This window comes from Vulcanisaeta moutnovskia 768-28 (genome assembly GCF_000190315.1).
In the GTDB taxonomy this organism is placed as follows: domain Archaea; phylum Thermoproteota; class Thermoprotei; order Thermoproteales; family Thermocladiaceae; genus Vulcanisaeta; species Vulcanisaeta moutnovskia.
The window spans coordinates 1,035,775-1,958,520 of sequence record NC_015151.1 but is presented as its reverse complement, the minus strand read 5'-3'; the positions used below and the strand labels follow the sequence as shown (position 1 = coordinate 1,958,520).

Below are 922,746 nucleotides of genomic sequence, written 5' to 3'. Positions count from 1 at the left end.
AATTCAATTGCCCAATCACTAAGCGGTGCGGTTGCCGAATTATTATCCAGCGGTCATTAAAGGTGAATAAATATCTTAAGGTTTCACCCAAGACTGCGTACTAATCCATAGTTCTACGTGCATAGGGACTTTGGAACAAAGTAATTATTGTCTGCCTCATCATTTATTGTTGTTGGTGGTCCGTGTCCGGGGTAAACAATGTAATTACCTGGTAACTCCCTGTATAATCTGCATATTGACCTTATGAGTAGTTCTATATCTCCTCCCGGCAGGTCTGTCCTACCGACACTACCTGCGAATAGCGTGTCCCCAGTGAGTACGAAGCCATCGCCAACTATCGATATCGAACCCGGCGTATGTCCCGGCGTATGCATCACCTTAAGATTAAACGGCAATCCTGAACCCTCATCAATGAATATTGGTTGTGGTAGGTTTGGTGGTTCAAAGCCCCATGACCTGGCTAATTGCGTATATTTATCCCTCATTTCCCAATCAAGCCTATGTACCATGAATGGTGCACCTGTGCTACTCACTATTCCCTCTACGGCACCGATATGGTCGAAGTGCAAATGCGTAGCTACTACGGCTAAGACTCTTCTATTGCCTAATATTGTTAATATAGTCTCAGCCTCATCCCCAGGATCCACGACCAGGCAATCCTTACCCTCGCACACCAGGTAACAGTTTGTCTCTAGGGGACCCACTGTTATTATCTCTACACTCACCATAATAATCACCATTAACCTATACCCTAAACCGCATCTTCGATGTGCTCACTAATATCGCCAGAGGCTGAGCTACCGACACCATGTACTGCAGGTAGCTATGTGTTATCATGGGTATTAGGATGGTCACGGATGTTGACGGTGATAGAGTTAACCATATACTCATCGTAATCTTAATAATAATCATACTCATGGGAATTCCGTACGCATTCATCATCATTGTTACCGTAACTATAAATATTGATGTTAGTGCATATGGCGTTAATACATTGTTTAGGAATAACCGGAATAATGCTACGAAGTTTGTAAACACACAACTGGCACAAAATTGAGGTATATTACGAACCATTAATACGTTTTCGCATACTCCTTTATTTAAGCTTGTTCTTAGAGCAATCACTTACTTTGTTGTATTGCAAGTCCGTACTTAAGAGCCCTCCTATTTATCCATACGGCAAGCATGGTCATCGGTACTAGGCTTAGCTTAACCGCCAATTGTGAAGCCATCAATAGCCATATGTTTGGGACGACACCGTAGAATGCCACCGGTATGAAGACAAGCGTATCTATCGTCATAGCCACCGGGTCTGAATAACCAACCCTCCTTAAAACACCTCCACTAAGCCTACTCACCAGGAACACGTCGTATGTCTCGGATATGAGGAACGCCGTGATTGAGGCAATGGCTACCCTGGCCGAGACACCCATGATGCTGGCGAATGATCCCTGCAGCGATGCCCAAAAGGTCGCCGGTGGGTAGCCAATCACGAACCAGTTTATTATGAATATCAACACCTGTAGATAGGCGGCTATCCTAACGACCCAATAACCAACCCTACGCCCATACTTAAGGGTTAGGAAATCCAGCATGGCCACGCTGGCGCTGTAGGTGAATACGCCCATTGGTATTACCAATGGCCCCACAAAGGCGCCTATCTTACTCGCCATGTACTGGCTCACGGTGAGCAGCAGCATGTAATTCATGGCGCCCACCGGCAATAATAGATCATCCCTATTAAGGCGGTGTAGAGCCCATAATATGCCGGCCACGGCTATGTACGTAGCTAGAGCCGCGCCGTATAGGTACGGTATTGTATACCAGGTCATACAGGCAGGCATTAAAATACCTGATTTATAAGATTACCTGCTGTATAATTTAATAATATACGTGTATTACAATTCAAAATCAATAGCTTGCATTAGGTTAGGTAGATACAGCCACAACCGCTGCATGTATTTAAGGACCTTTAGGTGCAGGGCAATGTAATGAAACCGTCTCGATTTAATAACCTAAGTTAAGTAATAATAATACGGTGATTTACCATTTATCTAGATTCGAGTAAATACCGAAACTTCAGGTTGCGTAATCCCAAACATTAGTGAGACTTTATATTCCTGGGTATTAGCATTGATAGTGGGAGAATGAGCAATGTAGTTCGGGATTTCGCCAGAGGTGACTGGCTAATCAATAGTGATGTAGACCTAATAGCCGTGCCTCTAAGTCTCAGGGATATTCCGTGGCACGAGAGATACCTAGTACTGAGGAGGTTGCTCCCGCCAAGCATATCCGTAGAAATCCTAGCCTATACTCCAGGGGAATTTGAGGTCATTAAAAGAAGGAGCGTGGTGTTAAAGGATGCCGAGAAATACTGGGTCGAATTGACACTCGAGAAGTTAGAATGCTAACACTTTCAGCCCTGCTCAACTCACTTTTAAGAATACCCGAAGTAAAAAGTCTGGCATAGGGTGGAACAATGAGTATGAAGCTGGCAATGCATAAGCGCGTGGTTTGGATTACCGTTACTGCCATAATTATTACCGTTATATTCATTGTGAAGGTTTTTCAGTTCCAAATATACACGTGGCTAGGGATCCCAATTACAGGGCCGGGCTTAAGAGGCTTCGTTAATTTTCCGCTTCAATGGCTTTCAACCCCAACATTCATAATTAATAACACGGTGGTGAAGCCAGAGACTCAGTACCCACTTTACATGTTTGATTACCACACGAACTTCATGCCATCAATCATTAAATTCACCAAATCCGTTAAGTTTAACGGACGCGCGTATGCCGTTGACGTCGCATTTACCGAAACCCCTATTATGATAGTTGGCTATAATACGGTCAAGAACTACTACCAAACTCCCCCAGGTCATGGCTTCTGCATGTTCATGGTGATAGTTACGAACGTCACGATAATCAACATAAACGCCACCAACAACCTTGTGCTAAACAACATAATTATGTCGGTGATGAATGATGTAACCAGTAAGGCATTAAGCTCAAAACCGTTTTCCAAAATGACAGTGATGCAATGCATAGATAAGATGCTGAGTTACTACTTCACCGTGCTACCACCCGTCAAGGACTACATTGGTAATAACACGATTAAGTTGGCATCATACGGGCTTTATTGGTCGGGTAAATTTGTTGGTAATGATTACATAGCCACCACCGGTTACGTCTTCGTATATAACGTGATTTCACTAAATGGCACCAGGGTCGGTGTGATAGCGACATACATTTATTACAGGAATGGTACTGCCATTATCAATATAGAGTTACTACCTAGGAGTGAGGTTGCTAAGATTAATGAGGTCAGGTATACCGTGGAGTCCTCATCAAAGAGTAATTGGGCTGGCTACTCAATAAGTACAAGTAGTGGTGACGACTTAACCGCAGCCATGGCGGGCTTCACGGTGGTCAATGCCGAAATTAATGACTCATATGACATAGCCTACTGGGTTGGGCTGGACCCGCCGAGTAGTTTGTTCTCACCTTGGGGACCAACGGGCGTGTACTTTCAGGCCGGATTCGACGAGGACACACAATCACTTTTCTGGGCGGCGTACCCAACCTACCAAGGAGAGCCTATTCCTTCGCAGTACGTGCCGACGCCATACTCGTTATTGTACATTATGGTTTCCTACGAGGGTTTAACGTCAAGTGGTGAGCAGGATTGGTTCGTGGACTTCATAATTGATTACCCAAACGGTACAACCACAGGCAAATCAATAAACGCGTACGTTAATAATTACGCGAGTTACTTTGTATGGGCTCAATATATTAATGAAAGACCAGTATATAGTGGGCAGATGGCTAATTTACCGTACATAAGCCCAGGCTCGATCCTGATATACGACGTTGTGTTTTACGATAACAATCTAGGCCAATGGATATTACCAACGGATTTAACATCACCTAGCTATACGGCGTATGCCATAATAATGAATTCGTGCCCTGGAATGGTACCGAGCAGTTACGGCCAGTACGTAATACCCAGCGGCTTTCCAAACGCTGGTACGGAGGCAACTGGGTTTGAGAACCAATACACCACGCAATTCTGTAGTTAATGCATTGACTAAGGTTAACCCAGCAATAATATAGTTTACTCATCCACTAGCACTGGTCTTAGTGCTAATGAAAATAGTGACGCCGTTATTGGCCGACTTACCTTCTCTCACGTTGATGCTGTTAGGCTACGTTCCATAAGCTTCGCCATAACCTTCGACGTCAACTCGTACGTGGCAGCTATGTTCGAGTTCAAGACCCTCAACTGGTTACTTATTAGGTCAAGCCTATCAACCACCTCCTTACGCATATCATCGATTTTTTTGCCCAACTCGTCAAATCTCGCATCAATCCTCTTGCCTAACTCATCTATCTTATCGCTTAATATGTCAATCTTACTACCTAACCCATCTATTTTCTTGCTTAACTCATCAATTCTATTGATCATCGCGTACATCAGTAGTAACTCGGCATCCTCCCTGGAAACCTCCCTCCTACTTATCCAATTGGGTAGTTGGGCCAACACATAATCAACGCCCTTACTCAGCAATATACTAATTAACTCTCCAATATCCATATGCCTGTGATTAACAGAACGTCATTAATAAAGCTTTTGCTGAGTCTCATTCATCCACGCGTAAATGAATTAAAACTTACCATGATGAACAATTACCGTGAGTAAGGTAGCCCTAATAACAGGCGCATCATCTGGCATAGGTAGGGAGCTAGCCAAAGAGCTAGCCATTAGGCATTACAACCTAATACTCGTCAGTAGGAGGAGGAATGTCCTGGAAGGTTTAGCTGAGGAGCTTAGGGATAAGTATGGCGTCAATGCGTGGCCCATCGATCATGACCTCTCGGATTTGAGTAGAATTAATGAACTTGTTGACAGGGTCAGAGGTCTCGGCATTGAGGTCAGCGTTTTAGTGAACAATGCCGGCACGGGACTTTGGGGAGGTTCCTCTCGTCTTTCCTGGCAATAATGCGCCACGTATGATGACGGGATTAACAATGAAGGACCTGGCTCGGCCACCCCGGCGTTTTGTTTGTCGTGTTTTATTTAAAAGTCTTTTCTTGTAAGTATGGGTGGTGCTGTGGTGTTTGTCTTTAATAATTTATTATGGGGTGATTGGGTAAATACCTAACCATGCATATATGGGTTGGGCGGTGTTTTGCTTGTGGTGCGTGGGTTATGTCTCTACCCTAAAATTTTGTTCGCGCAGTCTCTATAGGCGCTTGCCGGAAGAAATCCAATGCAATGCGTGGGTTAATTGGATGGTGGGTGTGGGTTTGGGGTGTTGGGGCAATTTATGATGGCCTAATTCGCGGGGTTGTCTCGGACTGCGTTCGTAGCATTGGCTTTGCCGTAAAGGCCTGGGTATTACTCGGCCGCAATGGGTTACGGTAGAAACAACACAGTACCAGCGGCATCAAAACAATTATTTTTACTTATCGACCCTAGGCAAGCGGCAATGCACCCTGCCGCGTTTTTAAGCCCTGCTGGGATTACTAATTGGTGAGCGGAGTGGTAAGCGAGGTCAAAACTGTGGAGATCGAAACACAACCCGTGGGTTTGGGTAGGATTTGTTGGGGTGTTAAACGCGGTAGGAGGCTCGTTTGCAAGGAGCTGGTGACGGATGAGGAAGTCATAAAGGAGGTCGAGGGGTTAATTAATGAGTTGAGGAGGAGGTTTGAGAGGCATAAGGATAAGCTTGAGTCTGCGGCATTCATTGACGGGCTTATTGGCTTACTCGAGCAATGGCTCGGGGAGCACGAGAATGATAGAGGTAGGAAAGTCAAGGAGGCTAAGAGAATCGCGAAGAAGATGATTAAGCTCCTCAAGAAGCTGAGGAGGAAATGGATCGAGACATACTGGAGACAGTTGCTGGAACTCATGGACTTGCTCGAGAGGAACGCAATAGACGTAATAGTGACTGGCGAGAATAACGGCGAGAAATCGCTGATGGTGCACCTATACAACAAGGACGTAACTGTTGATGTTGCCAAGGTTGCGAAGAGTGGAAACATCACAATAAACCTAACGCTGTCTGAGCTCGAGGGAGACGACGTCAAGGTAGACAACACCTTCATCGATGGGGAGTTACTAAGGGCTATCCAATACGGCTGGGAGATTACAGATGGAAGTATTAAACGTAAGCGTCCAGCAATGGGTACGAGCCAGCCGTGGCAAGTGGTTTTGTGGTCGCTGTGCTATCCTGGAGAGGTTCGCATGTACATACACGGCATAGGCTTAAATGAGGATGGCGTATCAATTAGGTGGGTTTTAACTGCCAAGGATCACAGGGCGAAGTCTAAGGAGGATGTCGCTGAGGGGGTCAAAAAACTAAGCACCGAGAGACTCAGGGCATTCATGGCACCGGCGATTTGGGCGACGGCTATGTCAACGTTAACAGGAAGTCCATGAGACTCACAATGGGTTTGACTAAGTACGACCTGTGGCTCGGCATTATCGAGAGGTTGATAAATGAGCTTGGCTTCACGATGCAACCAGGGAAGTACAGTGTCGAGGTTGTACTCAAGTCAAGCAAGGCTGTCAAGCTGGCTAGGGATTGGTTGGCGATGCCCGACCTCAAGGAGCTGATTGAGCTTGGTGCGAGTCTCGGCAGTGGTAAGCTTAGGAGGATAATCGAGCTTGCGTCAAAGGATGCTAAAGAAAAAGGCAGCTCATCAATCATAATTCCTGGAACGAACATAAGCATGAGCATCCACATAGACAGTAATTACTATGTCGAGCTTAGGGCGTGTAGAAAGGATAAGAGTGAGGCTTTGAGGTTGGTTGAGGAGCTCAGGAGAGCAGGCTACAACCCAACAATATACGTCGAGAAGGGGAGCCACGTAATCTCAATAACACACGCCAACATTCGTGAAAGTCCACTCAAGCCAATAATCCGCAAGAAGCTGAGCGAGTGGCTTGAGGGCGAAAAGAACGAGAGGAGGAGGGAGAGGATAGCCAAGGCAATGCGGAACCTAAAGTGCTTTGATAACGCCTAGCCCCGCCCAAACCCACGGGCCGGTCAAAAACTAATTTTTTCCTTTCAACATAGTCAGTAACGAGAGTTTTATGGCCCATTAGGCGAACTTAACGATGACGACATAGTCAGGATAGTGAGTCTTAACTATTTAACGCCAATACTACTCACCAAGAAGTTCCTCCCGGATCTTGCCAAGAATAAGGGTTGTGTCGTCAATGTAATAAGCCTGGCTGCCTACATACCCATACCCTGGTTCGGCATATATACATCGTCCAAGGCAGCCCTAGCTAATATTACTGATGCCTTAAGGATAGAGCTTAGGCCTCTGGGAATTAGGGTCATTGGTGTATACCCAGGCTATGTTAGGACTGACTTCCACAGCAATACCATAGTAACACCGACCGCGTCCAGGGCTAGGGACAGCCCTAAAGGGCCTGTCCTTGATCCTGGTTATGTGGCTAATAAAATTGCCGAGAAAATCGACGATCCTAGATTTAATGGCGATATAGTGCCCAGCATCACGTACAGAGTGGCCGGCGTGTTCCTGAGGATCCTCTATCCCTTGGTAAGGTACTACGTCAATAGTTGGTTCAATAAAAGCATTGGCAGGTTAACCTAATGGTATGTCTTAAGTCATCTCGCTATGAAGGTGCATCCTGTAATGTTTATTAAATCACTAATTCCCCATGCATACCGTGATTAAATTACGTGGTTACTTAGCAATGCTTGGCGTTAACAATAAGCCCTGAGCTCCGCTATAACACTGATTGGCGTATTACTCTCGCAGGTTGGTGCTCGTTAAGTCGTCATAGGAATATCGTTGGATCCTTCCTAAGTGATGCCTCCCAAAACATTATTTCGAAATTCACACTATCCCTAAAGGCCCTCTCTATCTCGGGCGTTACCTCGTACTTATCCAGCGTTCTTAAAATCGCCTCAACCCTAGACCAGTAATCACCTGAGGCGTAGAACTCGGCCCATGCATTAAATAGTGCGTTTTTGGTTCCTACCACGTACTTACCAATCTCGTTATAACCCCACATGCATGGTGCCCAGGCTGCGAGGAACTGCGGCCAACCTAGTGATGCATAGTAATGCAAGTGCCTTGTGTATGCATAATTAACCAGGTTAAACCCAGTATTGTTAACCTCCTCCTCAGTTATTGATAAGTCGCGGAATAACCTCTCATGAACCTCCGCGCCCCTCTCCACATTGCTAAACATAGCCGTTAATACGTCAATAGCCTCATTAAGCGGAGCCTTACTGGCAGCCTCAATCACGGCCTTTTGCATCTCCCTCACGTACTTTGTGTCTTGGATTAAGTAGTAACGAAATACATCCATGGGCAATGAACCATCCTTAAGTCTCTCCACGAACTCGTGATGAACATAATTATTCCATAAATCACCTACCAACTCCCTGAGTCTCTCGTGGGTATTAACCATACATTATAGTCATAATTACCTAGTTATTAAATATTATTAACTGATTTATTGAGAATTAAAACCACACGTGCTGAGTTCATTGATTACTTCTATCGGGTTCTTCTCAATGATCCTCTTCCTAACGTACTTAACCCTCTCACCGCTCCTCCTATCTACACCCTCAAGTTCAACCCTAGATCTAACAAGGCATGTGCCAAGGGATTCCCAGGTAAGCCTTGGACCACCCAACGCCCTGATAACCTCGTTTATATGTGGGGTACTTTTCGGCGGAATAACTCCATTTCTCTGGGCTATCTCCACGTGGTAATTATTGAAGCCAACCCTGACCCGATAGAGCATATATCTCATAACATCAAGACAGGAATCATTGAGTTGAATCACCCTGGCATCGAAATAAAGAACCCTACTAAGGGCATTACTAACCACAGCAGAAGCGAGACCAGCCATTGAGCTTATTAGCTTATATTCACGGCCACTAAACGGTACATAGTTAAGGAGAAAGACGTTAATTTCATCGCTAATTACAAGGGCGTACTCGCCTGAAAATGTCCTCATTAGTTCCACGGCAGCCTTTACCAACGCCCTATGAACCCTCTCATCCCGGGGCCAGGTAAAGTCTTTAAGGGCCTTACCGAAGCCTGTCCCGTCGAGTCTGACGACTATTGGCGGTTTAATGATTCTTGTGACTACCCTGGAGTCGAAATCCCTCTCTAACTCAACCGGGTTTACGCCAATCAGCAGGTTAACCACGTCAATATTACTCATGGCATTCACGGCTTAGTTTTAAGAGCCAATATAAAATTAAGTCCCATGGATTACCATAGTGGGCAATAGATAGGTACGATTAATGACGAGACCCCAGATACGTAGTATGAATGGAAAGGCAGTGTCGCCGGTGTTAGGAGACTAACGTTACCATAGACATTGACAAGTTCGCTTGACCTGGGTATTATGTAGACCTCCCAGGTAATCCTAGCCCAGACTGTCTGTGTTACGGCATATAGGCATGGTAAGTCTTTGGTGACGGCGTTGTTCTCAAAATCAACCATGAATTCGGCTAAGTACTGTTGTGATTCGTTAAAACCTGGTAAATATACGGCTGCCGATTCATCCGCAAAGGAGTTTGGAAATGCTATGTTATCGCCGGCCTTATCTACATGGAATAACCACGTAATATTGCTAATGGTCATAGCAAGCTGAGGCATTATACTCACTGATGGACTCCATGATACATGCACACTAGTTGCGCTTGTGCTCAGGGTTGATGGTGCAATACTGCCCATGTCGCCTATCAATGCATTGGTGATATTCCTCATGTACATTTCATAGCCATAATAGTAATCAATTACACCGATTTGATAACCATCAAAACCACCATTGTTATACATGGTTGATAATTCAAAGTAACCCTCATAATTAAAGACGTTGACGGTTAAGTACCAAGGACCTACCGGTGATGCCTTAAGGATCCTGTTACTAACCGTTAAGCATGAGTCCCAGAAGAACGTCCCATTACCATCATTATAAGCCTGCACACCCAAACTTGATACACCCACGAACATGGGCGCTGCCCATATGAACACGGCATTATTGCTAGCCATCGCAAAGCATGGATCTACAGGATCCGTCGAATCATTTATCACCATGTTGTCTACGATATTCTTAATAAAAGTCATGAACTGTGATGGGTACAGTGGACCCATTATTAATTTCTTCGGACTAACCCAGTACATTGCAATTAGAATAGGTTCATGAGTATTTACAGGAATTACTGGGTAAGCCACCAGGTAATCCTGCACGGATGAGCCTCCGCCTAGATTTAGCGATAACGTATTATTAATAGCCCTGGCCCATGAGTATGCTAGTACGTACTCAACGGTATCCTCATCCGTGGCATTTGCGTAAACAGCGATGATGTCGCTATCACTATTCCTGATAAGGTTAACTAAGTCATTAATAATAGGACTCGTTAGGTTCAACTCCACGTAACTACCCGGATCACCAGCAACCACGCTATTCCTTATCACAGACCAATCAATAACCACGACACTATTATCCGGCAATTCAGATAGCTGATTAAGACTTACAGGTTTAATTAATGAGGAATTCAAACCCACGTTAATCAGGTCCTGAAACAAGGCCTTACCTCCAATAACATAGACTGTAACATTAAGGGAGCCTCAGACCTATATGTATGAAGTACATCATTACCTATGTTTATTTCACCAGGAGCCGCGCCCACGGCATTATTAATGCCTAATTGAGCGCGAATGAGCATGTATGAGTTAATAATTATCGATAATATAGCGATTATGATTAATGATTTTACGTGTATCCTTCCATAAGGCATTAAATTCACCATTATGAAATCTCTATTAAACCTTAACTTCATGATATTAAGCATTAAGGGTTATTAATGGGTTATTAGTTCATTTAATTGGTGATGTAAAGCGGGGACGGATCTGATGGATGAGGACCCAAGACCTGCGCGCTGACATGCCTTCATTAAGCCCCTGCAATTAGTATGTGCAAGGCTTTTAGCTTAAGTAAGGAGTGCATAATTTGGTATGGTAACGTGATAATTAATGATAAATTGGCGATGGATAGGAGTTATGTAAATATTCTAAGGTCGATTAGGGATAGAGCGAGGACTGTCGATGATTTGGATAGGGATTTGGCGCTTAGGGGTACCGTTGAATCCCTCATTAATGTCAGTATGAGGTTGTGTTCAATTATTAATCTTAATAAACCTGAGAGGTATAGGGATGTTGCGAGAATATTGGCGAACGCCAACGTCCTTAGTAATGAACTAGTAGATTGTTCGAGTTGTGGATTAGCCTTAGGAATGTGCTTGACCACGGCTATGCCGTGATAGATCCCCGAGAGATTACTTGAGGCTTTAAGTGAGATTGACGAGTTAGATAGGGTAATTAATGAGATTAGTAGTTTCATTAGGGATAGGTTAATAGATCCCTTGGATAATCAGCTCGCCATCAGTAATGAGGAATTGACAGATTTAATCAATAAGGCGAGGCAGGTATTAGAGGGGTTTGACTTTGTGCTGTTCGCGTATGTATTTGGATCGAGGGCGATTGGTAGGGCACGTCCAGGGAGTGACCTTGACATTGTCGTATTCACGGGCAGGGAACTAGACTGGAAGAAGCTCATGAGCATTATGATTACTTTAGAGGACGCACTTGGGCTTAAGGTCGACCTTATTCACCTTAATAAGGCATCACTGTCGCTTGCGTATGAGGTCGTGAGCAGGGGTGTCCTGATCCTAGATAGGGATCCTGATAGGAGGATTGATTTTGAGACTAGGATTATTAAGGAGTTCCTGAACTTCAAGCCGAGACTCGCTCAGTACTACAATGCAGTGCTTAATCCTTGACCATAATTAACGCGTTTAGCACAGCCCTCCCAACCCTGAGCACTACATCCCTCAACTCACTCGCCGTTAGGAACCTGCTCGCCTTATCCTCAGTCAGGTTATTACTCACTATGAGCACTGCCGCTGCCTTGAAATTCCTTACAAGGCCCAGTAGGAATAGTATTGCGGTCTCCATTTCAACGCCCAGGAAGCCCCTCGAACCAAGTACGTTGACCAGGTCCTCCTCCGCATAGAACGCATCGCTACTATATACCGGACCAACCCAGGGCTTCATATTCATCGACTCAAGACTCCTCACTAGCTCACTCATTAGGTGGTAATTGGGTATTGCTGGGTAGGCTATGAAACTGCCCAGGTATTGCGTGTATATTCCTCCGTAGTTGTATGCCGAGCCTGTGGGCACGATAACATCGCCAATGCCTATCTCCCTCCTAAGCGCCCCTGTGGTTCCAAGGCGAACAATGAACCTGGCGCCCATGCTTATTAATTCCTCAATAACGATGGCAGCGGATGGAGCTCCAATTCCGTGGGTTGCCACGGTGATGTCAGTATCATTGTACTTGCCTGTGTATGTTATTAATCCCCTATTCTCATTAACGAGCTTCGCACCGACGAGCAACTCGCTTAATTGCCTCGCCCTCTCTGGGTCACCGACTATTACCACCCTCTTAGCAATATCCCCGGGATTAACCCTTAGGTGTATTGGCATGAGAGTCATCTCATCATATCGAGTACTGGCGCCTTACCGAAGTCACCAAGGTCAACCTCAGCCTCATTGCCTGGGTATGGTATTAACCTAAGCCCAATCGACCTACGCTTAATACTGACTATCGCATGTAAATCATTGATTAACCCCTTAATGAGAGGTAACTGATTACTCGGTATTGGTACCATGTCAACACCCGCGACACAGGTCATTGTATACTTGACAAGCTTGGAAAATGTGATTAGTCCCTCCCTAGCCCTAGCCTTAAGCCGCTCATCCTCAGCAAGCGGTAGCATTACCTCGTTAAACCCCGTAACCCTGAATCGACCGGATACCTCCCAGATGGCCTTGTTCAATTTATAAATGGCGCTCAGCGTGCCTGGCCCACCGAATTTAATTCCGTAAATCCTCTCAACTGCATCAATAACTGACTCCTCACCCCAGGGTGATAATGAAGCATCAATGCCCAGGTAATCAACACCTAATTCACCTGCAATTTCCCTACCAATGTCCTCAGCAGTCTTAAATACCCCGGTAAGGTCATTATGTAGATTACGCTCATCACTTAACTCGCTTGGGTAAAGTATTGATAGAGCTATGCCGTGGCTATTGTTGAGGTTTATCGAGTCTGGGTAGTATGGCGTGAGTATTACGTCACCAATTAGTGCCGCAATTCTCCTGGATAAGGCCCATTGATTAAGCTCCACGAGTCTCCTAAGCACGTTAGTGAAAAGTTCTGTGTTGTAATCATTAAGCTCCTTAAAATCACCAACCCAAATACTCAAGTAACTCCCTGACTTAATGAATGCATTAACCACCCTCTCTAACTCGAATTTTGTATTCATCGCTATATTGAGCGATGCATGGATATAACCAAGGTCGGCACTTGCCTTATTTATCGTTGTTGATAATTCCTCAAAGTTCCAAAGCGGCTCTATAAAGGGTAGTGTAACTCTCCAGGTCCTTATTTCAGTTCTTCTCCTTCTACTAATATCGCTTATTACGTTACGTAGCTTAACCAATTCCTGCCTAAACTCATCAGTATTAATCCTACTACCCTCTACGGGATAAAACAATGTAACTGCGCGGATAATCATTACCTAGCAGTAGTTTATGCTTCATTTAAGCATTGTCATCAATAGTAATACGTTAGGTAATGATTATGCTCATTAATGAATGAACCCCTAGCATAGGCACTGCATAAACCTCTCAACGGACACTTATCACACTGTGGCTTATCCCTTATGCATATTGTTCTGCCAAGTCTCCATAAAAAGTCATCAATTGCTATTGGATCTAACTTACTGACTCTAATCACAGCATCCCAAGCATCACGGACGGCCAGCCTAAGCTCAATATCAAGCTCCCTACTGAGGTGCATGTCACGTCTCATTAACTCGAGCACCCAATCCTCAAGCCTAACTATACCCAGCCTATAGGCGATCCTCGTAAGATGATTATCAATCGGCAACTTCATCTCCTGCGGCTTAATCTTAAGTAGGCCACGTAGTACCAGGAACTTTATTAATAAGTACGCCTTCTTCCTGACCGGATCCTCATATCCAGCCATCATTGATAACCTATCAATCAACTCCTCAATACTTGAAACATGGAACAACCTAATGGTTGTGCCGTAGTTCCTAAATACGTGAGAACCAACATCCCTGAGCAGATAAGCCCTAACCCCATAATCCCAAACAGGCCCATAATCACCAACGAGCCAATCCCTAACAACGGTAGGATCAAGCCTCCTCAGGTTGGCAGGGCTGAAGAAGGAACTATCTCTATTGAACATCTCCATACCCAATCTCCAAAGTAGGTCAGAGCCTGTGAAGATCTCATCACCAATTCGCCTAGTGAATTGCCTATCCCCAATGTTTGTCCTGTGATCTATAGCCACCATGGCAATGAAGTAATTATACGTGGCCTCAACATCCGCATCCCTCGGCGGGTAAAATCTTAGGTCAAAGGCATCAGACCTATGTAGATCTAGAGATGTTAAGGCCCTGGCTACCTCAATAATCCTGTCCAGGTTTAGTGTTGCTGGTATCCTAGCCATAATTAACTGATACACTAGGTGCTTATAATCCCTACGTAATTAATGAGAAGAGTAAAACTAGTAATACTTCCTAAATCCCAACTGTGGCGCGACCTCCCTGAAGCACCTCCTACATAGGTAAAGCCCATATTTCCTAATGACTGCCTCATGAGTACCACACCTTTGGCACATAATCACTGCCCTCCCATACTTACGCTCCTTCGGTGGCTTTATCTTTGCCATTCACGTAGACGAGAAAAGCCCAGTTAAAAAGTATTTTGCTCCTAAAAACATTAAATAATCAGGTAAGTACTGCCTCACTAGGATGACAACAACCATAGTTAGTACAGTAGAATTACCCGATAAAGCTAGGGAACTATTACGTAATTATGATATAGACCTCTATGAGTTACCGAGACTGAGTAAGGATGAATGGACAGATGTGCTGTCCAGGACTGAAGTACTAATGTGCTGGTGCGGTAGGGAATTCAACCTGGCCGATAACATTAATTCCATGAAAAGACTAAAGGTTATACAGACATACTCTGCAGGTGTTGATCACTTACCATTTTCTGTAATACCAAGTAATATTGAGGTATATAGTAATGCAGGTGCATATTCAGTGCCTGTTGCTGAGCATGCGTGGGCAATGATACTAACGCTGGCTAAGGGATTACATAAACCCGTACTTAACGCAAAGGATTACTTGGGCAATGAAATAACAAGCCCACGCAAGATTATTGAATCGATATTACTCGTCCTCGGTACCGGTGGTATCGGTAAAGAGATCGCAAGAATTGGAAAGGAGGGATTTAGAACCCATAACATTGGTATTAATAGAAGCGGTAAGTCCGCTGAGTACTTCGATGAGGTCTACCCAACGAGTAAATTACTTGATGCATTACCAAGGGCTGATATAGTAGCCATAACATTACCACTGAATAAGCATACCAGAGGTCTAATCGGTAAGGAGGAACTTAGGGCATTAAAGCGCGGCGCAATAGTGGTGAATGTTGGTCGTGGTGATGTGGTTAAGGAGGAAGATCTATACGAGGTTCTTAAGGAGAGGCAGGACATTAGATTCGGCACAGACGTCTGGTGGGTACACAATGACCATGAGGAAATACCACCAAGAACACCACTAATCACATTACCTAATTTCCTAGGAACACCACACATAGCAGGTGGGGCACAGATGGAGATAGCCGAGTATGCGATGATTAGGGCTGTGGAGAATGTCATTAGGTACATCAAGGGAGAGATACCTATGAATAGGGTTAATAGGGATGATTATGTTTAGGACATGCTCATGAATCAATGGGTTATTCAATTTCCATTTAGAGATTTCTAATCATATGAGTAAAATCAACATAACTCACCGTAGTACCTACTCCTCCCAATATTCACCACCATAACCAATAACGACACCCAAGTAATCATAGATCAAGCCCCTCTTGACAGCCTCCTCGTAAATCCTCCAAATGCGCTTAGTACTGACTAACCCTACGTAAAACCCCTCCTTCTTGAGCTCAGCCTTAACCTTGTCAGGGAAGTCGATGGGTCTTATGAAGGGTTCCTTAGAGAATAACTTAAGCATGGCATTAAGTATATCGCTGTTATGCGGATATGGCTTCTTCCTAACCATCGTACCTCAACTAAATGCTGTAGCTCTATCTTTCTTTATATTGCTTAGCTATCACGGAATTACTTATTTCACTTCATTAAATTGTACGATTACTAATTCTATCTGCTAAATGTCTCAGTAAATCCCCATAGAACCTACGGTCGTAAATTACGTAGCATATAAATACAGGTAAATAAATCGTTAACAGTAAATTTACGTAATTAATAGTGGATTTTGTGAATGATCCATTAACATTATTGACTAGGATTATTGCTGTACTATTTATCATAAACCTCAACTTGGTATAATTCATGGTATAGGTCTCTAGGAAGTACGTCTTGTGTATTTTCGATATTGCCATTATTGTTATGTTTGCTGGTAATACATAATTTGCTCCATTTACTAAGCAAGTAAGTAAGAACCCGTTTAACACTTGATAATTACTACTGTGAGACATTGCTGGTGTATAAATCCACGATACCTCATCACCCTTCATCGACATCATAACCGAAGACCCTTGAAACGCGGCCTCCTGCTGCTGAGCAAATGGGTTTAATTGATAATACATGGGAAGACCAGGTATTGTGTACATTATTTTTCTTGTACTTCCTGGCTCTACTGCCAATATTTCCAAGCAATTCCCCATGTTGATACTAACCTTAATGTAGTATGGCTTAGGTACCGCCATTATATAACCAAGTATTGTAATCGTATTGCTTGAGTTAATCAGTCCAATCGATATCATGGTATACCTTGGATTCATCAAAGACGTTGTAAAAAACACGGGGTGCTTACTGGCGAATAGCGTGAGCATTGCAATGTTTAAGCCATAGTACTGAGGGTTAACGTTAAGGATTGATGATAACGTAACTAATGTTAATAGTGATATCATTAATGACCAAGCAATTAAACGTAATATGCGTGTCACATGAAGCTTGGCATGAACGTGATCCTTAACCTCTCCCCTAAGTGTTAACCAACCTATGAGCATTAATACGTAGGATAATATCATGAATATGGCCCCAACCAGAACTACGTACAGCACAGCGCCTATCAGCATTAATAAACCGGCATATCTAAGTACTTTATTACCCAGGTTTGAGAACGAACGGTATATGTAATAAGCGATGAGTATTTCGAACGGCCACGTTGCGACTAATACGGCGTATGTGAAAGCTATTTGGTTTGATGGATACCTAAGCCAGATAGGCATTGAAGGCGTTACGTACATAGTAACCACACCTAGTGAATTTATTGTTACCTTCAATGGTCCATATAGTGCGTAGATTATCCCCGCGACTACGTAGTTAAATACTAATATGCCGATCATTAATGATAATGCGGTCTTTATGTCTTGGTAATGACCATTAAGGTTCAGCTCCTTATAAGCAATCATCAATAGTAGTAACGCAATTACCTGTAACACTCCATGCCCTGGAAAATCAATTACACCTATGATGAAAATAAGGGCTGACAGCACACCCATAGTCTTGAGCCTAGCGATACTCACAGTAGAATCATTGCCCATAGTGACGCATCTAACGCGTATTCTAAAATCTGGCTCTTTTATTTTTCTTAAATTAATGAATGCTCATAATTTATCTTGCTCGTAATCCCTAAGTAGGAATGCCCTCGCTAATTCCTTACCAAGGTACATGGCATGTGCGTAGTTTGTAAAGTGGTTACTATTCTTTAGTGCATTGTATGCCTCCTCAAGGGAGCGAAATGAAAATCTCCTATGCAGGGCATTTGTGATAGGTAACCTATGCTCAACAACCACGGAATCACCCTCCCTCATCACTAGGAAATTGCCCCTCGGATCCTCCACGAACTCACTAAAGACGCTTGAGTTCCTCCTCACGAACTCCTCAGCCCTGTCAAGATCCTTGGCGTATATCCTGGCTGAGAATGGCACTAACGCCATAGAACCCACGCTGTACCATGCATTGAACTCCCTATTTATGGTTTCAACAACCCTCTTCGCCAGCGACCACCATCTATACAACTGCCTACACCAATCATTAAATACATCGACACTTTTTATATAGACTAGTTGATTATAGTAATCACTACTTATGACTCCCTGAACCAAGTAATCACCGCCGTAATAAACAGCGCCCATTGAGTATGGGTTAACCCTCAACTCGTTAATCAATGTATTAACCAACTCAGCAGGTGGTTCAAAGTCCCTAAGCCCAACCTCACTAAGCCTTCTAAATGGGTGTGGCTTACCCATTGAGTCTATGACCACTAATGGCGTTATTAACTCCCTATAATCACCCTTATCAAAACCGTAATTAAGCACTAAGTCGACAAGCTTAACCCAGGACCTATAGGTATCCCTCTCATATACGAATCCACCGACTAATGGTAATGCCCAACCACTACCATACTCTTGCTCATTGATATCTGTGTTTATTAATGACCTAACGGGTTTACGCCCAGGCCTATAATTCTCGTGAATGACCCTTATTAACGCATCCGTATTACGTGCCTTAAATGCCTCCCTAAGGTCTATCACTTTTATTGTAGACCTAACACTATCTGCAATGTCTTTACCTACAAGTAATACGTCCAATGCGCCATCCCTGAAAAAACGAATTAATAAGTCGCCAACACCATTATAGTCAAGACCAAACATTATCAATGTATCAATCCAGTTAATCCTAGCCAAGGTAGTTATCATGTAGTTAATACCGACCGGCGTATATAAATTGCCAATAATACTAACGAACCTTATTGAATCCCTTAGTAATTCCTTAACCTGGTTAATACTGCTCCATAGTGTTACAATGGCTATGTTGGAATCCTCATTAATCACCTCGTAATTAAATTTCACGGCAGTACTAAATGCGTAACTAAGTTATAATTCTTAACCGCATTGATTAAATGAAGCTTAGTATGTATGGCACTATCAATGCGATCGATATAACGAATGCAAGGGCCCATATCCTAATGTCCCTCCTGAATACCCTAAAGCCATCAAGCATCATACCAGGTAAGGCAAGTGGTATTAAGTTAAAGAAACCAAGCCACGCATTGGTGGCATAAATTAGGTATGCATAGGCGGATAATGAACTCGGCAGCACCAACCAAAGAGCCAGGAACACCACGGCAAACACCATATTAGTTGCTGGACCAGCAAGGGCTATCTTCAACTCATCCCTTCGTGATGGATAACCCCACACTTTGGGTCCAATTACCGTAGCCCCAGGCAGGGCTATAATGAAGTGAAAGAAGGAGGTCGCTAATGCAAGTAGAAGCCCAATCCACCAAGCCCTGAAATAGGCTATGTAACCCAACCTCCTGGCCTCCTCCCTATGCATTAATTCATGACCAAGGAAACCAGTTAGCACTGCAATGAATGTTGCTATTAAACCGCCCAGGCTTAATAGTGTATTAAAGAGTAGAGCGAAGGCTATGGTCATAGCAATGAGGGAAATCACAATATCCCTAATTTCATGCCTATAGGGCCTAAACGGTACTCCATAACCACCACTACCCCAATAATTAAGATTCATCGACACGTGTTGACTAAATAATTATTTAAAGCCTTTTCACTCAGTTTCATCAATATCTCTTTAAACAACCTATTAAATGCGAAGGGACCCTCATAGGCGAATGCCGTAACTACACCAACCAAATTCGCACCACTCCTTATTAAATCAATTACCTGCCAACCATAGAGGACACCACCAAGCCCAATAATTAGGTTTCTAAAACCCCACTTTCTGACCTTACTAACTAATGACCTAATGATCGGGTATATTGGGTATCCACTTAACCCACCATAACCAACAGATATCCTGGATTCCTTGACTGGTAGGGTATTCGCTATTGTTAGTCCAAATCCACGCTTATTGACAGTGTTTGTTATCCACCTATAGAAATCAATATCAACACCAAGAGGTAACTTAACGAATAATGTCCCTGAAAAGGACTCAGCATACCTAAGTAGTTCACCTAAGTAATCTCTATCTGATACCCATGAACCACGATATGTGGGACTACTTATATTCAACTCCACGGCATCCACACCATAACCCCTCAATCTATTAAGCATATAAATGAACTCGCTAATTGAGAAGCCCGCTAAGCTAATGATAACGTAAGTATTGAAATCACGCACCTCACGAAGTATGCTAGGTAACCTGCCCAGGAAATCCGCGAAACCTCTTGATGATAAACCCATGGCATTAACCATGGCCCTCAAACTAGGATACTTAACAATGCGAGGCTTGGGATTACCAGGACGTGGTTTAAGCGTTACTGAACCGATAGTTATGAACCCAATGCCTGTCCGTACAATTCGCGGTGTTAGGAACCCATCCTTATCAATACCTGCACCAAGCCCTATTGGATTCTTGACTAATTTATCACTAATTTCAACGGGCATTTCAATGCCGTAACCACGGTAATTAATAATACCACTTCTAATAAGTACATGAGATGACTCATAGGTAAACTCAGGAGGTAAGTAATTAAGTAATTTAAGCACCTGTGCTAACACGATTCTTCACCAAGTACTCAATCACTGAGTTACGTAATTCATTGCTTACTAATCCATTATTAACGAGTACATCAATCATATCAATAACACTAAATAATGCAAACGCATTAATGCCCTCCCTCCTTATAGCATTAAGTCCACCTTGTTCCCTATCAATGAATACCGCGGCCACAACAACATCACCACCATGATCCCTAACAATCCTAATGGCCCTTATTATTGAGTTACCCGTGGTTATTACATCATCGATTACCGCAACCCTCATACCTGTTTTTAAATCGCCCTCAATCAGTTTAGCTGTACCGTGTTCCTTGACTTCCTTCCTAACGTATACTATGCCCTTATTTAGTTCGTATGCTATCATTGATGCCCACGGAATACTGGCTGTCTCTATGCCCGTTACAACATCGATGTTAAACGCAGATAATGATTCAGCCATTAACTTAACTAATCGCTTATAAATACCTGGGTACGTTATTGCTAGTCTCAGGTCAATATAGAATGGGCTCTCAATACCGCTCGTTAATTTAAACCTCCCGAATTTTATTGCCCCAACCCTATATAAGTCAATTATTAATTCCTCATTAAGCATGGTATCACGCAAGTCCAAAGTACTTCTCAATATCGCTGAGTTCATGTATTGTCCCGCAGTACTCACATACTAACTTGAGTGGTTCCCTGGATATCACACGGAATCTATTCCTCACGGGCTCCCTCTGCTGATTAGTAATACACCTCGGGTTCTTGCATTTCAATAATCCCTCTATCACGTCTGGTATTGATACCTTGAACTTACTAATAACCTCGTAATCCCTGATTATGTTCACCGTAGCCGTAGGCGCAACAAGAGCCACTAGATTAAGTTCATCCTTGGTCAATTCCTTATCCTCTATCTTAACAATATCCTTAGTACCTAACTTCCTACTCTCCACATTCATAACAAGAGCCACCCTAAATCCTTCACGACCACTTATACCCAATAACCTAAGCACGAGCAATGCCCTACCCGCTGGTATATGATCAATCACAACACCATTCCTTATCTTACTAATTATTAACTCGCTCTTACTACTCATGACTTATCACCAGCAAGGACTAACTTAAGCAAGGCCATGCGTAATGGCACACCTAAACCAGCCTGCTTAAAGTACTTGGCTTGTGGCATGCTATCCACAGTGAAGTCGACCTCATCAACTCTTGGAAGTGGATGAAGTATTATTAGGCTTGGCTTACTCCTCTCAATCAACTTAGGCATGACCTTATACGTGCCCTTAACCCTCTCATACTCCATTGGATCAGGAAACCTCTCCCTCTGAATCCTAACGATATAAAGCACGTCCAAGTCATTAATCACGTTGTATGGATCATCAGTCCAATCATACTTCATATCCCTTGATTTCATGAATTCAATGAGTTCCTGCCTAGGCTTGAGTAGCTCTGGCGATATTAAGTGAAGCTTAATCCTGTAGTAGGACAGGGCTTGGATTAATGAATTAACTACCCTGGCATACCTAAGGTCACCAAGTATGCCGATCGATAGGCCATCAATAACCTTAAACTCCCGCCAAATCGTGTACAGATCAAGCATTGCTTGTGTCGGGTGATTCTGCGAGCCATCACCTGCATTAATCACCGGTGACCCAGCAATCTCAGCTGCGAATTTAGCGGTTCCCTCAAGGCTATGCCTAATAACTATGGCGTTGGCATACGCGTCAAGCATCCTAATGGTATCAGCTAAGTTCTCGCCCTTAACCATTGATGTAGCCTCAGTACCACTGAAACCAATCACCTTACCACCAAGCCTGAGCATGGCAGTCTCAAAGCTAAGCCTAGTCCTAGTGCTGGGCTCAAAGAATGCCAGGGCAAGGACCTTATCACCAAGAATATCAAGTTTTGACTTAGCATACTTCTCCATGTTCAAAGTCTCGGAAAGCAAGACCTCAAAATCCTCCCTACCGAAATCCAGCACGCTTATGACATCCCGATTAAACCAGGACAAGAGACCCACCAAAACGTCAATTATTAAATTAATAAAGGTTTCTTCGAATTTTAGGGATATTTATGGGCTTAGTATTCTGGCGTTGAATTTACCGCTATGTATGACCCTAATAATATTACTTGATACCACCTCATACTTACAGCCATCGCAATAAACCTCCTTGGGAATAATTGGTGAATCGATTAATAATTCGTACTGCCCATCAGTAATGGGTTTACCTGGACCATAATAATTAATCACCACTTCCTTACCCTTCATTGAAGCATTTACGCCCTTTACTAAGCCGTATATCGTCAATATATTACTTGCCGTAATACCCCGCCTTAATAGTTCAATGGGCATTCCCCTAAGAAGTATTGGTGTTTCGAACTCGTCATTTATTACTAGGTCCCTAATGAGCATTATGAAGTCCGCGGCGGCCCAACCATGTGGTGCATCACCCTGCCCACCCCTCTCAGTGATTATTGATATTCCCTCAGCCCAGCCGTAGGTTGGTGATACATGGTTAATAATCCACGTTAAGTACCTACTAACTCGGTCCCTATCGCCGAGTATTGCCCAGGAATGTGCTAGGTTCATTGTCAAGTAACTACCATAGGTACCCCATTGATGAGTATTAACGATACCGCCATTAATGCCATAAAGCTCCTCAGTCATCTCAAGCGTTCTCCTAATCAGTGGATTATCTAGTGGTAATGCCATTGTTGGCCATACAACTGCAATGACCCTAGTCATTGCAGAATCAGCTACCCTTTCTGGAGCTGGTACCATGTAATCAATACCAAGCCTTGACCTAACAACGTTTATGGAGTTTATTAAAGCATCTGTGAATTCCCTACGTAATCTTTCAATCCAATCATAATCCTCATGACTAATTCCCCTAATAACTCTACCCAACTCCCTTAAACCAGCAATGGCCCACATGTCATCCCAATAATGGTGATCCATGGGCCCCGTATCCTCCGCAGACCAGGATGGAGGTAACAATCCCCTTATTGACTCATCACCAGTTAATTCCCTATTTGCCTCCAACCACTCAATCCCACGCCTGATGATTGGATACCATCTCTTTAATGATTCGTAATCCCCTGCAAGTTGGACATACTTACTCACGGCCCACAGGACTTGCCCATTTGCATCATACTCCCTCAATTCAAAATCAACCGCCTTAAAATAACCACTGGGATCGATCCTCCTCAGTAATTCCTCAACAACCGCCTTACCCATATCGATTAGATTGGACTTCGTAAGCGCAGTAGCCATGTAGGAACCATCCCTAACCCAAAAGATGTGATATATTAATGGACCAGGTGTTATCCTGCCACCATCCCAAAGCATCACCAGGTTTGCTATTGATTGACGAGTAACATCACCAATAATACTATCACCCACGGATATTGAGAAAACTCTTTCATTTATGGAATCCCAGTTATGTAATTCCGCTTTTACGTCACTATCATCAACAGCCTTAATCAAGGCCCTATTATGTGGAGTATTCCTGAGAGAATCTATTGGCGCCTTAACCCTCAACTTCCACTCACCATAAGTATTAATTACGGCATTAAAACCAAGTGCAGCATGTGCCCATCCCAGTTCATCATTAACATAAAGTTCACTGTTAAGCCTACCGAGGACCGCATCCTCGCTGGCATCCTTATTCACATTATAGGAACCAAATTGCGCTGGTTCTTGGTCAGTGGTTAATACGAGCTCTCCATCTATCGTTATGAACCATCCATCACCCTCAACACCAGCACTTTTCACCTCAACAATATGATCAACGTTGTAGGGTCTCGTCACTAGATAAATAACGTAATTACCAGGTAGGCCAATTAACCTAACATCAGTGATTAATACATCAATCCCAGACCTATTGGCAACGGTCGACCTAGCAATAACCCTCAGGGCACCTAAATCCCATTCATTAATTATTACAGGGTAACCAGGCCTCTCTAGGTATTGCTTAAATGAACCATGTAAGCCCGGCATGTATAACCTTGAACCATCATAAACCCATACCTCAAATGCAACGTTTTTCCTGGTTACGAAAAGCATTGTTGGGTCTATCATGGCCTCATTAGTGCCTTGTACCGTACCAACCATACCCCAATCCTTAAAGTGAACGTTCCTAAAAGGCATTAATTGAGCTGGTTCAAAACCCCTACTGCCAGGCTCTAATTGTGACCGTAACCACCTCGGCCACGCCCAATTAGGTCTTTTATAGTAAAGACCCATTATAAACATTGAACTGCCAAAACTATTAATGGCGGATTCAATGAACTTATCAATCTCTCTACCCCATATTTTAGCCGCATACTCGAACCTTTTACTAATACGATACATATTTATTGATTAACGTATTAATTAAGGCGTTTTTAATAGATTCCCCCCAAATACCCTTTCCTAAGGTTAAGGTAGGTATAATCATTACTATAGGTATATTAGTTAAACCCAACCTTATTGGAAAAATTTATTTTCATTTAAATTAATCAGTAAGTTGTAGGACCATGGTGAGGGTTTATCTTCATGAAGTTACGAAGATATTTGGAAAAAGCGTAGTAGCACTTGACAAGGTAGAACTTGAGGTTAAGTCTGGCGAGTTCATGGTCGTCATGGGGCCATCAGGTCACGGAAAAACAACACTACTCAGGATCGTTGCTGGCCTTGAGGAACCCACTGATGGTGAGATTTGGATTGGTGATATTCTCGTAGCATCACCTGGGAAGGGGATCTTCATACCACCAAAGGACAGGAATGTGGGCATGGTATTCCAGAACTGGGCCCTTTATCCGCACATGAAGGTCTTCGATAATATAGCATTCCCACTTAGGCTAAAGAGATTGCCTAGGAATGAGATTGAGAAGAAGGTTAGGGAGATTGCCGAGATCCTCGGTATAGCCGAAACCCTCGATAGGTATCCAAGGCAGTTATCGGGTGGCCAACAACAGAGAGTTGCGATCGCGAGAGCCTTGGTTAAGGAACCCCAGGTACTCCTCATGGATGAACCATTCAGCAACCTCGACGCTAGGATTAGAGTTACAGCTAGGGCATTTGTGAAGGACATTCAGAGGAAGCTCGGCATAACCACGATACTCGTGACCCATGACCCAGCCGACGCATTAACATTGGCCGATAGGATTGCGGTGCTTAGGAGAGGCGTTGTTCAACAGATAGGTCTTCCTAGTGAGGTTTATGATAAGCCAGCCAACATATTCGTTGCAAGCTTCATAGGGGACATAAATCTGTTTGAGGGTTCAATAATTGGTAAGGGTAATGAGACATACTTTGATGGCGGTGATGTAAAAATGCAATTACCACCAAACATAGGCATACCAAGTAATGAGAGTGCTATTCTTGGGATAAGGCCTGAGGATATTGTTTTATCAAAGGAGATAATTAGCAATAATGACCTAATATATGTCGGTAAGGGTATTGTGGAGATCTCCGAATTCGCAGGTGGTAAGTTTAATGTAATGGTTAAACTACAAAGTACTGAGATAAGGGTTGTTTCATCAACTAGTTTTAGGCTTGGTGAAATGGTCCATGTTTACTTTAATGCACAGAGGATAAAGGTATTTGATAAACAGACCGAGAAGTTAATATATGGATAGTAAAAATTGTTAAAGTTTTAATACCTAGGGTTAAATCATCGTATTGACCTAAATGTCATATAAGGTAAAGGACATATCACTTGCCGAGAAGGGACGCCTACTCATTGAGTGGGCTGAGAGACATATGCCAGTTCTGATGAAAATTAGGGAGAGATTCACTAAGGAGAGACCTCTTGAGGGTATTAAAATATCGGCTAGTCTCCACGTTACTAAGGAGACAGCAGTCCTCGTTAGGACCCTAATTGCTGGTGGTGCCACGGTTACACTAGTACCATCAAACCCTCTCTCCACGCAGGACGAAGTTGCCGCTGCATTGGCCGAGGAGGGTGTGCATGTGTATGCATGGAAGGGCATGAATGAGAAGGAGTATTATAATGCAATTGGTTTTGCGGTTTCGCAGGAACCCATGGTTACCATGGATGATGGCGCCGACTTAACGGTAACACTACATAAACTGGCACTTGGCGTTAAAAGTAATGAAACTAACTATGCAGTGGAGACCGCTGGGAATAAGGACTTTGGTAAGTTAATAAATAATATTTATGGTGGTACTGAGGAGACGACTACTGGCGTCATTAGGTTGAGGGCAATGGCCAAGGAGGGCACACTTAAGTACCCAATAATTGCCGTTAACGACTCATACACCAAGTACCTATTTGATAATAGGTATGGGACCGGTCAATCAACATGGGATGGGATACTGAGGGCTACGAACATACTAGTCGCGGGCAAGGTAGTCGTTGTTGCAGGCTATGGTTGGGTCGGTCGTGGAATAGCCATGAGGGCTAAGGGACTCGGTGCGCGTAGAGTAATAGTTGTTGAAGTAAATCCAGTGAGAGCCCTTGAGGCTGTCTTTGATGGCTTCGAGACCATGCCTATGAGTGAAGCTGCTGAGATTGGTGATATATTCATAACGGCCACTGGCGATATAAATGCAATAAACCTGAATCACATACTCAAGATGAAGGATGGGGCGGTACTGGCTAATGCAGGTCATTTTAATGTGGAGATTGATGTAACCGGTCTAGAAAGAGTGGCTGCTGAGAAGAGGAAGATTAGGGATTATGTTGTTGAGTATCAACTACCCAATGGCAAGCATATCTACCTACTTGCTGAGGGTAGGCTCGTTAACTTGGTAGCCGCTGAGGGCCATCCAAGCGAGGTAATGGACATGTCCTTCAGCAATCAGGCACTTGCTGTTGAGTACATAGTTAAGAATATAGGTAAGCTACAACTCGGTGTTCATAAGCTACCCGACGAGCTTGATATGGAGGTTGCTAGACTCAAGCTTGAGACCATGGGCATAAGGATTGACCAATTAACAGAGGAACAAAGGCGCTACATAAGCAGTTGGGGGCTTGGCACGTGAACATGGGCATTAAGGGAAACTTTTATAGCTTATGATAATTATTAAAACCTGTTAATTAACAATGGTGATTATACCATTACTACTAACTTGGATAATAACACTATATAGTAATGGTACATCAACGGTGAATCTCAACACCACATTAACGGGGGAATTCATAACGCTTCAACTTCCTGTTCAACCACAATCATACATGATGGTTCTAGTTAATGGGTCTGTAACCGCGTACATGATTAATGGAACATCAATAGTAATACCCGTTTTAGGCACGGCAAATGTGACCATAACATACGTACCCAAGATATTTGTAGAGAATAACTTCATTGGAATGGATGTGGGCAACACCACCGTGGAAATAATCATACCAAATAATATACTTATAGCAAACATAACGCTATCATTGATGGGCATGAAGATGATAAATAATGAATTAGTAATAATGGCTAAGGGACCAGGTGAGTTCCTATACACGGTAATGCCGATATCAACGACTCAAAGCTCTACGTCAAGAGCATCAGCGCATATGCATTATTATGAATTCCTTACAATAATCATGATTATAGCGATAATCGTAATAGTTGCGCCTATATCGTATGCATTAATAATGAGACGTGGAAGAAGAACTGAGGAGACATCTACTTCTATAACCGCATTAAATCTTAGTGATTATGAAATGTCAATATTAAAGTACCTAGGGTCCAAGGGAGGCTCTGCATTTGAGATTGACATTTCAAGGGACCTGGGCATACCGAGGACAACCGTATGGAGGAGCGTCAGGAGGCTTGAGAATCTCGGCCTTGTTAGGATTACTAAGGTTGAGGGTAAGAATATGGTTACATTAGTTAGGAATAAGTGATGTTAATTGACCTTATTATCCCAAGGAATGAATAAATAATACTCTTAATTAATTCATTACTTACCCCCTGTGCTAATTCATTGAATTTCTCAATCCATGAATTATCACCCCTTATGAATAGGGCTGATGCCATAATCAGTGACTGGGTAAGGCTTGATAGGTCTTCATTATTAATCGCATTTCTTAATAACTCAATATGATCCGTTGTTAATGATTCATTATTAACAATCCTAAGCAAACCAAGGCCTAGGCAATAGAGGGCGTAAAGAGTAGACGCCCTTTTTAGAGCCTCTCCCGTTAGTTCCATCGTTTCGATCTCAGAGACCGTATACATGAACTCCTCATGCAGCAATTCCACAGTTGATGATATGTAGTCCCTATTACCTGTCCTAAATGCCGTGATCAAGGCATTAACTATTTCATTAACTCTCAACTCCTTAATTAAATCATTCATTGAACTCATTAAGCACACCTTACTACGGAGATAAATTAAAATTAAGTGGTTCCCTGATACATTGCTTAATTATGGATAAACTTGAGAGCAGAATTAGGATGTACATTACTAGGTATATGAACTCCGATAAGTTTGGTGGTAAGGTATTCGTTATTCACGGGAATGATACTAGAGAGTTTATGGACCTAAGTGAGGCGAGGAATGCCGCACTTTCACTACCAGGCGTTTCAATAATAATTGCCGTACCAAAGAAGGATGAGGCCGATGAGACATTCATTAGGTTTGTGAGACTACTTAGGGAATCTTAATTGCGTCTATAAATAATGTAAATGCTTAAATTAAGGCTAATTTGCGCAGTTTAACGTGAGACTCCTCGAGTATAAGGGTAAGGAATTACTGAATAAGTATGGCGTTAAGATACCCAGGGGCGCCATAGTCAAGAGCCTTGATGACGTACAGGTACTAAAGGCATTGAAATTCCCATTATTCGCAAAGTCTCAAGTACCCTTCGCTGGTAGAGCTAAGATGGGTCTAGTAAGGAGGGTCGATACGATTAAGGACGCAGAGAACGCAGCCAGGGATTACCTGGGCAAGGTAATCCAGGACTACCCAATTAGGAAGGTTTTGTTTGAGGAGGGTGTTAATGTAGCCAAGGAGCTCTACGTATCGATAACACTGGATAGGGAGAACAGGGGTTACCTAATGCTGGCCTCCACTGAAGGTGGTATTGATATCGAGGAGGTTGCCAGGAGAAGCCCTGAGAAGATAATTAGGCTCTACATAGATGATTATGAGGGACTTAGGGACTACATGATCAGGGGTGTGGCACAGAAGCTTGGTTTAGAGGGATCCGCGGCTCAGGACTTTGCAACTGTGGCTAAGGCAATGTATAGAGTATTCACGGAATATGATGCAGAGCTTGTGGAGATAAACCCACTGGCATTAACAACTGATGGTCAATTAGTAGCCCTCGATGTTAAGGTCATGATTGACGACAACTCATTGTTTAGGCACCCAGACATTAGTGTTGAGGATAGTGACTACACAATGGAAGAGCTTGAGGCTAGGAGGTACGGGCTTCACTACGTGGAGTTGACGGGTTACGTGGGAATCATGGCCAACGGCGCCGGTCTAACAATGGCAACAATGGACCTAGTTAAGGAGTTTGGCCATGAACCGGCTGATTTCTTAGATGTTGGTGGTGGAGCCAGTAAGGACTCCGTTAGGGAGGGGTTAAAGATGCTTTTAATGGATGATAGGATAAAGGCAGTCCTAGTGAACATATTTGGGGGAATAACGAGGTGTGATGAGGTGGCGAGGGGTGTGGTTGAGGCTTTGAATGAGGTTAAGACCAATAAACCAATATTCATTAGGCTGAAGGGCACTAATGAGGAGGAGGGTAGGAGAATACTGACTGAGGTAGGGCTTAAAACCTATGAAACGGCTGAGGAGGCAATGGAAGCACTATCAAGGGCAATTGTGAGGTGATGGGGCATGGCAATACTCGTAAATGAGAACACCAAAGTCCTGGTCCAGGGAATAACGGGTAATGAAGGCTCAAGGCACGCGCAATACATGCTTCAATACGGCACAAAGGTAGTGGCTGGAGTAACACCAGGAAAGGGCGGACAGACAGTACAGGGAATACCCGTATTCGACACCGTGGAGGACGCACTGAGGAAGTTCCCAGACATAAACACGTCGATAATCTTCGTACCAGCCCGATTTGCCTCTGACTCAGTCTATGAGGCAATAGATGCCGGCATCAAGCTAGTCGTGATAATCACGGAACACATACCAATACACGACGCATTAAGATTCGTCAACTACTCAAAGAGGAAGGGAACCACTATAATAGGTCCGAATTGCCCAGGAGTCGTGAGCCCACTAAAGTCCAAGGTCGGCATACTGCCAAACCACATATACACGAAGTCGGGGCCGGTCGGTATCGTATCAAGGAGTGGAACACTAACCTACGAAATATCCTACCACCTAACCCAAGCGGGTATTGGTCAATCTACTGTCGTCGGCATTGGTGGAGACCCAATAATTGGTACTGACATGCTCGAGATTGTTAAGATGTTTGAGGAGGATCCGGAGACAAAGTACATAGTTGTTATTGGGGAGATTGGCGGAACAATGGAGGAAAGGCTTGCTCAATACATAGGGTCTGGGAAGGTTACGAAGCCCGTGGTAGCCTACATATCTGGTAGAACAGCACCACCAGGCAAGAGGATGGGTCATGCAGGAGCCATCGTCAGTATGGGTATGGGATCCTATGAAAGCAAGGTAAAGGCTTTTCAGGAGGTTAACGTACCTGTGGCAAGAACACCAACAGAAGTAGTTAAGTTGATAAAGCAATACGCACATTAAAACCAATCCACCAATCTAGTTAAAACATAAATCATAAACCATTATTAACATGCAGATCAATATAGTCATTAAGTAGTATCTTGACCAAGCCTTCATTAATTATCGTACTAATTAACTCCAGATAGGCGTCGGCAGGTGTTATGGACGTGATCGTAATACCAAGAGACTTACTAATACTCCTAATGTTATTAGTACACTCCTGAAGTAATGGGCACCTAGGGCAAGCCTTAGGTGACTCCTTACCATTAATAATCACAAGACCAGCCTTCTGATCAACAATCGCACCCTTATCATTAAGAACCTCAAGAACAGCATAGTCACCAAACTCCCTAACCCTATAAACAAGGAATATCGTGGCTGCTAGGTAATAACCACCATCCTTCCTAACCAACCAACCACGCTTAATAAGGGCGTTTAAGTACCTAAAGACCTTGGCCCTGGGCATGTTCAACCTCCTAACAAGCTCCGTGGGACTAGCCACACCAAAGGCAATGAGCTTAAGGAGCTTAGCCCTATCAAGCTGAACACCAAAGTCAAAATTATACTCACTAAGTATACGAATACCACCACTAATTACGCTCGGGAACTTAGGAACCCTAATACCAACTCTAACTTTAATACTCATCAACAAGAAAACAAAAACTAAGTATTAACCAATTACTCCCAAAACCACAGAATCATGCCGATGAAGACTCAGCCGCAGCGGTAGCACCACCAGACTGCTCAATAACCTTATCAAGCTCCTCAAGTCTCCTCTTAATCTCGTCCTTAGGTAAGGCGATCTTCAATAACCTGCCATTCTTAATCTCATACTTAATAACCCTCTCAGACTCGTCATAAATATACTCAGGAGACCTAGACATATCCTCAGGCTTAAACTTAACCTCGTCAAAATCAACATAGGCAATATCGTGAATAGGCGTTGGTATTAAGGCACCCACTGGGCAAGCATCAACACAGAAGTGGCACAATATGCACTCAGTATACCTAATACCAGGGTAGAACTTCCCATTAGGAGCCCTGTACATTTGAATTGCGTTCACTGGACAAGCCCACGCACACTGGAAACAGCTTATGCACTTCTTAATATCAAGCATTATCCATCCTCTGAATCTTTCAGGTACCCACCTTACTTCTCGTGGGTATTGTATCGTTAGCCTGTTGGGTTCTATGGCTTCCTTGAATCCCGTGATTAACGCCTTAGCGTGGTAAACGATATCCTCAGCAAGCGTACCCCTAGGCTCCTTAATCTTAATAACCACATGACCAAAAATAACCTGAGCATTTTAAGCTTTGTCTCAGGATAAACCTTCTTGAGCATTTCGAGTATTCTATTATGTTCCTTAATAATTCATTTAAATATACTGTAATGATTTAGCTGTGGCTATGTATGTGTTGTTGTGTTTGTTTATTGTTATTGTGTAGAGTTTTGAGTATGCTGTGTTTATTAGTCCGTGTATGTAGCCTTCTGTGAAGGTCGTGCTTAGTTCTTCGTCGAATGGATTTGTGAATTCTATTTTTATTTCGTTTCTCGTTGCTTCTAGGTTTTTGAATATTAATCTGTTGTATGCTGTGGCTGTGTATAGATAGGTCTTTATTGTCGTTATTGGATCTCCTATGGGTATTTCTGTGACTACGGATTTTGCATATTCATAGCCGAGCCTGTAGAGTATTCTTTCTACTTCTTTAGCTCCTATCTGCTGTAGTACTGCCTTGAATGCCGTGAGGAGTTGTCTTTGGGAGAGAGCGAGCGGCGGTGCTGATGTGTTTATGATCCCTAATGCTTCGATGTCTATAATGGTGCTTAGATCATGGGTTATTTCATTTATATTATCTTCTATGTTAAGCATTAATGCGTATGAGTTTCCGATTATGTTTCTTATGTTGATGCCTTGCTTAAGTAATGATGCTGTTATTTCGTTTAGTATTCCTGGTCTATCCCTGACCACCTTTATTAGTAGCCAGTGCATTATTTCTATTTGTTATTCTTCCAGATTTAAATCTTAGCATGATATTATTAAAAACACATACATGAATCTATTTTTAATATCAAATTATTGATTATACACGGGCTAGAAGTTATTAAAAGTAGAAAAGAAAGCTCACATTAACGACCTTATTAATTACCGATGCATATGTAGTCCCAGTAAGCTACGCCTTGAAACTTATAGTAGCCTTGATATGGATTTGGTAGGTAGATACCGATGCCTACGTATTGATACGTTGGATTGCCCTGTATGTAATTGCTTACGGTTAGTATGTAGTTTATCCATGTATTTGCAAGTATTGTGCCTCCCTTAATATTAATTACGTTATTTCTATTTACATTAAATAAATTCTGTATTGCAACATCTAAATTGTTCATGACCCCACTTCCTGATGGGCTGGGGGTTGCTGTGTTTGATGACCAATAGATGATTATTGCTTTGCCACTGTTCGTTATAACGAAGAAGAAAAACACTGTGCCATTAACGTTAAATTGCGTTGGGTATAAGTAAGCGGATACGTATGGGTAATTACTAACTTTTATTTTTAAGGAGGAGACATCATAGTAGTATGTAACTACGTAGTAGCTTTGTGAACCGAATTCCTCAATGGCGTATGTATATATTGGGTTGGAGGCGCCTGCAATGTCTCCTTGAACCGCCGTAACGCCCCAATATGGGTTTGAACTACCTGAAGGATAAGTAGTGACCTGAAGGTTATTTAGTGTTGCGTTTCCTACATATCCGAATGCCATGTTTTGGCTTTGGCATGGTGTTGGGAGAGATACTGAGGCGCTTGGTGGTTGTTGCACGCTTATTTGTACAGGGAATATTACCTCTGTGTAATTATTCACAAGTACTGTTACTGATATTGTCATTGCTCCGGTACTCGTTATGCTGATCGGTATTGTTACTGTCGTTGATCCTCTTGGCGGTATTATTGTGCTGTTTTTTATGGTGTTTCCATTTATATTAGTTATTACTGTGGCATTAACCCAACCAGTGGAGTTGTTTGTGAGTAATATGGCTGCTTGCACCGTACTTACTGAGCCTAGGTAGACTACTGATGGTGTAATTACGCTTGCTTCTATTGGTCCTCTGTAAAGGTTTATGTTTAGTGTTAAGCCGTTACTTGTTGGTATTGATATTATCAGGTTTCCTGTTCCTTCATTAATTAATGCATTTGGTACCGTTACGTATATTGCGCCATTATTAATTACATAACTGCAATATTGCATGTACTGCGTATTTCCTGTATCGTACTTACACACAGCCATGGCATTACTAAGTGGCGTGACACCGCTTATCTTTATGGCAATTACATAGTTGTTACCCACAGTGTTAAAGTTGCTAAGTGATGCACTTGCTTCAGTACTCATAAGGGATTCTAATGATTGTTGTTTTTCCATTACGTACTTACTAAAGCCATTAAGCACTGAGTAAATTATGGCGAGAGCCGTTATGACTATTATGATTATTATCACCATTACGTACAGCTCCCCCGAACCCCTACTGCCCAAGCTCACCCTCGGCTGTGAATCCATCACAGGAGACCACCTTTACTTCGTAGTTTGTCTCGTACAGTATGTTTAGGTTTGTGTAATTTAGTATTGCCACTTGTTCTGGATTCAGCCTAATTATTGGGTTTGTTATACAGTTACTTGTTGTGGTTATTTGGTATATAGTGGATTCATTGAGTATGTATATGCTTGATATCTCGCATGGCGTATTGCCATAATTATAAATGGCTATGCTTATGGAGCCTATAGACGAAACTGAGGCATTAAAGGCTATGCTCATTATTGTGAATTCACAGGAGTGGGTAAGGGCATTTGCCAGCGAGTACCCGAGTGATTCTATGTATCCGTAGAAGTAGCCAAAGATTAGGAGACTTAGGGCTACAGCTATGACTAGCAGTATTGTTGCACCTACAACCTCACTAATACCGGAGGAAACCATAAGAAATCACTTATGATGCGATTTTGACTTAAAATGCTCAACGTTTTCACCTGACTACGATGATGCCACCACGGATGTAGTGTATTTAGTACCGCTTGATGTGACGAATAATAAATCGTAAGCTGTCCCCTGACTTATACTGCATGTTGATGGCAATCTTGCTGTAATCTCTACTGTTGACCCAGGATTTATTGTGGTTTCAGGAATTGTTATATTACACAGCAGGTTGCCATTTGGTGAACTTAATATGTAGATGTCTGCTATTGTTACTGGTACTGTGCCGGTGTTCTGTACGTAAGCCGTTAATCCATTACTAGCCGATAGACTTGCCGCGGTTACCTGAAATTGCTCTGGTGTTGCCATTGAGCTTACCTTGGTTGTTGTCGCTGTTAAGTATCCACTGAACCACATGTAGAGTAGTACTGCGGCTACCACTGTTATGACTATTAGTAGTATAGCCGCCACTATCGGTTCTATACCCAGGCTTTTTCTGTTATTTCTATTCTGCATCATCAATTCCTAATTCACGTACATCTTTATAAATCTATCTTTCAATTTATCGAATCTTTTTTCACACGGTGTGTAGGTATATCATTACGTACATTACGTAATTTACTAAGGTTATGGTAATTATTAAAATTGATGCGTGTAATAAGCCCACTATTGGTCTTCCATAAACTATTCTCCCAATTATCAAGCCAGCAATTATTGATTGCACCACGCCACTTATTACTATGATTGATGAGAATAATTGTACATTAATCATGGAGATTGTTGGTGTTGCGATGCCACCAGCCGATACACTAACCGTTATCTTACTTATGCTTGGTACCATTAGGTAAATTACTATACCCGCGAGTACTATGTATATTGCCATTACCACGTATATCAAGGCTAGGTACGGCTTAACCTGGCTAGCCTTATCTAGGTAATAACTTACTGTGTCCTCAAAGGACTTGTAAGCCATGTCTAGGGTTTCCTGGAGTCTAGCCCCTGACTTTATTGCCGTATCAAGCATTACTGCGAGTATTGCTAAGTAATTATTGCCAAGCTCCCTAGATATCCTGGTCAGGTCCTCCTTAATTGTTATTATGCCCATGCTTTCCTTCATAATTGACTCAGCAAGTATCCCGCTTAATCTGCCTCTGCCAACCTTAGTGAGCATTTCTGCAATGTTACTTAAGGACTGACCTGAACCTAAGCCATCTCTGAGTATCCTGATCACTGTGGGTATCTCCATGAGTATTTCATTATTCTCTCTCCACAGTCTATATTCGGTGATAGATAGTGGTAGTAGTTCGATGGCTATGGCTATAGCAGTCAATGTAGATCCCAATATACTGTAGGGTATTGGTACGTCCAGTACTAATCTATCAATACTTACTTGAACAAAACCTCTTGGCAATAGTACATATGGTACTATAATTGTAATTACTACAGCTATCATCGTCATTAGATAGAGAGTTGTTCCTCTTTGCATGTTAACGCCTCAAGTTAATAAGTTCAGTTTCAAAATTATAAGTCTAAATTTTAAAATTAAAGATTTATAACCCAGAATTGAAATTATTCCCGTGACCGAGAAAGACATTGAGTTAATTGATGAGTATGAGATTATTAAGGGATTGGTTAATGTAGTTATCGTTAGAGATAGAACCACTGGGCTTTATTTGTATAACGTGATTGAACCAACACTTAGTGATAATGCAAGTAAAGTACTTATGAAATCCAGGGAATTACTCAGAATGAGCGATAAATTGCCGGAGGGTAATAACGTCGAGGTCTACTTAAGGGCATTGATTAATGAGACAATGAGTAAGTTGAGGATTAAGTTAGGTGATGATGAAATAAGAAACGTTATGTATTACTTGGTGCGGGATACCGCAGGTTATGGTAAAATTGACCCATTAATTAGGGATGATTATACTGAGGACGTTAATATTAATGGACCCAATAAGCCCGTTTATGTATGGCATAGTAGATATGAGCACTTAAGGACTAATATTACCCTAAGTAACGATGAGTTAAACAGCCTTGTCGTGAAGATTAGCCAGAGGGTTGGTAAGAACGTTAGTTCGGCATACCCAATACTGGAGGGGTTATTGCCAGAGGGACTCAGGGTTGAACTTGGGCTTAAGGATATCTCGCCTTATGGTTCCATAATCACCATTAGGAAGTTCAGGGCTAATCCCATAACTGTTATTGACTTAATAATTGATGGCGTCATTAAGGCTGATGCGGCAGCAACTCTATGGTTTATGCTTGAGAATGGTATAAACATGGTCATCATCGGCCCGACTGGTGCAGGTAAAACGACACTACTTAATGCATTGCTATTCCTTATAAGGCCCGAGGCTAGGATTGTGACTATTGAGGATACTAGGGAGATAAATATACCCCATGAGCAGTGGGTTCCATTAGTAATTAGGGAATCCGAAACGCCTGGCGTTCGAAATGTGACAGCGTACGAACTCGTCAAAGTCTCAATGAGAATAAGACCTGATTATTTAGTCGTTGGCGAATTAAGAGGTGAAGAGGCCTATGTCTTCTTCCAGGGATTAGCCAGCGGCCATACTGGCTTAACCACAATACATGCTAGTTCCCTGAACGCTGCCGTGAGGAGACTGTTGTCTAGGCCAATGAACGTTCCGCCAGCCTTAATACCACTGGCCAATGTGTTCATATTAATTAATAGGGTAAAGGTGAGCGGCAGAATCGCTAGGCGTGTGATCGATATTAGTGAGTTACTTGATGTATCGAGAGACGGTTTAAGGGTTAATACGTTGTTTAGGTGGAGTAAGGATAAAGATGATATCATTAAATTGAGTGATAGTGCCTTAATAGCCGATTTAATTAGGATGGGTAAGGTATTGCAAGAGGAAGTGGATGGAGAACTTAAGAGAAGAACTGAGGTAATGGTAGCTATGGCGAAGTATGGGTTTAGATCACCGGAGGCTGTTTTTAGGGTTACTAGGAATTATTATGTTGATCCAGAGAGAACGCATAAGACCGTGATTAGTGGTGAACTACCTTGATTAACCCAATAAGGGCTTATAGGCATTGGGTTGGTGGTTACGTTAATAGGCTTCATATGCTTAGTGGTTATGATTTCAATAGGGATTTCGTAATCGTAATAACCACGTACACTCCATTCATCATCATTGCATTAATAATGGCTTATGTACTAATACCAATAATTACATTAAGGGATATTCTGCTCATTGTAACAACTGTATTACTCATTGATTACCTATCCGTGCTTGTGTATATGAATGCCAAGGTTTACGTGAGGACAAGTCACTTTGAGAGGTACCTAGCTAATACGCTGATGATCATGACACCTCTAGTAGCCAGTGGTGTGACACTTGAGGAGTTAATTGACACCTTAGCCATAATTGAAAGAGACCCATACATAGCCAGGGAATTTAAAATAATACTTAAGGATGCTAGGGAGGGGGGTATGGATATACTTACGGCACTAAGAGCAAGCCTTAATCGTGTCCCATCAAGAACCTACAACGAAGTCTTCAGTCTCATTACTGAGACCTATCTAATCAGTGCTAACCTAGCCGACATACTAATGCTTAAGCTCGAGTATTTAGTTAGAAATAAGTATAATAAATTAAGAAGTGCTACCCAGGTACTTAGTTTATTTATGGAGGTATATTTAGTCACAGCATTACTCTTACCGATATTACTCGTGCTTATTATAGTTACAATATCGCCATTAGGACCTATATACCTAGGATCTATTACTTTAAGTCCAACACTTGTTCTCTTAATAACTACATTAATATACTCACCAGTGATGGGTTATGTGATGTACCTACTAATTGATTCTACAATATCCTCAATAGAATAACCGAATTTAATAAAGCCAACCCAAGAATGTTGGACTGTCTACTGATCGATTTTAAATCAAGGCTATTGCATGTTATCAACAATCATCCAATGGGATTAGTCTTAGCTTCAATCTCGGTCTTTGTTTCCTTCGCCTGTTTTGGTTTTATTGCCAGTATTTCTATTTCATCTAGTGGCTTTATTCCGTACTTCTCCCTTATTTCCCTTGGTATTGTGAATTGCCTACTGGCGGTGTGCCTAGTCCTTAGGAGTTTAGTGTTGTTTATGACTATGGTATCATCACCATGCCTAATCGTTACGTCAGCATACCTAACCCACTCAAAACCAAGAGCCCTAACCAAACTAACCGGCAAAAGGACTTGACTATTAACGTAGATCTTAGTCCTATAGGGAAGTTCATCAACTGGCTTCGCCCTCATAATGTACCTATACATTCAATCCCTAATATAAAAACTCTAAGCATGAAAATAACAAAGAATTGACGGCAATATGGTTAATAATACTGCTAAGTCCTCATACCTCTGTTAAATGTGACAAAGAGATTTCATCCCAATTTGTTGGTATCGTAATTAATCGTTACCCATATTCCTATGCCAATTATGAAATGACCAATCTTTATTTGGTTGAGTCTTAACCTATTTTAGAAAGAGTTTATTGGTTTTTAAACTCAATCAACTTCTAATTAATGATGGGCGGGCAGTCTAGCGCAATCGAGTTGGTATTAATACTATCTGTGATACTGGCCAGCATAGTAATATTCCTACTGCTAATACCCAATTACTCCTATTCGGCTGGTTCTGAGGTTAATATGTTCCAGCTCAATGCAATGGCTCAATCACTGCTTCAGTACATTGTTACGAGCCCTGGGAACCCAATTTATTGGGGGCTGAATGCAAGTCAAATAACGTCCTTTGGATTAGCCGAACCAAATCAACCATACCACCTAGACCCATTCAAGGTAATGGCTTTGGTCTATTGGGACTATGTTAATGGTCTTGTGCCAAGCCCAGTACTCGCCAATAACTCCTGCCTACTGAGCCAGATTAGTGGTGTTGGTTTTAGGAAGTACCTGAGCCAGTACGGCATTGGCGCCATATCCATAAGCAATTCCTGGCTCTTCATACCATCAACTCCCACGGGCTGGCTAATAAATTATGACGAGGTTAAGGAGTTGCTGGGTCTCGGTGGGGATTACGACTTCATGCTAGTGATAACTCCGGTCCTAAACATAACAGTCACTGGATTTCCACCAAGTGGCCCAGGGGGATTCAACCTATACATTAGGGTTTTGGGTTACGGCAGTGATTCGCCGGTTAGTGGTGCAAGCGTTAGTATTCAGTACTTCATAACTGACCAGGCTGGTAATGACTTGGCATGTCAATACGGCATATTGACACCATGTACACCAGCACCAAGCACAGTGTCATTACCGAATTCATCAACCTTCACAATAATAATAAGTAATCCACTCGTTATTGAGGGTTCTGAAACATCAATGACAAATGCGAGTGGCGTTGCGGCATTCACACTGCCAATGGCTTATGATGGGGATAACACGTACTTCCTCATAATAACGGCGTCAATAGGTGGGCTCTCTGACTACACGTACTACCAATACCCAGCCCAATCGGTGCCACTACTCACTGTGGGTATCCTACCAAGCGGTAGCAATTATAACTCGGTGATCTTCGTAGACCCACACATACTCAGGAACTGCCTTAGCAACATTGGTGTCCTCCAGAACCCGGGCTCCTCAGCCCTCGGCCTTAGGATAATAGCTGTCTACAGGAGCTTGTACGGGTACTCATTCGAGAGCCTAAACTTCACGTTGAATCCCGGTGGTGGTTCTCACTCATACCCAATACCATGCAGTGTGTTGGCCCTATCCAACGCCAATGACTACTCAACCTGCTACTGGAACCTACCCAACACTCCAATGATACTCATAGCCAATGTTGTTAGGAATTCACAGGGTCAATCACCGGGAGTCCCAATAACCCAGACAGTGATCATACCCTACGGATCATGGCCAAACTATCTAATGGATAATGGACCAATAGTCTTCGGTAAATCCATAAAATACGCACCGGTGAGCACAGCGAGGGCCCTAGTCTACATTGGTGATTCCGCGTATTACATAACACTCTACCTATACTATAAGGGCGATGTTTATGGCCCTATGAATCAGCAATAATCGTCATCGTAACATCTTAGGCTCGACACTGTACAATATGAATTGATGCATTCGCGGTTTTTATGGAGATCTCAGACTAGGATTGCGAGGAGTGTGATTATTGGAATTAGCATTTAGGGCTATTATACCCCACCACTAAGGTACCCGCTTGGGTACCTAAATAACAATCAACTCTTTCTAAAATAAATCCATGGCAGTATGAGAAATATGTGTCATACGTAATTAAGTGTTACTCACCGTACGCACTCTTTTGTTATTGAGTCAATCCTCTCATTTCATTCTTTTCAATTTAACTAAATAACACGCACACTCTTTGCCAAGGCCATAGGAAAAATTTTTATTGGCAATTGAATTCTAGAAAGATAATGAACGGGCCTAAGCCCATAAATGGGCTCCCCTATAGAATAAGGGTCTATATCAATGGCCAGGTATTGATACCGGCCAGTGTTGTTAGGCTATTAGGTATTGAGTGGGCTAGGTATGCTAGGGTTATTATTAGGCATAGTGGCAGGGTTATTGAGTTGAGGAGGGTCCTACTGCTCAAGACTAGGAATACCGCCAGCCGCCAGTTCACAATACCGAGGAGCGTTAGGCTCTTATTCAACATTAGGCCTCTCGATGAGGTTGAGGTTTTGTCAATAAGCCCGTTGAGCAGTGATGAGTTTGAGGAGGAGTTTAGGGTGGTTAATCATGGTTAGGGTATTAATCAATGGCCTAAACACGGCGTGCTCTGGCCCTGACAATGCTGACTTCATTAATTACTGGTGCACGGTACTAAGCGGCTTTAGGGGGTTCGACCTAGTCTTTGAGGATCCAATAACCGACATTGCCTGGATAGTGCTGAGGCCAAGCCTTGGTATTGATGTCATCACCTGGATAATAGAGGATTCGGGGCTTGAGGAGTACTTCGACACCACAATAATAACGCCAGGGTGCAACACCCAGGGCGCAGTTATTTTAGTGCCTAGGGAGCCACTGAGGCTAATGGAGTTCTATAGGCAGGAGGTGGTGGGCCTAGGCTCCATAAGGTGTGCAGCGCCGAGTAAGGAGTCGTTTAATGCTTGGCTTAGGATTGTTGATGGATTGGTGAGGAGTGTGGGCATTGAGAAATTAACTAAGTACGCAATAGATGCCTTAAGCCGTGGCAGTAAAGACGTGAGCAATCAAAGTCGGCTCAGGAATCTAGGCGTTAATAGGCGTCGTGGTAGGGCGCTGGCACGCACGTAACACAGCAATCTACCCAGCACAACCTGGTGGATTAATACCTATGGCTTAATGGGTTGATACCTATCAAGCACTCTGTATATCCTTACCCATGTGTATATTGATTCCGCACCGGCCACGTAGTGACCCCTAATGAGTCTGTATGGGCTTGCATAACCAATGTGCACGAGGTATGCGTAGTAACTGTTTAACTTAGCCCAAACAGCATTAGATTTCTTCGAATCCGTCACAAGTATGTTAATGGCGAGGGCAAACCCCCATTCCTTGAGTCGCTGAGCCGCCAATTCATAATAATCCTCGTTATGAACTCCGCATAGTCATTGATTAGAGATTTATCGTTGTATGGTGGCAGTGCCATAGCCCTAGCCACAGGTAGGATGAACTCGCGGATAAAACCATCGACAACAAATTTAACCCCCACATAAATAGAAACTACAGTGAGCACTTATAACAAGTACTTATTATAAAGAGTGCAGACGTAGTAATTGTTAAGCAGTGACAATGCATGCAGTGGGGTTATCACTAAGAACATAATTATGAGCAGTTTACTAAGAGTATTAATGCGGATATAACAATCTTAATGAATAGTGCGTATAGCCCTGCGTAAAACCTAGCCCTAAACAAAACTCCTCTCTTTATAAGCCAAAAGTATTCCTCCCTTATTTGGTAGTAATAAATCAAATAGGCCTGTACCTAAGAAAATAAAATTCACGGGCTTTGTATTTCCCTGCAGAAAATGAAAAAGCATGCGGAATACCATGAAACTGTGCCTAGTCATTTATAGGTTAAGCAGGGATCGTGAGTATTACTTAAACACGATGATTTAAGCCGAGGATTATTGAAGAGGACCTTTGGGGCATTGTTATGCTAATTATTACCATAATCCTTAATACTTATTATTGTAATTGCTAGATTGTACGACCTACTTACCGCATTACTGCTCTCAATGTAGCCTTGGATTCGAATTAATACTAGTACCTAGTCTATTTATCGATACTATTACCTCTTAATTTTTCTGAATTTTAAGTAAGATTGTTCATTATATTTAAAATTAAATAAAAACCATAATAATTGCAAAAAACTTTTTCACTTCCTTATTTTTCTTCTTATGTAAATTAATAGCCATGAGATAATTAGTATGATTATTAGAATGATTATGATTAATAATGTTGGTGTGAAACTCAATACCTGTGGAGTGTTAGTACTAGGGTTTTTCGAGAATGTTAATTCTACGGTTGTATTACCCGTTATGTTTATTTTTCCTGAGGATGGTGTTGCTATGTAGTTATTTGACGTGATCGTGTATGTGTACATACCAGGTTTTGTTATGAATGCTATCTCATTTGTCGTTGATGACTTTATTACCGAATTCATAGTGACTGACCACTTCGTCCCCGCTGGAAGCCCCGTCTCTATAAACGTAACCGTATAGCTCAAAGGTAATGTTATTCCTGGGGATAATACAGTTATTATGCCAATCCTTGGATTTGTAACATATACATAGTCATTGTATGGATTATACAAGGCGCTATTTGGCATACCGCCAGTGACTATTGTATTGACTATGGTCGTTCCATTCATTATTGTTATGGACCCCGACAGGTAATTAATCACGTACACAAAGCCGTTAGTCTGATCATAAACATCGGGTACTGGGAAGGTTCCAGTAGTTATATTGGCAATAATCCTAGTACTGTTTATTACTGTCACAGAGCCATTCTCATACGGTGGAGAGAAGGAAATAACATTACCCACATAAACATAGCCATTTGATGGGTCATAAAGCATTATGTCTGGGTTATGGCCTGTAATTACATTAGTAACTAGGTAAGTGCCGTTTATTACTGATACGTAGTTTGAATATAAATTACTAACGTAAACATAACCATCCTCTTGATCATAAACCATATAGCTTGGGTATAAACCAACGGTTATGTTTGCGATTACCCTGGTATCGTTTATCACGGATATAGTGCCAGGTAGCATGCGCCCTTCCTGGGAGTAGGGATCCGAATTGCTAACATAGACATAATCATTCTTGTAATCAAGGACCATGTACGTTGGGTAAATACCTGTCGTCAAATTTGCCACAACCTTAGTACCATTGAGCACTAGGACTGTGTTAGAGCCGGCATCGGCAATGTAAATATAATTGTTCAAGTCATTAAGTAGTATATAACCAATCCTCGGGGCTGCAGTTATATTGGCAATAATCACCGTTCCATTAATCACGGTTACATAACCAACCACCGGTATCTGTGATGGCGACCTATAACCATTAGGCATACTTACATACCCATACTTATTGCTGGTCACGTATATAAGCCCATTAGCCGGGTCATAAAGTAATGCACCACTTGCCGTGCCAGGCAGGGAGATACTGGCAATTACCTTAGTACCATTTATCACGGATATACTCGTATTATTCGCAGTAATTGAATATGGGATCACGTATATATACCCATTTTTCGGATCAAAGATTGCGTTGCTTCCAAAGCCCTCAGGACTACCTCGCCCAATGGTTATGTTAATAATTAGCCTTATACCATTGATCACATTTACAGTTCCAAGTTCAGGGTTAATGGCATATACATAATTATTTAATGGATTATAAATCATGTACATGGGGTCGCCACCCGTGGTTATATTAGCCATAATAATGACACCACCAAAAACCTGTTGTGGCACCAATAGCAAGGAAATACCCACTAACATAAAAACGGAAAGAGAAAGACCAATTATATGCTCCATCTAAATCACCAGCAACATGTAATAAATATACTAATAAACCTTTTTACTATCAATAAAAATAATTATTGCAATAAATAAAATTATCATTTAAAGAAAATAAAAATAATGATTCAATGCAGTACCCAGTAAATAACGCCTCATGTGATATCCAACTCCCCTACGCCATCATCATAATACTCGCCAGAAGAGACCAATAGATCTCTTCTCAGTAAGAACACATTACAAACCATCCTAAGAGATCCATATGCCTGACGCGCCTAATTGAATGCGCTCCATGTTAATGTGTCACAATAATATTGTTCTCTTACCACTAACATGAATGCGCTACCACCCATGAAACAACTACTACCTATCACTCAATGAATATAGGTAACTCACCTATATATTGAAACTCATGTTCGTCGATCCACGGTCCCTCGACCCATATAACCGCCTTACAGATAATATTGGCATTGACGATCTTAATAAGTCTTTCCAAAGTCCTCATGGTACTTCCTGTTGAAATAACGTCATCAAGAAGGCAAACCCTACGTCCCCTTAAACGCATTGTTGATACGGAATCAAGTACTAATCGTTGAGGCTTTCTTGTCGTTATTGAACTTACATCAACGCTTATATAATCACTCATGTAGGTCTTAGTGTCCTTACGTACGATTATGAAGTGATTAATCCCTAGTTTCTTTGAGACTCCATATGCTAAGGCCACGGACTTTGCCTCGGGCGCAACAATAACATCTGGGTTAAATGGCCCTATAAGTCTTGCCAATTCCTCTGAAATAACACCAATAAACTCGGTGTCACCAAGTACTAAGTCTGCGTCTGAGGCTATGTATGCCCCAAACCTCTCATTATTAATTGTAACATACCCGATATAGACCACAGGCAATTCCCTTTTGAGGCCCATAATCTCTATGGGATGGACCATCCTACCATCATACTTAATAACTCGTTTATACGTCGCTAACATTAGGTTGGTTATTTCAAGAATTATTTAAATATTTTTCTTATCTCTCGGTATGTAATATCGTTATTGTTTAATCATTTTATTAAATAATTTATTTAATGATTTATTTAAATAAATAACGATATTACTCCGTGTGTATTGGTGAATAATATTTATAAGAATTTTTATAACAATAAAGACAATGCAGGGTTACTCCATAGCCGTACTGGCTAGCCATTCGGCCCTTGACGTGCTTGATGGTGCTAGGGATGAGGGTTTTAGGACAATAGCCGTTGCCAAGAGAGGTAGGGAGTTACCTTACCGCGAGTTTTCCATTATTGATAGACTCATCGTCCTTAATGATTTTGTGGAGATTATAAATAGTGATGTTATTGCATTACTTAGGCAGGAGAACGTGATCTTCGTGCCTAATAGATCATTCGCGGTCTACGTGGGTTATGATAACATTGAGGGTAGATTCCCAATACCAATATTCGGCAATAGGTACCTACTGCGTTGGGAGGAGAGAGTTGGTCCACACAATTACTATAGGTTATTGGATGAAGCTGGCATTAGGAGACCGAGGACCTTTAATAGCGTTGATGATGTGGATAGGCCTGTCATGGTTAAGCTACCTGAGTCTGTTAGGAGAGTTGAGAGGGGCTTCTTTATTGCCAGGGATAGAGATGATTTGTTAAGGAAGGCTAGGCGATTGTCCGAGAGGGGTTTAATCAGGCTTGAGGACCTTAGTAACGCATCAATAGAGGAGTTAGTGCTTGGTGCTCATTTTAACGCCAATTACTTCTACTCAAGGGTTAGGGGTAGGCTTGAGTTGCACAGCTTCGACAGAAGGATTCAGAGCAACCTTGATGGTGTATTTAGACTTCCTGCAAGGGATCAATTGGACATCGATGCCGATGTTAGGTATATAGAGGTTGGGCATGAAATGGCTACGATAAGGGAAAGCCTACTGGAAAGAACCTTTGAAATTGGACATAGATTTGCCGAAACAACCCAAAGATTGGTTCCACCTGGTGTAATAGGTCCCTTCACACTACAGTTCATGGTAACCCCTGAACTGGACCTGGTGGTTTATGATGTGGCGCCCAGGATTGGCGGCGGCACGAATATATACATGGGGATTGGCTCACAGTATAGTAAGTTATACTTTGGTAAGCCTATGTCAATTGGTAGGAGGATTGCCATTGAGATTAAAGAGGCTACCGAACAGGGTAAGCTTGAGGAGGTGATTACATGAGTGTGAACATTGAGTCAATAATAAAGGATTACGACTTAGATAGGGTCAGCATAGCCACAGTGGCCAGTCATACGGCACTGCAGATACTTAGGGGCGCCAATAAGCTTGGTTTTTACACGATAACCGTGGCCAAACCATCAACGGCCTGGTTCTACAGGCATTTCGGTTTTATTAATGAGGTTATTGAGGTTGATTTCAGTGATTTTGAGTCAGTAATTGATCACTTAATTGAGAGAAATACCGTGTTTATTCCACACGGTAGTTACGTGGAGTATATCGGTTGGAGGAGAGCAATTAGCATGCCAATACCGACCTTTGGAAATAGATACTTGATTAAGTGGGAGTCTGACCAGAAATTGAAGATGAAACTCCTAGAGCGTGCAGGGATACCAATACCCAAGTCATTTGATGACCCAAGCATCGTGAATAAACCAGTCATTGTTAAACTCTATGGGGCAAAGGGTGGCAGGGGCTACTTCATTGCCAGGGATAGGAACGAACTCATCAGAAGGTTGAGTAGTGTTAAGGAGGACTTCATAATGCAGGAATACGTTATTGGAGTACCTGCCTATTATCACTATTTCACATCAAGAATGCATGATAGGGTTGAGATCATGGGTATGGACATTAGGTATGAGAGCAATGCTGATGGTAGAGTCTTTGGACTTGAAGAGCCCACGTTTGTGGTCGTTGGGAACTTACCAATGGTCCTCAGGGAGTCATTATTGCCCACTGTACAGAGGTATGGAGAAGACTTCGTTAAGGCAGTGTCTGAATTGGTTCCGCCAGGCATGATTGGTCCCTTCAGTCTCGAATCAATTATTAAGGATGACATGAGCATAGTGGTTTTCGAGTTCTCTGGTAGGATTGTAGCCGGGACAAATGTATACATGGGCATTGGAAGTCCATACTCAATTCTTTACTTTGATAAGCCTATTGATATGGGTGAGAGGATTGCCATTGAGATTAGAGAGGCCGTGAACAGGGATAAGTTAATCGATGTCTTGACTTAGGTATTGTTTAATTATTTTATTAAATAATAAACGAGAATTATTAAGGAAAACCTTTAAATAATATTTAATTATTTGTTTAATTAATGAGCAATGCAACAAGCAGGTATTTGGTACACGTAGCGATAGTCCTTAAAGGTTCACGTGATCCCGAGGGTGAAACCATACATAGGAGCCTCGTTATCACTAACGGGTATAACAGTGTTAATAGGGTGATTAGTGGTAAGTACCTGGGCTTTCTTGTCGAGTCTAGAAGCGAGATGGAGGCCATTAAGTATATCGAGGAACTTTGCATGAAAGCACGTATTTACAATCCAACAGTCCATAAACTACTGGTGCTAGGTGTTGAGGGTGCCTAGGATTGCTGTGATTAGGTTTCCAGGCACTAATGGTGATCTCGACGTAGTTCACGTACTTAGGAACGTTGTTAAGGTTGATACGGAGCTTATTTGGTACGATGACTATAAGCATGGTATTTATGACGCGGTAGTTATTCCTGGGGGTTTTAGTTATGGAGATTGGTTGAGGGCCGGAGCGATAGCGGCCAGGTCCCGGGCAATGGGGGAGGTCGTTATGGATGCTGAGGATGGCGTGCCTGTACTTGGTATTTGCAATGGTTTCCAAATACTGGTTGAGACTGGTTTATTACCTGGGGCATTACTGCCCAATGATCCGCCCAGGTTCATAGCTAGGTGGATTTGGGTTAGGATTAATGATGTTAAAACGCCCTTTACAAAGCTATATGAACCAGGCGAGGTAATATCGATGCCGATTGCCCACGGTGAGGGCAGGTACTTCATAGACAGTATTGATGAGACTAGGGCCGTATTCACATACTTCGGGGAGAATCCCAATGGTTCGGTTGCCTCGATAGCGGGCATAGCGAATTATGATGGTAACGTCCTTGGCCTAATGCCTCATCCAGAGAGATCTGCAGAGTCCGTATTAGTACCAAGGAGATTCATAGCAGGTGGCCTTAAACTCTGGCTTAGTCTCAAGGAGAGCCTTAGGGGTGGTTGGTGATGAGTTTCGGTCCACCATTACTTGAGGACTCTAGGAAGATAATGCTGTTGGGTAGCGGTGAGCTGGGTAAGGAGATGGCCATTGAGGCTCAGCGCATGGGTGTTGAGGTCATAGCAGTGGATAGGTACGACATGGCTCCAGCAATACACGTTGCCCATAGGAGGTACGTGGTGAATATGATGGATGGTAACGCCATCAAGGCGCTAGTACGTAGGGAGAGCCCCGACGCGATAATCGCCGAGATAGAGGCGATAAACACCGATGCGCTCCTCGATCTTGAGGAGGAGGGTTTCAGGGTCATGCCTAACGCTAGGGCGGTTAAGGTGTGCATGAATAGGGTCGAATTGAGGAGGTTGGCTGCGGAGGAGCTTCAATTACCAACAGCCAGGTACTTCTTTGCCGAGGATTTCGAGGACGTGAAGAAGGCGTGCATGGACCTGGGCTTCCCCTGTCTATTGAAGCCAGAAATGAGCTCCAGCGGCCACGGCCACGTGCTCATTAGTAAGTACGAAGATGTTGAGCGAGGATTCAAGGACGCATTGACCCACGCGAGGGGTGGTGGTAGGAAGGTTGTGGTTGAGGAATACGTGAGAATTGATAGGGAGTTAACGGTGTTGACGTACAGGTACCCTCAGGGTAATAATGCGGTTACCGCCACGATACCGCCAATAGAGCACCAGAGACCTGAGGGTATCTATCACTATGTCGAGTCCTGGCACCCATCCACGGTGAGTAATGACATTATTGAGAGAGCCAGGGAATACGCCATTAAACTGGTAAATAAATTAGGAGGGCTTGGGATATATGGTGTCGAGATACTTATCACTAGGGATGGCAGGGTACTGTTCAGCGAAGCATCGCCGAGACCCCATGATACCGGTCTAGTTACGTTAGTTAGCACCGACATAAATGAGTTTCAAATACACGTGAGGAGCGCCTTGGGACTACCAACACCCGAGGTCAAGCTGGTAACACCTGCGGCCGCCCACGTAATCCTCGCAGAAACCGAGGCTTGGGCACCAAGGATCACTGGGCTTGAGGAAACGCTAAGAATACCCGGTGTCCAGGTTAGGTTGTTTGGGAAACCCTTCGCCTATAGACATAGGAGGATGGGCATCGTCCTGGCCACGGGAAACACTGTAGAGGAGGCTAGGGAAAAGGCTAGATTAGCAGTATCACTAATTAAAGTGAGGTAACAAAGTTAAGATTCAGGTTAATTTTAAAGTAAAAATTATGTAGATAAGGAAAAAGAGAAATTCGGCTGTATTTGTACTTCTGGAGTATGAATGGACTAAGTATATGAATAGGAATGTTAAACCCGTGAGAAGGAAAGCCATATCTCTGGATGTTACGCTCTCCACCTCTCGAGTAGTAATCATGCAAGCGCTATGCTGGGTATGGTAAAGGCTATATCAAATTAGACCGGTGTTATCTGAATGCTTTGACTATGCATCCAGGACTTTATAAGAAGCAACAGTATTGATCATGCCATTATGTGTAATCATAAACGGTGATTTCACCGCCGGGCACCCAATCAATTCTTATCTTGCCCAGTCCATGGTCTCTCCTCCACTTATAGACAGTTCTGATACGCTCAGCATCCTTGATCCTCCTCTCAATCAGTTCCTCGCTACCAATATCACGCCTATGCATTAATTGCCAATCAAGTGACTTAATATGGGATATACAATTCTCAATCTTTTCATAGGTCTCTCCATACGTGTTACCCATGGCAAGAACCTCCACCGCTCTCGAGCTCAGGGTCTTGTAAAGTCCACCTTCCTCAATAACCGACCCAAAATAAACCTCGCAGCCCATTCCTCTTATTCCATCCATGTCAATGATCATTGATTTACCACGGGCTAACCCCCTATTGTGGGGATAACCCATTGGTGCCACAGCCTTTGAAATAGTGACAATCCCCTCCTTAAATGAGTACTTAACACTTGATAACCTACCCTCAATGGCGGCCTCTATTATTTCCAGTAAATCACCATTGAGCATTGCCAATGCGTTTAGTGCCTCAGGATCGCCGAACCTACTGTAGTACTCAATGAGCGTAGGTCCATATATTGTGAGCATGAACTGTCCACTCAATACACCAACATACCTAGGCCCAATCTCACGTTGTAATGCATTAAGCGTTCTCCTCACTATTTCAATGCTTTCCTCATATTCCTCCTGGGTTAGGAAGGGTAATGATGGACCTGGACCCGCTATGGCGCCCATTCCGCCGCACTCAGGGCCTATATCGTGATCGAATACATGTGGGTGGTCCTGAATTGGCGGTAGCGCGATAATAGATTTACCATCACTTATTACCTGTACTGTGTACTCAACACCTGTTACGGCTTCCTCAACGACAATAAGTTCATCAATATCGCCATAGGCAGCCATATCCCTGGACACCGTGAGTATCTGGGATACCTTAGCCTCATTGATGCCATCCCTAAGATAGGCCAGTCTATCCCAAAATACCCTAACGCCCTTACCACCGCTCTGCCTGGCTGGCTTTATCGCAACAGAACCTGCGTTGGATATATACTGAAGCGCCTCATTGATGTTCCTAAATGCCCTAAAGGCGATCCTACCTGGTATTCTGTACTTCCACATTAAGGCCCTTGCAAAGGCCTTGCTTTGTTCTATCATGGCTAAAGACCTTGGAACCCCAAAGGTTGGTATACCAAGTTCGACGGCCTTATCAGCAACGCCCGCGAACTGAGGTTCCTCGGGCCCAATAACCACTAGGTCCGGGTTAACCCTATTAACGGCATTAACCAAGCCCTTCTGGTCCAGTTCAGACTTCACTAACTCGCCGCCACTACTCTCGACAATCCTCCTAATCCCTGGATTTTCATGTGTAACCAATGCACTGATCCTGGGTTCATGAACGCTTAAACTAAGTTTAGCGGCCAGGGCGTGCTCCCTGGCTCCATCACCCACAATTAGTACCTTGCTCCTTATCATAATTGATTAAATAATCGCGTTACAGCCTTAATAATTGTTTCCCTTAAATTATTCAATTAAATTATTAAACATATTATTTAAATAATTATTTAAATAATACAGGAAGAAATTACCAATATAATTCAGGGTATTTATTTAATTAATTAAGTAAACCTTAAATAAACAAGAAAAAAGTCATTACTAAGTATGTCCCGTAACTGGACTGGGGAGTTAATTTACGAGGGTAAGGCTAAGAGGGTCTACAGGGTTAATGATGAGTTCCTCGTTATGGAATTCAAGGACGAGGTCACGGCATTTGACGGCGCCAGGAAGGAACACGCACCTAGTAAGGGTAAATTAGCCGCAGCTCAGACGGTATTCCTAATGGGATTACTGGGTAAGTACGGCATTAGGAATCACTTGGTTGATTGGGATGGCGATAGGAAAATACTGGTGAGGAGTCTCAGGATGATACCCATAGAAGTCATTGTTAGGAATTATGCCTATGGATCATTCCTAAAAAGAATGCCCCTAGTGAAGTCAATGACGAAGTTCAGCAAACCGCTCATTGAGTTTCACCTAAAGAGTGATGAGCTCCACGACCCACTAATAACCACGGATGACATAATAGAGGCTGGCTTAGCAAGCCAGGAGCAGTTAAATGAAATAATGGGCATTGCATTAAGGATTAACGAAATTTTGAACAATTACATGGCAAGTAAAGGACTGACACTTGTGGACTTTAAACTGGAGTTTGGTTTTGATAAGTCAAATAACCTGGTTCTTGCCGATGAATTAAGTGGTGACACTATAAGGGTTCTAATCAATGGCAGGCACTTGGATAAGGAATTATTTAGGAGGGGTAGTTCATCAGCAGACTTGGTTAAGGCCTATGAGGAAATGAATAAAATACTCGGTATATCCTAAATGCGTAACTTAACACCATCATTCATTGAAATATTAATCCCAGCGCGATCAACCACCTTACCGAGAATCCAATACCTAAGCCCCAAGTCCTCAATTACCCTGGTAACATCGCTTATGCGTTCCTCTTCGGTTATCACCATAAGCCCAACACCCATATTAAACACCCTATACATCTCACTCCATTCGATATTACCTGTCTCCTTAATGGTTTCGAATATGCACGGTGGTTCAGGGACCTCGAGATCAACACCTAAACCACCAATTACCCGTCTTATTTTAGTGAAGCTCCCGCCAGTTACATGAACAGCCGATTTAATTAAGCCATCTCCATAAAGCTTAGTCAATAAATCCCCATAGTAAGTGGTGGGTTTTAGAAGCCAATTAGCCAATTTATCACTGCAGACTTCGTCATCAAGACCATACCTACTCAGTAAAACCTTACGGGCTAGTGTATATCCATTCATGTGCAATCCACTGGATTCAATTCCAATAACCGTATCACCGACCCTTACTTTCTCGACATTCCTAATGCCCTTAATACCAAGTACTGTGCATGAGACATCAATACCGTTGACTAGGTCAGGCATTATGGCCGTCTCGCCGCCCAGGAGGGCAGCCTTAACCATGAGAATGGCATTCCTAATGCCAATAAGGACTCTGTGTACGGCCTCAGTATCATTGTTGGATATGGCTATGTAATCCGTAAATGCAATGGGTATGAAACCGTCACAGGCTATGTCATTAACATTGCCGATAACGCAGTCCCAACCAAGCACCTCAAGCCTACCTGTGGTCCACGCAATCATGGACTTCGTACCAACACCATCAGTATGCAGTGTTATTTCATGGTTGCCAAGCTGTATTGACCTTGTGAAACCACCCTCCATCAATGCAACACCTAATCTACTCGCTATATCGCGTATAATCTCATAGGCAGTCACATGCATTTCCTCGTGCTTACCTAGGTTAATTCCCGCCCTCTCATAGGTCCAGTTCACGTTTATCACCCACAAGACAGTAGGTGCATAGGCTATCTCTGCCTATACCTGATTCATCAGCTGCAGCATACAGGTCATTAAGGTCTGACCACGTTAGTGAGTCAACCTCGAGAACCCTCTGGGCATCGGCATAATTACTGAAGGCATTGGCAAGCAATTGGTTGTCTGGAGGCATATCAATACCATAGGGGCAGCTCCTAACTATCCTTGGGCTGGCTATGGCAACATGGACTTCCCTAGCTCCTGCCCTATGCCTAAGTACTTGCGATGCCTCCTTAATGGATATTCCCGTAAGTAACGAATCATCAACAAGCAAGACTCTCTTACCCTTAATCACATTAATGACTGGGCTAAGCTTTAGATGTACGGAGGATATCTTATCCAATATATCCTCCCTTAGCGCCGATCTATGTCTTTCTATATTAAGAAGTGCATATTCAAAGGTTTTTCCCATGATCTCAGCAACCTTAATTCCGTAAATGATGCCAGTCTCGGGCATCCCAATGACAACATCTGCATCAATCTTATTCGCCAACCTAAGGGCTAGTCTCCTAGCCAATGCCCTCCTAAATTCATAAACTGAATACCCATCAATTTCAGAATCAAGTCTTGATAGATATATGAACTCCATGATGCACCGTTTACCACGGAAATTACCTGCAACTCTGCTTACTGACAAATTTAGCCTACTGGCCCTGACTATGGTTCCAAGACTAACAAAAAGTCTCACCTCACCGCCCAGTGCATTTATAGTGGAGCTCTCGTTAGATATGATGGCTAGGTCGAAGCCGTAGGCACCAAGGACTAAATTCCTCAGTCCAGTAATGGGTCTATAGGCGATCAATTCACCGTCACTGGTTAAGGCAATTAGAGATGTGTAGGCAAGGGTCTTACTATCGCCAGTAACTAGTCTACATACTTCCGTGGGATCCACAACAATACCCTCAATGCAGTAGGCAATATCGGTATTACCGCACTTAATAAAGCCTCTTGATGCCTCGTTAGTGTATAGACATAGAAGCCCAGCCCAGCCGCTTGGGATATTGCCGTCCTCCCTAACCTCCCGTATAATGAACTTATTATCATTACTTAGTAAGGCGACCCAGGCAGTATCATTACCCCTATGCCTAAGCGCCGGTAGTGCGTATCTAAGTATCTTACTCACGTCCCACCCCTCATGAAAGGAAATCACACCTACAAAGCCTGAGACTCCCATACCCTATCCCCAGAAAATGCCTTCTCGCTTTCATCAATGTTGATAGTGAATGGATAATTACCTGTGAAGCATGCTGTACAAAGTTCGGTGGTTCCTATGGAATCCATAAGCTCATCAACTGTTAGGTAAACCAAGGAATCGGCGCCGAGATACCCCCTAACCTCATCTATTGACCTGCCGTGGGCTACTAATTCACGTCTAGTTGGGAAGTCCATGCCCATGAAGCATGGGTATCTAATTGGTGGCGAGGAGACCCTAACATGTATAGCCCTGGTTCCCGACCTCCTGAACCTAGGCAGAACCTTCCTAAATGTGTCGCCCCTTATGATCGAGTCATCCACAAGGGATATAGACCTACCCTTAACAATATCCCTAATCACATTGTACATATTTACAGACCTTTCTCTAGGAGGTTTGATAAAACTACGGCCGACATATCTATTCTTAATTATTAATTCATGTATTGGCTTACCAATACCCTCTGCATAGGCCTCTGCCGCGATCCTAGCGGTCTCCGGCACAGGCGTCACAATGTCAATATCATGATTTCCCTCCTTATGAGCGAGCACCATGCCAAGCTTACGCCTGGCATCATAAACACTAATACCATTGAAATGCGAGTCAGGCCTGAGAAAATATATGTACTCAAGCGCACAATAGGCTCTCCTCACCCTGGGACCTTCAACCCAATGCTCTCTGCCTGACCCATGTAGCGCCAGGGCCTTACCAGGCTCGACTTCACGCCAAGTCATGCCCAGTGCCTCAAGCGCTGCCGATTCCGAGGCTATGGCTATGCCATTACCATCACTACCAATGACGAGAGGCCTAATGCCCCAGGGATCCCTAATGACTATTAATGAATCTCTCCAAATGGCTATTATGGAATAACCACCACGGAGTGTGTGGAAGAGCTCACTAATGCCATCATCAATACCTCGCCTACTCAGTAACTCCCTCATATAGTGAGCTAAAACTAAAGCGTCATAATTCGTCCTGATGCCAATACCAAAATCTCTCAACTTACTAATTAACTCAACGTAATTACTTATTGTACCATTAAATACCAGGGCGAAGTCATTACCAAGCACAATAGGTTGGAGCTCCACACCGTAGGGGCCACTCGTGCTATACCTGGCATGCCCAAGACATAGTGTTGAACTAATTGTCGAAACATCACTTAACCTGACAAGTGACCCATCCACGTGGCACACAAATGACACTCCCTCCTGACCCCTATGAATGAGCCATGGAGCTAACTTAACCACATAATTACCCGCATTAAGGCCCAGGAATGCCCATATACCACACATCACAGGGCACCCCATAATGAGTCATACGCCATCTCTAGCTCGTTTAGCCTCAGGGCCATTAATTCATGGTGGTCCCAGTGGACTATGGCATCATCACCGCCTGAACCGCCGATCACTGAGAATGGTATGCCTAGGTTGGCGAGCGTGCTTATTACTTTATTAAAATGCTCATTCTTAACCTCTATGATGTATCTGGCGTTGGTCTCGGAGAACGCTATTGCGTCTGGGCCAATACCATAATCATCAACTGGTGCTTTAGATAAATCAATATTAAAGCCAACTCCATTAATCAAAGCCATCTTACTCAGAGTCGTTAATAATCCACCAACGCCAATATCCATTGAGGCGCTCACTAAGCCATCCTGAATCAATTTAAGAACAGCCCTGGAATTCCTAGCCTCATCCTTAGGCCTTGGTCTCGGCGGTATGCCCCTAACAAAACCGTGGACTGCATATAGGTACTCAGACCCACCGAGCTCAGTTAATGTATTACCAATGATTATTATTGACCCATCACCAGTGAGTCCACCATCAACGACCTTACTAACATCACTTACCTGGCCTAACGCGACGACAGTAATCACGGGCTTAATTACATTACCGTTAGGGCTCTCATTGTAGAAACTAACCTTACCGCCAACTATTGGTATACCAAGTTCATGGGCAATCCAGGCAAGCCCCAGCACTGAATTCACGAAGTACCAGTACCTGTCAGGCTTCTCGGGATTACCCACGTTTATCGAGTCAACGGCAGCCAGAGGCTCTGCACCGACGGCAACCACATTCCTATAGGCCTTGGCTAGGGAATTGGCGGCTCCAATGAATGGATCAAGAAACGAGTATCTTGGATTTGCATCTGACTTCACGGCAATCCCTAACCTACTATCACCTCCATCAGCATCAAGGAGTCTTAACACTGCTGCGCCGGCCCTACCTGGTTTAATCACTGTCCTAACACCCACCTCATAATCATACAAACTGAATATTGGTTCCTTAGACGCAACATTTAGGCTACTTAATACCTTAATTAACGCCTCACCAAGTTGTACCTTGGGCAATTCCGGAATTATCCTAAACCTGCTTAGGTACTGTGGTTCCTTGATGCCGTAATTAGTCTCTGGTGCATGTGTTACGAACTTTACAGGCAAATTAACGATTACGTTATTTTTGTGATAGGCTATGAACCTACCATTGTCAGTTAGGACACCAATTATGTCATAGCCGACACCATATCTCCTCAACACCTCCTCAACCTCACTAAGCCTATCCCTACTTATCACAATTACCATCCTTTCCTGGGACTCTGAGACTAGGATCTCCTCAGATGCCATGTGCTCCCTAGTCCTAATCTTGTCCAGGTAAATCTCAATGCCAAGATCGAATTGGTCGGCGAGCTCGCTCAATGCCGTGGCTAAACCTCCACCGCCCACGTCCTTAATAGCCTTGATTAACTTTCTACTTCTTAATTCAATCACCACATCAATTAGTAACTTCTCAAGTAATGGATTGCCAACCTGTACAGCACCTATATCACTCTCATCTTTATCCAGGACCTTAGATGCAAAGGAGCTACCAAGCATTCCATCCCTACCAACATCATTACCAATAATTAGAACTAAATCACCGGGGCTTGCTTCGCCCATTGCGACATCCTCCAGTTTACCGACACCTATGCAGGTAACTAGAACTATTGGGTTTATGGCGAACGACTCATCAAACCATACCTCACCAGCAACCACGGGTACACCGATCCTATTCCCATAATCCGAGATCCCTCTTATGACGTTTCTCGCTATCCATCGGGAGTGAGGATCATTGGGTAAACCAAAGTGTAGGTTATCCATTAATGCAATGGGCCTCAAACCCACGGTCAATATGTCCCTCACAATGCCGCCAACGCCCGTCGCGGCGCCATCGTAAGGATCCACCGCAGATGGGTGATTATGGCTCTCTATCTTGAAACTGACCATTAAATTACCTAAACGAATCAGTGGAGCATCAAGCCCAGGTCCTCTGAGTACGTGTGGCGCCTCACTGGGCAATAGCTTAAGGAACCTCCTGCTACTCTTATATGAGCAGTGCTCACTCCACTCAGCCTCAAATACTAACCACTCAGCCCGCGTTGGTTCCCTGCCTAGGGACCTCCTAATAATCGCCTTCTCATAATCGCTGAGGGGCATGGTCCCGACCTTTGTTTAATCTTTTATTTAAACAGTACACGGGCATACTACAGTTAGTTATGAAAAAATACTTTTAAAAGTTTTCTTTAAACAATAACTCCAATGAGCACGAAACCACTGGTCGGCGTGATAATGGGCAGTAAAAATGATTGGGATACCATGAGGGAGGCCGTAGAGTTACTCAACCAGTTAGGTATACCCAATGAGACTAAGGTTGTCTCGGCCCACAGGACGCCAGAGCTAATGTTTGAGTACGCAAAGACAGCCGTTGATAGAGGCTTAGAAGTAATAATAGCCGGTGCTGGAGGTGCTGCTCACCTTCCCGGAATGATAGCATCACTAACACCACTGCCAGTCATTGGGGTCCCAATACCGAGCAAGCACCTTAACGGTCTCGACTCACTACTATCAATAGTACAGATGCCCTACGGAACTCCAGTGGCCACGGTGGCAATAGGTAACGCGAAGAACGCAGCGTTACTCGCGGCTAGGATACTCGGCATTAAATACCCGAGCATCAGGGCTAAGGTTATCGAGTTAATGGAGTCGATGAAGAAGGAGGTCCTAAGCACGGTGCTCGGCTTATGAATAAGGTACTGGGTATCCTAGGTGGTGGGCAGTTAGGTCTCATGATGATAATGGAGAGTAAGAAGCTAGGCGTTAAGTTCCTGGTGCATGATGAGGATCCCGAAGCACCTGCGTTGGGCGTGGCAGATGGAAAATTCGTGGGGGATTCATGGAGAGCGTTAATAAATAAGTCCGACGTAGTTACTTTCGAGTTTGAGCACGTGAATCCTAACGCTGTAAGTATGGCTGAGTCGCTCGATAGGTTGAGGCCTGGCTCATTAACGATATGGCTAAAGCAGGATAAGATACGTGAGAAGGCGTTCCTTAAGGATCACGGGTTTCTGGTGCCCAGGTTCGTGATCGTCAACGGCTTAGAGGAGATGAACAAGGCAGTTAATCAACTTGGCAGGGTTGTTTTTAAGGAGTATCAGGGTGCATATGACGGTAAGGGTCAGTACTACGTTATGAGTAGGAATGACCTCGGTAAAGTACCGAGGAGGTTCCCATTATTGGCTGAGGAGTTTGTGGACATTCATAAGGAGGTTTCGGTGGTACTCGTGAGATCCAGCAATGGCGATGTACTAACGTATTCAGTAACCGAGAACTACCACTATAATGGGGTCCTCCTTTACAGCATAGCCCCTGCGGAGATTGATGAGGAGATTGCTAGCAGGGCTAAAGAGATAGCCGTAAGACTTACGGAGGTACTTAACCACGTTGGTGTCTTAACCGTGGAGTTCTTCATAACAAAGAGCGGAGAAGTGCTTATTAACGAGTTTGCGCCCCGCGTCCATAACTCGGGGCACTGGACATTGATGGGTGCTGCGGTGAGTCAGTTCGAAAATCACGTGAGGGCAGTCCTAGACCTGCCGCTGGGCTCCGTCGAGTTACAGAGACCGTCAGGTATAGTGAATATGTTGGGCGTTCCATACAATGAGGAGGTGATTAGAAGGGTGCTGGCAGTGCCAGGAACTAGCGTTTGGTGGTATGGCAAGGCGAGGGTTAAGCCCAGGCGTAAAATGGGCCATGTTAACATAGTGGCTAATAATGTGGGCGAGTTAAGGAAGAGGATTAACGAAGTATTGAGTATTGTGTATGGTAACGACATAGGTAGGTACGTACCTCCCTGGAACCTTACGTGAGGTAAACAAAATAACGCCCAGGTAATTCAAATTAATTAAGTATTATTAACAAGGTTCTCTGACTTCAACGGTCTTTCATCGAAGATCTGCCCTCACCGAACCTCCGAAGACCTTAACTTACCTGGCGGGTCGCTCCTGAACCTCCATAGCCCCTTACCGAAGGATTCAACGGCTATCTCCAACTCATCAGCCAGTAGGTCGCTTATCAATGGCTCATCAGCTAACGGTGAGACCAATACGTCAACTAGAAACTCCCTAGACTCCGCATCGCCCGCCACAACCTTAACCATGGCAACCCTTGGGGTAAAACCACACGTTTAATGGGCCGCCAGCCGTATCAACCCTAACCTCCCTAGCGCCCTCGGTCAGTGGCCATAGCTCAAAGCTCTAGCCATGTTCACGGGAATGAGCAGTTGAGGTGTTGGTGCCTCAAACCCGCTATTGAGTAGTGACACCTCCTCCACTGCCCTGTTCTCCACTCTTATCCTTAACCTCAGCCTCACTGCCGTTGAGCACCACCCTTATCCTACCAATATAAGCGAAGCTCCTGTATTTAATCTTACCAACCTTAGTACCTATCGATTTTAAGTCTCTCACAACTAGTTTAAAACCAAACGCAACGCATCATTGACCTGGCCTTTTTGGAACTTCGTAAGGCCTTGCGCCCATCCAGAATTCCTCCTCGATCTCCTTAGGTAACTCGTACTCCACTGGATCTTTGACCCCATTGATTTTGAAGGCTAATCTACGCATATAGCACGGCCCACATCGACCGCAGTGTTTCTCGCCATTGTCATAGCAACTCCAGGTTAGGTGTAGTGGGGCGTCAACCTCTAGGCCTAGCCTCACGATCTCATGCTTGACTAAGTGGCCTACGGGCATTATTAATTCCACGTGCTTATTAGGCCCGACTGCATATGGCATGACCCTATTCAACAGCCTTATGAACTCCATCTCATTGTCGGGATAAGCACCACTCTCCTCCAGGTTAATCCCAGTGGCTATGTAATCATATCCATAGGCCTCAGCAATTGCCGTAGCCAGGGCTATGAAGACGAAATTCCTGGCTGGAACCCACTCATGGGCGAACTCAGCCCCTTCACGGCCCTCATCAACCCTATTAATTTCGCCATCACCGAGAAGTGGCGAGTGCCTAACTATCTTGAAGAAGTCCATGTTGACTTCAAACAATGGGACATTGTGGAATTCGGCAATCCTTTTTATTGCCCTATCCTCCTGGGTCTCAGCTCTATGCCCATAATTAAAATGCAACAATGCAACATCATACCCCTGCTTAAGCAGATACGTAGCTGCCGTGGTTGAGTCGAGACCACCACTAGCTATTACCAAGACCCTCCTCTTGACCTGCCCTTCCTTCCTTAATGACACCGTGGACCAAGTCCCATCAATCCCGATTTCCATGGCCGTGTAAGGCTCGACACGCCTAATCACGGGCATGCCCCATATGGGCTTATTCCAATCATCGATTAAGTAGTCATCGAGACTAGCGAAGAATAGGGTTTTCAAATCGCCGTACCACGCCATATACAAAGGCTTGAAGTTTGTGGCTAGCCAAACCCTGCCGGGTCTACGAGTATCCATTATGGCTAATGCGTAACTGCCAACGACGTAATTAACCAGTACATCCCTAAACCCATTTAATGATCCGTCCCAGAACTTCTCGAGGAGTGGTGGTAGTATTGCCGTGTCGATCTTCGACCTACGGATAAGGCCAAACTTACTCTCAAGGTCCTTATCATTGGCTATCGTCCCATTGTGAGCAACGACTATGCGCTCGCCAATCATCGGCTGAATATCATCTTCGTTTTTCACCTTGACATACTCCGTAGTAGGCTCAGCCCTATTGTTGAATATCGCAGCCACAGTGTCCTCAGTTATCATCCTGGGCATTTTGCTTACAGCAACGCTTGGTCTCTCCTTACTCTTAAACACATTCAACTCACCATCCCTACTCAGGGAAACAATGCCAAAGCTGTCACGACCCCTCTCCTCGCCCTTGATAATTACCATCCTCAAAACCTCCTCAATCCTCTTAGCCCTATCTTCATCTAGCCTATCGCCGAAGATAAGCACGCCACCTATTGTGCACATCCTGTCCTGGATGAAGCACGTGTATTTAAACCTTTACCTAAACCCCATCAATATGTGGAGTCTCGGCGTAAAATTAACGCCTAACTTCATGGCCATGGGTTTAGTAATCTCCTCATCCTTAGCGATGCACTCCTCACGGGTAATGCATTGGCTCATTAGGTAAATCCTGTCACGTGGCATCCTAAACCTCTCAATGAACCAGAGAACTTCATTGACATCCTCGGGCTTATCAACAACGAACTTAAAGACCGCCTTGCCACTGCTAACGAAGTCCCTTAACGCAGACTCATTAACCCTATGCCTAAGGAGTATTCCAGAATTCGACAGTTTAGACGACACATTGAATTCATCAACGTAATCCAGCAACTCGCCGGGCCTTAATGTACCGTTAGTCTCAACTTCGACAAACCAACCCCTCCCCTTAACAATAATTAGTAACTGCCTCAACTCACGCCACCAAAGCAGGGGTTCACCACCCGTAATGACCAGGTGCTTAATCTCATCACCACCAACCTCAATCAACCTCCTAAATACAGCATCAATCCCCATGCTAACACCCCCTAACCATGAATACTTAGTATCACACCAAACACAGCGCAGGTTACAACGTGCCAACCTAAGAAACACCGCCTCCTCACCTGCATGGGGACCCTCACCCTGCCAAGACCTAAAGACTTCGACAACCTCCACTGAAATCCCGTTATCGGGTCAGGTTATTAGTTTTTACCGATCATTATAGAGAATCACTTCAACACCTACGTTAGAGAGTTGGAAAACCCTGCCTCTCAGTCCGAGCTTGCTTAGGCATTCGAGGAGTTGTTCAGTCTCATCATTGCGTGTCAAAAACACGAGGACTCCCTTCTTCACATAGTATGAATCGGCATAGCGTGCACAAGCCCTTATTCTGCTTTCTAATTCATTAGTCAGGAAGCCGATGTCTCTGGAGAAGCCCGTGCTTAATTCGAGGAATTTCTCGTACGTCGGCTCCTTTATTAATGCGTCAATGTACCTAGGGCCAACCTCATTAAGCCTATCGGCTAAGTCCCTAAGCATTGCCGGCGTTGAGCCTCTGGCCATGTCTACGGTTACGATCTTAACATCGTGGGAATAGGGGATCCTATCGATTATACCTATCCCTGGTGGACCTGGCCTAAGCCTTAGTTCAATACCACCACCGAAGTACTCGGCAATCACGTCGCCTAACCCTGTCCTAAACTCAACCTCAATCACATGCGCCAGCTTGGCGGCCTCAAGCATTGACTTACCAAGCAATGCCGCGGCACCGAGGGCCGTACCTAACGTTAGAGCCGCGCTCATTCCGTAACCAACGCCTAGGCTTACCGGCGATTCATAAGTGACAGAGAAGCCAACCCCGAACCTCCCCAGCACGGCATTTACGTGCTCCACATCAGGCCTAGACCCACTGTTAGGCGTAACCCTTAACCTAACGCCCGGCCTAATCACAACGCCAGCGCCCATGGAGCCAGTCGTCAACGCATCATCCGTATACCTCGGAAGCCAAATACTAGTGATGTGAAGTGGGACCTCAACAATGACACAGTTTCGCATTTTCATAGCACCCAATGCAATGGGTCCTTATGAATTAAAGTTTTAAGGATACTAATTGCGTTGGCTATGAATGGTTAAGGAACATAACGAGTCCTGGATACCATTTAATCATCCAAGAAGGGAGTCATTGATTATCAGAGAAATGCTGGTAGATGGGTTTAAAGCTGGTTATGTGGCTACCCAGGGGTTAATCGCCCACGGGCGTGGTGAGTGCTTTGATTACCTCATTGGTGAGGTCTCAATACCGCCAGCATTGACTGCCGAGAGAATTGCTGTCGCTGTGTTATTGACTGCTAAGCACCCTGTGATTTCGGTCAACGGCAATACTGCGGCTCTTGTACCCAGGCAAATCGTTAAGTTGGCTGGACTCGTGAATGCGAGGATTGAGGTTAACCTATTCTATAGGACTAGGGAGAGGGAGGAGTTGATTGCCAAGGTCCTTAGGGATAATGGGGCTGAGGAGGTCCTTGGCGTTGGTGATGACGCTTCCTGCGTGATACCAGAATTGTTTAGCGAGAGGAGGAGGGCTTCCTGTAGGGGTATTTACGTGGCCGACGTGGTGCTCGTTCCTCTTGAGGATGGTGACAGGACCGAGGCACTGAGGAGGATGGGTAAGACCGTAATCGCCATAGACCTAAATCCTCTCTCAAGGACCTCAAGGGCCGCGAGCATAACGATTGTCGATAACGTGGTTAGGGCAATCCCAAACATGATTAAATTCGCCGAGGAGTTAAGGAATTGGTCCAGGGATGAGTTGGTTAATATGGTTAGGGGCTTCAACAATGATGAGAACCTGAGGAGCGTACTAAGGTACATCGTGGATAGGCTCAATAAACTCGCCAACGAGGACTTCCTCATCGAGTTTCCTAAGCAGCAATAATGCTTGACATCATTGTTTCTCCTGTCCCTTTTTACTACTATAAAGTTTGTAAGCATGAAGCATCCAAACATAGATGAATAGTTTATACGCTACCTCGGACCCGTCCTCATACCACCAGCGCTTGGCTATTTCGGCAACCCTCTCGAGCTCCTCAACGCTGATCTTATCAATATCGCCTTTGGCAAAGACAGATCTAATGAACTCAACCTCCTCCTTACTAATCGGGTTAGTCCTAATGGACTGAGACATTCTAATAATCTCATCAATGAGGAAGAAAACCTCGCCGGGACTTATCAACCCCTTAATCCCCAGGAACTCTATGATTGCGGAATTCATGACAATCACAGCCGACCTCACGGAATCAGCAAAAACAGTGAACCTCCTCTCCATCTCCTCGAATCATTTATTAATCTCCTCAAACCCTCTATCTATTTCATCAAACCTCTTATCAATCTCCCCAAACTTCTTACCGAGCCAATACAAGGCACCGCCCAACATGCCCACTACCGTTATCGCTAATCCAATTATAGATAGTACTACCTCATCAATCATAATGTCGCGCTTAACTGATTTTTTATCTCCATCAATGGTACTTATATACCTTACTAATCCCACTGCTGAGATAGGTTTTGAAAAAGGAGTTAGAAATGCTTAGCTCAGTGATGAGTGGTTGCTTTGATTTTATTGTATTAATTTGGCATTGTTTTTGTTTCTGTTTCATATTCTAGATTTGTTAGTACTTCCCACAGCCCATTGATTGCGTCATCAATGCTTATCCTACCACGCCTGGCATCCTCAATAAGCCTCAAACCCAACTTAACCAACTCGTAAGGGTTGCAGAGCGTGTGCCTTTCTATCGTATTGGGGAGTTGAAACTTTAGGAATATAACCCTTACTCACCATAATCCCTAGCCAAGGCACTTACAGAGGGTTTAATCTCGACAACCTCAACCTCGTCTAGTGGCTTTATCCCGTACTTCTCCCTTACTTCCCTCGGTATTGCGAATTGCCTACCTGCCGTGTGCCTAGTCCTTAGTAGTAAAACACCCTCAACACAATGATCTTGTCATTATGCTTAATAACTATGTCCGCAAACCTAGCCCACTCAATACCGAGAGCCCTAACCAAACTAACCGGCAAAAGGACTTGACTATTAATGTAAATCCTAGTCCTATAAGGGAATCCGTTAACGGGCTTTGAGCTAGGCATTGATATTACTAAATTCAATCCCTAAATAAAAGGCTTTCGATAAAGACAACAAAGAGAAATTGATTATGAATTACAAAATGAATATAAACAATCCATTTAATAACGTTGAAATAGTTGGTATTGGTCGTTATAGAGGTGGTGTAAGTCTCAACTATAAGGTCTCGCAATGCTAATGTACGTATTACCCACCCTACTGGTCCTAATAACGTGGAGTTTTGATAACGCAGTATTTATTAAACCATGCACATAGCCCTCTGTGAATGCGCTATCAAGCTCCTCATCAAATGGTGTCTCAAACTCCACCTTAACCTCATCACCCACAACCTCGAAACTCCTAAACGCAAGCCTATTATAGGCCGTTGCTGTGTATAGGAGCGTCCTCACCGTGGTTATTGGGTTTCCGAGGGATATCTCCGTGACAGATGCCCTTGCATATTCATAACCAAGCCTATACAGTGTCCTCCCTAACTCCTGAACACCCACTTGTTGTAGAACATTTTTGAGGGCGTTTATGAATTGTCTCCTTGAGAAGGCTATAGGAATTACTGACTCATTGATTACGTTAATGAGCTCAACGCCCTCTGTGGTTAACCCTTTAATAAATGGTATTGGATCTCTATTAACACCTTGCATTATTGCTCTAGTATTACCAATACCACTGGTTGTATCTAAGCCAAGGTTATTAACCACTGAAGTGAGGTCATGAAGAAGACCAGGTCTATCCCTAACAACCCTATATAATAGCCAGGGCATTAGAGTATAGTTCAATAAAGAAACCATTTAAGCCTTATAAACAAATATAGGGCAAAGCCCTAATTCACTAATGTCTCGGTCATTACTTGCTTGCCGCTCTTTATCTCATAGTCAATATTTATGAGTAACTCCCACAATTCATCCAGTGCCTCATCCTTACTCATTAATCCCCTCTTCCCATGTTCAATAACCCTAAAGGCCTCATTAATAAAGCCATTAATTGTGTATCTAACCAACTGCCTATTGTTTTGGTGCTGGATCACCTCATTCCTTATTTCAACTTAATTTATAAGTCTTTCTATTCCAAGCAGCAATCGAACATCCAACGTATTTAACACCAACCAACTCAATTATACTCAAAGGTTCAATACCAAACTCTTCCCTAATTTCCCTAGGAATCGTGAATTGCCTACTTGAGCCCCTACTACGGGCTGGCTTGAGAAGTCTCACATTGTTTATCCTAACCAACCTACTGCCAAACCTAATCATAACATCAATAAAGTCAACACTCTCAACACCAAGACACCTAACAACATTGGCAGGAATAAGCACTTGATTATTAATATACACCTTAACAGTAATCGGTAAACAATCACCCATCTTAATAAACAAATCTTATCAATATTTAAAATTATAACTGTACACATAGTCAAAGACAACAATATCTAAAGGTATGTCTATACCCACCCTACGGTATTAATGATTTGATTAACTAGCTGTTGATCATAATATGCTTATATATTAAATGACTAATTAACCCTTGATTGACTCAATTAGTTAGCAGACTAAATAGCTAATCACCAAGTGATAGACCTAGGCCCTTTGAGTTCTTGCTAAGTACATCGATATAAGTTATTAAGATAAGTAATTGGGTCTTTTTCACATTAATTACTAGGAATAATTTAGTTCTAAAATATTAACGTTCGAGAGCTTCCCCGGACTATTACCTTTGTCAATTTTATCTGTCATACCTTTACATAACTTGAGTTCCTACTGCTTATGAATAGTATTATGAGAATGACCTTATCCGTAGCCTTATTAACGATCTTGAAGCGAACTTAGCATTATGTTGTTTCTCCTTAATTATTACCCTAAGGTATTTATTACTGGATTATAATTAGTCATTAAAATGGGGACCAGGTTATTAATATCCAGTATCTCTGAGAAATTGAACGATCTAGATAGGTTAGCTGAAATTAATGATGCGTTTCAGGAGTATGCCACTAGGTGGTTGCTCACGTCACACAACAAGACGTACTTGAAGCGCATGCCATGATCGTGACTGAGCTTAGTCTGAGGAAGCCCCTAGCTATGCTGACTTGGCTGATGTTCTTTATAAACATGGGTTAATAAATAATGAGGCCAGGGAGCTGATTAGGAGTATTGCTATCAATAGGAACATGCTTGCCCATGCGTATAGATCCTTCAGTAGGGATGAGTTGCTGAGTTTGAGGGCTTGGGTTCTTAGAAATATACCCACCTTGATTAATCAATTAATGACCTTAATTGATTAAAGTGGTATTGACCCAGCAACTCCTAATGAGTCACTTAGTAGAGTTTTCACTAAACATAACGTCTCGCGAAGAACCCGCTTAATTATGAGGAGATTGTTGGCTTGATTAAGGATTTAGCTGACGTACTTGGTGTACCCGTGGATAAGGTAGACCTCGTTGATCTAGGCAGGACGCCTAATGAGTTAGTGTATGTGGTTTTGAGGGATGGTATACTCATTTACGTAGTTGATTGGGACCTCGCGCGCAAGTTAATTGCTCATATGTACGTGAGGGTACTTGGTGAGACTGATTTGGATTATGTGTATTACAGAATGTTTAGGTATAGAATTTCTAAAAAACATTATTAAGTGATTTGTTGTACTTTTGATGTGGAGGTTGGGTACCTGGATTATAGAAAGGATCCCAGGACGTATGTCTATGCAAAGGTACTTGATGGCCTTGTTGAGGCTAAGTTGGCACTGGAGATGCTTATTAGGGGCTTGATTCAAAATGCCTCGGCTAAGGCATTCATGAGTGTTAAGTCAATAGTCAGCGCCTTAATCGTTAAGAACCTTGGTAAGATAATTGAGGGTTTAGATGAGAGGAGGAGGGCTTGGTATGAAGATGTAGGTTATTCAGCACCAACCACAGGCTTAATAGGTATTTCAAAGGATCTAAAAAGGGTTGGCATTGATGTTGAAGCTGTTGTTAGGGCGGCATTATCCCTACATAGATTCTCCTACAACGGCTTTGACCCAAACCTAGTCGATTATATGGATGTGAATGAAGTTAAGGATGATGTTATTGAGATCGTTAATTGGGTCTTAACGATTAAGGAGTTCTTCAAGGAGGATTGGAATGATAGGTTAGAGAGGGAATTAAGTGAGTTGATGAACATACTTTCTAAGTTTAAGGCTCAATGAGACCTCTTTCGTGCCTAAATAATATTTATATAGTATGGCTATTTAACGATATTAGACATTCAGACATAAAGAATTAAACAATCAGTAGCCTACTGCTTTACGTCGATGCTGACTATCAAAGCCCTGAAGTAACTATGGAAGTAAGCATTTTCATCTTAACCTCATAGAAGTACCTCCCAAACAATGGTGAGCTTGGGTCCTCAATACCAATGAAGTCGTAAAGCAAGTCGACCTCGGAATCCATGAATATGAATGTTATATTTCCATTAAAATCATAGGCATGGGCTAGGGCATTAAGTACCTCACTCGATAACGGATCCCTCAACCTCTGTGCCTCATCAAACGCCACCACAACCCTCATCTCATTAAGCCTACCAAATAACTCAGCCAGACTAACCGGCTCCCTACCCCTCCACCTTATTTCAATGGTATTGCCTATGAACGAGATGTCTTGATCCTCCTCAAAATATCGACTAACTTATCAAGGCTTGATGATAAGGCATTAGATATTAATCGATAAAGGTCAGGCCTACTGTAATTATCCCTTAGCGACCTACAATCAATACACAGGTATTCCAGCCTCATTTAGCGCCACGTTGATTACCGATGTTTTACAATCCCCCTAATACCAGTCACTACAATCATAGACTTATCAATATTATTCAGCATATCATTCAGTTCTCTAACCCTATCACAAAATCCTCCCTCCTTGACTTCGGTCTCTCGTCAAATAACATGACTACAACCCCTCAGTCCTAAGACCTATCTCATTAATCACTAAAGTATCCATAATTACTTCAATAATGATAAATTAGATATACCACCTACCCTACCCAAGTAACTATATCCATTTAAACTTATGGTATAGTTCTAGTAATTCATTATCAAATGTAACTAGTGGTAAGCCTAATCTCCGTGCCGTACTAAGTATTATTAAGTCGTTAAAGTCGTCATAATGCCTAATATAGTCTTTATGATCAATGGCAAAATAAATGTCCTGAATATTATTTTCAATAACCTTAATTTTAGGGTCTTGTAAAATCTCATTTATGATTCTTAAGTCAAAATTCCAAATGTTCACCGCCTTATCATGATTTACGTCATCCTCTGAGATTACGGCTATAATAGCATTTGTATCAATTACGAAGCTCATATTACTCCTTACCAATCTCCTCCCTTATGGTCTCCTCAACATACCTCCAATCTATTGGTCTTCCTAACCTGATCCTTATCTCCGTAATGCTCCGCTTCTTTGGTTCAAGAATGATCATATCACCCTCGAGCCTAACTATAAGCGTGTCCCCAACTTTTAAACCAAGCCTCTTCCTAATAAGTGCCGGTATTGTTATCTTGGTAATTCCTCGTAATTTTTGTTTCCTCAATCATAGTAGATCTAGTAAACTATATTTACTAGAAAATGTATTTCAATCTTACCGCATAAAGCCCATTATCCATTGATAGAGAGCGACCTTGAGTATTTATGCCTAATTCATCAATATGGGATTGAAAAATAATTAGCCATACCGATAATCATATTTTGTAAAAACCGTAATGGGTGCTAATGGCTTGTGTAAGTATGGCAGCTCATCCTTGGTTAAGTACCTCACTGACTATCCTCTCTATTGACCTAATCAACCTCTTGTCTGCACCACCACTGCCTAGGGAGTTTATGAAGGAGTTTAGGACCTCTAGGTCCACGCCGTACCTACCGTAGTAACTTGGCAAGTAATGAAGCACCACGTTCTCATCATACCTAAGCACCTGCAGAACCTTCATTAGCTTAAGGAAATCAATTGAACCATCAAATATGGGCAGACCAAAGGAACCACTCTTTTTATTGCTAAAGTAAATCGCCTTAACATAGCCACTCAACTCAACGAATCTCCTGGTGAAATCCCTCAAACCCCTCTCCCTGGCAACATGAAGTGCGAGACTAAGCCTATGCGGAGAAACCTTATTGGCAAACTCAGTAACCTCACCTGGGCTCCTCAGGAAGTCCCCAACACCAAATTCCCAAACGATATTAACGCCATACATGGATGCCTCATCAAGTAACTCGGCTAAGGTATTAACGTCATTAATACCAGGTCTAGCCACCATGGAGTTCACATTTAAGTAATCAAGAAGCGCAACAAGCCTCTCTGCATCACCTCTTCTTCTCAGGTAACCAACCTTAACTTGACCAATCCTAAGTCCAAGGTCCTCAAGCTCCACGGCCAGGGTCGGCAGGAACTTATTAACGCTTGGGAAACCCCTAATGTCGAGTTCAGCTTGGACATTCAGCTTGGGTAAGTCCTTAATCGGCTTAACGCTAATTAATAATTCCACAATAGGCGATAGTTTAGAATAAGTTAAAAAACTATCGATGGTGAGCAAGAGACCAAGCTTTTTAAGCTGGTAAGTAATTATTGATCTACAATGAGCATTGACGATACTGAGAGAAGGAGGATAATGATGAAGATAATGATGGAGATTATGAGCAAAGCCCAGCAAAGCGCAAGCGCCAAGCGTGAGCTTACTAATGAGGAGGTCATTCAATTAATTAGACAAATCACCAAGGGCGAGAGGGCTGGAGAGATAATAGATAATGCATTACAGCTCTATGGAGATACTGCCGTCCAGGTATTCAGACAATTAGTGGAGCTGTATCTAAGCGGTAGGTTAGGTGAGCTCCAGGATTCCGAACTTTACCAAATACTCGAGAGGGTTGGACTTCATGTGCCATTAAGGACAAGGATAAGGATTGTGAGGCATGGTAGGGAGGAAAACATCGGAGCTTCAGACAAATGATGAACATTAATACCTAATCGCACAACTTAATGGAATCGTCGCACCTTGGTTTTACATAAAGTCTCAATACTATGTATACCAATATTATGACCACAGCTATACCCGTGATAACGTACAAATACCTATCGATCAAACCTATGATTAGCGACCATTCAGCTGCGAATGAGAAACCAATATATGCAAGAATTGAATCCCAAACTAAATGCCCCAAGAACGTAACGACAATAAAACTCACAATCCTCATACCAGCAAGGCCCGCAGGAAATGATATAAGTGCCCTAAAACCAGGTAAAAACCTAAAGCCAAATACGGCAAAGACACCATACCTACTGAACCACCTATTGAGGGCGTTAAGCCTATTTTGGTCAATACCGAATAACCTACCATATTTAATTAGGAATGGTAAACCAAGGTAATAGGCCATGTAGTAATCAATCAAAGAACCAACAAGGCTACCCAAGGTGCCAGCCAAAACACCGAGGACAGGGTCAATAAGGCCTAGGGATGCGTAATAACCCACGAGAGGCATGACAACCTCACTGGGTATAGGCAAGGACATACCCTCAAGAACCATAAGGATGAATATGAGGACGTATCCATGCAGACCCGTAAATACGTAACTCAACATACGTAATCGAGAAACACAGCACCTAATAAGGGTTTTGCGGAACACAGAATCTGCTATACAGACGTACAAAGTTTCACGGAGATATACTGTGATTCTTCACGGAGAAACGCTATTTGTGACAAGGTAGCCCATACCCGTGATCAATATGAGCCTAGTAAAGTACGCCTTAGTAATAGCGACGATGGTAGTGGCTATATCAGTACTCATAGCCCTGGCACAGCAGGTAAATCAAAGTAGTAATACCCAGGTAAATACAATACATAGTACGAATATAAATGCAACAAACACAACTAGCACTCAATTAGTAAGTAACTGTACGCAGTATGGCGAATTCCAGGGAGAATTCCAATGCGGACCTCAGGAGAACATAACTAAATACAACACCACAAACGTTATTCCCTATCAGTACGAGGATGAGGTTGAGTACGAACCATCAATAGAAGACTAATGATAATTCAATTATAAACTCTTAAAAATATCTCTTTCCTTCTTTCCTTGTAAAGTTTTATGGGTAAGACTTACGTAGTTGGTAGAGGGATTTGCCCCAAATGTGGTGTAGAAGGAACAGTAGTAATTAGGAGCAGTGGCTCAGGGCTTTACGTCTATATTAGGCATGGTAGGGTATGGCACTACGTAGGACCAATGCATAGGATAAATATTGAAAGGCTGATGATAAAGAAGGAGCAAGGAACGTCACTGAGCAGTAGGAGGGATACGCATTATTACGTAGTAGGCAAAAAACTCGTGGTAATACTCACGGCATTAATATTACTAACAATTATAAACATAACAATACATTGGATACTAATAGGCAACAACCTGAACAATAACGTTAATGATGAACCAATAAGCCAACACCCCAACCACTACGTAGCGACTATGGACATAATCAATACGGACATACTGCGTGAATTAATGAGCAACGATAGCTATAAAATCAATATGTGTCCACTGAACACGCTTGATTAAGGCAATGAGGGTTGGAGCAGTAATATTAGCCGCTGGGGAGGGCAGGAGGTTCGGTGGGAATAAACTACTGGTGAGTATTAATGGTGAACCAGCAATAACGAGGGTCCTCAGGGCTGTGGAGGGTCTGGATAGGGTTGTGATTGTTGGCGCCTATGTCAATGACCTATTGCCATACCTACGCAATGAGGTTGTTATTTATAATCTGTGGTACAAGGATGGTATGAGCACGTCAATAAAGCTGGGCATAAGGTTCTTCCAGGACTATGATGCGGTTTTCATAGTACTCGCGGACATGCCGCTGATAACTAGGGAAACCATAAACAAAATACTCAATGCATACCATGAGGGGTGCACGGCAGTGATACCCACGCATAACGGTGTTAGAGGAAACCCAGTATTGATACATAAATCCCTATTTCCAGACTTAATGAGACTAAGCGGTGACGTGGGTGCACGAGAAATACTGAGACATAGGGCTGATGCTTGTACCGTAGAGTGTGGTCCCGAGGTCCTGGTCGACATAGACACAGTCAATGACCTAACTAAGGTCCTTAACACTATCAACACCAATCGCCAGCAATAAACTCCCGATAAAGGTAACCACAGGAACCACGTTAAGTACAGCACCAACCTTAATGAAAATATCCCCCTGGGAAGCTCGCCAGAAAAATAGGGATATTGAGACATCACCAAGGAAGGCAATACCCATACCGATCATTGCGACCACGTAAGATGTTGACGTAAGGTGCATTATTAGTAATAGTGATGAACCGAACATTAATAAAACCGCACCAATAGAACCAATACTCAGCGAATAACCAGGTCCATTAAAGCCCAGGTACATCATCATAGACGATACGACATATACCGACGTAATTAGCAAAATAAGGATGAAGCCAAAGTACCTTGGATATACAATGGCAATGAAGTACAGAAGCTCAGCTAGGAATTCCAGGATAAGCCCCACCTTGATGAGTACCCTATTACGCATAATAATGATTAAAGGAACTGGCTTAAAAAGCATAGGAGATTGAAAAAGCCAAAGAAAGCCAATGCGCTAAAAATAATTTATATTTTAAGGCCTATAACTAAATTATGTGGGACACGTATACGCCGACGTAGTGATAAAGGGGAGTAAAGGTTCAAAGCAGATCAAAATGCTTGTCGACACAGGCTCAACATACATAGTCCTAGACCCAGACACAATAAGGGAACTAGGCCTTATCGAGACACCATACACCGTGGAATTAGTAATGACCAACGGATCGAAAAGATAAAGCCAAGGTATACATCGGGGAAGCCGAGGTTAAAGGCAGGAAAGGCCCCGTAATGATCGCCGCCTTGAAAACTCCAATATCACTTCTCGGCGTGTATGCCCTTGAATCGCTTGGATTTAAGGTCAATCCAAGGACGGGCGAGCTCGAGGAAGTAGGTCCAGAGGGTGGCTATTTGCTTTAATCTAAGCATCCCATTACTTATCCATCCTAAATAAATCATAATCAAAACACACAATCACAACCTCGCTCCTCAATAGGCGTGTCAATACTATCGTGAGCCTAATACACCCATTAAGTAATGTTCCATCTAAGGACGATAAATCCCCTAGGGTGCTACGTAAAGGACTTGGCAAGAGGGGTTGAATCTCTCATTAACAATACGTGATTATTTTAAAAATTAACACCTTAAATAATTCTGGGTAAGGCTGACTTAGCATGGGTCCTGCCATGGTAGTGAGATTGGCAGGTATTACGGCGTCTATAATCCTTACGGAGATCATTATATGGAGTGGAACATCTTGTTTACCGCACAACGGCAAGCCTGGGATTATGGAAGTTCGCATAGACTTTCCTGAAATTATAGGAATGGTAATTGGCATAAGCCTTCTAATCAACTATACCGCACCACTTATTCTAGCCCTAATCCATCAACAATTCTTGACGTGGCCTTCAATAATCATAAACCAACACGCATGGACGCCAAAACCAACCACAGTACTCATAAACACACTAATCAACATAGCCATATCCATAGCCTACGCATTGATACGTACAATAGCCATACACCCATCATTATGTGAAGACGAAATTGAAGTTACTGCAATATAAAATACCGCATTTAGTTAGCACATACGTAGGCCTAGAGACAATTTGCCCATTAACTCACCTAAACACGCCCCTAAACTCAACCTCAACACCCCTCCCCTCTCTAACAGCTCTATCATAAATCAACTTAGCGAGAACAAGGTCCTCCACGGCAATGCCCAGGGACTTAAACACCGTTATAGAACCATCACTGGACCTACCCCTAACCCTACCAACCACAACGTCAGCCAGCGGAGCCACCCTAGACCAAACAACATCACCAGCCATTATCAAGTCACCAGCCTCCTCCCTAGCCTGAACCACATCATCAACCGCAATCACGTCAGCCATCAACACGGCATCAGGCGCCAACTCAGCCCTATTAGCCCAATTACTACCAATGGCATTAATGTGCATTCCAGGCGCTATGTATGAACTACGTATGAAAGGGTCCTTCGAATTAGTCGCAGTGACCAAAACATCGACGCCCCTGCAAACCTCCTCGTAATCACTAGCAACAACAGTATCAAAACCCCTAGATCCAATGTACCTGGCAAACCTCTCAGCATGCTCACGAGACCTACTGAAGACCTTAACCAACTTAAGGTTCAAGACCCTACTCAACGCCTCAAACTGAGCCCTCGCCTGGACCCCAGAACCCACAATACCAAGCACGGACGAATCCCTCCTAGCCATGTACTTCGTAGCCACGGCCGAAGCAGCCCCAGTCCTCAACTGACCAAGCCTATCAGCCTCAACAACAGCCAACAACTCACCACTATCGAGACTGAACAAAACAACCACGAACCTAGTACCATGCCTAGTGCTTAGGTACGTCTTAAGCCCGGCAACCCTGTAATCACCAAGCACCATGCCCTGAAGCACGTGAAGCACGGCACCGCTCACAATAGCCCTACGCCTCGGTAAATTAACGGCATTACCACTACCCAGCAACTTAAAGCCATCCTCCACAGCCCTAATCACATCATCAAACGAAACCAACTCATCAACCTCAAACTCCCTAACCAACAACACAAGAGGCATTAGCAAAACCCCTTTAAAGAAGTGACCCAGTGGCAAAAACAGTGAAGAGGTCAGAGTTAGCTGAAAAGTGATGACCCATTCATGAACAGATGAGCCTAGGAGACACCGGATTTAACCTAATGCCCCTTCAGACCTACTTCCTACTTACGCTCTTTATGTCCGTGTTCATGGCCCTGTAGAACTCCTCATAAATAAGCCTACCCACGTCACAGTTCATAAACTCACCACGCTTAACAATGACCTCATTGGCAACCGCATTAACCATGGTGACCTCCTCACCCTCAACATGCCCAACATCGCAATTAACAACCCTGACATATCTACCAATCACCCTCTTCACATCCACATTTATTAACGTCACATCCTCGCCCTCAACTGCTTCAAGAATTGCATCCTGGACCTTAACGCGCTTACCCTTAATCACCCTAACCCCCTCAGGCGGACTCACCAGGTCTATTTGATCACCCTCAACTACATTACTCTCAATCACGACTTGCCTTGTCTTCACCCTTCCTGGGATGAACCTTAATTCCGTGACCCTCCTATCCAGGTCTATCGATATTAAACCAAGCCTTATCCTCCTCGGTTTAAGGCCTGCCCTAGTCCTATTAACGAAGTACTCGTAGTACCTATCGAACTTCTCAGCCATCACTCCACCCTCAGCATGTCCCTAATCTCACTAAGTAACTGCTTCATCTCCCTAATCCTCTCCATAATCATCCTCATGACCTCCTCATCACTAACATCGGCATACTTTAACTCGCTCATGCCTCACCACCAACCCTCCTCAACTCATCCCTAATATCCCTAAGCACCGTATTAACCTCATCAAGCTCCTCCAACAAACTCCTTATGAATGCCCTATAGACATTCAGTTGATTATTCATGACCCTCAACTGTTCATCGACGTTATCGAGTATGGGCACGAAGGAGAGTATGGCCAACACGGTGCCCCAGAATATGGCGAAGACGCTGATTATCGTGGCGGCTACGAGGAATGGCCACGTACCCACCTTAAATGCCATGTAGAACACTGCTATTGGGACGCCGGCGCCAATTATAAGGCCCGCCAGGAGCGTCACGGATATTGATACGTACGGCATCCTCAGCCCAGGGACTCCGCCAACCGCTCCAGCAACTGCCTGTCTATGACTAGCCTGAAGTCCCTCACCCTGTAAACCTTCCTCAAATGGGGCCTTGGTCTCTCCTCCACCACGTAAACCCCCTCTATCAAACCAGCCTCCTCTAAAACCTTCAGATGCAGGTGGGCTAGGGCATATGGTATGCTGAGCTTGTGGGCCACGTCTTGAATAAACGTTGGATTCTTCACCAGCATTAGGAGTATCCTCACCCTCAATGGGTTTGACAATGCTCTTCCAATCCTCACCAAATCCTCCGGCGACTCCACTTTTAAAATCAGCCATTCACCTCACCCCTAACTATAGCATACCTAGCTATTAAAATTGACGCTAAGGAATAAACAAACATACCTGCCAAACCTCTGGACAAATCACCTAGGTTCAGACCCAGCGAACCATTAATGGCAAGCGCCATGTACGTGGTTGGTAAAGCCAAACTAACATACCTCAGTACCGGAGGCAATATCGTGATTGGGTAGTAAACAGGGGCCAGGAGCAGGAGCGGCCAGGGGATTATTTGGGCTATTTGATTGATAACCCTGTAATTCTTAACGCTTATGCCAAGGGCGTAACCCAGCAAAGCCGATGATAATGATATCAAGACTGCCGTGACTATTGTAACCACAATCTGCACTATGCCATAGGATAAACCCATTATTAATACCGATAGAAATAACAGGGCAACTATTGATGGCGTATTAAGCACTATTAATTGAAGGATGTAGCCAAGGGCTATCTCCCAATGATCAGCCCCATTGGAATAAAGGAGCGTGTATATCGATGATTCCCTTTTGAAGTAAGCCATATCCTGGGACGTGCCTAGGAATGGTATTAGGAAGCTCGTATTAACCACAGTACCCACTACGAAATAATCCATGTACCGCGGATTACCAACAGCCCTAAGCAGTATGAGCCATAGAATGGGAAACATCAATGTAAAGCCCAGCGACACGTAAACCCAATGCCTACTACTAAGCAGTACGTACCTGGTTATGGTAACAACATTACTCAGCCTCATGCCCATCACCAAACACCTCAATGAAAACATCCTCAAGGGAAGGCTCCCTAACCTCAAACCTAACCCTCCTCCTAACCAGGTCATTAATCACGTTAACAGCCTCATCCCAGGAAACCCTAATTGACCCAGCGCCATCATCACTCCTAATCTCAACCCACGGCAGTCTCCTCCTTAACTCACCCGGTGGACCATCCATGAGGATCCTTCTATTCATCAGGTAAACCCTATCACTAAGTTCCTCAGCCTCATGAAGATAATGCGTAGTCAGTATAACCGCCGAACCACCATCCCTGGCACCCCTTATTGCCTCCCAAATCCTCCTCCTATTCTGGGCATCAATGCCGACGGTGGGCTCATCAAGGATTATCAACCTAGGCCTACAGGCAATCGCCGAAGCAACAAGGACAAGCCTCTTCATACCTCCTGATAAGTCATAGATAAGGCTATTCCTGTAATCCCCAAGCCCAACTATATCAATAGCCTCATCAACACACTGCCTAATCATGCCCTTAGACATACCCCTAAGCCTAACAAGCATCTCGATATGCTCCGCAACCCTAAGTAAATGAAACGGCATAGCCTCCTGAGGAACAACACTCATTACACCGCTGCCCCTAGCCTTCCCGGGACTCATACCCATGATAAAAATCTCACCCTTATCCGACCTTAACTCACCATAGACCTGCCTAAGCAATGTGGTCTTACCAGCACCGTTAGGGCCAAGTACCGAAACAACCTCACCATAATTAATATAGATATTAATATCCTCATTAACAACTAAAGAACCAAAGGACTTCCACAAACCCTCAATCCAGACTATGGTATCTCTCGATTTCATTATCAAATAAAATTTATACTGAATAATTTTTAAATTTTACTTAAACACGAAACACCAAAATACGGAACTTAAATACACCCACACTACGGCGAGTAAAACACCATAAACCAACACATGAGCATTAAGCATGAGCACAACTAAGGCTACAACCTTAATTTACCAAGCTCACACCCTAAACAATATGATCATCGACGTAAAATACCTGAGAGAAAACGTAGTAATCACGCTAAATCAAGAGACAATGGCATTGGCCAGTACCGTGGATGGAGGACTTAGGAATGGTATTAAATACGTAATACACCACCAGGTCCCTAAGGACTTCAATAACGACCCAATTAGGGAAGTAATGAGGACGCACAGGAAATTAACGATAAATAGTAACGAGGCAATAACCTTCCTAACAGCCACGGAAATACCGAGAAATCACGTAATAAATGAGGAGATAATCAACGGTGTGGAGACTGAGGTATCAATAACCATGGGACTAACGAACCCTTACAGGATAAATAAGGGCGGTATAGAGACTCGGGGCTTTGGCGAATCAACAATAAACATGGCAATAATCATAGACAGGCCATTAACTATACAAGCAATGATAGATGTAACAATGCTAGCTGCCCAGATAAAGGCACTAACACTCGCTGAGTTAACTGGTAATAGGATGCACGGAACAACCTCCGATGCAATAGCAATACTAACACCAATAAATGGTAACAGGGAACCCTACGCAGGGCCAGCAACAGCGATAGGCAGAGCCGTAGTTTACGCAATACGTGGTACATTAATTAAGGCATATGAAATTTACAGAGCCAGCCCTGAGCCTTCGGGTGACCCCTAGTATACCCTCTCTAACGCATTTCATTAGTATTAAAAATCCTCGTAGCGCCACATTTATAGCACCAATAACATCCCTATCACCCTCAAAGCCACAGTAATTACACACCACCTTATCCCTAACCCTACCTAAGTAAGTACCACATCTCGGGCATATACTACTCGTATACTCAGGCTCAACAAGCACTATGGGTATTGAATCCCTAGTAGGCATGATTACCTCGCCCCTATAACTCATCCAGAACCAAGAAACCTTAACAGCAGGGCATTTACTAACACTCTCACTAAACCTGCTTGTAATTAGATCCCAAATAGCCTTCGCCCTGACTAAGTCATGCTTATATCCACTGAACTGCCTGAGATCCTCAAGAACTAGACCGATTAACGTGTTATGAACCCTCTGTACACTATGCATAGCCCTTACTATGGCACCTAGTGTTTTACTGATGATGTTACTCGTTAACTCGACACCACGGTATTTATCTGTACCTGGATAATTAATACTAACTACATAGGCCCTAGTCATAGCATCATATATACCTAACGGCACTAACGAAACGCCATTCTGCCTAGCATATACAACCGCTAGATCATTAAGCAACCTAGCCCTACTACCAACAAAGGCAACAACAAAACGCCTTACACCAACATCAATGCCCATTGCCGTTACATCCACGGCAGGTACATACCCGTCCTTCCCTTTCCTATCCCTATCCATATCCGTCACCTGGATACCACGGGGCAGGACTACGGACTACTCCGCAGTCACCGCCCCTTATCACTAGCATAGTGGTGGGGCGGGTCCCACCCCATGAATATCCAGGTGACGGATGTCAGCCTTTCTTTTAAATCATTAATCATTTTCCAGGGATTCATCATACTATACAGCTCAGGATATCCGAGAACTAAGCCATCGGCTCAGTCCCTCGGTATCCATCATCCTCTCCTTCCTCCTCCCCCTGAGCGGGGGGATTGAAAAGAGGAAGGGGATTTTTAACGGGTTTGCCTGCCGTGGATGTAATAATGATGGACTATTGCGTTATTTCGTTTAGCAGTTTGTTGCGTAGTTCCTTTATTTCGTGTATTTTTATTTTCAGTTGCTCATTAATACCCATGTAGAGCGCTTCCCCTGGCTTTATCTGGCTTAGTATTTCTTTAAATCTTGATAGTGACTTGGCTGGTCCACTATGGCTTGTTATTATTGTCGGCGTATTTAGGTCTTCAATGTTTAATTTACCAATACTGTGTAACACCATCCATACGTTTGTGAGTCCTCTCGTCATCCTAATTATCCTTAGTAGTGCATCGTCTCTTATGGGCAGTATTGTTACGTCATCTAATATTAGCACGTTATTATTGCCTTGGTGACACATGCTGTTGAGTATTAGGGCTGTTGCTAAGTATACTCCCCTAATGTCTCTGCTCTGGATTATTGTGGTTATTCCCTTGTTTTCATTATTATTGCTTGGTTCAATTATTATATTACGTAGTAGCATTATTCGTTCCAAAAGCCATGCTGCATGTGTATTACGTGGATTCTTAGCCAGGTACCCCAAGTATTTTATATAGCTATTATAGGTTTTATATCTATATGCCGTGGAAGTTAGTATTGTTATTCCAGGTCTCGTACTTAATTCCTCATAGGAATCGAGTATTAAGAATAGATTATCACGTATGCATGCCCAAGGTATTGATGGTTTTATTATAATCCCTACTGCATCACTTGACTTTTGTGTCACATAAGATACGGCCGAACCCACTAACTTATGCCTCATCAGTCCTAATGCAGTTATCATTGTGGTTTTACCAGAACCTGGCGGTCCTATCACTGTTAATGGCCTGTCGCCTAGGTCAAGTAGTATCCTCATTATTTTTCCTTCCACCTTCATTTCCCGAGCCCAGGGCTGGCCTAAATCGCCTACGAGGATTCTCCAGGGCTAAACCCTGAAGATTTTCCTCGCGGTTCATGCGTTGGCATTAATTACTATCAAGCCTACATGCCTAGTCACCATGGTTATTAAACCCCTGGTTCCTTTAAGTAATGATTATCATTGCTTCCTCGATGCACCATATCCAGTGTATCTATTGACAAAAACTTGTAAGCATCATAATTGCACCTTTTTCAGTGCATGCCCTGCACACGGTATTTTTACGTACATGTGCATGATTCAATAAACTTAAAATGCGCTTATTGTGTAATTATATTATGGAGTTAGGGCTCGTTGGATCAGGGGGTAGTCAGTATGTGGAATTCATAATGCCGTACTTAACCGGGTATAAGCCGTTTATTGCGGTTTATGATGCTATGGGTATTAGGGTTGTTGATGGTAGTAATGTTGTTAGGACTCAAGTGATGGGTAGTGATTATGCTATTGTTAAGGGTTATTTCGTTAATTCCAGGCCCTATATAGTGGACATTAGTGTTGGTGGTGACGGAACCAGGTTTCTACCGGCATTATTTAATCAATTAATTAGTAAGGTATCTCCAGGTGGTGGAGGCGGTGATGCCATATTATACATTTTGGAGTTTAAGGTTCCTAATGATGTAGGCATATCAGTAAGGTTTCATAAGGAGATTAGGAAGTGCTTCCTTAAATATGGACATATATGGATTGGCCGTGAGGTCTGCTTTAATGTGAATAGGTGGAAGGAAATCTTTTCTAGGTATAGGGGTGCCTTTATTCGTGTTTATTCGATTCACGTGAGCGTCAATGATGCTCTGCACATCGTCGATGCCATAATTAATTCGATTAAGGGAAGGATTAGTTACCTTAATGAGGATTTGAAGTATGAGTTGAGGGCTTATCGTAGGGCTAGGTTGAGGAATTTGATTGCCGAGTTTAATGAATTATTGAAGAATTGGGAGTCATTTAGAGCTTCATTAGTGAGTGGTAATGCAAGTCGTTAGGGATATTAATAGTTGCGGCTTAGTAATTAGGGAGTACCGCGTTGATAATAAGCAGGGTAGTATTAGTTCCCTATTTGTTGATTTGACTATGGCTGATTATGTTGAGCTTATTATTAGGGATAAATGGAACGATGGCCTCATTCATTATCCTTACAGAGTTATTTACACTCGTGATGGTGACCTAATACTCGTTAGGACCGAGAGCTACAGCGATAACAAATTAAGGAAACATAGGGCAAGTGCTTGTCCATTCAAAAAATGCCGTTACTTGCTTGGTCCGTTATCAAACACTCGATTTGTAATTAGGTTAATTGGTTTCCATAATGCCGACCCCGTGATTAGGATCCCGTAATATCAATTTAAAATTAGCATTGCAGTTTATGCCTTGATATTTCCCTGTAGTTGTTTCCCCTGGCTAGTATTAGGGATACGTTTTCAATTAGTAGTGATTTGTTCAGGAGTTCCTTCTCGATTCCCATTTCGCGGGTTGTCTCAAGTATATTCTGCGGATTTACCTTCTTTGATTTTATGTATGCAATCGTTATGTGTGGCTTGAATTCACCGGAGTACTTATCATTCATTGAAATGCCTGAGTCTCTTAATATACTCACTATGATTGACCTCAACTTACTCAATTGCTTATTATTAATGATCTCCACGGCAAGTACCTTGGGCCTTAGGACACTTGGCAATAATATTAATTGCCCTAGCTTAGCCCTGAAGCACGGCATTGAGCCTATGCTTACCCCGACCCTATCGTCAACCCCCTGACTTGGTCTATCATCACCAATGTATGTAATGGTTATGTGCATGTTCTCCCTCTCCACAGGCATCACGGGTAATGCCCTAATTAGTGACGTTACGTCTAAATCCCTAATGAATACTCCGTAGAAATAGCCCACAAGTTAACCCTCTGGGTATTAATCTAATGTTTTTCGTAGCGTTACTGTTCAGGCATTAATATACGTAAGGGTGATGACCGTATTCAGTCGTCCTTAATTAACGGGGAATTAAAGGAAAATGAGGACTTGGGGTATGAGGGTTGCAATGCGTTTAAAGGGATGCACCAATAGGCGGTGGGTATAGGTAATTGGTAGAGGGCTTGGGTTATTGTAATGATAAAGGAAGATGCGATGTCAAGACTAGGACCAATTAACCTAGATCTTACGCACCTCACAAAAGCTTTATAAGCTGGTTCATTTGACATTTGTACCGTGTCAAATACCGTAAAGATCACGGTCAAGAGGACGCCGATGGACTATGTTGAGAAAAGGAGGAGACCTGATTGGTGTCCTGGCTGTGGTGACTATGGAATACTCCAGGCCCTCTATCAGGCTTTAGCTGATTTGAACCTTGATCCGCATAACGTGTTCCTAGTTTCCGGTATTGGTTGTTCTGCCAAGACTATTCACTATGTTAATGCTAATGGTGCTCATACACTCCATGGTAGGCCTATACCATATGCAACTGGTGTTAAGTTGGCTAATCCAAACCTTGAGGTCATAGTGATTGGTGGTGATGGTGACTTGATGGGTATTGGCGCTGAGCACCTTGTTCATGCTGGTAGGCGTAATGTGGACTTCACGGTTCTTATGTTTGATAATGGTGTCTACGGCCTAACTAAGGGTCAGGCAAGCCCAACGCTTAAGAGAGGCACCAAGACCAAGGCCTTGGCTAGGCCGAATATTTACGATGCTATTAACCCAGTGGTTTTAGCGCTATCAGTTGGCTTCACCTTTGTCGCGAGAGGTTACGCCTACGATGTTAAGCACTTAGCTTTACTGATAAAGGAAGCAATTAGGCATAAGGGTTCGGCATTCATTGATATACTGCAACCATGCCCAACATATAATGACATCAATACCAAGGAGTGGTATGAGGCTAGGATCTATAAGCTTGAGAGTGAGCCTGGTTGGGACCCTGTGGTTAGGAACCCAAGTGAGGAGGAGGTTACGAAGAAGCTCACACAAGCATTCCTAAGAGGCATGGAGTGGGGTGACAGAATACCAATAGGCATCTTCTATCAGAATGAGTATGTGCCGACCTATGAGGAGAGGATCCTGGAGCAAATGCCAAATTACCTAAAGGCGCCACCAGCCCTAAGCCCACTCTACGGTCCAGACAACTCAACAATAGTTAATGTGGAGGAAATTCTCAAGGAAAAGGAGGTTTGGTGACTCAGTACTTCCTCATTAAATCACCTATTAATTTAAACACGGAATCAACATTACCATTGCCTCTCACATTCGTTAGGGCCGTCATTAAAATAACGAGCCTAACCAAGTGCTTTAAATCCTTAATACCACCCCTATAAACCACCTTAACGCCCTCCATCCCCAACTCACTTGTAAGCCAAACCTCTAGGTTAATGCTGTACTTCCTACCAACATCCTTAACAACCCTGTATATGGCGTCCTGGCACTTGGTCACGTTAATGGCCACCAATGTACTTGGCGGTTTATATAGGTCGTTCGTAACCTCAACCCTCTCGCCCACGCAATCCCTAAGGGCCTCCACACTTATTGGTAGGTCAGTCAATGCGAGAACCGAACCATTGCCTAGTAGGTACATTGATATTGACCTGGGAGCCTTGGCGAGAAGCATTGGTGAGTTTGGGGATATTATTACCGTACCCACCGCCTTAATAACCCTGCCCAGGGCGCTATAGGCATAGACATCGTTAATACCCAGTGCATTGCCATACTTATTGTGTAGGTCCAGCATGAGTTCTACGAACTTTGAGGAATCCATGAATAAGATAATGAAACCTAGGTTCTTATTTAGTATTGCGGTTTGGTCTTACGGCCCAGTGATGATTATTAGCCATAAATTACTTATCCTGGGCAAGGCTTTGCCTCAAAGGCATATGCTGGTCCCTGACCACCTGCCCTTGATATTACGTATACGTAACCAGGTAATAACGTATAGTTAAGTACGATCTTCGTATAGCTCGTCCATATCATAACGAGACCATTACTTACGTACCCGTTTATTGATATGGTGATGTTCGTAATTAATAATATTGGTGACTTAATGTAGTAATTTACCGTATAGTGACTAATTTGTGATGGGGCATCGCACATGTACCTTATGTCAATTATGCTGCTATTGCTGAAGCCATTGTTGAGGATTACGGAGTAATAACCAGTTTTATTCATGATTGTTGCGAATATTTGTTGCGACTCATTCTCGTCCGAGATCGTGCCTGGTGGTAATATTGTTATTACTTTAAAGTACGGCGCATTCTCTACCAGGACCGGGCCTAGGTCCTGGGCGACGTATGGTTGAGTGCATGGTTCGTACCAACCACCAATGACTGGGACCATCTTCGTACTGTAGATGGCCCACTTATCCAGCCTGAAGAGACCAACTGCTGAACCATTACTTGCATAGATAGTCATAAACGATGGAGACGAGACTTGGCTTATTAGGATTAGGGAGCCGGAGCTGAATACGTAGGTGGCCGTGTAGGCACCCTGTGCACTTGCATATCCATTGTATGGGGAGTTCAGCAATGCAATCGGCGTCCAAAGTATGCCCTCAGTAACCATGGTTCCTTTCCTACATACATAACCGACGTCGGCAAATACGTAGTTTGCGCCTATGAGCATTGTTACAATAATAATTATTAGGGTTGCCATAATTAATGGCCTATAAATCCGCAATGTTGTACTTACTAATTGCTTTAGCATTTATAATTTTTACATATTTAGTTGTCCTTATAAATATTTTAATCCCAGAGTGAGTTTTATATTTTGTTTTGAAATCTCCTAGCCTGTGGAGGATTCGATTGAGGAATTGTTAATCGGTGTTGAGGATGGTGATGTGGAGTATTTCATGAAGTTAATTATGTTTGTTGAGGATAATTATAGGAAGGTCCTCTACACAATGGGCTATGTCGAGCTTGGTGATTACATCCTCATCAAATCCTGCACATACATACTACTGAGCAATGACGGCATGGCCTACGCACTGCTTGGTGGCGATAAGCCTGAGATCGTTGACTTTGAGACTAATGGTAACATTAATGAGGTGGTTGATGAGGTTTGCAGTTCAGAGGAGGAGTAATTCGGCTAGTACTCGTATTACGAATTTTAATGTTACGAAAGATTTGTATTACGGTATTAAGTATTACGTATGTGGGCTCCACAGTGGTTCTTACCGTTAGGGTTAGAAGGGAATTGAAGGAGAGAGCCAAGCAACTTGGCATAAACATTAGGGAAGTCGTCAAGAGGGCGCTTGAGGAGGCAATCGAGGAAAAGGAGATGGAGATGCTAAAGAAGATGGCTGGCGAACTTAAGGAATTGCTTAGTGGCGTCAGTGCGGAGGAGGTTGTTAGGTTGATAAGGGAGGATAGGGATGCAAGCTGACCTCCTCCCCGCCCTAAAGGGTGAGGGTTCTTGGTGTTGCAAAGGCGAGGAGGTTTGGGGCTACATTCCCCGCCTTTGCGGGGTTCAGCCCCACGCCCGGTCTCGGGCGTGTTGCCCCTATCCCATCTCGGGGACTTGGGGTTATGGTGTCTCCCTTGACCAGAATGTTGTACGCACCAACAACATCAGCATTGAATACTCTGTTTAGAGATGTACATTTGAACAATCCTCTAGCTATTCTCTTTCCGCATTTATTGCCATGAAATGGGCAATATGATGATGTATATGCTTCATTCACAAAAACGACATTAACGCCATATTCCTCTAAAACTTCGGAAACCCTTTTTAACAGATACCCATAACTCCATGTTTGTACAGTATTGAAGTTGCCGTTATTCTGAGAAATCATCTTCGGGTATCCAATATATACGGTAGATACGCCAGCATTGTATAACTCTTCAGCAAGTCTCCTAACAGCAGTATTTATATAATGTTTCACCTGCCTCCTCCACTTCTTGTACATAATTCTAAGTCTACGTGAAGTCCTCAATCCATACCTATTAAGCGTACTCTGATAATTCGCTATCCTAGCTTTCCAGTAATAAGAAATGGCTTTAAGCGGCCTGCCATTAACTAAAAACGCTCTACCATCCCCTATATATACGGCAAATAAATTATTAATACCAATATCTATACCCGCCCTCAAGCTTGCTTTAGGAGCTTCCGGTATCTTCCTCCATACACCTCTAACGGCTTTCTCAGAAATTTCAAATGTTATATGGGCGTACCAAGTCCTGGAGTCTGGATCGTAACGTATCTCCATTCTGCCTTGCTTACCTTTAATGTGAATGAGCCCTTTGTATTGTACTTCAATTCTACCTATAGCTCCCAATCCTTTTAAGATTATTTTGCTTCTCTCTACTTTATACTGGTCATTTCTAAGCACAACCCACAATATCCTAGAGCCATACCTCTTCCTGTAGCCTGGCGGGCTTACACTCCTCATGAACGGCGGTAACCTGCCCTCCTTCCTAGCCTTTAGTAGGTTGAAGAAGGATTTCCAGGCCTCATTGTTCTTATTGAGTATTTGCTGTGCCGTGACTGAACCTATCAGCGCCTTATACTTCCCATAGAACTCCCTGTATGTGTTCTTTAAGTCCACCCTCTTATTCTCAAAGAACTGCCTCCTCCTAGCATAGTTAACCTCATTCCAAAGCCTGGAGGATATGCTACATAGTAGCTTGAGCTTATTCTCCGCCTCCCTATCTGGCTCTAGCTTAACCACGCTACACCTTTTCATCCTTAGACCACTGCTCCTCAACATACCTCTCCACAATATCAGCCGTCACATTGCCCACAGTGGCGACAAAGTAGCTCCTAGACCACAGCCTTCCAACTCTAGCCCTCAACTGCGGAAACCTCTGCAATATTCTTCTGGCACTCTTACCCTTGAGATAATTCGCTATGTATGAGGGGGCTAGGCGTGGCGGGCATAGAAGGAGGACGTGAACATGATCAGGCATGACCTCCAACGCCAACACCTCACACCCAATACCCTCAGCAACCTCCCTCAAAACCCCTCTAGCGTATTCAGCAACATCACCCACAAGAACACCCCTCCTACACTTAGGAACCCACACAAAATGATAAGCACACCAATACTTCACATACCTAGTACTCCTAAGCCCCATCCACGTCTGAGAATCACCCACTACACCCAGCCCCAGAACACTCTAAAGAGTACAGATTTTAAAAACTATCCCCCGCCCCTAGAAGGGGCGAGGCTTTCGGTTGTAAGTACTTATTCGATGCATCAGCCCTGTTTTTACTAATTCAACAAGGCGATGTTATTATTGAGAGGACGGTAATCAGGAACATCCATATCCTGCATTTAACAATATACGAAGTGGGCAATGTACTATGGAAGGAGGCATACATATTCAAGCGTGTTAAGGATCCCCATAGAATCGCTGAACTAGTTCAGGAAATGATTAAGCGTATTAACATACTCGCCGATCCACCACTCGTCGAGGTATTAAGACTATCCCTGAGTAGGGGGTTGACGATTTACGATGCAAGCTACGTATATGCCGCAGAGAGCATGGGAATGACTCTAGTGACTGAGGATAAGCAAATACTAAGCTCAACGAGGAAAGCCATTAACTTTAAGGGATTTATCGATGCCATAACACGCAATGATACGTAACCTTAGCTAGAAATGGATATAAATGCGGTCGTGATGTTTACACTGTGTGAAGATGACCGCCATGACTGAGCAAAATGATGAGGAACTTGGGTTCTGGATCTACTTTACTGCTATTGGTTCCGTAAATTCCGCATATAGTTTTTCCAAGGTCTTTATAACGTCGCTATTTAGGTAATTGCCGTCGGCCGCGTTAACGTACTTCACTAACTCGTCAATGCTCGTTGCCGTCACCATTACTGTGCTTATTGGGTAGGTAAGCACGTACTTAATGGCTAGGGTCTCCAGGTCCATACCCAGGGACTTGGCTATGGGCCTTATCCTCGTGTTCGTGAATCCCACAGCCCTGGCAAGCCAATCCCTATCCCTAAGGCTCCTATGGTCTCTCGATCCAAAGTTCACCTCCTGCCTATCCGTTAGCACATTTGATGCGTGTGGAACCCTCGTTATTAATCCTACGGCATTCTCCATGCCACGCCTTATTAGTGTCCTACCGGGTTCCTGCTCGAGGATGTTGAACACAAACATTATCGCCTCATAACCCTCATCGATCGCCGCCAATCCCTCGCTAAGCACGTTGGTCTCAGGGCCGAGTGCCACGCCCAAGTGCTCGATATATCCCTCATCCACCAATTTAAGTAATGCCCTGTGTAACTCCCTATCTCTGATCACGCTGATTGGCGGGTTATGAAGCTGAAGTAGTGTTATCCTCCTGCCCAACCTCCTGAATGACTCCCTAACCGCATTGACTATGTAGTTAACGCTGAAGTTTTGAACATGCCTACCATTGACCAATTTACCCACCTCATAACCGACCTTCGTGAACACATTCACATCATAACCAAGTAGCTCGCTGAGTACTCTGGCGACCTCATTAAGTATATCCAGTGAATACTTGGCCACGTCCTCAGGGCTCACGGGGACATTATATAAATCACCAAGGCCTGTATTAACACCGTAGATCTTAACACCACTATGTATTATTTCCTCTAGCGACCGCCGTGACCGTGACACGGCATCTAAAGCCTCCCTTACTTATAACCATTAATCAAAGCACAAAACAGGAATAAACAAGCGTGAGTAGGAGCGTTAATGCTTCCTGGAGGTGATTATGCATCCTTGCATGTGTGGGTTAGGCGGTGCTTTGCTCGTGGTGTGTGGGTTGTGTGGTAATGCTTTTAAGGTTGGTTTGTTGGTTTGGTTTTATGCCTGGTAGGGCCTTAATTGCTGGCATTATTGTTGCTGTGGTTGCTGTAGCCTTAATCGCCATGTTTATCATTCCCCACTACGCAGGGCCACCCATACGTTACTTAACCATTAACGCGCCTTACGTGTTTATGAAACCTATAGGTAATGGACAATATGATGTTGGGTATTATAATTCTCAAGGACAATGGGTTGATTTAGGAATATATAATGTAAGTAGTAATGCATTGCAGAATGCTGTTAATGTAATTAATTCATTTAATCAACAAAATATGGGAACAACACTGCCTCAACCTTATGGAACACAATTCCAACCACTAGATTATGTAGTAGTTGTTGGTAATTCAACAGGAATAGTACAAATACCTGTACAGGGAAACACAATACTGTTGAACAAGGTGAATCCGGGAGACTGGACAGTACTAGTTACTGATCCAAACGATGTAAACAAACTAATGTACGCACTAGACACTGGATACAAAGAAGCTGCAGGAGTAATGTCATTATCACAAGTATATACAAGTAAATATCCAGGATCGATTATATACGAAACAGGAATGCTATATCATTACAATAATGAATTTGCAGGAGGAGTAGTAATAGTAATGAATAATAATACACTAATACCTTGGGGATATATGTGGCATATTTCTAGTCAAGGTTTCGGAGGATTCTTGCCATTTGTAATCCAAGCATCGGCAAATAGATATAGCTAACTTTATTTATTATTTTTTATGGAATAGTTATTTCATAAGGTACTCCGAATGTTCCTATAACCCAGTCTAAATACATATATCCAGGTGATCCACCAGATCCCGCAGAAATAAATACATAGGGCTGTCCTTGATAGTAAGTTACATTTTCTATTAATGGATTACCTATTGAATATTGGTTCTCATATTGCTCGGCATATCCCAAAGTTCCATTTATGAATAAAGAATATGGAAAATTGCTACTTGGATAAGTTATTGGGCTTTTTGAAAATTCATTTAATGCTGTTCTTAGTTCTGCTGCAAATGCTGTTTTGTATGCATTTTGGTAGCTTTGTGCGATGTATGTATAGGGTGATTCTGGTAGTATTGCGTATGCTTTGTATTTTGAATCATATTGCTCTGGTAATTGATTATTGTAAATGTTTCCATTCACTAAGAAGTATACATCTAAATTATTTGAATTATCTAAAGAAAACCACCAATATGTATAAAATATACCATAATATGAATATTGTTTATTCTTCTGTTGATCTACAGGTGCAAATGGTATATAATTTGTATTTTTTGCATAATTAGTGTCTTCTCCAAAGAAATAATATAATGTACTTCCAGACCATCCAGAGCCTGCATAGTGGTATTGCGAGGAATGCTGAATAGAGGCGCATTGGGGGTGGTTAGGGCTATGATTAACCCATAGACCCAACATCACACCCCATGCCTTAACCAAAGCCGGTGGGTGAGCCAAAACTTTCACTGAACTCTATTTAATTCTTTCTAATAAAATGGGAAGATTTTTAAAGAATCCATGCGTTTGTTCGCCTAATGTCCTTTGCTCAGGTTAATGCCGAGAAGCTAAGGATTTGCTGGGGTATTAAACGCGGCAGGAGGCTCGTGTGCGGTGAGCCAGTGGCTGATGGAGCCATAATTGAGGAGGTCAAGAGGCTAATCGAGGAGTTGAGGAGGAGAGTTGAGAAGCACAAGGATAGGCTCGAGTCTGCCGCATTCATAGATGAGCTAATCAACTTGTTGGAGAGGTGGCTCGAGGAGCACGAGAATGATAGAGGTAGGAAGATCAAGGAAGCCAAGAGGATCGCTAGGAAGATGGTTAAGCTCCTCAAGAAGTTGAGGAGGAGGTGGGTCGAAACTTATTGGAGACAGCTCCTCGAGCTAATGGAGATGCTCGAGAGGAACGCCATAGACATAATAGTGACCGGCAGTAACAACGGCGAAAAATCGCTGATGGTGCACCTATACAACAAGGACGTGACCATTGAGGTGAACAAGGTTGCAAAGAGTGAGAGCGTCACAATACGCCTAACGCTGAAGGGGCTTGGGGGAGACAACGTCAAGGTAGCCAACACCTTCAGCGATGAGAAGTTACTAAAGGCCGTCCAATACGGCTGGGAGATGACTGACGGAACAATTAAAGATAATCACCCAACAATGGGCACAACACAGCCTTGGCAAGCTATTTTATGGACACTCTGTTACCCTAATAAGATCCACATATATATAAGCGGTATAAACATGGATGAAGATGGCGCCTCAATCATGTGGGATTTAACTGCCAAGGATCATAGGGCGAGGTCGAAGAAGGAGGTTGCGAAGGAGGTCGAGAGACTCGGTACCGAGAGACTTAAGGCATTCATGGCTCCGGCTGTTTGGGGTGATGGCGATGTCGACGTCAAGAAGTCCATTAGGCTTATAATGGGCCTGGCCAAGTACGATTTGTGGCTTGGAATTATCGAGAGACTGGTTAATGAGCTTGGCTTCACGATGTACCCAGTGGAGTACAGGGTCGAGGTTGCGGTTTGGACTAACAGGGCTGTTAGGTTGGCTAGGGATTGGTTAGCGATACCAGACCTCAAGGAGTTGATTGAGTTGGGTGCGAGCCTGCCGGGCGGCGAGAAGTTTAAACGAATAATTGAGCTGGCGTCAAAGGATATTAAGGAGAGAGGCAAGAACTCTTCGATCAACATCCCCGGAACGGATATAAGCATGAGCATTCACATAGACAGCCATTATAAGGTCGAACTTAGGGCTTGGAGGAGGTATGAAAACGAGACTTTGAGTTTAGTCGAGGAACTCGAGAAAGCCGGCTACGAACCATCAATATATGCCGATAGGGGAGGTCATGTGGTCTCGATAATGCACGCGAAGATAAGAGATAGCCCACTTAAGCCAATAGTCTGCAAGAAGCTGAGCGATTTACTAAACAAGGCGAGGAATGAGAAGAGGAGGAAGAAGATATCCAAGGCAATGCGGAACCTAAAGTGCTTTGATAACGCCTAGCCCCACCCAAACCCACGGGCCAACAAAACCCTCCTTTTTCCTTTTCTTCATTAAATATCTCGATTAAGTTGTCCCACAACTCAAGCTTTAAATAACCCATGATGAGCCTAATCCTCTTCTCCTTAATATTCACGTCGCCATCGCCAAGTATTACATACAGCGAAAACAGTGGAAACTCCTCATCACTGAGCTTGCCGGCTTTCTCGGCGACTTCGGCCTTACCCTCGAATACGCCCTTGTGATCAATAGTCCTTAATTGCCAAGTAACGCCCACATTACCATTATTGAGACTCAAGCCATGTATGTACATGTGGTTCTTCCCATGCCAAGCCAGTGACCAGGCAAAGACCAGCCAAGCCCACTAGGCCGTCAAGCATCTTCTCACTAAGGCCGTCACCGTACATGTCGGCTGTATCAAAGACGTTTACGCCCAGGTCAAGGGCAGTCTTAATGAGCCTTACTGAGTATTCGCGGTCAAGATCTCCATACATGGACGTACCAATGACCCAAGCACCAAAGCCGATCTCCGAAACCTTGACGCCAGTCTTACCCAAGACCCTATAATGCATCAATAAGAACCTTTGAAGTACCTGGTTATAAGTGCGGAGCTTAATAATCAGACACTTTAACTAGTGGCTGCCGATTTATCAATGATTATGTTAAGGTTTATTTAGCACATATACGGGGTTTAAATCAATGCCCAATACTATGGAGTTACCAAAGCCATGGTTCGACCTAAACGGCTATAGGAAGACAAGACTGCTCGAGGCGAAGTACGAGGCTGAAATAGCAATCAACATGCTTAGGGAAGGCCTTTATAGAAATGCGGCCGGTAAGACCTTTCAAGCATGGAAGTCCTTCCTTGCGGCCGTGTCTATTGACGCGATTAATGAGTTAAGTAAGGTGTATAGGCGTAAGGTTAAGATTAGGGGATTGAGGGAGAGAATTGATGAGGCCTTATACGTGATTGCCTTCATGCCTACCACGAGGATGTTCGAGGTCTCAAAGGTACTTAGTGCATTAAGTCCCATGATGCCATACCTAACCTTAGCGTCTCTCGAGCTACATAGGTATCAATATAATGGACCAGATAAGGAGGGAGCGTTCAGCGTATTTAGAAGTGATGAGGACGCCAAGGAATTCATTTGCAGATTTCTAAGTGATATGGCAGTCGTGTACCGAGAGTTAGCCAAGGAGGAATTTATAGACTTAACATATTGTAAGGAAGCTAAGGGCACTTAAATCACTACTACTGAGTACGGCCTATATATCCCGTGGAAATCACGGTTCAGGCTCTCGATTAGTTAATCAATAAATAAATTATTTACTTATCCATGCAGTTATACATATAGTATTTACATCGAAAGCTAGTGCGCGCGCTGGTGCCCACTCACCCAGGGCGCTATTTCAATTACACATAGATAGAACTGCGCGCAATCTTAATTGAACCTGTTATTTTGGTATTTTAATGTATTTCTAGTATTCTACGACATAATTGCAGTGCTTAAATAATGGATTGTTATATTACCGTTTAATATGGACTTAAATAGTGCCAGAATTACGGCTGGGGTTGGTGCAATACTTGCGGGTGTTGGTCTCCTTGGCTATGGCGTATTGGGTGTCGTTGGTATGGTCATATTCTTGGTAGGGATTGTTGAGGTTGCGAATAATCTTCGTGATAATGTGTTGAGGAATTATGTGATTACCTGGTTCGTACTAGCCATTACAGCGTTCGTAGTGTTTATCGTTGGCATTTTCCTGCTCTTCTTTATTCATAACCCCGCCTTTTCTATGCTTGTTATGATTATAGTCCATGCCATTGGTATGCCTGGCGTTTATTATGGGCATAATGGAGTATATGGATTTGTGTATACTCCATTTACGGAGCTTCTACAGTTCATGGAGCTCATCATGGTCGTGGGCATCTTTGCGTCTATACCGTTAATAATTTCGTCAATATTCATGTACCGCATTACCAAGAGAACCTATGTATATACGGGCAGTAATTACGTTAGAATTGGTGGTTTACTCTACGTAATAGGTGCCATACTAGCCCCAATAATCGTTGGGCTAGTGCTACTACTCATTGCCTGGGTAATGATTGGCACTGCATTATTAACCACCGAACTTAAGCACTTATGATTATTGCCCTTGTCCTGTCATGCCCTCTGGCGTTATTATCTTTATACCCATCCTCTCGGCCATTACCTTGACGTAGTCCGGGTTCTTATCGCTTATGAATGGTGTTATCGCCAGTACCTTATCGATGGGTCTTCCCGTGACCTTGGTGTAGAGTTCGGCTTTGCAGTGTATGGCGATTATGTCAGTCCTCCTTATTGTCGATGTGATCTTCACGATCATGGTAATGCCGTCCTTAACAACTATGTCCAGCTCAATCTCGCTTGGGTATCCATAGACGTAGCCATAAGCATCATAGTACAACCACCTCTCCATCGTGTAGCCCGTATCCCTGAGGATCTCCCTAACACCATCCCTAAAGGCATCCTCGGTGACCACGCTCCAACGAGCGCCCAATGCGTCTAACTTGATTGATAGGAGCTTGATCTCTCTATCGACATATTTCCTTAATTCCTCAACATCCCTCCTCAGGTCTTCGACGTCCCTGCCAACTATATATTCAGCACCACTTAATTTAAATATGGCTTAACCCAAACCGCAGATTGAGCAACTGCGCTGATGCTTTACCAACGCATGAAGTCAGTCACATCAGCATCAATAACAGCTGGAGGACTATCAATAGGGATAGGTGCACTACTCGGAGTATCAACCCTAGTAGCATTCGGCATAATCCTAATAGCCCTAGCCGCAGGCTGCAGATACATAAAAGGTGCATGATTTTGCTAAATTCTCTATTAGGCGTTTTGTTGACGGTAAGCCTATAGGTTTGCTAAAATGAGTGCCCATTTTATTGGTATTTCGTCTCTGTTGGCTTTGAGTCCGCATTTTGGGCATTGCATCAGCCTATTTGGCAGTTGCACCAATTCGTTACCGCAGACTGGGCATATTGTGCTTGGTAGTCTCTTGAACTCGTAGGGAATACCGTACCACTCTAGTTGATTTGTTAAAAGCTTCACGAAACGTCTCAAATACAGCATGTAGACCTTAGCCAACCCATTGGGCAACCCCTCCTCCATTAATCCACGCCTGGACTCCTCAAGAACATCATCAATAATAACCCCAGCCCTGTACTTCAAAGCCTTCTGAGCCAGTTTATGGGCCAGCTTTTGAGCATAATCCTTTAGATAGGCGTATAGCCTACGCCTAGTGGCCTTGATTTCGCGCCAAAGCCTCCTGCCATACTGCGATTTATGAAGACCAAGCCTCTTCAAGGCCCCATACTTTTGCCCAAGCTTAGTAACATGTTTATAGAGCATCTCAATGCAACCTAGGTTCGGCCTCTCCCTACCCATTGAGCCTACTTTGCCATTAACCAACGCCCAAACTATACCATTCCTCCAGGAATTCACATCAATAACCAATCTACGGTCACTTAGTTGGATTGATTCAACATCACGCTCGAAAGTTATGGCTATGTACAGATTCTCGCCATCGACCCAGGCCCTGGCTAGTTTAGGCTTGCCACCCTCGCTAAGTCTATCACGAATATACTTAGCTTCACTTTCCGTGAGGCTGATGGTGATGGCCCTACCCTTAATAACCCACCTGAGCCTCACTATGTTCATAGTTAAATCAATGAAGACGCCTTGACCCATATCACGCTCGTTAGCGAGCCTCACGCCGACATTAAATATTGCGTGAATTCTAACCAACCACCTCTTTGCATTTTGAGCCCTTAACTCATTCTTAAAGTAGTTGAATTTGTCAACAAACCTTGAGTCTAAATCCACGGGATAGACCTCAAACCCCCTAGCCCACAAATTACCTAAAGCATCAACACGGTTAAGCACCTTAACTAAGGCATCCTGCTCCTCGGCGCTGAAGAGTCTCAGTGGTCTCTTAATCAAAAGGGTTCTATGAACTAACCTCCTCATCTGGAACCACCACGATCACAATGACCCTCTTCCCAACCAGCTCCTTCAACACTGGCTTATTCCCAATCCATATCTTCAAGTACTCGTAGCCGTGCTTCCTCTGGTCAACCATCACAGTACCAAAGACCGTATACACCCTCGCCATTAGGAGGGTTTAGCCAAACTATTATTTAAACCTTTTGCTAACAAAAAGCTTATAAATTAGCAAAAAACACCCCTGATAAGCCGGCGGTGGGAGCGAAAGGCAATGAACCCACCGGCCCCAGCCCCGTGGGCACGTGATAAGATGACACCCCGAGGATGGGGCAAAGCCCGACGAAGGCAGAAGGGTGAAGAGAATCAGTGGGATGCGGGGAACGGGGCACTATCTATCCAGGAACCAGTATTGACAATGCGTAACCCCCTATTTACACCAGGTACGTGTGTATGCCCAATCACGATCCAGTCAGTGGCCTTTGCGCCGGTCTTTGCATTAATTGTAAACCTAACTAGCCTATCGTATGCTCCGTTAAGTAGTTTATTCATTAACGATGCAATTAATCCATTCTTAACTATGTAATCACCGTGTAAAAACCAGTAAGTGTTATTACCCATGACTACCCTCAATACTCCATGAATCGCCTTGATACTCACGCCGTTAATTTCATAATGAACCTCACCATAATTAACCCTTGGGTCGTGATCGTACATTGCCATTACATAAATCACCTTCCTCAAACTACCTATACTAGTTAGGTTCAGGCGATGTATTAATTCATGTATATGTGATTGACTTAGTGACTGCCCATGTGCTCTGTCGAATAGGTCTCCGTTAATTATTAGGTAAATATTATTATCTTGATTAATGCTCCTTATATAATTACCGATACAGTTGAGGTCTCTTGTATTAGATTCTAAATGTAGATCTGAGACGGCTATTATTGACGAGTCTTCGTTCAACTCTACCGTCTTTACGTACGCGTTATCGTATATGAACGGCATTTCGTAAATTGTAAGTATAATGATCAATCCTAGTATTAATGGCACTGCGATTATTGCTTGATTCATGATACGTCGCCTTAGCGTGTATTGTTAAAGTATTTAAATAGTTCAGTACTCCGCCGTTTGCCGTCATCGTTCATAGCTCTTGAACCTCATCACTATTAATTGTTTAAAGGAGCCCTGGTTTTAAAGTTTTAGTGATGAGATCCTAGCCGTCGGATTTGATGATGTGGATCACTTGGCTGACATATCCATATTATCTATAGCCAACGCAATGCTTATAAATAGGTGTTGTGGCTTGGCTTATTGGGTGGTTTTATTGCCAGGTATGCAATAATAGGGCTTGGTAAAATAGGGACCGCCATAGCTAAGTCCCTGATAAAGTCTGGTGTTGATCCTTCAAGCATAAGTGGTAGTGTTAGAAGGGTTGAGAGTGTTAATAGGGTTAGGCGTGAATTGCCCGGCGTCTTTGTCTCCACGAATAATGCGGAGGTTGTTAAGGATGCTGATGTCGTGATACTTGCCGTTAAGCCTTACCAGGTTCTCGATGCGTTGATACCGATACGTAATATCCTCGGTAATGAGCAGCTTCTCATTTCGGTTGTGGCTGGTGTGACTACGGGGATTATTGAGGAGCTTGTGCCGTCAAAGGTCATTAGGGCTATGCCCAATATTGGCATTGTGATAGAGAGGGGTGTGACGGCAATAGCGCCTGGCTCTAGGGTTTCTGAGGATGATGTTAGGAGGGCTTGCAATATATTTGGTTCAATGGGTAGGTGCGTCGTTGTTAATGAGCGCTATATGGATGCCATAACAGCCATCAGTGGCTCTGGCCCTGCCTTTATGGCTTTGATATTTGAGGCTATTTGGGAGGCTGGGTTGTTGCTTGGTATACCGACCGATATTTCCTGGGAGTTGGCTGTAGGAACTCTGGAGACTAGTGCTGAGTTGCTTAGGTTTAAGAGGCCGTGGGAGGTTGTTGAGGAGGTTACGACGCCTGGGGGTGTCACGATTAGAGGTATTAAGGTTGCTGAGGAGGGTAGTTTGAGGGGTTTGATAATGAGGATGATTGAGGAGACGGCCAGGAGGGGTCGCGAGATTAGTCAGGAGATTGAGGCTAGCATTAGGTCAAAAGTCAGTGGTTAGGGACGCAATACTTAACTACTAGCCTTAAAACCATGGGTTTCGTGGGTAAGGGCACGAAGAGCGTGCGTGGTGGTGTTAGGCATACTAGTGATGATATTGGTTCTGTGATTGAGCCCATATACCAAACGGCATTATTTGATTTTAGGGAGCCCGAGAGGAAGCCGTCATTGCACGGTGTCGTTCCGCTTAAGTACTCTAGGGAGGATAATCCGACGGTTCATTCCGTGGAGAGTAAGATGGCTGAGCTCGAGCATGGTGCTGATGCCGTGGGTACCTCAAGTGGTATGGCCGCCATAACGACGTTACTAATGGCGTTGCTTAAACCCGGCATGCAGATCTTGATACCACTGGATGTCTACGGCTCCACACTGGTGCTGCTTGAGAGGTTGAGTAAGTTTGGGGTTAGGGTCGTAATTACGGATCCAGGTAATGATAGTGTGATTAAATCGCTCGTTAAGGGTATTGACCTGGTATTCATAGAGTCAGTGTCAAACCCACTGCTTCGGGTTTACAACATACCCGAGATCGTGAAGCTTGCCCGCGATGTTGGTGCTAAGGTCATTGTTGATAATACGTTGGCTACACCCATTGGTATCACGCCAATTGAGTATGGGGCCGACTTCGTAATTCACAGCGCCACTAAGTACCTAAGTGGCCATAATGATGTCGTTGCTGGCTTCGTGATTGGCAGTGACGCTGAGGCTATGAAGAGTGTTTGGGAGTGGAGGAGGTTCATTGGCACTGTGATGGAGCCATTCACGGCATTCCTGGTGGATAGGGGATTGAAAACCCTCCACATCAGGATGAGAAAACACGAGGAGAATGCAAGGGCTGCTGCTGAGTTCTTGATGGAGCATCCGAAGGTTGAAAGGGTTTATTATCCGTGCCTAAATGGCCATGAGTCGTACGAGCTGGCTAAGAAGCTCCTTAATAACTGTGGTGGGATTGTGAGCTTCGAGGTTAAGGGTGGTTTAAGGGAGGCCTTGGCTGTTTATAAGCATGTGAAGATGATAATCCCGAGCGTGAGCTTTGGTGGTACCGAGAGCATAATAACCCATCCGGCCAGTACGACGCACGTTCATTGGAGCCCTGAGGATAGGGCTAGGGCTGGCATTAGGGATAACCTACTTAGGCTTAGTGTTGGTCTTGAGGATGTCGAGGACATAATCAGCGACCTTGACCAAGCACTTAACCATGCCTAGGCCTGTTGAATTGCTTAAAAATAATGTTAATGCATTATCATCAATGCAATCACAAAAACTGCAGAAGCTCTCGAATAACGTGTATGTGGTACCTGGCAGGACAAATGCCGGTGTTCTCATTGTTGATGATAATGAATGCGTGGTGATTGATACCGGGATTGATGAGGATTCAGGCCGAAGAATCTTTAATGCCGTTAAATCCCTGAACCTTAAAATTAGGGCCATTGTTAATACGCATCATCACGCAGACCACATTGGTGGTAATGCATTAATTGTTAAGAGGAGCGGCGCCACAGTCTACGCAACACCTGAGGACAAACCCTTCATAGAGAGGCCAGTGCTTGAGCCACTTTACCTCTTCGGCTCATTTCCGCCCAAGCTGCTCCGGACCAAGCTTCTTGAGGCAGAGGGCGTGCCTGTTAGGGATTTGGATGACCTACGTAGGGAGGTGGGATTTGAGGCGATGCCATTACCAGGGCATACGATGGGTATGGTTGGGATATCCTACGGTAATGTATTGTTCACAGCCGATGCGTTCTTCCCAGTAGACATTATACAGAAGTATGGTGCACCGTACCACCTCAACGTTAAGTCGGCACTCGAAAGCCTTAGGAAGTTGCTTGAGGTGGTGGGTAAATTTGAGTACGTGGTTCCTGCCCACGGCAATGTACTGAGACCTCCTGAGGCTATTAGCGTTATTAATGAGAATTTAAATGCAATAAATAGGTTGAGGGATTTTGTGCTTAATAACATTAGTGATTCCGTGATGCTTGAGGAGTTGATCATGAAAATCTTCTCATCACTTGGCATAAGCATTGATTCACCGCATAATTACCTATTGAATCGCTCGGCCCTTCTATCATACATTGCCTGGCTCTCCGATGATGGTCTATTAACAATTAATGCCGTGGGCAATAAATTGCTTGTCTCTAGATTAAAGGCGTGAATAAATTGAACGAAACAGCATTAGCCTCCCAATATCATTAATGATCTTAAGACCTCTACCAAGCCTCTTACTTTTAGTATTATTCCTTCACCCTCCTTTCTTAACGTTAATCCCCTTAATCCTTAAGACTTACTTTCCCATAGACAGCATTTAGAGCTAAAAATACTATTACGCCCATTACCATCGCTAGTAATAGAGCCTCAGGCGCGCCTATGGCAGTGCCTATGAAGGCCCAGATAACAGCACTTAAAACCTGCGCCACCGTGAACATGGCCCATGCCGATGAATAGACAATGCCGAACTCACTACGTGGAGTCACGTAAATGAGAGCACTCCCAATCGCTGTGAAGAATGCATTAATGAATATGTTATACACCAGGTTTGTTATGAATAGTAGTGGTACAGCAATTATTAAGCTCCTGATCGTTATGGGTATTACGCCAAATCCTGTTCTAATGATCAGCGCCGTTACTGCGAGAACATAAATAACATTTAACCTATCAACCCTAAACCTAGGCGTAAGCATAGACCCAAGCACCGCACCTATTAGGCCGAACACATTGTCAATACTTGCAAGCAAGGCCACGTTGTAATAGAGGGATAATACGCTGTAGCTCAGGATATCGATTGATATTATTAATAGAAAGATTATTATTGCCGTTGTTTTTAAGTCATTATTTATGATTCTCCTAGCCCACCATAGTAGTTTATCCTCATCAATGGTCAGCGTACCATCGTTATTCAATTCACCGACCCCATTAACATCGTCATAGAGCCTAACCATACACTTACTCAATGTTCCATCGGGCATTACCACGAATGAGTTAAGCCACGATACATAGCATATGTAAGGTGATGGTAATTCAAAGAGCTTCAACCCAAGCGATCTCGCGTACTCCATAATCTCCTCAACAACATTATTATTGACTGGATAAACCCTATCATCATTCGAACCACCTAGTCTCGATATTGACCTTATATGGAAGGAGAACCTACCATCACCCCCTCAAAATCTCGGCAAACCTCCTCGGTAATGACTCAACACTCTCTATGTTATCCCTGTGTAGGTGAACCCTAATGACCATTCTAAAGCCCAGGTTTGAGTTATGGGCATTAACCATATTATTCCATATTACGTCAAAGGTCGGTAATCCCCTTATTTTAACCCGCTCTTTTCATCTCCATACCAAGAATTATTGCTACATTTAAAATACTTAAACAATGTTGTATATTATTAAGTAAATATAATGATAAAAATCCTAAATATTGCCATCTCGATAAAAATATTACCACCAATATTTTTATATCGAATATTGACATTGAGGCGTTTTGCATCGTTATTTTAACCCTAATCAGGTTCATTAAACCCATGATTTTAGGTACAGCCTTTTGTAATTTAAATGAACTGGGCATTACCTTCTAAATGCCATTGACTTAGAGTTTTGTTTTATATTCACGTGGCTTAGCCATGCCTTGATGGGTATGACCCGTAAAAAGGTGGTTATAATTGGTGGTGGGATTGCTGGGTTGACGGTAGCTAATACACTGATTGAGGGGGCTAAGGACTTGGTAGAGGTTACGGTTATAACGAGGGATAGGCATTATGTTGGTGGTCCTACGAGACCGTTGTTATTAACTAATGAGGAGGAGTATGGCAGGATCATTAGGGGTTATGAGGAGGTTGGTTTGAAGGGCGTTAATGTGGTTACTGGCGACGTGGTCAGTATAGACCCAGGTAATAGAGTTGTTAATTACACCGAGACCTTGCTCGGGAATAACGTGAAGAGCCTAGACTATGACTACCTAGTACTGGCACCCGGCGTGGTCTTTGATGGGTCGTCAATAAACGGCTACGATAAGTATTGGTACATGAACACTAATGTTTATGACCCAGGTAGGATCCACGTGCTCAAGAATAGGGTGTGGAGCATGAACGAGGGCACAGTAATAGTGTACGCACCAAAGGCTCCCTATCGCTGCGCCCCTGCACCGACTGAGACTGCGTTGCTTATTCACACGATACTTAAGTACAGGGGTGTTAGGGATAAGGTTAGGATAATACACATCGATGCCAATGATAAGACACAACCACCAGTTATTGCTGATGTTGTTAAGGCGATTTATGATAAGGCAGGTATTGAGCTAGTCACGAACCAAGAAATCGTTGAGATGAATGATAAGGAAGTAATAACGAGAAGCGGTGAGAGGTATAGGTACGACCTACTGGCAATGCTTGAACCTAACAGGGTTCCATCATTCATTAGGGATGCTGGCCTAGGCACTGATTGGGTTGAGATTAGGTCACCAACAGACCTGAGAAGTCCTAAGTTTGATGATGTACTTGCCGCCGGCGATACGGCGAAACTGCCATATCCAAAGAACCAGGAGATCGCCCTAGAGAGCGCATTATTCGCCACCAATAAGATCCTGGAGGACCTCGGCAGCAATGAGAGGGTGTCTGTGCAGTATGCATTCGTTGGTTGGGCTTATGTCGGTAATATTGAAGGTAAGTTGGAGACCATAAGTGTTCAATTCGGCTTTGACTACACGCAACAGCCACCAAAACCGAGTAAGGACCCTGAGCCGAAGAGGGATTACACGGTGCAGAAGGATCGTTGGATGCAGACGTACTTAAGAAGATTGTTTGGCTACTGAGCAGCATTTACTTATTAATGCCTTAAATTTATCATTCTCGAGTATCATCAAGTAAGCATCCTCACCGTCATTGTAATAGCTCCTTAATACGTCGCGCACGTCGAAGCCAAGCTTCCTGTAAAGGGTTATGGCCGGTGTGTTTGATACCCTAACCTCGAGTATCACGTGATCAATGCCCCTCTCAGCCATTGAGCATATTGACTGGCACATTAATGTGTTACCGATGCCCATCCTCCTATAGTTCCTGAGGACTCCAACGGATATCACGTGACCCCTACCAAGGCCCTCTATGCATGATATTATGTAGCCCACGGGCTTACCATCCATGAATGCTATGTAGGAGTAATTTGTGCAGTTTCTGCACAACCAATTAATGAAACCTAGGGTATACTGCTCACTTGGCTTGAATATCTCTATCTCAAGACTTACTATTATGTCCATGTCATCGTCTGGATCACACCTCCGTAGTTCAAAGCCACCTTTCATTTAATCATAAACCTGGAAAAGTAATTTAATAATATGCTTTACCACCTATTAAATGGTCGCTAGGATACTCGCCACAGCAGACATTCACTCGCCAAAGTACTTCCCAAGGTTTAGGGAGTCTATTAAGGATATTGGCAGGTTCGATGCCGTGCTCATAGCAGGTGACCTAATGGAGGAGGGGAAGATTGAGGGATTGAAAATATTAATCAACGAACTAAAGAAACTAAGTGACACAATAATTGCTGTACCAGGCAATGAGGAATACGATGAGGTCATGCCGAAGGCCAGAGAACTCGGTGTCATTAAGTGGCTTGATGATGACGTGATTAAATTAACGATAAATGACGTGGCACTCAGGATAATCGGTTCAAAGGGATCCCTGGAGAGACCAACAACGTGGCAATTAAAGCACATACCTCACATAGCGGATACGTATAGGCGCAGGGTTGAGTGGCTTAAGAAAACCATTAACTCATCGAGGGAATTAACAATCCTACTAATACACTATGCACCAACGTTTAAGACCCTCCAGGGTGAGGACCCAAGGATTTGGCCGAGTCTTGGGGTTAGGGATTTAGAGAATGCAATCTTTAGTAATAATGTTATTGCAATACATGGTCATGCCCACAATTCCGTGACTAGGTGCGTTAAGTCCGGTAATTCCTATATAATTAATGCCGCGTTCACAAACATTTGGAAGCCAATAATACTCGAGGTTAGTAATGAGGGGTTAAGTTCGATAAGCATTAATTGCCAGGAGATTAAGCATGAGAGGAGCGGTGGACCATCAATACTTGATTTCATGAAGTAATTACTTAATAATTCCTTAACCATGACCTCAGTAAATGCGGAGACCAGTCAGTGCTAGTGGCCTGGTGGTTTACCTCGGTATAGCGGTATACATCGTGCTGATGTCATACTATACATTATTGAAATACCTAACCTTCCATACCCATGCCGCAGACCTTGGCGTCTTCGCCCAGGCATTGGCGTCAACGTTGTACTACCATAGGCTGCTTTATGAGAGCGTTGATGTGGCGATAATACCGAGGCCAGGGCCAATAGGCTATAGCTTCCTGGACGTCCACTTCTCACCAACGCTATTCCTATTCCTGCCCATATACGCGGTATACCCAAGCCCAGCCACGTTACTTGTGGCTCAAACAATACTCATAGCCCTCGGCGCACTGCCGATTTACTGGTTAGGTAAATACTTGGGTAGGGATTGGTTAGGCGCCTTCTTTGCAATCATCTACCTAGTGAACCCATTGGTCCAGGGTGTAAACTCCTTCGATTTCCACATGGAGGCCATATTCATGCCCCTGGCCCTATACTCAACGTACTTCCTAATAACGAGGAGGTGGAGAATTTACTACCCAATGTTACTACTTACGCTTGGTACCATCGAGTTTGCACCAATACCCATGACACTGCTTGGCCTGTATTACGTAATTATTAATGCCAGGAGAAGGCGTGAATTAATTCATGGTGTATTAACAATCGCGATATCAATGGTCGTCCTCCTAATCGCCCTATGGATGAAGACTGTTCTCAATCCACTCGGGCCAACAACGGCATCCCCACTCTCGGGCCTACCTGAGCAATACGCCTCATCATTTAGCTTCGGCATCCTTATTTCAGTCATTAAGGACCCATTATTGATACCGAGACTATACTCAATGCATGGCACTGAGAAGTTCCTATACTTCCTAGAGCTCTACGCACCAACGGCATTCACATCCTTCCTAGACCCGCTGGTCCTCCCATCGCTTACGTGGCCACTGGCATCCTTCTTAACGAACGATGTCATTTACTACAGCCCATTCTTCCAGTATAGTTCATTCTCAATACCGTTCATAATATTGTCGTCACTAATTGCCGTGTCGAAAACACACACCGAGCAGCAGAGGAGGTTAATGGCGTTAATACTGATCTCAACGTTAATAGTGCTCCTCGGCGTTAGCCCACTAATTCACTTTCAATATCAATTGACTAGGGTTGATTACGAAATTTGGAATGCATTGAGATTAATACCGAGTAACGCCACAGTGCTTGTCCAGAATAATTTATACCCACCATTCTCAAACAACATAAACGCCTACACACAGTGGTACCCATGGTTAAGGCCCGAGTACATAGTGGCTCAGCCGAACAGCCCCTGGTTCACTTGGTGGGGCACGCCGTATAATGAGTATGTGAATGCGGCATTAATGGAGGGCTATGGAGTATACATGGTGCTTGGAAACTCATTATTGGTCCTAAGGGCGAATTACACAGGCAAACCAGTAATATGCGAACCAGTCGCCCTAAACATAACGCCAAGTACAGTCTCATTAATCAATGGGCAGGCAATTAATGGCAAGATAGCCCACACATCCAATGAGCCGCCTGGGACTTGGTTCATGGTAAATGTGACATTACCACCAGGTCAGTACGACATAGTAATACAGTACTCATGGGTGGGTCCCGAATACTTAAGGCTGTTAAACATAACATTAGCATACATAAAAGTTAATGGGTATACAATAGACCTAACGATAGATAATAACGAATCATTAATCACAATATACAATAAGTATTACGGGAGTATTGCGATAACTGTGTATGCCAATTACGTGGTTAACACGACCATATACATAGAGAGGTTTATAATTAATGGGCCAGTTTGCAATTAGGAGAGTCTGAAGGGCTTTATGTCTATTATCTCGATTTCATCGCCAGGTCTAATCCCGTAGGCCTCCCTAACCTCCCTAGGAATAGTAAACTGCCTAGAGTCCGTGTGCCTAGTCCTCAGTAACTTAACGCCCTTAACAGTAATTAGGATCCCATTGTATGAGACAGTAATGACCGCATACTTAAGCCCAGAAATACCTAAAACCCTAACTAAATTCGCTGGTATCAAGACCTGGTTATTCAGGTAAACCCTAACCCTATATGGTAACTTAGTAACCCTATAACCTGGCGCACCACGCCTCTGCCTCAATTCTTGACCATCCATTACAAAACCAAACCCCAGGGAAGTATAAAAAATTAATGTTTAATAGAAAGAGAAAACCAGCCGAGAAGCAGTCATGACTTGCAACTCAATGCATGATCGTAATAACCCGATACATTAACCACGAAGCCAAAGGTTGGGATATTGAAAATCCCAGACACACTAACCAGGGTTACAAACCAAGTAACCCTTGGTATTATTTATGGGAACTGTAATTGCCAACCCAATGAGCGTCCATAGAAATGGGCCCACCACAATGCTGGAGTTTAACCCATTAACTAAGCTAAATTCATTAACACCTATTGAAGCTAAGTCATAACTAAGTTGAGTTGGGTTAACACCATATCAATTAAAAAGTTAATTTAGTGATAATACATGTTACTGTAATTGATAACTAATGATAACTAATTAAACAGTCAGTAACTCCACCCAGGCCACAAAATCAAATGAAGAACAAATGCCTTAAATGGAGCCCCGGCCGGGATTCGAACCCGGGACCTCTCGCTATTTGGGTTAACATACCAAGCGAGCGCTCTACCAGGCTGAGCTACCGGGGCGAGTTTGTGTTTTTATTGGGGATTTAAGTTTTTTCGGTTGTTAGGGTTTAGATCTTTGTGATGGGTAGTTCATTAGTTCTGCCGCGAATGCTAAGGCCCAGATTAGGTTTGGGTATACTATCATTCTTTCCATCCCACCGGGACCTAGGCCCAGGTACATATTCAGTATGTATAGTATTAGGGCGATTAGGCCCACGGTACCCAGTATTGGCCATAGTACCCTGCCTGGACTTCTCGATATCCTTATTGTTGGGTATGACGATATTGATGCGAATAGGAAGGCTATTAATGCGAAGATTAGGTGGAATGGATGTATGGTCTCTGGGAATATGCCAACGCCCATTGCACCAATGCCCGTTAGGGCTATTGTTATTGCGAAGATCCTGCTGAGTCCCCATGCGAGGACTGCAGCAATTATTAGTAGGAGGCCCATGATTATTATTGAGGAGTTGAATATAACTGCCGTCGACCCAACACCCAAGTCGCTAATGTAATTCCGGGAGACGGAGTATCCTGGGTAAAGCGCCTCTGCAATGAGCATTAGTAGTAGGAATTCAGCCACGCCAATGAATATTAGGAGCCCTGCAACGCTCAATTTGCTAATGCTCATCTCATTAACTAATTATTATCGCCTATTAATTACTGTGGCTATTTAGGTTATGTATATTATTTGGTTAAACGTTTATTAAGGGGACCTTGGTAATGATGCTGGTCATTAACGTGATTAAGGTACCTCATGTACCGACCAGTGAGGAGTTGTGGAATGCCGTGATTGGTGTTTACTTTAGCCTTCAGACTAGGAATCCGAGTGTTGAACCTGGCATTGATAGGTTGAGGAGGCTTGAGTTGAGGAGGGTTAGGGAAGTTAGGAGGTACTTAAGCGATGCCTTTCGTGATGTGGCCCTTGGAATGCCCTTCCTAGACTCCCTGCATCCATTCTATAGGGAGTTGATTGAGTTAATGATTGATAGGACCATGTATAAGCACTCCCTGGCAAAGGTTGGTCATGCCACGAAAGCCCTCTCATCAATTTATAAGGATACTGTCTTATCCATTAAATCAGCAACGACGAGTAATGACATAACCAGGGCGAGGAGGAACTTCTTAGCCAGGATAAGGAACCTACTCATGGATTTGAAGCCGGAACTTGATTTCCTAAAGAACACAGCAACAAAACTCGATAAACTACCAAACATAGACCCAAATCTATTCACAATAGTTGTGTCTGGCATGCCTAATGTTGGGAAGAGTAGCTTCGTTAGGTGTGTGAGTAGTGGTAAGCCTAAGGTTGCTGAGTATCCATTCACTACTAAGGAGTTACATGTTGGTCACTTCACGGTACTCAACGATGTGAAGGTTCAGGTAATAGATACACCCGGACTCCTTGATAGGTCGTTAAGTGAACGTAATAGGATCGAACTTCAGGCAATACTGGCACTTAAGTACTTGGCAAGAGTCATAGTCTTCATAGTAGACCCAACAAATCATAGTGGCTATTCACTAATAGAGCAAGTAAACCTGTTGAGAGAGATTAAAGACAATTTCAATGCGCCAACGCTTGTACTTATAAATAAGATTGATATAGCAATGGAAAGCGAGGTAGGCACGGCATTGAGTAATGTAGCCCTTATTGATAATTCAATACCCGTATTTAGAGTATCAACTATTAACTGTAATGGTTGTAGGGATGTTATTAATTACATAATTGATAATTACATAATACCGATGCTCAAGGAAGTACTAAGTAGCCGATGAGGGATTAAATATTATAAGTACTAGTCCAACGTAGTCATAATGCAGATAGCCATAGCAGCTCATTCTAGCCCTGTGGATCCGAAAAATGAAGCCATGGCTAGGGAATTCCTCAAGGAACTCCATTCCCAATGCCCATCAATCACATTATTACTTGGTGGCTATTGGGGATTCATGAAGTCCATAGTCGATGAAGCATTGAAGTTGAGCTTCAAAGTCGTTGTTATACTTCCCCTGGAGAGACATGATGTTGAGTTACCAAGTGATGCCATTAGGATTGACAGTGGGTGCGAGTTTAGGTGTAGGTCTGTCATAATGGTTAGGTCCAGCGATGCTCTTGTGGCGTTGGGTGGAGGCGCTGGCACAATTATTGAGGTATTACTTGCCTATGCAATGGGTAAGCCTGCATATGTTTTAACGGGAACAAACTTAAGCAGTGATAACCTGCCTAAGGCATTTCCTGAGTATATCGATGAGAGGAAAGTTATTAGGATTAGGTACTTTGACGACCCAGTCAAGCTCGCCAGGGAGATTTGCCGTGAGAGGATTACGCCTGTGAAGGCGGCGTTTGGTTAGCCACAAGTAAGGATTTAAAAACCCATTAATTAATCATGATACGATGTCATCATTACTAGATAAGATTAAGCCCATGAGTATTGGGCAAGAGAGGTTCCTGAACGCACTCAAGGACTCGAGGAACGAGATAGTGGGTGTTTTTGGACCAACAGGTACTGGCAAGAGCCTAATATCATGTGTGTATGGCATATCCTCAGTACTTGCAGGGACCTATAAGCGATTTATAATTGCTAGGCCCGTGGTTGATGTGAGTACGGGCAGGTCATTAACGCCTGAGGAACTCGGTGATCTATACTACAGAATTGCCTCGACTTATCTTGAGGACATTCTCGAGGGTTTAATGGATAGGGAGGAGATAACAAAGCTTCTCCAGGATGGTAGGGTTATGGTCACTGATGTATCCTACCTAAGGGGTAGGACTTTTGATGATTCATTAATATTCCTAGATGATGCCCAAAGCACCCAGCCTGAGAACGCGGCTGAGATTCTCATGAGGATTGGTAGGAATTCACGATTGATAATTGCGGGTGACCCAGTACTTCAGAGACCACTTGGTGTTGATAAGGACGGCGCGACATTACTTAGGGAGGTACTTCTTAATGAAGAAAATGCCGTTGTCATCGACCTTGGACTCAAGGACATAGTTAGACCAGGCGCGAAGAGGGGTGTTAAGGTGTCCTTTGAGTTAAGGATGAGAAGGAGGGAGTTAAGCAATGTGGAGAGACAAATACTTGACTTAATAAGAGTTCATGCACCTGATGCTGATGTGGTTACTGTTATCGAGTTCAAGCAGGATAAGGAAAATCTCGGCATTAAGAGTGAGAACGTACCTGACGCATTAATAATAGCTAAGGAGGGTCACCTTGGTAGGGTGGTTGGTAAGGGTGGTGAGAGGATTAAGGCGATTGAGGGTGAGAGCAACCTGAGGGTTAGGACCGTGGAGATGAACCTTAACTTCAGGGAGTGGATTAGGGCATTGCACCCGGTTGGCTGGATTGGTAAGCACATTGTCGATGTTGATTTTGCAGGTCCTGAACTCATGATTATTGTTAGGAGAAATGCCTTCGGAGCCTTCGTTGGCCAGAAGGGAGTTTATGTTAGACTGATTGATAGAGTATTTAAGCGCTTGGTAAATGTTGGTATTAGGGCTATGGAAAGCGAGGAGGAGTCAAGATAATAAAGAAGAATATAATAATTAATAATTTTAGGGTACCTCAATATTTGCATGTCTCATCCTTATCTCATCCTCCGTCTTTTTAAGCCTATACATTAACTCTGCGATTACTGCATCTAAGAGAACCATGGTTGTGTCCTCAAATAACGTTCCCAAGGGCGCCAGTGGTTCATGAAGACCAAGTATTTGCCTAGCGAAGTAATCATCCATCTTGGCTACCTTCGTCCTACCGGGCACCTGAACAACTAAATCTGCATAACTAGCCAGTGGTGAGTCTCTATAACTCGTTATTGCAATAATCATGGCCTTCATTCTCTTAGCTGCTTCAGCTGCGGCTACAACCATCGTCGTCGTACCACTACCTGAAATAGCAACCACGAGATCACCCTCGCCAACACTGGGTGTTATGGTCTCACCAAGTACGTAGGACCTAAAACCCAGGTGCATGAGCCTCATTGCGAATGCCCTACCCACAAGACCTGATCTACCAGCGCCGACGACGAGCACCTTCCTATCATTCTTATAAACATTTATTAGGGCGTTTATGAAGGACTCGACATCCTTAATATTAATGGCATTAAGGGCATTCAGAATAAAATTTCCAATTTCTACATACGCATTCTTAAAATAATTAAGCTCTTCCATTCAGCAAATAAATTACACTTGAAGTATTTAACACTTATCCCCAATAGAGTAGGCCGTGAGAACATAATGTATCACGAATTTCACTGATAATACCATTGACTTTTAGGGGGATATGTTTATATAGGGGTTGGGTACGCTTTATTCAAAAAACGTTCAATATAGGGGGAGATGACAGCCCAAACCTTAATAGAGTTGGGGGGTAGGGAAAGGAATGCATTGGTGTATGGAGTACACGTATATGGAAATCTATATGGCTGCAATAGAGAATTACTTAAGGATGAGATGTATTTACTAAAAATCGTTAGAGAGGCTGCAGATATTGCAGGTGCATTAGTAGTATCAACATTTTATTATAAATTTGGGGTTAATGGTGGAATTTCCGTAGTCGCCATTGTTGCCGAGAGCCATATATCAATCCATACCTGGCCTGAGCATGCCTATGCAACGGTTGACGTATACACCTGTGGTAATCATACAAATCCAATGGCCGCCTTTGAACATATAGCCAAGAACTTAAATGCTAAAAAGGTTGAGGTTTTTGTATCTGATCGGTCATATTACTTAAACAATAATGACAATAATGAACTTAATGGTGATGAAATGAGTTGAATATTACCCACTACGTACTCCCCCTCAAAATTACTCATTAGTTTTCTTCATTATTAATTCCCTAGGAACATAAAGCTGAGACACCCTAATAGACCTAGGCTCACCCTGGTGCAAAACTAAAGCCCTATATTGCCCACTCAATAACCATAGTGTGTCATCATTGTCCATGCCATTAATACTTGACGCTACATGAGAAACGTATTGCGAGTTCCCTGATAGAATAACTGTAGTACCTACATTCCCTAAAATACCCTCATTAAGGACATTGAGTGGCGGCTGCATCAATGCGAATAACGCTACACCGAATTTCCTCAACTCCCTAAACATCCTCTCCACAGGATCATCAACACCAAGCACCCTATATTCACTCGGTAACTTAAGCACATTATGAGCCTCATCAATAATTACTAAGTATTTCAATGGGCATGGTGGATTACGGCATTCAGAAACCGCTCTTCTAGTAACTGAAAGTAGTATGAGCATTGTTAAATACCTCAATAATTCATCGCTCAATATTGATTTCATTATGAAAATAATGTCATCATTAAGCAGATCATGTATATTAAGTAACATATTTCTACCAAAGTCATTGTAATAATTGATAATGGGCGCCAACGCATTATACAGGTTATAATATGCCTCCTTCAATATTATATTATTTGACAATTCCTCAAGCCGTTTCAGCAATTCATTAATGCTCGAAATTCCATCACCACCAATACCTGCCATACGTAATAATGCACCTTCGGTGCCTATTGAAAGCAGTGGATTTGACATTCGTATTGATTCAATTAATGCAGATAATTCATTTGTCACAACCCTGCTCTTACCTAAATCGATAATCCTTATACTAATCAACCTATTAAGGATGTTAGCATGCCCATGAGGGTCAATTATTATTAATCTAACATTACTCCCCAACCTCCGCTTGACCTGATAGGCAATACTCATGGCCAATGTGGTCTTTCCCGCGCCAGTCGGTCCTATTATCAAGGTGTGAGGACTCAACCCACTGAATGACCAATAAATATCTCTACCGTTAACGTCCTTACCAATTATGGCTAAACCGCGTTTCTCATTAATTAATTGAAGTGAGAATGGTGTGAGTGTTGCTAGGTTCAATTCCATGGACCATGCACGGCTATAATTAGCATTAAGAACCTTTGATATCGGCAATGATGGCACCCACCTCCACTTAAATGAGGAGTCAAACCTAGCGGTGCTAGCTAGATAGAGCGAGTATACATCCTCACCCTGCTGAATCCTTCTCAATGTAACCTCAAAATCCTTATAACTAAGGAAGTACCTAACGTGCCTAAGCATTAAGAATTTACTGTACACCCTACTAGCGGTGCTCTTAACCCAGTCCCTTAACTCATCATTACTCGATATCACTAGTAAAATACTTGCATGAGCATGGAAAATCCTGCTCCTAAAGCTTAATGCCTCAGCCTTGATCATCGTACTATCCATGACCATCGTAGCCCTTAGATCACGAACAACCTCATTGTTAAATTCTGCATTAATTACAAATTTCCTCCTCGATAAATCACCAATGGAGTAAATAGTATACAATATGGGAAATATAAGAAATACATAAGCCGAAACTGTAATTAGGAGCGGAATGAATAGGAGGAGGAGCGGAAGCCTAACTAATGACCTGCGCCTAACACGCAGCCTCAAAGCATTAGCCAACTCAAAACCATTAATTCTAACAACCTTAATATTTAATCGTTCAAGCTCAGTAAATAATTCCTGATAAGTATCCTTATCAATACCAATAATGTAATCACCACTCGACGACACTAGAATGATAATCCTATACTTTGAAAATAAGCGAATCAATGCACGAGCCCTAGCCAGTGCCTCCTCGAACGCAGAATCAAAGGTATAGGTCACACCCAATACCCTAAGACCCACCAACTCCCTGCCATTCACCATAATACCCGCCAGACTAATTCTCACAGATTCGATGGGATCACCATCATTAATAAACAACCTAACCTGCTCCCTAAATCCAACTAAGTCCTTAATCAAGATGAGGGGTATTAACGTGTTAATAATAATCAGGTAAACCCTATGGTCAATAAGGTAAGTAGTAACAGCGGCAATAATGACGATTATTAATTTACTCCTCACCAGTAATCACCCTAGAAAGCAGCCTGAAGTACTCGGGGTCCTTCTTAGCCGCCAATTGAATAATGGATTTGACATCATAACCCAACCTCCTGCCCAGCTCAATGACTTGGGGAATCAATACAGGACTTAGTGAACGCCCAAATTTCTTAATCATGGAATTAACATAATCCTGGTCATTAACGTTCTCAAGCAACCTCCTATAAATAATGCCTGAAGCAACTAAGTAGTTAATCCCTGGATTACCCATTATATATGCCTTAACGGTAATGTCATTACTATGGTAATAAAACTCGAGAGACTTCAATTTAATAACAATGTCCTTATCAATACCCAGCAAATCCGCAGCCTCAACTGCAGACTTACCATTCAATTTAAAGACCACGTAATGGCCGACAATGTCAAGCACATTCCTCTTAATATCAAGTGGATTCTGAGTCACGAGAACGAGCGTAGTGCTATCATGTCTACCCTCCCTAATCAACCTCTCAATAATCGACTCACCAACCACATACCTATTGAGAATTCTATGAGCTTCATCAATAACAATGAGGGAATTATTGAGCATACCACTGAGCACCTCGAGGAATGTTAGTGTAAATATTATCGCGGTAATCTGAGATACGAAGTAAAGTGGCGCCATGTTTATGACTAATAACCTGGACTGAATAGCACTCGTGCTTAGCACATTCCTCATGAGCGCAGTTATCATCACCTTCCTCAACCTACGCCTCACTGCAGAGATCGCGTTCAAATAATCATTCCTCCTCAACTCTTGCTCAAGATCATTCAACGCAATGTATAGATCCCTCAGGGTATTTCTATCGCCAAGTCTCTCAAAGGCCTTTTCAAGAACCTCTAACTGAATGAATGAGAATCCGCCATTATCGTTCTCGCCATACAGGAACGCAGCCGCTTGAATGGCCATTGCAAGTAGTTCACTAGCTCTATGCCGTGGTAGCGTCAGTGGATTAACCGCTATGTCTATGCCGGGTATGGCCACGTAACCGCGACCCATTAAGTATAGCGAGTATTCACCTGTTGGATCGAAGATTACGATCTTATTAAACATGCCTTTTTGGAGGGCATTGTTTATTAGTAATTTCACGAGCGTGGTTTTTCCCGAGCCTGTGGCGCCAAGCACTATCAAGTGTCTCGTGAGGTCTATATCTATTGGATAGTGTTTTGTCATGAACATATGCCCTGGCTTTGGTGACGGTTTGAGGGCTAGGTCTATGTTATCCCTGAGCTGCGGTAGAAATGCCTTATTATTGCATGAGAGTATGTCAGTTTTTCCATGGGTACTTCCTCTTAGGAATAATGAGTACCTCACTTGGTTATCGCCTAGCTTGCACATTGTTATTATAGTGGGTGTGGATACCTGAACCTCTGGTATTGCCTTGACCTTAACCTCCGAGAAACTCATCGATACATTGTCGATTACGCTAAGTGTTATTCCTGATGGTAGTGGTTCCACGTAATCAACCCACTTATTAAGCAAATGCCCTATCCTATCTCTATGTATACCAGTGAACAATGGGATGTGGGTTGGCGTATGTAGTATTATGGAGCTCACCTCATCCTTTATTACGGTAATCCTCAAACCATTGAGCACTTGCACTAGGTCCCAAGCATCAAGTTCCTTCTTGATGCGTAGACCGATGATTAACTTATTGCTTACCTTCAGTAGGTTCAAGCTCGAGCTCGACATCAATCGTCACCTCTTCCATATTTTGTTTCAATGATTTTACACTGGTAGTTACCGTGTTACTTTTTTCATTCCTACTAATACTTAATAGTAGTAACCAACTTAGGACCTTAATACCCATAGGATTTTGTATCTTCACAATTATTTTTGTTAAACTGCCCGTGTAATGATGATGCGCCTAATTTAGTGTTTAATGAGGAATATTAACCCTGAATATGAGGAAATGTGGTTAAATAATTGAGAGAAAAATACGTATTTCTCAACGGAAACTATAAAATCCAGGGATTTAAAATTAATAAAGTTATAAGGTGAGGAATCTAATGTATTTAATTGATGAGCAGTATGAGATTCAGAGGAGTGTAGATAGGAAGAGTACTTCGTCATATTATACAAGCCGTGATGGCTTAGCCGTAATTAGGAATTTTCTTAAGGAATTAAGTGAAGATTACAGAAAAAATATAATTGTTATGGATCCGTTCGCAGGCTCTGGCGCCACTCTCTCAGCTATTAATGACCTTATTAAGCCTAAGAAGGTAATAGCAATAGAGATCAACAAAGGACCTTGTGAGTTAACTCGTAAAATTTTATCCTCACTATATGATAATGTCGAAGTAGTATGTGGCGATACCTTTAAGATTGCATGGAGTTATAGGGCTGACCTCATTATTACGAACCCGCCCTTCGTTAGGTGGCACTTAGTTCGTAATAGAGATGAATTAATAAGGTTGATGGACTCAATGGGTTATGGTAAGCTTATTGTGAGAAGGGACCCTGGCCTTCACGTCCTTTCCTTCTTCTTGATAGACTACATACTTAAGGATGGTGGTTATGTAATCCTCGTGATACCTGCATCCACGTTCTATACAGAGCAGGGTAAAGGTGCTAAGAAATTACTAAAGTCGAGGTATGACGTGATTGGACTTGTGGAGAATAGGATTACCCCGTCATTTAGTGATGGTAGTGGCTTTAAGGAATTGATAATATTTGCCAGGAAGAAAAGCGGATTAATAGGCTTTATTGATGGCTCAAACGTAGAGACGGAGATTTACTATTATGAAGGAAAGTTAAGGAAAACTGGTACAATAAATCTGCAAAAGCTGCCTGCTTTTGCAGATAGGAATTGGCTCAGCCTATTTAATTATGAAAGAGCGAGCATGCTTATCTCAATTATAGAGAGAGCATTGGATAATGGCTTATTACGTTATTTAAATAAACATGAAATTGCCAGAGGCGTTGAGATGTATGGCCCGGACTTCTTCTTCATTCCTAATGCCCACTGGGCTATTGTGAGAGAGGATGAGTCATCAATTATTATAAGCAATAGGAGTAATGGTACAAAACTTGTAATACCCAGGAAATACTTGGTTAAGTGCTTAAGGAAGCCTGAGTATTACAATGATAATATTTATATAAGTGACCCTGAATATTACGTCTTAGCAATAACCGAGGAACCCAAGGGTGACTTAGGGAAATACGTAGAATGGGGCGAGGGCTTAAACATACCGGCTTTGAAGTTTGGGAGTAGGTGGTATCAGCATGTTTGGAGACAACTTCAGGTTAAGAAACCCCATGGATATATATTTATTCACGATAAGATAGATCTAGAGAGAAATAAGGTCATTGCCAATTATTCAGAAAGACCTTTATGTGCATCAAAGAACTTCTACGTAATAAAGACTAATAATCCATTAATTGCTGCTTGGTATAACTCATCAATATTTAAAGAAACAATAAAAGTATTTGGTAGGAGAATCTCAGAGACTTGGACAAGGCTGTTAGAAGATGACTACTTAGCTATTCCAGTGCCATCAAAGATTATGAATATAGATTTACGAAATGTAAACAATATTGATGAAGTAATAAATAAGTACTTAGGATTATAGAATTTAAACGATCTCAATCTTAAAGCAAACCTCCTTTTCTCTGAATACTCATGAAACTACCTATCTTAATAATTCCCTCATTAGAGAACTTTATTTCTTGGTTACTTAAAATCGTATTACTTCATCTATATTGAATAGGCAAGCGTTATTTTCCTTTCTATCCCATATTGCTAGAATCCTTAAGTCGTTTTCATCGTTAATGAATACCTATTTTATAATAGTATATAAATTAGACTTAAAATATTCCGAAATAATCTGTTGATCTTTAGGTAAAATAAATTGAGCATGAGGATTCTGTGCCTTTCGTAATATTGCATTCCGAAGAATGTTATAGATTTCATTAGACATATGCGATATCCTTTTACCCTAGGTATAACCTGTCTAATATAAGCAATCCTTTCGTACAATCATCACCGGAAGATATGTCGCCATAATTAACGAAGGTCTAATGAACCAAACTTTAATCTAAAATATTAAATTAATAAAGTATATAAAATAAATTAATAAATTAATGTAGAATACAAAATAATATAAAATAATAAGGTATATTTTTATATTATGCGGTCAGCGTAGTATTAATTGTAGTTTTGCCATGCATCTTTGGCAGAATCCTGGGCCTTTCCTATCTGTGTCTTCTATTGTGTTGCTGAAGTACATGACGCACCTTGGGTCTGTGCAGTGGTCTAGTCCGAAGGAGTGACCTAGTTCGTGGAGTACTTCCTTAAGTATTCTCAGTTGATAAAGTGATTGTTCTCCACGTAATCTCTTCGTGAATATCAGGGCCAGTGCTCCGCCTATCTTTGCGACCCCAAATACGAAGTTTAGTCCCTCCACATAACCATTGTCGTTGATCACAAGTACTATCTTGTCGAATCCCTCGTAATTCTTGACCCTGGGCTCCAAGTAATCAAGGAGCGCGTCGGCCCTTATTTGGCCCCTTCTGACGTCTCTGAACTGTGACTTCAATCCCTCAAAGTCCGTCCTCCTCATCTCAACCCGGACTAGGTCACTGAGATAATGCTCAACTTGCCTTGGGAAGTCACTTGGGAGTTCAACCTCCGTTAATACTAGTATCCTCTTCATAATTGAATTACCACTTTGTACCAATACTTTAATACATAACCTTAATGATTTAAGTCAGTATGGGCGCAAGTTCGTCATATCATTATCCGCCACGCTCGTGCTTCATCACTAGTAATTAGTCCATGGTGTCTCCTATTAAACGTTTAGCTCAAAGTTTGTTCCTACTGCCTTCATTGCTTTCAATCCTTCACGTACAACATCCCCAATTACTATTACTGAGGGGTTCTCAGCATTGACTTGTCCCGTGGCTAATTTAGTCACTGTCGTTATTATGATCTTGCTATTCTTCATGAAGGCTCTCGTTATTATTGCCACGTATGTATTAGGATTAATACCACCCTCGATCAACTCCCTGGCTATTTCATTAATTCTTGATGCACCCATTAAAACTACAATGGTATTCACAGCCTTGGCTAATTCCCTGAAGTTCACGAATGACCTGCCCTTTCTGGGATCCTCCACACCCGTCACTATGGCTACGGAGCTTGAGACACCACGTAATACGGGTGGTATTAAGTACGCCTCTGGCACTGCTATTGCTGATGTCACACCAGGAATGACCTCGCAGGGTATACCTTCATTTAATACGGCAGTACATTCTTCAAATCCTCGACCAAATAGGAATGCATCACCACCGTGAAGCCTAAGCACGATCTTACCATTACTTCCTTCATTTATCATAATCCTTATTATCTCGTCCTCCTCCATAACATGTCTTCCTGGCTCCTTACCTGCATAAATGAGCCTAGCATCTGAACGTGCATACCTCAGTGCAGACTTAGGTATTAACCTATCATATATAATAACATCTGCCATCTTTAATGCCTCAATGCACCTTAACGTGAGTAAACCCTCATCACCAGGTCCACCTCCGGCAATTATGACCTTACCAACCATCTTAGGTTAATTTATGGGGAAATGCATTTTTATGTGTATTATTGCTAGTACTGTGGTTGAGACTACCTGCCTATCCATGAGGTTCATGTTCTCTGGAGCTCATAGGGTTAGGTTTAGTGGTGTTTATGGAAACATCCATGGGCATAACTATGACATAACCATAAGACTATGTGTGAACGGTAGAAGAACACTGATTATGGATATTGATAAGGTTAGGCATGAGATTCAGGGCATAATTAGCGCCTTTGACGGTAAATACATTAAGTCAATGAATGAGGAGACTCGGGAATTAACACCCAACGAGTATGTCGAAATTCCCTGCATACCTGAGGGAGCTACTGGTGAATGCCTTGCTTGGTATCTAATGGATAAAGTCTTGGACGTGTTAAGAAATATGGGCATTAGTGAAATTACTGAGACTCAAGTTGTCGTATGCGATTCACCTATTAATTGTTTCGAGAGTTCGAGTCTACTTAGTACTTAATTACCAGTAATTATTAATAATTCCCACAAAGCACCAGTAAAAGGGACTAAATCTTCTTAATTGTATGGGATAGGCTTTCGCTCGTTAATTCCTGGATCTTTATTGTGTCTACATTCTCTTCAATAATACTATTTTCACCGCCAATTAATAATGCCTTAACTGACTTAAATACTGATTTAGCCCTGTTAAATACTGTTGGGTCGACATTATCGTCCTCACCATCAGTTATCACAACAAGTTTATATTCTCTCAATGATGACTTATCCAATGCATCCTGAACGGATACCCTCACGGCATTCGATATGTCAGTACCACCTAGTGGTATTAATGACAGCAGCATCCTTATGACATCCTTCTTATTAGTCAATATTGGGTATGCCTGCTGATCAAAGAACCTAACTGCTAGGCTTCCACCCTTCATTGCCAGTATTACGGCTAGGGCTGTTGCCCATGTTATTTTACTAATGGCACCAACCTCGAATATATTCACGTTAACTGTATAGAACATTGAACCACTCTTATCAATAAGCATATATATCTTGGGCTTCTTGATGGCTCTTCTTTCCCTGACTAGTACGTTGCCCATGGCTAGTCTATATGCAAAGACTGGTTTGGCGAATTTCATAAGCATTCTCTCGCTTGGTATCATGTCCTTAAGTTCCGAGGCCTTCGTCATCCGCTTAACACCGCCAATGGTACCAACACGCTCAGCATCAGTATCATCAACAGTATCCACAGTATATTTTGTATCCACGATTAACTTAATTAATGAGTTTAGCATTGAGATTAGCCTAAGCCTGTATGGGTCGATGTCTGTGCTTAATAATATGTCCGCTATTTCATGGCCTACGGAATCCCCAAAGAGCATCTTAACCTTATTAACGGTCTCACTAACCTTCTTCATACTACCGACGTAGAAGTTTATTAATGATCGAACCTCCCGCTCTAGGTTCATCCTACTCTCCCTGGAGGATGAATTCCTCCGATCCATTGCGGACTCGACCATTTGCCTAAAGGCCTCATTTCTATCCATCTTACTTAGTATGCTATTATACACCTTGAGTAGCTTTATTGCCATAACCCTGGATAACCTACCATTTAGCCTAGTTATTCTGGATACGTCATTATAAGTCTCACTCCTTATGTACGTGGAGACCACGAACCTCCATAGCGATGCCTCCATATCCTCATTCTCAACAGGCATTCTCATTATTGGCTGTCTATAGTGCACGTAGAATGAATCAGCAAGCACCTCCTGCTTCATCTTATCTATGTAACTTATTGACCGTTTACGGGCCTCAATAAGCACCTCCCTTATCCTATACCTAGTTAGTGGTTCCTCATAATCAACGTTAGCCAGTATGCCGGGCACTGATTAATGTATCGTTAGGTTATTAATAAAACTTATTTGTCAACTTACTAATAATGATTACCTATATATTATATAAATTCAGCATCAATTGCTCAAGTAATCCTCGTAATGTGTTGAAAGTTCTTTCATAACCCATATCAAGTACTAGGTAAGCAACTTTGTTAAGCATAACCATGGAGTAAATAGAGAAAAACCAATTTAGGAGCCTAACTCCTCTCGTCAGCACTTGAATACTTAGTAACTTATTACCCCTATGAATAACCTTAGCGATAATGTCACTATCCGATGAGTGATACGCAATCCTGGATGATGATAAATCCCTAAAGATAGGGATTAACTCATTCCTTGTTAAACCTATGGACAGAAAGGACCAATCCCTAGAGAAACCAAGTTCCAGGCGAGGCATTAGAGGCAATGAATCTATGATATCCAGGTCCTTCAATGCTAATAACTTGCCCATAATGATTAATTGATAATCCCTGTTAACGACATAGTCAGCACCACTTAAGGAATCTCTCATGGTGAATCCTTTACCGATGAATCGATTGTCCTCATTAATGGTATCTATTACGGGCTTAACAACCTCATAATTGGTAGTTAAACATACCTTGGTCTCACCAGCCCTATTAATTGGTATGGATTTGATGAGGTCATCATCCATTGCCAATGGTGAATTCGTAACTGCATACCCACCTAAATCAGCCATGAATAATAATATCTCAGTGTTTTTGCCAATGTCATTACCATTAACTAAGTAATAACCCTGTGAAAGAACGGTTCTATAAATACTTACACAATTACCTGGCTCCTTTATTGATAACTCAGAACCTATCACTACTCTATCATACCTATCCTTATGGTATTGTCCATCTAATGAACTTGCTAGTAATACATTGTTTCCCTTAATCATTACTGACTGAAGTCGTGTATTCACAACACTTATTCCAAGTAAATCCTCGAGATACTTCCTAGTGAATAACTTAATGGACTCCTTATTAACTATATCCAATAGCGCATGCGGTAGTAGGTCCATCACCTCAACATCACCCCTATTCTCAGTAAATACTGTTATCTCATGACCATTCTTGGCAAGGTACTGCGCATAAATGGCGGTTCCCGTATTTAAACCCACAATTGCTATTCTCATTAATTAAAGCATTAATTTTAATTTACTTAAACTGTACTTTCCTAAATGCGTAGACTAAGCATTAAGTCCTTAATAGCATTAGTGGATCAGGAATTAATTCCAATTAAGGATGCTGTTATCGATATATCTGATGATGAGGTGATTGGTATTGGGAAAATACCAGGTAGTAACAACGTTGTTGATTTGGGCAACGTAATACTAATGCCCCAATTAACCAATGCTCATATTCACGTACTTGATTACTTCTTAATGGACTTATTCAATAAGTATTATATTGATGATGTGGTGGGCGCACCATATGGCTTAAAGTATTATTATTTACGTAAGGCCAAGCCTGAGTCGTTAAGAAATGGTTTAGCTATGGTCTTTCGTAGAATTAGGAGTTACGGTATTGGATGTCTATTGTCAATTATTGAATACGGTAAGTCATTTACTGATATCGTTATTGAAGAGGCAAGGAGGGCGGGGTTATGTATCGTGCCCTTAGCCGAGCCCAGTGTATTTAGGACTTATGTTAGACCTAATGAGGAGGAGGATGTTAATGAGGAGTTTGAGGATGAAATAAAGTACTTTGTTGATAGAGGGTTTGGTATATCATTAATATCACCACTTAATTATACGATGGCTGAATTGAAAATAGCCTCAAAATTAGGTGGCTCACGCGGATTGCCCATAAGTACGCATGTATCTGAGACTGAGGATACATATTCTGATGGTGATTTAGATAGGGCATTATCCACATTAATGATTGGTAATACTGTATTTGTTCATTTAACGCAGTTGAATGATGGAGACATAATGAGGTTGCCCATGTTACCCGTGGTTACATGCCCAAGATCAAACATGGAGTTCACGGGAAAAATACCAAAAATAAGTACCATGATAAGGAGGGGCTTAAGACCACTGATTGGCACTGATAATGTAGCCTTGGTAGAGCCTGATCCTTGGGAAGAAATTAAATTAGTACGATTGCTAATGAGGGGTGAGGAATTACACTCTATAAATATTCTCAAGATGCTTACTTCATGGGCTTGGTCATGGGGCTTTGGCTATATTATGAGGGAGGGGGAATTAATGCGGGGCTTGGCTCTTCAAGTTGGTTATGAGGGTGTGGATATTAATTACGTGCATGATTATGTGATCACCAGGATTTCTAGCATGGATGTAGCATACATAATTAATGGATCTGAGATTCTTAAAGTTACAACTTAAAGCCTCGCCCTTTAGGGTGGGGAGGAGGTCATATAGCCTTACGTGTTATCTTAATTACCTTCATTATTGGTGTTCTTGTTTTTGGTGTTAATAATGATAGGTTTATGTTATTAAAACCATTAATCCTTATTGATTCTGAGAAGCCGGCCTTGACCTTAATATTATGTTCCATATACGTTTCCGGTAATTCAATACCCACTATTAAATTCGCATCCTTAATCCACCTGTTGTTAATTATAATCTCTATTTGATTGTTTCCTTGGCTAAACCTTATTACTAAGGCGTTGAGCGCGTTCTCGACTCTGCTTATTACGGAATAAGCCCACTCGCCAATATGGTTGATATTTATGAACTCAGCCCAATAATAATCACTATCTAATGTCATTGCAAGGGACATTCTTAATTCCTCATCATCACCAAAAACCTCCTCATATACTTTCCATTTATCAATTGCGACTTGAGCCATGGACCAAAGCCTTGACTGCATATCTGCCCTCTCACTAATCCACTTAGTCGGTGAGCCTAACCATGACGTTGTTGGTATCTCCTTAATCTCGTCATGGAATTCCTTAATAATTGACGGTCTAACGGGCATTATATAACCATCTAGCTTAGACTGTGATAGGTACATCATTATTCTTTCAAGAAGTAGTGCTGCATATGGATTTGGTGTTGGCAGTATCATCCAGTTCTCTCCATCTAATGCCATTGTTAGTACTCCATCCTTTACATAGTTAATCCTCATCATTAATTCCATGATTAATCTTCTTGCATTGACATCAGCCTCTTGAGCATTACTAGCCTTATTCAATTGAAAACTCAATAAGTCACTTAGTGCGGTATCCCTAAATAGTACTGTTAGACAATCATGCCTATAAATCCTATATAATGAGCTCTTATCCCTAATGGACTCGCCTAGATGATAAACACCATCAAGCACCGTATACTCAATACCCTCCTCGCACAATATGTTTTTCAACTTCTCAGAGAAATACAGCTCAGGCAGCCACATACCAACTGCCTTCACACCCAATACCTTCTCAGTAACCTCCTTACCTCTCCTCAATTCCCATCGTAATAAATCATCAATATCAAACCTCTCAATTAAGTAACCAGCTATTGGATGCGCAAGGAAGCTTGTTAAGATCTCTATAACACCATCATTAGCCAACTTAGAATATGTATTAATGGCCTCCTTAATTAGTGCTATTCTCGAGTCCCAGGTACCAATATACTCAATGAAATCCTTATTCTCAATGAAAGTACCATTACTTAATAAGTCATCCCACTGCCATAGTAGGCTTGGGCTTAGGTTATACGTTATGGATACCCTATACTTACTCGCAAACCTTGCATGTACTAGGTAGGGCCCCACGTTATACATTGGGTAGAACTCCGGCGCCCAAGTGTGTTGGAATGCCCAGGGACCGTGGTAAATACCGTTTGGGTATTTATGAATTGGTTGATGATTATGAAACACCAAGACGAACCTAATGGGTGTTTCTGGCTTCTCCATCACCATTATTGGAACCTTGCTTTCGGAACCACAACATTTAACGCCTATTTCATAAGTACCCTCAACACTTATCTTTATGTGATCCATAATTTCCGACTCAGGTGGTATTGCCTGCAATATGCGCTTAATTACTTCCTGCGAGTCCTTAATTACAGTTAATTCTACATCCTCCTTACTAGTTAATCCCCTTACTATTATATTAATGATTATATCCTCGTCAGGTTCGTAAAGCACCTTATTCGTTGTTAGCTCTATAGACACCGTTTTCACTGCGAGCTAATAATTATATAAGTACTTTTATATTTTCAATCCTTAATTCACGGACTAAGGATAGAGAAATTTATTAATAAGGAAATTGATCAATAACACTTTGTGGAAGCTAGCTATGAATCAAAGATAAGGAATATAATGCAGGTCCTTCATTCCCTAGCTGCCATTGATAAGGAAAGAGCTGTTAAACTCGAGGATTTAGCGAGAATAGTTGGTTTGAGAATTGATGAGGTTCGGAGTATTGTTGATAAACTTAAGGTGCTTGGTTACGTAAATACAATTAACGACTCGGTCCATCTAACATCAACTGCAATAATTAAATTAAGTAGTATTTACTGCTGAATAATGTGGTTAAGGTACTGCATATAAGTACAGAATACCCACCGTATAGGGTCATTGGAACATTAGCCTTCCAAATAAGAGATTTAGTCACTCAATTGTCTAATAAGTACGAAATATACCTAGTACACCCGGCTAATTTTGATGGTAGTTATATGGATGGTAATGTACATATATATACAGTGAGTGATAGTTGGTTTAGTGATGTCATTGCATACATGCACTTCCTACTCGTTGAAATACTATCCAGGATACCCTATGTAATACCCAGGGACCTAGATCTCGTACATGCGCATGAATGGATCGCGTCAGTAATAGCTAAGATCATTTCTCAAAGGCTTAGGGTACCCTACATAGTTAGTGCGTATTCTACAGAACCAATTAGGTCAGGTGGCGCCATGAGCCTACTAAGCCTAACGATAAGGGACTGGGAGAAATACGCCTTTTCATCGGCTAATTACGTAATTGCCCATAATAAGCCAACATTTGAATCCCTAAGGGATCATTACGGAATAAATGCCATAGAGATCAGGAACGTAAAGGATCTTGATAAAATCTATGATGAGTTAGGTCATGCAAAAACAAAACCTAAATAAGTCTAGGTTTATTTATACAATGATTAATTGACATTTAGTTAAACCGAACAACTAAAGAACAAAGGTAAATTATATGCCTTCATTAAATACTCAGAACCAACGCGTTCATCAATTATGTCAGGCCGTCGTCAGATCATCACACTAAAACACCTACTTTTATCCAATATAAAAGTACTCTCTTGACCTGGTGTTTATTGAGATTAATACTTATAATTGAGTAAGGTTATGTACTAAATAGTGATTGATAATGAGTGAGCATCAATGCAATACTGAGGATATTAAAAAGGCCGCTGACATATTAATTAATGCAAGGCATGCAATAGTCTTCACAGGCGCTGGTATATCCACCGAGTCAGGAATACCTGATTTTAGGGGCCCTCAGGGATTATGGAAACAATATAATCCTGAGATCGCATCAATTGATTATTTCCTGCAGAATCCAAAGGACTTTTGGTTGTTTTACAGGATGAGGATGAGTACGTTATTTGTGGCAAAACCAAACACTGCGCATTACGCGGTGGCTGAGCTTGAGAGGATGGGGATTATAAAGGCTATTATTACGCAAAATGTTGATGGACTTCATCAGGTGGCTGGTTCTAGGAATGTGATAGAGCTTCACGGCACCATGAAGAGGGCCGTATGCATTGCGTGTGGCCGCACCTATCCAATGGAGGTTGCTATTAGGAAGATAGATAGTGGGCAAATACCACCGCTTTGCGATGAGTGCGGTGGTATTCTTAAGCCTGACACCGTATTATTTGGAGAGCCTGTTAAGGATTTTGATAAGGCTAGGGAGTTAGCCCTAATGAGCGATGCCGTTTTGGTAGTTGGTTCTTCATTATCTGTTTATCCGGCCGCCTATATACCAATATTCGTTAAGGAGATGGGTGGTAAGGTGATAATTATAAATATGGAATCCACGGATCTTGATTATATTGCTGACGTAATTATACGGTGCAAGGCAGGAGATGCCATGGCACTATTACTTAAGGAGATTAAGGAAAAATCGGGAATACAATAATAATACTCTAATAATATTAATTAGCGCATTAATATGTGTACGTAAAGTTTACGTATACTGTAATACACTAATATTATAAAGGTATTATTGCAGACCATACACCATTAGTCATTAAGTTGCTCAATGAATCCCTGAAATAATTCTCAAGCCCCTTATTGAATCCCTCAATGTCATGATTCCCCAGCTTTAATTCCATATAACTCATGGACTCCGCCATTTGGGTTGGCCTACGTAAGTAATCACTTATTAGGTATTTAAGGTAGTTCATACGCTTATTTAAGTAGTGTTCATCCCTGAAGACATCATTAATATTTAATAAGGCATTGGTTAATTCCTCTTTCACAATGTCAATACTTCCCTCATTAACTGCCGATATTACTAATTGATAATAATACGTACCTGGTAAGTAATCCCTATCCATATCAATTGTGTATGTTAAGCCCTTATTCCTGAACCTAGACATTAAGTATGAGCTGAGTCCATTTACTAAATGAAATTCCAGTAATGATGATTTAATTGAGAGTAGGGACGGGTCCTCATTAACTACATTATATTGCCAGGAGTATGATAAGTAAGCCGATTCGATGGGCTTCCTAATAGTTATGGGTCCTCCCTTACCCATTGTTGGGACTTTCTTACGGCTTGATTTACCATCCCACTTATTGAATAGTTCCATTATTTCATTGGTTGGCATGTTTATGGAGCCAACAATGCTTATTACCATATTATCCGGTGTATAGTATGATTCCAGGAAATCCTCAAGGTCCTTAGTTGTCATTGATGAAATACTCTCCTCAGAACCAATGATGGGATACCCATAATCACTATCTCCAAACAATGCCCTGGGTCCTAGATCGTATATTAATGTACCTGGGTCATCATTCCTCATTTTTATCTCCGAGAGTATGACTTGTCTTTCCCTCTCGAAGTCCTCACTATTTACCTTCCTATTACTAAACATTTTATAAATAAGCCTTAGTAAATTCCTTAACTCACTTGGTATTACCTCGAATAGGTATATTGTGAGTGTTCGTTCAGTATATGCATCTGAAACGCCGCCTAACCCCTCTATCTCCAGGTCAATGTTTGGGTACGCCCTGTAAATAATGTGTTCAGCAAAGTGGCTTATGCCACGTAAATGTTCATTTTCGTAAATCGAACCTATGCCAACACCAACAGCTATGCCTATTGTTGGTAATTCAATCCTATTTATCAATAGCCTAAGTCCATTATCTAGCATGTAATACTCTATATTCACCGTTATCGATTTTAGCCTAGGAATTTTAAACAATACACCTCTAGCAAACTCTCTTGCCTATTTGTTCATCCTGTGGCTTATCGATTGTTATTATTGTTGGATTCTTCTCATCACATGATGCTAGTATCATTCCCTGACTCTCATAACCAAAGATCTTCCTACTCTCTAAATTCGTTATTACTACGACGTACTTATTAATTAAATCCTCGGGTTTATAGAACTCAGCAAGGCCCGTAATTATTTGTCTCCTTTCATCGCCAACATCCACAATAAGTCTCAATAACTTCCTTGAACCCTGAACCTTCTCTGCATGTATGACCTTACCAACCTTAAGCACGATCCTTTCGAACTCAGCCCTTGTTATTATTTCTGAAGACACATTACTTATGTTAAATACTTGCTATTAAATATTGAGTTACGTACTAAATACTTATTAATGAGCCTTGCAAATAATTACTGTGGTTAAGAGGTACTTTCTTAGTAATAAGGATATTAAGGAATTGAGCAATGCAGTTGGCGAGTTGGGGCCAATTTTCAGAAATGCTAAGAAGGTCGAGGTTTACGAATTAAATGAAACAACCACAGTATATTTAATAGATGATAAACCCCTAGTGGCAAAGTTAACAGTGAAAATAGACTCAGGCCAGAGGGAGTACGTAATCCCATTATTAACATACTTCTACCTTAATCCAACGTATATACCTAGTTATCCAACAATAACCGTTGATGATGGCGCAGTACCACACATAGTTAATGGAGCTGATGTAATGAGACCAGGAATAAAGGATATAAGTGGTGAGTTCGGCATTGGTGATTTACTAATGATTAAGGATCTCAAGGGCAGATATGTAGGCATTGGAATATCACTAATGACCTCGGATGAAATGAAGAGTACTACGAAGGGTAAGGTCATTAAAGTAATACATCATCTTGGCGACAAGCTATGGAATTTATCCCAAGAGTTACTTAAGGCTAAGTAACCTGAGTAATTGAATGAAGTCAGCATCACTTCTCGTGGATTTATACCTCCTAATTGTTTCACGTAATTCATAGAAATTAATGCTTATGCCCGTAACTGACCGTATACGATCCTGAACAAAGCCCCTACCCATTATTAATGCATTTAGTAATTGAGCAACATTACTAACCCTACTATTCAGACTGGCACTTTCGAAGTCAATTATGAAGGCCTTACCGCCACTAATGACTATGTGGTCCTGGGGCCTACTTAGCTCATTATGCGCTAGTCCTATGGAGTCTAGCCTACGGCATTGCCAAAGAAGATCCTTAAGAACTTCCTTCAACTCCATTGGATCTGCTATAATTACGTACTTCTGTATTGGTGCACCATTTATCAATTCCATGATTAATACATTACTTGCATACCCAATTAACCTTGGTCCAACACCTATGGAATTAGCAAGTCTTAGGTAATTACCCTCATTCAGTAGATTTGGCCTTGATGAATCAAAACGCCTAATCTTACAGGCGTAGTAATCATTACCAACACGGCACTTAAACACAAGGCTATTCTGGCCCTTACCCAATAGTCTAAAGCCCATGAACTCAACAGTACCATCACTAAGGATCTCCGTCACACCTAGTCTCGATAATTCACTTAGTACTGAACCTACGTAACTCCTTGGGCAATTAATGCGTTCGCATATCTTGATAAAGGTCTCGTAATTGCTCATCAAAAATAACTTAATTAATGCATTAATATAAACAAACCTGGTTGATGAAGAAACAGGCCTCTGAGGTAGTAATGATGAGGAACTCGGGTATTCCTGAATGATAACTCCTTATATAGCAATGAGTGTTAATAGTATTAATAATGGGTTTGATGATCTTTGCCCCCAATATTGAGGCATCAATCCCCATGCTTAAAAGCATACTTCCAATAGTTATTAAACGCTTTAGACGCTTATCATTACCACTACCCCAGGAATATTGTAGATTAGCTATAATGAACCCTAACGATGCAGTTAGACTTCTTATGGAGTTCGGTGATTCATTTGTTAGACTTTGGGGTTGGGTATCTGACTTCCTAAGGGTAATAATGGTCTTTGAACCATCAGCAGTAATTTATTGCTATGAAAATATCGACAGACTTAAAAGAACTATGAATATCAGTATTGATATTGCTAGATTAATAATTAAGTATAGGCTTAGTGATAAAATTAACTATGATGAATGGCTAAGATTATCTAGAAATTTAGTTAGGGTTGGTTCCTCGGTTCTTCACCAACAGTCCGTTATCGTGTTTGACAATTATGTTCAATTTATAGAGAACTTACCTAACTCAACTGACATAATATTACTGGGCCCCTTAATACCAACACCCATTGACCTACTGGCTCTCATATCAAGCAGAAAACTGGGTAATGATTACCTACCTAGAACCGTGGATTACATCATTAAGTATATTGGAGATTACATCGTCACGAGTAGGGATTTAACAGAGGCGTTCTTACGTCTTATTAATGATAACGAGTATATAAATTTCGTAAAATCAACAGGTCTACCTATGATATTGAGTTAGGATTGGATTGGTATTACCTTAATTGATGAGTATGGGCAATTATTTTGGCAGGAAAAGCATCCTGAGCATAATGACTCATTTAGTACAGAGGCCCTTTCTCTTAACTTACCGGTCAAAACGCCCTTGGGGCATATGGTCCAGCATATTCCACAGCCAATGCAATTACTTAGTACCTCAATCTTTAATCTAAATGTCATTAGGGCTTTATCACGTATTAGTTTAAATAGTTAAATATTATGCAGCATTCTCAGGAACACAATGTTTTTAAGACCTTTCTTAAACAGCAACGGGGGATCTTTATTGCCAAGCTACAACTCATCAAGCCTGGAGAGAAGAGACCTAGAGAGAAGTGGAAGGACTTTACTGACTGGTTTAACTGGGTCATAATGGAGACGGAACTTTATGATTATAGATACCCAGTAAAGGGTGCGTATGTTTGGAGACCATATGGCATGAAGATCAGGAGATTAGTAGAGACTTACGTCAGATTCCTACACGATGAGACAGGGCATCAGGAGGTATTATTCCCTGTATTCATACCTTATGAATTTCTCGCAAAGGAAAGCGAACACATTAGGGGCTTTGAAAGCGAGGTCTTCTGGGTTAGTAAGGGTGGTGCTAATGAGGAGAGACTCGTGTTAAGACCGACAAGTGAGACGGCAATGATGCCCATGTTTAAGCTATGGATTAAGGACCACACAGACCTGCCCTTCAGGGTTTACCAAATAGTAAGTGTGTTCAGGGCTGAGACGAAGGCCACTAGACCCATGATTAGGCTTAGGGAGATATCGATGTTTAAGGAGGCTCACACAGCACATGCAGACAGGGAGGATGCAGAAAGACAGGTTAGGGAAGCTGTGGAGATCTATAAGAAGATATTTGATTACCTCGGTATACCATACCTAATTAATCAAAGGCCTGAGTGGGATAAATTCGCGGGTGCTGTTTATACCATGGCATTTGATACCGTGATGCCTGATGGAAAGACAATGCAAATAGGCACTGTTCATTATTTGGGCACGAACTTCTCTAAGGTTTTTGATGTTAAATATCTAACGCCAAATGGTGATTGGGACTATGTCCACACCACGAGTTATGGGATTTCCGAGAGAGTTATTGCAGCTATGATTGCTATGCACGGTGATGATAAGGGTCTTGTACTACCGCCAAACGTAGCGCCTATACAGGTTATTATAATTCCCATAATGTACAAGGGAACAGAGGAAATAATCCTAAGGGAGACCAGGTCCATACAGGAGGAACTCAGTAATGTGGGCATTAGGGTTAAGATAGATGATAGGACTGATAGAACGCCGGGTTGGAAGTACAATTATTGGGAGATGTTGGGTGTACCGCTCAGGATAGAGATTGGGCCTAAGGATATCGAGAATAGGCAAGTGGTACTGGCTAGGAGGGATACACTGGAGAAGTACGTTGCTCCACGTGATGGCATCGTTGACACGGTAAGGGAATTATTGAACACAATAAATGATAATCTGAGGAACACGGCATGGGAGTTCCTTAGGTCCATGACTACCAAGGTTACTACAGTGGATGAGGCTAGGAAGTGGCTTGATAGGGGTGGTGTTGTTGAGGTTCCCTGGAGTGGTGATAATGATTGCGGAATGAAGATTCAGCAATTACTTGATGCTGATGCATTGGGTGTGCCTTTAGATAAGGATGCGAGTAGGGATATTAATGGCTTAAGGGATTTAGCATGTAATGATAAGCAGGCGAACTACTGGTTGAGAATCGCAAGGAGATATTAAATCAAAACCTTTAATAAATTAAGCAACATTAATGATATGATGAAAACCACGTTATTAATTGCAGTTATGATTGCGGCGGTAGTAATCATAGGCGCAACTACGTATCTTGCGTTATCAATGAGAAGTAGTCCTGAATCAGCCATTTTAAGTACTAGGGAGTTATTATCGAGAAATGTATCGTTAACCTACAATATAGTAGTAAGTCCCGCATTTATTATAAATAATGAGTTACCAGGTATTTCGGGTATTCCATTTCAGTCAGGGCAATTAATGGGTGTCATTACGATATCCAGAACGCCAATAAATGATGCAACCGTAATAAATGGCACATTATCATTTGGACACCTTGTAAAGACGGGCAATAATTTCGACCTTGCTTTCTGGAGGTATGATGATGAGCTTTGCTACGCCATGGAGCTCAATTTCCTAGGTCAGCAAACAATAACTCATTGCGCTCCTTACATGAACGTAACCAGGTATGTAACAACAGTGCTTAACGAAAGTAAGTACATAGGTACTGGTATGTGGAATAGTAAAACCACTTATTGTTTTACGGCCACAATCACAATAACACCAACTCAGGGTGGAGTACAGGAATTACCATTAATAATTAATGTGACAGAACTATGTATTTTAAGTAATGGTATTCCGACTAACATATCAATATATGTATATCCTGAACATCAGATAGGATTTAGTAATATGTTCATGAACATAAATATGACCCTCCTGAGTTATTCATTTACGTTTAATCAATACGAATTCGCGCAAGTAACGAGAGGGCTCATACCATAGTTACTTAAATTGGTATACTTAACGATAGGATCCTAAATAGAATTATGCCTATCTGGGAATTCATTGAATCGTGTAAATATGCCTCTTAACTTAACCTTGATTGAATCTATTACTTATAGCCTTAAGTATCCTTGTAGTGCTACATAGTGGGCAATCAACATAGTCATTAAATCTAACGACCTCGATATTGCCCAATTCCCTCTTCCTCAATTCCTCTCTTAACGAATTCTCATTAAATGGTTGATTAGGACCAAGTAATATTATGTTTGGTCTTTCCTCCTCAACTACCCTGAACATGTCATCCTCATAGCCAAGTCTAGCCTTATGAACATAAACAATATTACTAACAACCTCCAGTCTCTGTCTCTCGGGTATGATAACGTCCCTATTCTTAATTCTTCTAACCGTTGAGTCACGGGCAATCACTGCAACGACTCGGCCAAGAGTCCAAGCATGCCTTAGGTAGGCTATGTGCCCTGGATGAATTATTTCAAATGTACCAGCAACAAACACCTTATTCTGAGCCCTCCTGATTAAGTCATCCGTCTTACTCCAGTTAAATTGGGCAATTCCAAGTAGCCTTAATGCGTCGAGTAGGCCCTCGGCATATGCAATCGTTGCTAATGCATTGAATTGATCACCCCTTGACAAGTAATATATCGAATCCTTTAGATATGCCCTTGCTATCTCAACTACATCATTCTTAACACCCTCCCTCTCTATTTGAACAAGTGCATTAGCCACATTCCTTATGTACGCGTCTATCCTAGTTTCAGGATTTGCCGCCTCCATGGCTCTTACGTGAATGCATAATCCCTATATAGTTAATAAACCTTCCAGCGTGGTAATAGTAAAATTATATCGTAGTATTTTGATTAAAGGATTAATTGAAGGTGGCACTCACTCCCTAAGTGTCTCTAGGGATATGAAGGTCTTTGTATCCTCAATACCCTCCATCATGCTTAATACACGCAATATATCATTTACATTAACCTCCCTCGTTATTAGTATTACATCATAATCACCAGACACCCTATAGGCCTTCTCAATGGGTAGCTCTTTAATCTTCTCGTAAATTATCGTTCTATACCTAGGCTGCACCTTAACGAGTATTATCGCTTCATTAGAACTCATTCTTAATACCTTAAGCGCCTTATCCGTTACATCAACGAATTCACGGCCGGTCCTTATTAACCCAAAGTCCTTAAGCTTCTTAAGGTGAACACTAAGTGCCTGCCTAGTCATCCCCAGTTCCCTGGCCAGCTCATCCTGATCCGCATATACCGTGTACACCTTAAGCGGGACAGCCTTTTTAAGTAGGTATTGAAGAACCTGGAGTTGTCTTTCGGTTAGTTGCCTCTCGATTTCAGCCGGTGTCGCCTCTCCACTTGATGTGGTTATGGAAGCCATAGTAATCTACCAAAATATGCATCTTAGTCTAGTATAAAAAGGTTATTCCTAAATATTATATATGAACCATTAGATAATCTACCGTAAAAAATAAAGATCATTAATTACATACAGGTAATAAACAAATTATTCACTTAGTATAAGGTATAAAATCGATAATTAGTGTGGATTTTCCTCATTAAATAAATAATGATACAAGGAGCGCTCTAACAATCAAGAATATTAAGATAATTACTAGTACTATAATAACCGAGACATCAAATAACCTAAGAGCTGATTTCAACTTAATTATATCAGGACCAGGCATATTACTATTAATCCTATATGCACCGACCTTCTCAAGCATAGTTCCCAATGCCCCAGCGAAGGATGCCATAGGCCAACCAGAATTAATACTTCTTACATTATCATGTTCACGAACTGCAATCCTAATGCTATTCCTCCAGTCCAACCCTATCAATGCAGATGCTACTAATATTACTATAGATGATAGTCTTGCGGGTATGTAATTCAATATTGTGTCAATCTTGGCGGAAAACCAACCAACATCCTCGTAGGGCCACCCTCTATAACCGACCATGGAATCCATGGTATTGGATAATCTTTGGAGTAAGGCTCCTGGCAATCCAAACAATGCGAAGTAAAATAAGGGCGAAAGAAGACCATCAACAAGGGATTCAGCTAAACTTTCAATCACAGCCGACATTAAATGGGCAGCATCTAGCTCCCAAACATTCCTTCTAACGATTTCTTGTGTGAAAGTACGTGCATTATTTAAATCCCCCGACTCAATACTCCTCATTATTTTCTTAGCGTAGTCTCTCATTAGCTTTATAGAAAATGTTAACTTCAAAAAATATGCATAAACGATAATGCCTATCACGATATTAATTACGATTAGAACACGTGGTATTAAGTAATAAATAATTGCTATTGGAACTACGGAAGCGAACCACAGGAATACACCGTAATGTTTACCACCTGATTTAAATAATTTATATGCTATCTTCCCACAAAGAACAACAGGATGAATGTTTATGAAAATACCCTTAGGTTCACCAAGTATCAAATCTAATATTACTGATGCTATTAGAATAGTCACGTAATATAGTATTAATAGTTCAATTATCATAATTACCCTATAGGCCTTGTATTCTTTATCAACCAAGGCAATACATCCTTGAAGTAATTTATGAATGAGTCGAGCTCAAACAATGGATTTAGCACCTCTGTTTTTGAGCATGACGAGTTCACAGTATTTACTATCTCTTTGTAAATTACGCCACGAGTTAAAACCACAGGTATTACCCTATCTGGGCAATGATTACTTACGTACTCCTCTAATGTTTGTTTAATCTTAAGAAACGCAACGTCATGCAGGCCTAATTTACCAACGTCATTTATAAACCTAGGATTTGTATCCCCATGAAATACGTATAAGCCAGGCCCCATACTTAGTAAAAATTCCTTAATTCTTGGCCATCTCAGTAGTGGTGGTGTCCTAAAACCCGTCATAAGCACAGCCTTTTCATAATCCTTACCGTATCCAACAAATAACGGCATATATAAATCACCAATAGTATCACTTACTAGTGGTTTGGTGTATGAAATAAATGCGTAATTAACACCAACCCTACTCGCAAAGTACCTTACACTACTTACGTAATCGCTATCCTGTGATCCATGAAGCACGATTATTATTTTCACATTGATGCCAAGTGTCACGTTAATGTAATACATATTAAAGCTTAATATTTTCATGAAATTAGGAAGATTTATGAGAGTTAGGGCATCGGCATTAGTGCTTTATTACCCTACCGTGCTCATCATAGTGGCAATAAGTACGGTAATAGCCCTATTAACGCCTAGCTATTACGCCTTAATCCCTGAATTCATATTATCCCTGGTATTTATCTATGTGCTTGCCAAGTTGCATAGGGGATTAGGTATTGGTTACTCCTACGTATTCGTAATAACATTAATAGTGTTAATTAGTTATGCCTCTGTATTTTTAATAAGACCCGAATTAATCTTAAATAAGGCACTTATCGAAATGAAGCAAAACATAGCTAGGGGATTTCTTTACATTATTATTTACTTATTTGTTTCATTATTACCCGATAGCGCCACGGATTTAGTTGGTACATTACCCACATTCATTCTTGCAACGGCAGTCGCAGTACTGGAGATTAGACTTAGGTATTACTTACTAGCGGGTATTTTAACTGGCATAGTTGGTATTGGGGTATCTACTGTATTTCTATCCCTAATGTATAACAGGATTATAGTAACGTATGGATTATCCGCAATGACCATGGGATTATTAGGAGTTGTCTTAATGGCTTCATTAATAAATGTAGTAAAGAAGCCCGGTAAACCAGTACACGTGTTTAACTTCTTAATAATACTATATACGATTTATGAATCAATATGGTTATTGATACCACTACCACCTGTGCTTGTGATAGATGGTTTTGGGATTAATAGGTTAGGTCACTTCATAAGTATGCTTGCTGGGATTATTATTGCAATATTTATAACCTAAAGTTAGTGATTGTTCATTAATGAGTAAGGCACAGGGAGTTAGGGCTTGGCATGTACTCCTTAGCATAAGCCTGTTGCTATACTTAGCTAATGCCAGTATACTTATTTATTTTCAATTTGAGTATTATGAGAACACCAGCTTCATAGAGTCAATAATGTCCTCGTTACCCTCAATCTACATATCAGCGCAAATCAATGAGATCCTTCAGCAGGGTTTTATTGGGTTATTGGGTACGATATCAATAATCCTAGTATTAATAATGATGTACTTAATAACCAGCACGTTTCAGGGTAAGTCTCATGAAATAGGTAGATCAATGAGAGTTGTGCTACTTATCCTACTCCTGATTCAAATATTTCTAGGTAATACGGGGCTTCTACTCGGTTTAATAATTGGCTTAGTTGGTTTAGCATTAATGAGGTGATTAGTAATGAGGGTTTTAATAACTGGTGGTGCTGGTTTTATTGGTTCATTCCTAACGGAAAAACTTGTAGAGTCTGGGTTTGATGTGATTGTGATTGACAATCTAAGCTCTGGAGACCTAGGAAGGCTTAGTGATGTAATAGACAGGATAAGATTTGTTAAGGATGACCTAAAGAACCCTAGTGATCCCGAGGCTTTCCAAAACGTTGATACTGTATTTCACCTTGCTGCGAACCCCGAGGTTAGGATATCGGTAACTGAACCAAGGACGCACTTTGATGAGAACATATTGGTTACATTTAACGTACTTGAACTTTCCCGTAAATATGGCATTAAGAATATTGTCTATGCATCATCTAGTACAGTGTATGGTGACGCTAGGGTCATACCAACACCTGAGGATCACCCAATACAACCCATTAGTATCTACGGAGCTGCTAAGGCAGCTGGTGAGGTAATGTGCGGAACCTACGCTAGGCTTTATGGAATGAACTGCGTGGCTCTTAGGTATGCGAATATTGTTGGTCCTAGGCTTAGGCATGGCGTGATTTATGACTTACTAATGAAGCTGAGGAAGAACCCAGAGGAACTTGAGGTTCTTGGTGATGGAACTCAGGAGAAGTCATACCTATACATAACTGATACGATAAACGCCACATTAATGGCTTGGGAATATGCGGTGAAGAATAGCGGTGTTTATGTGTATAATGTGGGTAATTGGGATTTAATAAACGTTAGGGAGATAGTCAATATTATTGTTAAAGTATCAGGTTTTAATCCGAGGATTACGTACAGACCAGCGACACCAGATGGCAGAGGATGGCCGGGAGATGTTAAACGAATGTTATTATCCATAGATAAGATAGTGAGGGAAGTTGGTTGGAAACCAAATATGAGCAGTAAGGATGCTATTGAGACAACGGCTAAGGCTTTATCGCAGGAACTTGGTGTTGGCGAATGGTTAAAGTCCTGATTCTTAGGGCGTCAGGAAAGATAAGGCCAATTTCGATAAATGGCGTTGATATTATACAAATACCTGTCATTAAAATCACGCCTAATGAGGATGTGATTAATAAGATATCCCTTGAGGATGCTAATTATATAATCGTAATGAGCACGACAGTGGTAAAGTACCTAGGGAACGCCTTAGGGAAGTTGGGTGGTAGCGTAAGGGTCATTGGCGTGGGGCCACAAACATGCAATGAGGTGGAGAAGTTGGGTGTCAAGTGCGAGATGCCCAGTGAATTCTCAAGCTATGGCATTATTGAAATAATGAAGAAATTACCACGAGGAAAGGTGGTGATACTGAGGTCATTAAGGGGCAATGACTATGTGAAAAATGAGCTTCAGCGAATTGGTTATGACGCAGTTGAATATGGTATTTATGACTTAACACCCGATCCAATCAGTGTTGATATTGCATGTAGGCTTATTAATTACGTCGACTACGTGGTTTTCATGAGCTCCATGACTTATGAAGCAATGAAGGATTGCACTAAGAACGTGCTTAAGGGCAAGACTGCAGTAGCCATTGGCAGGGTTACGGCAAATCGAATGAAGAGCGATGGCATAAATGCATTAATACCAAGTGAATACACGCTTAACGGTATTTTGAGGGTGCTAATTAATCACTTAATGATTAGTAGTGAATCGCTTGATTGAATTACGAAATCATTACTTGGATTAAGAATAACCTCATTACCCCTAACTACACCAATGACTAAATAATTTAGCTTCGACTTAATCATTTGCATGACATCTATGAAGCGTGATCCAACATACTCATCGGCCTTAATTAGGCCCAGGTTACCCTTATTAATTATGTTCATTAGTACTGATGATAAACCACGATCAAAGACTTCATTAGCTATCATAATGGTCGTGAAGGAGCCCAGGGAAATCACAGAATTAGCACCGGCCCTTAATGCATAATCCCTATTAACTTCATTAAGAACCTCAGCAATCACATAAGCGTCAGTATTCAACTTCCTAACACTCATGATTAATAATATAACCTTCGCATCGGCTGTCTTAGTATCAGGATCATTAAATGGAAGTATCACTACCGTAGAGGCCTTATCAACACCAGCCCTTAACAAGTCATTAGTATTGAATGGATCCCCGTGAATGAACTCAACATCGGCAGGTAATGACGACGGCTTATCACCATTATTCAGATAAAGAATATCAACGACCTCACCCTTTCTATTCATTAAGTCGATAATGACATTAATAACCCTTAAGGCTCTATCAACATCACCAATCACAATAATATGCTTACCCTTTGAGGTTGTGTGTTGGCCCATGCTCCTCATTATCGCAACATTAGTTAATTCAGTGGCTATTGAGGCTGTCAGTAGGCTTATTACGGCAATACCCACGGGCATAATAACCATGTCAACCACCTTACCAAGGAATGTGTTAGGTACAATGTCGCCATAACCAACGGTTGTTATAGTCTCCATCACGAACCAAACAGCATTAAAATAATTGTTAAATCCAGGGTTCTTACCATACTCAATCAAATACATAATAAGGGCGCCAATGAATAAAATAGCCAAGAACAAAATTAATGAGTAAAATATAACGCTTCGGGCAATCCTACGAAGCCTTTTCAAAATCCTCAAAGCAGTAATAGGTATGACCATAAACAATTACCATGAGTTAACGACCTATTAAAAGATTACTTGATTCCTAGTATGTCATTATTTGTTATTCGCGATTTGCAATGAATATATATAGTCACTATATTAAAATCACTATATCTCACTATTCTTTTCCTTACCAAAGTAATCTTTATATTGTTCTCTAAGCACTTTCTTATCGAATTTTCCGGTACTCGTCTTTGGTATTGACTCAACAAATAATATCTCTGGCAGCTGCCATTTTACAAACCTACTTGATAAGTGATCTAGTAACTCCTTCCTTAAGGCATCCTTATTCTTATCCTTATACTCAGGTTTTAAGACCACGAAAGCCAATGGTCTCTCGCCCCACCTTGGATTCGGTACTCCAATTACTGTAGCCTCATAAACTACTGGGTGCGCCATTAGGTAATTCTCCATATCAACACTTGATACCCATTCACCACCGCTTTTTATTAAATCCTTGAGCCTATCCACAATCTTCATATACCCATCCTCATCAATAACAACTGCATTACCACTTTTCCACCAAATATCGAAGCCCTCTCCATAGAATGAATCAAACGTCCTCTTATCGTTAAAGTATTCTCTAATGGCCCAGGGGCCTCTCTCAAGTAATTCACCAGGAGTCTTCCCATCCCAGGGGACATCACGGCCATATTCATCGACGACTTTACGCTCCATGGGAAACACAGGTAAGCCCTGCTTAGCCCTATGTGACCAATACTCATCATCACTCCTTAATTTATTAAGTACTTCAGGTTTAATTACGTACACATGTGTGAGTGGGGAGGTCTCTGTGGAACCGTAGGCATGTATTACCTCGATACCAAATTCACTTAAGCCGCGCATCATAGCCACCGGTGGCTCTGAGCCGCCGCTCACGACCTTCATGTTGAAGCGTGGTTTAGGATTCATTGACCTCAAGTAGTTAAGTATTGATATCCAAACACTGGGTACCCCGTTTGATCGCGTAACTCCTTCATTTATCATTAAGTCAATTATGGGCTTAAGATCGTTAATACTCCACATACCTGGAAATACTAACTTTGAGCCAACTATCGTGGCCGCGAAGGGCATGCCCCATCCATTAACGTGATATAGTGGAACAAGTTGGAGTAGCGAATCGCTTGGGTTCATGGGAAATACCTGGTGAATAGCCATTGCGTGAAGTACGAAAGATCTATGTGAATAATAAACACCCTTCGGCATACCCGTTGTACCTGATGTATAACATGCACAACAGGCCGATTTTTCATCAATAAGAGGAAAGTCATACTTACTGCCGCTCTTTATTAAGTCCTCGTAATGATAAACCTTCAATCCACTTAATTCAATAGTCTCGTTCACTTTACCCATCACTATGACTTTCTCAACATGCTTAAACTGCGGAATTATACTCTTAAATTGAGGTAAGAGCGGCGCATCTATGAATAATACCTTAACCTTTGAGTGGTTAGCCACATGGGTTATCTCAATGGGTGAGAGCCTGAAGTTCATCTCAACAAAGACGGCGCCAATTCCTGACACGGCATAGTATAGCTCGTAATATCTATGGGTATTAACACCCAATGCACCAACCCTATCACCAGGTCTCACGCCTAACTCACCCTCAAGCATTGAAGCCATTCTCTGGACCCTATCATAGGTATCACGATACGTTAACCTAATGATATTACCATCAACGTCCCTAGACACAACCTCATTCTCACCAAAGTATAAAGCAGCATGCCTTATTATTGCATGAACATTTAATGGATAATCATCCATCATGGTCGACGGAAAACCCCTAATAAAACGCATAGTTATTATTTATTTAATTATTTATAAATTTTATCTTATAGATCTGAATTTAGAGCATTACACATGTAAAAGATAAATAAAATTAAAATCTAAGTAAAAACAGCTTATTTTAAATAATTCACAATAATATTATGAATAATGATAGAATTGGTGGGCCCGCCGGGACTTGAACCCGGGATCTCCCGCGTTCTTAGATATGGTCCTCGTCAGGCTTAGGCGGGGCTTCATGCCCCTGGGCATCCTACCAGGCTAGACTACGGGCCCTCGATCCTTTCCTAACTGTGTTGTTTTTAAGGTTTTAGTTTCATTTAATATGTTAGAGTAATTCCTTAATAATGCATGGTTGTTGCAGTTTTAATGCCTGAGGTTGTGGCTTTAGGTGAGCCTCTGGTTCAGTTTAATGCCGTGACCGATGGACCGCTTAGGCACGTTACCTACTTTGAGAAGCATGCAACTGGTACCGAGGCTAACGTCTGTGTTGCCCTGGTCAGACTTGATGTTAGTTGCGGGTTAATAACGAGGCTTGGTGCTGATGAGTTTGGCTTGTTCATTTATAATTGGCTTAGGGGTGAGAGCGTCGATGTTAGTCACGTTAAGTTTGATCCCGAGAGGCCCACGGGTATTTACTTCGTTCAGAGAAATTACCCAATACCAGGTGTTAGTGATGTGCTCTATTACAGAAGGGGTTCTGCGGCCTCTGCTCTAGGCCCTGATGATGTGGATCCAGACTACGTTAGTGGCGCTAGGGTTTTTCACACTACGGGTATAACCATGGCCATTAGCGATACTGCCAGGTCAGCTGCGTTTAAGTATTTAGAGGTTGCTCGTAGTAAGGGCGTCACTACGTCGTTTGATGTTAATTATAGGAGGAAGCTGTGGGCTAACGTTGATGATGCAATTAATGTATTGTCTAAGGCCCTTAATTTTGCAGATATTGTGTTTCTCGATGAGGACGAGGCTAATCTATTGCTCGGTATATCCGCCATTGATGATGTGCTTAGGGAATTACGCTCAAAGTTTGGTATTAATAGAGCCGTGCTTAAGCTTGGCCTTAAGGGCTCAGTGGCATATTGGGAGGGTAGGATTGTTAAGGTTGATGCCTTTAGGGTTCCTGTTAAGGATCCGATTGGCGCTGGTGATGCCTATGCAGGTGTTTTCCTTGCATCAATACTTAGGGGTCATGATGTGGAGAAAGCAATGAGAAGAGCTTCAGCTGCGGCTGCCATGGTCGTGATGGTTAGGGGCGATGAGGAGAACTTGCCTAGGGAGGATGACCTGAGGAGGTTTCTCGAGGGTTATGGTAGGCAAGTGGACCTTAGGTAAATCGGTTTTTAAATACTGAACTGCCTAATGCGTGTGCGTAAGGCATTGGTGATTGGGATAAATGACATTAGCATTGTAGTTGCTAGGCTATTGGTTAGTAATGGTTATGATGTAAGTATGATTGCAAGTAATGAGAATGAGGCAAAACTGGGTAGGGGTGTCCCTGCCTATGTCTATATTGGCAATTCAAGGAATGAATCCATTCTTAGGAATGCTGGGATCGATGAAAGCGAGGTTGTGGTTCTATCCATGGACGATGAATCCAACCTGGAGGTTGCCAGGATTGCTAAGTCGAGGGGTGTGCCGACAATAATAGCATTGGTTGGTAATAAGGAAAAGTACCTCGATGCGTTTATTGAGTTAGGTGTCTATGCAATACCTATTGTTGATGCTGTACTGTCGAAGATTGCTCATTACTTAAAGTTACCGTTTAAACAATTGCTCTATTCAGATGATAAGGTGCAGGCATATTACGTCGTGATTAGTTCGGAGTCGCCATACATAAATCAGGAGGTGAGGGATGTGGCAAGGAGGTGCGGTGTTGCAATACCACTGATTATAAGGGGTGAGGATGTGATAATTAGTGATGAGGAGCTTAGGATTGAGTCTGGCGATAAATTATTTATTGTTGGTGCCTCGGACTTCGTGGTTAAGTGCGTCGAGAAGATCTATTAAGTAGGTACAGTAATATGCCTATGGATAACCATGACAGCACCACTAACACATACATCGACTTAATTAGGATTATGAGAGCAATTGAGAATGTGTATATGGCGATACCAATAATCGACACAATAGGTATTTCTATCCGTCTTATGACTATGCCAGGCATCCTGAGGTAACGCACTAGGTTAGACTCCTTATTTCTGAATATTATTAGTGCGATCATGGTCATTAAATACACTATAGTCGAAGCTATTGCGTAGGAGTCCGCGATAAGCTCAACACTGCCTGGTATCACGAATAGCATTGCTATTAATGATGAAATTATTATTGCTAAATGGGGCGTTCTATACCTACCATGGACACTACTTAACCTGCCTGGCAATAAGCCATCTTCGCTCATTACGTAGATGCTCCTTGAGAAGTCCACAATACCAGCATTTACAGATATTAGAAGCACTATTGCTATTGATATTGAGATATAGGTAGACAAATACGTATTATGGAGCAAGTACCTTGCCAGGGCACCTATGGGATCACCAACATTGCTGGAAACTGTCGTTAACGCGCCCGATAATATTGTCAATAATGATATTAGCAATGCCACAGTTGTTGATAATACGGAGACGCCAATTATCGCCCTTGGTACCGATATGTAGGGAGTCATGGCCTCCCCCGTTGATTGCGCAATAACATCAATACCCGTGTAACCCCTAAATGAGTATGTTAATCCATGAATTAAATAATCATAATTGAATGATAACCTGGGTATAACAATCCCGTGACTAATTACCAGGTAGTAACCGAATACCAATAATGTCATTATTCCAAGTAAATCAATTGTCAGTAGGGTTAGGTTAAAACGTGCGGAGGTCTTTATCCCAAGTATATTTATCACCATTATCATTATTATGACTAGGATTGACAATACAGAGTCCATAGGCCATCGCGAGACAGAGGGAATTATTACGCTGAGGTAATTAATCGTGCCCAGGGCGCCATATGCAATCATTAGTATTTGGTCAAAGCTCAATAACCAACCTGCAATGAAGCCCCAGGTACTACCCAGTTCGCGGTGGATGTAATAATAGGCGCCGCCGGTCCTTGGTATTGAACTTCCAAATTCCGCGTATGCCAGTCCAACGAGCCATAGGGATAGGGATCCTAGGAGCATCGTTATTGGTAGTAAGGGTCCTGAATTAAGTGCGACTATGCCTAGCGTGAAGTAGTAGGTTGATGATACGTCCGAGTACCCAAGAGCCAGTAACTCTAGCGTGCTTAAGTCCCTCTTTAACCATGTAATTCTTTCAGTCATTAGGGTTAAAGCTCACCTGGTTTCAATGGTTTAAAAATAATGAGTGGGGCTTTTTCATGGAAATTTCACGGTGGTTTCTTCAACATACTTTTTAAGTAATATTGCCATGATGCAGTTGGGTGGTTCAAGTGAAGGGTTGGGTTATAGGTGCTATAGTGGTTGTAATAGTAATAATAGGAGTGGTTGCCTATCTAATGCTTGGTGGGCATGGCATAGGCATAATACTTAGCGGAACTACTAACCCAATAAGCCAGGTATACGTCTATTTATCTGATAAACCCGTTAAGGTTGATCACCTATATGTAACAATAAATGAAATTGCCTTTCATAAGGAGGGTGGTGGCAACGATACTTGGGTAACCTGTAGCCTAACGCAAACAACCTTTGATCTGGTGCAGCTAGTTAATACTAGTCAACTCGTTGTTCAGTGTTCGTTGACTAATGGTACGTACAACATAATACGATTATACGTTACTAGCGTCCAAGCATATGTTAACGGGCAGGTCTATAACTGCACGTTACCGAGTGGTAAGTTCGAAATACCCCTTGAACCAAGTCCTATAGTCGTTAATGGTACTAACTATGATGTTAGTATCGATTTTGGCGCGGTGAATAATGTTGCCATCACTGGTAATGGTAAGTGTGTAGTAATACCGGTAATTCACGCATCAACTGAGAAGCATTCGTAAAATCTCTCCACAACCATCAAAATCATTCAAAATCATTATCGCATTTTACTAAAGGTTGCAATAAGGTTGCCGTTTAGTTGCCTGTGCGCCTTTACGATATGGTTAAAGACTGTTGCAGAGCAAACTCTCTTGATGTATAGGAAGAGACCAAGGACTAGGGTTGAGATATACTCGGATATAATACTGTCCCTCGATAAGATGGGTAATTGCGATAGGTTAAGTAGGCTTGCCTTGATGGTTGGTGTGCCCTACGATAGGTTAATACGTTACTTAAATGAACTGAAGAACCTAGGTCTGATTAGGTGGGAGCCATACTCAGGGGTTTACCTTACTAAGAAGGGTTTGGAGGCACTAATCAATGCCCAAGGTAATAGGGATAACTTAGTCCTTATTCTTACTGAGCTTGTCCAGGGTGTTAAGACCACTATGTAAAATCAAAACATTAGTAACACCAGCCCTCCTTCTTTCAATAATTCCCTTAGCCTCAAGTCTCTTCACAAGTCTTGACACTTGATACTTACTTAGCCCTAACTCACGCCCTAATTCCGCCTGGGTCATCATACCACCCCTCTTACGTATTTGATTGCAAGGCCTTTCTTTCTAAACTTGATAGTGCAATACTGCTTATGGCATCGATACTATTGTCGTGGTTATCAATATTCACCATTAAATTACCTTGATACCTCACATTATCCCTATATTTACTGTTTAATACTAGTGAGGAGTAAATAAGTATTGAGGCTATGGATGATAATATAGCCGTTAATATAATGCTCATTATTATATCATACGCCAATACAGGGCTTGTGAATGGTTGTATCGACCCGATTACCTTTAATGCACCATCAGGGCCAACAGCCACTATAGGTACTTTAAGGCTTAGGAACAAGCTATCGTATAACTTAATTATTAGATATATTGATAATCCCATAAGCGCCATACCAATCCACAGTTTATAATTCCTCATGGTTGTCCACTCAGTCATATCAATATCACTATTAATAATTTCATGAAGGTACTTAAATTTTCTCCTCTTAATAGATAACCTCCTCCCCGCCCTTTAAGAGATGGAGTTTCTACCTTGGGGTCTTGGGTGTTAGTCCCTGATGGGGCTTAATGGTTTCACACCGTTAATCGTTACATGATGACCCAATATTCTACGCCTTAGTCTCACTTCGACGTACTTAAAGCCTCACCTTTTAGGGTTGGGGTGAATCGTCTTTAAATATTATCATGCATATCTTTCTTTTTCTCTTAATTCCTTTGGTTTTTCGTTATTTCCCACGTATATTGCAGTGCTGGCACTAGCTTTGATGAAAACCTTAATGGGTTTAATTAGAATTGCACCAATGAGCATTGCAAGGAAGATCGATTAGATGGTAAGGATTATTTTACCCTACATTATTAGTCTCTCAGTGAATGTATTCATAGTATCCACAATGAGTGATTCAGGAAAGACAGTGATAGTTAGTGCATTATTAAGGATTCTCAGCACCAGGGGTTTTCACGTATCACCATTTAAAGCCCAGAACATGTCGCTCAATAGCTACCCATCTATTGAAGGCGGTGAAATAGCGCTGGCTCAGGCCATGCAGGCCTATGTAGCTGGTGTAAAACCCAGTATTTACCATAACCCAGTCCTAATAAAACCCATGTCGAGTACCAAGGCAGAGTATATAATACTTGGTAAATCAAGGGCTCAATTGCTCTTTAATGAGTACCTCAATAATGGTGCGATTCGACGTCTCGCAATTAACGCTGTTAAGGCGAGTATACGTAAGTTGACCGAGGATTTTGACTTAGTGATTGGTGAGGGTGCTGGATCAGCCTATGAACCTAACCTGGTTAGTAGGGATATAGCCAATTTCAGACCTGCCGAGTGGCTTAGGGCCAACGTATTTGTTGTCCTAGACATTGATAGGGGTGGTTCATTCATTCAAGGCCTTGGCTTAATGAGTTCATTACCACCAAGGTGGAGGAAACTGGTTAAGGGCTTTATCATTAATAAGTTCAGGGGGGATGAGAAATTACTGGGTACAGCTATAAAGTGGCTTGAGAAGAAGACGGGTAAGCCTGTCCTTGGGGTTTTGCCTTATGTTGATGATTTATGGTTATGGCCTGAGGACTCCATGGATCTAAGACCGATTGGTAACGGGCCACTGGATATTGCGTTGATTGCCTATCCATACGTTTCAAATTTCAATGATATTTACTCATTAATTCTTGAGGATGACGTCACTGTCAGGATTGTTAGAAGCCCTAGGGAATTAGGTGAGCCTCACCTCATTATATTACCTGGCTCTAAGAATGTGGTTGCGAGCCTTGAGTGGATGAGGAGGGTTGGCTTGGATAAGGCATTAATGAAGTTCAAGGGTTCAGCCGTTATTTTAGGTATATGTGGTGGTTTTCAGGCCATGGGCAAGGTACTGAGTGATCCATATGGGCTTGAGGCTGGTATTCCTGGTAATTATGATGGGCTTGGTCTCATTAATGTTAATACAATCTATGGCGCTGATAAGATAGTATCATTGTCAAGAGCAGTTGGTTTGAGGGGTGAGATAGAGGGTGTCGAGATCAGTGGTTATGAAATACATAGAGGTGTTCCTCAATATGTAGGTGATGATCCATTAATAGTAATAAGGGAGAGGAACGGGAGAGATGTAGAGCAAAAAGATGGGGTATTTAGGGAGGAGGATTTAATGATTGGAATAACGCTGCATGATTCGTTAGGTGATCCGATCTTTAGGAACTTTGTGCTTAATATGGCCAGGGAGGTTGCTGGATTACCTAAACGTAATTCACTTGAATTATCGAGTATTGAATTATTGTTGAGACAAATTGACAAATTTTCCTCGATAATTAAGAATACATTAGATATAGATTCTATGATTAATGATGGGTAATACGTTGATATTTATGCGGTAATTATTGTTATTTTTTAGGGCATGTTTAAAAGCGATTTAGTTCTGGGGATTGCTATATGGAGAAGTGGCCTGAAAGGAAGGAGCCTTACTTCCACCCTGCCGTTCTGGAATTTGAGAAGTTTGTTAATGATCAGGGAAAGTACTTGGAATTCCTTAGGGAGTGGCTCGTGCACTCATGGAGGTGGGCTAGAGAGGATAAGTATAAACTCGTCTTCAAGGTTCAGGCCGAAATAATTGATGCCCTAAGGGACTTCCTCAATTCGAGAGGTTTTACTGAGGTCCTGGCACCAATAATTGGCCCAGTAACTGACCCAGGGATTAGAGGCGCTAAGCAGGCCACCGTGGACTTCTACGGCATGGAGTACAAGGTAATGTCGAGCGCCATACTCTATAAGCAATACATGGCTGCTTCGCTCGGTAAAATCTACTTCCTAAGCCCAAACATTAGGTTTGAACCCAATGACAGTGTATTCACCGGTAGGCACCTAGTCGAGTTTTACCAATTGGACCTCGAGGTTTATGGCGCCACTTACGACCAAGTGATTGACCTTGCCGAGGACATGATAATATACGTTATTAAGAGAGTTAAGGATAACTACGGTAAAGAACTCGAGATAAGACTCAATAGGCAACTTCCAGACTTCAAAAAGCCATTTAAGAGGTATACGCATAAGGAGGCTGTGGAACTTGTTAATGAGCTGGGCTGTAAGAACCCACCAAATACTGAGATAAGGTGGGAATGCGAGAAATTCCTTTCGGCTTATCATGAAAATCCGCTCTTTATTATTGACTATCCAAAGGGAGCTAGGGGTTTTTATGACAGAGAAGATCCACAGAGACCCGGCATACTCAGGGACTTCGACATGCTTTATCCAGAGGGCTTCGGCGAGGCAATTAGTGGTGCTGAGCGTGAATATGAACCCATAAAGGTCATTGCCAGGATGAGGGAGGGTGGCGAGGACCCAAATAAATATAGGTGGTATCTAGAAATGCTTAGGGAGTCATACCCATTAAAGACCGCTGGATTTGGTATAGGCATAGAGAGACTTACTAGGTACGTGTGTGGCTTGAGAGCTGTTTGGGAAGCTAGGCCGTATCCTAAGGTTGCTGCAATTGGCCCAGCACCATAATTGCCGAGTTAATCTCACTATTCTAAATATACACAATGTTCTCGCATGAATGAGGCGGCGTAATGCTTTATAAACTAAGTAATTCCTGTGGATTAATGCAGGAACTAACCTTCACAACATCTGTGGTTGGTAGCTTCCCAAGGCCTAGGTGGCTAATCGAGGCCTTTGATAGGTATAATAAAGGTGAAGTCAGTAAGGAGGAACTTGATGAATACTTGGATGATGCTGTTAAGTTGACCGTTAAGGAGGAGGAGTTGGCAGGACTCGATGTATTAACCGATGGAGAGCAGAGAAGGACTAGCTTCGTGGCGTTTGTTGGTCAGAAAATACCTGGATTTAGGTTGATTTACGTGACTGATATTAATCCAAGGGCAATAGAAATAATGAAGCAATACAAGGCACAACTAACCTACTGGAGGGCAGTTGCTGTTGAACAAATAAGGGATTCAGTAATAGCTCTTGACGAATTCAAATTCACTAGGTCCGTCACTGATAGGAGAATCAAGATCACATTACCAAGTCCATACCTAATCATGTGGGAGACCTGGGATGCCAAATACTCAAGGCAGGTATACCCACAACCTGAGGATTTAGCCCAGGACTACATTAAGGTGCTTAGGCAAGAGATCATTAGGCTTAGGGATGCTGGTGTGGACTTCATACAACTTGATGAACCAATGCTTGGCGACTTAACGGAAGCAAAGGAGAATGAACCTGATAGGTATAGGAAAGTTATTGAGGCAATACATGGGCAGAAGTACAGGGGTTTCAAGAACGAGCTTTACCTAGCCAGGGACTTAGTGAATGAGACTGTCAAGGGAATTGATGGCGTAAGGATTGGGATGCATATGGATAGGTGGCCAAACCCGGACTCGCCATTCTATGGTATAGGCTTTGAGAGATTAGCACCCGAGGTTTATGATATAAAGGTTAGGCAGTACGTGCTTGAGTATGCAAGTCCAGGTAGTGGTGACCCAGCAGTATTTGCTAAGGATTTACCCAGTGATAAGGAGCTTGGGCTTGGCGTTATTGATGTTAGGAATCCACAGGTTGAGGATCCACAAATCGTCGTTCAAAGGGCTGAGAGGGTTGTGAAAGTTCTTGACCCAAGGAGGATATGGCTGAACCCTGACTGTGGGTTTGCGCCTGGTATGTATAGGAAGTTTGAGAGGAGGATAGCCTTCTCCAAGATACGCTCAATGACCGAGGCAGCAAGAATATTAAGGAAGAAATATGGCGAGAAGTAAGGATCACTTCTATGAATGATGAGTACGGACCGGCTCGATAAAAATGAAGAGTGCTATCCTTGCTGATCAAAACAAACCCTAGGCATGAGTCAGTTAGGATACCCATCGTCACTAATCAGTTCCCAATTCATCATCATTCCGCCCTAATACCACAAGGTCTCTAAGTGGTTTTTACGCTTTAATGCCATTATTGATTAGATGATTATCTCATCTCACTGAGTTTAATGGTGACGTATTCCTTAGAAATATATTAGTGAAAGGTTATTATAGTTATTAGGCGTTGATTCACTGTGACTGGAGCCTTAATAGATATTTTAAACATGACTGGCCAGTTAATAGCAATACTTAACCCAATAGGCGCCATACCAACATTATCCATATACATAATAAACATGGAACAAGAGCAATTAAGGAGGGTTTACCAACTAGTTGGTATCAGCGTACCTTTACTAATGGTGATATTCGCAGTCGGCGGCAGGTACATACTACAGGCCTTCGGCGTTAACCTGGACGCCTTCAGGATTGCCGGCGGCGTATTGCTCATGGGCATTGCCATGGAAACCCTAATGGCCGGCGGTCCCAGAGCTGTTGGTGCCGTTAAGGAGCCCGAGGAATTCGTGCTAGTGCCAATAGTGACACCACTACTCGTTGGTCCAGGTACAATAACCGAGTTAATACTATTCTCGGCACTATACCCAATATACGAGGTCATAATAGCTGCATTAATAAGCTCAGTAGTCACATATGCAGTAATTAGGTTCTCACAACCACTACTCAAGAGACTGGGCAGCAATACGCTTAAGGTACTTGGCAGGTTCATGAGCCTGATAATCGCCGCGCTTGCCATAGGAATGATACTGACCGGTATTACAAATTACATAGAATCATTGCATATTAGTTAAGTTAAGTAATGAAATAAATAAAAACTTCCTGCCTAGCCAATACGTGAATACGACCAGATACCGTCCTCTTATAAATGCTTTTGAACCTAAATGCATTTTTATCCTTAATGAGTGAGCCCGTGCCGATACATGCTGAGGGTATATTCACAATGGGGATCGACGGCGGCGTATGGGAGAACCTCATTTTTGAGTACTTGGATGAGAATCATTACTACAGGGGCTTACTGAGGAATAGGGAGGGATTACTTAATGAGTTGAGGACTGTCATGAGGAATATGCAGGGCTTCCTGGATGAGGAGACTATTAAGATTAATGGTGAGGCTGTTAGGGCTAGGGTTATTGATGTTAGTCTCGGCTTTAGGGGCTCCTTCGATAGGCCCTACCTAGAGTTTTACATATACTTCAAGGGTAATCTGAGGCGTGGCGTTAATAGGTATGAGAATTATTATGAGGAGGAGGTTGCCGAGTATGATTATGAGATTGTCTGGCTCTTCCCGCCGGGTTTTAGGATTATTGAGTATGAATTTGCCGGGGAAGGCTCGGTAATGGGTGGTGGAAACATCCTGAGATTAATCGTGAGAAAAGGCCTTAAAGTTGGTAATTATGAAAGTATTATATTTGAGGTACCTTAAAATTTATAATAAACACTTTCAGGGTTGCTATTGAATGCGTTCCTTATAATTTCCGGTATCATTGTTTGGTTGATACCTACGTCGCTGAATTTCGTAAATCATCGGCACAATGATCACTATTAGGGATAAACACCGCTATCATGATTACACCCTCCTAAAGTTCGATAAGCCCATACCCATTACTTATCCCGGATTTTCAAAGCCTTTTCTGCAAAAAAGCCTAGTGTGAGTGAAATGCTGCATAATTAAGGTAACCTATTTCAAGAAGGTGCCGTGCTAATTCAAGCTCCTTAACTGCCTCTTCACGCATTTCCTTTAACCCTTAACTCTAGAGTAGTTTATATCCTTAAAACGATTTATATCATCATAATCGTGCAATTTTTCATAACGTTAAGTACTTACTCAATTCATCATTGTTTATTATACTTCTTAGTTGTTCGCGATCCTTTATTGGCCTTGCCGCAATTATTTTGTTCAGTATTTCCCTGCTCATGTGAGGGATATACTTAAGGAGTCTCTTTGGCGCCTCATTAACGTTAACTGGGTATGGCACGCCAATCACAGATCTAAAGCCGTGCTCAGACACGACAATGTCAATCCACCTCCCAAGCTCTATCTTGGTGGGTATGTAAATTAGCAGTGGGTATGAACCTACCTGCCTTGCGTACGTCCCATCCCCATAGTGAGTCTCTGTGAATACTCTCCTTAGTATTGTGCCCTTTGGCACAATCCTCCTGAGCATCTCATGGTCGAAGTTCCTCCTAACCCAGTACTTGAAGGCTAGGAAGTACTTCCTGTGAACCCTCAGTAATTGCCTAATCTCATCGGCTTGATTCCACAGCGGTGTCGGTGGTAGCACAAGGACCTGCCTAATGTTAACTCTCCTAACCCAAACATCATCATTAAGCAATCTCCTTAAGAATTCAATGTTTAACCTAAAGGTCTCCTTAGTCTCGCCGGGCAAACCAATGACAAAGTTAATGCCAGGCAGTAGCTCAGGCATTCCATTCCACCCCCTAACCCTACCCAACTCACTAATCGTCCTAACTGCGAAGTAGGCTTCGTCAGGCATCACCTTTAGGTTGTTCAATTTGACAACCCTTGGATCAGCGGTCTCGATACCCATCGCAGCCACGTCACCGGGCGTGTGGTACTTCATCAATACCTTCGTAACTTCAATACTCTCCCTGGGCCAGTGATAAACGGTGCCTGGATTAACATTGTCAATGTGTAGAGTCTCCAATTCGGGCGCCACGTTCCTAATACCAACGAGTAACTCCTCAATAGCCCCTGGGTTAGGCCTTGGGAATTCCAGCTTACCTGTGTCGTGGGCCATGTAAGTGTAGAAGTCGGCCTGCCTACCAAGTCTGAAGTGCCTAACCCCAAGACCATACAATGCCTCAACCTCTGCAATAATGGCCTTCACCTCCCTATACCTAACCGGGCCATACCTAACCGTGGCGCAGAAGGAACAACCACCTGAGATGTACCTTGGGCAGGACTTGTAGGTTTCAAGCTCAATGATTAAGTTCTTACCGTAATTGGGATGCTGTGTAATTATACGTGAGCCCAACACTGCAAATTGGTTGATTAATTCATAATCAATGTGCATTAGGGCTGGCGAGACCTTCGATAATTGGTAATTATTTCTTAGTAATTCATAGATTACTAAGTCTACGTCACCCGTAACCACCAAGTCATAATACCCCTGGAACTTACTCCTTGGAATTGCTATTGTACCACCTGCCGAACCATAACCAAACCTAGCCACAGGGCCGCCGAGAATCCTTATGGGTCTGGTAATTACACCTGTGATCTTCTCAATTTCCTCAAGCCTTATTGGTTCACCACCAAGATACTTACCTGGCGTTACGATGCCCGCTATGACAATGAGTACATGGGCTTCATTGGCAATCTTAACGAAATTAACCCAATCATTTCTAACCTGGTCAATAGTGAAGTACTTAACATCAATAGACTTATCAACACTCCACACAGCACCAGCAATATAACGTGGATAAACATCTAGGTATGGTGGTACACCAAGTCCAGCTGGTTCATCAGTATACCCATCGAGTATTACCACTCGGTCCATGTCCCTATTGATTTTAATTTAAGGAACCTTTATATTTTTCATTGTATTATCAATAACTTCAACATACTCCAGGTCATTAAATATACCTGCCTGTTCATCAATGACCTGCCTCATGTACTCATCAAATGCTTGGCTCATGTAATTATAAACCTTCTCAACTTTTTCCTTAAATTTCTCATTACTAATTGGGTACACCCTAAGGCCAACCCTACCAAGGGCACTACGTACAATCATCCAGTGAGCAATAACCTCTTTATTATATAACTTAGAGATATCATTCCAACTAAGAAACCTATTATATAGCCAGTAAATCTCTCTCGTGAAATTCTTGGTGATTACGGCAAAGAACCTCTCCTCTCTACTCCTTATGGCTTCCCTACATGTATTAACGTCACTTAAGTACCTACGTAATTCATCATACAACTCCTCGCGGTTACTGTATATGGATATGTTGGTTATCGCCATTGTGAATTCCCTATCTTTAAGGAGGGCATTACAATCCTCATTAACATAAAGCCAAAGTGCTGTAGCCACGCTATCGAGAACACCCCTGAAAAATCTCTCCTCAAGTTCCCTTAAGTCACCCTCGAACACACTGCTTGAGTACTCGCCATCGAGCATTGCCTTAAGTCTCTTGAAGTCGACTATCCCTGCAAATACTAACTCGCCATTAATGAAAATACTCGGTACCGATCTAACTCCTCTCTCCATTGCAGTGTACGGATCCCTAGAGGTATCTATTATCTTAACAATATCTAGGTAATTCCACTGCTTCAGTAATCTAATTAATGTATGGCATGTTGAGCAGGTTGGGTGTATGAAGATCTCTATGTTTGTTTTGTTCACGGCATCGCGGTTAATAGCAACTTATTTTTAAGGGAATCGCGATTGCCATTAAATCCTTCACCCTGTGGCATTAATACCCAGTGAGTTGAGTAGTGTTGTTGCATTATTACTTAGGTAAACCCCATCCTGAATACTAGTCACCTGTAATGTTTGCGTAAGGTTTAATGGTGCTGAATAACCACTAACACTTAGTGTTGTGAATACACTCAGCTTTATTAGAAGTGGTACTCCATCCTGCGTCATGCATATCTCACTTGTAACATTTACAGGGACTGAACCAAGTCCCGCCTGGACGGCACTGGGCATTACACTTCCCAGTGTTGTGACATTCCTTGAAGCATAACAATATGCACTATACCCAAGTATTTTCTGGGTACCAATTAATGTGAATGATGATGAATTAACTATGGGGAGTGCTAGGTATACTAAATTGAATGTCTGATTTGCAGGAAAACAACCAGCGTACATGGGTTCGGCTACACACTGCACCATCGTTCCATTACTTAATTGCGTAGTTACTATGTAAAGGCTCATTTGAGGAGAGCTCGTGGTCGTAACAACTATGTACCTATCCATAGGTCCTCTCTGGCTATATAAGAAGAGGTATTCTTCAGTACTTACCTGCCCAGCTATATTTGAATAAACATAATAATTATAATTAGCTGTGTATGTATTATTATTGGTATAAGCAAATAATTCGTTAAAGCTAGGACCTGTTGGTTTATAAATTATATGCGGGACAAAGACTAAAATCAGGACTACTATTACCACTACCACTATCGCTGTTATTAATACGTACCTTAAATTCATAATACATTACCGAGGATTTCACGCCAACCTATTAATAAATGTTTACCTACACGGCATTAAAACTTACACTGTACCCAGTAGTATGTACATAAGCAAAAACTATTATAACGTTAAACCATTAATGATTTAGTGGCCGACATATTTTATGACATTTATTATAAACGATTAATGGAATTGAATGAGAACCACAGTCTAAGAAGAATTAATACAATGCATGGTGTATTAAGTAAAATTATTGATGCCAGCGATATTAGGGATTTATGGAAATCACTCCCCACCTTCTCTAGGCATGATAATAATAAGGCAGTGGCTATTGATGGAGGCGTTAGGGAACTTGAACTTAGGGATGGAAGTGCCATAATAATCGCTAGGGCTATTGCAGTTAATAATATTGGTGAGCAACCAATTAAGGATGTGATTGTTGATTGGATACCCGTATTTACACCCGTTATTAAGTGGGTATTATTGTCGTATATAGAGAGCGAGGTTGCACTGAGGACCATTGAGAGAGGTAAATATGACTTCCTGCTGTTAGATGGTAGTTTATATGCTAAGATTACAGCGTTAATCCACGAGTTAATATTAACGAAGGGTTTCTTAGATCTTTATTACATTCCTGAGGTTATAAGGGCATTGGAAAGCCTATATAATGTTCTTGAGAGAGCTAGGGAGTTAGGAGTTAATGTAATCTTTGTGGCTAAGGATTCTAAGTTAAAGATATTTAAGGACTACATACTATTTAAGGCACTTAAGGAGTTAATACTCAGTGACGTGCCCTTTGTTAATGTCAGTAAGGAACTCCTTGATATACTCAATAGGGGTATTGATTGGTATAGTATTGTTTGGATCAGGAATTATAGAAATAAGCTAATCTCATTGGCAAAGAATTACAATGGAACACACAGAGACTTAATTAGAATTGGCATTAGAATGGCACTGAGTCAATCAATATCTGATATTATGCTTCTAGAGGAGTTAGTTAGAATGCGGGGCATTAGGGCAGGTATGACCAGGAAACTACTAATAGGCGCAATGGACGCGTATCTAAACCATAAATCATTAACACAAATAGATAACCTATTAAAATTCATTAAGGATAGAATTGAAGACAGTGCTGGATTAAGAACCGTTGATGACTATGATAATCTAAATATTGATGAAGAACTAAATAAAGTTAGGAAGGTATTAATTAATTTTCCAAGAATAATCATGCTATACATAAAATTTAATGAAAGTGATACTCCAATATCAGTGGAAATACCTTACTATGACTGGCCAATGTTTAATCAAGGAGTTCCCTGGAAACTATTCTATGATAAAATTGATATTAGTAATCACCTAGGACTACTTATGAGCATGTACAAGGACCCCATTCATTATAATAAATTACTCTGGCTTGCCCATGAATATGCCAATTTTGGTGAGGATCAATTTCTCGAGTATGCAATGACTGCGGTGAGTAAGTTAAGAATACAGACCAAGAGAAGATTCGGTATGGCCTTCAACATCAACCTAAATCCCCAACCTGAGGATTTCCAAGAATGACCCAGTTAGAAGTGCACTATATACCTGACTATTCCCCGATAACCAGCAAGTCTCACAATGTCTACTTCTACGTAACTTACATACTTAAAGGCGATTATTTTTAGGAAATTCTTAATACCATTAACATGAATGTATGCCGAGAATATAACGTTACCCTTACTCTCCATTGAGGTACCATCAACCTCATTATTAAGTAAGTCGGGTAGTTCAAGTTCGTTGTATTGCCATGGCTCTGAATCAAGCCTTATGGCGTATAATTTTTCAATTGTTTTTCTTCCAAGCTTTAATTCATTTATTTTATTTATGATAACCTTTTCCTCAACATTAAGGGGTAAGGATAAGTATGTTAATTCTTCATTAACAAAGAATTTATGTGGAGGCACTTTAAACGAATTAATCTCTATGTCATCAATAATCTCCTTAACTTTCACAGACTGTCTTAAGTATTCAGGAATTGAAGATGACATTACCCTCAAAATGATGGCTAAATAAGCAAGTTAAAAAAGCTATCTTATTACGATCCCTCTACAAACAATGGTCTAATTAATGTAACCTCCACCTCATCACCCTCATCAAACCCCTCCCTATTCTCAGGAACAATGAGAATACCATTACCCCTGACCAACGTACTCAGTACCCCACTACCTGTTAATGCAAGTGGATCCACATACACCTTACCATCTCTTCCCAAGTAAACCCTAACCCTCACAAATGACCTAGTATTAACTGGCGTTGATACCCTCCTGGTTAGAATGCCCCTGACAATGGGCCTTGGATCATCAGTAGCCCCCATCATATGAAGTAGTATAGGCCTTACAAGCACATCAAAACCTGTTGCGGCTGCAACAGGAAAACCACTAAGCATAAAGATAGGTTTTCCATTAACCACTGCTATGCTGTTTGGCTTTCCAGGCCTAATTGAAAGCCCGTGATTAATATACTCAGGTTTTAGTCTCATTACGGCTTTTATTGTATAATCAACCTTACCCACCGAAACACCGCCCGTTGTAATTACTGCATCATAATCCCTGAGAGCATTATCTATGGTTTCGGCTATCCTCTCCTCATAATCACCAACAATGCCTAGGTAAACTGGTTCGCAACCAAGAGACTTGAGCAAACCCTCAATTACAAACCTTGAACTATTAACTACCCGGCCAGGTGGCGGTCCCTTACTTAACACATCAGTTACTTCCACAAGCTCATTACCCGTACTTATTATTGCAACTCTTGGTGAGAATACCTTAACCCTATAAATACCCATTGACGCTAATACACCTAAATCCCAAGGCAATATTTTCATGCCTTTCCTATACATTACCTCATTGGCCTTAACGTCCTCACCCCTCCTTGATACATTACCCATGGGTGGTACAGGTCTTAAAACCTCAACATAATCCCCTGCCCTGCGTGTATCTTCATACATAACCACTGCATCAGCATTAATAGGTAATGGAGCGCCAGTGCTTATTTCCACGGCCTCACCTGGATTTAATGAGTATTTGCTTGGATCATCACCAACCGACATAAACCCTATCACCCTCAGCGTTATTGGATTTGTTGATGATGCCCCAAAGGTATCTACGCTCCTTACTGCATAACCATCAACTGCCGACCTATTGAATCCAGGTACATCAAATTTAGCCACTGCATCCTCAGCCAAGTACTTATTAAGTGCTTCAGTTATTGTAGAATCAACGACTCTAGGCACGTGCTTAATATATTTAATAGCCTCATTGAGTACTTGATCCACGATCTTTGTCTCCTTAAAGCCCATGCTAATTAAACCCAATGCATAGGCGCCATTTAACTTTAATCAGACTATTAAAATGACTTAAAAATAAGGTAATTACAATAAGTACGTGAGCTCTAACTACCTAAAAACACCACCTAGGATTAAGGTTCTTGAGGCCCTTGGAGCCCTTGCTGATGGTAGGGTTGAGGAAGTTAATGAGAAGGAGGCATTGGTTAGGTCGTCAGATGGTACGAGAACATATAAGGTCTATGTGGATATTTCTAGGAGGGAGGTCGACAGTACGGACAATGGTACTATATATAGGGGTTATGTTGGTTATCCAATAATATCATTTTTAATGACTAAGAGGTTACTACCGATTAATGAGAAATTGATGCAGTCCCTAAGGGGCATTCCCTGGAAAAAACTGAATGAGGAATATAAGAACTATGCAAAGGTTATGGAGGTAATAATTAAGGATAGAGAATTGAATGAAACCGAGGTAAATAAATACATTGATCAAGTACTATCGGTATTAAGGCGTATGAACCTAAAACGAGTACAGAAGTATCATGAAGTTGCTGAAGAGTAATTTTTAGAACCAAAACTTGCATTAAGTAATTCATGATTTATCCTAATTAATTAGAGAATTACGGCCTAAGCATCACTCCTGTACGAATGACTTAAATGGGCATTTATTATTAAATTCACATACGGCGCATTTACCAAGTGATGGTGAGGCCTTGGGTTCTCTACGCATCAGCCAATAATCCAATGCCCATTTAAGGTGAACCTCTATTGATCTATCAAACTCATTAATGTAGACTATGAAATCCCTAAACCTAACCTTAGCAGGAAATTCCACAGAATTCATTAAATACTTAACTGCCATAGAGAGAATATTCCTACGTAACTTCTCGGTGATGTTAATATCACGCTTAGTCTTTATCACAATAACCAATGGATCCTTACCTAATCCCATTTTATTTATTAGATATGCATATAATTGTGCCTGTACATACTCGTTATCGAATAATCTATCCAACCACTTATTACTTGTCTTTAATTCAATAACAGCCTTGGCTATTCCACCCATAAATACCACAGCGTCGGGTATACCCAATACAGTAATACCACTTATATTTGCTATTAACGGTAATGTGGCTATTACAATCTCACTGCTCTTAACAACATTGAGAAACTCCTCTGTACTCACTCTCCTTCCCTTAAATACCTCATCGTGGATTATTATTCCCATTTCCATGGATGGTGTTTGCACCCTACCTTCAACGACTGATAAATGCAATTTGTATTCACAATATAGCTGTTGGGCTATTTCAGAAACAGTTACGTAATCCCTACTGAATCTAATCATTGAATTACCTACCAAGACAATGTTTGATTAATACCTAGTCATTAATAAGGATAATGAATTAATTTTAATTTCATTAATCCTTAACGGCTATAGCAGATATCTCTATCAAGGCGCCACCAGGTAAGTTACTCACCTCAACAGTAATGCGCGCAGGTGGATTCTCCTTAAAGTACCTTGAATAAACCTCATTAAATTCCGAGAACCTGCTCAGATCCTTAAGTGCCACGAATACCCAAGCCACGTCAACCAAGGAATAACCTGCAGCCTCAAGGATAGCCTTAATATTCTCGAGAACCCTCTCAGTCTGTTCCTTAACGCTACCCTTAACCAACTGCCCAGTTGATGGGTCAATGGGTATCTGCCCACTAATGAATAGAGTATTACCAACACGCACAGCCTGTGAATATGGGCCTATTGGTTTAGGTGCCTTATCGGTAAATATTGTTGTTCTTGGCATGGCAATTCACAATAATTCACTTTTCTTTAAAGCATTATGGTTTCTCAACCCTAAAGCTAAATCCAAGTTCCTTAAGTTTATTCATAACCTTATCAAGGGCATTCTCCTCGGGCGGTAATTCCACTATAAACGACACCATGGCATAGCCCGGCGTTATTGTTGGGTCATACCTCTCATGAAATATATCGAGAATATTAACGCCTAAATCACCTAACACAGATGTTACCTTACCAAGCATGCCAGGTCTATCTGGTAATAAGCCGCTTATCTTCACAATCCTTCCCTCTAGGGCCAGGGCCTTACTTATTACTCTAAATAACATATTCATATCTATATTACCACCACTAACCACAGCTACCACATTACCACTAACCTTAACCTTACCGCTCATCAACGCAGCAACGGCAACCGCACCTGCACCTTCAGCAATTACCTTAACGCTCTCCGCTATTGTTAATATGGCCTTGGCAATTTCAAGATCGTTAACCAACACTATATCATCAAGCAACTCACTCATTAGTTTAAACGTTAAATCACCAATCTTCTTAACGGCTATACCATCCGCTATCGTGTCTACCCTCTCTATCGTAATTATCCTACCACTCTTTAAGCTTAAATATGCTCCTGGAGCGCCATCTGATTGAACACCAATAACCTTAGTTCTGGGGCTTACTGTCTTTATTACAGAGGCTATCCCTGATATTAGCCCACCACCACCGACGGGTACTATTACATAATCGACATCCTTAAGATCCTCGAGTATCTCAAAGCCTATTGTGCCTTGCCCAGCTATCACGTCAGGATCGTTGTATGCATGGACGTAATACGCACCCAAATCCCTAGCCAATTTAGTTGCGTATTCCTCAGCCTCGCTGTAGGATTCACCGTGAAGGACAACGTCGGCTCCGTACCTCTTCGCCCTTGATATCTTTATCCATGGCGTGTACTGGGGCATTACCACCGTGGCCTTTATACCCATTAGGCTTGCTGAGTAGGCTACGCCCTGCGCGTGATTACCTGCTGAGGCTGTAACGACGTGGTTTATACTCATTCTCTTGACCGCATTACTAATCGCAAAGTAAGCACCCCTAACCTTGAATGAGCCAGTTTTTTGGAGAGACTCGAGCTTCAACCATACATTGGTACCAGCAATATTACTGATAGTCTCGGACCTTATTAAGGGTGTCCTATGTATTAAACCCCTTGATTGAGCATCCTTAATCAGCTTTAGTGCATCTAATGATCGTTCATAGATCTCGCGTGGTGTAGTCATAACATGTTGATACGTATTGCATAGTATTAAGTCTTACTCAGGAACCATCCTAACCTAATAATTTAAAATATGCGATATGCCAGAGTTGGCGTCATGGTTAAGATAAGTAATGAAGTACTAAGGAGAATTGTATTTACGAATTTAGGCGTTAAGGATGACGATGTAATCGTCGGCCCTAAGGTAGGTGAGGATGCCGCAATTATCAGGATTAGCGACAAATACTTGGCAATGCATACGGACCCAATAACCGGCGCTATTGAGAGGATTGGTTGGTTTGCAATAAATATAGTAGCTAATGATATAGCCGTTAGAGGTATTAGGCCGAGGTGGTTTTTATTAACATTGCTATTGCCCACAGACACTAATGAGGATGGTATTAGGAAGATAATGACGGACGTAAATACCGCACTCATGGAATTAGGAGGTTCGCTTGTTGGTGGTCATACAGAGTATGCTCCAGGTCTTGATAGAGTTATTGCATCAACCACAGCCATTGGCGTTGGGGATCGCTACATAACCACGTCTGACGCCCAGGTAGGTGATTTAATCCTTGTAACGAAGTACGTAGCTATGGAAGGCACGGCAATACTGGCTAGCGACTTTACTAATGAGCTAATTAGGAGGGGTGTACCTAAGGATGTTCTTGATAGGGCCAAGGACCTTATTTGGAATCTTAGTGTTGTTAAGGAAGCACTCGAGCTAGCCGATGTTGCTAATGCAATGCACGATCCAACCGAGGGTGGGTTATTACAGGGTCTTCTTGAGATTGCCGAGGCTAGTGGTGTTAGGTTAAGGATAAATGTTGATGGGATACCCATACTTCCAGAAACGCGGTATTTATTTAATACGTTGGGTCTCGACCCACTTAAGTCACTAAGTTCAGGCATGCTAGTGGCTACAATACCCAGGAGTGTGGTTAATGCCGTGGACTATAAGTTACGGAGACTTGGTATTAATTACTCAATCATTGGTGAGGTTGTTAAGGGCGAGCCAGGTGTTGATTTGGTTAAGGATGGTGAAGTACTTGGTAATGTTAGCGGCTTTATTGAGGATGAGGTTATGAAGCTCTGGCACGAGAAGTACTAGCGTACATGTTAGGTTTTGTATTTAAATGGGATGAATTAATTGGGATGTGATGGAGGTAGTGGCACCACCGAATTGGGATGTTGCTATAACTAGGGCTAAGTCTTCGAATATACCTGCCGTTTTTGAAATACTTAAGAGACATCCGTATCTTCTTGATTTAGCTAAGGAATTGAGAAAGGCTAGGGAGGAGGTCATTAAAAACCTTGATTACTACATAGACCTCACTAAGAAGTCCGTAGAACGAATAGGAGGTAGGTTCTATCTTGCTGAGACTGCTAATGAAGCTAAGGATATTGTCGGCAAGATTGTCGGCAATGGCAAAGTCATAGTCATGAGTAAGAACAATGTAGCCTCGGAGACCGGATTAAGACCGTACCTCGAAAATCTAGGTAACGAGGTCTGGGAGACGGATCTTGGCGAATTCTTGATACAAATTGCTAATGAGGAACCGAGTCACATACTAGCACCTGCGCTTCACATGACCAAGGAGAGGATAGCCCAGGTGATGAAGGAAAAGCTCGGTATTGATGTACCGCCAGACCCAGTGGCTATTGCGCAGCGAGCCAGGGAATTCCTAAGGGATAAATTCCTTAAGGCCAATGTGGGAATTACGGGCGCCAATGCCATAGCTGCCGATACAGGTGCGGTGTTATTGGTTGAGAATGAGGGAAACATTAGGATGACCAGTGTGGTACCCACCGTACATATTGTTTACGATGGTGTTGAAAAGATAGTACCAACATTATACCACGCTATGATTGAAACACTAATACAGGCGGCCTACGCTGGGCTTTACCCACCTACGTACGTCAACTTAACGGCTGGACCAAGTAGTACAGCTGACGTTGAGATGTATAGGGTATCACCAGCCCAAGGCCCTAAGGAGTTCCACATGGTGCTTATTGATAATGGTAGAAGAAAAGCCGCCAAGGATCCCATTCTATGGGAAATATTACTATGTATCAGGTGTGGTAGGTGCAGTATGCATTGCCCAACATATTGGGCTGTTGGTCCAAGGTTTGGTAAACCACCATATACAGGTCCTATGGGTATACCATGGACGGCCGTAACCAGAGGAATAATGGAGGCAGGGCCGGCCGCCATGTTATGTACACACTCTGGAAATTGTAAGGAGGTCTGCCCTATGGGTATTGATTTACCTAAGTTAATACTCCATGTTAAGGAGGAGTATCTAAAGCAATTGAAAATTAAGTAAGTAAAACGAAAAAGCGCTGTTGAAGGTTAAATCTACATCAATAATGCTATTATTATTAGGATCACCAATATTGCGATTGCCAACGTAACGAGCAGCATCTCTAAATACGTTCTTAAATAACCCCTTTGTATTGACCTAATATACCTAGACAACGCATTAAATGCGTCTGGTATCAGGAAGTTGAATAATATATCGAAACCCTTATAGATGTAAAACGCGGCCAATGTCAAAGCGAGCCCAAAACCTGCCAAAACGACGTCCATGAAGGTCTGTATGTAATACCTCCTTTCGAATATCCTAGTTATTAATCCCAAATTACCAACCCTAGGCTTTATTAGGGCTATTATGAAGATTATCCATAACACAATACCCACAGCGATGACTATAGGATCAACACCTGCACTTATGAATATAGCTGGCTGTAACACGAAGGGTATCGCTAATGAGGCGAGCGCTGCCGTTCCTGTAATTATGTAGGCCGCAACCATAAGTGGGTACTTGCCATGCTCCTCATGTGTGTGCGGTCTCTCACCTTTTATGAAATTAAGTGAAACAAATCTTGATAAGAACGCCACATAGGCTAGGCTAGCCAACAACATGAGAATGTACGCGCCATAACCGACAACAGAAACGGTTTCTGTGGCGACCTCGTCCATCGCGGCATGAATCCAATAGCCAGCTAATGGAGGTACACCACCGAGGGATATGGCTGCGGCCAATGCTGCGTAGAATGCAGCCTTCATTCTCTTACCGAACTCCCAATCACCCATGTTAAACCTGGTGTGGGTTACATGTATTAAGTGACCACTGACTAGGAATAATGTGGCTTTAGCAAGTGCGTGAATTATTAAGTATGAGAATGCCACAAGCACGGCCAGCGGTACTACGTACATACCCACCGTGAGCGTCTGGGGTATAAATGGCGTTAACGCTGTTACACCCATCATAAAACCTAGGGAGGACATAGTCGATCCTGCCAAGATAACCTTCCTCTCATCAATCATCGTGGCAAACAACGCCCCCAACAATGCCGTTAATAGCCCTATATACACGGTTGTTAAATAAACAATCTCAACACCTGCACTCGTTAATGCGCCAGCCATGTACAACGACTCCGTCAGCCTCATGAATATGTAGACACCGGCCGCAACCATAGTCGCTGAGTGTAGTAATGCTGAGACCGAGGTAGGGCCCGTCATTGCCGTGAGTAACCAATCATTAAACGGAACCTGGGCACTCTTTGTGTATGGACCAAGCATGAATGCCAGTAATAAGGCAACGGTACCACCAACACCAAGTACTGAAATCACATGAGGCCAGTTTATGGCTGAAACACCATTTACAGGGGTCAATATTAGGGAACCACCTAATATGCCTATTGCGGCTATTGCACCTAACATTGGCATATCACCAAACCTTATCGTGGCTATAGCCCTATACGCTGCATAGGATGGCGTGGTCCAGGCCGGTTTATTCAAAATTAGTCTCTCACCAAACCTCCCTACGTATGATAATTCATCATCATCCTTATACCAATGCCCTATGAGAGCCCAGGAACTAAAGCCAAGACCCTCCCATCCAATGAACATGAACAATAAGTCATTAGCATATACCATGAGTAACATGGACGCTGCAAAGAGGTTATAGAAGAACCAGAACCAACCAAGTCTGTAATCATCGGCTAAATAATCAAGGCTATATACTCCTATTATGAAGGCCAACCAAGCAGTTAATAATCCCATGTTCCTGCTGAGAAAGTTAACAATAAACGATACATATATAGTGAAACTACCACTGGGAGTGGGTATGATCATCCAAGGCATGTTATAGGCTATGTTCATCCATGGAAATGCAATTTCTATGTAAGTGGCTATGATTGCGGACACTCCGAGACCAATAACCGCTAGATAAGCTAATGGCTTAGCTTTCCTCGGATCTTGGTTAAATAGCCAATAAATAGTTATGGGTGCAGCAAGTACTATAGGTGATAACAACATTAATCCCATTAATTCACCAAGTAAGGTTTCGAACATGCTCATCACCTCATTATCATACTAATACTCATTAGTACTGAATGCACGAGGTATGTGGATGCTGGTGGGAATAAAAGTATTATCGCGGCTAGACCAAGTACGTATAATGGTATTACGAGTTTAGGATCAACGCTTACCTTATGGTAATTACCCCTAGATTGCCCATAAAACACCTGCTTAAGAGCCCAGAAGCCGTAGTACCCCGTTAACACAAATATGATAGCTAATCCACTGGCTAAACCTATGAATACCCATAATGGATATGAAGGCAGTATAACATTTATTAATCCAAGAAATAGGTAAAACTCGGCAAGCATTGATAATGTTAGTATTCCTGAAAGCGCCATCCAACCGAGTACAGCAGCTGCACCAACCGATGGCATATACGTCTGAAGACCACCCATTTTTTTCATGTCAAATTCCTCATAGTAAACAATTATTGATGCAGCGGTCATGAAGAGTATTGTTTTGCCGAATAAGTGTGATATATAATGCATTGTTAGTCCAAGTATTCCATAAGGACCTAGTGCAAGTCCTATTAATAAGTACGTGGAGTTAGCCGCTGTTGAATATGCAAGCAACCACTTATAGTGGTAACTATGCCTAATCACACCAAGACTTATTATGATCCCACCAACTATTGCATAAACGAGTATTGGTAATCTAAACATGTTTATGAAATATGGAGAGACTAGGTATATCCTAGCTAGTACATAAGCCATTAATCCAACAAGCCCTGATATTAACGCCGCTACTGGAGTTGGATGAGATCCATGAACCCAAGGTATCCATACATGTGGACCAAAGCTTGGTAATTTTATTAATAATCCTATGAACATTAATGCCCACGCTATAACTGATATGCTCTTTATTGTATAGAGATCCATTGTCCCATTCTCTAGACCAACCATAACGGCGCCTATTAGGAATAATGTACTTGCTAACATTCCATATACGAAATAAAGAAGTGCAATCCAGCGTCTTGTCATACCCTGCGTATCATAACCATAGTAATAAATTAGTATGACAGGTGTTATTAATGAAACCTCTAGGGCTATATACATTAACAATAAGTTATATGAATATATCATTAATTCCATACTTGCCGCGCATAAGGTAAAGAGTAGGTAATATACATCGAATTGCTCAGTTAGTTCTAATACATGGAATCTATGCTTCATGTATGGATAAGAAGCTATTTCCAGCGCTATTCCAACAAGCGCTATTGCCAAACCAAATGCATTACTTAAGCCATCACTTATCAAATAGACCATACCTATTGGTCTTGGCAGGGCGCCAAGTGGAATTAAGTAAGCCTTACCAAGTACTAGTAAGTATGATGAGTATATAAATAATGGTATAAAGGATATAGAGGTTATAATCATTGCAACCCTACTGAACCTCTTACCTATTATTCCAGCTATTACTGAAGCCACGAAAGGTAAGGCTAAAGATGCTAATAGTACTGGATCACTTTGCATGAGCATTACTCATCACCTGTCATTGCCTTCTTGATTAATGATACATTTCTGCATTGATACGTCATTAAGTAATACCTTTGCAATTCGGTACTATTCATTAGCATACGTGCCTTAAGGAAAGACCGTATTTTTAAGTACTACCTCTATCATTAATAATCATGGAAAATGAAATAAAACAAAGTAATACGTACATAGCCAATGCAGGTGTTTAGACCATACATTGAGTATAGAAAATCGGCGCAATTCCTGGATAATCTACGGCTTGGTAAACAACGAGTTGAAACCAAGCAGGTCTTGTTGGCAATACTTAGGAGGATGGGCATTATTAATGATGGCAAGCGTGGGTGGGTTAATCATCCCATTGTACTTATGTATTACAATAATGGAAATCCCTATATCGATGACTTAATTAATTATTTCTATGCACTAGTTGATGAGTGGGAGAGTAGAGGATTTAGAAACAGTATTTCCCTGAATGACGTTGAGGTGTATCTTAAGTATGTAAACGGTATCCCTGGCACGCCCATCACGCCTATAATTGCTAGGGAATATCGAAGAGTCTTATTGCTTAAGGATCCATGTTACTACATTGGTAAGTTAAGTAATGATGAGATCCTTGAGCTTGTTTCGACGAGCCCCGTGTATTTTAAGGGCATTAATGAGTGGATTAGGGATGTTTACAATGATTACCTTAAATTTGTTGATGCGCTTAAAAAAGGCATTATAACCTGTAGCTCTATTTTTCCTAAGCGTGATTAATCATCCTTCTCGCCCGTCTCTCATCATAACCCTCAGAACCAACGCGCCCAATCACTAATTACTACCATTTGCATATGCTTATAAGCCCTAACTCAATTTGATTTACTTGCTCAGAGGTTATGGGCTGGATTGAGCTGTTGCAGGGATTGGTTAGGGAGGGATTATCATCAAATCACAGAAGACTTATTGTGCTTGTGGGTACTAATGAGGAAAAAATTGCTAAGTATGCGGCAGAGTCCCTTAGGGTATTCTCATCGCTTGTTAAGGATCCACATGGACTATACATGTACCAACCGGAGTACTCCGATGCCCAGAGAAGGATGGGTAAACTTAAGGACCTTATTGAGGGAATTCCCATAAATATTGATTATAGACCATATAAAGATACTGATAAGCTCCTTGGTATCACTGTCGATTTTGCTGTTCTCGATCTAATGAACGATTTGAAGCCAAATGATGTGGGTAGATTAGGAGGCATCGTTAGGGGTGGCGGTATTTACGTATTCATGGTGCCACCATTGAATGATTGGATAAAGCAATTAACGAAGTTCCAACAAAGCCTTTTGGTTCCTCAATATGGACCTGAACATGTTAGGCACTTCCTAAAGGTAAGGTTCTGGAATAAGCTAATGAGCATGGATAAGGCATTGATAATTGATACCGATAATAATAAGTTAATTAAGGAGCCAGTCCTTGGTGATTCACAGCCCTGGAGGCCAAGGGAGATAGTAATGCCTGAGAGGATGAAGTTTACAAGGACTATATATGAGCTCGCTAAGACCCAAGACCAGGTTGAGACGCTTAGAGCGATGGAGGTACTAATGGAGAGACCTCCAAGGGGTAAGAAGGTCAATGTAGTATTGATTGCTGATAGAGGCAGAGGTAAGTCAGCAGTTATTGGTCTTGCGTTGGCTGCCTTAGCACATAGGCTTAGGAAGATTAAGGGTAGGGTAAGGTTCGCGGTTACGGCAATGAATCCCAGTAATGTCTCTACATTAATGGAGTTCGTAATAAAGGGACTTAAGGCACTAAACTATGATGTGAGCACAAGCTATTGGGGTAATGATGTGGTTTCGGTGAAGGTTGGCATTTCAGTCTTCATAGATTACATAAGGCCTTATGACATGCTTAGTGAGGATGATAGGGATATTGTTGTGGTTGATGAGGCGGCAATGATACCATTACCCGTGCTTTACGGAATACACGAGAGGTTTAGCAGGGTTATATATGCATCGACAATACATGGTTATGAGGGCGCTGGCAGAGGCTTTAGCCTTAGGTTCCTTAAGTATCTACGTGAGGATAAGAATACGAGGATTATTGAGTATGAGCTTAAGGAACCAATTAGGTATGCACCCAATGACCCAGTGGAACAGTGGTTATTTGATACATTGTTACTTGATGCCGAGCCCGCCAGGATAACTGATGAGGATCAAGAATTGATAAATAGGCATGAATTCAATTACTTAATTCCCGATCTTAAGGAATTCTTCTTATTGAACGAGGAACAACTAAGGCAGTTCTTCGGAATATACGTTCAAGCACATTATAGGAATGAACCGGATGACTTAGGCATGATGATGGATGCGCCTCACCACTTCATAAGAGCGTTATCATTAAGTAATGGCAAGATTGTGGTGTCCGTTGAATTGGCTGAGGAGGGTGGTATAGGTGATGATATGATTGATATGGTTGTGAGAGGATTGAAACTACCTGGAAACATAATACCTGATAGGCTAATCAAGTATTGGGGACTTACGGATTTTGCTAAATTGAAGGGCTGGAGGATAATAAGGATTGCCACGCATCCCGAACTTCAGGATAAGGGTCTAGGCACTGAGATGCTTAAGAGAATTGAGGAAGAGGCTAGGGAGAGAGGTATTGATTGGGTTGGTGTGGGCTTTGGAGTTAACGCCAAATTACTGAATTTCTGGATTAAGAATGGCTACATGCCCGTACACATAAGCCCCGAGAGGAATCCAATAAGTGGTGAGTATAGTGTATTGCTTGTTAAGCCAATAAATGAGAAGACAAGAGACATTATTATCTATGCAAATAAGGAGTTTAGATTAAGACTGCTTAATTCATTGCAGGGTCCATTCCATGATATGGAACCTGACGTAGTCAGGATGCTACTAACTGACTGGGGTCAGGCATTAGATCCTGGTTATACTCCAAGGCTTACTGAGGCTCAGACTAGGCGTTTAGTTGCTTATTCATGGGGTCCAATGACCTACGAGAACACTGCTGATGCAATAACAGAGTTGGTAAAAACGTATTATTTAAGGAGGGGTGTTGATAGTATTAATCTTCCTCAGTTCTATGAGGAGGCGCTAATTTGTAAGGTGTTGCAGGCAAGGCCTTGGAGGGAGTCTGCTAAGGTTCTTAGTATTAGGAAGTCGACATTAATGCTTATGCTTAGGGAGGTAATTAAATTGCTCATTCAATACTATGTAAAGTATGTCGAAATACCAGAGTTTATGATTAGTGTCACTAAGTTACAAAAGAGGAGTAAATAGTCTGGGGGGTTAATTTTAAATTAGGTTAATGTTTATTCAGTGGCATGGCTAAAAATGGCAAGAGAAGAATTGTAATTGAGGTTGATGATAGGCAATATGAAGAGTTAAAGAAACTTAAGCAGTTGTATCATTCAAGGAGTTGGGCCGACCTACTTCTAAGGTGCCTTGATAATTCATTACTCATAGCAGAGATAATAGAGATTCATGATGACGTTAAGGACATAAGTAAGGCCATTAGTGAGATCTCCAGGTTGATTAGGGAAGAGACGTAGTGTTTAACTGTCGTACGAGACTCACCATTAACTCTCACAAGTAAAGAATAAATATAGCCTAATTAATGAGAATCTGAATGTTAGTACTTCTGTTTAACACAATTGAGGACGCAATAAGTAAATTGAATATAATTAAAGAACAATTATTAAACCTAAGGGAACGCTATGGGGCAATTAAGGAGAAGCTGAAAATAAACGCAGAGATTGAGGATAAACTTACAAAACTTGGTTTTCAACCGTCTCACCAAGTAATAACAGTACATGCTATACCTCACACGATGAACATACATATCGCACCACACTCAACATGGTTACTAAGTAAGTTGAATGTAATAGATGATAATATTAACTATGTAGTAAACGAAATTGAAAAGATAAATAAATACTTAAATGGCATTAAGGGTAGGGATGCCTCAGTAATGGTGCTTATTGACTATGCAAATAAAAAGACAAGACTGGTGATAATGCCATGAGCACGAATATAGATATTAATATTAATGTCGATGAGCTGCACAGGAGGATATTAGAAAATAAGAGGAAGGTTACTGATTATGTTAAGAGACTATCCGATATATACGATAAGATAAATAATGAGACTGATCTACCTGATAGGAGCGAAAAGGTAATTATTGATATACCCAACTCTATTCCAATAATAATATATAAGGAACCATCAAAGGAGGCTTATAGGGAACTATTTTCAAAGGCACTTCAATTTCTTAAGTTAGAATACGCTATTTATGAGACCCTTGAAGGTAGGTTAGGTAAGCTTAAGGGGCATGAATTTAAGGCAATAGTTAGATACTTTGGAGACGTACCATCCTTAGTGGTGATCGAACTTGATAGTACTAAGAAGTGATAGGTTGAAAGATATAGTTTTAAGTCTTGGTAATAGACTTAATGAGATACTCCAGGTTATTAGTGAGATTTATGCGTATAGTCCTGATAATGAAACCATGAATAAAATGATTAGGGAATTGAGGAGTAAATCACCAGCCACATTAGTTAAGGGCAATACCAACGTAACGACCAAGATTGATGATATTGAGGTGATTTACACATTAACAGCTAATGGCTATAAGGATGCAATAAGAGATGCAATTAATTATTATACGAATGTATTAATGTCTATTAAACAGGCCATGGAATTTACTGAAAAACTTGGCGTGAATGATGATTATGTGATTATAATAGATGATGCATCAATAGATGTGGTAATAGGTTACTCATTGCCCGACATGTCGGAGACATCACTGTTATACTTACCTAACATCAGGGAAACCACTGAAATACCCAGCATTTTAAGTAGTATTGTTGGCTTAACCGCTGATGAGGTTGCTAGGCTCATGAAGATGATTGATGAAATAATTTCATCGATTAGTAATAATTCAAGGAATGTCGAAACTATCGTGAAATTAGATAATATAAACTATCCAGAGCCATTTAGGAAGATTGAAGAAGAGGTGGGTGGATTATCATGATTGTCGAAATTAAGAGATTTGAATCACTAAATGAACTAATTCAAACACTAAAGGGTGAATTGAGTAACTCATATAGATTTATGTATATGCTCAAGCAGAATTGGAATGAAATTTTAGGTGCAGAAAATAATATTGCATTGGCCAGTGAAATTTCTGAAAATATTAAGTTTGTTGACGGTTCCTCAGAAGTATTCTCCTTAAGAATCGTTTATAAGCCAGGTTCTAGTACAAGAAGTAATGTAATAAATGATGTCGCTGGCTATATACAAAGAAGATCTGCAATTATAAAGTCAATTATTGACAGATTAGAGACCCTCAATATTGATAGGAATCGCCCAATAATCACTTTACTTATTGATTCAATACCAATAATGATAATAATACAAAAAGAGAATACTTAGCTCTCCTTATGAAGAGTTACGAACTTTCTAGGTATTCCATCTATATAGAGAACTAGTATCTGCGAATTAATCATATATTGAGAAATCTCTTTATCACGTATTAACTTCTCGACTATATTGTTGAACTCCTCAACATAACCACTCATTAATTGCGCAGTAGTCATTAAATCGGTAGTCACATCCTCAGGCTTCACATATACTATTAATTTATCCTCATTACTCTTAGACCTTGATCTTCTCTGCCTTTGCTTCTTAAATGCAGATTCCTCCTTTAAGGTAAGACCCAGCGATAGGGCTTTATTCTCATACTGCCTAATCCTCGATAGAAATAAGGCCTCCTTACTAATAATCTCTGTACTATCCTTGATGTCTATGAACCTTCTTGATACGCTTATTATGGTGTCGGTCCATCCATCGTAATACTCAATCCAACTACCCAATGCTTCATTAGTTGTTATTCCAAGTCTTAAGTCGTCAATGGATTTAGGAATTATCTTATCTAAGTCCTCGGGCTTAATCCCTGGTTTCTTCTCGCTTTTTTGCTTATTCGTGATCTTTCTAGGCCTCTTAGAGACCGTCTTTTGACCCTGGTTTAGTTTAAATAGTGACCGTACATCAATACTCATATACTTATTTATCAAAATGGACATCCCATAACCTATAACTAAGCCTATTATCGGGATTACTATATATTTGATACTAAGATACTGATTAATTGTTAGGTTTGGTATTATGTACGGTATTAACATTAGTATTATGTAGATACCTAGGAGCGGTATTATGACTGTTAATGGTGGTCTGAGCAGACCTAGGATTAGCATTCCAATCATTATTGCAATGATCAATACAGGTATTAGCATTATCATGGTACCTCACTCAAGGTTAAGGGCTGTGATAGTAATACTCTCTTGGACCTGCATAATTACTATCATTAAACTCATCCCTTATTTCCTCAAGTAGTGAATTAATTGCATTAATCCTATTATCAAGTTCATCTAATATTCCCTTTATCTCTGTTATTCTTTCTCTCTGTATAATAACGTTATTGTTCCTTATTTCGATGATATCTACGAGCGACTCCTTATTCACTTCCTCCTCTAATATTTTCTTGGCTACTAATAATTTATTCAAGTCTTCATTTAAATATTTAACAAGAGAATTAAGATCTTTAAACCTAAGTAATACTTTCAACCTTGATCACCTTTACCAAGAACTTGATTAAGTATTTTGTCTGGGTTTGTATAATATGTCTGTACGTATGTAGATACGTCCTCAAAGTTCAGTATTTCATTCTCAACCATCCAATTAACAATACTAGCCCTAGTGTCTATTTCCTTGAGAATTTCATAAACATCCTTACCTGTCATATCACTTATCTGCTTAATTAGGACGCTCTTTTCTACATATGAATCGTGAGAGTCAGTTTTTGGATTCCACTTAAATACTGTATTAAATCTTATTTTATCACCATCTATATAAACCTCACCAACCTCAGTGACTCTCCTCGTTAATCTACCATTAATCTTAACCCTCTTAATCATAACAAAGATGTTCATGGCAGGTATATAAGCCGGTGGTATGTTCATTGGCGGGCTCATGAGCCTATTAACAGCCGCCTCAAAGGACTCCGCGTGCATAGTGGATATGCCGCTATGTCCTGTGTTTACCGCTTGAAATAGAACATAAGCCTCCTCACCCCTTATCTCACCAACTATTAAGTAATCAGGTCTCATCCTAAGCGTTGCCTTAACTAAGTCAAATAATGTAATCTCATTTATCTTCTCAGAACCATAGCTTTGCCTTGTAACGAGCCTAATCCAATTCTTATGTGGTAAGTTTATTTCAGGGACTTCCTCAACGGTTATTATCTTCATGTGAGGCCTAATGAATGTGGCCATTGCATTGAGGAAACTCGTTTTACCTGCACCGGTAACACCAAGCACTAGGAATGACCTGCCATTATCCAGCATGACCCAGAAGTAACTCGCAATCTCCGCACTGATGTTACCGAACTTAACGAGTTCCGTGAATGTTAATGGGTTCTTCCTAAACTTCCTTATTGTGAATGTGGAGCCACCAGGCGAGACCTCTTTCCTATATGTCACGGCTATCCTAGAACCATCAGGTAATTGCGCATCAACTATTGGCGTTGCAACTGAGACATGCCTACCTGATAGGTGTATTAGCTTCACAACCAGGTCATCAAGGGCTTGGTCTGTCACTGGCACTATGTTTGTTGGTATTGATTCATACTTCCTATGAAACACATAAACAGGTCTACCTACGCCATCGCACGATATATCCTCAATATTCTCATCCTTCATTAAGGCATCTATGGGGCCGTAACCAAGTAAATCTCTCTCCATGTAGTATAGGAATTTAGCGAAGGATGATGTGGAAACATTTCTGAACAGCCTTCTGTATCGCCCAACGATCTTCTTTAATTCATTAAGCAGGTAATTCTTGACATCACCTATCTTTGTTAATTCCTCAGGTGGTGGTAGCTCAAGCATAACTATCCTTACCAACTCCTTATATACCTGCTGTTCGGTAGGGTCAAGTGTTATCTCCTCAAGGTAATACATTATATCTCCCGTCTTCTCATCCTGGACTATTGTGGCATATGCAAATGGTTCATATAATGGGTACCTCTCCAACTCCTTGAGTTGACCTACCAGTTTTATTAACTGAAAGTCTAAGCTCATTCAATTTACTAAAGAACAAGCCCCCTAAAATACTTTCTGTTTCATAATTTCAGTAACTCTTAATGATCAGAAACTTATATAATTGCTGGCGCCATATTAAATGGTAATGATTAACAACAAATGGATAATATTTGCAGTATTTCCAGCAATTATCTTCACATTAGTCTCATTTATCACATATGCAAATACTACCTATGGTCCAGCACCTACGCCCGTAGTTTACAGGACATACGTAATAACAATGAACCTGACAGACTCAAGACCAACAGCACAGTTCCTAAATAGCATAGTTAATGAGTACCCATTAACATACCGTGAAGATTCACTAATCACCAATACAACGCCTGTCTGGGTCACCACAGCCAATAGGGAATTCACACTATACATAGTCAATGCATCAGAAACCACTATACAGCAGGAAGTAATGCTCAACTCAACAGCGCTGACCAACGATACTGGCGGTATCACGTGGACCTTAGAAGTCCCGCTATACCTAATATATCCGCAGCCCGTATACGCCAATTGGTACGTGATAATAACTGAGGACAAAAATGGCGCTGAATACGTGGTCTTCGCCTTCGAAACAGGTAATGAAAGCCTTACGCAAATACTAAGTGAACTGAGTACGGTAGGCGGTTACCTAATCGCCCTTAATGGTGAGTCGTATCACCTATGGAATTATTACTATGGTTATAATCCAGTCACTGGAGGTATTAGTGAGCACTACGAGGTTGGTTTGCCCGGTCTGAGCCTGTTCACCATGTGGGTTGGTCAGGGCATTAATGCAAGTTCATGGCCTAGCTCGGGCTTTCAGGAGGCGCTTCAGGTCCTTAGCTACTCATTCAATGAGTACGTTAATTCATCATCAATCACTCACCTAACCCTTAGTCCTAATGTGACTATTAGTGAAATTACGAATTACGGCTATACGGTATACCAAAGACCGAGGCTTGTGCCCTTTGGGCCCGTGATATACATATCGCCAATACTCCTGCTTCCAAATGGCACGATAATAAACCCAACCTGTTTGTCAGGTACTTATTACCTGCTCCAGGTTAATTACGTGACGCAGAGCGGTTATTCGATACCAGTTTATGAAACCAAGAACTACCCAATGGGACTATACCTACTCAATGGCTCATTATTATTTGGAGGTTATTTACAGGCGTATGATCTCTTCAATGAATCCATCATACCAATAACTCCTGAACAATACTTATCACCGATTTATCAATCACAGGTAAGTGAGGTTTCATGGTGTGCATTACGAGTGATTAATAATGAAATAATTACGCAGATGAACAGTATAATGAGCGATATAAATGTTAGTGCAATAAGCGTTAATAGTGTAATTACGGATGCAAATTCGCAATATGAAATTCATCAATATAGTAAGTCATCATATATCATTAATAGGATCAACATGGAATTAAGGTTGAGAACCTAGTAAAATCCCCACTATAAATGAAAACTTACCTATGTTAAAATTATTCACTTATCCTTGAGGACTTAATACCGAACTTCTGCTCAATATTACTTAGGGCCTTTATTAATAATGTGGCTGTGTCAACTCTAGCCCTGGTACTTAGGGCAGCCGCTAATACATGACCACCCCCCTCACCATTGAAGTATCGCGCTAAATCACTAAATACCTCGGCAAGTGATATCTTCTCGGCAATTCTCTTACTACCTCTACCGAATAATCTAATCTCTTCGTCATGTTCTGAGGCCACCAATGCTATGTCACAACCTGCCCTAATCATGGTATCAGCGAGCGATGATTCATACGCGTTCACATTACTTAAGCAAACGATGTAATCATTAATCCTATACACCCTCATCCTTAGTAATCCCTTAACTATAGCCATCCTCTCTGGAAAGGTCATTTCCTCAGACATGGCATTGATTATATCTCGATAATTCCTACCCGATAGTCTAAGTAACCATGCCATAACCTCAAAGGTTTCAGGTCTAGCTCTGCTTAACCTACCACTATCACTTAGGATTCCACCAATGAGCAAGGTGGCAACCTCATTGCTTGGCTCAATATCTAACTCCTTAAGTACTTGTGCAACTATCTCAGAGCAACTCGTAGCGCTTGAATTAATTATCGCTAATGTGGGTGTAATGTTATGTACCTCATGGTGATCAATCACGACTATTGGTTTATTGCCTATGATATCCCTAAACTCATTTAATTGGGCGTATGTACTAACATCAACCAAGATCACCATATCTGATCCATCACTGCAATTGCTTAGGCCTTGATAACTAATGCTAAGTTTACTAATGAATGATTTGACATCATGGGACAAACCCTCAGGAATCACTATATATGCATCACGGCCTAATTTAGTAATTAATTCCTTAACAGCCACTCCACATGCATATGCATCTAGGTCTGCATGCCTATGTGTTACTATACAGATTTTTTGCGTATTCCTCAGCAATTCTCTCAATTTCTCCAGTTGATAAACCAATCAATTCACCCCCCTTGAACTTATCCATTAGGTAATCAGCTATTTTAAATCCAAACTCAACAGCATCATTTATTATACTATCAAGACCCTTTAATAATGGGTTCGTCATTGCTTCAATACTTATTTCAAGGTTGTAATTCGCGAGGTTTGTAAATCCCACGTTAATAACGAAATCCTCAAGCAATTTTTCAGGAAGCCTATGCATTAAATACCTATATATCTCCTCCGCAATCACATTAGCTATGTCATTAAGTATCTCGTAATTACTCATTACCTTTAACCACCACCCTTCGCAACTTCACCAGCCCCACCCTGTAACTTTGCCAAGGCTTCATTTATCTGGGTTCTTAGGTCCTCAATTTGCTTCATTAACATGCTCTCCTGCCTTGACAGCGTCTTTATATGAAGCTCAAGCAATTCCTTCCTATCCTTAAGTTCCTGAAGTGCCTGATCCTTAGTAACCAAAACCAGGAAGGAACCAACGATCTTATACACCTTACTCTCGGTGGATATCTTTTCAATTTCCGAAATAGCCTTCTCAACCTCCTTTAACTCACTCTCAAACTGTTGCTTCCTAACCCTAACACTATTTAATTGGTCCTGTAACGCCTGTAATTTCTCCAGGTCTGATTGTAATGACGGCGGTAATGAACTCATTAAATTGCCATTGAACTAAGCCTTAATAAGTATTAATCCGCATGTGAATCATGAATAAGCCTATGATTAAGAAATACAAAGCCATGACCTAGTCAAGTTCCTCAGCCTTTAATATTAAGTATAGTGATTTCATGACCCCACTGACTAAACTCCTTAAACTTGATAAATCCCTGGCGCAAATAACAATAATCACATTATTATCATTAACATCAACACTTACAAAACCCCTGCTAAACCTCATTTCTTTTTCAAGCGTCTTAAATGAATTAACTATTAATTCTTTGTCAACATTTTCTAATGAAAAAACAGTCTTAAACGTACATTCATTCAAACTTAATCACCCTAGGCCTTACATAAGTCACGTCGCTAACCTTCATGAAAGGACCATAAGGACCCAGGTCCATACCATTTAATATCTGAATCTCGTACTCATTATTAGCCCTATGAATTAGGAAGATCACATCATACATGCCCCTAATACTCTCAAAATCGTAAATTCTCACGCTAGGTAATTCAAGTTGCTCACTAAGTACATCCATTATCTCAGTATACTCCCTTAGGGCCACGATAATTCCACTCCGTACCCTTCGTCTATGCGTAATACTAACCTGCATATCAGTGAGGAGTTTAACCCCAAGTATTTTTATGAAGTACGGCATTACCTCAATCAATCCTTCCTTAATTCTTAAAAAACGCATGAAACCAGGATTACCACCCCTCGAACCAATATATAGTATTTTCATGGCCCCTAAACTCAATGCCTTACCTGCAACCTCAACTATTGATAACTTACCCCTATTCACCTTAATGACGCTGGGAATAACCACCTCTAACTCATTAAGAAATTGTCTCATTCGAGTACTGGGATTTCGTGATGATGTTAATACTATTAAACTCATTACGACAATGCCTTCATCTAGTGCTTTGTTTAGCCGCTGCTTCGGTGGCCAGGGTTTTACCCATTATTGTCTGCGGAATCCAGGCGCCACCTGCGAAGGTATAACCACACTTAGGGCATCTCCAAATGCCGAAGGCTATCCTCTCCATTTTAACCAGGGACTTACATCTTGGGCATCTATGCCTACCCCTCTGCTTAACCTCTATCTGTAGAACCTTCCTTCTAACGCCCATTCCATACCTAGCACCATACCTTCCAGTTGGCCCTACAATCTTTGTATGGCTAAACGGCATCAAGGACCTAGCATTTAACTAAATAAAAGCATTTCTATTGATGTTTACTTGGGCAATTTAAATAATGGCGCCACCTTGCCCCTGAGGCATGCTAGGTAGTGGTTGTAACTCCACATCAGAATTCATAAATACTCTAAAAATAAGGAGTATTTTCTCCCTATCCTTACCCATCTCATCCTTGCCCCTGTACATCCTCAAAATAGTACCCCCTGAATCTAAGACAACGCCAATGAAACTAATGCCACTTACCTTATTTATTAAATCCTTAGACGTCCTTATTCGGATTAACGGCATTAATGGTGAGTAGTGTATTGATAACTCGGCCTCATTGCCAACAGATTTTATGAATATTGGTATCTCAGGCTTAACGCTCTGAGCTAGGGCGGGTGGTATTGAAGCCATTAATCCAATTAAATTATTCAGCATGAGCCTTAAATAATCAAGTGCATCATCAGCACTCGGTATTGAAAGCTTAATCTCCGAAACCAAGCCCACTCTGACTATTTCTGAGATCATCTTGACAATATTGTTACAGGATTTTTTAGTATTTCCATCTACTTGGGCTTAAGGAACGAGACCAAAAATTTAATAAGGTTATTGCCTTATAAACCAGAGTTCGTCTATGCATAGACTTAACGTAACTATAGAGTTCAAGAATGGTAACGAGAGAGATATTGAAATCGCTGTTAGTGATCTAGTGATCTTTGTCTGGTCTGGGAGGACTACGGACATTATTAAAAAGGAGGTTGAAGAGTTAAGTAGGATAGGCATTAGTGGGCCTAAGAACATACCTGAAATATACATATTACAGCCATACCTGGTAACCACGAGCAACTACATCAGGAAGGTTAGTGATTTACATAGTGGTGAGGTTGAGTATGTATTGTTGATTAAGAATGAGGATGAGATATATGTGTCTGTGGGAAGCGATCACACGGATAGGGAAGCAGAGAGGTGTAGCATACTTGCTGGTAAGCATATGTATCCAAAGATTGTCGCGAGGAGGGCTTGGCCGCTTAAGGAGGTTGAGGACCATTGGGATGACTTAATACTAAGGAGTTGGATACTTGAGGATGATAAGAAGACGCTTTATCAGGAGGGCACCATGAAGTTCCTACTAACACCAGAAAAACTGGTTGATTTGATACGTGAGGTTGTACCAGACCTAAAGAATGTCGTTGTTTTCTCGGGTACAATACCCCTAATAAAAGGCCAAATAAAGCCTAGTGGGTATTTCGAAATTGAGCTTCATGACCCAGTACTTAATAGGTCAATTGACCATTATTACTGGATTGAGTAAAATCCCTTAAGTGATGATGCTTGCAAGGTCTGAAGAGATGATGTACTGGGCTAAGCTGATTACTTTAATTTTTCATAGTTAATACTTGCTGGTAAATCAATTGTTGACAGTACTCCATAATTATCGCACCCACTGAATATGTTCTTATTGAGTTCATTAATTAATGAGTTTAAATCTTCGAATTCATATACAAACAGAGTCACTGAAAAATTATTGGCAACTATCGAATTCAATTCCCTAATATACTTATTAAAATCAAGGTCCTTACACTTATAAACAAGAACCCTCAGGGCGCCGCCAAATCCCGCCCTTCTAAGTACCGTATTCATAGCACCTTTAAACTTATCTAATGTATCATTGCAAACATCCACAATCAACGTCAAGCAATTTTTCTGTACTCTCTTCACGGTGGTTACAGGGAGACATCAGATATTAATAAATATAATCCTCTAGTACGCTCTTTCAAGAGCTTCCTTGGAAAACATGCTCACTAACTCATCATATATAGCCCTAAACACGCCAGAATTTGGTTCCTCAAAGCTATTGAGCACGACCCAGGCATTAATTAAGGCCCTATATTCAAAACTTAATTTAATATCATTAAACCTATCAATTATTGGAAAGCCAGTATCTCTAAGGAACTTATGTAATCTCATTAAATCATCGGGGGTAATCTTCTTACCGCCAAAGTTTATGGATCGACCGCTCACGTGCCTCTCACCACCGCCAGGCATTATCACCTTACCATAGGCCGCCTTAACCCTCCAGGTACTCGTATCTGTACTATCAACACCTATCAACTTTAGTATTGGATTTATTATCGGTGATCCAAGGCCAAGTACATGAATGCACGTATCTGTTTCCTGTTTGATCCTTAGTAGAAACCTTAATGCCGATCTCCGCGAATCCTTAGGAACACCCCTACTGATCAATACATAAGGTACTAAACCTCCTATTGCAATACACTTAGGATTAAAGTCTAGATACTTAACTAGATACTCCATGATTATATCGGTCCTCCAGTGATAATGGAGCACTGGTAATACGTTATCAAATCTCTTAGTCAAATACTCATAATTAACCATTGACATCCTTAATTTCGCCTCCAACTCATGATCACTATCAGTAGGGCTTGGAGGATAATCAAGATTTAGAAAGTACCTAATATCCCAGAATTGGTCATAAACCTTAGCTAAGTCCTCTATTTCTGGTACTTTACCATGCCTAAGAAATTGAAATCCACCACTATCCATCCAAACCTCACCGTCGTATTGCAGTACATTCTTTATGACACGTTCCTTTTTGCTAATCCTATTTCTTATAACATCAAAGGCATTCACCATAATAGTCGGTACATGGAAATAAAGCCAGGGTTTAGGTCTCGAATTAATTGGCGTGCCTAAGATTATTCGCACGTTATACGTCAATGGGACATAATAAAAAGTTTTACCTAACTCTATTATACTTAAATTATACTTAAGTTACACACTTATGATATTATTTCCTGGGAATAAGCGTTGGTGTCACACCACCATGCTCAGTTAACCTATCCCTAACCTTAACAGGCAATGGCATTGGAACAGCCAATCCCGTTACCAAGGCATCATCCTCATTAAGAACCCTTACCTCCCATAGGTCCTCATCAGAGATAAACTCCACAACATTTCTAACGTACTTAAGATCAATGGGATTAATAATCCTCTTAAAAACCTGTGTTAGACACTGACTTAGTACATCAGGGTGAACCTTAGAAGGCCTTTGACTAATTATGCAGAGCCCAACACCGAATTTTCGACCTTCTCTGGCGATCTTTATTAGCGTCGATGTACTAAGTGATGAGCTAACTGATGGAGCATAATTATGCGCTTCCTCAACGACGATAAGTATAGGCTTGTCCCTCCTCACTGTGGATGCCCTAAATATATCACTTAGTATTAAGGCCACAAGAGCCTGCTGATCCACTAGGTCTAAACCACTTAAGTCAAGTACGTGGATACCATACTCCATGAGATCCTTAATATCCAACAACCTTATTGGTTCATTTCCATAAAATTCGCCAGGTCTCGTTATAAAGAATGGCCTATTCTCCACTAGCATCCTGACCTTGGTTAGTAATGTGGATAATGCTAATTCATTACCATAACCCCTAACGACCTTACCACCGCTCTTCTCTAAGTCATTTATGAATTCCTCTATGCTCGTTAATTCATTATTCATACCCATGTACTGCCAAGCCTCCTCAAGAATCCTCCTTTGGGCATCCGTAAGTCCATAGTAATGATTTAGTAATCCTTCCATAAGCCTTAACGATAATGCCCTAGGATTAATACCAAACCTGGTATATCTCCTCTCAACACCAAACCTACTCCTGAAGTATTCATCAAGGCTTGCGGTATCAACCTTACCTGGCACATAAACCCGTACTAAACCTGATACGTACTTGGCGTCATCAGTGGTAAACTTAGGGACCTGCATTGCTGAGTATTCGCCATGTGGATCAATGATTATTATCGGTATTTCGGCCCTCAATGCTAATTCCTCAACTATAACACCCGCCAACCAAGACTTACCACCACCAGTGGCAGCAAGTATTGCGCAGTGATGAGAAACCAGCTTATTGGCATCTAGCTCTGCAGGTATTGATAGTGATCTAATATTACCGATCACCAACATAACACCATTATTATCAAGCCTCAGTAACCTACTTAATTCACCCTCAGCTGGTAAATGCACAAAATCCATAGGCTTAGGGGGCTTGAGCGGTTTAGAAAATCGTGCACCAACCCTATAACCAATAATTGATGCTCTGGCTAGTGTTGACTGCGCAATATACTGTATATCTACTCCATAATCCCTAAAGGTATTTATCACATCCTCACTACCCAGCTGGGCAATGACTCTATCATCCACCAGGTAATTATGCCTAATAACCCTTGTTACCCTGGCGAGTATTGGGCCATTAGTCCTATTTTCATAATTATCGAGGGTTACGAATGTGCCAACGTTTATTCGATCCTCCACATTATCAAATACCCTAAACCAAAATGATCTAGGGCTTTGCGCCTTAATTATAACACCAACCCTCACATCATTAATCGGGAATTACCTAGTTTTATTATTATTAAATAAAATAAGGAGTCGTGCATTGGTGTTAAATTAATTAAACAGAATCTCACCAATTACTTTAACATGGATTATGAAATAAAGTTTTTAACGCAACAGTTAATAATTACTAAACGTGACAATTAAGGATTATATAGTACTAATGAAGCCAAGAGTTATTTGGCTACTTATTCTCGCCGCTATAGCTGGGTACATATTCGCCGCGGCACCCAGTATTAATGCAATTTATGTAATAGAACTGGCGCTCATAGGGCTTCTGAGTACTGGTGGTTCTGCAGTATTTAACATGTATTATGAGAGAAATATTGATGCTGAGATGACCAGGACTAGGACTAGGCCAATACCTGCAGGCCGTGTGAGTCCAGGTAATGCATTAATCGAGTCATTGATCTTGTCTATTATTGGATTCATATTATCATATTTATGGCTTGGCTTGTTACCGACGATATTTGTGGTGCTTGGTTGGTTCTTCTATGCAGTAATCTATACAATACTCCTGAAATGCAGGAGTTGGAGTAATATCCTAATTGGTGGTGTGGCTGGTAATGCGGCATTACTGGCTGGGTGGACTGTGGCAAGGCCTTTGGACCTCGAGGCTATCCTATTATCCATGGCCATATACCTATGGATACCCGCACACATATGGAGCCTCGTGATTAGGGCTAAGGATGATTACTCAAGGACTTGCATCAAGATGCTGCCTCTTGAGATGAGTGAGGATAAGGCCATGATAATGGTGGCACTACTAAATGTACTCTCAAACATATACATGCTATTCCTCTACATACTCATACTCAAGAACTTCATTGGATTAGTGATACTAATCATTACAGCAGCCTGGAGCAGTTATTACAGTATTAAGGCCATAATTAAGCCCAGTAGGGAGGTATTCTGGCAAATGTTCAAGGCAAGCTCACCTGTACTAACGGTCTTCCTAATAATCGGCATGGCATTATCATTCATTAAATGAAGAACCTAGCCAAATCATTCCTAAACTCCCTAATGAGGCGACTATGATTAAGCCATACACTTCCCGCCAATAATGAAGCATTCACGTAATTAATTGCCTCATTAACGTCCGAAAACCCCCTTATATTAACCCCCATGCCATTCCTAACAGCCTCCCTTGCCTGCCAGATGCCCACAGGAACCTTATATTCTGGTGTTACCTCCCTAATTGCTATCACAGATGCTTGCCTACCAACCTTATTGAGATACTCAAGGACACCAAGCCTAATTGCGTAAAACGCACCACCCGTGTTTTCCGCATACCCCTTCATGCCCCTTGTCCTCTCGTAATCTGCGAATACCCTGGGCGAGTTACCGTCTCTATTCCATATCGAGCCGGGCATTTTCAATTCAATAAGTTCATACCTCCAGGGACCTGGTATGAGTATTACAAAATACCTATTTCCCATGTACTCCATTTTGTGAACCTCTACCTGCCCAACCTCATCATACTCAATAATCCTGTTCCTAAGGTAATCACCAATTATTGAATCAACAGCCGTTATAGACCACCTTGTCGGTACTAACCTCCTAAATCTCCTACTGCCTAACAATCCAATCGTAAACATGCGCTGTATACGGGATACAGGTATTGAGCCACGGTAAAGCTCAATAACGGCCGTCTCGGCATCCACATCATAGTCATTGATTAACCGCTCAACCACATTCTCGGCACTGACATTAGACGTTATCCTCAAATCCCTTAACTCACCAATATTACCAAGCGGTGCGTGATAATCATCAGCCAACGCCCTAAGCACCAATTTCCTCAACCTAACCTCAACATCAACTGAATTACGCCCAATACTTAATTCCTGAATCCTACTAATTATGGGATTATTAAGTGAATTAACTGAAGCCCTCGTCCTACTGAGTATTATCCTAGACCTTAACCGGACAATATCCCATTGGGTAAAGCCACGTTTAAACCACTCCTCTGGGTTATCAAGTATTGATGCGTCACTGCTACCGTCATTAACTAATGCACCAACATTAATGTATGGGTAATTCATAGAACCAATGAAATTTCCAGGTGGTGATAAACCACTGATTTCATTGCCCACACTACGCCAAAGCCTAAATTCTCTCCAGAATTCAGGCGATAATTCGCTAAATCTAACCATTGCCTATATTTAATAATCCTGGAAAATTAAATAGATTTGCTGTTAAATAAGGAATGCTGGGTGAAGAATTCATTTGAATACTTTTATAATCATTAACATTTATTTACATGCTAATTAATGCAATAATAAATAATGAATTTTTAAGTGTAAAAATAAGTGCATCAAATGCATCCATATGCTGATTTATATATTGTAATCAAGTGAATGAGAATGGTGATTGAGAATGGCAGGTCTCTTTACGGACCCACTGGACATCTGGCTAATGATACTTGGAATAACACTAATAACCGCAGCGTATGGCGTCTTCATGAACTTCATTAGGAGACCTAGAATAGCCGCTGATGGGTCTAGGGCAGAGACTGTGGAAAGAATTCAGGGAGTTACTGCCTGCATTAATATAAATAAGTGCCTAAGCATCTTTTTCATAAGTGTTGGGATCTACGCACTAATCACTGGTCTTTGGGCTTCAATGACTTGGCCGCTTCCAAGTTCGTACAACCTGGTCTTTTCCGACGCTTGGCCAATCTTTGGCTTAGTAACATTAATGCTTGGCTTAGCAATGTACATAGGTGCTGACTTAAGGTACCTAGCGCTACCCATAGCGTTATTTAGCATACCAGTTATTGTTTATGGTGTTGATATACTAGTACATGGGTTGACTACAGAGCCTTTATTTGCGAGTGCTATGTACCTGTTCCTGGGGATAGCGATGCTAATTAGCCCAGGCGCCATGTTGCCTAGGAATAATGCAGGTAGGTACGTTGGTGTCCTTGTCATGGTCTTACTAATCCTATCCGGTATCCTAGCATTCTTCATAGGTATAAGTGCCACATTTGAACACACATTGATCTGGGCTAAGTGGGCTCCTTGGTATGGCGTGTCAGGCTGATAATTAAATTCAATTCTGTTTCAAAATTAAAGTTTATTTTCCTTCCTTTTCTTAAAAACCTGGTGAAGATAAGGGCTGCTGCCTGATGAGTGATGATTGGGAAGAGCACTGAGTATTAGGTTATTACGCTTGCAGGTCTCATGCTTAAGTACTTAGGCATCGTAAGTGGTCTTCTCGGGTAACCCTTAATCTCCTCCTCAATCTTGCTGGTAAACTCGTCAATGCCCATCTCAATGGGCTTTTGCACACCCCTAACCCTAACGCTTAATTTACCAGTCTTAACTTCCCTATCGCCAATGACTACGATATAGGGCACCCAGAAGGTTTCCGCGTCCCTAACCCTCTTGGCTAGTGTCTCATCAAACCTGTCATCAATATCAACCCTGATCATCCTATCCTCAAGTCTTGAGACAATTTCGTTTGCAAAGGTCAAGTGCTCCTTGCTAATCGGTATTACTCTAACCTGTATTGGTGAAACCCACGTTGGTAATCTTGGGATCTCACCCTTAGACTCGGTTATTGCCGCCGTGTCAAGGAGCGCGTATATGTATCTCTCAACACTACCTATTATCGCCGTATGTATAATCACCGGGTACCTAATCTCCCCATTCTCATCCCTATACTTAATACCAAACCTCTGAGCGTTACCAACATCGAACTGGAACGTGGCTATCTCCCTAGGCCTCCTCAATTCATCAACTATGTGAAACTCAACATTGAGGACCCAGTAGTACTTCTGCTCTGGCATTATCCTGATGAGCATCGGCTTGCCCTCACGCTTAGCCAACTCGATTAGGTAATCCCTATGTTCATCGTAGAATTGCTTAGTGACGTTGTATAGGCTCACGTAGTCCCTACCCAACTTCCTAACCTCCCTAAATATTATCTCATGAAGCTTCAGGGCAACATCCATTGCGTTCTTTAGATCCTTCGTAAAAATGTGCAGGTCAGGCATGTAAAACCTCCTGAGCCTAAAGCATAGCACGGTCTCGCCAGGTTGCTCATACCTATAGCTATCAGCAACCTCAAGCATACCAATGGGAATATCCCTATAACTCAACACCCAGTCCTTAATCATTGCAAATTGCTGGAAGCAGGCGGCATACCTCATTATCAACTCGTCCTTATCGCCCTCAATCGTATACATCCTCTCATTGAACAACCTGGCATGCTCATCAATAGCTCTCTCACCACGCCTAAACATGTTAGTACCCCTGATCTTAAACACGGGTATGCCAAGTTCATTCGCTAATTTCCATGCATAGTCCTCAACGAGCTCCATCATTAATGTTGCTGCTGGTCCATACCTCATGTGACCCACATCACTCATGGATTCCCATTCAAAGCCGAATTTACGGCAGTAATCGATATACCTAGGTTCCTTACCACCCTCAAGCTCCATCTTCAGCACCTCCTTCTCAACCAAAGCCTTCAAGTCATCCTCACTAGGCTTGAATTGATATTTCATAGCGTCGTATTCCTCACCATTAGGAGTCAATATAACGTAGTAATCCTTACCCACAGCCTGTTGCTGAACTGTCTGTGCACTAATCATGCTAGGACTAAGCGACTTACTGAGCTCTGAGAGTGGATGCCCATAGCATTTAATGTCAAATGCCTTATAGTATCCAAATGGTGCTCTCATTACAGGAACTGGTGATCTCTCTCTCAATTTATTATAAACAGCCGATAAAACGCTTAATGCTTTACTTGGCCTTGCAAGGTTAGGGCTTAAGTGCGCGTACGGATATAGGACTAATTGTGACGCCTTAACCTCATTTAATACACTTAATATTTCATCAACGACGTAATTTATATAGCTGGGTTCCTCATTATCGTTATCCTCAACGCTCACAAAAACCACAAGCGCGTTCTTTGCGGCGCCCTTCTCAAGTTCTGGTGTTAATGGTTCAGGGTTTTCAACAGCCTTATCCCTAACCTGGTATGAAAAATCCTCTGCATGTATGAATAATAACCTCATTAATTACGACAGAAACAAACTAGTATTAATTTATTAATCTGACCTCCTCCCCGCCCTGAAGGGGACGAGGCTTGTCGTTCTTTTTGTCAGGGTTATTCCACTAATCTCTCCATTTAATCCTCGGCTTAAACAATGCCTCAATCCTCTTAATCCTATCAGTGTATGGCTTAAGGTCCTTAAGCATTGTAACAACTTCATCCTCCATTACCCTAGTAAGCCTATAAATACCGAGTTTGGGCAACACCCTTTTCTCTGGCTCGTAGAGCAAGTCCTCCTCAGGCTCAACCCTTGGATTAGGTAGATGCGTTATCTCCGGTTCATAACCAAGCACTTGCTTAGCGGCTCTCCTAACTAATTCGGCCATTTCATTCAGCGTCTTTATCTCCCTATAATGATGCACAGTCCTAAACTCACCAAGCTCCGGCGGATTCTCTATTAATGCCGCCAGCGCCGTTATTGTATCCTCAAGAGACGTGAAACCCTTCTTCTGTAAACCACTACCGTATATAGTCAATGGATGATTAACAACAGCCTCAGCACAGAACCTATTTATTACCGTACCCCACACATCATCAACATCAAACCTAGTGAATAACTCCTCCGAAATAATGTCAGTAGTCCTAGTCCCGTACACAGGACCCTGATGAAAATCAGTTATTGTTAAGCCCCACAATTTATTCGCGTATAGAAGCATGTATGAATCAAACACCTTACTCCAGTGGTACCAAGAGCCGGCCCACCTGGGCACGGTAATCCTATCCCTAACCCCCTGAATAATGGCATCAATAAAGGCATCCTCCGGTATCCTAAATGCTGGGTAGCCATACTCACCCAGGGTACCCATCTTCAATATGTGGATATCCCTCCTAACCTCCTTGACGGCGTATATCACATTTAGCGTTGACGTTAGGTTATTAATGATTGTGTACTTGGCATGATTAACATCAATCATTGAGTATGGCGCTGACCTCTGCTCAGCAAAGTGAACAATGGTGTCGGGTCTATACCTCTCAACGACCTTCCTTACCAAGTCATAATTAGCGACATCACCCTCAATAAACTCTAACCTGGCGCCAAAGATCTCCTCAATAGCCCTAATCCTATCCTGCATTGAGAGTATGGGTAATGCCGAGTCAGAGCCAACCTCATTCACGGCCCTTCTTGTATAGAAATTATCAACGCCAACAATCTCGTGTCCTTTCCTAATTAGCCTTAATGTCAATGCCCAGCCCAAATACCCATCAATACCAAGTATTAATACTCTCATTGTATTTCCTAAAGCATCGAAATTATGCAAAAATAAATTTATTACCCAAGCGATTAAGGAACCATAAATTAGGTGGCATAACTTTAAAAGGGGCAGACAATCTTCAAGAATCCAAATAGAATGCCAGGTGCAGTACCAGTACATGTTGGTGTTATACCAGATGGGAATAGGAGGTGGGCTAGGAAGGTTGGATTACCAATAACAGAGGCCTATAGAATTGGCTCAGATAAGGTTGAGGAGTTTCTAGATTGGTCTTTGGATTTTGGTATAAAGGTTGTTACAGTGTACGTATTATCCACCGAAAACTTCCTTAGAAGATCCAAGCTGGAACTTGATCTACTGTATAGTTTGTTAAAGGAGAAACTGATCAAGATTAGAAGAGATGTGAGGATTCATAGGAATAGGGTTAGGGTTAGGGTCATTGGTAGGACTTGGCTCTTACCTGAGGATGTACGTAGAGAAATAGAACTTACTGAGGAGACTACGGCAGATTACTCAGATCATTATTTAAACCTGGCGGTGGTTTATGGTGGTAGGCAGGAAATAATTGATGCAATGAAGAAATTGCTTATTGATTATAATAGTGGTAAAGTAAACATTAGTGACCTTGATGAAAATGCGTTATTTAAGTACCTATACGTGAATGATGAGCCCTACCCTGAACCAGACCTAGTAATTAGGACTGGAGGAGAACATAGGATAAGTAATTTCCTGCTATATGAAACTGCATACTCCGAACTCTACATCCTGAATAAATATTGGCCAGAAATAACCAGAGAGGATCTTAAGCAAGCAATTGACGAGTATGAAAGGAGAGAAAGGAGGTTTGGCAGGTAATTCTTACTTTAGTAATGATAGCACATTAACTACTGGTATCGCACCATCCCTGGTTATCATAAATGTATCCTCAACTTGAGCCACTAAGCCTTTACCATGCTCTATCAACACGGGGTAACCATAAATATGACCCTTTACGTATAACTCGTTTATTAAATCACCAACTTTATCGCCAAACCTAGGAACAAGCCACCTTGGGGTGAATGGCAACGGTCCAATCTCACTACTTATGTATGAGAGCACGTCATAGTGAGGATCTGTAGGGCTTGGGTTCTTAAGTAGGTGGTAAATCGTGACTTGCGGCCCATCATCTACATAACCAGCTCCATTCGTTGAGAAAGGCTCGACAGCATACACCTCACCCTCAACTATCTTCTGCTTATCACCATTATCATAATTGGGAATTGACTTACCAGCGTGAAGTACATATTTTCTTATTAAATGCCCACTTAGGTTCTTAATGGGCTTAAACCCGAAGGACCTTATAGCCCTCTCTATTTGCGCACCCACTGACGTTAATGTAACGCCAGGTTTCATGATTAATTGAGCAGCCTCTAGTGCTTTCATAGAGGACTTAACTAATTGATTATACATTGGATTAAATGTAACCGTAACCGCTGTGTCCACTATGTAGCCGTCGATATGCGCACCAAGGTCTATCTTAACAATGGCGCCCTTAGGTATTACTGATTTATCGCCTATAGTCGCTGTGTAGTGGGCAGCAACTTCATTAACACTTACATTAACAGGGAATGCTGGCTTTGCACCACTTTGCCTAATCCTATTCTCAACCCTCTCACATAGCTCAAGTATCGGCATTCCAGGTTCCACCATTGACATCGCATAATTAAGCGCATCCCTTGCAATAACACCAAGTCTCTCATAAATCCTCACTAGGTCCGAAGGCACGTAAGCTGATCACATAGACTCCTTTAAATAGCCTTGTCCTATTAGTAATTGTATTGAGTAGGATTAGTAATGTGTGAGATAGTGAGAGAAAATAATGATACTCAATCAAGGTAGTCTAACTATCCACAAAGGGAATCAGGTGAGAAGAGGAGTAAGGCCTGTACTTTGCTAGGAATAACCATAGGCGAAATCATTTTAACCTAGTTTAGTCATGAAGTACTTGGTGTCGTAATGGGAGCCTTAACAATTGTGGCTAAGTACCTAGTAGTCGCTAATGTGGAGGTTCAGGGAACTGTGGAGAAGTACGACATAATAGGCGCATTATTCAGCCAAACAGAGGGACTTTTAGGCAATGAACTTGATTTGAGGGAACTTCAAATGAATGGCAGGATTGGCAGGATAGAGGTTGAGACCGAGTATAAGGGTGATAAGACCATTGGTAAGGTCTACATACCATCGAACCTGGATAGGTATGAAACTGCCCTTGTGGCTGCAATGATAGAGACTGTGGATAAGGTAGGGCCTTACAACGCTAAGGTTCAGGTGGTTGAGATTAAGGATCTCAGGGAGGAGAAGAGGAAGAGGATCTTTGATAGGGCTAGGGAGTTGCTTAAGCTTGTTGAGCATGAGGCATTACCCGATACTAAGGAGTTGATTACGAAGTTTATGGAGAACATTAGGGAAACCGAGGTTATTGAGTATGGACCAGAAAAATTACCTGCAGGGTCTGAAGTGGATAAGGCTGATACAGTAATAATTGTTGAAGGTAGAGCAGACGTACTTAATCTAGTTAAGCATGGGTTTAAGAACGTAATAGGCCTTGGAGGATCAAGCGGTGGTGTTCCGAAAACCGTGATTGAATTAAGTAAGAAAAAGACCACAATCGCCTTTGTTGATGGAGATAGAGGTGGTGAAATGCTACTTAAGGAGTTGCTTAAGTATGCTGATATTGATTACATAGCTAAGGCGCCGCCTGGTAAGGAAGTTGAACAATTAACGGCTAAGGAAATAACAAAGGCACTTAGAAATAAGGTACCTGCTGAGGAGTACCTAGCGAGCCTTGAGAAGAAAGAAAGGAAGATGATTGAGGAAGCAAGACAAGCACAGACACAGCAGGAAATACCACAGGCACAGGCAATAGAAGTTCCAATTCAGGAACAACCGCAACAAACCGAGAAAGTTCAAGTAACACCACAGCCACAGCAGGTGCAAGCAGTAACTCCGGTACAAGCTACCACTCCACAACCAGCACCTCAGCCTCAGCAGGCAAGCCTTGAATTACCTCAATTGCCTCAGAATATTATTGATGAGATGAAGAAATTGAGCGGAACCCTAGAGGCAGTAATATATGATGACCACTGGACTGAGGTAAAGAGGATACCCGTGAGAGACCTTGTTGATACACTGCAGCAATTACCCAATGCATATGCCGTTGTGTTTGATGGCGTCTGCACACAACGCCTAGTGGATGTTGCATCAAGCAAAGGCGTCAAGTTACTAATTATGTCGAGAGTGGGCAACATAACGAAGGTACCCACTGACATGCTAATACTAACCATAGATGAGTACCTAAGTAAGGTAAATACTGAAACCAAGCAATGAGAACCTTAAGTAAAATAATCCTAGTTAAATATTTTCATAAGTTATGAGAAGTAGTCAAGTATTGATTTACCTGCCTTACCCTCCATAAGCTGTGACTCCTTAATCCCCAAAACCTCGAGTATCCTCATAGCGGCAGGAACTATCTGCTTCTCAACATAGTAATCAACATCAATCTCCCTAATATCCTTAACAAGTATGTATGGCTTAACCTTATAAGCCAACTTGGCGCCTCCACCCTTAACAACTACGTAACCAATCATGTCACCCTTACCAACCTTATAACCAGCCTCCACCAACTGCTTAGCCGCAGCAACATGCGGCGTCAAAACCTTATACTCATTCAACGACTTATCAAGTGTCTTCCAAATGATTACATCATCAATATCGAATTGATACGCCTTAACCTTATCAATTATGGACTTAACATAAGAAACCGCCTTACTAACATCACCCGTTGTTAGCACTATCTCGGCGACGCTTTCCTGAACATCCTTAGCAATCTCAGCCCAGTCGCCTCTAGCGGCCTCAAAACCAACAATGTCTATCTCACCATCGATTGTTAAACCAACATACCTCTTCTTAGCCTCCGTGAACAAAACCCTCCTATACACCTTATCAACCTTTACATCAAATCCAAGCTCATTATTTATGTAGTTAATTAATGCATCAACCTTATCACTGATATTCCTAACAAATAGGCTGTCAGTATCACCATAAATAATTGGAAGGCTCAGGGATTTAGCCTTCTCAATAACAGTCTTGAGCAAGTTTCTGCCCCATGCCGTGACAGCCTCGGCGACCTCACGCCTATACCACCTAGCCCCCAACCAACCACAGTATCCGTACATGGCATTAGCCATAACCTTAAGCGCCCTCTGTCTCTCGTTCAAAAGGGTCCACTCAGGACTATTCTCTGGATATTTCTTCATTAACTCCCTTACTTTACGTCTACTTTCAACTAACATCCTAAGTAAACCTGGATATAATCCCTCGGGTGACTTTCTAAACTTGTAATTAACCTCAGGCGCTACGTGGCAATCATCACAATCCCCAAGTACTAGCGTATCTGGTGAAACATTATACTTCATCATGATGCTCGGGTACATGCTTGAGAAGTCTATCACGGCAATGTCCTCATGAAGACCAGGCCTTGGCTCAAGCACGACAGCGCCCTTATAGGTCTCGTAGGGTCTCTCCTCACGATTAGGCGCTAACTCGCCTCTCTTAACAGCCTCATAAAATATCATCCACTCAACCCTAGCACCCACACTAGCCGCACCTACTTGATCCAGTGGAAGCCCTGATATTGAGGATAATTGAATAGCAAATGGAAGAAGTTTCTCAGCTAAGCCGTAAGTACTGACCACATCATCCCTGGCATACTTAAGTAGTTGATCACGCTTAGACTTATCATCCCAGTACTCATGTATTCTGTGGCCAGGTATTAAAACACGTTCATCCCTCTTCATTATTCCAAAAAACTCCGCAGCTCTATCAAGACTTTTCACCTTTATCTCACCAACCTCCTCAATGAAGTTATATAGGTCGACATTTGCTCTGCCAATTATTGACCAGTGGCCATAAACGCTGGGTTCAGGTGGATTACTCATCCTGGATAGGGCCAGCCTAACGCCGATTCTCGAGGATCTATTAACTAGGTAAGGCCAATCAAAACCATTATTATTATAACCAACCACAACATCAGGGTCGTACCTCTTAAAGTAATCTAGGAATTCCCTAATTATTTTAGCATCGTTCTTATCATCATTCACCACAAACATTTTAACACCATCCTCTTTGGTCATCGTTGATATTATTATCACGGGGTCCCTGTCAGGATTTGGCATACCCCTTGGGTTGTAAACCTCAATATCAAATGCAAGGATCTTGAAACTAGGTAATTTATGTTCTTCAATCATCCTAGGCCTTGTTTTAGCAAGACAAACCAGGTCAACCTGGTAATTACCCTTAGTTTCCTCACACTGATCAACAACAACCCAATTGCTCGGCTTAATACCCATATCCAGTAAGTACCTCTGTGAGAACCTAATGTCGGCCTCAAGTACATCCTCGACACCTGGAACCTCAGCAGCGAGTTCCCTAAGTTCCCTAACCTTCTCAGGAATTGTCGCAATTACCTTAATAGCATCAACCTCATTACTAAATAACCTACGCTTAACAATCTCCACATTCAATACCTTACCCTCCAACTTACGCTTAACGTTAGTGAATACATTATTGACATCGCCTGACGGTAATACATAGAAGTAAGGTCGAAAGGATCTATCAAGAACAAGAACCCTTTTATCATCGTTAGTAATACCAAATAATCTAAGCTCTGGTGCGTTACCGACAACACCATATGTTACGTCCAATAACCAGAATGTTAATTCCATTATTAAGTTAGTAAAGAACAAATATCTTAAACTTACTCTTCATGAATTAATTTAAAGCAACTACGTAGTTAATCCTTTCCTTTTAGATGGGTAATCTTGGATCCCCCTTAATGACCTTAGCCACTATCAATGTTGATGTTCTCTCAACCTCCTCCATATTCATTATCTGCTCAAGTATCCTAAGAATCTCATCCTTACCACTAGCCCTAACCTGCAATACAAAGTCCCACTCACCAAATATGTAATAAACAATAGTCACGCCACCAATACTCGCCAACTTTTGGCCAACCTTCTCGTGGTAACCAGGACCGTACCTAGCCTTAACTAATACCACAGCCACATAATCCTTACCCATTTTCTCAGGGCTTAACTTGGCGTGACAGCCAAGTATTATGCCAAGTCTCTCAAGCTTCTTAATCCTATAGTAAACCGTTGATTTTGAAATCTTCAGCTTATTAGCCATTTCATCGAGGGTTATCCTGCAATCATCCTGCAACATCTTTAAAATTTCAATATCGGTCTGGTCTATCTCCTCGGTTATTGACATCAATGAAGTATCCAGTGAACTCATTTAAAAAACATTCGCTTGTTATAAAAATATTCATAACGCACATAACCACTTTACATAATTATCTTTTCCACATACCTATTTAGAGATCAATTAACCATGATGATGATCATAAAAGCGTAAATAATTCATGCATACTTAAACCCTGAAAAAACATGAATGCTATAGAGTAATTAATGAATTAATCAAAGAAAATGTTTTTATATTAGTTATCAACGATTGTTCAGCACAAAAGACCTTCTTTGGTGATGACCATGTCAAGTAGACAAACACCTGGATTGAGTAAGGATGAAACGGACGAGAGAATAAAGCAGGCCCTATATTACCTAACGAGGGTTGTTCAGGACATGGGTATACCTAGAAATATTAGAAGGGCCGCCAGTGAGGCTGTTAGGATATTAATGGACCCAAACATGAGCCCAGGCCTAAAGGCTTCAACGGTTATTAGTATACTCGATGATGCATTGGCGGACCCAAACATGCCACTTTTTAGTAGGGTTATTTTCTGGCAGGTAATTTCATTACTTGAACAGATTAAGGACTCAGTATAATTTAAGTCATGTCACTCAGTAAGTCCTTTATTAATCCCTTACCAAATAAGGTCTCAATCATTAACCTAGCACTAGCAATAACTTCCTTAGCTCTCTCATACTCCTCCTTCCAGGTTAAGGACCTCCTAGCAACACCCAGTTCAGCAGCCTTAACAGCAACAGCAGCAGCAACTCTTGGGTAGAAGTCCCACTCCTCCATCGTCGGTAGTATCTTGTCCTCACTCAATTTATCACCAACGAAATTCGCTATTTCCTGAGCAGCGGCTATTATCAATTCATCAGTTATCGTCCTAACCCTAGCATCCAGCGAACCTCTGAAAACGCCTGGAAACACCAGGGAATTATTCACTTGATTAGGGAAGTCGCTCCTACCTGTAGCCACAACCTTAGCACCAGCCTCCTTAGCCTCCCAAGGCCAGATCTCCGGTATTGGGTTTGCTAGGGCAAAGACTATTGGGTCCTTATTCATTGACCTAACCCACTCCTTCTTAATCACGCCGGGTCCCTGAACAGATGCTGCAACCACGGCATCTATCCCTACAAGAGCCTCCTTAATACCGCCCTTCCTCCTCTCAGCATTAGTCTTTATTGCTAAGTCATACTTCCAGGGATTAGTAAGCATTAGTTTATCCATGTCCTCTCTCTCAGGGTGTAGTATTCCCTTACTATCAACGAGTATTATATTACCTGGCTTAACACCGTACTTAATCAATACCCTGGCAGCGGCTATGTTCGATGCACCAGCGCCTATGAATGCTATTGTTGAATCCTCGATCTTCTTACCAACGACCTTAAAGGCATTTATTAGACCGGCCAATATTGCACCGGCTGTTCCCTGTTGATCATCATGCCAAACAGCAATCTTCAGCTCCTCCCTTAATTTCTCGAGTATGTGGAAACACTTTGGTGACTCAATATCCTCTAGGTTAATACCACCGAAGGCAGGTTCTATTGTCTTACCAATATTAACAATATCGTCCTGCGTCTTAACCCTTACAGGTAATGGTACTGCATCAACACCGCCAAGGTACTTAAAGAGGAGCGATTTGCCCTCCATGACTGGCATCGCCGCCTCTGGACCAACATTGCCAAGCCCAAGTACCCTACTACCATCAGTTAAAATCGCAATTGCGTTCCACCTCCATGTGTACTCAAAGGATTTATCAACATCCGCATTTATCTCCTTTGAAACCGCAGCGACACCCGGCGTGTACCATATTGAGAAATCCTGTAAACTCCTAACGGGTACCTTCGGTAATATCATTATCTTCCCCCCATACCTTCTTGATGCTTCAATGGCTATCTTAAACCATTTACTTGACTCCTCGCTCATCGCGAAATGCACAACTTAAGGATTTATATTGATTTCTGAATATGAATTCGGCAATTGATCAATATAGAAATTATATGAAAAATATTCAACTGAATACAGATTCATTAATTCAATCCTTAATTACATGAACACTTTCCCTAGGTATTAAAAGTAAAACCTTATCGCCAGGCTTGAAGACACTACTCGATATTGCCGTTAAAGACAGGTTATTACCTATCGAAACCAATAATTGATACCCAAATCTACTCCTAATTACCTCATTAACAACACCCCTAAGCACATTATGACCATCAATATTAACACCTTCATCCCTAGCGACCCTAATCCATTCCGGCCGTACACAAACATAAACCTCACCATCAACGTACTCATCAATACGTAACTCAATCTCATTACTAAGCCTAACGATACTGCCCTCCGCAATACCTCTGATTATGTTTTGAAAACCGAGGAATTTAGCTGTGAAAACCCTGCTTGGTTTATTAAATACCTGCTCAGGATTTCCCTCCTCTATTATCCTGCCCTCCCTCATAATAAATACCTTATCAGCCAGTGAGTATGCCTCATCCCAATCATGAGTCACGTGAATTACCGTAATACCATACCTCCCAGGCAATTCCCTCAGCATAATCATTATCCTATCCCTAGTCTCTCTATCAAGCATTGAGAGAGGCTCATCCAGTAGTAGGACTTTAGGTCTAATAACGAGCGCCCTAGCCAACGCAACCCTCTGCTGCTCACCACCACTTAAATTAACTGCCCTCCTATTGAGCAAATAATCAATACCTAAGTCCTTAGCAATCTCCTGAATAAGCCTACGCCTATCCTGCCTTGGCACACCTCTAAATCTAAGCCCATACTCAATATTCTCATAAACAGTCATATGGTCAAAGACCGCGTATCCCTGTGGCACATACGACACATTACGGGACTCTGGCGGCTCCCTAGTCACATCAACACTATCAATCAATATATTACCCATACTAGCCCTATAAATACCTGCAATTACCTTAAGCAATGTGCTCTTACCTGATCCTGTTGGCCCAAGAACCACATTATACGTCTCACGCCCAAATACAGTACTTATGGGGCCTAGGGTAAAGTATCTAAGCCTTGTGACAACCCCTCTCAACTCAACCATGTTAGGCATGACCACCACCTATACTAATTAAGACCCTGTAGATTACGAAAATTACGAGAATAACCGCGACAAGAGCCGCTGAAAACTCCACGGCATTTACTAAACCAATACCTACGTAACTCTCATAGATATAGACAGAGGCTGGGTAAACAAGATTCTTACCAAATAGTACATAGTATGCAACAATAAACAGGGCACCAGCCTCAGAGACCGATCTTGCCCATGACAAAATGGCGCCGGTCGCCATCGACCTCCAGATTCTCGGGAGTATTACTGAAGTGAAGACTCTTAGTGGACTTGCACCCAGTGTTCTTGCGACAGCCTCCATCTCAGGATTTATCATTACAATTGATGACTCAACAACTCTTATGTAGTATGTCGATGAGAGGAAAGCCACGGCAGTTGTGGCCCCCCAAAGCGTATTTATGAAGTTAATACCGTGCGCCTTCAGGATAGAGCCAAGTCCGTAGTATGATGCGAAGGCCAATACAACCATTATTCCAACTATTATATGCGGTATCATTATTGGTATGTCAATCACAGCATCAACAATACTCTTTAGGTGGAAGTTGTATCGAGCCATTACGTAGGCTATTGGTGTCCCCATGATTATGGCTATTAAGGCTGATAGTGTTGACATGGTCACAGTAACCTCAATGGCCTGTATGAAACTCATTACGGATAAAGCCTTAGGTATCAATGGGAAACCAAGCACTATAAGTAGGGCTAGTGGGTATATTATGAGAATTGAGAAAATAAATACGGAGATTAGTAGGATTAGGATTATGGGTATGTTTGATTTTAATGAATGCATACCTTTAATTCCCTTAGCCTTGGCTTGGGAATATGGATGCATACTGTGGGTACTGGCTTAGGGGCGCAACAAAGGGTTTAATTGCATTAGGCACAGCGCTGTAATTACCATATACAATACCGGGTATTATGGGTACAATACCATTCTCCTCAAGTATCTTCTGACCAATTGGACTATAGAGCAGTAATAGGAAGTATTCAGCAGCCTGCTTATTTGGTGCCTGGAATGGTATTGTTATTGTGTAAACCACTGGATTGCATGCAAAGGTCTTTGTGACGCCATTCTCGGTCCAGGTAACACTAACCTGGTGGTAATAATTGACGTAACTTAGATTACCGAGGTTTACGAAAGGCGGTAATGTTATGAATACGGTATTGTGATAAGTCTGCGTTTGTGGTATTGCATTGCTCTCGTAGGCTGATAATATGAAGTCCACCTGCCCAGAGGTCATTAGTGTTAGTAGGTCTATCTCTGTATTCCTCATCATGTACTTACTTGGGTTTCCATAAATGGCGTTGTAGAGGTACGATGCATTATTAAAGAAAGCAAGTCCTGCGAGCTTAACGACACACTGTGCTTGGTAACCAGATGGATCCGTGAATGGGTTTGAAACACCAACTACAGTGCTTGAGTTAAGGGCTATTATCTGCCATATTTTCTGCCAGGTCTCGTTATACTGTGCAGATAATGGTGGATACGACTGAGCCTGTTGCCATAGTTGATAAACCTCCTGACCAGCAGTGGTGTTTAGGTCAACTATTATGACCATTTGTGTTATTCCAAAGGCTATCTCATAATTAGTGTAGTTGGGGAATAGTACAGAAGGTATTGTCGTAGTATCCGCAGAAGCCACAACACTGAATTGCTGAGTAGTTGCCTCAGTATGTGCAACCTCACCACTGCCCTTAAACATGGCAGGGGCTATCGTTATGCTTGGATACATGCTCTGCATAACATTAAGTATATCACCAAAGGCAAACTTTAGTGTACCAGCAGCACCAACTGCAAAGGGTGCCGTTGATACCGTAGTCGTAGTAGTGACGGGGGTAGTTACATTAGTTGTGGTGGTTACATTAACGTATTTAGTAACAGTAACTGTCTTAGGCGGCATTACTGCATAACCAATCGCTATACCAACCACAAGACCCACTATTAATCCAACGACTAACCAAACGGTTGTGCTCGCCATACACCTGAATCGATTTTTGCCTGTATTAAAGTTTTATTTTTTATCTGATAATTGATAATAACTTTCATTTTTAAATAAACTATAATCACTCTGGCGGTATCTCAGTATATGCCACAGATATGTCAATGCCGTATTTCCTAAGATTAACATGACGTGATACTAAATACACGATTATTCCTAGTATTACTGCGCCGAGTTCTACTCCGTAGGCCAGCCAATTACCACCCCAAATCTGTGGATAGGCTAGGAATTCATATGTTATGTATGCCATTACGCCCACCATCAATACACCAAATACTGTTAAGATTGCCCTGGACCTACTACCCATATTGAATGATGAGTATCTAAGTGTTGCTATTATGATAGCGGCGATGCCAACGACCATATAGTATATTATTGCCTCAACAACAGCACCGTACAATGCTGTAAATGTATTATAGATAAAACCAGCTGCGGCTATTAACGCTGCCGTTATTACCAAGTCAAATGTATGCGCGTATATTGGTGTTCCGAATCTTGGGCTTATGTAGGCGAAGAGGCTTGGCCAAACCCTATCAAAGGCAAGGGCAAACCAATACCTAACAACAACAATAGCACCATAAGCTAAAACCGCCAAGTACCAAACAACAGATGCGATGCCTATGAACCAACTTAATGCCACATTGTGTGAGGCAACCATTGCCACGGTCCAGAAATTAATAATACCGTTGAGGTTTGGATTTGATAATGCGGCTGTCACGAAATTAAAGCCCAGTGAATAATACATTGCCTCAAAACCGAGGGTCAGGAATACTAATGAGAATAGGAATGCCATAGGCACGTTCCAGTGAAGTGCGTTCTTACCCTTTATTTCCGTTGCTATTGCAGGCCCAGCATTTAACCATGGGTAGACGTATATTGCGAAGAAAGGTAGTAACATTAGTATTGTATTCATGGAGAAGAAAGGACCAGAATAACCATGAGCCACGCTCAGGTATGTATAACCGGGTGGTAGTAATGAGGATACTGCATTAATAACTTGGGCCTTGGGCATAATGAAGAGTATCGCCATGGCGATTAGCAATCCGAGCAATGATACTGAGGTTAATATAGTCATTAACTTAATACCATACTTAGTCCCTAGGATGTTTGTAAGCACAATTACCGCAAAGAAGACTATGCCTATGCCGACCTCTTGAATTGGTGTTAATGATACATTAATACCAAGTATTGGTAATACCGATTCTATTTGGAAAACCGCTGCAAATGCTATTAGTGCATAATACGTTAGGCTCTCTATTATAAAACCAAAAATAAGACCGTTTGTTAGCCATGCTAATTTTGACCCTAGAGCTCTGCCTAGCCATACGTAGTCCCCGCCAACCCTTGGTATGTGCCTAATTAGTGTTGAGTATACGATGACTTGGGGTATTGCGAATAATGCGGCTATTAATGAGGCATAAACAAGGTTCGCACCCGCCACAGTTGGTAGGGCAGCCAAAGTAAAACCAACAGTAGCCAAGGCAGCACCAATTGACATGTTGGCAATATTTATTGAAACGGCATCCCAAAAACCAGCCGACTTAACTAAACCCGTGGATTCCCTAACAAAGACTTGGTATTCCTTATCCATCATTATAATAGTTATTTTAAATAATTTATAAATTCTCTGTTCATTATTATCGTTTATTGTTTAATCAAATTATTAAACAATAGATTTAACGCATACTTTAAAAATAGTATGTATTATAAACATGCCGTGTTTGAAGTCGAGGTCAAGTATAGGGTTCCGGGTCACGATGTGATTAAGGAGAAATTGAAGGCATTAAACGCTAAATTTCTCGAACATACTGAGGAAACTGATATCTATTTCAATAGTCCAATAAGGGATTTTGCGAAGACCGATGAGGCGCTCAGGGTTAGGATTTATGGTGATGGTACTGTAGTACTAACGTATAAAGGGCCTCGTATTGGTGGTATTGGGAAGACACGTGAGGAGCTGAGCGTAACCGTTAATGACCTCGAAAGCCTTCTAGAAATCCTTAGGAGACTTGATTTTAAGGAGGTTGCTAGGGTTATTAAGAGGAGGGATATTTATAATTATGAGAATTTTACGATATACATAGACATTGTTGAGGGCTTGGGGAATTTCGTTGAGGTTGAGACTATGGTAAATGATAGGGAATTAATAAATAAGGCTACGGAGGAAGTTCTTCAGCTTGGTGATAAGCTAGGACTTAGGAGGGATTGGATTGAGAGAAAGACGTACCTTGAATTAGTACTTGAGAAGAATAGTATGAATAAACCTTAATAATCATGGCTATAGCATTAATTGTGCAATTTGATAATGTCATAATCATTGAGGACAGGTACAGGAATTATTATCCCATATCAATTAGTACACCGCTTAGTGACATAGTAATAGGTGGTCTTCGTTACTATGAACATATAGTACTGTGGCTCATGAGTCTAGGGTATGATGCTAATATCTACGTAATAACCCGCAATTACTTAGCAAAGTATTGGCGAGGAATTGCCGAGTCACTACTGACAAGGCTCAACATGAAGTACTCAATAAGGTACTTAGATAGTATTGAGGATATTAATGGCCCATCCCTCATAATTCACACATCATTAGTTCCACAAATAGACACATTAAATAAAATATTAAGAAATGTTAGTGCAGGGACTGAGGTTAGGTGTGACGATAGGGTATTAATTAATGTCGTGAATGATAGAGGTAATGAGACGAATAGGGACGTAATTAATAATTGTGATTTGCTAATGAATAATGGTATTTGGTCAGTAATTAAGTGGAACACGGAGTTACTCCGCAGTAATTCCAAGTATTTAATAAAGTTGCTTGGTAGTAAGAACCTGGATTCCGATATTTCAAGTAATGCAATTATTGATGAAAGGGCTGGTGATGTAATAACAATAAACTCCACAGTAGAACCCCTGTCCTATGTTAAGGGTCCTTCATTACTAGGACCTGGTTCTAGGGTATTGCCCCATGCATACATTAGGGAAGGCACTGTTCTATACATGAATAATGCCGTTGGTGGTGAGATTAAGAATTCAATAATGGACGTGAACAGCCTTAAGGAACACTTTAGTTACTTAGGTGATTCTTACGTGAGTAGGTGGGTGAATATCGGAGCTGGTTCTGTAACGTCTAATTTGAAAAACACTATTGGTGATATTAGGTATATGGGTATTGATACGGGCATGATTAAGCTTGGCTCAATAATTGGTGATTGGGTTAAGGTTGGGATTAATACATCAATAATGAGCGGCAAGTACATTGGGCAGGGAAGTAGTGTTGTTGGTTTTGTCCGGAATAATATACCACCATTTAATATGTGCATAAATAATGACTGTGAGAGGTTTAGGATTGATAAGGTTATTGAGGTTTACAGAAGATTTGTGGAATTAAGGAGGTCTAGCATTAATGAAATGGAGATTTCATTGATTAAGGCTGTTTATGACGCATCACTCCATGAACCTCCTCCTTAACTCTCTCTTTTCCAACTCATGAATTACGAGCACCAACTTATCAACGTCATTTATCTTTGGCAGGAACTCCTCAATATCATCAATCCTAACCCTACTTGACAATGCCAATACTGCTAATTTACCATGCTTACTAACTAGCTCTGCCGTCTTACCTATGTACTGAATTAACTCATTGTCATCAGACTTAGCCCTACCTTCTCTCCACCTCTCCACAATCTGCCTAATCTTCTCTTCATCAATCTTTAACGCGCCAAGTCTTTCCGAACCACACCTGGGGCACTTGGGTTTTTCTGGCAGGTCTTTGTTCCTAGCTGAACCAACCCAACCACAGTTAAGGCATACTAAGGTCATTGATTCATTTAGTAGCCTAGCCTTAACACTCTCCCTAACCAACTTGTCAAGTCTTTCCGGCGCCATTACCTCTAGTCTATGGCTTATCTTATCCACGATCTCCCTACTCATTGGGCTAAACTCACTCCTTTCCATCGTTATTAACTTCCTCTCACCATTAGCTAATGACTTTAGGAATAAGTACGTATTATCCAGGTCGAAGTCCCTCGTTAATACCTCCTTAAGGGTTTCCGTAAATACCGGCGACCCTCTATAAAGCTCTACAAGGTTCGTTATCGCTAAGTCACTTAATTCCCTGTCTTTCCTAATAACATTGAATCTCCGGGCAACATGAACAAACTTTCTCTTGAAAATACCAGTCCTTGTTATCGCCCTCATTGCATAGTCAATGAAAACCTTATCATCCATGTTAGCTATATCCATTATTGTGTGTACAATTAGTGTTGTGTCAATACCAGGCCTTGGCAATTGTAGGATAACGGCATAGGCATCCTGCTGAACACCAACTGGATAACCAAGTCTCTCAGTAAGTACCTCACCAAGTATTCTGGCTATTGTCCTGTTAACTAACGTACCACCATGCGTATACAATATTATTAAATCACCAACACGCTCAAGAAGAATGAGCCTATGCGATGGCATTGGAACACCACTTTCAAGATGCTCCATGACCCTATCAATAACATACTTAATAGTATCCCTAGAAATGCCTAGCTTCGTTGCGAAGACCTCACTGGTCGCTTCAGGACCAACCTTAGTAATGTAATTACTTATCTCCTCCTTAATACTACCAACATCCTGCGCGACCTCAAAGGGTACTGGAATCTCCTCACCAACCCACGATGGTATCGCACCAACAGTATCCTTAGCAGGGGCTACATAGATAGTTTCACCAACAATTTTCTGCAAAACCCAAACACCACCTCTAAACACGAATTTTACGCCGGGCTCCCCATACTCAGCCACAAAAGCCTCATCAAGTACTCCAATGGGTTCCTCATTGGCTTGGTTAATCACCAGGTAATGCTTCTCGTCAGGTATCATGGACATTTGGCTAAAGAAATATCTATACATTTCCCTCCTAGCCCTGAAACCACTTGGCTTAAGTACGACTCCCTCATCCTCAATGAAGTATGCAAGCCTTGGGTTGAGGACCTCACTCATGAACCTCAATACACCCTTAAGCTCCTCAACTGATAACTTCCTGTATGGGTAAGCCCTACTTATTAAATCATAGAGTTCATCAATGGGCCACCTATTCTTAATCATTAATAGGCTAACTATTTGATGAACAAGCACGTCATAGGGCTTATCAGGTATTTGCGTAGCCTCAAGAAGCCCAGACTTAGCCCTATTAATTATTGCCACAGCCTCAAGCGTATCATTTAGATCCTCAGTTATTACAACACCCCTTGGTACCTTATCAAGCCTATGACCGCTCCTACCAATCCTCTGAACAAGCCTAACCACTTGGTGAGGCGATAAGTATTGGATTACGAAATCCACACGACCAATATCAATACCAAGCTCAAGACTCGACGTGGCTATTACGGCCTTCAACTTACCGTCCTTAAAGGCCCTCTCCGTGGTTATTCTCGAAACCTTAGACAAGGAACTATGGTGTATACCTACGGAATCATAACCAAGCATGGCAAATCTATACATTAATAGCTCGGCCATTGATCGTGTATTCACAAAAACTATTGTAGCGCCATTCTTACTCACTAAGTCCCTAATGAGCCTAAGTCTTGCGATTGCATCTGGGTATAAATAAACGTTCTTAGCTACCTCCTCATCCTCACTCGTAGTTTCTGGACGAACCACATCCAGCTGCATCTCCCTAACAATACTTGACTGTACTATGTCACACTCATCGTCATTACCGACGAGGAATTTTGCAACCTCCTCAGGACTGCCAACTGTTGCTGACAAACCAATTATCTGAGGCTTCCTACCAATCAACCACTTAATCCTCTCAAGGGTTAAGGCCAGTTGTGTGCCTCTCTTATCCTCGGCAAACTCATGAATTTCATCCACTATTATCCACTTAAGCTTTGTTAAATGCTCCCTCAACCTCTTACCAGCTAGAATTGCTTGGAGTGTTTCGGGAGTTGTTATGAGCATCTGCGGCGGATCCCTACTTTGCTTAACCCTATCACTCTGATCAGTATCCCCATGCCTAACACCAACCTTAACACCGATTTTCTCACCCCACCAAACAAGCCTATCAAGCAGGTCCCTATTTAACGCCCTAAGTGGCGTAACGTAGAGTATGTATATACCCTTATCAATAAATTCGCCCTTATCCATACCCCACCTAAACATTGAGAGTACGGGCAGTACCGCGGCCTCCGTCTTACCACTACCTGTTGGTGCTATTATTAGTACATTACGACCATTAAGTATCCTTGGAATAGCCGATTTCTGGGGCTCCGTAGCCCTTAGGAAACCCCTCTCAACAAGTGCCGATTGAATTATAGGATGAAGTAACTTATAAACATCATCTAACTCCTTGACAGATACAGAAACTTCAGCACTATGGCTATTCATTGTACCAACACTATACAATTAACACCATGGGCCCTACCCATTTTAAACCATTTGCTTCAGTTAAAGTGAAAGTCAAAACCACGAAACTTATAAATAAAGGGTACATAGTATTTCATAAATATTATTTTTTGCGGTGGCGTAAACCTAATATTGATTGGTTATCAATCAATAACAATGCTTAAGTGCAGTGCATGTGGTTCGGTTAAGGTAACTGTTTTGATCAATGGAAAGCCGTATTGCACGTATTGTGGAGCAAAGATACTTAGGACGCACCTAGTAAGGACATTACTAAATATGAAGAAGGAGGGACTAATTACATCAATAATAGACGTGGAAAGTTACGAAGACCCCTAAAGGAAAACTAAAATAAAACCCAACATCTATTTCCTCAAGTGATGAATAAGCATAGTCTATCGCCCATGGTATTACTGCTCGGAGTGACCCTAGTTCTTTTGATGAACATAACAATAACCCATGCAGAAGCCGGCGTGGTCACAAGCCAAATAAATAATGGTATTAGAGAAGCCCTGGAAAAATGCAAGGTGAACCCATATACCGTGTCTATCACGTCAATCACACCAACAATACAAAATAACACAGTGATCATAGATGCCACACTTAGTAATAATTATAACCTTGAAATAACAATGAACTTAACGAATAAGTTAATACCAATTAATGACATAAACGTAGTTGTAATGAACCGTAATTCAATAATTTGTGGTTCATCAAATATCACAATAAGTAATCCATCAACTAATTATAGCAATACTATTGTAAAGGCAAATCATTTTATTGAGATAATATCATACACAGGGTCTTCGCCAATGACAACCAGTAGCACAAATACAGTGGTAGTGTACGGCACAAGCATAAGCTCTGTAATAGTCATATTAAATATGACAGCTTACACAGGTAATATAGTGTGTAGCACGGGATCCCCATTAACACCGATTTACATTGTTGCGCCCAGTAGATCAATACCACTTATGTACATAATACAACCATCAAGACCCATCACATCACTACTATGCAGATATAGTCAAACATTAGGTAGTAGCTACTTATTAATGGCTATCCTTATAGGAATAGCGGCCGCATTACTTTACGAAGCAGTATTAATAATAGTGATGAACCACCTAAAAAATACTTAATAGCCAATCACCTAAGGCCCTAAATGCCTTGGCTCTATGGGATAACCTATTCTTAATGTCAATACCTAACTCAGCGAAGGTTTTGTCATAATCACTCGGTATGAATATTGGGTCAAAGCCAAAGCCCTCAGAGCCCCTGGGCTCCATAGCTATATTTCCATACACAACACCAGTAAATAGCTTAATAATTGCCTTAGGGCCGCATAGACCAACCACGGATTTGAAGTATGCCGTCCTATCATCAACACCACTCATTAGTTTTAAGATCCCCGTAAGCCCTATCGTCTTGTAGACATAGGATGAGTACGGTCCTGGGAAACCATTCAGTTTATTTATGAAAAGGCCGTCATCCTCAACTACGAAATAGTCACCAGTATTGCCATTGCATATTTCCTTTAGGGCATTGCTAACGATATCTTCAAGATTATCACTTTGAATTTCAACCTTCCTATGATTGGTATCAATTAGGAGATCTATGCCGAATTCCTTAAGTACCAGGGATGCCTCACGAAACTTAGCCTTATTACTTGTAACGAAGAATACCCTCATAGTCTCATTTTACGTTGAAATGAAAAATTTATATTTTTAAGGTATTTTTAACTCACTGTAGATTAACGCCACTATAATCAAGTACCTTCTTTAATAAGTCGCTCTCTGGAGGAACTCCTATAAACTCAACATTACCAACGTCCTGATCCTCCCTCTTAAGGACCACAGTCGGTACGGCAGTCACCTGATACATATCTGCAATATCACCCTCTTCATAGGCTTCAATAGTTACTGATATGACCTTACCCTTACTGTCATAAGCAAACATGTTAGCCATTAAGACGGCGTATGGGCAGTATGGGCATGATGGCGTAACCACTGTCATGACCTCAACCTTCTTACTATTGCTTGAATTTAGTAGAGCTTCGAGCCCCTTCTTAGTCCTTGGCCTTAACTTGGTTTCACCGACGGATATCCTTACTATGGTCTCTATGAATGCTCGAACTTCCTCACCGAGCGGCGCGCCTAAGTACTTAATTGCACCATCCAGTAGGTATATGACGGGAACTCTTTGTGGTTCAACATTATACTTTGTGAATGTCTCATTGTTTTCCTCGTATTTTACCTTCCTCAGTATTAACTTACCAGGGGGTGCTAATTCAGCGAGTAAGTCCAGTAGTTCCTCTGTTGGTACACACCAATTAGTGTCCCTGTTACCACAAGTATTGCTTGTGAAGAATAAGACCTCAACCGGATTCTTCATCTGTGACAGTATCTCCTTTATTATTTCCTTAGTCTCTTCATCAACCTCTATGTGCGGTACCTCTACTGCGCCTTGTGATTTTTCGAAGGGTGTTGCGGACATTCTATCTTCGTAGGAAGTAACCCCTATAAAAAGTCTTTTTTCCACTTATTTTCAATAACAAAGGTTTCATGCCCTCCTTGACCTCTTCTTCCTAGACCTTCTCCTTTTACCCTTATTACCCTTAGAAGATTTACTTCTCTTCCTCCTGCTTCTCTTTCTCCTTGACTTTCTGATTTTCTTAGTCTCCTCCACCTCACTCGATACCTTATCAACTAATTCCTTAATTACGCCATTAGAGACCCACATACTTATCTTGCTTGCCTCATTATCTATTAAATCGTTGATTAAGGACTGACCAACCTGATCTCCACCCACTAGTAATACCTTAGTTAACGCCTTGCCCGTATTAAGAGTAATAATTCCAGAAAACTCCTCATTAAGCTTCTCCTTGATATACTTCCTCAATTTCCTATACTTCTCCTCACTAAAGCCCTTAACGTATAGAGCCTCTAATATGAAAGTAGGTTCATCCCTAATAAAGATGAACTTCAAATCATCACCTCCAATCTCCTTAATTACGTCCACATCATCGGCAATCAATAAGAACTAATAAATCTTATCTAATGACATTAAAAATTAACCAGGTCAGTACTTAAAGGATTCCTCATTAGTCAGGGAGGTGAAGCATCATCACACGGGAGTATAAGACAACCCTGCTTATAAATGCTTTTATATAAATTAGTTAAGGGCTAATAATGATGAAGAGGGACTTAAGTGCTGATTGGATGAAGATGAATCCACGAACTGATAAAATTAAACTTACACGAGCCCCAGATGACTGAGTAAGTCGTATGCGTTGTACTCAGGGGCTAGCTTAACATAGGCCTTCTTCTCACCAGTCATTGTTATTAATGTATTCACACTCTCCACCTTAACATTATACGTCTTCTCCACATAATCCCTAATCTCCTTCTTAGTAGTGTTCCTAGGAACAACAATCGTTATCTTATTCTCCCTCTCAGCAAGCCTAAGGCTCTTCTCTGTTAGTACGAACCTCACGATCATGCCACCTCACCCCATAAATAGACCCTTACGTAACTCCTCAATAGCACTCGAGGTCCATAGTGTTAACCTACCAGGGACACCACCAGGCGCTAGATACAGCACGCCTAAGTTTCTCACAGGAACAACATCAACGCCAGGTAGGTTCCTTGCCACCTTAATAATCGATGCATCAGTGGATGAAACAACAATTAACAAACTCTTCCCCTCCTTATACCTCCTACCCCTCATCTTACCCTTACCAGACCTAATCCTAATCCTCTCAGCAACCCTCTCAATATCATCCCAAAGACCCAATGATTCAAGCGACTTCTTCAAATCAGCCATAACACTAATTCTCTCAAAATCATCATTGACAATAAGTGGTATCTGCGGAACCTTATCAACAGTATGACCCCTAGCAATTACTAGGTCCTTTATTGCCGTAGCGGCTATGGCGGACCTAATGGCCTTCCTACGCTCCCTCTTATTAATCCTCTCATGAAGAACCTTCTCAACCTTAGGTGGATGTGCCCTCCTACCCTTAACAACGTTTGGCGCTAACCTAGCGGTTGGCCATAGGCTACCCTTAACCCTAGGAACCCTGGCAATACCAAGCCCTATACCAAAACTCACTGCCGTGGTCCTCTTACCAGCCATTGGATCTGTTCCCTTGGGCTGAAGCCTAGCCGTCAATGCACTTATGTAGGCCCTGAGTATTAAGTCAGGTCTTATGGGTTCGAAGAATTGGGAAGGCAATTCTATTTCATTAATAGCATTACCATTTATATCGAATACCTTCACAACACTTGGTACATTATACAAAGGCCTTATTAATGGTGACATGTCTAGGGATACCATGCTCATGCACCCTGCAGTGGCTGTGTTGATAACCAGACTATTTGAACCTTACCAGTTGGGTATGTTGGCGGTCTAGGTCTTACTGGGAACCTAAGTGTCACAAGTCTCTTAACAATACCAGGTACTGAACCTTCAAGGGCCATGTAAGGTCCCTTAACTATACCATAATGCGGAAAGCCGGAGCTTGGGGTTACCTCAGCACCATTAAGACCTATCTTGAGTATCCTCTTGTTATACTCCGTCCTCTTATGCAGACCCATTTGACCAGGTCTTGGCGTTGTGAAGGCCAGAGCTGGGTTTTGCGGACCAATGGCTCCAATCCTCCTATAACCCTTCCTATGCTTGTGCCATTTTGGTAATATCTTAACGTTGAACCTCTTAACCACACCCTGTAATCCCTTACCCTTCGTTATTGCGGCGACATCAACATATTGACCCTCATTAAACACGTCGGTTACATTAATGTCCTTACCCAATATTGAATCAGCATACTTAATTAATTGATTAATATCATCAACACCACCAATGGGTATCTCCAGAAGCTCTGGGGTTTTCTTGCCAATGCCACTAAGTCTTGGTTGTGTTGCTACGAGGGCTCTAATCTCCGTAATTACATCCACATTATCAAGTATCTTCTTCATCATCTCCTCCTTGTTAAACTTCTCTGGAAGTGTTGGTATTTTCCTAGCAATGTCCTTAGGCACATCAGGCATCCAAACCTCGCCAAGGCTCAACTTTAGGTTTTTCCAGGGATCGTACGTGTAGGCCTTAAAGGCTATTACCTTAATTGGTGGTGAGTCCAATATTGTGACTGGCTTAATAACTTCCTTACTGTAGAAGGGACTCGTTGGCCTATCATCTATGAACACGGCATGCGCCATACCTGCTTTATACGCCACGAAACCAAGCAACATGGGCTTACCAGGCCGTGGATCTGGCCATACCCTGAACTTAGCCACTAGGGACTCGGCTCGCTTCCTTGGGTAGTAAGCCATGGATCCGCGCTTAGGCCTATGAATCTTTAAACCCATAGTTCAGCCCTACGTAGTCACAACCCTATTTAAAAATTATTAGTTCCCTGGACTAGGGCAACGAACCATGCAGGTGCCTAATCAGGTTTAGTATTGATAATACGGCTATCACGGCCTCCTCGGTCCTCACGGTTTCAACGCCCTGACCAGGTATGAAATTAATAAATGGATATTTCTTCAATGTATTCTCCATGCCCTCAGCCCTAAGTATCTCGTCAACTCCATGATAAGGTGATCCAAAGACCACGAGAAATCTATCCCCACTTAAAAAGTCATTAATTTGTTCTATGGCATTCTTAATGCTAATTCCCTCCTTACCCGTTAAAACCACATAACTATATTCATCAAACAATTTACTTACATCCATGACCTCTGATTCAAATCCCCAATAAATACTTAGACGGTCTCTTGGAACAACATGTGCCCTATACGTGTCATCCCTTGTTGTCGGCGCATCAATCTGAACAACGACCCTAGTACCCAGTGGCATTGGCCTTGGTACCTTAGCGTAAATGCCATCACCAATCTTGGCAATTGAGTAGTAACCATCCCACTTAATGACAATACCCTCCCTATACTCACCCCTTTCTGGCTTACCCTCAGGTGCATGATTAGGTGTCTTTAACGGTGGCAATAAGCCTACATACTTAAGATCCCTATCGAGTTTAAACAAGTCCTTTCTTAAGTATGGTGGCGTTGATAGATACCTCAGGTTCTTAACAATGAACTCAGCCTTATCCCTATCGCCAGCCAGCCTATGCCTATAAACAATAATCCTACTTACCTGGAATATCGCGGCACCCCTACCAATATAACCAATCTTTCTAATTGCCTCCCTATTGTCAGGAGACTCCGCAAGAAAGTCACTGGGTATTGCAATATCAATAATTGGTTTTAACCTTAATACCCTCATTTTAACATCACTAATCACTTATGGTTTATACCTCACTTCTTACCTCCCTTAGCCTGCTTACCCTGTTGCTGCTGCGATGAACCCGTCGCCTCAGTTAATGCCCTACCTAGTCTCCTCTCCTCTTCCTCACTCGTCATGAATAGACTTGTCCTTTGTCTACCTCCCACGAAATCTACAAGTATGGCCTTAATTTATAAGCTTTTTCACGTTTAGGATTTACCTTTAACTAAAAGTCTCGTCTTTTAGAGCGGGAATGAGGTCATTCCTTACCAAGGAGCCTCTTAAGGCCTGGGTAAATCTCGAATAACTGCTCCTGCAATGCCAATGAGTAGTACTGTATCACTATCTCCACAACCAGTATTAAGCCAATACCACCACCAAAGACACCGGCAATGTCGCCAAGGGCTGCAATTACGCCAACTATTAAGCCACTGATTATTGTTAACATCCTAATGTACCTATCGAGAAACCTAGCGATAACCTTAGTGCTCGGTCTAAAGCCTGGTATGTGCATACCACCCTGCACTATGTACTTTGCCTGATCCTCAGCGCTTAGACCCGCCAGGTTAACCCAAACAATTGCGAATACAACTGATAGTACGGCGTACATAATTATGTGAACAGCTATATACGTGGCATCTATGTTTCTAGGAACAACCGTGAAGTAATAGAGCAGTGAGTTGGGGCATGGTATTAGGCCTAGAGATGTCGAGTGCGCACAAGCCAGCCAGTTAAGGAATGGGTTAGTATTCGCCTTGTTATACGCGCTCCAGAGAAGTGTTAAGCCCTCACCTACTAAGTAAACAGTGTATGCGGTGAATATTATGGGTAGTACTGATACGTACATTAGCTTCAACGGCACTGAGTATCTATACCCCCTATACTGCACGAGTGCTACTGGTATTGAAACCTCCATTAACTCTAGGTACAATACAATTAATGCAAGGGCTATTGTCGCTATTAAGCCAGTTAGACTTGGGAAATTGACTTGATAAAGTATACTCATTAAGTAACTTAATTTGCCACCTATTGCGTAGTAAATGGCCGCTGCGAGGGCGGGTATGGCGCCATAGGGTATTACTGAGCCTGGTAAGATGAATGGTGAGAAGGCCATTGCGAACATTTGCTTAACTATGGTTACGAGGATGAATAGCGATATACCACTACCTAATCCCCAGCCCTTTGATATCATGTCATCCATTAAGATTATTATTACCGTGGCCACTAACAACTGAATAACTATTAGGGTTCCACCAAGGGCATTAACGGGGATTAACTGGCCACTGGTTACTAGGGCTATGGCTTCGAGAAGCCCAAAGACTATAGCAAGGAGCTTAAGTAACGCATTAAACTTGGCCTGATCTTCTGGATCCTCAAGATCTACATTGATCATATCCGAGAAAACGAGTATCTCAAGTATTATACCGGCGACGACTATTGGGGTTATACCCAACTGAGCCAGCGTTCCGAAGGTTATGCCTAGTATGGATGCTATGGCAGGTGATAGAAAGAATGATGGTGTCACTGGGCTTAACCCATAAAGTGGTGTTATCGACATTAGCAGGTAAACAGTTACCGCTAGAAACGTCCAGAATAGCCTTGAACCCATGCTCAGGGCTTCCCTGGGTTTGGGTACAGTCGGTATGAAACGCAGTATCGGCTCCACAGCATCAATGAACCTACGCTCACTATTAGCCATGCACTACCCCCCGTATTAATTCCACGGAACCTCCAGCAGCCCTGATCTTCTCCTCAGCCTTCCTCGAAACCCAAACAGCCCTAACAATCATGGGCCTACTGACTTTACCCCTACCCAGCAATTTATTAAAACCAATCTTTAATAAATCAACTACATACTTACCATCAACTACCTGCACCAAGCCCTTGTTAACCAATTCATCAAGCATTGAGTCAAGCTCACCAACATTAATACCAACCCTAGCCGCGACTATAGCCTCGGGCTGCTTAAACCCATGCTTACCAAAGAATGGATAACCACTCGAATCCTCGGCATACTTCATAACGAGCGACCACTTATGTTTATGGAGACCAGACTTACCCCTACCACCACTTGAACCACTCTTCCTATGCTGACCAACCCTACCCCAACCATGGGTTCTCGAACCCCTATACTTCCTAGACTTTCTCTCAAATCGCCTAACCATGACTACGATTGACTATTGAAACCCTTAATAAATTTTATGACCTTACCTGCACTATACGTAATAAATTATTAAGGTCCTACACAATAATTATTAATAACGCGGGTTATTAATTTATGGTTAAAATTAATGATTAAATTATAGCATCCTAAGTATCAACTCATTAATTGCAATGCCCCTATAACCCAGATCCCCACCTTCATTAAAGCCCTTCTTAATGCTCCTAAGGCCTCCTGATGGTGGATGAAGCCTAAAGACCGGTTTTAACTTAGGTATGCATAGCACCTTATTACCTGATTTAGGCCATGGCTTGTTCTCAGGGCATGCGAGTTGATTAACTTCACCCATTATGTACGCCAGCGCAAACTCATCAATACTTGACCAACCATACTTCCTAACCCAATCATCAGTTAGAGGCTTATTGCCAATTAACCTACCCCTCCTTCTTAGTAACTCAGTCAATGTATCGGCGTCTATCTCACCCCAGGTGACCCAGTCCTTAACAACATTAAGCATTCCCACGTATGATGGTCTCTCATCAATCACTGCGCATGTATACCTCCTCCTTAATCTAAGTAGATCAAGTGCTCTTTCAACATCTGGCGGTGTATCGGCTAATCCCTTAAGCCTTATCACTGCTATGCGTGTGTAAGGCGCCTCCTTACTATACCGGGCACTTTCCTGAACCTGCATAAACAACGCCCAGTAAACCTATAATTATTAAACTTTAGCCCTCCTGCGATTAGATGGAGAATGCATAGGTCTTCTTCAGGGCATCGTATGTAGCCTTGACCAGGTTGTGCGTTGTCCTCGTCTCGCCCCAGGTATATGACCAGATATCCTTAATGCCAGCTAGTCTAAGTACAACCTTAGCGGAATCAGCAGCGACGAGACCAACACCCTTAGGTGCTGGTATTAATACGATTTCCACACTACCGCTCTTACCAATAACCTTAAATGGAATGCTATGGGGTTCATCACATGAGCAGTGCCATGAGCCGCAGCCTCTCCTTACAGGGACTATGTTTAGCTTAGCCTCCCTAGTTGCCTTCTCAATGGCCTGGTTAACCTGCTTACCCTTACCCATGCCGACGCCCACATAACCATCCTCATTACCAATAACCACAGCCACCTGGAACTGACTAACCTCACCAGCGTCAGTCTGTCTCTGCACAATGTTTATACCAACAACTTCATGTTTAAGGTTTGGCAGAAAGAAGTCGATGATCTCAGGCTCCTTAATGGGCAGGTTAAGTCTGAATAGGTCATCAATGGACTTCACCTTACCCTCCTTAACTAACCTACCAATCCATGTCCTAGGCTGCCAAGCCTCAACAGCAGACTCGGCACTCATTGACCAAAGCGTAACTAAACCATTTAAAAATATTTACACCATAAATTAACAACGTAGCTCCTTATTAATCAGAGTGAGATTAGTACTTAAGATGGCGCTGGATAGGCTTATTGCCGAGGTAATGCTGTTAGTAGGATCAATATACCTAGGCTACACCCTATTCATAGTGTTAAGTCATATGGGAACAGCAATATCGTTGGTTAATTCCATGGATCAAATGGCTAGTGCGAGTATTTACGTGCCCGACGCAGTAATAATAACCAATGGTACAGGTAATCAATTATACTTGGTAATTTATAATAACGGTCACATAGCAATAAACTTAAGGGAAGTATACATGAACTGTCAGGGTAGTACAATGAAAATAGACCTGAATAATACATACCTAGTCCCAGGTAATTACTTAATTATTCATGAGCAAATACCTTACCAACAATGCAGTGTCAGCAATATCTTTTGTATTGCCAACACCACAATATGCATGGCCTACGAAACAAACACCACACGGTACGTTATTTCGCAGCCTTAATTAACCATTAGTGACTTAAATATTAACTTGAGATTAACCTACTGATGTATTACAGGAATAATACAAGAAGAATAAACAGACAAAAAAGAGGAGACCTAAGTGGGCCGATATACACAATACTAATGATAGTCTTCGTAATAGTAGCCGCAATAATGCTATACAATTACTTCCAATCAAGAACCTCAGTACTAACCACACAGGCACAGATAAGCATTGTTAATCCGCAATTAGCTGGAAACGTTTACTCAATAACCGTAGAAAACATAGGAACAACACCAGTAACAATAACCTCAATATCAATATACTCACAGAACTCACAAACACCCGTAATAACGCAGACAATAGACACTGAATTAAATCCGGGGCAATCAACGAGTATTGTTGGTACATCATCAACACAATTCATAACTGGTAATAAGTACATAGTCGTTATTGAGGGACACACCGATGGTGGGCAGGAGGTTGCTGCAGAGAGTATAGCCATATCGCAATAAGTTAGTCAAAATAACTATAATAATCCTTGGTTAAAACCACGTTAGTGGCTTATATCTTTAATTGAGAGGTTCTAATTGATGGATAATTACGTAGTTCCAGTCAGCATAGAGGGGTTTACGTTTAAGGTACCTGTTTCCATAACCACTAAGGAAAATACGTACTATTATATAGTGAAGGAGCCGAAGTGCGATACCCAATGCCTAGACCTAAAGAGTAGGGTTATTGAAATCATGAGGCAACGAAACACCACAATACTTGATGCCGTAAATAATGCAATAAGGAACACAAGCAGTAAGCAATTAGTGGAGTCAGTGGTTTATTACTTATTGAGGGATTTAAAGGGGTATGGCCCAATAACGGTACCACTCTCAGACATGAATATTGAGGAAGTTGAGCTCAATAATTGGTTACACCCAATAACCGTTGTACACAGGGATCTTCCAGGGATTAGGTTGGTGACGAATATCAGGTTTAATTCAGAGATTGAGGCTAAGGACTTTATAATGAGTATTAGTAAGAGGGGCTTGCCGAGATCAATCTCATTATTAAAGCCGTACTTGGAGACAATACTTCCTGAAGGGCATAGGTTCACGGGTACTATTGGTGAAATAACCATAGGACCAACATTTAGCATAAGGAAGTTCCCACCACAACCCCTAACCCTTGAAGAACTAATGCTGAAGGAAACCCTCAAGCCCAGTGCGGCTGCCTACCTATGGTTAATTGCCGAGCTTAAGGGCTTCATAATGATTACTGGCCCAATGAGCAGTGGAAAAACAACGCTATTAAGTGCGATAGCCAGCAAGTTACCCACGTACTCAAAGATTGTGACGATAGAGGACACGCCAGAGATACGCTTACCACATCCGCACTGGATTAGGATGTTCACTAGGGAGAGCGATGATGAGAAGTCTAGAATAGAAATGTTTGACTTAGTTAAACTAGCCGTGAGGTATAGGCCTGATTACATAATTGTTGGTGAGGTCAGGGGTGAGGAGGTTCATGCATTATTCCAAGCCTCAGCACTTGGACATGGCATGTTAACAACATTCCACGCATCATCACCTGAGGAATTACTGATAAGATTAACAAATCCACCGCTGAATGTCAATCCAGGTAATCTACAGTTATTGACTACGGTTGTATTTACAGCCATAAGGAACGGTAAGAGAATAATCACCAACATAGCCGAACCAGAAATAAATAATGGGGAAATAGAGTTTAAGAATGTATTAACAGGCACAGGTGATATAGATATTGAGAGAAGCATGAAATTAAAGATATTAAGCAAGGCCTATGGAATAGACGTGAAGGAGGAACTAATTAGAAGAGAGAGAATGCTGAGGAGCAATAAGGTTACTGATTACGAGATCGAGGAGGTGATTCAATGGTAATTAGTTTTGATACCCAACAGCATCCGTAATTTCCTAGGAAATTAACCCATATTTTTCATCATTTAGCTTAGATCCAGAACTCATCTTATTATTCTTCCTATTGTTATTATTGCAGTGATTTTATTTCGCATAATATGTATTACGCATTCAATCTATAAGCATCATAACTAATTAATCAAAGCACCCCTTACTAGACAACTGAGTTGGCTAAGAATGAGACCCAACCCCGTGCTCTGTGTTGTATGGTAAACCAGGGATTTCACCGGCCCATTCTCCAACCGGCAACCCCCTGAACGCGCCCACCCCGACTTAGGGCCGCTCCCTCCCGGGCCTAACCCGGTTCGTCGGGTTCCGTAGCCGATCAACCCTACGGTTGACCGACTACGGCGTGGACGCCCCAGGGGACCGGCTATCATTGAGGTACCGGTGGTCCTTGGCTTACCATACAACACAGAGCACGGGTTTCGGCCTCCGAACCCATCGGCCTGGGTTTTGCCCAGGGGAGGACTGGGTAGGTCCTCCAGGCCTGGTCCCTGTCTTGTTTTTCTTAATGGGGAAATAAATTTTTTCATTGAATATGGGCGGTAGGTTTATTTTGCTGTTTTCGATAATTATTTTGATGAGTAGTTCTGTTGTTGATGAGTTTGTTAGGTCGTTAATTGGTGATGTTAGCGATAGTGCTGTTAAGGAGGTTATTAGGATTAGTTATGCCGTTGCTTCTTTTGTTATTTATGGTATGGCGTCATTAATAAGGGATGGAAAGGGATCTAGGTTTTCTCTTGTTGTTTCGTTATCGAAGATATTTAACGCGAGTTTTATGAAGGATGTTTTTGAGGTTCTTTTTGCCTCTCAGGGTGATGGTGATGATGTTATTGATGCTGCAGGTATCGTTTCTGAGACATATATGGTTAAGTTTATTTATGGTAATGAGAAAGACCAGGCGAGACCCAGTTTTCTGAAACCCGTTAAGGTTGATCATAGTGTTTATGCAGTTGTTTATAATGATGTTAGGGATTATATTGATGATTTTGAAGGTAAGAATAACGTGGCCTTTGGACTTATTGGTAATGTGATGTCCGTATTACTAACCACAGTAATCATAATGCTGATAATAGGGATGTGCCAGGGCATAAGGAGTGAGGGTTATCCTGACGGTATTAGGGACTTCCTAAATTACGCATTGACGCAGGGCACTCACATGGCTCTTTCTGAATTACTTAGTCATGGATAAGAATTTAACTGAGTATTAATCATGGTATTGCGTGGTTGATGAAGTTATTGAGGCTAGGGATTACGTAACTCAATTAATCAATAAGGGTTGGTTTAAGCATGCCGTTGGTGAACGTGGCGTTAAGCACATAATTACGCTACTAAGATTCGTTGATCTTAATTATAAAGGATGCTCTGTGAATCTTGACTTGGACTTCCTGGTTAATCTACTTGATGATTACTACAATACAGAGGGTAGGATTAGGTATTTCATTAGGGAGTTGATGAGGATTCGGGACTACGATGATGTAGCAAGGCAATTAATAAATGCCTACCCAGTACTACCGCCTGACCTTAGGGAGTTCCTTGATAAGGTGGCGAAATCACTACCCTCGGATGCTGCTCCAGGGACTTTAGTTGAGGAGGCAATAAATGAACTAATGAAGGAGTTAGAGAGTTTTAGGGAGAGATTGATTTCTATTATTAATGTTGCCAAGTCTCAATGCCCTAAAGCTTATAACCAAACCTCCTAATTAATTCTCTACGCTCCTTAATATCGGAATCACCCTCAACACCAAGTGGTGAGTGACCATCAACAACACCAACCACACCCCTCCTTTCAGGAGCTATCTCGGCAACAATAATAGAGAGAGGGTTTGCAGTGGCTGCGTATATATTCACGACCTCTACCACATGTTTCAATGCATTTAATACGTTTATTGGCCATGCATTTCTTAGGTAGATCACGAACGTGTGACCAGCGGCAATCCTACCACATAAATCTATTGCTAACTTCCTTAATTCATCATCAGTACCTTCATGCCTAATTAACCTCTTACCAGAGGCTTCACAAAAGGCCAATCCAAACTTTATATTAGGTACCGAATTTACCAGGGCTTCATATACATCTTCAAGAGTCTTTATGAAGTGACTATGGCCAACAATTACATTTGTACCCTCCGGAATTGGTACGTCTATTACCTCAAACTTTATACCCTGAGACATTATGATTATTCAAGAGGATACGCTTTAAGCATTACCACTGTGTAGTTTCTCAATGATATAACCTAGCGTATCAAGCATTTCCCTAGGTGTGTAGCCCTTCTTAGTTCTTTTTAGATTTACCTTATTTTCGCCATATATTATCCTCACACTCCTCTTCGTAATGCTTATTGTTATGGTCTTCATTATATCTACATACGGCTCATAGGTAAACCTTTCACCAGAATATACATACCTGCCTAGGAACGTGTAATAATTGGTATCGGTCATCTTAATAACCTTACTAATAATGGGTGAGAAAGCAAATAGTAGTTTCCCGAATCTTTCGTCATCAAGTCTCACGTAATCATGCTCATTAATCACTGCAGTTAACATTACACCATTTATTACCTGAGATACAAATAATCCCTTAGGACCTGTAATACTCAGTGCTCTAATACCATGCCCTTTGGTGAAGGACATTAAGCCCGTTAGAATTGCCATCGTCACTTAGCCTCTAGTGGTGTTCCATCCGCTGGACACTTATAGAACACCTTCTTGGCGCATGTTGGGCAGTATATTGCATGGCATTTGGGACATACGTAATAATCATCATACTTAAATATCTTCCTACCACACCTCCAGCACCTACCAATCACTAGGGTCTTAGATACGTACACAACTACGTTTGATCCTTAGTGCTTTTAAAGTCTTACGCCAATACGGGTATTTCCATGGCCATGAACATGAAAATTAGCGTTATTGGTATTGGTATTGTTAATTTTATTGTTGGACTTAGGGTTAAATTGCTCAATAGTGAGGTTAACAGTGCTATGGATAGGCTTATTATGTATGCCGTAAGTAATAAAGGCATTAGTATGGTGTTTACACTGGGTATTGATAGGCCAATTAATGTATAGGGGGCATTTCTTATGATGGAGCTTATGGTTAAAACCACAAACCTGCTTATATACGTAACTCCACCGAATATGAAAGGTAATGAAAAATTAAGTAACTGCAATGGCTTTGCGTTGTAATTAATGTTCGTGATTATGGTTTTTAAATCCAAAAACACCTCAACAAGCCTATCAAGGGCTCTTGATGGAGAACCAAGGTTAGCCACTTCCCTTAAGGCGCTAATTGCGAATTTTATGATCCATGGCTCATGAACATCAACATTATCATTCAATTGATTAATCCTTTGTAAATATGTAGTTAATGACCGTGGGTATGGATTATCTACCACCCTCTCAAACGCAGCGCCTATACTAACTCCTGCCTTAACTATTTCCGATATATCACGCGTTAAGTCGGGTAATGCCATTATTGAGCTCTTAATGTCATTGATCCTACGCGTCACTAATATGGAAAAGAAAAGTGGCGGTATTACCAGAGACACTGCACCCCTAATTCCAAAATAAATAATGAACGGAACGGTAATAATTACCGATATACCTAGAACAATGTATGTACTTTTATCATGATTGAGATCCATACGTATTATGTATGGTATTGATTGATGAACTCTCACTATAAGGGCAGGTAGTAATAATGCCATGGCCGGCATTATGTATAGTATTGCGTAGTTCATACCGAGTATTGTCGCAATAATTACGAAGAGTATTAATACGATTAATGATGATACTATTGCTATTACAACATCGATTATTTGCTTTGATAATGCTGACAATTTATTACTCAGTATTGATAAGTACGTGTTTTCAACACTCCTAACGTAAGTGTTTACATCACCACTATAACCCCACACAGATACATAACCGTTTATGAACCTCTGGAACTCAATACTCGGATGAAACCTAGCCCTTAATTGCATGGCGTTTGTTACTGAATTTGTAGTTAATGAGAAAACCTTAATTAATGACCACTCCCTGCCAATCCACTTAAGTCCAACCTTGTTGCTTATTTCAAAGGCATGCGTTATATTACCACCAATATCGTGTATTATATCTAGCAGGACCACAAAGAATGGTAATTCCCACTCAACACCATCCTTAACAGCATCCACAGAGTAAGTGGCCCAAATAAGCATGAGTACTATGGGTAATGCCGGTATTGGTATTAAAATTAGTGATAGAAATAATGACTTAGTGACCATATAAATAATGAATGGAGTCGGTATTAGTAAGTACGTAGTCTTTTCCGCAATTGACGACAATTCATTGGTATTCCATGAATATCCACCAACAAGAGCCATCCTATCCAGGTAATTCTTAATCACCTGTCTCAGTGTCCTCACATTATTAAAATCCTCAATACGTCTTATAAGGCACTATTTAATTAACTCTCGAATTACGTTAATAATTAACTGATTTACATTAACCTCGGTATACCTTGTTGGTATTGTGTTGGAGCACGTTATTGACGATACACCAGCCTCAAACATCCTTGAATCGGCCATGTTCAGTAATAGACAGTGCGTTGCGATTGCATGAACCCTAGTCACACCTAGAGACTTTAATATTTTTGTGGCCTCTATTATTGTGCCGCCAGTCGCTATTATATCATCTATTATAAAGACCTCCTTACCAGCAACATCGAGTTCCTTAGGCTTCATTGTGACCTCGCCTGTAACCCTATCACGGAACTTCTCAAGGTAACTAAATGGCGCCCCTAAATACTCACTAACCTTCCCAACTCTCCATAGGGAACCAATGTCAGGGCTTAGCAATACGGCATTGCTAATTCCCCTAAGTCTATCTGCATATAGTTTAAAGGGCTCGATATTAATGCATTGTGCATTATTAATCCTAAAGGCTTCGGGTTTATGAATATCCACGGTAATTATTGTTGAGGCGCCAAGTGATGATAACAATGAGAGAATGGTTTGTAGACTCACAGGTTCACCATCCCTAAATCTCCTATCTTGCCGTGAATATGGTAAGTAAGGTAGAACAACATGAATGCTCTTAATGCCCAAATCATGCGCTGCATGCATTGCGAGCATTACCTGGATTAACCTATTATTTTGCTCAGGATAAGCTCTCTGAATGAGTATTAAGCCGTCATATGTCGTAATATCAATGGGGTATCTAATGTATGATTCACCATCTGGGAATTGCTTTGTCTCAAGGGTCACGTGGATTAGCCCTAGGGCATTTGCTACATCATTACCCACGTCTGAGGACCACGGAAACGATGCAATTAGGTACTTCGCCACGGTTAATTAATTATTTACCTTCTTTTAAGAAATTTATCCTTATGGATCCTCAGGGGGCTGCACCTCATAAAGTCTCCTACCTCTCGATGTTTTCGGCGCTAACCAGTCAATGAGTCTCTTGGGATCGTTCGTTTCAACGATAAAGGTTATGGGCCCCAGTGGACTTTCGTTCTCCTCGGTAACGAAGGTGAGCATACCAGCGTATGCAGCCTGCTTATGTAAATGAAATATTACTCTATTGCCGTCAATTCCCTTCATTAGGACTGACCTAGCGCTGTCCTCAATACCCTGCTCCTTAATTAAATTATGCACCCTAACTAATGACTTAAAACCAATGCCTAAGGCAACGATGTACTTCTTTCCTTCACTTTCCTCAACCCTCAACTCATCATAAATAAACACATTACTCAATGCCCTCTTAACCTTATCCTCATCCTCCGTGGGCCTAACCTCAACCCAAACCTCGGTTCTCACGTTATGACTCAGTACTGAGGTATTTTAAGGATTAGGTTTCATGCACATTAATCTTTAAATATTCAGTTAGAGTTTGGGTTGCGTATGAAGACGCTGTTTTTTGAGGTACTTAATACATTGGTTAGGCTGACCCATTTTGAAACTGAAAGCGCCAGGCTAATTAGGGATGAATTAAACATAAGGATATCACTTGATGAATTAGCAAGTCAATTCAGGAAGGAGTGGGAGGACAGGTATAATATGTTGATAAGTAAGGGTGTTTACAGGTCATTGAGACAATTAGCTAGGGAAACAATGATATCACTGCTAAGGAAATACTCGCTAAGCCTAAGTCCGGCTGAACTTGATTACTTTGGTAATGCAATATCATCGCTCATAGTTGAAACATCAGAGCTTTATCCTGATGTTATTGAGGCTATAAACGCGTTATCCCAGATGAGCATTTCAATGTATATACTCACGAACCTAGATAACGACGTAGCAAAGAAAATACTCCTTAGGAATAATTTGTTAAGGCATTTTAAGGGAGTTGTTAGTTCAGACTTAACAAAGGTTGGTAAACCTGCGATTAAGATATTCCAAGCAGCACTAAATAGGGCTGGTGTCCCGCCGAGTGATGCACTAATTGTGAGTGGCTTGGTTGAGGATGTTATTGGTGCTAAATTCCTTGACTTGAAGGTAGTGTTTGTGAGGAGAGTTGATGTGCAATTACCCGTTAAGCCATTTTATGAAATAAATACACTAACGCAATTACCAGAAATAATAAGTAAGCTTACCTAAATTAATGACCGCCCTTGGTCCTAACTACCTCATGCCTCCTCTTCTCAATCCTTTCCCTAGCCTTCTTCCTCCACTTATGTACATGAGTCTCCCTTAACCCAACACTCATTAAGCCCCTCATCTTACGACCCGCAGGTGTCAATGCCCTAAATACCCTGCCCTTCTTACGCTTTATCTTAATAGTCTTATGTAATGCAGGTTCTGGTGGTAATACCTCACCTCTAATGACCTTACTCAACCACTCCCTAAGTCTCTGAACATTAATATCCCAAATGGTATCCCTATTAGGATCAACCCTAATGCCTAGTAATCTAGCCTCACTTACCGTTAAACCAACAGCCCTAACCTCACCAATTGAGTAACCCCTACCAACCCTCCACTCACTACCTAAAACACTACCACCACTACTAATTAACCTGGGCTTCTTAACGAGTGGATCCGGCGGTGGTGATATGGACGGTTGCGTTGTTTGCGACATCTCGTACGCGTAACCAACACCCCCCTTTATAAGTATTAATGCCCTTCATGACATTACCTGAGAGAATACTTAATTAACACAGTAGCTCTAGATCTAGGTTGATGTATAGGTTGTTTACGTACATGGCCTTAATACGGTATGTGGAATTCATGCTTATAGTACTTGACCTTGCCTATTTAGGTATACTCAATCCACTGAATAAGTTCCTGATAGCAATACTGATGACCGCAATAGTGTATTCATTACTTGCCGTGTCGAGTTACTCCTTCGTAATAAATATGTGGATAGTATTACTATTAGTATTGGCGATGACCGGCGCGGATGCAACATTGCTTGTTTTAGCTGTGGCAACACCCCCAGTATCAGCCATTGGACTATACACGACTTGCTTCATAAACATTATACTTGATATATTAATAATTGTTATAGTTTTTGAATTAATAAGGAGATAATACAATGAGTTGAATAGGGATTACATAGAGCGTAAGGCGGGGAAGGCCGTGGAATTCCCGAGGAAGGTATTCAGTGAGTATAGGAAGCCTGTCGGGAAGGCAATTAAGGAGTTTGGACCACCAGCCAGAGACCACCGCTGGTGCTGGGCGATGGTGATGTGGATATTGAGGAGAGGATGGTTAGGCTCATCATGGGTAAGTCGAAGCTTGAGTTGTGAGGCGGCATAATCGAGAGATTGGAGGGCCTTGGGTTTAGGAGGGTTGATGGAGGGTATGCAATTAGGTACGTGGTTAGGCCCTCTAAGGCCGTTGAGTTGGCTAAGAGAATGCTTGGCGACCTAGTGATTAAGGCGTTGATTGAGGACTTGGCTCAATTACCAGATGCAGAGAAGTTAAGGCGATTGAACGAACTAATGAATATGAGGGTTAAACCGAGGGATGGTTCAATGGTTGAGGTTGCAGGGGTAAGGATGAATGTTCACGTGAATAACAACGGCACGGTTGAGCTTAGGGCTTGGCTTAGGGACTATGGGGATGCCGTGAGGATTTTAGAGTTGTTAAGGAAGGCAGGCTACGATGCTGGGCTGAGGCCTGATGGTGGCGATTTCGAAATCTATGTGGGCATGTACGAAATCGAGAAGGATAAAGAACTCACCGCCAAAGTCTGCGAAGTCCTGAAGAGAATGCACGAAGAGACAGTCAGCAAGGGTAAGGAAAAGAGGGCAAGGGCGATAATAAGGGCAATGGCGAGACTAAACTGCCAAGACCCTCGCCCAGGGCCCGCTGGGCCCAAATAAAATCCTAAAAATTAAGGAAATAAAATAATTTTTATGATGCCTTTAACGGGATAATCCCCCAATCGACCAACTACAACGGCCTCCACAAGAATTTTTACTTCAGAATTATTAATAATGCCCTCCTTATTAATAATCCTAATCATGTTACCATGAACCTCAACATCGATGTTATCCGTTAATGGCTTAACATCAATTATCCTAATGTGAACCAATGATGGGTATATTGGTAGCATTAATTCACGAAATGCGGAAACCTTTATCTCTTTCCGAAGTATTCTTGAGATTGTGGCAATAATCCTATAATCATTAACTAACGCCGTAAATATGGAGAATCCGATAATCAATATTATTATTGATATTATTAAGTCAACAATCTCAAAGGCCATACTCCCTCACCGCATTCCTTATTTTACTCACGGACTCCCTAACGGTTTCTGGAACAACCTTAACATTGAAGAATAATGTCATGAAACTCACATCACCATTCCACCGAGGAACCACCTGAACATGTACATGCGGCGTTAACGATATCCCCACATTAAAGCCATGTGGATTATAAACCCTCCCTAGAATATTAATGAATCTCTTTGTTATCTCCATAAGCTCAATAAGTAGTGACTCACTAATTTCATTAATTGATTGATGCCTAATGGGTGCAATTATTAAATGGCCGTTATTAAATGGATGTGGGTTATGAAGAACTATTATTCTTTCATTTTTCATTATTATCAATTCCTCATTACCCATTAAATCACATATTTCGCAATTCACTAAAATCCCAGGAGGAATAGGAGGATTAATAATTTTTAAGGCTTTTAGCCTTACTTTATTGGTATTTTGATATTCAATTCCCTTGCCAACTCCTTATACCTATTCCTAACCGTAACCTCCGTGACCTGGGCGGCCATGGCGACCTCCTTCTGTGTCCTGACCTCACCCCTTAGCAAGGATGCTATGTAGACCGCAGCGGCAGCGAGCCCAGCTGGGTCCTTACCTGCCGTTAAGCCCTTCCTCTTAGCCTGCTCGAGAATATTAAGCGCCTCCTTAAGTATCTCGCCACTAAGTTTCAACTGCTCGACAATCCTAGGCACATAGAGCTTGGGGTCACTAAGTGGCAACCTAACACCCAACTCCCTAGCAATAAGCCTAAAGCATCTAGCAACCTCCTTCCTACTCGCCCTAGTGTATTGACTAATCTCATCAAGACTCCTGGGCATTCCAATCTTCCTACAGGCCATGTGCAGGCATGCAGCGACAATAGCCTCAACGCTCCTACCCCTGACCAAGCCCTTCGTTAATACTTGTTCATAGACACCCATAGCCTCATCAACGCATGCCTTAGGAATACCTAGCTGAGAGGATATCCTGCTCAACTCATTCATTGCCTGTATTATGTTACGCTCATAGCTCGTCTGAACCCTAACCCTCTGCTGCCACTTCCTATACTTCAAAATCTCAAGCTTCCTCTTAATATCAAGCTCCTTACCACTTGCATCCTTGGTTGCCCAATCAATCGTCGTAGTTAAAGCCTCGCTGGTTAATCTATTAAGTGGACCACCAGCCCTTGCCCTTGTTTCCTTCTCCTCAGCCGTGAATGCCCTCCACTCAGGCCTTAGGTCAATAACGTGTTCAAGAACCACTGAACCACATTTAGCACAAATTACTTGACCATTTTCGTAATCGAAGATGAACGTTGTTGATCCACAGTATGGACACACAAGCTTTTCCTCACCCTCGGATTTGAATTCTATAATTTTACCTGATACTTTCAACTTACTTAATAAATTAGATCCACCCTGCTGATCCTTCCTTTCCTGTTCGGGGTTAGACATAAATATCCCCTATTAAAGCTTTTCGCGTATTGTTTAATTATTTATAAACCTTTCTCTCCATAAAAAGTTATTTATAGCCTTCACGAAGTAACCTCCTAATTCTGGCTAACAAACCATATACCTGCAACTCACCGCTGGACCCCCTAAGTAACCTATAATGATGCTCACCAACTATGTAGATAGCCTTGGGCTTTAGTTCCTCAGGAACCTTTAACTGCGAGGTCGCAGAGGCAACTTCCCTATGGGCTATCTTAATTATATCAAGCGGGTCGGCACCCTCATCCCTTATCAACGACATCGCTTCCTTAACGGCTTTACTGAAATCACCGATAACAGCCTCCGTTATTATTGCCCTAACCCTTGTTGGACTGACCTTACCCAACGCCTTATAAACCGCTTCCTCATCAACTACGCCACCTAACGAAGCCGCTGCCTGTAGTGTGTTTATTGCTTTTCTCATGTCTCCCTGGCTTATGTCCCAGATGGCCTCGAGGGCCTCATCAGTAACCTTAACACCCTCCCTCGAAGCAATATCCCTAAGCCTACCAAGAACAGCATCCTTAGGCAAAGGAGAAAACCTGAATAAGGAGCACCTTGATTGAATTGGTTCAATAATTCCAGATGAATAATTTGCCAATAAAATGAACCTAACAGATGATGTATACATCTCCATTATCCTCCTAAGGGCTTGCTGAGCGTCTGGCGTCATGTTATCAGCCTCATCAAGTATTATCAACCTAAAGGGAGCTTTCACAGTAGGTATTGTTTTTGCGAATTCCTTAACCTTCTCCCTAATCATTGCAATACCCCTCTCGTCGCTTGCGTTTAGTTCAAGGACATTCTCACGCCAAGCATCACCATACAGCTCACGGGCTATGGCAAGAGCCATCGTAGTCTTACCAGTACCAGGAGGACCAAAGAACAGCAGGTGAGGTATATTACCATTGGCAAGCATCTCCTTTACTCTAGCTTTAACGTGGTCCTGGTCAATAATGTCATCAATCCTCGAAGGACGATACTTCTCAACCCATAGAGTCTCTTCAGAGGACATTATATTGATCCTTATTTCTTTCCTTAAATAAATTCCTTTGCAGCGTCTGAGACAACGTATTTATTATCCTTAAGTAAGACATATCCCAACCTATTTAGTATTGTTAGTAATTCATATTCCCTATCACTGAGTTTATCAATTTCATTAATCGATATTGGTAATTTACTTAGTAATCTTCTAATGATCTCCTTTGTCGTGACTATCTCCCTATTGGCTGTCTCATCCCTAAGCAGGATGACCCTTCCATTATCTATCAACCTCTTAAGAAGTCTCTTGGATATCACGTCCCTAGTCTCAAGGAATAAATTATCATCTATTGCCCTAAGTAAACCTCCACCTACCTGCTTTGTTTCCGATGATGACCGAGACTCCCTAACCCCCTGACCACGCAACTCCCTTATCTCCTCCCTAATTAGGTCTAGTTCTCCCTCAATCGATGCAAGACGCTCAAGAACCTCCTTAAGCAGTTTAACACATTCATTACATGATGAACTCATTACTATAACCACCTAGGTCCAATTAATAAGGGCTTTATTTTATTTTATAGGTTCTATGAGGCTAAGGAGAGGTTCCTAAAGGGCTTGAGCGGGAGGTACCCTAAAGAGAAGAGACCTGGCAGGTACTACTCACTGGCGTATCCACAGGGTGGTTGGAAAGTGCTTGCCACTAGGTCGATTAGGCATGGGAGGAAGGGGCTAATGCTGTTGAGGTTAAGTAACCTAGGGATATTCAAGGTTATTGTCCATAGGGACTTCCCACTGAATAAGGTGGCTAGGGTAACAATAAAGCTTTACAGGGGTGGTATGCTCTACGTAATATTCACGGTTGAGGATTATGAGTATCCAAAAATGCCGAGGACTGGTAGGGTTGTTGGGCTTGATGTTGGTGTTGAGAGGCTTATCACAGCCAGTGATGGCTGGTTCATACCCAACCCAAGGCCATTGGAGGGGGTGCTTTATAGGATTAGGAGGTTGCACAGGGCATTAAGCCGTAAGGTCAAGGGCTCTAGGAATGGGAGGAGACTAGGGTTAGGTTGGCTAGGGCTTATGAACGCCTCGCCAACTTCAGGAGGGACTTGTACTTTAAGGTTAGTAAGTACTTGGCGTTGAATTACGACATGGTAGTCATGGAAGATATTAAGGCCAGGCAATTGATTGGTAAGTCGAATAGGGTGTTGAGGAGGAGACTTCATGATGTTGGCTTTCACGAGCTTAGGAGTATCATCCAATGGCAAGTGGTTAAGTACGGTAAGGAGTTTAGGCTTGTAGATCCAAGGGACACCTCAAGGACATGCTCGAGATGAGGCTATGTGGTTAAGGAATTCAAACTCAGTGATAGGGTGTTCAAGTGCCCAAGATGTGGGTTAATTATGGATAGGGACTTGAATGCTAGTCTAAACATACTCAAGCATGGAGGGCTGGGAGCCAGCCCGACAGCCTGCGGAGTCCCACCCAATACCCCTGGAGTATATCCAGGGGCAAGGCGGGGCAATGAAGCAGGAAGCCTCACCCTTCAGGGCGGGGTAGCTCACAATGATGAGTGTATCTCCACAATATCACCATCAGTAAGAACATAATTAATACCAACTCTCTTAACACCTAGTGGGAACCTATCAATTCTCCAAACCCTGGCATACCTAAACCCCTCATAAAACCTGCTATGAATCCTCCTGGCCAAATCACCAACAGTAGAACCCCTCTTAAGAACAAAGGGTTTTGGTGAGTATGTATCTGCATCAGGTTCCTTCGTATAAATCCTTATTAAGTCCATGATCTTCAATAACGACTCACCAAGAGCCCTAGAATCAATGGCACAATTCTTAAGTGACGCCGTTAGTACCGTCACCTCACCACTTAACTTCGCGGTAATGCTCTTTACATAATCATTATCTGCCAGGTCTATCTTATTTATCAATACGAGCGAGGGCTTATACACTATTTCCTTAAATATTGATTCCTCAACATCATCTAGCGTGGCCTCACCATTTATTGTAACCAACGCATTATTTATGCCATAATTAACCAGTAACTTCTTAACGTCCTCTGCAGTACCATTAATCAACCTACCAATAACCTGAACACCGCCTGTTGGCTTTCTCTCTATTGTAACAAATCCCCTGGGCCTAATTATGTATATGCCGTTCTCCCTTAGGATGCTCTTCAAGGCATTGTACTGAACCTCAACATCGCCACTTGCGTCAAGAACCACTATTGCACTATCCGCATTCCTAATCATTGACAGCGCCATGGAATTCACATCAGAATCTACATCCTCAATATTCATTGATGGTAACTTCACCAATTGGAAGTATACATTGTCATGAATAAACATGCCAGGTATTGGCTCAAGGGATGAGAATGGTATATCATCGGGTTCAACCTTAACGTTCGTTAAACATCTCAATAGGCTTGACTTGCCTGATGATGGTGGACCAACAATCACAACCTGGGCATCACCCTCCTTCTCAACATAGATATTAACCCCACTACCTGATCTCAATGATCTCTCCTTGACCTTCCTCTCCTCTATCTCCCTTCTTAACTGAGCCATCCTCCTCCTGGCCCAGTGGATCAGGTTCTCCGTACCCTTATGTTTAGGCACAGCGCTAAGGAAATCCTCAAGTGCCTTCAGCTTCTCCTCAGGTGTCTTGGCCTCCATGACCTTCTCCCACTTCTTCCCAGCCTCAGGTGGTAAGTTAGCAGGCATTACTAGTAATTACCTAGGAAACTATGAGTTAAATAAATTATTTAAACGTCACTAAACATCCTCAATGCCCTTATCCGTGATCCTAAACATGGCGCTGGCCTTGAAGGGTAGTCTCGGTGAGTCCAGGACCTCCATCACCTTGACATCCTCCTTTGACTTCCTAAGAAAAAGCCTATGAGTAACAGCGTGGGCAAGCACATTACCGCCAGCCGGTCTCTTAATCTCTATGTAGCCCATGGGTACGTCGAGTACTTGATTCGTGAGAACAACGTAAACATTATACAACTTAGCAATCCTCATCAGCCAATCAAGGATGTAATTAAGCCTCTGCTGCCTCTCGGCAAGTCTCTCCCTACCCTTAAACTCAGCCCTGTAAAGGGCTATTATTGAATCAACAACTATAAGCCTAGCATTAGCCTGTTCCACGAGCTTAACAACATCGAACTTAATCCTATCCTCCAGATCCGCGGCATTAATAACCTTGATAACGTATATGTTATCTAAGGTCTCATTGGGGTCCAGGTCAAACCTCTGGGCAATATTAATAATCCTACCTGGTGAGAATGCCTCCTCAGTATCTAAATAAACGGCCGCACCACCAACACCACCCTTATCCTGACTTAGCTGAACAGTCACTGATAATTGATGACAAAGCTGAGTCTTACCTGTGCCGAACTCACCAGCGAACTCATAGATAGCCTTAGGCTCTAAACCACCCTGCAGTAATTCGTCAATGGCCCTAACATTAGTTCTCAACCTGGTAATACCCTCAAAGCTCTTGGCAATATCAGTAGCCCTTGAAACCCTATTACTACCGAAGACAATATCCCTCGCAGACCTCAGTATTTTCTCAACCCTATCAGGGGTCATGTCTGTCAATTCAATTAGCTCCTCAGGGTTAAAGAGAGCCAGATGCCTCACACTAAGTATTCCCTTGGACTTCAGCAATTGCGCTGTCTTGGGTCCAATACCCTCCAAATCCTCTAAATCCACGTTATCCTGAACCATGCCTCCTCAATAACATAATTCATTGCCAATAATAAATAGGTATTTGTTAAGAATTAAAAATCAAGGTATTTTAACTGAGATTTGTGACAAGCATCGTTAGTCTAATTGGTGATTTATTCCTGGTGGTATTTCCAATAACCATGTTTATTGGTTATATCCTTAGGAATAGAATAAAGAATCTCCGAATTAGTAATTACCTGCAGTATGTTGTTATGGCCTTAATATTCACCATGGCCTTTTGGGCGGGCAACATCGTAGCCAGTAACTACGTTTTTTACATAATAATTTACTCAATAATTTATGCATTATTCTCCATAGTAACAAGCCTGGTCTTTACCATACCTATTGGTCTTATTTTCAATTCAAGGCATGCCCTAGAAATACGTGTGAATAACGATGGCAAAACAGGTATGAGGTTACCATTAATATTATTAACAATTCTAATCATTGGATGGTTACTTGGTTATTACGTGAGGTATAAATCAATTAATTACTATATTAATTACTTAATTACACTTGAGCTACTTATATTGATCCTGGTAATAGGCCTTGACATTGGTTCCTCAATAAACACATCACTCCTTATGCAGGGTTACCTAGGCATAATAATTGCCATAACATCATTACTGGGAAGCTCCATAAGTGGCTTAATACTGCATTATTTAATTAAAATACCGTTAACGGCGTCCCTGGGGATATCGATGGGTATGGGCTGGTACTCATTGGTTGGACCACTCCTTAGCGTTAGGTTTGGGCCAGCAATTGGCACACTGGCATTCCTAACCAACTTCCTCAGGGAGCAACTAACATACCTACTGGTGCCTTCAATAGTTGTTGCTGGTTTTAGGAATGTAACCCTTGTATCGATTGGCGGCGCTACGTCAATGGACGACACATTACCAATTTATAGGCTTTACATGGGTGAGACGGGCGGTTTTATAGCGTTTGTGAGCGGTTTCGTAATAACAATGATACTCCCGGAATTACTGCCGTACGTTATCACACTTTAGGGATTACCTACCCTCATCAATATTTATTATGTCCTTAATCATACTAACCTCCTCCTCCGTAGCTCCAAGTCTCCCCATACCCATATCAACAAGTAGTCTCGCTAATATTATTGCCGTATCTCTAATTGATATTATGCCAACTATCTTTCCATCTTCATCGACTATTGGCAAATGCCTAATACCATGTTTAGCCATTATATGCACGGCCTTTATTAGACTGGCATCCTGCTCAATAACTATTACATCCTTAGTCATAACATCACCAACAGTCAACGTACTAATATCAATATTACTTGCAACAAGCCTTAATAGGTCCCTCTCGGTAAATACCCCAATGACCCTGCCCTCCTCATCAGTTATTATTATTGAACCAATATTCCTCTCATTCATTATCCTAATTACACTAATTAATGGCTCGTCATCCCTCACGGTTACGGGAACCTCCTTCATCACGTCCCTAACACGCGGTATTGCCATGCATAAGTAAGTGCCTTAGGACCTATATATACTTTTTAGACTATGAAGAGCTTAACCCACCTTAACCCAAGCATGAATGGTGTGAATAACACACCAGCGCCACTGAAGAATTTCGTATACATCTCATAGAAGTGAAGCCTCAGGCTTTGTACGAAGGCTACGAACCCCTCACCAAGTATTATTATCAAGTTGAATATTATCAGCACGGCTAAGCCAGCCGGCGTGAACAAACCCAGCGATACAGCCCAGGCATAGGTCATTGCCGTAAATACCGCATGCATAATCGCCACTATGCTCAATCTCATAAAGGATATCGTATTGGTTAAACTTGGTATTGCTGCCTCGGCGCTAACCTCAACGGCTAACTGGGCGGCACTAAACCCTGGAACACCCCTGTACTTAGCCCTGAAGTAAAATAGCGAGAACATTAGTATTGCAAGCACGGCAAATGCGGCATACGCCCAATACCACATTAAACCCTCTATTGCATTAAACAATGGATACAGGGGCTTTAATAATGGTGTCTTCTCACCAATCCTTATGACAGGTACGAATCCAGGACCCATTAAGGCGAGCACTAGGAATGTGAAGAAGAAGAATAATGGTACATAAAAGCCTATGGCTAGATCTCTCTCACCACCCCTATGTGCATTAATGGCCTTAAGAATGAAGGCTAGTAATAATGATACTATACCAACCATTATCGATACAGCCAGCATTGCATATATTGAGTTGGAAAGTACCTCCAGCGCTGTGCCACTAACGTGAACTAGCCTGAAGAGTGCCGGTAATACCTCTATACCAAATATTGTGCCACTCTCCACAAACGTGAATATTATGGACCATATACCAGCCATCAAGAACACCAAGCCCCACATTGAGTACTTACCGCCAAATATCGACCGTAGAAAGGCATTGGATCCCTTATAACGAGACCTATACAGGGAATAACCGAATAGGGATAGTACTATGCCGTGACCCAGGTCTGGGTACATCCAGCCGTAGAATGCTGGAAATAGTATGAATGTAAGTATTATTGGGCTTATCTCGATGTACTTCGGTACACCGTACATATACGTTATTTTCTTAAACGCATCAACGGGTTTTGGATACTCCTCGAGCGTCGGAGCCTTCTCTGGTTCTATTTCCTTAACATAGGCAACCTTGCTTTCCTTCCTAACCTTAGCATCAATGGCTAATTTACTTAATAGTGATGTTAGCAAGATATCAAACTTACTTGAGAGGCTTTCCTTAACGTAGCCAGCTATCGTTATGACATCACCACTGACCTTATTAATACCCTCAACACCGTATGTGGAGACCTCATTAAACTCCTTCACGAACTCCTCATACTCCTTCTCTAGGTCCTTAAGCCTAGACCTTAGGTCTGTTAATTCCCTACCTGTTAATTCATACGCCGACTTAATATTGGTTAAGTAATCCCTACTTATTTCATAAACCTCCTTTCCAAGTGACCTTACGTCTAAACCCTCAGGAGACTCTACTAATGTGAGTATTGATAGGTCTGTACCCTCAACATCACGCTTAATGTACATTAATCCCTTAATAGCATCCTTATTTACACCACCTCTAATCACGAATACCCTAATCCTTAACCTACTAAGGCCTTCAAAGGAAATACCTGTCTTCTTCATATAACCTAAGGCTTCATGAACAACCTCCAACTCCCTAATCCTATTCCTGGTATCGTTTACAGAATTCATAATTTGTAACAATCTATCACCGATATCCTTACCCTCAGGAATTGCCGAGTCCATGTATTGCCTAACTATGTTCGTTATTGTGTCTGAAAGATCAATAATTGCATAGGCCCTATCACTAACCTTGGTCAGGAAGTCCCGAAATTCCTGCTCAAGCTTTCCCAACCTACCCTCTAACTCCGCCAACTTACTCTTCATGGAATTCAAATCAATGGTACTGGGTACCTCAAGTGGAGTTGCATTGAATAGTTTATACGTGTTTAATAAGCCCTGCCTAGCCCACTCTGGGTATATCACCAATGCGTAAAACCTTTCTTGAACCTTTATTGGCAACGTCTCTGCGCCGTGGTTAATGACCGCGTTCCTGAATTCATTGAAATCCTCCTCACTTATTGGCACAATATCGACCGAGAAATGCCTTAATTTCTCAATGACGATATCACCAACTAATGATAAAACATCTACAATGCCCCTCAATCTCATGTACTCATTTCTAATGCCCTCAATAGAATCTAGGTACTGCCTTACCCTGGTGAGTAGGTCCTCACCATCCTCAATTATGTACTCAAGAAGTTCATTAAATAGACCGATCTTCACTTCGTGAGGGGTTACAGGCGGTGGTATTGAGTACTGACTTAATATCCTGTTTAACTCCCTGGAAATATCCTCAACCCTCCTAATTCTCTCTGAGTATTTACCTGGTACCTTAGGCGCTGGTATTACCCCGGGCCTAGTTATTGGCATGAAGTAACCAGCATCACCAATATTCATCAGTAGATCGAAGGCGTACTCTGATGGTAATGCAATCTTATACTCAATAAGTCTCGCTATTGGCATTCGAAAGACAAAGGTTAATTGTAGAATTTAAGCATTATTCCTCCAGAGACCTGGTGACGATTACCCACGAAAGTAGCATTTAAAAATTCTGAGTTGTGGTATCTAACGTGTCGACGCAGATAAGGACCATTAAGGCCAGGATATACTCAATAAGGAGGGGTTCCATTGGCTACTCAAGGGATGCAATAATCATAGTACCTGGCATCGAGACCGCGATAGATGCGGCCAAGTTCATAAATGCTAAGGTTATTTGGAAATCAAGGACGGGTATTGAGGCAATAGGCAATGTGCTTAGGGTGTGGGGTAAGCACGGTCAATTACTTGTTAGGTTTAGGCAAGGATTGCCTGGACAAGCCCTAGGTGATACTGTGGATTTGATACTTAATAGGTAATGGTAATAAATCACGCTGACTTGCAGGGCGGCTTCGTCGGATCAACTATCCTATATCCAAATAACAGGCACACGCCAGTATTCGCTCCATAGTAAACGCATTCCCTGCAATCGTTAGGCCTACCCACAACTATCTTAACACCACTTGGTAATGGAGTTTGGGGCGTGGGTAATGATGGTAATTGAGGCCTCTCGCTAACTGTTGTCTCCACCTGCCTTAATGGCTGTACTTCTATCGCCTCCGTTGTCTGTGGCTTAGTCTCTACCTGTGGAGGCGGAGGCGGTGGCGGTGGAAGCTGAATTGGGGGTGGAGGTGGTGTGCTTGGTGGTTGTGGCGGGGGTGGAGGCGCCACCTGTGCTGGTTGTGGCGGTGCCTGTGGTGGTGATAGGGCGGTCATTACCTCATCCATCACTGTCTGCTTAACGGTATCTGGTGGTGGTAGTTGGCCTTCGTATATCTTCTTACCATTGATTATTAATGCGGGTAGTGATGCCACGCCATCCTGCTTCATTGACTTGACTAGGTATATTAGGTTCTGCGGTACCTGGCTTTCGGGCATACTTAATGCATTGAGGGCTGCATCGACAGCCTCAGGCTTTATCCTAATGAATGTGGCATTAACATTTCTCTCACTCCCCTTAAACTTCTCCCTAATCTCCGAAACAACGTTTCTAATAACGTTTTCGTAGTTCTCATCCCTACCGACAACCATATAAAACTTAATCATGACCGGCATATACCTCAATTCTTGATATAAGCCGATATTAATAAATCTTTAGTGTCTAAAATAACATTAATCAGGTTAACCACTCGTTACTACTGATATTTTTACACTATTCTTTAATAACCTATTAAGGTAAAGCTTACGCTCGATTGCATTACCATCAGGACGCAATTCATATATTATTTGAGTCTCAAATGCCTTAATACTCATGGGATTGCATATCTTTAGGGATTCGCAAAGCTCCTTAATGAAGCCCTCATTATCAAGTGGCTTACTCACCCTTTGATAATAATTCTCCGCCATCTCCACAACCTTCTGTGGAAGTAGTATTGATGCTTTCCCTGATTCAACGATGTACAACCCATGATAACCAAGCACCATATCCCTCCTAACCCAATCAATACTGACATCCGTTAGGGGAGATACGATTGTGATCTCGAGCACGCAATTCTTAAATTCAGCAATGGATATTGGTGAGAATCTCGGGTCATAAAATGCAGCGTGCGTTGCAGCTGTCATGGAATCCTCGAGAAGATTCTTTATAGGCCTTATTGTTCCCATGCTCCCCCTGAGAACCCTCTTGATCATGCCATCTGAGTACATAAGTTTCTCTATTGATACGAAGACCCCGAACTTAAGCTCCGCAATCTTAACCAGGTGCGTTGGATCAATATCATACTCAGCCTTAACACCGAGTCTCTCAAGAATCCTAGACCTCAGGTACTTAATGAGGCTTGTGTACTCCTGCTCATTAAGTGGCCTGAATAATTGCATGCATATAACGCTATAAGTAATGATTTATATGCAGTGCCCTCCCTGATTATTCACGAATTATTAGTAAATTATTGCCAACACAGGAGGTACTGAGTGTACCTAAGACGCCACGTGCAACCTCTAATTCCTTATTTATACGTGCATGGTGACTACCGACCCAATAAACCTTACCGCAACCAGTACAAAGCCAGAATTCATTATTCCTAAGTAATACGCTACTTGGTACCTTACCAATAACCGAATCCCTACTGACCCTAACAAGCCTTGAACCACAGATGGGGCATAGGCTTTTCTCCATGTTTAGCATTAATGGAAAACCAAGAACCAATGATAAGACGGACAACCACTCAACATGCCTAGGCGTACTCAGTAGAAGGCTTAATCGTGACCTCTTCCTAAATAATTCCCTATCCTTAGTAACTAATAAATGATTTACATTAAGTAACTCATTATCACTAAAGTTCGGACTATAGATCACCCTAACACCCAACATCCTCAACCACCTAACAAGCCAACCAAGCATTGAATCGACAAAAACCTCATCATCACTTATGGGCAGGGAAACACAGGTATTAACTCGGGCAATCTCCAAGGCAGATCACTTCACCAAACTCTCTAATTTGTCCCACGGCATTGGACTGCCCTCGTAAAAACCCTCAATAATCGATGGACCCGGCACCACATCCACAACATTACTCAAGTTAATTACCTTGGTAAATCCAGGCACCTTACTCTTAAACCAATTATAAATCTCCTTACTAATATTGACCTTATCCCTCGACCCAGGCCTTAATACGGCATAGTAATTAGTCAGAGAACTAACCATGCTTAATGGTGCCGTGATCAACCTAATCAGGGAAGCATCACTAAGGTTATCTATCCTTAAGCCAATCCCAAGCCTAAGTTCAACATTTCTAATCCAACCCCGTGTCCCATAGATCATGAAACTACCCTTACCAAGGTATTCACCAGACGGGGCCTTCTTGGTCACCTGCTCACCCCTAACATAGAATACATCGAGTACTGACAAACCCATGACCCAAGCCCTTGAATAGGCTGCAGCGTACTGCGCCGCCTCGTAAATATCACTATTACTGGCATTATCACTAGGGTTCGAGAGTCGAATAACCACAACCGCAGCACCTGGTATGTCGGCGTGTACGAATATGTCCCAAGGCCTTAAATAATGCCTCACGATTACCTCATTCTGCGCAGCATCCCTACCTGCTATCACCAGCTTACCGCCACTGGTTATGAACCACCTAAACCTTTCAAACCACTCCCTAGCACCATAAATCACATGAATAGACCCCTCCCTAATACTCTCAATTACCTTCTCTCCCTCAGCCCTAAGTTCCTCAATACGCGCCCTAAGTTGGCTCATCACCTCCTCTGCGCTTTTGGCCTTGCGCTCAAGCTCCTTAGCCCTATTGAAGAGATTATTAATTACATCACCAACATCGGTATTCAATGGTATTGACACCGTAATACCATTAATATCAAGAAGCACTACCTTACTTCTCGGATCAAAGCCCTTAACCCTAATTCCCTGGTATTCCATACCCTTGATCAACTCCTGGAACTCATCCTTATACGATGACCAATAATTCCTAAGCACATTAAGTAACTCCTCAATTACGTACTTCCAATTAAGTACCGTCTCCGCCTTAATCCTCAACTCCTCAGAACCCTTCCTAAAACCCTCAATACTCATCATTAATTCATCAACACTCTTCTCAAGTCTCATAATCTCACCAGTAATACTGGCAAGTTTTTTCTCAGACTCCTCCCTAACCTCAATCTCATGGAAATACTCATCAACAGCCTCATTAAATCTCCTAAACTGCTTAATGTTATCGTACTTAATTGATAGGTACTTAATTGGAGTTACTGTTATTGGTGCACCATTACTATAATAAATGGTGGGCTCCAATTCCCCTCTGCCTACGGTATTTACCATGGACCTAATTACTGAGATAACACTATCTAAATTAATGGAATTAACGGGTAATGCACAATCAATCAATGCCCTAGTGCATACCTCATTGGCGATTTCACCACCTAAACCTAAGCCTCTGGCAATTGCCTTACCTATAGTATCATAGCCCTGTAAGGCCTTAACCACACTTTCACGATCATCAGTGGGCTTGACAAAGCTTTGGGGCGGTGGCTTATACTCAAGGCCAATATTTATCACTCTATCCCTACTTCTATATGCCCTTAAGACCCATCTAATTACGTTATCATTACTCATGTAAATGGCATTCCAGGGCTCCAGTAATTCAATTACCAGATAACCGTCACTAAACACTAACTTAACAATCCTATCAAAATTCAATAACTCAATGCTCCTTAGCCTCATTCCCTCAATCAACCTCCTAAGCGGTGTTACTCCCTCGGCTCCATGCTCAAGGACGTAACTCGTCAATCCAAACCTATGGGAGTTGGCTATTACGAAGTACTTCTCAGACTCCTTCCTAAACCTAAGTAGTAATGAATTGCTCATGGTATAGACCTTATCAATTATTGAATCCCTTAACTCAGTAAGTTCAATTGAGATTGCTAATAGGTCCAGGACATTTAATGACCTCTTTTGATTAGGCATTTACCTTAAGTTTTAAGGAGGGTAGGTATTTAAAAACGATTTACTTCTTCGTAGTGGTCGGCTCTCCCTGTTCCCTTAGTAGTGTGGTTAATTCATTAATTGATTCCTTCAGGGACCTTATCTCCCTTATTAACTCATCAACACCCTCAAACTCAACCTTAAACCTAATACCTCCTGATTGCTCGTAATCCTCATTACTCTCACTAACGCGTTTCCTAACCCTACTTCTTCCATCACCATCCTCATCGCCAGTCAACTCCTGAAGAAGCTCCTCAAGATCCACCTTCCTTTTCCTGCCAAACATATCAATTAGGAAATCTCAAGTAGATTAATAAGGCACTATGATAATTCGGTAATTATGATTGGTATAATCTATGACAATGCATACCTGGAACATAAGCCCCCAAGAAGCCACATTGAGAACCCAAGTAGGATTATGACAATCATTAAATCAATAAGCGGTACTGTAACTATGGAGAAGCCTATTAATGATGTTAATGAGTGGTTACTTAAGGTTCATGATGAGGATTACGTGAGGCGAATTGATGAGGCTTGTGATATGGGTTACGTATTCATAGATGCGGATACATACGTTAGCCCAGGTACCTGCAAGGCTGCGAGACTTGCTGTAGGCGCTGTCTTAAAGGGGGTTGATAAGGTGCTAAGTGGTGAGTGGGGTACTGCTTATGCGGTTGTTAGGCCGCCTGGCCATCATGTCGGTCGTAGTGGTAGGGCATTAATGGCACCAACCCAGGGCTTCTGCATATTCAATAATGTAGTCGTCGGTGCCGTTTATGCCTTGGAGCACGGTTTTAATAAGGTGGTTATACTTGATGTTGATGTTCATCATGGAAATGGCACGCAGGAAATATTCTATGAGGATCCAAGGGTTTTGTACGTAAGTCTTCATCAGGACCCATTAACTATTTATCCAGGTACTGGATTCATTGATGATGTTGGTGAGGGGGAGGGCGAGGGTTTTAACGTTAATGTTCCATTACCGCCATTTACGGCGGATGATGCCTACATGAATGCCCTAGATAGGGTTGTATGGCCGATAATCGAGGAGTTCAGGCCGCAATTGATCCTGGTTTCCCTGGGCTTTGATGCGCACATGCTTGATAGTATAGCTAACCTGAGACTGTCCCTTAATACGTATGCCTATGTATTTAGGAGATTGAGGAATATGATTGGTAAAGTTAGGGGTGTTGTCTTCGTGCTTGAAGGTGGTTATAATAGTGATACCCTAAGCAGGGGTTCAAGGCTTTTAATTGATATCATGAGTAATAGGGACGTGGAGATTGATGAGGGGGTGACACAGACTGAGCCAAGGATTATGGCCCGTGTGAACTCCGTTATTAAGGATGTGATCAATACCCAGAGAAATTACTGGCACCTGGCTTAAATAACCTAAATACTTATAATTTACCATAGTTAATGCGTACCTGCGTGATGATGCTGGGCTTGATGATCAGTGATTTAGGTTAATAGCGCTGATCCTAAATCTTTGGCTAATTATTGTGAGTTAGTGATTTATTTCCCCGCACAATGTAAATAACGTGGTGAGGTCTCAATACCTATTAATGATTATGGCGCTTGCCATACTTATGGGTATTGCCTCGGTTTTGTATGCTCAGCAAGTTCAATTACCCATATACATACCTGCCGTCAACGTAAGCATAACCGCATTATCAGCAAACGGCATGCCACTAACGAAGTATGCTACCGTCGGCTTATCATGCGCAGGGTACAATGTAAGTAATATAGGCCTTATGAGCACTGTGATACCAATACCGAGTACAGGCTCAATAACCTGCAGAGCCTATGCCTACTCCTTTGGTGTTTATTCAAGCAAGACCGTGATTCTCACCGCAAACGAGAGTGGGGAGGCAATATCAGTGACCTTGGTAGTACCGGTCAGTGGTTATTACGTACCAGGCATAGGCTTCATACCAATAGGCACTTTGATAGCAATTGCCGTGGTAATCATAATAGTCATAATACTAATAGTCATTGGTTTAATTGAATATGCTAGGTGGAGGAGGGAGAGACTGGCGAGACTTATAAGGCCACCTGAGTAGGGTTAAGTGACTACCTAGGATGATCTGCGGCATTATATTGAGTGGTGGTTTATCGCGGAGATTTCAGGTACGTGGTGAACCATGGATTGATAAGGCCCTGTATATGGTGGGTAATGAACCAATGATAAGACTCATTTATAACGCCTTGTCGCAAATAACCAGTAAAGTTATCATAGCAGTGAATGAAGTTGATAAAGCCTTGAAATATAGATCGATAATACCAAGCGCCGACTATGTCATTGATGATGAGAAATTCAAGGGACCACTCGCGGGTATTTACTCAGCACTTAATAAGTGTGGTGAGGAGTACGCCGTGGTGGTTCCCAACGACATGCCTTACATAACGCCAAAAGCCCTCGAACCATTAATAAGCGAACTAGGAAATTTTGATGCTACTACCTATGTATACCCAAACGGGCATTTAGAGAATGCATTAATGGCGGTCAGGAGGACTGTAACTCTCCAATACATGGACTTACTTGTTAATTACGGTAGATCGAAGATCTTCGACCTAATTAGGGGATTACCAAAGGTACTATTCCTAGATCCATTGATGCATGGAATTGAGTTGAAGAGTCTCGTAAACGTGAATACACGTAGTGACTTAACGGGCACTTCCATGAGAATTAACGGGCAGGTAATTAAGAGCGATATTTCAATAATTAGGGAGTACGTAATTAATGACGTAGTGGGTAAAGACCTTAATAAGATAGTAGGCTCGCTCTGGTATACATTAATTACAAGTGATCCCTGGCCCGAGTTCAGGCTATATGCTGAGGCAGGTCTTCACTTCCTGGCTGCTCATGTACTGCTTGACTCAGTTAATGAGAATGTTAAGCAGCTCGGTAGGCGCATATTGACCTCATTCGGTGTTGATAAGGCATGAATGTAATAATCATGGCCGGCGGCGCAGGAACTAGGCTCTCTAACCCCAATAAACCGTTGATTGAGGTATGCGGTAAGCCAATGATAATGCGCGTCATCGAGGCTGTTGAGGACTTAGGCGCTGTATACATTGCAACCACAATTAGGCACTCATCCATTATAGAATTTGCGAGAAACCATGGCTATAAAGCCCTAATAACAGGCGGTAAGGGTTACCCTGAGGACTTCCTGGAGGCCATAAATAGGGTAGGTATACCTGCCCTCATAGTTCCTGCTGACATGCCATTCTTAAACAAGCAGTTAGTTAGGAAGTTCTTGATTATGGCTGCGTATGTCATGGCACCAATGATAACACTCATGTATAGGAGGGATGAAATCCTAGGATTTACGGGAATAAGCCTTGTAAGGAGAATAAAGCTAGACCAAGGCATTATCCCGTGGGTATCACTAGTAGTTCCATGGAGCAAGGAATTACTCAATATAAATACTCCAAGCGACATTAACACAGCTCAGGAAGTATGCGAGAATATGTCGCAAAAAGTATTTTAATATGAGCATAACATTAACTCACGGGTCATGTCTCTTAGGGATGAGTTTTTGCGTTTGTTGAGGGAGGATGAGGTTTTTAGGCTTGCTGTTATTGGGCTTTTGGGTATTTCTGATGTTCAGTCTTCCCTTAGGCGGTTGGTTGATGTTGTTGGGAGGCTTGTTGATGGTCAGGAGGCTTTGGCTAGGAATCAGTCAGTGATGATGGAGGTTTTGAACAAGGTTCTCGAGGCAGTCCAGAGGCTTACCGAGAACGAGGAAAAACTTTGGGAAAACCAGAACAAGCTATGGGAGGAGAATAACAAGATTTGGCAGGAAATAAGGGCTCTACGTGAGGGCCAGTATGCGATGAGGGAGGACATAAGGAGACTATGGGAGGAAAACAACAAGATATGGAAAGAGTTAAGGGGTCTTAGGCGTGAGGTTTCTGGCGTTTCTAATACTGTGGGTGTGTTAGTTGAGCGTGATGCCAGGCATTACTTACCTGCCTGGGTTAGGGCTAAGGTTGGAGTTAACGTTGATAGGCTTAGGAGGGCTAGGGTTGAGGATATTGGTGAGTTTGATGGCTATGCTGAGGCTGATAATAGGGTGATTGCTGTCGAGGTTAAGGCAACGCTTAGGGTTAGGGACGTTAAGGACTTCGTGGATAAGGTGGGCAAATTAAGGAGTGCCAAGGCTGGTAAAGAGGTCATAGCCATCATCGCCTACGTAAATGAGTCAAGGGATACCGGTAAAGCCATTGAGCTGGCTAGGCTCAATGGCATTAAGGTGGTTAAGCATCATGGTGAGGATGACTTCGAGGAACTCACCTAGCCACTAACTGCCTCGTATAATTCACCAACCACTCAATGAGTGGTAGGTCAACCCTCACATAATCAATTCCGTACTTACCCTCATGAAAACCCCACACATGTAGATCATAGGCCCTGGACCAGGCATCGGCAATCCTCGGCTCATTAAGCCTAGCACTCAACGACCTAGCGGCCCTACCGAGCAGGTACGCGAACCACCTACCCTCCCTAACTGCCTCCTGGTACTCAGGTGTGTTGTACTTCTCTGCCAAGGCCTTGACGCACTCCTCAGCGACCCTATACAACTTCTCGCTAGCTTGGACGGCATCGCCTTTGTCGATGTATTCCCTGGCCTCACCTAAGTACTTATCCGCGAGTTCAAGCCTCGCCTTAGCCAGCTCGCCGGGATCTAACTGCATGACATTCATCAGCGTATATATCACAAGGTCCTCAATGTCCAGGCCCTTTTCCCTAACCTTCTCATAAATAACCCTCGGCAACTCTAATGAAACAACCATTAGTGATAAACCATTAGTGATAGTACCGGAAATAGCTTTAAAAGCCTATGACCCCTTTACAGCATTTTCTTCACGAGCTCCGCCAACCTCTCAACGAACCTATCAAAGGTTATGTCCCTAACCCTCTCCAGGCTCCTCCTCGAGTAATCACCCCACGCCCTCCCATCCGTTAGAAGCTTAGCTATCGCATTCACAGCCTCGTCAGCATTTTCATAACCAAGCCCAACCTCACCACTCATCGCCAGGTCACTCCAGGCGCCACCGCTCCTATGCACGACAACGGGCAAGCCCCTTGCCATGGCCTCTGCCACTGCAACGCCCCAGTGCTCGTTGATTGTTGCATGCAGGAAGACCTTCGCGCTGTCCAACGCGTTCAGCTTTGCATCGCCGGGCGCATTCTTCATAAGTACAACGTTATTAAACACACCGCTCTTCCTTGCCAACTCGATTGTTTTTTCGAAGTAGTTCTCGGAGGGTACGGTACCTGTTCCACCAATAATGACTAGCCTAACGTCTGGGACCTCCTTGACTAGCCTTGGCATCACCTCACTCACAACCCAGTGATAACGCTTCTCATTACTAAACCTGCCGACCATGACCACTATGTCCTGTCTCTCCTCGAAGGGCTTCGGCTCCATGGCAACATTGACGTTTGGTGGCAGTGGTGGGTTAACCACCAATGGGTACTCGCCGTGTATTTGCTTGACCAGGTCAGCGGTCCACCTCGAATTCGCCATAACGAGCTCATGAACCTTGAAGGGATTACCCCTGTTAAACCTCTCGCTGAGCCACAGACTACCCATTAGGTATATGTCCCACGGGAACTTGCCGTACCTCTCGGCTAAGTACGGGTCGTCCCTCCATGACCTTATCTTTCGTGGTCCATACACTGTTTCGAATGGGAAGTGTATGTACTCGATTGTTTTGAAGCCGTACCTACGCTTCAATCGTACGATGGGCTTTGTCTGGTAAAAATCGATGAATACCAGGTCCGGTTTCATCCTTGGTATGACGGCGACGGCAGGCACCCACGAAAGAGCCCTTAAGTATATCCCAAAGGCACGTAGCTTGAACGGCAGTGAGTGTACCTTGAATTTCGTTAGGTCCATTCCGAACCACTCCTTATAACACGATACGCAGAACCTAGTAGTCGCAGTCAACTCCACATGATGCCCCATGGTGCTGAATGCCAGGGCGAACGCCCCAGCCACCAATTCACCGCCGCCCGGCCTGTCCCAGTAGTGGTGCGTGACTAAAACCTTCATTAATCAAGCAAAGCTTACTTCTCATTTTAAAGCTATCCCATGCCTACACATAATAATACCCACATTCGCGTCGCCACTCACGGCGCTGCATTTAAAGCCCTCATTGTTGAACCTAGTTAATAATTCCATAAGTATGTCATTGCTATGGTACTCAATGACGTACTCCGGGATTTTACCAATGCACGGATCCTTGGCAAGCCCCAACTCACAGCCCTCGCAATCGAATTTAGCCACGTCAATACCACCGAATGCGTTCAGGAAGTCACAAATACTCAATTTCCCGTAGTGCGCCCCAACGATGGTGAACTTCCTACTGTCTATTCTATTCAGCATTGCATTCCTCGCCAACTCACTCACGTACTTGCCAACGGGCTCCACGGCAATGACGTACCTAGCCCCATTATGCAGGAAGTACAGCAGGGTATCGCCAACGTAGGCGCCCACATCAAGCACCACCTTTCCTTTGTAATCGGCCATGCCGTACTGATTATCAATGAATGTCTCGTGCAGTATCATCCTGTACCTCACAAAGCACGGGATATCCACCTTAGCGTGTCTCCAGCACTTCCTTTCCCTGTCATAATACCACCCGTGCTCAATGCCGTGCTTGATGCTTATAGGGTCGCTAAACCACTCATTGAGTGGTACCTCGCCGCGGATAACCATTGGGAATAACCAAATCATTGACCTAAACCTCCACGCCAACCTCTTGATTATGTACGCCAATATGCGCATCACAAGTGAAGCGCTGCTGACAGCCAATACCTAGCAATATTCTTTGTTATATTTAACTCACTAATGTGTATATTGTGCCTCGCCATGGATTTAAAAATAGGTAATATGCATAGGCCCTAACATGCCTACCGCATGTGTCGCCACCACGCCCAGCATTCACAGCTGCCGGGAACCAGGGCGTCAGCCTTTGCCCAACCAACAACGCATAGAAACCCAGCACGGTCTCATCCGCAATGCAGTTCCTCAATTGCTTAGGCACTGCACGCACCACATCCATCAACAACTCAATAATGTCCTCATCAGGCCTGTGGTTGATTATCACGGCCTGCTTAGGCCCGAAAACACGGGGCTGTGCCCACGCTTATTGTATAGCACCCTCGTGTGCGGTATATTATCAATAACCACGTCCCTAACGCCCAGCTTGCCGTTTATGTCGGCCACACCAACAAGCTTTGTGGACAAACCACGTGCCTTCCTGTACACGTCAATAAACGACGGCACCAACTCAACATCACTATCCACAACCACATCGCCTGGTTCCGCAATACTCAAAATAGAAAGAATCGTTTCAGACCTATTGCCGTAATCCACGTACTTATACACCACACAATCACTGAGCCCCAAGGCATTGCGATCGATATCGATGCAGCACGCGGGTGCGTTGTCAAGGTAAACCACAGCATCCGCGCCGCCCAACCTACTCCTTATGAGGTTGATATTATAGGCAAAGAATTCCTTGATTTCCGCAATACGCGAGATCGGCAGGTACGTGAATAGCCTCATTCATGAATAAAAAATAAAAGTAATTTTTAAGGATATTTATCATAGTTATTATAGTGGTGGTTCGAGTAGCTTTATCTTCATGCCCACAAGCTCGGGCATGACCCTATGCTCAACAACCTCGGTAACCCTCTCGATACCTACCACATTGCCCTCCTCGTCATAGCTCTCCCTAATGTACATGTGAATTATTGATGTGGCGTCGTGAGATGCGTGCAATGTGGTCGTGGGCATCGCATCCCTGCCATGCTACATCCTGCCTATTGCCCTGGACATGTGCGTTATTGCGAAGACGATTGACTTGTTGTGCATTGCATACAGGGCAAGAGCATGCAGTATCCTCGTGACCAACTGGTTCACCTGTGCCACGTCAGCCAGCCTGCCGGTCCCGAACATCGCCCTGTAGTTCTCCCTAATACCACCAACACTGTCAAGCACAATGAAGTCATACCTAACCCTAGACCTGTTCCTGTACAGGTTCTTCACGGAATCGAAAACGTTATATGGATTCTCCTCATAAGCCACATCAGCACCACCGAGCAGTTTCCTGATCCTATCCATGAGCGGTATCAAATTCACCTCAGACGCTATGTACAAAACCCTCTTATCGCTACCCAAAAACCTTTTAGCCAGAGTAAGCGCCTGGCGTGTCTTCCTCACCATCGCCTCGGCCACAGCCACGCCTCAGTGCTCATTGACTGTGGCGTGAAGGAAAACTCGTGATTTATCCATTAACTCGATTTTTAATTTGCCAGGCACGTTCTTATGAAGCTCTGCCTTGATGCCGTGCTTCTTAATCAACTTTAAGATTTGCTAGTAATATGACTCACTAGGTATTGTGCCCGTGCCACCAATAATGTCCAGCTTCACATCAGGCACCTCTTTAATGAGCCTCGGCATTAACTCGGTCACAACCCAGTGATTACGCTTCTCGAATGAGAACCTGCCAATCATTATCACCGCATTGTCTCTTTCCTCAAAGGGTCTCGGTTTCTCAACTATTCTTACGTTTAGTGGAATAGGCGGGTTTAAAATACGAGGGCGTTCTCCATATTTGTTTAGCAATTTCTGCCGTCCACCTCGAATTTGTCCATACTATGTCATTAACTTCAAAGGGATCGTCACGATTGAACTTTCTTTCTAACCATAATGAACCTTTAAAACATAAATTCCACGGAAATTTATTGTATTTCTCAATGAAATAAGGATTATCACTCCAGTTTCTACCATAAATAGCCTCACATAGATAATGTATATATTCACCACTTTTAAATTTATAATATTTTTCAGAATAATGATCGGTTTAGATTGGCAAAAATCCATAAATACAAAACCAGGCTTTAAATTAAGTATTGTTAATACTGCAGGAATCTAAGACATAGTCCTAATTAAGGTAAAAATTAGATACTTAATTTCTGATTTCTATAAGTGATAACCTTAAATCTTCAATCTTGATTTTATTTTTCTTAATGCTCTGAAATAATTTATAATAAGCATAAGCCTTAAGATGCTTATTACATTCATCCAGTCTAATTCTTTCTTCATTAATTACTCCATTAAACCATGGTGTCAATCTTTGACCAGTCAATAATGCATAAAGGCCAAGTATTACCTCATCTGCTATACAGTTTCTAATAATAGGAACATTATAGAGAGTTTCTCTAATACTAATATTGTTAATGCTTCAATATCAATTATATCAATTTTATGATTAATAATAACTGCTCGTTTCGGTTCGAAGAAAATAGGTAGATGCCCATACTTATAATATATTATATTTTCGTATACGGTATACCATCAATGATAATGTCCCTTGTCTTAAGTCCTACTTTTACGTCTTCTACACCTATCATCCTACCCAGGGGAGCATTTTCTTTAAACCTTCAATAAAGGATGACGCTAAAATAATATCGCTATCAACGACCATTGCTATGTCATTAATATTAAGGAGATCCTTCAACATGGCTAATCAAGTATTATTTCTATTGCGCCAATTACCTACCCTAATCTCAATCCCACTAGTTACAATTTTACTTTTACTAATTATTTCTTTTTGTTTGTCATGTGATACGTTATCTACGTATACGATTGCATTCTTTGGTCTTACGATTTCGATATTCCTTACGAAGTACTCATTTATTTCGTAAATCCTATAAAAGGGCAGATACGTTATTAATGTAACCATTCAAAAATCTTTTAAAGAAAGGGTCATTTAAGTTAATTCGTGAAGGCGCTGGTTTATTGAGCTTTGAGCGGTATCGGCAGTATCCAGAGATTTGATGCATTATTAACAGGGGCATTATTAGACCTGGGCTTGAGACACATGCATTAATACCTTCCTCAGTAAGTATCAAAGACGTTGAATTGTATCACGGAGTAGCATTAAGTGATGCACGTATTATTAATTATGGAGTTATAAGATGCGGGCCTTATTGCGATCTTATCAATAACGTGGAGGGTAATATTGTTTTATCGAATATCGTGGATAATTACGATATAATCTTCATAGATGCATTATCAATCGCACCAGCGGGTAAACGATTATTAAGAGAAAGAATTACGTATGTTATGTATATGGGCCAATTACGATAAAAAGCCAAGACCATTATTGACATATAAACTTAATAGATTAATCCTTCATGCATTGCTAAATCTGCTTTCAGATTATAGAATAATATTACCTAATCCTGATAGAGTATTTACTAACAGTTTGTACTCAGCAATGCTATCAAGAAGTGCACTAGGTTATATGCCAAAGATTCTTCACTCACCTATTGATGTTAATAGAGTAATGAAGTACTCAAGTAATAAAGACTTAATTGCAAGCATATTAGCAAGGTTTGAATATGCAAAGGACTGGGATTTCATCCTTATCGTATTTAAAGATTTAATTAATAAATGCGGCATTAATAATATAAAGTTATATTTAATAGGATCTATTAATAATAATACGGATATTAGACATGTAAAATATTTACTTAATTTAGCGGAAAAACTAGGTATTAAAGAGAAAATTAGAATTTTTATAAATTTAAGTATTGATGATATTTATAAGATACTTAATAAATCCATGGCGTTTATCCATGTAAAGCCTCATGAACATCTTGGCATGGTAGTTATCAAGGCCATGGCAGCCGGTGCTGTACCGATTGTTCATAGGTCTGGGGGTCCCTGGTTTGACATAGTGGACATGGGTAGGTATGGCTATGGATACTCAAGCAGGGAGGAGGCTGTGGAGGCGTTGTGCAGGGTATTAACGAGCGATAGGGAATTCGCTAGGATGAGTAGGTTGGTGGTAAAGAGGGCTAGGGAATTCTCCTTTGAGAAATTTAGGGATAGGGTTAAGGACATCATAAGCGGCGCATTATGACCTAGAATAAATGGCGCCTCGGTTAAGCTAAGTTCACAACTAACTCATCCTATTCATTAAATACTAAACGAGGTATAGAATCCCCCCGTCTCCGAAATACTTAACGCAACGTATCCCTGAATACCAGCCAACGTAACGCGACATTTATTTATCTCATTAAATAACTCGGCTATCCCAACCTAACTCTATAGGACCCATTATCCATGGTCTAACATTACTCCGCCCGGTTTCCAACCATTTAGGTAATGTGGGGGTTAAACCGTGAGGATGTTAAGATTAATTATTGGTTTTTGTTGTGTTTGGAAATTTCTAAACGTGGCTTAGACAAATAAATTAATCGTGGCTTTCCGCGTTTGAGGTGTTGGTTGTGTTTGTGTTGGTTTTGTTGGGTGTGGTTGTTGCTATCGTTGTTATGGTCGGCGTGGGGTGTGTTAGGTGATGGGCATGAGTGCTGAGGCCCTTGAGAGGCCTTTGCCTAGGCTGACCATGGAGGATTATGTCAGTGCTAGGTTGTTGGAGGCTTTAGTTGAGGCTGGGTTGGCCCTTAAGTTCCTGGGTAGGGGCTTGGTTAGGGATTCTGCTGGTAAGGCCTTCCGGGTGTGGAGGGCATTGTTGGCTGCCTTGCTCAGGCTTGAGTTGGGTAAATTGATGCAGGTAACTAGGTCTGATGAGGAGAGGGGGTGGCTTATGGATAGGGCTGTGCCTAGGGTACCGACGGGTAGGATGAAGGCATTGTCCCAATTGCTCGAGGATGTTGGTTATGGCGGGTTATCAGCATGGACGGACAAGGCATTAGACCTACATGACTATCAGTACAATGGTCCGGATCCAGGCATGGCGTTATCGAAGTACAGAAGTAGGGAGGAGGCTGTAGTGGGCGTAAAACTCGTTATAAACGAATTAATGGGGGAATAGAGAAATTGAAACTAAGGGTGAAATGGGTGATGAATTAGAAAACGCATTCAAGGCACTTAAGGAGGAGGTAAATAAAGTGGGTAAATCGTACTAATGCTCAACTCCTGATAATGGCCCCCATTCCATACCCCTAACCCTTTAGGAGTCACCTGTTTAAGGTATTCGTTGTGGTGGGGCAGGTTTATAAGGTGGGCTCAATTATTATTAGTGCGTGGAGGGGTTGATTAGGAGGTTAATGGAACTGGGTATTGATGTTAATGAATTACTACTTGATGCACTGGGTGCTAAGGATCCTGAGGAGAGTTCTAGGGAGAGGATTAGTATTGCTGAAAAGTACATGAGGGAGTGTGAGGAGTACGTGAATAAGGGCGATGCTGCACAGGCAAGCGAGAAGGCCTACAAGGCTGCGGAGGAGGTCATTAAGGCCCTGGCGGAGAAGTTCAGGACACCTGAGTATGATAGGTTCCTGAGGGAGGGCCGATGGTACACGTATCTACTAAGTATGGCTAGTAAGACCCTAGCTAAGAGTCTGGGTGACTGGGTTATTGATGGTTGGAACGCTGCATATGACCTACACGTATGGGGATTCCACGAGGGGAAGCTAACAATAGACTATGTAAAGGTTGGCGTAAATAAGGTTAGGAAAATGCTAGATGAGGCTAAGGAAATCCTCCTTCAACAAGGCTCAGTGTGAATACTCTAACCTTTTTGGAGTATGGTTTTACTGTTTTAATGATTCGCCTTACTCTTGGCCTAGGCACTCTAATTCCCAACCTTAAAGGTCAATGCTCTTATTGAGGAATCCAATACCTTCAAGTTTAGCATGCAGCTATAGGGTCAAGTAACTAATAGTCAATAACTATTAGCCACAATGAATCTAAAACCTATGAATCCGCGTGCTAGTTACGGTGTGGCGCATTGATGGAGATTTCTCAGCAACCACTAGCAGCGTTTAGGCATTTATAGGAGCACCAGTAGTATAGGTCCGTGGGTGTTGAGATTATTGAGAAACCATGGCTTAAGCCTACTACTGAGGACTATGTTAATGCTAGGCTACCGGAGACTTTGGTTGAGACTGGTTTAGCCCTTAGACTCCTTAAAGATTACCTTATTAGGGATGCCTCTAGCAAAGGACCGATTCAGATAGCCAAAGGCATGAGGAAGTGACTTATGAAGAAGGTAGTGCCTAGGATTCTAACAAGTAGAGTAAAGGCATTAACACAAACGCTTAAAGAGGTTAGACACAGTGAATTATCAACATGGTTGAGCACAGCCCTAGAACTCCACGATTATCAATGTAATTGGCCAGACCCAGATATGGTACTATCAAACTATAGAAACGAAGAAGAGACAGCTAAGGATATTGTTTTGCTCATTGGTGAGTTGGTTAGGCATGTTGAGAAGTTGAAGGCTAGGGTTAGGTGGGGTAGCAATGCCCTTAAGGGGCTGAGGAACTTAGGTAAGTGACAAGGGTTAGTTCTACCAGTAGGTGAATGTGGTGAGGAGGATTAGGCTGAACTTGGCTTCGAACCTGCAGGTCAAATTTGCAGATAGGGAACAAGCCCTTGGGAGGGTTGAGTATTGGGCTGGGCGCGGTATGTCTGTGGTTCAGGTTGTTTATGGTCCTGAGGGCTGCGGTAAGACTGCGTGGCTCCTGCAGCCCGTGGAGCTCCTTAGGGATTTGGGTTTTGAGGTTATCTATGTGAACCCGATCAACAGGCTTGCCATTGCGGAGATTAGCGTGGCTGGTCTCAGGGATGAGTTCATGAAACTCATTGAGGAGGCAATTAATCAGAATGCCCTTACTAGGATTGCGTGGATAGCCTACAACATTGCCTACGACTTGATTAAGGCGACCAGGGGTAAGGTGGCGATTATTGTTAATGATGCATTTCAAGTGATCGGCGTTAGGGAGTCAACACTATACGTGAAGGCCTTATTGAACCTAATTGAGTACCCGCCTGAGATGTACGAGAGGATAGTGGCAATAGCAGCCACGAGTGAGGGTGTTTCGAGACGCGAAATTGGGCGTCATAGGTGGGCTGATTTATTGGCGATGTGGAACATGAGTAGGGAGGGGTTTAGGCAATTATACGAGCAGATACCGGGTAATAAACCCCCGACTTCAATGAGGTTTGGAGAATAACCGGAGGAAACCCAAAACTACTGGGTAGGCTCTACGAGGTTAATTGGGACGTGGGTAGATTAATCACGGGCTTAATTGAGGAGAGGGGTGTTGATGCATTCATAGCTTCGCTGAGCAGCGAGAAGAGGCATTTATTGGCGGAGGCCATTGATGATCCAGACGCATTATTCACCAAGGAGGGGATACCACTAATGAACAAACTAATTAGGTTAAACTTAGCCATTAAAATACCACAATGGAGGGACGAGCCCCTATGGATAGACCAACCACCGCCCGAGAGGGACCCTGAGCTCGGGATTGGGAAGTACGTCGCATGGCAAACACCACTACACAGAGAAGCCATCAAAAAAGCACTACAGGAAACAACACAGTGAAAACCAAAACCAAGGACCCACCCAACAAAGCCACGCCCCAATCATGAGCGATCAACGCGCTGCCCGCCACGTTTAGAAATTTCTAAACATAACCAGAGAAGAAAAACCAACCTAACCCAGCCAGGGCAGCCTAGCCGTTCCTCTGTGGCGGCGTCTATCGACCAGGTGGTTAGGTCCCCATTAGTTAGGTGCCCATCACCTTTCTAGGTGGTTTACGTACTCATTTATGTCGAGGAGTTCCAGGTACCTCCTCCATAGGTAGTTCACGGCTTCATCCTCATTGCCGTAGATCACCACGCCATCACTAATCACTGAGTAGAGGATTGATGCGTCCGCGCTCTCTATGTGGACCACGTCGACTAAGTCCTCACTTACGCCCAGGGCCTCGGCTATATCCACTATTAACCCGCCAATCTCCAGGGCGCTCCTGAGGTTTGCTGAAATAGCGATGTCGTAGTCCTTACCAACCTCCTTCCTGGCCCTTGAGCCGAATAGGAACGCGAACTTGACGCCATGCCTCTCAAACACTGGCCTTAGCCTAACCCTCAACTCCTCAATGCCTATCTGCCCCGGGTCACCGATGCTCATTATGAGGCTGCTTATTTTCTCGAGAATGGTTGGCAACCTCTCCTCCATCTCCCTGAAGGCCTCCTCCTCAAGGCCCCTATCAATCTCCGCATACCCGTGAACCAACACGTTCCTAAAGCCGGCGAGGCTCCTCAGGAATCTCCTCAAGTCCTCACTAAGGCCTAGTTTATTGGATAGGTAATCAGCAATGCCCCTATATGTCTCGGGCTTCTCATCCCTCAGCTCCACCGCGAGCATCGCGCCCATGTTCAGCAATGCCTGTATCGTTAATTGCGCAAGCCTCTCGATTGCGTAGATACTCCCACCACTCCGCCGTATTGCCTGGAATTCTCCGAAGTACTTCGTTAGTAATTCGAGGATTCCCTTGAGTCTCATGGAAATCACGCTCATTGCCTCGTTAATTCCTCGGGCTCTACGATCTTTATGTCCAGGGAGTTGGCCAGGTCAATCACGGACTTCTCATCCCTCTCGCCAATGAAGTAGGTCACCAGGTACTTGGCATCGAGTCTCCTACCCGTGACCCTCTCGTAAAGCTCCGCAATGCGTTTAAATACCACTAGGTCGCTTCTACTTACTGAGGATTTTATCTCCACGGCAAAGGCCTTGTCATCCATAATCACTATGTCCAGGTCAACAACGCTTGGATATCCGAACACGTAGCCCTCCGCGTCATTATAACTCCACTTCTCAACCTTGTAACCAACTCCACTGAGTAATTCCTCGATTGTTCTCCTAAACGCCTCCTCACTGAACACGCCCCACCTGGCGCCGAGCGCCGATAACTTCCTATCAAGCCTATCATACCTCTCCCAAAGCCTTTCCTGACCCTCACGCAACCTAGTCTCCTCCTCCCTCATGGCCTTAACCTCCTGCCACAACCTCTCGATATTCTCACCTAACCTCTTTACCTCAACCAATAGGTTGTTCTGGCCCTCCTGAAGGACCCTAACCTCCTGCCAAAGCCTACCCTGCGAGTCAAGGGACTGCCTTAGTAAGTCGAGTATTTTGCCCTCACCATCAATTAACTGCTTAACGGCCTCCCAGGTAACCCTTTGGACCTCGGTGAGTTGCTTAATGGCGCTGCCCAGCTCCTCCTGCCCCTTGGCGAGCCTCTCGACCATGTCGATGGTCCTGCTCAGGGTCTCCGCGAGGTCCATAATCATCTCATTGATCTTCGCCAGCATGTCAGTCACCTTACCGAGCATTTCGGTAATCCTCGTCTCACCCTCGGCAATGCCCTGCATCGCATTGACAGACCTGGTCTGGGCCTCGGCAAGTTTGTTAATGGCATTGATTAATTGCCTTAGTGATGATTGAACATCAACAATGCCAAGCAAACCCATTACGGCTAGCCTAAGCTCCTCATCCTCCCTAAGAAGCCTGAGCAACTCATCCCTATTAATCTTATTGGCTTGCCCACCCACTGATTGTTAATCCCTGGAGCTAAATATAAGGTTGTTGGTCCTTGAGGAGGGATTGGAGGAAAAATAAAATGAAGGAAGGAAAATTTGAGGGGAAGGTGATTTTGAGGCGATTTATGTATTTAAGGCCCTCACTTCGGCGGGCCCAGCAAGCCAGCTAGTCTCCTCCTCCTCCAGTTGCTGTACTCAATTAGCAGTATCACTATTAGTATTATTATGATTATTATCACAACAGCCAGCAGTATGAATGTGCTCACAGGCACGAAGCCCACACCAGGTATGTAGTAGCCGCTCACTGGTATTGTTAGTGTCTTAGTTATTGTCTGCCCAGCCTGGCTACTCGTCAGCGTCACCGTGGTGCTCGCGCTCTTTCCATAGCTGTAACCAGCCACTGTACATGTTATTGAACCACTGCTTGGTATTGGAACAACAACGGTCTGTGAACCAACACCACTGGCCACTGGCACAGTACCGCTTGGGGTCTGGCATGTAACATTCACAGTAGCCTCACTCATCAATGGAGCACCACTGGCACTCACTGGAGTCACCGTTAACTCAACAGCCGGTACTGACACCTGTATTGGCGATGATGCATTGCTACTCGTTACGTAGTAGGTGTAGGTATAGCCCAGTGGTATTCCCTTCCATGACTGCACTGACACAGTTACTTGGGCTGCAAACGGCGATATTGGTGTCACGAAGGTTGCCGTTGTTAACTGTCCCTGAGCATTGGTCGTTCCAGTACCACTCACTGCTGTGGTTGTTGTGCATGTACTTGGTGATGGCACCAGTGGCGATACTGTGTATGTATAGCCAACAATTGTTGATGCTGGTGACACTGCTGTTATTGTCACTGGGCACTCTGGTTCAGATACGCTGTAGCTTAGGGTCACGCCTGGTGCTGGGCCGAAGCTTGATAGCACAACCACTATATTTGCTGTTGTTAGTATGTTACTTAGTGTGAAGGACTCGATTGCCTCGGTGGCCGTGACAGTCCTCTGTATGCTGAAGGTGTTCTCAAATACAGGCACTAGTTCAAGCGGTGTTCCACTACTTATTGCCTGGTGTATTTGCTGCCATGTTAATGGTGTGCCGTTAGCTGCATAGTAAACAACAACGTAGTAATTGGTTGGTGGTAGTTGGCTTGTGGCTGGTGGGTATATCCTATAGTCAACTGGTGTTATTGAACCGTCAGTACCAGTTACGTTGAAGCCTAGGAATTCATTACCCATTGTTGGCTGATCAAACACAACAACCAGTGCGCCGGGTATTCCAGTGCCTGTGGCGCTCTTTAGGTACACGGTGGCGGGTACGACGTGGGTCTCAACAGTTGCCGTTGTGGCTGCATTGCCCAGTGTGCTTACGTCAGTGCTTATGCTTGTGTCATAGATGTTGATGTATGGGTAGGCACCACTGGTTATTGTATAGAGCAAGCAGCTGTCATACCAATACACAACAGTCCTACTGCCCACTGGCATTGGCTGTAGTAATTGGCCATTAACGCCACTGAAGTCAATGGCTATTGGTGCAGTGCCTGCGCAGAGTACTGGTGATGTGCCTGTACCGTACTCAACAATCATCTGGTTAGGTAGTGGTCTACCGTCCCAATCCTCAATTGACATTAGCGGTATTGTTGGGTATGTGAAGACTAACTTAGCCTCAGTATCACTGCTGGCGCTGGGCAATAGGTTAAGCAATGATGGAGGAACACCAACATAACCAGCTATATCCCACTTACCATTGACTGGGTATGGCATGTCGTCATACACATACGATTGAGCACCAACGATCGAACTGCTGTAGTTATAGTAGGACTCATAGTATACACTTGATCTGGCACTCTCTCCGTACTGCGGTATTGCAACCGTGGTGTTGCTGTTGTCTAACTCACTGCCTGCGTAGAGTGTCGTGAAGTTAATGCTCGGTGACTGCAATGGAGCCTCTAGCTGGCTTATGCTGTAGGTCACACCATTAATTGCTACTGTGCCATTTGGATATACTGTGAATGGTAATGCCGTTCCATTGGCTAGGTAGAATGTGGCGTTGGGTGGTGTGTAGTAGAAGGTCGCCGATAGGTCTGGTATGTATGGTGTGTAGTTACCTAAGTCGCACCATGTTGATGTGAACTCATAGCTGCTGCCGTAGATGTACTGCGCGGGTACATCGACGATGGCTCCTGGACCTACCTCAGTTGTTGGTGCACTTAGTGAGTATGTCTTGGTTGGTGTTGAGAACATGAAGCCTGTAACGAATATTGGGAATGTGGCATTGTTGTAGATCTCAACGCTCTCTAGAGCTGTTGTCCTTAGGTTATAGACACCACTGACAGCCTGTATTGCGCTCATCGTTACGTTCCACAGGTCCTCTGGGAACAGTGTGTCAAACATTAGCATTGGCGTTGATGTGCCACCTGTGCCTGCGCCAATGGCTGTCATGTATAGTGACCCGCTGCTCGTTACTGTGCCTGGCGGTATCTCGCCGGTGTAGACTGTCGTTGCTCCACCGCTTGGCGTTATGTAGTTCAGTAGTACATAGCTGCTGACTGCATACTCAGGCAGTGGTGATACTGTACCAGCTACGTACTGGCTTGGTGTTATTACCGGTGTTATGCTGCCGTAACCAACATTGGTCGTGCTTGTTGTGCCCATTATCCAGAACCTCGCAATCCTTGTACCATAGGCTCCAGTTGTTGGTGCCCACCATGGCACGTCAAACACAGCCTCGCCATTAGAGCCAACGGGTATTACCACGGTTAATGGGCTTCCGAAGTATGGATACCACGTGGAGTTCACTGTTGGGTATGTGAATGTTATTGTCTGCGTTGTTCCTGCCATTGAACCCGTCGCAACAGTGTACAAATTCTCCGTGTAGTAATGCACCACACCACCGAAACCGCTGCTTATTACTGGATACTCAACCTGCGTGTGGTCGCCATAGTAGGCTGGTGGTAGTAAGTAGTATGTACCGCTGCCACTCACGTACAGTATTACCGCCACTTCAGTTGGTGACTGGACTACACTGGTTATCTTGCTGTAGCTCAGGTAGATGTATAGTGGTACTGTCCTAACCATTGCCTGCTGGAATGTTGATGTTACATTAACACTGTATACGTAGTACCAACCAGTTGCATTAGCTGCGTAAATGCCAACTGTGGCATTGGTGACTGAGCTCATTCCAGTGGCATTAACATAAGCCTCCCACAACCTATAGCTCGCTAGGTTAGGCACTGTGTAGTATGTGAAGTTAACCTGGCTGCTCGCCGTCTGTGAAACCTCAACTGCATATGTCATTGGGTATAAGCCAGTTAGTGGACTAGCTGATAATGTGGTTGATGAGCCGTCAATGACTGCCGGCAATGGCGTTACTGGCTCCATCAGCGACTCATTGACCAATAGTCTATACTCGCTGTAGGCCGCGCTTGGTGCGTATAGGAACGTATCATTGGGCGTTGCTGTGGCTGTTATTGATGTACCAACATGTGCATATATTGGTATGCCCATGGTTAGGTTAAAGGCCACCGCACTCGGCGTCGTTGTGCTGAATACGTTCGGGTATATACTCGTCATGTATAGTGGTGTTAGGCCTGTTGTTGGGCTGCTGGCATTAACGAAGAAGCCCATTAGGTTAGGCAGTACATAACCAGCCATTGAGTAGGCATTATCAATCAGCTCCTCGCTGGCCACAGCGCTTGGGTTGTAATTAACTGTTGATGTCTGGTATGACTCGATTATTGAGTATGTACCCATTGTCAGTAGCTCAAGCTGGCTTGGTGTTAGTATTCCAAAGCTTGTTACATTGAATGGATAGGCCGTGTTATTTATGTAGTTCTGGGCTATGTTAGTGCTTAGGGCTGAGTATGGTGGCATCACGTACTCCCTGTATAGGACGTCTGTGAATGTTAGTCCTAGGTAGGTGTTGCCCACTGGGTATATGCCGCTCTTACTCGTTATGTTGAAGGTGACTGGGTAAACACTGCTCTCGATTATTATTGTGCCATTTGGTGGTACTGTCACTGCCTGCCCAGCTATGTAGACAGTTACATTGCTTGTGGTGTACTCAACCTGTCCTGTTGGTGTTATTATCACGTCCTCATTAGGTGAAGGCACCGGCACTATCTGGTTGAATACCTCCTGGCCTAGGTAGTAGACCTTCATCTGGAATGCCTGGCCTGGCATGAATAGTCTCATGAATATTGTGCCCTCGTGAGGTACTATTGATGGGAATGTGAATATTGCGAATGGTGATGGTGTACTGTAGTTAGCCAGTAATGCGGCTAGTGTGTAGTAGCTGTAGTTGCCCACGTACCACTCGGCAAACTGCTGTAAACCAATTGTGCCGCTCTGGTAGGCTGCCTGATCAGCGGCTAGTAATGACTGGAATGTACTCTCCAGAGCCTCGTATTGAGGCTGCATCCAGGTCTGTCCAACAACCCTGAAGTCGGTTAGGTTCAGCCAGTACGTTGGGAATACTAACCACTGGCTGGCTAGGTAGTATGGACTGTACTGGTCATCAAGTACTAGGGTCACGTTGTAGTAGAAGCTTGGGCAGTAGCTTGGCGTTGCGCATGGGTAGACTGGCTGGCTGCTCAGCACATTGCCCTGCAGATCAGTTACTATTATGTGTAGGTTCTCAACCGGTACGGTTATTGGGAATACTTGACCGCATACGGTTGTTACTGGCACTGAGAACTGCTCGTAGTAAATCGTTAAGTTCTCATCGAATGGACCCCTAGTACCAAGCGTGTAGGCGTAGTAGCCACTCGGTATTCCTAAAGCGCTTGCGTATGCCTGGTACGTCTGTCCATACTGCTGTGACACAGAGGCGTATGGGTAGACACTGTCTGTGGCTGGGCTTATTGTCCTGACCTTAAGCATTACGTATGAGACTGGCGTTATGTAACTGGCGTTGATTGGTACATTCATTATGTATACATAGCCACTCGAGTTGGTTATTGCTTCCCACATTTTCTGCCCAGTCACTGCGCTGTATAGATTTACAACGAAGCCCTGTAGTGGATACTGCGGCGTTGTCTCACTGAGTACTTGAATATTAATGTCAATGAGTGGGAAGTAAACAACATTGACAATGCCAGGAGTTAGCATGTAGTTGTACTCGGGCTGTCTACTGGTGTAGTTAACGCTTGGCATTACGTAGCCGTAGTAGTTCAATGTGAAGTTGAATACTGGTGACATGGCCTCTATGTACGGCGCGCCGGACACTGATGATATCTCTAGGGCCATTGGTGCTGTTATCTTCATTATATAAGCCGAGGAACTCAACTGTACTGGCGGTAATGTAACGGACATACCACTCGGTGTTAGCTCACTTATGTAGACTGTGCCCGAAGTTATTGTCTCATTGCATAGGTTGAGGAACTGCACGTTATAGACTGTGTATGTCGCGGCTATGAATGCCCTCTCAACGGTTACATTGGCAAACTGTATTGTACCACTTGGTAAAACACCCGTTGGTGTCATTACAGCCAGTTCAGTGGCATTGTCGTAGAATGATAATAATGTTGTATTACTCTCGCTAAGTGGATACACATCAAATACTGGCATTTCTGGTGTACTGACCATGTATTGCTCATTGTAGATAGTACCTGGTTCATAACCAAGCGCATAAGTTCCAAAGCCCACGGTCATGCCATTGTACTGCAGCCAGAAGGTGTAGTAGTATACCTGCTGCGATGTTGGCGGTGTTATTGTGACTGACGTTGGACCATTTGCTGTGGCAGATACCGTACCGCTGAGCGGTGGTGCTGGGAACCAATTAACCTCAGGTGTAACTAGCACACCGGATACTGAGGATTGCTCAAATGGTGGGAATTGGGCTATTGTTGCTGGGTAGTACGTGCCGTAGGTTGTCTCGTTAGTCCATACTTGCTCCTCATAATATAGCATGCCCTGTACTGCGCTGGTTGGTGGTGTCTGGCTTATGGTTGGTGTTGTTGAGTATAAGTAGTACACAGTTAGGTATGGTACTATGTTGGGGCTGAGTGGTAACTGGCTTGATGCTGGAACTCCTGGCTGGTACTGGGTTATGTTTATGAATACTGGCATTAGAGACACGAATACATTGGTTATATTGACCATGGACACTCCTGAGCTAACCGACGATATTGCTGCCGTGAATACTGGCAGATTCTCATAGAATATGTAGAGCTGCGGCGTTGGGAATCCGGTGGATGCAAATGATGGCGCGCCTGGTCCAGTACCGCTGAAGTAGCCGACGGGTACCAGGGCTGGTGTTGATTCGTAGTAGCGTAGGTAGTTCTCACTGACTACGGTGGCTGTTGGTGTTGTTGATAGTAACCACTTTACGTATAGTTTCTCCGCAAGTATTGGGTTGGGTATGTTTTTGGCACTTCCAATTATTAGGTTGCCCTTTAGGTCATAGACACTGCCTATGTAGAATGAAACCACCGGTATACCAACCAGCAATGCTGGGTCAACACCAGTGGCGTTGCATAGTGCCGTTAAGCTTACCATACCTGATGCGCCAGTATGGGTATAATTCCACGTATATGCCACAGCCGCATTAAATGACTCCGGTGTAGTTGCATTATTTTCTGTTGCAGTTGTATAGTTGAATAGTGTTACTGCCTGGCCGCTTGGGTATACGTAATTAACTGTTATTGTTATTGGTTGGGCAGTGACGCTTGGGTAGTTGTGGTCTGCGGAGTTCAGGCCGCTGAACTCGTTGGTTACGTAGTAGATTGGGCCGAAGCCCGTGTATGAATAGCCATAGATGTTAGTTGAGGCACCTGACACTGTGCTGTTGTAGGTGGTTGGTCCGAAGACTGTTACGCCGGTGCCCAGCGTTACTGAGGCCTCCAGTTGTGATGTTGATGGTAACGGTGATATTGATGTTGTGCTTGTTGCCGTGCCAACATATAGGAAGAAGAAGTATAGGTCTGGTAGTACCACGTATAGGCTGCTATTTGTGGTCTCAGCGCCATATACTGGTCTGAATAAGTAGTAGGGGCCTGTTGGTGTTGATAAGTATGTCGATGGACTTACGCTGGTTAGGTTAGTCATTAGGCTGTTTAACGATGCATTTACGGTTGTTACATTAAATACCATCCAGTTCGCTCCTCCGTAATTATTTAGGACCACCACTACTGTCCAGTTTGCGTAGACCTGGCTTGGTGTTACTCCGCCGGTTAGTGTTGTGCTTACTGTCCAGGTTACGCCTCCTGTTGAGTTTGCCGTGGCTGTAGCGGTCATTTCAATAGGTGAATACAATACAAAGCTCTGGCTCTGGCTGTTCCAGTAGTAGACGTCGCTTGCGTTGGCTATGTATATGGTGAAGGATTTACCGGCTGTGAAGTACCAAGGCACTGTGCGATTTATTAGGGTATAACAGCTTTGGCAGTAAGAGGTACTGAGTGGGTACGTCATTGTTAGTCTTGCGTCTGTTAGGTTCCAGTACATTGTATAGGTGTAGGTTACTGGTGGTATTGGCACTGATGTTGGTCCGTACTGCTGTGCTAAGGCTGGGTGTCCCAGCCCGGCAACTATTCCTATTATTACTAGTAGAGTTACTACTGGTATTATTAGTTTAGGTAGTTCCCAATTGGTTTTGGGTTTTGACATCGGGCTTCAATGTACGATTGGGTTTATAAGGGACTCGCTTGGAAAGATCGTTGAGTAATCCCGTGGAACTGCACATATCGTGGAACAAATAAATATAATATTTATAATTCCATCATTAATATATATTTAGCTTCCGTAAACTCCTCTGTGCGTTTTATTAGGAATTGATTGATGATGGACTAACCCGGCATCTCAACCATTGCCGGTTGACCAGTCGCATCCAACCAAACTGGGTAGCCCTGCCCTGTGCTCGTTACGTTCCACACGAACCATTGGCTTGGGTATCCCTGCGGGTATGTAATTACCATCACTAGGTAGTACTTACTCGGTACTTGTTGATTCATATTCATCGTTATATTGTACGTCACTATCTGCGATAATGTGCACCAAACCCAGCCGTGGCTATAACACGTAATGCCTCTTTGATTTGGGAATTGTATCCAGGTCATGTCGAATGTGCAATTATTCGGTGCAGGTAATGGGTTGTAGGGTGGGTTTGGGTTGGGTATCTGTGTTATTGAGTGTGTTCCCTGGCATGCTGAATTAAGCCAAGCCTCATTACCTTGGCTCAGTACGTAGAGTGTGAAGTATTGGGGCTGTCTAATGAAGCTCGTGTCGTTGGGGATTATCAGGCTTATACCTATTGCAGTGTTATTAATGGGATTAATGATTATCTGCGGCCAGTACCCACTATAAACGGCCGTGCCTATTGGCCCAGGTGGCGGTACTGGGCATGTGGACCATGAACCGCCAACACCGATACCACCATATAATGCCTCGCAACCCCACTGCCCAATACCATAATCCTTGGTTATGTACGTGTTTAGGCTATTTAAAGGACCAATCACGTAATTAGGGTCTATGTGCAGTAAGTAGTAATTATTGCCCAGTGTTATTATGACCCCTGAGTACTGGCTTTGTTGGTTCTGCCTCGTGGTTATCACCGCGGAGACCCAGTGGTATAGGTAGTAGCTAATTGGGTTAGCATCTAGGGCTGGGTTATTTGTAACTGGTTGCGTTGGGTCAAGCATCACAGGCCCAACATTAGTCAGCAGTAACTCGGGTTCTGTGCCGTTATTTACATACTCATAAGTCGTTAGGTTAATTGCCTCAAAGCCACTTGGCGTCACGGCACCAATCACCGTCACCGGACCCTTGGTGCTTATTAATGTATCTCCCTGCGTTATTAGACCGCTGTACGTGGCTGCTACCCTGCCCACCGTATTCACGTGGTTAGCGGCTATGCCTTCCAGGGTTATTACCGTGGACATAACCTCAACGGCAATGCCAATACCCATGAGTAGGGCAATTAGTACTAGTACTCCGGCGAGTATTGTCGATAGTGAACCACTGCTCCTCATCGATAGAGTACTACCAACTTAATTAATAAGGCACTACAACGACTGGCATTGGTCTTTGATGGGAATGATTTTTAAGAGGAATTAGGCTAAATTTAGTGTGGAAGCGTCGGTTATATTGCAGCAGTACTTGATTCCGAGGCCTGTGGGACTTGGTGGGGCTGCGGCATTGGTTGTTGAGAAATCCATTGATTACGTGACTGCCCTGGGCATACCAAGGGATTTAATGGATAGCGCCTTGAGCGCCTTTAGGGATGTGTTAGATAATGAGGTTCGTACTGTCCTGAGTGCCGATAACCTCAGCAATGCATTTCTAACTAATTTATCGACATTCACGGTTAAGATCATAAACCCCATAATCAGGCTAACCCAGTATGTGTCCAGCAACATTGGTTTGGGGAGAATTAGCATTAATGATTTTAGCAGGGCCGAGTTGGGGCTTGGTAGGGAATTGACTAGGTTGATTAGGTCGACCAATTACCCACGTGCCGAGGACCTCATTTACGCATTATCCATACTCATTGAACATGACCAGTGGGTCATAGATAACATGGTTAGGTATGGGTTTTTGATGGACTCATGAGCAGGATTAACGAACGAGCACTTAATGAGGTTGGTGAAACGTCGGCCTACCTAATGGCTACAATGTTCGCGTGGTACTCAGCAACAACCGCAGTGCTGGGCATTGTTAAGGAATTCAGGAGGGAGAACCTCGACGCACTTGCCCAGTGGTCCAGGGCATACGCGGAGGAGCTTGATGCATACATAGACACGCTAGACCTACTAATCAGTGACGAGAGCTACAAGGCGTTGAGGGAGGAGGGCGTGATTAAACAATGAATAGTTACAGGGTGGAGTTTTCGCGAGAAGCAGAGAGGTCATTGAGGGATCTCCCTAATGATGCGTGTGATAGGATCCTAGAGAGGATTAATGAGCTAGCCAGCAACCCAATTTGCGAGTAAGGAGCTTAAGGGAAGGCTCAGGGGATTATGCCAAGCTAGGGTGGGTGATTACAGGATAATCTACCAAAATAAACCATACGCAACGCGCCATAAGGGTAATCACCATAGGCAAGCGGGAGAATATTTATGAAAAACTGTAGATGCCGTAATTAACTACCTCATCTTAAGCACGGCATACCTAATTATTGGGTCCGGAATGCCGTAAAACTCACCGTCCTTGGTCAGGAAACTCATCTTAACTAGGTTATTTAAGTCCCTAGACAGTGTGACATTCGTCGGTCTCACACCGAGTCTAGCCATTACGTACCTCATGACCCCTTCCTCGCCCTGGAGGGCGTGGGTTTCCTGGGGTCTTGGGGGTTACACCCCTTTTGTGGGTGCTACTCTGTTATGAAGGACAAGGAAAGATAGTGGTTTTTTAATTGCTGGGACCACTGGGTTTGTGGCTTTCTTCATTATGTTCAGTGCGCCGTTTAGGTCAGCATGCAATTTATGACCCATTGGGCAGTTAACAACACCCCTCGGTTGTCTATTAACCTCAACACCATGGTAAGCACAGTATTTAGACGTGTTGTATTCAAGGACCTCATACACCTTAATGCCGTACTCCTGTGCCTTTAGTTCAATGACCTCCATTAACTTGCGGTATGACCACATGTTCACCGTGAACTTGTTACCATTCTCCTGGGCAATGTTGAATGGGTAGCCAAGGTAGATGGTTGAGACGCCTAGTTCATGGAGCTTTTTAATGAGGTGGGATGCCAGGTTTCTGTAGAGGTGGAGCAACCTCCTCCTTAGCTTGCCATGAAGTCTCCCTACCTCCCTCCTTACCTCCTCAATTGCGTCATCAAGGAGCCTGTCCTTATTCTTATCCAGCCAGGATTGAATTTCAGAAATCCTCCTCTGGAAGTAGAAGTAGTCCTCCTTAGCCCTAACACCCCTGTACAGCAACCACGTCCCATCACTAACCACCACACTCGCCAAAACGTTAACACCCAAGTCAATTGAAGCAACCTTACTCCCTTTAGGAGTAGCGATTTGTATACTCCTCCTTTCTCCCCTCACGATGTACTTACTCCTCTTACCAGTCCTTGTTTCCTCAACACCAACCTCGACAGGTATTGAGGCGTACCAAGCATTCCTGGTTTCGTCATAGTGTATCTCGAGCCTACCCTGCTTACCAAACCACCTCAACCTACCAGCGAATTCAATCTCCATTTTAAAATCCTTGAGGATGATTACATGCCTCTGCTCATCAACCTCATACCTATCTTGTCTAATAACTAGTATTAGTTTCCTCCTTCTAGTCTCCATATCCTTCCAGTAGCCAGGTGGGTTTGGCTTTAGGAAACGTGGTAATTTCCTCTCCTTCTTAAGCTTCAATAGGGAGAAGAATGAGGACCAAGCCTCATTATTCTTCTGAAGCACCGCCTGGGCATTAACACCTAGTATTCCCTTATACTTCTCATAATACTTTTTCCACGTCCCCTTAAAATCCACTTGTTCCCCACGGAAGAACTGTTGCCTCCTTTCATAATTAACCTCGTTAAATAACTTAGCCGAGATGTTAGCAAGTCTCCTCAACTTCCTATCCTGAAAACCGTTGGGTAATAGACGAACAACGTTTGTCCTAACATTCGAGAATTCCACCTCACGGACGCCCTCCCCCGGTATTGCGGGAGTAGTCGGCCCCCACTCCCCATTTTCCAAGAGTTCACCGGGGAAGGATGCCATTGAAAAAGAGCACAAACCTTCAACCTAAAAACCCTACCCCACCCCAGAAGGAGCAAGGCCTGCCACCACCACTATCAACCTCATTAACGATATCCTTAACTCTCTCCCAAAGGCTGAGCCTATGTAATGATGATTTCAATTCATCGTATATCCTCTCCGCTGGTACCTTCCTCGAGACATTGTCATAGAGTTTCCTCACATCGATAAATACGTAGTCAATCCCTAAGGAATTAAGCACCGAGAGTACGAGACTTGATTTACCAACTCTCCTAACACCAAGCACCAGAATCAATCTCTCATTAAGACCCCTCCTAAACCTCTCAACCTCAACTTCCCTGTCAAAAAGCTCCTCTAACGATGTCTTAGGTTCCGTGCTGAAGAGCAAGTATCACCCCCACTACTTAAGCCTTAGCCTGATGCAGGTTATTTAAATATCAAAAACCAATGTCTAATTGTGGGTCATGTGTATGTTGATATTGAGTTAATTGGCGGTAAGGGTGTTGGTAGGTTCAGGGCGCTTGTGGATACTGGAGCCACGTATACCGTGGTTCCGAGAAGGGTCGCTGAGGAGTTGGGCATAACCAGCACCGGTAAGCGCGTCAAAGTGGTGACCGCCAGGGGCGAGGTCGTGCTTGAGGAGGGCATTGCCGTTATTAGGCTTATGGGTGAGGAGAGGACTAACGTAGTTCTGATCGGCGATGAGATCGAGCAGTTACTGATTGGGGTGACCACGCTGGAGTCCTTCGGCCTTAGGGTGGACCTAACCACTGGTAGGCTGGAGAGGATTGGCGTGTTGCTCCTAACCCTATATCAATAGGTTTATTACCCTGCATGGTTAGGCATTACTTGCCTTTCTATGAGTTTGGATACCGCGGAGGATTTCATGAGTAGGGCTGAGGAGTACTTAATTGTTGCCAGGGTATCGTTTGAGAGAGGTTTTTACAATGCCGCGGCTGTTAACGCGGGGGATCGCGGCTCAATTAGCCGTTAAGGCGCTACTCATTAAGCTGGGCATTGAACCTCCAAGGACGCATAATATTAGGTCTTTACTGAGTTTGGTGGTTAATCGGTTAGGAGGTAATGTGGGTGAGGATGTTAGGGATTTCGTGAGTAGCAATCGTAGGGAGTTGATAATACTTGAGGATTCGAGGAGCCTTGGGCAGTATGGGATACCCAGTATTGATAGGGATAGGGCTGAGATTGCTGTTAAAACCACGGAGGCCGTGGTTGATCTAGTGAGGAGGTTATGGAGCCTATAAGGAGGATTGAACTACTTAGGGATTGGAGGTCGTTGATTAATATGGTTCTACCGATACTTAGGAAGTACGGTATTGAGTGTTACGTCTTTGGTTCCGTGGTCACGGGCAGGATCACAGGATCAAGTGACATAGATATTCTTTTAGTGATTGAAAGTGAGGACCCATTGGATATTAAGGTCAGGATAATCGAGGAGATTGAGGACAGGTTTGGCGAATTGGCTTACTTATTCGATATCAAGGTCGTTAATGCGAGGGATAGGGATAAGCCACCATACACCTGGTTCTTGAGGGGTGCTGTCAGGATCTTTTGAAGGGTTACAAAGGCTTATTAGTTTCATCTATGATATTGAGGTTGTCATGGGCGAGGTCTGGGTCAGGATTAGGATTGGCTCGTTGGATGGTTCTATCGTTAAGGATGTGGATGCCTTGGTCGATACTGGGGCCACGGACACGGCGGTGCCCAGGGACTTGGCTGAGGAGTTGAGGTTACCCATGTTTTATAGGGACGTTGCCGAGACGGCGAAGGGTGAGGTCGAGTATGTGGCTAGCTCGGCGTTGGTTGAGGTTGAGGGTCGTAGGAAGATTGTGCCTGTGATGGTGATTGGCAGTTTAGATAAGGTCCTCATTGGACAGACAACCTTGGAGACTCTAAACTTAATGGTCGATCCGAGCACGGGTAGGCTAGTCAGGAAGAGAAAGGGAGCCCTGCTCTATTAGCACTAGAATCAGTGCTCAACACTGCTTCTGCTGGCCCTGCTCCCTCTGCCCCTGCTGTTGTTGCTGCGACTGCCTCCTAATTGCCTCGCCAACCATTATGCTCGCATATATGTGCAGTTTCCAGGCCTCCGGGTACTCACCGTACTCCTTAACCACCTTCCTAGCCAATTCCCTAAGCTCCAGGGCCTCCTCAAGCGTAAGCACGTCCTTATCAAGAAGCTCCTTAATCCTATCCCACTCCTCCTTACTAAGTGGGTTACCCGAGGCGGCAAGTCTCATGACCCTCCTCGCCTCATTACGAAGCATTGAAGCCTTCTCAGCCTTCAACAAGCCCTCCGCCGTCAAGTACTCAACGAAGAACTCCTGGTAATCGCTATAGGCCTCAGCCAACCTACTAATCCTAGCATTAAGTATGTCGAACTTCTCATCAACATAACTCTTTAAATTCTTCTCAAGCCTATCAAAACGCTCATCAACCCTTTCAAACCTTTTATTCATCTCCTCAAACCTTTTATCAACCTCTTCAAACCTTCTATCTATTTCCTCGAATTTCTCATTGATTTGCCCAAACCTCATATCTATTTCTCTGAACCTCATGTCTATTTCCTTGAACTTACCACCGAGCCAGTAAAGCGTTGTGCCCAGTATCGTGACTATAGTCACTATAGGCCCAATAATGCTAGCGATAAGCGTTGCATCCATGGCATATTGAATGCACTTAGCGTTAATAAATTCTTTTTGCCTTTATATCGACTATGATTATGCGGGCTGCGTCGTAGTGCCTTGTTGCTGTGTTAATAGTCTCTTCAGTATCGGGCTTGTTATTGCATAGATCACCTTATCCTCAAGGCCCCTTGGCACCAGGTAACCTGGTGATTTGACTACCCTGCCATCAACGGCAATATGCCCATGAGTTACCAACTGCCTTGCCTCATAAATCGTCTTGGCCAAACCCCTCCTATAAACAATGGATTGCAACCTCCTATCCAGTATTGCCCTTACGTCAAGTGATAACACGGCATCAAGCGGTATTTCCTGTTCGGGAATAAAACCAGCCCTAAACAGCCTAGCCTTGAACTCAGTCTCAAGCCTAGCTCTCTGCTCAGCGGGCATTGAGAGCAGTGACCTGGCCCTGTGCTTTATTTCCCTGAGCAGTGTCCTCGCGAGCCAAAGCTCCCTCTTATTCCTAAGGCCGTACTCACCAATCAACCTAAGCTCCTCCTCAAGCAACTGCCTATTCCAAAGCCTCCTCGGCTTACCACCAAGGTACTTCTTCCTTGATCTCTTTGGATCGCCCATTCAACGACATAGGCATAGAACCCTTTTTAAATTTGAGGTTCCTCAGCAGATCATGTAATGCAGGCAATAATGACAAGAAAATTGAGGAGGAGTTTCGGCAGCAAGGAGGTTTTGAGGGGTATAGATCTTGATGTTGATTATGGCGTGATAGCCGCATTACTCGGCCCAAATGGGGCAGGTAAGACGACGTTGATCAGGATATTAACGACAGAGTTGATGCCACATGGTGGTGAGGCCTATGTTGCTGGTTTCGATGTTGTTAGGCAAGTCTCTGAGGTTAGGCGTAGAATTGCCGTAATACCCCAGGACGCTAGGCCCATATCCTACATGACTCCCTACGAATTCGTTTACTCATACTTACTACTCCGCGGCCTATCAAGGAGTGATGCTAGAGAAGCGACCCGGAATTCACTTGATGAACTTGGTCTTTGGGAACTTAGGAATACCCCTGTTTATCAATTGTCGGGCGGCATGATGAGGAGGGTTCTCGTAGCTGCAGTGCTTGCCTCAAACGCTGAGGTAGTATTTCTCGATGAACCAACAGTCGGTCTTGACGCAGCGTCTAGGCGCATTGTTTGGAATTCCCTGAGGCGATATAGTAATGGTGGCGCTTCGATATTCCTAACGACTCATTACATCGAGGAGGCTGAGCAGATATCGGATATTGTCCTCCTAATAGATAATGGTCTAGTAATAACGCGGGGACGGCCTAGTGAACTCATTGAGAAATTGCCTGGTAAGTACGTTGTTGAGTACCCAGCATCAATGAGTAATGGCTCATGCATTAGGGTTGGCTCTTCATGTTTCTCCTTCGTGAACTCCCTCGATGAGGTCGGCAATGGTGCTCTTAGAGTTTCGCCAAAGTCCCTTGAGCACTATGTCCTAGTTACTATTAAGTCCTGGGGTGAGGAGAGTGAGGAGGGCTAGGGGTGGTTTAAGGCATCAGTTAAGGGCTGTTTTGGTGCTCGCCTGGCTTAATGGGTTGTTGCCGATACTTAGGTCGCCACTGTGGACAATATCGACCCTAGCAACACCAATCTCATTACTCATATTACTCACAGTGCTTTATCGTGGAATTGGTATGATGATGGGCATTGTCGGTGGACTTGTTTGGACAATGCTCTCGAGTGGCACAGCCCTTATCGCTGATTCTGCTTACTATAGACTTGAGCTTAAGTTTCAGCAAATGATTGTGGCAACACCAACAAGTCCACTGGCATATACCATTGGTCTGGCGCTTAGTGAGGCTGTCTTTACATTACCTGGTATTGTATTATTCGCAGTGCTATTGGCGCTTAGGGTAGTTATTGATTTATGGGGTGCCCTGGAGATTACCGCATCATTAATACTCCTTTGGTACGCCATTTCCTCCATAGCCTTCTACTCATCAACCCTATTCACATACATTAGGTATATCTGGGCTGTCGTTAGCCTACTGACGCTGGCGCTTGGGGTATTGCCCCCAGTTTACTACCCAGCCACGTACCTAGGCAGTGCCTGGTGGATTGCCTACCTAGTGCCGACATCAACAAGCGCCATGATAATTCAAAACGCAATTGGGATAACCCATTACTCTCTACTACAGGTGGGTGGTGCGTATCTCTCTAGTATTATTTGGTGTGTGATGGGTACCATCCTAACATTGAGGATTGCCAGGTGGAGAACTCCATAGGTTATGTGTGGAAGAATTAAAAATTCCCCTGCATAGAACTAAATGATATGAGTAAGAGGAATTACGTGATTGCTAGGTATGAGAAGGATGGTTATGTTTTCGAAATACTTGTCGACCCTGACGCAGCCCTGGACATGAGACTTGGCAAGTCTATAGGTATTGATAAGGTGTTGATTACAGACACAATATACAAGGACGCGAGGAAGGGCCTTAGGGCGAGCGAGGAGTCGTTAATGAGGGTTTTCAAGACCACAGACCCCAGGAAGGTTGCCGAGTTCATTGTTAAGAACGGCGAGTTACCGCTCACTGCCGACCAGAGGAAGAGACTCATTGAGCAGAAGAGGAAGCAGATCATTGATTGGATCAGTAGGAACTGCATAGACACTAGGACTAGGACTCCAGTACCTCCACAGAGGGTTGAGACCGCAATGCAGCAGGTGGATGTTGCCATAGACCCATTCAAACCCATTGAGGAGCAGGTAAACGCCATAATAAAGGCTCTGCAAAAGATCCTACCTCTCAAGGTAGCAGTTAGTGTGCTTGAGGTGAGAGCTCCAGCCGAGTATGCGCATAAGGTTAGGGGTACATTATCGAGGATGGGTAGGGTTGTTAAGGAGAGGTTTGAGGGTGATGGATCACTAGTGATGCAACTCGAGATCCCCGCTGGACTTCAGGACACTATTATTGCTAAGGTTAATGAGTTGACTCATGGTTCAGGGGATGTTAAGTTAATGTCAACATCATAGTAATTGAACTAGGATTAAAAATAAAATAGGGTGCCACAGGGTATTTTGATTATGCCTCTCTACGTTAGTGATAGGCAGATAGTGTTGCCGGGGGATGCCATAGCCACTAGGGACTATAATGTTGGTGGTAGTGTTTATTGGGATGGTGATGTAGCTTACTCCGCGGTTGTTGGTCTCATAAACATTAGGAGCGAGAGGGATGTGGAGGTAATACCACTCAGCGGTATTTATAAGCCTAGGGTTGGCGATGTAGTAATTGGTTACGTAGTTGATATAGGGCTCACTGGTTGGGTCATTGATATTAAGTCCCCATACTCAGCATACCTACCTGTCCAGGAAGCTACCCTAAAGCCCATTGACCTAACAACCATTGATTTAAAGAGCCTGCTGGGCATTGGCGATATAGTGCTCGCCAGAATAATAGACTACAACCTAACTAAGGACAACCCAGTAACGTTAACGCTTAAGGAGGCTAGACTTGGTAGGATTGAGAATGGCACACTGGTTGAGATTGACGCTAGTAAGGTGGCCAGGGTAATCGGTAGGAGGGGTTCAATGGTTAGTATATTTAGTGAGGAGCTTAATTGTGACGTCACCGTCGGCCAGAACGGTAGAGTTTGGATTAGGTGTAAAGACCCGGGGGATGAGGCATTTATTGCCAGGATCATAAAGTTCATAGAGAGCGAGAGCCACACGAGTGGGTTAACGGATAGAGTCAGGTTAATAGTGACTCAGTATAAGGAGAAGAAGGCGGGCGCTAAGACTCAGGGCTCATCCACATCCTCTTAATCCTCGTCAACTCCTCATCCCTAACCTGCCTCCTCCTCTCACCCTCAGTGAATAAACTCTTCTCATAGTCATTAACAGGCACGTACTCAGGCACTGGGGCTGGTCTCCCATTACTATCGACGTGAACATATGTATAGTATGCCGTGCATACATGCCTTGCATGTCCATACGCACCCTCAGCAATTACATCAAGCATTATCTCCATTGACGCCTTACCAACGTAGGTAATTCCAGCTCTAATTGTGACTATGTCACCAACCCTAATTGGTGCGTAAAACGCTGTTTCATCCACGGAACCCGTCACGGCAGCACCACCTGAATACCTAGCCGCGAGTAGTCCCGCTATCTCATCAAGCCACGCCAATAATCTACCACCAGACACTAGGTTACCAACGAAGGCATCCGATGGCGTTGCCCAACGACTAGAATCAACGCGCCACCTAAGTCCCCTAGTTGGATCCGTTATGTCGAATCTCTTGAACTTCCTGTCCCCGATTTTCTTCCTTCTCTCCTCATACCTCTTCTTAGCCTCCTCATAGAGCTGCCTCTCATTATCTGCCGGCTCTAGCACATTATTTATTGGCCTTGGAACTCCATACTCATCAATAGCCACGTAGGAGGCAGTTGTCATAGTAACTAATTCCTGTTTACCACCTAGGCTCTCCTTCCATGCCTCTATCCTTACCTCCATGGAAGACGTACCCACGTACTCAACCCTTGCCTTGAGTATTACGAATTCTCCAAGCCTGACAGGCCTTATGAAGAAGTGCCTATCTAGGTATGCAAGGACTGCTGGGCCTCTTGAGAATCGCGTAGCGGCTACCGTGCCTATGTTGGCCATCCACTCGAGCATTCGACCGCCGAATAAATTACCCAGGGAATTAATGTCGAAAGGTTGTACTGCCTCGACAAGTACTACCTCCGTCTCCTTAATACTAACCATATTAGTATACTCCTTGATACTCATTAATTTAAGCATAATCATTTAGGAAATAGATAAAATAACCCCTCATTAACTGGCGCTGTATGGTAAGGGCATTGTTTGTTGGGAGGTTTCAACCATTGCATAGGGGGCATGAGGAAGTAATTAAGTGGATATTAAGTAGGCATGACGAGTTAGTTATTGCAATTGGGTCCGCTAATGAGTCGTTTACGCTTAGGAACCCATTCACTGTTGGTGAGAGGATTGAAATGCTCCACTCAATGCTTAAGGAGTTAAACCTAGTCAATAGGGCCCTCTATTGCGCCGTACCCGATACGAAGGGCGATTCAGCCCTATGGTATGCCTATGTCCGTGAGCAATGCCCATCATTCGACATAGCCTACACTAATGATGAATTCACGAAGTTATGCCTTGAATACGGCGGCATTAAAGTCCTTAATACACCGTTCTTCAATAAGGAGGTTTATAGTGGTACGAGGATTAGGGAGTTGATGGCTGCTGGTGATAGGTCATGGCAGGGTTTCGTGGCCACGGGGGTATTGCCAATCCTGAGCAGGATTAATGCCGAGGATAGGGTTCGGAGAATAGTACAAAAATAAATTTAAGGGGTCTGCTTCATCAATACGGCGTGAGTGAGGAATTCTTTGAGGAGGGTGGTGAGAGGGAACCAGCTAGTACATTGAGTGGGGAAGGCGGTGAGGAGACCACTGGTGAGGTTGCTGGTCGAAAGATGTACATGTGCCTCAGATGCGGTAGGGTGTTTTCACTCGAGGACATGATAACACCTGGTGTCCACTGCCCATACTGTGGATATAGAATTATTATTAAAATAAGGTCCTTCCAGACAAAGAGGGTATCGCATATTGAGTAGGTTTAGATTCCGAATCTTTGTTTCACAGCGTCTATCACGTATAATGCCTCCTCGTAATAACGCCCAGGGGTTCTCGTAGGCTCCGGATCGAGGTAGTTCGAGTACTGACTAAGCTTACCTGGGTCTGTGAGTAACACGGTGGCGAGGAACCAGGTCTTAACGGTATTCCAAACATCATAACCTCCACCACCAGTCATGACCAACCTACCACCAGCATACTTATGCGCCATCTCATGAATAATACTGAGCACCTTGAGATATGATGCCGTGGTTAGATCAAGTATCCCCAATTCATCACCAGTGTGTGCATCAGCACCAAACTGAAGAACCAGGAACTCAGGTGAGTACCTGTCAAGTATTGGCTTTATTACCTCATCAATTACTATTGAGTATAAATCATCACCTGTATGAGGCGGTAATGGTATGTTTACCTTAAGTCCCTTACCAGGGCCTACACCATCCTCATCAATCCAGCCAGTACCTGGGTAGAAGCGGCCGTCATAACCGTGAGTCGATATTAACAAGACATCCTCGTTGTTAAATACCTCCTGCGTGCCATCTGCATGGTGAACATCAACATCAACCACAGCCACACGCCTTACACCATGGTTCCTAAGCCACTTAATGGCTATGGCTATGTCATTATAGACACAGAAACCCGCAGCCTCACCTGGCTTGGCATGGTGGAAACCACCACCTGGGTTGAAACCATGTACATACTTATTGGCGTTAACGAGCTTTGTAACAAGTAATGTACCGCCAACCCTGATGGCCGCTGCCTCATGAACACCCCTAAAGGCTGGCGTATCTCCGTAATCCAAGTAACCCACACCATTAGCACTAGCCTTCTTAACATACTCTATGTAATCCTTAGTATGAACTAGCATTAACTCATCATCAGAGGCAAGCTCAGGCTCCACTAAGTCAACGTAAGTCCCCAATAGGTCGTGCTCCCTGAGCAATTCTATCAATTTCTGCTCCCTATACGGCTTAAAGGGGTGCCATGGCCCAAAATCATAGTTCAAGTACTTATCCGAGTACGAGAGTACAAGTTTCTCCATAATCTAATTATATAGGAATAAAGAATAATTAAGTTTTCTGAATACTTACCCATGGTATTTAATACTTAGGTAAAATCACTGAAGGTGAATCTCAGAAATCTCCACGTCGAAGTAATGCTCAATTAAATTATTATCTATTAAAGCATTCAATAATGCTTGTGATTTATCACTGGCTCTAATGATTAATTTATTTCCATCAACACCTATTAGGAAGCCATGAACCCTAAGTACATTAGATATATTATCAATATCGCCATTAACCTTAACCACAACCTCCAGTGGCTTAGTCTCCTGCCTCTTAATGCTGTGCTCCTTAATTAACTGAATAATTTCACTGGCAATCTCGCGTATTTCTGCATCCCTAGGTATTGAGAGGATTATTGTGGGGTAACTCTCATATGAGAAGTGATTAACGAAATCAGCTGGGTCTGAATCAATGGACCCATAATCATTAACCCTTATTGGCTCTGGGGTACTTATTGACCATTTATCAGAACTTACAAGCATTACTATGAGTTCGGGATTTATTTCATGGATTAAATTATGGAGTTTAATTGAGTACTTGCTCTTGAGGGTTAATGCATCATACCTTACGGGAATTCCCTCATCATCAATTGAGTAGAATGGGTCTTTTCCGCGGATGATGTCCCATGAATTGAAGGGCCATGGATTCACCATAGGTACTATCCTTATTGACCACCTGGAGAGTTGTGAGGCGCTAAATGTTGGTATTGAGTATACGTGGTTTACGCACTTATTAAGCAACATATAGATTAATGCATTGCCTATTCTGTAGTCATTTATTGAGAAGCCCGTCACCAAGAGAACCCGCTTAACCCCACCACCAATTGTTAATACTAGGAAGTCCTTATCTGTTGATGACCCGCATTTAAGCGAATTCATTAGTGAATATACGTACTTAGGCGTAACCACATCCGTAAGTAATGCCTTCAAAGGCTCACCTGTAAATGGCACTTAACTCCGTTAATTCAAGCATTTATAAAAAGTACATCCTTAGAGAACTAATCACTATATTATATGAATTATGCAATTTATGAAGGAATGACTATGCAGAACCGCTCATAAGTTGTGAAATAACCTCCCTAAGTTTACCCGCTATCTCCTTTGTTTGGTTCATGACTGCCTCAGGGCTTGTTGAGTTAAATGATATTACTGAGGGCTTTGGAACAACGTGAATATGCATGTGCTCCTCAATGCCTGCGCCGGCAACCCTACCAATGTTAATACCCACATCAAAATCCCCATAGTTAATTCCCAGGACCTTTACCAACGCCTTAATAATCACTATTAATAGTGCCGCGCATTCGCTTAGTTCATTCTCGCTTAGGTCAGTAATTGATGAGACATGCCTATTGGGTACTATCATAACATGACCAACATTGTATGGGTACTTATTCATAACAATGAAGCAGTACTTACCCCTGTAAACGACCAATCCGTCATCATTACCATGTAGGTAAGCACACAATACGCACTCCTCACCCTTATTGTTCGTAGACCTTATGTAGGTCCAACGCCACGGTGTAAAGACAACCTCCATCCAATGCATTCATACCCTGAGACTAAATAAATGCTTACCCTGTGGAAAAGGTATTTTACGCCTTAAACGAAGTGTTATGTAATGACTAGGATAATCCATGTTAGGAAATTCATACCACTTAATGTGAACGTTGGTCAGTTAGTTAGGAGTGTGGAGTTTGATGTTGCATTGAATAGGCTTGATGATTCATTAAATAAGGCATTGAGTGAGTTAAGTAGTATTGTTGGATCGCGCAATATTAGGCAGGTTGGCATTAATGTTAGTAATGTGAATCTCGGTAATATAAGCGGAATACTAATAATAGCCTATGCATTGGTTGATGAGGATGACGAGACTCGTGAAGGCAATCATTAAGGGCTTTAAGGGATTGAGTGAGGAATTAACAATTAACTTTAGTGGTAATACCATAATTGTTGGGCGTAGTGGGTCAGGTAAGACGAGCCTAATGGAGGCCCTGGCACTCCTAATGCAGAGTAGGGGTGAGGAGTGGCTTGTCCTAGAGGGTAATTACATAATTATACATGAACCGGAGGATTTGGTCTATGGCCTAGATCTAAACGAGGAGGTGAGGGTTGGTGCTTATTATGAGGTTGATGAGGATGGTGAGAAACTTGGCCGTAGTATCGGCCTTGAATTAAATAGGGGCTCTATAATAGGTTATCATTATAGCTTTAGACTCAGTGATTACTGGGTTCGCCAGGAAATATACCTAGGTAATGATCTCGTGGCTACCATTGAGAAGGTTGGTAATGAAGGATTAATGAAGTACCCAGTAAATGCTAGGCTTTGCATTACGCCAACCCATGTTATTCATGAGGATGCGTTTATGGTATGTGATGGTGACGTATCGAGAAAGGCATACTCACTGGCATTCATCCTTAGGAACATGCTCAAGAATAAGTTTTACTACCTTGGTGAGGGTAGGGTCTGTTGGTGGAAGAGGGATTATGAAACCACGGTTGATCTACCGAGTAATTCCGTGGGTTCTGACGGTCAATATACCGTGCATCAACTCTCAGTGATAGAGACAAGGCCTGAGTATGAGGGTGTGTATAATGAATTAATGGAGTTGGTAAGTGAGCTTGGTATAGAGGGCATTAAGGCTGGTTTTACGGCTCCAAAGAGGATTTCCGGGTATGTTAAGGTGAGAGGTAAGTGGGTCCCCATGTACCATGCCGGTCTTAAGGTGAAGGCATTATTACCAGTAATAGTTCAATTAGCGCTTACACCACCGGGTTCAGTGCTGCTTATTGATAGTATTGACCTAGGGCTTACACCTGATGAATTAAATGTTGTGGTTGATATTGTGAATAGGATTGCCAGTAGGGTTGGTTATCAAGTAATAATGAGTAGTAAGACCGCTCCTACTGTTAATGTAAAGGTTGTGAATATTAGCGAGTAGTCTTTAACCAATTATTGATTGGTACTAGTGGTGATGTTATTGTCACAGTGCCCAATAATAACCAATAAATGGGTAATAATACGACGGCTTTTCCCATGTTCATGCTTTCATTTATAAAATCACGCATTAGGTACAGAACCACAATCTCTGATATTACCATTGCGAGAACTAATTGATAGAGGGAAGCCAGTGCGTATACCTTGGTTATCACCACCATGTAGGTAACAGCGATAAAACCCACTGCGGAAATAAATAGTAATGCCGGTGGTAATGCTATCAATATGTACAGTATTAATACCCTCAATGCATAGTTTAATTGAACGCCTTGTTTAAATATTAGGACGAGGTTTTGGGCATAACCCTTATTCCACCTAATCCTCTGTCTTATGAAGCTAATAATATTCACAGGCGCTAATTCATAAACGTAAGAATCAAGGAGACCCACTGAGTATCCACGACTAGTTAACCTTAACGATAGTAATGCATCCTCAGCCATGCTCTGCGGTATTGAGTCAACAATGTCCCTCCTTATGAAGAGACCCTCCCCGGATAATGGCGTTATCCTCACGGTAGACCTTAGGAATGGTATTATCGCATTATACCAAACTATTGATTCTAGGTACATTAAACCACCAAGCACACTACTCCTGAACCTATACACCCTGGTGCCCACGGCTGCGTAATTCCTCTCAATCATTAGGAGAATGGCATTAAGGACCTGGTCGTTTGGGAATACGTCATCCGCATCGTAAAAGCCAATAATTAAGCCTCCTGCGTATTTCATGGCGGTGTTCATGGCCACGGCCTTAAGCCTACGTCCCGAGTTCTCATTAATTACCATCTTAACATCCAGTGAACTTAGGAACTTCCCCACAGCCTTTAATGCCTCGTTAAGTGTATGGGTATCGTCCCTATCAACAACTATCAAAACCTCAAGAAGGTTTTTAGGGTAGTTCTGTGATGATATACTGTCGAGCGTCTTCTCAATACTTTGCCTTCTCTCCTTATAAACAGGTAATACTATTGAGACCTTTGGTAAACTCTCTACCTGGGTGTTTGTTAATGTTGGTCTCTCGTATGTGTGGATCCTCCTTGAAACGAGGTATTGTATTGCCCATAATGATGTACCAATTATTATTAATATCTCTAGTATTTCAACCGTATCAACCATCATATTATGGGTATCTATATTTAGGTCATTTAAAGCATTTTTACTCACATAATTTTATCACTACAGTGAGGCAATGCAGTATTTAACGAGGTATTACTTACTATGGTTAAAATGAGCATTTTAAATATTCGCAGGATAATAGGCAATTGTGGACCTGAGCATTAGGATTATTCAGGAAAGTGATGAGTATCAGGTAATTATTGAGGGTGATGGAGTAACGAGGATCCTAAAGGCCAGGTCAATTAATGAATTAATGAGCTCATTAAATAATGAGATTAGGGATTTATTAACGACTAGGGAAAGTTCCGATACCCTGAGATCAAGCACATGCACCCTAAGAGGCTGGTATATTAGGCTACCTGTCGCTAAGCTCCTTGAAATAGTCACATTCCTGGTAAGGAATAGGCAGGGTGATGATACGGAGAACCTAATGAAGTACCTGGATTCCCATGGACTTAGTAGATCGAACTATAGAGTAATTATACCAACCCTGTCAGCACTGGGTCTTTGGAAGCAGGGTAGAATAACGAGGGAGGCTGAGGAATTGGGGAAGGCCGTGATTGATGGGGCCCAGGAATTACCAAACATACTATATAGGATAGCCACTAGGAATTGTGCGTTGAAGGAGGTTATTGATAGGCTGGCTGAGGGCCTTTCAATTAATGATGCAATAAAGCTCCTAGGCCTTACAAGGAGAGATGAGATTAATTACACGAGTAATTTGTTGGAGATAATAATGAGTAGTGATGAGTTTAAGTGCCTACAGTATTCCAAGACCCTAGAGAATTACTTAAAGAGCGGGGGTTGCTTTATAGCATTAGAACCGCCGAGAAATTGCGTATTGAATCAAGTGATTACGGTATTTAATTACCTAATGAATAGTAAGGGCTTTTATATGATGAGTATTTTGAGTGATGTTGATGTCACAATAAACCTAAACCTAGTTAGTACTCAATTAAGTGATGAGCATGCATTAATCATACAGGGTGGTAAACCCGTTGGTGCCTTAATTGGTGATGTCATAACCACTAATAATAACTATGCACCTAGGGCTAGGGAAGCCGTGGATAGGCTTGAACCAATAGCGACAAGGATAATTAAGGCTAATAACCTTTTATTCAGCATGATAGTGGTGCCCATAGTCATAGGGGATGAGTGCCCTAAGGTAAAGGCCTACGTTATGGTTGGTAATAAAATGGGTGACTGGATCGCGAGAGTTTTTGACCTTCCCTAACCTAGGTCTCCCTAGCATACACACTAACGAGTGATCTAAATCCCATCTTATTATAGAAGTTTATGGCTATTTGATTCTGTGTTGGGAACTCCGCAGTTATTAACTGGGCACCCCTCTCACGGAGCATTGCTATGGCCTTCTCAAGCATCATCCTACCCAACCCCTTACGCCTGTACTCAGGCATTACGTAGAAGTCCACAATGGCGCCCTCAATACTTGGTGAGTAGAATAATCGCTCCCTAATGTCCGCCTTCAGCACACCAACTATCTTCCCCATATCCTCAGCAACAAGTATCAGGTGACCTTTACTATCATGTATTGCGTTTAATAGGTATTCCCTGGCGCGTTCCGCGCAGTCATTCCTCGCGCTAAATAGGGGGTCGAATTCACTATTGAGCCGTTTTAACCTGACCACAAGGTCAATTAAGGTTTCCACGTCACTTTCCCGAGCTTCCCTAAGTGTAACCATACTGGTAACTGAAGAAATTTTACCCCTAAAAATACTTTTATATCAAAAATAAAGATGGGGATTAATGGGTAAGCAACCACCAGTACCATTGATAGTTAATGATAGGAGGAGCGATGGGAGATTACCCAATGAGCATAGACCAGTTAGGATGGAGGTTGGCGTAATAAGTAATGCCGAGGGTAGCGCATTAGTTGCCTATGGAAATACCGTAATCCTCGCTGCAGTTTATGGGCCGAGGGAAGTACCGCAAAAGCACCTTGAATTACCAGACAAGGCCATACTGAGGGTTAGGTACCACATGATCCCATTCAGCACCTCTGAGGGTAGGAAGAGCCCAACGCCATCTAGGAGAGAGATTGAGATTTCCAAGGTCATTAGGACCGCGCTCGAACCCGTCGTTATCCTCGAGAGATTCCCAAGAACCACAATAGATGTGTATATCGAGGTACTCCAGGCCGATGGTAGTACTAGGGTTACTGGAATAACTGCGGCTTCACTGGCGTTGGCAGATGCTGGTATACCCATGAGGGATTTATTGGTTGGTGTATCGGTGGGTAAGGTATCTGGGACAATAATTGTTGATTTGAACCAGCTTGAGGATCAGTATGGTGAGGGTGACATGCCCCTTGCCATAATGTATGGTCGCGGATTAATAACCCTTATGCAGGCAGATGGTGAGTGGACACCCACTGAGGTTAATCAAGCAGTTGAGCTAGCCTTCAAGGCTGCTGAGCAGATATATAGGTTGCAGAAGGACGTACTTAAGAATAAGTATGTCGAACCATCAATGACACTAACCATTTAGTATTAAAAGCCCTTAAGACGAATAAAATTAAAAGGGCTTAAGTAATAGTCCCCTAAATGCTGAGCGTAACTCAGGAGAAAGGTGTTATTCCGAAGCTTAAGCAAGACGTTATGAGGAAAATGATTGAGCAGGGTGTTAGGATTGATAATAGGGGATTGAATGATTATAGAGAATTAAGTATTAGGGTTGGTGTTGTGAGGACCGCCGATGGAAGCTCCCTAGTATCCCTCGGTAATACTAAGGTGATGGCTGGGGTAAAGGTTGAGGTTGGAAAACCCTTCGAAGATACTCCAGATGAGGGCGCATTAATAGTAAACCTGGAAATTGCACCAGCTGCATCCCCAGACATAGAGCCTGGACCACCTGATGAGAATGCCATTGAGATTGCCAGGGTAGTAGATAGGGCAATAAGACATAGTGGTTTTCTGAATTTTAAGTCATTATCAATAGTAACGGGTAGGCACGCATGGTTCCTTTGGGTTGACATATACGTACTTAACCATGATGGCAACCTAGTGGATGCATCCACAATAGCCGCCATAACCGCATTAATGAATACTGCATTACCTAAGGTAGAGCTTGACCCAGCAGGTAATATATTGAGGATAGACAGGAGCAATAAATCGCCTTTGGCACTTAATGTCGATAAATTACCATTAACAATAACCCACGCCAAGCTAGGGAACTTCCTACTGGTAGACCCAACGCGGGAGGAGGAGGATCTATCCGACGGAATTTACATAACTGGCATAGCTGGGGGTAATGTCGTGGCTATACAAAAGGTTACTGGTGCTTTCACTAAGGATGAGGTAAATTACATGATTAGTAATTCTGTTAATCAATACGTAAAGCTCAAGAACGTGGTAACGAGTATTATGGCGAACCCGCAAACGGACCTTAAATTGTGAAGTCAGTCCTCAGCGATTTCGTCATTATTCAGGGCTGCAAACCATCATCACTCAAATAAAAGTATCAAAATTAATTAAAGGGTTTGCGCATTATTAATTGCAGTGGCTAATTCGGGCATTAAGTTTGAGGATTATGTGGCTGAGTTATTGAGTAGACTTGGGTTTAAGGTCATTGGCCGAAGAATAAAGATCACTGTTAATGGTGTGGAGGTTGGGGAGGTAGATATCGTGGCCGAGGATAACTCAGGCAATAAGTATGCTATTGAGGTTAAGTCTGGCAAGGTTGATGTGAGCGCCATTAGGCAGGCATATGTCAATGCCAAGGTATTAAACGCGAAGCCCCTAATTGTGGCTAGGGGCTTTAGTAATGACTCGAGTAAGGCATTGGCCGATGAGTTGGGTGTTTCTGTTATAAATCTTGAGGAGGCCGTTGTACTAACCATTGATGAGTTGAGAACTGTAATTGAAAACGTGATTTATGAAGCCATTGGTGATCTAGTGAATACCGTATTTACACTGGCAGTGAAATCATGTGATGGTAAGACCAGGGACGTAATTAACGCAGTTATTAATTGCAATGATTGGAACTGCGTATGTGATAAATTGGGGGTTAATCCTGATAATTGTGGTTCTCTGATAAGCGATGTAAGGAGAGAGCTGGGGCTTGGCAATTTATCACTGAGTAAGTTGAAAACCGCGATTCGACTATATAACCTGGTATCCCTGTTAGTAAATTCATGCAATAGAGGAAATACTTAAGTAAGACGCTACGAGCCACCGATTAATGAAGATCGACGACCTACTAAAGGAGTATAGGTCGGTGTGGGCTATTGATCACGCAAGGTCATTACTTGAGTGGGACTTGGAGGTCAATATGCCTGTTGAGGGTGCTTCGCCACGTGGTGAAGCACTGGCGCAATTAACCTTGGTCCGCAGGGAGCATTTGCTTAGACTTAGGGACCTTGTTAGTAAGTATGAGGATGCTAAGGACTTGACAGAATTTGAGAGGGGGGTTATCAGGGTTTTGAAGAGAGAGATGAAATACTACACATCAATACCTCCAGAAATCCTTGAGGAGCTTGATAGGACTACTACGAAGGCTGCTGTTGTCTGGAGAGAGGCAAAGAAGGAGGCGAACTTCGAGAAGTTTAAACCATACCTATCAAAGATTGTGGAGTTGGAGAGGGTTATTGCCGACAAACTTGGTTATGAGGGCCACCCATACAATGCGTTATTAGATTTGTATGAGGAGGGATTTACCGTTAATGATGCGGATAATGTATTCAACACATTACTCCCCAACCTAAAGTCAATACTTGAGAAGGTGCTGAGCGAGGGTAGGTACCCAAGTAAGCACCCGCTTGAGGATACGCCTTATGATGTTAATGTCATGAAATCAATTAATGAGGAGCTACTTAAGATACTTGAGATGCCCGTGGGTAGTAGGTTCAGGATGGATGTGTCTGCGCACCCATTCACGATAAGCATGGCAATCAATGATGTGAGGATAACCACTAGGTATGAGGGTAAGGACTTTAGGTCAACCATGTTCTCCGTTATTCATGAGAGTGGTCATGCAATGTATGAGTTAATGATTGATCCATCCCTTGAAATGACACCCGTTGGGCGTGGAGTCTCCATGGGCGTTCATGAGAGCCAGTCGAGATTTTGGGAGAATATTATTGGTAGGAGTAGGGAGTTCGTGCATTTAATATACCCGTTACTTAAGGAGAGGTTACCATTTCTCAGGGATTACGGTGAGGAGGACATTTACAGGTACTTCAATATTGTTAGACCGAGTCTTATTAGGGTTGATGCTGATGAGGTCACTTATAACTTCCACATAGCTCTCCGTTATGAGATTGAGAAGGGTGTGATAGCTGGTAAGCTTGATGTGTCTGACTTACCATCACTATGGAATGACTTCATGGATAAGTACTTAGGGGTTAGGCCGAGGAATGATGCTGAGGGTGTTCTCCAGGATATTCATTGGTCTCAGGGGTCCTTCGGTTACTTCCCAACGTATACATTGGGCAACGTTATTGCTGGTATGATATATGCCAAATTACCTGGGCTTAGGGATAAGGTTGCAAACAGGATGTTCAATGAGATTAAGGAGTTCCTTAGGGATAGGATTTGTAAGTATGGTGCCATATACCCACCTAAGGAGTTGCTCATGAGGTCCTTCAATGATACGTATAACCCAACACATCTACTAAATTACTTACGTGAGAAATACTTGGGTTAGGAACCCGCTAAAAAGACTGACTTAACTTGGCAAAAAGGTGGATGGGAGGGTAGTGGTGTTTCCCTCGACTAGCCCCAATGACCTAAGGGTGACTGTGTATGATCCCTTAAGAGAGGTGCCCGTGGCAGAATTAGAAGCAATTAAAAGCAAGGAAAAGATACACCACGGGTAAACACTTAAAAGTTATTGATTATTATCAATTGAGTATGAGGATTGATCTTGAGGAATTGAAAAGTAAAATAAAGCCTAAGTTAAGGCCAATAATCTGGCGTGACGAAGACAATACACTCCTATTACTAGACCAAAGGAAGTTACCCTTTGAGGAGGTTTACGTGGAGTTGAGGGACCCAGTATCAACGGCTGACGCCATTAAGCAAATGATAATTCGCGGAGCACCAGCGATAGGGATAACCGCAGCCTACGGGATGGTACTGGCCATAGCCCATGGTAATATACCAACACTTGATGAAGCCCTCAATGAATTAGTGAAGGCTAGGGATGTTTTGAATACGGCGAGACCAACAGCCCATAACTTATTCTGGGCCACGGAAAGAATGCTTAATGTAGCTAGAAATGCCGTGCATAACGGTAGTGCTAAGAACGTGAAGGAATTACTTAATATTATGAAGATGGAGGCTAAGGCTATATTTGATGAGGAATTCGATGCTGAATTGATGATGGGAATTTACGGACTTGAAAAGATAAATGATGGAGACACCGTATTAACTCAATGCAATGCCGGTGGATTAGCAACTGGTACTGGAATTGGCACAGCTACGGCACCAGTGAGGGTAGCTCATGCATTAGGCATTAAGGTTTCCGTGATAGCACCTGAGACCAGGCCTTGGCTTCAGGGCGCTAGGTTAACTGTTTATGAGTTGATGGTTGATGGAATACCAGTCACGTTGATAACGGATACAGCAGTTGGTTACGTAATGTATAGGGGCATGGTTAATAGTGTGATGGTTGGCGCAGACAGGATACTAAGGTATGGACATGTTTATAATAAGATTGGAACGTTTAAGGAGGCGGTTATTGCACATGAATTGGGCATACCCTTTTACGCAATAGCACCATCATCGACATTCGACCTTAAGAGTAGGGTTGAGGATGTGAAGATTGAGGAGAGGGATCCCGATGAGGTTAGGAAGATTAGAGGTGTGCTAATAGCCCCCGAGAATGTTCCTGTGTTTAACCCAGTATTTGATGTTACGCCTCCTAAGTACGTGACCGCATTAATAACTGAGAAGGGGATTATTTACCCACCCTTCGATAAGAACATACCTAAAGTATTAAGTGTTACTTAACCATTTCAAAGTTATGCCAAGCCTACCTGTGTATTCACGATAAATACTCGCTAATTTACCATACCAACTCGATAAAACACTGGGACTCTCTGGGTAGGCCTCGTATAAGCTCTTAACCTCATTCATATACCTCAACGCAAGCCTTAACTTGGATGCAACGTCAGGTACTCTCATTAAGCGCAGGCCGATCTTCAACTTATCAATAAATGATAACTCCAGTGATCCTCGTTCCGATATTTCCAGAACCTCATCCTCAGTAAGAAGTCTAGCCCTTAAGCCCTTGTTTAATTGATCATCAGTAAGCGTTTGAAGCATTAACCTAAATACATCAAGCATTGCCTGCTTTATGCCGTAAGCCCTTAAATACTCAATATTATACCTCCATAATCCCCTTTCTGTGAAGTCACCCTTTTCAAATGCATCTATCACGGTCTTCGAAGCCAACTCCGCCGAGAGGAGGGCAGGCCCTATACCACCGCCGTGCACTGGGTTTACCGTAACTGCGGCATCGCCAGCAGCCAGGAAGCCGTTGGCCACGAGTGATGGTAATGGCCTACGTGTTGGTACAATACCGCCGCCCATGTGTATTACCTTTCTACCTCTCGTATATTGGCTATTGGCTAAGTACTTATCATAATTATGCCTAGGGTTTAATCCATTCTCCTCACTTAACTTACCCCATAGACCAAGCCCAATATTCATTGTGTTCGAACTCTTTGGGAATAACCACCAGTAACCGCCAGGTGCTATGTTAGTATCTAGGTATATCTTTATGTACTCAGGCTTCTCAATCTCATAATCAACCTGGATAATCTCCCTATAGGCGTTTGAGACGTCCTCAGGTAGTAATGGCTCGGAAACCCACCATTCACGGGGAAGCCTACTCCTAACAACGGCACCAACGCCACTGGCATCAATGACAACCTTAGCCCTAAAATCCTCAGCAGAACCATCAGGCTTCAACACCCTGACTCCAGAAACTGCTCCATTCTCTATTATTGGCCCCTGAACCTTATGATCATCAAAAATATGAACACCGGCCTTCTCAGCCTCACTGATTAGCCATTGAGCCCACTTCGCCATATCTAACCCAAAGCCCTTACCGAGCACTACGTACTTAATCGATAGATCGGGGCTATATAACTCCGCGCCTTCGTACTTTATCGCATATACATCACTTGGTGGTTTAATGCTCATTCGCTCAATGTGGTGAATACCAATGGCATCACCAGTCGTCTTAAAGACCTTATCCCTCCTCTTCATTTCTATTAGGGCTACATTAAGTCCTGCCTTAGCAAGTAAGTATGATGCATAGGAACCCGCTGTACCTGCGCCAACCACAATAACATCGAAATTACCCATACCAGCAACGATGTGCTGGGTAGATTTTAAATATTAAGGGCTTAATAATGATTAATTACTTGATCGGTAATTGTAAAGCCTCACCAGGCTTTAATATAAACACCTTAATGTCAGGAAGCATGGACTCCGCAAGCTCCTTAAACTGCTGTGGATCCTGCTTAATGTCAGGGAATGTATTATAATGTATAGGTATCGCTGCTCTAGGCCTCAGCATTGTTAATGCATAGGCAGCTTGCCTCGGATCCATCGTGAACAAACTACCTATTGGTAGTATGGCAACATCAATCTTAAACAACCTGCCCAGTAAATCCATCTCGCTAAAGAGCCCAGTATCCCCTGCATGGTATATAGTTGCCTCGGGAGCCCTTATTATGAATCCCACGGGCACACCCCTACTTGAGCTATGCAGTGCTGGGGTTACGTAAACCTCAATCTCACTCGTTAACTTTACGGAACCACCAACATTCATGCCTATGGTGTTCTTAACACCCTGCTCGCTGAGATAATTAACGAGTTCGAAAACACCGACTACGGTTGCATTGGTCTTTTTAGCGATATCAATGGTTTCACCTAGGTGATCAAAATGATCATGTGTCACAAGTATATAATCAACGTTTGTTATTTCACTAAGTGTTATGGGTGATAGTGGGTTCGATATCCAGGGATCAATTAGTATTTTCTTACCGCTTAGCATTATTTCGAAGGCCGCATGACCAAGCCATTTAATGTATGATTGCGCACTCATTAATCCTAATTAATCCATTAATTAAATAAGCTTTACCACAAAAATTACTTCCTTTTAATTGTGAAGGATATCCTAATTGCCCTTGAGTGGGGTGCGTATATCATCACGTCATCGATCGTAATCCCGTACTTACTGGTTACTGTCCTTGTTAATTCATAAATGCTCCTAAAGTGCATTGGGTGTTCTAGGTATACCTTGATACTTATCTCAAATCCTTGGTTTGAATCCTTAACACTGACTCGTGTGTATTTTAATGACTTAGTCTCCAGGTTTTTGAGTGTTTGGTCTACTAATGTCTTTAATTCACGTTGCATTGATGATGACATTAATGATTAATCAATTGGGCATTATTAAAGATTAATCGCTTGAGGTAGTTATTTCAAGTACTCGGTCAATGATCTACTCATGTACTTATTAACCAACTGCTCAAGCGTATAGGCATTACCTAAATCATCAGGTCTTATGGTAACACCTCCCCTATCACTTATGGGTAGTATGCGCCAATCATCACCCCTAAACTTCACAGCAATGTAGGCATCGCCCTTAGCCCTGCGCGCAAACTCCAGCAATTTCTCCACCTTCTCCTCCTCAATCCTTACGGGCCCTCTCTCAGACCTATACTTAACCTCAAGTACTAATACGAATCCAGGGCCCATAGCAACAATGTCCGGAACAAACCTCTTCCTAACACCACCACCTGATGAACACCCCCTCAGAACCGCGAGACCCATATCCCATAGCTTATTTGCCAAAGCCCTTTCATGCGCAGAACCCTTCCTTTTTGATAAGCTCATACTACTCAACCCTAACCTCCCTGGTTAAATCTATGTTGGGGCATAATAATATGCATATTGGGCTTGGAGGATCACCACAGAAGTCGCATTCAGCCTTTGTGGTTATTCTAACATTACTCGTGGAATTACTCTTAATAATATTATTGTATAATTCAGCTAGCCTAATATCGTAAGTAAAGACAAGCCGCGAATGAATAAGTAGGTCAGTGCTATTTATTGAATCACCACGCACTAATACGTATAGGTCTCCCCCCGAGTCTATGTAATCCATTAACCAGCCAATAACAGCCTTTGGTAAGACCTTGGGTAATACCGCAACCTTATCATTGATTAACGGGTCAATGAATAATTCACTAGGTATATTAAGGAGGTGTGGCCTTAACCCTATGAATTTCATTAGTGAATCGAGGGTGAAACCAACCACCGTATTTGTGAGACCAACCACGTACCTAAGCCAGGACTCACCAACTCCAGGTCCAAAAATTATGATTGCTTTATCAAACTTACTTAATGAACTTGGAAGCTTGACATTAAGGTTATCATTAATCCTGACAATACCAATGACCTCCTTACCCAACGACTCTAACCTCTTTATAGTGCCAGAGCTCACTTCACCCTTTAATTCAACCGCTAACTTATTGGTAAATACTAAATTAGGTATTCGCTTAATGCCCTGGTCAATTATTGGTACTGCCTCTGGGAACATAATTATCAAAGCTCCTCTTCTTCCTTACCACCCTCCTCCTCATACAAAGCCCCTATATCCCTAAGAACGTCATGAATCTTAAAGACAGCATCCCTAACCTGCTGTTCCTTCTTGGCCCCCGTACACACTATCTTACCTGAGCTAAATATTAGTAGCACAACCTTCGGATCATCCATCCTATAAATGAGGCCGGGGAATTGCTCAGGTTCGTACATTGAATTCTCAAGCATTAGGGCTGATTTCTCAATATCAACCTCGGCATGCAGGTTACCGGAAGCCACAATGTTCTGTACCTGAATCTCCGGAGTGAGTGGTACGTCGGCGCCATGCTCATTAAGCAACCTCACTAATTCCTTAACAGCCCTCTTAAGCTCATTCTCGCTCTTAGCACCCGTACACACCATCTTACCCGTCCTAAAGATTAATGCCGATATCTTCGGTCTCTGTAACCTTAGTATCAAGCCGGGGAATTGCTCAGGATTGTACTCAGCTGCGGGAAGCCTTTCTGCGAGTTTATCTAGGTCCAGGTCAATGCCGAGGTTTACCGTGGCGACAATATTCTCAATACGATAAGTGGGATTTGCCATTATTCATGATTTAAAAAAGCACTTAAAAAATCTTTCCGATACAACCATAGGCATAATACCTAAACTCCATGCTTATGGCGAAGAATAGTTTATAAAGGGTGGTTAGGGAGGCATTTTGACCTGTATGGGTGGAAAGAAAAAACCAACATTATCACAATTAGCAAAGAGACAGGAAAAGCAAGCCCCAGCAAAACCAACTGCGAAGGGTAAGAAAGCCGCTGAGGAGAGGCCAACAGTTAGGGCTTCACTTGTTGATCCTAAACTACTTAATGATGTTGAGAAGGAGGTCGTGAAGTGGGAGTACGTTACGCCGTACTTGGTAGCGACTAGGTTTAATACAAAAATAAGCGTTGCCTATCAAATACTGAGGACTCTGGCAAATAAGGGAGCTTTGGTACTTGTTTCTAAGGGTCATAGAACCGAGGTTTACACAACACCTGACAGACTTAAGCAAATAGCTGCGTAGTTAGGTAAATAACGAATCAAGTCTAACCTTAGCAAAATCCTTGGGTAATTCCCTCATTCTATTGATAACACCAGGCTCTACAACCTCTATAATACCCAGCTTCCTAAGTGCCCTTAAAACCCCATCCTCAATCCTCATTATATTCTCATTAACACCGCCAAACTGCTTAGCAATGTCAAGCTTTAGTCTTAACTCACCAACGCTCCAGTATTTTGATAAGTACGTCAAAATCGCCATGGCTATTTTATAACCCTCCTCTCTATTCTGGGGTAACTCCTCGTCAATAATCCTCCTAAGCATTGTCATAAAATCCTCCATTGAAATTGTTGAATAATCAGTTGGAATTCTCGTCTCCTCGATACTCACCACGGTATTATCTACCTCCTTAACCTTAGTCTCCATTGTCTCATTCTCAGTATTGCCCTGAACCTCCTTCTGCTCTCTAGCCTCACTTAATCCAGTTTTTTGTGGTGTTTCCTCTCGTTCAACCTCCTTAGAAGATCTTCCTACAACTCCTTTTTCCTCACCACCCTCCGTTGTAACCTGCTTTTCCTCCGGAGCCTTTTCCTTACTAAACGCCTCTAGGATGCTTGAACTCCTGGCATGTCTTTGCCTTGTTTGGCGTTTAGTGGATGTTGTTGGCTTAACGGTCTCACCAGGTACCTCTATGTACATTGGTATTGATAACTTAACATCATTATTGCCGATTCTTATTGTTCCAATTACGTACTCCCCGGATACCTTGAACTTCCTCTCACGAACTAACTCTCTAATGACTAGGTATAGTAGGGCGTTACCGACCTTATTGCTCGATGACCACCTCAATAGATCCTGATAAGTAACTCTCTTGTTCCTCATTATGTACGTACTTAATGACACCTTTAAATCATCAAAGCTAACCACAGAAATCTCTCCGAAAAGAACTCTTTTATACTTACTCTATAAGTATTGCTGTAATGAGTAGGGATATTGATGATATTGACAACATTGTACTTAAGCCAAGGAGAATACAAATACTGAAATTATTGATTGGTCAGGGTACTATGAGGATATCAGACCTAAGAAAAGTACTAAATGCACCCACATCATCCATTTACTACGATATTGAGATACTAAGGGCTAATGGCTTTGTTATAAGGGATGGACCCTACGTAAAGATAACGAGTAAGGGAAGAACACTCATTGAGAGGATTGATGAATTATTAAGCCCCAACTCTGATATTAAGAACCCAAGTGCAAAAACCGAGGAGTTAACTGACATATTATTGATGAGACCATTAACAATAAACATGTATAGGCTCGGCCCGAATGCATTATTCATATACTCAATGGTAATTATAGTGCTTGGTTTAGTTACGGCATTCACACAGAATTATGAATTATTACTCCTGGTTTTTGTGGAGAGTATGTACTCTATGCCGATAGATGTGACAATAATTTCAATACTCGCATACCTAGGTATTTCATTATTTATTTATAGGTACTTACTCGGCGGTGAGATTGTGGATCTTAAGTTATTAAGTGGTGTTTTAACATCATTGATACCGATATCGCTATACCCAACTATAATGGCGTTAATAACACCGTGGGTACCACCCTACCCACTCTCAATAATTGACGCATTGCTTAAGGCATTATTACCACTCATTAGCCTAATAATGCTAGCCACGGTACTATCAATGATTTCAGGAAAACCCATGGAATACTCACTACTCTTCGAAACATTATTCCTATTAATACCCTCAGTATTAATATACATAGTATTGTTCAAGTGATCATGAAAATCATAGTATTAAGTAATGTCTATCCCCCTGCCGAGGATTCGTGGCAAACTGCTGAGCTACTCCGTTGGGTTATGAGCAATCACGCCAATGATGGGTACTTACGCATAATCGATGTAGGATCTGGGACGGGTATATTAGCATTAACGGCGTTGAATGAAATAGTTAGTAAGGGAGGCACTGCATGGGTTTTGGCTGCGGATCATGATTACAATGCATCAATGAACACCAGAATAAACCTAGTTAATAATGGTCTTTATCACTACGCTGATGTGATAACGATGAATTTACTAGATGCAATAAGGACACGATTTTGCCTCGACATAGTTGTTAGTAATCCTCCCTACTTACCAGGTAATTGGAATGAGGATTGGAGGATCTTCGGTGGATCTCACGGTAATGATGTGATTAAGCAATTAATACAGCAAATATGTCAGTATAAAGCCTCCATGTTCATACTAACGCAATCCTCACTGTCCAATTGGGAGGAATCAATTGATTACTTAGGAAGATGTGGCTATAAACTGGTAATGATCAAGGCAACTCATTACTTTTTTGAGGACATAATAACAATGGTTTTTAATAAGGTCTAATTTTAATCAAGGTATTATCCAAATTGCTCAATTGCGAGGTTAAGTAATGCCTCCCCAACGTCTGATGCGTATTCAGCTATCCTATAGATACTATCCAGTATTAACCTAGCCGACGCGGCCGCCTGTGTGGTTAGGCTATAATTCGATAGCGAGGAATCCAGTGAATCTACTGTCGTCCGTATTTCATACTTAACAATATCAATTATGTAATTAACCTCCCTTGCATCTATTTTCTCCGTCATTGCCTTACCAACATTACTCATTATCATGGAGTCCTTACTAAGGAGCTCACTGAATCTTTGCCTAAGCTCCTGCGGCATTATAAGTACGTATTTATCGCCTAGATTTACGACCTCCCGCGCGATCTTAACGGCATGATCAGCAGCCCTCTCGAGCGACTTATTAATTATTGCATACTCAATGATACTCCTTGGGTCCTGAATACCAGATAGGCTTAGGGCATGCTTACTCACCAAGACCCTCTTCAACTGCCTATTTAGGAGCCAGTAGAACTTATCGACCTCATTATCCCTCTCAATAATGTCCATGGCTATTGACTTATCACCGTTCTCCATTGGCGTTCTTAAGTCATCTATCATGCCGACAACCGTCTTACCAAGCTTCACTAATATGTCCCTAATGTTTATATCAGGTACATTAACGAGGTTTTGAATAACTAACGTATTCCTACCCTCCTCAATAATCTCAACTCCGGTTAGCTTCCTCCGGACAATGTCCTTAACCTGCTTCTTCAGGTTTAATGTCGCTATGTCAAAATTAAGCCTAAATATGTCATAACCAGATAGGTAATGAGCAAGTAATATCCTCTCGAGATGATCTATGTTTGATAGGTCCTGGGTCACGTTTATTGATGATTCGAGTAATGGCGCCTTAACCATCTTCTTGGGCACAACAAGCAATGAGAGGTCTGGCTGCGGTATTACCAGAACCTCATCACCAGGTTTAAGATCAACTTGCCTAGTCCACTCCTTCGGTAGTGAAACTATTAAGGTTGCGCCACCAGTTAGTTGAACCCTCCTGGTTTCTGGCTCAAATTTCACTATAGACATCACGACCTAATAATTAGACCCCTATAAATACCTTATCCTAATAAATCAATAATTATTAGTATCATGATTTTTAGAGGTGAAATATTTATTTATTATTCATAACTATTCTATTGAAACCTCCGTCTCAGCTATACTACCTAATTTAGGTATAATTATCTGTAACACGCCGTCCTTATACGCTGCCTTAGCACCATCAACCTTAAACCTCACACCAAGCTCAACCCTCCTATAAATCCTAAAATTACTCAGTCTCTCTACCCTAGCGACTTTACCGATGGTTGGCAACGACTGTGGCTCAGCCATGATCTCCACGTAGTTATTACCCACCCTAACCTTAATACTCTCCTTCTTAACGCCAGGTAGGTCGGCAAGTATTATTATTGAATCACCATTGTCAAAAACATCCACAGGAGGTTCCCTAGTCACTAGCCTTGGGTCAACAACAGTGGCCAACTTACTAATTAGCTCATTTACTCCAGCCTCCACCTTGTTTATACCCACCGCGATGTCTGTGGTATTCTGCTCCATCGTCATAAGAAAACACTAATTACGATTAATAATTACCCAAACACATTAATTAAATGGTACTCCATAAATTACACATGAATAATACGAAGATTCACGTATGCAAACCCGTACTAAGCACTTAAGGAAATTAAGGAAAATTAAATAACCAATAACTCCTTGATTAAGTTCCCTGTAGCGAACCTATCAGGTAAGAATGGCTTCATAATCGGATCAATTACACCATTAACTATGTAATTAGCCAACAACTCAGCTGCGTATGGACCAAGCATGAATCCATGACCTGAGAAACCAGACAATACATAGACACCCTCAGGCCATGTACTTGACCTACCCATCACGTGGCTATGATCAGGCGTCATTTCATAGTAACCAGACCATATCCTCATGATCCTTATCCTACCGAGACTCGGTATTAACTTCACAGTTTCCCTAGCCCAGGCGGTTAACCAAGTGAATGTGTTTCCGTAAGGTAGGAAGCCCTCACCAACATCAAGCTCTATACTACCCAGTATCTCACCCCTCATTGTTTGACCGAGATATAGGTTTGTCTCAGCATCTATTATGTAGGTATTAATTATAGGCTTCACAGATTCCGTAATCCCTATCTCCCTCCTAACGGGCTTTATTGGAATATCAATATTGAGTGTCTTCTTCATGATCTCGCCAGTCCACGCCCCCGCAGTAAATACTACGTTTTTTGTCTTAACGAAAACGTCATTACTTGAGACACTAACTACCTTACTATTCTCTACACCAACACTCTTAACCTCTGAGTACTCAAAAACCTTAACTCCAAGGTCGAGTGCCCTCTCATAATAACCCATCACTAGATAGTCATGGTGAAAGGCACCGTCCTGAGGACCAAAGACAGCGCCTACCATGCCCTGCGTGTTTATGTATGGGAACCTATCCCTTAATTCCTCAACCGTGAGTATTTGAACAGGTATGCCTAGGGGTTTCCATAACTGTTCATTGAGTTTTTCGTAATTATTAATAACCTCCCTACGTCTAGTAAGCCATAGATAACCTGCTCTTTCAAAAACACCATTCCAACCAAGCTCACCACTGAGGGACTCCAACTTCCTAATTGCCCTTATTGCGAACTCAGTATTCTCCCTATTCCCAAAGTGAACCCTGTACCTGCCGGCATTCCTTGTGGAGCTTCCTGAACCAACATAACTTTTCTCAAGAACGACAACAGAGAATCCTCTACGTGCTAAGTAATAGGCAACTGCTAAACCAACAATGCCTGCGCCAATTACCACGGCATCCGCGGTTAATGATATTAAACCACGACCCTCACTCATCACTCACCACCCGCAAGGGTAGCCATTGGTATTGACGCCTCGGGAAACCTAATCCTTGGTAAACCAAATTCGCTGGGTTTCTTTTGGTAAATGAAGCTGAGTATTAAGTTCGTATTAATTAGGCAGAGCTTACCCTGGCAGGGACCAGTGCCTAGACCAACAACCCTCTTTATTCTCTCCATACCTGGCAATCTTAATGACTTATACTCCTCCTCTTCACCATGCAGTACCCTAACCTTAATCTCCTTACCATGCATTAGCACATTGATAGACCTCAACACGTCATTTAATGTAACATCCTCACAGAAACATAGGTACTGCCTATTAGCGCTTTTCAGGGCATTTTCAACATCCTCAATTGACCCAGCGGTAGCCCACATGGGCGCGTGGACAACGTTAGGCTCAGCATAATAGCCACTACCCTGAAGCCCCTGCTCAAACCTAAGGATTACGTTATAATACGAGGAATTAGTGGTGACTAAATCCCTCTTAAAATCCACTAGCTCCTTATCAAAGGCATCCTTAGTCACTAGGTCCTCCATGGCACCAATGCTTAGTGCAGTCACCCTAGCCTGCCTAACAATTAAGTGCTCTGGCAGTAAACCTCCAGCATCGCCAATCACATAGGCATTACCCAGTCCAAGATCCCCCGTAAAGCCCCTCCTAGGTACAAGACCACCAATTTCAGGTGCATAAACAATAGGTGCGTTTAATTGCGCTGGTAAGTCAATGACAGGCACTCTAACGGCACTTACTAGGACATCAACCACGACCTCCTCTCTCCTCTGCCTCTTAGCCTTCTTACCCCTTATATTCTCAAGGACGAGTCTCAATCCCTCACTTGAATCCTTAGCATCAACTATATTCATGCCAATGAAGGTCTTAATACCAAGCGCATCAACCCTATCCCTATATAAGTCGCTCCTTATGGTGACCGAATTATCACCAAGATATACCTCAATACCTGTTTGAATAAGGTTCATGGCAACCCTGACCGCCCAATCATCACTGCCCCAAACCAAAACCCTCCTCGGCTTAAATCCCCACCACTTAGTAAGCTTAAGCATTGTTAATCCAGTAATCATGCGTGGCGTGTTATTGCCAGGGAAAATCAGCGGAACCTCCCTAAAGCCCTGCGCTAGTATTAGGTACTTGTAATTGAAAGTATATAACCTGGAGAAGTCCCTGGAATGTCCAATCACGGCATCTTCAAGAAAACCATCAAAGATCACACCAGTAAGTACAGTAACTGAATCACTTATCTCCTTACTTAATTTACCAATGAATTCACTACCACACCCTAAGTCCTTAATCTCAGTATCATCAATTATTAAGTGCCCACCTAGGTAATGCTCACCCTCAACAATTACAACCTTTAGACCAAGTTTATTCAATTCCTCAGCCACTGAGAGACCAGCCAATCCACCACCAATAATTAAAATGTCAGTATTAATATTGACCCTAGACGCCCCTTCAGGAACACTAGGTAATTCATTAATTGAGGACCTATTTAAGGAGTTTCGTACGGTGTTACGGATCAACGACCATAATGATATTAATAACCTATTCCTGGGGAATGATGATGGGCTTGCAAGACCTCTAAATATCGAGGGAACACTGCTAGGCCTGCTCGGCATTACCGGCTTATCATTACATAGGTTGTAATAACCAGATGAGGCCCAATAACCCTCACACCACCACTCACAGCACATGAAACCCCTAGTCTCACCATACCTTGAACTACGCATTACGCCGTAGTTACCATGATTAAGTTCCTCAACAATCCATGGCCGTTTATTCACAGGCCATATAGGCATGAAATAATTATAAGTTTTATCTATTGCGATGAATTACTACCCTTTAATGATGACTTAATGTACTCATCGCACTTACTACGATATAGGCAGTAATTGCATGATTGTGGTAGCTCACCAGCCAATCTCCGCCTAACTAATGGGCAGTGCTTTACGTAATAGTCAGGGTAGCACCTCTTACATATTATTAGGGAATTCCCTATATAGGCTACTTCCCAAAACGTTACGTGCCTTCCACATATACTACATGTGAAACTCACTTTCGCCCACCTCTACTGAACCATTGTCGGCTATTAAGTTATTAAATTAAGTACTACCTATATTAATTTCCCCAATGATGAATTACATGTTTTGTTATGACTAATGTATTTGTTGATTGCCTGAGGATTGATGGGTCAATACGGTGCCCAGGCGATGGAGGATTTAGCGAGGTCATCGTATTTGGCAAGCATGTTAAGCTTAGGAAGGACCACCCAGCCATTGAACTCATGGGTAGGCTTGATGAACTCGAGGCATTGGCCGAGTGGGGTCTTCAGGAAATTGGCAATGATGAGTTTAGGGTTATCGCTGCAATGACAGCTGCATTAAATACGTACCTAGCCACTGGAAATGATGAGTGGCTTAAACCAGTTAGGGAGATAATTAATAAGGCCTGTGAGTTGGACAGTAGGGAGTTGGGTTGGTTCATACCTAGCGACAAAACAGCGGCGTTACTGAATCTCCTTAGGGTTAAGGCTAGGGAGGCAGAGAGGACCGCCGTTAAGCTTCTCGATGATGATTACCTACCTGATAATAAGGTTAGTGAACTCATTGGTATGCTTAATCAATTAAATAAGTATATAGCGCATTTAATATTCTTAAGTAATGTCCATGTATTTAGGAATGTGAATGATAAGATAAGGACGTTATTAAATACGTAATTTCCCTAGGTAGTAACCTTTATATTAATTATCTTAAATTGGAGAGTTAATGAGGTATACCGTCATACTTGCAACAATGCTATTCATAGTAACCATTGCAATATTAATTTACTATGCGGTCTTCATGGATAAGGGCCAATTCCTAATTGGCAATACAAATAAGGCCTTGGACGTCCTAATGCTCTCTCTCGTTGTTATTTCAGGAATTATCACGGGCATAGTGTATTTATTTAACTCTAGAGTAGAGAAGAGTGGTGACAATGTTCAAACCCTACAGTATTGAGGAGGGGAAGTTCCTGGTCAAGCTGGCTCGGATGGCCGTTGAGGAATACCTACGTAGTGGTAAGGTTATCCAGGCACCATCAGATACGCCATCAAGACTATTTAAGGATAAGTATGGGGTTTTCACAACAATAGAGATATTCATGGGTAGGGATAGGAGGGGTGAACTTAGGGGTTGTATTGGCTTTCCACAGGCTGTTTATAATACTGTTAATGGGGTAATTAGGAGCGCCATAGCCGCTGCCGTCGAGGATCCAAGGTTTGAACCCATGAGGATTGAGGAGTTGAGTAGAGTAACTTTCGAAGTCTCCATATTAAGTCCACTTGAGTTACTTGAACCTGGTAATCCGAGGAATTACCCTGAGAAGATCATAGTTGGTAGGCATGGTATTGTTATTCAGAAAGGCTACTACTCAGGATTGCTTCTTCCTCAGGTACCTGTTGAGTATTGCTGGGATTCATTAACATTCCTAAATGAGGGCTGTACGAAGGCATTCCTACCCCCTGATTGTTGGTTGGATGAGGATACGTCAGTGCTAATCTACGAGGCTCAAATATTTAAGGAAGTTGAACCTAATGGTGAAGTTGCCGAGAGGGACTTAATGGAGGAGTTGAAAGTATGCAAAAATACTAATCATTAATAAATAATGAAAGAGACATGGAATTAGGCCTTCATGGCTAGGTATTTATTAGTATCCCAGCTAAGCAATACCCAATTATTTATATTAAATTTATTATGCATTACCTACGTGGTTCTAAGGGTAAGGGCTGACTTACACACGCACAGTATATATAGTGATGGTAGGGGGGATCCAAGGGACGTAATAAAAAGTGCTTTAGATAGGGGTATAGGCTTATTGTCAATAACGGATCACGACACATTCAAAGGCTCGCTTAAGGCGTTGGAGTTCATAAGGAGTAATGGATTACTTCATAGGAATGATTTCGTCTTTATAGTGGGTAATGAGGTTAGGACTGTTGATGGCGACATACTAGTACTGTGTAGGGAGTATCCTGGCACTGATGATACACCGAAATTAATACCTGAACTACTTGATTGGGTTTCTGAGAATAATTGCGTAGCAATACCTGCGCATCCTTACGATATACTGAGGCATGGCATTGGGAATAAAGTGCGTATGTTTAAATGGCATGCAATAGAGGTGTTTAATGCTGGTGCATTACCAATATTTAACTGGAGAGCTGCTAAGGCCGCACATGATTTGGGATTACCAGGTCTTGCTAATAGTGATGCTCATGTGCCTGAACTCGTTGGTGTTACGTATACCGTATTTGAACTCGATGATCTAACCGTGGAATCCGCATTTAAGGCATTAGTAAATAACCGTGTTAAACCTATCACGCATTATCCAGGTCCTGAATTAATCCTTAGGAGACTTTCCTGGTCAATTAAGCGTAGATTATGAAACTAACCCTGCGGTTTAAGTGTTTCGTCAATGAACCTCCTAAATAATAACCTGACCAAGCCACTACTAACGGGATCCAGGTATTCATCTGTTGTTAGGACCAGGGAATAATCATTATGCTTGACTAAGTATACGTACTTATTATTACTATAGATGGCTATAAAATCCGTGTTATAATTAATGATTGATTTTATTAACTCCTCATCATCCATACTTAACTCACCCGTATACTCAAGCATATCATTGCCCTTCATAAGGCCTGCGAAGGATGCCTTAAACAATTCCTTAAATTCTGACAGGCTTGATGGGACATAACCCATCTGAACAAAGGGTGGGCTTTGCATTATGCATTGTCTCTCTAATTGATTAATATAATCCCTGAGTTCATTAATCCTCGATATTATTAAATCAGCAGTATCAGCGGAGGTTTGTTTAAGTACCTGGATCAGCTCATTCTCGATACCCCTAATGAGCCTCTCTATCCTCTCCGTATCAGGGGGCCTCTCTGGACTCTGCAGTGGCTTAACCTCAACGGGCCTACTCTCAACGAGTAATGCCCTGGTGCCCTGCCCAGCAGGTACTTCCTGAGGAGACGGTGGGTATTGGGAACTAGGCCTTAAACGCGGTGGGGTTCTTTGCTCCGGCTTGGGTTGTGGAATTACTTGCTCAGGGATTTCGCCCTGACCCTTCTCCCTACGCTTACCTCCAAAATACCCCAGTCTATATAGCACAGCTAGAACTATTGCTATTGCGACTATTATTATTACCACATACATCGCAACTCCTAACTGCAGAACCAACATTGCAGGTAGAGACTAAGGAAAAATTAATAAAATTAATGCCTAATTAGAAATTGACCAAGATCGAGATACCTAGTAATATCTAATAAGTTCCCGATACTTATTACCCGAGGATCCTCATGAGAACCTAGGAAAAATATAACCCTAACACCCGCGTTTAACGCCATCTCAGCATCATACTTAGAATCACCAACCACGGCAACCTCACTCACCTTAAGCCCTAGGAAACGAAGTATCTTCATTAATGGCTCAGGGTCTGGCTTACCCTTATTAACGTCGTCCCCAGCCACAATACCATCAATGTAATTATAAAGGCCTGTTACCTCGAGCGCCTTAATAGCGACTCTCCTGGAACTTGAGGTAACAATACCAATGGTGAAACCCCTCTCCTTAAGCATTTTTAGTAATTCGGGCGCGCCATTAATGGCCTTGGCGTCCCCTAACAATGATAGGTATATCTCATTCTTAATTTGAAGGGCCTTCTCGGCGTTCTCATCGCCACATAACTTCCTTGCTATGTCTAGAGCTCTTAATCCTATTAATGTATTTACATGATCCATGGTTGGAATAGAAAGTCCAAGGTGCTTACATGTTTCTATCCAAGACAACACATGCAGTGGTATAGTATCTACAAGGGTACCGTCTAGGTCAAATATCACGGCCCTTATTCCCTTAACATCAGTCAGCAAGGTATCGTCATTATTATCCGTAGACCTGTAATTCATCACAAATAACCAATAATACTAAGAATTAAAAGCTTGTCTCACGATTAAAGTATGAGTACCTTATACAATGACGCTAGTATCAGTGACATAAGGCCTGTTATGTAAATTCCATCAAAAACCCCTGCTCCTCCAATCGATACGTAACCCCTCATAGTCCTTATAACCTTCTTAATATTCAGTAAATCGGCGCCGATTAACGTTGATAATGAACCCAAACTATATGAGAAGGCTAGAGGATTTGCATGGAACAGTACTGTGGATATTAGGGTAAGTATTAATGTTAAGAGGACAGGTAATGCCGTGGGTAGTGCAATTCCAATGCCAGGAATCAACCTGGCGCTCTGCCATATTACTATTGATGATATGACCAATGATATTATAAAGGCCATTAAGATTGCCATATTACCAACCAGGTATGTGCTTATCAAGTATATTGATGTCACTACTGGTATTATTGCACCACCAATATTTACCTCGAGGAATAACTTATCAATCCTCTGTATAACTAGTGGCATTGGGAATATTTTCATGAGGTCTATGAATGGGTTAAATGGGACGTAGTAAGTGATTTCAGCAATCACTACGTTTATGTAACTCGTTAATAATGAACCCAACGTTAATGTTAACGCCAATAATGGCTGTATGCCTATACTAACCAGGACTAGGAATAGGAACAGTAACAGGGGTGATATTACCAGGAAACCTATGAATATAAATATACTCACAGGTAATGAAAACCTAATACCAAGCCTTGGTTTTACATCGTATTTAGACGCCATTACCCAATGATGAACATAACTAAAGCTTAATAAACGTAACTAACCCACAGGCTTCACAAGCAGTGTGTCACCATCAATACCAACAATAATAACCCTCGACCCCCTCCTAACACTCTCAAGTGCCTTAGCCCTCCAATACTCACCCCTAACCTTCACATAACCGATCTCATCCTTATTAATATCATCAACTGCAACCCCAACATCATTTACAGGCAAGTAAAGCCTCTCCGAAAGCGGTCTAGTCCTTATTATGCCTATTACCTTAGCGGCTATGAAACCGCCAAAACCACCCACAAAGGCCACTAATGAGTATAGGACTATCCTCGCCTCAACTTGATTTGTGGCTATTAACCATGATTGAGGCGTGTATGTTGGTTGAAGAAGTACAATGCCTAATACGGTAAGTACTATACCCGTTATGAATAACGCTGCATGTGTTGTGAAGCCTGCATGTACGTCTATGGCTATTGCGGCTAAGCCAATGATTAATAACGCTAAACCAAGCCAATTAATGGATAAGCCCGTGAGTAGGGGTATCAGCATTAAAAGAATACCAACACCAGCCAGGTAATAATGCCTTATGGCAAACCCAACGATTGCGAGAAGCAGACCTAACCCGCTCAGTAGGTCCTGTATTGTGGAATTGATAAGCACCTCATAAACCTGGTAACCAATGCCAGGTTGGTAATATGTAATGGTGGGATTAATCACGTAGTACGTGACCCCATTTATCGTGCTACCATTTATCTCATTAAGTAGTGAGTCTACGTCTGTGGCTATGAAGTTTATGACCTTGTACTTAAGTGCATCTTCAGGCCCAAGGTTTGTGTTGTAGAATACGCAATCATGAGCAAAGGTCGCGTTCCTACCCCTAAACTCAGCAACTTCCACGAAGTACTGACTAATTGCATTGAGTATCTTACTCTCGTTTATGAACTCCTCCTGCCCAGTTATTGGGTTTATCTCAACGGGTTGGCAGGAACCAATTACCGTGCTGGGCGCCATGGCGGCTATCGTGGTTGAAAGCAGGACTAATGTACCTGCTGACCATGAATATGACCCAGTGGGATACACGAAGCCTATCACGGGAATACTAGCACTCTCAATACTTGATACAATATTTAGTGCAGCATCTAATTCGCCACCGGGCGTTTCGAGAATTATCAATAATGCTGAGTTCGGCGTTGATTCTGCAAGTTGCATTGCATTTTGTAATTCATCATACGTTACATCCGTAATTTCACCATTCAGATTAAATACATAGACCTCATGAATTACGTACGTGTTGGAACTGGCAATCAATGTATGCATTAATACTAGTAATAAGGTGGTAATGATTATCAAAGAAATAGATAACTTACGCTTTAACTGCATAATCACCCCTGCTGCGTAACGCCTGAGCCCTCCTGCTTCTTTAGTGTTGCGGCGGCAAGCGCCGATAGTGCGGTGACCTCTAACGAACTTGGCACCACTAGGATCAGGTTATGCTCCTTAGCAACCTCTAGCAATGTGTCAAGCTGTCTAAGGGAAAGTGATATTGCGTTCTTAGCATAGGTATCTGCAGCCTTTAGGTACATTTGTGATGCTTCATAATCTGCCTGGGCAAGAATAACCTTAGCCCTCCTCATTCTCTCAGCCTCCGCCTGAGCGGCCATAGCCCTGATCAGCGTGTCGGGTAGCTTTATGTCCTTAATAGCGACTGCCGTGACCTTAACACCCCAGGGACTCACATGCTCATCGATTATCGAAGCTATCCTCTTGGCAACCTCCTCCCTCTGTGTAAGTAGTGTGTCAAGATCCACCATACCAATGACATCCCTCAAAACAGCAGCTCCTAAAGTAACCGTGGCGCTCCTATAATCAGTTACTGATAGAACAGCCTTAGACGCGTCAATAACCCTCATATAGACTGCGGCATCTATCGTAACCTCAACATTATCCTTAGTTAAAGCCCTCTGGCTTGATAAATCAATTGAGATTACCCTGAGATCCATCGTTATTGGTCTGTCGATTACGGGTATTATGAACACAATTCCAGGTCCATAAATACCCTTGAACTTACCAAGCCTAAGCTTAACAATCCTCTGGTACTCAGGGACTATCCTAATTGAGTACGCGAGTATTGCTATAATTATTATGAGCAGTATTATTGCCAGAACCGCGACCGCTATTAGCGTACCTACCTGAAGTAATAAATGCATGTACATTAAGTAACATTACAAATGAGGTTATTAATAAACCTATTTATTGACCCCAAAAAACAGCAATTCCTCTTAAGATATTAATTTATTAATCTTAAGATAAAGCATTTCGCATATACTTATCCCTCAAGTAATCACCTAGTGCAATAAGTATGAAACCCATAATGATAAGCATCACTCCAAGGCCAAATAGGTAAAGGGGGGTTACGTATTGCCCTATGAATACATTAACTACGTAATTATTACCCACGTAGGCGCAGTGGGATCTACCGAAGATCTCAATATTACCGGAGACCATGGGCGTTATAGCTACACCACCCTCGCCAATCGGTATATAATAACCATAGGTTATACTTGATCCATTTGCATAATTTACGTTAATCTCAATTGAAATCAAAAATGACCGTTCCATTGACCTCATCACCTCCTCTATTCTATCACTAACCAATGACCCATTAATGATACCACTTAGAACCCTTATGCATGTTGATGCATTAACGTGATTGTACGAGATTATTGATTCCTGATGAGAATAATAGATTGGTATTGATGATAGTAATATCAATACAACTCCTAGAAGCATCATTGCTTGGTATCTATTAATCATTTGAAACTCATCAATTCTTAAGCAAATGACACATAAATCCCTTATCCTAATTAGATTCGTACCGCAGTATCTATTTAAATACGTAAAACGATTGGTTTATAAATACATCCTCACCACAAGTCATAATGGCGGATTACCACCGGTATAAGTGGGAAGATATCGAAAGAGGCGTCTTGAAATTGGTCCAGGATATCCTTAAAAGTGATTTCCAACCTGATGCAATAATAGGAATATCTAAGGGCGGTGTTATAATTGCTTCGTTAATATCAGACATGCTTGGAATACCCACTGATTTAATGCAACTATCTCATTGGAACTTTAGTAGGGTTAAGAATAATGTTATTATTAAGTATAGACCAAGTATTGATGTGAGAAATCTCAGGGTATTGTTAATTGATGATGTTAGTGATACAGGTCTAACACTTAATGAGGCTAGGGAGGAGTTGATGAAAGTTGGTGCGAGGGAAGTTAAGACCGCCGTTCTTGATTATAAGGTACTATCGAGTAAGTACGTGCCAGATTACTACGCCTATAAATGGATAACGTGGGTCTACATTATATACCCATGGGAAAACTTCGAGACATTTAAGAGCATTGGTATTAACGAAGCCAAGATAGTGTTTGCTGATTATGAATTAGTGAAAATGCAGGAATTAATGAGAACCTAACCCCTATTCATCCTCAGTATTAATGGATGATGAGTATAATTCCATAAGCTTAGGAGCCTCCACCTTCGACACGAGCTTCCTATTCTTAATCTCAGCGGCTATTTGGTCAAGCCTATCATAGAGCGCCCTAACCCTCCTCTCCACGTAATTCATGAAGTAATTAACAGCAACCCTAACAGGCCAGTACTGCGGACCCCTCAGGTAGAAGTGGTTCACAATGTCCTTAGCCCAATAAATACTATGTTCAAACATCTTCTTCATCAACTCAATGTGTTCAGGCATTAGGTTGTACTTGATTATCCAGCCGTCCTTCTCAGCCCTAATGTGATTCATGGGTACATAGAACATGGGCACAACTAAGCTCCTATAGGGCCTTATTCTATCAAGTAGTTCTATCGTCTCCATAACATCGTCCTCAGTCTCACCAGGTAATCCCACAATCACTGTTAGGGCAGGTATGAGCTTAATATCATGCATAACGCCCAGGGCCTCCTCAACCACGTCCCACCAATCCTCAATCTTAAACGGCGCAGCCTTGCCAGGCATTATTGCCTTGGCCAACCTCCTTGAACCCGTCTCAAGACCTACCTGGGCGCCCCACCAGTCCTGGTGCTCGTCCTCTATTATCTCTGCGATCTTCGTGGCTAGCCTATTGTATTTCTTTTCTGCCGTTAGCACTGATGCCAGTGTCGTGTGGCTCCAGGCTATTGTTAGGTAATATCTCTTTACTAATTGATGTAACTTAATTAATTTATCAGGATTAAGGTCAACACCTGTTGAGCCATAAAGTGGTACGTCATCGGAATGTATGAGTCCGTGTACTATACCGTACTTCACATGTAATTTCAATTCCTCCTCAATCTTCTCAAGGGGGTACCACCTAAGTGGCCTTATTGTGACTGGACAGAAAGCGCAGCCCCTTGGACACCCCCTACCTATCTCGACAAACCCATTAACAGCTGGGTACTTTATTATTGGTATTTCATTAATACTTGGCACGTCATTCACGCCAACGTATACGTAACGAGGCACAGGCTCATTATTTAGAACCCTCTTAACAAAGTCAACAACTAATTTTTCACCCTCGCCATCAAATATAGTGTCAATTCCATAAAAATCCATGAGCTCTGGTAGATATAACCACTGCCATGCAGATGGGCCGCCAACAACAACCTTAAGACCATTCCTGCTCTTGGCATCCATTATGTATGGCCTTATCCTCGCCATAAATCTCCTAAATGAATATGCATTAAGCGATTCTTTACCAACAATGGCTGACCAGGTCGATGATGGTGGATTAAGCCCGAAATAATCATGATGACTAAGCATGAGCATTTTAGTATTTAGTATGTATTTATGTACGTGGTCTGGATCTATTATCGCTGCGTTAATGCCAGAATCAAGTAATGCGGCCTCTATCTTCCTCATGCCGTAGGGTGCTTGATATGGCCTACCGTACTTATCAACCTTCATCTTAGGCATTGCAATGTACTCATGAATCCACTCACCAAGTTTTCTAAAGGGTCCTACGGTTATGAAAAGCGGTCCTGTTGTTACAAATCCCAAGAACTCCTTACCATGATAATTACTCATCATTGAGCGATCTGTGGTCAAGATAACATCGTACTTTGGTAATACCATTAGTGATAGCAGGGAAATACTTCCTTTAAAAACTTTTACCACTGTTTAAGATTCTCACTTGTATTTCTGCCCTGCTAATTAAGGAATATTAACCTCAACAAAAACATACATAGAGTGGAAATAATACAGTTAATAGAAGTTACGACCAATGAATTAAATAAAGTCAAAGAACTCGTTGAATGGGCATTTAAGGAACTTGAGATTCCAAGTAATGATGCCATTGTTTACATAACGGACAACCATAATAGGATAAGGGAGGCTCTTGGACTTGAAAGTGCTACTCATGAAGAGTGGCCCGTAAAGTATATGAACACTGATGAACTAACCATAATATCCATAATACCGGGTAAATTACTTCAATTAAAGGATTATGAGGCAAGGATTATGGTGTTACGTGAAGTAGCCCTTGTAAAGATCATGAGAGATCCAACGCTAATTAGCCTGTGGAGTATACCACAGAGTATGAAAGATGATGTGGTGTATAGGATCTCTTTGGCAATGCTTAGGAGAACAGTTGACGTAGTAATAGCTAAATATGAAACACTGATTCAATACTTAATTAATACATTTAATATGAACGACCTAAGGAACGCATTAATAACGTGCAAACCAACAATTGATTGCGCAATAACTGCATTGGCCCTCGACATACCACTTAGTATCGAGCTAGCGGGAAACATGAGCTTGGGAAGATCTCTATGGAATGATGCTATAAAGGGTATAGATAATGACTTTATTAGGAAGTATGATGACTTTAGAGATTTCGTTAGGAATAACTTCAACATCGAGAGTGCGTATAACTACCTATTAATGATGTTTAGGAAATCATAGCTTAGGTAAGTAATTCTTTAGAAAGTCGACAACACCCTTACCACTTGGCTTCTCAAGAATTATCTTAGCCCTCCTCTTAAGTCCGTCAGTAGCGTTAGACACTGCAACTCCATAACCAACTACATTCATCGCATCAATGTCCGTATCGCTATCACCAACGTAAACAACCTCATTACAGGATACACCAATTACACCACATAGGTACTTAATAGCTGTAGCCTTACTTGAATTAATAGGCTGCAGATGCAGTGCATAACCACTATGGGAAACCCTCACCTTACCATCTAAGTTCATTTTCCTCAATTCAGCCTTAACAACCTCCACTAACTCATTAGGATCCCTAGGCGCCCATAGTGTTATGTCGAACTTCCTATAATTAAATTGATATGTAGGTCTCAAGCCTGGTATTACCTTCATAAGCCTTAACGCAATGTCCCTTAAATTTAGGTCTTCACATAGTTCATGAACTTCACCTCTATAATCCACTAAGCACCCATTCTCCGCAATAAGTGGTGATCCTCTAGGCAATCCTATGTAGCGTGATAGTGCTTGCGTCACTATTAAGGCGTTACCAGTCACGAGACCAACGACATACTTGTTCACAACATCCTGCACTGCTGCAATGGCATCTGGATCAAAAGCCTCCGTATTCCTATCCTTCGTTAAGGTGCCATCAATATCGAGTAACACAAGCCTAATCATCAAGCCTCCTAATTACCAACCCTTAATTTACCTTTGCATAACAATAACCTCCCTAGGCCTAACGGCTTCATCCCACCTGAGGTTCATTAATGCGTTTTCATCATGGTAATAAGTCCAGTTCTTAACCCATTCACCAGTCACTAGGTAAACCACGAATGTTGTAGCCATTAATTCATGCTCATTTAAGGCCCTTATCAGGATTGCCGTTAATAATGTCATGGTTATAGATGATGAAGCAACAATATAAGATAAGAAGTTATACAGTGTAGAGTAAAGAGGTATTGCTAAAATTGCGAGGATTATAAATGGTAAGATTATTAGAATAATTGGTTCGAATCTCTTCGGCGCCAATTTAAATAGCAATGATGGAGGCCTTTGATAAAGTATGTGGTGAAATATCTCATGCACTAAAACCCTACCAAGTAGGGGCCTTGGCTTTTTCATAAGTTCTGTGGAAACATACACTATGGATACTGGCTTACGAGGTACGTATACGGCGTATGCCCCGAAGAATTCCGTCATAATATCAGATACCATAACCTTTATTGGATCATATCCACAATTAGTTAATGATTTATTTATTTCATTAACAAATAATTGAAAATTAAGATCCCCATTTTCAAATTCGTAGAGAATAAACCTCAATTTATTAATGATATCCTTATATCGAATGATCCAATCGGGCCTTCCCTTCATTATTTCACCATATTTTAACTATAGATACCTATATTTAAACCATAGTAAAATATATCCAACCTGCACCCTACCTTACCTTTTTAAAGACGAGCATATAATGATAAGGAGAAACCTCGGCATAACCCTCCCTAACAAAGCCCTCCCTACTGAAGTACTGCTCAACCTCATCAGGACTTAACTTAAATGGTGGCCCAAAAACCACGTCCTTCTTAAACTCAATAATTAATAACCTACCGCCAGGCTTCAAGATCCTACTCACTTCCCTAACGGCTGCCTCCTTATCCTCAATGTCATGAAACACATTGGACATAAATGCTAAATCAATACTATTGCTTGGTATTGACGCCCTTGTAATGTCCTCATTAAGTATGACCACATTTCCATAGTTACTAAAGTTCCTACGAACCTCATTAATAGCCGCTTCATCAACATCAACACAGTAAAGCCTTGATGCATAGTCCTTAAAGAAGTTACAGTAATAACCACTCCCGCAACCTAGGTCGGCAATCGCCATACCATTACTTACATAGGGCTTTAGGAAGTCGTATGTTTCAAAACCCTCTATATGTCTATGATGGCCGTGATGCCCGTAATGACCATGATGCTCACCATGCGTTGGCCCCTGCGCCTCAGTTAGTTTACCCTCAATAAAGGCCTTGATTGCATCCTCGACACGTCCCTCAAATATATATATCCTAATGCCCTTCTCAGCAGCCCACCTATAGCCTGGAGGTCCTATTTCGGAGAGTATTACCGTGTTAATTCCACGATCAAGCAAACTCCTCAACATGAACACACCCCTTATCTGCTGTGCATACCTTGCTGGGTTCTCATATCGCTCAATTAATTTGTAGTTGCCATGATCCTCAACCTCAACTATCCAAACTTCATCGCCTTCACCAGGTCCAGATACGAAACCATTACTCACGGATATTGCTATTTTCATAACCGATATCGAACTCGATTACTAATTTAAAAAGGTTACGCGCAATGCCACGAAATAGGTAACAAGTAGGTTTGATTTAAAAACCCCTTGACAATACATTATCGAGAAGTATGTTCTCTCCACAGGTATATGGATATGATAGGGCCATAACAATATTTAGTCCAGAGGGTGAGTTATACCAAGTTAGGTATGCTGGTGAGGCTGTTAAGAGGGGTTGGGCTACCATTGGTATTAAGTGCGTTGATGGTGTTGTGCTTGCTGCAGAGAAGAGAAAGGTAAGTTCCCTAATCGACCTGGGTAGTATTGAGAAGGTTTATATGGTTGATGATCACGTGGGCATAGCAGCATCGGGCTTATTGTCGGACGCCAGGGTACTTATTGAGTATGCTAGGCAGGAGGCCCAGACACATAGGTTGCTCTATGATGAGCCCATAGATGTTGAGTTATTGACCAAGAGGATTAGTGATCTTAAGCAGATGCATACGCAATACGGTGGTGTAAGGCCCTTTGGTGCTGCATTGATTGTTGGTGGTGTTGATAAGCATGGACCAAGGCTATTCCAGACAGACCCAGGCGGTATATACTTCGGCTTCTACGCGGTTGCCATGGGCGCCGAATCATCGAGAATAACGGAATTCCTCGAGAAGGAGTATAAGTATGACATGGGTGTTAATGATTGTGTAAAACTCGCAATCAGGGCATTAAGCCTAGTCCTTGAGGCACCCGAGCCTGATAGGCTAGAGATAGGAGTTATCGATGTTAAGACCAAGTTATTTAGGAAGTTAACAATAGATGAAGTAAGTAAGTATCTACAGGAGATTAAGGGATCTTCTCAGTCACAATCCTCATAACAAGCCCTTACAATGCAAGTACCATTAAATTAACCATGAGAATTATGGTGAATGCGGAATTCCCAAGGGTTAGATTCAATTGCATAATGTGTGGTGAGTGCTGTAGGCGTTATTGGATACCTGTGACGCATAGGGATGCGGCTAGGATTACGAAGTATGTAGGCATGAGACCTAGGGATTTCCTGGCATTATTTCCTAAGGACATGGCTGCTGATTGGGATGAACCAGTAATAAGGCTTAGGGATGGTGAGTACTACCTCGTGCTTAAGAAGAGGCTTGATGGCACGTGCATATTCAATAAGTGGATCGATGATAAACTAATTTGCTCAATACACCCCGTTAAGCCTAACGTGTGTAGGTACTACCCATTCATCTATTGGCTTGATGGTAATATTGTAAAGTTCGAGGTTTACGATAAAGCACTTGGGTATTGCCCTGGCATTGGTAAGGGAGGCTATGCTAATTTCAGGGTTGAAATATCATCAATAGACGATGCAGTAAAGGCTAAGAAAGAGTTCAAGGAGGTTATTAATAAGTGGAATGAAATGGTTAGTAAGGGCTTGGTTAGTGGCACCCTCGAGGAATTTATGAATTATATAGAGCAGGTCGTTGATGAGCATTCCCGTAAAAATTCATAAATATTCCCTTCATTAATTAGCACTCGAAGGTAATATGCCAATTAAGGAGGGGGATTACGTATTAATCGTTGGTGATAGTGTTAGATCAGTGGTTAGGATTGTTAAGGGTTCTAGGATCAGTACGATAAGGGGTATCATAAATACTGATGATGTGATAGGCCGTGAATATGGTACAGTGATAAAGACAAACCTGGGTTATAACATGGCCTTATTAAGGCCGTTGATCACGGATATCCTCCTAGAAAAGGCCAATAGGATCACTCAAGTAATATACCCCAAGGATGCTGCTCAAATAATAATTAATACCGGCATAGGCCCTGGCAGCAGGGTTGCAGAGGCAGGTGTTGGTAGTGGATTCATGACCGCAATGCTTGCCTATTATGTGAAACCTAACGGTAAGATTTACGGATATGACAAGAGGGAAGATTCAATAAGTGTTGCGAGGAAGAACCTTGAAATGCTTGGCCTTATTGACTGGGTTGAGTTACGCTTAAGGGATGTAACTAATGATGGATTCCTCGAGAGGGATTTAGATGCCGTGGTTCTAGACATGGGTGATCCGTGGAATGCAATACCCAAGGCAACAGAGGCCCTAAGATCAGATGGAGTTCTAGTCGTGTACGTACCCACAGTGAATCAAGTGCTTAAGGTTCTCAATGCAATGAACAAAATTAACTATGTCGATATTAGAATGTTTGATGTCATGGTTAGGGAATGGAAGACCGAACCCACTGAGGTTAGGCCACAGACGTGGATAAACGCCCACACCGGTTACTTAATAATTGGTAGAAGGACAATCATGCCGGTAACTCAACCGGCCAAGTAATTTCTTCATTATTATGTAAACAATTTCGTAGTACCAAGGTAGCGCAAGTACAAGCTCAACATTGGCAATCCCCAATAACCAACCTGCAATCACGTCCAACGGCCAGTGAACACCGACGTAAATCCTACCATAGGAGACAAGCAGTGCCTCCGCGGTTAGGGGTAACGATATGTACCAAGGCAATGTCATTATCGCCGAGTACGCCCCAGTGCTAACGATCAATGCGTGGCCTGATGGGTATGAGGAGTCTGGCTGCTCATGAATCAATGGCACTATATGCAGTACTAGAAATGGCCTTGGCTCGTATAGTACGTGCTTCATTAATTCACCGAGTATTAGGCTTATCACGAAGGCCGAAACCATGAGAACACTGACCCTCCTGTACCTACCGCCGGAGTACCAGAGTATCAGGGCCACAGGTATCCAGAAGAACGCCCTACCATAATCATCAATGCTAATCACCGTTAGTAACGGCGTTAATTGAGGTAACTTATTATTAAAAATTGCGAAGAATAAGTAGGTATTTAGTGAGGTGCCCTCTCCACTTGTAACTACATAGATCGTTAATAGGATATAGAGCAGGTATAGCGTTAGTGCGATGTAGAGGTGTTTACGCTCAACCCTAAAATTCATTAAACACGCCGTAAACGCCAAATCTTATTAGTATTACTCTCAGCATAATTACCCAGGGCATAAGGTTTAATTTCACTTAATCCTCCATAAACCGTCGATAATGCCCGTCAGGATAGCTGTTGTTGATAAGGACCTATGCCAACCAAGGAAGTGCAGCCAAGAGTGCATTAGGTTCTGCCCAATAGTTAGGGGTGGTAAGAGGGCAATATACATGGATGAGCAGTTGGGTCATCCTGTCATAACAGACCTATGTACAGCCTGCGGTATATGCATTAGGAAATGCCCCTTTGAGGCAATAACCATTGTTAACCTACCAAGTGAATTAGGCGAGGACTGCGTTCATCAGTATGGCCCCAGTGGCTTCAAGCTCTTTAGACTACCCATGCCCAAGTTGGGGAGGGTGCTTGGAATAATTGGCCAGAATGCCATGGGTAAGACAACAATAGCCAAGATACTTGCTGGCGAATTAATGCCGAATCTATGCACTAATGCGCAGACTTCCGTGGATGATGTCATAAGGTTTTTCAGGGGCACGGAGTTACAACCCTACTTATCAAAGCTCTATAAGGGTGAGATTAAGGTTGTTCATAAGCCTCAATATATCGAGTTAATACCCATGTATGTTAAAGGTACGGTTAAGGACGTGTTAATGAAGATAAGCAGTGATGAGGGTAATGTCATGAAGATTGCAGAAAAACTAAATCTGATGTACCTGCTTGATAGAGATGTTAGTAAGTTAAGTGGTGGTGAACTTCAGAGACTCGCTATTGCTGCGGCATTACTTAGGAATTCGGATACGTACATATTCGATGAACCAACAACGCACCTAGACATTGTTGAAAGACTAAGAGTTGCTGAGGCAATTAAGGACACTGCTAGTGGTAATAAGTACGTGATCGTTATAGACCACGATTTAGCCGTGCTTGATTACCTAGCCGATCAAGTTGTTATTCTTTACGGTAAGCCTGGCGCATATGGCGTAGTGTCCCACATGAGGGGCGCCAGGGAGGGTATTAACGAATACCTTAATGGTTACTTAACAAGTGAGAATATGCTAATTAGGAGAGAACCCATTAAGTTTAGGGTTAAACCAGCACCAAGGCCTATTCAAAGAGAGCACATATTACTTGAGTGGACTGACTTAACGAAGAAGCTTAGTGATTTTGAGCTTGAGGTTAAGGCTGGAGTCATACATAGGGGTGAGGTCATTGGCGTGCTAGGTCCCAACGGGATTGGCAAGACCACATTTGCTAGACTCCTTGTTAATGAGATAGAGCCTGATTCCGGCGTTGTAATTCCTCATGGTGAGGTCAGGATTAGTTATAAGCCTCAGTACGTTAGGGATTTAGCCGTTAAGTATGGTGATAAGACAGTTAGGGAGTACTTAGCCATGATAGCAGGTAATGACTTTAACTCAAGGATTATCTGGCCTGACCTGGCTAATGGATTATCATTAACTCCATTAATGGATAGGGAGTTATCAAGCCTAAGTGGTGGTGAGCTTCAAAGAGTCGTTGTAGCCGGGTCATTACTTAAGGATGCGGAGGTTTACCTGCTTGATGAGCCAATGGCTTACCTGGATATTGAGCAAAGAGTTAGGGTTGCGTCAGTAATTAGGAGGATAATTGAGGAGAGAGATGTGGTTGCTCTGGTGATTGAGCATGACATAACAATGATTGATTATTTAAGTACCTCGGTCATGATATTCCTCGGAGAACCAGGTAAGCATGGTATTGCAGAACCACCAACAGACCTAAGAACTGGTATGAATGAGTTTCTGAGGAGTCAGGATGTGACGTTTAGGAGAGAACCACAGGTAGGTAGGCCGAGAATAAACAAGAGGTACTCATACCTAGACCGCCTACAGAGGGAACTCGATGAGTATTATTACTATATGAGCACTGAGGAAAGTGAAGAGACAGGTAATCAATGACCTAGTTAGAGCTTAATAATAAGGATGTATAGTGACTTTGCTGTGGTTTCTATTGGTGTTGTTGGTTTGGGTCCTATGGGTCGTGCAATTGCCTACTACTTAGTTAGGCATACGGGTCATGTTGTTAATGGTTATGATGCAAGTGATGATGCAATCAATGAAGCTAGGAGGATTGGACTTAATAATGCTGTTAAGGCTGATGTTAGGGGCGATGAAACCCTTAAACGTATTGCCAGTGAGAATGACGTAATTATTAGTGCAGTCCCACAATCAATCGCTGATCAAGTAGTCCTTAGGATCCATGAGTTAGGTAAACCAGTGATTGACCTAATATTCATGTGGAAGTACGATGAGGAAATAGCTCGTAGGTTAAGCAATGGATCGATCATCATACCGGCCATGGGCTGGGCACCTGGGCTAACGAACCTACTGGCTATGGCTGCGGCTAATGAACTTGAGGTTATTGAGGAAGTCGGCATACATGTTGGTGGTAACCCAGTCAGTCCAAAACCACCGCTTTACTACGAATTACTCTTCTCACTTGAGAGTACTATTGATGAGTATGTTAGGCCCGCAACAATTATTAGGGATGGTAAGGTGGTTAATGTCGAACCCCTTACCGAAATATTCCCATTCCAGACATGGCTCGTTAACGGTGATTTTGCCGAGTTCTATACTGATGGTCTAAGCACGTTATTAGTCACATTACCTAGGCACTTCAGGACTTTGAAAAACGCTTATGAGAGAACTATTAGGTGGAGGAGGCATTTGGAGGTTATGAGCGTTCTTAAGGATCTTGGACTTTTGAATGATATTGAGACTGCTAAGTACGTACTCTCCAAGTCATTGAAGACTGGCACTAATGACTTCTCAATAACGGTTGTTGAGGCTAGGGGTAAGATTAGTGGTGAAACTGCAATTGTTAGGTTCGAGGGTGTTGATTATGCCCAGGGTGACTTCACATCAATGGCTAGGCTAACTGGCTTCACAGCAGCCATCGTGGCAGATTTAGCAGCTAGGGACGAAATAAAGGGTGAGGGACTAACACCGATCGAGGAGACATACATGAGGAATAAGGCCATACTAAACCAGGTAATAAATGAGCTTAAGAAGGAAGGAATAAAAATATACAAAACAAAGACAATAATAGGATAGCAAGGTTAATAAGGGCTGCTATTTTCCCTTAATTGAAAATGGTTAATTGGGCTAAATTAACGATACCACCATTAATGACAGGCATAGGCTATGCAATGATTGAGACAATGATACTACCAGAGCTCGTATACGCATTTCACCACGACCCATCAAACTCCTGGTACCTAGCCCTTGTTCATTACCACCCATGGTTGGGCATGTGGCTTTATAGGATTGGTGTGGCCATTGTACTTGCAATACCCTGGATAGCCTTTGGTGATTTCTGGCAGTGGTTATTCGCTGCGGATGTGGCTGTGTGGAGCGAGGATGCGATGTTCTGGCTCTTTAGTGGTCATATACCGCATTCATGGGGCTATATTAAGAACCTGCACATCTTTACGTATCCAACAATACCAATACATGGTGGATTACCACTTTATTACATACCAGCTGCAATAGTACTGTACATAAGTATAGTAAAGATAATGGAGGCAGAGAGGTTACGGAAAACCTAACCTAATGTCGTAATAATTCATCTCTCCTATTATTAATGGTCTCGGCAGGTTCAATATTCACTATCTCAATCTCATCAAGAGGCTTAACGCCGTAGGCCTCCCTAACCTCCCTAGGAATAGTAAACTGCCTAGAAGTGGCACGCCTATTCCTCAACAACTTAACTCTACTAATATTGATAATCCTACCCTCATGCCTAATAACCACATTAGCAAATAGGCTTTTCTCAATACCAAGGAGTTTCACGAGATTTGATGGTATCAGGACTTGGTTATTTATATAAACACGGGTCCTGTAGGGAAGCCCATTAACCTTTATCCCCCTATTCATGTCAAAAAATTGCCTTAACAAATCTAGATATAAAACATTCTATCTAGTTAACATAGTTCAAAAACGAAACAAGATCAAAAGAACAATAAAGATCAAGATAAATAATAGTGACAAGACAAAAATGCACAAAAGAAACAAAACAACCAAAGAACAAGGAAATTTAACATTAAACCAACTAAAACCAAGGATCCTAAACAAAGCTTAATCTAAAATAACCATAAATTAAATGCCCTATCCTTATTGGGACTAAGTCCTTGACTGGTCAAACAAATACTAAGGGTCCCAAAAACTTAAAATTCCTATAAATCTACTCTCCGTCGGGCCCGTAGTCTAGCGGTTAGGATGCCCGCCTCACGAGGAAATCCCTGAGAACGCGGGAGATCCCGGGTTCAAATCCCGGCGGGCCCACCAATTACGTTCTTCCCTTTTCATGCACTTGAGAATTTAATATTCTACGTCTCTAACCTCTTGTATGAGTTCTATCCTGTCGTATAACGTTAATGACCCTTAGCCATTAAAAGTGTTATCTTTATTTACTTTAGTTCGTTTATTTAATTGATGACGAATATATACATGGGTCATAACAGTTGTTATGCTATTAATGAGGGTATGTACGTTGCGTCAGGGCCTATGGACTTAGGCAGGATTGCTGCGCATCTACTTCTTCATTTGAGAGACCTCAGGAGGGGGTGGACTTATGACCATGACTGCAATAGGATCACTATGGATAGGGATTTATTTGAGGCTAGGAGTAGGTATTTAGTGAAGATCTGTAGGGATCAAGGTTTAGATGATTGTGATGATGCTGAGATCTTGATTAATGAGGTTATCAGCACATTAAGATTACCCAAGTGGACTGAGGACCTGGCTAGTAAGTACATTGTTAGGGTTAGGTCAATTATTGATTATTCACATTAGTAATTCATCCAGGTCTATAATGGACTTATTCATTAATATACCATCAATTATAGCTAATGCCCTAATGCCATCAGTAATGTCTATGATTGGCCTCTCAATACCCCTTAAAACATTTATTACATGCATTAATTCCTGCCTTAATTGATCAGTACTCTCTATCATGTGCTTTGTTCCATTACGAATAAGTACCTTATTTAATAAGTCAGCCTCATAATACCTATTCCTTAATGTTACATGCATTTTCCTTATCCTAAATTCGTAATCCCAGGATACATGAAGGACATGTATAGAACCACCGATGCTAAGCATGAGCCATGCCGTACTAATGGGATCACCCCTAAGTACATTACCCAGGACCTTAACCTTATCCTCATTGACCATATTAAGCGCAAGATCTATATCGTGAATTCCAAGGTCAAGAAGCACATTGCCATATGATTGGGGATTACCTCTTAACTTACCAATCCTTATGGTCTCTACGTACATTGGCTTCTCATTACCAATATCATTAATTAAGGCCTTATATACGGGGTTAAACCTCTCAATATAACCCACAAAAACCCTTCTTCCGAGAGTCTTCGACTTACGGTATAAGTCCAATGCCTCACCTAGTTTCTCGGTGATTGGCTTCTCTACCAATAGGTCCATGTGATCCATGAGTTCGTTAGTAACTGTGTAATGAAGCCTTGTTGGTAATGCGATTATACCCAGGTCCGGCTTGCGTGGTATGGCTTCATGAAAATCGGTGAATACTAGATCGGCACCTTGATTCTTGGCAATGTCCAGCCTTTGCTTATCAATGTCTACGGCGTATATCTCCGTCACTAGATTCTCCTTCTTCAATTGCGTAAGCACCTTAATGTGGTTCAAGCCCATTGAACCAATACCAACAACAAGAACCTTCACATGATTTTAACTAGGTGCGCCCTAATTAAAATTAATCATCATCTAGGTACTATTTTCTTAACGAACTCGCTCTTCGAAGCTATTAGCAGTGTTGATACTGACTTAGGTACATAAACCGTATTAACATTAACTATCCTGGCAACCTTATTCTTAATGAGGTCATTATTAACATCATCAGCAAAGGCAAGCTCATCCATGTCTCTAAAAACCACGGGCTTATCTAATGACTCGAGATCAGCCCTCGTCACTGTTAATGACGAGACACCACTTATCATAACTACATCCCCAGCCCTAATCATGTTGTCAATGGCCTTAGATATGTTCTCTAGAGTCGCTATATACCTCCTGAGTGCCTCATTCACTATTTCACCCACTGTCGTACCTGTCTCCTTGGCTAACCTGCTTACCCTGCCATAAATGTCAGTACTTAATCCCCTAATAGTCACAGTCTTCCTCTCACTACTCTCCTCACTATTGCTAGAACTGCTAGACATGTTAATCAAGTATTTCAAATATTACTTAGTATTTAAATCTTTCTTTGAGTTAAAGTAATAAATTGAGAGTTGGTGGTATTGCCGAACAATGCAGTGCAGTGACATTGATATAATTGATAGGGGTGAGATTAAGGAGTACACGTGTGGAAATACTTCATTGGCAAGGCTACTAAGTCTTGGCAATGAGGAGAAGGTACTTAGTATAGACATGATTGCTCCATGGAGTTTACCAATCGATCAATCAATTAAGGTTGGTGATGTGCGGTTGATTTATCGAAAGGAGATCATTAATGGTCTTGAGTGGGAATTCGTAGGCTATGATGATGGATCACGCAGGGAATTAATATCTGTAAGAATATTATTAAGGGGGAACATTGAGGATTCAGTTATTAAAGAATTAATAATTAATGCCTTGAATATTTACATGAGGGAATCATGAGGCGATTCATATTAATACTAACGTATGTAAGCAATGATGAGGTTCAGGGATTAGTAAATAGGCATTTAACCGGTTTAGGACTTTCGGTACTACCCAACGTAGTTATTTCCTGGCTGCCTAAACAGGAGGTGGAGAGGAAGTTGTTGAGTGTTAAGGAGAAATTGATCGACATAATAGAGAGAGGCTTTGAGGGTGAATTCGCATATGCAATAATTGAGCTTACTGATGAACAATTTAAGGTGATTAGACCGTTAATAGTGAGGAAACTGGAGAACGATAGCCAAAGACTAATTTCATGGGGTGAAGCCCTACTTAGGAGAATTAGGTCACAAAGAGGCGAGAAGATTAGGAGGGAATTCTCAAGATTTGATAGGGAGTATAGGCAATTGGTTTCGATACATGAGGTCTTTGATGTTAGTAATGAATTACTAAATAAGGTGATGGAACTAGCTAGGGAATTGAGAATTGAGTATGATAGGAGGAATAAATGATTGATTTAAAGAAATTAATTTTGATTTTTAATTGATTTTAACGAAAGAACTCACATGGTCACAACTTCATAATCCTTACCGCTCTTCCTATTAGCGAAGGCAAAGGCTATAGCTGCAGCACCACCTAATCCCAGCGTGCCTATTAAGGCCTCTATGGTGGTTATTGGGAACCCATCAATTATGGCTAATATATCCGACTTTATTGTTATTACGTCATTTCCATTTATCGTCACCAACTCACTGTATTTCAGATTACCATACTGGGCAGTCACTAGGTATGTTCCACCTAAGATGTTTGCAAATCCAGTCGTTCCTGTACTACCCGTTGTACCATTGTAGATCGGGCCAGTACCAACTCTATATAGTGATATCTTTGCATGGGATATCGCCTGGTTCCTCGCACCAACAAATAGCACCGTCACGTTATACAGACCTATTGTTATACCAATTGGTTGATTAATTAATGAATTCACATTAACGTAGTAAATGGGCACATTATCATAATACACAACTGCCGTGAATGGAGAAGGCTCCTTAATGTTTATGTACGCATTACCACTTGCATCACTAACACTACTTGCTATGAGTGAACCATTCACACTAGCCTCAACCTTAACATTGCTTATTGGGGCATTTAGCGTGTTTGTGAAGTGCATTGTTATTGGTGTCCAATTAACATAGACTGTGTATGTACCAGTCTCACTAACACCAAGAGTTGAAATGGCTATGTATGCCTGGGAACCATCAGGGCTTATTGAGACCAGTCTCTCCGCAGAGCCCCATGGTATTTCTGAATCCACTAAACCAGTATACACAGTACCGCTTGGTGTGACTATCTTGTACACATGCGCTATTTCGGGTAACTGAACAACAAGTGCTGTCCATAAACCACTGGACACATCGGCATCCGTGACAGTGGCTTCTAAATTACCATTAACCCATTGTCCAACTGGCTTGTATATTATTGGCATGAAAGTCACGACGAGCGGCACATTCAGGTTATCAACGATCTCGAAGTACCTATCATAAACTATGTAAATCCCTATCATTGGCGCAAACCTTATGAACGGCGGCAGTAGGTAGCTAATACCACTGACTTGTATTAAGTCACTGTATAGGTAGGCTGGGGAAACCATGTTAGCGACCATCTCGAAGTGACCAGGCTGCTCACCAACAACCAATGGCTGAACAGTGTAAACAGCAACTATGTAACCCAGTAGGTTCCAACCAGGCGGAACACCAAACTCTGAACCAGTTATTTCCAGTGTCTGGCCTGGATTAACAGTGTAGTTTAGGAACTCCGTACCCTTAATTAGCATTGCACTCGGCATTACGTACTCGCTACCATAATTAATCGTTATCTGGTACTGACCAGGTGGTAGCTCATTTGCCGTTAGCTCCACGTACTTCGGCTCAACCTTTATATAATTAGCCAGTGGGCTCCAGGCAGAGACTAGTTGTGATAGTGTTGTTCCATTGGGTAACGCCACACCCGCTATTTCGAAGGGCATGTAATTCGGTATTGACAACTCAACCACCTGCTGTGTCACATACTGTATTGTGTTATCAGGAATTGATATATCTAACGTAAATGATGAAGCAGAGGTATTCAGTGCAAGGTATTTCTCATTCACGAATACGTACGTCACCGATACCGTCTCATTCAACGGTTGATTACCGGAGTTGGCTATTGATAGTGTGTTACTCGTTGTATAGGCGCTGATTATCGCACCGACTTCATTCTTACCATACATAACATTGTTACCGCTGATTAGTATGGCTGGCGATGGTGGATTAACATTAACCTTAACATAACTTAATACATAACCTGGGCCAGGAGGTAATGGCGCCTGTATCGTCATTGACTGGCCAGGCGCGAGGGTCACAGTTCTCGTTGTGTTTATGTAGTCTATGTACTCGAGTATTGCGTAGTATGGCTGGTTTATTGTTGACGGAGAGTTGGCATTTGGCGCAACCTGATACTGACTAGCTAGGGCTATTACCGAGATTGTTACTGCCATTACTACCAGGAGTATTGCCAAGTTCCTCCTCATACTGTTCACGAGATCGATTATGAACCAGGTAATATTAAATAAGCAATTAAAATAACTAGTGTAATACCTAGAAACGCGCGATTTTTGCTTGTATGCCTTAAATATATAAACTAGTATTACTAGTAAAGCACTTGTGATGAGCCCTAGACATGCGGATGCGTGACGATATCATTCTATGCTGAGTATATATACTATATACTCATACCCAATCAATATATCACTAACTAATTTATCAAGTTCTAGGAGAAAGGCTTTAAATTAAATATACCTATTCACGATTGATGAGTAACTGCACGACTAGGTTAATACTTGGTAATCATGCGATTGCCCATGGAGCATTGGAGGCTGGGGTAGCGGTTGCTGCTGGCTATCCAGGTACACCATCAAGTGAAATAATTGAGTACCTAATTGATTATGGTAAGGAGTTCGGAATCTACGCTGAGTGGAGTAGTAATGAGAAGGTTGCCTTTGAGGTGGCCTATGGCGCAGCTCTCTCTGGCGCTAGGTCAATGACAACAATGAAGCACGTGGGACTTAACGTAGCCATGGACCCACTAATGTCAAGTGCCTATACAGGCGTTAAGGGCGGATTTGTTATAGTCACGGCTGACGATCCAAACATGTGGAGTAGTCAGAACGAACAAGACAATAGGTGGGTTGGTCTCCATGCCTATATCCCTGTCTTTGAGCCTTATGATCCGCAGAGCGCCAAGGACTTCATAAGGCTTGCCATTGAATTTAGTGAGAAGTATGGTCATCCAGTAATGATGAGGACAGTCACCAGGGTATCCCATGTAAGGGGCCCAGTAACAATATGTACACCAGAGGTTCCTAAATACGCAAGGGAGTACGTTAAGGATCCAAGAAGACACGCACTAATACCTGCGCATGCCCGTTCACTTAAGGAGGATCTACTAAGGAGGTGGAGTAATATTGAGAGAGGTGTTAATGAATTGCCACATACCTACATTAATGATGGTAAAACCCTCATAATAACCAGTGGTGTAGCCTTTACATACGCATTAGAGACCGTTAAGAATTACGGCATAAGAGCAAGCATATTAAATGTGGCGACTCCTGTCCCATTACCCAGAAAGGTCATTACTGATGCTGTTACTAGGACTGATAAGGTTATTGTTATTGAGGAGGGAGATCCAGTAATTGAGTATCAATTAAAGGCCCTACTTTATGATGAGGGCATTAGGGTGCCAATACTTGGTAAGGCTGAGAACATCTTTAACAGGGTTGGTGAATTAACAATTAATTCCGTAATGAGTGGATTATCAAAGGTCCTCGATATTGAAAACCCACTTACATCAATAAAGACTGTTAAGGTTGATTACACACCACCGTCAAGACCACCAGTCTTCTGCCCAGGATGCCCGCACGCAGCATCATTCTATGAATTAAAGGTTGCCACGGCAAAGTCAGGCGTTAAACCCGTATTTAGTGGTGATATTGGTTGCTATAGCCTAGGTATTAATAACCCATTCAATGAACAGGATTTACTAACGAACATGGGTAGTTCCCTAGGTCTAGGCATGGGTCTCTATCACGGTACTAATGGTAGGACCATGGTAATATCAATAATTGGAGACTCAACATTCTTCCACGCAGGCCTACCCGCCCTAGTTAACGCGGTCTATAACAAGACACCAATGCTGATACTGATCCTCGATAATAGGGTTACAGCAATGACGGGTGGTCAACCAAATCCCACAAGTGCAATTAACATTGAGGACGTTGCCAAGGCAGTAGGTGTGGATTATGCGAGGACCATAGATCCATTTGATAGTAAGAGGGCTCAGGAAGTTCTGATGGAGGCCATGAATATTGTTAAGAAGGGTGGTGTTGCAGTCGTGGTAATGAAGAGAGGCTGTGCGCTAGAGGCCGCCAGGTTATTTAGAAATTACGTGACGCGTTACTACGTGAACCCAGACGCCTGTAAGGCCTGTGGAATATGCTATAACCTAATTGCATGCCCAGCAATTGTGCCCCTTGAAAATAGGAAGGCTTGGATTGACCCCAACATGTGCGTTGGATGCTCGGTATGCGCCCAGGTTTGTCCATACGATGCTATTAAGCCGGAGGGCAATGTTAAGGATTGGCTAAGGAAGTGGGCTGAAATGTGAGGTGGTGATTATGAGACTTAACATATACCTAGCTGGGGTCGGAGGTCAGGGATTAGTGACCTTCGCGACAATACTTGGCGATGCAGCAATAAGGGCTGGTTACAAGGCATTGGTTGCAGAAACTCACGGCCTCAGTCAAAGGGGTGGTTCCATAGATGTTCATGTTAGGATAGGGGACGTGGATGCGCCACTAATACCTAAGGGAGGCGCTGATATTATTGTCGCGTTCGAAATACTCGAAGCATTCAGAGCCCTTGACTATGCTAATGAAAATACAATATTTATAGTAAATAGGAGGTTAATAAGGCCAACAGCAACGAAACAGAAAATACCAAGTATAGAGGATCTAGAGAGCATGTTGAAAGGGAGCATTAAGAATATTTACATTGTGAATGCCTACAACGATGCCATTAGACTGGGTAATGTAATCTACGAAAACACGGTAATACTGGGCGCCCTATACTCAATAATGAAACTAAGCAATTACATACCACAAAACATAATTGAGGAATCAATTAGAACAAACATTAGGAGAGACACCGATAAAAACCTGAAGGCCTTCGCACAGGGCCTAAAATACGGCAGCAATAACAATAATAAGCAATGATTCTAGAATGCTATAGGAAGTGCAGGAAGTACGAAAAGCGCTAGGAGGAATACACAGAGTGCGTAAATAGATGCATAAGGGAATCTGAAAATAAGAAGAAAAGAGGCAAAAATAAAGGAATTCATAAACGCCTGGCTAAATGCAAAGTATAGGAGGAGGTGAAGATTGTGATTATTAATGGAGAAAATAGAGAAAATTTTTACATTTTTATTTGTAACATTAAAAACGCCAAAATTACTTCTCCCTAACTATCCTTAAATCAACACCTATTGTCTCAGGACCTATGGCCACCGCAGCGCCATAAATAATACCTGCCAAAATAAGCCAGAAGGCAGCCACAAACCAAATATTTGTACCCTCAATGGCGTGGAAAACGCCATACAGTGGCATCGAGTAGAGGGGCATCCAAGCACTAATGAATATGCCGGAGCTATAACCAAAACCAACACCAGAACCGCTCTGTCGAGGGCGGTTGTTGTTGGTTGTTTCCGCCCTGGCTTCATTGCGGCGACTCCCTGGCCCCTCACCGCGGTTCGCCCACGAGTCTCGGGAACCAAGGACCACCAAGACATATTCTAAAGGGAAGGGTTTAAAAACCTTCTGGGGTATATATCCCTAAATGAAAGATACGGGCTTGCCAGATTACATTGCTATAAACATTCCCTTCACGGTCAATGGGGAAGAGGCCAAGCTGGTTTGGTATACTGCTTGGTTTTCCAAGTTGTGTGCCCATAGGCTATTAAACGATGTAAAGGGTAATGATGCCCTACTTGGCTTTTCGCAGGCAAGCTTCCTTAAGTATGCCCGTGAGAGGTGCTATGAGCTTTTACCAAACAGGAGGTACATAGATGGTGTGGCAACCCTAGTGCACTCAACACTTAGGAGTGCTAGGAAGCTAGGGGTGAACATAAGGGACATAGAGCTAGGGCAGTGGTTGTTATTCCAGAGCGAGGCGGAGAGCGAGAAGAGGGGAAACTTGAACATAAGGCTGTTATCAGTAAATAAGGCTGAAGTGCTAGTGCTGAATTATGATGGAGCTTCAAAAAGGATAGACATAGGGCTGAAGACGCCTAAGGGCTATGTGGAACTGTTGAAGGTGCTCATAGAAAGGGCAGGCAAGTATGAAGTGGGCTACCCAGCTAGGGTAATGGTTAGGGGATACAACTTCCGCCCCGGCAACATGCACCTGTACTGTGGTCTGCAGGTCATGGTGCCGTACAGCCTATATCTCGATGTTATGAGGAGGTATAGTGAGCCTAGGGGGAATCTGATTGGTGGTGTTGATGTGAATGTTAATAGGTTAAACTTAGCCATAGTTGATAGGTATGGTAGGTTGAGGGATGTGAAGACGTTTTGGTTCAGGGAGGTAACGGCTAGGGGGTTTAAAGGAGTGGTTGCATGGACGAAAATACACCAGGCAATACATGAGCTGTTAAACTATGCCTATCACCATGGTGTTTCAGCAATATCCTTAGAGAATCCCAGGACCATTGGTTATCTTAGATATTACTGGGTGAGGAATGGTGATAGAGGCTCGAGAAACTACAACTATAGGGTAAGCATTTTCAGGAGCAGGACAATAGAGGTGATATCCTACAAGGCACCACTTTATGCCATGAGAACCATCTATGTAAACCCCAAAGGAACAACAAACTCGCAACAACATGATGAGGTAATGAGGAAATACGGGCTAGATAGGCACACAGCCTCAGCATACCTAATAGCACTAAGGGGGATAAACAAACAAAGAAAATAAACACAAATAAAAACAAAAAGACACTTGTTAACACAAAAAGGAAACAGCTCTCCACCTGGGCGCTGAGTACTCCATGGCGAATGGATGACCGGCCGCGTACTCACCACCAACAAACACACCAAGTATGAACCTAATCAAGGCATAGACCCAAAAAGCAACCCAACCAACCTGGGCGTATGTGGGTATTGCGGCCGTTAAAGCACTCATTATCATCAACGTATCCCTTCTACCAATCCTATCAGCAAAATTACCAAACAAGGCATTACCCACAGGCCTCGCAATCATCGTAAAGGCATAACCAAGCAAAGTCAGGAAATAACCAACCACGGACTTAGAGAGTCGGGGGGTAAAAGCACGGCGGCCAATATCGGCGTCATCGCAGTAACAAAAGTCAGATCATACGCATCAAGCATAAAACCAATGAACTAAGAGGCAACAGCACTACCCGCCCTAGGAGGCCATTTATAATGCTCCGGAGCCCACTGAACCTTAACCATACAAAAACACTACAAAGGAATTATTAAAGAATTACTCTATGAATAAATAATAAAAACAAAGCAATTAAATACAAAAGACTATAACAGAACGCTAAAAAGTACTAAAACATTTCCTAGCAAAATTAAAACAACAATGGGTGGTAGCCGGGCCCGGATTCGAACCGGGGTCAACGGGTCCAGAGCCCGCCATCCTTGGCCTCTAGACGACCCGGCTAGTAATGATAATAAAGGGCCCAGTTTAAAAGCGCTACGCATCGCAACACCAATAAGGCCTTGAGTAATGCCTAAGGAAAGTAGGGAAAGCATAAGTCCATTAATAAAACAATCACTTAAAATAACCAATTACCATATTAAACCACGCGACCACGAAAACAATGACCAATATGGTCACGTTAGAAGACCTAGCAAGGAAGGAATACGAAGTAGAGGGCAGGAAACTAAAACCAACAAAGGTTTGGAAGGTGCAGCCTAAGGGTAGGAAGGGCTTCGTAATGGCACTGTTCAAGACGCCCGATGGCAAGACAGTAAGAAAAGTCATAGCCAAGGTAGACGAACAAGGAAACATAATAACCTAAGGCTAAAACAAAACAAAACCTCAAAATCAAAAACAACCAATTTCTCCCCTTTCTCTTCCCCTCCTCCACACAAACAAAACTTTCACAAAACACCACTGAACAGGAATAACCACGAAAAATAATAAACACAACACCCAGAAAAACACCATGCAAAGCAAAGACACAAACCAGCCACTACCCACAAACATAAACGCAACCTGAGCAAAATGCAGAAAAAGGCGTGGCTGTATCGCGATAAGCGATATAATGGATTATGAGATTAAGAAGCTCATAAACGACGCATTAACTGAGGCTTATATACGCATTAATAACCATGACATTAATAAAACAATAGAGGGATTGATAAAACAACTCAGGGAACTCATAAACAACACGAACTTCAATGATAACAATACTAATTTACAGAACATAATTACGACCAATATCGAGGAATTAATAAGCATGATCAAGGATGTCGAGAATAAATGGAACCACGCCTATAAGAATGATGTCAACAGCACCCTCAAAGAATCACTCGCCGGTAAAAACAGGGTGTTCGTGGTTAAGGGCAGGTACGGTAGTCTATTCCTTAAAATACGTGGTAAATTAACATCAATAGAAATTGAAATAAAAAGAAACAAAAGCCATTCAGTGGTTACCCAGATATACCTCAGAGGCTTAAGCACAAGAACACTAATAATACCTAACATGCTCAATCTAAGCGATAATGAATTCTACGATTTAAGACTCGGCTTTAGAGCCGGCGACGGCATCATATACGAGGGAAGACCAGCAATGAAGACAAGACAACTATGGCAATTAATACTCTGGTCATTACTGTACCCTGGCGAAGTTGAAGTCTCAATAAAAAGCCTTGGATTCACAAAAAAGAGCGTTAACATAACGTGGTTCATATACTCCAAAACTCACAAAGAAACAATCAAAAACAAGGATATAGCATTCCAAGAACTAGAGAAGAGGATATCATCACGGAATATGCTCACACTCATATTGAGTGACGGCAGTATTGACTTAAAGAAAAAGAACATAAAGATGAGCGCCGGATTAAGTAACTATGAAAAATTAAGCAAAGCTCTAACACCACTATCAAACGAATTGAAAATTAAATATCAAATATCGGTAAAGGACACGGGAGCTGGAATAATATTTTGGAACAGCAACGCGGTAATCCTAGCCAGGCACATAGTTAACAATCTCCCAAATAAACTGAAGAAGATCCTCAACATACTCGAGGAGAAACTTAACCTTGATAAATGGCGTAAATTAAAGGCACTGGCGAACGTAAGCATTGGGCGTATGCATGGATCGTCCCAAGTAGAAATTTATGGAATTAAATTCAACGTATTATTAACCGAAAAGACAATACAACTAAGGACATGTTGCGGAAAAAATGTAACATCAACGAGATAATAGCGATACTAAATAAACACAATATAAACTATAAACTGAGGGACACTGAAAAATTACCAGAAATATACATACCCTGGAGCGAAATTAAAGAGCACGATGATCTACTTAATGAAGTAATAATAATGGCTAAAACAAACAGTAAATAATAATGAAAAGAGCCATAGAATAAGAGAGCTAGCGAATAAATGGCTTAATAAAATAGGAATTGAATAGGCATGAGGAATTGAATTTTTTGGTCCCCCGGCCGGGACCTTCGCCGTGGCTCTCCACCACGGCTTCGAACCCGGGGCCTGCCGGTTTCTATCTTTTCCACGGGCTTTTTGGTTTGTTGCCCGTGGGGCTGGCTACAGCCGGCCGCTCTAACCGCTGAGCTACCGGGGGCGCGTTGGTTTTATCTTGTTTGTTTTTTAAGTCTTTGCCCTGGGTTGGGTTTGTGGTTGTGTGTTGGTGTTTTGGTGGTGTGTTTGGTTTTTGCTCACTGCTTATCTTGATAGTGTGGGTGTTTAAGGCTGTGATGAGAGAAGGCGGCAAGGGAGGACCAAGGCGGATTCAACTCTGCTCGACCCACTTTTTATGAATAGGCGGAGTAAAGAAAAGTCCTGTGAATTAATGATTTTTGATGGGTGTGAGAATCACCTCACGCGGGTGGTTGTTTGTGATTGTGCTCGTCCTCGCCCTGGTTGATGTGTTTCTCATTACTGCGTTGTTCAAGCCCTCTGTGGCCTCGATCATTATTAATGCTGTTAGCAATGCCGTGAGGTTTGTATCAAGCATTACCCATAGGCCCGGTGCTGCGTATGGGTCGCTGGGGCGTGGTGGCTTCATGGTTGTTCCCGCCAAGCCTCAGCCGCTTGTCCTCCCCGTCACTGCCTATGTGGTTGGTTCGGGCCGGTTCATTAGTGGGTTGGTGGGTCTTGGTCAATTATCATCATTGCCCAATGACTCCATCGTTATCATTGACTGGGATTTCGTGAATGAGACAATGCACACCTCACTAAACCAACTGGCCGAGCAACTCGAGGGTGTGGTAGGAAGGGGTGACTTGGTAATACTCTACACGGAAAACCCAGGGCAAGTACCAATGCTCGAGGAGGCAATAGCAGTGGCATGGGGAAACCACTACAAAAGCAAAGTAATCGGGTATCCGGTCATGCATGTTAATGGTTCGGCGTATGTGGTTGGCTTTGGCGGCAGGAATTACCTAGTAATAAGTCCGGTACAGGTGAGTGGTGAGTATACGGTTACGTTGAATGGATTGATTTCGTATTGGGTACAGATCAATAAAGTAACTACAGATCAATTGCCGCTAAGAAACATGGACTCAACATATTATGATGTAGACCTCTGTAGGCAAACATTAGAGGCAATACAAAGTAATAATCTTAATCAATGGTTCTTCGGTACTGGGGTGAATACGATCATGGATACTAATACTGGTAATGAGTACGTTTATGATTATTGCATAACCGGTGTTTACGAACCATCTGGTTCCCCTGCTGATATTCCTGTTGAATACCTTGGTTTCAACAATATTGTGGTCGGCAGTAATGGTGGCGGTGGTGATTGGGGCTACTATAATGTTGGTATTAATATGACTGCTGGATACTACATAGATCAGGAAAATGGCTACAACTCATACATGTCGTGGACTGGTACCCCGGATGCGGCACAGCCGGGTAGTACGAGTTGTAGTTCGTTCAGTTCACCATCCACACTGGAGGTGGTTGAGCAGATCGCTTTGGAGGTCCTAGAATTCATTTATGACGCCGCATTGGAATCTGACCCATCAAGCCCTGTTTACTCGCTGACGGCGTCGCTGTCCATAGTCAATGGTCCGTATGTATCATCGGGTATCCTAAGTAGCCTTACTTGGTCCATAGGTGTTGAGAATCAGAATTGGTTCTGCGCACCAGTACAGACACAGATAGGTTATGAGTACCCGGTAGGTTTCGGGGTGCTTGATGGTCAAGGTCTTTGGGTCGTGAACCCAGGCACTATAAATACTGCAGCATCACCGGTATACTCTGGCAATGTGGCGATATGTTATCCATTGTCCTCAGGTTACCTGGTTGAGCAATTCTTCAGCCAGGGATACTTCGTACTTCAATATAACCCAAGCGCAACCTACACAGTAAGTCTCCTAAGTAGTTATTACGGTCCATCATCTGGTTCAGGCTCGTATGAATTACCATCATCCACATGCCCATGAGAAATTAACGCAATCATTATTCCTTTAAAATCCTTGGACAATATTTTCTTTGTATCTCAATACCTCATTCTAAGTCATGTAGGTTTGGCTATGAGCTTATGGTATACTGCTCGTGACTATAGCTTCACATATTTATTGAGAAATTGCTGATGTAGGTAGCTGTAGCTATAGTATTAATAATCATAATACTATGATTAAGGATTAGGTTATTTCTATGGATAGGATTTAAAAGAGCTTACGTTTTTAATTCCCGAGGGTCATGTTTTTCAGATTCCGCAAGCGCTTATTAGTAACTATGTCAATGATTATTATGGTTATCCTGGGCCTCATCTTGGTTCTTCACGTTGTTCATAGGCCGTTGGTGGGGGTTGTCAGTACTAACGGTGGGGAGGGCTTGGCTGTGACCAATGCGCCAGGATTGTTAGGGCTATTGAGACTATGCCTAGGGCGAGTATGGTGATCGCCATTAGGCGCCTTATATTGGTGGGTTTCACAGTACTCATTGTTGTTTAGTCTTGTTGGTGGTATTTTTTACCTCGGGTGTTCAGTTAGGGTGGTTCCTGCCTTGTTATTATGTATTTTGCGTTTCCTTCTCTTTCTATTTTTAGTTTTAATTCCTGGGCTATTGCCGGTAGGTAGAGTACCAGGGTTCTTATGCATTGCTGTGATGCCCTTATTCCATACCTTGTTTGGTGCCATGCGTGGAAACACGCCATTGTTATCTTGTATTCATCATCCCTCGTTATGTTCCTCCTGCAGTTCTTAATTACGTAGTTCACTATGAATTCCCTAATATCGCTTATCCCACATCTGTGTTTCTGTTCCTGTCTTTGCAGTAGTTTTTGCTTCACATAATTATTTTATCCACTTGATTTATAAATTACTTTCAGTGTTTGGGTTGAAATATTTTGTAAAATTGAAATCACTCGCGAGGCGGCTCTCTCAGGAGCAGCACCTCAACGTAATCGCCCTCCCTAATTATTTGCCCCCTTCTCGTGAACACTAGCCCATTTATCATTAGAAGCGTGTGCGTCAGTGAACTACCTTGTCTCGGTATGTTCCCAATAAGGTACTCATTACCAACCCTCCTAACCCTAACCCTGTACTGCCTTGCAATCTCCTCATCACCTAGCGAGCCCTTAGCCAGTTTAGCGGTAACCCTGGGTTCCGGCATACCTATCTTGACGCCAGCCATTCGCTTAATAACATCATTAACAACTACCGTGAGTGCATTTAACGTTGATATTGGGTGGCCGGAGAGGTTTATGATGACCTTATTATTACTCAGTACGGCTAGGCCTGTGGGTTTACCTGGCCTCATTCTTAGGCCCCTAATGTATGCCCTGGGCTTTAGGGATTGTGTGACCTCGTACACGTAATCTATACCACTCGGCCCCGTACCCCCCGTGGTTATTACTATATCTGCCTGGTCGAGACCGTGAAGTATGGCACTTCGTATTGCGTCTGGATTGTCGGGTACTATTGTTTTGCCGATAACCTCGGCGTAGGGAACGTACATGTTGACATAATCTTTGATCATTGATGCCGTGCTTTCTATAACCTTTCCATTGACTATTGCATTAATAACATCGCCTGGTTCCCTTGCCTCTACGAGTTCGGAACCTGTGGCGATCACGTAAATCCTAACCTTCCTCCTAACCCAAACCTCGCCGATGCCAAGTTCCAGCAGTGCTGGTATGTCCCAGGGCATTATAACCGTGCCTTCCCTGAGTGCCACCTCGCCTTTCCTGGCGAAACTACCTGCTGGGTCTACGTTTTCCCAGGGCTTAACCGCCTTATTAATAATGACCTCATTATTGCCAACAACATCAACAAACTCCTCAGGGACAACAGCGTCGGTGCCATCTGGTAAGTAGGCGCCGGTGGTTACGTAGGTCGTCTCCATGGGGCCTACCTTAATACTTGGGACCTCACCAATACTTACTGAACCAACAAACCTTAACTTAGTGGGTACCTTGGTAATGTCTTGACTTCTAACGGCGTAGCCGTCATAAGCCACCTTAGGGCGTGGTGGTATGTCTATGGGTACAATTATGTCCCTCGAAAGTACTCTACCCATTGAGTCCCACACGGGTACTGGCTCCTCATTAACAGTACTTAATGTATTTACTGCATTGGTTAATTCCTCAAGTTCATGTGGTATCACGAACTTATATTCATGAGGCTTCACGTGGCTTAAAGGGCAATGCGCTATTTAAAACTCTAGCAGCATTAATAATTGGTGTGGGTGAACAATTAAATACTGAGGTACTGGAGGGTGTGTATCAACTGATTAATTATGATGATGAGAGAGAGGAGACCTTGATTCAGGACTTTAGTTTGAGGTATGGCGATAGGTATATGGATGTGCTTAATAGAGTTAGAGAGTTCATATCATCAATTGGGGAGGATGTGGGTAATAGGATTAAGAGATTTTATGAGACATTGGCCGACCACTCAATGAGCAAGGTTAGGGGTTTCGGTAATGCGGCTTACGCTTTGGTTAAGTACATGGGGCTTGGTGGTGATGAGAACGTTCTTAAGGTTCAATTCACCCTCATGGGTTTTAACGAGGATATTATTACTGAGCTAATAAGGGCTGGGGTTTTAATGCATAGGAGGAGGGGTGTATTGTTCGTACCTGAATACCTAATACCCAGACTCCTTGAGATGAGTGGGGATATTCCAATACCCAACATTAGGGAATCACTGGGTGACTTAGATGCCCTTGAGCTGGTTGCCGTGGAATCCGCGGCCTTTGGCTCAAAACCCATTAGTTGGTTGTTTAGGGCTATTTATGGAATTGATTTTAAGGAGTTTGTACTTAAAACGAGAATTGGCAATATACTTGATGGCTCCATTGGTGAACCCATACTTAACCCAGTCATTGATTTGAGGGAACTTAGGACCGTGATTCATGAAATGAAGGACTCCAGCGCTAGGTCTATGAGGAGGATCATCAGCCCTCATGGTCAGTACACCTATAGCAGGATTGCAAGGTGCGGCATTGTATATACAGTGTTTGGTGAGGGCGGTAGGGAATTGATAATGCTTTATCCATGGATTTTACCAAGTAGGAGGATTCTGGATTACCACTCACGGGAGGATAGGGTCATCATAATAATGCATAGGCCTGGTGAGGAGTTTACGGATATAATGAACAAGCATGTTAGTGATTTACCACCTCACACAGGATTTGTATTCATAAGCGGTAATGAGACAATGGTCTATAAACCTCAATCCCTGGATAGGGCCTTTGACTCATTCCTCGATTTCCTATATAGGTCGAACCTAAGAGTTATTTATCTTAACTAACCTTTTATGAGACCAATAACGAGACCTATTATGAAAGCCAGTGATGAGTATGGGATGGCCCCTACGAACTGCTGTGTCTTTGCGTAGGCAGCACTCATTGCGTAGCCTGCATAGTGAAGTATTGAGACTAGGGTTGATGGGCTTAGGTAGCCTAGGGCTATTGCGAGTATTACTATGGCCAGTAGTACTAGGGCAACACCGACTAACTTCCTTATTAATATACCCACTAATAGGCCTAGTACGAAGAGCCCTATTATACTAACAATCTGTGTTAGTGTTAAGCCAAATACTTCCATAGTGAGAATTTATTAGCGAAAATGGTATAAAAAAGTTAACTCTTATTGCTAAGTATTTCCTTAATGGCGCCGGACAATAATTCAGATACTTCACGACCCTCCTCCTCAGTTAGGTAGTGCCTACCAACGATGTGACCAGTCATTGGTATTACATGGAAGTGCATGTGGAAGACAACCTGACCAGCTTCAGCACCATTGTTCTGAATAATCCTCACGCCAGGTACATTCAAAGCCTTGATTACTGCCATGGCCACTGTCTTCGTAACCGTGATTACACGGCACAATTCATCACTCGGTATCTCCGTTATATCCCTATAATGCCTCTTTGGCATGACGAGTGTGTGACCCCTACTTATTGGGTACTTATCGAGTATTGCGATTACATGGTCATCTTCATAAACCACATAGGCAGGTTCCTCACTCCTAACTATCCTACAGAACACGCAATCCATATGATAAATGCCCATAATAATCATCACTTTTAAGACTTAACATATGGCGCCATACGACGAAACTGACAGCAAGTAGAAACTCACTGCAAATATTGCAAGCACCACTACAAAGACTATCAGTAATAAGTCACTGACACTACCCCTACTCAGGTAACTCATTAATAAGTACACTCCAGAAATTGATAATATTAGGGCTAGGATCTCCATTAATGTGAAGGGGCCTGAACATGTCGAGAGAACACCAGGTGTATAGACTGCATACCAAAAACCCATTATGAATAATACAAGTATTAATGCTGCTATTATACCAAGGATCGTAAGCCACTTACTTGGTGTTACTGAGCTCATCAAGGTACGTACCTGGAACAACCCCCTTTTAAAGATTATACACTAACGTAAGTAATATGCTTTAAATACTTGGATTATCATCAAAGCCTAATGAATGATAATGATGTGAGCATTCATGGTAAGGTGCTATACTCTGGGATTGAGAAATGCCCTGTGTGCGGTAGGGATGCGCTCCACGTAATTGAGATACTATATAGTGACCCAGCCTTTGGTGATTTAATACTGTATAGTAATCAATGCGATTACTGTGGCTATAGGAGAGTTGATATTCAGTACCTTAATTCAAAGGGCCCTTCGAGGATTACCTACGATGTTAAAGACGATGTTGATGTGTATAAGACCTACATATTTAGGTCAAGGAGTGCGAGGATAAGTAGCCCCGAACTTGGTTTTGACATTGATCCAGGGCCTGATGCGGAGGCCATGATAACGACTGTAGAAGGCCTATTGTTGAGGATGATCGATGTTGCTGAGAGGATGGAGGTTCTGAATGAGGGTGATGAGGAGAGTATACGCAGGCTGAGGGAGTTCAAGGATAAGGTGCAGAGAGCCCTCCAGGGTGGTTTTAGGTTTAGGATAATTATTGAGGACCCAAACGGTAATTCAATGATTAAACCACCACCAGGTCGTGACTCGAGTGTTCGCATTGAACCGCTTAACCCAATGACGTGATAACCCTTTGAGTTAAGTTTTTAATTTCCTAGCTATGCCAATAGTTGATGCCTAGGCGTAGACGTACATCGGGGATGTCACCATTCATTGCCGCTGGATTAGTCAAGTTTAATGAGGCTAAGGAAATCGAGAAAATTAAAATAAGCCCGCAGGCCGTGGTATTCCTTGGTATTGCAATTTCATTGCTAGTAATAATATTGAAGTTCCTAGTTCCTCTTTGAGTTCCTCCTTCTCGTAATTCCTCCTTCATGCACCGCTCTTATTATATCCTTAATTAACTCAGGCTTTTCCTCAATTATAGTCCCCGTAACCACCGCATCAGCACCCGCCAAAGCCAACTCACCGGCCTTCTCAGGATCCCTAATACCACCACCAACTATCAATGGCTTACTAACCAACTGCTTCACCCTGGAAACCATCCTTGGCCTCACGGGCTCACGGGCACCACTACCAGCCTCGAGGTATATCATGTCAAACCCCATTAACTGTGCAGTATATGCGTAGGCCAGCGCAATGTCATCCCTGTCATAGGGTATTGGCCTGGCGTGACTCACATAACCAACTGCGCCACCATCACCGATAATGATGTAAGCCAGTGATATTGGTTCCAGGTTCCTGAACCTCTTCACAAGCAGTACCGAGGCTTGTATTTGGGCACCGACTATGAAGTATGGATCGGCGCTATTGAGTACGCTGAGGAAGAATACGGCATCGGCGTGCCTACTCAGGTTTGCCACGCTACCTGGGAATAGGATAACGGGTATCTTCAACGAATCCTTAACAGCCCCTAGATACTCATCTAACTGGCCCTCGGATATCCCCAGGGAACCACCAACCATTAATGCATCACTACCGTATTCCTGAACCATTAACGCCAATTCCCTAAACTCCCTAGCACTCACCTTGTCTGGGTCAAGTAATGTCATGTGTATTGTACCAAGCTCAGTAATACGACCTAATAGGTAATCCTTAATACCCATTAATAATGAGAAACCCTATTGAATTTTAAATATCACTCCTCGGTATATTCAGTACCCTCTGAATACTCGCCTTCTCCCTCTCCATAAACCTCCTCAGAACCAATCCCCCCACTGAGCTCCTCACTACTTTCATTAAATGACTCACTTGATTCCTGATCCTCATTAAGTAGTGGATTCGTCTTAGGCGCTAATTGTGATAATGATACCGTAACCTCCTTCTTAGGCTTTATCTGTCCCTGGTAATAAAGGTCAACGAATTTATTGAAGTAATCCACGGGAAGTAAGCCAGGTATGTAATTGAACTCGGCCTCAAGACCGCAATTACCACAGTTAACCAATACCTTCCCTTCCTTCTTATCGAGCTTTACATTAACCAATGGCGCACCACAATGTGGGCATGTGAATATCTTGGGCAGGGTCTTCTTAGGCCTAAGTAGTAATTTCTTACGACTTTTCCTTCTACGACCCATCGAAGCCACAACTAAGTCTTAATATAAATACCTTTTTCTTAATACTAATGAATTTCTAGTCAATGAATTCCTGCCACGAACAATCAGGGATTAAGTATATACCTAGGTTTAATCAGTCGGGTAAGTTATCGTCATCGATCTGCGTAACTCTGTATCATCACATGACCAGACCGTGTAACGCCCTATCTCCTCATAAAATATCGAAATAATACTTAAAAAACCTTATCGAGCAATTAATTGATGCATGGAATAATCATGAGTATTAATGATACAGTAATTGCTTATTCATTAATTGCAATTGCGGCGCTGATAATCTCATTAATATTGGCCTATGCTGCATTGAGGATTAGGGTTATAACAAGGGATGCGATCATACCGTCAATACTCGTAGGTTCAATGATACTCCTCGGTGGGCCATCCTCAATACTACCATTCATAGTGTTTCTAGGTAGCTCGAGCGTCCTTACTAAGGTTGGTGTTGAGAGGAAGGAGGAACTCGGTACTGCGGAGGATGTTAAGGGAAGGAATTGGAAGCAGGTATTGGCTGTGGGTTTAGTACCCAGTACCCTGGCATTATTGGCGGGTATAGCCTATTTTAATCATAGTATGGTGATGTACCAATTACTCTCCACAGCCGCTATTACGAGCATTGCCTACTCAAACGCAGATACATGGGCCTCAGAGTTGGGTGTTCTCAGTAATTCAAGGCCGAGGTTAATAATAAGGCCTTGGACCGTAGTCGATCCAGGCGTGTCTGGTGGTGTTACGTTATTGGGTGAGGCGAGTTCGCTCCTCGGTTCATCCACAATAGCGCTGACGTACCTCGGCATTCAGTACCTACTCAAGTTCCTGGGCTATATTGATTCCGTAAACATTTGGTTTGTAATTATTGTTTTAATTCTTGGTTATTTGGGTGAGGTTCTTGACAGTATTTTTGGGGCTTTGTTTCAACCTAAGTATAAATGCCCAAGGTGTGGTATAATGACTGATAGGGAGGTTCATGTATGCGGTGAGAGGACTATAAGGGTAATGGGCAGTTATGACCTTGAGAATGAGGATGTAAACCTACTCGTATCAGCGATAATAGCTGCGGCATCCATAGTAGTACTGCTGTTATTGTTTGGTCCTCACGTTGTCATTACTGATTTATAAAGCAAGTAGGTAAGTAATAGGTCTTACGAGCAAACATAAGTACAGGCATATTTATTGCATATTTATGCCTGGATATACAGGGCTATTACGTATACGTAATTAACCATGAACCCTTTAAATCCAGCTGTCTACGTCTACTTAATGACCCAAATAACAAATATTTACGCGGACTTTAGGAAGATTGAGGAGCTGGTTGCGAGGGGTTTGTGGGTGGCCGTTAAGTACGCAAGGGGTACCTGCGTGAGCTTTACACCGAAGAAGATCCTTGAGTATGCGGAGTTTAATGACGCAATACCCGTGGTACTCACGCTGGTTAAGCATGTTCTTAAGCAACTTAGCGATGAGGGTTATTTACAGGTTGATAGTAGTAGGAGTGTTGTTAGGTACAAACTATGCAAGGATTCAAAGCTTTGGGGCCTAATTAAGCAGAGTAGTGGTCCTGAGGATATCTTAAAATTCCTTGAGGAGGTTACTCAATAATTCAATTCCTCACTGAAATACACACTTATAATACCTTTGAATTACATAATTATCTCAATGTCAAGAGAGGATAATGACCAGGTAAGGAGAGAATTAAGGGGATTTGGAGAAACGAACTTGATAGGTATCATTAGGGGTATTATTAATTCCACTGAGGATAATGACTTGGAGTACCTAGAGATCGATGGAAGCACTTTAGCGATTAAGATTGATGGCTTATCACTATCAACATCTAGAATGCCCTTCATGACCTACTTCGATATGGGTTGGAAGGTTATGGCATCCGTAGCCAGCGACTTTCTCGTAAAACTTAGTAAACCACTTTACGCAGTAGTCTCCATAACAATGAGGAATAACTCAACAATTGATGAGTTTAGGGAAATAGTGAAGGGCTTGGGTGATGGAGCTAATTACTTCGGTATGAAATACCTAGGTGGTGACCTAAATGAGGGATTAGATGATGTCATTGATGTTGCAGCCGTGGGCAAGCCATTGGTGGGTATTATAGGTAGAAATCCCAGGGTCGGCGATACATTAGTCACTAAGCCCCTCTTTGGTTATACGGGCCTAGTCTTCAAACTATATTATAACAACGAGTTAAATAGGTGGATTGACGCAAGGGCTGTTAAGGAGGGCATTGAAATACTAAGAAGACCTAAACCAGAGATGAGCATGCTAGATTATCTCAAGCAGTACAGGGACTGTATTTCAGCGAGTATGGACTCAAGTGATGGGCTTGGCAAGGTCCTATGGACAATGTCAATTGACGGTAAGGTAAGAATAAGCATTAATGAATTACCAATTAGTGAGGATTTCCTCGATTCATTAAGTGGTATTCCAGGTGTTAATATTGAGGAGGTAGTGTTTAATGGGGGTGAGGAGTTCCTACCAATCTTCTCAATAAGGAGAGAATGCGTACCTGAGTTTGAAAGGCTTGGTTTTAAGTCATTCGCAACGGTCGAGGAAGGTAGTGGCGTATATTTTAAGGATTCGATACTTAGGTACAGAGGTTGGGATTACTTCATTGGTTGGGCAAGTACCTAGGCCTCTAAAGCCCTTATTTCACCCTTCACGAATATCTCACGTGTTAGTGAGACTATAACTATTATCGCCATTACATAGAGGGCTGTGGTTATGATGAACATTAATTGATACGAGAACTTAGCGGGTAGTGTTATCCATAGTAATGGCTTTAATGAAACGAGTACTGATGCTTGGTACATACTCATTAATGAACCAGCAACGGCAGGTCCCCAAGCACCACCTATGTTCCTAAAGACTGAGTTCAAGCCCGTGGCTAGGCCCATATTCCTCCTACCCACTGAGAACACGAGTATGTTTATCACGGCTACATTAACCATACTAATGCCAGCAGATAGTACTGACATTGATCCTATCACGTATGATAAGCCGTAGAACGAGGTATAAGTCAGCATTAAAAGGCCTATTATTGCTATTGAGGAACCAATGATGGCTAGTTTCTTGGCGCCAATGTTTGTAATGATCCTACCAGCTATTGGCGCAATAATCATTTGAACCACAGCCATTGGTATCATCATAATACCCGCATCCAGTATTGACAGGCCATAACCAAGTGGCTCAGGTGACTCAAGTAGGTAGGTTAGGGCTTGAGCCATTAGGAATAGGGCAAATCCTGCCAGGGCAACACCAATGTTAGCCGCCATGACATTCCTATTACCCAGTAGGTTTATTGGTACGAGTGGGTGATTAACAGTTGTTTCGTATAGTATGAATACCCCAAAGCCAAGCACGAAGAGCATTAGGAGGGACATAATTGTGGGGTCTGTCCAACCGTAAGTGGGTGCGTCAGTGACGGCTATCAAGCCACTGGCTAGGGATGTAGATAGTAGGAACAGACCAACCCAGTCAATTGGTTGTGGATTCCTTACCCTACTCTCCCTAATGTATAGGTATACCATTAGGTCCTCTATGATTATGAATGGATAGACTGTGTGATAGGTGGCTTGCCAACCAAGGGTTTGGGATACATAAGCACCAAGTGGTAGTGATACCGCCATACCGACACCGAACATGGCACTTATCAATCCCTGGACCTGCGGTATCATGCGCGGCGGGAACTCCTCCCTAACTAGGGCGAAGGCTAGTGGCATCATGGCCATGCCAACACCCTGCAATGCCCTACCTACAAGGAGCATTCCGTAACTTGTCGAGAAACCCGTGATGAGGGCGCCAATTGTGTATGTTATCATTGTTATTATGAGCATCCTCTTCTTACCATACATATCACCCAGCTTACCCATTATTGCCGAGGATAGAGTACCCATCAGTATGTATATTGATAGTATCCAGGAGGCGTCAGCAGTGGATATGTTCATATCCCTTTGAATTGTTGGTAATGACGGTACAAGCATCCCCTCTGTATACATAACAACGAGCGCCAGTGTGACCAGTATCGCGGTTGCACGCCACGCATAGGCAACGTCATACTCACCCTCTAAACTAACTCCACCTCCACGCACCTATCATCACCGCCACAAAGCACCTCATAATACACGAGCCTACCCTGGTAATTACCTGATCCCTGATTAGTATTATTTACTTGAAATCCACGGTTATTATTACCTAATCTACGCCTTCTTATGGCTGCAATTATGCCTATTATGACAACGATTATTATTAGTATGAGCACTACCCAGAGCAGCACATTTGGTGCTGGCTTCACAGTTACGTAGGTCGTCACGGACTCAGACAATGGGTATAAAGAACCCGTCTGATTCCATACAAATGTCAACACTAATGGATAATTACCTGGCCTAGCGTTTGAATCAACATCAACTAGGAATGTCACGTTTATTTCCTGACCAGGCTTTAAATCGCCAATGAATGCTTGCGACGCTGTTAATGCCGAGAGTGGGTTACTCGAGGATACGTGTGGCTGTATTACCTGGCCTGTGGATATTGCCACCATTATGTTCTTAGCCTCAACAGGTCCTTCATTCATTATTGTTATTGTTATGGGGACCTTAGATGCGCCTGGTGATAGTGTTGGTGATGTTATTGTACTGAGCATCGCACCCAGGTTTGATAGACTTGGGTTTGGTGGTTGTGGATAACTAATACTTACTATGGCTAGGTTTGCCTTAGGCCTTACATTAAGTTGGTAGTACCTGGTTATTGATCCGCCATCGTAGGTTACCGTTATACTCATTGTGTAATTACCGGAGTTGCTCGGTAGGCTTATGGGTACCGTTAACTGGATTGGTTGACCAGGCGGTATAGCACCAAGTATTAATGGCATGCTTATTAATGGTGAGGCCCCCGTACCGTTGATGAATAACTCGGCGTCATAGGCCATCCCAGACCCTATATTGACAATGCTTAGTATTAACTGAGCCATTGGGTAACCCTGAAACACCTCAGGCGGGTTCGTAGCCACTGACTGAACATAAACAATGGGTTCCTGGGGCACTATCAATGTTGCATTGATTACGTCATCAACACCCGTGAAGTAATCAACCCTGAGCTCCAGCGTGTAATTACCCTGGGAGATGTAGCTGGGAACATATGCATAAAATGTTAATGGCACTGGTTGACCAGGTGGTAGGGCAGGTAGGTGCTGTGTAGTGTTTATTATGTTGATTTGTGGTGGTGTTGAGAGCAACGTAACCGTAACATTGTAAACTGGCGTGTTTCCGTAATTAGTGAGGTATATTGTTAATGGCACGTATGAATTCGGTAATGCCTGGACCACATTATCTGGCGTGCCTATCATTGCAGTAGCCTCAAAACCAGTATAACCAAGTATGGGTACTGAGACGTTTGTATTAACGCTCTCCGAGGTTTGGGAAGTTGATATTGAGGGTATTGAACCCATCACAGTGGGTATTTGTATAGTGACTGGCACCGTCTTAACACCCGTTATTATGGGCTCACCATTATAAAGTGTTGTCGTCACTAGGGTGGTCACGGGTATTGAGATTGTTTGGTAGGTAATTAACGGTTTGATACTTGTTGTTATATTAACCTCGGTGTAATTAACAGTAATGGGGACTTGGTAAATACCCATGGGCGTATTAGGATCAACCTGAACATAGACAATGCATGAACTATTACCCTCAGGCGGTACAACAGGTATTTGGCAGTAATTCGATGATGAATTGACGTAGTATATGGGTTTTATTAACGAGGAATTGATCGTTATGGTCATATTAAATAAGTACGCCTGCGTTGGATTAAACACAGTAAATACTAAGTATGAATCCTCACCAGGTGCCACGGGTTGATTCAACAACCAATGCGCCAGTATTATTATAGATAGTGATATCGGGTCCATCGAAACACACCAAACAAACAACCCCTTTAAAAAACATTCTCAGTTATCGAATAGATATCGATGAAAAAGCACGCACAAAAAATTAAAAAAGACCATGAAATTAAATTAAACCTGCGGGGGTGCCCGAGCCAGGTCAAAGGGGACGGGTTTAGGTCCCGTTGGCGAAGGCCTGCGTGGGTTCAAATCCCACCCCCCGCACCAAAGATTAAACATTATGTGATTTGTCGTACATAATAGGCTTCAACTTATCGTGCATATAAGTATGGGATAAGATTATTGTATGAACCTATTAAATAGGCTTGCCTTTTCCTCTTAGGATACGTCACCTTAAGGCAGGGCTTAAGTGCTTAAGGTTCGATGCCGTAAAAATACTTAAAATTTAGTTTAATTATAAGGTAATAAACAGAAAAATTTAAGTTTGTTTTAAGTTTTTAATTATTAACTCCAAGGGATCTCTGGACATGCTGTCCCATACTTAATGATGTATCTTATTCCCATTATTCCCCCGACAGCCATTAAAGCCAACCCAAAACCAGCAAGAATAAGAAGAGATTGAGAGATAAAGACCATTGAATAAAGTTCTCCGGCGATGAAGGATATTATTTCTCCAGTGGTAAAGAGATAACCTATAAGCACTCTATCTCTTCCACTTATTCTAAATACTTCAAAGGTTACTATTGCGGTTATAAGTGCAGGTAGTAGGAAGAACCCAAAGTCTTGGTGAAACCTTGTATACGCAGCATCAAAGGCAGCCCCTGGAGCACTTGGTAAGGCCCCTGCAGCTCCGTAGAATGTTTCATGAAACTCTATCCAATAACCTGTAACAGGTATAGTAAGGTATATCAAAATGGCTGCAGTTATCAGACTTATAATAAATGGATCATTCAGCCTACGATTTGCTTTTGCGTACCCGATAAATGCTACCAGAATTAGAAGAGCGCCCCACCCGATAGTCCCTGTTATCACGTCATCCATCGCCAGTCCATTTATGTCGTTAGGACCTGATGAGAAGAGCGTGGGTATCGAGTAGTTCCCGACTCCGGAAATAATGTAGATCACGGTGGCTGCAAGCATGGCTCCAGCCATGATCGCAATACCGGCATATGTCAAGTACTTCACACGTCTGGAGATAGAGGTGCCTAGGAGACCGTATACATAGGCAACGAGGACTACTATGCCCGCCATTATTACGGGAAGCATTAAGTGCGAATGGGAGGATGTTACGTTCTCTGTCCACGTTATAACAGTTGTTACGTTGTAGAAACCTAAAACAGGGTACATGGTCTGATTTATATAACTGGCTACGAATGAAGGCCATGGCCCAAACCATGTGATCCATCCTGCTATGTGCCCCAGAATAGCTGATATCAGAGTAAGGAAGACTGCATATGCCATGAATAAATATATTATCTTTAAAGAGCTTAATCTTGCCTTAAATGCCTTTGCTATGAACGCCACTATAAGAGCTATAGCTATTTCATCCCCTATTAAGAAAGCCGTTATTTGTGTCCAAAGGGGAATCCCGAAAATGAATCTGTCATAGATATCAAATAACCCTCCTATACCGGCCAGAACTATTGCTATAGGCCCACCTATAAGAATGGATTCCTTTATAAGACGACCTGGAAAACCCATTTCTTCTTTATACAGACCAAAGATAGAACACCCCAGAGCAGAAAGAGAAATTATAAGAGGCATAAATATCATACCGTGCCAGTAAAGAACTAGGCGCCAATATACATCAGGTGTATAGGCATTATTATAGGCAGGGTTAAGAAGTGGAGTCAAATAGTTCACTATAGGAACTAGTGCTGTTAGACCCAACGCCCAACTAAATGCCCATACCAAAACAAATTTGCATGTTGGAATTTTCATACCACTTCTCACTTTGCATTAAAGTAATAAAGTAATTAATTTATTCTTTTAACCTTGGAGAATAAAATTTATAATATTTACTTAAAAATTAGCAAATATATATATATAAAAAAATCCTTTCTCTATAGTTTAGAATTAGTTCATAATGTCCTGAGACTCTGATACTATTCCGCCTTGCTGAGGGTCTTCATGCAAATCTTCACCATAACTTCATGCCAAGAGAGGAGATCTTGTTACATAGGGAAATAGTGATTGAAATAGTGAGGAGATTAAGGAATATGTTAGAAGTTCGGATCTAATTAGGTGGTTTATGTATTGTTTCCTATCTCTTCTGTCTATATGTAATCATTGTAATGACTATAATGATGGCGATAATGATCCACAGTGTAATCACTGTATATATGTTATCAAAGAATATGTAGTACCAGGAGTCATTAATTAATTGTGATTCACTGACTATAAATAGTGAATCATCAAAGAAGTAAAGGAAGTATTTATCATTGACTAGGAATACTGGTGTTATATATGGTAGTATAGAGTCTGGACTTGGTGAGTTTATTATGGGCAGCTTCAGTGGTTTTATGAATTCACGAATCACGGAACCGCTTGTTACGTTTACGATCGCTACTAACTCCTTATACCCATAAACACCATAAGATACACTGCATGGATACACCACGAGTACGGCTATGCCTTTATCCATAGGACTAAGGCTCGAGCAGTGCCCGCCCAATTCGACGTATAGGTCTATTGGTATCACTATTCTTCTGATAATCATGCCGTTATTATCTATCACCGTTAAATTAACGCCATGATTACCTTGGCTAAGTACCACGCCATAATCATTCACATTATACACAACACCACCTAAGTTGTTAATTGGAAAACCAGTCCTCGGCTTACCACTCATTAAATCAATACCGCATAGGGATGAGCCACTGCAGGGGTACACGAGTACGTTATTCACGACCGCGGAGTAGTAAATATAATCACTTACAATGTCTGTTATGTTTTCACGGTATATCACCGAACCATCCGAATCATTAATAAGTAATAGTGCATTATACGACCCATTATTACCATACCCACTGTAAAGCAGGGAAACGTGATTATCAACCACACTCAGCATAGGTGAGGTTCTTCCAAATGCTCCTGAAATATATATACCTCCTAACCCAAGCGCTACCGGTGTCTCCCAACTAAGTCTAAGTGATCCATTTTCACTAATGATTAACTTCACTAAGTACCAGGTTAAGGTTACATTATTAGTGCTGCTAGAATTAAAGACTGACCCCATTGATATTGCATATATACTATTATTATTTATGAAGATTAAACTGGAGGCGCCAATTAAAAGTCCATGTATGATACCTTTATAGCTATAGATCGGGCTAAAGAAGTAGTAACTCATTATTCTTCCATTACTCTCATTAATTCTAAGTAGGCATATTCCAGGGACATAATTATTAACAATGCCGCTCTTATTTACGCACGTATATATTATGTTCAATGCCTCATTTGCACAACTAACGCCTATTTGAGGTAAGGCTATACCCTCGGTATTCATTGTTGCATTCGTTGCTACCGGCGGATATATCCTCATTACATGCCCATTACTCAAATCAACGATTATGAACCTCCAAAATTGCATATTACTAATGTTTATGTAACTCAGCACTGCATAATTGCCACAAGTCGCGATTCCATATAGGTCATTTATATTGCTCGTAGACCAGGTATACGGTAATGGACTTAGGTAAAGATACGCGTACGTCATGAATACGGCCAGGGTGAATGGAATTAATGCAATGATGAGGAACTTTGACCTGGCCATTCAGGGGTTAATACGGTGATGAGAGGATATAAGTGTTGCGTTACGTACCTGAAAATTAAGTTCTACTTATATCTCTCATGATCGTTAGGTACTTGCGCTATTAATCCAATAATTACCATAATCATAAACTCAGCGACATTAATAACGTCTTCTTCATCAATTTAACGTATTTAACATAGTCAGTAAGGCAGGTGTAGAGGTTAGGGTTAATTAATCATGACAGTTTTATTGTCATTAAATCGCTGTATATTGGGCCCTTTGGCGTTAATATACTTCTCTTGAGCTTTATTGAATCAACTAATTGAGTCCCGAAGTCCATGTTCTCGTATTTCCTAATCACCTCCATGTACCTATCCCTATTCCTCACGTATTTAACCCTTGCAATGGTTAGGTGCGGTACGAAACCTCTCTCATCCCTCTCACCGATGTCTCCCGTGAACTTCATTAATAATTCATGAAGGTTCATCAAGTCCCTGGCGCCTTCCTCAATACCCACCCAGATAACCCTTGGTCTCTCTATGTTTGGAAATGCGCCAACTCCCCTAACGTGCATTGTGAATTGATTATACTTAATGCTGCTTAGTCTCTTCTTGACCTCCTCAACGAGATCCCTACCTATCTCACCAATGAATCTAAGGGTTATGTGCATGTTTTCTGGTTCCACGGGCTTCATATCTACACCAGTGCTCATTAGTTCCTTCTGCATTCTTATTATTGGTTCCTTTAATTGGTCCGTTAAATCCACGGCAATGAATACCCTATATATTTCCTTGGACATTTATTACCCTTATTGATTAAGTGATAATTTAATTTTACTGCTCACTACGTTCTTTAATCATTTCATATATCCACTTGTTAAGGTACTCGCACTTCTCTGGTGTTATTTCATCGGTAGTTCCGCAAACATCAATGTATGGACAGTAGAAACAGGGAATCTTCGTTAGTAGGTCATAGGTTAACACCTTCATTAGAGACCCAGTCTCTACGAGCTCCTTAGCCACTGCTAAGCCGAGCTCCGTTAACTTGACCTTATACATGACCCTCTTACCACTGCCTATATTTTCCTTAGTAAGTAGACCCCTCTTCTCCAGTTTGTTTATGAATGGCATTCCAGCCTTGCTCTTTATGCCCATAACCCTCCAAATATCCCTAAGCATTATCTCTCCACCTGCCTTGTATATTTCCTCAAGAATCCTTGTTTCTTTCTCATTCAGCTCCTTAATTAATGAAGATACGTCGCTATCCACGAACAAAACAATAAAACTACCCTTTAAAAACTTATGACCTCACACCAGTTCTTGAAAAATCTAGGGAAAAATATGAAATTTTAATCGTTATAATGAAGTAATACTAGCGAACTAAACCTCAATTATAATGTCGATTTTAGATATGACCTCCTTATAGCGATTCCTAATGGTCACATCAGTAACACCAGAGGCCTCAGCAACATCACGCTGTCTCTTCCTAATACCCATTAGGGTTACGGCTATGTAAACAGCCGAAGCAACGAGCGCATAGAACGTCCTACCATTAGTTAGGCGCTTACGCTGACCCTCATTAATTATCTCCATAGCTAACTTAGTCACGTGGTACCTAACATCCTCATTAAGCTTAAGCGTATTAATTACCCTTTGGAGAAACCTACCAAGCTCCTCCTGGCTTTTCATGATAACGTCATTATTACCAACCACTTGCCTAACAAGGCCAAGGAGCCTACTAATCCTCTTACTCCTCTCGATGTTTAGGGTACTTCTTAATTCACGAAGTGGACAAACAATCCTAGACCTCTTACATGCGACGTAAAGTAGTACAAGGGCCAGGTCCTTTGTCCTGACACCCCTAAGATCATACCTACTCGCTAACTGCCTAAAGAGGACTAGGGCCTCCTCAATAGCACTGTCGGGTAGGTTTAATTCGTACTTAACGGGCTTAATAACATCAAGGAGTTCAGCAATCCTCCTCTCTGTGTATTGATACTGATTAAACCTGTTAAGCCTAATTAGAGCCCTTAACTTATTATGAAGTAGGATATTATGCTTTATACTAATGACTGAGTTACCGAGTCCCTGTCCAGGTAGGGCAGGGCTTATTGGCTTAGCCCTTTCATGAACAAGGGTCTCCTCACCATTGAATGCCCTCCATTCAGGTCCTAAATCCATAACATGCTCCTCAAGAACCAAACCACAATGCCTACACACTAATTCAGCCCTCTCTGGGTCAAAGACTATATCTGTGGATCCACAATTAGGGCATACCAGCTTCTCAGTCTTAATGAGCTTATTTGCTGTGACCATGACCACCACCCCTCCTCCTTCTTAAATCAACATCCCTAACGTATGCGGACTTACCTACGAAATTCTCAGGTCTTGATAATTGCGGATCCGGCTTAACGAGACCGTACGGTGAATTTACGGGACCAATAATGTCGTAGAGAGTTCCCAGTCTCTTCATTGCATAGTCATAAACCGTGATATTAATTGGAGGCGTAAATGATAACTTAATTACGAGTCTCCTATCGTGAGATACATGCATGATATCGCCCACCTTCTTGAGCATCTAACGTATACGTCGTATACAATATTTAAAAGTAATACTTTTCGTCATGGAGAATACGGTTGTATTACAACAATATCAGGTGAGGAATAGTAAGTTATGTATATACTTAAGTTTAAAGATAATGTGTAGTACGTATGATAATACGAAATAAATATAAATACGTGCAATGACTTTGATGCGTGCTCGCCGTAATAGCACTGGGTGGAAATGCCTTTACTAGGGAGGGTGCTAGGGTTGGCTCACCCGAGGAGCAGTGGGAAAGAGTTAGGTTGGCGGCGGGTGACGTGGCTGACATGATTGAGGAGGGATTCGACGTAGTTGTTACCCATGGCAACGGGCCACAGGCAGGCCTGCTTGCTGAGAGGGTTGGTGATTACCTGAGCCTTGATATGATCGATGCTGCCACTGAGGGTTGGATGGGTTACTTAATAGTCAATGCCCTAACTAATGAGTTCCTGCGGCGGGGTATCCGGCGGAACCCCGTCATTGTTATTTCACGGTCAATAGTTAATAAAAACGACCCAGCCTTTCAAAACCCCACGAAGTACATAGGACCAATATATGATAAGGAGACCGCGGATAAAATATCGAGGGAGAGGGGTTGGGTTTTCAGGTGGGATGCGCGTGGTGGTTATAGAAGAGTCGTGCCATCACCAGAACCAATGGGTGTTATGGAACTTGACTTAATAAGGTTATTGATAAGGGAGGGTTATGTACCAATAGCTGTGGGTGGTGGTGGAATACCCATTATTAGCAATGGTGAGATTCAAGGTATTGATGCGGTCATTGATAAGGACCTGGCCAGCCAGGTATTGGCTAATGCCATTAATGCCGATTACCTACTAATACTAACTGATGTGGATTACGTATACATTAATTACAAGAAGCCCAATCAGTCTAGGTTAGTGGAGGTCGCTGTCAATGAGCTTGAGAGGCACTATAATGAGGGACAATTTCCACTAGGTAGTATGGGGCCTAAGGTCCTGGCTGCCATCAGGTTCATAAAAAATGGCGGAAGGGCGGCATACGTAGGGCCGTTGGGTAGGGCCAAGGATATTATTAGGGGTAGGATAGGGACAAAGGTAATACCTAGAGATTGATTTTGAGGAATTTTTGAGAATAACCTAAGCTCGCTTCACCTTTTCACGTTCTCCTCATTATTAAATACCATCGATACCTCCCTACTTGCATACCCTTCCCTGAATATTGAACCTTTTAATTCAGGTTGGTACCTGGGTATTATCCACTGAGTCATTAATGGTACATATATCAAGCCCGAGAGTAGGAAGGATATTAACCATGAGTTACTAAATATTATGCTGTGGTATGGTATGAAGGGTGCGTAGATTATGAAATCCACAATGGCGAAGGTTATAAAGGCGGCTGGGTTAATACCTCTCCAATACCTAAACCTACCCCTACTCCAAAATACGTCCGTTAATTCAAACTTAAACCTCCTAATCAATGCGTAATCAAAGATTATTACGCCCTCAACGGAACCCAGTAATCCGCCATACGTCAATAGCCAGTTATATAGGTAGCCATAGGCTGAGCTGTAGAACGTCCATGCACCAAGAATAATTGAGATAGCTATAACCAATAACGCTCCCCTAAACCAAGTGAATTTCCTTGGGAATGTATTTGCGAAGTCATATGCCGGACCAACAGTATTTGCGAATACATTCACAGAGAATGTCGCTAATAGGAATAATGCATTCAGTAGTACTGCAAGCGTTGGCTGTAGGTATAGTGTTGATGCAAGTATTGGGTCCCAAATGGCCACGTGGTATACCTGCTCTATGGCTCCCGTAGTCATGACACCAAGCAATGCAATCACAAGCATCATGAATGGCATGGGTATTTGACCAATTGTTTGCGCAAATTGACTTTTAGCGAACCTGGTGTAGTCGGGCATTGACAATGCCATTGTTGCCCAATAGGCTATGTTAGCATTGAGGAAGGCGAACCACATGATCCAGTAGTTAATGCCAGTAACAGCAGGCCTTATGGAGAACACACCACCGAAGTTCCAGTGAGAGATTCCCATGAAGTTATACCACAGTATTACAAAGCCAAGTAGGACTAAGGGCGCTGCTAATCTTGCAAACCACTTAAGGGCTGGCTGTGCCTCGGGTACTGGCGAGAAGTAGAGAAGTAGTATTTGTAGCATTATTATTAATGTGAAGGTTATCCAAAAGACTTGAGGAAATGCTAGGCTTAATGTGTATGGGCTTGCCACGCCCTTGGCCACATAGCTTCCTATTACGCTTAATTTATGGGTCAGTATTGCGTATATCCCCACAGCAGCCTCAGTCATTATGTAAGTCTCTATTCCCCACCAACCAGCCCCAATGATAGCCCTAATCCAGCTTGGGAAGATTGCGCCATAAACACCCCACCTAGTCCTGGTTAGGACGGGCTCTGGCACTCCATACCTGGCGCCACCGTGGCTCTGAATTATCATTGGTATTAGGACTATGACGTTGCCCAGGAATACGAGTAATATTGAGTCAAGAGTTCCTAAGCCAAAGGACAAACCAACACTTGCTAGTGACCAGCTGGGTACTATGAACGCCATACTAAACCAAATGGCTGCGTATGTGTACCAATCCCAATTCCTCTTCCTTATTGGTGTTGGGTGGAAATCAACATTCCACAGAAACTTTTCCTCTGGGTATCCCTTGGTCAGTTCAACCTGGCCTCTTTTTGAGTTGTAATTCACGGCCTCGACCCTATCCGTTGGGTATACCAAGATGCCCTCACAACGTCTTAAAGTACTCTTATAAGGGTTACTTGTAATTTAAGAACAGGATAAGTTAAATTATATTAAGCCTATATGCAATGAGAGATTATGAACATTGTAATTACCGCACCCATGGAAGATGCATTAATCGTAAAGTTAAACAGACCCGAAAAGAGGAACGCGTTTAGTCTCGAGTTGACTTTGAGGGCTAAGGATGCCGTGGCCCTGGGCTGTAGGGATTATAGGGGTGTCATAATAACTGGCGAGGGCAGAAACTTCTCCGCGGGTCTTGACCTTGCTGAGATTTACGGCTTCAAAACAATTGATGAATCAAGGAGGTACTTCTCAGCCATTAGGGATTTAGTCATTACTATTGCAAAATGCGAGAGGCCAGTGATAGCCCTGGTCAATGGTTCAGCGTATGGCTTCGCAACGGAGCTTTTATACTTCGTTGATCAGGTAGTCGCTGTTAGGGGCTCGGAATTCTCATTACCAGGTATTAGGTATGGTCTCGTGCCTGTCACACCAGCCTTTGCGCCATACCTCTTCGGCATTCTGAGGTCTAGGTTCTTTCTGGATAGGGACTTTAGGTTGAGCACTGATGATGCTGTTGCGTGGGGTCTTGTCCATAGGGTTGTTGGTGATGTTAATGATGGCTTAAAGACGTCCCTGGAATTAATCAATAAGATAGGTTCCGTGCCTCACGGTGTTTACTCAATCATTAAGAAACTAATGATATCCTCAATGATTAATGAGGTTAGTGATAGGTGGGATGAATTACTAAATACTCTAGCCGAGGAATCGCTGAAGCCTGAGGTCAAGGCGAGGCTCGAGGAATTCCTCAAAAAGTAATACTATTAAGCATTTCTTCATGCGCTTCACTAATGCTTAGGATATTTGATGGTGATGACTATCACGTACGCATTAATTACGAAATAATGACACTAACACCCAGCAATACCAATGCGCGGGTACTTATGTTAACACCACCAGGTGTTAAGCCTCAGTTCTATTCAATATTGGCAGTATTACTCGCTAAATCGGGAATTGAGGTTATAATGCCTAGGTTACCATTACCATGTAATCGAACAAGACTTGAGGAAGTCATTAATGGCTTTTCTAAGAAATATGAACATGACTTAGCCCTAATGCTTGGCTTTGATGTGGGTAATGTTAATAGGCCCAGGTTAGTTGTTGAATTTAGTGATGATTATATAATTAGGCAATTAACTAGGTCTGATGTACCTGGGTCCGTCCATAGCCTCCTAATCAATGAATGCACGTGGATTAAGAATAGTATTAAGGATTCTGATTTGAGGGTTAATGAGGAAGTGCCGTCGCTTAATACCATCATTAATATTAGGGATCTCACTATAAAAAGAATCTTGCATTTAAAAGGTGCAAGTAAAAATAAATGACCCCCTAAGAGATTAAGTATGTGAGGATACCACTCTTCATTGAGTTTAACGGCAGGAATGTACTAGTGATCGGGGGTGGTGGTGTTGGTACGAGGAGGGCCATTAAATTCCTCCTGGCAGGTGCCAATGTTAGGGTCTTAAGCCTTGAATTTAGTAATGAGCTAATGCACTATGCAGAGCAGGGAAAAATAGAGCTAATGAGGGGTGATGTAAATAACGAGGAATTACTCAGAAAAAGCATTGAGTGGGCCGACCTAGTGGTTATTGCTACTAATGACCCAGCAATTAATGAAAGAGTTAGGGAGGTTGCTAGGGATTTACGGAAGTTCTTTAATGATGCTACTAATGCTGAGGAAACTGAGGTCGTTGTTCCCTTCGAGAGTGAGATTAATGGTATAAGGATTGCCGTAACCACCGAGGGACTAAGTGGTATTGTGGCAAGGAGGGCCCTGGATAAGATAATGAATTTCCTCAGGGAGGATGAGGAATTAATGAATATGGCGAGGGTTTGGTACGCAGTTAAGAGTAGACTTAAGGAGGTGGTTAGTGATGTGAGGACCAGGTTGAGCCTATACATGGAGTTGGATAACGATGAGAAGTTTAATGAGTTGGCTAGGAAGGGCTTGGTTGATGAGGCTTTGAATTATGTAATGAGAAGGATTTCATCTCGTAATTAGGAGATTTAATTTAAGGACCACCAAACGCCCTATCCCCAGCATCGCCTAGCCCAGGTACTATATAGCCCTTCTCGTTTATTTCAGGGTCTATGGCTACTGTGTATATCTCGGCAAATGAGTATTCCCTAAGCACTCTGTCTATGCCGTACTTAGTGGCTATGACGCTGGCTATAATCGTTCTCTTGGGAGCCCCATATTTAAGGACTTGCCTTAATACGGAGATTATTGTAGACCCGGTCGCTAGCATTGGATCGGCAATTATTAATATATCGTCGTCGAATATCCTCGGCACCTTAACATACGTAATCTCGATATCAAAATCCAGCGAACCAGGTACATGTGATTCCTCAACTCTCCTGGCACTGACAACACCCATCCTGGCATTTGCAAAGATCTTAACGAGACCCTCAACAAGGGGCATGGCTGCCCTAAGCACTTGAATAATGACTATATGATCAAGGTCCCTAATCCTAACTCCCTTGGCTTTAACACCAAGTGGTGTTTCTACTTCTACTGTTTCTATATCCATTGACTTCACTATTTCATAACCCATTAACCTGCCAAGCCTAACGAGGCCCTTCCTAAACTCAATCTGTTTCGTATTCCTATCCCTAAGTGTCGTTAAGATGGCTTGAGCCAATGGGTGATCAATAACGACAACTTTACCCAAGAAGACCCGCCAATATCGTGAAAACTCACATTTAAAGGGCTTTCTCTAGTAAGCCTTAGTACTACCTGTGATGAGAATGGTAGCCACTGAATAGTGACGAAGGTCCAAAGCGCTGATGAGAATTAGTACGTTATAACCCTTATGGAATTCCTCGATAGCTCAAGTACCTCAAGTCTATCAATATTTAAGTAGGCCTTTAACACGTTTATGAAAGCTTCAACACCCCACCCTGGATTGAGGAGCGGCGACTTATATTGCGCGCCCGAGGCGTATTTATGACCACCACCGCCAAGCTTAGTGGCGACTTGTGTACAGTCATAGGGACTATTCTTATCAGCACCGCAGTAGTACCTGAAGGTCCTCCTACTCAGTCTCAGTAGTACATTTACCATTTTGGCACCCCTGTGCTGAAGCTCAATGGTTAATTGCCTATAGGATATACCGAGGTCTATTGGACTATAAATATTAATTATCTCCTTAATAGGTATTTTATCCGCAATCTCAAGCATGAGCTTCTTAGCCCTATAACCCCTCTCCACTAGGTTGCGTATCTTAGCATTGCTTAATGCTTGAAGACCATTAATTGCCAGGTTCCTTACTATGTATATTTTCTCAGGGTATGAGGCGAACCTAACCGCTAAGTCAAGATTCTCGGCCTCCTTACTCGTTATGTTCGCGGTATCCGTCTCTATTGCGACTTTGACCAAGCCATTTGCTACGGTATCATTCTCGAGGCCAAGGGCCTTCATGGCCATTAATGCCGAACATGGTGCCTCAGGGTCATAAAACTCAACCTTTGCACAGGGCTTATTTGTTCTATGGTGATCAGCCCTAATCAATACTTTACCTGGGCATGGAAGGTCGGCCACGAAGGTCCAGGAAAGGCGTTTAATCCACCAAGACCTATTAACCTCACTGGGTGCTGCAAGGACAACAATACCATTTGAGTACTTCCTTAGGAATAGGGCGGCGCTTGTTATACCATCAACATCACCACTATCACAAAGCGCCAATGGCCTATTACTCAGTTTAGCCCATAATGCTGATAAAAACCTCCTCATGAGCAGAAAACCGCTAATTAATTCCTTAAAATTATTTTTCTTTAAGGTATCTTGAGCAGACAGGGCAATTTTCAACTCTACTAAGCTTTATCTCATCAATGACCCAATTCTTACCATCAATAATTAATAATTTACTGGTGAGGAGCTCACCAATGCCCGTTATCAATTTAACGACTTCGGTTGCCTCTATTGATGCTACGACACCAACCACTGGACCAACAACAGGACAATAGCCCACGCACTGGGGTAATGACCTAACCTGAACCAATTCGTAGAGGCAGGGCGTCTTGCCTGGTATTATTGTTGATACTTGTCCGTACCAACCATTTACTGCGCCATGGACTAGGGGCTTCCTCAACTTAACAATTGCCTCATTAAGTACTTGCCTACCTATCCAATTATCGAGGGCGTCAACTACAACATCTACATTCTTAACGATTAGTTCTGAATTCTCGTCGGTTAACGCCTCATTAATTGGTTTTATCTTTACGGTTGAGTTTAGATCACGAAGTCTCCTGACAGCAACCTCAACCTTAGGCTTACCCACGTCCTCCTCCCTATAGAGTAGTTGCCTATGAAGATCCGTTAGGCTAACCGTATCGTAATCAACTATTGTTAATTCACCAATACCAGCACCAACTAGGTACATGGACACAAGAGTCCCGAGACCACCAAGGCCAATAACCGCCACATGAGCCCTCGATAACTTTTCCTGACCCTCCTTACCAATGACAGCAACCTGTCTTGAGTACCTATCGATTAATTGTATGGTACTCATACCGAGAACTACTACTTAATAAATTAATAAGGATTAAGTACCTCGTTGATTCTAATGAGGAATACAAGGGCGTTACTGCCGTACCTACCAATACTAATGATCAGGGTTGGATCAGGAGCCAATACATTCCTAATATCCTACCTATCACCAGGTAATAACATAATGATCGGCTTGATACTGGCCTCATACCCATTTGTCGAAGCCTTAAGCTCCTTCATAGCAGGGTACATGGCTGATAGGCTAGGCAGGAAATTAACACTGATACTTGGGTACACTTGGATCTTAATATTCATGGCATTAATATACCTAGCAATAGCCCTGCTGAGAAATCCAATGGCCACTGCTGCATTTAATGGCGCAATGGGCTTCGGTGCAGCCTTGGTCCTCGTATCCACGCTTGCAATGATAACGGATCTAACAGAGAAGGGATATAGGGGATTGGGCATGGGTGTCTTTGACTTCATGAACATATTTGGCTACGCACTTGGCTACATGATTGGCTCAATACTTTACCAGGTGGTTAGGGGGCCGATAGCATTCATAATACTACTAATACTACTGGTCATACTCTACGCAATAGTCCTTAATTACATAATCGAGACCAAGCCAACCATAGGCGCTGTATACCTAAACCCGTTAAGGGGTGTTTCAAGGAAGGCCATACCGACACTACCCATTTGGTTCTCAATAACAATGATACTCGGCGCCGCAATATACTCAGGCAGGGCCATAGGAAGTATTAAGGGTGTTATGCCGATACATGTTGGTGCCCTATTCCTAGGCGCAACACTCGTGGTTGGCCTAGGCTCTGTATTCTTTGGTTACGTATCGGACAGGCTTGGTAGGTTAAAAACAATGAGTATTGGAGTTATAGGTGTAAGTATCGGTCTCATAATACTAACAGTACTGCTCCTATTGGGTGTTAACCCGATAATCGCCGTCGCCGCCTCAGCCCCCTTCATATTCATGGCATCCGCCGTGGTACCATCAATACTCGCATTAACGGGTGATGAGGCATTAATAAGCATGAGGGGCTCGGCAATGGGCCTATACAGCCTAGTACTTGGATTCGGCATGGGCTTAGGCAGTATCCTGGGTAGTTACTCATACGTGAAGTTGGGGCTCGGTGGAATAGCGCTTCTGGCCTTAATAATATTCATAGCCGCATTCATACTATACGCGGTACTCAGGGCAATCCTCTTTAGGAGATAAGTTGGTAACGAATTATTAACTGGGCACTACCATTCTTACCCCTAAACTCAATAATCGAAGCATTAACCTCCTCACGCAGCGTAATCACCAATGGGAAACCGAGAACCTTAAGCCTAGCCTTCACTGAACCAAGGACTGACCTGGGAAGCTTAAGCTCATCACCAAGCCTCTTAACAACATCCTCAACAACACAATCAGTATAGTCCTCACCACAACCCTCAAGCTCAGCCTCAATAACATCACCACCTATATACTCAACATACCTAACAGTACCACCATCCAAAGCCCACTCACCGTGATAATCGCCAAGCCTGGCATTGACGATCGAGGTCACGACATAATTAAAATATTGCCAATTAAAAAACTAAGGCGACATAAAACCTTAAAAGGCACAGGCATTAGCAAATAAATCGGGCCCGTAGCTCAGCCAGGTAGAGCGGCGGGCTTTTAACCCGTAGGTCGTGGGTTCGAATCCCACCGGGCCCGCTAATTTCGTATTTTATTCTTCCTCATTATGCCATGACTCTTTTCAGGAATAAGGCCGTAAAACAATTATTGCAAATTAACATTGGACTAAATGTAATTATGATTAATCATGAGGTTCATGTCGCAAAACTTTAATTTATTGCTCAATTTGTGCTCTTAATTTAGCGTATTGATTTATGCTTGTTCGTGAGGGGAGACGTGGTGGTACTCGTGGTTCTTGGTACGCCTATGTCCTTATCGGTAATGAGCTTGTCCACGTCTCTGAGGTTAGTAAATTGATTAAGCATGAGGATGATGAATACATCTACGAGTTACCAAGCAATGTATCTCCCTGGATATACATATTCAGTTTTAGTAGAAGTGGCTACGGCTTTGTCACTAAGGCATATCCCAAAGAAACGAATAAAAACATTTCCACAAACACGAAAAAGGATTCAGCCCTTGAAATACGTACCCAACTTAATTCTTAATGCCTTACCTTGTCCTTATCCATCCATCTTTTGTTTTTAGGAAACCTCTTGTGATGCTAAGTACTAGGTCTTTTAGTCTGTTGAATGTCACTGAGTCACCGCACAGTAATTTACCCTCGTAGAATGCGTCGAGGAATAATGTGTTGAAGTTCCTGATTTCCTCCTCGGCAGTTAATTCATCGGCATAATGTACCTGGGCTAGGTCATTCGGCGGTTCAGTTGGTGGCTTGTCACCAATGATCAATAAATCCCAGTCACTATCTATCCTGGCTTCACCGCGAGCTCTCGAGCCGAATAATACGACTATGTAACCCTTACCGCATAACTCCCTTATCCACTCCTCAATCTCACGGTGCATCTTAAGGAGTATCTCCCTAGACGTAGATCATCACCATTTCCATACATCTAAGACAATCCTCGGCATCATCCTTATCATAATCAAGCATTCGAACATCTGGGTACCTGAATCCTATATATTGTTTTCTGACCTCCTCCTTTTTTTTGGGGGGTGGTTCCTGCCCTTGCTCGTGGTTTCATTGGTCATTGACCCCATTTTTGATAGGTTAATCACGGTGATTACGTCTCTATCCTCTTCGAATCTGCATCTTGGGCATTTGAGCCTCCTATAGCCAACTTTAATCATTTTAACTCCGCACATTGGGCATTTGGTTGAGGTACCCCTTGGATTAACCACCTTAATGGGTATGCCGTGTTTTTCAGCCTCCCAGTCAATCCAGTAGGCCAACCTCCCATAGCCAAGCATGATTAGTTTTACCCTATGGTTCTTGGGTAGTCTCCTCAATGCCTTGATTAATCCATTCAAATCCTCCCTAACGATTAACGCCTGGTTCTCCCTGGCGTACTTAACAATCTACACTGCAGTCCTCCTGGCCCTTGAGTGGAAACACCCAACCCTACTCAAAATGCGCCTATCCCTAAGCCACTGCATGTAGTTTGGCTTGGAGTATCTCTTCATTAAAGCCTAGCTTCATGGTTGCCTTAAGCCTTATGTTAATGTAGGAGTGCCCATTTTATTGGTATTTCATCTCTGTTTGCTTTGAATCCGCATTTTGGGCATTGCATTACCCTATTGGGTAATTGTGTCAGTTCATTACCACAAACTGGGCATATTGTGCTTGGTAGGCGTTTGAACTCGTAGGGAATACCGTACCAGGCTAATTGATTCGTTAGAAGCTTCACGAAACGCCTCAGGTAGAGCACATAGGCCTTGGCCAACCCATTGGGTAGCTTCTCCTCCATTAACTCCCTTCTGGACTCCTCAATCACGTCATCAATAACCACCATAGCCCTGTACTTCAAAGCCTTCATAACCAACTTGTGGGCCGCCTTCTGCGCGAAGTCCCTAATATAGGCGTATAGCCTACGCCTAGTGGCCTTAATCTCCCTCCACAATCTCTTCCCATAGAGGGACTTATGCATGCCAAGTCTCCTTAAAGTGCCGTATTTATGCTCAAGCATAGTCACATGGTTGTAAAGCATTTCAATGTAACCTAGGTCTGGTCTCTCCCTACCCATTGAGCCCACTCCACCATTGATTAATGCCCAAACAATGCCATTCTTCCACGAGTTCACATCAATAACTAGCCTATAGTTGCTCGGCTTAATCGGCTCAACTTCACGTTCGAAAGTTATGGCTATGTACAGATTCTCGCCATCGACCCAGGCCCTGGCTAGTTTAGGCTTGCCACCCTCGCTAAGTCTCTCCTTAATGTACTTCACCTCGCTGGGGGTTAGTTGAATAACAATGGCCCTCCCCTTGATAACCCACCTAAGCCTTAGGGCATTCCTGGTCAAGTCAATGAAGACGCCTTGACCCATATCACGCTCGTTAGTGAACCTCACACTGACATTAAATATTGCGTGAACCCTAGCCAACCACCTCTTTGCGTTAACGAGCTTTAACTCATTCTTAAAGTAGTTGAATTTGTCAACAAACCTTGAGTCTAAATCCACGGGATAGACCTCAAACCCCCTAGCCCACAAATTACCTAAAGCATCAACACGGTTAAGCACCTTAACTAAGGCATCCTGCTCCTCGGCGCTGAAGAGTCTCAGTGGTCTCTTAATCAAAAGGGTTCTATGAACTAACCTCCTCATCTGGAACCACCACGATCACAATGACCCTCTTCCCAACCAGCTCCTTCAACACTGGCTTATTCCCAATCCATATCTTCAAGTACTCGTAGCCGTGCTTCCTCTGGTCAACCATCACAGTACCAAAGACCGTATACACCCTCGCCATTAGGAGGGTTTAGCCAAACTATTATTTAAACCTTTTGCTAACAAAAAGCTTATAAATTAGCAAAAAACACCCCTGATAAGCCGGCGGTGGGAGCGAAAGGCAATGAACCCACCGGCCCCAGCCCCGTGGGCACGTGATAAGATGACACCCCGAGGATGGGGCAAAGACCCGACGAAGGATGAACAATGATTTGAATCGCAGGGATGCGGGAAAACGGGGCACTCTGGATAAAAGCCCCTACTGAGCATGTCCTGACTTAATGCCCTATATCGCTCAGCCCTGGCGTACCATCGTGATGCCATTTACGCCAGTATTAATTCACACCCGGATATTTATATTTACGCCGTAATTATGCATTACTCCAGGATACGTGGATTCTTCTATGCTCCGTTTTATTAATACCCAGTTTATCGGTGCTGAATGAGTGGGGTATTTAACGAACTGAGGGAAGAGCTTAGAAGGGCCCTTTTTGATTTTGGATTTGAGAGACCTACAGAGATTCAGTGTTTGGTTATTCCCAGGGCTTTGAAAGGTGTTAATATTGCTATGCAGGCTCGAACAGGTAGTGGTAAGACTGCAGCCTACCTACTGCCTATCATGAATTCCATGGTTGGTAAGGTGACGGAATCTCTAGTTATCGTGCCAACCCGCGAATTGGCACTGCAGGTTGCTTCACAATTTACCTACTTCAATAAGTACCTTGGGTTTAGGCATGCTGTTGTTTATGGTGGTGTGCCTTATGATGAGCAAATAAGCTCTGTAAGGGATGCATCTCTTGTTGTGGCGACGCCTGGTCGATTACTAGATTTGGTGAGGAAGTCTTACATTGATTTAGGTCGTGTTAATTACTTCGTTATTGATGAGGTGGATAGGATGCTGGATATGGGTTTTATAGATGATGTTCGTGTAATATCGAGCCTAGCTCACAATAGGAAACAAGCCTATGCTGCCACTGCGACACTGCCCAGGGAGGTGTATGAGTTATTGCGTAGTATTATGAGAAATCCCGTCTTCTTAAGGACGGGTAGTCACGAGTATGAATTACCACATGTGGAGCAGATTGTGTACTTAATTAATGGATTTTGGAGTGAGAAATATAGCGTTATGACGAAGGAGTTAGCGGGTAAGTCCATAGTCTTTACAAACACTAGGGAGAGGGCGTATAAACTTCATAGACAGTTGTCCCGGGAGTACTATGCGTTGTTACTTCATGGCGGCATGAAACAGTACATGAGGGAGAGAGTATTAAGAAGGTTTAGGGATGAGGATGGAAATATCGTATTAGTAACTACGGATTTAGCCTCTAGGGGTTTAGACATAATTGATGTGGAGTTAATAATTAATTTCGATGTACCGAACAACCCAGAAACTTACATTCACAGGATAGGTAGGACCGCAAGGCTTGATAGAAGAGGGCGTGCAGTAACACTGGCCACAAAGAATGAGTTGCAGGTAATAAATGCTGCGGCTAATCTTAGTGGTTCTCGATATAAATTAATGGTTTTGAATGAATGAATTAATGTCCTATAATCACTCAAACTTTTGTGGTGGTATTACATCACCATACTTACTCCTGGCGTCCAGCAATCTTTGTTTCTGTTCCTCAAGCACATCAAAGAACCTCTTCGGTATTGTTGGTATTTCCGAGTATATCTTCCAAATCCTATCTATCTTCTCAAGGAGCTTAGTGGTCCTTATTGCAAATTGCTTTGTATAGTCCTCAAGCCCATAATCCCTATTGAGTACCTCCCTGAACAATATCCTTAAGTCCTCATACCTCGGTATATAGCCTATGGGTGTCGTTATGGCATTAAGCTCATTATGGATCCTCCTCTCCATCCACTGAAGCCAGACCCTCTTATCCTCCTTACTATTTAGGAATCTTCCTTGTTCATCCCTAAGGAAGTAATTAACGCCGAATATCTTCGGAGGCCTTGTAAGCACCTCACCAAACTTTAGGTAATTCGATATGTAAACACCAAGATCCACAGACAGAAAGTCCAGGTTAGCCATTGGGTTAAACTCTCTCTCGCCGGGTTTGCCTATCACTGCGGCAGTCCTCTCCGACTCAAGTGATGCGGCTATCGTTACTACACCATGCTCCCAATTAAAGGATTCAAAGACAGGCACCAGTGTGTCGGGGTCTCTGCCACCGAAGATTATTCCACCAACGACAACACCATTAGGATCATCATAGGCTGGATCCAGGTTCTTAAATGCCTTTAATGATACCGTGAACCTGGCATTCGGATGTGATGGTGGTACTGGATTACCCTTCTCATCCGTCTTACCCTTCCACCACTTACCCGTGTAATTAATACCCCTCTCAGGCTCTGGTTTGCCCATTCCATTCCAGTAAACCTCACCATTCTCTGTAATCAATATATTGGAGAATATTATCTCATTAGGCCTGGTTAGTACCTCGTATATTAATGGATCATCAATGGGGTTTATACCCTCAATAATTCCAAAAACACCCACTTCAGGATTGACTGCCTTGACCTCACCATTGACATTCCTTAGGAATGCTAGGTCATCCCCAAGTAACCTACCAATCATTGCAGTTGATGTCTTGCCTGAGTACGAGGGAAACGCCCCAGTGAAGTATGTGACCCTACCCCTCGGCCCCTCAACACCGATTAGGAACATGTGCTCACTGAGCCAGCCCTCTTCCATTGCCCTCTTTATCGTGAGCCTAAGGGCTAGTTTCTTGAGACCAATGCTGTTACCGCCGTATTGCGTATTTACTGAGTATACGGTCTCGCCAGGGAGATCTATGTAAATCCTCCTTTGCTTAATGTTCTTGCTTTGTTTCATTTCATTCAATTCTCCCTGAGAATGAAGAAACCTAAGGAACCTGGCCCTCTCGCCCTGCTTGACAAATTCATCGTAGGCAGCCCTATAGAGTATGTTCTCGTTATGCATTACGTAGTAGGAATCCGTTATTTGAACAGCCAATATACTGAATGGGGAACCCTTAGGTCCAAGTGAGTAAAAGCCTACCAGCATCTCCCTACCCTTCATTACTCCGTCAAGCAGTGAGTACATTTCCTTCAATCCCTCATCACGATCCTTCGTCCTTATAAACGGTAGCTTCTGACCACCAGGCAGTAATATAGCCGTGTCCTCACGGGCTCTAGCCTGGTCGTAGGGACTATCGAAATGCACAGTATGCCCAGGAATCTTCAGTGGCATTTCCTCACCAATTTCTATGGCCTTCTTCCTAATGTAGTCGAAATCCTCGGAACTACCCGTGTTTATAAACACGGAGTCGGGTTTACAGAGGTCTATTGCCCAGGCTATAAACTTGTGGAGTTCGGGATTCTTTATGTTCATTAATCTTCGATACATTTCATCACTCATTTTACTTCGGAGGATTTGATCAACCTCATCTAATGCGCTCGGTCCCATTAGACCTATTACTACTCATGTCCTTATAACTATTTCTCTATAAGTCACAATACCATAACAATTGGGTAAACCCATTTAACCCTCAGCAACTCATATAAATTCGAGGTATTAATTATCTAATGTATGGCATGGGACACCAGGTATACCCTGGTGTTGCTAGCGATAGTAATTGTGTTGTTAGCAATATCAATAATTATTTATCTTAATCCCATAATGACGAATACAGGCAACATACTGACTCAGGAAAACACAATGCAACAACAGTACCTTGTACCGATTAACCTAACAATAGGATCGGTATTAAATTACACAAGGAGCATATATGACCACTTAGGTTTGGTAATCATGAATCTAGAGAATATTTATTATTATCAACGTGTTAATACGACAAATATAATAAATGCGGTAAACCGTAGTAATACTAAGGTAATTAACGCATTATCTAGGGTAAACTCAACAATCATTAACTCGATTAAAACGACCCAAAGTAATATTGAAGTAAACGTTACATCAACAATAAATAATGTGGGGAATTCGATATATAATGCTATAACTAATGTTAGTAATTATGTGGCCAGTAATAATACTAAGATCATTAATTTACTTAATGAAATAACAGGTAGGACGGTTATGTATTATCAACTGTATGGCGCGCCTTACATGGTAATACAACAGACCTACACATTATTTATGTTCAGTAATTTAACGCTTGTGGAGACCCTGCTTATAAACCTAAGTATTCCAGCCGGCGGTAATGTAACTATTTACTGCTACACAGTACCCGGTACACAAATAAGTACTCCAGTATACTCAGCAATATCAACAACCTCAGAGACAATAACTGCAAGTATTAGTAATTACCCATGTTGGAAATTAGTAATTCAGGCACCAGGCTCAACCCTTAATTGGTACTCCGGCGTGATTCTCTATCAGGGATGATCATGGTAATCCATAGACAAGGACCAGTATTAAACCAGCTAAGACCAGTGATTCAATTAATAAACAAATACCAATCCTCCTAATACTACGCCTCAAATCATTCATCGGTAATTTACCTTCCCTAACGGCAATAAACGCCCTAATCGTCGGCTCAATAAGCACAATTAAAGACAATAATCCATCAGCGGTGTAAAGTCCGTAGGCCAGGGCTGGCAGGCTTATGAACCAAAGAAGTGATGAGTGGTATGGCTTAACACCCTGCCTAAACGGTAACTTACCCTCCACGTACAGCGCAGAGAACGCGTGGTAAATAATCCATGCTAACGACGCCACTATTACCTTAGCCACCAAATCACCGCCCATGAGGATGTACCACGCCAAGTATGTCGATGCTATTAGCGCAGTTCCAGAAACATTGGTTACCACAGACCTACCCTTCCTACGCACTACCTCAGTCATGAATAATGCAAGTGGTGTTAGGGGTATCAATAACCAAATTCCCAGGTACGGAATAAGCACTAGGTATGGGGCTGTGTTTATTAGGAATAGTAAGTAATCACGTAAACCTCTCCTGGAAGCCAAGCCTAGATGAGCTCTCACGAGGCTCATGATATTCAATAAGGCAAGGCCTGCCGTTAGAGTTAACCTAGTGATGTTAACTTGGTATTTCTCGATAATTAATAGGGTTATTAAGGAAAATAGGTAATTAGTTATTAATAGCGATAATGCGCCAGTGTCTGTATGGATCCTCCTACCAATCAATTTACTATTCATTGAACATAAATCTAGTTACCTTAGGAATAAACATTTCACTCATTACAGGTCTCGTAGGATTAATCGCAATCTGCATCAAGAACAAAATTAATCTTTACTTAGTATGTTTTTGAAGAATTGAGGGGAAACTTTTATTTATCTGGAGTTGAATTATTGAAATAGAATGATAAGGGAAACAATAGTGATAAGAAAAACGCTGTGGTTAGCCCTAAGGAAGCAATTAACTGGTGATTATGGAAACCTAGACTTTGACTGTGAAGTGCTACTAATTAATGATCCAAAGATACACATTGTCGCTTGCACCGATGGTGATGCTGTAAACGTAACAATAACCTACAACCCATTGGACATTGCCCTGGACATTAAGAAAACCCGTGAGAGAGGTAAGCGTGAACATTCACCACGGAGTAAAAGGGTAGTAAATGCACCATTAGCGTAAGTTTAATAATTTAACGATTATAGTATAAATCCAAGTGATGATCATGGTGGACCCTGATCAGTAATTGATGAGCTTCCAGGCTTCTGATAAGTAATGCCTAACCAATCAGTCTTAGGGCTTGTGGATGAATTGATGAGTTAACGATCTCATCAACACTCACTAACCTCCTAAATACCTTGGGTATGTTCTCTATAACATCAGTGGGTGTTATGTGATAACCAAGGTCCTTAGCCGCCAAGTCACCTGCAAGTCCCGTTATGAAGGCGCCAATTGCAGCTGCCTCAAGTGAATCCTGAACCTTAACCATTAATGCCGAAACAACACCAGTGAGTACATCCCCAGTACCTCCAACGGTCATCCCAGGATTACCAGTGAAATTAACCTTATACCTCTGCCCATCAGTTATTACATCAACATTACCCTTAAGCAGGACGATGCCACCCCTCAATGAAGACTTAACCACATCACGCACCATCAAAGCCCTCGACCATGTATTCCCCTCCTTAGTCACGTCTATTCCAGTCAACCACTTAAACTCACCAGCGTGTGGAGTTACAATAACATTTTTTGTGATTAAGTCCTGCCTCTTCAACTCACCAATCGCCTTAATGGCATCAGCATCAATTACTACCTTCTTACCAACATCAACAGCCCTAGAAACCAACTCAACAACAGCCTTCATAGTCTCCTCCCTAAGCCCAAGCCCAGGGCCGATGGCTATCACATGGGACTTACCGACCTGCTCCATTATTTGATCCACATGATTAAGCATTAGGTAGTCACCATCAAGGGGTATCGCTATTATGCTTGGATCATGAGCCCTGATATCCCTAGCCACATCCCTTGGGGCCATGACTATCGACAAGTCAACACCAGTCCTAAGCGACGCCTTAGCCGCTAGGTAAATGGCGCCGGTGAACTCCCTGGAACCGCCAATGAATAGTACACGGCCATTATCACCCTTCTTAGAATCAGGTTTTCTGGCATAACCCAGGTAGTATAAGTCTCCAGGGCCAATTATATGCTCTATCTCCTCGGGAATACCTATATCAGCAATCACTAAATCGCCAACATACTGGGAAACGCCCTCCTTAATCAGGCCAACCTTCGGTCTGTGCATTGTTACGGTGACGTGCGCCTTAACCGCAATATCCCTAACCTCACCAGTGTCAGGGTCCAACCCACTGGGTATGTCAACAGCCACCTTATACGCCGATGACTTATTAATTAACTCAATAGCCGTGGCCTGCGGCTCCCTAAGAACACCCTTTATCCCAGTCCCTATTATTGCGTCGATTATTACCTCAGCCCATGGATGAAAAATGTCTTGGTAGGCAAGTAAGTCATAGGGCGTTGGGGCCTCCATTATCTCTATGTTTAGTCCCCTAAGAATTCCTAAATTATCCACAACAAGCTCCTCCCTAGCATCACTAATGCGGCCCAGGAGAACCACCTTAACTTCCCTGCCCCATGAATGCAGGTACTTGGCAGCCACAATACCATCACCACCATTATCACCCAATCCAGCAACAACAAGTATCCTCCGGACCTTCGGGTACCTCTCAATAACCGTAGTGGCCACAGACCTGCCCGCATTTTCCATGAGTATGTGCCTATCAACACCCATGTAGGCAGCATTCCTATCTATAACACGCATCTCAAGTGTCGTTATCGCACCTGAGGACCAATCCCTGAAGTCAATGGGCATACTCGAGAATGACGTATTATGCCTTTAAAAACGCTTTTATGCAAGACTTAATGAAGAAACATGAATATAGCAATTAGGATTGACTTGGGTAATTGGGAAATACCTGAACATGGTGAATATAGGGAGCCTAAGCACGTGATTAGGATTGAGGGTGATCACGTAATTGCTGAGGTGGAAGTTCCAGGCGTTAGTAAGGAGAGTATAATCGTAAAACTTCTCGATGATGATAAACTCTTCATTAAGGCTGAGGGTAACAATAGGAAGTACCTACTCATTAGGGAGTTGCCTGTGTCAGTCACCGTGGAAGGCTCCCACGCGGAGTATAGGAATGGACTTCTCATAATTAAATTACTAATTAAGGGCGTGAGTATTGGTGTTGAGTGATGATTAGGGCTGCGATACTTGATGTTGATGGAGTTCTAACGTACTTCAGGTCAGCATGGCAGCACCTACATAGGGTACTCGGCACCGAGGAATGGGCTTCATTGAATAGGGAGGCCTATGCATCAGGGCTTATTAATTATAGGGATTGGGCACTTGTCGATGCGCTTCTCTGGATGGGTGTACCGAGGAGCTGGGTTGAGGTCCCTGTAACCCTAAGGAGAGGTACACTGGAATTACTAAAATTCCTTAGGGATAATGACGTATTGGTAATAGCCGTAAGCGGTGGCTTGAATTACACGGGAATCCCCATTAGGGAGTATATTAATTACTTCATTAGTAATGAGTTAGTGCTTGATAATGATGACTCATTAATATCTGTTAAGGTTAATGTAGAGAATAAGAACATAGTTAATGATCTAATTAATAGGCTGGGACTTGATTGGGATTATGTGATGGCCGTTGGTGATAGTGATATGGACTTACCAATGCTCAGGAGGGCTAGGTATTCCATAGCCTATAATCCTGTTAATGAGGAGGTTGCCAATGCGGCGAGGATCGTAATTAATTCCGATACGTTATATCCACTTATTGATCTTGTTAAGGCTATTCTTAAGTAAATGAGATGTATACGTAAAGTAAACGTATACTTGCATACAATAATGCATTAATACTGGATCGCATTAATTACTTGAGATTTATGCCGGACACTACAATGGAGGACTTGGGCATCAGGAAAATTTTTAATTCAAGGGGTGAGGAGACTGTTGAGGTTGAGGTTTACTTAACGGATGGTTATGGTAGAGCAGCAGCACCTGCCGGTGCCTCAAGGGGTTCTCATGAAGTTGTTTACTTCCCCAATGACAATGTTGATCTTGCAATAAGTACGTTTGAGAAAAACGTTGCGCCTGACCTAATGGGTCTGGACGCGTCAATACAGGGTGAGGTAGATGCTAGGCTTGAGGAAATTGATGGTACAGAGAACTTCTCTAGAATTGGTGGTGCGGTGGCCATAGCCACTTCAATGGCCGTGGCAAGGGCGGCTGCTAACGCGTTGGAAATACCGCTTTATCAACACCTCGGCGGCGCTAATGCGAGGGATTTACCATACCCACTGGGTAATGTTATTGGTGGTGGTAAGCATAGCCGTGGCCTTGGCCCTGATATTCAGGAATTCCTCGTATTATCATACGGAGCTCCAGACATTTACATGGCACTTAAGGCAAACATTGAGGTCCATAGGACTGTCTTTAAGGAGTTGGTTAAGGCTGATCCAACGTTCACGGGCGGTCGTAATGACGAAGGAGCCTGGTCAGCAAGGATTTCAACGAATACCGCATTGGATATCCTGAGTAGGGCCGTTAAGGAGGTCAGTAGTAGGGTGGGTTTTGAAATAGGTATTGGCGTTGATATGGCCGCATCGACACTCTGGAATGGTGAGAAGTACGTATATACAAATGAGGGAGTCTCGAGAACACCTAAGGAACAGCTTGAGTTTGTTAAGGGATTGATTGATAAGTACGGACTTATTTATGTTGAGGATCCATTCCATGAGGAGGACTTCCAATCCTTCGCTGAATTAACGGACTCCGTTAACGACAAGTGCCTAATCGTTGGTGATGACTTATTCACAACTAATCCATCCAGGTTATCGAGGGGTATTAAGGAGGGTGCTGCAAATGCCATAATAATAAAGCCCGACCAAATAGGGACATTATCGAGGGCTTGGGAAGCCGTTAGGTTAGCCGTATCCAACGGCTACGTACCAGTGGTATCCCATAGGTCTGGGGACACTGAGTATGAGACGCTGGCTCACATAGCCGTTGGGTTTGGAGCACCAATAATTAAGAGCGGAGTACTTGGTGGTGAGAGGATTACTAAGCTCAATGAGTTAATTAGAATTCAGGATTACATGGGTAAGGCTGCCAGGATGAATCAAACACTGACCCAGAGACTTAGGCATTAGTTCTCTATGATATACCGTGAGTGCTCAGTGGTGAAATACTTATTAATCAGATTCTTCACCGTAGTTCTCAATGGGTGAGGAACGTAAGGAGACACGTGAGGAGGGATTAGCTCCGGTTCCACCACAGGAGGAATTATTGATTGCCATTGAGCGTTACCTAGCGGCTGGTGTTAGGCTTGGTACTAGGGTGTCAAATGCATATCTGCAGAGGAGAGGTTTTGTATTCTCAGTAAGACCTGATGGGCTTAGGATACTTAACCTGAGGAAGATTGATGAGAGAATTAGGATTGCAGCTAAGATGATCGCCATGTATGACCCCGAGAAGGTAGTTGCATACTCGGCTAAGCCATACGGCTTCAAGCCTGTGGAGATGTTCTGCAAGTTCGTTAACTGCAAGGCAATAACGGGTAGGTTCATACCAGGAACATTCACAAACCCAAACCTTAACCACTACATAGAGGCTGACTTACTCATATCCACAGACCCGAAGGCAGATGCGCAGGCAATTGAAGAAGCAGCCACAATGGGTATACCAGTCATTGCTCTTGTGGATACTGACACGCCAATATCCTATGTAGACCTAATAATACCATGCAATAACAAGGGAAGAAGAAGTCTAGCCCTAGTTTACTGGTTACTGGCTAGGCAGGTACTTAGGATTAGAGGCGAGCTGAAGGAGAATGAGGACCTGCCCGTATCACCTGAAGAATTCGAGGTCAAGGTATCGCTTGAGGGAATTACCCAATAAAACACTGATTATTTGCCTAATCATTATAAAGTAAAGCGTTTATTTTCCGGTCTAGTCTAAATCACTGTATGGTTCGGGTGCGTAAACCAGCGGTTGCAGGTGCATTCTATGAGGCTGATAAGGATAAATTAATTAAGCAGATTGAGTGGTCGATAAGTCACTCATTAGGGCCAGGTCAACTGATTAGGCAGCCCCGTGAGGGGTATAAGGCCGTACCAATTGTAATAGTTCCACATGCTGGTTATATATACTCAGGCCCTGTAGCCGCCATGTCCTTCGTCGAGATCTATAGGTTTCACAAACCAAAGACCTTCATATTAATTGGACCTAATCACTATGGCGTTGGTGCGCCAGTGGCTATATATCCAGAAGGTACTTGGGAGACGCCACTTGGAGTGGTTGAGGTTGATTCGGATGTGACTAAGGAATTAATGAGCAGGGTTAAGTACCTGGAACCTGACGTGTACGCCTTCACTCAGGAGCATTCTATTGAGGTTCAATTACCCTTTATTCAATATATATTCGGTAATGACGTGAAGATCGTGCCAATAATCATTTGGAGACAGACGAAGGAGGTTGCTAGGGATCTTGGTAATGCAATAGCTGATGTAATCTCGGGTCATGAACTTGGCTCCATAGTTTATGTAGCCTCAAGTGATTGGAATCACTATGAACCTCATGAAATAACAACGGAAAAGGACATGAGGGCTATCGACCCAGTCCTTAGGCTTGATGAGGATTCGTTCTTCGATGCTATTGAGCGTTATGACGTATCAGCCTGCGGTTATGGCGCCATCGCAACGGCAATAATTGCAGCTAAGAAACTTGGTGTTAGGAACGTTATCCTCCTCAGGCACGCTACGTCTGGTGATACTAGTGGATATACGTTAGAAACCGTGGGCTATGCATCAATAGCATTCTACCTATGATGCGACATCCTATATTCAATCAAAATATTTAATTAATTTATTTTAAGAATAAACATGGAGTAATTAATATGAGTGCGGTTAGGATATTCTTCGAGATATTACTGATAATAGTCGCCCTAGCCCTAATATACTCAATAGTCGCGCCCTTTAAGACTGAGTTAAAGGCGTATATACTCAGTATTGGTAATAAGCAAGTAAGCGAGTTACTGTATGTAGGGGGCTACGTTGTTTATAAATTAGGTTACTTATCATATACATTACTAAAAATTATAGCTAAGTACTCATACCAAGCAGTACAATATTTATTAAGCAATTCAGGGGTTAAAACAAGTCTATTATTAAGTAATTGAGAGTGCCGCAATCATTTTCTCTTTGTATGAAAAAGAGAAAGATTTAAATAGAAAGAAAAACAATTAATTACTTTGATGAGCGTTATACAACCTAAGGAGGTTAGGACATGGAAGGATGAGTTGAAGGACGTGCTGACGAAGTATGTGAGGGATCCATTCAAGGACAAGATTGATGAGTACCTGGGCTTTCTCGACACATTGTATGATAAGTGGTGGAATGGTGATGTAAAGACCAGGGAATACTACGCGTATCACATGGCGCTCCTAATGGCTAAGTCAGATAAACCAAACGTAATTAAGGCAAAACTCAACAGTTACTATGCATATCTTGTCTATAAGGGCTACGTATCTGCCTATAGGCTCATGAAGGACAAGTACGTGGCTGGCGGTGAGTCAATTTATACATGGCTAAGGGCGTATCGAAAAATACTAGGTTAAGCAGGTGTGGTTGGAGGGTCACAGTCTAAAATTTACCCTTGTTACGTAATACATTATATACGTATTCGTAGATAATATCGACAACCTTCTTGGCATCTATGTACGTAGTATCAATGATTAAGTCGAAGATAGAGATATCATTGATATCAATCCCATAAATAGCCAGGTACCTCCTCCTATTGGACTCCTCACGGGTCTTAATCTCATTCAGTGCCTCCTCAATTGATTTACCATCCCTAATTAACAGTCTCTGTGACCTAGCCCTAATGTCGGCCTTCAGGTAAATACGTACATCAGCCACATCCTTAAGCATCCAAGCAACTAAGTGACCCTCAATAACTACATTATCCTTCTTAGCCTCCCTAATGGTTTCCTCATCAACAACCCTATCAATACTAAAATCAGTCTCAGCAATCCTATGAAGCTCAAGCAATGAAACACCCCTTTGAATAGCGATTTTCCTAAATAACTCACCAATGGACACAAACCTATAATTCAGTCTATTAGCTAATTCCCTAGCCACTGTGGTCTTCCCACTAGCTGCTTGTCCACTAATGGCTATAACGCCCATCTTAATCACGTCGCTGATAATCGTACAGCCGTCCTAAGAGCCAACGCCAAACACCTATGGCAAATGTAACCACCGTATGGCCTTGACACTGTTAAACCAGCAACGCGTCTCGCCTTAACCCTGGTCTCATCAACGCCCTGCAGTGGCCTACCACAGATAGCACACCTAGGCTTAGATGCAAATCTCTTTTTATAATGAACCACGTGTCTACCGCCTGGCGTCCTGGTTTGCGTCCTCCTTAATTTCCTTGACCTTAATGCTGGTCTTGGCATAATTGATCGTCAAACACCTAGTTAGTTTTTATGCTTTACTTACGTACTTATACGTTAGAGGGCCAGGCCTAGCCATACCAAGTAATAAGTACTTACTTAATTCCTCATCATCAATCACGTAAATATGGGATTTCCTCAACACAAGTTCCACCTCCTTATCGGAAGCATTGACCCAATTAATCCTATTAATCAAGGACCTTGGTATCACGAACACGGTGCTACCCTCCCCACGTAATCTATAGGCCGCCCTCTGTAATTCATAGAACAGCCTATTCACCCTATCTCTTTTTGACATCATCCTAATTATTGCCTCCTCAATACTGCCCGTCTCAAGGAGTGCTATTAATATTATCTCAATTATCTTATTTATCCTATCAGGAACACCAATCACCGAGCCCCTAAGCTCAATCCTACACCTAGGTACATTTAATCCCAACAATCCATACAACCTACCTGTCCCATCCTTAATCCTTCTTTCCTTATCCACAATACCGCCTATCACGAAGGTGGAGATCCTAGTAATTAATTGCTCACTAAGTACGCAATCACCCTCCGGGTCAAGCATTACGGCGTTATCATGAATAATCGGTTTATCCCGTCTAATAACTACACCGTGCCTAAATCCCCTAGCAAATTTGCCGATTCTCTCGAGAAACTCACTAGGTGTACTCGTTAATTCCAGGTTAGAGTCCCAGAGATATCTCCTTATTGTATTTATTGAGGTTAATACCTGCTCTATGAGTTCATTCTTCTCAGAATCCGTATGCTCATTCCAAAGGGATAGATCAACTATGAAGCGAGGCTTCTGGGGAATATCCATGAGTAGGTCCAGTGATGCCGTACAATCACTTGGCTTGGCTAGGTAGGCATCACATGGTAATGCCCCCATTGATAATAACGATAGTATCTCTAGGTCATTAATTCTCGAAATAACATTACCACCAAAACCACCTAGGCAAAGTACGTACTTACCTAGCAATAAATTCACGGCAATGCACTGCGGTAAGTAATAATTGCATTTGAGTTTACGGGGTATGCACAGTCTGTGAATGCCGAGGTCCCTTAGGGCATTCAATAATTGATTACCGAGTAACACTACGGAAGGATTATTAATTTAGGCTAATAAAAACATGAACTCATAATGACTATGCGGAATAAGGACTTACCACTCTGCGATAACCATGCACATACAAACCCAGTAATCGGTATGGGCCCTAGGGAGTTGGCCAGGAGGTTTAGGAGGGAGGGTGGTAAGTTCATCGTAATAGTAGCCCTATTAACCTGGAGCCTGGGGTTAACACCTGGGGATCTTGATAGTGTTAGGAGGATGTACGATATAACCGTGGAATCCACCAGGATAATTAATGAGGAGGGTGTTAAGTCCGTAGCCATTGTCGGCTTACACCCAGCTGAGGGTTATGAATTACTTAGGAGGGGTTGGTCCAGGGAGGATGTACGTAAATTCATGGAGAAGGGCATCGACTTGGCAGCTGAGTATGTTAGGGAGGGTAAGGCCGTGGGGATTGGTGAGATTGGTAGACCTCATTGGGAGGCGCCTAATGACGTTGTTAATTTCTTCAACGAGCTAATAGAATATGCGTTTAGGGTTGCTAAGGACGTTAACGCAGTTTTGCACCTACACCTGGAGAGGAATGGTGTTAGGACAGCGTTGTCAATCACGGATATGATGAGGAGGGTGGGTAATAGGCCCTATAGCGTTGTTATGCATCATGCAGAGCCCGTAACCATTGACACAGCATATAATAGTAACGTAATGCCATCAATACCCATGGGTAGGAGAGGGGAGTTTGAGGATGCCGTTAAGCATGGGCCGAGTTTTGTTGTGGAGAGTGACTTCATTGATGATCCAAAGAGGCCAGGCGCCGTGATACCGCCGTGGACCTTGGTTAAGAAGTTGAGGGGTTACGTGGTTAATGGTATTATTAATGATGATTTCCTATATAGGATTTGTGTAGATAATATTGGTAGGGTGTATGGCATTACGTATTCATAGCCATAGTCAGTAATTAATGAATAGGCGCTAGTGGTTTTTAAAGGCATAATATTCTATTGATTGAATGAGTGACGAGGAGCGGGAATTAATTGAACGTATGTATAGGAGGATGTTAATGAGTACCAAGGAGCAGTCAATAGGCGCTAAGTCAGTAATGTGTCCTACCGGCATCATATCTCTTGATAATAATAATCTAAACTCAATGATTAAGAAATGCCTTGTGTCCGTGATTGATTTCTACGCTGATTGGTGCGTACCATGCCGAATAATGGAGCCCATACTTAATAAGTTGGCCCAGGTATTTGCTGGTAAGGTATTCTTTGGTAGAGTTGATGTTGATGAGTACCCAGAGGTGGCTGCTGGGTATGGTGTCATGTCCATACCAACCACGATATTGCTTAGGAATGATGAGGAGGTTTATAGGGTAATTGGTGCCGTTGATTATAACACAATGAGGAGGTATATTGAGATTTACCTCGGTGTTAAACCCTAGGTATTTACCTCACTAATTATTAATCGCCTGCCATCCTGCGCCGGTAATATGAATGTCAACTTATAACTATCGCCAAAGAATATTACACTGACATCATTACCAAGGTGAAGCTCCCCATCAATACCGGCCAGGATACAGTTCTCGCAGTTCCTGGCATCATCAATTATATTCCTAAATATGCTAATGGCATCCTTACCATTAATCATTATTGAAGCCACAACACCCGCATGATCACCATGTACATGATGGTCCATCTTCGCATTATACTTAGTCCTTAATGTGTCCATGAAATAACCAAGCTCCTCAATAACTTCCTTAGGTAATTCCGTTATGTGATGGTGATGATGCTCATGCCCCTCCTCAACTCCCTCTTCCTCCTCGTTCTCCCCCTCATTGCCTTCAACACCACTAAAACCAAAGGTCATACTAATTATCAACTCAAGCTCCTCATTCTGAGCAATCCTCTCAATCTCCTTACCCAATTTACGCCACTCCTCAAATCCAAGTTTTATCTGCATCATATCAACGCCAACTAAGGAAACCCATTAATAAAACCTTTTGCTTTCCTTTAAATGGGTCATGGTTTCAAGACCGAAATAATTACCGCATTGTTCAGTGGCTTAGGGTTATTTAATATACCTATTAATGCCCTTATTCTATATATAATCATGGTAAGACTAAGTATAATAAGAATAAAGCTTAAAAAACTCCTTTTGTACATTATTCGTGCCCACTAATAACCTAGAAATCGAACCAAGCGATTTATGGAGAATCCTAAAGGCCTCGGGCATAAAGTATGTCAAGTTCATAGTTATTGACATCAATGGTGCACCAAGATCAGAAATAGTCCCAATAGACATGGCCAAGGACCTATTCATCGATGGAATGCCCTTTGACGCTTCATCAATACCATCATACTCAACAGTGAATAAAAGCGACTTCATTGCATATGTGGATCCAAGGGCTGTGTACGTGGAGTATTGGCAGGATGGTAAGGTGGCTGACGTATTCACAATGGTTTCCGACATAGCCAATAAACCATCACTACTTGACCCAAGGAGGATTCTTAACGACACGCTTGAACAAGCCAAGTCTAAGGGTTATAATTTCCTAATGGGTGTTGAGGTTGAGTTCTTCGTGGTTAAGGAAGATGGTGGTAAACCAGTCTTTGCAGATTCTGGTATTTACTTTGATGGTTGGAATACTACGGCGCAATCTCAATTCATGAAGGAACTAATAACGGCAATAGCTAAGGCAGGAATTAACTACACCAAGATTCACCATGAAGTCGCCCCAAGCCAGTATGAAGTAAACATAGGTGCTATTGATCCATTAAGACTTGCAGATCAAATGATATACTTTAAGATTATGGCTAAGGACATGGCGAAGAAATACGGCTTAATAGCCACATTCATGCCAAAGCCCTTCTGGGGTGTTAACGGTAGTGGTGCCCACACGCACATTAGTGTTTGGAGGAATGGCGAGAACCTATTCCTAAGTAATACGGGGAAGATAACTGAGGAGTGCGGCTACGCAATAAGTTCAATACTGGGCAATGCAAGGGCATTAAGCAGTTTTGTTGCCCCACTCGTTAATTCATACAAGAGGTTAGTGCCTCATTATGAGGCACCGACTAGGATTGTTTGGGGTTATGCAAATAGGAGTGCCATGGTTAGGATACCGCAGTATAAAATGAGGATAAACAGGATTGAGTATAGGCACCCGGACCCAAGCATGAACCCATACCTAGCCTTCGCAGCTATGATAAAGACGATACTGAGGGGTTTTGAGGAGAGGAGGGAGCCACCATCACCGACAGAGGATGTGGCGTATGAATTAGTCAATACCTTGGAAACACCGACTACATTGGAGGATGCGCTTAAGGAGCTTTCTAAAAGCTTCCTATTTAGTGAGTTTCCAAGTGATTTGATGAATGCGTACCTGAGGGCTAAACAGAATGAGTGGGAGGATTACCTAACTAGGGTTGGTCCCTGGGAAAGGACTTGGAATGTAATAACTGATTGGGAGTACAGCAAATACCTAGTTACGGCATAATCACCTTACTCAAAATCAGCCTCTAATCTACCTGAACTCGCCCTTAAATAAATCGTTCTAACACCCGCATTTCTCAGCCTCCTTAGTAACTTCATGTCGCATGTCACGGCAACACAACCATACGCCCTAGACACCTCGATTACAGAATCATCTGGTGAGCCATAAGCCTTAGCAATTGAGAAGTTATTAATAACGTAATTAAGGGCGTTACTTGACGCCCTAGCTGTCCTAGGCCTACCCCTACTCAACTTTACCAACTCATTAAATACTGGGTATGGTATTACCGGTATTACTAGTGTATTGATAATTTTAAGGACCTGGTCAATTGCTCGCACACCCTCAGTAAACATAAGTAATAACGCACTGGTGTCAAAGACTGCACACTCTATTTTAAAATCCATTAAAACTCACTCAAGGACCGTATTACCATCCTTAAGTATTCCATAACCAACAATCCTCCATCTATTATTAACCTGCTTAGTAATGACCACCTTGGAATTCTGCTCTGTAGAGACCGCCTTCCTCAACGTTATATCGAGCTTACCACCATGGAATCCCTTCACAATACCCATCACTGCTGCTGAACCCACATGCACCATTACAATATCCCTGGGCTTAAACGTCACATCCCTTAACGCTTGATCACCAGGTTTCTCAATCCTATGAAACTCAAGGGTTAACTCACTCCATACAGGTGGTAATGTGCCAGGCTTACCAACAACACTACCAACGAGAGAGTCAGCCTTCGTTAACGCCGGATCAAGCTCTGTACCAATACCCACTAAGCCACCTGGTCTAGCCTCCTCAATACGTTCATTACCGATTGCTATGCTAACGATCCTTGTGATTATCGGTTCATACTTATTACCCAATTTAAGGCCTGGTCTTATCTCGATTTCATCATTTACCTTTGCTGAGCCCTTAATAACCGTACCACCAAGCACACCACCAACCAACTTATCTGGTGAAGTGCCTGGCTTATTAACGTTGAAGCTCCTAAGGACAAACATCCTGAAATCACCACCAGAGGCCTCCCTAGGTGGTACTAGCTTATCGATTAATGTGGATATGACCTCTATATTGACCTTATGTAGTGAGGATATGGGTATTACCGGCGAGTTCTTGGCCCACGTATTACCAAGAAACTGCTTAATTTGCTTATAATTCTCAAGCGCCTGCTCTTTGTTCACTAGGTCGAGCTTGTTCTGAACGACAATTAATTTGTTAAGGCCCATTATCGTCAATGCCGTGAAGTGCTCCTCAGTCTGTGGCTGAGGTACTGGCATTGATGCGTCAATCACTAGGAGAGCGGCATCGATGTAGGAAATACCGGATATCATGGTGCTTATTAGGACTTCGTGGCCAGGCACATCAAGTATTGACACCTTCCTCTTAAGTGCAGGTTCATCACCATTAGGGCACTTACCATCCTTAAGCAAACCATCACTAATTATCCTAAACTCACTATCCATTGATGGGCACTCATAAAGGCCAATTGTTATGTAGCCAAGCTTAACAGTCATGGCCCTCTTAATCTCCTCACTATACCTAGCAACCCAAACGCCACTAAGCGCATGTACCAGTGTTGTCTTACCGTGATCCACATGACCAGCAGTCGCAATAATGGCATCCGGGTAGATGTATTTACTCATTCAAATCGAACTGGCATTAAGGGTTTAATAAGATTTCAGCATATGAAAGGTACAAAACCATTATCGAATGGAATAAGTTTTATATCGGGCAAGGCAATAATTAGTCTGCGGCCATACACCCAGCCACGGCCAATAACCGGGCGAGCCCGGCAACGGCTCGCCTGAGGAAACTTCCCCACAATACCGTGGATCCCCGCGGGGCAACCCGCCGACCGAGAGGTCGTCAGGGGATAATGGCCCAAATAGGGACCTGTGATCTCCACGGGTGAGGTCCGGGTAGGGCCTTAGACGAATGGTACAGAAGGGGAGTTATGCCGTGGCTGGGTGTATGGCTGGCCAAGGCAATTATTTTAGGTATTATTTTTATTTATTCATAGTGACTTAGGAAATTATTGAAGATTAAAGGGAAGAAAATATAGATTTATTTTTAATGAGTATCGCTTTCGTAACTAACGTATCGGCTTATTTCTTCTTTTCCTTCTTCTCTTCCTTCTTTCCCTCTTCCTTCTTCTCCTTCTTGGACATACTGTTCTTGATTTATATTGCGGTTTCTTATAAAGGTTGTAATTTTAATTTATAGTGTAAAAGTTGGATTGTGGCAGGTGTTTAGCTACGTTGATTCAATACATGCCTAATAAAGCATTTATCTGCTTGCTTCGTCATGCCTCACGTGGATTTGTATGAGTTTAGAGTCATTAACTCGCGTCTAATGATGTTTTTCTCCCAATGTTTCTCTCTCTTTTTATCCAATTAATTAATTAGATTCTTCGACCGCTAATTTCTGAAGGCAATAATGTTTAGTGATTTTTTAAGGAAAAATTGGTATTGGATCCTAGGTGCTTTAGCGTCTTTCCTGCTATTCATAATAAGTCCCGTACTATTTATTATCGTGTTTGCCGTTATTTTAGCAATTTACTTCCTTGTTATTAGGCGTAGGAGGGGTGGTGTGAATGCGGAGGGGGTTGTCACGACTAGGGTTAGGGTATTAAGGAGTGTGTCCTCTCAGGGAGTTAATGATTTAAGGTTGAGCAGGGTCTGTCTCAGTGTTGGTGTTGGCGAAGGGGTAGTACGCATTGGTGATAGGTGGATCTCGGCATTATTAATTAGTACCTTGGACTACTCATTGCTTCGTGATATTATTGGTCTCGGAGCCGTAATTAGTGATAATAATAATCATTACCTGGTAATTTACGGTGAAAGCGTTGATGATGTTTCCGTTAAACTCAATACGGCAATTGAGCTACTTAAATCCCGTAATGTCCTATTTAGGCAGCTATCATCATCTGATATAATTAATGAGGTGATACTGAGATGGATGAATTAAGTGAGAAGGGTAAGGAGTTGCTTAGGAAGGTTTTGAGTAGGGGTAGGATTGCCTACGATTCATTGAACGAGGATGAGAGAAGGGTCGTTGATGAATTAGTAAGGCTTGGTTATGTTAAGCTTTACCTTGAGCCAAATGGTAAGAGGATCGGCGATGCATTGAGGATAACCGGCTTAACAAGTACTTCCCATGGCAAGCCCAATTACATGAATTACCTATGCCTAGTACTGGCATCGCTAATACCATTATTGTTCCTATACCTATCAATAAGGTCATTAATCATGGGTTACGCATTAATCGGTGTATTCTTCCTAGCCATTAGCGCGGGTCTCGCCTATGTCATTTACTTAATCACGCGTAGAAGGCATTGCCTAGATCAAGTTTAGACTCTGAGTATCCTTATACTATAGTCATTGTATGTGTCTATAACCCCATGTGTCAGAAGGACAAGGTCACCCTTAGCAATCAAGCCACCCCTTATTAACTGATTCAGTGTCTCCCTCTCGCCCTCATCGTATTCCCTAATATTCCCAATTAGTATAGGCTCCACACCCCAATAAAGCCTTAACCTCCTCATTATTCTCTCATCACTGACACCAACGTAGGTAGGCACCCTAGGCCTATACCTAGAAATGGCCTCGACGAATCTACCACCCCTCGAGTAAATGACTATCTTTGCACCAATATCCTCAGCCAACTGAACGATGCCCAGGGCGAGCCTATCGGTTATATTCGCCATCACATCCCTCTCGACATGGACCTCATCCTCATACTCACTGGCAACCCTCCTCAACCATTGCACAGCCTCAACAGGGTATTTACCAACGGCGGTCTCGCCAGTTAATAATAATGAATCAACGCCCTCCGTGACCGCATTCGTTATATCCACAACCTCAGCCCTAGTCGGCACTGGTTGCTCAATCATTGACTCCAATAACTGTGTTGCTACCATCACAGGTCTACCGCATTTTTGGGCCTCCTTAATTATTGCCGTCTGTATCCTGGGTATTTCCTCAAGGTCAAAGTGCATACCTAGGTCACCCCTGGCCACCATCACATAATCACTCGAGCAAACAACATCCTTCATGTTCCTAACAGCGTCGGGACCCTCAATCTTAGCCACAAGCTTTATCCAATCACCACCAAGCCTCCTCAACTCGGTCCTAACTTCCTCAATATCGTCAGAACTCCTAACGTGGCTCACACCCACGTAGTCCATCCCAACCTCCACAGCGAACTTAAGGACCTCTCTATCATAATCATCAAGTATTGGTAATGGGTAATCCTTACCCTTAATAACCACGGCCTTCTCCTGGGCAATAATCCCAGCAGTTAATGCCGTGAGAACCGCATTATTTCCCGAAACCCTATCAACACGCAGTCTTAATCTGCCGTCATTCATCACGATAATATCATCAATCGTTATAACCCTAAAGAATGATGGATTAGGTATTGGCACGAAATTCCCAACTGCCTCCTCAGCGAGTCTGAATTCCACAGAGTCGCCAGTATTGAGTGTTAGGGGTTTCATGCTTCCTGTTCTAACTCCAGGGCCTCTTAAATCACCAAGTACGGCGATATCACTCCTAAGTTCCCTGGCGTTTAATATCCTGGACTTCCACTCCTCGGTATTACCGTGGGAGAAGTTTATCCTTATTCCATCAACATACTTAATGAGCTCCTTTAACACCTCTGTTTTTTCCGAGGTCGGTCCTATGGTCGCCACAATCTTTACTTTACCCACAACCACGCCATATTACTGGGATTATAAACCTTAGAGAACGCGGGTCTACTGATTCATTCTTCATAATTGCATTGCCAGGGTAATACTTTATAGTTAGCGCTATGTGTATTTCATAGTATAAGTTACTTAGGTGATTCATTTGCCCAGGCTCGACACTGTGCCATGCATGGAATTAGTTGGTAAATATGCCGTGCTTCATTGGGGTAATGAGGAATTTACCATACCCAGGCTTAAGCATGGAGTGCTCTTTTTAATGTCAGGTTACGTTGGTTCACAAATACATGGTTGTGAATACAGGATACACCTAGACTACTTGAGGGGTAGGATTGTTAATGAAGGCGTAATTAATGGGCTCCAGGAACATTCAAGGCAGCTTGGTGTTAATGAGGATGGGCTTGGGCTTGAGCTTGGTTGGAACCCCATCATAGTTAATCGCGGTGAGGAGGGCGTCTACTTCTTCAATTCTAAAATGAAGAACTGGATTGGCTATGCAGACTTTAGTAAGCCTTTTATTCAGGAGGCTTCGCTTGTAATGATTAGAAGAAACGTACCAATCCTCGGTCTTCCCGACTTAATAATAAACCTGGATAATAAGCCCACGTACATATTAGAGTTAAAGACCACTAATAATTCGACAAATCTGAAATTCATGAGGGGTAGGGAGGCGCTACAGGCAGAGTCGTACTTCCATATGATGAATTACCTGGGGCTTAACCCACGGGGTGCAGCCATCATAAAGATTGTTAGGGGATCAGAATTTCGAATAATTGATAATATAGACCTAATCATTAGATCCTTGGATGGTGGTGAGGATTTTGTGAGATTGACGAAGTACGTTGTTATCCATAGGATCAACGTTAGAGACTTCAATGATTTCCTTAAGGATGTGGATTATTCCCTCGATTATTGGCTTGGGCTTAGAAATCCAAGGCCATCACCCAGTAGGGGATTATGCTCAGGCTGTGAGCATAGGAGGTATTGCCCATACAGTGTTGTTAGGTAATTCTTGGTAATGATAGCAGTAATATCACTAACACGTATATTATTGGTGCACCTATCAATAATACAAATAGGGAGGGAATGAATGCATAGGCAAGACCGAGGATTGCCTCAATGATCGTTAACCAAACCCACGTAGTCCTAAACGCCTTACCTAGGCACGCCACATGACTAAAGAGATATGGACAATTAATTACTTTTCTCAGGTTCGTATCCACAGAACCCTCAATGACCCTAACCTCACCATCAACCTGAATGCCGGCATTAGCCAGAAGCCTTAGTAATGACGTGGAGTATTTCGTGAGATTAACACCGTTATAAAATGATATGTCTAACTTAATCCTCCTAACAATCTCAGCGAGGCTCATTGACTGAACAAGCTTTTCACCAAGTTCTGATGACAAAGCCCTCCTAATGCTGAGGAAATTAACCACACCCGTCGGCTCCCCAGTCCTTATGTCAAATGGTGATATTAAACTGCCAGGTAATTCTAGGGATGATGGATATGGTATCAATATATCGGTAATGCCTATTCCATCACTGCTCACGGCAAGGTTAAACAGCCTAATGCTTGGTGAGAAATCCATTATTCTCCAAGTATTGCTCAATGAGGGTATGTAACCCCTAAAGAATTGTATTACGGAACCATCATCCCTAATGAAGTACATGGTAATGTATGCATAAAAACCCCTTAGTACAATTGTTGCCCGTCTCAGGGTATTCACTATGATTAAATCCATAGAGAGTGGGCAGGTATCGCCAGTGCGGGAATGCCTTGTTAGTTCATGAATAATCACGGTCTTAATTCTCAATCCTATTATTGACATAATGAGCAATATTACGAAGATCATGATTCCAATTATGAACTGGTTTATTAAATATGCCATTACTTAATAATGATCGCATTCTCTTTTTAAATTATTTTATCATTTTCCTTCAGCTCTTATTTATAATGGTTTATCATTTTAAATAACGCATAAAGTTTATAAATGATTATATGCGACATTTGTCGATGAGCTTTACCGTTGACAAAGTAATAAAAAGGGAACCGCTCGTAATAAGTGAGAATGCCAGGGTTAAGGATGCAGTTAACATAATGAGTAGGGAGAATGTGGGTATATTAGTAATTGTTAATAATGCAGGTAAGCCAATTGGTGTTATTTCTGAGAGAGACGTAATAAAGGCGTTGGCCCGTGGCAAGGACCTTAATGCTAAGGTAACCGAGGTTGGTACTGTAGGGAATTTAATAACAGTGGGTCCCAAGGACAGCATTTATAGGGCTGCCCTGCTAATGAATGACCATAAGATAAGGCATCTAGTGGTTATGGATGGTGATAAATTACGCGGTGTCATCTCCATTAGGGACATAATTAGTGAGGAGAGGGTTATTTCGAGACTAGCCGAACTCGCCGAAGCCAGGTCCTCTGAAGCCGAAGTTAGCGGTGCTGATTAAAAAGCTTAAATATGGGTAGTAATTATTAAAAACGATGGATTTTCTCAGGAAGTGAAATGGAATCGTTTAAATCAAAGGTTGAAGAGCTGTATAGCGATTTTTTGAGGGAGATTAGGGAAATTGAGCGAAAATGGCAGAGGGAGTGGTATGATAAAGGAATGTTCAATGCTGATCCAAAGCCAGGTAAACCCAAGTACTTCATAACGGTGCCATACCCATACGTATCAGGTTCACCGCACATTGGTCACAGTAGAACATACACGATAGGCGACATAATAGCCAGGTATAAGAGAGCCAGGGGCTTCAATGTATTATTCCCAATTGCATGGCACATAACCGGGACACCAATACAGTCAGTGGCTGACAGAATAATGAAGGGTGACCCGGATGATATAAGGCTGTATTCCTGGTACGTGAGTTTATACATTGATGACCCAAGTAAGGTTAAGGAAGTACTAGGCACATTCACTAATCCCTGGAACATAGCCCAATTCTTCGCCTCAGTCTACATTAGGGACTTCATGTCCATGGGATACTCAATGGACTTCAGGAGGCAATTCACGACTGGTGATCCAGACTATAACGCATTCATTATTTGGCAGTACTACAGGTTAAGGGAGACTGGTTACATAACACAGGGAAGCCACGTAGTGCTCTACTCACCTGACGAGAACCAGGCGGTGGGTGAGCATGACATTAAGGGCGGTGACGAAATGACCATAGACATACTCGAGTTCAACCTCGTGAAGTTTAGACTGGAGAATTCCAATGAGTACCTAGTCGCGGCTACGCTAAGGCCCGAAACAATTTATGGGATCACAAACGTGTGGATTCATCCAAGTGTTGGGTATGTGATTGCTGAGGTTAATGGTGAGAGGTGGATAATTTCAAAGCCAGCGGCATGGAAATTAAGTTATCAGGGTTATGATGTTAAGTTGGTCGGTTCAATACGTGGTGAGGAGTTGATAGGTAAATACGTAATTACGCCGCTCATTAATAGAAAGGTTCCAGTATTACCTGCAAACTTTGTTGATGAGAACACAGGCACGGGGGTTGTCTATAGTGTACCCGCCCACGCGCCCTACGACTATGTAGCCCTAATGGACCTTAAGAAGGATGAGAAGACATTGAGTGAGTACGGCATTAAGGAAATCGTAGAGTCAATAGAGCCCATAAGCATCATTAAACTGCCCAATTATGGTAAGTACCCCGCCAAGGACGTGGTTGAGAAGCTCGGTGTTAAGGGTCAGAGCGATAGGGAGAGACTTGATGAGGCAACGAGGATTGTGTATAGGGAGGAGTTTTACAATGGTGTTATGAAGGAGAACACATTATTCCCTGGGCTTAGTGTTAATGAGGCTAGGGAGAGGACGATAAAGGCACTGAGCGAGCAGGGGGCGTGGGGTAGGATGTATGAGTTAGAGCCTAGGAATGTATATACGAGGAGTGGTAACCCAGTCATTGCGGCCGTGATTAAGGATCAGTGGTTCCTTAATTATGGAAACCCAGAGTGGAAGGCGAAAGCGTTTAAGTGCCTTAACTCCATGAGGATAATACCCGAGAAGTACAGGAAGAACTTTGAGGACGTATTTAATTGGTTATCCATGAGACCGTGCGCGAGGAAGAGGGGGCTCGGTACGAGACTGCCCTGGGATCCCGACTGGATAATAGAGTCCCTAAGTGACTCAACAATATACATGGCTTACTACACAATTGCCCATAAAATAAGGTCAAGTGGTCTTGACAAAAAGCTTGGGGAATTTGCTAAAAGGGTCATAAGCAGTAAGGGTAATGATAAGGAGGCCCTAAACGCAATAATGACCTTCTTTAATTACATATTCCTAGGTGAGGGCGATCCAGGTCGTGTTGCAGAGGTGTTTGATGTTAGTAAGGAGTTAATTGAGGACATGAGAAATGAGTTTGATTACTGGTACCCAGTGGATGAGAGACATAGTGGTCCTGATTTAATAAGTAGTCACCTGAGCTTCTTCGTGTTTCATCATGTTGCCATATTCCCAGAGAAGTATTGGCCAAGGTCAATAACCTTTAATGAGTACGTGATTAGGGAAGGCATGAAGATGAGTAGGTCATTAGGTAACGTACTTCCGTTACCCTATATACCAAGGAAGTACAGCAGTGACCTTGCGAGGCTTTACCTAGCCTCAGCCACAGACCTTGATTCAACACTTGATTGGAGGGAGGATGACGTGACCAGCGTCGCGAGTAGGTTCTCTAGGTTCTGGGATCTCACGAATGATATTATTAAGGAGGGAAGATCGTTAAGTAATGTCAATGTTAAGAATTCATCATTGATCACGCAGTGGCTAATTTCTAAGGTGAATAAGGCGATTCGTGACTCAACGATTGACATGGATAATGAGAACATTAGGGGTTACACTCTTAAGGCATTCTTTGACCTACTCTCGTCCGTTGAGAAGTACCTGGAAATTACGGGCGTTATTAATGTCAGTAAGGACGAGGTTAGATGGGCCTTGTGGTACGTCCTTGAGCGCTGGGTTAAGTTGTTACAGCCAGTGATGCCTCATATTGCTGAGGAGCTTTGGCATAGAATGGGTAATGAAACATTCGTATCCCTGGAACCCTGGCCTGAGTATAATGAGGAATTGATAAATGATGAACTGGACATAGCCTTAGACCTGGTTGAGAGGACTATAGAGGATATCCAGGAGATACTCAGGGTTACTAAAATAACGCCTAAAGCCGTGCATCTTTACGTAGGGCCATCAAGTGAGTATTACAAAATTGTTGATGAGGCTATTAAGCTCATTAATGAGGGTAAGACGATGGGCGAGACGATAAGGGCAATCGTCAATAAGCCTGAGTATAGACGTATGGCTGATAGGGTAGCTAACCTTGTTTCTAAGGTCGTTGATGGAACAATACCTAGGAAAATAGTTAGTAGAGAAATGGAACTAAGGGTCTTTAAGGAATTGAGCAACTACATTAAGTCCAGGATTGGCGCTGAGGTCATTATGCAAGACGCCATAAGCCCAACCTACGACCCTGGCAATAGGGCTAGAAATTCATTGCCAGGTAGGCCCGCCATTTATGTGGAGACTGCAGAAGAAGGTCGATAAAATAGAACCAGGGGGTGTCAGGCGAGTAGCCGCCTTGGTGGCTCGCCATCATCCGCCCCCTGAATTAAATACATTGTTAACTACTTAAAAACTAGACTGTGGATTACTTAATCAATAATGATGGATCAATGGGTATTTTCGTGATTCTCCTGCCCACGGCATTCTCCACAGCCCTCGTTAATGCTGGTAATACTCCGATTAACGGTCCCTCAGCAATGCCCTTAGTGGGTAATGGTGCATTGGATTTTCCCTCCTCAAGGTAATGCCACTTGGCATTGAAGGACTCCATTATGCTTGGTATCCAGTACTCACTAAAGGTTTGCGTTAGTGGGTTACCATCATTATCATACTTAACCTCCTCGAGAGCGACCTCACCAAAGCCCTGAACAACCCCACCAATTACCTGACCCTCGGCAAGCATTGGATTAATCACAAAACCAATATCATCAATAGCCACATAATCAAGAACCTTAACCAAACCTTCCTCAGTAACTTCAACAAGGGCTATGTGCGAGCCGTATGGATACGTATAATTACTTAAACCGAAGTATGCCGAGTCCTCTAACGATGGTTCAACTCCGTAAGACCACGTACCACCAACACTCGCCGTCAACGCATTAGCTATATCTCTAATGCTAAGGGATTTCCCAGTCTTGGTATCCTTGACATAGCCGCTTTCGTAGATTACATCCTCATAATTAATGCCCATCAATGCTGCACCAACCCTCCTTAACCTATCCTTAAGCTTCCTCACGGCAAGCAACGCGGCATTACCAGCCAAAGTAAGCGTCCTACTACCAAACGTGCCAAAGCCCTCGCCAATCAACTCAGTGTCACCCCACGAAACCTCCACCTGGTTCATGTCAATGCCGAGTTCATCAGCGACTATCTGAGCTATTGCTGTTGCATCGCCCTGTCCATGAGGTGCCGCGCCTATTATAACGAGGATCTTGCCATCAGACTTAACTCTAATGGAGGCCGATTCCCACGGCCCAAAGTTGTTCTGTTCTATGTAAAATGATAAGCCAACACCAACTCTCCTACCTTGTTTCCTCAACTCCTCAACCCTCCTCTCAAAATCCCTGTAATAACCCTCAGCAATACTAAGTAGATGTAGGTAATTACCACTATCATACTTATGACCGAAGGGATTTGTGTACGGTAACTCCGTCACTAAATTCCTCCTCCTAATCTCTATTGGGTCCATTTTAAGTTCATCAGCTGCCATATCCATTATCCGCTCATACACAAAGGCAGCCTCAGGCCTACCTGCACCCCTATACTGATCGAGTGGGGTCTTATTCGTCCTAACGCCATAAACCTCAACCAGGATATCCCTAACCTTGTAAGGCCCACTTATTAACGTGGATGTTATATCAGCTAAGTAATAACCATGAGTCGCAGCGCCCAGGTCTATTATTAATTCATCAATTAATGCCCTCCACTCACCTCTCCTTGTGAACCCAGCCTTAATCCTATGTATCTGGGCCCTGCTATGGTACGTGCTTAGTAAGTCCTCACGCCTAGTGGCGACCCACTTAACGGGCCTTCTATAAATAATGCTTGCATAGGCAACTATGTAGTCCTCAGGGTATGGGAACATCTTTGAGCCAAAGGCACCACCTGTGTCTGCCTGTATAACCCTTATATCGCTAACATGATCCCTGAACGCATTAAGGAGGAACTTACGCATATAATGCGGCGCCTGTGTTGATGCATAAACTGTTAACCTACCCTCCTGATACACAGCCAATAATCCCCTGGGCTCCATCGCCGCTGGGTAAACCCTGCCAATTTCAAGCTTGGTCTCTATCACCACATCGCTCCTTGAAAACTCAACCTCGGGATTACCGGCTCTGTAGGTCTTCCTATAACCGAGATTGTTTTCTCCCTCGACAGCCTTAACATCATCGGTTAGTGCCTTCTCAGGATCAATAACGGTGGGTAATGGCTCATAATCAACCTGGATGTAATCGAGGGCATCATAGGCCTTATACCTATCCTCAGCAATCACCGCAGCTATTGGTTGACCAACATATAGGATCTCATCCTTAGCCATCGGGAAGTTCCTCGGCCTATTCTCAACCTTAATATTCAACCCCGTTATAACACCAACAACGCCCGGAATTCTTGATGCATCTTCATAATCAATCCTCAACAGCCTTGCATGGGGGACGGTGCTCCTCAATATCGCCATGTAGAGTGTCCCTGGAACCACCATATCATCAACATACCTAGCGCTACCCGTGATGAACTTAGGATCCTCAATCCTCTTAATACGTGCACCGACGTATGGCATTAATGCAGCTTAATAATCATTGCTTTAAGCAATATCCTCCTTGTACTTTAACTGAATGCCAAAGTAATGCTTAATTAGTATTGCCGTAATCACGCTCTCGTGTATCCTCCAAAATTCGGTTATATAAGGGTCGCATCATTGGATGAGGCCGTAAAGGTCCTTGAGACTGACGAAAATGCGAAAATACTTGCTGGAGGGCAGAGTCTCATGCCCATGCTCAAGTTCAGGTTAATTAGACCTTCGTATTTAGTGGATATTAACAGGGTATCTAACCTATCGTATATAAGCATTGAGAGCGATAAAATACGGATTGGCGCATTGGCTAGGCATCACCAAGTAGAGGTTAATAGGGATCTTTGGAAGATATACCCAGCACTGCTTGAAACGGCGGTGCAGATTGGCGACCCACAGATCAGGAATCTCGGCACAATGGCTGGTTCCTTAGCCCACGCAGACCCAGCGGCTGATTGGCCGGCAACTTTAATTGCGCTTAGGGCATCCGTAAAGATACTCGGCTCATCAGGGACTAGGGAGGTTCCTGTTGAGGACTTCATAACAGGTCCATTCACCACCGCATTGGGTAAAGGCGAGGTGATTAGTGAAATAGTGATACCGAGGCTTAGTGGTAATATTAAGTCGTCGTACGTGAAGCTTGAGCGTAAGGCAGGTGATTTCGCAGTGGTAGGCGTCGCAGTAACGCTTAGACTTAGTTCTGAGGGTTACGTAGAGGACGCAAGCATTGGCATTACGGCTGCAGGCCCTAGGCCGTTTAGGGCTCGTGAGACTGAGAAGGCCTTGATTGGGCGTAAATTAACGGATGATGTTATTGAAGAAGCTGCTGAGAGGGCTATGAAGGAGTCGAGTCCAATAAGTGACATTAGGGGTTCAGCCGAGTATAAGAGGGCGATGGTTAAGGTAATTACTAGGAGGGCGATTAAGAATGCCCTGTCGAGGTGATGGGCATGGCAACAACACTTAAGGTTGGACCTGAGGAGAGGGTTAGGATTAGGGTTAAGGTTAATGGTGTTTGGTATGAGAGGGATGTAGAGCCTAGAAAATTGCTTGTCCACTTCCTGAGGGAGGACCTTGGGCTTACGAGCGTGCATGTTGGTTGCGATACTGGGCATTGTGGTGCATGCACGGTTATAATGAATGGCATTAGTGTTAAGTCCTGCCAAGTACTTGCCGTTCAGGCTGATGGTGCTGAAATACTGACGCTTGAGGGCCTGACTAAGGATGGTAAGTTACACCCAATACAGGAGGCTTTTTGGGAGAAGCATGCACTACAGTGTGGTTATTGTACACCGGGCTTCGTAATGGAGACCTATTGGTTATTAAGCGAGAATCCAAATCCAACGGAGGAGGATATTAGGAGGGGTCTGTCAGGGAATTTGTGCAGGTGCACTGGCTACCAGAATATTATTGAGGCCGTTAAATTAGCTATTCAGAAACTGAAGGAATTGAAGGCTGTGTAATGGATTTTTCATATCTTAAATTCAGTAGGTCTCCAGGAACACGATTGTTCCTGCAATCTACCTTCTAGGGCATCCTTAATGAACTTCCTCGGATCCTTAATTTCATGCATTGGTTTACCGCTTGCGCTTCTCATGAACATCATTACCTCAGCGAGTATACTAAGGGCTATCTCACCAGCAGTCTTAGCACCAATGTCAAGCCCAACAGGTGAATGAAGCTTCTCCAACACATAATCGAGGTTCAACCCCCTCCTAACCATGTCGGCAATAATCACCGCAGCCCTCCTCTGACTCGCGAGCACACCAACAAACTTGGCATTATGCTTAAGGGCTATGTAAAGTGCCTCTGAGTCATAGGGCTTACCACCTTCATTCGCAATTATTACTATGGAATCCTCGTCAATGAGCTTCTCGAGGTCCCTAAGGTCATTACTCACGAAATAAGCATTACTAAATAGGTCCTTATTCACGTCATTATTACCTACCACAGCCACGTAGTAACCGATGGAATTACTGACATCAACCAAGGCCTTGGCTATTAGTCCTGAACCCACGACAATGATGGTTGGTCTTGGTTCTATAGGCTCTAGAACAATCCTGGCATTACCTATTGTTGTCTCAATCACCCTATCCTCAGTTAATGCCCTATTAGCTAACTCCAAAACTTCCCCACTAGTTGCAATACCGAGTAGGGGCTTTCCATTAACGATTATATCAGATAGTACATTATCATTAACAATAATTTTAACAGTGACGATCTTACCACCCTCTGAACTAATCCTAGTTAAAGCCCTAAAGAATTCACATGAAGACATTGGGCCTATCAACTAACCAGGTTAAATAAGTGTTTTTACACGGTTAATGAATAATTATACGTAAACTAAATGAAGTCCTTAAATATCAATACAAAAATACTCTTCTTAATGAGTGTGCCAAGGACAATGCATAGGGAGGCTGGTCCTAAGACGGCTAATTTCTTCGTGATAACTGTGTCTACGTCACGATACAACGCTAAGGTGAGTGGTCAGCCATACACGGATGAGTCAGGGGACCTCGCCGAGTCCATGCTTAGGCAGGCTGGGCATAGGGTTGTTGGTAGTGAGTTGATTAAGGATGACCTTGTCATGATACGTTCACTCGTTGACTCCCTCCTCCTTCGTGATGATGTTGACGTGATAGTGCTTACCGGTGGTACTGGTCTCGCCAGGAGTGACGTTACAATAGAGGCCGTTAGGCCACTCTTTGAGAAGGAGCTTGAGGGATTCGGTGAGTTATTTAGGCAGGTCAGTTATCAGAAGATTGGTACCGGGGTCATAATGACGAGGGCTACGGCTGGGGTCACCAGGGGCAAGTTAATAGTGGCACTACCCGGCTCACCAGACGGCGTTAGGACTGGACTTGAAATAATACTTCAGGAACTACCCCACATACTTTACATAATTCGGTCATGATTAGAGCATTCACTATATTATAACTAAATTAAAATGCATATTTTGCACCAATTCTCATTAATTTTAACGCCTTAATGCATTAGCTCATTAATGGCACCGTTACTAGCCATAGTGCCACTGGCGGGTTCAGGATTGATGATATATTATACGTATGAGAATGTCAAATACGTGAATGCGTGCTTACCTGGCATATTTCATTGCGATAGGTTTAATTTCATAGTGCCGAGGAGGACTAGGTTATTGCTATCCGTCGGGGCCGTCATCGCCCTATTCCTAACAGGACTCTTAATAATAATGAACGCATTAATGATTGCACTGGCCCTATCAATCATTGGGCTAATAATTGGCGTTTACGGCATATACCTACAGGTAAGCCACAATGCCTATTGCATGTATTGCCTAACCACAGACGTTATTTTATTATTGACCGCCCTATTATTAATAATAAATCCGTGATTGCTTAACCATAAATATTCAAGAATCCAAATGCATAGATGGAATTAGACGCATGAGAAATCTAGTGGTGGCGTTGTTTAGTGCGGTGGGTACGGTATCAACTTGGTTCAACTTCCTAGCCCATAATGTTATTGCATCAATATTCGTGGCATTCATTGCAAGACCCATCGGAGCCTACGTCTTTGGCTTAATCGGTGATAAGTACTCAAGCAAGTCATCACTGGCGCTAACCCTAATCATCATGGGCATCTCAACAATGTTAATATCGACGATCGAGAAGACGTGGTATGCAACGTATGAATTATTAATGCTCAGGATAGCTCAGGGATTAGCTCTTGGCGGTGAGTGGGCCTTATGGTTATTCAATGGCGATTGGCATTATTGACGGGGTCGTTATTAAGTCTTTTATCGGCGATCGTAATCTTAACGCTTGCTCAGGGTGCCAGGCCCATTAATTGGAGGTTCGCTTTCCGTATTGAGGATGTTAAGAAGGTCATTAGGGCCATTGGGGTTAAGTTCGGTGAGAGTTCAAGCTTCTATGCATACACCTCCGTAATTCTCATATACTTCAATGCGCATGAGGTTCCCGACCTAATAATTACGTCCACGATATCCCTACTAATCCTCACATTAATAATGTCAGCCGTCATGACCAGGGTGAAGCCTACCAAGGTGTTGATGCTTAGTTATGTGATTTTCTCGCTAATAAATGCGTTCATGTTCAGGATAAACCCATTACTACTCTTCGCACTCTTCGGTATGGCCGACGCAATAGCATACACACCGCAATCACTATACCTAGTATCACTATTTAGAGGCGATATTAAGCATGTTGGTGCTGGTGTCTCGTACCACGTGGCCAGTTCATTGGGTGGTTTAATGACTTACTTAATATCAATATTAATATCAATGTATGGCCTTAAAGCAGGGCTTATAGCAACACCGACCCTACTCCTCATGTCCTGCATAGCCTCGATGATGGCCTTGTTGATATAGAATCATTGGAATTACTTATAAATGGGCCTGCACTGAATAATTCGTATGGCGAGGGTTCACTATGATGGTTCCTTCGAGGTTGATAAGCCTAGGGATGTGGTCTATAACTTTCTCATTGACCCGAGGAACATAGCCTCGATAATACCTGGTGTCGAGTCCGTTGACGTTATTGACCCGGACAATTTCAAGGTTAAGGCTAGCATGGGTGTTGGGGCCATTAAGGGCACGATAAATATAACCGCCAAATTCGCCGAGAAGAGGCCGCCGGAGAGCGCCAAAGTCATTGGTAGGGGAACTGGCATGCAGAGTACTATGGACTTCGAGATCGGCTTTAGGCTTGAGGAGCCAAGTCCAGGTAAGACAAAGGTTAATTGGTACTTCGACGGGAGCATAGGCGGTTTAATAGGGTCAATGGGGGCCAGGGTATTAGACCCAGTGGCCCAGAGGATAGTCCAAGACAGTGTGGAAAAACTAAGGCAGAGACTCTCGTGATGACCTTGTCCATGTCGGTGATCGAAACCCAAAAACTTATTAATTTTTATTTCACAGCTCCGTCTTGATAGGTATGAGCCTAATACTGAAGCCTAAGGAGTCGGCTTTACAGAAGCCACACCTTAACCTAGCGGTTATAGGGCATGTGGACCACGGCAAATCAACACTGGTAGGCCACCTGCTGGTAGCCACTGGCTATGTTGATGAGAAGGGATTCAAGGAGCTTGAGGAGCAAGCCAAGAAGATGGGTAAGGAGGACTTCGTCTATGCCTGGGTAACCGATAGACTTAGGGAGGAGAGGGAGAGGGGTGTCACGATTGAGGCGATGCACGTAGGTTTCGAGACGCCCAAGTACTTCATAACAATCATAGACCTGCCAGGCCACAGGGACTTCGTCAAGAACATGATAGTTGGTGCAAGCCAGGCGGATGCTGCCATGCTCGTTGTATCAGCAAGACCTGGTGAGTTCGAGACAGGTATTGGCCCACAGGGCCAGACCAGGGAGCACCTATTCCTAGCCGCTACGTTGGGTATTAGGCAGGTAATTGTGGCTGTTAACAAGATGGATGTTGTTAATTATGACCAGAAGAGGTATGAGCAGATCAAGGCCGAGATTGGTAAGTTCATGAAGTTGCTAGGCTACGATCCCTCAAAGGTTCCCTTCATACCAGTCAGTGCATTGAGGGGTGATAATATAAAGGAGAAGAGTAGTAACATGCCTTGGTACAACGGACCAACCCTAATAGAGGCACTGGATGCGTTACAACCGCCACCAAGGCCTACTGATAAGCCATTCAGGTTACCAATACAGGACGTATACACAATAACTGGAGCTGGTACGGTAGTTGTTGGTAGGATTGAGACTGGCGTGCTGAAGGTTGGCGATAGGATTGTTGTAATGCCACCTGCCAAGGTTGGCGATGTTAGGAGTATTGAGACTCACCACATGAAGCTTGAGCAAGCTCAGCCGGGAGACAACGTTGGTATTAACGTTAGGGGCATTGAGAAGGATGATGTGAAGAGGGGCGACGTAATGGGTCACCTAGCTAACCCACCAACGGTTGCTGAGGAGATTGTGGCGAGACTAGCTGTTCTATGGCACCCAACGGCAATAGGCCCTGGCTACACACCGGTACTTCACGTACACACAGCAACAGTGCCGACACAAATAATTGAGTTAATTGCTAAGTTAGATCCAAGGACTGGTCAGACCGTGGAGCAGAAGCCGCAGTTCATTAAGCAGGGTGATGTTGCTATCGTTAGGCTAAAACCACTTAAGGATGTGGTTGTTGAGAAGTTCAGCGACTTCCCAGGGCTTGGTAGGTTCGCCCTAAGGGATATGGGTAGGACAATAGCCGCTGGGCAGATAATCGAGATTAAGCCTAAGAAGATTGAAATTAAGGTGTGATGATTAATGCCGAGAAAGGCGCGAATACGCATATGGGGAACAGACAGTAAGCAGGTTGATGACCTAGCCAGTGAAATAGTCGGCATAGCCAAGAAGCTCGGTGTTAAGGTTTCAGGACCAATACCACTACCCAGGAAGAGACTCCTGGTAACTGTGAGAAGAGCACCGAGTGGTCAGGGATACCACACGTTTGATCATTGGGAAATGAGGATTTACAAGCGATTAATAGATATGGATGCTGACGAGAGGGCCATTAGGCAATTAATGAGGATGAGGGTCCCCGAAAACATAAAAATAGAGATAGAACTAGTTGATTAGCATTTCCTCCTCAGGAACACCTAACTTCTCCAAATTCAAACCCGACCAAACCGTATTCATTCAATTATTGCAAGACCATTCATAACTCAGCTCTCAGCCTCTCATCATTTAACGCAGGGAAACATATTCAGTGGGCTCTAAACTCGTCACTAACTCATCCATTTATTATATGGTAAAAAGCCTTTCCCTGGTTCATAAAGAATCAAGGGTGAATAAGTAAACCTATTAACGCTTCATTGTTTTGTTGGCTCGATATTCATTACTCGCAACACTTTTATTGATACTTACCTTATTGCCCTTTGATGGTGAGTCTATCAAGGCTGAGTAATGGATTAACAGTAATTGTACACCACATGCCTATTGACGTTGCCGCGATCTATGTCTTCTACAACGTAGGCGCCAAGAACGAGTACCCCGGCATATTCGGAGGCTCACACCTAGTGGAGCACATGCTCTTCAGGAAGATCGAAGGGTTAAGGGGTAGCGTGGACGAACTCGTTGAGGGGGTTGGCGGCTACTTTAATGGATTTACGAACTACGACTATACGGTCTACGTCGAAGTACTACCCGCGGAATATGCCGAGTTGGGCTTTGAGATCGAGAGTAAGAGGATGACCAATGCGGTGTTTGACCCAAGCGAATTCGAGTTGGAGAGGAAGATTGTACTCAGTGAATTTGACATGAATGAGAACGACCCAGACTTTAGGCTTGTGTATAGGGCATCGATGATTGCCTGGGACGTACACCCATATAGGTACGCAGTCGCTGGATTGAGAAGTGACCTAAACAGGGTGTCTAGGGATGAGTTGTTTAGGTATTATAGGCGTTATTACAACCCTGGTAATGCCGTGCTGGTCGTGGTTGGTGGATTAGGTGAGGATAAGGCCGTTGAGTTAGCCAATAAGTACTTCGGCAGTATAGAACCTGGTGGTGAATCGGGAGTTATTAAGCCCTGGGATGATGGATTACAGGGTAGGGTTAGGGTTGAGTTAAAGGCATTGAGTGGCGAGACGCCCAGGTTATTAATCGCGTTTAAAGTCCCTGGAGCGCACGACATTGATGGCTTAAGGAAGACAATTTTAGCGGACTTCATAATTTCCGGCGATAGGGCATTCACCTATGGCTTAACGAGTAGGGAACCCATGGTGGTTCCGAGATCCTCAAGGCTTTATAGGCTTGTTGAGGAGGGCCTTGGCGATGCAGTCTATAGCTATTACGAGGTTACTTACATGAACAACCTATACTCAATAATAATATATAACGTCAAGGATCCGGATAGGGCAATTATGAGGGTTGAGGAGTTAATAGCGGAGAGACCTAGTGAGGATGAGCTGGGCTTTGCCAGGGAGAGGATAATGGCTAGGCTTGTCTTCTCCACGGACTCACCAAGTAAGTTAGCCCAGATTTACGGCTTATCACAATTATTCATGGGTGATCCAGGTAGGTTAATATCCGTGATTGAGGACGCGACGAAATCGGACACCAGCGAGTATATAGATTTCGTGAATAATTTATTAAATAGATCGATTTCAATCCTTTACAGGTGATGTCTATGGTGGCTAATAAATTATTCATTAGATCGCCTGTAAAGGACGTGGCCGTACTTGACATTAAGTTGAACCTAGGCTCACTGCAGGAGGCTTATCCTGGCATTGCGAATGTTTTAATACCACTATGGAGAATGAGTAATTATGCCAGGGAGTTGGAGAGAATTGGTGTTTCATTCTCCTTCGAGAAGGGGTTTGACGCGCTCACGCTTAGGGTTAAGGCTAGGTTCTCCGTCGTTAATAAGGCGGTGAAGCTGATAGAGGACATGTTCCTAAACCCGGTCATTGATAGGTTAAGTGATGCCATTAGGGAGGCGAGGACAAGTATAAGCATTAATAGGGAGGACACCTCGGTCAGGTCAGTGGCCGAGGCTCTGAAGGTGCTATTTAATGACCACCCATACTCTAGGCATCCCATTGCCTATGATTATAGCTTTGATGGTATAACAAAGGATGATATTAAGAGGGCTGTTGACGCTTTGAAGGTCTTGTCATTGACTGTTGTTGCCCCTGAGGATATGGTAGATATTAACCTGCCATATGCAGGCTATGCCAAGGTGCCCATAAGTAGGTTTGGAAGTGGTAATGTCGATGTAAGGCTTGAGGGTAAGGTTCAGGCGTCAATAACCATTGCCTACCCAAGCTACGGCATTTCGAATCTAGAGGGCTCCTTTAGGGTTACAGTGATGAATACCATACTCGGAGGTATGGGCTTAATATCGAGACTTTACAGGGAAGTTAGGGTGAAGAGGGGCCTTGCTTACTACGCGTACTCCATGTATTGGCCATTGGGTAGTTCGGGCGTACTTATTGCAATGGCTGGTGTGCGTAGGGAGGTCATTAAGGAGACTATCGATGTTATGCTTGGCACAATAGGTAATCAAGTGATTTCTGAGGAGGAATTGAATATGGCCATTAAGAATAGGATTGGTAGAATTAAGGTCACTGCCGAGTCACCAGAGGGTGTGGCAATGCTTTATTCGGTAATACCAACCTATGGCTTACCAGCTGATTACTATGAGAAGTTCATTAGCTACATAAGTGGGTTAAGGCCTGAGGATGTGTCAAGGGAGTTAAGGAATCTCTCGAAACCCGCCATCGCGGTGGTTGGTTAATTATATAATTATATAGGTTATTGAGGGTAAGGCTTATTAATACATAGGGTTTAGAGTGGTCGTGAATTCCCTAAACCGGTACTTAGGAAACCCAGTAAAATCGCACTCGCCTACTCAGGAGGTCTCGACACAACAGTAGCAATTCACTGGCTTAAGGAGAGGTTTGATGCAGAGATTATAACAGTCACGGTGGATGTTGGGCAGGATGATGATCTCAGGGACATTGAGGAGAGAGCATATAAGGCAGGTGCCCTTAAGCATTACACCATTGATGCTAAGAGGGAATTTGCCGAGGGTCCTGTGGCAATGGCGATAATGACTAATGCTCTCTATGAGGATAAGTACCCATTGGGTACGGCATTGGCTAGGCCATTAATTGCTGAGAAGGTCGTTGAGGTGGCCAGGAAGGAGGGCTGTGATGCCATTGCGCATGGATCCACGTCTAAAGGCAATGACCAGGTCAGGTTTAACGAGGCATTAATGGCCTTAGCGCCCGATCTCATGATTATTGAGCCAGCGAAGATTTGGAGTATGAATAGGGCCGAGGAGATTGAGTATGCAAGGAGGCATGGTATCCCAATACCAAACATACATAGTAGGTTTAGTATTGATGATAATCTGTGGTCAAGGAGTATAGAGGGTCATGAAATAGATGATCCTAACATCGAAGTTCCTGAAGATGCCTTTAAATGGACAGTACCATCTGAGAAGGTCAATGGTTCTCTCATACTTGAGATTGAGTTTAGAGAGGGATTGCCCGTGGCGGTTAATGGCGAGAAAATTGACCTGGTAAGCTTAATATCGCTGCTTAATAAGGTGGTTGGCGCACATGGTTTTGGCAGAATTGACCATATTGAGAATAGAGTTGTTGGTTTTAAGTCTAGGGAGGTCTATGAGGCTCCGGCTGCATTAACACTTATTGAGGCTCATAGGGACTTGGAGAAACTTGTCTATACACCACTTGAGTATAGGTTTAAGAAGATGATTGATCAGACCTGGACTGACCTGGTCTATAGCGGCTTATGGCATGAACCACTGCGTGAGGAGCTTGATGGTCTTATTAGGACCATGAACAGGTGGGTTAGTGGTATAGTTAAGGTTAAGATTTTCGGTGGCTTAACAATACTCGGTAGGGAGAGTCCATACGCTAGTTATAGTGAAGATCTTGTGGATTACGTGGGTGGTTGGTACCCAAGCGAGGAGGAGGCGAGGGGCTTCATAAGAATGCACACACTACATTCATTAACTGCATATAGGGTAAGACGCAGGTAATAAGTCAATTAATATTATGATATGCTTAAATAATAAATAAATCAATATTTATATTTTTATTTTCAAGCTTTCACTTAATTATTTATAACATTAATTAATCGATATTTCTCATAAACCGATGAGTGCTGCTCATTAGACTGAGGAGTATTCTAAAGGCTAAGGAAGGTCGATTAATCTGGGCATAATAAAGATAAACCTTGGTGGCGGTTCATCCATAGAATTGAGTATTAGAGGTAAGGGCAGGGCATCGCTGACTTCGGGGATTATGGAGGGTGAGAATATAAGTGCTGAGGGCTTGCCCGGCGGTGTTAGGGTTGTTAAGGATAAGCGCGTCAGTATTAGGAACTTAAGGTTACGGTGACGAGGGGCGAATTCGTAAGCTCCAACATAGATACCCTGGAATATAGGGAATCGTATAGAATTGTTAACACCGTGGTGAATAACCTAAGGAAGATAGAGTGAAACCTGAATAATATTTGCTTAAAAGCAGGTTTCTTCCGAAGATGGCAATTAAGGCTTAGGTCATTATAGGGAAAGGAAGTTTCTCACTAAGGATTTAATTTCAGTACCGCTTTTAACCTAGGACTATGCAGTTACCGAAGCCTTGGTATGATCTTAAGGAATACAGGAGAATACGTATTGAAGAAGCGAGGAATGAGCTAGATATAGCCAAGAAGTTCCTTAAGGAAGGTTTGACTAGGAATGCGGCTGGTAAGGTATTTCAGGCCTGGAAAGCCCTGGTTGCTGCCTTAGCTACTGACAAAAGGGATGAGTTGAGCAAGGTGTTTAGTGGGAAGCTGGCGGTTCCCCGCCCTGAATGGCGAGGGTTCTGCGTCCACTGGGGCTTTTCGACACTTCTCTGGAGCTCCTCACGGGCGTGGCATCACTTGTTCAGTCCCTGCCGTCAGCTTCGGGGAGGTTGGGGCTCATGGCCTGCTAGGCTCGCCCCAACCCAACTCCAAAACCTAGAAAAGCAAAAAACATGTAAGTCCTTTGCTCCATGTTTTCATGATGGGTGCCCTTGTATTGAGCATTGAAAGAGTACCTCCCCGCCTTAAAAGGCGAGACTTCCCACTTCCTAGCTGATGCGGTGAGGATTAGGGGTATGAAGGAGCGTGTTGATAGGGTTGATTGGGTAATAGTCGTGATGCCGACGAGCTATTTGAAGGATGTGGCGATGGTAATTGGTGGTAAGGTTGATCTACTTACCGATAAGGCCTTATGGGTTCACCAATACCAGTATAATGGGCCTGATCCCGAGAGGGTACTTAGTCCCTACAAAGATGATGGGTCTGCGAGGAGGGATATAGAGACGTTGATTAGAGAAATGGAGGAGATGCTAAGGAGTATAAATCCTTAAATTAATATCTTAATGCATTATTGCTTCTGTGTATCGTAGGGAGTTATTGGGACCTGGAAGTGTTGATAAGATAAGTTATACATCATCGGTTATGGATGATGCGGAGATCTTTAGGTACGTAATAATAACGCTAATGGTCCACGTAAACGAACTTGAGAGGGTTGGCGTATTAAGGAGCGATGAGGCCGGCAGGATTAGGAATGCCCTTAGGGATATTTGGCGTGGTGGTTATGAACCGACCAGGCTAACCAGCTATGAGGATGTTCATGAGTATGTCGAGGCAGAGCTCATTAGGAGGTTAGGTAGCATTGGTGGTTGGGTTGGGCTTGGCAGGTCTAGGAATGACCATGTAGCTACGGCAATTAGGCTTAGGTTAAGAGATTACTTACTTGACCTAGTCAAGACTTTGATCGAGCTTAGGAGGACATTACTTAATAAGGCTATTGAAACCGCTGATCAATTAATAATAGGCTCAACGCATAAACAACCGGCTCAGGTCACAACGTTGGGCCACTACTTACTTGCACTAGATGAGTTGACGGCCGATTTCCTAAGCACGTTGATACACGCATACGAGGTGGTTGATAAATCGCCACTAGGCACAGGCCCATTAGCGGGCGTTATAACGCCCATCGATAGGGTCAGAGAGACCGGAGAGTTGGGTTTTAACGGTGTTGTCAATAATAGCATATATGCCACCGGGTCCAGGTACTTCGCGCTGCAGACTATGTCCTTAGTCGTGTCCTACCTGGTGGAGGTTGGTAGGTTCATCAATAACCTTGAGGCGTGGTTAATGCCTCAACTCAACTACGTAATGGCTGATCCATCGCACCTAGCCACAAGCAGTATTATGCCGCACAAGCACAACCCAGCAACTCTGGAGGTTTTTAGGGCTAGGATTGGTGAGGCCGTGGGGCATCTAGTGGCTTTTTACTCAATAGAGAGGCCTGTCGAGGTTGGTTACCAATTGGATCTCCAGGAGAGTACTAGGCATGTTTGGGCTATCATGAGGATAGCCATTGAGGGTTTGTCAATACTTAGGGATTTCATTGAAGGCATACGTGTCAATAACGATAGGGTCAATGAGGATATCTCTAAATACCCAATAACCACCGCTGAGTATGCCGAGAAAGTATCAATAAGTAGTCACAAACCATTTAGGGATGTCTATAATGAGGTTGCGAGATCAATAAGGAGCGGCGATATAAGGAGCATAATGCTCAGTCCTCTGGATGTGCTTAGCGGTAAGGGTAACATTGGGTCTCCAAACCCGGCCCAGGTTAGGAACGAGGCAATGAGAAGGTTATCTGATGTGGAGACTATAAGCAATTGGTTACTTAATAATGAATTAAAGGTTAAGAATGTGCTAAGGGTTCTCGAGGATTAAACTTCCTCGGAAAGATAACTGACAGAAAGTACGTATTTATTAAAATAAGGAATTAATGTAAGTCTCCCATAATTCTTCAACCGTGGTGTCATTACCCGACCATAACCACTTAAACGACCTGGCTAATTCAAGTCCTAAGCTCGGGTGTAGGATTATTGGTGTGGCCGTATCCGCTGCCAACCTACGTACAGCATAGTCATACTCCCTAGTGTCACCACCGGTGATAACTATGTCCATACGGCCACTCTTTAAGTCATTAAGCACATTTTCACTTGGTTCACCTATGACCTTTAACCAGCCATTAAGCTCACGCTTAACGTCATCAATTAAGTTCTCCAGGTATTTATCGTATGTGTATATCAGGGCGTTACTGCGTGGCACCTTGGACGGTATTGTTGATAACCAAGCCTTTAGTAATGCCTCCTCAAACACGCGACCGCTTGAGGCAACCTCACCCGTACTATACATAACAGGGCCGAGTCTTGGGTATGCACCTCTAACCCTGCTCCATGAGAATTGGCTTGTCTTAACCCACCAACGCTTCGGCCTAAGTACTAGGTATTCCCTATCCATCCCTAAGCCATTTAATGCTGCCTTAACCGATAGATCCATTAAATTAATTCCAACAGCCTTACTTGTGAAGGGCATGGACCTACTAGCCCTAACGTTAGCCTCAATTACGTATAGCTTATCACTAACAATAAATTGAATGTTGAATGGACCCTTAACTCCCACCGCTTTAGCTATCCTGAAGGACGCCTCGGCCATACCTCTTCTCCAATAATCACTGAGCCTATAATCAAAACCCCTCGGTGGTATTACCATGGTGCTATCTCCAGAATGAACTCCTGGTGGTTCTATATGCTCCACAGGCACCACAATTACTGAGGAACTATCACTAACCCCATCAACCTCCACCTCAACGCCGTTATTAATATACTTAGAAACCACGACAGGGTGCTCAGGGCTTATCCTAGTCGCCTTACTGATGTACCTTATTAATTCTTGCCTATCCCTGGCAAGTCCCATGTATGCGCCGCCAAGCACGTAGCTGGGCCTCACAATGACTGGGTAGTCAAGCCACCTCTCGACAAGGCTAATCAACTCCTCAAGACTGCTGGCGAAGGTCCATGGTGGTTGATCAAGACCTAACTCATCAAGTAATTTCGAGAACTTGACCCTATCCTCAGCGAGATCCACACCGCTAGGTGATGTGCCGAGTAGTTTAACCTCGTCATTGATCCAGAGCCTAGACTTGCCATAAAGTCTCTGTCCTATTTGTCCACCAGCCCATAGAACCACTAGCTTAGGCTTCTCCTTAATCAACATGTTCCTCAGGGTCTCTGGTGTTAATTCATCAAAGAATAATTTATTAGCGAAGTCCCAATCAGTGCTTACAGTCTCTGGGTTATAATTAATAATGCCAACCCTAAGCCCCAACCTCCTCAACGCAAGCACTGTGTTAACAACTGCCCAATCAAACTCAACACTAACACCAATCCTAAACACGCCAGCTCCCACGACCAATGCATCAACACTAGGCCCAGTATTATCATCATACTCACCACCATGTGTTAAATACAGGTAATTAGTACTGGCAGGCCACTCACCGGCCAGCGTATCTATCTGCTTAACGACAGGCAGCTTGGCCTGCACATCCTTGCCTAAGGCATTACGAAGTTGCTCCTCACTAAAGCCGAGTACGTAAGCCTCCTCAAGGACATCCTCACTTAATTGTATCGTGCCTCTTTTAGCACCCTCGTAAAAGTCAACAATCCTCTTTATGGCATTTAGGAAGAACTTATCTACGCCTGTCCACTTACTAATCTCATCGACAGTAACCTCCTCCCTGAGCAGTACAGCCGCGTACAGGAACCAGTAGGGCTTCCTCTTCATGACATTCTCCCTGGCCTCCTCGACACTAGCCTCATTGTATATACGACCACCAACCAGGCCCGGCTCGCCGATATCCAGCATTCTCACGGCCTTCTGCCACGCCTCCTCAAGCGTCCTACCAATCCCCATTACCTCGCCAATACTCATCATCTCGGGGCCTAGGGACTCATCAACCTCAAACCTGTCGCTCTCCCACCTAGGTATCTTAACCACTATATAGTCTAGGCTCGGTTCGAAGGCAGCCACGGTCCTATTGGTGACCTTATTAATTAACTCGTCAAGTCTATAACCAAGCGTTAACTTGGCTGCTATGTACGCCAATGGGTAACCAGAAGCCTTACTGGCCAGGGCGCTTGACCTACTCATCCTCGGGTTAGTCTCTATAACGTACATTTCGGGTCCTGCTGGGTTAATTGCAACCTGCACATTGCACTCACCAATGAGGTTTATGGCGTTAGCGACGCCTATTGATAATAACCTAGCCCTTTGGTACTCATCATTCGTTAGCGTTAGGCAGGGAGCAACAACCGCGGAATCCCCAGTATGTATGCCCATTGGATCTATGTTCTCCATGCAAACTACGGCCACGGAATTACCATGGCTATCCCTCATGACCTCAAACTCGATCTCCTTCCAACCACCTATGTATTTCTCAATAAGCACCTCCTTTATCTCACTCTGGGCCAGGGCCTTGTGGTACTTACTGGCCAATTCATTGCTGTTGTATGCAACGAAGGCGCCCGCACCACCTAGGTTAAAGGAGACCCTAGCCAATACTGGGTAGCCCAACTTATTGGCTGCATCTAAGGCCTCATTAGGTGAGTACGTGGTTATTGATGGTAGTACAGATATTCCGTGTCTACTCATCAACTCCTTAAACAGCTCCCTACTTAGGGCTGACCTAATGCCCTCAATCGGTGTACCCAGTACCTTAACGCCGTACTTCTTAAAGACGCCTATCTCATTTAGATTAACGCATGCAGATAGTGCTGTTTGTCCACCGAAACCGCAGGCAATGCCATCAGGTCTCTCCCTCTCTATAATCTTAACCAGGAACTCAGGTCTTATTGGTGCCAGGTAAACCCTATCCGCGAAAATCCTAGTTGTTTGTACAGTGGCTATGTTGGGATTAACAAGGACTGTCGTAAGTCCCTCCTCCCTATAGGCCTTAAGGGCCTGTATACCTGAATAGTCGAACTCAGCAGCCTCAGCAACCTTAATGGGACCACTGCCAATGACTAAGACCTTCCTAATGTCCATGACCCATCACCATTTTAGCGAACTCATCAAAGACCCAGGTAGTATCATGAGGCCCAGGCTTAGCCTCCGGGTGGAATTGCGTTGTTAGTATTGGTAACCTCTCGTGAATTAGCCCTTCCACGGTATTATCATCAGGTTGCACAGCCCATACCCTAAATCCTGTATTCCTTATTGATTGTGGATCCACGGCATAGCCATGATTATGGGTTGTTACATAGACCCTATTCCTAGCTAAATCGAGGATTGGCTTGTTTATGGCCCTATGCCCATACTTCATCTTATACAACTTAGCACCTGCACCTAGCGCAATTATTTGATGCCCTAGGCATATGCCCAGTGTTGGTTTTCTATCCCTAATAATATCAACAACGACGTCGCTTAGATAAGTCAATAGGTTCGGGTTACCTGGCCCATTACTCAGTAGTACACCATCGCAATCACTCAGGGCCTTACTCCACATGTGGCATGGATACCTAACAACCCTGAACCCTCTAATTAGGAGATTTCTGACAATACTCATCTTAACCCCACAATCCACAATCCCAATACATGGCCTATCATCATTACCATAACTAATGATATTTTTTGGCGAGACCAACCTTGTGAAATCTACCTCATCATAACGGGGAGCATTAGCCAATAATCTAAATGCCTCATTGACACTATTAGCGATTGCACCCATCATAACACCAACCTCCCTCAACTTCACGGTTAACGCCCTAGTATCAACCCTAAAGATGCCAGGTACGCCCTCCCTTCTCAACCACTCGTCTAAGCTCATTACTGATGTGTAGTGGCTTGGTGACGTAGCATCAAAAACCACAACCCCACTAACCTGGACTGAATCACTCTCCCACTGATCGGGTGATACTCCGTAATTGCCGATTAGTGGACTTGTGAAGACAAGGATTTGGCCTTTATATGATGGGTCTGTGAGTGATTCGGGATAGCCAACATTGGCTGTTGTGAATACTACCTCGCCAACGGCATTAGCGTCAACACCAAAGGCGTAACCACGATACACACTTCCATCCTGAAGCACTAAGTAGCGCTTCCTTAGACCGAATCATCCATGCAGGGTTATTATAAATATTTTATAAGCTTTGCCCTTAAGACCTTTATATCACGGCAATGAATACATAATGTATATATATTTGTTCAAAATAAGAGTAAAGATGCGCGGCTTTTCACAGGCAATATCGTTCCTTAGGGAGTCACCTACTAGGAAGATTGACGCTATTAGGGAGAGGTTGAAGCGTGAGAATAGGGATATTATCAACCTATCGGCCGGTCAACCTGGAATACCGCCGCCCATTGAGATTAGGTCGTTACTGGCAAAGCAACTCCTTGAGGAAAGGGGTATGGATTTGTATGGGTATACTCCGAGCCAGGGCATTATAGAGCTTAGGGAGGCCGTGGCCGAGGACTTAAAGAGACTTGGTGGTATTGACGTTGATCCAGGCAATATAGTGATCATCACCGGTGGTCAAGAGGGCATGTTCGCAACCTTCATGACAATACTCAACCCTGGGGACGAGGTTATCCTCTTGGATCCTACATACTTCGGTTACAAACCAATAATTGAGTACTTCAGTGGCAGAATTAAGAGGCTCGCCCTAAGTATGGATGAGGGTTTTAAAATCGACGTTGAAAGGTTAAAGGAATTGATAACAAGTAGGACCAAGGCCTTGGTCCTTGTCTCGCCAGATAACCCGACAGGTAATATAGTGGATAGGGACACCGCCAAGGCAATAGCCGACCTGGCTAGGGATAAGGACTTCTGGATAGTGTCTGATGAGGCATATAGGACCTTGATCTATGAGGGTGAGCACACGTATATCTATAGGTATGCGCCCGATCACGTGATTTCAATAAACACATTCTCTAAAGACCCTGGAATCCCAGGTTGGAGGTTGGGCTTTGTGTATGGACCAAGCGATGCCGTACCTAAGCTTAAATTGGCTGCTGAGGAAATGACATACTGCCCACCGGTGGTGGCTCAGAGGTTTGTGGCTGCTTACCTCAGGTCTGAGGTCAGGATGAAGCATCTAAGGTACATTATTGAGGAGTATAGGTCGAGGAGGGATGCTGCTATTGAGGCGTTGAGGAATTATTTGCCAGAGGCGCGCTTTATTATTCCTAGAGGCTCCATGTTCGTGTTTGTTGACATGTCTAGGTACATTAGGGATTCCGAGAGGTTTGCCGAGATCCTTCTTGAGAAGTTTGGCGTTACTGTTATTCCAGGTACGTACTTCAGTGATATATACAGGGCAGCGATTAGGGTATCCTTCGTCGTTGAGAGTATTGATAGGATTAGGGAGGGTATTAGGAAGATTGGTGAGGCCGTTAGTGAGTATGGGGAGTCCCTATGACCGTGTACGTCGTGTAGTGTAATATTTATAATATTTATTTGTCCTCATTTTCTCCGTATGCTCATTATAGTTAAGGTGGGAGGTTCAGTCATTAGGAAAGGCGTGGATAACCTCATTAAGGAAGTCCCCAACCTAATCCAGTCTGGTCATAAGGTTGTGCTTGTTCATGGTGGTGGTTACTTCATAAGTGAGCTAATGGAGAAGATGGGCTTAAAGCCTAGGTTCGTAACAAGCCCGAGTGGTGTGACCAGCAGGTATACTGATCTTGAGACGCTTAGGGTCTACGTGATGGGCATGATGTTCCTAAACAAGGAGCTGGTGAGTAGGTTGCAGGGTGTTGGTGTTAACGCTGTTGGTCTATCAGGCGTGGATGGTGGCTTACTTAGGGCTAGGAGGAGGGAGTCGATGATAATAATCGATGAGAGGGGTAGGGAGAGGGTTATTGATGGTGGATATACTGGTAAGATAGAGAGTGCAAATGCCGAGTTTCTCCTTAGGTTCCTCAATGAGGGTCTTGTACCAGTGATAGCTCCAATAGCTATGGACAATAAGACAGGTGGGCCCCTAAATGTGGATGGAGATCAGGCACTTGAGGTCTTGTCCTATTCGTTAAATCCAGGTTTTGCTGTAATACTTACTGACGTTGATGGCGTCATAGTGGGTGGAAAGGTAGTTAGTAAGGTCTCGGTAAGCGAGGCTCTCGAGCTTTTCAAGAACCCTGAGGTCAAGGGTGGTATGAAGAGGAAGGTGTATACAGCCGCTCAACTGGCGAGTAAGGGTATCCATGCAGTGATTTCAAATGGCACTATTGAGAACCCTATAACGTCGGCCATCAATGGTCTCGGCACCCATGTTACGCCGAGCTGATTTTCAATTCAGTATATTTATTTTATAATATTATTTATAGATTTAATTGTTGCTGACCGCAATGCTTAAATAGGCTATATTCACGTAATCCTTGATGCCCACAAAGATTGCCTGTCAGGTATGTGGCGCAGACATAAATGTTCCAGATGATGTCCTGGATGGCGAGTTGGTTAGTTGCCCGAGTTGTGGACAGAAGTACCAGGTGGTTATTCAGAATGGCTTAATACAGTTGAAGCTCATTAAGGTTGAGGAGGAGGATTGGGGAGAATAACTGCTGAGAGGTGGTTCTCATTGAAGTCGTTCACTTTCTCTACGATGTCATAAGGCTCGACGAGAAACTCCTAATTAGGGAGTTCGATAATTTAAGGATGAATTATAGGCTTATTAATGCTGAGAAACTAACGTTTGAGTTCCCCAATAGTAATGATATGGGTATTGCCTTCATAAGGACTGTTAGTCAGCATAGGACCCAAATGCTTTCACAGCTTTATGAGGCGATTGGCGGTAAGTCGATTAACCCGGCTATGTCAATATTGATAGGTAATAATAAGGCGGTGACCCTAGCCATACTAAGCAGGCTTGGCGTGCCAATACCCAATAGCGTTGTTGCCTTATCAAGTAAGGTCGTGATAAGGTCGTTGGATAGGGTTGGTGTACCTGCCATTGTTAAGCCTGTGCATGGTTCGTGGGGTAGACTCGTAAGCCTAGTCGGTAGTTCAGATGATATGGATCTCCTCATTAGGCATAGAGATTCCATGGAGAATCCTCAATACGGCACCTACCTACTTCAGGAATTCGTTAAGAAGCCCGGTAGGGACATTAGGGTTACCGTTGTTGGTGATAGGGCCGTGGCAGCCATATATAGGTACGCGGTCGGTGATGATTGGAGGACTAATACTGCCAGGGGTGGTAAGGCTGAGGCTGTTAGAATAGACCCGGAGCTCGAGGACATCAGTGTCAGGGCTACTAAGGCTATAGGTGCCTACTATGCGGGCGTTGATGTTGTCGAGTCTGACGGAGGTTATAAGGTCCTTGAGGTGAATACAGTGCCTGAATTCAAGAATGTCCAGAGGGTCACCGGTGTTAATGTGGCTAGGCACATAGCAGAGCTGGTGCTTGATATGGCCAGGAGGGGTTAACCATGGCATTTAGCGATGAGGCGATGTTAAAATTACTCATGGAGTCGTTAAGCATATACTCACCAACAGGTGAGGAGCATGAACTCGCGGAGTTCCTTAGGGATCTACTAATAATGAATGGTTTCAATGCTGCAATTGATGATGTCGGTAACGTAATCGCAATTAAGGGCGAGGGTAAACCCGTACTTTGGCTTCATGCCCATATGGACACAGTGCCCGGCTTCATAGAGGTTAGGCGCGAGGGCGACAAGATAATTGGTAGGGGTGCGAGTGATGATAAGGGTCCATTGATGGCAATGACCATGGCATTCATGGAGGCCGACTTACCCAAAGGCACATTAGTGCTTACGGCTGTTGTTCACGAGGAAGGCGATAGCCTAGGCACGGCTAACCTGATCAGGAGTAATCACGTCCCTAGACCTGACGGTATAGTTGTTGGGGAACCCACCGGCGTCAATAAGGTGGTGACTAAGTATAGGGGTGGATCAAAGGTGGATGTTTCAATAAGCACCAGGGGTGGTCATGCATCGAATCCGGACCTCGAATCGAACTCCATATTAATCGCAATGAGGGTCTATGATAGGTTACGTGAGTATTTAAAGGCTGGCACGAATTATGAGGATTTCCTCGTAACACCAACAATTATGAACTGCGGTGAGGCAGATAACATGATACCAAGTAATTGCAGGCTTGTGCTAGATATTAGGATACCGCCAGGCAAATCCTGCGATGAGGTGAGGAATGCAGTTAGTAAATTAAGCGCTGAGTTTGGTAGCAATGTTGTAATTAACGTGAGGTGGTGCACCGAGCCCGTGGAAGTTCCCATAGATAATCCAACTGCAAGGGCTATTTCAAGAGCCATAATTAAGGTGTTAAATGAGAAACCCATGCTTGCCAGGAAGTGGGGTACCAGTGATATGAATGATCTTGTGCAACTAACGAGGAATCTAGTGGCATATGGACCTGGTGATGGCTTAATGTCCCACTCAATGGAGGAATACATACTTATTAGTGACTACTTGAATGCCGTAAAGATATATAAACAAGCGATTATCGAATTTATGAATATGTATAGATAAGTGCAATATAGATAATTATTTATTGATGAGGGTAAAATTTATAAATTATTTATTTTCCCTGAAATAGGGATCTCTATTGAAGTTGGTACTAATGTCAGGGGCTCGGGCCAATTAATTAAAATGCTTAGGGATGAGGGTATCGATTATGTAGATGGTGAGGATGTTTTAAAGGAGGTTGTGAGTCAATGGCCGTTACCTCCAGTTTTGTCCTTTGATGGTTTATACGTAGAGCCTGAGGTACCTAACAACTTGTTCATAACTGACACTACCTTTAGGGATGGTCAGCAGGCCTTCTATGTTTATTACTCGATAGATGATGCCATTAAGCTGTTTAGGTTGCTTGCGGATCTTGATAATGGGAGTGGTAGGATTATTAGGAGTGAGTTCTTCCTATATACCGAGAGGGATAGGAGGCTTGTTAAGGCTGTTAGGGAATTGGGCCTGGAATGGCCTAGGGTTATTGGTTGGGGTAGGGCTAGGGTTGAGGATGTGAGGCTTGTTAAGGAGGCTGGCCTTGATGAGATGGTGATGCTTATGTCAATCTCGGATATACATATTAGGTATAAGTTTAATTCCACGAGGGATTGGGTGATCGGTAAGTACCTGGAGGTTGCCGAATATGCGCTTAGGAATGGTATTAGGCTTAGGTGCTCTCTTGAGGATGTGACTAGGTCAGACGTTGTAGGTTTCGTAGTACCCTTCGTGCGTAGGCTACTAAAGTTGGGTGAGAAGTATGGCGTTGACATAGTCATTAAATTACCCGACACCACGGGCGTGGGTGTTCCCTACCCATTTGTCTCGCTGCCATACAGCATACCGAAGTTAGTGTGGGTGTTTAGGAAGGTGCTGGGTTTACCGAGTGATAGGCTTGAGTTTCATGGACATGGTGATTACCACATGGCTGTTGCGAATGCGGTTGCCGTTTGGTTATACGGTGCCGCGATAAATAATGGTACATTGCTCGGTATTGGTGAGAGGGCGGGTAATGTACCAATAGAGGCGCTGGTGCTTTGGTATGCAAGGATTAAGGGTTCCTTTGATGGTATGAATCCAGGTGCCATTAAGGACATTATAGAGACGTTTAGTTCCATGGGTTATAGGGTGCCCATGTACCAACCAATAGTTGGTGAGAACGCATTCACCACAGCGGCCGGAATACACATAGATGCACAGTTGAAGAATTCCATAACCTACCTATCGATGGATCCCAGGATAATCGGCCGTGATGCGAGGATAGTCATAGGGCCATATTCAGGGAAGTCCTCGATAAGGCACTGGCTTAGGCTGCATGGTATTGATGTCAATGATTTAATAGTGGATACGGTCTTTGAGAGGGTTAGGTCACTCTATGATAATGGGTTTAAGAGGGAGCCTTTAGGTGATGATGAACTTATGGAGATAGTAAATGATGTAATGAAATCACTCGGCCAAGGCCTTGCTTAATGCACTTATCGCCATATTTAAATCATCATCAGTGATACAGTATGGTGGCAATAACCTGACGGTTGTGCCGCCAGCAACGCTCGTCAGCAGTCCCAGGCTGATCAACTCATCAACGTAAGCATCAGCCCTCTTCCTCAATTCAACACCGAGCATCAAACCCAAACCCTTAACCCTAAGTACTGGCTTTAACCTGCCAACCTCATCCTCAAGAATTCTCATAAACCTCTCACCCATTAGCCTGGCTTTACCCGGTACATCCTCGCTAACCAAGACCTCAACACCGGCCTTAGCCGCCGCCATGGTTATTGGATTACCTGCGAAGGTACTACCGTGCTCCCCAGGCTCAAATACATCGCCAAACTCCCTCCTAACAACCGCCACGCCTATTGGTAACCCACCCGCTATTGATTTCCCGACCGTGAATATGTCCGGCTCGACACCATAATTCTCAAAGGCCCAGACCCTACCAGTCCTGCCAAAACCAGTCTGAACCTCATCAAATATTAACAATACATTCCTCTCCCTGGTGACCTGCCTAAGGGCCTTTAGGAACTCAGGCCTTGCTGGGTTAACACCTCCCTCGCCCTGCACTGGCTCGACAATGACCGCCGCTAAGTCCTCAGTGACTAATTTATCGACCTGGTCAACGGCGTTAAACGGGGCAAACCTAACCCTGTAGGGCAATGGTTCAAAGGCCTTCCTATACTTCTCATTGCCTGTCACTGAGAGTGAGCCCAGGGTCCTGCCATGGAATGAGTTTAGGAAGGCCAGGAACTCAGACCTCTTACTTATCTTCCTAGCTATCTTCAACGCCACCTCAACAGCCTCAGTACCGCTGTTCTGTAGGAAGACCTTACCGAAGCTGTTCGGCACAATCTTCATGAACTCCCTAACGAACTCAGCCCTGGCCTCGCTATAGAAGGTCAGTGGTACAGTGAGTATCTTATCCAACTGCTCCCTTATTGCATTCACGACCTTAGGGTTCCTATGCCCTAGGAAGGCCACGCCAAATCCCGTGTGCATATCCAGGTACTTGTTATCCTTTGAGTCCCACACGTATTGCATGTAGCCCCTGACTATATTCAGCGGCTTCTTACTGTAGTACCTCGCCAGGTACTCATCCTCAAACCTAAGCACGTCATCGCTCATTGCCTAATCACCTCCTAACCAAATTTAATACATACTCAGCTATTTTACGCGCAATATTAACACCGGAAACACTCATTAAGCCCTTAAACTCGGGTATCGCATTAACCTCGTTAACTACATAACCATACTCACGACTATAGAGCACATCAACACCGGCATAGTCAAGACCTAAAGCATAGACAGCCTTTATAGCCATCTCATAAACCTCATCGCCAAGCCTAACAGCCTCGGCCTTACCACCCCTAGCCACATTACTCCTCCACTCACCCTCAACAGGTCTCCTAACCATTGAAGCAACAGTCTCATTACCAACAACGAAGACCCTATAGTCAGTACCATCACCAATGAATGGCTGGATCACCGACACCTTTAGGTAAGTGTCGCTAAAGGCCTTATGCCTAAGTATCAGTTTTAGCTCATCCACATCACTGACTAGGCTTACGAGCCTACCCCATGAGCCATGGAGCGGTTTAATAATGGCGGGATAATCAACACCATCCTCTTGGGGCACCTCTGAGAACATGAGCTTCGTCGGCACCACCGGTATGCCTGACCTGACCAGTATTGATATGGCAATGGCCTTATTCCAGGAGTTCTCTATGGCCATACCACTATTTATTGTCTTGACGCCATGCGTATTCAATATACGGGCTATTAAACTAGCCTTAAAATGGCTTAAGGGCCTTACCAATACTATGCCAGTTTCATTCCAACCCTCGTTAAGGTCTAATGAAATGTTATCAATATTTATTAATTCGACATCGACACCAAACCTCCTAAATTCGCTCATGAGTAGTTTCTCCTCAGTCCTTAGGACATCATACAGTATGGAAACCGTTCCATCACTGCCACAGGTTTACGTATAAATATGCTATATAAATATTTCCTCAATCAACATAATATGCCTAGTAATCCCTGGATAAATAAAGAAAATATTTAATAACCCACAAATCAGTTAATCGATCAGGTGGTTATCATTGAAGCGGGATCCACAATCAATAAAGACCTATTCCTCGTGGTTAGTAAGTACGGACCACTAGAACAACAGCTGCATAACAAACTACTCAATACTGGACTCAAGGTCTCTGTGGTAAATACCAGGGATGAGGAGGTCAAACCTCAACCGGGAAAGGCCGTGCTTCTGCTCGACGACGTCTTTGAATCACTCATAATGGCGAGTTTATTTAACGAAACGTTAAATCCGAGGTTGATATACGAGATGGCGATTGATAGGGCATTACTATTTAAGGAGTTGAATAAGCTTGGTTACTCAACACCGAACTTCAGCGTGGCGCTTAATCCCAATGTCGTTGCTAAGGTGGTTAGGGGTATTGGTAGGACGTACATGGCAACACCAACACCTGCTCTCGGCCTTGATGGTGCGGTCACTACGTGGGAGGGTGGTAAGTCCGTGGCCGAGCATAGGATGTACATGGAGAACCCATTGGCTAGGATAAGCATATTGATGAAAGCCCCTGACAAGGTGCTGAATACGCAGGTAATTGGCAATCACTGCATTAACTGCAATAACCTTGGCGACATGTTACTAAGGCTCACGAGGAGTCTGAACTGCATTATCTGTACCTACATAGTGGGTATCTATGGTAATGAGCCCCAAATCCTCGGTATAGACCCTAGAATTGAACTTACAATAGAGAATCTGGATTACGTAGTAAGTGCCATTATGGGGTGGTACAATGGCGAGTGGTAGGTATAGGGTCTGTGTGGTTGGAGCCAGTGGTGTGACCGGTGGCGAATTACTCAGGCTGTTGATTAATCATCCAGGTGTTGAGCTTGTTTGTGCAACCTCCAGGGAGTTTAGGGGTGAGTACGTATTTAGGGTGCACCCAAACCTGAGGGGTAGGACCGAGTTAACATTCAGTGACTCCACAATAGACTCGGTGCTTAAGAAGGATATCGATGTGGTATTCCTGGCGCTACCCCACGGGCAAAGTATTGAGTGGGTTCCTAAGCTGTATGAGGCTGGGTTAACGATTGTTGACCTATCGGCTGACTTTAGGCTTAAGGATCCAAAGGCGTATGTGGAGTGGTATGGTTGGGAAAAGCCACACCCATACCCAGACCTGCTCAGTAAGGCTGTGTATGGTATGCCGGAGCTTCACAGGGAGGAATTGAAGGGTGCCAAGTTAATAGCCGTACCTGGGTGCATGGCAACTGCCGCAATAATATCACTGGCACCAGTGGTTAAGGCGGGCCTTGTCGATACTGATAGGATAGTTGTTGACGCAAAAATATCGAGCTCGGGCGCTGGGGCCCACGCACCAAGGCTAGACCTACATCCCTTTAGGACATACGTGATTAGGCCCTACGAGGTTGTTCACCATAGGCACACGGCCGAGATAGAGCAGGAACTAGGCCTACTAATTAATAGGCAGGTGCGTGTAGCCTTCACACCACATGCCGTAGACCTGGTTAGGGGTATACTGACAACGTCGCATGCATGGCTAACAAAGCCAGTACAGGAGCCGGAGGTTTGGAGAGCGTACAGGACAATGTACGGTAATGAACCCTTCATCAGACTCGTTAAGGATAGAGCCGGCTTCCAGAGGTACCCAGACGTTAAGTACGTAATAGGGTCGAACCTCGTTGACATAGGCTTTGAGATAGACACTAGGCTGAATAGGCTTGTGGTGTTGGCTGCAATAGACAATCTAATGAAGGGAGCGTCAGGGCAGGCAGTACAGGCAATGAACGTCGCACTGGGCTTTCCAGAAACAACAGCATTAGATCAAGTTCCATTATATCCTGTTTAACGCAATCATACCCGAAAATCTAATTGACGCTGTATCCCACATTCAGTTCCTCATAAAAATTAAGGGACAGCGCATTTCTCCACCATCGTCTATGACCCAAATTAATAGTTTATAAATATTACAACACAGTACTATATAATTAATTCTCAATATTTAATTTTTACTTTATCCATCTATATTCTTCACTTAAGTCTTCATCTTCCTAATAATGGTTATGGCTGCCATAGAGCTTATCACCATTAATACGCTGCTCCATATTGTGTTTATGACTATTGCTGATAGCCATGGGCCTGGCTTTGTGGATGCTCCCGCCATCAATGTTGTTACTATGGCGGCCCAGGCCGCCAGCCAGGTACCGCCGTTATAGCTTAAACCAGCGCCTGTGGCCCTCACACTTGGCGGTAGCAAGTCCCTAATGTAAACTTGCATAACCCCAACAGGTAGTACTGCTATGAAGTCCCAAAGTAGCACTAACCAGCCATTACCAAGCATGAGTATTGCATACATCGTTGGGTATATGAGGGCTATTATTATTAACGCCGTGGTCAATAAGGCCCTTGCCGAGCTTCTTAACCAATCAACGAGGACGCCACCAAAGATGCTGCCAATAGCGTCGCTTGCCGATAATACCGTGAGTATTAGACCGGCTAGGGCTGGTGTGTAGTTGAGTACGCTTTGTAGTACAAACGGTGAGAGCTCGAGCATTACGTAGTACTCATAGAGGAAGCCCATGGTGGCCAGTAGAATCACTATTACGGGTAGCCAATACTTCGTGAATAAAACCCTGTAGGGAGTACTGACCTTCTCCGCCCTCTCCCACTCAAAGGATTCTGTTAGGAACTTCCTCCTAAATAGCCAACCAATTATTGTAGTGACAATACCGCTCCAAAACACGATCCTCCAACCAATAGTACTCAAGGCGCTCTGCGGCAGGTAAGTGGCGACTAAGGTGTAGGTGAAGGTGACGCCGAATATACCGAGGTCAAAGCCTGCCTGCATAATACCACTGGCCAACCCTCTCCTCTTAGCAACGCTTTCAACAGCCATAATACCGCTCGATGAGTACTCACCACCAAGGAAGAAACCAACAACAAACCTTAGAATCACTAGTAGTATTATCGCTAATATACCGGCCTGAGCATAGGTCGGTAGGAAGCCCATTAGGAAACTTGAAAGGCCTGCGCCAAGCATCGTTATATAAAGAACGCCACGTCTACCCAACTTATCAGCCAGGTTACCAAAGAAGACACCACCGAGGGGCCTAACAGCCAGTGATACGCTGAAGGTGGCCAACGTAGCCAGTATTGAGCCTAAATGACCTAGTTGACCGAAGAATAGAGGAGCTATTATTGGTGCAACGAAGGCATAGGCAACAAAGTCATAGGCATCCATTCCCCAACCTAGCATTGAACCAACGACATTGCGCCAGTTGTTCCTTACCTGTGTTCCAGGGACATAATCGCCGAAATTACGTACTTTATAGGTTATTTAAATTTTACCTAATTATTATTGATAATAAATAGACACCACTAAACATCAATGATTGATCTACCCATGATTAGTGCTTTGAGCTCGTCAATTGATGATATACTGACCGTGTGAACACTATCCCTCAATAACGCATCTGGATCCTTAAGTGCATGTCCTGTGGCTATTAAAACAACATTATCACTAGGATCGATCACACCCTCCCTTAAAGCCTTCATATAACCAGCCAACGATGCCGCACTAGCCGGTTCAACACCAACTCCCTCCCTACCAAGCACTCTCTGTGTCATTAATATCTCATCGTCGGAAGCATCGATAAAGAAGCCATTACTGTACTTAACAGCCCTATAGGCCCTATACCAATTAATTGGCTTACCAATCCTTATGGCGGACGCCACAGTACTTGGCTTATCAACTCTAGCCTCACCTAAGCCTCTCCAATACTTGACCAATGGTGCGGCTCCTGAGGCTTGTACACCAATCATTTTTGGCATTTTGTCTATTATATTGAGCTCCATCAATTCCCCAAACCCCTTCCAAATAGCATAAATATTCCCGCCATTACCCACAGGGACAAACACGTAGTCAGGCACACCGACCTCCTCAACAATTTCATAAGCAATCGTCTTCTGGCCCTCCAACCTCCACTGATTTATAGAATTAAGCGGATAATAACTGGCATTACCTGCACTACCACTTTCCAGAACAGTGCTTAGGACATACTCTAACGCATTATCAAATGTTCCAGGCACCTCCACAATCCTTGCGCCATGTAGTAATGCTTGGCCGAGTTTGCCCTTAGCAACACCACCCTTTGGCAGGACAACCATGCACTCAATACCGGCCCTTGCAGAGTAGGCTGCGGCTGAGGCCGCGGTATTGCCAGTGGACGCAACTATAATACCCCTAACACCCAATGATGAGGCTAATGAAACACCGACAGTCATACCCCTATCCTTAAAGGACCCAGTTGGGTTGGCGCCCTCAAACTTAACATAGGCATTGGGATAAGCCCTAAGCCTAATTAGTGGCGTTGACCCCTCACTCATGGTGATTACATTTTTGAGCTCAGGGAGTAAATCCCTATACCTCCAAACACCCCTACCACGTAACTCACCCCACTTAATCCTAATTTTCTCAGTAATAATCGATGCATCAAGTAATTCACCACACCGTGGGCACCTCATTATGTATGGGCTAGGCTCAACCTCATAACCACATCTTGGGCATTTAAGGACGTATTTACCCAACGGCTTTAATTGCATGTCTGGGTTTCCATTTCTATCCCCAGTCTTTCTACAATTTAGGTTATTTAAGCATTATCATTAAATTAATAGGGTATTGAGTACCGTAGTAATACTTTAAATATAATCAATAAATCTAGCGCAAAAATGAGAGGCGTTAGGATCTTAATCATTGGTTTTGGAAATGTTGGACAGGCATTCTATGAACTTCTCAATACTAAGAGGGATTTACTCAGTTTCGATATTACCATCGGTGAGATAATCGATAGGAGTCGCGGCTACATAATTAACCCAGGCCCTGACATCCTCAAGGATGTCGCTAAGGGTAGATTAATAGGGCGTAAGGTGGATATTGACGAGATACCTAGGCTGATAACGGAAAGTAATGCAGATATAGTGTGTGAGTTTACAGATCTGAATGTTAAATCTAGGGGTGAGCCAGCCTTTACATACTTGTCAACGGCTATTAGGAGTGGTAAGCATGTGATCACGACCAATAAGGGGCCAATAGCCTTTCACTACGATGAGTTAATGGAATTAAGTAGAAAGTATAATAGGTTGGTTAGGTTTAAGGGCACTGTCATGGCTGGAACACCATCCTTCAACATACTTAAACTGCTACCTGGTGCTCACGTTGAGTACTTCATGGGTATCCTGAATGGAACCACGAACTTCATACTAAGTAGGATGTATGAGGAGGGCTTATCATTCAACGAAGCCCTCAAGCTCGCCCAGCAGCTGGGTTATGCCGAGGCTGACCCATCTCTGGACATTGATAGTATTGATGCCGCGCTTAAGGTTGTCATTCTCTCTAGGGTTATTGGTTGGGGACATAGGTTTGAGAATGTGGAGGTTGAGGGTATTAGGGACATTGACATTAGGAGGTATGGTGATAAGGTGATTAAGTTGGTAGCCTATGCAGACAAGGGTAAAGCCTACGTAAAGCCCACACCACTTGACAAGAATGATGTCCTTGCCCATGTATCACGTAATCTTAACGCGTTGAGGTTTAAGCTAGACACGTTAAGTGAATTGCTCATTATTGGGCCTGGGGCTGGTAAGTTCGAGACAGCACAGGCGGTACTTACGGACCTAGTAGACATAGTTAATTCCATAAGGCTTAGTTAAGTTCTAATAATTCCTTGAGAATAGTTATTATAATATTTTTAGCGCCTTCATCGTTTCAAGGGTAAGTATTGTAATGCCTGCAGCACCGCGGACCAGATTATCCCCTAAGACAACCATTCTAAGTATATTGTTTCTAACGAGAACCCTACCAACACTAACAGCCATAGGGTCTAAATCCCTCATTGGCTGTGGTGCATCCACCCTATCGAGAACCTTTATGGGTTCCCGAGGCGCCGTCGGTAACTCCTGCTCCTGCGGGAATGACCTAAAGCCCCTCAGTCTCTCGATTATTTGTTTCTGATCAATACTATCATTAAGTACTGCGTGTATTACTGCCATGTGGCCGTACTTAACGGGAACTCTCGTTGTCGTCACATACACGTTTTTGCCCCAGGGCACGTAGTGATCCACGTATTGGTTCCCAAGCATCTTATTAATCTCGGCATCTATCTTCTCCTCCTCACCTTTTATGAACGGTATTACATTACCATCAATGGCGAGGTACGAGATGCCAAGGTAACCTGCACCAGAGACTGACTGAAGAGTGACTATATGGAGCTCCCTAATCAATTCATTAATGGGCTTTAGTGGCATTGATATTATGGCCGCCGTACAATTAGGATTCTTCACAAGCCAATTACCCTTAACCTCCCTAAGCACCGTTAGGTGGTTCCAATTAACCTCAGGGTTTATCAAAGGCACCCTAGGATTCATCCTCTCCGGCGATGCGTTGGAGATCACGTTAAGGCCAGAGGCAAGTAATTTACTCTCAACAGCATTGGCAACATCGTTGGGTAGCGCCGACAGGACAACATCCACGTCCTTATGGTCCGACGGATCCGTAGACACCAGCACCAGGTCTCTGGCGTATTCAGGGACATCGCCCGGCAGGAACCAATGAACAACCTCCCCATATTTTCGACCAACCTTACCTGGGGATGCCGATAGCTTGATAACTTCTATGAATGAGTGATTAGCCAATAACTTAACCATCCATTGCCCAACAAGGCCCGTAGAACCGAGTATGGAAACCTTCACCCTATCCATTTTCTCACCCACCTATGCACATCCCTGGTGAGATCTATTGCGTTGTCCCCATCATTTACAAGCATAGATATTACATGTACGTCATCGTTAACGACACCATTTATACCATGTGAAGATATAATCTCACTTAAATCCTTTATAACCTCATTATTCAGCGATATGCCACAACCAACAATAGAAACCCTATACAAGCCTTGGTTAATTCTACCAACGCTCACGACCTTAGGTACCCTAATACAGTTGTTCGTGATGTACGTGCCAGAGTCGAGTTGGGGGCTTGTTATTAACGTGAGGACCCTACTCTTCATAAGTGGTTCGAAGGTCTTTGGATGGAACTTCTTTGCACCAACCCTGGACGCCGCATGAGCCTCCTCATAACTAATCTCCTTAATGAGTATTGGATCCTCAACTATCTTAGGATCACCACTCAGCACACCACCACTGTCCGTATAAAACGTTAGTCTCGAGGCATTTAGGTAACTGGCGATTAATGAGGCCGTATAGTCACTACCACCCCTACCCAGTGATGTATATCTACCATCCATGGATATACCGAGGAAACCAGGGGTAACTATAATGTCGTACTTACTTAAAAGTCTCACGTACCTTTCACGAACATTTTTAAGGCTTAATTCATCAATTACCGAGGCATTACCCCACTCCTGATTTGTCACTATGCCGGGTTCGTAGATGGCCTTGGCATTAACACCAATTACCTCACTTAATACTTCGCTAACTAACAATGTTGATAGTAATTCACCATGGATGATCACGTGATCCTTAACCCACGGTTCACCCACACTAACGAACCTACGTAAATCCTCACCAACGAGTTCCAGGAACCTAGCGAGCCTATCAAGCCCTAGGTCAATAGCCTCATCTATATACATTTGGACTGCCTCATCTATTAACCGTGGATCGTGCTCATCAAGCGCCTTAATTAGCAGGTCCGTAATGCCCTTCATTGCGGAAACCACAAGAATAAGCTTATTACCGTGAAAATCCCTCTCAACAACCCTACTTATTGTGTTAAGGACAGATTTTCTAGTCAGTAATGAACCACCCACCTTAGAGACAGGGGCATCCCGTTCTAGTACTTGGTTTCCATTTCCATCTCACCACCTATATAGGCACGTACATAACACCTATTTAAAATTTACCTCAATCAAATGGATATATATTTACGTTCATGTTATAAATAACAATAATAATATATTAAATCCATACATCCCTAATTTAACTATTTATTATTAATGCTCTTACCAATTTCATTATTATTAATAATGAGGATATAATTAAGGCCATCCAACAAGGCCTTTACACTTGCGGCAATTATGCTTGTGGAGACACCCATTGTTTTCCACACCCTCCTCCCATCAGTGAACTCCATTAGAACACGAACAACACTCTCCGTACTCTTAACCTCACCCGGAAGTACGACGCGGTAATCAGTCAACCTAACACTATTCAGTTCTGGGTATATCCTCGAGGCAACATTCCTTATGGCCAGGTCAACCGCATGGACAGGACCAACGCCTTCAGCCACACTGAGTTCACCATTAACCTTAACCACAGCAACATTAAGATTGTGCTCGCCAAAGACCTTCCAATAATCAACGCTCAGGAAGTCCTTAGCAAGACCTAGTTCTCTTAGTACTACGAGTATGGCAGATGCTGGTGCGAGGTCGAAGCTATAACCCTCATTCTCCATAGCCTTTATTCTCTCCAGGGCCCTCCTAAGCCTTGGGTCGTCCTTACCGACACTAATTCCCAAATCCTTAAGGTAAATAAGGAGGTTTGACGTACCTGCCAGCTCTGAAACTACGAACCTCCTGGCATTACCCACGAGCTCTGGGTCTATGTGTTCGTAGGCCTTGGTTATTTTTGAAACCCCATCAACATGAAGCCCAGCCTTATGGGAAAATGCATAGTCACCGACATAGGGCTGATACGGATTTGGTTGAAGACCTGCCGCCTCATAGACAAAGTGCGATACCTCCCTCATCCTCCTAAGACTCTCCACACCCTTTAAGGCCTTGAACCCCATCTTAAGCACTAGGTTAGGAAGTACCTGAATTAGGTCGGCATTTCCCGTCCTCTCCCCAATACCATTTATAGTACCCTGCACATGCCTAGCCCCTGCCAAGACACCCATTAACGTATTAGCCACAGCACAACCCGAATCATTATGCATATGAACCCCAACCCTCACCCTAACCCTCTCGACCACCTTAGACGTTATTTCATAAACATCCATGGGAAGCATAGCCCCGTTAGTATCCGCAAGAACAATAACATCAGCACCTGCCTCCTCAGCCGTCTTAACAACCCTAAGCGCATAGTCAGGGTCCTCCCTAAATCCCTGATAAAAGTGCTCCGCATCGAATATAACCCCTAGCCCGTGATCCTTGAGGTATTCAACGTTATCATAAACCATGTCCAGGTTATCCTCAGGGCTAACCCTAAGGACCTCCCTAACGTGAAGTATCCAGGACTTACCGACAACAACCGCAACACCAACATCGGCATTTAGTATGGCTAGTAAGTTAGTATCATCCTTGGCACTGACCCCCTTCCTCTTAGTCATCCCAAAGGCAGCAATCTTGGCATGATTTAGGGAGTAATTTTTAATGGCTTTGAAGAACTCGGCATCCTTAGGGTTACTACCAGGCCAACCACCCTCTATGTAATCCACACCTAACTCATCAAGAAGCATCGCGATTCTGACCTTGTCATTTAGCGTGAAGGATATTCCGGTTCCTTGACTTCCATCACGGAGTGTTGTATCGAGAACCTCTATTGATTTCTAGACCACCCATACCATTATGGCATAATTATATTGCTTATTTAAGTATTACCCAGCTATATTTATCATAAATATATTGACCTGGGAACAATCATAGTCACTATATGAATTGAATAACCAGTAAATAGGGTAATAATTATAAATTTATGGAGGTTCTAAAACTCAGCATGTCCTCATTAGTCATAGAGGGTCCAGTGATTAAGGTTGGTGATAATATAGACACTGACGTAATAATACCAGCCAGGTACTTGGTATATACGGATCCAGCCATATTGGCTAAGCACGCTATGGAGCCTCTTGACCCCCACTTCTACGAGAATGCCAGTAGGGGTGTGGTTTTAGTGGCTGGGAGGGCCTTTGGTATGGGTTCAAGCCGTGAGCAGGCGGCAATCGCGTTAAAGGCGGCTGGCGTTAGGGCTGTGCTTGCAGAGTCCTTTGCCAGGATATTCTATAGGAATGCCATAAACAATGGATTACCGGTCCTAGTGGTTCCTAATGTGAGTAGGGAGGTTAACGAGGGCGATTTCGTGAAGGTGAATGTTAGTACTGGTGAGGTCATTGTAAATAACGGTCAAAAGGTTCTGAGAGCCAAGCCAATAACTGGAATGGCGCTTGAAATACTAATCAGCGGTGGTTTACTTGAATACGTTAAGTCACGCTTCAACTTATAGGTAAAACTTTCAATGAGGTCTCTACAGAAACTGGAGTACTAAAATCCTTTTTAAGTAAATAAGCAAGCATTTAACCATGAGTGTGAATAGTATCATTTGCGCTAGGGACTTATGGCATAAATTACTGGCATGGATAAGCGAGAGGCGCATCAGTACCATCAATATTGACCTTGAAGAGAAGGGTGATGCCTTGGAGTACAATGCCAGAACTTATGAGAGTCGCGAATTAACATATAATGGTAAGGATATTTTGAAGGCGGATGGTGAGGCACGCATAGATATACACGCCCCAATTAATTGCCTAGAAGAACTGAGTCATTACATCATAGACTTCATACGCAATAATGGCCATAAGTACAAGTTAATCAGATTCTCAGCACCGCAAAGCATAATTGAGAAGTATGTACCACCTCCAAATGCATGTAAGTGCTCGCTTAAGGATGCGTTGAAATACGTTAAGGACGTAATTAATCAATCCGAGGCTGATGTAGTTAATCTTTACCTAAGTACGGCTGTGCTGGAAAGCGGTGGATTTGGTGATAATGAGACCTTGCTAACCAACGATGATATTGAGGTGGAAAGCATAACGCTCCTAGATGGTACTGAGTCCTTTAATAAGGCTAATTATGTAATGAACTTAAGCAATGCAAAATGGGCAATACATATTGAAGGTGAATTAGAGGTTGATTATGGTAATGAGCAGGTAATTGAACTAAATATACGTGTTAATGCACCTAGGTCCCTATGGAAGCTCATAATTAATAATGTCAAGAGGTCATTAGATGGTAGGAAGTTACATGTTGTTAATGAGGATAAGGAGTTGGAGGAGTCTATTGAGTATAAGGGCGAGGAGGATTATGAAGCAGATGGGGTTAGGTTCGTAATAGGTCCTAATTAAGTCCTTCTCACGTTATGAAGGATATTTCCTTGGATCAGCGAGTTTACCTTCAAGTGCTGTCGCTGCAGCCACGGCGGCATTCGCCAGGTAAACCTTACCCTCCTTTGAACCCATCCTACCAATAAAATTCCTATTGCTTGTTGAGACTGCCACTTCGCCTGGACCAACAAGCCCAAAGTGCCCGCCAATGCATGGTCCGCAGGTTCCGTAGGTAACAACACAGCCGGCCTTCACGAGTATATCTATGTAACCAAGTTCAAGAGCCCTCTCAAACACGTCCCTGGAGGCTGGTATGGCTATGCACCTAGCCTTAGCCTTACCTCTCTTTAATATCTTTGCCGCGGCTTCAATATCGCTTAGCCTGCCGTTGGTGCATGAGCCTATGAACACGTAATCAACATCTAAGCCCTCAACCTCGCTTATCGACTTAACATTATCAACACTGTGGGGTGCAGCCACAAGGGGTTCAAGCCTACTTAATTCTATATCGTACTCATCCATGTACTTGGCCCCTAGGTCAGGCGTTACTGGCTTTACATCGAGATTCCTAGTATTACGTATGTAATTTATGGTTTCCTGATCAGGAATAAACATAGCTGCATCGGCGCCCATTTCCGTCCCCATGTTTGATACTGTGGCCCTATAATCCATTGGGAATGCGCTCGGGTCATCAACGTAGAACTCAACGGACTTGCCACTAAGGCCCTCTGCCTTAAACTCACGGAGTATGTGTAGTGCCACATCCTTTCCATAAACTCCAGGGTTTAGCCTACCCATTAGCCTTATCTTGAAGGGCTCAGGAATCATGAGCCAAGTCTTTCCAGTGATTACTATAGCGGCTATATCGCTTGCGCCAAGACCCTGCGCGAAAGCGCCCACGGCACCGGCGGTCGTTGTGTGGCTATCTGCGGCCATCACAACCTGCCCAGGCAATGCGTACTTCTCAAGGAGTAGTTGGTGTAGTATTCCATCACCAACATCATGGAAGTACTTAACATTTAACGATTTAGCAAGCTTCCTAAGCCCAACCTGAATCTCGGCAGCCCTCTCCGTCGGTGGTGGTGCTAAATGGTCGAAGGCCAAGACGAATTTGTCAAGGTCCCAGATCCTGACCTTACCCATCTTCTCCATAACCTCAATCACGTGGTAACCCGTCAAATCATGAAATGCCGCTAGGTCAACATTGACCTCAACAATATCGCCAGGGCTTATTGGCCTGCCCGAAGCCCTAGTTAGTATTTTCTCAGTGAGTGTTTGGGGCATTGTGTTAAGTTAAATATAGTATTTATATTAATTACCCACTAGGTAATTAATCTATAAAGTTACCCTAACACCCCTGGAACCTACTCATAAGTTAAAGACTGAATTAGAAATAATTTAATTGATTTTAAATTGGCACGGAATTGACGGATTTAACCGCTACGCATCATCATCCTCAACTCCTCACCAATCCTCTCCACCTGACTATTCTGCACCTGCTTAAGGAGTTCTCTCAATTTAAGCGCACCCCTCTGGTTCTCATTAACCCACTCCCTTGCAAACTCTCCATTCCTAACCCTCTCGGCAGCCTCCCTCATCCTCCTCTTAACATCCTCATTAATCACGAAGGGACCAACTGTTAATCCACCATACCTAGCCGTCTCACTAACACCAAGCAGCATGCCGGTCAGTCCGCGTTCCCATATTAAGTCCATTATTAACTTAGCCTCGTTTATTGCCTCGAAGTAGGCAACCTCAGGTTGGTAACCAAGTTCCACCATAACCTCAAAACCGTATTTAAGCAATTGCAGTAATCCGCCAACCAACACATTCTGCTCGCCAATCAGGTCAGTCTCCGTCTCCTCTGCGAAGGTAGTCTCAATAACACCAACCCTCGTGAACCCATTAGCCTTAGCCACAGCAAGGGCTGTCTTAAGCGCATTGCCAGTAAAGTCTTGGTGAACAGCCACCAGGGCAGGGACACCCCAACCTCTAACGAATTCATCTCTAACGGCCTTACCAGGAGCCTTAGGTGCTATTAGAACTACGTCGACATCGTTAGGTGGTTTTATTAGTCCGAACCTTATGTTGAAACCGTGGGCGAAGATCACATTCATGTCTCTCCTAAGGTTCGGTGCTATTTCAGCAGACCAAACACTTGGTTGCGTCATGTCTGGAAGCAGTACGGCGATTATATCGGCCCTCTTCACGGCCTCACTCACGGAATATACCTCGAAACCCTCCTGCCTGGCCAAATCAAAGCTCTTACCAGGTCTGACGCCAATAATAATCTTAACACCGCTATCTCTCATATTTAGCGCCCAGGCTCTGCCCTGAATGCCGTAACCTAGCACAGCAACGACCTTTTTACTTAATATCGATAGATCCACATCCTTATCTTTGTATATTTTAGCCATTTCTTATTACCACCTTATTCGGCTGTACTTCTTCGGGCATATATTTAACATTTACTATATCGTAAAGTTTATCAAGCTTATTACAAATCCACCTAACTTCGTCCTCCTCACCGGACGCCTTTACCGAAACCCTTATCGCCGAATCGCTCATATCCACGGTTATGTGCCTAATAGTGACCTTACCTCTCCTGAGTACGTTCATGGCTCTAACCACAGCATCCAATGGGTTAACATCATTAATTATCGTGAATTCTATTGAGAAGTTGCTATAACTCATACTAATCACCTCTGTACCTAAGGTCCACATGGAATCCCTCGGGCATTATGACCTCCTCAAGCCACTTGCCAGACGGCACGAACGGTAGCACGAAATCTCTCTCCCTATCTATCGTAACATCCACTATCAAGGGCTCATTATTCCTAACGGCCCTTGAGACCGACATCCTCAACTCATCGTAATTACTGGGTCTCACGCCATCAATACCGTATGCCTCAGCGATTTTCATGAAGTCCGGGTTCACGTTGAAGTCCACGGCAATTATCCTCTTACTGTACAGCATGGCTTGCCAATGCCTAACGAGCATCAGTGTTGAGTTGTCGAATATCGTGATTATTATTGGTAGGTTGTATTCACGGATAAGGGCCAGGTTCTGCATCGTCATTTGGAAGGAGCCATCACCATCAATATCAAGCACAGGAACATCTGGCTTAGCTATCTTCGCGCCAAGTGCCGCCGGTATTCCGAAGCCCATAGTACCAAGGCCGGCGCTGGTTATGAATGTGCCTGGTACATAAACGTCCCAATGAAGCTCACACCACATCTGGTGGCTACCAACACCAGTAGTGGTTATGGCATGCGGTGGCATGACCTCCCTAAGTACCTTTAGGACTCTCCAAGGCGCGAATCCGCTGAATGGTACCTTATTCCTATACTCCTCATAGCTCTCCTTAATACTCCTTAGCCACCTTATGAATGCCTCATGACTCTGCTCTAGGGCCTTTGGTACTAGGTTTATCATCGCTGAGAGCACAGTCTTAGCATCCCCAACAATACCCACCTCAGGCTTCACGTTCTTACCAATCTCGCTTGGATCAATGTCTATGTGTATGATCCTCCTACCCCTCCTAAACTCATTAAAGTTTCCCACAGTCCTATCACTGAACCTAGTGCCCACAGCCAGTACTACATCGGCGTTGATTAAGGCCGCATCAGCCTCAAGCCTACCATGCATTCCAGGTGTCCCCATAACCAATGGGTGATTACTTGGTACGCAGTTTTTACCAAGCAGTGTCGTCACTATGGGCATACCCAACAACTCGGCGAGGATTAGTACCTCATTAGTCGCACCACTCCAACACACACCACCGCCAACAAGCATTACAGGCCTTTCAGCATTTAGGAGTAGTTTAATGGCGTAGGAAATAAGTGATGGGTCTGGTTCAGGCAGTATCTTCTTGGCAATATGAATATCCCTAGTGATTTCACTCTTAGTCTCGGATAATTGGACGTCCCTAGGCGCATCTATTAGCACAGGGCCTGGTCTTCTATCGATAGCAATTTCATACGCGGCCCTGTAGGCTGGGACTAAGTCCTCGGGTCTCTTAATCATGAATGTGTGCTTCGTTATGGGCATTGTAGCACCAACTATGTCCGTTTCCTGAAAGGCATCCCTACCAAAGAATATCGTGGGTACCTGACCAGTTATGGCTATTAATGGCGATGAGTCCATCATGGCATTAGCAAGCCCCGTGACCAAATTCGTGGCGCCAGGCCCAGAGGTCACGACAACGATCATGGGCTTCCTAGTCACCCTACCATAGGCATCAGCGGCGTGTATAGCACCCTGCTCATGCCTAAACATGTAAACCTTAATCCCCGAGTTATAAAGGGCGTCGAAGAATGGCATTATTTGGCCACCAATTATTCCGAAGATCTCATTAACGCCCATACTCTTCATCTCCATAACAAGTAAATCAATAGCTCTAGGCATAATCACCACCTAGTACCCTGTTACTATCGTTGGGGTACGTATTGGTTCTTCGCCGATCTTGGTCCTCATTTTTATCCTTACTGTACGTAAAGAATAAAGTACCTCATTGGACATAAGTTAATTTATAAAATATTTAAGCTTTTCCACCGCGTAATTAGTATAATGTGGATCAACCAAGCAATATGGCTAGTCTATATCTTAAGGAAATACTTAAATAGAGTATTTTTATTTAAGTAATTGGTGGGTTAGATTGCTCAGGAGGACGTAGCCAGGGGTTGGGCATCAAATAGGTATGCCAGGTTCCTAGACACCACACTGAGAGATGGTGAGCAAACACCCGGCGTTGCCCTCAAACCCGAGGATAAGTTGGCGATTGCTCTGAGGCTTGAGGAGTTAGGCGTTGACTCTATAGAGGCTGGGTTCCCAATAGTTAGTGATGGTGAATTCAGGGCTGTTAGGGACATAGCCAGGGAGGTAAGGAATTCAGAGGTTATTGTGCTGGCTAGGACTAGGAAGGAGGATATCAATAAGGCTTTAGATGCTGATGTACCGGCGATTCACATCTTCATAGCCACATCAGACATACACATGAAGTATAAATTAAGGATGAGTAGGGAGGAGGTTATTAAGGCGGCGGTGGAGGCTGTGAGTTATGCAAAGTCCCATGGATTAACCGTGGAATTCAGCGCAGAGGATGCCACTAGGAGTGACCCATACTTCCTAGTTAGGGTTTTTCAGGAGGTTGTTAATGCAGGTGCTGATAGGCTCGATATTGCTGACACCGTAGGCGTCATGTGGCCAAACAGGATGGCTACTTTAGTTAGATTCGTTAGACAAAACGTTAGGGGTAATTACTTATTGAGTGTTCATTGTCATGACGACTTCGGGATGGCTGTTGCAAACAGCGTAGCCGCGATAGAGGCTGGTGCTGATCAGGCCCATGGTACGATCAATGGCGTTGGCGAGAGGGCAGGTAATGCGGCTCTTGAGGAGATAGCATCCGCCGTTAAGTTCCTACTTGGTTATGAAACAAGGATTAGGTTTGAGAGGATTAAGGAGGTTTCGGACCTCGTATCAAGACTCTTCAGGATACCAGTACCACCAAACAAGGCCATTGTTGGCACAAACGCCTTCTCTCATGAATCGGGAATCCACGTTCATGGAGTACTAACTAATCCGCTGACTTATGAGCCGATTAACCCGGAGAGTGTTGGTATGAGTAGGAGAGTTGTGGTTGGTAAGCACAGTGGTAGGCACTCCATAGAGTATATACTGAAGTCCATGGGCATTGAACCGAACAATGACATAATCAATAAGGTGCTAAGGAGGATTAAGGAATTGGGCGACATGGGTCTGAGGGTGTCTGATGAGGACATTAGGCACATAATTAGCGAGATAGTGAATCAATGAGATTAATTTAATTTAAATAACGGGTTAAAATCAAGACCTTAAGTACTTATCATCACCCCTAATCCAATCATCCCTAACCGGCGAGTATACATCAACTATTAACGAATCCTCGATGGCCTCAACACCATGCATTACATTGGGCGGTATATGCACTACGTCACCTGGGTTCACTATATACGTCTCATCACCAACAACGAACTTAGCACGCCCATTAACGACTATTGAAACCTGCTCGTGAGGATGAGAGTGAGGCTTTACCACGGAGCCCTTTAATAGTTTAAATTGGGCTATCGTAACTCTTGAACCATGGACGTGACGCCTAAATATTAGGTCGCTTAGTTTTTCCCAGCCTGACTCTTCATATCTTAGTATGGTCATTTTAAATCATTAATTAGTAGTTATTTACCTTATTAAGTATTTATTCGTGGCTTAATTATTATATTTATACTATGGTTAATAAATAAAAATGGGCTATGTATTCATTGTCTAATGAAGGTTGTCGTAATAGAGGGTGATGGTGTTGGTCCTGAGATCACGGGGTCCGCGGTAAGGGTTCTAAAGGCTGCTGCGGTAAAATATGGATTAACGATAGATCTTCAGTATGTGGATGCTGGCGATAACGCCCTTAGGAAGTATGGTGAGGCTGTGCCAAGCAGGTATTGGCCTATTATTGGGTCCTCAGACGCCATATTGAAGGGTCCTGTTGGTGAGAGCGCAGGTGAGGTTGTCGTTAAGTTGAGAAGGGGGTTCGACCTGTATGCCAATATTAGGCCTGCGAGGAATTACCCCGGGGTTAGGGCTGTTAGGGATGGTGTTGATTTAATCATTGTGCGTGAGAATACTGAGGATGTGTATGTAAGGGCCGAGTACATGCTTGGTAATGATATTGCCATAGCCCTTAGGTTAATAACGAGGAGGGCCAGCGAGAGGATAACTAGGGTCGCCTTTAACCTAGCCATAGGTAGGCGCAGGAGGGTTACCATTGTTCATAAGGCTAACGTATTGACGGTATCCGACGGCCTATTCAGGGATACGGTTAAGGAGGTTGCCAAGAATTACCCAGGTATTGCGGTTAATGAGATGTACATAGATGCGGCGGTTATGGACATGGTTAGGAGGCCCCAGGACTTCGACGTGATAGTTACCACGAACCTCTATGGAGACATACTTAGTGACATAGCGGCCTATGTGACGGGTAGTATAGGGCTTGCGCCGTCGGCTAATGTAGGCGATAGTAAGGCCATGTTCGAGCCAGTCCATGGGGCAGCCTTCGATATCGCGGGTAAGGGCATTGCAAACCCAACGGCGATGATACTTAGTGTCGCCTGGATGCTTAGGTGGTGGGGTGAGAGGGTTGGTGATGATAAGTATGTAAGTGCTGGGTCGGCAGTGGAGAATGCAGTAATTAAGGCACTTGGTGAGGGGGTCAAGTTAACGCCTGACCTTGGTGGTAATGCAAGGACCGAGGAGTTCACTGAGGAAGTAATTAGAAAACTGGGCTAGGTAATGCTTATAAATAACCTATATACTCATTAGCTGTGAACAACTCGGAATTCGGGAGGAGGAACTAACGGAGATCCTAAAAAGCCTCGAGACAAGCATCTCAAGGCTTAAGGCAATAATGATGTCGAAGGCTATTGATGATAATGTGCTCAGTAATGCTATTATGGGCATTAATGAGCCATTGCTGTTGAGGATTATTAATGAGTACGTTAGTAATGGTTCAATAGCATTCCTTGGACCCAGCGGTAGTTATTCCCACGAGGTTGCCATAAGGCTCTTCGGTACAAATAAGCCGTTTAGACCTATGAGGAGCGTTGGTGATGTTGTTAAGTGCGTATTCAATAGTGATTGTGGGCTTGGGATCGTGCCCATAGAGAATAACCTGGCTGGTGTTGTTGGTGATTCGATGGATGCCCTCATTAGGTGGGACGTAGGCATTAAGTACTCCGTGGAGTATAGAGTCTCTCTATGTCTCGTTGTTAATGAGGAGGTTAATGACCTCAGTGAAATTACGGAGCTGTACTCACATCCGCATGCAATAATGGAGGCCATGGACTTCATAACAAGACTAAACGCCTCAATAAACTACACGCAATCAACATCAGAGGCCCTTGAGAAGATAAAGGGGCATAGGAATAGGGCTGCCGTGGCGTCGAAGTTCGGCGCAAGGCTTCGCGGTTTAAAGGCCTTAATGTGCGGTATTGAGGATAGGCCAAACTACACGAGATTCCTCATAATAACGAGGAATAAATCAACCATTGGCGACAGGACACTGTTAATATTCTCAGTATCCAATAGACCCGGCTCACTGTACAACGCCCTAAAGCCATTTGCGGAGAAGGAAATAAACCTGTCAATGATATACTCAAAACCCAATAGGCAGAGTCCATGGGGCTACGACTTCCTACTCGAGATGGAATGCCAACTGGAGGATGAGGATTGTAATAATGCCTTAAGGCAGTTGGGGGGCGTAACAACGTATTTAAAGGTGCTCGGTAGCTATAGACATTTAAGAACTGAATGATTAAAGTACCACCATCCTCAAAACATTAATACTAGAACCATCACCCTATTTAAGTGCGTAGTCATTGTTATACACTGCTGATTAGGTTAGGATTGATCAAGCATTTCGCGCTAGATCTTAGTATTACTAAGTAGTACTATAGTGGGTGGTGAGGTGTTTCTGTCCCATTAGCTTTATTTTAGATAGTTAGGATTTTAGGTTTGATGAGTATTACGAAATGACTTATTGCTGTGGTAATAATGGTATTATTACATTACCTATGTTGGTCTCTAGAACAACATAGCCATACGGTAATTGAATGATTATACTTAGTCTGAAGCGCTATCAACTTAGAATTAATGATTAACTAATTTCATACCTAAGTACGCACTAATAGCAATCAAAGCAACCATAATCATCACAACGACATACAAATAAGAACTAGGCATTATAGAATAAACCAACAAAGTATTATTAAAGATTTAATCCTTAATTGAACCACGAAAACAAAAACCTTAAAACCATAGTAGGAACTTACAACGAGGGGCCGTAGTCTAGCCTGGCTAGGATACGTGGGTTCAACCACGCCTCAGGCTCGGCTCGGGATCCAGAAAAATGAACAAGAGCCCGAGTGATCCCGGGTTCAAATCCCGGCGGCCCCACCAACTGTTATGCTTTGTATTTCCTTAATTTGATTCTGATTAGGGATGGGAGAAACGTTTGCCTGCCCGTGGGTTATGTTGTTTAGGTATTCAAGTTTTGCATTGCCCTGGTTCACGCATTTTCATTAAATCACTCCCACGTACTTTCCAGTACAATTAATACTTTTATTTCCTGCATGTAGGGAATTAAGGTTAAAATATTCGCAGCGAGGATGTAGTGGTGATGTGATGGTTATTCCTGACCTGTATAAGTGGCATGTGACGTTAAGGAATGAGGAGAGGAATGAGAGGGAGGCATTTTATGTCCATTCGTTGGTTGATTTTTATGGTAGGAAATTAAATGAAAAATACAGGACAATCCTAGACATTCCCTGCGGGCATGGCAGACTTCATAAGTATCTTAGGGGTTACGGTTATGAGGTATACGGCGTAGACATCTCAACGGAATTAATCGAAATCGTAAGGAGTAATCACAAAGACTTTGAGGATCACTACTTCATCGGCAATATGAGGAACTTTAGACTGGGAAGGGAAGTTGATGTCGTTTTAAATTGGTTCACATCCTTTTGGCTACTTCGATGATGAGGGTAACATGGAGGTGCTGAAGAACTTCCGCGAGAATCTGAGGGATGGTGGGTTATTAATAATTGATTTCCCAAACTTCCACCTGCACTCCATTGATAATAGGGCTATTGTTTATGAATATGGGGTTATAATCGGCATAGTGAAGGAGTACCTGGATGATAATTCGAGGTATAGCGTTTTACATGAGAGGTTTTATAGGAAGGATGGGGATAACCTCATATTCATTGGTGAGTCTCGGACGAGGGTTAGGAGGTACTTCATCGAGGATTTCATGGATATGTTACCCAAGGTTGGGTTTACAATACTTAGGATCTACAGTACACTATCGTTTAGCGACTTCGATAAGTTCAGGGATTCGCGATTCGTAATTATAGCCATTAAGAGGTGATTTTGGAATACAATGGCATCAGTAAGGCGATACCCTTTGTGACTTGTGCGGTGATTATTATCGCCGTGAGTTAATATTTATCAAATGCACAGTATTACATCCTCCCGTTAAATCCATACTGCGCAGTTTACTCTAGCTGTTAGGTAAACCTCCATGAGTGAGAGGGTCATTGTTAGGGTTAGGTTAATCCATGTGATTAAGTTATAGGGTGCTGCCAGACTTAACGATTTAATCAACAAGTATATCATTAAGGATAATGACGTAATAGCCATTACGAGTAGGGCAGTGACGTAAAGTCTAGCCCTAATCCACAACTCCTCACTCTCCCTGTTCACATCAAGCATCGCCCTCTGGCTCCATACGGCGTCTCTAATCCTCGTGAGATAAAGCTCCTTAGCCCTGCCCAGGGCTTTATGCAACTTCGTAAGTGCTGCCGTGAGTAGTACTATTGATAATACCAATGATGCGTAGGTTATTTGATAACGAATTATTGCGGTGGTAATAACCGTAATTACTACAGTAATTATGGAGGAAACATGCATAATTAGCGCCAACCTTATCGGCTCAACTACCTCACTGAGTTGATCCATGAATTTGGTGGCACCCATATCTAATCATCCCATTTAGCAGGCCAAATATTTGGTGGTTATTTCACGACCAAGATGAAGCTGAATGACCACGTTAATAGTGCCTAATCGTCAAGGCGAAAGGTATTTTTGCCCGGTACCGGGATGAAATTCATATTCGGTAGGAAGATTACGGACCCATATGATTAATATTAATATTTGACTTACAGTAAAAGCCATTAATGAGCAACACTAACATGCATTGGGTCTTTACCACTAATCCACAAAACCTTGTTATTTGCTTAAAGTATTGTGCGTTTGGCGTTGATAATGAGAAGTACGGAATTACAGCGAGGGAGCTTGTGAAACCTGGCGATTTCATAATATTCTACGTTAGATCATTGAGGACGAGTATAGTCAATGCACCCAGTAAGTGCCAGAGGGTGTTCTTAGGGCCCTATAGAGTTAGGAGTAGTGGTTTATTGAATCCCAATCACCCAGCGTTAATGAGTTGGAATCCGAAGAATAAATTTAATGTAATAATAGAGATTGAGAAGCTCAACGACTTTCACATAGGCGCTGTGGATATCAATCTCGTATTGAATAATCTATACTTCATCACGAATAAGGCAAGGAGTGGTCGTGGTGGTTGGCAGGACCACATGCAATTCTCAATAATATCAATTAGGGAGGAGGATTACGTTACCATAATTAATCACTTAAACCCGGGACACCCCTGTATAAAGCAGTTAAGGGAGTTTATGGGAAACATAACACCATGCCTGTGACCTCCCTAAGTAATCAATAGTTATGGCTACCCCACTGATTACAGGCCAGCCTTCTCAACGCACTACCATCTCTTCTGCGAATACCAACCAATCTACAGTCAGTGATTGGTAGTACCAAGGCCAGCGGCAGTAACCTATATGGTATCTTCCACCTGACATAGTCATCCCTATAACGCTCGTCACCAAGCCTCATAAGTTCATCACGGGCAAGCTCCCCAGCCCTGCTTGGGCATTCCCGCGACGCCTCCCTAACCATAGCCTCATAAATCTTAACACCACTATCCAACTCCTCAACACTTACACGGCCAGTCCTCAGCAGGTTGATGAATGTCCTAACCCAACATAGCGGGTGTCCTGCAACAACGGTTAAGCCAGGCCCCCTAATTAACCGCCTAGCCAATTCCTTAACCTCTAGGTTCAATTCCTCAGCAACAGCATCAACAACGCAGTTCTCCGGCGAGTCTCTACAATCACGGAATCCCCTGTTGATGGCCTCGGCAACGGCTACAGCGCACCGCTTAGGGTTAAACGTGGTAAGGCACTCCTCATTAACACCCAGGATATCTAGTAATGCCCTGTTCACCTCGTTCACAAACCCAGCGGCGCTGCGCTTCGTGCTCCTAACCTCAACCTCCTCAGCATCCTCCACGTAATCCTCAGTAAGCGGCTTAGCATTAAGCCACAATTCCTCAAAATACCTCATTAATTGACTATAAAGTCCTCCATCTCTTATTAAAATATTCAATTCAACATTACCATAAAGACCACCAACCGTTAAATTGGCGCTACCGACAATGGCAACACCACTACCAAGTAGGTAAAGTTTAGTGTGCAGGTTTGGATATACCCTAATCACGTCACGCCACCTCTCATAGATAGTCCTCGGTATCGGACCCAAGTTACCGACTACAACCCTAACATCGTTAATATCCCCCAGGTAATTAAGTACGTACGATAACCCATCATAATCAATAAACCCAGTCGCTGCATTAAACAATGTTAAATCACTGAGGCCCCTAGCCCTATCTAAGCACTCATCGAGCCTGTGACAAATATGAATGAGTACGCCCTTCATTAATTGTAATTATAGGTTACCCTACTTAAGTATGACGAGAAATCTCCAAGGTGGTTAGGCCGTGTGATGGTCAATTAGGGTTCTTGGCCTAGAGAAATTGAAATCACCATTAGTTAATTATTACTAAAATGGGCACGAGACCTCGATGACTTTAAGACAACCCTCATGCCTGGTTTACGAGACTTCATCGAGCTTCCTTAACTCAATGCCCGTGTTATCGCGGGTTATTACGGTGCCTATTATCGCTATTACAAACCCAACAATGAGCATTACCGAGTAGCCAACCACGAGGCCTAGCCTAAGCCAGAATGGGGCTGTGAGTAGGGCTGCCGTTGCGCCTATGGAGGCCATATTCCATAGGAAGCCTATTGCCGAGCCCCTAAATCGTGTCGGGAATAGCTCGGCTAGGTAAGCAAGCATGACACCGCCAGTGCCAATGACGCTGGTTAGGATACCCGCCGAAACCACGAGGGTTAGGAAGGAACTCCTCAAAATCGCCGTTAGTGGGTAGGCGAGTATAATACCTATTAATGAGTAGTATAGGAATGCGTACTTCCTCTTCGTGACATTACTCAATACTCCACCAATTATCGTTATCACACCACCAATGAGCGATGCGTAGGTCAGTCCCCAGAACACCGTGGATAGGGGAATCCTTAGGAAGGTTCCTAGGTAGGTTGGTAGAAAGCCGAGAGTTGCGTAGGCAACCCAGAAGATTCCGGCGAGTAGAAGTAGGGCTATCAAAGCATCGCGGTAGCCCCTACTGAAGAACTCAATAACGGGTGCCTTGGACACCTTGCCCGCCCTTTTCAGTTCCCTGTATATGCTCGGTTCATCAACTGTTAGCCTCAGTAGGACGCCTATTACGGCGACCGCGAAGCCGACGAGGAAGGCATACCTCCAGCCATAGGCCACGAAGGCCTTGGTCCCAAAGTAATCCCTTAGCGAGGCGAAGGTGAATGCTGCAAGTGCGTAGCCCCAGTAATAACCACTTTCAATCACGCCGCTGACCAAGCCCCTATACCTGGGTGACGAACTCTCAATAGCCACCAGGTGTGAGCCGCTCACCTCACCACCGACGAACACGCCAACCAAGAGCCTAAGCAACACGAAGAGTGCGGTGGCCATTAACCCAATTTGTTGGTAGGTCGGTAATGCACCGGTTAGGGCTGAGGATATGCCTAAGCCTATCAACGTGACCATCATCGTTAGCCTCCTACCAATTCTGTCGGCTATGTGGCCAAATATTATACCGCCCAGGGGCCTGGCGAGCAGGGTCAGTGAGTAGGAGGCGAATACGAAGAGGAGCCTGGCGACTAGGCTTGTTGGTGGGAAGAAGTACATGCCCAGTACCGAGGCTATGAATAGGACCAGGGTTAGGTCAAAGACATCAACCATCCAACCAAGCATACCACCAACCATGGCCCTAACATTAACCCCCTCAGCAACTGCCTGCCCAGCCACGTTATTAATCGATTAGGGCGATATATAAGTATTACCGCACCCGCAATAGGTTATTTAGACCAGGTAACAACGCGGCTTAATCCTTATCTAGCATCACGAATTCCCTAACCAACTCACCATGCCTCCTGAGGTCCTTGACGAAATCCCTCAACCCACCCAGTGATAATACCTTAACCCTCCTCCTAAGCTCATGGAATGAGCCCCTCAAGGTCCTCTCAAGCTCCTTCCCGGCATTCTCATCCCTAACCACGGCATACAACTTAACGCCTCTCCACCTATCCCTCGCGTGCTTAAGCCTAGCCAATGCCTGCTCAGGATTATCAACAACCTCAAAGACGGCTAATGGCGCCAATCCATCCCTATACTCATCCTCATTACCCCACCAGGCAAGGTCAAGCCTATACTCACCCGCATCCACATTACTTACTGGGTAATAACCAAACAATTGGGCTACCTCCATCAACAACGCCACCGCCTCATTAATGCCCTGAGTCGCTAATCTAACCTCAGCACCTGCCCCACCAACCACCCTCTCAGCGCCGCCCTTCGGGGTTCCCCAAATCTCAATCACGGGCTTAGGCACCGCCTGTCTCCTCAATTCATTAATTATCAACTCCGCATCCTCAACGGGCATGGGCATAGCCCTGGGGTTGGATGGATCCACGGAGTGTAGGGCCTCGGTAATGCTCCTCCTACCCCTAATGAACGATAGTTTGCCGGCTATGCTGCCGAGCTCAACCCTACCCAGGGCTATCGGCTTGACCTCAACCATGTGGGACCAATCATTCAACTTCTTACTAGCCTTAACCCAATCATTAACAGCTTCGAAAATCCCTACGAAGGACTTACAGTAGGACTTACAGTCGAAGCCACTTACGAAGAGCACTAGGCGGGTGCCGGGCTTGACCCTAGTCATTAGCAGGCCGCACTCCGGATCACGGCAACCAAATAGGCCCGTCTCGACAATGCCCATGAAGACCCTCTCCCTCACAATGACAAGCCAGTAATTCACGGGTAATACATAGCCTAGGTAGAGAAAAACTTTTGCTGGGGTCACGCCATGTCATAATTCAACTGAATGCAATTGAATAATAAATAAACCCATGCCTCAACGCCAGTGAATTTAACTGGAAATCACAAACCACAATGAACAACCGATACTTAAGCATTTTTAATTAGGGGCTTGGGTAATACCATGACCTAAATGACTAACTCAGCACTGGGAGTACTCAATGAGATTTACGTACATAGCGCCAACGTTAATAACGCAATGGTCATGACCATAATCGGCATTTACCTACACGCAGTCTTCGTATCATTCACACTGGGCTTCCCACTGGCCATACTTGCCTGGCTCATCACTTGGTACAGGACCGGAGACGCATTATTCATCAACTACTCCAAGACCCTGACCATGGTTTGGGCCGTGAACTTCGCCCTCGGCGCCGTCACAGGCACCATAGTGGAGTTCGGCCTACTGGATATCTGGCCAACTAGCATACTACTCTTCTCCTCCTCAGCCTTCATCCCACTCCTCTACGAAGCCACCATAGCCTTCATAGGCGAGGCAGTCCTCGTGGTCCTCTTCATGGTGGCCATCGGCAGATGGAGAGCCAGGTACACACTCAGCGTATTAATTACTGCGTGGTTCCTAGGTTCGTTATCAGGTTATTTCATAATCACGGCAAATGCATGGATGAACGTGCCCTGGGGAATGGGTGAAATACCACACTCACTATACCCATTCTTGCCAACCTACGGTCCAGACGCCGCAAACCTAACCGCAACATTAAACCTAGCTGCACTACTTCTACACTACACAGTTGATGGTGCTGGTTCACTGGCGCTAACGAGTGTGAACTTCACGTCATTGGTGGGTACGTACTTCAACAACCCATGGCTACCAATGATAAACCCAGACGCCATAGTGACCACACTACACACATTACTCGCGGCCTACGCAATCGGCGTTGGCGCAGTGGCCCTGGCCATATCAATAAGGTACTTCAGGACCCACGACGATAAGTACATAAAGCTACTGAAGCCACTCCTCTGGATACTCACCATAGTACTCCTGGTGGAGCCCATAGTGCTTGGGCACTTCATGGGTGATGACGTTGTTACCTACCAACCACTCAAGTTCACAGCATTCACCGCATTAACCGGTGGGTCGGGCATCTATGGTTATGAGTACTACGATCCACTGGAGGCGCTGTTTGCCTATGGCAACCCATATCACCCACTCTATGGTTTTCAGTACTACATGAGTCAGTGCAGGTCATTGGGCAACTTAACCTTCGGCGAGCTCTACAGCAAGCTTGATCCAGGTATGCTTGGTTACCTCGGTCCCCTGATTAACGTGATGCTGAGCCAAAACTGTGAAGCTGCCGTCCTCTCCATGGAACCACTGGCACCATTGGTGAGTGCGTTTTACTACACAATGATTGGAGCCGGCATACTACTCGCAATAGCCTCAGTACTTGTCCTATTCACATACCTCGTCAGGGTACCCGTACTATCCACAATAACAGACTTCATAAACAATGAAATACTCAGTGTATTAATAGGTGCCGACAACGTAATGCCATTCCTAGCCTCGGTAATGGCCGTACTATCGGCGATAGCAGCCACTGCCGGCTGGGCCGCTAGGGAGATAGGTCGACAACCGTGGACTGTGTATGGATTAATAACGACTAACGAGGTGATCACCGGTGATGCCATAACGCCGGGTTTCGTGGCCTTCGTGGTTGCCATACTACTCGCTATAGCGATTGTGGGGGTCCTGGCCATGTACTACGTGGCCACAAGGCCAAGTCTACTGGATAGGATTAGGGGGTTGGTTGAGGTGGGTGGACATGAGTAATTACCTAGCCTTACTATCATTCGCCGTGTTAGGCTTCGCCCTAGAGATGCACTTAGTCTTCGTTAACGTGATTATTGGGGCTACAGTACTCACGGTAATAACCAGGTACCTGGCCTACCTGCGTCAGGACCCGAGCCTTGAGTCCGTGGCCAAAAGCATGTTCAGACTAATGGTTGTTACGGAGCTATTTGGCGGTGTCTGGGGTACTATTCTCACGGTTTTCATGGCCGGCCTATTCCCATCAATGACCGCGATATTCACTAGGGTCTACTTCTACCCAGTGGCCATTGCCTTGGTGGGGATACTCGTGAGTATACCGTTCATAGCCATTTACTGGCACCTCTGGGGTAGGGTCAGTCCAAGGACTCACAGCCTAATTGGCTTACCGCTGGCTATATCCGTACTACTCGTACCCATAGGCTTCAGGTACCTATTCGCAGGTCTTGACTACCCGCAGTACGTTACGACGAACTTCAACCCACTGACCGTATTCTCAAACCCAGTATACCCACCGCTTATTGTGCATACGCTCATTGGGGCTATGGACATTGGTGCCTTCGTAATAGCCTCAGTACTGACCACGAGGAGGAACCTAAGCATTAAGGGCATAAGTATTGCCCTCGGCACGGGCTTAATCCTACTCGTACCACAGGCAATTGCCGGGGCCTACTACTTCACAGTCCTTGGGAGGTACGACCCATACATAGCCAGTAACATTGCGGGGCCATTACTTGGTTATGACCCTAGCTCGGTCATGTTCTACCCAGCCTTTTACGCCGCGGTAGCCCTAACCATAGCCCTGGGTATTACTGCCCTATACGCCTTCTACGCAGTCATGCAGGGAAGAGTTGTTAGGCCGGTAGTAATTAGCACAGGTTTCCTCGCCGAGGCAATACTCATACTCATGGAGTACGTGAATGATGGCTCCAGGTACCCATACCTATTCATAAGCGGTGGTTCAGGCATACCAATAACCCAACTACTAAATACATTAATACCGCTGCCCCTAATTGCCATGTACACAATGCTCCTATCAACACTGGCATTCACGGCAATATTCACAATAACCCTGTACTACGCCGTGGTAAGGAGGTTCCTACCCGAGGAGTAATAAGCTAAGACAATTCAAAAACTAGGTCTCGTCCTCTCCCTCATACTCTCAATAAGCCAAATACCCCTCCTCTCAGCCTCCTCAATGGCACCTGGCATGGCCCTTAGGCAGTAGATGACCTTAATGACCTTTCCAGGGAACTTACTAGGGAATAAAGCCACAGCTCTATTAACCTTCTCATCAAACCTGGCAATGAGCCTAGGGCCAACCCTACTCTTCGCTTCACCAATAATTGTCAACTGACCATTGGTACCGTAAACATCAAACTCAAACCTTAAGTTGAGGGTAACTCTATCAGTCCTCAGGTTAACACCTCTATCCCTAAGTAGGTGCGTAACAACGTCATTGGCTTCCTCATCAATGGATGCCGTTATATTATCCAGGGTCTTCCTAATGACATTAACATCCCTCCTAAGTCCCCTAATTTCCTGCCACATTTTCTCTTGGTTCTCGATGAGTTTCTTGATTTCCTGCCAGATCTTGTTGTTTTCCTCGAGTATCTTGCTTTGCACCTCCCTCAGTGCATTGACCTCCCTCCAAATCCTATTATCCTCCTCCCAAAGTTTTTCCTGGTTTTCCGTGAGTCTTTGTATTGTCTCAAGGACCTTGTTCAGGGTTTCCATCATCACTGACTGATTCCTAGCCAAACCACCCACAGCATCAACCAACTGCCTAAGGGTAGATTGAATATCCGAGATACCCAAAAGCCCAATAACAGCAAGCCTAAAAACCTCATCCTCCCTCAACAAACGCAAAAACTCATCCCTAAGAGACATTCACTAATAATTTCCTCAACTAAAAATAAAAACCCACCGCCATAAGGCGAATACACGCATACCCAGCAAGCCCATGACCACCTCAAGCAGGCTCATGAGGCGCGGGACTAGGCATTACCACAACACGTGAATAAAGACCCAATACTTAATAAGTAATACACACCAAAGCCATATGCCGCTCACCAGGGAGGAGGTCATTAAGTCCCTACCACAGGGCTGGAGACTGGAGGGTAACTACATAGTCAGGGAGTTGGAGTTCAAGGAATTCATGGACTGCATAAACTTCATAAACGAATTAGCCCAAATAGCCGAGGCGGAGGAACACCACCCGGACATGATCATAACCTGGAAACACCTAACACTGAGGCTCACCACGCATGATGAAGGCGGAATAACGCAACTCGACATTGAAATGGCCAGAAAAATAAACGAACTAATAAGTAGGTGGCAGGGCAAAATACAGAGCCAAAAATAGGAAACACTAGCAGGCCCAGTGTATTCACAGACCTAGCCATAGAAATTAATAACCCTAAACCACCTAAACATGGTTATATAATCAATAAATCTATTATTTCATCTAGGTTAAGATACAAATTACTATTTACTATAGTGAATATGCCAGGTTGTTTACAATGACGCACCCCATGCGTGGTTACCGGATGGAGTGCCATACTTCCTAGTACAGCCATACGTAAAGGGCATAGTAATCACATGGTGGGGTTACTACAATACCATGTATTACCAACCAATCACACTATACGTAATAACCTACAGCAACGGAACTAAGGTTATTGAGTACAGCAACGAAACAACAATCAACACATAATAAAAGGAAAGTTCACCTCAAAATTAAAATCATAATCCACTAATCAGTATTTATTAGGATGCCGTAACCGTGAGTGACTCGGCAACAGAACCACTCGTGGAGTTGAGCATAATAACTATGGTGTATGTGGAGCCAGGACTAACACCACTGCATTGACCCACAATTCCATAACTACCGCCAGCAACCACCGTAGTCCCAACGCCATTCCAGGAACAACTGAGCACCGAACCACCGGGTCCATAAACCTTAACCCCACCAATGGTTAACTGGGTCGTACCAGCATTATAAACATTAATAGTTGTAATACCCGTAGACCCACTAATACTGGCTGAGGCCTCGACCTGCGGCGCCTCGAGAGCATGTTGACCCATGGCCTTAGCACTGTGATAGAACATCATTATTAGCGTCACACTAATGACTATGAGTACTGCCGCGATTATTACAGAGACCAATGGAGACAATTCACCCCTACTACCCATAAATTAATTATGAAAGATATAACTTTTAAGCATTGCCTATACGTAGACTTATGAGTCTACGCTTCACTAGGCCCTGGTTTAGGGCTAGGCTAGAGGAGACCTTGTTAATAGCCCTCGCAACCCCATTATTCCTGGCACAACCGGTGAGTAGGGTTATAGATGCATTAATTAATGAGGCCCAAAGGCTTAACTTCGGTTACTCACTAATTAGGCGATTATTAATCGCTAGAGCAGCACTATCTATGAATGAACCCATCACAAGGTACGTGGGTGGGTTCGGCAATATACTCGAGGTCATGACCAATGCCGAGAGGTTAGGTATTGAACCAAGCATGGCAGTGCTTTATATCCTTAGGGAACTCGATGATGCATTGAGAAGGCTAGGTAATGATTATAGAGACCTGGTAATACTCCTAGACACACTCACAATAATTACGCTGGCCATAATGCCCATGACAATAACCCTAATAAGCAAGGCCCTAAGCATTGACCCAACGACATACCTAGTAATAACCTACGCCTCAGCATCCCCAATAACAGCACTACTAAGCTGGAGCCTAGACCCGGGGCTAATAGCCATCGATAATAAATTAATGAAGTACCTGGGACTTGCCATAGTGCCAGCAATACCTATATACATAGTGATTAGGTCTATTGCATTAACATGGCTTGTCTTCTCCATAGCCTTCCTAGGCCTAAGTCTGGGTTGGTACATTGGGAAGGTTAGATCGATAATTGAAATAAGGCACACGGCAATTAATAGGGTAATGAGGGCGGTGGTTACGCCAAGACTTGAGCAGGCACAGTCAGGAAATTGGCTTGATAACTTCATTAATGAGTATGCCGGGGCAATACTCATTACAGGAATGGGAAGACCTGATGTGCTTAACATAGCCGTTACATCGTTAACCCACGTAATGAACACAATAATGGATTCCAGGAGGGTTGGGTACATATCGCTGGCCATATCGGTATCATTCATGGACGCCATACTCATCATAACGAGACTAATAGCAACCCAGGTAATTGGGGGTATGGCCCTGGTGCAATTAATGCTTCCAACGGTCATACTTGGAGGTCTCATGTGTGGTTACTTACTCGATTCCCTAATTACGGGTATATACGCCACGGTGCCCCTAGTAATCACGTACATAATCCTAACAATGGTCTAATTGGGTAAAGCCTTAATAATGCCATTTAGAATTATAAACCATGTTAACAGTATTGTTCCTAAGCCAGAAGGGTGGTGTTGGCAAGACATTAATAATCACGAGCCTAGCCACCGCACTGGCAATGAGGGGCTACAGGACCTGGCTCATCGACCTAGACCCAAACGCAACAGCATCCAAGGTCCTTGGTGCGAATAATCCAAGTAATGTTAATGGTTCATTAACGTACTTAATGGGGGTCGCAAGAACGGTTAAGGTATCAACAGCGTTTATTGAGGATGGAAACATCAGTAGCATAAGAATTATACCACCAGGCACCTCACCGGTTGCAAATCCATATGGCGCGCTGCCAAGCGCTTCAGTGCTGAGCTCGAGGTTATCATCATTAATTAGGGGAATAGGTAGTTACAGGGCTAGGCCGAACTTCATACTTATAGATACGCCAGCCCTATCACCGGCCCTAAGCCCAGGGCTAACAACAGCATTAATAAGTAATACTGAGGTAATAACCCTAGTGGCCACTGACGAGCCGGGAGGCATGGGATGGCTCGGAAACATGCTGGAGTACGCCTCGGCAATAGGTCCAGGGAGGGAGAGCATCATTATCCTGAACAGGCTATCAAGCATAAAGGGAGGTCTGGACATTGGCGTTAAGAACGTGATTAAGATACTGAGGAACTCAGCAATTGAGGCGGCCTGGCGCCTGGGTTCAATACCATATTTAATCAAGGATCCAGGGCTAAGTCAATTCAGGAGGGCCATTGATGAATTAACTGCATTACTAGAGAGATTGAATGCGGAGAGAGTTTGGGCGAGACCATGAGATCCCGACACAGGAGAGGTTCCAATGAGGATGAAGATAAGGAGATTATTAAGCTCATAAAGAGGATTAGTAATAAGCCAAGGTTCAGGGTTGAGGGTGAAGTTAAGCCCAGTAGGGATGCTGTGAAGGTCTATGTAAGTAATGGACTGAAACTTCTGGAGCAGGCATTAAGGGAATTAGGTGCAAGTGAGGGTGAGACTAGGAGGACCCTAAGCATCGGTAAGAAGACATTAATTAATAATTACCCAACCCCAATCGACATAAACGAATTGGCGAGACAATTACTCACCAGCGTCAGGACTCATCAAAAACAACATCGCTCTTAACTTCCCTGGGCATCACCAAGTCCCTAGCCCTGTGGAAGAGGGCGACCAACCTAACCCACTCAGCCTCATCAATGTCAAAGCCCGAGTAATGCCTAAGGAATGACTCCCTATCACCAATCTCCCTAACCACGAAGTCCTCACCAAAACGCCCACCCAGGAACCTGATAAAAACGTCCTCATGCAAAGCCCCATCCCAAGCAATGACGGGCTTACCACCATCAACAACCCACGCATTCACAACCCTCCTAACAACCCCACCACCCACCTCAAACCTACCCATGAGAATCACAACCAACTTAATGGATTCAATAGGTGCACCATAGCTCCTAAGCCTCACAAGAGCTTCATTAATGCCCTCTGCATGCATTGTAGTTGCGCCACCAACCTGCCCACTCATGATCGCATGAAGCCAGGCCACAGTATCCTCAGCACTCCTAACTTCATTAACAAAGATATAATCAGCACCAACCCTAAGCGCATGAACAAGCCTCTGGAAAAGCGGTATAGACCTGACGCCGGCCCCATGGCCCTCACGACTAAGCAACGGAATAACACCACCCGCATAATCACCAACCAACTCCTGAGGCAGTAAAACCTCGTCAATATCCTCAACCTTGGCAATCACCGTGCTCGGGGACAACGCCGACATCAAGGCCGCGGACATACTCGTCTTACCGGAGCCTGCAGGCCCAATAACGAGTACCGGAACACCAACCTCAAGTGCCAGCCAAAGATAGGCCGCGAGCCTCGCATCGATCGAGCCAAGCCTAACCATGTCAATCAACTTCCAAGCCCTCGTGGGGAAAACCCTAATACTAACCCTGGTCCTATCCGTAACATCGAAGGAGTCAATACTTATCCTAAGCATCGGCCTATGAACCCTATCATAGGTCTCAATCGACGGATTATAATAAGTTGGGTAAACCCCAACCCTATCGCCAATAATACTAATCAACAGCTCGATCTCGCGGTTACTCGGCACAATATTCGACTGACAATCACCAAGACTACTCAACTTAAAATGAACCCTAGCCCCTGGCGTCATGTAAATATCCGTAAGACCAACCTCATCACCAATAAGCATCACGGGCTCCAGAACACCATAGTTATAGAGACCCCTAAACAGGAGTGAGGCCCACCTATTGGTATCATCGCTTGATGCATCAACACCAATACTCCTCAGGTAAGCATTAACCTCAATCCTCAGGGCGTTGATCACGGCATCATCAAATCCCAAACCCCTCGAAACACTCCTAACCACGGCATCCCTAACCCTAGGCATATACCTCGTTATGAACGCCTCAAGGTCAAAATCATCAATACCAGGAAGCACTGAATCACCAACATCAATAAAACAACCACTACCCCAAACAGTGCTGTAGATAGTCACTGCGCTGGGAAAACCACGGAACGAAACCCTACGGCTAAAGACAACCTCACCATCAACAACACCCACAGAACGACTATAGAACAAGCCCATATAAAACCATAAACAAACCCCTTAATAAGTTATGAGGGGTAAAACTAATTAATGAGGTCTCAATTAAATAATCATGTTCAGACTAGGTAATAGGAAGAAGAAATTAGCAGGTAATGAGGAGATCGAGGAGGAACTTGTAATAGATAACGAGGATAAGGATGAATTCGGACTAACAGCACCCTCAACTCAAATAACAAATCCTCAATCATCAACGCACCAGCAAGACATAACGGACATAAGGGGCTACATAGATGAGTTGAGTAGGAGGATTGAGGAGGTAATGAGTATTAAGAACGACTTGGACAGGCTAACACAAATGAAACCCACAATAGAGAACTACATAAGTACATTGAACGAGATAGTAAAAACACTGGGCGAGATCGAAAACCTACTAAACAAGCTCGAGGAGCTCAGGAAGAGGCTATGACAATAATAACAGTAACAAGTGGCAACGTAGGCGGTGTAGGGAAGACAACAATAACCCTAGCCCTACTAATGAATACGAAGAACATGGCCTACATAGACCTAAGCCCAGACAACCGCTCCCTATCCCTACTCCTCGGCCTAAACCCAAGGACGGACATAATAGACAGTGTACGTGGCGGTAAGTACATGATGTATGTGAGGGATGGGAACGCAATCATACCAATAAGACATAGGGAATACCTAGAGTTAAGGCAGATTAGTGAAATAGCGCCAAAAGAGGTGCAAAGAATGCTGAAGGCTCTAGAGAAAACACTAATCAGTAATTATGGGGTTGAGAACCTCATAATAGATACAATGAGCACGATAAACCTAGGATTAACAAGAGGCACCATAGAAACCGCAGACAAACTATTAATACCATTAATTAAAGAAAGAGCCGAATTAATAAGGAGATCCATACCTAGTGTAAGCGTTAAGTATGTTATCTACGCAATGAACATGGTTAGGGAAAGCATAAAGTCAAGCGATACAGCCGCAGTAATACCATACATAGAAGGAGCAAACAACCAACTCGAGGTTGCTGATAGAATTAGAAACTATGTAAAGAATTTAATAAAGGCTATTCTTGAATAGCCTTGGGTTAAATCAATGATGATAGGTGATTCATCACCATCGACATAAAACCATTAAGCGCAGTGGCTATTGCAGTCAAACCAACCGAATTAAGCACAGCAGGTAATATACCCATTAACAGGACGAGAACCACACCCATTGCCGCCAGGGCACCGATAATACGCCTAATACTAGACCACTCAATGAGTGAGTAACCAATCAGTGACTGAACAAGAGCAAGAAAACCAAGAAGACCTAAACCAGCTATGGTCATTAGTATGAGCACAGCAGCCACAAAAGCCATAAAATCAACAGTATTACTTACAATGCCCTGAATCGCAGATTCAGCAGCAGCGTAGGGATCCATTAAACCTAGGCTGAGCAATATTGCCATAATACCAATGAAGGATAAACCCCTAATTAAGGTTAAGTAACATAAAATCACACTACACCAAAAATAATGCTACTCAATGCCTAATAGCCCTAAACAGTCTGGTTAGGGCATTATTAGCGAGACCAAGTCTATATAGGTATGATGGCCCAACCAGTTCGTAAGCCATACTCACCAATTCCTCAATGGGCTTCGTATAAGGCATTAAGGCGTAGTACCACTTCTGCGAAACCTCAACACCAATTATGGCGTACGGGTCCCAACGAGCAACTAGCTTAGCCCTAACACCATTAACCACGAACTGCCTACCAACCCTCTCATACCTATTCTCACCCACGAAGCCAAGTTCATTAATCAACTCATTAAATGTCCTAAAATTCGTGGGTTCACCAATCACGAAGAACGGAGACTCAGGAGTAACCTTAAGGTAATGCCTACAACCCTCCATGGAAGCCCTATTACAAACCTTAACAATTCTACCGCCTGGGTAAGCCTCAAGAACCCTCTCCACAGAAACCACGGAGTCAGGCTCATAGGAACTAACAACAACAAGAGCATCAGCCCTACCAAGCAAATCAGTAAACTCGGGTTGGGCGAGACTCATGGGAGGCAAATCAACAATGGCAAGGCCCTCAAAATCCTGTGGAGGCAACCCCTGCCTAATCCCAACAAGTCTCGATAACCTATTAACACCATCAACAAAATCACTAAGGTAGTAATAAACCCCCGTGCAAACACCAAGGCCACAGGAGTAATCAAACAACTCATGCCTAAAACCCCTAAGTGATAGTATGGCTGACAAACCAAGCGCCACAGTGCTCTTCCCAGTGCCTCCCTTAATTCCGCTGGTTACTACGATTAGCATCCAATTATGACCATCTCAGGGCAATATTTATATTACTTTTGCCCAACTCAATCACTTAAATACCCAGAGCAACGTAGTTTACCAGCCGCATTGATTTACTCAGCAATGCTTCATTTGTAAAACGAAATAGACAGACTCATAAAGCCCCCGGAAAGCTCTAGTTCCCTTGTCAGGGCAGATTAATGAGCAACTTCTGGCTCAGGTACCTACACCCAAGGCTTGCGGATGTGATTGAGGAGTTTGGTTACCTAGAGCCAACGCCGGTTCAGGAGAGGGCGATACCCAGGGTGCTCAGCGGTGTCAATGTCCTAATCACAGCGCCCACGGGCAGCGGCAAGACCGAGGCCGCCATGTTCCCAATAATGAGCAAGATACTGAGTGAGGGCTTAGCGGGTGGTGTTGCGGCGATTTATATAACGCCGGCAAGGGCGCTCAATAGGGACGTGAACGTTAGGCTAAGGGAGATAGCCAATAGGCTGGGCATAACCACAGCCGTTAGGCACGGTGATACACCGGAGAGTGAGCGTAGGAGGCAGGTTAGGGAGCCCCCCACGATACTCATAACCACACCCGAGACACTGCAGGTAATCCTAGTAATGAGGAGCATGAGGAGAGCCCTAAGGAATGTGAAGTGGATAATCATTGACGAACTACACGAATTAATGAACGATGAGAGGGGTGCCCAGCTATCCATAGCCCTGGAGAGACTCGTGAACATAGCCGGTGAGTACCAGAGGATTGGGCTCTCCGCAACCATTGGAAACACCGAACTAGCCAGTCAATTCCTAGCCGGCATAGGTAGGCAAGTGGAGGTGGTGAGTGTGGACGTGAGTAGGGAGATGGAGATAAGCGTGGAGTACCCCGAGGCATCCGAGGAGGATATGGGCTTAGCTGAGGAGTTAAATACCATACCCGAAACCGCCGCGAGACTCAGGAGAATCGCTGAAATAGTAAGCGGGCATAGGGCAACCCTGATATTCACGAACACGAGGGACGAGGCAGAACTACTGGGGCATAGACTCAGTAGAGTGATTGGTGATGACGCGGTCGGTGTCTACCACGGATCACTGGACAGGGAGGAGAGGGAGGGTCTCGAGGAGGGCCTGAGGAATGGTAGGGTCAGGGCGGTGGTCACCACGTCAAGCCTTGAGCTGGGCATCGATATTGGGCACGTAGATGCCGTAATACAGTACTCAAGCCCGAGGCAAGTCACAAAGCTAATCCAGAGGGTCGGCAGGAGCGGGCATAGACTTGGCAGGAGAGCCATTGGTTACGTAATTGCGAGGGACACCGACGATTACCTTGAATCCCTCGTAATCGCCAGGAAAGCCCTAAACAACGAGTTAGAGAGGGAGGTTGAATACCACGAGAAAGCTCTCGACGTGCTCCACCACCAGATCGCGGGCATGGTGATTGAAGCTAGGATCGAGGGCAGGACATTAACGATTAATGGCGTCCTAAACACAGTGAGGAGGGCACACCCATACAGGGAGTTAACGCCTGAGGAGCTCATGGATGTCTTGAGGTTCATGGAGGGTAGCAGGCTCGTCAGGGCTAATGAGGACGGAACAATAACACCGAGGAGGGGGCTCCACAGGTACTACTTCGAGAACATATCCATGATACCAGACCAAAAACACTACAGGGCCAGAGACATGATCACAAACAGGGCAATTGGGGAGTTGGATGAGGAGTTCGTGGAGACCACAGAGCCAGAGACACAGATAATACTTGCGGGCAGGCCCTGGAGAATAGTCAGTATAGACCACGAAAAGAGGGAGGTAGTCCTAGAACCACTGAATCAAATCCTAAACGCAGTACCCACCTGGATCGGCGAGGAAATACCAGTACCAACCGAGGTAGCCCAGGAAGTATGCAGACTAAGGGATGAGTTAATAAGTACCATGACAAACGGTGCAGACCCAACCACGGTACTGAGAAACTACCCAACAGACGAAACCCCCAACCCACTCATCGAGGAGTCAAGACAGCAGGCAGGTACCGAGATCACGGAGTTCACCAACACCATAAACATTGAGTGGAGGGGTAGGGATTCCGTGATCCACGCATGCCTAGGCACCAAGGGAAACCAGGCACTAGCCCTATACCTGGCCAAGTACATTGGGCAGAGGTATAGGGTTGCCGTGACCTACGTGACCGACCCATACAGGGTACTCATAACAACACCAATAGGCATACCGCCCCAGGCAATCACCGAGGCCCTAAACCAAAGCCCGGACTACGTTGATGGGGAATTGAGAGATGCCATAAGAAGCACGAGACTGTATAAGTACAGGTTCATACACGTGGCGAGGAGATTTGGGGTGCTGCCGAGAGAATCCGTGGACGTGAACATCGAGAGACTAACCACGGCTCTTAGGGACACGGTTGTAGACAGGGAGGTCATCAGGGAAATACTAACCGAAAAAATAAACCCAACACCACTCAAGCAATTGATAAGCAAAATCAGGGAGGGGAGGATGAACATAAAGATCACTAAAGTCGAACAATACACACCAACAGCCCAACACATAATAAACCAAGCAAGCAAATACGACACCGCAATCCAGGGAATACCAACAACCACAATCCTACAACTACTAAAGAAGAGAATCGAGGAAAGAGAAGTAACACTACTATGCCTAAACTGCGGGTGGCACACCACAACCAAGGTCAAGTACATACCAGAACAAGTCAAATGCCCAAGGTGCGGCATGAGACAAATAGCCGTGCTAAAGCACGGAGAAGACCCAACAAGAGCATACGAAATAACCAAGAAAGCCAGGAGAAACCAAAGACTAACAAAGGAGGAACAGGAAAAATGGCAAGAACTAACACAAACAGCTCTAGCAGTCCTACAATACGGCAAAAAAGCCATAATAGCCCTAGCAGCACACGGAGTAGGACCAACAACAGCAATACGAAAGGTCCTACCAAAAGCAAAGACAGAACAGGAACTCTACCAACAAATACTAGAGGCAGAACGACAATACCAAAAAACAAAACCCTTCTGGAACGAATAACAACACCAAAAACTACGAAGAAAAAACTTATAAAACACAAAAACAAGGAAACCAACCGCACAATGAGTCCCCAACCAAACCACCCGGGAACAGCCCGGGCGGAAGGTTGGGGATGATCCAACCCCAACCATACCCAACCCCAACTCCCGAACAAACCCCATCCCCAAGAAACCGGTTGATCCTGCCGGACCCGACCGCTATCGGGGTGGGGCTAAGCCATGCGAGTCGTACGCCCGGGGTCCGCCGGGCGTGGCGCACGGCTCAGTAACACGTGCCTAACCTACCCTCGGGAGGGGGACAACCCCGGGAAACTGGGGCTAATCCCCCATAGGGGAAGGGTGCTGGAAGGCCCCTTCCCCGAAAAGGACTGCGGTTGATCTACCGCAATCCGCCCGAGGATGGGGGCACGGCCCATCATGGTAGTTGGCGGGGTAACGGCCCGCCAAGCCGAAGACGGGTGGGGGCCGTGAGAGCGGGAGCCCCGAGATGGGCACTGAGACAAGGGCCCAGGCCCTACGGGGTGCAGCAGGCGCGAAAACTCCGCAATGCGGGAAACCGTGACGGGGCCACCCCGAGTGTCGCCCGAAGAGGGCGACTTTTGCCCGGTGCAAAAAGCCGGGCGAATAAGCGGGGGGCAAGTCTGGTGTCAGCCGCCGCGGTAATACCAGCCCCGCGAGTGGTCGGGGTGCTTACTGGGCCTAAAGCGCCCGTAGCCGGCCCGGTAAGTCGCCCCTGAAATCCACGGGCTCAACCCGTGGGCCGGGGGCGAAACTGCCGGGCTTGGGGGCGGGAGAGGCCGAGGGTACTCCCGGGGTAGGGGCGAAATCCGATAATCCCGGGAGGACCACCAGTGGCGAAGGCGCTCGGCTGGAACGCGCCCGACGGTGAGGGGCGAAAGCTGGGGGAGCAAAGGGGATTAGATACCCCTGTAGTCCCAGCTGTAAACTATGCGGGCTAGCTGTTGGGCGGGCTTAGGGCCCGCCCAGTGGCGGAGGGAAGCCGTTAAGCCCGCCGCCTGGGGAGTACGGCCGCAAGGCTGAAACTTAAAGGAATTGGCGGGGGGGCACCACAAGGGGTGAAGCTTGCGGCTTAATTGGAGTCAACGCCGGAAACCTTACCCGGGGCGACAGCAGGATGATGGCCAGGCTAACGACCTTGCCGGACGAGCTGAGAGGAGGTGCATGGCCGTCGTCAGCTCGTGCCGTGAGGTGTCCGGTTAAGTCCGGCAACGAGCGAGACCCCCACCCCTAGTTGCTACTCGGTCCTTCGGGACCGGGGGCACACTAGGGGGACTGCCGGCGTAAGCCGGAGGAAGGAGGGGGCCACGGCAGGTCAGTATGCCCCGAAACCCCGGGGCTGCACGCGAGCTGCAATGGCGGGGACAGCGGGATCCGACCCCGAAAGGGGGAGGCAATCCCGTAAACCCCGCCCCAGTAGGAATCGAGGGCTGCAACTCGCCCTCGTGAACGTGGAATCCCTAGTAACCGCGTGTCACCAACGCGCGGTGAATACGTCCCTGCCCCTTGCACACACCGCCCGTCGCGCCACCCGAGGGAGCCCCCAACGAGGCCTCTTTTCTCCAGGGTAATCCCTGGGGAGGGGAGGACGAGTTGGGGGCTCCCGAGGGGGGCGAAGTCGTAACAAGGTGGCCGTAGGGGAACCTGCGGCCGGATCACCTCCTCTGGGGATGGGGTGTTCAAAGGGAGTTGGGTTGGCACCTACTCTGACTAAACCACCATCCGCACCAGCAAGCCGCTCGGTGGATGGCTCGGCTCAGGCGCCGAGGAAGGGCGTGGCAAGCTGCGATAAGCCCGGGGTAGGCGCAGGCAGCCCTTGAACCCGGGATCCCTGAATGGGGCTTCCTACCTGGGCCGAATAGGCCTAGGTGCTCCGGGGTTTTCTCGGAGCGGGAACCCCCCGAACGGAAACATCTTAGTAGGGGGAGGAAGGGAAACCAACAGGGACCCCCTGAGTAGGGGCGACCGAAAGGGGGTTAGCCCAAACCAAATCCCTGCGGGATAACCGTGGGGAGATGTGGGGTTGAGGGCCCGGGTATCGCCGGGGCGACCTAGCCGAAGTGGGCTGGAAAGCCCCGCCGTAGAGGGTGATAGCCCCGTAGGCTAAAGGCCGCCTGGCGGAGTCCCGGTGTCCCAGAGTACCACGCCTTGGTTTTGGCGTGGGAAGCCGGGGGCCACTGGTCTCTAAGGCTAAGTACGTCCTGAGACCGATAGTGCACTAGTACCGTGAGGGAACGCTGAAAAGAACCCCGAAAGGGGAGTGAAAAGAGCCTGAAACCGGGCGGCTAAAGGAGGGGCGGCCTGAAAGGATGCCTTCCTCCGAAGGAAACCGGGGTGAACCCGGGAGTACGAGGAGGAAGGTCCAAGGTCGCCCCTTCCGTCTAGAAACACGGGCCGGGGAGTTCCCGCCCGTGGCGAGCTTAAGGGGTTAAACCCCGAAGGCTTAGGGAAACCGAAAAGCCCGTAGCGGGGGTGACCCCGTGAGGGGCTGGGTCTTAATGGGCCCGTAGTCACGGGCGGGAGACCCGAAACCGGGCGATCTAGCCCTGGGCAGGGTGAAGCGGGGCGAAAGCCCCGTGGAGGCCCGAAAGGGTTCTGATGTGCAATTCGTTCCCATGACCTGGGGCTAGGGGCAAAAGACCAATCAAGCCCGGTGATAGCTGGTTCCCCCCGAAGCGGGTCCCAGCCCGGCCTCCCTGGAGGAGGCCCACGGGGTAGAGTACTGATCGGGGATGCAGGGGCCGAAAGGCCCCGGTCCCCGGTCAAACTCCGAACCTGTGGGCTCCGAAGAAGGGGAGAGGCGGGTTCCTCGGGGTAAGCCTGAGGGCCGAGAGGGAAACAACCCAGACCGAGGTTAAGGCCCCTAAGTGCGGGCTAAGTGTCAACCTAGAAGGGTGTCCCCCGCCCAAGACAGCGGGGCCGTGGGCCTAGAAGCAGCCATCGGCTAAGAAGTGGGTAACACCTTACCCGCTGAGGCGGGGGGCCCCGAAGATGTCTAGGGACTCAAGCCCGCCGCCGAGACCTCGGCCCGCGGATCGTTGATCCGCGTGGGATAGGGGGGCGCGGCCATGGGGCAGAAGCCGGGCCGTAAGGTCCGGTGGACCCGTGACCGATGCAGATCCCGGTGGTAGTAGCAGCGAAGAGGGGTGGGAACCCCCTCCGCCGGAAAGGACAAGGATTCCATGGCAACGATAATCAGCCATGGGTTAGCCGGTCCTAAGGTGGGGCCTAATTGGTACCTGCCGAAAGGGAAACGGGTTAATATTCCCGTGCCGTGGGGGTAGGTTTCGCGGTAACGCAAGCCCCATCTCCGACGCCTCGGGATAGGGTGGGCGGGGGAATACCCCGCTTAACCGCTGAAGGCCGGGGAGTGCCGTAATGGCGAGAACCGGCTGAAGGCGGGAATAGCCGGGCCTTGAGCCTGGTCCACTCGACTCCTGGGGCCCATGAAAAGGAGATGGGGAACGAGCCTCCACGACCGTACCGAGAACCGACACAGGTGTTCCTGGGTGAGAAGCCCAAGGCGGCTCGGGTGACCCCGGGCCAGGGAACTCGGCAAATTAGCCCTGTAACTTCGGGAGAAGGGGTGCCCGCGGCTCTGGTGTTTTCCCACTGGAACCGCGGGTCGCAGTGACAAGGGGGACCTGACTGTTTAACAAAAACATAGGTCCCCGCTAGCCCGTAAGGGTGTGTACGGGGGCTGAATCCTGGCCACTGGCGGTACGTGAAACCTGGGTACAACCGGGCGAAGCGCCGCTGAAGGCCGGGGGTAACTCTGACCCTCTTAAGGTAGCCAAATGCCTTGCCGGGTAAGTTCCGGCGTGCATGAATGGATCAACGAGGTCCCCACTGTCCCGGCCCGGGGCCCGGCGAACCCACCTCCGGGTGCAGAGTCCTGGGACCCCCGACGGGGCGAGAAGACCCTGTGGAGCTTTACTGCAGCCCGTCGTTGGGGTGCGGGAGGGGGTGCATAGTGTAGGTGGGAGCAATGAAGCGCGGTCTCCGGGCCGCGCGGATGCGCCAATGAAACACCACCCACTCTCTCCCGCACCCCTAACCTCGGGTAGCACTCGGGGGACAGCGGCGGGTGGGCAGTTCGGCTGGGGCGGCACACCCCTGAAAGGATATCAGGGGTGCCCAAAGCTCGGCTCAGGCGGGTCAGAACTCCGCCGTAGAGGGTAAGGCCAAATGCCGGGCTGACTGCGCCCTTGAACGCAAGGGGCGCAGGGGGGAAACCCGGGCCTAACGAACGCTCGTGCCCCCACCAGTGGGGGCCGGGCATGACAGAAAAGTTACCCCAGGAGTAACCGGCTCGTCGCGGGTGAGAGTTCCCATCGACCCCGCGGTTTGGTACCCAGACGTCGTCTCTTCCCATCCTGGGGGTGCAGCAGCCCCCAAGGGTGGGGCTGCCCGCCCATTAAAGGGGAACGTGAGATGGGTTCAGACCGTCGTGAGACAGGTCGGACTCTACCTGTCGGGGGTGCTGGCCGCCTGAGGGGAAGGTGCCCTCAGTACGAGAGGAACGGGGCGCCGCGGCCTCTAGTCTACCGGTTGCCCTACAGGGCAGAGCCGGGCAGCCACGCCGTAGGGGATAACCGCTGAAGGCATCTAAGCGGGAAGCCCTCCCCGAAAAGAGGCGGCCGCTCGGTGCCCGGTGGGGAAACCCGCCGGGTGCCGGGTGAGGGTCCCCGTAGAAGACGGGGTTGATGGGGTGGGGGTGTAACCCCCGAGGGTTTTCCCGAGGGGGGAGCCCGCCACTCCCAATGGCCCCAGGTGCGGGTGGTGGGGTCTAATGGGTGGGTGTCTGGGTGTGGTTGGGGTTGGTTTTATTTTTCTGTTTATGTTGTGTTGAGTGTTGGTGTTAGTGGTTTTGGGTCGTTGATTGTGTTGGGGAGTTGAGGGTGGGGTAGTGGTGTTGCTATGTGGTTGGGTCTGGGTTTTGTGTTGTTCCTGTTATTGGGTTGCTATTGTTGCTGGTGTTCGGTGGTTTGATGGTGGTTATTGGGTTGTAGGGGCCTAGGTACGGTTTGGTGTGTTTTTTAGTGTGGATGTGGGTGGTTGGGGTCTTGAGGGGGTTGGTTGATTTGTTCGTTAGGATCAGGGGCTGTAGTTGGTCTGGGGGCTTGTGCGGTCATGTCATGGGCTGGGTACGGAATGTCTTAGCCTGGTGGGGTCGATGATGTGGTGGGATTGGCAGCATGCATTGTTCGTGTTGGGTATGAAACCTACCTTAACTCGAATTATGGCGTTAAGGTGTTGATGTGCGGCGTTACTAATCATACGCATTGGGATGGGGTACCTAGCGATCTCCTTAATTGGCCTATGCATGGGTGGTTTGGGTTTAGTTTGTTGATTATTGTGTTATAATCCTCACCTCTAATTGATATTATTGAGAACTGCATGTGGTCTTGCCAACCACCACGACCGCTCCTCGCCTTATTCGTGATGAAGTAGAGGGCATTCAATAATGCATTTACATCAACTGCGCCTATTTTGTCTGTTAGTTTCTCGATCTCTATCAAGACCTGGTACTGCCCTGGGGGTGACCATTGATTAACCGCTGGATGATTGGGATTCAAAGCGCCACTATTCTTAACCCTATATGGCCCTAGGAACACCCTCTGACACTTACTGGGTGCGTTAGACGTACCTCCCCTCCTCAGTGACCTCACGTAAAACAACGCCAGGTCGCCAGGCCCCACAAGTCTTGTTGCTGTGATCCCATACTTCGCATTATCAACCCCGAACACGCAATACTTGAGGCAGGTAATGAGGTTTTGAGGTGAAGTCGCGAATACCCAATGACTAACTTCGCTGTGCTGTGGTGATTGGGCCATGTGTTAAGTACTTTATTAACGCAGTATTTACGTATTTCCTTGATTGGTTTGTTATCTCTATAAGTCTGTGGTTTCGTTACTCCCTGCTATGGCTGGGTGTGGAGTTGTGGTTTAGGGTTTACCCTGCATCGCCCTCCCACGTGTCTTGACCTTGATTGTTCACTGTCTCTTCATATTCTTGATATGTATTAATGACCTGGTGGTTGAGCCATTATTGTAAATGCTCCTAGCCCTTATTGCGGCATTTTGGCTGTTAGGGCTTGGGGCTTTAGGTTACGGCTTGAGTGCGCATTTCGTGCACTCCTTTCGTTTTGCAAATTATAAATCACCGTTGGAACACCTTCGTTTATTTGGAGTAGAAATTCCGTGGGGACAAGGATTCAATTCCTAATGGAGATCGTGGGAACAGGCACGTGTCGATGTGATTAGGGGTAGAAAGATGTCCCAACGAAACCCAAAACCACGAAGAGGAAAAACTTATAAAGGGGCAAATAAGGCAACGAAACGGTTGATTTCAAAAGAATATTGAAAGACAACCTCAAGGACTTGGGGCGGTGGTACATCAACATATTGTTGATTTCAAAAGAATATTGAAAGATGCACAACCGCGTTAATGGATTCCTTAATTACTGCCAGGTTGATTTCAAAAGAATATTGAAACCTTGAATTCGTCTGCGGTCATGAATAGCGCCTTACCCATTTTCGTTGATTTCAAAAGAATGTTGAAACGTATCATGTTTCAGGAGAATTTCGATGTGTGACGTGTCTATACGTTGATTTTTAAAAAGAATGTTGAAAGTCATAAACCATTGCTGACCTAGTGCGTTGCTTATCATTATTGCCCGTTAATTTTGATGGGATCATTGATGAATTATGCTCAAAATTTGCCTGCCTTGCGCCTTAATGATCGTGCTTGTTTGAAATGTGTGGTGTTTTACGATGGTTTGTGGTTTATGCTCCTATAGACTATGTCTGTTAGTTCTTTATGTATGGCTATTTTGGCGTTATGTGGGTCTGGGTTATCCCTGTCTATCTGCAGTGCCGTGTTTTCTTTATCAAGGCCTGCGTGGGCTATTACGTTCCTATAATCGGAGCCTTGCATCACATCCCATTGCTCCTCAAGTGGAGGCTTGATCGTCATGTTTCCCTGTATGAAATCCTTTAACTTTGAGTATTTGATCCACTTATTCGTGAGTTGTTTCGCGTAGCCTTTGTCCAGCACCTCCCTGACTGTGCCTATTGCGTTGTTAATCTCCGTATTCACCAACTCCCGGATTCCGCTTATGTACGTGTACTTATTCGTAACCTCCCTAAGCCTTCTAAGGCTTGTGATGACCACGTATTTATCACTGGGCGGTTTTGCCTCTACATCGCTGGTTAATTCATTGCGTATGTGCGCCGCTATCGTGAGTAGTGAGTGCATTGATACCACGGTCTCCAGCCAAGCCTCTCTACCAATGCCGCGCGCCTCGGCGTGGCTTATCATGACCGTGCGCCTAGCCTCATTGCCATCTATGACCACCCTGAGAGCCCTGTTGAGGTCCAGGGCCTTATCAAGCCAGTCCAGTGCCTCGTTTATGGGCAGTAGTGGTAGTAGTGTGTATGTACCGTTGTGGAGTGCGTCCAAGGCCACTAGGCTGCTCTTCCTGACAGTCTTGTTGAGCGTGCCCACCGTATTTATGCTCGGCATTGAGAGGGTCTTGTATAGTGAGTATGCCTTGCCCAGGTTCTCCGCGGACACGTCGCGTATGCCTAGCGTGATGTCGTAATCCCTTAACTGCGGTGTGTATGGTTCTGAGTCTACGACCTTCACCGTCAGCTTCTCCGTACTGCTTGTTGTGACGTATGTATATACGGCGAGGCTTGCGTACCTAAGCATCATGGTTGGCATGTAATTAAGGCCGTGCGTTATGTCCATGATAACCTCACTGACGTTGCCTAACTCCCTCAATTTCCTGAGCACGGTCATATACGTAAAGCCCCGTAAAGGTTTATCGGGGCTTGCATATCCACGTAAACATTGCCGAAACCCCTATACTTCATTGTTGCTGGTGCAACTACAAATGTGGCATCATCTTTGTTTAGCCATTTACTGTCGAACTCCGTATCGGCCCAAGCATTACGTAAGTAGTTCAGGACCCTCTCCCTAATTTTATTAGCGAACTCAGCGTAACTAAGCTCGCCGTGTGCAAACTCCTCGCCGCCGTATATCGATGGGTGTAGGTATAGGGTTGATGGTATTAGGACCAGGACCTTAACGTCGCCGTTGGTCGCCCGGCTCTGCGCCACTGCGAATATGGGTGTGTGACCTAATTACGCGGCCGCCGTACTCGTACTTGGCGGCATCGTAACGCGGGTCGCCCCAGCAGCCTATGATGAGTGTGGAGCCCACGGGTTTAATATACGCCATATATAGGTAAGGCTTAACTAATGGCTTACCATCTAGGTGCTGCATCGGTGCTTTATTAATGACGGTGTGGAGCCCACTGTGGGTCGTACCGAGCAAGTGCGTTGGGGAGTTCACGGTAGGACCGTTCACATTCATAACCATCAATGCCGAGGACTTCGCGGCAGACCTCCTAGGGCTGTTTAGTAGGTGTGGAGTCCTGCCGATGATTCATGTACCAGGCATAGCCAGGTTTGTAATCGATAGAAACCTCAACGCTAGGTTGATCGCAAGGCTTGATAATGTCAACGAGGCCGTGGTGAAGGTAGGTAGCCTAGGCCTGGTACGTTATGTGTTTCATCTAGCCTCAAGGCTTAACTGCAAGGGCGGTGAGTGCATCTTTAGGGGCGACGTCTCTATGCTCGACATAGAGAGGTTCAGGCTTAGGTTGCCAATAGTAATTAAGGTCAGGTTAAATGGGAAAAACCTGGTGCTGTGAAATTACCGCTATGTGCATAGGACCCAGCACCTAGTACTCTCGATATCTTTACAATTAAATATACCGTTTGCGATGCACTCATTTTTAATGCCCTCCCTGAATTTATCGCAGCCGCACTTAACGGTTAAAACAGCATCAACGCCTTTACCTAGGCAACATACCACGTAGTGGGATTCATGCTTTTCGACGCTGATGCAGTTCGTGCATCTGTCATCCTTCATGAAGGATTCGTAATTACAATTACAGGGGCTCAATTCAATTTCTGGGCTGAAAAGATCTTGTATTGCCTTCATATACTTCTTCTTCTTAATGTCCTTCTCATCCGCTATACATATTTTGTCCCGAGGGAAGTTATCATAAATAAACTTTATAATTTCCGCCAACTCTATAATTTTCGCCTTATCATAATCATCTTCACGCGAGTAATAAAGATCGACTATATTTATGGCGACTGTCTGCGGCATGGCTTAACCCCCTGACGCTTGTCCTGCCCTGACCTTCGCTAGATATGAAAAGAGACCCGGCTCGGTGAAGCCTGGGATTATCGAGGCAGGCTCCCACTTCCCCGCTGTGATTTCGTTATTGATTCTATCGAATACGTATGCACCAATTATATTCTCATTAGTAAGCTCATTAACAAGCAGTGCGCCACGTAAGAACTCCATACTGTGTGTTGACGCCACAACGTAGAGCTTACCGCCTGACCTCCTCACTAGTTGAGCTAGGAGGTACCCTAGGAATAACGCCATGCTTGGGTGTGCATGTACCTCCGGCTCCTCAATAGCTAAGATCTTAATGCCCGGCATCGCGTATGTCAGCAACGCGTATAGAACCACGAGGGATGGTGCATAAACACTAGAGAGCTGCTCAATATTTTCACCATAAACATTCAGTTCTAAGTCAGACCACAGCCACCCCTCCGCAGTCCTATCTATGAATAGCGGCATGAAGCGGCTCAACCGCTTTCTATACTCCTCAGAGGTCTTCTCAAGCTCCTTGGCAGTCTCTTCGATAAGTTTACTGAATTCATCTCTAACTTCATCAAATGTCCTGTATGCATCAGCTAAACTCTTAATACTTGCAACGTGTTTTAAATCATCGATTACACGATCCTCGTATAGCATATTTTCGATATCCTTCACATTATTTTCTATTGCAATTAAGCCTCGCGGTACCTCCTCCTCCCTTGGCGGTTTAAGGCTCTCCACCGCAGTCTTTATGTTGCTAAGCTTCTCACGGATACCCTCAAGCGGTTGAATAGACACCCTGTACGAATCAACAAAGACGCCATAGTCGAATTGAAGGCTTGTCTCGCATCTTAGGTTACCTAGCATCTTCTCAATTCTATCTAATGTGTACCTCCTCATAAAGGGCTTACGTTTAGTGGTGCGCATTGCTAGGCATATGAGGGTTAGGGATTTGCCGGTTAGGTTTGGTCCTATGAGTATGGTCAATGGCTTTATCTCGTCTATGTTAATGTTAATGCTTACTTCTTTATTTCCGTAGCTTAATTTGCCCGTTATGCTTAGTTGGTGATTTGCCATACTTACTCACTAATCATGTATAGTTAGGGCGTAATATTTTAAAGTTTATGACTTATATAAAAGGTATGCCGTACCTCCCGAAGTTTTACTCCATGGTGTTCCGCAACTTCTACGAGGGTAGGTACGATGATGGCTTTAATAACGTGATGAAATACAGCGTTTATAGGACGACGCCGTCGGCGTTTAGGAAGATATACAACTTGATAATCCCTGTTCTGGATAAGGTAATGACGGTACAGCCCCAGGTTAATCCAGACCTTGTTAGGTTGCTTGTTAGGTTGAACATAGTCCTTGAGTATCAGAAGAGGAGGGGTATGATTGATGATGACTTGGCTGATGGTATTAAGACCGCGATTGATGAAATCAGAAGAAGCTTGGGTAATCCTAAGGGGGTTGATCAGGCCAGGGAGTTGGCTAGGGCGCTTAGGGATTCGCTCGATGCCTTCCTCGCATACGTGATCTACGCCAAGAGGGGTGAGGAGGAGCTATGAGCCAGTACCTGTCGCCTAAGATTAGGCTTGTTGGTGCCTTTGAGTTGGGCTTTAAGCTCGTGGCCAGGAGTGGTTTGTTGATTAGGAGTGGTAGGGCTAAGGAGATCATGGGCGCGGCAGACATAGAGCCCCTATCGATAACTAGGGCTTATGCCGTAGGCAAGAACACGTACTTACTCAAGGTGCCTTACATACCTGGTAGTTCCCTGAAGGGTAAGGCTAGGTCGCTCCTGGAGCTCGCCCTCGGTCTGGACCTTCACACGACTGACGGCAAGATCTACTACCACTCCAGGGTCATTAGTAATAACATAGTTCATGACGACCCATACTGCCCGGTGGATAATGTGTTTGGGTCTATGTCTATGCAGCCGCTTTACTTCCAACCTAGTGAGGAGGGTAGTAGCCCATACTCCTGGTTCTTCGAGAGGTGCTGGGCGCCGAGTAGGGCAATCTTTAGGGACATGTACCCATCGCAGGGCTATATCGAGAGACTGTGCCAGCTAAAGGGTGGCTGTGACAACGTCTACTTCGAGGACTTTCTGGAGGAGAAGGGTGAGAATAGGATTGATAGGGTGACAAGCGCTGCGGATCCAAGGACCGTGCTTAGGGTTAGGGCTGACGTGGAGTTCGAGGGCTCGATAACCCTCCTGGTCTACGACGTGGACATATGCAGGAGGAGGGAGTGTGATGAGCATAGCAGGTTTAAGGAGTTCATAAAGGATTACCCGGCCCGTTACTACCTGTCGAGTCTCATTGATTCCTTAATCCTCGTTGAGGAGACGTACATCGGCGGCTCGGGGACTAGGGGCTACGGTAATGTGGAGTTTAGGGACTTGGTCCTCAAGTTCCAGAACCTGGTTAAGGGTGATGTCGGGTTTAGGGAGATCCACAAAGCCGATGGGCTCCTTGATGTTAGGGACTTCGTGGATAAGACGGATGTCTTCAATGAGTTACGTGATCTCTTATGCAAATAGGCTTTGTTGTCATTAGGTTTGATGGGCCCTTCAGGGTGGGATTCTCTGGGTTATTTGACTCCCTCAACTACGTGCCCTCCGACACGATATACTCAGCCCTGGATAACCTGAGGTTTATGGGTATTGAGCATGGGGTAGCCCAAGTATCCTCAGCGTACCCAATGATCTTTGGCGAAGCCAAGGTATTCCCAATACCCATGGACCTCAAGCTCAAGCTGCTGGAGGGGTCTGAGGATCCGAGGTGGTCGAGGACCATCAAGAGGATGCAGTACGTGCCTTTTGACTGTGTTTACTCGGGCATTGACGGGCTTGAGCTCGACGGTGATACCGTGGCAATTAGGTGCGGTGGCAGAAGGTGGGTGCCCAGGGCTGGCTTTGGTCATTATGTGAGTATACAGAGGAACGTGGTTAGTAGGGCATTGGGTAATGCGGATACGTACAGGGTGGTCGCCTTCTCACCAACCGTGGACTACATAATATACTTCAGGCAAGGCGATGCGGTGGACATTAATGACGCCAAGAGGGCGTTCTCAATCATCGGCGAGCTTGGCATTGGTGGCGAGAGGAGTGTTGGGCTTGGGCACTTCAGGGTTGTTGATGTAGGGATCATAAACTACGGCGTTGAGTCTGGAAAGCACATGCTACTCCTGGGTACCGCATTGCCGAGGCGTGATGACCTGAGCGGCTGCCTAAATACTATGGTTAGGGGTTGGGTGTGTAGTCCATTCCACGTGGTTGGGCCCATGAGCGTGCTCATGGACGGCTCCGTAATACCCAGCGGCGTTGAGTTTGAGGATTTGAAAACAAGCACCTGTATAAAGAGGTTTAGCCCGCTGTGGGTGCCCTATGAGGCTCACCATACTTGTTAAGTCGCCAACCTTCGTACTGAGCGGAAACAAGCTAGTGCTTGGTGTTGATGCGGTGGTTTCGGGGGGCGCACTGTACGTTATAGACCTGGGGAGGGTCAATGCTGGTGTTCTCGGCGGTGCCCATGTCGATTACGACTATGTAATGAAGAATCTAGTGATGAGGAATCCAGGGGCTTACTCAAGCCGTAGCTACTCAATTGAGGAGGGGTGTGGTACGGGCGAGGTCCTTGATCACAACCCTGAGGGTATTCCTGCGAGTGAGGTTAAGGGCATGCTGAGGACGGCGTACCTATACTGGCTGCTTAAGGGTGATGCCGAGAGGCGGAGGCTGTTCTTTGAAGAGGTTAGGGAGGCGGTTGGTGGGGCTAGTCCACGTAGGTTAAATAGGCTCTCGGTAAATGCCGAGGCTGGGGTAATGAGGGAGAGGGTTGTTAGGACCTTCGAGGAGGAGGAGAGGGTGTTTGAGAGGGATGTGTTCAATAAGGTCCTCGTTAGGCAACTCACTAAGCCGAGCACCAGTGATTATGGGGTGTATTGCATCAGGGATTTGGAGGGTAGGTACCAGGTAATGGCGATAGGGCTTAGGCCCGGTGTAGAGGTTAGTTACGAGATCAAGGTCGGGATCGTGAGGAAGGATGAGGCCCTTGAGAATGCCCTGGTCAAGGCCCTTAGTGAGTTTAGTAGCGATATCTCGGCCTTTGAGATCGGTAGGAATGTCAAGCTCCCTAGCTGTGACAACGGCTTCGTGGTTAGGATAGGCTATGGCGCCGGCAGGAGGTGGAAGACCGTGATAACCCTGCTGGAGAGGTTCGATAGGGGACTGTACGAGGAGGTCACGAGACTTATGAGCAGTTACCTCGGTAAGCCCTGGGGAGACTCAACGATAAGGCTTGCGAAGGGGCAGGTCGTTGGTGTGGCATGTATTAGGGTGGTACCATGAGCGCGTGGCCCAGCGTGTTGTCCGTGATGCTCCTAGTGATGGGTAGGGTCAGGTCGAGGGCACTCGGCGGCGAGCCCAGGGACCACGCCAACAAATACCTCGAGCAGTTAAGTAATGTATTCACATCGGCCGGGGTCAATGTGGGTGATGTTCGTAAGGCCCTGGCCAATGGAGCCGCAGGGCTTAGGAGTTATATAGAGGCTGCGATACAGGGTCCGGAGCCCAGCGATGGGTGTGGTGATGGTCAATTAATCATAGACCTCTTCGGTAAGGAGGTTAGGGTCGGCCCAGCCCTAATGCGTAGTGTTGTTGAGGGTGGCGTAAGTGCGAGGGATGGTTACAAAACCATCGTCAGCGCCTTGGATGATTATGTGGCTAGGTTAGGGGCGTTGTCTATGGATAAGGAGCAGTTAATGACGACCCTACTGACCATAGGTAGGTTGGTCCTTTCCTATGTGCCTTACTCGACCTGTGGCGTTGGTAGTGGGATCTCGGCGTATGCCGTGATGCACACGGCGGCGGCTTACGCGTCGACCGAGCCCTACGGCCGTTTTAGGCTTCTCGGGGTGGATATCCTGGGAATTCAGGAGGTCATAGGTAGGATACAGAGGACTGGGCAGGCGATGAGGCAGTTGAGGGGTAGGTCCGTCCTCGTGAACCTCTTTCAGAATGCGGTGGCTGTTAGGATAATTAGGGATGTGAATAGGAGGGTGGGGAGTGACGTCCTTAGCCCGATTAATGTGCTCGTGAACACGGGCGGCGAGGTGGTAATGCTAATACCCGGTCTGGACAGCAATGTCCTGGATTACGTGATAAATGACATTGAGTCCAAAGTAAATGAGGAGTTCGAGGGTAGGGTTAGGGTGGTTGTCGCGTACACGGGGATCCACGACATCGGTAACAGGTTCGGTGATGTGTTGAGGGAGCTTGTGGCAGCCCTGGGAAGGAGGAGGTACGGTATCTGGAGGAGGTTCTCCGTCGGTGGTAAGCACCTGTGCAGTATGTGTGGTATGCCCACTGGTAAATTGAGTGTAGAGACCATTGGCGGTGAGGAACTTAGGCTATGCCCATTTTGTCATTACTCGCACAGGGTTGGTACAGCGAGTAGGAGACTCGGCTTCATGGCGGAGCTTAGGGACTCTGGCGGGTATGGGGGTTGCGAAGTTATTGAACTCCTTGGCATAAGGTACGCAGTGTGCCCCGATAACGCCCGTGCGGATTTGGGGAGGGAGTACATTCATTACGGCATTAACGAGTTTCAAAACCCAATACTCAGGGCAAGCAACGTGGGTTACTCAGTACTATTCCTAAACACTAGGATGCCCATCAGCCAGGACACCGGCGACCTACTCACGCTGGAGGACATCGGTAACTACGCCATATCGGTGAAGGCCGACGCAAACAAGATGGGCATCTTCAAGAAGGGGGCTGCCGAGCGCGGCGCGGCGGCGTACCTATTCTTCAGTACGTTATTGACCACCGTATTCGACGCCTACGGCCCCTGGCTCTTTACGCAAAACCTGGGTAGGTACGGGAACAACGTTTTCATAATCTACAGCGGCGGCGATGACATATTCATAGCGGGTGACCACAGAGCCTTGGACTACATCGCGAGGGTCATGAGGAGGGCTTTGGACTTCGGGATAAGCGTTGCCGCAGGTGCGTTGATTCACGAGCCACAGATGCCAATGTACCTAGTGTGGGATGAGACCGATGAGAGGCTTGAGGCTGTGAAGGACGTAAGTAGGGATGAGCCACTGATATACCTGGCACACACGGGTAGTGCGCCGATAATACTGACACCAAGCGATGTGCTAGAGGTCGTAGACTACGTAAATGCGAATACCGCGGCACCACCCGGCGAGTACGAAGGTGACGTGATTGGTAAGTCGTTGATGTTTAAGGTGGGTGAGGAACTAACCAACATCTATAACATGCTGTACGCATTGTACGCATTAGCTAGGCAGGGTCGGTGCGGATCAAGGAATGAGCTGGTCAGGGAGCTGGTTAGGGGCGTGGTCAACTACACATACCTGGTCAATAGGAATAGGGATAGGGCTTATGCGGTAATAAACGAAATCTCAAGTAATGTAGAGCCAGGGAGACTAACGAATGCGCTAATGCCAATACTGAGGATCAGGGACTGCAGTGAGTATGTAAGGTCGAGGGAATTAACGGAGTTGATGAAATCGCTGGCGAAGGCAATAATGAAGATAGACCTATACCGCAAAATAAGCAGGCAAACTTAGGTATTAAATTCCTAAACACTTTAACTCTTCTTCATCTATATCGATGCAATATTCATTAGATTGATCACCAATGCACCTCACTATCTTAGTACAATTCTTTAATAACCCTGCGTGCGCAATGAAATTCCTCTTATCATTTTCCCCCTTACATATACATTGGCCTGGGAAGTCCTCGTGATGTATAATGGCTTTAATATCCGAGTAGTAATTGCCATCAACTCTCAAGCCCAGCCTCGCGGCTTTATCGATTACATTACGCATATCATTTAATTCATCCTGAATTATGACCTTCACCATATCACCAAGTTTATTAATTAACCTATGCCTCATTAAATCGTCAAGTTTCACCACACCCCCTCTACTTACCGCCTCACTAAACACCTTATCCCCACATAGCAACTCCTCAATAAGTTCAGAATATACGTCACTCGGCTTAATGCCGCCTTCGAACTCATACTCAACCTTCTTCGCTGCATGATCTACCCTGGCCTTAACATCTAAATGAGCGTTCTTACCGCATGCGTTCTCTTTACTCAGGATCTTTGGTATTACTGCCAATGCCCCATACGCCAGCGCCTTAACAGCCTTGCTGCGGGTGTCTTGAGGTAATATTAATTGCCTAACGTTGTCATAAATCAACTTTACAATCTCATAACTACCTGGTAATGCGTTATAAACTAACACCTTTTACTAAGGCCAATGTGGCTACGTACTTCACGACCTGATACGTGAGCGTCGGCATGAAGTTAATACCATGCGTGACATCAAGAAATACGTGTAGGTCCGACCCCTCATTAACAACATCCTCGATTTTATTCCATATACTAATCACTAATTAAATCATTAATTCTACTAATTTCCTGAACCGCTCTCTCACGATTACTTCACCATCCCCAATGTCTATCGCGACGTTGATCTTAGTTCCTCCGTATCCGATGTTGGTTGTGGCTGGTTTCGATAAGAGGGTGTAAAATGCATGTGTTTATTGCCTTGGTGCTTGTTTTGTCTTTGTGCTTGTTATTTTTATGTGTCCGAAGCCTATCGACCTCGTGGTCCCCGTGTTCATCAACTCGGCGAGCCTCATCAATGCCCAGAACTGCCTTATCCTGCCCTCCCTCTTGCTCCTTATCTCGTACTCGGCCCTACCGATGAAGCCCAGCTGCGGTTGGTCGCTGTTTGGTAGTTTCGTGGACACCACCCTGCCGTATATATCCCTCGTGTAGACGTAGTTATAGACCCACCTCAGGAGCCTGGGCCAGTCCCTGAACTCTCCATCGCCGATGGTCCTAAGCCAGTAGTTCAGTGTTGACTTGATTATGTTCTCAATGTTTGGGCAGAACTCATACTTAACCCTCCTACGCCTCATGGTCCTCCTCCTAGCAAACCTAATCGGCGATAGGAACTCAACACCGAAGGAGCTGGGCCCAGGGCTGAACAACTCACCCAGCCTAACCACCTCCGCACCCAACACCTCGACCCTTGCATTGACGCCGAAGAGCCTCGCCTCATTGGTCCTATCCAGTGCGTCCAGGAGCTTAACGCCCACATCACCTAGCGCCGATACCCTGAATTGAACCGCCTCGCCAGGAGCGATGATGTGCCTACCTCTCCACAGTACCTTGCCCCTAAGCGTGAGTGGTGTGACGCTCATGGGCTTTGGACCCCTCGAGTCGTGAATACGCCTAGCCAGCTCGGCATCCACCGTGCCCAGTATGTTCAGGGTCACGGACATGGCTATGGAGCCTGTGAAGTTGGTTAAAACGAGAGCTGACGAGGGCCTAAGGGCAATGCGGAAAACAAAAACAACACCCACAAAGCCAAGGCGCACTAAGGATTTAAAAGCTAAGTGAGAACAACCTTAAATAAGGCTCGTTGGAACACCCACATTATTGCAAAATTGAATGTTAACGTGGGAATACCAATCAATTCCTAATAAACACCGTTGGAACAAGCCCACACCGTGAATGATCGTGGGAATACCCGCTCTGATGAATACCAAGCCGAGGGTATGGGTAATGCTTATAAATGGGCTAATAAAGTGGCGAATCGGTTGATTTCAATAGAATATTGAAAGTCTATAATCTGCACACTTGCAATGTAATGTGGATTCCCAGGAGTTGATTTCAATAGAATATTGAAAGTGGGTTTCCCCAAGGTTTTCGGTTTGGGTTGTGGTCATGTGTTTTCAGTTGATTTCAATAGAATATTGAAAGCATACATTGTGGCTCCACCACCTAGGTCGGTACCCATATTGTCCTCGGGTTGATTTCAATAGAATATTGAAAGCGCCAATAGGTACACAGCCTGCGGCGGTTAATGAGCAGTACGGTTGATTTCAATAGAATATTGAAAGCAGTTACACACACATGATTCATTTTGGTATATTTCAATTATCACGTTTCGTTGATTTCAATAGAATATTGAAAGTAAGCAAGAAGTCCAGGTACTGCTCTGACATCACTATTATGTACCTTGTTGATTTCAATAGAATATTGAAAGGTACTGTATTAAGTCGTCAACGGATATTGGAAAACCGTGGTTCTTCGTGTTGATTTCAATAGAATATTGAAAGATTAAGGACTCTCCCATCAGGCAGCGCTGCTTTTGAATAAGTCTTAAGTTGATTTCAATAGAATATTGAAAGCATTCCTTCACGCTTGCCTTTCCCTCTGACATAACTATCACGGTTGATTTCAATAGAATGTTGAAAGCTACACTCACAATCACAGTATTCCTCAATGCTTTCCTCTGGGTGTTGATTTCAATAGAATATTGAAAGTTGCAATGTCGCGCATATTTGCTACAATATCGTTCAATTCGTGTTGATTTCAATAGAATATTGAAAGTCCAATTGTTTTGTGCCACGCACCATCACCTCACGCAATTCTTCGTTGATTTCAATAGAATATTGAAAGTTCTCGCAGTCCTTGACGCTCGTCGGGTCGAGAGTGTACGCCGTGTAGAGTTGATTTCAATAGAATATTGAAAGCCTTATGTATGTCTCGCGCCAAAATAGCAGGCACAAGCTCAAACAGGTTGATTTCAATAAAATATTGAAAGTCATTAGTATGAACAAGTAGTGAACCATCGGGCTTGATTATTATCAAGTTGATTTCAATAGAATGTTGAAGGATTGATTGCTTAGTTAGGTATTTCTCTGCGATTGCTTAGGGTATGTTGATTTCCGAGGAATTTTGATGTGGTATTGTCTTTGCCTGTAGTAAGTTCGGGGGTTCTGTTGATTTAGGGTTATGAAAAAAGCTGGGCTAGCTTGGTTCTTGGGAGAGTGAGTGTGGGGGTTAGTAATGAGGCTGATTTTCCTAAGAGGTGCCTTGCGGTTACTTGTTTGTGAGTATTTCGAGTAGTTTCTTTACCCATTCCTTAACGTGTACCTCGCTGTCGGTTATGCCTACTAACTCCTTATCCGCGAGGTCTTCAACGTCAATACCCAATTGCTGGAGTATGCCCTTGCTTGTTCCCTTGCCCTTCATTATCTGCGTGAGTGCGTCTACGTACCTGGGGTCTATGGTTATTGGAAGCATTGGCAACTCGACTATTTCCCTGAACGTCTCGTGTATGTATATCACCCTCCACGCCCCTGCCAGCATCGCCATGAGGGTTAGGTACGCGGACTCAGGCTTGAAGCCCCCTGTCGGGTTTACAACGACCCTGTAACCACCCCTCCTAAGCTCAATCACCCTACCCACGAATTTGTCCATTAGGTCGACCAAGCCCTCCCTAAACCAATCAACATCCCTACCAAAGCCCTTGAGCGTCACGGAATCATCAACCACCAACGCCGCGCTCGTCGGTATCCCGGTCAACCCCCTGAACTCATTCCCATATCTCCTCAGGTACTCCGTGATCGCCCTCGCGCAGAACCTGGACGTGCCTGTGTCTGTTGGGTAGAATTGAAGCCTTAATTCATTGATAACGTGCCTAGCCGGTAGGGACCTTAGGAACGCAATTATTGAGTTGAGCTCCGCACTGAAGCCAGCCGGGTCGGTGCTTAATGCCTTAACCGCATCCTCAAGGACATCACCACCCTCCTCAGCCCACCTTTCGAACTGCCCCTGCAACTCGTCATTGATGGACAACCTACTAGGCTGCCTACCAAACACCTCCCTCGACACTTGACTCAGGCCTAGCCTGTTGATATTCCTCTCAATGTTGCCGAGTAGGCTAGTGCCCACCGTTGATAGGATCGCAATCCTAAGCACAGTGAAGAAAAGACAACAATCATTTAAGCATTACGTGCACATTCATCATTACCTCTGGGGACCGCGGATAATCGCAAATTCACCCCTCACCTCGACTCTGCATCTATTACTTAGTTTTTCCAGCAATTCCTTAGGAGTTTTTAGGTACTCCGTACCCCCCAATACGCTGATGTCCCCCACTATAAATGGCAGTGGATTCTCAAGTAATTTGATGATCATTGTCGATATTATAGAAGGTTCATTCGTTATGTACATAATGGCAATGCTTCCGCACACATCCTCCCTAACCTTTTGCAACAATGTATTATCAACATCGCTCTCAGGCAATGTCTCAGTTAATGGCCAATCATATGGCGTAACAATGCCTATTATTGGGTGTAATGCATTAATCCAATCCCTGAATATTGTAATTGCATTATCTAAATTATCACGTATATACTCCGTCACAGCCTTAACATCGTAGAGGAAACCATCCTCTATGAATTTATGTAAGAACACGTGCACTATTACGTTATCTGCATAATTAAAGGCATGTACATGGTATTCATCATTACCAAAATACGTGAGGTTGGGCCTAATTCTCGCAATATTACCTTCAAGTCTCTCGGGTCCATATTTAACCTCCATAACCTTTCCTACCATATTAATCACATCATCAATGTTAACATTATGTAATTCGAAAAGCATCATACATGACACCTCATTATTTGCGATGCATACTTAGAAGTGAAGCTCTTAAACGTCCTTAAAAATCCCGCAGGTACTAGTAATATCGAATTTCTATTTTTTATGTATTCATTAATTAATTCGTGTATTTTTGTTTTATACCCCTTATACTTTCAAGACCACATTTACATTCAATCATTATAGGCAATACAGGATTTCCGTTTCTAATTAGGCATAAGCATATGTCTGGACCTCCACTACTCGCGTTATGCGGGGGCTTGCACCGTTTGGCTTGGTTCTGTGGATTATAAATCCTCCCACTTAATTCGGTATATCTGCAAAATGCAAAGGTTATATCACGAAGCGTCTGCCCGAGGTGTTCTACAAAATATTTCTTAAAATCCTCATCTTGTATTAAACTATTCGAGCTCCCGCAAAGCCTACCACATTCCGCATCATCAACTATATCAACTATTTTGTGTGATGTGATGTTCGTATTATTACAACATGATGTGGCGAAACCGCAATCCATAAAGATCACATGCTATATACGATTACTTCCCTCTTGAATAATGAGCTTGATTTTATGTCCGTGAAGGCCTTGCCACCCTCCACCACGTAGAATCTAAGTTTATTGTCATATACGTACCTCAACGCTAAGCTGTTGTGGGTCTCTAGGATCACTGGGTACTGTCTCTTGGCGAGGTATTGAAGCAGCGATATTAAGTAGTCGTAGTGTAGTGCGGTCTCTACATCATCAATGAGTAGTATTGGTGCTGAACCATACCTGCGAAGTAATTCTGCAAACTCGGCGGCCGTAATTATTGTGAGGGCTTGTTTAACGCCGTCGGCAACATACTCATATTTAATGTAGTGGGTTAAATTACGGCTTAGATCTACGAAGTAAGGCACGTCACCGACTAATTTTAGGTCATAATTAACCACGTAATTGAGTGCAGTATTAACTGCGTCAAGGTACTCACTATACACCTTAGCTATCTCACTACTACTGATGATGAGTCGCGAAGACAGCACCTTCTCCACCGTACCTGGCAGGAGTAAGTCTCTGAAGGACTCGATTTGAGAGCGTATCTCATCAGTAAGCCCTAATACTTTTATTACACCCATCGGTTTAACCTGCAGTATTGGGTATATTCTTTGTAAGCTTGGTATTGATACGATGCCTACAGACGTCGTTATCTTGATCCTCGTTAACTCCTCATCGCCTCTTTTCACTATTATTTCCTTATTACTAGCGTCAATACTTATTGAGTACCGCGAACCGTCAATCTTGATCCTTATCTCACCTACTCTCCTCTCCTTATTCACCATTTCCATTAACTCCCCTACTTGCACCTCATAACCCATCAACGCACTTAACGCATACGCCAGCGCCCTCATTATCGTTGACTTGCCGGCGCCATTAGGGCCGTAGAGCAGTACGATCCCATCTGTAATACTTATTGTCGCCTCTTCCGCTATGGGGCCTATGCCTATAAGCGTTAATTCGATAGAAACCATAGGACGTTTATTTTAATTTTCATTATATAATTAAAAATTTTATTATTTTATTCATTGCACCTTGAACACTCCGTAGCCCAAGGCCGTCTTCGCGCCTATGCCGCCTTGGAGGGCCTTATTGATTAGCCACTCCAACTCCTTCACTGTACATGCCTTATTACACTTGGCGTCTGCGTATACGTAGTCCTCCGCAACCGCGCCACCGCATTTCTCCCTGAGCCTATTCCTGGCTGTGAGTATGACTACCCTGAATCCCACGCCCCTTGATACCGTTAGGAAAACCAGCGGTGTTGGGTTTGACTCGGCCTCGCTTATTTCACCACTTACCTCCTTGTAGTGTGGATTTATTATGTCGAGCGTGAGTAGGCCCCTACCCGGTGGGCAGTACGTTGGGTATGAGTCTAGGACCACCACGGTAGACGCCTCATTTCGCTCGCCGAGCGCCTTTGCGCACGGGTGGTTGTTCGTCTCCGCTATAGACCTCATGGCGCCCTTAAGCGATGAGGCCGGTATGTAGGGTAGGTTCCAGTACGGGTCCCAGGCTATTGCTGGCTCAAGGGGCTCCGTGTAAGGGTGCCTCAACCCAATGGCCAACCTGGTCATTAGCGGTATCACGGCGTTAAACACGACCCCATACCCCAAGTCCTCCAGCGCCTCGACCTCCTCCTTAACCCAATCATCAACCCTCCTGAGCAGTTCACCAACATTGTCGCACCTGTAGACCTCAGTTATGAGCCTCATTGCGTCCCTATTATACTCATTAAGTGCGTCCTTAAGGTTCTCACCGCTGCGTCCCTTACCCACCCTTTGCCCCTGGCGTCTACTCATGACTAGGTTTATGAGCCCAAGCCTTAGGTAACTCGATACGTTAACGGTCGGTGAAGGTGATAGGCCCCTCAGTAAATCTACGGCCATACCCTCACCACCTGAAGCCCGCTCTTACTTGAATAGTCGATCAGCTCCTTAAGTGCTATGGCTATGGCATTTATGACCCTACCCTGGTTTACACTTATACTTTGCGAACCAGCGCCACGCCACTCAAGCTGCGTGGGCCAGTCGGCAGACGTGAATACGCTCACGTAGGCCCTATCGCCGTGGACCGAGACAATGAACGGCGACGCCCTCCTGCTCACATCGCTGGACTTAATCATGTAGCCAGTATTTTTCTGCTCCCTAGGTAGGCCCAGCACCCAAGCGTTGTACGTGGCCCTTAGATCATCATTCCGGTGATGACTGCCGAGGAGCGCAATAGTCCTGCGGGGTCTCAGGAAGAAGTTATGTAGCGTGTCCAACACGTTGGGCCCAGTCACCTTAATAAGCATGTATGGGTGTAGAGCGTTGTTTAGGGCCTTGCTTATTGAGTTCCTTACCTCACTATTTTCGACGCAGTCTATGTAATTAATGCCCTTACTAATGACGGGCATTGGTGGCAACTCGCACTTATCCAACTTACTCTCCTTCAACCTGCAGTCCTTGATCGCGGAATCCACGACTTTACTCACTCTCTCAACTGCGTAGTTTATTAATTCCTTAGCATCCATCATGAATAATTTTGAATAAGGACCAGAAGCATTGATGCTAAAGCATCCAAGGCCTCTTCTACCACCCTTACCAAAGCATGAATACTTTAGGGCGAGGGCCAGGGCGCTCAGTGATGCCTCTACAGCCGCTCCATTAAGTTTACAGAATGGGTTCTTATCAATTATGAGCTTTATTGTCCTATTAACGGCAATATATTCAAGCGATATCGGTGCTCTAATAATGACAGTATTATTGTTAATGCCTAATTTTTTCGCATCGTTTTCATTGCACCAAATTTCACCCTTAGGAACATCATCACTAGGTATTGCAATGAATATGTTTTTCCTTGATTTTCTTTTGAACTTACTTTTTATGATAATCTCAATCTTATCCTCAATATCAAGCTCTTTCATAACCTCAGGGTTCACTTTAACTTTACCCCTATCGATATCGCTTCTATACTTGACCTTTACCTTTTTGCTCTTTCTCAAAGTTAATAGCTTAATTCTTTGAAATATATTAATTAATTCATCAGTAATTAATTGAGAGGGTAAGAGTTGTTGATCATCAGGGTTAATTATGATTCTAATGCATGAAGCCCTCGAGTCACGCTTACCGGCATAGCCGAGTTCTAGATTTAAGCCAACAATTCTCGAGATGCACGATGCTTCCTCACTAGTGGGGACCTTAACTATGCTTGACGTTGGCTCGCCGTGCAGTAGTCCCCTCTCGAAGAGTGCGCCGGCCACCAATGCCCTAGCCCACCAGCGCCAAATCCCCTTAACCTCACTGGGCCTCAATGGCCAGTCCGGGTCAACCCTGTTTGGGTCCGCTGAGCCTGGCAGGAATGGGGTGTCCAGGGTTAGGCTTAGTTCCACATAGGCCAAGGCCAATCACCCCTTCTGCACCACGGCTTCCGCCAACCTCTTAAGCCACTCGGCGAACTCTAGGAGCCTCCTCTCGGCGATTATGCCCATCCCCGGCTCGTTCAGCATCCTCAAGATGTCCGTCAGGGAGTTTGCCTTACCAATCCCCACCAACTCCCTGATCGCCCTCATTAGGCAGGCACCGTACAGTTCATACGCCTCATCCTCGACAAGTTTTTTCTCAAACCACTCCTTAAAGAGGGTCACCATGTCATCACGTTGGAAGGCTTGCATGAGCAGGTCGTCGCCGGAGGCCTTGTCCTTGCTTGCCTTTGAGGCTACGTAGGCTAACGTATAGAGCACACCGCCGTAATAGAGGCTTGATGGGATGTCCCTGGCCCTTGACCTAAAGCCCTCCGGTATGTCGCCCTTATTGCCGAAGACTTGCTTAACCGTGTCCATGCACCTGATTGCTAAGTCAAGGGCGTTGTTTTGGGCCTGCATAGGCTTCACCTAAACCCACATGAGCCTCGCCAATCCCTTACCCACGGTCTCCTTACCTCCAAACGCCATGGATCTCAGGGACTTAACATCGCTGCATACGCTGTTTGCATCTACTAATTTATTGTGAATTAAGTCGTCGTATGCCTTAATCAATTCATCTTTGCTAACATTACCATATTTCTTATTCTTAGAGTCATTATCAGCTAATTGATTTAGCCTCTCTTTCAACTCGTTGTCGGGCAATCCTGCAAGTCTAATCCTTCTACATATGATTACGGATGCTAGCACGGTAAATTGTGGTAGGTACTCCTCCTCCCACAATCCACCGCTTACCACGGTCTTGCTCGCGTAGTCTAGCCTTATCCTGGGCTGAATCACGAGGCTCCTCCTAACTATATTGTTCACAAGCTCATCGCTAATCACTGTGACTCCTCTCTCCTTAACGAGATCAGATACCTCACGTGGAAGTAATTCACCTAGCTTAGTAAGCGCATCCGAATGCTCCGCGGCTAACTCCTGCTCGTTAAGTACCACGTAGCTCTGCCCACCAGAACCCACCAAAACCTCCTTCCTGCTGGTCACCGCATTCCTACCCCTAACGAGGTTAAGCACTTCCCTTAGGGCACTAAGCCTTTCTTTATCACCGACAATCTCAAGATACGTCGCTAGGTAATTGAGGAGGTGTGGCGACGTTACGTAGGTCCACACACCCCTCAGCGACCTGGCCGGTACCAGCACTAGCCTGGCATCGAGTATCGAGATTGATGATACGTATTCAGAGGCCTCCTCAGTCTCGGGCCCGAAGGCTAGCAGCACCCTCCTCCTACACACAGCCCTCTCAACATTATCAGCCTCGTTATTGCAGGATAGGAGTAGTGAGGACTTAATGGCACCCTTAAGGCTGCTCGCCCATATCGTTGGGAATCCGAACTCATCCCTCTGTATCGGCAGGTCTACGAAGCCCTCACCACCCCTACCAAGGCCCGGGTGCATTGGTGTCAAGGCCTCAATGAATAATAAGGACCTAGCCTCTTGTACCCCCTGTCTCTGCGCTTGCTGACTCATTGCATAGATACCCAACGTAAATTTTAAAGCTTTACGTAGTACGCAACCATGCTTAATGCTTAAAAGCGTAAGGAAGTCCCAAGTATAATGAGTAGTGGCTTTGATTGGCTTAAGTACTTCAAGGCGAAGGCCTGGGCGCTGCTCCACGATCCATCCAACAAGATGTGGGTCATTATGGGTAAGGGTAGGTGCCTTCATGAGCAATACCTAAGAACGGGGGCCCATGAGGATGAGGCGGCGGCCATTTGGTATAAGCTAGGCTTAACAGACCCCCTCGGAGACATGCATGACGTTAACGACCCAGCCTATAGGCTTGTTAAACACGCCGACGCTGTCGCATCGTCAATGGATAGGTGGCTACTTGGCGAAGCGGTGAGCCAGGGGGGTGTCTTCAGGTATAGTAAGTTGCATAACATCTTCAACCCAAGCTATTCAATAGAGCTCCCCAATAACGTGGACTGCGGGGCGGTTTCACGCCACGTCGAGACTTTACGTAGCGTAATGAACAGCCTCTCCAACTTCAATGATAATGTTGAAAAAGCTAGGGTGAAGTACCATGCGCTTTACGCGCTTTACGAGTTAACGTGGATTAATGAGGGGTTGCCGCCAAGTTTAGCGGACACTAGAATGCCTACGCATACTGTGTTTGACCACAGCTACGCCACCGCCTTAACCATCAACATGCTGTGGTCCGATGGTGAGGTTAATGGCTATCTGGTGGAGGTTGACATACCGGGCATACAGAGGATAGTTAATTCAGCCAGGAAGGCCGGCGACTTCTGGGTTGGTAGTTGGCTCGTATCCATGCTCGCCTGGCTCACCGTGTGGCCACTGGTGTGGGAGTACGGACCTGACCTAGTCATAAGGCCCACACTTAGGCTTAACCCAATATACCACGCAACCCTAATCGGGGCATTATCAAGAACATTACCAAGAACGTTAGAAAGGGATAACATTATTGATACCATTAAGAACATCACATCTAGGTTTTACCTTAAAACAATGATTAATATAGATGTTAAGGAAACGGATATTACCCAACAATTCATTAGGGAACCCATCATACCTGGAACAATGACGCTTATAATGCCGAGCATTGCCGCATCGGATGAAGGCAAGGTGGTGGAGATCCTTAGTGGGAACTTTGAAAGAGCATATAATTGCTTATTAAACTTAGCATTTAATGGTGAGGTTAATGACAAATACTGCACAGATGTGCTGCCCCGGAAAATAGACGATGGAGGCGATACGTTACTTAAAATCTCAAGAAAACTATATAGCATGCTTAATAAAAGTGGCGTTTTCAAAGATTTAATAAGCGTAAGGATCAATGCGGTAAACCTCCATGACGTGTATGAATGCTTACTAAGCCACATAAGGGGTGCCTCCGACAAATGCCTAATAGGCGGAGTTGAGTTAACGGGGGATGACTTAAAGATGTTTAGCGAAGACAGGTCCAGTAAGTTAAGATTACCGCGTGAACTCAGGGAAACGCTTAGGGAGAAGGGTGTGGAGGTGAGTGATGAGGAGTTGGCAAAGTTCTTAATAATGCATATGGGTCTACGAATCCTAAACAAGGTGGCCCAGGTAAGGGCTAGGAAGAGGCTCACGGTGGGTAAGGCATGGTTCCACTACAACGACTCCACTATTAAGAAACCTATTACTGCAGATAATGTGGATGCGTATAGTGAGTATGTGTTTAAGAAGGCTAATAGGGAGGATGTGGGGTTCATATACTGTTCCATATGCGGTGAGGAGCCTGCAATAGTGCATTTAAGGAAAGCGCCAGGGGGCCTTAATTACGCAGACGACACCATTGATATGCTTAAAAAATCACTAGAACTTACAACAGATGATGAAATTGGTAACCTTAGATTCAGGGTGAAGCCCGGCGAGGCCCTGGGGCCACTTTGCCTGCTTAAGAGGACACTATACTATAGGCTTAAGAGAGGTAGATATACGTCATTTGATAGCACGGAGGACGTGGCCTTCGCATGGTACGATATGAGAATAAGCGGCTATGTCGTTAGTAAATTACCTAATTCTGATGAGCACAGGGAGTGCAGGAATGTTAAGGATTATATTGTCGGTGAGCCGCCTAAGGACATTACGAAGATATGCGGCTTAGAATGCACCCTAGAGGTGGCGCGCAGGTTATTTAATAGTTGCATCGATAAAGCATCCATAAGCCATGATGATAAGGTTAAACTCATTAATGAGCTTAGCCGTGATCTAGACATTGACGATTCTCTAAGGGCATTAATTAAGGGAGTTGACGATTCGTTACTCAAATTTAGATCCTATTACGCAATAATTAAGGGTGATGCGGATAATATCGGTGAATTAAGTAAGGGTGATATACCACTAGATGGCTACTATAAGCTACTCACAGAGTTATCTAAGGTGGCTGAGAATGCTGGCGCACGTGAGTTAAGCGATGCTTATGCTAAGTTAAGTTCTGTCATGCATGGGTTAGGCGGGTTAATAGTGAGCCCAACTTACCTAGCTACCCTATCAATGGCCCTAATGATTACGGCCCTCAGGGACATATACATAACAGAGTATAAATACGCGGTTAAAGGCCTAATATTCAGCGGTGGTGATGATGTATTAGCCTTAACCCCCGTGGAGACCTCCCTCACCACTGTTAGGGATATGCGTAGGAATTATTGGGGTGATGGCGGATTCCATAGAATCGGTGATGGCTACCACATAGCGGCCCCCGTAATTGGGGGTTTTGGTAGAAGTTTTTCCGTTAGGTTCGTAAACATTATGGATAACATGAATGAGGAGGTGAAGGAGACCATTGAATTGCTTGAGGGCATTAGTAAAAAGGCCGAGTGGTCACTTAACCAAGTGCGTCTTAAGAAAGATACCTTAACGATAAGCGAATCCAGAACAGGCATGAGGGCGGTCATACCGCTTAGTGATGGTAAACAGGGAAGCGTCGCCAATATGATTGACGCCCTGAATCAGTTATTCATAGCTAGGTTAGGTAAGGTACTTAGCGGTAACCTACCTGAGGACTTTGATGAATACCTGCAGTTAATAAACCAATTAGTAGTAAGTAATAGAGGTGATGTGCTTAACGATGTATGGGGCCTCATAATTAGGAGGAACGCTGAATCTCGTGAGTATGAATCTAAGGTTGCTGAACTATTCTCACTAAGCAATCTCGCCAACATTACCGGCATTGATGCGGCAGCTAGATTAGAGATTAAGGCCTCCCCCAGCGGCAGCTACCTGATTAATGAATTAGTAAAGGCTTACAGGGTGTTGAGGGGGTACCCATGAGCGCATATAGGGTGGTTCAGGTAAGGCCCCTGGAGCCACTACACCTCGGTGTTAGGAATCTAGGAACCGCTGAGGAATTCTTCACAGACGAATCAACCGCAGTACCGCCACCGAGCACCATACTAGGTGCCCTAGGTAATGCCATGGATATATCGCTTAGCATTGATTGCGGTAAGGTTAAAGGCGGCGTGTACGATTTTGATGACCTAAAGCAACTGGCTCATAAGCTCCTCAACTGTAGCCCCAACCTAGGTGATTTACTAAGCCAGGAGCCGTGCCTATGGGGACCTCTACTGCTCATTGACGGCAAGTATTACGCGCCTATGGGTATAAGGGCCATAGGGGTCGATGGGCTTAAAGCATACGTAAACGCCTCCATGAGGGGTCAGGATGAGGCGAAGAAACTAATTGATGAGCTTAATAAAATGTTTATCCAATACGCTAGTATAAATACTAGGGTTGGGGTAGACATAGGCGATGCCCATGTTACTGAAGCCATGTTTAAGTCATCGTACGTAAACTATAGGGACCACGATGTTAAGTTCATATACCTATTAAAGAACCTTAACCTAACCTCAGATATAGTAATTAGACTTGGGGGTGAGGGTAGGTTTGCATTAATTGAAGGTGGTAATAACGTTGAACCACCCAGGGCTGGCAAATACGCAGTGGCCCTGCAGCCTATTCTCTTCAGTAGCGAAGACCCCACGGCTGATGTGGGTAATGTAAGGGGCTTGAAGTGTGTTGAGGAGGTTTATGGGGTTTTTGATGGGGAGAAGTTTAAGGTTAGGGTGATTAACATTGGGCTTGGGTTTAGCGAGGTCTGCAGGTTTAGGAGGCCCATACTTCAGGCATTGCCTCAGGGGACTGTGGTGAGGCTTAAGGATGAGTGCAGGGATGCGTTGGCGATAGGGCTGCTTTCGGAGCTTGGCTATGGATCCATATATAGGGTGTCGCTATGACCAGTACAAAGACTATATACATAGCGACCTGGGGAAACCCACTAAGTTGGGACAATGTTGAGTACGCCTGCGACGGTGAGGATGATGCTGTGAGAAGCGGTAGGGCGCGTGGGTACTCGTCAATGGTGTGTATTAATAGGGATAAGGTCGATAGGTACGTAATATACGTGGTTGACAGCGTCATAACCGTTAGTACGCAGCCAAAGAATAATGATGCTTATGAAGTGCTCAAGAGCCTGAAACAAGACGGAAAGGTGCAGTTAAGGGAGGAGGGAGGTGGGGAGGGTAAATTGACGGTTATGGTTGAGCCAACCAGCGGTAATTATGATAAAGTGTGGAGATCGATTGTTGAGGAATACGTAAGAAGGCTAGCCAATAGGTGGGGTATTAATGATGATAAGCTTAGGGTTGTTATAACGTCAACCATGGGCAAGTACTACGGGATAAATACGTGGATTTACAACAGTTACCCTGACCTAATGATGATGGAGCTCATACACGAGCTGTGGAGCGCCATTAATGACGTCGTCAATGAAGACGAACACGTGAAAGTAATACTCGACGTGACGCATGGAATAAACTTCATGCCAACACTGACGTTGTTCGCCACCAGACTCGCCGCATCGCTGGCACTGCTCAAGGGCGTCGATGAAGTCATCATAAAGGTGTTTAACGCGATGCCGCAGACATGGAATTACATAAAGGTATTTAGTGAGCGGGTGAGGACCATAGTATTGCCTGAAGGGCCCTCATCGCCCGTAGTCAAGGCCTTCAGTATGGGTCTGCCGATAATTGTGCATAAACTGTGTGGTCAAAGATCGAAGGGTAAGGGGCATTTACAAGGGGTTAATGTAAGAATTGAGGTAAGAAGGGACGATGAGGGCGGTAAGGAGGTGATGAGGGTTGACTACAGCGGCGTGCGTGGTAAGTACATGGATTATTACGAGGAAGCCCTTGAGGACTTAATATGTGGTAAATCGAGGAATAAGCTGTACGCGTTGATGAGTGATGCGTCTAAACTGTACAGTAAGGTGAATGAAGTAGTTGGCAAGTTGGTAATAAACGAGCTGAATAACCTGGGCAATGCTATCCAGAGGAGTGGTAAATTGGTAAAGGATAAGGTGCTCTACGCGGAATTGTTGGGGGAGGAGTTTATCAAGTGTGGTTCGGGGGAGAGGGATGAGGTTTTCGAGAGGAATGCCATTGCTCATGCGGGGCTGCTTAAGGATTGCACGTATGTAGAGAAATGCGACGATGATTACTGCTTGGATGTTGATGATGTCGTGCTTAATAAGCTGGGCTTGAGGTATAAGCAGGCTTGAGGTGGTTGTGTTTTGTTGGCGTGCTTTATTTATTAATGAGTTCCTGTTTCTAACTCTGTGGGTGCTTACGTTGCTGTGATTGTTGGTGTTTCACTGCTTAGGAATGCCCTTGATAGGGGCGCCATTAAGTCTCACGTGGACGTAGTAAGCAAGGCCCTGCTCGGCGACTCCAGGGCTGATGTCGCGCTTGGCATGCTCGGGCTTGGCAGTGGTCTGTTCAGGGAGTTGGTGGATTACGCCTGTGGTGACTTGGCTAGTTGTTGTGCGGAGCTCGGTAGCCTGGTTCGGCTTAGGGAATTGGTTGGTGGGTTTGACGTTGAGTTCTTCTACACGGATACTAAGACCAGTTGGTTTTGTGCCATGGTGATTGCTAACTGTGTGAGCAAAGGCGTATTGAGCGGCGTTAGGGTTCTGGGCGCGACGCAGGTCTCCCTCTTTGGTGGTGATCTCGAGGGTGGTTTGTCGTCCTTCGTCGACGTAATGGGTAGGAGACTCCTGAACTACTCCTCGAGGGGTTTCGAGACCTACGTGGTTATAACCGGCGGTACTAAGCTCGAGGCTGTGCTCGCCTCCATGGTTGCGTGGTTGACGGATGCGAGGCCCGTATACCTAGTGGAGGGTGGCCCATTGATTGTCCTGCCGAGGCTCCCCATAACCCTAAGGCCTGAGGTTGCTAGGGCGTTGTGTAGTATTGACGTGGGCATCATGCCCAGTGCCGAAATGCTCAGTGAGTTGCTTAGGCTTGGGTTTGTGGTTAGGGATGGCGGTGGTTATAGGGTTCCCAGGTGGCTCAGGGAGTTACTTGGTGCTAGGGGTTTGTGCTAACCCACGTGGTACGCCCTTGGGGTTATCCTCACGTACACCGGGTACCTATAGGCGAAGGTGGTTACGTAGGCGAGCCCGGCGGTTGCGGTGGTTAGGAACCTCCTCTCACTGCTGGGTATTCCCAACCTCTCCAGGACCTTCTCGTCGCTCCTGAGCACAATCTTTGTGTTCGTGAGCTGTATCACCGCGTCGTTTAGGTCTGTGGGCATGTGGGTCGCGAAGACAACGGCTATACCCCTACCCCTACCGAGCCTTGTGAGCCTCGTGAGGTGCCTCTCGAGCATCGCCTTCTCATCCTCACTCCTGGTCTGTGGGAAGAATAGGTGTGCCTCATCGACGAGTACCGCACTCATCCTCTCCCTATCCCTCAGGTGTTCGAGCCCCATGAACCTATAGACCACGTCCAACACCCTGTAAACCATGACCCTCTGGGCCATGGGCAACACATTGGCTAAGTGAAGCACGACGTAGCCCGGCCTCAGGGCCTCCCTGTAGTCAGGCTCTGGGACGACCACGTTTCCGCGCTTAACGTCGACTACCCCCGTCTCAATAATCGCCAGTATAGTCCTAATTATGTTCTGGAGGGTGCTCTCGTGAATCCCGAGGTCTCTGGCAATGACCTCGTAATTAAGCAGCCTCCTACCGCGCTCCTGAACCTCGCTGGGGCTTATCAAGTGATTGTATATTTTCCTAAACGTTAATTCGCCAGGCACCTTATCCCTCACCGCCTTGATCACCCTCCCGTAGAACATCCTGGCCTGCTCCGTGAGCATCCCAGTCACGTCATTAACCCTATACAGTATAGCCCTGGTCCTCAGAGCCCAGGGTATGATGGTTACGCCGGCCCTCAAATTACCCGGCATTACCCTGACCTCCCTAACCACGCTTACACCGCCCTTGCGCCTCCTCGCGAACCTAGCCCTAACCCTGGCCCTACCAAGCCTTATGCCGAAGGACTTGAAGGCGCTGTTTACGTAGTCCCTAACCAGGGCGTGGGCCAGGTCCTTAACATCACCGCCACTGCCCAGGTACCTCCTGAGCATACCCCTGGTCACCGGCATTAGGACCCTAACATCGACATTGTTGAGCAGTAGGTGGTGGTAGTGCCCAACCGCGTCCAGGGACACCACGGTAACCTTACCGTAGTTACCAACCAACTCCAGCGCCAGGTTCTTGAGGAGCGTTGTTTTGCCGCTGCCCGTAGTCCCAACAACGAGGACGTGGTGCCTAAGGGCATCCAGGGGCAGCAGGACTTGGTTGTCGGGTAGGGAGGAGCCGTTGGGTAGCGCGAGGGCGCCAATGACGACCCCGGCACTGGGTAGGGAGAGCATCCTAGAGACCTCGCCTGGGCCTGGGACCCTAACCCTGGAGTGTATTTCGGGTGGCTTCGTGGGCGGTCCACAATCGCTATTCCTACACTCTGAGATTAACTCGAGCTTTATTAGCCTCGGCACGTACTTCACGTCCATGGCCAACTCCTGGTCTAGGGATAGTACCGGGGTCTTGGCTATTGAGTATATGTCCTCGACCCTGGACTCCGCAATCCTAGCCAGGTAATTGGAGCCCCTGGACTCAACAACGAGGTACTCACCGACGTGGAACTCCCTATCGCACTCAGTCACCATGTGTACCTCTGCGGACTCGAGAGAGACGGAGCTGGGCATCAACCTCGTTATCAAGCCCACATAACTAACGCAGTCAACTCCCCCAAGACCCACCTCAACCACCCAACTCCCTCAATGCCTTATTGAGTTCTTCGAGGCCCTCGTATGTAAGCCTAAGCGGCGCCAGTGATGCGAGTAGGTTCGTAATACCCGCGTTCAACCTCCTCGCCAACCTGTCGGCCAGCCTTATCGGTATTGGGACCCCATCGAGTCCCATTGTCCTCGCCACATACACGGCGCCGAGCATTGCCAAATCCCTGTCAAGGGCCTCAACCCTAACGACGCTCATCGAGTTTCCGAGCCTCGACGCAACGTACCAGCAATACTTCGTGTAGTCACCCACCCTAATCGTGATTGGCCCCACAACGGCCGTGTAGACGCCACCACCCAAAGACCTAGTGACCTGGTTCTTCACCAGTGTGTCATCATCAACGCCAAACCCAAGGCACTTGGCTAGGTACGTTGACTGGCCAAGCCTCTTAACAACACCCACAGCCCTCACCCCGCGTAGGGCCTCCACCCTACGTTGGATGAAGCTCATGTAGAGCTCCGCGTATGGGTTATCACTCATTGTTAGGACCCTCGGCGTTGGGAATATCGGGCCATCAACCATGAGGAGGGCATCACCAAGCCCCAAGCCCCTGAACTCCTCCACAAGCCTAGTCTCAACCTCAGTCCTAACCTCATCCCTAACCGCCTCCTCATTATACGCACCATCAAACACCCGACCAAGAACCCTGGACCTAACCAGGGCGAAGCCCCCAATCTCCCCCTCAAGACCCTTCAACGCCTCTTCATTAGCCCTAAATCGAAACCTAAGACCAAGCCAATGCGCATTGGGCAAGCCGGGAACCAGGGCGTTCCTGGGCCCCACCAACGCGCCGGTGACTACGTAAACATCGACACCCTCAAACCTAAGCCTTGAGGATTGGGAGTCTAGGCCGAGAACCACACCCACACTGCCAACCTGGCCCAGGGCCTCAACCCTCCCTGTCGTGAGCTCGCCCTTGCATGAAACCTCGAATTGATCGCCCTCGGACAAGTCGATGGAATCCTCAGGTATGAACTCACCAACGAAATCCCTCAATCGCTCTAAAGCCCTAACAAAGCCGAATAACTCCCTCACACAGAATTGCAATAGAAAACCAGGGAAATAAACCTAACTAAGCAAGGCTCGTTGGAACATCTACGTTCATGCAAAATTGAACGTCATCACCAGAACAAAAAATAACACCCAATAAATACCGTCAGAACAAATCCGCATCATAGATGTCCATGTGGATTTATGTTCTTATTAATGCCAAGCCGAGGGTATGGGTAATGCTTATAAATGGGCTAATAAAGTGGCGAATCAGTTGATTTCAATAGAATATTGAAAGATCTTTGTACGGTGATTCCCACGTACAACGAGGCTGAAAACATTGTTGATTTCAATAGAATATTGAAAGATATGATCCAGGATTTATGACTCCCGTGTAAGGAGATTGTTGAGGTTGATTTCAATAGAATATTGAAAGGCGTGAATTCCACCACTTCAACGCCTTATCAAACAGCTCTCCATGTTGATTTCAATAGAATATTGAAAGTATCATGAAGAGCTCGCCCCTTGGGTCGTCACCGTGCTCCTCCTTGTTGATTTCAATAGAATATTGAAAGCGTGAACCTGCTTGTGTTGTGGCTGGTGATGCTACTTACCCAGTTGATTTCAATAGAATATTGAAAGGGATTATTTTTACACAGTTCCCAAAATTCGTTGACTTCGTTTTTGTAGTTGATTTCAATAGAATATTGAAAGAACGCAATCATTATCCACGGCTACAACAACGCTGACGGTTCAATAGTTGATTTCAATAGAATATTGAAAGCTACGGAAATAAACTAGCAATCTGAAAAATAATCTCGTGGTTAGTTGATTTCAATAGAATATTGAAAGATGTCTATGTAACCGTCACTTACAGGGTCTTTATCAAAATAATGGTTGATTTCAATAGAATATTGAAAGTGAACGCTGACGGTCTTGAAAGTGGCGATGCCATTGCCACTTGTTGATTTCAATAGAATATTGAAAGGGTCTACACACTTTAGTTTCATTCACCATCACCATAATCGCATCCCAATTTGTTGATTTCAATAGAATATTGAAAGTCCTCACTACTTCCTCTACCCTCATTTGCTCCGCCTGGTAGGGCTTGTTGATTTCAATAGAATGTTGAAAGAAGTGCGATGAGTGTTTTAGGAAGTTGGTTTCACAATAGTTAGATAGCTGGTGGGCTAGTTGTGTGGTGGTTCCGTGATTTAATCCATGATCGAGTTCAATAGGGGTCATTATTGAGGTAATGCGCCAATGTGTGGATTACTAATCATGCCGCGGACATTCTCAATGATTGTCGGTTTCGGGGCTTGTTGAGACGATGACTAATAGGATCATTAAGCTTGGTTGGGTTGGGAGGGTTGGCGTTGTCTTCGCAACACATGCCAAGTGACTTGAATGGCCCTGGTTTTTGAGTTGTAAATCACTGGGTCTATTGGGCTGAGCTTGGCTATCAGCGTCATGATAAGCTCATTACCGTTCAACGCCAGTAGTGTAGCGGTGCTCTTTGCAACCTCGCACGTATATAACCAACCTACCGCTAGCCACGCCCTGAGGGTACCTGACCATTAGGTACGTCTCATCACCACCAATAGGGTTAGAATAACCATTAAATCGCCTTGACTGCCCGATTTCTCAAGCACGGTGTATAAGGCATTAATTACCCCATCATCGATGAAACGAGGCGACATCAATATTGGGATTACAGGCGCCTTGATTAAGCCCTCGAAATCGCTGATTAGCTTAACAGCTTCATTAACAAAACCCTAAAGGCATATGGAACAACCTCACTGGAGGCATCAACAAGTACAAGGATAAAAGGAAGCAGGGAGGAATAAAAACGTATCTTAATCATGATATTAAAAATGTTAATGATTCGATATGCAACGTACATTATTAATAACAGGCTTATGTCTAATAGCTTAAATTAGGTTGTTACGACCTTTGTTATGTGTGGTGGGTTGTCCACATCGATCCCCTTGGCGACGCCCAATTCATAAGCTAGCAGTTGAATTATTGGTGCGTATATTATCGGCATTATTAACTCATCGAAATCCCCATTAAGCGATATCATGAAATCCCCAATCTTATGCCTATATTTGCTCGATATGATTATTGTCGTTGCACCCCTATGCCAAGACTCAACAATGACGGGCTCCATATCATTGTTCATCTCCCCACAGGGCATTATTGCTATTACGGGGAATTTACTCGTGATTAGCGTCATTGGTCCATGCTTAAACTCCCTGAAGTTATACGCCTCGGCATGCATGTGAGCTGCCTCCTTAAGCTTTAATGCTGTCTCGAGAGCTAGTGGGTACCCTAACGGACCTCCGGAAATCACGTAGGCATTGCCAGAGTCCTTAATTTCCTCAGCGATATTCTTAACGTTATCCCTAATACTGTCGACTCTACTTGTTAGTAATTTTGAGACTTCAAGAATCTTAGCTTGAAACTCACTGAGCCTATTGGGTATTACCGCTGATAACTGTAGAAGCACTGATAGTGTCGCTGTGAAGGTTTTCGTTGCTGGTACTGCCATCTCCGGACCAGTACTGACGGGTAAGTACACATTTGACTCCCTCATCAATGTTGAACCAAGCCTATTAATTATACCAAGTATTGCGGCCCCCCTCCTCTTAGCCATCCTAACCGCCCTAATAATATCAGCGGACTCCCCGGACTGGCTAATAGCTATTATTAATGTACCTGGCTCAACCATGTCGAGCCCCTCATATAGGAATTCCCCGGCCGGTATTACATCAGCCTTAGCATCGGCAAGAGCCCTTAAGTAATGCCTACCAATTAATGCCGCGTGATACGATGTCCCAGACCCGGTGATTATAATGTTCCTCGCCTTACTAATCATCAATGCCGCATCCTTAAGGTACTCAAGCTGAAGTGCATTAACAGACCTACCTATTAACACAAAAAGGAATACGGCCATCCACGGCATTTACAAAAATACTCGCCACATTAGGCATTCACGCATTTCTAGGGGTCCATGCATGCGGTTTCGGTCAGTTCCTTAATTCCCGGGGTGCCGTGCCTCTTCATGGATTGGGTAGGTAACGCTTTTATAGTTTCTCTTCCCGGCTTTACCGTGGTTGAGGTTAGGAAGTTGACGGTTACTAGGGCGCCCGTTGACCCGCGTGAGTTGGGCCTTGACGCCCTGCCCTACGTTGGTGTTATTGGTGGTAGTGGGCTTTATGAGGCTGGTTTCTTTAGTGAGTATTTTGAGGTTCAGCTTCATACGCCGTATGGCTTGCCCAGTGATAATGTTGTGATTGGTAGGGTTGGTAATGAGTGGGTTGCGTTTTTGCCTAGGCATGGTCGTGGGCATAGGTACCCGCCGCACAGGATTCCGTATAGGGCTAATGTCTGGGCTTTGTGGGCCCTTGGTGTTAAGGTCGTGATTAGTGTTAGTGCCGTGGGTAGTCTTAGGCAGGACTTCGCGCCTGGGGATTTCGTGATTCCTGATCAGTTTTTCGATGCGACGAAGGGTAGGGAGTACACGTTCTTTGATGGGCCGAGGACCTGCCATATACAGATTGGTCTTGAGCCGTTTAACCCGGTCATTAATCAACTGCTCTTTGAGGAGGCTAGCAGGGTGAATAGGACGCACCTCGGTGGTTGTTATGTGTGTATTGAGGGCCCGAGGTTTAGTACCAAGGCTGAGTCTAGGGTTTGGAGGGATGTATATGGCTGTGACATAATTGGTATGACATTGGTCCCGGAGATAAACCTTGTGCGTGAGTTGGGTATGTGTTACTCACTGCTTGCCCTGGTTACTGACTACGACGTATGGGTTCCGCATCAGCCGGTGACTGCGGAGCTCGTGGAGAGGGTGATGAATGAGAAGCTTGAGCTTGCTCGTAGGGTCCTTCTTAATGTGGTGCCCAGGATGCCCAGGGACGTGCATGTTAAGTGTGAGGAGGTTTTGAAGAATGCCTGTGTTTGATGGCCATGGTTGTTAGGCAGTTTGGTGGTAGGTTTCCCGTTATTTCCCTGGATGAGTTGGAGGCCTTGTTTAGGGCTTCGAGTGTTGAGTTGGGTAGGAGGTTTGGGGCTAGGAGGGTTGGTGATAAGTACCTACTGCCCATTCAGGCTGTTCCGTGGTTCACCCTGGTTGACCTAGGCCATGAGTACCCAGTAAACGGACTGGTTGTTAGGGGTGTGATGATCGAGGGGCCTGTTGATAAGCCCTGGTTTGACCTGGTCCTCGGTTTTCTCGTTGGTGATTACGTGGTTGGGGTCTCGGTGGTCGGCCGTAGAGCCGTGGGTTGTAGGTCACGCCCGCTTAATCCGCCGCTTGATCTTTGGGACTTGCCCAGGGGTCTTGAGTTTCCGAGGCTTGTTGCAGTCACGAGGGAGGTCACCGGCGGTGTTGTTGATGTTTCGGTTCCGATGGATTGCCTGGTGAGGCTTGGGCTTAGTCCTGGTCAGTCGACTCGTTTCCTCCTTGTTTATACGGGGCTTGTTAGTGTTGGTGGTAGGTTGTTTATTGACCTCAGTGGTTCCTCCTTGCTTGTTTCGTGATGTCCTTATTCGCGTCTTTCCTGGACGCAAAAGATATAAATACATGCCTGGGTTAGTTCTTTGGTCCATGAGTGGGGAGGATCAGGGAGATATAGTTGATGAGTTGCTTTCGTCGGTGCTTGGTGGTGAGAGTGGTAATGAGGCGGAGATTGCGAAGGAGCAGGCGTTGGTTAGGGTTAGGGTTGAGAGGAGGAAGAGGCATTTGGTTACTGTTATTGAGTTTGATAGCTCTGACGTTAAGAGCCTGGATATAAATGGTATTGCCAAGGAGCTTAAGCGTAGGCTTGCGGCTGGCGGTACTGTTAGGGAGAACTCGATTGAGGTTCAGGGTGACCAGAGGCAGAGGGTTAAGAAGTTGCTTGTGGAGATGGGGTTTAGGGAGGAGAATATACTAATTGATGAGACTATTGTGGAGACCTAGGGATGATTAGGAGGGATGAGGCGTTAATTAAGTACCTAAGGGATGAGTTGCCCAGTAGGGTTAGTGATGTGCTTAGTGGTGATTGTTCATCAGTAATTAACGGACTGGCCAAACTATGCATTGAGACCCTTAATAAGTCCTGTAATGCCCTTGGGATTGAGTGCGTTGGTGATGAGGTTAGTAATGCCTGGAGGGTTCTTGAGGGGATTATTGGTTTGAGTAATGAGTTTGTCCTGGCGAGGTACATGGCCATTGTCGTTAGTTCCGAGTTCATAGCATCCAGGGCAAGCCCAGTAATTATTGACATGCTCAGTAGGGACTTGCTTACGTGTATTGAGAAGATCAGGGTCTTGGTCCTTAAAATGGTTGAGGTTGGTAAGCCGTGGAGGGAGACCTATGGATTAAGTGATTAGTTTTTTAAAGGTCTTCTTAAAACCGAACCCTGCATGTTCAGGGTTTTAACCCTTGAGGACCACATTAGGATTCCACCTAGTAGGTTTGGGGAGCCTCTGGAGAGGGTTGCCTTCGAGGTCCTGTGGGGTGAGTACGTGGGTAGGGTTGAGAGGGATGTGGGTGTTTACGTGGCCATATTCGACGTTGAGGTCAGTAGGAGGGGTGTGGTTATCTTTGGTGATGGTGCCACGTATAACAGGGTTCGTTTTAAGGCCTTGGTCTATACACCGCTTGTTAATGAGGTTGTTGAGGGTGAGGTGGTTAGGACTGAGGACTTCGGGGCCTTCGTGAGGGTTGGGCCTATTGATGCTCTCATACATAGGACTCAGATGATGGAGGATAACGTGGTTCTTTATGACAAGCAGAGTGGTGCCTTCGTTGGTGAGCGTAGTAGGCGTAGGCTTGGTAGGGGTGATGTGGTTAGGGCTAGGGTGGTGGGGGTGAGCTACGTGACGGCGGGTAACAGGGACGTGGTTAGGGTTAGCCTAACCCTTAGGCAGCCAATGCTTGGTAAGCTTGAGTGGATTGAGGAGGAGCTCAGTGGTGGTAAGAAGACTGCGCAGGCTAAGGCTCAGCAGAAGCAGTAGGTTTGTCTCTAAATATTACTGGCACTATACCTTGAGTATTATTACCGTTTTACCAGACCAATTAGTAGCAGGGTTAGTGCTGCTGTTTCTGCCGTGCCTGTTATTACTAGGGTTGTTGTTGAGTAGGTTATGTTCATTGTAATTACCTGGACCACTATGAAGGTCATCATCGGTACCGCCGTTGTTATTACTATCAGTATTGTATTAACTAGGTTTAGTATTGCCAGGGCTTGGGAGCCGTTTAGGTAGTCCCTGACCTCCAGTTGGAATATTACGGCGGACATCACGGTGGAGGCGAGGGGGGATACGGCTAGGGCCAGGACTGGTGGTATGGTCATTACGTGGCCTAGGGCTGTGAGTATTACGATTATTGGTGCAGTAAGTATGTAGTAGGTCATTAGTGCCATGGGTATTTTAGCCAGCATCCTCCTGATCGGTGTTATGGGTATTGTGAGTATTATGGGTAGTGCTGAGTATTCTGCGTTGTACATCATGACTGGTAGGAAGGACGTTATGAAGGCGAGTGGTGCGGCGTAAGCCATGATCCCAATCATGAGCTCAAACTGCGTTAGTTCATTCATTGAGGTGGCTAGGGATGTGTATAGGAACACGGCCATTAGTAACCCGCCAATGAACATGCCCAGGGAGCCCCTGGCACTGAGTACCTGCCTCATGTAGTACCTGACCAAGCCCGTGAATACACCCCTAAACCTGAACCCCCTGAATGGCTTGTTAATGGTGATTAGGGACTCGGGGCCGCCTGGTATCCTTGGTCTTAATAGCCTGGGCCCAGCGTTAATCAGTAGGTATGTGTCTATTGCGAGGAGCATTATTGTGGTTATTACAGAATTCATTAATGCTGTTTGGTGGTTAGTGATAAATGGATCGCTGATCAACGGTACGTACTGAGCAATACCTGGGCTAATTATTGCAGAGTCCTCACTGAGCATTAGGAGCGTCAGTGCTATTACCCAGGGTATTGAGTTTGTGGTGACGATCAAGGACCTGGTCAGGAACGCGCTCGCTGAACCCCTTCTCCTAACCACGGTGTCCAGGGCCACTATACCCATTAATGGACCCACCAGGCCCAGGAGTAATGCCTGTGCTGTGATTAATACCGGCGATGGCGTGTGTATTATTACCGATACAATGATGGCTGTGATTATTGAGGATGCTAATGGCGCATCCACGGCCCTTACAATGGCTATTATTGAGATAAGCCTTATGAAGTCCTCATTAAGGCTCAGGGTCCTGAGCAGGTCGCCTATTGTTGGGTAGCCCATTACTGAGGTTACTATTGGTGATAGTAACATGTAGATTAGTAGTATCATGAAGTACATGGTTAAGTACTCATAGGGTGGGGATTGGTACATATTCACCAGTGTTCTCCAGTGCGTGATTAGGCCAATAATAAGTGGTGCGGCTAGGTAGGAGATAATCATCAACGAGGCCACTGCCTTAATAATCCCATACCCACTAATAATCCTCTCAATCCTGACGGGCCTAGCCCCGGTCCTCCTGACCTGGGTTATTGCCTGAACAATCAACTCCCTATAAACCAAGCCACTAAGTTCCCAAGCACTCATGGTCACAAACCCTCGAGCAAGCCCCTAATCTCATCCTCAGCCCTAATGGCCCTCAGGAAGGCATCCTCAAGACTACCCGCATTAACCGCGCTCATTATTTCCATGGGCGTCCCCTCCATCACCAATCGGCCTGTATTAATTATGCCAATCCTCGAACAAACCCTCTCCGCAACCTCCATTATGTGTGTCGTGAAGAGTATTGAGCCTCCAGACTCAAGGTGCCTCTGCATCAACTCCTTAACAACCCTAACCGACTTAGCATCCAAGTAGTTGAAGGGCTCATCCATGAGCAGAAGCCTCGGCCTATGCATTAGCGCCGCGATAATAGCCACCTTCTGCCTATTGCCGGCGGACAGGGACATTATCGGCCTATCAATAAACTCCTCAAGACCCAGGGCCCTTACCAAGGCCTCCACATACCTCGAGTCCCTAACGCCCCTCACAGAACCCACGAACTCAAGGAAGTCCCTCGGGCTTAGGGTCTCAAGAACTAGTGGTGTCTCTAGGACTGCGCCGACCTTGTTCATGACCTCGGGTCTAGGAGGCCCCATGCCCAGTATGTCTATGTGTCCCTCATACCTCACGAGGCCGAGCACCGCCTTAATCGTCGATGTCTTACCCGCCCCATTGGGCCCGAGGAGGCAGTAGGTCTCTCCAGGTCTTACGCAGGTGCTTAGGCCGTCAACAGCGACCTTGCTTCCGTACTTGATTGTTAGTTTTTCAATTCTCAATGCACACCCCATTCAATCAAACACTAACACACCCACTTTTATTACTTTACTTGGGCTATTACCTTTACTTACTTCAAGTGTGTTTGACGTCACGAAGCACGACAAAACACATCGAGCTAATAAGTCTCTCTGACAAAACTTTGGATAGTAATGAAATATAGTTGTAATAATTAGATTATCAAAGTAGGGATGGCGGCAAAAATTGCCACTAAATAATTTGGCTATGCATATGCAATCCTTAATACTTTCTTAAAATGAATTCCATGGATAATCATTGACCATATTGTGAGACATGCGTAAAAACTCATTATGCAGAGACCTTCGAATAAGCAATGATTTTTCGATGTTCGCCGTAACCGTTTACTTCACCTTATCAATCACAACATCAAGCTCCGTGTTATATATCTTAAACTTAGTGAGATTATTCAATATGAGCCTCCTAATATTATCCAAATCCCTACCCACTATAACAGCTGCAATACACTTATCACCATTAATTATGAATAATTCCTTGACCATTTCCTGAGACCTCATGAAGTCCAAGCCTCCTCCACGTTCTCGGAGGTACATTAAAGAACAGGATAACCTCACTGTAACTCAGCGCCTTATAATCAACCACAGCCCTGCACCCCTTAATAATACCCATACGCCTGAGTCTCTCAATTCTATGCCTAACGGTCCACGGGCTCCTACCAACCCTCTTCGCAATCTCATGATAAGTAAGTGTACAATCCTCCTCAAGGATCCTCAGTATTTCGTGATCTAAATCATCAAGCAGTAGGGAGTCATTCCCATGCCCACGTCTCATAAATTCGACCATAAAAATCAACAGGAAATATAAGTCTTTTTATGCGGGTCTATGACTTCATACTTAAACTGTTGTATTAATACCCTTGATACTAAGGCATTTCTAAGCTGAGGATACGCATAACCCAGCATTACATCGAAATAATGACGAGAAGGTCAGGCGCACATCGAGATGACTAAGCCTAGTCGTTGTATCCTAATCCATCGGCTCAAGAACCAATGGTTTTACTTAAAATACTTGCTCCACGCGCATCGGAAAAGCAGGCAAATGCCTTGGTTCAGTACGGCATCATTAAACGCGATAGTGACGATGCCTTGCATTAAAGAATTAAAGGAAGTTCTGCATCAATTATATTTATCATGCTAAGTTACAAGCTTTATGTACGTGATTACTACGAGGCCTTGGGCATTAGGTACCTGGAGCTTTACCTTAGGGATAGCGTGCTTGGCTACCTAGGCGCCGCGGAGGCGCTGGGGGTTAGGGGTGCGAGGGTGTTGGATGTTGGTTGTGGGGTTGGCATTGGGGCCGGCCTTCTGTCTGGCTCGGCTGGGCAGTACGTGTGCCTGGACATTGCCTGCGGTGTGCTTAGGTACGCTAATCACCTGCCAAACGTTGACGTGGTATGCGCAGACGCGGCCTTACTACCCATTAGGCCTGGTTCCATAGACTACGCTCTGCTGATTAACGTCGTTAATGTGGAGGCCGATGGTGAGCAGGTGCTTAGAGAGACCCTGAGCCTCGGTGCCCACGTCTATGCGGTGTCGCCTAGGGCTGTGGATAATGAGTTGATTAGGCGCTTGATTTTTCATAGTTTTTAATGCAGTGCCAGTTGGTGGTTTAGTAATAGGTTCTGAGGAGGTGATTAGGGTGTTGAGGGATGGAGGGGCCAGGGGATTGGGAGGGCTTAGGCTGAAAGTATTTAAGCAAGTCAAACAAAACAACATTGAATGAGCGCAGAAACCCTAGAGAAGCCACTGCCTAAACCAACCATCGAGGACTACGTAAGTGCGAGGCTACTTGAGGCGTTAATAGAGGCTAGGCTAGCCCTTGACTTCCTAAGTAGAGGCTTGGTCAGAAACGCGGCCGGCAAGGCCTTTCAAGCATGGAGGGCCTTTCTAGCGGCATTACTTAGGCTTGAACTTGATAAGCTAATGCAGGTGGTAAAAACCGACGAGGAACGCAGGTGGCTCATGGAGAGGGCGGTGCCTCGGGTTCCAACAAGTAGGATGATGGGTTTGTCCAAGATGCTCAGTGACGTTGGGTACGCCGGCTTATTACCCGACACGGCACTGGCCCTGAGCCTGCATGACTACCAGTACAATGGTCCAGACCCAGACATGGCATTGAGTAAGTTTAGAGATAGGGAGGAGGCGTCTATTGCCGTGATTGAATTGGTTAATGAGTTGGTGAGGAGGGTGGAGGAGCTAAAGCCAAGGGTAAAGTGGAGCGATGAGCTGGAGAAGGCGCTTAGGGAGCTCAAGGATAGGCTTAGTGCGGGTTAAGGTGGCTATGTCCATGGTTAGTTAAGCGCCTAGGTTTAATTCCCTTGCCCCGTGTACGCCTTATTCATGGCCTCCATTGTTGATAGGCCTAAGAACCTGTCAACCTACCACAACCGGCCCACCATGTAATTCCCGGTTGAGCGCCAGCTCCTTAGATTTCCTCAATCTTTCTGAATAAGTCTTAAATGCATTCTATAAAAGGACCCCGGCGGTTATCATTACCAAAGGGTTACTCGCTCACCTGCCGTAATTATTATGTAATAGTTATGTCCAGTGCTCACTCGTGCCTAGCATGTCTTTTATTGATTCTCTGGGCCTTAAATACCGTGAACCTCCAGGTCGTCATTAGGTAGGCTATTGCTGATGCAATGACTGCCTCGGGAAGTATTTGGTAGTTGCTGGTCATTTCGAGGAGCATCACCATGACAGCTAATGGCGCATTTGAGGCTGCGCCGAACATCGCCAGGGAGCTCACTACGACGAATGGGGCAACGCTAGGCGTGAGCGCGGGGTATAGGCTGTGGAAGAGTAGGCCCATGTCCAGCCCCGTGAAGGTCCCGATTACGAGGCCTGGCGCGAAGACGCCGCCAACCTCCCCCGAGCCCAGGGTTATTGATGTGGAGATTATTTTAATGAGTGGGAGCAGGGCTAGGAGTATTATAAGCGGTATTACCTGTGAGGAGAAGGCGCTTAGTCTTGCGTAAATCGCCAAGTCCATCCAACCCTCACTGGCACCAAGTACCTGGGGTGTTGCGAGGCCGATCAAGCCAATTATTAAGCCGCCAATGGCGGTCCTGACCACGTCATTAACCCCCAACCCACTGAATAGCCTGCGGACGCCATCTAACGACTCAATGTATATTATGGCTACGGCGCCATCAACAAACCCCAAAACAACGTAAAGTGGAATTGATGCTGTGGGTGTGCTCATCATTACCCGGCCCAGGTAAGGCTTGAAACCAGTTACTAGGCAGAAGATTGCGTAGGCCACCAGCGAGGCCACGAGGGCTGGGTATAGGGCCCTAACCTCCAGGTCCCTCCTATAGGGTAGTTCAGCCGCGAGTAATGCACCGCCTATTGGCGCCTTGAATATTGCGCCTAGGGCCGCGCCCATACCAACAATCATCGCCAGGGCCTTATCCTCCTCATCGAGCCCAAGCCTCTTGGCAATGAAGTGCGATAAGCTACCTCCGAAGTTCCCGGTGGGTGCCTCGGGCCCCGCGGAGCCTCCTGAGCCTATTGTTATTGTCGAGAGCACCACATTAATAAAGCCGTGAAGAACAGGGTTACTGAAGGGCCTCCTTCTACCGTGGTACGCCTCAATGATTGCGTCGAGGCCGGCCCTGGACTCGCGGAATTCCCTGGCGAGGTAGGCAACGATCACTGCGCCAATCACCGTGGACACGGGTATTAACCAAGGTCTCTCAATGCGTGGTGCGTACATTAGTGAGCCGCCAAGCCCAATGGGCTCAGGCTGCTCATAACCAACCAGTAGGTTTAGGAATATGTATGTGGTTAACCTAAGCATTAGGTAGAACGTTAGTGCTGAGGCGCCTGCGGCCGACCCAATCAGTATGCCGAGTATGAGCCACTTAACGGTGTAGGGTTGCCTGGCTACGTCCATAACGCTCATGAAGATTACGAAAACCTTAAAAGCATTACTCACGTAGGATGAACTGCATCAAGTGAACCTAATGGCGCAGTTAATGACTGCGTTGTTGACGATCGCCTACCTAATCGCATCCTCTGTTATCGCTTACGTAATGCTTAACCGATTTACATGGTGTGGTAGGGCTTCATGGGTCTTAATGGGTATTGGTTTCATGGTCCTCGCCCTAACACTGCAGGTGATTGCTCAGGAGGTACCAATACTCATTGTTGTCTTAATCCACATTAAGGAGGTTCTGATTGGAAGTGCATCATCAATCATAGACTTAGTCCTGGACTTTGTTAAATCGAATATTTACCTAGTGGCCATTTACATGGGGTTAATGGCTGGGGTCTTTCAAGAGGTTTTCAAGTACCTGGCTGTTAGGGATCGTGAACTCAAGCCAGCCCTGTACATTGGTTACGGCTTCGCCCTTGTGGATATTGCATTTGCTATTGCGAGTGTGGTTATGTCATTGCTGATACCTGTGTCGGTAAATCTCGATATTCAATACCAGTACATTGCCGTGGCGCCCATCATAAGCCTAGTCGGCCTTGCCATTCAGCCCGTTGTCTCCTTCCTATTCCATCCAGGTTCATCAATGCTGCTCAGGGCTTATCAATTCATGAATAAGGGCCTTAGGGGTTTAATTCTCATGATTCTTGCTCACGCCTACATGGACTCATTCGTTGAATACCTAGACAGTGCTATTGTCCTTGGCCTAATTAACTCCTCACTGGTTATATTCATATCTACTATTTACTTCATTACCGTAATTATAATAGCCATCCTAATCTTCATTGGTGGGTTTAGGGCGCTATCTATACTTATGGGACCTAAACCTCATAATTAATCTAATTTGCTTGGTTGTAATGTCATCACCATCAGGATAAATTATGACTGTATATACGGGTGAAGTAATACTTGGTAGTGTCATGCAGCACTGCATGTCTAAATCCCCAATATAGGTATTGCTAAAGATTAACTCATGTTAAGGTTTGCCTCGAGTTATTCTTTTAAGGAGGTTGCCTACGCAAAGCTCTATGCCTGCCGAGGAGGTTATTTTCCTCACGCTTCTTGAGGTTAGTATACTGGTATTACTGGCTGACTTAGCAGGTAGTGTTCTCGCTAGGTATGGCTTTCCAAGGGTCGTGGCTGAGCTCCTTATAGGGCTTACCCTAAGCCCATACGCTCTGGGCTCCTTATTGAACGCGATACTCCACATGGAGTTATTCACTATTAATGACTACCTATTATTCCTGACGAACCTCTCGGTGATACTACTATTATTTGCCTCGGGCCTTGAGCATGGCCTATCCACGCTTAGGGAGGGTGGTATCTATGGCATATTAGCCGCAGTATTCGGCGCCATAGTCCCTTATACCCTGGTATACTGGGCCTTAGTGAGTATGGGTTTGCCGTTTGCGGAATCAACAATCATTGCCCTATCAACGGCGCCCACAAGCCTGGCGGTCGTTGCTGGGATCATAGAGCGCGAGGGCTTGACTGGGCTACCCAGCACTAAGGTTTTGATTACGGCTGCCTCCATTGATGATGTCGTTGCCCTAATACTCCTGTCCATGGCTACTGCGGTGATAGTCGCCGGTGTTTTTACATACGGCACCCTAATCACGGCAGTAAAGATCGTCATTCTCTGGGTACTGATATTCCTTCTTTCCGTTTTATTCATACCAAGGATCCTAAACAGGGTTGGTGAGGAGACCATTGTGTATGCATCCCTGGTTGTCCTCTTCGGCGTCGTCCTCATAATGACAACGCTGGGCTTCTCTGATGTCATTGCTGCGTTCATAGCCGGCGTTGCTGTTGCCGAGAGCAGGTTCTCGCAGAGGGTTAGGGAGACCGTGAACGTGCTACTCGCCATATTCGGCTCCATCTTCTTCATAGTCATGGGCCTCCAACTAAACTTCAAGTATATACTTAACATTGAGGTCTTGGTAATGGCTATCGTGGTCTCCCTCGCGGCAATCATTGGTAAGGTTATTGGTATATACCCATTCGCCTACCTAAGGCTTCGTGATAGCCGTGACTCAATAATCGTTAGTTACGGCATGATACCCAGGGGTGAGATGGGGCTTGTGGTGGCATCCATTGGCCTGAGTAGTGGGTTGATTACCATGGGTGATTTCGGAGTTATAATACTCATGGTGTTGATAACCACGATAATAGGCGCCGTAGTCTATAGGCGGGAGGCCTGTAGATTCAGGTCAGTGAGGACGCGCTAAACCCCTAATCACCGCATATTCATATAAAGCCCTCAATGCATTAGCCGCGGTCTCCAACCTATCATAAGTGGGCACGCCACCCTCCTCAAGCCTAGCCTTGAAGGTCCTAGCTTCCTCATTGGCGCTAATGCCATAAACAACTATTGGCTTGCCAAACCTCCTGACCTCAATTATGTAATCCGCGAGTTTAGGTGTCATGCCAGGCAACTGCATTTGGGCTAGGATGAGCACCATGTCTATGTGATCCGTTGGTAGTACTGTATCTAGCACGAACTTATACATGGCGTCAGTGGCGCTACCCGTCAGATCAATAGGGTTTGCAGTGCTTGCGAATGGCGGTAATGACTTAGCCAGCGTGTTCCGTAGGTCTTGTGGTAGTTCAGGGACTACCAAGCCGACTGTCTCTACATTATCAACAGCCTGAACACCGGCCCCGCCACTATCTGTGATTACCAACACCCTGTTGCCCCTGGGCAGCGGCTGTGTTGCCAGGGCCTTGGCCACCTCGAGGGCATCCATTAGATTATTAACCTCTATTGCACCGGCTTGCCTAAGCATTGCCCTATAAATCTCGTAATTACCCGCAAGGGCGGCGGTGTGGGACTTAACGGCTCTACTCGAGGATTTCGACCTACCTGCCTTATAAACGACTATTGGCTTAATTCTGGTAACCTGCCTCATTACTTCGAGTAATTTCCTGCCTTCATCTGCATATTTCAAACCCTCAATATATATCACGATGACTCTCACATTCTCATTACTTGCCAACGCCCCGAGCAACTCAACCTCACTAATGTCCAGTTTGTTTCCATAGTTCACGGCTAATCCAACGCCGATGCTCCTCCTTGCAGCCCAATCAAGGATCGCAGCCGCAACAGCACCACTCTGACTTATGAGGGCTATTGGTCCCGGCCTAGGTCTCTCCATCCTGACCTGTGGTATAAAGAATGTATCCAAGCCATTAAACGCATTATAGATACCAATGCAGTTAGGGCCTAATATCCTAACCCTTCCCTGCGCCACCTCCTTAACCTCCCTCTCAAGCCTCGTGCCGTCCTCACCAACCTCACTAAAACCACCACTAATTATTACAGCAACCCTAACACCCTTAGCAACGCACTCACTCATTACCTTCGGTACTGTGGGTGCTGGCGTAACTATCACGGCCAAATCAACCTCATCAGGAATCTCAAGCACTGACCTGTAAACCCTATGGCCAAGCAACTCATTATAACTTGGGTTGACCAGGTAGATCCTACCCCTGAACTTCGTAAGTAGGTTCCTGGTTATTACACCGCCTACACTTCCCTCCCTGGCCGTGGCGCCTATTATGGCTACTGACCTGGGATTAAGTAAGTAGTCGAGGCCTACACTCACGGATTGGTAATGACACTGGGCTTATTACGTATTACTCATTTGCATGGGTACTATATATACTGAAAACCAATCCTCCCTATTAATCACTATGCTATTATATGTATAGACATACTTAAGGGCTAGGTTTAGGTAGAGTAGTGATGGTAGTGATGAGGTCGGTGTTGCATTGCAGGTGTACCAAATGCCCAGTGGTGTCAATGTGCCGTTTATTGAGGATATGTTTATTGCGAAGTACGTAAGTCCACTCGGCAGTACTGGTATTGGTTCGCTGACGTTGCACTTAACCTCACCAATTACCTGCTGCCCCAGGGATATTAGGTTAAAGCCCATAACCTCGGCACTACCCATTGGGGCCATTTGAAACACGTAGATCCCCAGTATCGGTTTTGATAGGTTTGTTATCACAGGCACTGCGTATATAATGCCTGAGTCCTGAGTTGTTAATTGGAATACACTGTTCTTTACTACGTCATACACCATCGCAGTGGTATTGAGGCTGTAGGCAACCCCAGACTTCATTAGGTTGGCTAGGTTCCCTGGACTCCCAGTAATGCTTAGTCCTGGGGCTATGATGACTGTGTTATTCGGTTCCTGGTAAATCATTACCAGGAAGTATGAGCCACTGGGTATACTACTGCCTATGGTTATGTTTGTCCCAGTCCTTGGTATGTAAATGTTTAGTTCTTTTATTGGGAAGTTGAAGTTATTAGTACCAATAATAACAAGCAGGTTATTTCCAAAGCCCAGGTATGCATTTGCGGTTAGGTTTAGGTAGCCTGTCACTGTTGTTAGTGGTGATGGTATTGAGAGTATGAGGGTTAGGGATACAATGAATCCCACGAGTATTATCAAACCACCAAGCATGTAGGCAGGTATTCCCCTCCTCATAACCAGTAATTACTATGGATTAGCCATAATATATAATTGCTTCGCATCATGAATTTGCGAACATTGACTCGCCTCTATCATTCACGAAACCTATCCTAATAACGTTATCAGCAATAGTCTCCAGGGCATCCACGTGTGATGTTATTATCACAGTCCTAACGCCATTACTCAGGCTCCTTATCCAGTCACCAACCCTACGCCTATGCTCCTCGTCCAGGTGCTCCGTGGGTTCATCAAGTATTAGTATTGGTATTAGGCCCATGACGACCCTGGCAATCGCATACCTAAGCATTAGGGAGACTAGGTTCCTCTCACCAATTGACAGTGCATCAATAGGTAGTACTACTCCATCATTCCTCTTCACTATTACGTCATAGTCCTCATTAATCTCCATGAATGCGTATGAGGCCTTATGCATTAGTTCTTTCAACATTACATTCAACTCCTCATTAACCGAATCCAAGAACAATTTCCTAACCGTGGGCTTAACATCATCAAGGACCTGTTGAAGCCTACTGAGTGTGTCCATGGCGCCCACGTACTTACTCAACCCAGCCCTAACACTACCTATCTCCGAATCCCTACTCATCAATTCAGTCCTTAGCCTCTCAATCCTATCCCTAAGGGTATTAACCTTACCCCTTAACTCACCAACCTCCCTCATCAATGAATCCCTCCTTGAACTTAGTTCCCTAATTCTCGCCCTAACATCCCCAAGCTCCTTAACTTTATCCTCCAGCTCCTTAATCCTCACCTCAACATTAGTCCTCTCTCCACGCACGCTCAACAATCTAGCCTCACCATCCCTAATCCTCCTCTCCAATTCCTCAATACTCGACAACCTACCCCTTAACTCAGCAAGCTCCACCTTAGCCCTACCCAGCCCATCGAGCTCCCTATTCAACTTGTTCAACTCATCCTCAATGGACCTCAACTCACTCCTTAAGGATTCCTCATTATAATTACTGATTTTCGCCAATTCCTCGAGAAGTGAATTCCTCCTCCTACGTAGATCCTCAAGGGAAGCCTTAATGACTCTCTCCTTACTAACCTCACCCTCAATACCCCTCAACTCAGTCTCCAACCTACTTAACTCCTCATACTCATTACTTAACCTGCCCAACCTCATCATTAACTCCTCCCTCCTCCTACCCAACTCCCTCAACCTAGCCTCCCTACTTGCAACTAGTTCCTGTGCCGAATCCCTACTCAATGGCCTACCACATAGTGGGCATTTCTCGACTTGACCACCCCTGAGCAGGTTTAGTTCTAGTTCAATGTGTTCAATCTCAGCATTAACCCTAGCCAACTCCTCCCTTACATTATTAATCTCGACATCTATCGATGACCTCCTCATCAATTTCCTCCTTAACTCCTCGGCTTTGGTCTTAAGCTCGTTAATTCTATCCAACTCATTATTCAACTCCTTAACACTGGCATCAATACTACTCAACTCCCTATTAACTTCCTCAATTCTCTGCCTATAGCCCTGGGCAAGCGTTAATCTTGCCTTAACATCATCACGCCTCCTCCTCAATTCCTCAAGCTTTTTTCTTAACTCATCCTCCTTTGATACTACGGACTCTAACTCAGAGGCTCGTGCCCTCAACTTACCTAATTGATCAAGGTTCTTCCTTAATTCATTTAATTCGTTGGTTATTTTCAATTCTTCCTCACTAAGCATGGATAGCCTCTGCCTTAATTCCGAGTACTCATTCTCCAGCCTCTCTAGCTCCTGCTCCCTAGCGGTTAATTTATTCAATTCATCCTCAATAACCTTAAGCTCAGCCTCCCTATTACTAAGGACGCCTGCGGAATCCGAAACCTCCCTCTCGAGTCTCATTAACTCCTCCCTCCTACTATTTAATTCACGCTCGAGTACCTCAAGCCTACCTCTCAATCCCTCCACAATACTCGTCACCGCCTTAAAACCCTCCCTAACCACGTCCTGCCTAGCCCTCTCAATGGCATCAAGCCTGAGCAGGGTATCAAGCTTAAACTCACCCCTTCTACCGCTCCTAAGTATCTCCCTAATCTCCCCCTGTCTGACGTAGAGGAGTTCCGAGAATGTCTCCATGTCTATACCCACGGTCTTAACCACAAACTGCGTGGCCTCCCTATCCCTAGCCGCAACTCTCCTGCCACCCTCATCGAGTATGTAGGTCTGGGACTCAATGGTCTTCTCGGTACTGAAGGCCCTCTGGATCAGGTACTTATGCCCATCGATACCCAGGTACTCAACGCGAATAATCGCACTGGATGCACCGCGCCTGACTAGGTCACCCAGCCTGTACTTACCCCTGACCCATTCTGAGCCGTATAGGGCTATGGCTATTGCCTCCAGTATGCTCGTCTTACCTGACCCATTCGGTCCATGTATGAAGTTAATACCCTCAGTAATGACTGCCTTACCCCTAATTATCGACCTAAAGTTTTCAATTTCTACCCTGGTAATCACTTCGAAGCACCCAGCCAGTCAGTTATTGACTTACCGCCCCTAAGCGGTACGCCGACCACGCCCTCAAGCGTTTTAAGAGCGCCATCCTCATCATCCACCCTAACTCTCTCAATAATGTCCATTAATGTATTCACCAACTCCTCATTACCCAACCTTGACCTTAGGGCTTGCCTAATGATTTCGTTAATACCACCAAATACCTTAACGGGTCTCTCACTGACCTGCCTCTCTAGACTTAGCCTAATGTCGACCCAAGCCTTCGTGAAGAGTTTCCTAAGTTCAATAGCATTGAAATCCCTCGTGGAGTACCCACTGGCTACTTTACCCTCAATCTCCAGGATCACCAAAGAACCCCTCTGATCTATGTTACTGGCTATGTAGGATACATCACCCCTAACGACACTGGGCTTGGCCTCATCATACCTAAGCCTAACCCTCACGAGCCTCCTTGATACACCTAACCTAACGCTACTGACCTTCACACCATTACCACCAACATCAAGCAATAGGAAGCCCTTTGGATCTATGTCCTTGGCCTTCCTAAGCCTGCCATCAGCGTACTCATAAACCTCGAACTCCCTGGCATCCCAAACCTCCAACGAGCCTGGGTAAACAGCGTTAATCCTCGGATGCCTAAGTCCATGCTCATGTATATGCCCCACAGCGAAGTAGTCAATGCCCAACTGAGCCAGTGGCTTTTCATTAATCATGAATACATCGACATTGGGCATTGGGTATATGTACGGTGCACCCTCGATGTATTGGTGAATAACGGCTATGTTAATGCCATTACTCCTCAGGGCATTTAGTGAGTTAACTAACTTACTCTGCATGTCAGTGTATACCGTGCCGACACCAATCACCCTAACACCGCCAAGATCTACGTAGTCATTGTCCAGGTATTGGATTAGACCCATCTGGTGAAGCACGGCAAGTGGGTTCTCAATGGAGTTTATGACTGATGAGTCATGATTGCCCCTAATGGCTATGACCTTAATACCCACCTCCCTAAGCCTTGTTAATCCCCTAATCGCCGTTATGTAAATACTTGGTGATGGTCTCTGCGTATCGAAGAAGTCACCACTAATAATCACGGTATCCAACCCCCTCTCCTCCCTAAGCTGGGTGAGCCTATCAACTGCGTTCAGGAATGCCCTGTTATAATCCTCGAGTCTCTCCTCTAGCCCGTACTGACGATGACCGAGGTGTATATCGGCTAATTGCGCAATTAGCATTCTAATCAACCCTCAGCAATCCATCCTTAATTGCTTTTGCTGTTAGTGCTATTACGTGTGGACATGGTTCGTATGATGCACCGCATACCTCACAACTCCAGGAGTTTTCGTTAAGCCTAACCTCAACATGGGCATCACTGACTCTACCGCTGAGGACGCCAGTATCCATGTCTACGTCACTAACCTCATTAATTAATGGAACAGCCTCAAGCACGTTCCTTGCACTGACCTTGGTGCTTAGGGCCTTCTCGACCTCTCTCCTCAATTCCTCAATGTTTAAATCACTTTGAATGGTCCACGCCTCGCTTAGGTCTATGTCCGAGCCTCCATAATCAAGTATCCTATCCCTAAGCCTAATCACGAGTGGTAGTGGTGTTACTGGGCCAACAACGATACCCTCACCAACATCAAGCATTGGTATTAAACGCCCAAGCTCCTCGTTAAGAACCTCACTGGCGCTGAGCACCGCCATTATGTCCCTCTGATTAACAAGCCTTAGTATTATTTGACTATTGCATTGACTGAGTACGTCCGGATCAACCTTCGATGGCCTCTGGGTTATGACGACCAGGTAGACACCGAACTTACGCCCTTCACCAGCAATCCTGGAAATAATGCCCAAACTAAGCGTTGACCCAATGGACCTGGGCTGGGCAAACCTATGTGCCTCCTCAAGAATAATCACCAAGGGAAATGGATACTTAGGTCCAGGTAGGTTTCTTACTTGGTTTACCCTAGCCCTAAACACCCTACTCAGTATGTGGTAGACCACGTGGTCCTGAACCTCATCACTCAAGCCAGCTAGGTTCATTATGGTTACTGACCCAGGCCTAAGGACTTCACCCAATGGTAATGACCAATGGGTGTATAGGCCAATCCTCCTCAGCCTCCTTAGATAGACTCTCGCGCTTACCAGGAGTGACTTCTTGGTCTTACTATCTATTAAGTCCTTTAGTTCATTCAATATCTTCTCAGCCTTTCTCCTACCCTCATCATTAAGTGATACGTTCAAATGCCTTATTACTCGTTCAATGTTTACGTTGGTTCCATGATCAAGCACATCATTGATAATCTTAATCATAGTATCAAGAGTACCCAAACGCTTAATACCACTGTACTTAACAATAATCCTTGTTAATGAGTGAACTAAGTAGATTACGTACCTAATCTTCGATGCGCCTCTCGGTACACCAGCCACGTCAGCCAGTACGTCAGGCCGCACCCTCATTGCATTTATCTTATATCTCAAGTCGCCTATGTTGCCCTCGGATGCCGTGATTATTACTACCTTATCAAGGAATTGGGGACCTAGTTTCGATATGCTATTCTTTATGTGTACGTACTCACCGTGTGGGTCAATAACGAGTATTGTCGCACCCTTCCTAAGCAATTCCTCAATTAGTATTACTGAGGACCATGTCTTTCCAGAGCCTGTGGACGCTATTATGGCTAGGTGTCTCCTAAGGCCGTTCATGTCTATGCAGTAGGGTACGTCGGACCTGAGGGATAGCCTACCAATGCATAGGGCTCTTTTTGGGTCAACCTTCACGAATTCACTAACCATGCTTGTGTCGGCTAGGTACACGGGTGTACCCACGGCTGGGGTTGTCCTGGGCATGTATATCTTGTCTCCATACTTATAGCCGAGCACCATAACCCTGGCTTGAACGACCTCAACAATGCTGTCCCTGGGCATGTCCTCAAGGACGTCGGCAACATAACCATCAACACCAATCCTATAGGGTTCGCGCCTTATCCATAGTATTTGCCCAAGTACGTTAACGCTAACTTCCTTATCATTGACGTAATCCCTCATGGGTATGTATACATAGTCATAACGATTAACACCACTATTCCTCTTTATGGACACTATATACACCAATGGGCTTTCCACATTCACAATGAAGCCAACCTCATTAGCCATGACTAAGCACCACCTCTTCGATTTAGAGGGTATTTAATATGATGCTGACAGGACTTGAGCAGACCAGGGCAAAACTTTCGGTTTAATGATGAAATTAAACCCATTACCTCAATGAGATGACCCCTCCCTCGCTCTTAAAGGGATGGAATTCTTACCCTGGAGGTCTGGTGTGTTGGTCCTCTGGTGAGGTTTAGTGGTTTAACACCGTTGGTTGTTACGTGGTGGCTCATTATCCTAGGCCTTAGCATAGTATTAAGCCTAACCATCCTAACGGACTGAACATCCCAGTGGGTATTGCGGTGGTATGTCGAGCTATCAGCCCATTTTAGGCATTAATCCGCCCAAACCCGCTTAGTGCGGGTTGATGGGGTAATTAACGCTTTGATTAAAACCATTAAGCAAGTTCACCAAACTAATCCCAACACTACACTGCATTATGAGTACAATGTGAATATGAAGAAACTAGAGAGAAGAGTGTATGCATGATAGTCTTTGAAGACTACGCATAGCCCTAAAGGGCGAGGCTTTCGGTTGTAATACCATATAAAGGCCGGGTATTTACCTTAATATGAATGTTGAGTGGTGCGAGGTTTCGATGCCTTAGGTGTGGTTACATAGGACCTAGCAACAATCCACTTTGTCCCAGGTGTGGTTTTCCATTGGTGATGGAGCCGAGGAGTTTCCTTAAGATTGATAGGGGAAAGCCGAGTATCCTTAGGTATGCGTCGGCGTTGAATTATGGCAGTAGGGTTGTTACGCTTGGTGAGGGTTTTACGAGGATTAGGAGGATTAATGGTGTGTTGATTAAGGATGAGTCAAGGAACCCAACAGGTTCATTCATGGATAGGGGCTCATCAGTATTCATTAGTAATGTAACAAGTGATGAGGTTAGGGTTTCCTTTGAGGAGGATTTCACGCTATCGCTTGCCACCTATGCGAATACCGCGGGAATTAGGACTAGGGTCTACGTAAATCCCAATGTACCTGGCGCCTACCCAGAGTTACTCAGATTGTCAACAATGAGGAGTGTAATCATTGAGTTTAGGGAGGGTGGTCAGGACCTAGATGTGCATTACGGTGAGCCCTTGTTCCTTGAGGGTATTAAGACAATTGCCTATGAGTTGTATGAGCAGGTTGGTGAGGTTGGGGGTGTCGTCTTACCCATGGAGAGGGGTTACCTGGCTCTTGCGGTTTATGAGGGTTTTAGGGAATTACTTGAGTGGGGTTTCATTGGTGATTTACCAAGTTTCATACTCGTTAAGCATAGGTTTGGTCAGGTCACTGATATTGGTTATTGGCTAGTTAGGAATGCAGGGGCTAAGTTAGTTGATGTTGGTGATGAGGAGACTATAAGGTCTATGGTTGAGTTGGCGAGGAGTGGTCTGTATGTTAAGCCTGTGTCGGCTATGGCGTATGTGGCCGCCGCCTCCCTGGGCAGGGACTATGTTGTCGTTATTACGGGTACTGGATTGAAGGAATATAGGGTTAGTAGGGAGTTGGGTAGTTTAACTAGGCTTCAGGAGGCCGTATTGAGGGTTTTGGAGGGTTCTGGGCCATTAACGGCTTACCAGGTCTGGGAGAGGTTGAGAGATGTGGCCACAGTTCAGGGGGTTTATAAGGCGCTGAACTCACTTGTTAAAAGGGGTTTGGTTTCCTTTGATTATGAGATTTACGGTAGTAGGAAGGTTAGGGTTTTTCGTGCATTATCGAATTATAGATAATTAAGGATAATTATTAATAATGGATGAGTTGGTCTGTGAATTTTACGGTGAATAAGAATTATAAATATTAAATAATTATGGAATAATGTAGGTAATGCATATGATGATTGAGAAGTTACCATCAACCTACGCATCAATACTTAATGCGCTTGTTGAGCTCTACATGATGTCTAAGAGACCCGTTAAGTCTAGGGACATTGCCGAGAAGCTCAGTATTAATGAGGGGACTGTCAGGAACTCGATGGTTGCACTGAGAGCCATGGGCTACATAGAGTCTAAGACTGGGCCCTACGGTGGTTATGTACCAACTCAAAAGGCCCTTGAGTATGTTAAGATGCCCACCAACACGGTCTTTGCCCTGGACATAGCCCCAATAACAATTAATAAGTTGTCCACCAACCTCTATGTGACTGGTATCGAGCTTCTTGACGTCATCAACCCATTCAGTAATAGGGCGCTTGTGAGGGTTATTGGGGATATGAAGAATATTAGGATTGGTGATAATGTTAGGATTGGGCCTACGGCGAATAGTAGGGTCATAATTGAGGGCGTGATTACGGAGAAGAATGAGGGATTGAGGGAATTGGTGGTGGCCATTAACAAGTTGATAGCGATACCCAAGGTTAAGGTTGATGCATTGATGAGTAAGAACGTGATAACCATAAAACATGACTCACTACTTAAGGATGCAGCCAAGGTCTTTGCTGAGAAGAAGATTAGGGCTTTGCCCATTATTGATGATGAGGGTAGGATAGTTGGTTTAATAACCACGAGCGAAATAGCCAGGGCTTACTATGAGGGTAACCTAAACGCTAAGGTTGGGGATTACGCGAGGAGGGATGTACCCACCATTGATAAGGAGGCTGATTTATATGATGCGATGAGACTCATGACCGTTAACAAGATTGGTAGGTTAATAGTGGTTAGTGGCGGTAAGCCCGTTGGAATAATAACTAGGACCGACATCCTACAGTACCTGGCGTCGCTTGATTAATATATTTAAACATGGTAAAAGCCAACCCATGTATTAAGTTGATTAGACTTTGCGATATTTGCGAGGAGAAGCCTGCAGTGACTAGGTGCCGTATTTGCGGTAGGTATGTGTGTAGTGACGACTTTGATCACTCAATTAACGCATGTAAGGCCTGCTCAGCAACCCTGTGCCAGGTATGCCGTGAGAGGCTCGCCGTTGGGCATTGCGCCAGGTGCGGTAGGTTGGTTTGTAGGAGGGATAGTGTTAGGGTTGGCCTTAGTAGGTATTGTATTGATTGTGCCAGGGAGTTGGGTATAATTAATGAAGTTAAACATAAATAAAGGTGCCCAGTCATGGTTAATTAATGAGCGAGAGCAAGCCAAGCGAGGGTAAACCAGCGCGGAAGTTGTTAATACCAGGTTTCCTAACGCCAAGTGGCATTAAGCCTGAGGAGAAGAGGGAGAGGCGTGAGAGGAGGTTGAGGATTAGGCGTAGGAATGATGTGGATGAGGGTAAGGCTAAGATGAACCCTGATGTGATGAGGGAACTCGAGATAACGGATAGAGTGGAGGTGGTGCTTGTTGGTGGTGGCTCTAGGGAGAGGAAGTACGTGTTCGCGGTAGTACCCAGTGAGGATGTGCCGAGGAATGAGGTTTGGTGCAATGAGGAGGAGATGAGGAGGTTGGGCGTTGCTGATATGAGCATAGCCACAGTTAGGGCTCCAAGGGAATGAGTAATTAATGGATTACTTATGGATAGATGGGGTTTGGTTTTTAATAGTCCCCTATATAGTCATGATGTGTTCAAGGGTTATTTAATAGGTAGTGCTGTGGTTGTTACGGACATTAATGATGCTAGGAAGCTTTACTCAATGGGTTTTTATGGGAAGTTCGTTAATGAGGATAAGGTTAAGCTCAGTGAGGTTAATAACGTTAATTCACCACTGCAACTATCAATTATTGAGGCCCTGTATCTAGTGGATAAGGGATTCCTGGAGGTTTTTGATTGTAATGGTAATAAACTCACGAGGGATGACTTGGTTAAGGTTGGTCATAATACCGTGACTAACTTCGACCAGGTATACACTATTTATAGAGAGTTAAGGGATGGGGGCTTCGTCGTAAAGAGCGGGCTTAAGTTTGGTTCATTATTCGCTGTTTACGAAAGAGGACCAGGGATTGACCACGCGCCAGTCCTGTTGCACTTCATTGAGCCGAGGAGGGCTGTCAGTGCCCTCGATATAACGAGAGCCGCAAGGCTTAGTCACAGTGTTAATAAGAGGTTTGTCCTGGCAACGCAGAGCGAGGTTGATGGTAAGATGCACTACGTGGCCTTCGAATGGTGGAGGGCTTGATTAATTCCATTAATGCACTGGCATTTATTGGTTATTTTGTATATTTAATGAAACATTTATTAAATATAATACTAAATAACATAATGTATGGGTACCCAGGAGGATATTAAATCCGCAGGTACCTTGGGATTTGTTGGTTCAATACTCATGTTCATACCCTACGTGAGCATAATTGGCGATATACTGGTACTCATAGCACTTAATAAGTTATCTAAGGCCTATGGGAATAATGCTATTTGGAGCAATGCCCTTTATGCATTGGTAACGGCCATCATTGGTGGTATAATCCTAGCATTCGCATTTGCCGGTACGGCATACCTATCATTAATTTACCTAGGTCCAAGTGCATTGAGCAGGCTTGGCATGTTTATTGTGGTTTTTGTGGTTTTCTACATAATTATATTAATAAGTGGTTTATTCATGAGGAATGCATATAATGAGTTGAGTAGGTCCAGTGGTGTTGGGGACTTTGGTAGTGCAGCTAGGTGGTATTGGCTTGGTGCAATATTAACAATAATAATTGTCGGCTTCATACTATACATAGTGGCCGACATATATGCACTACTTGGTTATAGTAAGTTAAGGGGTTAATGGTGTCTCATTAATCGCACAGCAGTTAATACCATGGTGAGTATTACGGCGAGTATTAATGCAATACTGTAATACCCAATTTGCGGCGCCTCGGCAATACACATAACACTAATTGGTATGAGTAATTCCTGGGTTACTCCATAGGAATTTGTTACGCTTCTTAATTCCTGATCACCGCACTTAATAATGACTTGAGTAAAGGGTTCGGGTAAGCCTAGGGAATCCCTAATGCTTAATTCCATGTACTCGGCATTAAGTACTGCAGTGTTGTTTGCGCCACTTATCACGAGTGGTGATCTTAACCCGTAAATAAAGCCGTTAATACTCACGTTAGTTATTTCCTCACCATACTTAATCCATCCAAGGTTCTTTGTCCCAATATAGGATCCATTGGCCGTGTATAGGATCAATGATGCATTGTACTCCCTGGTCCAATTAATGATTGCCATAACAGGCCTATCCATGAGTAGGATTAATGTGTTATTCGTGATTACGTAGTGAGTGGCATTTGTGGTGAATCCAGTGAATATGAGTCTCGTATTATTACTGAAGTAAATGATTGTATAGGGCACGGTAATATTCACTATGCTATCCTCATTATACCAACCACTCAAGTTAGTGAGTATGTTTGCCTCATCAATGATGTCAAGCCTATAGTACTTGACCCATAGGTAATTGACTACGTATGATTGGTTCATAATCAGTGAGAATTCCGTGGAATTAACATACTCGTCATTAATGAGTAGACCTGCGAGGCTAAGTAACGTATTATTTCCTAGGTAGATATTCCGTGGTGTGGTTATAATTACCCTGGAGTCTATGGGTAATGGTAATACTGTGGATACAATACTTTGATTATTAACTAGGTAATTACTGAGGATGAGAAACGCCAGGTAATCAGCATTGTTTAATGGACCGAGGTACTCATCACCGGTGGTTATGCCCACGGTACCAGGGGCAATGGCGTAAGCCCTGGCATTGATTATGGTCTCGCCAGTATCACTACCGAAGCTCCAAGCGCTTGGTACAGGCAGTAAATCGCCATTAAGTCCCTGGTAATAAAGGGAGAGGGTTGCGTTCAATTCATTGGTTAAGACCATCGCGCCGCATCCGGGGCCACTAATGACGAATTCAGTATCAATTAGGTAACCAAGTGGTGAGTATTCGGACCCATTAACGACGAGGTATGGACCCCATGAAGGGGTAATTAGGAAGGTCACGTTGTCAACAAGCGTATTAACGCCATTCATTGAGTAACCAAGGAGTACCTCGGGAAAGCCATCAATGGTCTTATTACTAGTTATCGTTAGATTCACGGTAAGTGGCGCCTCATACTGAACCCAATTACCCATGTACGCATAGACCTCATTATTCATTACAGAGCCACGTCCAACAATGAATAACGGGTTCATAACTAACTCGGTACTGCTCATGTTCCATACATTAACAAGTGGAGCCATTAAGTCATTCATGGGGTCTATTATTAGGACGTCTTGAACCCAGTAATACTGTGTTTGATTATTAATCATCATTTCAAGCACAGCATTTAACTGCAGAGAGAATGAGTTAGGTGGTAGTGAGGAGCAATTAGTTAGTGATTGAACGCTCGCGCTCATTATCTTGGCCTCACCAATGAACTCACCGGTTGTGTATGAGTACGGTATATAACCAAGTTGTGAGGGTGCTAATCCATAATCAACAATACCAATTGGCGCGTTAATGAATGGTGTTGAGTAGTGGCGCGTTATGGCGAGTATCGCCTGGGCAGTTAATGAACCATTATTAATAACAACAATGTAATACTCACCACTGGGTAGCTCAATAGTTATGTTGAGTACTTGCCCGTAATATGCAAATAACGGCTTAGCCGTGGTGCCCACCCTCAACTCCTCATAGCCCTGACTACTAAGTACTAGTAGTAATACGTTATTATTCGACCTTAGGTAAATCCCCATTGGTCCAGGTCCATAGGCGTTCACTGAGTAATACGTGCCTGGTGCAATAATTAGTATGTACGTACCTGACCCAATCAAGTGATTATAAATAACCGCGTAATTAATGGGGTATGTGTAAATTCCATAATTGTTAGTTAATGGGTTGACCTGGTGATAGGTTGTGCCATTAAGCATCGCCACGAGTATTGTCAGGAGTACTGGCAATAGGCTAGGCACGGTGTGTTAATTACTGTGCGGACTTAAAAAGTGAGCGGTTACGTAATAATTTAATAAGGGAATGCTCATAGGCGGTAATTAAATGGAACTTAGCAATAAATTGGCACTAATAGGTGCAGTTAGGTCTCTGGGTGGTTCCCTGCTCTGGTCCTTCACGGGATTCGCCCTATTCCAATACTACAGGCTACCTCTTACCCTGACATCAATCTTCTATGTAGCCCAGGCTGTGGTTAGTTCAATAGCCTTCGTGATTGGTGGTTACTTGGCGGACTTCCTAGGTAGGGTAAGGACAATGATTATTTCGGCTGTGGTATCATCAATAGTACTGATCATTGCCTATTTAATAAATAGGCCTCTTGTTGTGGTTATCATGGTTCTCATTCAATCATTCTTTAATAATGTGTATGGTGTCGCCAATACATCAATTGTTGGGGACTACGCAAGGAGCTTCTCATCACTAGTTAGGTACTTCAGTAGGCTTAGGGTTGGTATTAATGCCGGTTGGGCCATTGGACCTGCCATTGGTGGCCTACTATATGAGGTTTATGGTTTTAGGGTATTGATGCTCCTAGGCTCAATAATACCACTAGCCGCACTACCACTGTTGGTGTCATTAAACGAGCCTAATTACATGGTTGAGACAGGTCTAACATTCCATGTTAATAAATCATTCGCGTTGTTCCTAATACCAACATTCCTAACATTCCTCGTAATGGGGCAACTGGGCTTTCCATTACTCACGTATTATAATGCACACGATGGCTTAACCACATTCCAAGTCGGCCTGCTATACATGGAGAACGGCTTACTTGTTGTTTTTCTCCAGGACCTTATTGGCAGGTACTTAAAGAAACCAAGTCTTATATCACTTGGTATGGTTATTTACGGCGTAAGCTACTTAACGGTGGCCTTTATACCGAACTTTGCCTGGGCTATTGCTGACATGTTCTTCATAACGTTCGCTGAAATGATAGTATCACCACTATCACAGAGCATTGCTAATACACTCGCCGACCCAAGGACAAGGGGTAGGTACATGGGACTTTACTCACTGGTTACTGGTTTAGGAAGAACCACTGCATCATCAATATCAAGCCTACTATTACCCTACGCCCTCAGGCAACCCCTGGCAATGTGGGGTTTTGTCTTTGCCGTGTCATTATCATCAACAGGATTATACGCAATTCTCGTTAAGGACATTGCCGTGGTTTCCCGAAGAGCATAATACTCATTAATCACTATGTAAGCACCACTACCGTGAATAATAGAAGTAAATTATGGCCCGGTTTCTACATAATGATGGCCGCAGCGCTCTGGTCAACAATAGGTGTTGTGAGTATGTATAGTGCAAATCCAATAATGCTTGGTCTCTTCAGGTCATTGTTTGCCTCGCTGGTATCCCTATTCATACGTAGATCACTCAATAAGGCATCGGTAATAACGGGCATAGCTCTCGGTGTATTGTTCGCAGCATACCCAATCGCAGCCGTAATGGCTGGTGTCGGCTTGGCAGCCTTCCTACTATATACTGCGCCACTATGGGCAACACTAGTGGCGCTTGTAATGGGTGAGAAACCTGGCAGACGAGGCGTTATTGGCGTTTCCCTGGTGATAATCGCCATAGTATTGATTGGCGCCCAAACAATCAAGGGCTCAATAAACATGGTAGGCGTATTCATGGGTCTCCTATCTGGTATCTCCTACGGTTCATACATAGCCCTGGCAAGGAGGTTCGCTAAGATGGGTAATGAGGTTGATGTTTCCTGGGGTGCAATACCATATACACTAGTAGTCACGGCATTAACGGCCATCGCCTACTCAATTATTATGAACTCCTGGAGACCAATAGTTAGACCGGCCCTATGGGGTATTTACCTCGGCATAGTGACTACCGTGATTCCATATAGGCTCTTTGCGATGGGTGTGTCGAGGGTGAGGGCCTCTACGGCCTCCGTGATAGCCACCGTGGAGCCAGTCCTAGCGGCTCTTTGGGGCTTTCTATTCTTTAGGCAAATACCCACGGCACTAACGCTAATAGCCTATGCCCTGATAATGATGGCGTCAATAATAGTGTCATTTGAGGAGACTCAGTGATTTTTTATGAGGATGGACAGAGCAGTTTGAGTAATTGTGCATTCGCATGTAGGTGCATTATTGATGGTAGTACGAATATTGCGAGCATGAGGTTTATGAAAACCACCACGGTTATAAATACATAGAGCCAATCCCTCTCCATGGCGAATGATGCAATACCAAGGGCAACCCTGAGTACTGGGGTCACTATGAGGACCATGAGCCCAAGTATAATAAATGAGAGTGCGTCCAGGTTGGGTAACCTGGATAGTGCGTACATTGGTGGTATTACGGTTGTGTTTATTGGGGATCTCGAGTTCATGATAAGCTGTTCATTACATCCAAGGGCTTCGCCCTTGACTTGGAACAGGGCAATACCAATTAGTATTAGGGCTATGCTGATGATCACGCCGTACCTAAGGGTTAGCCCAATAATGTAATCCATATCCCACCTAGGCATTCCCACCACCTCTAACTGTAGTTCTGCTTTCTCTTCTTGCTGCTGATATGCCGTAGCGGTAATAAAGTATGGTCATGACTATTGCCGTGAAGACTACGCTCAACAGGTACTGGGTTGCCACGGCTATCGTTATTATGTGATCCATGTAGAGACCCTTCAGCAGCATCTCCATGCCCAGGAAAGCCAGTATTGCTAGGAAGACCCACCTAACCTGCTTATTCGTGATTCTCACAAGTATCCTCGTACCGCTCATAGCCCCTATCAGGACGCCTATAGCCGTTACAGCAGCCATCATCGGTTGTATATAGCCGAAGTACCAATAGAGGGCGCTGCCCGTAGCCGCCGTTACTCCTATCATGAAGTTGCTCGTTGTTGTACTCACCTTCATGGGCAGGTTCATGGCCCAGTCCATCCCGAGGACTTTAAGCGCGCCACTACCAATACCCAACAAACCACTAATAAAACCAGCAAAGAACATTATCAATTCGCCGAGCCACCAACGAACACCCCAATACTTAACCTCCCTCTTTAGGGCATCGTCGTAGTAACTACCGTATAGTTTAAATATCCTCGTGGTTCGATCAGGTTTCCTAGGATCAGGTATTTCATACTTACCTCTCTGGGCTGTCGGTATTATTGACGTTAGAATTACTATGCCGAAGACCACGTAGACAATCCACGCAAGGCTGTGGCTGTATATGTAGGCTGCCGTTAATGAACCAACTATTGACCCAGTCGTAGTGGCTATCTCGAGGCCCATGCCAATCCTGACATTAGTTATCTTATCCCTAATGTACGCACTGGCTGCGCCACTTGATGTCGCTATTGTGGATATTAGCGATGCACCAGCGGCGTAGGCGATTGGTATGCCCAAGAACAATGTAAGTAAGGGCACTAATACCGTACCACCCCCCAAGCCTGTTAGCGATCCAAGTAATCCAGCTATAATACTGAATATAAGTAACTCTATGCAGCATAATATTGTTTTAAACAATACCATACTTATGCCAGTGATTAGAATGACCTTAAAAAACTAACTTACTACGAGGGACATGTTATGTATTTCACGTCGATTGTTAATGCAAACCTAAATTGCATGCATATATTAATTTCATTGATTTTGAATGCTCATCATACTTTACATTTTGTATATGTAAAATGAAGATTAAAAAGCCCCATACTTAATATTATTCAATTTCTCATTAACAATAGGCATCACTGCATACAACTTCTCAATAATATCATCCTCACTAACACTGAATAATTTACCATCCCTAACAATAAACCTACCACCCACCAATACGTCATTAACATCATGGCCATCCAAAAACGATACCACGGACTCCACGGGATCATACGCAGGTAATGCCCTAGCATCATTAAGCCTAAGCGTTATTAAATCAGCCTTAAACCCCTCCTTAATCGCCCCAACATTATCCCCAATCAATAGGCCACCCCAGCCCGTGAGTGCCCTAAGCATTGTAATGGAGTTGAAGGAGGACTTATCATAGGTAATTCCCACAGTTAATGCCTTGCCCACGGCTCTAGCGATCTTAGTCTCATGCAGCAGATCAAGACTTGTGAATGCACCACCATCACTTCCAAAGCCAAACAACGCATCATTAAACATGGGTAGCCAATGCAGTCCCATGGCTATTGAGTCAACCATTGGACACCAGGCAATGCCTAACCCCCTATCTCTAACAATGGCTCTTTCTCTACTGGATAGGTAAACGGCGTGGGCTATCACCGTAGGCCTTACTAGCGTTAAGCCAAGCTTATCGAAGACCTCGAGAGGCCTAATACCGTACTTAGTAAGTGCATAATCAACCTCACCCTGATACTCACCCAAATGATAGGTTATGCCCAACCCTTTATTTAGGCAATAATCCTTTACCTTGAGGAGCAGGTCTTCAGTAGCCATCATTACCTGCCTGATTGAACACCAAACCCTAACCCTATCATTAACCTCCGGCAGCAACTCCTCAATTCCACGTATGGCATCATCAGCATCAGTGATTTTATCCCCACGTACATTAAAGGTCGACCGCGTAACCACACCCCTAATACCAACCTCATTAATTGCCTTAATTAACTCCCTAGGCCTCGGTGCGCCAGCCTCAATGAAGTATGTGATGCCATTCTTAGCCATGGCAATAACACTCACCAGTGAGGATAGGTATGCCAACTCATCATTGAGTAATTCCTCGAAGGGTATTAGGAGCTTTGTCCATAACGGCGGTAACGCAAGTCTCTCATCATTAATGAAAGACCTGAGCAGTACTTGTTGTGTATGCGTGTGGGTGTCAATGAGACCTGGCATTAGTATGTGCCTATCCCTATTAATGACCTCCTCACCCCTATACTGGCTGAGTACGTCGCTTGCCCTACCCACCGCCTTAATTAGGCCATTATCTATGGCCACGGCTCCATCCTCTATAATTAATGGATTTGTCATCGTTATTACGTACTTAGCTCTCACAATTAGGTCGGTCTTATCCATCACTAATCACTCTGGTGGTATTTCTACGTAGGCTACCGATATGTCAATGCCAAACCTCTTTAGGTAGATTGATCTTGCGATTACGTAGGCCGCAATACCGAGTATTACTGCGCCGAGTTCTACGCCGTAAGCCAACCAATTACCACCCCAAATCTGTGGATAGGCTAGGAATTCATAGTCGAGGAATACGAATACGAGGAATTGAAGAATACCAGAAACAACGAGAGCGGTCCTAACCTCACCACTCAATTCATTGTTTTTCCTTAGGGCTATCAACACGGCAGCAACACCAACCAATGCCAAGTATGTCAGTGGGCCAACCTCAGTTCCATATAGTGCTGTGAATGTTCCGTAGAATATGCCCGTTAATGCAATGAGCATTGCTGTTATTGCCAGGTCTGTTACATGTGCGTATATTGGTGTTCCAAACCTAGGGCTTACGTAGGCAAAGAAGCTAGGCCAAACCCTATCAAAGGCAAGGGCAAACCAATACCTAACAATCACAATGGCGCCGTAGGCCAGTATTGCCAGGTACCAGGTAACTGATGATATACCAATAATCCAACTGAGCACGTTATTGTTTGACACGACCATGGCGATGGTCCAGTAATTCAGGATACTATTAATGTTAGGATTGGACAATGCAGCAGTCACGAAGTTAAAACCCAGTGAGTAGTAAAGGGCTTCAAAGCCTATTGTTGCCATTACCATCGTTATTAAGGCCGCCACCGGCACGTTATACTTAATGGCACCCCTACCCTTTATTTCGGAGGCTATTGCTGGTCCAGCCATTAACCATGGGTAGACATAGAGTGCGAAGAATGGTATTACCATGAATGCGCCGCTTAACGTGAACTCAGGGCCCTTATAACTACTGGCGAGTGATGAGTATGTGTAGCCACTGGGTAGTAACTTATTAATTGCTGCAATGGCCATGGACTTAGGCGTTGTAAATAATATTATTACTGTTATTATCAACCCAAGTAGTGATACTGTGGTTAGTGCGGTCATTAACCTAATACCATACCTAGTACCTAGTATGTTTGCTATGACTATTATGGCGAAGAAGGCGATGGCTATGGAGATCATGGACCAAGTATTGAAAGAGGCATTTATACCCAGTATCGGTAGTACCGACTCAAGCTGAAAAACGCCAGCTGTTGCAACAAGTGCGTAGTAGGCTAAGGCCTGTATTACGAATGCCATGACCAAGCCATTAATAAGCCAGGCAGCCCTTGGGCCGAATGCCCTAGTCAGCCAGACGTAGTCACCACCTGTGCGTGGTATTAACGTGGTTAGTAGTGTGTAGACTATTATTTGAGGTACTGAAAGTAAAAACGCAATTAATGATGCATATACCAGGTTCACACCGGTAACACTGGGTAGTGCCGCCAGTGTGAACCCTGCAGTACCTAACGCGGCTCCTATGGACATGTTGGCAATATTTATTGAAACAGCATCCCAAAAACCAGCCTCTTTGACTAAACCCGTGGATTCCCTAAGGAATACGCCCTGTTTAGCCCCCATTGTTTCATCAAGAATTGGAATATTTAAAAATCTTTCGCGCAACTATTATCGAATCTTTATTTAATGAATTTATTAAATAATTTAAATAATTAATTAAATAATAAAACGATAAGGAGACTTAAAAACAAACAAAGCATTTGGTTTATTGTTAATGAAAAGTATTTAAACAGTACCGAAAAACTTAATTCGTGGTTGTTGGGATCCTTGACTTCAGAGGTCAATATAACCACTTAATACTTAGGCGTGTAATTGAACTGGGGTTTCAAGGTAGTTTTCTAGGTCCCATTGAGCCCATTAGCAGGGTTAAGCAGTCATTTGATTGCTTGATCATTAGTGGTGGTCCGTGGAATATACCCGAGGACCTACCCAAGACAGGTAACGCCATTGATTACATCCTTGAATTCCCCGGTCCTGTATTGGGTATTTGCCTTGGTCATCAATTAATGGCCCATGCATATGGTGGCGAATTAGGTAGGGGTAACCCTGAGTTTGGTGGTGTTAGGATCTACGTTGATAGGGAGGATACCATTCTCAGGGGAGTATCTAGGGAATTCACTGCATGGGAGAGTCATAATATAAGTGTTGTTAAGCAGCCGAGGGGCTTCGATGTAGTTGCCCATAGTGATAATGTGCCTGTTGAGGCAATGGTTAATGAGGGAATTAGTAGGTTTGGTGTGCAGTTTCACCCTGAAGTGAAGCACACGGAGTATGGCATAGTAATAATGAGGAACTTCCTGAATTTGTGTCATTAGTAATACTTGCCCTTATCATTTATAGTTTTAATTAAATAATTCACTGAATATTATGGGCCAGTTTTAAGCTAAAGTATTTAAACGGTTCATTGAATTATCCATTAATGATAAGCATAAGCGCTATTGATAAGGTCATTGAAAACATGAGGTCACTACACATAAACTGTGCACTTGCGGCTATCTCTGGGGGTGTTGATAGTACCACGGCAGCCATCCTCACCAGGAGGATAATTGGTGATAGATTAAGGGCTGTTTTCATTGATACTGGTTTCATGAGACTTAACGAGCCTGAGCACATTAAGGAGATACTTAGAGCTGTTCTTCCCCTTGAGATAATTAACGCCAGTGATAGGTTTTACCGTGAAATGCTTGGACTCAGTGATGCCGAGGAGAAGAGGACTAGGTTTAGGGAGGTGTTTTACACGGTTCTCTCGGAAATAGCCAAGGAGTATGACTGCGACTGGTTAGTACAGGGTACAATAGCCCCTGATTGGATTGAGACGAGGGGAGGCATTAAAACACAGCACAATGTACTTGAGCAGGTGGGTATAGACACGGCCTCGAAATACGGTTTCAAACTCATTGAACCATTAAAGGACCTATATAAAGACCAGGTCAGGGAGTTGGCTAAGTCACTTGGTGTACCAAGTGAAATAGTTAATAGGCAGCCATTTCCAGGACCTGGGCTCAGTATTAGGGCTGTGGGTGAGTTAACGCTTGAGAAGCTTGACGTGGCTAGGAGGGCTACGGACATAGTTGAGAGAAGGCTAGGTAACATGGGTCTTAGTCAATGGTTTGCCGCCACATGGGAGTATGATACAGTACCCAGCAGTGAATTATCAAGGGTTGTTAATGGCCTCGGTGATTTACACGTGGAATTATTCAGTATTAGGGCGACAGGTGTCAAGGGTGACGCGAGGTCCTATGGTCACGTGGCGCTCGTCAGGGGATACCCAGTTAATTGGGACGTAATTTATGAGTTACATAAGTACTTAGCCACCACCAGTGATGTCACTCACGTGATTTATGAATTAATGGGTAGGGGTGTAGGTAAGTATTTCGTGTCGATAAGGGCAATCGTTACTGATGATTTCATGACAGCCGACGTACCGAGACTCAGCCGTGAGATTCTCATGGACGTAGCTGAGGAAATACTGAGTAATGATAATAGGATTTCGTCCGTGGGCTTTGATGTAACGCCAAAGCCACCAGCGACAATTGAGTATGAGTAATCAGTGGAGTAACTTTATGAGCTTATTTACGAAGTCCTCACCGAAATAATGAACCAAGTCTAGTTCATTAACAATGTGGTCCAGGTCTAGATCACGAAGCCTATTCCTAACGACTTCACCAACCTCCCATGGAAACACTATCCACCTATCCGTAGTATCCACATAATAATTAGGCTTGACTCTTGACCACGGCTTCACATAGAGGGTCGCAGTCCTCACCTCCCCAGCACCATAGAACCTAAGCAAATCCTTAGCAGCTGCTAAGGTTTTACCTGTATCAGCAACATCATCAACAATCAACGCACTCCTACCCCTTAGGTCATGTATTATTGGGTAAGTAATAATGGGTTCCTCACCCTGACCAACCCTAGTCCCATAACTCGTTAAGCCAAGGACCACCAAATCCTCAACACCCAAGAAATCAGAGACAAGCTTACCCACCATGTAACCACCCCTAAGGATTGCAACCACTGAGTCAGGCCTATAGCCAGAGTCCCTAATCATTAATGACAAGTCAAGCGCCAAATCCGTAAGTCTCTGCCAATTAAGGACCAGGAACTCCATTAATCAAATTATTGAAATAATAATGTTAAAAGGCTTTCCTCACCACAGGAAACAATTTATTAAAATTAATTAAACAATACAAACCCAACAACCTCAAGAAACGACAAAGGCAAGCGTAAAAATATACGGTGATAACAATGCATAGTAATTAAGGATTTGCCCCCTGCATGCATCCACACCATTAGTACGGGGCTCAGCGGCCCGGTTTTGGCCGGGTCGTTGGGCCTCGTACTAATGACGTGAATGCAAGGCAGGTATAGGCCTAATAATGTGTTCTCTATTATATTTATATTAATTACCCTAATTGATATTGTTTATATTATTTATGAATTCTTTATGAAATACAAGTGTGGTGTGTATTATATGGGGTATTTTCTATTTTTTTATTTTATTTGAAATAGAAAACAATTTAAACAAAACTGAATATAAAAAGTACGTGAAAAAAGTCCTTAAGTGCCCGGGTATATGCCTTGATAAGTTCCTTGACTGCGCATTTAGGGCTATTATTGAGGCTAAGCTGGATCTCGTGGATAAGGACGAGGCACTCGACGCACTTTGGGAATACCTCGTGAATATTGATTATGAAGTTAAGTTACTCGAGAAAAGGATAAACACGAGTAAGACCACCGAGGAAGGAACAACCTAGATATTGCCTTAGGATATGCAGGACTTTTTGTAAGGTTCATGAGAAAGGAGGCTGCTATTATACCTGTTTCGGCTTCTTTTTACTTTGATTTCGTCCCTGGACTAGGCCCAGGTAAGCATATTCTGGTTTTGTTCCTGTATGCATGCACTGAGTGAGGTTGCCAACCAAATCAGTACTGGCACTTAATTGAAGATCACGGATACAGCATACACGGTGCATATTTCAAATAACATTGACGTAATTCCTCATGCCTCAAGCTCCAGTAGTGCTCGATCAACACCCTGTGCTCTGAAGGAGGAACCCTTTATAAAATGCCGAATATCCCTAATTTCTAGCTAGATAAGTATTAGTAGGTGTTGCTCGTTATTAATATCCTCGATTGCGATGAACCGGCAATTAATCATGCCGCAATCAATTAGCGGCTATTGAGCACGTATTTAGGTTTTCCCGAATAGCAATCATAAGTATCAAGAACGGTGATGGTAATGATAAGCAAGGGATTGATTGTAATTTGGTGCGGCCGCCGGGATTTGAACTTACCCCACGGTTAACCCGCGACCGGGTTCTGCGGCTCGGGGGGCCGCCATCCTAGACCAGTCTAGACCACGGCCGCTGTTATGGATAGGGTTAAGGAGGAATTTAAGTTTTTGTTTGTTGTTTTTCATGTTTTGTGATGTTTTGAATGTTTATATAGGTTAAATAGTGTGTTGTTTTGATGGGCAGTGTCTTTGGGCGTGTGTTTAGGGTTGTGACTTTTGGGGAGTCTCATGGCCCTGCCATCGGCGTGGTGATTGATGGTGTTCCAGCCGGCGTGGCTATTGACGAGTCCTTTATTGGGAGGGAGCTGGGGAGGAGGCGTTTTTGTCAATTGCCGATTCTTAATCCTAGGTGTGAGGATGAGGAGTTTCAGATACTGTCTGGTGTTAAGGATGGGTTTACTGAGGGTACGCCAATAGCGGTTATTGTTTGGAACAGGAGGGCTATCTCTGATTACTATAATGAGCTTTGGATGAAGCCTAGGCCAGGTCATGCAGACCTCGCCTATTATCTGAAGTTTGGTAGGTTTTATGATCACAGGGGTGGTGGTAGGGCTAGCGGTAGGGAGACCGTGGCTAGGATAGTGGCTGGGGCCATTGCGAAGGCCGTGCTTAAGCAAGCAATAAATGTTGAAGTCGCAAGCCACCTTATTGAGCTTGGTGGTGTGGCTATTTCCAGGGAGGATTACACCTTTGAGGATGTGGTTAGGTCTTGGGAGAAGCCACTTCCCATGGTTGATGATGAGGCTGTGAGGAGGGCAGTGGATGTGTTGGTAAATACGGTTAAGGAGGGCGATAGTGTTGGTGGTATTGGGGAGGTGCTTACCACGGAGGTTCCGCCAGGGCTTGGTGAGCCGGTCTTCGATAAGTTGAGGGCTGATTTAGCGAAGGCTGTTATGTCAATAGGCAGTGCCGTCGGTATTGAGTTTGGGCTTGGGTTTAGGCTGGCTAGGATGAGGGGTAGTGAGGCCAATGACCAGATTGTGCTCAGGAATGGTAGGCCGAGACTTGAGACCAATAGGATCGGGGGGACTCTCGGGGGCATGAGCATTGGTGAGCCTATTAGGTTTAGGGTTGCCTTTAAGCCAACACCGAGTATTAGAAAGCCCCAGAGAACTGTGGATTTGGAAAAAATGATGGAAACGACAATAACCTTCAGGGGCCGCTATGACGTGTCCACCGCGCCAAAGGCCATACTCGCGGCTGAGGCCATGACGGCGATAGTCCTCGTGGACCATGCAATGAGGGCCGGCCTAATACCGAGGGTCATCAAGAGGTAGCTTAAAAGGTTGGGAGGGGGTAACCTAGTTTGGTGGGGGTAATTGCTCTTCGACATTAGAGTTAATGAGGGTCTTAGGGATTTATTCGATAGAGAGGAGGTTGAGGATACTCGAGGTTTGTGTTGATGGTTGTCACTGGTCAATTATTAAAAAGGACCTTGAGGCCATGGAGGGTAGAGAGTTTAATAATTCCACCGTTGATTCACTCATTAAGGCATTGATTGATTGCTCATTAAGAAGGGTGGTACCTACGTATTACTTAATAAGTTGATGTGGATGCCGTGGTGGGCCTTAGGTGTTTTGTTAATGCGGTAAATAGTGATAATGTTTAAAAATATAGTTTCTTAATAGCTCTGGGACCTCTATGGAATATCTAGATTCGTAAGGTTCAGGGTTAAACCCTGTTATTGTCCTAGCCTAGTCGTGAGTGATCATTGCCCATTCGGTGATTATTATGCTCTCTGAGTTGAGGCGTAGTATTGATGCTATTGATGAGGAGTTGATTAGGTTAATTGGGGAGAGGGTTAGACTTGCGGCTGAGGTTGGTAGGGTCAAGAGGGGTCTCGGCTTGCCGATTGTTGATGATAATCGTGAGAGGGAAGTTATTGCCAAGTGGATTGAGGGTTTGGGTAAGTTCGGTGTTGACCTTGAGTCCGCAATTGGGATTGCGCAGTCCATAATTGGAGCATCGACGAAAGTTCAATTAACGAATAAGCTGGATATCAGGGTAGCTATAGTCGGTAGTGGTAGGGTTGGTAGGACAATGGCCAAGGCACTTGGTAGGGTCACCAACGTTATTCTACAGGGACATTCCGAGGAGTTAGTGCCTGGCGACGTCATTATGCTGGCCACAAGGCCGACCTCCGACTCCCTGGGCATAATTACTAAGTACTCAAGTAGGTTCAGGGGTTCCGTGGTCATGGACCTATTCTCCGTTAAGACACCTATTTTTAGGCTTATTGAGAATGAATCGTTAAGGAGTGGGTTCCACTACATAAGTGCGCACCCGCTCTTTGGTGAGTTAGGTAATCCAATTGGTGAGACTGTGGTCTTAATACCATCAAGGACTAGTGGTGATAGGTTGGACATGGTCAGGGAGCTCTTCACGAGCGCTGGCTTTAATGTAGTGGTTTTAGGTAGTCCTGAGGAGCATGATAGGTTGATGGCTTACATCCAGGTTGCACACCATGTATTGTTACTAACGCTTTATAGAGCCATGAGAAGGGCTGGCATTGACCTGAATACGCCACTAGCCACCCATAGCCTTAGGTACACGCTTAAGGCCCTGGAGAGGGTTTTGGAACAACCTGAGGTTAGTAATGAGTTGTTTAGGTTGAATCCATACTCGAAGAGTGTGGCTGGGGAACTAGGTGATTTATTAAAGGAGGTTGTTAGGGAACTTGATGGAGAAAATGCCATAGGGGGTGTTGGGCCATGATAATTAGGGCATCAAACAATAGGGTGAATGATGTAGCAAGCCTACTGGATAGGGCTGGGATTAAACTAAACATTGTTAGGATATATGGGGAGGAGTTAATAGTTACTTGGCCCGACTCAAGGGTTGATGTTAATTCCGTGAAGTCAGTGGACCCGAATGCCGTGATTATTGAGGTTAAGACCAAGTATCAATTGGCGAGTAATACCTGGAGGGATAGGACCGTAGTCGATGTTAATGGTGTTAGGATCGGTGGTAATGACGTAATAGTTGCCGCTGGTCCATGTGCCGTGGAGAGTTATGAGCAGGTTAGGGATACGGCTGTCGCCGTTAAAGAGGCTGGTGCTAGGTTGCTTAGGGGTGGTGCGTTTAAGCCTAGGACAAATCCATATAGCTTCCAGGGACTTGGTATTGAGGGTCTTAGGATACTTAGGAGGGTTGGTGATGAGGTCGGTATCCCAGTGGTTTCTGAGGTAATGGATACCAGGATGGTCAAGACTGCGGCTGAGTACGTGGATATACTACAGATAGGCGCGAGGAATGCCCAGAACTTTGACCTGCTCAGGGAGGTTGGTAGGTTGGGTAAGCCTGTGCTCCTTAAGCGTGGCCTTGGGAATACCGTTGATGAGTGGTTACAGGCAGCTGAGTACGTGCTTCTTGAGGGTGATGGAAACGTGGTGCTTTGCGAGAGGGGTATAAGGACGTTCGAACATGCTACCAGGTTTACCCTAGACCTAGGCGCCGTTGTTGCTGTTAAGAAACTAACGCACTTACCCATCTGTGTTGATCCATCGCATCCAGCGGGTAGGAGGGACCTGGTAATACCGCTTGCCCTGGCCGCCATAGCCGCGGGTGCAGACATGCTCCTCGTGGAGGTTCACCCAAGGCCTTGGGAGGCTCTCTCCGATGCTGAGCAACAATTAACCTTCGATATGTTTAGGGAATTAATGGTTAAGGGTAGGGAGGTGGCGAGGGCTATTGGTAGGTCATTATGAGGGAATTCGCCTATAAATCACGTGATGGTGATGTCTATGTTCTAATCAATGTTAATTATGGTGATGCCCTGGAAAAAATCACGGAGAATTACACTGGATGCGCTGTGTTTGTCTCAAGGAGTATTGTTGATAGGGTTCATACGAAGTGCCCATTAATCCCAGTAATTGATGGTGAGGAGGGTAAAAGCATTGAGGCGGTGCTAAGTATCGTGAGGAGTGCCCATGAGCTTAGTATAGATAGGGACGGCCTATTCATTGGTGTTGGTGGCGGTAGTGTCCTTGATGTGGTGGGTTTCTCAGCATCAATATACCTGAGGGGTGTTGATTATGTTAATGTCCCAACAACCATGCTATCCATGGTCGACGCATCCCTAGGCGGTAAGACGGGGGTTAATGCCCTGGGGCTCAAGAACGTGATTGGGGTCATTAGGCAGCCGAGGTACGTAATCATTGACCTAACCTTCCTAGAATCACTACCAATGCCTAACTACATTGATGGCTTTGCTGAGGTCATTAAGTACGGCATAACCATGGATAGGGAGTTACTGGGTCAGGTAATGAGTAATACGGATAAATTACTGGGTAGGGATTATGGGGTCCTTGAGGAGGTTATTTATAGGTCCCTAAGGGATAAGGCCAGTATTGTTGAGGTTGATGAGTTGGACAGGGGTAATGCAAGGGCTGTGCTTAATTATGGGCATACGGTGGGTCACGCCATAGAATCAGTATCCAATTTCTCAATTAGTCATGGCAGGGCGGTAGCGCTAGGCATGATTTGTGAAGCACGTATTGGTGTTAAACTGGGTTATACGCCGAGGTATGTACCTGACCTATTAATGGACGTATTATCACGGTTTAACCTAGACAATAGGGTTGCTATTGATGTGAATGGGCTGGTTAATGCCATGGTGAGGGATAAGAAGAGGAGTGGTGAATTCATTAAATTGCCTGTGGTGATTGACGTGGGTATGTGGGACATGGTTAAGGTGAGGATTAGGGATTTAATGAACCTGGTGATTGGGGAATGCGGGTCTATGCCGTAATAGGTTACCCACTTAATTACACGCTATCGCCCAATATTCATAATTACGTATTTAGCGCACTGGGGCTTGATGCTGTTTACGTGCCTCTCAAGGTATCACCGAGTAGGTTGAGGCACTTCGTGGAGTTTGCCAGGGATTCCCTAAGTGGCTTCAATGTGACTATACCGCATAAGGTGTCTATTGTACAGTTGATAGATGGTACTACGGGGCCTGCCAAGGAACTCGGTAGTGTTAATACCGTGGTTAATAGAGATGGCGAATTACTGGGCTACAACACTGATTACCTAGCCATTAGGCAAGCATTGAGTGAGAGGGGTTATTCGGGTGGTGATGCGTTGATTATTGGTGCTGGTGGTGTTGCCAGGGCAACTGCACTAGCCCTTAGGGATTTAGGCTGTACCAGGGTTTATGTAATGAATAGGACTGTGGAAAGAGGCCGTGAGTTATGCTCACTAATTAATTCATGGGGTATTGATTGTAAGGTTCTTAGCCTACAACGAGATTTTGGTGCTAAGGTTCAATTAATAATAAACGCCACCCCACTGGGGATCGAGGAAGGCTTTCCAATAGATCCAAGGAACGCCGGTGCGGAATTAGTCCTTGATTTAGCGTATAGACTAAGTGGTGATACAAGCCTTGTGGAGCTGGCTAGGAGTGAGTCAATACGGTATATAGATGGACTCGAGATATTGATTAGGCAGGCAATCGAGGCTGATAAGGCTTGGTTAGGTTCATTTGAAAGGCCTGATTGGCGTGAGGTTCTTACGGTATTACGTGGAAGATAATTATCATTCATTCCCTATTGAACATTGATAAGGAGTTCCTCATCATCTTAACCTTATTACAAAGACCAATACTCAATTGCCCAGGTCCTGTCCTCCCACGTGTGGAGCAGTACATAAGTGCTGATCCCATCATTATTGAAATAGCCCTATACGTGGGATTCCTCGGAATCACGGCTACGTGAATACCACCAACATCAAGTAGCCTAAGTAGGTCTAGGAATTCACTGTCATTTATTGAGAATATCTTATACACCAATGCCTTGAGTCTCTTGGCCACCTCAATATCCTTAAGCGCAGACTCATATGAATTAGCGCCTCTGTTAAAGACGTGCCTGGATAGGATTGATCCCTCGGCTAGGTCACCATACACGTCAGGGTACTTGGACAATAGGTTTATCTCTATGTCAGTTAATGCACCGATGTCTTTGCTGAACTCAAGCACCTTATACTTAATTTCGGGTTCAATACTATGGCTACCGCCCTCATCACGTTCCCTTACCGTGACTATGGTTGGGTAATGCGATACGTAATTCTCTATAGTGCTCCTAAGTTCTTGGTTTAGGTTTAAATCCTCTAGGTAGTCAAGTCTCAACTCAACGGTCTCGCAAGATGTTGGTAAGTAATAGAAGGAGGGTTTCCTCAATGGTACGGCACAGACCAGCACTGGCTTTCTCGTCAGTAGTTTGTCCCATGTAGACATTACTAAGTACTAATACCTAGAAGTTTAAAAATGTTGGTATTACATATCAATACTAAATAGATCATGGGTTCGAGAGACGAGGAATACATAACCTATGGAGGAATATCAATAATAAATGCAGTACCTGCATGGTTAGGCGGTTCCTTAGCCATAGACCTTAAGGTGAAGACCAGGATCAGTGAGGGTTCTTGCGAAATGAATGACTTCATAAATTTCATACTTAATTACCTAGGGAGTAGGCTCGGATTTATACATGGTGTATGCGTTGAGGTTAATAGTGAGGTTCCACCAGGCAGTGGTTTGAAAAGTAATAGTGCCGTTGCCGTGGGCGTCGTATATAGCTTACTAAGGTTCTTGGGTAAGGATGTTAATCCCGTGGATGCTGCTAAATTAGCGGCTGAGGTAACGAGAGCCCATGGTTCATCAATAACAGGTGCATTTGACGATGCGTCAGCCGCAATCCTTGGAGGCGCTGTACTCACTGATAATAAGTCATTGAGGATAATCAAGCAGTTAAACCCTGATTCACTCACTGTAGTTATTACTGGTTATATGGAGAGGAAGAGATTGCAAGCCATTGATAGGTTAAGGGCATTATCGGGGATTTACCAAGCACTATTCAATATGGCATTAAGTGGTGATTTATGGAGGGCAGCGACTATAAACGGGATGCTGATTGCGGAGTCACTGGAGTACCATAATGCCCTGAAGGCCATAGGCGTAGCGCTAAGGCTTGGTGCTGTTGCATCTGGTGTGAGTGGTAATGGTCCATCGATATACGCCATATTTAAAGCAGGTGAGGAGGGCCCATTTATAGATTATATAAGGAGTACCTGGGGCTACCACCTAATCACTAGTTTAGTTGGTATTCGGTACTTAGTATTGTGAATTTCTATGGTTTTTATCGGGAATATAGAGAATATAGGTTAGGATAATCCTTAAATATTTGCTGAATGCCTGTGGTTCGTATGGAATATCAAGAATTCCAATGGTAATTAATGGATCAAAGGTATCGATCGACCTAAACAGACTTATGGAGGTTAGGGATAGCGCGAGGGACCTGTTGACTAGGTTGGATAGGGAGTTTCCATACATTCACCTTGGCTCCTCACTGGCTGCATTGGACATCATTAACGTCCTCATTAGGATAATGAGGAGGAATAATGATGATTGTAGGGATTGGTTCATACTCAGTATTGGTCATGTTGCGCCGGCCCTATACGCCATATTGGCCGTTGAGGGTTTAATTCCCGAGGAGAGACTCATGGAGGTTAATCAATTGTCCTCAAGCATATCAACGCACGCAGATAACATGGACCTGCCATACATAGACGCCACAACCGGTTCACTGGGTCAGGGACTTAGTATGGGCGTTGGATTGGCCTTAGCAGGTAGGGTTAGGGATTGTAATGATGGTTTTGTATATGTTTTGATGGGTGATGGTGAATTAAATGAGGGCCAGACCTGGGAGGCAGCCACAACAGCGGTGAAATACGGTCTTGACAACCTTAAGGTCATAGTAAGCCTAAATGGCTATCAACTTGATGGGGCAACAAGTACAATAAAGCCCATTAGTTATGCCAGGGTTTTTGAGGCCATTGGATGGAATGTCCTCTTTGGTAATGGTCATGATTATGAGGAAATCATTAGGCTAATTAACAAGGCGCATGAGTTTAAGGGGAAACCAACGGTAATATTCCTAAGCACCATTAGGGGCAAGGGAATTAGGAACCTTGAGAATACCAGTAAGCAGACGCTTAATCCACCACCAAGGCCGCAGTTCTCAATGAGGGAGGCCCTTGGGACCACCCTGGCCAGGCTCGGTGAAGATAATGATAGGTTAGTGGTTGTCACAACAGACGTGGGTGAATCAACAAGGGCCAGGTACTTCGGCGAGAGATTCCCCAATAGGTACTTCAACATTGGTATATCAGAACAGGACCTAGTTGGTGTATCCGTTGGATTGGCATTGGGGGGCTACGTACCGGTGGCCATGGCCTATTCCATGTTCATGATGAGGGGTTGGGAACAGATTAGAAATTCCCTGGGTAGGATGAACCTTAATGTTAAATTAATAGCAACGCATGCAGGCCTTAGTGACTTCGCTGATGGACCGAGTCACCAAGCACTTGAGGATGTGGCGCTAATGAGGACATTAAACAATATGGTCATTGTGGCGCCAGCGGATGCCTGGGATGTGGAGAGAATAATACCTAGGATCATTGAGTATAAGGGCCCCGTATACGCTAGGATTGGTCGTGATTACTCACCACCAATAACCATGGACATGGATTACGAATTCAAGATTGGCGAGGTCTATGAGTTGATTGATGGTGATGATGTCATCGTAATGGGTTATGGACCACCACTCTATAATGCCGTGAGGGCGGCCACGGAATTAAGGAGGATAGGCATTAGGATGGGTGTGTATAACGTACCAACAATTAAACCGCTTAATAATGATGCAGTTAGTAGGATTGCCCGTAGAGTCGGTAATGTAATTGTTGTTGAGGAGCACTCACCAAGGGGTGGCCTTGGTTCGGCAATTGCTGAGTTGGTGAGTGGTTTTGCTAGGGTTAAGGTGCTTGGTGTTGATGGTTATGGACATTGGGGCAGATCTGAGGAGGAGTTGCTAAGATTTTTTGGCCTTGATGAGGAGTCAATAATGGATGTTGCATTAAAGCTTGTTAATTCATAGAATCATTAACATGGGTCTTCAATGGGTCCACAAAACTTTTTACCTTAGGGTAATAGTGATAGTGAATGAGTAAATTAATTATTAATGGCTTTAGGGCTCGGGAGGGGGTCGTCGAGGCCCCACCGTCTAAGGCATTAACCCTTAGGTATATCCTCGCCTCAGCTCTCTCGAGGACTTGGGTCTTACTTAGGAAATTGAATTGGGGTGATGATACGTGGTCAATGATTAGGGGTATTAAGCCAATTTCAGAGGTCGAGGTTAAGAATGACTCCGTCAGAATTAGGCGTGAAGTGACTTTAGAGAGATTTAGGGTTATTGATACCGGCGAGAGTGGGTTTACCCTTAGGACATTAACTGGGGTTTACTCGGGTATCGATGGAACAACACTATTAGTACCGAGGGGTTCACTTATTGGTAGGCCAATGGATGAGTTGTTGAATGCACTCAAGAACCTAAATGCCAAAGTCGACAGATTAGGCAGTGTGATTAGGGTTATTGGTAGTAAGTTAGTTGGTGGTTATGTAACGATAAGTGGGTCAATAAGCTCACAATACGTATCAGCGCTCCTATACCTTGCACCACTCACTGAGGGTGGTATTGAAATAAGCATTAAACCGCCTGTGAAGTCACGCCCGTACATAGACGCCACAATTAACGTACTCAAGGACTTCAATATAAACGTAGAGGGGAATAATGACATGATCTACGTAAGTGGATCCCAGGAGTTTAAGGCTGTTAATGAGGAGTTCGTAATACCTGGTGACTACTCATTGGCTGCGTACTACACAACTCTCTCTGTACTGACTGGTGTGGATATACGGATAACAAATCTACATAGGGATAGGGCAATCGAGAGTGAGTACGCATTCATTAGGTATGCTAGGGAGGTTGGTGTGGAGATTGAGGAGAAGGAAGGCTCGGTAATTGTCAAGGGTTCATCAGTCGGGGACCTAAAACCGTTAAACATAGACCTAAGTGATTCACCGGATATCGTAATGCCACTAGCCCTATTGCTTGCGAGGGCTCATGGAAAGTCAAGGATAGTGGGCATTAACCACCTGGTTTATAAGGAGAGTAATAGGCTTAGGGGCGTAGCCAGTGTCCTTAAGTGCCTTGGTGCTGGTGTGAACATTGATGAGGTTAATGGGATCATCGAGATAGAGGGCGTGCATGAAATGAGAGGTGGTTGTGAAATTGATGCCGTAAATGATCATAGGATTGTGATGATGAGCGTAATCGGCGCCTTATCAGCCAAGGAGCCAATAACAATAATTAATTGGGAGGGTATTAGTAAGTCCTGGCCAGCCTTCATTTGGGACCTAGAGAAATTAGGCGCTGAAATGAGGATAATTAATGCCTCCCCTTAACGTCCAGGCTTATTTTCTGTATTATTGGTGTTTCTACTGTTGACGAAATTCCTAATTATAATTCCTTAAGAATTCATACAAATCTTTTTATTAAAAGCTAAACATTGAAGGGTCATATGCCTGAAATACATGAAATAATATTTTACGGAAGGAGTGGGGATGGGATACATGCAATAGTTGATAAGCTTGCCCAAACACTAATTAAGCAGGGATTCTACGTAATCTCCTACCCAGAGTATGACCCGGAGCGTAGGGAGACCCTGGCCAAGGTACATGTAAGGATTTCTAAGGAACCAGTTTACGTTAGGGGACCTGTAATAAACCCTGAAATTGCAGTACTATTTGACGCTAGGTTACTTCAGAATAACCAGGAGGTACTTAATGCCAAGAAACTCATTATTAATGCGCCGAGCAGGGAACTCGTAATGAAATACACAGGTAACATTAATGGTGACGTAATGAACATTGACATTAATGGGCTAAGGAGGGCTGGTGTTGATTATTCATCCCACATGATTAATTTAATACTCAACGCACTACTTAATGAATGGTAATGCCTGAGAACTCCTTCGCTAACTCCACATTCCTCATTAAAGCAGTACCCACAAGTATGGCATTGGCGCCCTCTCTAGCCAATCTCACTGCATCATTAACACCCCTAACACCACTCTCAGCAATTATAACATTGGCCTTACTCCTAACGGCTCTAATTATTGAAATAGCCCTATCCAGGGATACTGATAAATCACCTAAATCCCTGGAGTTAATGCCAAGCATTACGTTTGGGTTGCTGTTAACGATCTCTAGGGCATCATCCTCATCATCAACCTCAATAAGGGGTTCTAAGCCCAGGTCCATGGCATAGTCCACCAAGTCCCACAGCGCATTACCACCAAGTCTCTTAATGAGTAATACTGAACTTGCACCTAGTTCCCCAGCCTCCCTGATCTGCTCCCTGCTAATTACGAAGTCCTTATACAGCACTGGCTTACCGTAATTAAGGGCTATCTTCACGAAGATAGGTGAACCGAGAAAGTATATTGGTTCAACTAATACGCTGAATCCAGTGGCGTATTGACCGACCGCGTTGAAGTAGGTCCAGGGGTCAAGGTCAAGCCTAATAACGCCGCTGGGGCTCGCCCTCTTGTACTCAGCTATCAGGGCTAGGTAACCCTCGGAATTGCGTCTTTCAATTGCCCTAAGCATACCCGGAGCCCTCGCATTAACCTTAATAGCCTCAACACGCTTTTTTGTTAATTCATTAATTATGCCTAGGAAATCCACGGGTTGTGAAATAATATTATTATAAAAAGTGTTTCCTATTTATATTCCCTATATATTAATAAATATTTACCGAACGAGAATAAGTACTAACGAACAATATATACATAAAGCTTTTAAATCCTATCAAACAATCCCTATTGGTGGATTCCATGCCCCAATGGACATAAGGAAACCGGGCCTGGGCGCATACATAACTGCTACGTACCCAAATAAAGAAACGTTCCTAAATGCTGTAAAATGCCTATCAGGGGTTTCAGACTTCCTCGAAATAGGAATACCAACACAAAATCCTAAGTACGATGGTCCAGTGATCAGAAAGACGCACTTCGGCTCTGAGCTTAAGGGCCTAGATGCCATTAGGGTGACTAAGTATGGTGATGTACCAACAATACTCATGGGTTATATTGATGATTACGTGAACAATCTAGGACTTGTTACTGAAACAGCCAGTGAAGTTGGAGCATCCTCAGTATTATTCCCAGACCTATTATTTGAGCACCTGGATATGCTTGAGAATTACATAAATGCCATGAGGGAATACTCACTAAGACCTACCTTCTTCATATCGAGTAATACACCATACACGTTAGTGGGTACTCTTATTAAGTACGAGCCACTATTCATATACCTAGGTCTCTACGCAGCTACGGGCATAAAACTACCACTTTATATTGAGAGGAATGTTAGGGAGGTCAGGAAGCTTGTTGACAATATCACGTTAATCGCCGGTTTCGCCATAAATACCCCAGAAATGGTTAAGCTGGTAATCAGCGCTGGCGCTGATGCCGTGGTTGTCGGTACGGCACTTGTGGATAAACTAAACGATCAAAGGGCATGTGTAGAATTCATGACAAGACTCAGGGGTGGTTTGCCATGATGATCCCCCATTACTGGTATAATATAAATGTGGATCTGCCAAAGCCATTACCACCACCCATTGATCCCTACGAAGTTGACTCCAGAATCGCATTGCTCATGAGGATACTACCCAGTGAGTTGATTGATCAGGAATTCACGCCACTTAGGTATGTGCCAATACCCGATGAGGTTAGGGAGCTCTACGAAAGGATGGGTAGACCAACACCGTTCAGGAGGGCCTATGGGCTAGAGAGGGCCTTGGGTAATGGTGTTAAGATTTACTATAAGTTTGAGGGTGCATTGCCAGCGGGCTCTCATAAGTTAAATACGGCAATACCCCAGGTTTATTATGCGATAAAGGATGGTGCTAAGGAGGTTGTTACAGAGACTGGCGCTGGTCAGTGGGGTCTCGCAGTGTCATTGGCAGCGGCATTACTAAGTGTTAAGGCTACCGTGTTCATGACGAAGAATTCATACCTCAACAAGGCACAGAGGGTTCTTTTCATGAGGACTTACGGTGCCGATGTTTATCCAAGCCCAAGCGAATTAACGAGTTTTGGTAGGGAGGCACTTAAGACCAAGCCTGATCACCCTGGTAGCCTAGGACTTGCGATTACCGAGGCCATTGAGTTCACACTAATGGGTGAGGGTAGGAAGTACATACCAGGCAGTGTATTGGGCTTCGTAGTCCTTCACCAAACAGTCATCGGGCAGGAGGTGCTACAGCAAATGCCCGAGGAGCCGAACCTAGTGATTGGTTGTGTTGGAGGTGGTAGTAACTTCAGTGGTTTCTCATTCCCAATGATAGGCGCTAAGTTGAGAAATGAGGGTTTTGAGAAGACGAGGTTCCTCGCCGTTGAATCCAGGGTAGCACCAAAGTTAACCAGCGGTAGGTACATGTATGATTTCCCAGATACTGGGGGTTTATTACCGATGGTTAAGATGCTCACCTTGGGTCATGACTACGTACCACCACCAACCCATGCAGCTGGGCTTAGGTACCATGGTGCTGCACCAAGTCTCTCAATGCTTGTTAAGGAGGGCGTTGTGGAGGCCAGGGCTTATGGTCAGGAGGAGGTTATGGAGGCGGCCAGGATATTCGCGAGGACCGAGGGTATAATACCTGCCCCAGAGTCTGCGCATGCGATAAAGGCTGCGATTGACGAGGCGAAGAGAATGCCAAAGGGATCCGTCATATTCTTCAATTTATCGGGTCATGGTCTACTGGACGTTGATGCCTACAGCAATACTAGGTGAGGTGTCATGAGGGACATACTTGAGAAGATAGCGAGGGGGTTTGCATTGAGTGTTGATGAGGCTTATGACACCGCCAGGGGCATGTTGACGAACATTGACGAGGCGCTATCCGCGGCAGTGCTCATGGGACTTAGAGTGAGGGGTGAAGCATCAAGTGAAATCGCAGGTTTTGCGAGAGCACTGAGGGATTACTGCATGAAAATACCAGTGAGTGAAAGGGGTAAGTACGTGGATACTGCTGGTACTGGTGGTGATGGCTTCGGCACACTCAATGCATCAACGGCAGCAGCATTAATTGCGGCTTACCTGGGCGCCCACGTGATTAAGCATGGTAATAGGAGTGTATCCTCAACATCAGGCAGCGCCGATTTTCTAGAGGCCTTGGGCTTCAATATAAACCTGCCACCTAATAAGGCGGCCGAGATGGCCACTAGGTATCGCTTCACCTTTGCCTTCGCACCTGCCTATCACCCAGCCATGAAGAATGTAATGCCGGTTAGGAAGAAGTTGGGTATAAGGACAATATTTAACTTGGTCGGTCCATTGGCAAACCCCGCATTACTAACTAGGCAATTAATTGGTGTGGCTGAGGCCGCGCTCATGGATAGGATGGCCGAGGCAGCATTAATGCTTGGTTATGAGCATGCCGTGCTAATACATGGAGAACCCGGTATTGATGAGGTCTCGGTTTTCGGAAGAACAGAAGTGGCGGAGGTCAGGGGAGGGAGGATTGATAAGTACTTCATTGAGCCCAGGGACCTAGGGTTAAGAACTCATGATATAAGGGATGTCAGGGTTTCAAGCCCATTGGAGAGCGTTGAGAAGACGAGACGCGCAGTTTCAAGTGGGGATAGGGCGGCCAGGGACTTCATAATCGCAAACACCGCATTCACACTTTACATTGCAGGCGTTGTTAAGGATATTAGGGATGGTGTTGAGTACGTAGAGACCAACCTAAATGATGGGTTCTGGGACTATGTTAATGAGTTAGCTAGGGTGAGCAAATCATGACACTACTAAAGATTTGCGGAGTTACAAGTCAGAGGGACGCTGTGATGGCTAGTAAGTATGCTGATTATGTTGGTGTGATCGTACATTCAAGCGTGCCAACACATAGGCTGGTTGATCGCGGTAGGGCTAGGGAAATAATTAATGCAGTTAGGGGTGTTAGGACAGTGGGTGTTGTTGAGGGATTAGACGTGGCTAGTGCGATTAAGTTGGTTGGTGAACTTGGTTTTGATGTTGTTCAATATCATGGAGATACAACCGTAATAGACGAAGCCATTGACCTACTTAATCAACATGGTATTAGGTTAGCCCTGGCAATGGCATATGCAGGTGATGATTTTATCATTGAGAAAGCCCTCGATATAGCCCCCAGGAATTATATTGAGTATGTGCTCATAGATGCGCCTAAGGTTGGGTTTAGGACATATGAGCATGGGCTTAAGATACCACTTAATGTGATTAAGAGGGTTGGTGGTATACCCAAGGTTGGCGTTGCCGGTGGTATAAACCCAAGTAATGCACCCATTGTGGTTAGTTACAAGCCCTATCTGGTGGATGTGAGTTCTGGTGTTGAGAAAAGCCCTGGAGTTAAGGATAAGGTGCTGGTGAGGAGGATTGCGGAGGTGATTAAGGGTGTCAAGTATTAGGAAGGTACCAATTCAATACCTGCCAAGGCCTAGGGAGTTAATCAATCAATTACTTAAATCTGGTGAGGATTTCGCAATACTCCTTGAGAGTGGGCCAGGCTTTCCCGAGAGGTCTAGGTATACGATAGTTGCCTGGGGTGTATCGAGGCATTTAGTGGTTGATTGGGATGGTGATCTATACGGGGAATTGAAGGATTTAACAAGGAAGCTCGGTAAATTTGAGAACGGTGATATCGCCCTTGGCTACCTCTCGTACGAGGCGGTGATCCACATGGAACCATACCTAAGGAATTACCTGAGGAGACCGCAATGGCCTATTGCCGAGTTCTTTATACCAAGCAACGTAGTCATTTATGATAACCTCCTGGGTAGGGGTTACGTTAGGGGTGAATTACCGAGTAAGGACATTATGGATGTGGGTAATTTCGAGGTTATTGGTAGGGTTGGGGGTACTGGAAAGGAGGATTTCATTAGGTGGGTCGAGAATTCACTTGAGGATATAAGGAATGGTGAGGTTTTCCAAATAGTCCTGTCCAGGTATGGAGACTACTCCGTGAAGGGTGACATAATGGATCTGTACATGAGACTTGCGGATTTAAACCCATCACCCTACATGTACATTGCCAAGTTCAGTGATAAGTACATAGTGGGTACAAGCCCCGAGTTATTGGTTAAGGTTGATGGTGATAGGGCTGAGACGTATCCAATAGCTGGAACAAGGCCTAGGGGTAAGGATCCGATTGATGATTTAAGGCTTGAAGAGGAGTTGATTAATAGTATTAAGGATAGGGCTGAGCACGTGATGCTAGTTGACCTGGCAAGAAACGACATAGGTAGGGTGTGTAGGTTCGGTACTGTTAGGGTCAAGGAGTTATACGCAATTGAGAAGTACCAAAGCGTGCAGCACCTCGTCTCCAGGGTTGAGGGTATACTGGAACGTGGTAATGACATTGTCGATGCCCTATTCGCAACCTTTCCCGCGGGTACCGTTAGTGGCGCGCCAAAGCCGAGGGCAATGGAACTAATTGCGAAGTATGAGGATACAGCTCGGGGTCCATATGCTGGGGTCATAGGGCTCATGCATGGTTATGGCGGTGAATTTGCAATAATGATCAGGACATTATTCCTTCTGAATAATATAGTGAGGATACAGGCGGGGGCTGGTATTGTGTATGACTCAGTTCCAGAGCTTGAGTTTCAGGAGACTGAACATAAACTGGGCAGTTTGAAGATTGCCATGGGGGTGGTTTAATGGACTTAGTAATTATCATAGATAATTATGACTCCTTTACCTACAACATAGCCCAGTACGTGGGTGAGCTTGGGACCAAGCCGCTGGTTTTTAGGAATGATGAGGTTACAGTTAGGATTATTGAGAGACTTAGGCCAAGCGGTATCATAATATCACCGGGCCCCGGTAACCCACTTAATCCTAGGGATGTCGGTGTCTCCAGAGATGTAATCCAGTACTTCAGGGGTAGAGTGCCCATATTGGGTATTTGCCTTGGTCATCAATTAATCGGTGTTGCCTTCGGGGCTAGGATTAGGAGGGCTAGGACTATTAAGCATGGTAAGACTAGCATAATTAGGCTCATTAAGCCCTCACTAATATTTCAGGGGCTTCCTGAGAAAATAGAGGGCATGAGGTATCATAGTCTCGTCATTGATGATGTGCCCAGCGAATTAATAATTACTGCCGTTTCAGAGGATGATAACGAGGTCATGGCAATACAGCATAGAGAATACCCGATATTTGGTGTTCAATTCCACCCAGAGAGTATTGGTACACCAATGGGTAAGGAGATACTGAAGAACTTCCTCTCCCTGGGCTAATTACCATGATGATGGTCAGTATTTCGAGATTATAATTCGAGGTAAATAATCCTTAAGGGGTATGCCGATTAACTTAGATAATAGAATCAGCGAATACTGAATGAGGTCTAGGGATTATTCCTAGGGTAAATAAAGACTAAATACTTAAAAACAATGAGCTATCTAATCTAATTAGTGCTTGGCACTGATTTTATAATTAAGGTTATAGTGATAAGCGCCTCGGGAGCTTTAGCACCCGGGCCATTAACGGCTTCAGCGGCTAGCCTTGGCGCCCGTATGGGTTGGAAGGCTGGTCTTAATGAAGCTATTGGGCATATGACGGTAGAGTTGCCACTGGTCCTAGCCATAGCGTATGGGCTCCATTACGTATTCCAAATACCCATTGTTAGTGCGGTGTTTGGTATTATTGGCGGGGCCTTCCTACTATTCTTCGCCTACCTAACACTTAAGGATGCGTTAAGAGGTAACTTCAATATAAGTGATGTGCCGAAGTATGGCTCAGCAATAATTGCCGGTGCCGCATTATCATTATTCAATCCCTACTTCATTGCATGGTGGATCGGTGTTGGTACACCCCTAATAATGGAGGCTTTTCAATCAATGTTTCTAATTGGAATAGTAATACTGTATGTATCCCATGTGTGGCTTGACTATGCATGGTTAACTTTAATGGCGTCCCTTGGTTCAGTCAGTAGGTTGAAGGTTTCGGTATACAGGGTATTATTAATAGTGCTTGCCCTAGCAATAGTCTATTTTGGAATATCAATGATAATATCCCTAGCTAAATCCCTATAATACCAAAATAATATTTGGCATTATCACACTAACTTCACCATTATTTTGATTATCAGTTCTGGTCATTGGTAGTATACCACGTGTTTTGGAGAGTCATGTGGAAAATAATTAGTGGTTTCAAAATTAATAGTTTTCATAAGTCCGCTTCATTATCTTGACTTCCTTTATCAATTCCTCTTTGTTGTCTTTATCGAAAGCCTTTTATTTAGGGATTGAACTTAGTAATTAAGATGCCAAGTCCCAAACCTGTTGATGGGCTTCCCTACAGGACCAAGATCTACGTCAATAACCAGGTTTTACTCCCTGCAAGGCTCATTAGGGCCTTGGGCATTGACTGGGTTAGGTATGCCGATATAACAATTAGGCATAATGGTGAAGTGATTACGTTGAGGAAGGCCCTCCTCCTTAGGACTAGGCATACCGCATCTAGGCAATTCACAATACCCAGGGAAGTAAGGGAGAAGTATGGTGTAATGCCGTTGGATGAAGTAGAGATACTCGATATAAGGCCCTTAAGGATTAAGGAGGTTAGTACTGAGCAGGTAATTAATGGAAGGATTAGGGAATAACTACTTTAAACTAAATTAATAGGAATATAGCGCCTAATGCGGCAATGCGTTCTCCAGGGTCTTCATTACCGTGTTATTCATATACTCCTCATTTAGGTAGGTCAATTTACCGTGAAGTATTGTCGCGACTACGGCAATATCAACCTCAAAACCCTTAAACGGCGAGAACTTAGCCCTAGACCTAAACTTCTCGGGCTCTATCCTATGCCTAGCCTTTGTATTTATTATTGCTAGGTCAGCGCATGAGCCTTGCCTAATCCCTATATTAAGTCCAAGGAACTTGGCCGGCCTCTCCTGAATGGCTCTCATTACTGTGCCTAGGTCCGTGAATCCACGACGCCACAGCGTAAGTAATAATGGTGCCGTTGTTTCAAGACCAACAATACCCGGTGGTGCCTCATCATAGGGCTTATCCTTCTCCCAATCCGCATGTGGTGCGTGATCACTAGCCACAATGGGTATTTCACCCCTAACGAACATTGCCAGTAACTCCCTCCTCGTTGGCTCATCCCTAAGCGGTGGATTAACCTTGCAATAGGCAGGTTTCTCAGCCCGGGCAAGGCACTCCTCCTGACTCAGGAGCATGTGGTGTGGGGTTACATCGAAGGTTATGTCGAGACCACTTGACTTAATTATACCTATTGATTGAGGGAGCGTTAGGTGTGTTATGTGGGTCTTCGTACCATACCTATACACCAACCTAATAACATTGTGTATGCAGGCCAATTCAGCCCTCGGATTCCTAATCACATTGTGATGCTCAAAATCCCTAGGCCCACTATACTGATTAATAATTAATGAGTCCTCACAATGCATTATGATTGGTATACCAACCCTAGCAGCCTCCTTAAATAGGGCTTCCAGATATTGATCACCGCCATACTCAGCAACTTCCTCGGGAAGTACCTCACCAATGGCGTAGGCACCATTATCAAGCGCCTCCTTAAGCACCGACAGCTCTTGGGGGGCACCAAAGTAATGCCTAATGTGCATACCAGTCTTTCTATTAAACTCCTCAATCTTCCTCCTCAATAACTCCACCGTCTTTATTGGAGGTTTCGTATTGGGCATGTCACCAACAGCCACATAACCACCGGCCAATGCAGCCTGCGACCCACTAACAGCATCCTCCTTATAGGATAGATCGAAATCCCTGAAGTGCACGTGGATGTCCACAAGGCCAGGAAGCACAATATATTGACTGGGTAATTCCACCCTATTCTCGGTCTCAACTGGTTCATTACCCACGTAGGCTATCTCACTACCAGTAATACCTATGTAGACCTCCTTAACACTACCCCTTACATAAGCCCTGGCCCTAATTAATGTATTAACCCTGGAAGTGCTCATTATGAGCAATTACAAGCCCTTAATTATAAGTTATCCACTGCCCTGCTTATGCATTCAATTTCACTACATCCCTAAAGAACCTTTCATAGCCCATGGACTCAATCATCTTAACAACCTCCTCCCCACCAACGTGAACCACGGAACCCCTAGCCATCACAACGACGCGGGTAGGCTTAACGTAATGAAGTATTTCCGCATGATGCGTGGTGACTAGTATTGCCGTACCCTCCTGGGCAAGCCTAGCTATTGACCTACCTATTATGGCTATACCATCAACATCAAGACCCGAATCAGGCTCATCAAGCATGGCTACCTTAGGCCTGTACATAAGGAGTTGAAGCATCTCAGCCCTCTTAGACTCACCACCACTAAATCCAGCATGCACACCCCTCGTCAAATGCTCAGGCCTTAGACCAAGCTCCGTGGTTAGCTTCGTCATTTCAGCAATGGCCTGCGGTGGCGGTGGATCAGTTATGCGCTTGCCAGCCTTCTTATTTAGCATTGCAGTTATTAAAGTCGATAACCTAACCTCAGGGACGGGAGTGGGGCTCTGCAGGGCAAGCAATACACCCCTCTGAACCCTCTCTTCAGGGTATAGCTTTAGTATTGACTCGCCATCAAGCCTAATATCACCATTGACCACATTATACCTCGGATGACCAGCAATTGTTAGGAAGAGTGTGGTCTTTCCACTACCGTTTGGCCCCATTATGGCAACAACCTCCCCTGACTCAACGGTTAGGTTAACATTATTTAGTATCCTCTTACCATCAACCTCAACACTTAGATCAATCACATCAAGCCTTGCCATTATTGGTCGCGTAACCTCTGTGACACTGATTAAAAACTTTTCGGCAGTGTCTATGTGAACCAATCAATAGAAAGCTTAATAGTTATGTAAAATTATAACGCAATATAGGAGACAATCATGAGTAGGGATGGTGTTAAACTCGAGATCACAAGGACGAACGAACTCTCAAGCATATTGGGCCATGCAAGGCCCATCAAGTGGGAGGTGGAGATTAGGGGTAGGATCACGAGGGATGTCGTTGAGGAAATAAGCAGGGTTAGGGGTGAGCCTGATTGGATGAGGAGGCTTAGGCTTAGGGCCCTTGAAATGTTCGAGAAGCAGCCCTGGCCTAACTGGCTTCCGCTTGAGGGTAACATTGACCTTGAATCTCTCGTTCTCTACGCAAAGCCCAGTGTTGAGAGGGCTAGGTCATGGGATGAATTACCCAGGGAGTTGAGGGAGTATTATGAGACGCTGAGAATACCTGAACTAGAGGCTAAGGTACTGGCTGGGGTTATTGGGCAGGTCGATGGTGGGATCACCTACGAGAGCATTAAGAAGGATCTTGAGAAGGCCGGGGTCATTGCAATGAGCATGGACGAGGCTGTCAAGAGGTATCCAGACCTGGTAAAGCAGTACTTCGCTAGGGTTTTTCCGCCGGAGTATAAGTTCGCGTCGTTAAACATAGCCCTTTGGGGCGGTGGTGTGTTTGTCTACGTGCCGCCTGGTGTCCATGTTAAGATGCCCATTGAACTAGTCATACTAATAAGTAGTGCTGGTGTTGGGCAGTTTGAGCATTCACTAGTTATTGTTGGTGAGGGCGCAAGTGCTGAGTTCATAGTTGCCTGCGCAGCACCAGTATTCACTGGGCTTAGTCTTCATGATGGTATGACCGAGGCATACATACACAGGGGCGCTAGGGTTAGGCTCATAGACCTAAAGAACTGGAGTAAGGATGTTATTTACTTTGGCAATAATAGGGCTATTATTGAGGATAACGCAAGTGTTGATTGGTTGAGTGGTTCCCTGGGTGGTAAGGTAACGATTGTGTACCCAATGAGTGTTCTTAAGGGTGTTAATGCGAGGACGACAATAACAAGTGTTGCCCTTGCTAATGGGCCAACGTGGAAGGAGGAGGGGGCCAAGGTATTCCATAGTGCACCGCACACGTATAGTAAGGTTGTTAGTAAGGGCGTTAGTCTCAACGGCGGTACTTCGGTGTATAGGGGTCTCGTGTATGTTAGGGACGGTGCCAGATACGCTAAGTCCTCTGTCAGTTGTGAATCACTTATTCTGGATGATAATTCCAAGGCTTACACAATACCCCATGAGCAGGTTTTTGAGGAGACGGCAACCGTGACTCACGAGGCCTATACTGGGAGGATTGGTGAGGATAAGTTGTTCTACTTACGTAGTCGTGGCCTTAGTGAGGAAGAGGCCCGTAGCTTAATAGTCCTTGGTTATTTCCATGACGTTATGATTAACCTACCCGTTGAGTACATGTCCATTTTCAATAGGGCCATTGAGCTTGAGCTCTCGAGGATGGGCGGTGTTGGGTAGTTCATTATATTTTATTTCCCGGAACCGGTTTTTAAAGAACCACAGTAGAGGAGTTCGGTGACACTGATGGTTAGTGAATCGACAGAGTCTTTGAAGACCGTTATTGAGAAAAGCTCGGTTGAGGAGTTACTTGGGCCGGAAATGGAGAGGTTGCCCTGGGAGGCCGTCATTAGGGGTAGAATTACTAAGGATATGATTGAGGAAATTAGTAGAATTAAGGGTGAGCCTGATTGGATGAGGAGACTTAGGCTTAGGGCCCTTGAAATGTTCGAGAAGTTGCCAGAGCCTAAGTGGTTGCCTATTAAGGAGGAGATTGACCTGGAGTCCCTGGTACTCTACGCCAAACCCAGTGTGGAGAAGGCTGGGTCTTGGGACGACGTACCCAAGGAGATTAGAAAGTACTATGAGGCCTTAGGCATGCCTGAACTAGAGGCCAGGGTGCTGGCTGGATTACTTGGCCAATTTGATTCTGAGGTTGTTTACCTACATGTAAAGAAGTACCTTGAGGAGAAGGGGGCTGTGGTGACCACAATGGATGAGGCTGTCAAGAGGTATCCTGACCTAGTAAAGCAGTACTTCTCAAGAATATTCCCACCTGGCGAGCACAAGTTCGCGGCATTGCATGTTGCTTTATGGAGTGGCGGTACATTCGTCTATGTACCACCTGGTGTCAAGCTCGACATGCCCATAGAATCCTTCTTCCTAATAGGTAGTTCTGGTGAAGGTCAGTTCGAGCACTCATTAATAATTGCTGATGAGGGCGCAAGTGTTGAGTGGCTTGAGGGTTGCGCAGCTCCCGTTTACAAGGGCTTTAGTTTCCATGATGGTATGGTTGAGGGCTATGCGGCGAGGAATGCCCACCTAAGGATTAACACAATACAGAACTGGAGTAGGAACATTATTAATTTTAATAATAAGAGGGCGTTGGCCATGGAGAACTCGACGGTTGAGTGGGTTGAGGGTAGCCTAGGTAGTAAAGTTAGTTATACGTACCCAAGCACGGTACTCAAGGGTGAGGGTGCCAGGACGAGCATTATAGGCGTTACCATAGCCAATGGGCCATTCTGGAAGGAGAATGGGGCTAAGGCATACCATGATGCACCAAGGACTTCAAGCAAGATTGTTAATAAGAGCGTAAGTATTAATGGAGGCACAGTGGTTTATAGGGGTCTGGTTTATGTTAGGGAGGGCGCTAAGTACACGAGATCCTCAGTATCATGCGACTCATTAATACTTGATGATAAGTCAAGGGCCTACACAATACCCCACGACCAAGTGTTTGAGGATACCGCCACAGTTACCCACGAAGCCTATACAGGAAGAATAAGCGAGGACAAGTTGTTTTACCTACGTAGTCGTGGTTTCGATGAGGGAACCGCCAGGAGCCTGATAGTGCTTGGTTTTATCCAGGACATAACCGTTCGCCTACCCACTGAGTACGCAATGACGCTAAATAGGGTTATTGAACTCGAATTCAGTAAGTTATCTAAGGTAGGATGACTTAAAAGGCTAGGTAAAAACTAGGTGGTCTTGAATGGTTAAGTGGCTTGATGAATTGAAGCTTAGGGCCAGGGAGCTTGCCCAGAAAATACCCTACCAACAAATTAAGGATTCACCATCGATTAAGTACTACACGGACTGGGGCGCCTTTGAGAAGTGTATTGACCCAACCATGGAGATCCACCACGCCCCATTAACCACCAATATACCCTATGAACCCAATATTGTCTCAGTAAACGGTGGCATAGGCATTACGAAGATACCAAGAGGTACCCACGTAATAAGCATTAACGAACTAGGTGAGGAACTAGGTAAATTACTATTTAGGTCAATTGATATTTCCGAATCCAGGGCCATTGCCAGGCACGTTGCCAACCTCGTGGATGGCGCATACGTGGAGATCAATGAGGATTTAAACGAACCTCTCAGAATAGGCATTATAACCTCAACAGAGAAGCCCATGCTATTACCAACACACTACACGGTGCTTGTTAATGATGGTGTCACAGCATCACTAGGCCTATTCACAATTGGTTCTGGGGGTTGCCCATCAACCACGGTCGAGGTCTACCTAGGGAGGGGTTCTAAATTGAATGTATTATTCACAGACATTCATGAGCAAGTCCCTGCATATGCATTGATTAAGGTCATCGCTGGTGAGGAATCATCAATAAACGCCCGCTCATTAATAATGGGAGGCTCAATGAACCACCACAGAGAGGACTACTTACTCCAGGGCAGGAAAAGCAATCTAAACCATCTAGGCCTTGAGATTGGTTATGGAGCCTCAAGGATTGATTACCAAATCAATGCGGTACACACTGGTGAGTATGGAACGAGTTACTCAAGGGTACTGGGGATAGCCAGGGATAAGTCCTTCATAATACATAGGGCTCTGGGCAGGATAATGAATAGCGCAAGGTGGAGTGACACGAGTGTTGAGGGCAAGGTCTTCGTGATGAATGAGGGCGCCTACGCAGCCTCGGTGCCAATAATAATGGTCGATACTGGTGATGTTAATGGGGCTAGGCACAGCGCGGCTGATGCCTCACCAGACGAGGACCAGGTTAATTACCTGAGGCTTAGGGGTATTAGTAAGGATGAGGTTACGGACCTAATAATACATGAGGTTGTCTCTCAATTCATTGAGTCACTACCCAGGGAGTACGCGGTTGATGCTGAGGCCATTAGATCACTAATAATGAGTAAGATAGTGATTAAGGATTAGGTGCGTTACTCACGTATTGCCTCAATACATGCAAAGCCAAATCGCTCTGCCTCACTTAACTTAACGAATTTGGGTTCCTCAAAGTACTCACCAACTCCCCTGGACAGTACGGCAACGACCCTATCACTCACTGAGAACCCAAGGGGCTCCAGGATTCTCTTAATCTCATTAACGGTGTAGAAATGAGCTGCTCGGTAAAACCTATGCCCCTTCCTACCTAATTCCATGTAGTACCTGCCGTGATCACTATCCCTAGGCACAATACAGGTTATTAACCTACCACCTGGTCTGAGTATTCTGTGAACCTCAGTAAGGGTTTTCTTCGGATCATCAAGGAAGCATATGGTCACCACAATAACCGTGTAATCAAAGGATGAATCCCTGAGGGGCATGGACTCACCAACACCAACCACAACATCAATACCCCTATCCCTAGCTAACTCGGCCATTGCAATGGCGGGCTCTAGACCCATTGGTATACCAACCCTACCTGCAAAGAACCCGCTACCAACACCAATCTCAATGCCAAGGCCCTTAGGCACCAGCATTGAGACTGCCTTAACCTCGGACTCTGCCGTATCCACGTGCTTCACGTACCAATTATCGTAATCCCTAGCGTATTTATTGAATATTGGTATTGATGACAGAGCCATCACCCATACGTATCAAGCGTTATTTCAGCAATATCATAACTATACTCGGAGACCCTCCTAATACTCTCCACAATCATCATCAACCTACCACCAATATCAACGTGAAGTCCACTGCCATAAATTGACTTAATAACCTCAAGGCTCTTACTCCTCATGGCAATCCTCCTATCCAGGACCTCCATGGCTTCATCAACATCACCATTTATGAAGGACATAACGGACTTCCTAAGTATATCTACGGAGTTTAGACCAAGTTCAACAACATCCCTCACTATTGGTAAATCACTTAATTTACAACATGATTGATACGCCTCACTAATTATTTGGGCAATCCTCCATGAATGATCACCAGACCTCTCTATCGACTTAGAAACCATTAGTGCATTCACAAGCTCCCTGGAACTATTAACCTCCAATCTAGAGAGTATTGATTGGTCGGTGATGCCCATCATCACCAACCTCTCAATGAGTAGGTATAACCTATCAACCTCATTGTCCCTATCAATTATGTCCCCAGGATCGAGGCTCGAACCACTGAGTATGTCGAGTGAGTCCTTAAACATGCCAAGCACTGTTAATATCATCCTATTTAGCAGCCTCCTAATGGGTACCTCGGGCGCCGGTGTTACGAATCTAAACACCACGTAATTATTATCCTCCTCAATAACCTCAGCACCAGAAATCCTCTCCTTAACTAACTCCTTAACCTCCTCCTTAATACCAATATACTTACCAAGCCTAACCCTAACCTCATCAACACCCCTTAGGTAATGGGTTATTAACTTCCTAAGTACGTACTCAGGATTCTCCCTATCAACCTCAACAACATTGTTAATACCGGAACCACGGGCTAGACGGCCTATGGGTATTACGGCAATGTGATCACCCATAAAACGTAGTAAAACGTGGGAACCAGCACTAATGCCCAGGGCGGAGACCCACTTCTTGGGTATTGTAATGGCTATTGAAGACCTACCCGAAACCACAACCTTCCTAACCTCCTCCTCAACCATCACTCTCAATAATTACAGCCCTGTACTAAGCATAATAAATTTACTTTTCCTCAAAGAAAGAAAAATACCTAGATTTTAGTGATCCTCGACACTAAGGGGTGTATCAGCCCCACGTTGGTGAGCTTGACTTTGACGAGCTACTTGATGATTGTTGGGAGGAACTTGTCGTGGTTGAGTTTGTTGTTGTGCTCTGTGTTGTGGATGATGAAGACGTTGTTGATGGTGTACTTGAACTGTTGGAGCTGGAGGACTGCTGAGGTGGGCTTATGGATGAGGGAGTTGTTGAGGATTGTTGGGTTGAGGATGACGTGTTTGAGCTACTTGATGATGATGCTCCCCAGGTTTGTGTTGATTGGTATTGAGTATGCGCGGTGTTGCTGTTATTGCTCACGGATTTTCCAGTGGGTATGTAGTAACCGTACACGAATATCACAGCGCCTATTATCAGTATCACTATTGATAATGCCAGTATTACCGTATTACCTATAGATCCTGTCTTTTTCCTCATATTACAGATCCATATACCTACTTATTTAAAGGACTATATACTGTAATTAATAATTTATGAAGTATTTTGATAGTTAACAAAACTAGACTAAATTCTGAAAAAGAGTTATATATAAGTATCATGGCTCAATCACGATGGTCGACAACATGGATCTTGGGTTTAGGGTTGGTGGTGGAATACTCTCTATTGCCTGGGCTGGTATACACACTATCCTGGGACTTGACTTAATGCGTATTATGTCCTTAGCAGTTGTTGGTTACTTCTTCCTAATTGATGCCGTATTAAGTATAGTGATTGCCATAGTACTACTTATAGGCTTTAGACTACTCTTCATACCTGCCCTAGCCTTTTGGTGGGCCAATTACCTATTATTAACTGAATCCAGGGTATTCCCTGCACCAGTCCTTGGCTTCCCACTACATACGTATAACCCCTACGTGGTGGTAACGTTCATACTGGACATACTACTGATAATCATCGTGACGGCACTGTGCATACATAGGAGGTAATCACTGGGTTATGTCTACTATAGATCGATTAAAAATACTTGGCTTTGCCGTAGTTAGCACGGCACCGCTTTCACTTGCCACCCTGCACCAGGATCCATTGGTTACGGCAGCCACAGCGTTGTCAGCATCAATGATAGCGGTGACGGTATACGCCCTCGTTAGGAGTCACTGGGATTACCCTGGGCTCTATTATTACGTTAACTCCGTGTCAAGGACCCTAGGGCTCATACAACTCTACAGTTGGCTAATTAGCTACTTCCTCTACGTGGTATACACCGTGGACTACATAGACTATTACGTACTAAACATACCTGATCCAATAGCCAATGCCCTAACCATAGCGCTACCCATCGCCTTCTCGATAATGGTACTCACAGAGACCTCCTACTGGTTCATCCTAGGCCTAGCCCTGTCCCAAGTGGTTCTTTCATTACCAATTCCAACACTCGGTTGGGCCTTCTCGGTAAGCCGCACGGTACCAGCACCACAGACGGCCTTCCTCAATGTCTTATCATCAAGCCTACTGATCGTGTGCATAACCCTAACGCCCTACATTAGGGGCGACTCTAGGTACGCCAGGTATGTGGTTTACGCCTTCGCACTATCCTCGGCACTCATGGTCATGGGCAGCTTCTTCAAACCCTCGCAGTTGGTTGTGGAATTAACGAGCATCAGTGATGCAGGCCTAATACTGGCTGAGTACACGGCACTTTATAACCTGCTGTACCATGGCCTTGGGATTAATAGGGTTAGGGCTATAGTGCCCGCCTTAGTCATAGCCCTAGCAATAATCAGCCTAATTAATTATTCGGGGTTTTACCTAATAACGATATACCCATCGGTGGCCGACCTATACCTAACGCTGTTCATAGTTATGGTGGCATCAATAGGGTATCTGAGGGATTGGTACGTGGTACCGTCAATAATAGCCTCAGGGCTCATGCTCTACGGAGAGTATACGGTGATTTCAGAGGCCCACGGGCTCTACCTATACGAGGTCATTGCGGCTTTGGTAATACCCATAGTCATAGGCCTAGTATTTAGGAGAGTCCGCGGAGGCGTGTTACGTGAGGTAAGCGGTTAAAAGGCTCATTAATTCGCTTATAACTTGGCTATGCTTAGGGTGTTGGTTACCGGGCCGCCGGGTGTTGGTAAGACTACGCTCGTTAGGAGGGTTGCCGACCACGCAAAATCCCTGGGCCTGGAGGTCTACGGCTTCGTGACCACGGAGGTTAGGGAGGGTGGTTCTAGGGTTGGTTTTAGGATAATCGACATAAACAGTGGTAAGGAGGCTTGGCTAGCCCACGTTAGCCTATTCGCCGGCGGGCCTGTGGTTGGTAAGTACAATGTCAATGTTAGGGCCATGGAGGAGGTGGGGATACCGGCCATTAAGGCTGCGAGGCCTGGCTCGTTGGTGGTGGTTGATGAGATTGGTAAGATGGAACTAATGCACAGTGGGTTCCTAAGGGTTCTTGAGGAGGTTGTGGATGGCGTCCACTTCCTAGGTACGATATACATGGCGTATAGGAGTAATAGGTCCGTGGCTTCATTCGTGGATAAGCATGGATTTAGGATTATTGAGTTGACGAGAGTTAATAGGGACCAAGTACTCGATGATTTAACCAGGGGATTAGAGAGGGAAATTAAGCCGAGGCAGTAATTAGGGCGATCATCATCAATAATGAACATTAGTAGGTTTTATCTAATAATACGCGTGGTTGTGACGAAGTATCATGTTGTCTGATTGAAGGATCAATTAAGGACTTAATGATAGATATTCCGTAATTAAACGCCGTATTCACGGACTAGCCTGGCCATGTATCCATCAATAACCTCGTAAATACCTCGCTCAACTTCCCTAACCATGTACATGTTAACCAGGGCCTTTAGGCCCGTGGTGAAGGTCTTATCATCTATTGAATGTCCAATTAGGGATTCAGCAAGCCTCTTAATCTCAATCCACCTGGCCCTACTCAACGTGGCCAACGCCCTATAAGTAACTAGCTCATACCTTCCCAACTTACTGAGTTCATCCTTAATAACCTCCTTGGCAATGCTCCTCAGGGCCTCCATGGCCTCTGGATGGCTCTTACCACTCGACCTGAGGCTTCCGTAGTACGTTAGCCAACCAACAATACCGTCGAATTCATTCACTGCATTCTCAATCTCGATGTCACTAATATTAATGCCACAATTCCTCGAGCTAATTCTCAGGAATTCAATGGATTGTTCCCTGGTGAAGGGCTTAAGCTCAAACCTAATCAATGGTCTACCCAGGGATTCAGGGCTCTTCATTATTAGGCGTGTGGTACCAACGAGAGAACCGCTAAAGATGAACCTAACCCTGGACTCGTTATAAGCCACGGAGAGAAGAGAGGGAAGCTTCGGACTAATTATGTTCTGAATCTCGTCAATACCAATAACAACATCGCCCAACTTCCTGATCAAGCCCTCAATAGTTACCATGGGCCTTCTCTCAATATCTAACTGAAGCATGGCTAGGTTAAGCTTAACCTTAATGTTCAGTCTCTTAACCTCATCAATGAGCCTAAGTCCAAGGCCCTTAAGTCCCGTTATTGTTGATGCATCGATGTAGATACCGCCAAGCTCGTTAATCACGACCCTCATAACTGTGGTCTTACCAACCCTTCTAGGACCAAGGATGACCGGCCAAAAGCTATTATTTAACAAACGCTTAATCTCCTCAATCTCACCATCCCTACCAAACACAAAATCCCTACTAACCTTAGGCCTAGTATCAAAGAAGCCACAGGGAACTGGTGCCATACCAGTTACTGGTGTAACACCAGTTTTTAATCCTTGCCAGGTATATCTACGAGAAATAGAAATAAATACTTAAACAAGGGTCACCTTAACACCGATCTTCTCGGCTACGGCTGCCTGTGCCTTATCGCTGGTTATAAGTTCCATATTTTTCTCCAGGGCTAACACTATGAATATTGCATCATATATAGTAATTCTATGCTTCACAGCGAGTTCGAGGGCTTTCATTAAATATTCTCTCTGATCGATGATCGGTATGGTATCTTCCAGTAGGGTTTTGATGATGGTGAGTGCCGTATCGTAATTCGTCTCACCCCTAATTACCTTCTTCCATAACGCATTAGCCACTTCTTTAATGGCTAAGTCAATAGTTATCACGCCATCCATCATCAACTCCCTAACCCTCTCCCAACCAATTTCACGTGCGAAGTACTTTATGAGAGCTGACGAATCAATGACTCTCACGGTCCTCCCTCACGGACATCACTGAGAAGCCCTCCTCACTCGGTTTAATGTTACTTAGCAGTTCGTCCCACATTGAGATGTACTTCCTAATCTTAACCTTCAGCGCAAGCTCCTCAAGAAATCTCCTAACCTCCTCATTAATGTCAATACCACTCTCCTCAAGCAGTCTCTTAACCTCCTCCCTAACTCTAACACTGATTACTACTGTTCCCATGCAAATAACCCTTGTTCTTAATCGCATACATATTTATAAACATATCTGTCTACAGTACAGTAAACATAGTAAAGCATTAATGCTATTTCTAAAAATTATTTCAACTTATCAATGAATTAAGAAGTACCTCATAATTAAGAATAAAACATACAAGCGTGTATGAGTATATGTATGGTGCTACCCAGGTGGGTTTGGGACTATATTAGAACGATAATGGAGGGTGGTACATACGCTGAATTGAGAGGCTGGTTCAGGGATCCAGTTGCGCCAAGGCACTCAGCTAGGCCAACGGTGTCTGAGGTCTCATCACCATGCCCAACAAAACGCGATGCATACCTAAGGCGTGTTACTAAAATACCCATGGAAGACACGGAGGTCCTAAGGCTTGGCAGGTTAATTCACGAGGTCTTCCTGACACCATTTAGAGAGTCAATACCATTCTCGCAACTCGATACTAAATTCGAAAGCATAATCAATGAGTACGGCGATCTAGGCGTCAGGTATAGGGCCCAGTTATACGAGGTTTATATAAAGGCCGTGACCATGGCCCTCAATGCCCGTGAGGAGGGAATACCAATCAGCGTTGAGCCAGCAATACCGGGGGCACCAATCGGTCTCTCTGACATTGTTAAACCGGACATACTCGTGGGCTTCATACCCGTGGAGTTAGTGACCTCATCACTAACGGAAGAATTAACTAGTAGGAAGGACATAGCCGTTACAGCATATGCACTAGCCATAGAGGCTTGGATAGGCCACCCAGTGGACATAGGCGTAGTACTTCATGTAAGTATTAATGGTAAGCCGAGACTCACCTGGAGGGTCATTAAGATAGATGATACGTTAAGGAGAGCCTTTCTGGACATGAGGGATACTGTAGCAAGAATTATTGAGCACGGTGATGACCCAGGACCAGCAAGCTCCTGCTCAAGGACCTGCCCATTCTATGGTGTCTGCCATGGTTAATGAAGTATACATAACAGATCCAGGAACGAGGATCATGGCCAGGAAGGGTTCAATAGTGATAATGAGTAGGGACGGCAATAAGCAAGTGTTACCGCCGAACGTAGAGGAAATAATCATTGCAACATCCAGAGCCTCAATAACATCAAAGGCAATTAGAATGCTTTCCATGAAGGGCATAAACCTAGTCTTCCTAAATTCATTCGGAGATCCCGTGGCATTAATGCTACCACCAGTAATCAATAAGACCGTAATGATTAGGATTAAGCAATACGAGTTATTCCTAAATAATGAATTAAGGCTTGAACTGGCGCGTAGGTTGATCGCATGCAAGATAGAGAACCAGGCCAGACTCGTTAGATACTTCGCTAAAAGCCGCAGGGAATCCTCATTAAATGATATAGCCTACTCATTGTCATCATTTGCCACGCAACTAATGTCCATAGAAATCAAAAGACTAAACTCAGAGATTATAGAGGGCATTGAGGCACAAGCAGCCAATAAGTACTGGGATGTGGTTGTGTCATTACTACCCACTTGGCTTGGATTTCATGGCAGGAATCCAGAGGGCACGGACTTAATGAACCTAGCCCTGAACTATGGCTATGGAATACTTTACTCAACAATGGAGAGGTACCTAATAATGGCTGGGCTAGATCCATACCTAGGCGTGCTTCATACAATAAAGAGTGGGAAGCCATCGCTTGTCTTTGACATTGTTGAGGTATTCAGGCCCATAGCCGTGGACAAGGCATTAATAATTGAAATAGATAACACAAAACTAAGTATATTTAATGGTTTTTTGGACTACGACTCAAGGAGGGCGATAGCCAGGATAATACTCAACAACCTAAATAGGGATTACATAAACCCGAGAACAAGCAGGAAATCACCACTAACCGAGATAATGAAGCACGAGACTTGGTACCTCGCGTCAATAATTAGGGATGGTAATGTTAAGGATTACGAATGCTTCACCTGGGTGTTTTAAATGTATGTGATAGTCTCATACGACATAAGCGATGATAGGAGGAGGTTCGAAATAATGAGTAGGCTAAAGGCGATGGGCTACGTAAGGGTGCAGAGGAGTCTATACATGGCGAGGGGCGGCAGTGCCCTGGCAAAGGACACGGCAAGGGCATTAACGAGACTCATGGGCAGGGAGTACTCAGTGGTAATTCTCATAATAGACGGACAAACACTAAACAACGCAATAAAACTAGGCACTGCAAACCTAAGCATAATAAGTGAACCGATGGTGATTTGATGGATTATATCCCAATAAGCATGGTGAAGGAATACACCTACTGCCCAAGGCAGGCATACCTAAAGATCATGATCATGAGGGAGCCGCCCACAGAATCCATGAAGTACGCAAAGCAGGTACTAAATACGGAGAAAATAATAAGGATCATAAGAGAACAGGGAATACAGGGAGAGATCAAGCTAGAGGTACCTGTGAAATCCACAAAACTCGGTATAGTAGGCAGGGTAGATGCCGTGGTAATAAACGGAAGTAAGGCAGTAGTAATAGAGACGAAGTTAAACATAGGAAGTAGGAAGAAGCTATACATGAAGTATAACCATGTACTGGCGCAGGCAACGGCATATGCAATGGCTATTGAAGAAACCATGAAAGTTACTGTGGATAAAATACTAATCATAAACCAGGAAAGAGAAGTAACGATCACAATAAGACCAACACCAAGCCTAAGAATATGGATAGAAAGAGCAATACAGGACATGAGAAAACACATACAAAACCAAGAACTACCACCAAAAACAACAAACAAGGCAAAATGCAAAGCCTGCTACTTCAAAGACATATGCCCACCATAAAATACCTCATCAAAACAATAACATTTAATTCAACATCACTTCACCAAAGAAAATAACCCTCCATCCTCTTCAGAAAACATCGTGATATGCCAAACTATCCCTCCAAAGTCTATGTATGTAGCTCTTATCCTTCTATTCTCTTTAGAGAATATCTTATACGTCACGTTAAACCACTGCCAAATCAATGTAGATGCGTATCCTTCTATTCTCTTTAGAGAATATCATGGGCTCGTATACGCTGGCTTATTCCCAAGTAGGAGTGAGGTCATTCCTTCTATTCTCTTTAGAGAATATCCTGTTCGCGCCGGGCTCGCTGTTCTTCTGCTCGAGGATATCGAAGATACTTCTATTCTCTTTAGAGAATATCCGTGCTGAAATGATTGGAAAGCTCGGGCTACGTTGTCCAATATGACTTCTATTCTCTTTAGAGAATATCAAATACATGACTTACTGCTTTGTTTCGACAAGCAGTACTGTAATACTTCTATTCTCTTTAGAGAATATCGGGCGCAAAGCCTATGGTTGGCTTCCCGCACTTTGGGCACGTGAAGTACTTCTATTCTCTTTAGAGAATATCGAGGATCATCGAGGTACCCTACGTATTCAAGCAGAGGGAGAGACTTCTATTCTCTTTAGAGAATATCAGGTCATTGGGATTGACATCGCATTGCTTTATTTTATCTATGTGTCATCAAGACTTCTATTCTCTTTAGAGAATATCGTTCAAGTAGCTCCGCGCCGGTGTTCACGCTTAACATGACGGTTAACTTCTATTCTCTTTAGAGAATATCGAATATGACCGTCATGCACCATCACCGTAATGTTCATGTGCAATGATTCCACTTCTATTCTCTTTAGAGAATATCATTATTGTTTTCATTAATGATGATGGGCTTTTCCTTTGGAATGATTACACTTCTATTCTCTTTAGAGAATATCCATACTCATGGCGAGCCCCACGGGGGCGACGTGCACAATCACGGACTTCTATTCTCTTTAGAGAATATCTGTTCACGTACCTTCCGGCCTCTAGGTTGATGGATATATCTGATACTTCTATTCTCTTTAGAGAATATCCACGATTGGTGAGGCTGCAGGTATTGCGGGTAGTCTAGCGGCTGCACTTCTATTCTCTTTAGAGAATATCGCAACGAATAACCATAATGGTGTTGGTGATTACGTGAGTGGACTTCTATTCTCTTTAGAGAATATCCGGCAGAACTTCAACCCCAGTACAAATGGAAGGTCAAAACCCCAGAAATGAACTTCTATTCTCTTTAGAGAATATCACGTCCTCAGGAATGCCGAGGCATTCATTAACCTGTACAGCAATGAGACTTCTATTCTCTTTAGAGAATATCCGTGCAGTCACTACAGTTAATGAGCAGTCAATTGCAGGGGCAGTTTACTTCTATTCTCTTTAGAGAATATCTACACTAAGGATGGTAAGAAAGTCATAGTTTCACACAGTGATTTTTTTACTTCTATTCTCTTTAGAGAATATCGCTTCACGTTTATTAAACCCTTGATTAATTGCATGGCTTCCTTCCACTTCTATTCTCTTTAGAGAATATCCCTCGGACCTAGGTTAGAGGGGTATATGTTAATCACGAGCACATTGTACTTCTATTCTCTTTAGAGAATATCCACCCCTCAACTGCAGGGTGAGTGTGTAGACAATCACCGTGGTGAACTTCTATTCTCTTTAGAGAATATCCTCGTCCAGCACCCTCACGATTTCATCCTTGTTCTCCCTAATGAAGTCGACTTCTATTCTCTTTAGAGAATATCCCCAACCTGTACTCGTGGTTTGAGGGTCAGGAAAACATACTTCTATTCTCTTTAGAGAATATCGAAGAACGGTGGTTTTTACACGCTTGGTGATAGGGTGAAGGCGTACTTCTATTCTCTTTAGAGAATATCAAAACACTCGTGAGTATTTCATCAGCACGCTTCGGCTCGTCCACTTCTATTCTCTTTAGAGAATATCACGGTAGCCCTACCTTGATTGACTTGCTGACTGACTTGCTGATTACCTTGCAGACTTCTATTCTCTTTAGAGAATATCCAGAGACGGGCGTGATACTGGCAAGTTGAAAAACAATGTCACTTCTATTCTCTTTAGAGAATATCGGTGGAATCACGTGTCTCCCAGCCGTATATGAAGGAAACAATACTTCTATTCTCTTTAGAGAATATCTAAGACGTTATTTTATAAGCTTATTTATAAGTCTTTCTTCATGAATATGAGCTAATTAATGGAATAATTATATCTATGTACGTTTATGGTACGTGTTTGTTCTTACGATTGTTTTGTCAGATTATTTATTATTCTGATGTTTGTGTTCAGTTTCTTATTATTGTAGTTGTTCCCACAATTATTTATCCCATGCATTGCGCTATTGCGTCTTTACTGTGCCCACTAGTATTGTACCTAACGGCGTTAATTCATAGTGGTGCGCCTTACCCCTCTTCTCATAATTAATTAATCTCTTCCTAACGAGCCTCACAAGTATTCTTTGCACTTTGGCCATCGACATGCACTCACTTACTTTCTTACACTCCTTTCTATACTCGTTTAGTATGTCCTTAGCCCTATGCTTGCCAAGGCCTATCAACCTTAGAACCCTGTACTCATCAAGCATTAGGTCAGCCAGTTTAGGTACCACGGGCCAGGGAATAACCCTCTCCTCAACACTCTTAAATAAAGCCCTGACTGATGGACTCTCCTCCTCAAGCATTGCGAAGACGCTATCCATGGTAATACCCACGTAAGGACCCACAGAGGCTAAGGCCAGCGCCAGAAACATCAATGCCGTGCTAAGCCACCTAAATCCACCAGCCATACCAATTATGACCCTACACGGTACATAAGCCTCAATTAGAGACCTAAGCCTAGCTACACTAGTTGCAATGCCGTCCTTAGGATCAAGCCAAACATCAACAACATTAACCTCACTATCTAACTCATTAATGAATTTATGAAGTGCCTCCATAGTTTGAATTGGCTGTTCCCTACGGCCTCTAAGAATGCCCTCAGGCACAATCCTGGGTTCACTATTCACTAGAAAAACCACATCACCACCCACAGGCCCAGCCCTAGCCAATGCATGCTTCGCATTACCTGGATAAAGCCCAACACTAACCACCACACACTTCCTAACACTCAACTTCTCCATATATTGAGAAGCATACTAAAACAAAGTATATAAACACTTTCAACTATTCAATATCAATGAGTCAGACATACCCGGAAGAAACCCAGAAAGAGAGAACAAATTACCTTGAGTCCATCATAAACTCTCTAGCTGTCTTAGCAAGTGAGAAGATTTATGGTCCGCTGGATGTCCTCGCATCAACACCAGACCCACAATTAGCATATGGAGTGCTCTACAATGCTATACGTTATTTAGCATCTCAGAGTTACTCAACACCTTCAGAGGAGGACATAGATAAATTATTTGCAATTGCCAGCAAGAGACCGGAAATACTTAGGGAGGTTGCCATAAAGGCATTAATTAGAGGTGTAAAAATGAGGTCTAGTAATAAGAAAGAAGCAATGCAGGTGCAGACAAAATAGGTGATTCTGATGGTTTTCGTATCAATGAGTTTTAGGTTCAGGATCGATGTCGAAGCCGCTAATATGGTAGAATCCGTGGGTAATTATTCGAGACATAGAGTCGTGCCTATAATAGCGCAGTACTATGATGGAAACGGTGGTTTAAGGTATGAGCTTACGTACTTACCTGCAATAAGTGGCCAATCACTTGCAAATGCTTTTTCAAGGGCATTGACCGACATAGCATTAAGCAGAAACCACCCGGTTTGTGACATGTGTAGAAATTACGAAAAAATCGGTGGTTTTCCCAAGAGACCTACATTAAGTGATAATGATTCTATCGACAAAAGAGTAAAGGAGTGCATTGTCGAGGATGTCACAGGTTTCATGGCAACTAAGGGTGGTGAGAGAGGTGAAGTTATTAAAAGGACGTCTAAGATATGGTTTAGTTACATGATCCCGGATGCAGATTCTATAAAGCATGCACCACCTATTCCTCAATTTCATGTCCGTTATAGCACTAATGAGAATGAGCAGATGATTTTTTCTATCGAAAGTGGATCAGCAATTTATAGAGTTAAGATTGCTATAGACATTGATAGTATTGGTAAATTAACAGATAATAAATATGTTGATAACAGGCTTGATAGAATTAATGATGTCTTTGATGCATTAGCATTAATGTTTAACGGATATATAGGCGCTAAAAAAGCACGATACTTACCTCAGATGGAATTCCTTGGCGGTATTGCGTCAATTTCACACCCATATAGATTTATGGTAACTCCAGCCAAAGCTAAGCTGGTTAAGGATAGGCTTGAGTCATGGTATTTATATGATACTGTTACAAGAGCCACAAGATTTCTAAGTATCTTTGGCAATAAGGTTCGACTCTCAATATATTATGCCGATAAGGAATTTAACACCTTACTGGCTTCTAAAGATATAACGATAGAAGGAGCCGACAGTCTTGAGGATTTAATCAGTAAAGTGAGGAACTCTGTGCAGAAGCTAATTTAGACGAAGTAATAATGAGGGTATAGACTATGTTAAAATCAAAATTCCTCATTCTCGTTACAGTCGATTTAGAGACTTTCTCTATTTTACCTCCCCACGTATTAGCGTCACGTAGTATTCCTGTTCCAACACCATTAACACTTATTGGAGCCTTACTCTATCCTGTAATGGAGGATAAGTACGGTGTTCGTGAGCCAAATCCAGACAATCTTTATAAGGAAGCATACAATATAGGTATTCATTACGTAACATTTAGGGCTGCGCCCTACGCTACAGTCATGACTCTCGAGAGGGCGATGTCGATAACGTACCAGAGGCGTCTAAAGGAAATGAGTACAAGTATCATTAGCAAGTGCATTGACGTGTTTACTGAAATCGAGAATTACGGATTGAAGGCGACAGAAAACAAATATGGAAGTAATAATGAGTGTATTAAACAATATAAAGAGGTTATTGCTAATACATTCGCAGTTGCGTCGAGGGGCATTACGGTATTCAACGGTACATCATATATTGCTTATATCGTGAATAATGAGGAATTAGTGAAGTATGCTTGGCAAATTGTAAGGATTGGAAGGAAGGAAGATTTAGTCGTTGTACGCGATGTTAAGCTCGTAGGACTTAATGAACTTAAGCCATTAGGTGACGTTTCATTCAACAGCAGGTTTTATGTGCCTAAGGAACCCATTAAGGGCGAACCCATGAATGCATCATTATGGCAAATGCCAATCTACATAAACGGCTCTGTGCATGAAGAAGACGTGTATGTACCACATGGCTTATTTAATTCAACCATTATGGTGGACTCGACCAAGGCAATTACGTATGAGGTGACTATTGACGGAATGAAGGAATTCATCGTTATTCCGAGAGAGGTGATTGAAAATGCCTAGCAAAAAATCGATAGTGGATAAAGAAACAGGTGGGACAGTGGTGATTAACTTCGATAATCTCTATAGTTATAAGTACCTGAGCTATTCGTGGTTTGTAAGATATGCACTTGCATTAACGATTAATGCGCCAAACGACCCATTTGAGGGTTCAATTGACCCTGCATTAATAAAAAGCGATAACACATTGAAGACAATTAACGAGAAAATTCAAGAATTACTGAGCCATAGCAAGAAATCTAAAGTTAACAGTGTTTGGAAGCCGTGCGTGAATAATTTAACCAATGATGACTTACTGGATCCGAATGACTTCGAGGCCTATGTTAAAATAAACACTGACTGCTTCATGAATTTCGAATTCAAGGAGTATACGAGGGTATTTGGTGGAGCGGGAGAAAAAACAGGCAATGCGGTAAGCGTGCCGAGGGCAATCGCCAAGCTAGCCAAGTTGGGTAAGGCATTGACGTATACTGGCGAGTCGTACTTATTTCTTGACATTGACTTTTTATTGCAAAGAAACGTCTATAACTTGGTTAATTTCTTCGTGAGGAGCATTAATAAATTTAAGAAGGAAATAAGCAACGCAACAAAACTTGTTGGTTCGGCGGCACTAATTGTCGACGCACTTCGCAAAGAGGGATTAAGCACTAGGATTAAGGACTTGCTTGAGAGAGGAGTAGTCATGTATGATGTAACGGATAGTGGTGCTTCAATGATAGACTTAACAAGCATCATTAAGCATGTTAATAACCTTAGACTCGCATCGTTTATTCATAGCCTAACCATGCTCATTAATTACCCAATAGCAAGGGATCTACTTAACAAAGTTAGCGAGGCCGTGATTACGTATACGAATACTCATAGCCTATTGCCAGTTTATGAATTCATAAGATATGCAATAACAACATTAGGGAACGAGGAAGTCAGGAAGGAGCTAGGCGATCGCTCGCATGATTTGATTCATGAATTATCTATGATGGGGGGATTATACCATGAATATTAGGCCAGGCATTAATAAAGCCCTGGAACTCATTGAGGGTGGGCATAATCACATTATTCTTGAGTTGCCGACGGGTTATGGCAAGAGCACCGGTGGTCTGGAAATCTATAGGAAGCTAAGTGAACTCGGTATTCCCGAGGACAGGGTCATTCATGTACTGCCGCTTAGGGCTGTTGTTGAGGATTTAGCCAGAAGATTTTATGGAATACTCAACGATAAAGTTGCTTATCAAGCTGGTATTCATAATATAACGATTGATAAGGGAAAGATTATTAGGAAGTCACCGTTTTTTGATGCTGATTATAACATAACCACGTTTGATTCCTTCATTCATAATACGTTTAAGATACCCATTACCGAGGTATTCAGGGAATTGCGTCATTATTATATTCCATTTGCAAGAATATATACATCTAGTGTTATTTTTGATGAAGCTCATATACTTATTGATCCACGTGAGAAAAAGATGTTAACGGGTTTCTTAGCTAGCTTAGAACTACTAAAGAATGCTGAAGATCCAGTAATCATTATGTCTGCTACATTAACGCAAAACGTGAGAAGCGCAATAAGTAATGTACTGCCTGACGCAGTCTTTATCAGGCTTGGAAGTAAGGATGAAAGTAACAATAATAATATCATCATACGCGACGTCGATTTCGAGGAAAAAATCGGTAATACAAGATATAGCATTAACTTCATGAACGCCAAACCCATTGATATTATTAATAAGGTAATAAAGCTCGTCAATAATGATGAAAAGAACGTACTCATTGTCATTAACAATATTGGCTTTGTAACGAAGCTCTACGAGGAATTAAAAAATAGGGGTATTCCCGTTGGCTTAGTACATGGCGAATTAACAAGAAGAGATAGGAGCAGCGTCATTAATAACTTGGATAATGATAAATATAAAGTACTTGTTGGCACTAGCGCGATTGAGGCTGGTATTGATAAATCATTTAATGTATTAATAACAACACCCGATGATGCGGCAAGCCTTGTACAGAGGGTCGGGAGAATTTGTAGGTATAGTGAGTGTAATGGTGAACTATACTTCATATGTGAGGATGATGGGAATGATAACATCAAGTATAGTAAGAAGTTATGTGATTACTTAATGAAGAAAGGCAGTAAAATTAATTGGAGATTACCGTATTCAAAGGATGGCAATATTAGCTATGTTGAAATGCTTGAGGAATTCAAGCCGTATAAGGAAATCGAGGTGTCTCACGATTATTTACTAAGCTTCAAGGCATTAGAAAGACCCTATATACCTCACGACTTAATTAATTACCTATTTAATAAGCAGTTTAACTTTAACCTGGCTAGGAAGGAATTAATCGAGGTTTATGTAAGAGGGAGGGACGAATTCGCACGTGCGAGTCCTGACGATGTCGTGCTTGATTCATACACGACGGATCTCGATAATGCACCGATTGACTGCATTGAGTCGTTGGGTTACGTTGATGAAGAGCCAGTACTTATTTCTGACTCATCTTTAGTCCAGGACTTCAGAGACCCAGATAGAATAGCCAATGCTTATGGAAAATTCGTAGAGAATTACGAAGCCACGCCAATCATGATAATCAAGCCTAATTGCTATAGGGGTGCATGATCATGTGCTGGGCAAACTACCCTAATCACGGCATTAAGGAGAAGCTGGAGCCCTTAGGTATTCATTTAATTAATGTTGCCGAGGGCATGCTTAAGCACCCCGACTTTAAGAGAATAAGCAAAAAACTAAGTAAGGCGTATGGTATCGACACCAAGGTATCTCAAGACATTATCTTCCTAATTGGGTTACTCCATGATATTGGGAAGGCACATACCAAGTACCAAAGAGAGCTAGAGAAGGGGTTCAGCAAGCACGAGTTCTACTCAGCATTTGCAGTGAACTACGTCCTTACCACGAGAAATGTCGATGAAACAATTAAGACCCTCATCACCTACCCAATAATGCTTCACCACTACGCGCAAAGGTACGACGCCAACAAGGCATACGGAGGCGTGTCGAATGAACTCGGCATTAAAGAATCACCAGTTCTCCCAATCCACAAGCAATGCATTAAGGACGTAATCAAAGCATTAACTTATGGGGAATCAACCGTAGTCAGCGACTTAGGCAAGGACATAATCAATGAATTAATAAAGGAAGTAAAAACAAGCAACGTCCTCTACCTCTACCCACTGGGTAACGACCCACTAAAGCCCTTGCAATCAATCATCCAGCAGAATCGATGGTTCGGCATAACCGCCTTAACGGGAATCCTAAACGAGGTTGACGGAAAAACAGCAAGAAGGAATAGGCGTGATAAAATATGATTGTATCATTAATTATTTACTTCTCTATTGAGCATCCAATAAGATTTAGAACATGGAATGGTAGATTTGTAAATAGGGTAATTAATGAGACCCTTGAAAGTATAAACGTTAAGGTACAGCACGGTGCTAGAGAGAAACCCTTTACATCGACACCTATACTTGATTTAAAGAATGCCGTTGTAAACGTTTTAAGTCCAGGGAATCATTACTGGTTCAGAGTCTCGCTGTTCTGTAATGAGGTAGATTGCCCAGGAGCCATTGAGGCGTTTACAAGTCCCATGTTCCAATTATCAACTGGTGAAGTGCTTAATATCATAAAAATTAACTTGAATAACTCAGAGCTGATAAGTAAAGATCACGGTGAAAATGAGGATATTAGGGCTGTTATTCATTGGCGTGTTAGGTTTTGGCCTACTTCGTTTATTTTTAGGAGTCAATATGTTACTTGGCCTAGTCCTGCCAGGTTCTTCTCCTCAGCCGCCCTAACTCTTGTTAGGGTTTTGAGGGGTAGTAATGCGTTGATTAGTAAGGGTGGTGAGCCGTTAATTGGCATTATTAATGATGCCGATTTTAAGGGCTTTGTTAAGGACTTGGTCTTTAACACGGAGGTTCTTAGCATGAGGGTTAGGAGACTCATGATTAACCTGGGTAGGGGTAGGAGGCTTCCTGCGTTTAATGGTGTTGCTGAGTATGTTACCTATACGGATAGGCCTGGTTTGTTTAGGCTCCTTCTTGATGTTGCTAATGCCTATGGTGTGGGTAAGAATAGGGCGTTGGGTCTTGGTTATGTTAATGTTGACGTGCTGGGGCAGCACCTATTGCGTTAACTGTGTTTTTCGTAATAGCCATTCTTAACCTAGTTATCATAAATGTAGGTCAGTAGCATGGGTATATTAAGTCCCAAGGCCCCCCAGTTCCGAACCTCATCAATTACTAGGATAATCATTTCGCCTAGATCCTCTGCAACTTTATTCACGGTCTCTGGTAATGATGTTAATACGGCCCTGCCTCTATGCCATGATATAGATACGCTCAGTGGTGATGTATTTACTGAAATTCCATCAATGTTACGTAATAAACCCAGTAATCTATCCCTAGCATTAGATCTCTGCCGTAGAAAGTTGATTAAGGCCTGTGAAGGCTCAATCATGAAACCCCCTAATGCTCATCCTACCCTAATTAATCACTATTCTTCTTGCGTCAATCAGTATATGCAGTACCCCATAACTATTTAAGAAACTCCTTAACAGACTAGACTTGCCCATCCTCCTAAGGCCTAGAATCACTGCAATCCCATCATCCCTGTAGCGCATCATTAACTGACCAGGTTAGTTTTGAAGTCATACAATTCCTTAGTATATTCCTGGGGTTTTTAGATCGAAAAACACTGGTACCACCAGTTACAAGTGGTAGTACCAGCTAATGATCCTTTGCTTTACTTTTTTGTTTAATTATTTGTTTAAATGGCTTGGTTTGTATTTCCTTTATTTTGATGGGTTAGGTTTAAATATTGTTTAAAACGGAGGACTTCGTGGGTAAGTTAAGGGTTTTACTTGTTTCGGATCTACATGGCTCTAGTGTGGCGTATGGTAAGTTGTCTAATGCCATTAAGTTCTATAAGGCTGATGTCGTGGTCTTCGCTGGTGACCTTACTGGCAAGGCCTTGGTGCCTATTATTAGGGATGATGGCTCCTTCAGCCTTGGTTCCGGCGTTAGTAAGTACTTGGTTAATGTCTTTGGTGATGTGAAGGCAGTGGGTGATAAGGACCTTAACAAGGTAGTTAAGGATTTGAGGGGTAGGGGTTATTACCCATTCGTTACTGATAAGGCTGGTTATGAGGAACTAGCCAGTAATAGGGATAGTGTTAGGGAGACCTTTGTCAAGCTCATGATCAATGCCCTGGAGGAGGACCTGGGCAAGGTCGTTGCTAGGTACAGGGAGGCCGGTGTCAAGCTGTTAATAATGCCGGGTAATGATGACTATCCCGAAATTGCGGATTACGTGAGGAAGCAAGCCTCTGACGTGTTAGTGCCTATTGATGAGGATGTTATTGAGTTCAATGGCTACTACTTCCTGGGCTTTGGGTACTCAACACCAACGCCCTGGAACACACCTAGGGAGGTCAGTGAGGAGGAACTTGGGGCAAGGGTTGAGAAGTTGATTTGGAGTGTTGATCAGACAAGGCTTGGTAGATTGATAATGGTTATTCATGATCCACCATACAACACACTCATTGATCAGGCTTATCAATTGAATAAGGACTTTAAGCCCGTGGTTAGGGGTGGCGAGATTGTGAGGACTCACGTGGGTAGTAAGTCGGTGAGGGCTTTGATTGAGGAGTACTCACCATTGATGGGGATGCACGGTCACATACATGAAGCTCCTGGCATTGACTATGTGAGGAGTAATTCAGGTGCCAAGGTCCCTGTGATTAACACAGGTAGTGAATATTCGGAGGGTGTGCTTAGGATGGCTTACCTAATTATTGAGGATAATAAATTGAAGAATTACTTCCTAGTCAAGGGCTAAGGGCTGGATTAGGTAGGATTTTTAAATAAGGCATTCGAGAGAGGCTCAACGTGGAGGTAAACCTTGAAACACTAATAAAGGACCTGGCCATTAAGGCGGGTTCATTCGTCAGATCCAAGGCTGAGGATCTAAACTATAGGCAAATAATGAGGAGGGGTTCAACAGATGTTTCCAGGCGTATTGACCTTGAGGTTGAGGATTTAATAATCAAGGGTGTTGAGGAGGAGGGTTTGAGGGCTGTCGTAAATACTGAGGAGAGGGGTGTTGTTGAGGTTGGTGGTGGTGAGCCTGAGTACGTATTCGTGGTTGACCCATTAGATGGGTCATTAAACTTCGTACTCGGTATACCCTTCTACTCAATATCAATTGCAGCGGGTAAGTACAGCAGTACTCCCAGGTTTAGTGATTTGACGGATGGCGTTGTTTATTACGTGGAGAAGGACGCGCTCTATTACGGCGGTCTGAAGGGTGTTGATTTTAGGGGTGATGATCTTAACGACCTTAATGAGGATATTGATAAGCCAGTAATATCGCTTTACCTGGAGCCAGATGTAAATGAGAAATTGCTTATGGGGCTTAGGGGGATTTATGATAGGTTCGGTAGGTTTAAGATTAGGAGTCTTGGTGCTGCTAGTCTCGAGATGGTCATGGCATCAATTGGTAGGTTCCTAGCCTTCATGGACCTTAGGAATAGGCTTAGGATATTCGACATAGCCGGCGCCTACGTAATTGCCAGGGCGATGAGGACCAATACATACACGCTGGGCGGTGGTGATTTGGGGAGTGAGTTGGTTAGTAGTGATAGGAGGTTTAGCCTGATTGTTAGTAGGAATAGTGATTTCATAAGGGGTTTTCTTGGGTTATTGGGTGTCAAGTGAAAGTTTTGCTGTTCTAATTAGCTAATTAGTTAGGAGGGGTTAAATAGGCGTTTACTTAACGTGAATTTAATGAGGATTAGACTAAACCTTGATTGTCCAAGGTGTGGAGGTGCATTGTTTATGGAGGAGAATGAGGAAAGCGTCACCATTTATTGCACAAGGTGCGGCCTTAGGGCTAGTTGGAGATTACGTGATGCGGCCAGGAGGGCATTGAGAAATATTGATGGTTCATTAATATTTGATTGGAACTCTGTTATTGATGAATTATACCTTGAATTGGCAATTAATGTTCATTAAGTGGGTAATACTTGTTCATGAACCAGAAAGATTAATTTAAGTCAAATACGGAATATCTAACGAAGCAATACTGGTGATTTAATTGTCGGAGGAGTTAACACCGCAATTGAATAAGAAGTTGAAGGAATGGCTACTAGAGCTAGCTGGTAAAATAAACTGGAGGGTAGATAAGGTCCTCGATTCATACAGGTTAGCCCAACGTTCAGTGATAATTGATGTTAGAGACGATGGTAACTCAATAAATGGCATAAGACTGAGGGTCCCATCAGAGACTAGGGATAATGCGTACTACTACGTATCCGTAGGCCCATACGGCGCAAAATGCACCTGCGAGGCCTCCGTAATTAGGGGCGAGGTTTGTAAGCACATGGTCGCGGGACTCATAATGTGGAACATGCTCAGTGTGATTAAGTACGGTAAGTGGCTTAATCTTAATGAATTAACATGGTTAAAACAGACACAGGACAATGAGCGGGTATAAAATAGGTTTACTATTTGTTGAGGGTAGATACCTAGCGTAAAAGGTCGTGTCTTTAATATTATGTATGGCAACCCTCATGAAGTAATCAAAGCATTAATTCACTGGACATACATACTAATTACTTCTTAAAAAGATACATTAGTGAATAAATTGATTAACTATGACCTGGAAGAAATACCTATTATTGGCAATAATACTCTCTATCACGGTATTACTAATAACCCACTACACATTGTCCGCAAGTATTTATGATGAATCCTCATCAACTCCACCGCCATCATCATACGTACTCATAAACATCACAGCACCAAACTACACCACCTGGACAATATACGCAAACGCCTCCAATGTATGGTACGCGTATTACCAGGGAAGTGGCTCCCAAGTCTTTGGGCCAGCATACGTTGGCGAGCCTGGAACAATAGTCACATTCAACGTTGCGTCAACCACAAATTGCGAGTATCCATCAATAACCTATGAACCATCAAGCAGCATAGCATTATCAGAGGGTGCCAATTACGAAATGATAGCTATTAATTGCGTCTCCTATGTTAACGCCACAATTAATGTAACGAGTGGAGGAGGCATAATAATGATACTTAGTACACCAGGATTTATAACGACACAATCACTAATTATTAATGGCCCAACCATCCAATCAATGGTTCTACCCGTGAATACCACGTTATTTATAATAGCGTGGCCGTTCTATGGATATACCCTTGAGGGGGTTTATGTCGATGGTACGGCAATAAACTATACGGAAACACCGTATGGTTCATTCCACACTGAGGTAATGCTATCAACGAATTCAACAATTACTGTGGAGTTCACGAATGCGACCAGTAGCTCATGAGTTTAATGACAAGGCATTAAAATAATTAAAAATGTCAATTTAATTTCCCTACATTTTCGCCTTTGAGGTTAACTTGGCTCTAGTAAGTTATGTTAATATCAACGTGCCTTTTCCTAGCCAACTCACTAATGGCGTTCTCAAGCATACGCCTAGCCTTACCTGAACCACCTATCGTAATATGCATAGTACCCTCCTCTTTACCATGCTGTGTGAAAACAACTCCATAAATAACCCATGTTGCGTCCTTAACCACGTAATACTCAAGGGATTGATCCTCGAAATCCCTCTTAATCAACTCACCATCACTTAGGGTAAAGTAGATCTCAGGTTCATCATTGGATCGATCCTTGCCTCCCAGGGATAATAGGGCTACGAATCCCGGTGTTTTCTTCTCAAAGTCCACGAGTACTGACTTAACACCATTCTCCCTAATGAGCCTCTCTAGTTCATTTACAAGCGTGATGGCGCTTATCCTATCCTTAACTAGATACATCAATAGTGATTTCTCACCGAAAATAATAAGCCACTAACGTATCCATAATTAAGATTTTAAGGGTGCTTAACATGTATTATTTCGTGGAATACCTGAGGAGGGTTATGGAGGCCTACGACATTATTTCTAGGGCATATCCCGAGACAAGGGAAGGCGGTTTGCTGGCTGGGGCTTTGCTTAGTGAGGTTGGTGATTTCATTAGGGAATTAGCACCACGCTTGGTGCTTGATGTTGGTGCTGGGGCTGGTGGTAACCTGGAGGTTTTGAGGAAATTCCTGGGAAATTCCATGTATATTGGTTGTGAGTTGAGTATTGGCATGATAAGGGCTTCAGGGGGAGGTATTGAGTGGATTAATTGTTCAAGTACTCACATACCAATCAGGACTGAGTCACTGGATCTAGTGGTGTCCATTGCTGTGCTTCATCACATACCAAAGAACTTAATTATGGATGCACTTAGGGAGATTCGTAGAGTGCTTAGGATTGGTGGTGCTTTCATAACTACCGTATGGGGTTGTGAGGGGGAAGTACTAAGGCGCCTAAGGGGGTTGAGTGATTGTGAGGGTTATTTGCCGTGGAGTTACGGCCTTGATAGGGAGGTTCTTAGGTTCTATAGGCTTTACAGGAAGGGTGAGTTGGAGGGTGAGGTCATTAATGCCGGCCTTAATGTTATTAAGAATGGCGTCATTAGGATTGGTGGTTTTATTAATTATTACGTAGTTTCACGGAAATAGGTATATAACCAATATATAGGCAATGCTTTATTCGCATTATGACTAAATTCACGCAGTGGCTTAGTAATGTGCGCCCAGTACTATGATTATCAATTAACGCTGGACAAGATAATACGCAGGGCTGCCCAACTATATCCTGATGTTGAGATTATTAATGCGCCACCCAATGGCCCCATAACTAGGTCAAGCTATGCCAAGGAGTGGGACAGAATACAAAGGCTTGGCTCGGTACTTGAGGAATTGGGTGTGAATTCCGGCGGTCCAGGTAAGTTCGGCAGTAGGGTTGCCGTACTTGATTGGAACACCATTAGGCATTACGAGCTTTACTACGGCATACCCATGTACGGCGCTATACTACACACCGTAAATGTACTACTTGCTCCTGAGGACATAATATACACAATGCTCCAGGCACAGGATGAGGTATTATTCATTAATGAGGACTTCACACCACTTGCGAGGGTTGCTGTATCGCTTGTGAAGACAATAAGGAAGGTTGTAATAATGAGTGATAAGCAGGAGCATGGGGAGGTTACGTTCGATGGAGCCGAGGTTTATTGGTATGAGGATTTAATTAAGGATGCTAGGCCGTACAAATTCCCTGAACTTAATGAGAATACCGTAGCCACAATGATGTTCACATCAGGTACTACGGGTAGGCCGAAGGGCACATACTTCACGCATAGGCAGTTAGTCCTTCATGCAATGTCAGTCGCATTATCAATAACCGCACCACCAATTAACGCGAGTATTTATGACGTTGCAATGCCCCTCGTGCCAATGTTCCATGTACATGCCTGGGGATTACCATACATATCCACCCTCACTGGTATTAAGCAGGTCTATCCAGGGCAATTCGAGTGGGGTTGGATACTGAGGTTGATTAAGGATGAAGGCGTGACAATAATTAACGGAGTACCAACAATACTCTATAACCTACTCTATCACCCAGACTCCCCTAGGTATGACCTTAGGGGATTGAAATTCATAATAGGCGGCGCGGCGCTACCAAGGGGCTTACTCGAGGAGGCAAGTAGGAGGGGTATACACGTGGTTCAGGGCTTCGGCCTAACAGAGACAGCCCCAGTAATCCTGCTGTCAATGGAGAAACCAAACATGAGGAATTGGCCCGAGGACAGGAAGAGGGAACTCGTACTTAGCGCCGGTCTACCAATACCACTAGTGGATATTAGGATTGTTGATGAGCAGGGTAGGGATGTGCCTAGGGATGGGAAGACAATGGGTGAATTAGTGGTTAGGGCTCCATGGATAATTAAAGAGTACCTAAATGATCCTGAGAAGACTAGGAATGCCTGGCGTGATGGTTGGTTCCACACGGACGACATAGCCGTTTGGGATAGCGAGGACTACATATGGATAATGGATAGGGCTAAGGATGTGATTAAGAGCGGTGGTGAGTGGATATCAAGTACGAGGCTTGAAGACCTAATTAGCACGCACCCGGCGGTTTATGAAGTCGCCGTTATTGGTGTTCCACACCCGAAGTGGGGTGAGAGGCCCGTGGCCATTGTAGTTCCCAAACCTGGCCGAAGAATTACCGAGGACGAAATCAAGGACTACCTAATAGGCCTTGTTAATGAGGGTAAAATGCCGAAGTGGTGGATACCAGATAAGGTGGTGATTATTGAGTCCGAATTACCAAAGACGAGTACTGGTAAGGTGGATAAGAAGGTGCTTAAGGAAAGATTTCAAGTGAACTCTTAGTTAAGGTGGTTGCGTCATTACTTGAGTCGGGAATTATTGAGGGTAGGGAGAGGCCCAGGACTGCGAGTTTTCTTCAATCAATTGTCTCATCATTAATGAGGACTAGGCCCGTGAATGTTGATGTTAAGGTTAATGATGGTGATGTCGTTGAGGGTTATAGGGCAATATACGCGCCTGGCCATACACCTGGTAGTACGGCTTACTTCAAGGATGGTTTATTATTTACGGGAGACACCATTACTGAGCATGGCGGAAAACCAGCACTACCGCCAAGAGGATTCACACTTAACATGGATAAGGCAATGAGGAGCTTCAATAAACTACTTAGTTTGAGACCTAGGGTTATTTATCCTGGCCATGGAAGCCCAATAAGCCTAGGTACTTAGGTTCTCGTTGATCCTGAATCCATGGTATTTAAACAAGTCAATTGCGTTATTCATCATTATCACCTCCTTATCAACATTACTAATACCATCACTACCCTCAATGCACTTAACATCGCTCATTAAATCCCTAAATCTTCTGTAGGGATAGCCACTACCAAATAGTATTCTCTCTGGGCCTAAGGTATTTAGTACGGGCCTTGCTGATTCATCATTGAATAGGTAGCAATTAATTCCGGGGGTGCTTAGGTAGGTATTATCGTACTTCCTCATTACCCTAAGAACCTCCCTAACCCAGAGATTAAATCTATCGGGTGATGTTCCAAGGCCACTGATTACCATGTAAGGCCTATATTCCTCAAGAATTTCCATAAGGTTCTTGGGCATTATATGTGTTACGACCCTCTCATCAACATCCCTAGGCATTCCCAAGTGCATTATTACTAACACATTATTCTTCTCTGCATACTCCATCAACTGCTTAAAGGCTGGGCTTGTGGCTGGGTTGAAGAATTGAAGTGTTGGCGAGACAAACACACCCCTAAGGCCTAAGTGCTCCATCTCCCTAATCTTCTGCTTAACATACCTACCACCAAAGCTTGGGTTTATGCTTGAGAAGGGTATGAAGAAATCACTGACACCCTCCTTAAAGATCTCATACCAAAGCTTCATATTATCAATCATGTACTCAGGCCACCTACTAATCAAGTCATAAATCTCCCTAACCACGGACTTAACATCAACGTACATACCCAAGTCCCTAGCTAATCTGTATAGGCCATGAAGGGTTAGACTAAGCGTTGGGTCAATATCAATTGGGTAGAGGGCTGATGCAACAGCCCCAGCATTATGAAGCTTGTTCCTTAATCGAATAAGTTCCGCAGCTGGATGCACGTGGAAATCAATGAAGTAGTAGTTCTGCATTAATAAGAGGATTAATCAACTGCTATTTAAAAATAATACATCATATTTTAACTTATGAACACTGAGTTAAGTACTTAATGATAATCATTTTATAAATATAAAATGATCAATAACCAACAAACCTAGGCCTCCTCTTCTCTAGGAATGCTGAAACACCCTCAATAAAATCATGGGTATTACCCAACTCACCCTGTAACCTGGCCTCGGTCACTAGGAACTGCTCAAGGTCCTTAAACAACGCTTCATTAATCAATTTCTTACTATGTACGTATGCTCTAAATGGACCTTGAGCAATCTCATTAGCAAACTTAATGGCCTCTCCTAATGGGTCATCAACAACCTTGATGAGTCCCATGGACTCAGCCTCCTCAGCCGTGAACTCACCACCAACTAGCAGGTACCTAAGTGCCTTGGCACCAACTAATCTAGCCATCATAAGCGTTAACCCAGTATCAGGTGCTAACCCAATGTTTTGAAACGCCATAACAAACCTAGAACTCTTTGACGCAAAGGCGAAATCACATGCGACGGCAAGACTAATACCGGCGCCCGCGGCTACACCATTAATCGCCGCAATGAATAACTTATCACTAAACCTTATCTCCCTCAGAATTAGGTGGAAGGAGTTCCTAAGTTCGTCCTCAAGATTGACGGTTCCAGGCTCACTTGGCTTAGTTGATATGTCGGCACCCGCCGAGAACGCCTTACCAGAACCGGTTATTATGCCAACCCTCTTTTTCGGGTCATTATTGAACCTACGCAGCGCATCCAATAACTCAGCCCTGAGCTCAGGCCCTAATGCATTCAATCTCTCCGGCCTATTAAGCGTGAATATAGTTACGGAATCCCTCTCATCAATAACCAAGTACCTATACATTCAGCACCACCTATTGCTCCATAGGTATGAATTCATACGTTAAGTAACCCTCAGGCTCCCTCTTAACAACCTGAAGCTTAACCCTCATGCCAACCTTAACCTTCCTTGGATCATCAACCCTCAACCAAGCCAGCACATTGAATCCCTCCCTCATCCTTGCAATAGCCACTATGTAATCTGGATAGTGCGAGTATGTTAAGGGCTTCGTGTTTATTACGGTATAGGTTAGTAATTCACCCTCACCACTAGTCTCAACCCAATCCATATCACTGACCTTACAGTACGGGCAATCCACCTGGGGCGGGAAGTAATACCTACCGCACCTCCTGCATCTGGTGGCGTAGATCTTGCCCTCCCTCAAACCATCAAAGAACTTCTTAATCCTCTCAACACTAATCGAGAACCTAAGCCTCATCTCCCTAACATCATACCACAAGCTGTATTGACCCTTCTCATCAGGCGCTATGGGTAGTCCAGTGGCCTTGACAACTTCATTCAGCTGCTTAATAGATTGCCTCCAAAACTCCTCATACTTAGCCTCCAGGGACATCACCATCACCTCTTGGGCTTCACCTTCGGCGAACCATCCTTATCAAGTGAGTATATAGTTACATAAGCGTAATGGCCAGTACCACCAACGTTATGCGCCAATGCCCAACCAGTATAGATATCGGCCTGCCTATCCCTAGGCTCAACACCCTGCCTTAACTGCTTGGTCATCTCAACAGCCATACTAACCCCCGTAGCCCCTATGGGATGGCCCTTTGCCTTGAGACCGCCATCCAGATTAACGGGTATTAAGCCACCCTTGTAGGTCTGTTCATTCCTAACCAGTTGAATACCCATGCCCCTTTCCACGAATCCCAGGTCCTCGTAAGCCATGACCTCAGCTATCGTGAAGCAATCATGAACATTAGCAACATCGAAGTACTTCCAAGTGTCCCTATGCTCGATGCCAATCCTCTTGAACGCTTGCTCAGCTGCTTGGTAGGCTGCATCGAGCCCTATGAAGTCGGGTCTCCTACTCAGGTTTGCTGTACCTGTTGCCACGCCCACGGATCTAATCCACACTGGCGTGTCCGTTATCTTCCTAGCCAACTCTTCACTGACTAGTATCGCTGCGGCTGCGCCATCGGTTATTGGGCTTGAGTCGTAGAGTTTAATGGGCCAGGCCACATACCTGGACTTGAGGCATTGATCAATGTTTATTTTCAACCCATAGAACTGGGCCTTGGGGTTTATTGATCCGTAATAATGGTTCTTAACGGCAACCCTGCAGAAGTCCTCCTCAGTGGCTCCAAATCTATTCATGTAAGCCGTCATGTATAGTGCATAATAACCTGGGAATGTTAAACCAAAGTTCTCAAACTCCCAGAAGTAATTACCTGCCCTACCAATGAATTCAACAACTGTTGGTGTTGGTGATTCGTACATTTTCTCCACACCTATTGCCATGGCTATGTCGGCCATTCCCGAAGCCACGGCTAAGTAGGCATTATAGAGGGCAGCACTACCAGTGGCGCATGCCGCCTCAACCCTCATAGTACCCTTCGGACTTAACCCACAGTACTCACCAACAATCACGGCGGGTAATGACTCGGCGCTCCAACCACCTGCATTACCAACAACGAAGTACTGAATATCCTTCTGATCAAGCCTTGCATCCTCAAGTGCCTCCTTAACAGCCTCCCAGGCAAGCTCACCTAAGGTTGTGTCGGTCCTACGCCCAAACTTCGCATGGCCAATCCCAACAACCGCAACCCCCCTCATAATTCCCATATTACTCCTCGAGAAGCACCTTAAATAATAATGCCCCTCTGTTCACTATTGCTTAATCATTATCACTATATTCATTATATACACCCTCGACACAAATAATTTGAGTAAATTGAGATCGCACTTAATAACTTACCTAGAGCCAGAGTGACTGATGAGTACGCAAATTAGGAGGGTTGCGGTGATAGGAGCAGGTACAATGGGCCATGGAATAGCCGAAGTATCTGCCCTGGCGGGTTATGAGGTTGTGATTGTTGATGTATCTCAGGACTATCTAAATAAAGCCCTGGAAAGGATTAAGTGGAGCCTTGACAAGCTGGCTGAGAGGGGTACAATAAGTAAGGAGAAGGTTAATGAGATCATGAGTCGCATAAAGACTTCATTATCAGTGGCTGAGGCCGTTAAGAATATTGACATAATGATTGAGGCAGTACCCGAAAAACTTGACCTTAAGAAGCAGATATTTTCTGAGGCAGACGCAAATGCGCCTCCGCACGCAATACTGGCCACGAACACGAGTAGTTTACCAATAACCGAGATTGCAAGCGCCACAAAGAGGCCTGAGAGGGTCGTTGGAATTCACTTCTTCAATCCACCAGTACTAATGCCCCTTGTTGAGGTTATTAAGGGTGCCCAAACAAGCGACGAGGTCGCCAGGAGGGCCTATGACTTCGTTAAGAGCCTCGGTAAGGAGCCAATAATGGTTAATAAGGACGTACCTGGATTCGTGGTAAACAGAATATTAATAGCGCTGAACTCAGCTGCATGCCTATTAGTCGCTAATAACGTGTACTCCATTGTTGAGATTGACTCAGCCGTTAAATACAGGGCTGGTTTACCAATGGGTATTTTCGAGCTTCAGGACTTCACGGGCATAGACGTTGGCTACCTAGTTGGCTTTGCAGTTGCTGAGAGGGACCCAATGCTTAGGGTCCCATGCCCATTAATTGAGGACCTATATAAGAAGGGCTGGCTTGGTCAGAAGAGCGGTCGTGGCTTCTATGAGTATAAGGGTGGCCCGTACGAGAGGGCTAACATACCCAGGGAGGCTGGTGAGAAGGTTGACCTAGTACAGGTATTTGCACCGGCAATAAACATGGCAGCATGGCTGCTTAGGCAGGGTATTGCCTCTAGGGAGGATATTGATAAGGGCGTTAAGCTAGGCCTTGGCTGGCCAAAGGGAGTTCTTGAGTATGCTGATGAGTTCGGCATTGACAAGGTTGTTAACGCACTTAATCAGTTGTACTCTAAGTATGGTTATGAATTGTTTAAACCAGACCCGTTACTCATGCAGATGGTTCAGGAGGGTAAGCTCGGGCAGAAGAGTGGTAGGGGATTCTACGAGTATGGTGCTGTTGGCGTGACTGAGTTTAAGGAGATAATACTCAAGAAGGAGCCACCGCTCGCCTGGATAATACTCAACAGGCCACAGAGGCTTAATGCCTTAACCCTGACAATGCTTGAGGAGATAGGTAGGGCGCTTGATATGCTCTGGGATGATAAGGAGGTTAGGGTTGTCGTAATAAGGGGTGCTGGCGATAGGGCTTTCTCGGCTGGTGCTGATGTTACCTCATTCCAAGGCCCACTACACACCTACTACTTCTTCCTGTATAATAGGAGGTTCCAGGACGCTGTAAGTAAGATTGAGAGGTTCCCCAAGCCCGTGATAGCGGCTATTGATGGTTACGCACTTGGTGGTGGCCTAGAAATCGCAATGGCCTGCGACTTCAGAATAGTCACTGACAAGTCCGAGTTTGGCCAGCCTGAGATCACCCTAGGCATAATACCAGGTGCTGGTGGTACACAGAGGTTGATTAGGTATGTTGGCCTTGGTAGGGCTAAGGAGTTGATAATGCTTGGCGATAGGATTAAGGCTGATGAGGCGTATAGGATTGGCCTTGTTAATAGGGTCGTACCCAAGGAGAAGTTTGAGGATGAGGTTAGGTCATTCGCAATTAGATTAGCCCAAGGTCCACCAATAGCACTGACCTACGCGAAGTATGCAGTGAACTTCGGAACACAGGTACCAGTTGACATAGGCATGCTGCTCGAGGCGGCCTTCTTCAGTATGGCTGTGAACACGAAGGACGCCCAGGAGGGGGTTATGGCCTTTGCCATGCGTAGGAGGCCTGAGTTTAAGGGTGAATAATGGTATATAGTATAAATAGCAACATTACTTAAAATCCAGGTAATCAATGCTTATTCTTGGTTGATATGTCTGAGGATCCCTTCGAACTTCTAAAATCAATGACTGAAAAGGCCCTACCAAAACTTGCCAGTAAGGCTAGCGGGCCTGTTAAGGTGTTTCAATTCACTGGGGAGGGTTACGAACCATTTTATGTTGAGGTTGGTGGAGGCACTGTGAAGCTTAATAAGGGTACTCATAAATCACCGACAGCCACAATACAGGTAAACAAGGACAATCTGTTGAAGTTAATTAAGGGGCAACTCGACGCAATGCAGGCTTACTTCTCAGGAGTGATTAAGGTGACAGGTAACATAATGGATGCGGCAACTCTCATAGATATCATGAATACCGCACGTAGTGCGTGATAATATATAGGTTTATACATAGTAATTAAAATATACATTTTTCCTCCGTACTATAAATAATAGGCATACTTATTACTATATTAAGTGCTGCATTATTATATGAGGATACTGGTCACGGTTCCACTGGTGGATCCGGATGTTGGTCCTCAAGCCATGAAAATGCTCAGTGAGGTTGGTGAGGTTGATGTTAGGCCCATGACGACTGATCAATTGAGGGAGGCAATACGTGATTATGACGCAGTAATAGTCAGTGTTTGGCATAGAGTCACTAGGGATATAATTGATTCCGGTAGGAACCTTAAGGTGATTGGTACGGCATCCGTAGGTACCGACCACATTGACGTTGAGTACGCTGAGAGTAGGGGCATTAAGGTCGTTAGCGCCGCCGGCGCATCGACTTATAGCGTTGCGGAGTTCACCTTCGGCTTACTACTAATGATGGTTAAGAGGATTCCCGAGAACATGGGTAGGGTTAGGAACGGTGAGTGGGGTTCATTACTAACGCCAGGTACTGAGTTATTTGGGAAGACATTTGGCATAATTGGCCTCGGTAGAATTGGTGCCTACGTTGCCTCAATAGCCAATGCCTTCAGGATGAGGGTTCTGGCCTACGACCCGTTCGTAGATAGGGAGAGGTTCATTGAGGCTAATGCCGTTAAGGTTGAGAACCTTGATGAATTACTTAGGCAGTCGGACTTCATAACAATACATACCTCATTAACCAAGGAAAGTAAGGGCCTAATCGGTAAGAGGGAGATCGGGCTTATGAAGGATGGTGTTTATATCATTAATACGGCGAGGGGTGAGGTCATTGATGAGAACGCAGTCCTTGAGGGCTTAAGGAGTGGGAAGATAGCTGGTTATGCGGCGGACGTACTTACTGGAGAACCACCAACAGAGGAGTCATCGCCATTATTAAGGGCATTCAAGAGGGGTGAGATTGCTAATCTATTCATAACTAGTCATATTGCTGGAGTTACCCGGGAATCCGTTAAGAGATACACACTATACGTTGCGAGAGGAGTTAGAGACGCGTTAATGGCCTTTAGGAGGTGATGGGTGTGGTCAGTGGCGGTGAGGTCATAGTCAAATCCCTAATAGAGGAGGGCGTGGACACTGTTTTTGGCTTACCTGGGACCCACGTACTTGGTCTATACGCGGCTCTACATGATTACCATGAGAGGATAAGGCATGTACTGGGTCGTTTCGAACCAAGTATGGGATTTATGGCAGATGGCTACGCAAGAGCCAGTGGAAGGACTAGTGTTCTAATAAGCACGGCTGGGCCTGGAGCCACGGGACTAGTAACACCACTTGCCCAAGCCGCTGTTGAGGGTGTCCCCATTGTGGCACTTGCTGGTTTAACGCCGATAAGGACCGCCGGTAAGGGTTATTACCATGAATTCAGGGATGCCAATGCTCAATTAAGTATTTTCAAGCCATTCACGAAACTAGCCATTAGGGCTGAGGAACCTAGGGAAATACCTAAGATCCTCGCCAAGGCATTTAGAGTTACTAGGGAAGGCAGGCCTGGGCCTGTTTATGTGGAGTTGCCCAGGGACATTATTGAAAGCGAGACCGAGTGGGTTGGCTATACCAAGGAGGAGCCCGTAAGGATTAAACCCGACACCGCTTTAGTGGATTTGGCGGTTAAGGAGTTGCTCAATGCCGAGAGGCCCATTATTTACGTGGGTGGTGGTGTAATAGCGGCAAACGCAGGTGATGTGCTTATTAGGGTGGCTGAGGAAATTGGTGCACCAGTCGTTACCTCAGTGATGGGTAAGGGCGCAATACCCTTTGACCACCCACTACATGGTGGTTTAGCCGCAGGTTACTTTGGGGATACCGTAGCCGTTAAACTCGTTGAGAACGCGGATGTAGTGCTTGCCATAGGCACTAGGTTCAGTGAGTTGGGCACTGGCATGTGGTCACTACCGATAAGGGGTAGGTTAATTCATGTGAATGTTGATCCTAATGATATTGGTAAGAATTACAAGACGGACCTTGCGATAATCTCTGATGCATTGGAATTCCTCAATGCATTGCATGATAGAGTTAGGGGTAGGGGCCCAGGTAAGGATAGGGGGGTTAAGTTGATTGATGAGGTTAGGGCTTCAGTTGGTAATCAACAATTGAGGGAGCTTGGTTATGACGAGACCAGGATAAACCCAAGCGATCTTGTGAGGGCGCTCGCCCACGTGATTGATAGCGACATGCGTGAGGGGAAGGCGGTAGTCACATGCGATGCTGGTGGTAATCAAGTCGCAATGTTTGAATTACCCGTTTATAAACCAAGAACTTACTTCAACCCGGCTGGCTTCACATCACTGGGCTTCGCAATACCAGCAGCGATAGGCGCTAAGGTGGCTAGGCCTGAGGCAACCGTGGTGGCTACTACGGGTGACGCAGCATTCTTCATGACCGGCATGGAAATAGCAACGGCAGCCGAGCTAAACCTTAAGATAGCCTTCGTGATATTTAATGATAGGGCTCAGGGAGTCCTAAAACTACAGCAGAGGCTTCTCTATGGTGGTAAGGTCTATGCATCGCATACATACCCCATGGACTTCTGCAAATTCGCTGAGTCACTAAACATAGGCTGTGTTAGGATTAGTGATAGGAAGGAGCTTGAGGACGGACTGGAGAGGTGTATATATGGATTTAATGGACCATGCATTGTAGACGTCCTCGTAAATCCTGACGCCATACCAACACCAATAACAAGGCAGGTAATGACCATCTTCGGTAAGAGGTAAGAGTTTACAATTCAATTTTAAAATAATAACTACTCAGCTCCACTTAACAATAGCCCTCGCATGTAACCCCTTCTCAAGGTTTTCATAGGCCTCATTTATCTGCTCAGGTGCATATACGTGGCTGACGAGCTTCTTAATATCCACCTTACCCGAAGCCACTAGCCTAATTATCTCAGGTAGGTCAAGCCTAGGTCTATAGCCTAAACTACCCATTATCCTAATGCCATTAATGACGAATGGTAATACGTTCACACTAAAGGATGACTTCGGACCACCAAGTCCAGTCACCACTATTGTTCCAGACCTAGCAACGACCTCCATGGATAATTTAAGATCAGGCTCTGGTCTGGCCTCATGAACAACATCAGCACCGTCAGGGAGTATATCCCTTACCCTACTAATTGGGTCTTCCTTTGTCGAGTTTATCACGTGGGTAGCACCAAGCTCCTTGGCCTTATCCAGCGCATAGTCCCTAATGTCTACGGCAATTATTGGGTATGCACCCATGGCGCTGGCTAATTGAATCGCCGATAAACCAACACCACCAACACCTATTATCACTAGGCTCGTGCCAGGCCCAACACCAGCCTCCCTGAGTGCGTGATACGCGGTACCATAGGCGCAGGCAATTGGTGCTGCGTAGTAAACATCAACACCCTTCTCAAGGGGTATAACGGCTATTTCAGGTATTGTGATGTATTCCGCATGACCACCATTAAGTCCAACAAGGCCTGGCATCCTGCCAGCGGCTGTCGGGCAGTAATTCTCCTTACCACTGGCGCAGTACTTACAAATGCCGTCTGGGACTATCCAAGAGACAATTACTGGATCACCCTTCTTTAAGCCCCATGGATTCTTAACATCTGGTCCCAATTCCTCAACCCAACCCGAGACCTCATGCCCTGGTATAAAGCCTTGCCTTACAGGTCCGAAATCACCCTTAAACAGGTGTATGTCGCTGTGGCATATACCAGTTGCGGCAACCTTAACGAGTATTTCGTCAGATCCCGGCTTTGGTGCCGGTACGTCCTTAATTTCCAGGTATGGCTTGCTCGGTCCCCTAAATGTTGCAGCCTTCATGAAGACTTAATGCACGTTAATGCTTTTAACATATTACCTTAAGATCACTATTTTATTATAAATAAATTATATAATTATATGTATAGTTTTAAGGTGAAACTATTACAGGTAATGTCAAACAACAAACTTTGTCGGTACCTTCATGGCCGTATTCGTCATTTTTATTGCCGCTGATGAGAACTGAATTAACGTTAAGAAACTACCCTTCTTCACCCTTATCTTTCTCGAGAGTATTGCAGCGACTGGGTCAACCCTACCCTGTATTAAATCCTTCCAAAGGGTATAATCGGCCTCGAGTATATAATCAGCATCAGCCTTACTGGCATCTATGTAGAACTCAGAGCCCTGGCATGTACCATTCCTAAGCTTAAACTTCATGGCACCAGCGCTTGAAGTGACGTTGGTAAGCCCCATTAGTTGAGCGACTGTATTAATCACGGCACTGGGTACGTTAGAGGCCACGAAAACGAGATCCCAAATCCAATCCTTAGCAGCCTCCCTATACTCCTGGTTCTCATTTAAGGCCTTGCAAAATGCCTCGGCCCATTGCGGACTTGGGAATATAAAGCCCTCACTTGACATACATAATTACTAAAATCCATTTTTAAATTAAGGATTATTTGTATAAATACTATTTAATTTAATTATTAATTAGTTATAATATATAGTGATCACGTTTAAAATATCTACATATAATTAGGATTAATGAGCTTCCTGGACCTTGACAGATTAACCAATGAGGATGAATTAATAAGGAGGAATATACATAGGCTCGCTGAGGAGATCCTTAGGCCATTATCCATTAAGGTGGATAGGATGGAACCCAGGAATAGGATCGCACTTGGTTCACCGTTATATGATGCAATTAAGGAGATGAAGAGGATGGAACTACATAAGATTCACTTACCGAAAGAGCGTGGTGGCTTGGAATTAACGAACCTACAGAGGTACATAATTGATGAGGAACTTGGCTGGGCTAGTCTTGGTTTCGCAACACTTATTGGTGTTGACGCAATACCCTTCACAATAGCCGCATTGTTCGGTTCAGAGAGGGTTAGGGATGAGCTTGTTAAGCCCTGGCTCGAGGACACTGAGGGTAAGTACATCGGTTGTTGGGGAGTTACTGAGCCTGAGCATGGTAGTGACTACATACTGGCCTTTAGGGATAAGGATGTTGGGTCCTTCGGTAGGGGTAACGTGGTTATTGAGCATGATGGTGATGAGTGGGTCATAAATGGACAGAAGTCCGCCTGGGTATCAGCGGCGCCAATATGCACCCACATGGGCCTTCACGCACAGTTAAAGGATGGTAAGAGTCTCAGGGATGGCGCATTCGTGATAATGCCACTTAACCTGAGGGGTGTTAGGAAGGGCGAGCCTGTTGATATGCTTGGTAATAGGGATTGCCCACAGGGGCCCGTATACTTTGATAATGTACATGTACCTGATGATTATGTGATTGTTCAACCACCATTCTATGAGGTGTTCTCAGATCAACTACTTAATTTAACGAGTGTAAACATGGGCGCGTACTCCGTGGGGCTCGCAAGGGCGGCATTTGAGGAAGCCCTGAGGTATGCGAAGACCCGTGTACAGGGTGGTAAGTCATTGATTGAGCATAAGAACATTAAGTTGAGGATGTATGAAATGTTTGAGAGGGTGGAGACGGCCAGGTACTACGTTAGGAGGGCCATGGACTACGTATACACTAAGTTCTTTATTGAACAGTCATTCGCAACACCACCTAGGTATGCCAGGGCTGCCCAGATATATGCGAAGAAGATAGCCTTTGAGGTTGCACACGATGCACTGCAGGTATTTGGCGCCTATGGACTCAGTAGGGAGTTTATTATTGAGAAGTTGTTTAGGGATGCTAGGGCGTTGCTCATTGAGGATGGTACAGTGGAGACGTTAAGCCTTGATGCTGCTGATGACATTATTCAGAATTATGGTTTGTAAATAATATAAATAGTACTAATACTTAAATCTAAATAGATATAAATCAAGTATAATGGTCCTTAAGGGTGGTGATAAGGGTTTTGGAATACCATTAAATGCACCATTGTATCCCCAATCATCAATCATAAACTATAGTAGGGTTAGGGTAGTTATGGCGTTGGCTAATATTGATCCGAAAAGTGTGGAGCCACTATTGCCTGAGGGTGTTGACCTAGCCCTTGAGGTGACCGCGTTTTGGGTTGGTGATTATGGCATATCAACCGTTGGAGTCTACAGGGAGGCGTTGGTGGCGATACCGGTAAAGACTGAGGGTATTGAACTTGCCTATTATATACTGTATATTTACGTGACAAATGATGCGGCATTGGCGGCTGGTAGGGAGTTGGCGGGTGCGCCGAAGAAGCTTGCTGACATTAGGTTATTAGTGAATGATTATGGATTAGCAATAGGCACGTTGGAGAGGGGTGGTGAGTTAATGAGGGCTGAGGTTGCGTTAAGTAGTAGGTTGGGCCTTGAGCAGTTGGACGCGTTTAAGGCATTAATGCCTAGGACCGACAATACAGTGACGTTCCCACTATTGTCAGTAAGGGTATTACCACCACTGCCGGATGGTACACCCGGTATTGCACAGCTAATACATTGGTATGCAAAGTTCACATTCACACCAAGGGAGAGCCCACAGATATGGGCCGGAGAGGCTAGGATAAAATTAGATGGTACACCTTTCGACCCACTTAGTGATATAAAGGTGACGCAAGTAATTACTGGCTTCTACATTGAGGGCGACATGGAGCTGGGCATTGTTAGGAGAGTTAAGGAGTGGAAATTAACCTGGAGTTAGTGGTGATCTATAAAGCATTACATAGCATATATATTAAAAATACTTTAATGGCGCTTCATTAAATTAATCATTGAATTATGAATAAGGGACTTATTCTCATTTTAATTTTAGGAGCATTATTAACAATTATCTTATTGAACATAAGCGCATCTTATCACGACCATTTTAAATCATCGAGAGGATTAAGAATGAGTAATGACCCAATAATTTACATATATTCACCGGTAATTAAGGCGTCAGGTTATATCTCATTCAGCGCGGGTAATTATGATGGCATACCAGTGGTTGTTTACCAAGCCAGTACACTTTACATGCCTTCAGGGCAGTTAATGATCGGATTTGACTCCAGTTATAATGTTACAATAAGCATGAGTAGTGCCGTTATGCAAAATGTTACGGTATATGCCGCGAATATAACCGCCACGGTCTTAGGAATAACAGTGACAATAACCCCACAGAACGTGGGAGTACTGTCGATAATATCAGAAATAGTGTTAGAATTACTACCGCTCTATAATGTAGAGATATATGCCTATTACGTTAATGCGTCATCAATAACGTACTCCTCGATCGAATTAGACACTTGATTTATGTAAAGAATTTAATTAGAAATTGATCCTTTTACTTAAGTAACTTTTATTACAATAAATATATGTCATATTTATGGACTAAACTTTAGAACTAAAACGAGATAGAAACAATAGTATGAACTGGAAACTAACAGCAATAGGTTTTGTTCTCGTGATAGCACTACTCATCGCTGCATCAACGTTGGGTATTGCCATTAATGCCGACATACCGGGCCCAGTCAAGATATACCTACCAACGGCCCAAATAAGTAACGTCCTAATGTACGGCTGGGTTTACTCAACATCAACACAATCAGGTGAGTATGCGCCAGTGATTGCTCAGTCAATAGGTACGCTGAGTGCGCCTAATGGTCAGCTCATTAGCAAGACGGTCACGGTACCACTACCCAACCCACTAATGCCAAGTTGCCCAACAGCCACTGTTCAAATCACAGCATCACTAGGCATGAGTTCGGCGAGCATGAGTAACGTATTCATGTATGCGGTCAACCTGACATCAACGTCAGGTAGCTTAAGTGGCGTTAATATAATAGCGGCTGGCTTACCATATGTCGTTAATCAAACGATTAGCAGTGGTACGATGTATGGCTTAACGACTTACGCATACTACGTAAGTGTCGGTGGCCTATCATACAGTGGATTAAATGTTACAGTGACACCAGCAGTAATAGTTTGTAGTTCAAGTGGTGTAACAACGTATAATAGTGTACCAAGTAACGGGATTGGTTAAGGCCATGGGCATTAACGTTTTATTTATATCAAAATTACTATTTATTTTCTTTTTCATTTTTCTAATAACCTATAAAGGTTATATATGGATTAACCTTAAAGGATATGCCTTACATTAGTTATTTGTGGATTTCTTCACTAGGTTTGGTTTCGGTCTCGTTAGTATGTGGAGACGTAAGGTCATAATACTACCTGCCCTATTTGCCGTGAACCTGGTTACTTGGATTTACTTCTGGGTTAGGCCGTCACTACTTGGTTTTGCATTAATAATCCTCACCCTGGCGGTTTTTCTGACCGTGGTATTCATCGGCGTTATACCCGTGGTTATTATGGAGGAGAATAATTATGACCCAGGTGTGGTTAGGAGGATGGGCCTTGACACCTTCATATCATTAATAATAGTATACGCATTATTCATATACGTTAGTTCAGTACTTCTCGCCTTGATTAAGCCGCCCTCATACCTCTTCGTAATGATAGCGCTACTCTTTGCGCTACCCTTGACACCCATCGTAGTGTTGGCAGTATTGGTACCGCCACTCATTGGTTACTTCATTAGGGATAAGTGGCGCTCGCTCAGGGGTAGGATACCCTTCTGGGGAGTTTACCTGGGTTCACTATCAGCCGTAATACTCCTCCTAATGCCAATGATGTACTTCAGAGTATTATTCGTGAGCACATCATTAATAAATGCCTTCATACTTGGTGGAATAACCCTAATACTATCACTGGTACCACTACTCTATCCAAGGCCTGAGATTTGCAGAGTATTGGGCTTGGTAATGGTCTTCCTTGGTATACTAATGTGGATACTCGCTGCTGGAGGCCTAACCTGGGGCTCGGTCCTTGCAATAATAAGCGGTGGGTATCTCTATGATTGGAGACCGTGGAGTAAATAAATTATATATAATTCATGGATTCAATGTATATTAGTAAGTATTGCCGATGTTTAAATAGTAATGAGTGAATTACAAATATAATGTTGATTGGTAAGTATGGTTTACAATTCACTATAATAATTATAGTGGCTATTGCCCTATCCCTAGTACTACTTGGGCTTTTTATCTATGGTACATACCAGGGTAATGCCTTGATCTCTATGGTACCGCAATGCCAAACCCTAACAGCATCTCAATTGAGTACTAGGACTCCCATTAAGCATGTCATTATAATATTCCTGGAGAATCATAGCTTTGACAACATATTCGGTGTGTACCCAACCAACGGTACATTGAACGGTTCCTTAATTGTTCAATTTACGATACCTAATAATCTACTTACCATGAGTGAAATACCCAGTTATCTGGAGCCCGTACCTATAGGTATTTACTACACAAAGAATCCTAATGAGGGGTATATACCGTACCATGCAGATTGGGATTACGGGAAAATGGATGGTTGGGTAAGGGGTTCAGGCCCACAGTCGCTTTATTACTACACTGTTGATCAGGTTGCACCCATTTGGGATTTGGCTGAGGAGTATGGGCTTGCCGACAATTACTTCACGCCATACCTCTCGGAAAGTGCACCAAACCACCTCTTCCTATACGCGGCATATGCACCTGTCATAGATGATTACGGCCCACCACCATACATACCAGTTCAAGAGAGCATATTTGCGGAGTTGTGCCAGTACCACGTGAGTTGGGGATACTACATAGACCCCAGGGAGCCTCCGAGCCTCCTCGATATTAAGTATTTCTACGGTATTAATAGATACTCATCGCATGTACAGACATGGAGTGACTTCATTAGTGAGGTCATGAATGGTTCGTTACCCGCGGTTTCATGGGTAATGCCAAACCCAATAAATGACATGGGGCCACCAAACAACATGTTGTATGGTGAGGCTTGGCTTCTTTACATAATTAATACGGTTGAGGAGAGCCCAATATGGAATTCAACGGTCATTTTCATAACCTGGGATGAATTCGGTGGTTATTACGACCATGTACCACCACCAATAATTAATGGTGAACCACTGGGTGTCAGGGTCCCCCTAATAGTCATATCACCCTACGCCAAGGAGGATTACGTATCGCATACACTACTCACGCATGCCTCATTAATAGCCTTCATTGATTATAACTGGGAACTACCAGCCCTGAACGAGTACGTGCTGAAGAGCAACATACCCCTTGACTTCTTCTACTTCAACATGAGCAGAGGGCCAATAGTATTTAGTCAAGGATTCCCATTAATAGACAATATATATTCATTACCCAACGTATCCAATTACAGGGACTTATCAAGCCTATTCCCATTAACACTGCAGATATCGCTTAATGAGCTTCCATACTCAAGGTATGGCCTTAGTAATATAACGCTTGCTGAATTAGGGTCACAGGTATATGTAAGTGGGAATTCTGCGTACGTACCAGTGATTTATACACCATTATTCCTATGGCTAATAATAGCCCTGATCATAGACCTAACAGCAGTGTCATTACTACCTATGGGCAGGAAGGCGCCTAGGTCAGTGCCCGTGAAGGTGCTTAGTGTTATTAGTGGTTCAGTGGTTACTGCATCAATTATTGGACTAATAACCCTAACAACGGGCTTACTTAATTACCTAGGCAATACTGGTGAGGCACCACTACTGCTTCTAGGGTATTTAATAGGCTTAATACTATTCTCAATAATAGGCTTAGTACTAATGCGGATTAGGCATGGCTTGCACACATTGATAATCCTTTCAATAATTATCCCAGTACTTCTATACGTACTTATTTATGTTCAAGCCATTCAATCCTACTTAATGAGCGACAAACCATTATTAATCTACGGCTTACTATCCACAGCGCCTATAATGCTAATTACATTATTAATGCTTAGGGCATACGTAAGCAATAATACCTGGGCCAGGGGCTTGGGTTATGTGGTTTCAGCGGGGCTCCTTTCCTACATAGTAATGCTAATGATTGCCTTCACATACATAAGGCTATACCAACCAGGACTATCAACATTGCTACTACCCACGGAATTAATAGGCCTCCTACTAACTATTACCTGGTTCGTAATGCAGATAGGAGGTATTAGGCGGGGTGTTGGTCATGAGTTATGACGTTGCCATAATAGGTTCTGGCGTTGTTGGTTTGTTCATTGCCTATGAACTTGCGCATTATAGGGTTAGGGTTATCGTCATTGATAAGGAGACCGAGCCCGGCTTCGGTGTTTCCAAGGGACATGCAGGTGTTGTTCATGTTGTTCAACCACCATTCAATTCACTAAGGAGTAAATTAGCCGTTGAGGGCAATAGGCTATATGATGGCATTGCAAAGAGGCTTCATGTTAGGGTCAAGAGATTAAGCACCTTATTAGTGGCCCAGAACCTTAGCCACCTAATTGCGCTACCCGCCGTGTGGTTAATACTCAATTATGTATATGGTAAGCGCGGCTTTAGGGTTAGGATTCTCGGCCCGCGGGGATTACGTAAACGTGAACCCAACATCAACGGTTTAGGTGCGGTTGAGGTTGAGGGTTATGGGGTCATAAACTCCTTCGAATTAGTGTCACAACTATTCAACTTCTGTAGGTTGAATGGTGTTGACTTTGCCTTTAATACCGAGGTTAGGAGCGTTAGGGCTTTAGATGATGAGTTTATCATTATTACTAATAGGGGTGAGTACAGGACTAGGTATGTCATTAATGCCGCTGGGCTTTACTCGGCAGACATTGCCAGGTTATTTGATGATGAGTATAGGCTTGAGTTCGGTAAGGGCGTAATGCTTGTGTTTTGGGGTGAGCAAACCAGGAATATAATTGCACCGCTCCAGTTAATACCTAACCCAAGGACTAAGGGTGGTGCTATCATACCCACTGTATTCAACACGACCATATGGGGACCAAGTCTATCAGTGAGTGGTAGGGATGATAGGGCTGTTAATGAGGATGACATCAATGTATTAGCCAGGAAGTTTAGTGGCTTATTGAGGAATAGGGATTTCACGCCAATAAGGGCCTACGCGGGTATTAGGCCTATACCTGAGGGTGATGATTTCATAATTACGTATAGCAGGTTGGGTAGGCACGTAATTCATTTAGTGGGTATTGAATCACCTGGCCTAACGGCAGCACCAGCAATAGCTAAGAGGGTAGTTGAAATGCTTAGTGGTGCTGGAATAGAATTGGTACCCAAGGATGACGTTAAGGAGGTGGAGCCCATGGTAATGACGAAGGACGCCATTGAATCTAGTGGAACCATTAGTGATGACCAAGGCGAGGTTGTTTGCCCATGTATGGGGGTTACTAGGGCCGATATTCGTGAGGCGATAAGACGTGGTGCTAGGACGCTGGATGGTGTTATTTTCAGGACTGGGTTAGGCATGGGTGTTTGTCAGGGTATGTGCCTTGGTAGGGCAATTAAGGTTATCTCTGAGGAGTTGGGGATTGAACCGAGGGAATTAACCAAGTCGGGTGGTAGTTCATGGTTGGTTACACGGTAATTGGTGCTGGGTTGGCCGGGCTCTCACTGGCGCTGGAGTTACGTAGGTTAGGCGTTGATATTGAGGTAATTGAGTATAGGGATTATGCTGGTGGAATTCATGCCTTAATACCTGAGGTTAGGGGCGTAATTAATGATGCATTGAACGAGGTTAATATTCGATTAATCACAACAGCCATTAAAATTGATAGTACTGTATACGAGGTTTGGAGAGGTGGTTACAGGAGACTCAGTGATAATGCCTTGGTGGCTACGGGATTTAGGGTAATGACAATGCCAGAGTTGGGTATTTATGGTGAGAGACCCGCGGGGATTTACCCACACCATGCCGTATTGGATATGCTGCATTACGATTTATTACCTGGCAAGAACGTAATAATTTACGGAGACAATACATACGCCATATCACTGGCCAGGGAATTAATGAGGCGCGGTGCTACTGCCCATGTCGTATCGCCAACAAAACTGAATGTTAGGACTGCAAGTGGTGATGTTGAGGTCATTATTGGCAAGGTTAGGTATGTTAAGGGTTTAGGTAGGGTTGAGAGGGTCTTAGTGAATAATGAGTGGGTTATTGCGGATACCCTGGTAATATCCGTGTTTAAACCCTTTAATCCATTCCCTGAGTTTAGGGCTGTTGGTCAATCAGCCATTGAAATCTACGACCCAAGCATTGTAATTGAGAGTGGTAAAATAATGGCTAGGGAATTAATGAGTAAGTCTAATGAGTTCATAACTATAAATAGTGATTTACCTATCTACCCAGGTAATAGGGTTAGTAGGGATATACGTAGGGTAATAATTCCCTGCGGTGGATGTAGGGTCATGATTAATGATAGGGAGTACGTAATTAATGGTGATGCCGCAGTAATTGAATTACCGGACGTGGAGAGGGTAAGCATTAGGAGGGTGGTTTCATGAGTCTTGGGGTCATTGATGTTGGGACCACAAACATTAAGCTCATAATATATGATGATGAGCTTAACCAGAGGTATTCCGAGACTGTAAACGTGCCAATGCTATTCCCCGCCAATTACTACGTTGAGCAGGACGCAAACGCGCTTAGGTTAGCTTTCAATCACTTAATTAATACGGCTAGGGATAAGGGTGTTAAGTACATCGGTATTTCGACATATAGGGCATCAATAATCGCCTGGGACAAGTCGGGTAATCCCCTCATTAATATAATCACGTGGTTAGACAGGAGAGGTCTGGAGATTGTTAATAAATTCCCATACTCATTCATGAGACATTTGCCACTAATGAGCAGTATCCTAATACCGACATCACCCGTTACCCAAGTACTCTGGTTGTTGAGGAATAGGCAGGATTTAATTGAACGTGCAAGGAAGGGTGAAGTATTCATTGGTACATTGAGTTCATACCTGGCGTATCTCGTTAGTAATAGGTATGTTAATGATGCCGGTAATGAGGCATTAACGGGACTTTGGCATCCAGGTAATTTAAGTAGTATTGACCTAATTTATGATTTACTGAAAATACCTAGGGAGGTAAGTCCTGAGGTTGTTGATAATGTTCATGAGTTTGGGGAGGCCAACGGAATGACCGTTGGGGTTTTAATAGCAGACCAGCAAGCAGCAATGGTTGGTGAGGGCTGCCTAAGCGTTGGTTGTGGTAAGGTTACGAATGGTACAGGTTCCTTCGTTGACGCCGTTATTGATAGGTTTAGACTTGTTGGTGGTGGTTTATTACCGCTCCTCATACTTAAGTATGGAGGTAGTGTGTTTTATGGAGTTGAGGGTTTCCTGCCAGCGACCGGTTCGGTAATTGACTGGCTAGTTAAGCTTGGACTGCTGTCTTCACCGCAGGAATTAGATGGTTTAACCAATGTTAGTACCCAGGATATAGTGGTTATACCAGCATTGGCCGGTGTTAACGTGCCGCCTAGGCCATGCGCAAGGGGTTTAATTGATGGCTTAACGCTAAACACCACTAGGGAGGCCTTCGTGAGGGCTGTTGTTGAGGGCGTCGTTCAATTAATAGGCCTAATCTTCGATAAAATTAAGAATTACTCAAGGGTTGATGTTGTTAGGGTTGATGGTGGCTTATCAAGGAGTGCCCTATTCCTTAGGTTATTGGCTACGGCACTAGGCACCGTCGTTGAAAGACAGAGGGATGTGGAGGCAACGGCTAGGGGTGTTGCTGCATTATTGAAGGTGTTTAGGGGTGATTGGTCATTGAATGACATTATTAGGGGAATTCATGTTAACGTGGAGTTACGAATTAAGCCTGGCGAGGAGAGACTATCATTAAATAGGGATGTTGTTAAGAGGATTGTTGAGGGGATGAGATGCAGAGCATAATTGAGAAACTAATTAACGCCTTGAGTCATGATAAGGTAATAATAAATGACGAGGCATTAAGGAGGTACTCCAGGGATTTCTGGCCGTTATTAATAATGCGTGAGCAGGTACTTAACGAGGAGTTACCAAGGCCTCTCGCGGTTATTATGCCCGAGAGCGTGAATGATATATCGCTAACCCTGAGAATAATTAATGAGAGCAATGATGTAGTGCCCGTGGTTGTTTATGGTGGTGGCTCAAGTGTTACAGGTGCATCATACGGCGCTGGGTCAATAGTTATTGACATGACTAAATTGAATAGGGTCATAGACATTAATACTTATGACTCATTAATAACCGTTGAGGCTGGCGCCAGGTTGAGGGATGTTGAGATTAAACTGAATGAGATGGGGTATAGCCTTAGGCATATTCCGCAATCATTCAATTACGCAACAATAGGCGGCTTAATAGCTACAATGAGCTCGGGCCAGTATAGCACGTTATACGGTAATATAGAGGACATTGTGATAAACCTTGAGGTTGTACTACCCAATGGCGAAGTCACTTGGTTGAGGGGCAATAATGTCCCCCGTGCATCGACAGGACCATCACTTAAGTACCTATTCATTGGATCGGAGGGCATGCTCGGCGTGGTCACAAAGGCCGTGCTTAGGATCGTGCCGTTACCAACATCTACCATTTACGGCGCATACGGATTTAACTCCCTTGAGCAGGGTATCGAGGCTCTTAGGGAATTAATGATGAAGAGGATTGTTCCAGCCGTTGCTAGGCTTTATGATGAGAGCGAGGCATCGCTTAGGTTCGGCCTTAATAAGTCATTACTAATAATTAGCTTTGAGGGTTACTATGATGATCTGGTACAAGTGCTGTGGAGGAGGGCTGATGAGATTATTAGAAGTCGCGGCGGTGATTACGTGGGGAGCAAGTACTTTGAGGATTGGTTAAGGACGAGATTCAACGTTGAGGAGGAGATTGAGATGGTTAAGAGGTATGGGTTGTGGTTCGACACGATAGAGGTTTCGGCCACCTGGTCCAGGATTGCCTCATTGTATATGGATTTCAGGGATTCACTGCTTAAGACTAACGGTGTATTAGGCGTCATGGCCCACATATCGCACCTATACATTAACGGCGCATGCATATACTTCACAATACTATTCAAGCCCAACGTAAATACCTACTGGGAAATATGGAATAAGGCAATGGAGACCACATTAAGGAACGGTGGTTCCATAAGCCATCATCACGGTGTTGGTATTGTACGGTCTACATGGTTAAAGTACGAGCTTGGTAATGCGCTTAACGTGCTAAGATCAATAAAGAAGGCTTTGGATGGTAAGGGAGTGTTAAATACGAAGAATGGCATGTTCTTCACTGATTAAGTCAGGTATTTTTCTCGGTAGTAGGTATTTAAATGGTTAGCTAAGAAAATGAGTATTGCGACATTACCTAAATAACGATTTTAAATGCATTAAATGCATTAACATCAAAGCTAGACGTCAATCTCGAGAAATCCATCCTGCGTGACCCTAACTTTATAGGTTGGTAATGGTGTCTTCACGTCAGCGTATTCACAGAGCACGTCAGGCCTCACCTGCGGCTTCTCAATCATTTCGCCGGTCCTGACGTCGTATTTTGCTTGATGCGCTGGGCAAGTTGCTATGTAGCCATTGACGTCTGTTAGTAGTGCGCAGCCCATGTGGGCGCATATGGCGAGCGTCCCGTAGTAGTTATTGCCGTATTTAACCACGAGTATTGGCTTGTTATCTACCCAGGTAATCACGGAGTTCCTCTTCTCGAAAACCTTAACCAGTATGGAAACCCTCTTCCACATAACAAGACCCAGGGCATAGGCACTAATTAATTAAGATTATTGCGCAGACACGAGCCAAAGTAACTAATGAGAAGTTTTACATGGGGATTACCGATACGCCTAATTTCCTGGCAACATTAGCCTGTTCTTTAACGCTTGTTAAAAGGATTCCCTTTCTCAATGCCTTTGGCATTCTTACTGTAATTACAATACTGCCGCACATCAGTAATACAATAATGTAATATAAATTTAAATCCACATCACTTCATTGGTGCCCTGGCCTGACGTAGTTTCCCCCTGAATGTATTAAGTCCTTGGTATTCCCAAAACATTCCTCCTCAAAATGAAGCATACGGCCCAGGATCAGCAAGTAACCCGGCGTATACGTATTCCATGCTTAATTATGGCATTAACATTGGACCAGACCATGGATTTATCAAATGCTCATTCAATACCTAGTTATATACCTTAACAATTTTGTACCAATTATCCCTCTCAGCAGGTATTAGCCTCAGGTCTTTAATCATACCAATAATGGAGTCCCTAGTCAATACCAGCATCTTAAGCCCTGTAGCCGGTATAACCCTCTCCTCATAGAGCGTACCACCAAAGTCATTAGCACCAAACTTAAGGGTTAATTGAGCAACATCAAGGCCATTTGTTAGCCAGCTTGATTGTATATTGGGCAGTATGTTCTTAAAGACGAGCCTAGCCACGGCGACCATCCTCAACAGCGTGACTGAGGTTAATGGGTATGTAACCTCCCTGGTCAATTCACTATTGCCTGGCTCGAAGTTCCAGGCCGTGAAAGATAGGAACCCATGAGTCCTTTTCTGCAACTCAATTATCCTATAGAGATGCTCAGCCTGATCACTTATGGTCTCCACGTGACCATACATCATTGTTGCATTACTCATTATGCCCATTTTATGGGCTGTCTCCATTATATTTAGCCAGGTATCGGTATCGATCTTATGAGGCGCAATAATCTTCCTCACCCTATCAACCAGTATCTCACCGCCACCACCAGCCAATGTGTCCATGCCAGACTCCCTAAGCCTGTCTAGTGTCTCTCTATAACTCATCCTATGCTTCCTAGCCAGGTAATCAATCTCTATTGGGCTTAGTCCATGAATGGCCACGTGAGGTAGCTTAGCCTTCAATGCCTTGAATAACCTCTCGTAGTACTCAATGTCTAGTTCAGGGTTTATGCCTCCCTGGATCAGGACCTGTCTAATGCCGAATTCCCTATCGATAGCCATAACCCTACGCAAAGCCTCCTCGGCACTTAGCGTATAGGCCTCTGGGTGTCCAGGTAATCTATAGAAGGCGCAGAACCTACAGGCTATTACGCACACGTTTGTGTAGTTAAGTATCATGTTCGGTATAAACGTGACGACATTACCAAAGTACTTCCTTGTCAAGTACTCAGCGGCAGACCCAAGTTCCCAAAGATCAGCCTTAAACAATTCCTCAATGTCACGTGGACTTAACTGCTCTTCATAAATAGCCTTCTCGACTATGGGGCTCCAATGATTAGGCACGTTGCTACGTAATAAGCGGCATTATTTAAGTTATCACGTGATTGCTGGTAATGAAATAAATAGAATAATGAAATCAATATTTAAAAGGGATGTGACTTTTAACGCGATGTCATGTGCACAATAGATGACTTACGTAATGCCGTGACTAATGGCATTACTAAGACCGATGTTGAGGAATTCATGAGAGAATGTGATTTTAAGGATCTAGCCCGCGTGGCGAACGAGCTTACGTGGAAGATAACTGGCGATACGGCTACCGTGGTCAATAACGTAGTTATTAACTACTCAAACATATGTGTGGCTCAATGCCCAATATGCGCCTTCTACAGGCCTAAGGGTCATCCAGAGGCCTACGTTAGAACTCCCGAGGAGATAACCAAGGGTGTGCTGGAGGCTAAGGCGCATTTTGGTGTAACGGAGCTTCATATAAACGGTGGCTTCAACCCCGATTTAGGCATTGAGTATTTTGAGAATGTTTTTAGGTCAGTTAAGAGGGCGGCGCCTGACGTAACTATTAAGGGGCCTACGGCAGCGGAGATAGACTTCTACGCAAGGGTTTGGAGGATGAGTACGAGAGAGGTCCTTACGAGACTCAGGGAGGCTGGGCTTGACGCACTTAGTGGGGGTGGTGCTGAGATACTTAATGAGGAGGTTAGAAGGGTGATAACTCCGTATAAGTTCAATGCCGAGACCTGGCTCAGGATTCAGGAGGAAGCCCATAGAGTCGGGCTTATGAGCAATGCCACTATGCTCTACGGCCACATCGAGAAGCCAAGTCACATTGTTGAGCATGTCTTCGCGATTAAGGAGGTTCAGGAGAAGACCCATGGTATACTATTGTTCATACCGATAAAGTTCGTTCCCTGGAACACGAAGTTATATAAGGATGGCTTGGTTAAGGGTCCGGCATCCACGGAGTATGATATAAAGGTCATAGCCATCTCAAGGCTAATACTTGGGGACTCCATCAAGAGGATAGGCGCTTACTGGATCTCGACCGGTAAGAGACTTATATCAACCTTGCTAATGGCCGGAGCTAATGACTTGGTTGGCACGATGATCAATGAGCAGGTACTTAGGCAAGCGGGCTCTAGGGAATCAGTAATGCTTAACGAGTTGGCGCACATAGCCCGTGAGGCTGGCCTGAGACTATTCCTGAGGGATACATTTCATAGGATAATCACCGAGGTGAGTAGTGCGTAAGGATGGTGATGATGAGTATCGTTAGACTAAAGTACGCGCACTCGAACCCACTCTTCTATTACTCGGGGCTTAATCCAATATGGGCTAGTAATAATGAGTCAATAAGGCTACTCCTGGAGGGCAGGACAAGCATAGGCTTCGTGCCACTAACACACGCTGCGCATAACTGTGACGTGTTATACGTCGTTCCAAAGATCGCGATTTATAGTGATGGGGCAGTAATATCGGCCAGGTTATTCAGGGGATTGGGCTCCGGTTATGCGGCCGTTAGTGACACAAGCGTTAATGCAATGGCTGTGAGGAGGTTATTGGGTATTGACCTTAAGGTCATTGATGATCCATACAGGGCGTTGAGGGATTTTGGTGCTGTGCTTGTTATTGGTGATGATGCCCTGAGGATGGTTGATGCTGGTTACCCGTACATACTAGACGTGGGTGAGCTATGGAGGGAGAGGGTCGGCCTACCCCTGGTGTATGCGGTCATGGCTGTGACTAGGAATTATGATGAGAAGGAGTTGAACATGGTCGTAAACGCCATTGAAAGGTCCCTCAAACTCTTTGAGGAGGACCCGGAACCTGTTATTCAGTATACCGCGGGTAAGCTTGGCGTGTCCAGAGAATTAATTAGGCAGTACTTTAGTGCCATTAGGTATAGGGTTGATGATAGGGTCATTTCAGGGATTAATGAGGAGCTGAGGATATTCGGCATAAATAATTGCCTACGATTCCTAGGCAATAAAACTTAATACCACAGGGCGAAACCCCAGCATGATGGAGTTATTGATTGGACATAGCCCTGATCCAGACGATGCATTCATGTTTTATGCACTAAAGAAGGGTCTGATTAAAGTGCCATTCACGGTTAGGGAATTCCTGGTCGACATTGAGACACTAAATAAATTGGCGGTCCATTGTAGGATCGACATCACGGCTGTGAGCACACACGCCATGGCATACATAGGTAGTAAATACTACATACTTAGGGTCGGTGCATCCATGGGGTTTAAGTACGGCCCAGTCATTGTGAGTAACACCGCAAAGCCTGAGCTAGTGGCTGTGCCAGGCACCTACACCACGGCGACGTTAATGGTCAGGTTAGCAATGCCTAATGTAAAGACCGTGGAGATACCCTTTGATAGAATTATGGATGCCGTGAAGGCCGGTGTTGTTGATGCCGGCGCCCTAATACACGAGGGCCAAATAACCTATGAAAGGTATGGCCTTAAGAAGGTCATTGATCTTGGTGAGTGGTGGTATGAAGAGACAAAACTACCAACACCCCTAGGCCTAGATGTTGTTAGGGCGTCCCTGGGAATCGACATGGCCAAGGCTGTTAAGGAAGCATTGCTGGAGTCCATTAGATACGCAATGAGCCATAGAGAGGAGGCTCTAACGCACGCCATGAAGTTCTCAAGGGGTTTGAACATGAGTGATACTGACAGGTTCGTTAGGATGTACGTGAATGACTATACAATGGATATGGGCGTCGACGGTGAGAAGGCGATTAGAGTACTACTTGAGATGGGTCGTGAAAGTGGTTTATTACCTGAGGTTCAATTATTGTTTATTTAGGTCAATTTAATGATTACGCCTAATTCGGCTAATTTACTTATTTCATCACGTGGTAAGCCCATTTCAATCAATATCTCCATGGTGTTCTCACCCAATTTTGGCGCTCTACCCCTCATGCCTGGCCTAATGCCATTTATTAATAATGGGTTGAGGAAGTCCTTTCCATTAAAGCCCCTTGCAGTTAATTGTGGGTCTTTTTCGAAGTCCTTTATGGAGTTTATGGGGGCCGCCGGTACATCATAACTCCAAAGAAGCCTGAGGGCCTCTGCAGCCGTGTACTTACTTAATTCCTTACTTAATTCGCTTATGGCTTCCTTATCGAACTGCCTATTGATTAGGTCCTCACGGTTCAATGCCCTGCATAGTCCCTGCCAGAACTTAATCTCTATGGCACCAATTGTTATGTAGCCATCCCTACACTTATAGACGTTATAGAATGGGTACTTACCTGTTAGGCTTGGGTCGGCGTTTTCATACGTCATGGCCATGTTTAGTGTATTGAAGAGTAATGCAGTCTCCATCATTGAGACCTCAACCCTACCGCCAATACCACGTAGCAGTAGGCTTAGTATTCCAATGACACATAGTAGGGCTGAACCAACATCGGCAACTTGCACAGTGAGTGGTCTAGGCACGCCATCACTGAAGAGGTTAGGGTCTAGTAAACCGGCGACACTAACTGTGTTAATGTCATGGTTTGGAAGCCCTGAGTATGGGCCATACTCTCCATAACCATTTATTGAGCAGTAAACAATCCTATTATTAATACCCCTGAGGGTTTCATAATCAATACCTAGCTTCTTGGTAACGCCAGGTCTAAAGCCCTCAATAACCACGTGGCTGTCCCTAACCAGTTTGTAGAATAGTTCCCTGCCCTCATTAGTCTTTAGGTTAATGGCAATGCTCCTCTTGCCAGCATTCAACCACTCGAAGAGCTTTGGCGATATCTCCCTGAGGTAATCACCAACCTCCGTATCCTCAACCTTAATAACATCAAAACCAAGGTCAGCTAGTAATCTCGTGGCGACACCACCAGGATAAAGCCTGGTCAGGTCCAGAACCCTATACATTAAGTAAATTCCAAGCCTAGGTTAATAAGAATAATTAACCCTGGGAATCAATGATTATTGCCCTTCTGCCCACTATTCTTTACCATGAACCATGTTCCTATTCCCACGGCGCATAGTTTTTTGTTTGTGTCGTATACGTGGGCCTCTGCAACTGCCAAGTGCCTGCCAGTCCTTATTACCCTGCCCTCTACTGTGAATGGTCCATTTATTAATGGCTCTAGGAAGTGTACCTTAAGCTCCGCCGTGTATTGATCAATACCATCATTAACAGTCATCACGGCAGTACCAAGGACAGTATCAATAACAGTCATAACAACACCACCATGAACCATACCACCACGCCTCAAAATCTCACGCTTATAGGGAAAAACAGCCCTAACAAAACCATCACCAACCTCAACAAACTCAAGACCAATGAAGTTGAATAGAGGCTCACTACGCAGGTAATTATTCATCAACTCAGCAACATTAAAACCGGCTGACCTAGCCTTGAGAAACAACTCCCTAATGCTGCTTATTGAACCAACAGTCTTCATTAATTCATCCCATGCCGACACGTGATACTGGAGAAGGAAGGCCTATTTAAGCAAAGTTGTCCTGGTGAATAAATAGTGGTAAGTAACCTAAATAAAGCCAGGAATGACCTGCCCAGTAACAAGTGAATCAAGTGGTTCCCTAAACCTGGCTATTCCGTACTCATTCCTGTAAACAACGATCTCAGCAGGCCTGGGCCTACCATTGTAATTACTACTCATTGAGTAGACGTAGGCACCTGCATTAAGAATAATGAGTAAGTCGCCCTCCCTAACCCTCGGTAATTCCCTATTAATCGCCAATTTATCAGTATTCTCACAAATGGGCCCAACAACATCAACAACCTCAGTTACCTCAGTATTATTGCCACACGTGATCATTTGGTGATAGGCACCGTAAAGCATGGGTCTAATGAGAACGTTCATGCCAACATCAACACCAACAAAGGTCCTACCACCCTTCCTCTTAACCTCAGTAACCCTAGTCACCAGGTAACCCGCATTACCAACAATGAACCTACCAGGCTCAACCCATAACTCACCAGGGAAGAAGTTCCTAAGTACACTTAATTTACTCAAGTCAAGGGATTTCTCACCTGGTCTGTACGGTATACCAAACCCACCACCCATATCGAAATAACTAATCCTAATACCAACCCTATCCTCAATAGTTTCCGCATGCTCCCTAAGTAACTCGGCAATCCTAATGAAGTAATCAGAATCAAGAACGTTACTACCCATCATTGCATGTATACCGAACTCCTCAGTACCAATGGACTTAGCGAGGCTATATGCATCAATAGCGTCGTTCAAGAACATGCCGAACTTACTCTCCTCACCGGCCAATGTGACGCCAGGCGCAAAGCCCCTGCCATAACCCAGGTCAACCCTGAAGAATATGGTCCTAGGCCTGTAACCAAGGGCTAGTGCTCTCTCGAATTCCCTTCTCGAGTCGAAATTAAATAAGACCCCTGTATTAATTCCGTACTTAATATCATCAAGTGAACGATAGGCACCCGTGTATAATATATTACTGGGTTCAAAACCAGCCCTCGTGGCTAGGAATATCTCACCAGGTGATGCAGCATCAGCTCCAGATCCAAGTTTCCTGAGTAGCGTTAGTATTGCCAGGTTGGGATTAGCCTTGATTGAGTAGAGGATCTTGGCATTAATGGAATCCCTAATGGCTCTATAATTCTCCTCAACTCTGCCGAGATCATAAACAATGAGGGGAGTGCCAAACCTATTCGCTAACTCAGTAAGATTAATTCCATTACCAACAATGCAATTGCTCACGATAGTAAGCACAGCAATGTATTTTTAAGTATTCGACTTGAATACTGGGATAATGTGTAGGGTATTCGTATTCTCAAGCAATGGATCAGCCAGTGAATTGGTTATTAATGGACTCTCTGCCCTTAGGAATTCCGCCCAGGCAGATCCCATGGGTCCCAGTGGCGTTATTAATCACAGTGATGGATGGGGATTCACAGTGGTTAGTTATGGCGTTAGTACAGCACTTAAGTGGTATTACAGGTCATTAACGCCGATTTATAAGGATGATAATTACCAATCACTTGGGATGGTAATAGGTAGGTTATTAATGTCAGGTGAGTCTTACGGGATCTTTCACGTACTTAACGCGGCAGACAAGAAGTTAATTAGAATTGAGAACGTTCATCCATCAATGGTCTATACGAGGGATGGTGAATTGCACGTTGTTCATAATGGTGTTGTTAATAAGTATGCATTGTTTGAGATACTGAGGAGGGAGTATGGTGTGGAACTTAATGTAGATGATGCATCAGACACTTACGTGCTTACCCACTTAATTGCGTCAATGTATAATGAGGTTGGTGACCTGGAATCAACAATCAAGGAACTTGCGGGGCTACTTAGGGAGATTAATGGTGTGGAATCCGCATTAAATACGGGTATACTATTGATTAAGCCATGCTGTGCGGAGTTGTTTATAACGACCATGTATAATAGTGACGTTATAAATAACGAGAGAAGGAGGAGGTACTACAACCTCTTTATTGGGAGGTTGAATAATGGTGTATTCGCAGCATCAAGCACGTTAGTTAGAGCCTACGGCCTAGCCAAGTTAGGAGATACTAGGGAGCTTGAGCCAGGTACGGGTGAATTAATATACTGCAGGTTATCAACCAGCGATTTTAACTGCAGTAAAGCCTAGTTTACTCAGTGAGTGGTTCAATCATTGTCATAATTCCATCATCAGCATCAACCTCAACGTCTATGCCAATTGGTACGGAATACACATTGTATCCATGCTCATCACCACCATGACAACAGGGATAACCAATGAATGAAGGCGCCCCTGTAACTCCCCTGGTATCCTCAATAATAACCTCCTCAAGGCTTGGATGAGGACCCTTATCCTCAGGTTCTGGGAATTCTCCATAAACAATGGCATTAACAGTAGATAAAGCCTTATTCAACCTTAATACAGTTAGGTAATTATCAACCCTATATGCCTCCTCATTAATATCCTCCAGGAACAATACCTTATTACCTGGATCGGGCCTATACGGCGTACCCTGTAGCAACGTGAAGAGTGTTAGATTACCACCAATAATGCTTCCCCTAGCCCTTCCATGATTTATAACTTTCGGATATGGGCCATCCTCAGTAGGTTTCAACTCCAATGTTTCGCCCGTGAGTATCTTCACGGCCAACTCCAAGTCCCTTTTGAACCTAGCCCAGCCTATCTCATCACCGGGTTTAGGCGTTACGGAGGGCATTGGTCCCTGTAGTGACGGTAAGCCAGTCATTGAGTATATTGCGTTTTGTATCGCCGTTATATCACTAAAGCCAACAATAACCTTAGGATTCTCCCTAACTAAGTCATAATCAATCATGTTAAGTAGCCTTAGGGAACCAGCACCACCACGTACGCACCAAATGGCATCAACATCACTCCTCTTAAATCCCTCGAGTAAGTCCTTAGTGCGTATGTCATCAGGTCCAGACAAATGCCAGCGGACCCAGGACTCCCTAACAGACTTACCAAGAACTACATTAAAGCCTATCTTCTTAAGGAGTTGAATACCAAGCATCAAATTCATACTGGGATACTGAGGAAAACTGGCAGGTGCCACAAGCATTATTGTAGAACCAGGCCTAAGTCTCCTAGGTTTAATTGAATACTTCACATAATTAATCATAACAGGGTATTTATAATGATAACCTAGGCGTTATACAAATATTCAATTTCTAAAATAGGAAAACTTAAATGTCAGTTAATAAGCATTAAGAGGTGCTTAGACAAGGGTTAAATGGGGGTTTGTCTCGTGCTGCGTTAATAACCCTAATAGTGGTAATCATAGTGGTAATAGCACTAGGCGCTTATTTTGCTGTTACTTATCATCCTAAGCCCACTGCGCCTTCTCCACCACCTACAACTACTAACGTTACGAAGCCAACAGTCACCGTGGTCTCGAACCAAACAATTACATTGGCACCACCAAACCCAAATGAATTAGTGGATATTTCAGTCACGATATCTCCTGATTACCTAGACCCAGCCACGGGCTTTTATGAAGTTGATACACCAATATTTGACGTCGTTTATCAGGAGTTGGTTATTTGGAATGGTAGTGATTATATGCATGTTGTTCCTATGTTGGCCACTAATTGGACGATCAGCCCCGACTACAAGCACTACATCTTCACGCTTAGGCAGGGCGTTTACTTCACTGATGGTGAACCATTCAACGCAACCGTGGTATGGTTCAGCTTCTATAGGACAATAATCATGGGACAAGGACCAGGAGTAAGCAACTATCCGAAATTACTTTTTAGTTATACGAAGTATTTGGAGACTGGTTATGCCATACCATGGGGTGTTTGTCACGCTCTTACTAATGTTACGGGTAACCCAGCGTACATCAGTAATGCAACGCTGTGCGCCTACGCACTAGCCAATGTATTGAGTAACTTCAACGTTAACAATGCAACAATCCAAAAGCTCATGACATACCCCAATCAAGCAGTCGTAGTCCTAGGGCCATACGAAGTAGAAATAAACCTAATACATCCATACATGTACTTCCTACTAGACATATCTAATGCTTGGGGTGCTGTGGTTCCACCAGCCTACGTAGATGCTCATGGCGGAGTACAACCAAACACACCAAATAGTTACTTAGATCAGTATGGTGCACCTGGTACTGGTCCTTATGAGATTGAGAGTGTTTCTGGTACTCCTGGTGAGTTTACGGAGATTGTTCTTAAGGCTAATCCGAATTACTGGGGTAATAGTTATCCATCTGGTTCATTACCAGTGCTTGACCAACCAGCCCACATACAAATAATCGATATCAAGTATACCATGTCTCATACTGATAGGGTTGAGTTATTCGCAAGCAATGAGGCACAAATAAGCTACGTAAGCCCACCATTCCTAGACCAAATATACACAGCATGGCCATACAACAAATACCTACCACCACAATCAATAATACGACTACTTGGATATCAACCAGCGGGTGTTCTCTTCATATCAATGAATGTTTATGAATGGCCTACTAACTGCACAGACTTCAGACTAGCCGTAGTCCATGCCGTTAATTACACGGCTTTACTATACACTTACTACTCACCGTTACTCAACACAACACTTGCTGAACTGTACTTAGGACCGTCGAACCCGGCATACATTCCATTCTATAACCCTGATAATCTTCCCATGTATTCATACGATCCTAACCTAGCCATTGAGTACCTCAATAAATCCGGTTGGGAATGTAACTTCTACACGGTACTACCAAATGGCACGACTATCGGTAATCCCAACGGACAAAAACTACCGGCAATACCAATTGCAGTAATTCCGCCAATAACGCCACTAGTTGAGGAGCAGCTTGAGATAATAACTCAGGACCTAAGCCAAATAGGAATACCAACATCAATAGAATACGTAACAACAGCAGAAAGTGGTACATGGTACAATCCGCAAATAACGCCAACAATGGTCGATTTAGGATGGTATCCCGATTGGCCAGACCCGTTATTCCAATTATTATTCCCTGTATTGAATGTAATAGAAGGCGGTGTTTATGGTGCAAATGAAGCTTGGTTTAATAATACTGTTGTGAATAACCTGACTTTAACAATGCCCTTTGTGACCAATGAAACAGAGCAGCTGCAGATGCTCGCCGAAGTCTACAACATAACATACTGGCAAGCACCATATATATGGCTACCATGGCCTATTAATTATTTAATCGTACAGCCATACGTCAAGGGAGTCGTATGGACATGGGATGAATATTTTTACAACACAATGTATTACCAACCAATCACACTATACGTAATAACCTACAGCAACGGCACACAAGTAATCCAATACAGCAACGGAACAATAGCCAACACATAATAATTATTATTTATTAAAAATAAGTTAAAATTTACTTTATTATTTTTACACCGAGTACTTCTTGGAAGAATTTCATTGCCTCGGCCTTTGATACTCTTTGTTCCTTACCAACGTCATACCTAGCCCTCCTCCTGTACATGACCCTTAATCCTGGTCTTGCGAGTACTGTGACTACGTTTAAGCCCCAAACACCGACTGATGGGTCATACTTCGTACCCGGTATCATTATGTGCTCCCTAATTCCGAAGGCCACGTTGCCCCAGTCATCGAATGAATTTTCCCTCAGTGTGAAGTCCACTGCAGCCAGCGTCCTCAGTAGGAACCAAACAGCCTTATTTCTTCTTAATGTGACTGCCACACCTATTGGTTCACCCTTCCTAATGTTCCAATCCTTAATCGACCTCTTGGCAAGCCTATAGCTTGGTTCCTGCTGCGTCAATTCCTCAAGGACCTTAGCAGCCTTCTCAAGTCTCTCCCCACTTTGTCCAACACCTATGTTGGCCACGACCTTCTCAATCCTAATAACCCTCATTGGATGATCAACAGGTAATACGAACTTTCTCCAGTCCAGTTGATCTGGTGTTAATGCCCTTAAATCCACCTGTGCTAGGTCTATGACAGGCATCGCTATACGTGGCTACTTGGCATTAATAAAAATTTGCCTCATGGGAATTGCGTTGATATATAAGTATATTTATTAATATATATGATTATTATTTTACTGACAAAAGCCCTATTAAAGCTTTAGTTATACGGTTCATAATGTCGAATAAAACACCCTTTGAACCGCTTGATTGGTCAAAACCGACACCAGGACACCTAAAGCTCCTATTCATATCAGGCGCAGGTTTCTTCGCGGATGCCTATGACCTATTTGCAATATCAGTAGCTCTGGTCTTTCTAAAGCAGGTTTGGTCGTTAACAGCGTCAGAAATAAGCCTAATATCATCAGCCGCACTGTTTGGCGCAGTGATAGGCCCCTTCATATTCGGCAGGATAGGCGATATATTTGGCAGGAAGTACATATACGGTGTGGAGGCAGCACTATTGGCGGCTGGAGCCATAGCCTCTGCATTCTCAATAAACCCAACAATGCTTTGGATAACAAGGTTCATACTAGGTCTTGGAGTTGGTGGTGATTACCCAATAAGCGCCACGTTAATGAGTGAGTATGCACCGGCGAGAAGTAGAGGCTTATTCGTGGCGGGGGTCTTCTCAATGCAGGGATGGGGCATTGTTACGGCTGCCCTACTCGGCCTCGGTCTATTAAATGCTAAGATAAACCCAGACATTGCCTGGAGAATAATACTTGGGTTCGGTGCAGTGATGCCCGCCATAGTCATTTACTTTAGGCGTAGGGTTCATGAGACGCCTAGGTTTGAGTACTTCGTTAAGGGTGATGTTGAGGGCGCCAAGAAGGCCGTTAAGGACGTGCTAAGGCAGGATGTGGAAATTAATAATGTAAATAATGCCAGTAATGGCATTTACAGGAATTTACTTAGGTACTTACCGGTAATACTTGGTACTGCAATACCCTGGTTTGCACTTGATGTGTTCTTCTATGGCACAAACATATTTGGTCCCTTCGTAACCTCGGCAATAGGCCTAGCCAAGAACCCATTGGCTGGTATATACATACAGTTATACGTCGTTCTGGCCTTCCTAGTCCCTGGTTACTACGTGGCGGCCTTCCTAGTGGATAAAATGGGTAGGAAGTCCATGCAGATAATGGGCTTCTCAATAGTGGCCGCTACATACTTAATCACGGCGCTCATGCTAAGGAACGGCATAATAATTCCAGCGGCCATAATAGCCCTATATGGCCTAGCCCAGTTCTTCACTAACGTCGGTCCCAACGTGACCACATTCATACTACCAACTGAGGTGTTCCCAACCCGGTTCAGGACTACGGGCCACGGGATAGCCGCGGGCAGTGGTAAGCTTGGCGCAACAATAGCTGCACTATTCATTCCACTACTCTTCCCAATAACAAGTAGCGCATTGAGCGCAACGGCCAAGTACATGGTGATGTCGAACCTATTACTCGTATTGGTTGCCGTGGCGATAATTGGCGTAATATTCACAGCACTATTCATAAAGGAACCTAAGGGTAAGCCCCTGGAACTATCCTCGGGAGAACTAGGTATAAGTCAGTAACGTACTAAAAATAACCTTAAAATAAACAGGGCGTTAAAGACCAACGTGGGTGTTTCTAAGGAATTTATTAAGGGCCTTATTAGGGATGTTGAGGATGCGATAAAGGAAATTGAAAGAATAACAAATAAGCCATATGATGAATTAAGCGATGAGGATAAAATGGCCATTAGGTATGAGTTAATAGTCATTGCAGAGGCAGTAATGGCATTAGCGATGCATATAGTACGTAGAGAATTAAATGAAAGACCTAGGACACCGATAAATGCACTAATGATATTAAGAGATAAGGGCTTATTAATGATGAATGAGTACGAGGATTTAACGAGACTTGTAAGACTTAGGAACCTGCTTGTTCATAGGTATTGGGTAATCGATGATTACCTAATATATCAAAGCATTAAGTCGAACTTTAAAAACCTGGCGAGTTTCATAAATAGGTTGAGGGATCGTTATGGAATTTAGTGGCGAGTATATCTATCACTCAATGAGACGTGAGGAGAGGGAATTAATTATTTCAAGAATTAGGGATATACTTAGGGAGTACGGTATCTCCCTTGGGATATTATTCGGTAGTTTCGTGGAACTTAATGAGTTTAGGGACATAGACATTGCGGTTTACGGGAAGAATCTCGACCTTAATGCGTTATTAAGCCTTGGAACAAGGCTTGAAGAGGTACTTGGCATGCCTGTGGATGTCGTGCCGCTAATCAATATCGACCCTAAATTTAGGCTTTCGATAATGGAGCACGGCCTCATAATTCTTGAGGCTGTTGATGGCCTATACGAGGCATTGATAAGAGAGACACTCGATGAGTTATACCTAGTAATGCGTGATGATGATTCAATACAGTAGGTATGGTGCTTCCGAGGGTGCCCGTTGTTGAGTCTATCATTAAACTCAGTATTTCTAGGGTCGTTATGCCAATTAGGACCTTATCAATGATAATAGTAAAGCCATAACTTGGACTTGAAGAGTCGCCGTATATCTATAATCACGGCGACTCTACACACCCAAAGCACAGCAACCCTAATTAATGATGGTGCGACCCAACACAACGGGAAGAGTTATTAATCCCTGCAATGTTCAATAATTGGGTTAATGTGGTTAGTAGGGATGAGGTTAGGAGGATTGTGCTGGAGTTGATTAGGACTGATGAGGAGTTTCGGCTTGCCATAGCCGGTGCCCTGGGTCTTGAGGCAATACTTAACGAGCTTAGGGCCCTTAGGCAGGACTTCAACGCAATGCTTAATTGAGTTGTGAGTATTGAGGAGGCTAGGAGGGAGTGTGTTTGGGTGCTTACGTGGAGGGAGGAATTAACACCATTCTTGGTACTAACGAATTAACCCACCTCTAAAGCCTAGGGTAGTGATTAGCGATATTGGGAAATTGAGAAACAAAACTTATTAATTAGTTTTAGGACTACGGCATTATGAGGAGGGGTTTGTTAATAGTTGGCGTGATTTTAATAATAGTTGCCATAGTAATTTTTGTAGTTAGTACTTATGTTGTTGCTAGGCAGGTAAAGCCTGCAACTATGGCGGTCACCTTAAGCCCAGGTGATAATGTCACGGTGGGTACCGCGAGCCTTGGTAAGGTGTTGACCGTGGTTTACACGGATTCTATTAATCAACCCCTCGAGACGTACATCACGGTGCCAGGCATACTTAAGACTATATACTCGAATGGTCAGTATGTCGTGGCTTACACGGTGACAACAGGCACGGGCACCCTATACCTAGTGAATAATTATTCAGTGCCAGTAACCATTAAGTACAGCATCATCGGCGTATCGGTAACCTCATCAATTATTATTGCCGGAGCACTCGCATTTGTGGCAATAATAATTGGTGTCGTAGGTGTGATACTGGCAATACTGGGTGCCGTATTGAGGTCAAGGAAATAGTTGGATTAATAAACTTACCCATAGGGTAAGTAACTGGTATATGCTTTTTGACCTTGAGCCTAAGAGTAGGAGGGAGGATCTTTACGACTTCGAGACTGAGTTGAGGGATTTATTAATGGTGTTATTAATGATAAGGTAATTGTTGTCAGGGGTTTGAGGAGGACTGGTAAGACCTCATTGATGAGGGTTGCGCTTAATGAGGTTGGCTGCCCATACATTTACCTGGACGTTAGGTTCGCGGGGAGGCCTAGGCAGATTGACCTTATTGAGTTAATTAGGCGTGGGCTTGAGGACTTCCTGATCAGGAATAGGTCAATAATTGATAAGGTTAGGGACGCCCTATCTAGGGTTAGGTGGGTTAGGGTTGGGGTATCACCGATACATGTGGAGATTAGGTTGGGTGAATCCCGTAGGCTGAGTATTGGCGAATTGCTTAATGCCATTAATGACCTTGGCGCTGAATTGGGTAGGGCGGTGGTGATTGCTGTTGATGAGGCCCAGGAGCTGAGTAGGGTGACTTGGGTGGACTTTAATATGCTGCTTGCGTATGCATACGATAATTTGAGGTATGTGAAATTACTGTTGTCAGGCTCCGAGGTTGGGGTATTGGATAGGTTCCTCAGGGTTAATGATCCCGAGGCCCCACTATTCGGCAGGTACATACACTTCGTGAATACCAGGAGACTCAGCCCTGATGAGTCCCTGGACTTCCTAAGGAGGGGCTTTGAGCAGTATGGGGTCAGGCCCGGTGATGATTTCCTCGTGCGTATTGTGAATGATCTTGATGGTGTCATTGGTTGGTTGACGTACATCGGTCATCAATATGTGATTGAGGGTAAGCAATCCATTGAGGAGGTCCTCGAGCCCGCAATCGCATTGGCACTTAATGAACTCAGGAACTTCCTAACCAATAGGAGTCCTAGGTATAGGGTATTGCTTAAGGAATTATTCGTTAGGAGAAGTTGGAGGGAGCTTAAGGCGGCACTTGAGATTGCAGAGGGTAAGCCAATTAATGATAAGTCGCTCTACGTACTACTCAAGGAACTAATTGACCATGGCATTGCGGAGAAGGCCAATGAGGAGTACGTGATTGCAGACCCAATACTCAAGAAAGCCGTACTTAAATTGTGACATTACTTTTAAGGCAAACCACTAGCCAACACTCCTCACTCATAACGCAGGGTCTGGGCTGGCGGTATTCTCATGGCCCTTATTGCTGGTACTAGGGCTGCGATTATGTTTATGGCTATGGGCAGTATGAATATTGCCGCGAAATCCAGCGGCGTAAGCATTATGGGTAGCACTATAGATGAGGAGGTGGCGGCTGTGGCTGCCCTGGTGGTTGCCCTGCCAGGACCTCCACCGAAGGCCGGTCCCATGAATGATGATGGACTTGGGAAGGCACTAACAATGGTCATTAGCAATGCGATGCCGATTACTGACCCTATTATGGCTATTATCGCGGCCTCAATAATTAGGAGTAGTGGTATTGACCTTCCGCTGAAGCCCACTGCTCTCATTATGCCGAACTCCCTAGTCCTTTGAATCACATTTATCATCATCGTGTCAAACATCCAAATGCCGATTATTACGAAACTTATGCCGGCTATGAAGGCCAGGAAGAGCTCGAGCACGGTGAAGAATTGGTTAATGCTTGATAGTAATGTTGATAGGTTTAGTACCTGGTCCATTGGGAAGAGAGCCTTTAACTCATTTGTGACGTAATTAATATTGTTTGGTGAGTCAACATAGACTATTATGCCACTGACAATGCCCGAGGGATCGAATTGTGATAGGAAGGTATTCTCATCAATGAATATGGCATTGTTTGGATTCAGGCCAATGACTCCAATACCGCTTTGTTGCATTACGGCGCCTATTGTGTATGTGAGCTCAGAACCACCTGGTGCGGTTATCACCATTACCTGCCCAGGGTATGCAATCTGCTGTCCAGTGCTTGTGAAGGCCACGTCATATCCGACAAAGGCAAGCCCAGGCGTGAGTATTGGTGTGCCAGCCATTATTGCATTGTTCAGTGAGGTAACTCCATAGAGTTGCATTATCTCCTGTTCCGTGGCCCCTATTATTGTGGCTGTGACCTCATGGCCATTAATATCCACCCTAGCAACCGTGGATAATATGGGTATTGCATTGGTCACGTGAGGTATATTCATAACCTCATAAACGCTGGTAATCGTTAATTCCGAGTTCTGCCCTGGGAATAGGAACACAGTGTTTGTGCCGAAGATCCTCTCGAAGAAGCTCGTAGTCAGTGTCTTATAGCCCTGTCCCATGCCTATGGCAAGGCCAAGGGCCACTATGGCTATTACTATGCCGACAATGGCGCCTATTGTCCTACCCCTACGCTCCCAGGCGGCGCTCCATGCAAGTTTGAAGTAGTCGGTAATCCTCATGACTTGCCACCGTGCCTCCTACGTAGGATCAGAACCGCAGCAATTATCACGACCGCAGCCACTACGGCTAATGCAATTATTATGTATGTGAAGTAATTAGCCCTGTGATACCTGTAGTAAGTGCTCTGTGAGCTGAGTTGAGATGCTGATTGTGTGAATAGTGTTGCGTTCCTAATCACGGTTATTGGCACTGTGTAGTACTGAGTATGTTGCTGTCCGAATTGATTGGTGTATTGTATTTGGAAGGTTATTGTGGTGTTCATTGTCTTCGTAACAGTGAAGCTGAAGGCCACGGCACTTAACTGCTGGGAATTCAGTGTGCCCATGTAGGTGCTTGATTGACTAATTAATTCAATTCCTGGTCCTGGTATTGCGGTTATGTTTAGGTTGTAGGCGGGTACCGGCCCTGTATTAACGAAGTTTAGGGACACGGAACCAGTCTCACTGATCATTAATGGTGTTGGTGCGACCTGGTAACCGGTGACTAGTATTGATGGTTCATTTAGTACGGATACAGCCATGGTGCCTTGAACACTGCCTGGGTAGCCGCCAGTGTATTGATAGGTTAGTGAGTATGTTATGGATGCTGAGGATGATGATATGGGCACTGCAATAGGCACATAAACATAGTAGGTCGCTCCAGGTGGTATCTCTGCAATGTCATAGGTTGTATTACCAGCTAGGCTTAATCCCTGGATTGACGTGAGCACTAGGGTTACGTTGTAAATGGGCACTGGATTAACATTCCTAATGCCAATAACCAGTTCACCAGAGCCAATACTCAGTGAGGAGTTGACTGGATAAACAATCACCTGGCTTGAGGACACTGCAATCACGCTCATGCTTATTGAGATACTGCCACTTACCGTATTACCGCTTTGATCAAGGCCTGTGTAACCAACATTGATTGTCACGGGGCCGCTGCTGATCGGTAATACGTATAGGGTCATGGTGTAGTTACTACCTGGGTTTAGGGTCCCAATTACAATACTACTGTAACCAGCGGCTAAAGTAGCTCCACTAATGCCTATGTTAACCTGCAAATTATAAATGGAGCCACTGCCATTATTACTCACTACAAGCTCCACTGGATTAACAAGGTTACTAACCAAGTATTGGGTTTTCGTGTACGCTGTGATTATTGGTGAGCCGTAAATAACCAGTGGGAAGTTTATGTTCATTGAACCCGAGCCAGCCACTTGTATGTAGGTGGTTACCTGCGCCTTCGCCGAGGTCTCATACTCAGCGCCCCAACTTATGGCAAGCGTGGATTGGCAATTAATGGGTAGTGTTGAGTTAATCAGGTAGGTAACAGTGACTTGCTGTCCAGGATTTAACCAACCAATGAAGGCTGGGTTCTGGGAAACCACAGTGCCGCTACAGGGCGTTAGGGAGAACTCGGTGTTATATAGGTAGTAGCCTCCCGTATATATTAGTGTTATTGAGACCTTGGAGACGCCAGTAATAGTCGGTGATGGTACTGAGGATATACTGACTATTGAAAAGGGCGGTGCGGTGTTTGAGTACTGCTGTGCGTACGCCAAGGGTATTAAAACCAGCAGTGCTAGTAATATAGTCATTATCACCAGTGTGTACCTGTTAGTTATCATTTTCGACATCGAATTTGAAACCACGAATCTTCTTATAAATCATACTCTCTTTATAGTATCAATCACATTACAGTCTACGCTATATGAGTCCTCGGTGAGTATGTATTTTAAAGAGAGACTGTGCTTACCCACCGTGTCATTCATAGAGGCTAGAGACGTGTGGAAGTACTACGGTGATTACCCTGCGCTTCGAGGAATAAATCTAGAGATAAATGAGGGTGAGTTTAGATGCATCATTGGACCTAGTGGTAGTGGCAAGACAACCCTCCTAAGCCTAATAGGCGGTTTGGACGGGGTTAGCAGGGGCTACCTGAGGGTTGGTCCTTATGAGCTGCATAGGCTCAGCAATACGGAACTTGATAGGTATAGGAATGAGTTCGTGGGTTTTGTATTCCAATTATTCTATTTAATACCCAGGATGACCGTGCTTGAGAACGTGGAACTACCGCTAATAGCTAAGGGTATTGGTTCAATCGAGAGGAGGAAGCTAGCTCTCGAAGCCCTTGAGATGGTTGGACTTAGGGATAAGGCCAGAAAGAGACCAAGTGAGCTTAGTGGTGGTGAGCAGCAGAGGGTCGCTATTGCGAGGGCTATTGTGGCTAAACCAAGGCTTTTGTTAGCTGATGAACCCACGGGTAACCTGGATAGTAAGACTGCGGCTGTGATAATGGACATATTCAGGAAGTTGAATAGGGAGCTTGGCATGACAATAATAATGGTAACACACAACCTTGAATTAATAGGTAATTGCCACAGAGTCTCTAGGATAAGTGATGGGGTAATAACGAGGACGTACGACGTGCCCCAAGTCCGTGAAAACCTTGACATATTAATTAGGGAGTTAATGACGGCGTGAGCCACCGTAATGTATTAAAGCGTATTGCTGCTTAATTCCTTAATGAATGCTAAGTCATTATTGAGGATTACGGGTATTGCGGGCTTCATATTAGCGGCCATAGCAACCTACATATACATTGTCTACATACTCATACCTGTAATAACACCGATAATAATTCACCAAGTTGAGTCACAATTAAGTGGTGAGGGCGTATCGATTAGCCAAAGCGAAATCTCAGGCATGGTCTCCCTCCTAACCACAGTAATGCCAATAACATCACTAGTCGGTATGGTGATTGGTTGGTTAATAGAGGCTGCAGTGCTCATGGCACTACTTAGGGCCTTTAGGATTAGGTCGGGATTCACAGACACCTGGTTACTCAGTGGGAACTACTTCTGCATCAGCACAATACAGACGGCTATAACTGTCACGACACCCCTATTTAATTACTCAATAACAGCAGTAACCATACATAGGGGATTAACAAGCGAACCATTGCTACTCGCAATCAATCTTACATTCACAGTAATAGGCTCACTATACCTAGCCTACATATTCGCCAGAACCTACGGTACAAGCATCACCAAGGCATTAATACCAACACTAATAGCCCTAATTATCTTCTGGGCAATATCAACAATGATCTAACAAACAAAATTGAAACTACATTATTATAATTGATTTTCCGTGCTTTGGGCGTGTAGAGCCGTCGTAATTATATAATTACGGCGACTCTTCCAATCCAAATACGATGTCAGTAATTTATGATATTAACGCCAATTTTAGTGCTAGATTCTGGGTTTCAAATTATCATTGTCGGTGATTAGAACGTACAGAATGATTACCATGCGAGCATAGGTGGTAATGCTTTGTCAAGACTTGGACTTGCAGAGTCGTCGTGTATATATAACTGCGGCGAGTCTGCACTTCCAAAGTGCGGTAGTCCCTATTTTATAATGCGTTGAAATTAATAAATTATTAGTTGTTTTGGCATAATTATTGGTGTTATTTCTATTTTTTATTAGAGAAAAGTTTATAAATCTCTGGGTTATTTTAACTCTGATGTATGTGGTCTTTGGATTAACGAGTGGGATGTCGTCAATGATCTTCGAAGGTAGGTATAAAGGACCTAGTGATATTAGGGATGTTCATGTGAGTGATGTTCCAAGGACTAATCATGTTCTTAGGAGTTTCGTTATTACTGATGATAAGGATGCCCTTATAATATGGTCTTTTGACATACCTGGTTATGAGACTCACATTTACTCAATGATTAAGGAGAGGGCCACATTACTGCTATGCCCAAGAATTGATAATTCAACGTATTTATTACCCGATGTTTCATTGGTTGAGGAATTGAGTTCAATGCTTTATAAAGACGCTAGGTCAGTCACGTATTTTGTTAAGCCCATAAATAGGTCCTTTGTGTCTAGTGTCCTCAGGGCCACTGTGGGTGCGGCTAGGGCGTTAGTAATGGAGAAGGTGGATAATTTACTCAAGTCAAGGGGTTTGGCCACTGTTAGGTTGATGGATGAATTGGGGACTATTAGTGAGGATATTACTTTATCAGCCAATAAGTGGGTTGAGAGAGGTTTCGCTAATGAGGTTGGTGACGTATACTCCCTGACTGATTACATAAGAAATTCACTGGAGCTAAAGAAGAGCAGGTCTAGGAAGAGAGCCAGTTAGCACTGAGGGCATTGCAATTTAATAAAAACCAATAATTTTTAGGGTTTTACCGTGTAATAAACCCTCTTCTTATCCTTACCCCTGCTCTCGGACTTGAGGAACACAATCTCCCCAATCTCCCTCGTGTTAGCCACGTGCGGTCCACCATCAGCCTGAATGTCAATACCCTCAATCTCCACAATCCTCCATTCCTCACCAGGCGGTGGCTCCCTCTCGGCAAGCTTAACAATGCCAGGTATCTTCAGCGCCTCCTCCTTCTTTAGGAAGTATATTTTTACAGGAATACCCCTCTTAACCACCTCATTGGCCTCTGCTATTAAGTCCTGGAATGCCTTCCTAAGTGCATCGCCACTTAGGGTTAGGTTATAATCATCCCTGGCATACTCTGGCGTTATATCGCCACCAGTGACCAGTGCGTTATAATCCTTATAGGCGAGGGCTGCGATGATGTGTGTGGCCGTGTGAAGCCTCATCAACCTATATCTTCTATCCCAATCGATTATGCCGTGAACAGAATCACCAACCCTAAACCTAGGCTCCCTATCAAGAATATGCACTGCATCCTCACTCTCCTTAATCACCTCCTTAATCACGTACTCCTCACCCTGCCAAATCAACTTACCAGTATCATTAGCCACACCACCACTCCTTGGGTGGAAGAGCGTTTGATCAAGCCAAACCCTATTGCCATCAATCCTAACCACGGTGGCATCAAACTCCCTCTTGTATGAATCCCACCAGTAGAGGAATTTCGTCGGCATAGTACCCAAGGTTGTCAGGAAATACTTAACAATTGCGCTGTGGTCTATACGCCAAAAAACCTCTTCACTGCATAGGTCATTACGTCGTGTGTCTTCAATAAGTCATCCACAGTGACATACTCATTATACGCATGGGCGAGGGCTAGCTCACCAGGACCGTAAACAACCGTTGGTACTCCCCTAGCCCTTAGGTACCTACCATCAGTGGCTCCCGTCACTATCACCGGCTTTGGTGGTGCACCGAGCACCTTCTCAATACCTTCATGAACAAGCCTAGCAATAGTTTCGCCAGGGCTTGTGTAATTCGGCTCGCTTGTGTCCAGAATCTCGATATCAGCAATACTGCTTAACCCACTCCTTAGGTGATTAATTACCTGGTTTGGTGATACTCCAGGTGGGATCCTCATATCAAGCTCAAGCTCTGCGTAGTCAGGGACCATGTTTATCTTAGAACCGCCATTAATAACGCCTGGGTTAAAGGACACGGTACCAACAACCCTCTCAAAATCACTAAGCGTTAGGTTAAGCCCAGATGCCTTTGCAGCCTCTAGGTAAACCTCAGCCGAATTCTTTATTGCATTCACCAACTCGCTCGGTATTTTAATCCCACTGTTAAATTCACTAATTAACTCCTCAGCCTTACTAATTGCCCTAATTAACTTCATTATTGCATTCTCACCAAGTACTGGTAAACTACCATGAGCAGACCTACCCCTGGTAACAAGCTTAACCTGACAAAGACCCTTCTCACCAATGTAGTACCTTGAGCTACCCGAGGGCTCGGCAATTATTGCGGCATCACCAGTGAGAACATTATCCCTAACCAGGGCCTCAACACCTGGATGACCACCAGTCTCCTCATCAGCGGTTGCCGAGAAAATCAATGTTCCAGAGCCCTGCTTCTCGATTAATGGTGCTAATTCTGCGAATACGGTCATTATCACGGCCAAGCCACCCTTCATATCCGTAGCGCCTCTACCATAGACCCTGTCCTCAACAATCCTCCCTGAGAATGGTGAGTAAGTCCACTTAGAGTCATCACCTGGTGGTACAACGTCCATGTGGCCATTCAGGATAAGCACTGGCTTATTCCTGCCAACCCTAGCAATTACGTTGGGTTTATCCTTAGCATACTCCCTAAACTCGCTTGTGAAGCCGTGTTCATTTAACCAATCCCTTATGAAACCAGCAACATTAATAGTGAAACCAGGTGGATTAACACTGGGGATCTGGATTAACCTGGATACTAGGTTTGGTATTTCGCTCCTTAAATCATCCCTACCCATTACTCATTGCCCTATCTAATGCTTAATTTGTATTACCTTCGACAATGCATTTAGGAATTCATTATCAATATCCACGCTCCTAATACTAACCCTGAAGTACCCCTTTGATAATGGTGGTATGTTTGATAGGTCCCTAATTAGGAAATTGAACTTAAGAAGATCATCGCCAAGGCTTGGCCGATGCTTAATTACGAAGTAATGGGTTGAGGAGTCGTAGTAATTAATATTCAACTCCCTTAATGCATTAAACACCCTGCTTCGTTCCTCATAAACATAATTAACGGTTAATTCCCTAAACTCATGGGCATGATTCATGAACCTGGAAACCGCATACTCAACTATTGAGTTTGTGGGCCACGTTGGCACTAGATCCTCAATATTGATCCTTGTGTACACAGCACCAATCCTTAGCCCAGGTATTGCGAGGAATTTCGTATAGGACTTAACTACAATGATATTTTCATACTCATCAACATACTTAATTAGGGATTGATTATCCTTAACAAAGTCCATGAATGATTCATCAACAATCACGAGACTACCCTGCCTCTTAATTTCCTCGGCCAGTGATAGTAATTCATCACGATGTATTAAGTAACCCATTGGTGAGTTGGGGTTTGATAGCATAAAGACTGTACCAGTCGTTATCTTATCCAGGATTAAGTCACTCAGTGAGCCAAGGTTCCAGTACTCAGTAAGCACTATTTCGGTGTTCACAAGCCTTGATATGCGTATATAATCACTGTAATTGGGTATGGGTATAACGACACGCCTGGGTCTTAGATGCATAATGAGCATTTGTAGTGCCTCCGTAGCGCCATTAAATACATAGGTCATACTGGGATCAATACCCTCATAACTAGCCAGCGCCTCCCTTAGCTCGTCACCAAGCTCAGTGGGATAGTGTGAGTAATGGGACTGCTCAACGGCTTCCTCAATAAGGTAAATAAGCTCCTTGGGTGTTCCTAATGGATTCATGTTAGAGCTAAGGTCTATTAATCCGTATTTCCATCCATACCCACCGTGGCCTCTGGCACTACTCTTTATGTTATTCATACTTCTGTAAGAAATTTGTGAGATAAGTTAAATAAATCCCCGCTATTATTGAATCCGATAATTAATGTATCACGAACATGGTCACTTCGGACCACCACCGCAGTGGTTCATAAAGAGGAGAGGATTGAAATACCTAATACTATACCTACTTAATAATAGGGGTCCGATGACTGGCGCCCAGATTATTGATGAGATTGAGAGATTATCAATGGGTTTCTGGAGACCAAGCCCTGGCTCTGTCTACCCAGCTCTTGAGGAGCTTGAGACTGAGGGCTTAATTAAGGTGGCTAAGGTTGAGGGTACTAAGAAGTATTATGAGATTACTGATAGCGGTAAGTCGTTCATTGGATTGCCAAGTGTTGACAGGACCACGGCAGCGATTAACGACTTCATATCACTCACTAAGTACATAATTGATAATTGGGACATTATAAGTGAGGCCGATAAGGCCAAGGTTAGGGAGATTCTTAGGGACCTCGTTAAGACGGCAAATATTCAGTGTTAATCCATGTTGTAGAGGACTACGTGCGGCATCCTTAATTCATCAATAAACCACTTATTCCTGGCCTCCATTACTAATTGTCTACCATCAATATAATTACTCAGTAACCGGGTGATTACGTTACCAAGCCCCTCACTGAGGCAGTAGTCCGCATTCTCAAAGAGTATTAATGATGGCCTCCTAGCCACTATTAACTGCGTGATTAATGCAAGAATTGTCTTTACGTGGCATGGCAATTCATCACCAATATGAGTAATACCCCTCCTGTCTATGTATGAAAGTACTAACTCACCATTATACCAACCAGCCCTGAAATTCCTAATGCCAAGGTCGCCAAGAACCTTCCTCAAGAACCTAATGTCCGAATCCCTCCTCGGGTCAGTAAATAATTGGGAGAGGGTTTCAACTATGTGTTCGCCATGTTCGCCGATGAAGTCCGTGTATGAAGCATCCACGTTCTTAACACGGCCTTTGAAGTCTATGTATGGCCCCATCCTATAAGCACCAATTGTGGATAGGTAATCCCTAAGGACCTTAATGACTGATAAGGCTGCTTCATAATCCTCGGAGGCACTACCAACGAGTTGTAGGGCTTGTTCCTTGGGTGATAACCCATCAGGATTCAGCAGTACTGATGCATCCATGACCTCCACATCAAGTGGATACTTAACCCTGCTGACCCCACTCTTAAACTCAGCAACTAGGACCTCCTTATCGTTAATCTTCACCACACTTACATAACCCTCATCAAAACCAACACTAATCGTTACAGAATCACCAGAATAACCAACCTCCTCAAGCCTCTTCTTAGTCCTATCATCCAATGCCATAGTTACCTCAACCCTTGCATCCCCAATCCTGGATAAATCCTCAAGGAACACCCTATCCCTAATACCCCTGAAGATCCTCCATAGTAATTCAATAATAATTGATTTGCCGGAGCCCGGCGGTCCCGTTATTATGGTTAGTGGCCCCAGGTCAATACTAGTGTTTATTCCATAAAACCCCTTAACGCTCAATCTTGTTACCAGCACAACACTGTCTTGCGGCATTATTTATTAAGGTTGAGTTCCATGATTGGGCGTGATGTTTATTGGGATATATTGAAATATATATAATATTCACAAATATAGTGTGGTGTATTTATTTAATAAATAAAGCTTAAATAATAACTAATAATTACGAACACGTGGACCTAGACCTAGCGCCAGACCCACTCCTTACTGTTCCAGGGCCGTCACAAATACCACCTAGGGTTATGAGGGCTTTGATGAGGGTTGTAGATCACAGATCTCCTCACTTCCATAAATTATATAACGACGTGATTGAGGGTTTGAGGTATGTATTTCGAACGAGTGGTGATGTTTACCCAATAACTGCAAGCGGAACTGGTGCTGTTGAAACCATGGTGCTTAACTTCGTTAAACCGAGGGATACAGTCCTCGTGCCCGTATTCGGCAGCTTCAGCAGGAGACTTGTTAATCACCTTAGGAGGGTCGGTGCCGAGGTTATTGAAATAAACTATGACTTAGGCGTAGCCCCTACGTATGATGATTTAAGGGCTAGAGTTGAGTCAATGGGAATTAAGCAAATTGATGTACTTGCCACTGTTTATAATGACACAAGCCCAGGCCTAGTATTTAGGGATTTACCAAAGGTTGCCAAGTGGATTAGGTCCTACGGTGCCTTAGTCCTTGTTGATAATGTATCGGCATTAGGCGGTGATTACTTCGAAGTTGAACCCTGGGATATTGATGTAGCCGTATCCAGTAGCCAAAAATGCCTTGCGGCGCCCCCCGTTATGTCGTTCATCGCCGTAGCATCAAGTGAGGCCTATCGTAAGGCAGAGTCGATAAGCCATTCGAGTATTTACTTCGATATTAATTTAATGAGGAAGTTTGGTGAGAAGATGGAGACGCCATTCACGCCAGCCGTTAATTACCTATTCGCAATCAGGGAGGCTCTGGGCATAATTAGGGAGGTTGGCCTTGATAACTGGATTAAGTGGCACATTGAGAGGGGTAAGGCGATACTCAATGCCCTTACCAAGGCTGGTTTGGAGCCGTTTGTAAGGAATGATTATTATAGATCGACAACTGTATTATCGTTCAGATACCCACCTGATACTAATCCTGATAAGTTCAGGAAGACCGTGTACAAGTTAGGTGTGTCTATCTCTGATGGTATGGATGAAGTTAAGGGCAAGGCCTTTAGGATTGGTAATATGGGTTATTTAACAAGAAAGGATACATTAACGCTAATCTCCGCCATACTTGCTGTAATGTACAATGTGAGTAACATAGGGGATGTATTTAAGGAGGTATTGAGTTATTGGGAACCACAACAATTATCAGTGGATGAGGGCTAGTATCGTACCTGTTAATGCTATTGTACCCACGATAGCCACGAATACACCAATCAATATTAATGTCACGTCAATTGTTATTCTGGCGTATTTCCAATGCCATAACTCAAGTAATAAGGTCCTTAAGCCTATGAGCCCATGAGTCAATGCAGCATACAGCAGTATGTATAGTACCGCCGCATATGCGAAGTCCCAGGCCTGTATGTGGCTTATTGCGGCTGTGTATGTTATTGATTGTTCATAACTTGGCCACCTAAAGGCTAGGTGTATCCCAACAACAACAATAAGCACTATCCCAAGGAGGTACTGCCACTTTCTTAATGTGGATGCGCTCACCATGCCCATCACCATATGAAGGCCACTAGTGTTGCTAGTATGAGGAATATTATGATGACGATCACCGCTATGTACTTAAGCCATGCCTGTCCAGGCTTCTTGGTTGATGGCACCGCCCTTGGGAATGTGTGTCTCTCGGGCTTTGGAAGACCAACACCGAAGTACTGCGTTAATATTAACCTAAACCCATTGGCACCGTGTACCGCCGCCAACAGCGCTATTAAGTACTCGATTACCGTACCTACGTGTATATGTCCATAAATTGCCGGTCCCTCTATAGTACCTATTATTGCGTTCCATGTTAGTGGTGAAGGATGACCAAGACCAAGTGCTGTGGATATTACGAGTGTATGCCCAAGTAGGTAAAGAATCAGGATTGCACCACTGACCTTCTGGAAGATTAGTAACCACTCATCAAGTCCCTTAAACCAGAGAGACCATTTTGGCGGGACCCTCTTAGTCTTTTGCTGTGCCATGCTCATCACCTCCTACGCTTACCACTTAATAACCAGTTCTTCAAAAGGTTTATCGCCAGGGCTGGATCAACATCCTTAGGGCAAACCTTACTGCAGGTACCACTGTAGTGGCATGACCAGACACCATTCTCGCTATCAACGATCTTGAGCCTAAGCACGGCGCCCTCATCCCTACTATCAGCACTCCACCTATATGCCTGGGCAAGGGCCTGTGGCCCTAGGTAATCCTTGTTTAGGAAAACCATTGGACAAGCCGAGTAGCAAAGGCCACACTTAATGCAGTATGCGAATTCCAAGTAATCACTAAGTTGATCCTCTGTTTGTGGGTAGTAGGTATCCAATTTCTCGAATTGCTCAGTCTCATCTTTCCTAATTAACCAGGGTTTAACAGATATATGCTTCTCAAAGAAGTTCGAGAAGTCTGCAGCTAAGTCCTTTATTGGTTCGAAATTACTTAATGGTTCAACAGTAATTACCTCAGTACCTAGGTCGTACGGCTTAGTCTCGCAGGCAAGTCTCGGTACGCCATTTATTATCATGCCACAGGAACCGCATATACCCATCCTACAACTATACCTGAATGATAATGTTGCATCTTGGTTCCACTTTATCTTTAGTAATCCATCAAGCACCGTTTCGTGGTTTGTTAACTCGACTTTATACTCACGCCAGTAATAACTCCTCTTCTCTGGGTCGTACCTCTTAACCCTGAATGTATAAGTACGCCTAATGGGAGAGCCAAGGGGTGGTTTCGTAATTGTTATTTTCTCCACAGCAACTGTTGTCTGTAATGCACTACTCGTTTGTTGAGAAGACACGCTTAGTTGTGAATAAGTATATCTTTATAAGTTCTTCCCTGGAAAAGAATAAAACGATATATTTACGGAGACTTAGCAATGCCCAGTAATGACTTAAATTAATAAATGCATAAATACTAGACCTTTGTCTATTTCTTAATGGTCGAGTATGAGGGTTTTATCACGGACATTATGATTAGGATAGCAGGTGACATAGTGCTTTCAGAGAACCCTGGCAAGGGCATTAGGAAATGGCGTGAGTTCTTTGAAATGTCGCAGGCTGAGTTAGCCGCTAGGCTTGGTACTTCGCCAAGCGTTATCAGTGATTATGAGTCTGGGCGTAGGAAGTCGCCTGGTTCCCAGTTCATTAAGAGGGTTGTTAAGGCATTGGTGGATTATGAGTTGGAGAAGGGTGGTCAGAAACTATACATTCTTAGTAGGCAGTTGGGTGGTGAGAGGTTTTGGGAGGCAATAATTGACATGAGGGATTTCGACATACCCATCGAGATTAATGAGTTTATTAAGTCCATAGGCGCTATTATGGCTGTTGGGCCTGAGGGTTATGCGGATATTCATGGGTATACTGTGGTTGATAGTCTGAAGTTGGTTCTTGACGTGCCATCTCACGAATACTTAAAGCTATATGGGAGTACTACGCAGAGGGCCGCCGTATTCACTAATGTTAGGTATGGTAGATCGCCATTAATAGCCATAAAGTCAATGCTTGCATTTACTAATCTAAGACCTGCCATAGTGGTGATGCATGGTGTTGATAGGCCTGATTACCTAGGCATTGAAATAGCCAGGAGGGAACGTATACCGTTGGCAGTGGTTAATAGTTCAATTGATGAATTACTAACGGCCTTAAGAAACATTGCTGAGCGCCAGAAAAGCACTATTAAATAATTTCATTATTAATATGGCTTTAGGAAATGATTATCTACTAACCTGCATTATTGATGTAAGTATTCTTCGGGTCTTTTCCTTGAATTCCTCAACGGATGAATCATTAACGAGTATGTAATCAGCCCTGGCTATTAAATCACCAAGTCCATACTTCAATTCCCTAAGATCTCTCATCAAGAAATCCTCAATTGTTCTCGGGTCATCAGGCCTACCCCTCTTTAGTAGTCTCTCGAACCTTAACCTCCACGGCGCAACAACGTAAATTAATATTACCTTTGTCGATAGTGTCTCCTCGATCGTCTCAATTTCCCTAATGCTCCTGGCTCCATCAATAACAACGATGCTTAATGACCTAGGCGCCTTCTCCAAAGTCTTATGTGCAATATACCTAGTGCCACCTCTCAACCTAAGTGTTACTGACGCCATTGATGAAGGAATACCACTTCGCATTGCCTCCTCCCTGATTATGTCGCCCATGATCACCACAGGAAGTCCCAGCTCCCTCGCCACGTCCGACGCTATTGTCTTTCCTGAACCAGGTAGGCCCGTTATTACTATTACTATCACGTGGATTCAAGGGTATAAGGCTTTATTTACCTATTTTCCCATAATAATCTCCTTAATCCTAAGTAAGTCGGCGTTTGTCCTAAATCCCTTAACATGGAAGTGGGATCTCACGGCCTGATAGCCGAGTCCCCTTATGATACTTATAACATCGTTAATGGGTAATTCACGTCCCAAGTCCCTACCGACCTCAGTCGTGAGCGCATAGGGTATGTTAGGTCCCAATGCCTCCTCCCCTATTAAACCAGCAACTTCCCTAGCCCTACTGCTGAAGTAATCCCTAGTGCCTTTCATAAAGTAATTCATTAGAAACTCGGCGTCCCATAAATTACCAATCCACAATGGGCCAGATAATCTATACCTATTTACGCCTGGTATTGGGTATCCTGAGATAAACCCCCTCTGAAGGGTGCTTGGTCTGTAATAGGAATAGCCAATGTTCCTAAGTGTTTCCAAGGCATAGGCTCTATCCTTAAAGACTAACATACACACCCTGTAGTAATGCCCATCTAGAAATGACATTAATGGGCGTATCCCATAATCCATTGATAATGCGTATCGCGCCACTGTCGAGATTAGTATCCTAATACCCACCTCAAACCTATAGGGGAATTTCTGTGGTAATGCCCCATAACGCCTAACGCACTTAATCGGGTACTTACCCGATAAAACACCCACGTCAGTCGCAGTCACACACAGGAGACCTTGATCCCTAATAGCCCTGAGGCTATTTTCTATGAATGGTTGTGGTGATCCGAAGGGATCTATATCGATTACGTCACAACCACCTTCACGGGCAATTCGTAGTAATAGGTTATTGGCATCATCCTTATGTACATTGATTATATCGCTTAGTCCATTCCTGTCTATGTTCATTCTTATTAATTCATAGGCCCTCTCGGAAATATCATTGGATATAACCTTAGATACTCCATTAATCTCTCTGGCATACCTAATGGCCCTAACCCCAGTGCCGGATAATGGTTCACAAATAATGATATTGGATTTACCGGTGTAATTAACGTAGCCGTTAATTATCGCAATGGAAAGTGATCTGTTGACTTCCATCCTGGGGTTATAAAATACTGGCGCGTGAGCAGGTTCAGGTCTATTACCAACAATGTACTTAGATAGGTCAGGTACAATTATCGATACTAACCCCTCCCTAATCTCCACCTTTGGATAGTCACTCATATCCCTCGCCTAATTAGTTCCTAGATTCCAGGAATTCAACATCGCGTTTATCGGACTCTATCAACGCCAAACCAACACCGAGTACCTTAGCCACATTAACAACCTCATTACTCAGCCTTCTCTTATCCTCAACAAGGTATGACTCATCTGTTGAGTGCGCTGCGACTTTTGTGTGCGCCTTCAGTAATGAGTATAATTTAAATGATGGCAGTAATTCCCTAATATTGTCATCAACCATCTCCTCCCTAGTCTTCACATCATTAAGCACATCATTGTCACTAGGCCTTAAATCAACGTTATTGAGTAAGTCCTCGTCAAATAGATTAACAAGCATTCTGGCGGTTCTTTCTGAGGCTTCTATTGATCCTCTCTCATACTCATATATTGTTCTCCTGGTAACACCAAGCATCTTTGCAAGGTCACCAAGGCTCATGCCCCTATTCTCCCTCAGCTTCCTAAGTAATTGACCTTTCACACTAGCCTTTATGATGCCTTTATCCTTCACGAACTTAATACTATCGTTATCTAAAATTCTCTTGAACGTCCTAACGCCCACCGCGTAAACACCATGTACTTTATAGGCTACGCCATCAATCATCTCCTCATCACCATACTTAATACCGACTATTATTGGTGTTGAATTCGAGACCTTTGATAACACTATCAAGTCTATTATTGCATCCCTACTTACCTTCTCCGCATCCCCCTTTACCTTAATGATGAATTTTCCCTCCTCATTATCACTGTAATTAGGTATTCTAATTATCGCGTCGTAGGATAATGACGAATCACCAACAAAGAGTACCCTAGCTTTCCTACTTGCTGCGAAGCTCAATACATGCGTTATGAGTTCATTACTCATTACCTATTATTAATTCATGCATATTATTTTATTTAAAACTTTTGCGTAACTAATTATTACGAGGTCTTTCTACCAATGACCATGGCATGTGCCGTGTCGTAAGGCTCCAGGTGAACCATATCAAGTATTTCATAGCCCCTGTCCTTAAGCACATCAATTTCCCTCTTAAATGTCTCACTTGGTTCCTTGGTAACGTCAATACTCATGGCCTTTATAACCAGCATTACGTAGCCGTGGCTCTTCACGTAAACGTCAGCATTATCGGCAAGTATCTTTGCCTGGAACGGCTGTGCAATGTCTATGTAGGCGATATCAACAGTCTTGACAATATGTACATACTGCTCTGGATATCTGGCATCTGCGAGTATTGGTATTACATTCTTCCTACCCTGATCCACGAGCTTCTCCACGAACTCCCTGAAAACCCTAGGTGAGAACTCAACCGAGTAGATAACGCCGTTATTACCAACTATATCACTCACATGACTCACGGTAGTACCACTGGCAGCACCAAGATATAGTATTCGTGATCCCTCGATTATGGGCATTACCTTAAGGCCATTCATGATTGCAGCGGCAAGTTTCGACCTGTACGGATTCCAAATCCTATACTCCTTACCCTCCCACTGAATTAATTGCTCGCCATAAACCCTCTTACCCGGTGTTAAGTTGATGGTCGCCAATCTCTCTGTGCCATCCTCAAAGGACACCCAGTAAACACCCCTGAATTTCTCATGCTCCTTAACACCAACAACCTGTATTAATGAGGACATTGGGAATGCGTATTTTTAAGGGATTATAAATCTTAATACTGATTATCTACGGCCGCCCCTCTTCTCATGAGCCCTCTTCTCCTCAGCCTTCTTCGCAGGTCCTCTTTTCTCTGGAGCCTTCCTAGCGGCTTTAGCTTCAGGCTTCCTTAATGGCGGCTTCGCATACAGTGTTTTAACCTCCTGCACCCTCTTCATGAGATCCTCCTTAAGCCTTGGGGCAATGAAGTTTCCAGTGAAGGCGTCGGCCTTAGCGGCTATTGCCAGCTTCGCAGCCAATGCCCTGGCTATCTTACCACGTTGCCACCTTGGAGCCCTAAATATTTCTGGGAATTGGAATAGTATCCCATGCTTTGGGGGTCTACCGCCAGTCCTTAATGCCCTAAATAACGCCTTTTCGGCGCCAAGTACCTGTATTGTTGATGCCGGTAGCAACGCAAGCCTCATCAAGCCTCCCGCAAGCATTATAAGCCTTGCACCCAATAATGGACCTACCAACTCCCTAATGTTCGGTGCTACCTCTACCATAGCCTCATCAATATACTGCGACAATTTACTCCTGAGGTCTGATAGTTGTACGTATATTTTTGCATAGGTTCTTACGGGTTCTAAGTCCCAATCAGCCATTTCAGCACCAACACTCTTACTTGCGGCCTCGGCGATTCTCTTAGCCCTGTCCTGCGTGAGCCCTAGCTTCACGAGATTGTCAATAGCGAAGTTGCTCCTGTGCCCTAACTCCGTTACTAATGTCATGTATTCATTATGGTCCTTAACCAAATCCTCAAGTTCTGGGAAGTGAAGTCCATACCACTCCCTAACCCTTGAACTTATTAGGTTGAGTATCTTGTCAAGATCATCAACCGAACTTATAGCCTGGGCAATGAACAAGTCTCTCTTTTCAGCAACCTGCCTTAACTTATGCCTTGTCTGCACCGTCGTTATTTCATGAACCCTGGCCAGATACTCATCCTCACTCAGGCCAAAGACCTCCTTAACGTATTTACCGATGTTGTTCCTATACAGTGTTCCAGCCTTACTTGGTAATTCAGATCTAATCTCAATATCTGTGATTCTATTAGCCAAGTTCCTGGCTAGTTCCCTATTCTCAACAATAATCTTTGTGATTCCCTTATTTCTAAGTTCATTTATTACCTTGATGACCTCATCAATTGGTTCACCAGTCTCAAGTCTATTCACCTTATCGGCTATCTCGTCTGTACTACCCTCATAGATAACCTTAGCTATTACATCACCGTCCTCATTCAGAGCCACAACACCAAGCGTATCCAATACCAGGTATGCCACGCTCATCAGTATTCACACTAACCACGTGATGAATCACTATCTTTTAAGCTTTTATCTCGTATTAAGGAACCTGTATTTAACAGTATACAATGTCCTCATTACTATTAATAATACCCCAAGTATGAATATCACTACTCCAAGATCCATAACTAGGTTTATGAGCAGGGCATTACCTACTATGTATTGTGATACTGCCGTTACTGAGAGCGATACATTAAGCGGTTCCGGATTATTATTAAACAACACCAGTGAGTAATTACCATGCTTAAGTAGTGGGAATGTTATTAGGTAAAGTCCATGTTCATGGCTATAACTCAATGGTGTTAATACGTGCCCAAAGGAATCAAATATATACACGGATAGTGGGTATGAATTATTAAGCATGACCACGATATACGCAGGATTATTTACATAAACAGGTACTAAGTACCTTGAGTAAACATCGAGACTTATTGTCATATTACTCAATGTACTCAGCATGATATTATACACCCTAGGCAGGAATGCATTGGTCACCAGTAGTATTACCGCTCCAATCACGGTTAATGCAATGCCAATTCTTACTAAATTCACATTCCTAAGAATACGCTTTCACTTAAAAACTTAATTTGATAAGTACATACTATGAGTAAATATCAACGAACTCAAGCCATGTATCAAGCTCATCAACACCCATTCTTTGCCTTGCACTGCCTCTCTCTATCCAAGCTTCCCTGGGTACCAACTCATCACCCCTCTTAGTAAATACTACCCTTATTACTGGCCTGGGTTCATCACTTACCACCTCAGTACCAGCAGCCTCCTCTTCACTTGGTGCATGGAATAATAACTCAACGGTGTCTGTGGTTTCCCTAACCTCATACAGCGGATTACTACTAACGAAATTCATGAGTTTATTATAATTAATTATCCTCATTACTAATATGAGGCACTAGAGTAATTATATCTTTTATTTCTCCTTACAGATGTTAATAAGGTAATTATTAATTAAACCTCATGGTATTACGTGATAAACCCTCATTAGCATGTATATGCCGACTAGTACTATTATTGCTCCATAGGCAATCCTAAGTGCCCTCTTAGGGGCCTTAACAGCTAGGCTAGTGCCTGCATAGCCACCCGCGGCTCCCCCAGCGACATATAGTAAGGCTATGAGTATTAGTACATCGCCATAGTACCAGTACTCGGCACCACTGGCTACACCGAACGTACCAACACTTAACAAGCTGGTTCCAATAGCCCTTGTTATACAGAGCCCAGCTGAGAACATTAGGCTTGGTACTATTAGGAAGCCACCACCAATACCAAAGTAACCACTGACAAGGCCAACTATGAAGCCGAAGGTTGCAACCTTGAGTATTGTTAATGTTGTTAACCTCGGGCACTTCTTGAGGGCATTCATTACGTGATTAACCTCATCAGCAGTACCAGCCTGTGTTGACTCCCTCCTAATCGCCATGTATATGCCTAGTACAATCATTGCTATTGCGAAGTAGGTTAGTAAGTCAGTGCCTGGTGTTATGTGGCCCAAATAAGCCCCTATCAATGAGCCAACAAGGCCTACGCCGGCGAATATCCCACCTACCCTTGGTGCCACGTTCTTCTTCTTAAGATGCATGTAGGAGTTTATGTAGGCATTAAGGCCGACGGCAAGCGCGGTCGTACCAATGGCTATGTGGGCGGCATCAGGTATTGTGTCAAGACCAACGAAGTAAAGGAACAATGGGACAGCCAATATACTACCACCGCCTCCAATAAGACCAAGTGAGAATCCTACCAATATCCCCGATACTATTGAAAGCACATACTGCATAAACGTTATTACCAAGGTCATACACTTCTCTGTAAAGTAAGTCTCTTTTTAAACTTATTTATTCATAAATTTGACATAAAACTGAATTTAATGACAAATAATGATAATAAATAGACATCCATAGCAATACTTGCTAGTATTTTGTTTAATTATAAACGTATAAGGAGAATTTTGAAATGGAGCCTTGCAATTTTATGTTCGATCAGTATATATGTATCTTTGGTGCTCTTCCTAGTATCTTCAATGATTCCTGAGCTGCCACGAGCCTAGCCACTGGAACCCTATACGGCGACGCACTGAAGTAGTTAAGTCCCCTACCAACCACCTTAGCCAGTATCTTTATTGAGTCTGGATCACCACCATGCTCACCGCATATTCCAATCTCTATGTCTGGCTTTACGGACCTGGCAGCATCTATGGCTACCTTCATGAGTTTAGCGACGCCCTCCTCATCAATTGTTACGAATGGGTCGTAGGGCAGTACACCAAGCTCCAGGTACTTGCTCATGAACTTATTCTCAACATCATCCCTGCTGAAGCTGAAGACTGCCTGTGTTAGGTCATTTGTTCCAAAGCTCATGAAATCAACAACCTTTGCAATCTTGTCGGCGGTTAGGCATGATCTGACGGTCTCCATCATTGTGCCAATCTTAAATTCAATACTATCGCCATAGGCCTTGAATACCTCCTCAGCCGTGGGCTTGACAACATTGTTTATTATTATCTCAAGTTCCCTAACCTCGGCAACCTGTGGTATCATTATCTGAATCTCAAGATGCTTACCCCTCCTCTTTAGCTCTAGGGCTGCGGATAGTATTGCCTTAACCTGCGCTGCGTAGATCTCTGGGTACGTAATACCAACCCTAACGCCCCTATGTCCCATCATTGGGTTAGCCTCCATCAGCGCCTTAACCCTGGCGAGTAACCTCTCCTTCTCAGGATCCGGCTTGCCCAGGGTTCTAGCCCTAGTCACCTCAGTGACTAATTCCTCGAAGTTTGGTAGGAACTCATGGAGTGGTGGGTCGAACAACCTAACTGTTATTGGGTAACCCTCCATTATCTCGAATATTTCCAGGAAGTCCTTCTTCATCATCTCGGCCAATTGATCAAGCAATTCCCTCCTTTCACCTGGATTATCCGAGAGTATTACCTTCCTAAATAGATCGAGCCTGCCTGGCGCCCTGAACATCCTCTCAGTCCTCAACAAGCCAATACCCTTAGCGCCAAATCTCCTGGATATTGTCGCATCATCCGGTGTATCCGCATTAGCCCTAATCTCGAACACGGATACTGAGTCGGCCATATCGAGGAATTCGAAGAATTCAGGTGGTAGCTTTGGTTCTATCGTTGGTACCTTACCCAGGTAAACACTGCCCGTGAATCCATCAATTGTTATCCAATCACCCTCCTTAATAACCGTATCACCAACCCTGGCAATCCTGGTGCCATAATCAATCTGTAAAGCCTCAGCACCAACAACCGCAGGCCTACCAATTGCCCTAGCCACGACTGCTGCGTGGCTCGTCGCACCACCCCTGCTAGTTAGTACACCTACTGATGCGTAGAAGCCGTGAACATCATCAGGCTTCGTCTCCTCCCTAACCAGGATAACCTGCTTACCAGTCTTGGACCACTCCACAGCCCTATCAGGGTCGAAGACAGCCTGTCCACTCACAGCACCTGGTGACGCAGCTATACCCTTAGTCAATGGCTTACCTGCCTTGGACTCATCAATCCTCGGATAAAGCATTTGAAGTATGTATTCGGGCTTAACACCCATTATTGCCTCCTCCTTGGTTATCATACCCTCCTTGTACATGTCGACCCTGGTCTTCAAAACAGCCAGTGGATTCATCTTAGCGTTCCTTGTCTGTAGGAACCAGAGCTTGCCCTTCTCAATCGTGAACTCCACATCCTGAACCTCCTTCTTAGTCTTCTCAATGAGTTTAACACCATTATACAACTGCTCATAGACCTCTGGCATCTCCTCCTTAAGCTTCTCAATGGGTTTAGGAGTCCTTATACCAGCTACTACGTCCTCGCCCTGAGCATAGGGCAAGTACTCACCATAAAGCTTATTCTCGCCGGTCGCTGGATCCCTCGAGAACACGACACCAGTGGCTGACCTCCAGTCTGCGTTGCCAAACACCATGGTCACTATTGCTGTGGCAGTACAGTCAGCAATTTCCGGCGTTATTTTATTAGCCTCCCTATAGAACCTGGCCCTTGGTGAATTCCAGGACTTAAATACAGCCTCTATCGAAAGCTTTAATTGTTCCCATGGGTCATCAAATACCTTACCAAATCTCCTTATGAATATTTGCTTATAAATCTCGACAAGCTCCTTAAGACCTTCAAGCGGTATTTCCGGGTCCTCCTTAACACCATATTTCCGCTTAATCTCATCAAGCGGTTTATTGAACTCCTCCTCAGGAATGCCTAGGACTATCCTACCAAACATCGCAAGGAATCTCCTATAGGCATCGTAGGCACCATGCTCATTATTAATCCTCTTGGCGAGACCATAAACTGTCTTATCATTAAGCCCCACGTTTAGTACTGTGTCCATCATGCCTGGCATTGATACAGCGGCTCCGGACCTGACGCTGACGAGTAATGGTTTATCAGGATCGCCAAGTTTATACCCAGTCTTTTCCTCAAGGTATTTAACACCCCTAATTACCTCGTCCATTAGGCCCTCAGGGAGTTTCTCACCTCTATCGTAGTATTCCCTACAAGCTCTAGTGGTTATTATTATGCCAGGAGGTACTGGTAATCCAAGTCTGGTCATTAGGACAAGGCTGGATGCCTTACCGCCTATTAATTTAACATCATCAGGATCTGCCTCCTCGAATGTTAATACGTACTTACCGAGAGAACCCATTGTAATTCCTATGAGTCTCTAATTTTTATAAATTTTATTATATCGATCATTATTAATAATTTTTCTATTGATTAATCATTAACAATAATTATAAATACTGAACAAACGAACTCAAATACTTTCCTAAACAAATTCTACTATGGAAATAATTTATGTGTAAAATTAATAATTAAGTTGAGGTCATGATTTTAATGAGATTTTGAACTAGGTTATTGTCTGATTACACCATTAATATTGAGATTAGGTGCATTATTAATGGGCCGGCTGCTGGATTAATTAGACTTATCATTGCTATGACTGGTGCGAAGACTATTGAAACAGTATTAACAACCTTAATGAGTGGGTTAAGTGATGGTCCAGTTGTGTCCTTAAATGGATCGCCAACCACATCACCCACTACCGCGTTCCTATGTGGTTCGCTCTTCTTGCCGAATTTCTGACCATTTACTTCAATACCCTCAATCTCGATGTACTTCTTAGCGTTGTCCCAAGCGCCACCGGCATTAGCCATTAGTAACGCCCTTGGGAAGCCTGCAATTATTACACCGAATATCATCCCAACGAGACCAATCCAACCCAGTGCTAATCCGACGATTATTGGTACAATAACAGCTGATAGGCCAGGCACTAGGAAATTCTTGAGTGCGTGGCTCGTCACTATGTCGATTGCCTTGTTATAGTCAGGCTTCTCCTGAGGCCAAAGCTCAAGTATTCTCTTAGTCCTGAATTGCCTCCTTATTTCCTCAACAAGTTCACCGGCTGCCTTGCCGACCGAGGCTAAGGTACTACTTGAGAAGAAGTATACGAGTGCAACGCCCACTAGGGCTCCTATTATTATCCTTGGGTCAATAACCATTAACTCACCAAAGGCTTGTGTTAGTGGTATTCCCATCCTTTCCACGACCTCGTATATGAAACCAATGAATAATATTAATGCTGCTAAACCAGCACTGGCTATTGCGTAGCCCTTCGTGGTGGCCTTAAACGTATTACCAATTGCATCCAGTGAATCCGTTATTTCCCTCACATCCTCCATACCCGTCATTTCCACAAGGCCACCCGCATTGTCACTGACTGGGCCGTACGAGTCTAGGGAAATGACTATACCCGCAAGACTTAGTAGTCCTACTGAGGCTATTGCTGTGCCGAATATACCGCCTTCAATTCCGTGTGGTGGTATAAACATTGAACCTAATACGTATGAAATACCTAGGGCTGTTATTACCATGAAGATGGTGGGTACGGCACTAAGTAAGCCGTAGGAGTATCCAGCGACAATTACGTTTGACGCCGATAGTGTTGCCTGCATTGCTATGTTTCTGACAGGTGGAAATGTATAGTGGGTGAAGTACTCAGTTACGTATAGGACAACCACTGCTGTTATCATGCCTAGTAGGTCGGATATGAATATGGCCATGGCCTCCATCAATGGGAATGCAAGAAACGCGTATATGGCAACAAGTATGGCTGCAATTATTATTGTTGTATAAAGCGCCATGTTGAGCTTACCCATCGCGGCTGCGGCCAAGTTCTTACCCTTAACCTCACCCCTAACTACCTGAACTCCGATTAATGTACTTATTAATGTTAATGTGGCAACCATTATTGATAATCTAACGAGAGCAGATGTTAATCTAAATACAGCTGCAAGTAATAATGCACCTGCAAGTACTACTACGAAACTCTCGTAAACGTCACTAGCCATACCTGCGCAATCACCCACATTATCACCAACATTATCGGCAATGACTCCTGGATTCCTCGGGTCATCCTCTGGTATTCCAGCCTCAACCTTACCAACTATGTCGGCACCCCAATCGGCGGCTTTCGTGTATATGCCACCGGCGACCCTTATGAACAGTGATATTAAGCTGGCACCAAACGCCACGGGCGCCAGTGCCTCGGCCCATAGAGGTGTTGGTAACACTAATGAGTATGCCATGTAGAGTATTGTGACTATTAGCAGGGCTATGCTGGCCAGTGATAGTCCCATGACGGTTCCCGCCTTAAACGAGGTACTTAGGGCGGATCCCATGCCGTTCTTAGCCATCCAGGCTGTTTTAGCTGCGCTTCTCGTTGTTACGTACATACCCAAGTAACCGGCGATTGCACTGCCTATGGCACCAAGCGCGAAGGCAAGGGCAGCTAACCCAGCCATTAATCCACTATGGAATATGAAGTAATACGCTATCCATATTAATATGGTCAGTACAATGCCTGTGGGTAATATTGTCTTGTACTCCCTCATTAGGAATGTTTTGGCGCCCTCGGCGATGAGCATGTTTATTTCCGTTAATTCCTTCTTCCCTGGTTTAATTCCAAGTACTGAAGCTGCGTTATACCCGGCAAGGGCTAGGCCGATAATTGGTATTATTATTGCCAGTAGTAATTCCAGGGGTAGCATCGTTAAGAGGCGTATTTATGGAATTAATAAACATTATTACTCATTGTGATAGTATCTACCTCATAATAATGTTTAGACCCTAGTACTATATGTACTGATTTTAGACTTACAATGTATTTTTAAGTAAAAAATATTAATCCTTATTTCACAGATAGTAATTGTGTCTCGGGGATTAAGTATTCAACAGGCCGTTAGGATTATTATTGAGGAGAATCCGCTCTACGTAACATTACTGTCCAGCGGCCTTGTTAATCTCTCGGCACTTGCTAGGAACATTAAACCACTTGTTGATACAATGATTGGTAAGGATACTAAGGTGTTCACCATAGTGAAGGCCCTTGAGAGGATCTCCATGAACTATAAATTGGTTAATGAGTACCCTGACATTGTTAAGGCATTGAGTATGGCCGAGATAATAACGTACAGTGGTATGGGTGAGGTTGAGATACCATTAACTGAGGAGAATATGGACAAGGTTGCTAAGCTTAGGGATTTACTTACGGCAGCCAAGGTTCAATTCATAATACTTAATGATGGTAATAAGATACATGTAATAGCGCCATTAATGTACATAGCGAGTATTTGCAATCAAGCTAAGGTTGAGGAGTACGGTATGGTGAGGATAATGTTTGCTGAGAAAGCGCCAGTCGGTATAGTGACATTTCTGGTACAGGTTATGAAGTCTAATCAAATAACTGCCAAGCATGTACTTAGGTATGACAATGATATTTACATAGTTGTTGATAGGGAGAAGACACCACTTCTCCTGGACATAATAGAGAAGATAAGGGTCACAGCAACACTCCAATCAATACAACTAAGCAAGCAATGAGTTGGATTTGGGATTGCTAGGATAAGGATCTTTAAATCCCTTGCATTGTAATAATTACATTGATTATATTGGTGATGATTCTACGGGTACTGATTCAATGATGTCAGCGGCCTCTACTGATCTAAAAGCATTAATATGTAATTAGGGAATAAAATTAAAGGGCCTTGGTTCCTAGATCGGTAATATGTCGAGCATTAATAGGATTATTAGGTTCATTGATGAGGTCCGTAAAACACCAATAGAATTAGTGGTTATTGTTTCCGGCCCTAACTTTAGATACCTGGTTGGTTCCTATATTGAGACCTTTGAGAGGTTTGGTGCATTAATGATTTGTCCAGGTAATAACGCCTATTCCCTAATCTTGCCGAGACTTGATGAGGGTAAGGCCAGGAATACGGGCTTGCCATACATCGTTTATGGCGATGAGGAGGGACCGTTAAATGCCATTAAATCCTTCATTAGCAGTAATTGTGGTACCGTAAGAAGGGTTGGCCTTGAGGGTAGAGCCACGCTAAATTACCTGTGGATTCTACGTGAGGTAATTGATGGGTTTACTGATTCATCTATTGATGACTTACTGACAACAATGAGGATTAGTAAGGATGAAAGTGAGTTGGCGAATATTAAGACTGCTGTTAGGGCCATTGAGGAGGGCATAAAGGCTGCTCATGAGTCCATTAGGCCGGGAATGACCGAGGTCGAGGTGGCTAAGGTAATTGGTGAAGCCATTAGTGGTGCTGGTGCCGAGCCTAGAGACGTACTTGTTCAGTCCGGTCCACACTCCGCAATACCTCATTGGTTACCTTCCAGGAGGAGGATCGAAGTTGGCGATGTGATTGTTATTGACGTAACGGCAACCTATAATGATTATTACGGTGACTTAACAAGGACGTTCGTGGTTGGTAATCCACCTAGTGATTTTAAGTTAGTTCATAACCTCGTTAGGAGGGCTCATGACGAGGCAATAGCCAGCGTTAGGGAAGGCGTTACCGGTGCTTACATTGATTCGATTGCCAGGAGGGTCATCACTGAGGGTGGTTATGGGCAGTATTTCATTCATAGGACTGGGCATGGGATTGGGCTTGAGGTTCATGAGGAACCGTTCATAAGTCAGTCATATGATAAGGCATTATTGAGGGGTAGCGTATTCACTATAGAGCCAGGGATATACCTACCCAACAGGTTTGGTGTTAGGCTTGAGAGCAATATTGTGATTATGCTAGACGGTAGGGTTGAAGTCCTTGATAATTACTGGCCAGACCCAGTGATTGGGATTTAAGTAATGCTTTATTACCTTGCTTTACCGTAATCATTATCGTGATACTATACCTTGTTAGGCATGGGGAGGCGCAGTTAAATGCCCTTGGTATACTTCATTCAAGGAATTATAACGATAATCCACTGACTGATAGGGGTAGGCTTGAGGCGGCCGCTGCGGCGTTACTTCTACATAGAATGGGTGTTAATGGTACGGTATTTACATCGCCATTATTACGTGCACGCCAAACAGCAGGTTGCATAAGCCCTAATTATAAGGTTGATGATAGGTTAAGGGAGATCGACATGGGTGAGTGGGAGCTCAAGAAGATAAGTGAATTGCCATTCGATAATTACAGGAAGGACCCCGTTAGGCATCATCCACCTGGTGGTGAATCAATGGATTCGGTGATGAGTAGAATCGATGATTTCCTGGAATTCGTTAGGAGTATTAACGAGAAGGCGGTAATTGCGGTGAGTCACTGGCACCCTATTGCTACTGCCGTGGCCTTAATAACTGGATTACCACTAAGTAATATCTACAAACTACGCATTAGTACGGGGTCTATAACGGCTATTGACCTGGAGAGTAATGATTTATTACTTCTCAATTTAAGTCCATTAAGAGTATTGAGAAGTCTAGGGTTTAGTGATAGTGAAATAATGATGGAATGCAGTAAGTAGGTGTTACTTGTTATGGGTAATGACTGTGAAGATGTTCATTGGAGACTTGTTGAATTGAATGTAGACCATGCATGCGGACTAGCGAGCCTACTAAAGGTTATTGGTAGGAGGCTTGGTGTTTTTGACGTACCGGATATAGTCGATGTAATGATTTATGGAGATTATGAGTCAGTTAGTCAGGCCTTAGGTGGTTCAGTGGTTATTGAGAGATCCCTGGTTCCAGGGCTTTTCTCACGGGCAATTCTCATAAGGAGCATTCCCTATGCATCCATTGAGGATCTTGTGGTATCCATTGTCATTAATTGGGATATACCATGGTACGTAGCCATTATTAAGGAGTTAATGAGGAATATCAACGTAAGGAGTAGCCTAAGGTGGGAGTGGATCAACGAGGCGCTCAATAGGTTCGGCTTTATGGGGCTCTTCAATAAAATCATTTCACAGTAGGTTCATAAACACAAGCTGGATCTGAACCAAGTGAGTCGCCTAATTCGGTGTATGCCCTTGCCCTTGAACCACCACATATATTCCTAAACTCACACACGCCGCACTTACCGTTGAACCTAGCCTCCCTTATCGTCCTCAGTACTGGGTGCTTCCTATACACCCTCACTATATTGTCCTTCCTGACATTACCAAGCGTGAGTGGTAGGAAACCGCTTGGGTATATTGAACCGTCGCTGGCTACGAATATTATTCCATAACCATCCCTAGTGGGTGTGAAGCTTGGTGGTTTTGCGTTGCTTGGTGGTTCACCCATTAATTCCTTGAGTTCTCTCGTTAGTTCCTGGTATAACTTACCACCCTCATATTTAATGCCGGAGCTCCTCTGCATAATAACCCTCCTGAAGAAGGGCGCCTCCACAGTCCTTATCGGTAATCCATATAGTGATGCATCATATAGGAATTGAACAACATCCTCACTCTCCCAGGGATCCAGTGGCTCAAGCTCCATACCCCTGCCCACACGTATTAGGAAGAACACCTCCCAGGCATTGGCGCCGCTATCCTTAACAATCTTGAATACCTGGGGTAATTCATGGACGTTGAGTTTCATGACCGCCGTATTGACTTGGAACTCAATTCCATAACTCCTCAACTTACTAAATATCTCCAGTGTTGTCCTGAAAACATCAATTCTCTCCAGCGCAGTCCTTCTAATGTAGTTATGGGTCTCGGGTCTTGCGCCATCTAGGCTTATTGATATGGAGTTTACGCGTTCTCTCAGTTCCTTAAGTAAATCATCATTTAATAACTTTGTTGATACTGCAGGTGATAAGGCCACCGGTATTCCCAGGGATTTGGCATGATCAATTAATTCCAGTATATCGTCTCTAGTCAATGGATCACCGCCCGTGAGTATCAGTACTGGGTATGGCTTGCCAAACCCCGTCAAATCCTCAATGAATCTCTTAGACTCCTCAGTACTTAACTCAGTGGGTAATGGCTTGAGCAACGCATTAGCCCTACAGTGCCTACATGCCAATGGGCATGCCTTGGTGGTCTCATAAAATACCAGTAATGGCTTTTCCTCAAGTGGCCATTTATGCATTGCCTGCAAATCAGGTCTTCTCATTTAATAACTTACTTCCTAATGTTATTTTGGCAGTATCCGTGTAAGTAAGGTTTTATACTGGTTAAGTACCTGCCTAATTGATTAGATGATTAACATAACGAATTTAGTAGTTGGAGGTGGTACAGTAAGCCTGTCCATTAAGGGTCATGACTACGTGAAGAGTGATAGGGAGTTTACGGACATCAGTAGGCCGTTAATTTTCTGGAACATAACGTATAGGTGTAACCTAAAGTGCATTCATTGCTATATAAATGCGATTCAAGGCATCTCGAGGGATGAGTTAACGACCGAGGAGGCCCTTAGGGTTGTTGATGATGCCCATGAGTTGAGAACACCGTTACTTATCATTAGTGGTGGTGAGCCATTAGTTAGGGAGGATATTACTGAGGTAATGAGAAGGGCTAGTGATTATGATATAAAGGTTTCCCTGAGTACAAATGGCACATTGATAACCAGGGATTGGGCCCTAAAGCTTAAGGAACTAGGTACTCAGTATGTTGGTATAAGCATTGATTCACCGATTCCCGAGATTCATGATAAGATAAGGGGTATTCCAGGGGCTTGGGACTTGGCGGTTAAGGGCATTAAAAACATAATGGAGGTTGGAATACCAGTTGGTATTAGAACCACAGTTACTAAGTTGAATATCGATCATGCACCCGAGGTTATAGAGTTGGCACATAGGTTGGGTATTTCAAGAGTAGCGTTTTACCACCTAGTACCCAGTGGTAGGGGCAGGGGTATCCTTAATTTATTACCGAGTTCTGACCAACTACTGAGATTTTTAATTAGGTTAATAGATACTGCTAGGAATTATCCTGATGTTGAGGTATTAACCGTGGATAATCCTGCTGATGGTGTCGTCGCCTCTCTGTTGTCAAGTAGTGATGAGGGTGAGTTCATGGGAAAGTTAAGGCTTGTAAGTAGGATGGGTGCGTGTAGTGCTGGTAGGAAGGTAATGTCGATATACCCCAATGGTGATGTTTACCCATGTCAATTCTTCAATGATAAACCAATGGGTAATGTCAGGAGGGAGAGGCTAACTGAGATTTGGCTGAGGCCTAGGGAAAACACGGAATTAGTGATTAGGCTTAGGGAGAGGAATTACGGTGATTCACCATGTATGAGATGCCCATACCTAAGGTATTGTGGTGGTTGCAGAGTTAGAGCCGGCGTACTTAATAACGATGTTTGGTCCATGGATCCACTATGTACCATGGAATCATTGCTACGGTTATGGAGACTTGGTGAGATTGGTCTTAAGCCTTGGCAGGTTAGGATAATGAGAGGATTCGAAGAATCACTGAGTATTAATGATAATTAGTTTCTCGCTTAAACTATATTAACGTAATAACAAAGTACAAAAACCAGTTATTTAACGATTACAGTGTACAAATGGTTGATTTGATAGTGAGAGTATTGGGTAGTGGTGGGGAGGTTGGTAGGATGGCGATTTTTGTTAAGGATATAAATTCTGATAGGGGTTTTCTCTTTGATTATGGTGTGAATTTTGACGAGAATGATAAACCAGTAATGCCCAGTCATGTTAGGCCCAGGGACATAATGGCAGTATTCCTAAGTCATGCGCATCTTGATCATTGTGGTGCATTACCAAGCCTATACGTTAGCTCACCACCGCCTGTCTATGCAACCCCCCTAACCCTTGAGCTTGCGGATATAATGTTTAAGGACGCCATTAAATTAAGCGGTTATTACCTGCCCTATGAGGATGAGGAGATTAAGGCAGTACTTGATCATGCAATACCCGTAACTTATGGTGAGGATATTGACATATCAAAGGATGTAAAGGCAACAATAATAAATGCCGGTCATGTGCCGGGCAGTATGTTGACGCTATTGGAGTTGAATGGCGCCCGAGTGCTATTTACTGGCGATTTCAATCTTGCATCATCAAATCTATTACGTGGTGCTGATGTTAATAGCGTCCCTAAGGATGTTGATGTGGTTATTATGGAGGGCACATACGTAGCTAATACGCATCCACCTAGGGAGGAGGTTGAGAGGGAGTTCATTAAGGTTATTAAGGAGACCATTGAGAGTGGGGGCTCAGTATTAATTCCCGTATTAACAATTGGTAGAGCTCAGGAGATCCTAATAACACTTTATAAAAATGGTATTGATTACCCAATAATAATTGATGGATTAGCAAGACTTGCAAATCAAATAGTGGCTAAGTATCCGCATTACTTGGCAAATCCTGAGCTTTACCTTAAGGCTGTGGAGAATAGTCTCGAGATTACCACAGATTATCAGAGAAGGTCCTTATCAAAGGAACCCGTAATAATAGTGTCACCAGCAGGTATGTTGAAGGGTGGCGCTGCAGTCTATTACCTAAAGAGGTTAAGTAGGGATAGAAGGAATGCCATCATCCTGCCCAGTTATCAAGCGCCAGATACGCCGGGTTTTGAATTATTAACGAGGGGTAGGGCATTCATTGATAAAGGTGAGGTAGTTCTTGATGCTAAGCTCTATTGGTTTGACTTTAGTTCCCATAGTGGTAGGGCGGAACTCGAGGCTTTCATTAGGCACTTTAACCCAGATACAAAGATAATACTCGTTCATACTGAGGCTATTAAGGCTTTGCAGTTCCTTGAGAGACTGAAGGTTAAGTACGGCATTGATAATGTACACGTACCAACCAATGAAGAATCAATAATGATAAGGGTAGGTAGGTAATGACCTTAATGAGAGTAAATGGGTTACTGGTGGACTCACGTTGAAAAGGTTTAAAGGCTATATATTTTAACATCGTTGATCACTATGTCCAACATTCGTATAGAGGAGGTTAAGCCAACCTTCGAAAGGATTGGTTTGCATAGCCATATTAAGGGTTTAGGTATTAGGGATGGTAAGGTTCAATTCTCCGCCGATGGTTTTGTAGGACAAGTTGAGGCTAGGGAGGCAGCTTACTACGTTGTTAAGATGATTAGGGCGGGTAAGTTTGGTGGTAAGGGTGTATTGATAGTCGGTCCACCCGGCACTGGTAAGACGGCACTAGCCATAGGCATTGCAAGGGAGCTTGGTCCAGACACGCCATTTGTACAGATAAGTGCTGCTGAGGTCTATAGTATGGAGGTTAAGAAGACGGAGTTCCTGACCAGGGCCCTTAGGAGCGCCATCGGTGTTAGGATCAGGGAGTGGCGTAGAGTTTACGAGGGCGTTGTTAAGAACATAGACATTCAATACGGTAGGCACCCATACAATCCATATGCCCAAATACCCAGGAGTGCCACCATAACCCTAGCCACAAAGGATGAGGAGAAGAAACTTAGAGTCCCTGCTGAGATTGCTGAGCAAGTAATTGAACTCGGGATTGAGGAGGGTGATGTTATTTGGATTGATGAAGAGACCGGTAGGGTCTTTATTCAGGGTAAGGGTGAGGGTAGTGAGGCCTATGATATTTATGTTAAAAAGAAGATTGAGATACCGAAGGGACCTGTCTATAAGGAGAAGGAGATCACTAGGTTCTTCACACTTAATGACCTCGACATTTACCAGGCAAGACAGCAGGGTTTATTGAGTGCAATGATATTTGGGTTTGCCACCGAGGAGCGTGAAATACCCAATGAGGTTAGGAAGGCCGTTGATGAATCTGTAATGAAGTTGATAAATGATGGGAAGGGTGAGCTTGTGCCTGGTGTGTTGTTTATTGATGATGTCCACATGCTTGATATGGAGACGTGGGCATACCTTAGTAGGGCTATGGAGAGTGAGTTGAGTCCAATACTTATCCTAGCCACTAATAGGGGTATAACGAAGATTAGGGGTACGGATATTGAGTCGCCACATGGCGTCCCGCTGGACATGCTTGATAGGCTCATTATCATTAGAACGAAGCCATACATGGCTGATGAGGTTAGGGAGATAATAAAGATTAGGGCTAGGGAGGAGAAGGTTTCACTGGCTAATGACGCACTTGAGGAGTTAACCAAGATAGGCACTGAGGAGAGCCTTAGGTATGCGATACAGTTACTGGCGCCTGCCCAGTTGAGGGCTCAGGAGGTTGGTCACAAGGAGATCACTAAGGATGATATTGAATATGTCAAGAAGTTGTTCCTTAGTGTTAGGGAGAGTGTTCAGTACGTTAAGGAGTATGAGAATTACTTCCTACGTTAACTTTCTACAATTAAAGAAAAGTTAAGATTAAAAAGGCAATAGGTAATGCCGATTAGGGGGTGTTGATGCTTAGCCTTAATGATGTTGTTCAAGCAATATACACGGTAACTAGGGTTGTGACAGTACCTGTCAATATACATGCAATTGTTTACCTAGCCGGTAGGGATTGGGCAATGTTCGAGAGAGATGGCGCGTACGTCATTTATAAAACAACGGATACTCAGGGAAATCCCGTAACGATTAGGTTAAGGATCAGGGAGACAGGTTCATCCGTAAGTCATTATTACGAGATTTACGGTATGGAAATGCAGTTTAAGTATATGGGTCATGACTTCCTAGCCGTATACCCAATAAGTGGTGGTTTTAGTAAGGCTAAGGTTGATGATAAGTACCTACTCGACATAAGCACTAAGATTGGTGGTGGTGAACCATGCATCACGGCATTACGAATTGGCCAAGTACCAGCAATATGCAAGCAGATTGGTAAGTTTTACCTAGTGATTGCTAGGATGTGATCAGTAGCGGCGTCCTGCATCATTGTTCTGTTGGGTTCATCCTCATCACGCCCTATTACAGGAAATAAGAAATTGGTTTATATATAACTCTTTAGTTATTTTCAGGCATTAAGGATGTCGAGGTTTATACGAGACTTTTGGGGAAAAATATTATCACCGCTTTACGTGGGAGAGAGGGAGTTCCTGGGTAGGTTAGTGACTCATATTGAGCTTAGTCAGAGGGCAATAGCTATACTTGAGGACATGGTCTTAAGTGCTGTGGAGGATAACAGTGTTAGTAAGACCAAGGTTTCCGAGGGTATGAGGGAGATAGCTGCACTTGAGCGTGAGGGTGATGAGATTGTTAGGCAGGTAAATGACTCAGTACTTAAGGGGGCTGTTCCAATAACCACAGCATCGATCATGGATACAATACTCAATAAGTCAGATGATATACTTGATGGTATTCACGTATTATCAAGGGAGTTGAGACGTACGTATTACCTATGCAATACTGAGCCGGTCAGGAAGTTCCTTGGAGAGGAATTCCTGGAAATGCTTAGGATAGGTAAGGAAGCCCTGAGAATGCTTCTTGAAATAATGAATAACCTGGATAAGAAGAGCTTTAGTGACATTAGGGTTATGGTCATGGGTATACAGAAGCTTGAGGAGGAGGTTGACGATATAAAGGATTCAGCCCTTGATAAGTTGTATTCAAATGCCAAGGAGTTAACATATGTGGAGTTCATGAGCAGTATGAGCCTAATATTCGGCATCGATGATGTACTCGACTCAATAAAGGATATAGCCTATATGCTATTAACATTAGTTAGTACGTATGGTGCTTAATGAGAAGATTAACGTGAGGGCAGTACTATTTGATTATGATGACACGATAATGGACGTTAGTGAGGCAAGAAATTATGCGAGACAGGTTATTGCTTATGAGTTATCATCAATCACTAATTTTGATCAGGATCACATACTCGGGGTAATTAAGGATGTTGAGATCAGGATGGAGTCCGTTGGTCAATTTGATAGGAGGATTTGGTTTAAGGAGGTAGCTAAGGCATTGAATGTTGAATTAAGTATTGACGAAATTAATAAACTCGTTAGAGTTTATTGGGATTCATGGCGTTTAAGAAGTAGGTTGTTCCCTGATGTCATGCCTACCCTAAGTGAATTAAGGAGGTGTGGCTTTAGGCTTGGTATAGTGACGAATACTGATGGTGAGCCAGGTCTTAAGAGGGGTAGAATACGTAGGGATGGAATTGATGAGTTTTTTGACTTAATAGTAGTTGCTGGTGATGATACGAAATATGTAAAGCCGCATCCTGAACCATTCATAAGAGCGTTACATATACTGGGTATGCCAGGTAATGAGGTGATTTATATTGGTGATAGAGTAAGTACTGATGTTCCTGGGCCTAAGGCTGTGGGGATGTACGTAGGAATTATTAAAAGATATAATTCCTTAAATACTGGAGATATTAACGATAACATTAATCCAAAGCCAGACTTTATAATTAATTCATTGTTTGAATTATTGCGGATCCTCGAATGTCTATAGAGTAATGCATATTAATAGCTGTTAATATTGCTGACCAATGAATGATGCAGGTAATATAAAGGGCGTTAATTACGATGACCTGCCACTGAGGAAGCTTGGTAAATACTTTTGGCTTGCTTGGTTCACGGCATCCATGGGGCAATTCGTGGATGCTTACGACACATTAATAATAGGTGCCGCACTACTTTATTTAAAGCCATTATGGAGGTTAACACCCGTAGAGATCGGCCTATTAGCGGCGTCAGCCTTCATAGGTGTTGCCCTGGGCGCCGTACTATTTGGGCCAATTGCTGATAGGATGGGTAGAAGACTGCTCTATATCTATGACTTAGTATTCTTCGTGGTCTTCGGCGCTCTCTCGGCCTTTGTAACGAACTTCTGGGAGTTATTCACAGTGAGGTTTTTACTGGGTATAGGTATTGGTGGTGATTACTCATTATCACCAACGATGGTAGCTGAGTACGCACCGGCAAGACGCAGGGGCTTCGCACTTGCGTCAATGAATAGTTTCTGGGGCATTGGTTCTGTCGTTGGCTTCCTATCTGCATATGGCATGGCAGTTGCCTGGGGAAACACGAATCCAGACTTTACCTGGAGGTTCATGCTTGGTAGTGAGGCAATTTGGGGTCTGGTAGTCATTTTACTTAGGATGGGTATCCTTGAATCACCTAGGTGGGCTGCATTACAGGAGCAATTGGGCAGGAGAGTTAGGGAGAAGGCTACTGATGTTGTTAAGAAAATGACTGGCGGTAGGGAGGCGAGCTTTGACCCTGGCGTTGTAAGAAAGCCATCGATTAAGGACTTATTCGCTGGTAAAATGTGGATAACAACAATATTCCTATGGGTTTGGTGGCCTGTAGCCGACATAGCCTTCTATGGATCAAACATGTACACGCCATACATTACTAAGGGCCTTGGATTAACAACTACGGAATTATCCTTCCTAGCATCAGCCCTCTACTGGGCTATTGCGCTCCTTGGTTATTACACAACGGCAGTTACCTACGATATATTTGGCAGGAGATTTGTGACAATACTTGGGTCGACAATAATGGGTATTGACATGTTCATTGGATTTGCACTATATGAGATGAAGCTCTTCTCAACTTCCTTGGCATTTCCGCTCGTCATGACCTTATTCACAATATATTACTACTTCATGAATTTTGGCCCTGGTCCATTCACTGTGGCAATGGCCGAGATATGGCCAACTAGGGTTAGAGCTACTGGTCAAGGTCTTGCCGCAATGTTCTCCAGGTTTGGTGCAGCCTTTGCCTCCTTCTATATGCCAGTACTGATTAATCAAATTGGGTATGATGGGGCCTTCATATTGCTTGGTGGCGCAATACTCTTTGTGGCCCTTTGGTCATACCTATTCATGCCTGAAACGAAAGGTTTAACACCATCGCAGATAGAGCAAATGATTCTAGAGGGGAGGATAGGTATATTCTCGTAATAATGACCTTGTTTTAATTACAACCTTAATTATTAATTACTCAATAAGTATCTTTGTTAATTTATCCTTCAGTTTCTCTATTTCAAGCAGTATTAATCCGAGGTTCGGTTCAGGCTTTGCTATCGCCGTTAGTATTAAGTCCTTACTTAATGGTGCTATTAGCAATGTGTCCTTTGTATATTGCACTATGCTTATTGCTGGTTCCCCAAGGCTTAGTTCTACGCCAAGCCTATCTATTGTACCCCTTGCTATTGCAACCATGGCGCTCACAACCTTGGCATTGAATTCATTGCTAACCTTAAAGGCCACGGGTAATCCATCACGCCTGACTACCAATGCACCAACGATGTCTGGAAAGACCCTACTCATGAATTCCTCCAGGGTATCCACGACCTCCTTACCCACGCTGGATTCCATCGTTAAATCTACAGAGTTTTTGATTAAAAATCTTTCTATTCTTTATGAATTAAAGAATTAAGGAAAACACTAACAAACATTAAAAATATTTGTTAGATTAGGTGCTGTGCCAATTAAGGAGCACTTAGACATTATACTCGGTAATTCCACATATCTAGATGATATTAAGCTCAACAATATGGCTTACCTCCACGTAATTAGATCGCCATATGCAAGAGCCAGGATATTAAAAATAGAGGAGCCAGGTACTAAGGCCCTGCTATTTTTCACGGTAAAAACCATAGGTAATCTACTGATGCCAGCGGTGTCCGTACCCAATGCAAGGATAGTTAGGATGCCCGTACTGCCTAGCAATACTGTGAACTTCGTCGGCCAACCAGTGGCTGCGGTAGTCGCCGAGTCCAGGTACTCACTTGAGGATATTGCTGATGAGGTATCAATTGAGTATGAACCATTAAAACCCATAATTACGATAGATGAGGCATTGAAAAATGAGGAAATAATACACCCTGAAATAGACACGAATATATCCCTAGACACCACATTAGAGGGTGGCAATCTTAATGCGTTCAAGGAGGCAGACGTGGTTGTTGAGAGGGAGATTGAACAGGCCAGGCTAGTTGCCAATCCAATGGAACCCAAGGGCTGCATTGTTTATTACGACGGCGACAAACTCCTCGTTTATGCATCAACACAGTCAACATTTAGGGTTAGATCAGACCTGGCTGAGACCCTTGGTCTACCCATTGATAAGATTGTGGTTAAGGCGCCTAAAAATATTGGAGGAGCCTTCGGTAATAAGACGCCAGCTTACCCTGAGTACGTACTTGCTGCAATAGCGTCAATGAAATTGAGAAGGCCCGTTAAGTGGGTTGAAACGAGGACCGAGCACTTAAACAATGCGACTCAGGGCAGAGGCGTTAAGTCAAGAATGAGACTCTATGCTAAGAGGGATGGCACTGTGTTAGGTATTGAGGGTGAGGTCATCGTTAATTTAGGCGCCTATAACTTCACGATAAACGCATCATCGCCATTGTTCATTGCGAATCTATCCACAGGCCCCTATAAAATGATTGCGGCCAGGGTTAGGGCGGTCGGTGTTTTCACAAACACACCACCCTCTGGGCCATACCGTGGTGCTGGTAGGCCTGAGGCTGCGTTGATTCATGAGACATTAATGGATGATCTAGCTGATGAGCTTGGTATGGATCCTGTTGAGGTTAGGAGGAAGAATATAATTAGGGATGGAGAAACCTATAGGACACCGCTGGGCCTTGTTATTGACCCAGCCAATTATCAATCAATGCTTGAGTATGCGGCAAAGCGTTACTACGAGTTCAGGAGTAAGTACCCAGATAAGGGTGTGTCTATTGCCGTTTTTGCGCTGTACGTGAGCGTACTTGGTGGTGAGGGTGTTAAGGCCGTGATAGGTAACGGCAAAATGAGACTAATTATTGGTTCTAGGCCGCAGGGCCATGCCCACATATCGGCCTTTACGAAGTATGCATCAGAGGTTTTCGGAATACCTGGGGAGTTTATTGAGGTTGTGCCTGGTGACACGGAGACACTTAATTATGGTGTTGGTACATTCGGTAGTAGGAGCGCTACCGTGGTTGCGGCTGCCATTACGGAACTAGCCGAGAGAGTTACTTCGAGGTTATCGTTAATGGGTTTATCATTAATCGATGCAATAAGGTCTAAGGATGTGGTTATTGAGGAGGAGGTTGATTATAAGCCTAGCATAGCTGTATTCGCACCAAGTGCTCACGTTGCAGTGGTTGACTTTAACCCAGAGACGCTAACTGCTAGGGTCATTGATTACTACACGGTACATAATGTGGGTAAGCCACTCCTTAAGGATGAGGTTGAGGCCCAAGTCCATGGTGGCGTGCTCCAAGGTCTTGCCCAAGTCCTTTGGGAGGGCGCATTTTATAGTGAGGATGGTACACCATTGCATGCATCGCTTGCGGATTACGGCCTACCAAACACGGGAGATATTACCTATAGGATCACGACGAACGAAATGAATACACAATCACCACTACCTGGTGGCCTTAGGGGTATTGGGGAGTCGGGAACGACGGGTGCCTTGGTATCCGTGTTCCTCGCATTGGAGAAGGCCATAAAAAGTAAAACCAGTGTTAAGGTAAAGCTCGGTAGAACGCCTGTAACGCCGTCCTACCTATATCAATTAATAAGTGGTTTTTAAGTTGTGAATATTATCTCCAATACATCATATTGTTTCAAGTAAGGCCTTTAGTAGGTTTATTGGGAATCTATGGTCCATGCCTAAGTAATCAAGTAGCACTCTGTATAAATTAAATGGCAGTGAACCTGCTAATAAAGTCCTTACCAGGAAGAACTTCGCATCATTTTCACCACAGGTCTTTGCCACCTCCATTGCCTGAAAGGCAGCAAATACTGCGTATATTCCTGGATCGACATTATACGTAGTGAATATTGTTAATACACTATCTGCATATTCACCAACGTCCTTAATCCCAACAAGTTTCTTACTTGCCTCCTGTATTTCCGTAAACTTACTGGCCAGTGTATTTAACTCCCTTGATAGTTCAGGGAATAACTTAATTATTGAATTTACGGCATTCATCGTAACAGCACCATAATTATTTAATAGGCAATCACTAGGTTTAACATCAAGCGATGATGAAATTATGTGAGCAATGTACTTAATAATATCCTTAACATCTGCATTGCCAGCAATGCCAACTATAGTTCCTCCTTCCGTACCCATCCCATTTATTGCGTAACTGAAAAATATAAACATTAAGTAATTGAAATAAAAATTAAACGCCTCTTCAAGACTTGATTATTACGGTATTATTTCAATGTTCATGATAATCTAGGGACACCTATTCTACTGTAAAAAGTGAGCTACAGAGGAATTCAACCTTTATTGTGATTGTTAACCACTTGTCTTCATTACTCGACCTCCACCAAGTTCGCAGGAGTCTAATAGCGGCATTCGTACTCAAGGAAGCAAGGGTATTCAATTAACTAATGTCTAGATTTTTAATTAAAATAAAAAGAAAATTTTTTCCCGAATTATGAAAGCTAAAGTGATGAAGTGCCAGCTGGAGTACTCCGAAATGCCGAGCACCTATCCTAAAGACGAAGTGGACATATACAGGGTAGTTAAGGGCGAGGATGGCAAGTATTACGTGAGACTTGAGTTAATGGGGTTTCCCTACTACTTCACAATTACGAAGGACAAAGTAGTCACCCACACGAAAGAGGCTCTCGAGACTTTCAAGGAAATAGAGCCCAAGGACTGTTCTCCCTGGAGTATCTTCACTGAAATAGTTTACGAAATTATTTACATACTTGGCGAGAAGAGGAACGAGTACTACGCTATCTATGAGAAGCTCTTTGAAGAGGCAATCGCGGGAGAGCCCATTGAAGGCATCGAAGTAGTCCAACTCAGGAGAAAGGCCTATCAGCTGTTCTCTGACGCCACTGTACTTTACTTCGTTGTTAAAAAACTCTCAAAGGAACTGGAAGAGCAGGTGGAGGATGATGCTAAGTTCTCTTTGGATAGGGCCGAGCTACTAATTACGAGATTGTCGGACTTGTATAATTTGTACTACACGAAAGTGCAGTACGACTTAAACGAGGTAATCAAGAAATTGACCTCAGTTTCAATCCTATTCTTGCCCATTACAGCAGTAGCGAGTGTCTATGCGGTGGCCTTTCCCTCTATCTGGCAGAGTCTCTTAAACATTAGTGCACTGATTTTCCTGTCTCCTGTCATAATCGTCACTGCAATAATGGCCGTTTACTTAAGGAGGAAGGGATGGCTATGAGGAGAGTGATCATTACTGCTCAAGCATACATTCCTTTATTCCCTATCAAACTCCAAGAAGATTTTCCTTTTCACTTTCACAGAAAGGCAAATATATTCCTTATAGTATCAGAAAGATAGGGCGGTAATTGGGGGAATTAGAAATAATTAAAATAACAAATAGTCATACAAAAGCATTATAGGCCTTACTCAAGTTGTTTAGTATTGGTGCTAAAGCAAGTGAGGCCGTTATTATGGCTATGGGTTTCCAAGGTATTAATGCCTTGGGCGCCCTTAACTCAATACCGATATTCTCAATAACATCACCTATACACATACCAAACGGCCTAATGCATATCTTCCTTTCGCTAACGTAATTCCTAAGCGATTCATAGGTCTCATAAACAACATTAAACCTGGGGCCAACAAGGTGCTGTAGGTAATCCCTGTTAATCTCAACCTCAGTCTCTATGGTGCCATCATTAAATATTCTTGTATGAAGTTCCCACGGGCCATAAGCCCTCATCGAGAGACTATATGACTCGCCCTTATCAACCGCTAATAGCGTTGGTTTAAATCCCTTCTCAATTAATCCCATGACTGCGCGCCTTATTTCATAACTTGGTATCTTAATGATGAAGATGTTGCTACGTAATCCCCTCATTATTAAACTAAGTGGTATTTTATACCTGGTACCATCCTCGAGCTTCACGTACCAAGGCAGATAAGCAATGTATGTATTTTTCATATACAGAGATTCTATGCGGATCCCTTAATTTACATTGCGCAGAATACATTACTAAAGGGGTATTGTTGATTGATTCTTACGAATAAATGGCCACCAGTTCCACCTACCAAGTAGCACGATTATTGCCGGCACAAGCAATGGTCTAACTACGAATGAGTCTATTATGACTGATGAAGCCACGGCTAACGCGACTTGCTTAAGTATGTAGATGCTTGATAACGCCAGTGATGCGAAGGCCATGGCCAGTACTAGGGCTGCTCCCGTAACCACAGGCCCTGTGAACTCCACAGCCCTAACGATAGCGTCCTTATCGTTATATCCATTAATGACCTCCTCCCTAAACCTACTGATTATGAATAAGTCGTAATCCGTACCAACACTTAACAATAATGATATTAATATCACAGGTAATAACCAATAGGTCTTTATCCCCATTAAGCCCTGGAATACGAATATTGTCAATGCAAGTGACCAGGTTATGCTCATTAACACGGTTGCGACGAGTCTCAATGGTATCATCACCGACCTCATGTAAATCGTAAGTATTACTACGTTAATTATAATCATTATATAGAGTATGAAGCCGTAGTATTCACGTTCAAAGCCAAGCACGAAGTAATACTTATATGATGGTGAGCCTCCAACAAGTACCTTAACACCATACTCCCTAGATACCTCATTGGCTATGCTCTTAAGGCTTATGTAGATTGGTATTAACTTATCTGATAATGATTGTTGATTTACCGTAGCAGTTATTATGTATAGGTTTGAGCCATTATATGAGAGAGCTGCATTAATTACATAGCTCTGATTCCTAGTCTCATTAAGCAATGCTAATGCCGCCGTCTTGTTCCCATAAACCACTAGATACGCTGTTGAGTAATCATAATTCCTAAAATAATTAATTAGAATGCTAAGTCCGGTCTTAGCAGGTGTGTTTGGCATTACTTGTACTGGGTCTGTGGTTATGTTAATGTTGAGTAAGAGGTACGTGAGTGCCAGGATCGTTACAACCAAGAATATTGACAATATTGTCTTTGGTTTGTTAACAGCCAGCTTGGCCATTCTTGAGAGGAAGGCGGTCCTTAACTCAATTGACTTAGCCCTTAATCCCATAGGCCATAGTACACTATCGCCGAGTAATCTCATGATCTCGGGTAGTATTATTGCGGTTGCCATTATCGTGAGTGCCACGGCAATTATGAAGCCAATACCAATGTCCTGTATATAACCATACCTCGATATTGCGAAACTACCGAGTCCAAGTCCAACCACGGATGCGCTTGTTAATACTGTCGGTCTAACACGGGATAAAACAATGCTCAATGCCCCATCCTTACTATACCCCTTAATCCTCTCCTCTAGATACCTACTGAGCATTAGCATGCTGTAGTCAACGCCTATTCCGAAGATTATTGGGGCAATCATGTATACAGTGAGGTAATAAAGCTTGAATTGTATTGCCCAATTATGGAGGAGTCCAAGGGATGCTAGGTATGTTAATCCAAGTATTGTTAGTGAAATTACTGGCCCTATTAATGTTCCTAGCATTGTTGTCATAGTTGCGAATACGAGGATTGCCGTTGACTTATCAATTATATTCACATCACTAGTAACCATCTTCTCAAGTTCATAGAGAATAACACCAGTACTGACTGGGTATATCCAATTCTTATGTGTTAATAGGTCGTAAACCTCATCCTCATAATTACCTGGCAATATTATGAAGACCACGGTATACGTACCATTCAGGAACCTTTGCGTCAAGTTATTGGGTAGATTAAGTATACTTGGTGGTGGGTATTCCTGCATTAGGGCGTTCATGATGCTATACCTCAATTCATTAATTATTGAGTAAACAATCGATGTATTATTGTTACACGCTAATTGATAAATGTATGGCATGAGTATTGGTGAAGTATCATTGAGGTATTCCTGAATTAATAGAAACCTTAGGAGATTTAAGTTAGTACTAGGTCCTATTAATATGGCGATCTTGAGTGTTGATTCATTAATACCATCATTAATTAATTGATTATAGACGTAACCAGTCACGTTATTTATGTTAATTCCCGGATATTCCTCCTGAATAATACGTTCATAATTCGTCAGTAGAATGCCAGTTATGTTTCTCGTGATTAACACGTATGGTGATGGATCATCACCAATTACACTAATTAATTGACTGAGGGTTTCATTGGCTAGCTCATTGATGTACTTGCCATAATATCCATACTTAAGTTCGTACTCCCTAGTCGTTAATTCAAATAGGGTATTTAGTGATGTATTTGGATAATTCCTCAGGTAATAATTTTCAATTTCATAATAAAGTAATTGGGCATAATTTATTGTGGCGTTGAGTTTACCCCCCATTTCATTACTTATGTCATAAACCGTTGAATAATACTCCCTATTCAAGTGTATTATTAATGAGCACTTATTATTTAATGACCAATAAAGTTCCCATATATCTTTAGTTTCATTACTAATTATTTCATTAGTAGCATTACTTATAGTTTCATTATATATCATATAAACATCATTATATGCGGTTAACAGGCTAGTTACTGATATGTTGGGTGCATCGACTTCCCTAATAACCCTATTAACGTAATTCAACCTATTCCTTATACTTACCGTTCCATTACTACTCAATTTAACTACGACCACAAGCGTTGTTTCGTTAGACGCACCTATGTATTTATTAACCAGGTTGCTTACAGTTACTGGTTCTATATTGCTCGGCATTAATTGCGTCTCGTCATACGTTAATACATTGAATACATTTATTGAATAATACGTTAAATAAATCATTACCATTAGCCAAACCACGATTACCGCAATTGATAGTGCCTTTCTCGATATCATTCGCAATAAGGATTTTAACTAGTATTAAATACCATTTTCCGTGAAGAGTAATGAGGAGGTTGTTAAGCTCATTAACGTTAGTAAGAGGTACTACTTAAGCAGTAGTGTTTATGTTGATGCATTGATCAATATAAACCTGGCCATTAGGTATGGGGAAATAGCAATTGTAATGGGGCCTAGTGGCTCTGGTAAGACGACGCTTGTGAATATAATGAGTACGCTCGATAAACCAACCAGTGGTAGGGTTGTCATTGATGGTGTTGATGTTACGGACGCTGATGAGAATTACCTATCGAAGTTTAGACTTGAGAAGCTTGGCTTTGTATTTCAGCAGTACAACCTGGTTTCACAATTAACAGCGCTTGAAAATGTTATGTTGCCAATGTTGTTGACGGGTAGGTATACGAAGGATGAGGCCAGGGAGAAGGCTAGGTTGCTTCTTGATCTTGTGAGTGTTGGTGAGTTCATGAATAATAAGCCAAGTCAATTAAGCGGTGGTCAGCAGCAGAGGGTTGCCATTGCAAGGGCCTTAGCAAATGATCCATCCTTTATAATAATGGATGAGCCAACGGGTTCAATAGACCTGGCCAGTTCATACTTAATCCTGGACCTAATTAGATTGTTGAATAGGGCCGTGGGTGTTACCTTCGTGATTGCGACACATAATATGGAGGTTGCATCAATTGGTAATAGGATTATTTACCTCAGGGGTGGTAGGATAATGCAGGAAAGCGACCTTGAAAGGATAAAGGAGGAGTTCAGTAAATTAAGGATTGATCAATTAGCGGTGATTAAGTCGTATTTGAGGGTACTCGAAATTGATGAGAGGAGACTAAGGAGACTAGGTCAGGATATTAGTGATATAGAAAGGAAGAGGAGTTTAATTGATAGTCTCATGAAAACGATATAAAAGTTTAATTAAGTAATATGGGTGGTGCATATTGATGGGAATTAGGTACATGTTAATATTAATGATATTAATAGTAGCATTAATGAGTACCATAACCCACGCCAGCGAATCATTAAATGCATACTTCACTATTAACTACGTCACTTACCTAAACCCCTATAATCAAGCTACGAATTACTATATCGAATACTCATTAATGCTTTATAATAATGGGCCATACGTAATACCACTCAATGTTTCCATGACAATACTACCATACTCAAGCATATTATACGTATCACCATCAGCAACAGTAATTGGTACTAATACGGTTGACTGGGTAATCACACTTCAACCATATTCACAGGAAACCCTTGAGGTAAGGTTTAAACCCATTTATACAATGCTCCCAATAGCGTCGATGAATTATGCAGTTCTCGTTAATGATTCCTACGTGAATTCCACAGTAATTAATGGTGGCGTTGGTACTGAGGTAAGCGTCTCCATAAACGCCACAAATTCATTGCCATTCCCTGTAATGACCACGATATCCCTAACCAAGCAGTCAGGGCTTTTTTATGAATATAACATCACACCAACAATAACACAAAATATACTTGGTTATGAGGTTAATTATTGGTTATTCAATACTGAAAACTCGTCATCATTGTCATTAAACATGATTGTTGAGGATATGGGTCCATGGCATAGCGTTAGGATAAATCCAATAACTGTCCAGGTAAGTATTGACTTAAATGAATCAGTGAACTCATTGAATGAGGCCATTAATAGCCTAAATAATACACTTGGTCAATTAAGGTCATTATCGAACTCTGTAATTAACGCATCTGGAATGGCTAATAACTACACGGCGCAATTCCTCCAATTAATAGATTTACTTAATCAGACGGCTCAGGTACTCGGTGCATCAGCATACTTGATAAATTCGACGCTCATCGTTGAGAGCCTACTTCAGGCTCAATTAATTGAGCTTAAGGTAGCACTTTCCGCGGGAGGTCAGGTATTGGATACTGAGACTAACGTAATATCCCAATTAAGGGATTCGCTTAGTCCTCTTGTTAGTAATCAACAATCATACATGAATTCACTGAATTCATTAAAGCAGGAATTACTACAAATAGAGAGTTCCACAAACAATAGTACGCTTACTAATGAAATAAATAATGCAATAACGACAATAAACCAACTCGAGAATGCATTAACAACTCTTTCTCAGGTATATAATAACCTTGGTACTATTCAAGGTGAGCTCTCAGCAACGCGGAATCAGGTTAATCAGGCTACGGAGGGGCTTAATTATGCGATATCTGCGGCTAATGAGAGTGAATTATTAATAATTAATATATCAAGGAGTCTTTACCTGTTGCACAATGAATTGCTTAATTTAACGAACCAGCTACTAATTACGTATATAAACATATCATCATATCAAACAAGGGCTTTATCATACATCACCAAAGTGAGTGGGTATGAGGGTGAGGTTGAGAGCATGATCATGAGAGACGAGGTTAAGAAGGCAGTACTTACTGCCTTAGCTAGGCAATACCTCAATTATCTGTACATCAATAATAGTAATGTTAATGTCGACGTGACTGTGGAGGAGACTTTTATCATAAACATGCCGTCAATCATAAATACACAATACTTGACGCAACTCATAAATATGACCACGGTCCCAAGTAATGAGTCAGCAAGTTCTAAGGTTGTTGGTGTTATATTGAGTAATTACTATGATTATTACTTATCGGTAATCGGCATTATAGCATCAATAATATTAATAGTAATATTAATGAAAAGACTTCGTTAATAATACGCTCAGCAATTATTTTTAATAGGCATGGGTGCTTTATTTAAATAGGGGTATTATCCACCTGATCTTGTGAATGATCGTTACAATGATACAATGTTAGAAATTGAAGAATACATAAGAAAGATAATAGAATTTTTAGGTGATGACCCAGATAGACCTGGATTAAAAGAAACACCTAGGAGATTTTTGAGCGCACTTCTTGAGTTAACTCATGGCTTGAGGGAATCACCACCCGAGGTTAAGTTTTTCCCTATGGAAGGCAGTAAGTATGTTGGGCGTATCTCTGTTAATGATATTGAGTTCATATCACTATGTGAGCATCACTTGTTGCCTGTCATGGGCACCGTCACTGTAGTTTACGAACCATTCAATAGTGAGGTTCCCGGTCTAAGTAAGGTGGCTAGGTACGTTAAGTGGCTTGCTGCGAGGCCAATGCTTCAGGAGAGGTTTACAGGTAAGTTGGCTAATGAACTCAAGGAGCTACTGCATGCGAGGTATGTTTATGTTAAGGTTTGTGCCCTTCACATGTGTGCTATGGTTAGGGGTGTTAAGGACGAGGACTTGTACATGGTTACGGAAGCTTGGTCTGGCGGTATAGGTGATGATGAGTTGAAGGAGTTAAGGGGGTCAACTCATTGTAAGGTGCCTAAGATAGTTCTGGTTAAGGAATATTAAGGGGTATTACTAATTAACTTGGTAATGAATCCCGTGGAGCATATTGAGATTAGTACCCATGTACATGCCACAGAGAGCGAGCTTAAGGTCGTAAAGGCCCTACTTAACTTATTACCACCGCAGTATAGGGATAATGTGAATATAATGAGGAGCGGTGGGCAGGGGCACTTCGGTAATAATATAGGTACTGTGAAAACGCAATTTAAGGGTGAAGATGCACTGCAGATTGTTAAGTATATGTTTTCAATTATTGATCAGTTGGATAGGGAAATAATTCTGGTTACCATTAATAGCAGGTTCAGTGATGGTAAACTATACCTCAGATTTAATAAGCAGCTGGTGTATAATGGCGTGGCTAGACTTGATGATGGTGACGACGTTATTAAAGTAATAATAAGGTTCAACCACTGGGTTCTCAAGAACGAGGGTATTGAAAACGTAATTAAACAATTAATGACTCACTAGGGTTTTGGTAAAGTCACTGCGCCTATTGATGCCGATGTAACTAACGATGCATATTTAGCCAGTAACCCCCTCGTATACCTAGGCGGTGGTGGCTGCCAATTCTTTAACCTTCTCCTAATCTCCTCCTCGGATACAAGTAGGTCTAAACGCCCATTCTCTACATCAATTAGTATTTTATCTCCATCCTCAACAATCGCTATTGGACCTCCAACGGCCGCCTCAGGAGCCACATGACCAACCATGAATCCTCGGGTAGCGCCACTAAACCTACCGTCAGTGATCAATGCGACGTCCTTACCTAGCCCAGCACCGACAATGGCTGCCGTGACCCTAAGCATTTCCGGCATACCAGGACTACCCTTGGGACCTTCGTACCTAATGACAACTACGTCACCCGGCTTAATCTCACCCCTCCTAATTGCTTGGAATGCCTCCTCTTCACTATTAAATGGCCTTGCTTTACCCTCAAATTTCATTAATTCAGTCGCTGCAACCTTAATGACGGCACCCTCAGGTGCCAATGAACCCCTAAGTATTCTAATTCCGCCCCAGGGCTTTATTGGATTGTTGACATCCCTAACAATGTGGTCATGCGGTACATTGGGGAATTTATAATCCCTTAAATTCTCCTCCATTGTCTTACCAGTTATTGTTAGTACCTTACCATTGAGCAAACCAGCCTTCAGTAACTTGAGCATGATTAACGGGACTCCGCCAACCGCATCTAAGTCAGCCATTACATAATCACCCCCTGGTCTCAGACTAGCTATGTATGGTGTTCTCCTGGATATTCTATCGAAATCATCAAGGGTTAACTTAATCCCAGCCTCATATGCAATGGCTAATAAATGGAGTATTGCGTTTGTTGATCCACCCATTGCCATTAGTACGGTTATTGCATTCTCAAATGACTCATAAGTCATTACATCCCTAGGTTTAATGCCGAGTTCTATCGCTTTCATAAGCGCTGTACCACTTTCTATGGCATACATTACTCTTCGAGCAGATGTCGCTGGTGGTGATGCGTTACCGAGTAGTGCCATACCCAATGTCTCGGCGAGTGTTGCCATGGTGTTTGCGGTAAACATGCCAGCGCAGGTTCCGTAAGTTGGGTGAGCCCTCTTTTCTATTTCATAAAGTTCATCCTCAGCAATCCTTCCCGACAAATAGGCACCAACGGCTTCATGCACATCCTCAATCGTGAGCTTACGATCACCATAGAAACCAGGTTCTGCAGTTCCACCATATAGGTAAACTGCAGGTATGTTTAGCCTAGCCATTGCCATTAAAATACCAGGGGTTGTCTTATCACAGCCGCCAATACCGACGAACCCATCAAATGCATGGGCATTAACCTGAGCCTCTATAGTATCAGCAATGACCTCCCTACTCACTAGGCTATACCTCATGCCCTCAGTACCCATACCAATGTTATCATTAACAACAATTGTGGGTACAGTAAGTGGTGAACCACCACCCCTACGTACACCCTCCTTAGTATGCAGAGCTAATTGAAGTGTATGTATATTGCACGGACCAGCCTCACTCCATGCAGCAACAACTGCGATCAATGGTTTACCAATATCCTCATCAGTAAAACCAACAGCCCTCAAGAAGGCCCTATGCGGAGCATTTAAGGCTCCGCCGTATCTTTCCTGACTACGGAGGTTTATTTTAACCATTAATACTGCTTATTTTAATCCTACTAATTAATTTGCTATTTAACATGTTATATATGAAATTAACGTAATACTTAATAAGTTTGAAGCAGTAGTGACTTAGTATGTCGTTCACATTAATGAGTACAGCCTTTAAGTACGGTGAACGAATACCCAAGAAATATACCTGTGATGATGTTGATATAAGCCCACCATTGCAATGGTCAAATATACCAGCTGGTACGAAATCCCTCGTCCTAATAATGGAGGATCCAGACGCACCGATAGGAGTATTCACGCATTGGGTATTATATAACATTCCTCCTGATAAAACAGAACTCCCTGAGAATGTTCCGAAGACACTCGTGGTTGAGGGCATAGGCATGCAAGGCGTAAATGACTTTGGTAGGGTTGGTTATGGTGGACCATGCCCACCGAGAGGTCATAAACCTCATAGATACTTCTTCAGGTTGTACGCGTTGAATACCGTGCCTAACATAAAGCAGAGGGCGTCTAAGGATGAAGTGCTGAGGATCATAAAGAATAATATAATTGGTACTGCAGAATACATGGGCACCTACTCAAGATAACACTTTGTATTTACTTTTGTTCTATTTAAAATCACGCCTCAGATAAGTACCTCCACGAAAGTATTATGCCTATTATCGAGAATATTGCTGCAAAGATCACTAGATACGTATAATCAAGTAGTAAGCTATGTCCAGTTACACCAAGTAGTAGTTGCCTATTGACATCGTTGACATACGTGAGTGGATTCACGTAGGCTATCGGCTTAAGCCACCAGGGCATTGACTTAACTGGGTAGAAGGAATTGCTTGCGAACATTAGTGGCATGTTTAGTAGGTTCATGATGGCCATTTGTGATTCCCAGGAGGTTGACCTTAGGGCTAGCATCACGAATAGGGATGCAAAGCCCATGGACATTAATGTCAATGCCGCATACGCACCCACTATATCCAGTGGGTTAAGGCTTGGGTTTAACTTCATACCTAGTAATACTGCTATTATTAGGACTATTGTTGCTTGAGTTAGGGATCTAATCACGGAATTAAGTACCTTAGCCATTACAATATTACCCCTAGGCACTGGCGTTGTTAATAACTTACCTAAAACACCAAGTCTCCTATCCCACACTATGCTCATACCGCTTTGCAATGATGTGAATAGCGTTATGAAGGAGAGCATGCCTACGGCAAGGAATGAGAAGTAGTCCGTAGTTCCAAAATTCGCCTTAAGAATCTCGGAACCTATCTCATCAATTACCTGCTTAGGTATGTTTAATCCAGGTATGTTTAGTCCGCTTGTGAACATCGTTGCGAAGTTCATGGACTTACCAAAGAATGCAAGCCAAACAATTGGTTGTATCAATGAAATTATTAATATCACTGGCGCCTTATACCACTTAGATAGTTCCCTGTTTGTTAATGCCCAAAGACCGTGCAGGGGATGCAGTCTCACTGCCATGTTCATCACCTTCTCGCCCTAGCCACCGTTCTCCTAAACCTCATGAACTCCTCTGTACTGCCTTCCTCCTCTCTAAGTCTCCTACCTGTGAATTCAAGGAATACCTCATCCATTGTTGGTTCCTTAATGGTTATGCTCGTAGCCCTTATACTAAGTTTATTAAGTGTCTCGAGTATGGCTGGGGCTGCCGTATTTCCATTCTTAACCTTAAAGGTTATCGTGTTGCCATTCACAGTAACCCCATTAACACCATCAATACCCTCAATAACCTTTCTGGCGAGACCAATATCTCCATTAACCTCAATCGTCACAACATCACCACCAACCTTCTCCTTAAGCTCCTTAGGAGTGCCAATGGCGAGTATCTTGCCGTGGTCAATAATCGCAATCCTCTCAGCATACCTATCAGCCTCTTCCAAGTAATGCGTCGTCATGAATATAGTTACGCCATACTGCTTCCTAAGCCTATACACATAATCCCAAATCGCGGCTCTGGTCTGAGCATCAAGGCCAAGGGTCGGCTCATCAAGGAACAATATGGCAGGCCTATTAATAAGTCCCATGGCAATCTCCAACCTCCTCCTCATACCACCAGAATAGGTTTCCACCTTCCTATCAGCAGCATACGAAAGTTCCACCAAGTCAAGTAACTCGGCAGCTCTCTCCCTAGCCTCCTTCTTAGGTATGCCGTATAAGGCAGCAATAAGCATTAAATTTTCCCAGCCCGTCAAATCCTCATCTGCAGTATATTCCTGAGGCACGGTACCTATGCTTTCCCTGACCTTGGCTGGTTGTTTAACAATGTCATAGCCATTAACTATTGCCGTTCCCTCTGTTGGTCTCGTTACCGTGGTTAGCATCTTTATTGTTGTTGTTTTACCTGCGCCGTTCGGGCCGAGAAATCCGAAGATCTCTCCATAATATACCTCAAAGTTTATGTGATCAACGGCTGTGAAGTTTCCATAACGTTTTGTTAAGTTTATTGCTTTAATTGCTGCTTCCATGATGGTCATGTAAGCCGCTCTATACCTTAAATATAAATCTTTCTCTAAATCGATATCGGATAATCGATTACGCATCAATCCTCCTCATTACCTGGGATATATTTGGTACAAAATTATCTAGTGTAATGTGGGGTATGAATTGCCTAATGTATTCGAAGGCATTGACTATTGGCCAATTTGTATTATTGCCTTCATTTCCCCTTAATTCCACATACCCAGTTCTCCACAATGCCGTTAATGTCTCCGCATAAGTCTTTCTAACCTTAATTGCTTCCTTGGCAGCCGCCACTTCCTTAGGCATTACCTTAACGGCAATCTTAATATTACCTATCATCATCTCTAAATCCTCCTGCGTATAATTATTCTTAATGACCGGGCATAATGTGGATACTACGAACTCTACGGTGAAGTCTACGAGCTTTAGCTCTGGGTCAATTACGTACCTAATTACCCTGGGTAGGTATGGAAAGGATCTACAGGTTAACGGCTTATAGAGGGAGTGCACCTTACATGTTTTATCGCTTGGTTCTAGGAATGGGCATATTCCCTTATCATTTAGTTGCATTAGGTATGATAATGCGATCCTAACACCATTCTTAATATCCGCTATTACATAGCCAGGCCTGAATGTTAAGTCATTTACGTTAAGCTCCTCGGCTAATTTACTTAGTATTATCATTTCATGTGGAAATACCGTCACTGGCGATATTGCGCAGCAATAGCCGCAGTTTGGCATGCACTTAAAATGCGTTATCACGGTTCTCACCTCGGTTCACTAATTAAAATGTTTTCTTCATTCGAGTCTCACGAACAACCAGAGACTATGTGGGGTATTAGTAATACTTCTTTTAATCTCCTAACAGCATAGGCCCTACACCTAATGAGTTCCGTGGGACTACCACTACTAACCACAGAATCTGTCCTATCTATGTAAACGCCTATTACATCATCAAGTAATGCGCCAAGTAAGTCCTCCTTAAATCCATCACCGACATGTATAGCGACATCAGGCTCAACACCATGCGTGAGTAACGAGTACGCTCGTTCAAAAATGGCTGGATGAGGCTTGGCCCTACCAACCTCATCAGCATAAACCTGCACGTCAATGAACCTACTTAGGCCAAACTTATCAAGAAGTTTCCTAGTTACTGAACTACTCCAAAATATTACATTAGATATTACGCCTATCATGAATCCATCGCTCTTCATCTCCATTAATACATATTGAGCATCCTCATTGAGCTTTACATTACCTGATCCAAGTAATGTATTCGCTATTATATTGGCAACGTCAATTACCATCCTCTCATTAAGTTCAATATTGTACTTACGCATTAATCTCTCCAGGAATGTCCTCACGTTATCCATCGGCGGTACGTACACCATCTCCACAACCCTCCTAAGCCTAATTTCCCTATCAAGGCCCATGTATATTTCGTAAACGTGATCGAAATGAGCCTCAATATCTAATGACTTAAGGTACTTGGTGATATTCATGGCTATCTCCTCTATTAATTCCTTACCGTAGTTTATCAGCGTGTTGTAGGCATCGAATGTAATAACCCTTAAGCTCATTAATTTGTTATTCAATCACATTATTTTAAGTATTCCTACTCATTTGAAGGGTTATGTTTTTAAACTAAAGGTTTAAGCTCGGTCTCGGTGTTAAACCTTTGGTTCAGGTAACAATAATTAGATTAATTGGGTATAGAGAATGGACTGAGAGTCTCGGACCAGATAGGGAGCACATTATTCAACGCGTACAGGCACAATTACATAGGGAGTTGGTTGAAGCATTCTCCAAGCTTAACGCCTGGGCTCACCCGCTCAGGTATGATTACCTTCTCGCAATAACCAATGGTTTGGGTAATGATGAATTAACAAGGATTATTAAAGGACTTGCTGATTATAGTCCAGTGCCGTTATCAAGCGGTACATATGCTGATGTTAATCCTAGAGTTGCCGAGAAGGAGGCATTTAGGCTTGCCATAAAGGCAGGCCCTGGTGTATCATTAATGGGAGACTTTGATGATGGTCCTGTTGCTATTGCCCACATTGATCTTATTGACTCAACATCCAGTACTGAGTGGACATCCAGTTATCAATTATATGAGCATGTATGGAGCGTAGTTAACCAGGTGAGACTTCACCTGGCGCAATATGGTGGTATCACGCTTTACCTAGGTGGTGATAACATAGTATCAATAATACAACCAACAATTAATGAGGATGACCTCAAGCCATTAGCCAACCTAGTAAATTCAAGGATAGGTATTGGCATTGCAAGTAGTGGTAGGGCTGCGATGAAATTAGCTACTGAAGCCCTTGACATGCTTAGGTCTAGAAATAATCATGGAGTACTAATGCTTAGAGAGGATTAATCAAGCTTAGGCTTCTTAATGAGCCTAATCTTATTAACCCTACCCTCCTTAATAATCTGTATATAACCTGCACTCTCAAGTCTTCTGATTGCTCTCCAAAGTGTTGCCTTGGGCATGTTCAGCTTCCTCTGGAGATCAGCTTGATAAGCCTCACCGCCCATGTCGATTAAGGCTTTAACGACATCCTTATCCGTTGGGTTCAAGCCCTCAACAATTACTGGATTTATCTCAGGACCTCTATGCCTAATTACAAACAAGTAGGTAAGCAGTACTGCCGTAACTATGATTACTGCAGTAATGATGTAATAGAGCACTGAGCCTATACCAAGTGATGAAGTAGTAGTCTTAGTGGTACTTGGTGTTGTTGTATTGGTCGTGGTTGTTATGGTACTGCTTCTATTCGCACTGGTTGTTGTCGTCGTGGTTGTCGGTAATTCAGGTATGAAGCCTATTGAGTAATTACCTGGTGCTAGTTGAAGTAGTATTCCATTATTCATCTTTGTGAAGTTTGTTATTAAGCCTATGGGTAGTTGTGTTAATAATATGTTGTTGCTTACGAATAGATTAATGGTGTATGGTGATGAAACATTGATGGCAAGGTAACCACTGGGTAATGACGCTATGTAAGGTACGTACTTAATAATAAACGAACCATTACCAAAGACTGGTATTACTAGGTGATTTCCTATGAGTATTGCTGGTATTGTTGATCCGCTTGAATTCTGAACTATTATGGGTCCCATTGGCCTTACGGGTAATGTTACATTTAGTAGGGCTGTGCTTTGCATGGTAGTTACATTTATGCTAATTAATGATCCATTGCTCAGCAAGTACATGAATACAGTGGTTAATGCTATTAATAGCATTAATCATAAAGTAATGCCTATGACTTAAAAACTTTATTAATTCACTTAATAATAAGAAGAGAAATAGAATGAAAACCCCTAGAGGACGAGAACGAAATTAATGAAATAATTTTAACGGAAAACGAACCTATGGTATTAACGACCTACTAACCACTGCCTTGACCCCGTCCTCCATTTCCCTGTCCTTGCTGTCCATGTTGTCCTCCATTTCCTTGACCGTGCTGCCCCTTACCATGTCCTTGCCCATGTAACTGCCAACCCTTTGCCTCCTGACCAAACTGCTGCGTTACATTAAGCCAGTCATTGAATCCCTTACCATGCTTAAGCAACTGCAGTAGCTGTTGCTGGGCTGTCTCATTACCCTGTATTAATGGGTACATCATCTTAAGCTCCTTGAAAAGCTCATGCAGCTCCTTAACGCTTGTTATATTAAGCCCAGTAACGTTCGTTAGCATACCCAATTCATGATCTAGCATGGCCAATTGACTTAGAGTGCCATTTAGTGTTATTGATTTCCCTATTATCTGCATCACGTAATGCTCAAGCTCATGGTTAATCCTATTTGCAAAGCCTATCTTCTGCTCCTCATAGTACTGACTACTAATATTACTTAATAATGACTTATACTCACTGAGTAATGCCATTGCCTCTGAGTAGTTACCACTGACTATTGCCTCCTTCAACTGGCTCAGTAGGCTATAGATTTGGCTTGCCTGTGTGCTATTCAGTAGTCCCTGCTGTTCAAGCCTCGTCAGCGTCCCATTGAGTAACATTAGCCTATAGGTCAGTGTTCTATTCAGTATCTCGGCATGTTTCTCAAGCACATACACGTGAACTAAATAATGCCTAAGGTGTACTAGGAATTGAAGTGCAAGTAAGCACTCACCCTTACTAATATAATAATTAGTAATATTTTGCAGAGTTGCTGGTGTTAGGTTGAAACCAGTTATATTGAACGCAGTCATGTTAAACTTGGTTATGTTGAATCCTGTGAATGTGCCGTTTATGGTAGTCTCATTAAGGCCCGTGGCATTAACTATGACGAATGAAGTTGTATTAAAACCGCTCATGTTTGCGCCAACCCTCATCAACCACATATCATCAATGTATAGGTTAGCCTGTACTGCAGTGAGTAGGCCGGGTGGGCATGTGGTTACGTTTGTCATAGTCACATTACTTACGGATGTTGCATTAACACTAACTGTCGAGTTCGTGGCATTAGTTGATTGTGAGGCTAATAGTGGGTTTGCTGCCATGACCACGGTTAGTACTAGTACTAGTGCTAGCGACGTGACCAGCATTATTACTCCTATATCTGTTATTTTTCTGTTTCTCATACTCATCACCTAATCATAGATTAATCATTTAATAAGGAATCTCCCTGAAAAATCACGCTAAATTACAATGAAACAAAGTGAAACTCAAAGTATTATCCTTAAATAGTGGATTAGTTAGTCGTACAATGTGCTCATTCTCATTGACCTGGACGGTACACTATTACCCCTCGAGGCGTGGGATCCTGTATTTCAAGACATAAGTATGTTAATAGCAAGTAAGGTTAATGTTGATTGGAGGGTCATTCATAATACGGCAAAGGATCTCAACAAAGAGTTACTGCGGGAATTTACAGTTAGGGCCTTTGATTGGGACTACATATTTACTGAGGTTGCTCGTAGATTTGGTGTTCCGATGAGTATTGATGTAAATACCGTGTTAGTAAAGTATGTGCGTGATTTCAAACCGTTTAACGGTGCCTTGGAACTCCTTAGTTTAATCAGGGAATTAGGGCATAGGATTGTCATCGCCACCAATGGGTTATATAAGTATCAATCAGTGGTTATTGAGGAATTGGGATTTTCGAAGTTTATTGATGGGGTTAGGACACCTGACATGATAGGTTGCCCTAAGAATTGTCGCGAGTTCTTCAGTGATGCCCAGGTAATGATTGGTGACAATCCATTATTTGATGTTTACTATCCATTAATGTTTGGATTAACGACTATATTTATTGGTGATTGGCACAAGAGACTGAGGTATGTAATGGATATTTGGGGTATTGATCTATCCAGTATTAAACCCACGTACTCCTTTAAGGACGTACAGGAAGTACTTATGGCAATTCCAAAAATACTCAATAGTAATCCTAATGATTCCTCGCTTTAATGAAGTAAGTGGTTATTATTGTGAAGTCTATTATTATCATTACGTGCATTACCGTGCAATAAATGCACAGGGCATGGAGTAGGTACGTCTCTACGAATATTAGGTATGGAACTATGGCAATTCCAAGAAATCTCCAATAAAATAGTGCATTAATGGATAATGTGGCTATGCTGCCTTGTCCTAGGTCATAGGTTACGACGAGGATTATGTTTATGATAAACCAAATCGCAGCGAGTAAATCAAGTGGTACACCATTTATGTCTGAATACTTACTTGAGAGTACTCTCTCACAATCAATGGTTATTCCAGGAAATGGGGATTTAAATGATGTACAGAGTGGTGGTAATTTACGTAGGTAGTAGTAGGTGTATATGACGATGAATGATGCGAACAAGCCTATTAATGAAAAGGTTAGCATTAGTATCAACCACGTTCTAGTTAATCTACCCATCATAGGCAATGAATCGTACTGCTCTTAAATACCAATTAATTAGGGCAATTAATGCATAGTTTACTAAATTTAATGGACTAATAAGTTATTAAAGCTAAGTACTGCATCGGCATTACAATGTCTGAGACAGGTAAGAGGGTAATATTTCATGAATTACTCACACCTGAGGAGGCATTAAGCAAGGTATTTAGTGCAGTTAAGGTTGAGCCGTTGGGAACGGAAATTATTAGGATTGAGGAGAGTTATGGGAGAGTTTTGGCGAGGGATGTATATTCACGGATTGATGTGCCACCATTTGATAGGGCAACAATGGATGGTTTCGCTGTCAGGGCTGAGGATACGTTTGGGGCTGATGAGTTAAATCCAGTTAGGTTAAGGGTTATTGGTAATGTGGAGACTGGGGTTGAGGAGTTGCCGCAGATTAATCACGGTGAGGCCGTTGAAATAGCCACAGGAGCGCCCATGCCGCCTGGCGCCAATGCTGTGGTTATGGTTGAATACACTAGGCGGGATGGCAATGAGTTAATGATATACCGCTCAGTAACGCCTGGTGAGAACGTAATGTCAGCAGGCTCTGACGTGATGATGGGTGAGTTAATACTTAGGAGGTGCACGGTTATTAGGGAGAGGGAGGTTGGCTTACTTGCGGCTGTGGGTATTGATAATGTTGAGGTGATTAAGAGGCCTAGGGTTTCAATAATTTCCACGGGTAATGAATTAGTTAGTCCAGGTAAGGAGTTAGGTCGTGGTAAGATATACGACATAAACACATACACAATAGCGCATGCCGTTAGGTCAATGGGTGCTGAGCCAATAATCATGGGCATCGTTAGGGACAACATTAATGAGATGAGGAGTATGTTAAGCAATGCCTTAGGCACTAGTGACTTAGTGCTTCTTTCAGGTGGTACATCCGCTGGGCTTGCTGACTTAACATACAAGGTACTTGATGAATTAGGTCCTCCAGGCATAGTAGTTCATGGACTTAAGGTTAAGCCTGGTAAGCCAACGGTTATTGCGGTATCGCGGAATAACAAATTAATTGTTGGTTTGCCTGGTTACCCAAGTTCCGCTCTAATGATATTTAATATAATTGTTAAGCCAATACTGGCTAAAATGCTTTGTATGGGGATTGATGAGGTAAGGGTTAGGGCAAGGCTGGCGATTAGGGCTGATGGTGCAAAGGGTAGGAGGGCACTATACCCAGTTAGCCTTGTTGATACGGGTCATGGTATTGTGGCCTACCCATTACCTGCTGAGTCGGGTGCCATAAGTACGCTGGCCTTTGCCGATGGTTATATAGCGATCCCCGAGACTGTGGAGTACCTGGATAGTGGTGATGAGGTTGAGGTGGCACTATTCACACACCAGTACATGCCGGCTAACCTATATATAATCGGTAGCCATGACCTTGGACTAGACGTATTAATACCGATGCTTCCAGGTTTCATTAGGGCTAGGGTAATCAATGTTGGTTCTATGGGTGGGTTATACGCTGTTAAGCGTGGTGAGGCTGATGTAGCCGGCTTACACCTGGTTGATGAGGAGACTGGTCAGTATAATGTACCGTACATGATTAAATATAGTGTTAATAATGCTGTGCTAATTAGGGGTTACTCCAGGGAGCAGGGACTCATAATACCCAGGGGTAATCCCAAGAATATTAGGAGTGTTGAGGATTTACTTAGGGATGATGTGAGGATTGTTAATAGGAATAAGGGTGCAGGCACTAGGTTTCTACTTGATATGAAATTGAAGGAGATAGCCTCAAAAATGGGCATTAAATTTGAGGATTTAGTGAAGAGGATCAATGGTTATTATTACGAGGTTAAGACACACACGGCAGTTGCAGCGGCGGTGGCTCAGGGTAAGGCTGATGTTGGTGTTGGTATTAGGGCCGCGGCCGCAATGTACAGCCTTGACTTCATACCACTTGGTTGGGAGAGTTATGACTTTGCAATATCAATTGATAGGCTTGAGAAGGATAGTGTTAAGGCATTCCTAAGCATGTTGAGAAGTAATGAGTTTAAGGAGGCCCTTGAGAGATTACCTGGCTATAGGGTTCCCAATGATATTGATGAGATTATTTGGAAAAGTCAATGATTTTAATTTTAATATTCAACACAGATAGAACTACTTAGTGGGTAGTTTATCTACGAAGTACACCTTCCTAAGCTTCTTGTAAAATGCAACCCTAGAATTTACAAAGTCAATAAGGTCCTTATCAGATATCTTATCCCTATACTCATCATGAAGAACCACATATGCAACAGGTAACTGGCCAATGCTTGGGTCATCAGCCTGCTCACCAGTTACATAAACCTCCTTAACAGCTGGGTGTTTCATTAGCATTATTTCCAAGTCTCGTGGAAATATTGGGTAGCCCTTGTACTTAATCATTCTTTTCTTAACGCCTCTGAAATACAGTAATCCCTTGTCATCCATCATCATTAAATCACCAGTTAGTAACCAACCATTGTAGAAAGCTTTCCTAGTGTCCTCCGGATCTGAGTAGCCCTTCATAATCCAGGGCGCCTTGGCAGCTAATTCACCAACCTCACCCATGCCTAATTCCCTGGATGGATCGTTAGGATCTACTATTTTCAATTCAGCACCAGGTATTGCGGAACCAACGGTATTAGTCACGTCCTTATACTTGGTTGGTTGTACGGTAAGTACGTATGCCTCAGTCAAGCCATAGAATTGAATAAGCGGTACACCGAACTTCTGGTAAAAACCTAGTTGTGTTGATGGCGATAATGGTGCAGCCGCTGAAAGTGTTAGTCTTAATGATGATAACATGCCTGGACTCAGATCCTTATTATTAAGGATTTGATCAAACATTAGGGGTACTCCTGCGAATACGGTTACGCCATACCTATGTATTAACTCAGGCGTATCCTTAGCATCAAAACGCCTGGCAATAACAATCCTAGCGCCTCTAACGAAGGCTGACATGAACTCCGTAAGTCCAAGTATATGGGATAATTGAGCCACCACTAGGACAGAGTCACTTCGACCAAGCCCTATTGCTTCACCGAATGCGTATGGACCCGAATACAAGCTGAAGTATGTATGCCAAACCTGCATGGTCCTTCCAGCAATACCAGCATAGTAGTAAATTAAGCCAACATCATCCTCCTTAACCTCTACGGGTTTGAAACCAGTCAATGAACCAGCGCTTAGTAAATCCTGAAAACTTAGTATGCTTTCCTTAGCCGTGTCAACACTGATGACTTTATACTTCGATAAGACGGTTGATTCTCTCTCGATGACTGACTTATCGGTAATAACAACCTTAGGTACAGAATCGCTTAATTGATAATCGAGATCCTCAGATATTGTTAATGGGTCTATCATAACCGTTGCAGCGCCAAGCATCCATGCTGCAAATAATGAGATAACGGTCTCCACACTATTACTCATCATTATTACAACCCTATCCCCATAATTAACACCAAGCCTATTGAGAGAGTTCGCTAACTTAACTGATTTATTATAGAGTTCCTCGTACGTTAGTGATAAGCCATGTTCGTCAATTAATAATACATCGTTAGGACGATCCCTTAAATACCCAAGTAATGCATCAATAGGGTTTTGATGAGGATAATTCAATTCTGTCGACATAGGCATCACGGCTTTATGTAACCACGCTCCATTAAGGCAGCCTTTATATCATCTAATGTCCTAATATCATCCAGTGTTGATACATCGCCATACGGTTCATTCCTCACCAATGCCCTCAATAACCTCCTCATTATCTTCCCGGACTTAGTCTTTGGTAATCTCCTTACTATTACTACATCATCCACCCTAGTCCCTGACGCCCTTGCGAACTCCTTAATATCATTAACCAAGGTCTCAGATGGTATCTCCCCAGACTTTAGTACGACAAAAGCCAGGACCTTTTCACCACCGCCAGGTGCTGGAACACCTACAACTGCCGCTTCGGCAACTGCCCTGTGCCTTGCGAGGATGCCCTCTATGTCCATTGTACCAAGTCTTTCACCAGCAATGCTTAGTATGTCATCTGCCCTGCCAAGTACGTATAGATAGCCGTCGGTGTCGTAAAATCCATAATCACCTGTATAGAAGTAACCAGAGAACCTGGACCAATACGTCTTTATTAATCTCTCATAATTGGGGTCATTCCACATCTTAGCCATTGCTGGGTTTGGAATAGCAATGACTATGTAACCCCTCTGTCCAGGTGGTAGTGGGTTACCATCATCATCAACCACAAGCCACTTACTACCTGGGAATTGAATACCCGTCGAACCAGGTTTAAACGGTATTTCACCAAGGCCATAGGGTGTTGCGGCTATTGGTATTAAGTGCTCAGTCATCCAATAGGCATCTGCAATTATTGTGCTCGGTAATTGCTGAATATACCACTCAGCAACACTTGGATTGAGAGTCTCGCCAGTGTTGAGTATTATCCTTAGGCTCGATAAATCTCCCTTAAGGGCCTCCTCACCAATACTCCTAATTGTGTAAAGTGTAGTTGTACTACTCCAAATCAGTGAGACGTGGTACTTCTCAATAATCCTAGCGAATAAATCCCTCTTATAGCCAATAAATCCCTCGAATAAAAGGCTCGTTAATCCCATCACGGGTGCGGTATATAAATTAGCCATAGGCCACACAGGCCAACCTAGTTCGCTTATTGTCCACCAAACATCTACATCTTGCGGATTAAATAACGCCCTAAATGTCCAATTAAGGCCTATTGGGTAACCACCATTACTTTGCCATAAGCCCTTAGGTCTTCCCGTCGTACCTGATGTATAGTATATCGTGGCTGGTTCATTCGCCTCCACCGGTGTGGGTTCAACATAGACCTTGCCCTTGGGAGCCGCATCCTCATACACAATATCCCTACCCTGCTTAATATTAAAGTCAGAAAAACCTCTGGAGACTACGAGTACCTTCTCCACAGGTGTCTGATACTTTTCGAGTGTCCTATCAATTAAGTCCTTCATCCTGACCTCCTCACCAGCCCTAAATCCCTTTGATGCAACCACGAAAATCTTTGACCCACAATCCTGAAGCCTATATGCAAGTGTCTCCTCGCTTAAACCTGCATAGTGAATCACGAGGGTAGCGCCAAGTCTATGTACGGCAAGACCGAAGTAAACAGCCTCCGGTATGCTCGGCATCATCATGGATACTGTATCCCCCCTCCTAACGCCAAGCTCCTTAAGTAAATAGGCAGCCCTATTTACCTCCCTATAAAGATCCCAATAACTAATGACCTTACTATCGCCTCTCTCATTCTCATAGTAAAAAGCAACCCTATTAGCCCTAGCTGGTATATGCCTATCAACTGCATTATAACTAATATTTAGGTAACCACCCCTAAACCAATAAACATCGGGCGCCTTACCTTCAAGTATTGACTTCGGTCTCTCAAACCACGTTAAATAATCAACCTTATCAGCCCAGAACTTAGCTGGATTTTCAGCGGCCTCAATAGCAATTCGCCTAATCCTATCTAAGGAATAGAACTTTTGATTAACTGCCATGTATTAATGGTTATATTTGAATTTTAAAGCATTACCTTATGAAATACATGGTTTTTTATCAATATTATCATTTATATAAGTAAATTGTTATTTCAATTAAGAAATCATAATATATAAGTAATATAAATCATTAATTACTTTGGTGATAATGATACGGATGTTCATACAGGTCTTTTGATTTTCATGACTTATTAACTTAAATATACAATGATTTAGTGTCATAATATCTAATTTATCCTAGAATAGTATTATTAATATTGCATTTATTTCCGTAATTTACTTGGTGATTCGACAAACAAGTATTTAAGTACCTAGATTCTCTCTGGTTTAATGATCATTGATTTAGCCAGAATCATTATTAGATTTAAGGCTTATTGGGCGTTAATTAAAGGCCTTAGGGAGTTTATTGAGGATTATCCATTTGATGAGATTGCGATTAAGGCTATTAAGGGCCGTGATGCGGTTTATCCATTTGGTGAAGTCGCTACTTATGGTTCTGCCATACTTGGTTCCGGGGTTTATGACAGAAGGGGATTTCCACGTATTAAGACTCTAGACAATTCAATAATACTGTTGCCACCGGCATTCACACCAAGGAGACTTGAGAAGATGACTGAGTTACTTCGGGAGCCAACCTTCATGGATGTGAACCTCGAGGATTCATTAGGCGGCTTTAAGGTTTCCATGCCCATAGTTGTTGGTTCGATGGGATCAACAACAGTAGCCAGTAGGTTCAGCCTTGATATTGCTAGGGCAGCTGCTAAGGCAGGTATTGTGATGGGTATTGGGGAGAATGTGGCCGCCGTAAGGGGTTACTCAAGAAGATATACAAGAGGTCACCCAAGTTTTAAGGAGAGGTTGATGGCATACTTAACGAATGTTGATAAGTATGGTGGGGTCATAATTCAGCAAAATGTTGAGGATGCGTATGACGAACTCTGGAATAGGGTGTATAGTGATAAGGATGTTGAGCCCTACATTGAGGAGGGTTTGATTGGCTTTGAGATTAAGATGGGGCAGGGGGCAAAGCCTGGGCTTGGTGGTGTGATCAAGATTCCTAAGGAGGAGGCAATAAGACTCAAGGCTAAGTATCACTTTGAGATCGATCCTGAGAAGATTAGGGCTAAGTACATAACCAGGTACTCGGTGCCTGGAACGTACACGGAGGACATACTCAGGGGCATGATTAGGTTCATGAAGACGGCATACCCAAGGGCGAGGATTTGGATTAAGCTCGGTCCCTATAGGGATGTTGATAGGGCCATTAGCATAGCCCATGAAGAGGGTGCTCACGCCGTGGTTATTGATGGAAAGGAGGGTGGCACTGGTATGGCGCCTTCAGTGGCCATGAAGGACCTGGGCTACCCAACAATAGTGGCTCTTAAGAAGATACATGATGCCAGGAAGTTAGGAATAACTAATATATCCTTACTGCTCGCAGGTAGGCTCTATAATGGTTCACACGTGGTTAAGGCCATAGCCCTTGGTGCCAGCGGTGCCTACATGGCTAGGCCGTTCCTCATGGCGGCGATGGTTAAGGGCGAGAGAGGTGTTTTGAATTACATAGAGGCTGTTAAGGAGGAGATGCAGATGTTAATATCTGCGTTGGGTAAGTATGGCATTAAGGAGGTCAATACGGAGGACGTCGCAGCACTCGATAGGGATGTTGCAGAAATGCTTGGGATTTCCTATGTCTACTCATCCTCATTTTAATGGGTCTAGCTTAATAATGGGCCATTTTTAGTGTCCCTGTGAACCTGAGGGCGTTTGTTAAGCTTTCGAGGATCGAGCATGGAGTATTAACTAGCTTAATAGTTATTGCATCCTACGTAATAGCAGGTGGCAGGAACACTATCGCTATGGTGCTTCTTTTCCTATCATCATTACTTACTGAAATATTCCTCTTCACTACAAACGATATTTATAATATCGAGGAGGACAGAATTAACAGGCCGGATGCGCCTCTTGTGCGTGGTGAGGTATCCATTAAGGAGGCTTGGTTTTTATCATTATTATCATTAATCATAGCAATATTACTTAATGCGCTTGGTATAGTCATGAAGTACTTAATGACCTGGAGTATAGTAATACTACTCATGGCCATCATACTTGGTTTCTCCTACAATTATAGGCTGAAGAGGGTTATTATTGTAAATAATATTCTAGTGGCAACAACATCATCATTAACCTTCCTATATGGATTATACGCCACCTCCTCAATACCACCAACGCTAAACATCCCCTACCTATTATTTACCGTATCCTTCCTGGCCACAATAGGTAGAGAATTAGTTAAGGGTGCAATTGATGTTGCGGGTGATGTTAGAGCCAGTGTTAAGACTATAGCGAATGTTTACGGCATTAAATCAGCAGTAATACTTGCAGTGGTGTTTACGTTTATTGCGGTCTTTATATCTCCATTAATAGTGATTCAAGCCCTTCATGAATTCTATGGCTTAGTACTGTCCGTAGGCGTCCTAATGACGGATGCCATCCTCATATACATATGCATAATGCTACTGAGGAGTACTAATTACATGGATAGGTTTAGGTTTTGGTCTCTTGGGGCTATGGCTATCACGATAATAGCATACCTAGTGTTCGCATTACTATTGTTTGTTCATTAGATTCCAAGAACACTTCGAAGAATTGCTAAATAATTCACCTCCTTAAGCTTCATTTCCCTAAGTGATGGTATCTCAATGAGCATTGGTTTCCTCATTTTCATTCTCATCTTATCGAAATCCTCCCTAACCCTATCCACTAGATCGCTTGTTATTAGTAATGCACCAACACTCTCCTCAAGACTTAACTCCTTAATTATTGATATTACATTCTCATTTTCATTAACAACCCTACCCTCAAATCCAAGTAACCTAAAGGTATAGACCGTATGCTCATCACCAAGCACTACTGCACGCACGTTCTCAGACACTATAATGAATTTATAAAGTTAATTACATAATCACCATGGCTCCCTCTTAAGCCTGAGTAAATAAGCTATGGTGTTCGTGGCCAGGTGTATTGGTGGTGTTATTATCACCGCGATGACCACGTAAATCACCCTTAGGACACTTGATTGAATGAACCACAGGGCTAGTAATGCCGCCAGTAGGAAGTCAAGTTGGTCAAGTAGCGGCGCTGATGCTCCACGGGGCAGCCCAAGTCTCCTCTTAATGAATGCCCCAAGTAAGTCGCCCAGTAACGCCGCAATGCACATTACAAATACGGCCAATGGATTTGGGAGCTCTGAGGCAATGTTCACAGCCCTGGTTACTATGATGTACGTTAACTCTCCAATTACGAAACCAGCCAATAGACCCGTAATGAAACCCTCATACGTCTTCCCATCACCAAAAAGCCTTTTCCCATCAATGAAATTCCTACCGAGATCTATGGGCGTCCTACGCCTAAACACCTTACTGGCCACGACAGGCGTTGCATTGGCGACATATGGAGGCCAAATAATCAGTAACGTAATTATGAAGTCCCAAAGTAAGCTCACACGTAATCACTCGAGACTATGCCTCTTGATTAAGTGCGTTATCGCGGAGTTCTTCGTTATGAATTCCTGACCGCACACGAGGCAGTAGTAAACGTCCATTCCATTACGCCTAACCGAAACTATCAAGTGTTCCTTAATGTGCCTAAGGAATGTCCCCTCACCATTTAATTTCGCGCCGCAGATTTCACATGTTATTGTCTTACCACCAACCCTACCATGCTTACGCATGTGGGTAACGAAGGAATTTGCGTCAACCTCAGCACCGCACTTTGGGCACTTCAGCTTGGGCCTTGGTATGGCCTTGGTTATTGCGTCAACTACTTTATTGGCATCCTCACCCATGTAATCGCACAGTGGGCAGACAACCACCTTAGTTAATGCCTTAGCCGCAGTGCTCATAGTCGTGAGAACCCTAACCCTCTTACTTTTTAAGTTCTAACACCCAGCTAAGGTAATGAGTAGAGTCATAGGCTTGGCAATGCCCAGGTGGGACTTGGGTACCGTGGGTTACGTGGCGAGCTTACCAAGTGAAATTGATAATGCATACTCAGAATTATTTCTACGTTGTTATCCAACTACCGTGGATATGACTAGGGAAATGGATAGTAAGGTCTCCTGCATAGTCAATACAATTAAGAGGGGGTTACCCATAGTTAGTGTTGTATTTCTGCTTGATCCTTACGGTATCGCCAATGACATCGGTACTAAGTATGGTATTAGGAGGGGGCTCATCCTTAATAGTGTGTATTCGTGGTTTATTAATTACCTAAGGAATAACGGTCTCATTACTGACGTAGATGTGGTGGAGCTTGACCAGGAATTATCAGTATTAATGCTCAGTATTAAGGCTAGGGTTGGCGGTAATGCCAGTATGATAGCCGGTGTTATGGCTACGATAGTGATGAACCGGAGAATTAAAGTCGATGAATTACCCATAAGGATAATGGATATCCGAAATGACGCGATTAACCATGTTAGGAGTGTGTTCTCCATTCATTAATCAGTATTTCCAGCGCTCATTCACTGATCAGCCAAATGCCTCCTCATCACTGCGTATTAACCTACCCAATTACTTATACTTAAAGGCTTTTTGCGGTAGGTAGGGTGATTCTTAAATATAGCCTCATTAATGTATAGGCTATGGTAGGGGGTACACCGATTAGGGAGAGTGATATTAAGAACTACCCGCATGAGGAATGGACGAGACCATTCCAGTACAGTGTGACCGCTGGTACGGCTTACTCCAAATTCCTAGATGGCCTGAGGAATGGTAAGATATACGGTACGTACTGCAGCAAGTGTGGTCATGTGTTTGTACCACCTAAGATGTATTGCCCGTATTGTTTTAAGCCTGTGGATGGTTGGGTTGAGGCTAAGGATGAGGGTACGGTAATCACGGCGGTGGTTAGTTACATAAGCGCTACGAGGGAGCCGCTTAAGGAGCCTAGGGTTGTTGGTGTGATTAAGCTTGATGTGCCTGGCAAGGAGTTCAGTGAGCATAGGTTTCCCGGCATAATGCATTACCTATGTGTTGATCCCGATGATGTTAAATCAATGAAGGTATTTGGCATGAGGGTTAAGGCTCGGTGGAAACCTGCCAATCAAAGAACGGGGTCTGTACTGGATATTGAGTGCTTCGAGCCTGTGAGGTGAGAGGGTATGTCCTTCGAGAAGATAAACGTGAATACGGATATTAGGCATTGGCTCCACACCATTGAACAGGGATATAGGTACACGGCCGGTCCAATAGGCACTAAGTTCCTTGAGGGCATTAAAGCCGGTAAATTACTCGCTGGTAAATGCCCTGTGTGTGGTAGGTTGTTGATTCCGCCAAAGGCCTTTTGCCAGTACGATTTCGCCGAGATTAAGGACCTCGTTGAGATAGCGCCCGTGGGTGTTGTCAGGACTTATACGGTGGTTTATGAGGATTCGTATGGAAATAAGTTGGCTAAGCCGGTAATTATTGGTTTCATAGAGTTCCCAGGGGTTGTTGGTGGTCTTATCCATTACATAATTAATGCTGAGCCCAATAATGTTAGGGCCGGGCTTAAGGTTAGACCTGTTTTCAAGCCTGAGAGTGAGAGGAGGGGTTCAATAACCGATATTATTGGTTTTGAGCCTATTTAGGGTCTTTGAAATGCCAAAAACTTAAATAGGCATAGGGTTGTTGATTTTCCTTGAATGAGCCAAACGCAGAGAAGAATTCCTGTCTATAAGAAGATACTTCAGGATAAGGTTAAGGAGTGGATGATTAAGGAGTTCCTAAACTATAGGTTGGCTAAGCAGGGTTACGTGGATTCTGACGTATTGAAAACCCCACTTGGTACCAGGATAATTATTTATGCCGAGAGGCCGAATAGGATAATTGGTAGGAAGGGCGTTATCGTCAAGGAATTAACTGATTTACTCAGTAGGAAGCTTGATGTTGAAAACCCAATAATTGATGTAACACCAATACAAAGTCCAGAACTTAATCCCAAGATTATTGCGAATAGGATTGCGTGGGCAATGACTAAGGGCGTTAAGTTCAGGAGGGCTGGCATGATAGCCATTAGGCAGATAATGGATGGTGGCGCAAAGGGTGCTGAGGTGACAATCAGTGGTAAATTAACCAGTGAGAGGTCAAGGTTTGAGAAGTACGTATTTGGTGTCATTTATAAGAATGGTTTTGATTCAAGGACGAAGGTACAGAGATTCGTGGGTCAAGTACTCTTGAAGCCGGGTCTTTACGGCATTGAGGTTAGAATAACACCACCAATTAGATTCAGTGATGAGTTTCAAATAAAACCACCAAGTAGGGAGGTAGTTACTGAGGCACAGGCACAACAGGCAGAGGGTGGTGAGGGTGGCGAGCAGGCAGAAACTTAATGCTAAGACCATTAGGGGCATGAGACTTGAGGATAGGGCTAAATTACTCAATGACTTGAGGAGTGAGTTACTTAAGCTACAGACACAGAGGGAGCGAGGTACTCTGGATAATCCTGGTAGAGTTAGGGCTATCAGGAGGGCTATTGCCAGGATATTAACCATAATAAATGAAGAGACTAAGAAAGAAAATAAGGCAGGTAAATGAGTAAGCCGTTATTATTTAAGTTCATAGAAACTGTTAATTGTAGAAATAAGTCCTTAAATGGCGTCAGTGGCATGGTCATTGATGAAACGGCTAAGACAATTAAGGTTTTGACCTTAACTGGTTCCATTAAGGTTATTGTCAAGGAGGATTGCTGGTTCTATGTGAACATTAATAACTGTACGTATCTAGTTAATGGACGTAGGCTAATTCTTAAGGGAGGGAAAGGAAAATTTTTAAATTCGTAAAATAACCTTGCCTCGTGTCTGAGCAGGAACTTACCGAGCGATTGATTAGTGGTATTATTACCCGACTTGAGAATGAGATTAATGAGTGGAGTAACAATGTTAGGCTCAGGGCTGAGGCTGAGCTTCTTGATGGTGTTAAGGCAATCATTGATAAGTACTCAAGTACTCTTGAGAATATTGATAAGGAATTGAATATGGAGAGGGAGTATAGACTTTATGATGAGATGATGAAGGAGAAGAGGGAAAAATTGAGTATTCTTGAGAAGGCATATGAGGAGGTTGTTAGTAGGATTAAGGAAAGGATTAAGTCCATGAGAGGTACTGATGACTATAAGAAGTTCCTTAGGAATTCGATTCAATGGGCAGCGTCAATAATAGGTTCACAGGAATTAGTAATAACAGCAAGCAAGTCTGACAGGAGTGTTGTTAAGAGCTTGATATCGGAGCTAGGACTTAATGCGACCATAAACACAACAAGTGAGGACTTACTTGGCGTTATTGTCTCCTCCCAGGATGAGTCAGTGAGGATTGACGCAACACTGGATTCAAGGCTCAGGCTTATGGAACACCAAATAAAGACTTTACTAGCTCACTTGGCGTTGTCGGAGTAAGTCATTAATGATGTAGAATTAATTTTTTAAATATGTGAGGTTTTAGGCTAACGTGTCATCGAGTAAGGGTAAGATTGTTTATATCAGTGGGCCTGTTGTTAAGGCCGAATTACCTGGAGCATTGCTTTACGAGTTAGTCTTTGTTGGTGAGCTTGGTCTCTTTGGCGAGGTTGTTAGGATACAGGGTGATATGGCCTTCATACAGGTTTATGAGGAAACAACGGGATTAAGACCTGGCGAACCCGTTGTTAGGACAGGTGAACCACTTAGTGCATGGTTAGGTCCTGGCATACTTAATAGGGTTTATGACGGTGTTCAAAGGCCATTACCATTAATATTTGACCTAACGAAGAGACCCTTTGTTGCGAGGGGCATCAACTATGAGAAATCACCACCATTAGATTTCAATAAGAAGTGGAAGTGGATACCAACTGCCAAGGTTGGTGATGAGGTAGAGGTTGGTGATGTACTTGGTGTTGTCCCAGAGACGCCACTCGTTGAGCATAGAATACTCTATCCACCGATATATAGAACTGGCGGTGTTGTTAAGTACATAGCCCCTGAAGGTGAGTACACAATAGATGATGTGATTGCCGAGGTGGAGACCAAGGAGGGCACTGTGAAGGTCAAGATGTGGCATAAATGGCCTGTGAGAAGACCAAGACCATTCAGGGAGAAGTTGCCGCCAGTTGAACCATTAATAACGGGCATTAGAGTTATTGATACATTGTTCCCAGTAGCCATTGGTGGTGCAGCGGCAATACCAGGGCCATTCGGTAGTGGTAAGACAGTCACAATAAGGACCCTGGCAATGTATAGTGAGGCTAAGCTGGTCTTCCCAGTGCTTTGTGGTGAGCGTGGTAATGAGGCTGCGGATGCATTGCAGGGATTACTGAAGCTTGTTGATCCGAACACGGGTAGACCGTTGATGGAGAGGACAACGATTATTGTCAACACATCAAACATGCCTGTGGCGGCTAGGGAGGCTAGTATATACATGGGTGTTACCATTGCTGAGTACTTCAGGGATCAAGGTTATGACGCGTTCCTGATGGCTGACTCAACGAGTAGGTGGGCTGAGGCAATGAGGGAGGTTGCCCTGAGAATTGGTGAGATGCCTAGCGAGGAGGGATTCCCAGCGTACTTACCGACTAGATTGGCCGAGTTTTATGAGAGGTCTGGTAGGGTTGTGACTTTTGGTAAGGGTAATAGGTTGGGTTCGGTGACTATAGCGGCATCAGTATCGCCACCTGGTGGTGACTTCACGGAACCAGTAACAAGCCATACACTCAGGTTTGTAGGGGCGTTCTGGCCATTGGATGCTAAGCTTGCTTACTCAAGGCATTATCCAGCCATTAATTGGCTAATGGGCTTCAGTAGGTACGTCGACACAGTGGCCGAGTGGTACCAGAAGAATGTATCCCCTGACTGGAGGGAGCTTAGGGATGAGGCTGTTAGGATACTAACCAGGGAGGCTGAGCTTCAGGAGGTCGTTAGGATACTTGGCACTGAGGCACTTAGTGAGCAGGAGAAGCATCTATTAAATGCAGCATTCATAATTAGGGAGGGCTTCCTGAAACAGGATGCTTATCACCCAGTCGATGTTAGGTCTTTGCCACCCAAGCAGTATTGGTTATTGAGACTTATCATAACATTCTATAGGAAGGGACTTGAGGCAATAAGCCATGGAGTTCCAGCCTCAGCACTTAGAGAGTTGGATGCGGTTAAGAGACTGCCTAGGCTTAGGATGGAGGTTAAGAATGAGGAGTATAAGAAGCTAGTTGATTATGAGCAGGAATTGGTAAATGCAATAGGGAATTTAGTTAAGCAATACGAATTACAGAAAGCAACGGTTACCGCATAATTATTCGACTAATTAATACAGTCTAAATACTAATAATAATGTTCACTAATGATCTTATTAATTGATAACTTTCATTTCCACATAGAATAACCATGAACTTATCACATGATATATTGCTTAACTTCCGTAACTCGTTAGCAGCCTCCTGTGACAGCTCATCCAAGTAATTATTAAGTTTGAGTATTAGGAATCGATTTTGCGGGCATATGAATTTAATAAATAATACTGCATCTGACCCATTCCTTATTGCTATATCCCTTAGCCTAACAACCTCGTTCTCATTAATACTACGACTTATTACCGACGCATAGCACTTCTTACAATTGCACCTAAATACTTGGGAGAATTGATTAACCTCCCTTACCTCATCAATACTGAAGTCACGTAATAATTTACCAAGTAATTCTTCACCTTTACTCGTTAATTCAGCGCCACCCTTCATTACCCTAATTGCCCCCCAATTCTTAAGTTCATTCAGTACGCGCCTCACGACGCCCTCCCCCATACCAGAAACAGAGCTCAGTGAGTACCTACCCATTCTTCCATACTTCTTAAGCATTAGGAGCACTGTTAATTCCTCAGCACTCATTCGAAGTAAATCTATATTCTAAAGTAAAATAACTTTTCCTTACCAAGTTATACTTATTAATCCTTATGATAATTGTGCCTGGTGACCATTATCTGCCCAGTAAGGGCATGTACACCAATTCAAGGGAGTTACCAATAATAGTTTACAACACCGTGTCAAAGAACCTTGAGAGAATAACCCTACTACGACCTGGCCTAGCTAGGATCTACGTATGTGGTTTAACACCATATGACTCTATGCATGTTGGTCATGCAAGAACATTCGTATTCTACGACATACTTAGGAGGTACCTGGAGTACCTCGGTGTTGAGGTTAGGTTTGTGACTAATTTCACGGACATTGACGATAAGATAATTAACAAGGCTAAGCAGGAATTCGGGAGCGACTTAATTAATAGGTGGTATGAGGTACCGAGCAGGTATATTAAGGAGTTCTTTGATGCCATAGACAAACTATACGTGAAGAGGGCATATGCCTACCCAAAGGTTACTGAGAATATAAGTGATATGTTAAAGTGGATCCAGGAATTAGTAGGTAAGGATCTTGCCTATGTGAGTCCTGATGGCTCCGTATACTTCGACATAACTAAGGTGCCGAGGTATGGTGAATTCTCGGGGCAAAAAATTGAGGATTTAATCGCGGGCGCCAGGGTTGAGCCCGAACCAGGTAAGAAGAATCCACTAGATTTTGCGCTCTGGAAGTCATGGAGTGAAGGTGAGCCTTGGTGGAATAGCCCATGGAGTCCAGGTAGGCCCGGTTGGCATCTTGAGTGCGTGGTCATGTCCAGTAAGTACCTTGGCGTACCCTTTGATATACACGGTGGTGGGCAGGACCTAATATTCCCTCATCATGAGAATGAGATTGCCATTGCCAGGGTCTACTTTGGCATTGATTACTTTGCCAAGTATTGGATTCATGTTGGTCTGGTAACCATTAAGGGCCAGAAAATGAGTAAGTCGCTTGGTAACATAATACCAATAATGGATGTGCTCAAGAAGTACGATGGAGAAGTGCTCAGGCTGTATTACTCAATGGCTCAGTATAGGAAGCCAATGGATTTCGACCCAGATGCCCTAGACCAGGTTAGGAATTCATTAATGAGTATATACGCGGCATACGACATGCTGACCGAAGTCATAAATGAAGCTCCTGATACGGGTGACGAGGATAATAAATTACTAAGTAGGGTTAATGATTTTGTTAACTCCTTTGAGGAATCGTTAAATAATGACATAAATACGAGCGGAGCGGTTGCAGCACTCATGGACTTTGCTAGGTATATAACATCCACAGTGATTTACAATACTCAGCACTTCTCAAGGACGGCATTAATGAATGCCCTAACGGCATTTACTGATTTAGCGAATATACTAGGCATATTGAACAGGACTAGGTTACCTCCATCCATCATTTCACTTATAGAGGCCTTAATTAGGGTTAGGGCTCAGTTAAGGGCTAGGAAAATGTTTGACTTAGCTGATGAGATTAGGAATGAGCTCGGAAGACTTGGTGTTGTAATTAGTGATGTTGGGGGAAAGACGTATTGGTATATTGATAGGGATAGGTTATATCAATAGGTTAAGTAATACTTATTATTCTTCAATTTGATATTACACATAATGAGGACAGTATTCCTGAGTAATGGTGTATTGGCCGTATTGTATGATGAAAACTACTACATAAGGGATATTTACTATCCATTACTTGGTCAGCATCATCATCATTCCTTCAGTGGTATGTTTAAGATTGGTGTTTGGCACGATGGTAGGTTCACGTGGCTAGAGAACATTAGTAATAAGGAGATTAGGTTCAATGGTTCTAAGGCAGAGCTTCATGCCCAATGGGATGGACTTGACATTTACATGGAAGATACTGTATTAATACCACAACCTGTGCTCATTAAGCATGTTGCGATAAAAGGCCCTGGATTCATTAGGGTAATATTTTACCATGACTTTAGGTTGAATGGTTATGAGGCAGGGGATACGGCATTCTACGATCCCTCACTTGATGCGGTTTTTCATTATAAGGCTACAACATGGTTCGGGGTAGCATCAACAAACCCAATATATGAGTACACCATAGGTAGGAGGGATCTTAATGTTGTTTTACCTGATTGTGAAGATGGCATTTTAAGTAAGAACCCAATAGCTCAAGGCTCTGTGGCATCCGCAATATCCATAGCAAGCCCCGAGTTTTACTACTTCGTTATTGCCGGTGATAATTATGAGAAGGTTATGAGGTTGATAATTGAGCTTAGGGATGAGGATAATATACGAACATACTTCCGTAGGTCGATTAATTACTGGAGCAATGTTGCGTCTGAGTATGGTGATGATGAATTAGCTGCGCAAAGCATTGTTGTATTACTTGGACATGTTGGTATTAATGGTTCAATTCCTGCTTCCCTGGACACATCAATAATAAAGTTCAACCTGGACACGTACGGCTACCTATGGCCTAGGGACGCGGCGTTTGCTGCCATGGCCCTTGACATGGCTGGTTACTATACATTCACGAAAAGGCTCTACTCATTAATGTTTAGGTTATTTGGTGGCGAGGGCTTCCTATTCCAGAAGTATAATCCAAGTGGTACCTGGGGCTCGACGTGGCATCCATGGACCGTCAGGAGTAGGAAGTCGCTTAATATTCAGGAGGATGAGACGGCCACTGTGATCTACGCCTTCTGGCACTATTTCCAGAGGACTAGGGATTATGACCTACTTAGGGAGGTTTATGATGTAATAACTAGGGCTGCTAACTTCATGGTTAATTTTAGGGATGAAAAATTGAAATTACCCCTAGAATCCTTTGACCTATGGGAGGAGAGACTTGGCGTGCATACGTATACCGTTGCATCCGTATATGCTGGCTTACTTGCTGCGAGTAATTTGGCCAAGATGCTTGGTGAGTATGAAAGTGCCAGTAAGTGGGAGGAGGCTGCCATGGAGATTCGAGAGGCAATTAGGAACTACCTATTTGATAAGGATAGGGGTGTCTTCTATAGGTCTGTCAGGGTTGATAACGGTAAGGTAATTGAGGTCGATAAAACGGTAGACGCAAGTATCATGGGTATTTTTCTCTTTAATGCATTTGATGTTTATGAGCCAATGCTCGAGAGTAGTGTTAAGGTTATTATGGATAGGCTTTGGGTAAGGCACATAGGCGGCATTGCTCGTTATGAGGGTGATTACTACCAAAGGGTTCCCGGTGATTACAGTGGTATTCCTGGTAATCCATGGATAATAACGACCCTGTGGGTTACCCAGTACTACATGGTTAAGGGTGATTGTTATAAGGCCAGGGACTTAATATCATGGGTTAATAAGGTGAGGACACCCACGAACCTACTACCTGAACAGGTAGATCCGTTTAAGGGATTACCAACGTCAGTAACGCCTTTAGTTTGGAGTCATGCTGAATACTTAAGGACTTACATAATGAGGAAGAAACAATGTGTTTAGAGTCCCCAATATATTTCGTACAGTCTCATCCAATAACCACTCACTAGCCTATTCTTGCCTAAGATCTCTGTTATGGGTATATTGACTATATCACCGTTCCTATAGGCAACCATTTTACTGAAATCACCATTTTCAATTAAACTGTGGGTCTCCGTGGCGAATCTAACGGCTAATACCCTATCAAATGCCGTTGGAGCTACACCCCTAATTATATGCCCCGGAACCACGGCTCTAGTTTCAAGGCCAGTAACTTTCTCAATATATTGAGCTAATTCATTACCAACGCCACCAAGCCTCGAATGCCCGAACTCATCCCTAGGTCCACCGTACTCCTTAATACCCTCAGAAACAACAACCAAGGCCCACCCCCTATCCCTATACACCTCCTTAACCCTATTAGCCACGACATCCCAGTTAACAGGTCTCTCGGGTATGAGGACGAAATCAGCCATCGTAGCCAATCCAGTGAATAGGGCTATCCAGCCAGCTTCCCTGCCCATGACCTCAACAATACCAATCCTCTCATGAGAGATCAACGTAGTCTTAAAGGACTCCGTTACTCTGATGGCCTCATTAACCGCAGTATCAAAGCCAATAGTATAGTCAGTACCATATACGTCATTATCAATAGTCTTTGGAATACCAACGACATTAGCCAAACCCCTCGCCTGGGTCTGCGCAGCGGCGCTCAGGGTATCGTCACCACCAATGGCCACAATAACATCCAAACCAAGCTCCTTAAGATTCCTGGCAAAGGTCTCAACCCTAGCCTCATCCTTAAATGGATTTGTTCTCGATGTCCTAATGAATGTACCACCTGTGAATGCGAAGTCTATTAGGTCCTTAGACGTGACCCTCCTAACCTCCTTATCCAGTATTCCCCTCCAGCCATGGAATATTGCATAAACCTCATGCTTCCTCTCCAATAATTTAGTCAGTGTATATACGGCTATGTTAAGCCCTGGAGCATCACCTCCACCAGTAAGTATGCCAATTCTCACTTGACCTCACCCAATACCTCAACTACCTTCTTACCACCATAAACTATTTCTGAAAGCACCCTAGTGAATTTTAGGGCATCCCTTCTCTGCCACACGTTCCTACCAACGGCAATACCAATGGCGCCAGCCTCAATAACACCCTCAACCTGCCTTAGGAACTCCTCCTCAGTCTTCGTCTTTGGTCCACCAGACATTAATACGGGAACCTTACCAGCTACTTTCACAGCCCAGGAGAATGTCTTCGGATCACCAGTATACTTTATTTTCATGGCATCCGCACCAAGTTCGAGAGCCACCCTAGCCGCATAGGCAACGATCTCCGGTGCCGTTTCATTAGTTACCTTACCACCCCTTGGATAAGACCAAACAATAAGTGGCAAATCGAACTTAACTGCTTCCCTCTTTATCCTAGCCAATTCCTCAAACATCTTCCATTCATAACCACTACCTGGATATATTGTGTAGCCCACGGCAGATGCACCTAGGCTAACCGCCTCCTCAACGGTGCAGTTAGCCACTGATATTGGCTCACCATTGTATAGGCTTGTCTTACCATTCAACTTAACAATAAGTGGCACACTACCATCATAGTACTTCTCCGCAATACCCCTCTGGAAAACAATACCGTCAAAACCAGCCTCACGTGCTAATTTAATTATGTACCCTGGATCAACCGCATCAGGGTTGTCCATGAAGTCGGTTGGGCCGTGCTCAATACCGTGGTCATAAGCCAGTATTATTGACCTACCTCTCCTTGCGAAAATCCTTAGGAACTTCTCAACTAATGCAGTCATTAATTACTTCCTGAATAAACCCATATTTAATATATGGATGTTAGAAATGTGTTGCCGGGTATAATTATTATTACTCTAATGACTTTCCCAAGTGCTATTACCTTTCATTATTAATTGTAATTCCATAGATGTCCTGGATTTGCCTAAGTATGTCATTAACCATGAACCTAAGTATTTCGGAACCAACCTCAGGCTTTACGAGATCCCTACTTAACGAACCAACAACACCCGTTCTACTAACATCGATTGTCCTAACAATATTAATATTACCACTAACATCAACATTAATAATCCTATCCCACCTAACCAAGTCCCTATTTATCGCCGCTATCAAGGATGTTTCAACGGCATCTGCATGCCCAAAGGATGGGAAATACCTCGTTATAAAATCAATGACCCGCCTATTATACGCATAATAATGATAAATCCTCGGATTCCTCCTCGAGTAATTCCATTCCTTAACAACGATATTTAACGCATCAACATTACCACCATGTCCATTAACAAACACAACGCCAACCGGGTCCCACGCAGAAACCCCCTCAATAAAATCAAGGATATAGTGAATTAAGTTTTCAAAACGAACCCACGTAGTACCCGTAAATCCCACGTGCTCCATTGAGGAACCAACAGCAATCACAGGATAAAGCAACACCCTACTCGGCAACCTACGCTCGACTTCCTCAGCAACGTAGTTTGCAATGATCGAGTCAGTACCCAAGGGTAAGTGCGGACCATGCTGCTCCACAGAACCAATAGGCACAATAATCAATGAATCCTTAGGTACATCATCACGAGTTATCTCCAGAATTCTCACATAATAACATTAACTACGTGTTTATTAAAAACTATGTTTAGGTTGAAACATAACCATAGATAAATATGGACATGAAAATAAAAGAAAGAGTTGACCTGGTGCGGCCGCCGGGATTCGAACTTACCCCGCACGCCCAATCGGACGCACGGCCGGGTTCTGCGGCTCGGCAGGCCGCCATCCTAGACCAGGCTAGACTACGGCCGCCGCGCGGAATGATAATTTTGAGAGAATTTTAAGTTTTTTGTATCGGTCTTAGGTCCTGTTCTTCGATTTTGAAGGATTTCATGGTCGTTAGGGCACTGTCTATTTTTCTTAGTAGGTTTTCCTTGTTTATCCAGGGTATTTCATTGCTTGTGATTAACTCTCTTGCCCTGATTATTAATCTCCTGAATGCCTCTGGGTTGTTTTCCTGGATTTTCACGAAAGCTGCAGCTAATATTATTAATCCTCGTATGCCCTCGTCCTTACTCCTATGCCAAATCCTCTCAAGAGCTTCATGGGCTTCCCAAAACCGTTCTTCATTAAATAATCTGACGTACGTCATTGCGGCATTTTCCTCATTGAGTACTTTATCTTCATTCTCTTTATTTATACTTATTAATTCTCTAATGATAAAACCAAGTGACTTTATTTTTTCTATGGTCATGTCATTTATGTACAGATCTATTTCAATATGATCACTTGCAATTCTTACATTTATTATCTTAAGCCCTACTTGTCGTAACTCATTCATTAATTCCTGCCTATTAGCTGGTGTGAGTCCAGGATTGTTAACGACGATTAAGGTCCTATTGCCCTGCATTAGATATGTAATTTTATGCTGTTATTATATTCTTTAATTCAGGGCATATTAATCTCTCCTCCTTATTGAAGATCTTCATCTTATCAGGCTTAATAAGTAAGTGGGCTTCTCTTCCTGGTTCAATCGGTTCATCCGACACTACTATAATGTTTACACTCTCGTCGGATATTGGGGATACTACTATCCTGAAGACGCCTAGGGTATAACTTGAAACTTTAACCCTTATTTTACCAACATTAACAAATCCATGTATGTCCTGCTGCTCTATGAGTATTTTCATTTCATCTGGCCTTAGTCCAATTATGACTTCGTTATCATTAATTAATCCTTTAACTAGCGGTATTCTTAAATTAGCTATAAGTGCCGTGTCCTCGACCACCTTAGCAGAGAGCAGATTTATATCGCCACTAAGTGCTGCTATTAATGTCGTAGCTGGCGTATTATAAATATCGGTTGGGCTTCCTATTTGAGCAAATTTTCCATTTATTATTACACCAGCCGCATCAGCTATTGAGAATATGTCTGCAGGATCATGAGACACTATTATTGTTGTCAACTTACGTTCCCTCTGTATCCTCCTTACCAAGGCCCTTGCACTATCCCTTAATGCCGCATCTAAATTACTAAATGGTTCATCTAGTAGTAAAATCTTAGGGTTTTTCACTAACGCCCTTGCCAGTGCCGTTCTCTGCATTTGCCCGCCTGATAATTCCTTTGGGTAATGGTTAAGGACTCGTGTGAGTTCAAGTTCCTCAGCGATCTCCCTAACCCTCTTATCTATCTCGTGTTTGCTCATTTTAGCCATTTTTAACGGGAACGCTATATTATCGTAAACAGTCATGTTGGGATATAATGCCCAATTCTGAAAGACCATGGCTATATTCCTCCTCTCCGGTTCAATAACGATTCTACCTGGCTCTGACATAAGTTCATCATTAAAGTAAACATAACCATCAGTGGGTATTTCAAGGCCTGCTATTAGCCTTAATAGTGTTGTTTTTCCATGGCCACTTGGTCCAAGAATTCCAAAGGCTATTCCATCACTTATTTTATATGTTATATGATCTACGGCCTTAATTATATTCTTCCCTTTCCTGAAATACTTAGTTAATTCTTCCATTCTGACTGTAACCATAACTGACTTCTAATGCCTTGTACTTTGCTTTAAGTTTTTTGTGGGTAAAAATGTTTTAATGATTTTTATGAGTAAAATGCTGCATGGTCATATACCCTTGGCACCACCACCGAGTGCAGCTAGACCCCTTATGAAATATCTGCCTAGGAAGGCGAATATAATGAGTGGCACTAATGATGTTATTACACCAGCCGCAAATGATCTATTATAAAGTATTGCATAACCCCCAACGTATTGCCTAGCGGCTACTGGTAGCATGTAGAGGCTTGGTTTTGTGGCTATTATTAATGGCGTAAAGAAATCCTGCCAAACCATGAGGAATACAAATATTAATGTCGATAGGAATCCTGGCAAGACCAGTGGAAATATTACATGCCAGAATATGGACCAATCACGTGCACCATCAAGCCTAGCACTCTCTACTAGGTAATTAGGTACAACAGGTAGGAATATTGACATTAATAGTGCTGACATTGGTAGGTAGAATATGAAGTATGCAAAGGCAAGACCCCAATAGGTTTGGTAGATCCCTAGTGATGAAGTTAATTCAATTAAGGGCACGGTTAATGTCTGGGCAGGTAAGTATGTGGCTAGCGAAATTATTGAAAAACCTACATTACTAATCCATGGTCTCCTCTCCATTTGCATATAGAAGAAGTAAGCACCCATACTACCTAAAATTACTGAGGCTAGTGTAACAGGAATTGTAATTAGTAATTGGCGTATCATGGGAAATTCAAGGCCAACTAATGTACCGAAACCAAACCAATCAAAGTAATAGGCCTCCGTCGAGAATTGCCTAGGTAGTAATAGGATTGGAGCAGATGCAGCTTCCATGTTTGATTTGAAGCCACCAACAATCATGGCGTATAACGGAAATAACCATAAAATAACAAACATAACTGCAATCAACTGAAGTATTGCATACTTAATGACCCTAGTAATGTATTTATTATTCATGCTTATTCACCTCCTGAAGACCCACCTCTTAAGTCCAAGTAATGCATATGGTATAATCACAATAGCGGCTATCACAGCCACAAGGGTAGCCAACGCAGCTGCAACTGAGAAATACTCAGAATAGGCAAACAGGTAATAGATGTATGTTACTAGTGTCATTAATGTTGGGCTTGTTGCTGATCCGCTCATTATAAATGGTATGTCAAATATCCTAAATGAGAATAGAAATAATAATGCTGTGGTTATTATAAACCCATTCATTGAGTTTGGTAATAATACCCTAAATAGTAAGTTCATGCTAGATGCGCCGTCCAATCTAGCAGCCTCTATTATTGACCTATCTACACTTAGAAATGAAGCCAGGTAAAAGAGTACGGCTAAGCCCGTATATGCCCATACTTCAACTAACACCAGGGCTAATTGCGTATTTAATGGTGTTGCGAACCAAGGTATAGATGGCAAGTAGAGTTTTGATAGTAACCAATCTATACCAATCTGTGGATTAAATAGCCATAACCAAACTAGTGCAGTTGCTGTTGGTGGTATTGCTATTGGGTAGATGAATATTGATAGATATATGGCTCGTTGAGTATTATTAGGCAGGAAATAAAGTAAGGCGGCAAGTAATAAGCCAAGTATATTACCAATTGCTACGAGACCAACTGTGAAGAGTATTGTGTGCTCTATTGATGCATAAAAGAAATTCTGTGTAAATAGGTAGAGGTATGATAATAGGCCTGTGAATTTTGGGAATGGATTGAATAATGACCAATTCTCGAGTGATATTACGAAGTTCCATATTAATAGGAATACAATGATTCCTCCGAAGAATAGTGTAGGTATTGCCATTATCAGTGATTGCCTTACCATCAAAATAAAAATTGTTTTATGCTTTTAAGTTTAATGGTTGAGGTTGTGTTATTAGCTGCTTGTTTGCCACCAGGGTGTGTATGGTTGGTAGTGGTATGTTGTTGGGTTGACCCATGGTGGTAGGTAGTTGGCGAATGGGTGTCCTGGGTAGCCCATGTAGCCCAGCCCAAGCTTAACAGCAGCCATCCACTCATTATACGTCTCCTGCTCAGCAGAGGCTAAGAAACTATTAAACGTTGGTATATAACTAGCACCTACTTGCTGGAGATTCGAAACATAAGTATTTAAATTGCTAAATACATCATCAAATAAACCACCATCACTAGGAGCAATTGTGAACTGATTAGGTGGTGTTGATATTAATTGCTCGTAGTCAAACCACTGGGCTGGTGTTGGGTAGAAATCAGTACCATTGCTCCAAATTATTACACCCTTGCCACTTGAGGTCCAGATCTCCATACCTATGTATGAATCCCAAAACTCTGCCAGTTTGATGGCGGCGCTCTCATAAGGATTCTCATAAGCAGGTACGGCTACCGAATCTATAACTAATACGTAAATGCCCTGAGTTCCTGGAAATGGTTCCTCCATTAGTGTTATGTTTGTCCAGCTTGTATATGGTGATGTTGCTGGGTAGGTTATTGTGTGGTACCAGATGTATGCATATTCAGTTATCCAGTTACCGTTCACTTGGAATGCTGCCTTGCCCTGTATTATGTAGGCTAGGCCTGATGACCATGTCATTGTTTGCCATCCAGGGCAGTCATACTGAGTGAATAGTAGGAAGTATTGATCTGTTTTGTTTATTAGGCTTGCTATTGATGGGTCGTTGAGGTTTAGTGTGCCGTATAGGAGTTCATTCATTAATTGGGCGGCCTGGGCAGGCCCGTATTTCTCACCAGCAAGGCCGAGGAATACGTACTCCCAAAGGTTAAGCTGATCCCAACCACCATCACCACCGGGGATGATCCAAATACAAGTCATACCATGAGAAGCAAGATACAGAGTCTCATTAGCAAGCTGCTCAACAGTAGTCGGAATAGGCAAACCATACTGCCTCAAAACCTGAGGATTGAAGTAAAGCATACCGCCCCTGTGAATATTAGTTGGTAGTGCAAACATCGTTCCATTAAACATGCCCGCAAGTACAGCCTCAGTCACGCCCTTGCTTAATAACCCAGTTTGTGCAGCAATTGACGTGAAGTTTACGAAGTCCGCTGGCCCGTGAGGCATTATCTCAACGTAAGACAAAACCTCAGGTGCGAAGTGCGCCTGGAAACTAGCTGGCGGTTTACCTGCCTCCAACATACCTAATATTACGTACTTAGCATTTGTACCACCAGCACCAGGTACTGAGTAATACTCAACGGAATAACCTGGGTAATACTTCGAGAAATTGCCGGCAACCCATGCCAAACCCTGTGGATCTTCAGGACCCCACCATGTTAAGAATTCAACAGTAGTTGGTGAGGGTGCTGTTGGTGGTTTATGGCTTATTGTTGAATAATACCATGCAGCTACAGCGCCGATTATAACTACGATCACCACGATGGCTACGATCGCTATTAATGCAGTTCGTGAAATACCCACATTAGACGGACCATTCATCAGGAAAAAATTCTATATTTCTCTCTAATAAATTTTATGGGTTATAATAGTATACCCAATTTATATTGCTAAATAGATAATTCATATTACTTGGTATTAATATTATGATAATTTTTCATAGAAATACATACAAAAGCATAGAATTCCTCAAAGAATTAAGTAAGTAGTATTGATAAAAATAATGATTTATACTGACCTTAGTATAATTAGCTTAACGTATGAAGAAATAATGTTAACTATGTTTGATATAGTACTTATATTTTATGCCTTTTATCATTACCTGATGTCATTAGAAACAATCGTGGAGAGACAGGCCTTAGTGCTTAATTCAAGCGATAATGTAGCAATAGCACTTAGGGATTTGAAAGCTGGTGAGGAGGTTGTGGTTAGGATTGGTGATTCCGGCTTAAGGGTGAAGTTTCTTAATGATATACCCTTTGGTCATAAGTTCGCCATTAAGGATATACCTAAGTGTGATTATGTAATCAAGTATGGTCACGTGATAGGTAGGGCTAAGAGGGATATCAAGGTTGGTGAACATGTGCATGTTCATAATGTGGAGAGCTTGACAGTCGTGCATAGTGTTTGCAGGGGGTGATGAATCATGAGTAGACCCACAATACTTGGTTACGTTAGACCTGACGGTAGGGTTGGCATTAGGAATCACTTGCTCGTTATGTCTACGGTGATTTGCTCAAGCTTTGTTACACGAAGGATTGCGGATCAAGTAAAGGGCGCTGTGGCTATCGAGAATCCGTTTGGTTGTGGCCAATTAGAGCCCGATCTAGAAGTTACCAAGAGGACCCTGATTAATACTGCTAAGAATCCCAATGTAGGCGGCGTATTAGTTGTTGGCCTTGGTTGTGAACAGATTCAGGCTGATGACTTAGCTAAGGAGATCGAAAGGACAGGCAAGCCTGTGGAGAGGGTTGTTGTTCAGGAGGAGGATGGTGGAACGCCAGCGGCTATTGAAAAAGGAGTTAGGCTTCTCAGGAGGATGGCTGAGGAGGTATTAACCCAAAGGTCTGAGGAGGTTGACATATCGAACCTAACAATGGGCGTTGAATGCGGTGGTTCAGATGCTACCTCAGGCCTTGCATCAAACCCTGTGGTTGGTTATGCATCGGACAAGCTAATTGATCTTGGTGGGACCGTGATATTGTCAGAGGCTCCAGAGATGATTGGTGCAGAGGAGATACTGGCCAATAGGGCTGTTTCTAGGGAGGTTGGTGATAAAATAATTAGAATGGTGAGGAAGTGGGTTGACCTTGCTGCATCATATAACGTGGACCTCGTCGGTACACAGCCAGCTCCCGGAAATATTGCCGGCGGGATCTCAACTATCGAAGAAAAATCCCTGGGTGCGATAATTAAGGGAGGCTCAAGGCCTGTGCAGGGTGTTGTTGATTACGCAGAGGTGGTGAAGGGTAAGGGTCTTTGGTTAATGGATACACCGGGCTATGATGTAATGTCAGTGGTTGGTATGGTAGCTGGTGGTGCAACACTTGTAGTATTCACCACAGGTCGTGGAACACCAACAGGAAATCCAATAGCACCAGTCATAAAAGTCACAGCAAACCCATATACGGCTAAGAAAATGCGTGAGAACATGGATTTTGATGCAAGCACGGTAACGCTTGGTCAAGAAGCCATTGAGCAGGCAGGTGAGAGATTATTCAAGCTAATAATTGATGTGGCTAGAGGCAAACCAACAAGAGCTGAGTTACTTGGCTTCAATGAATTCGTGATACACAAGATAATACCATCGTTCTAAATTCTCTAACTGGTTTAAATAATTATTCAGTTCTCAATTTCAAGACCCAACGCCTATAACCCAGTGGATATGAGTAAGTACGTAGATGTTGAGAGATATTTGATTCTGGTGCTATTCTATTCCGCTACATAATCATAGTTTCTCAACTCAATAGGTATAAATACCGTGATTTTTGGTGGAGAAATTTGAAAGGCCTTAAATCTATCCATCATTAATGCCGGCTAATTCGTAGTAGAGCTTCAATAGTGCTTGGGTGCCTTTTTCGCCGAGTCCCTTGGCGACTAGGGCATTGTATAGCTGTAGTGTTAATGCAGTGCCAGGTAATGGAACATTTAGTTTATTGGTAGTCTCAATTGCGTACTTCAAATCCTTCTTAAGATGCGCAGCCCTAAAGCCAGGTTCGAAATCCCCCTTCATCATCTTAGGCATGTAGTACTGAACCGTGAAGGAGTTCGCAGCACCCGTGGATAGTACCGTGAATAACTTCTCCATGTCTATACCAGCCTTCTTAGCCAAAGCCATGGCCTCCGCCACGGCAAGCATGTCAATACCAACAACTATTTGATTAAGGAGCTTAAGCATCTGCCCATTACCAACATCCCCAGCATAAATTATTGTCTTACCCATAGCCTCAAATACAGGCTTAACCCTCTCAAAGACCTCCCGCTTACCACCAACCATTATAGTCAATGTGCCCTGCCTAGCCCCAACATCACCACCAGTCACCGGTGCGTCCAGAAATTCAATCCCATATTCAGCCAATTTCCCCGCGAAGTACTTAGCGTAGTCAGGGGAGTTCGTACTCATGTCAATCACTACCAACCCAGGATGAGCCCCATGGACAACACCATCCTTACCAAACAGCACCTCCTCAACATCAGGCGCATCAGTAACCATTTCAATAACAACATCAGATTTCTCAGCAACCTCCCTAGGCGAATTCGCAACAGGTATTCCCAATTTAGCAAAGGGTTCCGTCTTCGACCTCGTCCTATTATAAACGATCAATGGAAATCCGGCCTTATGAATATTCATCGCCATAGCACTACCCATAATACCTAAGCCGATCAGCCCAACTTTGGTTTTGTCCATACTACTTAAATTATGGGTAAGCCTGTTAAATATCTTGCTTATAACTGGTTTAATGAGGATTTAATTATAAAGGCGCATTAATCAATACGTACTGTGAGGCTTGTTAGGGTTGAGGATGCTGTTGGGCAGATTCTTGGTTATGACACGACATATGTCGGTAGGGATGGAGCAGCTTTATTACTGCCTAAGGGCCACGTGATTACTAATGACGACGTTGAAAGACTTAAAGACTCGGGGGTTTACTTCGTTTGGATTGAGGGTAATGAAGAGAGCAGTAACTTGATGTATGAGTGGGAGATCGCTGAGGTAGTGGCTAATGCATTGGCTGGTGAGAATACATACGTAAAACCAGCGAGACAAGGTTCGGCCTGGATACTATCAAGCATTAATGGGGTCTTAAAAATAAATGTAGATAGACTTCGGGAATTTAACCTAAATGGTAATGTGTTCTTAATTACGAAAACAAGCATGACTGGCGTTGTTAAGGACGAGCTTATTGGTATTGTTGACGTTGTCCCGCTGGGTATGAGGAGAGAGGATGTTAATGAATTACTCAAGTATAGGGACTTGATCAGTGTTGTTCCATTTAGTAGGAGGAGGATTGGCATTGTCATAACAGGTACGGAAATATACCAAGGCAGGAAGAAGGACCTTTACCACCCAGTGATAAAGGCAAAGGCTGATAGATATGGATGGGAAATTGTTTATAGTACGGTTATTCCTGACGATGAGGAGAAAATAATAACGGCAATAAGGGAGGCAATAAACAACGGTGCAGAGACAGTAGTAGTTACTGGAGGTATGTCCGTAGACCCAACAGACAAGACACCAATAGCAATTAGGAACCTGGGAGCTAAGGTCATAGCCTATGGAATACCCATCAAACCAACAACAATGACAATGATAGCCCTACTCAATGGGACACCAATACTCGCAATATCAGCGGGAGGAATATACTACAGCGATTACAATGCTATCGACGTTTTCCTACCAAGACTCATGGCGGATTTAATACCCAGCAGAGAGGAGATAGCGGCAATGGGTCATGGAGGAATATTAGTGAGTTATAAGTTTGAACGAAGGACTTAGTGAAGTTTATTAGAAATTTGTATTTCGATTTATTTTCTAATTTGAACATTATTTTCAAGTCTATATATTTATATTAACGATAAATTCATATAGGTAATCTTTAAAATCCTACCTAAATTATATTATGTTTGATGAGATTGATAAAACTCGTTCTAGAACATGATGATTGGGCAAGTACTATTCCTAGTAATGTACAGGCGCGAACTATAAAAAGTATTCCTAATGGAAATAAGGATCTCATTAATGCATTAATACTAATAAAAGCCCCTAATACACGTACCATTAAGGAAACACTATACATAATCAAGAAAAATGAACGTATAAAAAATATAGAAGTACTTGGTAATGCAGTAACGAGAAGCTATGCCATGGTTTTATTAAGTATCTTAGCAAAATATACAGATAGTATTACAGAAATAGCAGTTAATACGTCAGCAATATTTAGTGAGCATATACATGATAATAAGGAATACTGGACGTTTCTTATTAATAGCAAATCGACAGAGGGTATCCTTATTCAAGATATAAAAGAAAAGGCCGAAGTACTATCGTATTATCATGTTGATATTAAGAATATATTCAAAAATTATACTAGGCATGTCCTTACTGATAATGAGCATAAAATTTTAAGGGCAGCGTATGAACAAGGATATTTTGAGTGGCCTAAGAATGCAAATGCCGAAGAGATCTCTAAATCCCTTAATATAAATAAGGTTACTTTTATTCAAGAATTAAGAAGAGCAATTCGTAAATTAGTATTAAAGGAATTAGATTCTGGCAATATCGATTTTATGGGATTTTATTGATTCAAGTATTTTGAAGGTCTTAATAGCGTCTTCCATGGTAGATAAAGGAGGTTCCTTATTTATAATTACGTTATCTATGAAATATGACACTATGTTGAAGAAACTTTCTTGGAAGTCTATAGTCCTTGATTGATAGTAACTTGCACTTTGCGAATATGATAAAGCCTCCATGGAATTGAATGTAAATACACCCTTCTCAAGAAATACCTTGACCATCCAAGTCCAGGAGGTTGGCGTTGGATCATCACAGCACCAGCCACTTAATATGTGGCCCACGACTCCGTTCTTAAACTTAAGAATTACTATTGCAAGATCATCGATATTCTTATATTCCTTATATGACACATTATCTAAGTAACCTGTTACGTACTCTGCATCACCGAATAAAAACAACAACGAATATACTAAGTGATATGCTTGCGTTATTAATGTACCATGGTATTTCCTAGCATTTTCCTCAGATATTTTATGAAATACACTTGCAAATGCATAAAGTGGTTTCCCTAAGTCTCCACGCATTATTATATCTTTAAGTCTCATCATCTGTGGAGTATAGATGTAATTATGTACAGGCATACATATTACATTATTTTCCTTGCATATCTTGTTCATGAATTCTACATCCGTTACTGTTAATGCAGGTGGTTTTTCCACCAATACGTGTTTACCAGCCTTTGCTGCCTCTACGGTCTGTGGTAAATGGTCTTCATCCTTACTTGCTATTATTACAGCATCAACATCATTATCTCTGCACAATTCTTCATATGAAGAATAAGCTTTAATGCCATACATTCTCGCAATTTCTCTTGCTCTTTCATGTGAATGAGAGAAAACTCCAATTAACTTACCATGTTTAGACCTTAGGATACCCTTTATATGTAATTGCGATATCTCACCCAGGCCTGATACAGCAATACCAACTGCCTTCTCCATCCTCACTCACCTAGTTCAACCTGGAATTTCTCCAGATACTTAACTTTTTCATACGCGATCTTTAACGCATCTTCAGCCTTAATCTCGCCTCTTATAGCATTATTTAATATTGGCCATAGAATTTCCGTAAACTCTCTCCATTTAACTATTTTAACAGGTAAATAAGCCTCTTCGATTATTTTCCTGTAAATACTCAGTCTGTGGCTCTCGAAATAATTATCCTTAGAATCCTTCAGAAGCATTGTAAATACACTTGACCTTGCTGGTAAAAAGCCCTGCGACTTGCTCTCAAAGTATTGATTTTCCGGAGATACCATGAATAAGACAAAAGTTGTTGCCAATGTCTTCTTTCTACTCCACCTAATCACACTTAGTCCATGAGAACCACCGTAAACCCATAAGCCACCTCTTCCTCGGGGAGGCAGAGCAATACTAAAATCGTCCCATATACTTGATTGTTTCGGATCTCTATATACATAGTCCCAGCCAGGCCAATCAAGAGCCATAGCTACTTCACCTGATTTAAATGCCTGGCTTACATCATCATAAAAGAAATCAGGTGTTCGTGGATGAGTTACTTTATATTTTGCATGTAAATCAACGAGAAACTGAAGAGCTTCAATACCCTCTTGAGAGTAAAACGCGAATTGATCACGGTCGATCATCTTACCGCCAAATGAATGAAGGATCTCCATAAATCGTCCAACTAATGCATGTCCACGAGCAGCAAAGGTGTATGGATGCGTGTTAATTTTGCGTTCCTTGATTTTAATAGCTACTTGCAATAGTTCATCCCACGTCTTAGGCGGTTCTTCATCTATTTTGTTAAATATCGATATACGGTAATGAAGCGAAGATACATCAATAAATCTCGGTGCTATAAGTACCTCTTCCTTGATGGTTACTGCTCTTCTAAGTAGACCAGGTAAATCGCTTAGCAGAATCTTTACATTTTCCGGGTCTATTTCAATAAGATCTAGATAAAGATGTTTATAGGACCTAAGAAAACTAGTGTGAGAAGAAATAACATCTATATCATTACTGCTATTAAGGTTGTCCTTAAAGGCATTGAGTTCTGGATGGGAGAATCTATGCAAGATATTTACCTTTATTGAGAATTTATGTTCAAAATCAGATATTTTGCTGTATAGTACTTCATATGGTTCAAAACCCTTGCCACCTATTAAAACGGCATTAAGTACATCCATACTAATAATAAAAGTTCTAGAACATATTTAAACCATAATCCTAACCTTGTTTGAATTAGGAAAAAGAAGAAGGAATTTTAACTTCAAATTTGTTACGTGATTCGATCAGTGGAAACCTGTTGCAGTAAATGATTGATCCGAACCGGCGGGTACTGGCCATGGAGAGCTTAATCCAGGCGGTGCTGGTACCAATCCTGTATTCTCCATGCAATCATAAGCATAGTATGATGGCGCCTGTATTGCGGGGTTCTGTGGAGTAAGTTGTTGAGCAAGTAATAATAAGTATATTGGTGGTGGTGCTATGTGGTCAAGGATCATTGAATACGTAGCATTACATGAAACTACAGTATATATCGGTGAGAATATAGTGGCGTTGGCAGGCAGATTTAATTGCCCTGTATATATGTAAAATCCAGCCCAAGTTGCCCAATAACCCATGGTGAATGGTACCTGCTGTATTGTCATTATCACCGTGCCATTTTGAATCAACTGAAGCCATGTTGGTAATTGCGCATCAAATCCAAGTATGTAAATGCCTCCATTACCTATCTTGTATCCGGCAGCCTCTAATGTCTCTACATTCGCTATAGCCGTTAGTAAATTAGCATCTAAATATGCAGTTACTGACGTGCCATATTTAGGTACCACCTCGCTTATTGTAGCATAGGCCTGTGCCTGGTCATCCTGATTCGCCTGAATGACTCCTAGTATTTGCACAGTACCGTTTTGCTCTAATGGTTGAAGTACTTGCTCAAAGCCCTCCGTTCTTAATGCTAGAGTTTCTACTCCTGGTAATCCAGTCACTAATACGAACTTCCACGGCGTAGGTACATGCTGTTCACGGAGATAAGCTAAGAATGATAATAATTCCTTTTCAGCCGCTATTTCATTATTGGTTCCAATGTATAGATTTCTGGCGGCTTGATTTGGCACATCTCTGTCAACTAAAATTACGATTATACCCTCCTGACGGAGCTTGAGAAGTTCACCTTGTACAGCGTCTGAAACGGTGCCTATTATAATTATGTTGGGATGCAATGCAGCTGCCTCCTCTAATTGGGATATTTGTTGACTCACGGTTGTTGCATCAAACTCCTCATAATTTACTGTATAACCTAATGATCTAAGTTGTGCAACGGCGGTTTGTATACCTTGGGTTATTAGGTTGTACCAAAAGTTCGCCGGGGCTGGGTTGAAGAAGAAAATGGTAATTGTCTTATTACTGGTGGAAGAGGGTGCTGTAACGGTCACAACTGTTTTAGATGGATGCACCGACATAGCTAAGTAGCCAGCAACTGCAGCCAGTACTATTACTATTACTATTAACCCTATGGATAAGGTTTTCCAGTTCATATCGTCATATTTATTGTTTATGTTCTTTATAAATATAAATCCTAACTAAGTTTTATTAAAATCTTGAGGAGGGAATATTTATAAGAGATTACATGTACTATTTCGAATGATGCCTACTAATGCTAATAATGAGGATAATGTATTGTTACTGGCCGAAAACATAACAAAGAGGTTCCCTGGTACTGTAGCACTTGATAATGTAACCTTTGATTTAAAGTATGGAGAGGTGCATGGATTACTTGGACAAAATGGCGCTGGTAAATCAACTTTGTTAAAAATATTGTATGGTTATTATAAGCCTGATAACGGTAAGATAATAATTCAGGGAAGAGAGACGAGATTTCGCAATACGGCAGATGCGCGTAAATATGGAATAATATTAGTTAATCAGGAAATCACGTTAATGCCTCATCTTGCTGTATATGAGAATATTGCTCTATTAGGTTTTCTATGGGGTAAAGCGTTTTCCAGTTTTAACAAGAATAATGTTAAGTATCAAATTAAAGATTTAATGGATAAATATGGTATAGAGTTAAATCCTGAGTTGAAGGTACGTGAGTTAAATGCGGCAAATAAAATGCTTGTTCAGATATTAGCTGCACTAAGCATGAACGCTAAAGTAATACTTTTTGATGAGCCAACAAGCCCCATGTCGCTCCGAGAGACTGAGCAAATACTTGATGTAATTAGGTCACTTAAAAAGAGTGGAATAAGTATTACATTTGTAACGCATAAAATTCAAGAGGCTATTGAGATATGCGATAGAATTACAGTATTGAGAAATGGTAAAGCAATCGGCACTGTAAATAACTCCAATATAACTGAAAAGGATCTAGCAGAAATGATGCTAGGAACTAAGCTTAAGGAATTTTACTTAATTAAGGAGGATTGGGCAGGTAATGCGATAAAAGAAAGAAAGAAATCAGAAATCCCACTTATTGAGTTACAGGATGTATATACAGTTCCTATAAAGCTCACTGATGTACCATTAAAGGGTGTTAACATGAAGATCTATGACGGAGAGGTAATTGCAGTATTTGGCTTAATTGGTGCCGGTAAATCAGAACTTGGTAGGCTGTTGGTAGGTCTAGGAAAAATTATCAAAGGAAGAATTCTATATTATGGTAAATCTATTAAAATCAAATCGCCTACACATGCGCTGGAAAAGTACAAAATAGCCTATTTACCTGAAGATAGGAAAACTGATGGAATAATACCGCACTACTCAGTGGCATCAAACATATCAGTATCGGCTTTATTCCTAATATCAAAGGCCAAGTTTTTACTGGATTTAAGAAGAGAACATGATTTAGCTACTACAATGATAAGATCATTCAATATAAGGACTGCATCACCCTATGTAAAGATCACTTCGTTAAGTGGCGGAAACCAACAAAAGACACTTGTTGCAAGAGGATTAGCAAGTAGAGCTAAATTGCTCATAATTGATGAGCCAACAGTTGGTGTTGATATAGGAGCTAAAATAGAAATAAGGAAAACCATTTATAAACTATCTAAAGAAGATAATATTTCAGTATTAGTATTGACGAGTGACCTTGATGAAGCATTAGGCATTGCTGACAGATTGTATTTCATGCATGAAGGCACAGTATTAAAGGAATACATAATAAAGTCAGATAATGTTGAGGATGTACGTAAAAAGGTAATAGAAGACTTAGCCCAGGTGTCTTCCTACATATAATGCTCAATTAACTTAGTTAGGAATATACCTTAAAAACATGTTAACATAAATTACGCGATGAGTTCAAGTGATAGTAAATCAGAAACAGTCACCGTTGAGAAAAGGAAGACACAACGTAGTGTTTTAAGGAGATTTTTAGACTTTTATAATCAGCAGGAAATTGCAAGGCCTCTTATTCCCTTTATAGTAATATTAATAGCATCAATAACCTTATCACCGCAGTATTTCTTATCTCCATCTAACCTTAAGGTTGTACTATTTCAATCTGCGCCAATAACTCTGTTAGCACTTGGTGAAGGCATGGTTATAATAATGGGAAGTATAGACCTAACCCCTGGCTCGGTTGCGGGTCTCTCTGCATTAATAACGGGTCTTGTTACATTATCCACTGGAAATATTGTATTAGCAATGACTATAGCAGTACTTGCTGGACTTGCCGTAGGCAGTATAAATGGACTTTTGGTTAGTAAATTTAAGGTCTATTCATTTATAGCAACGCTCGCTGGGCTTGAAATATGGAGGGCAGTGGATTTAACGATAACAGGAGGGTCACCCATATATGGGCTTACGCAATATAGCTTTTTCATGAATGATTTTCATACATTTATACCTCTTATTTTTATAATAGCGTTGGCAATTAACCTGGTATTTTGGTACTTATTGACAAGGACTACGTGGGGGCGTATAATATATGGTATTGGTAGTAATGAGGAGGCTGTTCGATTAGCAGGTACTCATGCTGACTTAGCAAAATTTTTAACATTTGCAATAGCCGGTTTACTTTATGGATTGGCAGGGGTTATGTTAGTACCTACTGGAGGCTACGTTGTTGATCCCTGGACTGCCTATGGTTATGAATTATACGCCATAGCTGCGGCTGTTTTGGGAGGCATTGCATTAACGGGAGGTACTGGGCATCCAATAGGTCCATTCTTCGGTGCGTTAATATTAACAATACTAACAGATATACTTATTATTATGGGGATTACCCAATATACGATTCAAGAGATAATTATAGGAATAATACTAATAGCAGCTGCACCTGCCCTAACTAGAGGACTTAGGTGGGTGAAATAATATGAGCGTTCTTGTTACAGGCGCTAGTGGTCAAATTGGTAGATTTTTAGTTAGTGAATTATTAGATTCAGGTCATGATGTGGTGGCATTTGATGTAAGGTTTGATCAAGAATTGTTAGATAAGGCGAAGATTAATGATAAACTTAAGCTTATTTATGGTGATCTTGCTGATATCGAAGAACTACTGAATACTATTAAGAAGTATAATGTTGAAAGGATTATCCATCTAGCAGCCCTAGTTCTTCTTGAGTCTAGGGCAAGACCACTAAAGGCAGCTAAGGTAAATATAATGGGTGCATTAAATGTATTCGAAGCCGCAAGACTAATGGATTTAAAGAGAGTTGTTTATGCCAGTTCTGAGGCTGTGCTTGGTTCTCCAACTAATTATAATTTAAAGCTAATAAATGAAGATGTCCACCCGTTAGCACCTCCAGATCCATATCCCATATCCAAGTTTGTGAATGAGGCTTTCGGCACTTTCTACAGGGAGGCGTATGGGATAGACATTATTGGGTCAAGACTTACTTCCGTGTGGGGTCCTGGCCGTTATACAGGTTATACGGGTCAATTTAATAATTTCCTTAGGGAATTAATAATAAATGGCACTGCTAAAGTACCTGAAGATTTTGCATATATTAATGCTAAGTTGAGGTGGTTATATGTTAAGGATGGAGCGAGAGCCTTTGCTCACATAGCATTGGTTGAAAAGTCTAAGATTAGGCGATCGGTTTATAATGTGGGCAGTAAAAAAGCATGGAATATTATTGATATGATAAACATAATTAAGGAGTTATTACCTAATGCTAAGATTGATTTTATGCCGTTGAATAAGCCCACTGATACTTCATCGCGAATTCCAGGGCCAGCCGGTCTTGAGATTGATTGCTCTAGGCTGTATGAAGAATTGGGGTTTGAAGAGAAGTATGGGTTAAGAGGCGGGCTTCTAGATATGATAAACTATGAAAGGACAAGGATAAATAAGATTTAATAGTGGTTGAGAAATAGAAAACTGTTAATCAAAATATTTTATTAGGATTCATAATATCATAAGAAATCTAGTAATCCCTTTATTTCTTTCATAATCTCCAGCGTTCCTATATTATTTCTAGCCAAGTATTGATCAATCTCCTTTATTTAAATCATCAAGCACCACACCAGGTTGAACACGAACGTACTAATCAACCGTGTTTATCTCTAAGGATATTATTCATTTTCCTCATGTTAACTAATATGCAGTCATTACAAGCCACAGTGTTCTATTAAACTAGTGCCTGTGTCCTAAGGATTAATCGGTGCATGAGATTCACTAGCTATCTCAATAATATTAATAATATCATCCTCATTATAGGGGTACATTATGATCATTGGAATGGCCTTAAAACCAATAAAACCATGCATTTCCTTAAAGTTCGTTTCTATTCTTAACTTCTTTAATTTACTTATTATTAAGTTTATACTCATAATTTACCTAATTAATTTGCTATGAAGGTAATACTTGTTCAGTAAATTTAACAGGTAAGAATTAAGGTATTAAAGCTATTACCTAGATTAAACGATTAATGAGTGGAACGTACTCAAAGGAGGAGATAGAACGCGGTATAGCCAAAATATATGAAACAGTTTTGTCCACTAAGAACGTAACTGCACGATACATAGTGATATTAGCTTTAGCCTCACTGTGGATTGACGCCTACGATTTTGCAGCATTCACTTTCGCAACTGCTGCCTTTAAAGCAACATTTCCCTGGATGTCAACATACCTATTCGGATTATCAATAGCTGCTATTCAGATTGGTGCCACTGTTGGCGCTATTATTGGTGGTTGGTTGACAGACAGGATTGGTAGAAGGAACATGTTTATTCTTAACATGATACTCTTCACAGTAATGGCGATAGGCGCAGGACTTGCACCAGACCCATACACATTCACAGTATTCAGAATACTATTAGGTTTTGCTCTAGGTGCCGATACGGCTACAGGGTTCACATATATATTTGAGTACCTCGAGAAGCAGCAAAGGTTATTCTGGTCGAACTTATGGCAGCTTCAGTGGTACCTTATGTACCTTGTTACGATAGCATTTATTGTCTTACCTCTTTATTTCATACTGCATTCTTTGACGCATCCAATAATGTGGAGAATAATAATGATCTTAGGCGGTGTCTTCGCCTTCATAGTTCTGATGCTTCGAGCTAGGATTCCTGAATCTGTTCTTTGGCTTGCATATCAAGGTAAGTTAGCCACAGCCAAGAGAATTTTGAAGCAAACCTATGGCATAGATCTTCCAGATGTACCCGATGTAGACGTAGAATTGAGAAAGGTTGCAAGGAGCCTTAGGAGCGCATTCAGTATATTTAGGAGGAGTAAGTGGAGGGAACTCGTCTATAGCTTCAATGGTAATTATGAACAAGGTTTTGAGTTTTACTCATGGGGCTTTTACCTACCTTATATATTATTAACATTTAAGTTGGCAGGACCGTTAGCAACCATAGAGGCGTCGGCTATTTTCTATGGTGCTGGTGTCGTTGCAGGAATATTAACGGCATATTTAACGCCCAGGATAGGTACTAAGGCTCAATATGTAATGGGCGCATTCATGACAGGTATTTCAATGGCATTACTGGGACTAACGCTAAAGTATCATTGGCCGCTCTGGTTAGTTGTGCTATGGGCATCAACATTCTTCTTCTTCCACGTAATAGGACCTGCCAGCCAAGGCATGACATCAATAAACGCATTCTTTGGAGCACGCGAGAGAGGTACAGCAGCTGGTTGGGGCTACTTCTTCGTAAAGCTAGCCGCTGTGGTTGGCTCATTCTGGGCACCCACGTGGTTCGCCATGATCGGCGTATCCGGAACGCTATTTGCTTTATCAATATATGCCATATTAACGGCAATACTTGGCTTAATAATTGGATATGATGCACGTACATATCACCCACCAGAACTTACAGAAGAGGCAAAGGCTTCATGATCTAAATAGCCAACATTAAATCTTAAACTTAAAATTAATTACCGGATAAAATTTAAATTGATTTTAATAAAGTATTTATAATGCGGGTCCATGAAACTGGTTAGGCTCTATGTTCGAATTGAGCATTTTGATGACTGGAGTTATTACACTAAGGATTACGAAGGATTAATGACCGTAATGCAATATTACTACCCTTATAGGGAAAGGGGCTATAGCTTTGAAGTTATTTCCGTAGGCAGTAGGAAAAATGACGTTATCAAATCATTTATTAGAAGATTTAGAAATTTAAAGAATATAATTGACGTAGTTTCTGTAAATAAATTAAACAATAGAAACTATGAAATAACATTCTTAGGCGACATAAATGGAATGTTAAAATACCTAATACTTGAACAAGGAGGTATCGTAGTGAGTTCTTACGTTAAAGATGGAGTTAAGGACTTTACGGCATATTTCTTTACAAAGGATTACGAATATTCCTCTGCAATGTTTAAAGATCTTTATGACAAATTTAATAATTATGGTAGGATTATAACATTTAATGTCTCTAAGGTACCTAGATCAGTTAAATCAGTAATTTTTACATCACCTATGTATGAATTAACCGATATCGAAAGGAAAATACTTCTTAAGGCATACCATGATGGCTTTTTCAACTATCCAAGAAGCACAAATCTAAACAACTTAGCGAAGGAATTCAATATGAGTAAAGCCACGGTAAATATTCATCTAAGAAACGCCCTTAAAAAGATCATTAGTACGTATGTTAACAATGCTAGGACATAATATTTTTATTTACCTGTAATATACAATATTTAAAATAAATAATAAAGAGTAAATGACTTACTATGATTAAGGTAGGTATCATAGGCTTAGGTAGAATGGGTGGCGCAATGGCTAGAAATTTACTCAGGAAGGGATATGAACTTTATGTCTATGACCTTGTTAAGTCTAAGATTGAGGATTTCGCCAAACTTGGGTCCAAAGGCACGTCCTCACCTGCCGAGATGGCCTCGATTGTGGATGTACTGCTGACTAATGTACCTAAATCCGAGGACATGCTTAACGTTTATCTTGGTGAGAACGGCATCCTTAAAGCCCCTAGACCTGGGCTAATTGCAATCGAAACCACCACCACGGATATACCAAGCAAGCTGAAACTTGCTGAGGAGTGTAGTAAAAAAAGTGTTGGTTTTCTCGTAGCTATGCTGGGTTTAACCGTACCTCAAGCTGAGAGAGGAGAAACACCGCTCTTTGTTGGTGGACCTAAGGAGATTTTTGAGAACCCTAACGTACAAAGACTACTCATGGACCTATCATCAGGTAAAATCTACTATATGGGCAATATCGAGACCGCTGTCGCCTTTAAACTAATAACGAACACAATGGGCTTCGCACAATTATTGGTATTTCTCGAAGGCCTTCAGTTTGTCACTAAGTTCGGTATGAGCATTGAGGACTTTCTGAAAGCTGCCAAGGATACAGCAGCCTATAATTATTGGTTTGATGCAAGGCGTGAGAAGATCCTTAAGGAGGATTACTCGGCATACTTCCCAGTGGACTTCATAATAAAGGATTTAATGTACACACTCGAGTCTGCTAAAAACATTAATTGTCCATTACCCATGGCTAGTCTTGCCATTCAGTTCTACATAATGGCCAGTAGTAAAGGCTATGGAAGTGAAGACGGAATAGCACTAATGAAGATTTTAAGGGAATACTGTAAAGGCCGCTAAGTCAACCTAAATCACTCATGCACCTGATATTCTTAAACTAACGCCTTCTGTTTCTGGACCATAATGCTAATCATCGGTGGTACACTATCTACAACCGGATAGTTATACGTCTAGTTCCTTAACAATGCCATCTTCTGTTAAACCCCTCTTTCTGTAGTATATTGGTAACCACTTCTCGACTATATATGGTACTTTTGTATCATTTCTATTGGCGTGCGGTGTTAGCATTCTCCTTGGTAATTTATCGTCTTTGTTCGTTACTCCTAGTTGATTATCTATCCACCTCTCTATTTTCCATATTCTATCCCCCATTTCCATTAACTTATTAACTGTGTATTCCTTGCCGGTTGTGTATTTCAGTAGATTTACTATGTCGGTTACGGTTAGTCCTGCCGTAAAGGCATATTTGCACATAACGAGTGAGTCGTATATTGTCATTAAGTTCTGCATCTTGATTACTATATCTACGACCTCCTCAGATTCACTGTACCTATCATTACGAGCATCAATACCAAGTTCGGGTACTGCGATTCCTCTCCAGGGCATGTGAGGCCATCCAAGGTGATCAGCGCCTCTATTTATTGTCACGAAGCTGAGAGCATGGGCGAAGAATGCCCTACCATCATGGGCAGGCATCTCAAGACCCTTAACATGAACTGCAAAGTCCTGCCCACCAATCTTCTCCGAAACCCTTCTAACACCCTCAGCCAATAAATCACCGATACCCTCCCTATACGCTATTTTTCGTATTAGCTTAATTACAGTATCCGCATTACCCCACTCGAGCCTTAAACCCTCAATCTCCTTACTTATTAATCCCCTTTCTGCAGCCTCAAATATGAAGCCTATGACATTGCCCGTGGATATTGTGTCGAGACCAAGTCTATCGCAATCCTCATTCATCCTCGCTATGGCCTCCAAATCACTGAGTAGTAGGTTTGTACCGAATAGTGATATTGTCTCGTACTCAGGCCCTAAACCCCTAAATTCCTTATCGAACCACTTTCCTGGCTTTACCCTGACGAATCTCTTGCAGGCCACTGGGCATGTGGTGCATGGGTATGGTCTCTCGAGTATTGTCTTTGCCATGGTCTCGCCAGTTATTTTGAATACTTCATTATCATCCCACCTACCCCAGGCAAAGTTCCTCACTGGTATGTTGCCGATTTCGTTATAGATCCCAACGCTCCCAGCACTACCAAACTTCCTAAGCGACACACCTCTGGCGGAACTACCAAGCCTTGCGTTTAGATCCCTAACGTATTTCCTCAACTCCTCTGGGTAGGCAAACTCTATTGGCTTTGTACCCTTCACTACTATTGCCTTTAGGTTCTTACTACCCATGACAGCACCACCACCTGCCCTACCGCCAATACCTTCCTCATTAGCTATTGTTGAAAACTTAACTAAGTGCTCCCCCGCAGGCCCTATAGCTAATACTCTAATTGATTGGTCATTAAGGTCTCTCCTTAATGCATGAACGGTCTCAATAATATCTAAACCCCAGTACTTACTGGCATCCCTAATGTCCGCAATGTCATCCTTAACATAAACATAAACATGTCTCTCAGCCCTGCCAAGTACAACAATCGCATCAAAGCCAGCCCTCTTCATCTCATATGCAAACCTAGTACCTATGTGCGCAGAGCCCCATATGCCTGTCAACGGCGATATGAAACCAACAGAAACCCTACCGCTCTGCGGAATCAAATCACTGGTCAAAGGACCACTCGCAAATACCAACACATTTGACGGATTAAGCGGACCCTTTATTTCCCTCAACCTCTTATAAATCACGTAGGCAGCAAAACCTTCGCCACCAAGTACCTTATCATAAATCTCGGGATCAACATTTTCAATCCACACCTTATCATTACTTAAATCAATATATAACACCTTACCAACCCAACCGAAGAGTGCCATTATCCTGAAGCATATCTTAAACCTATTAAGGATTTTATCTTACATATAATATTATCATAATCATAAATGTATCATTTAATACCTAAGATACTTAATTGATATAACTTCATAATTCGTGGTAAGATAGTGCGCTACTTAAAAGAGTATATTAACGTGGAATATTAAGGATTATTTAAGAGGTCACTTAAAGTTTAATGATACTTATCTCCTAACTTGTACTGTTCACCGGTTAAACTACATATTTATATCTCTGATTTACTTATTAAACGCTTGGTTTAGTATATGGAACCTAAATTTGCAGAAATAATACTTGAGAATAGGCCCAGTTGGTTTTGGCGTGCTCTTAAGCAGTTGGGTGTTGACTATGTTGATGGTGTTTTGCCTAGGTGGTTTAGGGATTGGAGACAGGTTGAGGAGGAGAAGCCGTGGGATTATGAACCGTTGATGCGTTATAAACAGATGCTTGAAGAGAATGGGCTTAGGCTTGTGGCTATTGAGGATAATCCTCCAATGGATGGTGTTAGGCTTGGTATTAGGGAGTTGAAGGAAGAGGAGTTGGATGCTGTGGCTAGGCTTATTGAGAATATGGGTAAGTTGGGTATTAAAATTTGGATCTATAATTGGATGGCTGGCATCCTATGGTCCAGGACTAGGACTCATATTCAAGGTAGGGGCGGTATGTACGTGACAGGATTCAGTATTGATGATATTAAGAATGCGCCTGAACCGGCAATACTTAAGCGTGTTGGTAAGGTTACTCACGAGGACTTGTGGAGGAATCTTAAGGATTTCCTTGAATACATAATACCTATTGCTGAGCAGTATGACGTCAAATTAGCGATACACCCTGATGACCCACCAATACCTGATTATAGAGGTATTCCAAGGATTATGAATAGTGTGGAAGCCTTTGAGAAGTTGATGGCTCTCGTTAAGAGTGAGCATAACGGCATAACCTTCTGTATGGGTAATTTCACGTTGATGACTGATGATATTGCTAATGCAATTAGGAAGTTGAAGGATAGGATCTACTTTGTTCACTTCAGGGATGTTCAGGGCGATAAGTATAACTTCGTTGAGACCTTGATCGGTGAGGGTAAGACTGACCTTGTGAAAGCCGCAAAGGCACTTCTTGAGATAGATCATGAGTGGTACTTGAGGGTTGATCATACACCGACTCTTGAGAATGATGTTGAGTTCGTACCAGGCTATTCATACCTAGGAAGAATTTACAGTATCGGTTATATCAAAGGGCTATTCACGGTGGCTATTAAGCAAAGAAATAATTAAATATAAATGTAGAGTAAAATTAATAATTAAGGTATTAGTATTATATAACATATATAAAGATGTCTTAAGACATTTTTTGTTTGGATCTTTTGAAGGTCTTCCTTGCTTAGCATCCTAAATTTTATACCTAATTTAGGAAAATTATAATTTTTATCAAGTTAAGAATAAGGATTAGTATCCTATGTATGTTGCCTTTATTTTTGTAAAGAATTCTATGGCTTCCTCACCCATCTCCTTATATACGTCATTTCCTGAACTCTTCACACCGCCGTAGGGTACCCAGGGTTCTAACCCTATTGTTGGCTTATTCACCTTTATTACACCGGCCTTAACGTTTTCAGCAAACCTTGCTGCCTCACTTATATCCTTAGTTATTATGCCAGCGATTAATCCATATTCCGTGGAGTTAACGATATCTATCGCCTCATCAAGTGTCCTATAAGTCATAACAGCCAGTACCGGGCCAAATATCTCCTCCTTAGCTATTCTCATATCCGAAGTTACCTGGTCAAATATTGTCGGCATAACAAAATACCCATAATCAAACTCCTCATCTCCTCTAATTGGTTGCCCACCATAAACAAGCTTAGCACCTTCATTCTTACCAATCTCTATATAGCTCAGAACCTTCTCATACTGCTCCCTACTTGCTAATGGACCCATGTCAACGCCATTCTTTAACCCATTACCAACAACAACCTTCTTCGTCCTTTCTACTAACTTATTCAATACCTCATCATGCATATCCTCAGGCACCAAGAACCTTGATGTAGCTGTACAGGCCTGCCCAGTTAAGCCAAAGGCGGACCTAACAGTCAATTCAATGGCTAAGTCGGCATCACCATTCTTTGAAAGAATCGTAGCATTCTTACCACCTAGCTCAAGTTGTATCCTAATAAACCTGTTTTGCCTACCAATCTTTTCATTAATTTCCTTCCCAGTCTGCAGTGAGCCTGTGAATGTTATGGCATCTATCTCCTTATTTGTTACTAACTCATCACCAACCTCACTGGCAGGACCCGTTACAAGGTTCAAAACACCCTCTGGTAATCCGGCTTCGTAGAATACCTTAACGAGTTCAAGAGCAATTGTTGGGGTTATACTGGCTGGCTTCCAAACTACAGTATTACCAGTGGCTATGGCTGGTATTACTTTCCATGCAGGTAATGATAGTGGGAAGTTCCAGGGTGTAATTACGGCAATTACACCAAGAGGCTCTCTGGTGGTAAGTATTATCGTGTTCCTATCTTGAGACGGTATTACCTTACCCTGAGCTCTCGTTATCAAACCAGCATAAAATCTAAGTAAGTTCGCCGTTCTGACAACCTCAAACACACTATCATTAAGAGTCTTACCCTCCTCCATTGTTAATAACCTAGCCAAATCATTTGCCCTTGACTCAATAATTTCTGCAGTCTTATAGAGTATTTTAGCCCTTTCAACAGGTAAAGTCTTACTCCATTTTTGAAATGCATCCTTAGCAATCGAGATTGCGGCTTTAACATCATCCCTAGCTAATTTGGGAAATTTTGATATTATCTGCCTAGTATCTGCAGGATTTCTGATTTCGTAGTATTCTCTATCCTTGGGCATAGTATAACGACCTATATATATATACCTTTCTCATGCATCGTATTACTTGTTTTTTAACCTATTTTTAAATTTTACCAGTATTAAAATATAATAGACTAAAGATTAAGCTTTACAACAGGGGTCCTTTGGATCCCCAGTTTTGTTATTGTTATTTCTACAATATCGCTATGTTTCAATCCTTTATCTTTACCGGGAACTATTGCTGTTCCTGTGCTGAGTAATGTTCCGTCAGGCACACTATTATTTCTAATTAAGTACTTTATTTGGTCCTCAATTCTTCTCCTCATTCTTGAAGTATTAATGCTGCCTTCATATATTACTTGGCCGTTTCTTATTATTCTCATTGATATATCAAGGCTGTATGGATTACCAATCTCGTCTGGAGTTACTAGGAATGGTCCTATGGCGCATGAGCCATTATAAATCTTTGATTGAGGTAGGTAAAGTGGATTTTGCGCTTCTAGATCCCTTGCAGAAACATCATCGCTAATAGTATAAGCCAGTATTTTACCGCTGGAATCAATAACCACACCGAGTTCAGGTTCAGGCAGAGTCCATTCAGAATCAGTTCTAATAGCTATGGGTTCACCATGTCCGACACACCTATTTGCTGTACCTTTAAAGAAGATTTCTGGTCTCTCTGCGTCATAAACAAGCTCATAAATGGTCCTACCCTTTATCATGGCTACATCCTCTTCGCTATACCTAGCCCTGGCTACTTCGTAGACTATACCGCTACCCCAAACCTCAGGTGGGTCATAAGGCTTAGTAAATCTAAGGTCCTTAAACGTGTAATCTTTATTAAGTAAATCATCAAGACTGATGCTTACCTCGGGACCTAATGGTATGTCCTTACCTTCGGAATAAATCTTTAATGCGGTTATTGGGTCACTTAATAATACGTAGATTTTATTATTTATTATTGCAAAGTTTCCAACCCAACCTTTATTGGTTAGTCTAAAAATCCTCACGCTAAAACGATTACCTGCTTATTTTTATATTCTATATCTAACAGTTGTTAGTGTAGCTAACGAGTTTAATTTTAATGATTAAACCTAGTTTTTGTTAAAATCTATGAAGAATTTTATTTATCTTTCTATATTCCTCTTTATAGAATTAATTTTGTCACTTGACCAGAAGATTATTAAGTAAATTATTTAAATATATAAGGTTAGGCCTCTGTATACTTCCTTAATTTTTCCTCATTCATCTCTATACCAAGTCCTGGTTTATTTGATATTTCTACATAATCACCCTTAAATACTTCCACCGGTTCCTTGGTTATTTCATAGGCTAATGGATTTTTCTCTATGTAGTAGTGCTCATAGGTTGGTGTAAATATTACGTGGTTTGGTAATGAAGCAGTAAACTGCAGTGTGGCTGCCCTGCAGCCAATACCTGATAGGCCTACGTGGAATGTCATTGGTATTCCAAAGGAATCAGCAAGTGCTGCTATCTTCATGGCCTCGGTTATACCGCCGACTCTGGCTATGTCAGGCATTGCTATGTCCACGGCCTCCTTAATCATGAACTCAAGCCATTGATACTTAGTGAATAGTGTCTCGGCTGCGGCTATTGGTATATCAAGTGCCCTGGCTATCCTCGAGTAAGCCTCAATATTATCAGGTGGTACTGGCTCCTCGAACCAAAGCACATCATACTTCTCGAGCATTCTACCGACCTTAATGGCCGTTGAGACGTTGTACGCCGTGTTTGCGTCAACCATGATCTCAACATCATTACCTAGCGAATCCCTTATTGCCTTTATAACGGCCTTATCCACATCATAACCTCTACCAATCTTAACTTTAACGTACTTAAACCCACTTTGAACCAACCTTTCCACCTCCTTAACAGTATCTTCGGGACTCATGAACAATACTGATGATGCGTAGGCCCTAACCTTATCCCTAAAGGCGCCACCTAACAATTTATACACTGGTTTACCAAGGTATTTACCCTTGATGTCCCATAGGGCTAGGTCAATACCTGACAAGGCCTCAACATAATAACCAGCGTAATGCCCGCGGATCCTCATGGCAGAGAATAATTGTTCCCAAAGAACCTCATTATCCAGAGGGTCCTTTCCGATCAGCATTGGCTTAAATAATGCGTTAATAACGGATGCCGTGGCCTCAGGAGCCTCCCTAGCTATTGCCTCGCCCCAGCCTATCAATCCCTCGTCAGTAACTACCTTAACATAGACTGCGGTGAATCCATGACTAATCTTCGATGCAACCTCCTCATAGGGTCCCCTAAACCCAGTAACTGGTTTTCCCACATAGGCCCTGGCTACGTATGTGATTACATCAGTGATCTTCATGACTATGTCTCATTATGTAGAGAACTAATAACCTATTATACTTACTTGTGTTAATAATAATATCAGTGCTTGCTTGCATAATTCCTTTTATTCTTAATTATTTATATATAATTACTGGTAAGTAATGAACCTACCTAGCGAATGGATTGAGAAGGTGATGCCTTTCTTAAGGATGCAGAGAATCATGTAAATGACGGACTCTATTGGCTATCATGCTTCTAAGCCCAACAAGCCGCAGAACTTTACTTAAAGGGATTCTTAATGGCTAAGGTAGGTACTTACCCATTCACTCACGACTTAGCTGAGTTATTAAGGACCATTAAATCCTTAGGTGTTGATGTGCCTATGGAACTTTACTTATATGCAGATGCCCTGAGCGGTGAGTATACGTTAGCCAGGTATCCTGGCAGGAAGCCCAGGGTTTATAATGAGGATACTGCAGTTAGGTGTGTTGAGTATGCGAGGAGACTCATTGAATTTGTTAAGTCAGTTTCTAAGGACTCTGGCTAAGTACGTCGAGGATGGAGATAAGGCTCTCAAGGAGTATGTGAATAGGTTGATTCAGGAGTTGCCTGAGAGCACTATTGTGCTCTTTGGTTCTAGAGCCCGTGGTGATTACTTACCTAATAGTGACTATGATGTTGCTGTAATACTTAGGCAGGTATCTGATGTGCATAGTGAGTTATTGAGGCTTCGTTCACTAAAGCCCGAGGGTTTATTCCTAGACCTAACTATACTTAGTATTGATGATCTTGATGACCCAGTCATTAAGGAGATGCTCAAGGGCTGTAAGCTGCTCTATGATGGCTTAGGTATAAATAACAAGCTTGGATGCATGTTGTCGTAATTTTACGACTGAATAATCTCTAGCACTGTCTTTATATCGTCATGAGTCCACGTGTATGCCTCCTGATAATTACTTAGGTTAGCTCTCTTTGTTATTAACTTGGCGGGCCAATTGTTGAATTCATCCTTAGCTCTCCTTAGGTGTTCCAGTGCCATTTCGAAGTGTTTAATGCCTGCGTTTACTGAGCCTACAATCACCTTATTGTTAAGCACGACACTTGTCATTAATTCGCCGAGGTTATTCAGAGAACCACCGCTTGGATATACACCGAGTAGGACATAAACACCATTGGGTGCTATGTGCCCAAGCCCCTCATTAATCACTTGTGGCGATCCAGTGGCCTCAACCACAATATCAAATTCACCACTTATCTGCCCAACCGCCGAGTCTACGTATGTACCACCAAGCTCCTTAACGAGCTTTGCCTTTAGGCTGTCTGGCGGCCTTGTGGCTGTTGTCACCGTGCTTAAGCCCATAAGTCTGAGAACCATCGTGGCTAATAACCCCACGGGCCCAGCGCCGAGCACCAACGCGGTCCTTGGTTTCCAATCAAACCTAGCCTGCCCAATCCTCATGGCCATGTCAATCCCCTTCTCAACCACCGAGAGTGGTTCTGTGAGCACCGCAACATCAACAATCTCCTTGGGCACCTTAACCAGGTACTTGGCATCAGTCACTGAGTACTCAGCTGCATGGCCGTGTAAACCCCAAATCCCGTGTTCCAGGTAATGACCAACTGGGCAGAAGTCCACGGGTAAGTCGCAATTCAGTGGTCTCCTTACTGTTGGTACGACTATGTCCCCAACACCCGCATTATCAACACCATCACCAATCTCAACAACCTCGGCAACTGCCTCATGACCAAGAATCAGATATTGGTTACCCTCGGGAGCCTTACCATATCTGCCCTCAATGATCTCCTTATCCGTGCCGCAAACACCAACCCTAATTGGTTTAAGTAGGACCTGCCCCTTATTAGGGTTCGGCTTAGAAACGTCCATTAATCTCAGCGATTCTGGTATGCCTGGGATGACAGTAACTGCTTTCATATGATTATTGTGTAGAGTACTGATATAAATGTTTTAGAATTGAGAACATTAACAATAATTTAAGTGATTAAGGTCCTTTCATCAGTATTATTTTCTCATCCTTATCCTTCAATATTTTCTTGACTGCTTCGTAAACCTCATCAACAAATATTGGTCTCCCAGTGACCTTAACCGCCTTGTACCTAATCTCAATGCCGGTCTTCTCCCTAATAATACTCGCTGCCTGTGCCTCGTAGTTCGACTCAATATCAATTATTACCTGGCTCTTACTTAATACATTCCTTACAAACTCGCTTGGGAATGGTATGAACATCTTAAGTTGCAGGAAATTAACCCTGTAACCCTCCTTGCTTAGTATGTTCATTACATCCAGTAAAACGCCCTTTGTTGATCCCCAACCAACCAGAGTTATGTCCGCACTCTCTGGTCCATATAATCTAACCTTGTCTGTAATTGGTATTTCCTTATCCGCTAATTCAAGCTTTTTCATTCTCTTCTCATACATCTCCGTCCTCGTGACTGGGTCCTCCGTTATGTGGCCAAACTCATCATGCTCATCACCTGTTAACCAGAATATTGGTCCTAGGCCAGGTATTGACCTCGGTGATACTCCATCCTTCGTTATCCTGAACCTCCTATAATCATTCTCATCCTTCGTTACTATTAACCCCCTATCAATCTTAAGGGCCTTTTTATCAAGATCCCAAATAACCGTTGTGTATGAGTTGGCGAGTGCCTTATCAACTAGGTGAATAACAGGCATTTGATATCTCTCGGCCCAGTTGAGGGCCTTGAATGCATCCTCAATGGCCTCCCTATGATCGCCAGATGAAATTACTATCCTTGGGAATTCGCCATGTCCCATGTGCATTACAAACCTCAGGTCAGACTGGCTATTTCTTGTGGGCATTCCAGTACTTGGTCCACCTCTTTGGTAATGCGTTATTACGACTGGTACCTCATTCATCCCAGCAAAGCCTGTACCCTCAACCATTAGGCTTAGGCCTGGTCCTGACGTTGCTGTCGCCGTCCTGGCACCAGCAATACCTGCGCCTATAGCCATGTTAATGGCTGATATCTCATCCTCCGTTTGTACAACGACTATACCTGCCTTCTCTAGGGCCTTAGCCTCCTCAGTAACTGGGTCTAGGCTGACTATATTATGGGCCTCTATGAATACCGACTCGTCAGCCGCAGGTGTTATTGGATAGTAGGTCTGGAACCGGAGACCACCTAGTATTTTTCCTATCGCCACTGCCTCATTACCATTAACAATCACGGCCCTCGTATTTCTCTTTATTGGCGGTAATGATAAGTTCGTCTTAATGGATTTTACATACTCATAAACAACCTCAACAATGACCTTATTATACTCAAGAAGTTTACCTCTCCTGCCTGTGAACACGTCCTCGAGACCCTTAAATACATAGTCAATGGGTAAGCCCATTATGGCAGTTGAGTATGCGGTCATAACCACATTTGAGTATCTACCAATTAATGATGGTAGGTCAATATCATGAAGTTTCTTCTTAACCTCCTGCAGTAGGTCGGCATAGTGCATGGTTAATACATTAATACCGTTATTCCTCAGGTAGTCAATGATACCCTTAACCGTGGGCTCAATACCAGACTTACTGAAAAATTCCCTGAGTCTCTCCTTGAGTTCATCCTCCATGTATTGCAGTTGATCAAGCTTTGTATTGAATATTGATGTATCAACGATTACATAACCACCGCGCTTAACATCCTGGAAGTGAGTGAATACGGATTCTGCATCAAGGACTACTAATATATCTATTGTACTTAGTAATCCTCCCTTGGGTTCATCACTAACCCTAACCATGAAGTAGCTATGCCTACCCTTAATGTTTGAGAAGTATTCCCTATCGCCAATTACGTAGTAACCAGCCCTGGCAACAGACCTCATGAAGACATTGGCGCCAGTATCTATACCACCACCCTGCGGTCCACCAATAACCCACATTATGTCCGTAGACATTACAATGAGGTTGCTTAGACCTATTTATTAAGCCTTCTCCCATTGTAGAATAAATATTGACTGTGTAAACCTAAATCCACGTAATCAATTCAATAAAATATAAAGTTATTCGTATGAATTAATGAATTAAGGTTTAATAAGTACCTTACCGATCCTAGAATTATTTCTCATAAATTCCAAGGCATCATTAAATTTATCCAATGAGTATGTAGAAGCTATGATGGGCTTAATCAATCCACGGCTTAATACTTTAAATGTTTCGGCAACGTCAGATTTATGTGATCTAACGTTCCCAATAATCGCTATATCCTTCATTATTAAGTAACCAAGCCTTAATGAATAACTCTCATCAGGGTTTACATTACCAATGATTATTATACGACCTCCATTACGTAGACTTCTTAGTGATTCCTCAAGGGTAGGCGTTCCTACGGCTTCAATCACTATATCCGCACCTACGTTATTTGTTAGGTCCTTAACAACCTTACTAAACCTCTGCTCAGTGGTAGTTTCATCCGCAAACTGTTTAATGAATTTGGCCTTATCAGGCGATCTGGTAATTGCAATAACCCTGGCGCCCAATGCCCTGGCTAGCTGGATTGCGTGAATACCGACACCACCGCTCGCTCCAGTCACTACGACGGTCTCACCATGCATTAACCCTGCCCTCTTGAGACCCTTGTAAACCATGGCTATGACGCAGGGGGTGAATGCTGCTAATTCATCGGGGACTCCACTAGGCACCTTAACCAATGCATTAGCTGATACTCTGGCGTACTCTGCGAAGAACCCATCAATGTTCTCACCATAACTAAGCGCATTGATGCAGTATGAATCAAGTCCACGCATGCAGAATTCACAGGCGCCATCTGGCTCATGAAGCAGTGGTACTACCCTATCACCTGGCTTAAACCTTGGGTCCCTTGATTCAACTACGACACCAACGGCTTCATGGCCTAAGATAACGGGATACTTCATTCTTGGGTAGTAACCAGCGAGTTGAAGTAGATCACGGTAGCATAGTGCTGCGTAGTTTATCTTTATTAATACGTCACCATCGTTAAGTCTTGGCATTGGTATATCACGTATCTCGTACTTACCCTTATCATAAACGACAACTGCCTTCATCAATTAATAGCGGGATTGCTGCGTTTTAAGGAATTCCTTATTGATTATCTCAGTGTACTTACTCTTTAAATTCGATCTTGGCTAGTTCATAATCACTGGATTTCATATTGTATAATTCATCAATTAAATTTACCTTTAATGATGCGGGCCCTGAGGATTTTTTCTCCGCCTTCTCTGCAGCTATTTCAAACGTGACTAAGCCCTCCACTGAGGCAATCAGGAGGTCTTTGTTAATGGCCATGAAACTTGCGATTACAGAACCAACCATACAGCCACTGCCAGTTATGTACTGTAACATGGGCGTACCATTACTAACAATGGCGCCCCTCTTACCGTCAGACACGTAATCCCTGGGGCCTGTAATTACTGCCGTAACACCATACTCCCTAGCCAACCTCTCAGCAATCTCAAGATTAGCCTCACCCAGTGAGTCAACGCCTTTAATCATGCCCACCACACCGGCTAACGTCATCATCTCGCCTCCATTCCCCTTAAGCACACTAACCTCGACTTCATTAAGTATCCTAAGCACGGTCTCTGTCCTAAGCCTAGTTGCACCGGCGCCAACTGGGTCTAGGAGTACTGGCACATTATTCTTATTGGCGGCCTTACCAGCCAATAGGAAGGACTCTATCCACCTATCATCGAGTGTACCGATGTTTATATACAGGGCATCAGCCTTAGCAGCCAACTCCTCAACCTCCTCCCTAGCATGAGCCATTATTGGCGACGCACCAACAGCGAGCGTTACATTAGCCGCATCATTCATCACTACGTAATTCATCAAATGATGTATAAGTGGTCTTTTACTCCTGATCCTCTGTAGATCCTCCCAGTAATTGATCATCATTGTTCCAATAACATGCTTATTAATAAATATTAACTATGTTATTCATTAATTAAGATACAATTACTAAATTCAGCACACCGACATCAGTCCAGTAGGCTTATTAATTCTTCAGTGATATAAATAGTGATGAGTAAAGATCTTCGTGATGAGGTTTTGCGTTTGTTGAGGGAGGATGAGGTTTTTAGGCTTGCTGTTATTGGGCTTTTGGGTATTTCTGATGTTCAGTCTTCCCTTAGGCGGTTGGTTGATGCTGTGGGTGGTTTGGTCAAGAATCAGTCAGTGATGATGGAGGTTTTGAACAAGGTTCTCGAGGCAGTCCAGAGGCTTACCGAGAACGAGGAAAAACTTTGGGAAAACCAAAACAAACTATGGGAGGAAAACAACAAGATATGGCAGGAGATTAAATCATTAAGGGAGGATCAGGAGAGGCTTTGGCAGGAGATAAGGGCATTAAGGGAGAGCCAGGAAAAGGCTTGGAGGGAGATCGAGAGGTTATGGCAGGAACTAAAAACCTTCAGGGAGGAGCAGGAGAAAAGATGGCAAGAAAACGAAAAAAGATGGGAGATGAATTTTAAGATGTGGGAGCAAAACTGGAAGCTATGGCAGGAAAACCTCAGTAGGTGGGAGGAGCAGTTTAAGTTTAATAATTGGATGATGAGCGCATTGAGGGAAATAAGGGATTCAATTGGTGGATCCTATGAGTATTATACGGCGCATTGGATTAGGGAGTGGCTTTCAACTAAGGGTGTTTCATGTGATGTTAAGGTTAACGTGACAATACCCGTGGATGGATTCAAGGAGATTGACGTGGTTTGCTACGACCCACTAGTTGTTGGTGAGGCCACGATTAAGGTTAGCTCTGTTGAGGAAGCTGAGAGAGAGTTGAAGAAGCTCCTTGATAATGCCAAGACAGCAGAGAAATTCTTTGGTAAGAAGGCTATTGCCTTAGTGCTTGCCGTAGAATCTGCACCAGAGCAGGTAGCTGAGTACTTAAGGAAGAGAGCTGGGGAATTGAGTATAGTCCTTGTTTTAGGTAGGGAATATTCATAAGGGCTGTTTAGCACTAAAGTTAGTGCATAATCCTTACCTCGCCATGCTTACCAACCGCGGCCTTCCACCTCGGTGGAATCACTATTGTTGATCCGTACTCCTCAATTATGGCTGGTCCATCAATAACCTGCCCAGTGGGTATTTCCTCACGCCAATAAATTGGTACCTCAATCCATTCATCAAAGAATACCTTCCTGAAACTCCTCGGCTTAGCCTCACCCTCAGCCTTTGTCGCCTTAAACCTTGGTTTAATCCTCGTTATTACCGCGAATACCCTAATGGTAACGACCTCAATGGGCTTATTCAGTTTGAAGCCGTACGTTGCGTAGTGCCTATCATTAAACGCTTTCTCAACATCGCCCATACTTGCTGGCTTACCAACAGGTATTGTTAACTCCCAACCCTGCCCAATATACCTAACATCCGCATACCTAAGGAAGTAATCAACCCTACCCAACCTACTAAGCAACTCATCCTCAAGTCTCCTAAACTCATCCTCAAGATTCCTTGGGAATGACGCCCTAACCTCAAACCTCTCATCAGCCATTAACAGGCCAAGGGCACTGAAGGCGCCTGGCTCCGGCGGCACGATCACGGAATTAATACCCAACTCCTCGGCTATGTAGGGCGCAAACTGAGGACCAGCGCCACCAAAGGCCATCAACGTGAAGTCCCTCGGGTCAAGACCCCTCTCAACAGTCACAAGCCTAACAGCCCTAGCCATCTCAATAGTCGCCAACCTAATGGCCTCAAGAGCCACGTTAATAGGATCACCAAGCCTCGACAAGCCCTTAATCGCGGCATCCCTATCAAGCCTCATCTCACCGCCTAGTAGGTACTCGCCAATCCTGCCAAGAGCCACATTAGCATCCGTCAATGTCGACTCCCTACCACCCCTACCATAGCATATGGGCCCTGGATCGGCACCAGCACTGATCGGACCAACCCTGAGGGCTCCAGCTTCATCGCGCCAAATAATCGTTCCACCGCCACTCGAAACTTCCGCTAGGTCAATGAATGGGAACCTAACTGGGTAACCACTTCCTTTGATTAACCTGCCGTGATGGGCTTCACCACCTACTTCGTACTCTGTCGTAACCTCAGGTTCGTGCTTGAGTATTGAGGATGCCTTAGCCGTGGTGCCACCCATGTCAAAGCCGATAATATTCTCAGCACCGATTAACCTCGAGAACTCCGCAACAGCCACAGCGCCAGCTGCAGGACCAGACTCGATTAATTGCACGGGTCTCTCCATAGCTTCATTAGCGTCTATGAGACCACCTGCGCTGGACATTATGTAGAACCTGTCAATGTTGAGCTCCTTAAGGCCCTCAGAGAACCTGGCTATGTACTCACTGACTATTGGCATGAGAACGGCGTTAACAACCGTTGTCGAGGTCCTCTCATACTCCCTAGGCTCAGGGGCTATCTTACTCGATAAACTAACGTACCTAAAGTACTTCCTAAGTACATCACCCGTAACCTCCTCATTGACTGGGTTAATGTATGAGTGAAGGTATGAAACAGCCACACTGACAACACCCATTGACCTAGCTTTAACAGCGTACTCCTCAACCGCCCTAGGATCAACCTGCTTAGCCACGGTGCCGTCAGCCAAAACCCTCTCATCAACCTCAAACCTAAGCTCCCTAGGGACTAGGGGCCTCGGCTTATCGAAGAACAAGTCATAAAGCCTAGGTCTGTTTTGACGGCCGATCTCAATAACGTCCCTAAAGCCCTTCGTAGTGAACAACGCCACCTTAGGAATTTCAAGACCAACCTGCCCAAGCAGTGTGTTCGTACCAATAGTAGTTGCATGAAGAACCTCGGAAATTGGTTCCCTAATCCTCCTTAAACCATCGAGCACCGCAACCTCAGGGCTCCTCGGAGTACTGAGGATCTTAATCGAGTATATGGTTCCGTCGCTCTTAAGGATTACGAAATCCGTAAATGTGCCACCAACATCAACAGCAACAACTGCCATAAATTATCGAAACGTAAAATCAATCATACCTTTATAATTTTACCGCCAAATTAATGATAAATATAAATAACGCATTATTTTCGGCTGATAATGATTATGATTAATACTAGGGATTTATTGAGGGGTGCATTTGATTTTCATGTTCATAGCGCACCTGATATTGTACCTAGGCTCCTTGATGACGTAGATTTAGCAAGACTATATAGGGATTATGGTTTTGGTGGTTTCATTATCAAGAATCATTACTCACCGACTTATGATAGAGCCTACCTGGTTAGGAAGATTGTGGAGGACATTGAGATCTTTGGAGGTGTTGTGCTCAATAATTCAGTTGGCGGCTTAAATCCAAGGATTGTGTATGTGGCTGGTCGATCAGGGGCTAAGATTGTTTGGTTCCCAACCGTTGACTCGGCAAATGAGAGGTCCTCATTACTTAATTGGCGTGACAAGCCCAACCCACCGGCATGGGCTAGGGCACAGCTTGAGCTTTATGAAAGGGGCTTGCTGGGTAATGCGTTAAGTATTTTTGATGAGGATGGTAGGATTAAGCCTGAGGTTGATGAGATCCTAGACTTAATTAAAGAATTCAACATGATACTTGCCACAGGCCACTTAAGCCCTAGTGAGGGTATGCAATTAGTTAAGAGGGCTGCGGAGCGTGGCGTTAGGAAGATAATTGTTACTCATCCTGAATTTCCAATGACTAAGTACAGTATTGAGCAACAGAGGGAATTAGCCAATTACAGTGTCTACTTTGAGAGATGCTATCAATCAGTTCTAGCGGGTAGGGCAAGTATTAATGATGTTGTGAAGGCCATTAGGGAAACCGGTGTTGAGAGGAACATACTATCAACGGATTTAGGTCAGGTCCATAATGAGCCACCGCCACGGGGCTATGCTAAGTTCATTGAGCAACTAATGAATGAAGGCTTTACCAGGGAGGAAATAGAAGTTATGACAAAGGAAAACCAAAGAAAATTATTATATTGAATGATGAGATTGGTAAGGATCAACTTGTTTTATACCCTCATTACTACTACTGTGCTCGCTTGCATTAGGTCGCCCCAGGCATGGGCAAGACCCGTATATGCTGGCTTCCTTACTTGTCTCTTACCTGCTTTCCCAGCTAATTGCCAGTATATCTCTGCCACCTTCATTGTGCCGGCAGCGGCTATTGGATTACCGACACCGAGTAATCCACCTGATGGATTTATTGGTAAGTCACCATCCCTCTGGGTAACGCCTTCCTTAGTTAGTTTCGGCGCCTCGCACTTCTTGGCGAGCCCAAGCCCCTCCATGTGATGCAGCTCCTTGTAGTCAAATGGATCGTAGACCTCAGCAACATCAATCTCTCTCCTCGGATTCGTAATACCGGCCATTCTATAAGCCATCTGAGCAGCAACATTAGCATATTCTGGAAACGCCAGGTCCCTGTTTGTCCAGGATGTTGTGTCCAAGGTCCAACCAACGCCATCAATCCAAACCGGCGTATCAGTTTGTCTCCTTGCAACATCCTCACTGGCTACTATGAATGCCGCAGCACCATCACTTACTGGTGAGATATCGAGTAACTGAACAGGCCATACCAACATCTCGCTCTTCAATACATCATCCACCGTTATGTTCGCCGCCACCTGGGCCGCTGGATGATCGAGGGCATTACGCTTATTCTTAACGCTGACTAGAGCTATATCCTCCTTCTTAGCACCGCACTTATACATGTACCTATGCATTTCCATTGCGAATATCCAAATTAAATTCGGCTGTAGTGGCACCTCAGTGATCGGATCCCATATGTACCTAAAGACCGCTTGTGGATGCGGTATATCGGCGCTACTCATTTTCTCCTCAGCGACGGCTAGCACAGTCTTGCAATGCCCACTTGCTACATGCCACCAGGCGGCTATTGGTACCATTACGCCGGTAGCACCGCCAACGAAAACCCTCATCGTTGGTTTACCAACACCACCGGAACCATCGGCTAGATATTCACCTTTAAAGTGGACTCCATCAAACGTGTCCGGCGCCGAACCTATTACCACGCAATCAATATCCTTAAGCGTAAGCCCAGCCTCATCAAGCGCTTGCTTAGCGGCTATCCAAGCAAGCTCCTTAGGAGTCTCGAGCATCCTCCTCCTAAATAATGTTAGTCCTGCACCAATTACTGCAGGCCTGTGCTTTACGTAAATGTTCCTACTCATAAATTACCACCCATGACTTGATTCTTAAGCATTACCGATCACCTACTTAACACAGCAACGACACTTGTGGTGGTTGGTACGCCACGCCATGAATGAACAACAGCCCTTTCAGCCCTATTCAACTGCATTCTGCCAGCCTCACCCCTTAATTGAAGTACGGCATTAACTAACCTGGCGAGGCCATGAACCTCGAGCGGAACACCCTCACCAAGTGCGCCACCGCTTGGGTTTACTGGGAATAGACCATCCCTATCAAAGGCGCCCTCTAGGAGTAGTTTATGGGCTTCACCGATTGGGGCAAGCTTTAACGCCTCTATGAATTGTAGTTCCTTGAAGCTATACCTCGAGTCAACCTCTGCGAAGTGCAGTTCCTTAATTGGGTCCTGAATACCAGCTATTTTATACGCTGCCTCGGCAGCCTTCATTGCGTGCATTGGAAATTCCCAACTATGGAATTCAAGGGACGGATCCTCAGTAATCCAATGAATACCATCAACCCACACGGGCGTATCCGTGTACCTTCTTGCAACGTCCTCGCCCGCGAGAACAACAACGACCGATGCATCAACAAAAGGCGCAATATCGAGTTTAGTCAGTGGTGATACTGTGTATGGTGAACTCAGGACTTCGTCAATGGTTAAATTAGCGCCATAACTAGCTCTCTCGTTATAGAGGGCGTTTCTCCTGTCCTTAACCACCACGTACGCCAATGCCTCCCTAGTTACATTATAGCGCGACATGTATGCCTGAGCCTCCAGTGCTGCTAATGCATGGTAGTTAGGTGTGTTTATTGCCCTAACAGTTAATGGGTCCATGCCGAAGAGCATAACATCATGCATATTGGCAATATCACTAGGTTTTGCATGTGACTCGGCAACAACTACGTCGAATTGCCCTGTCTTAATCATCATATATGCATTAGCCACGCATTGAAGACCATCACCAGGTGTTGTGAATACGGGCTTTAATGCACCGCCAATGGGTTCTGGGGCGAATTCATCAGCTATTGCAATGCCCTCCCAGAAGTCCTCCTGGCAGCTGGCGAATGCGTCAATATCAGTTCTTGGGTTTATGCCGCCAGCATCCTCATAGGCGCGGGCTGCAGCTTCAAACATCATCTCCCTAAACGACGCTTCCTCAACCACGGGCCTAAACCCGTACCAACCAACTCCGATAATTGCAACTCTCCTTGACATAGTAATCAATCATTAAGAATCCTTTTAATTTATTACCCACTATACATGTGGCTAGTATTTATCAAACATTAATCTTAAAGGGAGGGTGGTTATTCCCATGACATAATGATTAATGCATATTTATTACTCACTGTGGATTACGTATTCGCTATAATTATTCAAATAATAGCGTCAATACAGGACTTAATGACTAGGGAGATTAGTGATTGGACGTGGATAATAGGCTCAATAATATGCATACCGCTTGGTCTATACTCAGTATTCGTATTGGGTCAATTACTCCTATACATCATTGGTGTGGTTATTGGTTCAGCGTTCGCATTTATGGCTTATTGGTTAAGGGCTATGGGTGGTGCTGATTCTAAATCAATAGCCTTTATCTCGGCATCAATACCGACAATCTCGGCATCAAACATGGCATTGACCGTAATAAACATCACACCATTATCAGTACTAATTAATTCATTAATCATAGCCCTAATAATGTACATACCCTACAATGTTATTCAGAATATTAGGTACGGCAGTAATTGCGAGGCCTTGGCCAGGGTTAAGGGATTCAATAAGTTAATATACTTAATAACGCTCATGTGCGTACCCGCACATAGGGTGTTTAGGAACCCCAATAATTACGCGATATCCCAGGTACTTATTGGTAATGAGTTTCAACCAGTGATTAGGCTTGGTCTTGACGTTGAGGATCCAAGGGAATCACTAATTGAATGGCTTTCCCAGGGCAGAATCAGTATTGATACACCGGTACTAACCTCATATCACATACCCTTTATAGTGCCTATAACCCTTGGCCTATTAATGTATGTATTAACTCACATTAACTTCCTAGTCCTTGCCCTAGCCTCATTATGAATACGAAAGTTTTTATTTAGCCTCTATATCGCTGATTCTGTGGTATTTGACGATAAAGACCTTAGGCCTGTCAGGGGAATGAGAGATTTAACACCCGAGGAGTACTACCCAATGTTTCAAGTCTTTGATAAGTTGGCTAGGGTTGCTGAGTCCTTTGGCTACCTAAGGGTTGAGACGCCAGCCCTCGAGTATTATGAGATACTTAAGGCTAAGGCCGGTGAGGACGTAATTAACGAGATTTACTACTTCAAGGATAAGGCTGGTAGAGAGGTTGGGCTTAGGTTTGATATGACGGTGCCTGTGGCAAGGGTTATTTCATATAGGGTTGATGTACCTAAACCAATTAGGTGGTATTATATTACGAAGGTTTGGCGTTATGATGAGCCTCAACACGGTAGGTATAGGGAGTTCCACCAGTTCGGTATTGAGTTCATAGGATCATCCAGTATTAGGGCTGATGCTGAAATACTCGCGGTTGGTGTTGAAGCACTTAGGTCACTTGATATTGGTGATTTCAGGATTAGGATAAATGATAGGAGAATCATTGAACAATTACTGAGTAAGTTCGGCATCCCAAGCGATGTAAAACCCAGTGTGCTTAGGATTATGGATAAGAGGGGTAAGGTGCCTGATGAGGAGCTCCTGGAGATGCTGAGGAATCTTGAGTTAAGTAATGATACGGCACAGGAGGTTCTTAGACTGGCTAACACGAGCGAGAGTCTTGATAAGGCGATTGGCTCATTCAGGGAACTTGGTGTTAGTGACGATTTCATTAAGTATTACAATGAGTTAATGGAGTTTCTTGATATGTATGGTATACGTAGTTACATGGACCTAGACATGGGTATTGTCAGGGGGCTTGACTACTACACAGGTATTGTCTTTGAAATGTACGTGACTGATTATAAGTTATCAGTTGGTGGTGGTGGTAGGTATGATAATTTAATCGAGATTTATAGTGGTAAGCCAATGCCTGCCTCGGGGTTCGCCATGGGTATTGAGAGACTATTGGAGGTTCTTGAGCAGAGGGGTTCGCTTAAACGTGGACTTCCGCAAATTGATTACTACGTGTACGTCCTAAGTAATGAGAAGAATTACTTATCTCTTGGTTATAGGTTAGCCAGTATTTTGAGGGCTGGTGGTAGTAAGGTAGTAATGGACACGGGCGAGAAGAGTCTCAGGAGCGCGCTTGAGTATGCCTCTAAGATAAATGCCAGGTACTTCATAATAATAGGTCCTAAGGAGATTTCACGGGGTGTTGTTAAGGTTAGGGACATGAGCAACTGGAGTGAGAGGGAGGCTCCGCTCATAGAGTTCGGCATCAATGTCTAGAATAAGTAAATAAAGGGGTTAGTGCCTAGTATTGTAATGGTTAGAGAGGAGAGTTCAAGTGGTTCGTCAAAGTATTTAAAGGCTGATCTCCTGGATGTGATTGAAATACCTGAGGAGGGCGTTGCTGTAATGCTATTCACAACTGAGGATTGGGAAGATAGGGTCCTGCCTATTAGGATTGACGTAACAGCATCATTCTCAATAAAGAAGGCGCTCGGTCTTGTATCATTCCACAGGCCATTAACTCACGATCTCATTGTAGACCTAATTAATAGGCTCGATGTAATTGTTGATAGGGTAACGATAGATGCAATGATCGATGGCGTTTACCTATCAACAATATTCATTAAGGATAATAGGACAAACGAGACATTCCAATTGGATGCCAGGCCAAGTGATGCCACGGCAATAGCCGTAAGGCTTGGTGCACCCATATACGTTGCAGAGCATCTAGTGGCTTATACAGAACCCCTTGAGAACTACAGGGAATTGAGAGCCAGATATGGTTTCAGTTTTAATAAGAACTTATAACATAATCATTACTCACCAATAGTCACAAGAACAACCCTCCTACTCCTAGGGCCATCAAACTCTGCTAGAAAAACCTCCTGCCAAGTTCCACGGACGAGCTCGCCACTCATTATTGGCAATACGTAGAACTGCTTAAAGATTGATGTTAATAGGTGAGCGTCAGCATTATTATCGATTTCATTGTGGAAATAATTTCCATTAGCAGGTACCAACCTCTCAAATAAGTTTTCATAATCCTTTCTTACCCTTGGTTCATCTTCATTAGCAAACAATGCTGAGGTTGCATGTGGTAGAAAAACAAGTACTATACCATTCCTTATGCCTGAGTCTCTAACGAAATCCTCAATATGATTTGTTATGTTAATAACCTCTCTACGTCTCTTACTCTGTACCGTGATTTCTTTCGTAACGACCTTCATAACATGACTACTCACTTAATACATTTAGTAAAAACTTACTTCATAAATTACCTTAATTGTTTCTGAATAGTAGCTATAAGTCTCTCTAGTTCGAGCATTGTAAGTCCAATTGTCGAGTCATCACCACCCTGAACCAAAATACCTACTACTAGATCACTAACTCTCTTAATAACTATATAGCCAGTACTGGATTGGACAATTACGTGATTCGAATCCTCATTAAGTAACTCCTTGCTAACCCTATCCCCAACAGCGCTGAGTGATGCTATCATTGCCGCTACACGGTCTGGGTCCGCGTCAATTCTTGATGCATGGGCGATTAAGAGGCCATCTAATGTTGCGATGTATACACCGCTAATATTCTCAACATTGTTTAGGAAATCCCTAACAACCTTACTCAGTGCTTCACTTGTTCTCTCCATTACTGCGCTATTCAATTCCCAGGAGAATATAAACATATCTTCCAATTACCTCCTAATAACGATCCTCCAACCACTCCTAAACCTCTTAATTAAATCCCTCCTAATCAACTCCCTGAATAACTCCACATAGGCTTCACTGGGTTCGGCACCCCTCAACTCAATGTTATATTTACGGGCCAAGGACTTAACATTATTGACACAGACCTGCCTGAGGGGGCAGGTCGAGCAATAATTACTCAGTGGCTCGCCATTGATTATCACGAGTCCATAAAACGGGTCAATAAATGCGCCCTTACTCATTGATATACTAAGCATGATCTCGCCATTGACGTCCTTAACGTCATAGGCAACGTAAATACGTCCACTTGGCAGGTACCTATTACCATTTTTAATAACCCAACCAGTATTCAATAATCTTCTTAAATGTCTTGATAATTTACCTCTTTGTAAACCGGTCTTCTTCATTATTTGGACAAAGTGGTCATGCCCGCTTATTATGGCAAGTATTATGCTCAGGTTTGTATTGTCGAGAATTACGTTGAAGTCCTTCTCTCTCATTAATACATATTCATTGTCATAACTTGGAACAATTCTCCTTTCCTCACCATTCAGCGTCACTATGATTTCAGGCTTAACAACGGCGTTCATTAAATCATGCAGTTAATGACCAACTTATTAACTAATTTCTAGAATTATTTTGTCTTCATTAGTTTAACATGAGGTATTTCTTATTAATCTGTATTATTTATGACCTAGCTATGCCGTTTAAAAATTTCGCAAGGCTTGAAATACCCGATGTAATACTGGTGGAGCCCGTGGTCTTCCCAGACATCAGGGGCTTCTTCGCAGAGCTTTATAAGAGGACGGACTTCCTTGCTGGTGGCGTACCCCATGATTTCGTCCAGGTAAGCCTAAGTAAGTCAAGGCGTGGTGTTGTTCGTGGCCTACACTACCAGCTTAAGCCCATGGAGCAGGGAAAGCTGGTCACTGTGGTTAAGGGGCGCGTGGTTGATGTGGCTGTTGACGTTAGGAGGGGTTCTCCCTGGTTTGGTAAGTACGTGATGGTTGAGTTATCCGCCGATAACCCAAGGCTACTTTGGATACCGCCTGGCTTTGCCCACGGCTTCCAGGCACTGGAGGATGACACGCTATTCCTATACCTACAGACGAAGGAGTATAGTCCACAGCACGAGAGATGTGTTGTCTGGAATGACCCGGAGATCGGCATACCATGGCCAATAAGGGAGAATGTAATAGTAAGTGAAAAGGACGGTAAATGCCCACCACTTAAGCTGGCTGAGACTAACTTCGATTACCCAATATGAGGATCAGCCCTCACACGCATCAGCACCAATAAGCCAGTGGCATCTCATCACAATGGTCTAATTATATGGTCCTAAATTAAATTTAGTGCAGTGCTTTTAACAATGTCTAATTTAATTGCCTGGCTAATAAATCATAGCGCTGCAAGAGCAGAAAGTTGTCTTAATAATGAATGCGAACTATGTTATTTATTCCAAACACAGTGAATCGTATTAATCCCTCGAAATAAAAACTTAAAATTAAAAACCATGTATTCCTTAGCAGTTGATGAATTGAACCCACGCTGATTGGTGGTGAGGCCTAAACCGACTGAGTTCCTGCTTGCTCCTTCATCTATTCCTTAGTGATTATTATTGGTTCGCCGAAGTCTGCGTAGTGCTTATTCCATTTGTTCCTTAGAACGATGTTCAGTTCTGGGTTTAAGTACGGTTTTATGGTCTTTATAAACCTAGCTATTGAGTCTCTATCGTGAATAACAAGGTAAAGCTTACTATCACTGCTTGGAAATACATTACTATTAATGCCTAGTAACTTGAGTACTATCCTTAGTGTTGTTCCGAAGGATTTACTTGGAATCTTAATGCTAAGTACGAAATTAGGTATATCGAGTTCCGGTTCCGGATCAATTAACTCCCCATAAAAGTCATAGAGCCCCCTCATTAATTTGACCCAATCATTAATGTTAAGGAACATTAGCAACCTAATGGGCTTTTGAAGGATTCTATTAATCTCATCACATAACTTACTCGTTGCGTTTATTGTATTGTTTATTACCGTGATACCTGGCTCTAATGACTTAGTATAATCAACGGCATCTGAGAATCCCTCAATACTTCTCCACCTTACTGAGCACTCATTTATGAAGGCACCCACCAGGTAAGCATCCACGGAAATAACTTCTTAATTATATGCTTTAATACTTATTATGTTCCGTGAATATGCCATATGAGTCTTGAAAGGGCCATGGATATATTGAGGAAGTATCCACTGTGCAATCACTGCCTTGGCAGGTTATTCGCTAGGTTGGGCACCGGGCTTAGTAATGAGGAAAGAGGTAAGGCGATTAAGGATTACCTATTAATGATGATTCATGAGAGAATAATTAGTGAGGGATTGAGTGATGAGTTACTCAGTGATGTTAAGGCGTTGGCATTAAGTGGGCATGAACCAAGTATAAAATTCCTTAAGAACCTAGGTATTGAGGTCTCGCCAATTACATGTTATGTATGTAATGATAACATTTTCAATAGACTTGATGAGTGGGCTAAAACAATAGCTGATAGCCTGAGGTCCCTAGGTGTTGAGGTTAGGTCGTTTAGGCTTGGTAGTAAGGTACCAATTGAAGTACTAAAGAGGGAATTGGGCATAACTACAGAGTTCAATATATCCAGTGCCGAGTCCATTAAACGTGAGTTAAATAGGGAGTTGGGTAAGAGGGTTTCGTCGATACTCAGTGTTTCATTCAGTAGGGAAGAACCTGATGCGGAGGTCGTCATTAACATTACCACCGGATCCGTGGAGGTGCAGGTAATGCCAATATACATATCGGCTAGGTATAGGAAGATACATAGGCTAGTTAATGGGAGAGGACAGGTTAGGTGGCCCATTGACAGTATAATCCAGGTATTTGGTGCTCAGGATGTGGTGATACATGTGGGCGGTGAAGACCCATTTGGTGCTCGTGTTCTTGGTAATGGTAGGCCTACAATTCTACAGATAATTAAACCTAGTAGGAGACCTAGTATTGATGATGTATACCCGTTATTGAAGGGATTGAATTATGACGTTATACTTAGTGATCTATCCCGTGTTAAGAGTTCTGCAATAGTGAGGATGAAGGCTAGGGTTAGGGATTACGTAATAACGTATAGAGTCCTGGCAATTACTGATAATTCAGTTACTGATGGGAATATAAAATCATTACATGATTACTTCAGGAATAGGCAGGTGGTTCAGGTGTTTAGGCGTGGGCGTAGGGTTAAGAGGAGGGTTAGTATGGTCTATGAATTAGATGGTAAGGTGATTGGGGATAGGCTTGTGGAGTTTCTGATTAGGTGCCAGGGTAACCTGTACATTAGAGGGTTCATACATGGTGGTTTTGGTGATGTTGAACCAAGTATTGCTGGAACTCTAGGTTTTGGTGTTAGGCCTGTGGAGATTGACATACTTAACATAAGTGATTAATTACCTTAGTAACTATGTGATTACGATGCTGTTGTCTTTGTTTCCGTGATTTGAGAGCTGAAAGGAAGGATGTGGTCTGGTGTTGTTATGATCACCTTTCTCTTACTACCAATGTAAATCTCTATTTCAAAGGCCTTACCTCTTCTTCCTATTATTGTACCAACCTTGCCTTGATACCTCCTGTGGGGTGCTGTGGTTATGAATGTTGGGTCAATATCAATAACCACCTTATCGCCTACTTTATACTCATAAAGCCACCTTGAAACACCAGGTCTACCCTTTTCCCTGGGCTTCTTTGTCAGTAGCTTCCTTGATTTGTAGCGTAGGCCGTGTGTTCGGTGCACGAGTAACCCCGAGGCATCATCACTCTATTGAGTATTTAAGCATTCTCTTCATTAATGATTAACCTGCATATACCAAATCCTTAAATAGGGATTTTTCTTAGGAAGTTACTTGTGGTTAAGCGTATTATTAATTCTGAGGATATTTCCATGGCCGAGGCACTCAGGATTCTCGAGGATAAATTAATCAGTATTAATCCTGGAATTACTGATGATGTTGTGAATAATACCCTGAACTACCTTAGGAAGTTCTCTAGGATAAGCCCTGATAAGGCTAAGGATTTGATCTCAGAATTAATGAAGAGATTTGGTTTAGCAAAGTTAACGGCTATACAGATAGTTAATTTAATGCCTCAAACAACTGATGAGCTTAGGATATTATTGGGGACCGAAAAAAGGGAATTCAGTGATAAGGAGATTGAGGATATCCTCAACCTACTAAAAAGCACTAAGGAATCCTAGAGGGTGTTATTAATGGTTAAGCGTGAGGACTATGCCTACATACTGGACATAATACCGCCGGAGCAAATGCTCATTAAGGACCCATCCCTTATTAAGAAGGGGTTTCCTAAGAATGAGGCCTATGTACAGGCCATTGGTGATCAGTTCTTCACACTTCTTGAATTAACATTGAAACCAAACACTGCGGCTGAGGTTGGTGAAAGGGTTTACATAGGTAATGGACCTAGGGATAAGGTGAATAAGATAGTTAGGAGGATTAATTATGATGAATTAACCAGTGAGGCAAAGAACGCGCTTCCTGAGATAGTTGCGAAGATTGTTAAGGCCCAGGAGAGTAGGTTCGTTGACTTCTTTAATAAGGCTGGTCCAATAACCCTGAAAATGCATAGCCTAGAGTTACTTAAGGGTATTGGTAAGAAGACGCTTTGGCAAATACTTGAGGAGAGGAGGAAGAAGCCTTTCCAGTCCTTTGAGGATATAAAGAGTAGGATTGGTATTGACCCTGAGAAGTTAATTATTGACAGAATATTGAGGGAATTACAGGGTGCTGATCAGTATAAGGTATTCGTTAGTTGATTTTATGGCAATTACCTAACCCTAATTATCTTCCTCCTACCAGCGATATCCCAAACCTCAACCTCAATACCAGGCTCGATCTTACCCTTAATATCCTCCTCAATTTGGCTCTCTGGAACTTCAAACGTTGTATAGTTTCTCAGGTCCATTAATTGCCAGGAATCACCAACCTTAGCCACTACCTGGGCAACGAACTTCTCAATTATCGGCACTTCGACCTGGGCGTCAGCAGGTACTATTAAGGTTCTCTTAACATTATCGAATACGCCCATACCCACTATCCTGACCTTGGCGGATCCATGCTTACCAGTCTTACTCTTCTCAACCTCAACCACCTTGCATGGCTCTCCATCAATCATTAAGTAGCTACCCTCCTTCACCGAACCTGCCTCTGTTGGCTTCGTTGACATACAAATCGACATAGCTAGAGCTAATAAAAGGTTTTCTATCGAGTAATTCCCTGAGAAATTATTTATTAATTCGCCTAGTTTGCATTAGCCTGAGTATTAATGAGGATTATGATGTATATTGGTAAGTACGAGGATTACGCATTAGCAAAGCTAATAGTGAGTAGGTTACTAAGTAGTAATGGAGTTGAGGTAGTGGCTGCAAGGGATTTAGAGGTTAAGAATCTCAGTATACCTAAGTGGGATGGTTCTCAAGGTATTGATATTGCCATGGTAATTGGTGGTGATGGTACAGTCCTAAGATTTATACATGAAATTGGCAATTCCACGGACACACCAATCCTTCACATAGGCACTGGTCGGGTTAATTATCTAAGTGATGTGAGTGCCAGGGATTTACCCCAGGTTCTTGATAGGATAATTAAGGGTGAATACGTGGTTGAGGAGAGGATCACACTTAAGGCCATTGCCGCTGGCTTTGAATGCATGGCATTAAATGAGGTATTGGTTAAAGGTGTTGATCCTGGTCATTTAATAAGTGTGACTATTGTTGAGGATGGTGGCGAGGAGATGATAAGAGCTAGGATGGATGGCGTTATAATAGCCACGCCAACTGGTTCAACGGCGTATGCATTAGCGGCTGGAGGTCCTGTGGTTGATAATAGGTTAGCCGTGAAATTAATAGTGCCTCTTGCGCCGTTCTCAAGGGCTTTAGTACCTATTGTTCATCCATATGAAGTACCCATTAAGGTTTTAACGAGCGAGGTTGCGCACATATTATGTGATGGTATTGTCACGCAGAGAGGTGCTGAGATACGCATTGTTCCAAATGATAGGAGGGTTAGATTCGTTAGGACTCGTCAATACAGGATGTACGATAGGTTGTTCAGGAGGTTGTTCATACCATGAGTAATGAAGATGCAGTAATACTTGATACATCAGCGATACTTCATATGAGGGATTTGCGTCCATTATCGAGTATTGGTCATCTAATAACCACTAATTACGTAATTAATGAACTTAAGGATGTGAGAGCCATCGCCGTGCCTGAGGTCCTGGGCATAGATATTTATGATGTGAGTGAGAATGATATAATACTTACAAGGAGGGCTTATCGCATACCTAGGTTATTGAGTGATACTGATGTATCATTGATAGTTTTGGCGATGAAGTTAAGGGATAGAAACCCATTAGTGATCACGGATGATTCATTACTAATAAAATTCCTTAGAAGATTGGGAATAAGGTACTCGGTGATTTTCCTAAGGAAGCGTCAGTAGGGTTTCGGCCTTAGCTTTAGTTTCTTTGGCACGTTCTCCTCAGGTATCTCTGCTCCAGCTAGTTCTATGGTTACCGTATCCTGGAACCAAGGCGTAGACCTGCCAAAGGCCCTAGGCATGTAATTCTTAATCTTACGGCCCTTATGAATAGCCGCATGTATAATAACCACGTTATCAACATTAAGGCCCTTATAACTAGCATTATTCTCAAGGTTCTTAACTACCTCTAAATAGGCCTTAGCGACTTTAATGGGCCATTTAGCCACCGGCCAACCCTCCCAAGGTGTTGTGTGGTGTGCCTGTTTCTTGGTGAATCTCCTTATTGGTATTGGCATCTTCATTCTAATTACATTACCCAGATAATCCTCGGCCTGCTTAATAGTGAAGCCCCTAATGAACCTGGCAACTTCAACAGCCTTCTTCCAACTAATCCTATACTCATAACCAAGGGCCTTGACTACCTGGTCCTCAGTAATGCTTGCCCCATAAATCTCCCTAACCCTCCTAACGATATCCTCAGTATCAATGCTCCAATCAATCCTAGCCATACCAAAATCAACGTGAATAATGCAATATAAAAATATTTACCTATCGAGTTCTATGAACGCCCAGGAATCTAGATATTATTGCTATAAATTCTCCTAATTAACTTTAGGTAAACCTTCACTGATTCCATAATATCATTGATTTGTATATACTCATCGGGTCCATGAGCCGCAGCAATATCTCCAGGTCCATATGTTAATGCATCTATGCCACCTTTCTGGAAGTATCGAGTATCCACAGGCACTCTCGAGATTTTTATTTGAGGATTAACCTTGAGAGTTTCACTAATGGCATTGATTAACCCTGTAAGCAATAATGAGTTATTGTTTATTGCAGGTTCTATCTTATTTATTACGTAGACATCTATTGTGGACTTTACATAACTGTGAAACATATTGATTAAACTCACTATTTCATTAAATGCCTGGTCAATGTCTTCATTGGGTAATATTCTTCTATCAATTGAGAATTGAAAATAACTAGGCACAATATTACGCGCATCACCACCTCTAACAAGACCTCCTAATACTACAGACGCTGATTCATTCATGAATTGTCTATCCTCAATTCTAGGCTTCAACCTAGTGATTAATGAATAGGCCATAGTGATGCCATCCTCAAAGGCGTTAATGCCATACCATGGTTGCGAGGCATGACTCGGCAACCCCCTAACAACAATATCTAGCTGTAGTATGCCCATACTGCCAATCCATATGGTATTGAGGCCAGTTGGTTCAGTCACAATGGCATAGTCAGGCTTACGAATTTGATTAATGAGATAACCAACACCTGTTAAACCACCAATTTCTTCATCCGGTGTAAAAGAGAATTCCACACAACCACGAAAGTCTCTCAGCTCACTAAGTTGCTTTGCAAGTAATACCAATGCTGTAACACCGCCCTTGTCATCTGAGGCTCCTCTACCATAAACCCTACCATTAATGATAACGGGCTTGAAGGGTTCCGTAACAAGCCATCCACCTCCTCCGGAAACTACATCATAGTGTGCATTAAAGTGAATTCTTTTGTCCCTGGTATTACATAGTTCGGCCAATAATATGTACCTAGGGTGATCTGCATATTCAGGATAGTGCTCCTTAACAATTGACTTTGGTACTTCGATTATTTTCGTGTTTACTCCATAATTCGTTAATAATCCATCTAAATAGGTAACTAGGTCCAGGTAATTCTCGCCTGGTGGTGTTACTGTTTTCACTCTAATTAAATCCATTAGTATACTTGATACATGATCCACTAATTCACTCATCTTCACTTAATTCATTATATATTGCTAATAATTCCTTACCAACAATGCTTGGCGAATGTCTCTGGGCGACGATTGCCTTAGCCCTTGCACCAAGTTCTATTACATATTCTGGCGAACTTACTAGTTCCTTAATACTATCAAGGAAGCATTTAATGTCATTGACCTCGCAAAGTATACCGCCATCGCTCACGACCTCTGGAATTGAATCCACATTAGACGCAACCACGGGTATGCCCATACTCATTGCCTCAAGCGCCGTGAATCCATAGGCCTCACCCCTAGTTGGGAAAAGGAGTATGTCGAACTCAGCCATCAACTTAAGTAATTCATTCCTTCTCATTGGATTATAATATTCAATTCCACTTATCTTCCTCGGACTTTTACCGATATAAACCTTCCTAATGTGCCTTGGTAATTTTGACATAATATCCTCAGCAATATCACCACCCTTCCTATGGTACTCAACACCTATAAACCCAATCGTTATTTTATTATCAATCTTCCTAAAGCTTGTTTTCATTGGCGGTGGCACAACTCTAACGTACCTAAATCCCTCCTCCTCAAGTCCCTCCCTACTCCATTGGGTCCAAGTCACTATTATAACGTTGTCCCTATTGAACAAGTACCTAAAGGTCCTTATTGCGAGCCTATATAGGACACTCCTTCTCGACTTACCTATGTACTTCTCAAATAGGTTAAATATTGGTTGGTCAATCTCCTGAATCCAGGGTGTGTGCGGTATGAATAGGTTTAGGAAGAAGGCATGTGTTAAACCCTTAAGCTTGAGGGAGTATATGGGCTCTATGAGGGTTTTAAGAAACCATTTAGTTGTTGTGTCCTTAGTTATGTAGAAGTCATTAAAGGATGGGGATAAACCAACGGGTTCATCAATTGCCCTATAATTAACACCAGGTGGTGGATTTTCAAGCCTTAACTTAATTCCCGTCCTTAATTCTCCAGATACTCTGTTTTTACTTACGATAATGTTTACAATCATATAAGCAAGCTGTTACTAAAGTGATTCATTAATAAATATTAGTTCTTTCGTTGGAATTGAACGTCTTATTAATAGTTTCGAAGTAACTCTCTGGATCGCCAACACTTAGCCAGGAATTATCATTGAGTAATAATCCGTAAACCTCACCACCACTATTAATAATGCCTTCAATGCCATATGTCAGCTCAAGTTCTCTATTCGTATTAATCAATCTAAGGCTATCAAATATCTTCCTGTTAAATATATAGGCAGCAGTTATGGCAATGTTCGACTTAGGATTACTTGGTTTCTCCTCCACATTTAATACCCTAACCAACCTATAACCATTGTATGATCCCTCATCCCTGACAATAGCAATGCCATACCTACTTGGATTACTAACTCTCCTGAGGAATAGTAATGCATCGGGCCTTAACTCGTCATATAACTTAACACCTTCTGAGTATCCATCGGTTAGGATCCCATCGTCAGCATGTACAAAGAATGGTTCTGAGCTCACGAAATCCTCAGCCTTAAGCACAGCATCACCAAAGCCAAGGGGTTTTTCTTGAAATGTAAATGATATTTGAACCCTTAGGGAATCCGTAAATACCTTATCCATTAAATAATCAATTAGTGGTCTACCGTTCCTACCAATAATAATTATGAACTTAGTGACACCAATCTCCTGCAAACGCGCTATTATTAGGTCAATAATTGGAACAAGCATTGGTGTCTCATTCCTGCGTATTAACGGCAATAATGCCTTTGGCATTATCAATGTCATACTCCTCATTCTAGTGCCCAACCCAGCGGCAGTAATAACTGCCTTGCTAATCATCAACACGCTAGTGTTATGGCATTAATATATAAGTATTTCATATTCGATATCAAAGGTAATCAAGCAACGAACCCCTCCTCCTCGTATATCCCTGCTTACCACCCTCCCTATCTCTCTCTATTATTGTTGGCTTAACGACCTTACCATCCTTAATTAGCCTCCTAGCCTGCTCAATTATTGAATGCGCAAGCCTATCACCAAAGCCCCTAATAATACTTATAGCCTTTGGATCTGCATTTGCAATATCAGCAATGTCCTTAAAACCAGCGTCATAAAGCGCCCTAGCCCTAGTCCTACCAACGCCTTCAAGGTTTATCACAAGCTCTATTAATTCCTCCTTAACACCATAGATCAGCCTCCACCTAAGTACATTCAGCCTCTCCTCATGCTTCCTCATGCCGATGGCACCGGCAAGTCTTGTCACAGCACTGGCTAACCAATTCATTAAATCACTATATACCCTCAAATCGCCAGGGCCAACATCATAATTCTTATACAACTCATCCTCAGAGACCTCATTGGCCCAGTCAAGGAGCATTACGGCTGTCTTAATTGTGGATAGGTAATCCTCGATTTCCTCATCCTCAAACTCACCATTCTCAATTTCATCCCTAGTAATTGATGGCTTAATCAATAGATAATCCCAATTATCTAAAACAAGTTCTATATAATCGTCAAACTCATTTCTCCTAACCCGTAATTTCGGAACCTCAGGTGATTGAATAATTAAATGTGTATAGCCTAAGTCATTGGTCTCATTCCTAGACCTAAGTCCACGAATATATACATTCGCAGTATACGGATCCAGGTAAAGCGTGTTCAATAATGAGCCTAAGGCAGTTGCCGCCACATCATTGTTTCTCCTTTCAAGAAATCCTGATTCAACCAAGAAGTTTAGTACATCATCAATCTTCCTCCTCAATAAATCTCTGAGGAATTCATTCCTATGGAAGCCACCTTGAATGTAGCCTAGAGTTGATGATATAAACCTCATCACATCATCAATATTCAATGCATAGCCACTGGCTATTGCTGAGAGTATGTGCGTTGCTAGATTCTTATCAGTGAGAAACTTGGACTTTACATCCTCAACCCTGGCATTTATGTAATTTCTAATTAGGTAATCAACCTCATCCTCGCTCCTGGCAATTAGTATTGCCTCACCATATGGATCAAGCCCAGGCCTACCGGCCCTACCAGCCATCTGCTTATACTCCATGATAGGGAGCTCCTCCATTCCAAAGCCAGGTTCATATCTCCTATACTCATGAATAATCACCCTTCTAGCTGGTAAATTAACGCCTGCGGCTAACGTAGTTGTTGCAACCACGGCCTTAATTAACCTGTCCCTAAAGGAGTTCTCCACGATGGATCTTACATCCATGTCTAAACCTGCGTGATGAAAGGCAACACCGCATCTAACAATCTTCGCTAACTCTTCACCGAGCAATTTAGACTGTGAGGTCTCAAGGATTGCATTGGATACTTTCATTAATTCTCTCGGTTCTATTATTTTCACGTTGTAATTACATATGTAATGAGCAATTTGTTGAGATAGCTTCACGGTATTCGACCTGGAGCTCGTGAAGACAAGCGTCTGACCACCATTAAATATTGTATCCATTACTAACGATAATACTGGATTCTCTAGGTCTTTAATGGGTTCCCTGGAACCATCTGCGTAGTAGATAACCCCATCATAATAAACCCCCTCCCTAAGCTTGACTGGTCTCCAGTCAGAAACAACAAGTTCAGCGTCAAGATACTTGGCTATCTCCTCGGCATTACCCACAGTTGCTGATAAAGCCAGCAATTGCATACTAAGTCCCAGGGATTTTACCTTAGCAATTATTGACTCAATAGTCGGCCCCCTCTTATCATCATCAATGTAATGAATCTCATCAATTATTAAAATACCCACCTGCTTAAGCCAATCAACCTTATGTCTCAATAAACTATCAAGCTTCTCGTAGGTTGTTACGACAATATCGTAATTCATAAGCCATGCATCCTCCTTATCATACTCACCCGTTGTAACGGCAATCCTAACACCAAGCTTCTCATAAATCCTCAAGTCCCTGGCCTTCTCATAGGCCAGTGCCCTCAATGGAACAACTAATACAGCCTTAACTCCCCTGGTGAGTACTGCATTTATCATTGCTAATTCAGCTATTAATGTCTTCCCAGTAGCCGTACTAGTGCACATTACGAGATTTCTTCCATCGAATAAGCCCTTACGTACAGCTTCCTCCTGAGGTGGATAAAGCTCCTGGATACCTCTTTCCTTGATTATGAAGTCCCTTAACACGTCTGGTAGTGGTAAGTCGCCAACACGCAACTTAATCAACCAATTCATTAACTCACAGCAGAATTAATAAAGAGTTTAAAGCCGTATTATACACATAATTCATGGGCCTCAATATCGATATCCCAGATATTGGGCCAGTCATTACCGAACCTATCAATAAGATAAGGCCTTGCATAATCAGGCCATGAACCATCGAGTAAGTAATTAACGACGGCCATAGCCAATGCTGGACCAACCTCAGCCCCATAACCATTAAAACCACCAATCAATAATAAATTATTTGAACCAACAACACCCACCACAGGCCTCATGTCAGGAGTACTCTCGCAAAAACCAAACCTGGATCCAATAAGTAGTGCATTACCCAATCTTGCTCTAACCTTATTCTTTATCTCATTAAGGAATTCACGGTCAACACTTCCTTCCTTGCCTGGCTCGGTAACTCGGGAATTACCATCACCACTAACCATAACAGAAAGCCCTAATGCACCTAGTGCATTGTTGATTATGGAACCGAGGGGTCTTATGTAAATTTCAAGCACATAGTCATAGACAATAATGTCAATTCTCCTACTAAGAAATGCAGCTGCCTGACACTTATAAGGTAATAATGGAATTCTTAGATTGGCATTCCTGGCAATTATGGAATTCCAGGCACCAGCGGTAATGATAAAATAATCGCCATGCAGTATTTCACTATTTACTAGAGCCTTAACGCCATCATCACTAAGCTTAATTCTGGCTATACCATTGATGTATTTAATTCCATTAGTATTACGAACATATTTCATTAATAATGGGAAATTAACGAAATTATCACCATTTGTACTAAGTATATAAACCTCCTTCTCATTAATTTCCTTAATTCCGTAATCACGAACATCACTTATTATGCGCGTGTTCACACCAACGTTATGCCACATGTTCATTAATCTCGACGTATCATCATAACATGTATTCGGTATTATCGTTACGGAATCCATAGGCCTTAACACGTTAATCCCAATCTCTCTCGATAATTCTCTATAGACATCCTCACTAATCCTCGCCAACCTAATATCCTCAGATATCCTCAAGAGTTTCGAATGGATGAGCGGAAACCTTGGCCTTTGAAAACCTGAATTAATCAAAGTGGCATTAACACCCCTTGCTGTAAGTAAGTATGCTAATACTGTCCCCAAAACACCCCCACCAATTATTACCGCATCCATGCAGGGGCCTAAAGTATGGAGTAGGTATTAAGCATTTAGGCCTTCACAGGGTATTTCATGAACTCCAATGTTACTTGGCCGCGTAACAATCAATAAATGATCCCTTAATCCATATGCCCCTAGCATTTTGTCTATGTTGTCCTTAGGTGGTTCGTGGTCAAATAATCCAAAAATCGATGGACCAGCGCCAGCAAGGGCAACGCCAATGGCACCAGCCTTGAGTAGAGTCTCCTTAGCAGCATTGTAATGTGGGTAAAACTTAGCCCTTATGGGTTCGACAATTGTATCGCCCATTAATGCCTTACTCAATATTTCCTTATTACCGGAAATAAATGAGTAGATGAACATTGATACGTAGGCAGAATTATTCTTAAGGCTGCCCATGTCTATTGTGCTAGGCAATAACCTACGCATTTCTTTGGTGCTGGGCTTATTACCGGCTATGATTATTGAAAGCCAGTATTTATTAGGTACATCAATCCTAACAAAGTCTCCAGTCACTGGATTAATGATGACTAAGCCGCCTAATAGGGATGCAGCCACATTATCCATATGTGGAGTGCCAGCCGCGGCAGTCTCACCTAGCGCCGCAATCCTAATTAGGGACTTGGTATCAAGGTTCGTATTGAGCAATTTATTTAGGGCGTAGGCCACTGCAGCAGCGTCAGCGCCACTACTTCCTAAACCACTGGCTGGCCTAATGCCTTTCTTAACTATGATGCGCACACTAAAGTTAATGCCCGTAATTCTCCTAAACTCCTCAATGACTGGATATAAAGTCGTGGATTTATAATCACTAGGCAAGTAATGAGAGTAATTACCAATAAATTCTATGTAATCGTCTCCCTGGTTTAGCCTTACGTAAACATCATCATAAGGCTCTGCAATGGCTAGTGATAATACATCGAATCCAGGTCCTAAATTAGCTATAGAGGCTGGGCTCCTAATACATATTGGCATCGGCAATAAATATAGTGTCTATTTATAACTTTAATCATCATTACTCACTGATTATAATGGAATTATATATCATGAATTTTGAGATAAGAAAATACATATTACTTATCGACTTAAATCTTTGGCATAGCCCATGGAAATACAAACGCATATAATGATATTATAAATATTAGATAGAATACATACATTATCGCCCAAGGCAAATTCCTCCTAACTATTATACCCTCCTTCCTAACGTATGGTGTAGTTGATACACCAACACTGACGGTTTGAGGAGCAACAGGCTTCCCTAACTCAGAACCTACTGAGTTCGCAGCTGGTAATAATGGTGCAGGTAAACCTAGCAACTTACCAACAGCGGCTTGTAACGCGCCAAATAACGTATTGCTAGCAGTGTTACTACCAGATAGGGCAGCACCTATGAAGCCTAAAAAGGGTGATATAATAACAAAGATGAGTCCGACAAGAGAACTTGCATATGCCAATGAGTATGCCATACCTGAATAATTAAATACATATGCCAATCCAACCACGAAAAACCCAGTTAATATTGCACCCCACATCTGATGCCACATTCTCTTTAGTGACTCTACGAACACCTTAGGGCTCGCACCAAGTATAGCCCATATTATTAACCATGATACGAATATTGACGTACCAGCAACAAAGGGATTCACCTCAAAAGCCACAGCAACTACCTTATGAAGTACTGTTGAGTATGCCTTTACGGACCAGGTAGTTATTATGAAATGAGGCAGTGGTGACCAGGGGCCGGTCCATAATGTAACAACGATTATCAATATAATGAAAGGTAACCACGCCATAACAACATCCTTTGTCGTAAACTTCCTTTGCTGCCCTGAACCATTTGTTGACTGCGATCCAAACGTTATTATTCGTCTCGGTCTCCATACCCTAAGGAATGCTAATAGTATAAAGAATGATATCAATGAGCCAGCAATGTCTGGTAAGTATGGGCCTAGGTAATTAGATACTGGAAATTGTCCAGTAATATAACCCAACCCACCAATTAATGCAACTGGCCATGCATCTTTCAAGCCCCTAACTCCATCCACAATAATCAATAATATAAATGGTACAAAAACAGCTAAAAGAGCTACAACCCTACCTACTGCTGCTGACATGGCCATTAATGGAATACCAGTAACAAGGGAAAGTGCAATTACTGGTGTACCAAGGGCACCGAATGATACGGGAGCGTTATTCGCTAATGCGGACGTCTGTATTGCCCTAATCCAGTCATAACCAAGTGCAACTAGTAATGGTGAAACAATTGCCCAGGGGTATCCAAACCCCACAAGTCCCTCCATGAGTGCGCCAAAGGACCAAGCTAGCAATATTGCTTGAACCCTCGCATCACTTGTTGCATTAGCCACAACCCAATCCCTAAATACGTCAAACTTCCCTGTCAAGGCTAGCGTGTTGTATATTGTGACGCCCCAAATGGTTATCCATGTTATGTACCAGAACCCAACTAATGCGCCAATGATCCAAGCCTCGATAGTCTCTACTGGAGGGCTGTGCCAAAGGGGTATTGCCACTAATATAGTTACTATAGAACCAATTAGTGTAGCGAGCCAGGCGGACATCCTTAAACCAGCTAATAATATTAATAGTACTATTATGGGTATTAAAGCCGCCAACGCCGTTAATGCTATATTGCCCGTCGGATTTAAGGGTTGAGTAAACATACTATATATTAATATTTGTTTATAATTTTAAACATTATCATTATGGATAAGCATTTTATATTTGTATAATGTAAAAAATACTATGTATATTTTATTTTTAACTATTTAAATTATGTTTGTAAAATTACACGTTAATACTGAACTCTATTTATAATATTTCATACCCTGGATTTCCACCAGATATATATGACATATCAAGTAGCTCTGTTGGATATAGTAATTTGACAGCCAGGTTATTGTCCCTAATGATGTTTGCCCAATGCGCCTTACAGGTCACGCTCTCTAATATTAATGCCTCAGGTTTATGTCGCATTAGATCCTCAAGCTTCTGCCTAGTTATTTCACGGGCAATGTCTGGATGTCTATCTGGGTACATCATACCTGCACCGCAGCAAATATCGGCTGTATCTAAGCCTTTGATTTCGAGACCTGGTATCTTACTAACCACCCTAAGTACTGCGTCATGAACCTTAACTACATTCATTAGGTGACAACTATGTTGTATTGATACTCTCATCTTAACTGGGCCGAGTTCGCCAATTAGTCCAACCTTGTCAAGTAACTGTAATGTATTCATTACCTTCTGTCTAAGGTTCAGGTTCATATTGAGTAACTTCTCATACTCAAGCCATTGGGCCTGGCAACCACCTGAGTCTGGAACCACGACATAGTCTATTCCATAAGTCTTCTCATACCTATTCAATACATCAACGTTGTGTTTTGCGAGCTCAAGAGCCTTATTGAACATTCCCATGTGCATGTATGGTGCACCACAGCACTTAAATTCCCTGGGCACAACAACCTCAAAGCCATTCCAAGTAAGCACTCTGATGGTTGCATAAACCAAGTGGGTGTGTGATTGCCAAGCAACGCATGATTCAGTCACGAATAACAGTACCCTACCCCTATTAATTTTGTCTTTTGGTACCTTAAACACCCTACCAAGCGTATCATTGAGTTTTTCCTCATTTCTTGACCTGGCAAAGCCCTTCATATGCCTTGGTATTCCAGGCAATGAGCTTGACACCGATAATGCTAACTTTATTATTGTTGGGTTCTCAATAAGCTGGAACCCAGTTCTAATGTGCCATGGGTATCCGTAGTTCGTTAATTTACTGCCTAAATATGCATACGCCGCATCAATTACCTTACTATATTGAACACCAGATGGGCATGCAGTTTCGCATCTTCTACATATTACGCAGGCATCGAGATGCTTAAGCAGGGTTTCAGTGGGTTGTAACTTACCCGTTAGCAATGCCTTGACTAGGTATATCCTACCCCTCGGGCTATCTGCTTCATTCCATGTAGCCCTGTAGGTTGGGCATGTTGGTAGGCAAAAACCACAGTGTACACACTTATAGGTCTCATTAAGTCCCTCCTCAATAATCCTCTTATACAAGTCATTACTCATCATAGACCACCCACAAACCTACCTGGATTCATTATACCTGCTGGGTCAAAGACAGATTTCATTTTTGACATAATATCAATATTCTGACCAATGCCCCAGACATCAATGCCACGCTTAATATCAACAGGTGCCTTCAAAATTACCAGGTAACCACCCAAGTCATTAATTCTCTCCCTAGCGGCATTTAGGGTGTTAATATCAATACTATTAATGCCAAGATAAGCCTCACCAATCATGGGCATCTTAACCAAGTAATCACTTGGTAACTCCTTCACAGCATTCTCTAATTTGGCCTGCGGGGTTATTACCTTAAGCACAACACTATAGTTAAATATTTCATTAATTGATGTTAATCTATACCATAATCCATCGGCCTCATTACCATAGAAAACCTCAATTTTTGAAACTTCACCCAACTTACTTAGACGATACTCAACCTCCTCCCTAATACCCTCAAACCTAAGATACATAGTGCCATTAATTATGATGACTCCATAGGGCTTTAACCTCCTGGTGATCAATAAGCCAAGTTCCTTATCTACCTTGGCTACTGCTATTACATCAGGAATTGCCGCTATTCTCGACATAACCTCATAAATAATGCCTAGAGAGCCGCAGGAACCTATGAAAAGTCTCTTTATGTTATAGCCAGCAACATCCTTAATCATTCCAGTGCCCCATCTAACAATGGTACCATCAGGCATTACGGCCCTAACCCTAAGTGTTATATCCCTTGTTGTCATGAAGATGTATGTCAGAGGACCAAATAGATTACATGAGAATATACCACCGATGCTTGAGTAGTTCGACAAAGGTGGATCAATTGGTAACCTTCTACCCACTCTCTTAAGCGCTTCCTGAGTCTCATTAAATGATGCACTAACTCCGTAAGTACCAACCATCTCCTCAGGATCTGGCTCTATAACCTTATGTACACGGCTTAAGTCAAGCGCGACATCATACGACTTAGGTACATTCCCCATGAAAACCTTCGACCCATTAACAATGGGTATTACACTCAATTTCTCTCTACTCACATTCTTCATTATTACACTTAGTTCATTAATGTCCCTTGGATATAGCACGACCTTAGGTGATAGCCCGTCAATTATGTACTTATTCGTTGGTTCCCTAACTGAATCATTACTAACCTCCCTCTCAATATTCCTAAGTGCTATTTCCAGGGTCATTCAATCACCCAGGAAAGATTTTCCCAGGGTTCATAATACCCAATGGATCGAAGACGGACTTTATGTTCTTCATTACATTCAATTCATAATCAGTATAAAGCAAACCAATTAGGTGCTTCTTATAATACCCAACTCCATGCTCACCAGTTATTGTACCACCAATCTCAACACACATCCTAAGTATCTCATCCTCAGCCTGCAAAGCTCTCTCCCTCTCACCAGGCTTTCTCTCATCATACAGTATGAGTGGGTGTAGGTTGCCATCGCCAGCATGGAATACATTGGCTATCCTAAAACCGTATTTACTACCAACTTCCTTGATCCTATGTAACGCCTCAGGTAACTTCTTCCTAGGTATTGTACCATCACCAGTAATGTAGTTAGGGCCTACGAAGCCCATGGCGCCAAAGGCCTGCTTCCTGGCACTCCACCACTTATTAGCCTCAGCTCTATCCCTGGCGAGTTTAACCATGTATGCGCCGGATGACTTAAGTATTTCAATTATCCTATTAGCCTCAGCGCTTGTTCCAGGTTCTGAACCCTCAACATCAATGAGTAATATGGCCTCTGCATCAGTGGGTAATCCACCGCCCCATGGACCAGCCTCAATGGCATTGACGGCAATCTTATCCATGAACTCCAGGGCTACTGGTCTAATGCCGGTACTTATTATTCTGGAAACTGCTGTTCCTGCATCCTCAATTGAATTAAATGCGGCTAGTATGGTCTTTACGGACTCATAATTACTAACAATCCTTAAAACGGCCTCGGTGACTATGGCCATCGTGCCTTCAGAACCACTTATAATGCCAACAATGTCATAACCGGGATTCTCAATAACCTTACCACCAAAGAACCTAATCTCACCGTTGGGAAGTACGACCTTTAATCCACGCACATTATTCACAGTAACACCATACTTAAAGCACTTAACACCACCCGCATTATGGCTGATATTACCGCCTATCGTAGCCACCCTCTGACTACCTGGATCGGCCGGGAAGTAATAACCAAGATCTATTGGATACTGATAATTAAACTTAGCCAAGGCGTCACTGACCCATAGATTAATGACACCGGCCTCCGCAGTGGCCGTCTCATTCTCAATATCCAACTCAAGGACCCTATTCATCCTCGCTAGGGAAACAACAATACCACCCTCAATGGGCAGAGCACCGCCACTAAGGCTTGTGCCTGATCCACGACCAACAATCGGTATTCTATTCTCCCAAGCAACTCTGACGACCTTAGCAACCTCCTCAGTGGACCTAGGAAAAACAACCACATCAGGTTTGGCCGTGTATACAAATGAACCATCAGCCTCATAAACCGTAAGCTCAACCTCATCAGTAATAATATTACTCTCACCAACAATTCTCTTCAATTCATTAATAATGCCCTCGGTTATTCCCATACATGCATATATGCATAAATATTAATAAGTATTGCTTAAACGATATTTTATCTATAACCAATATAATAAAAGATTATTCTATATATTTCAGAATAATATGAAAAATATTAATTTTTAATAAAAAATTTAAACCTATATACAATTATGCCTTCCTAGGAGGTCTTGGTATTTTCCAGAGTAGTGGTATAGCCAATAGTGCGGCTATTATTCCAAAGAGACCTGAGATCACCATCGTATTTATCCAACCTAAGGATGTTATCATTATTGCCGTCAAAACACCACCATAAATAGCACCACTACCCTTAGCTATGGCGTAAAGCAACCCATAGTTATTTCCTGACGCTACCTCGCCGTAGAAGTAACCAATGGATGCCGGATTGACGGTATATATTGACGCCCAAGTCAAGATAGCAAGAGCAACTGATGTAACAAAGCCAATTTCATTATGTATAGTACCAAACAGTACACTTAATAACGTGAATATACCTGATAAGGCGTAAAATAGGATTAATGTCTTAATAACACCAATAGCATCAGAAACAACGCCGGTTATGAACTTACCTAAACCTGCCATTATTGATGAACCAAGCGATGCAGCCACAGCGATGATCAAGGCAAAGTGGAAGTAGAGCCCGTACTGAACGGCCTTAGATACTATAGTTAACCCCTCAGAAGCCACTAGGAGGAATGTAATGACCAATATCCAGAATTGCCAAGTTCTCACTGTCTCAGAGAATGTAAATTGGTAATCGGTTGCACGTATTAGCTTTGACCTTGATGACTGTGGATTATACGTGGACGGTTTCCAACCTTTTGGTGGGTCTCTTCTCATGAGGAAGGCCGAGATCAATATTATTACGAAGGAGGTTATTGCAAGCCCTAGCATTATTGATTTAAACACGGCTATGGGCTGAGTCCTGGGTAAAATGCCAATTAGTAGTATTATTGGTATTGATCCCCAGCTAAAGCCAGCTGATATGGTGCCAGCCACGGTAGCTCTATGATCAGGGAACCACTTATTGGCCACGGTAACGCTATTATTATAAACAATACCAGCACCAATACCACCGATCACGGCATAAACCCACATTAACAGGGCTGGTGAGCCAAAGATTGCCGCAAAGTAACCAATGCCAACCAGAAATGCAGCAATTAATTGAAGAAGCCAAGGTCCATACCTATCTCTAACGAATCCCGCTGGCCAGCCGAACACGGATTCAAGGAACACGTTTACTGTAAATACTGTACCAAGGAACACAGCACTGATATGGAAGAATTGAGTAACATCATGCGAGAAAGCGCTAAAGGCATACTCATAGGGACTAATCATGAACATTGCCAGGAATGCACCAACAAAGGCAAACCACCTGCTAAAACCAAGTATTTGCTTGTCCGTTAATTTTGACTCCCCACCCATACATTAGATAGAATTATTCATAATTATTAAAATCTTGCTAAGATAATATTTTTATAAAATTCGTAATAATTAGAAAATCTATCATAAATTATGACATGTTATCATTGATTAATTTTTGTTAAATTGGATGTTTTTCTGAAAAAGTATAAAAGATTTAAAAATAATTATAAATAATGATAATTAAATAGACAATAGATTAAGAATGAATATATAAGTAGAATTTTAAGAAAATAACTACCTATTTACTGAGCCTTTGTTGTCTCTGGATATGGTAATTCCTTAGTTAATGGCAATAGCCCAGGTATTAACCACTTCTCCCACATCTCATCAACCTTCCTCTGTATGTACTCAATATCCTCATCAGTAAGGTGCTTAAACCTCGTCTGCCTCCTTATGTACTCCTTAACAGGTTTTCTCTTAATCTCGCCGCTGGCTATCCTAGCGCTTGTGCTTGTTAGCCTGAACTTGCCATTCTCTATCTCGAAGAGCGGCCATAGACCTGTCTCCACCGCCAACTTACCTATTTCATGGCTGTACTTGGGATCGTAGCCCCAACCCTTCGGGCATGGATCTAGAGTATGTATGAATGTTGGTCCACCAATCTCTAGAGCCTTCCTCACCTTATTGTATAGGTCTATTGGATCCGCTGCCATTGCCGTGGCTACATACTTAACCTCTGGGTGTCCAACAGCCATCATGGCAGCCATGTTCTTCTTCCACCTATACTTCATTATCCTGATCTGCTTACCACTTGGGCTGAAGGTTGTCAGTGCTCCAAACGGTGTCATTGTTGTTTCTTGAATATCAGTGTTGGCGCTGGATTCATTATCATACATGAGTATTAGGAAGTTATACTTCGTGTGTGTTAATGCGTTAGATACCTCAGATAGGCCTGCATCTGCACAGCCTAGGTCACCACATATGCCAATTACGTTTATCTTCTCGTTTGGTAGTTTACCCTTTTCCATAAGTGCCTTCAATGCTGCTGCAGTACCAACAGCAGCCGACCCAGTGCCAGATAATTGAGTGTGTATCCAAGGTAACGCCCAGGCCGTTGTATAGTATGTAGTATTCGCTACATACATACAGCCTGTTGCGCCAATGACTATAGTATTAGGCCCAGCAGCCTTGGCAACCCATCTAAGCACCATTGCAGATTCACAGCCTTGGCAAGTCCTATGGCCAGCATCAAAGTACTCAGTCTGAGCCATCTGTACTAGGTCCTTGACTGTTCGGGCGAGCTTAATTGAAATTGTCACACTCAATCACCCCCTTCACTCCTTATAAATTTTTCTTCTTTTCCCATTTTACTCTCTAACCCCATACCAAATCACCCTCTGCTCAACCTTACCTTTTCTAGCTGCATTCAAAGCCATATTGAACATATTAATCGCATCATTATAGGTAATCTCCCTACCGCCAAGTCCACCAATGAAATTCATCATTAATGGCCTATGCTCCGCCTCATACAACGCACTCCTTATTTCAGTAAATACTGCACCACCATCAAAAGGCGAACCAAATGAGTAATCCCTATCCACAACAGCCACAACCTTAACACCACTCAGGTAACGTATGATGTCCTCGGTTGGGAATGGTCTAAACCACCTAATCCTGAGAAAGCCAACCTTCTCACCCTTGGCCCTCAATCTCCTCACAGCCTCCTTAATTGGTTTAGAAACAGTGCCCATACCAACCATGACCACGTCGGCATCCTCAACCATATAAGTCTCAATAAATGGGTTACCATAATCCCTACCGAAGATCTTCGCGAAGTCCCTATAGGCCTCCTCAATAACCTTCCTCGCATTCTTCATGGCCTCATCCATCTGCTTCCTAAGCTCTGTAACCCAGTCCTCATTGACCTGTGGTGCCACACTGATCACGTTGCTTGGGTGTAACTTCCTGTTGCCCAAATCGTAGGGTGGTAGGAACTTCTGGACCTTAGACTTAGGCGGTATCTTAAATGCATGCTCGCTATGCGTTAGGAATGCGCCATCCATTGATATACCCACTGGAAGCATGACACTTGGATCCTCAGCAACCCTATAGGCTATTAATGTGGTGTCCAGAGCCTCCTGGGCGGTGTCAACCCATGTCAATAACCAGCCTACGTCCCTAACCATCAATGCATCATTATGCTCTACACCATATGCTCCTGGATCATCAAGCGCCCTATTACCTATTAATGCGACCACTGGGTACCTATCCGTGCTAATGGCCACTATGGCCTCAATAGCCAGTAACCAACCAACACCACTACTGCCAACAAAAGTCCTTGCGCCAACGGCAGATGCGTGCTTAACGATCTCGAACTGGTCATGTTCATGGGCAGCCACTATGTACTCGGCCTTCATATAACCATCAGCTATTAACCTAGCCACCGTCTGCATGACACCGCCGTAAGGCCTTATTGGGTATGCCGATGTTACATCAATATCAGCAAGCATTAGTGCGTAGGCCACCGCATCAGTGCCAGTACCAACAACCTCTACCTCCTCATCTCCCTTAAGCACTGCATCAAGACGTTTAGATTCAAGTGCTGAAACTGACATGCCTCCTCACCTCTTTCTCACACTTATTATTTGTGCCTTTGGTAATAATGACTCAAACCACTTTCTATAGGCCTCCCTACCTTCCTTCCAGGCCTTGTACTCATCAATGAACTTTCCATAACCATCCTCAAACTCCATCTCATCAACCATTATTATTGTGTCTGGTACGGGACAAACCTCAGCGCATATACCGCAACCCTTACAGTAGGCGAGGACCGGGTTAAAGTAACCATCTGGTGTAACGTCAAATACAGAGTCAGGACAGTACTCCCAACACAAACTGCACTTTATGCACTTATCGAAGTTAATAACCGGCCTATAATGCTTAGCAGTACCACCCGTGAAGTATGGGTTTCTTTGATTTGGTCTTAATCCAGGTATTGCGCCGCCAATCATCATGTCCTTCCAACCAGGTAGGTGCGGTGGCTCATACTTATACGGCAAGCCCTCACCTGGTTTAACTTCCCTCAACTTAACAAGTGATTGATAGGCCTCTAAGGCTCTGCTAATCCTTTCGTTGGGCTTATCAAGATTCTCCAGGTATTTCTTTACATCATTAAGGCTCAGCACATTTGGTAAAACCTTAGCTATTGCGCCAAGGATTCTTTCAACCGTGCCGTCATCTGGGAATGTCCAGAAATCACCGATACTTCTTTCCCCATAAACAACGACAAGAGTATACGGAGAGTCCCTAGTTGGTATAAACTTGATTAATTCATCAGGACTCCTCTTAGAAACCACTATCAATAATCCACCAGCCCTCAACTTCAAATGCACTGGCTGAATTCCCTGCCAGGCCCAGGACTCAACACCCTTGAGTATTGAATCATCAAGTACTATCGAAACATCCACATAATCAGGCTCAACCCTAGCGGCCTCGGCATCCAAAACCTCCTCACTGGCACCCTTAGCAATAACTACAAAGTACTTCGCAGGTGAACCATCTCTTTCAGGATCATCACCATACCTTTGATAGGATAAAGCCACGCTACCAGCTATTCTAGCCGCATAGGCAATTCCCCTTGCTAAGTTTCTTGCCAAGTGCCTCTGGTGTATGCCTCTATAAATTATCTCTATCGTGTATATACTGGGGACTTGAACAGACATTCTAACCAAGTGGCAATAATATCGCACTTTAAAAGTAGTGCCTTCCTAGGTATATTAAAAACAACACACTCGATACGTGTTTTACGACAACTCTGGTTTATAAACAATGATATATAGTATTTATAGTTTTACGTAATCAATTGATCAATCCTCTCCCTAATCCTTGCAAGCGCCTCTATGTTCTCCCTAAAATCATCCATTAAATTATTCACAAAATTCTCATCAACCTCCTCAGGCCTAGACAACGCCTCCTTAACCATCTCCTCAAGGGTAGCGCATCTCCTAAAAACATAATACATAGCGTTAATATCTGCATCACTTAGGTTCAGTATACCAATCTCCATTGCCTTTGAAATTACACTCCAGCCCCAATCACCCACAGTTTCCTCCTCGTTTATCTCAACATTCATATCCTTAAGCCTAGCAAGTACCTTCTCCACTGTGAGATTTACGGCGTTTTTAAGACCCGTAATTATCATGTTTAATCTATCGATCATACATCAGGATTGCGCACATGCTTTATTAAAGCATTCTGATAAGTCCTTAGTGAATTGATTCATTAAGGCAACTGAAGCTAGCCATAGATTGTGAGGAGGTCAGACAAGGACTCTCTTCACATAACCTGGCTTCGGCATGTATATGTCGCCAGACTTAAGCAGCATGTTTATTGCCTTATCCACTGCCTGCCTATCGAGCCCAGCTGACTCAGCCTCCCTGTACAGGTCCTCAATTCTCACGGGCTTACCACCGCTGGAATCCTCAAGCTGGGCCAGTAGGTTCATTATTAATGCCATCCTCTCCTGGGTTGACTTGGGCTTGCCTGTCATTATAATATCAATGTCAATCTTCCCAGACTCAACATCAATACCAACACTGCTCAGGTACTTCATGAAGAGTCTAATTGCTCTATCCGCATCCTCAACCTCAACCACAGGGCTAAGCCTCATTTTGGCCTCGGCCTCGGCCAACCTAATCAAGGCCTCTAGTTGCCTAGCGGTTATCGCTATTGGTGAGTCTGGTTCCCTGGACTTAGCCCTCATCTGTACGTAGAATTGTACGACTCGGTCCCTAGCCTCATGCGTTAGTACTGGCTTAACGTGCTTACGGGCATAGGCTATGTACTTCCTAAGTAGATCGGGTGGTATTATATCAGTAAAGCCCTCAGGAACCTCACCCGCATGTAGTGTGGTTATATGCTCAGCAATTGCCTTATCCCTATCGAGATTTGGTTCATCCCTAATGATGAATATTAAGTCGAACCTTGACAACAAAGTGACCGGCAAATCCACATTCTCAGCCACAGTCCTATTGGGTAAATACCTACCGAAGGCTGGATTAGCTGCGGCTAAGACGCTGCACCTGGCATTTAGTGTGGCTACAATACCTGCCTTGGCTATAGAGACTGTTTGTTGTTCAAGAGCTTCATGAATGGCAACCCTATCCTTCGCATCCATCTTATCAATCTCATCAATAACAGCCACACCCGTGTCCGCAAGAACCAATGCGCCAGCCTCTAGGTAAAACTCGCCTGTGTCTTTTTCACGTACGACAGCTGCCGTCAAACCCGCCGCCGAACTACCCTTACCAGTTGTGTATACCGCCCTGGGCGCTATCTTAGTGACGAACCTAAGTAATTGCGTCTTAGCCATACCTGGATCACCAACAAGCAGTATGTGTATGTCACCCCTAACCCTAATACCGTCCGGGTAAATCTTAGGTACACCACTAAAGAGTAGGCATGCTATTGCCTCCTTAATGTCCTCCATGCCGTATATTGAAGGCGCTATTGACCTGATTATCCTCTCCCTAACATCGGGCATTTTTGAAAGCTCCAGTATCTTCTTCTCATCCTCAGGCGTGATCTCAATCTCCACCAACTCCCTCTGCTGACTCTCCACGTAATTAACCTCCATGAAACTTGAGACAACGGGTGGCTTACCCTTCCTCAGGTCAGCTAGGTCGAGATTCATGATACCCACTAGGTAAACCCTATCACCAGGCTTTACTGTGTCTACTAGGTCGTCAAGCAATATTGCCTCAATACTCCTCGGCAACTGACCCGGCGGCAATTCCTCGGGCTTCTCTTGAACAATCACCTTCTGCCAATCAATGAATTCACTCCTTTCCTCAACAAATACCATACTATTAAATGCACCACACTTGGGGCAACGCTTCGGCGGTTGAACAAAGCCTGAGGTTGGTTGTGGGATCTCAATCTCATAACCACACTGTGAACACCTAAACACGGACTTCCTGAGATAGTGCCTAGGCGGTGTCTGCCTAGTTATTATGCCCTCAACCATTATAAACTTACTCAAGACCTCACTCCTCAACCTCCTAATGGGCAGTGACTCAGGGAGTCTCCTAAACCTCATGTAGAAATTCCTAACGGACTTAGCCAGCTCAGGATCCCTCTCAGTTATCGCCTGCCTAACAGCCTCAGAACCAGCCTGGATAATTAATTGAGGTCTCTCGAGAAGCATATCCGCTAAATCCTTACTACTGATTAATAAGTCATGAAAGTCAACGACTAGGGACCTCTTTCTCTGTATAATCATGTTATTAATCTCATCAACATACCTATCACTAGACTCAATGAAGCCTCTAAGCCCCTGAATTAAGTCATCCAGACTAACTTCAGTGGTCTCTTGAGTTGTCATTGTAAACCCACCACTGCATTCAGGAAGTCCTTAATTATTGGCGCAATGGATTTTACAACCTCCTCTTCCTCAATAGTCAACTTATCCAGGAAGTCCCTTGAATCAGCAATGCCGGGGTTAACGGCCAATAATGTGAGTATCTTCCTAAGTCTCAACTGGGCGAGCTCCCTTAACTGCTGTGCATAAACCCTAACGCTCTTCTGGTCACCACTAACCATACTTAACCTAGCCCTAACATAGAAGTCCCTAGGTAACTCCCTCAACTCACTCGGAGCCCTATTCTCAAGCCAAACCCTCTTAAGAATCTCCTCACTACCAATCCTATCCTCATCAAGCAACGAAGCAACGCCACGCTTAATTAGGACTTCAAGCACATTGGGTGGCGCGTTAATGACTGAACCGGACTTAGCAGGGGCTATGCTGATTAGTCCAAGGTCAACACCATCCACATCCCGCGTCAAGACAGCCCTAACACTAGGCATTAAGTACGAAAACCCCATCAATAGTAATTACCACAAACCAATTAAAAAGGCACTACAGGAAAAGGATAAGTAATATTGATGAAATCCTAAGGCGCAAAATCACGGCAACACTCATCCATAACCTCCTCAATAACCCTCTCAACCTCCTCAACACTAATGGGCATACCCAACCTAATCGTAGTCCTACCCTTCCCAGCAGAGACAACCTTATCACCATCCCTAATCATATCCATGACAACACATTAAATCACTAAAATTAAGCCCTTGCATAACATACAACCTAACCCAATCGCTGGGACTTAGTAACATCCATGTAATCAATCTCAACAACATCCTTAGGACTAGCACCAAGAGACTTACTCAAGTGGTTAAGTACGTCCAGGGCATAATCAGCACTGGCACCATAATCAGAAAAGGCAGAGAGAGGAAGACCAGAATGCGTAACAATCCTAACCTCAGTCTCAGAACCACGCTCAATAACCAAGACCATACAGGAGAGATAATGATTAATTCTAAAGAAGAACTTCTGACCAAAGGCGACCGCAACCCTAGGCCTCGTGTTCAAAACCGTGAAATAAATACTTGACGCAGAATCGTAACTCCTAACAACATCGATAACGGTCTCGAAATTAGCAGGAAACACGGCCTTAACACCATGAGCCAAAACCCTGCCACTCATTAAATCAAGGAAAACAAATAACCATTTAAAGGTGATGTATCACATCTAGATCCTACAATAGTAATTTACTACACCTCTCTCCTCGAGATCATTGAGAGCATTATTGATGGCTTGATTAAGAGATGACTTATTATTAGTATATCCATACCCAGAAAGAAACCTCTCTAGAGATGGGACGATGCAAACAAATTGAAAACACGCATCTCCATCTTTATAAACCAGGGTACAGCTATAAATCGTAAGGGGACCAATACCTCTCCAACGCATAGTGGGTTTATATAAAGGAAATTTAGTCTTATCATTAATAATCCCTTCGATTAAAGACTTCAATTTACTAAATTCCTTAGTTGTATCATCAGAACCAGAACTACGCAGAACCAACACCCTGACATAAGATCCCCAAACACTACGCAACTTACTAACGAGGGCTCTAACATTACAATCAAGCCCATCCTTACCACCCTCAACAATAACAGGCACGTAAGGAAGCCGCTTACTATCCCGAAGAACTTCATATACTTTTACCAAAGCTTGAGGACTTTTTTACTAGGCTGTTTAGATAAAATACCCGTAGAGATCCAGGAGAAGGTTAATAAGTGGATATCGATGATTAGTATTTGGATGAGCCTTTCCCGTCCCCACTGAGTGGGTGATGTGAACCGGGCCGGCAGTGACCAATCCCTAACAAATCCTTGAACATATTAATGTTCATCTAACCCTGCCTCATCACAAATCAGCCTAGGATGCCACAATCATTTCATCGTTGATTTTGAAATACCTACTTTAAAGTTTATGAAGTTAGGCATTGTTTTTAGAAATAGAATTAGTATCTCTAATGACATCAATTTTACTTAAAATGACTCCCACGTAATATATTAGTTAAAAATAAATACTATGATGAAAAAGCAAATTATTATATTAGGGATGGTAATAATTTTCCTTATAATGGCTCTAGGCATGTTAATGATTATGTCTCCCTTATATAGGGTGTCCATAAATCTCCTTTGTGGCTGCAGGGACCTTCTGCCTTGTTGGGCTATGTAATTTACCCAATAACTTAATAACTTAAAATAATAAATCCCATTTTTATTTAAAATGACGCGCTTATTTAATTTAATAATTGAATTCATAATAATTATCACAGGTATAATCACCACACTAATTCTCTATCCATTATTCCTCTCAACTAGTAATGGTGCCATATTCATAGTAGTCATTTTAATCCCGCTCTTGTTTGGTATAGCCGGTATTGGCTGGATCCTCGGTGGTTGGGTAGGCGTTGGTGCAGCCATTGAGGAGTTAGGCCTTAGGTTCAGGATTTGGCTACTGATGCATTTGCTCTACGGTGATAGGGAGTTCCTCATAGACCTATTGCTCATCCAATACATGTTAATGAACGTGTATAGGGTTCCCCACGAACTCGCTATAAATGGCCGTGAGGTCACAATCAAGGCGCCACTGAGTAAAGACGCGGGTATTAGGCTCATGAACTACCTAAACCAAAGATTGAACAAGCTAATAATCATAGACGTGGAATCGATGGAAAAACCATAGACGGAAGTGAACAACTACTGCGGCTTCACAATACTCAAGGCATTAATCAGCAACTCCCTATCCTCAGCATTGCATATAATCACCGTACCCCAAACCACCTTACGAACCCTGACACCAAGCCCGGCAAGCTCATCCCTAAGCCTAACGGCGGCTCCAGAATCACCCAGCGAAATCAGTAGGCAACTCTCCGTATACTCATAGCCCCTCCCATTACGGGCCCTGGCCACGTGCACATGCCACCTCCTTACACTAAATCTACTAAGCACATCAACCAAGTCATCAATACTCGGCAATCTCCTGGGCTCGCCATAGAACCTCTCATAAACACCAAGCATCCTCAGGACACGCTTAGTGTCCTCAATCGGCACGTATATTTCGAACCTTCCATCACGGTTATTGATGCTGACGTTGAACCCGGCAGCCTTAAGGTCATTGACTATGGCCCTTGCTAAACCCTCATCACTCGTGGATTTCGCTAAGTACCAGCCACGTCCCATGTTATGCTTTCTAAGCACTAAGTCATGACCAAGCACATTGACCACGGGGTACTTGGCGTAGGTTAGGCAGGGCGTTGAGTATCTAACAGCCTCCAATAACTTTACAACCCTATCGGTAAGCCCATAACCAGGCCATTTGCTGGCTAAATTAACAATGTCATTAATCACAGAGGCCTTCACGGGACAAACCACATAATGCTCACTACCCCTACCCGATGAACCACCAAAGAACCCACCAGAACAACCATAAAGGCCACACAAAAACTCATCCATAAACCTCCTCACAGGCCCATCAACGACAAAGGAGAAGCCGATATCAAAAGAGCCACGACTAACGTGGCCCAAAACACCATCACCAACAAACCAACCAAATAAGGACTCCCTAACAATAAGGCCATTAACCGCATAATAGACGAACCTAACACCCTTCCTAAACCTAACATTATCCCAATTATTCAAAGCATCCTTAAGCCAGGGAACTAAATAATCGGGAACCTTAGGACTACTAAGTAATGCCTTTGCCTTCTCCTTACTCACGATGAACTTCTCGATTTTATCTCTTGATCTTCCCATTATTGGTATTACGTGCTTAAATAATACGTTCAACCCGGCCTTACCCTCACTAACGGTTACGTATATGTAGTCCTTAACCCCATCTACATTAAGGTAACTAATTAATGAGATCAATAAAGTGACCGCCAGGTGAGGGTCTGGCGAGTTCAGCGTAACTACCCGCGTACCGTTGTTATATTTTACTGGAGATGCATCACTAATGAAGAGACCGGCAAGTATTGATTCTGCATTGTCAACTTTAACGTCTAATGTGACGAATGGGTGTAGTGAGAATCCACTTAGGTAATGCATTTTAGAACCCAGGGCAGAATCCCTAGTATTAACGTTGTCGTCATTCTTGATTTTATCCCAATTATTTAGTATTTCATTTTTGACATTTATCAATGTATTGACGAGCTCTTCGACCTTAATTTTTGCATTGTTGTTACTGGGTGAATTTCTTAGGAGCATTTTGCATCCATATGGTTAATTTATCCTCTTGGTTTATAAATTACTTTCAGTACTGCAGCAGAAAGGTAAGTAAGACTTAAATAGTAGTACTTGCATAAAAGCGCGGGATAGAACGTGCCTTCCCACGGCAGTTTGACGAAAGCAGGTAAGGTGAGGAGTCAGACGCCTAAGGTTCCTGCTAAGCCTAGGAGGAATCTTGTGCCTAGGAGGAGGAATAGTCGTAATTATAGGCGTTTGCTTTATAGGCTTGGTCAGGGTCAGCAGGTTTCGTAGTTTTGTTTAAAAATTGTTTGGTTTTGTTGTTTTTGTGTTTTCTTTTGGTGGTGTTTTGTGACTGTTAGCGTTGTTAGGGATGTAATTACTAATAATAATTATTATTAAGGAATTTATTCACTTTGCCGTTCTCTACGGCTCGCTGGTTTATGGCTTATTCAGTCCTCTTGGTGATGTGGATGTTGCGGTTATGTTTAGGGATAGTGTTAACATTATTGATGCGCTGCCCATGCTCATTGGCGACCTTGCACTGTCGCTGGGCTTTCCTGAGGATAGGATTGACGTTGCCGTGCTTAATGACCCACTGCTACCCTTTGAGGTTAGGTTCAGGGCTTTAACGGAGGGTGTGCCGATCTACATTGGTGACCGTGGGGTGTTCATTAGAGAGGTTGTTAGGGCGGTCAGCCTTTATGGTGATTATCAAGTGTTTTTGAGGGTTAATGGGTTTAGTGAGTTGATTAGGAGGAGGGTTGGTGAGTTATGTGGGTTGTTTAAGTGATTTATTAGCTATTGTTAAGAGGAATGTTGATGAAGTCGACCTGCTAGTTTCTAGGTATGGCATTAGCGAATTAGTTAGTGATTATGTATTGCTGAATGCCGTGTTGCACATGCTCCAGGTGGTTATTCAAGCCATCATCGACATGGGTTTGCACATAATGGTTGAGAAGAGGCTCAAGGCGCCGTCCACGTACTCGGAGGTGCCCATTTACCTGAACCAAGTCGGTATAATAAGTGTTAACGACTCGGTGATCTTTGGGAGGATGATTGGATTTAGGAACGTACTCATGCATAACTACTCGCAGATTTCAATAGATGTCCTCCGTGATATCCTAGCCAAGGCACTCTATAGGGACTTGCTGAAAATCGCGGTAAGGCTTTATGAGTATGCCGTTAGTAATGGTATTGATGCGTAGGTTATTATTTCGGTGTTATCTCTATGATTATGGTGTTGGTCTCATTGATGTTTGTTGAGTAGTAGTACTGCACGGTTATTGTCCCCATTTCCTGCACCATACCTGTCCTTACGCCTATCGACTCAATGCTTATGTCTAATTCGATCCCTGGAACATAAACGATTAAGTAGCGACCAACCTTTGTCGTGTTCGTTATGAACTCCTGGCCGATTAGGAAGACCCGATTATCGCCTATGAACTCTTTAATGACTGGTATACCCGTTATTAGGGTTTGCGTACTTCCATAAAGTGTGCCTAGGCCCATTTTGTCATACGTGAGAAACCTCTGCAGCAACCTCTCAATACTGCATGCCCTATCCTCCTGGGCTACTATCCTCGTTGGTATTATGATCATGGCATTACCGCTGCGGGCTATCATGCATGTGTAATTGACGATACCAGGCGGTGGGGTTATTCCCGTTATCTGTATGCATGTTGTTTCGTTAACTATGCCGTTGAAGGTTATTGGCGGCTTTAACCCTGGGAAATTATCGCAACAGGGTGTTGGCCAGGCCTCGAAATACCACTCGTGATAAATCAATTTGTTGTTGTAATAAACGTAAGTATTATAGACCTCATTAAGCAATACCGTGGGGCATAGACAATATATTGGTTTTGTTAGGTATTGATATGCATAGTATGTAGTTACCAAGGATGAGAGAACCAGCACTATAATCAGTAATGCGTATGAAGGCTTCATATTATGATTTATTCATAACTCACTTTTTATCCCTAACCAACCAAAATTTGGTTTTTAAATCATGGATGGCTATGTTGGTGCTAAGAGGACACTATTCAATGTGGGTATACTGGGAAGCATGCTGTGCCGCTGAGTGCCGGTGACCATATTACGTAGCTTTCGTTATTGAAGCTTAGGGTTGTCGGCGATGTCCCGTAGATCACGTACCACCTAAGTTGTATTGCGTAGTAATAGTAATACATGCATTGCGTTCCATCAGATGGGAATTCCTGGGACTCTATCGTGAAGTTGCCGTCGACCGGCAGGTAACCCGTGTAGTAGGGTTCCGTCTGTGTTGAGGGTAGGTGAAGTACACCATTATCACCAGCGCTGAACTGCACCGCACCACCAAATGCGGCACTGCTGAGCATTAGTGACCAGGTATCGTTTGAGTACACGTTACTAACCACGGGTAAGTCACTATGCACTACATTGGCCGGGTCAGAGCTCGTAGTTGAGGATATGGAGCTTGGCGATGAAAAGACCTGTGGACCTGAAATTGGTGCAAGGCCATTTCCATAACGTCCACCGTTACTATACCAATACCATGACGATGAGTAGTCAATCGCAATACCCATGCTGTATGTGGTTATGGCGGATCTAGGCGGTGTCCATTCGTAGTAGGCTAAGCTATATGAGCTCTGGGGTTGTACGTCAACCCACTCATATGGGAATAAATTAATGTAGTCAGGGACTGTTGCCGTATACTCCCAATTGGATGGATAATAGATGCAGAAGTCGTAATACCAATCAGAAATGTACGAATCACTGTACGGACTGCCATAATCATTAAATGTTGGGCTTTCATAATAACTACCGCCAGGTAGGTTTAACTGGCCTGTTGAGGTTACAGTACATGGATCATAATACGTATCATGCGTTTGTTCATACAGTACGAACATTAAACCCCTCAAACTCAATTTATAGCCTATGGACATGTCAAGCCCATTCCCATAATCAGTAATTGCCTCGACACTGAATGGGGGACCTCCGGCTAGGTAAGGTATGAAGGCTATGTAGTGCCCATTAACCACGTTATTAATAACCTCAGCCCTTAATAGGACGTTTAGGGCATAGTCCTGGAGTATTACTGGCGATGCGTTGTAGAACGCTATGATGCCGTACCTCACATATGGCACGACCATTTTACTCAACTCGGCTGGGCTCATTTTAATGTAGGGCAGGTCAATGATTAATATTGAGCTTGGCCTATACATTAATAACGCTAATGCCTCGCTGAGGTTTAGCCCTGCGTAATATACATTAGTAATGCCGAGACCTAGGGCTCTTTGGTAAATCTCATTGTACAATTTCTGTGGTCCAACTATGATAACTAAACCACCAATATCCCTAAAGTAATTTATTGACTCTGTATAGTTTATCGATAAGTCATGACCCAAATAAACAGTATTAGCATTACCATGCGGAGTTGGTGCTAGTACACTATAGTACAAATATATATACAGTAGTACTATGGTTAGTAAGGATGCCGTAATCACCAGGTATTTGAACCAGGTACCTGGGGTTTTACCTTCTACCATACACGTTCTTAACCCAGCATCGTTATTTATTGGTAATGCCCTACCACAATAGACGTACTTCATTAGCTTTCACGTTTTAACCTAGCTATGGCGATACCTAGGTCCATTACTATGAGTGCCTCACCAATTATCTGTAGGAGTGGACCAATTGCATTGAGCCCTGGGACCAAATCGAGGGAGTAACCCATTAAGGCTAGTACCATCCCTATTCTAATCGCTCTATCCAGGTCTATGTACTTGACTGATCTGAGGATTGCCGTGTATATCAGAGCCCATGACACTATGATTATTACCCCAGCTATTACCGTTAACGGCACTACCATGGTCGACGTCATAATTGATAAGCCATACATAGCATCCACCGCCATTACTAGGGATATGCCAACAAACCTTAAGTAAGTACCGCTCAATCCCATACCATACCTTGCGTAATCTATGCTGCTCAATACGTTAAATCCACCGAGCAAGAAAACGTATGTCAAAACAAGACTTATTACAGCATTAACCACCCCCACAGCCCTGGCGATTGGGGTGATCCTTGAAATAACTATCGTGAGTGCTATTACGTAAAACAACGCACTTAATATCATAAGCCAAAGTATGCCTCTACGTACGTGGGTTAAACCATCAACTAATGCATTAATTATTTGTTTATTAACCGTGGTTCCGCGGGTAGCGCTAATCCGCATAGCCAATTTCCTAAGAGATTCCCTATACTCATTATCGAGACTATTAATTAATTGGTCATGGAACATGGATAACGGACCAATGTAGTGCCAAACCTTACCATGCCTATAATAAGCGTAGTACCCGCCACTCAACTCCTTAATAATGAGCACACCGCGATTACCGCACTTTGGGCAGATGCCATAGCCAATGCTACGGCTAGACATAAACCTCTGGTAAATAATTCCTACATACAGTGTTATTTACTTTTACTATTCAATTCAATTAACCTTTAACATTAAGAACAACCAATACCAATGGGCTCGTTGGAAGAGTTAAGAAGTATTGTACTTATTCTATTCTCAAACTGTAAATTTATACAGCGTATATGCTAATTAGACAACATTAAGTATAATCAACGCACTGATCAATGTGTGCTTTTATCATCAATCTTTGGGTTTGTTTTTCATTAAGTATTGCCTTATTACTGTAATCGCTATAAGCGTCATTCATGCTATTGTTATTGTGATTATTGAGTACTGCGAGTCGAAAATTACGTAATACCACCAATCATTAATCAATGCGTTAGGCGTTGTTAAGTACCTAATGCAGCGATTACCGCTGCATAACGAAAAAATGATGCTATGACCACCCACATAGTCTATGTATAGGGATGGGATGATACTGTATATACTTCCCGACCGATCGAGCCTGGTTAACTTCATCATCTGTTCGCCATTGCTAATATTCATGACCACGTACAGTACAGGCAAACAATGATAATTTAAATTGTAGGGACTGAAGGCGAAGGGGCCTACCGTTATTAGGAACGTGTTCCTCGTTAATTGAAACATAGCTGCTGAATATTGATAGACATCTATGTAACAATATGAGTTAAGTGCACCTAGGCCTCTCCATATGCCCTTATGTAGTATTAATGACCCGTCTTGATTAATGGTATTTAGCCATATCGTATTATTCAAAAACATTAGGACTAGGGCCTTATTATCGTAAATGCCTACCGATATTAAATCACCATTTATCGGTATTGCCCAGGTTCTATTGTTAATTATGCTTAGCCCACATATTTGTGACCCACATTGATAAATGATCGTGTTATTGAGAAGACCGAAGACATGAACTATGCTTTTGTTGATTGTTATGAGTGTGCTCATTATTGGTTCACCACTTGTTTTATTGAGTAGGTATATGCGTAATGATGTATTGCATGGTACGGTTATGAGCAGGTAATTATTGGAAACGTATACGTCTATAGGCCCTGATGTGCTATATGGACCACAGACGTCAGTAAATGTTCGGTTCCAGAGCATGATTACGTAGGGAGGTCGATCCATGAGCCTATAGTATGTGAGGTTCATTATACCTTTTCCTGTGAGAGGAAATGTGAATAGGTATATGGAATTATCAATTATACCGGTTGTGAAGGGGTAATAAGTGCTTGCTATTGCCGTGGAGCTTATTACGTCTTCCGTCAGTATGTTTATCACCGTTACATTGATAATCATTTCAGTAAATGGGTGGGTTGAATACTCACCGTAACTTAGCATAAATAATGTGTTATTAATAATGTCGAATTGAGGCATTAGTATTGTTATTGTGTTGGCTGTTATGTTCGTAACCCATAATTGCCTATTATTCAATATGTCATAATTTTTAATACTAATAATGTACTCAGGAACGTATATGTGTTCGGTAGTATATAATGTTTTTTGTATTCCACTATATAGTAATAAGTCATTGTTATGGATGTTAACTACGATATATGGGCCCAAGTCTCCCAACACCTTTATGTATGGTAATGGGCTCCCTAGGGTATGGACGTACATTATGTAAGCGTCAAGAATTATTAATGCTATGGTAACAATAAGTAAGAACCTATTACTCGAAATAATCATCATAATAGTCCCTTAGTGCATTCCTTAAATGTTTGCCTATTAAGGGTCCTTATCAAATATTTTGCGTTTTGCCTATTGGTTTTGCTGTGAGTATTGCGATGCCTATTATGATCCACGCCACTAGAATTATTACTAAGCCTACCACTATGAATGTTAGTATTGCACCTATTAGGTAGAGTAGACCGCCAGTCGTTAGAAGGTTTTCGCCTGTGTGGGTGTACATGTTGTTCATTGCTTTGCGTAGGTATATTGCCGATATTACGTAGAATGCGCCTGCCAATGCTATAATTATTGCTGCTGTTGTTATTATGGGTAATAGTGTTGGTAGTAATGATTGTGTTGATTGTGGGTATGGGATGTTTGGTGGTGCTGGTGTTAAGAGGTGGCTAAGTAATAGTCCTGCATTTAGTACGAATATGAATGCTCCAATCGCAATTACGATAGCTGCTATTAGTGCGAATATGAACCAGTGAATAATATTTGACTTGAGTTCATTGTCATTGAGGTATTCGGCTAGGTTGATCATGCCTATGAGGAATAGTACAATACCTACTATGGTCAATATACCATGTGTAAACATACCAAAACTCGCCAGTATAGCCCCTATGCCGGCTAATGTCTTTGCCGTGTCGAAGTCCATGTAATTCTAATATACTAACGTGTTTTTATATGTCTTATTTTTCTATTTCGAATGAAAATCCTTCATTCTTTCTAGTTTAATTTAATGGAAAGCGTAATTTTAAGCTTCCTCGGGTGTCTCGTACCACTTAACCTTCTCGCCAATGGTGGCCCTCATCTTCCACTTCATTGATTTGGGAGCCTTCTCTATTGATTGCCTTAACTTATCTATATTGCTCATTACCCTGTCCTTGGCCTTGCCCGGCAGGTCTGTACTATTCATATAGTTTATTGTTCTGTCTAGGTTAACGATGGTTGTCTTGTATAATCCCCAGTCGTCTGATGTTAATTCAATTATTCTATTTAGATCTATGGTATTGTTTGTATCTTTATCACCTAGGTCAAATTTGTAGAGCATGGCTACTATGTCCTTAAGGTCCTTCTCATTTATCTCCCAAATCTGGAACTTGGTCATTAGTAGGTCGCTCGGTGGTATTGTTGGGCTGAACTTCTCAAGCCTGTTCTTGAGTTCGATAACGTGGCTCTCCCTAAAGACGTCGAGGAATACGTCAATCACCATATTGAGTTTCGGGTCCCTAAACTTCAATCTCTCCCAACCATGAAGTGCATTAAATTGCCTATCGGATTGTATTCCGATACTTTCGAGAGCCTTAGTTATCTTCTGGGAATCCTTCTTATGGGCTGCCAAATCAACATCCTTTGGTTCGCGCCTTAGTGCTGGAACTTCAGGATAGATATCACGAACTAAATAAGCAATGGCAATGCCACCAAGTAATCTGCACGTCGCATTGTAGTTACTACAGGATTCAATCATCGAAAGGCCTCTCTGTAGCTTCTCCTCTACAATATCCTGAACCATCTAAATAATGCTATAAATATTTGTTTTATAAGCTTTACTCACAATTAATATTTGTTTTATGTGAATTCAAGGAAAAACTTTTTAAAGCATTAATGAGAGAATTGAGTCAATGGGAGATAGGATTAGGGTTGTATTAGTATCTGATTTACATGGTTCAGAGATAGCATATGCAAAGCTTGCTAATATACCTAAGATGTTTAAGGCTGATATCGTAATTCTCAATGGTGACCTAACAGGCAAGGCATTGATGCCAATTATTAAGTTGAAGGCAGGTGATTATACGGCCAATGTGTTTGGCGAGGTTAAGAAATTTGGTGAAAATAAATTAAATGAAATACTAAGAGATGCGAAAAATAGTGGTTATTATCCATACATTGTTGGCGAGGATGAGTATGACGAGTTGGTGAAGAATCCAAATAGGGCTAAGGAGGTTTTGGTGCAATTAATGACAGAAAGTTTCACCGACTGGATGAAGAAAATAGAGGATAGGTATAGGCAGTCTAATGTTAGGTTGTTCTATTTCCCAGGGAATGATGATCCACATGAATTTGTTGAAGCTATTAAGAAATTGGATAATGACGTGTTAATTTACGGCGACGAAAGAATAATCGAGGTAAATAAGTATCTAATACTTGGCTTTGGTTATTCAAACCCAACACCCTGGCACACTGAGAGAGAATTACCTGAGGAGGCACTTAAGGAGAAATTAACGGGATTGTTTAGCCAGGTTGATCCAAGCAAGATGACTAGGTTGTTGGCTGCAATACACGTACCTCCATATGGAACGAATATAGACCTAGCACCAAAGTTAACACCTGACCTAAGGCCTGTAACTGCAGGTGGTGACGTAGTTATGGACCATGCAGGTAGTATAGCGGTTAAGGAGATCCTCGAGAACTTCTGCCCAGCTGCTGGTCTTCATGGTCATATTCATGAATCACCAGGTATAGATTACGTACAATGTAGACAGGGTAAGAGGATCCCTGTTATCAATGCTGGTAGTGAATACATGGTTGGCGCACTTAAGCTTGCTTACCTTATCTTTGAGGATGGTAAATTGAAGGATAAGATATTCATGAGAGGCTAAACTATGTCTAAATAATACTTTACTTAAAAATGATGATTTCAAGCTATATATTAATTCTTTCATAACAGAAGCATTTATTAACTCACTTCTTCCCGAGAAACTGGGAGGTTGGGAGTGGAGGGTGACGATCAATCATCTATAGATAATTACGAAACGTATGTAAGCGCAATATATGATGAATTAGCACCGAGATACGAAAAAGTTTACATAAAACTCTCACAATATTACAGGCACTTATATGGCGAACTTTATGGAATATTTAAGTACTATTTTGACGGTGTTAAAATACAGAGTAAGGTCCTTGATCTTGGCAGTGGAACGGGCATCTGGACAATGCTGCTTAAGAGACGTGGTTATCACGTAGTTAGCCTTGACATATCACGGGCTTCACTCACAAAGTGCATTAAGTCTAGGAGATGCAGTGATCCAACACAGGGGGATGCTATTAAATTGCCGTTTAAGGATCGGTCGTTCGATGCCGTTGTTGCATACGGTAGTGTCTTTAATCATATTGTTAATTCTGAGAATGCATTTAAGGAGGTGGCTAGGGTCTTGGATTATGATGGTTACTTAATATTTGATGCCGATAACCTGGTATGTGTTGATATGGCTTATGAGGCATTACTTGGTGGTATATCAATGAGGGCATTCCTTAAGGGTTTATTTGATGGTAAGGGACATGTTGGTTATTGGTATGGTCATAACAATGAGGTTGTACCATTTAGGTTCTTTACACTTAAGGAGTTAACAGATATCCTGGGTAATAATGGGTTTAAGGTGGTTGATATTAGGGGTATTCATGTACTGTCTAATGTAATACCATCAAGACTTCATCAATGGAGTACCAACAAGATAAAGAGACTTGCTTCGTTGTTCTACGTTTTTGACCGCACGCTAGGTACTCATGTACCATTTAAGTACTTGGCTACGACATTTTTAATAATAGGCAGAAAGGCAAGCTAGCAATTCTTCCACTTTAATATTAAAACCACCTCGTTATTGCTATTTTTCTGTCCGTAAAGAAATCAACAACATCTATTTGTTGGTGGTGGCTTCCGAGACCCGAGATCTTCCTTCCACCAAATGGGAACCAACCAACTGGTGCTGCAACACCTATGTTAATCCCAACATTGCCAACAACTACATTATTAACGAATTGCCTAGCCCAGGCACCACTCTGTGTAAATATGGCTGCTGAGTGGTGGTACTTACCCTTATTGATCCAATCAATAACCTCATCAAGGTTCTTAGCCCTGATTAAATTAGCCACTGGGCCGAATATCTCCTCCCTAACAATATCCATGTCCGGCGTAACACCCTCAAGTATTGTTGGCCCTAGATAAAAGCCTCTTGGGTAATCAGGTACTTTATAATTCCTACCGTCGAGGACTACCTTAGCGCCATCATTGATCGCCTTATCAACCTTAGCAATTACGTTACGTCTATACTGCTCAGTGGTCATTGGGCCCATCTCAGTGGATTCCTCAAGTCCATAACCAACTCTCAATCTCCTAGCCCTCTCAATAAAGGCATTCTTGAACTTATTATAAAAGTCGTCATTGCCGACGATTACGATATTCTGAATGGCCAGACACCTCTGACCAGCATTACCATACTTAGAATGTATTAGTGTCTCCACGGTCTTATCTAGATTAGCGTCTGGCATAACAACGGCATAATTCGCCGCACTACCACCACCCAGGTACCTCTTACCAGTCCTTGCCGAGGTTTCATAGAGTTTAAGTGCTATTGTTGATGTTCCAACAAATGCAGTACCCTCAACAAGTGGATGGCTAACCAGGTAATCAACAACTGAATTGTCCAGGTGGACTAAATTAACAACACCTGGTGGGAATACCTCGGCTATCTTCTCCATCACGTACGTCATGGGTATTGGCGTTACGGGACTAACCTTAACAACCACGGTATTACCCAGGGCCACCGCATACGGTATGAACCAGAAGGGTATCATTATTGGGAAGTTGTATGGAGTAATTATTGAGAATACACCCAACGGCTCCCTCATCATTATCTCATCAATGTCCTTAGCAATCTCACGCTGATACTCACCCTTGGATAGACTTAGTAACACGGCTATTGACGCCTCGACATTCTCAATACTCCTCCTCAAGTCACCCCTAGAATCATTAATTGGCTTACCATGATTAAGAGTATTAACACGAGCGAAATCCTCCTTAAACTCCTCCATAACCCACTTAAGCCTAAAGAGGTACTGAAGCCTGTCGGGTACTGGTACTTGACTCCAGTTTTTGAATGCCTCATGGGCAGACTCAACAGCCTCATCAACATCCTCCTTACCACCAAGTGGGACCTCACCGATCACATCACCAACACCTGGGTCATAAAGCTGTGCATAACCAAGAGCGTGGGCCTCAACCCACCTACCATTAATAAACTGCCTCAACTTACCCCAGGACCTCCTAGAAACCTCCAGAGGCATACATCAAAACAAAGAATAATAGATTAATAAGTATTAACCTAATAGCTCAGAAATTATTGTTGATTATCATTATGATATAATAAAAAATATTCTATGATATTAACCCTGATATTGCTCATCAAGTTTCTTAATTACCTGGTCTATCTTCTCAATACCTTCATCAATTTGCTCCCTAGTTACTATTAGGGGTGGTGCTACTATGAACCAGGATGGCCCATTATAGACATAAACACCCATTTTCAGTAACTCAGCTGCCACCCTATCAACTGGTGTCGCTAAACCCCTATACTTATCATCATACGTGCCGAAGGGTGTCTTCCTGGAATCCTTTATGAATTCAATGGCCCAGAATAGACCGACACCCCTAACATCACCAATGCTTCTATGTTTATCCTTCAACTCCTCAAGCCTTCTACTCAAATACTCGCCCATCGCCTTAACATGATTAAGCAAGTCAAGCCTTTTATACTCCTCAATGACTGCTGGTATGGCAGACAATGAGACAGGATGCGCCTCAAAGGTATGCCCATGCGCGAAGAACTCATCCTCAAAGTAATCAGCAATCTTCTTACTAACTGCAGTTATGCCTATGGGTACGTACGATGCAGATGCGCCCTTAGCAGTTGTTAAGATATCGGGCTTAATACCCCATAGATTCACAGCCCACCAATCACCAACACGGCCCCAACCAGTCATAACCTCATCAGCAATGAACAACACGTCATTCTCCTCAGCAATCCTCTTAAGCGTTGGTAAATACTCCTTAGGCGGCACAACAACACCGTTAGTCCCAGTTATTGGTTCAACCAGTATCGCGGCCACATTCTTCTCATTCTTAATAACATAATCAACGTAATTAACACATGCCAAGCCACACTCAGGATACTTAAGGCCGAGCGGGCACCTATAGCAGTATGGCTCAGGTACCCTGACAACACCATGCATTGTGTGCGGTTCAACGAACCAACGCCTATAATCACCAGTCATCGAAATTGATGCAAATGTTGACCCGTGGTACGACCTATACCTAACAACTATCTTGAATGCGGGCTTCTTATAGAGTCTTGCTGTCTTAATGGCAGCTTCATTAGCCTCAGTACCTGAGGTAGAGAAGAAGAATTTAGTCAAGCCCTCGGGCATAATCTCAAGTAGCGCCTTGGCAGCCCTGGCCCTGGTCTCGGCAGCAAAGACAGGCGAAATATACTGAAGAGACTCCAATTGCCTCTTAATGGCGTTGATTACATTCTCATTACCATAACCAAGATTAACATTAACCAACTGTGAGGAGAAATCCAGGTACCTCCTACCCTGGGAATCATAGAAGTAAACGCCATCAGCCTTAATAACGCTCAGGGGTTCCCAACCCCTCTGCCTACGCCAAGTACCAAACAAATGCTCACGTACAATCCTACCAAAATCCTCAGATGCCATATATTTTAAGAACAAAGTTGCTATTTAATAAACATTTCCTATATAATTTAGGGAAAAATTATAAAAAACATACAAAGAATTAAAAGAAATAAAGAAGATAATATTTTAATTATTATATCTTGAAAATCTAGAAATAATGTTTATAACCTATGAATAATGCTATTAATATAATGCATTATCAATGCAGGTATTATTTAAATATTCTGATAACGTAATAATAATAACTTTATATGTCTAACTACCTGTAAAACCTACACAGTTAAGAGGGTGCGGTTTGGTGCTATTGCGATTCTATTGATCGCTACGGCGGCTCTATTCTCCCAGGAGATAGTTAATGCAGGTAGTTACTACGCATACTCCGTTAGGACATCTTGGTTCCTAGGTATTCTAACTCTCTGGTACTGGATGACGGATAACTGGACATGCGCGGCGGGTTTTGGAGCGCTTGGCCTAGCCACGGTCCTCTATTACATAAACCCAGCCTTTTATCACATACCCTATCTGTGGGTCATATTCGCCTTAATAGTACCCACATATGGATTTGTATTGGCATACCTAGGTATCAAGCCTTCACTCCAATATGCAATGTACACTGGTTTTGCCGAGATATTTTACATAATAACTGCATCAATAATAATAATAGCAATGGTCCTACCGCACTTGCCTGCTTCAACGGCGGTAGCTCCATTTACACCAGCACTCGTTAAGGGTGCATGGAGCTTAATCTTCTTTGGTACAATATTCTCTATATTGGACTTCGTGGGATTAGGTACCGCAACAACAATATCAGAGGAGGTTCAGGATCCTAAAAAGACCATTAAGAGGGCGTTATATGTAGCATGGGCACTTGGTGGTATTACGTTAATATTAGCGTCATATGCGTTAACGGTTGGTTGGGGTGTGAATCAAATGAGTAGTTTTGCTACATCGCCAGATCCTGGCTTTATAGTGTTTTTTAAGTACTTAGGTCCCGTGGGTTGGGCATTATTACTAGCCTTTGTTCTGAACAGTTACTTAGCCTATGGTGTCGCCAAGTGGAATTCAATTAGTAGACTTTGGTTTAGTGCAGCAAGGGATAATCTTTGGTTTAAGTATATACATGCTGAGAAGGTTCATCCGAAGTATAGAACTCCATATGTAGCCTTAATATGGTATTACGGCTCGGTTCTTGTGCTGGCATTAGTAACTGGCTTCCTATTAGGTCCATTTAATGGTTCTGTTTTTCTACTAACAATTAATGGACTTGGTATGATAGCAACGCATATAGTGGTTAATACTGCATTAACGTATTATAAGTATAAGACCGTGGGTCTAAGGGGTAAAGATATAGCATTTTACTTACTCTATGTAATAGCACCAATTATAGCGTCACTAACGGCTTTTGTGGTGTTCTTCTACAGTGTTTATCCACTACCGCAATATCCATTTGATATAGCCGTATTAATAGCCATTGGTTGGTTCCTAGTAGGGTTTATTGTGGCTTGGTGGTATAGTAAGTACCGTGCTGAAGTACTTAAGCATGCTGGCGCATCATATGAACTTTAATAAAAATAATTATTGTATTACTCTTCAAAATGTTTTCATTCTATTGATTGTTTATATAATTATTTCATAATAATTTACGCATAATATTTAAAAATAAGTGTCAGCACTTGTCCTTATGCCGCTTAAATACTCCCTGCTTAGAATTGATTTGAGGAGTAGGTCCCTTAGGGTTGAGTATATTGACTACGACTCAATAATTAGGCGTTTTCTTGGTGGACGTGGTCTCGGCGCCTACCTGGCGCTTAAGGAGCTTCCTAAGGGCATTGATCCTCTAGGCCCTGAGAATAGGCTCTACATGCTCACGGGGCCATTGACTGGTGCTGTGCCCATTGCCTCCTCCAGGATGACTTTTGCGGCTAAATCACCATTGACTGATTCATATACTCATTCCAAGATGGCTGGTAACTTCGCCTACTGGCTTAGGAAATCTGGTTATGATGGTGTTGTACTTGAGGGTAAGTCAGATGAACCTATTTACATATCTATTATTAATGGTAATGTGGAGTTTCATGATGCGAGGCATTTATGGGGTAAGGATGCCCTGGAGACAGAGTTAATGATTAGGAGGGAGATGAAGTGCCTTGGTGAGAATGAGTGCGGTGTCATAACAATTGGCCCCGCCGGTGAGAACCTTGTTAGGTTTGCGAGTATAATGGGTTCATTCACACAGAGGGCTGCTGGTAGGGGTGGTCTGGGGGCTGTCATGGGTAGTAAGTTGATTAAGGGAATGTTTGTTAAGGGCAATAGGGATTTACTTGCAGGGGCCTTTGACAGGAAGAGGTTACTTGAGTTAGGCGTTAAAATTAGTGGTAGGATAGCTAAGGGTAGTGGTAAGGATCCACTCCATAAGTATGGTACCTCTGTCCTAGTTAATATAATAAATAGTGTTGGTGCATTACCGACCAGGAATTTCGAGACTGGCGTCATGCCAACGGCCGAGAAGTTCAGTGGTGAGGTTTTGGCTGAGAAGTTTCTGGTGAAGAGGCATGGATGCGCCCTCTGCCCAATAGCCTGTACAAAGATTGGTAAGGCATCCTGGGATGGAAAAAGCAGTAGTAATATTAAGTATGAGTATGAGTCATTATTCGCCCTAGGCTCTAATTTGGGTGTTGATGAACCAAGTGCCATATTAACAATGATCGATATGTGCAATAGGTATGGTCTTGATACCATCACTACTGGTAATACACTGGCAACAGCTACGGAGCTATCACAAAAGGGTAAGTTGCCGATTAAATTATCATGGGGTGATGCTGATACCTACATCAAATTAATAGAGGACATAGCCTATAGGAGGGATATTGGTAACGAGCTTGCTGAGGGCGCCTATCACTTATCCGTTAAGTATAATGATCCTGAGTCATTCGTTGGCACTAGGGGCCAGGGATTCCCAGCATATGATCCTAGGGCGTTGAAGGGATTCGTGATTGCCTATGCCACGGCTAATAGGGGTGGTGATCATAATGAGGCTTGGCCAGCAATGATAGAACTCGGCCCATATCCATTTGGTCCATATCCGAATAAGGTCTTTGATCCATTAGCCGAGGTTGAGGAGAAGATAGTATTTACTGTTTGGGAGCAGAATTATTACGCGGCATATGATAGCCTCGTACTCTGCAACTTTGTGGATCAGGTTGGGGATGATTCACTGAAACCCGAGGAGATTGTTGACCTGCTCAATGCATATGCGGGTTGGGATCTAACGTATGATGAGTTAATAACAATTGGTGAGAGGATATTCAATACCGAGAGATTATTCCACGTTAGGGAAGGTAAATGGGTAAGGGATGAACTACCGCCTAAAGTCCTGAAGAAAGCATTACCCGATGGACCCGCCAAGGGCCATACCGCTGAGAGATTCTTTGAGTGGGGTATAAAGAGGTATTATGAGTTGAGGGGTTGGGTTGATGGTAAGCCAACAAGGGATGTGTTGAAGAAATTAGGGCTTGAGGAGTTTAATTATTTACTTTAAAGTCTCCTATTCTCTCTATAGTAAAACACTAAGCCTTTCTCCTTCAGTTTATTAATGAATGGTTCAGGATCTATCACCCTCTCGGGCGGTAATACACCCTTACCATTAACCCTACTTAAAGCAGCAACAGCTGCAGGTAGTCCAGTCATGTATTGTGTCCCATCAAATTGACCATGTGGCCCACTCATGAATTCAACCTCAACCCTCCTATCACCATAATCAAAAATAACCTTAGCGGACTCCCACTCATCAGGGTTTTCGCCCTCTGAGTAACCGAGCAATCCCTTAGTCCTGAGTAATTCCCTTAGGTATGCCCTTGATTTTATATTCATGACCTCAGCATTATCACCAAATAACTTGGCAATAACAATCATATCCTCAAACCCAGTTCCACCCTCCATCCAATCAACATATCTAACTCCACTAAATGATTGTGGAAATGTAGCCAACTCACTATGTATTGTTAAGTACGTCTTAACCCTACCAATGGGTTCAATAAAATCAATATATTCAAACCTTGATGCTGGGTCATAATACTTATACTCACCATCCTCAAACACTGGAGCCTTCATTGTTAACTCATCCAATTGAGTATCAACACTCCAATTAATTTTGCCAGACCTTGAGATCCAGCCATCCCTAATCCTAATACTAATTGGTGTACCATGCATCCTATAGATCCATTCAGCAACCACATTGGTGATGCCAGGCTCAGCACCAATACCAATAAGAGCCAGTAATCCCTCACGTTCAAACTCATTATTAAGTTCTAACTGCTTCCTGGTCATCCAGAATAGGCCGCCAAGATCCATATAATTAACTCCGGCCTTTAGGCAGGCCTTCATGGCATTAATATTGAAGTAATACTGGGCTGCATTAATCACGTAATCAGCATTCCTAATTTTACCCGCAATATCATCAATATTATTCAAATCACCAAAGACGTAATCAACATTGAACCTGGGTTTCACAAGATCAATAACTGTGACATCAACATTATCCCTCATTAACTCACTAACAATCACACTACCAATTAACCCAGAGCCACCCAAAACAAAGACTCTCATAAAACACCATTTTAATTACAGGCCTTCTAAGCGGTTTTTATTTATTTTTATAGAAGCATGGACTCGCACCGTTTGGTGCAGGTAAGTAGAGCATTACGGGTTCCCAGTGCGGATCAATATCATGTTGTCCCTCATAACCATCAAACCTATTTATGTCGTAACACGATACATCAATTGATGGGTTAAGTCCCATTATTATCCTTGCCAATTCAAAGGCAAGTCCAGGGCCTAGTTTAGCGCCATAACCGTCAAATCCACCGATTAAGTATAGATTATTTACACCAGGAACCTTACCAATCACTGGCTCATAGTCATAGGCCATCTCAACCAGGCTATAACCTGCTATTGCCGATATCATCATTGACGGATCACGCTTCTTCATTAAACCAATCAACCAATTGGAGTATGACTTATTCGTAAGTCTCCTTACCTGCCTTAAATCACTTGTCTTAACATTACCATCACCAGCAATGAAGGCTATCGGATCGAGTAAATTACCCATTGGTCTTGTGTAATAATCATACTTATAGTCTGATATTGAGTACTTATTTAATCGCGTACTACCTATGATTGCCAGGGCCCTCGTACCGTAAGTAACAAGCGGTACTTCAATACCTGCCTCCCTAGCTATTTTAGAATTCCATCCACCAGCTGCAAGTACTACTGCATCACCTGTTAATTCCTCATTTCCCACAATAGCATAGGCATTACCATTATTGATTCTTAATGAGGCATTGCCGTAAATAATATTCAATTTCCTATGCAATGCACCAACTATCTTCCTTATGGAAACAAGATACTCATACTCACCATAAATTACATGCTCCTGCTCATCATATATCAACCCAGTAACCTCATGAGCCTCCTTAGAATCAAACACCTTTACTTTAACACCAGCATCCTCAATATCAGGTATGACGGGTTCTATTAACTTAAGTGAATCGTGGTTTGGATATATATGCAGTGCGACATAGTTCTTAAGAAGCGTTGTTTTGAGTTCCTCCTCAAGACTTCTATAAATCCTCATAGTCTCCTTAGTGACACGAACATCACTTGCTGATGGCAGCATATTAGAAAAAACTAAATCAACCAACGGTAGTTTCCCCCTATTATGTATTATCGTAACATTATATCCCTCGAGGCCAAGGAAATATCCCAAAAAAGTACCAGTTATGCCGCCACCTATTATTACTATTTTCGCATATCAATCCCCAAGTTTTTGGTAAATATAGGAGTTAATAAACATTTCTAAAAAATTTTTAAGTACCTTATGTTAAATTGCTTGATTTATTCTGGTGGTATTTCTTGGAATAGCATGTCTATGTTAATTCCCTTCCTATTGTTGTACCACCTGGCCACTAGGTACATGACTATTCCAAGGCCGTACATCACGACCAGTGACTCATAGGTCAATATGTTTGTTGGTAGTAGTACTGGGTTGCCCCAGGTTTCGTAGAGCGCCCATACTAGGAATGCGAAGGCCGCAATGCCAATCCACGTTATTAATGGCACACCAGCTATCTTGGTCTTTATTGGTACATACCTCTCATAAATATTCCTCCTAACATAGGGCATTACGGCAGCAATTATTGCGAATATGGCATAACTCGTCTCGAAAACTATGGTAATATCCACTATCGATAGCCATGTGATGAATATATACATCATAGCGCCAATAAAACCAATAACGGCCGCAGTTATTAAGGCCCAGGTTGGTGTGTGATACTTCTCGCTCACCTCACCAAGCTTGGCTGGCGCAACCCTATCAAAGGCCCAGGCAAAGAGGTACCTAACCAATGCAGTGATTAGAGGAACATTGCTATACGTGTTTGGCCACCAGAAGGCAAACCAAGCAATCAGGTAAAGCGCAACACTACCAGTTGCCACGAGTAGGAAAAATGGTGGGAATGGGCCAATCGATGATAAGGCATTGACAACCGGGTCGCTAATACCCTCATTATAGAGAAATGCATATGCAGTTGTGAACCTATTACCAAAGGCATAGATATATAGGTCGGTGAAGATCATGTAGTAAATGGCTACAATAATTACGGCCCATATTGTTGAGTAGAACATGTTCCTCCTGACCTGCTTCATTTCACCAGCCCAGGAGGCACCAAGGTTATACCACGTGAAGTAGTACCAGATTGGTGCTATGGTTAGGGCAACTGCATAAATTGGGTTAAAGAATGTAAGTCCATTCTTCTCGGCATCACTAACCACAGTACCAACTGGGTCAGAAACACCAGTTAGGTTAGCCAGGTTATGAAAGAATACGGACTTATTAACCATGGCAAAGCCTACAAAGGCAATCAATGTAGCAATAAGAGTGACTGCACCGCTCCACTTCATGAATGACCACTGTATCCTCGGGTGTATGGATAGTAACGCGGCATATACTATTAGTATTACTGCCACTATTGCAGTGCCGGTTGATGATGTTATCCATGTGCCGAGGTTTAGGAAGTACGAATTATTATAAAAGAGCCCGAGTCCAGTGAGTAAATCACCAAGCCATGTGGCACCCAATGTACTGTAGACGCCCAGCGATAATGCGAAGGCTATCCACAACGCCATATAATTCGCCAAGCCAATCAGTGGGTGACTAGCCCTACTGTTAAATACGTAGTCACCGCCGGACCTCGGCATTGTGACGCCAGCTACGTAGAATAGGAATGCCATGGCCAGGGTGGGTAACAGTGTGACTATGTAGCCCGTTGTCCATGAGAAAATGCCATTAGTCGAAGGAGCGAGGAAAAGCCAGGAGGCAATCAGCAATGGAACGCCACCAGTTACCAGGCCAAATATTGCACTAACCGAGGCCCATGGGCTTACCTCCCTAACCAAACCAGTGGCTTCCCTTAGAAATAACGTAGGTTTTTTCTCAGTCTCCTCCGGCATATACTTTTACATATTTTACTATTTAAAAGCTTTACTCTCTCACATTATTAATAATAGTTATCACAAAAATATTAAAAAATATTTAAAATTACCTGGTACCCAGGGATGCCTATGTCCTGGCCTTGGAGTTATGCTGGCTCTCCGTTGGATGCTCTTAAGTCTCCCCGTTTTGCTCAGCCCATAACGTTTGCAAGACTTCCACTCGTTAGAGATCTAAAGGGTAATGGTGTTCTTGGTGCCTTCGTTGGTGTGCCATTTGATGGTGGTGCAACATTCTATACTGGGGCTAGGCTTGGTCCTCAATTCATTAGGGCTGAGTCTAGGTTGTTGAGGCCGTACAACATGGACCTCGATGTTTACCCCTTTATCGCCCTTAGGGCTGTGGATTATGGAGATGTTGATGTTATACCCACCAGCGTTGTTAGGACTTTGGATAGGATTGAGGAGACCATAGGCAGTGTGATTGATCAGGGTGCAACACCATTCATTGCCGGTGGTGATCATAGTATAACACTCGGTGTTCTTAGGGCTGTGGGTAGGAGGTTCAAGCCGCTCGTCCTACACTTCGATAGCCACTTTGATTATTGGGATGAATATTGGGGTGAGAAGTATACCCACGGTACGTGGGTTAGGAGAGCCATTGAGGAGGGTCTAATTAGGGGTGTTATTCAGGTTGGTATTAGGGGTCCTCAGTATGACAAGTCTGATCTTGAGTACCCGAGGAATTCACCAGTGCCTATTAGGGTTATAACGATGAGTGAGGTTGATGCCAAGGGTATCAACTGGTTGATTAATGAGTTGAGGAATTCATTAAGTGGTAGTGTCTATGTTTCCTTTGACATAGACTCCGTAGACCCAGCCTACGCACCAGGTACTGGAACTAGGGAGCCAGGTGGTTTCACAAGTAGAGAGGCCCTGTTGATAATTAGGTCGTTAGCCAACATTAATTTCGAGCTTGTTGGTTTTGACGTTGTTGAGGTATCACCACCACTTGATACGGCAAACATAACGAGCCTACTGGCCGCAAACATAACATACCAAGCAATGTCAATAAAGGCAAGACAAGTGAATAAAATAGCAAAAGGTTAGAATGCCTCTTCTATCTTAAATACTTCACCATAACCGCTCTGCTTTAATAAATCAATAACATGCTTGGCAGTCTCCACAAGCTTATCAGCATCTTCCTTCGTATGCTGAACTGATACTGTCCATTGTTCATCAGGTGCTATACATTGTGGAATTACCCCCTTTGAAACCATGCTTGTTAAGTATATGTACATTGCATCTAGGTTTACGTACTTCACGAAGTCCCTCCAATTGTGAAGCTCAGCCTTGGATCTCGTTAAGTATGCACCTCCACTGAGACCTGCATATACTACGTATGCAGGTATCTTATTATCACTGAGTATATCATTTAATGCCTTACCGATCTCCTCACTCAATGCTGACGCCTTACTCATATCATCCCTAGTGAGTATCCTTGTAAGTGTTACGTAGGTCGCGTACACTGATAGTGGGTTGGAATTGAATGTGCCTCCATGAGCAACCTTATTCGGCCCCACTAACTCCATTATATCCCGCTTACCCAACACGGCCGAGAATGGGAATCCACCACCAATGGCCTTTGAAATAACCTTGATATCAGGCTTAATTCCAAAGTATTCCTCAGCACCACCATAGAACTTACCTGATGTCTTCACTTCATCAAATATTAATACTGAACCATACTCATTGGTTATCCTCCTTAGGAACTCAAGGAATCCCCTCTTGGGCGGTATGAAGCCCATATTCATGGCTATTGGTTCAAGGATGACACCAGCAATTTCATCACCATACCTCCTAAATACCTCCTCAACACTCTCCTCATCATTCCATTGAGCAACAAGCACTGTCCTGTAAATATCCTCAGGAACACCCCAACTGGCTGGTACTGACCTAGGCGTCTTAGGGTGACCCGCCCTGGCAGGTATTGGCTTAAGCCCAACCATTAATGTGTCCCTTGACCCATGGTAATGACCCTCAAACTTAAGTATGTACTTACGCCCAGTGTATGCCCTAGCTAACCTAGTGGCTAGTTCCGTTGCCTCACCACCAGTGTTTGAGAACCTAACCATATCCATACTAAACCTATCAATTAATATCCTTGACAACTTAACGCTATACTCGGTTTCAAAGCCATAAATAGTTCCGTTACCTATGAATGACGAGATCTCATCAATTAAAACAGGGTGAGCATGACCTGTGGCTAATGCGCCAAATGCCATGCAGAAGTCCACGTATTCATTACCATCAACATCCCAAATGCGCGAGCCCTTGGCTCTGCTCATAAATAATGGGTATGGATCCCAAATACGCCAATTACTATGTACACCATAGGGCGTGTACTTAGCTAGTTCATTATATAATTGTTCCGACTTCCTGGTCTTATTTACATAGTCTCCCTTAACATTATTTATTATATCTATGACTCCCATACGAAATGAATGTATAATTTACATATTTTTATTTATTTCTTTAATTTTATTTTATAATAACATGAATAACGGAAAAAATGTTATGTAAGTTATGTGAATTATAAGAAATAATATTAATTATGCCCTTTAATGAAATAAAATATGTTTGGATAATTATGCAGGCAAAAATGTGGGGTTCTTATCCGTTGCTGGCTTTATTGATTTATTCTCAAGAAGCGCCCTTATATGCCTTGGTAGGGTGAAGAGAACTCTATGAATATCGCCTTCATAGTACCTTAACTCACCGTTAATCCTATTCTTAATCCTTGAATCAATCTCCTCAGGTGTCAATGAGACTGGGTCTAGCCCCTTTGATCCTATTACGAAGCCCCATGTGCTATCGAATGATGGGACGTAGGTATGGTATGCTCTCGCTACGGGAAATACCGAGGCCACTGTCCTGTATATTGCTGCGAAGGTATATAGTGCGTAGAATGTTGATGTTGCTTGGGTTACCATTAAACCATTATCATTAAGTCTATCCTTAATCATCGTATAGAACTCAACCGTGTATAGTAGGTATGATGGACCACCCTCAAGTGGGTCTGTTAAGTCCAGTATTATTATGTCAAATTTATCCTTACTTTCCTCTATGAATTTCCTACCATCACCAATTATAAGCCTTAACTTTGGATTATCAAAGGCGCCTTGATGCATCTCCGGTAAGTAATCCCTGGAGATCTTGATGACATCATCATCGATATCAACCATGACAACCTCCTCAACACTCCTATGCTTAAGGACCTCCCTGGCAGTTGCACCCTCACCACCACCAAGAATAAGTACCCTCCTCGGGTTTGGATGAGCAATCATTGCTGGGTGAACCAGTGATTCATGGTAAATGAACTCATCGTACACAGTACTCTGGGTCTTACCATCAAGCACCAATGCCTTACCCAAGTCCTCGAACTCAACAATGGCAACCCTCTGATACTTAGTGACCCCATTGTATAAAACTCTCTTGATACCCCTAATATGGTAACTAAATGGCGTATTAAACTCGATGAACCACGTACCCTCCCTACTCATGTCTTCAAGACTCATCATGAGTGTTAATAGGTTCGACTTTTAAGCATTATTTATTATTGTCAATAACGTATCTAAATACAAAATGCTATTTATGCCACATTGCAAATAAAATTACTTTTAAGTATTATATCGTGTATTAATATAGAATCAGCAAAATTTAAATAGGTGGATGTTGGAGGATGTATTATGACGATTGAGGAGGAATTAGAGAGCTTGAGTTTTCCTGAGGCACCTAAAATAATTGTTAAGCCCCCTGGACCCAAGTCCCTGGAGTTATTGAATATCCAGCATGAACTTGAAACCAATAGTGTTACTTATCCCAAGGCCTTTAGGTTTGCTATCGATACTGCTAGGGGCGCGACGATAAGGGATGTTGATGGCAATTATTACATTGATTGGGTGGCTGGTATTGCAGTGCTTAATGTTGGCCATAATAACCCATACGTACAGCAAACCGTTAGGGAACAACTCGATCATTACTGGCATTGGATGAGTGAGATACCCAGCGAGGCTAGGATTAGATTCCTAAGGAATTTGCACTCAATACTCCCTGGAGACCTTAGGGGCAAGGCAAAGGTAATATTTGGTGTCACTGGAGCTGATGCCTGTGAGACGGCAATAGCCCTAGCCAGATGGGTCACTAAGAAGCCCGTGATAATGGCATTTGAGGGCGCATACCACGGCATTCACCAGGGAATAGTCGCAATTACTGCAAAGACGGAATTACAGTCATACGCGGGTGTACCATTAATCAATGTCGCCAGGGTTCCATACCCATACCCATACAGGTGTCCATTGCCAGCAAAGGATTCTGAGGACTGCGGCAATGCAGTGCTTAACTACATAGACCACCTACTCAGTGATCCATATACTGGCATTGGTGAGGTTGGCGCAATACTCGTTGAGCCAATACAGGGCGAGGGTGGATACATAGTGCCGCCAAGGAACTTCCTGAGGGGCCTTAGGGAGATTGCTGATAAGCATGGCATACTCCTCATAGCCGATGAGGTACAGACTGGCGTTGGTAGGACTGGTAGGTGGTGGGCTGTGGAGCACTTCGGTGTCACGCCTGATGTCATGTGTATTTCCAAGGCGATTGGCGGTGGCATACCAATGTCCGTGGTGGCCTATAGGGCTGAGTATGATGAGAAATTACCGGAGATGTTTCATCTAGGTACCTATAGGTCTAATCCACTGGCCCTGGCTGCTGGTGCCGCGGTTATTGAGTACATACAGTCTAGGAACTTACTTAACAGGACTTTACAACTTGGTGATTATGCAAGGAGGACCTTTGAGGATATTGCTGAGAGATATTCAATAATTGGCGATGTAAGGGGTATCGGCTTCATGATTGGTGTTGAGCTCGTTAAGAATAAATCAACTAAGGAACCAGGAGCGGAATTAGCAAGTGAGGTTAGGAGGAGGTTGTTCGAGAGGGGTGTCTTGATGCATACATGTGGTCACTTTGGCAATGTTATGAGGTTTATGGCACCATTAGTGCTGACCAAGAGACACCTTGATGAAGGTACTAGGATATTTGAGGATGTAATTAGGGAGTTATCCCGTGAGACCAGATGAGACTTATTAATAAACATGGCCGTAGGGCTGGACACAATAATTGATACATACATTCAGAATAGGAGTTAGAGGTTAGTGAGAGACCGCTGGAGAAAGTCGGTGTGCTTGTTATTAATGAGCTTGTTTTATCGAGGGATGAGATTATTAAGGCATTGGCACCGCAGATGAGGAATTAATACACAATGACAGTTAAGATGCGTGGGTGTAATAAGGTGAGTTTATTTTCAATTTTTATTATTCACTAAGCAGTGGTTTTATGACTTTAGGGTTGATGGTATTGGGAATCTCCTAGTACGTAGGGTTATCGTTAACCACCTATCGAAAGTATTCTCATGGAAAGAGTACTCACCACCCTCCCTACCCATGCCAGATGCCTTAATTCCTCCAAAGGGTACATGGCTCTCCTCTAGAAATGTTACATCGTTTATGTGGAACATGCCTGACTCCACATTTTCTGCAATATTCAGCGCCCTATTTATGTCCTTGGTGATAACGGCACCACTGAGCCCATAATCATTACTATTGGCAATCTCAATAGCTTGTTGATCGTCATCAACAACGATCACAGGCCTTATTGGGCCGAAGACTTCCTCCTTCATAACTCTCATGTTTAGATCAACATTAGTAAGTATTGTTGGCGTGAAGTAGTTACCCTTAACATCACTACCAAATAATACCTGAGCACCATGGTCTAAAGCATCCTTTAGGAATCCCTGCATTGTCTCGACTTGGTTATGGTTAATTAATGGTCCTTGATCCATATTCTTATCAGCCCTAGGATCGCCAATTCTGAGTATCCTCGTGTACTCCACAAACTTTTGAATGAACTTATCCGCAATACCCCTATGCACAATAATCCTCTTGGCAGCCGTACAGATCTGGCCCTGATGGAAGAAGGCTGCGAAAACTGCGAGCCTAGCAGCATAGTCTGGGTCGGCATCGTCAAGTATTATCAATGGGTCACTACCGCCAAGTTCGAGGGTCACGGTCTTCAGAGAACCACCAGCCTTAGACGCTATCTCCCTACCCGTAGCCGACTCACCAGTGAAGGTTATATGGCTAACCCTCTTACTAACAACTATCTCATCACCAACAACACCACCAGAACCAAACACAACATTCAACACACCCTTAGGAAGACCAGCCCTCTGGGCCAGTTGAGCTATCATATAGCCCGTTATTGGTGTATCACTGGCTGGTTTGTAAACCACGGTATTCCCTATGGCTAGGGCATGAGCTATCTTCTTCATTGATATTGACAATGGGTAGTTCCAGGGAGTTATAACACCAACAACGCCCTTAGGCTTCTTGAACACCATGGATATCGTGGCCTCACTATCAGAATTAAGCACCTTACCCTCATAATGCCTAGCCATCTCAGCGGCATTCTGGATAAGCCTCTCAGTGAAGACAACCTCACCCCAGGCCTTCTTGTAGATACCGCCACCCTCCTCAATCAAGACCTTAATGAACTCATCCTCCATCTTCCTAAACTCCTCAAGCATCTTGTAAAGATACTCACTCCGCCTTATCGGCGTCAACCTAGACCAATTCTTTAACGCGTCATAGGCAGCATCTATGGCTGCCCTGGCGTCCTCCCTACTACCCACCGCAACCTCAGTCAGTGGAGAATCATCAATGGGACTCCTCTTGATTCTATACTCGCCGCTTGAGGGCTTAACGAACTCGCCATTTATGAAGTGATCCAGCCTAGGCAGAGACATGATTAAAGCAGGCACAAATCTATTAATAAAAATAACCTAGCGTCGTTTTATGATAGATTCAATAATATAAATAGTTTATTTATAAATACAATATTTAATCACATAATATAAAAATTTAGTTTCTAATATTCAGGAAGTATGGACCCTGAAATTAAAACCTACCTAATTCTACTTATAATATCGTTAATTTTAATAATAGGCGGAGGTGCCTTTGCGTCCTATGTTAATTCTGACTTTGGTTTTGTCCATGTGTATCAAATAGCGATATATGGTGATCATGGCGCTGTGATAAGCGCCATGCTTTATTTACCTAGCACTGCGTCAACGAAGCACCCTGCCCCTGCGATATTAGCTGTTAATGGGTGGAACAATCAAAAAGAGTTTATGCAAAATGTCGCCATAGAGCTAGCGAGGAGAGGATATGTAGTATTAATAATGGATCCCTATGGGCATGGGCTCTCTGGTGGTAGTATAGGGCTTGCAATTGCCTATGGGCCTTACGGTACGGTGAGCGCCCTAAAATATTTGACCTCCCTGCCCATGGTTAATGCCAGCGATATAGGTCTTGTTGGGCACTCCATGGGTGGCCTGGCAATAACTGAGGCCGCGTTGGCTTTACCAAATGATTATAGGTCAATGTTTTTCATGGAATCAACGCCGTTTTGGTACGGCTTCTATAGTTCAGCATTGGTTAGCCATCTCAAAAATGTAGCTATAGCCTTTGGTCTTTACGAGGAGTTAGGTCCATTGATGATGCATGAGCCGACAGGTTTTGACGCGCCAGAGTCACCATTATTAATGCAGTTCTTCAATACATCACAGCCAGTGGTGCCGAATGAGGTGTATGGTTCAATAAATGATGGGACTGCCAGAATATTATATCAACCTCCAATAACTCATGCACAGGCAACTGATGACCCGACTGAGATCGCTGAGGTAATACAATGGTTCTATCAAACCCTTGGCGCGCCCATTTACATATCGCCAACTAATCAGATATGGCAATGGAAAGTCGTTAGTACTGGATTGGCGTTATTTGGTGCTTTTATTTTCCTATTCGCTACTGGGGCCTTATTACTTAGAACAAGTGTATTTAGATCCTTAGTGAGACCAATACCTGATTACAAGGGATTTACAGGTATTGGTTGGTGGATCAATGCAGTAATAGCGACAGCCCTAGGCCCTGCACTGTACATATGGACAAACATGTTTGTCTGGTCTCACCTAACATCATTCGTAAGTGTTGTATTTCCCCAGGTACAGAGCGATGTTTATATGTTCTGGGCATTGGTAGTTGGTGGTATAACAATAGTTCTTCTCATAATGGATCACCTCGTTTTCTTAAGGAAGAAAGGCGCATCTGCGATTAATTATGGGCTTTCATGGGGTGATAGAAAGACTACTATAATCAATATAATTAAGGCCTTTGTATTCGCGGTTATAGTATTGTCGACCTTGTATGTAATACTGGACTTTGTTTTCTATACATTTAATGTGGACTTTAGGCTATGGATTTGGGCCTTGGAATCAATGACCTTTAGAAGATTCATATACTTCTGGGCGTATTTACTGCCATTTGCTATTCTCCTTGTACCACTGACAGTATTATTTAGTGGGTTTATGAGACCAAAGGCTGGAAAGATAAGTACTGGAGCTGAAATGGCTATTAACTCGGTAGTGTTAACTCTAGGCATAATTATCTGGCTGATCATTGTTTATGGAGAAATATTTACTGACCACGCACCTAATCTAAGTGTGCTTCCAATATACATGATACCCTTCGTAATACTATGGCCATTAGTTGCCTCGCTAATAACATTTTACTTTAGGAAGACGGGAAATGCTTATGTCGGCATGTTCCTAGTGACAATGTTCATAGTATGGTACGTAGTCGCCTTTGACTCCTTTTAATACCAGCATTAATATTTAAAATAAAACGATAATCATCTTTAATTAAGTCACTATTATGATTATAAATTTAGAAATGGTCTTTAGTACAAAATTTATATGGATCTCATTTAGTGAACCTAAATTTATTTACTGTAGATTGCCACTGAAAACTAAGGAAAAGTAAATGGATAGCATTAAAATCCATGTTTGTAATAAGTTATTTTCGTCATTTCAAAAATCGAATAACCCATTCAGCTTTTGGTGCGGGGGGTGGGATTCGAACCCACGCAGGCCTTCGCCAGCGGATATCTTATTTTTGATCTTAAGTCCGCCCCCTTTGACCAGGCTCGGGCACCCCCGCAGGTTTAATTTAATAATCACGGTCTTTTTAACTTTTTTGCCCTGGTCGTTGTTACCTGCCTTTCGTGGTTATATTCACTTATTTATTTTCATATATTCTTGTTCAAATATAGTTTGTCAAGGTGTTAGGCAAAAAATGCATTTTTATAAAGGTATAAATTTTCGAGGTTTCATAATCGTTTGATTATGAGTAAGGTTGTGGATGTTAGTAGGGCATTGGATATTATTAAGGATAGTGATGTTATTGCGGTTTCTGGTTTTAATATGGCGACAACACCTGAATATCTACTTCTTAAGCTTTATGAGAGGTATAGGGAGACTGGTCATCCACGTGATTTATTCATAGTTACTGACTCATTACCTGCAGCTAGAGGGCGTGGCCTTGATCTAATTGCTGAGTATATGTTTAAGGATAACGATTTCAGCTTTATTAAGGGATTCATGATGACGTTTCTTGGCGTTGCTCCCTGGCTTCAGAGGCTAGCCATTGAGAATAGGGTTGAGGCTTACTCATTTCCAATAGGTGTTGCGACTAGGTGGTTTAGGAGCATTGCGTCTAGCACGCCGGCAATTACTAAGGTTGGCCTTGGGACATTCCTAGACCCTAGGCAGGATGGTATTTACTTAAATGACTTGGCGAGGGAGAGGAGGACATGTAGAGTTGAGCTAGTTAGTATTAATGGCGATGAGTACCTTCTCTATGATTGCCCAAAGCCAAGGATTGGCTTAATCAGGGGTAGTACTGCTGATGAATTTGGTAATTTAACAATGAGTGAGGAGGCAATTTACGGATCTGTTCTGGCGATTACCCAGGCCGTTAAGGCTCAGCCCAATCCCGGCGTTGTTATTGCCCAGGTGCTTTATGCAAGCAGGTTTGTTAATACCAGGGACGTTCATGTTCCGGGCCCATTAATTGACTATGTAGTAACCTCACCACCCGAGTACCACACACAATCGGCCAGTATTAAGTACGACCCAAGCGTCTGTGGTCGCGTCGTAATAAGCAATGCATGCTTACCCAATGATGATAAGGCTAATTTTGAAATAACCATTGCTAGAAGAGTTGTTCTCGAGTTTGTAAAGCTCGTTGAGAGATTAGGTAGGCCAATAGCAATAAACCTCGGTATTGGAATACCTGCCCTAGCCGCCAGGATAATAAAGAGTGAGGGTGTTGATGATTATATAGTCACTACGGTCGAGTCAGGTCCCTGGGGTGGGATTGCACTTAGTGATGATGATTTCGGCGTAGCAATATCGCCTAAGGCAATACTGCCAATGCCAGACCAATTCATTATGTACGAGGGAGGCATTATAGACGCGGCATCACTTGGCTTCATGCAAGTTGGGCCTAGTGGTAATGTAAACCCAAGTTTCTTACCCGAGAAAGTTACAGGACCTGGTGGATTCCCTGTAATCGCCTATGGTTCACCTAGGCTTTACTTCGCTGGTGCCTTCACTGCAGGTAAGAGAGAAATTGACATTATCGATGGTAGGCTTGCCATAATTAAGGATGGAACAATAATAAAGTTCGTTAAAAAACCCTATAAGGTCGGCTTCAATGCTGAACTTGGCCTTAAGATGGGTAAGGAGGTAATGTACATAACCGAGAGAGCAGTTTTTAGATTAACAAGTGAGGGATTAGTGCTTGAGGAGTATGCACCAGGTGTTGATATTGAGAGGGATATCCTAGCTAAGATGGAGTTCAAGCCAGTAATTTCAAGGCATCTACAGCCAATGGACGATATCGTGTTTAGGGATGAGCCCATGGGCCTACTGGAGATCGTTGAAAAGGCGATTAAGCGTTGATTATGGCGTAACCCATTATTCTTGGCTTTTTAGGTTTAGCATTCACGTTTATTATTAATGCCCTGCCACTAACCATGGGTAACTCACTGGTTAATACAATGCTATTACCCTCAACCTTACCCATAACCTTAATACCATTAAAAATCACGTGGACCTCCCTAGCATCATCGCTCCACTTAAACCTGTTGAAGTCATTAATGGAGTTTATGAATTTCGTACCCGGCCTAATGAGCGCCTGTACTCCATCAATATCCTCAAGCTTAGTATTCCTCAATGCCAAACCGACACGTGTACCTGGCATTACGGAGTCCTGGTCTTCATCAAGCACCTGGATGCTCTTGATCTCAGTCTCCACGTTCATTGGGTATGCAATGAACTTATCATGTACTGATACCTGGGTCAATGCGTAGCCAAGCACTACAACACCGACACCCTTAACATTAAATGCCCTATCGACATATACAAGGCCCCTATCACTAACATCCATGTCAAACTCCCTAAACTCAGATATTAACTTCGAAATACTCAGCTCACTGAAATACTTCATGAAGGTGTTAGTATCATTCGTAAGAATAATACCTGGCAAGCCTGACGCTTCAAGCAATAATGCTCTCTCACCATCAAGCCAAGTTATTGCATCGCTCACTTTGAAGTAAAAGGAGCTTGATATAGAGACTGCAATTGCTTCATCAAGTATACTATCTGGACTCGGGATTAGGATACTACGTACGAGATCATTAATTTTCCTATAGTAAACCCTCTCCTCACCCCTATCCCTCTTACCAAGCATTGAGGCTATCTCAAAAGCCTCCTGGTCATTCGTTGATAATATACTCACTATGCTTCCTCGAAGCACGAAAATAATGACCGAGAATTATTGCTTTTAAACCTATCGTATTAATTAAGTAAAATGATCATGGAGGTAGAATACTAATGATGTCGCCAGCTATCCCAGCAAGCCCAAGCTCCTCAACAGTCTTTCTCCTCGGGTAGCCAGTGCTTGGATCCCAACCGAGTGTCTCCCAGTACTGCTCTCTCATCCTCTCCACATCCTCCTCAGTCAACTTAACACCAGCCAGCGGTCCCTCCGGGAATGGTTCGAGAACCCTCTTGGGTAACTTAAAGTCCTTCTTTGGATTTACTCCTTCCCTAACATTGAATAATTGCCTAAGTGTGTGTATTCTATGGCCGACCTTAAGAAGCTCCTGCGGTGTGTACCTCATGCCGGTTACGGCATATATCAGGTCTATGTATGGCAGGGTCCTATAGATTACTTGAGATGCGAATTGACAGAAGCCTAATGAGTTCTCGACCTGTGTGGACATGGCTATTATGGCTGCCTTACGACCCTTATCACTATAGTCATACTTAGGTGATGCGCCTAGGTCCATGCCAATGTCGAATGGCGCCCAAAGCCTCTTGCCGCCCTCACCCCACCAATGAACACCACCAGCCGTGTGCCTAGCTGGCGTTGGATCTGCGGTGTATGTGATGGCCAGTCCAGGTAAGAACTGTGGGTGATGTGATGGTAATTCCTGACCTCCAACATGCATTGCATACTGCTCGGCGCCCTTACCAATTATCTCAGCAGCCCTCTTAACACCTTGGCCAAGTATCTTACCGATTCCCTCAGCCTTGGCTATTAATTCCACGAGCTTAACCACTGAGTCAGGATCACCCCACCTTAGTGGAAAGCCAACATCCTTCTCGGTGAGTATTCCCTTCTCGTATAGTTCGAAGGTGAAACCCACAACATTTGCCGTCGATATTGTGTCTAATCCATACATGTTGCAGAGTTCACCGACATAAACCACTGAGTCCTGGTCAGCATTTAATAGGGCTGGTCCAAAGAGCGAGGCTGTCTCGTACTCAAGTCTGTGTCCCTCAACCAAGCCATACCTAGTGCTTCTCCTTATCCATGCACCACAGGATACTGGGCAGCTTGCGCAGCCATAGGGTTTAACATTATCCTGAATCACCGTGTTCGTCCCAAACCTCTCAAGGTTCTTTGTCCCGTAATCCCTAACACCAATACCAGCCCAATTCTTAATTGGTGTATCGCCGGACAACACACTCGTGTCCAATGTGGATATTGTTCCATACTTATGCCAAATCTCGTAGGCCTTGGCCCTAGTCGTCCTCAACACATCAAGCAACTCCTTGATCTTCTGCCTAAGTAAATCTCTATCATGTATCACGGGTTTCTTATCACCAACAGCAACTATAGCCTTCAACTTCTTACTACCCATTACAGCAGCGAGTCCAGACCTGCCATAGGCCCTACCATACTCATTAATAATAGCCGCAATTAACTGAAGTCTCTCACCAGGTGGTCCAATACTAACCACTTGAGCACCCCTGTATCTACGCCTTAATTCATCCTCGGTCTCCCTGGTCGTCTTACCCCAAAGGTCTGTTGCATTCTCAATGTGTATATTGCCATTCTCAATTAATATGTAGACGGGTTTCTCAGAGGTGCCAGTAACGAATACAGCGTCTAAACCCGCCTCCAATAACTTAGGGCCGAACCTACCACCGGCGTTAGAATCACCCCAACCACCCGTTAATGGTGACTTACCAACTGCCATAGACCTACCGGTCATTGGAATACCACTCGCATTTAGTAGGCCAGATATTATGCCCAGTATGTTGTCAGGACCTAGTGGGTCTACCCTAGGCTTCATGTGGGTGTATAGGAACCAGGTACCAAGCCCATAACCACCAAGGAAATCCCTATACACATCATCAGGTACCTGAATCTTCCTAACCTCTCCTGTTGAGAGATTAACAAAGCCTATAATCCCATTAACACCCTTTATGACCACAACAAGAAATAATCACATCTCCTTTAAAGTTAAACCCAGTAGATTAGGTAATAAAAACGCATGGTTATGGTTTATGGGTATTGGGTATGACTAAGACTGATTAACCGCGCTCTTAGTAATCTCGCTCCTGTGGATTTGCTTGAATAGGTATGATGATACCCAAAGCATTGCACCAGCCACCATGTAACTCCCACCAATCCCGATGAAATCTGCTAAATACCCAGACGCTAATGACCCTATTAGATACGCCGAACCAGTAATGAAGCTATAGGCACCAAGACCCTTACCCTCCTCGCCATTATCGAGTTTCTCGAAGATCATAACACTTGATGCGGTGTAGAATGTTGGGTAGGCGATACCTGCGGCTAGTGGGTATAGTGTTAATCCTGTAATGATCATGGTCTCCGGAGTTGATGCAGTTAATCCAATTAGGAAGTATGATAATCCCCTTAGTATTGATGAGTGCGATGATGCTCTTGCATTACCACCGAGTAGGTGTATCATGCGTGGGGTAATCATATAACCGATAATCTGAACTCCCATGCCTACGGAAATTATGGTCATTACCCAAGGTCTCGATAAACCACCAACCCTTAGTCCGTATGGGTAAAGCGTGTTGAATATTCCTGATGATAAATAGAAAATAACAAGCGCCAAGTAAAGAGTAATTAACTCGCCCAGATTAACATTACGAATACGCTCCCTAAATACTCGCCTACTTACTATCTGTCTTTCACCATTGCTGACCCGCGGTACAGAAATTAATGACCAAGCAAAAGAGATAACAGGTAATAAGCCCATGATGAGCAATATGGACTTAATGCCCATAAAGCTTGATAATACGGCAGCCGAAACATCACCAACTAGGTAACCCAGCGAACTAATGAAGTTAAGTAAGGAATATGACTCATTCAATTTATACTTGCTCGAGGACTTAATAAGGATGAAACTTGTGGAAACACCAACGGCGGAGGAGAATAGTGATGATGCGGCGTAGTAAAGGGCTATTTGTGGAATATTAGGCGCATAGGTAAGAGCTAGGATGAATAGGGCTGTGCCGAGAAAACCCAGGACAAGCACCTCCTTATTACCATACCTGTCAAGCAGGAAACCCCACAGTAATGGCGCAATGATACCGGCAGCAGAGCCCGCAGCCATGGCGTAACCAACATCCACGGGGCTACCTCTAAACGATGCTATCTCGAGAGTAATCAGGGTACCCAGAGGACCAATGGCGACACTATACGGCAATAGGGTCAATACCCACCTAGTACTTCGCTTATCGATAAGGTCCATACCATGGCAAACATAATTTAAGGCCCATTTAAAACATACTACATGAGAATAATTAAAAAGAAACAGAAAGTTTACCTAATGCATCTCTTAAACGTGATTTACGACACCTTACTAAGACTTAAACAATTTGTGTTCCTTGAGTTAATGTGTCGTGCACTGGGCATCTTTCCTCGGCCTCCTTAATTATATCGTTTATTGCATCCCTTGGTGCTGTTGTTGATATACTCAGTTCAATACTTACATGAGTCAAGCCAGCCCTCCCAGTCTTTGTGAGACCCTCAAACCTGGCTGGGTTTAGTGAACCGGTCACTGTTAATTGCATTGAGTCTATCTTAACACCTATCTCCCTGGCTATCTTCCTAATGGTTACATTCATGCACCCAGCTAGGGCAAGTAGTAAGTATTCTATTGGGTTTGGCGCTGTGTTTGTACCTCCCGCATCCTCTGTCTCATCAACCATTACCCTGAAGTTCCTTATGGTAGCCTCAATCCTAGTATCTGACAGTGAAACCGCGCTTAGGGTATAGGAAACCTCAGGCGGAGACGGTAGTCCAGGCAGTACTCCCTGGGGCTTCTCAATCAACTCCTTGAGCCTACCCAGGAATTGAGCGCCCACGTAGCCATCAATCACCCTGTGATCAAGGGTTAGGCTTAGCGGTAGGAGTTTTCTCCCATTGGTATCCCTAATCTTCCCAACACCGAGTATCGCGACCTCCGGCGGGTTTATTATTGGTGTGAAGTAAATGACCTCTGTCATTCCCAGGTTACTTATTGTGAATGTGGACCCAGTCAACTCCTCAGGCGTTGCTTTCCCCTGCCTAACATCAAAAAATCGCAATAAAATAATTAAACAACTCACTAGGTAAATCTTTCATTGCCTTATCCTTTCTATTATGCTTCTTGGTATTGTTAGTGTTACTACGTAGTTTGGTTCGTCAACTATTTCCGAGATCCTAAGGTTACCAATCACACTACTTAGTACGTAACCCTCCTCGGGTGTTAACCCATAGAGCTTATTCAGTATCGTTAGCATGTCCTCAAGGGCATCCCTGGCCGCCTGGTATAAATCGCTGGATATGCCCATGGTCGCGATGACGTTGGTTGGTTCGTCCTTGATTGAGGCCACTGTAAATGGCCTCCTTATGCCCAGGCCCTTAATCACGTTGACCCTGATCCTAACTGTTGCGTTTGTTTCTATTGCTGTTCCAGTCACCTCACCATCACCCTGACTAGCATGTGGATCAGCCAGCGATAATAAGGCACCCCTGACATTGACTGGTAGGTAGACCCTGGCTCCGACTCCGTGAAGTTTATTGTCCATGTTACCACCGAAGTACTGCGGCGGTATCATCTCGAACTCACCCTCCCTAGGCGCAACACCAATAACACCAAGGAAAGGCCTAACCGGTATCCTAATACCCCTGAGGAAGTCGCCTGTTGTCTCTGCGTAACCATTGCTAATCCTCCAGTGAATGAGTAGGTCCCTAAACCTGCCCTTGAGAAGCCCTATGAAGCCAAGTATTGCTGACCACCCCCAATCACCGACCTCAATATCGAGTATGTCAACAGCCAACGCATCACCAGGTTCAGCACCCTCGACGTAGATGGGCCCGACTGCGGCGTCGAATTTTGATGAGTCGAGTTTTGCCAGGTCCTCTGCGGTCATTCCTGGCCTTATTTGCATTGTTGATGAGTCTGGTATGATTACGGTGACCTCATCACCATCCCTGACACTGGCTATGGGCCTTAGGTTTGGGCTCCACCTGTAGTGTAGGTTTTCCTCCCTAGTCCCGTCAATCGTTATCACAACTCCTCACCCTCCTCAAGCCTTGGAACCACTGGTTTTTTCCAGGATATTACCCCAGTTATTATGAACCAAGCCACTAAAAATGTTACTGCCACGATGACCGGTAGGCTTATTGCAGTTGTTATGGCGGTTGCGTATAGGACGAAGAGGTACAGTACTGAGGCTATTGTGGGTACCGCCACGTGGGTCCACTTGAAGAAGTCCCTCTTTCTGGAGTACAGCGGTAGTGCGATGTTTATTAGGAGGTGCTCGATGGAGGTTGCAATACCGCCCCAAAGCCCGGTTATTAGGAATGCGTTTAGTGGTCCTAGGGTCCAGCCAAGTGCTGTAAATAGTGCTAGGCCGATTACTGTATCGAGTATCAATGCCCTGTGCGGCGTCTTGTACCTGGGATGTGTTATTGAGAGCCATTGGGGTAGGGCGCTGTCCTTGGCCATTGTGTACATGTCCCTGGCCACGGCATTTAGTATTGCCATAGTATCCGTGAAGCCGCTATTCGTCACTAGAATCATCCAGAGGATGGCTATGGGTAATAAGCCGTACTTAACGGCTTCGGTTATACCAGGTATGAAGTATTGGAAGTAGGTAGATGCGTTACTGGGTCCCCAGCCAATTATTAGTGCGTACATCATGAATATGAAGAATACGGATAATAGCAAAACAACGGCAATTACGCCCCTCCTAATGTTTACGTGAGCCTCCTTAGCCTCTGCGCCTAGGAATGTCATTGAGCCCCAACCTGCGAAGGCCGTGAAGGCGAAGATAAGGCCCATACCAACCCCAGACCAACCGCCTGGTGCATATGCCGGTGTGAATACGAGTGGGTCCCAGGGCTTGGGGGATAATGCGATTATGATTGCACCACCAAGCATTAGGGCTGCTATCTCAATCATGCCTGTCCAGAGCATGTACTTAACTGAGGGTTTAATGCCTAGGTAAGGTAGCACCAGGGCGAGTAGTGCATCGGCTATGCCTAATGGGTACCAGGACCAGCTCGGGAGGTTGATACCTAGTTCGGATAATCCGTATTGGACGGCCAAGGCAGTCTCTAGGTAAATAAAGGGTGTTGCGGCAACACCTGCATACAGTATGTACAACCACCCACTCCACGCACCGACCCTGGGTCCAAACCCCCTCTCGATATACCTGTAGTAACCACCGCTGGATGCAACCTTAAGGGAGAATTCATAGACTGCATACGCCGCCGACGCCACACCCAGTGCTGCAAGAATAACCGAAAGTGGCGCTGACCCGTAGGCGAAGGCCACAGCACCGCTTAACGTGGCTAAAGCCGCTATCCCAGGTGCTGTAAAACTTAGTGATTGAAAAACAAGCTCCCAAAAAGTTACAACACCGCGTTTTAACCCATAACTAGACTCCTTACCCATCGTTCTCGGGACTATATATTCTATTTTTAAAGCATTTCCTCCAAACATATTTTTAATTAAAGACTTTATATTCAAAATATTCGGCATTGATCATGACTATTTACACAATATGCAATAATAACACACAATAAATGGGACAATTCCCTAACCCCCCATCTTAACCGTTAAGGATGGCAATGAAGTCGAGACCAAGAAGACATCCAATTGCCAGGTCACACAATTATCCACAATCTCAAAGATCTCGCTGGGCTTTTTGGTCACCTCATTTGATTAATAGGCTTGACAAATCCGCAAAGTGGCTTGTTGATGATTACATCCTCATTGACAACCCTCAACTCAGTCATTACTTAATTGAGTACTTGGCTGTTGATGCCTAGCGTATTGTTTAGAGCCCATTAATTCGCGGTGCACGTTGTTGAGGAGTGCCATTGACTGATTTAGTGCGTAGACATTTGCCATCGTTAGATTACCCAGCGCCTCGGCCATGGCAAGGCCTTGGTTGGCGAGCACCGTGTAGTTACTAACCAAAGCCCTATACCGAGCCATACACGTGACCAAACTATTGTAATGACCCAAAGCCTCACTGTAACTACTCACTGCGGGGAGTAGGAAGAGTACGACTAATGCCCAGCCCATGATGGCTAGTCCAACTAAGGTTCATGCTTTTACCCCATACGACTCTATGCACCACGGTGAGAGACCAAGGACTAAGTAATTAGAATTCGATGCGCAAAAGCGCCGCGGAAACAGCCCCGTTATTTAGGAATTGAATAATAACGAGAAAGCAGTAAGGTGGCTTGTCATGAGTGCCGTTGTAACAGTAACGGACCGTGAATGTTCATGGGGATTAATGTTCCAGCGAACATTAAGAGAAGGGGTAGCAAAGGATAAACTTAGTTATTTTATTTCTCTTAGATCTATATTCCTTGTTTCTGGGCCTAGATATGCTCCAATACCGAAGAGTATAAATCCTATTATGAAGTATATGGCCGTAGTTAGCCAGGGTATGGGTCCCTCTATCGCTGAAAGAGTGGTATGTAGGTAATAAATATAGTATGATGTGAATGCAGGTATTATAAGCCCTGCACTATAACCAAAACCAACACCACTTGCTCTTCTGCCAGTTGGAAATCTCTCAGTTAAATACGCAGGCATGGAACCCCACATTAAGCAGTCTGAGAGCATCATTAGTATTAATCCTAGGTATACATAATTCACTATTCCATGTATAAATCCTATACTATATTCATACAGAATTGGTATTGTTAAAATACCATATATTATGGATGTATAAATGAATAAGCGTCTCCTACCGGCAAAGTCTGTTAGGGTACCTGATATTATGTCAAGTGGAAGTCCGACCCAGCCATATATAAGTAATAAGAGTGCCATCATTTCTGCGGGAGCCTTAGCAGCTGCTGGTATTAGGTTTAGCATTGCCATAAGTATGGCGTAGGAGTTTATTGCCGCGCCCGTTGTAACTAAAAGAACCTGGAGGAAGTTCCATAGTGTTGGTGGTTTAAATAGGTTGAAGAATGGTGTCCTTTCGACTTTACCTATCTTCTTCAATTCTTGGAATAATGGTGTATCCCTCATAGCGAGTCTAACGGCTAGGCCAAGGGCAACCGGTATAAGGCCGGTGAGAAATACGTATCTCCAACCAACGGCGTACATGCCAGGTCCCAACCACCTCTCAAATAGGAGAATGACGGTGCCGGCAAGACCGCTACCAAGAGGCCAACCACTCTGAACCCAACCTGCAAAGGTACCCCTCCATTTTGGTGTAACCTGCTCCATGGCGAAGGGATGACCGGCTGCGTACTCACCACCAGCGAATAAACCCACGGCGCCTCTTAGCGTCACATATAATCCAAAGGCTAGTAGGCCGACTTGTCCGTATGTGGGAAGCGCAGCAGAAAGAGCGGATGAAGCTCCTAAGCCGCTTAGTGTCATAAGTAGTGTGTTTCTTCTGCCTAGTTTATCACCATAGTGACCAAATAATGCACTGCCAATAGGTCTGAGTAATAATGTGGTTGAGAAACCTAGCAATATGATGACTGTAGCTACAAATGACGGTATTTTATCAGGTAGTAATGCTTTATTAAGAATGGTGTAAGACCAACAACAAGTGTCATATCATACACATCAAAACCATAACCCAACCACTGAGATATACTAGCCATAACAGCAGTTTTTAAAGGGAAAACCACTTTCCCTCCAACATTCGAGCTAGGCATACTTTAAATCAATATAGTTTATTTTTAAGTTTTCTCTATTACCTTGAAATAGGAGCTATTATTTGAGAGAAAAAATAAAAGTATAAATTTTTAGAATATAAGTCATGCCTGTTGATTTTGGGCATTTTCTTGATGATTTTGAGGTGTTGAGTAGGGTCGGTTGGGTTGAGGGTTTTGGCACGGATAGGCTCGCCCTGGGTGAAAACGATATTAGGATTAGGAGGGAGTTGATCGCTAAGCTTAGTGCGATTGGTGCCCGTATCAAGTTTGATGATGCTAGTAATATTATCGCCGAGATTGGTGATCCGAGTAAACCAGCCATAGCCATTGGTTCGCATTTAGACTCAGTCCTCGGTGGTGGTAAGTTTGATGGTGCTTACGGGGTTATTGCCGGGCTTGAGGTACTCCGTGGGCTTAGGGATGAGGTTAAGAATCATAGGTTAATGCTTATTGACTTCACGAATGAGGAGGGGGCCAGGTGGATCCCATCACTACTTGGTTCTGGACTAACCACCGGCGTCTATAAGGACGGTATAACCTTTGGCGATGCATTAAGGGCGTCTGGTTTCATGGGTGAGGAACCCAATAGGCTCATGCATGACCCGCCAAGGTACTACCTTGAGCTCCACATTGAGCAAGGACCTGTGCTTGAGAGAGAAGGTTACCAAATAGGTATACCACTTGGTATTGTGAACATTAGGGTTTTAGAGATTAAGTTTGCCGGCGAGGCTAATCAAGCCGGCCCAACACCAATGGCCCTCAGGAGGGATGCCGTCCTGGCGATGGCCAGGTTCATAGAGTTTATTAGGGATTATGCATTGATTAGGGACTCCAATGAGAGACTTAGGGCTACTGTCGGGATTATTAATGTTAAGCCGGGCATATACAATGTCATACCGAGCGAGGTGAGCTTTACCTTAGACATTAGGAGTCCGTACGAAGATGAGGTAAATAAGGCAGTTACGTACGTAATTGATGTGGGAAGGGCAATTGCTGAGGATTTAGGTGTTGGGTTTGAACACCGTGATTTATTCATGCACGGCAAGGTGGAGTTTGATAGGGAGATTATTAGGACCATTGAGGATGCTTGCAAGGACTTGGGTTTGAGGTATAGGTTTATGTGGAGTTGGGCTGGTCATGATGCCCAGTACATGGCTAGGATTAGTAGGGTCGGCATGATATTCGTACCCTCGGTCAACGGAAGAAGCCACACGAAGGAGGAGTTCACGAAGAATGAAGACCTAATAAACGGACTCAAGGTACTGGCTGAAACTGTTAGGGGGCTTGATGGTCATGAAGGCCGTGAAGGCTAAAATAATATATACCATGGACCCTGAAAAACCGTATGGAAAATACTTACTGTTTAATGAGACAACGGGCAATATAGAGAAGGTTCTAGATACATTATCAAACAGTGAATTAAGTAATGTAGAGGTCATAGATTACGGTGATTATTTAATAACGCCAGGCATTATAGATTCTCACAACCACCTATTAATGATGGGACTTCATTACACATTTATGGTAAATCTCAGCGATGCTCACAACATCGATGATATCATACAGAAATTAAGAGAATTTAGCGGTAAAGCTGAATTCCCATGGATCTTAGGCTATGGCCTTTATGAAGGGAGGATAGGGAGATTACCAACCCGGTGGGATCTGGATAAAGCCGCTAGTGATAAACCCGTCTTCATAATGCATACATCGGGACACTACGCAGTCTGCAATAGCAAGGCCTTAGAGATAGCCGGTATCACCAAAAGCACACAGGATCCACCTGGTGGTTTGATAGGACGTGAACCTGACGGGACACCGAATGGTATTCTTTACGAGCCAGCAGCCATGGACCTGGTGAGAAGGTACATACCGCAATTCACGGTAAATCACTATAAGGAGGCCATACTTAAGATCCAGGACGAATACCTAAAAACAGGAATAACCACGGTTAAGGACCCAGGAGGCACTGGTGGCGATATTGATGAGGAACTAAGGATTCGGGCGTTAAATGAACTCAGCGAAAACAATATGCTCAAAGTACTGGTCAAGATTTGCCTACCTGTCTTCTCATACGAAGACGCCAAAAGGAAAGTCACCATTGCACGCATGATTAGGGAGGGCGAGAAATTAACGTTTCTCGGGTTCAAAATATTCATGGACGGCAGTGGACTAGCGAGGACGGCATGGATGAGAGACCCATGGAACAAGAACTTTACTGAAATCGATGACGACAATAGAGGAATCCCAACGTGGAACCTCGAGGAGCTCCGAAAAACAATAGACTATTTGCTCAGCGAGTTCCCTAATAAAATGATTTGCATACACACAATTGGTGATAAGGCCGTTGAGGAGGCGTTGAATATAATTGAGGATATGAAGATGAAATACCCCAATGTCTCTTTCACGCTAATCCATGTCTATGCACCAACGTCTCGGGATATTGAGAGGATAAGGGAGAATGGCGTGATGATAGAGACACAGACAGGTTTCATGCACTTTCTCGGTAAGTTGATAATAAGTAATTTAGGCCTAATAAGAACTAATCGATTTATGAACATTAGGAATTATCTAGAACAAGGCATTATCGTATGCAATAGTTCCGACTCCGATGTAATAAATCATAATCCCATTTATGGCTTGATAACAAGCATTTACAGAACCTACTATGTAAATAGCATAGTCAATACGTTAATGAATACACACGAGATGAACCCCGCATTGTGCGATATATCATTATATGATGCATTTAAACTCTATACACTGAATGCCCAAAGGTGTGTTCATGACAATAGCATTGTGGCGTTAAAACCTGGCAATAAGGCAGACTTTGTGGTTTGGGACCTAAATCTATTGATGCGATGCTTTGAAGATCCTATAAATTGTTTAAGTAATGATAACATTATAAAAAACTTGGTAATAGCCACCTACATAAATGGTAAAATAATGCATAAAAGGGTTGCTTAATAAAAATAACATGGTATATTTCTATAGCTGTGCTGTTAATGACTAATAAGTCTCATCTAGTCTCACGGGATAGCTCCTTGATTGCATCTTCGAATATCCTAATGCCCTCATCAAGATGTCTCTTGGTTAGTACTAATGGTACCATGAAATCCCTGGCTAAGATAGGTAGTTGCGCATTATAATCGCAATAAATAGTTAAAGCCATAGCATTGGGGTAATGCAATACGATGCACTCCTGTATTATGCACGTGTGCGCCAACGTGCATGAAGTCACGATAAGGGCGAGACTTAATAGCAAGGCGACCGTGTGCCTTGGGCGGTTGGTGCCTGCCTAATCAGTTGCTTGCTTCTGGTTTTGGTTTGTTTCTTGGGCCTCACTCGTTATTCGTGGTCCGTGTATGCCTCCGCCAGGTGGTAATTCTTCCCTGCCCTTATCACGGCCTTGATTGGCCTTTATGAGTTAGCCTTGGGTGGGATTCAAGGATAGGTTGGTCTACATGAGGATGGGGTTGTGGCGATGGGGAACTACGTATTCAAAACCCACGTAGTAACAATAGAGGTATTGCCACTGCAGGTAAGGCGTAGAAGTCATAAGCAAAATGTAGCGTAGTAATAGAAACAGAATAGAAATTAAATATTTAAATGAACGTTTTCTTTTCAATTATCCACCCTTTGATAGATCTTCCTCATCGAGCTTCGCTAACGCTATTCCCTTAGTCTCTCTTAGTAGTACTAGGGCTATTGTGGCTATTATGAAGTATATGAAGTAGAATAGCGGTACGTAGAACCACTTTGTCATTACCTCCTTACCTATTAATGCTGTTAATATTGATGGTGTAAACATACCACCAATGATAGCCGAGAGTTGGTAGGCTATTCCTGAACCTGAGTACCTATATCTTGTTGGGAAATTCTCCGAGGCCAGCACTGGTGCGAAGGCATGCATTAAGCCTACACCGAAGAGTACTAGGAATAGCTCTGATATTAAGACTAATGGTATGTTTCTAATTATGAGGGAATAAGTGAAGAGGTATGAGAATGCTGTTGTTACTGCTATCATTATGAAGCCAGCAACCCTTCTCTTTAGGAACTTCCCAAAGACTGCGTTTAGGAATACTCCAGCCAGGTCGTATATCCTACCTATGATTATTATCAATGATATTAATACTATAGGGTATGATAGGAATTTCATGAATGTAACCATATACGTAAGTGATGCGTAACCATCGAATTGCTGGAATGATGCCCACATCGCAATTAATATTATGGGTAACCAATATCTCCTAAATACCGAGATACTTGGCGCACTTGCGGTTAATTTCTTCTCAAGTAGTGGTGCCATAAATGGGGATTCCCTAATAATTATTCTAGCCACTAATGCTGGTATGAAGATCACCGCCGATAATATGAATGCTATTCTCCAACCTGTTGTTGCGAAGTTAGGTATAAGCAATGCCAAGGCACCTGCCAAACCTCCTATAGAGAACCCGGCATTGGCCCAACCAACCCAGAACTCCCTCCACCTACTACTACCAGCCTCCGCAAACTCAACTAATAGTGCCGTTGCACCACCAAATTCGCCACCCAAGCCAAAGCCCTGGAAAAACCTTAGAATGGTCAGTAATATAGGCGCACCATAACCTAATACTGTATATCCAGGTAGTAAACCTATGAGGATTGTAGCAACGCCAGTAACGATTAAATCCCATATGAAAGCTCCACTTCTTCCGTACTTATCACCGAAATGACCAAAGACAAATGCACCAATAATTCTTGCGGGAAACCCCGCAGCGAATGTTAGATAACCAATCACTATAGCCAGGACTAGTGGTAGTTTGGGGAAGAAAACCTTCGGAAATGCTAACGTTGCCGCATAGCCGTAGATTACGAAAGAATAAAACTCGAGAGCTAAACCAGCTGTTGAAGCAAGAGCTAAAGCTATCATTATGCCGAGGGAGGGTTTTACTGTCTTTGTACCCATGATATTACCCCTAAGTATTTTATATTGTATACATTTTTAAATTTTATCTCATTATTAATGACGGTGATAATGTATAAATTTATTAATTCTCTATCTGTTCTCTTGATGGTTTTCACTTCGGAGAAGTTGTCTGAGAGGGTGTATAGGGAGTTGATTAGTGGTATTGTTAGTGGTAGGTTTAGGCTTGGTGAGGCTCTTCGTGAGGATGCCCTGGCCCGAATGCTCAATGTTAGTAGGACTCCCGTTAGGGAGGCTTTGGCTAGGCTTGAGCGTGATGGCCTTGTTATTAAGAGGGGTAAGTCCTATGTGATAACGCCATTAACTAGGAATGACGTACTTCAACTCTACGAGGTTAGGAAGCCCCTTGAGTTAATGTCCGCTGAGTTGGCTGCCCAAAGGATCACTGAGGACTTGGTGGTTGAGCTTAGGGATTTGGTGACTAGGATGCGTGAGGAGATTGCTAAGCCTGAGCCTGACCCTGTTTTCCTTGCTGACCTTAATGGTAGGATTCATAATACTATTGCCAGGGCTAGTGGTAATAAGTACCTTGTGGAGTTCCTGAGCGAGGTTAGGCTTAAGCTCATGGTTGTTAGGGTCACCCTATTCACCACGTATGGTAGGAGGATTGATGAGGCCGTGGAGCATGCAGCCATCGTTGATGCTGTGATTAATAGGGATCCAAGGCTAGCTAGGGAGAGGATGGAGAACCACATAAACAACGTCATTGAGTACGTGAGGAGTAAGGTTCTTCCTCTCCTGTTTCCTTAAATAGTATATTTTATTGTATGCAGAAAGGTATATAAAAGCCTTAAGCGAAAGACTATTGTGTCGGTGAAGTTCGTTATTCATAATAGGTTGGATAATGTGGGTGTTGCTATTGATGATATAAGGGCTGGAGAGGAGGTTGCCGGTGTTTATATTGAGGATAGGAGTAGTGGTCCTAGGCTTAAGGCGATCAATGACGTACCCCTGGGCCACAAGATAGCGCTTACCAACATAAGGGCTGGGGAGAAGGTAATTAAGTATGGTAGGGTCATTGGCGTTGCTATAAGTGACATTAGGGCTGGGGAGCATGTACATACACATAATTTGAAATCACTTAGGTGGGGTGTTTTGGCGAAGAGGTGATGATCATGGAGAGGTACACAGTAAAGGCTTACGTTAGGCCCGATGGCTCCCTGGGCATTAGGAACTATGTCGCTGTGATACCTGTTGATGATTTATCGAATACCGCAGCCCTCGGTGTTGCCAAGCTGATTAGGGGTGTTGTTGCCATACCGCACCCATACGGTAGGCTTCAGTTTGGTAAGGACCTCGACCTACTATTCCATATCCTATCTGGCACAGGTGCTAATCCCAATGTCTATGGCGCCATTGTCATAGGTATCGAGGATAACTGGGCTAATAAGGTGGCCGATGGCATTGCAAGGACCGGTAAGCCCGTGTATGTCTATCCAATCGAGGGCAATGGCGACCTGAGGACCATAGAGATGGCCGCCAGGAAGGCTAAGGAGCTTGTTCAGGAGGCCAGTGAGCAGCAGAGGACCGAGGTCGATCTGTCAGGCTTCGTATTTAGTATTAAGTGTGGTGAGTCTGACACAACCTCTGGCTTAGCCTCAAACCCAGCCACTGGTTATGCCGTTGATAAGCTCATTGACTTGGGAAATACCGTGATGTTTGGAGAGACAAGCGAGTTGACTGGCGCTGAGGATATTGTTGCGGAGAGGATACCTGACCCAGCGTTGAGGGATAAGTTCTGGAGGATCTATAGGGAGTACACAGGCTTCATTGAGAGCCAGGGTGTTAATCTACTTGGCTCACAACCAACCGAGGGTAACATTAAGGGCGGTTTATCGACTATTGAGGAGAAGGCCCTCGGCAATATTCAGAAGCTTGGTACGAAGCCAATAACCTGCGTCCTCGACTACCTAGACCCATTACCAAGGGGTAAGGACCAGCTATGTTTCGTGAATACCTCATCAGCCGCTGCCGAGGCAGTTACGTTGTTTGCTGCCAAGGGCTCTGTGATGCACCTATTCACCACTGGGCAGGGTAATGTTGTTGGTCACCCAATAATACCAGTGATCAAGATTAGTGCTAACCCAAAGACTGTTAAGGCCATGAGTGAACACATTGATGTCGACGTCTCAGACCTACTCCAGTTGAAGGCTAGTCTTAAGGAGGCTGGGGAGAGGATATTCCAATACGCTCTCAGGGTAATCAATGGTAGGCTTACGGCCGCCGAGGTACTTCAGCACGATGAGTTTTCGCCAATAAAGCTCTACATAAGTGCGTGATTAAAATGCCGGTGATTAGGGAGGTTAAAACCATACCATTATCCGTACCTTATGATGATGATCCACCCACCATGTTCAGGGATTCCTGGGGTGTACAGCTATACGTTAGGGTCGTCTTAGGGGATGTGGTTGGTTGGGGTGAGGTGTTGACCTACGGTAGTGGTGTTGTGGATTCGTACATTGGCGTTTTCGATGATGTCATCACGCCGGCCGTAATTGGCGCTGAGGTGAATAGTGTTGATGACATTGCTGGGCTTGTCGATAGGCTTGAGAAATTACTATTCACTGGGGGTCTCTGTGGTGTCATCACGGGCGCCATTGGCGGTTTTGAGATGGCCCTTTGGGATGCACTGGGTAGGCATGTGAATAGGTCCGTGAGTGAGTTATTGGGTGCTAGGTCTAGGGACTCAATACCTGTCTACGCCAGTTTCCCGAGGTATGGTAGGGTGGATTACGTGGTTAAGGCTGTGGATAGGGCATTGGGTAGGGGTTTTACCATGGTTAAGCTTCATGAGCATACCAATGACTCGTTAGAGGCCATTAAGGCCGTTAGGGAGAGCTTCGGCTATGATCTAAGGGTTGCGCTGGACATAAATGCAGCGTTTAACGACCCTAACAAGGCCCTGGAATTCCTAAACAAGGTGCATAGGTATGAGCCTTACTGGGTTGAGGAACCAACCTGGCCACCCAACGACTATGACAAACTAGGTACTGTCTCTAGGAGGTCTCCGGTACCCATTGCGGCCGGTGAGAATGAGTACTACATGGGCGGTTTCAAGGGTTTAGTCGGTGCAGGCGTTTCGTATGTGCAGCCTGACATCTCTAAGGTTGGTGGTATACTGAGGTTTATGGATGTGATTAAAGACATCAAGGCCATGGGTAGGCCAGTGGCGCCTCACCATAGACCGCATAAGTCAATCCTAACGCACACCTACACGCTGCACATCGCCTCAATCATTGACGGTGTTGAGGTTGTGGAGTGGCCGCTGACTTGGGTGGGCGACATTTATGATAGGGAGGTTAGGGTTAGGAACGGGGAGGTGCGCCTATCAGACCTAGGAGGTGTGGGTGTTGGGTTGAACATTAATGAGGATGCATTAAGTAAATATCCATATACGAAAAGGTACGTGCCATTGATATTTCATTAAAACTCTAAGTATTAGATGAAGATTATTATTGGCTTAGTGTTGATAATGGGTTCCGTCTTCGTTGCATCATGGTTGTTCAATACCATGTACCTGGATAGGTGCCCATATTGCGGTAGGCCTGGGACCCTTCGTTTAATTAATTCAGAATACCTATATACGTCAAAAGATGGGGAGATTTATTACAGGAGAACCTATCAATGTGAGCATTGTAAACGTATTGTAACGAGGATTAAGGTAGAAGTGAGTAAGTAATGCGTCGTACTTGCTTAAAGCCCGTTTAACGTACCTGCACAGTTAATATTAAAGCAATTAAAGGCAGGATGAATTAGAAGATCACCCAATAAGCTAGGACCAAGCCTTTGATTATTCTGTATATTTGTTATTTTCTTGCTATCTTCTTTAAGTAATATTTCTAACCTTATTAATTATTCTTAAAACTATCGTATATCCTTTTTGCGTTATTACCCTTTAACAGTTTTGCAGCCTTCAACTCATTTATCGTAAGTAAATGCATGGGTGAAATGTCGTCAATAATAAGCTCATTAAAAACTTTTATTAATATATTTTCTAGAGAATTCATTATTTAGAAATAAGTGTTTTTATTATAATTTTAATGTTGAATTTAAAAATAATATTGGTGAATTATATTTTGGGTAAGTTTTTAAGTGATAGATGTTGATTTATGTGTGCAGCTTAGGAGGTATTATCTTGATGCTGACCTTCAGGTCCTGCTGGCGGTTATGTCTAGGTTGGCGTTTTATTCTCCTTGCGCTAAATTTACTGATTTGATGAGGCTTACGTCTTGGCATCAGCAGAGGCTTCTTAGGGTATTGAATAGGGGGATTAGGATGGGGTTTATAATTAGGTGCGTTGATGGTGGGGGATACGACGTGGCACTGCCCATATTGCATAGGAGCTTAATTAGTAGGGAGAGGATTACGTTTAGTGTTGAGAGGTTTACGAGTAATTACTTGGTTATGAGACATGACGTGTCCATAACGATGCAGAACACTGGTTTTTTAGACATTGGTAATGTCTTTGTTAGGGTTTATGGGGACATTGATTGGGATGAACCACTAAGGTTTAGGTGTGGGGATGTTAAGGTGGTGGAGAGGTTAGAAAGGGATAAGTGCCCATTAAATATGTGCGACCTTATCTTTAATTTAAGAGAACCGGTGAGTCCAGGAGGCACCTTCAATTATAATTACTCGTTTAACCTATATTATTACCCACCAAGGGACTACTTCAGCCTGGACGTCCTTAATAATATTAAGGATGTCTCAATAAGGATACCGAGGAATTACGGCACAAGAGGACGAATAAGCCTTGGCGAGGTGGAATTAACCGGTTACGGCTCAGTGAAGACAAGCCTAAGCAAAAAGTATAACATAGTCCATGGATTATCACTAACACCACCAGGAACACTAAAAATACCAATACAAATAAAGACCGTTACTTTTAATTATGGGAATGTATAACGAGTTAATTAACCATTAATAGTTACACCTGAACAAGTATTGGCTGAACCAATGGGTATGGTCCCCGAACCCATTACTGGGTTTGCTGTAAACCCTGTACAGAATGGGCCGCCACTTATGTAAAAGTAATGAGTACCATCGGTCAACCATAGTACTAGATATATGGGGCCACATCCCTGATATCCATATGGATAACCGTTATAACCACAACTATTTTGACTATTAAGGGAGTTCGGCATTGTAGTTGTATATAATGTCTTACCATTATAGGTTATGGTTATCTGCGTTTGTATTGGCGTTAGTATAGTTATATTTTCAGGCCTATTGAGAGTTAATGTGATTGAGTTCTCCCCCATGAAGACGAGGGTACCCTGCGGTAAATATGGGTTGTAATATACACTGTAAGTTATGAGCTGTGGGCTAATGATTAAATAAATTGTCGTGGGGATTTGTGTGGTAAAGGTGTACGTGCCTGGCCCGAGTGATGAACTTGCATAGGGTGTGTATGTTCCTATGTCGAAGCCGTAATAAGTGCCGGAGGGTAATGTTGTTGGTGTTCCCGAGGTTGTGTAGGGGGTCTGCATGGATGTGCATGCATTGTACAGGGACTGCAGATTAGTGTAATTGGTCATTAATGAATTATACCTTGACTGTAGGGTGTTGTATTGGCTTTGTAATGAGGAGTATTGGGATTGTAGGGTATTATAATTATCCTCTAGGGAATTATAGTTGCTTTTTAGGTTTGTGTAATTAATCATTAATGAGTTATACTTTGAGAGTAATGCGTCGTATTCACTTTCCAATGATTGAAATTTAGGCCTATAACTAAGTATTGCTGTATACCATTGGTACGCAAAGAAAACAGAGACGGCGGCCAGAACGACCACGGCAATCAATAAACCAATCATACCCATATTCATAATTAACCATCGTATCCCTTTTTAGATACGTATTTAAGATTTTGTCACGGTGTTTCGTGACAAACCTTATAGTCTGACTTCAAAATAATGCCTATGGTGGTTAATGCGGACGCTGAATCATCAAGAGGTATAAAGCTCGAATTTAGGGAGTTGGATAGTAATGATATGAGTATGGTAGTCGATTTATATAATTCATTGGGCAGAGAAAGTATTTATTATAGGTTTAGGAGTTTCTTTAAGGATTTCGAGAGATACGTGAGATTAATCTTCTCTCTGATTCGCGTAATTGGGCAATGAGTTGGTTGGCGTTCTTGAGGCTATCTATTTAGGTGATGGTTTTTACGAAATGGCTATCGTGATTAAGGATAATTATCAGGGTAAGGGTATTGGTACAAGACTTGCTAAATACGCGGTAGATGATATAAGGAGGAGTGCTAGTATGTTGATAGCTCATACAACTCCTGATAATTATAAAATACGTGCCTCAACCTACAAGGCGTTATGAAAAGTGAATAATAGTGAATAATTTTGAATTTTATACTTATAATATATTAATCATCATCTCTTCCTTAATCGTAGGACCTCAATAATTAATATAATAATAAGTAGTATTACTATGGCGATAATTAGGTCATTAAGCGTCAGAGCAGGAGTAAAGGTACTTGTTGTTTGTTTGGGTTGTGGTTGATAGTTTGGTGCTTGTGTGAAGTATACTGTGATGATTACGTTTCCATTATTTACAGTGACGTTACCGCCAGATGGCGTTGGTACATAACCACTCACGCTGGATATTGTGAATTGATAGTATCCATTAGGCTCATTAAATACTATCTCATTGCTCGTTGAGCTCTCTTCATGACCATTCAGGTAAACAATCCATTGAGTATCCTGTGGCAAGCCACTCTCTACAAAAGTCACGGAGTAAGTCATGGGCGTTACGGTTATGCTCAATTAAATACCAATTGATTAGATGTTGTGGTTTCAGTCGTGCCGTTTAGCGTCACGGACCATTGAAGACCACCGGGTAGCCCTGTCTCCGTGAATATCACGTTATAATACGTAGGCGCTGCAGGCGTTATTGATAGATACGTTACGGCAGTAACGCCTGATTGCGTACCTAGTACTACCAGAGACCCGTCACTGCTCATTGCCATATTATTTATTTGGCTTGGCACTGTATATGTCATGGGCGACCCAGTGCTATTAAAGACCAGTAGTTCATTGTCACCGAGCTCAGCCACTGCGACTATACTACCATCCTCAGACTCAGCGATTGGGGAATTGCCGAAGCCCAGTGGATATTGCCAAATTACGGAACCGGCACTATTAAGTAGGTATAGGTAGCCGTTGCCGGCTACGTAGGTCTTGGTTGCGCCGTAATTCGTGGATACCCAGTCAAACCAGGCATTGGGTGCATTAGGACCCGTGGTATAACTCCACAGCACATTACCGCTGATGCTTATTAGGTATGCATGGTTATGACCACCCCAGGCATATGAATTCGCGGCACCCACAACAATGTATTGCCCATCGGGACTAAATGAGGCAACCCAAGGGTCAGCTAGGTTGTTGATATCCCAAATTACCTGCCCATTATAGGCATTGAATAGTATTACGTAACCACCGCTGGCATACCCATTACCAGCAATCATGAGGAGGTAATTGCCATTAGGTGAGAATGTGGCTTCCCTAGTGCCTAGGAATTGTGATGTACCATATGTATAGCTCCAAATGGGATTACCCGTTATTGCGTTGAAGACCGTTAAATCACCGTATGGCTGCCCCGAAGGACCACCGGTTGTTGCTGCAATTAATTGTTGATTTGGTGATATGGCAACATCATTAACTACGATGGTCCACCCGTAAGTAAAGGTGTAGCTCCATAGTTCCTTACCGCTGGTTGAATAGACGTTGATAATACCCTGCCCACTTGAAGAGCCCAAGCCCACAACAACGTAATTTGGTGAAACGGTTATTGACTCAACGTTCTCAGGCTCACTTACGCTCCATAACGTCCTTAGGCCGCCACCTGGCGACCAAGAGAGCAGGTAGGCGTAGTATTGACCGCCGGAGTTAACGCCAGCGGCTATTAGGTACCGACCATTTATGGGTGTTGGGTACATACTCAGGGCGGTCACTGAGCCTATGTTTAAGGAGAATACGGATTGAGCAAGGGTAAAACCGCCGGGTAGCATTACGATTAACAGGGCAACAATTAACGCAATACCTATAGAATACCTACTTAGGGCCGTATCATCACCGCACCATCATGGTGTAAAACTGTATTTAAGAATTTGTCACGAAATACCGTGACTAAGGTCAAGTATAAGTCCTCTGAACACTAATGGAAAATTACGATGAGAAATTATACACTTAAAGAACATGTTTTGCATTTTCATTAATTCAAGGTAATAAAATTATTATTAGTAGCGGGGCCCGGATTCGAACCGGGGACCTCGGGGTTATGAGCCCCGCAGGCTACCAGGCTACCCTACCCCGCTGATTTATGGGTCCTTCCCTATGCTTTTAAGGCTTTCGCCACCCTATGGATGCTTGGGTAAGTCTTGTTATGGCCCTGATAAGGACTAGAATTGATAGTAAAAGAGCTTGGTTAGGGTGAGCTCAATAATGTTCTTGTTATTTCTCTCAATGGCTTTGTGAAGTTCACCAAAGACTGCGAACATGCAATATGGAGTTGGTAGTAATGGTTACGTAGATATTCCAATAATTACGCTAGGTCAATTACTCAGTAATTATGATGCTGAACCAGTATCCTGAAAATAAACTGTGAAGGATGTGAATACGACGTGATCCTTAACGACTATAAGAATGTTAAGCTATTTAGGGAATTAATATTTGAAGTTCATGGCCACGAGAAGGAATTGCTAAGTAAGTTAAGTGTAGATTATAGGTGCTCAATATATGAGAAGCACGGAGGAAAATTGGTACGCTGTATAAGATTATGGTAATGTACGAGAATTAAGACTGCCATTTTTGACTTAAGGTGTTAATTCTGTAGGTGTTTATTGACGGCGTTAGCGCCTTAGGTAGTATATTGTAAACAAGGTCATTATACTGCTTTTTAGTTGACTTTTAGCTTTAGGAAGTGGTTTACTGCTGTGATTGTTGTTGCTGCTGAGTCTTCTGCTGCTCCTGTTTTGTCTCTTCCTCGAGCTTCTTTAGTTCCTCCTCTATCTCCTTCTCGATTTCCTCGATTGGCTTTGGTGGTGGTGTTGTGGCTAGTGCGTAGCCTACCCAGGCGAGTATTCCGAAGACCACGATTATTATCAGCGTATCAGTTATTTGAAGCACAAGCGTTGTATACGGCGTGAAGAAGGCCAGGTATATATAGGCGAGTATAATCACTATTGATATCACAAGCAACCCAATACCAACAGCCTTATCCCTATTCATTAAACTCCACATGAAAAGGCAATTAATAAGCATTACTTCCTCAACCCATTGAAACTTTTAACACAACAGATACAAATACCGAAAATAAATAAATAAATGTATGAAATACCGAATAACTCATTGACCACTCTTCAACTAACACCACAACAATCCATGCAAAAATAACCAAGGAAACAAAACCAACAACCAAGCCAAACACGCATCAACGAGCTTACACCTAGGTGACGCCAGTGTAAACCTCCATACCCAACTCCCTGGAAAGCTCCGCAGCCCTATCATCAACGTATGGCGAGACAATCACAAGCCTATGCCTAACATCACTACTCTCATAGAGCCTACCAATACTCCAAAACCCGTCAACATCACTCCCTGAAATACTCGACTTAACCTCAACAAGTACGTGCATGTCATTCCTAATCGCAATATTCAAATCAATGACGGCCGGATATCCATAAACCTTGCCATTAACGTCATTATACGGCCATCTCTCAGCCCTTGCCATGCTAAATATTCTTTCGGCAAAACTCCATCATATCCTTCCTAAACGTCTCCTCGGAAATGACACTCCACCTGGCGCCTAACGCATCTAACCTCCTGTTAAGTGTCATTATTGATTTATTGAAGTCTCCTTCAAATTCCTCAATTGTACGGTTACAGTAATTGTATTAAAGGTTATACCTCTCCCCTTAATTACTAATGAAAACTATTTAATGCACCGCGCCAAATCTAATACATGAGTTCAATAGACTTGAAGCAGTTTGAGGAGGTTGTGGAGAGGGCTGTGAGGAGGGCCATTGGGGAGTCCCGCAGCGAGGATGCGAAGGCGATGGCCAATACCATCAAGGCCTTGGCCGACTACGTTAGGTTAGGCTTTCAAGAATTTAGCAGTAGGTTTGACGAGGTTAAGTCGCATGCTGAGCTCGAGGATGTTGAGTGGTTGTTCGAGAAGGCTAGGATTATTGAGAGAGTTCTTAATAAGAGGGCTGGGAAGACGTTGATGTTTGCCGTGAATATCGATAGGGAAGCCTTGGAGAGGGCTAGGCAACTGGGCATTGACGCAATATACGGAGCAATAATAGAATGAACTTCGCGAATCAATCCCTACTAATCCCGTACCTCCATGACCTTTGTGGTCTCCTGTACCATCCGATAGGTACCAAACAGGCCCAAACTCTTAACCGTTACCTCTGGATCCAATTTCAATGTATTAATGTATCTTGGGTGTGCTTATTGAAACTACTCTCACGACATTGCTTATTCGCGTAGCTGGAATTTAAGGTGTATATTTAATTAATTTGAATTAATCCTCTAATGCTTGCGTTAATCATTGCCTTTTGTCTCGGTATTATCATGTGAATTATTACCTCATCAAATGGTTTAATGCCGTACCTCTCCCTGACCTCCCTGGGAATTGTGAATTGCCTTGAGTCGGTATGCCTAGTCTTCAATAACCTAACATTGCCTAGCTCTATTTTTTGTCCATTATACTCCATGATTACGTCAACATACCTAACCCTATCAAGTCCTAGAGACCTGATCAGGTTTGCCGGTATCAATACTTGATTATTTATGTATATCCTCATCATGTATGGGAACCCATTTATTGGTAAACCTCTCCTACCAACCCTAATTTCCTCTGTGAATGCCATCAGCATTACATGTCTTAATGATTTTTAAGGTCTTTTGTGGAACTGAATTGTGAAACTCACGTGAAACTTCACGAAATACTTAGTACCTATTTGTTTTGTGGTTGGGGCTTAATTAATAATTGAAATTAAATCAAAAGTCTAAGTGCTGTTGTTTATATTCTTTCTATTTCTTTATGCACCATAGACTTAAATACGGGTTTACCCACTGCTTCACTGATGATGAGGCGGTCGGGCCATGAATAGTGATTGGAATCGCATGGTCTGAACAACTTAATAATCAGTGGCCACTCAGTAATCGTGTCCTTTAGGGAGGACATAGAGTTAATCAGGAGTTCAAGGAGCAACTTATTGCGTGGTAAGAGGATTGTCCTGGCCTTAACTGGTGGCATCTCAATTTATAGAGTCCCGGACATTGCCAGGGAATTAATTAGGCATGGCGCTGACGTGATGACATTCATGAGCAGGGAAGCGAGTAAGCTACTTGGCCCTAGGGTTATGGAGTGGGCAACGGGTAATCCCGTCTATGTGGAATTGAGTGGTTATGCGGAGCATGTTAACATATGCACAACAGTCAATGCCGTGATTTTGCTACCAGCTACTGCGAATACCATTAGTAAGGTGGCTAATGGGATTAGTGATACTTCAGTAACCCTATGTGCAATGACAGCATTAGGCTCAGGAGTACCACTATTGCTTGTTCCCGCAATGAATGAGTCCATGTGGAGGAATGCAATCGTCAAGGCCAATATCGAGAAGTTAAGGAGTATGGGCATACGCCTTGTAGAGCCTGTGATTGAGGAGGGTAAGGCTAAGTTGGCGCCTAATCAGGAGATTGTTGACTCGGTAATTGACCTATTATCGCCGAGGGACATGAATGGCTTATCCGTGCTCATTACCTCAGGCCCAACGCATGAGTACATTGATGCCACTAAATACATAACCACACCAAGCAGTGGCTTAACGGGCTATCACTTTGCCAGGGAGGCGATGGCTAGGGGTGCCAGGGTCACGTTAATTGAGGGCCCAGTAAGCATTGGCGACCCACCTGGTGCTGAGGTTTATAGGGTTGAGAGTATTCTTGAGATGTATGAAACGGCAATTAAACTGGTTAGTAAGCGGCATTATGACTTGGCAATACTAACGGCGGCGCCACTTGACTTCTATGTTAAGGATAGGGTAAGCGGTAAATTAAGTAGTGACTTGAATAGGGTAGTTATTGAGCTTATTCAGGCGCCTAAGATAGCTAGGGATCTGAAGAGGTTTTCGCCAGGTACTTTCCTAATAGCCTATAAGGCTGAGGTGGGTATTACTGAGGAGGATTTGATTGCAAGGACAATGAGGAGGGCTAGTGAGGGTGACTGGGACCTAGCACTGGCACACCTGGTGGGTAAGGGTAGGGGATTTGGTACGGAGAAGGATGAAGTAATAGTACTTGATAGAAATGGCGTAATTAGGAGGATTGGTCCAGTGAATAAGCGTGAATTGGCAAGGGAGGTTCTAGGAATGTATTTATCAATTATTAGAAATAAATGACACAACTTAATCCTACCTTTTAGTGCCCCTTAACAACTCAATTAATTCTCTCACGATATCTCTATAATCACCAACCACTCCATAATCCACGTACTGGAATATTGGTGCGTTGGGGTCACTGTTTATTGCCACTATTACCTTGGACTCCTTCATACCAAAGACATGCTGAATGGCGCCACTAACACCAACACCTATGTATAGTGTCGGCCTTATTGTCTTCCCGGTCTGCCCAACCTGCCTATCGGCGGGTAACCAACCAGCATCCACAGCCTTCTTAGTACCACCGATTGTACCGCCAATCAGTTTAGCGAGTTCTGTGAGTAACTTAACACCATCAGCACTACCAACACCACGGCCAGCAATAACCACTATGTCTGCCTTCTCAACTGGCGGTAATTCCTCACCCTTAACCACAGGCCTTACCTCAATCAAACCCTGCCCATTAATGCTGGGTAATGACTCTACAGTCTCCTCAATCACCTCACCCTTTCTACTCGTGTCCCTAGGTGGTGTTGGGAATACGTTGGGCCTAACACTGGCGAGTTGTGGTCTCCTTGTTGGTGTCCTTATGTGCGCGAGTATGTTGCCACCGTATGTAGGCCTTACCTGATCTAAATCCCTGGTCTTGGGGTCAACATCAAGCTCTGTGCAGTCTGCCGTGATGCCAGCTCTTAGTGAATTGGCAACGTAGGGTGCCAATTCCCTGCCCCTCTTTGTAGCTGCGAATAGTATTATCTCGGGTTTATACTTATTTGCTAATTGAACAATTACGTTAGCGTAAATATGTGGTACGTACTTAACCAAAGCCGGGTGGTCAATATAGATTACCCTATCTGCACCGTAGTAAATGGGTTCCTTAACAGAATCACCGAGGCCACTACCGAGCATTACAGCCGTTACATCCGTGTTAATCTTACTGGCCAACTCCCTGGCCTTACCAATTAATTGCAGGCTACCATCCTTAATAGTGCCGTTTACATACTCAATATAGACCCAAATACCCCTGTACTCATTCTTATTAACTGGATTCCACTCACTACAAATCTTTTGTTGGGCTTGTGCAGTGCTCATGGCTTGATCACCCCCTCCTTAGTGAGACTATCTAACAACCACTTGGCTGCTTCCCTTGGATCACCCTTGAATATCTGCTTCTTCCTCTCGACTGGTTTCGCATCCTCAATCTTAGATACTATTGTTGGTGAACCCCTAAGGCCCACGCACTCTCTCTCGAGCTTTAATGTGTTATTATCAACACTCTTTACTAAGCCATTTAGCTTAGCCTCAACTTTCCTAACAAGGCTTATGTCTCTCGGTGGATTACTATTCCTATAAACACTAATTATTATTGGCATTCTGTACTCGTAAGTCTCATAAACGCCCTCATCCTCAAGATACCTATTAACAATGATTAACCTATCCTCAAGCTTAACCTCAGCATCAACTGCGTAATAAACATAAGGTAGACTGAGCCAGGAGGCTACTTGGGCGGGCATGTGAGCTGTTGATGAGTCCGTGGTTTCCTCACCAAACACAATTAGGTCGAAGTTAGGGAATAACCTCTGTATGCCCCTGGCAACTGTGTATGAGGTTGCCAATGTATCAGCCCCGGCAAATGCTCTGTCTGTGACTAAGTATGCTTCATCTGCTCCCATGCCTATTGTTGACTCGAGGAAGTCCTTACCACTTGGTGGAGCCATTGATAGTGTTATTACCTTACCGCCATACTTATCCTTAAGTCTAAGGGCGAATTCAAGGGCGTTCCTATCATACGGATTAAGCATTAGTGGTACTCCCTCACGCACGAGATTATGGGTCACTGGGTCAAGCCTAACAGCTGTTACGTTAGGTACAGCTGCCTTCACAGGAACTATTATCGTTAATCCACCCATCGTATTGAGTTAATCATTTGACTTAATATGCATTTCTAGCCTTTGACATATATAGTTTTATTCAAGCATATATAGTACCTCATCAACGATTCAAGTGGGATCACTACGGCATAGATATTAACAATAAATAATAAAGACTTGGTTTATTGCATTATTTTTACCCAAGCCCTAAACTTAACCAAACCTATACTGAACACCGAAGCCGCTCTTGGGGTAATTCCACTCAATATTGTTCTCTGGACAGACTATGCGGCATGTACCGCATTCTAGGCAGCCCTCGTGTGAGAACATCACAGTACCGTCTGGGCCTGGCGTGTAGCACCTGGCTGGGCATAGGTATAGGCAGGGCTTCTTATCGCACTTCCTGCATTGATCAGGGTCTATTATCCTAATGTGAGGTCTCTGGTCGACATCCCAGGCATTGGTGTTTAACCTTTCCTCAATTGTTATCTTCCTATCGAGGCTCATAGGTTCATCACCAACTTAACAGCATCCTTTGCTAAATCAATGAGTGTTAATTTACCCTTGCCTTCAAGGAACGTTGCGCCTAGTCTCTTTGGTGTTCCATCAACCTCGAAGTACCTCCTTAATATGTTGTTTAGCATCTTCACGTAGTCATTATACAGACTTGGCTCTATTAAAACCTTGTGTGCATTCCTAAAGGTCTTAAGCTCCTTAAGTACGAAGGATTCCTCAAGTAACTTACCATATATTGACAATGCCTCCTCATCATACTTACCCAATTCATGAGCCTTTGTAATGGCCTCCGCAGCCAACCTACCACTCTCCATGGCGAAATCAACACCCCTAATTATTATGCCCAGGTGCAGTAGGAAGCCTGCCGCATCCCCAACTATTAGGTAGCCATTACCGTATAACTTAGGCGGTGCTGCATTAATACCGGCGACAGGCGTTAGATGCGCCGAATACTCAAGGAGTTGACCACCCTTAAGCAACCTCTTTATCATTGGGTGTAGCCTAAACTCCTCGACCAGGTCATGGACAGGCATGTCCAGTTGATAACCATAACTTAGGTAAAGGACTATTCCCAGGGTAATTGCCTCCTTATTGGTATATATAAATGCACCACCAGGTAGGTAGCGCGTTGGGAATCCAGCCGCGACCCATGCCAACCCCTCATCCTCATCCAGGTTAAACCTCTCATTAATCTCCTCCCTACTCAACTTAATGACCTCCTTAGCACCGAGAGCCACCAACTCAGGGTTTAGCTTAGGGGCTAAACCACTCCTCTCTAGGACGAGCCTGTTTATTCCCTCGGCAATTATCGTTACGTCACCATAAACCTCATCACTACCAGCCCTAACACCGACAACCCTCCCATCCTTAATTATTAATGAGTCAACTGGGACCTCGGAAACAACAACGGCACCGGCAGACTCTGCCTTCTTATCGAGCCACTCAACGAAGTTTGTTAGGTATGCGGTGAAGGACTTATGCTCAACCTTAGTTGTCTCGAAGTCTATTGTTGTCCAGGAGTCCTCGGTCATCATCGTTATCCTCTCCCTCCTAACCCAGCGCTCCACAGGGGCCTCCTTAACGTACTCTGGGTATAGTCTATCTAGGACGTGGGCGTAAATCCTGCCACCATAGACATTCTTACTACCTGGCTTCTTACCTCTCTCAATAACCAGCACCTTAAACCCCCTACTGGCTAATTGCTGGGCTGCGGTAAGTCCTGCTGGTCCGCCTCCAACAATTACTACATCGAACTTGATCCCCACGAGGTCAAAGCTTAGACATATGCCTTATTAAGTATTAACGCTACATAGACTTATTAGCCATTGATTAAATATTAAACTAATTACAGTCTCTTTTTGGTGGTGATGAGAATGAACCCAAATGAATTGAATGATAACGCTCTATCCTGACTGATAATAATGAAAAGAGATTGCTCTTTCGAAAAACCACATGAAGGGTTTACGACGCATTTCGAATAAGCAGACTTAACTTGATATCTAAAAAGATATTACCGTATGTCATCACTGGGTGAAAATATTGATAGGATCATTGAGAGAAAGATGGAGAATTCAGGAAATGGTACTGGTGCATTAATAGCCGCAATTAGGTTATTGAATAGGGGTATTGTTAGGTGGGCATTGAGGGCGTTAACAAAGGAGGTTGAGTTCAATGGTGAGAGGAAACCATTAATGGAGTGGGTATTGGCTAAGTACGCTGGTGAGTCTCAATGCCCAACGGTGGCTCACTTCGTTGCTCCATTCTTTGAAATGGGTATTAAACTGGCCACGGCCTGGCTCCACGCAGATGAGGAACCAATTAAGGAGTTACTGAGTGATCCAGCGATCAGGAGAGGCTTCGTGACTACGCTTAGGGGTATTGCCTTATTCGGTGTGACAACACCGCAGAAGCTCCCTGCCCCATTCTTCATAGTCTGGAACTTCACAAACGCCTGCAACCTAAGGTGTATTCATTGTTATCAGAATGCAGGTAGGCCATTACCCAATGAGTTAACACTTGATGAGAAGCTTAGGGTTGTTAAGGAGCTTGATGAGGCCGGTGTGCCGGCAATTGCATTGTCAGGCGGCGAGCCAACGGTTCACAGGGACTTCTGGCCCGTGCTTGCCGAGATAGGTGGGAGGGGTTTCTACCCAGCCATCGCGACTAATGGAACGACATTCGCAAACCTAGAATTTGCTGAGAGGGCTAAGAAGTTTGGGCTTAGGTACGTTGAGATAAGTATTGATGCCGCTGATCCCGGCGTTCATGATAAGTTCAGGGGCGTACCAGGTGCATGGGCTAAGGCCGTGAGGGGTCTTGAGAATGCTGTTAAACTCGGCTTTAGTGCGGCCTTGGCATTCACTGTGACTAAGTACAATATTAATGAGGTTGATAAGATACTCGATCTAGCCCAGGAAATCGGTGTCAAGAGGGTTGTGTTCTTCAACTTTGTGCCTGTTGGTAGAGGTCGTGAGAACTTGGAGATTGACTTATCGCCTGAGGAGAGGGAGGAGTTCCTTAGGCATATTTATAAGGAGATGAAGAGGAGGAAGATGGAGATCATAAGCACAGCGCCCCAGTACGGTAGGGTTGTTAATCAATTAAGTAATGGTGAGGACGTTTCACCAACACACTTCGTGGTTGCCAATGATCCGGTAACCAGGGAGTTAACAGAGTTTATCGGTGGCTGTGGCGCTGGTCGTGTTTACGCGGCTATTGAGCCTGAGGGTACATTAACACCCTGTGTCTTCCTGCCATACCCAGTGGGTAATCTTAGGACTAAGTCCTTCTGGGATATTTGGATGGATCCATTCATGGAGAACTTCAGGGATAGGGATAGGCTTGAGGGATTCTGTGGTAAATGCCCGTATAAGTTGATCTGTGGTGGTTGTAGGGCCAGGGCGTATAATTACTTCGGTGATGTCCTCGCGCCAGACCCGGGTTGTATATACAATTCGGCTGAGTGGAAGAAGTTGCAGGAGGATATGCTGAGGATTAAGGTGAAGGTGTCACCACTGGTCTTTAAGTGAGGTGATGAGTGTGAAGGTTCTGCTTGCGGTTCCACCGGGCATTGATAAACTGGAGCTGTATAAGGTGCTTGGGCTAAAGGCTCCGCCACTCGGTCTTGCCTGGATCGCTGCCGTACTTGAAAGAGCTGGTCATAAGGTTAGGATTATTGACTCACCAACTGAGGGCATTGACTTGAAGACATTCATTAATGAGGTTAAGTCCTGGCAACCGGACATTGTTGGTTTAACGGCAATAACACCAACCGTTTATAAGGCGTATGACGCAGTCAAGGCAATTAGGGAGTATGATAATGATATACCCATAATGATGGGCGGTCCGCATGTAACGTTTATGTATGAGGAGGCTCTTAATAATGGTGTTGATGTCGTTGTCAGGGGTGAGGGTGAGTACACAACGCTTGAGCTTGTAAATGCAATTGAGGGGCATGGTCTAGATCCAATGCATTTAAGGGCAATAAGGGGGTTGGCGTTTAAAGATGGTGATCAGGTCATAAGGACACCGGATAGGCCGCCAGTTAGGAACCTTGATGAATTACCACCACCAGCCCGTCATTTACTACCAATGGATAAGTACACCATATTCGGTAAACCAATTAGGATAGTACATGTGATGGCGAGTAGGGGGTGTCCATATGGTTGCTCCTTCTGCTCAACATCATACTTCTGGGGTAGGATGGTTAGGTATAGGTCGGCTAAGGCCGTGGCTGATGAGATTGAGGATGCCATGAATACGTATAAGACGAACATAATCGTGTTCACGGATGATGAGTTCACCCTAGGTAAGAGGTTCGTGTATGACTTCCTCAAGGAGCTTAGGGAGAGGAAACTCGATATAAACTTCTCCTGTGGTTCTAGGGTTGATACGATAGATAAGGAGATGATGACTGCACTCAAGAGCCATGGATGCACTGCATTGTACTTCGGTGTTGAGTCCGGAAGTCAGGAAACAATTAATAAAATTGGTAAGAGGATAACCCTTGAGCAAGCGGTTAAGGTATTTCAATGGGCTAAGGAAATAGGTATTGATCACGTGGGCTCCTTCGTAATAGGATTCCCATGGGAATCAATTAATGATATGAAGAACACCATTAAATTCGCCATGAAGTTAAACCCAACCTATGCCCAATTCACAGTGGCTACACCATACCCAGGAACGCCACTCTACCAACAAGCACTTAATGATAACTTAATTGAGGATTGGAACTGGGAGCACTGGACGACCTTGAGAGCAGTCATGAAGGGTTACAGATTCACAAAGGAACAAGCGCAGAAAATGCTTCAGTGGGCATACGTGAAGTACTACAGCAGGCTTGGCTTTTTAATCCATGAGTTAATACATGGTAGGTTGGGGACAGTATTAACGGCCATTAAGAATTCATTAGTGCCGTGGTTTACCGAGAGACTGCTTGGACGTAGTGAGTAACTAAGCACTCGTGCTAAGTATTTCCTTCAAAATAATTAGGTTTCTTCTACCTGGTAGTGTGGCGTTAATGAAGGAATCCTTACTAATACTCACACCCCACTTGCTCACTATCTCTAATACCTTATCAAGGTCGCCAGTAAAGGTTCCATTCTCGACATAATTATGTATCATGTTTAATGCACTGTACACGGTATCCATGCCATACACCTTGGCAAGCCAAACAATCATGTCAGGCACATTCAGTACCACCAGGTTTTTGTCGCTTAACTTAATGACTAATCTCATGTATAGCGTGGTTACGTTATTCACAGTGATGCACTGCACCTTATCACAATCATTATCACCGATGATGTAAGCATCATAAACCCTAATACTACCCGTACCAAACTCTATTAACAACGAGGCACTTAACCTACCCAGCCTAAATATCTCTATTTCATTACCAAGTCTCTCCACAATCCTCCTCATACGCCTAAAGAACTTATGAACATCATTCCTATCGCAATTCCTAGCCACCAATGGCGTTGTGGCAAGTACTGGTAAATCCATGCAATTAAGGCCTAGGTTTTTGCAGAATTCAGTTCTCCTATAAAGTATGAATAGTAATAGGTGCAGTGTGTCCAGGTACTTAATTGGGCATTCATTAATCGGTACTTCCCTAAAATCCATAAAGATACCACTTACTCACCCCGTGATTTACTTAAAAAACTATTGACTATAGGTATAAATTTACCTTAATGAATCCCTCATCACTTCTTGGCGGCGGCCTTCTTCTTTTCTGTCTTCTTCTTTTTCATTTCCTCGCGTATCTTCTTGGCCTCCTCCTTGGGTATGTTCCTAAGCTTTACGTAGAGTGGCTCGATCCTCTCGCCAGTACTTAGGTCGTCATATACATGAGCCTCTATGGTGCTCCTGTGCCTGCCGTACTCAGTAATTACCCTCACAACATAAACCTGCTTAACATCAACACCCATAGCCTTCGCTATCTCCTCACGTAACTGAAGCCTACTCGGTGTTGGTAGGCCCACGTGCCACGCCTCGGCACTCACCTCCTTACGACCAAACACCTTATTCTCCCTAATATTAAGTAACTTAAGCACAAGCTTTCCTGCCTCAACGCCCTCTGGTAATTGCGGTGTTGGTATTGACATCCAATGATGGCGTGAGAAACCCCTTAATAAGTATTAAATCCTCAATAATACTTATAGGACCTCAATGGCGTACATGCCTGCCTTCGTAATACCAAGCCTCTTGGCAATACAGGATTCCTCAGGCTTCAGTATTATTATTAGGCCCATCCAATCCTTAGTGAAGTCAGTGCCACCACACACTGGGCACTTATCAACATCCTCAGGTACTATGGCCTTACAATTCCTACAAGCCTTATAACCAGGCAGTGGACTACGCCTTACTGGTCTCCTACCTCTGGAGCTCATTACACGTTGCGCGGGTTTACTTTATTAATAAACTTATTCTTAGGTATTATGCCTAGTCATGAACGAGACTGTGAATAGGTTAATTGAAATTTTTAGGAAAATGAAGGATGAATTGGAGAGTGTTGGTTGGTACCCAGTGGATGCTGAGTCAACCAGGTGGTGGGGTGGTGCTGAGACGCCTGATGAGGTTGTCATTACGGCAATGCTTGTGCAGCAGACCCGTTGGGACGTGGTTCACGAAGTACTCAACAGACTTAGGAGACTTAGTCTCAACAAGCTTGAGGTTATTGCTAATACTGATCCTAATTACCTTGCCGAGGTTATTAAGGGCGTTAATTACAGGTTCACCAAGGCCCAGAGACTTGTTAAGTTTGCGAAGAACGTAACCATGATAGGTGGCTTAGGGAAGTTAAGACTTAGGGGTGATGTTAGGGATTTCCTGCTTAACCAGGAGGGCGTTGGTAGGGAGACCGCGGACTCAATAATGCTCTTTGCACTTAATATACCAACAATGCCCATATCACAATACACAAAGCGCGTATTCAGTAGGTTGTTGGGCCTTAAACTTGGTGATAATTATGACATGTGGAAGGAATTCCTTGAGGGCCTACTGCCCAGGGACCTATACACGTATAAGTTAATCCACGCGTCCATAATCACGATAGGCAAGAAATACTGCCTACCAACTGATCCATTATGCAATAAATGCCCACTGAGGGATGTATGCCTATACGCCAGGGGCAGGGGATAGCCCCTACTCATTACCAGTCAACGCCTTCATTAGCTGGGACAATCCATAATCCACATCATCAATACCCAACAACTCCCTCTCCGGCGATAAATCACCAATGGCATACCTCTCCAGGTAATTCAAATTGACATTAATGAAGTTGAGACCCCACTTATACAGCCTTAAGGTCTTAATTGCCTCGTCCCTGAAGCCCATTATGTATAGTGCAGCAGCCACGGCCTCAATAGTGCTCAGTATGTATGGCTTACCATAATGCGTTGGATTAACCGCTATGAGTAGTGGTAATCGCCTTCTAATGAAATAATCCCTAGCAAACCTATTATGCGTCTCAGTGACCCTCTTCCAGGAACAGTCTATTAATGATAAACCCCTATGCACGGCAGTATCCCTATCACTCGGTGTTAATGGTGACTTAGCCGTTGGGTCAAGAAGTACTGAGCCCCTGGGCAAATTCCTAGCACTACTGACTAACTGTGCAAGTCCAAACCTGGCCAGTTTAATGGCGGTGTTCTTTCTTGGGTCATCCTGCGGCAACCTATATATGAATATTCTTGGTAGTTTCATCTATATGCGCTGTGTCATTGAACCAGATTTAATACTTTAATACCTAACCACATCATTTTATAGCCAATGAGCAAATTACCTCATTATAGAGAGGGCTTTCGCGCAGTGACGGGCTCTGGCGAGTATATTGATGATGTACCCACGCCATCCGGCACGCTTTATATGGCGATCTACAGAAGCCCATACGCCCATGCCAAGATACTCAGGGTTGACCTAAGTGGTGTTTTTGAGCATGGTGGTATTGCCTATGGACCTGACGACCTGGCTAAGGTCATTCCTAACCCATTCCCACTGGCTGTGGATGCGCCCATTAAGTATTACCCATTTGCTCGGGATAAGGCTAGGTTCGTGGGCGAACCCATAGCCGTTGTCTTGGCTGACGACCCATACAAGGCCATTGACCTACTTGATTATGTGCAAGTGGATTTTGAACCATTAAGGCCTGTATTGACATTCGAGGATGCGTTGAAGGGTGATTTACTTGTTCATGAGGAGCTTAAGTCCAACGTGGCGATGTACCGGCATATGAAATTTGGCCCCGTGGATAAGGCATTCTCAGAATCGCCGGTTATTATTAAGAGGGAGTTTCGTTATCAAAAGCATAATGCGATGCCGCTCGAGACTTACGGAGTGCTTGCTCACTATAGTGGTGGCGAATTGAACATATGGGCTAATGCCCAGGGACCATTACTAATCACTTACTTCATTAGTAGGGCTTTGGGCTTGTCCACAGGAAGCACCAGGTTATTTTCTCCTAGAGATGTTGGTGGGAGCTTCGGCTCTAAGTACGCGCTTTACCCATACATAACATTGGCGGCAGCCGCGTCAATCCTAAGCGGCAGACCCGTTAAGTGGGTCGAGAGCAGGACTGAACATTTAGTTAGTAGTAATTCTGGTGGGGCTAGGTTAGGCGTTGTGGAGATTGCTGCTACTAGGGATGGAATAATACAGGGATTTAGGTTTAGGTTCTATGAGGATGTCGGTGCATACCCAAGGCCGCCAGATCCCGGTGTTTTGTTTAGGGTTCATGGTAATATGAATGGTGCATATGACGTGAGGGCTATCGAGGTTGAGAACTACGTAATTATTACTAATAAGTTACCAACAGGCCTGAATAGGGCTTATGGAGGACCACCGTTCTACTACATGCTTGAGATCGCGGTTAATGAGTTGGCCCGTGAGTTAGGCATTGACCCACTTGAATTAAGGATTAAGAATTTGATTAGGGAATTCCCGAAGAGGATTGGTGATGAGCATTTCTACGAGACTGTGACCGGTGGGTTATACCCGAGGCAGGACTATGAGAGGGTTGTTAGGGCGATAGAGCCTGAGTATAGGCGTTGGCTTGAGGAGAGGAAGAGGAATCCCAACATCGGTGTTGGGATTGCGGTCCTTATTGAACCAGCAGGCACAAACCTGGGCTATACGGACCTGGCCATCGAACCTAGTAAGCGAAAGTACCCGCACTCAGGGTCTGGTTCTTACGTCACAGTGAGCCTTGACATGAGCGGTTACATTAGGGTCTTTGTTAATGGTACCAATGAGGGGCTTGGTCACGAGACGACGCTTGCGGAGGTTGTTGCGTCTGAGTTCGGTGTTGATCCATCGGTCGTCGTTGTTGAGAATAGGGTTGATACTACGAGGACCTGGACCCTATCAGACGGTAGCTACTCAAGTAGGTTTGCGCCCATTGTGGTTAGTGCAGCTATATTGGCAGCTAGGCAATTGAAGGAGAAGCTGATTAGGCTGGCTATGGCTGCCCTGGGCACTGATAAGGTTGGTTTTGAGAATGGGCAATTCTACGATATTAATAATCCAAGCAAGAGAACAGACCTTAGGAGGTTGGCGTCCTCAGTTAATTGGGATCCCGGATCCCTACCTGAAGGTGTTGATGCAAGCCTTAGCGCTACCGTGTTTTATCAACCACCGACAGTCAAGGCAGCTGATGGCGATAAAATAAACTCCTCAGCAACCTACGCAATACAGGCTCAATTAGCGGTTATAGAGCTTGATCCCGACACATACGATATTAAGGTTAGGAAGTACGTGATAGCCCATGACTCTGGCAGGATCTTTAAGAGGGAGTTCGTTGACGGCCAGTTAATGGGTGGTTTAATGCATGGGCTTGCCCTCACGTTATATGAGGAGTTGATGTACGATGACCAGGGAAATCCATTAACCACAAATCTCGATATCTACGAATCACCAACACTAGCAGAGGCTGTGGGTATGGAGGTGGAGTTCATACACTTCGAAACACCAACTAAGCACTTGGTCTCTGGGGCTCATGGTGTTGGTGAGGGTGCAATGATGGGTGTACCAGCGGCTATCGTTAATGCATTGGCATCAATAATAGGTAAGGCAATCACGGACTTGCCGCTTAGGCCTTACAAGATAATGAAGGCTGTTGAGGGGTGATGGGGATGGCGTACGCGTTAGGTATACCGAGGGGTTTTAAGTATCTGCGTGTGTCGACTATTGATGAGGCGTTGAGTCTGCTTAATGAGTATGATGGTGATGCTAAGGTGCTGGCTGGTGGTATGAGCCTTATGCCAATGCTTAAGCTTAGGATGACTGAGGTTAAGTACTTAATTGATATACTTGGTATTAATGAGCTTAGGTATGTTAGGGTTGAGGGTAATTACCTAAGGATTGGTGCCTTAACGACGCATGGTGACGTTGCAATGAATAAACTAGTGAATGAACATGCAAAAATACTTAGTGAATCGGCTTGGCACATAGCGGATATCCAGGTTAGGAACCTGGGCACAATAGGCGGTAGCATAGCCCATGCTGATCCAGCGGCTAATTACTACCCAGCCCTAATAGCCCTGGATGCCGAGGTGGTGATAAGGGGTGTTGGTACGGAGAGGACGATTAAGGTTTCAGACCTGTATAAGGGGCCTTATATAACTGATTTGAAGCAGAATGAGGTAATTACCGAGGTCAGAATACCATTGAGTGGCTTGAGGGGTGTTTATGAATTCTTTAGGAGGGGTGGCGCCTCATTCCCAAGCGTGATAGTTACAGTTACTTATCAGGAGAGGGATGGCATCATTACGGACTCCAGGATAGCAATAGGCGCGGTTTACCCAGAGCCTGTTTTGGTGAGTGGTCACCTAAATGGCCTTGGGATTAAGGAGGTTGGGGCTAGGGTAAGTGATATTGTTAATTCAATATTCTCATCAATAGATGCTAAGCCCCTTGAGGACACCCACGCACCTAGTGATTACAAGGTTAGGGTTGCCAGGAACCTATTGACCAAGGCATTGATGAGTATAGCTAATGGTTCAATGCAATACCTAAAGACACCCACTAGGGAGGACTTGATTAGGTGGGAGTTTAGGGATGGTGTTGAGTACGTCGGTGAACTCGTTAAGGTTAGGGTTAATGTTAATGGGCAGTGGATCGAGGACCTGGTAGAGCCGAGGCTACTGCTTCTCGACTTCCTGAGAAGACATGGTTTTAAGGAGGTTAGGAGGGGTTGTGATGAGGGTAAGTGCGGTGCATGCACGGTGCTTGTTGATGGTAGGGCTGTCAAGTCATGCATGGTACCAGTGATTAGAGTTTCGGGGCATTCAGTAACCACGATAAGGGGATTGAGTAAGGGTATGGAGCTCCACCCAATACAGAGGGCGTTCCTTGAGGAGTACGCAATGCAGTGTGGCTTCTGTACTCATGGGTTCATGATGGTCACTCATGACTACCTCACAAACATTGATCCGGCTGCTGATGAGGATGTTATGAAACTAAGCATAAAGAATATCTGCCGTTGTACTGGTTATGTCAACATAATTAGAGCCATTAAGAGGGCTTCGAAGTACTTAACCGGTGGTACCTAAAAATTAAAATAAACAGAATATCTCTTTCTATTATTGTTCTATTTAAACTAATGAAAGGTAATAAATAGGTAAGTTACGGCTTGATAGAATAGAAACCTTAAAAGAAGAGTGTTAATGCAGTGCTTTTAATAATGAGTACTTCTAACTCAACTGTTACTCCTACCACCACGTCTTCGGAAATCTTCGGATTCATACCACAGTACATATTCTACACCGTGTTGGCGGCTGTGGTTATAATGATTGTTGGTTATGTAGTTGGTAGGCTGGTTGAAATACTAATAAAGAAGATAGCCTATACCACTGGCCTTGATGCCTTCTTTAGGAAGACATCCATTGGTAGGGCACTACTTAGGAGTGGTTATACTGCCGGTGATTTCCTAGGCCTATTCGTGAAGTGGGTCATATACATCGCTGCCATATTCTACGCATTGCTTGAGCTCTCGTACGTAAGTCCAAACCTCGCCTTCCTATACGACACATCAAAGAGTGTCTTATCATACCTACCCTACCTGGTCTCTGGCGTTATTATATTAATAATTGGGTTGATAATGGTTGATTGGATAAGTGACTATTTTAAGCGTAGTTATCCAGCGAATGATCAATACGCCCAGACACTACTTAATTTCGTTGGTGACGCATTCAGATTCGTACTCTATTACATGGTCATAACAATAGCCCTGAGTGTCATGAAGGTTAATGTGACAATACTCTACATATTCGCCCAGGGACTCGCCTGGGCAGTGGCCATTGGGCTTGGTGTTGCCATAGGCCTGGTACTGGCTGTGCCATTGAGGGAACCATTAAAGAGATTCCTGGAGCGTGAGTGGGTTCAAACCGAGGGTAGGAGAGGTAAGGAGGGTGAGAGTAGTGGTTAAACCAATCATTGGAGTTATAATGTACCAAACAAGTGGTTCCAAGGGGCAGGAACTAGTGGCCCAGAGGATGGTTAAGTGGTTTCTTAGGCTTGGTTATGAGGCTTACCTAATAACGAGTGTTTATCATGATGGTAATGAGGTAGTTAGGAGGAGGACCGTGGAGACTTCACTGGAGGGCTATGTATTTCAGGAGAAGGATAGTGTCATTGGCCTACCCACAATTAGGGTTGATAGTTACATGGCCAAGTGGCCTCCAAGGAGGATCATGTTCAAGAACTTCGTTGATGTTCTCAGGAGGATAGGGGAGGACTTCAGCATTAATTCATTAATAACGCACTCCACGCTTTGGAATGGCCCTGAGGATGCGGCTAAGTACGTGATGTGGAGGAGAATGCTAACAACATTCGGCCTGGAAAGTGGTAATATTTTCTATGGGCATATGAGTCATTATCAACCGCCTGATCCAAATAGGTATGATGTTGTTGAGAGGACGTATAGGCTAACATGGAATCACATGGCCTTCCCAGAGATATTTAAGGCAGCTAACCTAGTACTATGCGTAACGCCACTTGAGGGTGAGGAGATGGTTAGGATGGGTGCAAGACCCGAGCAGATTTACGTGTTTCCAGGGGGTATTGATGATGATGAGGTTGCCGACCTAGGCGCGGTTGACTCAAGTGATTTCAGGGTTAAGTATAGGATTCCCGATGACGCCAAGATAGTGGCTTACCTAGGTACTGTTGAGGAGAGGAAGAACCCACTTGCCGTTGTCAGGGTTGCCAGTATGCTTAGGCATAGGAGGGATGTCCACTTTGTAATTGCGGGTAAGCCTGGCGATCAGTGGGATGAGGTTGTTAGAGAATCTAGGGGTCTCAGTAATGTTACCTTGACTGGTGAGTTGAGTGTTGAGGATAAGAAGAAGTTGATCAAGGAGGCCTACGTGAACATAATAATGAGTAAGATGGAGGCCCTTGGACTGACCCAGCTTGAGTTCATGTATGGTGGTGTGCCCGTAATAACCTCCGCTGTTTACGGGCAGAGGTGGGTTGTTAGGGATGGTGTTGATGGTATACACGTTAATGGCCCAGACGACATTGAGGGCGCCGCTAAAGCCGTAGAGAAGCTCCTTGATAATCCAGACGAAAGGGATAGGATGAGCAGGAATGCCAGGGAAAGGGCCTCACAATTATTAATGAGTAAAATAGTCAAGGAGCTGGCCGTTAAGATCGAGGAGCACCTACGTTAGGGGTCAAGTAGGGTATTATTGAATTGCTCAATTATTGAGTAGACAATCCAAGCCATCTCCACGGCCCATAGGAAGTAAATCAGCGGTGTTATGTTAACAGTGACTCCATACGCACTGATGGTGCTTGGTATTGAGAGGAATATGGCCGTTAGTAGCGTTGCCTCACCGAGGATAACTGGGTAAACAAGCACGTGACCAGCCAATACACCACGTAGAAACGCCAATACCGCAAACACTACGATGAGCATTATATACATGGTGCCCAGTTCAATGAAGCTTAATGTGGCGTGAAGCATGTATGAACTTATTAATGAGTATAGTATTAGCATTAGGATGAGGAATAGTACGTCAGTGACAGCATTCACAGCACCGCTTATTAACCTCTCCCTAACCTTCATGATGGGGTCACCGTATTTGTCACATTAGCGATTCCAGGTATTGAGACTGTTATATTTATTGGGAGAGTTAATGAGGTGATGGGCATTGTTAGGTTTCCAAAGCCATAGGGCTCAATATAAATGCTCCTTGATAAGCCACCCTGCATTATCGTTATTATCACTGGTAGTGGTAATGGATTATGAATCGTGAAGACCAGGTAATACCCACTACCTGTTTGATAAATATTGGCGCTAACGTACTTACTGAGGCTACCCGCCGTTAATGCGGAAACGCCAAGTATAACTATAGTAACCACAAGGGCTAGCACAGCCAATGTAATGACAACCCTCACAATAATGGTCCTAATCACAGGTAAATAAGTCTTAACGCCTTGGTAATTTAGGAATGCTGGATTAAATGGATTAATTAAGTATTTACAGAAAGCTTATACCAATTAAACTCCTGATTCTAAGGGATGCATGGGCAATGATTGAGAAATACCACATTTATCAGGCTGACGCCATACAAGTAGCAACGGCAAAGTCAGTTGGTGCCAATGAGGTTATTACCGCTGATAAGAAATTGCATCAAATATTGATCAATGAGGGACTAAGTACTAAGTACATTGGTTAAGAATTAAGCAATTATAGTGCTTGTAATCCCCTTGTAATGAGTATTGCCCCTGCCCAGGCGATTACGGCTATGAAGGCTACCTTATACGTGACTATGGTGAGCACATACAGCACGCTCTCGAGTGAGGGGGGTTGCGGCATTGATATGCTCGCAAACAGCTCCACATACGCAAGTACTGAAGCCACAAGCAGTAGGGCGATGCCAATCCCAATTAATATCAATCCAATCCTATGCTTCGTGGGGTTTGATGACATATAATTAATGACTATGGACCCTTTTTAATGCATTAACCCTAGATATCGACTACAAAGGTAAGTCTCCAGTAATTATTGGCCTTCCTAATCTCCATCATGTTATACGTCATGGCCTTAACAATTAAGCCCCTATAGCCATGCTTATTAATGTCGAAGTGCTCACCACCAACAGTAGCCCTGACCCTATATGGTCCATTACCCTCAATGCTAATCTCCCTAAAGTAATCGCCGTAGGCGAACTTCCTGCCATCGAATAGGTAAATGAACTCATCAATCCAATTAAACAATAATTGCTCGAGGTCATCTCCCTCAATACTAACCTCAATGAATTCCCTGGGCTCAACCCTATCAATGTAGTAGGTCAGGCCGGCAACACCCAGTGCGGCGTTTTTGAAGGCCTCCTCAAGTGTACAGCCGTAGGCTATCACGGCTACGTCGGCCGTGTGCTCTCCATACTCATACTTGGTGGGTAATTGACATTGCATCAAACTACTGCCATTAACTCCCCTTTAACAACCTTATTTGTTGTGACCTACGTGGGATTAATTTTTAAGTATGTGGGTGAGTCATTAATGTGCATCGTTGGGTTTATGCCATTGACGCATCGGTGAGGTTCTTTATTAGGGATATTAGCTCATTTAGGTTGTTAATTATTAATGCGGCAATACCAATAATGGTGTTGTCAACCTATGAATTACTAATGAACATACTCAATACCTATGCCGAGGCATTAATTACGGTGGCAACCCCATACTCAGGGTCTATAATCAATAATGTAATTCACTTCATAAACTCCATAACCTACCTAGTGGTTGCAGCCTTAATTGTGGTCTTCATAGTGACTTCTATTTTCATGGTTAATGGCCTGGTAAGGAGCCTGGGAAGTGACTTGAGAGCCCTTGCTAATATTTTTAGGTCCAGGGTCAGTATTACTACTTACGTAACATTAATAATGATACTTATTTCAATATACTCATTCGTATTGGGGATCTCAATATCCGCAGTCCTGGTCCTAGTGATTATGAAGGTATTAACAACACTAAATATTATACCAATTATTAATTATGGTATTAGCGTAACGAGCGCCTTACCAGCATTACTACCGTTAATTGGCGTGATAAGTGTTGTGTACATTATCGAAGGCCTCACATGGGTGAGCAGGTATGACGCTCTACCCTAGGGGATTAGCTGTAATCGCATTGTCGATATACCTCACGGCAATAGCCCTCGGCTTAATAGTATCCACGGCAATTGCCATGTATTACTCGCCTCAATTATTCCTGCTGAGTATTGGTAATTTGACTATTAAGAAGGGTGGGTCAATATCCGTATTCACGAGTTGGATACCAATAAGTCTAGCCTACTCACTCAGGGACATGGGCATAGTAGCTGTGCCCGAGGTAATAGTGCCATCGATTATGAATGGTACGCCAGTGATTATTAGGGGTATTGTACCAAGCTACGTTAATTATTACGGCATAAACGCAACGCAGGGTGAATTAGATGAAGGGGCATTGATTGGTTATGAATTGGCCGAGAAGTTCCATATTAAGGTTGGTGATGAGTTAATAATCACATCTTTTAAGGGCGTTACTGATAACCTAACCGTGACAGGGATCATTAAATCCATTAAGTACCCACAAATTAATTATGAGGTAATTACAAACATAACCATCGCTCAGCGCTTGAATTCATTACCATCACCCATAGTTAACGTAATATATGTCAATGCGAGCCCTGAATTAATAAATGAGGTAAATAATGCCTATGGGCTAAGGGTAATTACGCACATTACCAATGGTTCACTCGCCATACTCGACTCCATGAATCACACTGTATTTAATGGGCCCCTCATGAACATGACATTGACACTACCATTTGGTGCGTACTACGTGATTGCATACAATGAGTCAGCAATTACCTGGTTCTCAATGGTGATGCTGAGGAGTAATGAAACTATTGATGTAATGAAGATTCCCGTACTAAGGATAACGAACATGACACGTGCAACACCGAGTGAGTGGGTTATTGCGGAATGGCCCAATGGTTCACTGGTGAGTAATTATTACCTATTGATTTATTATGAAAACGGGTCGCTGGCCTACTCAACAATAGGGAGCGGCATTACGCCAGTATCATTACCAAGTGGTGCGTATAGGTTTGATGTAATTACGGGTTCCGTGTATTACTCTGTCAACGAATACGTGATGCCTGGGTTGAACGTGACAGTGACCCTAACACCCTACTCAATGGTCATGAGTGAGTTAACAACGCATGCGTATAATTACATTACGAAGGTTCTCCCACTAGGCATGGGTTCAGGTCCTGAGGCGCTAATTAGTGCCTTGAGGATTGGTATTGGTACATTTATTGGGGTTATCATTGGCCTATTGGTAATAATGTCCATTGGTCTCGTAGGCATTACCGAGTACTCAATCAATATTAATAGGGAGCTAATTACATACTTAAGACTAAATCGAGTAAGTGTGTTGGGTATGATGACGCTGATTGACATGCCAGTTATAATTACGTACTTGATTTCCACGGCATTGGGGTTAATAACGGCTAATTATCTATGGCCTTTCACGGTTAAGGCAATGGGCTTAAGCATATTGAATCAACCGATTTACCTAATTACGGTGAGTAATTACTACCCATATGTAACCGCGTTCATTGCCATATCAGTACTATTAATAGTAATGCATTTAGCGATTAGGTTTAGGGTGGTGGGTATTGAGTGATGTTGGTATTAACGTGATTAGTGTCTCTAAGTCCTTTGGTGATCATGCTGTATTGAAAGACATAAGCATCGATGCGTTGCCTAACTCAATAACCTGCATAGCCGGGCCGAGTGGTAGTGGTAAATCAACACTGCTGAGAATAGTGGCTGGCTACCTAAGGCCTGACTCTGGTAGGGTGTTGATAAATGGCGTTGATATCTATGAGGACTCGAGAGCCAGTGAGGTAATCAACCTAGTCTCCTACGTGCCGCAGGACGACTTATTGGTGAGTGGCTTGACGATTAGGGAGAACCTTAGGCTAGCCCTTAGGGTTCAGGGACTTAGTAATAGGGACGTTGAGGAGAGGATTAGGTGGATCAGTGGGTTGTTGGGTATTGAGCATGTTCTTGATAAGAGACCTGGGCAGATGAGTGGTGGTGAGAGGAGGAGGGCTTCGATAGCTATTGCACTTGCTAGGAATCACGAGTTCCTCATCATGGATGAACCAACGAATAGCCTTGATAGGACTAACGTGGACCTGTTAATTAGGGTTCTTAGGGAGGAGGCTGGCTTGGGTAGGGTTGTTCTCGTTGCTACTCATGACCAGTACCTAATTAGGAATTCAGATAGGCTTTATATGATTAGGGCTGGTGAATTAACTAATGAGTTTTAGGGCTGTGTATAGGCCCACAGAGTCCTGCTTGAGTAAAGCAAGTCATCATTAGCCAGGGTATTAAGTAGGTAATTACTGGGTATGCTAACCATGCTATAACCCGAACCGTACAGGAAACCTACTCTTACGTTTCTTTCAGTGAGTATGAGGAGACCTGGTGGTGATTCACCATGGAGTAGGTATATTGTTGGATCGGAGGAGTTAATACCACTCATGAATCTTATCATTGGGTTATAACTAATTGATGCATATAGGGTCGTGTTACTCGGTATTAGGTTATTAATGGCTTTGAATTCATCGTAATCTATTATTCTATAAACCGTGAGTGTTGATGATGTTGGTAATGAATACGTGAAGAGCGTTAATAAGGTGAATAAGGGTAATGAAATTAACAGGATTGCAGTAAGCAAATAGGCAATGGCACTTATGGAAGGCCTACGCCTTAGCATTACGGTTATTATCAACGCCGTTGGTATTAGTAGAAAGGGCATTATGAAGTCCAGGGATTTAGAGAGGAAGAGTAGTTCCATTGGGTTATTACCCATGAGTAACACGTAGAGTAGTATGGCGAGTGAGATTATTGTTAGCATAGTGATTACGGGTTTCCTAAACCCATAGAGCGTGAGGTAGAGCGTGGCGAGGAGTATTGGCAGTATATAAGGTATTGATGATAGTACTACCGCCTTATTAAAGCCCTCGAGTACGTAAGGCAGGAACTTACCCAGTGAGAACATGGCTATTAGGGTAATGGCTATGAGGGTGAGGACAGTATAAATCACAATGCGCGATCCCCTACGCATGGCTACGTAATCAATGAGAAGAAGTGCTATTAGGATTGGTGTTGAGATTAGCCCCGGTGTTACAAAGCCAGTGACGCTGAATGCCCTTAGGTAATCCGTGTACCAGTAATAGGTGAGTAGGCCTAGGATTATGACAGTGACTAATAGGTAAAGTCCGTGTTTAGTATTATTACCATTTAAGTAATTACTCACTAATATGGTTATTGCCATTATGAAGGAGTAGGCCAATGCCATTAACAATGTGAAGTGGTGGGCGAAGAGTATTGCTATGAATGACAATACCACAACCACAAGGTTCTGCCTAAAGTGTTTATTATCCATTAATGCCATGTACGTAGCCAGTATATAGGCATAGAATGGGTATTGAGCCGCTGTTTCCTTCATTACCGAGACATCAACGAGGAGCTTAACACTGGTTACCGCGAATAATAGGCCCGTGATTAGCGTTACCGTATTACTTCCTGTTAACCGCCTTGTAAATGATATGAAGGGTAGTATGGATAGGGAGGCCAGTATGTTCACGATATAAAATGACTGCAAGGGCTTTAGATCAAGCACTGATTGTGATAGTGTGAGTAATAGGTTTACAGTGGGCCATTGGTAATTGTAACTGACCATTGATGGGTTTGGTGATGGGCCAAAGAGGTAGCCAGTCCTCAATAGGGTTTCTGAGTGAGCTATGTGGACCCAGGAATCAGGTATGTATGGTAAGCCATTGATAATATAGTTAAGTAGCACTAATGATGTGAGTATTGTAAGGGGTGCAATTACCGACGCTATTCCAATTACTTCTCTATCTTCCTCCATACCAGCTCCTTATTCCATAGATTCCTAATGGAGGCTACCACGAGTATTACCTGGGTGGTTATCCAGGTTCTGAAGAACCTAATCGCTAATAATACCATGCCAATCAGAATTAACACGATTGGTATTATGGCCCCATGCATTGCGGAGATTATTACAAGGACGAATCCAATAACGAAAAGCCAGGGATTAATGAGGTGTAGGTATGACTCATAAAGCATTATTTGCCTATAGTCCCTGGGTAGTTCCTTACCATTAGTAACCATGTACTTTAGAATCCTCAAGAAATGCTGAATCAAGTGCTGAGCCCTCCTAATCCTCCACATCCAATAGCCCTTGCTCGGCACATACTCAATACACCTAACATTCTCGGGGATAATGGCCCTATAACCCAACATTGATATTAAACCAGCCGTGTGACTATCATCAGCACCCACATCCATTGGGAAACCACCAATCTTCTCAAGTAAATCTCTCCTGTATGCGGCTAGTTCCCCGTGGAATATTGCCGAGGAGAACTTCCTACTCTCGGCAATCCTAAGTAATCCATAGTAACTCCTATACTCGGCCTCGACATCCTTATCAGTCCTTGGTATCTTATTACAGGAGACTGCCCCAACACCATCAGTCATTAACCAAGTAACGGCATTCCTAAGAGAGTCTTGGGTCCATGCTGAGTCAGCATCAGTAATCACGATTATATCACCCTTCGCATACTTCAATGCCGTGTTTAACGCATGCATCTTACCCATTCGAGCACCCTCCTCAATAACCCTAACATTAATACCGTCATGACCCTTAATCCACTCATGAATTAACTCAACGGTTCTGTCGGTACTCCCTGAATCGACAATAATGACCTCAAACCTATCCCTAGGGTAGTCCTGGGAGTAAACATTATTGAGTTTCTGGATTATTGCCTTGGCCTCATTATACGTTGGTATTATGACGGATACTAATGGTGGATCAACACTTAACTCGGTTTTATCGCCTGATCTCTTATTTGACCTTAACCAGCCCAGCGCTACTACGTAGTAAATGCTTGGTGTAAGGAAATGCATGGTTATGAATGCAATGCCTAGCTCCTCGATTAATACTAATAGGGTCATCATAGCCCATTCACTAGTAACATGTGTATTACTTACTTATATAAATATGTATTATTAAAATATTACTATCGTCTAAACCGAGATGCATATGGCACGTTCACCGAGTGCCTTGCACATTGGTTCCATGAATAATGCCTGCCCTATCACTATTGTCTCTTCCTTATCGATGTCCTTAATCCTCAATGGTATTAAATACTTAATAATGCTCAGTATGTCTGCATAGTCACCACCACCAATGAGCCTAATGCCCAAATTCTCAATTCTGCCTAGTATCTCATCAATCATGTTGAAGTAATTATCCTTATCAAGCAGGTAATTAGTGACTTCACCATCCCTACTCATAGAAATAACTTCCACCCTTGGAATCCTTGTTAATAACTCAGCCGTTAGGTAAACAAACACCTCCCCAATTTTATCGGCAAAGGTGGAATTCGATGCATAGGACAGTAGGACAATTGGCCCCATTAACCCCTGACTCTGCATTAATTTAATGGTTAATCTATTTAATTTGGCGCTCTTCTTCCAATGAATTCTCCTAATTGGGTCACCAGGTATGTACTCCCTAACCTCCTGAACATTCTCCATACCCAATGATGACATTGACTGAGCCAGAAAACCCCTTACGGCCTCAACAGCCGCCCTCGCCCTAGGAATCACAGTAATGCGCGGATGTCTAATAACCCTAGCAACCCTAATAATCCCTGCCTCATCAATAAGCGTAAGCATGAGCCTAGGCCTCTTCACACCACCGAGTCTATACCTGGCAATTATATTGACGGTACCCTCCCCATCAATACGCAGTTCACTTGGGCTTATAGTTAAGTTCCTCGGGGCCTTAATTCTCACTGTGGCCCTTAACCTAGGCCTTGTAACTATTGTAAGTGGGTATGCGAGTTCAGTACCGGCGTTAGTCCTTAATTCCTTGCCCGGCCTTAACTCTATATTGACCGTGTGGAATCTAATGAAACTCAGCAGGGACTTAATTAATAGGTATAGTGTTGGTACGGCCAGTGATACCGCCACGTAGATCTTTAGGAGGAGTAGTGCTATTGATATTGATGCTGTAAGTGATGATGCATAGAGCCACCAGGGCTTGTCATTACCTGTCCTAAGTGCTTTGTCGAGGGCAAGTGTGGATATTGATGTAAGCGCTATATTAATGGGCGTTGTCACTATTGAGTTCAATGCGATTAATGCAAGGGATATGGGTATTGGGTATCTATCCCAATAAAGCCATGTTATTATGGTCATTACAACGAATAATGAGAAAAGTGGTATATTACCTATGGAGGCTATGGCTGATACTACGGGTATAGTAGTTACGAATATGCGAACCCAATCAGTAATTACTCTCTTATTCATACCTTTACCTGGGTCTCTATATAATGTGGGACTGGCACCTTACCTATTGCGTCGTCAATTATGTTCATGGGTGTTACGGAACCCCTATACTCAGGCCTTAGGAGTATCCTGTGCATTAGTGTTGAGTAGGCAGCGACCTTAACATCATCAGGCAATACATAATCCCTACCATCAAGGTATGCAAGAGCCCTTGAGATCTTAAATAGGCTTATTGGAGCCCTCGTACTTAGCGTCACCTGCACTCTTGGGTCCCTCCTTATCTCCCTGATTATGCCCATCATGTAATTAAGCACTGAGTCATCGACATACACATTCCTTACTTCATTAATTATCCTCATCATATCATTGGCATTGGTAATGTTGCCCAGCGTCATCATCTCACGTTCTATCTTATCTATCTCCCTAACCAGCGCCATCTCCTCCTCATCACTGACGTAACTAATGTATATACTTGACACGAACCTATCAAGTATAACCAACGGCAATTGCTGGGAGTAACCAAGTTCAACCTCTATGACATTCATTGTTGCCACTATTATATGGGGCCTGGGTAGCTCAAGTGGCACGCCATCAATTGTTATCTGTCTCTCCTGCATTGCCTCAATGAGCGCCGATAGGGTTCTCGGGGGCGCCCTATTTATTTCATCAAGCAGTACCACATTTGCGAATATTGGGCCTTTAACAAGTCTTGGTTCTGTATTTGGCGTATAAATCATGAAACCAAGTATGTCGGATGGCAGGGTCTCGTTTGTTACCTGAACCCTCTTAAACACGCCCCCAATTGTCAATGCGATGGTCTTCGCCAGTGTGGTTTTTCCGGAACCCACGGGACCGAGCAGTAGGGTATGACCCTCACTGAGTAGTGTGGCTAGGAGTATCCTGACGGCTTGTTCATTACCAATGAATACCCTTGATATATTATCCCTAATGCGCTTAACGGTATCAATTCCTCTAAAGCCCATACTGGCTACATTCAAACTACCTTTTTATTAATAATACTACTATCATAAGTATTACCGGCGCTAGAATCAGTAGGTAATTAACTGGGTATGTGGATGCGTAGGCATATGCCGTAAGTAACCAGGCCTTGGCAATACCCTGTGGATTCTCAATCAATGCACCCTCGAAGTATACCGCAGAACCATTACTGCATAATTCCCTGAGGAAGGCCTCATTATTTGCCTCATTAATTAATGAGTTCATGAGCATCCCCGGGCTTGAAATGAGGATTACATAACCCCTACCAATGGATATGGCAACTATGACTGGGAATGAACCCGTTAGGTTACCGGCAATACTAAAGCGACTTGTTTCTGCAATAACCACAGCATTGGGGTCGCCTATATCGATCACCGTGGCATTATCCAGCGCCAGCACACCCTGATTCATTGATATTAATGGGTTACTCACCACAAACGCCAGTGGGAACTCCTCATTAATCACATTGAGTATTGGGTCCCTAATCATGAGGTTCGTGAACCTACTCCCAACACCCAACTCACTTAGTAATTGATTGCTAGCCTCCACATTACCGTCAATTACAACTAACCTACCGCCACTAACCACATAGTTAAGTAATGATGATATTAAGGACCTACTTAGGTTTGTTTCTGGGGTTATGAAGATGGAGGTGATACCACTGAGGTTGCTCGGTAGGGCATAGACGGGTTTTAGGCATATTGAGGCTGCTGTTGAGTAACCATCCCAATAGGAGTTGTATGCATCGAAGGGTGTTAGTGAGGGTCCTAGGGCTATGGCTATGAAAATAAAGGTGAGAATTACCACTGATATTGGAATCCACTTCATTGTGTGAATCGCCTCGCTAAATCCCAGGCGGTATTTACATCATTGTCTGTGGGTACGTATGGTGAATACAAGGCGTACTCCGTCAGTTTAACGAGGGATGCGAGCACCGTGTAATCATCATCACCCAACTTACCAGTCATGGCGCTTAGGTACTCCCTGAGCGTATCCGTACTTCTCAATTTAATCCCAGTTTTTTTGCTTACCACGTAAATTGCACTAGCCATTGCACTGACAATCTCCTTAACACTATCAATGTTTATCTTACCAACCGGTACATTACTCATTATTTTCCTCTCCAACGCCTTAACCTCAGGCCTAGCCCTAATACTGAGTGGGATGGGATTAAGGGATTCTGACTCCCGTGGGTTAATAACCTCCTGTCTGCTGGTTATTGTTATCATACCTGAACGCACAAGTAGGAAGAGCAGTATTGCGAGGGCTATGGGTATTACGACCTCGATTGGGTTTATTACGAAGATACCGTAGGCATAGGGAGTACCTATTACTGGTGGATTTGTAACCACTGAAACAACTATGTAACGCCTACCCATGCTTAGGGATGCTGGTATTGATAATGAGACTGTGAAGTTAGGGCCTGGCGCACTGATGTTCATCGCCTCATTACCGAGATATATCGTAAGTGTTAGGTTGTTGATCCAGGGAGTTACATGTATGGTCACTGGTACTGACAAGCCAGCAATCGCCACATTACTTGCCGTTACTGTTGCATTAATTATTATTGGGGATACCGCAATGGTGCCGTTGAAGTAGGCGGGTGAGTATGAATTAATGGGTGGTGCGTAAACCATGAGTGAGTAATTACCGGGTGTCATGTTGGTTGTGCCTACCGATGCGTAAAACCTATTGTTTATGGCGTACGTACTTACATTAAACCCATTAATACTAATAATTACCTGCCTAAGTGGGGGTCCATTCACATAACCACTAATGTTTATTGCGCTACCCCACGTCACCTGCTTAGTATAATTAACAATGAGTTGCGTTGAGTTGAAGTTAATGATTATGGGAGCCACCGCCCTAGAGGGTAGGAAGTTACTTCCTGGTGTTGGGTTGTATAGCGCGGTCACGTTTGTTATATTCATGTAAATCTGCGGTATTACAAAGCTCAGTGAGTAATGACCAGCTGCATTTGTTATTGCATAACCAACCTGGTTATTGCCTATGTATATGGTCACGGTGGCGTTCGGTATTGGCGTTCCATTTACCATAGTCAGCACTCCCTGGGTAATAACATCCTCACCAATGACCACCGGGTTTGGTGAGACTGCTATTGTTAACTCAGTCCCTGTATAATTACTGGCTATTATGCCTAGAAAAGTATTATTGAGATTGACTAGGTACTGCCTAATTGATTGGATTGTGCCAATCACCTGCCCAGTACTGTTAGGAGCAACACTACTGATTATGTTCGCTATGGTGTTTAACTCATTATTCGCCTCACTATCGAGTAGTAAACCCTCAAGGGCGAGGCTCCTAGCACCACTGTAGTTGCCCATTGATATTAGGCTAAGGGACTCGGAGTAAATACTACCTAACTCAGATAGGTAATTAGTGAGTTGTGACTCGTAGGAATGTAACTGGCTTAATGCAGGCATAGCCCTTACTGCCCCGGAAGCACCTAGGGCCTTAAGGAGACTCAGCGCGTCCGTGTAGTTGCTTATTGCATTCAATTCAAGGGCCTCTATGAATAGGTTTGTGACGCCCTGCACATCAACAGACAACTTCTCATTAAGTGGATTCATTATCGATAATGATTGCCACCTAATCATGTGGCCTAGGTAAGTAATGGCAATTATGAAGAGGAGCCCAATCAATGCGAGGTAAATAACCCTCATAGTACTGGCACACCCAGTATTTCAAGTATCCTAATTATTGCGAAGTAGAGGAATATAGCAACCAATACCACAGTGATTACTGTGGATACCCTACGCATACCAGGCGGTAGTGGGTGGGCAGTCACTATGGTCACTAGGTAGACCAGGATAATCAGTGAAATGTATATGGCAATGTCACCAACACCCAAGTATGCCAGGAATGCGATGATCACCGCGTAAAGCATTAACTGCGTTATTAGTAGTTGCTTAAGCACCACGACCAAGCACCCTAAGCCTAACCACTAAATCCCTGCCCCTGACTTCCTCGGACTCGATCATGACCGGTGAGTTAAGGGATTCAGCAATCACTGCAGCGACTAATGAAGCTGTTGGTGAACCAATAATGGACCTTGTTAATTCATTACCGTAAAGCTCACCAACCCTCGAATCCCTGACAACCACAGTAATGCCATTATCACTGATGGTAGTCACTATACCTCTAGCCACGGTTAGGTGATTAACAAGGCAATTGGTTAGGCTTGTGGAGGCATCACCACCTATTGCACCAGCACCCATGCACTTAGTAACTGCCGCGGAGCCTGGTGTGTAGAGCAGTAGGCCGGTCTCGCCTTCTGCACCGTACTTAACGGCGAATCCCCTGGGCAACCTAATGCTGGGTGGTATGGGCTTAACCAGTGGTACTAGTGCCATGGTGACCCCGAACTCCGTGGTATTACTGGGCATATAAATGGCCCTATTAGCCACCCCAAGGCTCTCAAGCAATACACTAACATTCACCCAACCAGTCCTGGCAAGCTCCAATTGAGTCCTCTCCAGCGCTCCCTCACCCCACGCGGCCAATAGGCCCATTATGATCACCGATATGCCGAGGACAAGGACTGGTGTTGAGTCAAGGATCAAGTAACCAATCACTGTTAGCCCAGCACCAAGTATCAACAGTGATATGCCTAGGTCACTGTTTATCCCTGGCACCTATCCTCACCTGCCTCGAATGCTCTGGCCTTCCTAACCAGGGCAACCGTGAGTAGGGCAATTGTTATGATATTCGTAGAAATCACAATAGGCACAAACCTAATACCCCATGGTGTGTAATTAAGTAGTAAGCCAATTAGGGGAACAACGGCTAGGCTAAGTCCTATGGACAGGGCAAGTCTCTCCAACGGACTCAACTCATCACCCCTTGGGTACAGAGCCTCAACAAGTGCGTAGCCTGGCATGAAGAGTATCATCAATGCCCCAAGGCCATACCTAAGGTAGATGAGGGGACCCGATGCTATTAGCAATACCGCAACCACGGAGGAAATAACAAGGACCAGGGATACCCAGTACCAAATACCCTCGATACTAAAGACATAAGCAACAGCGTTGCGCGGGACACCCTCCAGTTCCAGTTCCCCATTCTTCCACATCATCATTACCTCATAGGCAACAACGCCCTGCGATAAGCCCAAGTCCCTTGAAACAACACTAACCAATTCACTGACACTGGAGCACTGGTTAGCGCCTAGGGCCTTCCTGATGGCCTTCTTTACATCACTATTATCCACTGGGCATCACCTGCGTGACATTGATCCACAACTGCACGTAATTACCCGTGTACGTAAGCGTTAAATTACCTGGGTCGTACATCCAAAGCTCCCCAATCAACCTATACGAGCCAGTGGAGTTTAGGCTAAACGTTAGTGGTTCGATCCAAGTCCCATTATTCGCCAAAACCCTCTGGAAGACCATGACCGGTGTCTGGTTGAGTGGTGGTTCGGCGCTCGTGTTGCTTGTTATGAAGACCTTAACAATGAACCAGGTAGGGACACCCATGTGGTTATAGACATATATGTAGAGGTTAATTGGTTGTCCAATGATTACTGTGCTCGGGTAATCACCAAGCTTTCCAGTGGGGCCGAGGAGGGCTATTGCAGAGAAGGACTGGGTATAACTACTCACCACTGACTGGGCTGTTAGGAATACAATGAGTATTATGACAAGGGACAAGGCCACTGCGGCTACCTCCTCATTAAACAAAAACGTCCTACTCCTACCAGGGCCACCGCCCCTAACCCTATTACCACCCCTAACCCTAAGCCAGATAGAGCCTATGAATTCACGCCTCCACACGTAAAGCACCACGATTAGGGCTATTACAAGCACGATTACCAGGGCCTCAACTACCATATAAACCATGTGATGAAGACCAGTCCCAGGAAGCATTGATTGCGCATTGGTGACTATGCTATTTATGATTAACGAGGCATTACTCACCTGCCCCACGCTCTCAAGGTAGATGGCTTGATTCAATTCATTAATTAGAACCGTGGTGTTAACACCCAACCTACTCAACTCAACAATGTAGTGGTAAGCCATTAAGGCACTTGATTGCTGTGCATACGCCGTTATTCCCAATACCGCAAGCAACAGGATCAATATTAATGACCAACGGATCACTTAGCCAACCACCTGTAATGACCTGGCCTATTAAGCCACTGGAGCCCAGCAATCACTGGGTCCTTACCATGCCCAGCAATCCTAATGCCAACCACGTAGGCAACGAAGGATAGCCTCCTCATCACTGCCCCAAGTAGTGCCTCTATCACGGCGTCCCTAAGCATATTAATTAAGGCTCTTGACTTCACAATGAAGCCCATCCTCAAGTACATAATTGTGGCATTAAGCAATGCTCTCCTGAGTGGGTTCACCCTCCACCAGGAATTCACCCTAATGGCGAGTGACCTCACGTGGAGTAGGAAATGAAGGTCGACACCATTCACGTGACTCACCAGGAAATCCCTAACTAGGTCAATTACGTAATTATCAAGCATCAAACAAGAACTTCAGGGGGTGAAAATAAAGCTTTTCGCATAAATTATGACACAAATGGAGCCAGGAGAGGCCTAATGAAACCAGGTAATTGATCAAGCACAGACCTAGGTATTGGTCTCACAATGTATGTTATTAATAGCGCGAGGAGAAAAATAATCAATTGGTAGAGTGGCCAGGAACTTGTGATTAGTATGTAGGATAGAGCCACCGCGACCGAGAGCAATAGGTAGATTGCGGTATTCACAGCCAAGTGAGCAGCGCTTGGTCCCCTATCAATGGCTAGGTAGATGATTATGGAAACCATAGACCCGAGGTAGGAGGACAATATAACGGCGTAGAGACCAATACCACCATCAAAGGCCAGTAGGGATAATGATGATAAGACACTCGTGACTATGCCAATCCCGGAAATTACGAGGGCACTCCAACCCCTACCCAGTAACCAGTAATACGTCGTGTATATGGAAACCACGGAACTAAGCACCGCAGTACCGAACAGGGCAATACCATAGGGTATTGCGTCAATATAATTACCATGGACAATACCAATCAATGGCAGTAACGGCGCGAGTAATGCAGCGCCGAGGGCTAATATGCCGCTCACTGCGATGGCTGCTACCGCGTAATCACGGATCAAGTGATGCGTCTCACTTGCATTACTGCCAATTGCATGGGCTACCCTACTCCCAAAGACGTTAGTCACGGCACCACCCAGGGCAGTCACCGCACCAAGCATGTAAGTGACTAGGCTGTAGAGGGCTACGTAATTCGTGCCTATGAATAAGTAAATTATGTAGGTTATTGCGTAACCACCCACGGAACCCAGGTAACCAAGCAACCAATTCTGAATGCCAAGGTTTACGTAACCCCTCAAACCCCTCCTTATCAATGAAATTCCCCTCACTGGGTTCGGTATGTGCCTAACCAGGGACAGGTAGTAAATCAATGTGGCTAATTGACCAGTCACCATACCCAACTGTATTGCGTAAACATTCCTCATCACAAGCATCAACGCTATCTCAATACTCCTAAATGTTATGCTACCCAGCATACTGCCAATTCCCTGTGTTACTAATCTGCCAGTCATCCATAGGTATGCTGATAACGCGCCGTTAATGCCTGCCGTGATTACATAAACTGCATAAATAATGGTAAGACCCATATACTCACTGGGTATTTTACTGGCGAGGTATAGTGGCGTGGCGATTATTAGTGCTGCCGCGTAGAGTGTCGATATTGTTAGGGATATTGCGAGCAGGGCTGCGTAGTGATCACTAATGTCCAAACCCCTGGAATGCATCATTGCGCCCTCCCTGGCTATAGCCGCATCAACGCCGAGGGTCGGGAAGAACAAACCAATCATGCCAATCATGGCCATTAAAGTATTGTAATAACCATACTGGGTCAGGGGTATGTACCTGGTCAATACGATGACGTAGATCAATGCAAAGGTGTAATTAACCGCAGTGTATAGGTATCCAAATATCACACCACCAACTGGTGATTCCCTCATTATGCGAAGTCATCATTAGCAAGGCATAATTAAAGCATTATTCACAACAAGGATAATACCCATCACGTTTTACCCATGCCACTAATACTATAATTTATAAAGAATAGTGGTAAATCATTACATATGGATATAATTAGACTCATAGCCATTTTGGTAGCTGTAGCAATAGTAGTGGCATACATAGTAATTAATAATGTTCCCACTAATATCCATAATTACATAACACAACCAATCAGTATAGTCAACGATTCACTAAGCAAAATAAGCAGCAGCGTTATTACGCCCAATATAGAACTAAATACCCAGGGACTCTTAAGCGTGCTGAGCAGCATTAATAACGGCGCTGGATTACTTCATATGCACATACCAAGCGCACCAATGAATGTCACAGGAGGGCTCAGCTTTGAAGTACCCAAATTACCAACCAGCATAAACGGAACACTGGACATGAGCGTGCAACCATACAACGAACGAGCCATGACACTACTAATAACGAACCACCTCAACTGCACAGTAGTCATAAACAACATAACTGGGAATTACATAACCATGAACAGGCAATACACAGTCCCGCCACAGGGCACAGCCTCCATAGCACTGACAATAACTAACGCCCAAGCCCTCTACCAATCATACACGGCTGGCGAGGAGGCAATAACCATGAACCTGACAGCGTGTGGGGTGGGAATAACCACAGAGGGCATACTTGGTAAAACAACCAGTGTACAATTATCAATACCAAACCTGAGCGGCGGATACGTACGCATTGTAGTCAGGAATAATTATCCATTCATGGTAACCATATACAACATTACGGGCAGGTACATAACCCTAGTCAGCCCTGTGGAGGTACCACCAAACAGTACAGCAAGTGCGGAGTTCCACGTATGGAACTACACAGGCTTCTACGCCCTATACCAGGAGGGTGAGGAGGTGGTTAACGCATCCATGAACCTAGGCGGTACGGTGATCAGCGGCGAATTCATACTAAGCAGGGGAATTAACGCCACACCAATCAGCACAGGCGGTGTGTTGAGGGTCAACGTAGAAAACCCACTGAACACTGAGGTGATTATCTATGAATTACGAGGGCAATACATAGAACTGGCAAGCCCACCACAGGTGGTTCCACCTGGCTCCTCCTACATAACCATAAACGTGAGCAACTACCTCGGTCTCTACAGGGGCATTGCCATGGGTAATGAGGACGTACTAATAAAACTGGGCATCAACGGCATCAACCTGACTATGGTAACACCACTAAGCACAACAGCAGGTCTTAGCGACTTAAGGGGCGCCATACTGAGTATACCTGTCGAAAACCCAACGAGCCACGCAATAACCATATACAACATAACAAGCCCAATCCTACACCTAATGAACACCACGACAATACCGCCCATAGGAGAGACGGTGCTTAGGTTCCTCATGACCAACATAACCAACCCAGTGGGGAAAAACGTGACAATACTCCTGGGCATCATGGGCGTGAACCTAACAGAGGAGTTCACAATAGGCAGTACGGGGCTTGAACCAACGATCATAGAGATCCCCATCAAGAACCCACTCGGTGTACCCATGGAAATAATCAACATAACCAACCAATACGTACACCTTATGGCACCAGTCGAGATACCACCAAACAGCACTGGTATCCTCAGGCTCAGGGTAACCAATGCGAGCGCCCTTAACGAGTATGTCAATGTAACGGTCATGGTAGGCTCAACAATGGTCAGGCTGAGGGTGAGACCATGAGGATCAAGTACCCAATCACACTGGTGTACCTGGTCCTTGGGCTAGCCGTGGTGGCAACACCACTGTACTGGTGGACATACGACTTCGGCGGGCTACTCATAATTGGCACATCACCATTCCAATTCGTAATAACCCTCCTGGGAACGACCCTGGAGATCTCGGGCTTAATAACCGCAGTACTCGAGGCGTACAGGGCATACCTAATAATAACCCTGGCAAGAAACATATACCTAGTGACAATGAAGGATAAGCCGGTAAGGACCTACGCATTGACCTCACTATCAATACCATACCTCATCTACCCACTCATTATATACTACATAGCGAACTACGTATTTGGCGTGTACCACGTACCAGCGAAATACCCGCTGGTGCTCATGGACAGTGGAGTCATGGGTATGAATTACGGAGACACCAACATACTAATGACAATAACAATAACCCCACACCTAATATACTGGGTAGCCCTAGCCATAGGACTAATGGCAATACCAGCAGCCATAGAAACAAGAAGGCACAATAAGTCAAAGCAGGCAATAGGCAGTGAGGCAAGAAACCCAACGACACGTCCCCAGGGCAATATTTAAATAATGGCCATAACCCACTAAATTGTAATGTTTATACCACCCGAGGAGGCCCTGGGACTCATAAGGGACTTCCTGAACAACACCATCAATGTCGTCAGCCTGCAACTAATACAATCAACAAAGAAATTAGCCCTAAGACTCGGCGTTTGGTGGAGAATTGACCCACTACGAAGGGGTCTCCTCGAGGCGTCCATTCCATACCTAAGGCAAGGCCTCAGGTTCAAGTCACCGAAGGTCCTGGGAATGCTCAGGGAAGCGGTAATAGAGGCGCTAAGTCTCGTACTGATGAGAAAGGCGAAGTTCATAGCCTACCTAGTCGGCAGGAAACTGGTTGAGAGGCTTGATTGGGTCAGGGCTGTTGTTAGGAGGGTCCAGGACATAATCAACATGGGCCTAATGTGGCTGAACACACCAATAATATACAGACCAGAACTGGGCATGAACACGACAAACCCATGACAAGGCAGAGAAATAGCACTTTGAATACCAAAACCATTGAAAGGCCATTATCCATGATACTCACTGAATGGTTAACTGGCCCACTTAGGAATGGAAAGCAAGCAGTAATGACGACAATAGGGAGGGAAGCACAACGGCAATAACAAAACCAACAGGGAATTAACAAGAAAAACAATGGGAGGAACACAGACATGAGAAGAATCAAATTACCACTAGTCCCAAACCTCCAGGTCGAGTTCACCGATAGGGATTTGGCCCTTAGGCGTGTTGAGGAGTGGGTCGATAGGGGTATGAGGCTTGTGGAGGTGGTTTATGGTCCGGAGGGCTGTGGTAAGACTGCGTGGCTATTGCAGTCAATGGAGCTCCTTAGGGATTATGGCTTTGATGTGGTTTACGTAAATCCACTGAACGGTCAGGTCTACGCCGAGGTTGGGGTTAGGGACTTGAGGAATGAGCTTTTCAAGCTTGTCCAGGAGGCGATTAATCAAAACGCCCTGGCTAGGATAGCTTGGATCGCCTACAACGTGATTAATGAATTAATAAGGGTGAGGCGGGGCAGGGTGGCCATACTGGCTGATGACGTATTCCAAGTAATTGGGGTCAGGGAGTCGGCGATGTACGTTAAGGCGCTGCTAAACCTCATTGAGTACCCACCGGCTGAGTACGAGAGGGTGATAACCATAGTGACCACGAGTGAGGGTTTGTCGAGGAGGGAAATAGGCAGGCACACGTGGGCGCACCTAGACGTAATGTGGAACATGGCGAGGGAGAGCTTTAAACAACTATACAGTCAATTACCCAGCGGTAAGTTAGGCCTTGAGGAGGCCTGGAGAATAACCGGTGGAAACCCAAGAATGTTGGGTGAATTAATCACAAAGGGCTGGAACACCAAGGAAGTAGTCAACTGGCTAATGGATTCCAAAACCATTACGCAAAGCTTCATAAACAAATGGCGCAACTGGCTCGAGAAAGCCATCGAAAACCCAGACACCCTATGGGCCAACGCACCCGAGGAACTAATAAACGAACTAACCGAACGCAACCTAATAATCCACCCACTACCAAGCAGAGACTCAATAACCTGGATAGACCAACCACCACCAGAGAAAGACCTCGAGCTCGGTATTGGTAAGTACGTCGCTTGGCAAACACCACTGCATAGAGAGGCCGTGAGAAGGACGCTTCAGGAATTAACATGAGCAAGGATTAATAACCCAGGCCTAATCATCAAGGTAGCCAGCATGAGCGTAGTGTCCATCGAGGTTCCAAGGACACTATACGAGGAGACCATGAAGAAGGGGGTCGATGTAAATGAATTGGCGATAGACACATTGATCAAGGCCCTAAACCTAGACCCAGAAACAACCGCAAGGGCCAGGCTGGAACTAGCCACTAAATACCTAAAAATACCTAAACGAGGGCAGGGAACTCATAGACAAGGACCCGGTCCAGGCCAGCGAGAAACTCTACAAGGCAGCCGAGGAGGTCGTTAGGGCGTTGACGCAGCACTACGGCATCAAGGACATGCTGGCTAGAGTCGAGGAAAGAGGAAGGTGGACAGTGACTGACCTGGAGAAGGCGGTCATGGGACACCGCGAACCACCTACACGTGTGGGGATTCCACGAGGCGAAGCTAAACGCCGAAGACATCAACGACAGACTACCAGACATAGAGAAAATGATACAGGAGGCACAGAGGGTATTGGACAGTGAAGGTAGGGGTCTAAAATCATAGCATTGGCGAGAGAATGAGGATAATACACGTAGCACCCTTCTACTACCCCGTGATCGGCGGCGTTGAGGACGTGGTTAAGCACATAGCCGAACACATGGCTGGCAAGGGTCATGAGGTCTATGTGGTGACCTACAATAGGCTTAGGGTAGGCTGCATCGGCTCATTGCCCAGGGAGGAGACTATAAACGGCGTCAGGGTAATCAGGCTTAGGCCAGGCATAACCTGGAGCCACGGAACCTACAGCCCAGAACTACCCCAGGTCATAAAGTCACTAAAGCCAGACATAGTCCACGTGCACGTCTGGAGGCACCCACATGTATTTCAAGTAGCTAAACTTAAGCGACAGCTTAGATTTAAAGCCATACTACATGGCCATATGCCTTTTTATCCTATCTTTAAAGTAGGCCCAGTTACATGGGGTTATTACCAACTTGTTGATACTTTCTTTAATAATACCTTGAAATATTACGATGAATATATAGCATTAATACCATTAGAAAAAGATATAGTTATAAATAAGCTACATGTAGATGGAGATAAAGTGGCAATAATACCAAACGGTATAGAGTATGTACCAAAAACTGATGTCGATAAAAATCAAGATCAAATATTGTACCTAGGCAGAATAAGTAAGGATAAGAATGTATCATTATTGATTAAATCAATGATATACCTTAAAGGTAAAGCAAGATTAGTACTAGCAGGGCCTGATGAAGGAATTCTTAGATCTTTATACCAATTCGCAGTAAGGCACAACATCAGGATATCATATTTAGGAGTTGTTAGTGATGAGGAAAAGTATAAGCTCTACTTATCATCAAGGATATTTGCATTCCCATCAAAGTATGATGCAATGCCGGTAACGTTGCTGGAAGTGGCATCAACGGGCACTCCCTCTGTAATAACGGGATGGGGAGGTCAAATATACACAGCACCACCAGGAAGAGCAAGCTTATGGGCTCCACCAAAGCCTAAGGAATACGCTGGGGCAATCTTAAGTCTGATAACAGATGAGGATTTTTATAAGAAGTTAAGTAGTAAAGCCAAAGAATGGGCACAATACTTCCTGTGGAGAAAAATTTTACAAATATACGAAAAACTGTATGAGGGCCTGATGTGAAGATCATTCATATACATCACCATTACTCGCCTATAACTGGAGGTATCGAAAACGTGGTTAAGGCCTTGACTGAGGGTAGGATCGAGGTAATACCAAACGGCGTTGAGGAGGACAGATGCGACGTTAATAGTAACGCCAAGGCTAATAACCAAGTCCTCTACCTGGGCAAGATAAGCAAGTCAAAGAACATAAACCTACTCATCAAGGCAATGAATTACGTAACTAAGGAAATGAAGAGCGCCAAGTTAATCCTGGCAGGGCCAGACGAAGGCTTAATCCACGACATACTAAACTACGCAGAGAGACACGGCATAAACACGCAGTACATGGGCGAGGTGAGTGAGGAGCTGAAGCATAAGCTGTACCTGGAAAGCACAATCTACGCGCTGCCATCACTATACGAACCATTCGGAATAACACTACTTGAGGCTGGAATCCACGGAACACCATCAACAATAACGGGAAACGGAGGACAAGCAGAGGCCGCACCACCAAATCTGGCGAGCCTATGGGCAGAGCCCAAGCCGGAGAAATACGGAGAAGCCATAACCACATTATTAACCGATGAGGAATTAAGGAAGAAGCTCAAAACCCAAGCCAAGGAATGGGCGCAAAAACACTTATGGAATAAAGTACTACCCAGGTACGAGGAACTCTACAATAAGCTTATCAGCAATGAATAGACTAACCGTATTCCTACTGCATGCACTATCTGGACGTTTATTACTTGAATTAAGGGAGATGAACATGAAAATTAATAGGGCACTTCACGAGATAAGGGATGCCTTAGAGGGGAAAGTGCAACCAATAAGTGCTAAAAGATTGCCCCTAGTCACAATCTGTATACCAACGAGAAATGAGGAACACTTCATAGGACAGGCACTCTTTGCAATACAGAGAATTAATGTATATCCCAGGTATGAAGTCATCGTAGTTGATAATTTATCGAGTGATAGGACAAGAGATATAGCAAAAACGTTCGGCGCGAAAATTATTGAAAATACTCACGTAGGTAAATTAGGCCTATCTAGGCACATGTGCTCGCTGGAGGCGGGGGGTGAAATAATAGTACAAATTGATGCGGATACTGTACTAACACCATTCATACTTTATAGAACAGTGATCAACTTAATGAAACAGAAGCTTGGTATCTATCATGTTTCGCATTACTACTATGATGCTTATAATTTGGCAGCTCATTATTACGATAAATACTTCAGGAAACCGTATAAAACAACGGGGCACTTCATAGCTTACACTCGCGAATTGTATGATTACGTTCAATTTGATGTAAATGCGGCATTAGCAACGGAAGACTACAAATTTGGCGAAGACGTCTATAGGAGATTTGGTTCAAAGATTTTCAAATTCGATACAAACGAGACAGTATTAGTAAGCGCCAGAGGCTACAAACGTAGAGGATTACTAAGGGAGCTCAACTATCTTCTAAGAGAGACATAAAGTGCATAAAACACTATGAAGATAGTCCACGTTCATCACCACTACTGGCCCGTGGTTGGCGGCTTAGAGAATGTGGTTAAGGCCCTGGCTGAGGGCATGGCTAAGCTTAGGCATGAAGTCCACGTGATAACGAGCCAATACGGAGCCGAGAACAGACCCAGGGAGGAGGTTATTAACGGCGTCCATATTCATAGGGTTAAGGCGGTTAGGCTAGGTTACCCAGACTTAACCTACCCACTGAAGGTGCCTAGAGACCTTTTGAGGAATGCTGATGTTGTTCATGGGCATAGCCAAAACAGCCTATTCACAGTCAAGGTCGTCGAGGAAGCCAAGAAGCTTGGCATAAAGACTATGATGCATTTCATGGCTGTAGACGCCTTGAGGGATCACCCAAACGCACTGGTCCGGTTGTTAGGTCCTAAGTACTCAAATACCATGCTTAAAAGGGCATTAGGCATTGCCGATGTGCGGTTGGCACGTAGCCTCAGGGATAAGGCACTGATTGAGGGTAGGTTTGGTGTAAATGTGGAATACGTGCCTGATGGAGTTCCCAGGTGGTTTATAGAGCGTGATTATCTTGGCGACGCGTTTAGGAGTAAATACGGTATAAATGGTGATTACGTGCTCTACGTGGGTAGGTTACACCCATTGAAGGGCGTTGACGTGTTAATAAAGGCGATGAGTTTGGTGATAAATAAGATCGACTTAAGGCTTGTCATTGTAGGGCCTGGTGAGCGGAGACCATACATGGAGTTGGCGCGCAGGGTTGGCGTTGATAAGCACGTGTTCTTCCTAGGCTTCATAAGTGAGGAGGATAAGGTTGGGGCCATCGATGGTTCTATAGGTGTTGTTTTACCGAGCATAAGCAATTATGTGGAGGTCTACCCAATGATAATAACAGAGGCCTGGGCCAGGGCTAAGCCGATAATAGCGACAATGGTTGGCGGCGTACTATACAGGGTAAAGCACATGACAAATGGACTTCTCGTATCGCCTAGGAACCCAGCGGCGCTCGCAGAGGCCATAGTAACACTAGCAGAGGACAAAGAATTAGGCAGGAGATTGGGGGCTGAGGGTAGGAAGTCCGTGCTCACCTGGGACGAGATAGTGAATAAACTATTAAGCATATACTCGGGTGGGTAACGGAATGGGCGAGACAATACTAATCACTGGCGGGGCTGGGTTCATAGGTAGCCACATGGTGGATAGGTTAGTCAACGAGGGCTTCAAGGTCAGGGTAATCGACAACCTAAGTAGCGGCAGGCTGGAAAACCTGAAGCACCTCGGCACCTCAATAGAGGCCATGATTGGTGACTTGAAGAAACCAGAGGACGCACTCAAGGCAGTAGACGGGGTGGATGCAGTCTTCCACTTCGCTGCGAATCCGGAGGTTAGGGTAAGCACCACAAACCCGGAGACCCACTTCAACGAGAATGTGGTGGCCACATTCAACCTACTTGAGGCAATGAGGAGGAGAGGCGTTAAGGAGTTGGTCTTCGCGTCCTCAAGCTCGGTCTACGGCGAACCAAGCGAAATACCAGTCGGTGAGGACGCGCCGATTAGGCCGGTCTCGGTGTACGGAGCAAGCAAGGCGGCTTGCGAAAACCTAATACACGCCTACACGAGACTCTACGGCATTAGGGCCGTGGTGCTCAGGTACGCCAATGTCGTTGGACCAAGGCTAAGACACGGCGTCGTCTGGGACTTCATGAACAAGCTCAGGACTAACCCAAGGGAGCTTGAGGTGCTTGGCAACGGTACCCAGGTCAGGAGTTACATATACATTGATGATGCCGTGGAGGCGACAATACTGGCCTGGAGAAAGGCTAGTGATGCATTCAATGTCTTTAACGTCGCGTCAGAGGATTGGATAACCGTAGACGAGGTGGCTAAGATAGTCATCGAGACCATGGGGCTCAAGGACGTGAAAATAATCCATAAACCAGTCGCGCATGGAGTTGGCTGGCTAGGTGACGTAAAGAAAATAGCACTTAAAATAGAGAGGTTAAAGGCATTAGGCTTCAAACCGAAATTAAATAGCGCACAGGCTGTTAAGGAAACCGTTCTGGGCATGATGTAGGGTATGGCTTTAATAAACCTACTTAATGAATTGTTGAATCAAGCAATTGTTAGGTATGCAATAGTCATGTACATCATATGGTTAATACTTCCCTTACTTTCGTTAACAGATAGGAAGAACTTCCGTCTAACCAGCATTAACGCCGCAAGAACCGCGGTAATACTATTAATAATGTATGTTATTAGCTCGGTATTAATAATACTCGTGGGATTCAAGATATACTTCCCCTACGTGAATTCTATTTTTCTCACATTGACTACTTGGCTAATTCTGCAGAGTAAAAATGAGAATAAAGAGTTGCCCCTAATGTTACTCGTCTTAATGTTAATTTTAATTCCGTACACTGTAGTTATGATCTACGACTCATACCCATTGGGTGATGATGTTAGGTTTACGGTGGGGTTTGCAGCGGCAATAGCCCATGATGGCAGATGGATACCTCTTAAGTATAACGAAAATGATTATTACCAACCGTTCGATGCCGAACCAGCACTAACGTACATGTTGCTCTCAACCATGGGAGTTCCCCTTAAGGATATACCGATCTACTACTTGTTGCTTAAGTATAGCTTATTTCTCATTTACGTACTAAGCATTTACTTCATAACCTATAGGCTAACTAATAGTAAAGGGACTGCGCAGTTGGCGTTGCTTCTTTTCTCTATAACACCACCATTGTCGTTGACTCAAATAGTTGCTCAGGGCGTATCAATTGTGCTAGCACTATTAACATTAACAGCAATAATCAATCAACAATTAAATAATACCAACAACATATGGGTAGTGATTTTAGTATTTGCAGTAAGCGGTGTGATATTTCACGCAACATATCCATTGGTGATTGCGGCATACTTACTACCATTACTATTGATTAAAGGAGATGCTGTAATACGCCTTGGTCGTAATAGAGCCGGGAATTACCTGGCAATAATAATGGCGATAAGTATTGCATACTGGGTATTCACCTTCGCGGGAATTGCTGTATTCAGCGGCTTGCCGATGTCGATAGTGCAATTCATAAACTTCTTGGCAGGTGCTTTTAAGCCGTACGCAACGGCTTGGCAACCGTGGTATGGACCCGGCCTTAACCAATATTTAGTATCGTGGACGCTAGTACCGGCAATAGCAGCATCAGCAATTACGTACTTTATAATTAAGAAAATGACCAGGATTGGTAACTTACCGGAGAATAACAATAGGTATCTGGTAGTACTTGGTCTATTAGGGCTTTTAGGTATAGTTCTGAACTTCATAGCAAGGCAATCCACATGGCTAGGCGGAAGATACTTTTACTGGCTTTACCTACTGCTACTTCCACTTGTCTCTTACTTCATCATAATGACGTTCAGAGACAGAATTATTAGTACCCTATTAGTTATCGCATTGATCGCAATATTAGGCTTCTATGGTGTTCAAGATCCTACGCACTCAGCCAATACATTCATAACGGGCATAGGATGGGCTAATAACTTATCATGGAAAGTGTCCTGGGTTATAGCACCCTTATTAAGCGGCAACATGCCCACGATACTAGACCCAAGAATAGGAACCCCACTATTCGCAATCAATTTCATACTCAATAAACCGCCACCCCCAGCCCCGCGGACTGGGTATCCAGCACTAATAATCATCGGAAACGATAATATAGGGGCAAGAATATACGAACCCACTAACAGTACGAGTGTAGTAATATCACTCAATTTCTACAAAGCCTACATTACCCGATTAGGATGAGAATTTTATATGTTTCTCACGGCGACGTATTCAGTAGGCATGAGTTGGGGTTTCTGGCTGCCTAATATGCACGGCAGTCTTTATCTGCAATATTAGTGTTTGTTGTTCTGTACCTATATCCAAAGGGAAATAATGATGTAAGTAAGTACCTAATCTATCATAATATGCATAACAGCCCTATTAACGCTAATAACTCCAGGAATACTCGAATCAAGAAGGCAGGTTTTAGAATATGCTCTTAACTTCTCTGAATTTGTTAAATCATTATCTCCGCCTAAAAAGGTTAATTACTTAGGCTATATGTTCATAAGTATATTTACTACTGATCACGTGGCATATGTATTCAATTAATATAAGATCATCATCTCTATGAGCGAGACTACTAAGAAGAATGTAGTAAGTATCATGGTTATTGCGTGGCCGTGTATTCACTCTGGTGGTGCTGAGAGGTGGTGGTATTACGTTATTAGGGAGTTGGGTAGTAATGATAGTGTTAAGGTTACGGTTGTTGTTCCCGTTAGTTTGCGGAGGGGATGTTTTATCTGCCCTGCTGGTTTTACGAGGTATGGTGTTGATGTGAGGTACGTGTCATTGGGTGGTTTACGTAACTTCATTAAGAGCGTGACTAAGTTGATTGGTACGATTAGATCTGATGGTATTGATTATATTGTTGCTGGTTATCAAACCCCGGTGGTTGTCCTCTTAGGTTTAGTATTAGGTTTAGCTTCTGGGAGGGGGTGTAGTGTCATGTTTCATAATTCAATTGGGTGGTTGCCATACACTAACGACGTAAAACCCCTAGACGTAAAGAATAAGGTGCTTGTTAGGTTGTACCAGGTCATTAATAGGGTGTGCAGGTTTATCTATGTGAGCCCATCAATAACATATGACCACATGCGTGTTGGTCTGATGGCACGGAACGAGCATAGCCTGATGGGCGCTGCCGTGGAGTTTACGGAATTACCTCAGTATAGGAGTATTAATGAGAGGGATATTGATGTGGTGCATCTAGCGTCTATATCGAGGTTTAAGGGTATATACGATGTGGTGGAGGTTCTACGAATGCTTAAGGAGTATAGAGACAAACTTAATGCTGTAATAATAGGGAGGATGCCCAGGGAACTTGAGGGTGATGTTAGGGGCATGATTAGGAAGTATGGGCTTGAGGATTATGTAAGGCTTCTCGGGTTTGTTGATGAGATTAAGAAGTTCGAGTTGCTGAGTAGGAGTAGGGTCATGATTTACCCCAGTTATTTTGATACATTCGCTATATCCGTACTTGAGGCGTTGACGGTAGGTACACCTGTTGTTGCGTATTCAATACCTGCAATCAGTATGAATTATAGGACTGACTCTGTGGTTAAGATTAAGGTTGGTGATAAGAGGTCTATGGCGATTGCCGTAAATGAACTATTGAATGACCCCGCACGGCTTGAACAATTATCGCGAGAAGCCATTATATTCTCAAGAAGGTACTCCTGGCGTAAGATTGCGCTTCAATTCCTTCAGAGAATCATTAAAGAATGAATGTACTAATTATTTCAAGTCCTAATATTAAGGGAAGGGGCGGTCAGGTAAGGTCATATTACGTACTAAAGCACTTGTCAAGGATCCCCATCGAAAACTACGTAGTTACCATTGATACACCCCATCACATAGTTAATGAATTAAGGAATAGCGGTATTAACATAGTTAATAATATTTCATGTAATGGTTCCGAAATAAATACGTGCATTGCTAAACTGGTGCGCAACATAATAAAACACATTACCGACCTGAACATTGACATGGTAGTATCACACAGTGAACACCCATTATTCGTACTACCGGCATTCATCTCGTCAGCGCTTAGTAACATTCCTTGGACTGTGATTGTACAATCGCACATGTACATAAACCCATACCTTAGTTATGGGAGGTATGTATCAATTACACGCTTCCTAAGGACTATGCTTGCATTGCGAGCGATGAATAACACACTTGTTCACCTAGTATCTGATGTTATACAGCATGAATTATCAAGGTTAGGTATTGGGTTTAGGAATTATGATGTACTTGAAATACCAGTTGGTCTTGACCATGAATTAATGAAACTATGCCTCAATGCTAATCAGCCTAAGGTATATGACCTAGCATTCATGGGTGCTTTGGCTGTTGAGAAGGGAATTTATGACTTATTGTATATTGTTAGTAAAGTCGTACGTGAGTATAAGCCAGTTAGGTTATTATTATTGGGTGACTTTAGCAATCCTTACGAGAGGAAGAAGTTTATAGATTTAACTAGAAGACTCGGTATTGAGGAAATGATTATATATGCTGGGTATAAGGTCGGTATGGAGAAGTACTGTGAATTATCTAAGGCTAGGGTCTTTCTCTTCCCATCTTATGTCGATGTACTATCAATAAGTGTTCTCGAGGCATTAGGAATGGGATTGCCCGCGATAGTCTGGGATTTACCGTATGCCCATCAGTTTAGGACTAATGCTGTAATTAGAGTGCGAAGCCGCAGGGATTTCGTGAACAAGGTAATTACATCACTAAGGGATCAGGCATATATAGAAAGATTAAGTAAGGAGGCGAGGAGTTTCGCCATGCAATATACATGGGATGCAGCCGCTAATTCAGAGTATAAGGCTTACATTAAGTCATTATCGTGGTGGTATAGACGAAGCTAAGTAGGTTCTTACCTGTAATGGACGCTATTGGTTTGCTTGATCTGCTCGTTAGTATCAAGTCCAAAGGTTCTTTGCTAATTCTAATGTATCATGAAATAGATAGAAATATCTATTACGACATTGGTGTATCTAAGCAATACTTCGAGCAGCAGATAAAGTACTTACTTAGGATGAAGTTCAGAATAATGCCGCTCTGTGAAGCCCTTGAATTAATAAAAGAGGGTAAGGGACTTAGTAATAGGATTGCCGTGCTATCATTTGACGATGGTTACAGAGGCGTCTATGAAGTTGCATTGCCAATAATGAAAAAGTATGACGTGAAGGGTACGGTATATATCTCGTTCGGTCTCGTAGAAAACAAAATTCCTAACTGGGCTACCGCAATTGCGTATGTCATGACAAAGCTGAGACTACCCACGGAAATAGACACGCCGCAGGGAACTTTCAGGGTAAACAGTGATTACGAGAGACAGAGGGTAACACAAATCATGATTAATAGCATTCCAAGGATGAAACAAGATGAATTATCTGAATTAGTAAGGGCGCTCTTTGATCATATTCATGATGACTTACACAGGTTGTATGAAGAAACGATGCTCACGCCCGACCAGATCAAGGAATTTGTTGAGGAGGGATTTGAGATTGGTGGTCATGGCTATTATCACTTAGGTCTACCTTATCTTGACGATAATGACCTTGCTCAAGAAATAGAATTATCTAAGAATTTCGTTAATAAGTACAATAGGAATTGCACCATGAATACATTCGCCTATCCCTTTGGGCTATACGATACGAGGGTAATCAATGAGGTTAAGCATAGAGGCTTCTCGGCAGCAGTCACTATGAAAACCTACCTAAATAAGATTTCAAGGATGAATTATTTCGAATTAGGTAGGTTTCCACCATATAGATTCTTCATACCACACTTATCAACATTCAAGTACCAAGTAATTGTGGGTTAAAGTATGAATTTACGTATATTAGCTGTGTATGAGGGTGATTTCTTAGCAAGGCATGAACTAGGTTTTGTAGCATCATTGGCAACGAGTCATGAAGTTACGGTGCTGGATGTAGAGAGTAATGCTGAAAGGATTGAAATACGTAAGATACTCATAAAGAGTGATGACGTGGCAAGCACCACACTCGTTAAAATACCGGCTAACTACCTACGTAATCGTAATTTCAATAATAAGATAAAGCCATTAATAGGTTCATACGACATTATCATAACTAGCGCCCGTAGGGCCCTCCTCCTTTCTAGGCGGTTAAGTAAAGATGAGCCTCTAGTATTGCGTTTATGGAGTATTAGGGCGAATAAGGTAATCGATAATCTAGCGCATGGGGTTTACAAGGACATAGTAATATTTATGCCAAGCCTTATTGCAAATACTTATTACATAAATATTGCTGATATAATAATAACGGAGGAAAACGCAACCTATACACTAGCAAGAAGGATCTCGAAAATCACATCACGTAAGCCTGTGGTAAGGATTTACCCACCATACGGCACCATCATAGATGATTTGAATTCACGCGATATTCATAACGATTCAATGAACAGCCTATTGGACCTAATTGAGAGATTTAGAGATACCTATATTTTAGGTACCACAATATTAAAGAAGCGGGGTGAGTACGCTAAATTTGAGGCGTTGCCGCACGCTATGATTTATTACTTAACCGCAAAGAAAAATCCAGGTATCCCCTTCTTTATCCTTGGTTCAACAAAAATGGACTTCATTCAAAGGTTGGGTATTGCAGGAGATAAAGTGCCGCCAAACATGTTCTTCTTAAACGATTACCTAAGGTACTTGCCTGATCGGTTAATAGAAAGGGTGTATATGGGGGCGAGGATAATCATCAATTACATATCAAATAGAAGTATATCAAATAGATTAATCGAAGCATTATATTACGGTAAACCCATAATCACGAATAGAATGGCTCAAGTACTCCACCCAGAATTAAAGCATGGTATCCACGCTCATATTGTCCATAGGGAGGACTATTACCCAAACGCTATTAAAGAAGTGTATGAGAATGATCAGTACCTTAATGAGCTAAGCAAAAACGCTAAGTTAATTTACAAGTCTATGTTTTCATCAACAACAAATTTAAAAATATTCAACCGCATCATAACATACGTCATTACATAGGCGATGAAAATGAACGTTAAACCCTTGAGTAACTGGGATCACCTAAAAATACTTATTGCTCGTATTTTTAATTTCTTCCATTATAGGCTACTACGATTTAGCCCTTTAAGTAGAGCGTTGCGAATTGTCGGTAATAAGATAATTCAAGATGCTAAGGTCATAGTTGATGATGTTATTTATGTACTTATTGACCTAAGTTCGTTATATAATTCAACCAAAGTATGAAGAAGAGGTAAAAAGATTCTTACTTAGCAATATGGTGCCAAATGGGGTGTTTATTGACATTGGTGCACACATAGGTAAGTACGCATTACTTATAGCTAAGAAATACCCAGATGCTAAGGTCATAGCCATAGAGCCTAATCCAATTGCTTATGATGCGCTCTCGAAGGCGTTAAAAATCAATAACATCAACAACATCCAAGCACTCAACATAGCATTATCGGATAGTAATAATTCAACAGGCCTGTGCATTAAACTCTCAAGTGTCGTCAGTAGTATTGAGGAATTTGAGAGCTGTATAGAGATACGTAAAGTTATCACTAAAACTCTTGACTTTTTAATGAGTGAGTTAGGACTTGAGCGAGTTGACTTAATTAAGATTGATGTTGAGGGCGCAGAGCTCAGGGTTATTGAGGGTTCTCTAAACACTATAATTAGATTTAAGCCTAAGCTTATGATTGAGTGCGAGGATAGGCATTATGATGAGTTAATGCGTATTTTAAGAGGCGTGGGTTATCGATGCTCAGTGCTTGAGAGGTATGATTACGAGAGGTATTCAAACATTGCATGTATTTATGAGGGATTATATGATTCTCAGTAAGTTAGGGAGTAGTAAGGAGTTTGTTCTGCAGGTGTTAATATCTCGTGATGTGAATAGGATAGATGTAGCTTTCGTAGGCACTGTATATAATAATGCTCCGTTTATTGAAACATCGTTAAGAAGCATCTTTAGGGTTATTAAGAATTTACCCGAAATCAATTTTGAGTTCGTAATTGTAGACAGCTTCTCTGCTGACGGCACATACGAGAATTTACTAAGATTATTTAATGAGTTCAGAAAGTTAGGTAATTTGAAGAGGGCGGTAATAATAAGGTTCAGTTGCACAAGAGGGGTTGGACGAAGGTTGGCAGTAAGTATTTCTAGGGCTAGGTATATCATCCCAATAGACCTGGATACTCTATATGATGATTATTTGCTGAGTAGAGTTATTAGTGAGGCCATAATGATGAATCTGGATAAGTGTATTGTGTTTGCGAATCCAGGTCTCCATATAATGTGTCCTAAGGATATAATAATGAGTGTCGGTAATTACCGTGATTTAAACTACGGTGAAGATATCGAACTATTAGCAAGGATATTTTCCATATATTCCAATAAGGCTTTATCATTGCCTATCCGATTGGCTTATGACTTAAGGGTGGTTGACTCAGGGGTTATGAAGGATAGGGAGCGTAGATACTCAGGAAGTCTCTTTAAACATGTCGTTAGGAAGATGCGAAATATGGTTGATCGTTACTTAGCATATGGTTATGACTTGGAAAAATTGGTAAGGGAACATTACTTACTTTATAAAAACAATATATTTGCTTTAGTAGTGAATGTTCTAATGCATCTTTTTGTGATAATTCCTTTATCCAAGACCAGAGGGATAAGGTCTAAACTTAGAATTCCTCTTTCGAATTATTTATATGTTGATTTAATGACGTATTTGTTAATGATAGATCCTGCATTATTTGGTATCAGTATTGATAAGGTCATAGATTACTTTAAGGACTTTTCTAGCACGAAAGAGTTTAAATATATTTCAAGGTTTTATAGCAACATTAATTCAATTAGTTATAATAATAAATACGTATGGAAGGTTTAAAGATCCTCGTTACTGGTGGAGCCGGCTTCATAGGTTCTCACTTGGTTAGGGCTTTGGTCATGGCTGGGCATGGTGTTAGGGTCCTTGATAACTTATCCACCGGCTCTCTGGACAATCTCAGTGATGTTATTGATTCTATTGAGTTTATTAATGGTGATGTTAGGGATTACGAAACTGTTGAGGGTGCGGTTAGGGGCGTTGATGCCGTGGTTCACCTGGCGGTTCTAATAGATGTTGCCGAGTCCGTTGCTAAGCCCGACCTATATTTCGATGTTAATGTTAGGGGTACTTACAACGTGGTTAAGGCTTCTAAAGGCGTAAATACGTTTGTGTTTGCATCCTCAAGCGCGGTTTACGGCGAGGCTATGAGGCTGCCCCATAACTGAGGATCACCCACTCAACCCGAAGTCACCCTATGCAGCGTCCAAGATTTCTGACGAGACCTTCGTCATGGCCTTCTCCGAGTTATATGGCTTTAAGCCCGTCATCCTCAGACTCTTTAACGTCTACGGCCCTAAGCAGTCTAGGGTCTATGCCGGCGTCATTATTGAGTTTATTAGGAGGATTTCCAGGGGGTGAGTCTCCCGTGATTTTTGGTGATGGTAAGCAGACTAGGGACTTCGTGCATGTTAGTGACGTGGTTAATGCCATAATGCTTGCATTAGGTAACGATAAAACCAGGGGCATTTACAACATTGGCAGTGGCATTGCCACATCAATAAACGAGTTGGCAAGACTTATACTCGAGATCATGGGTAAAGAGGACCTAAGACCCCTCCACGCACCGTCAAGACCAGGAGACATTAAGCATTCGATAGCTGACATAACTAGGGCTATGAGAGAGTTAAGGTTTAAACCTGGCATTAAGCTTGAAGATGGATTAAGGAACTTAGTGTCTGTATATAGTGCTCGGTAATTTAACATTTGATGATGGTTATGTTCAATAGTTACATTTAAGGTTATAGTAATGATTAACTATGTGTAGGGTTTTGGTTGTTAGTGAGTTTTGGTGGCCTTGGGGTAGGGGTGGTGTCTTGGCTACTTACCTCATTACTAGGCTTTTGGCTGTGTCTGGTTTTGAGGTTAGGGTTGTTACTGGTGAGGGTAATCCTGAGACTATTCCTGGTGTTAGTTTTGTTCGTGAGCCTAGGTTAAAGGTTGGTGATAAGTTGAGGCTTTGGGTTAATGCTTACCTGGTCTCTAGGGAGGGTTGGTTTAGGAGACTTGTTGAGTGGGCTGATGTTGTCTATGTGCCTAGGTATGCTTACCCTGTCATACCTCTGGCTAAGGCGTTGGGAAAGCGTGTTGTGGTTCATCTGCATGATTATCAACCTGTATCCTACACAGCCACCGTATTCCATAATGACTCATTTAGGAGCGATTTCTCAAGGACCTTTCATTATGAGCTTCATGAGCATGGGCTAATGAGGGCCTTGATTACCCAACCGCTCGTGCCGTTAAACAGACTTAGTGCCTATTGGGTTTCGATAGCTGATGCTGTGATCTGCGTATCCAAGAGGCAATGTGAAATCGTCCTTAATTATTTACCTGGGTTGAGGGGCAGGGTGAGTGTTGTTTATAATCCATTGCCTGAAATGAGGTTTCTCGGTAAGGATCTTGGTAATGAGCCCACATTCCTTTACCTTAGTGGTGCAAGCTATGTTAAGGGATTTAATGTGCTGGTCAAAGCCCTTGAGCTATTAGGTGATAAGCGGTATAGAGTTTACATGACCCGCACAATCAATGCCGACGCATTACCAGGCATATTGAGAAACAAAGTTGTAACTGTTGGTGAGGTTCCGTATAGCGAGCTTCCTAGGCTTCATCATGGGGCTTACGCACTCCTATTTCCATCCATTTGGGAGGAGCCATTGCCGTATGTGGTCATAGAATCCATGCTCATGGGTACGCTGCCAATAGCGTCTAGAACGGGTGGCGTACCTGAAATAGTCGAGGGTTCCCCAGCCCAGGACTACCTCTTTAAGTCGGGGAATGAATATGAACTTGCCGATAAGATAGAGAAGATCATATCATTGGGGAAAGAGGATGTTATTGAGATTGGTCATAGGCTTAGGGAGCATGTACTTAGGAAGTTTGATGGGAATACTATTAAGGAGTCCCTTATTAAGGCGTTTCTCAGATGAGAATCGCCTTTATTACTGCTGAGTCGTTTACGGAGAAGAGGCGTAGTGATTTTTATTGCTGAAATTGGAAGCACAAAAACTAAGACTCTTTATGACCTATGGAAGAATGGGTGAATATCGAAGATTTGTAGAGGTGCTCAGAAGGTTAAACAGCGCTGAGGTGGCGATTCCAGGAGGATTCCATATAAAGAGGTGTTAAAGCTGCAATAGAATTGCATGGGTACTTTTATTCTCATCAATATGGGAAGGGCCGATGCCATACGCAGTCCTAGAATCAGCACTACTAGGCACATTACCAATAGTCTCGAGAACAGGGGGAACACCGGACGGAGATACTAGAGGGGACGCCAGCGGAGAAGTACGTGTTTACGCCCGGGGAGGCCGGAGAGCTAGCAGGAAAAATCGAAGATATAAAATCGCTATCACAGAGGAGCTTCTGGATGTTGGTAGTCGACTACGAGAGCTTACGACCAAGAAGTTTGATGCGAAGGAGTTGAGGCTAAGCTTCTCAAAGTCTTCGAATTTAATACTTAAACTCTAGGGATTTCGTCTGTGAATGCTATGAGTTACAGGTTAGTCATAATGGGGCCTTCTTATCGTATTACTGGGTCTTCTCTTAGAGCTCTTAACATATGGTATAGCCTACGTGGGTTCTCGAGGCTTCAAGTGGAGTATATTCAAGTGGATAAGGTGGTTGCGATTATACCCTATCTTAAAACGATATTATCGGCTGATTTAGTGATCGTGAGTGGAGTTAATCCGTGGACGGCAGCACTAGTAACGTTTCTTAGAAGATTGAATGCTAAGGAAACATTAGTTGACTTCCATGGGTTCTCGTATGTGGAGTCCCTCTATATGCGTGGTAGGGGCTTGTACAGGTTATTGTTGCTAGTTAGCGAATATATAGCATATAGGCTTGCTACACATGTAATGGTTGCCTCCCCATGGCTTGCTAGGGTTCTTAGAGACTACTTTGGAGATAGAGATATCCAGGTTGTTGAGAATACCGTAAGCCCCCTCTTCCAACATATTGTTGAGAGGTTTATGAGGATACCTAAAGACGTACTTACACGCATTGCATGTAAAACTATCTCAGAGGCTATTTGTAACTACAAGGTGATACTCGTCGCTCCGCTACCTGATATCTTCACAGCGAATATCCTAGCTTATAGACAGCTTGAATCTCTCAAGGATAGCATAGACAAAGACACCCTTATAATCGTAACAGGAACGCGTGAAACCAAAAAACAATTACTAAGTAACGTAATCATGACTGGATACTTACCTTATACCTTGTACGTACTCCTACTTAACATATCACATGGAATCCTATTACCATATCCAAACACCGCTATATGCGGGGGGGCTCGAAATAAGATACTTGAATCCGGCTACATCTGCACCCCACTATATTCGACGAGAACTGGCGTGCTCCACCTACCTCTTAAGCCGTGGAAGCACTACATACCCTTAGACAACATTGAAAACCTAGGAGATCTACTGAGAAATCTTAAGAGTACTGTGGTATCTAGGGTAGCTTCGAATCTATGTAGTATCATAGAACGAAGATATGTATTCGAGAACTTTAAAAAGTCCCTCTTAATATATCTCCTCAGGTTACTAAGGGGTGCGAAGATTTAGATATTAGAGACTGAATGATAGTACTTATAGGTCCTCAGGGTTCTGGTAAGACCACCCTGGCTAAACTGTTGGTTGAAAAGCTTAGAGCTCAAGGTTTTAGACCTTGCATTGTTAAGATGATCGACTATACGATATTCCACATCTTGTTTATAGGGTTTATTAACTGGCTTGTTAGGGATAACGTTGTGTTTGTGGAATTTTACGAGAACCTCCCGCCACAGAGATCTGCTTCTCCAGAAGTCTTTAAGAGGTTTTTACCACTTTTAGTCCTTTTGCATATGCTTGGGTTAATTATGTCATTGCTTAAACTCAGACTATTTAGGTTAGTAAAAGGGTGTGAAATTATTGTAGATGATGAGGGTTTTATATTTAAACAATTACCCGATCTACTCTTCCTAATAGCCTATTCTAAACCTAGCACTAGAGAGTTTAAGTTAGCGAGGATGTTCTCTAAGTTCTCAGTTATTCTCGCGAGAAGCACCTTAAGAGGAGGTGTTATAGTGAGGGTTAAAGCCCCCTATAGTGCTCTAAGAAAGAGGCATGCTCGGAGAGGGCTTATTGAGCCTAGGTCCTACATAGAATTTCAAGAAAGGGTATACGACGCTGTTCTGAGGTACGTTCCCGAACTCTATAATAATTGTAAACATGTAGAGGTAGACGGGATTGGAGATATGATGAGGAATCTTAGAAAGATCTTAAATGTTATTAATAACCGGTGAGAATCATGGGTAGTGTATCTGTAGTACTATTGGCGTATAATAGTGTATCCAAGTTAGGCACAAAGTTTATAGGGAGGATTGTGGATAGCGTTTTAACACAAACCTACCCCTGGCTAGATCTAATAGTAGTGGATAATGGGTCATCAGATAGCACATATGAAGTGTTTAGAAGTGTTTGCATAGCCTATGATAATTGCCACGTACTCCGATTACCGAAGAACTATGGTTATACTGGTGGGAATAATAGGGGGGCCATTTCCGTAATGTCCCAGAGACCTAAGTACCTATTCTTCATGAACGACGACGTTATACTACTTGGAGGCAATGTTATCGAGATCCTAGTAAAAGCTTTGGAGACTAATGAATCTCTTGGTGCAGTCCAACCACTAGTAATAAATAAAGATAGTACTGTCAACTGCGGGTTTAAGGTAGGGCTCTCATCTATCCCTAAGGTGAGCTCCAGCGGTGAGAAAATCTTCTACGTGTCAGGTGCCGCGCTGATGACTAGAGCTGAGCTCTTTAGAGGTGTTGGGATGTTTGATGAGAATCTCTTCCTATATGTGGATGATGTTGATTACTCGTGGAGACTAAGACTGCTAGGCTACGGCGTTAAATGTATTAAGGAGGCTAAGGTTTATCATATTGGTAGTGCTACGTTTGGAGCAGAGAGCCCCAGGTTCTATTACTTCATCACCCGTAACCATCTATGGACAATATTTAAGAACTCTTCTCTCGAATGGTTATTCCCTAGGCTCACGCTATTTTCACTTGAGATCTTTGTAAGCTACATTCTTGGCAACTTTCCCAATAGGAGGTTAGATGCTGTGAAGGCTATTATAAGAGGGTTCATAGATGGGACGGTAGGGCTTAAAACACTAGCTAGTAGGAGGATTGAGGTACAGAGGATGAGAAGAGTGAACGAGATCAACATAAATGAGGCTATGGATTATTATATTGATGTAGATCTTCTCTTTCCCAGGAGGGTGAGGAGGAGGTTAGGATATTCATGGTAAGGGTATCCTTCATAACTTTCACGAGGAACTCAGGTAAGCAACTTAAGCTGTTATTAGAGCATGTAGGAGATGTGGTTGATGAAATAATAGTTATTGACGGCTATAGCGTAGATGATACTGTTGAGGTGGCTCTTAGCTTTGGAGCTAAAGTCTTTAGGAGGAAGCCATGGGGTTATGCAGATCCCGATCGCATGTTCGCCTTGAGGAAAGCTAGCTATGACTGGATACTATACCTTGATACGGATGAGAGGTTAAGTAGGAGGTTGAAGAGTGAGCTGAGAGATCTCATACAAAAAGCTGAGTTTGGAGGCTTTAGTGCTCTAAGTACCTTACGTGTTGACTACGATAGATCCTGTGGTGAAGTGATCCTAGGATCCTTTTATAACAGGCAGATCAGAATTTACAAGAGGGATCGAGTCCTCTACAAAGGACTTGTTCATGAGCTACCAATAGTTCATGGGAAGATTTTAGATCTTCCTGAGAGTTACTATATAATACATTACCCTGAATTCAATTGGAGAAAGGGGGTTTTCTATGCTTAATCTAGGATGTTCTCAACGGGATCTTGAAAAATAAACTTAAGCTCCTCATCCCCTATATATCATGTATAAGATTAAAAAGATTTTCAATTAATACTTATTAATATTTTCAATTTTATTGATAGAAATTTCTTGTAATACACAATTACTGGTTTCTTTTTAATAGCTGTCTACAAGGTTTATATAACAGAATCTTTTCAAGAGTTATTTAGTCTATTTATGATTTATTTCTAGCAAATATCTTGCTTTATCTTATCTATGAGATAGGCTATGTGTTTTATACGTTTAATGAATACATGGCATATAGGAAGAGGCTTGAGCATAGAGGCATTAAGATTTCTGAGAAATTCTTTACAAGGATATCTTATCTCTCACAACTTTACCCAGAGCTAGATATTATTTGGTAACTATTTGGCCCCTCATATAGTTAAAAATTATAGCAGAGGGTATACTCAAAATATACTTTTAGTTAACCTTATTCTTCTCATAACATTCTTGGTATACAGTATTAGCTTGGTCTCAATTATCCCTAGGCGTGGTTCAATATTACTCTATATGCAACATACTGATCGGTTTGGCGTCCTCCCTTTACCATGGCCTTAAGTTGGTAAGGTTATTGGTGAGGGCTAGGCCTTACTTTGTGCTTGCTTATTACTACCCGTTGCTTTTGCTATTACTCTCAATCCTTGGTAGGGTCCTTAAGTTTCGTGTCGTTGTTAAGATGGATTGGGATGGTGTTATTCGTGGCGGTCGCGTTAAGAGGTTTGTGAGGGTTTGTCGTTGGCGTTGTTTTCTAAGTTTGTTGATTTAATGATTGTCGAGAGCTACGAGGCCTTGTTAAATGCAGTTAAATCTGTGCCCAGCCTTTACCCTAAACTTAGGGTTGTGTATAATGGTTACTGCGATGAGCTTTTGAAGCCAGTTAATACTCCGCGTGAGCCTATTGTGCTTACTGTGGCTAGAGTTGAGCCAGTCAAGGGCGTTCACGATCTCATAACCGCCTTCGCCAAGGTGGCCAGTAAGTATCCTCAGTGGATGTTGAGGATTGTTGGTCCGGTGACCGACAGGGAGTACTTCAGCAAGCTTGTGAATTTAGTTAATGGGTTAGGGCTTAATGGTAGGGTTGATTTTGTCGGTCCCATCAGCGATTCTCAATTAGTCGCTAACTTGGAGAAGTGCATGTGAGCGTATATTAAAGCTTGCATTTTTCACGTAATCTAACGACACTTAACTGGTTCGTATCTGAGATCTGTTAACTTAACTGCGCATTTATCCTTAATATTGAGACCTGGTAGTATCTGTTTTATTTCATTTAATAGATTAACTTTGACGTACGGCGCACAATATAGATTTAACGAGCTCACTATATGCAGTATTTTTCTACCTAACTCTATACCATCTTTCACCGCCTTATAAAGGGCTTTGTCTCTAAAGTAACCCGATAACAACTGTCTTAATAATCGAAGCCGCACCATGCGCGAATACCTTGTTTTGGTAATGTATAGTAAAGCCACCGATCCCCTTAATCCATAATATGCCCCTATTGATCCTTTTGTAGTCGTATTTACAAAATGAATACCAGAATCTACAGGTATATATTTAACCCTGTATCCCCTATTCCATAATATTAATCCGAGCAGATCATCATCTAAGTATAGGAATGCTTCTTCGATAAAAGGCTTGCCTCTCGGCATCGTATTGAAGAGAATGTTAGTTTTAACTACCATATATGCACCGTTAGCGTAAGACACGTAGTGCTCCTTATGAACCTGAGGGCATTCTTCTTTTAATAGGCCTTCACAGACATTACCAGCACCTGGTCTTTCACTAATCCAACCTCCTGCCGAGAATATTACCCGACCATCTGGGTAGTGTATTAGTCCGCTTGCTGCTGCTGTTTTCTCGTCGCTCTCCATGTGCTCTATTATTTTTCTTAGTGATTCTGGTTCTGCCACTAGGTCGTTGTTTACGAACGCGACGTACCTGGCATCTGGATCCCTCGCGCCCCAACCAACATTCATACCACCGGCATACCCAAGATTCCCATCATTGCGGATGAACTTAACCCTAACGTTACTCGGCCTATGCTCCTCAACAAACCTCCTAATAACCTCAAAACTACCGTCGGTTGAGGCATTATCAACAATAATAACCTCATAACCATCAAAGTCCAGGTTGAGCACGGAGTCGATTGACCTCAGGGCGATGTCTATGAACCTCATGCTATTGTAATTAAGTCATACCGCAGATGCCTTAACCATTAAGATCCCGATTAATGTGTCCTTAAATGCATTATTGCAGTCATTTAATGATTGTAAGGCTTAAAATAGTGAGCGATTCACTGCCTTAATGGCATTGCTCGGTAGGTTTAGTGCTTTTCCTGAGGAGTCGTGGTCTTTTTAAGAACTGGTTTTGGGCCGGCGTTAGGTACATGCTCATTAGGCATGGCTTGGCTAAGGGCGATGTGGATGTCACATTTAGGTGCGGGGTTGGGGCTAGGCTCAGCCCATCGGCATATTCATGGCTCGTCAATGCTTATCGTAATGGTTTGATAGGGCGTGTTGATTATGTGGGTGGGGCTTATCTTTATGGTGTTGTTAGGTTTTCATTAATGGTGATGGCGATTTATTATTCATAATGCCTGACGGTGTTAAGCTAAAGTACATCGACCCATTCACCATTGCCGAGACTTGGCTCTATGATGTTCATTTTCTTGGTTTTGACCTCAGTAATTGGCTCGTTGTTGATGTTGGCGCGTATATTGGCGATACGGCCCTCTACTACGCTAGGAGAGGCGCCTTCGTCATTGCCGTTGAGCCAGTGCCCATTAATTACGAGGAGATGATTAGGAATATTGAGCTTAACCCAGGGCTTAGGCCGAGGATATTACCCATCAATGCCGCCATTGCAGATAGGGATGATTATGTGAATATATCCTATGATGGCGAGTTTGATGGTGCAGCATCCATATATGAGGTGAAAAGGTTTAAGGCTAGGGTTAGGTCTATGAGGCTTGGGACGCTGATTAATGAGGTTTCAAGGCTTAGTATTGATTTGAGCAGCTTCAGGGTCAAGGTTCTCAAGTTGGATTGTAAGGGCTGTGAGTGGGATGTGGTCAGTAACGAGACTGACGTGCTTAGGCTATTCGACATCATTAAGGTCGAGTACGCGGGTTACCTGAGGAACTACACAGCCAATGATCTAATCAGCAAAATAGAGCCAATGGGGTACAAATGCCGAACATGGACACACAACGACATAGCCATAAGGACTGGACTTAGTAGGCATGGAACATTGACATGCTTTAAAGACTAGACCTAATTACTTGGTGCGGCCTATGTGTAGTGTGGCCGTTATTGAGTTCTTCCATGAGTATGCCGAGGTTGAGGAATTCTTTAATTGGACCGTTCTTAAGGTTGATAGTAGATTGATGTTACTATCCACGGAGTTGCTTGACCGTATCCCTTAACTGGAGGGTATGAATCAATGATAAATGATTAGATTTACAATAGTGGAATTAATTCATAGTGATTTATTACCACTGAGATAATGTTTTAAAGATAAAAATGCTACGCCTTTTCTGTGACTATTGTTGTTGGGTTTAATTGGCCTTTGGAGCATGATAACTCGGTTGCTGTTATTGTTGATGGTGAGTTGGTCTTCGCGAGTGAGGAGGAGAGGTGGACTAGGCATAAGCACTCGCCGGGTGAACCACCAATAAACGCATTAAAGCAAGCCTTTAAATTCCTAAAGAACAAGTATGGGATAAAGCCGAAGGAAATAGATGCATATGCCGTGAACTTCCACCCAGGTATATTACCTAATAAACTGTATATGAAGTTTTTAAGAAGCGTTTTAATGAATGCGTTATCTTTTCATTACTTAAGCGGTATTTATGGACAGCTTTCAATACTTGACAAGGCTCATGCTTTGATCAGCGTCGGTTTTCGTTATCTCACTTGGCCTTTGGATAGGGGTGCTATTCTTGTTTGGGCCGAGAGACTTGTTAAGAAGGTTATTTATGATCTTGGTGAGGAGTTGCCGAGTAAAGTTAGGATAATCCCAGTTGAGCATCATCTTGCTCATGCCGCCTCTGCCTACTACTTCAGCGGCTTTAACAACGCTGCTGTTGTTACTGTCGATGGTTACGGTGAGCTTGAGTCTACGGTTATTTGGAGGGTTAGGAATGGTGAGTTTGAGAAGGTGGTCTCAATACCGACCTATTATGGGTCACTCGGGCTCCTCTATGAGGAGGTTTCCGGACGATTGGTTATGATCGCTTAGAGGGCCCTGGTAAGGTCATGGGTCTTGCACCCTATGGCCAAAAAAGCAGGTATTATGAGAAGTTGAGGTCTTACTTCAGGTTTGATGATAAGGATTACCCGTATTACATAAGTGTTGATGGTTCTAGACCAAGGGTTGTTAAGGGTGATGATGCAACCTACATGAGGCCTTATCGAGTCATTGCTAACTCCCTCTTTCCTGGCCGTGTTCCCTGGAATCCCCGTGGCGATTTGAATAGGGATGCCGTTGATTTAGCTTGGGCCGTTCAGGCTGTTACTGAGGAGGCTATGCTCCGGCTTGCCGAGTGGGCTAGGGAGCACACTGGTGAGGATAGGTTGGCTCTTGCCGGTGGTGTGGCTCTCAATGCCAAGGCCAACATGGCAATTCACTATGCTAAACTATTCAATGAAATGTTCATTTTCCCGGCAGCCAATGATGCTGGTACAACTGTTGGTGCTGCCGCGTACGTGTACGAGCACGTGCTTGGTGGGAAGATGAGGAATCAAAGGTTAAGGACTGTCTACCTCGGTCCTGAGTACTCTGACGATGAAATAAAGAAGATTGTCGAGCGTAGTAGGTTTGAGGCTAGGTACATTGGTGATGATGTCAATGAGGTTGCCGAACTCATTGCCAAGGGCAATGTGATTGCTTGGTACCAGGGCCGTGCAGAGTTGGGTCCTAGGGCCCTTGGTAACCGCTCAATTGTGGCTGATCCTAGGCGTAGGGAGATGTGGAGGTTGGTGAATGATATTAAGGGTAGGGAGTGGTGGAGGCCGTTGGCTCCTTCGCTACTTGTTGAGGACGCTGGTAAGTACTTCATAGACCCAGTGCCTCATCAGTTCATGATACTAATGTTCAAATTTAGGGAGGGTATGGGCGAGGTTGTGCCTGCTGTGTACCACGTTGATGGGACTGCAAGACCACAGACTGTTGCTAAGGACGAGAACCCAACATGGTACGAACTAATCAAGGCATTCAAGGACCTGACCGGCGAGGGAATAATCCTAAACACGAGCTTCAACCTAGCAGGAGAACCACTAGTAGAGACACCGAGCGACGCCCTAAAATCCTTCGCGCTGGGTGGCTTCGACGTAATTTACATCAACCCAGTCGAGAAGGAGTTCACGGTGGAAATCGGCGTACAAAGTCTTAGGGATAAGTTAATCAGCCTGGTTAGGGAGGCCACGTCGCAGTTGTCTTGGGGTGGTGTTGTTTGGTCAGTAATCGATGTTGCGAGGGAGGCGATAAGCCTTGGTCGTGGGAGGATTGCGATAATAGTTGACGATGTGTTCCAGGCCATTGGCATTGATAGAGCAGCGATTTATGTGAAGGGGATGTTAGGAATCCTTGAACATCCACCAAGGCCCTATGAGAGAGTCGTAACCATAGCAGCCACGAGCGAGGTAATGAGCCTACGCGAAATAGGTAGGCACGAGTGGGCTAACTTAAGGCCGATGTGGAACATAGGTAAGGAGGGATTCAGGCAGCTCTATGAGCAAATACCGGGCGGTAAGCCGGACTTTGAGGAGGCCTGGAGGTTAACCGGGGGAAACCCAAGGATCTTGGAAATGCTATACAAGGCTAATTGGGATACGGAGGCCGTCATTAACGACCTAATCACTAGGAAGAACCTAACGTATAACTTTATTAGGAGGTAGCATGGTCATCTCGGGGAGGCCGTTAATGACCCGGATTACCTATGGTTTAATGCACCCGAGGAACTCACCAACGAGTTAATAAGCAGAAACCTAATCCTATACTTCCTACCCAGGAGGATGGAACAGCTGTGGATAGACGAACCACCGCCAGAGAGGGATTTAGAGCTTGGGATAGGTAGGTACGTGGCCTGGCAGTCGCCGCTGCATAGGGATGCCGTTAGGAGGGCGTTGGAAGCATCTAGGCAGTAATGCGGTACTCACGCCAGGACCCGAACCATCATGTTTACCACTGAGGTACTAATCATAGCCGTGAGCATGGACAGGAAGCCCTGGAAAGAACCAAGCTTAGACACCGACATAATATGCGGAGTAATAATGGAACAAAACCACCAACACCCAATCACTAACCACCCAACAAGTAGATCAGTCTCCCAGCACGTCGAGCCATGGGTCATCATGCGCATGAGCGCCTGCCTAATGCCAAGGTATTTAAGTAGGCTAGGCGAAACACCATAGCGTGGATACAGAAACCCTTGAGAATCCGTTGCCGAAGCCGTCGACGGAGGATTACGTGAATGCGTGGCTTCTTGAGTCCTTGGTCGAGGCCTCACTGGCGATTAGGTTTCTAAAGGATGGTCTTGTTAGGAATGCCGCGGGTAAGGCCTTTCAGTCCTGGCGTGCTTTGTTGGCTGCCTTATTGAGGCTTGAGCTCGATAAATTAATGCAAATCGCAAAGACTGACGAAGAGAGGAGGTGGCTCAGGGAAAGGGCCGTGCCTAGAGTACCGACAAGTAGGATGAAGGCATTGTCACAAATGCTTGAGGAAATAGGTTACGATGGGTTATCGGCATGGACGAGCACAGCGCTGGATCTCCACGACTACCAATACAACGGGCCGGACCCAGACATGGCGTTGAGCAAGTACAGAGGCAGGGAGGAGGCAGCCTACGACATAAGACTCCTCATAAACGAACTAATAAGACGCATAGAGGAACTGAGGACGAGGATAAAATGGAGCGACGAGATAGAGAACGCTTTGAGGGCACTTAAGGAAGAACCCAAAGGTAAGCAGGGCTAAACCCAGTGAACCAAACCTCACGTGGTTGGTTGGGGTCTTAACGATATAAAGTTCTTGATTATTTCCTTTGCCGTGCCTTCTTCGCAATTGCCTTCCTCGATTATCTCCATGCTCACGTTGTACGTGAATATGCATCCCCTAGTGTAGACCCTAACCCTGTGGGAGAATATCTTACGTAACTGCTCATGCGTTGCTTTACTGTAATCCATGTATGGCGGTGCCCCAAAGCTCTCTGATAAGGCTAAGTTGCTCCCCACCCTCACCTCATCACCATTAATTACGTTATTGATTATACTGGGTATTTGGGTTAAGCTGACGTAGTGGCCAGCTTGCTTAGGCGGTTTGACACCACTCGGCCACCTAATCCATAACGGCACCCTGAGTAACCCATCCTTGAGGAAGTAGCCATGTCCCAAACCACCATCACCGAGCAGTTCACCGTGGTCAGAGGTCACAATGATCAGTGAATTGTCGAGGTAGGGTCTTAATGCATGTACTATACCTATGGCCCTCTCAACGGCAAGGGATGAATGCCTTGGGTAACTAATCCTAAGTCTCTCAATTATTGGGTCATTAACATACTCATCAATAATCCACCTACTGATAGCATTATTATACTTCACATCGCCTAGGTCATCAGGTAGGTACGGGCTATGAGCCTCCATTATATTTATTAATAGTAAGAATGGCTCCATAAACCTACGTTTCTCAATAATCCTCGTTATCAATCTCGAACCCTTCTCCATACTCAAATCATGAACCCCTAACCTATGCGCCAATACCTCTATGACATTCATTGAACTATAGATAATGCCGAGGATGGCATCCACGTACCTGCCATTCTTAACGAAATCCCTAAACATCACATACCTATTACGGCCATACTTCCCAACCCACTCCCTATAAAGGGCCAGGTGCTTCTCTGAGTAGAACCTTCCAGGTACTACCACATTCTCGTATGCCTTAAACCCGAATTTCGTGCTTAGGTACGGGTTTGCGGTGATTATATGGGTTGTGTATTCGTAATCCCTCAACTCGCCCAACAAACCGTAGCTTAACCTACTCATGCCTGCGGTGGCTATGTGCATCAAATCCTCATTAGTCCTACTAAAACCCTCATGAATTCCATGTTGGCTTGGGTACAATCCTGTAATTAGGCTTACGTGGCTTGGTAGTGTCCATGGCGCTGGTGCAATGGCATTCTCATATTTCACAAAGCCAAGCTCGCTGAGCCTGTTAAGCCCTTGACTGTGGTCCTCCCTTAACGTATCAATGACTAGTATTATTATGTTCGGTCTCTTCATGATCACATATACCCGTAACGCCTAAGTAACTCCATTATGCCCTCCTTATCCTGAGCCCTACCAGCGCGTTCAGGACTACCCTCCAAATCCTGCTCCCAGGCAGGCCTATCACCAGTCGGCTTAGTCTCGTACTTATCATCAATACTCCTAAAACCCCTATAGTACAGTGGGTTTATCGGTAGCTTATTACTCAATGTGTAGTCCCAAACATCCCTCTCGGTAAATGGAAGAATGGGATGAACCCTAATGTGTAGTGGCTTCTCACGCCTACTGAAGAACACTTCGCCAGCCCTAGCAGGATTCTCATCCCACCTAATACCAACGAATACCCCATCGTAATGACCATCACTAATGAATTCGTTCAGGGGCACAGTCTTCAGTAGGTGGTTTGCAGCTATGTTATTTAGGCTGAAGGTGAACTCAGGCTTTGCATAGCCTATCCTGAGGAGCTCATCACGATCCCTCTGGTCAAGTTGGTCGACTTTAACCACGTCACCGTACTTAAAGCCTTTAAGCCTCTCATTACCCTTAACGAACAGCCTAAGGCCCCATTCCTTAGCAACCTTCTCGATAAACTCTAAGGTTTCGTCAAAATGCATGTAGTGGTCTATGAAAACTACATCAAACGCCTTACCAACCCTATCAGCAACAGTCTTAGCAAGGTGCAGCACAACTGTACTATCCTTACCACCACTCCAAACAACAACCACTTTCTTAAAGGTAGTCAAGGCGGCCTCAGTGACTACCTCTGCTATGGCTATCTTATACTTCAGCGGTAATAAGTCAAGTCTCCGCTGCGGAGTACCCTTATTAAGGAGTATAGCTAAGTATTGCTGTGGATCAAGACCCATAGCCTCGCTTTCCTCCAGTATTCTCTGCGCCAGTTGCCCTGAAATTAATAACATATAGACCCTAACTCACTGTGTATATTTATTTTAGAGTATTACTCTCCATTATTTGAGATACCTAAGAAATAAGAAAAATTATTCTTTAAAACTTCAACATACTATAAACTTCGATACATAACATATTAAACTAAAATTTAGGATCAAGCATTAAAAATACTTCTGGTAGTTAAAAATACTTGGTGTGCGCTGTGGGTTCTGTAGTTGTTGATGCGGAGGTTCGTGGGCCTGGTGGTGGGGTTGGGTTAAGGGTTCTTGTTGATACTGGCTTCTATGGAGACATTATCACCACCCCTGAGAAGGCTCAGGGGCTTGGCATGGAGTTTAAGTATGAGAGAGTTGGGAGACTACCTGACGGTAGTATTGTTAAAGTCAAGTATGGTGGTGGCGAGATTAAGGTGAAAGATTCCGTAACCTACGGGGATGTTGAAGTATGGCCGAACCTCAAGCTACCCACAAATGTAGACGCACTACTAGGTGTGACGGCACTTGAGAAGTTTGAGTTCAGGGTTGGATCCAAAACGGGTAGATTAGAGAGGGCTGAACCGTACCTTCTTTAAAGCGCATCGTTCTTAAATAAATCACGGCTTCTTAAACTAGCCTTAATAGACCTAGGCATTGTTAAGGCGGAAGAGCATTTTGGGAGGTAAGGATAATATCTTTAAAAACACGTTTTTGGCAGATTCCCCATACAAGGCCTTTAGTATGGGCGGTACATGATTACCACAGTTAGTTAATCTACACTTCAAATAGCCAATTAAATAATTAGGGTCTCTCTTAGTGAATGCCTTATACGTGGCCCACCAATACGGTAAGCCATGCATTGCATCAACAACGCCTCTATAAAAGCCCCTAAACGGTCTATCAGGTCTAGTGTAGGCAATGGCATCGTGTATCTTAGCGACCCTCCAACCCAATGCCACAGCTAGGGCGACATGGTCTGTATCCCAGGCAGGAAGGCGTAGCATGCCGAACTTCGTATTAAGCTCACGCCAACAACCATACCTATAAACCCTGGCAGATCCAGGTAAACCAACGTAGCTCCCAGGCAGTGGGAATGAGTCGACAACAATCTCATATCCACTAAATGCAATTATACGACCAGAGGCTATACCGAGTCCCTCATCATTATTTAAAGCCCGTATTACCTTTTCGAAATAATCGTGCTTAAGTATCGTGTCAGCCTCTATTGTTGCCACGAAATCAGAGACCTCTCTCAAGGACTCGAGAGCGCACCTGTGATAAACTACGTTTATGTTGAACTTACCAAACTCTGGGTGCCTACGTACATTAACAATACTATAGTCAATGCCGGACTTACTAAGGACCTTACGGGCTATGCTGGGCGTGTTATCGGTACTACCATTATCACAAACAATCACCAAATACGGCCTAACACTCTGACTAATGATTGAACCTAGGCTTTTGCCGATAAATTTCTCCTCATTAAACGCCGGCATCACAACAACTACTCTAGGCATTCCCCAAAGAAAACATTACACATGGGCTTAAACTCAACCCTAATACCTAGTAAACCACCTAATCGCTTAATAATTGATACTAAATGGAGTATTTCCTCTATTGGCTCATTATGAAACGTAAATACTAACCAACCGATATCACCATTAAAATCACGTCGATGATTATTATACGAGATTCTAAGTTTTAAAATACGTATAAATCGTCTTATAGATAATAACGGATTAATGGAATTAATCAAGTATCTGCTTATTAAATATCCATTTAATAATACATTCATGTTAAATAAGTCACTTGGATTGAAACCTCTTCGTGCATAATCATAATGCCTCATAACAATAGCCACTGCCTGATTATTAAAAGCATCAAACGGATAAGCAAAACCATAAACCTTCCTTCCAATTATATCTTCAATAATCGCCTTTGACATCCTAACCTCATACTCAATATCACCAGGGGATAATGCGGTTAGGAATCTATGTGTTAACCCATGCGAACCTATTTCATGACCTAATTTAGAGATTACATTTAGAGAGTTCAATTTATTTGACAAAAAATCCCTGCCTTTAAAATAAGGTGCTATGAAGAATGTCGAGTAAATGCCATGCTTAACTAGTTCCCTAGCTATTATCACGTGACTGAGAAATCCATCATCGAAGGTTAATGATACAAACAATCTTCTAATCATCTGACTATAAAAAGACCTACCTTTTCCGTTTAAAAGCGTTTACCAAAAGTCCAATTAAGAAGAAGTAAGTTCTTAATGTTCTTATGCCCAGCATTAATAACGGGTAAAGAATCCTATACCTAACCGAAAACACCCTATAGTAACCCTTAACTAAGTTTTCCAGAACCGTACCAATCAATACGACGCCTAGATATGCAACTCCCCACGGCCAGTTGATTGTTAGTAATAGAATGAAAAACACAGGATTAATGAGATAAAAAGTATACTCCAGTAATTGATCCGTAGGACTTGATTTAAATACTTGAAGCATACTCCACCAATTCCTATTTACATAGGACCTAACATAACCGGTAAAGACGCCTAGTATACTCCTCCTCGCAGGTCTATCATTAATGTGGGCTGTCCTCCTCTTCCTCAGCGTTTGATCTCCCAAATCCCTAAGTATTAACTCGCCATCAGCCACAACCTCACACCCACTCTTCCTAATCCTAGAACCCATCTCCCAATCCTCATGTATTGAGTATGGTGGACCCATATCCTCACGAAAAAGACCAACTCTATCAAGCGCATCTCTCCTAAGCATTGTGACGGGCATGGTGGTATTTACACCATAAAAAATACCTCTCAAATACCTACAACTATGCAGTCTTTCAACTAAACTCTTGCATTCACCAACGGTTGGGAAAACAACGGCACAAACCCCATTGTCACTAAAGTGCGAGAGTGCCTTCTTTATAGTATTGGGATGAAGTACTGCATCATCATCCATCAACAGTATGTACGGTGCATCACTACAGCTCCTGATTCCCGCATTCCTCTCCACATCAACATTTGGCGCATTCACAATGTAGGTATTTACATTAATATTGAAGTCCTTGGATGCATTAAGTACATATTCATATGTGGAATGATCATCCTTGGCGATTATCACATTGACGGTAATCTTATCCCTGGGATAATCAAGATTCGCTATCGATCTGAGAACCTCGTATATAACCTCCCCCGTGAAGTACGTCGATATGGCAACACAGACCCTTGGTAAATCACTCACTCAACCTCACCTCTCCTAAACGATTCAATCAACTCTTGTAACTCCTTAACGATATCCCCATTATTGTCTGTATTCAATTCACGGCCATTATGCGAAAACTCCTCTATAGTATTAAGCGTGGTGTTAATCACAAGCTTGTAACCCCTATAATAAACAGCCTTCCTCTCACAATCAATAACCCTCCTCTTCTCATTAAAGTCAGGTCTGCCCATGTACTTACCCAGCACGAGCTTTAAGTCATGAGTTATACCATAAGCCTCCGAGAAGGCTAGATCCCTAGTCACGACATCTTCATAATTACCCTCAATAGCATTCATTATCAGATCAGGTATCTTAGTTAGGCTTTGATAGCCGTCCTTAGGCATGAACTTCCTACCCCTAGGTAACTTAACCACGAAGGGCACCTCGATTATCTCGTTATGTAGATAAATAGCATGGCCATAATAACCCCTCTCCTTAAGCTCCTGACCGTGATCCCCAACCACGATTATCAATGTATTATCGTATAAATTCCTCGTTTTTAAATAACCAATTATCCTCCATATGTACTTATCCACAATTCTAACCTCGTTTTGATAATCCCTCCTAATCCTCTCCATGGTCTCACTAGGTATTTTCTTATAGCCAAATAGGTCGGGAAATATTAATGGACTATACATCGCTAGGGTTAATTTCGGCGCATCAGTCTTGTATGGTTGGTGAACCTCCATGAAATTTATGAATAGGAAAAACGGTTCCCTCAACGATAGATTCTCAATAAGCCTAATTATCTCATTACCACCCTTATCCTCAGGATACCCCAATGCCCTGACAATACCATAGGCCTTAATATATAGTTTAACCAACCTTACAAGTTCTCTGAAACTGCTCTTCTTAATTAACTCCTTAGCCGCAATAAACGGGTCCTGGACCCCCCTCTCGAGTATGCCCAGGCTTCTCAGCTTCCTAATTATCCTATTTATTTCGTTAAATATTGGTCTTACAGGATCAAAGGCATGCACATGCAGGAAGACATCAAACCCTCTCTCAAAGCCGGTCCCAGGTGCTATCCAGTCATTGGCCGATATACCAACGGTGTTGTAACCCAACTCCCTTAATTTCTCAGGTAAGGTCTTAAACGGCACCTTAGCCATGAGTTGTTTGAGACTATACTCCTTGAGATCGTACGTCTCATGAACACCATGATCCCTAGGGTATTTCCCAGTAAACATGGATGTGTGGGATGGTAATGACCAGGGAGCAGGCGCCACAGGGTTTGGAAACACCACGCCCTCCTTACCAAGCCACTCAAGGCTTCCTGCACGTACAGGCCCGCCGTATATGCTCAGTACGTCCTTCCTTAATGTATCAATCACTATAAGGACTATGTTTGGGTAATTCACATCATCACCGCTCTTTTATTGCATAAATTTTAAGCTAATAATTCCCCAATTTATATAGTAGCTTTCTAAACCTACGTCTTAGGATTTCTCTAAGAATGGTAAGTAAATTACGTGAAAAGTAGTTCGGTAAGTACTTCTCTAGGATAAGCATTCTCATGTTTTCACTAATCGACTTTATGGCATCAGTATCAATATTAATTAATAAATTACCTAGTTGAACTTCCTCAAGAGGTATGTAGTGGATCCATCCCTTAGCGTCTAAGTGAAGCACGCCATTCTTGGTCGATATTAATGGCACGCCACAATAACCAGCCTCAAGAACCTTATTCCTAACACCACCGCATACGGAATTGTTTGGATAGGGTAGTAATATTGCCTGGGCATTTAGGAGAAGCGTTATATAATCAATGTATGGTAAATAACCAACATTGATTATAAGATTATCAATACGTTCTAACCCCTTCCTTATACCTGTTATTATTATCCTGATGTTATTACTACGTAACTCTCTTATCATATTCATGAGTGTATCATAGGCTATTAAATTACCAATAAATACATCAGGAAGGGGTGATATCACTATCTTGGTATCATTATTATCTATATCCACATTCAACTTTGGCTTTAACAATACATTCCATAAAAGCCTCCTATCAATGCCCATCAATGGCTTAATGATTTTAATGAATAGGTAACTAATCGAATTCGGCAATACGTACAGTCTCTTGTTAAGTCTTACCCTGAAGTACTTGTGCAAAATGCCGATAAGACCCCTCGAGGCAACTATAATATTGGTACTCAATCTATACGAGATATACTCATTTACGTAAAGAAGGAGTTCACGTATAATCCTTACACGCCCACTCATTATGTGCTCATAATATGGGGATCCATGTACATCAAGTATCACGCACTTACCAAGCAATCTACTGACGATTAGGATCATCGCTGAGATCCATGGTGATACACCACTAATAATAATTATGTTGCTCCTAATTATCGATCTAATGTTTAAGAGGACCTCGATGGGGTATGTAATTGGTAAATACCTAACATTCATGGTACTTAATCCCTTAAGTGTATACCAAATATTGTATGGCCTAAGTAATGAACCAGTGGTGGTTGTTGCCGAAGGCCCTATTACAAGTAATTCAATATCCCTTCGCATTCAGGTGGCGTTATTAATGATATTAGTGAATACGTCAAGGTAGATCTTAGATATGTTCTCGATAGAGAACCTCTCAGTAAACTGCCTTGAGTATTTAACTAACTCGTGGTAATAATTTTCGTTATTATACCAATACTTGGCGAGTTCGATCACCCTATCTACGATATTATCAACATCATTAAAATCAACTATGTACTTACCCAGGACTTTGTCTTTAATAACGTAATCCTTAACAAACCCCCTCACATTAAATGAAACTACAGGAGTACCTGACGCTAAGGAGTCTAGGGGTAGCTGTGCGAAGGACTCGTACCTGCTCGTGAATAGAAGCACGTGGGATTTTGACAATACGCTGGAAAATTCGTCAAGTGGTAAGTAATTAAGTATTTCAATATTTCTGAACTTCCTAAGTTTGTTGTATAGGTGTGTTAATGGACCGTATGCAACAATCTTAATCTCAATATTATCCCTCAACTCCATGATCAACCTCTTAATTATTTTGACAGCAATATCCGTACCCTTCTGCCAGGACGCCCTTGCAGAATATAATAATGTAAATGTACCATACTTATTTCCAGGCTTAAATATACTGGTGTCGGTAAACAATGGTGCGTATATAACCCTACTATTAAACCTACTATGTACTCTGTTCCTAAGATATTCCTCATCATCCTTATTAAGGACATGGAGATAAGCGCCCAACATCCTTAAATAATACGTCGTTTGCATAGGCATTAGCAGATTATAGATTATGTGATGTGGCCTATTTATGTGGTCGATTTTTACAGGTACATGCATGCCAATCATTAGTTTACCCTTGGTTCTGGATTGATTGATTAAGCCTAGATCTAGAAGCGGTGGTGTGTACTTGGCGAAGTAAATTAGGTCGTAGCTATTGATGTCAACTTTACTTATTAGGTCACGTAAAGTCCTAACCTTCAAAACCTCAACCTCTGCATAGTTAGAGAGTAGCTTCCCAATCTTGGTTGTGTTCGTTAATATCCTCATTATATGAATTTATTAATTATTGAAGTTAGGGACTTACAGAAGTAATCATAGTTCATAACCCTAGAAAGCTCACTAACTAGGTAATTACTAACTCTACTGAATTTAGTATCATCACTCTCGAAATCGAGTACATGCTCCACGGCCTCATCAACACTACTAAATCCACAATCCCTATCACAAAGCCTAGCAATATCAGTCCAACTACCATTAAACGAGGACCTATACGCAATCGGTATTGCACCATTCATTACAGCCTCAGCCGTGGCTATTCCAAGACCCTCAAACCACTTAAAGTGCAGGTAATACTTTGTTGCATTTAACACCTTATACCATAAATCATTGGGTATCCATTGAGTCGCAATAATCCTCGCATTACCAATACTTAACTTAAATAATGCCCGAGACTTGTTTCTATTAATTATAAACAATGAGTTTGGAACCTTCTCATTGATTATTGTCATGAAGTTTGTGAGTTCGTTCTGAAGGAACGTCTTATCCTGCCTTGCTGCATGCAGGAATATGGGTCTTAACTTACGTCTGGTATTGCCAGTTATTTGTATGAGTGGCGGTCTTAAAGTGGTTATATTATTAATGTTATGAACA

General features: G+C 43.5%; 984 protein-coding genes, 12 tRNA genes, 2 rRNA genes, 1 other RNA gene, 8 pseudogenes and 3 CRISPR repeat arrays (1 of these 1010 only partly in view). Of the genes and pseudogenes, 496 read left to right on the top strand and 511 right to left on the bottom strand.

Annotated features, from left to right (window positions below):
• Positions 1-113 precede the first annotated feature (113 nt).
• Positions 114-728: an MBL fold metallo-hydrolase gene (locus VMUT_RS10320; RefSeq protein WP_148224744.1), complete on the bottom strand. Its 615-nt coding sequence runs from the start codon at positions 726-728 to the stop codon at positions 114-116.
• A gap of 107 nt (positions 729-835) precedes the next feature.
• On the opposite strand from VMUT_RS10320, the gene VMUT_RS10315 reads away from it, so the two are divergent.
• Positions 836-1,057, top strand: a complete 222-nt coding sequence (locus tag VMUT_RS10315; RefSeq protein ID WP_013605356.1) for a hypothetical protein — start codon at positions 836-838, stop codon at positions 1,055-1,057.
• Positions 1,058-1,121: 64 nt separating this feature from the next.
• Here the strand turns inward: VMUT_RS10315 and VMUT_RS10310 are convergent, their stop codons facing one another.
• Complete coding sequence (locus tag VMUT_RS10310; RefSeq protein ID WP_013605355.1) at positions 1,122-1,832, bottom strand: queuosine precursor transporter; 711 nt, start codon at positions 1,830-1,832, stop codon at positions 1,122-1,124.
• 315 nt (positions 1,833-2,147) lie between these two features.
• Between VMUT_RS10310 and VMUT_RS10305 the strand changes: the two genes are divergently transcribed.
• The gene (locus tag VMUT_RS10305; RefSeq protein WP_013605354.1) at positions 2,148-2,411 is read left to right on the top strand and encodes a nucleotidyltransferase domain-containing protein; all 264 of its coding nucleotides are present in this window, start codon (positions 2,148-2,150) and stop codon (positions 2,409-2,411) included.
• Positions 2,412-2,479: 68 nt separating this feature from the next.
• The gene (locus VMUT_RS10300) at positions 2,480-4,078 is read left to right on the top strand and encodes a hypothetical protein (RefSeq protein WP_013605353.1); all 1,599 of its coding nucleotides are present in this window, start codon (positions 2,480-2,482) and stop codon (positions 4,076-4,078) included.
• A gap of 107 nt (positions 4,079-4,185) precedes the next feature.
• Here VMUT_RS10300 and VMUT_RS10295 read toward each other — a convergent pair whose 3' ends face one another.
• Complete coding sequence (locus tag VMUT_RS10295) at positions 4,186-4,593, bottom strand: hypothetical protein (protein ID WP_013605352.1); 408 nt, start codon at positions 4,591-4,593, stop codon at positions 4,186-4,188.
• A 97-nt stretch (positions 4,594-4,690) separates the two neighbouring features.
• Here VMUT_RS10295 and VMUT_RS10290 point away from each other — a divergent pair, with 97 nt between their 5' ends.
• The 5 genes and pseudogenes from VMUT_RS10290 to VMUT_RS10275 all read left to right on the top strand — a co-directional run.
• Positions 4,691-4,999, top strand: a complete 309-nt coding sequence (locus VMUT_RS10290; RefSeq protein ID WP_013605351.1) for an SDR family NAD(P)-dependent oxidoreductase — start codon at positions 4,691-4,693, stop codon at positions 4,997-4,999.
• A 411-nt stretch (positions 5,000-5,410) separates the two neighbouring features.
• The gene (locus VMUT_RS13275; RefSeq protein WP_258167459.1) at positions 5,411-5,536 is read left to right on the top strand and encodes a hypothetical protein; all 126 of its coding nucleotides are present in this window, start codon (positions 5,411-5,413) and stop codon (positions 5,534-5,536) included.
• Positions 5,537-5,541: 5 nt separating this feature from the next.
• Complete coding sequence (locus tag VMUT_RS13140) at positions 5,542-6,441, top strand: hypothetical protein (protein WP_237699645.1); 900 nt, start codon at positions 5,542-5,544, stop codon at positions 6,439-6,441.
• Positions 6,438-7,028, top strand: a complete 591-nt coding sequence (locus VMUT_RS13135; protein ID WP_048057034.1) for a hypothetical protein — start codon at positions 6,438-6,440, stop codon at positions 7,026-7,028. The genes VMUT_RS13140 and VMUT_RS13135 overlap by 4 nt, the downstream gene beginning before the upstream one ends.
• An 84-nt stretch (positions 7,029-7,112) precedes the next feature.
• Positions 7,113-7,628 (top strand): annotated as a pseudogene (locus VMUT_RS10275) (SDR family NAD(P)-dependent oxidoreductase); the annotation flags it as partial.
• Positions 7,629-7,815: 187 nt separating this feature from the next.
• On the opposite strand, the gene VMUT_RS10270 reads toward VMUT_RS10275, so the two are convergent.
• From VMUT_RS10270 to VMUT_RS10255, 4 genes are read right to left on the bottom strand one after another with little or no spacing between them, the layout of a single operon-like run.
• Positions 7,816-8,454 (bottom strand): TenA family protein, encoded by a 639-nt coding sequence (locus tag VMUT_RS10270; RefSeq protein ID WP_013605349.1) that lies wholly within the window; start codon positions 8,452-8,454, stop codon positions 7,816-7,818.
• Positions 8,455-8,499: 45 nt separating this feature from the next.
• Positions 8,500-9,219: a tRNA(His) guanylyltransferase Thg1 family protein gene (locus tag VMUT_RS10265; RefSeq protein WP_048057289.1), complete on the bottom strand. Its 720-nt coding sequence runs from the start codon at positions 9,217-9,219 to the stop codon at positions 8,500-8,502.
• Positions 9,220-9,269: 50 nt separating this feature from the next.
• Entirely contained in the window at positions 9,270-10,592 is a 1,323-nt protein-coding gene (locus tag VMUT_RS10260) for a hypothetical protein (protein WP_013605347.1), read from the bottom strand.
• Positions 10,577-10,804, bottom strand: a complete 228-nt coding sequence (locus tag VMUT_RS10255; RefSeq protein ID WP_148224742.1) for a hypothetical protein — start codon at positions 10,802-10,804, stop codon at positions 10,577-10,579. The genes VMUT_RS10260 and VMUT_RS10255 overlap by 16 nt, the downstream gene beginning before the upstream one ends.
• A gap of 225 nt (positions 10,805-11,029) precedes the next feature.
• On the opposite strand from VMUT_RS10255, the gene VMUT_RS12350 reads away from it, so the two are divergent.
• Both VMUT_RS12350 and mntA read left to right on the top strand, forming a co-directional pair.
• Entirely contained in the window at positions 11,030-11,326 is a 297-nt protein-coding gene (locus tag VMUT_RS12350) for a hypothetical protein (protein WP_013605346.1), read from the top strand.
• A gap of 102 nt (positions 11,327-11,428) precedes the next feature.
• The gene (gene mntA, locus VMUT_RS12345; RefSeq protein ID WP_013605345.1) at positions 11,429-11,845 is read left to right on the top strand and encodes a type VII toxin-antitoxin system MntA family adenylyltransferase antitoxin; all 417 of its coding nucleotides are present in this window, start codon (positions 11,429-11,431) and stop codon (positions 11,843-11,845) included.
• Here the strand turns inward: mntA and VMUT_RS10245 are convergent.
• The 4 genes from VMUT_RS10245 to VMUT_RS10230 are packed head-to-tail and all read right to left on the bottom strand — an operon-like array spanning position 11,835 to position 14,832.
• Positions 11,835-12,554: a purine-nucleoside phosphorylase gene (locus tag VMUT_RS10245; protein ID WP_013605344.1), complete on the bottom strand. Its 720-nt coding sequence runs from the start codon at positions 12,552-12,554 to the stop codon at positions 11,835-11,837. The genes mntA and VMUT_RS10245 overlap by 11 nt on opposite strands.
• Positions 12,555-12,559: 5 nt before the next feature.
• A complete protein-coding gene (locus VMUT_RS10240) occupies positions 12,560-13,648 on the bottom strand; it encodes a DUF711 family protein (RefSeq protein ID WP_013605343.1) in 1,089 nt (362 codons plus the stop codon).
• A 38-nt stretch (positions 13,649-13,686) separates the two neighbouring features.
• Positions 13,687-14,610, bottom strand: a complete 924-nt coding sequence (locus VMUT_RS10235; protein WP_013605342.1) for an N-glycosylase/DNA lyase — start codon at positions 14,608-14,610, stop codon at positions 13,687-13,689.
• A 57-nt stretch (positions 14,611-14,667) separates the two neighbouring features.
• Positions 14,668-14,832 carry a 30S ribosomal protein S14 gene (locus tag VMUT_RS10230; RefSeq protein WP_013605341.1) on the bottom strand — a complete coding sequence of 55 codons (165 nt, stop codon included), beginning with the start codon at positions 14,830-14,832 and terminating at the stop codon, positions 14,668-14,670.
• Positions 14,833-14,914: 82 nt separating this feature from the next.
• Between VMUT_RS10230 and VMUT_RS10225 the strand changes: the two genes are divergently transcribed.
• On the top strand, positions 14,915-15,889 hold the full coding sequence (locus VMUT_RS10225; protein ID WP_013605340.1) for a 2-hydroxyacid dehydrogenase: 975 nt from the start codon (positions 14,915-14,917) through the stop codon (positions 15,887-15,889).
• A gap of 87 nt (positions 15,890-15,976) precedes the next feature.
• Here the strand turns inward: VMUT_RS10225 and VMUT_RS10220 are convergent, their stop codons facing one another.
• The 9 genes from VMUT_RS10220 to VMUT_RS10180 form a co-directional block, all read right to left on the bottom strand.
• A complete protein-coding gene (locus tag VMUT_RS10220) occupies positions 15,977-16,234 on the bottom strand; it encodes a hypothetical protein (RefSeq protein WP_013605339.1) in 258 nt (85 codons plus the stop codon).
• 76 nt (positions 16,235-16,310) lie between these two features.
• The gene (locus tag VMUT_RS10215) at positions 16,311-17,741 is read right to left on the bottom strand and encodes a DUF996 domain-containing protein (protein ID WP_013605338.1); all 1,431 of its coding nucleotides are present in this window, start codon (positions 17,739-17,741) and stop codon (positions 16,311-16,313) included.
• Positions 17,742-17,804: 63 nt separating this feature from the next.
• Positions 17,805-19,052, bottom strand: coding sequence for a DUF4346 domain-containing protein (locus VMUT_RS10210; RefSeq protein ID WP_013605337.1), 1,248 nt, complete (start codon positions 19,050-19,052; stop codon positions 17,805-17,807).
• Positions 19,053-19,098: 46 nt separating this feature from the next.
• Positions 19,099-19,734: a zinc metalloprotease gene (locus VMUT_RS10205; RefSeq protein WP_013605336.1), complete on the bottom strand. Its 636-nt coding sequence runs from the start codon at positions 19,732-19,734 to the stop codon at positions 19,099-19,101.
• Positions 19,731-20,723 (bottom strand): dihydroorotate dehydrogenase, encoded by a 993-nt coding sequence (locus tag VMUT_RS10200; protein ID WP_013605335.1) that lies wholly within the window; start codon positions 20,721-20,723, stop codon positions 19,731-19,733. Before VMUT_RS10200 ends, VMUT_RS10205 begins: the two co-directional genes overlap by 4 nt.
• On the bottom strand, positions 20,704-21,315 hold the full coding sequence (gene pyrE / locus VMUT_RS10195) for an orotate phosphoribosyltransferase (protein ID WP_013605334.1): 612 nt from the start codon (positions 21,313-21,315) through the stop codon (positions 20,704-20,706). Before pyrE ends, VMUT_RS10200 begins: the two co-directional genes overlap by 20 nt.
• 4 nt (positions 21,316-21,319) lie before the next feature.
• Positions 21,320-21,799, bottom strand: a complete 480-nt coding sequence (gene pyrI, locus VMUT_RS10190; RefSeq protein ID WP_013605333.1) for an aspartate carbamoyltransferase regulatory subunit — start codon at positions 21,797-21,799, stop codon at positions 21,320-21,322.
• On the bottom strand, positions 21,796-22,722 hold the full coding sequence (gene pyrB, locus VMUT_RS10185; protein WP_048057288.1) for an aspartate carbamoyltransferase: 927 nt from the start codon (positions 22,720-22,722) through the stop codon (positions 21,796-21,798). The genes pyrI and pyrB overlap by 4 nt, the downstream gene beginning before the upstream one ends.
• 60 nt (positions 22,723-22,782) lie before the next feature.
• A complete protein-coding gene (locus VMUT_RS10180) occupies positions 22,783-25,065 on the bottom strand; it encodes a glucosidase family protein (RefSeq protein WP_013605331.1) in 2,283 nt (760 codons plus the stop codon).
• Between the two features lie 164 nt (positions 25,066-25,229).
• On the opposite strand from VMUT_RS10180, the gene glcV (VMUT_RS10175) reads away from it, so the two are divergent.
• From glcV (VMUT_RS10175) to VMUT_RS10165, 3 genes are all read left to right on the top strand, one after another.
• On the top strand, positions 25,230-26,333 hold the full coding sequence (glcV, locus tag VMUT_RS10175; RefSeq protein ID WP_013605330.1) for a glucose ABC transporter ATP-binding protein GlcV: 1,104 nt from the start codon (positions 25,230-25,232) through the stop codon (positions 26,331-26,333).
• Between the two features lie 52 nt (positions 26,334-26,385).
• The gene (ahcY, locus tag VMUT_RS10170; RefSeq protein ID WP_013605329.1) at positions 26,386-27,702 is read left to right on the top strand and encodes an adenosylhomocysteinase; all 1,317 of its coding nucleotides are present in this window, start codon (positions 26,386-26,388) and stop codon (positions 27,700-27,702) included.
• Between the two features lie 61 nt (positions 27,703-27,763).
• Positions 27,764-28,558 carry a helix-turn-helix transcriptional regulator gene (locus VMUT_RS10165; protein WP_013605328.1) on the top strand — a complete coding sequence of 265 codons (795 nt, stop codon included), beginning with the start codon at positions 27,764-27,766 and terminating at the stop codon, positions 28,556-28,558.
• On the opposite strand, the gene VMUT_RS10160 is transcribed toward VMUT_RS10165, so the two are convergent.
• Positions 28,545-29,021: a hypothetical protein gene (locus tag VMUT_RS10160; protein WP_013605327.1), complete on the bottom strand. Its 477-nt coding sequence runs from the start codon at positions 29,019-29,021 to the stop codon at positions 28,545-28,547. The genes VMUT_RS10165 and VMUT_RS10160 overlap by 14 nt on opposite strands.
• Positions 29,022-29,083: 62 nt before the next feature.
• Between VMUT_RS10160 and VMUT_RS10155 the strand changes: the two genes are divergently transcribed.
• The 3 genes from VMUT_RS10155 to sucD are packed head-to-tail and all read left to right on the top strand — an operon-like array spanning position 29,084 to position 31,385.
• Positions 29,084-29,320, top strand: a complete 237-nt coding sequence (locus VMUT_RS10155) for a hypothetical protein (protein ID WP_013605326.1) — start codon at positions 29,084-29,086, stop codon at positions 29,318-29,320.
• Positions 29,321-29,375: 55 nt separating this feature from the next.
• The gene (gene sucC, locus VMUT_RS10150) at positions 29,376-30,500 is read left to right on the top strand and encodes an ADP-forming succinate--CoA ligase subunit beta (protein WP_013605325.1); all 1,125 of its coding nucleotides are present in this window, start codon (positions 29,376-29,378) and stop codon (positions 30,498-30,500) included.
• 6 nt (positions 30,501-30,506) lie between these two features.
• Positions 30,507-31,385 carry a succinate--CoA ligase subunit alpha gene (gene sucD, locus VMUT_RS10145; protein WP_013605324.1) on the top strand — a complete coding sequence of 293 codons (879 nt, stop codon included), beginning with the start codon at positions 30,507-30,509 and terminating at the stop codon, positions 31,383-31,385.
• Positions 31,386-31,416: 31 nt separating this feature from the next.
• Here sucD and VMUT_RS10140 read toward each other — a convergent pair whose 3' ends face one another.
• The 7 genes from VMUT_RS10140 to VMUT_RS10110 form a co-directional block, all read right to left on the bottom strand.
• Positions 31,417-32,010, bottom strand: coding sequence for a helix-turn-helix domain-containing protein (locus VMUT_RS10140; RefSeq protein ID WP_048057030.1), 594 nt, complete (start codon positions 32,008-32,010; stop codon positions 31,417-31,419).
• Positions 32,011-32,062: 52 nt separating this feature from the next.
• Complete coding sequence (locus tag VMUT_RS10135) at positions 32,063-32,647, bottom strand: NADH-quinone oxidoreductase subunit I (protein WP_013605322.1); 585 nt, start codon at positions 32,645-32,647, stop codon at positions 32,063-32,065.
• Positions 32,648-32,740: 93 nt separating this feature from the next.
• The gene (locus VMUT_RS10130) at positions 32,741-33,355 is read right to left on the bottom strand and encodes an ACT domain-containing protein (RefSeq protein ID WP_013605321.1); all 615 of its coding nucleotides are present in this window, start codon (positions 33,353-33,355) and stop codon (positions 32,741-32,743) included.
• A gap of 149 nt (positions 33,356-33,504) precedes the next feature.
• Positions 33,505-34,914, bottom strand: coding sequence for a hypothetical protein (locus VMUT_RS10125; protein WP_148224854.1), 1,410 nt, complete (start codon positions 34,912-34,914; stop codon positions 33,505-33,507).
• Positions 34,880-35,329, bottom strand: coding sequence for a hypothetical protein (locus VMUT_RS10120; protein ID WP_013605319.1), 450 nt, complete (start codon positions 35,327-35,329; stop codon positions 34,880-34,882). The genes VMUT_RS10125 and VMUT_RS10120 overlap by 35 nt, the downstream gene beginning before the upstream one ends.
• A 54-nt stretch (positions 35,330-35,383) precedes the next feature.
• Entirely contained in the window at positions 35,384-35,842 is a 459-nt protein-coding gene (locus VMUT_RS10115; RefSeq protein WP_048057029.1) for an archaellin/type IV pilin N-terminal domain-containing protein, read from the bottom strand.
• A gap of 58 nt (positions 35,843-35,900) precedes the next feature.
• Complete coding sequence (locus VMUT_RS10110) at positions 35,901-36,809, bottom strand: type II secretion protein F (RefSeq protein WP_148224740.1); 909 nt, start codon at positions 36,807-36,809, stop codon at positions 35,901-35,903.
• Positions 36,810-36,900: 91 nt separating this feature from the next.
• On the opposite strand from VMUT_RS10110, the gene VMUT_RS10105 reads away from it, so the two are divergent.
• Positions 36,901-38,361 carry a type II/IV secretion system ATPase subunit gene (locus VMUT_RS10105; protein ID WP_013605316.1) on the top strand — a complete coding sequence of 487 codons (1,461 nt, stop codon included), beginning with the start codon at positions 36,901-36,903 and terminating at the stop codon, positions 38,359-38,361.
• Positions 38,358-39,188 (top strand): type II secretion system F family protein, encoded by an 831-nt coding sequence (locus VMUT_RS10100; RefSeq protein WP_013605315.1) that lies wholly within the window; start codon positions 38,358-38,360, stop codon positions 39,186-39,188. The genes VMUT_RS10105 and VMUT_RS10100 overlap by 4 nt, the downstream gene beginning before the upstream one ends.
• Before the next feature lie 82 nt (positions 39,189-39,270).
• Here the strand turns inward: VMUT_RS10100 and VMUT_RS10095 are convergent, their stop codons facing one another.
• Positions 39,271-39,606 (bottom strand): AbrB/MazE/SpoVT family DNA-binding domain-containing protein, encoded by a 336-nt coding sequence (locus VMUT_RS10095; RefSeq protein ID WP_308507372.1) that lies wholly within the window; start codon positions 39,604-39,606, stop codon positions 39,271-39,273.
• Positions 39,607-39,875: 269 nt separating this feature from the next.
• On the opposite strand from VMUT_RS10095, the gene VMUT_RS10090 reads away from it, so the two are divergent.
• From VMUT_RS10090 to VMUT_RS10080, 3 genes are all read left to right on the top strand, one after another.
• Positions 39,876-41,381 carry a hypothetical protein gene (locus VMUT_RS10090; protein WP_158304814.1) on the top strand — a complete coding sequence of 502 codons (1,506 nt, stop codon included), beginning with the start codon at positions 39,876-39,878 and terminating at the stop codon, positions 41,379-41,381.
• Between the two features lie 365 nt (positions 41,382-41,746).
• Positions 41,747-42,079 (top strand): hypothetical protein, encoded by a 333-nt coding sequence (locus VMUT_RS10085; protein WP_013605312.1) that lies wholly within the window; start codon positions 41,747-41,749, stop codon positions 42,077-42,079.
• Positions 42,072-42,608 (top strand): hypothetical protein, encoded by a 537-nt coding sequence (locus VMUT_RS10080; protein WP_013605311.1) that lies wholly within the window; start codon positions 42,072-42,074, stop codon positions 42,606-42,608. Before VMUT_RS10085 ends, VMUT_RS10080 begins: the two co-directional genes overlap by 8 nt.
• A 38-nt stretch (positions 42,609-42,646) precedes the next feature.
• Here VMUT_RS10080 and VMUT_RS10075 read toward each other — a convergent pair whose 3' ends face one another.
• The 4 genes from VMUT_RS10075 to VMUT_RS10060 all read right to left on the bottom strand — a co-directional run bounded on the left by VMUT_RS10075 (position 42,647) and on the right by VMUT_RS10060 (position 46,323).
• Entirely contained in the window at positions 42,647-42,835 is a 189-nt protein-coding gene (locus VMUT_RS10075) for a hypothetical protein (protein WP_048057028.1), read from the bottom strand.
• On the bottom strand, positions 42,832-43,026 hold the full coding sequence (locus tag VMUT_RS10070) for a hypothetical protein (protein ID WP_048057027.1): 195 nt from the start codon (positions 43,024-43,026) through the stop codon (positions 42,832-42,834). Before VMUT_RS10070 ends, VMUT_RS10075 begins: the two co-directional genes overlap by 4 nt.
• A gap of 665 nt (positions 43,027-43,691) precedes the next feature.
• A complete protein-coding gene (locus tag VMUT_RS10065; protein ID WP_148224739.1) occupies positions 43,692-45,260 on the bottom strand; it encodes a YncE family protein in 1,569 nt (522 codons plus the stop codon).
• 448 nt (positions 45,261-45,708) lie between these two features.
• Entirely contained in the window at positions 45,709-46,323 is a 615-nt protein-coding gene (locus VMUT_RS10060; RefSeq protein ID WP_013605309.1) for a phosphoribosyltransferase family protein, read from the bottom strand.
• 178 nt (positions 46,324-46,501) lie between these two features.
• Here VMUT_RS10060 and VMUT_RS10055 point away from each other — a divergent pair, with 178 nt between their 5' ends.
• From VMUT_RS10055 to purT, 5 genes are all read left to right on the top strand, one after another.
• Entirely contained in the window at positions 46,502-47,557 is a 1,056-nt protein-coding gene (locus VMUT_RS10055; protein ID WP_013605308.1) for a formate--phosphoribosylaminoimidazolecarboxamide ligase family protein, read from the top strand.
• Positions 47,558-47,565: 8 nt separating this feature from the next.
• Positions 47,566-48,570, top strand: coding sequence for a formate--phosphoribosylaminoimidazolecarboxamide ligase (locus tag VMUT_RS10050; protein ID WP_148224852.1), 1,005 nt, complete (start codon positions 47,566-47,568; stop codon positions 48,568-48,570).
• 83 nt (positions 48,571-48,653) lie between these two features.
• Entirely contained in the window at positions 48,654-48,926 is a 273-nt protein-coding gene (locus VMUT_RS10045; protein WP_013605306.1) for a phosphoribosylformylglycinamidine synthase subunit PurS, read from the top strand.
• Positions 48,919-49,590 carry a phosphoribosylformylglycinamidine synthase subunit PurQ gene (gene purQ / locus VMUT_RS10040; RefSeq protein ID WP_013605305.1) on the top strand — a complete coding sequence of 224 codons (672 nt, stop codon included), beginning with the start codon at positions 48,919-48,921 and terminating at the stop codon, positions 49,588-49,590. Before VMUT_RS10045 ends, purQ begins: the two co-directional genes overlap by 8 nt.
• Positions 49,590-50,786 carry a formate-dependent phosphoribosylglycinamide formyltransferase gene (purT, locus tag VMUT_RS10035; RefSeq protein ID WP_013605304.1) on the top strand — a complete coding sequence of 399 codons (1,197 nt, stop codon included), beginning with the start codon at positions 49,590-49,592 and terminating at the stop codon, positions 50,784-50,786. Before purQ ends, purT begins: the two co-directional genes overlap by 1 nt.
• 295 nt (positions 50,787-51,081) lie before the next feature.
• Here the strand turns inward: purT and purD are convergent, their stop codons facing one another.
• The gene (gene purD, locus VMUT_RS10030; protein WP_013605303.1) at positions 51,082-52,557 is read right to left on the bottom strand and encodes a phosphoribosylamine--glycine ligase; all 1,476 of its coding nucleotides are present in this window, start codon (positions 52,555-52,557) and stop codon (positions 51,082-51,084) included.
• Positions 52,558-52,743: 186 nt separating this feature from the next.
• Between purD and purC the strand changes: the two genes are divergently transcribed.
• Positions 52,744-53,463 carry a phosphoribosylaminoimidazolesuccinocarboxamide synthase gene (gene purC / locus VMUT_RS10025; RefSeq protein ID WP_013605302.1) on the top strand — a complete coding sequence of 240 codons (720 nt, stop codon included), beginning with the start codon at positions 52,744-52,746 and terminating at the stop codon, positions 53,461-53,463.
• Here the strand turns inward: purC and purM are convergent.
• From purM to purL, 4 genes are read right to left on the bottom strand one after another with little or no spacing between them, the layout of a single operon-like run.
• The gene (gene purM, locus VMUT_RS10020) at positions 53,460-54,461 is read right to left on the bottom strand and encodes a phosphoribosylformylglycinamidine cyclo-ligase (RefSeq protein ID WP_013605301.1); all 1,002 of its coding nucleotides are present in this window, start codon (positions 54,459-54,461) and stop codon (positions 53,460-53,462) included. The genes purC and purM overlap by 4 nt on opposite strands.
• Positions 54,445-55,626 (bottom strand): phosphoribosyltransferase family protein, encoded by a 1,182-nt coding sequence (locus VMUT_RS10015; protein WP_237699644.1) that lies wholly within the window; start codon positions 55,624-55,626, stop codon positions 54,445-54,447. The genes purM and VMUT_RS10015 overlap by 17 nt, the downstream gene beginning before the upstream one ends.
• 29 nt (positions 55,627-55,655) lie before the next feature.
• Complete coding sequence (locus tag VMUT_RS10010; protein WP_013605299.1) at positions 55,656-56,987, bottom strand: amidophosphoribosyltransferase; 1,332 nt, start codon at positions 56,985-56,987, stop codon at positions 55,656-55,658.
• Entirely contained in the window at positions 56,987-59,167 is a 2,181-nt protein-coding gene (gene purL, locus VMUT_RS10005) for a phosphoribosylformylglycinamidine synthase subunit PurL (RefSeq protein ID WP_013605298.1), read from the bottom strand. Before purL ends, VMUT_RS10010 begins: the two co-directional genes overlap by 1 nt.
• Positions 59,168-59,269: 102 nt before the next feature.
• Here purL and purE point away from each other — a divergent pair, with 102 nt between their 5' ends.
• Positions 59,270-59,755 carry a 5-(carboxyamino)imidazole ribonucleotide mutase gene (gene purE / locus VMUT_RS10000; RefSeq protein WP_013605297.1) on the top strand — a complete coding sequence of 162 codons (486 nt, stop codon included), beginning with the start codon at positions 59,270-59,272 and terminating at the stop codon, positions 59,753-59,755.
• On the top strand, positions 59,752-60,876 hold the full coding sequence (locus VMUT_RS09995) for a 5-(carboxyamino)imidazole ribonucleotide synthase (RefSeq protein ID WP_013605296.1): 1,125 nt from the start codon (positions 59,752-59,754) through the stop codon (positions 60,874-60,876). Before purE ends, VMUT_RS09995 begins: the two co-directional genes overlap by 4 nt.
• Before the next feature lie 92 nt (positions 60,877-60,968).
• Here the strand turns inward: VMUT_RS09995 and VMUT_RS09990 are convergent, their stop codons facing one another.
• From VMUT_RS09990 to VMUT_RS09975, 5 genes are all read right to left on the bottom strand, one after another.
• Positions 60,969-61,166 (bottom strand): hypothetical protein, encoded by a 198-nt coding sequence (locus VMUT_RS09990; protein ID WP_013605295.1) that lies wholly within the window; start codon positions 61,164-61,166, stop codon positions 60,969-60,971.
• 148 nt (positions 61,167-61,314) lie between these two features.
• Entirely contained in the window at positions 61,315-61,473 is a 159-nt protein-coding gene (locus VMUT_RS12880; RefSeq protein ID WP_158304813.1) for a hypothetical protein, read from the bottom strand.
• Between the two features lie 27 nt (positions 61,474-61,500).
• Positions 61,501-62,988 carry a 7-cyano-7-deazaguanine synthase QueC gene (gene queC, locus VMUT_RS09985; protein WP_013605294.1) on the bottom strand — a complete coding sequence of 496 codons (1,488 nt, stop codon included), beginning with the start codon at positions 62,986-62,988 and terminating at the stop codon, positions 61,501-61,503.
• Positions 62,989-63,021: 33 nt separating this feature from the next.
• The gene (locus VMUT_RS09980) at positions 63,022-63,678 is read right to left on the bottom strand and encodes a 7-carboxy-7-deazaguanine synthase QueE (protein ID WP_013605293.1); all 657 of its coding nucleotides are present in this window, start codon (positions 63,676-63,678) and stop codon (positions 63,022-63,024) included.
• A gap of 33 nt (positions 63,679-63,711) precedes the next feature.
• On the bottom strand, positions 63,712-64,557 hold the full coding sequence (locus tag VMUT_RS09975) for a pantoate kinase (RefSeq protein ID WP_148224737.1): 846 nt from the start codon (positions 64,555-64,557) through the stop codon (positions 63,712-63,714).
• A 70-nt stretch (positions 64,558-64,627) separates the two neighbouring features.
• Here VMUT_RS09975 and VMUT_RS09970 point away from each other — a divergent pair, with 70 nt between their 5' ends.
• A complete protein-coding gene (locus VMUT_RS09970; RefSeq protein WP_013605291.1) occupies positions 64,628-65,437 on the top strand; it encodes a 4-phosphopantoate--beta-alanine ligase in 810 nt (269 codons plus the stop codon).
• A gap of 9 nt (positions 65,438-65,446) precedes the next feature.
• Here the strand turns inward: VMUT_RS09970 and VMUT_RS09965 are convergent, their stop codons facing one another.
• The 7 genes from VMUT_RS09965 to VMUT_RS09940 form a co-directional block, all read right to left on the bottom strand.
• Entirely contained in the window at positions 65,447-65,827 is a 381-nt protein-coding gene (locus tag VMUT_RS09965) for a hypothetical protein (RefSeq protein ID WP_013605290.1), read from the bottom strand.
• 9 nt (positions 65,828-65,836) lie between these two features.
• Positions 65,837-66,052 carry a hypothetical protein gene (locus VMUT_RS09960; RefSeq protein ID WP_048057024.1) on the bottom strand — a complete coding sequence of 72 codons (216 nt, stop codon included), beginning with the start codon at positions 66,050-66,052 and terminating at the stop codon, positions 65,837-65,839.
• A 74-nt stretch (positions 66,053-66,126) separates the two neighbouring features.
• Positions 66,127-66,261 carry a hypothetical protein gene (locus VMUT_RS13270; RefSeq protein WP_258167457.1) on the bottom strand — a complete coding sequence of 45 codons (135 nt, stop codon included), beginning with the start codon at positions 66,259-66,261 and terminating at the stop codon, positions 66,127-66,129.
• Between the two features lie 208 nt (positions 66,262-66,469).
• Positions 66,470-66,646 carry a hypothetical protein gene (locus tag VMUT_RS13335; RefSeq protein ID WP_308507371.1) on the bottom strand — a complete coding sequence of 59 codons (177 nt, stop codon included), beginning with the start codon at positions 66,644-66,646 and terminating at the stop codon, positions 66,470-66,472.
• A 147-nt stretch (positions 66,647-66,793) separates the two neighbouring features.
• Complete coding sequence (locus tag VMUT_RS09950) at positions 66,794-67,399, bottom strand: hypothetical protein (RefSeq protein WP_048057023.1); 606 nt, start codon at positions 67,397-67,399, stop codon at positions 66,794-66,796.
• A 59-nt stretch (positions 67,400-67,458) separates the two neighbouring features.
• Positions 67,459-67,662: a hypothetical protein gene (locus VMUT_RS09945; protein ID WP_048057022.1), complete on the bottom strand. Its 204-nt coding sequence runs from the start codon at positions 67,660-67,662 to the stop codon at positions 67,459-67,461.
• 13 nt (positions 67,663-67,675) lie between these two features.
• Positions 67,676-67,999 carry an AbrB/MazE/SpoVT family DNA-binding domain-containing protein gene (locus VMUT_RS09940; RefSeq protein ID WP_013605288.1) on the bottom strand — a complete coding sequence of 108 codons (324 nt, stop codon included), beginning with the start codon at positions 67,997-67,999 and terminating at the stop codon, positions 67,676-67,678.
• Between the two features lie 529 nt (positions 68,000-68,528).
• On the opposite strand from VMUT_RS09940, the gene VMUT_RS12875 reads away from it, so the two are divergent.
• The 4 genes and pseudogenes from VMUT_RS12875 (at position 68,529) to VMUT_RS09925 (ending at position 69,815) form a co-directional block, all read left to right on the top strand.
• Entirely contained in the window at positions 68,529-68,675 is a 147-nt protein-coding gene (locus VMUT_RS12875) for a hypothetical protein (protein WP_158304812.1), read from the top strand.
• Positions 68,676-68,712: 37 nt separating this feature from the next.
• Positions 68,713-68,913, top strand: a pseudogene (locus VMUT_RS09935) (hypothetical protein); the annotation flags it as partial.
• Between the two features lie 101 nt (positions 68,914-69,014).
• Positions 69,015-69,260, top strand: coding sequence for a hypothetical protein (locus tag VMUT_RS09930; protein WP_013605286.1), 246 nt, complete (start codon positions 69,015-69,017; stop codon positions 69,258-69,260).
• A gap of 21 nt (positions 69,261-69,281) precedes the next feature.
• The gene (locus tag VMUT_RS09925; protein ID WP_013605285.1) at positions 69,282-69,815 is read left to right on the top strand and encodes a PaREP1 family protein; all 534 of its coding nucleotides are present in this window, start codon (positions 69,282-69,284) and stop codon (positions 69,813-69,815) included.
• A 115-nt stretch (positions 69,816-69,930) separates the two neighbouring features.
• Here VMUT_RS09925 and VMUT_RS12340 read toward each other — a convergent pair whose 3' ends face one another.
• The 5 genes from VMUT_RS12340 to VMUT_RS09905 form a co-directional block, all read right to left on the bottom strand.
• On the bottom strand, positions 69,931-70,176 hold the full coding sequence (locus VMUT_RS12340) for an ATP-binding protein (protein ID WP_013605284.1): 246 nt from the start codon (positions 70,174-70,176) through the stop codon (positions 69,931-69,933).
• A gap of 74 nt (positions 70,177-70,250) precedes the next feature.
• Positions 70,251-70,400 (bottom strand): hypothetical protein, encoded by a 150-nt coding sequence (locus VMUT_RS12870; RefSeq protein ID WP_013605283.1) that lies wholly within the window; start codon positions 70,398-70,400, stop codon positions 70,251-70,253.
• A 256-nt stretch (positions 70,401-70,656) separates the two neighbouring features.
• The gene (locus tag VMUT_RS09915) at positions 70,657-70,968 is read right to left on the bottom strand and encodes a PIN domain-containing protein (RefSeq protein WP_013605282.1); all 312 of its coding nucleotides are present in this window, start codon (positions 70,966-70,968) and stop codon (positions 70,657-70,659) included.
• A 1-nt stretch (position 70,969) separates the two neighbouring features.
• Positions 70,970-71,197, bottom strand: coding sequence for an AbrB/MazE/SpoVT family DNA-binding domain-containing protein (locus VMUT_RS09910; RefSeq protein WP_013605281.1), 228 nt, complete (start codon positions 71,195-71,197; stop codon positions 70,970-70,972).
• 202 nt (positions 71,198-71,399) lie between these two features.
• Positions 71,400-72,143, bottom strand: coding sequence for a hypothetical protein (locus VMUT_RS09905; protein ID WP_013605280.1), 744 nt, complete (start codon positions 72,141-72,143; stop codon positions 71,400-71,402).
• A gap of 90 nt (positions 72,144-72,233) precedes the next feature.
• On the opposite strand from VMUT_RS09905, the gene VMUT_RS09900 reads away from it, so the two are divergent.
• Positions 72,234-72,605: a hypothetical protein gene (locus tag VMUT_RS09900; RefSeq protein WP_013605279.1), complete on the top strand. Its 372-nt coding sequence runs from the start codon at positions 72,234-72,236 to the stop codon at positions 72,603-72,605.
• A 13-nt stretch (positions 72,606-72,618) separates the two neighbouring features.
• Here the strand turns inward: VMUT_RS09900 and VMUT_RS09895 are convergent, their stop codons facing one another.
• Positions 72,619-73,233: a DedA family protein gene (locus VMUT_RS09895; protein WP_202795172.1), complete on the bottom strand. Its 615-nt coding sequence runs from the start codon at positions 73,231-73,233 to the stop codon at positions 72,619-72,621.
• A gap of 145 nt (positions 73,234-73,378) precedes the next feature.
• Between VMUT_RS09895 and VMUT_RS09890 the strand changes: the two genes are divergently transcribed.
• The 3 genes from VMUT_RS09890 to VMUT_RS09880 are packed head-to-tail and all read left to right on the top strand — an operon-like array spanning position 73,379 to position 74,785.
• Complete coding sequence (locus tag VMUT_RS09890) at positions 73,379-73,681, top strand: hypothetical protein (RefSeq protein WP_048057021.1); 303 nt, start codon at positions 73,379-73,381, stop codon at positions 73,679-73,681.
• Positions 73,682-73,740: 59 nt separating this feature from the next.
• The gene (locus tag VMUT_RS09885) at positions 73,741-74,202 is read left to right on the top strand and encodes a hypothetical protein (protein WP_013605277.1); all 462 of its coding nucleotides are present in this window, start codon (positions 73,741-73,743) and stop codon (positions 74,200-74,202) included.
• A gap of 4 nt (positions 74,203-74,206) precedes the next feature.
• Positions 74,207-74,785, top strand: a complete 579-nt coding sequence (locus tag VMUT_RS09880) for a nucleotidyltransferase family protein (protein WP_013605276.1) — start codon at positions 74,207-74,209, stop codon at positions 74,783-74,785.
• Here VMUT_RS09880 and VMUT_RS09875 read toward each other — a convergent pair.
• Positions 74,741-75,193: a hypothetical protein gene (locus VMUT_RS09875; protein ID WP_048057020.1), complete on the bottom strand. Its 453-nt coding sequence runs from the start codon at positions 75,191-75,193 to the stop codon at positions 74,741-74,743. The two genes, VMUT_RS09880 and VMUT_RS09875, sit on opposite strands and share 45 nt — an antisense overlap.
• 106 nt (positions 75,194-75,299) lie before the next feature.
• On the opposite strand from VMUT_RS09875, the gene VMUT_RS09870 reads away from it, so the two are divergent.
• From VMUT_RS09870 to VMUT_RS09865, 3 genes are all read left to right on the top strand, one after another.
• Complete coding sequence (locus VMUT_RS09870) at positions 75,300-75,479, top strand: aspartyl protease family protein (RefSeq protein ID WP_048057019.1); 180 nt, start codon at positions 75,300-75,302, stop codon at positions 75,477-75,479.
• A gap of 52 nt (positions 75,480-75,531) precedes the next feature.
• Positions 75,532-75,660: a hypothetical protein gene (locus VMUT_RS13265; RefSeq protein ID WP_013605275.1), complete on the top strand. Its 129-nt coding sequence runs from the start codon at positions 75,532-75,534 to the stop codon at positions 75,658-75,660.
• Between the two features lie 254 nt (positions 75,661-75,914).
• On the top strand, positions 75,915-76,307 hold the full coding sequence (locus VMUT_RS09865) for a hypothetical protein (protein WP_048057018.1): 393 nt from the start codon (positions 75,915-75,917) through the stop codon (positions 76,305-76,307).
• Positions 76,308-76,361: 54 nt separating this feature from the next.
• Here the strand turns inward: VMUT_RS09865 and VMUT_RS09860 are convergent, their stop codons facing one another.
• The 6 genes from VMUT_RS09860 to VMUT_RS09840 form a co-directional block, all read right to left on the bottom strand.
• Complete coding sequence (locus VMUT_RS09860) at positions 76,362-77,327, bottom strand: ornithine cyclodeaminase family protein (protein WP_013605274.1); 966 nt, start codon at positions 77,325-77,327, stop codon at positions 76,362-76,364.
• 133 nt (positions 77,328-77,460) lie between these two features.
• Entirely contained in the window at positions 77,461-77,976 is a 516-nt protein-coding gene (locus VMUT_RS09855) for a hypothetical protein (RefSeq protein ID WP_013605273.1), read from the bottom strand.
• 115 nt (positions 77,977-78,091) lie between these two features.
• Entirely contained in the window at positions 78,092-78,430 is a 339-nt protein-coding gene (locus VMUT_RS09850; RefSeq protein WP_013605271.1) for a hypothetical protein, read from the bottom strand.
• A gap of 2 nt (positions 78,431-78,432) precedes the next feature.
• A complete protein-coding gene (locus tag VMUT_RS12555) occupies positions 78,433-78,663 on the bottom strand; it encodes an ArsR/SmtB family transcription factor (protein ID WP_237699740.1) in 231 nt (76 codons plus the stop codon).
• An 80-nt stretch (positions 78,664-78,743) separates the two neighbouring features.
• Positions 78,744-79,490 carry an ABC transporter permease gene (locus tag VMUT_RS09845; protein ID WP_013605269.1) on the bottom strand — a complete coding sequence of 249 codons (747 nt, stop codon included), beginning with the start codon at positions 79,488-79,490 and terminating at the stop codon, positions 78,744-78,746.
• Positions 79,471-80,322, bottom strand: a complete 852-nt coding sequence (locus VMUT_RS09840; protein WP_013605268.1) for an ABC transporter ATP-binding protein — start codon at positions 80,320-80,322, stop codon at positions 79,471-79,473. The genes VMUT_RS09845 and VMUT_RS09840 overlap by 20 nt, the downstream gene beginning before the upstream one ends.
• Before the next feature lie 181 nt (positions 80,323-80,503).
• Between VMUT_RS09840 and VMUT_RS09835 the strand changes: the two genes are divergently transcribed.
• Positions 80,504-81,160 (top strand): adenosylcobinamide amidohydrolase, encoded by a 657-nt coding sequence (locus tag VMUT_RS09835; RefSeq protein ID WP_013605267.1) that lies wholly within the window; start codon positions 80,504-80,506, stop codon positions 81,158-81,160.
• On the opposite strand, the gene VMUT_RS09830 is transcribed toward VMUT_RS09835, so the two are convergent.
• Both VMUT_RS09830 and VMUT_RS09825 read right to left on the bottom strand, forming a co-directional pair.
• Complete coding sequence (locus tag VMUT_RS09830) at positions 81,104-81,874, bottom strand: zinc ribbon domain-containing protein (protein ID WP_048057017.1); 771 nt, start codon at positions 81,872-81,874, stop codon at positions 81,104-81,106. The genes VMUT_RS09835 and VMUT_RS09830 overlap by 57 nt on opposite strands.
• A 313-nt stretch (positions 81,875-82,187) precedes the next feature.
• Positions 82,188-83,024, bottom strand: a complete 837-nt coding sequence (locus tag VMUT_RS09825) for a P-loop NTPase family protein (RefSeq protein WP_148224735.1) — start codon at positions 83,022-83,024, stop codon at positions 82,188-82,190.
• 338 nt (positions 83,025-83,362) lie between these two features.
• Here VMUT_RS09825 and VMUT_RS09820 point away from each other — a divergent pair, with 338 nt between their 5' ends.
• Together VMUT_RS09820 and VMUT_RS09815 are read left to right on the top strand one after the other, a co-directional pair.
• Positions 83,363-84,064, top strand: a complete 702-nt coding sequence (locus tag VMUT_RS09820) for a hypothetical protein (RefSeq protein ID WP_013605265.1) — start codon at positions 83,363-83,365, stop codon at positions 84,062-84,064.
• Complete coding sequence (locus VMUT_RS09815; RefSeq protein ID WP_013605264.1) at positions 84,051-84,416, top strand: hypothetical protein; 366 nt, start codon at positions 84,051-84,053, stop codon at positions 84,414-84,416. The genes VMUT_RS09820 and VMUT_RS09815 overlap by 14 nt, the downstream gene beginning before the upstream one ends.
• A gap of 13 nt (positions 84,417-84,429) precedes the next feature.
• Here the strand turns inward: VMUT_RS09815 and VMUT_RS09810 are convergent, their stop codons facing one another.
• The gene (locus VMUT_RS09810) at positions 84,430-84,966 is read right to left on the bottom strand and encodes a 2'-5' RNA ligase family protein (protein WP_013605263.1); all 537 of its coding nucleotides are present in this window, start codon (positions 84,964-84,966) and stop codon (positions 84,430-84,432) included.
• Positions 84,967-85,317: 351 nt separating this feature from the next.
• Between VMUT_RS09810 and VMUT_RS09805 the strand changes: the two genes are divergently transcribed.
• Positions 85,318-86,241: a 2-oxoacid:ferredoxin oxidoreductase subunit beta gene (locus VMUT_RS09805; protein WP_013605262.1), complete on the top strand. Its 924-nt coding sequence runs from the start codon at positions 85,318-85,320 to the stop codon at positions 86,239-86,241.
• A 1-nt stretch (position 86,242) separates the two neighbouring features.
• Here the strand turns inward: VMUT_RS09805 and VMUT_RS09800 are convergent, their stop codons facing one another.
• Together VMUT_RS09800 and VMUT_RS09795 are read right to left on the bottom strand one after the other, a co-directional pair.
• The gene (locus VMUT_RS09800; protein ID WP_148224734.1) at positions 86,243-86,815 is read right to left on the bottom strand and encodes a hypothetical protein; all 573 of its coding nucleotides are present in this window, start codon (positions 86,813-86,815) and stop codon (positions 86,243-86,245) included.
• Between the two features lie 83 nt (positions 86,816-86,898).
• On the bottom strand, positions 86,899-87,756 hold the full coding sequence (locus VMUT_RS09795) for a hypothetical protein (RefSeq protein ID WP_013605260.1): 858 nt from the start codon (positions 87,754-87,756) through the stop codon (positions 86,899-86,901).
• 85 nt (positions 87,757-87,841) lie between these two features.
• Here VMUT_RS09795 and VMUT_RS09790 point away from each other — a divergent pair, with 85 nt between their 5' ends.
• Positions 87,842-88,132: a hypothetical protein gene (locus VMUT_RS09790; protein ID WP_013605259.1), complete on the top strand. Its 291-nt coding sequence runs from the start codon at positions 87,842-87,844 to the stop codon at positions 88,130-88,132.
• A 71-nt stretch (positions 88,133-88,203) separates the two neighbouring features.
• Complete coding sequence (locus VMUT_RS09785; protein ID WP_013605258.1) at positions 88,204-88,434, top strand: AF_0619 family ribbon-helix-helix protein; 231 nt, start codon at positions 88,204-88,206, stop codon at positions 88,432-88,434.
• Positions 88,435-88,447: 13 nt separating this feature from the next.
• On the opposite strand, the gene VMUT_RS09780 is transcribed toward VMUT_RS09785, so the two are convergent.
• Positions 88,448-89,719: an RNA-guided endonuclease InsQ/TnpB family protein gene (locus VMUT_RS09780; RefSeq protein WP_013605257.1), complete on the bottom strand. Its 1,272-nt coding sequence runs from the start codon at positions 89,717-89,719 to the stop codon at positions 88,448-88,450.
• 1 nt (position 89,720) lies between these two features.
• On the bottom strand, positions 89,721-90,125 hold the full coding sequence (gene tnpA, locus VMUT_RS09775; protein ID WP_013605256.1) for an IS200/IS605 family transposase: 405 nt from the start codon (positions 90,123-90,125) through the stop codon (positions 89,721-89,723).
• A 122-nt stretch (positions 90,126-90,247) separates the two neighbouring features.
• Here tnpA and VMUT_RS09770 point away from each other — a divergent pair.
• A pseudogene (locus VMUT_RS09770) lies at positions 90,248-90,640 on the top strand (type II toxin-antitoxin system VapC family toxin); the annotation flags it as partial.
• Between the two features lie 99 nt (positions 90,641-90,739).
• Here VMUT_RS09770 and VMUT_RS09765 read toward each other — a convergent pair.
• Both VMUT_RS09765 and VMUT_RS13260 read right to left on the bottom strand, forming a co-directional pair.
• Complete coding sequence (locus VMUT_RS09765) at positions 90,740-91,465, bottom strand: aldo/keto reductase (protein WP_506737605.1); 726 nt, start codon at positions 91,463-91,465, stop codon at positions 90,740-90,742.
• Between the two features lie 54 nt (positions 91,466-91,519).
• A pseudogene (locus VMUT_RS13260) lies at positions 91,520-91,654 on the bottom strand (aromatic amino acid lyase); the annotation flags it as partial.
• A 188-nt stretch (positions 91,655-91,842) separates the two neighbouring features.
• On the opposite strand from VMUT_RS13260, the gene VMUT_RS09760 reads away from it, so the two are divergent.
• A complete protein-coding gene (locus VMUT_RS09760) occupies positions 91,843-92,559 on the top strand; it encodes a hypothetical protein (protein ID WP_202795171.1) in 717 nt (238 codons plus the stop codon).
• Between the two features lie 16 nt (positions 92,560-92,575).
• On the opposite strand, the gene VMUT_RS09755 is transcribed toward VMUT_RS09760, so the two are convergent.
• Positions 92,576-93,262, bottom strand: a complete 687-nt coding sequence (locus VMUT_RS09755; RefSeq protein ID WP_202795170.1) for a hypothetical protein — start codon at positions 93,260-93,262, stop codon at positions 92,576-92,578.
• A 116-nt stretch (positions 93,263-93,378) separates the two neighbouring features.
• On the opposite strand from VMUT_RS09755, the gene VMUT_RS09750 reads away from it, so the two are divergent.
• Complete coding sequence (locus VMUT_RS09750) at positions 93,379-94,848, top strand: hypothetical protein (RefSeq protein WP_013605251.1); 1,470 nt, start codon at positions 93,379-93,381, stop codon at positions 94,846-94,848.
• Between the two features lie 281 nt (positions 94,849-95,129).
• Here VMUT_RS09750 and VMUT_RS09745 read toward each other — a convergent pair whose 3' ends face one another.
• Complete coding sequence (locus tag VMUT_RS09745; RefSeq protein WP_013605250.1) at positions 95,130-95,417, bottom strand: aldo/keto reductase; 288 nt, start codon at positions 95,415-95,417, stop codon at positions 95,130-95,132.
• A 127-nt stretch (positions 95,418-95,544) separates the two neighbouring features.
• On the opposite strand from VMUT_RS09745, the gene VMUT_RS09740 reads away from it, so the two are divergent.
• The gene (locus tag VMUT_RS09740; RefSeq protein ID WP_237699641.1) at positions 95,545-96,090 is read left to right on the top strand and encodes a PaREP1 family protein; all 546 of its coding nucleotides are present in this window, start codon (positions 95,545-95,547) and stop codon (positions 96,088-96,090) included.
• Between the two features lie 294 nt (positions 96,091-96,384).
• Positions 96,385-96,990, top strand: coding sequence for a DUF996 domain-containing protein (locus tag VMUT_RS09735; protein WP_013605248.1), 606 nt, complete (start codon positions 96,385-96,387; stop codon positions 96,988-96,990).
• Here the strand turns inward: VMUT_RS09735 and VMUT_RS09730 are convergent, their stop codons facing one another.
• Positions 96,991-97,458 carry a DUF3782 domain-containing protein gene (locus VMUT_RS09730; protein WP_258167490.1) on the bottom strand — a complete coding sequence of 156 codons (468 nt, stop codon included), beginning with the start codon at positions 97,456-97,458 and terminating at the stop codon, positions 96,991-96,993.
• 87 nt (positions 97,459-97,545) lie between these two features.
• Here VMUT_RS09730 and VMUT_RS12865 point away from each other — a divergent pair, with 87 nt between their 5' ends.
• Entirely contained in the window at positions 97,546-97,704 is a 159-nt protein-coding gene (locus VMUT_RS12865; protein ID WP_158304811.1) for a hypothetical protein, read from the top strand.
• Between the two features lie 41 nt (positions 97,705-97,745).
• Here VMUT_RS12865 and VMUT_RS09725 read toward each other — a convergent pair whose 3' ends face one another.
• The 3 genes from VMUT_RS09725 to VMUT_RS09720 all read right to left on the bottom strand — a co-directional run bounded on the left by VMUT_RS09725 (position 97,746) and on the right by VMUT_RS09720 (position 99,908).
• A complete protein-coding gene (locus tag VMUT_RS09725) occupies positions 97,746-98,861 on the bottom strand; it encodes a zinc ribbon domain-containing protein (RefSeq protein WP_048057013.1) in 1,116 nt (371 codons plus the stop codon).
• Positions 98,842-99,006: a hypothetical protein gene (locus VMUT_RS12860; protein WP_158304805.1), complete on the bottom strand. Its 165-nt coding sequence runs from the start codon at positions 99,004-99,006 to the stop codon at positions 98,842-98,844. Before VMUT_RS12860 ends, VMUT_RS09725 begins: the two co-directional genes overlap by 20 nt.
• A gap of 194 nt (positions 99,007-99,200) precedes the next feature.
• On the bottom strand, positions 99,201-99,908 hold the full coding sequence (locus tag VMUT_RS09720; protein WP_013605245.1) for a metallophosphoesterase family protein: 708 nt from the start codon (positions 99,906-99,908) through the stop codon (positions 99,201-99,203).
• Positions 99,909-100,148: 240 nt separating this feature from the next.
• Between VMUT_RS09720 and proC the strand changes: the two genes are divergently transcribed.
• Genes proC through VMUT_RS09705 form a run of 3 tightly spaced genes read left to right on the top strand, consistent with a single transcriptional unit; the run spans position 100,149 to position 103,136 of the window.
• Positions 100,149-100,988, top strand: coding sequence for a pyrroline-5-carboxylate reductase (gene proC, locus VMUT_RS09715; protein ID WP_148224733.1), 840 nt, complete (start codon positions 100,149-100,151; stop codon positions 100,986-100,988).
• Positions 100,989-101,020: 32 nt separating this feature from the next.
• Positions 101,021-102,190 carry a trans-sulfuration enzyme family protein gene (locus tag VMUT_RS09710; protein WP_013605243.1) on the top strand — a complete coding sequence of 390 codons (1,170 nt, stop codon included), beginning with the start codon at positions 101,021-101,023 and terminating at the stop codon, positions 102,188-102,190.
• Positions 102,183-103,136: an MBL fold metallo-hydrolase gene (locus VMUT_RS09705; protein ID WP_013605242.1), complete on the top strand. Its 954-nt coding sequence runs from the start codon at positions 102,183-102,185 to the stop codon at positions 103,134-103,136. Before VMUT_RS09710 ends, VMUT_RS09705 begins: the two co-directional genes overlap by 8 nt.
• Before the next feature lie 115 nt (positions 103,137-103,251).
• Here VMUT_RS09705 and VMUT_RS12335 read toward each other — a convergent pair whose 3' ends face one another.
• Positions 103,252-104,037, bottom strand: a complete 786-nt coding sequence (locus VMUT_RS12335) for an MFS transporter (protein WP_013605241.1) — start codon at positions 104,035-104,037, stop codon at positions 103,252-103,254.
• Between the two features lie 97 nt (positions 104,038-104,134).
• On the bottom strand, positions 104,135-104,257 hold the full coding sequence (locus VMUT_RS13255; protein ID WP_013605240.1) for a hypothetical protein: 123 nt from the start codon (positions 104,255-104,257) through the stop codon (positions 104,135-104,137).
• A 355-nt stretch (positions 104,258-104,612) separates the two neighbouring features.
• Between VMUT_RS13255 and VMUT_RS09690 the strand changes: the two genes are divergently transcribed.
• Positions 104,613-105,791 (top strand): NAD(P)/FAD-dependent oxidoreductase, encoded by a 1,179-nt coding sequence (locus VMUT_RS09690; protein WP_013605239.1) that lies wholly within the window; start codon positions 104,613-104,615, stop codon positions 105,789-105,791.
• Here the strand turns inward: VMUT_RS09690 and rimI are convergent.
• On the bottom strand, positions 105,768-106,277 hold the full coding sequence (gene rimI, locus VMUT_RS09685) for a ribosomal protein S18-alanine N-acetyltransferase (RefSeq protein WP_048057011.1): 510 nt from the start codon (positions 106,275-106,277) through the stop codon (positions 105,768-105,770). The two genes, VMUT_RS09690 and rimI, sit on opposite strands and share 24 nt — an antisense overlap.
• A gap of 52 nt (positions 106,278-106,329) precedes the next feature.
• On the opposite strand from rimI, the gene VMUT_RS09680 reads away from it, so the two are divergent.
• Both VMUT_RS09680 and VMUT_RS09675 read left to right on the top strand, forming a co-directional pair.
• Complete coding sequence (locus VMUT_RS09680; protein WP_013605238.1) at positions 106,330-107,088, top strand: metallophosphoesterase family protein; 759 nt, start codon at positions 106,330-106,332, stop codon at positions 107,086-107,088.
• A 34-nt stretch (positions 107,089-107,122) separates the two neighbouring features.
• The gene (locus tag VMUT_RS09675) at positions 107,123-108,952 is read left to right on the top strand and encodes a DUF2079 domain-containing protein (RefSeq protein WP_013605237.1); all 1,830 of its coding nucleotides are present in this window, start codon (positions 107,123-107,125) and stop codon (positions 108,950-108,952) included.
• On the opposite strand, the gene VMUT_RS09670 is transcribed toward VMUT_RS09675, so the two are convergent.
• The 3 genes from VMUT_RS09670 to VMUT_RS09660 all read right to left on the bottom strand — a co-directional run bounded on the left by VMUT_RS09670 (position 108,949) and on the right by VMUT_RS09660 (position 110,439).
• Positions 108,949-109,275: an AbrB/MazE/SpoVT family DNA-binding domain-containing protein gene (locus VMUT_RS09670; RefSeq protein ID WP_013605236.1), complete on the bottom strand. Its 327-nt coding sequence runs from the start codon at positions 109,273-109,275 to the stop codon at positions 108,949-108,951. The two genes, VMUT_RS09675 and VMUT_RS09670, sit on opposite strands and share 4 nt — an antisense overlap.
• 464 nt (positions 109,276-109,739) lie before the next feature.
• Positions 109,740-109,829: transfer RNA gene (locus VMUT_RS09665), tRNA-Thr, on the bottom strand.
• A 40-nt stretch (positions 109,830-109,869) separates the two neighbouring features.
• Positions 109,870-110,439, bottom strand: a complete 570-nt coding sequence (locus VMUT_RS09660) for a DUF998 domain-containing protein (protein WP_013605235.1) — start codon at positions 110,437-110,439, stop codon at positions 109,870-109,872.
• A gap of 92 nt (positions 110,440-110,531) precedes the next feature.
• Here VMUT_RS09660 and VMUT_RS09655 point away from each other — a divergent pair, with 92 nt between their 5' ends.
• From VMUT_RS09655 to VMUT_RS09645, 3 genes are read left to right on the top strand one after another with little or no spacing between them, the layout of a single operon-like run.
• Positions 110,532-111,584: an NOG1 family protein gene (locus tag VMUT_RS09655; protein WP_013605234.1), complete on the top strand. Its 1,053-nt coding sequence runs from the start codon at positions 110,532-110,534 to the stop codon at positions 111,582-111,584.
• Between the two features lie 39 nt (positions 111,585-111,623).
• On the top strand, positions 111,624-112,157 hold the full coding sequence (locus VMUT_RS09650) for an LOG family protein (protein WP_013605233.1): 534 nt from the start codon (positions 111,624-111,626) through the stop codon (positions 112,155-112,157).
• 43 nt (positions 112,158-112,200) lie between these two features.
• A complete protein-coding gene (locus tag VMUT_RS09645) occupies positions 112,201-113,334 on the top strand; it encodes a PhoH family protein (protein WP_013605232.1) in 1,134 nt (377 codons plus the stop codon).
• 27 nt (positions 113,335-113,361) lie between these two features.
• On the opposite strand, the gene hxlB is transcribed toward VMUT_RS09645, so the two are convergent.
• Complete coding sequence (gene hxlB / locus VMUT_RS09640; RefSeq protein ID WP_013605231.1) at positions 113,362-113,976, bottom strand: 6-phospho-3-hexuloisomerase; 615 nt, start codon at positions 113,974-113,976, stop codon at positions 113,362-113,364.
• Positions 113,977-114,144: 168 nt separating this feature from the next.
• Here hxlB and speD point away from each other — a divergent pair, with 168 nt between their 5' ends.
• On the top strand, positions 114,145-114,585 hold the full coding sequence (gene speD, locus VMUT_RS09635; protein ID WP_013605230.1) for an adenosylmethionine decarboxylase: 441 nt from the start codon (positions 114,145-114,147) through the stop codon (positions 114,583-114,585).
• A 30-nt stretch (positions 114,586-114,615) separates the two neighbouring features.
• Here speD and VMUT_RS09630 read toward each other — a convergent pair whose 3' ends face one another.
• Together VMUT_RS09630 and VMUT_RS09625 are read right to left on the bottom strand one after the other, a co-directional pair.
• Positions 114,616-116,724, bottom strand: a complete 2,109-nt coding sequence (locus tag VMUT_RS09630) for an ATP-binding protein (RefSeq protein ID WP_013605229.1) — start codon at positions 116,722-116,724, stop codon at positions 114,616-114,618.
• Positions 116,714-118,432, bottom strand: a complete 1,719-nt coding sequence (locus VMUT_RS09625) for an ATP-binding protein (RefSeq protein ID WP_048057010.1) — start codon at positions 118,430-118,432, stop codon at positions 116,714-116,716. The genes VMUT_RS09630 and VMUT_RS09625 overlap by 11 nt, the downstream gene beginning before the upstream one ends.
• Before the next feature lie 317 nt (positions 118,433-118,749).
• Between VMUT_RS09625 and VMUT_RS09620 the strand changes: the two genes are divergently transcribed.
• Positions 118,750-120,312, top strand: a complete 1,563-nt coding sequence (locus VMUT_RS09620; RefSeq protein WP_048057009.1) for an N-6 DNA methylase — start codon at positions 118,750-118,752, stop codon at positions 120,310-120,312.
• Between the two features lie 564 nt (positions 120,313-120,876).
• Here VMUT_RS09620 and VMUT_RS09615 read toward each other — a convergent pair.
• Both VMUT_RS09615 and cobA read right to left on the bottom strand, forming a co-directional pair.
• Positions 120,877-121,395 (bottom strand): archaemetzincin family Zn-dependent metalloprotease, encoded by a 519-nt coding sequence (locus VMUT_RS09615; RefSeq protein WP_013605226.1) that lies wholly within the window; start codon positions 121,393-121,395, stop codon positions 120,877-120,879.
• A 135-nt stretch (positions 121,396-121,530) separates the two neighbouring features.
• A complete protein-coding gene (cobA, locus tag VMUT_RS09610; protein ID WP_013605225.1) occupies positions 121,531-122,292 on the bottom strand; it encodes a uroporphyrinogen-III C-methyltransferase in 762 nt (253 codons plus the stop codon).
• A gap of 31 nt (positions 122,293-122,323) precedes the next feature.
• Between cobA and VMUT_RS09605 the strand changes: the two genes are divergently transcribed.
• A complete protein-coding gene (locus VMUT_RS09605) occupies positions 122,324-122,776 on the top strand; it encodes a 6-pyruvoyl trahydropterin synthase family protein (RefSeq protein WP_013605224.1) in 453 nt (150 codons plus the stop codon).
• A gap of 46 nt (positions 122,777-122,822) precedes the next feature.
• Here the strand turns inward: VMUT_RS09605 and VMUT_RS09600 are convergent, their stop codons facing one another.
• Complete coding sequence (locus tag VMUT_RS09600) at positions 122,823-124,148, bottom strand: vWA domain-containing protein (RefSeq protein WP_013605223.1); 1,326 nt, start codon at positions 124,146-124,148, stop codon at positions 122,823-122,825.
• A gap of 61 nt (positions 124,149-124,209) precedes the next feature.
• Positions 124,210-125,295 carry a hypothetical protein gene (locus VMUT_RS09595; protein ID WP_013605222.1) on the bottom strand — a complete coding sequence of 362 codons (1,086 nt, stop codon included), beginning with the start codon at positions 125,293-125,295 and terminating at the stop codon, positions 124,210-124,212.
• Positions 125,296-125,340: 45 nt separating this feature from the next.
• Between VMUT_RS09595 and VMUT_RS09590 the strand changes: the two genes are divergently transcribed.
• Positions 125,341-126,507 carry an amidohydrolase family protein gene (locus VMUT_RS09590; RefSeq protein WP_013605221.1) on the top strand — a complete coding sequence of 389 codons (1,167 nt, stop codon included), beginning with the start codon at positions 125,341-125,343 and terminating at the stop codon, positions 126,505-126,507.
• Positions 126,508-126,535: 28 nt separating this feature from the next.
• On the opposite strand, the gene VMUT_RS09585 is transcribed toward VMUT_RS09590, so the two are convergent.
• A complete protein-coding gene (locus VMUT_RS09585; RefSeq protein WP_013605220.1) occupies positions 126,536-128,284 on the bottom strand; it encodes a glycoside hydrolase family 57 protein in 1,749 nt (582 codons plus the stop codon).
• 111 nt (positions 128,285-128,395) lie between these two features.
• On the opposite strand from VMUT_RS09585, the gene VMUT_RS09580 reads away from it, so the two are divergent.
• The 3 genes from VMUT_RS09580 to cobB all read left to right on the top strand — a co-directional run bounded on the left by VMUT_RS09580 (position 128,396) and on the right by cobB (position 130,249).
• The gene (locus tag VMUT_RS09580) at positions 128,396-128,635 is read left to right on the top strand and encodes a hypothetical protein (protein ID WP_013605219.1); all 240 of its coding nucleotides are present in this window, start codon (positions 128,396-128,398) and stop codon (positions 128,633-128,635) included.
• A gap of 5 nt (positions 128,636-128,640) precedes the next feature.
• On the top strand, positions 128,641-129,228 hold the full coding sequence (locus VMUT_RS09575) for a glycosyltransferase (RefSeq protein ID WP_013605218.1): 588 nt from the start codon (positions 128,641-128,643) through the stop codon (positions 129,226-129,228).
• 247 nt (positions 129,229-129,475) lie between these two features.
• Positions 129,476-130,249, top strand: coding sequence for an NAD-dependent protein deacetylase (gene cobB / locus VMUT_RS09570; protein WP_048057277.1), 774 nt, complete (start codon positions 129,476-129,478; stop codon positions 130,247-130,249).
• 73 nt (positions 130,250-130,322) lie between these two features.
• Here the strand turns inward: cobB and VMUT_RS09565 are convergent, their stop codons facing one another.
• Together VMUT_RS09565 and metG are read right to left on the bottom strand one after the other, a co-directional pair.
• Complete coding sequence (locus VMUT_RS09565; RefSeq protein WP_013605216.1) at positions 130,323-131,507, bottom strand: M16 family metallopeptidase; 1,185 nt, start codon at positions 131,505-131,507, stop codon at positions 130,323-130,325.
• Positions 131,508-131,547: 40 nt separating this feature from the next.
• Positions 131,548-131,886: a methionine--tRNA ligase subunit beta gene (gene metG / locus VMUT_RS09560; protein ID WP_013605215.1), complete on the bottom strand. Its 339-nt coding sequence runs from the start codon at positions 131,884-131,886 to the stop codon at positions 131,548-131,550.
• A gap of 79 nt (positions 131,887-131,965) precedes the next feature.
• Here metG and VMUT_RS09555 point away from each other — a divergent pair, with 79 nt between their 5' ends.
• On the top strand, positions 131,966-132,487 hold the full coding sequence (locus VMUT_RS09555) for a DUF1947 domain-containing protein (RefSeq protein WP_048057008.1): 522 nt from the start codon (positions 131,966-131,968) through the stop codon (positions 132,485-132,487).
• Here the strand turns inward: VMUT_RS09555 and VMUT_RS09550 are convergent.
• Positions 132,470-133,201, bottom strand: a complete 732-nt coding sequence (locus VMUT_RS09550) for an RIO1 family regulatory kinase/ATPase domain-containing protein (RefSeq protein ID WP_013605213.1) — start codon at positions 133,199-133,201, stop codon at positions 132,470-132,472. The genes VMUT_RS09555 and VMUT_RS09550 overlap by 18 nt on opposite strands.
• Positions 133,202-133,341: 140 nt before the next feature.
• Between VMUT_RS09550 and VMUT_RS09545 the strand changes: the two genes are divergently transcribed.
• On the top strand, positions 133,342-134,049 hold the full coding sequence (locus VMUT_RS09545) for a hypothetical protein (RefSeq protein ID WP_048057275.1): 708 nt from the start codon (positions 133,342-133,344) through the stop codon (positions 134,047-134,049).
• Here VMUT_RS09545 and VMUT_RS09540 read toward each other — a convergent pair.
• Positions 134,046-134,246, bottom strand: coding sequence for a 4Fe-4S dicluster domain-containing protein (locus tag VMUT_RS09540; RefSeq protein WP_048057007.1), 201 nt, complete (start codon positions 134,244-134,246; stop codon positions 134,046-134,048). The genes VMUT_RS09545 and VMUT_RS09540 overlap by 4 nt on opposite strands.
• A 39-nt stretch (positions 134,247-134,285) precedes the next feature.
• Between VMUT_RS09540 and proS the strand changes: the two genes are divergently transcribed.
• Entirely contained in the window at positions 134,286-135,818 is a 1,533-nt protein-coding gene (gene proS, locus VMUT_RS09535) for a proline--tRNA ligase (protein ID WP_013605211.1), read from the top strand.
• Between the two features lie 36 nt (positions 135,819-135,854).
• Positions 135,855-136,613, top strand: coding sequence for a hypothetical protein (locus VMUT_RS09530; RefSeq protein WP_013605210.1), 759 nt, complete (start codon positions 135,855-135,857; stop codon positions 136,611-136,613).
• 90 nt (positions 136,614-136,703) lie between these two features.
• On the opposite strand, the gene VMUT_RS09525 is transcribed toward VMUT_RS09530, so the two are convergent.
• The 4 genes from VMUT_RS09525 to VMUT_RS09510 form a co-directional block, all read right to left on the bottom strand.
• Positions 136,704-137,405, bottom strand: a complete 702-nt coding sequence (locus VMUT_RS09525; RefSeq protein WP_013605209.1) for a DUF357 domain-containing protein — start codon at positions 137,403-137,405, stop codon at positions 136,704-136,706.
• A gap of 108 nt (positions 137,406-137,513) precedes the next feature.
• On the bottom strand, positions 137,514-138,023 hold the full coding sequence (locus VMUT_RS09520; protein WP_013605208.1) for an Lrp/AsnC ligand binding domain-containing protein: 510 nt from the start codon (positions 138,021-138,023) through the stop codon (positions 137,514-137,516).
• A gap of 178 nt (positions 138,024-138,201) precedes the next feature.
• Positions 138,202-139,191, bottom strand: coding sequence for a cobalamin biosynthesis protein (locus VMUT_RS09515; protein ID WP_237699640.1), 990 nt, complete (start codon positions 139,189-139,191; stop codon positions 138,202-138,204).
• A complete protein-coding gene (locus VMUT_RS09510) occupies positions 139,158-139,748 on the bottom strand; it encodes a sirohydrochlorin chelatase (protein WP_237699639.1) in 591 nt (196 codons plus the stop codon). The genes VMUT_RS09515 and VMUT_RS09510 overlap by 34 nt, the downstream gene beginning before the upstream one ends.
• A gap of 52 nt (positions 139,749-139,800) precedes the next feature.
• Between VMUT_RS09510 and VMUT_RS09505 the strand changes: the two genes are divergently transcribed.
• Genes VMUT_RS09505 through VMUT_RS09490 form a run of 4 tightly spaced genes read left to right on the top strand, consistent with a single transcriptional unit; the run spans position 139,801 to position 142,653 of the window.
• Positions 139,801-140,568, top strand: a complete 768-nt coding sequence (locus VMUT_RS09505) for a hypothetical protein (protein WP_013605205.1) — start codon at positions 139,801-139,803, stop codon at positions 140,566-140,568.
• Between the two features lie 19 nt (positions 140,569-140,587).
• Positions 140,588-140,992 carry a hypothetical protein gene (locus VMUT_RS09500; protein WP_013605204.1) on the top strand — a complete coding sequence of 135 codons (405 nt, stop codon included), beginning with the start codon at positions 140,588-140,590 and terminating at the stop codon, positions 140,990-140,992.
• A 6-nt stretch (positions 140,993-140,998) separates the two neighbouring features.
• Positions 140,999-141,964, top strand: a complete 966-nt coding sequence (locus VMUT_RS09495; RefSeq protein WP_013605203.1) for an NAD-dependent epimerase/dehydratase family protein — start codon at positions 140,999-141,001, stop codon at positions 141,962-141,964.
• A complete protein-coding gene (locus VMUT_RS09490) occupies positions 141,949-142,653 on the top strand; it encodes a uroporphyrinogen-III synthase (protein WP_048057006.1) in 705 nt (234 codons plus the stop codon). The genes VMUT_RS09495 and VMUT_RS09490 overlap by 16 nt, the downstream gene beginning before the upstream one ends.
• Here the strand turns inward: VMUT_RS09490 and VMUT_RS09485 are convergent.
• The 3 genes from VMUT_RS09485 to VMUT_RS12710 all read right to left on the bottom strand — a co-directional run bounded on the left by VMUT_RS09485 (position 142,620) and on the right by VMUT_RS12710 (position 145,703).
• Positions 142,620-143,639, bottom strand: coding sequence for a potassium channel family protein (locus tag VMUT_RS09485; RefSeq protein ID WP_013605202.1), 1,020 nt, complete (start codon positions 143,637-143,639; stop codon positions 142,620-142,622). The two genes, VMUT_RS09490 and VMUT_RS09485, sit on opposite strands and share 34 nt — an antisense overlap.
• 111 nt (positions 143,640-143,750) lie before the next feature.
• Positions 143,751-145,439 carry a long-chain-fatty-acid--CoA ligase gene (locus tag VMUT_RS09480; protein ID WP_048057005.1) on the bottom strand — a complete coding sequence of 563 codons (1,689 nt, stop codon included), beginning with the start codon at positions 145,437-145,439 and terminating at the stop codon, positions 143,751-143,753.
• A 148-nt stretch (positions 145,440-145,587) separates the two neighbouring features.
• Positions 145,588-145,703: transfer RNA gene (locus VMUT_RS12710), tRNA-Val, on the bottom strand.
• A 75-nt stretch (positions 145,704-145,778) separates the two neighbouring features.
• Between VMUT_RS12710 and kdgK the strand changes: the two genes are divergently transcribed.
• Both kdgK and VMUT_RS09470 read left to right on the top strand, forming a co-directional pair.
• Positions 145,779-146,762: a bifunctional 2-dehydro-3-deoxygluconokinase/2-dehydro-3-deoxygalactonokinase gene (kdgK, locus tag VMUT_RS09475; protein WP_013605200.1), complete on the top strand. Its 984-nt coding sequence runs from the start codon at positions 145,779-145,781 to the stop codon at positions 146,760-146,762.
• A gap of 33 nt (positions 146,763-146,795) precedes the next feature.
• On the top strand, positions 146,796-147,437 hold the full coding sequence (locus tag VMUT_RS09470; RefSeq protein ID WP_158304810.1) for a potassium channel family protein: 642 nt from the start codon (positions 146,796-146,798) through the stop codon (positions 147,435-147,437).
• On the opposite strand, the gene VMUT_RS09465 is transcribed toward VMUT_RS09470, so the two are convergent.
• Positions 147,412-148,740: an APC family permease gene (locus tag VMUT_RS09465; RefSeq protein WP_013605199.1), complete on the bottom strand. Its 1,329-nt coding sequence runs from the start codon at positions 148,738-148,740 to the stop codon at positions 147,412-147,414. The two genes, VMUT_RS09470 and VMUT_RS09465, sit on opposite strands and share 26 nt — an antisense overlap.
• Before the next feature lie 128 nt (positions 148,741-148,868).
• Between VMUT_RS09465 and VMUT_RS09460 the strand changes: the two genes are divergently transcribed.
• On the top strand, positions 148,869-149,429 hold the full coding sequence (locus VMUT_RS09460) for a DUF4382 domain-containing protein (RefSeq protein ID WP_013605198.1): 561 nt from the start codon (positions 148,869-148,871) through the stop codon (positions 149,427-149,429).
• 132 nt (positions 149,430-149,561) lie between these two features.
• Complete coding sequence (locus tag VMUT_RS09455; protein ID WP_013605197.1) at positions 149,562-149,861, top strand: winged helix-turn-helix domain-containing protein; 300 nt, start codon at positions 149,562-149,564, stop codon at positions 149,859-149,861.
• On the opposite strand, the gene VMUT_RS12550 is transcribed toward VMUT_RS09455, so the two are convergent.
• Entirely contained in the window at positions 149,811-149,990 is a 180-nt protein-coding gene (locus VMUT_RS12550; RefSeq protein WP_083805495.1) for a helix-turn-helix transcriptional regulator, read from the bottom strand. The two genes, VMUT_RS09455 and VMUT_RS12550, sit on opposite strands and share 51 nt — an antisense overlap.
• Before the next feature lie 10 nt (positions 149,991-150,000).
• On the bottom strand, positions 150,001-150,396 hold the full coding sequence (locus tag VMUT_RS09450) for a hypothetical protein (RefSeq protein ID WP_158304809.1): 396 nt from the start codon (positions 150,394-150,396) through the stop codon (positions 150,001-150,003).
• Positions 150,397-150,844: 448 nt separating this feature from the next.
• Here VMUT_RS09450 and VMUT_RS09445 point away from each other — a divergent pair, with 448 nt between their 5' ends.
• The 5 genes from VMUT_RS09445 (at position 150,845) to VMUT_RS09425 (ending at position 156,264) form a co-directional block, all read left to right on the top strand.
• Entirely contained in the window at positions 150,845-152,332 is a 1,488-nt protein-coding gene (locus VMUT_RS09445; protein ID WP_048057003.1) for a cobyric acid synthase, read from the top strand.
• A 77-nt stretch (positions 152,333-152,409) separates the two neighbouring features.
• Positions 152,410-153,483 carry an asparagine synthetase A gene (locus VMUT_RS09440; protein ID WP_013605194.1) on the top strand — a complete coding sequence of 358 codons (1,074 nt, stop codon included), beginning with the start codon at positions 152,410-152,412 and terminating at the stop codon, positions 153,481-153,483.
• A gap of 62 nt (positions 153,484-153,545) precedes the next feature.
• The gene (locus VMUT_RS09435; protein ID WP_013605193.1) at positions 153,546-154,730 is read left to right on the top strand and encodes a cobalamin-independent methionine synthase II family protein; all 1,185 of its coding nucleotides are present in this window, start codon (positions 153,546-153,548) and stop codon (positions 154,728-154,730) included.
• 290 nt (positions 154,731-155,020) lie between these two features.
• Positions 155,021-155,632, top strand: coding sequence for a MarC family protein (locus VMUT_RS09430; RefSeq protein WP_148224731.1), 612 nt, complete (start codon positions 155,021-155,023; stop codon positions 155,630-155,632).
• A gap of 107 nt (positions 155,633-155,739) precedes the next feature.
• A complete protein-coding gene (locus VMUT_RS09425; protein WP_048057001.1) occupies positions 155,740-156,264 on the top strand; it encodes a hypothetical protein in 525 nt (174 codons plus the stop codon).
• Between the two features lie 382 nt (positions 156,265-156,646).
• Here the strand turns inward: VMUT_RS09425 and VMUT_RS09420 are convergent, their stop codons facing one another.
• The 3 genes from VMUT_RS09420 to VMUT_RS09410 are packed head-to-tail and all read right to left on the bottom strand — an operon-like array spanning position 156,647 to position 160,015.
• Positions 156,647-158,359, bottom strand: a complete 1,713-nt coding sequence (locus VMUT_RS09420; protein WP_048057000.1) for a radical SAM protein — start codon at positions 158,357-158,359, stop codon at positions 156,647-156,649.
• Between the two features lie 18 nt (positions 158,360-158,377).
• Positions 158,378-159,205 (bottom strand): thioredoxin family protein, encoded by an 828-nt coding sequence (locus VMUT_RS09415; protein ID WP_013605189.1) that lies wholly within the window; start codon positions 159,203-159,205, stop codon positions 158,378-158,380.
• Between the two features lie 57 nt (positions 159,206-159,262).
• A complete protein-coding gene (locus VMUT_RS09410) occupies positions 159,263-160,015 on the bottom strand; it encodes a hypothetical protein (RefSeq protein ID WP_013605188.1) in 753 nt (250 codons plus the stop codon).
• A 129-nt stretch (positions 160,016-160,144) separates the two neighbouring features.
• Here VMUT_RS09410 and VMUT_RS09405 point away from each other — a divergent pair, with 129 nt between their 5' ends.
• Positions 160,145-161,560, top strand: a complete 1,416-nt coding sequence (locus VMUT_RS09405; RefSeq protein WP_013605187.1) for a DNA double-strand break repair nuclease NurA — start codon at positions 160,145-160,147, stop codon at positions 161,558-161,560.
• A 5-nt stretch (positions 161,561-161,565) separates the two neighbouring features.
• Here VMUT_RS09405 and VMUT_RS09400 read toward each other — a convergent pair whose 3' ends face one another.
• Positions 161,566-162,027, bottom strand: a complete 462-nt coding sequence (locus VMUT_RS09400; protein WP_048056999.1) for a hypothetical protein — start codon at positions 162,025-162,027, stop codon at positions 161,566-161,568.
• A 47-nt stretch (positions 162,028-162,074) separates the two neighbouring features.
• Positions 162,075-163,337 carry a molybdopterin molybdotransferase MoeA gene (locus VMUT_RS09395; RefSeq protein WP_013605185.1) on the bottom strand — a complete coding sequence of 421 codons (1,263 nt, stop codon included), beginning with the start codon at positions 163,335-163,337 and terminating at the stop codon, positions 162,075-162,077.
• 85 nt (positions 163,338-163,422) lie between these two features.
• Here VMUT_RS09395 and VMUT_RS09390 point away from each other — a divergent pair, with 85 nt between their 5' ends.
• The gene (locus tag VMUT_RS09390) at positions 163,423-163,887 is read left to right on the top strand and encodes a UCP014422 family protein (RefSeq protein WP_013605184.1); all 465 of its coding nucleotides are present in this window, start codon (positions 163,423-163,425) and stop codon (positions 163,885-163,887) included.
• Between the two features lie 72 nt (positions 163,888-163,959).
• Here VMUT_RS09390 and VMUT_RS09385 read toward each other — a convergent pair whose 3' ends face one another.
• The 3 genes from VMUT_RS09385 to ilvA are packed head-to-tail and all read right to left on the bottom strand — an operon-like array spanning position 163,960 to position 166,400.
• On the bottom strand, positions 163,960-164,685 hold the full coding sequence (locus VMUT_RS09385) for a PD-(D/E)XK nuclease family protein (RefSeq protein WP_013605183.1): 726 nt from the start codon (positions 164,683-164,685) through the stop codon (positions 163,960-163,962).
• 58 nt (positions 164,686-164,743) lie between these two features.
• Positions 164,744-165,127 carry a RidA family protein gene (locus tag VMUT_RS09380; protein WP_013605182.1) on the bottom strand — a complete coding sequence of 128 codons (384 nt, stop codon included), beginning with the start codon at positions 165,125-165,127 and terminating at the stop codon, positions 164,744-164,746.
• A gap of 34 nt (positions 165,128-165,161) precedes the next feature.
• Positions 165,162-166,400 carry a threonine ammonia-lyase gene (gene ilvA / locus VMUT_RS09375; protein ID WP_013605181.1) on the bottom strand — a complete coding sequence of 413 codons (1,239 nt, stop codon included), beginning with the start codon at positions 166,398-166,400 and terminating at the stop codon, positions 165,162-165,164.
• A 69-nt stretch (positions 166,401-166,469) separates the two neighbouring features.
• Between ilvA and VMUT_RS09370 the strand changes: the two genes are divergently transcribed.
• Complete coding sequence (locus tag VMUT_RS09370) at positions 166,470-167,486, top strand: AIR synthase family protein (protein ID WP_237699638.1); 1,017 nt, start codon at positions 166,470-166,472, stop codon at positions 167,484-167,486.
• A gap of 49 nt (positions 167,487-167,535) precedes the next feature.
• Positions 167,536-168,702, top strand: a complete 1,167-nt coding sequence (locus VMUT_RS09365) for an LUD domain-containing protein (RefSeq protein WP_013605179.1) — start codon at positions 167,536-167,538, stop codon at positions 168,700-168,702.
• Between the two features lie 32 nt (positions 168,703-168,734).
• Here the strand turns inward: VMUT_RS09365 and VMUT_RS09360 are convergent, their stop codons facing one another.
• Both VMUT_RS09360 and VMUT_RS09355 read right to left on the bottom strand, forming a co-directional pair.
• Positions 168,735-170,741 (bottom strand): NADH-quinone oxidoreductase subunit 5 family protein, encoded by a 2,007-nt coding sequence (locus tag VMUT_RS09360; RefSeq protein WP_148224729.1) that lies wholly within the window; start codon positions 170,739-170,741, stop codon positions 168,735-168,737.
• Positions 170,741-172,222: a complex I subunit 5 family protein gene (locus tag VMUT_RS09355; RefSeq protein ID WP_013605177.1), complete on the bottom strand. Its 1,482-nt coding sequence runs from the start codon at positions 172,220-172,222 to the stop codon at positions 170,741-170,743. The genes VMUT_RS09360 and VMUT_RS09355 overlap by 1 nt, the downstream gene beginning before the upstream one ends.
• 192 nt (positions 172,223-172,414) lie before the next feature.
• Between VMUT_RS09355 and VMUT_RS09350 the strand changes: the two genes are divergently transcribed.
• The 7 genes from VMUT_RS09350 (at position 172,415) to VMUT_RS09320 (ending at position 177,648) form a co-directional block, all read left to right on the top strand.
• Complete coding sequence (locus VMUT_RS09350; protein ID WP_013605176.1) at positions 172,415-172,975, top strand: pyrimidine dimer DNA glycosylase/endonuclease V; 561 nt, start codon at positions 172,415-172,417, stop codon at positions 172,973-172,975.
• Between the two features lie 119 nt (positions 172,976-173,094).
• A complete protein-coding gene (locus VMUT_RS09345) occupies positions 173,095-175,494 on the top strand; it encodes a tRNA(Met) cytidine acetyltransferase TmcA (protein ID WP_013605175.1) in 2,400 nt (799 codons plus the stop codon).
• Between the two features lie 44 nt (positions 175,495-175,538).
• Positions 175,539-175,766 (top strand): hypothetical protein, encoded by a 228-nt coding sequence (locus VMUT_RS09340; protein WP_013605174.1) that lies wholly within the window; start codon positions 175,539-175,541, stop codon positions 175,764-175,766.
• A 77-nt stretch (positions 175,767-175,843) separates the two neighbouring features.
• Complete coding sequence (locus tag VMUT_RS09335; RefSeq protein ID WP_013605173.1) at positions 175,844-176,239, top strand: hypothetical protein; 396 nt, start codon at positions 175,844-175,846, stop codon at positions 176,237-176,239.
• Positions 176,236-176,625 (top strand): hypothetical protein, encoded by a 390-nt coding sequence (locus VMUT_RS09330; protein WP_013605172.1) that lies wholly within the window; start codon positions 176,236-176,238, stop codon positions 176,623-176,625. Before VMUT_RS09335 ends, VMUT_RS09330 begins: the two co-directional genes overlap by 4 nt.
• The gene (locus VMUT_RS09325) at positions 176,606-177,247 is read left to right on the top strand and encodes a hypothetical protein (RefSeq protein ID WP_013605171.1); all 642 of its coding nucleotides are present in this window, start codon (positions 176,606-176,608) and stop codon (positions 177,245-177,247) included. The genes VMUT_RS09330 and VMUT_RS09325 overlap by 20 nt, the downstream gene beginning before the upstream one ends.
• Positions 177,244-177,648 carry a hypothetical protein gene (locus tag VMUT_RS09320; RefSeq protein WP_013605170.1) on the top strand — a complete coding sequence of 135 codons (405 nt, stop codon included), beginning with the start codon at positions 177,244-177,246 and terminating at the stop codon, positions 177,646-177,648. The genes VMUT_RS09325 and VMUT_RS09320 overlap by 4 nt, the downstream gene beginning before the upstream one ends.
• On the opposite strand, the gene VMUT_RS09315 is transcribed toward VMUT_RS09320, so the two are convergent.
• From VMUT_RS09315 to VMUT_RS09305, 3 genes are read right to left on the bottom strand one after another with little or no spacing between them, the layout of a single operon-like run.
• Complete coding sequence (locus tag VMUT_RS09315) at positions 177,645-178,514, bottom strand: hypothetical protein (RefSeq protein ID WP_013605169.1); 870 nt, start codon at positions 178,512-178,514, stop codon at positions 177,645-177,647. The two genes, VMUT_RS09320 and VMUT_RS09315, sit on opposite strands and share 4 nt — an antisense overlap.
• Positions 178,515-178,530: 16 nt before the next feature.
• Complete coding sequence (locus VMUT_RS09310; protein ID WP_013605168.1) at positions 178,531-178,779, bottom strand: hypothetical protein; 249 nt, start codon at positions 178,777-178,779, stop codon at positions 178,531-178,533.
• A 56-nt stretch (positions 178,780-178,835) separates the two neighbouring features.
• Entirely contained in the window at positions 178,836-180,353 is a 1,518-nt protein-coding gene (locus tag VMUT_RS09305) for a type II/IV secretion system ATPase subunit (RefSeq protein WP_013605167.1), read from the bottom strand.
• A 106-nt stretch (positions 180,354-180,459) separates the two neighbouring features.
• Between VMUT_RS09305 and VMUT_RS09300 the strand changes: the two genes are divergently transcribed.
• Positions 180,460-181,800 carry a hypothetical protein gene (locus tag VMUT_RS09300; RefSeq protein ID WP_148224728.1) on the top strand — a complete coding sequence of 447 codons (1,341 nt, stop codon included), beginning with the start codon at positions 180,460-180,462 and terminating at the stop codon, positions 181,798-181,800.
• A gap of 40 nt (positions 181,801-181,840) precedes the next feature.
• Here VMUT_RS09300 and VMUT_RS09295 read toward each other — a convergent pair whose 3' ends face one another.
• The 7 genes from VMUT_RS09295 to VMUT_RS09270 all read right to left on the bottom strand — a co-directional run bounded on the left by VMUT_RS09295 (position 181,841) and on the right by VMUT_RS09270 (position 185,197).
• A complete protein-coding gene (locus tag VMUT_RS09295; RefSeq protein ID WP_237699637.1) occupies positions 181,841-182,833 on the bottom strand; it encodes a DHH family phosphoesterase in 993 nt (330 codons plus the stop codon).
• Positions 182,763-183,104, bottom strand: a complete 342-nt coding sequence (locus VMUT_RS09290; RefSeq protein ID WP_013605164.1) for a DUF3194 domain-containing protein — start codon at positions 183,102-183,104, stop codon at positions 182,763-182,765. The genes VMUT_RS09295 and VMUT_RS09290 overlap by 71 nt, the downstream gene beginning before the upstream one ends.
• Before the next feature lie 5 nt (positions 183,105-183,109).
• Entirely contained in the window at positions 183,110-183,490 is a 381-nt protein-coding gene (locus VMUT_RS09285; protein ID WP_013605163.1) for a prefoldin subunit beta, read from the bottom strand.
• 88 nt (positions 183,491-183,578) lie between these two features.
• Entirely contained in the window at positions 183,579-183,731 is a 153-nt protein-coding gene (locus VMUT_RS13405) for a CTAG/PCC1 family protein (protein ID WP_013605162.1), read from the bottom strand.
• 82 nt (positions 183,732-183,813) lie between these two features.
• Positions 183,814-184,344, bottom strand: a complete 531-nt coding sequence (locus VMUT_RS09280) for a Brix domain-containing protein (protein ID WP_013605161.1) — start codon at positions 184,342-184,344, stop codon at positions 183,814-183,816.
• Positions 184,345-184,402: 58 nt separating this feature from the next.
• Positions 184,403-184,681 (bottom strand): 50S ribosomal protein L37ae, encoded by a 279-nt coding sequence (locus tag VMUT_RS09275; RefSeq protein WP_013605160.1) that lies wholly within the window; start codon positions 184,679-184,681, stop codon positions 184,403-184,405.
• A gap of 57 nt (positions 184,682-184,738) precedes the next feature.
• The gene (locus VMUT_RS09270) at positions 184,739-185,197 is read right to left on the bottom strand and encodes a hypothetical protein (RefSeq protein WP_048056997.1); all 459 of its coding nucleotides are present in this window, start codon (positions 185,195-185,197) and stop codon (positions 184,739-184,741) included.
• Between the two features lie 106 nt (positions 185,198-185,303).
• Between VMUT_RS09270 and VMUT_RS09265 the strand changes: the two genes are divergently transcribed.
• Positions 185,304-185,981, top strand: coding sequence for a DUF2848 domain-containing protein (locus VMUT_RS09265; RefSeq protein WP_013605158.1), 678 nt, complete (start codon positions 185,304-185,306; stop codon positions 185,979-185,981).
• 59 nt (positions 185,982-186,040) lie between these two features.
• Here the strand turns inward: VMUT_RS09265 and VMUT_RS09260 are convergent, their stop codons facing one another.
• The 3 genes from VMUT_RS09260 to VMUT_RS09250 form a co-directional block, all read right to left on the bottom strand.
• The gene (locus tag VMUT_RS09260) at positions 186,041-186,388 is read right to left on the bottom strand and encodes a hypothetical protein (RefSeq protein ID WP_048056996.1); all 348 of its coding nucleotides are present in this window, start codon (positions 186,386-186,388) and stop codon (positions 186,041-186,043) included.
• A 42-nt stretch (positions 186,389-186,430) separates the two neighbouring features.
• Positions 186,431-187,396, bottom strand: coding sequence for a tRNA guanosine transglycosylase family protein (locus VMUT_RS09255; RefSeq protein ID WP_048056995.1), 966 nt, complete (start codon positions 187,394-187,396; stop codon positions 186,431-186,433).
• Between the two features lie 82 nt (positions 187,397-187,478).
• Positions 187,479-189,068: an ATP-binding protein gene (locus tag VMUT_RS09250; RefSeq protein ID WP_013605155.1), complete on the bottom strand. Its 1,590-nt coding sequence runs from the start codon at positions 189,066-189,068 to the stop codon at positions 187,479-187,481.
• Between the two features lie 151 nt (positions 189,069-189,219).
• Here VMUT_RS09250 and cyoE point away from each other — a divergent pair, with 151 nt between their 5' ends.
• A complete protein-coding gene (gene cyoE, locus VMUT_RS09245; RefSeq protein WP_013605154.1) occupies positions 189,220-190,074 on the top strand; it encodes a heme o synthase in 855 nt (284 codons plus the stop codon).
• On the opposite strand, the gene VMUT_RS09240 is transcribed toward cyoE, so the two are convergent.
• On the bottom strand, positions 190,067-191,236 hold the full coding sequence (locus VMUT_RS09240; protein ID WP_013605153.1) for an Nre C-terminal domain-containing protein: 1,170 nt from the start codon (positions 191,234-191,236) through the stop codon (positions 190,067-190,069). The two genes, cyoE and VMUT_RS09240, sit on opposite strands and share 8 nt — an antisense overlap.
• Before the next feature lie 223 nt (positions 191,237-191,459).
• On the opposite strand from VMUT_RS09240, the gene VMUT_RS09235 reads away from it, so the two are divergent.
• Positions 191,460-192,125 (top strand): DUF981 family protein, encoded by a 666-nt coding sequence (locus tag VMUT_RS09235; RefSeq protein WP_013605152.1) that lies wholly within the window; start codon positions 191,460-191,462, stop codon positions 192,123-192,125.
• A gap of 115 nt (positions 192,126-192,240) precedes the next feature.
• Here VMUT_RS09235 and VMUT_RS09230 read toward each other — a convergent pair whose 3' ends face one another.
• On the bottom strand, positions 192,241-194,106 hold the full coding sequence (locus VMUT_RS09230; protein ID WP_013605151.1) for a threonine--tRNA ligase: 1,866 nt from the start codon (positions 194,104-194,106) through the stop codon (positions 192,241-192,243).
• Between the two features lie 100 nt (positions 194,107-194,206).
• Entirely contained in the window at positions 194,207-195,373 is a 1,167-nt protein-coding gene (gene agl3, locus VMUT_RS09225) for a UDP-sulfoquinovose synthase (protein ID WP_013605150.1), read from the bottom strand.
• A gap of 120 nt (positions 195,374-195,493) precedes the next feature.
• On the opposite strand from agl3, the gene uppS reads away from it, so the two are divergent.
• On the top strand, positions 195,494-196,210 hold the full coding sequence (uppS, locus tag VMUT_RS09220) for a polyprenyl diphosphate synthase (protein ID WP_013605149.1): 717 nt from the start codon (positions 195,494-195,496) through the stop codon (positions 196,208-196,210).
• 3 nt (positions 196,211-196,213) lie between these two features.
• On the opposite strand, the gene map is transcribed toward uppS, so the two are convergent.
• On the bottom strand, positions 196,214-197,119 hold the full coding sequence (gene map / locus VMUT_RS09215) for a type II methionyl aminopeptidase (RefSeq protein ID WP_148224726.1): 906 nt from the start codon (positions 197,117-197,119) through the stop codon (positions 196,214-196,216).
• Between the two features lie 231 nt (positions 197,120-197,350).
• On the opposite strand from map, the gene dnaG reads away from it, so the two are divergent.
• A complete protein-coding gene (dnaG, locus tag VMUT_RS09210; RefSeq protein ID WP_013605147.1) occupies positions 197,351-198,721 on the top strand; it encodes a DNA primase DnaG in 1,371 nt (456 codons plus the stop codon).
• 41 nt (positions 198,722-198,762) lie between these two features.
• On the opposite strand, the gene VMUT_RS09205 is transcribed toward dnaG, so the two are convergent.
• Both VMUT_RS09205 and VMUT_RS09200 read right to left on the bottom strand, forming a co-directional pair.
• Entirely contained in the window at positions 198,763-201,117 is a 2,355-nt protein-coding gene (locus tag VMUT_RS09205; RefSeq protein ID WP_013605146.1) for a DNA-directed DNA polymerase, read from the bottom strand.
• A gap of 82 nt (positions 201,118-201,199) precedes the next feature.
• A complete protein-coding gene (locus tag VMUT_RS09200) occupies positions 201,200-201,664 on the bottom strand; it encodes an Lrp/AsnC family transcriptional regulator (protein ID WP_013605145.1) in 465 nt (154 codons plus the stop codon).
• A 275-nt stretch (positions 201,665-201,939) separates the two neighbouring features.
• Between VMUT_RS09200 and VMUT_RS09195 the strand changes: the two genes are divergently transcribed.
• Positions 201,940-202,236, top strand: coding sequence for a stationary phase-response protein (locus tag VMUT_RS09195; RefSeq protein ID WP_048057271.1), 297 nt, complete (start codon positions 201,940-201,942; stop codon positions 202,234-202,236).
• A gap of 1 nt (position 202,237) precedes the next feature.
• Here VMUT_RS09195 and VMUT_RS09190 read toward each other — a convergent pair whose 3' ends face one another.
• The 5 genes from VMUT_RS09190 to VMUT_RS09170 all read right to left on the bottom strand — a co-directional run bounded on the left by VMUT_RS09190 (position 202,238) and on the right by VMUT_RS09170 (position 208,328).
• Positions 202,238-203,569 carry an NAD(P)-dependent malic enzyme gene (locus VMUT_RS09190; RefSeq protein WP_013605143.1) on the bottom strand — a complete coding sequence of 444 codons (1,332 nt, stop codon included), beginning with the start codon at positions 203,567-203,569 and terminating at the stop codon, positions 202,238-202,240.
• A 109-nt stretch (positions 203,570-203,678) separates the two neighbouring features.
• Entirely contained in the window at positions 203,679-204,719 is a 1,041-nt protein-coding gene (locus tag VMUT_RS09185) for an ABC transporter ATP-binding protein (RefSeq protein WP_052298538.1), read from the bottom strand.
• Positions 204,712-205,524 carry an ABC transporter permease gene (locus VMUT_RS09180; RefSeq protein WP_013605141.1) on the bottom strand — a complete coding sequence of 271 codons (813 nt, stop codon included), beginning with the start codon at positions 205,522-205,524 and terminating at the stop codon, positions 204,712-204,714. Before VMUT_RS09180 ends, VMUT_RS09185 begins: the two co-directional genes overlap by 8 nt.
• A gap of 13 nt (positions 205,525-205,537) precedes the next feature.
• Positions 205,538-206,713: a substrate-binding domain-containing protein gene (locus tag VMUT_RS09175; RefSeq protein WP_013605140.1), complete on the bottom strand. Its 1,176-nt coding sequence runs from the start codon at positions 206,711-206,713 to the stop codon at positions 205,538-205,540.
• A gap of 85 nt (positions 206,714-206,798) precedes the next feature.
• Positions 206,799-208,328, bottom strand: coding sequence for an APC family permease (locus VMUT_RS09170; protein WP_013605139.1), 1,530 nt, complete (start codon positions 208,326-208,328; stop codon positions 206,799-206,801).
• Positions 208,329-208,451: 123 nt separating this feature from the next.
• On the opposite strand from VMUT_RS09170, the gene cyaB reads away from it, so the two are divergent.
• Entirely contained in the window at positions 208,452-209,003 is a 552-nt protein-coding gene (gene cyaB / locus VMUT_RS09165; RefSeq protein WP_048056994.1) for a class IV adenylate cyclase, read from the top strand.
• 23 nt (positions 209,004-209,026) lie between these two features.
• On the top strand, positions 209,027-210,208 hold the full coding sequence (locus VMUT_RS12330) for a hypothetical protein (RefSeq protein ID WP_148224724.1): 1,182 nt from the start codon (positions 209,027-209,029) through the stop codon (positions 210,206-210,208).
• Here VMUT_RS12330 and VMUT_RS09155 read toward each other — a convergent pair.
• Positions 210,185-213,109 (bottom strand): DEAD/DEAH box helicase, encoded by a 2,925-nt coding sequence (locus tag VMUT_RS09155; RefSeq protein ID WP_048057268.1) that lies wholly within the window; start codon positions 213,107-213,109, stop codon positions 210,185-210,187. The genes VMUT_RS12330 and VMUT_RS09155 overlap by 24 nt on opposite strands.
• A 150-nt stretch (positions 213,110-213,259) precedes the next feature.
• Between VMUT_RS09155 and VMUT_RS09150 the strand changes: the two genes are divergently transcribed.
• Both VMUT_RS09150 and VMUT_RS09145 read left to right on the top strand, forming a co-directional pair.
• Positions 213,260-213,463, top strand: a complete 204-nt coding sequence (locus VMUT_RS09150) for a TFIIB-type zinc finger domain-containing protein (RefSeq protein WP_013605136.1) — start codon at positions 213,260-213,262, stop codon at positions 213,461-213,463.
• Positions 213,464-213,504: 41 nt separating this feature from the next.
• Entirely contained in the window at positions 213,505-214,263 is a 759-nt protein-coding gene (locus tag VMUT_RS09145) for a hypothetical protein (protein WP_048056993.1), read from the top strand.
• On the opposite strand, the gene VMUT_RS09140 is transcribed toward VMUT_RS09145, so the two are convergent.
• The 12 genes from VMUT_RS09140 to VMUT_RS09090 form a co-directional block, all read right to left on the bottom strand.
• On the bottom strand, positions 214,249-214,812 hold the full coding sequence (locus VMUT_RS09140; RefSeq protein ID WP_013605134.1) for an XTP/dITP diphosphatase: 564 nt from the start codon (positions 214,810-214,812) through the stop codon (positions 214,249-214,251). The two genes, VMUT_RS09145 and VMUT_RS09140, sit on opposite strands and share 15 nt — an antisense overlap.
• Positions 214,813-214,864: 52 nt before the next feature.
• Positions 214,865-215,617, bottom strand: coding sequence for a protein disulfide oxidoreductase (gene pdo, locus VMUT_RS09135; protein WP_013605133.1), 753 nt, complete (start codon positions 215,615-215,617; stop codon positions 214,865-214,867).
• A 66-nt stretch (positions 215,618-215,683) separates the two neighbouring features.
• A complete protein-coding gene (locus VMUT_RS09130; RefSeq protein WP_148224723.1) occupies positions 215,684-216,142 on the bottom strand; it encodes a hypothetical protein in 459 nt (152 codons plus the stop codon).
• 234 nt (positions 216,143-216,376) lie between these two features.
• A complete protein-coding gene (locus tag VMUT_RS09125) occupies positions 216,377-216,622 on the bottom strand; it encodes a 50S ribosomal protein L23 (RefSeq protein WP_013605131.1) in 246 nt (81 codons plus the stop codon).
• Between the two features lie 6 nt (positions 216,623-216,628).
• Positions 216,629-217,465 carry a 50S ribosomal protein L4 gene (gene rpl4p / locus VMUT_RS09120; protein WP_013605130.1) on the bottom strand — a complete coding sequence of 279 codons (837 nt, stop codon included), beginning with the start codon at positions 217,463-217,465 and terminating at the stop codon, positions 216,629-216,631.
• Positions 217,462-218,490, bottom strand: coding sequence for a 50S ribosomal protein L3 (locus tag VMUT_RS09115; RefSeq protein WP_013605129.1), 1,029 nt, complete (start codon positions 218,488-218,490; stop codon positions 217,462-217,464). Before VMUT_RS09115 ends, rpl4p begins: the two co-directional genes overlap by 4 nt.
• Before the next feature lie 52 nt (positions 218,491-218,542).
• Entirely contained in the window at positions 218,543-219,403 is an 861-nt protein-coding gene (locus tag VMUT_RS09110; protein ID WP_048056992.1) for a putative RNA uridine N3 methyltransferase, read from the bottom strand.
• A gap of 32 nt (positions 219,404-219,435) precedes the next feature.
• Positions 219,436-219,570 (bottom strand): hypothetical protein, encoded by a 135-nt coding sequence (locus VMUT_RS13245; protein WP_013605127.1) that lies wholly within the window; start codon positions 219,568-219,570, stop codon positions 219,436-219,438.
• 92 nt (positions 219,571-219,662) lie between these two features.
• Positions 219,663-221,102, bottom strand: a complete 1,440-nt coding sequence (gene secY, locus VMUT_RS09105) for a preprotein translocase subunit SecY (protein ID WP_013605126.1) — start codon at positions 221,100-221,102, stop codon at positions 219,663-219,665.
• On the bottom strand, positions 221,095-221,568 hold the full coding sequence (locus VMUT_RS09100; RefSeq protein WP_013605125.1) for an uL15 family ribosomal protein: 474 nt from the start codon (positions 221,566-221,568) through the stop codon (positions 221,095-221,097). Before VMUT_RS09100 ends, secY begins: the two co-directional genes overlap by 8 nt.
• A gap of 135 nt (positions 221,569-221,703) precedes the next feature.
• Positions 221,704-222,258: a 50S ribosomal protein L30 gene (locus VMUT_RS09095; protein ID WP_013605124.1), complete on the bottom strand. Its 555-nt coding sequence runs from the start codon at positions 222,256-222,258 to the stop codon at positions 221,704-221,706.
• Between the two features lie 49 nt (positions 222,259-222,307).
• Entirely contained in the window at positions 222,308-222,919 is a 612-nt protein-coding gene (locus VMUT_RS09090) for a 30S ribosomal protein S5 (RefSeq protein WP_013605123.1), read from the bottom strand.
• A 73-nt stretch (positions 222,920-222,992) separates the two neighbouring features.
• Between VMUT_RS09090 and VMUT_RS09085 the strand changes: the two genes are divergently transcribed.
• The 3 genes from VMUT_RS09085 to VMUT_RS09075 all read left to right on the top strand — a co-directional run bounded on the left by VMUT_RS09085 (position 222,993) and on the right by VMUT_RS09075 (position 225,337).
• Positions 222,993-223,448, top strand: coding sequence for a hypothetical protein (locus VMUT_RS09085; RefSeq protein WP_013605122.1), 456 nt, complete (start codon positions 222,993-222,995; stop codon positions 223,446-223,448).
• Positions 223,449-223,492: 44 nt separating this feature from the next.
• Complete coding sequence (locus VMUT_RS09080) at positions 223,493-223,942, top strand: hypothetical protein (RefSeq protein ID WP_013605121.1); 450 nt, start codon at positions 223,493-223,495, stop codon at positions 223,940-223,942.
• Between the two features lie 78 nt (positions 223,943-224,020).
• Positions 224,021-225,337, top strand: a complete 1,317-nt coding sequence (locus VMUT_RS09075; RefSeq protein WP_013605120.1) for a type II/IV secretion system ATPase subunit — start codon at positions 224,021-224,023, stop codon at positions 225,335-225,337.
• A gap of 213 nt (positions 225,338-225,550) precedes the next feature.
• Here the strand turns inward: VMUT_RS09075 and ffs are convergent.
• Positions 225,551-225,873: signal recognition particle sRNA (gene ffs / locus VMUT_RS12535), an RNA gene on the bottom strand.
• A gap of 83 nt (positions 225,874-225,956) precedes the next feature.
• Here ffs and VMUT_RS09070 point away from each other — a divergent pair.
• Both VMUT_RS09070 and VMUT_RS09065 read left to right on the top strand, forming a co-directional pair.
• Entirely contained in the window at positions 225,957-226,568 is a 612-nt protein-coding gene (locus VMUT_RS09070; protein WP_237699636.1) for a hypothetical protein, read from the top strand.
• Positions 226,569-226,599: 31 nt separating this feature from the next.
• Entirely contained in the window at positions 226,600-227,079 is a 480-nt protein-coding gene (locus VMUT_RS09065) for a hypothetical protein (protein ID WP_013605118.1), read from the top strand.
• On the opposite strand, the gene VMUT_RS09060 is transcribed toward VMUT_RS09065, so the two are convergent.
• Genes VMUT_RS09060 through VMUT_RS09040 form a run of 6 tightly spaced genes read right to left on the bottom strand, consistent with a single transcriptional unit; the run spans position 227,054 to position 231,179 of the window.
• Positions 227,054-227,551, bottom strand: a complete 498-nt coding sequence (locus VMUT_RS09060) for an adenosine-specific kinase (RefSeq protein ID WP_048056990.1) — start codon at positions 227,549-227,551, stop codon at positions 227,054-227,056. The genes VMUT_RS09065 and VMUT_RS09060 overlap by 26 nt on opposite strands.
• 24 nt (positions 227,552-227,575) lie before the next feature.
• Complete coding sequence (locus tag VMUT_RS09055; protein WP_013605117.1) at positions 227,576-228,031, bottom strand: hypothetical protein; 456 nt, start codon at positions 228,029-228,031, stop codon at positions 227,576-227,578.
• Between the two features lie 2 nt (positions 228,032-228,033).
• Positions 228,034-228,207, bottom strand: a complete 174-nt coding sequence (locus VMUT_RS12950; protein ID WP_013605116.1) for a hypothetical protein — start codon at positions 228,205-228,207, stop codon at positions 228,034-228,036.
• Positions 228,208-228,239: 32 nt separating this feature from the next.
• Positions 228,240-229,784 (bottom strand): hypothetical protein, encoded by a 1,545-nt coding sequence (locus tag VMUT_RS09050; protein ID WP_013605115.1) that lies wholly within the window; start codon positions 229,782-229,784, stop codon positions 228,240-228,242.
• Between the two features lie 33 nt (positions 229,785-229,817).
• On the bottom strand, positions 229,818-230,705 hold the full coding sequence (gene prs / locus VMUT_RS09045; protein WP_013605114.1) for a ribose-phosphate diphosphokinase: 888 nt from the start codon (positions 230,703-230,705) through the stop codon (positions 229,818-229,820).
• Positions 230,706-230,744: 39 nt separating this feature from the next.
• Positions 230,745-231,179, bottom strand: coding sequence for an RNA-binding domain-containing protein (locus VMUT_RS09040; protein ID WP_013605113.1), 435 nt, complete (start codon positions 231,177-231,179; stop codon positions 230,745-230,747).
• A gap of 84 nt (positions 231,180-231,263) precedes the next feature.
• On the opposite strand from VMUT_RS09040, the gene VMUT_RS09035 reads away from it, so the two are divergent.
• Entirely contained in the window at positions 231,264-231,959 is a 696-nt protein-coding gene (locus VMUT_RS09035) for an HAD family hydrolase (RefSeq protein WP_013605112.1), read from the top strand.
• 1 nt (position 231,960) lies between these two features.
• Here the strand turns inward: VMUT_RS09035 and VMUT_RS09030 are convergent, their stop codons facing one another.
• Positions 231,961-232,437: a ribosomal protein L13e gene (locus VMUT_RS09030; protein WP_013605111.1), complete on the bottom strand. Its 477-nt coding sequence runs from the start codon at positions 232,435-232,437 to the stop codon at positions 231,961-231,963.
• A 101-nt stretch (positions 232,438-232,538) separates the two neighbouring features.
• Between VMUT_RS09030 and VMUT_RS09025 the strand changes: the two genes are divergently transcribed.
• Genes VMUT_RS09025 through VMUT_RS09020 form a run of 3 tightly spaced genes read left to right on the top strand, consistent with a single transcriptional unit; the run spans position 232,539 to position 233,686 of the window.
• Entirely contained in the window at positions 232,539-232,889 is a 351-nt protein-coding gene (locus VMUT_RS09025; protein ID WP_013605110.1) for a hypothetical protein, read from the top strand.
• A 9-nt stretch (positions 232,890-232,898) separates the two neighbouring features.
• Positions 232,899-233,117: a hypothetical protein gene (locus VMUT_RS12325; RefSeq protein WP_013605109.1), complete on the top strand. Its 219-nt coding sequence runs from the start codon at positions 232,899-232,901 to the stop codon at positions 233,115-233,117.
• Between the two features lie 8 nt (positions 233,118-233,125).
• The gene (locus tag VMUT_RS09020) at positions 233,126-233,686 is read left to right on the top strand and encodes a hypothetical protein (protein WP_013605108.1); all 561 of its coding nucleotides are present in this window, start codon (positions 233,126-233,128) and stop codon (positions 233,684-233,686) included.
• An 11-nt stretch (positions 233,687-233,697) separates the two neighbouring features.
• Here VMUT_RS09020 and VMUT_RS09015 read toward each other — a convergent pair whose 3' ends face one another.
• The 5 genes from VMUT_RS09015 to VMUT_RS08995 all read right to left on the bottom strand — a co-directional run bounded on the left by VMUT_RS09015 (position 233,698) and on the right by VMUT_RS08995 (position 237,066).
• Positions 233,698-234,072 (bottom strand): hypothetical protein, encoded by a 375-nt coding sequence (locus tag VMUT_RS09015; RefSeq protein ID WP_013605107.1) that lies wholly within the window; start codon positions 234,070-234,072, stop codon positions 233,698-233,700.
• Positions 234,062-234,457 (bottom strand): HIT family protein, encoded by a 396-nt coding sequence (locus tag VMUT_RS09010; RefSeq protein ID WP_237699635.1) that lies wholly within the window; start codon positions 234,455-234,457, stop codon positions 234,062-234,064. Before VMUT_RS09010 ends, VMUT_RS09015 begins: the two co-directional genes overlap by 11 nt.
• Positions 234,458-234,507: 50 nt before the next feature.
• On the bottom strand, positions 234,508-235,518 hold the full coding sequence (locus VMUT_RS09005; RefSeq protein WP_013605105.1) for a transcription initiation factor IIB: 1,011 nt from the start codon (positions 235,516-235,518) through the stop codon (positions 234,508-234,510).
• Between the two features lie 67 nt (positions 235,519-235,585).
• The gene (locus VMUT_RS09000) at positions 235,586-236,569 is read right to left on the bottom strand and encodes a replication factor C small subunit (RefSeq protein WP_013605104.1); all 984 of its coding nucleotides are present in this window, start codon (positions 236,567-236,569) and stop codon (positions 235,586-235,588) included.
• A gap of 23 nt (positions 236,570-236,592) precedes the next feature.
• Positions 236,593-237,066, bottom strand: a complete 474-nt coding sequence (locus tag VMUT_RS08995) for a hypothetical protein (protein WP_048056989.1) — start codon at positions 237,064-237,066, stop codon at positions 236,593-236,595.
• 84 nt (positions 237,067-237,150) lie between these two features.
• On the opposite strand from VMUT_RS08995, the gene VMUT_RS12320 reads away from it, so the two are divergent.
• Together VMUT_RS12320 and VMUT_RS13415 are read left to right on the top strand one after the other, a co-directional pair.
• Entirely contained in the window at positions 237,151-237,678 is a 528-nt protein-coding gene (locus VMUT_RS12320) for an RNA-guided endonuclease InsQ/TnpB family protein (protein WP_013605102.1), read from the top strand.
• A gap of 8 nt (positions 237,679-237,686) precedes the next feature.
• Positions 237,687-238,145 (top strand): annotated as a pseudogene (locus tag VMUT_RS13415) (RNA-guided endonuclease InsQ/TnpB family protein).
• Here VMUT_RS13415 and VMUT_RS08985 read toward each other — a convergent pair.
• Together VMUT_RS08985 and radA are read right to left on the bottom strand one after the other, a co-directional pair.
• Entirely contained in the window at positions 238,097-239,275 is a 1,179-nt protein-coding gene (locus VMUT_RS08985) for an OBG GTPase family GTP-binding protein (protein ID WP_013605101.1), read from the bottom strand. The pseudogene VMUT_RS13415 and the gene VMUT_RS08985 sit on opposite strands and share 49 nt — an antisense overlap.
• A gap of 51 nt (positions 239,276-239,326) precedes the next feature.
• A complete protein-coding gene (gene radA / locus VMUT_RS08980; protein ID WP_013605100.1) occupies positions 239,327-240,283 on the bottom strand; it encodes a DNA repair and recombination protein RadA in 957 nt (318 codons plus the stop codon).
• Between the two features lie 83 nt (positions 240,284-240,366).
• On the opposite strand from radA, the gene VMUT_RS08975 reads away from it, so the two are divergent.
• Complete coding sequence (locus VMUT_RS08975) at positions 240,367-241,293, top strand: LysO family transporter (protein ID WP_013605099.1); 927 nt, start codon at positions 240,367-240,369, stop codon at positions 241,291-241,293.
• Between the two features lie 3 nt (positions 241,294-241,296).
• Here VMUT_RS08975 and VMUT_RS08970 read toward each other — a convergent pair whose 3' ends face one another.
• Together VMUT_RS08970 and VMUT_RS08965 are read right to left on the bottom strand one after the other, a co-directional pair.
• Positions 241,297-241,770 (bottom strand): CBS domain-containing protein, encoded by a 474-nt coding sequence (locus VMUT_RS08970; protein ID WP_013605098.1) that lies wholly within the window; start codon positions 241,768-241,770, stop codon positions 241,297-241,299.
• A 35-nt stretch (positions 241,771-241,805) separates the two neighbouring features.
• The gene (locus VMUT_RS08965; RefSeq protein ID WP_013605097.1) at positions 241,806-244,328 is read right to left on the bottom strand and encodes a V-type ATPase 116kDa subunit family protein; all 2,523 of its coding nucleotides are present in this window, start codon (positions 244,326-244,328) and stop codon (positions 241,806-241,808) included.
• Between the two features lie 107 nt (positions 244,329-244,435).
• On the opposite strand from VMUT_RS08965, the gene VMUT_RS08960 reads away from it, so the two are divergent.
• A complete protein-coding gene (locus tag VMUT_RS08960) occupies positions 244,436-244,720 on the top strand; it encodes a 50S ribosomal protein L35ae (RefSeq protein WP_013605096.1) in 285 nt (94 codons plus the stop codon).
• Positions 244,721-244,730: 10 nt separating this feature from the next.
• On the opposite strand, the gene VMUT_RS12895 is transcribed toward VMUT_RS08960, so the two are convergent.
• The 5 genes from VMUT_RS12895 to VMUT_RS08935 all read right to left on the bottom strand — a co-directional run bounded on the left by VMUT_RS12895 (position 244,731) and on the right by VMUT_RS08935 (position 249,127).
• On the bottom strand, positions 244,731-245,447 hold the full coding sequence (locus VMUT_RS12895; protein WP_162467047.1) for a hypothetical protein: 717 nt from the start codon (positions 245,445-245,447) through the stop codon (positions 244,731-244,733).
• 75 nt (positions 245,448-245,522) lie between these two features.
• Positions 245,523-246,218: an AMMECR1 domain-containing protein gene (locus tag VMUT_RS08950; RefSeq protein WP_013605094.1), complete on the bottom strand. Its 696-nt coding sequence runs from the start codon at positions 246,216-246,218 to the stop codon at positions 245,523-245,525.
• A gap of 46 nt (positions 246,219-246,264) precedes the next feature.
• A complete protein-coding gene (locus VMUT_RS08945) occupies positions 246,265-246,810 on the bottom strand; it encodes a Mut7-C RNAse domain-containing protein (protein ID WP_013605093.1) in 546 nt (181 codons plus the stop codon).
• 6 nt (positions 246,811-246,816) lie between these two features.
• The gene (gene rqcH / locus VMUT_RS08940; protein ID WP_013605092.1) at positions 246,817-248,823 is read right to left on the bottom strand and encodes a ribosome rescue protein RqcH; all 2,007 of its coding nucleotides are present in this window, start codon (positions 248,821-248,823) and stop codon (positions 246,817-246,819) included.
• A 40-nt stretch (positions 248,824-248,863) separates the two neighbouring features.
• Complete coding sequence (locus VMUT_RS08935; protein WP_013605091.1) at positions 248,864-249,127, bottom strand: hypothetical protein; 264 nt, start codon at positions 249,125-249,127, stop codon at positions 248,864-248,866.
• 54 nt (positions 249,128-249,181) lie between these two features.
• Between VMUT_RS08935 and VMUT_RS08930 the strand changes: the two genes are divergently transcribed.
• The 5 genes from VMUT_RS08930 to VMUT_RS13130 all read left to right on the top strand — a co-directional run bounded on the left by VMUT_RS08930 (position 249,182) and on the right by VMUT_RS13130 (position 253,148).
• Entirely contained in the window at positions 249,182-250,228 is a 1,047-nt protein-coding gene (locus tag VMUT_RS08930) for a histone deacetylase family protein (protein ID WP_013605090.1), read from the top strand.
• A gap of 157 nt (positions 250,229-250,385) precedes the next feature.
• Positions 250,386-250,904 (top strand): hypothetical protein, encoded by a 519-nt coding sequence (locus tag VMUT_RS08925; protein ID WP_013605089.1) that lies wholly within the window; start codon positions 250,386-250,388, stop codon positions 250,902-250,904.
• Positions 250,905-250,923: 19 nt separating this feature from the next.
• Positions 250,924-251,790, top strand: a complete 867-nt coding sequence (gene mobA, locus VMUT_RS08920) for a molybdenum cofactor guanylyltransferase (protein WP_013605088.1) — start codon at positions 250,924-250,926, stop codon at positions 251,788-251,790.
• The gene (locus VMUT_RS08915; RefSeq protein WP_013605087.1) at positions 251,787-252,338 is read left to right on the top strand and encodes a GTP--adenosylcobinamide-phosphate guanylyltransferase; all 552 of its coding nucleotides are present in this window, start codon (positions 251,787-251,789) and stop codon (positions 252,336-252,338) included. Before mobA ends, VMUT_RS08915 begins: the two co-directional genes overlap by 4 nt.
• Before the next feature lie 27 nt (positions 252,339-252,365).
• On the top strand, positions 252,366-253,148 hold the full coding sequence (locus VMUT_RS13130) for a DUF8196 domain-containing protein (protein ID WP_013605086.1): 783 nt from the start codon (positions 252,366-252,368) through the stop codon (positions 253,146-253,148).
• Here the strand turns inward: VMUT_RS13130 and VMUT_RS08905 are convergent.
• The 8 genes from VMUT_RS08905 to VMUT_RS12685 all read right to left on the bottom strand — a co-directional run bounded on the left by VMUT_RS08905 (position 253,141) and on the right by VMUT_RS12685 (position 257,378).
• A complete protein-coding gene (locus tag VMUT_RS08905; protein WP_013605085.1) occupies positions 253,141-253,644 on the bottom strand; it encodes a PaREP1 family protein in 504 nt (167 codons plus the stop codon). The two genes, VMUT_RS13130 and VMUT_RS08905, sit on opposite strands and share 8 nt — an antisense overlap.
• Positions 253,645-253,700: 56 nt before the next feature.
• Positions 253,701-254,909, bottom strand: a complete 1,209-nt coding sequence (locus VMUT_RS08900; RefSeq protein WP_013605084.1) for a glycosyltransferase family 4 protein — start codon at positions 254,907-254,909, stop codon at positions 253,701-253,703.
• 21 nt (positions 254,910-254,930) lie between these two features.
• A complete protein-coding gene (locus tag VMUT_RS08895; RefSeq protein WP_148224720.1) occupies positions 254,931-255,647 on the bottom strand; it encodes a class I SAM-dependent methyltransferase in 717 nt (238 codons plus the stop codon).
• A gap of 49 nt (positions 255,648-255,696) precedes the next feature.
• Positions 255,697-255,966 carry a hypothetical protein gene (locus VMUT_RS08890; RefSeq protein ID WP_013605082.1) on the bottom strand — a complete coding sequence of 90 codons (270 nt, stop codon included), beginning with the start codon at positions 255,964-255,966 and terminating at the stop codon, positions 255,697-255,699.
• Positions 255,963-256,427: a hypothetical protein gene (locus tag VMUT_RS08885; protein ID WP_013605081.1), complete on the bottom strand. Its 465-nt coding sequence runs from the start codon at positions 256,425-256,427 to the stop codon at positions 255,963-255,965. The genes VMUT_RS08890 and VMUT_RS08885 overlap by 4 nt, the downstream gene beginning before the upstream one ends.
• A gap of 48 nt (positions 256,428-256,475) precedes the next feature.
• Positions 256,476-256,658 carry a hypothetical protein gene (locus tag VMUT_RS12690; protein ID WP_148224719.1) on the bottom strand — a complete coding sequence of 61 codons (183 nt, stop codon included), beginning with the start codon at positions 256,656-256,658 and terminating at the stop codon, positions 256,476-256,478.
• A gap of 15 nt (positions 256,659-256,673) precedes the next feature.
• Positions 256,674-257,087: a hypothetical protein gene (locus VMUT_RS08880; protein WP_148224718.1), complete on the bottom strand. Its 414-nt coding sequence runs from the start codon at positions 257,085-257,087 to the stop codon at positions 256,674-256,676.
• Positions 257,088-257,237: 150 nt separating this feature from the next.
• Positions 257,238-257,378 (bottom strand): glycosyltransferase family 4 protein, encoded by a 141-nt coding sequence (locus tag VMUT_RS12685; protein ID WP_148224717.1) that lies wholly within the window; start codon positions 257,376-257,378, stop codon positions 257,238-257,240.
• Between the two features lie 1,795 nt (positions 257,379-259,173).
• Between VMUT_RS12685 and VMUT_RS08865 the strand changes: the two genes are divergently transcribed.
• The 6 genes and pseudogenes from VMUT_RS08865 (at position 259,174) to VMUT_RS08845 (ending at position 263,229) form a co-directional block, all read left to right on the top strand.
• Complete coding sequence (locus VMUT_RS08865; RefSeq protein ID WP_158304807.1) at positions 259,174-259,794, top strand: glycosyltransferase; 621 nt, start codon at positions 259,174-259,176, stop codon at positions 259,792-259,794.
• 444 nt (positions 259,795-260,238) lie between these two features.
• A complete protein-coding gene (locus VMUT_RS08860; protein WP_083805521.1) occupies positions 260,239-260,709 on the top strand; it encodes a PaREP1 family protein in 471 nt (156 codons plus the stop codon).
• A 211-nt stretch (positions 260,710-260,920) separates the two neighbouring features.
• On the top strand, positions 260,921-261,403 hold the full coding sequence (locus tag VMUT_RS08855) for a PaREP1 family protein (RefSeq protein ID WP_013605076.1): 483 nt from the start codon (positions 260,921-260,923) through the stop codon (positions 261,401-261,403).
• A 293-nt stretch (positions 261,404-261,696) separates the two neighbouring features.
• The gene (locus VMUT_RS13330; RefSeq protein WP_013605075.1) at positions 261,697-261,876 is read left to right on the top strand and encodes a hypothetical protein; all 180 of its coding nucleotides are present in this window, start codon (positions 261,697-261,699) and stop codon (positions 261,874-261,876) included.
• Between the two features lie 3 nt (positions 261,877-261,879).
• Positions 261,880-262,176, top strand: coding sequence for a PaREP1 family protein (locus VMUT_RS13325; RefSeq protein WP_013605074.1), 297 nt, complete (start codon positions 261,880-261,882; stop codon positions 262,174-262,176).
• 31 nt (positions 262,177-262,207) lie between these two features.
• A pseudogene (locus VMUT_RS08845) lies at positions 262,208-263,229 on the top strand (ATP-binding protein).
• Between the two features lie 195 nt (positions 263,230-263,424).
• Here the strand turns inward: VMUT_RS08845 and VMUT_RS08840 are convergent.
• The 4 genes from VMUT_RS08840 to VMUT_RS08825 form a co-directional block, all read right to left on the bottom strand.
• A complete protein-coding gene (locus VMUT_RS08840; RefSeq protein ID WP_237699634.1) occupies positions 263,425-264,192 on the bottom strand; it encodes a HepT-like ribonuclease domain-containing protein in 768 nt (255 codons plus the stop codon).
• 11 nt (positions 264,193-264,203) lie between these two features.
• Complete coding sequence (locus VMUT_RS08835; protein WP_013605072.1) at positions 264,204-265,241, bottom strand: DUF3782 domain-containing protein; 1,038 nt, start codon at positions 265,239-265,241, stop codon at positions 264,204-264,206.
• A gap of 128 nt (positions 265,242-265,369) precedes the next feature.
• On the bottom strand, positions 265,370-272,836 hold the full coding sequence (locus VMUT_RS08830; protein WP_013605071.1) for a hypothetical protein: 7,467 nt from the start codon (positions 272,834-272,836) through the stop codon (positions 265,370-265,372).
• A 179-nt stretch (positions 272,837-273,015) separates the two neighbouring features.
• The gene (locus VMUT_RS08825; RefSeq protein ID WP_013605070.1) at positions 273,016-274,197 is read right to left on the bottom strand and encodes a hypothetical protein; all 1,182 of its coding nucleotides are present in this window, start codon (positions 274,195-274,197) and stop codon (positions 273,016-273,018) included.
• A gap of 97 nt (positions 274,198-274,294) precedes the next feature.
• On the opposite strand from VMUT_RS08825, the gene VMUT_RS08820 reads away from it, so the two are divergent.
• Genes VMUT_RS08820 through VMUT_RS13240 form a run of 3 tightly spaced genes read left to right on the top strand, consistent with a single transcriptional unit; the run spans position 274,295 to position 275,156 of the window.
• Positions 274,295-274,777, top strand: coding sequence for a hypothetical protein (locus VMUT_RS08820; protein WP_048056986.1), 483 nt, complete (start codon positions 274,295-274,297; stop codon positions 274,775-274,777).
• On the top strand, positions 274,774-275,034 hold the full coding sequence (locus tag VMUT_RS08815; RefSeq protein WP_048056985.1) for a hypothetical protein: 261 nt from the start codon (positions 274,774-274,776) through the stop codon (positions 275,032-275,034). The genes VMUT_RS08820 and VMUT_RS08815 overlap by 4 nt, the downstream gene beginning before the upstream one ends.
• A complete protein-coding gene (locus VMUT_RS13240) occupies positions 275,031-275,156 on the top strand; it encodes a type II toxin-antitoxin system RelE family toxin (protein WP_258167455.1) in 126 nt (41 codons plus the stop codon). Before VMUT_RS08815 ends, VMUT_RS13240 begins: the two co-directional genes overlap by 4 nt.
• 153 nt (positions 275,157-275,309) lie before the next feature.
• Here the strand turns inward: VMUT_RS13240 and VMUT_RS12680 are convergent, their stop codons facing one another.
• The 3 genes from VMUT_RS12680 to VMUT_RS08805 are packed head-to-tail and all read right to left on the bottom strand — an operon-like array spanning position 275,310 to position 277,275.
• Complete coding sequence (locus VMUT_RS12680) at positions 275,310-275,468, bottom strand: hypothetical protein (protein WP_013605069.1); 159 nt, start codon at positions 275,466-275,468, stop codon at positions 275,310-275,312.
• Positions 275,469-275,516: 48 nt separating this feature from the next.
• The gene (locus VMUT_RS08810) at positions 275,517-276,890 is read right to left on the bottom strand and encodes an RNA-guided endonuclease InsQ/TnpB family protein (RefSeq protein WP_013605068.1); all 1,374 of its coding nucleotides are present in this window, start codon (positions 276,888-276,890) and stop codon (positions 275,517-275,519) included.
• A gap of 19 nt (positions 276,891-276,909) precedes the next feature.
• Positions 276,910-277,275, bottom strand: coding sequence for an ATP-binding protein (locus VMUT_RS08805; protein ID WP_013605067.1), 366 nt, complete (start codon positions 277,273-277,275; stop codon positions 276,910-276,912).
• A 69-nt stretch (positions 277,276-277,344) separates the two neighbouring features.
• Here VMUT_RS08805 and VMUT_RS08800 point away from each other — a divergent pair, with 69 nt between their 5' ends.
• The 4 genes from VMUT_RS08800 (at position 277,345) to VMUT_RS08785 (ending at position 278,866) form a co-directional block, all read left to right on the top strand.
• Positions 277,345-277,707, top strand: coding sequence for a retroviral-like aspartic protease family protein (locus VMUT_RS08800; RefSeq protein ID WP_013605066.1), 363 nt, complete (start codon positions 277,345-277,347; stop codon positions 277,705-277,707).
• 127 nt (positions 277,708-277,834) lie between these two features.
• On the top strand, positions 277,835-278,149 hold the full coding sequence (locus VMUT_RS08795) for a HEPN domain-containing protein (protein WP_258167454.1): 315 nt from the start codon (positions 277,835-277,837) through the stop codon (positions 278,147-278,149).
• Positions 278,137-278,460: a nucleotidyltransferase family protein gene (locus VMUT_RS08790; RefSeq protein WP_013605064.1), complete on the top strand. Its 324-nt coding sequence runs from the start codon at positions 278,137-278,139 to the stop codon at positions 278,458-278,460. Before VMUT_RS08795 ends, VMUT_RS08790 begins: the two co-directional genes overlap by 13 nt.
• 46 nt (positions 278,461-278,506) lie before the next feature.
• Positions 278,507-278,866 (top strand): retroviral-like aspartic protease family protein, encoded by a 360-nt coding sequence (locus VMUT_RS08785; protein ID WP_013605063.1) that lies wholly within the window; start codon positions 278,507-278,509, stop codon positions 278,864-278,866.
• Between the two features lie 15 nt (positions 278,867-278,881).
• Here VMUT_RS08785 and VMUT_RS08780 read toward each other — a convergent pair whose 3' ends face one another.
• Both VMUT_RS08780 and VMUT_RS08775 read right to left on the bottom strand, forming a co-directional pair.
• Positions 278,882-279,568 carry a hypothetical protein gene (locus VMUT_RS08780; RefSeq protein WP_013605062.1) on the bottom strand — a complete coding sequence of 229 codons (687 nt, stop codon included), beginning with the start codon at positions 279,566-279,568 and terminating at the stop codon, positions 278,882-278,884.
• Positions 279,569-279,625: 57 nt separating this feature from the next.
• Positions 279,626-280,165 carry a 30S ribosomal protein S4 gene (locus VMUT_RS08775; protein ID WP_013605061.1) on the bottom strand — a complete coding sequence of 180 codons (540 nt, stop codon included), beginning with the start codon at positions 280,163-280,165 and terminating at the stop codon, positions 279,626-279,628.
• A 57-nt stretch (positions 280,166-280,222) separates the two neighbouring features.
• Here VMUT_RS08775 and VMUT_RS08770 point away from each other — a divergent pair, with 57 nt between their 5' ends.
• The 4 genes from VMUT_RS08770 to rrp4 are packed head-to-tail and all read left to right on the top strand — an operon-like array spanning position 280,223 to position 283,372.
• A complete protein-coding gene (locus VMUT_RS08770; protein WP_013605060.1) occupies positions 280,223-281,092 on the top strand; it encodes an ABC transporter ATP-binding protein in 870 nt (289 codons plus the stop codon).
• A complete protein-coding gene (locus VMUT_RS08765) occupies positions 281,079-281,837 on the top strand; it encodes an ABC transporter (RefSeq protein WP_013605059.1) in 759 nt (252 codons plus the stop codon). The genes VMUT_RS08770 and VMUT_RS08765 overlap by 14 nt, the downstream gene beginning before the upstream one ends.
• Before the next feature lie 47 nt (positions 281,838-281,884).
• Complete coding sequence (locus tag VMUT_RS08760) at positions 281,885-282,583, top strand: ribosome assembly factor SBDS (protein WP_013605058.1); 699 nt, start codon at positions 281,885-281,887, stop codon at positions 282,581-282,583.
• Between the two features lie 51 nt (positions 282,584-282,634).
• A complete protein-coding gene (gene rrp4, locus VMUT_RS08755) occupies positions 282,635-283,372 on the top strand; it encodes an exosome complex RNA-binding protein Rrp4 (protein WP_048056984.1) in 738 nt (245 codons plus the stop codon).
• Here rrp4 and VMUT_RS08750 read toward each other — a convergent pair.
• Complete coding sequence (locus VMUT_RS08750) at positions 283,341-284,315, bottom strand: acyl-CoA thioesterase (protein ID WP_048057263.1); 975 nt, start codon at positions 284,313-284,315, stop codon at positions 283,341-283,343. The genes rrp4 and VMUT_RS08750 overlap by 32 nt on opposite strands.
• Positions 284,316-284,398: 83 nt before the next feature.
• Between VMUT_RS08750 and VMUT_RS08745 the strand changes: the two genes are divergently transcribed.
• Positions 284,399-284,914, top strand: a complete 516-nt coding sequence (locus tag VMUT_RS08745) for a nicotinamide-nucleotide adenylyltransferase (protein WP_013605056.1) — start codon at positions 284,399-284,401, stop codon at positions 284,912-284,914.
• Between the two features lie 131 nt (positions 284,915-285,045).
• Entirely contained in the window at positions 285,046-285,186 is a 141-nt protein-coding gene (locus tag VMUT_RS08740) for a TFIIB-type zinc ribbon-containing protein (RefSeq protein WP_048057262.1), read from the top strand.
• Positions 285,187-285,188: 2 nt separating this feature from the next.
• Here the strand turns inward: VMUT_RS08740 and VMUT_RS08735 are convergent, their stop codons facing one another.
• The 3 genes from VMUT_RS08735 to VMUT_RS08725 form a co-directional block, all read right to left on the bottom strand.
• Positions 285,189-286,247, bottom strand: coding sequence for an acetoin utilization protein AcuC (locus VMUT_RS08735; RefSeq protein ID WP_013605054.1), 1,059 nt, complete (start codon positions 286,245-286,247; stop codon positions 285,189-285,191).
• A 75-nt stretch (positions 286,248-286,322) separates the two neighbouring features.
• Complete coding sequence (locus VMUT_RS08730) at positions 286,323-287,222, bottom strand: hypothetical protein (protein WP_013605053.1); 900 nt, start codon at positions 287,220-287,222, stop codon at positions 286,323-286,325.
• 91 nt (positions 287,223-287,313) lie between these two features.
• Positions 287,314-287,808 carry an HIT family protein gene (locus VMUT_RS08725; RefSeq protein WP_013605052.1) on the bottom strand — a complete coding sequence of 165 codons (495 nt, stop codon included), beginning with the start codon at positions 287,806-287,808 and terminating at the stop codon, positions 287,314-287,316.
• A gap of 81 nt (positions 287,809-287,889) precedes the next feature.
• On the opposite strand from VMUT_RS08725, the gene VMUT_RS08720 reads away from it, so the two are divergent.
• Together VMUT_RS08720 and VMUT_RS08715 are read left to right on the top strand one after the other, a co-directional pair.
• Complete coding sequence (locus tag VMUT_RS08720) at positions 287,890-288,162, top strand: hypothetical protein (protein WP_013605051.1); 273 nt, start codon at positions 287,890-287,892, stop codon at positions 288,160-288,162.
• Positions 288,134-289,210 (top strand): AAA family ATPase, encoded by a 1,077-nt coding sequence (locus VMUT_RS08715; RefSeq protein WP_237699633.1) that lies wholly within the window; start codon positions 288,134-288,136, stop codon positions 289,208-289,210. The genes VMUT_RS08720 and VMUT_RS08715 overlap by 29 nt, the downstream gene beginning before the upstream one ends.
• Here VMUT_RS08715 and VMUT_RS08710 read toward each other — a convergent pair.
• Positions 289,200-290,384 carry a glycosyltransferase gene (locus tag VMUT_RS08710; protein WP_048056982.1) on the bottom strand — a complete coding sequence of 395 codons (1,185 nt, stop codon included), beginning with the start codon at positions 290,382-290,384 and terminating at the stop codon, positions 289,200-289,202. The genes VMUT_RS08715 and VMUT_RS08710 overlap by 11 nt on opposite strands.
• Positions 290,385-290,529: 145 nt before the next feature.
• Here VMUT_RS08710 and VMUT_RS08705 point away from each other — a divergent pair, with 145 nt between their 5' ends.
• A complete protein-coding gene (locus VMUT_RS08705) occupies positions 290,530-291,615 on the top strand; it encodes a hypothetical protein (protein WP_013605048.1) in 1,086 nt (361 codons plus the stop codon).
• A 1-nt stretch (position 291,616) separates the two neighbouring features.
• Here VMUT_RS08705 and VMUT_RS08700 read toward each other — a convergent pair whose 3' ends face one another.
• Complete coding sequence (locus tag VMUT_RS08700; RefSeq protein WP_013605047.1) at positions 291,617-292,084, bottom strand: GNAT family N-acetyltransferase; 468 nt, start codon at positions 292,082-292,084, stop codon at positions 291,617-291,619.
• 64 nt (positions 292,085-292,148) lie between these two features.
• Between VMUT_RS08700 and rrp41 the strand changes: the two genes are divergently transcribed.
• The 6 genes and pseudogenes from rrp41 (at position 292,149) to VMUT_RS08675 (ending at position 297,352) form a co-directional block, all read left to right on the top strand.
• Complete coding sequence (gene rrp41, locus VMUT_RS08695; RefSeq protein WP_013605046.1) at positions 292,149-292,889, top strand: exosome complex exonuclease Rrp41; 741 nt, start codon at positions 292,149-292,151, stop codon at positions 292,887-292,889.
• A 56-nt stretch (positions 292,890-292,945) separates the two neighbouring features.
• Entirely contained in the window at positions 292,946-293,797 is an 852-nt protein-coding gene (gene rrp42, locus VMUT_RS08690) for an exosome complex protein Rrp42 (RefSeq protein WP_013605045.1), read from the top strand.
• 102 nt (positions 293,798-293,899) lie between these two features.
• Positions 293,900-294,556, top strand: a complete 657-nt coding sequence (locus tag VMUT_RS08685) for an endonuclease NucS domain-containing protein (RefSeq protein ID WP_013605044.1) — start codon at positions 293,900-293,902, stop codon at positions 294,554-294,556.
• 25 nt (positions 294,557-294,581) lie between these two features.
• Positions 294,582-296,045, top strand: a complete 1,464-nt coding sequence (locus VMUT_RS08680) for a carboxypeptidase M32 (protein WP_013605043.1) — start codon at positions 294,582-294,584, stop codon at positions 296,043-296,045.
• Between the two features lie 25 nt (positions 296,046-296,070).
• Positions 296,071-296,217: pseudogene (locus tag VMUT_RS13395) on the top strand (IS200/IS605 family accessory protein TnpB-related protein); the annotation flags it as partial.
• A 34-nt stretch (positions 296,218-296,251) separates the two neighbouring features.
• Positions 296,252-297,352: an S-methyl-5-thioribose-1-phosphate isomerase gene (locus VMUT_RS08675; protein ID WP_013605042.1), complete on the top strand. Its 1,101-nt coding sequence runs from the start codon at positions 296,252-296,254 to the stop codon at positions 297,350-297,352.
• Here the strand turns inward: VMUT_RS08675 and VMUT_RS08670 are convergent.
• The 6 genes from VMUT_RS08670 to VMUT_RS08645 are packed head-to-tail and all read right to left on the bottom strand — an operon-like array spanning position 297,338 to position 301,546.
• Positions 297,338-298,714 (bottom strand): digeranylgeranylglycerophospholipid reductase, encoded by a 1,377-nt coding sequence (locus VMUT_RS08670; RefSeq protein WP_013605041.1) that lies wholly within the window; start codon positions 298,712-298,714, stop codon positions 297,338-297,340. The genes VMUT_RS08675 and VMUT_RS08670 overlap by 15 nt on opposite strands.
• Before the next feature lie 55 nt (positions 298,715-298,769).
• Positions 298,770-299,459 (bottom strand): metal-dependent hydrolase, encoded by a 690-nt coding sequence (locus VMUT_RS08665; protein WP_013605040.1) that lies wholly within the window; start codon positions 299,457-299,459, stop codon positions 298,770-298,772.
• Positions 299,460-299,503: 44 nt separating this feature from the next.
• A complete protein-coding gene (locus VMUT_RS08660) occupies positions 299,504-299,785 on the bottom strand; it encodes a hypothetical protein (RefSeq protein ID WP_013605039.1) in 282 nt (93 codons plus the stop codon).
• 48 nt (positions 299,786-299,833) lie between these two features.
• Complete coding sequence (hjc, locus tag VMUT_RS08655) at positions 299,834-300,253, bottom strand: Holliday junction resolvase Hjc (RefSeq protein ID WP_013605038.1); 420 nt, start codon at positions 300,251-300,253, stop codon at positions 299,834-299,836.
• A gap of 1 nt (position 300,254) precedes the next feature.
• A complete protein-coding gene (locus VMUT_RS08650) occupies positions 300,255-300,959 on the bottom strand; it encodes a hypothetical protein (RefSeq protein ID WP_013605037.1) in 705 nt (234 codons plus the stop codon).
• Between the two features lie 5 nt (positions 300,960-300,964).
• Positions 300,965-301,546 (bottom strand): TATA-box-binding protein, encoded by a 582-nt coding sequence (locus VMUT_RS08645; protein WP_013605036.1) that lies wholly within the window; start codon positions 301,544-301,546, stop codon positions 300,965-300,967.
• A gap of 124 nt (positions 301,547-301,670) precedes the next feature.
• Between VMUT_RS08645 and VMUT_RS08640 the strand changes: the two genes are divergently transcribed.
• Entirely contained in the window at positions 301,671-302,012 is a 342-nt protein-coding gene (locus tag VMUT_RS08640; protein WP_013605035.1) for a 30S ribosomal protein S25e, read from the top strand.
• Here VMUT_RS08640 and VMUT_RS08635 read toward each other — a convergent pair whose 3' ends face one another.
• On the bottom strand, positions 302,013-302,915 hold the full coding sequence (locus tag VMUT_RS08635) for a PolB1-binding protein PBP2 family protein (RefSeq protein ID WP_013605034.1): 903 nt from the start codon (positions 302,913-302,915) through the stop codon (positions 302,013-302,015).
• A 53-nt stretch (positions 302,916-302,968) separates the two neighbouring features.
• Between VMUT_RS08635 and VMUT_RS08630 the strand changes: the two genes are divergently transcribed.
• Together VMUT_RS08630 and VMUT_RS08625 are read left to right on the top strand one after the other, a co-directional pair.
• Positions 302,969-303,787 (top strand): ArsR family transcriptional regulator, encoded by an 819-nt coding sequence (locus VMUT_RS08630; RefSeq protein WP_013605033.1) that lies wholly within the window; start codon positions 302,969-302,971, stop codon positions 303,785-303,787.
• Between the two features lie 2 nt (positions 303,788-303,789).
• Complete coding sequence (locus VMUT_RS08625; RefSeq protein ID WP_048056981.1) at positions 303,790-304,386, top strand: methyltransferase; 597 nt, start codon at positions 303,790-303,792, stop codon at positions 304,384-304,386.
• Positions 304,387-304,400: 14 nt separating this feature from the next.
• Here VMUT_RS08625 and VMUT_RS08620 read toward each other — a convergent pair whose 3' ends face one another.
• From VMUT_RS08620 to VMUT_RS08600, 5 genes are all read right to left on the bottom strand, one after another.
• A complete protein-coding gene (locus VMUT_RS08620; protein WP_013605031.1) occupies positions 304,401-305,456 on the bottom strand; it encodes a phosphate uptake regulator PhoU in 1,056 nt (351 codons plus the stop codon).
• A 102-nt stretch (positions 305,457-305,558) separates the two neighbouring features.
• Positions 305,559-305,990: an Hsp20/alpha crystallin family protein gene (locus VMUT_RS08615; protein WP_052298529.1), complete on the bottom strand. Its 432-nt coding sequence runs from the start codon at positions 305,988-305,990 to the stop codon at positions 305,559-305,561.
• Positions 305,991-306,121: 131 nt separating this feature from the next.
• Positions 306,122-307,291 (bottom strand): NAD(P)/FAD-dependent oxidoreductase, encoded by a 1,170-nt coding sequence (locus VMUT_RS08610; RefSeq protein ID WP_013605029.1) that lies wholly within the window; start codon positions 307,289-307,291, stop codon positions 306,122-306,124.
• A complete protein-coding gene (locus VMUT_RS08605; RefSeq protein WP_148224715.1) occupies positions 307,291-309,093 on the bottom strand; it encodes an FAD-dependent oxidoreductase in 1,803 nt (600 codons plus the stop codon). The genes VMUT_RS08610 and VMUT_RS08605 overlap by 1 nt, the downstream gene beginning before the upstream one ends.
• 35 nt (positions 309,094-309,128) lie before the next feature.
• The gene (locus tag VMUT_RS08600; RefSeq protein ID WP_048056980.1) at positions 309,129-309,365 is read right to left on the bottom strand and encodes a hypothetical protein; all 237 of its coding nucleotides are present in this window, start codon (positions 309,363-309,365) and stop codon (positions 309,129-309,131) included.
• A gap of 96 nt (positions 309,366-309,461) precedes the next feature.
• Here VMUT_RS08600 and VMUT_RS08595 point away from each other — a divergent pair, with 96 nt between their 5' ends.
• The 4 genes from VMUT_RS08595 to VMUT_RS08580 all read left to right on the top strand — a co-directional run bounded on the left by VMUT_RS08595 (position 309,462) and on the right by VMUT_RS08580 (position 311,734).
• Positions 309,462-310,025, top strand: a complete 564-nt coding sequence (locus VMUT_RS08595) for an ATP:cob(I)alamin adenosyltransferase (RefSeq protein ID WP_013605027.1) — start codon at positions 309,462-309,464, stop codon at positions 310,023-310,025.
• 49 nt (positions 310,026-310,074) lie between these two features.
• Positions 310,075-310,308: a hypothetical protein gene (locus VMUT_RS08590; RefSeq protein WP_013605026.1), complete on the top strand. Its 234-nt coding sequence runs from the start codon at positions 310,075-310,077 to the stop codon at positions 310,306-310,308.
• The gene (locus VMUT_RS08585; RefSeq protein WP_048056979.1) at positions 310,286-310,948 is read left to right on the top strand and encodes a TIGR00296 family protein; all 663 of its coding nucleotides are present in this window, start codon (positions 310,286-310,288) and stop codon (positions 310,946-310,948) included. Before VMUT_RS08590 ends, VMUT_RS08585 begins: the two co-directional genes overlap by 23 nt.
• 108 nt (positions 310,949-311,056) lie before the next feature.
• Positions 311,057-311,734 carry a PHP domain-containing protein gene (locus VMUT_RS08580; protein WP_048057261.1) on the top strand — a complete coding sequence of 226 codons (678 nt, stop codon included), beginning with the start codon at positions 311,057-311,059 and terminating at the stop codon, positions 311,732-311,734.
• 2 nt (positions 311,735-311,736) lie between these two features.
• Here VMUT_RS08580 and VMUT_RS08575 read toward each other — a convergent pair whose 3' ends face one another.
• The 6 genes from VMUT_RS08575 to VMUT_RS08550 all read right to left on the bottom strand — a co-directional run bounded on the left by VMUT_RS08575 (position 311,737) and on the right by VMUT_RS08550 (position 316,825).
• Positions 311,737-312,537 (bottom strand): hypothetical protein, encoded by an 801-nt coding sequence (locus VMUT_RS08575; protein ID WP_013605023.1) that lies wholly within the window; start codon positions 312,535-312,537, stop codon positions 311,737-311,739.
• Positions 312,538-312,569: 32 nt separating this feature from the next.
• Positions 312,570-313,259, bottom strand: a complete 690-nt coding sequence (locus VMUT_RS08570; RefSeq protein ID WP_013605022.1) for an HAD family hydrolase — start codon at positions 313,257-313,259, stop codon at positions 312,570-312,572.
• A 44-nt stretch (positions 313,260-313,303) separates the two neighbouring features.
• Positions 313,304-314,038 carry a DUF1614 domain-containing protein gene (locus tag VMUT_RS08565; protein ID WP_013605021.1) on the bottom strand — a complete coding sequence of 245 codons (735 nt, stop codon included), beginning with the start codon at positions 314,036-314,038 and terminating at the stop codon, positions 313,304-313,306.
• Between the two features lie 39 nt (positions 314,039-314,077).
• Positions 314,078-315,412: an NfeD family protein gene (locus VMUT_RS08560; RefSeq protein ID WP_048057260.1), complete on the bottom strand. Its 1,335-nt coding sequence runs from the start codon at positions 315,410-315,412 to the stop codon at positions 314,078-314,080.
• A gap of 2 nt (positions 315,413-315,414) precedes the next feature.
• Entirely contained in the window at positions 315,415-316,245 is an 831-nt protein-coding gene (locus tag VMUT_RS08555) for a slipin family protein (RefSeq protein ID WP_013605019.1), read from the bottom strand.
• An 88-nt stretch (positions 316,246-316,333) separates the two neighbouring features.
• Positions 316,334-316,825, bottom strand: a complete 492-nt coding sequence (locus VMUT_RS08550; RefSeq protein WP_237699632.1) for a hypothetical protein — start codon at positions 316,823-316,825, stop codon at positions 316,334-316,336.
• Between the two features lie 146 nt (positions 316,826-316,971).
• Here VMUT_RS08550 and VMUT_RS08545 point away from each other — a divergent pair, with 146 nt between their 5' ends.
• Positions 316,972-317,514, top strand: coding sequence for a phosphoribosyltransferase (locus VMUT_RS08545; protein ID WP_048056978.1), 543 nt, complete (start codon positions 316,972-316,974; stop codon positions 317,512-317,514).
• A gap of 3 nt (positions 317,515-317,517) precedes the next feature.
• Here the strand turns inward: VMUT_RS08545 and VMUT_RS08540 are convergent, their stop codons facing one another.
• The gene (locus VMUT_RS08540) at positions 317,518-319,155 is read right to left on the bottom strand and encodes a B12-binding domain-containing radical SAM protein (protein WP_013605016.1); all 1,638 of its coding nucleotides are present in this window, start codon (positions 319,153-319,155) and stop codon (positions 317,518-317,520) included.
• 114 nt (positions 319,156-319,269) lie between these two features.
• Here VMUT_RS08540 and VMUT_RS08535 point away from each other — a divergent pair, with 114 nt between their 5' ends.
• Positions 319,270-319,986 (top strand): hypothetical protein, encoded by a 717-nt coding sequence (locus tag VMUT_RS08535; RefSeq protein ID WP_013605015.1) that lies wholly within the window; start codon positions 319,270-319,272, stop codon positions 319,984-319,986.
• Here the strand turns inward: VMUT_RS08535 and VMUT_RS08530 are convergent.
• The 3 genes from VMUT_RS08530 to VMUT_RS08520 form a co-directional block, all read right to left on the bottom strand.
• Positions 319,981-320,688: a phosphoglycolate phosphatase gene (locus tag VMUT_RS08530; RefSeq protein ID WP_013605014.1), complete on the bottom strand. Its 708-nt coding sequence runs from the start codon at positions 320,686-320,688 to the stop codon at positions 319,981-319,983. The two genes, VMUT_RS08535 and VMUT_RS08530, sit on opposite strands and share 6 nt — an antisense overlap.
• Positions 320,689-320,715: 27 nt before the next feature.
• Positions 320,716-321,384, bottom strand: coding sequence for a hypothetical protein (locus tag VMUT_RS08525; RefSeq protein ID WP_013605013.1), 669 nt, complete (start codon positions 321,382-321,384; stop codon positions 320,716-320,718).
• A gap of 67 nt (positions 321,385-321,451) precedes the next feature.
• Positions 321,452-322,330 carry a methyltransferase domain-containing protein gene (locus tag VMUT_RS08520; protein ID WP_013605012.1) on the bottom strand — a complete coding sequence of 293 codons (879 nt, stop codon included), beginning with the start codon at positions 322,328-322,330 and terminating at the stop codon, positions 321,452-321,454.
• Positions 322,331-322,440: 110 nt separating this feature from the next.
• Here VMUT_RS08520 and psmA point away from each other — a divergent pair, with 110 nt between their 5' ends.
• The 3 genes from psmA to VMUT_RS08505 are packed head-to-tail and all read left to right on the top strand — an operon-like array spanning position 322,441 to position 324,645.
• The gene (gene psmA, locus VMUT_RS08515; protein WP_013605011.1) at positions 322,441-323,181 is read left to right on the top strand and encodes an archaeal proteasome endopeptidase complex subunit alpha; all 741 of its coding nucleotides are present in this window, start codon (positions 322,441-322,443) and stop codon (positions 323,179-323,181) included.
• Between the two features lie 35 nt (positions 323,182-323,216).
• On the top strand, positions 323,217-323,819 hold the full coding sequence (locus VMUT_RS08510; protein ID WP_148224713.1) for a YkgJ family cysteine cluster protein: 603 nt from the start codon (positions 323,217-323,219) through the stop codon (positions 323,817-323,819).
• Positions 323,820-323,853: 34 nt separating this feature from the next.
• Positions 323,854-324,645, top strand: coding sequence for a tRNA (adenine-N1)-methyltransferase (locus VMUT_RS08505; protein WP_013605009.1), 792 nt, complete (start codon positions 323,854-323,856; stop codon positions 324,643-324,645).
• Here VMUT_RS08505 and sepP read toward each other — a convergent pair.
• On the bottom strand, positions 324,595-325,278 hold the full coding sequence (gene sepP, locus VMUT_RS08500) for an undecaprenyl-diphosphatase SepP (protein WP_048056977.1): 684 nt from the start codon (positions 325,276-325,278) through the stop codon (positions 324,595-324,597). The two genes, VMUT_RS08505 and sepP, sit on opposite strands and share 51 nt — an antisense overlap.
• A 100-nt stretch (positions 325,279-325,378) precedes the next feature.
• Between sepP and VMUT_RS08495 the strand changes: the two genes are divergently transcribed.
• Genes VMUT_RS08495 through VMUT_RS08485 form a run of 3 tightly spaced genes read left to right on the top strand, consistent with a single transcriptional unit; the run spans position 325,379 to position 328,860 of the window.
• Complete coding sequence (locus VMUT_RS08495) at positions 325,379-327,211, top strand: ribosome biogenesis/translation initiation ATPase RLI (RefSeq protein WP_013605008.1); 1,833 nt, start codon at positions 325,379-325,381, stop codon at positions 327,209-327,211.
• A gap of 42 nt (positions 327,212-327,253) precedes the next feature.
• A complete protein-coding gene (locus VMUT_RS08490; protein WP_148224841.1) occupies positions 327,254-328,366 on the top strand; it encodes a saccharopine dehydrogenase family protein in 1,113 nt (370 codons plus the stop codon).
• Between the two features lie 38 nt (positions 328,367-328,404).
• The gene (locus tag VMUT_RS08485; RefSeq protein ID WP_013605006.1) at positions 328,405-328,860 is read left to right on the top strand and encodes a hypothetical protein; all 456 of its coding nucleotides are present in this window, start codon (positions 328,405-328,407) and stop codon (positions 328,858-328,860) included.
• A gap of 1 nt (position 328,861) precedes the next feature.
• Here VMUT_RS08485 and VMUT_RS08480 read toward each other — a convergent pair whose 3' ends face one another.
• Positions 328,862-329,188 carry an AbrB/MazE/SpoVT family DNA-binding domain-containing protein gene (locus VMUT_RS08480; RefSeq protein WP_013605005.1) on the bottom strand — a complete coding sequence of 109 codons (327 nt, stop codon included), beginning with the start codon at positions 329,186-329,188 and terminating at the stop codon, positions 328,862-328,864.
• A gap of 319 nt (positions 329,189-329,507) precedes the next feature.
• Between VMUT_RS08480 and VMUT_RS08470 the strand changes: the two genes are divergently transcribed.
• Together VMUT_RS08470 and VMUT_RS08465 are read left to right on the top strand one after the other, a co-directional pair.
• Positions 329,508-329,599: transfer RNA gene (locus VMUT_RS08470), tRNA-Val, on the top strand.
• 147 nt (positions 329,600-329,746) lie between these two features.
• Positions 329,747-330,106 (top strand): hypothetical protein, encoded by a 360-nt coding sequence (locus VMUT_RS08465; RefSeq protein WP_013605004.1) that lies wholly within the window; start codon positions 329,747-329,749, stop codon positions 330,104-330,106.
• On the opposite strand, the gene VMUT_RS08460 is transcribed toward VMUT_RS08465, so the two are convergent.
• A complete protein-coding gene (locus VMUT_RS08460; protein ID WP_013605003.1) occupies positions 330,098-331,012 on the bottom strand; it encodes a Gfo/Idh/MocA family protein in 915 nt (304 codons plus the stop codon). The two genes, VMUT_RS08465 and VMUT_RS08460, sit on opposite strands and share 9 nt — an antisense overlap.
• 38 nt (positions 331,013-331,050) lie before the next feature.
• A complete protein-coding gene (locus VMUT_RS08455; RefSeq protein WP_013605002.1) occupies positions 331,051-331,506 on the bottom strand; it encodes a YlcI/YnfO family protein in 456 nt (151 codons plus the stop codon).
• A gap of 88 nt (positions 331,507-331,594) precedes the next feature.
• Here VMUT_RS08455 and VMUT_RS08450 point away from each other — a divergent pair, with 88 nt between their 5' ends.
• Together VMUT_RS08450 and VMUT_RS08445 are read left to right on the top strand one after the other, a co-directional pair.
• Positions 331,595-331,945, top strand: coding sequence for a hypothetical protein (locus VMUT_RS08450; protein ID WP_013605001.1), 351 nt, complete (start codon positions 331,595-331,597; stop codon positions 331,943-331,945).
• On the top strand, positions 331,942-332,436 hold the full coding sequence (locus tag VMUT_RS08445; protein WP_013605000.1) for a hypothetical protein: 495 nt from the start codon (positions 331,942-331,944) through the stop codon (positions 332,434-332,436). Before VMUT_RS08450 ends, VMUT_RS08445 begins: the two co-directional genes overlap by 4 nt.
• Before the next feature lie 50 nt (positions 332,437-332,486).
• Here the strand turns inward: VMUT_RS08445 and VMUT_RS08440 are convergent, their stop codons facing one another.
• A complete protein-coding gene (locus VMUT_RS08440; protein WP_013604999.1) occupies positions 332,487-334,490 on the bottom strand; it encodes a hypothetical protein in 2,004 nt (667 codons plus the stop codon).
• 281 nt (positions 334,491-334,771) lie between these two features.
• Between VMUT_RS08440 and iorA the strand changes: the two genes are divergently transcribed.
• Together iorA and VMUT_RS08430 are read left to right on the top strand one after the other, a co-directional pair.
• The gene (gene iorA / locus VMUT_RS08435; RefSeq protein WP_013604998.1) at positions 334,772-336,622 is read left to right on the top strand and encodes an indolepyruvate ferredoxin oxidoreductase subunit alpha; all 1,851 of its coding nucleotides are present in this window, start codon (positions 334,772-334,774) and stop codon (positions 336,620-336,622) included.
• 10 nt (positions 336,623-336,632) lie between these two features.
• Entirely contained in the window at positions 336,633-337,229 is a 597-nt protein-coding gene (locus VMUT_RS08430) for an indolepyruvate oxidoreductase subunit beta (RefSeq protein WP_048057259.1), read from the top strand.
• Positions 337,230-337,463: 234 nt separating this feature from the next.
• On the opposite strand, the gene VMUT_RS12675 is transcribed toward VMUT_RS08430, so the two are convergent.
• Positions 337,464-337,793 carry a hypothetical protein gene (locus VMUT_RS12675; protein ID WP_237699631.1) on the bottom strand — a complete coding sequence of 110 codons (330 nt, stop codon included), beginning with the start codon at positions 337,791-337,793 and terminating at the stop codon, positions 337,464-337,466.
• Positions 337,794-337,848: 55 nt separating this feature from the next.
• Between VMUT_RS12675 and VMUT_RS08425 the strand changes: the two genes are divergently transcribed.
• Complete coding sequence (locus tag VMUT_RS08425) at positions 337,849-338,985, top strand: SSO2105 N-terminal domain-containing protein (protein ID WP_048056975.1); 1,137 nt, start codon at positions 337,849-337,851, stop codon at positions 338,983-338,985.
• A gap of 27 nt (positions 338,986-339,012) precedes the next feature.
• Here the strand turns inward: VMUT_RS08425 and VMUT_RS13125 are convergent, their stop codons facing one another.
• Both VMUT_RS13125 and VMUT_RS08415 read right to left on the bottom strand, forming a co-directional pair.
• Positions 339,013-339,312, bottom strand: coding sequence for an MFS transporter (locus tag VMUT_RS13125; protein WP_013604994.1), 300 nt, complete (start codon positions 339,310-339,312; stop codon positions 339,013-339,015).
• 308 nt (positions 339,313-339,620) lie between these two features.
• Positions 339,621-339,696: transfer RNA gene (locus tag VMUT_RS08415), tRNA-Gln, on the bottom strand.
• Positions 339,697-339,865: 169 nt separating this feature from the next.
• On the opposite strand from VMUT_RS08415, the gene VMUT_RS08410 reads away from it, so the two are divergent.
• Positions 339,866-340,057: a chromatin protein Cren7 gene (locus VMUT_RS08410; protein ID WP_013604993.1), complete on the top strand. Its 192-nt coding sequence runs from the start codon at positions 339,866-339,868 to the stop codon at positions 340,055-340,057.
• A 246-nt stretch (positions 340,058-340,303) separates the two neighbouring features.
• Positions 340,304-341,467 carry a hypothetical protein gene (locus tag VMUT_RS08405; RefSeq protein WP_013604992.1) on the top strand — a complete coding sequence of 388 codons (1,164 nt, stop codon included), beginning with the start codon at positions 340,304-340,306 and terminating at the stop codon, positions 341,465-341,467.
• A gap of 233 nt (positions 341,468-341,700) precedes the next feature.
• Here the strand turns inward: VMUT_RS08405 and VMUT_RS08395 are convergent.
• Positions 341,701-341,848, bottom strand: a tRNA-Tyr gene (locus VMUT_RS08395).
• Positions 341,849-342,122: 274 nt separating this feature from the next.
• On the opposite strand from VMUT_RS08395, the gene VMUT_RS08390 reads away from it, so the two are divergent.
• Together VMUT_RS08390 and VMUT_RS12855 are read left to right on the top strand one after the other, a co-directional pair.
• On the top strand, positions 342,123-343,676 hold the full coding sequence (locus VMUT_RS08390; RefSeq protein WP_013604991.1) for a hypothetical protein: 1,554 nt from the start codon (positions 342,123-342,125) through the stop codon (positions 343,674-343,676).
• A gap of 310 nt (positions 343,677-343,986) precedes the next feature.
• Positions 343,987-344,136: a hypothetical protein gene (locus VMUT_RS12855; protein WP_158304806.1), complete on the top strand. Its 150-nt coding sequence runs from the start codon at positions 343,987-343,989 to the stop codon at positions 344,134-344,136.
• Positions 344,137-344,224: 88 nt separating this feature from the next.
• On the opposite strand, the gene VMUT_RS08380 is transcribed toward VMUT_RS12855, so the two are convergent.
• Both VMUT_RS08380 and VMUT_RS08375 read right to left on the bottom strand, forming a co-directional pair.
• Positions 344,225-344,527 (bottom strand): hypothetical protein, encoded by a 303-nt coding sequence (locus VMUT_RS08380; RefSeq protein ID WP_148224712.1) that lies wholly within the window; start codon positions 344,525-344,527, stop codon positions 344,225-344,227.
• 71 nt (positions 344,528-344,598) lie between these two features.
• Positions 344,599-345,867 carry a molybdopterin molybdotransferase MoeA gene (locus tag VMUT_RS08375; RefSeq protein WP_013604989.1) on the bottom strand — a complete coding sequence of 423 codons (1,269 nt, stop codon included), beginning with the start codon at positions 345,865-345,867 and terminating at the stop codon, positions 344,599-344,601.
• 53 nt (positions 345,868-345,920) lie between these two features.
• Between VMUT_RS08375 and VMUT_RS08370 the strand changes: the two genes are divergently transcribed.
• Positions 345,921-346,991: a hypothetical protein gene (locus VMUT_RS08370; RefSeq protein WP_013604988.1), complete on the top strand. Its 1,071-nt coding sequence runs from the start codon at positions 345,921-345,923 to the stop codon at positions 346,989-346,991.
• Here VMUT_RS08370 and VMUT_RS08365 read toward each other — a convergent pair.
• The 3 genes from VMUT_RS08365 to VMUT_RS08355 are packed head-to-tail and all read right to left on the bottom strand — an operon-like array spanning position 346,988 to position 348,087.
• Positions 346,988-347,287, bottom strand: coding sequence for a hypothetical protein (locus VMUT_RS08365; protein WP_013604987.1), 300 nt, complete (start codon positions 347,285-347,287; stop codon positions 346,988-346,990). The genes VMUT_RS08370 and VMUT_RS08365 overlap by 4 nt on opposite strands.
• A 35-nt stretch (positions 347,288-347,322) precedes the next feature.
• The gene (locus VMUT_RS08360) at positions 347,323-347,739 is read right to left on the bottom strand and encodes an HIT family protein (protein WP_048056971.1); all 417 of its coding nucleotides are present in this window, start codon (positions 347,737-347,739) and stop codon (positions 347,323-347,325) included.
• A gap of 36 nt (positions 347,740-347,775) precedes the next feature.
• Positions 347,776-348,087, bottom strand: a complete 312-nt coding sequence (locus VMUT_RS08355) for a hypothetical protein (RefSeq protein WP_013604985.1) — start codon at positions 348,085-348,087, stop codon at positions 347,776-347,778.
• A 90-nt stretch (positions 348,088-348,177) separates the two neighbouring features.
• Between VMUT_RS08355 and VMUT_RS08350 the strand changes: the two genes are divergently transcribed.
• Together VMUT_RS08350 and VMUT_RS08345 are read left to right on the top strand one after the other, a co-directional pair.
• Positions 348,178-348,759 carry a ZPR1 zinc finger domain-containing protein gene (locus tag VMUT_RS08350; protein WP_013604984.1) on the top strand — a complete coding sequence of 194 codons (582 nt, stop codon included), beginning with the start codon at positions 348,178-348,180 and terminating at the stop codon, positions 348,757-348,759.
• A gap of 47 nt (positions 348,760-348,806) precedes the next feature.
• The gene (locus VMUT_RS08345; protein ID WP_048056970.1) at positions 348,807-348,980 is read left to right on the top strand and encodes a preprotein translocase subunit Sec61beta; all 174 of its coding nucleotides are present in this window, start codon (positions 348,807-348,809) and stop codon (positions 348,978-348,980) included.
• On the opposite strand, the gene VMUT_RS08340 is transcribed toward VMUT_RS08345, so the two are convergent.
• Both VMUT_RS08340 and VMUT_RS08335 read right to left on the bottom strand, forming a co-directional pair.
• Positions 348,966-349,739 (bottom strand): phosphoglycerol geranylgeranyltransferase, encoded by a 774-nt coding sequence (locus VMUT_RS08340; RefSeq protein ID WP_013604982.1) that lies wholly within the window; start codon positions 349,737-349,739, stop codon positions 348,966-348,968. The genes VMUT_RS08345 and VMUT_RS08340 overlap by 15 nt on opposite strands.
• A 32-nt stretch (positions 349,740-349,771) precedes the next feature.
• Positions 349,772-350,209: a hypothetical protein gene (locus VMUT_RS08335; protein WP_013604981.1), complete on the bottom strand. Its 438-nt coding sequence runs from the start codon at positions 350,207-350,209 to the stop codon at positions 349,772-349,774.
• Between the two features lie 240 nt (positions 350,210-350,449).
• Here VMUT_RS08335 and VMUT_RS08330 point away from each other — a divergent pair, with 240 nt between their 5' ends.
• The 3 genes from VMUT_RS08330 to VMUT_RS08320 all read left to right on the top strand — a co-directional run bounded on the left by VMUT_RS08330 (position 350,450) and on the right by VMUT_RS08320 (position 352,885).
• A complete protein-coding gene (locus VMUT_RS08330) occupies positions 350,450-351,361 on the top strand; it encodes a DUF92 domain-containing protein (RefSeq protein ID WP_013604980.1) in 912 nt (303 codons plus the stop codon).
• Positions 351,362-351,502: 141 nt separating this feature from the next.
• The gene (locus VMUT_RS08325; RefSeq protein ID WP_013604979.1) at positions 351,503-351,841 is read left to right on the top strand and encodes a hypothetical protein; all 339 of its coding nucleotides are present in this window, start codon (positions 351,503-351,505) and stop codon (positions 351,839-351,841) included.
• A gap of 57 nt (positions 351,842-351,898) precedes the next feature.
• Positions 351,899-352,885, top strand: coding sequence for a thiamine-phosphate kinase (locus tag VMUT_RS08320; protein ID WP_052298527.1), 987 nt, complete (start codon positions 351,899-351,901; stop codon positions 352,883-352,885).
• Here the strand turns inward: VMUT_RS08320 and VMUT_RS08315 are convergent.
• Positions 352,882-354,342 (bottom strand): MFS transporter, encoded by a 1,461-nt coding sequence (locus tag VMUT_RS08315; protein ID WP_048056969.1) that lies wholly within the window; start codon positions 354,340-354,342, stop codon positions 352,882-352,884. The two genes, VMUT_RS08320 and VMUT_RS08315, sit on opposite strands and share 4 nt — an antisense overlap.
• Positions 354,318-356,156, bottom strand: a complete 1,839-nt coding sequence (locus tag VMUT_RS08310; RefSeq protein ID WP_013604976.1) for a COG1361 S-layer family protein — start codon at positions 356,154-356,156, stop codon at positions 354,318-354,320. The genes VMUT_RS08315 and VMUT_RS08310 overlap by 25 nt, the downstream gene beginning before the upstream one ends.
• A gap of 113 nt (positions 356,157-356,269) precedes the next feature.
• Here VMUT_RS08310 and VMUT_RS08305 point away from each other — a divergent pair.
• Positions 356,270-356,357: transfer RNA gene (locus VMUT_RS08305), tRNA-Leu, on the top strand.
• A gap of 237 nt (positions 356,358-356,594) precedes the next feature.
• Here the strand turns inward: VMUT_RS08305 and VMUT_RS08300 are convergent.
• The 6 genes from VMUT_RS08300 to VMUT_RS08275 all read right to left on the bottom strand — a co-directional run bounded on the left by VMUT_RS08300 (position 356,595) and on the right by VMUT_RS08275 (position 362,421).
• Complete coding sequence (locus VMUT_RS08300) at positions 356,595-358,031, bottom strand: hypothetical protein (RefSeq protein ID WP_013604975.1); 1,437 nt, start codon at positions 358,029-358,031, stop codon at positions 356,595-356,597.
• A gap of 322 nt (positions 358,032-358,353) precedes the next feature.
• Entirely contained in the window at positions 358,354-359,865 is a 1,512-nt protein-coding gene (locus tag VMUT_RS08295; RefSeq protein WP_013604974.1) for a hypothetical protein, read from the bottom strand.
• Positions 359,866-360,079: 214 nt separating this feature from the next.
• Complete coding sequence (thpR, locus tag VMUT_RS08290) at positions 360,080-360,643, bottom strand: RNA 2',3'-cyclic phosphodiesterase (protein ID WP_013604973.1); 564 nt, start codon at positions 360,641-360,643, stop codon at positions 360,080-360,082.
• Positions 360,644-360,677: 34 nt separating this feature from the next.
• Positions 360,678-361,112 (bottom strand): helix-turn-helix transcriptional regulator, encoded by a 435-nt coding sequence (locus VMUT_RS08285; RefSeq protein WP_013604972.1) that lies wholly within the window; start codon positions 361,110-361,112, stop codon positions 360,678-360,680.
• Positions 361,113-361,223: 111 nt separating this feature from the next.
• Positions 361,224-362,159 carry a transcription initiation factor IIB gene (locus VMUT_RS08280; protein ID WP_013604971.1) on the bottom strand — a complete coding sequence of 312 codons (936 nt, stop codon included), beginning with the start codon at positions 362,157-362,159 and terminating at the stop codon, positions 361,224-361,226.
• Complete coding sequence (locus tag VMUT_RS08275) at positions 362,143-362,421, bottom strand: H/ACA ribonucleoprotein complex subunit GAR1 (protein ID WP_013604970.1); 279 nt, start codon at positions 362,419-362,421, stop codon at positions 362,143-362,145. Before VMUT_RS08275 ends, VMUT_RS08280 begins: the two co-directional genes overlap by 17 nt.
• Positions 362,422-362,600: 179 nt before the next feature.
• Here VMUT_RS08275 and VMUT_RS08270 point away from each other — a divergent pair, with 179 nt between their 5' ends.
• Positions 362,601-363,521 carry a carbamate kinase gene (locus VMUT_RS08270; RefSeq protein ID WP_013604969.1) on the top strand — a complete coding sequence of 307 codons (921 nt, stop codon included), beginning with the start codon at positions 362,601-362,603 and terminating at the stop codon, positions 363,519-363,521.
• 35 nt (positions 363,522-363,556) lie between these two features.
• Here the strand turns inward: VMUT_RS08270 and VMUT_RS08265 are convergent, their stop codons facing one another.
• Positions 363,557-365,173, bottom strand: coding sequence for an NCS1 family nucleobase:cation symporter-1 (locus tag VMUT_RS08265; RefSeq protein WP_013604968.1), 1,617 nt, complete (start codon positions 365,171-365,173; stop codon positions 363,557-363,559).
• A 99-nt stretch (positions 365,174-365,272) separates the two neighbouring features.
• Here VMUT_RS08265 and VMUT_RS08260 point away from each other — a divergent pair, with 99 nt between their 5' ends.
• The 3 genes from VMUT_RS08260 to VMUT_RS08250 are packed head-to-tail and all read left to right on the top strand — an operon-like array spanning position 365,273 to position 367,259.
• The gene (locus VMUT_RS08260; RefSeq protein ID WP_013604967.1) at positions 365,273-366,016 is read left to right on the top strand and encodes an enoyl-CoA hydratase/isomerase family protein; all 744 of its coding nucleotides are present in this window, start codon (positions 365,273-365,275) and stop codon (positions 366,014-366,016) included.
• A 32-nt stretch (positions 366,017-366,048) separates the two neighbouring features.
• Entirely contained in the window at positions 366,049-366,582 is a 534-nt protein-coding gene (locus tag VMUT_RS08255; protein WP_013604966.1) for a hypothetical protein, read from the top strand.
• A gap of 20 nt (positions 366,583-366,602) precedes the next feature.
• Positions 366,603-367,259 carry a precorrin-2 dehydrogenase/sirohydrochlorin ferrochelatase family protein gene (locus VMUT_RS08250; protein ID WP_013604965.1) on the top strand — a complete coding sequence of 219 codons (657 nt, stop codon included), beginning with the start codon at positions 366,603-366,605 and terminating at the stop codon, positions 367,257-367,259.
• 10 nt (positions 367,260-367,269) lie between these two features.
• On the opposite strand, the gene upp is transcribed toward VMUT_RS08250, so the two are convergent.
• The 3 genes from upp to VMUT_RS08235 form a co-directional block, all read right to left on the bottom strand.
• Positions 367,270-367,929, bottom strand: coding sequence for a uracil phosphoribosyltransferase (upp, locus tag VMUT_RS08245; protein ID WP_013604964.1), 660 nt, complete (start codon positions 367,927-367,929; stop codon positions 367,270-367,272).
• A 122-nt stretch (positions 367,930-368,051) separates the two neighbouring features.
• Positions 368,052-368,990 (bottom strand): hypothetical protein, encoded by a 939-nt coding sequence (locus VMUT_RS08240; protein WP_013604963.1) that lies wholly within the window; start codon positions 368,988-368,990, stop codon positions 368,052-368,054.
• Positions 368,991-369,021: 31 nt separating this feature from the next.
• The gene (locus VMUT_RS08235; protein ID WP_013604962.1) at positions 369,022-369,768 is read right to left on the bottom strand and encodes a HesA/MoeB/ThiF family protein; all 747 of its coding nucleotides are present in this window, start codon (positions 369,766-369,768) and stop codon (positions 369,022-369,024) included.
• A gap of 54 nt (positions 369,769-369,822) precedes the next feature.
• On the opposite strand from VMUT_RS08235, the gene VMUT_RS08230 reads away from it, so the two are divergent.
• Complete coding sequence (locus VMUT_RS08230) at positions 369,823-370,980, top strand: MFS transporter (protein WP_013604961.1); 1,158 nt, start codon at positions 369,823-369,825, stop codon at positions 370,978-370,980.
• Here VMUT_RS08230 and VMUT_RS08225 read toward each other — a convergent pair.
• Positions 370,970-371,314, bottom strand: a complete 345-nt coding sequence (locus VMUT_RS08225; protein ID WP_013604960.1) for a hypothetical protein — start codon at positions 371,312-371,314, stop codon at positions 370,970-370,972. The genes VMUT_RS08230 and VMUT_RS08225 overlap by 11 nt on opposite strands.
• Before the next feature lie 78 nt (positions 371,315-371,392).
• Here VMUT_RS08225 and VMUT_RS08220 point away from each other — a divergent pair.
• Positions 371,393-371,466, top strand: a tRNA-Lys gene (locus VMUT_RS08220).
• Positions 371,467-371,642: 176 nt separating this feature from the next.
• On the top strand, positions 371,643-371,936 hold the full coding sequence (locus VMUT_RS08215; RefSeq protein ID WP_013604959.1) for a hypothetical protein: 294 nt from the start codon (positions 371,643-371,645) through the stop codon (positions 371,934-371,936).
• Positions 371,937-371,940: 4 nt separating this feature from the next.
• Here VMUT_RS08215 and VMUT_RS08210 read toward each other — a convergent pair whose 3' ends face one another.
• The 5 genes from VMUT_RS08210 to VMUT_RS12850 all read right to left on the bottom strand — a co-directional run bounded on the left by VMUT_RS08210 (position 371,941) and on the right by VMUT_RS12850 (position 374,199).
• A complete protein-coding gene (locus VMUT_RS08210) occupies positions 371,941-372,294 on the bottom strand; it encodes a nucleotidyltransferase domain-containing protein (RefSeq protein ID WP_013604958.1) in 354 nt (117 codons plus the stop codon).
• Positions 372,295-372,310: 16 nt separating this feature from the next.
• A complete protein-coding gene (locus tag VMUT_RS12520; protein ID WP_237699737.1) occupies positions 372,311-372,382 on the bottom strand; it encodes a hypothetical protein in 72 nt (23 codons plus the stop codon).
• A 23-nt stretch (positions 372,383-372,405) separates the two neighbouring features.
• Positions 372,406-372,807 carry a zinc ribbon domain-containing protein gene (locus tag VMUT_RS08205; protein WP_083805493.1) on the bottom strand — a complete coding sequence of 134 codons (402 nt, stop codon included), beginning with the start codon at positions 372,805-372,807 and terminating at the stop codon, positions 372,406-372,408.
• Positions 372,808-372,947: 140 nt separating this feature from the next.
• The gene (locus VMUT_RS08200) at positions 372,948-374,054 is read right to left on the bottom strand and encodes a zinc ribbon domain-containing protein (protein ID WP_052298525.1); all 1,107 of its coding nucleotides are present in this window, start codon (positions 374,052-374,054) and stop codon (positions 372,948-372,950) included.
• Positions 374,035-374,199: a hypothetical protein gene (locus tag VMUT_RS12850; protein WP_158304805.1), complete on the bottom strand. Its 165-nt coding sequence runs from the start codon at positions 374,197-374,199 to the stop codon at positions 374,035-374,037. The genes VMUT_RS08200 and VMUT_RS12850 overlap by 20 nt, the downstream gene beginning before the upstream one ends.
• A 420-nt stretch (positions 374,200-374,619) precedes the next feature.
• Between VMUT_RS12850 and VMUT_RS08195 the strand changes: the two genes are divergently transcribed.
• Positions 374,620-375,714: a DEAD/DEAH box helicase gene (locus VMUT_RS08195; RefSeq protein WP_013604955.1), complete on the top strand. Its 1,095-nt coding sequence runs from the start codon at positions 374,620-374,622 to the stop codon at positions 375,712-375,714.
• 15 nt (positions 375,715-375,729) lie between these two features.
• Here VMUT_RS08195 and VMUT_RS08190 read toward each other — a convergent pair whose 3' ends face one another.
• Complete coding sequence (locus VMUT_RS08190) at positions 375,730-377,610, bottom strand: phosphoenolpyruvate carboxykinase (GTP) (RefSeq protein ID WP_048056968.1); 1,881 nt, start codon at positions 377,608-377,610, stop codon at positions 375,730-375,732.
• Positions 377,611-377,733: 123 nt separating this feature from the next.
• Here VMUT_RS08190 and VMUT_RS08185 point away from each other — a divergent pair, with 123 nt between their 5' ends.
• Positions 377,734-378,549: a hypothetical protein gene (locus VMUT_RS08185; RefSeq protein ID WP_013604953.1), complete on the top strand. Its 816-nt coding sequence runs from the start codon at positions 377,734-377,736 to the stop codon at positions 378,547-378,549.
• Here VMUT_RS08185 and VMUT_RS08180 read toward each other — a convergent pair whose 3' ends face one another.
• Positions 378,550-379,323, bottom strand: coding sequence for a hypothetical protein (locus VMUT_RS08180; RefSeq protein ID WP_013604952.1), 774 nt, complete (start codon positions 379,321-379,323; stop codon positions 378,550-378,552).
• 163 nt (positions 379,324-379,486) lie between these two features.
• Here VMUT_RS08180 and VMUT_RS08175 point away from each other — a divergent pair, with 163 nt between their 5' ends.
• The gene (locus VMUT_RS08175) at positions 379,487-379,762 is read left to right on the top strand and encodes a hypothetical protein (RefSeq protein ID WP_013604951.1); all 276 of its coding nucleotides are present in this window, start codon (positions 379,487-379,489) and stop codon (positions 379,760-379,762) included.
• 97 nt (positions 379,763-379,859) lie between these two features.
• Here VMUT_RS08175 and VMUT_RS08170 read toward each other — a convergent pair whose 3' ends face one another.
• Positions 379,860-381,470 carry a bifunctional ADP-dependent NAD(P)H-hydrate dehydratase/NAD(P)H-hydrate epimerase gene (locus VMUT_RS08170; RefSeq protein ID WP_013604950.1) on the bottom strand — a complete coding sequence of 537 codons (1,611 nt, stop codon included), beginning with the start codon at positions 381,468-381,470 and terminating at the stop codon, positions 379,860-379,862.
• Between the two features lie 60 nt (positions 381,471-381,530).
• Here VMUT_RS08170 and VMUT_RS08165 point away from each other — a divergent pair, with 60 nt between their 5' ends.
• From VMUT_RS08165 to VMUT_RS08135, 7 genes are all read left to right on the top strand, one after another.
• Positions 381,531-381,854: an Hsp20/alpha crystallin family protein gene (locus VMUT_RS08165; RefSeq protein WP_013604949.1), complete on the top strand. Its 324-nt coding sequence runs from the start codon at positions 381,531-381,533 to the stop codon at positions 381,852-381,854.
• Positions 381,854-382,471: an HAD-IB family phosphatase gene (locus tag VMUT_RS08160; RefSeq protein WP_013604948.1), complete on the top strand. Its 618-nt coding sequence runs from the start codon at positions 381,854-381,856 to the stop codon at positions 382,469-382,471. Before VMUT_RS08165 ends, VMUT_RS08160 begins: the two co-directional genes overlap by 1 nt.
• An 80-nt stretch (positions 382,472-382,551) precedes the next feature.
• Positions 382,552-383,817, top strand: coding sequence for a phosphopyruvate hydratase (gene eno, locus VMUT_RS08155; protein ID WP_148224711.1), 1,266 nt, complete (start codon positions 382,552-382,554; stop codon positions 383,815-383,817).
• Positions 383,818-383,887: 70 nt separating this feature from the next.
• Positions 383,888-384,565 carry a 30S ribosomal protein S2 gene (gene rpsB / locus VMUT_RS08150; RefSeq protein ID WP_013604946.1) on the top strand — a complete coding sequence of 226 codons (678 nt, stop codon included), beginning with the start codon at positions 383,888-383,890 and terminating at the stop codon, positions 384,563-384,565.
• Positions 384,566-384,633: 68 nt separating this feature from the next.
• Positions 384,634-385,494, top strand: a complete 861-nt coding sequence (gene amrB, locus VMUT_RS08145) for an AmmeMemoRadiSam system protein B (protein WP_048056967.1) — start codon at positions 384,634-384,636, stop codon at positions 385,492-385,494.
• Between the two features lie 68 nt (positions 385,495-385,562).
• The gene (locus VMUT_RS08140) at positions 385,563-385,844 is read left to right on the top strand and encodes a hypothetical protein (RefSeq protein ID WP_013604944.1); all 282 of its coding nucleotides are present in this window, start codon (positions 385,563-385,565) and stop codon (positions 385,842-385,844) included.
• A 75-nt stretch (positions 385,845-385,919) separates the two neighbouring features.
• Positions 385,920-386,282 (top strand): hypothetical protein, encoded by a 363-nt coding sequence (locus tag VMUT_RS08135; RefSeq protein WP_013604943.1) that lies wholly within the window; start codon positions 385,920-385,922, stop codon positions 386,280-386,282.
• 25 nt (positions 386,283-386,307) lie between these two features.
• On the opposite strand, the gene cmk is transcribed toward VMUT_RS08135, so the two are convergent.
• From cmk to trm10, 3 genes are read right to left on the bottom strand one after another with little or no spacing between them, the layout of a single operon-like run.
• A complete protein-coding gene (gene cmk / locus VMUT_RS08130) occupies positions 386,308-386,853 on the bottom strand; it encodes a (d)CMP kinase (protein WP_048057255.1) in 546 nt (181 codons plus the stop codon).
• Positions 386,854-386,858: 5 nt separating this feature from the next.
• Positions 386,859-387,125 carry a 50S ribosomal protein L34e gene (locus VMUT_RS08125; protein ID WP_013604941.1) on the bottom strand — a complete coding sequence of 89 codons (267 nt, stop codon included), beginning with the start codon at positions 387,123-387,125 and terminating at the stop codon, positions 386,859-386,861.
• Between the two features lie 28 nt (positions 387,126-387,153).
• Positions 387,154-388,221, bottom strand: coding sequence for a tRNA (adenine(9)-N1)-methyltransferase Trm10 (gene trm10, locus VMUT_RS08120; protein ID WP_013604940.1), 1,068 nt, complete (start codon positions 388,219-388,221; stop codon positions 387,154-387,156).
• 51 nt (positions 388,222-388,272) lie between these two features.
• On the opposite strand from trm10, the gene VMUT_RS08115 reads away from it, so the two are divergent.
• Together VMUT_RS08115 and VMUT_RS08110 are read left to right on the top strand one after the other, a co-directional pair.
• Complete coding sequence (locus VMUT_RS08115) at positions 388,273-389,139, top strand: TatD family hydrolase (RefSeq protein ID WP_013604939.1); 867 nt, start codon at positions 388,273-388,275, stop codon at positions 389,137-389,139.
• A gap of 64 nt (positions 389,140-389,203) precedes the next feature.
• Positions 389,204-389,632, top strand: coding sequence for a thioredoxin family protein (locus VMUT_RS08110; protein ID WP_013604938.1), 429 nt, complete (start codon positions 389,204-389,206; stop codon positions 389,630-389,632).
• Here the strand turns inward: VMUT_RS08110 and VMUT_RS08105 are convergent.
• Positions 389,629-390,153 carry a hypothetical protein gene (locus tag VMUT_RS08105; RefSeq protein ID WP_013604937.1) on the bottom strand — a complete coding sequence of 175 codons (525 nt, stop codon included), beginning with the start codon at positions 390,151-390,153 and terminating at the stop codon, positions 389,629-389,631. The two genes, VMUT_RS08110 and VMUT_RS08105, sit on opposite strands and share 4 nt — an antisense overlap.
• Before the next feature lie 205 nt (positions 390,154-390,358).
• On the opposite strand from VMUT_RS08105, the gene VMUT_RS08100 reads away from it, so the two are divergent.
• The gene (locus tag VMUT_RS08100; RefSeq protein ID WP_013604936.1) at positions 390,359-391,687 is read left to right on the top strand and encodes a glutamine synthetase family protein; all 1,329 of its coding nucleotides are present in this window, start codon (positions 390,359-390,361) and stop codon (positions 391,685-391,687) included.
• A gap of 5 nt (positions 391,688-391,692) precedes the next feature.
• Here VMUT_RS08100 and VMUT_RS08095 read toward each other — a convergent pair whose 3' ends face one another.
• Together VMUT_RS08095 and VMUT_RS08090 are read right to left on the bottom strand one after the other, a co-directional pair.
• Positions 391,693-392,088, bottom strand: coding sequence for a type II toxin-antitoxin system VapC family toxin (locus tag VMUT_RS08095; RefSeq protein ID WP_048056966.1), 396 nt, complete (start codon positions 392,086-392,088; stop codon positions 391,693-391,695).
• Positions 392,089-392,094: 6 nt separating this feature from the next.
• A complete protein-coding gene (locus VMUT_RS08090; protein WP_013604934.1) occupies positions 392,095-393,339 on the bottom strand; it encodes a translation initiation factor IF-2 subunit gamma in 1,245 nt (414 codons plus the stop codon).
• 793 nt (positions 393,340-394,132) lie between these two features.
• Between VMUT_RS08090 and VMUT_RS08085 the strand changes: the two genes are divergently transcribed.
• Both VMUT_RS08085 and VMUT_RS08080 read left to right on the top strand, forming a co-directional pair.
• Positions 394,133-394,663, top strand: coding sequence for a hypothetical protein (locus tag VMUT_RS08085; protein WP_013604933.1), 531 nt, complete (start codon positions 394,133-394,135; stop codon positions 394,661-394,663).
• Complete coding sequence (locus VMUT_RS08080; protein WP_013604932.1) at positions 394,651-395,049, top strand: hypothetical protein; 399 nt, start codon at positions 394,651-394,653, stop codon at positions 395,047-395,049. Before VMUT_RS08085 ends, VMUT_RS08080 begins: the two co-directional genes overlap by 13 nt.
• Here the strand turns inward: VMUT_RS08080 and pyk are convergent.
• Entirely contained in the window at positions 395,046-396,413 is a 1,368-nt protein-coding gene (pyk, locus tag VMUT_RS08075) for a pyruvate kinase (RefSeq protein ID WP_013604931.1), read from the bottom strand. The genes VMUT_RS08080 and pyk overlap by 4 nt on opposite strands.
• A 133-nt stretch (positions 396,414-396,546) precedes the next feature.
• On the opposite strand from pyk, the gene VMUT_RS08070 reads away from it, so the two are divergent.
• On the top strand, positions 396,547-397,410 hold the full coding sequence (locus VMUT_RS08070) for a hypothetical protein (protein ID WP_237699630.1): 864 nt from the start codon (positions 396,547-396,549) through the stop codon (positions 397,408-397,410).
• Here VMUT_RS08070 and VMUT_RS08065 read toward each other — a convergent pair.
• Positions 397,403-398,293 (bottom strand): hypothetical protein, encoded by an 891-nt coding sequence (locus tag VMUT_RS08065; RefSeq protein WP_013604929.1) that lies wholly within the window; start codon positions 398,291-398,293, stop codon positions 397,403-397,405. The genes VMUT_RS08070 and VMUT_RS08065 overlap by 8 nt on opposite strands.
• Before the next feature lie 125 nt (positions 398,294-398,418).
• Here VMUT_RS08065 and VMUT_RS08060 point away from each other — a divergent pair, with 125 nt between their 5' ends.
• Both VMUT_RS08060 and leuS read left to right on the top strand, forming a co-directional pair.
• Positions 398,419-398,859, top strand: a complete 441-nt coding sequence (locus VMUT_RS08060) for a CBS domain-containing protein (protein ID WP_013604928.1) — start codon at positions 398,419-398,421, stop codon at positions 398,857-398,859.
• Between the two features lie 56 nt (positions 398,860-398,915).
• Positions 398,916-401,957, top strand: coding sequence for a leucine--tRNA ligase (gene leuS / locus VMUT_RS08055; RefSeq protein WP_048056964.1), 3,042 nt, complete (start codon positions 398,916-398,918; stop codon positions 401,955-401,957).
• A 103-nt stretch (positions 401,958-402,060) separates the two neighbouring features.
• Here leuS and cutA read toward each other — a convergent pair whose 3' ends face one another.
• A complete protein-coding gene (cutA, locus tag VMUT_RS08050; protein ID WP_013604926.1) occupies positions 402,061-404,256 on the bottom strand; it encodes a glyceraldehyde dehydrogenase subunit alpha in 2,196 nt (731 codons plus the stop codon).
• A gap of 99 nt (positions 404,257-404,355) precedes the next feature.
• Between cutA and cutB the strand changes: the two genes are divergently transcribed.
• Complete coding sequence (gene cutB, locus VMUT_RS08045; RefSeq protein WP_048056963.1) at positions 404,356-405,213, top strand: glyceraldehyde dehydrogenase subunit beta; 858 nt, start codon at positions 404,356-404,358, stop codon at positions 405,211-405,213.
• Positions 405,213-405,731 carry a glyceraldehyde dehydrogenase subunit gamma gene (cutC, locus tag VMUT_RS08040; protein WP_013604924.1) on the top strand — a complete coding sequence of 173 codons (519 nt, stop codon included), beginning with the start codon at positions 405,213-405,215 and terminating at the stop codon, positions 405,729-405,731. Before cutB ends, cutC begins: the two co-directional genes overlap by 1 nt.
• Before the next feature lie 8 nt (positions 405,732-405,739).
• Here the strand turns inward: cutC and VMUT_RS08035 are convergent, their stop codons facing one another.
• Entirely contained in the window at positions 405,740-406,546 is an 807-nt protein-coding gene (locus VMUT_RS08035) for an XdhC family protein (protein ID WP_048056962.1), read from the bottom strand.
• A 108-nt stretch (positions 406,547-406,654) separates the two neighbouring features.
• On the opposite strand from VMUT_RS08035, the gene VMUT_RS08030 reads away from it, so the two are divergent.
• The 14 genes from VMUT_RS08030 to VMUT_RS07970 all read left to right on the top strand — a co-directional run bounded on the left by VMUT_RS08030 (position 406,655) and on the right by VMUT_RS07970 (position 417,533).
• On the top strand, positions 406,655-407,182 hold the full coding sequence (locus tag VMUT_RS08030; RefSeq protein WP_048056961.1) for a MogA/MoaB family molybdenum cofactor biosynthesis protein: 528 nt from the start codon (positions 406,655-406,657) through the stop codon (positions 407,180-407,182).
• A 90-nt stretch (positions 407,183-407,272) separates the two neighbouring features.
• Positions 407,273-407,638, top strand: a complete 366-nt coding sequence (locus tag VMUT_RS08025; RefSeq protein WP_013604921.1) for a hypothetical protein — start codon at positions 407,273-407,275, stop codon at positions 407,636-407,638.
• 52 nt (positions 407,639-407,690) lie between these two features.
• Positions 407,691-408,023, top strand: coding sequence for an MFS transporter (locus VMUT_RS08020; RefSeq protein WP_013604920.1), 333 nt, complete (start codon positions 407,691-407,693; stop codon positions 408,021-408,023).
• Entirely contained in the window at positions 407,993-408,634 is a 642-nt protein-coding gene (locus VMUT_RS08015; RefSeq protein WP_148224709.1) for an MFS transporter, read from the top strand. Before VMUT_RS08020 ends, VMUT_RS08015 begins: the two co-directional genes overlap by 31 nt.
• A gap of 45 nt (positions 408,635-408,679) precedes the next feature.
• Positions 408,680-409,126 carry an SRPBCC family protein gene (locus VMUT_RS08010; protein WP_013604918.1) on the top strand — a complete coding sequence of 149 codons (447 nt, stop codon included), beginning with the start codon at positions 408,680-408,682 and terminating at the stop codon, positions 409,124-409,126.
• 73 nt (positions 409,127-409,199) lie between these two features.
• Positions 409,200-410,534, top strand: a complete 1,335-nt coding sequence (tuf, locus tag VMUT_RS08005) for a translation elongation factor EF-1 subunit alpha (RefSeq protein ID WP_013604917.1) — start codon at positions 409,200-409,202, stop codon at positions 410,532-410,534.
• Between the two features lie 6 nt (positions 410,535-410,540).
• Positions 410,541-410,852: a 30S ribosomal protein S10 gene (rpsJ, locus tag VMUT_RS08000; RefSeq protein ID WP_013604916.1), complete on the top strand. Its 312-nt coding sequence runs from the start codon at positions 410,541-410,543 to the stop codon at positions 410,850-410,852.
• A gap of 302 nt (positions 410,853-411,154) precedes the next feature.
• The gene (locus VMUT_RS07995) at positions 411,155-412,399 is read left to right on the top strand and encodes a M16 family metallopeptidase (protein WP_013604915.1); all 1,245 of its coding nucleotides are present in this window, start codon (positions 411,155-411,157) and stop codon (positions 412,397-412,399) included.
• Positions 412,399-413,514 (top strand): M16 family metallopeptidase, encoded by a 1,116-nt coding sequence (locus VMUT_RS07990; protein ID WP_048056958.1) that lies wholly within the window; start codon positions 412,399-412,401, stop codon positions 413,512-413,514. Before VMUT_RS07995 ends, VMUT_RS07990 begins: the two co-directional genes overlap by 1 nt.
• A 99-nt stretch (positions 413,515-413,613) precedes the next feature.
• Positions 413,614-414,786: an argininosuccinate synthase gene (locus VMUT_RS07985; RefSeq protein WP_048056957.1), complete on the top strand. Its 1,173-nt coding sequence runs from the start codon at positions 413,614-413,616 to the stop codon at positions 414,784-414,786.
• Between the two features lie 220 nt (positions 414,787-415,006).
• Entirely contained in the window at positions 415,007-415,147 is a 141-nt protein-coding gene (locus VMUT_RS12845) for a hypothetical protein (protein ID WP_158304804.1), read from the top strand.
• A 226-nt stretch (positions 415,148-415,373) separates the two neighbouring features.
• On the top strand, positions 415,374-415,823 hold the full coding sequence (locus tag VMUT_RS12305) for a PaREP1 family protein (RefSeq protein ID WP_013604912.1): 450 nt from the start codon (positions 415,374-415,376) through the stop codon (positions 415,821-415,823).
• A gap of 53 nt (positions 415,824-415,876) precedes the next feature.
• On the top strand, positions 415,877-416,146 hold the full coding sequence (locus tag VMUT_RS07975; protein ID WP_013604911.1) for a PaREP1 domain containing protein: 270 nt from the start codon (positions 415,877-415,879) through the stop codon (positions 416,144-416,146).
• Between the two features lie 28 nt (positions 416,147-416,174).
• Positions 416,175-417,533, top strand: a complete 1,359-nt coding sequence (locus VMUT_RS07970) for a lyase family protein (RefSeq protein ID WP_013604910.1) — start codon at positions 416,175-416,177, stop codon at positions 417,531-417,533.
• A gap of 39 nt (positions 417,534-417,572) precedes the next feature.
• Here the strand turns inward: VMUT_RS07970 and carB are convergent, their stop codons facing one another.
• Complete coding sequence (gene carB, locus VMUT_RS07965; RefSeq protein ID WP_013604909.1) at positions 417,573-420,689, bottom strand: carbamoyl-phosphate synthase (glutamine-hydrolyzing) large subunit; 3,117 nt, start codon at positions 420,687-420,689, stop codon at positions 417,573-417,575.
• Entirely contained in the window at positions 420,679-421,731 is a 1,053-nt protein-coding gene (gene carA, locus VMUT_RS07960; RefSeq protein WP_083805492.1) for a glutamine-hydrolyzing carbamoyl-phosphate synthase small subunit, read from the bottom strand. The genes carB and carA overlap by 11 nt, the downstream gene beginning before the upstream one ends.
• 133 nt (positions 421,732-421,864) lie before the next feature.
• Between carA and VMUT_RS07955 the strand changes: the two genes are divergently transcribed.
• The 6 genes from VMUT_RS07955 to VMUT_RS07930 all read left to right on the top strand — a co-directional run bounded on the left by VMUT_RS07955 (position 421,865) and on the right by VMUT_RS07930 (position 427,589).
• Positions 421,865-423,061: a pyridoxal phosphate-dependent aminotransferase gene (locus VMUT_RS07955; protein WP_013604907.1), complete on the top strand. Its 1,197-nt coding sequence runs from the start codon at positions 421,865-421,867 to the stop codon at positions 423,059-423,061.
• Positions 423,062-423,118: 57 nt separating this feature from the next.
• Entirely contained in the window at positions 423,119-423,928 is an 810-nt protein-coding gene (locus VMUT_RS07950; RefSeq protein WP_013604906.1) for a [LysW]-aminoadipate/[LysW]-glutamate kinase, read from the top strand.
• A 94-nt stretch (positions 423,929-424,022) separates the two neighbouring features.
• A complete protein-coding gene (gene lysW/argW / locus VMUT_RS07945; protein WP_013604905.1) occupies positions 424,023-424,199 on the top strand; it encodes an alpha-aminoadipate/glutamate carrier protein LysW in 177 nt (58 codons plus the stop codon).
• A gap of 10 nt (positions 424,200-424,209) precedes the next feature.
• Entirely contained in the window at positions 424,210-425,067 is an 858-nt protein-coding gene (gene lysX / locus VMUT_RS07940; RefSeq protein ID WP_013604904.1) for a lysine biosynthesis protein LysX, read from the top strand.
• 2 nt (positions 425,068-425,069) lie between these two features.
• On the top strand, positions 425,070-426,146 hold the full coding sequence (locus tag VMUT_RS07935) for a M20/M25/M40 family metallo-hydrolase (RefSeq protein WP_013604903.1): 1,077 nt from the start codon (positions 425,070-425,072) through the stop codon (positions 426,144-426,146).
• 120 nt (positions 426,147-426,266) lie between these two features.
• On the top strand, positions 426,267-427,589 hold the full coding sequence (locus tag VMUT_RS07930; protein ID WP_013604902.1) for a hydroxymethylglutaryl-CoA lyase-like TIM-barrel protein: 1,323 nt from the start codon (positions 426,267-426,269) through the stop codon (positions 427,587-427,589).
• Here VMUT_RS07930 and VMUT_RS07925 read toward each other — a convergent pair.
• Both VMUT_RS07925 and VMUT_RS07920 read right to left on the bottom strand, forming a co-directional pair.
• Complete coding sequence (locus tag VMUT_RS07925) at positions 427,566-428,738, bottom strand: aspartate aminotransferase family protein (protein WP_048056955.1); 1,173 nt, start codon at positions 428,736-428,738, stop codon at positions 427,566-427,568. The genes VMUT_RS07930 and VMUT_RS07925 overlap by 24 nt on opposite strands.
• Before the next feature lie 7 nt (positions 428,739-428,745).
• Positions 428,746-429,564, bottom strand: a complete 819-nt coding sequence (locus VMUT_RS07920) for a RimK family alpha-L-glutamate ligase (RefSeq protein ID WP_258167489.1) — start codon at positions 429,562-429,564, stop codon at positions 428,746-428,748.
• Positions 429,565-429,705: 141 nt separating this feature from the next.
• Between VMUT_RS07920 and VMUT_RS07915 the strand changes: the two genes are divergently transcribed.
• Positions 429,706-430,449 carry a hypothetical protein gene (locus VMUT_RS07915; RefSeq protein ID WP_013604900.1) on the top strand — a complete coding sequence of 248 codons (744 nt, stop codon included), beginning with the start codon at positions 429,706-429,708 and terminating at the stop codon, positions 430,447-430,449.
• Entirely contained in the window at positions 430,436-431,512 is a 1,077-nt protein-coding gene (gene argC, locus VMUT_RS07910) for an N-acetyl-gamma-glutamyl-phosphate reductase (RefSeq protein ID WP_013604899.1), read from the top strand. The genes VMUT_RS07915 and argC overlap by 14 nt, the downstream gene beginning before the upstream one ends.
• 186 nt (positions 431,513-431,698) lie before the next feature.
• On the opposite strand, the gene VMUT_RS07905 is transcribed toward argC, so the two are convergent.
• Positions 431,699-432,919 (bottom strand): MFS transporter, encoded by a 1,221-nt coding sequence (locus tag VMUT_RS07905; RefSeq protein WP_013604898.1) that lies wholly within the window; start codon positions 432,917-432,919, stop codon positions 431,699-431,701.
• Positions 432,920-433,041: 122 nt separating this feature from the next.
• The gene (thrC, locus tag VMUT_RS07900; RefSeq protein ID WP_013604897.1) at positions 433,042-434,265 is read right to left on the bottom strand and encodes a threonine synthase; all 1,224 of its coding nucleotides are present in this window, start codon (positions 434,263-434,265) and stop codon (positions 433,042-433,044) included.
• A 126-nt stretch (positions 434,266-434,391) separates the two neighbouring features.
• Between thrC and VMUT_RS07895 the strand changes: the two genes are divergently transcribed.
• Positions 434,392-435,372 carry a homoserine dehydrogenase gene (locus tag VMUT_RS07895; protein ID WP_013604896.1) on the top strand — a complete coding sequence of 327 codons (981 nt, stop codon included), beginning with the start codon at positions 434,392-434,394 and terminating at the stop codon, positions 435,370-435,372.
• Positions 435,373-435,399: 27 nt separating this feature from the next.
• Here VMUT_RS07895 and asd read toward each other — a convergent pair whose 3' ends face one another.
• The 3 genes from asd to cimA form a co-directional block, all read right to left on the bottom strand.
• The gene (gene asd / locus VMUT_RS07890; RefSeq protein WP_013604895.1) at positions 435,400-436,419 is read right to left on the bottom strand and encodes an aspartate-semialdehyde dehydrogenase; all 1,020 of its coding nucleotides are present in this window, start codon (positions 436,417-436,419) and stop codon (positions 435,400-435,402) included.
• Positions 436,407-437,486, bottom strand: coding sequence for an amino acid kinase family protein (locus tag VMUT_RS07885; protein WP_013604894.1), 1,080 nt, complete (start codon positions 437,484-437,486; stop codon positions 436,407-436,409). Before VMUT_RS07885 ends, asd begins: the two co-directional genes overlap by 13 nt.
• 173 nt (positions 437,487-437,659) lie before the next feature.
• Positions 437,660-439,219: a citramalate synthase gene (gene cimA / locus VMUT_RS07880; RefSeq protein ID WP_048056954.1), complete on the bottom strand. Its 1,560-nt coding sequence runs from the start codon at positions 439,217-439,219 to the stop codon at positions 437,660-437,662.
• Positions 439,220-439,392: 173 nt separating this feature from the next.
• Between cimA and VMUT_RS07875 the strand changes: the two genes are divergently transcribed.
• Both VMUT_RS07875 and VMUT_RS07870 read left to right on the top strand, forming a co-directional pair.
• Positions 439,393-439,896 (top strand): 3-isopropylmalate dehydratase small subunit, encoded by a 504-nt coding sequence (locus VMUT_RS07875; RefSeq protein ID WP_048056953.1) that lies wholly within the window; start codon positions 439,393-439,395, stop codon positions 439,894-439,896.
• A gap of 76 nt (positions 439,897-439,972) precedes the next feature.
• A complete protein-coding gene (locus tag VMUT_RS07870) occupies positions 439,973-440,794 on the top strand; it encodes a hypothetical protein (protein ID WP_013604891.1) in 822 nt (273 codons plus the stop codon).
• Between the two features lie 12 nt (positions 440,795-440,806).
• Here the strand turns inward: VMUT_RS07870 and VMUT_RS07865 are convergent, their stop codons facing one another.
• The 4 genes from VMUT_RS07865 to ilvB form a co-directional block, all read right to left on the bottom strand.
• Positions 440,807-442,057 (bottom strand): 3-isopropylmalate dehydratase large subunit, encoded by a 1,251-nt coding sequence (locus tag VMUT_RS07865; protein WP_013604890.1) that lies wholly within the window; start codon positions 442,055-442,057, stop codon positions 440,807-440,809.
• A 149-nt stretch (positions 442,058-442,206) separates the two neighbouring features.
• On the bottom strand, positions 442,207-443,190 hold the full coding sequence (gene ilvC, locus VMUT_RS07860; RefSeq protein WP_013604889.1) for a ketol-acid reductoisomerase: 984 nt from the start codon (positions 443,188-443,190) through the stop codon (positions 442,207-442,209).
• Positions 443,183-443,467 carry an ACT domain-containing protein gene (locus VMUT_RS07855; protein WP_013604888.1) on the bottom strand — a complete coding sequence of 95 codons (285 nt, stop codon included), beginning with the start codon at positions 443,465-443,467 and terminating at the stop codon, positions 443,183-443,185. The genes ilvC and VMUT_RS07855 overlap by 8 nt, the downstream gene beginning before the upstream one ends.
• 1 nt (position 443,468) lies before the next feature.
• Complete coding sequence (ilvB, locus tag VMUT_RS07850; RefSeq protein ID WP_193387209.1) at positions 443,469-445,181, bottom strand: biosynthetic-type acetolactate synthase large subunit; 1,713 nt, start codon at positions 445,179-445,181, stop codon at positions 443,469-443,471.
• 249 nt (positions 445,182-445,430) lie between these two features.
• Here ilvB and VMUT_RS07845 point away from each other — a divergent pair, with 249 nt between their 5' ends.
• Complete coding sequence (locus VMUT_RS07845) at positions 445,431-446,591, top strand: 2-isopropylmalate synthase (RefSeq protein ID WP_048056951.1); 1,161 nt, start codon at positions 445,431-445,433, stop codon at positions 446,589-446,591.
• Between the two features lie 30 nt (positions 446,592-446,621).
• Here the strand turns inward: VMUT_RS07845 and VMUT_RS07840 are convergent, their stop codons facing one another.
• Entirely contained in the window at positions 446,622-446,969 is a 348-nt protein-coding gene (locus VMUT_RS07840; protein ID WP_013604885.1) for a cupin domain-containing protein, read from the bottom strand.
• 111 nt (positions 446,970-447,080) lie between these two features.
• On the opposite strand from VMUT_RS07840, the gene VMUT_RS07835 reads away from it, so the two are divergent.
• A complete protein-coding gene (locus tag VMUT_RS07835; protein ID WP_013604884.1) occupies positions 447,081-448,094 on the top strand; it encodes an isocitrate/isopropylmalate dehydrogenase family protein in 1,014 nt (337 codons plus the stop codon).
• An 18-nt stretch (positions 448,095-448,112) separates the two neighbouring features.
• Here VMUT_RS07835 and VMUT_RS12890 read toward each other — a convergent pair whose 3' ends face one another.
• A complete protein-coding gene (locus VMUT_RS12890; protein ID WP_162467046.1) occupies positions 448,113-448,265 on the bottom strand; it encodes a hypothetical protein in 153 nt (50 codons plus the stop codon).
• On the opposite strand from VMUT_RS12890, the gene VMUT_RS07830 reads away from it, so the two are divergent.
• The 4 genes from VMUT_RS07830 to VMUT_RS12505 all read left to right on the top strand — a co-directional run bounded on the left by VMUT_RS07830 (position 448,258) and on the right by VMUT_RS12505 (position 450,732).
• Entirely contained in the window at positions 448,258-449,118 is an 861-nt protein-coding gene (locus VMUT_RS07830) for a prephenate dehydratase (RefSeq protein WP_237699629.1), read from the top strand. The two genes, VMUT_RS12890 and VMUT_RS07830, sit on opposite strands and share 8 nt — an antisense overlap.
• A gap of 522 nt (positions 449,119-449,640) precedes the next feature.
• A tRNA-Pro gene (locus VMUT_RS07825) sits at positions 449,641-449,762 on the top strand.
• A 225-nt stretch (positions 449,763-449,987) separates the two neighbouring features.
• Positions 449,988-450,341, top strand: a complete 354-nt coding sequence (locus VMUT_RS12510) for a class I SAM-dependent methyltransferase (protein ID WP_083805490.1) — start codon at positions 449,988-449,990, stop codon at positions 450,339-450,341.
• Positions 450,342-450,351: 10 nt separating this feature from the next.
• Positions 450,352-450,732, top strand: coding sequence for a hypothetical protein (locus tag VMUT_RS12505; protein ID WP_083805489.1), 381 nt, complete (start codon positions 450,352-450,354; stop codon positions 450,730-450,732).
• A 107-nt stretch (positions 450,733-450,839) separates the two neighbouring features.
• Here VMUT_RS12505 and VMUT_RS07815 read toward each other — a convergent pair whose 3' ends face one another.
• Positions 450,840-451,340 carry a hypothetical protein gene (locus VMUT_RS07815; RefSeq protein ID WP_013604882.1) on the bottom strand — a complete coding sequence of 167 codons (501 nt, stop codon included), beginning with the start codon at positions 451,338-451,340 and terminating at the stop codon, positions 450,840-450,842.
• 200 nt (positions 451,341-451,540) lie between these two features.
• Here VMUT_RS07815 and VMUT_RS07810 point away from each other — a divergent pair, with 200 nt between their 5' ends.
• On the top strand, positions 451,541-452,086 hold the full coding sequence (locus VMUT_RS07810) for an EVE domain-containing protein (protein WP_148224708.1): 546 nt from the start codon (positions 451,541-451,543) through the stop codon (positions 452,084-452,086).
• Between the two features lie 13 nt (positions 452,087-452,099).
• Here the strand turns inward: VMUT_RS07810 and VMUT_RS07805 are convergent, their stop codons facing one another.
• The 3 genes from VMUT_RS07805 to VMUT_RS07795 form a co-directional block, all read right to left on the bottom strand.
• Positions 452,100-453,161, bottom strand: a complete 1,062-nt coding sequence (locus tag VMUT_RS07805) for a phospholipase D-like domain-containing protein (protein ID WP_013604880.1) — start codon at positions 453,159-453,161, stop codon at positions 452,100-452,102.
• A gap of 174 nt (positions 453,162-453,335) precedes the next feature.
• Positions 453,336-454,625 (bottom strand): MFS transporter, encoded by a 1,290-nt coding sequence (locus VMUT_RS07800; RefSeq protein WP_013604879.1) that lies wholly within the window; start codon positions 454,623-454,625, stop codon positions 453,336-453,338.
• Positions 454,626-454,701: 76 nt separating this feature from the next.
• Positions 454,702-455,682 (bottom strand): EVE domain-containing protein, encoded by a 981-nt coding sequence (locus VMUT_RS07795; RefSeq protein ID WP_013604878.1) that lies wholly within the window; start codon positions 455,680-455,682, stop codon positions 454,702-454,704.
• Positions 455,683-455,829: 147 nt separating this feature from the next.
• On the opposite strand from VMUT_RS07795, the gene VMUT_RS07790 reads away from it, so the two are divergent.
• Entirely contained in the window at positions 455,830-457,488 is a 1,659-nt protein-coding gene (locus VMUT_RS07790) for a cytochrome ubiquinol oxidase subunit I (RefSeq protein WP_013604877.1), read from the top strand.
• Positions 457,481-458,599: a cytochrome ubiquinol oxidase subunit I gene (locus tag VMUT_RS07785; protein WP_013604876.1), complete on the top strand. Its 1,119-nt coding sequence runs from the start codon at positions 457,481-457,483 to the stop codon at positions 458,597-458,599. Before VMUT_RS07790 ends, VMUT_RS07785 begins: the two co-directional genes overlap by 8 nt.
• Positions 458,600-458,613: 14 nt before the next feature.
• Here the strand turns inward: VMUT_RS07785 and VMUT_RS07780 are convergent, their stop codons facing one another.
• Entirely contained in the window at positions 458,614-459,375 is a 762-nt protein-coding gene (locus VMUT_RS07780; RefSeq protein ID WP_013604875.1) for a DUF8196 domain-containing protein, read from the bottom strand.
• A 172-nt stretch (positions 459,376-459,547) separates the two neighbouring features.
• Here VMUT_RS07780 and VMUT_RS07775 point away from each other — a divergent pair, with 172 nt between their 5' ends.
• Positions 459,548-459,850, top strand: a complete 303-nt coding sequence (locus VMUT_RS07775; RefSeq protein ID WP_013604874.1) for a 4a-hydroxytetrahydrobiopterin dehydratase — start codon at positions 459,548-459,550, stop codon at positions 459,848-459,850.
• 189 nt (positions 459,851-460,039) lie between these two features.
• Complete coding sequence (locus VMUT_RS12665; protein ID WP_193387193.1) at positions 460,040-460,201, top strand: hypothetical protein; 162 nt, start codon at positions 460,040-460,042, stop codon at positions 460,199-460,201.
• A gap of 53 nt (positions 460,202-460,254) precedes the next feature.
• Here VMUT_RS12665 and VMUT_RS07770 read toward each other — a convergent pair whose 3' ends face one another.
• On the bottom strand, positions 460,255-460,680 hold the full coding sequence (locus tag VMUT_RS07770) for a hypothetical protein (protein ID WP_013604873.1): 426 nt from the start codon (positions 460,678-460,680) through the stop codon (positions 460,255-460,257).
• Between the two features lie 50 nt (positions 460,681-460,730).
• Here VMUT_RS07770 and VMUT_RS07765 point away from each other — a divergent pair, with 50 nt between their 5' ends.
• The 3 genes from VMUT_RS07765 to VMUT_RS07755 are packed head-to-tail and all read left to right on the top strand — an operon-like array spanning position 460,731 to position 462,998.
• Positions 460,731-461,852 (top strand): hypothetical protein, encoded by a 1,122-nt coding sequence (locus tag VMUT_RS07765; protein ID WP_013604872.1) that lies wholly within the window; start codon positions 460,731-460,733, stop codon positions 461,850-461,852.
• 40 nt (positions 461,853-461,892) lie between these two features.
• Positions 461,893-462,672, top strand: coding sequence for a ParA family protein (locus VMUT_RS07760; RefSeq protein ID WP_013604871.1), 780 nt, complete (start codon positions 461,893-461,895; stop codon positions 462,670-462,672).
• Complete coding sequence (locus VMUT_RS07755) at positions 462,669-462,998, top strand: hypothetical protein (RefSeq protein WP_048056950.1); 330 nt, start codon at positions 462,669-462,671, stop codon at positions 462,996-462,998. Before VMUT_RS07760 ends, VMUT_RS07755 begins: the two co-directional genes overlap by 4 nt.
• Here the strand turns inward: VMUT_RS07755 and VMUT_RS07750 are convergent.
• Positions 462,967-464,478, bottom strand: a complete 1,512-nt coding sequence (locus VMUT_RS07750) for an ATPase, T2SS/T4P/T4SS family (RefSeq protein WP_048056949.1) — start codon at positions 464,476-464,478, stop codon at positions 462,967-462,969. The two genes, VMUT_RS07755 and VMUT_RS07750, sit on opposite strands and share 32 nt — an antisense overlap.
• 73 nt (positions 464,479-464,551) lie before the next feature.
• Here VMUT_RS07750 and VMUT_RS07745 point away from each other — a divergent pair, with 73 nt between their 5' ends.
• Complete coding sequence (locus VMUT_RS07745) at positions 464,552-464,905, top strand: hypothetical protein (protein WP_013604869.1); 354 nt, start codon at positions 464,552-464,554, stop codon at positions 464,903-464,905.
• Positions 464,902-465,537, top strand: a complete 636-nt coding sequence (locus VMUT_RS07740) for a ParA family protein (protein WP_013604868.1) — start codon at positions 464,902-464,904, stop codon at positions 465,535-465,537. Before VMUT_RS07745 ends, VMUT_RS07740 begins: the two co-directional genes overlap by 4 nt.
• Before the next feature lie 7 nt (positions 465,538-465,544).
• On the opposite strand, the gene VMUT_RS07735 is transcribed toward VMUT_RS07740, so the two are convergent.
• On the bottom strand, positions 465,545-465,961 hold the full coding sequence (locus VMUT_RS07735) for a hypothetical protein (protein WP_013604867.1): 417 nt from the start codon (positions 465,959-465,961) through the stop codon (positions 465,545-465,547).
• Positions 465,962-465,983: 22 nt separating this feature from the next.
• Positions 465,984-466,772 carry a P-loop NTPase family protein gene (locus tag VMUT_RS07730; RefSeq protein ID WP_013604866.1) on the bottom strand — a complete coding sequence of 263 codons (789 nt, stop codon included), beginning with the start codon at positions 466,770-466,772 and terminating at the stop codon, positions 465,984-465,986.
• 182 nt (positions 466,773-466,954) lie between these two features.
• Between VMUT_RS07730 and VMUT_RS07725 the strand changes: the two genes are divergently transcribed.
• The 4 genes from VMUT_RS07725 to VMUT_RS12840 all read left to right on the top strand — a co-directional run bounded on the left by VMUT_RS07725 (position 466,955) and on the right by VMUT_RS12840 (position 474,992).
• Positions 466,955-469,795: a DEAD/DEAH box helicase gene (locus tag VMUT_RS07725; RefSeq protein ID WP_013604865.1), complete on the top strand. Its 2,841-nt coding sequence runs from the start codon at positions 466,955-466,957 to the stop codon at positions 469,793-469,795.
• Between the two features lie 168 nt (positions 469,796-469,963).
• Positions 469,964-471,476, top strand: a 16S ribosomal RNA gene (locus VMUT_RS07720).
• A 53-nt stretch (positions 471,477-471,529) separates the two neighbouring features.
• A 23S ribosomal RNA gene (locus VMUT_RS07715) occupies positions 471,530-474,596 on the top strand.
• Together the 16S and 23S rRNA genes form the textbook arrangement of a ribosomal RNA operon.
• 258 nt (positions 474,597-474,854) lie before the next feature.
• On the top strand, positions 474,855-474,992 hold the full coding sequence (locus VMUT_RS12840) for a hypothetical protein (RefSeq protein ID WP_158304803.1): 138 nt from the start codon (positions 474,855-474,857) through the stop codon (positions 474,990-474,992).
• Between the two features lie 96 nt (positions 474,993-475,088).
• Here VMUT_RS12840 and VMUT_RS07710 read toward each other — a convergent pair whose 3' ends face one another.
• On the bottom strand, positions 475,089-475,562 hold the full coding sequence (locus VMUT_RS07710) for an EVE domain-containing protein (protein WP_013604864.1): 474 nt from the start codon (positions 475,560-475,562) through the stop codon (positions 475,089-475,091).
• Between the two features lie 74 nt (positions 475,563-475,636).
• Between VMUT_RS07710 and VMUT_RS12835 the strand changes: the two genes are divergently transcribed.
• Positions 475,637-475,798: a hypothetical protein gene (locus VMUT_RS12835; RefSeq protein WP_158304802.1), complete on the top strand. Its 162-nt coding sequence runs from the start codon at positions 475,637-475,639 to the stop codon at positions 475,796-475,798.
• Positions 475,799-476,583: 785 nt separating this feature from the next.
• Here VMUT_RS12835 and VMUT_RS07705 read toward each other — a convergent pair.
• Together VMUT_RS07705 and VMUT_RS07700 are read right to left on the bottom strand one after the other, a co-directional pair.
• A complete protein-coding gene (locus VMUT_RS07705; RefSeq protein ID WP_013604863.1) occupies positions 476,584-477,618 on the bottom strand; it encodes a TM1812 family CRISPR-associated protein in 1,035 nt (344 codons plus the stop codon).
• The gene (locus VMUT_RS07700; protein ID WP_013604862.1) at positions 477,615-477,938 is read right to left on the bottom strand and encodes a hypothetical protein; all 324 of its coding nucleotides are present in this window, start codon (positions 477,936-477,938) and stop codon (positions 477,615-477,617) included. Before VMUT_RS07700 ends, VMUT_RS07705 begins: the two co-directional genes overlap by 4 nt.
• A 179-nt stretch (positions 477,939-478,117) precedes the next feature.
• On the opposite strand from VMUT_RS07700, the gene VMUT_RS07695 reads away from it, so the two are divergent.
• A complete protein-coding gene (locus tag VMUT_RS07695; RefSeq protein ID WP_013604861.1) occupies positions 478,118-478,534 on the top strand; it encodes a hypothetical protein in 417 nt (138 codons plus the stop codon).
• Positions 478,535-478,542: 8 nt separating this feature from the next.
• Here VMUT_RS07695 and VMUT_RS07690 read toward each other — a convergent pair whose 3' ends face one another.
• Entirely contained in the window at positions 478,543-478,998 is a 456-nt protein-coding gene (locus VMUT_RS07690) for a hypothetical protein (protein WP_013604860.1), read from the bottom strand.
• A 3-nt stretch (positions 478,999-479,001) separates the two neighbouring features.
• Positions 479,002-480,078, bottom strand: a complete 1,077-nt coding sequence (locus VMUT_RS07685; protein WP_013604859.1) for an OLD family protein — start codon at positions 480,076-480,078, stop codon at positions 479,002-479,004.
• 65 nt (positions 480,079-480,143) lie between these two features.
• On the opposite strand from VMUT_RS07685, the gene VMUT_RS07680 reads away from it, so the two are divergent.
• The 5 genes from VMUT_RS07680 to VMUT_RS07660 are packed head-to-tail and all read left to right on the top strand — an operon-like array spanning position 480,144 to position 485,601.
• Positions 480,144-480,569 carry a hypothetical protein gene (locus VMUT_RS07680; protein WP_048056947.1) on the top strand — a complete coding sequence of 142 codons (426 nt, stop codon included), beginning with the start codon at positions 480,144-480,146 and terminating at the stop codon, positions 480,567-480,569.
• Positions 480,566-481,543: a type III-A CRISPR-associated RAMP protein Csm3 gene (csm3, locus tag VMUT_RS07675; RefSeq protein WP_013604857.1), complete on the top strand. Its 978-nt coding sequence runs from the start codon at positions 480,566-480,568 to the stop codon at positions 481,541-481,543. The genes VMUT_RS07680 and csm3 overlap by 4 nt, the downstream gene beginning before the upstream one ends.
• On the top strand, positions 481,534-482,412 hold the full coding sequence (gene csm4 / locus VMUT_RS07670; RefSeq protein ID WP_013604856.1) for a type III-A CRISPR-associated RAMP protein Csm4: 879 nt from the start codon (positions 481,534-481,536) through the stop codon (positions 482,410-482,412). The genes csm3 and csm4 overlap by 10 nt, the downstream gene beginning before the upstream one ends.
• On the top strand, positions 482,390-483,352 hold the full coding sequence (locus VMUT_RS07665) for a hypothetical protein (protein WP_048056946.1): 963 nt from the start codon (positions 482,390-482,392) through the stop codon (positions 483,350-483,352). The genes csm4 and VMUT_RS07665 overlap by 23 nt, the downstream gene beginning before the upstream one ends.
• Positions 483,349-485,601, top strand: coding sequence for a Cas10/Cmr2 second palm domain-containing protein (locus tag VMUT_RS07660; protein ID WP_048056945.1), 2,253 nt, complete (start codon positions 483,349-483,351; stop codon positions 485,599-485,601). The genes VMUT_RS07665 and VMUT_RS07660 overlap by 4 nt, the downstream gene beginning before the upstream one ends.
• Positions 485,602-485,604: 3 nt before the next feature.
• Here VMUT_RS07660 and VMUT_RS07655 read toward each other — a convergent pair whose 3' ends face one another.
• The 10 genes from VMUT_RS07655 to cmr4 form a co-directional block, all read right to left on the bottom strand.
• Entirely contained in the window at positions 485,605-486,285 is a 681-nt protein-coding gene (locus tag VMUT_RS07655; protein ID WP_013604853.1) for a TM1812 family CRISPR-associated protein, read from the bottom strand.
• Entirely contained in the window at positions 486,272-486,433 is a 162-nt protein-coding gene (locus tag VMUT_RS12500; RefSeq protein ID WP_013604852.1) for a CRISPR-associated DxTHG motif protein, read from the bottom strand. Before VMUT_RS12500 ends, VMUT_RS07655 begins: the two co-directional genes overlap by 14 nt.
• Positions 486,434-486,583: 150 nt before the next feature.
• Positions 486,584-487,414, bottom strand: coding sequence for a CRISPR system precrRNA processing endoribonuclease RAMP protein Cas6 (gene cas6 / locus VMUT_RS07650; RefSeq protein ID WP_237699628.1), 831 nt, complete (start codon positions 487,412-487,414; stop codon positions 486,584-486,586).
• Between the two features lie 236 nt (positions 487,415-487,650).
• A CRISPR array of direct repeats spans positions 487,651-488,733; the repeat unit is 25 nt; unit sequence GTTGATTTCAATAGAATATTGAAAG.
• 206 nt (positions 488,734-488,939) lie between these two features.
• Positions 488,940-489,821, bottom strand: a complete 882-nt coding sequence (locus VMUT_RS07645) for a putative CRISPR-associated protein (RefSeq protein WP_013604850.1) — start codon at positions 489,819-489,821, stop codon at positions 488,940-488,942.
• 48 nt (positions 489,822-489,869) lie between these two features.
• Positions 489,870-490,511: a hypothetical protein gene (locus tag VMUT_RS07640; protein WP_013604849.1), complete on the bottom strand. Its 642-nt coding sequence runs from the start codon at positions 490,509-490,511 to the stop codon at positions 489,870-489,872.
• A gap of 513 nt (positions 490,512-491,024) precedes the next feature.
• Positions 491,025-492,008, bottom strand: a complete 984-nt coding sequence (locus VMUT_RS07630) for an AAA family ATPase (RefSeq protein ID WP_013604848.1) — start codon at positions 492,006-492,008, stop codon at positions 491,025-491,027.
• Between the two features lie 51 nt (positions 492,009-492,059).
• Entirely contained in the window at positions 492,060-492,923 is an 864-nt protein-coding gene (gene cmr6, locus VMUT_RS07625) for a type III-B CRISPR module RAMP protein Cmr6 (protein ID WP_013604847.1), read from the bottom strand.
• Positions 492,914-494,407, bottom strand: a complete 1,494-nt coding sequence (locus VMUT_RS12300) for an RAMP superfamily CRISPR-associated protein (RefSeq protein ID WP_237699735.1) — start codon at positions 494,405-494,407, stop codon at positions 492,914-492,916. The genes cmr6 and VMUT_RS12300 overlap by 10 nt, the downstream gene beginning before the upstream one ends.
• 15 nt (positions 494,408-494,422) lie before the next feature.
• The gene (gene cmr5, locus VMUT_RS07615) at positions 494,423-494,899 is read right to left on the bottom strand and encodes a type III-B CRISPR module-associated protein Cmr5 (RefSeq protein ID WP_013604845.1); all 477 of its coding nucleotides are present in this window, start codon (positions 494,897-494,899) and stop codon (positions 494,423-494,425) included.
• A gap of 9 nt (positions 494,900-494,908) precedes the next feature.
• On the bottom strand, positions 494,909-495,964 hold the full coding sequence (gene cmr4 / locus VMUT_RS07610; protein WP_052298520.1) for a type III-B CRISPR module RAMP protein Cmr4: 1,056 nt from the start codon (positions 495,962-495,964) through the stop codon (positions 494,909-494,911).
• 87 nt (positions 495,965-496,051) lie between these two features.
• Here cmr4 and cas10 point away from each other — a divergent pair, with 87 nt between their 5' ends.
• Genes cas10 through VMUT_RS07590 form a run of 4 tightly spaced genes read left to right on the top strand, consistent with a single transcriptional unit; the run spans position 496,052 to position 502,367 of the window.
• Positions 496,052-499,258, top strand: a complete 3,207-nt coding sequence (cas10, locus tag VMUT_RS07605; RefSeq protein ID WP_013604843.1) for a type III-B CRISPR-associated protein Cas10/Cmr2 — start codon at positions 496,052-496,054, stop codon at positions 499,256-499,258.
• Positions 499,255-500,220, top strand: a complete 966-nt coding sequence (gene cas5, locus VMUT_RS07600) for a CRISPR-associated protein Cas5 (protein ID WP_013604842.1) — start codon at positions 499,255-499,257, stop codon at positions 500,218-500,220. The genes cas10 and cas5 overlap by 4 nt, the downstream gene beginning before the upstream one ends.
• The gene (locus VMUT_RS07595; protein WP_013604841.1) at positions 500,217-501,542 is read left to right on the top strand and encodes a TM1812 family CRISPR-associated protein; all 1,326 of its coding nucleotides are present in this window, start codon (positions 500,217-500,219) and stop codon (positions 501,540-501,542) included. The genes cas5 and VMUT_RS07595 overlap by 4 nt, the downstream gene beginning before the upstream one ends.
• A gap of 57 nt (positions 501,543-501,599) precedes the next feature.
• Positions 501,600-502,367, top strand: coding sequence for a CRISPR-associated protein (locus VMUT_RS07590; RefSeq protein ID WP_013604840.1), 768 nt, complete (start codon positions 501,600-501,602; stop codon positions 502,365-502,367).
• On the opposite strand, the gene VMUT_RS07585 is transcribed toward VMUT_RS07590, so the two are convergent.
• The 4 genes from VMUT_RS07585 to VMUT_RS07575 form a co-directional block, all read right to left on the bottom strand.
• Positions 502,364-504,085 carry a helicase HerA domain-containing protein gene (locus VMUT_RS07585; protein ID WP_308507370.1) on the bottom strand — a complete coding sequence of 574 codons (1,722 nt, stop codon included), beginning with the start codon at positions 504,083-504,085 and terminating at the stop codon, positions 502,364-502,366. The two genes, VMUT_RS07590 and VMUT_RS07585, sit on opposite strands and share 4 nt — an antisense overlap.
• A gap of 1 nt (position 504,086) precedes the next feature.
• Positions 504,087-505,157, bottom strand: coding sequence for a DNA double-strand break repair nuclease NurA (locus VMUT_RS07580; RefSeq protein ID WP_013604838.1), 1,071 nt, complete (start codon positions 505,155-505,157; stop codon positions 504,087-504,089).
• 228 nt (positions 505,158-505,385) lie between these two features.
• Positions 505,386-506,247: direct repeats of the CRISPR family, unit length 25 nt; unit sequence GTTGATTTCAATAGAATATTGAAAG.
• Between the two features lie 442 nt (positions 506,248-506,689).
• Complete coding sequence (locus VMUT_RS13235) at positions 506,690-506,812, bottom strand: hypothetical protein (protein WP_258167453.1); 123 nt, start codon at positions 506,810-506,812, stop codon at positions 506,690-506,692.
• Positions 506,813-507,048: 236 nt separating this feature from the next.
• The gene (locus tag VMUT_RS07575; RefSeq protein ID WP_083805487.1) at positions 507,049-508,077 is read right to left on the bottom strand and encodes an SIS domain-containing protein; all 1,029 of its coding nucleotides are present in this window, start codon (positions 508,075-508,077) and stop codon (positions 507,049-507,051) included.
• Between the two features lie 99 nt (positions 508,078-508,176).
• On the opposite strand from VMUT_RS07575, the gene VMUT_RS07570 reads away from it, so the two are divergent.
• From VMUT_RS07570 to VMUT_RS07550, 5 genes are all read left to right on the top strand, one after another.
• A complete protein-coding gene (locus VMUT_RS07570) occupies positions 508,177-509,082 on the top strand; it encodes an S-methyl-5'-thioadenosine phosphorylase (RefSeq protein WP_237699627.1) in 906 nt (301 codons plus the stop codon).
• Positions 509,082-509,660 (top strand): hypothetical protein, encoded by a 579-nt coding sequence (locus VMUT_RS07565; RefSeq protein ID WP_013604835.1) that lies wholly within the window; start codon positions 509,082-509,084, stop codon positions 509,658-509,660. The genes VMUT_RS07570 and VMUT_RS07565 overlap by 1 nt, the downstream gene beginning before the upstream one ends.
• Before the next feature lie 67 nt (positions 509,661-509,727).
• Positions 509,728-510,081, top strand: a complete 354-nt coding sequence (locus tag VMUT_RS07560; RefSeq protein WP_048057243.1) for an SUI1 family translation initiation factor — start codon at positions 509,728-509,730, stop codon at positions 510,079-510,081.
• 2 nt (positions 510,082-510,083) lie between these two features.
• Positions 510,084-510,494, top strand: coding sequence for a hypothetical protein (locus VMUT_RS07555; protein ID WP_013604833.1), 411 nt, complete (start codon positions 510,084-510,086; stop codon positions 510,492-510,494).
• Between the two features lie 33 nt (positions 510,495-510,527).
• A complete protein-coding gene (locus VMUT_RS07550) occupies positions 510,528-511,121 on the top strand; it encodes a DNA-directed RNA polymerase (RefSeq protein ID WP_013604832.1) in 594 nt (197 codons plus the stop codon).
• 41 nt (positions 511,122-511,162) lie between these two features.
• Here VMUT_RS07550 and VMUT_RS07545 read toward each other — a convergent pair whose 3' ends face one another.
• From VMUT_RS07545 to VMUT_RS07535, 4 genes are all read right to left on the bottom strand, one after another.
• Complete coding sequence (locus VMUT_RS07545; protein WP_013604831.1) at positions 511,163-512,707, bottom strand: hypothetical protein; 1,545 nt, start codon at positions 512,705-512,707, stop codon at positions 511,163-511,165.
• Positions 512,708-512,709: 2 nt separating this feature from the next.
• Positions 512,710-513,438: an ABC transporter ATP-binding protein gene (locus tag VMUT_RS07540; RefSeq protein WP_237699626.1), complete on the bottom strand. Its 729-nt coding sequence runs from the start codon at positions 513,436-513,438 to the stop codon at positions 512,710-512,712.
• Between the two features lie 360 nt (positions 513,439-513,798).
• Positions 513,799-513,957: a hypothetical protein gene (locus VMUT_RS12830; protein WP_158304800.1), complete on the bottom strand. Its 159-nt coding sequence runs from the start codon at positions 513,955-513,957 to the stop codon at positions 513,799-513,801.
• Positions 513,932-514,258, bottom strand: a complete 327-nt coding sequence (locus tag VMUT_RS07535; protein WP_083805486.1) for an Lrp/AsnC family transcriptional regulator — start codon at positions 514,256-514,258, stop codon at positions 513,932-513,934. Before VMUT_RS07535 ends, VMUT_RS12830 begins: the two co-directional genes overlap by 26 nt.
• Positions 514,259-514,605: 347 nt before the next feature.
• Between VMUT_RS07535 and VMUT_RS07530 the strand changes: the two genes are divergently transcribed.
• The 3 genes from VMUT_RS07530 to VMUT_RS07525 are packed head-to-tail and all read left to right on the top strand — an operon-like array spanning position 514,606 to position 515,748.
• A complete protein-coding gene (locus tag VMUT_RS07530; protein ID WP_013604828.1) occupies positions 514,606-515,064 on the top strand; it encodes a class I SAM-dependent methyltransferase in 459 nt (152 codons plus the stop codon).
• A gap of 4 nt (positions 515,065-515,068) precedes the next feature.
• Complete coding sequence (locus VMUT_RS13230; RefSeq protein ID WP_258167452.1) at positions 515,069-515,197, top strand: hypothetical protein; 129 nt, start codon at positions 515,069-515,071, stop codon at positions 515,195-515,197.
• Complete coding sequence (locus VMUT_RS07525) at positions 515,194-515,748, top strand: PaREP1 family protein (RefSeq protein ID WP_013604827.1); 555 nt, start codon at positions 515,194-515,196, stop codon at positions 515,746-515,748. The genes VMUT_RS13230 and VMUT_RS07525 overlap by 4 nt, the downstream gene beginning before the upstream one ends.
• A gap of 277 nt (positions 515,749-516,025) precedes the next feature.
• Here VMUT_RS07525 and VMUT_RS07520 read toward each other — a convergent pair whose 3' ends face one another.
• On the bottom strand, positions 516,026-517,372 hold the full coding sequence (locus tag VMUT_RS07520) for a chloride channel protein (RefSeq protein ID WP_048056943.1): 1,347 nt from the start codon (positions 517,370-517,372) through the stop codon (positions 516,026-516,028).
• 70 nt (positions 517,373-517,442) lie between these two features.
• On the opposite strand from VMUT_RS07520, the gene VMUT_RS07515 reads away from it, so the two are divergent.
• Positions 517,443-518,249, top strand: a complete 807-nt coding sequence (locus VMUT_RS07515; protein ID WP_148224706.1) for a YhfC family intramembrane metalloprotease — start codon at positions 517,443-517,445, stop codon at positions 518,247-518,249.
• Between the two features lie 190 nt (positions 518,250-518,439).
• A complete protein-coding gene (locus VMUT_RS07510; RefSeq protein WP_013604824.1) occupies positions 518,440-519,639 on the top strand; it encodes a cation:proton antiporter in 1,200 nt (399 codons plus the stop codon).
• Here VMUT_RS07510 and VMUT_RS07505 read toward each other — a convergent pair.
• The 5 genes from VMUT_RS07505 to VMUT_RS07485 are packed head-to-tail and all read right to left on the bottom strand — an operon-like array spanning position 519,622 to position 527,521.
• On the bottom strand, positions 519,622-521,016 hold the full coding sequence (locus tag VMUT_RS07505) for an acetate--CoA ligase family protein (protein ID WP_013604823.1): 1,395 nt from the start codon (positions 521,014-521,016) through the stop codon (positions 519,622-519,624). The genes VMUT_RS07510 and VMUT_RS07505 overlap by 18 nt on opposite strands.
• A gap of 24 nt (positions 521,017-521,040) precedes the next feature.
• Positions 521,041-521,904, bottom strand: coding sequence for a hypothetical protein (locus tag VMUT_RS07500; protein WP_013604822.1), 864 nt, complete (start codon positions 521,902-521,904; stop codon positions 521,041-521,043).
• A gap of 46 nt (positions 521,905-521,950) precedes the next feature.
• Complete coding sequence (locus VMUT_RS07495) at positions 521,951-524,362, bottom strand: AAA family ATPase (RefSeq protein WP_013604821.1); 2,412 nt, start codon at positions 524,360-524,362, stop codon at positions 521,951-521,953.
• Positions 524,359-525,597: a DNA repair exonuclease gene (locus VMUT_RS07490; protein ID WP_013604820.1), complete on the bottom strand. Its 1,239-nt coding sequence runs from the start codon at positions 525,595-525,597 to the stop codon at positions 524,359-524,361. The genes VMUT_RS07495 and VMUT_RS07490 overlap by 4 nt, the downstream gene beginning before the upstream one ends.
• A 1-nt stretch (position 525,598) precedes the next feature.
• The gene (locus VMUT_RS07485) at positions 525,599-527,521 is read right to left on the bottom strand and encodes an ATP-binding protein (protein ID WP_013604819.1); all 1,923 of its coding nucleotides are present in this window, start codon (positions 527,519-527,521) and stop codon (positions 525,599-525,601) included.
• Positions 527,522-528,093: 572 nt separating this feature from the next.
• Here VMUT_RS07485 and VMUT_RS07480 point away from each other — a divergent pair.
• The 6 genes from VMUT_RS07480 to VMUT_RS07455 all read left to right on the top strand — a co-directional run bounded on the left by VMUT_RS07480 (position 528,094) and on the right by VMUT_RS07455 (position 532,160).
• Positions 528,094-529,242 (top strand): pyridoxal-phosphate dependent enzyme, encoded by a 1,149-nt coding sequence (locus VMUT_RS07480; protein WP_013604818.1) that lies wholly within the window; start codon positions 528,094-528,096, stop codon positions 529,240-529,242.
• Between the two features lie 100 nt (positions 529,243-529,342).
• A complete protein-coding gene (locus VMUT_RS07475) occupies positions 529,343-530,236 on the top strand; it encodes a CBS domain-containing protein (protein WP_013604817.1) in 894 nt (297 codons plus the stop codon).
• An 11-nt stretch (positions 530,237-530,247) separates the two neighbouring features.
• Complete coding sequence (locus VMUT_RS07470) at positions 530,248-530,556, top strand: hypothetical protein (protein WP_013604816.1); 309 nt, start codon at positions 530,248-530,250, stop codon at positions 530,554-530,556.
• 23 nt (positions 530,557-530,579) lie between these two features.
• Positions 530,580-530,948: a hypothetical protein gene (locus VMUT_RS07465; RefSeq protein ID WP_013604815.1), complete on the top strand. Its 369-nt coding sequence runs from the start codon at positions 530,580-530,582 to the stop codon at positions 530,946-530,948.
• Positions 530,949-530,966: 18 nt separating this feature from the next.
• Positions 530,967-531,569 carry a tRNA-intron lyase gene (gene endA, locus VMUT_RS07460; RefSeq protein WP_048056942.1) on the top strand — a complete coding sequence of 201 codons (603 nt, stop codon included), beginning with the start codon at positions 530,967-530,969 and terminating at the stop codon, positions 531,567-531,569.
• Positions 531,570-531,656: 87 nt separating this feature from the next.
• Positions 531,657-532,160 (top strand): DUF996 domain-containing protein, encoded by a 504-nt coding sequence (locus VMUT_RS07455; RefSeq protein WP_013604813.1) that lies wholly within the window; start codon positions 531,657-531,659, stop codon positions 532,158-532,160.
• Here VMUT_RS07455 and VMUT_RS07450 read toward each other — a convergent pair.
• Positions 532,157-534,331, bottom strand: coding sequence for a thermopsin (locus VMUT_RS07450; protein ID WP_013604812.1), 2,175 nt, complete (start codon positions 534,329-534,331; stop codon positions 532,157-532,159). The genes VMUT_RS07455 and VMUT_RS07450 overlap by 4 nt on opposite strands.
• 82 nt (positions 534,332-534,413) lie before the next feature.
• On the opposite strand from VMUT_RS07450, the gene VMUT_RS07445 reads away from it, so the two are divergent.
• Complete coding sequence (locus VMUT_RS07445) at positions 534,414-535,556, top strand: MFS transporter (RefSeq protein WP_013604811.1); 1,143 nt, start codon at positions 534,414-534,416, stop codon at positions 535,554-535,556.
• A gap of 32 nt (positions 535,557-535,588) precedes the next feature.
• Positions 535,589-536,425 (top strand): DMT family transporter, encoded by an 837-nt coding sequence (locus tag VMUT_RS07440; RefSeq protein WP_013604810.1) that lies wholly within the window; start codon positions 535,589-535,591, stop codon positions 536,423-536,425.
• Between the two features lie 4 nt (positions 536,426-536,429).
• On the opposite strand, the gene VMUT_RS07435 is transcribed toward VMUT_RS07440, so the two are convergent.
• The 4 genes from VMUT_RS07435 to VMUT_RS07420 all read right to left on the bottom strand — a co-directional run bounded on the left by VMUT_RS07435 (position 536,430) and on the right by VMUT_RS07420 (position 540,894).
• Positions 536,430-536,864 (bottom strand): DUF1634 domain-containing protein, encoded by a 435-nt coding sequence (locus VMUT_RS07435; RefSeq protein WP_013604809.1) that lies wholly within the window; start codon positions 536,862-536,864, stop codon positions 536,430-536,432.
• Positions 536,857-537,864, bottom strand: coding sequence for a sulfite exporter TauE/SafE family protein (locus tag VMUT_RS07430; protein ID WP_048056941.1), 1,008 nt, complete (start codon positions 537,862-537,864; stop codon positions 536,857-536,859). The genes VMUT_RS07435 and VMUT_RS07430 overlap by 8 nt, the downstream gene beginning before the upstream one ends.
• 165 nt (positions 537,865-538,029) lie before the next feature.
• Positions 538,030-539,367, bottom strand: a complete 1,338-nt coding sequence (locus VMUT_RS07425) for an amidohydrolase family protein (RefSeq protein WP_013604807.1) — start codon at positions 539,365-539,367, stop codon at positions 538,030-538,032.
• 6 nt (positions 539,368-539,373) lie between these two features.
• Complete coding sequence (locus tag VMUT_RS07420; protein ID WP_013604806.1) at positions 539,374-540,894, bottom strand: APC family permease; 1,521 nt, start codon at positions 540,892-540,894, stop codon at positions 539,374-539,376.
• A gap of 188 nt (positions 540,895-541,082) precedes the next feature.
• Between VMUT_RS07420 and VMUT_RS07415 the strand changes: the two genes are divergently transcribed.
• On the top strand, positions 541,083-541,646 hold the full coding sequence (locus tag VMUT_RS07415; protein WP_013604805.1) for a glutamine amidotransferase-related protein: 564 nt from the start codon (positions 541,083-541,085) through the stop codon (positions 541,644-541,646).
• A gap of 104 nt (positions 541,647-541,750) precedes the next feature.
• Positions 541,751-542,878: a GMP synthase (glutamine-hydrolyzing) gene (locus tag VMUT_RS07410; RefSeq protein WP_048056940.1), complete on the top strand. Its 1,128-nt coding sequence runs from the start codon at positions 541,751-541,753 to the stop codon at positions 542,876-542,878.
• Here the strand turns inward: VMUT_RS07410 and VMUT_RS07405 are convergent, their stop codons facing one another.
• Positions 542,879-543,442, bottom strand: coding sequence for a phosphoribosyltransferase (locus tag VMUT_RS07405; protein WP_013604803.1), 564 nt, complete (start codon positions 543,440-543,442; stop codon positions 542,879-542,881). It abuts the gene before it with no gap.
• A 436-nt stretch (positions 543,443-543,878) separates the two neighbouring features.
• On the opposite strand from VMUT_RS07405, the gene VMUT_RS07400 reads away from it, so the two are divergent.
• On the top strand, positions 543,879-544,088 hold the full coding sequence (locus tag VMUT_RS07400) for a hypothetical protein (protein ID WP_013604802.1): 210 nt from the start codon (positions 543,879-543,881) through the stop codon (positions 544,086-544,088).
• A gap of 512 nt (positions 544,089-544,600) precedes the next feature.
• On the opposite strand, the gene VMUT_RS07395 is transcribed toward VMUT_RS07400, so the two are convergent.
• A tRNA-Gly gene (locus tag VMUT_RS07395) sits at positions 544,601-544,701 on the bottom strand.
• 102 nt (positions 544,702-544,803) lie between these two features.
• On the opposite strand from VMUT_RS07395, the gene aroC reads away from it, so the two are divergent.
• From aroC to aroE, 6 genes are all read left to right on the top strand, one after another.
• Positions 544,804-545,904: a chorismate synthase gene (gene aroC, locus VMUT_RS07390; RefSeq protein WP_013604801.1), complete on the top strand. Its 1,101-nt coding sequence runs from the start codon at positions 544,804-544,806 to the stop codon at positions 545,902-545,904.
• Positions 545,905-545,968: 64 nt separating this feature from the next.
• Positions 545,969-546,175 carry a hypothetical protein gene (locus VMUT_RS07385; protein ID WP_013604800.1) on the top strand — a complete coding sequence of 69 codons (207 nt, stop codon included), beginning with the start codon at positions 545,969-545,971 and terminating at the stop codon, positions 546,173-546,175.
• Positions 546,176-546,358: 183 nt separating this feature from the next.
• On the top strand, positions 546,359-547,342 hold the full coding sequence (locus tag VMUT_RS07380; RefSeq protein ID WP_148224705.1) for a prephenate dehydrogenase/arogenate dehydrogenase family protein: 984 nt from the start codon (positions 546,359-546,361) through the stop codon (positions 547,340-547,342).
• On the top strand, positions 547,339-548,334 hold the full coding sequence (gene aroF, locus VMUT_RS07375; protein ID WP_013604798.1) for a 3-deoxy-7-phosphoheptulonate synthase: 996 nt from the start codon (positions 547,339-547,341) through the stop codon (positions 548,332-548,334). Before VMUT_RS07380 ends, aroF begins: the two co-directional genes overlap by 4 nt.
• Positions 548,331-549,377, top strand: a complete 1,047-nt coding sequence (locus VMUT_RS07370) for a 3-dehydroquinate synthase (protein WP_013604797.1) — start codon at positions 548,331-548,333, stop codon at positions 549,375-549,377. Before aroF ends, VMUT_RS07370 begins: the two co-directional genes overlap by 4 nt.
• On the top strand, positions 549,359-550,162 hold the full coding sequence (gene aroE, locus VMUT_RS07365; RefSeq protein WP_013604796.1) for a shikimate dehydrogenase: 804 nt from the start codon (positions 549,359-549,361) through the stop codon (positions 550,160-550,162). The genes VMUT_RS07370 and aroE overlap by 19 nt, the downstream gene beginning before the upstream one ends.
• Before the next feature lie 7 nt (positions 550,163-550,169).
• Here the strand turns inward: aroE and VMUT_RS07360 are convergent, their stop codons facing one another.
• A complete protein-coding gene (locus VMUT_RS07360; protein WP_013604795.1) occupies positions 550,170-550,862 on the bottom strand; it encodes a type I 3-dehydroquinate dehydratase in 693 nt (230 codons plus the stop codon).
• A gap of 63 nt (positions 550,863-550,925) precedes the next feature.
• On the opposite strand from VMUT_RS07360, the gene VMUT_RS07355 reads away from it, so the two are divergent.
• From VMUT_RS07355 to VMUT_RS07340, 4 genes are all read left to right on the top strand, one after another.
• Complete coding sequence (locus VMUT_RS07355) at positions 550,926-551,750, top strand: shikimate kinase (RefSeq protein WP_013604794.1); 825 nt, start codon at positions 550,926-550,928, stop codon at positions 551,748-551,750.
• Positions 551,751-551,808: 58 nt separating this feature from the next.
• A complete protein-coding gene (locus tag VMUT_RS12495) occupies positions 551,809-553,560 on the top strand; it encodes a thiamine pyrophosphate-binding protein (protein ID WP_237699625.1) in 1,752 nt (583 codons plus the stop codon).
• 65 nt (positions 553,561-553,625) lie between these two features.
• On the top strand, positions 553,626-554,927 hold the full coding sequence (gene aroA / locus VMUT_RS07345; protein WP_013604792.1) for a 3-phosphoshikimate 1-carboxyvinyltransferase: 1,302 nt from the start codon (positions 553,626-553,628) through the stop codon (positions 554,925-554,927).
• Between the two features lie 116 nt (positions 554,928-555,043).
• Positions 555,044-555,481 (top strand): 2-oxoacid:acceptor oxidoreductase family protein, encoded by a 438-nt coding sequence (locus VMUT_RS07340; RefSeq protein WP_013604791.1) that lies wholly within the window; start codon positions 555,044-555,046, stop codon positions 555,479-555,481.
• Here VMUT_RS07340 and VMUT_RS07335 read toward each other — a convergent pair.
• Entirely contained in the window at positions 555,468-556,211 is a 744-nt protein-coding gene (locus VMUT_RS07335; protein WP_013604790.1) for an indole-3-glycerol-phosphate synthase, read from the bottom strand. The genes VMUT_RS07340 and VMUT_RS07335 overlap by 14 nt on opposite strands.
• 157 nt (positions 556,212-556,368) lie before the next feature.
• Here VMUT_RS07335 and trpA point away from each other — a divergent pair, with 157 nt between their 5' ends.
• The 8 genes from trpA (at position 556,369) to VMUT_RS07295 (ending at position 563,178) form a co-directional block, all read left to right on the top strand.
• The gene (gene trpA / locus VMUT_RS07330) at positions 556,369-557,088 is read left to right on the top strand and encodes a tryptophan synthase subunit alpha (RefSeq protein ID WP_013604789.1); all 720 of its coding nucleotides are present in this window, start codon (positions 556,369-556,371) and stop codon (positions 557,086-557,088) included.
• Complete coding sequence (locus VMUT_RS07325; RefSeq protein WP_013604788.1) at positions 557,085-558,326, top strand: TrpB-like pyridoxal phosphate-dependent enzyme; 1,242 nt, start codon at positions 557,085-557,087, stop codon at positions 558,324-558,326. The genes trpA and VMUT_RS07325 overlap by 4 nt, the downstream gene beginning before the upstream one ends.
• Positions 558,327-558,332: 6 nt before the next feature.
• Positions 558,333-559,337, top strand: coding sequence for an anthranilate phosphoribosyltransferase (trpD, locus tag VMUT_RS07320; protein ID WP_013604787.1), 1,005 nt, complete (start codon positions 558,333-558,335; stop codon positions 559,335-559,337).
• Positions 559,334-559,981: a phosphoribosylanthranilate isomerase gene (locus VMUT_RS07315; protein ID WP_013604786.1), complete on the top strand. Its 648-nt coding sequence runs from the start codon at positions 559,334-559,336 to the stop codon at positions 559,979-559,981. The genes trpD and VMUT_RS07315 overlap by 4 nt, the downstream gene beginning before the upstream one ends.
• Entirely contained in the window at positions 559,968-561,233 is a 1,266-nt protein-coding gene (locus VMUT_RS07310) for an anthranilate synthase component I family protein (protein WP_013604785.1), read from the top strand. The genes VMUT_RS07315 and VMUT_RS07310 overlap by 14 nt, the downstream gene beginning before the upstream one ends.
• Complete coding sequence (locus VMUT_RS07305) at positions 561,233-561,814, top strand: anthranilate synthase component II (protein ID WP_013604784.1); 582 nt, start codon at positions 561,233-561,235, stop codon at positions 561,812-561,814. Before VMUT_RS07310 ends, VMUT_RS07305 begins: the two co-directional genes overlap by 1 nt.
• A 174-nt stretch (positions 561,815-561,988) precedes the next feature.
• Positions 561,989-562,609 (top strand): LysE family transporter, encoded by a 621-nt coding sequence (locus VMUT_RS07300; RefSeq protein ID WP_013604783.1) that lies wholly within the window; start codon positions 561,989-561,991, stop codon positions 562,607-562,609.
• 230 nt (positions 562,610-562,839) lie between these two features.
• Positions 562,840-563,178, top strand: a complete 339-nt coding sequence (locus tag VMUT_RS07295) for an AbrB family transcriptional regulator (protein WP_048056939.1) — start codon at positions 562,840-562,842, stop codon at positions 563,176-563,178.
• A 33-nt stretch (positions 563,179-563,211) separates the two neighbouring features.
• Here the strand turns inward: VMUT_RS07295 and pyrC are convergent, their stop codons facing one another.
• Together pyrC and sufC are read right to left on the bottom strand one after the other, a co-directional pair.
• Entirely contained in the window at positions 563,212-564,528 is a 1,317-nt protein-coding gene (pyrC, locus tag VMUT_RS07290) for a dihydroorotase (RefSeq protein WP_048056938.1), read from the bottom strand.
• A gap of 46 nt (positions 564,529-564,574) precedes the next feature.
• Positions 564,575-565,339 (bottom strand): Fe-S cluster assembly ATPase SufC, encoded by a 765-nt coding sequence (gene sufC / locus VMUT_RS07285; protein ID WP_013604780.1) that lies wholly within the window; start codon positions 565,337-565,339, stop codon positions 564,575-564,577.
• Positions 565,340-565,456: 117 nt separating this feature from the next.
• On the opposite strand from sufC, the gene sufB (VMUT_RS07280) reads away from it, so the two are divergent.
• The 3 genes from sufB (VMUT_RS07280) to VMUT_RS07270 all read left to right on the top strand — a co-directional run bounded on the left by sufB (VMUT_RS07280) (position 565,457) and on the right by VMUT_RS07270 (position 569,606).
• Positions 565,457-566,878: a Fe-S cluster assembly protein SufB gene (sufB, locus tag VMUT_RS07280; RefSeq protein WP_013604779.1), complete on the top strand. Its 1,422-nt coding sequence runs from the start codon at positions 565,457-565,459 to the stop codon at positions 566,876-566,878.
• 66 nt (positions 566,879-566,944) lie between these two features.
• Positions 566,945-568,378, top strand: coding sequence for a Fe-S cluster assembly protein SufB (gene sufB / locus VMUT_RS07275; RefSeq protein WP_013604778.1), 1,434 nt, complete (start codon positions 566,945-566,947; stop codon positions 568,376-568,378).
• A gap of 34 nt (positions 568,379-568,412) precedes the next feature.
• The gene (locus VMUT_RS07270) at positions 568,413-569,606 is read left to right on the top strand and encodes a SufB/SufD family protein (protein ID WP_013604777.1); all 1,194 of its coding nucleotides are present in this window, start codon (positions 568,413-568,415) and stop codon (positions 569,604-569,606) included.
• 5 nt (positions 569,607-569,611) lie between these two features.
• Here the strand turns inward: VMUT_RS07270 and VMUT_RS07265 are convergent, their stop codons facing one another.
• Both VMUT_RS07265 and VMUT_RS07260 read right to left on the bottom strand, forming a co-directional pair.
• Positions 569,612-570,259, bottom strand: coding sequence for a class I SAM-dependent methyltransferase (locus VMUT_RS07265; RefSeq protein WP_048056937.1), 648 nt, complete (start codon positions 570,257-570,259; stop codon positions 569,612-569,614).
• On the bottom strand, positions 570,259-571,272 hold the full coding sequence (locus VMUT_RS07260) for a phosphate uptake regulator PhoU (protein WP_013604775.1): 1,014 nt from the start codon (positions 571,270-571,272) through the stop codon (positions 570,259-570,261). The genes VMUT_RS07265 and VMUT_RS07260 overlap by 1 nt, the downstream gene beginning before the upstream one ends.
• A 98-nt stretch (positions 571,273-571,370) precedes the next feature.
• Between VMUT_RS07260 and VMUT_RS12825 the strand changes: the two genes are divergently transcribed.
• The 4 genes from VMUT_RS12825 to VMUT_RS07245 all read left to right on the top strand — a co-directional run bounded on the left by VMUT_RS12825 (position 571,371) and on the right by VMUT_RS07245 (position 573,949).
• Positions 571,371-571,529, top strand: a complete 159-nt coding sequence (locus VMUT_RS12825) for a hypothetical protein (protein WP_158304799.1) — start codon at positions 571,371-571,373, stop codon at positions 571,527-571,529.
• Positions 571,530-571,914: 385 nt separating this feature from the next.
• The gene (locus VMUT_RS07255) at positions 571,915-572,289 is read left to right on the top strand and encodes a hypothetical protein (protein WP_048056936.1); all 375 of its coding nucleotides are present in this window, start codon (positions 571,915-571,917) and stop codon (positions 572,287-572,289) included.
• A gap of 10 nt (positions 572,290-572,299) precedes the next feature.
• Positions 572,300-573,373 carry a hypothetical protein gene (locus VMUT_RS07250; RefSeq protein WP_013604773.1) on the top strand — a complete coding sequence of 358 codons (1,074 nt, stop codon included), beginning with the start codon at positions 572,300-572,302 and terminating at the stop codon, positions 573,371-573,373.
• 30 nt (positions 573,374-573,403) lie between these two features.
• Complete coding sequence (locus VMUT_RS07245) at positions 573,404-573,949, top strand: NTPase (RefSeq protein WP_013604772.1); 546 nt, start codon at positions 573,404-573,406, stop codon at positions 573,947-573,949.
• 125 nt (positions 573,950-574,074) lie between these two features.
• On the opposite strand, the gene VMUT_RS07240 is transcribed toward VMUT_RS07245, so the two are convergent.
• The 3 genes from VMUT_RS07240 to vapB all read right to left on the bottom strand — a co-directional run bounded on the left by VMUT_RS07240 (position 574,075) and on the right by vapB (position 575,752).
• Entirely contained in the window at positions 574,075-575,076 is a 1,002-nt protein-coding gene (locus VMUT_RS07240; protein ID WP_013604771.1) for an AAA family ATPase, read from the bottom strand.
• Positions 575,077-575,145: 69 nt separating this feature from the next.
• The gene (locus tag VMUT_RS07235; RefSeq protein ID WP_013604770.1) at positions 575,146-575,538 is read right to left on the bottom strand and encodes a type II toxin-antitoxin system VapC family toxin; all 393 of its coding nucleotides are present in this window, start codon (positions 575,536-575,538) and stop codon (positions 575,146-575,148) included.
• The gene (gene vapB, locus VMUT_RS07230) at positions 575,525-575,752 is read right to left on the bottom strand and encodes a type II toxin-antitoxin system VapB family antitoxin (protein ID WP_013604769.1); all 228 of its coding nucleotides are present in this window, start codon (positions 575,750-575,752) and stop codon (positions 575,525-575,527) included. Before vapB ends, VMUT_RS07235 begins: the two co-directional genes overlap by 14 nt.
• Positions 575,753-575,923: 171 nt before the next feature.
• Here vapB and cas4a point away from each other — a divergent pair, with 171 nt between their 5' ends.
• From cas4a to cas4, 4 genes are read left to right on the top strand one after another with little or no spacing between them, the layout of a single operon-like run.
• Positions 575,924-576,718 (top strand): type I-A CRISPR-associated protein Cas4/Csa1, encoded by a 795-nt coding sequence (cas4a, locus tag VMUT_RS07225; protein WP_013604768.1) that lies wholly within the window; start codon positions 575,924-575,926, stop codon positions 576,716-576,718.
• Positions 576,711-577,706 carry a CRISPR-associated endonuclease Cas1 gene (gene cas1 / locus VMUT_RS07220; protein ID WP_013604767.1) on the top strand — a complete coding sequence of 332 codons (996 nt, stop codon included), beginning with the start codon at positions 576,711-576,713 and terminating at the stop codon, positions 577,704-577,706. Before cas4a ends, cas1 begins: the two co-directional genes overlap by 8 nt.
• Positions 577,707-577,982, top strand: coding sequence for a CRISPR-associated endonuclease Cas2 (gene cas2 / locus VMUT_RS07215; RefSeq protein ID WP_013604766.1), 276 nt, complete (start codon positions 577,707-577,709; stop codon positions 577,980-577,982).
• Entirely contained in the window at positions 577,982-578,554 is a 573-nt protein-coding gene (cas4, locus tag VMUT_RS07210) for a CRISPR-associated protein Cas4 (RefSeq protein ID WP_013604765.1), read from the top strand. The genes cas2 and cas4 overlap by 1 nt, the downstream gene beginning before the upstream one ends.
• Before the next feature lie 128 nt (positions 578,555-578,682).
• Positions 578,683-580,754: direct repeats of the CRISPR family, unit length 25 nt; unit sequence ACTTCTATTCTCTTTAGAGAATATC.
• 199 nt (positions 580,755-580,953) lie between these two features.
• Here cas4 and VMUT_RS07205 read toward each other — a convergent pair.
• Positions 580,954-581,733 (bottom strand): hypothetical protein, encoded by a 780-nt coding sequence (locus tag VMUT_RS07205; RefSeq protein WP_013604764.1) that lies wholly within the window; start codon positions 581,731-581,733, stop codon positions 580,954-580,956.
• Positions 581,734-581,789: 56 nt separating this feature from the next.
• Between VMUT_RS07205 and VMUT_RS07200 the strand changes: the two genes are divergently transcribed.
• Genes VMUT_RS07200 through cas6 (VMUT_RS07170) form a run of 7 tightly spaced genes read left to right on the top strand, consistent with a single transcriptional unit; the run spans position 581,790 to position 588,169 of the window.
• Positions 581,790-582,134, top strand: a complete 345-nt coding sequence (locus VMUT_RS07200) for a hypothetical protein (protein ID WP_013604763.1) — start codon at positions 581,790-581,792, stop codon at positions 582,132-582,134.
• A 9-nt stretch (positions 582,135-582,143) separates the two neighbouring features.
• A complete protein-coding gene (locus VMUT_RS07195) occupies positions 582,144-583,133 on the top strand; it encodes a DevR family CRISPR-associated autoregulator (RefSeq protein ID WP_013604762.1) in 990 nt (329 codons plus the stop codon).
• Positions 583,134-583,159: 26 nt separating this feature from the next.
• Positions 583,160-584,023, top strand: a complete 864-nt coding sequence (locus VMUT_RS07190) for a Cas5 family CRISPR-associated protein (protein WP_148224703.1) — start codon at positions 583,160-583,162, stop codon at positions 584,021-584,023.
• A complete protein-coding gene (locus VMUT_RS07185; protein ID WP_048056935.1) occupies positions 584,016-585,023 on the top strand; it encodes a hypothetical protein in 1,008 nt (335 codons plus the stop codon). The genes VMUT_RS07190 and VMUT_RS07185 overlap by 8 nt, the downstream gene beginning before the upstream one ends.
• Positions 585,013-586,635 (top strand): CRISPR-associated helicase Cas3', encoded by a 1,623-nt coding sequence (gene cas3, locus VMUT_RS07180; RefSeq protein ID WP_013604759.1) that lies wholly within the window; start codon positions 585,013-585,015, stop codon positions 586,633-586,635. Before VMUT_RS07185 ends, cas3 begins: the two co-directional genes overlap by 11 nt.
• Positions 586,636-586,637: 2 nt before the next feature.
• On the top strand, positions 586,638-587,342 hold the full coding sequence (locus tag VMUT_RS07175) for a CRISPR-associated endonuclease Cas3'' (protein ID WP_013604758.1): 705 nt from the start codon (positions 586,638-586,640) through the stop codon (positions 587,340-587,342).
• Positions 587,339-588,169 (top strand): CRISPR system precrRNA processing endoribonuclease RAMP protein Cas6, encoded by an 831-nt coding sequence (gene cas6, locus VMUT_RS07170; RefSeq protein WP_013604757.1) that lies wholly within the window; start codon positions 587,339-587,341, stop codon positions 588,167-588,169. Before VMUT_RS07175 ends, cas6 (VMUT_RS07170) begins: the two co-directional genes overlap by 4 nt.
• Before the next feature lie 29 nt (positions 588,170-588,198).
• On the opposite strand, the gene VMUT_RS12295 is transcribed toward cas6 (VMUT_RS07170), so the two are convergent.
• Positions 588,199-588,492: an ATPase gene (locus VMUT_RS12295; RefSeq protein ID WP_013604756.1), complete on the bottom strand. Its 294-nt coding sequence runs from the start codon at positions 588,490-588,492 to the stop codon at positions 588,199-588,201.
• 25 nt (positions 588,493-588,517) lie between these two features.
• A complete protein-coding gene (locus VMUT_RS12820) occupies positions 588,518-588,658 on the bottom strand; it encodes a hypothetical protein (protein WP_158304798.1) in 141 nt (46 codons plus the stop codon).
• A gap of 194 nt (positions 588,659-588,852) precedes the next feature.
• On the opposite strand from VMUT_RS12820, the gene VMUT_RS07160 reads away from it, so the two are divergent.
• The 5 genes from VMUT_RS07160 (at position 588,853) to VMUT_RS07140 (ending at position 592,384) form a co-directional block, all read left to right on the top strand.
• On the top strand, positions 588,853-589,872 hold the full coding sequence (locus VMUT_RS07160; protein WP_237699624.1) for a metallophosphoesterase family protein: 1,020 nt from the start codon (positions 588,853-588,855) through the stop codon (positions 589,870-589,872).
• A gap of 50 nt (positions 589,873-589,922) precedes the next feature.
• Entirely contained in the window at positions 589,923-590,750 is an 828-nt protein-coding gene (locus tag VMUT_RS07155; RefSeq protein WP_013604754.1) for an inositol monophosphatase family protein, read from the top strand.
• Between the two features lie 69 nt (positions 590,751-590,819).
• Positions 590,820-591,047, top strand: a complete 228-nt coding sequence (locus tag VMUT_RS07150) for a hypothetical protein (protein ID WP_048056933.1) — start codon at positions 590,820-590,822, stop codon at positions 591,045-591,047.
• Between the two features lie 82 nt (positions 591,048-591,129).
• On the top strand, positions 591,130-591,528 hold the full coding sequence (locus VMUT_RS07145; RefSeq protein WP_013604752.1) for an SWIM zinc finger family protein: 399 nt from the start codon (positions 591,130-591,132) through the stop codon (positions 591,526-591,528).
• A gap of 160 nt (positions 591,529-591,688) precedes the next feature.
• Complete coding sequence (locus VMUT_RS07140) at positions 591,689-592,384, top strand: hypothetical protein (protein WP_013604751.1); 696 nt, start codon at positions 591,689-591,691, stop codon at positions 592,382-592,384.
• A gap of 79 nt (positions 592,385-592,463) precedes the next feature.
• Here the strand turns inward: VMUT_RS07140 and VMUT_RS07135 are convergent, their stop codons facing one another.
• Positions 592,464-592,877, bottom strand: coding sequence for a hypothetical protein (locus VMUT_RS07135; protein ID WP_013604750.1), 414 nt, complete (start codon positions 592,875-592,877; stop codon positions 592,464-592,466).
• A gap of 71 nt (positions 592,878-592,948) precedes the next feature.
• On the opposite strand from VMUT_RS07135, the gene VMUT_RS07130 reads away from it, so the two are divergent.
• The 3 genes from VMUT_RS07130 to VMUT_RS07120 all read left to right on the top strand — a co-directional run bounded on the left by VMUT_RS07130 (position 592,949) and on the right by VMUT_RS07120 (position 595,722).
• Positions 592,949-593,611 carry a class I SAM-dependent methyltransferase gene (locus tag VMUT_RS07130; RefSeq protein WP_237699623.1) on the top strand — a complete coding sequence of 221 codons (663 nt, stop codon included), beginning with the start codon at positions 592,949-592,951 and terminating at the stop codon, positions 593,609-593,611.
• Positions 593,612-593,677: 66 nt separating this feature from the next.
• Positions 593,678-595,336 (top strand): long-chain fatty acid--CoA ligase, encoded by a 1,659-nt coding sequence (locus VMUT_RS07125; RefSeq protein ID WP_013604748.1) that lies wholly within the window; start codon positions 593,678-593,680, stop codon positions 595,334-595,336.
• Positions 595,337-595,341: 5 nt separating this feature from the next.
• On the top strand, positions 595,342-595,722 hold the full coding sequence (locus tag VMUT_RS07120) for an MBL fold metallo-hydrolase (RefSeq protein WP_013604747.1): 381 nt from the start codon (positions 595,342-595,344) through the stop codon (positions 595,720-595,722).
• Here VMUT_RS07120 and VMUT_RS07115 read toward each other — a convergent pair.
• From VMUT_RS07115 to VMUT_RS07100, 4 genes are all read right to left on the bottom strand, one after another.
• A complete protein-coding gene (locus VMUT_RS07115) occupies positions 595,711-596,643 on the bottom strand; it encodes an amidohydrolase family protein (RefSeq protein ID WP_013604746.1) in 933 nt (310 codons plus the stop codon). The two genes, VMUT_RS07120 and VMUT_RS07115, sit on opposite strands and share 12 nt — an antisense overlap.
• 106 nt (positions 596,644-596,749) lie before the next feature.
• The gene (locus VMUT_RS07110) at positions 596,750-597,520 is read right to left on the bottom strand and encodes an enoyl-CoA hydratase-related protein (RefSeq protein WP_013604745.1); all 771 of its coding nucleotides are present in this window, start codon (positions 597,518-597,520) and stop codon (positions 596,750-596,752) included.
• Between the two features lie 10 nt (positions 597,521-597,530).
• Positions 597,531-598,076, bottom strand: a complete 546-nt coding sequence (locus tag VMUT_RS07105) for a Zn-ribbon domain-containing OB-fold protein (RefSeq protein WP_013604744.1) — start codon at positions 598,074-598,076, stop codon at positions 597,531-597,533.
• On the bottom strand, positions 598,076-599,290 hold the full coding sequence (locus VMUT_RS07100; RefSeq protein ID WP_013604743.1) for a thiolase family protein: 1,215 nt from the start codon (positions 599,288-599,290) through the stop codon (positions 598,076-598,078). Before VMUT_RS07100 ends, VMUT_RS07105 begins: the two co-directional genes overlap by 1 nt.
• A gap of 160 nt (positions 599,291-599,450) precedes the next feature.
• Between VMUT_RS07100 and VMUT_RS07095 the strand changes: the two genes are divergently transcribed.
• From VMUT_RS07095 to VMUT_RS07080, 4 genes are all read left to right on the top strand, one after another.
• The gene (locus VMUT_RS07095) at positions 599,451-601,445 is read left to right on the top strand and encodes a 3-hydroxyacyl-CoA dehydrogenase/enoyl-CoA hydratase family protein (RefSeq protein ID WP_013604742.1); all 1,995 of its coding nucleotides are present in this window, start codon (positions 599,451-599,453) and stop codon (positions 601,443-601,445) included.
• A 65-nt stretch (positions 601,446-601,510) separates the two neighbouring features.
• A complete protein-coding gene (locus VMUT_RS07090; RefSeq protein ID WP_013604741.1) occupies positions 601,511-601,849 on the top strand; it encodes an SCP2 sterol-binding domain-containing protein in 339 nt (112 codons plus the stop codon).
• A 99-nt stretch (positions 601,850-601,948) separates the two neighbouring features.
• The gene (locus VMUT_RS07085; protein WP_013604740.1) at positions 601,949-602,905 is read left to right on the top strand and encodes a hydroxyacid dehydrogenase; all 957 of its coding nucleotides are present in this window, start codon (positions 601,949-601,951) and stop codon (positions 602,903-602,905) included.
• Positions 602,905-604,605, top strand: coding sequence for a thiamine pyrophosphate-binding protein (locus VMUT_RS07080; RefSeq protein WP_013604739.1), 1,701 nt, complete (start codon positions 602,905-602,907; stop codon positions 604,603-604,605). The genes VMUT_RS07085 and VMUT_RS07080 overlap by 1 nt, the downstream gene beginning before the upstream one ends.
• Positions 604,606-604,638: 33 nt before the next feature.
• Here the strand turns inward: VMUT_RS07080 and VMUT_RS07075 are convergent, their stop codons facing one another.
• The gene (locus tag VMUT_RS07075; protein WP_013604738.1) at positions 604,639-605,685 is read right to left on the bottom strand and encodes a zinc-binding dehydrogenase; all 1,047 of its coding nucleotides are present in this window, start codon (positions 605,683-605,685) and stop codon (positions 604,639-604,641) included.
• 114 nt (positions 605,686-605,799) lie between these two features.
• The gene (locus VMUT_RS07070; protein WP_013604737.1) at positions 605,800-606,267 is read right to left on the bottom strand and encodes an SCP2 sterol-binding domain-containing protein; all 468 of its coding nucleotides are present in this window, start codon (positions 606,265-606,267) and stop codon (positions 605,800-605,802) included.
• A gap of 123 nt (positions 606,268-606,390) precedes the next feature.
• Between VMUT_RS07070 and VMUT_RS07065 the strand changes: the two genes are divergently transcribed.
• The 10 genes from VMUT_RS07065 (at position 606,391) to VMUT_RS07020 (ending at position 617,954) form a co-directional block, all read left to right on the top strand.
• The gene (locus tag VMUT_RS07065) at positions 606,391-607,644 is read left to right on the top strand and encodes an acyl-CoA dehydrogenase family protein (protein ID WP_013604736.1); all 1,254 of its coding nucleotides are present in this window, start codon (positions 606,391-606,393) and stop codon (positions 607,642-607,644) included.
• A gap of 52 nt (positions 607,645-607,696) precedes the next feature.
• Positions 607,697-608,485 (top strand): acetoacetate decarboxylase family protein, encoded by a 789-nt coding sequence (locus VMUT_RS07060; protein ID WP_013604735.1) that lies wholly within the window; start codon positions 607,697-607,699, stop codon positions 608,483-608,485.
• A 188-nt stretch (positions 608,486-608,673) separates the two neighbouring features.
• Positions 608,674-609,072 carry a hypothetical protein gene (locus VMUT_RS07055; RefSeq protein WP_013604734.1) on the top strand — a complete coding sequence of 133 codons (399 nt, stop codon included), beginning with the start codon at positions 608,674-608,676 and terminating at the stop codon, positions 609,070-609,072.
• A gap of 118 nt (positions 609,073-609,190) precedes the next feature.
• On the top strand, positions 609,191-609,805 hold the full coding sequence (locus tag VMUT_RS07050; protein WP_013604733.1) for a hypothetical protein: 615 nt from the start codon (positions 609,191-609,193) through the stop codon (positions 609,803-609,805).
• A gap of 124 nt (positions 609,806-609,929) precedes the next feature.
• Positions 609,930-610,703 (top strand): DUF6114 domain-containing protein, encoded by a 774-nt coding sequence (locus VMUT_RS07045; protein WP_013604732.1) that lies wholly within the window; start codon positions 609,930-609,932, stop codon positions 610,701-610,703.
• An 80-nt stretch (positions 610,704-610,783) separates the two neighbouring features.
• On the top strand, positions 610,784-612,868 hold the full coding sequence (locus VMUT_RS07040) for an alkaline phosphatase family protein (protein ID WP_013604731.1): 2,085 nt from the start codon (positions 610,784-610,786) through the stop codon (positions 612,866-612,868).
• Positions 612,858-614,249 carry an NAD(P)/FAD-dependent oxidoreductase gene (locus VMUT_RS07035; RefSeq protein ID WP_013604730.1) on the top strand — a complete coding sequence of 464 codons (1,392 nt, stop codon included), beginning with the start codon at positions 612,858-612,860 and terminating at the stop codon, positions 614,247-614,249. Before VMUT_RS07040 ends, VMUT_RS07035 begins: the two co-directional genes overlap by 11 nt.
• Complete coding sequence (locus VMUT_RS07030; RefSeq protein ID WP_013604729.1) at positions 614,231-615,169, top strand: FAD-dependent oxidoreductase; 939 nt, start codon at positions 614,231-614,233, stop codon at positions 615,167-615,169. The genes VMUT_RS07035 and VMUT_RS07030 overlap by 19 nt, the downstream gene beginning before the upstream one ends.
• Positions 615,166-616,572 (top strand): FGGY family carbohydrate kinase, encoded by a 1,407-nt coding sequence (locus VMUT_RS07025; RefSeq protein ID WP_013604728.1) that lies wholly within the window; start codon positions 615,166-615,168, stop codon positions 616,570-616,572. Before VMUT_RS07030 ends, VMUT_RS07025 begins: the two co-directional genes overlap by 4 nt.
• Positions 616,560-617,954 carry an FAD-binding oxidoreductase gene (locus tag VMUT_RS07020; protein ID WP_013604727.1) on the top strand — a complete coding sequence of 465 codons (1,395 nt, stop codon included), beginning with the start codon at positions 616,560-616,562 and terminating at the stop codon, positions 617,952-617,954. The genes VMUT_RS07025 and VMUT_RS07020 overlap by 13 nt, the downstream gene beginning before the upstream one ends.
• Positions 617,955-618,064: 110 nt before the next feature.
• On the opposite strand, the gene VMUT_RS07015 is transcribed toward VMUT_RS07020, so the two are convergent.
• Both VMUT_RS07015 and mqnC read right to left on the bottom strand, forming a co-directional pair.
• The gene (locus tag VMUT_RS07015) at positions 618,065-618,406 is read right to left on the bottom strand and encodes a Rieske (2Fe-2S) protein (protein ID WP_013604726.1); all 342 of its coding nucleotides are present in this window, start codon (positions 618,404-618,406) and stop codon (positions 618,065-618,067) included.
• Between the two features lie 434 nt (positions 618,407-618,840).
• Complete coding sequence (gene mqnC / locus VMUT_RS07010; RefSeq protein WP_013604725.1) at positions 618,841-619,929, bottom strand: cyclic dehypoxanthinyl futalosine synthase; 1,089 nt, start codon at positions 619,927-619,929, stop codon at positions 618,841-618,843.
• A gap of 111 nt (positions 619,930-620,040) precedes the next feature.
• On the opposite strand from mqnC, the gene VMUT_RS07005 reads away from it, so the two are divergent.
• From VMUT_RS07005 to VMUT_RS06995, 3 genes are read left to right on the top strand one after another with little or no spacing between them, the layout of a single operon-like run.
• A complete protein-coding gene (locus tag VMUT_RS07005; protein ID WP_013604724.1) occupies positions 620,041-621,132 on the top strand; it encodes a CofH family radical SAM protein in 1,092 nt (363 codons plus the stop codon).
• Positions 621,133-621,140: 8 nt separating this feature from the next.
• Positions 621,141-621,878, top strand: a complete 738-nt coding sequence (locus tag VMUT_RS07000) for a menaquinone biosynthesis protein (protein ID WP_237699622.1) — start codon at positions 621,141-621,143, stop codon at positions 621,876-621,878.
• Positions 621,879-621,903: 25 nt separating this feature from the next.
• Complete coding sequence (locus VMUT_RS06995) at positions 621,904-622,704, top strand: menaquinone biosynthesis family protein (protein WP_048056930.1); 801 nt, start codon at positions 621,904-621,906, stop codon at positions 622,702-622,704.
• Here VMUT_RS06995 and VMUT_RS06990 read toward each other — a convergent pair.
• The 3 genes from VMUT_RS06990 to lysA form a co-directional block, all read right to left on the bottom strand.
• Positions 622,701-623,774 (bottom strand): CaiB/BaiF CoA transferase family protein, encoded by a 1,074-nt coding sequence (locus VMUT_RS06990; protein WP_013604721.1) that lies wholly within the window; start codon positions 623,772-623,774, stop codon positions 622,701-622,703. The genes VMUT_RS06995 and VMUT_RS06990 overlap by 4 nt on opposite strands.
• Before the next feature lie 47 nt (positions 623,775-623,821).
• Positions 623,822-624,331, bottom strand: coding sequence for a PaaI family thioesterase (locus VMUT_RS06985; RefSeq protein ID WP_013604720.1), 510 nt, complete (start codon positions 624,329-624,331; stop codon positions 623,822-623,824).
• Between the two features lie 66 nt (positions 624,332-624,397).
• Positions 624,398-625,603 carry a diaminopimelate decarboxylase gene (gene lysA, locus VMUT_RS06980; RefSeq protein WP_013604719.1) on the bottom strand — a complete coding sequence of 402 codons (1,206 nt, stop codon included), beginning with the start codon at positions 625,601-625,603 and terminating at the stop codon, positions 624,398-624,400.
• A gap of 52 nt (positions 625,604-625,655) precedes the next feature.
• Here lysA and VMUT_RS06975 point away from each other — a divergent pair, with 52 nt between their 5' ends.
• Entirely contained in the window at positions 625,656-626,504 is an 849-nt protein-coding gene (locus tag VMUT_RS06975) for a class II glutamine amidotransferase (protein WP_013604718.1), read from the top strand.
• Between the two features lies 1 nt (position 626,505).
• Here the strand turns inward: VMUT_RS06975 and VMUT_RS06970 are convergent, their stop codons facing one another.
• On the bottom strand, positions 626,506-627,483 hold the full coding sequence (locus VMUT_RS06970; protein WP_158304797.1) for a S66 peptidase family protein: 978 nt from the start codon (positions 627,481-627,483) through the stop codon (positions 626,506-626,508).
• 104 nt (positions 627,484-627,587) lie between these two features.
• Between VMUT_RS06970 and VMUT_RS06965 the strand changes: the two genes are divergently transcribed.
• Positions 627,588-629,708 carry an ABC transporter substrate-binding protein gene (locus VMUT_RS06965; RefSeq protein WP_148224702.1) on the top strand — a complete coding sequence of 707 codons (2,121 nt, stop codon included), beginning with the start codon at positions 627,588-627,590 and terminating at the stop codon, positions 629,706-629,708.
• Between the two features lie 31 nt (positions 629,709-629,739).
• Here the strand turns inward: VMUT_RS06965 and VMUT_RS06960 are convergent, their stop codons facing one another.
• On the bottom strand, positions 629,740-630,333 hold the full coding sequence (locus tag VMUT_RS06960; protein ID WP_013604715.1) for a 50S ribosomal protein L5: 594 nt from the start codon (positions 630,331-630,333) through the stop codon (positions 629,740-629,742).
• Between the two features lie 137 nt (positions 630,334-630,470).
• Here VMUT_RS06960 and VMUT_RS06955 point away from each other — a divergent pair, with 137 nt between their 5' ends.
• The 6 genes from VMUT_RS06955 (at position 630,471) to VMUT_RS06935 (ending at position 634,900) form a co-directional block, all read left to right on the top strand.
• Positions 630,471-631,865, top strand: a complete 1,395-nt coding sequence (locus VMUT_RS06955) for an MFS transporter (RefSeq protein ID WP_013604714.1) — start codon at positions 630,471-630,473, stop codon at positions 631,863-631,865.
• A 45-nt stretch (positions 631,866-631,910) separates the two neighbouring features.
• The gene (hepT, locus tag VMUT_RS06950) at positions 631,911-632,327 is read left to right on the top strand and encodes a type VII toxin-antitoxin system HepT family RNase toxin (RefSeq protein ID WP_013604713.1); all 417 of its coding nucleotides are present in this window, start codon (positions 631,911-631,913) and stop codon (positions 632,325-632,327) included.
• On the top strand, positions 632,317-632,718 hold the full coding sequence (locus VMUT_RS06945; RefSeq protein ID WP_013604712.1) for a nucleotidyltransferase family protein: 402 nt from the start codon (positions 632,317-632,319) through the stop codon (positions 632,716-632,718). The genes hepT (VMUT_RS06950) and VMUT_RS06945 overlap by 11 nt, the downstream gene beginning before the upstream one ends.
• A 227-nt stretch (positions 632,719-632,945) precedes the next feature.
• On the top strand, positions 632,946-633,119 hold the full coding sequence (locus tag VMUT_RS12815) for a hypothetical protein (RefSeq protein WP_013604711.1): 174 nt from the start codon (positions 632,946-632,948) through the stop codon (positions 633,117-633,119).
• Positions 633,120-633,295: 176 nt separating this feature from the next.
• Complete coding sequence (locus VMUT_RS06940; RefSeq protein ID WP_013604710.1) at positions 633,296-633,769, top strand: hypothetical protein; 474 nt, start codon at positions 633,296-633,298, stop codon at positions 633,767-633,769.
• A 153-nt stretch (positions 633,770-633,922) separates the two neighbouring features.
• Positions 633,923-634,900, top strand: a complete 978-nt coding sequence (locus VMUT_RS06935) for an AAA family ATPase (protein WP_013604709.1) — start codon at positions 633,923-633,925, stop codon at positions 634,898-634,900.
• Positions 634,901-634,935: 35 nt separating this feature from the next.
• Here VMUT_RS06935 and VMUT_RS06930 read toward each other — a convergent pair whose 3' ends face one another.
• Positions 634,936-636,183: an ABC transporter permease gene (locus VMUT_RS06930; protein ID WP_013604708.1), complete on the bottom strand. Its 1,248-nt coding sequence runs from the start codon at positions 636,181-636,183 to the stop codon at positions 634,936-634,938.
• Complete coding sequence (locus VMUT_RS06925; protein ID WP_148224701.1) at positions 636,180-637,802, bottom strand: COG1361 S-layer family protein; 1,623 nt, start codon at positions 637,800-637,802, stop codon at positions 636,180-636,182. The genes VMUT_RS06930 and VMUT_RS06925 overlap by 4 nt, the downstream gene beginning before the upstream one ends.
• A gap of 91 nt (positions 637,803-637,893) precedes the next feature.
• On the opposite strand from VMUT_RS06925, the gene VMUT_RS06920 reads away from it, so the two are divergent.
• The 3 genes from VMUT_RS06920 (at position 637,894) to VMUT_RS06910 (ending at position 640,320) form a co-directional block, all read left to right on the top strand.
• On the top strand, positions 637,894-638,649 hold the full coding sequence (locus VMUT_RS06920) for an ABC transporter ATP-binding protein (RefSeq protein WP_193387192.1): 756 nt from the start codon (positions 637,894-637,896) through the stop codon (positions 638,647-638,649).
• A gap of 42 nt (positions 638,650-638,691) precedes the next feature.
• Positions 638,692-639,279 carry a hypothetical protein gene (locus VMUT_RS06915; protein ID WP_048056929.1) on the top strand — a complete coding sequence of 196 codons (588 nt, stop codon included), beginning with the start codon at positions 638,692-638,694 and terminating at the stop codon, positions 639,277-639,279.
• Positions 639,280-639,693: 414 nt separating this feature from the next.
• The gene (locus tag VMUT_RS06910; protein ID WP_013604704.1) at positions 639,694-640,320 is read left to right on the top strand and encodes a hypothetical protein; all 627 of its coding nucleotides are present in this window, start codon (positions 639,694-639,696) and stop codon (positions 640,318-640,320) included.
• Positions 640,321-640,358: 38 nt separating this feature from the next.
• On the opposite strand, the gene alaXM is transcribed toward VMUT_RS06910, so the two are convergent.
• From alaXM to VMUT_RS06895, 3 genes are read right to left on the bottom strand one after another with little or no spacing between them, the layout of a single operon-like run.
• Positions 640,359-641,081, bottom strand: coding sequence for an alanyl-tRNA editing protein AlaXM (gene alaXM, locus VMUT_RS06905; RefSeq protein WP_013604703.1), 723 nt, complete (start codon positions 641,079-641,081; stop codon positions 640,359-640,361).
• Positions 641,082-641,125: 44 nt separating this feature from the next.
• Positions 641,126-642,367, bottom strand: a complete 1,242-nt coding sequence (locus VMUT_RS06900; protein ID WP_013604702.1) for a M20 family metallopeptidase — start codon at positions 642,365-642,367, stop codon at positions 641,126-641,128.
• Between the two features lie 15 nt (positions 642,368-642,382).
• On the bottom strand, positions 642,383-643,423 hold the full coding sequence (locus VMUT_RS06895) for a pyridoxal phosphate-dependent aminotransferase (protein WP_013604701.1): 1,041 nt from the start codon (positions 643,421-643,423) through the stop codon (positions 642,383-642,385).
• Between the two features lie 64 nt (positions 643,424-643,487).
• Between VMUT_RS06895 and VMUT_RS06890 the strand changes: the two genes are divergently transcribed.
• Entirely contained in the window at positions 643,488-643,928 is a 441-nt protein-coding gene (locus VMUT_RS06890) for a PadR family transcriptional regulator (protein ID WP_013604700.1), read from the top strand.
• Here VMUT_RS06890 and VMUT_RS06885 read toward each other — a convergent pair.
• Positions 643,925-644,977 (bottom strand): AAA family ATPase, encoded by a 1,053-nt coding sequence (locus tag VMUT_RS06885; protein ID WP_237699621.1) that lies wholly within the window; start codon positions 644,975-644,977, stop codon positions 643,925-643,927. The two genes, VMUT_RS06890 and VMUT_RS06885, sit on opposite strands and share 4 nt — an antisense overlap.
• 137 nt (positions 644,978-645,114) lie before the next feature.
• Between VMUT_RS06885 and VMUT_RS06880 the strand changes: the two genes are divergently transcribed.
• Positions 645,115-646,293, top strand: coding sequence for a pyridoxal-phosphate-dependent aminotransferase family protein (locus tag VMUT_RS06880; RefSeq protein ID WP_013604698.1), 1,179 nt, complete (start codon positions 645,115-645,117; stop codon positions 646,291-646,293).
• Here VMUT_RS06880 and VMUT_RS06875 read toward each other — a convergent pair.
• The 3 genes from VMUT_RS06875 to VMUT_RS06865 are packed head-to-tail and all read right to left on the bottom strand — an operon-like array spanning position 646,276 to position 647,920.
• Positions 646,276-646,635 (bottom strand): succinate dehydrogenase/fumarate reductase transmembrane subunit, encoded by a 360-nt coding sequence (locus VMUT_RS06875; RefSeq protein WP_148224700.1) that lies wholly within the window; start codon positions 646,633-646,635, stop codon positions 646,276-646,278. The genes VMUT_RS06880 and VMUT_RS06875 overlap by 18 nt on opposite strands.
• Positions 646,635-647,108 (bottom strand): succinate dehydrogenase/fumarate reductase transmembrane subunit, encoded by a 474-nt coding sequence (locus VMUT_RS06870; RefSeq protein ID WP_048056928.1) that lies wholly within the window; start codon positions 647,106-647,108, stop codon positions 646,635-646,637. The genes VMUT_RS06875 and VMUT_RS06870 overlap by 1 nt, the downstream gene beginning before the upstream one ends.
• Positions 647,108-647,920: a succinate dehydrogenase/fumarate reductase iron-sulfur subunit gene (locus tag VMUT_RS06865; protein WP_148224699.1), complete on the bottom strand. Its 813-nt coding sequence runs from the start codon at positions 647,918-647,920 to the stop codon at positions 647,108-647,110. Before VMUT_RS06865 ends, VMUT_RS06870 begins: the two co-directional genes overlap by 1 nt.
• Before the next feature lie 138 nt (positions 647,921-648,058).
• Here VMUT_RS06865 and VMUT_RS06860 point away from each other — a divergent pair, with 138 nt between their 5' ends.
• The gene (locus VMUT_RS06860) at positions 648,059-648,805 is read left to right on the top strand and encodes a helix-turn-helix domain-containing protein (protein ID WP_013604694.1); all 747 of its coding nucleotides are present in this window, start codon (positions 648,059-648,061) and stop codon (positions 648,803-648,805) included.
• Between the two features lie 30 nt (positions 648,806-648,835).
• Here VMUT_RS06860 and VMUT_RS06855 read toward each other — a convergent pair whose 3' ends face one another.
• From VMUT_RS06855 to VMUT_RS06810, 10 genes are all read right to left on the bottom strand, one after another.
• Positions 648,836-649,372 carry an AAA family ATPase gene (locus tag VMUT_RS06855; protein WP_013604693.1) on the bottom strand — a complete coding sequence of 179 codons (537 nt, stop codon included), beginning with the start codon at positions 649,370-649,372 and terminating at the stop codon, positions 648,836-648,838.
• 30 nt (positions 649,373-649,402) lie between these two features.
• Positions 649,403-650,563, bottom strand: coding sequence for a tRNA (guanine(26)-N(2))-dimethyltransferase (locus VMUT_RS06850; protein WP_013604692.1), 1,161 nt, complete (start codon positions 650,561-650,563; stop codon positions 649,403-649,405).
• Positions 650,564-650,576: 13 nt separating this feature from the next.
• Positions 650,577-651,425 carry a helix-turn-helix domain-containing protein gene (locus VMUT_RS06845; protein ID WP_013604691.1) on the bottom strand — a complete coding sequence of 283 codons (849 nt, stop codon included), beginning with the start codon at positions 651,423-651,425 and terminating at the stop codon, positions 650,577-650,579.
• 56 nt (positions 651,426-651,481) lie between these two features.
• Positions 651,482-652,198 carry a fibrillarin-like rRNA/tRNA 2'-O-methyltransferase gene (locus VMUT_RS06840; RefSeq protein WP_013604690.1) on the bottom strand — a complete coding sequence of 239 codons (717 nt, stop codon included), beginning with the start codon at positions 652,196-652,198 and terminating at the stop codon, positions 651,482-651,484.
• Between the two features lie 42 nt (positions 652,199-652,240).
• The gene (locus VMUT_RS06835) at positions 652,241-653,506 is read right to left on the bottom strand and encodes a Pre-mRNA processing ribonucleoprotein,-binding region (protein ID WP_013604689.1); all 1,266 of its coding nucleotides are present in this window, start codon (positions 653,504-653,506) and stop codon (positions 652,241-652,243) included.
• A 45-nt stretch (positions 653,507-653,551) separates the two neighbouring features.
• Complete coding sequence (locus tag VMUT_RS06830; RefSeq protein WP_013604688.1) at positions 653,552-654,073, bottom strand: hypothetical protein; 522 nt, start codon at positions 654,071-654,073, stop codon at positions 653,552-653,554.
• Positions 654,074-654,122: 49 nt separating this feature from the next.
• Positions 654,123-654,416: a hypothetical protein gene (locus VMUT_RS06825; protein ID WP_013604687.1), complete on the bottom strand. Its 294-nt coding sequence runs from the start codon at positions 654,414-654,416 to the stop codon at positions 654,123-654,125.
• Positions 654,417-654,494: 78 nt separating this feature from the next.
• Entirely contained in the window at positions 654,495-655,334 is an 840-nt protein-coding gene (locus VMUT_RS06820; protein ID WP_013604686.1) for a sulfite exporter TauE/SafE family protein, read from the bottom strand.
• 181 nt (positions 655,335-655,515) lie between these two features.
• Positions 655,516-658,197, bottom strand: coding sequence for a pyruvate, phosphate dikinase (ppdK, locus tag VMUT_RS06815; protein ID WP_013604685.1), 2,682 nt, complete (start codon positions 658,195-658,197; stop codon positions 655,516-655,518).
• A 220-nt stretch (positions 658,198-658,417) separates the two neighbouring features.
• Positions 658,418-660,601: a sodium-translocating pyrophosphatase gene (locus tag VMUT_RS06810; RefSeq protein ID WP_013604684.1), complete on the bottom strand. Its 2,184-nt coding sequence runs from the start codon at positions 660,599-660,601 to the stop codon at positions 658,418-658,420.
• Between the two features lie 160 nt (positions 660,602-660,761).
• Here VMUT_RS06810 and VMUT_RS06805 point away from each other — a divergent pair, with 160 nt between their 5' ends.
• The 4 genes from VMUT_RS06805 (at position 660,762) to VMUT_RS06790 (ending at position 663,821) form a co-directional block, all read left to right on the top strand.
• The gene (locus tag VMUT_RS06805; protein WP_013604683.1) at positions 660,762-661,433 is read left to right on the top strand and encodes a hypothetical protein; all 672 of its coding nucleotides are present in this window, start codon (positions 660,762-660,764) and stop codon (positions 661,431-661,433) included.
• Between the two features lie 184 nt (positions 661,434-661,617).
• Complete coding sequence (locus VMUT_RS06800; protein WP_013604682.1) at positions 661,618-662,712, top strand: M24 family metallopeptidase; 1,095 nt, start codon at positions 661,618-661,620, stop codon at positions 662,710-662,712.
• A 38-nt stretch (positions 662,713-662,750) separates the two neighbouring features.
• Positions 662,751-663,374, top strand: coding sequence for a histidine phosphatase family protein (locus VMUT_RS06795; protein WP_013604681.1), 624 nt, complete (start codon positions 662,751-662,753; stop codon positions 663,372-663,374).
• A 12-nt stretch (positions 663,375-663,386) separates the two neighbouring features.
• Entirely contained in the window at positions 663,387-663,821 is a 435-nt protein-coding gene (locus tag VMUT_RS06790; protein WP_048057234.1) for a hypothetical protein, read from the top strand.
• Here VMUT_RS06790 and VMUT_RS06785 read toward each other — a convergent pair.
• Complete coding sequence (locus VMUT_RS06785) at positions 663,808-664,926, bottom strand: TIGR04053 family radical SAM/SPASM domain-containing protein (RefSeq protein WP_148224828.1); 1,119 nt, start codon at positions 664,924-664,926, stop codon at positions 663,808-663,810. The two genes, VMUT_RS06790 and VMUT_RS06785, sit on opposite strands and share 14 nt — an antisense overlap.
• Before the next feature lie 109 nt (positions 664,927-665,035).
• On the opposite strand from VMUT_RS06785, the gene VMUT_RS06780 reads away from it, so the two are divergent.
• The 7 genes from VMUT_RS06780 to VMUT_RS06750 all read left to right on the top strand — a co-directional run bounded on the left by VMUT_RS06780 (position 665,036) and on the right by VMUT_RS06750 (position 672,607).
• Complete coding sequence (locus VMUT_RS06780) at positions 665,036-666,274, top strand: radical SAM/SPASM domain-containing protein (protein ID WP_013604678.1); 1,239 nt, start codon at positions 665,036-665,038, stop codon at positions 666,272-666,274.
• Positions 666,275-666,345: 71 nt separating this feature from the next.
• Positions 666,346-667,647 (top strand): MBL fold metallo-hydrolase, encoded by a 1,302-nt coding sequence (locus VMUT_RS06775; protein ID WP_013604677.1) that lies wholly within the window; start codon positions 666,346-666,348, stop codon positions 667,645-667,647.
• An 84-nt stretch (positions 667,648-667,731) separates the two neighbouring features.
• Entirely contained in the window at positions 667,732-669,087 is a 1,356-nt protein-coding gene (locus VMUT_RS06770) for a RuvB-like helicase (protein WP_013604676.1), read from the top strand.
• A gap of 65 nt (positions 669,088-669,152) precedes the next feature.
• Entirely contained in the window at positions 669,153-669,602 is a 450-nt protein-coding gene (locus tag VMUT_RS06765; RefSeq protein ID WP_048056927.1) for a hypothetical protein, read from the top strand.
• 114 nt (positions 669,603-669,716) lie between these two features.
• Positions 669,717-670,430, top strand: coding sequence for a DUF47 domain-containing protein (locus tag VMUT_RS06760; protein WP_048056926.1), 714 nt, complete (start codon positions 669,717-669,719; stop codon positions 670,428-670,430).
• Positions 670,420-671,151 carry an HAD family hydrolase gene (locus VMUT_RS06755; RefSeq protein ID WP_013604673.1) on the top strand — a complete coding sequence of 244 codons (732 nt, stop codon included), beginning with the start codon at positions 670,420-670,422 and terminating at the stop codon, positions 671,149-671,151. Before VMUT_RS06760 ends, VMUT_RS06755 begins: the two co-directional genes overlap by 11 nt.
• A gap of 37 nt (positions 671,152-671,188) precedes the next feature.
• Positions 671,189-672,607 (top strand): MFS transporter, encoded by a 1,419-nt coding sequence (locus VMUT_RS06750; RefSeq protein WP_013604672.1) that lies wholly within the window; start codon positions 671,189-671,191, stop codon positions 672,605-672,607.
• Positions 672,608-672,643: 36 nt separating this feature from the next.
• Here the strand turns inward: VMUT_RS06750 and VMUT_RS06745 are convergent, their stop codons facing one another.
• The gene (locus VMUT_RS06745) at positions 672,644-673,024 is read right to left on the bottom strand and encodes a roadblock/LC7 domain-containing protein (RefSeq protein ID WP_013604671.1); all 381 of its coding nucleotides are present in this window, start codon (positions 673,022-673,024) and stop codon (positions 672,644-672,646) included.
• Between the two features lie 106 nt (positions 673,025-673,130).
• Here VMUT_RS06745 and VMUT_RS06740 point away from each other — a divergent pair, with 106 nt between their 5' ends.
• A complete protein-coding gene (locus VMUT_RS06740) occupies positions 673,131-675,233 on the top strand; it encodes a xanthine dehydrogenase family protein molybdopterin-binding subunit (RefSeq protein WP_013604670.1) in 2,103 nt (700 codons plus the stop codon).
• Between the two features lie 24 nt (positions 675,234-675,257).
• Here VMUT_RS06740 and VMUT_RS06735 read toward each other — a convergent pair whose 3' ends face one another.
• Complete coding sequence (locus VMUT_RS06735; protein WP_013604669.1) at positions 675,258-675,779, bottom strand: hypothetical protein; 522 nt, start codon at positions 675,777-675,779, stop codon at positions 675,258-675,260.
• Positions 675,780-676,092: 313 nt separating this feature from the next.
• Here VMUT_RS06735 and VMUT_RS06730 point away from each other — a divergent pair, with 313 nt between their 5' ends.
• On the top strand, positions 676,093-676,848 hold the full coding sequence (locus VMUT_RS06730; protein ID WP_148224697.1) for a CorA family divalent cation transporter: 756 nt from the start codon (positions 676,093-676,095) through the stop codon (positions 676,846-676,848).
• A 162-nt stretch (positions 676,849-677,010) separates the two neighbouring features.
• Here VMUT_RS06730 and VMUT_RS06725 read toward each other — a convergent pair whose 3' ends face one another.
• Together VMUT_RS06725 and VMUT_RS06720 are read right to left on the bottom strand one after the other, a co-directional pair.
• Positions 677,011-677,574, bottom strand: coding sequence for a hypothetical protein (locus tag VMUT_RS06725; RefSeq protein ID WP_013604667.1), 564 nt, complete (start codon positions 677,572-677,574; stop codon positions 677,011-677,013).
• 51 nt (positions 677,575-677,625) lie between these two features.
• Positions 677,626-680,442, bottom strand: a complete 2,817-nt coding sequence (locus VMUT_RS06720) for an MMPL family transporter (RefSeq protein WP_013604666.1) — start codon at positions 680,440-680,442, stop codon at positions 677,626-677,628.
• Between the two features lie 40 nt (positions 680,443-680,482).
• Here VMUT_RS06720 and VMUT_RS06715 point away from each other — a divergent pair, with 40 nt between their 5' ends.
• From VMUT_RS06715 to VMUT_RS06700, 4 genes are all read left to right on the top strand, one after another.
• The gene (locus VMUT_RS06715) at positions 680,483-681,352 is read left to right on the top strand and encodes an ABC transporter ATP-binding protein (RefSeq protein ID WP_013604665.1); all 870 of its coding nucleotides are present in this window, start codon (positions 680,483-680,485) and stop codon (positions 681,350-681,352) included.
• 34 nt (positions 681,353-681,386) lie between these two features.
• Positions 681,387-683,159 carry a hypothetical protein gene (locus VMUT_RS06710; RefSeq protein ID WP_013604664.1) on the top strand — a complete coding sequence of 591 codons (1,773 nt, stop codon included), beginning with the start codon at positions 681,387-681,389 and terminating at the stop codon, positions 683,157-683,159.
• A 72-nt stretch (positions 683,160-683,231) separates the two neighbouring features.
• Positions 683,232-683,837 (top strand): GTP cyclohydrolase I, encoded by a 606-nt coding sequence (folE, locus tag VMUT_RS06705; RefSeq protein WP_237699620.1) that lies wholly within the window; start codon positions 683,232-683,234, stop codon positions 683,835-683,837.
• A 24-nt stretch (positions 683,838-683,861) separates the two neighbouring features.
• Positions 683,862-684,302: an RNA-binding domain-containing protein gene (locus VMUT_RS06700; RefSeq protein WP_013604662.1), complete on the top strand. Its 441-nt coding sequence runs from the start codon at positions 683,862-683,864 to the stop codon at positions 684,300-684,302.
• On the opposite strand, the gene ilvD is transcribed toward VMUT_RS06700, so the two are convergent.
• Positions 684,299-685,984 carry a dihydroxy-acid dehydratase gene (gene ilvD / locus VMUT_RS06695; protein WP_013604661.1) on the bottom strand — a complete coding sequence of 562 codons (1,686 nt, stop codon included), beginning with the start codon at positions 685,982-685,984 and terminating at the stop codon, positions 684,299-684,301. The two genes, VMUT_RS06700 and ilvD, sit on opposite strands and share 4 nt — an antisense overlap.
• A 101-nt stretch (positions 685,985-686,085) precedes the next feature.
• Here ilvD and VMUT_RS06690 point away from each other — a divergent pair, with 101 nt between their 5' ends.
• A complete protein-coding gene (locus VMUT_RS06690; RefSeq protein WP_013604660.1) occupies positions 686,086-686,550 on the top strand; it encodes a YbhB/YbcL family Raf kinase inhibitor-like protein in 465 nt (154 codons plus the stop codon).
• 31 nt (positions 686,551-686,581) lie between these two features.
• Here the strand turns inward: VMUT_RS06690 and VMUT_RS06685 are convergent, their stop codons facing one another.
• The 4 genes from VMUT_RS06685 to VMUT_RS06670 all read right to left on the bottom strand — a co-directional run bounded on the left by VMUT_RS06685 (position 686,582) and on the right by VMUT_RS06670 (position 690,024).
• Positions 686,582-687,451, bottom strand: a complete 870-nt coding sequence (locus tag VMUT_RS06685) for an ABC transporter permease (RefSeq protein ID WP_013604659.1) — start codon at positions 687,449-687,451, stop codon at positions 686,582-686,584.
• Positions 687,451-688,452, bottom strand: a complete 1,002-nt coding sequence (locus VMUT_RS06680) for an ATP-binding cassette domain-containing protein (RefSeq protein ID WP_148224826.1) — start codon at positions 688,450-688,452, stop codon at positions 687,451-687,453. Before VMUT_RS06680 ends, VMUT_RS06685 begins: the two co-directional genes overlap by 1 nt.
• A 64-nt stretch (positions 688,453-688,516) precedes the next feature.
• A complete protein-coding gene (locus tag VMUT_RS06675) occupies positions 688,517-689,215 on the bottom strand; it encodes a YkgJ family cysteine cluster protein (protein WP_013604657.1) in 699 nt (232 codons plus the stop codon).
• A 38-nt stretch (positions 689,216-689,253) separates the two neighbouring features.
• The gene (locus VMUT_RS06670) at positions 689,254-690,024 is read right to left on the bottom strand and encodes an HAD family hydrolase (protein WP_048056925.1); all 771 of its coding nucleotides are present in this window, start codon (positions 690,022-690,024) and stop codon (positions 689,254-689,256) included.
• Positions 690,025-690,122: 98 nt separating this feature from the next.
• On the opposite strand from VMUT_RS06670, the gene VMUT_RS06665 reads away from it, so the two are divergent.
• Entirely contained in the window at positions 690,123-690,830 is a 708-nt protein-coding gene (locus VMUT_RS06665; RefSeq protein ID WP_013604655.1) for a GTP cyclohydrolase IIa, read from the top strand.
• Here the strand turns inward: VMUT_RS06665 and VMUT_RS06660 are convergent.
• Entirely contained in the window at positions 690,827-691,696 is an 870-nt protein-coding gene (locus tag VMUT_RS06660) for a helix-turn-helix transcriptional regulator (RefSeq protein WP_013604654.1), read from the bottom strand. The genes VMUT_RS06665 and VMUT_RS06660 overlap by 4 nt on opposite strands.
• A gap of 146 nt (positions 691,697-691,842) precedes the next feature.
• A complete protein-coding gene (locus tag VMUT_RS06655; protein WP_048056924.1) occupies positions 691,843-693,039 on the bottom strand; it encodes a hypothetical protein in 1,197 nt (398 codons plus the stop codon).
• Between the two features lie 121 nt (positions 693,040-693,160).
• Between VMUT_RS06655 and VMUT_RS06650 the strand changes: the two genes are divergently transcribed.
• Positions 693,161-693,859: an HAD family hydrolase gene (locus VMUT_RS06650; RefSeq protein WP_013604652.1), complete on the top strand. Its 699-nt coding sequence runs from the start codon at positions 693,161-693,163 to the stop codon at positions 693,857-693,859.
• On the opposite strand, the gene VMUT_RS06645 is transcribed toward VMUT_RS06650, so the two are convergent.
• Positions 693,840-694,277 (bottom strand): vitamin K epoxide reductase family protein, encoded by a 438-nt coding sequence (locus tag VMUT_RS06645; protein ID WP_237699618.1) that lies wholly within the window; start codon positions 694,275-694,277, stop codon positions 693,840-693,842. The genes VMUT_RS06650 and VMUT_RS06645 overlap by 20 nt on opposite strands.
• Before the next feature lie 150 nt (positions 694,278-694,427).
• Between VMUT_RS06645 and VMUT_RS06640 the strand changes: the two genes are divergently transcribed.
• Positions 694,428-696,413, top strand: coding sequence for a molybdopterin biosynthesis protein (locus VMUT_RS06640; RefSeq protein ID WP_013604650.1), 1,986 nt, complete (start codon positions 694,428-694,430; stop codon positions 696,411-696,413).
• Between the two features lie 30 nt (positions 696,414-696,443).
• Here the strand turns inward: VMUT_RS06640 and VMUT_RS06635 are convergent, their stop codons facing one another.
• On the bottom strand, positions 696,444-697,937 hold the full coding sequence (locus VMUT_RS06635) for a class I adenylate-forming enzyme family protein (protein ID WP_148224825.1): 1,494 nt from the start codon (positions 697,935-697,937) through the stop codon (positions 696,444-696,446).
• A 5-nt stretch (positions 697,938-697,942) separates the two neighbouring features.
• Complete coding sequence (locus tag VMUT_RS06630) at positions 697,943-699,835, bottom strand: AMP-binding protein (protein ID WP_013604648.1); 1,893 nt, start codon at positions 699,833-699,835, stop codon at positions 697,943-697,945.
• A gap of 330 nt (positions 699,836-700,165) precedes the next feature.
• Between VMUT_RS06630 and VMUT_RS06625 the strand changes: the two genes are divergently transcribed.
• Together VMUT_RS06625 and VMUT_RS06620 are read left to right on the top strand one after the other, a co-directional pair.
• On the top strand, positions 700,166-701,548 hold the full coding sequence (locus VMUT_RS06625; protein WP_013604647.1) for a glutamate synthase-related protein: 1,383 nt from the start codon (positions 700,166-700,168) through the stop codon (positions 701,546-701,548).
• A gap of 38 nt (positions 701,549-701,586) precedes the next feature.
• On the top strand, positions 701,587-702,462 hold the full coding sequence (locus VMUT_RS06620) for a geranylgeranylglycerol-phosphate geranylgeranyltransferase (RefSeq protein WP_013604646.1): 876 nt from the start codon (positions 701,587-701,589) through the stop codon (positions 702,460-702,462).
• Here the strand turns inward: VMUT_RS06620 and VMUT_RS06615 are convergent.
• The 3 genes from VMUT_RS06615 to VMUT_RS06605 are packed head-to-tail and all read right to left on the bottom strand — an operon-like array spanning position 702,459 to position 703,739.
• A complete protein-coding gene (locus VMUT_RS06615) occupies positions 702,459-702,758 on the bottom strand; it encodes a V-type ATP synthase subunit F (RefSeq protein WP_048056922.1) in 300 nt (99 codons plus the stop codon). The two genes, VMUT_RS06620 and VMUT_RS06615, sit on opposite strands and share 4 nt — an antisense overlap.
• A gap of 42 nt (positions 702,759-702,800) precedes the next feature.
• Positions 702,801-703,340 carry a CDP-2,3-bis-(O-geranylgeranyl)-sn-glycerol synthase gene (locus VMUT_RS06610; RefSeq protein WP_013604644.1) on the bottom strand — a complete coding sequence of 180 codons (540 nt, stop codon included), beginning with the start codon at positions 703,338-703,340 and terminating at the stop codon, positions 702,801-702,803.
• Between the two features lie 6 nt (positions 703,341-703,346).
• Positions 703,347-703,739, bottom strand: coding sequence for a hypothetical protein (locus VMUT_RS06605; RefSeq protein ID WP_013604643.1), 393 nt, complete (start codon positions 703,737-703,739; stop codon positions 703,347-703,349).
• Between the two features lie 55 nt (positions 703,740-703,794).
• Between VMUT_RS06605 and VMUT_RS06600 the strand changes: the two genes are divergently transcribed.
• From VMUT_RS06600 to VMUT_RS06565, 8 genes are all read left to right on the top strand, one after another.
• Complete coding sequence (locus VMUT_RS06600; protein WP_013604642.1) at positions 703,795-704,340, top strand: hypothetical protein; 546 nt, start codon at positions 703,795-703,797, stop codon at positions 704,338-704,340.
• Positions 704,341-704,480: 140 nt separating this feature from the next.
• Positions 704,481-704,993 (top strand): Zn-ribbon domain-containing OB-fold protein, encoded by a 513-nt coding sequence (locus VMUT_RS06595; RefSeq protein ID WP_013604641.1) that lies wholly within the window; start codon positions 704,481-704,483, stop codon positions 704,991-704,993.
• A 6-nt stretch (positions 704,994-704,999) separates the two neighbouring features.
• Positions 705,000-705,467 (top strand): Zn-ribbon domain-containing OB-fold protein, encoded by a 468-nt coding sequence (locus VMUT_RS06590; RefSeq protein WP_013604640.1) that lies wholly within the window; start codon positions 705,000-705,002, stop codon positions 705,465-705,467.
• Between the two features lie 54 nt (positions 705,468-705,521).
• The gene (locus VMUT_RS06585; protein ID WP_013604639.1) at positions 705,522-706,208 is read left to right on the top strand and encodes a 30S ribosomal protein S3; all 687 of its coding nucleotides are present in this window, start codon (positions 705,522-705,524) and stop codon (positions 706,206-706,208) included.
• Positions 706,186-706,413, top strand: coding sequence for a 50S ribosomal protein L29 (gene rpmC, locus VMUT_RS06580; protein WP_048057230.1), 228 nt, complete (start codon positions 706,186-706,188; stop codon positions 706,411-706,413). The genes VMUT_RS06585 and rpmC overlap by 23 nt, the downstream gene beginning before the upstream one ends.
• Positions 706,410-706,658 (top strand): ribonuclease P protein subunit, encoded by a 249-nt coding sequence (locus VMUT_RS06575; protein WP_013604637.1) that lies wholly within the window; start codon positions 706,410-706,412, stop codon positions 706,656-706,658. The genes rpmC and VMUT_RS06575 overlap by 4 nt, the downstream gene beginning before the upstream one ends.
• Positions 706,659-706,672: 14 nt before the next feature.
• Complete coding sequence (locus VMUT_RS06570; protein ID WP_013604636.1) at positions 706,673-707,269, top strand: V-type ATP synthase subunit E; 597 nt, start codon at positions 706,673-706,675, stop codon at positions 707,267-707,269.
• Between the two features lie 52 nt (positions 707,270-707,321).
• Positions 707,322-709,133, top strand: coding sequence for a V-type ATP synthase subunit A (locus tag VMUT_RS06565; protein WP_013604635.1), 1,812 nt, complete (start codon positions 707,322-707,324; stop codon positions 709,131-709,133).
• A 22-nt stretch (positions 709,134-709,155) separates the two neighbouring features.
• On the opposite strand, the gene VMUT_RS06560 is transcribed toward VMUT_RS06565, so the two are convergent.
• Entirely contained in the window at positions 709,156-709,722 is a 567-nt protein-coding gene (locus VMUT_RS06560; protein WP_013604634.1) for a hypothetical protein, read from the bottom strand.
• Positions 709,723-709,856: 134 nt separating this feature from the next.
• On the opposite strand from VMUT_RS06560, the gene cysS reads away from it, so the two are divergent.
• Positions 709,857-711,299, top strand: coding sequence for a cysteine--tRNA ligase (gene cysS / locus VMUT_RS06555; protein WP_444851930.1), 1,443 nt, complete (start codon positions 709,857-709,859; stop codon positions 711,297-711,299).
• Between the two features lie 42 nt (positions 711,300-711,341).
• Entirely contained in the window at positions 711,342-713,186 is a 1,845-nt protein-coding gene (locus tag VMUT_RS06550) for a glycoside hydrolase family 15 protein (protein ID WP_013604632.1), read from the top strand.
• Here VMUT_RS06550 and VMUT_RS06545 read toward each other — a convergent pair.
• The 9 genes from VMUT_RS06545 to glcS form a co-directional block, all read right to left on the bottom strand.
• Complete coding sequence (locus VMUT_RS06545) at positions 713,183-714,187, bottom strand: ATP-dependent 6-phosphofructokinase (RefSeq protein ID WP_013604631.1); 1,005 nt, start codon at positions 714,185-714,187, stop codon at positions 713,183-713,185. The two genes, VMUT_RS06550 and VMUT_RS06545, sit on opposite strands and share 4 nt — an antisense overlap.
• On the bottom strand, positions 714,184-714,981 hold the full coding sequence (locus VMUT_RS06540) for a class I fructose-bisphosphate aldolase (RefSeq protein ID WP_013604630.1): 798 nt from the start codon (positions 714,979-714,981) through the stop codon (positions 714,184-714,186). Before VMUT_RS06540 ends, VMUT_RS06545 begins: the two co-directional genes overlap by 4 nt.
• 97 nt (positions 714,982-715,078) lie before the next feature.
• On the bottom strand, positions 715,079-715,798 hold the full coding sequence (locus tag VMUT_RS06535) for a creatininase family protein (protein ID WP_013604629.1): 720 nt from the start codon (positions 715,796-715,798) through the stop codon (positions 715,079-715,081).
• A 96-nt stretch (positions 715,799-715,894) separates the two neighbouring features.
• A tRNA-Gly gene (locus tag VMUT_RS06530) sits at positions 715,895-716,002 on the bottom strand.
• A gap of 28 nt (positions 716,003-716,030) precedes the next feature.
• Positions 716,031-716,600, bottom strand: coding sequence for a DUF309 domain-containing protein (locus VMUT_RS06525; RefSeq protein WP_013604628.1), 570 nt, complete (start codon positions 716,598-716,600; stop codon positions 716,031-716,033).
• A 13-nt stretch (positions 716,601-716,613) separates the two neighbouring features.
• A complete protein-coding gene (gene glcV, locus VMUT_RS06520; protein ID WP_048056921.1) occupies positions 716,614-717,735 on the bottom strand; it encodes a glucose ABC transporter ATP-binding protein GlcV in 1,122 nt (373 codons plus the stop codon).
• Between the two features lie 87 nt (positions 717,736-717,822).
• Positions 717,823-718,695 carry a glucose ABC transporter permease GlcU gene (glcU, locus tag VMUT_RS06515; protein ID WP_013604626.1) on the bottom strand — a complete coding sequence of 291 codons (873 nt, stop codon included), beginning with the start codon at positions 718,693-718,695 and terminating at the stop codon, positions 717,823-717,825.
• 6 nt (positions 718,696-718,701) lie between these two features.
• Positions 718,702-719,565 carry a glucose ABC transporter permease GlcT gene (gene glcT / locus VMUT_RS06510; protein WP_013604625.1) on the bottom strand — a complete coding sequence of 288 codons (864 nt, stop codon included), beginning with the start codon at positions 719,563-719,565 and terminating at the stop codon, positions 718,702-718,704.
• Positions 719,566-719,616: 51 nt separating this feature from the next.
• Positions 719,617-721,173: a glucose ABC transporter substrate-binding protein GlcS gene (gene glcS / locus VMUT_RS06505; RefSeq protein WP_013604624.1), complete on the bottom strand. Its 1,557-nt coding sequence runs from the start codon at positions 721,171-721,173 to the stop codon at positions 719,617-719,619.
• Between the two features lie 283 nt (positions 721,174-721,456).
• Between glcS and VMUT_RS06500 the strand changes: the two genes are divergently transcribed.
• Positions 721,457-721,771, top strand: a complete 315-nt coding sequence (locus tag VMUT_RS06500; RefSeq protein ID WP_202795169.1) for a UxaA family hydrolase — start codon at positions 721,457-721,459, stop codon at positions 721,769-721,771.
• Between the two features lie 6 nt (positions 721,772-721,777).
• Entirely contained in the window at positions 721,778-722,947 is a 1,170-nt protein-coding gene (locus VMUT_RS06495) for a UxaA family hydrolase (protein WP_013604622.1), read from the top strand.
• A gap of 201 nt (positions 722,948-723,148) precedes the next feature.
• On the opposite strand, the gene VMUT_RS06490 is transcribed toward VMUT_RS06495, so the two are convergent.
• Positions 723,149-724,039 (bottom strand): NAD(P)-dependent oxidoreductase, encoded by an 891-nt coding sequence (locus VMUT_RS06490; protein ID WP_048056920.1) that lies wholly within the window; start codon positions 724,037-724,039, stop codon positions 723,149-723,151.
• 93 nt (positions 724,040-724,132) lie between these two features.
• Between VMUT_RS06490 and VMUT_RS06485 the strand changes: the two genes are divergently transcribed.
• Positions 724,133-725,128, top strand: coding sequence for a molybdopterin-binding protein (locus VMUT_RS06485; protein ID WP_013604620.1), 996 nt, complete (start codon positions 724,133-724,135; stop codon positions 725,126-725,128).
• Positions 725,129-725,259: 131 nt separating this feature from the next.
• Positions 725,260-725,934 (top strand): helix-turn-helix domain-containing protein, encoded by a 675-nt coding sequence (locus tag VMUT_RS06480; RefSeq protein WP_048056919.1) that lies wholly within the window; start codon positions 725,260-725,262, stop codon positions 725,932-725,934.
• Here the strand turns inward: VMUT_RS06480 and VMUT_RS06475 are convergent.
• From VMUT_RS06475 to VMUT_RS06465, 3 genes are all read right to left on the bottom strand, one after another.
• Positions 725,896-726,867: a Gfo/Idh/MocA family protein gene (locus tag VMUT_RS06475; protein ID WP_148224695.1), complete on the bottom strand. Its 972-nt coding sequence runs from the start codon at positions 726,865-726,867 to the stop codon at positions 725,896-725,898. The two genes, VMUT_RS06480 and VMUT_RS06475, sit on opposite strands and share 39 nt — an antisense overlap.
• Before the next feature lie 2 nt (positions 726,868-726,869).
• On the bottom strand, positions 726,870-728,075 hold the full coding sequence (locus VMUT_RS06470; protein WP_013604618.1) for an extracellular solute-binding protein: 1,206 nt from the start codon (positions 728,073-728,075) through the stop codon (positions 726,870-726,872).
• Between the two features lie 105 nt (positions 728,076-728,180).
• Positions 728,181-729,428 (bottom strand): sugar ABC transporter substrate-binding protein, encoded by a 1,248-nt coding sequence (locus tag VMUT_RS06465; RefSeq protein WP_013604617.1) that lies wholly within the window; start codon positions 729,426-729,428, stop codon positions 728,181-728,183.
• A gap of 106 nt (positions 729,429-729,534) precedes the next feature.
• Here VMUT_RS06465 and VMUT_RS06460 point away from each other — a divergent pair, with 106 nt between their 5' ends.
• The 3 genes from VMUT_RS06460 to VMUT_RS06450 are packed head-to-tail and all read left to right on the top strand — an operon-like array spanning position 729,535 to position 733,195.
• On the top strand, positions 729,535-731,130 hold the full coding sequence (locus tag VMUT_RS06460) for a sugar ABC transporter ATP-binding protein (protein ID WP_013604616.1): 1,596 nt from the start codon (positions 729,535-729,537) through the stop codon (positions 731,128-731,130).
• 57 nt (positions 731,131-731,187) lie between these two features.
• Positions 731,188-732,207: an ABC transporter permease gene (locus VMUT_RS06455; protein ID WP_013604615.1), complete on the top strand. Its 1,020-nt coding sequence runs from the start codon at positions 731,188-731,190 to the stop codon at positions 732,205-732,207.
• Between the two features lies 1 nt (position 732,208).
• Positions 732,209-733,195, top strand: a complete 987-nt coding sequence (locus VMUT_RS06450) for an NAD-dependent epimerase/dehydratase family protein (protein ID WP_013604614.1) — start codon at positions 732,209-732,211, stop codon at positions 733,193-733,195.
• Between the two features lie 290 nt (positions 733,196-733,485).
• Here the strand turns inward: VMUT_RS06450 and VMUT_RS12810 are convergent, their stop codons facing one another.
• Complete coding sequence (locus tag VMUT_RS12810) at positions 733,486-733,668, bottom strand: hypothetical protein (RefSeq protein ID WP_013604613.1); 183 nt, start codon at positions 733,666-733,668, stop codon at positions 733,486-733,488.
• 98 nt (positions 733,669-733,766) lie between these two features.
• Here VMUT_RS12810 and VMUT_RS06440 point away from each other — a divergent pair, with 98 nt between their 5' ends.
• From VMUT_RS06440 to VMUT_RS06430, 3 genes are all read left to right on the top strand, one after another.
• Positions 733,767-735,182, top strand: a complete 1,416-nt coding sequence (locus VMUT_RS06440) for an MFS transporter (RefSeq protein ID WP_013604612.1) — start codon at positions 733,767-733,769, stop codon at positions 735,180-735,182.
• Positions 735,183-735,272: 90 nt separating this feature from the next.
• A complete protein-coding gene (locus VMUT_RS12290; protein WP_013604611.1) occupies positions 735,273-735,968 on the top strand; it encodes a helix-turn-helix domain-containing protein in 696 nt (231 codons plus the stop codon).
• A 62-nt stretch (positions 735,969-736,030) separates the two neighbouring features.
• The gene (locus VMUT_RS06430) at positions 736,031-736,918 is read left to right on the top strand and encodes an NAD(P)-dependent oxidoreductase (protein ID WP_013604610.1); all 888 of its coding nucleotides are present in this window, start codon (positions 736,031-736,033) and stop codon (positions 736,916-736,918) included.
• Between the two features lie 102 nt (positions 736,919-737,020).
• Here VMUT_RS06430 and VMUT_RS06425 read toward each other — a convergent pair whose 3' ends face one another.
• Complete coding sequence (locus VMUT_RS06425) at positions 737,021-738,841, bottom strand: aldehyde ferredoxin oxidoreductase family protein (protein WP_013604609.1); 1,821 nt, start codon at positions 738,839-738,841, stop codon at positions 737,021-737,023.
• Between the two features lie 282 nt (positions 738,842-739,123).
• Here VMUT_RS06425 and VMUT_RS06420 point away from each other — a divergent pair, with 282 nt between their 5' ends.
• Positions 739,124-740,131 carry a mannonate dehydratase gene (locus VMUT_RS06420; RefSeq protein WP_013604608.1) on the top strand — a complete coding sequence of 336 codons (1,008 nt, stop codon included), beginning with the start codon at positions 739,124-739,126 and terminating at the stop codon, positions 740,129-740,131.
• Between the two features lie 171 nt (positions 740,132-740,302).
• On the opposite strand, the gene VMUT_RS06415 is transcribed toward VMUT_RS06420, so the two are convergent.
• The 3 genes from VMUT_RS06415 to VMUT_RS06405 form a co-directional block, all read right to left on the bottom strand.
• Complete coding sequence (locus VMUT_RS06415) at positions 740,303-741,724, bottom strand: aldehyde dehydrogenase family protein (protein WP_013604607.1); 1,422 nt, start codon at positions 741,722-741,724, stop codon at positions 740,303-740,305.
• 95 nt (positions 741,725-741,819) lie between these two features.
• The gene (locus tag VMUT_RS06410) at positions 741,820-742,695 is read right to left on the bottom strand and encodes a fumarylacetoacetate hydrolase family protein (protein WP_013604606.1); all 876 of its coding nucleotides are present in this window, start codon (positions 742,693-742,695) and stop codon (positions 741,820-741,822) included.
• A 200-nt stretch (positions 742,696-742,895) separates the two neighbouring features.
• Entirely contained in the window at positions 742,896-744,047 is a 1,152-nt protein-coding gene (locus tag VMUT_RS06405; protein ID WP_013604605.1) for a mandelate racemase/muconate lactonizing enzyme family protein, read from the bottom strand.
• 261 nt (positions 744,048-744,308) lie between these two features.
• Between VMUT_RS06405 and VMUT_RS13025 the strand changes: the two genes are divergently transcribed.
• A complete protein-coding gene (locus tag VMUT_RS13025) occupies positions 744,309-744,557 on the top strand; it encodes a HEPN domain-containing protein (RefSeq protein WP_013604604.1) in 249 nt (82 codons plus the stop codon).
• On the top strand, positions 744,505-744,894 hold the full coding sequence (locus tag VMUT_RS06395) for a nucleotidyltransferase domain-containing protein (RefSeq protein WP_237699734.1): 390 nt from the start codon (positions 744,505-744,507) through the stop codon (positions 744,892-744,894). The genes VMUT_RS13025 and VMUT_RS06395 overlap by 53 nt, the downstream gene beginning before the upstream one ends.
• Before the next feature lie 2 nt (positions 744,895-744,896).
• Here the strand turns inward: VMUT_RS06395 and VMUT_RS06390 are convergent, their stop codons facing one another.
• The 4 genes from VMUT_RS06390 to thiM all read right to left on the bottom strand — a co-directional run bounded on the left by VMUT_RS06390 (position 744,897) and on the right by thiM (position 749,920).
• Complete coding sequence (locus tag VMUT_RS06390; protein WP_048056918.1) at positions 744,897-745,943, bottom strand: glucose 1-dehydrogenase; 1,047 nt, start codon at positions 745,941-745,943, stop codon at positions 744,897-744,899.
• Positions 745,944-746,010: 67 nt separating this feature from the next.
• Entirely contained in the window at positions 746,011-747,942 is a 1,932-nt protein-coding gene (locus VMUT_RS06385; protein ID WP_013604601.1) for a 2-oxoacid:ferredoxin oxidoreductase subunit alpha, read from the bottom strand.
• A 126-nt stretch (positions 747,943-748,068) separates the two neighbouring features.
• Positions 748,069-749,070 carry an acryloyl-CoA reductase gene (locus tag VMUT_RS06380; protein ID WP_013604600.1) on the bottom strand — a complete coding sequence of 334 codons (1,002 nt, stop codon included), beginning with the start codon at positions 749,068-749,070 and terminating at the stop codon, positions 748,069-748,071.
• 58 nt (positions 749,071-749,128) lie between these two features.
• The gene (thiM, locus tag VMUT_RS06375) at positions 749,129-749,920 is read right to left on the bottom strand and encodes a hydroxyethylthiazole kinase (RefSeq protein ID WP_013604599.1); all 792 of its coding nucleotides are present in this window, start codon (positions 749,918-749,920) and stop codon (positions 749,129-749,131) included.
• Positions 749,921-750,046: 126 nt separating this feature from the next.
• Between thiM and VMUT_RS06370 the strand changes: the two genes are divergently transcribed.
• Positions 750,047-750,970: a hypothetical protein gene (locus VMUT_RS06370; protein WP_048056917.1), complete on the top strand. Its 924-nt coding sequence runs from the start codon at positions 750,047-750,049 to the stop codon at positions 750,968-750,970.
• A 19-nt stretch (positions 750,971-750,989) separates the two neighbouring features.
• Here VMUT_RS06370 and VMUT_RS06365 read toward each other — a convergent pair whose 3' ends face one another.
• Positions 750,990-752,954 carry a hydantoinase/oxoprolinase family protein gene (locus VMUT_RS06365; RefSeq protein ID WP_013604597.1) on the bottom strand — a complete coding sequence of 655 codons (1,965 nt, stop codon included), beginning with the start codon at positions 752,952-752,954 and terminating at the stop codon, positions 750,990-750,992.
• Between the two features lie 90 nt (positions 752,955-753,044).
• Here VMUT_RS06365 and VMUT_RS06360 point away from each other — a divergent pair, with 90 nt between their 5' ends.
• Complete coding sequence (locus tag VMUT_RS06360; protein WP_237699617.1) at positions 753,045-753,944, top strand: DUF6282 family protein; 900 nt, start codon at positions 753,045-753,047, stop codon at positions 753,942-753,944.
• Positions 753,945-753,973: 29 nt separating this feature from the next.
• On the opposite strand, the gene VMUT_RS06355 is transcribed toward VMUT_RS06360, so the two are convergent.
• Complete coding sequence (locus VMUT_RS06355) at positions 753,974-755,155, bottom strand: thiolase domain-containing protein (protein ID WP_013604595.1); 1,182 nt, start codon at positions 755,153-755,155, stop codon at positions 753,974-753,976.
• A 38-nt stretch (positions 755,156-755,193) separates the two neighbouring features.
• Positions 755,194-756,351: a thiolase domain-containing protein gene (locus tag VMUT_RS06350; RefSeq protein ID WP_013604594.1), complete on the bottom strand. Its 1,158-nt coding sequence runs from the start codon at positions 756,349-756,351 to the stop codon at positions 755,194-755,196.
• 105 nt (positions 756,352-756,456) lie between these two features.
• Here VMUT_RS06350 and VMUT_RS06345 point away from each other — a divergent pair, with 105 nt between their 5' ends.
• Genes VMUT_RS06345 through VMUT_RS06335 form a run of 3 tightly spaced genes read left to right on the top strand, consistent with a single transcriptional unit; the run spans position 756,457 to position 759,081 of the window.
• On the top strand, positions 756,457-757,218 hold the full coding sequence (locus VMUT_RS06345; RefSeq protein ID WP_013604593.1) for a prepilin peptidase: 762 nt from the start codon (positions 756,457-756,459) through the stop codon (positions 757,216-757,218).
• 39 nt (positions 757,219-757,257) lie between these two features.
• Positions 757,258-758,550: a histidine--tRNA ligase gene (gene hisS, locus VMUT_RS06340; RefSeq protein WP_013604592.1), complete on the top strand. Its 1,293-nt coding sequence runs from the start codon at positions 757,258-757,260 to the stop codon at positions 758,548-758,550.
• A 21-nt stretch (positions 758,551-758,571) separates the two neighbouring features.
• Positions 758,572-759,081, top strand: a complete 510-nt coding sequence (locus tag VMUT_RS06335; RefSeq protein ID WP_237699616.1) for a bifunctional nuclease family protein — start codon at positions 758,572-758,574, stop codon at positions 759,079-759,081.
• A gap of 8 nt (positions 759,082-759,089) precedes the next feature.
• Here VMUT_RS06335 and VMUT_RS06330 read toward each other — a convergent pair whose 3' ends face one another.
• Genes VMUT_RS06330 through VMUT_RS06320 form a run of 3 tightly spaced genes read right to left on the bottom strand, consistent with a single transcriptional unit; the run spans position 759,090 to position 760,570 of the window.
• On the bottom strand, positions 759,090-759,515 hold the full coding sequence (locus VMUT_RS06330) for a secondary thiamine-phosphate synthase enzyme YjbQ (RefSeq protein ID WP_237699615.1): 426 nt from the start codon (positions 759,513-759,515) through the stop codon (positions 759,090-759,092).
• 32 nt (positions 759,516-759,547) lie between these two features.
• A complete protein-coding gene (locus VMUT_RS06325) occupies positions 759,548-759,922 on the bottom strand; it encodes a roadblock/LC7 domain-containing protein (RefSeq protein WP_148224693.1) in 375 nt (124 codons plus the stop codon).
• A gap of 45 nt (positions 759,923-759,967) precedes the next feature.
• A complete protein-coding gene (locus VMUT_RS06320; RefSeq protein WP_013604588.1) occupies positions 759,968-760,570 on the bottom strand; it encodes an ArsR family transcriptional regulator in 603 nt (200 codons plus the stop codon).
• 110 nt (positions 760,571-760,680) lie between these two features.
• Between VMUT_RS06320 and rfbC the strand changes: the two genes are divergently transcribed.
• Complete coding sequence (gene rfbC, locus VMUT_RS06315) at positions 760,681-761,247, top strand: dTDP-4-dehydrorhamnose 3,5-epimerase (protein WP_048056916.1); 567 nt, start codon at positions 760,681-760,683, stop codon at positions 761,245-761,247.
• A 331-nt stretch (positions 761,248-761,578) separates the two neighbouring features.
• On the opposite strand, the gene VMUT_RS06310 is transcribed toward rfbC, so the two are convergent.
• On the bottom strand, positions 761,579-762,133 hold the full coding sequence (locus tag VMUT_RS06310; protein ID WP_013604586.1) for a hypothetical protein: 555 nt from the start codon (positions 762,131-762,133) through the stop codon (positions 761,579-761,581).
• A 57-nt stretch (positions 762,134-762,190) separates the two neighbouring features.
• Between VMUT_RS06310 and VMUT_RS06305 the strand changes: the two genes are divergently transcribed.
• On the top strand, positions 762,191-763,429 hold the full coding sequence (locus VMUT_RS06305) for a tRNA pseudouridine(55) synthase (protein ID WP_013604585.1): 1,239 nt from the start codon (positions 762,191-762,193) through the stop codon (positions 763,427-763,429).
• Between the two features lie 20 nt (positions 763,430-763,449).
• Here VMUT_RS06305 and VMUT_RS06300 read toward each other — a convergent pair whose 3' ends face one another.
• Positions 763,450-763,773, bottom strand: a complete 324-nt coding sequence (locus VMUT_RS06300; RefSeq protein ID WP_013604584.1) for a 50S ribosomal protein L21e — start codon at positions 763,771-763,773, stop codon at positions 763,450-763,452.
• 111 nt (positions 763,774-763,884) lie between these two features.
• Here VMUT_RS06300 and VMUT_RS06295 point away from each other — a divergent pair, with 111 nt between their 5' ends.
• Both VMUT_RS06295 and VMUT_RS06290 read left to right on the top strand, forming a co-directional pair.
• The gene (locus VMUT_RS06295) at positions 763,885-764,232 is read left to right on the top strand and encodes an RNA polymerase Rpb4 family protein (protein WP_013604583.1); all 348 of its coding nucleotides are present in this window, start codon (positions 763,885-763,887) and stop codon (positions 764,230-764,232) included.
• A 12-nt stretch (positions 764,233-764,244) separates the two neighbouring features.
• Positions 764,245-764,808: a DUF655 domain-containing protein gene (locus VMUT_RS06290; protein WP_048057223.1), complete on the top strand. Its 564-nt coding sequence runs from the start codon at positions 764,245-764,247 to the stop codon at positions 764,806-764,808.
• 11 nt (positions 764,809-764,819) lie between these two features.
• Here the strand turns inward: VMUT_RS06290 and VMUT_RS06285 are convergent, their stop codons facing one another.
• The gene (locus VMUT_RS06285; RefSeq protein WP_013604581.1) at positions 764,820-765,218 is read right to left on the bottom strand and encodes a translation initiation factor IF-5A; all 399 of its coding nucleotides are present in this window, start codon (positions 765,216-765,218) and stop codon (positions 764,820-764,822) included.
• Positions 765,219-765,317: 99 nt separating this feature from the next.
• Between VMUT_RS06285 and VMUT_RS06280 the strand changes: the two genes are divergently transcribed.
• Together VMUT_RS06280 and VMUT_RS06275 are read left to right on the top strand one after the other, a co-directional pair.
• On the top strand, positions 765,318-766,124 hold the full coding sequence (locus VMUT_RS06280; protein ID WP_013604580.1) for an NAD(+)/NADH kinase: 807 nt from the start codon (positions 765,318-765,320) through the stop codon (positions 766,122-766,124).
• A complete protein-coding gene (locus tag VMUT_RS06275; protein WP_013604579.1) occupies positions 766,121-766,495 on the top strand; it encodes a PIN domain-containing protein in 375 nt (124 codons plus the stop codon). The genes VMUT_RS06280 and VMUT_RS06275 overlap by 4 nt, the downstream gene beginning before the upstream one ends.
• Here the strand turns inward: VMUT_RS06275 and VMUT_RS06270 are convergent.
• The 21 genes from VMUT_RS06270 to VMUT_RS06175 all read right to left on the bottom strand — a co-directional run bounded on the left by VMUT_RS06270 (position 766,489) and on the right by VMUT_RS06175 (position 789,711).
• Positions 766,489-767,043 carry a 50S ribosomal protein L22 gene (locus VMUT_RS06270; protein ID WP_013604578.1) on the bottom strand — a complete coding sequence of 185 codons (555 nt, stop codon included), beginning with the start codon at positions 767,041-767,043 and terminating at the stop codon, positions 766,489-766,491. The genes VMUT_RS06275 and VMUT_RS06270 overlap by 7 nt on opposite strands.
• A gap of 68 nt (positions 767,044-767,111) precedes the next feature.
• Positions 767,112-768,308 carry a M20 family metallopeptidase gene (locus VMUT_RS06265; RefSeq protein ID WP_013604577.1) on the bottom strand — a complete coding sequence of 399 codons (1,197 nt, stop codon included), beginning with the start codon at positions 768,306-768,308 and terminating at the stop codon, positions 767,112-767,114.
• Complete coding sequence (locus tag VMUT_RS06260; RefSeq protein WP_013604576.1) at positions 768,301-769,305, bottom strand: glycosyltransferase family 4 protein; 1,005 nt, start codon at positions 769,303-769,305, stop codon at positions 768,301-768,303. Before VMUT_RS06260 ends, VMUT_RS06265 begins: the two co-directional genes overlap by 8 nt.
• A 28-nt stretch (positions 769,306-769,333) precedes the next feature.
• A complete protein-coding gene (locus VMUT_RS06255) occupies positions 769,334-770,125 on the bottom strand; it encodes a nucleotidyltransferase family protein (protein ID WP_013604575.1) in 792 nt (263 codons plus the stop codon).
• Positions 770,126-770,174: 49 nt separating this feature from the next.
• The gene (locus VMUT_RS06250; protein WP_013604574.1) at positions 770,175-772,481 is read right to left on the bottom strand and encodes a DEAD/DEAH box helicase; all 2,307 of its coding nucleotides are present in this window, start codon (positions 772,479-772,481) and stop codon (positions 770,175-770,177) included.
• Between the two features lie 38 nt (positions 772,482-772,519).
• Positions 772,520-773,644 (bottom strand): NAD(P)/FAD-dependent oxidoreductase, encoded by a 1,125-nt coding sequence (locus tag VMUT_RS06245; RefSeq protein ID WP_013604573.1) that lies wholly within the window; start codon positions 773,642-773,644, stop codon positions 772,520-772,522.
• 27 nt (positions 773,645-773,671) lie between these two features.
• Entirely contained in the window at positions 773,672-774,604 is a 933-nt protein-coding gene (locus VMUT_RS06240; RefSeq protein WP_013604572.1) for a homoserine kinase, read from the bottom strand.
• A gap of 110 nt (positions 774,605-774,714) precedes the next feature.
• Positions 774,715-776,313 (bottom strand): L-lactate permease, encoded by a 1,599-nt coding sequence (locus VMUT_RS06235; protein WP_013604571.1) that lies wholly within the window; start codon positions 776,311-776,313, stop codon positions 774,715-774,717.
• A gap of 148 nt (positions 776,314-776,461) precedes the next feature.
• Positions 776,462-777,727: a (Fe-S)-binding protein gene (locus VMUT_RS06230; protein ID WP_237699614.1), complete on the bottom strand. Its 1,266-nt coding sequence runs from the start codon at positions 777,725-777,727 to the stop codon at positions 776,462-776,464.
• Positions 777,727-778,917 (bottom strand): FAD-binding oxidoreductase, encoded by a 1,191-nt coding sequence (locus tag VMUT_RS06225; RefSeq protein WP_013604569.1) that lies wholly within the window; start codon positions 778,915-778,917, stop codon positions 777,727-777,729. Before VMUT_RS06225 ends, VMUT_RS06230 begins: the two co-directional genes overlap by 1 nt.
• Before the next feature lie 4 nt (positions 778,918-778,921).
• Positions 778,922-780,331, bottom strand: coding sequence for an FAD-binding oxidoreductase (locus VMUT_RS06220; RefSeq protein ID WP_013604568.1), 1,410 nt, complete (start codon positions 780,329-780,331; stop codon positions 778,922-778,924).
• Positions 780,332-780,473: 142 nt separating this feature from the next.
• A complete protein-coding gene (locus VMUT_RS06215; protein ID WP_013604567.1) occupies positions 780,474-781,748 on the bottom strand; it encodes an MFS transporter in 1,275 nt (424 codons plus the stop codon).
• 242 nt (positions 781,749-781,990) lie between these two features.
• The gene (locus VMUT_RS06210) at positions 781,991-782,959 is read right to left on the bottom strand and encodes a thiamine pyrophosphate-dependent enzyme (RefSeq protein ID WP_013604566.1); all 969 of its coding nucleotides are present in this window, start codon (positions 782,957-782,959) and stop codon (positions 781,991-781,993) included.
• A 96-nt stretch (positions 782,960-783,055) separates the two neighbouring features.
• On the bottom strand, positions 783,056-784,303 hold the full coding sequence (locus VMUT_RS06205) for a pyruvate ferredoxin oxidoreductase (RefSeq protein WP_013604565.1): 1,248 nt from the start codon (positions 784,301-784,303) through the stop codon (positions 783,056-783,058).
• A gap of 6 nt (positions 784,304-784,309) precedes the next feature.
• On the bottom strand, positions 784,310-785,410 hold the full coding sequence (locus tag VMUT_RS06200) for a 4Fe-4S dicluster-binding protein (RefSeq protein WP_013604564.1): 1,101 nt from the start codon (positions 785,408-785,410) through the stop codon (positions 784,310-784,312).
• A 128-nt stretch (positions 785,411-785,538) separates the two neighbouring features.
• Positions 785,539-785,907 carry a hypothetical protein gene (locus VMUT_RS06195; protein ID WP_013604563.1) on the bottom strand — a complete coding sequence of 123 codons (369 nt, stop codon included), beginning with the start codon at positions 785,905-785,907 and terminating at the stop codon, positions 785,539-785,541.
• Positions 785,908-786,006: 99 nt separating this feature from the next.
• Positions 786,007-788,070 (bottom strand): minichromosome maintenance protein MCM, encoded by a 2,064-nt coding sequence (mcm, locus tag VMUT_RS06190; RefSeq protein ID WP_013604562.1) that lies wholly within the window; start codon positions 788,068-788,070, stop codon positions 786,007-786,009.
• Entirely contained in the window at positions 788,067-788,570 is a 504-nt protein-coding gene (locus VMUT_RS06185) for a DNA replication complex GINS family protein (RefSeq protein ID WP_013604561.1), read from the bottom strand. Before VMUT_RS06185 ends, mcm begins: the two co-directional genes overlap by 4 nt.
• Positions 788,571-788,638: 68 nt before the next feature.
• Positions 788,639-788,785 carry a hypothetical protein gene (locus tag VMUT_RS12805; RefSeq protein WP_158304795.1) on the bottom strand — a complete coding sequence of 49 codons (147 nt, stop codon included), beginning with the start codon at positions 788,783-788,785 and terminating at the stop codon, positions 788,639-788,641.
• A gap of 47 nt (positions 788,786-788,832) precedes the next feature.
• Positions 788,833-789,231, bottom strand: coding sequence for a hypothetical protein (locus VMUT_RS06180; protein WP_013604560.1), 399 nt, complete (start codon positions 789,229-789,231; stop codon positions 788,833-788,835).
• A 45-nt stretch (positions 789,232-789,276) separates the two neighbouring features.
• Positions 789,277-789,711, bottom strand: coding sequence for a hypothetical protein (locus VMUT_RS06175; protein ID WP_013604559.1), 435 nt, complete (start codon positions 789,709-789,711; stop codon positions 789,277-789,279).
• Between the two features lie 615 nt (positions 789,712-790,326).
• Between VMUT_RS06175 and VMUT_RS06170 the strand changes: the two genes are divergently transcribed.
• Positions 790,327-790,785 carry a hypothetical protein gene (locus tag VMUT_RS06170; RefSeq protein ID WP_013604558.1) on the top strand — a complete coding sequence of 153 codons (459 nt, stop codon included), beginning with the start codon at positions 790,327-790,329 and terminating at the stop codon, positions 790,783-790,785.
• 14 nt (positions 790,786-790,799) lie between these two features.
• Here VMUT_RS06170 and VMUT_RS06165 read toward each other — a convergent pair whose 3' ends face one another.
• Positions 790,800-792,305: a hypothetical protein gene (locus VMUT_RS06165; RefSeq protein WP_013604557.1), complete on the bottom strand. Its 1,506-nt coding sequence runs from the start codon at positions 792,303-792,305 to the stop codon at positions 790,800-790,802.
• 114 nt (positions 792,306-792,419) lie between these two features.
• Here VMUT_RS06165 and VMUT_RS06160 point away from each other — a divergent pair, with 114 nt between their 5' ends.
• The 3 genes from VMUT_RS06160 to hepT (VMUT_RS06150) all read left to right on the top strand — a co-directional run bounded on the left by VMUT_RS06160 (position 792,420) and on the right by hepT (VMUT_RS06150) (position 793,492).
• A complete protein-coding gene (locus VMUT_RS06160; protein ID WP_048056914.1) occupies positions 792,420-792,578 on the top strand; it encodes a 30S ribosomal protein S30e in 159 nt (52 codons plus the stop codon).
• Between the two features lie 91 nt (positions 792,579-792,669).
• Positions 792,670-793,077: a nucleotidyltransferase domain-containing protein gene (locus VMUT_RS06155; RefSeq protein ID WP_158304816.1), complete on the top strand. Its 408-nt coding sequence runs from the start codon at positions 792,670-792,672 to the stop codon at positions 793,075-793,077.
• Positions 793,061-793,492, top strand: a complete 432-nt coding sequence (gene hepT / locus VMUT_RS06150) for a type VII toxin-antitoxin system HepT family RNase toxin (protein ID WP_013604554.1) — start codon at positions 793,061-793,063, stop codon at positions 793,490-793,492. The genes VMUT_RS06155 and hepT (VMUT_RS06150) overlap by 17 nt, the downstream gene beginning before the upstream one ends.
• A gap of 4 nt (positions 793,493-793,496) precedes the next feature.
• Here the strand turns inward: hepT (VMUT_RS06150) and VMUT_RS06145 are convergent, their stop codons facing one another.
• The 6 genes from VMUT_RS06145 to VMUT_RS06120 all read right to left on the bottom strand — a co-directional run bounded on the left by VMUT_RS06145 (position 793,497) and on the right by VMUT_RS06120 (position 799,891).
• Positions 793,497-794,231, bottom strand: coding sequence for a hypothetical protein (locus VMUT_RS06145; RefSeq protein WP_013604553.1), 735 nt, complete (start codon positions 794,229-794,231; stop codon positions 793,497-793,499).
• Positions 794,232-794,326: 95 nt separating this feature from the next.
• Positions 794,327-795,874 carry a hypothetical protein gene (locus VMUT_RS06140; protein ID WP_013604552.1) on the bottom strand — a complete coding sequence of 516 codons (1,548 nt, stop codon included), beginning with the start codon at positions 795,872-795,874 and terminating at the stop codon, positions 794,327-794,329.
• Positions 795,874-796,704 (bottom strand): hypothetical protein, encoded by an 831-nt coding sequence (locus VMUT_RS06135; protein ID WP_013604551.1) that lies wholly within the window; start codon positions 796,702-796,704, stop codon positions 795,874-795,876. Before VMUT_RS06135 ends, VMUT_RS06140 begins: the two co-directional genes overlap by 1 nt.
• A gap of 282 nt (positions 796,705-796,986) precedes the next feature.
• Positions 796,987-798,396, bottom strand: a complete 1,410-nt coding sequence (locus VMUT_RS06130) for a hypothetical protein (protein WP_013604550.1) — start codon at positions 798,394-798,396, stop codon at positions 796,987-796,989.
• A gap of 49 nt (positions 798,397-798,445) precedes the next feature.
• The gene (locus VMUT_RS06125) at positions 798,446-799,033 is read right to left on the bottom strand and encodes a DUF996 domain-containing protein (protein ID WP_013604549.1); all 588 of its coding nucleotides are present in this window, start codon (positions 799,031-799,033) and stop codon (positions 798,446-798,448) included.
• Between the two features lie 99 nt (positions 799,034-799,132).
• Positions 799,133-799,891: a hypothetical protein gene (locus tag VMUT_RS06120; protein ID WP_013604548.1), complete on the bottom strand. Its 759-nt coding sequence runs from the start codon at positions 799,889-799,891 to the stop codon at positions 799,133-799,135.
• Positions 799,892-800,000: 109 nt separating this feature from the next.
• Between VMUT_RS06120 and VMUT_RS06115 the strand changes: the two genes are divergently transcribed.
• Both VMUT_RS06115 and VMUT_RS06110 read left to right on the top strand, forming a co-directional pair.
• The gene (locus VMUT_RS06115; RefSeq protein WP_013604547.1) at positions 800,001-800,978 is read left to right on the top strand and encodes a metallophosphoesterase family protein; all 978 of its coding nucleotides are present in this window, start codon (positions 800,001-800,003) and stop codon (positions 800,976-800,978) included.
• Positions 800,979-801,092: 114 nt separating this feature from the next.
• A complete protein-coding gene (locus tag VMUT_RS06110; RefSeq protein WP_013604546.1) occupies positions 801,093-801,941 on the top strand; it encodes a class I SAM-dependent methyltransferase in 849 nt (282 codons plus the stop codon).
• Positions 801,942-801,960: 19 nt separating this feature from the next.
• Here VMUT_RS06110 and VMUT_RS06105 read toward each other — a convergent pair whose 3' ends face one another.
• Together VMUT_RS06105 and VMUT_RS06100 are read right to left on the bottom strand one after the other, a co-directional pair.
• The gene (locus VMUT_RS06105; protein WP_013604545.1) at positions 801,961-803,439 is read right to left on the bottom strand and encodes an aldehyde dehydrogenase family protein; all 1,479 of its coding nucleotides are present in this window, start codon (positions 803,437-803,439) and stop codon (positions 801,961-801,963) included.
• Positions 803,440-803,538: 99 nt separating this feature from the next.
• Entirely contained in the window at positions 803,539-804,870 is a 1,332-nt protein-coding gene (locus tag VMUT_RS06100; protein WP_013604544.1) for an aminotransferase family protein, read from the bottom strand.
• 267 nt (positions 804,871-805,137) lie between these two features.
• On the opposite strand from VMUT_RS06100, the gene VMUT_RS06095 reads away from it, so the two are divergent.
• Positions 805,138-806,415: an APC family permease gene (locus VMUT_RS06095; RefSeq protein ID WP_013604543.1), complete on the top strand. Its 1,278-nt coding sequence runs from the start codon at positions 805,138-805,140 to the stop codon at positions 806,413-806,415.
• A gap of 115 nt (positions 806,416-806,530) precedes the next feature.
• The gene (locus tag VMUT_RS06090; RefSeq protein ID WP_013604542.1) at positions 806,531-808,387 is read left to right on the top strand and encodes an aldehyde ferredoxin oxidoreductase family protein; all 1,857 of its coding nucleotides are present in this window, start codon (positions 806,531-806,533) and stop codon (positions 808,385-808,387) included.
• Here VMUT_RS06090 and VMUT_RS06085 read toward each other — a convergent pair.
• From VMUT_RS06085 to VMUT_RS06075, 3 genes are all read right to left on the bottom strand, one after another.
• The gene (locus tag VMUT_RS06085; protein WP_013604541.1) at positions 808,384-809,454 is read right to left on the bottom strand and encodes a saccharopine dehydrogenase family protein; all 1,071 of its coding nucleotides are present in this window, start codon (positions 809,452-809,454) and stop codon (positions 808,384-808,386) included. The two genes, VMUT_RS06090 and VMUT_RS06085, sit on opposite strands and share 4 nt — an antisense overlap.
• 37 nt (positions 809,455-809,491) lie before the next feature.
• The gene (locus VMUT_RS06080; RefSeq protein ID WP_258167486.1) at positions 809,492-810,640 is read right to left on the bottom strand and encodes an NAD(P)/FAD-dependent oxidoreductase; all 1,149 of its coding nucleotides are present in this window, start codon (positions 810,638-810,640) and stop codon (positions 809,492-809,494) included.
• 101 nt (positions 810,641-810,741) lie between these two features.
• On the bottom strand, positions 810,742-812,355 hold the full coding sequence (locus tag VMUT_RS06075) for an APC family permease (protein WP_013604539.1): 1,614 nt from the start codon (positions 812,353-812,355) through the stop codon (positions 810,742-810,744).
• A 111-nt stretch (positions 812,356-812,466) separates the two neighbouring features.
• On the opposite strand from VMUT_RS06075, the gene speB reads away from it, so the two are divergent.
• Entirely contained in the window at positions 812,467-813,444 is a 978-nt protein-coding gene (gene speB, locus VMUT_RS06070) for an agmatinase (protein WP_048056911.1), read from the top strand.
• Here speB and VMUT_RS06065 read toward each other — a convergent pair.
• Together VMUT_RS06065 and speE are read right to left on the bottom strand one after the other, a co-directional pair.
• The gene (locus VMUT_RS06065; RefSeq protein WP_013604537.1) at positions 813,441-814,829 is read right to left on the bottom strand and encodes an aspartate aminotransferase family protein; all 1,389 of its coding nucleotides are present in this window, start codon (positions 814,827-814,829) and stop codon (positions 813,441-813,443) included. The two genes, speB and VMUT_RS06065, sit on opposite strands and share 4 nt — an antisense overlap.
• Positions 814,830-814,982: 153 nt before the next feature.
• Entirely contained in the window at positions 814,983-815,915 is a 933-nt protein-coding gene (gene speE / locus VMUT_RS06060; RefSeq protein ID WP_013604536.1) for a polyamine aminopropyltransferase, read from the bottom strand.
• Positions 815,916-816,083: 168 nt separating this feature from the next.
• Between speE and VMUT_RS06055 the strand changes: the two genes are divergently transcribed.
• Positions 816,084-817,475 (top strand): aspartate aminotransferase family protein, encoded by a 1,392-nt coding sequence (locus tag VMUT_RS06055; RefSeq protein ID WP_013604535.1) that lies wholly within the window; start codon positions 816,084-816,086, stop codon positions 817,473-817,475.
• A 254-nt stretch (positions 817,476-817,729) separates the two neighbouring features.
• Here VMUT_RS06055 and VMUT_RS06050 read toward each other — a convergent pair whose 3' ends face one another.
• Positions 817,730-819,199, bottom strand: a complete 1,470-nt coding sequence (locus VMUT_RS06050; protein ID WP_013604534.1) for an aldehyde dehydrogenase family protein — start codon at positions 819,197-819,199, stop codon at positions 817,730-817,732.
• A 138-nt stretch (positions 819,200-819,337) separates the two neighbouring features.
• Here VMUT_RS06050 and VMUT_RS06045 point away from each other — a divergent pair, with 138 nt between their 5' ends.
• A complete protein-coding gene (locus tag VMUT_RS06045) occupies positions 819,338-821,110 on the top strand; it encodes an alpha/beta hydrolase (protein ID WP_013604533.1) in 1,773 nt (590 codons plus the stop codon).
• Between the two features lie 238 nt (positions 821,111-821,348).
• Here VMUT_RS06045 and VMUT_RS06040 read toward each other — a convergent pair.
• Positions 821,349-821,450, bottom strand: a tRNA-Leu gene (locus tag VMUT_RS06040).
• 185 nt (positions 821,451-821,635) lie between these two features.
• Between VMUT_RS06040 and VMUT_RS06035 the strand changes: the two genes are divergently transcribed.
• On the top strand, positions 821,636-823,255 hold the full coding sequence (locus VMUT_RS06035; protein WP_013604532.1) for an acyl CoA:acetate/3-ketoacid CoA transferase: 1,620 nt from the start codon (positions 821,636-821,638) through the stop codon (positions 823,253-823,255).
• Here VMUT_RS06035 and VMUT_RS06030 read toward each other — a convergent pair.
• The 8 genes from VMUT_RS06030 to VMUT_RS05995 form a co-directional block, all read right to left on the bottom strand.
• Positions 823,245-824,111 (bottom strand): translation elongation factor, encoded by an 867-nt coding sequence (locus VMUT_RS06030; RefSeq protein ID WP_048056910.1) that lies wholly within the window; start codon positions 824,109-824,111, stop codon positions 823,245-823,247. The genes VMUT_RS06035 and VMUT_RS06030 overlap by 11 nt on opposite strands.
• Before the next feature lie 58 nt (positions 824,112-824,169).
• Positions 824,170-826,080, bottom strand: a complete 1,911-nt coding sequence (locus VMUT_RS06025) for an aldehyde ferredoxin oxidoreductase family protein (RefSeq protein ID WP_013604530.1) — start codon at positions 826,078-826,080, stop codon at positions 824,170-824,172.
• A 90-nt stretch (positions 826,081-826,170) separates the two neighbouring features.
• Positions 826,171-827,376, bottom strand: a complete 1,206-nt coding sequence (locus VMUT_RS06020) for an MFS transporter (RefSeq protein WP_013604529.1) — start codon at positions 827,374-827,376, stop codon at positions 826,171-826,173.
• Positions 827,377-827,494: 118 nt separating this feature from the next.
• Entirely contained in the window at positions 827,495-828,214 is a 720-nt protein-coding gene (locus VMUT_RS12485; protein ID WP_148224689.1) for an OsmC family protein, read from the bottom strand.
• A gap of 33 nt (positions 828,215-828,247) precedes the next feature.
• Positions 828,248-829,183, bottom strand: a complete 936-nt coding sequence (locus VMUT_RS06010; RefSeq protein ID WP_013604527.1) for an acetamidase/formamidase family protein — start codon at positions 829,181-829,183, stop codon at positions 828,248-828,250.
• The gene (locus VMUT_RS06005) at positions 829,180-830,571 is read right to left on the bottom strand and encodes an APC family permease (RefSeq protein WP_013604526.1); all 1,392 of its coding nucleotides are present in this window, start codon (positions 830,569-830,571) and stop codon (positions 829,180-829,182) included. The genes VMUT_RS06010 and VMUT_RS06005 overlap by 4 nt, the downstream gene beginning before the upstream one ends.
• Positions 830,572-830,907: 336 nt before the next feature.
• Positions 830,908-831,207 carry a hypothetical protein gene (locus tag VMUT_RS06000; RefSeq protein WP_048056909.1) on the bottom strand — a complete coding sequence of 100 codons (300 nt, stop codon included), beginning with the start codon at positions 831,205-831,207 and terminating at the stop codon, positions 830,908-830,910.
• 261 nt (positions 831,208-831,468) lie between these two features.
• Positions 831,469-832,623 (bottom strand): MFS transporter, encoded by a 1,155-nt coding sequence (locus tag VMUT_RS05995; protein ID WP_373419226.1) that lies wholly within the window; start codon positions 832,621-832,623, stop codon positions 831,469-831,471.
• A 289-nt stretch (positions 832,624-832,912) separates the two neighbouring features.
• Between VMUT_RS05995 and VMUT_RS05990 the strand changes: the two genes are divergently transcribed.
• Together VMUT_RS05990 and VMUT_RS05985 are read left to right on the top strand one after the other, a co-directional pair.
• Positions 832,913-834,121: a Zn-dependent hydrolase gene (locus VMUT_RS05990; RefSeq protein WP_013604524.1), complete on the top strand. Its 1,209-nt coding sequence runs from the start codon at positions 832,913-832,915 to the stop codon at positions 834,119-834,121.
• Positions 834,096-835,772, top strand: a complete 1,677-nt coding sequence (locus VMUT_RS05985; protein ID WP_083805481.1) for an amidohydrolase — start codon at positions 834,096-834,098, stop codon at positions 835,770-835,772. Before VMUT_RS05990 ends, VMUT_RS05985 begins: the two co-directional genes overlap by 26 nt.
• 52 nt (positions 835,773-835,824) lie before the next feature.
• On the opposite strand, the gene VMUT_RS12800 is transcribed toward VMUT_RS05985, so the two are convergent.
• The gene (locus VMUT_RS12800) at positions 835,825-835,995 is read right to left on the bottom strand and encodes a hypothetical protein (RefSeq protein WP_158304794.1); all 171 of its coding nucleotides are present in this window, start codon (positions 835,993-835,995) and stop codon (positions 835,825-835,827) included.
• Positions 835,996-836,433: 438 nt separating this feature from the next.
• Entirely contained in the window at positions 836,434-837,753 is a 1,320-nt protein-coding gene (locus VMUT_RS05975) for an MFS transporter (protein ID WP_013604521.1), read from the bottom strand.
• A gap of 105 nt (positions 837,754-837,858) precedes the next feature.
• On the opposite strand from VMUT_RS05975, the gene VMUT_RS05970 reads away from it, so the two are divergent.
• The 5 genes from VMUT_RS05970 (at position 837,859) to VMUT_RS05945 (ending at position 842,676) form a co-directional block, all read left to right on the top strand.
• Positions 837,859-838,521 (top strand): GntR family transcriptional regulator, encoded by a 663-nt coding sequence (locus tag VMUT_RS05970; protein ID WP_013604520.1) that lies wholly within the window; start codon positions 837,859-837,861, stop codon positions 838,519-838,521.
• Positions 838,522-838,584: 63 nt separating this feature from the next.
• Positions 838,585-838,881, top strand: a complete 297-nt coding sequence (locus tag VMUT_RS05965; RefSeq protein ID WP_013604519.1) for a UxaA family hydrolase — start codon at positions 838,585-838,587, stop codon at positions 838,879-838,881.
• The gene (locus VMUT_RS05960; RefSeq protein WP_013604518.1) at positions 838,881-840,050 is read left to right on the top strand and encodes a UxaA family hydrolase; all 1,170 of its coding nucleotides are present in this window, start codon (positions 838,881-838,883) and stop codon (positions 840,048-840,050) included. Before VMUT_RS05965 ends, VMUT_RS05960 begins: the two co-directional genes overlap by 1 nt.
• A 5-nt stretch (positions 840,051-840,055) precedes the next feature.
• Positions 840,056-841,198 carry a mandelate racemase/muconate lactonizing enzyme family protein gene (locus VMUT_RS05955; RefSeq protein ID WP_013604517.1) on the top strand — a complete coding sequence of 381 codons (1,143 nt, stop codon included), beginning with the start codon at positions 840,056-840,058 and terminating at the stop codon, positions 841,196-841,198.
• A gap of 686 nt (positions 841,199-841,884) precedes the next feature.
• Positions 841,885-842,676, top strand: coding sequence for a hypothetical protein (locus tag VMUT_RS05945; protein WP_048056906.1), 792 nt, complete (start codon positions 841,885-841,887; stop codon positions 842,674-842,676).
• 8 nt (positions 842,677-842,684) lie between these two features.
• Here VMUT_RS05945 and VMUT_RS05940 read toward each other — a convergent pair whose 3' ends face one another.
• Positions 842,685-843,596 carry a hypothetical protein gene (locus VMUT_RS05940; RefSeq protein WP_013604514.1) on the bottom strand — a complete coding sequence of 304 codons (912 nt, stop codon included), beginning with the start codon at positions 843,594-843,596 and terminating at the stop codon, positions 842,685-842,687.
• Positions 843,597-843,683: 87 nt separating this feature from the next.
• Between VMUT_RS05940 and VMUT_RS13120 the strand changes: the two genes are divergently transcribed.
• A complete protein-coding gene (locus tag VMUT_RS13120) occupies positions 843,684-843,893 on the top strand; it encodes a hypothetical protein (RefSeq protein ID WP_237699729.1) in 210 nt (69 codons plus the stop codon).
• Positions 843,883-844,101 (top strand): GNAT family N-acetyltransferase, encoded by a 219-nt coding sequence (locus VMUT_RS13115; protein WP_013604512.1) that lies wholly within the window; start codon positions 843,883-843,885, stop codon positions 844,099-844,101. Before VMUT_RS13120 ends, VMUT_RS13115 begins: the two co-directional genes overlap by 11 nt.
• A 53-nt stretch (positions 844,102-844,154) precedes the next feature.
• Here the strand turns inward: VMUT_RS13115 and VMUT_RS05930 are convergent, their stop codons facing one another.
• The 6 genes from VMUT_RS05930 to VMUT_RS13110 all read right to left on the bottom strand — a co-directional run bounded on the left by VMUT_RS05930 (position 844,155) and on the right by VMUT_RS13110 (position 847,618).
• Positions 844,155-844,547: a hypothetical protein gene (locus VMUT_RS05930; RefSeq protein WP_013604511.1), complete on the bottom strand. Its 393-nt coding sequence runs from the start codon at positions 844,545-844,547 to the stop codon at positions 844,155-844,157.
• Positions 844,544-845,791, bottom strand: coding sequence for a WD40 repeat domain-containing protein (locus VMUT_RS05925; RefSeq protein ID WP_013604510.1), 1,248 nt, complete (start codon positions 845,789-845,791; stop codon positions 844,544-844,546). The genes VMUT_RS05930 and VMUT_RS05925 overlap by 4 nt, the downstream gene beginning before the upstream one ends.
• A 232-nt stretch (positions 845,792-846,023) precedes the next feature.
• A tRNA-Met gene (locus VMUT_RS05920) sits at positions 846,024-846,097 on the bottom strand.
• Positions 846,098-846,707: 610 nt separating this feature from the next.
• Positions 846,708-847,010, bottom strand: a complete 303-nt coding sequence (locus tag VMUT_RS05915; protein ID WP_048056903.1) for a transcriptional regulator — start codon at positions 847,008-847,010, stop codon at positions 846,708-846,710.
• 217 nt (positions 847,011-847,227) lie between these two features.
• Positions 847,228-847,512 carry a hypothetical protein gene (locus tag VMUT_RS05910; protein WP_013604507.1) on the bottom strand — a complete coding sequence of 95 codons (285 nt, stop codon included), beginning with the start codon at positions 847,510-847,512 and terminating at the stop codon, positions 847,228-847,230.
• A gap of 1 nt (position 847,513) precedes the next feature.
• On the bottom strand, positions 847,514-847,618 hold the full coding sequence (locus VMUT_RS13110) for a DUF3782 domain-containing protein (protein WP_237699728.1): 105 nt from the start codon (positions 847,616-847,618) through the stop codon (positions 847,514-847,516).
• Between the two features lie 125 nt (positions 847,619-847,743).
• Here VMUT_RS13110 and VMUT_RS05905 point away from each other — a divergent pair, with 125 nt between their 5' ends.
• Complete coding sequence (locus VMUT_RS05905; RefSeq protein WP_013604506.1) at positions 847,744-848,094, top strand: hypothetical protein; 351 nt, start codon at positions 847,744-847,746, stop codon at positions 848,092-848,094.
• Positions 848,095-848,296: 202 nt separating this feature from the next.
• Here VMUT_RS05905 and VMUT_RS05900 read toward each other — a convergent pair whose 3' ends face one another.
• Positions 848,297-848,659 carry an AbrB/MazE/SpoVT family DNA-binding domain-containing protein gene (locus VMUT_RS05900; RefSeq protein WP_013604505.1) on the bottom strand — a complete coding sequence of 121 codons (363 nt, stop codon included), beginning with the start codon at positions 848,657-848,659 and terminating at the stop codon, positions 848,297-848,299.
• A 297-nt stretch (positions 848,660-848,956) separates the two neighbouring features.
• Here VMUT_RS05900 and coaBC point away from each other — a divergent pair, with 297 nt between their 5' ends.
• Positions 848,957-850,192: a bifunctional phosphopantothenoylcysteine decarboxylase/phosphopantothenate--cysteine ligase CoaBC gene (coaBC, locus tag VMUT_RS05895; RefSeq protein WP_013604504.1), complete on the top strand. Its 1,236-nt coding sequence runs from the start codon at positions 848,957-848,959 to the stop codon at positions 850,190-850,192.
• 12 nt (positions 850,193-850,204) lie between these two features.
• Here the strand turns inward: coaBC and VMUT_RS05890 are convergent, their stop codons facing one another.
• The 4 genes from VMUT_RS05890 to VMUT_RS05875 all read right to left on the bottom strand — a co-directional run bounded on the left by VMUT_RS05890 (position 850,205) and on the right by VMUT_RS05875 (position 853,823).
• Positions 850,205-851,263 (bottom strand): electron transfer flavoprotein subunit alpha/FixB family protein, encoded by a 1,059-nt coding sequence (locus VMUT_RS05890; RefSeq protein ID WP_013604503.1) that lies wholly within the window; start codon positions 851,261-851,263, stop codon positions 850,205-850,207.
• Entirely contained in the window at positions 851,260-852,081 is an 822-nt protein-coding gene (locus tag VMUT_RS05885) for an electron transfer flavoprotein subunit beta/FixA family protein (protein ID WP_013604502.1), read from the bottom strand. The genes VMUT_RS05890 and VMUT_RS05885 overlap by 4 nt, the downstream gene beginning before the upstream one ends.
• 174 nt (positions 852,082-852,255) lie before the next feature.
• Complete coding sequence (locus VMUT_RS05880; RefSeq protein ID WP_013604501.1) at positions 852,256-852,549, bottom strand: ferredoxin family protein; 294 nt, start codon at positions 852,547-852,549, stop codon at positions 852,256-852,258.
• Positions 852,546-853,823: an FAD-dependent oxidoreductase gene (locus tag VMUT_RS05875; protein WP_013604500.1), complete on the bottom strand. Its 1,278-nt coding sequence runs from the start codon at positions 853,821-853,823 to the stop codon at positions 852,546-852,548. The genes VMUT_RS05880 and VMUT_RS05875 overlap by 4 nt, the downstream gene beginning before the upstream one ends.
• Positions 853,824-854,075: 252 nt before the next feature.
• Here VMUT_RS05875 and VMUT_RS05870 point away from each other — a divergent pair, with 252 nt between their 5' ends.
• Both VMUT_RS05870 and VMUT_RS05865 read left to right on the top strand, forming a co-directional pair.
• Positions 854,076-855,587, top strand: a complete 1,512-nt coding sequence (locus VMUT_RS05870; protein WP_013604499.1) for a radical SAM/SPASM domain-containing protein — start codon at positions 854,076-854,078, stop codon at positions 855,585-855,587.
• A 4-nt stretch (positions 855,588-855,591) separates the two neighbouring features.
• The gene (locus VMUT_RS05865) at positions 855,592-857,010 is read left to right on the top strand and encodes a B12-binding domain-containing radical SAM protein (RefSeq protein WP_013604498.1); all 1,419 of its coding nucleotides are present in this window, start codon (positions 855,592-855,594) and stop codon (positions 857,008-857,010) included.
• On the opposite strand, the gene VMUT_RS05860 is transcribed toward VMUT_RS05865, so the two are convergent.
• From VMUT_RS05860 to spt4, 3 genes are all read right to left on the bottom strand, one after another.
• On the bottom strand, positions 857,011-857,679 hold the full coding sequence (locus tag VMUT_RS05860; protein WP_013604497.1) for a hypothetical protein: 669 nt from the start codon (positions 857,677-857,679) through the stop codon (positions 857,011-857,013).
• Positions 857,680-857,759: 80 nt separating this feature from the next.
• Positions 857,760-858,161 carry a 30S ribosomal protein S24e gene (locus VMUT_RS05855; protein WP_013604496.1) on the bottom strand — a complete coding sequence of 134 codons (402 nt, stop codon included), beginning with the start codon at positions 858,159-858,161 and terminating at the stop codon, positions 857,760-857,762.
• Positions 858,162-858,212: 51 nt separating this feature from the next.
• Positions 858,213-858,446 carry a transcription elongation factor subunit Spt4 gene (gene spt4 / locus VMUT_RS05850; protein WP_013604495.1) on the bottom strand — a complete coding sequence of 78 codons (234 nt, stop codon included), beginning with the start codon at positions 858,444-858,446 and terminating at the stop codon, positions 858,213-858,215.
• A 100-nt stretch (positions 858,447-858,546) separates the two neighbouring features.
• Between spt4 and VMUT_RS05845 the strand changes: the two genes are divergently transcribed.
• A complete protein-coding gene (locus VMUT_RS05845) occupies positions 858,547-859,197 on the top strand; it encodes an endonuclease III domain-containing protein (RefSeq protein WP_237699727.1) in 651 nt (216 codons plus the stop codon).
• A gap of 3 nt (positions 859,198-859,200) precedes the next feature.
• Here VMUT_RS05845 and VMUT_RS05840 read toward each other — a convergent pair whose 3' ends face one another.
• A complete protein-coding gene (locus tag VMUT_RS05840; RefSeq protein WP_013604493.1) occupies positions 859,201-859,761 on the bottom strand; it encodes a 16S rRNA aminocarboxypropyltransferase in 561 nt (186 codons plus the stop codon).
• A gap of 66 nt (positions 859,762-859,827) precedes the next feature.
• Between VMUT_RS05840 and VMUT_RS05835 the strand changes: the two genes are divergently transcribed.
• The 4 genes from VMUT_RS05835 (at position 859,828) to VMUT_RS05820 (ending at position 865,724) form a co-directional block, all read left to right on the top strand.
• Complete coding sequence (locus tag VMUT_RS05835; RefSeq protein WP_013604492.1) at positions 859,828-862,179, top strand: xanthine dehydrogenase family protein molybdopterin-binding subunit; 2,352 nt, start codon at positions 859,828-859,830, stop codon at positions 862,177-862,179.
• On the top strand, positions 862,179-863,603 hold the full coding sequence (locus VMUT_RS05830) for an FAD binding domain-containing protein (RefSeq protein WP_013604491.1): 1,425 nt from the start codon (positions 862,179-862,181) through the stop codon (positions 863,601-863,603). The genes VMUT_RS05835 and VMUT_RS05830 overlap by 1 nt, the downstream gene beginning before the upstream one ends.
• Positions 863,604-863,734: 131 nt before the next feature.
• A complete protein-coding gene (locus VMUT_RS05825; protein WP_083805480.1) occupies positions 863,735-864,478 on the top strand; it encodes a mechanosensitive ion channel family protein in 744 nt (247 codons plus the stop codon).
• The gene (locus VMUT_RS05820; RefSeq protein ID WP_148224684.1) at positions 864,471-865,724 is read left to right on the top strand and encodes a glycosyltransferase family 4 protein; all 1,254 of its coding nucleotides are present in this window, start codon (positions 864,471-864,473) and stop codon (positions 865,722-865,724) included. Before VMUT_RS05825 ends, VMUT_RS05820 begins: the two co-directional genes overlap by 8 nt.
• Here VMUT_RS05820 and VMUT_RS05815 read toward each other — a convergent pair.
• Positions 865,721-866,122, bottom strand: a complete 402-nt coding sequence (locus tag VMUT_RS05815) for a hypothetical protein (RefSeq protein WP_013604488.1) — start codon at positions 866,120-866,122, stop codon at positions 865,721-865,723. The genes VMUT_RS05820 and VMUT_RS05815 overlap by 4 nt on opposite strands.
• The gene (locus VMUT_RS05810; protein ID WP_148224683.1) at positions 866,119-866,454 is read right to left on the bottom strand and encodes a hypothetical protein; all 336 of its coding nucleotides are present in this window, start codon (positions 866,452-866,454) and stop codon (positions 866,119-866,121) included. Before VMUT_RS05810 ends, VMUT_RS05815 begins: the two co-directional genes overlap by 4 nt.
• 80 nt (positions 866,455-866,534) lie before the next feature.
• Here VMUT_RS05810 and VMUT_RS12475 point away from each other — a divergent pair, with 80 nt between their 5' ends.
• A complete protein-coding gene (locus VMUT_RS12475) occupies positions 866,535-866,735 on the top strand; it encodes a PIN domain-containing protein (RefSeq protein ID WP_308507380.1) in 201 nt (66 codons plus the stop codon).
• An 11-nt stretch (positions 866,736-866,746) separates the two neighbouring features.
• On the opposite strand, the gene VMUT_RS05800 is transcribed toward VMUT_RS12475, so the two are convergent.
• Together VMUT_RS05800 and VMUT_RS05795 are read right to left on the bottom strand one after the other, a co-directional pair.
• Positions 866,747-866,989, bottom strand: coding sequence for a hypothetical protein (locus tag VMUT_RS05800; RefSeq protein WP_013604485.1), 243 nt, complete (start codon positions 866,987-866,989; stop codon positions 866,747-866,749).
• A 38-nt stretch (positions 866,990-867,027) separates the two neighbouring features.
• Positions 867,028-867,474: an archease gene (locus VMUT_RS05795; protein WP_013604484.1), complete on the bottom strand. Its 447-nt coding sequence runs from the start codon at positions 867,472-867,474 to the stop codon at positions 867,028-867,030.
• Between the two features lie 89 nt (positions 867,475-867,563).
• On the opposite strand from VMUT_RS05795, the gene VMUT_RS05790 reads away from it, so the two are divergent.
• Genes VMUT_RS05790 through VMUT_RS05780 form a run of 3 tightly spaced genes read left to right on the top strand, consistent with a single transcriptional unit; the run spans position 867,564 to position 870,382 of the window.
• Positions 867,564-868,169, top strand: coding sequence for a hypothetical protein (locus tag VMUT_RS05790; RefSeq protein WP_013604483.1), 606 nt, complete (start codon positions 867,564-867,566; stop codon positions 868,167-868,169).
• Positions 868,153-869,730: an ABC transporter permease gene (locus VMUT_RS05785; protein ID WP_013604482.1), complete on the top strand. Its 1,578-nt coding sequence runs from the start codon at positions 868,153-868,155 to the stop codon at positions 869,728-869,730. The genes VMUT_RS05790 and VMUT_RS05785 overlap by 17 nt, the downstream gene beginning before the upstream one ends.
• On the top strand, positions 869,723-870,382 hold the full coding sequence (locus VMUT_RS05780) for an ABC transporter ATP-binding protein (RefSeq protein WP_013604481.1): 660 nt from the start codon (positions 869,723-869,725) through the stop codon (positions 870,380-870,382). Before VMUT_RS05785 ends, VMUT_RS05780 begins: the two co-directional genes overlap by 8 nt.
• Here the strand turns inward: VMUT_RS05780 and VMUT_RS05775 are convergent.
• The 12 genes from VMUT_RS05775 to VMUT_RS05720 form a co-directional block, all read right to left on the bottom strand.
• Entirely contained in the window at positions 870,379-871,989 is a 1,611-nt protein-coding gene (locus VMUT_RS05775; RefSeq protein WP_083805479.1) for a hypothetical protein, read from the bottom strand. The genes VMUT_RS05780 and VMUT_RS05775 overlap by 4 nt on opposite strands.
• Positions 871,968-873,098: a glycosyltransferase gene (locus VMUT_RS05770; RefSeq protein ID WP_013604479.1), complete on the bottom strand. Its 1,131-nt coding sequence runs from the start codon at positions 873,096-873,098 to the stop codon at positions 871,968-871,970. Before VMUT_RS05770 ends, VMUT_RS05775 begins: the two co-directional genes overlap by 22 nt.
• A 69-nt stretch (positions 873,099-873,167) precedes the next feature.
• Positions 873,168-874,457 carry a DUF58 domain-containing protein gene (locus VMUT_RS05765; RefSeq protein WP_013604478.1) on the bottom strand — a complete coding sequence of 430 codons (1,290 nt, stop codon included), beginning with the start codon at positions 874,455-874,457 and terminating at the stop codon, positions 873,168-873,170.
• Positions 874,454-875,419, bottom strand: coding sequence for an AAA family ATPase (locus VMUT_RS05760; protein WP_048056902.1), 966 nt, complete (start codon positions 875,417-875,419; stop codon positions 874,454-874,456). The genes VMUT_RS05765 and VMUT_RS05760 overlap by 4 nt, the downstream gene beginning before the upstream one ends.
• Positions 875,420-875,435: 16 nt before the next feature.
• Positions 875,436-876,263 (bottom strand): DUF4350 domain-containing protein, encoded by an 828-nt coding sequence (locus VMUT_RS05755; protein WP_013604476.1) that lies wholly within the window; start codon positions 876,261-876,263, stop codon positions 875,436-875,438.
• Positions 876,260-878,119 carry a carboxypeptidase-like regulatory domain-containing protein gene (locus VMUT_RS05750; RefSeq protein ID WP_013604475.1) on the bottom strand — a complete coding sequence of 620 codons (1,860 nt, stop codon included), beginning with the start codon at positions 878,117-878,119 and terminating at the stop codon, positions 876,260-876,262. Before VMUT_RS05750 ends, VMUT_RS05755 begins: the two co-directional genes overlap by 4 nt.
• Positions 878,116-878,376, bottom strand: coding sequence for a hypothetical protein (locus VMUT_RS05745; protein WP_148224682.1), 261 nt, complete (start codon positions 878,374-878,376; stop codon positions 878,116-878,118). Before VMUT_RS05745 ends, VMUT_RS05750 begins: the two co-directional genes overlap by 4 nt.
• Positions 878,366-879,091: a DUF7982 domain-containing protein gene (locus tag VMUT_RS05740; protein ID WP_013604473.1), complete on the bottom strand. Its 726-nt coding sequence runs from the start codon at positions 879,089-879,091 to the stop codon at positions 878,366-878,368. Before VMUT_RS05740 ends, VMUT_RS05745 begins: the two co-directional genes overlap by 11 nt.
• Positions 879,079-879,666: a DUF8471 domain-containing protein gene (locus VMUT_RS05735; RefSeq protein ID WP_013604472.1), complete on the bottom strand. Its 588-nt coding sequence runs from the start codon at positions 879,664-879,666 to the stop codon at positions 879,079-879,081. The genes VMUT_RS05740 and VMUT_RS05735 overlap by 13 nt, the downstream gene beginning before the upstream one ends.
• A complete protein-coding gene (locus VMUT_RS05730) occupies positions 879,659-880,558 on the bottom strand; it encodes a DUF1616 domain-containing protein (RefSeq protein WP_013604471.1) in 900 nt (299 codons plus the stop codon). Before VMUT_RS05730 ends, VMUT_RS05735 begins: the two co-directional genes overlap by 8 nt.
• Positions 880,555-880,932, bottom strand: coding sequence for a hypothetical protein (locus VMUT_RS05725; RefSeq protein WP_013604470.1), 378 nt, complete (start codon positions 880,930-880,932; stop codon positions 880,555-880,557). Before VMUT_RS05725 ends, VMUT_RS05730 begins: the two co-directional genes overlap by 4 nt.
• Before the next feature lie 44 nt (positions 880,933-880,976).
• Positions 880,977-882,446 (bottom strand): oligosaccharide flippase family protein, encoded by a 1,470-nt coding sequence (locus VMUT_RS05720; RefSeq protein ID WP_013604469.1) that lies wholly within the window; start codon positions 882,444-882,446, stop codon positions 880,977-880,979.
• Positions 882,447-882,569: 123 nt separating this feature from the next.
• Between VMUT_RS05720 and VMUT_RS05715 the strand changes: the two genes are divergently transcribed.
• From VMUT_RS05715 to VMUT_RS05590, 29 genes and pseudogenes are all read left to right on the top strand, one after another.
• Complete coding sequence (locus VMUT_RS05715) at positions 882,570-884,201, top strand: hypothetical protein (protein WP_013604468.1); 1,632 nt, start codon at positions 882,570-882,572, stop codon at positions 884,199-884,201.
• Positions 884,198-884,788 (top strand): hypothetical protein, encoded by a 591-nt coding sequence (locus tag VMUT_RS05710; protein ID WP_013604467.1) that lies wholly within the window; start codon positions 884,198-884,200, stop codon positions 884,786-884,788. The genes VMUT_RS05715 and VMUT_RS05710 overlap by 4 nt, the downstream gene beginning before the upstream one ends.
• 27 nt (positions 884,789-884,815) lie before the next feature.
• Positions 884,816-885,247, top strand: coding sequence for a hypothetical protein (locus VMUT_RS05705; protein ID WP_013604466.1), 432 nt, complete (start codon positions 884,816-884,818; stop codon positions 885,245-885,247).
• Positions 885,248-885,438: 191 nt separating this feature from the next.
• Positions 885,439-886,446 (top strand): ATP-binding protein, encoded by a 1,008-nt coding sequence (locus VMUT_RS05700; protein WP_013604465.1) that lies wholly within the window; start codon positions 885,439-885,441, stop codon positions 886,444-886,446.
• A gap of 42 nt (positions 886,447-886,488) precedes the next feature.
• Positions 886,489-886,740 (top strand): hypothetical protein, encoded by a 252-nt coding sequence (locus VMUT_RS13105; RefSeq protein WP_237699726.1) that lies wholly within the window; start codon positions 886,489-886,491, stop codon positions 886,738-886,740.
• Positions 886,679-886,982, top strand: a pseudogene (locus tag VMUT_RS13100) (PaREP1 family protein). Before VMUT_RS13105 ends, VMUT_RS13100 begins: the two are co-directional and overlap by 62 nt.
• A 13-nt stretch (positions 886,983-886,995) precedes the next feature.
• Complete coding sequence (locus tag VMUT_RS05690; RefSeq protein ID WP_013604463.1) at positions 886,996-888,102, top strand: glycosyltransferase family 4 protein; 1,107 nt, start codon at positions 886,996-886,998, stop codon at positions 888,100-888,102.
• Between the two features lie 53 nt (positions 888,103-888,155).
• The gene (locus VMUT_RS05685; RefSeq protein WP_013604462.1) at positions 888,156-888,785 is read left to right on the top strand and encodes a glycosyltransferase family 4 protein; all 630 of its coding nucleotides are present in this window, start codon (positions 888,156-888,158) and stop codon (positions 888,783-888,785) included.
• 64 nt (positions 888,786-888,849) lie between these two features.
• Complete coding sequence (locus tag VMUT_RS12270; protein WP_158304793.1) at positions 888,850-889,563, top strand: glycosyltransferase family 2 protein; 714 nt, start codon at positions 888,850-888,852, stop codon at positions 889,561-889,563.
• Between the two features lie 15 nt (positions 889,564-889,578).
• Positions 889,579-890,706, top strand: coding sequence for a glycosyltransferase family 4 protein (locus tag VMUT_RS05675; protein WP_013604460.1), 1,128 nt, complete (start codon positions 889,579-889,581; stop codon positions 890,704-890,706).
• Between the two features lie 4 nt (positions 890,707-890,710).
• Positions 890,711-891,643, top strand: a complete 933-nt coding sequence (locus tag VMUT_RS05670) for an SDR family NAD(P)-dependent oxidoreductase (protein WP_013604459.1) — start codon at positions 890,711-890,713, stop codon at positions 891,641-891,643.
• Between the two features lie 3 nt (positions 891,644-891,646).
• On the top strand, positions 891,647-893,377 hold the full coding sequence (locus VMUT_RS05665; RefSeq protein ID WP_013604458.1) for a hypothetical protein: 1,731 nt from the start codon (positions 891,647-891,649) through the stop codon (positions 893,375-893,377).
• A gap of 369 nt (positions 893,378-893,746) precedes the next feature.
• The gene (locus VMUT_RS05660; RefSeq protein ID WP_013604457.1) at positions 893,747-894,904 is read left to right on the top strand and encodes a glycosyltransferase family 4 protein; all 1,158 of its coding nucleotides are present in this window, start codon (positions 893,747-893,749) and stop codon (positions 894,902-894,904) included.
• Complete coding sequence (locus tag VMUT_RS05655) at positions 894,901-896,052, top strand: glycosyltransferase family 4 protein (protein WP_013604456.1); 1,152 nt, start codon at positions 894,901-894,903, stop codon at positions 896,050-896,052. Before VMUT_RS05660 ends, VMUT_RS05655 begins: the two co-directional genes overlap by 4 nt.
• A gap of 17 nt (positions 896,053-896,069) precedes the next feature.
• Complete coding sequence (locus VMUT_RS05650) at positions 896,070-897,014, top strand: polysaccharide deacetylase family protein (RefSeq protein WP_083805478.1); 945 nt, start codon at positions 896,070-896,072, stop codon at positions 897,012-897,014.
• 3 nt (positions 897,015-897,017) lie between these two features.
• Positions 897,018-898,211, top strand: a complete 1,194-nt coding sequence (locus VMUT_RS05645; RefSeq protein ID WP_148224681.1) for a glycosyltransferase — start codon at positions 897,018-897,020, stop codon at positions 898,209-898,211.
• A 256-nt stretch (positions 898,212-898,467) separates the two neighbouring features.
• The gene (locus VMUT_RS05640; RefSeq protein WP_013604453.1) at positions 898,468-899,034 is read left to right on the top strand and encodes an FkbM family methyltransferase; all 567 of its coding nucleotides are present in this window, start codon (positions 898,468-898,470) and stop codon (positions 899,032-899,034) included.
• Complete coding sequence (locus VMUT_RS12265; protein WP_083805477.1) at positions 898,973-900,082, top strand: glycosyltransferase family 2 protein; 1,110 nt, start codon at positions 898,973-898,975, stop codon at positions 900,080-900,082. The genes VMUT_RS05640 and VMUT_RS12265 overlap by 62 nt, the downstream gene beginning before the upstream one ends.
• Positions 900,070-900,468: an SDR family NAD(P)-dependent oxidoreductase gene (locus VMUT_RS13225; protein ID WP_052298512.1), complete on the top strand. Its 399-nt coding sequence runs from the start codon at positions 900,070-900,072 to the stop codon at positions 900,466-900,468. The genes VMUT_RS12265 and VMUT_RS13225 overlap by 13 nt, the downstream gene beginning before the upstream one ends.
• Entirely contained in the window at positions 900,461-900,661 is a 201-nt protein-coding gene (locus VMUT_RS13220) for an NAD-dependent epimerase/dehydratase family protein (RefSeq protein WP_202795192.1), read from the top strand. The genes VMUT_RS13225 and VMUT_RS13220 overlap by 8 nt, the downstream gene beginning before the upstream one ends.
• A 7-nt stretch (positions 900,662-900,668) precedes the next feature.
• Positions 900,669-900,998: a GDP-mannose 4,6-dehydratase gene (locus VMUT_RS13010; RefSeq protein ID WP_052298510.1), complete on the top strand. Its 330-nt coding sequence runs from the start codon at positions 900,669-900,671 to the stop codon at positions 900,996-900,998.
• A 61-nt stretch (positions 900,999-901,059) separates the two neighbouring features.
• Positions 901,060-902,226 carry a glycosyltransferase family 4 protein gene (locus VMUT_RS05625; protein ID WP_013604451.1) on the top strand — a complete coding sequence of 389 codons (1,167 nt, stop codon included), beginning with the start codon at positions 901,060-901,062 and terminating at the stop codon, positions 902,224-902,226.
• A gap of 561 nt (positions 902,227-902,787) precedes the next feature.
• Positions 902,788-903,867 (top strand): glycosyltransferase family protein, encoded by a 1,080-nt coding sequence (locus VMUT_RS05615; protein WP_013604450.1) that lies wholly within the window; start codon positions 902,788-902,790, stop codon positions 903,865-903,867.
• Positions 903,868-903,881: 14 nt separating this feature from the next.
• Positions 903,882-904,586, top strand: coding sequence for a hypothetical protein (locus tag VMUT_RS05610; protein WP_013604449.1), 705 nt, complete (start codon positions 903,882-903,884; stop codon positions 904,584-904,586).
• Positions 904,587-904,591: 5 nt separating this feature from the next.
• Positions 904,592-905,599 carry a glycosyltransferase family 2 protein gene (locus VMUT_RS05605; protein WP_013604448.1) on the top strand — a complete coding sequence of 336 codons (1,008 nt, stop codon included), beginning with the start codon at positions 904,592-904,594 and terminating at the stop codon, positions 905,597-905,599.
• Positions 905,593-906,141, top strand: a complete 549-nt coding sequence (locus VMUT_RS12250) for a glycosyltransferase (RefSeq protein WP_013604447.1) — start codon at positions 905,593-905,595, stop codon at positions 906,139-906,141. Before VMUT_RS05605 ends, VMUT_RS12250 begins: the two co-directional genes overlap by 7 nt.
• Before the next feature lie 239 nt (positions 906,142-906,380).
• Positions 906,381-906,545 carry a hypothetical protein gene (locus VMUT_RS12795; protein WP_158304791.1) on the top strand — a complete coding sequence of 55 codons (165 nt, stop codon included), beginning with the start codon at positions 906,381-906,383 and terminating at the stop codon, positions 906,543-906,545.
• 212 nt (positions 906,546-906,757) lie between these two features.
• Positions 906,758-906,949, top strand: coding sequence for a hypothetical protein (locus VMUT_RS05595; RefSeq protein ID WP_013604446.1), 192 nt, complete (start codon positions 906,758-906,760; stop codon positions 906,947-906,949).
• A complete protein-coding gene (locus VMUT_RS05590) occupies positions 906,913-907,323 on the top strand; it encodes a glycosyltransferase (protein ID WP_158304790.1) in 411 nt (136 codons plus the stop codon). The genes VMUT_RS05595 and VMUT_RS05590 overlap by 37 nt, the downstream gene beginning before the upstream one ends.
• Positions 907,324-907,355: 32 nt before the next feature.
• On the opposite strand, the gene VMUT_RS05585 is transcribed toward VMUT_RS05590, so the two are convergent.
• Positions 907,356-908,360 carry a glycosyltransferase gene (locus VMUT_RS05585; protein WP_013604444.1) on the bottom strand — a complete coding sequence of 335 codons (1,005 nt, stop codon included), beginning with the start codon at positions 908,358-908,360 and terminating at the stop codon, positions 907,356-907,358.
• A gap of 149 nt (positions 908,361-908,509) precedes the next feature.
• On the opposite strand from VMUT_RS05585, the gene VMUT_RS05580 reads away from it, so the two are divergent.
• From VMUT_RS05580 to VMUT_RS05550, 8 genes are all read left to right on the top strand, one after another.
• Positions 908,510-908,776 (top strand): hypothetical protein, encoded by a 267-nt coding sequence (locus tag VMUT_RS05580; RefSeq protein WP_013604443.1) that lies wholly within the window; start codon positions 908,510-908,512, stop codon positions 908,774-908,776.
• Positions 908,776-909,453: an FkbM family methyltransferase gene (locus VMUT_RS05575; protein WP_013604442.1), complete on the top strand. Its 678-nt coding sequence runs from the start codon at positions 908,776-908,778 to the stop codon at positions 909,451-909,453. The genes VMUT_RS05580 and VMUT_RS05575 overlap by 1 nt, the downstream gene beginning before the upstream one ends.
• 22 nt (positions 909,454-909,475) lie before the next feature.
• Complete coding sequence (locus VMUT_RS13215) at positions 909,476-909,607, top strand: hypothetical protein (protein WP_258167482.1); 132 nt, start codon at positions 909,476-909,478, stop codon at positions 909,605-909,607.
• A 113-nt stretch (positions 909,608-909,720) separates the two neighbouring features.
• The gene (locus tag VMUT_RS13210) at positions 909,721-910,422 is read left to right on the top strand and encodes a carbamoyltransferase N-terminal domain-containing protein (RefSeq protein WP_148224678.1); all 702 of its coding nucleotides are present in this window, start codon (positions 909,721-909,723) and stop codon (positions 910,420-910,422) included.
• 17 nt (positions 910,423-910,439) lie between these two features.
• The gene (locus VMUT_RS12940) at positions 910,440-912,080 is read left to right on the top strand and encodes a carbamoyltransferase C-terminal domain-containing protein (RefSeq protein ID WP_083805476.1); all 1,641 of its coding nucleotides are present in this window, start codon (positions 910,440-910,442) and stop codon (positions 912,078-912,080) included.
• Positions 912,081-912,197: 117 nt separating this feature from the next.
• Positions 912,198-912,329 (top strand): hypothetical protein, encoded by a 132-nt coding sequence (locus VMUT_RS13205; protein WP_013604441.1) that lies wholly within the window; start codon positions 912,198-912,200, stop codon positions 912,327-912,329.
• 30 nt (positions 912,330-912,359) lie between these two features.
• A complete protein-coding gene (locus tag VMUT_RS12650; RefSeq protein WP_148224677.1) occupies positions 912,360-912,596 on the top strand; it encodes a hypothetical protein in 237 nt (78 codons plus the stop codon).
• Position 912,597: 1 nt separating this feature from the next.
• Positions 912,598-913,158, top strand: coding sequence for a PaREP1 family protein (locus VMUT_RS05550; RefSeq protein ID WP_013604440.1), 561 nt, complete (start codon positions 912,598-912,600; stop codon positions 913,156-913,158).
• 17 nt (positions 913,159-913,175) lie between these two features.
• Here VMUT_RS05550 and VMUT_RS05545 read toward each other — a convergent pair whose 3' ends face one another.
• On the bottom strand, positions 913,176-914,462 hold the full coding sequence (locus VMUT_RS05545; RefSeq protein ID WP_013604439.1) for a sulfatase-like hydrolase/transferase: 1,287 nt from the start codon (positions 914,460-914,462) through the stop codon (positions 913,176-913,178).
• A gap of 2 nt (positions 914,463-914,464) precedes the next feature.
• The gene (locus VMUT_RS05540; RefSeq protein ID WP_013604438.1) at positions 914,465-915,367 is read right to left on the bottom strand and encodes a phosphoadenosine phosphosulfate reductase family protein; all 903 of its coding nucleotides are present in this window, start codon (positions 915,365-915,367) and stop codon (positions 914,465-914,467) included.
• 191 nt (positions 915,368-915,558) lie between these two features.
• Between VMUT_RS05540 and VMUT_RS05535 the strand changes: the two genes are divergently transcribed.
• The gene (locus VMUT_RS05535; protein WP_013604437.1) at positions 915,559-915,927 is read left to right on the top strand and encodes a pepsin/retropepsin-like aspartic protease family protein; all 369 of its coding nucleotides are present in this window, start codon (positions 915,559-915,561) and stop codon (positions 915,925-915,927) included.
• A gap of 51 nt (positions 915,928-915,978) precedes the next feature.
• Here the strand turns inward: VMUT_RS05535 and VMUT_RS05530 are convergent, their stop codons facing one another.
• The 7 genes in view from VMUT_RS05530 to VMUT_RS05500 are tightly spaced (at most 34 nt apart) and all read right to left on the bottom strand, a layout consistent with a single transcriptional unit that may run on beyond the window.
• The gene (locus VMUT_RS05530) at positions 915,979-916,848 is read right to left on the bottom strand and encodes a glycosyltransferase family 2 protein (RefSeq protein WP_013604436.1); all 870 of its coding nucleotides are present in this window, start codon (positions 916,846-916,848) and stop codon (positions 915,979-915,981) included.
• The gene (locus VMUT_RS12245; protein WP_013604435.1) at positions 916,836-917,534 is read right to left on the bottom strand and encodes a polysaccharide deacetylase family protein; all 699 of its coding nucleotides are present in this window, start codon (positions 917,532-917,534) and stop codon (positions 916,836-916,838) included. Before VMUT_RS12245 ends, VMUT_RS05530 begins: the two co-directional genes overlap by 13 nt.
• 16 nt (positions 917,535-917,550) lie before the next feature.
• Positions 917,551-918,585, bottom strand: coding sequence for a glycosyltransferase family 2 protein (locus tag VMUT_RS05520; RefSeq protein ID WP_013604434.1), 1,035 nt, complete (start codon positions 918,583-918,585; stop codon positions 917,551-917,553).
• Positions 918,582-919,967: a sulfatase gene (locus VMUT_RS05515; protein WP_013604433.1), complete on the bottom strand. Its 1,386-nt coding sequence runs from the start codon at positions 919,965-919,967 to the stop codon at positions 918,582-918,584. The genes VMUT_RS05520 and VMUT_RS05515 overlap by 4 nt, the downstream gene beginning before the upstream one ends.
• A 34-nt stretch (positions 919,968-920,001) precedes the next feature.
• Positions 920,002-921,135, bottom strand: coding sequence for a glycosyltransferase (locus tag VMUT_RS05510; protein ID WP_013604432.1), 1,134 nt, complete (start codon positions 921,133-921,135; stop codon positions 920,002-920,004).
• On the bottom strand, positions 921,136-922,143 hold the full coding sequence (locus tag VMUT_RS05505) for a glycosyltransferase family 4 protein (RefSeq protein WP_013604431.1): 1,008 nt from the start codon (positions 922,141-922,143) through the stop codon (positions 921,136-921,138).
• On the bottom strand, positions 922,143-922,746 hold the 3' portion of the coding sequence (locus tag VMUT_RS05500) for a glycosyltransferase (protein ID WP_013604430.1). The gene runs 554 nt beyond the window's last position; 604 of the gene's 1,158 nt are visible here — the last part of the coding sequence; its start codon lies beyond the right edge, outside the window; its stop codon occupies positions 922,143-922,145. Before VMUT_RS05500 ends, VMUT_RS05505 begins: the two co-directional genes overlap by 1 nt.

Excerpts from the sequence above, each read along its gene's own strand:
- VMUT_RS10320 (WP_148224744.1), bottom strand. The coding sequence starts at position 728 with ATGGTGAGTGTAGAGATAATAACAGTGGGTCCCCTAGAGACAAACTGT.
- VMUT_RS10315 (WP_013605356.1), top strand. The coding sequence starts at position 836 with ATGGGTATTAGGATGGTCACGGATGTTGACGGTGATAGAGTTAACCAT.
- VMUT_RS10310 (WP_013605355.1), bottom strand. The coding sequence starts at position 1,832 with ATGACCTGGTATACAATACCGTACCTATACGGCGCGGCTCTAGCTACG.
- VMUT_RS10305 (WP_013605354.1), top strand. The coding sequence starts at position 2,148 with ATGAGCAATGTAGTTCGGGATTTCGCCAGAGGTGACTGGCTAATCAAT.
- VMUT_RS10300 (WP_013605353.1), top strand. The coding sequence starts at position 2,480 with ATGAGTATGAAGCTGGCAATGCATAAGCGCGTGGTTTGGATTACCGTT.
- VMUT_RS10295 (WP_013605352.1), bottom strand. The coding sequence starts at position 4,593 with ATGGATATTGGAGAGTTAATTAGTATATTGCTGAGTAAGGGCGTTGAT.
- VMUT_RS13275 (WP_258167459.1), top strand. The coding sequence starts at position 5,411 with ATGGGTTACGGTAGAAACAACACAGTACCAGCGGCATCAAAACAATTA.
- VMUT_RS13135 (WP_048057034.1), top strand. The coding sequence starts at position 6,438 with ATGAGACTCACAATGGGTTTGACTAAGTACGACCTGTGGCTCGGCATT.
- VMUT_RS10270 (WP_013605349.1), bottom strand. The coding sequence starts at position 8,454 with ATGGTTAATACCCACGAGAGACTCAGGGAGTTGGTAGGTGATTTATGG.
- VMUT_RS10265 (WP_048057289.1), bottom strand. The coding sequence starts at position 9,219 with ATGAGTAATATTGACGTGGTTAACCTGCTGATTGGCGTAAACCCGGTT.
- VMUT_RS10255 (WP_148224742.1), bottom strand. The coding sequence starts at position 10,804 with ATGCCTTATGGAAGGATACACGTAAAATCATTAATCATAATCGCTATA.
- VMUT_RS10245 (WP_013605344.1), bottom strand. The coding sequence starts at position 12,554 with ATGCCAATACACCTAAGGGTTAATCCCGGGGATATTGCTAAGAGGGTG.
- VMUT_RS10240 (WP_013605343.1), bottom strand. The coding sequence starts at position 13,648 with ATGATTATCCGCGCAGTTACATTGTTTTATCCCGTAGAGGGTAGTAGG.
- VMUT_RS10235 (WP_013605342.1), bottom strand. The coding sequence starts at position 14,610 with ATGGCTAGGATACCAGCAACACTAAACCTGGACAGGATTATTGAGGTA.
- VMUT_RS10230 (WP_013605341.1), bottom strand. The coding sequence starts at position 14,832 with ATGGCAAAGATAAAGCCACCGAAGGAGCGTAAGTATGGGAGGGCAGTG.
- VMUT_RS10225 (WP_013605340.1), top strand. The coding sequence starts at position 14,915 with ATGACAACAACCATAGTTAGTACAGTAGAATTACCCGATAAAGCTAGG.
- VMUT_RS10220 (WP_013605339.1), bottom strand. The coding sequence starts at position 16,234 with ATGGTTAGGAAGAAGCCATATCCGCATAACAGCGATATACTTAATGCC.
- VMUT_RS10215 (WP_013605338.1), bottom strand. The coding sequence starts at position 17,741 with ATGGGCAATGATTCTACTGTGAGTATCGCTAGGCTCAAGACTATGGGT.
- VMUT_RS10205 (WP_013605336.1), bottom strand. The coding sequence starts at position 19,734 with ATGAATCTTAATTATTGGGGTAGTGGTGGTTATGGAGTACCGTTTAGG.
- pyrE (WP_013605334.1), bottom strand. The coding sequence starts at position 21,315 with ATGCTTAATGAGGAATTAATAATTGACTTATATAGGGTTGGGGCAATA.
- pyrI (WP_013605333.1), bottom strand. The coding sequence starts at position 21,799 with ATGAGTAGTAAGAGCGAGTTAATAATTAGTAAGATAAGGAATGGTGTT.
- VMUT_RS10180 (WP_013605331.1), bottom strand. The coding sequence starts at position 25,065 with ATGTATCGTATTAGTAAAAGGTTCGAGTATGCGGCTAAAATATGGGGT.
- glcV (WP_013605330.1), top strand. The coding sequence starts at position 25,230 with ATGGTGAGGGTTTATCTTCATGAAGTTACGAAGATATTTGGAAAAAGC.
- ahcY (WP_013605329.1), top strand. The coding sequence starts at position 26,386 with ATGTCATATAAGGTAAAGGACATATCACTTGCCGAGAAGGGACGCCTA.
- VMUT_RS10165 (WP_013605328.1), top strand. The coding sequence starts at position 27,764 with ATGGTGATTATACCATTACTACTAACTTGGATAATAACACTATATAGT.
- VMUT_RS10160 (WP_013605327.1), bottom strand. The coding sequence starts at position 29,021 with ATGAGTTCAATGAATGATTTAATTAAGGAGTTGAGAGTTAATGAAATA.
- VMUT_RS10155 (WP_013605326.1), top strand. The coding sequence starts at position 29,084 with ATGGATAAACTTGAGAGCAGAATTAGGATGTACATTACTAGGTATATG.
- sucD (WP_013605324.1), top strand. The coding sequence starts at position 30,507 with ATGGCAATACTCGTAAATGAGAACACCAAAGTCCTGGTCCAGGGAATA.
- VMUT_RS10140 (WP_048057030.1), bottom strand. The coding sequence starts at position 32,010 with ATGAGTATTAAAGTTAGAGTTGGTATTAGGGTTCCTAAGTTCCCGAGC.
- VMUT_RS10130 (WP_013605321.1), bottom strand. The coding sequence starts at position 33,355 with ATGCACTGGCTACTAATAAAGGTGGTCAGGGATAGACCAGGAATACTA.
- VMUT_RS10125 (WP_148224854.1), bottom strand. The coding sequence starts at position 34,914 with ATGGATTCACAGCCGAGGGTGAGCTTGGGCAGTAGGGGTTCGGGGGAG.
- VMUT_RS10120 (WP_013605319.1), bottom strand. The coding sequence starts at position 35,329 with ATGGTTTCCTCCGGTATTAGTGAGGTTGTAGGTGCAACAATACTGCTA.
- VMUT_RS10115 (WP_048057029.1), bottom strand. The coding sequence starts at position 35,842 with ATGATGCAGAATAGAAATAACAGAAAAAGCCTGGGTATAGAACCGATA.
- VMUT_RS10110 (WP_148224740.1), bottom strand. The coding sequence starts at position 36,809 with ATGCAAAGAGGAACAACTCTCTATCTAATGACGATGATAGCTGTAGTA.
- VMUT_RS10095 (WP_308507372.1), bottom strand. The coding sequence starts at position 39,606 with ATGAGGGCGAAGCCAGTTGATGAACTTCCCTATAGGACTAAGATCTAC.
- VMUT_RS10090 (WP_158304814.1), top strand. The coding sequence starts at position 39,876 with ATGGGCGGGCAGTCTAGCGCAATCGAGTTGGTATTAATACTATCTGTG.
- VMUT_RS10085 (WP_013605312.1), top strand. The coding sequence starts at position 41,747 with ATGAACGGGCCTAAGCCCATAAATGGGCTCCCCTATAGAATAAGGGTC.
- VMUT_RS10080 (WP_013605311.1), top strand. The coding sequence starts at position 42,072 with ATGGTTAGGGTATTAATCAATGGCCTAAACACGGCGTGCTCTGGCCCT.
- VMUT_RS10065 (WP_148224739.1), bottom strand. The coding sequence starts at position 45,260 with ATGGCTAATATAACCACGGGTGGCGACCCCATGTACATGATTTATAAT.
- VMUT_RS10060 (WP_013605309.1), bottom strand. The coding sequence starts at position 46,323 with ATGTTAGCGACGTATAAACGAGTTATTAAGTATGATGGTAGGATGGTC.
- VMUT_RS10055 (WP_013605308.1), top strand. The coding sequence starts at position 46,502 with ATGCAGGGTTACTCCATAGCCGTACTGGCTAGCCATTCGGCCCTTGAC.
- VMUT_RS10045 (WP_013605306.1), top strand. The coding sequence starts at position 48,654 with ATGAGCAATGCAACAAGCAGGTATTTGGTACACGTAGCGATAGTCCTT.
- purT (WP_013605304.1), top strand. The coding sequence starts at position 49,590 with ATGAGTTTCGGTCCACCATTACTTGAGGACTCTAGGAAGATAATGCTG.
- purD (WP_013605303.1), bottom strand. The coding sequence starts at position 52,557 with ATGATAAGGAGCAAGGTACTAATTGTGGGTGATGGAGCCAGGGAGCAC.
- purC (WP_013605302.1), top strand. The coding sequence starts at position 52,744 with ATGTCCCGTAACTGGACTGGGGAGTTAATTTACGAGGGTAAGGCTAAG.
- VMUT_RS10010 (WP_013605299.1), bottom strand. The coding sequence starts at position 56,987 with ATGTGTGGTATATGGGCATTCCTGGGCCTTAATGCGGGTAATTATGTG.
- purL (WP_013605298.1), bottom strand. The coding sequence starts at position 59,167 with ATGCCCCTCAGCGATTATGAGAAGGCGATTATTAGGAGGTCCCTAGGC.
- purE (WP_013605297.1), top strand. The coding sequence starts at position 59,270 with ATGAGCACGAAACCACTGGTCGGCGTGATAATGGGCAGTAAAAATGAT.
- VMUT_RS09995 (WP_013605296.1), top strand. The coding sequence starts at position 59,752 with ATGAATAAGGTACTGGGTATCCTAGGTGGTGGGCAGTTAGGTCTCATG.
- VMUT_RS09990 (WP_013605295.1), bottom strand. The coding sequence starts at position 61,166 with ATGGTTAAGGTTGTGGCGGGCGATGCGGAGTCTAGGGAGTTTCTAGTT.
- queC (WP_013605294.1), bottom strand. The coding sequence starts at position 62,988 with ATGTGCACAATAGGTGGCGTGCTTATCTTCGGCGATAGGCTAGATGAA.
- VMUT_RS09975 (WP_148224737.1), bottom strand. The coding sequence starts at position 64,557 with ATGCGAAACTGTGTCATTGTTGAGGTCCCACTTCACATCACTAGTATT.
- VMUT_RS09970 (WP_013605291.1), top strand. The coding sequence starts at position 64,628 with ATGGTTAAGGAACATAACGAGTCCTGGATACCATTTAATCATCCAAGA.
- VMUT_RS09965 (WP_013605290.1), bottom strand. The coding sequence starts at position 65,827 with ATGGAGAGGAGGTTCACTGTTTTTGCTGATTCCGTGAGGTCGGCTGTG.
- VMUT_RS13335 (WP_308507371.1), bottom strand. The coding sequence starts at position 66,646 with ATGCCTAGCTCAAAGCCCGTTAACGGATTCCCTTATAGGACTAGGATT.
- VMUT_RS09950 (WP_048057023.1), bottom strand. The coding sequence starts at position 67,399 with ATGCCCTGGCTATTATATAGGGTTGTTAGGGATAGACCTGGTCTTCTT.
- VMUT_RS09940 (WP_013605288.1), bottom strand. The coding sequence starts at position 67,999 with ATGGGTGATTGTTTACCGATTACTGTTAAGGTGTATATTAATAATCAA.
- VMUT_RS12875 (WP_158304812.1), top strand. The coding sequence starts at position 68,529 with ATGGGGACCAGGTTATTAATATCCAGTATCTCTGAGAAATTGAACGAT.
- VMUT_RS12340 (WP_013605284.1), bottom strand. The coding sequence starts at position 70,176 with ATGAGGGTTGTGGTGGCGTTTGATGAGGCACAGAGGTTGAGGGATCCG.
- VMUT_RS12870 (WP_013605283.1), bottom strand. The coding sequence starts at position 70,400 with ATGAGGCTGGAATACCTGTGTATTGATTGTAGGTCGCTAAGGGATAAT.
- VMUT_RS09915 (WP_013605282.1), bottom strand. The coding sequence starts at position 70,968 with ATGAGCTTCGTAATTGATACAAATGCTATTATAGCCGTAATCTCAGAG.
- VMUT_RS09900 (WP_013605279.1), top strand. The coding sequence starts at position 72,234 with ATGAGCATTGACGATACTGAGAGAAGGAGGATAATGATGAAGATAATG.
- VMUT_RS09895 (WP_202795172.1), bottom strand. The coding sequence starts at position 73,233 with ATGTTGAGTTACGTATTTACGGGTCTGCATGGATACGTCCTCATATTC.
- VMUT_RS09890 (WP_048057021.1), top strand. The coding sequence starts at position 73,379 with ATGAGCCTAGTAAAGTACGCCTTAGTAATAGCGACGATGGTAGTGGCT.
- VMUT_RS09885 (WP_013605277.1), top strand. The coding sequence starts at position 73,741 with ATGGGTAAGACTTACGTAGTTGGTAGAGGGATTTGCCCCAAATGTGGT.
- VMUT_RS09880 (WP_013605276.1), top strand. The coding sequence starts at position 74,207 with ATGAGGGTTGGAGCAGTAATATTAGCCGCTGGGGAGGGCAGGAGGTTC.
- VMUT_RS09875 (WP_048057020.1), bottom strand. The coding sequence starts at position 75,193 with ATGCGTAATAGGGTACTCATCAAGGTGGGGCTTATCCTGGAATTCCTA.
- VMUT_RS13265 (WP_013605275.1), top strand. The coding sequence starts at position 75,532 with ATGATCGCCGCCTTGAAAACTCCAATATCACTTCTCGGCGTGTATGCC.
- VMUT_RS09865 (WP_048057018.1), top strand. The coding sequence starts at position 75,915 with ATGGGTCCTGCCATGGTAGTGAGATTGGCAGGTATTACGGCGTCTATA.
- VMUT_RS09860 (WP_013605274.1), bottom strand. The coding sequence starts at position 77,327 with ATGCCTCTTGTGTTGTTGGTTAGGGAGTTTGAGGTTGATGAGTTGGTT.
- VMUT_RS09855 (WP_013605273.1), bottom strand. The coding sequence starts at position 77,976 with ATGGCTGAGAAGTTCGATAGGTACTACGAGTACTTCGTTAATAGGACT.
- VMUT_RS09850 (WP_013605271.1), bottom strand. The coding sequence starts at position 78,430 with ATGCCGTACGTATCAATATCCGTGACGCTCCTGGCGGGCCTTATAATT.
- VMUT_RS12555 (WP_237699740.1), bottom strand. The coding sequence starts at position 78,663 with ATGCTGGTGAAGAATCCAACGTTTATTCAAGACGTGGCCCACAAGCTC.
- VMUT_RS09845 (WP_013605269.1), bottom strand. The coding sequence starts at position 79,490 with ATGGGCATGAGGCTGAGTAATGTTGTTACCATAACCAGGTACGTACTG.
- VMUT_RS09840 (WP_013605268.1), bottom strand. The coding sequence starts at position 80,322 with ATGAAATCGAGAGATACCATAGTCTGGATTGAGGGTTTGTGGAAGTCC.
- VMUT_RS09835 (WP_013605267.1), top strand. The coding sequence starts at position 80,504 with ATGATCATCGACGTAAAATACCTGAGAGAAAACGTAGTAATCACGCTA.
- VMUT_RS09830 (WP_048057017.1), bottom strand. The coding sequence starts at position 81,874 with ATGGATAGGGATAGGAAAGGGAAGGACGGGTATGTACCTGCCGTGGAT.
- VMUT_RS09825 (WP_148224735.1), bottom strand. The coding sequence starts at position 83,024 with ATGAGGATACTACTTGACCTAGGCGACAGGCCATTAACAGTGATAGGA.
- VMUT_RS09820 (WP_013605265.1), top strand. The coding sequence starts at position 83,363 with ATGGAGTTAGGGCTCGTTGGATCAGGGGGTAGTCAGTATGTGGAATTC.
- VMUT_RS09815 (WP_013605264.1), top strand. The coding sequence starts at position 84,051 with ATGCAAGTCGTTAGGGATATTAATAGTTGCGGCTTAGTAATTAGGGAG.
- VMUT_RS09805 (WP_013605262.1), top strand. The coding sequence starts at position 85,318 with ATGGACTATGTTGAGAAAAGGAGGAGACCTGATTGGTGTCCTGGCTGT.
- VMUT_RS09800 (WP_148224734.1), bottom strand. The coding sequence starts at position 86,815 with ATGGATTCCTCAAAGTTCGTAGAACTCATGCTGGACCTACACAATAAG.
- VMUT_RS09795 (WP_013605260.1), bottom strand. The coding sequence starts at position 87,756 with ATGCTAAAGCAATTAGTAAGTACAACATTGCGGATTTATAGGCCATTA.
- tnpA (WP_013605256.1), bottom strand. The coding sequence starts at position 90,125 with ATGGGGCTTAGGAGTACTAGGTATGTGAAGTATTGGTGTGCTTATCAT.
- VMUT_RS09760 (WP_202795171.1), top strand. The coding sequence starts at position 91,843 with ATGCCTGGTAGGGCCTTAATTGCTGGCATTATTGTTGCTGTGGTTGCT.
- VMUT_RS09755 (WP_202795170.1), bottom strand. The coding sequence starts at position 93,262 with ATGTTGGGTCTATGGGTTAATCATAGCCCTAACCACCCCCAATGCGCC.
- VMUT_RS09750 (WP_013605251.1), top strand. The coding sequence starts at position 93,379 with ATGTCCTTTGCTCAGGTTAATGCCGAGAAGCTAAGGATTTGCTGGGGT.
- VMUT_RS09745 (WP_013605250.1), bottom strand. The coding sequence starts at position 95,417 with ATGCATTATAGGGTCTTGGGTAAGACTGGCGTCAAGGTTTCGGAGATC.
- VMUT_RS09740 (WP_237699641.1), top strand. The coding sequence starts at position 95,545 with ATGCCCAATACTATGGAGTTACCAAAGCCATGGTTCGACCTAAACGGC.
- VMUT_RS09735 (WP_013605248.1), top strand. The coding sequence starts at position 96,385 with ATGGACTTAAATAGTGCCAGAATTACGGCTGGGGTTGGTGCAATACTT.
- VMUT_RS12865 (WP_158304811.1), top strand. The coding sequence starts at position 97,546 with ATGCTTTACCAACGCATGAAGTCAGTCACATCAGCATCAATAACAGCT.
- VMUT_RS09725 (WP_048057013.1), bottom strand. The coding sequence starts at position 98,861 with ATGAGGAGGTTAGTTCATAGAACCCTTTTGATTAAGAGACCACTGAGA.
- VMUT_RS12860 (WP_158304805.1), bottom strand. The coding sequence starts at position 99,006 with ATGGCGAGGGTGTATACGGTCTTTGGTACTGTGATGGTTGACCAGAGG.
- VMUT_RS09720 (WP_013605245.1), bottom strand. The coding sequence starts at position 99,908 with ATGAATCAAGCAATAATCGCAGTGCCATTAATACTAGGATTGATCATT.
- VMUT_RS09710 (WP_013605243.1), top strand. The coding sequence starts at position 101,021 with ATGGGTTTCGTGGGTAAGGGCACGAAGAGCGTGCGTGGTGGTGTTAGG.
- VMUT_RS09705 (WP_013605242.1), top strand. The coding sequence starts at position 102,183 with ATGCCTAGGCCTGTTGAATTGCTTAAAAATAATGTTAATGCATTATCA.
- VMUT_RS12335 (WP_013605241.1), bottom strand. The coding sequence starts at position 104,037 with ATGGAGTACGCGAGATCGCTTGGGTTGAAGCTCTTTGAATTACCATCA.
- VMUT_RS13255 (WP_013605240.1), bottom strand. The coding sequence starts at position 104,257 with ATGGTTAATGCCCATAACTCAAACCTGGGCTTTAGAATGGTCATTAGG.
- VMUT_RS09690 (WP_013605239.1), top strand. The coding sequence starts at position 104,613 with ATGGGTATGACCCGTAAAAAGGTGGTTATAATTGGTGGTGGGATTGCT.
- rimI (WP_048057011.1), bottom strand. The coding sequence starts at position 106,277 with ATGAAAGGTGGCTTTGAACTACGGAGGTGTGATCCAGACGATGACATG.
- VMUT_RS09680 (WP_013605238.1), top strand. The coding sequence starts at position 106,330 with ATGGTCGCTAGGATACTCGCCACAGCAGACATTCACTCGCCAAAGTAC.
- VMUT_RS09675 (WP_013605237.1), top strand. The coding sequence starts at position 107,123 with ATGCGGAGACCAGTCAGTGCTAGTGGCCTGGTGGTTTACCTCGGTATA.
- VMUT_RS09670 (WP_013605236.1), bottom strand. The coding sequence starts at position 109,275 with ATGGATGGTCAAGAATTGAGGCAGAGGCGTGGTGCGCCAGGTTATAGG.
- VMUT_RS09660 (WP_013605235.1), bottom strand. The coding sequence starts at position 110,439 with ATGAGCATTAGCAAATTGAGCGTTGCAGGGCTCCTAATATTCATTGGC.
- VMUT_RS09655 (WP_013605234.1), top strand. The coding sequence starts at position 110,532 with ATGATGCTGGTCATTAACGTGATTAAGGTACCTCATGTACCGACCAGT.
- VMUT_RS09650 (WP_013605233.1), top strand. The coding sequence starts at position 111,624 with ATGCAGATAGCCATAGCAGCTCATTCTAGCCCTGTGGATCCGAAAAAT.
- VMUT_RS09645 (WP_013605232.1), top strand. The coding sequence starts at position 112,201 with ATGTCATCATTACTAGATAAGATTAAGCCCATGAGTATTGGGCAAGAG.
- hxlB (WP_013605231.1), bottom strand. The coding sequence starts at position 113,976 with ATGGAAGAGCTTAATTATTTTAAGAATGCGTATGTAGAAATTGGAAAT.
- speD (WP_013605230.1), top strand. The coding sequence starts at position 114,145 with ATGACAGCCCAAACCTTAATAGAGTTGGGGGGTAGGGAAAGGAATGCA.
- VMUT_RS09625 (WP_048057010.1), bottom strand. The coding sequence starts at position 118,432 with ATGTCGAGCTCGAGCTTGAACCTACTGAAGGTAAGCAATAAGTTAATC.
- VMUT_RS09620 (WP_048057009.1), top strand. The coding sequence starts at position 118,750 with ATGTATTTAATTGATGAGCAGTATGAGATTCAGAGGAGTGTAGATAGG.
- VMUT_RS09615 (WP_013605226.1), bottom strand. The coding sequence starts at position 121,395 with ATGAAGAGGATACTAGTATTAACGGAGGTTGAACTCCCAAGTGACTTC.
- cobA (WP_013605225.1), bottom strand. The coding sequence starts at position 122,292 with ATGGTTGGTAAGGTCATAATTGCCGGAGGTGGACCTGGTGATGAGGGT.
- VMUT_RS09605 (WP_013605224.1), top strand. The coding sequence starts at position 122,324 with ATGTGTATTATTGCTAGTACTGTGGTTGAGACTACCTGCCTATCCATG.
- VMUT_RS09595 (WP_013605222.1), bottom strand. The coding sequence starts at position 125,295 with ATGAGAATAGCAATTGTGGGTTTAAATACGGGAACCGCCATTTATGCG.
- VMUT_RS09590 (WP_013605221.1), top strand. The coding sequence starts at position 125,341 with ATGCGTAGACTAAGCATTAAGTCCTTAATAGCATTAGTGGATCAGGAA.
- cobB (WP_048057277.1), top strand. The coding sequence starts at position 129,476 with ATGAGTGAGCATCAATGCAATACTGAGGATATTAAAAAGGCCGCTGAC.
- VMUT_RS09550 (WP_013605213.1), bottom strand. The coding sequence starts at position 133,201 with ATGAGCAATTACGAGACCTTTATCAAGATATGCGAACGCATTAATTGC.
- VMUT_RS09545 (WP_048057275.1), top strand. The coding sequence starts at position 133,342 with ATGGGTTTGATGATCTTTGCCCCCAATATTGAGGCATCAATCCCCATG.
- VMUT_RS09540 (WP_048057007.1), bottom strand. The coding sequence starts at position 134,246 with ATGACATTTAGATTAAAGATTGAGGTACTAAGTAATTGCATTGGCTGT.
- proS (WP_013605211.1), top strand. The coding sequence starts at position 134,286 with ATGCAGCATTCTCAGGAACACAATGTTTTTAAGACCTTTCTTAAACAG.
- VMUT_RS09530 (WP_013605210.1), top strand. The coding sequence starts at position 135,855 with ATGATGAAAACCACGTTATTAATTGCAGTTATGATTGCGGCGGTAGTA.
- VMUT_RS09525 (WP_013605209.1), bottom strand. The coding sequence starts at position 137,405 with ATGGAGGCGGCAAATCCTGAAACTAGGATAGACGCGTACATAAGGAAT.
- VMUT_RS09520 (WP_013605208.1), bottom strand. The coding sequence starts at position 138,023 with ATGGCTTCCATAACCACATCAAGTGGAGAGGCGACACCGGCTGAAATC.
- VMUT_RS09505 (WP_013605205.1), top strand. The coding sequence starts at position 139,801 with ATGAGAGTTAGGGCATCGGCATTAGTGCTTTATTACCCTACCGTGCTC.
- VMUT_RS09500 (WP_013605204.1), top strand. The coding sequence starts at position 140,588 with ATGAGTAAGGCACAGGGAGTTAGGGCTTGGCATGTACTCCTTAGCATA.
- VMUT_RS09495 (WP_013605203.1), top strand. The coding sequence starts at position 140,999 with ATGAGGGTTTTAATAACTGGTGGTGCTGGTTTTATTGGTTCATTCCTA.
- VMUT_RS09490 (WP_048057006.1), top strand. The coding sequence starts at position 141,949 with ATGGTTAAAGTCCTGATTCTTAGGGCGTCAGGAAAGATAAGGCCAATT.
- VMUT_RS09485 (WP_013605202.1), bottom strand. The coding sequence starts at position 143,639 with ATGGTCATACCTATTACTGCTTTGAGGATTTTGAAAAGGCTTCGTAGG.
- VMUT_RS09480 (WP_048057005.1), bottom strand. The coding sequence starts at position 145,439 with ATGCGTTTTATTAGGGGTTTTCCGTCGACCATGATGGATGATTATCCA.
- kdgK (WP_013605200.1), top strand. The coding sequence starts at position 145,779 with ATGGTTGTTGCAGTTTTAATGCCTGAGGTTGTGGCTTTAGGTGAGCCT.
- VMUT_RS09465 (WP_013605199.1), bottom strand. The coding sequence starts at position 148,740 with ATGACTGAAAGAATTACATGGTTAAAGAGGGACTTAAGCACGCTAGAG.
- VMUT_RS09455 (WP_013605197.1), top strand. The coding sequence starts at position 149,562 with ATGTATAGGAAGAGACCAAGGACTAGGGTTGAGATATACTCGGATATA.
- VMUT_RS12550 (WP_083805495.1), bottom strand. The coding sequence starts at position 149,990 with ATGATGACCCAGGCGGAATTAGGGCGTGAGTTAGGGCTAAGTAAGTAT.
- VMUT_RS09450 (WP_158304809.1), bottom strand. The coding sequence starts at position 150,396 with ATGAGGAATTATAAACTGTGGATTGGTATGGCGCTTATGGGATTATCA.
- VMUT_RS09440 (WP_013605194.1), top strand. The coding sequence starts at position 152,410 with ATGGAGAAGTGGCCTGAAAGGAAGGAGCCTTACTTCCACCCTGCCGTT.
- VMUT_RS09435 (WP_013605193.1), top strand. The coding sequence starts at position 153,546 with ATGCTTTATAAACTAAGTAATTCCTGTGGATTAATGCAGGAACTAACC.
- VMUT_RS09425 (WP_048057001.1), top strand. The coding sequence starts at position 155,740 with ATGAGTGAGCCCGTGCCGATACATGCTGAGGGTATATTCACAATGGGG.
- VMUT_RS09420 (WP_048057000.1), bottom strand. The coding sequence starts at position 158,359 with ATGGACCGAGTGGTAATACTCGATGGGTATACTGATGAACCAGCTGGA.
- VMUT_RS09410 (WP_013605188.1), bottom strand. The coding sequence starts at position 160,015 with ATGAATTTAAGGTACGTATTAATAACAGCGATAGTGGTAGTGGTAATA.
- VMUT_RS09400 (WP_048056999.1), bottom strand. The coding sequence starts at position 162,027 with ATGTCATCTTCAATTCCTGAATACTTAAGACAGTCTGTGAAAGTTAAG.
- VMUT_RS09395 (WP_013605185.1), bottom strand. The coding sequence starts at position 163,337 with ATGGGCTTTAAGGAGACAAAGATCGTGGATCAAGTACTCAATGAGGCT.
- VMUT_RS09380 (WP_013605182.1), bottom strand. The coding sequence starts at position 165,127 with ATGCCAAGAACAACAATATTTACCGATAAGGCACCTAAACCAATAGGC.
- ilvA (WP_013605181.1), bottom strand. The coding sequence starts at position 166,400 with ATGACTACACCACGCGAGATCTATGAACGATCATTAGATGCACTAAAG.
- VMUT_RS09370 (WP_237699638.1), top strand. The coding sequence starts at position 166,470 with ATGCGATATGCCAGAGTTGGCGTCATGGTTAAGATAAGTAATGAAGTA.
- VMUT_RS09365 (WP_013605179.1), top strand. The coding sequence starts at position 167,536 with ATGGAGGTAGTGGCACCACCGAATTGGGATGTTGCTATAACTAGGGCT.
- VMUT_RS09360 (WP_148224729.1), bottom strand. The coding sequence starts at position 170,741 with ATGAGCATGTTCGAAACCTTACTTGGTGAATTAATGGGATTAATGTTG.
- VMUT_RS09355 (WP_013605177.1), bottom strand. The coding sequence starts at position 172,222 with ATGCTCATGCAAAGTGATCCAGTACTATTAGCATCTTTAGCCTTACCT.
- VMUT_RS09350 (WP_013605176.1), top strand. The coding sequence starts at position 172,415 with ATGCAGGTGTTTAGACCATACATTGAGTATAGAAAATCGGCGCAATTC.
- VMUT_RS09345 (WP_013605175.1), top strand. The coding sequence starts at position 173,095 with ATGGGCTGGATTGAGCTGTTGCAGGGATTGGTTAGGGAGGGATTATCA.
- VMUT_RS09340 (WP_013605174.1), top strand. The coding sequence starts at position 175,539 with ATGGCTAAAAATGGCAAGAGAAGAATTGTAATTGAGGTTGATGATAGG.
- VMUT_RS09335 (WP_013605173.1), top strand. The coding sequence starts at position 175,844 with ATGTTAGTACTTCTGTTTAACACAATTGAGGACGCAATAAGTAAATTG.
- VMUT_RS09330 (WP_013605172.1), top strand. The coding sequence starts at position 176,236 with ATGAGCACGAATATAGATATTAATATTAATGTCGATGAGCTGCACAGG.
- VMUT_RS09320 (WP_013605170.1), top strand. The coding sequence starts at position 177,244 with ATGATTGTCGAAATTAAGAGATTTGAATCACTAAATGAACTAATTCAA.
- VMUT_RS09315 (WP_013605169.1), bottom strand. The coding sequence starts at position 178,514 with ATGATAATGCTAATACCTGTATTGATCATTGCAATAATGATTGGAATG.
- VMUT_RS09305 (WP_013605167.1), bottom strand. The coding sequence starts at position 180,353 with ATGAGCTTAGACTTTCAGTTAATAAAACTGGTAGGTCAACTCAAGGAG.
- VMUT_RS09300 (WP_148224728.1), top strand. The coding sequence starts at position 180,460 with ATGATTAACAACAAATGGATAATATTTGCAGTATTTCCAGCAATTATC.
- VMUT_RS09290 (WP_013605164.1), bottom strand. The coding sequence starts at position 183,104 with ATGAGTAATTACGAGATACTTAATGACATAGCTAATGTGATTGCGGAG.
- VMUT_RS09285 (WP_013605163.1), bottom strand. The coding sequence starts at position 183,490 with ATGAGTTCATTACCGCCGTCATTACAATCAGACCTGGAGAAATTACAG.
- VMUT_RS13405 (WP_013605162.1), bottom strand. The coding sequence starts at position 183,731 with ATGAGGTTTAGCAGGGGTTTTGTAAGTGTTGATGTTAATGATAATAAT.
- VMUT_RS09280 (WP_013605161.1), bottom strand. The coding sequence starts at position 184,344 with ATGAGACAATTTCTTAATGAGTTAGAGGTGGTTATTCCCAGCGTCATT.
- VMUT_RS09275 (WP_013605160.1), bottom strand. The coding sequence starts at position 184,681 with ATGCCGTTTAGCCATACAAAGATTGTAGGGCCAACTGGAAGGTATGGT.
- VMUT_RS09270 (WP_048056997.1), bottom strand. The coding sequence starts at position 185,197 with ATGATCTCAGAAATAGTCAGAGTGGGCTTGGTTTCGGAGATTAAGCTT.
- VMUT_RS09265 (WP_013605158.1), top strand. The coding sequence starts at position 185,304 with ATGCATAGACTTAACGTAACTATAGAGTTCAAGAATGGTAACGAGAGA.
- VMUT_RS09240 (WP_013605153.1), bottom strand. The coding sequence starts at position 191,236 with ATGGTTAGATTTAGCGAATTATCGCCTGAATTCTGGAGAGAATTTAGG.
- VMUT_RS09235 (WP_013605152.1), top strand. The coding sequence starts at position 191,460 with ATGGCAGGTCTCTTTACGGACCCACTGGACATCTGGCTAATGATACTT.
- VMUT_RS09230 (WP_013605151.1), bottom strand. The coding sequence starts at position 194,106 with ATGAGGTTATTATTCATACATGCAGAGGATTTTTCATACCAGGTTAGG.
- agl3 (WP_013605150.1), bottom strand. The coding sequence starts at position 195,373 with ATGAGAGTATTAATACTTGGTATTGATGGGTATTTGGGCTGGGCATTG.
- uppS (WP_013605149.1), top strand. The coding sequence starts at position 195,494 with ATGCCAGGTGCAGTACCAGTACATGTTGGTGTTATACCAGATGGGAAT.
- dnaG (WP_013605147.1), top strand. The coding sequence starts at position 197,351 with ATGGGAGCCTTAACAATTGTGGCTAAGTACCTAGTAGTCGCTAATGTG.
- VMUT_RS09205 (WP_013605146.1), bottom strand. The coding sequence starts at position 201,117 with ATGGAATTAACATTCTGGTTATTGGACGTAACATATGGTGTTGTCGGT.
- VMUT_RS09200 (WP_013605145.1), bottom strand. The coding sequence starts at position 201,664 with ATGTCAATAACCGAGGAGATAGACCAGACCGATATTGAAATTTTAAAG.
- VMUT_RS09195 (WP_048057271.1), top strand. The coding sequence starts at position 201,940 with ATGTCAAGTAGACAAACACCTGGATTGAGTAAGGATGAAACGGACGAG.
- VMUT_RS09190 (WP_013605143.1), bottom strand. The coding sequence starts at position 203,569 with ATGAGCGAGGAGTCAAGTAAATGGTTTAAGATAGCCATTGAAGCATCA.
- VMUT_RS09185 (WP_052298538.1), bottom strand. The coding sequence starts at position 204,719 with ATGCCTAACATGGTTGAGTTGAGAGGGGTTGTCACAAGGCTTAGATAC.
- VMUT_RS09180 (WP_013605141.1), bottom strand. The coding sequence starts at position 205,524 with ATGCATTCATTAAAATCAAACATACCCATAATCCTAATCCTACTAATC.
- VMUT_RS09175 (WP_013605140.1), bottom strand. The coding sequence starts at position 206,713 with ATGGCGAGCACAACCGTTTGGTTAGTCGTTGGATTAATAGTGGGTCTT.
- VMUT_RS09170 (WP_013605139.1), bottom strand. The coding sequence starts at position 208,328 with ATGATGGATAAGGAATACCAAGTCTTTGTTAGGGAATCCACGGGTTTA.
- VMUT_RS09155 (WP_048057268.1), bottom strand. The coding sequence starts at position 213,109 with ATGAATAGCCATAGTGCTGAAGTTTCTGTATCTGTCAAGGAGTTAGAT.
- VMUT_RS09145 (WP_048056993.1), top strand. The coding sequence starts at position 213,505 with ATGAATAAGCATAGTCTATCGCCCATGGTATTACTGCTCGGAGTGACC.
- VMUT_RS09140 (WP_013605134.1), bottom strand. The coding sequence starts at position 214,812 with ATGAGGGTATTCTTCGTTACAAGTAATAAGGCTAAGTTTCGTGAGGCA.
- pdo (WP_013605133.1), bottom strand. The coding sequence starts at position 215,617 with ATGTCCGCAACACCCTTCGAAAAATCACAAGGCGCAGTAGAGGTACCG.
- VMUT_RS09125 (WP_013605131.1), bottom strand. The coding sequence starts at position 216,622 with ATGATCGTGAGGTTCGTACTAACAGAGAAGAGCCTTAGGCTTGCTGAG.
- rpl4p (WP_013605130.1), bottom strand. The coding sequence starts at position 217,465 with ATGAGCATGGTATCCCTAGACATGTCACCATTAATAAGGCCTTTGTAT.
- VMUT_RS09115 (WP_013605129.1), bottom strand. The coding sequence starts at position 218,490 with ATGGGTTTAAAGATTCATAGGCCTAAGCGCGGATCCATGGCTTACTAC.
- VMUT_RS09110 (WP_048056992.1), bottom strand. The coding sequence starts at position 219,403 with ATGAGGGTATTAAGGTTAAAACCAATTATTGATATTGCAATACCCAGT.
- secY (WP_013605126.1), bottom strand. The coding sequence starts at position 221,102 with ATGGCTAATAGTGAGCGTAGGTTCATTGATGCTGTGGAGCCGATACTG.
- VMUT_RS09100 (WP_013605125.1), bottom strand. The coding sequence starts at position 221,568 with ATGGTTAGGCGATTTGAGAGAAAGTCTAGGAAGTATAGGGGTTCGAGA.
- VMUT_RS09095 (WP_013605124.1), bottom strand. The coding sequence starts at position 222,258 with ATGCAGGTTCAGGAAAGTGCCCGGTATAGTAAGGAGGCGCCTTACACA.
- VMUT_RS09090 (WP_013605123.1), bottom strand. The coding sequence starts at position 222,919 with ATGAGTGCCGAGTCTGCTGTTGAGGCTTGGCAGCCTAGGACATGGATT.
- VMUT_RS09080 (WP_013605121.1), top strand. The coding sequence starts at position 223,493 with ATGTATTACAGGAATAATACAAGAAGAATAAACAGACAAAAAAGAGGA.
- VMUT_RS09075 (WP_013605120.1), top strand. The coding sequence starts at position 224,021 with ATGGATAATTACGTAGTTCCAGTCAGCATAGAGGGGTTTACGTTTAAG.
- VMUT_RS09070 (WP_237699636.1), top strand. The coding sequence starts at position 225,957 with ATGAGTAGTTCTGTTGTTGATGAGTTTGTTAGGTCGTTAATTGGTGAT.
- VMUT_RS09060 (WP_048056990.1), bottom strand. The coding sequence starts at position 227,551 with ATGTCTCAGGGTATAAAGTTTGAGGTAATAGACGTACCAATTCCGGAG.
- VMUT_RS09055 (WP_013605117.1), bottom strand. The coding sequence starts at position 228,031 with ATGGCAATTCTAACGGGCTTAATGTCCTTCACCAAAGGGCATGGTATT.
- VMUT_RS09035 (WP_013605112.1), top strand. The coding sequence starts at position 231,264 with ATGAAGACGCTGTTTTTTGAGGTACTTAATACATTGGTTAGGCTGACC.
- VMUT_RS09030 (WP_013605111.1), bottom strand. The coding sequence starts at position 232,437 with ATGTCGCAAACAACGCAACCGTCCATATCACCACCGCCGGATCCACTC.
- VMUT_RS09025 (WP_013605110.1), top strand. The coding sequence starts at position 232,539 with ATGTATAGGTTGTTTACGTACATGGCCTTAATACGGTATGTGGAATTC.
- VMUT_RS09015 (WP_013605107.1), bottom strand. The coding sequence starts at position 234,072 with ATGGCCTTTGAGATTGTTGACTTAATAATATCAATAATAATATTGATT.
- VMUT_RS09005 (WP_013605105.1), bottom strand. The coding sequence starts at position 235,518 with ATGTCTAACCCCGAACAGGAAAGGAAGGATCAGCAGGGTGGATCTAAT.
- VMUT_RS09000 (WP_013605104.1), bottom strand. The coding sequence starts at position 236,569 with ATGTCCTCTGAAGAGACTCTATGGGTTGAGAAGTATCGTCCTTCGAGG.
- VMUT_RS08995 (WP_048056989.1), bottom strand. The coding sequence starts at position 237,066 with ATGAGTTCATCATGTAATGAATGTGTTAAACTGCTTAAGGAGGTTCTT.
- VMUT_RS08985 (WP_013605101.1), bottom strand. The coding sequence starts at position 239,275 with ATGCCTGCTAACTTACCACCTGAGGCTGGGAAGAAGTGGGAGAAGGTC.
- radA (WP_013605100.1), bottom strand. The coding sequence starts at position 240,283 with ATGGTTCAGGATAACGTGGATTTAGAGGATTTGGAGGGTATTGGACCC.
- VMUT_RS08970 (WP_013605098.1), bottom strand. The coding sequence starts at position 241,770 with ATGGCAATACCGCGTGTTAGGGACGTGATGAAGGAGGTTCCCGTAACC.
- VMUT_RS08965 (WP_013605097.1), bottom strand. The coding sequence starts at position 244,328 with ATGCCAATAGCGAGACTTATTGAGTATAAGATTGCATTACCATCAGAG.
- VMUT_RS12895 (WP_162467047.1), bottom strand. The coding sequence starts at position 245,447 with ATGATTAAGTTTTATATGGTTGTCGGTAGGGATGAGAACTACGAAAAC.
- VMUT_RS08950 (WP_013605094.1), bottom strand. The coding sequence starts at position 246,218 with ATGCAATTATTCAGGCCACTTAATGAGCAGGAGTACACAAGCCTCATT.
- rqcH (WP_013605092.1), bottom strand. The coding sequence starts at position 248,823 with ATGCCTAATCAAAAGAGGTCATTAAATGTCCTGGACCTATTAGCAATC.
- VMUT_RS08935 (WP_013605091.1), bottom strand. The coding sequence starts at position 249,127 with ATGTTTGGCAGGAAAAGGAAGGTGGATCTTGAGGAGCTTCTTCAGGAG.
- VMUT_RS08930 (WP_013605090.1), top strand. The coding sequence starts at position 249,182 with ATGATTGGTATAATCTATGACAATGCATACCTGGAACATAAGCCCCCA.
- mobA (WP_013605088.1), top strand. The coding sequence starts at position 250,924 with ATGATCTGCGGCATTATATTGAGTGGTGGTTTATCGCGGAGATTTCAG.
- VMUT_RS08915 (WP_013605087.1), top strand. The coding sequence starts at position 251,787 with ATGAATGTAATAATCATGGCCGGCGGCGCAGGAACTAGGCTCTCTAAC.
- VMUT_RS13130 (WP_013605086.1), top strand. The coding sequence starts at position 252,366 with ATGTCTCTTAGGGATGAGTTTTTGCGTTTGTTGAGGGAGGATGAGGTT.
- VMUT_RS08905 (WP_013605085.1), bottom strand. The coding sequence starts at position 253,644 with ATGGTTGTTTCATTAGAGTTGCCGAGGGTTATTTATGAGAAGGTTAGG.
- VMUT_RS08900 (WP_013605084.1), bottom strand. The coding sequence starts at position 254,909 with ATGAAGGTTTTAGTCACGCACCACTACTGGGACAGGCCGGGCGGCGGT.
- VMUT_RS08885 (WP_013605081.1), bottom strand. The coding sequence starts at position 256,427 with ATGAGGCTATTCACGTACCTGCCGATCTCGCGTATTGCGGAAATCAAG.
- VMUT_RS12690 (WP_148224719.1), bottom strand. The coding sequence starts at position 256,658 with ATGCCCACGACCACATTGCACGCATCTCACGACGCCACATCAATAATT.
- VMUT_RS08880 (WP_148224718.1), bottom strand. The coding sequence starts at position 257,087 with ATGGTGAGGAAGACACGCCAGGCGCTTACTCTGGCTAAAAGGTTTTTG.
- VMUT_RS12685 (WP_148224717.1), bottom strand. The coding sequence starts at position 257,378 with ATGATTGGCAGGTTCTCATTCGAGAAGCGTAATCACTGGGTTGTGACC.
- VMUT_RS08865 (WP_158304807.1), top strand. The coding sequence starts at position 259,174 with ATGCCAAAGATTCTTCACTCACCTATTGATGTTAATAGAGTAATGAAG.
- VMUT_RS08860 (WP_083805521.1), top strand. The coding sequence starts at position 260,239 with ATGAGTGCTGAGGCCCTTGAGAGGCCTTTGCCTAGGCTGACCATGGAG.
- VMUT_RS13325 (WP_013605074.1), top strand. The coding sequence starts at position 261,880 with ATGAAGAAGGTAGTGCCTAGGATTCTAACAAGTAGAGTAAAGGCATTA.
- VMUT_RS08840 (WP_237699634.1), bottom strand. The coding sequence starts at position 264,192 with ATGAGACTCAAGGGAATCCTCGAATTACTAACGAAGTACTTCGGAGAA.
- VMUT_RS08830 (WP_013605071.1), bottom strand. The coding sequence starts at position 272,836 with ATGTCAAAACCCAAAACCAATTGGGAACTACCTAAACTAATAATACCA.
- VMUT_RS08825 (WP_013605070.1), bottom strand. The coding sequence starts at position 274,197 with ATGAGGAGCAGTGGTTCACTATCGACAATACTCGCCGGAGTACTAGTA.
- VMUT_RS08815 (WP_048056985.1), top strand. The coding sequence starts at position 274,774 with ATGAGCAGGATTAACGAACGAGCACTTAATGAGGTTGGTGAAACGTCG.
- VMUT_RS13240 (WP_258167455.1), top strand. The coding sequence starts at position 275,031 with ATGAATAGTTACAGGGTGGAGTTTTCGCGAGAAGCAGAGAGGTCATTG.
- VMUT_RS12680 (WP_013605069.1), bottom strand. The coding sequence starts at position 275,468 with ATGAGGTACGTAATGGCTAGACTCGGTGTGAGACCGACGAATGTCACA.
- VMUT_RS08810 (WP_013605068.1), bottom strand. The coding sequence starts at position 276,890 with ATGGCATCCTTCCCCGGTGAACTCTTGGAAAATGGGGAGTGGGGGCCG.
- VMUT_RS08795 (WP_258167454.1), top strand. The coding sequence starts at position 277,835 with ATGCCGCGGCTGTTAACGCGGGGGATCGCGGCTCAATTAGCCGTTAAG.
- VMUT_RS08790 (WP_013605064.1), top strand. The coding sequence starts at position 278,137 with ATGGAGCCTATAAGGAGGATTGAACTACTTAGGGATTGGAGGTCGTTG.
- VMUT_RS08785 (WP_013605063.1), top strand. The coding sequence starts at position 278,507 with ATGGGCGAGGTCTGGGTCAGGATTAGGATTGGCTCGTTGGATGGTTCT.
- VMUT_RS08780 (WP_013605062.1), bottom strand. The coding sequence starts at position 279,568 with ATGGATGCAACGCTTATCGCTAGCATTATTGGGCCTATAGTGACTATA.
- VMUT_RS08775 (WP_013605061.1), bottom strand. The coding sequence starts at position 280,165 with ATGGGCGATCCAAAGAGATCAAGGAAGAAGTACCTTGGTGGTAAGCCG.
- VMUT_RS08770 (WP_013605060.1), top strand. The coding sequence starts at position 280,223 with ATGCAGGCAATAATGACAAGAAAATTGAGGAGGAGTTTCGGCAGCAAG.
- VMUT_RS08760 (WP_013605058.1), top strand. The coding sequence starts at position 281,885 with ATGAGTAAGAGGAATTACGTGATTGCTAGGTATGAGAAGGATGGTTAT.
- rrp4 (WP_048056984.1), top strand. The coding sequence starts at position 282,635 with ATGCCTCTCTACGTTAGTGATAGGCAGATAGTGTTGCCGGGGGATGCC.
- VMUT_RS08750 (WP_048057263.1), bottom strand. The coding sequence starts at position 284,315 with ATGGTTAGTATTAAGGAGACGGAGGTAGTACTTGTCGAGGCAGTACAA.
- VMUT_RS08745 (WP_013605056.1), top strand. The coding sequence starts at position 284,399 with ATGGTAAGGGCATTGTTTGTTGGGAGGTTTCAACCATTGCATAGGGGG.
- VMUT_RS08740 (WP_048057262.1), top strand. The coding sequence starts at position 285,046 with ATGTACATGTGCCTCAGATGCGGTAGGGTGTTTTCACTCGAGGACATG.
- VMUT_RS08735 (WP_013605054.1), bottom strand. The coding sequence starts at position 286,247 with ATGGAGAAACTTGTACTCTCGTACTCGGATAAGTACTTGAACTATGAT.
- VMUT_RS08725 (WP_013605052.1), bottom strand. The coding sequence starts at position 287,808 with ATGGAGGTTGTCTTTACACCGTGGCGTTGGACCTACATAAGGTCTACG.
- VMUT_RS08720 (WP_013605051.1), top strand. The coding sequence starts at position 287,890 with ATGACTAGGATAATCCATGTTAGGAAATTCATACCACTTAATGTGAAC.
- VMUT_RS08715 (WP_237699633.1), top strand. The coding sequence starts at position 288,134 with ATGACGAGACTCGTGAAGGCAATCATTAAGGGCTTTAAGGGATTGAGT.
- VMUT_RS08710 (WP_048056982.1), bottom strand. The coding sequence starts at position 290,384 with ATGATGGTTGATACGGTTGAAATACTAGAGATATTAATAATAATTGGT.
- VMUT_RS08700 (WP_013605047.1), bottom strand. The coding sequence starts at position 292,084 with ATGGTTACACTTAGGGAAGCTCGGGAAAGTGACGTGGAAACCTTAATT.
- rrp41 (WP_013605046.1), top strand. The coding sequence starts at position 292,149 with ATGGGTAAGCAACCACCAGTACCATTGATAGTTAATGATAGGAGGAGC.
- rrp42 (WP_013605045.1), top strand. The coding sequence starts at position 292,946 with ATGCTGAGCGTAACTCAGGAGAAAGGTGTTATTCCGAAGCTTAAGCAA.
- VMUT_RS08680 (WP_013605043.1), top strand. The coding sequence starts at position 294,582 with ATGAAGATCGACGACCTACTAAAGGAGTATAGGTCGGTGTGGGCTATT.
- VMUT_RS08675 (WP_013605042.1), top strand. The coding sequence starts at position 296,252 with ATGAGGATTGATCTTGAGGAATTGAAAAGTAAAATAAAGCCTAAGTTA.
- VMUT_RS08670 (WP_013605041.1), bottom strand. The coding sequence starts at position 298,714 with ATGGGTAATTTCGATGTTATTGTGGTTGGCGCAGGTACAGCGGGTTCC.
- VMUT_RS08665 (WP_013605040.1), bottom strand. The coding sequence starts at position 299,459 with ATGAGTGCGCAATCATACATTAAATGGCTTGGTCATGCGGCCTTCGAA.
- VMUT_RS08660 (WP_013605039.1), bottom strand. The coding sequence starts at position 299,785 with ATGTCATCATCAATGCAACGTGAATTAAAGACATTAGTAGACCAAACA.
- hjc (WP_013605038.1), bottom strand. The coding sequence starts at position 300,253 with ATGAGCTTATCAAAAAGGAAGGGTTCTGCGCATGAAAGGGCTTTGGCA.
- VMUT_RS08650 (WP_013605037.1), bottom strand. The coding sequence starts at position 300,959 with ATGTTCCCAGAGGCAGTACCAATAATTGACCAGGGCATTAAGCGAATA.
- VMUT_RS08645 (WP_013605036.1), bottom strand. The coding sequence starts at position 301,546 with ATGGCAAATCCCACTTATCGTATTGAGAATATTGTCGCCACGGTAAAC.
- VMUT_RS08640 (WP_013605035.1), top strand. The coding sequence starts at position 301,671 with ATGGGTGGAAAGAAAAAACCAACATTATCACAATTAGCAAAGAGACAG.
- VMUT_RS08630 (WP_013605033.1), top strand. The coding sequence starts at position 302,969 with ATGAGTAGGGATATTGATGATATTGACAACATTGTACTTAAGCCAAGG.
- VMUT_RS08625 (WP_048056981.1), top strand. The coding sequence starts at position 303,790 with ATGAAAATCATAGTATTAAGTAATGTCTATCCCCCTGCCGAGGATTCG.
- VMUT_RS08620 (WP_013605031.1), bottom strand. The coding sequence starts at position 305,456 with ATGTCTATAGTGAAATTTGAGCCAGAAACCAGGAGGGTTCAACTAACT.
- VMUT_RS08615 (WP_052298529.1), bottom strand. The coding sequence starts at position 305,990 with ATGACGATGGAGCAGAATACCACAGACATCGCGGTGGGTATAAACAAG.
- VMUT_RS08610 (WP_013605029.1), bottom strand. The coding sequence starts at position 307,291 with ATGAGTGAGGGTCGTGGTTTAATATCATTAACCGCGGATGCCGTGGTA.
- VMUT_RS08595 (WP_013605027.1), top strand. The coding sequence starts at position 309,462 with ATGACTAATGTATTTGTTGATTGCCTGAGGATTGATGGGTCAATACGG.
- VMUT_RS08590 (WP_013605026.1), top strand. The coding sequence starts at position 310,075 with ATGAGGTATACCGTCATACTTGCAACAATGCTATTCATAGTAACCATT.
- VMUT_RS08585 (WP_048056979.1), top strand. The coding sequence starts at position 310,286 with ATGTTCAAACCCTACAGTATTGAGGAGGGGAAGTTCCTGGTCAAGCTG.
- VMUT_RS08575 (WP_013605023.1), bottom strand. The coding sequence starts at position 312,537 with ATGTTGGTTCTGCAGTTAGGAGTTGCGATGTATGTGGTAATAATAATA.
- VMUT_RS08570 (WP_013605022.1), bottom strand. The coding sequence starts at position 313,259 with ATGAATTACAGGTCTACGGATAATAATGACGATACCTTGCTGACTGAT.
- VMUT_RS08565 (WP_013605021.1), bottom strand. The coding sequence starts at position 314,038 with ATGGCGTCTAAATACGATGTAAAACCAAGGCTTGGTATTAGGTTTTCA.
- VMUT_RS08560 (WP_048057260.1), bottom strand. The coding sequence starts at position 315,412 with ATGCAGTTAAAGCGTAAGTTATCTATTTCTTTGATAATCATTACCACC.
- VMUT_RS08555 (WP_013605019.1), bottom strand. The coding sequence starts at position 316,245 with ATGTACATGCATTTATTACTTCAGGTAGGTACGCTAATAGCGGTCGCG.
- VMUT_RS08550 (WP_237699632.1), bottom strand. The coding sequence starts at position 316,825 with ATGATGCTTCTAGGAGTTGTATTGATATTACTATCATCAATACCAATC.
- VMUT_RS08545 (WP_048056978.1), top strand. The coding sequence starts at position 316,972 with ATGGCGGATTACCACCGGTATAAGTGGGAAGATATCGAAAGAGGCGTC.
- VMUT_RS08540 (WP_013605016.1), bottom strand. The coding sequence starts at position 319,155 with ATGGTATTACCAAAGTACGATGTTATCTTGACCACAGATCGCTCAATG.
- VMUT_RS08530 (WP_013605014.1), bottom strand. The coding sequence starts at position 320,688 with ATGATTAGGCTTGTGTTACTCGATATTGATGGCACCTTAACGAAGGAT.
- VMUT_RS08525 (WP_013605013.1), bottom strand. The coding sequence starts at position 321,384 with ATGAAGGGAAGGCCCGATTGGATCATTCGATATAAGGATATCATTAAT.
- VMUT_RS08520 (WP_013605012.1), bottom strand. The coding sequence starts at position 322,330 with ATGAAAATAGCAATATCCGTGAGTAATGGTTTCGTATCTGGACCTGGT.
- psmA (WP_013605011.1), top strand. The coding sequence starts at position 322,441 with ATGTTCTCTCCACAGGTATATGGATATGATAGGGCCATAACAATATTT.
- VMUT_RS08510 (WP_148224713.1), top strand. The coding sequence starts at position 323,217 with ATGAGAATTATGGTGAATGCGGAATTCCCAAGGGTTAGATTCAATTGC.
- VMUT_RS08505 (WP_013605009.1), top strand. The coding sequence starts at position 323,854 with ATGCCAATTAAGGAGGGGGATTACGTATTAATCGTTGGTGATAGTGTT.
- sepP (WP_048056977.1), bottom strand. The coding sequence starts at position 325,278 with ATGAATTTTAGGGTTGAGCGTAAACACCTCTACATCGCACTAACGCTA.
- VMUT_RS08495 (WP_013605008.1), top strand. The coding sequence starts at position 325,379 with ATGCCCGTCAGGATAGCTGTTGTTGATAAGGACCTATGCCAACCAAGG.
- VMUT_RS08485 (WP_013605006.1), top strand. The coding sequence starts at position 328,405 with ATGGTTAATTGGGCTAAATTAACGATACCACCATTAATGACAGGCATA.
- VMUT_RS08480 (WP_013605005.1), bottom strand. The coding sequence starts at position 329,188 with ATGAATAGGGGGATAAAGGTTAATGGGCTTCCCTACAGGACCCGTGTT.
- VMUT_RS08465 (WP_013605004.1), top strand. The coding sequence starts at position 329,747 with ATGACGAATATATACATGGGTCATAACAGTTGTTATGCTATTAATGAG.
- VMUT_RS08455 (WP_013605002.1), bottom strand. The coding sequence starts at position 331,506 with ATGTCTAGCAGTTCTAGCAATAGTGAGGAGAGTAGTGAGAGGAAGACT.
- VMUT_RS08450 (WP_013605001.1), top strand. The coding sequence starts at position 331,595 with ATGCAGTGCAGTGACATTGATATAATTGATAGGGGTGAGATTAAGGAG.
- VMUT_RS08445 (WP_013605000.1), top strand. The coding sequence starts at position 331,942 with ATGAGGCGATTCATATTAATACTAACGTATGTAAGCAATGATGAGGTT.
- VMUT_RS08440 (WP_013604999.1), bottom strand. The coding sequence starts at position 334,490 with ATGAGGAGGAACTTGGCAATACTCCTGGTAGTAATGGCAGTAACAATC.
- iorA (WP_013604998.1), top strand. The coding sequence starts at position 334,772 with ATGAGTAACTGCACGACTAGGTTAATACTTGGTAATCATGCGATTGCC.
- VMUT_RS08430 (WP_048057259.1), top strand. The coding sequence starts at position 336,633 with ATGAGACTTAACATATACCTAGCTGGGGTCGGAGGTCAGGGATTAGTG.
- VMUT_RS08425 (WP_048056975.1), top strand. The coding sequence starts at position 337,849 with ATGAAAGATACGGGCTTGCCAGATTACATTGCTATAAACATTCCCTTC.
- VMUT_RS08410 (WP_013604993.1), top strand. The coding sequence starts at position 339,866 with ATGGTCACGTTAGAAGACCTAGCAAGGAAGGAATACGAAGTAGAGGGC.
- VMUT_RS08405 (WP_013604992.1), top strand. The coding sequence starts at position 340,304 with ATGGATTATGAGATTAAGAAGCTCATAAACGACGCATTAACTGAGGCT.
- VMUT_RS12855 (WP_158304806.1), top strand. The coding sequence starts at position 343,987 with ATGGTTATCCTGGGCCTCATCTTGGTTCTTCACGTTGTTCATAGGCCG.
- VMUT_RS08365 (WP_013604987.1), bottom strand. The coding sequence starts at position 347,287 with ATGGAAGTATTTGGCTTAACACTAACACAGATTGTTAGTATAATAGGG.
- VMUT_RS08360 (WP_048056971.1), bottom strand. The coding sequence starts at position 347,739 with ATGGATTGCGTGTTCTGTAGGATAGTTAGGAGTGAGGAACCTGCCTAT.
- VMUT_RS08355 (WP_013604985.1), bottom strand. The coding sequence starts at position 348,087 with ATGAGCTCAGTAACACCAAGTAAGTGGCTTACGATCCTTGGTATAATA.
- VMUT_RS08350 (WP_013604984.1), top strand. The coding sequence starts at position 348,178 with ATGAATGATAATGATGTGAGCATTCATGGTAAGGTGCTATACTCTGGG.
- VMUT_RS08345 (WP_048056970.1), top strand. The coding sequence starts at position 348,807 with ATGCCTAGGCGTAGACGTACATCGGGGATGTCACCATTCATTGCCGCT.
- VMUT_RS08340 (WP_013604982.1), bottom strand. The coding sequence starts at position 349,739 with ATGGGTATTAAGGATTACCTATTAGGTCGTATTACTGAGCTTGGTACA.
- VMUT_RS08335 (WP_013604981.1), bottom strand. The coding sequence starts at position 350,209 with ATGGGTCGTAGAAGGAAAAGTCGTAAGAAATTACTACTTAGGCCTAAG.
- VMUT_RS08330 (WP_013604980.1), top strand. The coding sequence starts at position 350,450 with ATGCATGGAATAATCATGAGTATTAATGATACAGTAATTGCTTATTCA.
- VMUT_RS08325 (WP_013604979.1), top strand. The coding sequence starts at position 351,503 with ATGACCCAAATAACAAATATTTACGCGGACTTTAGGAAGATTGAGGAG.
- VMUT_RS08320 (WP_052298527.1), top strand. The coding sequence starts at position 351,899 with ATGTCAAGAGAGGATAATGACCAGGTAAGGAGAGAATTAAGGGGATTT.
- VMUT_RS08310 (WP_013604976.1), bottom strand. The coding sequence starts at position 356,156 with ATGGACCCGATATCACTATCTATAATAATACTGGCGCATTGGTTGTTG.
- VMUT_RS08300 (WP_013604975.1), bottom strand. The coding sequence starts at position 358,031 with ATGAAAATTCCAACATGCAAATTTGTTTTGGTATGGGCATTTAGTTGG.
- VMUT_RS08295 (WP_013604974.1), bottom strand. The coding sequence starts at position 359,865 with ATGGCCAGGTCAAAGTTCCTCATCATTGCATTAATTCCATTCACCCTG.
- thpR (WP_013604973.1), bottom strand. The coding sequence starts at position 360,643 with ATGTCCAAGGAAATATATAGGGTATTCATTGCCGTGGATTTAACGGAC.
- VMUT_RS08280 (WP_013604971.1), bottom strand. The coding sequence starts at position 362,159 with ATGGTCACAGCAAATAAGCTCATTAAGACTGAGAAGCTGGTATGCCCT.
- VMUT_RS08275 (WP_013604970.1), bottom strand. The coding sequence starts at position 362,421 with ATGCTCAAGAAGGTGGGCGATATCATGCATGTATCTCACGATAGGAGA.
- VMUT_RS08260 (WP_013604967.1), top strand. The coding sequence starts at position 365,273 with ATGAACATTGTAATTACCGCACCCATGGAAGATGCATTAATCGTAAAG.
- VMUT_RS08255 (WP_013604966.1), top strand. The coding sequence starts at position 366,049 with ATGCTTAGGATATTTGATGGTGATGACTATCACGTACGCATTAATTAC.
- VMUT_RS08240 (WP_013604963.1), bottom strand. The coding sequence starts at position 368,990 with ATGAGGAGGTTTTTATCAGCATTATGGGCTAAACTGAGTAATAGGCCA.
- VMUT_RS08235 (WP_013604962.1), bottom strand. The coding sequence starts at position 369,768 with ATGAGTACCATACAATTAATCGATAGGTACTCAAGACAGGTTGCTGTC.
- VMUT_RS08230 (WP_013604961.1), top strand. The coding sequence starts at position 369,823 with ATGAGGAATACAAGGGCGTTACTGCCGTACCTACCAATACTAATGATC.
- VMUT_RS08215 (WP_013604959.1), top strand. The coding sequence starts at position 371,643 with ATGCTTGTTCGTGAGGGGAGACGTGGTGGTACTCGTGGTTCTTGGTAC.
- VMUT_RS08210 (WP_013604958.1), bottom strand. The coding sequence starts at position 372,294 with ATGCACCGTGAGATTGAGGAGTGGATAAGGGAGTTATGCGGTAAGGGT.
- VMUT_RS08200 (WP_052298525.1), bottom strand. The coding sequence starts at position 374,054 with ATGAGGAGGTTAGTTCATAGAACCCTTTTGATTAAGAGACCACTGAGA.
- VMUT_RS12850 (WP_158304805.1), bottom strand. The coding sequence starts at position 374,199 with ATGGCGAGGGTGTATACGGTCTTTGGTACTGTGATGGTTGACCAGAGG.
- VMUT_RS08195 (WP_013604955.1), top strand. The coding sequence starts at position 374,620 with ATGAGTGGGGTATTTAACGAACTGAGGGAAGAGCTTAGAAGGGCCCTT.
- VMUT_RS08190 (WP_048056968.1), bottom strand. The coding sequence starts at position 377,610 with ATGGGACCGAGCGCATTAGATGAGGTTGATCAAATCCTCCGAAGTAAA.
- VMUT_RS08185 (WP_013604953.1), top strand. The coding sequence starts at position 377,734 with ATGGCATGGGACACCAGGTATACCCTGGTGTTGCTAGCGATAGTAATT.
- VMUT_RS08180 (WP_013604952.1), bottom strand. The coding sequence starts at position 379,323 with ATGAATAGTAAATTGATTGGTAGGAGGATCCATACAGACACTGGCGCA.
- VMUT_RS08175 (WP_013604951.1), top strand. The coding sequence starts at position 379,487 with ATGATAAGGGAAACAATAGTGATAAGAAAAACGCTGTGGTTAGCCCTA.
- VMUT_RS08170 (WP_013604950.1), bottom strand. The coding sequence starts at position 381,470 with ATGCCCATTGACTTCAGGGATTGGTCCTCAGGTGCGATAACGACACTT.
- VMUT_RS08165 (WP_013604949.1), top strand. The coding sequence starts at position 381,531 with ATGAATATAGCAATTAGGATTGACTTGGGTAATTGGGAAATACCTGAA.
- VMUT_RS08160 (WP_013604948.1), top strand. The coding sequence starts at position 381,854 with ATGATTAGGGCTGCGATACTTGATGTTGATGGAGTTCTAACGTACTTC.
- eno (WP_148224711.1), top strand. The coding sequence starts at position 382,552 with ATGCCGGACACTACAATGGAGGACTTGGGCATCAGGAAAATTTTTAAT.
- rpsB (WP_013604946.1), top strand. The coding sequence starts at position 383,888 with ATGGGTGAGGAACGTAAGGAGACACGTGAGGAGGGATTAGCTCCGGTT.
- amrB (WP_048056967.1), top strand. The coding sequence starts at position 384,634 with ATGGTTCGGGTGCGTAAACCAGCGGTTGCAGGTGCATTCTATGAGGCT.
- VMUT_RS08140 (WP_013604944.1), top strand. The coding sequence starts at position 385,563 with ATGAGTGCGGTTAGGATATTCTTCGAGATATTACTGATAATAGTCGCC.
- VMUT_RS08135 (WP_013604943.1), top strand. The coding sequence starts at position 385,920 with ATGAGCGTTATACAACCTAAGGAGGTTAGGACATGGAAGGATGAGTTG.
- cmk (WP_048057255.1), bottom strand. The coding sequence starts at position 386,853 with ATGGGCGTTATAGCCATTAGTGGACAAGCAGCTAGTGGGAAGACCACA.
- VMUT_RS08125 (WP_013604941.1), bottom strand. The coding sequence starts at position 387,125 with ATGCCAAGACCAGCATTAAGGTCAAGGAAATTAAGGAGGACGCAAACC.
- VMUT_RS08115 (WP_013604939.1), top strand. The coding sequence starts at position 388,273 with ATGCGGAATAAGGACTTACCACTCTGCGATAACCATGCACATACAAAC.
- VMUT_RS08110 (WP_013604938.1), top strand. The coding sequence starts at position 389,204 with ATGAGTGACGAGGAGCGGGAATTAATTGAACGTATGTATAGGAGGATG.
- VMUT_RS08105 (WP_013604937.1), bottom strand. The coding sequence starts at position 390,153 with ATGATGCAGATAAAACTTGGATTTGAGGAGTGGCGTAAATTGGGTAAG.
- VMUT_RS08095 (WP_048056966.1), bottom strand. The coding sequence starts at position 392,088 with ATGGATTTTAAAATAGAGTGTGCAGTCTTTGACACCAGTGCGTTATTA.
- VMUT_RS08090 (WP_013604934.1), bottom strand. The coding sequence starts at position 393,339 with ATGAGTAAATACATCTACCCGGATGCCATTATTGCGACTGCTGGTCAT.
- VMUT_RS08085 (WP_013604933.1), top strand. The coding sequence starts at position 394,133 with ATGTTTAGTGATTTTTTAAGGAAAAATTGGTATTGGATCCTAGGTGCT.
- VMUT_RS08080 (WP_013604932.1), top strand. The coding sequence starts at position 394,651 with ATGGATGAATTAAGTGAGAAGGGTAAGGAGTTGCTTAGGAAGGTTTTG.
- VMUT_RS08065 (WP_013604929.1), bottom strand. The coding sequence starts at position 398,293 with ATGGCATATTTAATAAACCAGTTCATAATTGGAATCATGATCTTCGTA.
- VMUT_RS08060 (WP_013604928.1), top strand. The coding sequence starts at position 398,419 with ATGAGCTTTACCGTTGACAAAGTAATAAAAAGGGAACCGCTCGTAATA.
- leuS (WP_048056964.1), top strand. The coding sequence starts at position 398,916 with ATGGAATCGTTTAAATCAAAGGTTGAAGAGCTGTATAGCGATTTTTTG.
- cutA (WP_013604926.1), bottom strand. The coding sequence starts at position 404,256 with ATGCCATACGTCGGTGCACGTATTAAGAGGATTGAGGATCCTAAGTTC.
- cutC (WP_013604924.1), top strand. The coding sequence starts at position 405,213 with ATGGGCATGGCAACAACACTTAAGGTTGGACCTGAGGAGAGGGTTAGG.
- VMUT_RS08035 (WP_048056962.1), bottom strand. The coding sequence starts at position 406,546 with ATGTCTTCATGTGAATTCTTTAGGGCTTTAACTAGGATTAGTTCAGAG.
- VMUT_RS08030 (WP_048056961.1), top strand. The coding sequence starts at position 406,655 with ATGAGTGTGCCAAGGACAATGCATAGGGAGGCTGGTCCTAAGACGGCT.
- VMUT_RS08025 (WP_013604921.1), top strand. The coding sequence starts at position 407,273 with ATGGCACCGTTACTAGCCATAGTGCCACTGGCGGGTTCAGGATTGATG.
- VMUT_RS08020 (WP_013604920.1), top strand. The coding sequence starts at position 407,691 with ATGAGAAATCTAGTGGTGGCGTTGTTTAGTGCGGTGGGTACGGTATCA.
- VMUT_RS08015 (WP_148224709.1), top strand. The coding sequence starts at position 407,993 with ATGGTTATTCAATGGCGATTGGCATTATTGACGGGGTCGTTATTAAGT.
- VMUT_RS08010 (WP_013604918.1), top strand. The coding sequence starts at position 408,680 with ATGGCGAGGGTTCACTATGATGGTTCCTTCGAGGTTGATAAGCCTAGG.
- tuf (WP_013604917.1), top strand. The coding sequence starts at position 409,200 with ATGAGCCTAATACTGAAGCCTAAGGAGTCGGCTTTACAGAAGCCACAC.
- rpsJ (WP_013604916.1), top strand. The coding sequence starts at position 410,541 with ATGCCGAGAAAGGCGCGAATACGCATATGGGGAACAGACAGTAAGCAG.
- VMUT_RS07995 (WP_013604915.1), top strand. The coding sequence starts at position 411,155 with ATGGTGAGTCTATCAAGGCTGAGTAATGGATTAACAGTAATTGTACAC.
- VMUT_RS07990 (WP_048056958.1), top strand. The coding sequence starts at position 412,399 with ATGTCTATGGTGGCTAATAAATTATTCATTAGATCGCCTGTAAAGGAC.
- VMUT_RS12305 (WP_013604912.1), top strand. The coding sequence starts at position 415,374 with ATGCAGTTACCGAAGCCTTGGTATGATCTTAAGGAATACAGGAGAATA.
- carB (WP_013604909.1), bottom strand. The coding sequence starts at position 420,689 with ATGGACATTAGGAAGGTCTTAGTCATTGGCAGTGGTCCCATTAAGGTT.
- VMUT_RS07955 (WP_013604907.1), top strand. The coding sequence starts at position 421,865 with ATGCGCGGCTTTTCACAGGCAATATCGTTCCTTAGGGAGTCACCTACT.
- VMUT_RS07950 (WP_013604906.1), top strand. The coding sequence starts at position 423,119 with ATGCTCATTATAGTTAAGGTGGGAGGTTCAGTCATTAGGAAAGGCGTG.
- lysW/argW (WP_013604905.1), top strand. The coding sequence starts at position 424,023 with ATGCCCACAAAGATTGCCTGTCAGGTATGTGGCGCAGACATAAATGTT.
- VMUT_RS07935 (WP_013604903.1), top strand. The coding sequence starts at position 425,070 with ATGGCATTTAGCGATGAGGCGATGTTAAAATTACTCATGGAGTCGTTA.
- VMUT_RS07930 (WP_013604902.1), top strand. The coding sequence starts at position 426,267 with ATGCTTAGGGATGAGGGTATCGATTATGTAGATGGTGAGGATGTTTTA.
- VMUT_RS07925 (WP_048056955.1), bottom strand. The coding sequence starts at position 428,738 with ATGAGCGATGACGTGCTTAGGTTTGAGGATGAGTACCTGGCGAGGTAC.
- argC (WP_013604899.1), top strand. The coding sequence starts at position 430,436 with ATGGCGAGTGGTAGGTATAGGGTCTGTGTGGTTGGAGCCAGTGGTGTG.
- VMUT_RS07905 (WP_013604898.1), bottom strand. The coding sequence starts at position 432,919 with ATGCTAGGTTGGGGAATGGATGCCTATGACTTTGTTGCCTATGCCTTC.
- thrC (WP_013604897.1), bottom strand. The coding sequence starts at position 434,265 with ATGCAATTAAAGCCGTTGGGTAAATACGTCCTTAAATGCCCAAGATGT.
- VMUT_RS07895 (WP_013604896.1), top strand. The coding sequence starts at position 434,392 with ATGAGAGGCGTTAGGATCTTAATCATTGGTTTTGGAAATGTTGGACAG.
- asd (WP_013604895.1), bottom strand. The coding sequence starts at position 436,419 with ATGGATAGGGTGAAGGTTTCCATACTCGGTTCTACGGGCCTTGTTGGG.
- VMUT_RS07875 (WP_048056953.1), top strand. The coding sequence starts at position 439,393 with ATGTCCTCATTAGTCATAGAGGGTCCAGTGATTAAGGTTGGTGATAAT.
- VMUT_RS07870 (WP_013604891.1), top strand. The coding sequence starts at position 439,973 with ATGAGTGTGAATAGTATCATTTGCGCTAGGGACTTATGGCATAAATTA.
- VMUT_RS07865 (WP_013604890.1), bottom strand. The coding sequence starts at position 442,057 with ATGCCCCAAACACTCACTGAGAAAATACTAACTAGGGCTTCGGGCAGG.
- ilvC (WP_013604889.1), bottom strand. The coding sequence starts at position 443,190 with ATGGCTAAAATATACAAAGATAAGGATGTGGATCTATCGATATTAAGT.
- VMUT_RS07855 (WP_013604888.1), bottom strand. The coding sequence starts at position 443,467 with ATGAGTTATAGCAACTTCTCAATAGAATTCACGATAATTAATGATGTT.
- ilvB (WP_193387209.1), bottom strand. The coding sequence starts at position 445,181 with ATGCCTAGAGCTATTGATTTACTTGTTATGGAGATGAAGAGTATGGGC.
- VMUT_RS07840 (WP_013604885.1), bottom strand. The coding sequence starts at position 446,969 with ATGACCATACTAAGATATGAAGAGTCAGGCTGGGAAAAACTAAGCGAC.
- VMUT_RS07835 (WP_013604884.1), top strand. The coding sequence starts at position 447,081 with ATGAAGGTTGTCGTAATAGAGGGTGATGGTGTTGGTCCTGAGATCACG.
- VMUT_RS07830 (WP_237699629.1), top strand. The coding sequence starts at position 448,258 with ATGGGCATTAATGAGCCATTGCTGTTGAGGATTATTAATGAGTACGTT.
- VMUT_RS12890 (WP_162467046.1), bottom strand. The coding sequence starts at position 448,265 with ATGCCCATAATAGCATTACTGAGCACATTATCATCAATAGCCTTCGAC.
- VMUT_RS12510 (WP_083805490.1), top strand. The coding sequence starts at position 449,988 with ATGGTTATTCCTGACCTGTATAAGTGGCATGTGACGTTAAGGAATGAG.
- VMUT_RS12505 (WP_083805489.1), top strand. The coding sequence starts at position 450,352 with ATGGAGGTGCTGAAGAACTTCCGCGAGAATCTGAGGGATGGTGGGTTA.
- VMUT_RS07815 (WP_013604882.1), bottom strand. The coding sequence starts at position 451,340 with ATGGGTGCCACCAAATTCATGGATCAACTCAGTGAGGTAGTTGAGCCG.
- VMUT_RS07810 (WP_148224708.1), top strand. The coding sequence starts at position 451,541 with ATGAGCAACACTAACATGCATTGGGTCTTTACCACTAATCCACAAAAC.
- VMUT_RS07805 (WP_013604880.1), bottom strand. The coding sequence starts at position 453,161 with ATGAAGGGCGTACTCATTCATATTTGTCACAGGCTCGATGAGTGCTTA.
- VMUT_RS07790 (WP_013604877.1), top strand. The coding sequence starts at position 455,830 with ATGACTAACTCAGCACTGGGAGTACTCAATGAGATTTACGTACATAGC.
- VMUT_RS07785 (WP_013604876.1), top strand. The coding sequence starts at position 457,481 with ATGAGTAATTACCTAGCCTTACTATCATTCGCCGTGTTAGGCTTCGCC.
- VMUT_RS07780 (WP_013604875.1), bottom strand. The coding sequence starts at position 459,375 with ATGTCTCTTAGGGATGAGTTTTTGCGTTTGTTGAGGGAGGATGAGGTT.
- VMUT_RS07775 (WP_013604874.1), top strand. The coding sequence starts at position 459,548 with ATGCCGCTCACCAGGGAGGAGGTCATTAAGTCCCTACCACAGGGCTGG.
- VMUT_RS07770 (WP_013604873.1), bottom strand. The coding sequence starts at position 460,680 with ATGGGTAGTAGGGGTGAATTGTCTCCATTGGTCTCTGTAATAATCGCG.
- VMUT_RS07765 (WP_013604872.1), top strand. The coding sequence starts at position 460,731 with ATGAGTCTACGCTTCACTAGGCCCTGGTTTAGGGCTAGGCTAGAGGAG.
- VMUT_RS07760 (WP_013604871.1), top strand. The coding sequence starts at position 461,893 with ATGTTAACAGTATTGTTCCTAAGCCAGAAGGGTGGTGTTGGCAAGACA.
- VMUT_RS07755 (WP_048056950.1), top strand. The coding sequence starts at position 462,669 with ATGAGATCCCGACACAGGAGAGGTTCCAATGAGGATGAAGATAAGGAG.
- VMUT_RS07750 (WP_048056949.1), bottom strand. The coding sequence starts at position 464,478 with ATGGGCTTGTTCTATAGTCGTTCTGTGGGTGTTGTTGATGGTGAGGTT.
- VMUT_RS07745 (WP_013604869.1), top strand. The coding sequence starts at position 464,552 with ATGTTCAGACTAGGTAATAGGAAGAAGAAATTAGCAGGTAATGAGGAG.
- VMUT_RS07740 (WP_013604868.1), top strand. The coding sequence starts at position 464,902 with ATGACAATAATAACAGTAACAAGTGGCAACGTAGGCGGTGTAGGGAAG.
- VMUT_RS07730 (WP_013604866.1), bottom strand. The coding sequence starts at position 466,772 with ATGCTAATCGTAGTAACCAGCGGAATTAAGGGAGGCACTGGGAAGAGC.
- VMUT_RS07725 (WP_013604865.1), top strand. The coding sequence starts at position 466,955 with ATGAGCAACTTCTGGCTCAGGTACCTACACCCAAGGCTTGCGGATGTG.
- VMUT_RS07705 (WP_013604863.1), bottom strand. The coding sequence starts at position 477,618 with ATGACCGTGCTCAGGAAATTGAGGGAGTTAGGCAACGTCAGTGAGGTT.
- VMUT_RS07695 (WP_013604861.1), top strand. The coding sequence starts at position 478,118 with ATGACGGTGTGGAGCCCACTGTGGGTCGTACCGAGCAAGTGCGTTGGG.
- VMUT_RS07690 (WP_013604860.1), bottom strand. The coding sequence starts at position 478,998 with ATGCCGCAGACAGTCGCCATAAATATAGTCGATCTTTATTACTCGCGT.
- VMUT_RS07685 (WP_013604859.1), bottom strand. The coding sequence starts at position 480,078 with ATGGCAAATCACCAACTAAGCATAACGGGCAAATTAAGCTACGGAAAT.
- VMUT_RS07680 (WP_048056947.1), top strand. The coding sequence starts at position 480,144 with ATGCCGTACCTCCCGAAGTTTTACTCCATGGTGTTCCGCAACTTCTAC.
- csm3 (WP_013604857.1), top strand. The coding sequence starts at position 480,566 with ATGAGCCAGTACCTGTCGCCTAAGATTAGGCTTGTTGGTGCCTTTGAG.
- csm4 (WP_013604856.1), top strand. The coding sequence starts at position 481,534 with ATGCAAATAGGCTTTGTTGTCATTAGGTTTGATGGGCCCTTCAGGGTG.
- VMUT_RS07665 (WP_048056946.1), top strand. The coding sequence starts at position 482,390 with ATGAGGCTCACCATACTTGTTAAGTCGCCAACCTTCGTACTGAGCGGA.
- VMUT_RS07660 (WP_048056945.1), top strand. The coding sequence starts at position 483,349 with ATGAGCGCGTGGCCCAGCGTGTTGTCCGTGATGCTCCTAGTGATGGGT.
- VMUT_RS07640 (WP_013604849.1), bottom strand. The coding sequence starts at position 490,511 with ATGATGCTTTTCGAATTACATAATGTTAACATTGATGATGTGATTAAT.
- VMUT_RS07630 (WP_013604848.1), bottom strand. The coding sequence starts at position 492,008 with ATGGTTTCTATCGAATTAACGCTTATAGGCATAGGCCCCATAGCGGAA.
- cmr6 (WP_013604847.1), bottom strand. The coding sequence starts at position 492,923 with ATGGCCGTAGATTTACTGAGGGGCCTATCACCTTCACCGACCGTTAAC.
- cmr5 (WP_013604845.1), bottom strand. The coding sequence starts at position 494,899 with ATGCAGGCCCAAAACAACGCCCTTGACTTAGCAATCAGGTGCATGGAC.
- cmr4 (WP_052298520.1), bottom strand. The coding sequence starts at position 495,964 with ATGAGTCAGCAAGCGCAGAGACAGGGGGTACAAGAGGCTAGGTCCTTA.
- cas10 (WP_013604843.1), top strand. The coding sequence starts at position 496,052 with ATGAGTAGTGGCTTTGATTGGCTTAAGTACTTCAAGGCGAAGGCCTGG.
- cas5 (WP_013604842.1), top strand. The coding sequence starts at position 499,255 with ATGAGCGCATATAGGGTGGTTCAGGTAAGGCCCCTGGAGCCACTACAC.
- VMUT_RS07595 (WP_013604841.1), top strand. The coding sequence starts at position 500,217 with ATGACCAGTACAAAGACTATATACATAGCGACCTGGGGAAACCCACTA.
- VMUT_RS13235 (WP_258167453.1), bottom strand. The coding sequence starts at position 506,812 with ATGTCGCCTCGTTTCATCGATGATGGGGTAATTAATGCCTTATACACC.
- VMUT_RS07575 (WP_083805487.1), bottom strand. The coding sequence starts at position 508,077 with ATGCCGTGGATGGCCGTATTCCTTTTTGTGTTAATAGGTAGGTCTGTT.
- VMUT_RS07570 (WP_237699627.1), top strand. The coding sequence starts at position 508,177 with ATGGATTGGGTAGGTAACGCTTTTATAGTTTCTCTTCCCGGCTTTACC.
- VMUT_RS07565 (WP_013604835.1), top strand. The coding sequence starts at position 509,082 with ATGGCCATGGTTGTTAGGCAGTTTGGTGGTAGGTTTCCCGTTATTTCC.
- VMUT_RS07560 (WP_048057243.1), top strand. The coding sequence starts at position 509,728 with ATGAGTGGGGAGGATCAGGGAGATATAGTTGATGAGTTGCTTTCGTCG.
- VMUT_RS07555 (WP_013604833.1), top strand. The coding sequence starts at position 510,084 with ATGATTAGGAGGGATGAGGCGTTAATTAAGTACCTAAGGGATGAGTTG.
- VMUT_RS07550 (WP_013604832.1), top strand. The coding sequence starts at position 510,528 with ATGTTCAGGGTTTTAACCCTTGAGGACCACATTAGGATTCCACCTAGT.
- VMUT_RS07545 (WP_013604831.1), bottom strand. The coding sequence starts at position 512,707 with ATGAGTGCTTGGGAACTTAGTGGCTTGGTTTATAGGGAGTTGATTGTT.
- VMUT_RS12830 (WP_158304800.1), bottom strand. The coding sequence starts at position 513,957 with ATGGTCAAGGAATTATTCATAATTAATGGTGATAAGTGTATTGCAGCT.
- VMUT_RS07535 (WP_083805486.1), bottom strand. The coding sequence starts at position 514,258 with ATGGTCGAATTTATGAGACGTGGGCATGGGAATGACTCCCTACTGCTT.
- VMUT_RS07530 (WP_013604828.1), top strand. The coding sequence starts at position 514,606 with ATGCTAAGTTACAAGCTTTATGTACGTGATTACTACGAGGCCTTGGGC.
- VMUT_RS07525 (WP_013604827.1), top strand. The coding sequence starts at position 515,194 with ATGAGCGCAGAAACCCTAGAGAAGCCACTGCCTAAACCAACCATCGAG.
- VMUT_RS07520 (WP_048056943.1), bottom strand. The coding sequence starts at position 517,372 with ATGGACGTAGCCAGGCAACCCTACACCGTTAAGTGGCTCATACTCGGC.
- VMUT_RS07515 (WP_148224706.1), top strand. The coding sequence starts at position 517,443 with ATGGCGCAGTTAATGACTGCGTTGTTGACGATCGCCTACCTAATCGCA.
- VMUT_RS07510 (WP_013604824.1), top strand. The coding sequence starts at position 518,440 with ATGCCTGCCGAGGAGGTTATTTTCCTCACGCTTCTTGAGGTTAGTATA.
- VMUT_RS07500 (WP_013604822.1), bottom strand. The coding sequence starts at position 521,904 with ATGAGGAGGGGAATACCTGCCTACATGCTTGGTGGTTTGATAATACTC.
- VMUT_RS07490 (WP_013604820.1), bottom strand. The coding sequence starts at position 525,597 with ATGCTAATTGCGCAATTAGCCGATATACACCTCGGTCATCGTCAGTAC.
- VMUT_RS07485 (WP_013604819.1), bottom strand. The coding sequence starts at position 527,521 with ATGGCTAATGAGGTTGGCTTCATTGTGAATGTGGAAAGCCCATTGGTG.
- VMUT_RS07480 (WP_013604818.1), top strand. The coding sequence starts at position 528,094 with ATGTTGAGTGGTGCGAGGTTTCGATGCCTTAGGTGTGGTTACATAGGA.
- VMUT_RS07475 (WP_013604817.1), top strand. The coding sequence starts at position 529,343 with ATGATGATTGAGAAGTTACCATCAACCTACGCATCAATACTTAATGCG.
- VMUT_RS07470 (WP_013604816.1), top strand. The coding sequence starts at position 530,248 with ATGGTAAAAGCCAACCCATGTATTAAGTTGATTAGACTTTGCGATATT.
- VMUT_RS07465 (WP_013604815.1), top strand. The coding sequence starts at position 530,580 with ATGAGCGAGAGCAAGCCAAGCGAGGGTAAACCAGCGCGGAAGTTGTTA.
- endA (WP_048056942.1), top strand. The coding sequence starts at position 530,967 with ATGGATAGATGGGGTTTGGTTTTTAATAGTCCCCTATATAGTCATGAT.
- VMUT_RS07455 (WP_013604813.1), top strand. The coding sequence starts at position 531,657 with ATGGGTACCCAGGAGGATATTAAATCCGCAGGTACCTTGGGATTTGTT.
- VMUT_RS07445 (WP_013604811.1), top strand. The coding sequence starts at position 534,414 with ATGGAACTTAGCAATAAATTGGCACTAATAGGTGCAGTTAGGTCTCTG.
- VMUT_RS07435 (WP_013604809.1), bottom strand. The coding sequence starts at position 536,864 with ATGCCTAGGTGGGATATGGATTACATTATTGGGCTAACCCTTAGGTAC.
- VMUT_RS07430 (WP_048056941.1), bottom strand. The coding sequence starts at position 537,864 with ATGGTATTGTTTAAAACAATATTATGCTGCATAGAGTTACTTATATTC.
- VMUT_RS07425 (WP_013604807.1), bottom strand. The coding sequence starts at position 539,367 with ATGGATAAGACCGACCTAATTGTGAGAGCTAAGTACGTAATAACGATG.
- VMUT_RS07420 (WP_013604806.1), bottom strand. The coding sequence starts at position 540,894 with ATGGGGGCTAAACAGGGCGTATTCCTTAGGGAATCCACGGGTTTAGTC.
- VMUT_RS07410 (WP_048056940.1), top strand. The coding sequence starts at position 541,751 with ATGATAAGCATAAGCGCTATTGATAAGGTCATTGAAAACATGAGGTCA.
- VMUT_RS07405 (WP_013604803.1), bottom strand. The coding sequence starts at position 543,442 with ATGGAGTTCCTGGTCCTTAATTGGCAGAGACTTACGGATTTGGCGCTT.
- aroC (WP_013604801.1), top strand. The coding sequence starts at position 544,804 with ATGGGCAGTGTCTTTGGGCGTGTGTTTAGGGTTGTGACTTTTGGGGAG.
- VMUT_RS07385 (WP_013604800.1), top strand. The coding sequence starts at position 545,969 with ATGAGGGTCTTAGGGATTTATTCGATAGAGAGGAGGTTGAGGATACTC.
- VMUT_RS07380 (WP_148224705.1), top strand. The coding sequence starts at position 546,359 with ATGCTCTCTGAGTTGAGGCGTAGTATTGATGCTATTGATGAGGAGTTG.
- aroF (WP_013604798.1), top strand. The coding sequence starts at position 547,339 with ATGATAATTAGGGCATCAAACAATAGGGTGAATGATGTAGCAAGCCTA.
- VMUT_RS07370 (WP_013604797.1), top strand. The coding sequence starts at position 548,331 with ATGAGGGAATTCGCCTATAAATCACGTGATGGTGATGTCTATGTTCTA.
- aroE (WP_013604796.1), top strand. The coding sequence starts at position 549,359 with ATGCGGGTCTATGCCGTAATAGGTTACCCACTTAATTACACGCTATCG.
- VMUT_RS07360 (WP_013604795.1), bottom strand. The coding sequence starts at position 550,862 with ATGTCTACATGGGACAAACTACTGACGAGAAAGCCAGTGCTGGTCTGT.
- VMUT_RS07355 (WP_013604794.1), top strand. The coding sequence starts at position 550,926 with ATGGGTTCGAGAGACGAGGAATACATAACCTATGGAGGAATATCAATA.
- aroA (WP_013604792.1), top strand. The coding sequence starts at position 553,626 with ATGAGTAAATTAATTATTAATGGCTTTAGGGCTCGGGAGGGGGTCGTC.
- VMUT_RS07340 (WP_013604791.1), top strand. The coding sequence starts at position 555,044 with ATGCCTGAAATACATGAAATAATATTTTACGGAAGGAGTGGGGATGGG.
- trpA (WP_013604789.1), top strand. The coding sequence starts at position 556,369 with ATGGACATAAGGAAACCGGGCCTGGGCGCATACATAACTGCTACGTAC.
- VMUT_RS07325 (WP_013604788.1), top strand. The coding sequence starts at position 557,085 with ATGATGATCCCCCATTACTGGTATAATATAAATGTGGATCTGCCAAAG.
- trpD (WP_013604787.1), top strand. The coding sequence starts at position 558,333 with ATGAGGGACATACTTGAGAAGATAGCGAGGGGGTTTGCATTGAGTGTT.
- VMUT_RS07315 (WP_013604786.1), top strand. The coding sequence starts at position 559,334 with ATGACACTACTAAAGATTTGCGGAGTTACAAGTCAGAGGGACGCTGTG.
- VMUT_RS07305 (WP_013604784.1), top strand. The coding sequence starts at position 561,233 with ATGGACTTAGTAATTATCATAGATAATTATGACTCCTTTACCTACAAC.
- VMUT_RS07295 (WP_048056939.1), top strand. The coding sequence starts at position 562,840 with ATGCCAAGTCCCAAACCTGTTGATGGGCTTCCCTACAGGACCAAGATC.
- pyrC (WP_048056938.1), bottom strand. The coding sequence starts at position 564,528 with ATGAGCACTTCCAGGGTTAATACATTAATTAGGGCCAGGGCTTATGTA.
- sufC (WP_013604780.1), bottom strand. The coding sequence starts at position 565,339 with ATGGCAAGGCTTGATGTGATTGATCTAAGTGTTGAGGTTGATGGTAAG.
- sufB (WP_013604779.1), top strand. The coding sequence starts at position 565,457 with ATGAGTAGGGATGGTGTTAAACTCGAGATCACAAGGACGAACGAACTC.
- sufB (WP_013604778.1), top strand. The coding sequence starts at position 566,945 with ATGGTTAGTGAATCGACAGAGTCTTTGAAGACCGTTATTGAGAAAAGC.
- VMUT_RS07270 (WP_013604777.1), top strand. The coding sequence starts at position 568,413 with ATGGTTAAGTGGCTTGATGAATTGAAGCTTAGGGCCAGGGAGCTTGCC.
- VMUT_RS07265 (WP_048056937.1), bottom strand. The coding sequence starts at position 570,259 with ATGGCTCTGTCATCAATACCAATATTCAATAAATACGCTAGGGATTAC.
- VMUT_RS07260 (WP_013604775.1), bottom strand. The coding sequence starts at position 571,272 with ATGGTTGAGGAGGAGGTTAGGAAGGTTGTGGTTTCGGGTAGGTCTTCA.
- VMUT_RS07255 (WP_048056936.1), top strand. The coding sequence starts at position 571,915 with ATGGTCGACAACATGGATCTTGGGTTTAGGGTTGGTGGTGGAATACTC.
- VMUT_RS07250 (WP_013604773.1), top strand. The coding sequence starts at position 572,300 with ATGTCTACTATAGATCGATTAAAAATACTTGGCTTTGCCGTAGTTAGC.
- VMUT_RS07245 (WP_013604772.1), top strand. The coding sequence starts at position 573,404 with ATGCTTAGGGTGTTGGTTACCGGGCCGCCGGGTGTTGGTAAGACTACG.
- VMUT_RS07240 (WP_013604771.1), bottom strand. The coding sequence starts at position 575,076 with ATGGCACCAGTTCCCTGTGGCTTCTTTGATACTAGGCCTAAGGTTAGT.
- vapB (WP_013604769.1), bottom strand. The coding sequence starts at position 575,752 with ATGGGAACAGTAGTAATCAGTGTTAGAGTTAGGGAGGAGGTTAAGAGA.
- cas4a (WP_013604768.1), top strand. The coding sequence starts at position 575,924 with ATGGTGCTACCCAGGTGGGTTTGGGACTATATTAGAACGATAATGGAG.
- cas1 (WP_013604767.1), top strand. The coding sequence starts at position 576,711 with ATGGTTAATGAAGTATACATAACAGATCCAGGAACGAGGATCATGGCC.
- cas2 (WP_013604766.1), top strand. The coding sequence starts at position 577,707 with ATGTATGTGATAGTCTCATACGACATAAGCGATGATAGGAGGAGGTTC.
- cas4 (WP_013604765.1), top strand. The coding sequence starts at position 577,982 with ATGGATTATATCCCAATAAGCATGGTGAAGGAATACACCTACTGCCCA.
- VMUT_RS07205 (WP_013604764.1), bottom strand. The coding sequence starts at position 581,733 with ATGGAGAAGTTGAGTGTTAGGAAGTGTGTGGTGGTTAGTGTTGGGCTT.
- VMUT_RS07200 (WP_013604763.1), top strand. The coding sequence starts at position 581,790 with ATGAGTCAGACATACCCGGAAGAAACCCAGAAAGAGAGAACAAATTAC.
- VMUT_RS07195 (WP_013604762.1), top strand. The coding sequence starts at position 582,144 with ATGGTTTTCGTATCAATGAGTTTTAGGTTCAGGATCGATGTCGAAGCC.
- VMUT_RS07190 (WP_148224703.1), top strand. The coding sequence starts at position 583,160 with ATGTTAAAATCAAAATTCCTCATTCTCGTTACAGTCGATTTAGAGACT.
- VMUT_RS07185 (WP_048056935.1), top strand. The coding sequence starts at position 584,016 with ATGCCTAGCAAAAAATCGATAGTGGATAAAGAAACAGGTGGGACAGTG.
- cas3 (WP_013604759.1), top strand. The coding sequence starts at position 585,013 with ATGAATATTAGGCCAGGCATTAATAAAGCCCTGGAACTCATTGAGGGT.
- VMUT_RS07175 (WP_013604758.1), top strand. The coding sequence starts at position 586,638 with ATGTGCTGGGCAAACTACCCTAATCACGGCATTAAGGAGAAGCTGGAG.
- cas6 (WP_013604757.1), top strand. The coding sequence starts at position 587,339 with ATGATTGTATCATTAATTATTTACTTCTCTATTGAGCATCCAATAAGA.
- VMUT_RS12295 (WP_013604756.1), bottom strand. The coding sequence starts at position 588,492 with ATGATTGAGCCTTCACAGGCCTTAATCAACTTTCTACGGCAGAGATCT.
- VMUT_RS12820 (WP_158304798.1), bottom strand. The coding sequence starts at position 588,658 with ATGATGCGCTACAGGGATGATGGGATTGCAGTGATTCTAGGCCTTAGG.
- VMUT_RS07150 (WP_048056933.1), top strand. The coding sequence starts at position 590,820 with ATGAGGATTAGACTAAACCTTGATTGTCCAAGGTGTGGAGGTGCATTG.
- VMUT_RS07140 (WP_013604751.1), top strand. The coding sequence starts at position 591,689 with ATGACCTGGAAGAAATACCTATTATTGGCAATAATACTCTCTATCACG.
- VMUT_RS07135 (WP_013604750.1), bottom strand. The coding sequence starts at position 592,877 with ATGTATCTAGTTAAGGATAGGATAAGCGCCATCACGCTTGTAAATGAA.
- VMUT_RS07130 (WP_237699623.1), top strand. The coding sequence starts at position 592,949 with ATGTATTATTTCGTGGAATACCTGAGGAGGGTTATGGAGGCCTACGAC.
- VMUT_RS07125 (WP_013604748.1), top strand. The coding sequence starts at position 593,678 with ATGTGCGCCCAGTACTATGATTATCAATTAACGCTGGACAAGATAATA.
- VMUT_RS07115 (WP_013604746.1), bottom strand. The coding sequence starts at position 596,643 with ATGCAGAACTACTACTTCATTGATTTCCACGTGCATCCAGCTGCGGAA.
- VMUT_RS07110 (WP_013604745.1), bottom strand. The coding sequence starts at position 597,520 with ATGTATAGGTACTTGGTTATTGATGAGAGGGATTCCGTAACTATATTC.
- VMUT_RS07105 (WP_013604744.1), bottom strand. The coding sequence starts at position 598,076 with ATGGTGATGTCCCTGGAGGCTAAGTATGAGGAGTTTTGGAGGCAATCT.
- VMUT_RS07100 (WP_013604743.1), bottom strand. The coding sequence starts at position 599,290 with ATGAGGGGGGTTGCGGTTGTTGGGATTGGCCATGCGAAGTTTGGGCGT.
- VMUT_RS07095 (WP_013604742.1), top strand. The coding sequence starts at position 599,451 with ATGAGTACGCAAATTAGGAGGGTTGCGGTGATAGGAGCAGGTACAATG.
- VMUT_RS07090 (WP_013604741.1), top strand. The coding sequence starts at position 601,511 with ATGTCTGAGGATCCCTTCGAACTTCTAAAATCAATGACTGAAAAGGCC.
- VMUT_RS07085 (WP_013604740.1), top strand. The coding sequence starts at position 601,949 with ATGAGGATACTGGTCACGGTTCCACTGGTGGATCCGGATGTTGGTCCT.
- VMUT_RS07080 (WP_013604739.1), top strand. The coding sequence starts at position 602,905 with ATGGGTGTGGTCAGTGGCGGTGAGGTCATAGTCAAATCCCTAATAGAG.
- VMUT_RS07075 (WP_013604738.1), bottom strand. The coding sequence starts at position 605,685 with ATGAAGGCTGCAACATTTAGGGGACCGAGCAAGCCATACCTGGAAATT.
- VMUT_RS07070 (WP_013604737.1), bottom strand. The coding sequence starts at position 606,267 with ATGTCAAGTGAGGGCTTTATATTCCCAAGTCCGCAATGGGCCGAGGCA.
- VMUT_RS07065 (WP_013604736.1), top strand. The coding sequence starts at position 606,391 with ATGAGCTTCCTGGACCTTGACAGATTAACCAATGAGGATGAATTAATA.
- VMUT_RS07060 (WP_013604735.1), top strand. The coding sequence starts at position 607,697 with ATGGTCCTTAAGGGTGGTGATAAGGGTTTTGGAATACCATTAAATGCA.
- VMUT_RS07055 (WP_013604734.1), top strand. The coding sequence starts at position 608,674 with ATGAGTAATGACCCAATAATTTACATATATTCACCGGTAATTAAGGCG.
- VMUT_RS07050 (WP_013604733.1), top strand. The coding sequence starts at position 609,191 with ATGAACTGGAAACTAACAGCAATAGGTTTTGTTCTCGTGATAGCACTA.
- VMUT_RS07040 (WP_013604731.1), top strand. The coding sequence starts at position 610,784 with ATGTTGATTGGTAAGTATGGTTTACAATTCACTATAATAATTATAGTG.
- VMUT_RS07035 (WP_013604730.1), top strand. The coding sequence starts at position 612,858 with ATGAGTTATGACGTTGCCATAATAGGTTCTGGCGTTGTTGGTTTGTTC.
- VMUT_RS07030 (WP_013604729.1), top strand. The coding sequence starts at position 614,231 with ATGGTTGGTTACACGGTAATTGGTGCTGGGTTGGCCGGGCTCTCACTG.
- VMUT_RS07025 (WP_013604728.1), top strand. The coding sequence starts at position 615,166 with ATGAGTCTTGGGGTCATTGATGTTGGGACCACAAACATTAAGCTCATA.
- VMUT_RS07020 (WP_013604727.1), top strand. The coding sequence starts at position 616,560 with ATGCAGAGCATAATTGAGAAACTAATTAACGCCTTGAGTCATGATAAG.
- VMUT_RS07015 (WP_013604726.1), bottom strand. The coding sequence starts at position 618,406 with ATGTGGAAGAGGGTTTCCATACTGGTTAAGGTTTTCGAGAAGAGGAAC.
- VMUT_RS07005 (WP_013604724.1), top strand. The coding sequence starts at position 620,041 with ATGTGCACAATAGATGACTTACGTAATGCCGTGACTAATGGCATTACT.
- VMUT_RS07000 (WP_237699622.1), top strand. The coding sequence starts at position 621,141 with ATGATGAGTATCGTTAGACTAAAGTACGCGCACTCGAACCCACTCTTC.
- VMUT_RS06995 (WP_048056930.1), top strand. The coding sequence starts at position 621,904 with ATGGAGTTATTGATTGGACATAGCCCTGATCCAGACGATGCATTCATG.
- VMUT_RS06990 (WP_013604721.1), bottom strand. The coding sequence starts at position 623,774 with ATGTATAGGGTTCTGGACCTGACCAGGCTTTATCCTGGTGGTGTCGCC.
- VMUT_RS06975 (WP_013604718.1), top strand. The coding sequence starts at position 625,656 with ATGTGTAGGGTATTCGTATTCTCAAGCAATGGATCAGCCAGTGAATTG.
- VMUT_RS06960 (WP_013604715.1), bottom strand. The coding sequence starts at position 630,333 with ATGCCTGTCATAGACCTAGCACAGGTGGATTTAAGGGCATTAACACCA.
- VMUT_RS06955 (WP_013604714.1), top strand. The coding sequence starts at position 630,471 with ATGTCGAATAAAACACCCTTTGAACCGCTTGATTGGTCAAAACCGACA.
- VMUT_RS06945 (WP_013604712.1), top strand. The coding sequence starts at position 632,317 with ATGGAATTTAGTGGCGAGTATATCTATCACTCAATGAGACGTGAGGAG.
- VMUT_RS12815 (WP_013604711.1), top strand. The coding sequence starts at position 632,946 with ATGTTCAATAATTGGGTTAATGTGGTTAGTAGGGATGAGGTTAGGAGG.
- VMUT_RS06940 (WP_013604710.1), top strand. The coding sequence starts at position 633,296 with ATGAGGAGGGGTTTGTTAATAGTTGGCGTGATTTTAATAATAGTTGCC.
- VMUT_RS06930 (WP_013604708.1), bottom strand. The coding sequence starts at position 636,183 with ATGAGGATTACCGACTACTTCAAACTTGCATGGAGCGCCGCCTGGGAG.
- VMUT_RS06925 (WP_148224701.1), bottom strand. The coding sequence starts at position 637,802 with ATGTCGAAAATGATAACTAACAGGTACACACTGGTGATAATGACTATA.
- VMUT_RS06920 (WP_193387192.1), top strand. The coding sequence starts at position 637,894 with ATGTATTTTAAAGAGAGACTGTGCTTACCCACCGTGTCATTCATAGAG.
- VMUT_RS06915 (WP_048056929.1), top strand. The coding sequence starts at position 638,692 with ATGAATGCTAAGTCATTATTGAGGATTACGGGTATTGCGGGCTTCATA.
- VMUT_RS06910 (WP_013604704.1), top strand. The coding sequence starts at position 639,694 with ATGTATGTGGTCTTTGGATTAACGAGTGGGATGTCGTCAATGATCTTC.
- alaXM (WP_013604703.1), bottom strand. The coding sequence starts at position 641,081 with ATGCCGACGAAATTCCTCTACTGGTGGGATTCATACAAGAGGGAGTTT.
- VMUT_RS06900 (WP_013604702.1), bottom strand. The coding sequence starts at position 642,367 with ATGGGTAGGGATGATTTAAGGAGCGAAATACCAAACCTAGTATCCAGG.
- VMUT_RS06895 (WP_013604701.1), bottom strand. The coding sequence starts at position 643,423 with ATGAATAACATAAAGAGTAGTGCCAGAGGCCACGGTGGGTATGGATGG.
- VMUT_RS06890 (WP_013604700.1), top strand. The coding sequence starts at position 643,488 with ATGTATCACGAACATGGTCACTTCGGACCACCACCGCAGTGGTTCATA.
- VMUT_RS06885 (WP_237699621.1), bottom strand. The coding sequence starts at position 644,977 with ATGCCGCAAGACAGTGTTGTGCTGGTAACAAGATTGAGCGTTAAGGGG.
- VMUT_RS06875 (WP_148224700.1), bottom strand. The coding sequence starts at position 646,635 with ATGGGCATGGTGAGCGCATCCACATTAAGAAAGTGGCAGTACCTCCTT.
- VMUT_RS06870 (WP_048056928.1), bottom strand. The coding sequence starts at position 647,108 with ATGAGCATGGCACAGCAAAAGACTAAGAGGGTCCCGCCAAAATGGTCT.
- VMUT_RS06860 (WP_013604694.1), top strand. The coding sequence starts at position 648,059 with ATGGTCGAGTATGAGGGTTTTATCACGGACATTATGATTAGGATAGCA.
- VMUT_RS06850 (WP_013604692.1), bottom strand. The coding sequence starts at position 650,563 with ATGAGTGACTATCCAAAGGTGGAGATTAGGGAGGGGTTAGTATCGATA.
- VMUT_RS06845 (WP_013604691.1), bottom strand. The coding sequence starts at position 651,425 with ATGAGTAATGAACTCATAACGCATGTATTGAGCTTCGCAGCAAGTAGG.
- VMUT_RS06840 (WP_013604690.1), bottom strand. The coding sequence starts at position 652,198 with ATGTCCTCATTAATACAGGTTGTTGGTGTTAAGGAGCATGAGAAATTC.
- VMUT_RS06835 (WP_013604689.1), bottom strand. The coding sequence starts at position 653,506 with ATGAGCGTGGCATACCTGGTATTGGATACGCTTGGTGTTGTGGCTCTG.
- VMUT_RS06825 (WP_013604687.1), bottom strand. The coding sequence starts at position 654,416 with ATGAGGATAATTAATTATAATAAACTCATGAATTTCGTTAGTAGTAAT.
- VMUT_RS06820 (WP_013604686.1), bottom strand. The coding sequence starts at position 655,334 with ATGACCTTGGTAATAACGTTTATGCAGTATGTGCTTTCAATAGTATCG.
- ppdK (WP_013604685.1), bottom strand. The coding sequence starts at position 658,197 with ATGGGTTCTCTCGGTAAGTACGTATTAACATTCGAGGAGGCAGATCCT.
- VMUT_RS06810 (WP_013604684.1), bottom strand. The coding sequence starts at position 660,601 with ATGCTACCCCTGGAATTACTACTGGCAATAATAATACCAATTATCGGC.
- VMUT_RS06800 (WP_013604682.1), top strand. The coding sequence starts at position 661,618 with ATGTCGAGCATTAATAGGATTATTAGGTTCATTGATGAGGTCCGTAAA.
- VMUT_RS06790 (WP_048057234.1), top strand. The coding sequence starts at position 663,387 with ATGGGTAATGACTGTGAAGATGTTCATTGGAGACTTGTTGAATTGAAT.
- VMUT_RS06785 (WP_148224828.1), bottom strand. The coding sequence starts at position 664,926 with ATGCATAAATGGCCACTTGAGGAAAAGCCATTACTGGTATTTTATGAG.
- VMUT_RS06780 (WP_013604678.1), top strand. The coding sequence starts at position 665,036 with ATGATTAACATAACGAATTTAGTAGTTGGAGGTGGTACAGTAAGCCTG.
- VMUT_RS06775 (WP_013604677.1), top strand. The coding sequence starts at position 666,346 with ATGGTTGATTTGATAGTGAGAGTATTGGGTAGTGGTGGGGAGGTTGGT.
- VMUT_RS06770 (WP_013604676.1), top strand. The coding sequence starts at position 667,732 with ATGTCCAACATTCGTATAGAGGAGGTTAAGCCAACCTTCGAAAGGATT.
- VMUT_RS06765 (WP_048056927.1), top strand. The coding sequence starts at position 669,153 with ATGCTTAGCCTTAATGATGTTGTTCAAGCAATATACACGGTAACTAGG.
- VMUT_RS06760 (WP_048056926.1), top strand. The coding sequence starts at position 669,717 with ATGTCGAGGTTTATACGAGACTTTTGGGGAAAAATATTATCACCGCTT.
- VMUT_RS06755 (WP_013604673.1), top strand. The coding sequence starts at position 670,420 with ATGGTGCTTAATGAGAAGATTAACGTGAGGGCAGTACTATTTGATTAT.
- VMUT_RS06750 (WP_013604672.1), top strand. The coding sequence starts at position 671,189 with ATGAATGATGCAGGTAATATAAAGGGCGTTAATTACGATGACCTGCCA.
- VMUT_RS06745 (WP_013604671.1), bottom strand. The coding sequence starts at position 673,024 with ATGGAATCCAGCGTGGGTAAGGAGGTCGTGGATACCCTGGAGGAATTC.
- VMUT_RS06735 (WP_013604669.1), bottom strand. The coding sequence starts at position 675,779 with ATGGGTACGGAAGGAGGAACTATAGTTGGCATTGCTGGCAATGCAGAT.
- VMUT_RS06730 (WP_148224697.1), top strand. The coding sequence starts at position 676,093 with ATGAAAGCTAAAGTGATGAAGTGCCAGCTGGAGTACTCCGAAATGCCG.
- VMUT_RS06725 (WP_013604667.1), bottom strand. The coding sequence starts at position 677,574 with ATGAAAAATACATACATTGCTTATCTGCCTTGGTACGTGAAGCTCGAG.
- VMUT_RS06720 (WP_013604666.1), bottom strand. The coding sequence starts at position 680,442 with ATGATATCGAGAAAGGCACTATCAATTGCGGTAATCGTGGTTTGGCTA.
- VMUT_RS06710 (WP_013604664.1), top strand. The coding sequence starts at position 681,387 with ATGGGAATTAGGTACATGTTAATATTAATGATATTAATAGTAGCATTA.
- VMUT_RS06700 (WP_013604662.1), top strand. The coding sequence starts at position 683,862 with ATGAATCCCGTGGAGCATATTGAGATTAGTACCCATGTACATGCCACA.
- ilvD (WP_013604661.1), bottom strand. The coding sequence starts at position 685,984 with ATGGTTAAAATAAACCTCCGTAGTCAGGAAAGATACGGCGGAGCCTTA.
- VMUT_RS06690 (WP_013604660.1), top strand. The coding sequence starts at position 686,086 with ATGTCGTTCACATTAATGAGTACAGCCTTTAAGTACGGTGAACGAATA.
- VMUT_RS06685 (WP_013604659.1), bottom strand. The coding sequence starts at position 687,451 with ATGAACATGGCAGTGAGACTGCATCCCCTGCACGGTCTTTGGGCATTA.
- VMUT_RS06670 (WP_048056925.1), bottom strand. The coding sequence starts at position 690,024 with ATGAGCTTAAGGGTTATTACATTCGATGCCTACAACACGCTGATAAAC.
- VMUT_RS06660 (WP_013604654.1), bottom strand. The coding sequence starts at position 691,696 with ATGCTATTAATAGCATTAACCACTGTATTCATGTACTTGCTGAGCAAT.
- VMUT_RS06655 (WP_048056924.1), bottom strand. The coding sequence starts at position 693,039 with ATGAGTATGAGAAACAGAAAAATAACAGATATAGGAGTAATAATGCTG.
- VMUT_RS06645 (WP_237699618.1), bottom strand. The coding sequence starts at position 694,277 with ATGCTAACCTTTTCATTAATAGGCTTGTTCGCATCATTCATCGTCATA.
- VMUT_RS06640 (WP_013604650.1), top strand. The coding sequence starts at position 694,428 with ATGTCTGAGACAGGTAAGAGGGTAATATTTCATGAATTACTCACACCT.
- VMUT_RS06635 (WP_148224825.1), bottom strand. The coding sequence starts at position 697,937 with ATGTCGACAGAATTGAATTATCCTCATCAAAACCCTATTGATGCATTA.
- VMUT_RS06630 (WP_013604648.1), bottom strand. The coding sequence starts at position 699,835 with ATGGCAGTTAATCAAAAGTTCTATTCCTTAGATAGGATTAGGCGAATT.
- VMUT_RS06625 (WP_013604647.1), top strand. The coding sequence starts at position 700,166 with ATGATCATTGATTTAGCCAGAATCATTATTAGATTTAAGGCTTATTGG.
- VMUT_RS06605 (WP_013604643.1), bottom strand. The coding sequence starts at position 703,739 with ATGAGCACTGCGGCTAAGGCATTAACTAAGGTGGTTGTCTGCCCACTG.
- VMUT_RS06600 (WP_013604642.1), top strand. The coding sequence starts at position 703,795 with ATGAGTAGAGTCATAGGCTTGGCAATGCCCAGGTGGGACTTGGGTACC.
- VMUT_RS06595 (WP_013604641.1), top strand. The coding sequence starts at position 704,481 with ATGGTAGGGGGTACACCGATTAGGGAGAGTGATATTAAGAACTACCCG.
- VMUT_RS06590 (WP_013604640.1), top strand. The coding sequence starts at position 705,000 with ATGTCCTTCGAGAAGATAAACGTGAATACGGATATTAGGCATTGGCTC.
- VMUT_RS06585 (WP_013604639.1), top strand. The coding sequence starts at position 705,522 with ATGAGCCAAACGCAGAGAAGAATTCCTGTCTATAAGAAGATACTTCAG.
- VMUT_RS06575 (WP_013604637.1), top strand. The coding sequence starts at position 706,410 with ATGAGTAAGCCGTTATTATTTAAGTTCATAGAAACTGTTAATTGTAGA.
- VMUT_RS06560 (WP_013604634.1), bottom strand. The coding sequence starts at position 709,722 with ATGAGTGCTGAGGAATTAACAGTGCTCCTAATGCTTAAGAAGTATGGA.
- VMUT_RS06550 (WP_013604632.1), top strand. The coding sequence starts at position 711,342 with ATGAGGACAGTATTCCTGAGTAATGGTGTATTGGCCGTATTGTATGAT.
- VMUT_RS06540 (WP_013604630.1), bottom strand. The coding sequence starts at position 714,981 with ATGACTGCATTAGTTGAGAAGTTCCTAAGGATTTTCGCAAGGAGAGGT.
- VMUT_RS06525 (WP_013604628.1), bottom strand. The coding sequence starts at position 716,600 with ATGCAGGGCAATAGGACCTTAATCGTCGTTAACAATCCTGGACTCACA.
- glcV (WP_048056921.1), bottom strand. The coding sequence starts at position 717,735 with ATGGTTACAGTCAGAATGGAAGAATTAACTAAGTATTTCAGGAAAGGG.
- glcU (WP_013604626.1), bottom strand. The coding sequence starts at position 718,695 with ATGAATAATAAATACATTACTAGGGTCATTAAGTATGCAATACTTCAG.
- glcT (WP_013604625.1), bottom strand. The coding sequence starts at position 719,565 with ATGGTAAGGCAATCACTGATAATGGCAATACCTACACTATTCTTCGGA.
- glcS (WP_013604624.1), bottom strand. The coding sequence starts at position 721,173 with ATGAATGGTCCGTCTAATGTGGGTATTTCACGAACTGCATTAATAGCG.
- VMUT_RS06500 (WP_202795169.1), top strand. The coding sequence starts at position 721,457 with ATGTCATTAGAAACAATCGTGGAGAGACAGGCCTTAGTGCTTAATTCA.
- VMUT_RS06495 (WP_013604622.1), top strand. The coding sequence starts at position 721,778 with ATGAGTAGACCCACAATACTTGGTTACGTTAGACCTGACGGTAGGGTT.
- VMUT_RS06490 (WP_048056920.1), bottom strand. The coding sequence starts at position 724,039 with ATGGACAAAACCAAAGTTGGGCTGATCGGCTTAGGTATTATGGGTAGT.
- VMUT_RS06480 (WP_048056919.1), top strand. The coding sequence starts at position 725,260 with ATGAGATTGATAAAACTCGTTCTAGAACATGATGATTGGGCAAGTACT.
- VMUT_RS06475 (WP_148224695.1), bottom strand. The coding sequence starts at position 726,867 with ATGGAGAAGGCAGTTGGTATTGCTGTATCAGGCCTGGGTGAGATATCG.
- VMUT_RS06470 (WP_013604618.1), bottom strand. The coding sequence starts at position 728,075 with ATGGATGTACTTAATGCCGTTTTAATAGGTGGCAAGGGTTTTGAACCA.
- VMUT_RS06465 (WP_013604617.1), bottom strand. The coding sequence starts at position 729,428 with ATGAACTGGAAAACCTTATCCATAGGGTTAATAGTAATAGTAATAGTA.
- VMUT_RS06460 (WP_013604616.1), top strand. The coding sequence starts at position 729,535 with ATGATGCCTACTAATGCTAATAATGAGGATAATGTATTGTTACTGGCC.
- VMUT_RS06455 (WP_013604615.1), top strand. The coding sequence starts at position 731,188 with ATGAGTTCAAGTGATAGTAAATCAGAAACAGTCACCGTTGAGAAAAGG.
- VMUT_RS06450 (WP_013604614.1), top strand. The coding sequence starts at position 732,209 with ATGAGCGTTCTTGTTACAGGCGCTAGTGGTCAAATTGGTAGATTTTTA.
- VMUT_RS12810 (WP_013604613.1), bottom strand. The coding sequence starts at position 733,668 with ATGAGTATAAACTTAATAATAAGTAAATTAAAGAAGTTAAGAATAGAA.
- VMUT_RS06440 (WP_013604612.1), top strand. The coding sequence starts at position 733,767 with ATGAGTGGAACGTACTCAAAGGAGGAGATAGAACGCGGTATAGCCAAA.
- VMUT_RS12290 (WP_013604611.1), top strand. The coding sequence starts at position 735,273 with ATGAAACTGGTTAGGCTCTATGTTCGAATTGAGCATTTTGATGACTGG.
- VMUT_RS06430 (WP_013604610.1), top strand. The coding sequence starts at position 736,031 with ATGATTAAGGTAGGTATCATAGGCTTAGGTAGAATGGGTGGCGCAATG.
- VMUT_RS06425 (WP_013604609.1), bottom strand. The coding sequence starts at position 738,841 with ATGGCACTCTTCGGTTGGGTTGGTAAGGTGTTATATATTGATTTAAGT.
- VMUT_RS06420 (WP_013604608.1), top strand. The coding sequence starts at position 739,124 with ATGGAACCTAAATTTGCAGAAATAATACTTGAGAATAGGCCCAGTTGG.
- VMUT_RS06415 (WP_013604607.1), bottom strand. The coding sequence starts at position 741,724 with ATGCCCAAGGATAGAGAATACTACGAAATCAGAAATCCTGCAGATACT.
- VMUT_RS06405 (WP_013604605.1), bottom strand. The coding sequence starts at position 744,047 with ATGAAGATCACTGATGTAATCACATACGTAGCCAGGGCCTATGTGGGA.
- VMUT_RS13025 (WP_013604604.1), top strand. The coding sequence starts at position 744,309 with ATGGCTAAGGTAGGTACTTACCCATTCACTCACGACTTAGCTGAGTTA.
- VMUT_RS06395 (WP_237699734.1), top strand. The coding sequence starts at position 744,505 with ATGCGAGGAGACTCATTGAATTTGTTAAGTCAGTTTCTAAGGACTCTG.
- VMUT_RS06390 (WP_048056918.1), bottom strand. The coding sequence starts at position 745,943 with ATGAAAGCAGTTACTGTCATCCCAGGCATACCAGAATCGCTGAGATTA.
- VMUT_RS06385 (WP_013604601.1), bottom strand. The coding sequence starts at position 747,942 with ATGTCTACGGACATAATGTGGGTTATTGGTGGACCGCAGGGTGGTGGT.
- VMUT_RS06380 (WP_013604600.1), bottom strand. The coding sequence starts at position 749,070 with ATGAAGGCAGTTGTCGTTTATGATAAGGGTAAGTACGAGATACGTGAT.
- thiM (WP_013604599.1), bottom strand. The coding sequence starts at position 749,920 with ATGATGATCAATTACTGGGAGGATCTACAGAGGATCAGGAGTAAAAGA.
- VMUT_RS06370 (WP_048056917.1), top strand. The coding sequence starts at position 750,047 with ATGAGTAAAGATCTTCGTGATGAGGTTTTGCGTTTGTTGAGGGAGGAT.
- VMUT_RS06365 (WP_013604597.1), bottom strand. The coding sequence starts at position 752,954 with ATGGCAGTTGTTGCTGTTGATGTTGGTGGCACATTTACGGATTTCGTA.
- VMUT_RS06360 (WP_237699617.1), top strand. The coding sequence starts at position 753,045 with ATGATTATGATTAATACTAGGGATTTATTGAGGGGTGCATTTGATTTT.
- VMUT_RS06355 (WP_013604595.1), bottom strand. The coding sequence starts at position 755,155 with ATGAGTAGGAACATTTACGTAAAGCACAGGCCTGCAGTAATTGGTGCA.
- VMUT_RS06350 (WP_013604594.1), bottom strand. The coding sequence starts at position 756,351 with ATGTCAAGGAGAGTTGCAATTATCGGAGTTGGTTGGTACGGGTTTAGG.
- VMUT_RS06345 (WP_013604593.1), top strand. The coding sequence starts at position 756,457 with ATGATTAATGCATATTTATTACTCACTGTGGATTACGTATTCGCTATA.
- VMUT_RS06325 (WP_148224693.1), bottom strand. The coding sequence starts at position 759,922 with ATGGAGAGAACAAGTGAAGCACTGAGTAAGGTTGTTAGGGATTTCCTA.
- VMUT_RS06320 (WP_013604588.1), bottom strand. The coding sequence starts at position 760,570 with ATGAACGCCGTTGTTAAGCCTGAAATCATAGTGACGCTGAATGGTGAG.
- rfbC (WP_048056916.1), top strand. The coding sequence starts at position 760,681 with ATGCCGTTTAAAAATTTCGCAAGGCTTGAAATACCCGATGTAATACTG.
- VMUT_RS06305 (WP_013604585.1), top strand. The coding sequence starts at position 762,191 with ATGAGTCTTGAAAGGGCCATGGATATATTGAGGAAGTATCCACTGTGC.
- VMUT_RS06290 (WP_048057223.1), top strand. The coding sequence starts at position 764,245 with ATGGTTAAGCGTGAGGACTATGCCTACATACTGGACATAATACCGCCG.
- VMUT_RS06285 (WP_013604581.1), bottom strand. The coding sequence starts at position 765,218 with ATGTCAACGAAGCCAACAGAGGCAGGTTCGGTGAAGGAGGGTAGCTAC.
- VMUT_RS06280 (WP_013604580.1), top strand. The coding sequence starts at position 765,318 with ATGAGGATTATGATGTATATTGGTAAGTACGAGGATTACGCATTAGCA.
- VMUT_RS06275 (WP_013604579.1), top strand. The coding sequence starts at position 766,121 with ATGAGTAATGAAGATGCAGTAATACTTGATACATCAGCGATACTTCAT.
- VMUT_RS06270 (WP_013604578.1), bottom strand. The coding sequence starts at position 767,043 with ATGGCTAGGATTGATTGGAGCATTGATACTGAGGATATCGTTAGGAGG.
- VMUT_RS06265 (WP_013604577.1), bottom strand. The coding sequence starts at position 768,308 with ATGAGTGAATTAGTGGATCATGTATCAAGTATACTAATGGATTTAATT.
- VMUT_RS06260 (WP_013604576.1), bottom strand. The coding sequence starts at position 769,305 with ATGATTGTAAACATTATCGTAAGTAAAAACAGAGTATCTGGAGAATTA.
- VMUT_RS06255 (WP_013604575.1), bottom strand. The coding sequence starts at position 770,125 with ATGATTAGCAAGGCAGTTATTACTGCCGCTGGGTTGGGCACTAGAATG.
- VMUT_RS06250 (WP_013604574.1), bottom strand. The coding sequence starts at position 772,481 with ATGAATTGGTTGATTAAGTTGCGTGTTGGCGACTTACCACTACCAGAC.
- VMUT_RS06245 (WP_013604573.1), bottom strand. The coding sequence starts at position 773,644 with ATGGATGCGGTAATAATTGGTGGGGGTGTTTTGGGGACAGTATTAGCA.
- VMUT_RS06240 (WP_013604572.1), bottom strand. The coding sequence starts at position 774,604 with ATGCCAATATGTATTAGGAGCCCAGCCTCTATAGCTAATTTAGGACCT.
- VMUT_RS06235 (WP_013604571.1), bottom strand. The coding sequence starts at position 776,313 with ATGTTTACTCAACCCTTAAATCCGACGGGCAATATAGCATTAACGGCG.
- VMUT_RS06230 (WP_237699614.1), bottom strand. The coding sequence starts at position 777,727 with ATGAGTAATGACTTGTATAAGAGGATTATTGAGGAGGGACTTAATGAG.
- VMUT_RS06225 (WP_013604569.1), bottom strand. The coding sequence starts at position 778,917 with ATGACCCTGGAAATAGCACTTAGGAATATTGAGAGGGAGGTTAGTAAT.
- VMUT_RS06220 (WP_013604568.1), bottom strand. The coding sequence starts at position 780,331 with ATGGGAATAACCGAGGGCATTATTAATGAATTGAAGAGAATTGTTGGT.
- VMUT_RS06215 (WP_013604567.1), bottom strand. The coding sequence starts at position 781,748 with ATGGGTGGGGAGTCAAAATTAACGGACAAGCAAATACTTGGTTTTAGC.
- VMUT_RS06210 (WP_013604566.1), bottom strand. The coding sequence starts at position 782,959 with ATGGCTCAGACTGAGTACTTTGATGCTGGCCATAGGACTTGCCAAGGC.
- VMUT_RS06205 (WP_013604565.1), bottom strand. The coding sequence starts at position 784,303 with ATGTCAGTTTCAGCACTTGAATCTAAACGTCTTGATGCAGTGCTTAAG.
- VMUT_RS06200 (WP_013604564.1), bottom strand. The coding sequence starts at position 785,410 with ATGTCTGTTCAAGTCCCCAGTATATACACGATAGAGATAATTTATAGA.
- VMUT_RS06195 (WP_013604563.1), bottom strand. The coding sequence starts at position 785,907 with ATGATCGATAGATTAAACATGATAATTACGGGTCTTAAAAACGCCGTA.
- mcm (WP_013604562.1), bottom strand. The coding sequence starts at position 788,070 with ATGACAACTCAAGAGACCACTGAAGTTAGTCTGGATGACTTAATTCAG.
- VMUT_RS06185 (WP_013604561.1), bottom strand. The coding sequence starts at position 788,570 with ATGGGGTTTTCGTACTTAATGCCTAGTGTTAGGGCTGTCTTGACGCGG.
- VMUT_RS12805 (WP_158304795.1), bottom strand. The coding sequence starts at position 788,785 with ATGGATATGATTAGGGATGGTGATAAGGTTGTCTCTGCTGGGAAGGGT.
- VMUT_RS06180 (WP_013604560.1), bottom strand. The coding sequence starts at position 789,231 with ATGAGTGGCAGGGTTTTGGCTCATGGTGTTAAGGCCGTGTTTCCTGCT.
- VMUT_RS06170 (WP_013604558.1), top strand. The coding sequence starts at position 790,327 with ATGACGCGCTTATTTAATTTAATAATTGAATTCATAATAATTATCACA.
- VMUT_RS06165 (WP_013604557.1), bottom strand. The coding sequence starts at position 792,305 with ATGCTCCTAAGAAATTCACCCAGTAACAACAATGCAAAAATTAAGGTC.
- VMUT_RS06145 (WP_013604553.1), bottom strand. The coding sequence starts at position 794,231 with ATGAAGCCTTCATACGCATTACTGATTATAGTGCTGGTTCTCTCATCC.
- VMUT_RS06140 (WP_013604552.1), bottom strand. The coding sequence starts at position 795,874 with ATGAAGTACGTCTATTGTGGTAGGGCATTACCAATAAATAACGATGCT.
- VMUT_RS06135 (WP_013604551.1), bottom strand. The coding sequence starts at position 796,704 with ATGTCTAGCCGTAGCATTGGCTATGGCATCTGCCCAAAGTGCGGTAAT.
- VMUT_RS06130 (WP_013604550.1), bottom strand. The coding sequence starts at position 798,396 with ATGATGATTATTTCGAGTAATAGGTTCTTACTTATTGTTACCATAGCA.
- VMUT_RS06125 (WP_013604549.1), bottom strand. The coding sequence starts at position 799,033 with ATGGACTTCGACACGGCAAAGACATTAGCCGGCATAGGGGCTATACTG.
- VMUT_RS06120 (WP_013604548.1), bottom strand. The coding sequence starts at position 799,891 with ATGGTTCAGGATATTGTAGAGGAGAAGCTACAGAGAGGCCTTTCGATG.
- VMUT_RS06115 (WP_013604547.1), top strand. The coding sequence starts at position 800,001 with ATGGGAGATAGGATTAGGGTTGTATTAGTATCTGATTTACATGGTTCA.
- VMUT_RS06105 (WP_013604545.1), bottom strand. The coding sequence starts at position 803,439 with ATGCCTCTGGAGGTTTCTAGGAGGTCCTGGGGTAAGTTGAGGCAGTTT.
- VMUT_RS06100 (WP_013604544.1), bottom strand. The coding sequence starts at position 804,870 with ATGGCATCTGAGGATTTTGGTAGGATTGTACGTGAGCATTTGTTTGGT.
- VMUT_RS06090 (WP_013604542.1), top strand. The coding sequence starts at position 806,531 with ATGCCGCTTAAATACTCCCTGCTTAGAATTGATTTGAGGAGTAGGTCC.
- VMUT_RS06085 (WP_013604541.1), bottom strand. The coding sequence starts at position 809,454 with ATGAGAGTCTTTGTTTTGGGTGGCTCTGGGTTAATTGGTAGTGTGATT.
- VMUT_RS06075 (WP_013604539.1), bottom strand. The coding sequence starts at position 812,355 with ATGCCGGAGGAGACTGAGAAAAAACCTACGTTATTTCTAAGGGAAGCC.
- speB (WP_048056911.1), top strand. The coding sequence starts at position 812,467 with ATGTCCTGGCCTTGGAGTTATGCTGGCTCTCCGTTGGATGCTCTTAAG.
- VMUT_RS06065 (WP_013604537.1), bottom strand. The coding sequence starts at position 814,829 with ATGGGAGTCATAGATATAATAAATAATGTTAAGGGAGACTATGTAAAT.
- speE (WP_013604536.1), bottom strand. The coding sequence starts at position 815,915 with ATGATGAGTCTTGAAGACATGAGTAGGGAGGGTACGTGGTTCATCGAG.
- VMUT_RS06055 (WP_013604535.1), top strand. The coding sequence starts at position 816,084 with ATGACGATTGAGGAGGAATTAGAGAGCTTGAGTTTTCCTGAGGCACCT.
- VMUT_RS06050 (WP_013604534.1), bottom strand. The coding sequence starts at position 819,199 with ATGTCTCTGCCTAGGCTGGATCACTTCATAAATGGCGAGTTCGTTAAG.
- VMUT_RS06045 (WP_013604533.1), top strand. The coding sequence starts at position 819,338 with ATGGACCCTGAAATTAAAACCTACCTAATTCTACTTATAATATCGTTA.
- VMUT_RS06035 (WP_013604532.1), top strand. The coding sequence starts at position 821,636 with ATGAGTAAGGTTGTGGATGTTAGTAGGGCATTGGATATTATTAAGGAT.
- VMUT_RS06020 (WP_013604529.1), bottom strand. The coding sequence starts at position 827,376 with ATGGACCTTATCGATAAGCGAAGTACTAGGTGGGTATTGACCCTATTG.
- VMUT_RS06005 (WP_013604526.1), bottom strand. The coding sequence starts at position 830,571 with ATGGGTAAGGAGTCTAGTTATGGGTTAAAACGCGGTGTTGTAACTTTT.
- VMUT_RS06000 (WP_048056909.1), bottom strand. The coding sequence starts at position 831,207 with ATGGGCTGGGCATTAGTCGTACTCTTCCTACTCCCCGCAGTGAGTAGT.
- VMUT_RS05990 (WP_013604524.1), top strand. The coding sequence starts at position 832,913 with ATGCCTGTTGATTTTGGGCATTTTCTTGATGATTTTGAGGTGTTGAGT.
- VMUT_RS05985 (WP_083805481.1), top strand. The coding sequence starts at position 834,096 with ATGGTCATGAAGGCCGTGAAGGCTAAAATAATATATACCATGGACCCT.
- VMUT_RS05975 (WP_013604521.1), bottom strand. The coding sequence starts at position 837,753 with ATGGGTACAAAGACAGTAAAACCCTCCCTCGGCATAATGATAGCTTTA.
- VMUT_RS05970 (WP_013604520.1), top strand. The coding sequence starts at position 837,859 with ATGGTTTTCACTTCGGAGAAGTTGTCTGAGAGGGTGTATAGGGAGTTG.
- VMUT_RS05960 (WP_013604518.1), top strand. The coding sequence starts at position 838,881 with ATGATCATGGAGAGGTACACAGTAAAGGCTTACGTTAGGCCCGATGGC.
- VMUT_RS05955 (WP_013604517.1), top strand. The coding sequence starts at position 840,056 with ATGCCGGTGATTAGGGAGGTTAAAACCATACCATTATCCGTACCTTAT.
- VMUT_RS05940 (WP_013604514.1), bottom strand. The coding sequence starts at position 843,596 with ATGAATATGGGTATGATTGGTTTATTGATTGCCGTGGTCGTTCTGGCC.
- VMUT_RS13120 (WP_237699729.1), top strand. The coding sequence starts at position 843,684 with ATGCCTATGGTGGTTAATGCGGACGCTGAATCATCAAGAGGTATAAAG.
- VMUT_RS05925 (WP_013604510.1), bottom strand. The coding sequence starts at position 845,791 with ATGCTACCCGGCGGTTTTACCCTTGCTCAATCCGTATTCTCCTTAAAC.
- VMUT_RS05915 (WP_048056903.1), bottom strand. The coding sequence starts at position 847,010 with ATGAATAGGGATAAGGCTGTTGGTATTGGGTTGCTTGTGATATCAATA.
- VMUT_RS05910 (WP_013604507.1), bottom strand. The coding sequence starts at position 847,512 with ATGGCAAGGGCTGAGAGATGGCCGTATAATGACGTTAATGGCAAGGTT.
- VMUT_RS13110 (WP_237699728.1), bottom strand. The coding sequence starts at position 847,618 with ATGACACTTAACAGGAGGTTAGATGCGTTAGGCGCCAGGTGGAGTGTC.
- VMUT_RS05905 (WP_013604506.1), top strand. The coding sequence starts at position 847,744 with ATGAGTTCAATAGACTTGAAGCAGTTTGAGGAGGTTGTGGAGAGGGCT.
- VMUT_RS05900 (WP_013604505.1), bottom strand. The coding sequence starts at position 848,659 with ATGGCATTCACAGAGGAAATTAGGGTTGGTAGGAGAGGTTTACCAATA.
- VMUT_RS05890 (WP_013604503.1), bottom strand. The coding sequence starts at position 851,263 with ATGAGCACTGCACAAGCCCAACAAAAGATTTGTAGTGAGTGGAATCCA.
- VMUT_RS05885 (WP_013604502.1), bottom strand. The coding sequence starts at position 852,081 with ATGGGTGGATTAACGATAATAGTTCCTGTGAAGGCAGCTGTACCTAAC.
- VMUT_RS05880 (WP_013604501.1), bottom strand. The coding sequence starts at position 852,549 with ATGAGCCTCGATAGGAAGATAACAATTGAGGAAAGGTTAAACACCAAT.
- VMUT_RS05870 (WP_013604499.1), top strand. The coding sequence starts at position 854,076 with ATGTCATCACTGGGTGAAAATATTGATAGGATCATTGAGAGAAAGATG.
- VMUT_RS05865 (WP_013604498.1), top strand. The coding sequence starts at position 855,592 with ATGAGTGTGAAGGTTCTGCTTGCGGTTCCACCGGGCATTGATAAACTG.
- VMUT_RS05860 (WP_013604497.1), bottom strand. The coding sequence starts at position 857,679 with ATGGATTTTAGGGAAGTACCGATTAATGAATGCCCAATTAAGTACCTG.
- VMUT_RS05855 (WP_013604496.1), bottom strand. The coding sequence starts at position 858,161 with ATGTCAATACCAACACCGCAATTACCAGAGGGCGTTGAGGCAGGAAAG.
- spt4 (WP_013604495.1), bottom strand. The coding sequence starts at position 858,446 with ATGAGCTCCAGAGGTAGGAGACCAGTAAGGCGTAGTCCACTGCCTGGT.
- VMUT_RS05845 (WP_237699727.1), top strand. The coding sequence starts at position 858,547 with ATGAAGGATGAATTGGAGAGTGTTGGTTGGTACCCAGTGGATGCTGAG.
- VMUT_RS05840 (WP_013604493.1), bottom strand. The coding sequence starts at position 859,761 with ATGAAACTACCAAGAATATTCATATATAGGTTGCCGCAGGATGACCCA.
- VMUT_RS05835 (WP_013604492.1), top strand. The coding sequence starts at position 859,828 with ATGAGCAAATTACCTCATTATAGAGAGGGCTTTCGCGCAGTGACGGGC.
- VMUT_RS05830 (WP_013604491.1), top strand. The coding sequence starts at position 862,179 with ATGGGGATGGCGTACGCGTTAGGTATACCGAGGGGTTTTAAGTATCTG.
- VMUT_RS05825 (WP_083805480.1), top strand. The coding sequence starts at position 863,735 with ATGAGTACTTCTAACTCAACTGTTACTCCTACCACCACGTCTTCGGAA.
- VMUT_RS05815 (WP_013604488.1), bottom strand. The coding sequence starts at position 866,122 with ATGAAGGTTAGGGAGAGGTTAATAAGCGGTGCTGTGAATGCTGTCACT.
- VMUT_RS05800 (WP_013604485.1), bottom strand. The coding sequence starts at position 866,989 with ATGTCATCAAACCCCACGAAGCATAGGATTGGATTGATATTAATTGGG.
- VMUT_RS05795 (WP_013604484.1), bottom strand. The coding sequence starts at position 867,474 with ATGCAATGTCAATTACCCACCAAGTATGAGTATGGAGAGCACACGGCC.
- VMUT_RS05785 (WP_013604482.1), top strand. The coding sequence starts at position 868,153 with ATGACGCTCTACCCTAGGGGATTAGCTGTAATCGCATTGTCGATATAC.
- VMUT_RS05775 (WP_083805479.1), bottom strand. The coding sequence starts at position 871,989 with ATGGAGGAAGATAGAGAAGTAATTGGAATAGCGTCGGTAATTGCACCC.
- VMUT_RS05770 (WP_013604479.1), bottom strand. The coding sequence starts at position 873,098 with ATGATGACCCTATTAGTATTAATCGAGGAGCTAGGCATTGCATTCATA.
- VMUT_RS05765 (WP_013604478.1), bottom strand. The coding sequence starts at position 874,457 with ATGAATAAGAGAGTAATTACTGATTGGGTTCGCATATTCGTAACTACT.
- VMUT_RS05760 (WP_048056902.1), bottom strand. The coding sequence starts at position 875,419 with ATGGGCTTTAGAGGAATTGATACCGTTAAGCGCATTAGGGATAATATA.
- VMUT_RS05755 (WP_013604476.1), bottom strand. The coding sequence starts at position 876,263 with ATGAAGTGGATTCCAATATCAGTGGTAATTCTCACCTTTATTTTCATA.
- VMUT_RS05750 (WP_013604475.1), bottom strand. The coding sequence starts at position 878,119 with ATGAGGGTTATTTACCTCGCATTGATTGGGCTCCTCTTCATAATTGCC.
- VMUT_RS05725 (WP_013604470.1), bottom strand. The coding sequence starts at position 880,932 with ATGCTTGATAATTACGTAATTGACCTAGTTAGGGATTTCCTGGTGAGT.
- VMUT_RS05720 (WP_013604469.1), bottom strand. The coding sequence starts at position 882,446 with ATGAGGGAATCACCAGTTGGTGGTGTGATATTTGGATACCTATACACT.
- VMUT_RS05715 (WP_013604468.1), top strand. The coding sequence starts at position 882,570 with ATGGATATAATTAGACTCATAGCCATTTTGGTAGCTGTAGCAATAGTA.
- VMUT_RS05710 (WP_013604467.1), top strand. The coding sequence starts at position 884,198 with ATGAGGATCAAGTACCCAATCACACTGGTGTACCTGGTCCTTGGGCTA.
- VMUT_RS05705 (WP_013604466.1), top strand. The coding sequence starts at position 884,816 with ATGTTTATACCACCCGAGGAGGCCCTGGGACTCATAAGGGACTTCCTG.
- VMUT_RS05700 (WP_013604465.1), top strand. The coding sequence starts at position 885,439 with ATGAGAAGAATCAAATTACCACTAGTCCCAAACCTCCAGGTCGAGTTC.
- VMUT_RS13105 (WP_237699726.1), top strand. The coding sequence starts at position 886,489 with ATGAGCGTAGTGTCCATCGAGGTTCCAAGGACACTATACGAGGAGACC.
- VMUT_RS05690 (WP_013604463.1), top strand. The coding sequence starts at position 886,996 with ATGAGGATAATACACGTAGCACCCTTCTACTACCCCGTGATCGGCGGC.
- VMUT_RS12270 (WP_158304793.1), top strand. The coding sequence starts at position 888,850 with ATGAAAATTAATAGGGCACTTCACGAGATAAGGGATGCCTTAGAGGGG.
- VMUT_RS05675 (WP_013604460.1), top strand. The coding sequence starts at position 889,579 with ATGAAGATAGTCCACGTTCATCACCACTACTGGCCCGTGGTTGGCGGC.
- VMUT_RS05670 (WP_013604459.1), top strand. The coding sequence starts at position 890,711 with ATGGGCGAGACAATACTAATCACTGGCGGGGCTGGGTTCATAGGTAGC.
- VMUT_RS05665 (WP_013604458.1), top strand. The coding sequence starts at position 891,647 with ATGGCTTTAATAAACCTACTTAATGAATTGTTGAATCAAGCAATTGTT.
- VMUT_RS05660 (WP_013604457.1), top strand. The coding sequence starts at position 893,747 with ATGAGCGAGACTACTAAGAAGAATGTAGTAAGTATCATGGTTATTGCG.
- VMUT_RS05655 (WP_013604456.1), top strand. The coding sequence starts at position 894,901 with ATGAATGTACTAATTATTTCAAGTCCTAATATTAAGGGAAGGGGCGGT.
- VMUT_RS05650 (WP_083805478.1), top strand. The coding sequence starts at position 896,070 with ATGGACGCTATTGGTTTGCTTGATCTGCTCGTTAGTATCAAGTCCAAA.
- VMUT_RS05645 (WP_148224681.1), top strand. The coding sequence starts at position 897,018 with ATGAATTTACGTATATTAGCTGTGTATGAGGGTGATTTCTTAGCAAGG.
- VMUT_RS05640 (WP_013604453.1), top strand. The coding sequence starts at position 898,468 with ATGGTGCCAAATGGGGTGTTTATTGACATTGGTGCACACATAGGTAAG.
- VMUT_RS12265 (WP_083805477.1), top strand. The coding sequence starts at position 898,973 with ATGATTACGAGAGGTATTCAAACATTGCATGTATTTATGAGGGATTAT.
- VMUT_RS13225 (WP_052298512.1), top strand. The coding sequence starts at position 900,070 with ATGGAAGGTTTAAAGATCCTCGTTACTGGTGGAGCCGGCTTCATAGGT.
- VMUT_RS05625 (WP_013604451.1), top strand. The coding sequence starts at position 901,060 with ATGTGTAGGGTTTTGGTTGTTAGTGAGTTTTGGTGGCCTTGGGGTAGG.
- VMUT_RS05615 (WP_013604450.1), top strand. The coding sequence starts at position 902,788 with ATGAGTTACAGGTTAGTCATAATGGGGCCTTCTTATCGTATTACTGGG.
- VMUT_RS05610 (WP_013604449.1), top strand. The coding sequence starts at position 903,882 with ATGATAGTACTTATAGGTCCTCAGGGTTCTGGTAAGACCACCCTGGCT.
- VMUT_RS05605 (WP_013604448.1), top strand. The coding sequence starts at position 904,592 with ATGGGTAGTGTATCTGTAGTACTATTGGCGTATAATAGTGTATCCAAG.
- VMUT_RS12250 (WP_013604447.1), top strand. The coding sequence starts at position 905,593 with ATGGTAAGGGTATCCTTCATAACTTTCACGAGGAACTCAGGTAAGCAA.
- VMUT_RS05585 (WP_013604444.1), bottom strand. The coding sequence starts at position 908,360 with ATGAGGTTCATAGACATCGCCCTGAGGTCAATCGACTCCGTGCTCAAC.
- VMUT_RS05575 (WP_013604442.1), top strand. The coding sequence starts at position 908,776 with ATGCCTGACGGTGTTAAGCTAAAGTACATCGACCCATTCACCATTGCC.
- VMUT_RS13215 (WP_258167482.1), top strand. The coding sequence starts at position 909,476 with ATGTGTAGTGTGGCCGTTATTGAGTTCTTCCATGAGTATGCCGAGGTT.
- VMUT_RS12940 (WP_083805476.1), top strand. The coding sequence starts at position 910,440 with ATGGGTCTTGCACCCTATGGCCAAAAAAGCAGGTATTATGAGAAGTTG.
- VMUT_RS13205 (WP_013604441.1), top strand. The coding sequence starts at position 912,198 with ATGGAACAGCTGTGGATAGACGAACCACCGCCAGAGAGGGATTTAGAG.
- VMUT_RS12650 (WP_148224677.1), top strand. The coding sequence starts at position 912,360 with ATGTTTACCACTGAGGTACTAATCATAGCCGTGAGCATGGACAGGAAG.
- VMUT_RS05545 (WP_013604439.1), bottom strand. The coding sequence starts at position 914,462 with ATGAAGAGACCGAACATAATAATACTAGTCATTGATACGTTAAGGGAG.
- VMUT_RS05540 (WP_013604438.1), bottom strand. The coding sequence starts at position 915,367 with ATGTTATTAATTTCAGGGCAACTGGCGCAGAGAATACTGGAGGAAAGC.
- VMUT_RS05530 (WP_013604436.1), bottom strand. The coding sequence starts at position 916,848 with ATGCCTAGAGTAGTTGTTGTGATGCCGGCGTTTAATGAGGAGAAATTT.
- VMUT_RS12245 (WP_013604435.1), bottom strand. The coding sequence starts at position 917,534 with ATGATTAGAAGATTGTTTGTATCATTAACCTTCGATGATGGATTTCTC.
- VMUT_RS05510 (WP_013604432.1), bottom strand. The coding sequence starts at position 921,135 with ATGCGAAGGGATATTGAATTACTTGTAATAGGGCCTTCGGCAACAACC.
- VMUT_RS05505 (WP_013604431.1), bottom strand. The coding sequence starts at position 922,143 with ATGAGGATATTAACGAACACAACCAAGATTGGGAAGCTACTCTCTAAC.